The following is a 903130-nucleotide window of genomic DNA, read 5'->3' as shown; positions in this document are numbered from 1 at the left end:
GGCGCACCCGGTCCGGAATGGACTCGAACAGCCGGATCTGCTCGGTGTCCAGGAACACCCTCAGCCCCGCGTCCTCCAGCGCCGCGGCGATGCGCTGCACCGCCGTCGCGTCCGTGCGGTCGTAGCTGACGAACACGTCCCAATCCGGCACTCGCCCTCCCCTCCGAGGCGGCTGCCGCCGCTGCCGCCGACACCTAGAATGCCGAACATGAGTGTGCCCGAGCGACCTGAGACGTCCCTGGCCTGGAATTTGCACGTCGAACTGGCCAGCCGGATCTCCGCGGTCCGCCTCGGACCGGACGAGGGACTGCTGTCGGAGGCGCTCAGCAGCCTCTACCAGGTGTTCACCGAAGCGCGCCGGGCACTGGCCGAGCATCCGCCGGAGCGGTCGCTGACGTCGGATTCCTTGCACCAGGTGGTATTCCGGCTGCTCAATGACGGATTGCGCCCGTTCCTGGCCAAATGGCATCCGCTCCTCGACGCCCACCTCGAGCGTCGTCCGCCGCAGGTGTCCCAGTTCGAGCACGAGCGGGCGTGGGACCAGGCTGGGCAGCTGCGTGCCGAGCTGGCCGACCTGCAGGTGCTGCTGCGCGACGCGACCGAACGGCTCGCCGAACTCGCCGGCGCGGGCTCGCTCCTGATGGCGGTGCGGTGATGGGAAGGCGAAGCAGGCAGTTCCGGCCGCGCGAGGTCGGGGTGAAACTGAAGCTGCCGTTCGTCGGCGAGATCAGCGGATCCTGGACGCCGCTTCAGGCGGAAGCGAAAGCGGCGTGGGAGCTGTATGTCGAACTGGCGACCCGGATCTCAGTCGTCAAACTCCGCCGCGACGAAGGCCTCGCGCGGGAAGCGCTGAGCAGTCTCTACACGCTGTTCGGCACCACACGGGACATCCTGCGCAAGTACGGCCCGGAAGTGTCCCCGAGGGGCAGCACGGACGCGATCACCTTCGGAAAGCTCGCGCTGACAATGCTGAACGTGGCGGTGCGCCCGCTGCTGGCGCGTTGGCACCCGCGCCTCGGCTCGTGGGAAGCCACCCGCGCGGACGGCGTCGCGCCGATCGACCACGAGAACGAATGGGAGCACATCGAGGAACTGCGCGCGGAAATCGAATCCGTGCGCGTCGCGCTCCTGCAGGTTGCCGAATTGCTGGCGGAGGTCTCTGGAGCCGCCCCGTTGACTCCGGACTCCCGGCTCTTGGGCGAGCTCGGAAAACAACGGGGGGGGGGTAGGCGCCTGACGGTCCCGCCAGGGGCCGTTGACCGGCCGGTTTACTGCGCCCCGATCGCCTCCGCCAACGCCAGCACTCGCCGCGCGTTCTCCACATGCAGGTTCTCGATCATCCGCCCATCCACCGTCACCACGCCGCGTCCCTCGGCCGAAGCCTCCTCGAACGCCGCGATGATCCGCCGTGACCGGTCGATCTCTTCCTCCGACGGCGCGAAGACCCGGTTGCACGGCTCCACCTGCGAAGGATGGATCAACGTCTTCCCGTCGAATCCGTACTGCCGCCCCTGCAGGCACTCCGCCTCGAAGCCCTCAGCGTCCTTGACGTCGTTGTAAACCCCGTCCAGGATCACCTTCCCGGTCGCCCGCGCGGCGAGCAGGCACAGCGAAAGCCCGCCCAGCAACGGTCCCCGGTCCGGTACGAACTCCGCGTGCAGTTCCTTCGCCAGGTCGTTCGTGCCCATCACCAGCACGGTCAACCGTTCCGACGCTCCCGCGATCTCCTCCGCGTGCAGCATCGCGACCGGCGTTTCCACCATCGCCCAGATCTTCGTGTGCTCCGGTGCTCCGCCAAGCTCCAGCGCACGCTCGATGTTGTGCACCTCAGCCGCCGAGTTCACCTTCGGCACCACCACCGCGGCGGGGCCGGCGGCAGCGGCGGCGCGCAGGTCGGCGTCGTGCCATTCGGTGTCCAGGCCGTTGACTCGGATCGTCACTTCGCGCGACCCGTAAGTACCAACAGCAGCGCAGACCCGTTCCCGCGCGGCTTCTTTCGCATCGGGGGCGACGGCGTCTTCCAAGTCCAGGATCAATGCATCCGCAGGCAAAGACTTAGCCTTCTCCAGCGCGCGTTCGTTCGCGCCGGGCATGTACAGCACGGACCGCCGCGGGCGGAGTTCGGTCATGACTGGATCTCCTTCGTCGCGGCGTCGTACGCGGCGGCCAGTTCGGGGTCGGTGGCGGCCAGTTCGTCAGCCAGTTCCACGACCACCCGGCACTGCTTGACCGAGGCGTCGTCCTGCATTTTCCCGTCGATCATCACCGCGCCGGTGCCGTCGCCCATCTCGGCGATCACGCGCCGGGCCCAGGCCACGTCGGCGGGGGACGGCGAGAAAACCTTCTTCGCGATGTCGATCTGCACCGGGTGCAGGCTCCACGCGCCGACGCAGCCGAGCAGGAACGCGTTGCGGAACTGGTCCTCGCAGGCCACCACGTCGCGGATGTCCCCGAACGGCCCGTAGTACGGAAGGATTCCGTTCATCGCGCACGCATCGACCATCCGCGCGACCGTGTAGTGCCAAAGGTCCTGCTGATACGTCGAGCGGCCTTCGTTCAGGTCCTCGCCGACCGGGTCGGTGCGCACCAGGTATCCCGGGTGACCGCCGCCGACGCGGGTCGTCTTCATCCGGCGGCTCGCGGCCAGGTCGGCCGGGCCCAGCGAGATGCCCTGCATGCGCGGCGAGGCGCCGGCGATCTCCTCGACGTTCGCCACGCCGCTCGCCGTTTCCAGGATCGCGTGCACCAGCAGCGGTTCGGTCAGCCCGGCCCGCGCTTCCAGCTGCGCCAGCAACCGGTCGACGTAATGAATGTCCTGCGCGCCTTCGACCTTCGGGATCATGATCACGTCGAGCTTGTCGCCGATCTCGGTCACCAGCGTGATCAGGTCGTCGAGCACCCACGGCGAGTCGAGGCTGTTCACCCGCGTCCACAGCTGCGTGCGGCCGAAGTCCGTCGCCTTCGCGATCGACACCAGCCCGGCGCGCGCGGCTTCCTTGCGGTCCGCGCGGACCGCGTCCTCGAGGTTGCCGAGCAGCACGTCGGTCTTCTTCGCGAGGTCAGGGACCTTCGCGGCCATCTTTTCGTTGCCCGGATCGAAAAAGTGGATCATGCGCGACGGGCGCACCGGGATCTGCCGCGGCGGCTGCGGCGCTCCGACGGCGAGCGGGGCGAAGAAGTCCTTCGGCGAGCGCATCCTGGTCCTCCCGGCGGGTACTTGACCGACGGGTAACCCTAAACCGGAGACACGAACCCCCGCTGCGGCGAAGCTCACCCGCCATCCGGGTGACGGCCGTGACCAGCGGAAGTCCACTGTGGAACCGCGTTGATTAGGCCGATCGGAGTAAGGAACTGCGCCGCTTGCCCTGCCCCGCGAGGGGTGGCGCGACACCCGGCGGAAGCGCTCCGTGCCCACCACTCACCCCCGTCTCACTCGGTTGGCCGCACGGTCGGGCTGAAGTCGAACGACCGCCCACCGACCGGTCACCGACCGCTGAGCGCCGCCGATCGCACGCGGCGGGGCAACCCGGAGACCTCGCGTCTTTGCCCTGGTACTCAGTTCATGTACCGGTTTTCGCCGGTACACGGGAACAGGTGCTTGAAGGAGGCGGACTCGTGGCGGCTACCCCACAGAACACCGAGCGCTCGACGGTCGCCGGCGGTGCGAAGCGCAGCCGGACGACGGCGAGCCGGGTGCTGCCGCCGATCGAGCTCCCCGCGAGCGTCGACGAGCTGGCGCGCAAGGCCGCGGCCCTTCTGGGCTGGAACGGCGTGGTGCTGCCCGCGACGACCCTGCTCGGCCGCAAGGTCAGCATCGTCGCGAAGCTCAAGACCGACGTGCACGCGGAGCGGATCGCGATGGGTGTCGGTCCCGTCGCCGATCGCGCCCTCGTCGACACCTGGACCTGGCCAGAGCTGGCCGCGACCGCACCCGCGCCGGCCGCCGAGATCATCGGCGTCCTCGCGGTCGCCCGGCACTGGCGGACCGCGATGGCCTCCGCGGTGCCCTTTTCGCGCTACGGCGAGGCCGCGATGGTGCTCCCATCGCCTGCCGTGCTGACCGATGACTACGTGACGAACTGCCTGCCGCGCGCCCGCGCGTACGGGCTCGCGGTCGTCACCGCCGACCCGTACGCCACCGCCGACCTCGACCTCGACACCCACCACGACCGGGTGCTGCTGCAGGAGGACCCGGTTTCGCGCTGGGTCAACGAGATGGCCTACGACCTGCTGCTGCGCGAGGACTCCGACGCCCCGGTCCCCGCCGAGGCGGACTGAAGCACCGGCCTCGGGCCGCGCGCGGCGATAGAGTCGGGCTCATGCGAGTCGTCATTGCTGGCGGACACGGCCAGATCGCCCTGCACCTGGAAAAGCTGCTCGCGCAGCGGCACGACGCGCCGGTCGGCATCGTGCGCAACCCCGAGCACGAAGCCGACCTCACCGCCGTCGGCGCCGAGACTGTCGTGCTCGACCTCGAAAAGTCCGATGTGGACGCTGTGGCCAAGGTGCTCGAGGGCGCGGACGCCGCGGTGTTCGCCGCCGGGGCAGGCCCGGGCAGCGGCGAAGGCCGCAAGGACACCGTCGACCGCGGCGCGGCAGTGCTGTTCGCCGACGCCGCGCAGCGAGCGGGCGTCCGCCGGTTCATCCAGGTCGGTTCGATCAACGCGGACAAGGCGGACGACCCCGGCTTCGAACCGGTTTTCGCCGCCTACCTGCGGGCCAAGCGCGCCGCCGAGGAGGACCTCAAGGCCCGCGACCTCGACTGGACGATCCTGCGCCCCGGCCGGCTGACCAACGATTCCGGCACCGGTCAGGTGAAGATCGCGGAGAAGGTCGGGGGCGGGGAGATCCCGCGCGAGGACGTCGCCGCGGTGCTGCTGGGGCTGCTCGACACTCCGGCGACCGCCCGGCGCACGCTGGAGCTGGTCTCCGGCGACGCTTCCATCGCCGACGCGCTGTCCCGGATCTGATGCGCGACATCGCGGTTTTCAGCGGCAGCGCACATCCCGAACTCGCCGCGGAAATCTGCGTCAACCTGGGCGTTCCGCTGCTTCCGGTGGAGATCGACCGGTTCGCCAACGACTGCCTCCAGGTCCAGCTCCAGGCCAACTGCCGCGAGCGGGACGTCTTCCTGATCCAGCCGCTGGTCAAACCGGTGCAGGAGAACCTGGTCGAGCTGCTGCTGATGCTCGACGCGGCCCGTGGCGCCTCGGCCGCGCGCACCACCGTGGTGATGCCGCACTATTCGTACGCACGCTCGGACAAGAAGGACGCGCCGCGGATCTCCATCGGCGGCAGGCTGGTCGCCGATCTGATGGTCACCGCGGGCGCGAACCGCGTGCTCACCATGACGCTGCACTCGCCGCAGGTGCACGGGTTCTTCAGCGTGCCGGTCGACCATCTGCACGCGCTGCACGAGCTGGCCCAGTACTTCCGGCAGTACGACCTCTCCGAAACCACGGTCGTGTCGCCGGATTTGGGCAACGCCAAGGAGGCCGCGCATTTCGCCCGGCTGCTCGGCGCCAAGGTCGCGGCGGGCGCGAAACAGCGGTTCGCCGACGACCGCGTCGAGATCACGTCGGTGATCGGCGAGATCGCCGGACGCGACATCATCGTGCTGGACGACGAGATCGCCCGCGGCAGCACGGTGCTGGAACTGCTGGACCGGCTGCGCGAGATGGGCGCGCGGTCGATCCGGGTGGCCTGCACGCACGGGCTGTTCGCCGACGGCGCGCTCAAGCGGATCGGCGGCCAGGAGGACGTTCTGGAGATCGTCTGCACGAACACCGTGCCGGTGCCCGCCGAGGAACGCACGGAGAAACTGCGGATCCTGTCCATCGCCCCGGCGCTGGCCGAGGCGATGCGGCGAATCCACAATGGAGAGTCGGTCAGTTCGCTGTTCGAGCCGAACTGACACCCGGGCTGATCAGACGCTGCCGAGTACCCGGTCGAGATAGGTGTTGGTGAACGTCCCGGCCGGGTCGCACTCTTTGCGGATGCGCAGGAAATCGTCGAAGTGCGGGTAGCGGGTGCGCAGCACGGACGCGTCGAGGTCGTGCATTTTGCCCCAGTGCGGCCGTCCGCCGACCTGGCCCACGACGTTCTCGAACGCGGTGAAGTACTCGCGGTAGGGCATGCCGAGGAACTGGTGGATCGCGATGTAGGCGGAATCGCGGCCGTTCGCGGTGGACAGCCAGATGTCGTCCGCCGCGGCCACCCGCACCTCGACCGGGAACGCCACCGGGTCTTTCAGCCGCGGCACCACCCCGCGCAGCTCGGCCAGCACGTCGAGCACGGATTCGCGCGGCACCGCGTACTCCGACTCCACGAACCGTACCCCGCGATGGGTGACGAAAACCCGGTGCGACAGGTCGCTGTACTCGCGCGGCGAGGACACCTGCGAGGCGAACGCGCCGAGCGGCCGCACCAGCTTCGGCACCGCGCGGCCGAGCCGACACAGTCCGCCGAACGCGATGTTCTCGGTGAGTTCGTAGTCCACGAACTGCTTCAGGCGGGACAACGGTTTCCGCTCGGCGTGCAGCGGCAGGCGGTTGTTGCGCTTCACCAACGCCTTGCTGCCGTAGGGAAACCAGTAGAACTCGAAGTGGTCATTGCTGGCCGCGTTGTCGTCGAAGCCGTCGAGGACCTGCTCCAGCGGCTCCGGGCGTTCCTGCGCGGAGAGCACAAAGGACGGTTCGCACTGCAGCGTCACCGTGCTGATCACGCCCAGCGCGCCAAGACCGACACGAGCGGCGTGGAACAACTCCGGACGCTCGCCGGCCGAGCAGCGGACCACCGACCCGTCCGCGAGCACGAGCTCCAGCGCGACGATCTGCGTCGAGATCCCGCCGAACCGCGCACCGGTGCCGTGCGTGCCGGTGGAAATCGCGCCCGCGATGGTCTGCGCGTCGATGTCGCCGAGATTCGTCATGGCCAGCCCGAGCGCGTCGAGAGCGGCGTTCAGGGTGCGCAAAGTAGTGCCGGAACGGACCGTGACCTGCTGCGTTTCCAGGTCGGCGCGTTCGATGCCCGTCCACGCGGTCAGGTCGAGCGCGTCGGAATCAGCGGCGGCGATCGCGGTGAACGAATGCCCGCTGCCCCGCGCGCGGACGCGGCGCCCGGCGTCGGCGACCCCGGCCACGACCTCGGCGATCTCCGCCGTGCTGCGCGGCCGGTGCACCCGCTGCGGGGTGGCCTTGGCCGTTCCGGCCCAGTTGCTCCACGTCATTGCGGCACCTGTTCTTCGCTGGAAGGTTCCCACGATAGATGCCGGAACCGTAAGTGAATAGTATTCGCGTTTCAAGCGTTGTTGTCGTACCGTAAGTGGCGTGACCACCTCAGCGCACGGGTACGACCTCGCGACGAAGGACCTGGATCCGCCGCTCGCGATCGTCGACCTGGACGCCTTCGACGCCAACGCCGACGACCTGCTGCGCCGGGCCGCGGGCAAGCCGATCCGGGTGGTCAGCAAGTCTGTGCGCTGCCGTGCGCTGCTGGAACGAGCGCTCGCGCGAGACGGCTTCGAAGGCCTGATGTGCTACTCGCTCGCCGAGGCCGTTTGGCACGCTGAGCTGGGCACTTCCGACGACATCGTGGTCGCGTACCCGACTGCCGACCACGAAGCGCTCCGCCGGCTGGCCGCGAGCGAACGCGCCCGCGCGGCGATCACGATCATGGTCGATTCGACCGAACACCTCGACCTCGTCGACGCCGCGCTCGGCCACGGCCACCCGGACATCCGAGTGTGCCTCGAACTCGACGCGTCCTGGCGTCCGCTGCCCGGCGTGCACGTCGGCACCCGGCGTTCGCCGGTGTTCAAACCGGCGCAAGCCGCCGCGGTGGCGCGGAAGATCGTCGCGCGTCCGGGGTTCCGGCTGGTCGGGATGATGGCGTACGAAGGCCAGATCGCCGGACTCGGCGACGCCGCCGGAAAAGGCCTGCAAAACCGGGTGATCGGCTGGATGCAACGTCGTTCCGCGGCTGAGCTCGCCCGTCGCCGAGGGGCGGCGGTGCGAGCCGTGCGCGAGGTCGCTGACCTGGAGTTCGTCAACGGCGGCGGCACCGGAAGCATCGAGACCACCGGCGCGGAGGACGTGGTCACCGAGATCGCCGCCGGTTCCGGCTTCCTCGCCCCGACGCTGTTCGACGGCTATTCGCACTTCCAGCCGCGCCCGGCCGCGTTGTTCGCGCTGCCGGTGGTGCGCCGCCCGGCGAAGAACGTCGCGACGCTGTACTCCGGCGGATACATCGCCTCCGGACCGACCGGCCCATCGCGCGAACCGTCGCCGTACCTGCCGGAAGGCTTGCGCCTGCTGGGTTTCGAGGGCGCCGGCGAGGTGCAGACCCCGGTGACCGGCGAGGCCGCGCGCACTCTGCGCCTCGGCGACCGGGTCTGGCTGCGCCACGCGAAAGCCGGGGAACTGGCCGAACGGTTCCTGGCGTATCACCTCGTCCGCGGCAGCCAGGTGGAGCGAACCGTCCCGACTTACCGCGGCGAGGGCCAGAACTTCGGCTGAGCCGGAACCGCTTAGTCGCCGAATTTGCTTGCCAGATAACCCTTCACCACGTGCTTGGCCTCGGCGACGATCCGCTCGTCCCCGTTCGGGTCGCGGCGGAAGGCGAGTTTCAGCAGCGCGTCCGCCGTTTCGTTGGCGATCGCGATGGCGAACCGGAGTTCGTCGGCGGGGCGGTCGACGTGTCCGCGCAGGATTTCGACCAGCGAATCCGCGATGACCGAGTTGTTGTCGCGGTCGTCAGCCAGCAGCCGGACGTCGATGACGTCTCCGAAGTGGACCTTCGAGAATCCCGGCACCTCGCGGTGCATCTGCAGGTAGATGTCGAGCACCGAGTCGACGATGTTCCACCAGTGCTCGGGGCTCAGCTGCTGCAGCCGCTCGTTCACCGCGGCCACGAACCGTTCCAGGTTCCGTTGCGTCAGCGCCTGCACGACCGCGCGTTTGTCCGGGAAGAACTGGTACAGCGACCCGACCGCGACGCCCGCGCGTTTGGCGATCAGCGTGGTGGTGAGCGCGTCGTAGCCCAGCTCGTCGATGAGCACGGCGCTCGCGTCCAGCATCTGTTCCACCCGCCGGGCGCTGCGTTGCTGAACCGGCTTTCGCCGCAGCGGTGTGGGTTCAGCCTGGGTCTCGGCCACGTCGTTCCTCGGAGTCTCTCGCGATTCACTCATCTGATCTGGGACTTTAGCGCCCCGCGGGGCTTCCCCCGAGACGAGTGACGACCTAACATATGAGAACTTTTCACGTTCACCCGCGAGGGTGTCCGAAGGCAAGGGGTGCTCAGCGTGGACCATCCGACCTTCCCGCCCGACTTCCTGTGGGGTGTCTCGACCTCGGCGTTCCAGATCGAGGGGGCGACGGCCGAGGGCGGTCGCGGACCGTCCATCTGGGACACGTTCACCGCCGCCGAAGGCAAGATCGCCCGGGGCGAGGACGCCAAGGTAGCGGCCGACCACTACCACCGCTACTCCGAGGACATCGCCCTGATGGCGGAACTCGGCGTCGGCGCCTACCGGATGTCGATCGCGTGGCCGCGCATCCAGCCGGACGGCACCGGCAAGCCCAACGCGGAGGGACTTGCCTTCTACGACAAGCTGATCGACGAGGTCTGCGCCGCTGGAATCGCCCCGGCGATCACCCTGTACCACTGGGACACGCCGCAGGCGATCGAGGACAAAGGCGGCTGGCGCTCCCGCGACACCGCCTTCCGCTTCGCCGAATACGCCACGATCGTGGGGGAGCATTTCGCCGATCGGGCGAAACTCTGGATCCCGCTCAACGAGCCGATGGTCATGTCGATCTACGGCTACGGCATCGGCGAGTACGCGCCCGGCGAGTTCCTGCTGCTCGACGCGCTCCCCACCGCGCACCACCAGAACCTCGCGCACGGGCTGGCCGTGCAGGCGCTGCGCGCGGCCGGCGCGACCGGCATCGGCTCCGCGAACAACCACTCGCCGATCTGGCCCGAGCACGACACCCCCGCCGACCGCGAAGCCGCGGACTGGCTCGACGCGCTGATCAACCGCACCTTCGCCGACCCGATGCTGCTCGGCAGCTACCCCGAACAGGTCCACCCGCACCTGCCGGACAACTTCGCCGACGACCTCGCCACGATCGCGCAGCCGCTCGACTTCTACGGCGTCAACTACTACGAACCCCAAGGCGTGACGGCTCCCGGCGAGGGCAACCCGCTGCCGTTCGAACTGCGCCCGATCGAGGGTTATCCGATGACCACCAACGACTCGCCGATCGTCCCGCAGGCGTTGCGCGAACTGCTGGTGTCCTTCCACGAGCGCTACCGCGAACACCTGCCGCCGGTCCAGATCACCGAGAACGGCTGCAGTTTCGCCGACGAACCCGCCGCCGACGGCAGCGTCCCCGATCCCGAACGCATCGAATTCCTCGCCAGCCACCTGCAAGCCCTGCGCGAAGCGATGGATGCCGGCGTCGACGTGCGCGGATACTTCGTCTGGTCGCTGCTGGACAACTTCGAATGGTCCAAGGGCTACGCGCCTCGGTTCGGGCTCGTGCACGTGGACTACGAGACGCAACGCCGCACGCCCAAGGATTCCTTCGCCTGGTACCGGAAGCTGGTCCGCCATGAGTGACACCGCCGCCGCTGTCCCGGAGGTCTTCGCCGAGCCGGTCAAACGTGTCCGCGCCGGGTGGATGACGCTGCTGTTCCTCGCGAACATCGCGCTGTGGCTTGGCGTTTACGCGCCGATCCAGGTTCTGCTGCCGCAGCAGGCCGAACTGCTCGACGCCGCGCACAAGGAAGCCGTCTTCGGCATCGTGACCGGCATCGGCGCGGCCGTCGCGCTCGTCGCGAACCCGGCGATCGGCCTGCTCTCGGACCGCACCTGCTCGCGGTTCGGCAGGCGGCATCCGTGGACGATCGCGGGCGGCGCGCTCGGCGCGGCCGGGCTGCTGGTGCTGGCCGAGGCCCCGAACGTCGTCGTGATGACGATCGGCTGGTGTCTCGTGCAGGCCGGGCTCAACGGCATGCTCGCGACGCTGATGTCCGGCATCGCCGACCGGGTCCCGGTCGGGCAGCGCGCGCAGGTCGGCGGACTGGTCGGCATCGCGCAGATGCTCGGCACCGTGCTCGGCGCGGTGGTGGTCGTGGTGATGCTCGACCTCGCCGGGCTGCCGCTCGGCTACGCGGCCTGCGCCGCGATCGTGCTCGCCGGTGCGGCGGCGTTCGTGCTGCGCACGCCGGACGCCCGGCTGCCGGTGGAGTTCCGGCCGAGCGGGCGGATCCGCGAAATCCTCGCCGACCTGTGGGTCTCGCCGCGGCGGCATCCGGACTTCGCGTGGGCGTGGGCCTGCCACTTCATGATCAACCTCGGCAACGCGTTCGGCACGCTCTACCTGCTGTTCTTCCTCAAGGACGCGGTGCATTACCCCGATCCGGACAGCGGCCTGCTGATCATGATGGGCCTGTACGGCGTGGCTTTGGTGATCGGCGCGGTGCTGGCCGGGCACTTCTCGGACAAGTCCGGCAAGCGCAAGCCGTACGTCCTCGGCTCGGCGGCGATCATGGCGCTGGCCGCCCTGCTGCTGGTGATCTGGCAGAGCTGGCCGGTGGCGCTGGTGGCGTCGCCGCTGCTGGGAGTCGGCTTCGGCACGTACATGGCGGTGGCGCTGGCGATGCTGACCCAGGTGCTGCCCGCGGCGCAGAACCGGGCGAAGGACCTCGGCGTGGTCAACATCGCGAACTCGCTGCCGCAGGTGGTCGCGCCGCTGCTCACGACGTTGATCCTGCAGTGGCTGGGCGGGTATCCGGGACTGTTCGCGGCGTCCGCGGCGGCGACCTTGCTGGCCGGGGTTTTGGTGACTCGCGTGCGGTCGGTGGGCTAGCGCTTGCGTTTGAGCGCGCTCACAGGCTTAGCGTCTTCGGCATGGAGAAGGAAGACGCGCTGACCGAAGCGCTGCGGCTGGCGATCGACCCGCCGGGCACGGTGTCGGTCGAAGCGCTGCGGGAACTGGCCCGGGACGACGACGCGAACGAGTGGGACATCGCGACCACGGCGGAGCACCTCGGGCTGAACCCGCACACGCTGCGGTACTACGAGCGGATCGGGCTCGTCCAGGTCGCCCGGGACAGCGCCGGGCACCGCGTTTACGACGCCGCGTCGGTGCGCCGGCTGGTGTTCCTGACGCGGATGCGCGTGTCCGGCATGTCGATCAGCGACCTGCGCCGCTACGTCGAGCTGATCGAGTCCGGCGCGGAGACCGTGCCCGAACGGCGCGAAATGCTCCTGGAGCACCGCGACACCTTGCGCGCGCAGATCGCTCAGCTGCAGCTCTCCCTCGCCGCCACCGAATACAAGATCGCCACTTACCAGGAAGGCCCCCTGCCGTGACCCAGTACGACATCGACAGCCCGGAAAACCTCGCCCGCCGCAAGCACGGCATCGAGGTGCTGTCCCGCATAGACGGTCACCAGGGCGAAGCCGTCATCGATTCCCTCGCCGACATCAACCCCGCGCTCGGGCACCACGTGGCCGCGTTCGCCTTCGGCGACATCTACGACCGGCCGGGCCTCGACCCGCGCAGCCGCCAGCTGGTCACCCTCGGCGCGCTGACCGCGCTCGGCGGCTGCGAAGCCCAGCTGAAGGTGCACATCGGCGCGGCGCTGAACGTCGGGCTCAGCCGCGAGGAGATCACCGAGGCGCTCACGCACTCGGCGGTCTACGCGGGATTCCCGCGAGCGCTGAACGCCACCTTCGCCGCGCGCGAGGTGTTCGCCGCCCGCGACGCGGAGGAAACCGCCTGACGTCCGCGGAGCCCGGCCCGGTTCTCGTGCCGGGCTCCGGAGATCACCAGCCGCGGTTCTTCCGCGCGTCCTCCGCCAGCTTGTCGGACTTGGCTTTCGCCTCCGCGGCGGCGTCCTTGACGTCCTGTTTGCTGGGCTCGCCGACCTCGTCCAGGTACTTCTTCTTGTCCGGGCGCTTCCAGTCCGGATCCGAGTCCTTGTCGATGTCCTTGACCGGGTTGCCCTTGTCGTCGAACCGGTACGGGTTGCCGTCCGGGGCCTTGTTGTACTCGTCGATCGTCGGATGCCGCCCGGACGGCGAGGGCAGATCGTGGAACCGCTTGATCATGTCGTCCACGTCTTTTTCGGTGTAGTTCTTCGGGTTTTCCTTAAGATCGGTGAAGTCGAGGAAGGACTTGTGCCACTTCTCGAATTCTTCCTTCTTGCCGCCGGGCCAGTCGAAGTCCGCGCTGTCGCCGATGTCGCGGGTGGCCCGGTTCATTTCCTTCGGATCGGTGATGCGGTCCGCCTGCTGCCCGATCGGACGCCAGTTCTTGTCGAGATCCGGGTGGTCCTTGTGCTTGTAGCCGCCGCTCTTGTCCAGCGAATCGCTCGGCCACTTCGGGTTCTCGCTCTTGATTTCGTCGTTCTTGCCGACCTTGAGCTTGCCCGCGATCCCGTCCTCGATGTTGCCGATCCGGGTGGAGACGCCGCCGATCCCCGCGTTGGTGTGCTGCGGGCCGAGCGGCAGGTTCTTCGGCTGGTTGTGCAGCTTCGGCAGTTCTTCCTCGCCGTATTTCTTCGTCAGCGCGCTCTGCTTGTCGACCGGCTGTTCGTGCACCCAGTTCTTCAGCCCGTCCCGCATTTTCTGGAACGAGATGATGTGCCGTTGCGCCACGTCGCTGCCGGCCTTGTGGAACGGATCGTTCTTGTCGCCGGTCTGGTTCTTGCGCGCGTTCTTGGCGTCTGAATTCCACGCCATCCGGTCCCAGACGTCGTCCTTCTTTTTCTTCGCGTCCGGCTTGCTGCCGGAACCGCTGGAGCCGTCGTCGTCGGCGTCGCGCTTGCGCTTGCCTTTGCCCTTGCCGGTCGACGCGGAACTGGTGCTGCCGCCGCCGTTGCCGACGTTGTGCTTGGCCGTGGAGTCCGCGGGCGGCGGGTCCGTCGCCTTGCCTTTGCCCTTGCCTTTGCCGCAGCCTTCGAGGCCGAGCGGGTCGTAGGCGGCGAACGGGTCGGGGACGTAGGCGACCGGGTTCGGCCCGCCCTCCAGCCCGAGCGGGTCCTGGCTGAGATAGCGCGCGGCGGCCGGGTCGTAATAGCGGAACACGTTGTAGTGCAGCCCGGATTCCGCGTCGGCGTACTGGCCGGGGAACTGCAGCGGGATGCCGCCGGGCTGGACCCGGCCCCACAGCGAACGGCGCGCGGTCCAGGCGAGGCCGCCGTGCTCGTCGATCAGTTCGGTCGGCGTGCCGATGGCGTCGGTGACGACGGACGCGAACCGGTCGCCGCCGGGGCCGCGTTCGAGCTGGGTGACCGGTTCGTCGCTGCCCGGCCTGCGTTCCCAGGTGGTCGTCCGGCGCACTCCGGCCGGATCGGTGTGCACCTGCTCGATGAGCACGAAGCCGTCCCACACGAACCGCGTCGATTCGGCGACCGAACCGTCGGCCAGCAGCCGTTCCTTGGCGATCCGGCGGCCGAGCGGGTCGTACCGGTAGCGCCACTGCGCGCCGTCCGGCGTGCGCAGGCCGGTGAGCAGATCGCCGGTCCAGGCGTACTCCCACACCCGCACACCGCCCGGGTGCACCTCGCGGTGCCGGATCCGGCGGCCGAGGGAGTCGTAGTCGGCGGACAGGCCGGGGCTGCCCGACCAGGCGGTCAGTTCCCCGGCCGGGTTGTAGCGCAGTTCCTCCCGGCCTGTCGGGGAGGACACCGTGACCACGCGGCCGGCCGGATCCCGGGTGAAGGCCGTCTTCCCGGCGAGACTGTCCTGCACCGCGGCGAGGCTGCCGTCCGCGTAGTACTCGAGACCGCGCCGCTGCACCGGCGTTGTTCCACGGGAAACCTGCTGCGCGGTGACCAGCCCGCGCGGGCCGAACGCCTGCTGCAGGGTGCTGACCCCGTCGGTGTCGCGGGCGAGCACACGGCCCTCGTCGTCCAGCCGGTAGCGCACGGTGTGTCCCGCCGTGGTCAGCGAAACCGGCCGGTCTTCCTCGTCGAAGGTCCACACGCTCTCCGCGCCGGACGGCGTGCGGCGGCGGATCGTCTGGCCTTGCTCGTCGTAGGTGAAACGCACCTCGACGCCGTCGATCGCCTCGCGCACGACCCGGCCGTACAGATCGCGGTCGAACTCCACCACCGAATCCGCGGACTCGACCCGCACGACGTTGCCGACCGGGTCGTAGGCGTAGCGCACGGTGCGGTGCGGGCCGCAGACCTCGACCCGGTTGCCGAGCAGGTCGTACTCGTTCTCGGTGACCGAACCGTCCGGCTCGGTCACCCGGATCGGCTGCCCGGCCGCGTCGTAGGCGTAGGTGCGGGTCCGGCCGTCGAAATCGGTCTGCGCGACCAGCCTGCCGAGCGGGTCGTAGGTGTAGGTCCAGGTGCGGTTCAGCGGATCGGTGACCGACGTCAGCCGGAGTTCGGTGTCGTAGGTGTAGCTGGTGCGTGCGCCGGAGGGGTCCACGACGGCGGTGACCACGTCGAACGGGCCGTACTCCCGCCGGGTCACCCGGCCGAGCTCGTCGACGTGCTCGATCTCGTTGCCCTCGCGGTCATACTGCCACAGCGCGCGCTCGCGGCGCACCCCGATCCGCGACGCGGGTTTGCCGTCGACCGTCCAGCCCAGTTGCGTCCGCCCGCCGCCGACCTCGGGCGCCGAACGCGGCCTGCCGAATTGGTCCAGTTCCGGGGCCGGGTCGGCTGCCTCGGGCTCGGTCGCGAAGAACTCCGGCAACTCGAGCGCGGACCCGGGCTGGTCGTACCGGCGCTGCCAGCTCCTTCCGTTGCCGTACACCGTGATCGCGGCCAGTTCGGTGCCGTCGTGCTCCAGCTCGGCGAGGCTCCCGTCGGGACGGGCGATGGTGAGCGGCGTGCCGTCGTCGGCGTAGGTGTACTCGGTGACCCGGCCGAGCGGATCGACCCGGCGGAGCAGATTGCCGTAGCGGTCCCATTCCGACAGCGTCACGTTGCCCAGCGGATCGGTCTCCCGGACCGGACGGCCCTCGAGGTTGTACTCGTACTCCGAAACGTGGCCGAGCGAGTCAGTGAACCGGGTGATGCGGGCGGCGGTGTTGTACTCGAACGCGCCGTTGTAAAAGCCTTGCGCGCCTTCGGTGCGCACGCAGCGGCCTTCGGCGTCGTAGATGTAGCGGTAGTTGACGCCGTTGCGGTCTTCCCAGCTCGTGACCCGGCCGTCGGGGTCGTAGGTGTAGCGCTTCGCGGTTCCCGAGGAGTTGACGATCTCGGAGAGATGGCCCTGGTAGTTGTAGCGGTATCTCCGCACGACGACGTCCGGAGCCGGGCCGGCGCCGATCATCCGCAGTTCGGTGATCCGGTGCCCGTTGGTGCGGAAGCCGACCTGGATCCCGCTCGAATGCGTGAGCAGCTCGGGTGCACCGGTGTCCGAATAGGACAGTTCGGTCCGCGAGCCGTCGGCGTCCTCGATCGAGCGCAGCGGCCTTGTCTTGCCCTCGCCGGAAAACCGCATCGTCCGGTCCGGCCGCACCTGCTCGATGGTGCAACTGCCGTCAGCGTGTTTGGTCAACGGCCAGCGCGCGCCTTCGAGCGGCAGCACCGATTCGTCCCCGGCGGGCATCGGGTAGTAGAGGATGACGCCTTCCGGTCCGTAGTACCGGAGGTATTCCTCGCCGTACTCCAGCCGTTGGTCCACAGTGGACGCCCACGTCGGGCCGAACCAGCGCCCGGAGCGGTAGGACGAGCGATGCGTCCGCCGCACCAGCAGGTGCGCCAGTTCGAGGTCGAAGTCCTCGACGAGCACCTCGCCGCTGGAGATGACGACCGGGTCGGTCTTGCATTCCGGCTCGGGGTCGCTCTGCTTCTTGGCGCCGGACGTCTCGGTGCCGCCCGTCGGCCCGGTGTTCGACTCGTTCCCGCCGCGGTCGGTTTTGCCCGCTTCGCCGCCGGATCCGCCGCTGCCCTCGTCCTTGCCGGGTTCGCGCGGCGGCGGCTCGTGGTTCCCGCCGCCCTTGTTTTCGCCGGGGCCGTCGTGCGCGCCGGAGGTATTGGTGGACTCGTCCTTGACCGGCGGCGGTTTCTCGCCGCCACCGCCGCCCTTTTCGTTCGGGGTGTCCTTCGCTCCGGACGGTTTGGTGGAGCCGCCGCCCGATTTGATGTCCTTCGGCGTGTGCGTGGCGTCCTTGCCGCCGGACTTGATGCTCTTCATCGACTTGGCGACATCGTCGAACAGACCGCGCGCCTTGGTGAGCAGCTTGCCGAGTTCCTTGAGCGCCTTGGTGAGGTTCTTGACCAGTTCGGCGATCTGCTTGGCGGTCTTGGCCACCAGGTTGACCACCTGCGGCACCACCCAGGCCATCCCGATGCCGAGGGTGAACAGCACCTGCAGCGCCCACGAGATCAGGTGCGCCACGACCTGGGCGATGATGTCGCGCACCAGCATCCGCACCGCGCCGACGACGTCGCCCGCGGTCTTCACCCCGCTGCCCGCGCCCTCGCACGCCTGCGCGGCGCCTTCGAGCGTCTTGGCGACCTCCTCCGCCTGTTTGCGGTAGGCGTCGGCGCTGCCGCCCTCCCAGGACTCGATGTCCTTTTTGACCTGTGCGGCCAGATCCTGCGCGACGGAACTGACCTCTTTGGAGACGTTCTTCCAGGTCTCGGAGTACGCGTGGACCTGGTCCGGGTCCCCGGCCAGCTTGTCCAGCGCTTCCTTGAGCGGACCGACGTGTTCGATCAGCCAGCCGACGCCCGCGGCGAGGATCGCGCCGAACGGGTCCATCACCGCGGCGAGCGCTTCCATGCCGACCCCGACCGCGCCCATCACGGTCGCCGCCCAGTCGCCGGACTCGATGCCGTCCTTCAGGCCCTTTCCGGCCTCGAGGATCGAGATGCCGGAGATCGCCGAGGTCGAGTCCTTCTTTTCGGCAACCAAAGGATTCGACATGCCCGGCCTTTCTCCCTGCGCACCACGATCTCGGGCGCGCGGCCGAATGCGAACGGACGCGCCCCGAAGCAGATTACCGACGGCCGGAGAACGTTTGCCGTGGTGTTGCGCGGAATTACCGCGCCGGTACCCGTGCGCGCCGCCGCGAACACGACAAACCCGCCGCGGGCTCCGAGGAGCCGACGGCGGGTCTGGGAAGTGGAACCGCGGGCCGGTGCCGGTCGGGGGAGGGGAGTGCAACGGCACCGGCCCGCGGAGTTCTGGGTCGCGACCGGCGCGGGGCGGCCGGTGCGATGATCTTCAACCTAGCGTCCGATTACTGCGTCCGCTAGGTGTTCTGCCGGACATTTTTCGATTAATCGCGTTAAGACTGGGGGGGGGGTGGCCGAGGGCGGTCCGTCGCGCTCGGGGGGACGGACGGACCACCCTCGGCCGGGCGAGGATGCCGGGCGACCTGACCGGTCGGGGAAGCCGGACGATCGCGCGCTCGCCAGTCGAACCCAGGTGGGGTGATCCGCCCGGAAGCACCCCACCCGAGAGGTCAGGCGCTGACCGGGCGCGGCTTCACCAGTGCGTGCCTGCCGGTGGTCTCCGCCGGCGATTCGGCTCGCCGGTTCTGTCCGGGAACCGCCGGGACCGCGGCGCGGCGGCGGGCCGGGCGGTGTCCGGCAGCCGACAGCGCCTGCGGGGCCAGACCGCCCGCGACCAGGTGTTCGTGCGCTACCTGCCACACCGAGCACGGGGCCTTGCAGCGGTGCCAGCGCGTCGAGCAGGTGGGACAGTCGCCGCGCTCGTCGGGCTCGTGCGCCTGCAGCATCGCGCGCCAGCCCTCGGCGAGCCGGGGAAGTTCGGAGCGGGCGACCGAGACCAGCGACGGGGCGTCGGCGCGTTCCGCCAGGTCGGACAGCATGTCGAGGCGCTCCCACACGGCATTGCGGAGAACCTGACCGAGAACCTGATCCATGGGGAAACTCACCGTCACCTTTCCGCCATAGTGGCGGCTTCGTTGAGCGCGGCCCGGAGCTGGCCGAGCTGGCCGGACGTGAGGCGGGCGGTCTCCCCAGGCGGAGAAACCACGACGACCTCGTCGTCCTCGACGAACACCGTGACAGCGCGCTCGCGGCTGATGAGATCTCCGCACTGCACGCGCCACACGACCTGGCCGCCCTCGAAATGCCGCACGCCCGCGGTACGCGGGTCAGCGGACACCGAAGCGGCGACGGCGGAAGCGACAGTAGGCGGCACCGGACGTGCCGTGGCGATTCCCGGTGCGGGCCGAACGGACCGCACCGCGGTCCCGGCTTGTCCTCCACCGAGCGAATCCACGAACTCCACTGTCCCTCCACGCTTTCTCGTCCCGGGCCGCTGCACCTTGCGGGATGCATCAGCGCCGGCAGATCTGTGTCGTCGGGTCCATCGCTCTCCGTGATCGCCGCGGGTGACCGGGCGCTGACGGAGATCTGGCAACTACAGTGAAGTGAAACCGGGTGCGAGAGAAGGTCGAAACCGCGTCATAGCGGTGACCGGACCGCGTTCCACGGTAAGCGGTCAGCGGAGTTCGGCCCTGCCGATCAACGCGTGCGTCCGCGCGTTTCACAAGGTTCTCGCGTGTGCTTAGGGTGCTGATCAGACGCCCAGGAGACGGTGAGGGGGCGCAATGGCAATGGATGCCAGTGCTGGCAGTGGTTCCGGAGTCGCTAACACCGACGCCCGGTCAGGCAATCCGGTTCCGGCCGACGCCTGGGAACAGCCCGAGATGCGGGAGGCGCTCGCCGCCCGCGAGGTCAGCGCCGTGTACCGGCTGTTGCGCAAACACGGGGTATCGCAGCGCCAGATCGCCGCGATGACCGGCCAGTCGCAGTCCGAGGTGTCGGAGATCCTCAAGGGTCGCCAGGTCATGGCCTACGACGTGCTCACGAGAATCGCCGACGGCCTGGGTGTCCCTCGTGGATACATGGGTCTCGCCTATGACGAGACCACGGCGATACGGGTCGTCGGCGCGTCCGACGGCCGGCAGGCTGAGGAGGACGAGTCCGTGAAGCGACGGAGGTTCCTCGCGCACGCCGCCCAGGTCACGATGGGTGCGGCGGTGTTCGGTCCGGAATCCGGCACGTGGTCGGAGGCGCCCGCGCGCACTCCCGCCCCCGGGCGCATCGGGACGACCGACGTGCGCCAGGTCGAGGCGGCGACCAGAGCGTTGCGCGCGCTCGATTACCAGTACGGCGGCGGATTCTGCCGCGACGCCGTCGTCGCGCAGCTGTCCTGGGGACAGCAGATGCTCGACTCCAGCGCGGCCGAGCAGGTGAAGAACCGGCTGTACACCGCGATCGCCGACCTGCACAGCCTCGCCGGTTGGACGTCGTTCGACACCGGCCTGATGGACTCCGCCCGCGGCCATTTCGCGCAGGCGCTCGACCTGGCCAAACAGGGCGGCGACCACCACCTGGTGGCGAACGTGCTGTACCGGATGGGCCGCGTTTACCTGCACCAGGACGCCGCGAACGACGCGCTCAAACTGTTCCAGCTCGGCCAGATCGCCGCGCAGGAATCCGGTTCCGAGCTGGCCGTCGCCGTGCTCTGCGCCAACGAGGCGTGGGCCTACGCGATGATGGGCAACGAGGAGCAGTCGGTGAAGCTGCTCGGCCGGTGCAAGGACGAATTCGCGCGTGCCGACCTGGCCACGGCCGAATCGTGGGTCAAGTTCTTCAACGAGACCGACGTCTACGCGATGACCGGCACCGTGCACACCGTGCTGGCGATGAAGAACCCCGAGCACACGAAGTACGCGATCCCGGCGCTGAGCCGGGCGGTCGACACCTACACCGACGACATGGCGCGCAGCAAGGCGTTCATGCTCAGCGCGCTCGCCACGAACCACCTGCTCGAGGGCGATATCGACCACGGCGTGAAGATCGGCGGCAAGGCCATCGAATGCGCGGAGAGCATCAAATCCGCGCGGGTCAAGGACCGGATGCGGCCGCTGCTGGCCGAAGCCGAACGGCGGCGCAACAACCCCGACGCCCGCGACCTCGCCGACCGGCTCAAGATCTTCTACGCGGCCTGAACCCACCGGATTCGCCTTGCCCGAAGGCAGGTTCACCCCTGCGAAACTGCGCCAGGTGCTGGCGGATGTCTGCGCTCGGCTCGGCTTCGACCCGGCGGGCGCGCGGCTGCTGCGGTTCACCAACAACGCGGTGTTCGCGCTGCACGGGGCACCGGTCGTCGTGCGGATCGTCGGCTCCACCAAGCTGCGCCACCGGGTCGGCACGGTCGTGCGCGTCGCCGAGCATTTCGCCCGGCACGACGTGCCCGCGGTCCGGCTGCTGTCCGGGGTCGAGCAACCGCTTGACGTGCACGGACATCTGGTCACCGTGTGGGATCTGGTGCCGTTCGCCGGACCGTCGCCGACGCCGGCCGACCTGGCCGGACTGCTGCGGCGGGTGCACGCGCTGCCCCCGCCGGACGGCCTTCCCGCATGGGAGCCGCTGCGTTCGATCGAGGCCAGGGTCGCCGACGCGGAGGAACTCGCCCCGGCCGACCGGCGGTTCCTCCTGGAGCGCTGCGCCGAGGTACAGGACCGCCTCGACACCCTGGATTTCCCGCTGGCCAGGGGATTCGTGCACGGCGACGCGCATCCGGGAAATGTCCTGCCCGGCCCGGACGGCCCGGTGCTGTGCGATTTCGATTCCTCCTGCGTCGGCCCGCCGGAATGGGATCTGACGCCGCTCGCCGTCGGCCGCGAACGGTTCGGCGATCCTCCGGCCCGGTACGCGGAGTTCGCCGCCGCCTACGGGTTCGACGTGACGGTTTGGCCGGGGTTTTCGGTGCTCAGGGCGGTGCGGGAGTTGAAGCTGACGACGAGCGTGCTGCCGATCCTGCGCAGTCATCCGCCGGTGCGGGCTGAACTCCGCCGTCGGCTGGCGGACCTTCGCGCCGGCCGGACGGCCACCGCGTGGACGAGATACCGCTGAACGGCATTCTGCACGTGCATTCGCCGACTGCAGATGACCGTTCGCCGCTTTCCGTCGATGGCTGACGAGGTATCGCTGCGCAGCGATAATTCGGTCCGGCAGATCGCCCCGGATAGCGTACTGCTAGTCCCATTGTGCAAGTTGCGGCTACCCGCCGTCACCTCGGCCGGTCAGGACACCGCGACCGGGGCCCGGGTGAGCACCACGGCGAACCCGAAGGCGAGCCCCATGACGGTCAATTCCAGCGTGGCCCACGAGGCGAGCGCCGTCCGCTGGTGTCGCACGATGCGCGGCATCAGCCGCCACCGCAAGTTGGCGGCCAGCAGCGCGATCGCGCCGGTGCACAGCACCTTCAGCACCATCAGCTGGCCGTACGGCGTGGTGAACACGCCTGCCCAGAAGCCGATCGTCGGGTTGGCCAGGATTTCCACGATGCCGTTGAACAGGCCGGTCACCGCGGAGAGCGCCAGGCACAGCGTCGCCAGTTTCGAGAACCGCGGCAGCGCGTGCGCGAGCAGCGTCCGGTTGGCCGCCAGCAGCACGATCATCGCGCCGAGGCCGCCGCACCAGGCGACCGCGCTCATGACGTGCAGCTCCATCGAGATCATCGTGTAGTCGTGATAGGCCCAGTTCGACGCGTGGCCGGTGACCGGCAACGGCAGCAGCGCGAACATGCCGAGACCCACCCGCACCTCGGCGGGCACCTTCTCGCCCTTGCGCAGCGCGACAAACCCGAGCACGGCGTGCAGCAGCGCGAGCACGGCCACGATCACCAGCGCCTTGCCCGCGCCGACCTCGGCGATGTAGTTGCCGATGTCGCCGCCGGTCAGCATCCGCTTGCCCGGCTTGTACTCCGCGGTCTGCAGGATCAGCGCGACCACCGCGGTCGCCGCCCAGACCAGCGCGGCGGCGACGGCGGCGGGACGGGCCCGGCGCATGACCGGTTCGGTGAGTTTCGGCCGGTCGTAGCCGACCAGCACGGACAGCAGGGCCAGCCCGATCGTCGCGACCGCCGCCAGGTCCAGCAGCACGCGCACGATCGGGATGGCCGCCGAGACCACCTCGCTGGGTTCCACCACGCCCGGAATGGGCGAGGACGCGGTGAGCGCGATGCCGATCAGCGCGCCCAGCAGTCCCGCGACGACCACGCAGGCGAGCGTGGCCCAGCGGACCGCGGAGGTGGTCTCGGCTCGCGTCACTGGTCCGCCTTGTCCGATCCGGGGTCGCGGCCGGTGCGCAGCGCGACGGTGAGGCCGATCGCGAGCAGCACCACCGCACCGGCGATCCACACCCAGATCGGCACGCCGCTCGACGACGAGGACGCCGCCGGGGCCGACTGGGCCGGAGCACCGGCCGCCTTGGCCGCGTCGCCCTTCGCCGGGGTGCCGTTGCCCGCGGTGGTGAGGGTGAACGGGATCTCGCCGGACACCGGGTGCCCGTCGGCGGAGAGGACGCGGTAGCCGACGGTGTACTTGCCCGCCGGGCCGAGCGGCCGCAGCGGCGCGCTGAGCACGTTGTTCTCCACCGTCACCGGGCCCTCGGCCCACTGGCTGCCGTCCGGGCCGGTCACCGCGATCTGGTTGACGTCGGCGTTCTGCACGTACTGGTCGAACGTGAGCGTGACCTTCGCCGGGCCTTTGGCGAGCGACGCGCCGTTCGCCGGGTCGGAGTTGATCAGCACGTTGTGCGCCAGCGCCGGGGTGGCCGTGCCGAGCAGGGCCACCCCGGAGATCGCCAGCGCGAGAAGCGCTTTACGCATTACTTGGTTCCTTCGGTCTTTCCTGCGGCGGGACGACGGGAACGCAGCACCGCGCCCGCACCGACGCCGAGCCCGAGCGCGCCGACGACGAGGCCGGCCCCGCCGAGCCAGCGCGCCGTGTTGTCCGACGACGACGCGGCTTCAGCGTTCTCTCCGGCAGCTGTGGTCTGCGTGTGGCCGCCGTGCTCCGAGGATTCGGCGGCGAGCTTGATGGTCGGGGCCGGGTGCTCCGGCTCCTCGCCGCTGGGCGGGGTGGGCTGGTTCCAGTCCACCACTTTGCCACCCTCGTACGTCTGGATCGCCGGGAACTCCAGCTGGTCGACGTTGGACGGCAGCGGGCCGCCGCTGATCTCGAACTCCTGGAATTCGGTCGAGCCGATCTTGGTGCCCGGCTGGGCGGTCCAGACGACCTTCGTGACCGCCTCGGTGATCTTCGTGCCGGACGCGGTGGTCACCGGCTGCGGCAGCTTCGACTTGGTGACCTCGGCGGTCCAGCCGGGGATCGGCTTGGTGCGGATGTTGCCGATGCCGTAGTCCGGTTTGACGTCGATCTCGACCTTGATCGTGCCGAGCTTCGCGTCCTCGTTCGGGACGCGGAAGAAGATCGTGCCGTAGCCGCCCTTGGCCGGCTGGTCGCCGTAGACGTTGGCGGTCACGTGCGCGGACGCGATGCCGGCGCCGAGCAGACCGGTGGCGGCGACGGTCGCGGCGAGCACGCCGGCACGACGGAAGACATGGTGGGACACAAGTTCTCCTGAACAGGGAAGGGCCGGCGGAGGACGAGGCCTGCGCCGGAAAAGGGGAAAAGAAGGTGCGGGTTCAGGAGAGCCAAGGAGGTCCGCGTCGGCCCCGGACGCGGCGAAGTTCCACAGTCAGCAACGGCATCGCCCCAGCCGCACGCGACCGCGCGATCCCGGCAGCCGCCGCCGGAACCGGCAACGGCCGGACCAGCAGCGGAAGAATGACCCGCAGGACATGCAGCACCGCGAGCAGCATCGCGTCCGCCCGCGCCAGCACCAGCGCGGTGAGCAGCGTCGCGACAGCGTGCGCGGCGGTCATCGCCCAGCCGTCCGGCGCGGCGGGCGCACCGGACGGGTCGTGCCCGCCGAGCGTCGTCAGCACCAGGTGCATCACGAGCTGCCCGCCGCCGAGCACGGCGATCGTGCCGAGCGGTCCTCGGGCGCGCCCGGCGAGCGCGGTGGCGGTCCAGCCGAGCAGTCCGGTGAGCAGGAGAGTGAGCGCGGGGTCCGGCAGCCCGCCGTCGGCGGCCGCGTGCGCGGTGACGGCGAGTGACGCCGAACTCAGCGCGAGCAGTCCGCCGCGGACAGCGGCGAGTGCGCCGCGATGCCGGGCTGGAGTGCTCATTCGGGCAGCTTAACGGCACTCCGGTGGGTGACTGAAGCGTCTCGAATGGTGAGCACCTGCGGAAAACGCACAGGTAGGCGGGTCTCGATCCGGTAAAAACCGCTCGGTGGAGCGCTGTGCTTCGGTTGCCGACCCCTCGCTGATGCGAAACGGTGGGTAATCACAACCGAGAAGTGGGGGTTTCGACCGTATCCGTTCCGGGTAGTCACCCTGCCGAATGATGGGCTACTCCGAACGGGTGACGTCCGGGGCTCGCAAGCTGGCGGGAGAACGAATACGGATGAACCTCTTCGAGTACATCTCGGACCGGTGGGGAAGGCTGCTGCTCCAGGCGTGGCTGCACACCAGCATGGTCGTGCAGTGCACGATCCTCGCCGCGATCCTTGGCGTGCTGATCGGCATCGCCGTCTATCGCAGCCCCATCGGCTCCGCCGTCGCCACGGCGCTGGCCAGCACGATCCTCACCGTCCCGTCGTTCGCCCTGCTGGGTCTGCTGATCCCGCTTTCGGGCCTCGGCTCGACGACCGCGGTGATCGCGCTCGTGCTGTACGGCCTGCTGCCCATCGTCCGCAACACGATCGTCGGCCTCGACGCGGTCGACCCGGCGATCACCGACGCCGCCCGCGGCATCGGGATGAGCAGGCTCTCCGTGCTCACCCGGGTCGAACTGCGGCTGGCCTGGCCGGCGATCCTCACCGGGATGCGGGTCGCCACGCAGATGCTCATGGGCATCGCGGTGATCGCGGCCTACGCCAAGGGCCCCGGCCTCGGCGCGGAGGTCTTCTCCGGCCTCACCAACGCCGGGAGCACGAACTCCCTCAACCAGGCCCTCACCGGCACCGTCGGCGTGGTCATCCTCGCGCTGGTGCTCGACGGCATCTACGTCCTGATCAAGCGATTCACCATTTCTAGGGGTGTCCGTGGCTGAGCACACTGCGACCGAAGAAAACGTCTCCGGCGTCGAGATCGAACTCGACCACGTCACCAAGCGCTACTCCGGCACCCGCGCCCCGGCCGTCGACGACTTCTCGATGGTCGTGCCCGCGGGCAAGATCGTGGTGTTCGTCGGCCCGTCGGGCTGCGGCAAGACCACCACGATGCGGATGATCAACCGCTTGATCGAGCCGACGTCCGGCCGGATCACCATCGGCGGGCAGGACGCGCTGAAGCTCGACGTGGACACCCTGCGCCGCCAGATCGGCTACGCGATCCAGCAGGCCGGGCTGTTCCCGCACTTCACCGTCTCGCAGAACATCGCCGTCGTGCCCGGCCTGCTCGGCTGGGACAAGAAGAAGGTGACCGCGCGGGTCGAGGAGATGATGGACCTGGTCGGGCTCGACCCGGCCGATTTCCGCGACCGCTATCCCCGCCAGCTGTCCGGCGGCCAGCAGCAGCGCGTCGGCGTGGCCCGCGCGCTCGCCGCCGATCCGCCGGTGCTGCTGATGGACGAGCCGTTCGGCGCGGTCGACCCGATCACCCGCGGCAACCTGCAGGACGAACTCCTGCGACTGCAGACCGACCTGAAGAAGACCATTGTCTTCGTCACGCACGACTTCGACGAGGCGGTCAAGCTCGGCGACCGGATCGCGGTGCTCGGCAACCAGTCGAAGATCCTGCAGTACGACACCCCGGAGTCGATCCTGGCGAACCCGGCCGACGACACCGTCGCCGGTTTCGTGGGCGCCGGCGCTTCGCTCAAGCAGCTGACCCTGCTGCGCGTGCGCGACGTCGAACTCCAGCAGGACGCGCTCACCACCACGATCGACGAATCGCCCGCCGACGTGCGGGAGAAGCTGAACAAGCAGCGCAAGCCGTTCGCGCTGGTGCTCGACCAGCGTCGGCGGCCGATCCGCTGGGTGCACGTGCGTGAGCTGACCAACGCCACGTCGCTGGGTTCGGTCGGCAAGCCGCTGCGCGACATCGTCAGCCTCCAGTCGACGCTGCAGGACGCGCTCGAGGCGATGCTCGCCGAAGGCGGTTCGGTGCCGGTCACCGGCGCGCGCGGCGAGTACGCGGGCACGATCAAGCTGGACACCGTCATCGCGACCATCCAGCAGCTGCGCGACGAGCACGCCGACGACCACGTCGACGAGGACGGGGCCACGGCATGACCGCTGCCGTCGATACCGGATTCAGCACCGAGTCAGGCTCCCGCCGCGCGGAACGCGTCCGTCTGTTCGCCCAGCCAGCCGTGGTCGTCCTGATCGTCGCGGTGACGCTGATCTGGGTGTTCGCCAGCGGGCTCACCGCGACCGAGAAGGAAACGCTGAACGCGGAGTCGCTGCTCACCGCGCTGCGCGACCACGTGGCGATGACCGTCGTGGTCACGGCGATCGTGGTGCTGGTGGCGGTGCCGCTCGGCATCATCGTCACCCGGCCGTGGGCGAAGTGGCTCGCGCCGATCTTCCTGGCCATCGCGAACATCGGACAGGCCGCGCCCGCGCTGGGCGTGCTGGTGCTGTGGTTCATCTTCACCGGCGCGGTCGGCGGGCTGTGGGTCGCCGCGCTGCCGCTGGCGTTCTATTCGCTGCTCCCGGTGCTGCGCAACACGATGGTCGGCATCCAGCAGGTCGACCCGTCGCTCATCGACGCCGGCCGCGGCATCGGGATGTCCGCGCAGAAGGTGTTGTGGCGGGTGGAATTCCCGCTCGCGGTTCCGCTGATCCTGGCCGGCCTGCGCACGTCGCTCGTGCTGGCGGTCGGCACCGCGACGTTCGGCATGTTCGTCAACGCGGGCGGGTTCGGGCTCCTGATCGACACCGGCTACAAGCTCAACCTGACCAAGGTGCTGATCACCGGTTCGGTGCTGGCCGTCGCGCTGGCACTGCTGGTGGACTGGCTGGGCGCGGTCGCCGAGCAGTACTTCGGACCGAAGGGACTGCGCTGATGAACGTCCTGAAAAAGGCGGGCGCGCTGGTCGGCGCCGCCCTGCTCGCCGGGACGCTCTCGGCGTGCGGGCTCGACGTCAACACCTCGATCCCGTTCAAGATCGAACCAGGGTCCATCCGGCCGATCCCGTCGCTCGAAGGCCAGCGCGTGGTCGTCGGGTCGAAGGACTTTACCGAGAACATCATCCTCGGCTACATGGCCGAAATGGCGCTGAGCGCGGCGGGCGCGGACGTCATCGACCTCACCGACATCAAGGGGTCGAACTCGTCCCGGCAGGCGCTGCTCAACGGGCAGACCGACGTGACCTGGGAATACACCGGCACCGGCTGGATCAACTACCAGGGCAACGAACTGCCGGTCCCGGGCGGGGAGAAGGCGCAGTACGAGGCCACGAAGAAGGCCGACGCGGAGAAGTACGGCGTCACCTGGCTGAACTACTCGCCGCTCAACGACCAGTACGCCTTCGCCACCACCGAGGCGTACGCGGCGAAGAACAACCTCAAGACCACGTCGGACCTGGCGAAGTTCCTCACGACGCACCCGGACCAGAACCGGTTCTGCCTGGAGACGGAGTTCACCAGCCGCCAGGACGGGTTCCCGGCGGCGGTCAAGGCGTACGGGTTCAAGAACCCGAAGATCGAGAACTTCGGGATCGGCACCATCTATTCGGCGGTGGCCAACGGCACCTGCCCGGTCGGCGAGGTGTTCACCACCGACGGCCGGATCTCCGGGTTGAACCTGCGCGTGCTCGAGGACGACAAGAAGGCGTTCCCGCAGTACAACGCGGCGGCGACGCTGCGCACGGAGTTCCTGAACCAGCACCCGGAAATCCGCGGCCCGCTGGAGACGGTGGCGGCGGCGCTCGACAACAAGCAGATGGTCGAGCTGTGCAAGAAGGTCGACGTCGACGGCAAGGACGCGGGCACCGTCGCGCACGACTGGATGCTGCAAAAGGGCTTCATCAAGTAGCGCTTCCCGGCAGCGGAAAGGGCCCCTTGAGTTCGCTCAAGGGGCCCTTTCGCCGGGTTCAGATGCCCAAGCGGTGCAGCAGCTGCTCTTCCAGCCGTTCGAGCTCGCCGGTGACCGCACGGTGCGCGGCCTTGCGCCGGCCCGCGGGCATGCGCTCGGCGGCGCGCACCGTGGCCGACAGCTGCTCCAGCGTCGACTGCGTTTCGGCGGCGAACTTCTGGTCCTGCTCGGTCGCCTTCGCCGACTTCTTCAGCTCGCCGAGCCCCTGCACGAGACCCGCGATCCGGGCGTGCAGCGCCGCGCCGCGGCCGGTGTACTCGCCGAGCTGGTCGACGGCGACACCCAGCTTGCGGGCCTGGTAGCGGTCGTACGCCTCCCGCGCCGCACCCGCCGCGCGGACCGCGTACGGCGCGAGCACCGGCAGCACCGCCGGGCCGAGCACCTTGGCCACCGCGACCGCGTTCTTCGCCTTCTTCGGGGTGATCCGGGCTTCACCCTCGTCCTTTTTGGCCTTGTCTTGCTTGGCCTTGCGCGCCATGGCCGTTACCTCCCACGCCTTCTCCGGATGAACTTACTGGTCCCCGACCTGACGGGCATGTCGGCTCGCGCGGGGAATGTCGTACCCACGATCTATTGTGATCGCTATGGGAGACGAGGTGTTGCTCGACGCGGGAGCAGTGAGTCGTTGCCGCCGCCGGGTGCACCTGGAACACGACCCGGCGATGCGCGACGTGCCGCTGCCGCCGCCGGATCCGACCGCACAACAGCGCATCGACGACGCGACCGCGCACCGCGAGGAAATCCTCGAACAGCTGGTCGCGGCGTCGGGGCCGGAGGCGACCTGGGCCCGGGTGCCGCGCACCGCGTCCGCTGGCGAGCGGGTGCGGCTCACCGAGCAGGCGTTCGCGGACGCCGCGCAGTACATCTGGGGCGCGCTGCTGCCCGCCGACCCGGTCGGGCACCGGCGCGGCGGCATCGACCTGCTCGTGCGCGTCGACGACGGGTACGTGCCGGTGCTGGTGGTCCGGCACCGGATCACCGACCGCGGCCAGGGCGCGCCCACCACCGCGATGACGGAGCTGGACCCGGCGCGCCGTTCGCCGGACGAGCTGCGCAAGGTGCGCTCGCAGCCGCGAGACCAGCTGCGGCTCGCCCACCTGCGGCGAATGCTGGAGACGCGCGGCTTGGCGGCCGGCGGGCGCGCGCTCGGCGGCGTGATCGGTCTGGACGCGGACGTCGTCGTCTGGCACGACCTCACCGCGGGCACCTGGCCGGGCGGACGCAGCGCACTGGACGAATACGACGCACGCTTCGCGGATCGGCTCGCCGTGGCGACCGCTGCCGCCACCGGCGCCGAAGCGCTGGCCGCGCCCTCGCGGGTGCTGGAGTGCCGACGGTGTCCGTTCTGGGCCACGTGCGAGGTCGTGCTCACCGAAACGCGTGACGTAAGCCTGGTGGTGCGCGGCGAGGACGCGGGCGAGCTGCGCCGCGTTGGAGTGTCCACAGTAGACAAGCTGGCCGCGCTGGACCCGGCCGCCGAGATGCCGCCGATGAACTGGACGGGCGGCACGTTCTCGGACGCGATCATGCTGGCCCGGGCGTGGCTGGCGGATCTGACGGTGGTGCGTCGGACGCCGAAGATCGAGGTGCCGCGCGCGGACGTCGAGGTCGACGTGGACATGGAAAGCTTCGGCGATTCCGGCGCTTACCTGTGGGGGACGCTGCTGTCCGGAGTGGACATCGGAGTGCCGCAGGGGTACCGGGCATTCGCGACTTGGGAGCCGCTGCCGACCGTGGACGAGGCGCGGTCGTTCGCTGAGTTTTGGGCGTGGTTCACGGATGTTCGCGAGCGGACCCTGGCCGCGGGGCTGACTTTCCGGGCGTATTGCTACAACGCGCTCGCGGAGAACCGGTGGCTGTTCGGGTCGGTCGAGCGGTTCGGGGAGTACTCCGGGATTCCGGAGAAACGCATCGTTCAGTCCTTTGTGGATTCAGATGAATGGGTGGATCTTTTCCGCAGTGTGACGGATCAGTTCCTGTGCTCGCGGGGCAAGGGCTTGAAGGTGATCGCCCCGGTGGCCGGGTTCGCGTGGCGGGATCCGGAGGCCGGTGGCGAGGCCTCGATGCGGTGGTACCGGGATGCGGTGGGGATGGACGGCGCGGTCCCTGATGACGAGCAGCGGGAACGGTTGTTGCGGTACAACGAGGATGACGTGCTCGCGACCAAGGCGCTGCGGGAGTGGATGAGCGGGCGGGCTCAGGTTGAGGTTCCGTATATGTTGGATATCTGAGGTTTGCTGCTCAGGTGGGGTGGGGCCGTGATTCTTGGGTGTTGGGTTCCGGCGCGTCTCAGATCTCTGGCGGGGGTTCCATCCGCTCCTCGGCTCACTGGCTTGGGTTTCGCCCGGGCTTGGGTTCCGCCCGCTCCTCGGCCGGGCTTGGGTCCCGCCGCCTTGAGCCGGTATTGGGTTCCGCCTGCCCCCTCGGCTGGGCTTGGGTCCCACCACCCCTCAGCCTGATTGTGACTACGGGCGGCGGGTGCTTGTCAAGGCGGGAAAGATGCCTTGACAAGCACCCGCCGCCCGTGTTTTTGGCTTCGTATCGGGGTTGTGGGGGTGTGGGTGGGTTGTCCTCGCGCTCGGTGCGGTGTCGCTTCGTGGATGTTTTGCTAGGCCCGGCGTTGCCGGTCCCCGGGCGTTGCCGGAAGGTTTCGTTGGGTGCTGGCCTTGCCTGGATGACTCGGGCGGTTCGCAGCCCGCGGATTTGGCGGATGTCTCGCAAGACCCGGCCTTGCCGGGCAGTTCGTCGGGGCCTGGTCTTGCCCGGGTGACTCGGGCGTTCGCGGGTCCTCCGGTTTGGCGGATATCTCGCGAGATCCGGCCTTGCCGGGCGGCTCGTCAGGCTCCGGTCTCGCCGGGTGCCTCGCGAGATCCGGCTTTGCCGGACGCTTCCCAGGTCCCTGGTTCGTGCATCTCGCCGGATCCCTTGCCCGCCTGACGTGTTGCTAGGCGGTTCTCGCCGCCCCGCTCGAGCAGTCTTTGTCGTGGTCCCCGGTCCGCTCCTACCCCCTGCACCGTCCGTCGGATCGTGGCCGCGCGCCCTCAACCAGACCTCCGGGTGTCTCGTCAGCCCTGGCTGTCGCTCACCTCCCGGTTCCTTCCTCCAGTCCGCGCGCCGGCCGAGCTTCCGCCATTGCCGCCAACCCCACTTCTCCCTATACTCGTCCACGATTACTCGCCCACGAGGAGGTCGAAAGCGTGAAGCGGCGAAAGGTCTCCAACTTGCTGGGCCTCGCCGTGCTGGCCACCGTGTTCGAGCGGCCGATGCATCCGTACGAAGTGGCCTCTCTCCTGCGGGAACGCGGCAAAGAGGGCGACCTGAAGATCAAGTGGGGCTCCCTCTACACAGTCGTCGGCAACCTCGAAAAGCACGGGTTCCTCGAGGCCGTCGAGAACGTGCGGGACGGGGCTCGGCCGGAGCGGACCGTTTATCGGATTACCGACGCGGGCCAGGCTGAGCTGGAGGATTGGGTCGCCGAGTTGCTCGCGGTGCCGGATTTGGAGGCCACGCGGTTTCACACGGGGCTGTCGGTGATGCTCGCGCTCGGGCCGGACGTGGTCGATCAGCAGTTGCGGCATCGGGTCGGCGAGCTGGACCGGCTGATCGGCGACCGTGTCGAGGCGTTGGCGAAGATGCGGGCTGAGCTGCCTCGGCTGGTTCTCGTCGAGGCGGAGTACCAACTGGCGATGTGGCGTGCGGAAGCCGAATGGGTTCGCGGGCTGCAGGAGGAGCTGACCACCGGCGCGATACCGGGGGTCGAGGAGTGGCGGCGTTACCGGGAGACCGGGGAGCTGCCTGACATGGCCGCCTTCGTCGAAAACGAGGGCGAATAAAGAGGTCCCGGAGGAGGTGCTGGCACACCGCCCCCGGGACCGGGAACCGTCGAACTGGAAACCGCGAGGTGCGGGAACCTGTCTTCAGGCTGCGCTGACAAGGATACGGCCCCGCGGCGAACCGGTTCGGACTCAACCGAACAGGGAGAAAACACGATGGGGAACACCCAGGTCAAACGCCACCGTACGAAACTGCTGCCGGAGATGGAGGGGCCGGTCGCCCGGGCGTACGCGCGGGGACGCGGTACCGAACCGCAGCGAATCCAGTATCGCGAAACGGCCGAGATGCTGGCTTCGGAGCTGACCGAAGGCTCCGACGTGCTCGAGGTCGCGCCTGGGCCGGGCTTCTTCGCGGTGGAGCTGGCCCGCACCGGCCGGTGCACGGTGACCGGGCTGGATGTCAGCCGGACGTTTGTCCAGCTGGCCAGGGAGTACGCGCATGAGCAGGGCGTCTCGGTCGATTTCCGTCGCGGTGACGTGGCGGCGATGCCGTTCGTGGACGGCTCGTTCGACTTCCTGATCTGCCAGGCGGCGTTCAAGAACTTCGCCGACCCGGTGGACGCGCTCGACGAGATGCACCGGGTGCTGCGGCCGGGCGGGGTCGCGCTGGTGCAGGACTTGAGCAAGAGCACGACCGACGCGGAACTGGACGCCGAGGTCGCGCGGATGAATCTCGGTCCGGTGGCCACGTTCACCACCGTTCGCACGCTTCGCGGGCTGCGGCGGCGGGCGTACACGCCGGAGCAGTTCCGCGCGACGGTCGCGGAGAGCAAGTTCCGCACCTGCGAGGTGACCCCGGACGGGATCGGCCTCGAGGTGCGGATGCGCAAGGAGTGACCGGGCGAGTGGGCTGTGCCGCTGAGGGGGCGGCGCAGCCACTCGCGAGGCAGCGTCAGCGCGGGGCCATCCGCAGCGAGCCGTCCATGCGGACGACCTCGCCGTTCAGGTAGTCGTGGTCGATCAGCGACAGGGCGAGCTGCGCGTACTCGTCCGGCCGCGCCAGCCGCTTCGGGAACGGCACCCCGGCGGCGAGTCCGGCGCGGAATTCGTCGCTGACGGTGGCGAGCATCGGGGTGTCGACGATGCCGGGGGCGATCGTCAGCACGCGGATGCCGTGCGAGGCGAGGTCGCGCGCGGCGGGCAGGGTCATCCCGACCACGCCGCCCTTGGACGACGCGTACGCCACCTGCCCGATCTGGCCGTCGTACGCGGCGACGGACGCGGTGTTGATGATGACGCCGCGGGCGTCGTCGGCCAGCGGTTCGGTCTTCGCGATCGCCTCGGAGGCGATGGTGACCACGTTGAACGTGCCGATCAGGTTGATCTGGATGACCTTCGCGTACAGCCCGAGGTCGTGGCGGCCCTTCTTGGACAGGATGCGCGCGGACGGTCCGATGCCGGCGCAGTTGACCACCGTGCGCAGCGGTACGCCCGAGCCCGCCGCGGTGTCGACGGCGGCCTGCACCTGGTCCGGGTCGGTCACGTCGGCCTCGACGTAGGTGATGCCGTCGATCTGCTCCGCCTTCTCGATCGAAGGCGCGAGGTCGAGGGCGAACACCCGCGCGCCTTTCGCGGCCAGCGCCTTGGCGGTCGCGCCGCCGAGCCCGGACGCGCCACCCGTGACGAGCGCTGCGGTGTCGGTGATCTGCATCTTCAGCCTTCCTCCTGCTCTCGGTGCCGCGGTGCACCTCCGCGCCCAGGTTAACGCTCGTTCGCATGCCCGTCGGAGTGTGTCGCCTCACCCGCTGTCGTCGCGAGGAGTATTCGGCCGCGACCGCTTCCGTTAGCACTGAGGTCAACTCCGGCTGTCACCTTCAGCGTCATGAGCTCAGCTCGGATCGTGGTGGTAGGGACGGGATACGTCGGATTGACCACGGGGGCTTGTCTCGCGAGCCTCGGGCACCGCGTCACCTGCGTTGACGTGGACGTGGCGAAAGTGAACCGGCTGTCGGCCGGGCGCGTGGACATCCTCGAACCAGGACTCGCCGAACTGGTCTCCCGCGGACTGGCGAACGGACGGCTGTCGTTCGTCGTCGGCGCGCGGGAAGCCGTTCGCGGCGCGGAGGGCGTGTTCCTCTGCGTGCCGACGCCGATGGGCGCGGGCGGGTCCGCGGATTTGCGCGCGGTGGAATCGGTGACCGCCGAGATCGGCGACGTGCTGCCGGCCGGTTGCGCGCTGATCACGAAGTCGACGGTGCCGGTCGGCACCGCGAAACGGATCCAGGGGATGGTCGGCCGTGCCGACGTGCCGGTGGTCTCCAACCCCGAATTCCTGCGCGAAGGCACTGCGGTGCAAGACTTCCTGCACCCGGACCGGATCGTGGTCGGGTCGGATTCGCACGCGGCCGCCGCGTGGGTCGGGCAGTTGTACGGCGACCTCGCCGCACCCGTCGTGGTCGCGGACGCGGCGAGCGCGGAACTGGTCAAGTACGCGGCGAATTGCTTTCTCGCGCTCAAACTGTCCTATGTGAACTCGATCGCCGAACTGTGCGAACGGCTCGGCGCGGACATCGACCTGGTCACCGAAGGCATGGGCTACGACCGGCGGATCGGCCGCACCTTCCTCAAACCCGGCCCGGGCTGGGGCGGTTCGTGCCTGCCCAAGGACACCAGCGCGCTGGTCAAGGTCGCCGAATCGGTCGACTACGACTTCCGGATGCTGACCTCGGCGATCGACGAGAACATCGCCCAGCGCGACCGGATCGTGGCGAAGATCGCAGGAGCCTGCGGCGGAACGCTGGCCGGCGCGCGGATCGGCGTGCTGGGCCTGGCGTTCAAGGCGGGCACGAACGATCTGCGCGATTCTCCCGCGCTGGCAGTGTCTTCGGTGCTGGGCGCGCTCGGCGCGGAGATCACCGCGTACGACCCGGCGGTCTCCGGCGGCATCGCCGGGATGACCGTGGTGGACGACCCGTATCAGGTCGCCAAGGACGCGGATGTCGTTGTGGTGCTTACCGAATGGGCCGAGTTCCGCAATCTCGACTGGGTCGCGATCGCGGACGCGATGGAAGGCGACGACGTCGTCGACACCCGCAATCTGCTCGACCCGCGGATGATTCTCGACGCCGGGTTGTCCTGGCAGGGAGTCGGGCGCCCGCGCGCGGCCCGGCGGCGAGTTCCGGTTTTCTGATTGGAGATTCGCTTCGGTTGCGCTATGCTCCTCGGCGGCATCGCGTGTCGGTCACCGGCTGGGTGAGGCATGGAGGTGCTGGGATGCCTTGTGGAGGCATTGCTTCGTGTCACTTTCTCTTGAACTGAATCACCTGATGGTCCCGTCCCGGAACAACCGGGAATCCGCCGAATTCTTCGCGCACCTGCTCGGGTTCGAGATCGGCGAGGAATGGGGCCCGTTCATCCCGGTCGAAACCAGCAACGGCGTGCGACTCGACTTCGCGACGGTGCCGGATGCCGATCGCAAGCTGCAGCACTACTGTTTCCTCATTCCGGAAGACGACTTCGACGCGTTTTTCCTGCGGTTGAAGGAAACCGGGGTCGACTACCACGCCGGTCCGGGCGGGCAGGGCCCCGGCGAGATCAACCACAACCACGGCGGACGCGGCGTGTATTTCCTCGACCCGGGCGGAAACGGGATCGAGGTCATCACGCAGCCGTACGAGCCGGAGCGGAAACGGCCCGCGAGCTGGTAAGTCCTTTGTAGACGGACGGCGGGCGGGTCACAGCGGAAGCGAGGCCCACCCGCCGCCCGCGGCCAGCAAGGTCCGCACGCTCTCCGCGTGGTCGGAGAACGCGGCCAGATCGGCGTGCAACAGCGCGGCCCGCTCGGAATCGAGCGGGTCCGCGTCGTCGCGCCACAGTTCGAGCGTCCAGTTGGCGGCCAGGATCATCGAGCGCACCAGCCCGGCGACCGCGGAATCCGGCCGGTCGTACGCGGCGAGGATTTCGTCGCAGGTGGTGAAACACCGTTCCAGGCCGCGGACAGCTTCGGCGGGTGTGCCGTCCCAGTCCGGTCCCGGCCAGGCGCACGAGCCCAGCGCGAGCCACAGCTGCCAGCCGGCGGTCAGCTCGGCTTCGTCGCGGGGCGTCCAGTGCGCGGCCATCCCTTGAGTGTGCGCCCCGCCGGCCGGTTTGCCGCCGGGGTTTTGGCCGAGGTCACGTGCGTGGCTGTTCCCACAACCAGAACTCGATCCCCTGGTCGTCGGCACAATCCGCCGTTCGGCCGTACGGCTGGTTCTCCACCTCTCCCGCCCGGCCGCCCCCCTCGCGCACCCGGCCGAGCGCGGCCTCGAGGTCGTCGACGGCGAACATCAGCTTCCAGCCGGACTGCAGTTCCGGTCCGCCCCACAGCCCGCCGGGCAGGCCGTCGCCCTCGATGCGCCACGCGGTCGGCAGGCTGCCCTGGTTGAACTGCCAGCCGAGCACCGCGCCGTAAAACGCCTTCGCCCGGCCGTCGTCGGGCACCTGGAAGGTGAAGTACCCGGCTTCACCGTGCCGGTACGTGCGTTCCCCGGGCGTTTTCGCTTGTGGCGCGGCCTTTCCGACCAGCCAGCGCTGACCGTAGGGGTCGCGAATCACCCCGTTCAGCCCGTAGCCGCGGTCCTCGACCGGACGCAGCAGTTCCGCGCCCAGTTCCACGGCCCGCCGCGCCGCGCCTTGCGGATCGGGCACCTCGACGCGCACCAGCGCGCCGCCCTCCGGCGCGACGACATTGCCCAGCTCGGGGAACTCCTCGGCCAGCATCAGCACGCTGTCGCCGATGTCCAGTTCGGCGTGCCCGACCCGGCCGTCGTCCATCACGATCGGCTCGGCTCGGCGCCGTGCGCCGAAGACCTCGACGTAGAAGTCGAGCGCGGCGCGCGCGTCGGTCACGACCAGGTACGGCGTCAGCGCACCCGCTCGGGCCTGCTGCGGCGTGGTTTCGGTGGTGGTCATCTCCGCTCCGTTCAGGATCAGTCGGCGGAGGTCGTCCCGCAGCTGCTCGGCGAAGGCCGGATCGGGGTCGGCCGGAGTCGAAGGCAGTGCGAGCGCGTCGAACGGTTCAGGCATCGCGTCCCTCCTTCTCCTGGTAGCCGCGGCGGAACGCGGTTTTGGCCCGCGTCAGCAACGCCTCCGTCGCGTGGATGGTCCGGCCGAGATGCGCCGCGACGTCGCGCACCGGAAGGCCGTCGACGTACCGCAAGGTGAGCACCGCCCGATGCGAGACGGTCAGCGTTTCGAGCACCTGCCGTGCACGCAGGGCGTCGAGCTGCTCGTCCCAGGGATCCTCGACGTCGCATCCGGCGTCGTGCACGAGCCGCAGCCCGCGCTGTTCCCGTTCGGCGCGCCGCCAGTGGTCGGCCAGCTTGTGCCGGGCCACCCCGATCAGCCAGGGCGTGCTCACCGGCGGCGCGTGCTCCTTGCGGCAGGCGGCGACCGCGCCGAGGAACGTCTCCGACGTCAGTTCCTCCGCCAGCGCGCGGTCGCCGCACCTCGCGAGCAGGTAGCCATAGACCTCCGGCAGGGCCTTCTCGTAGAGGCCGAGCAGCGCGAAGGCCGGGTCTGGCTGCACCCGAGGTTCCGTCACATCTCCATCGTCGTCCGGGAGCGGAGTTTTCCGTCGGTCGAATTCTCAGCGAGGATCGGGAAGTTTGCGAGCCAGTCCGCTCACGAGCAGCGCCAGCACCGCCAGAATCCCGATGACCAGCACGAACGCACCTTGGTAGCCCATCGCGCCCGGCACGCTCAGGCTGGCGAACAGGCTCCCCAGCACCGCGACTCCCAGTGCCAGCGACGTCTGCTGGGTTGTGGTCAGCACGCCGCCGCCGACCCCCGCCAGGTCGGCGGGCACCCGGGACAGCACGACCCGGAACAGCGTGCTCATCGCGAGCCCGTTGCCGACGCCGATCAGCACCATCGCCGGGGCCAGCTGCCAGATCGACAGGTCCGGCCAGTCGAGCAGCGCGGTTCCGGCGAGCGCGAGCAGCCCGACGGCGAGGATCACCCCGCCGATCGGCACGATCTTGCGGCCGAAGCGGGCGACGAGGCGGCTGCTGACCAGCGAGGTCGTGAAGTACGCGACGGCCATCGGGGTCAAGGCCAGCCCGGCGCCGAGCGGGCCGAGGTGCAGGCCGTTCTGCAGGGTCACCGCGTAAACGAACATGAACGAGCCGAAGGTGCAGAAGAACGGCACCGCGACGGTCAGGCCGTGCCGCACGCTCGCGGTGCGCAGCAGGGCAGGCGGCAGCAGCGGGGTGCCGCCCGCGGCTTCGAGGTTCCGTTCCGTGCGGGCGAAGCCGAACGCCGCGAACGGGAAGACCACCAGCAGCGCGATGCTCCACCACGGCCAGCCGAGCGCGCGGCCCTCCATGATCGGGATCAGCAGCGACAGCAGCGAAACGGCCAGCAGCACGGTGCCCCAGCGGTCGACGCCGAGCGGGTTGCTCGCCCGGCTGTCCGGCACCGTGCGGCGCGCGAGCAGCAGCCCGACGATTCCGATCGGCACGTTGACCAGGAAGATCGGCCGCCAGCTCAGGTCCCACACGTTGGCGGCGACCAGTGCGCCGCCGAGCAGTTGTCCGACCACGGTGGCGATGCCGCCGGTCGCGCCGTACATGCCGATCGTGCGCGAGCGGCGTTCGCCGGAGGTACCGGCCTGGATGATCGACAACACCTGCGGCAGCAACAGTGCCGAAGCCGCGCCCTGTGCGACGCGGGCGATGACCAGCGTGGCGGCGTCCGGGGCGACACCGCAGGCCAGCGAGGTGAGCGTGAACAGCGTGAGGCCGAGCAGGAAGAGCCTGCGGCGGCCGAAGGTGTCGCCGAGCCGTCCGCCGAGCACCAGCAGCACTGCGTACGCGATGCCGTAGCCCGCGACGACCAGTTCGAGCGTCGCGGTCGACGCGTGCAGGTCGGTATCGATGGTGGGCAGGGCGACGTTGACGATGAAGAAGTCGATGATCGGCAGTGCCGCCCCCAGCAGCACGGTGATCAAGCCGGCGGACGAGAGGCCCGTCCTCTCCGGCGTCCCGACGGCGGCGGTGGCCGTCGCCGGGGCAGTGGTGGTAGTCGTCATGAGTACTACGTTCCGCCGCCGCAAACCCTGGTACCAGGTGTGCTTCTATCCTGGTACTGGGACTACCTGGTAACAGGCTTGGCAGTGTGCTTACCTGGTACTCGTGACCAGTGGCATCGAAGACCGCCTGCGCCGGACCGAGCTGGGGGAGTTCCTCCGCAACCGGCGCGGACGCATCACGCCCGAGCAGGTCGGCCTGCCGCTCGGCGGCCGCAGGCGCACGCCGGGGCTGCGCCGCGAGGAAGTCGCGCAGCTCGCCGGCGTGGGGGTCACCTGGTACACGTGGCTCGAACAGGGCCGCGACATCAACGCGTCCGAGCAGGTGCTCAGCGCGATCTCCCGCACGCTCCGGCTCGACCCGCACGAGCACGTGCACCTGTTCACCCTCGCCGGCGCGCCAGAGCCGGTGACGGAGAAGAAGCACTGCTCCGCGATCACGCCGTCGATGCAGGACATGATGGTCCAGCTGGAACCGTTCCCGGTCGCGGTCCGCAACGCGCGCTTCGACGTGCTCGGCCACAACGCCGGCTACGACTGGCTGATGGGCGGCGTCGACGCGATCCCGTACGAGGAACGCAACACGCTCGTCCAGTGCCTGCTCAATCCGCAGTGGAAAGAGCGGATGGTCGACTGGGAGCAGAACGTGCCGCGAATGGTGTCGTCCTTCCGCGCGGCGATGGCCGAGCACGTGGGCGAGCCCGGCTGGAAGTCGCTGGTCAAACGGCTTCGGGCGGAGTCGCCGTGCTTCGAGGAACTGTGGAGCCAGCACGACGTGAACACCGAGCTGGCCAAGAGCAAGCGCTACCTGCACCCGGACGCGGGCCTGCTCACCTTCGACTTCACCTACCTCTACGCCGGCCGCCGCTCGGAGATCCGGATGTCGGTCTACACCCCGGCGAACGACGAGACTCACGCGAAGCTGCTGGAGTTCGTGCCCAAGACGCGGTAGTGCAGGTGGGTCACGCCCTCGCCGGGCGTGACCTCGGGCGTGCCGAGTCGCACCGGACCGAAGCCGAATTCGCCGAAGAACGGCACCCCGCCGCCGAGCAGGACCGGCACGAGGTCGATCCGCACCGCGTCGAGCAGTCCGGCTGCCAAGCACTGCCGCGCCATCTCGCCCGCGTTCACGCCGACGTCGCGGCCGTCGGCCAGTTCTTTCGCCCGTGCCACCGCGACCTCGATGCCCTCGGTGACGAAAGTGAACGGCGAGCCCTCCCAGCCGGCAGGCGCCTCGTGCGTCACCACGACCACCGGCCCGCCGAACGGATGCGTCCCGCCCCAGCCCGAGGTCAGGTCGAACAGCCGTCGTCCGACCAGCAGCGCTCCGGTCGACTCCAGTTGCGCACGCATGACCTTCGCGCTCGCCGGGGACATGCGCAGCGAACGTCCCGGCTGCGCGGTCGGCACCTCCTCGGTGCCGCTGCCCAGCCAGCCGAAGAGCAGATCGAACCCGGATTCGCCCGGCCCCGCCACGAACCCGTCCAACGACATGCTCGCCCCGGCCACTACCTTGCCCATCACCGTCTCCTTTTTTCGCCGTTTGCCTGGTGAACGGAGCCGGATGAGAGTTCTCGACATACCGCGCCGCGCGTAGTCCGATCCCGCGCTTCACGACGGACGCGCCCGCCCGGCTTCCCCGGTAGCTTTCGCACCATGCACTACTGGTGGCGGGCGCAGAACCCGTGGTTCGGGCGGGTGTTCCGGACCTTCGTGGTGCTCGCCTTCGTGCTCGGCGGCTCCAGCGCGTCCGGCCGCTGGCAGCACGCCCCGCACCCGCTGAGCCCGCTCGGTGCCGCCTGGCTGGCCGCGACCGTGCTCACCTTGCTGCTCGTCCACCGGTACCCGCTGCCGCTCTTCGTGCTCACCGCGGCCTCGGCGTACGCGTACTACCTGTCCCCGGAGCCCGGCGGCCCGGTGATCATCGTCCCCACCATCGCGCTGTTCGTGCTCACGCGGCAGAAGGGCCCGGTGGTTGCCGGCAGCACCGGTGCGGCGGTGCTGGTGGGGGCGTACGTGGTCCACATCATCACCGCGCAAACGTTTGCGGTCAGCGCCTGGGCGCTGTTCGCCGTGGTCTGGATGGCCGCCGTGATCGGCATCGCGACCGCGGTCCGGTTCCAGTTCGCCGCCGTCGCCGCCCGGCGCGAGCAGGCCGACGAGCACCGGCACCGGATGGCCGAGCAGGAACGGCTCCGAATCGCTCGCGAGGTGCACGACGTCGTCGCACACAGCCTCGCGATGATCAACGTCCAAGCGGGCGTCGCCGCGCACGTCGCGGACCGGCGGCCGGAGGAGGCGAAAGAGGCGCTGCTCAACATCAAGGCCGCCAGCGCGTCCGCGCTCAACGACCTCCGGGCGACGCTCGCCGTGCTCCGTTCCGGCGAGAACCGCGCGCCCGCGCCGAGCCTCGCGCAGGTCGATGAGTTGCTCGACCACGCGCGCGCCGCCGGGTTGGCAGTCGAACTGCACGGCGAAGCCGGCGAGCTGCCCGCGCCGGTGGACGGCGCGGCGTACCGGATCCTTCAGGAGTCGCTCACCAACGTCGTCCGGCATGCCGACGGGGCACAGCGCGTCGAGGTCCGTTTCGAGCGGAAGCCGGGCACGCTGGTCCTGGTCGTGCGCGACGACGGCCGCGGCACCGTCCAGCCGACGCCAGGGCACGGTCTGCGCGGCATGCGGGAACGCGCGACCGCGCTCGGCGGCAGCGTCGAGGCGAGCGTCACCGGGCAGGGTTTCCAGGTGCGGGCGGAACTGCCCGTGGAGGGGGAGAAATGACCATCCGCGTCGTACTGGCCGACGACCAGGCCCTGGTCCGCGCCGGATTCCGGCTGCTGCTGGACACCGAGGACGGCTTCGAGGTGGCCGGCGAGGCGAGCGACGGCGAGCAGGCCGTCGCGCAGGCGGTCGAGCACCGGCCCGACATCGTGGTGATGGACATCCGGATGCCCGGCACCGACGGTCTCGAAGCGACCCGCCGGATCACCTCGCACCCCGATCTCGGCGGGGTGAAAGTGCTGGTCCTGACCACGTTCGACGTCGACGAATACGTCTACGAGGCACTCCGCGCCGGGGCCAGCGGGTTCCTGCTGAAGGACACCGAACCGGTCGAACTCCTGCACGCGCTGCGCGTCGTCGCGGCGGGGGAGGCGCTGCTCGCGCCGACCGTCACGCGCCGGTTGATCGCCGAGATCGTCGGACGGCCGGAGCACCGGCGGATCGACACCTCAGCCGTGCAGGAGGTGACCGAACGCGAACGCGAGGTGCTGGCGCTGGTCGCGGGCGGGCTGTCGAACGACGAAATCGCCGCCCACCTGGTGATCTCCACGGCGACCGCGCGCACGCACGTCAGCCGCATCATGACCAAGATCGGCGCGCGCGACCGGGCGCAGCTGGTGGTGCTCGCGTACGAATCCGGCCTCGTCACCCCGCGCCGCGGCTCGCACGAATGAGCTAAGCCGGGAGTGTGAGTTACGCCGTGTCGGTGAACGTCGTCCCACCGTCGCACGCCTTACCGGAAGAGCATCACTGCTCAGCGAGGGGTGTGGCGGAAGGAGTTCCCGTGGCGTGGGAGATCGTCGTGGTCGCCGCGCTGGCCCTGGTTTTCCTGGTCCGGCTGGTAGCGCAGCTCCGGCGGAGCTGACGGACGCCGGCGCGGCGGCATCGGCCGGCGCACCGGCGGTTCGGCGGTGCGGTCGACGGCTGATTCGACGGGACGCGCCCGGTGCGCGCCCCCGTTCGCGCGCGGCGGCATCGCGCGCGGCGCGTCGTTCGGCGGCGGAGCTCCGTTCCTCGGCATCCGCCCGTTCTGCACCGGACGCGGCCGGGGCGCCGGACGACGCGGCGGCAGCGGTTCGGCGGGAATCTTCGGGATCTCGGCGGTCACTTCGGCGTCGTCGACGAGCTGAGTCGTTTCGCCCGGAGTTTCGACCGGCGGTTCCACCGGGGGCTCAGGCGTTTCCGGCGCGGGCGGAGGCGGCTTCGGCTTGTGCGACAACCGTCGCGCCAGCGAGTGGCTCGGCCGTTCCACGAACCGGTAGCTCAACTCGACCACCCCGAACACCGCCGGGATCACGATCAGCAGCGCGATCGGCAGCGGCACCGCCGGGCGCAGCAGCTGCAGCAGCACGAACGTGACCAGCATGTGCAGCAGGTAGATCGAATAGCTGCGCTCGGACAGCATGGTCCAGATCTTGCGCTGCTTCAGCCGGTCCTCGGCGAACATGCCCATCAGGAAGCAGGCGACGGCGAACGCCAGCGCGAGGTTGTACGAGCTGTCCACGCGGCCGACGTTGATGACGTCCGCCAGCACGTACAGCGACCAGGCGCAGCCGCCGTACAGCGCGCCGGTCCAGAGCGGGATCTGCTTCTTGGTCGTCGCCCAGATGACCTGGCCGATGACCATCGCGGGCAGGTACGAGACGTTCACCGCGAACAGCGACCACGACGGTCCGAGCTGGGACCGGCTCATCATCACCACGAAGATGAAGGTCAGTTCGACCGCGATCGCGAGCCACACCCACCGGCGCAGCAGCGGCAGCACCGCCATGAGCAGCAGGTAGAAGATGACCTCGACGATCATCGTCCAGGCCACCGGCACCAGCACGATCTGCGGGTAGATCAGGTAGTTGACCAGCGTGGTGTTGGTGAAGACGGTGAGCGGGTTCAGCGTCTGCGCCTGGCCGGTCGACGGCGGGTGCAGGTTCACCAGCAGCAGGAACGCGGTCAGCAGCACCACGAACAGCATCGGCGCGTAGACCCGGATGAACCGGTTGAGCGCGAACCGGCCGGTGCCCTGGCGCAGCGCGATCGGCGTCACGACGAAACCGCTGACCAGGAAGAAGAACGGCACCGCGATCTGCCCGATGCCCTGCTTCGACATGTGCATCGGATCGCTCGTGAGCGCCTCGATGAAGTCGACGTACGGGGCTTTGTCGTTCTTCGCGATGACCCACGGATGGGCGATGTGACTGTAGAAGACCAGCAGCGCGCCGAGGCCGCGGCCGATGTCGATGAAGACGATCCGGGTTTTCTTCGCGGGCGCGGACGAAGGGTCGGCCAGGGCAGCGGAATTCGGCTCGGCCAGCGTGCTCACCCCCGTCTTCCGCTACCGACAACCTCGTGAAGGTTACCGCCTCGCACCCCGCCCCGGACGTACTCCCCGCAATTGGCGGTAAGCAGGGGATTAGTCACAACACCCGTTCTGGCCTCGGATTATGTAGTCGCCAGGTACGATCAGGCAGGAATTCGTCCGGTTTCACGCTAGGTAGTTCAGGAGTTCGGGGAGCGTGCAGCAGTCCAGTCTCGGCGGTCCCGTCGAGCCTTCGCCGACCCTGCGCGCCGCTTTCCGCCAAGCCGCCCCCGCGATCAGCCTCTACCTGCTGTTCCAGATCGTCGCGTTCGGCGTGCTGTGGATGATGAGCTGGAAGGCCGACGTGTCGCCGGGCCGGTTCATCGACAACTTCGACGCCAACTGGTTTCTCTCGGTCGCCCAGCACGGCTACGACCAGCCGGTCGTGCACGGCGCCGACGGGCTGCCGGTCGAGAACAGCCTCGTGTTCTTTCCGCTGTACCCGGCGACGGTGGCGCTGCTGACCCTGGTCGGGATCCCGCCGCTGGCGGCCGGGATGACGATCTCGCTGCTGGCCGGGTGCGCGGCGGCGTGGGGCCTCTTCGTGTTGGGCCGCGACCTGGCCGGACCGCGGGTGGGCCTGCTGGTCGCGGTGCTGTGGTCGATCGGGCCCGGTTCGACGGCACTGCACCTGGCGTATTCGGAATCGCTGCTGATGGCGCTCGTGTCCTGGACGTTCGTGATGCTCGCGCGCCGCGAATGGCTGGTCGCGGGCGGATTCGCGGTGCTGGCCGGGCTGACGCGGGCGAGTTCCGGGGCGTTGATCGCCGCGGTCGGCATCGCCGCGCTCATCGCGGTTTTCCAGCGGCGCGACGGCTGGCGGCCGTGGGCAGGCGGGCTGATCGCGCCGCTCGGGCTGCTGGGCTACCTCGGCTACGTCTGGATCCAGACCGGTCGCCCAGACGGCTGGTTCTGGCTGCAGAACGCCTGGCAGATGCACTTCGATTTCGGCGTCTTCACCTGGACGCAGGTTCGCGAAGGCCTCACCTCGGACAACGCGAGCTGGATCACCGTGACCGCGCTCGTCGTGCTCACCGCGGCGGTGCTGCAGTTCTGGACCTGGGCGACGAAGCTGCCGTTGCCGTGGCAGATCTACGGCACGCTCACCGTGGTGATCGCGCTGTGCTCCTCGAACTTCTTCCAGTCCCGCGCGCGTTTCCTGCTGCCGGCGTTCGTGCTGACCGTGCCGGTCGCGCTCATGCTGGCGAAGCTGCCGAACCGGGTGCTGGCGGTGCTGCTGCCGGTGATCACCGTCGGAAGTGCCTGGTACGGCGCGTTTCTGCTGACCATCGCGCACGTGGCACCGTGAGGCGCCACGTGCGCGATCAGGTCAGGGCGCCAGCCACAGCGTGACGAATTCCTTCTCGTCCGCTCGAGCGGTGGCGATGATCGCCGAATCTTCGAGCACCTGGTCGGACGGACCGTCGTCGGTGACCACCTTCAGCGTGTAGCCGAACGAGCGGTACCCGGCGAGCACGGCGGCCGGGTCGTCGCCCAGTTCGGCGATCGCGCCCGGGTCGAACTCGCACACCACGTGCGGCCGGTCGCGGCGCAGCACCTCGGCCAGCCCCGCCAGCGCACGGTGGTCGCGGCCCTGCAGATCGACCTTCACCAGGCTGATCCGCTGCTCGGTCACCTCGGGCACGGAATCCAGCCGCACCGCCGGGACCTCGACACCGGAACCGTCCACGGTGACCCGGTTGTCGCCGCTGTTGCCGGGGGTCGCCTGCGCCAGGTGCACGGTGCCGGGCTCGTCCCACGCGGCCGACTCGACCACGGTGACCAGCTCGCCCGCCGCCGCGGGCAGGTTGACCTCGACGTTGCGGCGCAGGTACGCGGCGTTGACCGGATCGGCCTCCACCGCGATCACCCTGGTCACTTCCGGAGTGGCCCGCAGCAGCCGCAGCGTGTGGTAGCCGACGTGCGCGCCGATGTCGAGGAACGCGCCGTCCGCCAGCGAAGCCATCAGCTCGGCCTCGCTGTCCTCCCAGGACCGGTGGAACAGGATCCACGGCAGCATGACCTCGTCGACCGGCATCAGCAGCGCGCCGACATCGCACTGGACGACGTCCGCCCCGCGCGGCACCGGAGCGTGCCGGAGCCGCGCCGCGTCCCGCATCGCGCTGACGTCGAGGGTCACCCGCTGGATGGCCTTCTCGTCGGCGTCGAGCCGTTCGTCGCGCCGCGCGAACATCTTGTGCACGGTTCCCGCGGCGGCTTCGACCTCCGCGCCGACGCCGTCGTAGCCCTCGGCGAGCTTCGCCACGTCCGCTTCGAGATTGCGCAGAGCCAGGTCCGTTTCCGGAGCCTGCCGACGCAACTCGTTGACCGTGCCGCGCAACGCTTCGAGCCGTTCGCCGAGCGTGCGCGTGGACAACGCCGCCCGCCGTGATTCGTCGATGTTGCGTTCCAGGCCTTCGATCCGGTCCAGCAACCGCCGGTTGCTGTCCTCGGTCGCCGCGAGCAGCGCACCCATCACCTGGCGCTGGTGCACGTCGTAGTGGTCGATCGCGCGCAACACGGCCTTGCGCAGCGCGGGCGCGAGCGGCAGTCGCGACGGCGCGCTCGCTTCCGGACGCCAGCGCAACGCCTCGGTCGCCTGCTGCAGCGGGCTGAGCGGGTGCTCCGGTGGCGGGGTCGCGGCGCGCTGCCGCTCCTGCCACGTCTCGTGCGCCTGCTCCAGCTCACGCCGCATCCACTCGGCCGCGGTCGCCATCGACCGTTCGCGCAGGACGACCTCCCGCGCGCGCCGGCCGCGAGCAGTCGCCTCGTCCGGATCGTCGGCGATCTGCACCATCGCGGCCGCGGCGGCGTTCAGATCGGGCTCCGCCCAGACCGCGTCGGCGTGGTACGGGTAGTTGCCCTCGCCGACCGGCACCAGCCGGTACGGGATCGGCCAGCCGGTGGACGCGTCGAGGAATTCCGTGGTGCTGGAGTAATCCGTCGAAATCACCGGCATCGCACGGGCCATCGCCTCGGCGACGGTGAGCCCGAAACCCTCGCTGCGGTGCAGCGAAACGTACGCGGTGCTGGTCTCGTACAGCTCGTGCAGTTCCGCGACGCTGAGGTAGCGCTCGACCAGTTCGATCCGGTCGTCGCCGCGGACCACCGCGCGCAGCCGTTCGGCGGCCTGCGGGTGCAGCTTCGCGTTGATCGCCTTGACGGTGAGCCGGACGTCCTCGCGCCCCGGGAACGCCCGCTGGAACGCTTCTACCGCGCCCCAAGGGTTTTTGCGCTCCGCGACGCTGTTGAAGTCGAACGCGAACAGGAACCGCACCGGCTCGCCCTTGTCGCGCGCGGGCGGCGACGGCTCGCCCGGATCGCGCACCGGCACCGGGATCGTCTTGACCGGGATCGTCGAATGCGCGGCGAACGCGCGGCGGCAGAAGTCGCTGACCGTCCAGACCTCGTCGAGCATCCCGAACGCTTCGTGCTGCCACTGCGGGAAGTCTTCGAGTTCCCACGCCCACAGCCCGATCCGGTAGCGCCCGGCGCCGACCTCGGGATGGTTGGTCAGGATCGTGCGCGTCTGGTCCGCGTTCACCGCGAACACGCTGACCGGGAACCGCGGATCGCCGACGGTCGCGGGCCGCTCGATGCCGGTGCGGTTCGAGACCGCCTTCTCCTCCAGCACCGTGGCCACCGGCACGCCGCCGGTTTCGATCGCCTCGAGCACGATCCGGCCCATCTCGCCGAGCCCGAGCTCCGCGGTCAGGTAGCCGAGCAGGTTCACGCCGAACTCGTCGTGCGGCGGACGGGTCGAGACCGGTTCGGACGGCAGCGCCCACTCCGGCAGCCCGGCCTCGGAGACGCCGGACCCGGCGCACCAGTGCCGGAAGCCGTCCGCGTCGTCGCCGTAGGGGTGCGGGAACGCCATCTGCAGGTCGATCCGCGACGCCCAGATCGCGTGCGTCAGCCGGTTCAGCCCGGCCGCGGCCTGGCCCTGGTCCTCCGGCGTGGCGAGCCATTCGCGCAGCGCGAGCCCGCCGTCCTCGGCGTACGCGTGCGGCGGCGCGGGCTTCTTCTTGCGCTCGGCCTTGATCCAGCCCTCGCGGAAAACGCGCCGCGCGAGCTTCGGCACCGGCGTGCCGTCCTGGAAGTCCTTGAAGCCGTACGGAATCGAGTCGAGCGACTCGGCGTACCCCGCTTCGCGCAGCTTCGTGCCGTACGAATCGCAGATCGCGCGAAGGTCGTCGTTGTGCGACAGCAGCACCCGCGGCTTGCGCGCGCAGTGGAAGCTGAGCAGCCACGGCTTCTCCGGCCGGTAGCCGCTGAAGTGGAAGAACCGCAGCTTCGCGCCGCCCGCGGTCAAGGCGCCGTCCTTGTCGCGGCCGATCGGCCGCTCGTGGAGGTTCCAGTACGCGACGTCGAATCCGGGGTCGGTGACGACGTGGTGCCGGAACAGCGACGGCACCTGGTCGACCCAGCGCTGGTCGGTGAACAGCTGCTGCTCGGGCGCGACGATCGCGTCGTGGCGCAGCCTGCCCGCCCAGAAGTCGAGGAACGGCCCGGCGCCGCGGCCGACGCCGATGAAGCCGAGGTTGAACATGCCGGTGCCCATGATCACCGCGTCGTCCGGCTCCATGCCGTCCTGCGGCAACGGGGTCAGGAAGTGCGGCGCGAGCACGATGTCGTGCGTTTTGGCGAGCTCGGCGACCTCGGGGATCGGCGCGAACAGCTCGATGTCCGGGTCGAGGTAGATCGCCGCCTCGGACTCTTTGAGCAGCTCGCGCAGCAGATACGGCTTGACCGACGTGGCGAGTTCGGTGACCGAGTACGCGGTCGCCATCCGCAGGTAGTCGTCCTCGTCGATGCCGAACGCGGCCGGGCCGACGACGGTGAGTCCGTCGCCGGCCCGGTCCGACTGATCGCGCGGGGCGTCGATGACCGCGATGACGAACCGGCCGCCCGGATGGTGCTCGAGGTAGGAGCGGGCCAGCACGCGCGCCGCGGGCACGTAGTTGCGGGCGACGATCGTGCAGGCGGTGGTCCCGGGCTCAGGCATCGGCGGTCAGCACCGTGAGCTGCTGGTTCAGCGCGGTGGTGAAATCGGTGGAGGTCTGGCTCTTGCCGGACACCTCGACGCGGACGACCACGTTCCCGTGCGCGTAGTGCCCGCGCGACTGGGCCGACTGGCCTTCCTTCGCGTCGATCGAGGTCGCGTACACGCCGTTCGGAGCGGTGGTGTCGCGCTTGGCCCCGTTCGTGACCTGGACCTCCATCAGCTTCTCGGCCGCGGTCTTCGCCGCGGTCGGGCTGCTGGCCTGGGCGAGGAACAGCGTGATCAGGTTGCCGTCTTCGAGGTGGTACACGACGAACTTGACCTTGGACACGCCCGCCGCCTGGTAGGCGCTCAGTTCCTGCGGGTTGAGGTACTTCAGCGTGTCGACCTGCGAGAACGACGTGATGTCGTCGTGCGTCTCGGCCTTGCCCGGCATGGTCGCGACGCCGAGCGGGTCCGGCGGCTTCGGGGCCGAAGACGGACCGGGCTGGTGCTGCGCGGTGGTCTGCTCGGTGCCGCCGCCTCCGCTGTCGCGGCCCCACAGCCAGTACGCGCCGAACGCGATGCCGGCCAGCACGATGACGGCGCCGACGATCGCGCCGATCTTCTTGCCGTTGCTCTTCTTCGGCTTGTCGCTGAAGTACTCCGGGCCCTGGCGGACCCATTCGGAGTCGCCACCGGACGGGCCGAGCGGCGGGAGATCGCCGCCGCCCCACGGCGGGGTCTGGTCGCTCTCGGCGGCGTTCCACGGCTGCTGCTGCGGGAAGCCCCCGGGCGGCGAGGACGGCGTGCCCTGCGGGAACCCGCCGGGCGGGGAGTAGTGCGCCTGCGGCTGGTGCTGCTGCGGCTGCACCACCTGGGTGCGCTCGGGACCGGCGTCCGCGGGCGGCTGCTGGGTCTGCCACGACTGGACGACCTGAGTGCGCTCGGCGCCGCCGTCGGCGGGCGGCTGCTGCGGAGCCTGCGGCTGCTGCTGCGGGACGCCTCCAGGCGGGCTGACCGGCGCGATCACCTGGGTCGAGTCCGCGCTCTGGTTCTGCGGCGGGGCGGGCTGGTCCTGCTGGCCGACGGCCGAGGACAGCACCTGATCACGCCGGATGCGATAGTCGTCCGCGGACAGTCGCCCTGACGCGAGCTCCTCGTCCAGCCGGCGCAGCTCCTCCTGCCAGGACACCAGGGCCCCCCTTATCTGTCGGCATGGCGACGGTCAATGCGTCGTCGCTACCCGATTGTGTGTGACGACGTGGACATTGTGCACGGGTCCGACCCCGCGTGACCTGGCGGGTGGCCTTGTGCGCCGGGGTGTGTTCAGCCGGCGGGCAGCGCGGCCGCGACCTTCGCGCGGATCTCTTCCATCCGCGAGCGCAGCACCGCCGGATCCTGGCCGACCGGGCCCGACACGCCGATGCCGACCGACACACCGCCCGAGGTGTACCAGAAGGCCATCACGCGTCCGGCCGGGCTGCTCCCGGTGTAGAGCAGATCGGTGGCCGCCGGGCCGAGCGGGCTGCTGTCGAACCCGCCGGTGACGAGGTTCTGCCGCAGCCCCTGGACGAGCTGACCGGCCTGCGCCTTGGACGGCGCCGGGACCGCGATGAGCGTCGTGCCGCCGTCGGTGCCTGCGTAGGCGTGGTAGACGAGCTGGTCCGCGCCCGCCGCGCGCATGAGGTTCGCGTCGGCGTCGGAAACGGCCTTGGCCTGGACCGCCTTGTCCAGCGCCATGGTCGAGTTCTCCGGGTTCGGCGTGCCCGGCAGCGTGGGCAGCTTGTCCTCGAGCGACGCCGGCTGGGTGTTCGGCGCGGACGACGCGGCGGGCGGCTGCGCGGCCGTGTCGTTCGAGTCGTTCTTGTTGCCGAGGAACCAGATGCCGCCGACGACCAGCGCAAGCACCACGAGCACGGCCAGCGACAGGAACAGCCACGTCGGCTTGCCGCGGCGAGGCTTGGCGTCGTCCTCCCAGAGCCGGCGCGGCTCCGGCTGGCCGTTCGCCGGGATCGCCCCGAAGACCGCGGTGGGCCGGTCGTCGGCGGGGCTCGGCGCGGTGGTCGGCCGGTCGGTGGAAAACGGGGTGCCCGGGGTGTGCGAGAAGGCGGGCTGCGGCTTTTCGGCCGACGGGACCGCAGCCCCGGAATTCAGGAACGATTCGACCGCGGGCGGTTCCGGCGCGGGCATCGCCGGGTTGGTGCTGGCCCAGCCGACGACCGGCTGTTGCTGCTGACCCGGTTGCTGCTGGCTCGGCTGTTGCTGCTGGCCGGGGGTGTGCCACTGCACGGGGGCGACGCCCGGCCAGGTTCCCGGCTGGGCGGGCAGCTGCGGCTGCGGCTGGTGCGGCGGAGGAGGTCCGGCTTGGCTCGGCGTGCTCGGCGGCGGCGTGACCGTGGTCTGCGGCTGGGCTGCCGGGCTCTGCGGCTGCGAGAAGAAGGGCGCTGCCCCGTCGGTCGTGGCTGCTGAGTTTGGCGCAGCCGCCGGGCTGGTGGTGGCTGCTGAGCTGGTCGTCGCAGCTGAGTTAGCGGTGGCCGCCGGGTTGGCGGCGGGCTGCTCGGGTGCCGAGGTGCCTCCGGGCGGGGTGCCCGGCGAGGTGGAGCCCAGCCGGAGCGTGCTCGTCGGGTCGTGCTCCGGCATGGTCGCCACGACCTGCGTAGTGCTCGCGCTGTTGTCGACGGAAGCACCCTGGGCCGGGGCGCTCGCGCTGCCGGTGGAGGTGCTCGGCTCCGCTGCCGCCTGGCTGTCCGATCCGGCGGGCGTCGCGGTGGCCTGGGCGGCCGGTGTGCTCCAGGCGGGTGACTCGCTCGCCGACGGCGCGTCCTGCCGCAACGGCGACGCCACGGGCGAAGCCGCCCCGCCGCCCGACGCCTCGGCGAGCAGTTCGTCGCGCTGGCGGCGGTGTTCGGCGTGTCCGAGGCGGCCGGCGGCCAACTCCGCGTCCAAGCGCCGGAGCTCTTCCTGCCAGCTCATCACGCAACCCCCTGTCACCGGTTCGGGCGACAGTGTTCCACGCGCTCTGGCTCCGTGGGGCTCAGGTGCACAAGATCAGCCCAGATCAGGCGTCCGCTTCGCGAGACCGCCAGGAAAACCGGCGGGTCCGTACGATCGGGAGCATGTCCTCCGCGCGCGGTGCGCTCGCCGCCCTTGCCGTGGATCGGCTCGCCGGTCTCGACATCACCGCTGCCGAACTCGTCGAGGCCGGGGCGCGGGCCGTCGGCGAGGGCCTCGAAGCGCCCTCCCTTCCCGAACTGGCCGCCCTCGACCACCGGAACCACCAAGCGGTTTCCGCCGCGTTCTCGCACGTGGTCGAGGAGCTGGGCATCGAACTCCCGGCCGACGCCACCGCGGCCCAATGGCAGCTGCTCGGCGAACACCTCGGCGAGATGGTGCGCGGCGACGTCCGGCTCGCCGTGGCCGCGAAGAGCGTCAAGGCCCTCGACGGACGGCTCGGCCATCCGGTCGCGCTCGCCGAGCTGCGGCAGTGGCTGGCGATGCTCGCGACCTGGATTCCGACCGATGTCACGCCGGTCAGCTACTGCGAGGACCAGGTTCTGCAGCAGGCGCGCGCGGTACTGGCGGGTCCGTGGCCGCCGGTCACCCGTTAAGCGGCAAAAACTGTCGTACATATGTTCTAAAATTGGCCGTGTACTGGGGAAACCATCCACCGGAAGGCGGCCGCCCATGACCAGTTCTCAGTCGGCATACGTCACGCTGCCCACGTTCGTCGGGTACAGCGCCAGCAAGGGCCCGTCGCGTTCGTCGTTCGTCCGCAGGCAGCGCCGGCTGTACGAGGACCCGGCCCGGGCGGCGTTCAACTACTACCGGCGCGCGGCGAACGCGGTGCGGGCCGGCCGGGCGGCGCGGCAGGACGAGGTGGCCATGCGCGCGCTGGTCAACAACGCCGACGAGCGCACGCGTCCGCATTACGCCGCCATCGCCGAGGGCTGGCTGCGTTACCTCGGCAGGCGCGATCCGAAGCTGATCGAAGTCGGGCGGGCGAGGTTCGCGCTCGGCGAGCTGGAGATCGGCATCAGCCCGCAGCTAGGGCTGCGGAAGTCGAACGGCCGCCGGTTCGCCACCTGGCTGTACTTCAAGGAGGAGCCGCTCACCCGGGACGCCGCGCAGCTCGCGTTGTGGCTGCTCACCGAGGGCATGCCGGATCTGCTGCCGGGCGGGGAGGCGCTGGTCGTGGACGTGCGCCGGGCGAAGGAGTTCACCTTGTCGGCGCGGGACCGGGAGCGGCTGCGGCCGTGGGCGTTCAGCGAGGCGTCGGCGTTCGTCACGCTGTGGCGCGCCGCATAACTGCTCCGTGCATGACCGGCACGGGTCTCGGGTAAGGAACCTGCGGACCGGGCGCTGTTTCCCGGTCCGCGGGCCACCCGGTCGAGTGACAGCTTGGCGCTCGGCTCCGGTGGACTGGACAATCCCGGTCCCGGACACGAAGCTTTCGGCAGTTTCGAGCCCGGCCGATGACTTCGAGGTCGACAAGTGAACGCTGCTGCAGCCTGGGAGCCGCTCTCGCGAGTGGCTGACGAACCCGCTTGGTATTGGGTGCACGACAAGCTCAGGTTCTGGCCGAGCACCTTCGCGCACGATTGGCCCGGCTTCCATGAGCCGAGCCCGTCGGCTGCCTGGGATCTCTCCACCGGCGAGTACGACCGCGCCTCGGCCGAGTTCCGCCTCGGCCCGTACGCGGTGGAAGAGCACGACGTGGCCCGCGCCGTGCTGGCCGCGCTTCAGGAGGTCACCGCCGAGGACGACTGGCTGTGGGTCCTGCATTGGCAGCATCAGTCGTTCAAGTTCTGGCCGCATCGCATGCAGCAGAACGCGCCGTGGCCGGTCTCGGTCTTCCCGCGCGGCGACTACCACCTGTTCCTCGCCGCCGATTTCAGCTACGGCACGCTCGGCCACCCGTGGGAGCGCACCCTGTGCGTCTTCGGCGAAAATTTGCTCCCCGCGGTCGAAAAGCACGCCGACGGCATCCTCACGAACCAGCTCCGCCGGGACGGCCAGCCCTCTGCGCTGACCCGCTGATCACCGCCGCTGCTACCGTCTCGCACGTGTTCGAATACCACGGCTGGGTGACCATCGCCGCCACCGCGACGGGCGACGACGACGCAGCTCTGCTGGAGCGCCTGGTGGAACGGGTCCACCGCTCGCTGAACAACACAACCATGCTGGACCTGGTAGACCTCCGCTGGAGCGAAGGCCTGCCCATGCTCCATCTGGGTGGTCTGGACAAACACGGCGGAGCCATCACCCCGCAACTGCTGGAAACGTTCGCCCGAGTAGGAGAACTGGCCCCAGGCTCCTACGGCCTCCTGCACATCTGGGACGACCAACACCCAGAACACGACAACGAGTTCCAGGTCTACCGAATGGCAAGAGGCCAACTAACGGAACAAAAAGACGAACACCTGTCCCCCATCGCCCCCACAGTCCTAGACACCTACGAGCTGTAAGAGGACAGGACCAGGAAGGTCGCGACGCACCTTCTCCACTTGCTCCGCAAGCTACAAAGCCGCCCACGCACGCAACCGCAGCCGAAGGCACCGTGGGGGTCCGGGGGCTCGGGCCCCCGGGTGAAACGGCGAAGGCCCTGTATCCACGCTTTTTGTGGATACAGGGCCTTCGGGACTGAGCGGATGACGGGATTCGAACCCGCGACCCTCACCTTGGCAAGGTGATGCGCTACCAGCTGCGCTACATCCGCGTTAACCGCTTGGTGCTCGGTGTTGAAGACACTCTATACCGTCGCCTCGGTGACACTTTCGGGGGCCCCGTTATTGGCGTGGACCTGCTGAGATGTGGTGCTTGCGCGTCACGTCGAGCGCACAAGGGGTGACGACGGGCGCTCTGCTCCGTATGGTGTCCCCAATCGACTTCAGTGGTGAGTCCTTCGGGGGAGGAGGTGCCTTGCCGGATGACCGAGCTGGGCACGGCGCCGCCACCAGCGGCCTCGGAATCCGACGAGCAGGCACTTTTGAAGCGGCTGCGCGACGGCGAGGATGCCGCGTTCGGGGAGTTGTTCGAGCTGCATGCCGCGGCCGTGCGCAGATTGGCGCAGAGTCTGGCGGCGGATCGTTCCGAAGCTGAAGACATCACCGCGGAGACCTTCTTCCGCGTGCTGCAGGCGTTGCGCCGCGGCGCGGGTCCGCGGGATTACATCCGGGCTTATTTGCTGACGGTCGCGCGCCGCGTGTCGTGGGAGTGGCATGGCGCTCGGCGCGATGTCCCGGTGACTGACGACGAGTTGACGTTCCGGGCGGGCGCCGGGGTGGACACGCCCGCACGGACGGCTGAGCACACGTTGATCACGACGGCGTTCACGAGTTTGCCGGAGCGGTGGCGGACGGTGCTGTGGCAGACCGAGGTCGAGGGCGAGCAGCCGGCGATGGTGGCTCCGCATTTCGGGTTGTCGGCGAACGCGACGGCGGCGTTGGCGCGGCGGGCGCGGCAGGGGTTGCGGGCGGCGTATCTGCAGGCGCATTTGTCGGTGAACCGGGGTCCGGAGACGTGCCGCGCGGTGGTGGAGAAGCTGGGCGGGTTCACCGCGGGCAGTGTCACCGGCGCGGAGGCGGAGCGGATCAAGGCGCATTTGCTGGGGTGCCCGTCGTGCCGGGCGACGCAGGACGAGCTGCGGGATGTGTGTTCGTCGTTGCGGGCGCATGCCGGGGTGCTGGTGCTCGCGGTTCCGGCGCTGGCCGGGGTCGGCAAGGCCGCTGGCGCGGTCGCGACGGTGAAGAGCGTGGTGTTCGGCTCGAAGGTGAAGGTGGGGCTGGCGCTGGCGTCGACCGCGGCGGCGGGTGCGGTGAGTTTGACCGCTGGTCCGCTGGTGTTCGGGTCGCATCCGGTGCAGGACGTCGGGTTGGGCGGGGGCGCGCCGGAGCTGGCGTTGCAGCCGCCTCCGCCGCCGGCGCAGCAGGGTCCGCGGGTCATCTCCGGGCAGCTGAACGGCAGCGCGCGGCCCGCGCACGTGGGGGTTCATCCGGGGGTTTCGCAGCATTTGGGTGTGGCCGAGGTGCCGCATTTGCCGCCGGTGCATCAGGCGGCGTCCGGGGAGCAGTCCTCGTCGGCGTCGGATTCGGCCGGGCCGGCTGGGTCGACTGGTTCGACGCCGCGGGATGATCTTCCGAGCCAGGACGGCAGTCGTACGGAGTCGCCGATGACGAGCCGGTCGTCGAGCACGGAGTCGCGGTCGGATCTGGACACGTCCACGAACTCGTCGAGCCCGGGCGTGCTGAGCACGACTACGGACGACACGAGTCCTTCGTCGTACGCTCCGCCGCCCTCGTCGTACGTGCCTTCGCCGGATTCGTACGTGCCGCCGTCGGTCACGACCACGCCGACCGGGTCGCGGCACGACGCGTCGGCTGCTCCGCGGTCTTCCAGCTCGACTGAGTCGTCCGACTGCCCGAAGTCTTCCAAGCCGGTTGAGTCGACCAAGTCTTCGAAGTCCGCCGAGTCTTCGAAGTCGGCCAAGACGGACTCCACGTCCGGGAACGACGTCACCGGTTCGGCCGATTCCTCAGCGGACGCAAGCTCCCGAACAGCCAAAACCCGGCAAACCGCCAGTAACTCTCAGTGAGCGCCTCGCGCTGGACGGCACGGTCACGGTAACGTTGAGCGAGTTCGACGTCGCCCGGGAGGCAACAGGATGAACCGGCTGGTGCGCGGCGAAGACGGTCGCCATTGGGTGGTCCGTGCCCAGATGGAGTGGCGGGCTCCCGCCACCGCTGACGATTTCGAACACGACGTCGCGGGCAGTTACGGACCTGGCATCGCGATGATCGTGGTCATGGGGTTCCTGGTGATCGCGCTGGTGGTCTGGACCCCGGATGTCGTGAAGGTGCCCGCGTGGGTGCTGCTGGCGTTGCTGCTGGTGGTGTTGTTCTTCCCGCTGCGGTGGATCCTGCGCCGCCCGTGGACGGTGGTCGCCGAGACCGAGGGCGACGTCGCGGGCGACCGGCCGTCGGAGCGCTGGGTCGGCACGATCCGCGGCATGTTCACCGTGTCCGGCGAGGTGAAGCGGATCTCGAAGACGATCCAGAGGCATTCGCTGCCGGACTTCGACGGTCCGCTGCACCCGGTCGAATAGACCTGGCCGGAACCGGGCCGGCGCGCGAGACTGGTGCCATGCCCGAGTTGCCCGAGGTCGAAGCACTGGCCCACCACCTGCGCGAACACGCCGTGGGAAGCACCGTTTTCCGGCTCGACGTCGCGTCGCTGAGCGTGCTGAAGACCGCGGTGCCGCCGTACACCGAGCTGCACGGCCGCGAAATCACCGACGCGACTCGGCACGGCAAGCATCTGGATGTCGTCCTGGGCGATTTGCACCTGGTGGTGCACCTGGCGCGCGCTGGCTGGCTGCGCTGGTCGGACGGGCTGTCCCCGGCTCCGTTGAAGCCGGGCAAGGGGCCGATCTCGCTGCGGGTGCATCTGGAGTCGGCTTCCGGTCCTGGCTTCGATCTCACCGAGGCGGGGACGAAGAAGGGCCTGGCGGTGTGGATCGTCGCGGACCCGTCCGAGGTGGCGAGCGTGGCCCGGCTGGGGCCGGACGCGCTGGCGATTGACGCTTCGCAGTTGCGGGAGTTGTTCCAAGGGAAGGGGACTCGGCTGAAGTGGGCGTTGACTGATCAGTCGTTGATCGCGGGGATCGGGAACGCTTATTCGGACGAGATCATGCATCGGGCGAAGTTGTCGCCTTATGCGACTGTGGGGAAGCTGGACGAGGGCGCGTTGGAGGTCCTGGCCGAGGCGATCCGCGAGGTGGAGACGGACGCTGTGTCGCGGTCGGTGGGGCAGAAGGCCGCGCGGTTGAAGGGGGAGAAGCGGTCTGGGCTGCGGGTGCATGCTCGGACTGGGCTTCCTTGCCCGGTTTGCGGGGATACTGTGCGGGAGATTTCGTTTGCGGATAAGTCGTTTCAGTATTGCGCGACTTGTCAGACTGGCGGGAAGCCGTTGGCTGATCGGCGGATGTCTCGGTTGTTGAAGTAGTTCTGCGTCTGTTTTGGGCGGCTCGTCGCCTGGCGGCGACATTGCGCACGGGGGTTGCGTGGGGCACCCCGAAGCTTGATTGTGATGACGGTCTGGGGGTGCTTGTCAAGGCGGGAAAGATGCCTTGACAAGCACCCCCAGACCGCATTTGGGCTTCGTATCGGGGTGCGGGGGTGGTGTGGGTGCACCGATCGTTGGGTGCATCGGCTGCGGTTGGTTCTCTGAATGCTTCGACGTCCGCATCGCGGGGCGTGGCCACGGAGAGACTTCGCGGCGGGTGGTGGGGCACCTGGTCTCGCGAGTGAAGGGCTACTCCGGAGGGATTCTCGGCGTGATTCGCGCCAAGACCATCGCGGTGTCGTGAGGTCTCAGAGGGTTGTGCGGGAGCTGCGCAGGTTGCGAGGGGCGTAGCGCGGGTGTCGTGAGGGGCCCCTTCAGGGAATCAGATTCCGTGAGGGTTCCCCTCACGACACTTGGCCGCACGCTCCGCGTGCGAGAAGCCGCTGGCGAGGCGGCCAGCACTCGGCATCGCCGGGAGGGCCGCCTCCGGGCCCGAATTGCCGGGAGGGCTGTCCGCGGTCGCCAGGAGAGCTGCCCCGGGTCCGAATTGCCGAGAGTGCCGCCCGCGGTTGCCGGGAGAGCGGCCCCGGGGTTCGAATCGCCGGGGGGGGGTGCCAGGCGAGCAGCCGGGGGTCCGAATTGCTAGGAGGTCCGCCCGCGGTTGCCAGGACAGCCGCCCCGGGGCTCGAATTGCCGCGAAGGCCGCCCCCAGTTGCCAGGACAACCGGCCCCCAGGCCCGAATTGCCAGGAGGGCAGCGCCGAGCCATTGCCAGGTGGGCAGCGCCGAGCCCAAATTGCCGGAAGGGCCGCCCCGCGAATCCATCCCGAAACCACCCAAGAACCCTCATCCGCACTAGCAAGCAATGAAGGGTCCCTTCACCCCTAACCATCCGTAGTCATGAAGGGTCCCTTCACCCCACCCATTGGCGACCCACAGCCACCGCCACCACTCGAATGGCGCAAGATCCTCACGCTCACCGGGAGTGACGGTAGGGTTTGCCCACTCTCGGCGTCGCTACTGGACAGAAAGTGGGGAGCAGACCTTGCACCCGGTCGGTCGAGCGCAGAGCATGGACGTCGTGTCCGACTTCCCCTATGCGCTGGTCGTCCCGTGGGTTCTGGTCGGCATCCTGGTGATCGTGGTGCTGGTCCTCGCCTTCCGGGCGCGCCGGCCCAAGGGGGTCATCCAGGACGCCGTTCTCCAGGCCGTTCACCGGATGTCCAAGGCCACGCCCAACTTGCGGGCGGGGCTCGACGAGGAGGCCGCCAACCGGATGACGGCGGAGCTGCTCGAGGTGCTCGACTGTCTCGCCGTCGGCATCACCGACAGTGAAGGCACGCTGCTGTCCTGGGCGGGCGAGGCCACCGATCATTACCTGGACGTCGTCGAGGACATCGGGACCGCGTTGCGCAAGCACCGGCGGGCCGTCGCTGATCACAACAAGATGCCTTGCAATCACCGGGGCACTTGCAAGATGAAGACCGCCGCGATCGTTCCCATTCTTGTTGAGGGCGAGGCCGAGGCGACGCTGATCGTCGTCGGGCGCACGCGCGGCAAGCTGGTGCAGATGGCTGAGGCGGTGGGTCAGTTCGTCTGCACGCAGTTCGAGCTCGCGCGGCTCGAAGAATCGCGCAATCAGCTGCAGCAGGCGGAAATCAAAGCACTGCGCGCGCAGATCTCGCCGCACTTCGTCTACAACGCGCTCAACACCATCTCCGCGCTCATCCGCACCGATCCGGAGGAAGCGCGCGAACTCCTCCAAGACTTCGCGGACTTCACGCGCTACTCGTTCCGCACGTCCGGCATGTACACCACGCTCGCCGAGGAACTGCGCAACATCGACCGCTACCTGACCATCGAGAACGCGAGGTTCGGCGGCCGGCTCGAGGTGCGGATGAAGATCGCGCCCGAGGTGCTCAGCGTCGTCGTGCCGTTCCTGATCATTCAGCCGCTCGTCGAGAACGCCGTCAAACACGGTCTGGCCAGCAAGCCGAGCGGCGGGTGCGTCACGGTGATCGCGCGGGACGACGGGCACGAAGCGCTGATCACGGTCGAGGACGACGGCATCGGCATGGATCCGCGGCAGCTCACCGATCTGCGCAACGCACACCGCACCGGCGCGCACGTCGGGCTCGGCAACATCAACCAGCGCATGCGGCAGGTGTTCGGCGAGGATTACGCGCTCACCGTCGAAACCGCGCCGGGGGCGGGGATGAAGGTCGCGTTGCGGGTGCCGAAGTTCAAGCTCGGCGTGCGGCCGAACATGCCGGACTACTCCGCTGACGTGCCGCAGCAGCCGATGGCTCCGGTCGAGCCGGAACCGGAACCCGACGGAGTGCACGGCTCGCGTTCGGGAATGCTGCCCGCGCACTGAACTGGTTAGCCTGGGCAGATGAGCGTGACCGACAAGCTGACTTCCCGCCTTCCCGTGCTCGGCGACCGGGGCGACCGCAAGGACGTGGTCGCCGTCGTGAAGCTGCACGGGGTGATCACGCCGTCGCCGTCGCCGCTGGCTCGCGGTGCGATCAACCTCGGTGCCGTCGAATCCGCGCTCACCAGGGCGTTCGCGCACGACCGGCTCAAGGCCGTCGCATTGCAGATCAACTCGCCCGGCGGCGCGCCGACGCAGTCCGGGCTGGTCGCGGAGCGGATCCGGCAGCTGGCCGACGAGAAAGGCGTGCCCGTCCTCGCCTTCGCCGAGGACATCGCCGCTTCCGGCGGGTACTGGCTGGCCTGCGCGGCCGATGAGATCTACGCGCACCGGACGTCCATGGTCGGCTCGATCGGCGTCATCAGCGGCGGCTTCGGGTTCACCGGGCTGCTCGAACGCTTCGGCATCGAGCGCAGGCTGCACACCGCGGGCGCGAACAAATCGCGGCTCGACCCGTTCAGCCCGGAGAAGCCCGAGGACGTCGAGTGGCTGAAAAACATGCACAGCCAGCTGCACGAACTGTTCGTCGAATGGGTCAAGGAACGGCGCGGCGACCGGCTGACCGATTCCACCGATCTGTTCACCGGGGACGTCTGGCTCGGGCAAAAAGCCGTCGACCTCGGGCTCGTCGACGGGCTCGGTTCGCTGCGCGAGATCGTCCGCAAGCGGTACCCGGACGCCGAGATTTCCGTGGCGGAGCCGAAGAAACCGCTGCTCGCCCGGCTCGGGATCGGGGCGCCCGCGGCGGCGAGCGCGCTGCTGGACGCGGTGACCACGAAGGCGGCCTGGTCGCGTTTCGGACTCTGACCGGAGGTGAGCGGCGACTCCGGTACGCCACTTACAAGCGGTACTCTCGGCTGGGGTCTGGACAATGCACCTCGCAATCGGCAGGATGCGTCTCACTGTGAGTGCTCACGACGACACCCGGAAACTCATCGTCCTTGCCGTGGACGACGAGCTGGCCGGGCTGGACGAACTCAGCCACGGACTCCAGAACAACCCGCACATCCACCGCGTTTTCCAGGCCTCGGACGCCTCCGACGCGCTGCGGCTGTTCTCGCACGACGACCCGGAACTGGCTGCCCGGCGGGCAAGCGGCCTGCCGACGGTCGACGCCGTGTTCGCCGACATCGACATGCCCGGCCTGTCCGGCATGGAGATGTCGCGCGTGATCGCGGCGATGAACCCGTCGCCGGTACTGGTGTTCGTCACCGGGCACGCCGAGGAAGCGGTGAACGCGTTCGACCTCGGCGCGGTCGACTACGTCCTGAAGCCGTTCCAGCAGGACCGGCTCGACCGGTCGGTCGCGCGCGTGCGCGAGAAGCTGGCCACGGTCGCGGGCCCGCCCGCCGGCCAGGGCGGGGCCGAGCCGGTGAAGACCGACGACGAGGTCATCCCGGTCGAACTGGCGGGCACCACGAAGCTGATCCCGCGCTCGTCGGTCCGCTGGGTGGAAGCGCAGGGCGACTACGCGCGGCTGTTCACCACCGAGGGCAGCCACCTCGTCCGGATCCCGCTCGCCCAGCTGGAAGAACGCTGGGAGAAGGCCGGATTCGTGCGGATCCACCGGTCGTTCCTGGTCGCGCTGCCGCTGATCACCGAAATGCGGATGGGCCAGGGCGGCTACCAGGTCGTGATCGGCAACGAGGAGAAAGTGCTGCCGGTCAGCCGCAGGCACACCCGGGCGCTGAAGGACCGCATCGTCGGTTCCGGCCGGGGCGGCTAGCCGTCGATGTCCTCGCCCGAAGACCCCTACCACCGGCTCGAGAACGGAGTCCGCAAACCGGACCCGACGCTGGGCGTGCGGCCGGAGGACCGCGCGGTGGTCGAACCGGTGCCGCCCGCTCCCGAACCGGTCCCGCGCTCCAGCGAACCCGCGCACGTGCGGCCGAAACGGGAACGCGTGGTGCTCGCCGATTCGCGGCAGTCGTCGGCGCGGATGCGCGGGCGGGTCGAGCTGGAAGAACAGACCAGCTGGGGAAAACTGCTGGTCCGCGACCTGGTGAAGGTCCAGTTGCGCACGTCGGTGTGGCTGGCGGTGCTCGTGCTGGTCGTGCTCGGGATGCTGCCCGCGCTGTTCTATTTCCTCCCCGCGGTCGCGCGGTTCACCGTGATCGGCATCCCGATCCCGTGGCTCGTGCTCGGCCTGCTTCCGTTCCCGTTCCTTTTCGCCGTCGGCCTCTGGTACAACCGGCTCGCCGAGCGGCACGAACGCGACTTCGTCGACATGATCGAGAACTGACCCGCGCGGGGGATGCGTTCGCTGGTGGCGGCGCGTCCCGGAAGCGTGTGGTCGTGCGAGGATTCACGCCGTGCAGCTGACCCCGTGGACGTTGACCGGCCTCGCGCTGGTCGCCTTCGCGACTTACTACCTTGGCTTCCGTTCGTCGCGCGGGGCCACCAGCACGCACGACTTCCTCGTCGCCCGCCGAACCGTGCGCTCCAGCCGCAACGCGGCGGCGATTTCCGGCGAATACCTGTCCGCGGCGTCGTTCCTCGGTGTCGCGGGCATGGTGCTCAAACAGGGCGCCGACGCGACCTGGTACCCGATCGGCTTCACCGCCGGGTATCTCGCGCTGATGCTGTTCGTCGCCGCGCCGCTGCGCCGATCCGGTGCGTACACGCTGCCGGACTTCGTGGAGGCCCGGCTCGGTTCGCGAGGCCTGCGCCGCTTCGCGACCGCGGGCGCGGTGTTCATCGGGATTCTGTACATGGTCCCGCAGCTGCAGGCCGCCGGTTTGACGCTCGCGCAGATCGTTCCGGTGCCGGCGTGGGCGGGTGCGCTGCTCGTCATCGTCCTGGTCGCGGTCAACGTGATCTCCGGCGGGATGCGCGCGATCACCGTGGTCCAGGCGTTCCAGTACTGGCTGAAGCTGTTCGCGATCGCCGTGCCGACTTTCGTGCTGTGCATGGTTTTCTTCGCCGGCGGCGGCCCGGGCGGCGTGCGTGCGCTCGGTGCGCCCGCGCCGCCGGTGTTCCCGTCGGACACCAAGGTGACGGTGCAGACCGACGTCACCGTGAAGGTCACCACCGAGACGTTCTTCTACGCACACGGCCACATCGACGACGGTCCCGCGGGCGGCATGGCGCGCTGGTCGCCGCTCGTGCCGCACAAGGTGTCCGCGGGGACGACGCTGGAATTCGCCGCGGGCACGCCGGTGCCGGTCGTGAGCGACGCGCCCACGTCGAACGACGCGTGGCTGCATCCGGCGTCGAACGGCATCACCGACCTGCTGCAGACGTACTCGCTGATTTTCGCGCTGTTCCTCGGCACCATGGGCCTGCCGCACGTGCTGGTCCGCTTCTACACCAACCCCGACGGCAAGGCCGCGCGCCGCACCACCGTGCACGTCCTGCTGCTGCTCGGGCTGTTCTACCTGTTCCCGACGATGCTGGGCGCGCTCTCCCGGATGTACGTGCCGCAACTGCTGCTCACCGGCAACACCGACGCGGCCGTGCTGTTGCTGCCGACCGCGGTGCTGCCGGGCTGGCCAGGGCAGATCCTCGCCGCGGTGACGGCAGCGGGTGCGTTCGCGGCGTTCCTCTCGAGCTGCTCGGGCCTGCTGGTGAGCGTGGCCGGGGTGGTGTCGACGGACCTGCTGCCGGGCCGGGTCAAGGACTTCCGGGTCGCGGCGTTGCTGGTCGCGATCTGCCCGATGGCGCTCACGCTGATCTTCCGCACCGAGGACATCTCGCTCTCGATCGGCATGACGTTCGCACTCGCCGCGTCCACGTTCAGCCCGCTGCTGCTGCTCGGCATCTGGTGGCGCAAGCTCAGCTGGCCGGGCGCGCTGGCGGGAATGGTCGTCGGCGGCGGGATGGTGCTCGGCGCGCTGGCGTACAACATCGTGTGCGAGTACACCGGGGACAAGATGCCGTGGTTCACCATTCAGCCCGCGCTGATCTCGGTGCCCTCGGCGTTCCTGGCGACCTACGTGGTGAGCCGGCTGACCAGGTCCGGCCGCCCGGAACTGGTGAACGACATCATGCTGCGCCTGCACGCCCCCGACCCGCTCGGCCTGATGCGCGACCGCGCGGTCGCCCGGTTCGGCCAGGCCGACGAGAAACTGCGGGCCGGCCGGGGACGCCACCGCAAGGCTTAGCGGTTAGCGTTCCTCACACGCGTACAACGTCCTGACATGGGAGCATGGAACCTGTGGTGAGCCCTGCTGAAATTCCGACCGCTGAAGTCCGCGACCTGCCCGCGGACGTCGCACTGCTCGACGTCCGCGAGCACGACGAGTGGACCGCCGGGCACGCCCCCGCCGCGGTGCACATCCCGCTCGGCGAACTGCCCGCGCGGGTCGGCGAACTCGCCGAATTCCCCGAGGACAACCCGGTCTACGTCATCTGCCGCTCCGGCGGCCGCTCGGCACGCGCCGCGGCCTGGCTGAACGCGAGCGGCTGGGACGCGGTCAACGTCGCGGGCGGAATGGGAGCCTGGGCGCGCGAAGGCCGCCGCATGGTGAGCGAAAACCCCGACGCTGAACCCGAGGTTCTCTGACGGATGCCTGCCCAGTCTGTTCCCGAGCCGCCGGAATCCTCGGATCCGGCGTCGTTCGTGCCTGGCTTCGGCCGGGACGAGGGGGACGGTGCCCCGCCGGTTGACGCAGGTCACGGCGGGGTTGGGCCCGGCACCGGGGCGGGACACGTCGGGCCGGGCGCTCCGGCTGGCGGACCTGTCCCCGGCTGGGCTGGCTCGGCGCCGCAGTTCGGCGCGCCATCGCATGCTGGCCATCCCAGTGGCGGGCAACAGGGTGCGCAGTCGTATCCCGGCGAGCAGGGCAGTGCCGCGCAGCCCGGGCAACCGGGCATGGTGCCGAAACCCGGTGCCGCGCAGCCTGGAGAGCCGGGACTGGCACCGCAGCCTGGTGCCGCATCACATGGGCAAGCGGGCCTGGCACCGCAGCTCGGTGCCGCGCAGCCTGGACAGCCGGGCGTGGTGCCGCAGTCTGGGCAGCCAGGCCAGGCATCGCAACTCGGCCAGCAGGGTGGTGCCGTATCGCCTGGGCAGCTAGGCCCAGCGCCGCAGCCCGGACAGTCGGGCGCTGCCGTATCGCCCGGGCAGCCAGGCCCGCCACCGCAATCCGGCCACCAGGGCGGTCCCGCGCCGCAGGGGCAGCCGGGCGCGGTGCCGCAATCCGGCCATTGGGCACCGCCGCAAGGCGGGGCGGTGCATCCTGGCCAGCAGTTCGCCCAGCCGTACCAGCAGCAGTACCCGGCGCAGGTCTACCCGCCGCACCCCGCGTACGCGCGCCCGTTCACCGCTGCTCCGCAAGGTGCGATCCACCGGCCCGCGCCGCAGCAATCGCAGGCGAGTCCGCCGAAGCGGGCGGCCAAGTTGCGTTGGGTCGCGTCCCCGCCGCCGAGTGTCGTTCGTCGTCGGCGTGCCGTGCCCGCGCCGCCCTACTCCGGTCCGCCGTCCTATCCGGTGCCGCCGCGCTGGGGGTTCCCGAACCTGACCTGGCGTCGGCCGACGAACGTGCCTGGCACCGCGTCCGGCGAAATCCGGCCGATCGACCGGATCCCGGTGCTTGCGCGGAGCCTCACCACGATCCTCTGGACGTTCGCCGTTCTCGCCGTGATCGCGGCGGGGGCGGAGATCTGGCGGTACGCGCTCCTCGTGGAGAGCCGCGATTCCGCGCTGAACAGCAGCGTCGTCGGGTTCTCCGACGCGTTCGTCATGCTCGCCGGCCTGCTCACCACGATCTTTTCGCTGCTCCCCGCCGGGCTCTCGGTCTGGTGGCTGCTGGTCGCCCGGCAGGCGGCTGCCGACGAGGCGGATGAAGCGCCGCCTCGGCCGGTCTGGCAGGTGCTCGTGGGCGTGCTAGTGCCGATCGTGAACCTGCCACTCGCGTTGTCCGTGGTCAGCGAGCTGGAGCACGCCGTGCTCCGCCGGTCCCGCGACAAGCGGCCGAAGCCGTCGCGGCTCGTGCTCGGCTGGTGGGGTGCGTGGGTGGCGAACTGGGTCCTGCTGATCGTGACGATCATCTGGCGGATCCGGCCGGGCGTGCAGGCGATGGCGGACAGCGTCCTGCTGGTCGCGTTCACCGACCTCGCCGCGGCCGTGCTCGCGATCGGCACCGCGCTGGTGATCCGGCGGTTCTCGGATCTGCTGATGCCGATCGCCCCGGAACGTCTGCGCGACTTCCGCGTGCTCAAGATCGAGGGCGCGCCGGAGCCCGAGCTGCGGACCGCGCGTCCGGTCGGGGCCGCGCGTTAAAGGTCGCCGAGCGCCGGTTCCAGCTGGCCGAACGCGACCGCCGCGGAATCCCGGATCTGCTCCACCAGCTCGCCCGGCTTGACGTCCTGCCAGGTCAGCCGCCAGACGTCGTCGAGAAGAAGCCGCAGCACTGACGTGAGGTGCGCCCCGGCCGTCCGCGACAGCATCTCCCGGTCCGGATGCCGGTCGAGCAGCGCGGCGGAGAGCTCGAATTCCCGGTCGACGTGCATGTCCCGGAGCGCGGACGTGAGGCGTTCGCTCTGGCGCACCATCCGGACGAAGGACACGTCCGCGAACCCGAGCAACGCGCTCGCCTTGTCCAGCTCCGCGAAGCACCCGTCCCGTACGGCGATCAGCGCCGGCGTGTCCGGGTCGGCCCGGACCAGGTTCGCCGGCCAGTCCACGAAGTCGTTCCGGATGTCGAAGACCAGGTCTTCCTTCCGGCTGAAGTGATTCGTGACGGTCATCTTGGCGACTCGCGCCGCCTCCGCGACCTCGGCGATCGTCACCTGGTCGAACCCGCGCTGGATGAACAGCCGCGTCGCCACCGCCGAGATCGTCTGCCGCGTCTCCAGCTTCTTCTGCTCCCTGAGGCTCACCCCGCCCAGTGTACTAGGTCCGACCTAAAATTGTGCTTGACCCATTAACTAGGTTCGACCTAATCTCAGGTCCGACCTAATGAAGGGGGTGAGGCAATGGCCACGCAGCTTCCGGCGGCTCCGGTCTCCGATGCCGGGCTTCGCCGGCTCGGCGGGGTGCTGATCCTGGGCGCGGTGCTGTCGATCCTCGACGCGACGATCGTGTCGGTCGGGATCGGCGTGATGGCGCGTGACCTGGACAGTTCGCTGCCGACCGTGCAGTGGGTGGCCAGCGCGTACCTGCTGGCCGCTTCGCTGACCATTCCGCTGTCCGGCTGGCTTTCCGACCGGTTCGGCGGCCGTCAGGTGTGGATCGCGGCCGTCGGGCTGTTCACGCTGGGGACGGTGCTGTGCGGGTTCGCCTGGTCGGCTCCGGCGCTGATCGCGTTCCGCGTGCTGCACGGTCTCGGCGGCGGTCTCATGCAACCGGTCGGCCAGGCGATTTTCGCGCAGGCGGCCGGTCCGCGGCTGGGCCGGATGATCGGCGTCGTCACGCTGCCCGCGACAGTCGCGCCGGTGCTCGGCCCGATGCTCGGCGGTGCGCTCGTCCAGGACCTCGGCTGGCGCTGGCTGTTCTTCGGGCTCGTACCGTTCGGCGTCGCCACCTTGCTGCTCGCCGTCCGGGTGCTGCCGCGCGAGGAACCCGCTGGCACGCGCGATCCGCTCGACGTCCGCGGTCTCCTGCTGCTCCCGCCGGGACTCGGTGCGCTCGGCTACGGCCTAGGCGAAGGTTCCACCACGTTCGCCATCGCCGGTGCCGTGCTGCTGATCGCGTACGCCTGGCATGCTCGGCGCACGCAATCGCCGCTGCTTGACCTGAAGTTGTTCGCGCACAAGGCTTTCACTGTCGCCAGTGCGAGCACCTTCTTGCTGGGCGCGTCGCTCTACAGCTCGATGTTGCTGCTTCCGCTTTACTACCAGCAAATTCAGCACACTTCCGCTCTCGCCGCTGGCCTCCTGCTCGCGCCACAAGCACTGGGGTCCGCCGTCGTCCTTATCGCAGGCGGAAAGCTGTTGGACCGCTTTGGTTCGCGAACCGTCATGCTCACCGGCATCGCGTTGTCGCTCGTGGGCACCATCGCCTTCACTCAGCTCGGCGATTCCCCCAGCCCGACCCTGTTGACAATTTCGCTGCTGATCCGTGGGTTCGGCCTAGGCGCGACCACCACGCCCGGGATGACGATGCTCTACACCTCGTTGGAGCGCAGCCAAATCCCGCGTGCGGCGAGCGCGATCAACGTCGTCAACCGCATCGGCGGCTCGCTGGGCACGGCGCTTCTGGTGGCGGTTCTGCACGCGCAACCGCCCGGTGCCGCCGCGTTCGGCACCACGTTCACCTGGGCACTTGGCCTTTCCCTGCTGAGCTTTGTCCCCGCTCTCTTCTTCCCGAAAGGAACCCGCGCATGACGCTCCGCCTCTTGGCCGTGCACGCCCACCCCGACGACGAATCAAGCAAAGGTGCCGCGACCCTGGCCCGCTACGCAGCCGAGGGCGTCGATGTCCTGGTAGCCACCTGCACCGGCGGCGAACGCGGCGATGTGCTCAACCCAACTTTGGACCGAGAGGACGTCCGGCGGGATCTGCCTGCCATCCGTCGCCGGGAAATGGCTGATGCGGCAAGGATTCTCGGCATTCGCCAGACGTTCCTCGGACATGTCGACTCGGGGTTGGCCACGCCTTCCCCGGCTGGCAGCTTCGCGGAGATTCCCTTGGCGGAGGCGACAAAGCCGTTGTTGGAGCTGATGCGGGAATTCCGTCCACAGGTGGTGGTCACCTATGACGAGACTGGCGGTTATCCACACCCCGACCACATCCGCACGCATGAGGTCACCACCGCGGCGTTCGCCGAATCCGACGACGGCAGTCCGCGCAAGCTCTACTACCTCGCCACCCTCAGCCGATCCTGGTTCGCAGCCATGCACGAGGCGACGATCGCGGCTGGTGAGGAGTCGTTGATGGGCCCGGTTCTGGACGAACTGCCGCCGACCGACGTGCTCACCGTGACCGCCCGCGTCCGCTGCGAAGAACACTTCGCGACCCGGGATGCGGCGTTGCGCGCGCACGCCACGCAGATGGATCCGGGGCATCCGTTTTTCGCCCACTCGCGCGAGATCGAGCGAAAGACTTGGCCCTGGGAGGATTACCACCTTGCCCGCACGAACGGTTCCGTCGCGCCAGCCGCCGAGTTGGGGGACGACTTGTTCGCGGGCTTGCGCTGAGGTGTTGTCGTGAGCGACGTTGCCGGTTAGATGCCGCTCACGAGCCCTGCCTCAGGCGGTCACCGGCAAAGTCCGCAATCCGCGGATCACGAACTCCGGCCTCCGCTCCGGCTCCGCGGCGAGCCGCAACTCCGGAAGCCGCTTCGTCAACGCCGTCAACGCGGCCGCGATCTCCACCCGGGCCAGCGGTGCCCCGACGCAGTAATGGATCCCCATCCCGAAACCGAGGTGCGCGTTCGGCGACCGGCCCACATCGAGGGTGTCCGGGGCGTCGAACACCTTCGGATCGCGTGCCGCAGCACCCAGCAGCGCGCCGATCTTCGAGCCCTTCGCGACCCGGTGACCAGCGATTTCCACGTCCTCGGTCGCCGTGCGCTCGAACAACTGCAACGGAGAATCGAAGCGGATCAGTTCTTCCACAGCCGAGTCCAGCAACGTTGGGTCGGACCTAAGCCGCTCCCATTCCGGGTAGTGGGTGAGCAGTGCGGTCACCCCGTTGCCGATCACGTTCACCGTCGCCTCGTGCCCGGCCATCAACAACAACACCGCGGTGGCGACGACCTCGTCGGGGGTCAGTTCGCTCGCGGTCAGGTCCCGGACGATGCCGCGAGGGGAGCCAGCGACGACCTCGCGCAGGTACGCCACGAAATCGGCCGCGGCCTGTTCGGCGGCGTCGCGGCCGTCCTCGGAGAGGCCGTACTCGTACATCTTCACGATGGCGTTGCTCCACGTCACCAGCTGCGCGCCGTCCGACGTCGGGACGCCGAGCAGTTCGGCGATGACCGCGACCGGCAGTGGTTGCGCGAGGTGTTCGAGCAGGTCCGCGCTGCCGTCGGCGGCGATTTTCGCGGCCAGGGTGTCCACCATGGACTCCGCGAGTTCCGCGACCATCGGACGCAGCCGCTGCACGTGGCCCCGGCCGAATTCGCCCGCGATGACGCGGCGCAGGCGGGTGTGCGCCGGCGGTTCGTTCTCCAGCAACGAGTTGCGGTGCAGCAGGTTGAACGACGCGAACCGTTCGAGCGGCTGCGCGTCGGTCCAGATGCGGCCGAGGCCACGGTGCCGGAGCACGGCGGCGGACGCGGCGTGCGAAACCGTGATCGCGATGCCGAGGCCGTCGTGCTGGTGCACCTCGCCTTCGGCGCGCAGCGCGGCGAACGCGGGGTACGGGTCGGCGAGGAAGGCGGGATCGCGAGGGTCGAACACGAGCTGACTCTAACCCGCGAGCCTGGACGGCCAGTCCCTTCGATAGCGTCTGACATCGAGTTCCGAGGAGGCTGAAATGGGTAAGGGCGCGCGTAAGAAGGGTCCCAAGCCGGACCGCAAGCCGAAGGTGCGCGACGTCTTCGTCGGGCAGCCGTTCGAGGGTCTGGCCGCGGAGCCGGAGCTGATCGCGTTGCGCGAGTTCGTCCCGTCGGCCACGGCGAAGCTGACGCTCGCCGACGGCGGTGACGTCACGCTCGGCACGGTGCTGCCCATGGCCGCCGCGGCGTTCGTCCGCTCGGACGGCGAGCGGTTCCTCGGTCTTCAGGTGCAGACCCGGTCCTCCGACATCAGCCGCGACCTCGGCCGCGCGCTGCGCTGGCTGCTCGACGCCGAACCGGGCGACGTGCTGTCGGTGCCGGACACGACGTCGCCCACCGACCCGGACGAGCACAACCGGCTCCAGGACCTGCTCGTGCCGAGCGCGGAGCTGGAGGTCGCCCTCCACACCGACTTCGCGTGGTGGCTGCCCGAGGACGCGGACGCGACCGGCGACGTCGCGGTCTCCCTCGAGCGTGCGAACGCCGCGATCATGCCCACCGACCGGCTCGGCTCCGGCGCGTACTGGGTGCTCGCCGGCGAGAAGGCGCACCTGCGCTGGGTCCGCCCGGAACCGGAGAACCTGCTGCTGCAAGCGCTTGCGCGGCTGTCCGCGGCCGGCACGCTCGGGCTCGGCGAGGGCACCCGGTACGCCGGGTCGTTCCGTGCGCACGGCCTGCTCGTCCCGGTGTGGGACCTCGACCCCGAGGCGCACGCGCGGGAGTGGGCCGAGCCCAAGGACCAGCTCGGCGCCCGGCTGGACGAGGCGCTCAAGTCGCTCGACGCCGAGCCGCTCAACGCCGCCGAGCGGCGTGCCCGTGACGGGCTGATCGGACGCCAGCTCACCATCCGCTGACTTGTCCACCTGTGGACAACTCGACCCGAGTTGTCCACAGGTGGATGATCGCCGCGTGATCCTCCACATCTGCACCCGCGCCGAGTGGGCCGCGGTGCCCGCCGACGGCGAATACCGCGCGTCCTCGCTCGACGACGCCGGATTCATCCACTGCTCGGACCCGGGCACCGTCGCCCTTCCCGCCAACGCGGTCTTCCGCGGCCAATCCGGCCTGGTCCTGCTGGAAATCGACCCCAAGCTGGTCGACGCGCCCGTCCGCTGGGAGGACGGCGACCCGCCGGACCCGCGCGGAATCCAGTTCCCGCACATTTACGGGCCGATCCCGCGAAACGCTGTGGTCGCGGTACACGATTTCCCCACTGACGCGGACGGTGTCTTGAAGCTGCCCGAGTCGCTTTCCGTGCGCTGACCTCAGTTGTCCACAGCTACGGAAAGTAGCGACGGAGACGGGACAACCCTCGGGGGCGCTCATGCGTGGTGGGGATGACGAGGAACCGTCGCTCGACGCGGTCATCCGGGGAGGGGGCGATACGGTGACGGCAGCCGCATTGCCCCTGACCAGCGGGGATCCGCCCTGGGCCGGTCAGCAGGCGGAGACGGTCAACGCCATCACGGACTTCGGCGACTTCGTGCGCGAGGCCCTGCCCGGGCTGCTCCGCTACGGCCACGTCCTCACCGGAAACCCGCACGACGCCGCGGACCTCGTGCAGACCGTGCTCGAAAAGATCGGCGCACGCTGGTCGTACGTGCAGCAGAAGACCGGCGACCCGCTCGCGTACGTGCGGCGTTCGATGGCGAACGCGCACGTCAGCCGCTGGCGCCGGACGCGGCGGGAGAACCTCGTCGCGGATCTGCCGGACACCAGCCCGTGCGCGCCGAAGGACCCGTTCGAGCACGAACCGCTGTGGCAGGCGCTGCGCGACCTCCCGCCGCGGCAGCGCACGGTGATGGTGCTGCGGTACTACGAAGGACTGTCCGAAGCGGAGATCGCCAAGGCGCTGGACATCAGCCAGGGGACGGTGAAAAGCCAAGCGAGCAAGGCGATCGCGTCCCTGCGGGCGAAACTGAGGAACCAGGAAGGAGGCGACGCCGGGTGAGTCAGCCCGACGATCTGGAACAGCGGCTCCGCGCCCTCCTCGCCGACGACCGGCTAGCCGTCGAACCAGCCGAGGACGCCGCGTCGGCCATCGTGGCCGGCGCGCGCAGGCGGCGGCGCAGGCAGCGGGTCCTGACGTCCGCGGCCGGGGCGGCGTGCGTGCTCGCGGTGGCGTCGGCCGGGCTGGTGGCGATTCAGTTGCGCACCCAGCCCGCCGCGACCGGCGTCGCCGCCCAGCAGGTCGCTTCGGCGCAGCCCACGCTGCCTTCTTCGGTACCCGAGCCCCCGTCGAGCGCCGAATCGACGCAGGTGCAAGCGCCGCCCGTGCCGATGGAGCCCACCGTGGCCGACCCGCCGGTGCCGCCCGCGCGTCCGCACCGCACAAAGCCGGCGCCGCCGAAGACGACGCCGCCGAAAGCCGTGTCCGGAGCGCTGGTGACCGCGGACGGCCTTGGCGCGGTGAAGCTCGGCATGACCGAGCAGCAGCTCACCGACCAGGGCATGAAGCTCACAACGGTGAAAGAGTCGGCCGGCTGCACTTATTACGACGTCAGCGGTGCCGGGGTGCCTGCCTCGACGGCTGTCGTGTCGGCGGAAAACGGCGTGGTCGCGGTGAAGCCCGACGGTGCCGCGCATACCCCGGAAGGCGTGGGCGAGGGGTCGCCGAAGGACCAGGTCACCGCGACCTATCCGGGTACGTCGGAGTCGGGGAGCGCGCTCGTGTCGCCGACCGGTGACCAGGGCGCGTACCACTTCACGCTGGATTCGGACGGGGCGGTCCAGGCCATCGAGGTCCGGGCGAAGACGCAGGACTGCGCCGGCTGAAAAAATTCCGCGAGCCGATGTCGATCTGGCTCCGCGCCGCTCGTGTAGCGGGTGACGGGCCGGTCGGCGGCCCGCGGAAGCGGGAGGACATCCCCGATGCGTTCGATCAACGTCACCCTGAGCATCACCCTCGACGGCGTCGTCCAAGGTCTCGGCCGCAGCGACGAGGACACGCGCGGTGGGTTCGACCTAGGCGGCTGGGGCAATGGCTACAGCGACGACGTCATGGCCCGCGAGATGGGCAAGGGCATGAGCCGGCCCGGGGACATGCTGTTCGGCCGGCGCACCTGGGAGGACTTCGCCACGGCCTGGGGGTCGCGGATGGACGGGAATCCGTTCACCTCGCATATGAACGCCGCGACCAAGTACGTCGTCTCCACCACCCTCGACAACGCGGACGCCTGGCAGAATTCGGTGCTGCTGCGGGGCTCCGCAGTGGAGACCGTGGCGGAGCTGAAAGCCTTGCCGGGCAAGGATCTTTCGATCATCGGCAGCGTTTCGCTCGTGCGCGCGCTGCACGCCGCCGGGCTGGTCGACCGCTACATCTTGCTGATCCATCCGCTGACCCTCGGCCGCGGCGCGCGGCTGTTCGAAGGACCGGCTCCGCTGACCGAGTTTTCGCTCGCCGGCAGCGTCGCGACCACCACCGGCGTGCTCATCGCGCACTACGTGCGGCGCTGAAGTTATCCACATGGGGAAGCCCGGTTGTCCACACTGGGGACAACCGGGCTTCCGGCAAGCGTCGAGCGCTTACAGCGCGCCACCCGCGACCGGGGGCATCCCGGCGTCCGCGCCGGCGTCGCCGACGGCCTCGCGGTGCAGGAACTTCTCGATCTCGTAGACGTTGTCACCCGCGCGGCGCGCGACCGTGACGAGCGTCGACATCTGGGAGATCTCCTCGACCTGCTCCTTGAGGAACCACTGGGTGAACTGCTCGCTGATGTAGTCCTCCTCGGCTCGCGCGGCCTTCGCGAGCGCGGAGATGTCGGCAGCGACCTCCTTCTCCTGCTCCAGCGCGAGCTCGAGCAGCTCGAGCGGAGCGGAGAACTCGTTGCGCACCTCGCCGGTGCCGGGGACCTCGACGTGGTGGTCGCGGTCGAGCATGTACTGGACGAGCGCCATCGCGTGATTGCGCTCCTCGACGGACTGCTTGTAGAAGTGCTTCGCGAGCTGCGGCAGGTCCTCGTTGTCGAACCAGACCGCGAGCGCGATGTACTGCTGGGAGGCGTTGAACTCGTTGTGGATCTGCGCCTGCAGCAGTTCGTAAAACTTCGAGCGCGGTTCTTTCTTCGTAGCGGCCATGTCCATCACCGTACGTCAATGTCCGATTGTTTTCCACTTTTGGCTGGTGATCTCCACCCTATTAGGGTTACCATTCCTCAAGAAGGAAATGCTTATTTTGGTTAGCCTTCCCTTAATATGTGCGCCCTTATTAAGGAGAGGCTAACTTTTCTTTGCCGGGGGATCGCGGCGCACCGGGCACGACATGCAGCGCGGGCCGCCGCGGCCGGACCCCAGTTCGGACCCGGTGATCGGCAGCACCTCGATGCCCGCCGCGGTGAGCCGCTCGTTGGTCTCCGCGTTGCGTTCGTATCCCACGACCACGCCCGGGGCCAGTGCCAGCGTGTTGTTGCCGTCATCCCACTGTTCGCGCTCCGCGGTGACCGGGTCGAGGCCGGTGTCGATCACGCGCAGCCGGTCGATCTCCATCGCTTCCGCGGCGGCTTCGAGAAACGGCGTCGGGCCCGCCACTTTCACTCCGCCGTCGCCGGTCGGCTTGATGGTGAACGCGGTCAGGGAATCGCGTGCGAGCGGATACATCACGACGGCATCGACATCGACCATCGTGCATACGGTGTCGAGATGCATTGTCGCGCGCGATTGTTCGATCGGCACCGCGAGGACGGTATGTGCGAGTCCGTCGGCGAATACCGAACGCGCGAGCGATTCGGCGCCGGCCGGAGTCGTCCGTTCGCCGACGCCGATCGCGACGACGCCGGGGGCCAGCAGCATCACGTCGCCGCCTTCGATCGGCGCGGAATGCGCGCCGTAAGCGCGGGCGGCGTGGCGGAATCGCGGATGGTAGGCGTAAATGAGGTCGAGCAGCGCCGTTTCCCGCCGCCGCGCGGGCATGGTCAGCGACGAGATCGCGACGCGGTCGCCGATCCACGCGGACGAATCGCGGGTGAACAGCAGATTGGGCAGCGGATCGACGGCGAAGTCGCGCGGATGGTGCATCATCCGCACCAGGGACGCGCCCTCGGCGGACGGCAGCTCCTCGAACGTCATACCCGCCATCAGGACCTCGGCGAGGGTGGGCGCGTCGACGCTCGTGAGATGCGACCTCAGCGAGTCCGCGAGGTCGCTGCCGAGCCGCCGGTCGTCCACCGCGGCGTGGACCCCGGCGGCGTGCGCGCGCGGATCTTCCAGCGCGGTGCGGAGAACGTCGGCCAGCAGCAGCACCTCGACGCCCCGGCCGCGCAGGACGTCGGCGAACGCGTCGTGCTCCTGCTGGGCCCGGCTCACCCACGGGATGGAGTCGAAAAGCAGCTTGTCGTTGTTGCGGGGCGTGAGCCGTTTCAGCTCGTTTCCCGGCCGGTGCAGCAGTACTGCCCGAAGCGGCCCGACTTCGCTGTCCACCCTGGGAGGTGCGGTCATCTCGCTCGTCTCGCTCACGAAGTGCGAGCCTAATGAGCGGGCATCACGGGAGCCAGGAAAGACGGCCTTTCAGCAACGAATAGCCGACGAAGGACACCACATCGAACAATGTATGCGCGGCGATGAGCGGCCACAGCCGGTTGGTCCGCTGCCACACGCGGCCGAACACCAGCCCCATCACGAGGTTGCCGACGAACCCGCCGAACCCTTGGTACAGGTGGTAGGAACCGCGAAGTACCGCCGCGCCGAACAGCGACGCGTTCTCGCGCACGCCGAGTTGCCGCAGCCGCGTGAGCAGGTAGCCGATCACGAGCACTTCCTCGGCGAACGCGTTGCCGAACGCGGAAAGCGTCAGCGCGATCGGCCGCCACCAGGTATCGCCCAAAGTGGACGGTTGCACCGCGAGGCTGAACCCGAGGTGATAGGAGACGAAGTACAGCGCGAGCCCGGGAATGCCGATCAGGGCGGCGATTCCGACGGTGATCAGCGCGTCGGTGCGGATGCGGCGGCTCAGGCCGATCTCGCGCAGTTTCAGCCCGGCCCGCCACAGCAGGTACAGCCCGAGCCCGCCCCAGCCGATCAGCTGCGCGGCGCTCAGCAACTGCTGGAGCAGGTCCAGCAGGCTCGCCGCCGCGCGCGGGACGTTGAGCTGCACTTGCTGCTGCGCCAACGGGGTCGGCCGGAGCAGAGAGTCCACAAGGGACAGCAGGCTGCGCGCGCCGGACAGCCCGAGGGTGATGCCGAAGACGAGGACCAGCTCGATCTTGACCGCGCGCCGCTCGCCGGGATCGGTGAGCTCGGCCGGGAACGCCGGAAGTGCCGGGTTGAGCCAGGATCGCAGGCCTGAGGCCCCTCCGGAACGCTCTGTGGTGCGCATGAACGCACGCTACCGTCGGGGTATGCCGAGGACTATCGCCACCAACACGAAGGTCGAGCGCGCCGAGCTGGTCGCGTTCCTGAAGCCGCGTCACCGCGCGATCCTGGTGACCACCCGCGCCGACGGGCGGCCCCAGCTGTCCCCGAACACCTGCGGCGTCGACGACGAGGGCCGCATCGTCATCGCGACCTACCCGAAGCGTGCGAAGGCGGTCAACCTCCGGCGCGAGCCGAAGGTGTCGGTGTGCGTGCTGTCGGACGAGTGGAACGGCCCGTGGGTGCAGGTCGACGGGACCGCGGAGGTGCTCGACCTGCCGGATTCGGTCGAGCCGCTGGTCGACTACTTCCGCAGCATCTCCGGCGAGCACCCGGACTGGGACGAGTACCGCGAGGCGATGCGCAAACAGGGCAAGAGCCTGATCCGGATCACGATCGACCGGTGGGGGCCGATCGCGACCGGCGGCTTTCCCCCGGAGCTGGCCGAGGACTGACGGTCAGTCCTCGCCGTGCTGGTGGCGCAGGAACGGGTAGCCGAGCAAGCGCCGCAGTTCCGCGGCCAGCTGCGGCGGGCTGTCGACGGTGCGGGAGAACGCCAGCCGGACGTCGTGGTCGCCCGCCGGTGATTCGACGCGCAGGCGCAGGCCGTACCGGTCGAGGCCGAGCGGGCGGATCCGGCCGCCGCGCAGGTCCGCGGGCAGGTGCCGGCCCAGCTGTTCCACCACGTCCGGATGGTCGCTTTCCAGGTGCCGCAGCCATTCGGCCTCGTAATCGTGGAACGGGTCCGGCGGGGCCGCGCTGAACATGTGCGGCCGGAGCGAATGCGTGCCCTCGGCGTCGGCGAGGACCAGCGACGCCGGGGTGAGCCGGAGCAGCGTGAGGCCGTGGCCGACGTCGAGGAGCCGGTGGTCCGGCCGCTGTTCGGCGATCGACACCGCGCGGGCGCGGGCCGACACCTCCGTCAGCGGCCGGAGCCATCCGGTGATCCACAGCAGGCCGCGGACCGGTTCCCGCAGCGCCACTGGGGCGTGGTCGGCGAGCTCGACCATGACGGCGAGCTCGCCGCGCTGAGCCTGCCGGGACGCGCGCACCATCGGGTGCTCGTCCGGCAGAAGAATGCTGACGCTTCCGCTGTGGTGCACGTGATGCAGGACGGGTTCGACGCGTTCGGCCTCGCAGCCGGCGCTCTCGACGGTCGGCATGATCGTCGCCGGGCCGCCGCGGGTCGCGATCGTCTTGGCGCGTTCGGCGGGATTCGGCGCGGGCGGGCGGCGCACGGATACGGGTGCCTCGGTCACGGCTCACCTCCTACTTAGGTGAGCCTAACCTGAATTGCCGCGCGAAGGGAAGAGTGCGCGCGAAGATCACCCACGGGGCGGGAAAACGCTGGTCAGCGGATCGGCTTAAGGGTGGGACCGCGTGGAAGCGGCTCGATCGGCCGGTTGATCCCGGGTCGGGAAGGCCTTGAAATGCGTCCGCAGAGCGAACGATTTTGTCCCCATGCCGTACGCTACTAGCGTGTCAGTCGTGTCAAGCGCTGTGGAACTCACGCCCCCCGGCCCCCGTGGAATTCCTCCCCTGTTCGCGCGGCTCGTCGACGACTCGGCGCTCTTCCCGCCGGCGGACGTCGCGATGCCGGAGGCGCTGCGTGCGCACTTCGAATCGCGCGGCGGGGAACACGCCGGGGTGCTCGGGGTTTTCCTGTGCCAGGCCTCGCGGCTGCCGGAGCTGATCACCGAGCTGATCAAGATCAAGCCCAAGGAGCCGCTGCCGCTGTCGCTGATCATCGACACCGGGCTGGGCGGCGTTCCGAAGGCGATCTCGATCGTCGAATCGCGCAGCGAGCTGCTGTCGCTGCGGATGGTGGAGATGCCCGCCCCGTCCGACGTCGACGAGGTGTGGCTCGAACGGGTCTCGGAGTTCGTGCCCGAGGACGTCATCCGGGTGGTCGAACCGCGCCGCGGCGTCGGCTGGCTGGACGGCGTCCGCAACGTGATCGAGCACGGCAGCTGGCCGAAGATCCGCTGCGGCGGCAAGGCGGGGGAGAACTTCCCCAGCGTGGACGAGGTCGCCGACTTCCTGTCCGTGGTCAGCGGCTCGCCGGGAGCGTCGTTCAAGGCGACGAACAGCCTGCACCGCGCGGTCCGGCACGTCGACCCGGAAACCGGCTTCACGCATCACGGCTTCCTGAACCTGCTCGTCGCGTCGGCGCGCTGCCTCTCCGGCGGCGACGTCCGCGCGGCGCTGGAATCGACCGACGGCAAGGCGCTCGCGGACGAAGCGCGCGCGCTGCCGGAGCCGGCCGCGAAGGCGGTCCGGCAGCTGTTCGGGTCGTACGCGGCGGCGTCCTTCGCCGAGCCGGTGGCCGACCTGGGTGAACTCGAGCTGTTGTGAGCACGGAGGGGTCGCTGACCCTCGACCGTGGTCTGGCGCTGCTGCAGGCGGTGGCCGATGCGGGCGAGCAGGCGGCGACCATCTCCGAACTCGCGGTGACCATCGGCGCCAGCCGCGCGGCGGTGTACCGGTTGCTGGTGCCGTTGGCCGAGCGCGGCCTGATCTGGCGGGACGGCACGAAGGTGCGGCTCGGCGTCGGAGTGCTGCGGCTGGCCGGTCAGGTGCTGCCACAGCTGCGCGAGGCCGCGCGGCCGGTGTTGCGCGAGCTGGCCGAGAAGGTCGGCGCTACTGCGCATCTGACGGTGGCGCAGGGCGATCACGCGCAGGCGGTCGCGGTGGTGGAGCCGTCGTGGACGAGCTATCACGTGGCGTACCGGGTCGGCAGCAGGCACGCGCTCGCCGCGGGTGCGGCGGGACGGGCGATGGCGTTGCGGCCCGGCGGCACTGACAAGTGGGCCGTTTCGACCGGCGAGATCGAGGCCGGTGCTTCTGGCGTCGCCGCGCCGGTGCGCGGGGTTCCCGGTCTGCGGGCGAGCGTCGGGGTGATCTCGTTGGAGCCGTTGGCTTCGGACGAAGTGGGACCGTTGGCGGTGGAAGCGGCTTTGAAGCTTGCCGAGGTGCTGCGGACCTAGCGGCGGGACGCGGCGACCAGCGGGCGGACCATGGTCAGCAGCAGCGCCAGGTCGACCGAGAACAGCAGCCGCTCGAACAACCCGAGCGTCACTTCCTGCTGCGCGGGCCCGGTGATCAGGGTGAACACGAAACCGCCCAGCACCACCGCGACGCTGGCGAAACTCGCGACGGCCAGCCGGCGGATCGTCGTGCGGCGCGGCTCCCACGGGCACGATCGACCGCCGCGGCGGGTCAGCAGCCAGGCGGCCGTGGGGAGCGCGAGGAAGGCCGTGAGGGCGGCGGCGTTGTGGAGTTGGCCGTCGAAGGAACGGGCTTCGCCGTTGGGGTCGACGGGGACTGTCGCGCAGATCGTGAGGCCGGCGCACCACACGCCGAGCAGGATGACGACCGCGGGCGAGCGGCGGGCTTTGACGAGCCCGGCCAGCAACGCCAGCGAACCCAGCGCGAGCGCGAGGCACATGACGGCGAACAGCCGCGCGGCCGAATGGTCGCCGAGCCTGCCGTATACGTACTCCGACAGCGTCTGCCAGATCGGGCTGATTTGCGCGGAGAGCCGCAGGTGCAGGTCTGTGGCGATGAGCACCGCCGCCCCGATGCCCGCCAGCGCGAGCCTGCCGTGCACCGGCGACACCGGCGACACGGCGGCGCGGGAGGTGGTCGGCACGGGGGCTCCTCGGCGGTCATGGCGGAGGCCATGGCGTCCCCGGGGGTTCACCTGGTCCTCGTTCGGGGGTTCCGAAGAGGTTACCCGGCGTTCCTGTGAAACGGCCGTTACCAGAGCAGCTGGGCCAGCGCGAACGCGGCGAAACCGGCGAACACGAACCCGGCGACCCGCTGGATCAGCTTCGGCCGGATCCGGTCGCGGATCTTCGCGCCGATGAACACCGCCAGCCCGGCGACCGACACCAGCGCGACGAACGCGCCGACCCCGACCGCGAACGGGTTGCCGAGACGGGCGACGAGACCCGCGGTCGCCAGCTGCGAGGCGTCGCCCCACTCCGCCGCGAAGAGCACGCCGAAGGACGTCAGCGCGGAACGCAGGAACGAGACCGGCCCGGGTCCGGACCGCGACGCGTCCTCGCCCGCTTCGCTGCCTTCGCTGAAGCCCTCGCGCAGCAGCAGGAACGCGCCGACGCCGAACATCGCGGCGACCAGCACCGAAACAAGAGTTTCCGGCAAGAGGGTGAGCAGGCTTCCGAAAGCGACCGCGATCACGCATTGCACGGCGAACGCCACGCATACTCCGGCGAATACCGGCCAGGCGCGAAAACGAGTGGTGAGCACGAGGGTCGCGACGAGCGTCTTGTCCGGCAGCTCGACGGCCAGTACCAGGCCGAACGCGCTGAACAGAGCGATCAATGCGGGAGACATGGGTTCGTGCTCACCCCTTTCACTGCAACGATAAAGGGGAGGTTCAGAAAACCGCAAGCTGATGGGTTTCGCGAATTGCCTGATAAGGTCGGCAGAATGCTCGCCGCTGGTGGGCCGGAATATTTTTTTCGGTGCGCCGAATTCTGTTTTCCGGCTGCGGTACGGTGCGGGTCATGTCTGCTGACCACGTCGTCGTCACCACCACCGTCGACTCCGAGGCCGCCGCGCGCACCATCGCCGCGAGCGCCATCGAGGCCCGGCTCGCCGCGTGCGCCCAGATCGTGGGGCCGATCACCAGCGTTTTCCGGTGGGAGGACGAGGTGCAGACGGCGGCCGAATGGCGGGTCGAGTGCAAGACGGCCGCGGACCGGTCCGGCGCGCTGGAGGAGTTCCTGAACGTGCGGCATCCGTACGACCTGCCCGAGGTCATCGTCACGCCGATCGTCGGCGGGAGCCCGCGGTACCTGTCGTGGCTCGTGGAGGAGACCCGCTGAGCACCACCTGATCGGGGGTAGCTCGGCCTGGGTCCGGACCCGGATTCCAGCAGGTCGGCGGGACGTTGGTCCCGGCTGGTTCAGGACGTGTTGAACTGGCTGGCGCGACTGTGCGCGCGGAGGATCGGACACGTGGATGTCCTTGAGCTCGCGCGGTGGCAGTTCGGCATCACCACCGTCTACCACTTCCTGATGGTCCCGCTGACCATCGGACTTTCGGTGCTGGTCGCGGCCATGCAGACGGCGTGGGTGCGCACCGGCAAGCTGCGGCACCTCAAGATGACGAAGTTCTGGGGCAAGCTGCTGCTCGTCAACTTCGCCATGGGCGTGGTGACCGGGATCGTGCAGGAGTTCCAGTTCGGGATGAGCTGGAGCGCGTACTCCCGGTTCGTCGGCGACGTGTTCGGCGCGCCGCTCGCGATGGAAGGCCTCCTCGCGTTCTTCGTCGAGTCGGTTTTCCTCGGCCTGTGGATCTTCGGCTGGGACCGGCTGCCTCGTCGCGTGCACCTGGCCTGCGCGTGGGCGTTCTCGCTGGCCACGATGGCCTCGGCGTACTTCATTCTCGCCGCGAACTCGTGGATGCAGCATCCGGTCGGCGTCGAGTTCGTGAACGGCAAGCCGACGATGAACTCGATCGGCGCGGTGCTCACGAACAACACGGCGCTCGCCGCGATCCCGCACACGCTCGCCGGCGCGTTCTCGGTAGCGGCGGCGTTCCTGGTCGGCGTGGCCGGCTGGCACCTGTGGCGGCGCCGTTCGACGTCGGACGAACACCGCGAGGTCTGGCGCTCGTCGCTGCGCCTCGGCGGCTGGGTCGGCGTGGTGGCGTTCGCGGTACTGGCGATCACCGGCGACATGCAGGGCAAGCTGATGTTCGAGCAGCAGCCGATGAAGATGGCGTCGGCGGAAGCGTTGTGCCACACGGAAAAGCCGGCGAGCTTCTCGATCATCGCGATCGGCGACGTCGCTAACGCGAACTGCGAGGACGTCAAGACGTTCAACGTGCCCGCGCTGCTGTCCTTCCTGGCGCACAACGACTTCTCCACCGAGGTCAAGGGCGTGGAGAACCTGGTTTCGGAATACCAGGCGAAATACGGCACGAACTACCCGGACGACCCGGCGCTCGGTTCGCTCGCGGGCAAACCGATCGACTATGTGCCCAGCCTGCCGGTGACGTACTGGGGCTTCCGGATCATGATCGGCTTCGGCGCGATCTCCGCGGGCATCGGCCTGCTGGCCCTGTGGCTCACCCGCCGCGGCCGAATCCCCGGCGGACGCTGGTTCCCGCTGCTGGTGCTCGGCGGCATCGCGACGCCGTTCATCGGCAACAGCGCGGGCTGGATCTTCACGGAGATGGGGCGGCAGCCGTTCGTGGTCGCGCCCAACCCGACCGGCGTCGAGGGCATGTGGATGTTCACGGCACAGGCGGTGTCGAGGCTGACGGTGGGCGAGATTCTGACGTCGCTGATCGCGTTGACGCTGCTGTACGCGGTGCTGGGCGTGGTGGAGCTGTACCTGATGCGCAAGTACGTACGGGGCGGGGTGGACGCGGTGATGCCGCCTGCCGCTGCTTCCTCTTCTGACGAAGGTTCGGATGATTCCGATGACCAGGCGCTTTCGTTCGCCTACTGACCCGGTGGAGCGGGCCGGGGTGCCGCCAGAAGACCCGGAGGGCCGGGTCTGGGCGCGGCCCGCTCCACTGGCCTGGACCGGCCGCGGTCCCGCTGCGATGGACATGACGGAGGTGGAGATGAACGCGACGCTGAGTGGGCCCGGCATGGTGCCGGTCGCGGTGGACGGAATTGCCGTGCTGGGCCGGTCCACTGCTGCGACGCACAGCTTCACGTTCCCGGTTGAGCTTGGACGAGTTACTGCGTCGGACCGATCTGTGGCGGCGCACCTCACGACGTTCCTGGTTGCGCGAGAGGGACGAGCCGCTGCGGCGGCACCCAACCTTGCCTCCCCGGTTGGGCGGGTCGGCCGAGCTACTGAGTCCAACCGACCTGCCGGGGTGGCACCCAACCTCCCGTCCCCGACTGCGCTGGACGGCCAAACCACCGCGCTGGATCGATCCGCCGCCGCGACGCACGACCAGACATCCCCGGCCACGCGCGACTTCGCCCCAGCTCACCCCGCCCCGCCGCACCAGCCGACGCAAACCTTTGCCCCGACCCCTCCCCGCGCGTACGCAGCCCCCGCCCTCACCGGGGGGACGCCCCGTACCCAGCGTAATCGGGTTGTGGCTCTCGCGGGTTACCCACAGCGAATCTGTGGACAACTCGGCGGGTTGTGGATAACTCAGGGCCATCGTGGGGACAACCCGGTGGCCGACCGGATGACGCCGGCGCACGCCGGACGAGGTGAGTGGGCATGACGCTCGAAACGCTGTGGTTCGCGATCGTCGCGTTGTTCTGGCTGGGGTATCTCTTCCTCGAAGGATTCGACTTCGGCGTCGGGATGCTGCTGCCGGTGCTCGGGAAGACGAACACCGAGCGGCGCGTCCTCGTCAACACGATCGGGCCGGTCTGGGACGGCAACGAGGTCTGGCTGATTGTCGCGGCCGGGGCGACCTTCGCGGCGTTCCCGGGCTGGTACGCGTCGCTTTTCTCCGGTGCTTACCTCCCGTTGCTGCTCGTCCTCATCGCGCTCATCGGGCGCGGCGTCGCGTTCGAGTACCGCGGCAAGGTCGACTCCGAACGCTGGCGGCGCGTCTGGGACCGCGTGATCATCATCGGTTCCTGGATCCCTCCGCTGGGCGTCGGGCTGCTGCTCGCGACCACCGTGCTCGGCCTGCCGCTCGACGCACAAGGCAACCGCGTCGGGTCGCCGTTCGAGTCGGTCCGGTGGGACACGCTGCTGGGCGCGGTGGCGATCGTCGGGTTCTCGCTCGTGCACGGCGCGGCGTTCCTTGCCCTGAAAACGACCGGTGACCTGCGGGAACGCGCGCGCACCATCGCGCTGCGCATCCTCCCGGTCGGGCTGCTGCCGTTGGTCGCGTTCCTCGTGGTCGTCCAGGTCCGCGAAGGCAAACTGTGGACGCTCTTCTCGCTGGTGATCGTCGTTCTCGCCGCCGCGGTCGCGTGGCTGCGGCTCTACGTCGACCGCGACGGGCAGGCGTTCGCCGCGCTCGCGGTCGTCATCACGGCCGCCGCGGTGACCTTCTTCGGCGCGCTCTATCCGAACGTCCTGCCGTCCACGCTCGACCCGGCGCACTCGCTGACCATCATGAACAGCGCGGTCAGCCATTACACGCTGACGGTGATGACCTGGGTCGGCGCGTTCGGGGCTCCAGCTGTGCTGATTTATCAAGGCTGGACCTACTGGGTGTTCCGCAAGCGCATCGGCGTCCAGCACATCCCGGCGGTGCACGCACCATGACCGAGCTTCCCGGCCGCGCACCCCTTTCCGCCACCGGGTCCCCCATGGACCCTGTGCGGCCGGGCAAGGGTCCGCTCGGCGCGCTCTCGGCCCTGGGGCCGGCCGCGCGCCGAGCGCTGATCCTGGTCGCGGTGCTGTCGTTCGGGAACGCGGTTTTCCTTGTCGGACAAGCTTTTCTGCTGGCGGATATCCTCGCGGACGTGGTCTCCCGGGGGCTGGGGGAAGGGGGCCGCACCGTCCAGTTGGCTGTCCTGTTCGCGCTCGTCGTGGGCCGCGCGGGCACCAGCTGGGCGGTGCGGGTGGTTTCCGCCCGCGCCGCCGCGACCGCGCAACGCGACCTGCGCGCCCGCGTCGTCGACCACGCGTTGCGCCTCGGCCCGGAATGGCTCGCCCGCCGCGGTCACGGCGAGCTCACGACCCTCGTGACCCGCGGCCTCGACGCACTCGACTCCTACTTCCGCGAGTACCTGCCCGCGCTCGTCACCGCCGCGGTCGTCCCCATCGCGGCAGGCGCGGCGATCCTGTGGACAGATTGGCCTTCGGCGGTGATCATCGCCGCGACGGTCCCGTTGCTGCCGATGTTCGCCGTCCTGGTCGGAAAATTCACCGCCGACCGCGTTTCCGGCGCGACGGACGCGGTGCACCGGATGTCCGGCCTGCTGCTCGAACTGGTGCGGGCGCTGCCAGTGCTCACCGCGTTCCGGCGAGCCGACGCTCAAGCCGAAACCGTCCGGAAACTGTCGGACCGGCATCGTCGCGCCACGCTCAAGACGTTGCGCGTCGCGTTCTCCTCGGCATTCGTGCTCGAACTCGCGGCGACGCTCTCGGTCGCCTTGGTGGCGGTCGTCATCGGCGTTCGGTTGGTGTCGGGATCGCTCCCGCTGGCGATCGGACTCGGCGTGCTGATCCTCGCTCCCGAGTGCTACCAGCCGATTCGCGCGGTCGGCGCGGCATTCCACGCGAGCGAGGACGGCGTGGAAGCGGTCCGCCGGGTGACCGCGGTGCTCGCGGAACCGGTCCCGGCCGAAGGAACGCGGACCGCTCCCTGTGGATCGTTGGTTGTGTCCGACCTAAAAGTCGCCCGACGCGGTGGATTCGCACCCGACGGCGAGAGTTTCTCCGTCCGACGCGGCCAGATCGTGTGGCTGCGCGCGCCGAGCGGTGGCGGAAAATCGACGACGCTCGCGACCCTGCTGGGCTTCGTGCCGTCCTACGACGGGTCGGTGCTGGCCGGAGACGTACCGCTGGCTCAGGCCGACCTCGAACGGTGGCGCGCGGGGATCGCCTGGGTCCCGCAGTCGCCGGTTTTCAGCGCCGGCACTGTGCGGGAAGAACTCGCGGTCGCTGGATCGGACGTCGACGCGATGCTCGGCGAACTCGGCCTGCACGGCCTCGCCGACCGTCCGGTCGACCGGCTTTCCCAAGGACAACGCCAGCGCGTCGCCGTGGCTCGGGCATTGCTTCGCGTTCAGTCGGGCGCGTGGTTGCTCCTGCTGGACGAGCCGACCGCGCACCTGGACGACGTCAACGCGCGTCGGGTCATGGACGCCGTCGAGCGAGCAGTCGGAAACGGTGCGGCGGCGGTCATCGCTGCGCACGAACGTTCAGCCGCAGTCGCTGTTCAGGACTCGGCTCGCGCGGCGGTCGCTGAGTCCACTTCGGACAGTCTTGACGCCCGGCCGCTTCCCTGGCGGATGCTGCTCGACCGACGGCTGTTCTCCGGTGCCCTGCTGGGTGCCTTGGCGCTCTTGGCCGGGATCGCTCTCACCGCGACTTCTGGCTGGTTGATCGCCAAAGCTTCGTTGCAGCCGCCGATTCTGACCTTGACGGTCGCGGTCGTCGGGGTGCGCGCATTCGGGCTCGGCCGGGCCGGACTCCGGTATGTCGAACGGCTCGTGACGCACGACGCCGCCTTCCGGATCGCCGGACGGTTGCGTGTTCGACTGTGGAATGCGTTGGTGCGCTTGGGTCCCGCGCGCAGTCTCGAAGCGGGGGAAAGCCAGCGGCGGTTGGTGACGGACGTCGACACCGTGCGGGATCTGCTGCCGCGAGTCGTGTCGCCGCCGATCGTGGTCGGGCTGGTCGCGGCCGGGGCTGTCGCGGTGCAGACGTTGGTGCTGCCGTCGGCTGGTTTGGTGCTGGCCTTGACTGTGTTGGTCGGCTTGGCGGCACCGGCGGTTGCGCTGCGTTTGGAGCGCCGCGCGACTTCGGCCCTGGCCGCCGGACGACGTGACGTCGCGGCGCGAGTGCTGGTGCTGTTCTCGTCGGCGGCGGAACTGCTCGCCTACGGCCGGGCGGCTTCGCGTCGCCGCGACTTGGCCTTGACGGACACCCGACTGGCCGCCGACACCCGACGGCAGGCCTTCGGCGCAGGCGCGGCGGATGCACTGATCACGCTGGCGACCGGGGCGGCCGCAGTGGTCAGCACGATGCTGGCGGCGGGAGCGGTCGGCCGTGGGGAGCTGGCGGGGGTGATGGCGCCGCTGCTGGCGTTGGTGCCGTTGGCGCTGGCCGAGGTATTGGCACTGTTGCCGCAGGCGGCGGTGCATTGGGACACCCTGCGAGCGGCTCGGATTCGGCTCGGCGCGGTGGTCGGCGAGTCGGAGGTTGGGCATTCGCAGGGTGCGGCTGGTTTTGCCGGGGGTGCGTGCGAAGCGGATGGCCGAGCGCGCGTTGCGGATGGTTCCGCTGGGGACATCCACGAAGTAGCAGGTCGCGCGGGGGCAGGGCGTTCGCGGGGTGCGGCTGGTTTTGCCGGGGGCGCGTGCGACGCAGACGCCCGAGCGCGTGCTGCGGTTGGTTCCGCTGGGGGTATCCACGAAGTAGCAGGTCGCGTGGGAGCGGGGCGTTCGCGGGGTGCGGCTGGTCCCGCCGGGGACGTTGACGAAGAAGCCCGTCGTGCTGAACCGGCGGGTTCCGTTGTCGCTCAGGCCGTTGACGAGCCGGACTTGGAGCGTGCAGCTGCGGTTCGGTTGCGGGGTGCCGAGCTGGGGTGGCCTGGCGGCGAGGCGGTGCTGAAGGACGTCGAGTTGAGCGTGCCGGCCGGGGCTTATGTGGCGGTCGTCGGGCCGAGTGGGGCTGGGAAGTCGACGTTGGTGGCGGCCTTGCTGGGGTTCCTCGAGCCTCGTCGCGGCGAGGTCGTGGTGCCGGCGAAGGTGGCTTGGGCACCGCAGGAGCCGATGCTCGTCTCGACCACTGTGGCGGAGAATTTGCGGCTCGCTGATCCGTTGGCGGAGACGTCCGATTTGCGGCGCGCGCTGGATCAGGCGCAGTTGCCGGAGCTGGATTTGGCGACGGTGCTCGACAGCGCCGGGGCCGGGTTGTCTGGCGGGCAGGCGCAGCGGGTCGCGTTGGCGCGGGCGTTGCTGGCGGCTCCGTCGGCGGAGTTGGTGTTGCTTGACGAGCCGACGTCGCATCTCGACGAGCCGACGGCGCGGGCGTTGCGGGCGACGTTGCGTACAGAGCTTGCTGGACGGACGGTCGTGCACGTAACGCACAATGCGGATGAAGAGCTGCAAGCGGACATCGTTTTCGAGGTCCGGGACGGGCGCGTCGTGCGGCGGGCGTTGCCGCGGGTGGCGGCGTGACGGAGGGTTGTTGGTGACGGTCACGATTTCGGGTCTGGAGCAGGGCTCCGCGCTAAGGTCGGAGTTGCTTATGGACCCGACACTCGCCGCGCGCGCCCTATCCGCGGCTACGGAGATCACCAGCACCGCGCTGTCCGGGGACGACCCGGAGGGGGTGCTGGAAACAGTCGTGGCCAGAGCCGTCGAGCTGGCGGACGCGGACCTCGGGCTGGCGATGGTCAGCGCCGATGACGGGCGCGTCGTGGTCGAGGCGGCGTATGGAGTCGACGGCTTTCTCGCCGAGGTGCAGACGGGCGACGGTGACGGCGGGCCGGTCGGGGACCTGCGCGGGCTGACCCTCGGGACGGATTCCGCGGCGGGTCAGGTCGCGCGCGGCAGCGAGCCGATCGCGGCGGAGGACTTCATCGTCGACCCGCGCACTGCCCCGTATGTGCCGGACGAACTGCGCGGGTACGGACCGTTCGCGGCCGCGCCGTTCGGCTCCGGCGGGCGGGTGCTTGGTGCGCTCACGGTGTACCGACGACAAGGTCGCGAGCCGTTTTCCGCGGGCACGGTCGAGATGCTCGCGGCGTTCGCGGCGCAGGCCGGGGTGGTGCTCGCGCTGGCGGAGGGCGCGAACGCGCGGCATCGCGTCACCCTCTACCAAGAGCGCGAACGCATTGCCCGCGAGCTGCACGACGTGATCGTGCAACGGCTCTACGGCACCGGCATGCAACTGGATCGAGTCCGCCGCAACATGCGCAAACGCTTCGCGCAGGCCGACGGGGCCCGGCTGTCCGACGCGATCGACCAGCTGGACCAGACCATCGAGGAAATCCGCGGCACCGTGCGCGCCCTGCGCTCGCCGGAGCCACGGCACGACCCCGGGACCCCGACCGACCTCGCCGAATCCGCGCGCGGCGAAGTGCGCATCGCCGGCGAGTTGCTCGGGTATCCGCCGACCCTGGAGCTGTCCGGCGAGTTCGCCGACATCCCCGCCGAGCGGGCCGACCACATCCGTGCCGCACTGCGCGAGGCGCTGTCCAATGTGGTCCGACACTCCGGTGCGAGCGAAACCCGCGTGACGTTGACCCGCGACGCGGAGGGTGTGAAGCTTCGCGTGCGGGACAACGGATCCGGGGTGCCGCAAGGGGTCGCGACCCGGGGGCTGCGGCATCTCGCCGAGCGTGCTGATGCTGCTGGTGGCCGGTTTTTCCTCAATTCTTCGCCGAGTTTGGGGACGCTGGTCGCGTTTGACCTGCCGCTTGAGTGAGTGGTTCGGTGGTTGGGTTGTTGCGCAGGGTTCAGTAAGCCCAGCGGAGCGACGGCAGCCGCAGTGTGGCGATGGGGAGCTGCGGCTGGCGACGAGAATCGCAGTGCAGCGACGGCAAACCGCGGCGCAGCGACGACAGCCGCAGGGCGACGACAGCCGCGCGGCGACGGCAGCCGCAGCGTGACGACGGCAACCGCGGCGGAGCGATGACAACCGCAGCGGCGGCCACGACTGCTCGGCGCAGCGCCGAACAACCGCAGCGCGGCGACGACAACCGCGGCGCAGCGCCGAACAACCGCTGTGCGGTCACGAACAACGGCAGCGCGGGGACGAGAACCGCAGTGCGGCGACGACTACTGTGGCGCAGCGACGAACAACCGCAGCGCGGCGATCGACGCTGAAGCAGCCATGCCGCAACGTCGACACCGCACGCGCGACCGCGCTCCTTGCAGCTGTGACCGGACGCCCGCCGCGTAGCCACCGCGTACCCACCACGGAGCCATCACGCTGCGACTCCACCGCACGGCAACTCCACCGCACCGGCGACAGTTCGCGTTGCGCCGACCGCCGTGACAGGATTGCCTTGTCCGCCAAGGCAATAAGGCAATAACCCGTCCAGCATCGAGTCCTGAGTGGACTCCGAAGCGGCAGTTACCGCGCCGCGCGCGCACGTCGCGGTAACCACATCGCATCGAGCTGACATCGCATCGGACTCGGCAGGGGCAGCCACACAGCACGGCGTAGCTCTGCACTGTGTCGTCGACCCCGCGTCGCGGCGACCTAGCGCAGTACCGAAACGCCACCTCGACCTAGCACTGTTTCAAGCCAGCCACCTAGAATCCGCCGCCTCGGATCGCAGGAAACGCGCTGTGTCTGCGTTGTCTGAATCGCGTTTGTCCTGAATCGTCGCGGCATACACGCCGCATCGACCTCGCGCCGTTGTGAACCCACCGCTGTGAACACACCGCGCATCAAGAGATTCAGCCTTCACGAGTCATCGAACACACTCCTTCCTCGAATTCGCTCTGCCACCGAGCCGTTCCCCATGGTAGCGAAGAATCGAACATCCATTCGGCACTCAATTGGGTGAACCACTCCCTGGAAGTCGGCTACCCACAGCTCTGTCTTGGACGCCGAGAACCCCGTCCGCAGCAACGTGGGCGGGGTTTGGGCGCGGAATCAGCAGGAGTGAGTCGCGGTTAGCGAAGAAAGCGCGAATGTCGCCGGCGAGGAGGGCGGGGCGTTCCATCGCCGCGAAGTGACCGCCTTCCTCGAAGCGGCTCCAGTGCACGATGTTGGTGTTGTCGCGTTCGGCGAAGGTCTTGATGGTCTGGAAGTCGTCCTTGAACACCGCCACGCCGGTGCGCGCGTCGCTCACCCGCGTCTCGGCCTGTGCGCGGGCGTTCTCCAGGTAGCTGCGGCTCATCCCGGAAGCGGCGTTGGCGAACCAGTTCACGCTCGCCTCCAGCAGGATCGTTTCCAGCGGCACCAGCGAAGTCCCGTTGCCGAAGGAGTTGAACAGCTCGCTGTAGGCGAGTAATCCGATCGGGGAGTCACTGAGGCCAACGGAAACCGTCTGGGGGCGCGACGCGTTCATCGTGTTGTAGCCACCGACTGAGTGAAACCATTGCATGTGCGCCAGGCCGGCGTGATCGGCCGGTTCGAGGCGTTCGAATTCCGCCGGGTCGCCGGACGGGAACGAGAACAGCTGCAGGACGTGCAGGCCGAGGAAACCGTCCGGGTTCAGCACGCCGAGCTCCCTGGCGACCATCGCGCCGTTGTCCGAGCCGTGGATTCCGTAGCTCTCGTACCCGAGGCCGCGCATCAAGCGGTCGTACGCGGCGGCGACGCGGGCGACTGTCCAGCCCGCTTCGGCGACGGGCTGGGAGAAGCCGTAGCCGGGTGCGTCGGGGATGACGAGGTCGAAGGCGTCCTCGGCGCGGCCGCCGTGCGCGACCGGGTCGACGAGGCGGTCGATCAGGTCGAGGTAGTCGACCGACGAGCCAGGGTAGGTGTGCGCGAGCAGGAGCGGCGTCGCGCCGGGATGGGCGGAGCGGACGTGGATGAAGTGGAACGTCTGGCCGTCGATCTCGGTGGTGAAGTGCGGGAATGAGTTGATCCGCGCTTCGGCGGCGCGCCAGTCGAAGCTCCGCCACGCCTCGAGCGCCGTCCGCAGGTAGGCGTTCGGGGTGCCAGCGTCCCAGTCGTCGGTCGGCGACGGCTGCGGCAGGCGCGTGCGGGCGAGGCGGTCGTGCAGGTCCGCGAGTTCGGCGTCGGTGACCTCGACGGTGAAGGGGCGGAGGGTGAGGGAGGCGGTTGCGTTCGTCATGAGAAGAACACTAGGAGGCTATTAGGTAGGATCAGTTCCTAATAGAATAAGGAGTTTCGATGGCCGATCCGACGGCGCGGTTGCTGGCGCTTCTCGCTCTCCTTCAGACGGCCGCTGGGCGGAGCGGCCGGGAACTGTCGGAGCGCCTGGGCGTCTCGGCCCGCACGATCCGGCACGACGTCGAACGGCTGCGTGACCTGGGTTATCCCGTCGAGGCGACGCGCGGGAACGTCGGCGGCTACCGGCTGGGTTCGGGCGGGAAGCTGCCGCCGCTCCTGCTGGACGACGAGGAGGCGGTGGCGGTCACGGTCGGGCTGCGGGCGGCGGCGGGTATCTCCGGGATCGAGGAGGCCGGCACGCGGGCGCTCGCGAAGCTCGAACAGGTCCTGCCGTCGAGGCTGCGTCCGACGGTCGACGCCCTGCGCTCGACAATCGACCGAGGTCCGGAGAACACCGGCACCGACGCGCCCGATCCGGAGGTCGACGGCACCGTGCTGCAGGAGGTCGCGCGGGCGATCCGGCACGTCGAGTGGCTCCGGTTCGACTACGCGGACGAGCTGCGGCTGGTTGAGCCGTACCGGTTGCTCAGCTGGCAACGACGGTGGTACCTGGTCGCGCGCGACCCGCAGGACGGCAGCTGGGCGACCTACCGCGTCGACCTGATGCAGCCGCGGATGCCGACCCGCCGCCGGTTCGAGCCGAATCCCTTGCCGGGCGGGGATTACACCGCCTTCGCGATGCGCACGATCGCGGCGAGCGGGTGGATCGTGCACGCGCGGCTGCGCATCGACGCCCCGGCGGACGAGGTGCTGGCGCGGATCAATCCGACGGTCGGCGTCGTCGAACCCCTTGACGAGCACCAATGCGTACTCGTCACCGGCGCGGACAGTTTGGACACTGTGGCTGTCTACATTGGAATGCTGATGATGGACTTCACCGTCGAATCGCCGCCGGAGCTGATCCCGCGGCTGCGGCTGCTGTCCGAACGCTACGGTCGCGCCGTCGCGGGCAGCTGATTCACTTGCCGCGCCGGGCAATCCACGCCGCAGCCTGGGTGCGGCGCTGCATGCCGAGCTTCGCCAGCACGGACGTCACGTAGTTCTTCACCGTTTTCTCGGCGAGGAAAAGCCGTTCGGCGATCTCGCGGTTCGACAGCCCCTGCCCGATCAGCTCCAGGACGTCGCGCTCGCGGTCGGTGAGGGCGGCCAGCTCGTCGGTCGGCGGATGACGCAGCTTGTCGAGCACGCGAGCGGTGCTGACCGGGTCGAGCAGCGACCGTCCGGCGGCGACCTCGCGGACCGCGTTCACCACGTCCTGGCCGCGCACCTGCTTGAGCAGATAGCCCGAAGCACCCGCCATGATCGCGCCGACCATAGCTTCCTCGTCGTCGAACGCGGTGAGCATGAGGCAGGCCGGCGGATTCGGCTTGGACCGCAGTTCGCGGCAGAGCGTGATGCCGTCGCCGTCCCCGAGCCGAACATCGACGACCGCGACATCCGGCTCGACGTGCATGGCCACCGCGAGCGCCTCTTCGACGCTCCCGGCCTCCGCGACCACTTCCAGGTCGGCCTCGTCGCTGAGCAGGTCGCGCAGGCCCCGCCGGACGAGTTCATGGTCGTCTACGAGCAGCACCTGGATCGGCATATCTCCAGGTTACGGGCCGTGAGGCGGTTCGTCTGCCGGTGGTGCCGCACGACACCAGGAGTTACCGCTCGCAGGCCACGCCGTCGCCGTCGCGGTCCAGTCCGGAACGGTAGCCCGGTTCGCCGACGTGAAGCGGCGCGGCGCCAGCGGCTTTCGCGGCCGCGCAGTTCTTGTAATACACATGCTCAGGTTCCGGCGTGTCCTCGACCGGCGGCGGGGCGGCTTGTTCAGACGTGCGCGGCGCAGGCGGGGGAGCGGGCGTTTCCTTCTGCGGCGTCGGCGTTGGTGTCGGCACCGGCGTCGGCGCGGTGATCACGCCTTTGCAAGGTTCCGCCCACAATCCGGTCGCAGCTTGCTGGGCCGCGTTCGCCGCGGTGCGCAGCGAATCGGAGACGACATTGCCGGACAGCCGGGCATATCCGGCGGAAAGCGCCGCGGTCGCGTAGTCGGTGCCGTCGCTCAAGGCCAACGCGACGCCGTCAGTGGTGTCCGTGGTGATCTTCACCGCCGCGCTGGCGAGCTTGTTGCTGGCCCAAACCGCCGTTTCACTTGCATAGCAATTGGTTCCGGTCGCCACTTCGAGACCGAGGATGCGCACGGTGCGATGGCTGCCGTCGGAACCGGCCAGTTCGATGTTGGCGGCGTCGGTGATTTTGTCCACGGTGTAGGTCACCGGTACGGGGGTGGCTGATGTGGTCGGCGGCGGGGCGACCGGTGCGGCGACCGGCTCCGGCGTCGGTGCCTGCTTTCCGAAAACCGCGCCCAGAATGAAAAGAACCGCGAAGACGCTGAGGACGACCGTGAGCCAGGTCGGGAGTTTCAGCTTGGGACGCGACGGCGGCGCGGGCGTGGAGTGCATTCGGAATTCCTCTTCCTGAGGCGGGTGCCGAATGGTGTTCGCGCAAACGGCAGCAAGTGTTACGCGACCGGCAGCAAGGGCTAAGAAGAAGTCACGGATCCGTCACAAAGACAGTGTCTGACCTCCCGCTTGTGACGATTCGCCGACTTCTCACGATGGTTAGGGGAACTGTCCAGGAGAAAGCGCATCCACGATGGCCGAGCTGATCGAACGACTGTCCCTGTCTTCAACCGGGCAGGTACCCGCGAGCGGCACGGAATTCACCGCGCTCGACGTGAAGACGACCGGACTGCACACCGGCCGCGTCCTGGAGGTCGCCGCTATCCGGTTCCGCGGGGACGGGACGTTCCTCGGCGAGTTCGCGACGGTCGTCGCCGCGGACGCGAACCGGCGCAACCCGCACCGCATCACCGCGGCGGAACTGGCTGACGCGCCGGCCTTGGGAGACATCCTCAGCCAGGTGTTCGCCCTGTGCCGGGGCGCGGTCGTCGTGGCCCACGACCTGTCCTCGGTGGAAGGACTTCTTGCCGAGATCAGCCAGTTGGGCGTCCGCCTGCCGCGGCTGCCGGGGATCTCGCTCAAGGACACCGCGCAGGCGGTCTTGCCACTGCCTAACTACCGGCTCGCCACCATCGCCCGCGCCTTCGGCATCGAGGACTTCCCCGGGTACCTCGCCGAACCGGCCGCCCGGGCGTGCGCGCAGGCGATGATCGCGCTCGTCGGCACGCACGGGTTGCGGTTCGCGCAGCCGGTGCGTTTTCCGGAGCTGCCGCGGTACGCGTCCCAAGCGGCAGCCATACGCCGGTCTGCGGCCGGTGCGGAGAAGGGCTGGATGGCCGAGGCAGTGGACCGGGTTCCCGCGGCGGCCGGCGGACCGGTCGCGCAGGCTTACCTCGACCTGCTCGCCGAAGCGGTCGGCGACCAATTCCTGACCGACGAGGAGGTCTGGGCGCTCGCCGATCTCGCGGCCGAAGCCGGGATGGCCGAGGCGGAGGTGCAGCGGATCCACACCGGCTTCGTCGCCGAACTGCGCCGGGTCGCGGAGGCCGACGGGGTGGTGACTTCCGTCGAGTACCGCGAACTGCGTCAGGTCGCGGACGCGCTCGGAGCGCTGGAAGTGGTCGTGGACCTCAGGACCACCGCTACCGGCGACAAGCCGACGAGGGTGCTGGTGCTCGGGACGACGGCGGACGCGGACCAGTTGCGCGCGCGGGTGCTGTCGGAAGGGTTCCAGCTCGCGAAGAACCTGACGGGCTCGGTCACGCACCTGGCGTACGACTCGGGGGTGCGCGAGTCCGAACCGCGGCTTTCCCGGGCGCTCGAACTCGGCGCGCACGTCTTGCGGCTGGACGAGGCCGCGGTGCTGTGGGGCTTCGTTCCGGCCCCGCAGCCGAGGCATGAGAAAGCGCCCTCCAGCCGGGTCGGGACGATCGGGCAGGTGCTGATGGGGATCGGGCTGATCCTGATGGTCATCACGGTGGTCGCGATGTTCGACGGCGCGGGGATGGGCCTGGGGATCGTGCTGGCCGTGCTCGCGGTCGGTGCGCTGGTCGGCGGCTGGTATCTCGACGAGACGAAGCGGGTCGTGGCCGGGTCACCGGGCTAGCGGAGGGAACCTCTTCTCGTTCCGGTCCACCTTCGCGTTCGCCGCCTCCAGCAGGTCGATCCCCAGTACGTCCGCCAGCCGGACCAGGTACAGCATTACGTCGGCGATTTCGTCCTGGACGTTGAACTCCTGGGCCGGGTCCGCGCGCCAGTTCGCGGCTTCCTCCGGGGTCAGCCACTGGAACAGGGCGATCAGCTCGCCTACTTCGCCGGACAGGGCCATCGTCAGGTTTTTCGGGGTGTGGAACGGTTCCCAGTCCCGGGCGGCGGCGAAGTCGCGGAGGCGCTGGGTGAGGTCTTCTAGGGTCACCGGACCTGATTATCACGCGCGGTGCTCACCTGGGGTGTCCGGGTTGGGCCGAAAAGAGTACGCCGTTGGCCCACACGCCGGTTACGGGCCATACGGCAGACTGTTCGCGTGAGCGTCCCCGACCCGGTCGAGTACACCGCCAAAATCGGTGCGGTTCTCGATACTGTGCGGCGGCTGCTCGACTCCGGCAGCCGCGCTGATCTCGCGCCGCTCGCTCGGCGGGCGGTGGACGACATCGTGGGCATGCTCGAGCAGCACGGTGCGCTCGCGGCGGACCTCGAGGTGCGGCTTGACCAGGCGGTCGCCCTGTACGCGCGGGCTTGTGCGGCTCGGCCGCCGGATCCGGAGCAGCTCGCGGACTGGGTGCTCGAGGCGGCGTTCAGCGGGCGGGCGGTCGCGGTGGCGGATTTCGCGGCGGCGCTCGGGGACGCCGGGCTCGCCCGGATGAGGTCCATTGTGGACGAAGTGCTGCGCGGGAAGCAGGCCGAAAAGCGCGAGATCGCCGAGCGGCTGCAAGAGGAAATCGCCGAGGCGAGCGGGGACGTGGACGGGCTGGTCGCCATTCTCGCGGCCAAACCGCCGCGGGTGGACGTCAGTCTCAAGATCGTCCGCGTGTTGCGGGCGGCTGGGCGGCACAGCGAGGCGATCGCTTACGCGGCGCGGGTGTTGACTCCGCAGCGGAAGGAAACACCGCGGCAGAAAGAGGTGCCGCGGCAGAAAGAGGTGCCGCAGAATGAAGAAGAGTCCATTCCGGAATACCGCGAACGGATCGAGCAGCTGATCGCGCAGAAAGAAGCCGGCGCGTACCGGGAAGCGGCGCAGTGCCTCAAAAAACTGCGCACCCTCCACAAGCAAGCGGGGACGGCGGAGGAGTTCACCGGCTACGTCGCCGAGCTGGTGAACGTCCACCGCCGCAAGACCCGGTTGCTCGCGGAGATCCGGTCGGCCCGGATCGCGCTGCCGAAGGGCTAGATTTCGGCCAAGGCGGCGCGGTAGGCGTCGAGGTCGTAGTCGAGCTGGTCCTCTTCCTCGGTTTCGGTCAACTGTCCTTCGAGGACAGTCACCAAGCGGTCGAGGACGTCGGCGCGGGAAAGGTCCTGCTGCAGCAGGTTCTGCGCGGCGGTCCACACCTCGGCGGGCTCGTCGTCCCACAGCTGGTCCACAATGGACGTCTCAAGCGCGAGGCGCAGGCCGTCCGCGCCGTCGAATTCCTCCGCGGCCAGCGATTCGTGGTACTCCGGGTGCGCGCCGATCACCAGCAGCCTGCGCTGTTCCGGGTCGCCGGGGTCGAGGTCGGTCAGTTCCTCGTCACCGATCACTGTGGACAGTTCGGGCACCGCGAACCGGCGGCGGGCCACCACTTCCAGTGCCTCGTCGGCGGATTCGGTGCCGTCGAGGTAGTCGCTGAAGTCCTCGTCCTCGTCGTCGTCCGAGAGGTACTCGCCGAGATACTCGGTGACCTCTTCCAGCAGCGCGGCCGTGGCGACTTCGGACAGTCCGGCGCGCGCCGCGGCCCAGCCCGCCCAGGACAGCACGACCGGTGCGACGGCGTCCTCGTCTTCCAGTTCGTATTCGCCGTCCAGCAAGGATTCGAGGAACCGTGCCAGCTTCTCCGGACCGACGCGCAGCGGGTTCGCCGGTTCGGTGCGGCAGCCGTGGTCGACCAGCAGATTGGCGATTTCGCGGGCGGCGTCGGCGTCCGGCAGGTTCGTGTCGGCGAGGAACTGGGAGACCGCTTCGTCGCGCTGCGCGGCAGTCCATTCGGCGACCGGCGGAACCTCGGTCGGCTCCGGCAGCGAACGCGCCCAGGTCAGCGCGATGGCGTGGAATCGCGTGTAGTCCTCGCCGACGTCCGGCTCGTCCAGCGCGTCGGTGGCCGCGATCCCGGACACCAGCAGCCGGTGCGCGTCGGCGGGCTCGATTTTCTCCAGTACGACCAGTTCGCCGTCTTCCTCGACCTGCGAGCGCATTTCGGCGAGCACCTCGTGCGGCTCCTCGATGACCACCAGGTCGCGCACCCGGCCGCCCTCGGTGAAGTCCAGCAGCGCCAGCAAACCGAGCGAGTGGTCGCCGCGGGAAAAGACGCACAGCAGCGACGATTCGTCGCCGTAGACGTCCCCGGTGCGCCAGCATTCGCCGACGCTGACCTGTCCGACCTCGGCGGCCCACTCCGGCTCCGGGATGCCCCGGCCGAGCACGACGCCGAGCGCCTCGGCCGCCGCCGAACGCTCCTCTTCGGACTCGGCCAGCACCTTCAGCGCGGCCAGCAGCGCCGCCGCGCCGGGCGTGATCTTGCGCTGGGCGAAGGCGATCAGCTCAAGTCCCAGCTGCGATTCCGGTTCGTCCTCCACGACGACGTCCCGCCACTGCCCGACGACCTCGGAACCCAGCAGTTCGATGTCGAACGGACCGGGCTCGGCCGCGACCGCGGAGAAGTCCCGCAGCACGTCCTTGAACAGACCGTTGACGCTGGGGGCGGTGGGTAGGGAACTCTTCTTGCGCGCGCGGCTCACCGGACTCATGCCGCACATCTTGCCTGGACCCGAAGCTCAGGCCTCAGCTGGTCGGCTCCGCCGTGCCGCGTGCCTTCACTCGCCGTTCGCGCAGCGCGTCGTCGAAGTCGACGACGAACGCCCCGGCGGCCATCGCGACCAGCAGCGTCAATCCCAATACCGCGCCGACCCAGGTCAGGACGATAGTCAACATCGTGGCCTCCTCCGCAGGTCAACTGCTCTCGTCCTGCTGCTCTCAGGGTCGCTTGCGGACGGGTGCGCTGGTATCGGCCAAGTGGTTACGAAGACGCTGGCCGATCGGTCAATTACTCCGGCCGCTGTGCAACACGAGACCGGAGAGACGCGTGTGGGTGACCCTCAGAGCTTCCGCAGTCGAACACGGTTGATGGCGTGGTCGGCGTCCTTGCGGAGTACGAGAGTCGCGCGTGGACGCGTCGGCTTGATGTTCTCCATCAGGTTCGGCTCGTTGATGGTGCGCCACAGGTGCCGCGCTTCTTCGCGGGCCTCGTCGTCGGGCAGTCCGGCGAAGTGGTGGAAGTGCGAGGCGGGATCGGCGAACGCGGTGTGCCGCAGCTTCAGGAATCGCTCGACGTACCAGTGCTCGATGTCGTCGATGTGCGCGTCGACGTAAATCGAGAAGTCGAACAGATCCGAGACCGTCAGGCTCGGACCGGGCTGCAGGACGTTCAGTCCCTCGATGATGAGGATGTCCGGCCGCTCCACGACCTGTTCCTGGTCCGGGAGGATGTCGTAGGCCAGGTGCGAGTACACCGGCGCGGACACCCGCTCGGCCCCGGACTTCACCTCGGTGACGAACCGCAGCAGCGCGCGCCGGTCGTAGCTTTCCGGGAAACCCTTGCGGTGCATGATCCCGCGCCGGGTCAGCTCGGAGCGGGAGTAGAGGAACCCGTCGGTCGTCACGAGGTCGACGCGCGGGTGGTCGGGCCAGCGGGCGAGCAGGGTGCGCAGGATCCGGGCGGTGGTCGATTTGCCGACCGCGACGCTGCCCGCGATGCCGATCACGAACGGAGCCTTGGTGTTGCGACAGTCCTCGCCGAGGAACGTCGTGGTGGCCTCGTACAGCTGTTGCCGGGCCTTCACCTGGAGGTTGATCAGCCGCGAAAGCGGCAGGTACACGTCGGCGACCTCGGCGAGATCGATTTGTTCCCCGAGCCCGCGGAGCCGGACCAGCTCGTCCGCGGTCAGCGGCAGCGGAGTGGAGCTGCGCAGCTCCCGCCACTGTTCCCGATGCAGCTCTACATAAGGGCTGAGTTCACGGACCCGTGTGGGCATCGCACACTCCTCGGCCGTCGCCTGCGCTGGCTCCGTCTGCGCTACTTCCGTAACGCCGTATCAACGGTAGGGCTTACCGCGCGTGAACGCGCTGTGATGTGATGCACGCACCCCTGACCGGGGCGGGAATTCGATCACCGAAGGTGACCGTTTGCCCCGAAAACTTCCTGCCACGCGGCGGCGACCTGCCGGGCGCACGCGGCCGGGGCCACGCCGCCGACGCCGGTGCCGAGACCGGGCATCGCGATCGTCCGCACGGCCGAGGAGACCGGGCCGGAGTCCAGCTGTCCGCGCTGCCATTGCAGGAACACCGCGCGTGCCGCGAGATACGGGTGGACGGTGTCGGCGGGCAGCCGTTCGCCGGGTTCGCGCATCGTCGGCGCGCTGATCAGCCACGCCGGTTCGGATTCGCCGGTCGGGACGATCACCGACTCGCCGATCGGCAGCTCACCGCCGTAAGAAGCCAGTACCGCGCTGCGCACGCTTTGCTCGATGCCGGGGAACGCCCGCGAGTAGACGGCGTCGATCCCGCCGCGCATCCAGCCGTAGGAGTTGGCCGGGCTGACCACCGCCTGTGCGGAGATGTCGAGCACCGAACCGCGGTGCACCCGGACGGAGCCGCCGAAGTCCGCCACGGCGGAGGTCCACGCCGCGGCCAGCGGTTCATCGACGGCGCACAGCACCAATTCCGGCGTTCGGGGGGAACCCGGCAAACCGGCTTCCCCGTGCCCGGCGTGTGTGCCTGAGTCGGCGGTCACCCTTCCAGCATGGCAAAAAACGCCACCCGGCGTAACCGGTTTAGCCACCGGCTGTCCGAGTGAAAAGCGCCACGCCCGCGGTCGCTAGCCTGACCGTCGTGTTGCGGATCGCGTATTTCGGCCCTCAGGGCACGTTCACCGAGCAGGCCGCCCGCGCGCTCGCGCCGGGCGAGGACCTGACCCCCTACGAGACCGTCCGGCTGGCGTTGCAGGCCGTCCGCGACGGAGCCGCGGACGCCGCGTGCGTGCCCATCGAGAATTCCGTCGAGGGCGTGGTGCCCGCGACGCTCGACGGGCTCAGCGACGGGGACCCGCTCGTCGCCACGGCCGAGACGATCCTGCCGATTCACTTCAGCGTGCTCAAACGGCCGGGCAGCGGCGAAATCCGCACCGTCGCGAGCCATCCGCACGCGCTCGCGCAGGTGCGCGCATGGCTGGAAACGAATCTGCCGGACGCCACCCCGGTCGCCTCGTCATCCACCGCGGCGGCGGCCGTCGGCGTGGTCGAGGGCGATTTCGACGCGGCGGTGTCCGCGCCGGTCGCGATCGAGCACTACCCGCTGGAGGAGCTGGCGACCGGCGTCGCCGACGTCCGCGACGCGCAGACCCGGTTCCTGATGGTGCGCCGCCCGGGCGAACTGCCCGCGCCCACCGGTGCCGACCGCACGTCGATCGTCGCGGCGGCGGTCAACCGCACCGGGACGCTGTCCGATTTGCTGGTCGAACTGGCCGGCCGCGGGATCAACCTGACCCGGATCGACGCCCGGCCGACGCGCAACAACTTCGGCGAGTACCGGTTCTTCATCGACTTCGAGGGCCACGTCGCCGAACCCCGGATCATCGACGCGATGACCGCCCTGCGCCGCCGTTGCCACCTGCGCTTCCTCGGTTCGCACCCGCGGGCCGACGAGGTCGCGGCCACCATCGAAGAGGGCGCGGGGAACCAGGATTTCCTCGACGCGCAGGCGTGGGTCGACGCGGTTTTGAAGGGAGAGGGCGCATGAGGTTGCTGCTGGTCCGGCATGGGCAGACCGAGGGCAATGTTCGCCGGGCGCTGGACACCGCGTTGCCTGGTCCGCCGCTCACCGAACTCGGCCGTGAGCAGGCCGCAGCGCTCGCCGAACAGCTGAAAGACGAGCCGATCGTGGCGGTGTACGCGTCGGAAGCGGTGCGTGCGCAGCAGACCGCGGCGCCGCTGGCCGAGGCGTTCGGGTTCGACGTGCAGGTGATCGAGGGCGTCAAGGAGGTCGACGCCGGAGACCTCGAGGGCAACACCGACCTGGACTCGATCGGCGTCTACCTGCGGGTGGTGAAGGCCTGGACGCAAGGCGACCTCGAGGTCCCGATCCCCGGCGGCGAGACCGGTACGCAGGTGCGCGACCGGATGCTCGGCGCGGCGAACGAACTGCGGGCCAAGCACGAGGAAACGTCGCCGGACGGGGTGGTCGTGCTGGTCAGCCACGGCGGCGCGATCCGGCTCGCCGGCGAATGGCTGGCCTCGAACGTGCTCGCGGAGCTGGCGAACGAGGCCCTGATCCCGAACACGAAGTTCGTCGAGCTGGAAGCCCGCGACCACGGATGGGAGTGCCTCCGCTGGGTCGATACCCGCCTTTCGTGAGCGGTCGGTCACTCGTGCGGGGAAACGCTGAGTGAAGCCGGGCCCGGTGGGGAACTCACCGGATGCGGAGCAACCCCGTCCGGACCTGGCACGTCCTCCGGATGAAGGTTTCACTCAGTTAGGCGTTCACCAGCACAGCGAGGCGAGTGAGATGGCAAACACGAAGAAACCGTGGATTTCCCTGGTCTTCCTGTCCGCAGTGGGCGCGTCGGGGGCGCTGCTGCTTTCCGCGTGCGGCCAGGGCGCACCCGCCGCGAGCGGCCCGGCGAGTTCGGACACCCCGTCGAGCAGCCCGATGTCGTCGGCTTCGTCCGCCGCGTCGTCCGCTCCGTCTTCCGCGTCGTCGTCCGCCCCCAGCGGCGGCACGGCGCCGGCCGAGAAACCACCCGCTGACAACGGCCTGTGCAAGGCCGGCGACGTGTCCCTGTCGCTGGGCGGCGGCGACGCCGGCGCCGGCTCGGAGTACCGGCCGCTGCTGATCAAGAACACCAGCAGCACGCCGTGCACCATCCAGGGCTTCCCGGGCGTGTCCTACGTCGGCGGCGCAAACGGCACCCAGATCGGCCAGGCCGCCGAGCGCGACGGCACCAAGGGCGCGCCGGTGAAGCTGGCTCCCGGCCAGACCGCCGCGGCCGACCTGCAGTTCGCGCAGGTGCGCAACTTCGACCCGGGCGTCTGCAAGCCGACGCCGGTCAAGGGTCTGCGCGTGTACCTGCCGCAGGAGACCGCGTCGAAGTTCGTGCCGCTCGACGGCCTCGGCTGCGCGGGCACGAACATCCCGGGCAAGCAGCTCGGCGTGAAGACCGTGCACAAGGCCTGACCGGTCGCTCTGCGCGTGGGGTCAGCCCCGCGCGCAGAGTTGTTCCGCCTGGACGACGGCGGCCTGCCCGTCGCGGTTGTCGAAGCGGCTGCTGAGCACCATCTTGTTCACCGCGTCGAGGGCTTTGGCCAGCGGCTGGTAGTTGCCGTCGAAGGTCGCCGCCGCTTTGGCCAGCTCCGCCGCGCCGGTGACGCGGTGCACCGAGTCGTCGGACATCCGGGTGAATTGGGCCGCGTCGACGCCGCCGGTGGTGTCCGGGATGTGCCCGACGCGAGCGAACGCGGCGCAGGCTGCCGCGGCGTCGACATTCGCTCCGGCACGCTGGCCGGACAGCCCCCACAGCAGCCCGAGCACGCATCCGCCGAGCACGAATCCGGCGACCGCGGCGATGACGAGCGGCCGGCGGGAGGCGGGCGGCGGCGATTCGAGTTCGGTGTCGCGGTCGTCGTCCGGCAGCGGCGGGGTGTCGAGTGCAGTCATCGCATACCTCCGGCGGCCGGGGTGAGGTGCTATTCCAGCACCAAACCCGCGCCGGATCACTGCTGCGAACGGACTCCGTCGCCGGTCGAGGCCGTTTTGTCATCGAGCGGGTGCCCGCGCAGCGCGAACAGTGCATAGCCGGTCACGAACAGCAGCAGAAGGCCGGACGCGGCGAAGGTGTCGCCCGCCGAACCGAGCAGTTTCGTGAGCAATCCGCCGAGCAGCGCGCCGAGCGGGATCGCGCCCCAGACGACGGTGCGCCAGACCCCGAGGACGCGCCCGAGCAGTTCGCCCGGGACCAGCGTGTGGCGTGCGGTCGCGAGCACGACGTTCACCGCCACCACTGCCGCCGCGAACACGCCGAACAGCACCGCGGACACCACCGGCTGCCGCACCAGGCCCATCCCGCCGAAGCCGAGCGCGCAGAACAACACCCCGCCGACCAGGACCGTCCGCCGTCCGATGCGCCGGACCAGCCGCGGCGTCAACCCGGCTCCGAGCAGTCCGCCAGCTCCGCCGACGAACGCGAAAGCGCCGAACGTGGCGTCGGACAAATGCAGGTCTTCCAGCGCGTACAGGACCAGCTGCGCCTGGGCCAGCTCGCTGATCAGGCTGAGCAGACCGGCGATCGCGAGCAGCCGCAGCAGCAGCGAATGCCGCCGCAGCCAGCGGAAGCCGTCCGCGAAATCCGCGCGGATGTGCGACTTCGTTTCCTGCCGCGGCCGGTAGCTGCCCGCCATGCCCAGCAGCACCGCGGCGCCGACCGCGAACCCGACCGACGAGAGCAGGAACGGGAAGACTGCGAACAGCGCGAAGGTGGCACTGCCGACCGGGCCGCCGAGGAACGTCTGCCCGACGATCTCGCACGCCTGCAGCTTGCTGTTGGCACTCTCCAGCCGATCCGCCTCGACCAGCTCGGGCGGCAGCACGTTCGCCGCGCTCTCCGCGACCGTCTCGGCGATGCCGACGAGCAGCGACGCGACGTAGATCGTCCAGATCTCCACCGTGCCGAAGGCCAGCAGCGCGGTGACCGCCGCGACCACGAGCGCGCGCATCGCGTTCGCCGCGACCATCGCCTTCTTGCGGTCGATCCGGTCGACGAGCGTGCCCGCCGGGATGGCGAACAGCAGCCACGGCAGGAACTGCACCGCCGACAACGCGGCGATCTCCACCGGATCGCGGGTCAGGGTGGTGGCCAGCAGCGGGAAAGCGACCTTGGCGATGCCGTCGGCGAGGTTCGAGGTGCCGCTCGAGGCGAGCAGCCAGCGAAGCCGGCTGTCCGTCTGACGATGCGACACGAACCACCTCACGAGGAAAGGAAACGCCCTGGTGAGGTCAGTCTAGGGAGATCGGCGGCGTTCTGTGACGCTTTGGTGACCTTCGGTGTTTTCCGTGGTCGCGGCGTCGTGCCGGGCAGGGAAGAGCAACGGGCGGACGGGGTTCCGCCGGAATCAGCCCCAGCCGAGCTCGTGCAGCCGCTCGTCGTCGATGCCGAAGTGGTGGCCGAGCTCGTGCATCACGGTGATCAGCACTTCCTCGACGACGTCGTCCTCGGTGTCGCAGATGTCGAGGATCGGCTCCCGGTAGATCGAGATCCGGTCCGGCAGCGCCCCGCTGTAGTGGCTGGTGCGCTCGGTCAGTGCGATGCCGTGGTAGAGCCCGAGGATGTCCGGTGCTTCCTCGTTGAAGTCCTCGACCAGCACCACGACGTTGTCCATCGCCGAGGCGAATTCCGGGGGCACCTGGTCGAGCGCGTCGGAGACCAGTTCCTCGAACCGCGCCTGGCTCATCTCGACGGGCACGGCTCAGTTGCCTCCGCCGGCGCCGGAGCTGGAACTGGGCGGCGGGCTCTGCTGCTGGCCGGACGAGTTAGCCGCCCCGCTCTTCACGCTGCCGGTGACGGCCTGGAACCCGCTGCCGTCCTGCAGCGTGGCCGCGACCTTGCAGTTGACCTTCGTGGACCCGGCGTCCCAGCTCTCCTGCTCGCGCGAGTCCCAGCCCAGGGTGAGCTTCTTCGAGGAGAGATCGGCGCTGCCGGTGTACTCCTTCGCGGCCTTGTTGCACTCGGTGTCCAGCCAGGACTTCTGGTCGTCCAGCTTGGGGTAGCCGTCCTTGAAGTGCGAGGCGAGGTCGAGCGTCGCGATGATCTCGTACGAGTGCGGCTTGCTGCAGTCGACCGGGTCGCCGACGCCCTTGCCCGCCAGCGCGAGGCAGGTGCCCGGGGCCCACACCATCGACTGGTCCTGGGTCTTCGCCGCGCCGGTGGTCAGCTGCAGCGTCCCGCCCGGACCGGCGAACTGCAGGCCGCAGCGCAGCTGGCGGTCGCCCTGGGCCCACTGCGCCGACGTGGGCCGCAGCAGGTTGGTGGTGAGCTTGCCGTACGGGTCGAGCGGATGGCCGAGGTACGGCCGCACGTCGGCGTTGCATTGCTGCTGCGCGATGTCCTGCCACTGGTCGAGGCTCGGGAACGGAGCCTGCTGCGGGAACTTCGCGCCGATGTCGACCACGGTGGTGACCTCGAACAGGTGCGGCTGCGTGCACGGCACCTGGTGCGCGTCGGAGGCGTCCTTGGCGTTCCAGGCCAGGCAGGTGCCCGGCGGCGAGTGGAACGCCTGCTGGGCGGCCTCGCTGAGCTTGCCCTCGCCGCCGCCCGCGCCGCCGGCGAGCGTGTCGGTCCAGGAGAAGGCGACGCTCAAGGCCAGCGCGATGACCGCGCCGAGGAACACCCCGGCCATCACCACGCGGGTGGTCAGGGTCTGCATACGCGAAGGGAACCGCTCCGAGCGTTGAGACATCGATACCCATGATGCCCGCGCCGCATGAACCGCGCGTGTGCCGGGTCGATTAGGGTAGAACGCGGGGTTTGCAGTGCTGGGGGATTACGGAGCGCACATGACGCAAGACGACAACAGCGGCGTGCAGCCGCCCGAGGAGCCGAAGAAGCCGGGTTCGATGCGGTTCCAGGACGCGAACACGCAGCCCCGGCAGCCCTCGGTGGCCGAACAACGGGCCCGCAAGCAGGCCATCGCCGACCAGGAACGCGAACGGCAGGCAGCCGTCGCGGCCCGGGAGGCGGCGGACGCGAAGGCGGCCACCAAACGCAAGATCCTGATCGGCAGCGGGGTCACTGTCGGTCTCGTCGGGCTGGTCGCGACGTTCTACACGATCGCGAAGCCCGCCGAGATGACCGCGTCCTGTGTCACGTCCGACGGAGTAATCCAGGACGACAAGTACTGCGACGAGAGCTACGCGACCAGCCACGGCGGGCACTACAGCGGCGGGTTCTGGATCATCCCGCTCCCGGGCGGCGGCTACTCGCAGTACCGCTACAACTACGGCGGCAGCGGCAGCATCGGGCAGCACGTGTCCGGCGGCAGCTACACCGCGCCGTCGGGCAACACCAACGTTTCGACCAAGTCGGGCACCAGCGTCCAGCGCGGCGGGTTCGGCATCAGCGGCAAGAGCGGCAGCAGCTTCGGCGGGACCGGGAAGAGCGGAGGCTCATAGGTGTATCGGGACCGGCGGGAACCGCGCCGCGACTGGCAGCGGATCGTCGAAGAGCAGGGCCTGGTCTACGGCACCCCGGCGCGCGACGGCACCGGCAAACCGCGTCCGTACTGGGACGAATCGGTGCACTACGTCTTCGACATGGACGAGGTGCTCTCGCTCGAGGCGGACGTCGAACTGCTGCATTCGATGTGCCTGGAGGCCGTCGACAACGTCGTGACCACCGAGCAGTACCAGCGCTTCGGCATCCCGGAATGGGTGTGGCCGCACATCGCGGAGTCGTGGAAGCGGCAGGACCCGCACGTCTACGGCCGCTTCGACCTGCGCTACGACGGCAAGTCGCCGGCCAAGCTGCTGGAGTACAACGCGGACACGCCGACCACGCTGCTGGAGGCGTCGCTGCTGCAGTGGCACTGGAAGACCGACGTCTTCCCGGAAGACGACCAGTGGAACTCCATCCACGAGAAGCTGGTCGAGCGTTGGGAGGAGATCGGCGGGAAGCTGCCGTCGAACGAACTGCACTTCACCTGGTCCTCCGCCGACCCGAGCGGCGAGGACCACGTGACCACGGCGTACCTGCAGGAGACCGCGGCCGAGGCCGGGCTCGACACGGTCGGGCTCGCGATCGAGGAGATCGGCTGGGACCCGGTGCTCAAGCGGTTCGTCGACCTCGCCGAGGGACAGATGTCCACGGTGGTGAAGCTGTACCCGTGGGAGTGGGTCGTCGACGAGGAGTTCGGCAAGTTCGCGGTGGAGACCATGCCGCGCACGCTGTGGGTCGAACCGCTGTGGAAGATGCTGCTGTCGAACAAGACGCTGCTCGCCGTGCTGTGGGAGAACTATCCCGGGCACCCGAACCTGCTGCCCGCGTTCGCTGACGATCCCGGCCTGCTCACCGAGTACGTGCGCAAGCCGAAGCTCGGCCGCGAGGGCGCGAACGTGCAGATCGTGGCCACCGGGTACGAGACGCAGACCGACGGCGTCTACGGCGCGGAAGGCTACGTCTACCAGGCGTTCGACCCGCTGCCCGAGTTCGACGGGTACCGGCCCGCGCTCGGCGCGTGGATCGTCGGCGACCAGTCGGCGGGGCTCGGCATCCGCGAGACCAGCGGACTCGTCACCGACGACGGCGCGGCGTTTGTGCCGCACCGGATCCCGGAGTCGTGATACAACCCTGGATGTCCGATTCAACTGGCTGAATTGGCCATCCAGGGAGACCCCGTGACCACGACCCTCGCGCTGCCCGCGACCTTCGGTTCCGATCTCGTGCGCGGGATCGGCGCGATCCTGCTGTACGGCATCGTCGGCCTGCTGCTGATGTTCGCCGGCTTCTACGCGATCGACTTCACCACGCCGGGCAAACTGTCGAAGCTGGTCACCCGCGGGCTGCCGAACGCGGTGATCGTGACCGCGTCCGGGCTGCTGTCGATGGCGTTCATCGTGGTCGTGGCGATCTACAGCTCCGCGAGCGACCTGACCGCCGGGCTGATCACGTCGCTGGTCTACGGCCTGATCGGGGTCATCGTGCAGGTGCTGGCGGTGCGGCTGCTGGAGTGGGCGACCCGGATCGACGTCGGGTCCACCATCCAGAGCGAGAAGTTCGCGCCGGCGAGCATCGTCGTCGCGGCGGCGCACCTCGGGCTCGGGCTGGTCGTCGCGGTAGCGATTTCGTAGCGTTCGCGCACTGCCGCGCGGTCCCGTTCCCACTAACGTGGGAACCGTGCGACTCCTCAGGACGCCGGAAGACCGGTTCGCGGACCTGCCCGATTTCGCCTTCGAACCTCAGTACACCGACCTGTCCGACCCGGACGGCGGGCTGATCAGAGTCGGCTACGTCGAGGCCGGGCCCGCGGAGGGGCCGCCCGTTCTGCTGCTCCACGGCGAGCCGAGCTGGTCGTTCCTCTACCGGAAGATGCTTCCGGTGCTGGCCGATGCCGGGCTGCGGGCGATCGCCCCGGACCTGGTCGGGTTCGGCCGCTCGGACAAGCCGGCGGAGATCGTCGACCACACGTACGCGCGGCACGTCGAATGGATGCGGCGGTTCGCGTTCGACGTGCTCGGGCTCGAAGGGGTCACGGTCGTCGGGCAGGACTGGGGCGGGTTGATCGGGCTGCGGCTGGTGGCTGAGCATCCGGGGCGGTTCGCCGGGGTGGTCGCGGCCAACACCGGGCTGCCGACCGGGGACGTGGACATGCCGCCGGTGTGGCACAAGTTCCGGGAAGCCGTGGAGGGCGCGCAGATTCTGGACGTCGGACGGTGTGTGCAGTCCGGGTGCAAGACGCCGCTGCCGGAGGACATCCGGGCGGCTTACGACGCGCCGTTCCCGAACGAGATGTACAAGGCCGGGCCGCGGGCGATGCCGGGGCTGGTGCCGACGCGACCGGACGATCCGGCGTCGGACGCCAATCGGGCGGCGTGGGCGACGTTGACGGATTTGGACGTGCCGTTCTTGTGCGCGTTCTCGGACGGCGACCCGATCACCGGCGCGATGGGGCCGATTCTGCAGCGTTCGATGCGCGGGGCAGCTGGTCTGGACCACCCGACGGTGGCCGGGGCTGGGCACTTCCTGCAGGAGGACGCGGGGGAGACGCTCGCGGAGCACGTGGCGCGGTTCGTACGGCGCTGACTGGACAGCACCCGCACGGCAGGGATCAGTTCAGGTACGCCGCGGCGAGCCGGGGCAGCCTGCGCCGCATCTCTTCGGCGTCCTCGTAGTCGAACTCCCACTCGGGATCCAGCGGCGGGTACCGGATGGTGAACGAGTCAGCCGGAAGCTCCTCTCCGGTCGCGTCGATGTGCGCGCTCGAGGCGATGCCCAGGGTGGCTTCGCACTCCAATTCTTCGCCGTCCACGGCGGCTGCGCGCACCGCGGGCAGCTCAGCCAGTTCGTCCGGGGCGGCCACGATCCGCTCGAAGACCTCCCGGCCCTGAAGGACCAACCAGCCGCGGAAGTACTCGAAGCCGTCGTCGGAGCAGCCGCCGTTGGCGAGGTAGGCGGCTGCCCACAGCGGGCCGCGGTAGGAGTCGGCCAGCAGGTCCCAGACGATCTGCTGGGCGGCCACGATCTCCTCCCGCGGGCGCGCGGCGAGCAAGGCGCAGGCTTGTTCGGCTACCTCGTAGCTGTCTTCCGGTGCGGAGGCCTGGCCGCGTGCCTCGTCGATCAGGGCCCAGAACTGTTCGGTGTTCACGAGCACGGATCTTCGCACCGGGGTACGACAAAACCGGGCGGAGCGAGCGGTCAGGACAGGGCGGCCAGCGAGTCGAGCAGGATCTGCAGTCCTTCGGCCGCCTCGGCTTCGGTCAGCGTCATCGGGGGCCCGATCCGCAGGACGTTTTTGTGCAGCCCGCCCTTTCCGATGAGCAGTCCGCGCTTTTTCGTTTCTTCCAGCATTTGCTTGGCGGCAGCGGTATTCGGCGTCGTGGTGCCCGGTTCGATCAGTTCGACGCCGATCATCAGCCCCTTGCCGCGCACCTCGCCGACGTAGGGGCTGTTCGCCGCGCGCAGGCCGCGCATCAACTGGTCGCCGCGGGCTTTGCAGTTGGCTTGCAGGTCGTGCTCGTCGATGTAGTCGAGGACGGCCAGCGCGCCCTGCATGGACACCGGGTTGCCGCCGAAAGTGGAGAACGACTCTGCCTGGAAGCAGTCCATGACGTCGCCCCGGGCGACCACGCCGCCCACCGCCAGGCCGTTCCCGAGGCCCTTGGCGAAGGTCATCATGTCCGGCACCACGTCGTGGGCCTCGATGCCCCAGTAATGGTCGCCGGTGCGGCCCCAGCCGGTCTGGACCTCGTCGGAAATGAAGAGGATGCCGTGCTCGTCCAGGACTTCCTTCATCGCCTTGAACAGGCCGTCCGGCGGGGAGCTGAAGCCGCCCACGCCCTGGATCGGCTCGGCGATCAGGCAGGCCACGTCGCCCGCGGTGGCGGTTTCCAGGAGTTCCACCAGGTCGGCGACGCAGGCGTCGATGTAGGCGGTGTCCGGCAGGTCGCGGAAGGGGCTGCGGTAGCGGTAGCCGCCGTGGACGTAGTTGACCTTGATCGGGCTCAGCGACGACGCCGACCAGCCGCGGTTGCCGGTGATCGCGACCGTGCCGAACGACCGGCCGTGATACGAGTTCCGCATCGCCAGCACCTGGTTGCTGCGGCGGTACTGGGTGGCGAGCATCAGCGCGGTGTCGTTGGCCTCGCTGCCGGAGTTGGTGAAGAACACCTTGGCGTCCGGGATGCCGGAGCGCCGCGCGATCCGTTCGGCGAGTTCGACCTGCGAGCGGATCAGGTACAGCGTCGAGGTGTGCAGGACGCCGGTGTCGAGCTGCTTGCGGACCGCGTCGCTGATCGCGGGGACGTCGTAGCCCATGGCGTTGGTGAGCACGCCGGCGAAGAAGTCGAGGTAGGTGCGGCCGGTGGAATCGGTCAGACGGCGATCCTGCGCGTGCACGATTTCGATCGGCTCGTCGTACAGCAGGGACATCCAGGACGGGAGCACCGCGCGGTGGCGCGCGAGCAGGTCGTCGGTCATGTGAGTTCCCTCCGCTCCGGGTTCTAGCGAGTATGGGGAGCGCGGGAAACGGGCGACAACGATCAGACTGTCGGGTTGTCTTCGGGGCGGCGCACAGTGTGTACGGGAAACCGCGTCGAAGCCGTGGCTGGCCTGCGACTACCCTTCTGTCCGTGATTGACCCCAGGACTCTGCGCGAAGACCCGGAAGCCGTGCGCGCGTCGCAGCGTGCCCGTGGCGAGGACGAGGGAGTGGTCGACAAGCTGCTCGACCTCGATCAGCGCCGCCGCTCTGCGATCGCGACCGCCGACAAGCTGCGGGCCGAGCAGAAGTCCGTGTCCAAGCAGGTGCCGAAGGCCTCCGCCGAGGACAAGCCCGCCCTGCTCGCCCGCGCCAAGGACCTGTCGGCGCAGGTCAAGGCCGCCGAGGTCGAGCAGAACGAGGCGTCGGAGGAGTTCGACAAGCTGTTCCGGATCCTGCCGAACCTGGTGCACCCGGACGCGCCGATCGGCGGCGAGGACGACTTCGCGGTGCTGAAGACCGTCGGCGAGGTGCCGTCGTTCGACTTCGCCCCGCGCGACCACCTCGACCTGATGGAAGGCCTCGGCGCGCTCGACATGGAGCGCGGCGCGAAGGTGTCGGGTTCGCGGTTCTACTTCCTGTCCGGCGTCGGCGCGCAGCTGCAGCTCGCGCTGCTGAACATGGCCGTGGCGCGCGCGACGGCGAACGGCTTCACGCCGATGATCACGCCGTCGCTGGTCCGCCCGGAAATCATGGCGGGCACCGGCTTCCTCGGCGCGCACTCGTCGGAGGTGTACCGGCTGCGCGACGACGACCTGTACCTCGTGGGCACGTCGGAGGTCCCGCTCGCGGGCTACCACTCGGACGAGATCCTCGACCTCGCCGCCGGTCCGCGCCGCTACGCGGGCTGGTCGTCGTGCTACCGCCGCGAGGCCGGGTCGTACGGCAAGGACACCCGCGGCATCATCCGGGTGCACCAGTTCGACAAGGTCGAGATGTTCGTGTTCGCCAAGCCGGAGGACGCGGAGGCCGAGCACGAGCGGCTGCTGGGCTGGGAAGAGGACATGCTCGCCGCGATCGAGGTCCCGTACCGGGTCATCGACACCGCGACCGGCGACCTCGGCACGTCCGCCTACCGCAAGTACGACTGCGAGGCGTGGGTCCCGACGCAGGAGACCTACCGCGAGCTGACCTCGACGTCCAACTGCACCACCTTCCAGGCCCGCCGGCTGTCCGTCCGCTACCGCGACGACAACGGAAAGCCGCAGACGGCCGCCACCCTGAACGGCACGCTGGCGACCACGCGCTGGATCGTCGCGATCGTGGAGAACCACCAGCAGCCCGACGGTTCGGTCCGGGTGCCGGTGGCGCTGCGTCCGTTCCTCGGCGGGCTTGAGGTGCTGGAGCCGGTCAAGCGCTGAACTTCGCGAAGGCGAGACAACCTCAGATGGAATCCGACAGAGCCCTGATCCCCGCTCTGCGCAAGGCCGGTGCGCTGGCCACAGTGGACTATGCGCTGGCGTTCGCCGTGCTCGCGGTCGCGGGCTGGCTGCTCTTCGCCGCGGAAAAGGGGACGCACGCGTCGTTCCGGTTCGGGCTGATCGCGATCGGCGGCGCGGCGTTCTGCCTCGTCGTCAACGGGGTCATGCTGGTCCGGGGGCGGGATCGGCGGCCGATGTTCCGGTCCGCGGACGCGCAGTTCCTCGCGACGCTCCGGCAAGGCGCCCTGCGGATCTGGCTGTTCGGTCTGCTGCTCGCGGCGATCGGCTCCGGCGTCATCCTGCTGGTGCCGAACTCGCATCCGTTCCGGCCGCAGGTGAACGGAACCACGATGGCCATCGCGATCGCCGCCGCCGCGGTGGTCGTGGCGGCCGCCGGGGTTTCCGCGTTCGTCCTGCGGCGCGCGGTGCCGAAACCGTGATCTCCGGTCCTTCCTTCGCGTTCCGCAGGTGCGGAACCCCGCTGCTCAGTAGGGTGCGGAGCGGAGGAGGCAGCTGATGAGGTGCAAACAAGCGGCGGTCGCCCTGGCGGCGGTCGCGATGCTGCTCGCCGGGTGCACGCAGCAGGTGAGCGGCGTGGCTTCGCCGGTGCCGGGGCAGGGGCCGGTCACGCCGGTCGTCGAGCCGTGCCAGCTTCTCGACGCGAAGCAGCTCGCCGGGCTCGGCTACAAGCCGCCGGGCCGGTCGGTGAAGGCGCGCAAGGAACAGCGCGCGCCCGCGATGTGCTTGTGGACCGGGACGGACACCGACCACACGGTGGTCATGTCCGTCGGCTGGTCGGTGGACCTGAGCCTCGACGACTACCTCCAGGGCGCCCTCAAAAAGGCCGACCCGGTACAGCTCGGCGGCTTCCCGTGGACGCGCTACGCCGGGTTCATCAACGGCAGCTGCGACCTGTACACGACGCTCGGCCCGAAGTCGTTCGCCTTCGTGAGCGTGTCCTATCCGGACGACGCGCAGGCGTGCGAACGCGCGAAGAAGGTCATCCCGCAGGTCGCCGCGCACCTGCCGGGCGGGCAGCCCGCGCCGTCGATCGCGCCGAGCACGCCGCCGGAGGGCACCGCGCCGACCGGGCCGCTCGCGTCGGTCAATCCGTGCCAGCTGTTGAAGCCGGAACAGGCGCAGCAGCTGAAAATGGTGCCGAACGGCGAACTCGACAGCTCGAAGGTCATCTCGCCGAACGTGACCTACTGCCTGTGGAAGGACACCGACGGCGACGGCGGGCAGAAGCCGTTCGAGGTCTGGGTCGGGCCGGACGTTCCGCTGAAACGCTGGCCCGGCATGGAGGTCGCGCCGACCGAGCAGATCGACGTGAACGGCCGGAAGTGGTCGCTGTTCCCGAACTTCAACGATTCCGGCGGCGTGATCTGCGCGGCCGGGCTCCCGGTTTCGGACACCGCCTCGATCCAGATCGTCAGCGGGCAGCTGGCCGACAAGACCAAGGCGTGCGACGCGATCAAGGCCGGAATCCCGATGGTGTCGGGGAATCTGCCTTCCTGAACCGTCTACATCGGACGGTTCAGTCGGTCACCCGGTCGGCGATGTACTTGGCGATCTCCAGCGCGCTCGTCGCCGCCGGGCTCGGCGCGTTGAGCACGTGCACCTGGTCCTTTGTGGACTCGATGAGGAAGTCGTCCACCAGCGAGCCGTCCGGGCGCAGCGCCTGTGCCCGGACGCCTGAACCGTGACGGACGATGTCGTCCTCGGTCACCGCGGGCACGAGCTGCGCGAGGCTGGCGGCGAACCGCTTCTTCGAGAACGACCGCAGCACCTCTTCGAGGCCGGTCGGGTACGCGTACTTGCGGGCGAGCTTCCAGGCACCGGGGAAGCGGGCGACGTCGGCGAGATCCTTCACCGACACGTCCGCCCAGCGGTAGCCCTCGCGGCGCAGCGCGAGCACGGCGTTCGGGCCCGCGTGGACGCTGCCGTCCAGCATGCGGGTCAGGTGCACGCCCAGGAACGGCAGCGTCGGGTCCGGCACCGGGTAGATCAGGCCGCGCACGAGGTGGCGGCGCTCCGGCTTCAGCTCGTAGTACTCGCCGCGGAACGGCACGATGCGCGCGCTCGGCGTGATGCCGGCCATCTCGGCGACGCGGTCCGCGTGCAGACCGGCACAGTTGACCAGCGCGTCCGCGTGCAGCACCTCGGAGCCGGTGGCCACCTCGACCCCGCCGCCGCGAGCCGGGCGGATGCCCAGCGCGGGGGTGTTCAGCCGCAGGTCCGCGTCCGCCTCGTCGAGCAGCCGCACGAGCGCCGCGCACACCGCGGGGAAGTCGATGATGCCGGTCGACTCGACGCGCAGCGCGGCGACGCAGGACACCTCCGGCTCGTACTCGCGGGCCTCCGCGGGGGTGATCCGCTTGGCGGGCACGCCGTTGGCCTCGGCCCGTTCGGCGAGCGTGTCCAGCGCGGGGATCTCCTCCTCGCGGGTCGCCACGACGAGCTTGCCGCACACCTGCACCGGCACCCCGTACTGCCTGGCGAAATCCACAATGGACCGGTTGCCGCCGACCGACATCCGCGCCTTGAACGAACCGGGCTTGTAGTAGAGCCCGGCGTGCACGACGTTGGAGTTGTGCCCGGTCTGGTGCGCCGCCCAGCGAGCTTCCTTTTCGAGCACCGTCACGTCCTGGCCGCGCTGGGACAGCTCCCACGCGACCGACAGCCCGACGATTCCCCCACCGATCACAACTACGTTCCGCACGGCAGGGAAGGCTACGCGCTCCGGTGCGGCGCTGCGTACCCCCCGACGGCGTGGTACCCGTTCACTGAACCGGGGACAATCCGGCCAGCGCGAGGCGGTGATGCGGTTCTAGCTGCTTACCGGCGGTGTACGCGGCGGTGAACCCGTCCGGTCCGAGCGCCTTCTCCGCGGCCTCGGTGACCTGCGCGACATCGTGCTGGCCGGGCACGGCGGCCCCGCGCACCGCGGCCGCCGCGCCGAGCAAGGCTGCGGCATCGGCGAACCGGCCCTCCTCGGCGAAGACCCCGGCGACGCCCTCGAACGCGGTGGCCAGTGACCCGTGGTCATGCCAGCGGTGCGCGGTTTCGACGCCGAGCTGCATTCTGCGGCGAGCATCCTCCGGGCGGTGCTCGGCCACGTCGATCCAGCCGAGCGCGATCGACGCGGCTGCCCGCACGATGGCGGCCGAGAACGAGTCCGCCGCGCATTCGGCGAGCGCCTGCTCGGCCAGCGCCCGCGCACCGGCCAGATCTCCGGAGCGGCGGGCGATGCCGGACAGACCGACGTGACCGCTGGCTCGCGTCTCGGGCATCCCGGTGCGATGGGCGAGTTCGACGGTCCGCTCGTAGTCGGCCTTCGCGCCGGCGAGGTCGCCGCGCAACGCTCGGCTGTCGCCGCGACGGCACAGGAGGTCCGCGTAGTCGTCGGTCGCGCCGAGCGTCTGCATGAGCGACAGGGACTCGGTCATCGCGGCGAGCGCTTCCTCGTGGCGGCCGCGCAAAACCAGCAGTTGCGACAGGTGGTCGAGCGCCATCGACAGTCCCCAGCGTTCGCCGAGCGCCCGGTAGCACGCCTCGCCTTCTCGCAGACCGCGTTCGGCTTCGTCGAGTTCCCCGGCGAGCATCGCGCGCAGACCGTCGCCCATCGGCACGAGCGCGGTGAGCCACGGGTCGGGATGCTTTTCAAGCCCGGACAGCCGGAGCCGCGCGTCCTCGTCGTCGGGCGGCCCGAGCACGACACCGGACAGCATGAGCATCATCGGATGCTCCGGGGTCCAGGAGCTTTCTGCTAAGTACCGCTCCACATAGGACCGATAGTTCGCCGTCTCGGCGGCTTCCGGGGCACCGGCCATCGCGGTCAGCAGGCACATGAGGAATTGCTCGCGGTGCCCTTCCGGCGGCTCCGCTTGGCAGTGGCGCACGATTTCCATCGACAGCGCCGCGCCTTCGTAACGGCGTCCGCGCAGCCACCAATACATCGACAGCGCGGCGGCGATCCGCAACGCGGTGGGCGGATCTGCCGCGGCCGACCACCGGAGCGCGGCCACGATGTTGTCGTACTCAGCGTCGATTTTCCGCAGCCAGTCCAGCTGGTCCGCGGTACGCAGCTTCGGGTCGGCTTCCTCGACGAGCCGGAGGAAAACCTGCGCGTGGGCTTGCCGGAAGCGTTCGGTCTCGCCTGCGGCGTCGAGCTTTTCCACGCAGAACGCACGGATCGTCTCCAGCATCCGGTAGCGCCCGCTCGACGGTTCGACGAGCGACTTGTCGGCGAGTTCGGGGAGCAGGTCGACGGGGACGTCGCACACCTGCTCGGCGTACGCGAGCGTCGCGCCTCCGGTGAAGACGGTCAGCCGACGGGCGAGGCGGCGTTCGTCGTCATCGAGGAGATCCCAGCTCCACTCCACGACACCGCGGAGCGACCGGTGCCGCTCGTCGGCGGTGCGGCTGCCGCGGGCCAGCAGCTGGAAGCGGTCATCGAGCCGCGCGGCGATGTCGGCGACCGGCAGCGTGCGCACGCGGGCGGCGGCCAGTTCCAGCGCGAGCGGCAGGCCGTCGAGCGCGGTGCAGATCCGTACGACGTCGGCCGCCGTTTCGCCGGTCAGCCGGAAAGCAGGGTCGCTCGCCCGGGCGCGGTCGAGGAACAGCCGGACGGCGGGGTAGGTCTCCGCGTCGGGTGCGTCGGGCGGTGGGACGGCGAGGCGGGGTATCGGCGCGAGCTGTTCGCCGGTGATGCCGAGCGGTTCCCGGCTCGTCGCCAGCACCCGCAGCCCGGGGCACGCGGGCAGCAGCTGCGCGACCAACCTCGCGGCTGCGGCGATGACGTGTTCGCAGTTGTCCAGCACCAGCAACGTCGCCTGGTCGCGCAAGGCCGAGACGAGGCGGTCGACCGGGTCCTGGCGACCGCGGGCGCCCTCGCGCAGGCCGAGCGCGGTGAGGACGGCTTGCGGAACGTCGTCGGCGACGTGCGGGGCCAGCTCCACGAAGACGCACGGTCCCGCGTTCGCCGCGGCTTCGATGGCCAGCCGGGTCTTCCCGGTCCCGCCGGGGCCGAGCAGCGTGACGAGCCGGGCCTGGCGCAGGAGATCCGCGACCTGCCGCAGTTCGCCGTCCCGGCCGACGAAGCTGGTGAGCTGTGCGGGCAACGGGGTCGCGGCGTTCGCCGACTCGCCGCGCAAGGCGGCCAGGTGCGCCTCGGTGAGGTCTGGACCAGGGTCCGCGCCCAGTTCGTCGGCGAGGGTGCGACGGGCGTCCTCGAACGCGGCGAGCGCTTCGGCGGTCCGCCCGGTGGCGTGCAAGGCTCGCACCAGCTGAGCCCGCGACCGTTCGCGCAGCGGGTTCTCGGCGATGGCGGTGCGCAGTTCGTCGAGGACGTCGGCGGCGCGGCCGAGCGAGATCTCCGCGTCGACCCGGTCGGCAGCCGCTTCGGCACGCAGTTCGGTCAGCCGGGTGGCCTGGACCTCTGCGGCGGGGACGTCGGCGAACGCCGGTCCGCGCCACAGCGCGAGCGCCTCGCCGAGCAGGTCGCTGGCCCGCGTCGGGTCGCCCTCGGCCAGTTCGCGGCGGCCCTCGCCGGCCAGCCGCTCGAACCGGTGCGCGTCCACTTCGTCCGGTTCGATCCGGAGGCGGTACCCCGCCGAGGTGAGTTCGATCGGCAGTTTCAGCGCACTGCGCAGCCGCGAAACCTGCGATTGGAGCGCGTTGGCCGCGCCGTCCGGCGGTTCCTCGCCGTAGAGCCCGTCGATGAGCCGCTCGGCGGACACGAACCGCCCGGCGTCCGCCGCGAGCAACGCGAGCAGCGCCCGGCCTCGCGGGCCGCCCACGGCGACCGTCCCGCCCGCGCCGTCCCAAGCGACGACGGCCCCCAGCACCCCGATCCGCATCCCGTGAGCCTATGCCCGGAACGGGTGCTTACCCGTGGGTTCTGTCCCCGAAACAGGAGGCAAACGCGACTTCTATACACTTTGGCGCGACCCCGCGCAATGCGGGACACCCCGATGCACAGGAGATCTACAGTGGGCGAACCCGTCCTGCTCGGGAAGCCGACCGTCGGCGACGAAGAGCTCGCAGCCGTCGCCGAAGTGTTCCGTTCCGGCTGGCTGGCCGGCGCGGGCCCGGCGTGCCGTCGCTTCGAGGAGCGGTTCGCGCAGCTGACCGGCACCGCGCACGCTCTCGCCACCAGCAACTGCGGCTCCGCCCTGTTCCTGGGACTGAAGGTGCTCGGCGTCCAGCCCGGCGACGAGGTGATCGTCGGCGACTACACCTTCCCGGCGACCGGCCACGCCGTGCTGCAGGCCGGTGCGAAGCCGGTCTTCGCCGACATCCGCCCGGACATCTTCAGCGCCGACCCGGCCGCGATCGAAGCGCTCATCACGCCGCGCACGGTCGGCATCCTCGCCGTCGACGTCGCGGGCCAGCCCGGCGACTTCGACGAGTACCGCGCCATCGCCGACAAGCACGGTCTGTGGCTGTTCGAGGACGCCGCCTGCTCCGCGGGCGCGACCTACCGCAACCGCCCGGCCGGCAGCCTCGCCGACCTCGCCGCGTTCTCGTTCCACGGCCGCAAGGGCATCACCGCGGGCGAGGGCGGCGCGCTGGTCTCGAACCGCGAGGACCTGATCGCGCACGCGCGCAAGATCCACACCTACGGCATCGAGCCCGCGATCAGCCGCGAAGGCTCGGACACGCTGCCGATCCCGTCCTTCCACGAGCTGGGCTGGAACTTCCGGCTGTCGGACATCCAGGCCGCGATCATGGGCGTCCAGCTCGACCGGCTGCCCGACCTGCTCGCCGCCCGCCGCTCGGTGGCCAAGCGCTACCACGAGGCGTTCGAGGACGTCGACGCGCTGACCGTGCCGGTCGAGGCTCCCGACCGCGAACACCCGTGGCAGGCCTACCTGATGACGGTCGCCCCGGAGATCAGCCGCGACGCGCTGGCCCTGCGGATCCGCGAGCAGGGCGTGCAGTGCAACTTCGGCACCTACGCCTCCCACCTGCAGCCGGTGTACGGCGAGCAGCAGCCGCTGCCCGTCTCCGCCGACGCCTTCCGCCGCCAGCTGGCGATCCCGATGCACGCGGAACTCACCGACAGCGAAGTCGAGCGCGTGGTCACCACCGTGCGCGAAGCCGTGTCCGCTCTTTCCTGACCCGCCGACCTCCCTGAGGAGAACCCATGTCCGACAAGAAAGTTTTCTTCACCGGCGCCGGCGGTTTCATCGCCTCGCACGTGATCCCGATCCTGCTGGAGAAGGACTACACGGTCCGGATCTTCGACAACATGACCCGCGGCGACCGCGACCGCGTCAACGAGTTCGTCGCCACCGGCAAGGTCGAACTGGTCGAGAAGGACGTGCGCTACGGCGTCGGCGTCCGCGAGGCCATGCGCGGCTGCACGCACGCGATCCACTTCGCCACCGTGTCGATCAACAAGTCGATTGCGGACCCGGGCGAGTCGATCGACATCAACATGGTCGGCAACAACAACGTCTTCGCGGCCGCGGCCGACGAGGGCGTCGAGCGCCTGGTGTTCGCTTCCAGCGCCTCGGTGTACGGCGAGCCGGAGAAGCTGCCGATGCACGAGGACGACAAGCTGAACCCGCTCACCCCGTACTGCATCTCGAAGCGCGCGGGCGAGGACCTGCTCGGCTTCTACGAGCGCACCAAGGGCCTTTCCTGGAACGCGCTGCGGTTCTTCAACGTGTACGGCCCCGGCCAGAAGATCGAGGCGTACTACACCTCGGTCATCAACCACTTCATCCAGCGCCTGCGCGCCGGCCAGCCGCCGATCATCGACGGCGCGGGCGACCAGTCGATGGACTTCGTGCACGTGACCGACCTCGCCAAGGGCGTCGTCGCCGCGCTGGAGTCGGAGCAGTCGAACCTGCCGATCAACATCGGCACCGGCATCGACACCTCGATCGCCACCCTGGCGAAGATCCTCATCGAGGCGGTCGGCGTCGACGTCGAGCCGGTGTTCAACAAGCGCGACGTCCTCGTGTCCCGCCGCGCCGCGGACATCACCCGGGCCCGCGAGGTGCTCGGCTGGGAGCCGGAGATCACCGTCGAAGAGGGCATGCGCGCGTTGGTGCGGGACTCCGAGTGAGCCTCGCCGTCGGCGCGTCTTCCGAGGGGAATGCGTAATGAGCACTGCGGGCCCGGCCGAAGGAAAGCCCATGCGGATCGTGGTGGTGAACAACTTCTTCCCGCCGCGCGTGGGCGGGAGCGCGCACATGTCGGCCTCACTGGCCGCCGAGTACGCGGCTGCCGGACACGAAGTGCTGGCGATCACCGCTGCCTACGGTGACGCGCCGGCGGAAGAGGAGCGCGACGGTTACCGCGTCGTGCGCCTCCCCGCGGTGAAAATGCCGCAGCTCGGCCTGTCGATCGACTTCGACATGACGTTCGCGTCGATGCGGCCGGGCAACTGGCGGCGGCTGTGGAAGCTGCTGAACGAGTTCAAACCGGACGCGGTGCACCTGCACGGACAGTTCTTCGACCTGTCCTGGATGGTCGGCATCTACGCGCGCCGGCACAAGCTGCCCGTTCTGCTCACTATCCACACGCTGCTGATCAGCGAGAACAAGATGTACGGCCGCGTGTTCCGGGCGCTGGACGCGATGCTGGTGAACCCGGTGCTGAAGTATCTGCGCCCGCGCTTCGTCATCCTCGACAAGCTCGGCGTGGACTACTGCGTCGAGCGCTACGGCACGAGCGACGAGAACTCCGAGTACTTCCCGATCGCGGTGGACACCGGGCACTTCGCCAAGCCGGTGACCAAGGACGTGCGCGCGGAACTGGAGATCGGGGACGCGCCGCTGATCGTGTCGCTCGGACACGTGATCCCGCTGCGCAACCGCCTGCCGCTGATCGAGGCGCTGCCCGCCATTCTGGAGCGGCACCCCGGCCTGCGCGTGGTGATCGTCGGCCGGGTGTACCACGACGCGTTCCAGCAGCGAGCCAAGGAACTGGGCGTAGCCGACGCACTGATCGTCACCGGCGCGGTGCCGAAGGCGGACGTGCCCGCGTACTTCGCGGCGGCGGACATCGTGACGCACGACCTGAACGGCGGCTGCGGCACCGCGTCCCTGGAGGCAATGCTGTCCGGCACGGCGACCATCGCGTCGGTCACCGAGGACAACTACCCCGGCATCGAACTGCACAACGGCGAGAACATCCTGCTGGTGCGGCCGAACGATTCCGAGGCGGTCAAGTCCACCGTGCTGTCCCTTTTGGACGATCCGAAGGAACGCGCGCGGATCGCCGAGCGGGAAGCCTCGATGGTCCGGGACAACTTCGGACTGGACGTAGTGGCCGAGGAACACCTGCGGGTGCTCACGAAACTGGTGGCGGACAACTGATGTTCTTCGACGACGAGCGCAGCAACCGGCTGCGCCCGATGATCCTGAACGACCTCGTCGCGCAGTACATGAACGACGCCGAGCGGGCCGCGTTCTACGGCCTGCCGGAGTCGTGCCGCGTGCGCGAGCGAGTCAAGATCGTCAGCCCGGACAACCTCACGATGGGCGAGCACTGCTGGGTCGGCGAGGGCGCGACCCTCGACGCCAGCGGCGGGCTGGAAATCGGAGAGCACACCAGCATCGGGCTGAACACGCTGGTGTTCACGCATTCGAGCTGGCTCGCGAACATGGCGCTGGAAAACCATTCCGGCAGCGACCTGATCGAACGCAAGCCGGTGAAAATCGGCAAGGGCTGCTTTATCGGCGGCCTCGTGGTGATCATGCCGGGCGTCACGATCGGTGACTTCGCGACGGTGCAGCCGAACTCGGTCGTCGCGAAGGACGTCCCGGCACGCTCCTTGGTGGCGGGCAACCCGGCGCGCGTGTTCCAGCGCTACGACGAGGAGTACATCGAGGCGGAGGTCAAGCGGGTCCGCGAGGAAAACGCCCGCCGCCGAGCGCTGTCGGACGACTCGTCCGGGTGGGGCTCTCCGTCAGGCGACTTCACGGAGAAGTGATTCGGACACGGTGCGTCACGCGCTGGCGGATGCTCCGGGTAACATGGGACACTGCTCTCAGTCACTGTCGGTGAAGGAGATCTCATGAGTGTCCTTGAATGGCCTCACCACCTCCTGACCCTTGACGACTGGGCGGACCTTCCGGCGCACCCGGAGGTCCGAGTCGAGGTCGTCGAAGGGGTCCTGTCAGTGTCGCCGCGTCCGATGTCGCTCCACCAGCTGATCATCAGCAGATTGCCGTATCTGCTGACGATGCAGCTGCCGCCGGAACTGGTGGCGGTAGGCGAATTCGAGACGGTGCTGGCCGAGATCCCGCCCACCGTGCGGGTGCCGGATGTGCTGGTCGCCCCGTCGGACCTGATCGAAGCCAACGTCCCGCGAGTCGGGGCGAGCGACGTTTCCCTGGTGGTCGAGGTGCTTTCGCCTGCTACCAAGGACGTCGACCTGGGTGCGAAGCTTTTCGAGTACGCCGATGCGGGGATCGAGCATTACTGGATCGTGGATCTGGATCCGCCGGTGAGCATGATTGCTTACCGGCTCATCGACGGTGATTACGAGAATTTCGGCGAGTATTCCGGCGGAGTGGAGCTGGAGGTCGCGGGTGTGCCAGTGAAGCTCGATCTGAACTCGTTGATCGACCCTCGCGCGCAGCGCTGACTCTCGAATCTTGCCGGTTTTCGCTGATTGGACAGGCCGCCCGGAAGACCGGGCTGAGGTCGTCGACGGAGTTCTCGTGCCGTCGCCGCGTCCGATGTGGTTCCACCTGCGGTCCGTGACGCGGTTGGCTTTCTTGCTCGACGAGCAGCTCTGCCCGGAAATGAGCGCCGGTGCCGAGGCGGAGCTGCTCCTGTGCGAGAGCCCGCTGACGATCCGCGTTCCGGACGTCGTCGTGACCTCGGCTGAGGTCGCGGAGTCCAACCCAGCACGGATCGCCGCGGCGGATGCCGAGCTGGTGATCGAGGTGCTGTCCCCGGGAACGAAGCACGTCGACCAGGGCGCGAAGCTGTTCGAGTACGCCGACGCCGGTATCGAGCATTACTGGATCGTGGATCTGGATCCGCCGGTGAGCATGATTGCTTACCGGCTCATCGACGGCGATTACGAGAATTTCGGCGAGTATTCCGGCACCGTCGAACTCGAGGTCGCGGGCGCGCCGGTGAAGCTCGACCTGAGCGCACTTGTCGACCCTCGCGCGCAGCGCTGACCCGAACACCATGCGTCGCCGTTGAGACAAGACTGACCAGCCATTACGTCGACGCACGTCCCCCGCCCCCGTAACCTGGACAGCAAGGCCACCGGGAAACAGAGGGGGGATCGTGCGCGGGGACGACGAGTTCGCCGACTTCGTGCGGTCCTGTTCTGCCCGCCTCACCCACGCCGCCTACCTGCTCACCGGCGACCGTCATCAGGCCGAGGACGCCGCGCAGACCGCCTTCACCCGCACCTACGCCGCCTGGCCCAAGGTGCGGCGCAAGAACCCCTACGCCTACGCCCGGCGCGTCCTCGCCAATCACGTCATCGACATGTGGCGTCGCCCGATCCGCGAATACGCCACCGAGGAGATGCCGGAACCGTCGAAGGTGCCGGACATTTCGCATGCCGTCACGGATCGGGAATGGCTTTCCGACGCCTTGGCCCGGCTCACCGCCCGGGAACGCGCCGTGGTCGTGCTCCGGCATTTCTTCGATTTGCCGGAACACCAAGTCGCCGAGGAATTGGGCGTGTCCGTCGGCACGGTGAAGAGCACCAATTCCCGCGCGCTGGCGAAACTGCGCGTGGACGGTGACGCGCTGGTCGGGGAGGTGAGCGCGTGACGGACGAACTCGACCGGTTGCGCGCCGCGCTTCAGGAAGCGCCCGCGGAACCCTTCGCGGAGCCCGATCTCGAGCGAATCTTCAAAGACGGCGGGCGGATCCGGCGTCGGCGGCGGTTTCTGACGTCCTCGGGAGCGGCAGTGGCGGTGGTCGCCGTCGTGTTCGGTGCGGCTTGGTTGCGCTCGCCGGGCGGTGCGCCGGAGCAGGTGCACGCGGCGGCAGCGCCTCCGCCGTCGGTAATGACAACGAGCACCGCCGCACCGGCACCGGCTTCGACGTCGGCTGAGCCGCGGCCGCTCGGTGACGTGATTTCCACCGGCACCTACTCCGACGGCGCGGAACTTGTCTTCTACGCAACGGAAATCGACGACCCGGACAACCTGCCGACTGTCCAATTCGGAGTGATGGCCAGCCTGTCCGAACCGGACGGCAACCTGCGCCCGCTCTACCTCGCCAACGAATCCGAAGGTAGGGACCGCTCTTTCGGCTTCCACGCCACCTCGGGCGGCACCACCGTGTCCGATACCTGGGTGCCGGTCTACGGCTATTTCAGCGGGCCGGCCGCGCGCATCGAGACCACAGTGGACGGTCGCACGGTCCCGGCGCACACGGCGCGCTGGAGCGAGGATCCGGACGTGGTCGTGTTCTGGTTCGACCAGGACGACGTACCGTCCGCGGAGAGCGCGACCCCGCTGGTCGCCTACTCCGCGGACGGCAAACGCCTCACTAAATAATCAGGCGGCTTCAGCCAGGACCTGCGCCACGACCTCGTGCGACGGCAGGATCAGCGCCCGCTCGACATCCGCGTCGACCTTGCCCTCCAGCAGGTCGACGAACCGGTCCAGCTGGGTCGCCAGCGGCTCGCGCGCGGTGACCAGCTCCGGGATCTCGATGACGGTCTGCTGCCGGTAGCCGAGGCCGTCCGGGGTGACCGAATCGTGCGAGACGTGCCGGTAGATCGTCACGTCGCGACGCAGCAGGTCGATCTCGATCATCCGGTCCAATTCGGACACCGTCAGCGACCGGACCTTGCGCTGCGCCAGCCGCGAGGCCGACACCGTGGCCAGCCCGGCGGGGAACGACAGCACCGTTTCGATGGTGTCCTCGGCCCCGGTGACCGACTGCGGGTGGAAGTAGCCGGCGCTGGAGGTGACCCGGCTCGGGGTCGACCCGCCGAAGAACTGGATCGCCAGGTCGACGTCGTGCACCAGCAGGTCCCACGCGACGCCGGTCTTGATCCGCGGCGCGTACGGGCCGTGCCGGCGCGCCATCAGGTGCACCGGTTCGTTCACCAGCGCCCGCGCGGTCATCACGGCCGGGTTGTAGCGCTCGAGGAGCCCGCACATCAGCGGGACGTCCTTCTTCGCCGACAGGGCAACGATTTCCTGCGAAAACTCGAGGCTGTTGCACACCGGCTTCTCGACCAGCATCGGCTTGCCCTGGCCGAGAATCTCCTGCGCCAGCTCGTAATGCACCTCGGTGGCCGAGGCGAGCACCACCGCGTCCACATCGGACAGCGAGCCGATTTCCGGCGTCCACTGGGTTTCGTAGCGGTCGGCGACCGCGCGGCCCGCTTCCTCGCGCGGGTCGATCACGCGGGCCAGGTCCACCCGGTCGTTCTGCGACAGGACACGCGCGTGCAGCGAGCCCATGTTGCCGGTGCCGACGAGTGCGATGCGGTGTGTCATGCGCCCAGTACCTCGCGAACGGCCTCGATGATCCGGTCCAGCTGGGATTCGGTCAGGTGCGGGTGCACCGGCAGCGAAAGCGCTTGCGCGGCAACGGCGGACGCCACCGGGAAGTCCTCGACGCGCGCGTCCGGGATCAGCGGGTGCCCGCGGTAGCAGTCGTAGTCGAAGACGATCTTCGGGTAGTAGATCCCGTTGCCGATGCCCTTTTCGGTCAGCGCGGAAGCGAATTCCTCGCGCGAGAGCATCGCGTGCGGGCCGACCAGCACGGTGTACTGGTGCCACACGTGCTCGCGGCCCGGCAGCACCTGCGGGACCTCGAGGCCCGGCGTGCCGGCGAGACCCTCGGACAGCCGCTTCGCGTTGGCCTGGCGGGCAGCGGTGAGCTGGTCGAGCTTCTCCAGCTGCGGGATGCCGACCGCGGCGTGCAGGTCGGTCATCCGGTAGTTGTGCCCGGCCATCTCGTACTGGTAGCGGGCCTTCATGCCCTGGTTGCGCATCACGCGCAGCTTGTCGGCCAGCGCGTCGTCGTCCGTGGTGATCACGCCGCCCTCGGCGGTGGTCACGTTCTTCGTCGCGTACAGCGAGAAGCAGCCGATGCCGTACGACCCGGCCTGCTTGCCCTCGAACGACGCGCCGACGGCCTGCGCGGAGTCCTCGATGATCCGCAGCCCGTGCTCGGCGGCGAGCGGCGCGAGCTTGCCCATGTCCGCGGTTTGGCCGTACAGGTGGACCGGCATCAGCACCTTGGTGCGCGGGCCGACCGCCGCGGCGACCGCGTCCGGGTCGATCGCGAAGTCGTCGCGCCGGATGTCGGCGAACCGGACGGTCGCGCCCGCCTCCAGGATCGCGTTCAGCGTCGCGACGAAGGTGAACGGCGAGGTCACCACCTCGTCCCCGGGCTGAAGGTCCAGCGCCTGCAGCGACGCGACGAGCGCCGTCGTCCCGTTGTTCACGGCGATGGCGTGCTTCGTGCCCGCGACTTGCGCGAAAGCGTCCTCGAAGCGCTTGACCATCGGCCCCTGAGCGATGGCGCCGGATCGCAGCACCTCGACGACCAGGTCCTCCGCGTCTCGGACGTCGACCACGGTAATGGGGATCATCGGCAGTCTCTCTCGGCTGGGGATTTCTGTGCGTCCGGTACAGTGCTAGGCGCTCCGGCCGCGAGGCCGGAAAGCCGCCGGTTCTGCGCCCGGCCACCCTGCATGCACGCGGGCCACACGTTACCGGGCGCCGCAGGCAGCCCTTGACCCCAGGCCGTCCAGGCCGGAAGCGACGAAACGGATCACCGACTGTGTCACCTGCGGCACCCAACCGGATTCACCCCACGGCAGTCGTCGGCGAGGGCGTGGAGCTGGGCGAAGGCAACGTCATCGGCCCGTACGCGGTCATCGTCGGCCCGGCTCGCATCGGCGACGGGAACTGGATCGGACCGCACGTGACCATCGGCACGCCGGGCGAGGACCGGGGCGGTCCGCACCCGGCCGCCTGGGAAGGCGCGCCGACCGGCGACCCGGCTCAGGACGGGCACGGTGTCGTCGTCGGCAGCCGCAACCGGATCCGCGAGTACACCAGCATCCAGCAGGGCACCTGGCGCGCCACGACGCTCGGCGACGACTGCTACGTGCTGCGCGGCAGCCACATCGGGCACGACGTGCTGGTCGACGACCAGGTCACGCTCGCCTGCAACGTCATGCTCGGCGGGCATACCCATGTCTGGCCGTTCGCGAACCTCGGCATGGGCACGGTCGTGCACCAGGGCGGCAGCATCGGCCCGGGCGCGATGGTCGGGATGGGTTCGGCGGTCCGCCGCGAGGTGGGTGCGTTCACCATCACGGTCGGCAACCCGGCCCGGGTCACGGGCGTCAATACAGTGGGCTTGTCGCGTCGCGGCCTCGACGAGGCCGCCGTCGAGGCGCTCGGCCCGTGGGTCAAGGGCAAAGGCGACCTCCCGGACGACGGGCTCCCCGAAGACCTCTCTACCTTGGTGAGGGCGTGGGACGCACGCCCGCGCGAAGAACACTAGGAGCTGTGAAGATGTCGGAAGTCGCCCCCAAGCTGCGCGAGGTCTTCGTCGAGGCGCTGGACCTCGACGGGGACGTGGACGTCGAGAACCTCAAGTACCGCGACATCGAGGCGTGGGACTCGGTCGGGCACATGGCGCTGGTCGCCGCGATCGAGGACGAGTTCGACATCGAGTTCGACACCGACCAGGTGATCGACATGTCGAGCTTCAAGGTCGCGGTCGACATGGTCACCGACCTCGTGTCCAAGAATGACTGATCTGACCGGACGCGTCGCGCTCGTCACGGGCGGGACGCGCGGAATCGGGCTGGCCACCGTGCGCGCGCTCGTCGAAGCGGGCGCCACCGTCGTGCTGACCGGGCGGGACGAAGACCGGGCGAAGGCAGTCGCCGCCGAGGCGGGCGCCACGGCCGGTCTCGCGCTGGACGTCACCGACGCAAAAGCGGTCTCGTCGCTGGTGCGCGGCGTCGCGAAGGAACACGGGGCGCTCGACATCGTCGTCGCCAACGCCGGCGTTCTCGAGGACGCGCTGCTCGGCATGATCAGCGAAGACCTGGTCGACCGCATGTTCAAGACGAACGTCGGCGGCACGATCAACACCGTGCAGGCCGCTTCGCGCGTGATGAGCAGGCGCAAGTCCGGTGCGATCGTCCTGCTGGCCTCGATCGTCGGCGAGAACGGCAGCGCGGGGCAGACCGCGTACGCCGCTTCCAAGGCCGCGGTCGGCAACATCGCCCGGTCCGCGGCGAAGGAGCTGGGCAGGCACAACATCCGGGTCAACGCGGTCGCGCCCGGGGTGATCGAGACCGACATGACGTCCCACCTCGGCGAGAAGGTCATCGCCGAGCGCATCGAGGACACGGCGCTGGGCAGGCTCGGCAAGCCCGAGGAGGTCGCGAAGGCGATCCGCTTCCTGGCGAGCGACGAGGCGGCCTTCGTGACGGGCCAGATCCTGGGCATCGACGGCGGCTTGGTGTTGTGAGCCCGGATATGCCGGTTCTCGCCGGCATGCACGCTCACGGGCACGACGAGGAGGTTCGGTGAATCTGGTTGGCGAAGGGTCCCGGCTGGTCGATGTGGCCGGTGGCCGCACGCTGGCGGGCGACGAGCTGACGGCGGAGGTCGAACGGTCCGCGGCCGCGCTGGCGGAGCTCCCGCCCGGCGTGCTGTTCGCGCGGATGTCGCTGGACCTGGACAGCGTGCTGCGGTACCTCGGCGCGTTCGAGGCGGGACGGGCGATCGCGCTGATCGACCCCGCGCTCGACGCGGAGGTGCTCGAAGGCCTGATCACCCGGTTCCGGCCGGCTGCCGTGCTGGCCGCGCCCGAAGCGGACGCGCCTGAGGGCTACCGGGCCGAGAACGGGCACTGGGTGCGCGAGTCGGCCGAGGGCGCGGTCCCGCACCCTGACCTCGCCGTTCTGCTCCCGACCAGCGGTTCCACCGGCAATCCGAAGCTTGTCCGGCTGTCCCGGCAGGGTCTGCTGGCCAACGCCGACGCCATCGCGCAGGTGCTGGCGATCGACGCGGAGGAGGTCGCTCCGACCTGTCTGCCGCTGCACTACAGCTACGGCCTTTCGGTGCTCAATTCGCACCTTTTGCGCGGTGCGACTGTGGTTATCGAATCTTCAGGCGTACTCGGCCGCGGATTCTGGGATTCAGTCAAGGAACACGGCGTGACTTCGCTGTCCGGCGTGCCCTATCACTACGAAATGTTGCGCCGGCTGAAATTCGACCCGGCGAAGTACCCGACTCTGCGGACCCTCACCCAGGCGGGGGGCAAGCTGCGGGACGACCTGGTCGCCGAGTTCAACGACAAGATGCTCGCGGTCGGCGGCCGGATGTACGTCATGTACGGCCAGACCGAGGCGTCCCCGCGGATGACCACGGTGCCCGCCGAGCGGCTCGCGGACAAGATCGGCTCGGCCGGTCCGGCGCTGCCGGGCGGTTCGTTCTCCATCCGCCGCGACGACGGCGAGGAAACCACGCACCCCAAAATTGTCGGTGAGGTCCTTTACCGTGGACCTAACGTGATGATGGGTTACGCGGAGGACGAAGCAGGGCTGAGCGCGGGCGACGAATACGGCGGAATGCTGGCCACCGGGGATCTCGGGTACCTCGACGACGAGGGGTATCTGTACATCACCGGCAGGCTCAAGCGGATCGGCAAGGTGTTCGGCAACCGGGTCAGCCTGGACGACCTGGAGCAGGCCGTGCGCACGGCCGCGGTGGGCATCGACGTCGTGGCCGCGGTGCCCGCGGGCGACAAGGTCGTGCTGTTCGCCGAACTGCCCGAGGGCGACGGCGCGAAGGCGATCTGCAAGGACGCCGCTCGGGCGCTGGCGGAGCGGCTGCACCTGCACGCCAGCGGGTTCGACGTGCGCCCGATCGACACAGTGCCGCTGCTGGCCAGCGGGAAGATCGACTACCGGTCGCTGGAAGGACGGGTATGAGTGTGTTCACGCGCTCGCAGGCGGAGCGAGAGGCGGCGCTGCTCCCTGAGCTCGCGGAGCTGACCGCGCACCACCGGGCGAACTCCGCCGGGTACGAGCGCATCCTCTCCTCGCTCGGTTTCGCGCCGGACGCGTCGTTCGCCACGATCGCGGACCTGCCGTGGCTGCCGGTGCGGATGTTCAAAACGCACGACCTGAAGTCCATTCCGGACTCCGAGGTCTTCAAGACCCTCACGTCCTCGGGCACCACCGGGGCCGGCGCGTCGCGGATCTACCTGGACAAGGAAGCGGCGGGCGCGCAGACGAAGCAGCTCGGCGCCACCTTGCAGGAGGTGCTGGGCGGCGAGCGGCTGCCGATGCTGATGGTCGACACCATCGGCATCATCAAGAACCGCCGTTCGTTCTCCGCGCGCGGCGCGGGCGTGCTCGGCATGGCGAACTTCGGCCGCAAGCACACCTACGTGCTGGACGAGAACGACAAGCCGGACGTCGAGGCCGTGCGGAAGTTCCTCGCCGAGTACGGCGACAAGCCCTTCCTGATCTTCGGCTTCACCTTCATGGTGTGGCAGTACCTCTACGAGGTCGCCCGCGAGCACAAGCTCGACCTGTCGAACGGCATCCTCATCCACTCCGGCGGCTGGAAGAAGCTGATCGACCGCGCGGTCGACAACAGCGAGTTCCGCAGGCGGTTCAAAGAGGACACCGGACTCACCCGGATCCACAACTACTACGGGATGATCGAGCAGATCGGCACCGTGTTCCTCGAGGGTCCGTCCGGGAACTCCTTGTACTGCCCCGATTTCGCCGACGTCGTGATCCGCGACCCGGAGACCTGGGAAGAGCAGCCGGTCGGCAAGCCGGGCGTCATCGAGGTGGTGAGCACGCTGCCGCGCTCGTACCCGGGGCACGTGCTGCTCACCGAGGACCTGGGCGTGTACAACGGAATCGACGACGGCGACTGGCCGGGCAAGCACTTCTCCGTGCTGGGCAGGCTGCCGAAGGCCGAGGCCCGCGGGTGCTCGGACACGTTCCAGGGAGCGGCCGCATGAGTGCTTTGGACCAGCGTTTTCCGCTGGGCGACTCGGTTTCGGTCGGCGCCCTGCTGGACGAACTGCGCGAGGAACCGCCCGGCGGCAGGCTGACGGTCGGCGACCCGCGGGTGGTCGAATTCGTCACCAAGTTCGCGCGCAAGCTGCTCGCGCCCGCGCTGGCGCGGCGCTTCCCGGAGCTGGCTTCGCTGGGTTTCTTCCTGCGCAAGGGAGAACTCGCGAAGTCACTGTCCACTTTGGAAACCAACGGCGATTCGCTGCGGTTCCCGCGCGGGCTCGTTTTCCACGTGCCGCCCGCCAACGTGGACACCATTTTCGTGTACTCGTGGGCGTTGTCGGCGCTGGCGGGCAACAGTAACGTCGTGCGCGTGTCCTCGCGTTCGGCCGGTGCGGCGGAAGCCGTGCTGGAAGCGCTGAACGCGGCGATGGAAGACGTCTCGCCGGAAACCGCGGCCACCATCCGCGCCACCCAGCGCATGGTCACCTACGACCGCAGCGACGAGGTCAGCGGCGCGTTGTCGCTGGCCGCGGACCTGCGGGTGATCTGGGGCGGCGACGCTTCCGTGGCCGCGCTGCGGAAATACCCGCTGGCCCCGCACGCGCGGGACCTCACCTTCCCGGACCGCTCGTCGTTCGCGATCGCGTCGGTGCGCGGCTGGCAGGAAGCAGCGCCGGAGCAGCGCAAGGCGGCCGCCGAGGGCTTCTACAACGACTCGTACTGGTTCGACCAGGCCGCCTGCTCGTCGCCGCGCGCGGTGTTCTGGGTCGGCGACGCAAAGGGCGCGCAGGCCGCCGGACAGGAGTTCCGCGGGCTGCTCGCCGAGGTGCTGGCAGCGAAACAGCACGTCACCGAGCCGGCGATGGCCGTGCAGAAGCGGGTGTCGGCGTACGGCGCGGCGGTCGACGGCCTGGTGTCGTCGATCCGTTTCGACGGCAACGCGCTGGCGACGCTCGAGCTGGCCGACGCCACGGTGATGCCGCGCGAATGGCTGGGCGCGGGCACGTTCGCGAACGCCTCGGTGGCGTCGCTGGACGAGCTGGTGCCGATCGTGCAGCGCAAGGACCAGACAGTGAGCCAGTTCGGGTTCACCCGCGAGGAACTGACCGGATTCGTGACGGCGCTCGCCGGACGCGGGGTGGACCGGGTCGTGCCCTTCGGCTCGGCCCTCACGTTCGCCGGGGTCTGGGACGGCTACGATCTGCTGTCCGAGTTCAGCCGGCTGGTCACGGTACAGGCCTGAGGAGCTGAGAGGCAGTGACGACCGTTCGTACGCAGAGCCCGGGGGACGACACCCCGTCCACTGAGGACACTCCGTCCACTGAGGATGCCCCGACCACCGGAAAAGCCCGCAAGTCCACCAAGGCGCGGGTGCTCAACGTCGTGCGCTGGGTCGCCATCCTCTTGGTGATCGGCTTCGCGGCGAAGAGCCTGGCGTCCAACTGGGACGAGTTCTGGCACACGCTGTCGGATGTCGCCTGGCAGTCCTCGGCGCTGAGCTTGGTGGCGCTGATCCTGTCGATCATGGTGTCCACCTGGGGCTGGCAGATCCTGGTCGACCACCTCGGCAAGCCGATCGGCTACGCCCGCGGCGCGCAGATCTGCCTGGTCGGCTCGCTCGGCAAGTACGTGCCGGGTTCGGTGTGGGCGTACCTGCTGCAGATGGAGCTCGGCCGCAAGGCGGGGCTGGCGCGGGCCCGGATCTTCACCGGCTCGCTGATCCAGCTCGGTGTCGGAGTCGTTTCCGCGCTGGTCGTGTCGCTGCTGGCCGCACCCGCGGTCTTCAGCAACAGCCCGCGGGCGATGTGGCTGTTCGTGCTGATCCCGGTCGGTCTCGCGCTGCTGCACCCGCGGATCCTGACCTGGGGCACCTCGCTCGTCCTGAAGATCCTGCGCCGCCCGCCGCTGTCCGAGCCGCTCGGCTGGGGCGTGGTGCTCAAGACCTTCGGCGCGTCGATGGGCGCGTGGGTGCTGCAGGGGGTGCACCTGTGGCTGCTGGCGAACTCCGTCGGCGCTCCTGGTGTCAACGGCCTGGTCTTGTGCGTGGGCGCGATGGCCGTCGCGATGACGGTCGGCACTTTCGCGTTCATCCTGCCCAGCGGCGTCGGTGTCCGCGAGGTCGCCCAGGTCGCGGTCCTCACGGCGAGTGGCCTGACGGTCGGCCAGGCGACGGCGTTCGCGGTCGCCTCGCGGGTGATGTTCACGGTGGCGGACCTGCTCACGGCCGGTTTCGCCGCGCTCGCCGCGAAGATGGCCGCTCGGCGGGCCGTCCCGGTCGACGCTGCCTGAGTTTTTGCGTACGAGAAAGGCCCGCCCGGGTTCGGGCGGGCCTTTCTTGGTCAGCGGAGCTGATTCGCTAGGCGAACCGGCACGAGTCCGGTGCCGCGGTCACGTGGATGTCGGTGTTCCATCCGTATCCGACGGGAGTGCCCGCGCCGTTCGCGGACCAGGTGTCGGTGTTGGGCGAATAGCGGTACCAGAGCAGCGTCGGGTCGCCCGACAGGCTCGCGCCGCGGCCGTACAGGATGTCGGCTCCCGGCGAGAAGATCTCGGTGAACATGTTCCAGCCCACGCCGGCGGACTTGTCGCGCTGGGTCCACTTTCCGGAGCCGAAGTCGTAGACGAAGCGGTACAGGTTGCCTGCCGGGGTCCGGGCGTAGAGGACCCCGTCGCCCGCCGCGGTGATGGAGTCGAACTTTCCCCAGCCGGTGTCGATCAGCTGGCCGTTTCCGTCGACCCACGTGTTGGTGGCGTCGTTCCAGACGTACGCCTTCAGCTGGCCCAGCTGGTCGACCGCGAGGATGCGGCCGGCCTGGTCGACGGTGACGCGGTTCTGGTACTCCGGGGTGAGGAACTTTTCCCAGCCGCCGCCGACCCCGTTGCCGCCGCCCCAGCCGTTGGCCGCGCTCCACGTCCAGCGCCGGAGCACGCCGCTCGGGACACTGTCGCCCGCGCCGAGGTTGCGGTGGACGTCCCAGAGGACCCCGCCCTTGCCGGCGATCTGCCGTCCGGTCCATCCGGTTCCGATCGCCTTGGTCGGCACGTCCCAGGAAATGGCGCCGTTCGCCGGATCGCGGTGCACGTAGCGCCACATCGAGCCGTCGGAACGGGCGTCCCACACGGTCGCGCCGTTCGGACAGGTCACCGGGGCGGGAACGGTGTTCTGCCGGACCCAATCGGCGATGTCGTCGACCCGGGCTTCGGTGCCGCCTTCGCGGGTTTCGGTCACCGCGAGGCAGCCGTGCTGCCAGGAACGGCTGTTGACGGCCACGACTTCGACCTTGTCGCCCACCGTGCGCAGAGCGGGGCCGCCAGCGTCGCCGAGGCAGGTGTCCGAACCGTTCGCTGAAGTCACCGACGCCTCGGTGGCGTTCACCGACGAGACCGAGAACGTGGCGATAGACGGCCGAGCGGGCACCCATTCGGTCGCGGTACGGCCAAAGCCAGCCAGTTGGAGGGATTCCCCGCTCACCGGGGCAGTCGTGGCCAATGCGACCGGCGCGATCCCGGCAGCGGGCTTGTCGAGTTTCGCCAGCGCGACGTCGCGATCGGTCCGGCCGATCACCTTGACGACCTTGGCGTTCGTTCCTGCTCCGGTGCTGACGTCGACGGCACCGACGCTGACCGTCGCGTTCTCAGTAGGCGCACCGGTTGCGCTCGCGGTCAGGCAGGTTGCCGAGGTGATGACCCAGGACGGGTCGATCAGCGCGGCCGAGCATGCCTTCGTGGGGGTCGCGATGCGCGCGAGGTAGCCCGACGTCCCGGAGGGCACGACAGTTCCCCCGGAAATCGCGTGCGCCGGGACGGCGGTCAGTACGCCGCCGGTGACCAGGGTTGCGGAGAGAGCCAGGATGCTGCGGGTTCTTCGAGGCACAGGCGTTCTTCCTTCTCGGTCCGATGGAGTGCTGGCGTAATCGGCGGCTAGGACCGGGCGCGGCAGGCCGAATACCAGTGACGGCTTTCGCGGTCCATAGACCGAATGACGTAATTGCTGCCTATCCCCAGTTCTTTCATGTGTATGTCAATCCATTCGATTGATCGCTGCAGATCGTCCGCTTTGCTATCGCCGGTGACGGGTGGGTATTACGTGCTGTGAGGAGAGTCACATTGAGGCTGGTTCCGGTATTTTGTCGAGAATAAGACCCTCCGTCCGGACGGGTTGACAATGATGAGGAACCGCTGTGACAGACCCGTTCCAATTCTCCAAGAAATCCCTGCTTGACCAGCAGCAGGCGCTCGAGGATCGCGCTCCGGACGAGGCGGTCGCGACCTGGGTCGAATTGGCGAACCTGGCTCGTGCTGAACTGCAACGGCTAGGGCTGCCTGCCTCGATCAGCACTTCCCGCGACCCCGTTTCTCTGGACACTCCTCCTGGGGTGTGCATTCATATTGCCGACCGGTATCCGTACGGAGTGCTGTTCAGCTGGCATGCGCCCATCATCGATACGGAGAGTTTTCGGGAGAAGCTGATCGCGCAGAAAATGGACGACCCGCTGGTGGCCCGGGTGTTCGAAGTGACCGGGATGATAGAGCGTGCGGTGCACCGCTTGCTCGACAAGGCTGGTTTCCGAGTGTTCATCGACAATTCCGCGCACAGGTACTACGAGTTCCGGGTTTTGGCCGCGCCGGCCCGGTTGAGGGGGGCCAAGAGTGTCTGATCCGCTTCGGTTGATGGAAACGTGGTCCACCGAGGGCGGCGAGGCTGTCCAGGCTTCGGCGGAAGCGGTCGAGTCGTGGACTGAACTGGCGAATCTCGCCCGCGACGAGCTGGTGCGGATGGGGATCCCGGCTGTCGTGCACGCGTGGGCCGAGGCGAGTCCGGGGGCGGTGGTCGAGGTCCACGCGGGCCCGCCGTACGGCGTCACCGTCAAGTGGAAAACTGTGGTCGCCGATTCGGACGATGCCGCGAAGGACATCCTCGAGGAGACGTTGTACTCGGTGCTCAGTGCGGCGAACTTTCGCACTCTGGTCGATAAAGTCGGGCCCGATCAGTATATTTTCCGGGTGCTGAAGAGGCCGTACTTGATCCTGGAATGACCAGCCCTCAGCGATTCAGCTGGTAAATCACCGCGTCCTCGTTGCGGTACACCTCTTTCAGGAACGGCAGCCCCGCCAACCCGTTCACGCCCGGATCCGCATAGGCGCGCTTCGGCGGAGCCGCCGGGCGGCCCAGGATCACCCAGTGGATGTTCAGGCGCTGTACGGCGGCGCGGACGGCCGGGTCCGTGTCGTAGTCGCGGAATTTCGCGGCCAGCAGCACGGCATCCGACGGCGGGCTCGTGCCGTCGTCGTGGGCGGCGACGGTGCGGACGCCGCTGAGCGCGTAGGTCCACGGCGTGCCGTCCCAGCGGTCGTTCATCGCCCATTGACCCGGCTTCGCGAGCTTGCCCAGTTCCGCCATCGCGCGTTCCTCGCCGGGCGTGATTTCCAGGGTGTGCGGATCGGGGCGGTGATACCCGCGCGCGACCACCTCGCTGTTGGTCTCGGTGTACAGGCCTTTCGAGGCTCCCGCGAAGGCGACCAGGACCACCCCGGCGAGCGCTGCCGGCGGCACCCGCGCGGGCAGTCGTTCCTTCAGCCACTCGTGCAGTCCCGCGATTCCGTGGCCCGCGATGAACGACAGCGGCACGATCGCCATCGTGATGAACCGGTACGGGTCGTCCCACCACGGCCGGGCCAGTGCCATGACCAGCGGTGCGTCCGAGGACGAGACCGCCATATAGAACAGGCCGGTGACCAGCGCGGTCAAGCCGATCCAGCGCAGCGAGCCAAGCCTGCGGAAAAAAATGAAACCGGCCAGCAGCGCCACCGACAGCACAATCTGCGGCTGTGGTTCGAAATGCTGGAACCCGAGCAATGCGCCGAGCGCGGTCGTCGCGCGCCATTCGCTGGGCCAGCCGAGGTATTGCACCGTCGAGCTGTTCGCCAGCCCCAGCGCGCCGAACAGTTGCAGCCACGCCACGAGCATCGCCAGCACCGCGATCGGCAGGAGTGCCAGCAGGTCCTTGCCGATCGAGCGCCACCGCTCGATCCAGCGCTGCACCAGCAGCGGCCCGGCGAACAGGATCGCGCCGAACAACGTGGACGAGTGGATGCACAGCAGTCCGACCGCAGCGATCATCAGCACGAAACCGGTGTCCGGTGCGACCCGGTCGAGGTACCGGCGCAGCACCACGGCGGCCAACGGGGTGAGCGCCATGCCCAGCAGGAACGGGTACAGCGGCCCGCGGTCCATCGACTCGTACAGGCCCATCACCGGCGCGACCGAGGCGAGCGCGACGGCTCCGGCCAGCACCGCGCGGCCTCGGTACGCCCGCACCAGCACCGCGAGCGAAAGCGCCAGCAAGCCCGGCAGCAGGGCCGTGTTCACGTCCAGGGTGAGCGGGATCGAACCGCCGCTGAGCGTGTACTGGACGGAGGCGAGCAGGTGGTACGCGTTCGGGTAGAAAGGCGGTTTCCCGTCCCCGTACCAGTTCACCGTGCCCATGCCGAAAAGGCTGCCGTCGCCGGTTTCGGCGATGTAGCGCACGCCGTTGGCCGCGTACGGCGCGTCGCCGCCCTGTGCGATCGCGCCGAGGTGGCCCATGCCGTGCGCGGCCGTGTAGAACCCGATGACGGTGGCGAGGACGACGCAGGCGCCGACCGCCCAGTTCGCCCGCGGTTCCCAGGCCCGCACCTCTCGCTCGGGCCGCCACCGGCGCACCGTGAGCCACCGGAGTCCAAACGCGACAGCCGCGAAGATGACGGTGGCCAGCGCATAGGTCCAGGCGTTGAAGGGCAGCCCCATCGCCGCTGTCCACGGGCCCGCGAGGCCGCCGACGGCGTAGCTCAGCAGCGGGGTCAGGCCGGCCAGCAGCCAGCCGCGCAATCCGGCGGCGGCGCCGGTGATCAGCCCGGGAATCCCGAGCACGAGCAGGCAGCAGGCGATGCTGGCTACCACGGACAACGTTGTGGGGTCGCTCGGCACAGTCTTCCTCGAGTTATCGGCGTCCGCCTGCTCCCCGTGGCGGATGGGAATCGGGCCTTAGGCTAGCCGCACCCCATATACACCCGAACGGCTGATGTCCGGGAAGCGCGGCCGCGCGCTTGACTGGAGCCGGTGAGGAACGGTCCGCCCGGGGGTCGGCTGGACGGGTGAGGGGCGCGGGAGGCTGGGGGCGCGTGGTTTACGCGGTCGTGGGGGGATGGCTGGCGCTGGCCGCGCTGGTCGTCGCCGCCTGGCGGCGGATGGGGCAGGACCGGAGCTGGCGGGTCGCGGTTCTTCTGCTCGTTCTCGGGTTTTCTCTGCTGCATCAGCTGTTGTTCGCCACCGCGACCGAGGACGCGTACGTCAGCTTCCGGTACGCGCAGAACATCGCCGACGGCAACGGCCCGGTCTTCAACCCTGGCGACCGCAGCGAGACGTACTCGAATTTCCTCTGGCTCGTAACGATCGCCTTGCCGCGCGGGGCATTCGGTGCGGAAGTGCCGTCGGCAGCTGTCGTATTGAGTGGCGTGGCCGCGTTGGGATGCGTGTTGATGGCGTATTTCCTCGCCAACCGCATTGCCGCGCTCGGGTTGCCGGAGGGGGCCGAGCCGCGGCGCGCGATCGGGGTCGCGGCGGCGTTGCTGACCGCGGGGGCGAACGGGCTTGCGGTGTACGGGCTTTCGGGCACTGAGCTGCCGATGTTCGCGTTGCTCATGCTCTGTGTCGCGTACGCGTTGGTGGCGGGCCGGCCGTTGGTCGCCGGCGTGCTCGTGGCCAGCGCGGTGATGACGCGGCCGGAAGGGATTGCGCTCGCGGTCGTCGGCGCGGGGTGGCTCGGTTTCGCTGCCGTGCGCGGGCGGCACACCTGGTGGGCACCGGTCGGTTTTGTGCTGGGCGCGCTGGTGTTCTTGGCTCCGTGGACGGCTTGGCGCGTTACCTACTACGACCGGTTCGCGTCGGACGTGAGTCTGCCGCCCGCGCCGGATTGGCCGTATCTGGGCGGCTTCGCCTTGGCGCACTTGGGTTTTCTCGTCCCGGCCGCGGTGGTGGCGGGGTTGGTGGCATCGCGGGGACGCGCGGTGGAAGCCCGGTCGGCGTTGTGGTTGGTGCTGGCGCTCGCCGTCGGCCACACCGGGATCGTGGTGCTTTTCGAGGAGGATCCGGGACTGTCGTGGCGGCTGCTCGTGCCGGTGCCGCCCTTGCTGGCGGTCGCCGCGGTGGCCGGGTGCGGCGTCCTCGCTCCGGTGCCGAGGCCGCGGGCGATTTCCCGGGCGGTTCCGGCGGTCACCGCGGCGCTCACCGGGGTAGCGGTGGCGGTCTCCGTGTTCAGTCCTGAAGTGCTGGAGCGCGTGCGGGCCTGGAGCACGCAGGGAGCGCAACTGGCCGAGGTCGGCGACTGGCTCGCCCGCTACCTGCCGCCCGGGTCCACCGTGAGCGCCGGGTCGCCGGGGCTGCTCGCGAGCCGCGCCGGTTCGCACGTGCTGGTGGTCGGGATGGACGCGGAACGGTCGACGCTCGCCGTGCCCGGCCGGTCGGGATATGCCGATCGCCAGGATTGTGCCGACGACCTGCCCGCCTGGTACCGCGTCGCGACCTTCCGGCGCACCGGGACGCCGTTCTGGATCGCGGTCTACCCGCGCGCCGACGACGCCAGCCGGCTCGTCGGCGAACTCGACCGCGCGCCGGACTTCCACTACGTGTCCTGCCCCTGAAGTGTGGCGGAGCCGACCCGCGCGACCTACCGGCGGGAAACCTACGGTCCCGTAGCCTTGGCGCATGGCTGAATTCGTGTACCCGCCCGTCCTGGTCGCCGCGCGGCTGATGTTCCGGCTGCTCGACAACCGCCTCCGGGTGACCGGCGCCGAACACGTGCCCGCCCAGGGCGGTGCGGTGCTCGCCTGCACGCACGTCAGCTACCTGGACTTCATCTACTGCGGCCTCGGCGCCCGCCCGGCGAAGCGGCTGGTGCGGTTCATGGCCAAGCAGGAGATCTTCAGCAACCCGGTCGCCGGCCCGCTGATGCGCGGCATGCACCACATCCCGGTGGACCGCGCCGCCGGGCAGGCGTCCTACGACGAAGCCGTGGCGCGGCTGCGCGCGGGCGAGGTCGTCGGCGTGTTTCCGGAGGCCACGATCAGCCAGTCGTTCACCGTGAAGGACATCAAGACCGGCGCGGTCCGGATGGCCGCCGAGGCGGGCGTGCCGGTGATCCCGATGGCCCTGTGGGGCACGCAGCGGCTGTGGACGAAGGGCCGTCCGCGCGACCTCACCCGCAGGCACGTGCCGATTTCGGTGGTGATCGGCGAGCCGATGCGCCCCGGCCCGGAGGACTCGTGCGAAGCGCTGACGACGGACCTGCGCGCCCGGATGTCGGAGCTGCTGGAGAAGGCACAGGCGGAGTACCCGGAGGCCCCGGAGAGCGACGCCGAGCGCTGGTGGCTGCCCGCCCACCTCGGCGGCAGCGCGCCGACGCCCGAGGAGGCGGCTGCGCTCGACCGCCGCTCTTGAGCGCCCCGATGCCGCATTGGGTGCGTTGAGCGCACCGAATGTGGCGTTGGGTGCATCTGACGCACCCAATGCCACATTGGGGTTTCTCAGTAGTGCGGCGTGCGGCGATGCGCGGCGTCGACCGGGCGGCGTTGCTTCTCCGCTCCAGTTGACGTCTGTGAAGGGCTCCTTGAGGGAATCAGATTCCCTGAAGGAGCCCTTCACGGGCCTCGGGGGAGGAGCCGCCGGCGCGCCTAGTCGGCCGGGACCCGCAGCGTCCTGGCAACCACCGCTGCCGCGAACCGCGCTACTGAAACAACCCCATTGAGCGCCTAGAACCAGCGCTCCAGAACCTCCGCCACCCCGTCCTCCGCGGCCGGTCCGGTTACCTCGTCCGCCACCGCCAGCACGGTCGGGTGGCCGTTGGCCATCGCGACGCCGTGGCCCGCCCACTGCAGCATCTCGACGTCGTTGGGCATGTCCCCGAAGGCGATCACCGACGACTGGGGCACGTCGAAGCGCTCGGCGATGTCCGCGAGCCCAGTCGCCTTCGTCACGCCGTGGGCGGACAGTTCGATCAGCCCGCCGGAGGACGAATACGTGACGTCCACCGCTCCGTCGAGCACCGCGCTCGTCGCTTCGGCCATCTCCTCCGACGTCATCCCGCGCCGGCTGACCAGCAGCTTGATCGCCGTTTTCCCCAGCACCTCCGCGCGCGGCGCGATGCGGCTCTCCTCGTCGCCCCACGGGTTGTGGTACTCCGGCTCGATCACGAAATTGCGCAGCTCGTGGTCGACCGATCCGGTGCTGATCCGTTCCGCCGCCAGCCGGCAGCCGGGCAGGGCCTTGTCGAGTGCCGAGGCCAGGTCGTGCAGGAGTTTCGGCTCGAGTTCGCCGTGCACCGCGACCACCGAGTCGGTGCCGATGTCGAGCAGCACGGCTCCGTTGGCGCACACCGCGTAGCCGGTCAGCCCGAGCGGTCCGGCGATCGGCGCGATCCAGCGCGGCGGGCGGCCGGTGCACAGCACGAACGGCACGTCGTCGGCCAGTACTCGCTGCACGACCGACACCGTGCGCGGCGTCACTTGTTCGCTGGGGCCGAGCAGGGTGCCGTCGACGTCGGACGCGATCAACCGGGGTTTCTCCACGCCTGCCATTCTCCCGGTCGCCGCCCGTTCGAGCGAATGTCAGTGCCGGACGTTACGGTCGGCCTCGTGCGAGCAGGCATCGTAATTCTCCCTGAAGACCGCTGGTGGGCGGCCGAGCCGAAATGGCGGGCGGCCGAGGAGTACGGCTTCGACCACGCGTGGACCTACGACCATCTCGGCTGGCGGTCGCTGGTCGACGGGCCGTGGTTCTCCGCTGTGCCCACCCTCACCGCGGCCGCCATGGTCACCTCCACGATCCGGCTGGGCACCTTCGTCGCCTCGCCGGTCGCGCGGCACCCCGTGCCGTTCGCGCGCGAGCTGATCACCCTCGACGACGTGTCCGACGGCCGGTTCGTGCTGGGCGTCGGAGCGGGCGTGGACAGTTCGCGCTACGACGCGCAGGTGCTGGCCGCTCCGGAGCTGACCGCGCGGCAGCGGGTCGACCGCTTCACCGAGTTCGTCGAGGCGCTCGACGGGCTGCTGATGACCGACAACTTCGACTTCTCCGGCGAGTACTACTCCGCGCGCGGCGCGCGGAACCTGCCGGGCACGGTGCAGCGCCCCCGGCTGCCGTTCCTGGTCGCGGCCAACGGCCCGCGCACCATGACGCTGGCCGCGCGGTTCGGCGCGGGCTGGGTCACCACCGGGCGCGGCGGGGACACCCTCGACGAATGGTGGACCGGCATCGCCGAGCTGGTCGCCACGTTCGAACAGCGGGCCGAAGCGGCCGGCCGGGACCTGGCGGGCATCCAGCGGTACCTGAGCCTCGACGCGGCGCCGGTGTTCTCGCTCAGCAGCGTCGCGGCGTTCCGCGAGGCCACCGAACGGGCCCGTGAGCTGGGCTTCACCGACGTCATCGCGCACTGGCCGCGCTCGAGCGGGCCGTACGAGGGGCACGAATCGGTGCTGGAAAAGGTCGTCGAAGAAGTGCTGCCGGGCCTCAAGGCGGAGTAGCCCCTCGTGACCGCGGCCGGGGGAGGCCGCGGTCACGAGAGTCACCTGATGATCGTGTAGATCTGCGCGCCCGGGTTGCGGTAGACGAGCTGCAGGAAATCGCTGCCCATGAGGTCGCGCAGGCCGGGGGAGATCGGCGCGCCCTTGGCGATCGAGCCGCTGCCCACCAGCACGTGGCGCACCTTCAGCCGCTGGACCGCCTCGCGCACGCGCACGTCGAGGTCGTAATCGCGGAAGTGCAGCGCCAGGTAGGTCGCGTCCGGCGAGACCGGGCCGCCGCCGTCGTAGTGGCCCGCCACCGGGTGTACGCCGGTCAGCGCGTACATCCACGCGGTGCCGTCGAGCCGGTCGTTCAGCACCTTCTCGTCCGGCGGGATGTGCATCCGGCCGAGGAACTCCATGGCCGCGATCTCGTCCGGGCTGACCGGCGGCGTGACCTCGCCCTCCGGCCCGTTGTAGTACAGGAACGACACCGCGGTGGCGTTCGCGGTGCGGTAGAACCCGCCGGTCAGCACCGCGGTCACGGCCACGACGACCGCCGCCGCCGCGATCCCGAGCCGGGAGACCACCCTCGGCCGCGCCTTCGCCCAGCCGATCGAGCGGATCCGCTGCGCCGTCCAGCGCTGCAGCTCCGCCATGCCGTGCCCGGCGAGCAGGCACAGCGGGATCGCAGCGAGCGCCATCAGCCGGAACCGGTCGTTCCACCACGGCCGCGACAGCGAGATGACCAGCGGCGAGGCGCCGTAGGACGTGACCAGCACGAACAGCCCGGACAACCCGATCGCGGACAGGATCAGCCAGCGCATCCGGTCGAGGGTGCGGAAGGCCAGCACGCCGACCACGAGCAGCACGGTGAGCCAGAGCTGCGGCGTGTGCAGCACCTGCTGGAACGTGCCGAGCATGTTCAGCGCCGACAGGACCGGCAGGTCCGAATTCCACGGCTGGTACGGGTACGAGCCGGAGGTGAACTTGATCGCGCCCAGGATCTGCGGTGCGGCGAAGACGACTGCGGCCGCCATGACCGGCACTGTGCGCACGATGTCGCCGCCGATCACCCGCAGCCCGTTGCGCCCTTCAGGCACACCGTCCACCCGAAGCCTGCGAAGCGAGCGGTACCAACGCTGCAGCACCAGCGGCGCCGCGAACAGGACACCGCCGAACAGCGCGCTCGAGTGCGCGGTGAGCAGACCGTCCGCGGACAGCGCGAAGACCAGGCCGGTGTCGACGCCCGGGCGTACGAGGAAGCGTTGCAGCGCGACCACCGTGAGCGGCGTGAGGACTATCCCCAGCGCGTACGGCAGCAGGCCGCTCGACACCGACTCGTACGCGCCTGTCGTCGCGGCAGCGGCGATCAGGGCCGTGCAGCCCGCGAAGACCGCACGGCCGCCCATCTGGCGGACCAGGGCGACCATCGACAGCGCGAAGATGCCCGCGACCGGCATGGTGATGGCGTTCAGCGTGACCGGGATGCTCGTCCCGGAGATCTGGTAAACCAGCGCGCCGACCAGGTGATAGCCGTTCGGATAGAACGATCCGTCCGGGTACCAGTTGATCTTGCCCATGCCGATGAGCGAGCCGTCGCCGGTGTCGGCGATGTAGCGGATGCCGTTCGCGTGGAAGACGGTGTCCCAGCGCTGGAAGACCGCCGTCGTCCCGCCGCGCGCGGACAGCACCACGGCGATCGACAGCGCCGTCGCCACCGCGACGCACGCGGCGACCGACCACTGCGCGCGCGTGCTCCAGACGACCGGAGGCTCCTCCGCGCCCGGGGTGATCCAGCCGCGGACGAGGCAGAGCCGCCGGATTCCCCACGCGACCCCCGCCAGCAGCAGCGTGCAGGCCGCGGCGGTGAAGACGTTGTACGGGAGACCGACAGTCGACAACCAGGGCCCAGCCAGGCCGGTGACGGCATAGCTGAGCAGCGGCGCGAGCCCGGCGAGGGCCCACCCGCGCACTCCCGCGGCCCGGCCGATGAGGCCGCCAGGGACTGCCAGCACGGCCACGTAGCTGGCGACCGCGCCTAGATAGGTCCAGAAGGTGTCTGGTGCAGGCATGCTTCTCACGTGTGTAGTGCCGGTAAAACCTGGCGGGATGCCGAGGTCGGTTCGGGACGCGGTCGCGCGACTGCGTACCCTGAGCGCCCGTGAGCGAGCACACGAACTCCGCCAAGATTACTGAAGACGACTTTCGCGGTTACGACCTCGTCGTCGTCGGGTCCGGTTTCTTCGGCCTGACCATCGCCGAACGGGCCGCGGCCGAGCTGGGCAAGAAGGTCCTGGTCCTCGAGCGCCGCCACCACCTCGGGGGCAACGCCTACTCCGAGGTCGAGCCCGAAACGGGCATCGAGGTGCACCGCTACGGCGCGCACCTCTTCCACACGTCCAACAAGCGGGTGTGGGAGTACGTCAACCGCTTCACCGAGTTCACCGGCTATCAGCACCGGGTCTTCGCGCGGGTGAAGGACCAGGTCTACTCGTTCCCGATGAACCTCGGCCTGATCAACCAGTTCTTCGGCAAGTCGCACACGCCGGACGAGGCGCGCGAGCTCATCGCGAAGCAGGCCGCCGAGTTCCGCACCGAGGACGCGCAGAACCTCGAGGAGAAGGCGATCTCCCTGATCGGCCGTCCCCTCTACGAGGCGTTCATCCGCGGGTACACCGCGAAGCAGTGGGAGAACGACCCGAAGAACCTCGGCACGAACATCATCAACCGGCTGCCGGTCCGCTACACCTTCGACAACCGGTACTTCAACGACACCTACGAGGGTCTGCCGGTCAACGGCTACACCGCGTGGCTCGAGAAGATGGCCGAGCACGAGAACATCGAGATCCGGCTGAACGTCGACTACTTCGACGTCCGCGAGCACATCCCGGCGGGCACCCCGACTGTCTACACCGGGCCGCTGGACCGCTACTTCGACTATTCGGCGGGCCGGTTCACCTGGCGCACCGTCGACTTCGAGTCCGAGGTCGCCCAGACGGGCGACTTCCAGGGCACCTCCGTCGTCAACTACAACGACGAAGAGGTCCCCTACACCCGCATCATCGAGTTCCGCCACTTCCACCCGGAGCGGGACTACCCGAAGGACAAGACGGTCATCTTCCGCGAGTACTCCCGGTTCGCGAAGGAAGACGACGAGCCGTACTACCCGATCAACACCGCCGAGAACCGCGAGAAGCTGGAAAGCTACCGCGAGCTGGCGAAGACCGAGGCGCGCGAGAAGAACGTGCTGTTCGGCGGGCGGCTCGGCACGTACAAGTACCTCGACATGCACATGGCCATCGGGTCGGCGCTGTCGATGTTCGACAACAAGATCGCCCCGCATCTGACCGACGGTGCGCCGTTGGACGGGTCGATCGATGCTTGAGAAGGACACCCCGCGCGGTGAGGTGGCCGTGCTCTCCAGCACCCAGAAGGTGCTGAAGAAGCCGGGCGCCGTGCAGGTCGCGCGGGGAATGTCGCTGTTCGGGGAGCACAGCGCGGGATGGTTCGCGCTGGGCTTGCTCGGAGCGGCGGTGGACCGCGACCGGCGCAAAGACTGGCTGGTCGCGTCGGCCGGAGTGGTGGGCGCGCACGCCGCGTCGATCGCCGTGAAACGCGTCGTGCGGCGGCGCCGTCCGGACCATCCCAGCGTGGAGGTTCTGGTCGGCACGCCGAGCAAGCTGAGCTTCCCGTCGTCGCACGCGACGTCGACGACAGCGGCGGCGGTGCTCTACTCCGGATTGACCGGGCGTAACCTGGTCCCCGCCCTGGTACCGCCGATGCTCGCCTCGAGGCTGCTGCTCGGCGTTCACTATCCGACAGACGTTCTGGCCGGAGCCGCCCTGGGAGGCGTCGTCGGCGGTCTGATCCGACGGAAGCTGACCAAGAAGCGATGAGCGAAACGACCGACGAGCGAACCGAAAACGCGTCCGGTACGGCCGAATCCGCAGAAGCGACAGAGGCGGCCGCCGAGAAGACCGACGCGGCCGAGGCGACCGAGAAGGTCGAGAAGACCGAGAAGGTCGAGAAGCCTGAATCCCCGGCCGCCCCGACCCCTTCCTCCGGCACGAGCCCCGTGGGCCTCGTGCTCGGGGTGATCAAGACCGCGCGGCCGAAGCAGTGGGTGAAGAACGTCCTCGTCTTCGCGGCGCCGTTCTTCGCGTTCTCCAAGGCGACGAACCGGACCGAGCTGGTCATCGACGCGCTGATCGCGTTCGTGGCGTTCTCGCTCACCGCCTCGTCGGTCTACCTGATCAACGACGCCGTCGACGTCGAGGCCGACCGGGCCCACCCGACGAAGCGCAACCGCCCGATCGCGGCGGGCATCGTCCCGGTCCCGGTGGCCTACGCGGCGGCCGTGGTGTTCTTCCTCGCCGGCCTCGCCGTGTCGTTCGCGGCGGACTGGCGGCTGGCGATCGTGCTGGCGGTCTACGAGGCCGTGCAGCTCGGCTACTGCTTCGGGCTGAAGCACCAGCCGGTGGTGGACCTGGCGATCGTCGGCTCGGGCTTCCTGATGCGCTCGGTGGCAGGCGGCGTCGCGGGCGGCATCGCGATGTCGCAGTGGTTCCTGCTGGTCACGGCGTTCGGCTCGCTGTTCATGGTGGCCGGCAAGCGGTACGCGGAGATCATGCTGTTCGAGCGCACCGGCGCGAAGATCCGGTCCTCGCTGAAGAAGTACTCGGCGAGCTACCTGCGCTTCGTGTGGGCGACGTCCGCGGCGATCCTGATCATGTCCTACTGCCTGTGGGCGTTCGAGATCCGCCAGGCCGAGCACAACTCGGTGTGGGCGGTCGTGTCGATGGTCCCGTTCGTGATCGCGGTGCTCCGCTACGCGGTCGACGTGGACGGCGGCAACGCCGGCGCGCCCGACGAGATCGCCTTGAAGGACCGCGTGCTGCAGGTGCTCGGCGCGACCTGGGTCGTGACCCTGTTCCTGTCGTTCTACCTGTGAACGGCGCGCGGATTACTGTGCCGATCGGTACTAATCCGACCACAGCCACGGCCTAATGACTTCGTAGCAACGGTTACGTGCCGGGCGGGGGGCGGCCTACTTTTGGCCGGATTAGTACACAGCTGGGATTCAGCTTCTCCACAGCATCGACGGTCACCCTCGGGGGTGGGAGCCGGGACACCCCGCCTCCCGCCCGCGCAGCCCGGAGGACCGACGATGAACGACGAAAAGAACCCCTCGCCTGGCGAGCCTGCCGGGCAGGAACCGACTGAGCAGTTCGGCCGGACCGGGGACCTGGGCGGGGCTTCGGCTGATGCGGGCCCGGCCGCCGCGGGTGGCCAGGCGGGATCGGCCGGGGACGCTACTCAGCCGAGCCAGCCGGTGCCGTCCGCCGAGCAGACCAGCCAGCTCGGTCAGCCGGGACCGTCTGCTGAGCAAGGCGCGTCTTCCGCGGAAGCGGGTCAGCACGCCGGTCCGGCCGCTCAGCAGCCAAATCAGCAGCCGAATCAGCCCGGTCAGTTCGCTCAACCCGGCCCGTGGGGCATGCCCCTGCCGCCGCCGAAGCAGAGCGGTTTCCGCCGGTTCGTCGCCCACCGGGCCACGCAACTGGTCGCGGTGAGCGTGCTGGGACTGGTGGTCGGCGGCGGGATCGTCGGCGGCGTCATGGCCGCGACGCACCATCCCGGCCGGCCCGGCATGAGCCAGCACCAGGGCGGCCACCGCTTCAACGACGGCGGTCCCGGCCAGCGCCACCGCGTCCCGGACGGCCAGAACGGCGGCAGCGGCAACAACGGCAACAACGGCCCCGGGTTCGGCAACGGCGGCGGCACCGGCTCCGGAACAGGCAACTGAGCGAACGGCGTATTCGCGCAGAATCCCTGCCCGCTCGACCTCAGTCGCCCAGCAGCGCCGGGTACAGCACCGTCGGATGCGCGGACAGCCCGGCTTTCGCCGTCGCGCTGTCCGCGTCCGCGATGATTTCGATTTCTCCCGCTTCCAACCCGTCCAACGCGGCGCGGACGACGTCGGCGGGGTCGTTTTTCGGGATGTCGAAGCTGGCCATCATGTCGGTGTCGGTACTGGCCATGACCAGGCCGCTCACCAGCGTGTGCTGCGCCAGCAGTTCCAGCCGCACCGAGTTGGTCATGCTCCACGCCGCCGATTTGGACGCGGCGTATCCCGCGGAGCCCGGGTAGGTCGCCCAGGACAGGGCGGACAGAACATTCAGAATCGCGCCATTCTTCAACCCTGGCGCGAATGCCCGGATTACCCGCAGCGGGCCGAAGAAATTGGTCTCCATTTCCCGCCGGATCGAGTCCAGGTCGCCGGTCACCAGGTCGGTGAAGGAAGCGATTCCGGCGTTGTTGATCAGCAACGTGACGTCCGGGGCGGCGGCAGCGGCGGCCGCGATCGAATCGGGATCGGTGACGTCCAGCGGCAGCGGCACCGCGCCGTCGAGGTCGACGGGACGGCGAGCGGTGGCGTAGACCTTGGCCGCGCCGCGGTCCAGCAGGGCGCGGACGAAGTGGGTGCCGAGTCCGCGTCCGGCACCGGTGACCAGTGCGGTCGAGCCTGCGATCTGCATGAGGTTCTCCTGGGAAAGCCGTAGGAAGGGGGACAACGGCTATCCTGGATCCTGACGTCAATGTCAGGTTCTCGTGTTTGTGGTACGGATCACGGAGGCTCGGATGCGGATCGGCGAGGTGGCGGAGCGCGCCGGGGTCAGCGTGCGTTCGCTGCGCTACTACGAGCAGCAGGGGCTGATCGAGTCGACGCGCACGTCGGGCGGGCAGCGCCGCTACGGCGAGGACGCGGTGTCGTGGGTCGGGCTGATCCAGCAGCTCTACGCGGCGGGGCTGTCCAGCGCGACTATCCGCGAGCTGATGCCGTGCCTGCACGCGGGCGTCAGCACGCCGGAATCGCGCGTTCGGCTGCGGGAGGAAAAGGCCCGGCTCGACGAGCACATCTCCGGTCTCGAACGCACTCGCGAGCGGCTGGAAAAGATGATCGCGTTGGCGGAGGCGCCGAATCCGCATTGCCCGGTCGTGCTGGACTAAAGGGCGGCGGAGGTGTCGTTCAGGATCTTGACGATCGCACGCGGGTCGCCGGGGATCAGCTCGGTCCGGTCGTCGGTGGTCCGGTACGTCAGGACTCGGCCGGCTTCCAGGTCCAGGGCGAAAATCGGACCGCCGGTGAGGTGCCTGCCGCCGGCCCGGCGGCCGACGTACAGCTGATGCACCGCTTGGCGGGGCTGATCCAGGACTGAATTGAGGTACTCGGCGCTGGTGCTTTCGTCGAACGGGTCCGGTGCCTCGTCGGACGCGATCGACACCGAGCGCACCGGCGCGCCGGGGATCTGCGGAAGCGCGTCGAAAAGCGCGGTGGCCAGCCGGTTCGGGGCGATCTGCCGGATCTCGACCACGTCGTCCTGCACGGACACCCGTACCGCGTCCGCCCCGCGCTGGGCGACCAATGCGCTGCGATCGGTCCCGGTGCTGAATTGCGAGTGCGCGAAGTATTCGCTCTCGGCGTAGGCGATCACCTGCAAGGTCGCCCGCAGGTGCGGTGTCGGCGTCTCGTCGCGCGCGAGCCCGAGTTGCGTGAGGTACTCGATGGTCTCGGCGTGCAGCCGACGGTCCGCGCCGTCCTTCACCCAAAGCCGTTTGCCGCTGAGCAGCGGGTGCATTTCGCCGAGGTCGAGCATGTCCCACACCATGGACAACACCGCGGTCGGCAGCCGCACCGTGGAATCCAGTCCGGTCATGCGCCGAGAGTGGGCGGCGTCGACCGGAGGCCGGTGACGGGATCGATGGTGGCTTCCTCGTCGGAGAAAATGTCGTCGGTGTCGAGGACGTACTTGCGGTTGTGCTCGGCGTCGTCTTCTTTCTTGCCGCCGCGGCCGCCGCTCATCCCGGCCCCGGGCATACCGCGCTCGCCGGCCGCACCTCCGCGCAGCGCACCCGTCCCCGCGCCGCCACTGCCTCGCGGGCCGAACTCTCCGGCTCCGACCCGCGAACCGCCGCCCGGACCGCGGGGCGTGATCGCGGTGCCTCCGCTCTCCCCGCCGGTCGAGCCGAACCCGATGCCCGGGGTGTAGCCGAGACCAGACCCGCCGGAACTCGGGCCGGACCCGCCGGGCTGGTACCCGCCGAGCCCCGGAGGGGTGAACCGGGACTGACCGGAACCGGTCGGCTCGACGTAGCCGGAGGTGCTGGTCGCGTCGGCCGGATTCGGCGAATGCGGGTAGCTGCCCGGGCTGCCGCTGTAGGGCCCGCTGTCGCGGTTGTGGCCTCCGCTGACACCGGGGCCGCCCTGGCTGCTCGCCCCGCTCGCTCCGGGAGGTTGGTCGCCTGGTCCAGTCTCACGCGGGTCAGGACCTCCCGGCCGCCAACCGCCGGGGCCGGGCGGGCCTGGTGGCGGATGGCCCGGGCCAGGAACGTTCGGCTGCTGGTTGACCGTGACGCCGCCGTCGTACGCGCCGAGCTTGCCGTAGTCGTACTTCAACTGCCCCGAATTGGACTGGGTCTGGTGGGTGAATTCCTGGTAGAGCTGCAGATTCTTGGCCGAAGCCTCGTTGTGGCTGCGCATCTCGGACAGCACGTCGGAGTCGAACAGGTTCTTCCCGCTCTTCAGTGCGTTCGTGAGCGGTTCCGCCGACATGGGGGCCATCTGGTTGCGCAGATTGTCGAGCATCGCCGCCGCGGAAGCGTGCGTGCCGCTGTTGTCGTGGAACGTTTGCTGCGCACCGGTCATCGAGGAACGCACCGTTCGCAGCCGCTGCGAGACCTTGTCCGCCGAAGCGCCGCTCCAGACGGATTCGAGACCGCCGAGAATCTCCGAGACGTCCTGGCTGACTGCTTCCTGATCCCGCGCCAGTCCCTTGGCGATGTCGCTTCCTTCATGCCACACCCCGGGCTGCGCTGCCTGGATCTGCGGGACGATCTCCTCGATCGGCACCGTCATTTCCTGGTATTTGTCGAGCAGCGCCTTGGTGGACTCCACCCAGCCCATGTCACCGCCCCGCTTTCTTCTTGAGCGTGGTGACCACGTCCCCGGTGACGTCGGCCGCGAGCCCGCAGGCGTCAGCTTTGCCACTGTTGGAGTCGCCGAGGTCGAGTCCGACCTCGAATTCGAGAGTGTCGGAGAGCCCGACCGCTACCTGGCACCCATCTGTTCGCGGTCCCGGCTTCGGGTCGTACGCGACGGCGGGGTAGCCCTGGATGGGCGGAAGCACCTCGAAACGCTTCATCTGCGGCTTGACCTGCTTGTAGATGATGCTCAAGCCTTCGCGTTGCTTGGTCGTGTAGAAGATCGTCAGCATTGAGCCGCCCTGGTGGTCAGACCAGGTGCATTTGGGGCCGAGCGGTCCATCCTCGGGTTTGCCGACGAGGTCGGCGCCGAAGTTGACGCGGATCTGCTGCGCGTCGAGTGCATCGCACGCGCTTCCGGAGAGAACGGAGTCGGGAAGCGGGTTCTCGACCTTCGGAGCACCACCGTAGGGCGGTACCTCTCCGCCCGGCAGCGAGCTGCTGCTCGCCGCCGGAGTCGGGTGCCCGCCGGTGGTGCCCGAACAAGCGGCGAGCAGGGCCGCCGAGCTGAGCAGGACGATCGGCATGCGGAATTTCATTCCGTAGTTCCCCGGTTGTTGAAACTGTTGAGTCGGCCAGCTTGCTGCTGATCGCTTGATTTTGTCATGCCGAGCGCTTCCGCGATGCGCTGGATGAATTCATCGACGTAGGCGATCTGAAGGTCGATGTGGCCCCCGCCGTAAGAGTAGGCCCCCATTTTTGCGGTGCCGTCGCCAACCATTGCCACATGCGCGGCGAGCGTCGACGGATCCTGCGACGGAGTCCTCATCCCGCACAGGTTGACCGCCTTCCGGTGCATCTCCGTCAGCGTCTCTTTGATGCCCTTCAGCTTGCTGAGCAGCTGTTTCGCCTCATCGGGTTCCAGGACGAAGCCGTCCGGCGCGGTCGTCTTGGCCTGCCCGCTCGCGACGATGAACGCCGTGTCCTCCCACACCTGTGCCCCCTCGACGCTGGTGTCGGCAATTGGTTACAGGTAGCACGGTAGCCGATCAATCACCCGCGGTGGACTCGATTCTGAAAGGTGCTCGACGACTAGACATAAACGCTATAGACATAACTGCTCTAGTCATTTGTGCTCTGGTTTTGCTGGCGCTAGACGTGTGTGATTAGTCGACCATGGCCAAGCCTCCGATCTCCGCTGCCGCGCGCATTATCGGCGAGCGCGTGCGCGAGTTCCGGCACAAGGCTGGCCTCAATCAGGAGCAGCTGGCCGAGGCGGCTGGGGTGCACTGGACGTTCGTCAGCCAGGTCGAGCGCGGCTTGCGCAACATCAACCTGCACAACCTGCTCAAGTTCGCCGACGGGCTCGGGGTGAATCCGGCGAAGCTCGTCGACGGGTTGCGTCCGCCGCCAGACCCGGATTAGCCCTGGGCAGAGTCCACTGTGGATGGACGCATCACCTGGCGAAATGTGCCTTCCCGGAGCAGCAGAATCTGCGTGATCACCTGCAGTCCAACGAAAAACGCGACTGACAGCCCGGCGTCGAGTGCGGGGACGTCGTCGACCGGCAGGGTGTACGCCATCCCGATGCTCAGTCCACTGTGGACCAGACTGCCGACGCCCCACACCACGGTCAGCGTCCGCCACACCCGGCGGAACGACGGGCGGGCCTCCCACGCCGCGTCCAGCCGGGAGCCTCGGCCGGGCAGCAGTGCGCGGGCCGCCTGGTAGGTCGTCGGGTACTGGCCGACGACCAGGCTCGCCAGCAGCCAGACGCCTGCGAGCGTGCTGAACCAGGCTCCGCGCACCAGCATCAGCCGGGCGTCGCCGGTCATCAGGGTGGTGGCCAGGCCGACGGCCAGGAACATCAGGACGAGCAGGCCGATCCCGTCCACGCGACGCCGGGTGACCAGCGTGTACAGCACGCGCAGCGCGGGCGGCAGACCGCTCAGCAGCAGCGCCCACACGGGCGGGACGGCGAAGGCCCGGAGCAGGTAATAGCCGCCGACTGGCGCGCCGAGGTCGATCAGCAGCGCGGCCAGCGACGAGCGGAATTCGTTCCCCATGTCCCGAGTTTCGGCGCGGCGGGCGCCTCAGGACATCGTCGAGCCGGTCAGCCCGGCATCCACCGTTCGGTGGAGGCCGGGCCGGGAGAACGTCAGACCGGCAGCTTGCGGAAGATCGGCCGCGGCACGTGCCGCAGGATCGACATCACCAGCCGGAACTCCGACGGCGACCACACGAGGTCCTTGCCCTTGCGCGCGGCCTCGACCGCGACGTCGGCGACCTGCTCGGCGGTCCGGGTCAGCGGAGCGTCCTTCATCCCGGCGGTCATCTTGGTCTTGACCTGGCCCGACCGGACGACGGTCACCTGCACGCCGTGCGGCGCGAGCGCCTCGCCGAGACCGAGGTAGAAGCCGTCGAAACCGGCCTTGCTCGAGCCGTACACGAAGTTCGACCGGCGGACCCGCTCGCCCGCCACCGACGACAGCGCGATGACCTTGCCGTGGCCCTGCGTCTTGAGCTTCTCCGACAGCGCCACGCCGACCGACACCGCGGCGGTGTAGTTGACCGTCGCCAGCTCGACCGCCTTGCCGTGGTCCTGCCACAGCTCCTCGGCCTCGCCGAGCAGGCCGAACGCGACCACCGTGACGTCGATGTCGCCGCCAGCGAACGCCTCGTCCAGCACCTTCGGGTGGGACGCGAGGTCCTTGGCGTCAAAGGCCACAGTGGACACCTCGGCGCCGCGATCCTTCAGACGCTGCGCGGCTTCCTCCAGCCGCGGCGAAGGACGGCCGGCCAGCACGACCCGCAGCGGCTTCTCCGCGAGGTACTTCTCCGCGATCGCCAGCGCGATGTCGGACGTGCCGCCGAGCAGCAGCAGGGACTGGGGGTTACCGACCGCGTCGATCACAGTGCGAGCCTCCGGCTCATGTCAGAGGCGAAAACGCCTTCGGGGTCAACGGAAGCGCGCACCTTGCGCCACTCCTCCAGCCGCGGGTACATCTTCGCGAACGTCTCGGGCGAGGTGCGCGAGTCCTTCGCGGTGTACAGGCGGCCGTTCGCGTCCAGGACCATCTCGTCCATTTCCTCGCAGAACCGGCTGAGCCCGTTCTTGATCGGGAAGTCGACGCTCAGCATCCAGCCCGGCGCGGGCCAGGACATCGGAGCCGGGTTCGAGTCGCCCATGCGCTTGAACACGTTCAGGAACGAGTAGTGCCCGGACCGCGAGATGGCCCGGCAGATGCCCTTGAGCTGGTCTTCCGCGCCGAACGGCACGGAGAACTGGTACTGCAGGAAGCCCTTGCTGCCGTACGCGCGGTTCCACTCGCTCAGCATGTCGAGGGGGTGATAGAACTGCGTCAGGTTCTGGATCTTGCCGCGCGCGCCCTTCTTGGGCACGGTCTTCTGCCACAGCTCGTTGATCAAGCCGAAGGTGAGCTTGTTGCCGAGCCCGTTCGGGAACACGTCCGGCAACGTCAGCAGCTGCGGCGCGTCGAACTTCAACGGGTTGCTGCGCAGCTTCGGCGGCAGCTGGTCGAGCTTCGCGAGCGAACCGCGCGAGAACGTGGCGCGGCCGAGGCGGCTGTCGGACGAGATCAAGTCCGGCACCGACATCGAGTAGTCGTAGGTGAGGTCTGAACCATCGGTGAAGAGCCCGAGGGTCTCGTCGAGGTTCGAGGTGCGGTCGGCGTCCACGTAGAAGTACGCCGTTTCCGTCTTCTTCATCCGCACCGTGGCGCGGACGATGATCCCGGTGAGCCCGATCCCCGCCACGGTCGCCCAGAACAGCTCCGAATCCGGGCCCTCCGGGGTGAGCGTGCGCACAGATCCGTCGGCGGTGAGCAGGTCCATCGACACGACGTGGTTGCCGAAGCTGCCCGCCGAGTGGTGGTTCTTGCCGTGGATGTCGTTGGCGATCGCGCCGCCGATGGTCACCTGGCGGGTGCCCGGCAGGACCGGGACCCACAGGCCGTACGGCAGCGCCTCGCGCATCAGCTTGTCGAGGCTGACGCCCGCGTCGAGGTCGACGAGGCCGGAGTCCGGGTCGATCGAGTGGATGCGGTCGAGCACGGTCATGTCGACGACCAGGCCGCCCGCGTTCTGCGCCGGGTCGCCGTAGGAGCGGCCGAGCCCGCGAGCGATGACCCCGCGCGGGCCTGCGGAGGCGACGGCGCGGGCGATCGCGTCGACGTCGCGGGTGCTCAGCACGTCGGCGACGGTGCCAGCGGTGCGGCCCCAGCCGGTGAGCGTGCGGCGCTGTGTCTCGGGTGCTTGGGTCACGCGGACCAGGGTAGCCACGCCGAACACCGCCCGGAACGTGACCCTGAAGTGCTCGCTTCTACACTTTGCGCATCAAGGCACAAGCGTCCGAGCGTCGAAGTGGGTAATACGGACACTGACGCAATAGGCCGAGAAGGTATTCCAAGTGGTGGCTACAGAACCGCAGAGTGACCAAGCGCAGCCGGTGCCCGCGGGCCCCGGTCTGCTGGGCCAGCTGATCCGGTTCGGCGTGATCGGCGGCTTCTGCGCCCTGCTCGACCTGGGCACGTACTCGCTGCTGCGAGCGGTCGGCATGGACGGGGCCCCGTGGGCGGACGTCGCTCGCGCGATCAGCTTCGTCGTGGGCACGACGACCGCGTTCTTCCTGAACCGGCGGTTCACCTTCGCCGAGGGCAAGCGCGACGGGAACGCCCAGATCGGCGGGTTCGTTCTGCTGTACGCGGTGACCTTCTTCGTGACGATCGGCGTGAATCGGCTCATGCTGAACGTCCTGCCGGAGATGGCGTGGAAGGCCACCCTCGCCTGGGTCGTGTCCCAGGGGACGGCCACCGTGATCAATTTCGTGATGCTCAAGTGGGTCGTGTTCCGTGTACGGCCGGTAAAGGAGAACTGAGTTCGATGCCCGGTAAAGCAGCCCCGGTCGCGGAGGCGGCCCCCGCAGGCCAGACGCGGTTCGCCGAACACGCCCCCGAAGGCAGGCTCACGGCCCAGCGCGGGCTGTACGCCGGGCCGGCTCCGATCGTCAGCAAGGACATGTACGCCGAGGTCGTGCAGGGCAACGCCCAGCGCGAGCGCGGCAGCGTCGTGCTCGAGCCGTCCGCGAAGGTCACCGGAAACACCTACTTCGGCCGCTTCCCGGCCAGCTACTGGCAGCGCTGGACCACCGCGACCGAGGTCAAGCTGGAAGCCGTCGTCACCGGCGACGGGCTGCTGTCGCTCGGCGCGTCCGACATGCTCGGCGACCCGCGCGTGGTCGACGCCAAGCAGGTGGCCGGCGTGAAGGGCGCCAAGGTCGAGCTCACCGGCAAGCTGGACAAGTTCTACGACGGCGGCGCGCTGTGGCTCGACCTCGAGACCGAGGGCGGCCAGACGCTGCGGGTCGAGCAGGTCCGCTGGACCGTCGACGCGCCGGAGTCGATCCGCCCCACCGCGGTCACCATCTGCACCATGAACCGCGCCGACGACTGCCTGAAGAACCTCCAGGCGCTCGCCGCGGACGTGTCCTCGCTCGACACCCTCGACGCCATCTACGTCGCCGACCAGGGCACCGACCTGGTCGAATCGCGCGAAGGCTTCGAGCAGGTCGCGAAGGACCTCGGCGATAAGCTGCACTACATCAAGCAGCCGAACCTCGGCGGGGCCGGCGGCTTCACCCGCGGCCTGTACGAGGTGGCCGGGCACACCGCCACCGAGCACGCGAACGTGCTGTTCATGGACGACGACGTGCTGCTCGAGCCGGACCTCGTCGTGCGCGTCACGGCCTTCTCCAACCGCTCGGCCAACCCGATCATCGTCGGCGGCCAGATGCTCAACCTGCTGCACCCGAACCAGCTGCACGTCGGCGCCGAGTACGCCCGGCTGAACACGCTGGAGCCGGGGCAGCCGGTGCAGCACTCGCTGTCCACCGCGGACCTGCTCGGCGTCGACGAGGAGACCGGGGCCCCGAACCGCCAGGAACGCCGCCTCGACGCCGGGTACAACGGCTGGTGGTCGTGCCTGATCCCGTACGAGGTCGTCAAGGCCATCGGCTACCCGCTGCCGTTCTTCTTCCAGTGGGACGACGCGGAGTACTCCTACCGGGCCCGCGAATACGGCTTCCCCACGGTGACCCTGCCGGGCGCCGGCGTGTGGCACGCGGACTTCCACTGGAAGGACTGGGACGAGTGGCACCGGTACTTCAACCTGCGCAACTCGATCATCACCGCCGCGCTGCACTCGCCGTTCAACCTGAACCTGCTCTCCCGCGTGCTGATGGCGCAGCTGGTGCGCTACCTGCTCGGGATGCAGTACGGCCTGTCCGCGACGCTGATCAAGGCGGTCGAGGACTTCCTGGAGGGCCCGGAAATCCTGCGCGACGGCGGCGTCGAGGCGATGAAGGAGATCCGCCGGATCCGCGACGCGTACCCGGAGACCAAGCGGCACAAGGCCACTGACGTGCCGGGCATCGCGTCCAACGACATCGGCATCATCAACAGCGCGCCGCGGCCGAGCATGCAGCGGCTCGTGCTGATCAAGCGCATCCTCGACAAGGTGCTCGGCCGCAGCCGCTTCGGGCTCGGCGCGGTGCCGATCGACGAGGCGCACTGGTGGCACATCGCGCTGTTCGACACCGCCGTGGTCACCGACGCGTCGCAGGAAGGCGTGCGCGTGCGCAGCTACGACAAGGTCAAGATGTTCGACCTCGCCAAGCGCGGCGCGAAGGTGATCAACCGGCTGCGCAAGGAAGGCGCCGGCGTGCAGGAGCAGTACAAGCGCGCGATGCCGGAACTCACCTCGCGGGAGAACTGGAAGCGGCTGTACGAGCTGTGATTGCCTGAGCTGGTCCGAAAAGGGCGTCTCGCGTTCGGCGGGACGCCCTTTTTGTCTTTTTGGGTAGCTTGGTTTCATGGCCGACCTGGTTTCCCGCGCGCGGGCTCTTGCCGACGATCTGTTGTTTCCGGCGGCAGCTGAGGTGGACCGGCTAGGCGTGGTGCCGCGGTCGCATTTCGACGCGCTCGCCGAGGAGGGGTTCTACGGTCTCGCCGCGCCGGATTCCGGGGTCGACCTCGATCAGCTGGTCGGAGTGCTCGAAGCGCTGGCCGGCGGGTGTCTGAGCACCGCGTTCACCTGGCTGCAGCACCACGGGCTCGTCGCCGGGCTGGCCGCGACGGACCGGGCGGACCTGCGCGAACGCTATCTGCCGGACCTGATCAGCGGACGGCTGCGCGCGGGCGTCGCGTACGCGGGCGTGATTCCGACGCCGCCGAAAGTGCGGGTCCAGCGCGTCGACGGCGGCTACCGGTTCGACGGCGAAGCGCCGTTCGTGAGCGGCTGGGACGCGATCGATCTGCTGCAGTTGTCGGGGCGCGACGGCGACACGGTGGTCAACGCGCTGGTGTCGCCGATCGTCGGGCACAGTCTGGTCGCCGAGCCGTTGACGCTCATGGCCGCGCAGGGAACCGCGACCGTGCGGCTGAAACTCGACAACCACTTCATTCCCGACGAATCGGTTTTCGCCCAGGTCAGCTACGACAAATTCGTGGCTGGCAATACGTTTGCCGCGCGGCTCAACGGATGTGCGCCGCTTGGTCTAGCCGAACGCTGCGCCTGCTTGATCGAGGCGGCGGGCGAGGAGGAAACGGCGACGGCGCTGCGGTCCGAACAGGACGAAATCCGCCGTCGGCTCAACGCCGGTCTCGCTGATCCGGCCACGCTCCCGGCGGCCCGCGCGGCCGGCGCCGAGCTGGCGTACCGGTCGGCAGGCGCGCTCGCCGCGGCGACGGGCAGCCGCGCGGTGCTGGCCGGAGCGCACGCCGGCCGGCTGGTGCGCGAGGCGACGTTCCTGCTCGTGGCCGCGAGCAGACCGGAGATCCGCGCCGGACTGCTCGCCCTCGCCCGTCGCTAAACGGACAGGCCGAATTTGCCCTTTCGGCTCAGGTCGTCGACATAAGCGGCGGCCACGTGGACGAAATTTACCGAAACAGTGTTGCCGTCCCGGGTTTCCCATGAGTGGACGCCGCCGTGTTTCAGGAGGTCCGGGAGCTTTTCCTGAACGGTCGAGGAACTGTCGGCGGTGAGCGGGAAGATCAACGGTTCCCCGCCGGCCGAGAGGTGCAGGACGAGTGCTGGTTTGGGATCTGCCATGAATCCATGGCAGCAGCGGGTGATCATCGGCGGCAAGAGCGGTTCGCCGACAGCGGATCCGCTCACAGCGGAAGCGGATCTCGCCCCGGTCGCGGAGCCGATGGCCGCGACGGTGCGGAGTGGACTACGGTTTCGCCCGGGGAGAGACCGGATTTAGGGGTGGGTCGTGCCGTACACGTTGACGCTGTCACCGGCAGCGGTGGATCTCCTGCTGGCCGAACTCGGGCTCGGCCGCGCGCCGCTGCCGTTCGAGGTGCCGCACATCGGCATCACCGGCGAGGAACGCGCCGCGGTGCGCGACGCCGTCTTCCGCGACCTCGACAGCCGCGGACTGCTGCGGCGCGGGACCGTCGACGACGACGTCCAGATCGCGCTCGCCACGTTCGCCCGGCCCGGCCTCGCGGTGTCCGCGGCGGCCAAGCTCGGCGACGAGCAGCTGTTCGCGCGCGTGGCGTCCAACGGCACGTTCGCGGTGCTGGTCTGCCAGCGGGATGGGATGTTCACCTTCGAGGAGGTCCGCCCGACCGGCATCGTCCCGGCGATCGTCGACCTGCTGCCGCTCACGCCCGCCGCGCCGGGGCAGTCGGTGACCGTCGCGCGGCCGGCGAAGCAGCCGGTCCGGGGAGACGCGTACGACCCGTTCGCCGGGGTCAGCGGCCCGCGTACGCACAATCCGCAACTGCGGTCCGTCCAGCGGATCTTCGAGAAGCCGCGGCTGGCGGTCGGCGAGTTCACGCCGTACGTGGGCGACGGCAACGGCCACGAGAAGGCGCTGCCGTCGCTCGTGTGGTTCGACACCGAACTCGGCCGCTACCTGCTCAGCACGCGCGATTCCAGCGACGGCAACCGCTGGCTCACCTACGCGCCCGCCGACAATGCCCGTCTGGCCCAACAACTGTTCACCCAGCTTGAAGGCTATTCGGCAAACGCCTGACCGGAGCGGCTCGCGTCGGTAAACTCCGGCGCATGAGCACTGATCCGCTGGCGGCAGGCGGGCTGAACGCCAAGGGCATCGCCGAAGCCGCGGCCGAAACGCACAAGCTGGCCGGCACCGCGAAAGCCGGCGGGTTCAGCATCGACGGCGACGCACTCGGTGACCTGCGCAAAGCGCTCACCGACATGGTCACGCGCCTGGAACGGCTCAAGCCGCAGACCCAGGCGCTGACGACCGCGCCGAAGCTCGGCAGCCACCCGTACGGGCACACCGTGGCCGAACACGACCGCAAGAGCGGAGCCGACGCGCCCGGGTCGGCGCTGGACGTCCTGGACCAGTTCGGCCGGATCCTGAAGGAAGCCGACGAGGCGCTCGCGCGCGCCGGCGGGGTCTACACCGAGAACGAGAACCAGGCCATCGACTCCCACCGCACCGTGAAGGGCACCGAATGAGCACGCCGCAGCCGGGGCTCGCGCCGTCGGACGCCGACTACCTCGGGCACCCGCACCAGCAGCTGAAGTCGTACGTCGAGTCGAATCTCGACGTGGAGCAGGTTTCCTCGGTGTCGCACGCGTACACCGAGGTGCAGAAGGCGTTCGAGGAGTTCGCGACGCAGCTGGGCGAGGCCGTGAAGAAGGCCGCGCACGCGTGGAGCGGCGAGGCGGCGGCCGGTGCGCAGGCGTATTTCGTGAGCCTTGCGGAATGGGCCGAGGCGAATGGCCAGAACGCGAAGCTGGCCGCGCAGATCGTGGAGGAACAGGCGTCCGCCGCGCAGGCGGCGAAGCACTCGATGCCGGACGCGGTCCCGTTCGACTGGTCCGAGGAATTCGACAAATGGTCGCACGCGAGCCCGCTCGAAATGAGCAATGAGATCGACGCGACGCTGAAGAAGCAGCAGGACAGCCGTTCCGCGCACGAGCAGGCCGCGGAGACGATGTCGAAGTACGACTCGTCGCTGTACTCGTCGGGTTCGAAGCAGCCGACTTTCGCGCATCCGCCGAAGTTCGGGGTCGCCGCTGGTGGCGGTGCCGCGGTGGTGATGCCGACTGGTCCGGAGCACCACGACGCCGCTCCCGCTCCCGCTCCTGCCCCTGCGCCCGCTCCGGCTCCGGCTGTGGCCGACGCTGGTTCGGCCTCCTCGGGTGCCGCTGCCGCTGCCGGTGGCGGTGCCGCAGTGGCTGGGCACACGAGCGCGCCGACCGTGAGCGGCCCGAGCCAGTTCACCGGTGCGGTTCACCAGCCGATGCCGGACAGCGCGACCACCGCGGCCGGTTACGCACCGCCCGCGGCCCAGGCGTCCCCCGGCGGCGGCAACGCCGGAGCGGCCGGAATGGGCATGGGCGCGATGCCGATGGGCGGCATGATGGGCGGTGGCGGCGGAGGTTTCGGCGCCGACGAAGAACACGAAACCAAGGTCGGCCGCGGCGGCGGCGCCGGCTCGTTCGGCCCCGGCGACGGAGCGGGCGCAGCGGACGTAGCCGCCGGAGGAATGGGCGGCGCCCCAGCCCGCCCGGGCATGGGCTTCGGAGCCCGCCCGTACGACGACGGAAACGACCAGCCCGCGTTCGTCATGGAAATCGAGGACGACGAGGTATTCGGCAGCGGACATCGGTCCGCGCCGCCGGTGATCGGGGAATAGCCTGAGAGTCCGTTGTGGACGGTGGAGTCATCGTCCACAACGGACTGACCGGGGTCAGTACCGGTAAAACTTCTCCGCGCGTCCCTGCCGCACCAGCTTCAGCCACTGCACGAACGCCTTCGGGTCCCGCTTCACGCCCACGAAGTACAACCCGAAGCGCAGCACTTCCAGCGCCCCGATTTTCCGCATTCCCGGCTGCGACAGCAAATACCCGCGGTTGCGGTAGGTGTAATACCGCTTGACCTCGTTCTCCGGGTCCTGTGCGTGGAATTTCCCGCCCAGCATCGGCTTGAATTCGTCCGAGCCGTCGGGGTGCAGGTAGGTCGTGCGCAGCGACGTGCCGAACGGCAGGCCGGACCGCACCAGGCGGCGGTGCAGTTCCACCTCGTCGCCGCGGAAGAACAGGCGCAGGTCGGGTACCCCGGTGACGTCCAAAGTGGACGCGCGGAACAACGCGCCATTCATCAACGACGCGATGCCCGGCAGGAAATCGGTGCCCAGTTCGGCCGACGAGCGCTTCCAGGTGAGGCCGCGGCGCAGCGGGAACGCGAGTTTCGCCGGGGCGTCGATGTTGGCCACCACCGGGGAAATCTCGGCGAGACCGCGCTTTTCAGCTTCCTCCAGCAGGATTTCGAGCACGTGCTCGTCCGCCGGGCGGCCGTCGTCGTCGGCGAGCCATACCCAGTCCGCGCCGAGCGACAGTGCGTGCAGCATGCCGAGCGCGAAACCGCCCGCGCCGCCGAGGTTCCGGTGCGACGGGAGGTACGTGTACGGCAGCGGGAAGGCCTCCACGACGTCCCGCGCGGACTTGTCCGGGCCGTTGTCGACCACCACGAGGTGGTCGACCGGCCGGGTCTGGGCGGCGATGATCTTCAGCGAGTCCGCGAGCAGCTCGCGCCGGTGCCGCGTGACCACCACGCCGACGACGGCGCCCTCGGGCAGCTCTCGCGTCTCGCCGGCCATCATTCCCCGCCGTTCGTCGTGGTCGCGGGCTCGATGCCGAGGCGCTCGAGACCTTCCTGGCTCATGTTCTCGAACGGGTCGCGGCCCTTGTACTCGGTGAGCACCTCGCGCAGCGAACCCTGCTTCTTCAGATGTCCCTCGTCCATCCAGATCGCCGAATCGCACAGCTCGAAGAGGAACTCGTCGGAGTGGCTCGCGAACACCAGGATGCCGGACCGCTTGACCAGGTCCTTGAGCCGGTCGCGGGCCTTGTTGAGGAACGCCGCGTCGACCGCGCCGATGCCCTCGTCCAGGATCAGGATCTCCGGGTCGATCGAGGTCACCACGCCGAGCGCGAGCCGCACCCGCATGCCGGTGGAGTACGTCCGCAGCGGCATCTGCAGGTAATCGCCGAGTTCGGTGAACTCCGCGATGTCGTCGACCCGCTTCTCCATTTCCTTGGCGCTCATGCCGAGGAACAGGCCGCGGATGATGATGTTCTCCTCGCCGGAGATCTCCGGGTCCATGCCGATGCCGAGGTCGAACACCGGCGCGATCTTGCCGACGATCCGCGAGGAACCGCGGGTCGGCTCGTAGATCCCGGCGAGCAGCCGCAGCAGCGTGGACTTGCCCGCGCCGTTGTGCCCGACGAGACCGACCCGGTCGCCCTCGCGGAGGCTGACCGACACGTCGTGCAGCGCCTCGATGATCGGCACCTTCTGCTCGGTGCCGATCTTGCCGCCGACCTTGCCGAGCACGCGCTTTTTCATCGAACGCGTCTTCGCGTCGAAAATCGGGAAGTCCACGTACGCGTTGTGGACGTCAATGCTGACCATCTGTCACACCCAATACGAGACGCGAGACCGGTAATTGCGCATAGCGACGAGCGCGAGCGCCCATCCGACGACGGTGATGCCGCCGACCACGACCCAGCTGGTCCAGCTCACCGCCTGCCCGATGAGCGGCGACCGCACCACCTGCATGTAGTGGTAAAGCGGGTTCAGCTTGATGATCGGCAACGCCCACGACGCGCCGTCCCGCGCGCCGCCGGACAGCAGCTGGTCGACCGGCCAGACGATCGGGGTGCCGTAGAACATCAGCTGGATCAGCGAGTTGATCAGCTGCGGAATGTCGCGGAACCGGGTCGAGATGATGCCGAGCAGCAGCGCCGCCCAGCCCGCGGTGAGGGCGAGCAGCACGAACCCGGGAATGGCGAGGAAAATGTTCCAGCTCAGGCCCGGGTGGCAGTACTTGTCCGGAGTGCAGACGCCGTCCTTCGACCCCAGCGAATACGGGGAATCGAGCGCCGAGAAGAAAATGATCAGCAGCACGACGTAGACGATCATGTTGTGCGCCAGCAGCAGCGTCTGCCGCCAGATCGTGCGCAGCACGTACACGCTGAGCGGCGCGGGGACCTGTTTGATCAGGCCCTCGTTCGCGATGAACGTCTCCATGCCTTCGGTGAGGCAGCCCTGGATGAAGCCCCAGATGATGAAGCCGGTGGAGAGGTAGGGCAGGAACACCTCGATCGGCGTCCGGAACAGCTGCGAGTACAGCAGGCCGAGACCGAGCGCGATGACACCCTGGCTGATGGTGATCCAGAACGGCCCGATGATGGACCGCCGGTACCGCTGCTTGATGTCCTGCCAGCCGAGATGGGTCCACAGCTCGCGGGAGGCCAAACCGGTCTTGATGTCGTCGATCGCACGCCCGAACGTCTTGCTGTCCGACGACGGTGGAACCGGAGTCGAGACATCGGGTTCGGCTGCGTGAACCGTGCTGGTGGCATGCACGTGGACGAGGGTACCGATGGGGCGCGCCGGGCTAGGCTCGACCCGTCGCGCGGCCGCTTCGTCCCTTCTCACCCGTGCTGTCTGACAGAGTGTGCGCGACGTTACGATAAGCCAATGCCGGTCCCCGAAATCAGCACTTCGCACCCGGAGTCTGTTTCTTCGCGTGCGCAGTATCACCTGGTCGCACCTGTGGGCCACCCCAACTACGGCGACGAGCTCATCACCGCGGGCTGGCTGGCTTATCTCGCGGAGACCGCTCCGGACGCCGACGTGTGGGTGGACACTCACTCGCCGGGGCCGGCGAGCGTCCTGCTCGACGGCATTCACCCGCGGGCGAAGTTCACCGACACTTTGTGGCGGCTGTGCTGGGAAGCTCCGGACGACGATCCGTGGCGCGCCGCCGCCTGGGTGCGCGACGCGGTGCACAACCCGGGCATGATGCCGCGGCTGCACCACAGCATCGAACTGCTGGCGAAGGCCGACGTCGTGCACGTCGTCGGCGGGGGATACATCAACAAACTGTGGCCCAAGCAGATCGGCCTGCTGGCAGGCGCGGTCGCCGCGGTCGAACGGTCCGGCGGCCGGGCGGCCATGACCGGACAGGGCTTGCAGCCGGCCTGTGAAGGCTCGGTCCCGCTGCTGAAGGCGCTCGCCGACCGGTTCGAGGTGGTCGAGGTCCGCGACGGTGCGTCAGCGGATCTGCTGGGCCGCCCGGTCGGCCTGGACGACGCCTTCCTCGCCATCGGGCCGGAGCGGTACGACCACGCCGAAGACCTGCCCGAAGTGATGCTGTGCCTGCAATCCGACCTGGTCGAGGTCGGCATCGGTGCGGTGGCCGGCGCGGTGCTTTCCATGCTGCGCGCGTGGAAGACGGACCCGGCGAAGATCGGCATCGTCGAAGGCGTGCCCCGAGTCGACCGTGAAGTCTTTTCGTTGCTCGAACGCGAATTGCCGGGTGCGCGGTTTTATCCGTTTTCGCACATTTGGACGCATGGCCTTCCCGTCGGGTCGGAACAAACCTGGATTTCCACCCGATTCCACATTCACATGCTGGCTGCCGCGGCCGGGGCCTCCGGCGTCGCGGTGAGCATCCACCCGGACTATTACGCCACGAAGCACCGTTCCCTCGCCGAGCTCGGTTCGAACTGGACGCTGCTCGAAGACCTCTCCCAGGTCCCAGACCGCCCGACCGCGGGCGGCTACGCGGAAGAGACGCTGGCTGACTTCAAGAACAGCAAGCGGAAGGTCGCCGAGCAGGTTTACGCGCCGGTGGTCCGCCCGGTCCCCGAGGAGCCCGAACCGGAGCCGGAGCCCGAGCCGCTCGCGCAGGAGGAGCCGCCCGCTCAGCGGCGACGGTGGGCGCGGCGGATCCGCAACTGAACGGACGGGAAGCCCTCGTCGATTGAGGACCGGAACAGTCCGCAATCCTCCCTAACGTCGTCGCCATGACCGAGACCCCGTTCCGGATCCACATCCCGCAGTCCGACCTGGACGACCTCCACCGTCGTCTCGCCGACGCGCGCTGGCCGGACCCATTCGACGACCCGGCGTGGGAGCTGGGCATTCCGGTGCCCGAAGTCCAAGACCTCGCCGACTACTGGCGCCTGGGCTTCGACTGGCGCGCCCAGGAAGAACGCATCAACGGCTTCCCCCAGTTCACCACCACCGTCGACGGCGCCACCATCCACTTCCTGCACCTCAAATCCCCCGAACCGAACGCCATCCCGCTCATCCTCACCCACGGCTGGCCCGGTTCGATCGTCGAATTCCTCGACCTCATCGGCCCCCTCGCCGACCCCCGGGCGTACGGCGGCGATCCGGCCGCGGCGTTCCACGTCGTCGTTCCCTCTGTGCCCGGGTTCGCCTTTTCCGGGCCGACGCCTGACCGCGGCTGGGGACCGGCTCGGACGGCGCGTGCGTGGGCGGAGTTGATGTCCCGCCTCGGGTATCAAAGCTTCGGCACCCACGGCGGCGACTGGGGTGCGTTGATCTCCCGCGAACTCGCCGTCCAATTCCCGGAGCGGATCATCGGGGCGCACGTGACGATGCTGCCGTCCGCGGTAGCGCGCAGCGAGGCCGATCTGGAAGGGCTCAGCGGGGCAGAGCTGGCGAAAGGGCAGCGGTCACTGGAGAAAGCGCGGGCCTTCCAGCAAACCGGCGTCGGCTACGCGATGATCCAGTCCACCAAGCCGCAAACGCTTGCCTACGGTCTCACCGACTCCCCGGCCGGGCAGCTGGCCTGGATCGCGGAGAAGTTCCGGGCTTTCTCGAACACCGACCACGACCTGATCGACCGCGACGATCTGCTCGCCAACGTCTCGCTCTACTGGTTCACCCGCACCGCCGCGTCGTCCTCGCGGATCTACGCCTACCAAGACGTCCAGTGGGGCGCACCGCTGCCGAAGTCGACCGTGCCGACCGCCGTCGCGGTGTTCCCGGACGACATCGGGCTTCCGCTGCGGCACCTGGCCGAGCGCACCGACCGGATCGTGCGGTGGACCGAACTTCCGCGCGGCGGGCACTTCCCGGCGCTCGAAGAACCCGATCTGCTGATCGGGGATCTTCGAGCGTTCTTCGCCGCGGAAAGCCCGGAGAGCCCGGAAAGCTAGAGGTACTGCCCGGTTCCGGTGATGCCGTGCCCGTGCCCCTCGCCCGGGTGGCCGCCGGAACCGGACGACCCCGCGGGCAGGCCGCGGCGCATCTGCTCCAGTTGCACCCGCGCGGCCATCTGCTGGGCGAACAGCGCGGTCTGGATGCCGTGGAACAGCCCCTCCAGCCAGCCGACCAGCTGGGCCTGCGCGATCCGCAGTTCGGCGTCCGAGGGGGTTTCGTTGTCGGTGAACGGGCGCACCAGGCGCTCCAGTTCCTCGCGCAGCTCGGGGGCGAGGGCCTCCTCCAGTTCGCGCACCGACGTCTGGTGGATCTCGCGGACCCGGTTGCGGCTGGCGTCGTCCAGCGGCGCGGCGCGGACCTCCTCCAGCAGCTGCTTGATCATGGTCCCGATGCGCATCACCTTGGCCGGTTCCTCGACCAGGTCGCCGACGGACTCGTTTTCCTCGCCCTCGGGTGCCGCCTGCGCGGTGCCGACCGGGACGCCGTCCGGTCCGACGACGACCACGCGCGGCGCGTCCGCGTCCCCGGCTGCGCCCGTTCCCCCGAAGTTCGGCTCGCTCATATGCTCCATCCCCGTCGGTTGGCGGTCCTGACCCGAGCCTAGCGGCCGTTCGGGCAGTTCTGCCCAACCCCGCGGCAACCGCGAAACCGCACGTCCGTACGGTGTCCCCATGGCGTTCGACGTCGCTCGTATCCGTGGGCTCTTCCCCGCGCTTGGCGACGGCTGGATTCACTTCGACGGCGCCGCCGGAATGCTCGTGCCCGAACAGGTCGCTTCGGCCGTTTCGACAGCTATGCGGGCTCCGGTGTCCGGCCCGGGCGGAGCGTTTCCGGCCTCTCAGCGGGCGGAAAGCATCGTCACCGCGGCCCGCCGGGCCGTGGCCGATCTGGTCGGGGCGGACCCGGCCGCCGTCGTGCTCGGCCCGAGCGCGCCGGTCCTGTTGCGCCGTCTCGTCGACGCGCTCGCCGAACGCTGGACGATCGGCGACGAGATCGTCGTCTCGCGGCTCGACGAAGAGGCCAACATCGCGCCGTGGCGGCGTGCCGCGAAACGCGTCGGCGCGGTCGTGCGCTGGAGCGAGATCGACATCGAGACGTGCGAACTGCCCGCGTGGCAGTACGAGAACCTCGTGTCCGCGCGGACGAAAGCGGTGTCGGTGACGCTGGCGTCCGGGTCCGTCGGGACCCGGCCGGACGTGCCGACGGTGATCGAATTCGCCAAGCGCGTCGGGGCGCTCGTCGTGGTCGACGCGACCTACGCCGCCCCGTTCGTGCCGCTTGACCTGCAAGAACTCGGTGCCGACGTCATGGTCGTCTCCGCTCCGTCGTGGGGCGGACCGGCGGTCGGCGCGCTCGTGTTCCGCGATCCGGAGCTGCTGGAGCGCATCTCGTCGGTATCGCTCGACCCGGCCGCGACCGGTCCCGCGCGGCTCGAACTCGGCCCGCACGCGTACCCGCTGCTGGCCGGGGTCGTCGCGTCCATCGACTACCTCGCCGGCCTCGACGACGCCGCGACCGGTTCCCGCCGCGAACGGCTCGTGACGTCGCTCGGCTCGGCCAAGTCGTACCACGCGGGCCTGCTCGCGCAGCTGTCCACGGAACTGCGCTCGCTGCGGCACGTGATGGTGATCGGCGACGCGATGCGCCGGATCCCCGCCCTCGCGTTCGCCGTGGCCGGCGCCAAAGCGTCCCAGGTCGCCGAATACCTGGCGTCGCAAGGACTCTGCGCGTTCGCCGACGACGGCACCAGCGGCGTGTTCGCGTCGCTGGGCGTCGGCGAGGTCGGCGGAGCGGTGCGGATCGGGCTCGCGCACTACTCCAACGTGTTCGAGATCAACCAGCTGGTGCGGGTGCTCGAAGAACTGCGCTGAGGCGCCGCGTCACGACTTCGCGGCCAGCAGGACCTTCCCGAAGATGCTGCCCTCCTCGAGCATCCGGTGCGCGGACGCGGCCTCGGCCATCGGCACCACGTCGCCGACGATCGGCTGCACCGAACCCTGTTCCACCAAGGGCCACAAGCGATTCCGGACATCCGCGACGATCGCCGCTTTCTGGTCCAGCGGGCGGGCACGCAGCCCAGCCGCGAACACGCTCGCGCGTTTGCCCAGCAGCTTGCCGATGTTCAGCTCGCCCTTGATCCCGCCCTGCATGCCGATGATGACCAGGCGGCCGTCGGTGGCGAGCGCGTCGACGTTGCGGCCAAGGTACTTCGCGCCCATGTTGTCGAGGATGACGTCGGCGCCCTTCGTCTCGGCGCGCAGCACCTCGACGAAGTCCTCTTCCTTGTAGTTGATCGTGAGGTCCGCGCCGAGCTGGCGGCAGCGTTCGAGCCGTTCGGGCGAACCCGCGGTGACCGCGACGGTCGCGCCGAGCGCCTTGCCCACCTGGATCGCGTGCGTGCCGATGCCGCCCGCGCCGCCGTGCACCAGCAGGACCTGGCCCTCGCCGAGACCGGCGTGCATCACGACGTTCGCCCACACCGTGCAGGCCACCTCGGGCATCCCGGCCGCGGCGACCGTCTCGATTTCGGCGGGCACCGGCAGCAACTGCCCGGCCGGGACCGCGACGCGTTCGGCGTACCCGCCGCCGGCGAGCAGCGCGCACACCTCGTCGCCGACCTGCCAGCCCTCGACGCCCTCGCCGAGTTCGGCGATCGTGCCGGAGCATTCCAGGCCGAGGATGTCGCTCGCCCCAGGCGGCGGCGGGTAGTTGCCTTGCCGCTGCAGCAGGTCGGCGCGGTTGACCGCACTGGCCGTGACGTCCAGCAGCACCTCGCCGGGCCCGGGTTCCGGATCGGGGACCTCGGTCCATTCGAGCACGTCAGGGGCACCGGGTTCGCGGATCGTGATCGCGTGCATGCGCCCGACTGTATCCCGGGTCAGCCGAGATCGTTGGTGCTGAAGGTGTTGCAGCTCGCGGGCTGGCCGGTGCGGTAGCCGGTGGTGAACCACTTCTCGCGCTGCGCCGAGGTTCCGTGCGAGAAGCTCGACTTGTCGATGTGGCCGTTGCCGAGGTTCTTCTGGATGTAGTCGTCGCCGATCCGGGACGCGGTGTCGAGCGCGCGCGAGATGTCGTCCTGGGTGACGTCCTGGACCAGCGGTTTCCCGGAGCTGGTCGGGGTCGTGCTGGCGTGGTTGGCCCAGACGCCCGCGTAGCAGTCGGCCTGCAGTTCCAGCCGGACCGAGCCGGACGTCGGCCCGGTGCCGGTGCCGCGCTTGGACGTGCCGGTGAGGTTCTGCACGTGGTGGCCGTATTCGTGGGCCAGCACGTACGCCTCGGTGAACAGCCCGCCCTTCGCGCCGAAGCGGGTCTTCAGCTCGTTGAAGAACGACAGGTCGATGTACACGTACGAGTCGGCAGGGCAGTAGAACGGGCCGGTGTCCGACGTCGCGCCGCCGCAGCCGGTGCGCACGCCGCCGGTGAAGAAGCGGGTCGTCGCCTTGCGGTAGGTCTGGCCGGAACGGGAGAACTCCTGCGTCCAGTAGTCCTGGATGGAGTTGACGATCGCCACGATCGCGCAGTCGTGGTCGCGGTTCGCGTCGGCTCCGGTCTTGCACTTCTTCGCGAGCGTGCCGGCGTCCAATTGCTGCCCGGACTGGACGTCGCTGAGCCCGATCCCGCCCGCCGCGGGCGAGGTCCCGGTGCTGGGAATGCCGCCGAACTGGGAAAACAGGAAGTAGATGACCAGGCCGACGAGGCCGAGCCCGCCGCCGCCGATGGCCACGCGGCCGCCGATGCCGCCGCCCCCGCCGCTGCCGCGCATGTCCTGGATCTCAGAGGCGTCCAGATCCGCGTTGTCGTCGAATCGCACGCGGAAAGGGTAGCCGCAAACCTGGAAACAAGGCTGGGTGCGGCCCCTGCGCTGGGGGCCGCACCCAGGTACTACCGAGGTTTCGTTGACAGCGGTTGGCCACCGGCCGGGCTGGCGTCCGGCGCTGCCTTCGCGGTGCCGAGGCCGCGAAGAGAAGCAGCGGCATAACGACGCCGGTGCGCGTGGCCGATGCCGGAGCGCACGGGGTGCTCGTGCTGTTCGCAATCGCGACCGAACCGGAACGGGGCCGTGCCGATCGCGGGGACACAGCGGGCGGTCAACCGCGGGAACTACCTGCCATGCCACCACCTGGCCTTTCCCGGGGGGAGACCGGGGCCGGCGTGCCCTTCGGCGCGCTCCGGGATCCTCGTCGTCCCTCCGCTGTCTCCCGAGGATGCGCTTCTTCGCGCCGAGTCTCAACCTTTTCGTAACCCTCCATTGGGGGAAGTTCGGCCGGAAATTTCACGGCGGGCCGAAACAGCGGCGGCGAAACCGGCCTTCTAGGCTTCCGGATATGAGCGATGACCAGGACGTGCGCTGGCTCGACCCGGCAGAACAGCGCGCCTGGCGGGCCTACATCGTCGCGTCGCTGCGGCTGCGCCAGCGGCTGCACCGCGAACTGTCCGAAAGCCACGGCATCTCGCTCGCCGACTACGAGGTCCTGGTGTGCCTGAACCTGGCCCCGGACCGGTGCACCCGGATGACCGAACTGGCGGCGCAGCTGGGCTCGACGAAGAGCAGGCTGTCGCACCAGATCGGCAAACTGGAGGTCGCCGGGCTGGTCACCCGCCGCCCGGACCCGGAAGACAAACGCGGGGTGCTGACCGAGCTGACCGACGCCGGCCAGCGCGTACTGGACAAAGCCGCGCCGACGCACGTGCGCGGCGCCCGCGAGCACCTCGTCGACCTGCTGACGCCCGACGAGCAGACGGCGATGGCCACGGCGTTCACCCGGGTCCTCGAACACCTGGACGACGTCGAAGGACGGCGCGATACCCTGACCTAGAAGGAAGCGTGGCAGAGCGGCCGAATGCAGACGCCTTGAAAGCGTCCGTAGGGAAACCTACCGGGGGTTCAAATCCCTCCGCTTCCGCTTGACGCCTCGAGTGTCCGGCCCCGGATTCCGCGCATCCCGCGGGAGACGGGGCCGTTTTTCTCCGGCTGCCGGTCCCGCGTCCGCGCGGGTACCCTGACCGTGCTGTGCGCCGGGTTCCCGTGGAGTCTTCCGTCATTCGCGACGTCGGCTACGACGCCGCGAAGTCGGTGCTGGAAATCGGGTTCCGCAACGGCAGCGTCTACCGCTACCACCTCGTGCCCGCGCGGGTGCATCGCGAGCTGATGGCCGCCGAGAGCCCGGGGCGCTACCTCAACCAGGAGATCAAGCCGAGGTTTCCCGGGCAAGAGGCGGAGTGATTGCGGCGTCAGGCTTTCTTGGCCTCGCGCTGGGCGATCCGCGCCTGGACCTCCGGGCGGCGCAGCGGCGGCACGGTCGCGGGCGGCTGGCGGCGCTGCGGGAGTTCCTCCAGCAGTCGCGCGGTGATCTGGGCGATTTCGGCGACCGCCGCCTCGAACGGTTCGCGCGTCGCGTCCGAAAGGGACTGCACCCCGGTCACTTTGCGCACGTACTGGCGTGCCGCGGCTTCGATCTCGTCCGTGGTGGCGGCGGGCTGCAGGCCGCGGAGCGTCGTGATGTTTCGGCACATGCGCTTCAGGGTACGTCTCTGCGGCTGACCGCATCACACTCTAGGGCCAACCTCGTTGACGGGGTCCGAGAGCGCCCGGCAACCTTGATGAAGTGCCCCTCAGACCGCGTGCTCCCCGGCTCAGCCGCCCCGTCCCGGAAGTTCCCGCCGACACCCCGATTCCCGAGCAGGCCTGGCACCGCGTTCCCGCCGACGAACTGGTCACGCTCGTTTCCGTTGTCCTGATGGCACAAGGCTTTCCCGAAGAGCGTGCGCGTCCGGCCGCGGAAGCGTTGTGCCACGGCGATCTCACCGGCGCGCCGGAAACGGGCGTCGGGGAGTTGACGCGGGTGCATCTGCCCGCGATCGAAAACGGGTTGGTCAGTCCTGGCGCTCAGCCGTTGCTGATCGCCGATCGTGGGGCCGCGGCGCTCATTGATTACCGGCGGGCGTCCGGGCTTTGGGCGGTGGGCGACGCGATGGATCGCGCGGTGCAGCGGGCTGGGCGGTTTGGCGTCGGGCTGCTGTCGGTGCGTGGGGTCGGGCCGTTTGGGCGCGTTGGGCATCATGCTGCTCGAGCGTTGCCGCACGGGATGATCGGCATTGTGATGGCTGCCGGGGGGTATGCGGATCAGCCGGTGCATCCGTTGGGGATGGCTGCTCCTGCCGGGGCTTACCCGGAGTTTGTGTTCGATATCGATCTTGCTGATGCTGCTCGGAATCCGCAGTTCGCTGGGTTCGCTCTGATGGTGGATGTGCTGGCCGGGGTGCTGTCCGGGGTTGCTGATCATGAGCATGACACTGGGTTGCTGGTGCTGGCGATCGCGCCTACGACGTTGCGTAGTGCTGACGGGTTTTATCGGGCGGCCAGCGCGGTGTTCGGGAGCATGCTCGGGTGGGAGGGGGGTGCGCCGGTGCGGTATCCGGGGTGGCGGGAGGCTCAGTATTTGGAGCAGTGCCGGGCGTTGGGGGTGCCGTTGCCTGGGGCGGTGCGGAGGCAGCTGGATTCGTTGGCGTTGAAGTTGGGGAGGGCGCCGTTGTCTACGGTGGGGTGACTGCTCGTCGCCTGGCGGCGACCTCGCTTGTGGTCGCGTGGGGCACCCCGAAGCTTGATTGTGCTGACGGTCTGGGGGTGCTTGTCAAGGCGGGAAAGATGCCTTGACAAGCACCCCCAGACCGCAGATGAGCTTCGTATCGGGGTGCGGGGGAGGGGCTGGGTGCCTCGCTCGTTTGGTGTGCTCGCTGCGGTTTGCTTAGTGTTCCAGCGAGACTCTTGCGTTTTCGGTTCCGACTGTTACTACGTCGCCGTCTGCTAGTTGGCGGCCTCGGCGGGTTTCTACTTCGCCGTTGACCGTTACTTCTTCTGCGTCGATCAGGTCTTTTGCGTGCGAGCCGTTGTCCGCGAGGTCGGCCAGTTTCAGGAATTGGCCCAGCCGGATCGGCTCTCCGGTGATCGGGACGTCGCGCGTGCTCATGGGACGCATCATGTCACGGCATCGTCGTCGCTCGGTTGTACAGATCGGCGATCTGGTCGTCGAAGTAGCTCGAGTACGAGATGTCGTCGGTGTAGCCGCCTGCTTCGTAGCCGCCGATCACGCCTACTACGGTGCCCGTTTTCGTGTCGGGGGACGGGTCGGCTACCAGCGGGCTGCCGCTCGTGCCGGTGGCGAAGCCTGGGCAGTCGACTCTGATCTGGTGTTCGTCTTGCTGCTGGGTGTGCGTTTCGCAGGTGGCGACCTCGTCGACGCCGTCCGGGTAGCCGGCGACCGTCACGGGGCGCGCGAAGGGGCCGTTCGTGCCTAGTTGGTTGGCTCCCGTTACCGCTTCCAAGGGTTCGGGGGAACCGTCTTGGCGGGCGGTTGCGAAACCGACATCGAGGTTCGGATCGGACGAGTCGATCCAGCTCTGCGCGACCAGTTCGTTCCCGACCTGCCAGTATCCGTAGGGCGCGACGCCGTCGTGGAAACCCGGGGCGAAGGTGACATTGGCCAGGTAACCGCCGCCTTCGCCGTCGTGGAGGCAGTGTGCGGCGGTGAGCAGTTCGTCGCCTCGGGGGCTGTGCACGACGCTCGCGGTGCAGTAATGCGAGCCGTCGACGAACAGTGCGCCGATGGACGCTTGGATCGGCTTCGCCGGGGTCGACGGGGCGACCGCTGGTTCCGCTGCGTGCTCAGCACAAGCCACGATGGTCCCGCTCGCACTCATTAGTGCGAACAGCCCGATCACCGTGCGCCGCATGCCACCTCCAGTACTGGTCCTCGTCACTAGTATCAGAGAACGCGGTGAGACCAGGGTGGGGAGACGATGAAGGACTTCTCGAACAAAGTCGCAGTGATCACCGGAGCGGGCTCGGGCATCGGGCGGGCGCTGGCGCTCGAACTCGCGTTGCACGGCGCGCTTCTCGAACTGTCCGATGTCGACGCCGAAGGGCTCGACGGAACCGTGCGGGAAGCCCGCGAACGCGGGGCCGAGGTGCGGGGGCATTCCCTCGACGTGGCCGACCGGGCCGCGGTTCTCGCCCATGCCGAGGACGTCGCGCGGGAGCACGGCCGCGTCAACCTCGTCGTCAACAACGCGGGCGTGGCGCTCGGCGCGACGGTCGAGGACATGACGTTCGAGGATTTCGACTGGCTGCTCGGCGTCAACCTCGGCGGCGTCGTCAACGGCACGAAGGCATTCCTGCCGCACCTCATCGACTCCGGTGACGGGTACGTCGTCAATATCTCCAGCGTGTTCGGATTCGTCGGAGTGCCTACGCAGAGTGCCTACAACGCGGCGAAGTTCGCCGTTCGCGGATTCACCGAGTCGCTGCGCGAAGAAATGCTCGCGGCGCGGCATCCGGTCGGCGTCAGCTGCGTGCACCCGGGCGGGATCAAGACCAACATCGCCCGCAACGCGCGTGGCGGAGCGGCCGGCGACCAAGCCAAAGCGGCGGCCGGATTCGAGAAAATCGCCCTTACCACACCGAAGAAAGCGGCCGAGACCATCCTGCGCGGCGTGCGCAGGCGGTCGGCGCGGATCCTCATCGGACCGGACGCCTACGTGATCGACGCGATCCCGCGTGTCCTCGGTTCGGCATACCAGCGTCCGCTCGCGGTTTTGGCGCGCCAGGGACTCAAACGCATCGAGCGGAACGGATAACTCGTCGCGACTGTCCGCATTCTTGATCACCCGATGGAGTTGCATTTTCACCGAAACCCTCGGGAATGTCGCAGAATGCTGCCAGTCCACTCGTGTGTCCGCACCCCGGAGGTAGCCCTCGATGCTGCGCCTTGCCGAGCGCCGATTGGCCGCGCCTGCCGACCGCGCCGCCGGGGAACTGGTCGACCGCACCGGCATCATCGCCGCGAGCCTGCCGCGGGGGCCCCGGCTGCCGGACGAGGCCGCGCCGGAGACGAGCTGCGAATCGACCCAGCAGATCCCGGTGATCGCCGGGTGCGCGCCCGCCGAGGAACGCCCGCGCGCAGTCGCGTCGCGGCGCCGCGCCCGGGTGTGGGTCGGCGCCGGGCTGGCCGTGATCCTGGTCGGACTCGGCTGGCTGGCTGGAGGCTTCTTCACCGGTGCGCTGCCCGGGCAGCCCGCGGATGATGCCGTCGTGCAGGCTGAGCAGCGTGTTCCGATCGCGGAGCAGCAGATCCCCGTGCCGTCGACGATCACGCCGCCGGTGACGCAGACCGCGCCGCCGGTCACGGTGTACGTCCCGGTGCCCTCGCACGACACCCCGGTGCGGCGGCACAACCCGGTCCACTCGACCATGCCGCGCGCGACGTCGGCTCCGGATTCTTCGGAGCAGGCCGATCCGCGCGCGGACCTCGCGACGCCCGCGCCGAGCAAGACCCCGGCGCGGACGGGCATCGACCAGTTCCTCGACTGGAAACCGTGGCTCGACGCGGCGCAGCGGATGGCTGGCGGTCGCTGAGAATCAGCGAGCGGACGCTGGCTCGGGTTGACGGCTGCTGCAAGAGCATGGGGCTGTTGACTGCGGTTGCTGGGTGGGCTGAGGTCGGCAGGCGGGTTGACTGTGGTTGCCGGGTGAGCTGAGGTCGGCGAGCAGGCTTGCTGCGGTTGTCGGGTGAGCTGAGGTCGGCAGGCGGGTTGGCCGCGGTTGCCGGGCGGGCCGAGTTCAGCGAGCGGGCTGGTTGCGGTTGCCGGGCGGGTTGAGATCGGCAGGCGGGTTGGTTGTGGCTGCCGGGCGGGGCGAGGTCGGCGAGCGGGCTGGCTGTGGTTGCCGGGTGGGCCGAGGTCGGCGAGCGGGCTGGCTGCGGTTGTCGGGTGGCTGAGGTCGGCAGGCGCGCTGGTTGTGGTTGCTGGGCGGGTTGAGGTTGGCGGGCTGACTGCGGTTGCCAGGTGAGTCGAGATCAGCAGCGGGTTGGCTGTGGTTGTCGGCCGGGCCGAGGTCGGCGAGCGGGCTGGTTGCGGTCGTCCGGTCAGCTGATTCGCAGCTGACTTGCGGGCCCGCCGGGGTCAGCCGCGGCCCCTCGGCGGTCGGCAGGCGTGCGTTGGTTGCGAGGGCAGCCGCGGGGGCGCCGGGGTCAGCCGATCCAGTCGTATTCGTGTTCTGGGCGTCCGGTCGCGCCGTAGCGAAGGCGCATTTCCACTGCTCCCGACTCCGCCAGCGCCGTCAAATAACGCTGCGCCGTGGCACGGGCCATGCCGAGTTCGCGGGCTACTTCGGCGGCCGAGAGCGGGGTCGGCGAACCGCGCAGGCGCTCTGACACCAGGCGGGCCGTCGCGCTTGACTGGCCCTTTGGCGTCGCCGCGCGGTCCTGGTCGTGGAGGGCTCGGAAGGCTCGGTCCACGTCGTCTTGGGACATCGGGCGTTCGGTCGTGACCAGGCCGCGGTATCGGGCGTACGAGGTGAGCCGTTCCGACAATTGCCGGGTCGTGAACGGTTTGATCAGGTAGTTCAGGGCCCCTGCGCGGATCGCGGCGGAGATGGACGCGGCGTCGGTGGCCGCGGACAGCACGATGGTGTCCGTTTTCAGGTCGGGCAGGACGGAAAGGCCGGGCTCGTCCGGCAGGTAGACGTCCAGCAGCACCAGGTCCGGGGCCAGTTCGCGCACGCGGGCGCGGGCTTCGGCGGCGGTGTGCGCGACCCCGGCGACGGTGAAGCCCGGTACCTCCGACACGAATCCCGCGTGCACGCCGGCGACGCGGAAATCGTCGTCCACGATCAGGGTGCGGATCATGCGTCGGTCTCCTCGGGTCGGTCCAGCAGGCCGGGAAGTTTGGCGACGAACAACGCGCCGGTCGTCGCGCCGCCGGGGTCGGCGAGCCATACGTCGCCGTCGCGGGCCCGGGCGGCTTGGCGGGCCAAGGCCAGTCCGAGGCCGTGTCCGGGACTGAGCTTTGTGGACACTCCCTCGTCGAAAAGCCTGTCCCTTAACGCATCGTCGATTCCTGGCCCGCTGTCCACAACGGACACGTGCAAAGTGGAGCCATCGGCGAGCAGGCCGACCTCGACCCACGCGGGGCGGCGCGGGCCCATGCGGGCGGCGTGCAGGGCGTTGTCGACCAGGTTGCCGATCACGGTTCCCGCGGCGATCGGGTCGGTCACCGAAGCGGGGACCCAGGCGTCGTCGGCCAGCCGCAGTTCCATGCCTTTTTCCTGTGCCTGCTCGGTTTTCGCGACCAGCAAGGCTTGCAGGTACGGATCGGTCACCCGGTCGTCGAGCGGTTCCGCGCGCGACGCGGTGGTCTCGGTGAGGGTTTGCAGGTACTCCTCGGCTTCGGCGTGGTGGCCTAGCTGCAGCAGACCGGACAGGGTGTGCAGGCGGTTCGCGAACTCGTGCCGTTGTGCGCGGAGACCGTCGGACAGCGAGCGGATGCCGTCGAGTTCTCGGGTGAGAGTGTCGAGGTCGGTGCGGTCGCGGAAGGTCAGGACGGTGCCCAGCGCGCGTTCATCCCGTTGCACGGCACGGGAATTGATCACCAGGACCCGGTTTCCGGCTACCGCCAGGAGGTTGTCCACGGGCCGTCCTTCGGCGACGGCTTTGTGCACTCGCGGGGACAGGTCCAGGTCCTCCAGCGGTGCGCCGACCGGGAGCGGGGTGCCGAGGAGGCGTTCGGCTTCATCGTTGCGGACGGTCACCCGGTGTTCCGCGTCGACGGCCAGCACGCCTTCACCGATGCCGTGCAGGACGGCTTCGTGTTCGTAGAGCAGTTCGGTCAGTTCGTGGGGTTCGAGGCCGTGGGTGACGCGGCGCAGACGGCGATTGAGCAGGGCCGATGCACCCGCGCCGATCAGGAGCGCGCCGCCGCCGAAGACCATGGTCAGGATGAAGAGCCGGTTGAAGTCGCCGGTCAGCTCGCCGACGCGGTAGCCGACGCTCACCTCGCCGACGACCCGCGAGCCTTGTTTGATCGGGGTCTTGCTGCGCACGGACGGTCCCAAGGTGCCCGCGTTGAACTCGCTCACCACGTCATTGCCCGCGATCACTTCCTCCCACGGCGTGCTCACCTGCTTGCCGACCTCGGACAACGTGGGGTGGGCAAGCCGGATGCCGTGATCGTCCGTGATGACCACGAACAGCAGCGCATCGTCGGTCTGGGTCTCCGCCTCGACTCGCTGCTGCAGGTCCGGATTGGGTTTCCGGGAGGCCGCACCGGCGATCACCACGGGTTCCGTGGCCACTGATTTCGCGATCGCCAAGGCGCGTTGGCCGTACTGTTCGGTCAGCGTCGTGCGCAGGAGCCAGCTGATCAAGGCGACGCCGAGGCCCACGACGAGGACCACCACGCCGATCTGCAACAGCAGCACCTGACGGGTGAACCGCATCCGCGGAAAGAGCGCCCACTTCGGCATGTCAGGGAACATACCCCCAGCTCAGCGCTGTGCGCTAAACGAGCAAAACGTGGAGAACGCGCAGAGCGCACGCAGAACGTCGACAAGCTTCTCCGCCGCGAAACCCGAACTTAACCTGCCTCGAGCGAGTCCCCACCGTGACGAAGGAGTCACCTCGATGGCCCCACTCATCGAACTGATCGGCGCCACCAAAAGGTTCCCGAGCGGATCAGGTTCTGTCCACACCGCTGTCCGCGAGCTGACCATGACCGTCGAACCGGGGGAGTTCGTCGCCGTGGTCGGGCCGACCGGGTGCGGTAAATCCACCACGTTGTCCCTGGTCTCCGGGTTGCAGCCGCCGTCGGCGGGCCGGGTCGTCGTGCACGGTTCCGACGTGAAGTCGATTCCGGACGGCGTCGGCTACATGTTCCAGACCGATGCGGTGATGCCGTGGCGTTCGGTGCTGGACAACGTCGCGTCCGGGCCGCGGTTCCGCGGTGCGTCCAAAGAGGACGCTCGGAAGAAGGCCGCCGACTGGATCGGCCGCGTCGGGTTGGCCGGGTTCGAGAAGTACTATCCGCACCAGCTTTCCGGCGGGATGCGCAAGCGCGTCGCGTTGGCGCAGACGCTGGTCACCGAGCCGAAAATCCTGCTGATGGACGAGCCGTTCTCCGCGCTCGACGTCCAGACTCGCGCATTGATGCAGGACGAGTTGCTCCGGCTGTGGTCCGGTACCGGAGCCGCGGTGATCTTCGTGACGCACGACCTCGACGAGGCGATCGCGCTGGCGGACAAGGTGGTCGTGCTGACCACGAGCCCGGCGACGGTCAAGGACGTCTTCGAGATTCCGCTCGAGCGGCCGCGCAAGGTGGAAGACCTGCGGCTGACCGAGGAATTCCGCAAGCTCTACTCCGACATCTGGGAATCGCTGCGCGGCGAGGTCGACAAGGCCCGCCAGAAGGGAGCGACCGGTGTCGCTTGAGACTCAGACCGCGCCGGCGCCGGTCTTCGAAACCGAACAAGACATTCTCTCCCGGGCGAAGCGCTCCGCCGGTCGGCACAAGCGCAACGTCTGGCTGCTGCGGCTGGCGATTCTCGTTGCCTGGCTGGGACTGTGGGAGATCGCGGGCCGGTTCTGGATCGACCCGTTCTTCTATTCGATGCCGTCGAAGATCTGGGAACGGCTCACCGAATGGTTCACGACCGGAACCGACTTCGGGACCATTTGGTACCAGATCCTGGTGACCGTCGAGGAAGCCGTGATCGGGTTCGTGCTCGGCGCGGTCGCGGGCGTGATCTGCGGCGTCATTCTCGGCCGCAGCGCGTATCTCGCCGAGGTGCTGGCCCCGTTCATCAAGGCAGCCAACGCGATGCCGCGTATCGTGCTCGCCGCGCTGTTCGTGATCTGGTTCGGCCTCGGGCTGTCCTCGAAGGTCGCGACGGTGTTCGTGCTCGTGTTCTTCGCGGTGTTCTTCAACGCCTTCACCGGTGCCCGCGAGGTGGACCGGAACCTGATCGACAACGCCCGCATTCTCGGTGCGACGCGCTGGCAGGTACTGCAGTCGATCGTGCTGCCCAGTGCGACGTCGTGGATTCTTTCGTCGCTGCACGTCGCGTTCGGTTTCGCGCTGATCGGTGCGGTCGTCGGTGAGTACACCGGTGCCAAGGCGGGCATGGGCTTCCTGATCGCCAACGCGCAGGGCACGTTCGACACCGCCGGGGTTTACGCCGGGATGATCGTGATCATGGTCGTCGCGCTGTTCGCGGAATGGCTGATCAGTTCGGCCGAGCGCAAACTGCTGCGCTGGCGTCCGCAGGCTTCGGCCCAGGCGAGCCAGGGGATCTGACATGCGGCTGAAAAGGACACTCGCGGTCGCGGCGGCCGCGCTGGTGACCGTGGCCGGGGTGAGCGCCTGCCGGGATTCCCGGGAGATCGACCTCGGCAACGGCGGACGGCCGCACATCAAGATCATGGTCGGCGGACTGTCCAAAGTGATCTATCTGCCGGGGCAGCTCGCGAAGCAGCTTGGCGAGTACCAGAAGCAGGGCCTTGACGTCGAACTGTTCGACCAGCCGTCCGGGGCCAACGCGGAAACCTCGCTGCTGGCCGGGGAAGTGCAGGGCGTGGTCGGGTTCTACGACCACACGATCGACCTGCAGGCCAAGGACCAATGCATCACCAGCGTGGTGCAGTTCGCGAATGTGCCGGGGGAAGCGGAAATGGTCGCGACCCCGAAAGCCGGGCACATCAAGTCCGGCGCGGACTTCCGCGGAAAGAATCTCGGCGTGACGTCGCTGGGGTCGTCGACCGACTTCCTCACCAAGGCGCTCGCCAGCCGCGGCGGCGTCGGCAGCAAGGACTACACGCCGGTGAAGGTCGGGGCAGGGCAGACGTTTATCTCTGCCATGCAACAAGGTTCGATCGACGCGGGCATGACCACCGACCCGACCATCGCGCAGCTGACCAACACCGGACAGGCCAAGGTGCTCTACGACATGCGCACGCCGGAAGGCACGCGCGCGGCGCTGGGCGGGCTTTATCCGGCGAGTTCGCTGTACATGAGCTGCGAAATCGTGAAACGCTATCCGGACGTCGTGCAGAAACTCGCCAACGCGTATGTGAATTCGCTGAAGTGGCTTTCCACGCACACCGCGGAACAGGTGGCGGATCTGATGCCGCCGTCGTTCGCGGGCGGAGACAAGGCGTTGTACATCAAGTCGCTCAAGGACAGTCTGCCGATGTTCACCAAGGACGGCCGGATGGACCCGTCCGGCGCGCAGAACGTGCTGAAGGTGCTGGGTGCGTCTTCCAGCAACGTGAAGCCCAAAAAGGACAAGATCGATTTGTCCAAGACGTACACCACCCAGTTCGTGGACGCCGCGCACGCCCGTACGGCGCGGTAGTCCACTTCGGAAGGAGTCCGTGCCGGCCCGCTGCCTCCCCAGGCGGGCGGGCACGGACTTCCGTGTACACAAAGGAGAATCGGGACATTTGGTGAAGATTTCCCGAGATGTGAATACCCTTCGAAAGTAGCTACCAACCCGGGCGAGCGAAATTCAACACTGGTACGCGCAGGCACTCCCGTGACCAGATTGGATGCCCATGAGTTCACGATCTTTCCGTCGTCCCCTCGGATTGCTGGCGGTCGGCGCGTTCGCGGCCGCGACCCTCGTGGCAGGCGCGGGAGCCGGGCCCGTGACGTTCGGCAAGCACTTCCACGGAAACCACTACTCCGGCGGAAACTGGGGCGGCTACGTCAGTTTCGGCAGTTTCACGACCGCGACCGCGGGCTGGACCGAACCGGCGGCGACCTGCAATTCCAGCAACGACCTGTTCGCGCCGTGGGTCGGCATCGACGGCGACGGATCGTCCTCTGTGGAGCAGACCGGCGTCGCGACCGACTGCTCCAGCGGCAGCCCGCAATACCAGGCGTGGTACGAAATGTACCCGGCCGCACCGGTTTACTACTCGGCGAGCGAGGCGCCGGTGAAGGCGGGCGACCACATCACCGCGACGGTCACGCGCAGCAACAACAGCTACAAACTCGACCTGAAGAACGACACCCAGGGCTGGACGAAGACGACCACGCAGTCGTTGAACGCGAAGCACTCGTCGGCGGAGGCGATCATCGAATCGCCGTCCGATTCGTACCCGGCGATCAACGGCGGCGTGAAGTTCGACGGCGTCAAGTTCGACGGCAAGAACCTCGCCGACACCAGCCCGCAGGGCCTCAACGCGGACGACGGCGGCAGCGCGACCTGGACCCCCGGCGCGATCGGCTCGGACGGCCAGAGCTTCACCATGACCCGGCAGTAAAAAGCAAGGCCCCTGAGGGAATCCGATTCCCTCAGGGGCTCCTTCACGGACGTTCGAAGCGGTAGGCGCGTTCGACCCGCGAGACTTGGACGTCGAACTCGCGATACCACTCGGCCCGGCCCTGGTTGCGGGTTTCCGTGTGCTCCAGGTTGGTGCGCCATCCGGCGATGGATTCCTCGTCCTGCCAGTACGACACGGTGATGCCGAGCCCGGACTCGTCGCGGACGGAGTTGATGCCGAGGTAGCCGGGCTGTTTCGCGGCGAGTTCGGCCATAGCGGCGGCGCGCTCGGCGTAGCCGCGGTCGCCGTCGGTGCGCCGGGACGTGAAGATCACCGCGTAGTACGGCGGTTCGGGAAGCTCCATGGCCGGAGATATACCTGTCGGACGCGGGCGAGGCCAGCGGGTTTCAGCCTTGGAGGCCGTTGACCGCCCAGGCGAACACCATCAGCGCGAGCAGCAGCGAGATCCCGGCCTGGACCATCATGGTCATTTTCGCCCAGATCCGCAGCGGCATGACGTCGGTCGGGCTGAACGCGGTGGCGTTGGTGAACGACGTGTAGAGGTAGTCCAGGTACCGCGGTTCCCATTCGGCCTTGGCCATCGACGGGTCGCTCATCTGCGGAAACTGCAGGTCGGGGAAGTCCGCCCGGCCCGCCGCGCGCCGGGCCGGGCCGCCGCGGTCGAACTCCCAGCACCAGAGCGAGAAGACGACGATGTTGGTCCAGTAGATGACCACGCCGCTGATCAGCACCTGCACCGCGTGCCCGCGTTGCGCGCCCTGCGCGATCCCGATCACCAGCTGCACCGCGGACGCGCCGTTGAGCACGCTGACGACGGCGAGCGCGGTCAGCGCGACCATGCGCTCGACGATGTTGAACTCGGTGAGCCGGCCGGGGTTCAGCAACAGCAGCGCGATGATCAGCACTGCGGTCAGCGAAGGCAGCAGCCACCACGGGTGCAGCACCATCTCGTCGGGCAAGGCGAGCTGCAGGGCCAGGGTCCCGATGACGACGGCCGCCGCGGGCCACCGGGTTTCGCCTTTGGTCGCCCGCCGCCAGGCAGGCACTGGTTTATCAGCCACGTGCACACGGTAGGACGGTGTGCTCGTTACCGCGCGGTTTCCGGTGACGGCAGTTTCCTCGCGACGTCCGTGCGGCTTCGCGCGCCTAGCTTGCGAAGCACCTTCGCTACGTGCTGCTCCACCGTGCGCGGAGACAGGAACAGACCGTCGGCGATCTGACGGTTTGTCCGGCCTTCCGCGAGCATCTCGGCGACTTCGCGCTCTCGCGGCGACAGCTCACGACCGTAACCGCGACGGCCGCGCTGTGACGGTGCCCAAGCACCGTGTTCGCGAAGCACGTGATGACAGCGGCCAGCGTCGCGCGTGGCACCTAGCTGTACGTACGCAGCTGCGGCCTGACTGAGCGCAGCTGTCGCACCGCTCTGTCCTGCTTCGAGACGACAGCGCGCCGCGCGTTCACGCATGCCGGTGGCGAGGTACGGCATCGGCAGCTCTGCGTACGCGTCGGCTGCGGTGTCGAAGAGCGTCGCGGCCGCTAGGTGTTTCGCGCGGGCGTTTGTCAGGACGGCGCGGCCAGCGTGCAGGGCGGCAGTGGCGAGAGGTGCGTCGCGGTCTTCGATGCCGCGCGCGAACTCTTCGACGAAAGCGTCGGCGTCGTGCCAACGGTCTGCGCGCGTGTACGCCTCCGCGGCGGCTGGGACGAGCGACGCTGCCCAGACCCACACGCCTTTGCGACGTGCGGCGTCGACAGCTACATCGGCGGCTTCGCAGGCCGCGGCGACGTCGTCGGTCGACAGGTGCACGCCGATCAACACCGAAGCCGCGCACAACACAACGGGGATAGGGCCTTCGCCCGGACGGTGTGCCGAGGCGTCGGCCAAGTGTCTTCGGGCTGCCGCGAACTCGCCGCGCACCGCGGCCAGCCCGCCCAGCACCAGCGACGTCTCCATGACGATCGCGCCCAGCGCCGGGTGCCGGGTACGGACGTCTTCGGTCGCCTCGGCCAGGCCGTCCCAATTGCCGCGGAACCAGGCGAGCCGTACCTCGGTGCCCTCGATCAGGCCTTTCGGGTACAGCGCACCGGCTTCGGAAGCCCGGCGCAGGCCCTCGGCGACCAGCTTTTCGGTCCGGTCGAGGTGGCCGGACCACGACTGCGCGTCGGCGAGATTGCACCACAGCCGGGCCAGCTGGACGCGCTCGGCAACGCTCGGCGCGGTGTCCGGCATCGCCTGGAACTCCGCCCACGCCGAACCGTCGCCGATGTGCGCGGCGGTCGCGATCCGGTCGCCGGTGAGCGCGAGCCGCAGCTCGGGATCGGTCAGTCCGGAGTGGACTTCCCGGGCGCGGCGCATCCACTGCTCGTGCCAGGACAGCGGGGTGAGGCCGTCGAACGGCAGCGCGAGCAGGTTGATCCCGCGCGCGGCCAGTTCCGGCCGGTCCGCCAGCTCGGCGACGGCGCGTTCCACCGCCGCGCGCCCCTGCTCCAGCCGTCCGGCGACGCGGACCAGCAGCATGCCCAGCGCGAGCCGGATCGTCCCGTGCACGGCTGGCGGCAGCGGCCGGTCTTCGAGCACCTTTTCCAGCGTCAGATGGACATCGGGGCGGAAGACACGCAGCGAGACATCGCTGAGTTTCTTCGCCAACCGGCCGACCGCGTCCTCGTCGGCCTTCGCGACGATCGCCTGCAGCAGATCGATGGCGCGTGCGGTATCGCCGTGCGCGATTGCTTCGTCAGCCGCTTCTTCCGCGTAGTACTGCCATTCCTCGACGCGTCCGGCGGCCTGCGCATGGGCGGCGAGCAGCGACAACGGTTGACCAGGAAGGTGCATTGCCTTGGTGTGCAACAATTTCCGCTCGGACGCGCTGAGACCATCGTACACGGCTTTGCGCGCGAACGGATGTCTGAAGCCGTAGCGATTGTTGTCGATCTCGTCCAACAGCCCGTCCGACAACGCGCTCTCGTCCTCGGCCAACCCGCCCAGTTCGTTCAGCACCGACAGCTCAGCGGGCATGTTGAGCACGGCAGCGGCTTTGGTGCGCTGGACTGCGGCCCTAGGCAGCGCGGACAGCTGCCTGGACACCGATTCCTGAAGCGCGGCAGGAACTTCCAGCCGATCCAACGCCGACTCAGTCAGTTCAACGCCCCGCAACGCGCGGAGAGTTTCTTCAGCGACAAAAGGAATCCCGGCCGTGTACTCGTGCAGCTTCGCGGCGAACTCGGCGCTGATCCGGGACAACCCCAGGAGGTCGCAAGCCACCGCGGTGACCGCCGCGGCGTCCAACGGACCGAGCGTCACCTGCGCGCTGTGTACTTCTGGCGCGGTGCGAACGCGCGAGTTCCCAGCGCGGCAAGTGGCGACCACGCCCAGTTCCGGCGGCCAGTCGACGGCGAGGAAGCGCAACAGGTCGCCGGTTCCCGAGTCGGCGCGATGCAGATCGTCGATGAGCAGGACGGTCGGACCGCAGGCGATCAGCAGTTCCCGGAACGCGCGGAACACGCGATGCCGCCCGGCGCCGGCGTCCGGCAGCGGTTCCGGCGCGGGCGGCAGGACGTCGGCGAGTTCCGGCAGAAGTGGTTGCAGCGCACCGGCAACCGGGCTCAGCGGTCCGAGCCGATCCCCGGCGGAGCGCAACGCTTCCAGCACCGGACCGTAGGGAAACGGCTCGGCCAGTCGCGGGCACGCGCCGCGCAGCACGCGGACGCGGGAAAACTCCGGGCGCGCGGCGAGTTCGGCGAGCAGCCGGGTTTTGCCCATTCCCGGCGCGCCCTCCACCAGCACCGCGGCAGGCCGGTGTCCGAGAACTTCGGCGACGGCGGCGAGTTCGCGGTCCCGCCCGGCGAAAGCCGCCGGACGCGGACGCACGGACACCACCGTCGGAACGGCCGGCCACATCACGACCTCCCCAGCGAGCATCTTGTCCGTTTCGCCCGGAGCTTAAGCAGTGCGCGGGGCGGGGTAAACCGACTCTCGACGGGAGTATGTGCACGCTCCTCACACGTCTGCCTCCGCACGGTAACCAAATGGCAGAAGAAAACCCGGCGCGCGGTCACAAAGAGTGCGAAACATCGTGGAGTTCGCCGGTTCAGCGGAACAACCCACGGACGCCCGCCGTCGCGGCGAACGCTCGGTAGTCGCGCAAGTCCCTACTTAAGGATTGCTCCGCTACCTATTCTCGCGCCCCCTTATTGCAGTGGATTGGACCACCGCCGCACCCTTCGAGGCCGGGGGGAACCGAACGCGAGGGAGAAGCATGAAAGCCATCAGATTCCTCGGCGCCGCAACCGCTGCCGCGGCGGTGACGGCGATCTTCGCCGGCGTCCCGGCCGCCAGCGCCGCTCCGCTCAACCCCGACATGGTCCCGGCGATGCAGCGCGACCTCGGCCTCACCCACGGCCAGGCACTCGCCCGGCTCGCGAACGAGGAGGCCGCGAACAAGGTCGGCGCGGCACTGGAGAAGTCTCTCGGCGAACGCTTCAGCGGCACGAGCTTCAACGCGTCGACCGGCAAAGCCGTGGTCTCGGTGACCGACGCGGCGCTGGTCGACCAGGTGCGCGCGGCCGGCGCCGAGGCACAGGTGGTCCGGTTCAGCGCCCGGCAGCTCGACTCGACCGTGCAGACGCTCAACGCCCACGAGAAGGCGGCACCGAAGTCGGTGACCGGCTGGGGCATCGACACCGCGAGCAACCGGATCAGCCTGACTGTCCTCAAGGGACAGCGCGGCGCGGCGGAGCAGTTCGTCCGCCAGTCCGGTGTGGACAGTTCAGCGGTGACCGTGACGGAGACCTCGGCAGTGCCCAAGGCGCACTACAACGTCCTCGGCGGGGATGCGTATTACATCGGCAGCTCGTCCCGCTGCTCCGTCGGATTCTCGGTGAACGGCGGCTTCCTGACCGCGGGCCACTGCGCCGCACTCACCGGCGGCGGCGCGCTGTCCGGCTACAACCGGGTCGCGATGGGCCAGTTCACCACCTACCGCTTCCCCGGCGCGGACTACGCGGCCGCGCGGGTCAACAGCAACTGGACCCCGGTCGGCCAGATCAACAACGGCACCCGCGTCGCCGGTTCCACCGAGGCCGCCGTCGGCGCTTCGGTGTGCAAGTCCGGTTCCACCACCGGCTGGACCTGCGGCACGATCCGCGCCAAGAACCAGACCGTGCGCTACCAGGAAGGCACCGTGACCGGCATGGTGCTCACCAACGCCCGGTCCGACCACGGCGACTCCGGCGGTTCGTTCATCAGCGGGAACCAGGCACAGGGCATGGTTTCCGGCGGCGACACCGTCAACAGCTACTACTACCCGGTGAACGTCGCGCTGTCGGCGACCGGCACGACGCTCGTCCGCGGCTGAGTCCAAACGCGACAAAGGCGGCTCGAGTGCCTCCAGCGCACTCGAACCGCCCTTGTCCGCATTGCCGCGGGATCGGCAGGTCTTCGGTCAGACGTTGCTGATCTCCTCGATCAGCCCGTCGATGTCGAAGTGCTCGCTCTCGGCTCCGAGCGGCACCAGTTCGTAGGAGGATTCGAGGAACGCCTCGAGGTCGGCGCGCTCCAGCTCGAACGACGCGTAGCCGTCGGGCGACTCGATTTCCAGCGTCAGCAAGGCCTCGTCCTCGGACAGGTCCGGCCGGATCCGCACGTCGCCGATCCCGGTCGGCTCGTCCAGCCCGGTCACGAGCAGTTCGCGGGCGAACGTCCACTCGATCCACCGGCCCCGCTCGGTCCGGAACGCCACGGAGACCGCGTAGGGCTCCGCCACGTGGAAGGAGAGGCGGGACAGCACCGGCGTAGTGCTCTCGTTCAGCAGTACGAACTGGGTCTGGTGTACGGCGTCGGTGGTGTGCACGGCTGCTCCTGGAGTCCTCCGGTCGTTCGCGCCTCGCGAACTGGTCGGCAGGGAGATGATCGACTCGGGAGCACATGACGTCGTTCCGCCGACGTTCACGCGATCGGTTGCATCAGGCCGCGAACACGTAACGCCGGACACAGAACCCTTGCGTTTCCGCGCAGGTCAGGAAAGCGGCAGCGTGAGGCCCACTTTGACCCGGTCCATGGCCACGCTCGTGGTGAAATGCCGGACGTTGGGGTTGTCGAAGAACATCCGCCGCGCGAAATTCTCGAACGCCGCCATGTCCGGGCAGGTGACCACGAGGACGAAGTCCGCGGTGCCGGTGACGTAGTAGCACTGCTGCACGCAGTCGTCGGCGAGGACCTGGGCGCGGAAGCCGTCGAGCACCGCCAGGCTCTCGCGCTCCATCTCGACCATGACGACGAACGTCATGTCCAGTCCGAGCGCGGCCGGGGACAGCACCGCGACCTCCTTCTCGATCACTCCGGCTTCGCGCAGCCGCTTGATCCGCCGCTGCACGGCCGCGGCGGACAGGCCGACTTTGGACCCGATGACCTCGGCGATCGTGCGGGCGTCGGTCTGCAGGCAGGAGAGGATGGCGAGGTCAAGCTGGTCCAGGTCGGGAGTGCGCACACTTCAGGCTAACCGGGCGGACCGACAAAAAGCCTCGGGTTTATCACGCCGCCGAGACGCTGGTCGCAATACCTCCTATCGAGCGAATGTGGAAGAGGTCTCTTAGTGACGTGGAACACAACTGACCGGTCTACCCAGGGGTAGGCCATACAAGGGAGGCAACCGGCGACGTCCGCCAACAAGCCGGTCTGGGAGGTTCCGCCATGAGCGCTGTCCGGTCGCGCCACCGTGCCGCAGTCGTCGCCGGGATCGGCGGCGCGCTGCCCGAGCACGTGGTGACGAACGACGAGATCGCGGCCCGCCTGGACACCAGCGACGAGTGGATCCGCACCCGCACCGGGATCCGCGAGCGCCGCCGCGTCGCCCCCGGCCAGTCCACAGTGGATCTCGCCGAGGAGGCGGGACGGGCGGCGCTCGGCCCGGACGGGCACGCGGACGCCGTCGTGCTCGCCACCTCCACCGCCGACCAGCTGTGCCCGGCCACCGCGCCGCAGGTGGCGGCCCGGCTCGGCCTCGGCACGGTGCTGGCCCTCGACGTCAACGCGGTGTGCAGCGGCTTCATCTACGCGCTCGCCACCGCCGCCGGCTTCATCGCGGGCGGGATGGCCGAGCGGGTGCTGGTGATCGGCGCGGACGTCTTCACCTCGCTGGTCGATCCGGACGACCGCACCACGGTGCCGATCTTCGGCGACGGCGGCGGCGCGGTCCTGCTGCGCGCGGGCGAGCCCGGCGAACGCGGCGCGCTCGGCCCGTTCGATCTGCACAGCGAGGGCGAACTGGCCAAGCTGCTGTGGGTCGAGGCGGGCGGTGCGGCGCAGCGGGTGCCGGAGAACCCGAAGGACCGGTTCATGGTCATGCAGGGCACGGCCGTGTTCCGGCAGGCGTGCGCACGGATGGCGGAATCCTCGCGCGCGGTGCTGGAAGAGGCTGGCTGGATGGTCGGCGACGTCGACCGGTTCGTCGGGCACCAGGCGAACATCCGCATCCTCCAGGCGACCGCGAAACAGCTCGGCATGCCGGCGGACGCGGTGGTGTCGAACATCGAGCGGGTCGGCAACACCAGCGCGGCGTCGATCCCGCTGGCGCTCGCGGACGCGGTCGCCGACGGGACGCTGACGCCGGGCCACCGGGTGCTGCTTACCGCGTTCGGAGCCGGGCTGACCTGGGGCTCCACGGTGCTGACCTGGCCCGAGCTGCCCTGAGCTACGCGTACTCCGGCAGCGCGATCGCTTCCGAACGCGGCTTCTCGAACCGTCCAGCGACCTTGCCCAGCCGCTGCGCCAACGGCGTGCTCGCCATCCGCAGCGCGGCGTGGAGCGCGGTCCGATGCGCCCGCGATCGCGGCATCGTCACCTGCGGCGCACCGGGGAAAAGCCGCTGCGCCTCGGCGACCAGCGGCCGCATCCGGTGTTCGTACTGACCGAACGCCGCCTGCGGGTCGTCGTGCGCCATGAGTTCTCCGGCCAGGATGTACGCGCCGGTCAGGGCGAGCGTCGTGCCCATGCCGCTGATCGGTGAAGCGCAGTACGCGGCGTCGCCGAGCAAGACGACCCGGCCTTGGTGCCACGTCGGCAGTTTCGTCTGGCCGACGCCCTCCAGGTACAGCGAGCCGTTGTCCATTTCAGCCAGTACGCGCGGTCCTTCCCAGCCGACGTCGGCGTACGTCTTGCGCAGCACGGACACGGTGTCTTCGGGGGTGAGCCGGTCCAGTCCGCGCACGTCGGACAGGAAGAACAGTCCGGCGCGCATCGTGCCGACGTTGTCCGGACGCAGGAACAACATCCGCCCGCGACCGCAGAACATCGTGCGCCACCAAGCGTTGTCGGTGGCGATGCGCGGAATCGCGAGGTGTGCGGTGTAGAGGCCGAGTTCGTGCGGACGCGCCTTTGGCATCAGCATCGCGCGGGTGCGGGAGCGCAGGCCTTCGGCGATGACGACGGCGTCGAAGCGCTGGGTTTGGCCGCTTTGGAAGTCGACGTCCACGCCGGTGCCGTCGTCGTGCAACGCCTGGATCTGGTCGCCGAATCGATAGGTCGTCTCGCCGGCTGACTGCTCGTACAGCAGTCTCGACAGCTGGCCGCGCAGGATTTCGATCTCGGCCGTCCCGCCTCCGGAATCGCCCTCGCCGGCGCGGAATTCGGCGACCACGCGGCCGTGTCCGTCCACGAACTGCGTGCCGACCTCGCCGGTGTGCGCGGCGCGGACCGCCTCTTCGAGCCCCATTTTGCGCAGCACTTGGCGGCCGACGCCGCGGATGTCGACGTTCTGGCCCTCCTCGCGCAGATGATCGAACCGTTCGACGATGGTGACGTCCCAGCCGGAGCGTGCGAGCCGGGAAGCGAGCGCGGGACCGGCGATGCTGGCTCCGGAGACGAGAAGACTGCGACGGGTCATGGTGCTCCTCCTTGCCGTTGCTGAGGTACATAGATAACCTATCTATTAGTTTCTCTACTGACAAGGAGGGTCGCGTGGACGAGAACCAGGCAGCGCTCGCGAACATGAACGAGACGACCTTCGCGGTGCGCGACGTCATCGAGGCCAGCCGTGACCTGATGGCGCGGATGGCGAAGAGCGTCGAGATGAACGCGAACGACCTCACCGCGATCGCGATCCTCAACCACCACGGGCCGATGGGGCCGGTGGAACTGGGCCGCCGCCTCGGGATCAGCGGACCGTCGGCGACCACGCTCGTGGACCGGATGGAAGAGGCCGGTTACCTGGCGCGCGTCCGCAGCGACACCGACCGGCGGCGAGTGGCGGTCACGGTCACCGATGCCGCGCGGGAGATCGCGGCGGCGGTGTGGCGGCCGCCGATCGAGAAGCTGGACGCGGTGTCGCGCACGCTCAACGCGGCGGAAAGCGCTGTGGTGCGGGACTTTCTGGCCCGGATCACGGAGGCGATGAACGAAGGCCGGGAACTCTAGGTCGTCCAGGTCCGGGTCTCGCGGTGGCGGCCGCGGAGGTGGAGTTCGCCGTGCAGCCGCCAATGTTCCCGTTCGCCGCCCAGCGCGGCTTTCACCGTCGTTTCGCTGGCGAGCACCCGCGACGGAACCGCTTTCGCGTGTTCGGTGAGCCGCGCGGCCTCGTTCACCGCGTCGCCGATCACGGTGTACTCCAGGCGGCTCGACGCACCGAGCTGCCCGGCGAACACCTGTCCGGTCGCGACGCCGATCCCCAGGTCGAGCTCGCCTTCCGCCAGCACCGCGTCGCGGATCGCGCGGGCCGCGGCGAGCGCCATCGTCGGGCCGTCGGACAGCCGGGTCGGCGCGCCGAAAACGCACAGCGCGGCGTCGCCCTGGAACTTGTTGACCAGCCCGCCCCGAGCGTCCACCGCGGACACCACGCTCGCGAAAAACCGGTTCAGCTTCTCGACCAGTTCCTGCGGCGGAGTGCGCGACGCGAGCGCAGTCGAGTCCACGACGTCGACGAACAACGCGGTGACCTCGCGGACGTCGCCGGAGAGCGAAGCGCCGTATTCGAGCGCGTGCCGGGCGACGTCGGTGCCGACGTGGCGGCCGAAGAGATCGCGCATCCGGTCCTGTTCGCGCAGGCCGGCGGCGAGGTCGTTGACCGACGTCTGCAGCATCCCGATCTCGCTGGAGTCGTCCACGTCGACGTGCACGTCCTTGCGTCCGCGTGCGATGCCGTCCAGCGCGATCCGCAGCCGGTGCAGCGGCGCGGCGACGGCGCGGGACAGGAGCGCGGTGCCGATCGCGCCGGTCGTCAGGCCGGTCACCGACAGCACGATCAGGCTCGCCGTCGGGTTCCCGTTGCGGCCGAGATCCGGCGGCGTGGTCACGAGCAGCACGCCGATCAGCGGCACGCCGCTCGCCAGCACCCAGGTGACGACCAGCCGGGTCAGCACCGTGACCGGCAGCGAACCGCGCGGCGGCAGGACGTCGAGCGCCATCGTCATCACCGGCCGCGCGACCCATTCCGCCGCAAGGTAGGTGAGTCCGACCGTGGTCAGCCCGCCGAGCCCGATGGTGAGCGCGATGCCCGCCGCGTCGCCGAGCGAACCGAGAACGCCGGCCAGAATGCCCAGCGCGAGCGCCCCGATCAGCCAGAGCGTGCCGCTCACCACAGCCATATCGAACGGCAGCCGCAGCGCGCGTTTCGCCTCGTCCGCGGTCGGCGGGCGGCCGATCGTGAACCACACCACGGTGCGGCGCTGCAGGTAGGCGGTCCAGAGCGTGCCGACGATCAGGGCGAGCGCGACCACCCCGGCCGCGGTGACGCCGAGCACCCAGCCGCGGTCGTCGACGTCCTCCGGCAACCCCTGCAGGAGCAGCAGCAACGCGACGACTCCGGCGCCGGCGACACTCGATCCGACGCCGAGCGCGGCGAAGCCCAGACTGGTGCGCAGAACCAGCCGGAACCTCCCCGCGATCATCGTGCGCACCCGCAGATCGTATGGGGTGGCGGGGCCGGGAGCGAAAAAAGCTGTCGCCGCCGCGGTGGCGCGATGGTTAGCGTGGCCGTATGCAACCGCTCGACCCCGCTGAGATCCGCGCCTCGTTCGTCAACTGTTCTCGCGGGGAAGCCAAGTCCGTCACGCTGCCCGCGGACGTCCCGTGGGAGAAGCGCGACTTCCTCGGCTGGCGCGACGTGAAGGCTCCCGGCCGGGCGTACCTCGTCGTGCCGCACGGCGACGAGCTGGTCGGCCTGTCGCTGCGCGCCGCGCCGCCGGCGAAATCGCGGGTGCGCAGCAACATCTGCGCGTTCTGCACCACGACGCATCCGCTCGCCGACATCACGCTGTTCAGCGCGCGGCTCGCCGGGAAAGCCGGCCGCGACGGCAATACGGTCGGCACGTATTTGTGCGCCGACCTGGAGTGCAGCGCGTATCTGCGCGGCGAACTCAAGCCCGCGGTGCCGCAGCCGAAGGAGACGCTCACGCAGGAGGAAGCCGTCGAGCGGATGAACGAGAAGATCAGCCGGTTCGTGGCGCGGGTGCTGGAAACCCGGTAACCGCCGTTGCCGCGGTTCCGGTCAGGGGTTCAGAAATCCCATTCGGCGATCCGGCCCATTTTCCGGATCACCGGGAACAGCGCCGACGCGCGCAAGGCCAGCCGGGACCCGGCCGGGATCTTCGCGAGGACTTCGTCGCTCGCCCACTCGGTCGCGTCCAAACAGGACACCAGGCGCAGGCCGTAGCGCTCGAGTTCGTGCGGATCGTCGATGCCCCAATGCAAAGTCGCGCCCGAGCGGCGGACCACCGGGTTGATCATCTGCGCCTTGACGCCGAGCGAGCTGAAGAAATCGGCCACGATCCGGCCGGACGGGAACCTGCCGACGAGCCTGCGGACCAGTTCGGTCCCGGACTCCGCGGTGAGGTACATGGTGAGCCCCTCGGCCACGATGAGCGCCTCGCGGTCGCCGGGAACCTGGTCGAGCCAGCCGAAATCGGTGACCGACGAGCCGATCATGGCGTACCCGGGCCGTTCCGGGTAGATCCGGCCGCGGACGTCCACGACCTCGGGATAGTCCACGTCGAACCAGGCGACCGAGGGCGGCGGGTCGAGCCGGTACACGCGGGTGTCCATCCCGCAGCCGAGGTGCACGACGATCGCGTCCGGGTGCTCGGCGAGCCACCCGGCGGCCATCGCGTCGATCGCGCGCGCCCGGATCGCGACGGAGACCGAGGAGTTTTCGTTGACGCCGAGCTTGCTGAAGTCGTAGTCGATCTTCTTGACCGCTTCGTCCGCCGCGGTGTCACCGAGAATCGGGTCTTTGCGGCGAGCGTCGAGGGCGCGGCCGTACAGCGTGCCCAGGTTGGTCGCCTTCTCCTCGGTGAAGTGCACTTTCTCCACGGCCGGGCCCCCTTGATATCAATCTTTTTATAAACTTGTGAATACTGTAGCGCTGATCGCGCTTTGTTGCGCGGGTGCTGATTCAGGAAGACGCGTAGTCGTGGGCGTAGGTTTTCGCGTCCAGCAGGTGTTTGAGCGTGATCTCGCGCGCCGCGGCCGCGTCCGACCGGCTGATGGCGTCGAGGATCGCGCGATGCTCGGCCACGGCCTTGCGGATCTGCCCAGGAAGCCGCAGAGCGGCCCGGCGTTCCTCGCCGACCAGCGCGAGCACCGAACGGAGCAGGTCCGCGACGTCGTCGTTGCCCGCGTTGCCCGCGATCACCCGATGGAACTCGGCGTCCGTCGCGATGACGCGCAGCATGTCCCCAGCCGCCGCGGCCTCCTCCATCTCCGCGACGTTGTCCGCGAGCCGCTGCACGACGCGCGGCGTGTGCTGTGTCGCGAGCCGCTCGGCGAGGGTGGGTTCGACGGTCGCGCGGAGGTCGAACAGCTTCTCCACCAGCTGCTCGTGCTCGGAAAACCAGCTGCTCAGCGGGCTTTCCGCAGTGCCCTGCTCGCGGACGTAAGTGCCTGACCCGGCGCGGATCTGGACGTAACCGATCGAATCCAGGACCCGCAACGCCTGCCGCAACGACCCGCGGCTGATGCCGAGCTGCTCGCACAGCGCGCGTTCCGCGGGCAGGCGCGAGCCCGGCGGGAGCTCGCCCGAGTCGATCATCGTGCGCAGATGGTCGACCGTGGCGCTCCAGACCTGCTCGGATTCGTGAGCCACGCCGCCCATCCTGGCAGCTGGCGACCCGAGCCGCGCGAAATTGTCGGTGGCGGGTGTCACGATCGTTGGCGGGAAAGGGAGGGACCATGACCGCGAAGTTCAAGGATCTGGCACTGGACGCACTCGACCACCAGGCACAAGCCGACTGGTGGTGTTCGACGCTCGGCTACGTCCGCCGAAGCCCGCCCGGAAAGAGCCCGCCGGACTGGCCGGTCGCCATCGTCGACCCGGCCGGGGAGGGTCCGTTGCTCTGGCTGAACCCCGTGCCGGAGCGCAAGACGGTGAAGAACCGGATGCACCTGGACGTGTGGGGAGATCCGGCTGAGCTGCGTGCCGCCGGAGCACGGATGGTGGCGGAGCGGGGCGAGGACCGGGAGTGGTGGGTGATGGCGGATCCGGAGGGGAATGAGTTTTGCGTCTTTGAGCGGTGAGGTGCTGGTCGGTGAGGCGCTGGTCGGCGGTGGAGGCGGGAATGTGGATGGAAGGAGGGGTGCGGAGGGAGAAGCTGGTGCGGACGGGCGGCGCGGGTGAAGCGCGGGCTCGGTAGGCGAAGTGGGACGTGCGCTGGCGGAGGTGTCGGCTCGCTGGGTGATGCCGTCGGGCGGGCGGGCGCGACGGAGGTGTCGGCTTGCGGGCGGTGCCGTCGGGTCTGCGTGCGCGGTGGCCAACCGGTGAGCATGCGCGGCAGGCCACGGGTGCGTGTGCGCGGAGGGTTGCGGGTGAGCATGCGCGGCGGGCAGCCGATGCGTGTGCATGGCGTGCAGTTGGCGCGTGTGCGCGGCGAGGCGCCGTCTCGCGGGCGACGCGGTCGACTGTGCGGGCATGACGGGCGGGCGGGTGCGCATGCATGCGGCCGTGTTGGCTCGTGGGTGATGCTGTAGGGCGTGCGTTCGCGGCGGGCAGTCGTTGCGTGTGCATGGCGTGCAGCTGGCGCGCGTGCATGGCGGGCGCGGTGGCTCGCGGGCATGGCGGGCGCGGTGGCTCGCGGGCGATGCCGTCGGGTGTGCGCACGGCAGGCAGCCGGTGAGCTGAACCCAAGCCCATCACCGAGCTTTCCCGTGCCCCGAGGCGGTGCCGTCAAGTGTCTGACCGGACACATCGCGTCGCCGGGTGTCGGGGGTGCTGCTTAGGGTCAGCGGGTGAGTGCTTTATGACCTGGTGGCATGCCGTCGTCATCTTCATTGCCGGGATGTGGGCCGGGACGATCAACACCGTCGTCGGTTCCGGGACGCTCGTGACCTTTCCGGTGCTCGTCGCGCTGGGGTATCCGCCGGTGACCGCTACGACGTCGAACGCGGTCGGGCTCGCGCCGGGGACGATCAGCGGGGCCTATGGCTACCGGCATGAGCTGGTCGGCTACTGGCCGCAGGTGGTGCGGTTCGCGGTCGCCTCGTTCTTCGGGGCCATCGGCGGCACCATTCTCCTGCTGACGCTGCCCAAGGACGCCTTCGAGAAGATCGTTCCGGTGCTCGTCGGGCTCGCCGTCGTGCTCGTGATCGTTCAGCCGAAGGTGTCGAAGTGGGTGCAGAAGCGCCGCGAGGCCAACGGGCGCGAGCATCACGCCGGGCCGTTGTTATTCGGGCTGCTGTTCGTCATCGGCATCTACGGCGGTTACTTCACCGCCGCGCAGGGTGTGATGATGATGGCCGTCATGGGCATGTTGCTGTCCGAACCGCTGCAGCGGCTCAACGGCGTCAAGAACGTGCTGTCCGCGGTCGTGAACATCGTCGCCGGCACGATTTACGCGTTCGTCGCTCCGGTGAGCTGGCCGGTGATCGGGCTGCTCGCGCTCGGGTCCACGATCGGCGGGCAGCTCGGGGCCAGGATCGGCCGCAAGCTGCCGCCCACCGTGTTGCGCGGCGTGATCGTCGTGATCGGGCTCGCCGCGGTCGTGCAGCTGGTGCTCAAATAGCGCGGAATTCCTTGGCCGCGGCCAGGAACAGGTCGTTCTCCTCCGGCGTCCCGATCGTCACGCGCGCGCCCTCGCCGGGGAACGGGCGCACGATCAGCTTCCGGTCCAGCATGTGCTCCGCGAAGGCCGCGGTGGCGTCGCCGAGCGGGAACCACACGAAGTTCGCCTGGGTCGGCGGGATCTCGTAGCCCATCTCCAGCAACGCGTCCCGCACGCGGGTGCGTTCGGAGATGATTTCCTGGCACCGGGCGAGCAGTTCGTCCTCCGCGTCGAGCGACGCGATCGCGGCCACCTGCGCGATGCTGTTCACCGAGAACGCCACGTACACCTGCTGCAGCGCCTGCGCGATCGGCTCCGGAGCCACCGCGTAACCGACCCGCAGCCCGGCGAGCCCGTACGCCTTCGAGAACGTGCGCAGCACCGCCACATTGCTGTGCGTCCGCGTGAACTCGACGCCGTCCGGCACCTCGGGGTCGGTGACGAATTCCTTGTACGCCTCGTCCAGCACCACGAGCACGTGCGGCGGCACCGCTTCGAGGAATCGCTCGATCTCGTCCCGGTGCAGCACGGTGCCGGTCGGGTTGTTGGGATTGCAGACGAACACCAGCTTCGTGCGGTCGGTGATCCGCGCCAGCATCGCGTCGAGGTCCAGCCCGTGCTCCGGCGTCAGCGGAACCTTCACGCCCGTCGCGAGCGCCACCTGGACCACGATCGGGTAGGCCTCGAACGACCGCCAGCCGAACAGCACCTCGTCGCCGGGACCGCACAGCGCCTGGATCATCTGCTGGCACAGCGAAACCGAACCGCAGCCGATCGCGAGGCGTTCGGCAGGCACGTCCAGCCGCCGCGAAAGCCGCTCGCGCAAAGCCTGGGAACCGTTGTCCGGGTAGCGGTTCACTCCGGTGACCGCAGCCGTGATCGCCGCCTGGACGCTCGGCAGCGGACCGCCGGGCACCTCATTGCTCGCGAGCTTGACGGCCCCTTCGATCGTCCGGCCAGGGACGTACTTCGGCAACGAATCGAGGTCAGGGCGGGGGGCGAGGGACGGCATCGTCGGAACTCCTCGGTTTTCACGGGACGACGGGGTCACCGTATCTCGCCCCGGCGGATCCGGAAAGGTTCCCAATGTTCACCCAGAGGTGATTGCATGAGGCGATGACGTCGACGACCACCGTGGATCACCAGCGTACCGACGGCAGCACCCTCCGCCTCACCTTCGCCGAACCCGACGGCGCTCTTCGCGGCGGCCTGGTGGTCCTGCACGAGGGCGACGGGGTCACCGACGGCGTCCTGCTGCTGGTCAAAAGCCTTGCCGGCGAAGGCTGGCTCACCGTCACCCCGCACATCGAATCCGGCGAAAAGCTCACCCAGCGCGACCTGCTCGACGCCACCGACCGCACGCTCGAATGGCTCACCGACCGCGGCGTCGAGGCCGACCTGCGCGGCGTCGTCGGCTTCGACCTCGGCGGCACGGCGGCGCTGGTAGTCGCCTCGCACCGCAAGTTCGGCGCGGCGGTGAGCGTCGGCGGCCAGGCGGTGGCGGAACTGCCGAAGCTGCTGGAAATCGCCGGACGCGTGACCAGCCCGTGGCTCGGCATGTACGGCGACGCCGGGGACGAGGCGGGCGAGGCCGAGGTGGAGCAACTGCGCGAGGCCGCGGCGTCGGCCAAAGTCGCGACGAACGTCGTGCACTATCCGGGTGCCAACCACCGCTTCGACGCCGATCCCAGCGCGGCGGAAGAGGCTTGGCAGCGCACCCTCGACTGGTTCAACGCGCACCTCCGCTGATCTTCGGCAGCACCCTTGACGGGTCGCTGTGTACTCGCATAACGTTCCGATCCGGATTGAAACGTTAACGCGAGAGGAGCCACCCGTGAAAGCGGTGCTTGTCGAACCCCAGCAGCGACTCGTCCTGGCCGATACCCCTGACCCGGCTCCTGGCCCAGGGCAAGCCGCCGTCGAGGTCGAGGCCATCGGCGTCGGCTACTTCGACATCATGAATCTGCGGAATGGCGCCACCTCGGTGCCGGGCGTCGAGGTCGTCGGCCGGGTGCGGGACGGGCGGAGAGTGCTGGCGCTGGTGCTTTCCGGCGGCTACGCCGAGCAGGTCGTCGCCGACGCGGACCAGCTGTATCCCGTGCCCGAAAACCTCGATCCGGCCGACGCGGTCGCCCTCGGAGTGAACGCGATGGTCGCCGAGAGCGCGGTGCATCGGGCTGGGGTGGCACCCGGCGAACGGGTGCTCGTCCGCGGCGCCAGCGGTGGGATCGGCGTGCTCGCGACCCAGATCTCCCACGCTCGCGGTGCCGAGGTCACCGCAGTGACGTCCTCGGCGGAGTACGGCGAACGGCTCCGGACTCTCGGTGCCGCGAAAATCGTCGACCGCACCCGCGAGCGTCCCGAGGAGACTTACGACGTCATCATCGACACCGCGGCTGGCCCGCAGGTCCGGGAGCATCTGGAACTGTTGCGCCCCAACGGTCGCTATGTCCTTTGTGGAGGAACGGCGGGTGTCCCGGAACCGGAAGCGTTCGAGCCGCTGATGCGCGATTTCCACAAGTCGCCGACGTTGTCCGCGTTCAGCCTGACCTCGGTGTCGCCGGAAGACCGTCGGAAGTCGTGGGACCGCGTCCTCGAGCTCGTGGAAGACGGTCAGCTCGCCGCCGTGCGCGACCAAACGTTCCCGCTCGCCGGCGCCGCGGCTGCCCTCCAGCACGTGGAGCAGGGGAAATCGTTCGGTAAGGTCGTGCTGCTCAACGGATAGCGGGAGAATTCATGGCGCGCCAACGCGACGAGCGGATCGACCACGCCGTGCTGGTCGCGGTGTGCGAACTGGTCCGGGAATCCGGCTATTCGGCGCTGACCATGGAGGCCATCGCTCAGCGCGCGGGCACCACCAAACCCGCCATCCGGCGCCGGTGGAAGAGCCAGAAGCACGTGGTGGTCGCCGCGCTGGCGGAGGCGCGCACCGGGGTCGCGGAGATCGACACCGGGTGCACCTGCTGCGATCTCGTCGGCCACCTCGACGCACTCCGGATCGGTCTGGAGGACCCGGTCTTCGGCCGCGTCCTCCCGGCGCTGGCCGTCGATCTGGCGGACGACCCGGAGCTGCGGGAGGACTTCCTGACCTCGTTCTGGGCCCCGCGCCGGGAGGCCTGCGTCGTTTCCCTGCGCAAGGCCGAGGAGCGCGGGGACCTCCAGCCCGGCCAGGACGTCGACCTGCTGCTGGACCTGTTCGCCGCCCCCGTCGTGTTCCGCGCGCTGTTCGGGCACCAGGACCTGACCCGCGAGTTCGTCCTTGACGTCGTCCGCGCGCTGCTGTCCGGGGTGGGCACGGTCGAAAAAGGACTTTGCGCGCATGCCGGGGTTAGCATCGGCGAGTGACCGAGAACGCCGCTGTTCCCGAGGTGCTTTGGCGACCCGACCCGAACCGGGTCGCTGACTCGAAGATCGAGGCCTTCCGCCGATGGCTGCGCGAGCAGCGCGGCGTCGACCTTGCCGATTACGCCGACCTGTGGCACTACTCGGTCGAGCACGTTCCGGAGTTCTGGACCGCGGTGGCGGAGTTCTTCGGCGTGCGCTGGCACGAACAGCCGCGGGAAATCCTGTCCGGCGCGATGCCGGACGCGAAATGGTTCGACGGCGGCACGCTCAACTACGCCGAGCACTCGCTGAGCCCGGGCACCGGCGGGGCCACGAAGGCCGACGACGAACTCGCGGTGATTTTCCACCGCGAGGACGGGCTCGCCGAGCAATTCACCTACGGCGACCTCCGCGCGCACGTCGCCGCCGCGCGCGCCGCGTTGCGTGCTTTCGGTGTCGGCAAAGGAGATCGCGTCGTCGCGCTCGCGCCGAACTGCCCGCAGACGCTCATCGCTTTCCTCGCCACCGCCAGCCTCGGCGCGATCTGGTCGTCGTGTTCCCCGGACTTCGGGATCCGCGCGATCGCCGACCGGTTCACTCAGATCGAGCCGAAGGTGCTCATCGCGGTCAACGGATATGCTTACAACGGACGGAAATTCGACATCCGGGACACCGTTCAGCAGCTGCGCGACCAGATTCCGTCGATTGAAGCCACCGTTTTGGTGAAATACCTGGGCGACGGGACGCTGGACGGCGTCATCGACTGGAACGCGATGCTCGCCGAACACGCGGGCGGCGAGCTGGCGTACGAGCCGGTGGACTTCGCGCATCCGTTGTGGATCCTGTATTCCTCGGGTACGACCGGGCTCCCGAAGGGGATCGTGCAAGGCCACGGCGGCATCGTCGTCGAACACTTCAAGGCGCTGGGCCTGCAGAGCGGGCTCGAGCCGGGGGACCGGTTCTTCTGGTTCACCACCACCGGCTGGATGATGTGGAACTTCATCGCCTCCGGGCTGCTCGTCGGCGCCACGATCGTGCTGTACGACGGCAGTCCCGGCCATCCGGACCTGAACGCGCTGTGGCATCTGGCCGAACAGCACCGCGTCACCTACTTCGGCACGTCCGCGCCGTTCATCCAGAGCTGCCTCAAGGCGGGTCTCGCCCCGGCCGAACGCTACGACCTCAGCGCGCTGCGCGTGGTCGGCTCGACCGGTTCGCCGTTGTCCGCCGAGGGTTTCCGCTGGATCGCCGACGCGATCGGCCGCGACGTGCAGATCTGCTCGGTCTCCGGCGGCACCGACCTGTGCGCGGCGATCGTCGCGGCCGCGCCGGACGTTCCGGTGTGGCTCGGCGAACTGTCCTGCCGCGCGCTCGGCGTGGCCGCGGCGGCGTTCGACGACCACGGCGAGCCGGTGGTCGAGGAGGTCGGCGAGCTGGTGATCACCGAACCGATGCCGTCCATGCCGGTCTCGTTCTGGAACGACCCGGACGGTTCCCGGCTGCGCGAGGCGTACTTCGACACATACCCGGGTATCTGGAGGCATGGCGACTGGGTCAAGATCACGCGCCGCGGTTCGGCGGTGGTCTACGGCCGCAGCGATTCGACGCTCAACCGCGGCGGCGTCCGGATGGGCACCGCCGAGTTCTACCGGGTCGCGGAAGGGTTCGCCACGGTCGCCGACTCGCTCGTCATCGACACGTCGGCGGCGGGCAACGACGACGGGCAGCTGCTGTGTTTTCTGGTACTCGCGCCGGGCGCGAAGCTCGAAGAGGTAGAGCCTGACCTGCGGAAAGAGATTCGCAGCGCGCTGTCGCCACGACACGTACCCGATCGGTTCCTGGTCGTTTCCGAGATTCCCCGTACGTTGAACGGTAAGAAGTGCGAAGTACCAGTGAAGCGGATTCTCTCCGGAGTCGCGCCGGAGAGGGCGGTGAGCACGGACGCGCTGGCCAACCCGGCCGCGCTGGCCCCCTTTGTGGAGCTCGCCGCGGAGTGAACGCGCCAACGGGGGGAAGCATGGCAGGGCCGTGCGTGTTGCACGCGTGGTGACGGGGACACGCGCGCAGCACACTTGGCAGGCGGCAGGCGTCACGTCGGTCGTCGCGATCACGTGGGTGACCAGGCTGGCCGGGCTGCTGGCGATCGTGTCCACGGTCGTCCCGGTGGGCCGCGACGTGCGCGGGCACGTCGCCAAATGGCTGGAACTGCCGAGCGAAGCGACCACCGCGGCGGCCGCTGTGGCACTGGTCACCGGCGTGTTGCTGATCATGCTCGCGGCCGGGCTCCGGCGCCGCAAACGCCGCGCTTGGCAGCTGGCGGTCGGCTTCGCCGCGCTGCTGGCGTTGTCCCACCTCGGGCTGCGGCACGTTTTCGGCGCCGGCGTGGTGTCGATGGTGCTGCTCGCCGGGCTTCTCGGCACACGGCGGTACTTCATCGCCCGCCCGGACCCGACCGTCGGCCGCTGGCGCGCGCTGCGGGTGCTGCTGCAACTGGTGCTGGCCGGGTTCGTGCTCAACTTCGCGCTGCTGTCGGTCGCGCCCGCCCGGATGCTCGACCCGCTGAGCTTCGCCGACCGGCTGTCCCAGTCCGCGCTCGCGCTCACCGGCGTCAGCGGGCCCGCGGTGTTCCACGAGATGTGGTTCGAGGACCTGTCCGCGTCGATCGGGCTGATCTTCAGCATCACCGGCGTCCTGGTGTCGGCGTACTTCTTGCTGCGCTCGGCCGAACCCGCGCCGGAGCTGTCCGACGACGAACTCGCGCGGCTGCACGAGTTGCTGAAGCAGCACGGGGAACGGGATTCGCTCGGCTACTTCGCGCTGCGCCGCGACAAGTTCGCGGTCTTCTCCAAGACCGGCAAGGCCGCCGTCACGTTCCGCGTGATCGCCGGCGTCGCGCTGACCTCGGCCGACCCGCTCGGCGACCACGAGGCCTGGCCCGGCGCGATCGAGGAGTACCTGGACATCTGCCAGCGCAACGCCTGGGTGCCCGCCGCGATGGGCGCGTCCGAACTGGGCGCGACGGTGTGGGCCCGGTTCGGCCTGGAGGTACTGGAAATCGGCGACGAGGCGGTCGTCGACACCCAGACGTTCACGCTGGAAGGCCGCGTGATGCGCGGCGTACGGCAGGCGGCGTCGCGGACGAAGCGGGCCGGCTACAAGGTCCTGGTGCGCCGGGCCGAAGACCTGCGTCCCGGCGAGCTGCCCGAACTGGTGCACCTGGCCGCCACCTGGCGCGGCACCGAAACCGAACGCGGGTTCTCGATGGCGCTGGGCCGCATGGGCGACCCGGGTTCGGTGATCGTCACCGCGGAACAGGGCGGACGCGTCCGAGGCGTGCTGCAGTTCGTGCCGTGGGGCGAGCGAGGACTGTCGCTGGACGTGATGCGCCGGGACCGCACCGTCGACAACGGCGTGAACGAGCTGATGATCTCGGAGCTGCTGCTGTACTCCCGCGAGCACGACATCGACCACGTCTCGCTGAACTTCGCCGCCTTCCGCGCCCTGATGGAACAGGGCCAGCGCATCGGCGCGGGCCCGGTCGCGCGCCTTTCGGCGAAAGTCCTGCACTTCTTCTCGCGCTGGATCCAGATCGAAAGCCTCTACCGGTTCAACGCCAAGTTCCAGCCCCGGTGGGTCCCGCGGTATCTCGTCTACCCCGGCGTCGGATCCCTCCCGCGCGTCGGCATCGCCACCTTCGAAGCCGAGGGCCTCGGCGGCCGTTCTCCCTGGTTGCGGCGGGTGCTGCAGCGTTGAGGGGGGTGCCTTCCGGAGGGGCTGGAGGGGTGTGTAACCTATCTGAGCAGTGGTCGTTAGGACCCAGGAGGCTTCGCCTAGTCTGGTCTATGGCGCCGCACTGCTAATGCGGTTGGGGGTAACCCCCCCTCCCGGGTTCAAATCCCGGAGCCTCCGCTGGTGCCTGTTTCGGCAGGTGCTAGGTTAACAACTGAAAACGCGCCCGTAGCTCAGCTGGATAGAGCATCTGACTACGGATCAGAAGGTCAGGGGTTCGAATCCCTTCGGGCGCACTGTCTGGTCGAGACAGTAAAGCAGAAAACCCTCTGGTGACAGGGGGTTTTCTGCTGTCTGCACTCGTCTGTCGGCGACAGCGGCAGGTCAGCCGGTTGCCGATTTACTGCCAGTTTTCCCGAGAGCCATCGAGCCGAGTGCGCCCGCGCCGGCGCGGGATTTCTGCGCTCGACCCATGTAGACGTCTTGGGTCATCGACGGGTGCGCGTGCCCGAGGATGTCGGTAATCTGGCGAGCGGTGAGATCGGCCTCGTCCAGGATGGTCGCGAGCGTCTTGCGCAGCGTCTTGAACGTGACCCATTCGTACCCTGCCCGGCGGCGGAACGGCAGCCAGTGCCGGTTGGTCAAGTTCTGGAAGTTCAGGTACCCGCCCCGGCTGTTGCGGTAGATCGGCCCGGTCGGGTCCAGCACCCCCAACTTCTCCCGCCGCTCGACCAACATCGCCACGCACCAGTCGGGCAACGCGATCGGCCGTTTCGCGTTGTCGGTCTTCCCGTCGTTCTTGACGGTGCCCTTGCCGCGGGCCTGAATGAGCCCGCCGCTGACACGGATCTCCTTGCCTTCTCGTCAAAGTCCGGCCAGTCGGCCCCGAGCAGTTCGCCTCGCCGCTCCCTGTGGCAAGGAAGCCGCGCACGAGGTCCGGCAGGTCCGCGGCGGCCGCTTCCTCGTCCGCATCAAGCTTTGCGATGCGACGAGCCCCCTTGGCACGGCGTGATCGGGCTTACGCCAGGTCGACGAGATGCCGAAAGGCCCCCCACTTGTTGGTGGAGAGCCTTTCGCTCGTGGCTACTGGAGCGGTCAATGAGCGACTTTGGCCGACGCCAGTTTGTGGGTTTGGTAGGACTCTTGCCACTGCTGGGGCACCGTGATGTCGCCACCTGCATCAACCACCATGCCGATGGTGCTGTTTCGGTGAGTCCGGATGCGGTCTTCACTGGTGCCCCGCGTGCTCTGGCCTTGACGCGGCTCAACAGTCAGGATCTCAAGCCGACCCGAGCTTGGGTAGTAGACGGCCAAGACAACGGGTGGCGCGTACGACGTGACCCGCGCAAGGACATCTGTTGCCAGTTCACCATCAAGTGCTACGACCACGGGAGTTCCTGCCTTGAACTCCGGAGGGCAAAGCTTGGAGGCCTTGAGCTTTGCAAGCTCGCGTACGACAGCACGCGTTGCGTCTTTCCGCTCCTCAGTCAGCATCGCGGAACCTCCTCACGTTGGCCTCCCACTCGTTGAGTAAACGATCAAGCCACTCGCTGAAGTGGGTGTCCACTACATCATGCCCTTCCCGAGGGATAGTCTGTAGAGTTTTGCGCGTACCCGTTTGGTCAGACTTTGTGAACTTGTGCACATGCACTGTGCCGTGCTCCGTGTCCACCCGCACAACCTTGTACTTCGCCCCGTCGATTGAGATGGTCTGCTCAAGGCAAAACCAAACCACGCGTCCTCGGTGCTCGTGAAACTTCATGTACAGAACGTGACGGTCGCCTCGATCTGGATCTTCGAAGAGGTCCAGGGGGTTGTCGGTGACTTCGCACTCGTGTTCAGGGGGTGGGACGTACTCCTGTGCGCGTGGCTGTGTCCGTAGGGTGCGACGCCGCTTCCCACTGCCCATCGACGGCCCCTCCTTCCAGCAACATGAAGGAGATCGCACCGTAGCGATGAGTGTGTTACGCAAGTATCGATCATATCCGCGCGGTTATTAGATCGTTACGCCTGAATACTCGATGGACGATCACTGAGTTGCCAGTTAATTGCCAGTAATGACTGCTTGGCAACGGCAGATAACGACATTTGATGATCTTCGACTGTGTCGAGTTAATGCAGGTGAGAGCTTGCGTTGACTTCGGTTGACCAACGTCGATCAAGATCGAAACCAGATCAGAAGGTCAGGGGTTCGAATCCCTTCGGGCGCACTGTCTGGTCGAGACAGTAATCAACGGACCGGGTGCTTTGCACTCGGTCCGTTGTGCATTTACGGCTTCTTCAGCCGAGCCAGCACCGCACGCGTCTGGGTCTGCGCGATCGACGACAGATCGTCCATCTTCAGCGGAGCTTCGCCAGGAGCCCGGTGGACCGCGACCTGGATTTCCACCGTCACGTTGCTGTCCTCCACCCCCACGATGTAACTCGCGCCCGGGCCGGTTTCCGTGGTGCTGCCTGCCCGCCAATAGTTGCGCGTGCCGAGTCCGGCGATCGTGCCGGAGGTCCAGCCCTGCGACGGTTTGGTGTTCCACTGCTCGTACGCCGGCGGCCGGTCCAGCGAGGCGAACTCCGCGCGGACGGCGATCCCCGCCTCGTTGGTGGCGACGCCGTCGGTCTTGGACGTGCTGGTGTAGCGGAGGCTGCAGCTCAGGTCGCCGCCGTAGCCGTCGCTTGGCTGGCCTTCCCGGTGGACCGGCGGGATCGGGGTGGCGGACCATTTCGCCAGCGGCTTGGGGTCCAGCAGATCGCAGGCGTTGGAGATCCCGCTCATCGAGTACTTGCCCGGCGGCGCGGTGGGCGGCGCGGTGGTGGACGGGGTCGGGGCGGCGGACGGGGTCGGCTTCGCTTCCGGAGCGGGCGAGCCGCCGCTGAGGGACAGGCCGATCGCGATTCCGACGCCCAGGATCACGACCAGTCCGATCGCGCCTGCCACGATCACTCCCGGCTTGGGGCCCGGCGGTTTCGCCGGCGGGGGATAACCGAATCCCTGGCCGGGCGGCGGATATGGTTGTCCGGCAACGGGATGGTTGCCAGGCGAGTCGGTCATCGAATCCCTTTCAGCCCGTTCAACGCCTTCCGGGCCTGTGCTTCGGCGATCGGCTGGACCTCGGCGCGGTGCATCTGCGCGACCTCCCGGGTACGGCTGAAGTTGAGCCGGACGCGAACCGAGACGTTCTGGTCCACCGCGCAGAGGACGTAGCGCGTGTTCGCGACCAGCTCGCCGTAGACCTCGGAGTGCCAGAAGCCCTCGGTGCCGACTCCGGTGATCGGCCCGGATGCCTTGCCCTCGCCGGTCTTGGCGAGGGTGCCGCGTTTCCAGCTCTCGTAGGAGGACGGCGCGGTGCCCTCGGTGAAATCGACGTCGAGGAGGATTTCGGCGGAGTTCAGGAGATCGTCGCCGGTGTAGCGGAGCTGGCAGCTCAGACTGCCGGCGTCGTGCTCGCTCGGGCGGACTTCCTTGTGCTCGGGCTGGCCCTTGGGCGTGGGCGACCACTTCTTCAACGCGGCGGGATCGACGAGATCGCAGGCATTGGCGACGTTGTTCATCGAATAACCCGGCGCGGCGACCGGCTTCGGCGGCGGATCGGAAGACTGCCCGGCCACGACTCCGACGGCGATCCCGGCGCCCAGCACGACGACCAGCGCGGCGATCCCGCCGATGATCCAGCCGGTCCGCCGGGGTTTCGCAGGAGGCGGCGGGTATCCGTAACCGACGGCGGCGAAAGGATTCGTCGGCGGCTCGTCGCGCCCGTTGTCGGTCATCCCCCGCAGCCCTCCGCCCAGCGAACCGGGCACCCCAGCCTGGCTCGGCCCGACTATATCCATCCGCTTCCGCCGAGGCGAGACACTGATCACTCTCGTCCCGGGTCCGATGCAACGCTGCCGTGGCGAGCGGGGACATGGGGTTGTGACGACAGTTTCGGATCAGGGGCGGGGGTGGGGGATGTCGGCCGAGGACGACGTCCCGGACACCCCCGGTGGCGACCAGGAGCTGTGGGCGCGAGCCGCGGCGGGCGACGTCGCGGCGTTCTCGGAGTTGTTCGACCGGCACGTCAGCGCGGTGTGGAACTACGCGTACCGGTTGACCGGGTCCTGGGCCACCGCCGAGGACCTGGCTTCGCTGACCTTCCTCACCGCGTGGCGTCGCCTCGGCGAGGTGACGTTGGTGAACGACAGCGCCCGGCCGTGGCTGTTCACGGTGACCGCCAACCTGGCTCGCCGGGAACAGCGCCGCCTCGGCCGGTTCGCGGCTGCGCTGCCGCGGCTGACGCGCACCACCGTCGTGCGCGATCACGCGGAGGACGTGGCCGGTCAGGTCGACGCAGACCGACGGCTGAAGGTGGTGCTGAGCGCGGTCGCGAAGCTGCCTCGGGCCGAACGACGGGCTGTTGAGCTTTGCCTGCTTGGCGGTTTGTCGACCGCGGAGGGTGCCGCGGTGCTCGGGATCGCCGAACCGAGCGTGCGGGCGCGGATTTCGCGGGCGCGCGCCCGGTTGCGGGAGCTCCTGCGAGACAACGACGTATTGGCTGGGGAGGAGTTCTGATGGCCGACGATCTCAACCTGCCGCCCGAACGGCCGATGCCGGATCTCCTGAAGGAATCCATGTGGAACCGGCTCGTTCCGGAACTGCGCGCACGGCGGCGACGGAAACTGGGCCTGCCACTGGCGGTCGCCGCGGGAGTCGGCGGGCTGGCTTTGGGCGCGACGCTGGTGTTTTCGCCGGTGCACGACGCCAGTCCGGGCGTGACGCGGGTTCCGGTCGGTGCCAAGCCAGCCGCCAGCGACGCGCGAGTTCTCAAGGCCTGTCTCGACAGCTCACCCTCTTTCGGAGTCGCGTTGTCTGACCCGGGAAGTTGGCGCTCGACGCTCAGGGTCGATCAGGACGCGAAGCGGGGTTACCTCGTCATCCGCAATGCTTCGCTCGCGGCGGTCTGCGTTCTCGACCACGGCCAAGGTTCCGACAGCAACTCAGGCCTGATGGTCACCGACAACAGGGGCTGGGTGCACGGGCGCGAGAGCTACGCCTTCCTCAACGCCGCCCGCCCGATCTGCGGATTCAGCAGTGTCGTCAATCCCCGCCAGCCGAGCGTCGTGTTCGGGGTCGCCAGCCCCGACGTGGCCAAAGTGGAGCTGTACGGGCCGGACGACGCGATGACGCCCGCCTTGCTGAAGGACGGAACTTTCGTCGTGAAATTCGTCGAGGGCGATTCTCCGCATGACGATTACAGCCGAAAATTCCGGGTGACCATGCGCGACGGGCAAGTCCGCGACGTTCCGGGGAGATAGCACCGGACCTGTCTTCGCGCGAAGACTGCTGGGGGAAACGTAATAATGGCACTGGGTTTGACGACGCCTCGATCAGGTCAGGCGCAGCCGATTTCTGTCCGAAGACGGGTGGATTGGCTGCTTCTCGGCGTGGCGGCCGCGTCGACGTTGGTCTTTGTTGTGGTGCACGGTCATCTGATCGACGACACCTATATCACCTTGAGCTACGCCCGCAATCTCGCTTTCCATGGAAATTGGGGATTGCTCGCCGACAGCACCTCGAATACGGCAACCTCGCCGTTGAATGTGCTTTCCCTGGCGGCGTTGACGTTCGTGCTGCGGGACGCGATTCTCGCTGCGGGCGTGTTGTATGTGGCGTGTCAGGTGCTGCTGGTGCTGGCGCTGCGGAGGCTGGGCGCGAGCACCGGATTGCCTCGCTGGTTTCCGGTTCTCGCGACTGCGGCGCTGACGGTGAATCCGCTGCTGGTGTCGTCGATCGGCATGGAAGTGCAACTCGGCGCGGCCGGACTTGGCTGGCTCCTGGTCTTTTCCGTGGAGCGGCGGCCATTCGCATTCGGGCTGGTTGCTGGTGCGCTGAGCCTGGTCCGAGTCGATCTGCTGCTCTTCGCCGGAGTGATTTTCCTGTTCCGGCGGCGATTCTGGGTCGACGGCCTGCGCAGCGTGCAAGGCGCGGCGCTGGTCGCGTTGCCCTGGTTCGCGTTCAGTTGGGTCGTCTTGGGAGCCGCCGTTCCGGACACGCTGGTCATCAAGACCCTGCAGGGCGCGCGAAAAGCTTGGGGGAAATGGGAATTCGGCAACGGCGTCGGACTGTACTGGCAGAACCTGCCGGGACAAACGGTGCTCGCGTTCTTGTGCGCCGGGTTGGCGGCGCTGGCCGGGTTGCGCTGGCTGGTCCTGGCGCTGCGCGGTGACGCGGCTTGCCGTCGGCTGCTCCCGTGCGCGGCGCTAGCTGTAGCCGGAGCGGGGCACAGCCTGGCGTACGTTCAGCTGAAAGTGCCGCCGTACCACTGGTATTACGGCCCCGGAATCGTCGCGGCGACGCTGTTCGTCTGTGCGGTCGTGGCTCGCTCCGCCCACCGAATCGAGCGCGTAACCGGGACAGCTGTCGTCGTGGCTATGGTCGGTGCCAGTGTGGTCGGCTATGCCGGGGCCGATCTGCCGCGCGATTTCGCCCCGTTCACGTCCAACTACACCACGAGCGCGCAGTACGCCGAGATCGGCCGCGAAGTGGGCAGGCTGGCGGCTGGGAGAACGGTCGGCACCGCCGACGAGATCGGCGAGCTGGCCTACACCTGTGACTGCGCGATCATCGATGTGTTTTCCGACCGCGGCCGCATGCCTGGGGCGATCGCCGAACTGGAGGCGCGGGCCGGGCATCTGTCGCGTGGGCTGCTCCGGGTGAACTTCGCCTTCTTCGACTACACCGCGCGGCCGCGAAAGCTGGACCTCGCGTTGGAGCGGGTTTGGGGTCCGCCACCGCCGGATTACCTTGCGCACTGGACGATTTCCGCGCCGCTCTACGGGCGCGCGGAGTTGTACCTGGTCAAGGCGCGCTAACCGCGGCCATGGCTCCCGCACCGGAAGCGCGAAGCCGGAGACACCTCCCGTTCACCTGTCCTGCTTAAGGTCGGCCGCATGTTGCGGGACGTGCGGGAGTACATCGATCGGCTCGGGATCGACGGGCATTCGGTCGCCGAGGATCACGACGACGATCCGGTGTTGATCGACGCGTTCGGCAAGGCTGTCGACACCTGGCGGGAGAACTATCCTTACGACGAGCGGATGCCGCGCGAGGAGTACGACGAGACCAAGTATCTCCTCCAGGTCGAACTGCTCAAGCTGCAGAACTCGATCAGCGAGACCGGCAGCCGGCACGTCATTCTCTTCGAGGGGCGCGACGCCGCGGGCAAGGGCGGCACCATCAAGCGGTTCATGGAGCACCTCAACCCGCGGCACGCTCGTACGGTCGCGCTCGCCAAGCCCAGCGACCGGGAAGCGCACCAGTGGTACTTCCAGCGCTACGTCCAGCATTTGCCGACCGCCGGCGAAATGGTGTTGTTCGACCGGTCCTGGTACAACCGGGCCGGGGTCGAGCAGGTGATGGGGTTTTGCTCGCCCGACCAGTACGAGCAGTTCATGCACCAGGTGCCGCTGTTCGAGGAAATGCTGGTGGAGAGCGGGATCACGGTCACGAAGTTCTGGTTTTCGGTGACTCAGGCCGAACAGCGCACCCGGTTCATCATCCGGCAGGTCGATCCGGTGCGGCAGTGGAAACTGTCTCCGATGGACCTGCAGTCGCTCGACAAATGGGACGAGTACACCGCGGCCAAGGAGGCGATGTTCCTCCGCACGGACAACGATCACGCGCCGTGGATCACGATCAAGAGCAACGACAAGAAGCGCGCCCGGATCAACGCGATGCGGTACTTCCTGTCCCGGTTCGACTACGAGGGCAAGGACGAAAAGATCGTCGGGGAACCGGATCCGCTGATCGTGAAGCGCGGGCGGGACGCGGTGGGCGACTGAATCTCGTCAGTCCAGCACGTCGGGTTCCTCCTCCACGATCAGGTCCTCCAGCAGGCGGAAGTTGTTGCGCGCCATGTTCGCGCTGCCGAATTGCCGGGCGGCGAGCGTGGCTTCCTCGGCGGTCATCACGCGAGGCGTGCCGGCGGCTTCGGCGAGGAGTTGCATCTGGCAGGCGCGTTCCATCGTGATGAACCACCACGCCGCCTCGCCGACGCTGCGGCCGACGGTCAGCAAACCGTGGTGGCGAAGGATTGCCGCGCGTTTCGAGCCGAGCCGGGCGGCGATGCGCACGCCCTCGTCACGTTCCAGGACCAAGCCTTTGTACTCGTCGAAAAGCACGTGGTTTTCGTAGAAGGCACAGGATTCCTGGATGATCGGGTCCAGCAAACGATTCAACGCTGACCACGCGCGGCCGTGGATCGTGTGCGCGTGCGCGACGGCGACGACGTCCTCGCGGGCTTCGTGGATGGTCGAGTGGATGGCGAAGGCAGCCTTGTTCGTGCGCCGCGTTCCCTCGACCACTTTTCCGTTCTCGTCAAGGAGAAGCAGGTCGCTGACCTTGATCCGGGAGAAGTGCACCGCGTACGGGTTGACCCAGAACCGGTTCGGGAACTCGGGGTCGCGCGCGGTGAGGTGCCCGGCGATGCCCTCGTCGAAGCCGTACCGGGCGAACATCCGGAAGGCGACGGCGAGCTGGCGTTTGCGGTGCGCGCGTTCGGCGGCAACGGAATCCAGGCGTTCGGGCAGGGTGTCGAGGTCGAGTTCGGCTACCGGGGCGTCGGTCATCAGCATCTCCCAATGTTGCCTGTCTGGCAACTAGGGTGCCTCGGAGGCACAACGGGAGTCAAGCGATCACGACGAGGACTTCCGCGTCCGGCGCGCCGCGCAGGGTGTGGTCGGTGCTGCCGGGGAACTGCGCGGAGTCGCCCGCGGCCAGGAGGTGGGTTTCGCCGGCCAGGGTCAGTTCGAGCTGACCGCTGACGACGTGCAGCCACTCTTCGCCGCGATGCTGGGTCGGACGAGGTGGGACGGACTTGCCCCGCAGCGTCACGAGCGTCGCCTCAAGCGCGGACGACGGCGGGGACAGGTGGGTCATGGAAGCGCCCCGAGTGCCGTACGTGACGGCGTCCTCGCGCTTGACGATCGGCGAGCGGCGTTCCTCGGCGGCGACGAGATCGGCGACGCTGACGTCTAGCGCCCGCGCGAGAACCACCAGCGTGCCGAGGCTGGGCACCCGCTGGCCGCTCTCGACCCGGGACAGATAGCCCGGCGTGAGGTCCGCGGCGGCGGCGACCTTGTCCAAGGTGAGGCCGCGTTCCAGGCGAAGCTCGCGCAATCGTCGCGTGATCCGCTGCTCGGCTTCTTCCGCCTCCTGGCTCATCCCCCCACTGTAAGCGGCTCAGCCATCGAGGAACTCCAGCCGGTTGCCGACCGCATCGAAGGTGTGGAACCGCCGCCTGCCGGGGATTTCCGCGGGGTCGGCCCACGTCACGGACCGGCCGGAGGCTTCGATCGCGGCGGCGACCGTATCCACGTCGACCACGAACGCCGGATGCGCCTTGAGCGCCGGACGGAAATCCGCCTCGACGCCGACGTGCAGTTCGCCGTCCGGCCCGCCGACGCCGGGCACCTGGAACCAGCAGCCGCCGCGTGCCGCCAGCAGCGGCGGTTTCGGCAGTTCCGGCCAGCCGAGCACACCGGTGTAGAACGCGCGTTCGTCGTCCTCCGCGCCCGCTGGGCAGGCGACCTGCACGTGATGGATCATGCCTCGAAACCTACGCCAGCTCAGCGGGTTTCGGCTCCGGGAAAGCGTAGAACCGCACGGCCAGATCACGCGCCTCGTCGGACGGACCGGGTTTGCGCGCGGCGTAGCGGTGCACCAGTTCGAGGTACTCCGCCTCGAACTCCTTCAAGTCCTTGTGGCTCAGCCGGATGCCGGCGCGGCTCCCGGCGGTCCAGCCGTCGAAGGTGTCGCGGCGTTCGGCGGCCCAGGCCATCAGGCGCACCTCGCGGTCGTACTTCGCGTCCAGGTAGGCGGCCAGCTTCGGCCGGTCCTCCTCGGGGAAGTCCTCCGGCCTCGCTTCGTTCGTGCTCTGCGGGACGGAGTGCCAGCGGCCGTCGCGGGCGCGGCGTGTGTATCCGGCGTGGGTGAGGGTCAGCAGCGCGGCCGGAACGTCGATCGACGGGATCTGCGTGCGCAGTTCGGCCGACGTGGCGGGCAGCAGCCGGAGCAACCGCTGGTAGTTCGGGTTGGTGTGCACGGCGATGTCGCGCATGGTCAACGGCCGCGGTCGCGCGTTGCCGGCGAGCAGCGCACGCGCACGCAGCATCAGGAACACCGCGATCGGCACCTCCGCGAGCAACGCGGTGCCGAGGCTGGCCCACTGGTCGGGGCCGCCCCAGTCGAGGACGACGTCGAACCACGCGTCGCAGCACAGCAGCGCGGCGGTCGCGGCCAGCATCGGCACCGAGGCGCGGCTGCGGCGCATCCCGAGCAGCACGGAGGCGGCGAAACACAACAGCAGAACGATGTCGAAGCCGACCCAGGCGACCCGCCACTGGCTCGTGTCGAAGTGCTCGGGCAGGGTCAGCCCGAGGTAGACGGTCCACGGCACCAGGAACACCGCGATACCGGCGAGGATGGCGAGAAGCACGCGTCGGAACACTCGATCGACGCTAGCCGCGCCGGCGCCGGGGAACATCGGGGAAGTTCCCGGAGATCGACCCCGAGAAAGCGTCTACTGTGGACGGTCGGCGGCGAGGGCCTGCCAGTGGTCGGCCTCGGCGGTCGCGCCGCGGGCGCGCAGCATCCGGGTCAGGCTCAGCATGCCCTGGACGTCGCCGGTTTCCGCGGCGACCCGGAAGCAGCGTTCGGCCTGTGCCAGGTCGCTCCGGGCCTCGGCGAGATGCCCCAGATTGGTGAGCGCGGGGATGCTGCCGTGCTCGGCGGCCTTGCGGTACCAGGCCGCGGCCTCGCCGTCGTCGCGCCGATTGCGGGCGAGGACGCCGAGGTTGGTCATCGCCGCCGCGTCGCCCGCCTCGGCGGCTTCGAGGTACCAGGTCTCCGCTTCTTCGAGGTCGCCCCGGCGGTGCAGCAGCAGTCCCAGCCGCACCTTCGCCTCGACGTGCCCGCCCTTCGCGCCGCGACGGAACCATCGTTCGGCGTCGCCCTCCCGGTTGGCCCGTTCCGCTTCCCGGCCCAGCAAGCAGGTCGCGGAGAGTTCGCCCGCGTCCGCCGCGGCTCGCCACCAGTGCGCCATTTCCTCGGGCGCGCCGAGTTCTCGCAGGACCGCGCCGAGGTCCAGCATCGCGGTCGCGTCGCCGTCCTCGGCGGCCGCGCGGCACCAGCCCTCGGCGTCGGAGTACCGGCCGTCTTGGACCAGCAGGTGGCCCAGCAGTCCGGCCGCCTCCGTCGCGCCGGCTTGGAACGCGGCGGCGTACCAGTGCTCGGCGTCGCCGAGACGACCCTGGTTTTCGCAGGTGCGGGCGTATCCGACCATCCCGTGCGGTTCGCCGGCCTGCGCGGCTTCGTGGTACCAGCGGGCGGCTTCTTCGTCGGCGCCGCGTTCGGCGAGCAGATGGGCCAGCGCGGTCATGGCGATCCGGTCGCCGCCGTTCGCGGCCCGCCGGTACCACTCCTCGGCCTCCGCCGAATCGCCGCGTTCGCGCAGGTCAGCAGCGACCCGCGTCATCGCTACGACGTTGCCGCCCTCCGCCGCCTTCCGGCGCAGGTAGTCATCGACCCGTGTGTTCCACTTCCGCAGCCGCCCGGGCATCTCGCACCCGCTCCTTTCCGGCTCCCCACTCAAGTCAATCGTTTCGCGACGCGCCCGCGTGACACCTTCGCGAGCGTTATCCACCCCCGCTGATCTGGGCTTTTTCGTTGACCGGCAACAACTGGCCCGACGTGGTCCTTGCCACGGCTCGAGCGCTGCCGAGAGTGTCTGCGCGATTACCGGCCCGGCGACAGGCATACTCCGGCTCCCCGAAGTCCCCGCCCGAGAGGATCCCGCGCACCATGGCCCGGCCGTTCCCCACCAAGCGCACCGTGCTGCTCGCGGTCGTGCTGCTCATCGCTGTCGTCGGGTTTTGGTACGGCCAGCGCGAAGTCGGCAACACCCAGTCCGAGGCGGCGCCCGCGTCCGCCGCGGACGCGACGAAGCAGCTGTCCGAGCTGAAGATCGGCGCGCGCGGCACCATGACCGGCTATTCGCGCGACAAGTTCAAGCACTGGGACAGCCAGGGCGACAACTGCGACACCCGCGAGGCCGTCCTCAAGCGCGCGGGCAAGGACGTCAAGGCGGGCAGCGACTGCAAGCCGACGTCGGGCACCTGGCTCAGCGTGTACGACGGCCAGACCTGGACCAAGGCGACCCAGCTCGACATCGACCACATGGTCCCGCTCGGCCAGGCCTGGGTGAGCGGCGCGCGCGACTGGACGCAGGAGAAGCGCGAGCAGTTCGCGAACGACCTCACCCGGCCGCAGCTGTTCGCGGTGACGGCGAGCGTGAACCGGCAGAAGAGCGACAAGGCCCCGGACGAGTGGAAGCCGCCGCTGGTGTCGTTCTGGTGCACCTACGCGACCGACTGGGTCACGGTGAAGCACTACTACGGGCTGACGATCACCGACATGGAGAAGAACGCGCTGCAGGACATGCTGAAGCGCTGCCCAGCGTGACAAGCTGGGCCCCATGGCGACCTTCGCACTGATCCACGGGGGCGGCGGCAGCGGCTGGGACTGGCACCTGGTCGCCGCGCGGCTCGAGGCGTCCGGCCACGAGGTCGTGGCACCGGACCTGCCCATCGAGAACCCGCAAGCGACGCTGACCGAGTTCACCGACACCGTCGTCTCGGCGATCGGCGACGCGCAGGACGTCGTCGTGGTCGGCCATTCCTACGGCGGGTTCACCGCGCCACTTGTGGCGGAGCGGGTCGGCGCGCGGCTTCTCGTGTTCGTCGCCGGGATGGTGCCCGCGCCGGGCGAAGCTCCGGGGGAGTGGTGGGGCAACGTCGGCTTCGAATCGACCGAGGGGCTGAGCGTCACCGAGCAGTTCATGGCAGACGTCCCGGCCGAGCTGGCGGAGGAAAACGAGCGGCGCGGCCGGGATCAGAACAGCGCCGAGTACAGCGTTCCGTGGCCGGGCGAGCGGCTGCCGGACGTGCCGACGAAGGTCTTGCTGTTCCGCGACGACCGGTTCTTCGCCGCGGATCTGCTGCGTCGGGTCGCGCGCGAGCGGCTGGGAGTGGACGCGGACGAGATGGCCGGCTCCCATCTCGCGCTGCTGAGCCGTCCGGACGAACTGGCGGACCGCCTAATGGCGTATTACGCGACGGTGGCTGGCTAACCAGGCGCTGTCCCAGTTGCGACATGTCGCAACGGCGACACCGCGAGGTAGTGACGTGAACCCCGGCTCGCCCCGAATCTTGTGCGATGACGTGGAGATCACGAGCCATCACTCTCGGCTGCACGGGCGCACTGGTCGCGGCACTCGGCCACGCGGCGCCCGCGGCGGCCGAGCCCGCGAGCGGTTCACCGGCGCCTGGTCCCGGTGAACGGCACACGGTCACCTTGCTCACCGGTGACGTCGTGCAAGTCGAAAGCGTCCAAGGCGGCAGGCAGATCGCGACGGTCCGGCCGGGCAAGGGGCGGGAGAACATCCGCTTCACGCAGTCCGAAGTGGACGGAAAACTGCAGGTCATCCCGGCCGACGCGGTATCGCTCGTCGCGGACAAGCGCCTCGACAAAGCCCTGTTCAACGTCACCGACCTGATCGCGCAGGGGTACGCCGACGAGTCGAGCCCGACGGTGCCGATGATCGCGCACTACGCGAAGGGCGTCTCGATCGCTGCCGCGCCGGCGCTCGCCGCCACCACGCAGGGCGCCGAACTGCCCAGCGTGAACGGCCGTGCGGTGCGGGAAGACAAGAAGCGCGCCGGGGAGTTCTGGAAGTCCTTCACCGGTCCGCACGCGGCTTCCGGTGCGGTGGAACGGATTACGCTGGACCGCAAGGTGCACGCGTCGCTCGACCGCAGTGTCCCGCAGATCGGGGCGCCGGAGGCGTGGGCGGCCGGATTCGACGGATCCGGCGTCGCGGTCGCCGTGCTCGACACCGGCTACGACCCCAACCACCCGGACCTCGCGGGCAAGGTCGCCAAGTCGGCCAACTTCTCGACCAGCCCGGACGTCGTCGACCGGTTCGGCCACGGCACGCACGTCGCGGCGACCATCGCGGGCACCGGCGCGGCCGCGGGCGGCACGCGCAAGGGCGCGGCACCCGGCGCGAAGCTGTACGTCGGCAAGGTGCTCGGCGACGACGGCACGGCCTCGTCTTCCGAAGTCCTGCAAGGGATGGAGTGGGCCGCTAACTCCGGTGCCAAGGTGATCAACATGAGCCTCGGCGGCGGCGCGACCGACGGCACCGACGACCTCAGCGTCGGCCTCAACGAACTCACCGCCCGCACTGGCGCGCTGTTCGTGGTCGCCGCGGGCAACGACGGACAGGAAGGCGCGTCGACCATCGGCACGCCGGGCACCGCGGATTCCGCGCTGACCGTCGGCGCGGTGGACCGCAAGGACGAGCTGGCCCCGTTCTCCAGCATGGGCCCGCGGCAGGGCGACCAGGCCGTGAAGCCGGACATCACCGCGCCCGGCGTGGGAATTGTCGCGGCGCGCGCGGCCGGCACTTCGCTCGGCGAGGTGGTGGATCAGTACTACACCGCGGCGTCCGGTACGTCGATGGCGACTCCGCATGTCGCTGGCGCGGCGGCGATTCTGGCGCAGCGGTATCCACAATGGACCGCTCAGCAGCTCAAGGACGGATTGGCCAGCACGTCGAAGCCTTCTGCGGGGCTGAACGCGTTCCAGCAGGGCGGCGGGCGAGTGGACGTCGCGGCCGCGGCGGTGCGTCCCGGTGTCTTCGCGACCGGCACGCTGAATCTCGGCCCGGTCACTAACGACAGCGGTCCGGTGCGCAAGGAAATCACTTACACCAACACGACTTCCGCGCCGGTCACCCTCACGCCGAAGCTCGACCTGCGCCGCGGTGACGGGGCCACTCCTGGCGACGCGGTGAAGCTCGACAAGTCCACTGTGGAGGTTCCGGCCAACGGGACCGCGACAGTCGCGATCACCGTCGACTCGGCCGCGCTGGTGCCCGGAAACTACACCGGCAGCGTTCTCGTCGGCGCCGTGCACACGACGGTCGGCCTGGTGAAGGAACCGCCGAAGCACAAGGTGAGCATCACCGGCATCGGGCGCGACGGCAAGGCGTACCCGATGGATCTCCAGCTCTTCGGCGACGACATGCGGTACGACATCGTCCGGACCATCCAAAGCGACCATCCGTTCGTCACCGAACTCCCGGAGGGCACCTACTATGCCCGCGGGATGTTCCACACCGGACTGGCTCCGGACGAGGAACTCGCGATCGTGCTCAAGCCCGAGTTCACCATCACCAAGGACCTGAACCTGGTGCTGGACGCGCGGAACGCGGTGCCGGTCGAGATCAAGACGCCGCGGCCGTCGACGCTGGAAAACATCATCAGCAGCTACGCGCACCGCGAATTCGGCTCGCGCAAGATCTCGAACTACGTCATGGAATTCCCCGGCGTCCGGCACATCTACGTGACGCCGACGCAGAAGGTGAAGAACGGAACGTTCGAATTCGGCTCCCGGTGGCAGCTCACCGCGCCGATGCTGACCGCGACCACGTTGCCGTGGCTCGGCATCAAGACCGAACTGTTCTACTACGCCTCGTCCCCGACGATTTCCGGGATGAAATGGCTCGACGTCGTCCCGGTCGACGCGAACAAGCCGGAGCAATACGCCAAGGCACGCGGGAAAATCGCGGTGGTGACCCCCGCGAAGGACGGCACCAACCCGGAAGAGGCGGCGAAGCTGGCCGCCGCCGCGGGAGCCGCGATGGTGATGGTCGTCAGCCTGCCCGACGAGCACACGTACGCGCACTGGCAGCCGCGCGGCAAGCGGTTGCCGATTCCCGCCGTGCGAGTCACGAACGAACAAGGCATGAAACTGGCCGACCGAGCGAAATTCGGTTTCACGAGCATGCTCCTGCACGGCACGCCGGTGAGCCCGTACCTGTACGACATCATGCAGGTGACGCACGACCAGATTCCGGACAAGATCGTCTACCAGGTCAGCGAGCGCAACAGTGCGACGGTCACCGCGAATTACCACGCGACCGGCAAGGACGAGTGGCTTTCCGAGCAGCGGTTCGGCTGGCGGCCGTGGGAAAAGACCGCGATCAACCAGTATCAGCGGTACGCGCACACCGGAACCGCCCGCGAGGAAATCGTTTCGACCGACGAGACGATCTGGCAGCACCGGGTGAACAACAAGCTCAGCTGGGACACTTTCCAGCCGCTGGGGGTCGGCATGCTCGAACAGCCACATACGCTGAGCCCTGGGCAACGGACGACGGAAAACTGGTACGCGCCGGTGGTCCGCCCGGCGATCCCGCGCGGAGCCGGACTGGAAACCTCGCGCACCGGCGACACTTTCGCCTTCCGCATCCCGGAGTTCGCCGATCCGGAAACCTCGCACTACGCGTTCTCCGAAGCGGAATTGGGCGATGAGCAACCGGACCAGGTGAGCGCGAAGCTTTACCAGGACGGAAAACTCGTCAAGGAAGGCCCGGCGGCGTGGGGCAAGTTCCCCGCTTCGGCGGACCCGGCGAAGTACCGGCTCGACCTGGCGCTGACCAAGTCCACTCCGGACTGGGCCTACGGCACGCACACCGAAACGTCGTGGACCTTCGGATCGAAGCGGCCCGCTGAAGGCAAAACGGACCTGCTTCCGTTGCTGCAGGTGGATTACGGCGTGCAGACCGATCTGGCGCAGCAGACCCGCGCCGGGCGTTCGCTGCCGGTCGAGTTCACCGTCCGCAACCAGGACGGCATGGCCGCGCCGAAGAATCCGCGGCTGACCGTCGAAGTGTCCTATGACGACGGTCGCACGTGGACGAACGTCAAGCGGATGGACAGCCTCGGCGGCGGCCGCTTCCGCGCCGTGGTCGACCATCCGCGGCTGGACCGCACCAACGGGTTCGTCGCGCTGCGCGTGCACGGATCCGACGGAGACGGGAACGCGGTGCAGCAGACGGTGATCCGGGCCTACGGGCTCTCCTGAGAAAGAGGCAGCCGGATAACCCCCCGCGGTTATCCGGCTGCCGCAGGCTCGTCGAGCCAGCCCTGCCTGCTGACCTCCCACGCCAGCTGCATCCGGGTCTGCACGTTCATCCGGGTCATCAGGTCGTGGATCCGCCGCTGCACGGTCCGCTGGCTCACCGCGAGCCGCGTCGCGATCGCCTTGTCGGTCACCCCGGCGACCAGCAGCGACAACAGGTGCAGCTCGTCGCGGTCCGGACCGGCGCCGCCGGGAGCGTCCTGCGGAGTCCCGTCCGCGCGCAGCGGCCACGCGCGTTCCCAATAGCTTTCGAACAATGCGATCAGCGCGGCCAGCAGACTGCTCTCGCGGATCAACGCGGCGGTCGGTTCGCCGGAGCCGTCGAGATTCTGCACCAGCGGGCACAACGCGATGGTGCCGTCGGCGATCGCGAGCCGCACCGGAACCACGGTGGACGACCGCGCCTCCTCGCCGTGCCGGATCCCGTGCGCGACGTTCTCGATCATGCCGGGCTCTTCCAGCATCGCCCGCTCGTAGACGACCCGGTACCGCACGCCGCGAGCCAGCGCGTCGTACTCGTCGGCGTTCTCGCCCGACGCCATCGCGATGTGCCCGGCCCGGCAGAACCACAGCAACTCGTGCCGGGCGCCGACCTGGATGTTCGTCAGCTGCTGCCGGATCGCCGCGCTGCCGGTGATCACCTCGACCAGCTGCGTCGCGTCCCGCCGTCGCGCACCGCCGCGGTACTCCTCGGCCATCCGGCTCACCGCGGTGCGCGCCCATTCCAGGGATTCCTGCCCGCGCATCAGCAACGGCCCGAACGCGACGTCCGGCGGCGACGGCGCGTACCGCGGCTCGTCCCCGGCGACCAGGCTGACCAGCCCCTTGGCGTGCAGCGAACGCAGGATCGCCGACACCTGCGCCGCGCTCAGCCCCAATTGCTCCGCGACCTGCCGCGGTCCGGCGTCGAACATCCCCACGAGGAGCCGGTAGACCCGCTCTTCCTCCCCAGTCACCCCGATTGCGTCCAGCATCCGGCGAGCGTAAGGCACCGGCAACGGGAGCGAACGAGACAAAACCGGACAGCGCCCGCCGGGGACCAGTCCCGGCGAACCGGACTACAACCGAGCCTGCCGTCCCCGATCAGGAGGCTCGACGATGACCGACGATCCCCGCCCCGCGACGTCCCCCGGCCCGGATGACCAGGTCTTCCCGGGAAGATCGCGCAAACCGCTCGCCCGGCGTCCGGCGCTGTGGATCGGACTCGCGTCCGCGGCCTGCTTCATCACCGGGATCGTGTTCTTCCTGCTGCCGGTGACTGCCCTTTATTACCTCGACGACGCCGGTAACCCGACCGACGTCCGGGCGATCTACGGCACGCGAAGCGACCAGATGCTGGGGCTTCCGGCGAATATGTTCGGCCAGGGCGACCCGCCGACGGACACCACGAGCGTCCGGATCGGCTGCGGCACGGCGCTCAGCACCCCGGAGAGCTGGCTGATCGCCGAGGCGCACGGCGCGGAAGGCTGTGCGGCCGCCGAACGGCCGCGCATGATCGTGGGCTGGCTCGGAGTCGGGCTGGGGGTGCTCGGCGCGGCCGGGCTCGTGGTGGGCGTCCGCCGTCAGCTGAGGCCGAACGCCGCCCAGACGCACTTGCCGCCCTCGGCCGGGTCGTAACCCCAGCGCCGGGACAGCGCGCGCACCAGCTGCAGCCCTCGGCTGCGCGCCGCGGACGGGGCGACCGGTTCCTTCAGCTGCGGAATGGAGGCAGAGGTGTCGAAGACCCGCACCATCAGTTCGCCGTGTTCGAGCCGCAGTTCCAGCCGGTCCGGCCGGTCGCCGTGCTCGAAGGCGTTGGTGACCAGCTCGGAGGTCGCCAGCAGCACGTCGTCGCGCAGCTGGGCGGGAACGTCGAGCTGGGCGAGCGCGGCGCGAACCTGGGCCCGCGCGATGGCGGGCGCGGTGACGTCGTCCGGAAGCTCCAGAAGCACGGTGGCGGCAGTCGCCCCGGTGCTCCTGGTCGGCATCCTCGACGTCGTCATGGCTTCTGCACCTCCCGGCCGCTGTGCTCGCATGTGGTGTTTACCCAACCCGGCCGAAAGCGAATCAGGTGCCCTCGGTGATGTCAGTCTCGGCCAGTCCGGTACGGAGCTTTTTCAGCGTCGCCGCGAGCAGCCGCGACACCTGCATCTGGGAAACCCCGACGCGGCGCGCGATGTCCGACTGGCTCATCCCGGACCCGAACCGCAACGCCACGATCTTGCGCTCGCGCTCGGGCAGACTGTCCAGCATCGGCCGCAGCGCCTCGCGCAGTTCGGCTTGGCCGAGGTTCGCGTCCGGCGCGCCGAAGCGCGTGTGCGCGGAGTTCTCCAGCAGGTTGTCCAGCGAGGCCCCGTAACGGCCTTGACCGGCCCGCAGACCCTCGTAGACGTCTTCGATCGGCACGCCGAGATGCCGCGCGATCTCACTGGGCTTCGGCGCGCGCGAAAGCCGCACGGTCAATTCCTCGCGGGCGGCCGAGATCGTCGCGTTGAGTTCCTTGAGCCGTCTCGGCACCCGGACCGACCAGCTGTTGTCGCGGAAGTGGTGGCGCAGTTCGCCGGAGATCGTCGGCACCGCGAAGGCGAGGAAATCGGTGCCCTGCGCCGGGTCGTAGCGGTCCACCGCGTGGATCAGGCCGACGGTCGCGATCTGCACGAGGTCGTCCATCGCCTCGTCGCGGTTGCGGAATTTCCGGGCGAGATTGCGTGCCAGTTCGAGATGCTCGCGCACCAGCTGGTCCCGGATCTCCTCGCGGCGCGGCGCGTGCTCGGGCAGCTGCGTCAGCTCGTGGAACAGTGCTGCCACGTCGGTGGGCTTGTCGCCGCCGGCGGGGTTCGTCACGAGCTGGCCGCCTCACTCTCCCGGACCAGTTGCACCCGGGAGAGGTACCGGCCGTCGGCCGGGGTCACGGTGCGCCGCGCGGAGGTCGCGAGCGCGGTCAGCAGCTGCCAGGACAGACCGGTCTCGTCGCCGTGCTCGGCGCGGTCGGAGACCACCGACACAGTGACCTCGATCCGGCCCTCGAGCCAGGAGAACACGCAGGTCAGCTTGCCGTCGGCGGCCGAGGGCAGCAGCATCGAACAGGCCTCGTCCACGGCCATCCGCAGGTCCTCGACCGCGTCCAGGTCGAAGTCCTGGCGCATCGCGATGTCGGCGACGATGGTGCGCAGGGTGGGCACCACGTGCGGGATAGCCGCCGTCCGCACCTCGATGAGCTGTGCGTCCTCGCGCTCGAGCGGGGCGTTCTCCTCCACGTGCTGTCCTCTCTCCGGCGTGCCACGCCAGTCTTTCGTGCCCGATCTGCCACATGCCCGGGGGGTGAGCAAACCAAACCCGCGTTTGACCGCCGCGACCGGCGGGCATGTAGCCGTCGAGTGTGCTGATCCCGGGAAAGGTGGGGACGACATGGCTGACGTGAGCCGACTGCCCAACGTGGTGGCCGAGGAGTGGGAGTGGCAGCTTCAAGGCTCGTGCCGCGGAGCGGACAGCAGCCTGTTCTTCCATACCGACAATGAGCGCGGTTCCGCACGCGAGCGCCGCGAGTCCCGTGCCAAGGCGATCTGCCACACCTGCCCGGTGCTGGCCCAGTGCCGCAAGCACGCGATGACCGTCGAAGAGCCGTACGGGATCTGGGGCGGGCTCGGCGAGATCGAGCGCCGCGAGCTCTTCATGCGCGAACGGCGAGCGAAGCGCAAGACGGTGTCCGCCTGAGCTGACCGACCCCCGCGACCCGCGCGCCCACCTGCGGCGCGCGGGGTGCTGTGCGTCCGCCGTCGCCCGCGCGCCAAGGGTGTTGCCATGTGCCGACGCGGACTCAGTCACCCACTGGGTTAGGGTTGGGTCTCCAGATGCTTGGGACCGTGACACGGTTGCCTCTTGAGACAACAGGCGCGTACCGGCGCAGGAGCAGCGCCTGACGAGGAGAAACTGCATGCCCGCAGCCGACCAGAACGCCACTCCGCCCGGATTCGGCATCACGCTGGACACCGCGGCCGCCGAGCCGAGGGTCGTGGTCACGGGTGAGCTCGATCTGCTCACCAGCCCGCAGCTGCAGGAAGCTCTTGCCGGATTGATCGCGGACAAGAATTCCCGTCGCGTGGTGGCCGACCTCACCGGGGTGACCTTCTTCGACTCATCGGCGCTGAACGTCGTCCTGCACGCCCAGCGGCAGGCCGGGGAGCAGGACGTCGAACTCGAGGTCGTGCCGAGCCCGGCCGTCAGCCGGGTGATCGAGCTCACCGGCGTGGCCGAACACCTGAGCGTGTCGGAGGAACCTCCGGCCTGATCTCCCGATACGGTCGCGCGGACTCTGAAATGGTCCGCGACCTGGGGGATAACCATCATGATGGGGCGCACGCACGCCCTGACCGGCTGGTGCGCGGGGCTCGCCCTCGCGCCCGCGGTCGGCGTCGGCTCGGTGCACCAGGCGGTGGTCTTCGCGGCCACCACGGCCGGCTTCGCGTTGCTGCCGGACCTGGACCATCCCAGCGCCAGCGCGACCCGGTTGTTCGGCTGGCTGACCGGCGCGCTGTCGTGGCTGCTGCGCCGGGTGTCTGCAGCTGTATACGCCCTGACGAAGGGCCCTCGCGACGAAAAGGTGACCGGCACGCACCGGCACCTGTCGCACACCCTCTTGTTCGCTGTCGCCCTCGGCGCGGCTACCTCCGCCGGCTGTACCGCCGGCGGGGCTTGGGCCGTGCTGGGCGTGTTGCTGTTCGGCTTGCTGCTCGCGGTCGCGGCTCTGGGCGACTGGCTGCTGCTTCCCTATGGCGGTGCGGTGGCCTGGTGGTACTTCACCGCTCCGGACGACCGGGTGGCTCAGTTGGCGGACATCTCCGGCTGGCTCGGCGTGGCCGTCGCGGCCGGCTGTTTCGTGCACTGCCTCGGCGATTCGCTCACCGAGTCGGGCTGCCCGTTCCTGTTCCCGCTGCCGATCGCGGGGGAGACCTGGTACGAACTCCGCCCGCCGAAACCGCTGCGGCTGCACACCGGGAAGAAGGTGGAGACGCGGCTGGTGTTCCCGGTGTTCGCGCTGGTGGGGATCTTGCTGGTGCCGGGGGTGTGGGACTGGACGGTGGCCACGGTGGAGCACCTGTTCACGCCATCGGCTTCGCAGACCGCGACTCAGTAAGACTCACCGGACGGCGCGCTGATACCGATCCCCGAGCGCACGCACGGCCTCGACGAGTTCGGGCGGTTCCGTCACCGTGAAGTCGACCCCGAGCGAACCGAGATGAACCGCAAGAGTCTCGACGCTGTCCGCACCCGTATCCAGCACGCAGCGGTTGTCGTCAAGCGGCGTGACAGCGCCGATCGCGGGATTGATCCGCTCGGCCAGCGTTTCCGCGGACACCTGCGCCACGACGCGCGCCCGGTACCGCCACGCGGCTGAGGACACGCCCCGGCGGACTTGGTCGACGGCCTCTTCGGGGAGGTCGCGGGGCGGGAACCGGGGGCCGGCCGGGGTGCGCGGGCTGATCCGGTCCACGCGGAAGGTCCGCCAGTCGTCCCGCGCGGTGTCGAACGCGACGAGGTACCACCGGCGTCCCCAGTTGACCAGCCGGTACGGCTCCACGTCTCGCCTGCTCTCGGTGCCGTCGTGGCCGAGGTAGTCGAAGCGCACGCGTTCGTGGTCTCGGCAGGCGGCGGTGAGGGTGCTGAGGACGTCCGCGTCCACCCGCGGGCCGAGGTCGTCCCGGGGCACCGCGACGGCGTAGCGCTGGATGGCGTCGACGCGCCGCCGAAGCCGGGCGGGCAGGACCTTCTCCAGCTTGGCCAGCGCGCGCAGCGAAGTCTCCTCGACGCGGGTGATCGTGCCGCCGGCAGCGGTGCGCAGCCCGATCGCCACCGCGACCGCCTCCTCGTCGTCGAGCAGCAACGGCGGCAGCGCGGCCCCGGCCCCGAGCCGGTAGCCGCCCACCGAACCGCGGCTGCCGTGCACCGGATAGCCGAGGGTGCGCAGGCGTTCCACGTCGTTGCGGATGGTGCGGGGGCTGACCGACAGCCGTTCGGCCAGTTCGCCTCCGGTCCATTCGCGGGGCGTCTGGAGCAGCGAGAGCAAGCGCAGCAACCGCGCCGAGGTTTCCAGCATTTTTTCAGTATCCCTCGCGAATAGGAACGTAGCTTGCCTAATCGGCTCCTACGGTGGGGACAAGTCGGAAAACGGAACCGCACGGAGGAACCACGTATGTATCTCGTCATCGGAGCCACCGCCCACTTCGGACGTCAGGCAGTGGAAGAACTGGTCGCCGCGGGTGCGCCGGTGCGGGCGCTGACCCGCGCCCCGGAGCGGGCCGGGCTCCCGGAAGGGGTCGACGTGGTCCGCGCAGATCTGACCAAGCCCGAGACGCTGCCGCCGGCGCTGGCCGGGGTGGAAGCCGCGTTCCTGGTCCTCCAGTACGGAATGGACGTCGCTCCGCTGCTCGCGGCCGCGGTCAAGGCCGGGGTGCGGCGGCTGGTGCTGCTGTCCTCCGGAGCGGTCGTTCCCGGCGCCGAACACCAGCCTGACGTGATCGCCCAGTACCACCGTGACGTGGAGCGGGCCGTCGAGGAGACCGGCATCGAGTGGACGTTCCTGCGGCTGTTGTTCCCCGCCATCAACTCGCTGACCTTCGCGATGCAGCTTCCGCACGGCGACGTCATCCGCGTGCCGTATGCCGAAGCGGCGTTCAGCGCCGTGCACGAACGGGACGTCGCGGAGGTCGCCGCGCGGATCCTGACCGGCGGCGGGCACGCCGGGCAGGCTTACGAGCTGACCGGCCCGGACTCGCTGACCCAGGCGGACCAGGTTCGCGTCCTCGGCGAGACGCTGGGGCGTCCGCTCGTCGTCGAAGACCTCGATCCGGAGCCAGTCCGGGAGCAGATGAGCCAGTTCATGGACCCGGAATTCCTGGCCGCCCTGTTCGACCTCATGGCGCAGACGGTCGGCAAACCCGCACCGGTCAACGACATCGTCGAGCAGGTCACCGGGCACCCGGCCCGCAGCTACGCCCAGTGGACCGCGGATCACCGAGCCGACTTCAGCAGCTGATCGACAACGGGAAGGACCGCACCATGACGCTCGGGCGGCGAACGTTGGGACGCGCTCTGCTGGCTCGTCAGTGGCTGCTGGAACGGGCCGACGCGACCGTCGAGGAGGCGGTCGCGCGGCTGGTCGGCATGCAAGCGCAGGCGCCGTACGCGCCTTACTTCGGGCTCTGGAGCCGGATCCGGCCGTTCCGCACCGCCGACCTGGCGGACGCGCTGACCGACCGTCGGCTGGTGCGGGTGGCCTTGATGCGCAGCACCGTTCACCTGGTCACTGTGGCGGACTACCGTGCCTTGCGTCCGTGGTCGCAAGACGCGCTCGACCGTGAACTCGACACCGCGTTCAAGGATCCGCTGGCCGGGGTGGACCGCGCGGCAGTGGCGGAGTCGGGCCGGGCGCTGCTTCGCGCCCGGCCGCTTACCCCCAAGGAACTTCGGGCGGCATTGCACGAACAGTGGCCTGACCGCGAGCCGCACGCGCTCGCCACCGTCGTGCGCAACCTCGTGCCGCTGGTACAAGTGCCGCCGCGGGCGGTCTGGGGCATCGGCGGCACCACCCGGTACGCGGCGGCGGCCGAATGGACCGGAACCGAACCGGCCTCCGCCGCCGATGCCGAACAGATCGTGCTGCGCTACCTCGCCGCCTTCGGCCCGGCCTCGGCCGCCGACGTGCAGACCTGGGCAGGCCGAACCCGGCTGCGTCCGGTCCTGGAAAGCCTGCGGCCGCGGCTGGCGGTCTTCCGGGACGAAGGCGGGACGGAGCTGTTCGACCTGCCGGACGCACCCCGCCCCGCCGTCGACATTCCGGCACCGGTCCGCTTCCTGCCGGAGTACGACAACCTGCTGGCCTCGCACGCCGACCGCACCCGGGTGATCTCCGCCGAAGACCGCAAACGCGTCATGACCGGCAACGGGATGCGTGCCACTTTCCTGGTGGACGGTCAGGTCACCGGGGTGTGGAAGCTGCGGCAGGACAAGACGTCGGCGACGCTGGAGATCGAGCCGTTCCGGCCGTTGACCGCCGCCGAACGCGCCGAGGTCGAGACCGAAGGTTCGCTTCTGCTGAAGTTCGCGGCTCCTGGCGCGGACCACGACATCCGCGGGATTACTCCTCGAACCTAGGCGCGCCCGAGTAGTCGCGGGAGTGCACGATCCGGCCGTCGCGCACCGTCAGCACCATCGCGTACGTCGACACATACGGCTTGCCCTCGTACTCGCCGTGCAGGTCGTACTCCGCCACCAGTACCTCCGGATCGCTGGTCTCGTGCACGACGACCCGGTCCGCCTTGGTGATCCGGCGACGCTCTCCGGCCTGGTGAAAGCGTTTGCGCAACTCCTCCCGGTCGCGCGTCACCTTCGGCACCCCGGCCGGCGCGAACGGGATTTCGATCACGACGTCGTCGGAGTACAGGTCGGCGAGATCGTCCCAGCGATTGTCGACAGCCGCGTCGAGGAAACGCTGGAAGACCTGCTTCGTCCCGTGCAACGCGGTCGCCGCGCCGTGGTTCGGGTAGTCGCGGTACCGGGTGACCTCGCCGTCCCGCACGGTCAGCAGCCCGGCGGACGACGGGAGCCGGTAGCTGTGCCCGGTGTGCGGATTGCGGCCCTCGGCGACGAGTTCGACGGCGAACCCGTCCGCCGTCTCCGTGGTCGTGACCTCGACTTTCTCCAGGCCGATCCGGGCCGCGACGGCGCTGCCCGCGCCGAGCGTGGCCAGCACTGCGTCCCGGCCGGCCGAGCGGTGGCCAGTGAACGGGATTTCGTAGACGGCGTCCTCGGCGAGAACGTCGGCGAGCGGCGCGGCGTCGAAGGCGCTCAGCGCGTTCGCGACGATCTCGGCCACTTCGGACACGGTGCGGGGCATCGGAAACCTCACTCGGGAAGACGGGGATAATCGGAACGGGGCACCCGCTTACGACGATACGGAGCCGACACTCCGGTTGTCAACGAGGGTCTGGAGATCTGAGACACGGTCGGCAGCGGCGCAGATCGTTCCAAGGAAGAATCGGACGACCGCACCACTTTGAGAGCAGAGGAGACAGCCGGTGGAGAAGCCTGCGCTCCGCGCGGACGCGCGCCGGAACCGCGCCCGTGTGCTGGCTGCCGCCGAAGCAGCGTTCGCCGTCGACGGGCTCTCGGTGCCCCTCGACGACATCGCGCGGCTGGCTGGCGTCGGCGCGGGCACTGTCTACCGGCATTTCCCCAGCAAGGAAGCGCTGTTCCAGGCCGTCGTCGTGGATCGGCTGGAGCAGTACGGCGTCGAGGCGCAGGAGTTGATCGACTCCGACGCGCCCGGCGAAGCGTTCTACGACTACTTCACGCGCGTCATCGAGCAGGCGTCGCGTAACCGTGCGATCTGCGAAGCGCTCGGTGAGACCAGCGGTTCCGCGTACAAGGCCGAAGCAGCGGAGCGGTTTCGCGTGAACCTCACTGCGCTTCTGGAACGCGCGCAAGCCGCGGGCGCTGTACGCACTGACATCGACGGCGAAGACCTGCGCGCGCTCATCGTCGGCGCGCTCGCGGTGGAACGGTTTACGCCGGACAGCCGACACCTGGTGCGCGTACTGCTGGACGGTCTGCGCAAGGTCTAGCGGCGACCGGTGCGCAGGTGGATGCGTTCGCCGGACTTGCTGAAGAGGCTGAGGATTTCGACGTCGCCCTTGCCAGCGGTGCCGAACCAATGCGGGATGTGGCAGTCGAATTCGGCTGCCTCGCCGGGTCCCATGATGAAGTCGTGATCGCTCAGGCGCACGCGTAGGCGTCCGCGCAGAACGTAGAGCCATTCGTGCCCGTCGTGGGTGCGCAGGTGGGGTTCTTCGTCGTGCGCCGGGATGAGCTGTTTGTAGGCGCGGATTTCCCCCTGGTGCCGGGACAACGCGATCAGCACGCGCCCGTCCTTCTTCGCGGGCTGCTGCGGCACGCGCGGGTCGACGATCCGCGGCGCGGTAACGATCTCGTCGAACGGAACGCCCAGTGCCGCGGTGATCGGCAACAGCAGTTCGAGACTCGGCTTGCGCTGTCCGGATTCCAGCCGGGACAACGTGCTGGTCGAAATGCCGGTGGCCCGCGCGAGGTCGGCGAGGCTGACGCCCTGTTTGTCCCGCGCCTGCCGCAGCCGGGGCGCGATCTGCTCGAGCACGCTGTCGACGGTGGGCTGGTCGCTCATGCGGCGCAGTCAACCAATGCGTCCCGGAAACGGCAACGTTTCTTGCCGCTTCCGATCCCGGTCGCGGAAGTTGTCCCCATGGATCCGACAACTTGTGCCACCGCCGACGGTGTGCGCGCCGACGCGAGCAGCGGCCGACTTCCTCTAGGCGTGTACCTGCTCGCCTTCAGCCTGTTCGCGATGGGCAGCGCGGAGTTTCTCCTGGCGGGCGTGCTGCCCGCGGTGGCCGACGACCTCCAGGTTTCGCTGTCCTCCGCCGGATTTCTCATCACCGCGTTCGCGCTGGGGGTCGTCCTCGGCGGGCCGCCGTTCGCCGTGCTCAGCCTGCGCTGGCCCCGTCGCGCCGCGCTGATCGCGACCCAAGGGGTGTTCGCGGTGAGCGTCGCCGCCGGATTGCTGGGCGACTACCAGGTTTTGCTGGTGAGCCGGGTCGTCTCGGGCGTCGCGTACGCGGGCTTCTTCGCCGTCGCGTCGGTGACCGCGATCAGCCTCGTCACCCCGGACCGCAACGCCCGCGCCTCCGGCGTCGTGGTCAGCGGCCTGAGCGTGGCCATGGTCGCGGGCGGACCGGCAGGCACCCTGCTCAGCCACTTCACCCAGTGGCGCGGCGGATTCTGGGCTGTCGTGGCACTGACGCTCGCCGGAGCCGTCGCCTGCTCGCTCGGGATCCCCGCGGCGACCCGGTCGACGGCGCGACCGAGCGTGGCGCGGGAGCTGGCCACGATCCGCAAACCGCGGCTCTGGGGCATTTTCGGGATCACGATCCTGACGACGGCGGCGTACATGATCACGTTCAACTACCTCTCCGCCATGCTCGCCGAGATCACCGGCGTCCCCACGGTCTGGATTCCCGCGATCCTCGCGCTTTTCGGCATCGGCGCTTTCGTCGGCCTGTCCATCGGCGGACGCATCTCCGACCGGCGACCCCACGCCGCGCTCCTCGCCGGAGCCGTCGCGATCGTGCTGCTTTCGGTCGTCCTGATCTTCGCGATCCACCACACGTGGGCGGTGCTTCCTACTGTTTTCCTGCTAGGGATAGCGGCTTTCGTGCTGAATCCCGCGATCTACGGCCGGGTCTTCGCGATCGCCGCCGACGCCCCGACACTCGCTGGGGCGACCACGGTTTCGGCTTTCCAGCTGGGGATCAGTGCTACTCCGGTTCTGGCGGCCGCCGCGCTGACCCAAGGCACTGCCCTCACGTGGGTCAGCCTCATCGGAGCCGTGCTAGCCGCGCTTGCTGTCCCGCTAATCGTTCTTGACCGCACTCTCGGATATGGGCAGATCGCGCATCTTGCGAAGCGGCGAAGCAATGAGAATCGCTGACGCGGCAAGGATTCCGATGCCGCAGACGTACAGCGTGACCCGGGTTGTGGTGACTTCCGCGATCAAGCCGCCGAGCAGACTGCCGAGCGGGGCGATGCCGAAAACGACCGTCTGCGACACCGACGAGACCCGGCCCAGAAGCTCGTGCGGGGTGACCGCCTGCCGGAAGCTCGTCTCGAACACGCCGAGCACGATGATCCCGAAACTTGACCCGAAACCGCCCGCCACCCACCAGGCGAGGCCCCAGCCTTGGGTCGCGAAAGCGTTGCACAGGAACGAAACGCTGTACACGGCAGCACCGAAATACAACGCCCGCGCGGCACCGAAGCGAGCGCCGAGCCGTCGCGCGACTCCGCTCGCGAGCAGGGCGCCGAACAGCGAGATCGTGCCGAGCAAGCCGATCATGAACGGTGCGACGTGCAGGTCGCGGACCATGAACACCATCGACACCGCCATGAACATCGACTGGAACAGGCTCGACGCGGCACCGTGCAGGGCGATCGCCCGCAGGAGCGGATTGCGCAGAACTGTCCGCAGCCCTTCGCCGATTTCGCGGCGAAGGTTCCGCTCAGCGGGCTCGGGCCGCACGTCCGGTGTGCGAATCCGGCGCAGCCACGCGGCGGACCACAGGTAAGTCACGGCGTCGACCGCCATCGCGCCCGCGCCGCCGATGAACTGCACGATCATCCCGCCGAGCCCCGGCCCGGCGATCGCGGCGACGGACAAGTTCGTCTGCAGCCGGGCGTTCGCGGCGGGCAGCTCGCCGCGTTCGACGAGGTTCGGCAGGTAGGTCTGGTGCGCGACGTTGAAGAAAACCGTGAACCCGCCGGCCAGCAGCACGACGACGTACAGATGGCCCAGCGTCAGCGACCCGAACACCGCGGCGAGCGGCACCGAGCCGATGAGCACCGCGCGGGCGAGGTCGGCGGTGATCAGCACCGGCCGGTTGCGCATCCGGTCGCACCACGCGCCCGCCTGCAGTCCGAGCAGCAGGTACGGGAGCGTGCTCAGCGTCCGCAGCAGGGAAACCTGGGCCACGGACGCGGCGAGCGTGGTGGTCGCCAGCAGCGGGATCACGAGGAAGTCGATGCGGTTGCCGACCTGGCTGAGGCCGTCGGCGAGCCAGAGCCGCCGGAAGTCCGGCGAGCGGAGAATCCCCCTCATAAGGCCAGTGTGACATAAGTTGAGTCGGTATATATCAAGTTGCACACTGCGTAACGGCACCTATGATCAACGCGACGAACCCTCGTAGCCGAGTGACCGTGCGGCGAGGAGGTGCCGGATGTCGGACACCGCTCCCACCTGGGGTTATGTCGTCGTGACCGGTCTCGCCGGACTGGCAGGCGGACTGCTCGTCGCCGCGCTCCTGGTCGCCGGTCGCACTCCGCGTCCGGCCGGAGAGTCGTCGCCGCCCACCCCGCCGCCTGTGCAGCAGGTGACGGTCACGGTGACCGGCCTCCCTCTGCCGCCGATCACCGTGACCCACCGCCCGCCGGCACCCCCGGCCCCGCCGCCGCGCACGACCACGGCGACGGTGTCGGTCACCCCGACCCCGTCGAGCCCATCGGCACCCCCGCCGACCACGCTGGGCCCGACCAGCGGGTTCGTCCGCGACGAACGCTGAGGTCAGCCGGCGTCGCGCCGTCGCCAACTGATGGGCCCCGCCCTGTGACCCGTCGCTCGGCGGGGGCGCGCCCGGCCCCGCCGCTGCGCGCGACTCGTCGGCACCCCCGCCGACCACGCTGGGCCCGACCAGCGGGTTCGTCCGCGACGAACGCTGACCTCAGCCGACGTCGCGCCGCCGCCAGCCGGTCAGCCCCACCGCGAGCACCACCGCCGACACCGCCAGCAACACCACCAGCGGCACCGCGGTGAACACCGCGCCGGGCACCTTCGGCGGATGCTGGAACGGCGAGACGTCCAGCAGCACCTGCGGCGCGTTGACGACCGGCCCGAACATGCTGATCAGCAACGCCAGCGCCGCCACACCCCACGCGGCGGTCGCCAGTTTCGGCAGCAGCCCGAAGATCAGCGCGGCCACCGCGACGATCACCCACGCCGCGGGCACCTGCACCGCGACGGCCGCGACCATGTTCCCGACCGAGCGGCCGACGTCACCGCCGCGCAGCCCGTTCGACAGCCCGAGCAGCAGGCCGCCGACGAGCACGAGCAACGCGCTGCCGAGGAACGCGAACACGAGGTGGCTCGCGGCCCAGCGCAGCCGTCCGACCCGCGTGGCCAGCAGCGGTTCGAGCCGGATCGAGGTTTCCTCGGTGCGCATCCGCAGCGTCGCCTGCACGCCGTAGAGCGAGGCGAGCATCGCGAACAGGCTCACCATCGTCGCGAGGAAAGCGTCGACCAGTCCGTGCGATCCGCCGAGCCGTTCGAAGATCTGCCTGCTCTGCTCGGTGCCGCCGACCAGTCCGGAAATGCCCTGCGCGATCGTCCCGAACAACGCCCCGCCGACCGCGAGCCCGATCAACCAGCCGAACAACGGACCGCGCTGCAGCCGCCAGGCCAGCGAAAACGGCGATCGCAGCGACGGCGCGGCCTCGCTAGGCCCAAGCCGAGGCGGAAGCAGACCGACGCCGACGTCACGACGCGGCAGCAGCGCGTAGGCCACGACAAACAGCACGAGCGTGGTCGCGACCGGCAGAATCAGGACCCACCAACGTTCTTCGGCGAACGGCCGGATCTGCTGCGCCCAGCCGAGCGGCGACAGCCATGACAGCCAATGTGCGTCGGTGGTCGAATCACCCGCACCACGCAACAGAAACGCGACGCCGAGCACGGCTGTGCCGATCCCGTTCGCGGTGCGCGAGTACTCGCCGAGCTGCGCGGCGACCGCGGCGACGCCGGTAAAAACCAGCCCAGCAAGCGCAGTGCTCGCGCCGAGCGCGACGGAACCCGCCGCGGGAACCTTTGCCGCCAGCGTGACCGCTTGCAGCACCCCGATCAGCACGCTCGCCCCGCCGGTCACCGCGAGCGCGGCGGTGAGCGGCGCGTACCGACCGACCACAGTGGACGCGAGCAGTTCGGCGCGGCCGGTGTCCTCCTCCGCGCGGGTGTGCCGGGTCAGCGTGAAGACCGCCATCAGGGCAGTCAGCAGCGCCAGGAACCCGCCCATCCGCCAGGCGATGAACCCGCCCGCCGTGCCGAGGTTGAACGCCGGGCCGTAGAGCAGCGCGAACGACGGGTTCGCGGCGGCCGACGCGACGAGCCCGGCCCGGCTCGCGGCGGTCGGATAGAACTGGTCGTAGCTGCTGATCGTGGCCACCGGGATGAGGCTGAGCAGGACGATCCAGATCGGCAGGATGATCCGGTCGCGGCGCAGGGCGAGCCGGATCAACGGCCCGGTGCCGTTGAGCGCGCCGCTCATTTCCCGGCCTCGAGTTCGTCCGCGTAGTGGCGCAGGAAGAGTTCCTCGAGGGTCGGCGGCCTGCTCTCCAGGCTCCGCACGCCGACCTCGGTCATCTGGCGCAGTGCGTCCTCGAGCGAGCGCGTCTCGACGTCGAAGCGGACGCGGTTGCCTTCGACCTTCAGGTCATGCACGTCGGAAAGCCTGGCCAGACCGTTCGGCGGTCCGCACAGCTCCGCGGTGATCGAGGTGCGGGTCAGGTGGCGCAGTTCGGCGAGCGTGCCGGACTCGACCGTGCGCCCGTTGCGGATGATGCTCACCTTGTCGCACAAGGCTTCCACCTCGGCGAGGATGTGGCTGGACAGCAAAACGGTGCGGCCCTGCGCGCGTTCCTCCTGGATGACCTCCTGGAAGGTGGCCTCCATCAACGGGTCGAGGCCCGAGGTCGGCTCGTCGAGCAGCAGCAAGTCCACAGTGGACGCGAGCGCGGCGACGATGGCGACCTTCTGCCGGTTGCCCTTCGAGTAGGTGCGGCCCTTCTTGCGCGGGTCGAGGTCGAAGCGCTCGACGAGCTCCTCGCGACGCTTCTGGTCGAGCCCGCCGCGCAGCCTGCCGAGGAGGTCGATGACCTCGCCGCCGGACAGGTTGGGCCAGAGGTTGACGTCGCCGGGCACGTAGGCGAGCCGGTGGTGCAGGCTCGCCGCGTCGCGCCACGGGTCGCCACCGAGCAGCCGGACCTCGCCGGCGTCGGCGCGCAGCAGTCCGAGCAGGACCCGGATCGTGGTGGACTTCCCGGCGCCGTTCGGGCCGAGGAATCCGTGTACTTCCCCCGCGGGAACCTGAAGATCAAGGCCGTCGAGGGCCAACACTGCGCCGAATGCCTTGTGCAGGCCGGAGATCGCAATGGCGTTTCCCATGGTTCGGAAGCTACACTCTTTTCATGAAGTTGTGAAGTTAAGAAAACGTCTGGACCGAGTGATCGTCCAGGCGCGCGTGGGAGAGGATGGACGGATGACGACGCCTGAGACGAAGAGAGACGAGGACGCCGTCCGCCGATACGTCGAAAGCCTGGGGCTGGTGATGTCCCAGATCGGCATGCAGCGCATGTCAGCGCGGGTGTTCGCGGCGCTGATGACGACCGACTCGGGGCAGCTGACGGCTGCCGAACTGGCGGAGCAGCTGTCGGTGAGCCCGGCCGCGATCTCCGGCGCGGTGCGGTATCTGGACCAGGTCGGCCTGGTGCGGAAGGTGCGCGAACCCGGCGAGCGCCGCGACCACTACCAGCTTTACGACGACCTCTGGTACGCGACTTTCCTCAAGCGCGACCGCTTCCTGATCATGTGGCGCGACGCGGCCACCGAAGGCATCGACGCGCTCGGTCCGGACACTCCCGCCGGCAAACGGCTGGCCGAGATGCGGGACTTCCTGGCGTTCATGCTGGTCGAGGTCAACAACCTGTACGACCGGTGGCACGAGCTGCGGAAGAACCGCGACTAGCCGAGCTTCTCCAGGGTCGCGGCGAGCCGCTGGGCGAGGTCTGGCCGCGGCGGGCGTTCCTCGAAGGACGCGAGGAACGCCTCCTGGAAGCACGCGCCGAGCAGCAGCCGGGCCGCGGCCTCGACGTCGAGATCGGCGCGTAGCCTGCCCAGCTTGACCTCGGCGGCGAGATAGCCGGCGACGTGCTGGATCGGCAGGTCGGGGCCGTTTTCGAGGCTGTCCCGGTGGGTGCGGAGCAGCTCGCGCGAGGAGAAGATCGAGATGGAGATCGGGAAGCTCGCGCAGTAGAAGGCCAGTGCTGTGGTGGTCAACTCGGCGAGATTGTCACTGAGAGCGGCCTTCTCCGGATGTTCGGTGAGCCGCGCCGCCGTGGCGACCAGGTCGGGCAGCTCCTCTTTCAGCACCGCGAGGAAGAGTGCCGTCTTGTCGCGGAAGTGCTTGTACAGCAAGGCTTCCGAGTAGCCAGAGGCCTGCGCGATCGCCTTCGTCGTGGCGTGCGCGTACCCCTGCTCCCGCATGACCGTCGCTGCCGCGGCGACGATCTCCTCGCGGCTTCCCATGCGTGCTCCCTGAGGGTCTTCTCAGTGTGGTGGGTGTTCACTTACCCTAGCCGGTAAGTGTTTACTCACCCCCTCCTTGGAGGCCTCTGATGAAGATCACCGTCCTGGGCGCGAGCGGCCGAATCGGCGGCCTGGCGGTGCGGGAAGCGCTGGCCCGCGGATGGCACGTCACCGCCGTAGTCCGCGACCCCGCGCGGTTGACCGTCCCCGCACACCCCCGATTGGACGTCGCGGTTCACTCCCTGACCGACCCCAGCCTGGCCGACGCGGTAACCGGCCGTGACGCCGTCGTCCTGGCCCTGGGCCCCGCAGACCTCAAGCCGACAACCGTCAACTCCGACGGCACCCGCTCCGTGGTCACCGCCCTGCACGGTTCCCAGACGAGGTTCGTGGTGGTGAGCGCATCCGGCCTGCCCGGGGACGGCGACAGCCTGTTCTCGAAGCTGCTGGTGAAGCCGCTGCTGGGTGCGGTGCTGCGCAACGGATACGCCGATCTGCAACGAATGGAGTCAATCCTGCACGGTGCCCCAGACGTGCGATGGACGATCGTGCGCCCGACGAGGCTGACGAACAAGCCCGCCCGGGAGCAGGTGCGCAGCGAGGTGGGCCGGGACGTGCGGAGGCGGTTCCAGATCCCGCGAGCGAACGTGGCACGCTTCTTGCTGGACGCGGCTGAGGATGACGCTCTGGTGGGGAAGACGGTGTCGATCGCGCAGTGACGGGACTGTCTGCAGTTGCCGACACCCGCGGCGGGCTCGCTCGCAGAAGCTGGCGGGTGTGGTGGCTTTGCCCTCGGCCCTGCCCACTTGCGGCGAGGTTGCCCGCGGATGCTGACGTGTGGCGGGCGCGCCACCTGCAACGGGATTGCCTGCAGACTCTGCTGCCCGCAGCGGGATCGCTCGCGGATGCCGACATGTGTGGCGAGGCCGCGAACCATGCCACTCGCAGCGGGATTGCCATGCACCCTGCAGCCCGCAGCGGGATCGCTCGCAGATGCTGCCGTGCATGGCGGGTTTGCCCTCGTCCCGGCCGCCTGAGGAGGTGTTGCCCGCCGCCCCTGCCGCCCGCAGCGGATTTTCCCGAGCCCCCGCCGCCCGTGTCTGATCGTCCTGTCGGCAGTTGCAGACACGCTGCTGGCAGCGAGTTTCCCCAAACTATCCCCAGGGTTGTCCACAACTCACATCCCCTGTGGACAACTCCCCTCGCGGACCCGGATCTGTCGTAGCCGCTCGTTACTGTCGGAGGCATGGCAGTTCTTCGGCTGTTCCTCCTTTTCCTGATGGCTCCCGTGCTTGTCGCGCAGGCGGTGCGGGTGCGTCGGGCGACTCCGCGGCTTCCCGGGGCCAAGGGTCCGATCGAGGGCGCACTCGGCACCGGGCGTCCGTTGCGGCTCACCGTCATTGGCGAATCGACGGTGGACGGCGTCGGCGCGCTCACCCACGCCGACGCGCTCACCGGCCAGCTCGCGGTGGGGCTCGCCGGCGCGTACCCGGACCGGGAGGTGCGGTGGCACGCGCTGGGCATCACCGGCGCGTCGGCGCGGGTAGTGCTCGACGAGCTGGTTCCGCGCGTGCGGGAGGCGGACGTCGTGGTGGTCGTCCTCGGCGTGAACGACACCCTGGAGCTGCACTCGGCCGCGCGGTACCGGCGGGATCTGCTGGCGATCATCGTCGAGGTGCGGCGAAGGGTCGGCGACGTCCCGGTCGTTCTCGCGGGCGTGCCCCCGCTGGCGAGTTTCCCCTCCTTGCCCCGGCCGCTCCGGGACTTGCTGGGCGCACGGTCGGTCGCGCTCGACCAGGCGGCGCGAGGGCTGACCCGGCTTCCCGGGGTCACGCACATCCCGTTGGCGCCGGGATTGCTCCGTCCGGGAATGTTCGCTGCTGACCGTTTCCACCCTGGCCCGATCGGTTACCGCGCCTGGGCCGCCGCGCTCTCGGAGGGGTTACCGATCGTCACTGACGGTTGGCATCCGGGGGAGGTGGGGCGGCCATCCTGACCGGCAGGTTCACAAAAATCCCAAAAACTTTGGCGCTCCGTGTATCTAGGCGCACCCTGGATGCGTCCTATGGGGCGAACCAAGGAAAGGGAGGGCCACATGCCTGCGGATCAGAAGGACGAGCGGCAGCCGGGAACCACCGTTCCGCCCGTCAAGACGAGCCCCGCGCCGGGGGCGAACCGGGGAGTGCAGCCGGACGGCAACCACGAGCCGCTCGACGACACCGGCACTGCCAAGTAGCCAAACGGGCGGCGCCCGGGAGCCGAGGGGGCTGCCGGACGTCGTCGGCCGGAGGGGTTCGGGGAGGAATCCCCTCTGGCGGAGCCCGAAAGGGGGAGCGGGCTCCCCTGGGGGCGGGAAGCACCGGCCGGTGCAGGCGGACAGCTCACGCCGGCCGGTGCGCACCCGCACGAACGCACGCGCCTGGCGACCTGCTCGGCACAAGGGGGCGAGCAGGCCGCCGGCGAGTGCGAAGCGACTGACGCACATGACGACAGGGACTGGCCACACCGCCGGTCCGGTTCAGCTCGGCCCGGGTCTGGGGGACCCGGCCCGGCCGGACGGGTTCGGAGGGGACCCGGCCAGCCGTCGAGCCCACCGGACCAGCGGCAACGACCAGCCCCGAGCGAACCGGCTCGCGAGCTGGCGCGGCTAGACGGGTTCGGGAAGGGCCTGTCCGGCTAGCGGGTTGCGCGAGTCGGTTCGGGCAGGACCGGCGGATTGGCGCGGCGGGACGGTCCGGGAGGACTTCTCCGGCTGGCGGGTTCGGCAGGCTGGCGCGGCGGGACGGGTCGGGGAGGGCCTATCCGGCTGGCGAGCCCGCGGTCCGGTGGGACTGACGGATCGGCTCGCGAGGTTGGCGCGGCGGGACAGGCCTGGGGCGGACCTGTTCGGCTGGCGGGCTTCGTGGACTGGTCCGGCGGAAGTGGCGGATCGGCCCAAGGGGCGGCGCGGCGGGACGGATCCGGAGAGGGATTCGTGGCTCCACGGGCTGGAGTGGGACTGACGGATTGGCTTGCCTGTCCGGCTGAGCGGACTTCGGGGAGGGGTCCGCGAGGTCGGCGGGTTGCGCGAGCTGGTCCGGCTGGGTCGGCTCGCGGTTCGGTCCGGTCAGACGGGTTCGGGGAGGAATCCGCCTGACCGGACCGAACCGGTGAGCTGGCCTGAATCGGCTGGGCGGATCCAGGGGAGGGATCCGCTCGATCGACAGGCAAGACGGGCCGGACGGATCCAGGGGAGGGATCGCATCCGGACTGACAAAAACAGCTTCCGGGCTGGGTGCGGACGGGCGGATTCAGGGGAGGGATCCGTCCGGCCGCACCGGTCCGGCGGGGCGCGATGGGTCGTTGGGGGACTCATCGGGTCCGGTGGAGCTGTCGGGACACGGCCGTGCTGGAGGGGGAGCCCGGCCGGTCGTGTCCCGGCACCCCGCCGAACTGGGTACCGCTTGACCTGCGCAAACCCACAACCGAACAGCGCCAAAACCGCACCACCAGCCGCCCCCATCGGCTTCGTGAAAAAAACTCACCCGGAAAAAGTCAGAGATTGATGTATCCCAGAGCCAGCTGTTTGCTCCTCAACCAAGAGCCCACCCACGGGGCACACACCGTGCCCCTGGACACCATCCGCACCACCGAAAGAGCGCGCACCATTCACGATCGATCCGGTACCCGACCGGAGAGGCGACCCGCGACGGGCCCGGACGTGCCGACACGACCGGAGGCTTGCTCGCCCAGGTCGGCCCACCTCCGGAGTGAGGCAGCTACGGTGACCGACGTGCACACCACCGAGGTAGACCCGCCCTGGGAAGGCTTGACCGGCGCCGACTTGCACGCCGCGTGCATGGAAGCGGCGCGGGGCGGCGATCGGCGCGCCATGGCGAAACTCGTCGACGAGCTGACGCCGCTCGTGTGGCACGTCGCGCGCGCCAACGGGCTCGACCGGCAAGTGGCCGAGGACGTGGTCCAGACCGTGTGGCTCGCTCTGTTCAGCCAGCTCGCGAAGCTGCGCGACCCCCGTGCGCTCGCTGCCTGGCTGATCACCACGACTCGCCGGGAGGCGACCCGTCCTTACGGCAGGCGCGCCCAGCCGGTGCCGCTGTCGGACGAGGTCGCCGCGACGCTGGAAAGCGATCATCCCGCGCCTGAGGAGGAAGCCGTCCGCGCCGACCGGGACCGCCGGGTCTGGCGCGCCTTCCTCCGGCTGCCCGCACGCTGCCAGGAGCTGCTGCGGCTGACCGTTCTCGCCGGCCGCGCCGAGTACCGGGCGGTGGCCGAGGCTATGCAGATGCCGCGCGGCAGCGTCGGGCCCACCAGGGGCCGCTGCCTCGACTCGATGCGCGATCTGCTCGCAGGAGAAGGGGGTGCCCGGTGAGCGACAACATCGGCAGGCCGGGACACGGCCACGCGGTTCCGGACGACGAGGCCATCCTGGCCGACATCGGCCGGTTCCTCGACGAACTCGACCCGCCGCCGGACGATCTGGTGCAGCGGGTCCAGTTCGCGCTCGAGCTCGAGAACCTCGACGTCGAGGTCGCGCGCTGGGAACGGCTCGACGAACTGGCCGGCGTGCGCAGCACGGCGACCGGCACCATCACGTTCACCGTCAGCGACCTGACCGTGATGATCAACCTGACCAAAATCGGGAAGGTGCACCGGATCGACGGCTGGCTCGCGCCCGCGGGCGAGTACGACGTGGAGGTCCGCGTCGCCGATCACGGCACGTTCGCGACGGCGACCGACGAGGGCGGCCGGTTCGTGCTCGACCGCGTCCCCTGCGGAACCACGCAAATCCTCGTGCACCTCGGCGCGGGCCCGCACCGTCGCACCGTCGTCACGCCGACCGTCGTGCTCTGAGAAACCCGGACGGGCGTTATGGAGAGTGGCGGAGGTGTGCTCCCATAGAGTCCGTGTCCGCGCCCGTCCATGATCGAACGATCGCGGCGGCGTCCGATCTGTACGCGCGCGGCCGGGCCGCCGCGTCCGACCAGCGGCCCGGCATCGCGGTGCGGTTGTTCCGCAGCGCGCTCACGCGGCTGGCGCGCGTCGCCGATCCGCTGCCCGAACACCGGGAACTGCAGGTCCGCGTCCTGGTGAGCCTCGGCGCGGCCGAAGCCGAGGTCGCCTCCACCGACGCCGGTCTCGTGCACCTCGAAACCGCGCGGCAGCTTCGCGACCAGCTCCCGGAGAGCAAGGTCGCCCGCCAGCTCGGCTTGTTGGTCACCGGCCAACGCGCGGTGGTGCTGATGCGCGGCGGCCGGTTCAGCGAATCGCTTTCGGTGTACGACGCCGTCATCCCCGGAATCGAGGCCGAGTTCGACGACAGCCGCCGCACGCTGGTCGTCATGCTCTTGAACCGCGCGCTCGTGCAGATGGCGCTCAACCATCCGAACGCCGCGCAAGCCGACCTGGAGCGCGCGCTCGGCTTCGCCCGCGAAAACGGGCACACCCTGCTCGAAGGCAAGATCCGGCAGAACCTCGGCGACCACGCGCAGCTCATCGGCGACGTCCCGCAAGCCCTGTCCAGCTATGAGCAGGCCGCGCGGATCCTCGTCACCGAATCGCCCGGTTCGATCCCGCTGATCCGGCTCGACCAGGCCCGCGCGCTGCTCACCGCGGGTCTCGCCGACGAGGCGGGCAGGCACCTCGACGAGGCGCTGCCGGAGTTGCGCGCCAACGGATCCGGCCAGCACATCGCGGAAGCCGAGGTCGCACGGGCTGCGGCCGCGTTGCTGGAGGGCGATTTCGCGTTGGCGCGAAAGTCCGCGTCGGATGCGCGGCGCCGATTTCTCCGTCGCGGCAATCGAACGTGGGCCGAGATCGCCGGTCTGGCGCGGTTCCGGGCGGAAGCGCAGCAGGTCCTGTCAGACCGCGAAGGGCGCTCTACCTCGCGGTTGCCCGCCGAACTCGTCTCGATCGCCGAACGGCTGGCCGCGCTCGGACTGCGGGACGAGGCGGCGGTCGCGCGGCTCTTCGCGGTGCGATTGCTGATCCGCCGCAAGGAAATCGCCGAAGCCTCGCTCGTCCTTACCCACGTGCCCGCCCCGCGCGCGACGTCACCGGTCGACCACCGGATGTTGTTCCGGTTGTGCAGGGCGGAACTGGCTGTGGCCGAGGACCGGCCGCGCGCCGCGCTCGCGCAGGCCCGCGCCGGACTGCGCGAACTCGGCACAATCCGCGACCGGATGGGCGGGCTCGACCTGCTGTGCGGCACGGCCGTGCACGGCGAGGAACTCGGCAGGCTGGCGATGCGGCTCGTGCTGCGGCGCGCGCGGCGGAACGCGGCCGGCGCGCGCCGGATGTTCGCCTGGCTCGAACGCACCCGGGCGCAGGTTTACCGGTACGAACCGCTGCCGGTGATCGAAGATCCGGTGCTGGCCAAGCACATCAACGAGATGCGGCACGTCCAGCGCACCATTCAGCGCACCCGGCTGGAAGGCGAGTCGGTGAAGGCGCTGGAGCAGAGGTACGCCGAACTGCAGCGCGAGGCGACCAGGCTCGGCTGGTACACGAGCCAGTGGGGCCGTCCGCGGCCGGTCGCGACGCCGGACGAGGTCGTCGCCGCGCTGGGCGATCGCGTGCTGGTGAGTTTGGTGCCCTACAACAACCAGCTGTACTCGGTGGTCGTCGACCGCGGGACGTTCCGGCTGCTCAAACTGGGTCCGCTGGACGACATCGTGGAGACCGCGACCCAGCTGCACGCCGACCTCGACGCGCTCGCGCCGGACCATCTGCCGCCGATGCTGGCCGAGACGGTGTCCGCGTCCGCGCGCCGCCGAGCGGAGAAGCTCGACGCGCTGATTTCCGCTTCTCTGGTCAAAACTCTCGACGACCGCGAGCTGGTGATCGTCCCGATCGGCCAGCTGTACGCGATGCCGTGGGGCGCGTTGCCGTCGCTGCGCGGGCACCCGGTGTCGATCGCTCCGTCGGCGACCGCGTGGATCACCGCGAAGCGTCCGGCTGCGGACGGTCCGGTGCTGCTCGCGGGCGGTCCTGGCGTGCCGGGCGCGGTCGGCGAGGTGAGCAAGCTGCGCTCGGTGTACCCGGACGCGCGGCTGGTCGAGGGCGACGCCGCGACGAGCGCCACGGTCCTGACCGCGCTGGACGGAACCCGCTTGGCGCACCTGGTCGCGCACGGTGCGCACGAGCCGGCGAACGCGCTGTTCTCCCGCGTCGAACTGGTCGACGGCCCGCTGTTCGCGCACGAGACGACGCGGCTGGTCAACCCGCCGGAGCGCGTGGTGCTGGCCGCGTGCGAGCTGGCGATGAGCCACATCCGGCCGGGCGAGGAAGCACTGGGCTTCGCCGGAACGCTGCTGGCGAGCGGGTCGAAGACGGTCATCGGCGCGGTGGCGCGCGTCGGCGACCGAGCGGCGGCGGACACGATGGCGGATCTGCACCGGCGGCTCGCCGAGGGGACGTCACCCGCGCTGGCGCTGGCCGAAGCGATCGCGGTGGACCCGATGCGGCGGCCGTTCGTGTGCCTCGGAGCTGGCTGACTCGTGAGCGGCTACGCCGGTTCTAACCGGCATCGCCGCTCACGAGACGGGCTCAGCCCAGGAAGTCGGCCAGCGGAACCGGCGTCAGGCCGTCCTTCTTGGCCTGGGCGATGAAGGCTTCGTAGTCTTCCTTGAACGTCTTGCGGAAGTGCATCAGCACGATGTCGCCCGGGCGGAGCTTGTCGCCGGACTGGAACTGGACGACGCCGTCGTTGACCGAGGCGGTCCACAGGACGCTCGCGCGCATGCCGCACATCGCGGCGGCCTTCAGCGTGTTCTGGTCGAAGTTGCCGAACGGCGGGCGGAACAGCGTCGGGCGCACGCCGAGCGACTTCTGGAAGTCGTCCGCGTCGTCGCAGATTTCCTTTTTCTGGAAGTCGAGCGGTTTGCCCTTGAGGTTCGGGTGGTTGACCGTGTGGTCGCCGAGCACCGCGCCGGTCGAGTCGAGGATGGCCTTGAAGTACGCCTCGTGGCCCTTCACGTACCGGTTGTTCAGGAACAGCACCGGATGCCCGCCGGACTGCTGGATCAGGCCCTGCGCCGACGGGTCCTTCACCGCGCCGTCGTCCATGGTGATGAAGACGTACGGTTTGTCGGTCTGGATGCGGCGGATCACCGGGACCTTGCCGTCCTGGACCGCCGGAGCCTTCTGCTGCACGGTGCCGAACGGGTACGGCCCTGGCGGCGGACCCGGTTTCTGAGCGCCCGGCGCGGGGTTCGCCTGTTCCGGGGGTTGACTCGAGTCTGGGCCGGAGCACGCGGACAGCACCAGCACACCGGCCAATGCCGCCGCCAGCCAGCGTTTCGCCATGCCGCTTCCTTTCCCTCGGGGTCACCCGAGGGGGATGACGTCTGTGCTCCGGCATTCGTTGATCGTTGTGGTGCAACGCACCCGGTCAGGCAGCCTGATTGCCCGCTTTGGCCAGCTGTGTGGCCAAAAATCCGATCACGCCGCGCAACGCGGCGAGGGCTGCCGGCCCCGTTCCGGGGATGCGTTCGGCGAACGAACCCGACCACCGGAGGTCCGTGCCGCCGTCGGCGTTCGGCGTGAACATCACCTCCGCACGATAGTCGCGGACCGGGCTGAAACCGTCGAATGTGTAGACGTGCCGCCGATCCGGCACGTATTCGAGGGTCTTCTCGCGGAGCAGAACCGGCCACAATCCGACTTCCCGGACAGCATCGACACCGCCGTCGTCGCCGCGGGTCGCCCACCGGGACTGCCACACGAGCGGCCGCGCCCAGGTCGACCACTGAGTCCCGTCGCTTTCCAGCCGGAACAGCACCGGCGGAGCGGCGGCGCTCACGCGGTTCACCTCGAACGAATACCTGCGAGCCGGCATGAAAGCTCCTCGAAGACGTTGTTGACAGTGCGACAAATCAATCCCGGACGGCCCCGGTAGGTCAAGATGGTGCGGTGAGCCGCCCCGACTTCGCCGCGCCGCACTGGCTGACGCAACTTTTGCGTTCCAAACCGGTTCCCATTCCGTGGAACATGGTCGCCCGCGCGGTGGTCGCGCTGGCCACTCCGCTGGCGGTCGCGTACGCCGCGGGCGACATCGCGGTGGGCGCGCTGATCTCCACCGGCGCGCTCCCGACCGTGCTGTCCGAGGCGGCCGGGGCCTACCGCTACCGCGCGCGCCGGCTGGGCGGGGCGACGTTCGCGGCCGGGATCGGGTACCTCGTCGGCCTGCTGACCGGCGGCATGCCCGCCTGGTCTATCCCGGCGATCGTCGTCATAGCGGCGATTTCCGCGCTCATCAGCGCCGCGGGCAGCAACGCTTCGGTGGCCGGGCTGCAGATGTTCGTCTTCTGCGTCCTCGGCACCGCGCAGCACGCGACCGGCGTACGCACCGAAGTGCTCTTCGGCTTCTTCTGCGCGGGCGCCGGCTGGGGGCTGCTGGTCGCGCTTGGCACCTGGACGCTCCGCGCGACGAGCCCCGAACGCACCGCCGTCGCGCAGGTCTACATCGAACTCGCGGCGATGCTGTCGGCCGAGGACGAACCGACCTCGCGGGTCGCGCGCCACCAGCTGACCACCGCGATGAGCACGGCGTACGACCGGTTGCTGGTCGCGCGCTCGTGGCTGTCCGGTCGAGACGCGACGTACCGTCGGCTGCTGAACCGGCTGTCGGCGACGACACCCGCGGTCGAGGCGTCGGTGGCGATGGTCAACGCCGGACAGCGCCCGCCGGACGAGGTGATCGACTACCTGACCCGCGTCGCCGCGTCGGTGCTGGCGAGCCAGCCGCTGCCGCCCGCACCCGAGCTGCCGGACGAGAACGCCGACGCGGTGGTCAGCGCGCTTTACGCCGGACTGGCGCGGATCGGGAAGCTCGACGACCGCAAGCGCCGCAAGAAAGTCTCGCTGCTGCGCCGCTTGCGCGAGTGGGCGAGCGGCCTCTCCGGACCGCTGACCTGGCTCGCGACGCTGCGGCTCACGCTGTGCGTCGCGGTGGCCGAAGTGGTGGCGCTGATGGTGCCGTTCGAGCGGTCGTACTGGATCACGCTCACCGTCGGCGTGGTGCTGAAACCGGACTTCGGCTCGGTGTTCGGCCGCGCGGTGCTGCGCGGGATGGGCACGGTCGCCGGGGTCGGGATCGGCGCGGTCGTGCTCGCGTTCGGCGCGCGCGGCTGGGTGCTGGTGGTGCTGATCGCGGTGTTCGCCGGCGGGGCCGCGGTCGGGAAGGTGCGCAATTACGGGATGCTCGGCACGTTCGTGACGCCGCTGATCATCCTGCAGATGGATCTCGCGAACACCGGCAGCTGGACCGTTGTGCTGGCGCGGCTGGTCGACACCGTGATCGGCTGTGTGATCGTGCTCGTCGTCGGTTACCTGCTGTGGCCGGGTTCGCGGCGGCCGACCGTCGGCGGGCGGCTGGCGGACAGTTTCGACACGGTCGCCAAGTACGTCCGCACCGCGATGGTGCTGAACTCGACCAGCGAATCGCGGCTCGCCCGGTCGCGGGCCCGGCGCGGGGCGTATCGCGCGCTCGCGGACCTGCGAACGGCGTTTCAGCAGGTGATTGTGGAGCCGTCGCCGGCGGGACGGCAGGCGGTGGCGTGGTGGCCGGTGATCGCGGGGCTGGAACGGGTGACCGACGCGGTGACCGAGGTCGGCGTGACCATCGGCGAGGGCGCGCCCGCACCGTCGCCCGCGGACATCGAACTGCTCACGGACGCGCTGGCGGAGCTTGCTTCCGCGGTCCGCGAGCAGCGGGACCCGGATTCGGTGCCGATGCCGGACAACCCGCGCCTAGCCGGAGTGGTGGACCAGCTCGGCTCGACGTTCGACGCGGTCCGCGGGCCGGACCTGGTGGAACGGTCCCCGCTGCGGCTGGTGCGCCGGTTCCTGCCGTACCACCGGCGCACCTGAGCTGCGCACCTGCGAGAGCGCTCCGATGCCGCATTGGGTGCGCTGGACGCACCGAACGCCACATTGGGTGCGTGGGATGCACCGAATGCCGCATTGGGTGCGTGGGATGCACCGAATGCCGCATTGGGTGCGTGGGATGCACCGAATGCCGCATTGGGTGCGTGGGATGCACCGAATGCCGCATTGGGGCGCAACCGGGCCCAACCTGGAGGCGGAGGAGTTACTGCTGTCCGCCGGGCTGGCCGCCCTCGGGCTTGGGGCCGTCTTCCGGCTTCTCGCCGCCTTCTTCGTGCTTGCCGGTGACCTTGCCAAGCAGGTCCTTGGCCTTGTCGATGCCGCCGTCGATCTGCGAGTCGTGGCCGCTGACCTTGGACTTCGCGAATTCAGCCGCCTTCTCGAGACCCTGCTCGAGCTTGCCGCTGTTCTCGCGCAGCGCCTCGGTCGCCTTGTTCTTGAGCTCGTCGAAGTTGATGCCCATCGAATGCCTCCCCGGGGTTGGGATTGAGAGGCTTCAATCGTCACACACCAGGCGTTCCAGGCAAGTCAAGACACTTCGCCGAGTGCGACGGCTCCGTCCAGTCCGGTGATCCGGCCGCCGCGTTCGCCGAGTGCGACGAGTCCTTCGCGGGCGTCGGCGGCGGTGAGGTCGATGCGGACGCCGGACTGTGCCGCGTCGCGGGCCGCTTCCAACGCCAGCGCACCCTCGTGACCTGCGTTGATGGTCGCGGCTAGGCCGCCGGTGGAGGCGAGCGAACCGCGGGCCGCGCCGAGGCGGCCGAGTGCGTCGTCGACGATGGGGAGCAGGGCGTCGCGGTTGCCTTCGGTCATCGCGCGCACCAGGTCCGGCGACGATCCGGCGACGCGGGTCCCGTCGCGGAAGGAACCGGCGGCCAGCGACATCGCGAGCGGGCCGCCCTGTGCGCCGACCGAGGCGAGGATCGCGGCGAACAGGTGCGGCAGGTGCGAGATCCGGGCGACCGTCTCGTCGTGCGAATCGGCGGGCAGCGGCACGGCGTGCGCGCCGACGTCCAGGACAAGCCGGGTGACCTCGGCCCACGCCGTCAGGTCGGTTTCCTCTTCGACGCCGACGACCCAGGCCGCGTCGCGGAAGAGCATGGTGTCGCCGGCGAGCCAGCCGGAGCGCGACGTGCCCGCCATCGGGTGTCCGCCGACGTAGCGCGTGTACGGCGCGCGCCGGCGGACCGCGTCGAGCATCGGGCCCTTCACACTGACCACGTCGGTGAGGATGCAGTGCGACGCGTGTTGCGCGACCTGTCGCAGCAGGTTCTCCACCGCGGGCAGCGGCACGGCGATGACCACGATCGCGTCCGCGGCCGCGGCCCGCTGTAGTGCGGCTTCGGCGTCGGTGGTGACGTCGTAGCCGCCGCGGCTCGCCGCGTCAGCGTCCACTTCGGACACTGTGGTTCCCCAGACGGTCCTGCCGCTCGCCGCGGCGGCTCGCAGCAGGGAACCGCCGATGAGCCCGAGCCCGATCACGCATACGTCTCGCACGGGGCCATCCTGCCAGTGCGCGCAAGCGGCTACAGGACGGCCGCCAGCCGGGTGCCCTGGTCGATCGCCCGTTTGGCGTCCAGTTCCCGTGCCTCGTCCGCCCCGCCGACCAGATGCACCGGCACGTCGCCGAGCGCGCCGGCGAGTTCCCGCACGGATTCCTGGCCAGCGCAAACCACCACGGTGTCGACCTCGAGCAGCCGCGGTTTCCCGTCGACCGTGACGTGCAGGCCGGCGTCGTCGATCCGGTCGTAGGAAACCCCGCTGATCTTTTCCACGCCCTTGGCGCGCAGCGCGGCGCGGTGCACCCAGCCGGACGTCTTGCCGAGCCCGGCCCCGATCGGCGACTTCTTGCGCTGCAGCAGGTAGACCTGCCGCGGTGACGGTTCGGGCTTCGGCTTGGCCAGTCCGCCGGGCGCGAGCGCGGGATCGGTGACGCCCCATTCGGCCATCCAGGCGTCGCGATCCAACGTGGGCGACGAGCTGTGCGTGAGGAATTCGCTGACGTCCACGCCGATGCCGCCCGCGCCGATCACCGCGACCCGCTCGCCGACCGGTTTGCCGTGCCGCACGACGTCGACGTAGGAAAGCACCTTCGGATGGTCGATCCCGGGCAGCACCGGGACCCGCGGCGTGACACCGGTGGCCAGCACGACCTCGTCGAACCCGGTCAGGTCCGCAGCGGTCGCCCGGGTGCCGAGGCGCACCTTCACGCCGGTGACCTCGAGGCGTCGCGTGTAGTAGCGGATGGTCTCGGCGAATTCCTCCTTGCCCGGAATCCGTTGCGCGATCCCGAACTGGCCGCCGATTTCGTCGTCGGCCTCGAACAGTTCGACGTCGTGGCCGCGTTCGCCGAGCGCGGTCGCGGTGGCGAGCCCGGCCGGTCCGGCTCCGACGACGGCGATCCGCTTGGCGCGCCGGGTCGGGAGCAGGTTCAGGGTCGTTTCGTGCCCGGCTCGCGGATTCACCATGCAGGACACCGGTTTCCGGCTGAACGCGTGGTCGAGGCAGGCCTGGTTGCAGGCGATGCAGGTGTTGATCTCGTCCGTGCGGCCGGTTTCGGCCTTGCGGATCCAGTCCGGGTCGGCGAGCAGCGGACGGGCCATCGAGACCAGGTCCGCGTCCCCGTCGGCGAGGGCTTGTTCCGCGACGTGCGGCAGGTTGATCCGGTTCGAGGTCACCACCGGGACCGAAACGTGCGGCTTCAGCTTGCCGGTGACCCAGGTGAACGCGCCGCGCGGCACGGACGTGACGATCGTCGGCACGCGCGCCTCGTGCCAGCCGATGCCGGTGTTGATGATCGTGGCCCCGGCCGCTTCGACGTCGCGGGCGAGCGCGACGACGTCGTCCCAGCTCTGCCCGCCTTCGACGAGGTCGAGCATGGACAGCCGGTAGATGATGATGAAGTCCGGCCCGACTTTTTCCCTGGTGCGCCGGACGATCTCGACCGCGAACCGGCGGCGCTTCTCCGCGGTGCCGCCCCAGGCGTCGGTGCGCCGGTTAGTGCGTTCGGCGAGGAACTGGTTGATCAGATAGCCCTCGGAACCCATGATCTCGACGCCGTCGTACCCGGCATCGCGGGCGAGCGCGGCGCAATCGGCGAACGCGCGAATGGTGCGGTGCACGCCGTACGCGGTGAGCGCGCGCGGGCGGAACGGGTTGATCGGCGCCTTGCGGCTCGACGCGGAAACGCTCAGCGGGTGGTAGGCGTAGCGGCCGGCGTGCAGGATCTGCAGCGCGATCTTGCCGCCCTCCGCGTGCACCGCGCTGGTCAGCAACTGGTGCTGTTTCGCCTCGGCGGGCGTGGAAAGCTTCGAGGCCAACGGCAACAGCCAGCCGGTGCGGTTCGGCGCGAACCCGCCGGTGACGATCAGGCCGACGCCGCCGCGCGCGCGTTCGGCGTAGTACTCGGCCAGCTGCGGGAAGCGGGACGCGCGGTCCTCCAGGCCGGTGTGCATCGAGCCCATCAGGACGCGGTTGCGCAGCGTCGTGAAGCCGAGATCGAGCGGGGACAGCAGGTTCGGGTACTCGGTCATGTCAGTCCTTCTCGTCGGCTCGCAACGCGGTCAGGATTTCTTCCAGCCACTCGACCTGGCCCTCTTCGACCCGGATTCCGCCGCGCAGCACGAGGTATTGGTGCAGCGAACGGCCGCGGAGCCGGTCCGGGGCGGGGAAGTCGCGCTTCTCGATCTGCCGGTACAGGTCGAGCCGCTCAGCGTGCGCGTCGCGGTGCCGGACGATCTCTTCGGCGATGGCATTCGCGTCGCCGAACGACGCCCCGCGCAACTTCACCGCCAACTCCTGCGGCCCGGCTTGTGGTGCCGGTTCGGCAAGCCAGCGCCGCAGTTCGATCCGGCCTGCTTCGGCGACGGTGTAGACCTTCTTGTCCGGCCGCCCGTCCTGGACCACTATGTCGACGGCGACCTGACCGGCCTCTTCCATCCGCTTCAGCACGCGGTAAATCTGCTGGTGGGAGGCGCTCCAGAACAGCCCGATGGACTTCTCGAACCGGCGCGCCAGCTCATAGCCCGAGCCGGAGCGTTCCGACAGCGAGACGAGGATCGCGTGCTCCAGTGCCATGCCGGACAGTGTCATATGCAACTAGGTGCAGTGCAACTGAGTGCAATCCAGGTCACCCTGGGGCTTGGCTAGGTTCAGGCCCGTAGGCCGGCTTCGATGGTGTGCAGCATCCGAGCGAGGTCGTCGGCACCGGCGGGGCTGATGCTGAGCCAGCCGTCGGTGACCGCCGCGGTGAACCGGCCTTGTTCGGCGTCGATCCAGTAGGGCGGGTGTTCGTTGCGGACGCGTTCGGTACCGCGGCGGATCGCGACGTACAACCGTCCTACGTGGATTCGGGGAGCCTGCATCCACTCGACGGCGCGCCGTGCGTCGCGGGCACTGTTGGTGCGGGTCGGCGGCGGATTTCCGGCGAGCACGGCGCTGTAGTCGGCTTCCGAGCAGGACAGCGAATGGAGGTTCGACGCGGGCGGAGTGCCCGGCAGTGCGGAGACCAGTTCCCGGGCAGCGGATTCCGCGGTGCTGGGGAACAGGGTGATCGTGTCGTCGTCGGCGACGGCGAGGATCGCGTCCCGTCTCGCGGCCGCGGCCTGAAGAGTCACGTCGCGGCCGTTGATGCGCGCCCAGCAATAACGGTCGACGGAGGGTCGTTGCAGGAGCCCGATGACGTCGGCGAAGTCGCGGACCGGCCAGCCGGTGGCGGCGAGTTCGGCGTCCGCTTTCGCGTCCTGCTGGATCTGCTCCTCCGGCGGGTACCACTTCTCGCCGCCGATCAGCGTCGGATGCGGGTCGGAACGGTCGATCCGGCGGACCAGATTCTGGTAACTGTCACGGGAAAACCGCAGGGGGCTCCGGAGCAACGTCAGGCTCCGATGGTGGGCGGGGTCGGGCGCATGCCGTCGGGGTAGCCGCCGAACAACTCGTCGACGTCGTCGTCGAGGTAGGTGACTTTCCGCTGGTGCTCCTCGTCTTCGGTGCTCTTGCCCTTTCCGGCACCAGCGCCCATGCCGCCCACGCCCGGTGATCCCTTGGCACCGGTCCCGCCGACGGTGCCGGGACGCGCCGCGCTCTGGCCGCTCGCTGGGGTCCCGGTACCGGTTCCCGCCCCTGTGCCGAGCTGCGGTCCGCTGCCGCCGATGCGCGACCCCGCGTTGCCTCCGCTGCCTGCCCGTCCGCCGATGCTGCTCTCCCCGCTGCCGCCGGGAGCGCCGAATCCGCCAGTCGGGAGACCGAACCCGCCGCCGGTCGAATCCGTGCCGCTGGTGGCCGGTCCGAATGTCGGCAGCCGTCCGGAGCCGAACCCAGGCGCGTCGCTGACCGGTGCCTTAGGCGTGTACCCGGCCGTAGTGGTGGAATCCGGTGCTGAGGCGTGCTCCGCAGGGGAGTTTCCGCTGCCAGGAAGGTGCGCGGAGCCGGTTGATGGTGGCGGCACGGAGCTGCTGACCGGGCTGGACCCCAGGGGGCTGCCGCTGGACGTGTACCCGCTGCTGGGGCTGGGCGTGTGCCCGGTGCCGGGGTCAGGCGTGTGCCCGCCGCCGTGGAAGCCTCCGCTGTACCCGCCGCTGCTTCCGGTTCCGCCAGTCGGGCCGGACGTCCCGCCGACGCTCGGTGCGGAACCGACCGCGATCCCGGCCGGAGCGGCATTCAGCACCGGATAGTCCTTGGCCGAAGAATTGCGATTCCCGTTCGTGGTGGCGACGTAAGACCCGTAGGCTTCTTTATTGTTCTTGTCGGCGTCGTCCCACCGCGCCGCGGATTTTTCCGAATCACTCGCGCCGAACGGACTATAGCTGGCCAAATCGTTGGTATCAGGACGGTTCGCGTCCATCGGAGTGAGCTTGTTGAGCGTGCTGTGAAAGCCGCCGTTCTGCGCGGTGAGGGATTGAGCGCTGCGGCCGAGGTCCTCCGACGCCTGCTGGGAAGTTTCCAGCAGCGGGGTGAGCCCAGCCTTGGCCTTGCCCGTCGCGTCACCTTCCCAGGAGGCGTCCATCTTGCCTTGCAGCCGGGCAATCCGCGTCACGAGCTCCTCGTGGGCGGATTTAAGCGCTTCGGCTGCTTGTTGGCCAGAATCGAGAGAGGCGGTGTTGCCGCCGTAGCGGTGCATCCGGGCGTAGACGTCCGCGCCCGTGTAGCCGTCCGGCATCAATGGCCTCCCTTCTGGAGGTATTGGATCACGTATCCGGCTACCTTTTTGCCGACTTCGCAGCTGTCGGCGAAAGGCTTCTTGAGACCGTCCAGACTGACGTCGATGACGTAACCGAGATCGTCTCGGAGGCCGATGACCATCGTGCAGAGCCCGGCGGGGGAGTTGTCCGCCGGGTCGTAAACAACACCTGGGTAGTTATTTACGGTGAAAGGCTCGAATTTGGTGACTCCGCCAAACTGTTTCTTGCTGTAGATGCCGCTGATTCCTCCGTGACCAGGGTCTTTGGTGGTGAGGGTGCCGCCTACTGACGACGCTGGCGTGGTGTCGAATTTCCAATTGCAAGACGGCCCGATGGCATCGTCTGGCTTGGGATCGTTGCCCTTGAACGGAGCGCCGAGGCTCGCGACTTGTTCTGGGGTAAGTGCGGCGCACGGCTGCTTTTCCAAGGACGAGGCATCCAGCGGCGCGGGCACCGGTGGCGCGCCGAATCGGGGACCAGTCGAACTGGAGGGCGGAGCCGTTGCGGGGGCGGCTTTCCCCGGTTCGGCGGAGCAACCGCTGAGCAGGACGGCGGCTGCGGCCAGGCTGAGTACGGCAGCGTTGCGGCTAGTCATCGTGGGGACCGAGGCCTTTCATGTGGTCGGCGGCCTGGTGCTCTTGCTTCTGGTAAGTATCCAGGGCCTGTTGGAATGCGTCTCGCTGTCGCTCGAGTTCCGCAACCACGCTGTTGAGGAAGTTGTTGTAGGAAGTGCCTGCCGCATTCGCGTCCTGCACATAGGCGATGCTGGCCACCTCGTCACCCATTGGCGTGAACGAGGTGAGTGCGCGGGCATGGCGTCGAGGTTCCGTGCGGACCCAGTCGAGGATGTCACCGAGTTCTCCGGTGATCTCCTTGAGCAGCTCCGGAGTCAGCCGATACCCGCCACCGCCGCTGGACATGCCTTCATTGGCCTTCGCCTGCGCGTCGGCGGCTTCCTTCGCCACCTGCTCCGGCGTTTTGTCCCGGACGTACTTGTACCCCGGCACCAACGGACCCTGCATGTTCGCGGGCAGGTGTCTGACGCGCTCGACGCCGTCATCAGTCACGAAAGCCTCCCCAGCTTCCTCACCGAACAACACGCACGGTATCACAATCATATGCAGAGGGTGACAAATTCACCGACTCTGGTGATCGAATAGCAGCGGGCAAATCGGGTCGATCCAAGCGAGGGAAAGGATCAAGATGGAGGAGTGCACCCGGTCCTAGAACTGCTCACCACCCGAATCGCCGAAGGCAGCGTGCCCGGGCAGCGAACAGACGGCCGCCGGCTCGCGCTTGCCGTCGAGGGCGGCAGCAGTCGCGGCACGTACTCCAGTGGGATGGTGCTCGCGCTCGACGAACTTGGGGCTACCACCGCGTTCGACGACGTCTACGGTGCCTCCGCCGGTGCGCTCAACGCGGCGTGGCTGTTGTGCGGTCGCTCCCGGACCGGCGTGCGGACGTGGTGGAATCCGGCCGTCATGCGGCGGATCATCAACCCGCTGCACACCTTGCGCGGCCGGGCGGTGATCGATCTCGAGTATCTCGTGCACCAGGTGTATTCAGTGCTCGAACCGATGGATTTCCCCGCGATACTGGCGAATCCGGTCGGCTTCCATCCGCTCGCCACCGACGCCGACACCGGCGAGTCGACTGACCTGCATCCGTTCATCGAGGACGTCGACGGGATCAAAACAGCACTCGCGGCGTCGTCGTGCATGCCGGTGTTGGCAGGGCCGCCGATTGCGATGGGTGGGCGGCGGTTCGTGGACGCGGGGATCGCCGAGCCGTTGCCGTTTCGTACCGCGCTCGCGCAGGGGGCGACGGACGTGCTGGTGTTGCGGACCCGGCGCGAGGACGAGCATCCGGTGCCTCCGCCGCGGGTACAGGATGTGGTGGTGCCCCGGTTCCTCCGGAGGCACGCGCCGGGCACCATCGATGCTTGGCGGACGCAGTATCACCGGGATCTGGAGGACGAGCGCCAGTTGCGGGAAGACCCGCGGCTGGTGAGTGTGCGGCCGCCCGCTGGTGCGCCGGATGTTGTGGTGCTGGAACGTGATCCGGCCGTCTTGCGGCGTGCGGTGGAGTTGGGGCGGGACGCGGTTTACGCGGCGTTGGAAGGCTTGCGCAGGGCCTCGTGACTACGGGAGCGGACCGTCAGTCGTTGGGCGGCAAGGGAAACGGCGAGGTAGAGCAAGATTGAAGCGCTGCCGAGACCGCGGGTGGAATTGACTGCGTCGACGGCGAAGTCTAGTCCTAAGTGGATGCCGAAGGAAATCAACCACAGGGCGGCGGTCAGCCAATTGCCTTGCCGCCACAGGGTTCCGTCGGAGCGCCAGATTCGCATGGTGTATCCGCGGGCTACGCCGAAGCCGCCAGCTGCCACGAAACTGGTGGCTAGCAACAGGATCGCCGTTGAGGTCGGGGTGGTTGTCGCGATGGCGAACCCGAGTGAGGCGGCGCCTAGTGCGCTGATGACGAGCAGGACTACCGGCGGGCGGTCGGCGCGGCGGGCTTGCAGTTGTCGCCAGATCAGCCAGGTCAGGAAGACCAGGCCGATCAGGATGTTGTCGAAGGTGTTCGGCACGGGGACCACAGTGCCGGGCCGGGGCCGTCCCGCGCCTCCACCCGGGGGTGGAGGCCGGGTGGGAAAACCCTGTCAGGCCTGCGGTTTGCGGGCCACGCCGCCGATCACGCGCGACTCCGACGGCGCCTTCGCGAACACCGTGTCGGCGTCCGGATGCCACGCCGGCGCGTACACCAGGCCCGGTTCGAGCAGCGGCCAGCCGCCGAAGAAACGCTCGAACTCCGCCTTCGTGCGCAGGATGCCCGGGTTCGTCGTCGACTCGTAGTACTTGATGATGTCGACCAGCGCCTGGCGTTCGTTGTCGTCCACCGGGTTTTCGTTGGTCATCTGGGAAAGAACGAGCAACGAGCCCGGCGCGAGCTGCTTGCGGTAGAACTCGAGGATGCCGTCCGGGTCCTGCTCGTCCTTGATGAAGTGCAGCACCGCGTTCACGATCAGCGCCACCGGCTGCCGGACGTCGATCACGTGCGAATCGGCGACCCGGTCCCACAATTCGGCGGGCTGCAGGAGGTCGGCGGCCATCGCCTGGTGCCGGTCCTCGTCCGCGGTGTCGGCGAGCAGCACCTGCGAATGCGCGAGCGCCACCGGCTCGTTGTCCAGGTACAGCACGGAAGTGTCGTGTTCCGGGCGTTCGTCGTCGGCCACCTCGTGCACGTTGCCCGCGGTGGGCAGGCCGGAGCCGATGTCGACGAACTGCCGGATGCCCTCGCGCACGCACTGGCGCACCGCGCGGCCGAGGAACTGCCTGCTGGTGCGGCAGTACTCGCCCATCAGCGGCAGCCGTTCGCGCACCTTCTCGGCGAACATCCGGTCGATCGCGTAGTTGGTGGTGCCGCCGATGAAGTAGTCGTAGACGCGGGCCGCCGACGGCCGGTCCAGACTGGCTTCCACCGCGCGCAGTGCTTCGTCCTGTGTGCTCATCGCCGTCCTCACGCTCGCCCTGGCGCTCATGCTAACCATGGCGCCCGGGTCAGCTCGGCCGGTAGGACTCCCGGTAGGCGTTGACCGACGCCGTCAGCTGGTCCATCGCGGCGCGCATCCGGCCCAGTTCGGCGTTGTCCAGGTTCATCGCCGCTCCGACGTGCGGCGGGATCCGTTCCGCCTTGGCGCGCAAGGCGGATCCCTGCCCGGTCAGCCGGATGCGGACCGAGCGCTCGTCGTCGGACTGGCGTTCGCGCTTGATCAGCCCGGCCTTCTCCAGCCGCTTGAGCAGCGGCGACAGCGTGCCGGAGTCGAGGTTCAGCGCGGAGCCGAGTTCCTTGACCTGCTGCTCGTCCTGCTGCCACAGCGCGAGCATCACCAGGTACTGCGGATACGTGAGGTCGAGCGGTTCCAGCAGCGCGCGGTAGAGCGCGGTGACCGCCCGGGAGGCCGAGTACAGGCCGAAGCACAGCTGGTCGTCAAGCAGCAGCGAGCCGGTTTCCCCGGCGTCTGGGCTGGTCATCGGTCGCCTCCCGCGAGTTTCTCCTGCCAGCTCTCCATCCTCTCTCGGCTGGCCCGCGAGGGCAACTCAAGTGCTCTAGATCTCATTGAGCAACATTGAGTTGTGCACAACTAAGTTGAGAGCTATGTTTGTGCGGTCCGACCGATCCGCTACCGGAGGAAGCCATGACCGCGAACCCGCAGAACCTCGTCCTCGAACCGGCCGCCCAGGCGTTCGCCGAGGCCACCGACCAGCCTCCGTACCTGTTCCAGCTCCCGCCCGCCGAGGGCCGCAAGGCGGTCGACGGCGTCCAGGACGGCGACGTCGAACTCGCCCCGGCCGACATCGAGACGCTGACCGTCCCGGGCGGACCGAACGGCGACGTCGAGGTCCGGATCGTCAAGCCGCAGGGCGTCACCGGGGACCTGCCGGTGCTCGTCTACATCCACGGGGCCGGCTGGGTCTTCGGCGATTTCCACACCCACGAGCGGCTCGTCCGCGAACTCGCCGCCGGAACCGGCGCGGCTGTCGTTTTCCCGGAATACAGCCGTTCGCCCGAGGTCCGCTACCCCGTCGCGATCGAAGAGAACTACGCCGCCGTGAAGTGGGTTGTCCAGCATGGTGCGGAGAAGGGGCTCGACACCACGCGAATCGCGATCGCGGGCGACTCCGTCGGCGGAAACATGACCGCGGCGCTGACGCTGATGGCGAAAGAGCGCGGTGACGTGAATTTCCTGCAGCAGGTGCTGTTCTACCCGGTCACTGACGCTTCGTTCGACACCGAGTCGTACACCAAGTTCGCCGACGGCTACTTCCTCAGCCGCGAAGGCATGAAGTGGTTCTGGGACCAGTACACGACCGACGAAGTGCAGCGTGCCGAGATCACCGCTTCGCCGCTTCGCGCCACTGTGGAGCAGCTGACCGGACTGCCGCCGGCGCTCGTGATCACCGGCGAGGCGGACGTCCTTCGCGACGAAGGCGAGGCGTACGCCGCGAAGCTGCGTCAGGCGGGCGTGCCGGTGACGGCGGTTCGGTACCAGGGCGTGATCCACGACTTCGTGATGGTGAACGCGCTTCGTGAAACGCACGCGGCGGAAGCGGCGATCACTCAAGCGATCACGGTGCTGCGCGGCGCATTCGGCAACTAATCAGGGACGAACGGGCAATCCTGAGGTTTCGCTGAGTTTGTCGGGGCCATTCCGGCGTGATCGCCGTCACGTGATCACAACGAGGGTGGCCCCTCAAACGTATCTAGAGCAGCGGGTCCCGCCTTTCGGGCGCGCGATCGGTCCTGGAGGTTTCCCGTGCACCTGAGCGCAATCAGGTTGGATTCGCCCGTCATGCTCGCGGTGATCGGCGTGCTCGCGCTCCTCGCGGTCGTCTCGGTCCCGTGGTTTTGGGACAAATGGCGCAAGCGCAAGCAACTCGGCCGCAGTGCCCAGGTGGTTGTCGCGCTGTGCCTCGTCATCGTCACCCTTGGCTTGACCGGCAACATGATCGGCGGATTCTTCCCGACGCTCGGCTCGCTGCTCGGGACCGGCGCGTTCGCCGCCGAGGGCATCGACGTCGAGGGCGGCGACAACGGCGTCGATCTCGGCCGGGCGCGCGACCTCGGCGTGGCGCACGCGCGGGTCGGCAAGGGGACCATCGCGCACGTGACGGTGACCGGGCGGCGCACCGGCCTGACCCGCGACGTGACGGTTTACCTTCCCCCGCAATACTTCCAGCATCCGTACAAGGCGATGCGGTTCCCGGCGATCATCTGGATCCCGAACTACCCGTCCGGCCCCGAGGTCACCACCGCCCCGATCGGGTACCACCTGCCCGAACAGCTTGACGCGGCGATTTCGAAGCATCTCCTTCCGCCGGTGATCGTGCTGATCCCGGACCCGACCGGAACGCCGAAAATCGGCCACGACACCGAATGCGTCGACGAGGTCAACGGAAGTCCCAACGACACCTATTTGTCCGCGGACGTCCGGGAATGGGGAATCCAGCGTCTCGGCCTCAATCCGGACCGCCGGGCGTGGACGATCGCGGGCTGGTCGTCCGGCGGCTATTGCGCGCTGAACCTCGTGACGCGGCATCCGCAGTGGTACGCGCAGGCGGCGAGCGTGAGCGGCTACGAAAAGGCGCAAGTGGACGGTGAAACCGAGAACCTTTTCCGCGGCCGCAAGGACATCGAGGACGCGAACAACGTCAAGATCACCCTCCGGCAGCATCCGGCCCCGCTGGAACTGCTCGCGATCTCCGGCGAGAAGGAACAGAACGAAAGCCGGGCGGTCGACCAAATGCGCGCCGCCGCGCAGCCGCCGGTGCAGTTCACGACGTGGCGGATCCCGGACGCGGGGCACAACATGAACACGTTCAAGGCGCAGCTGCCGGACGTGCTGACGTGGATCGGGCAGCGGATCCCCGGCCCGTCGGCGCCGGGGCAGCGGGCCGACGTGACCGGCGGGGTGAAGCCGTGGCCGTTGCCGAGCACAGGTGCGCGGGGCGCGTTGACCGCGGTGGAGCAGTGACGCTCAGCGGATCCCGGGAAGGTGCTTGACCACTTCGGTGACCTGGGTTTCGGCGTCGTCGTAGCTGACCGTGCGGGGATTCTCGGTGAGGACGGTGACGATGTAGCGGTTGTCTTTGACCAGGCCTGAGGTGTGCAGGATGCGCCCGGGGTTGCAGCAGGACCAGCCTTGTTTGACCGCCCAGCGCACGTCGCCGAGAGCGTCCGGGATGCCGAAGTACTGGCGGAAGCCGTCGGCTCCGTTTTCGGTGGCCTCGCCGAGGGCCTGGAGAATCGTCGTGCGGTGCTCAGCCGGTGCCCGGTCCATCAGGTAGCGGTAGACGCGCGTGATGTCGGCGGCGGTGATTTCGGTGTCGCCCCAGCGTCCCGGTGCCTTGGGCGGCCTCGTTTCGGCGAGGCCCATTTCGTTCATCGCTTCGTGGACGATCCTCGTCTCGCCGCCCGCGACCCACAGCTGGCTGGCGGTGTCGTCGTCGCTGCGGGAGAGCATTTCCCGCACGGTTCCCGGACTGCTGCCGCGGTCGAGTGCGTCGAGGGCGATGAGCAGCTTCACGAGGGACGCGGAGGTGTAGTGCCGGTGCGCGTCGAGGGAGACCGGGGTCGTCCCTGTGGTGCGGTCGTAGACGACCACGCTGACGTGCCCTTGCGGGACGAGCGCGGGGAGTTCGGTGTTGAGATCCGCGCCTTGCTGGGGCGCGGAGCTGCCGGTGCTCCGCTTCGGGCCGGGGGTGCTCGAGTCGGAGGCAGGCGAGATGACGCCCGGCCCGTCCGTCGGTCCGGCGGCCGTGATCACCTGCCGGTACGGCTCGGCCTCGGTGGCCAGAAACGCGATGACCGCACCGAGAACGAGACCGAGCAAAAGGAACGTGTTCGCCCTGCGCATGCCCCGACTTCCCCGATCGAGTGATCAGGGTTCGCCGAATGGGCGACTTTGTGGGATGGCTCTCGGTACCGGCCAGTACGCGTGACGCTCGGGCGGGCTGCGGGCAAGCAGCGGTGGATCAGACCACGACGAGGCGTTCCACCAGCAGGCCGATGCGCTGTTCGGCAAACTCCCGCGGCTGCCGTCCCGCTCGGGTCAGCGTCGCGATCCCGTGCAGGGACGCCCAGAACAACTCGGTGAACAGACCCGGTGCGACGCCGTCCCCGGCGACCTCGCCGAGGGTTTCCAGCAGGGCGGCGAAGGCGTCTTTCAGCTGCTCCGGGGTGTCGTCCTGCGCGAACGCGAGGCCGCCGTCGAGCTGGAAGATGGCGTCGTAGACCGCCGGGTGGTGCTCGGCGAAGTCGAGGTACGCGCGGGCGAGAGCGGTGACCCGGGCGCGCGGCTCGGTCACGCCGAGGGTCGCGGCTCGCACCGCAGCCGCCAGTTCGGCGGCTCCTTCGAGCGCGACCGCGCCGATGATCTCGCGCTTGCCGCGGAAGTGGCTGTACAGAACGGGCTGGCTGTACTCGATGCGCTCGGCGAGCCTGCGGGTGGTGACCGCGTCCCAGCCCTGCTGCTCGGCGAGCTCACGGGCCGTCGCGACGATGAGGCGCTCGCGTTCCGCCTGTTCGCGCTGTTTGCGTGTGTGGACCGACATGAGCCGAGTCTAGCACTGCTAGACAACCGAGCGGTAGTAGTACTAGCATCGCCTCATCAGCTAGCAACGCTAGATTTTGGGAAGGTCATCATGCTCAGCGCACTCGCGGTCTGCACCATCGTGGTCGTCGGCGTGATGGTGGGGGTCGAGTTTTCCGTCGCCTTCGTCATCAACGCGATCCTCAACGGGCTCCCGGACGACAGCAATCAGCAAGGCCGCTCCCACGGCGGCCGGATGCTCGGCGCCCTCATGCCGTTCTGGTACATCGGTTCGCTCGTCCTGAGCGCGATCTGGGCGATCGCCGCGTGGGGCCGGCCGGGCACCAGCCTCATCGTGATCGGGGCCGGGCTGTTGGTGGTGAGCGTGCTGATGTCGATCCTGCTGCTCGTCCCGATCAACAACCGCGGCAAGACGTGGACGGCGGAGAACCGGCCCGCGGACTGGAAAGAGCAGATGAAGCGGTGGGACCGCTACCACTACGCGCGGGTCGCGATCATCATCGCCGCCTTCGCCCTGCTGGTCGCCGCGCTCGTCTGAGCCGGTGCCCCACGGGGTCACCGCGTGGCTCAGCAGCCTCACCAGCCCCGATCTGCCCGGTGGCGCGTCCGGGACGGCCGGATTCGGGTTTCGGCCCGGTTTCGGCGGGGGTATTCCTTCAGGGTTGACCCACCGTCATCTCGGTACGGGAAGGACTGGAGTCATGGTTCGTGCGCATCGAGCCCGCGTTCGGGTGGAAGGGCTGCAGCCCGCCCAGGTGCTGGCCGTTCTGCTCGGAGTCCTGTTTCTCGCCTACGGCATCATCGGGCTCGTGAAGTCCGGGTTCGGGGATTTCACCGGACACGGTGTCACTTTGTGGCGGTTTTCCGCCAATCCGCTGAACAACGTCGTCCACGTGGTGACCGGCGTGATCGGCCTGCTGCTCGCTTTGGGTTCCGGCCGCGCGCGGACGTTCGGCTGGCTGCTCTTCATCGGCTACGGCGCGCTGTTCGTCTGGGGTCTGATGCTGACCGGGATGATCTCGGTCAATCCGGTGTCCGGCCTCGGCAACCCGCTCAACCTCGGCGACGCGGACAACTGGCTGCACCTCGGCATCGCCGTCCTGGGCCTGCTGACCGCGGTTCTCCCGGCACGGCACGGGGTTCTGCTTCCGGAGGACGAGGAACCCGTCGACGTCGACCCGGCTGTCCAGCCCCGTCGACACGAGCCCGGCGGGCATGGCTTGGCCCACTAGTCAGTCCACAGTGGAGTAACCGGGATCGTTTGCCGGGTATTTCCGGCGGCGATCCCGGCTTATTCCGTGGGGTCTTCCAGCGCCCGGTCCACCAGCTGCCGCGCCGCCCCGAGGTACTGCGCCGGGTCTAGCAGATCGGCGAGGGTCGCGGAGTCGACGGCGCTGGTGATCTCCGGCGTGTCCGCCAGAATCTCCGACAGCGGACGGTTTTCCTCAATCGCGCGCCGGGAAGCAGTGCCCAGCAAGTCTTTCGCGCTGGCCTTGCCCAGCTTCGGCGCCAGCGCGGCTGACAGTCGTTCCGAGACGATCAACCCATTGGTCAGCGCGAGGTTCTTCTGCATGCGGTCCGCGTGAATGTCCAGCCCTCGCACCAAATCCACGGCTGTATGGGTGGCTCCGCCGGTCAGGCGCAGACACTCGCGCAGCAGCTGCCACTCGGCCTGCCAGACCCCCGCCGAACGCTCGTCCTCCGCCAGTCCGGACTGTGTAACTCCAGCCGCCAACACCGGTACTTGCAGCGCCGCCGACCGGATCAACGCTGACTGCACCGGGTTTTGCTTGTGCGGCATCGCCGAGGACCCGCCGCCGGTCGCCTCGGTCGCTTCGCCGATCTCAGTGCGGGCGAGAACCTGAACGTCGACCGCGATTTTGCCCAACGCCGTCGTCACCCCAGCCAATGCGGACACCAGTTCGGCCACTGGTGCGCGGTCCGCGTGCCAGGGCAAGACTGGTGCGGTCAAACCGGTTTCCTCGGCGAAGGCGGCGACCAACCGTTCCGCGTAGTCGGCGGTGCCGTCGCCGTACTGGACGTACGCGGCCAACGTTCCTGCCGCGCCACCAAGCGAGACCGGTAGTCGGAGCTCAGCGATCCGGCGTGCGGATTCCTGGACGCCCTGCCGCCAGATCGCCGCTTTCAGGCCGAACGTCGTCGGAACCGCGTGGGCAGTGAGGGTGCGTCCGGGCATGACCGTCTCGCGGTGGGCACGTGCCAACTCGGCGAGCGTGTCCGTGATCGACGTGAGGTCCGCAGTGATCAGCCGCAGAACGTCGCGCGCGACCGACATCATCGCCGTGTCGACGATGTCCTGACTGGTCGAGCCGCGATGCACGTAATCGGCATCGTCCGGGACTCTGCCGGACAGCGTGCGCACCACGCTGACCACCGGGTTTCCGGTCGCACGCGCGTCGCGAGCCAGTTGGACGACGTCGAGTTCGCCCTCACCCAGCACTCGGGCGGCCGCGGTGATGCGCTCGGCTGCCTCGGACGGGACCGTGCCGAGCCGCGCCTGCGCCCGTGCGAGCGCGGCCTCCGCGTCCAACATGGCGGCGGCGAAGGCCCGGTCACCGGTCCCCGCTTCGGCCGGGGTTCCGGCGCGCACCGGGGAGAGCAGGCCGGAATCAGGATCGGCGGTCATGTGGTCCAGCATCGCACGCCGGGTGCTTCGGGAGGGGTGGCCGCTGACCGCTCGCAGCACGGATGGTGGTGGGACGGGCTTTCGCTGACCAGCTCCGATGGCAACGGCACTGTCGCTGACCACTGTCGCGCGACGGCCGGATGCAGACGGCGCGACCTAGCCGCAGGTGGCGGCAAGCACGGCTCGGTGTCGCAGTGCGACTCGACCGACGCACGCGGCGTGCGGACGGCTGGGAGTCGGCTGCGCGACTCAACCGAGGTGGCGGCGAGCGCATGGCTGCGTGTCGGCGCGTGGACGATTGGCCTCGACTGCGCCGCCTAGCCACTGTCGGCCGCGTGTGGACGGCTGAATGTCGACGCGTGACTTGGCTGGAGCGCACTGCGCGTGGACGATTCACCGTCGACGGTGCCACCCAGCCAAAGTTGGCCGCGTGTGGACGGCTCAGTGTCGACGCGCGACGCGGCCGAAGCGCACAGCGCGCGAACTACTGGGCGTCGGCAGCGCGCCCCAGTCGAAGGTGGCGGCTGGTATCGGGGCGAGCGACTCGCCCGAAGCGCGTGGCGTGCGCACGGTTAGGCGTCGAAGGCGCGACGCAGCCACAACTGGCCGAGCATGAACAGCCGGATGCCGCCACGACTCAGCCGAAGTCGTCGGCGAAAGCGCTGTCCGAACGGTCGCCGCTCACCCGCGAGCAAGCCGTGACCTCATAGGATCGCCTCCACTCTGGACTCGAGCCGAGCTCCAGGCCATGTCACCGCCTCACTCCTCATCAGACGTAGCCACGACTCTCCACCGCATCACCTCCCGATCGATCCCGCAGCCGAAACACTAAGCGTCACCTTCACCGGCCAGTGGCTCCGTCAGCCACCTCCCGTAGCAAGTCCGCGTGCCCGTTGTGCCGCGCATACTCCGCGATCATCGACAGCAGCATCCACCGCAGCGAGAACGGCTCTCCCGTGGTCTTCCCGATCCCCTGCGCGTCCAGCGAAGGCGCCGCCGCCACGATCTCGCGGCTCCGGGCGCACTCCTCGCGCCACACAGCCAGTGCCTCGTCGAAATCCCCGTCCAGGCGGTCGAAGTCCTGGTTCGGGTCGTCGTCCGAGTAGTGCAGCAGCGGGACGTCCTCGCCGGCGAACTGGATGCGGAACCACCATCGTTCGCAGCCCGCCAGGTGTCGGACCAGGCCGTGGAGCGACATTGTGGACGGCGGCACCGTGCGCGCCGACACGGCTTCCTGGCTCAGGCCCGCGCACTTCAGCGCCAGGGTTTCGCGGTGCCACTCCAGATAGGCCAGCAGCGTCGAGCGTTCGTCGGCGACGCGGGGGATGGGCGGGCGGTCGCTTTCGGCCACCTTGGACAGATGCTTCGGGGTCGTTGTCATGAGACGAGCGTCTCACCCGCCACCGACAATTTTCGGCGCCATCCCGTCGCATCGGGTGCACGGGACACCGTCCGCGCGCAGCAGTGGGCTAGACCACATGGCGGGGGCGGGTAGCCGCAGAATCCGTTCCTGTCGATGCGGAATTCAGGTGAATTCCGGTGTTGATCAGCACACTCAGGCACGGTTTCCGGACGGTGTTGTCGCTCCGTCAGAGGTATCGTGATCGGCATTCCGGGGATTAATCTTCTCGGCGGCCCGTGAACGCCCGCTCCACCGAACAGCGGATGCTTCGCGGGGCCGGACGCACTAATGAAACGGTGAATACAGCGCCATGGTCGGAGCGAGTGTGCCGATGGTCGAGTTGTCGATGTACAGCCACGCCGGTGGTCAACTCGACCGGCTGTGCCGGGCAGTGGGATTCGATCCCGAAGAACGCCGTCACCTGGAACTTCTCCGGTTGTTGCTCGGGGAGTCCGGGGAAATGACCGTCGACGCTCCGGCGCAGTTCCCGTGCAATGTGGCGGACGACACTACGCCGGTGGAATTCTCGGTCGCATTCGACGCCAATGGCGAATGTGTGGTACGGGTTCTCGGCGAGACCGTCGGGGCTCCGGACCCGCGCTCCTTCCTCGCTCAGGTGGCGGGCGAATACGGCCTGGTCACCGACCGGCTCGACGCGGTGGCCGACCTCTTCCTCCCGCACGAGGAGCGCCGCGGGCCGTTCACGCTCTGGTACTCGTTGATCTTCCGCAACGGCGCCGCGCCGAAGATCAAGGTGTACCTGAACCCGCAGATCAGCGGGTCGACCATGGCGGATTCCCTGGTCAGCGAGGGGTTCCGGCGGCTGAATCTCGGCGAGGCGTTCGACCCGGTGGTCGAGCACGCGCTGCGCCGCGGCGAGCGCGACAACTTCACCTTCTTCGCGCTCGACCTCGACGACGACCCGCTGTCCCGGGTCAAGGTCTACGTCTCGCACGACGCCGCCGAGACCGAGGACGCGGTGCGCGCGGCGGAGCTGGTGCCGGGCACGGACCCGATGCTGATCCGGGAGTTCCTCGCCGTGCTCGGCGGCGGAAAAGGTCCGTTCGAAGGTCGCCCGCTGGTTTCCAGTTATTCATTTGTCGAGGGTATGGGCGGCACCCCGGGAAACTACAGTCTTTACCTCCCGATTCGGAGTTACGTGCCCGACGACGAGGTGGCCCGCGCGCGCGTGCACGCCATTCTCGCGCAATACGACTTCGACCCGACACAACTGGACAAAGCGCTGGCAGCGGTTTCGGAAAGGCCGCTGCGCGACGGCGTCGGGCTGATCGCGCACGTGTCGCTGAGAATGGGCGAGTTCGGCTCCGGAATCACCGTCTACCTGTCCTCCGAGGCTTATGCGGTAGCGCCGCCGAGAAAGCGGCCGGTGCTCGGCCGGATGACCTGACGCGGTAGTTTTCGGCTGTCACCCACAACTGGAGGAAATACCCTGATGCGGACCTTCCCGCCGTACCGCTCCCAAGTCGTCGCCGAAATTCCGGTCACCACGCGTGCCGAGCGGGAACAAGCACTCGCCGCGGCGGGTTACAACGCCTTCAACCTGCCCGCGAACAAGGTCAGCATCGACCTGCTCACCGACTCCGGCACCGGCGCGGTCTCGACCCGGCAGGAGGCCGCCGCGGCCGCCGCGGACCGCTCCTACGCCGGGTCGGACTCGTTCTACCGCTTCCGCGACGCGCTGAGCGACCTCACCGGATACCCGCATCTCCTGCCGGTGCACCAGGGCCGCGCGGCCGAGCGCGTGCTGTTCTCCAGCGTGCTCGAAAGCGGCCGGATCTCGGTCAGCAACACGCACTTCGACACCACCCGCGCGAACGTCGAACTGCTCGGCGCCGAGGCGATCGACCTGCCCTGCGCGGAGTTCGGCGACCTCGACAGCCTCGAACCATTCAAGGGCAACATCGACCTGGACGCCCTGGAACGCCTGCTGACCGGCCCGGACGGCAACCGCGTCGGCCAGGTCCTGCTCACCATCACCAACAACGGCGGCGGCGGACAGCCCGTCTCGATGGCGAACCTGGCCGCGGCGGCGAAGCTCGCGCGGAAGCACGGCGTGCCGGTTTTCCTTGACGCAGCACGGTTCGCGGAGAACGCGTGGCTGGTCATCCAACGCGAGCCGGGCTACGCGGACAAGACGCCGCGCGAGGTCGCGCGAGAGGCGTTCGGCCTGGTCGACGGCTGTGTCGCGAGCCTGAAGAAGGACGGCATCTCGCCGATGGGCGCGTTCATCGGCCTGACCGACCCGGACCTCGCCCAGACCTGCGAAACCAATCTGATCGCCACCGAAGGCTTCCGCACCTACGGCGGGCTCGCGGCGCACGACCTCGACCGCGTCGCGAAGGGCCTTCAGGAAGTCGTCGACCCGCACTACCTCGCCGCGCGCGCGGGCGAGGCGGCTCGGCTCGCGAGGCAGGCCAACGAGGCCGGAGTGGACATCGTGCAGCCGCCGGGCATCCACGCGCTCTACCTCAACGCAGGACGCCTGCTCCCGCATCTGTCCGCCTCGCGGTTCCCGGGCCACTCGCTGGCCTGCGAGTTGTACCTGGCGGGCGGAATCCGGTGCGTGGAACTGGGTTCGCTCTACCTCGGCACGCTCGACGAGCAGAACGAGCTGATCACCCCAGCCCCGTTCGAACTGGTCCGGATGGCGCTGCCGCGGCGCGTCTACAGCCAGGGCCACTACGACTACGTGGCCGAAATCCTCGGCGACATCGCGAAAAACCCGGAGCAGGTGCCCGGCTACCGGATCGTGGAAGCGCCGAAGATCCTGCGGCACTTCAATCTCCGGATGACCCCGGTGCACTGAGGACAGACGAACGAGGGGGCTCCCCGCGCCGGGAACCCCCTCGCTGGTCGGAAAACCCGGCTCAGGCGGGTTGCGGAACCACCGTCATCGCGTGCTTCACCAGCCGGATCAGCGCGATCTTGCTCGAATCCCGCTGCCGCGCGTCGCACATCACGATCGGCACGCCGTCGGGCACCACGAGCGCCTCGCGGATCTCGTCGGCGGTGTAGCGCGGCGCGTTGTCGAAGCAGTTCACCGCCACGACGAACGGGATCTTCCGCCGCTCGAAGAAGTCGACCGCCGCGAAGCTGGTCTCCAGCCGGCGCGTGTCGACCAGCACGACGGTGCCGATCGCGCCGCGCGCCAGGTCGTCCCACATGAACCAGAACCGTTCCTGGCCAGGGGTGCCGAACAGGTAGAGCACGTGCCGCGGCGAGATGGTGATCCGGCCGAAGTCGAGGGCGACCGTGGTGGTCTTCTTCTGTTCCACGCCGGAAAGGTCGTCGACGCCGGTGCTCGCCTCGGTGAGCACCTCCTCGGTGGACAGCGGCGGGATTTCGCTGACCGAGGCGACCATGGTGGTCTTCCCGGCGCCGAACCCGCCCGCGACGATGATCTTGACCGGGGTCGGCACCGACGCCGCGGCGTCTTCAGAGCTTGATGAGGCCATCGAGAACCGCCTGGAGAGTTTCGTGGTCCGGCACCTGGGCCGGCTGACGGGACGGGGCGCGGGTGATGACGAGACCGCGGTCGATCAGGTCCCCGCACAGCACGCGCACGACGCCGAGCGGCAGCTTCACGTACACCGCGATCTCGGCCACCGACAAGGGTCTGCGGCACAGCTGCGTGATCGCCAGGTGCTCCGGGCCGAGCCCGACCGGGTCCGATCCCTGCTGCAGGGTCATCACCTGGGTGGAAAGGTCGAGCTGGTGTTCGGACGGGGTCCGTCCGCTCGTGATCGTGTACGGCCGGACCAGGGGTCCGGCGGCCTCGTCGTACCAGCCGTCGTCGCTCATGTCGCCTCCCGCAGCAGGTTCGCGGCCTCGCGCGGCGCCGACGCCAGGTAGTCGCCGACGCGCTTGACCAGCCGGTTCATCTCGTACGCGATCATTTCGACATCGATGTCCGCGCCGGCGAGCACGGCGAGGCACGCGCCCTGCCCCGCCGCCGAGACGAACAGGTACCCGCGTTCCATCTCGATCATGTTCTGCAGCACCGGCCCGCGGTTGAACTGCCTGCTCACCCCTTTGGCGAGGCTCTGCAGGCTCGACGCGATGGCCGAGAGCTGGTCCGAGTCGTCCTTGCTCATCCCGGACGACTTGCCGAGCAGCAGGCCGTCGGCGGACAGCACGATGGCGTTCTGCGCGCCGACGACGCGGTTGACGACGTCGTCGAGCAGCCAATTGAGATCAGGGGTGGAATTCCCGTACTCGTTCATGCGGACAGACCCTGACTTTCGGTGTGGTGAGGTGTTCGGTCGTTATGAGTCATTTTGCCCGCCTCGCGCCCGGCGGGTGCCCTTGTGGAACGCCATCAGCGTCCGCGCGGTGGTCTCGCCCGCGTTGGTCACGTCCGCCTCGGCGGCGGCGTCCGGGTCGTCGTGCAGCTGGGCGACGAGGTTCTGCTGCGGCTGCCGGCGCGGGAGCCGGGGCCGGTCGTCGCCCTGCAGCCCGCTGAGGTCCGGTTCGGCGGCGCGCGGCGCGGCCGGGACGTCCGGGATCTGGCCCGCGGACGGGGGATACGGCTCCGGGGTGCGCGGGCTCGGCGTCGGAAGCGGACGGGCCGGGTACGGCCGTGGCGTCGGCTGCGGAGCCTCCGGGACCGAGCGCTGGACGGCGCTTTCCTGCGCGGGCGCGCCGACCTGGGCCAGCGCCGGGGCCTCGTCCGCGGGTTCGGGCGCGTTCGCGTCGGCGAGGTGGTTCGACGGGATCAGCACGGTCGCCCGGGTGCCGCCGTACCGCGACGGGTCGAAGGTGACCGTGATGCCGAGCCGCGAAGCCAGCCGCGCGACCACGAACAGGCCGAGGCTGGAGTCCGCGCGCAGTGCCATCGCGTCGAATTCGGGCGCGTCGGCCATCATCGCGTTAGCCCACTCGCGCACGCCCTCCTTCATGCCCAGCCCCTGGTCGGACACGTCGACCACGACGCCGCGCGCGACCATCCGGCTGGTCACCTCGACCTGCGAACCCGGCGGGGAGAACGACGTCGCGTTGTCGACCAGCTCGGCGACGAGGTGAATGGTGTCGGCGACCGCGGTGCCGACGATCGCGACGTCCGGCACCTGCTCGACCTGCACCCGCGAGTACTGCTCGGTTTCCGAGACGGCCGCGCGCAGCACCTCCATCAGCGAAACCGGTTTGCGCCAGCGCCGTCCGGGCTGCTTGCCGCCGAGGATGATCAGGTTCTCGGTGGTCCGCCGGGCACGCGCGGCGAGGTGGTCGAGCTGGAATAGCGAAGCCAGCTGGGTCGAGTTCTCTTCGCGGCTTTCCATTTCGTCCAAGATCTGCAGCTGCCGGTGCACCAGCACCTGGTTGCGGTGGGCGATGCCGAGGAACACGTTGTGCACACCGCTGCGCGCCTTCGCCTCGCTCGCGGCCGCGTTGACCGCGGTCAGCTGCGCGGTGTTGAAGGCCTCGGCCACCTGGCCGATCTCGTCCCGGCCGTGGTCCAGCTTCGGCAGCTCGGCCTCGATGTCCACCGGATCGCCGCTCTTGAGCCTGCGGACGATGTTCGGCAGCCGGTTGCGCGCCAGGTCGAGCGAGTCGTTGCGCAGCCGCTCGAGGCGCGTCATCAGCGTCCGGTCGACGAGCGAGCGCGACACCCGCACCGCGACGATGATCGCGGCCAGCGAGGCGAGCAGGGCCACGATGCTGCCGATGATCGCGTTGCGCAGCTGCGCGTTCCCGGAGTCGATCGCGGCGGCGGAAACCTGGTCGGCCTGTTCGATGGTGAGCTGGTTCAGACCTTGCGCGACCTGCGCGGTCAGCGCGTGCCAGTCGCCCGCCGATACCGGGACGTTGTTCTGGTCGCCGCTGGTCCACGGGCCGTGTTTGATCAGCGAGTCCTCGGCCGCGTTGAGCCGTTTCCACGCGTCGCTCGTCGAAAGCTGCTGATAGTGCTGGCGCACAGCCGGTTCGAGGAACGGCGAGATCTGCGCCAGCTGCGTGCGGTAGTAGCCGACCAGCTGGGAGAACTGGACGAAGTCGTCCGGCGCGAAGGTGCCGCCGGAGAACGCGGCCGACACCAGCGACGTTTCGCGCGACATCAGGTCGCCCGCGCGGAACAGCGAGGTCGCCGAGATCGCGCCCTGCACCGCGGTCGCGTCGGGGACGATGCGCGCCTGGGTGTCGAACAGCGTCGCCGCCGAGTCGAGGACGCCGTTGTAGTAGGAGTTGACCTGCGCGCGGTTGATGCTGCGGAAGTTGACCTGCGAGCGCAGCACCGGCAGCTGGTCGAGCTGCGCCTTCAGCGCGGTGACCTTGCCGGCGATCTCGTCCGGCGCGCTGGAAATGGTGGCGGCGAAGGCGTCCTGCAGACCCTTCAGCTTGCCGTCGCTGTCCTGCTCCTGTTGCTGCAGCTGCTGCGGGCCGGAACTGGGGCTGTCGAGGTACTGCAGGGCGAGCTGGCGTTCCTGCTGCAGCGACGACAGCGCGGTGAGCGCGGGGATCGAAACGTCACGCACCGAGCCCGCGACGAGCCGCACGTACAAGCCGTTGATGAAGAAGGCCGTCGCCAGCACCGCCCACAGCACGAGCAGGGTGATGCTCGGGATCAGGACCGTCCGGGTCAGCCTCTTCCGGATCGACTTGTCGTACGCCTTGCCGGGATCGTCCTTGTTCTCCACGATGATTCACGAACTCCTGGGTCACCCTCGGCGAGAGTGCGGACACGGCCGGGGAAGCGGACACGCCAGTGGGTGCGAGTGGTCCTCGTCACGGAAATCTCGGATACACCCTTCGTAGGCCCACCGAACGGAACAGCCCCGGTTTCTATCACGAACGGGGGCCTCGTGGTGCCGCTGAACGTGCGGCCGAACGCGCTCTTGACGCCGGTTACCGACGGTAGCGGCGGGTTCCCCCGGCGTTTCCCGAGGCCCTGGCCCTGACTGCGAATTCCGGACCAACGGGCTGGGCTGAATGAGTGATTCAAAAAGTGTCCGGACACTCAGTCGAGGTTCCGTGTGGCGGAACTGTCGGCGAATTGACTTGTCGACAGTTGCTGTCCACAGTGGACTAATGACTGACCCCGCGGCGTCGGGCCGAGGAACGGAAGCAGTTCGATGCCGTCCTGAAGCGCGGCGAGGGTGCGCAGGACTCCGGCGCCGCCGGTGGCGACGTCGGCGGACAGTCGTAGCAGGCGAGTGCCGGGGAAGGCAAGGCCGCCGCGGAACGGGACCGCGTACCAGGAAAGCCGCGTCAGGTGCCGGTCGATCGCGTCCTGCGTGCGCCGGTCCGGCGTGCTGCTGAAGGCCAGTCCGGCGGCGAGTCCGCAGCGGCCGTTCAGCAGTCCGGGATGGAGCGCGAACTCCCCGCGGCACGCGACGCGCAGTGCGGGCAGGCTGCGCGCGGCCTTCGCGTCGAAGCGGTATCGCGCCAGTTGTTCGGTGACGATCAGGATTCCGGCGCTGCCGATTCCCGCCCCGCGGCGCGAACCGCGGTTGCCGTCGCGGACCGGCAGCGAGCCGTCCAGCGCCGGGACGCATTCCTCCAGGTCGCGTTCGAGTGCTTGATCGGCGAACGACAGCCAGGCCGGTTCGCCGGTGCGTTCGTAGAGCCGCAGAAACAGCAGCGCCGGGCCGGACCAGCCGTACAGAAGCCCGGCTCGCGCGCTCGCTCCCGGCGGTTCCGCGGTGTCCAGTGCCTCGGCGAGCCGGATGCCGATGTTCAGTGCCTGCCTGCCGAATTCGTTGTCGCCGCGGGTCGCGGCGAAGTGCAGCCGGGTCAGGCCGACGCCGGCCAGCCCGCTCGCGAGATCGTGGCCGACGGTCTGGTCCACCAGCGCGCGCGAGGCGGCGAGGAGATCGGCCGCGGCCTTCCGGTAGCCGAATTCCTCCAGCACGTATGCGATTCCGTGACTGCCGTCGTAGAAACCCGCGCGGCTGGGCTGTTCTCCCTCGATCGCGTCGAGCAGCCACTGCTCGTGCTCGGGGAACCGGCCGACGCCCGCGACGTGCAGCGAGTGCAGCGCGCCCGCCGCGCCGGTGCCGAAGGTCGCGCCGCCGACGCGGAACTGCTCGATGTCGCCGGGGAACAGGCGATCCCGCCGATCCGGGGTCGCGCACGCGAGCAGGGCTTCGGCGATCTGCTTGCGCACCAGGGTCCAATCGGGGCGGGGTTCGTCGAGTTCGGTGTGCGCGGGCTCGGTGTGCGGCGCGATGCTGTCGGCGTAGCCGACGGGCAGCGAGAACCGGCGTTCGGTGAGCTCAGCCGCCCAGCGGAGGCGTTCCGGCACCAGGTGGTAGAGCGGGGCCAGCGGCAGGAAGAGGCGCAGCCGCAGGGCGGTTTCGTCGCGGTCGAAGCCGGTCAGCGACACCGTGCCGGAGCTGTCGACCAGGATGTTCCGCGGGTTTTCGAGCACGACGCCTCGTTCGGCGGCTTCGGCGACGATCCGGTCGACCTGCGCCACCACGGACAACGCCTGCCTGCGGTAGGCGGCGAGGTCGGCTTCGGGGCAGTCGCGGCGGGTGAGCGGGTAATGCCGGGTGAGCCAGACGTCCAGCGGCAGGCCTTGCCGGTACTCCCGCACCAGGTAGTGCCGCTGTCCCGCCAGGTAGGTGTGGGTCTTCGGGATGCCGGGGATTCCGGCGAGCCGCTCGAAAAGGTCGTGTTTGCGCTCCAGTCGCGCGACCGCGTCGACGCCGTCGCCGTCCAGTCCGGTGTAGGGCCAGGCCTCCTCGACGAGCACCTGCTCGCCACCGCGTTCGGCCAGGTAGACGGCGGTGCCGTGGGCTTGGCGGAGCACCTCGGCGACCCGGTGCGGCGGCATCGGCGCGTCGGTGTACTCCGCGACGCAGTCGGGGATCCGGACCCAGTTCGGCGCGGAGAACTCCGGGCCCCGCGGCGCGGGTTCGAGCGCGCTGCTCGGCCTGCGCAACGCGGGCACGCGAGCGCCGCCGTGCTCGGTCCACAGAGGCGTGAATCCGCCGTAATGCACGTGAATAGGGCATTCTCCACAGCGAAGCGCGCCGTCAATATCCGGTCCGGGCTCGCCGGTGAGGAGTTCGGAAAGATCGTCGAGGATCCGTTCGAGGGCGTTATTGTCGGGAGGATAAATAGTGGCCAGTGCACCGGTTCCGCCGGTCGTCGGATATTCGGCATTGCGGTCGAGGAAAATCGACCGGGAACGCAGATGCCGGTGGTGCAGCCCGGCGGTCCGGCAGTACTCGCGGACGCGGTCCAGTACCCGGTCGGCATTGCCGGGCGCGGCGGAAATCTCCACGGCCCAGCCCTGTTCCGGCAAAACGGCTCCGACGGGGTGGAGGTAATGCCAGTGTCCGTGGTCCTCGGCAGTCCATTGTGGACTGTAGGGCGGGGCGGCCAGGTCGTCGGCGGATATTTCCCGTCGGCGGTCGAAGAACCACGGATCGGCGAGGCAGAATGCCTCGTGCCGGACGTTCATGAAAGTGGATCCTTCCGCGTGTGCGCTTCTCCGGTTCTCCGGCGACGGAAACCATTCCCGCACAGCTTCGCCGTCGCGCCAATCCGCCATTTCAGCGTTCGGCCGACCCGAGCGGGGCGAGGATAAAACCGGCGGTGACGAACCGAGAGTGAGTTGCCGTCGCCCGGTCGAGCGGGATTTCCGTGGCATTCGGGAATTGACGGAATGCCAGCGACCCGTTCCGGTGAACGTGGCCCCGGCCACGCCGTCGGCCCCTCGCCCGTCCGGGGCGGTGAGCCGGGCGGGTACGTTGAGGCCGGCGGGCAGAAGGAGGAACGGGTGATCGTGGGGTTCGCGATAGCGGTCGCTGGATGCGCCGCGCTCGTCGCGCTGTGGAGTTTCGTCCAGGCGGCGCGCAAGAAACTCCCGGACACCCCGCTGCTCGTCGCGCTCGCGGTGATCGAGGTGCTGCTGGTCGCCCAGCTCGTGATCGGGATCGTGCTGCTCGCGAGCGGGCACCACCCGGGCAGCCTCGCGACCTACCTCGCCTACCTGATCGGCTGCCTCGTCGTGCTGCCGGTCGGCGCGGCGTGGGCGCTTGCCGAGCAGAGCCGGTCGAGCACGGTCGTGCTCGGCATCGCCTGCCTGGCCATTCCGGTGATGGTGCTGCGACTGAACGAGGTGTGGAGTGGAGCAAGCGCGTAAGACGGCCACCGGCCCCGGCCGGATCCTGGTCGCGGTGTACGCCATCTTCGCGCTCGCCGCGACGTCGCGGGCGGGCGTCCAGATCGGCACGAAATTCCACGAGGCGCCGCTGGCGTACGTGCTGTCGGCCTTCGCCGCGGTGGTCTACATCCTGGCGACGATCGCGCTCGCGCGCGGCGGCCGGACGTGGTGGCGGATCGCGCTCGCCGCGTGCACCGTCGAACTGCTGGGCGTGCTGACCGTCGGCACCCTGAGCATTTTCGACCGGCAGGCGTTCCCGGACGCCACGGTCTGGTCGGTGTACGGACAGGGGTACCTGTTCATCCCGCTGGTGCTCCCGGTGATCGGCCTGTACTGGCTGCGCCGGACCCGGATCGCCGGCTGAGGAACAGTACGCGGAACTGTCCGTAGCGGCGGCGGCAGCGGAAGAACAGGTGGTCCCCGGCTACTTTCGCCGGTTCTGGTTCCTGGGCGACGCCCTGATGATCGGGGTTCCCCGTCCCCACCGGAACCGCGGCGACGAAGCCGCAGAAACGAGAGACCATGCGTTTGCGCACCTGTTTACTCGTGCTCGCTACCGCGCTTGGCCTGGCCGGATTCGCCGGAGAGGCCGCCGCTGCCAGCGGACCGGCCTCGACCCCGGCGATCATCGGCGGCGGTTACGCCTCCAACGCCCCGTGGGCCGCGCGGCTGTTCGTGAACGGGCAGCAGAACTGCACGGCCACGATCATCGCGCCGCAGTACATCCTCACCGCGAAGCACTGCGTCGCCTCCAGCGGCACCTACACCTTCCGCATCGGCAGCCTCGACCAGAGCAGCGGCGGCACGATGGCCACCGGCGCCGCGATCACGCGCTACCCGGGCGCTGCTGACCTGGCCATCGTCCGGTTGTCCAGCTCGGTGAACGCGACGTACTCGCCGCTCGGCACCTCGACCGACGTCCGCGCCGGGCAGACCGTGCAGGTGTACGGCTGGGGCGCGACGAGCCGCTGCGGTTCGGAGATCAACTGCCAGTCGCGGTACCTGAAGGTGGCCAACGTGCGCGTCACGACGCCGTCGTGCAGCGACTACGAAGGCGGCGTCGCGGTGTGCGCGACGTACGGCGACGGCATCACCGCGGGCGGCGACTCGGGCGGCCCGATGTTCGCGTCCGGACGGCAGGTGGGCGTCGCGTCGACCAGCGACCGGCAGAGCAGCACCGCGTACACCAACATCACGCGGTACCGCAGCTGGATCTCGCAGTTCGCGGGCGTCTGAGTTTTCCGACGTCTGATTTTGTCGGTGGTCCGGCCTAGTGTTGGGAGTGCGCACCGATTCCGTTGCGCGGAGGAGGAGAACATGCCCGACAAGCTGATCCCGGGGCCGGACCACCCGATCACCGTTGAGCCCAACCCCGCGCGGGTGGTGGTCAAGGCAGGCGAGAAGACCATCGCCGACACCACCCGCGCGCAGGTGCTGCGCGAGGCCAGCTATCCGCCGGTGCAGTACATCCCGTTGGAAGATGTCGACTTGGCGATGCTGTCGCCCACTGAGCACCGCACGCACTGCCCGTACAAGGGCGACGCTTCCTACTACAGCCTCGCCGCGGTGCCGGACGGCGAGAACGCGGTGTGGGTGTACGAGGCTCCGTACGACGCGGTGGCTGCGATCAAGGGGCACGTCGCGTTCTATCCGGATCGGGTGGAGATCGAGGAGGTCGGTTGAGGGGTGCTTGGCTTGGCTCGTCGCTGATCCTGGTTCGCTGACCTCGTGCGCTGCTGATGCGGGATTGGCGCTGATCCGGCACGCTCCGCGTGCGAGAGATCCGAGTTCTTCGTCGCTCGCGGCGAGGTGCGGCTCAGCAGTCCGGTGCTGGGCTGCGGTGCGGTGCTGATTGGCGCTTGAGTGCGGCTCGGCGGTTCAGCGGCGTGGTGCTGAGCCGCGGCGCGGTGTTGAGCTGTGGTGTGGTGCGGCTCGGTGGTTCAGTGCGGCGCAGCGGTGCGTGCTGATCATTGGGTCGGCGCGGCGCGGTGCCGCGGTGTGGTGCTGATTGGCGCTTGGGTGCGGCTCGGCGGTTTGGTGCTGAGCTGCGGTGCGGTTCGGTGGTTTGGTGCGGCGCAGCGGTGCGTGCTGGTCATTGGGTCGGCGCGGCACCGCGGTGTGGTGCGGCTCGGCGGTTCAGCGCGGCTCAGCGGTGCGTGCGGTTCAGCGGTCCACTTCGAGCCAGGACGCCTCTCCTGCTTGGTGCAGTGCGTTCCACAGCAGGTTGAGGGGATGGCTGTCCGGGTACGAGGACCGTTCGCCGCGTCGGGCGAACACGCCGACGAGGAGTTCGAGCTTCGGCTCGATGTCGTCGACGAGGCCGATGGTGCGCAATCCGGAGGCGGCGTGCAGGCGGTTTTCGCCTGCGGCTTCGCCGAGTCCTTGGGTGACGAGCATGCAGCCGCGGATCAAGCCCGAGCGGAGCAGTTCGAATCCGTATTGCGCGGAGTCGATCTCGGCGACGATGTCGAGCCGGTTGCGGTAGTCGGAGCCGAACCAGCCGCGCATAAAGTCGTTGATCACGCCGCCGCTGGGCACGACGAGCGGGAGCGTCGGCAATTGGCTGGTGGCGACGGACTCGCCGGGTTTCGGAGTGTCCATATTGGTCACGATGCCGAGTCCGCTGCGCCGCCATTCGAGCACGTCGACGGAGTCGAGCGCGCTGGTCGTGACCACGCTGCCGCACACCAGGTCCACGTCCTTGGCCAGCAACCGGTCGATCAGGTCCTTGGTGCGCACGTGCACCACGTTGAGTTCGATGTCGCGGGCGCGGAACTGCTCGGCCACGAGATCGCCGGCGTGGGCGAGGCTGCCGAGGGTGTAGCGAGTCGCGCCGACGGTGAGCGTTCCGCCGAGTTCGCGGCGGCATTCGTGAATGGTGTCCAGCCATTCGGTGAGCGTGCGGCGCGCTTGCTGAGCGACGGCGCGTCCGGTGTCGGTGAAAAGAACGTCGCGGCCGCGTCCCTGGCGGTGCAACAATGGTTCACCGCACAATTCCGAGAAATTGCGGTTGAGAGTGTCGAGTTGTTTTTGCACACTGGACTGGTCGCGGCCGAGCGTGCGGGCCGCGGCGAGGGCGGTGCCGGTTTCCGCGACCGTGATCAGCGTGCGCAACTGGTCGAACGTCGTGTCGAGCAGGGCAGGCGACGAGCGCAGGAGCCTGCTGAGCACGTTGAACGACGGCGACCGGAACGGGCTGGGTGCGGACATCGGGCAGGGCTCGCCTTCTCATTCTCTTCGCGGACGTCGGAGAGCCTAACGCGGCGTTCCTGATCTCGCGGCCAGTTAAAAAAATCTGTAGATAATATCGGTGAACCAGTGGACGGCGCAAGCAGTCGGCGGGAAACTCCGTGACGCTTGATTCGATTGCTGATCCAAGGAGTTCGACAGAAGTGAGTTCGTACAGTTCCACCGGTGCGCGCCGTTCGCGCACCCTGACCGTCGGCGGAGGGTTGGGGTTGCTCGGCGCGCTCAGCGGACTGCTGTGGGGTGCGATGGTGCTGGTGCAGGGCGAGAGCCTGATCCGCCCGGCCGTGCAGGAATACTTGCAGACCGAAGGCCGCGACCTGGCCTCGAGCGGTCTGCTCACGGTCGACGACCTGACCGGAATCGCCATGCCGTCGTTCACCACCCGCGCGGCGATCTGGCTGGTCATCGGCGTGGTGACCCTGGGGTCGGCCGCGATGGTGCTCGCCGCGCACAACTGGGCCCGAGTGGTGCTGACGGTGTTCGCGGTCTTCGGCATCGGCCTGGGCCTGCGTGACCTGATCGACGTGAACCCGGCTCTGCTGAACGCCTTCGACGCCATCGCGGTCGTGAGCCTGCTGGCGGTGCTCGTCGTGCAGTGGCTGCCCGGGGCCAACCGGGCGGTGCGGGCGCGCAAGAACGCGGTGATCGCACGGAAGGCCGCGGCGTTCGCGGTCTGATGGGTTCTTGACGGTTTTGCGGTCGGCACGTCTGAGGGGTCGTGCCGCCCGGAAAGCCGATCCGCCAAACGCGTCCGGAGGGCGGCTGTGTCGGGGGCAGCCGTAGAGGGCGGCCGTGTTGGGGCGGCGTTTCACAGACCGGCGTTTCCGGCAGATCCGTTTGAGGGGACGGATGCCGGGGAGCGCCGACGTCCTCGAGGGGAGTGCCGTACGAGGGGGAGTTCCGCCTCGCCGCGTGACAGCGGCGAGGCGGGACCGTCAAGGACGTACTGGCGTTCGCGCTCGTCTTCTCAGCACAATTTGTTCAGCCCAGCAGCGCTAAGACAGCGCCCGCTTCCACACTTCGGCGGCGCAGCAGCACAGCTCGCTCGGCTTCACCGCGGCCGGATCTAGCAGGCACTGCAGCGCGATGCCGCGGAGTTGCCCGACGATGGCCACGGCGATCTGCTCGGGATCGACATCGGCGCGGATGGTGCCCTCGGCGATGCCCGCGGTGATCTCCTGGCGCAGGTCGTCGCGGAAGGCGTTGTCGCGTTCGCGGAAGATCGGGGCGAGTTCGCGCGAGGTCATCGATTCCGCCCACAGCACCAGGAACGCCCGGCTCAGTACGTCAGGGTCGCTGAGCCGGGACAGGTAGCCGTCGATGAGTCGCAGCAGCCGGTCCAGGCCGGGTGGCAGGGTGTCCAAGCCGGGGACGAAACCGGTCTGCGTGGTGCGGGCGAGTTGTTCCAGCAGCGCTTGTTTCCCGCCGAAGTGGTGGGTGACCAGGCCGCGGCTGTACCCGGCCCGCTCGCCGACGCGCGCCAAGGTCACGGCGCGTACGCCTTCCTCGACGACCAACTCCGCGGCGGCTTCCAGCAAAGCGGCCGACGCCTGGTCTCGGCGTTCCTGCTGCGTGCGGCGCGGCGTGGTCACGGGAAGAAACTCTACAACATACTTGCCAGCTGACAAGCAAGTATGCGTAGAGTGGGAGCGACGAAGAGGGAGGAAGTCCGATGACCGCAGTGTTTGTCCACGGCAATCCCGAAACCGCCGCGGTGTGGGAGCCCCTGCTTGCCGAACTGGGCGACCGGTCGACCGTGTGCCTGTCTCCGCCCGGATTCGGCGCGCCGTGGCCGGAGGGGTTCGGCGCGACGGCCGTCGAGTACCGCGACTGGCTGATCGCCGAACTGGAGAAGTTCCCCGAACCGGTCGACCTGGTCGGGCACGACTGGGGTGGCGCGCACGTTCTCAACGCCGTCATGGCTCGTCCGGAATTGGTGCGCACCTGGGCCAGTGACACTGCCGGCGCGTTCGACCCGGATTACGTCTGGCACGACCTCGCGCAGGTGTGGCAGAAACCGGGCGTCGGCGAGGAAGCCGTCGCGGCGATGTTCGGGGCACCGGTGGAAGCCCGGGCCGCGCGCCTGGTCAGCGGTGGCATGCACGAGGCGGTGGCGGCCAAGGTCGCCGAGGGGATGAACGACGACATGGCCCGCGCGGTGCTTCCGCTCTACCGGTCCGCGGCGCAGCCCGCGCTCGCGGAGTCCGGCCGGAATCTCGGACGCGCGGCGGAGCGCCCGGGGCTCGTAGTGCTGGCGACCGAGGACCACTACGTCGGGACGGACGAGCAGCGCCGCCGTTCGGCCGAGCGGGCCGGGGCGAAGGTCGCGGTGCTGGAGGGGCTCGGGCACTGGTGGATGACGCAGGACCCGGTCCAGGGCGCGCGGGTACTCACGGAGTTCTGGGACTCGTCCAAATAGGACAGTTCAGGCCCGCGCGACGAGATGGAACACCCGGCTGAGCCGCCGGTACGGATCTCGTCGCGCGGCCTCCAGTTCGACCTCCGCGATCTCGCCGATCCGGCTCTCGTCGACGTCCAGGTCCATCCAGTCGGCGAACAGCCAAACCCCGTACCACGCAAGCGGTTCGGCTCCCTGCCCGACGAGCAGCTGCGACAGTCCCGCGACCGTGTCGGCACGCGTGTCCACCCCGAGGACGCCCCGCTCACCCTGTGCGTCGAACGCCGTCAGCGCGTCGCTCCACCGTCCTTCCAGCGCGGGGAGGACGGCCAGTGTCTCGGCGTTGAGCGCCATCACCGAGACGACCCCGCCCGGTGCCGCGCAGGCGCACAGCGCGTCGATCATCGGCACGGGATCGTCCACATACATCAGCACGCCGTGGCACAGCACCGCGTCGAATTTCTGGCCCGCGACCGCCGTGACGGCGTCCTCGCCGCGGCCGCGCACCAACTGGACGCGCTCGCGAACCTCAGCCGATTCCGAAGCGAGACGCTGCTCCGCCTTCGACAGCATCGCATCGGAAGAATCCAGCAGGACGACGTCGTAACCTAGGCGTGCCAAGGGGAAAGACTGATGCCCGGCCCCGCCGCCGACGTCGAGCACGGTCGCCGGTGGCGGAGGCAGGTGTGCCAGGAGCTGCTGGTGCAGGACGTACGTGCGCACTCGGCCTTTGACGGTCGCGTACGCGCCTTCCACGAACGGACTCGCCAGCGCGGCCCAGGCGTCGGTCTCCATGCCGTTCATAGTGCGCCCGGACCGAGAGTGATGCGCGTCACATAAAGTCCATGTCCAGAACCCGCCCGCGCCTCCGACCACTCCGCGAAAGACCCCGAAACCACGAGGAGCAAGACGATGAAGTTCCTGATCAGCCTGCACATCAACCAGTCCGTCCTCGACGCGCTGACCGAAGAGGAGAAGGAAGCCCTCGGCAACGGCGTCACCGCGTTCATGGAGTCGACGAAGAAGTCCGGCGAACTGATCGCCGCCCAGGCCCTCGCCGACCCGTCGCAGGCCGCGGTCGTGTCGGTCCGCAACGGGCAGCCGGTGGTGACCGACGGGCCGTTTCTCGAGTCCAAGGAGTTCCTCGGCGGCTACTACATGATCGACGTCGAGAGCAAGGAACGCGCGATCGAGCTGGCCGCGCAGGTTCCGGACGCCGCGATCGAAGGGCTCGGCGTCGAGGTGCGCCAGGTGATGTTCTCGGAAGGACAATTGGACGCGTGACCACCCCATCCGTCGAGGACCTGCTGCGCGAACTCGTGCCGCAGGTTCTTGGCGTGCTGGTGCGCCGGTACGGCCAGTTCGAGGGCTGCGAGGACGCTGTGCAGGAGGCGGTCCTCGCGGCTTCTCAGCAATGGCCGGTCGAAGGCGTGCCGGACAATCCGCGCGGCTGGCTGTCGACGGTCGCGTCCCGGCGCTATGTCGACCAGCTGCGCAGCGACCTGGCGCGCCGCGAGCGGGAGCTGGCGAACGCCGCCGAAGCCGCGCCCGAGGTGCCGGACACCGACGACACGCTGCTCCTGCTGTTCATGTGCTGCCATCCGGCGCTGACCCCGGCGTCGCAGACCGCGTTGACCCTGCGTGCGGTCGGCGGTCTGACGACGGCCGAGATCGCCCGCGCGTTCCTGGTACCGGAGGGCACGATGGCTGCCCGGATCAGCCGTGCCAAACAGCGGATCAAGGCGGCGGGCAGTTCGTTCCCGAGCTCGGAGGAACCGGAGCGGCTGAATGTCGTGCTGCAGGTGCTGTACCTGATTTTCAACGAGGGCTACACCGCGTCGTCCGGCTCCGATCTGCATCGCGCTGACCTGGCGTACGAGGCGATCCGGCTGGCCAGGATGGTGCACGACCGGCTGCCGGACGACAGCGAGGTGACCGGTCTGCTCGCGTTGATGCTGCTGACGCACGCGCGCCGGACGGCCCGCACGACACCGTCCGGCGACCTGGTCCCGCTGGCCGATCAAGACCGCACGACGTGGGACCGCGCCATGCTTGACGAGGGCACTGAGCTGGCGAAAGCGTCGCTGGCGGGTTCGGAGCTCGGTCCGTACCAGCTGCAGGCGGCCATCGCCGCGACACACGCCGACGCGGCGACCGCGGACGAGACCAACTGGCGGCAGGTGCACGCGCTTTACCTGATCCTGGAACGGATCGCGCCCAATCCGGTGGTGACGTTGAACCGGGCGATCGCGCTCGCCGAAACCGAGGGCCCGCGCGCCGGGCTCGCCCTCTTGTCCACATTGGACGCTGAGGAGCGGATAGCCCGGCATCACCGGTTGCTGTCGGTGCGGGCGCATTTGCTGGAGAAAGCCGGGGATCTGCCTGGCGCGTACGAGAACTACCGGCTGGCCGCGAAGGCGACGGCGAGTATCGCGGAGAAGCGTTATCTGGAATCCCGGGCCGCCAAGGTACGCGAGTGAATTCTCCGTGCCCGGGCTCGCGGGCCGGTCGCGAAGTCGAGTAGGTTGCGCTGCGTGTCCCGGACGTCTGCGAGCGTGCCTGACGAGGTCATGCGCGGCTCGATCGTGGACCGGCTGTTCGCCCGCGCCGGCGACGAACGGCCGTTGTTCACCCACCAAGAGCACACTCGTGGCGTCGAGCACACGCTGTCGTGGGCGGAATTCGCCGCCAAAGTCCGGATCGTGGCCGGGGAATTGCGCCGGGTCGCGGAACCGGGCGAGCGCGTCGCGATCCTCGCCGGACAGGAACTCGCTTATCCGCTGGCGTTTTTCGGCGCGCTCGCCGCCGGAATGGTCGCGGTTCCGTTGATGCTGCCGGGCAATCGCGCGCAGGCCGACCGGCTTTCCGGGGTCCTCGCCGATTCCGGTGCGCGCGTGTGGGCGACGTCGTCGGCGGTCGCGGCGAAGGTGCGCGAGTTCAGCGATCCCGGCGACCTCGTGGTGGTGGACGAGCTGTCCGGACCGGGCGTCGACCCGGTTCGCGTGGATCCGGAGAGCCCCGCCTACCTGCAGTACACGTCGGGGTCGACGCGCGAACCGGCGGGCGCGGTGATCCCGCACCGGGCGATCGTCGCGGCTTGCTGGCAGGCGAGCCAGGCCTACGACTCGGACGAGCAGACGACCTGTGCCGGCTGGATCCCGTTCTTCCACGACATGGGCCTGATCCAGCTGCTGTGCCTGCCCGTTTACGTCGGCGGCCGGTCGGTGTTCATGTCGCCGGCGGAGTTCGTGCACCGGCCGCAGCGGTGGCTGCGCCAGCTCGCGGACTATCCGGCCGTCTTCACCGCGGCCCCGAATTTCGCCTACGACCTCGCCGCCGACGTCGGCGCGGAGGACGACCTCGACCTCTCGGACGTCCGGGTCGCGCTCAACGGAGCCGAACCCGTCCGGCCGCGCACGGTCGAGCGGTTCCACGAGGTGTTCGGCCCGCGCGGGTTCCGCGCCGAGGCGCATCGGCCGTCGTACGGGCTGGCCGAGGCCACGGTCTACGTCGCGAGCGCGGGCGAGGAAGGGCCGCGCGGCGCGGTGCTCGACCGGGAGGCGCTTGCCCAGGGCCGCGCCGTCGAAACGCCGGACGGCCAGCCGGTGATGTCGGTGGGACGGCCGGTCGGGCAGCTCGTCCGGATCGTCCACGACGGACACGAGCAGCCCGAGGGCGAGGTCGGCGAGATCTGGGTGCACGGCCCGAACGTCGCGTCCGGCTACTGGGGCCGCGGCGACGCGGACTCGTTCGGCGGGGTCCTCGACGGGCTCGACGGCTGGCTGCGCACCGGCGACCTGGGCGTGTTCCACCGCGGCGACCTCTACGTCACCGGCCGGCTCAAGGACCTGATCGTCGTCGACGGCCGCAACTTCCACCCGCAGGACCTCGAGGCGGCGGCGGGCGAGGCGCACCCGGCGATCCGGCGCGACCGGGTCGCCGCGTTCGGCGTCGCAGACGACCAGGGCGAGGGCGCGATGGTGGTCGCGGAATGGGTGCGCGGAGCGGAAGCCGAGGTCAAGGACGTGACCCGGGCCGTGCTGCGAGCGGTGTCGAGGGAGCACGATCTCACGCTCCGTGCGGTACACCTGGTCCCTTCTGGCGGACTTCCGCGCACTTCCAGCGGAAAGGTCGCCCGGTCGGCCGCCAAGGCGCGTTACGGTGGCGTCCGTGGGTGATCACTGCGCCGAGGTCACGAAGGTCGTCAGCGACACCTTCCGGCTCGACCCGGCCCTCGTCGTGCCCGACGCTCCGCTCGAGGAGCTCGGCATCGACTCGAAGGGCCGGATCCGGCTTCTCGCCGCGCTGGAGATCTACTACGACGTGTCGATCGATCTGGACGAGCTCGATCGGTTCACCGATGTGGAATCCGTGGCGGACGTGCTCGCGGAGGCCCTGACAGCTTGCCGAGCTGAGGAGAAGCACTGAAATGAGCGGTGGGGGCGGGTACACCGCGACAACCGAAGCGTTGTCGAAGGCGTCGAAGAAGATCGGCGACCTGGCGGAAAAGCTGCTTGACGACAATCCGGACCTCGAAACCTCCGAGCTGACCAAGGAGAAGTTCGGCCGGGTGCACCAAGCGCACGCCGACAAGTACCTCGAGGGAACCAAACAGCTGTGGGGCGCGCTCTCCGGCTACAGCAAGGCGCTCGAATCGTTCGGCACGAACATCAGCACCGCCGGGTCTGCCTACGGCACGAACGAGGACAACCAGTCCGGCGCCATCACCAAGACCGGCAACGGCGTCGACGGGATCCTCTGATGGCGGACGAAAACAAGCCGAAGACGTGGCCGGATGTCAAAAAGCTGCTCGACAACTCGGCGGTGCCGCCGGAGCTGAAGGACGGCCTGCTCCGGGCGTGGGTCCACGAGCATCCGCATCCCGAAGGCGACGAGGGCCAGGACGTCGCGAAGTACATCAAGTCGTACGGACGCACGTTCATCACCGTTCCGAACAACCCGTTCGCGGCTCCTGGCGGTGCCCCGCCGCTCGAGCAGGTCTATGAAGAGGCCCGGCAAAAAGGCCAGCAGAACAGCTACAACCAGGACGAGAAGAAGAAGGAAGTCGACAAGGGCAAGGGCGAGCTCGACAAGAAGGCCCCGCCCGCCCCCGGTGAGGGCAAGGACGCCGGGGCCACCGGCACGAAGACGTCCGACGAGCTCTTCGACCCCGCGGCGGCCGCGCTGAGGGTGTTCGAGACCTTCGGCGGGCTGCTCGAGAAGCTCCCCGACGACTGCAAGGGCAACACGCGCAAGCTCGACCTCGACAAGGACATCCGCGGTCCGTTCGACGAGCAGCGCGGCATCAGCTTCGAGGGTTTCGTCAACGACGCCATCCATTTCAAGCACGGCTCGGAAACCGTGAAGGCGACGCTGACCGATACCGGAACCGAGCTGGGCACCCTCTTCGGAACCTGGACCGGGGCGGGCGCCGACGCGGCGTCGGACCGGTACAACGAGAGCATCCAGAAGAAGGCGGCGAAGCTGGGGGAGGACCTCAGCCACGCCAGCGAAGCGACGCTGCACACCACGAAGACGCTGTTCGACCTGTGCAAGGGCAAGGCCGACCAGGTCATCGCCCTGTACCGCGATCAGGTCGGCAAGGCCGACTACACGATGGCGCAGAAGGTCATCGCGGTCGCCAACGGCGAGCACGGCAGCGTCGACGACCTGGCCCAGATCGCCGGCTGGATGGACTACAACTTCGGCACCAACCTGGTCGACACCCTCAACGACCAGGGCTGCTGCAACGACGACGAGATCCAGAGCCTCGGCAAGGACCTCGCCAAGCAGTGGATCATGAATCAGTTCAACCCCGACATGTGGGACACCATCTACAAGGGGTTCGAGAAGGCTTGCAAGGACGCCAAGGACCTCGTCGACAAGGCCTACGACGCCCTTGACAAGGAAATGGGCAAGATCAAGAACAAGTTCGAGGGCGCCAAGGACGGCGGGGCAGGCGGAGCCGGCGGCCCGGGCGGTCCCGGCGGTGGTGGTCCTGGCGGTGGGGGTCAGGGTCCCGGTGGGGGCGGTCAGGGTCCTGGCGGCGGCAATTACGGCGGTGGCCAGGGCGGGTCCGGCAACTATGGCGGTGGCCAGGGCGGCACCGGCGGGGGAACCGGCGGCGGTCCTGGCGGCGGATCCGGTTCGGACACGCCGCAGGGTGACCACCCCGGTGGTTCCGGAGGCGGTATCGGGGGCGGATCCGGTTCGGGCGGCGGGTCCGGCAGCGGATCGGGCAGTGGTTCCGGCGGGGGCGGCGGGAAGGTCCCCGACCTGGACGTCCCGTCCGATTCGCCGGGCGGCGGCCCCCTCGGCGGCGGCTCGGGCGGAGGCCCCGGCGGCGGGACTGGCGGCGGCGGTCCGGTGGACGGCCCGCCGATCAAGACCGATCCCGGCGGCTCCGGCGGTTCTGGTTCCGGCGGTTCGTCGGGCTCGGGCGGTTCGGGTTCCGGCGGCGGACAGGACCAGCACCAGGCTGAGGAAGAGGCCAAGCAGCGGGCCGAGCAAGAGGCCAAGCAGAAGGCACAGGCGGAGGCCAAGCAAAAGGCCGAGGCCGCGATGGAGTCGCTGAAGAAGGACGCGCAGGGCAGCCACGGCGGCGGCTCCCTCGGCGGACCCGGCGGCGGCGAACCCGGCTCGACCGGCGGTGACGGCAAGGGTCCGGACGACAAGGTTCCCGGCGACGACAAGACCTCCGGCGACAAGGGCGGCGGCGGTTCACCTGGCGGCGGCGGTCCGGTCGACGGCCCGCCGATCAAGACCGACCCGGCCGACGGCGGTCCCGGCGGCGAAGACGGCAAACCCGGCGAGGACAAGAACCACGACGGCAAACCGGACGACGACGGCAAGGGTCACGACGGCAAGCCGGATGAGGACAAGAACCACGACGGCAAGCCCGACGACGACAAGGGCCATGACGGCAAGCCGGGTGAGGACAAGGACCACGACGGCAAGCCGGACGAGGACGGTCGCGATGTCCTGAAGGTCAAGCAGGGCGACAAGACCTTCGAAATGTCCGAGCCGGACCACGACGGCAAGATGGACATCAAGATCGGCGAGGGCTCCGGGAACGTCAAGGACTTCAAGATCGACTGGTCCGACGACAAGTCCGCGCACGACGGCGGCGACGGCCAGCACGACGACGCCCAGGTCCACCACCCCGGTCCGGACGGCAAGATCCATCTCCGCGACGGCGACACGAAGATCACCGCCGAGCGTCCGGACGGGCCGAACGGGCCGACCGTCGTCACGGTCGACGACGGCAAGGGCAACCCGACGACCTACACGCTCGGCGAGGAAGACCAGAAGCAGGGCATCCACGAGGTCGACCACCGCCCGGACGCACCCGGCGACAGCACCGGACGGCACCACGCGGGCGACGGTCCCGGCGACCACAAGGGACCCGACCACAAGGGACCCGACGGCAACGGGCACGGCGGCGCCTCGCCCAGCAGCAGCCACCCCGGGCGTCCGATCGAGGGCGGGCCAGGTCCGGAGATGTCGCACACGGGCGGCCCGTTCGGCGAACATCCGGCGGGAGGCGGCCCCGGTCCGGTGCACCCCGGCGAGCCAGTTCAGCCGCTGCAGCACGGTGTTCCGAGCGGTGCGCCGGGCCATCCGATCGAGGGCGGCCCCGGTCCGGAGATCTCGCACAGCGGCGGTCCGGGCGTGCCCGCCGGCGCACCGAGCGCTCCGCTGCACGGCGGGCCCGTGGTCGGCGTCGACCACACGCCGGTCGCCGGCACCCAAACCGGCGGCGGGTTCTCGCAGCCGGCGGGCGATCACTCCGGTCAGCCGGGTCAGTCCGGCGGCTCGGGAATGCCTGGCATGGGCGCGATGGGCGGCGGACACGGCGGCGGAGGCGGCGGTGGCGAAACCGAGCGGCGCGCGGCGTATCGCGTGGAGGGCGCGGTCTTCGACAACCTCGGGGAGCCCGCCAGCCGGATCACTGGTTCACTCGACGATGACGACGACGCGCCGATCATCCGGACCAGGTAGGAGGCACGCATGAGCGAAACCGCCGCGATGAAGGCCGAACTGGACGCGCTGGTCCGGGAGCAGGCCGATCGCCGGGCCCTGCGCGAGCAGAAGGCCGAGGAGATCAAGGCGCAGTCTCAGGAGTACATGACCAAGCAGGTGCAGGCGGCCGAACGGTACGTCCAGCACCGGCGGGAGATGGGGAAGCGCAAGACCAAGTCCGGGTGGAGCACGGACCGGCCGAGCACCGATCCGCCCTCGGCGTTCGATTCCGACGAGTTCGGCAACGAGCCCGGTTCGGCGTCGCCGTTCGCGGTGACTCCGAATCAGCCCGCGTTGCGCAACGAAGCGCCGCGCCGTCCGACGCGTCGACCGCGTCCGGTGGAAGACGACGAGGACGACGACGCCTTCCTCAACAACCGTTGGCGCGATTGAGGTTCTGATCAGGGAGGGGGCTGTCCGGCCCCCTCCCGGCGGTCAGACCCGGACGAGCATTTTCCCGACGTTCTTCCCGCGCAGCATCCCGATGAACGCGTCCACGATGCTGGAAAACCCTTCTGTCACAGTCTCGTTCACGAGCACCTGCCCGCTGCGGACGTGCGGGATCAGGAATTCCTCGAACTCTTCGCGAGCGTCGAGGTGATCGCGCACCAGAAACCCTTCGATCCGAAGGCTTTTCCCGACCACGTCGAACAGGTTGTGCGGCGCGCTCGGCGGCGTGCGCAGGCTGTTGTACTGCGCGACTGAACCGCACCAGGCCACCCGGCCGCGCTCGCGGAGGACGTCGATCGCCGCGGCCAGGTGATCACCGCCGACGTTGTCGAAGTACACGTCGATTCCGTCCGGAGCCGCTTTCGCGAGCAGATCGGTGACAGGACCGTCGTGGTAGTTGAAGGCGGCGTCGAAACCGAGGTCGCGCGTCAGGTGCTCGACCTTCGCCGCCGATCCGGCGCTGCCCACGATCCGTCCCGCACCGAGCAACCGGGCGATCTGCCCGGCCGCGCTGCCCACCGCGCCGGCGGCCGCGGAGATGAACACGTCGTCACCGGGACGGACCTGTGCGATCCGGGTGAGCCCGACGTACGCGGTGAGCCCGGTCCCGCCGAGAATGCCGAGGTAAGCGCTCAGCGGAACGCCGTCCGCGGGCGTGATCGTCCGGGCGTCGGTGCTGGTGAGGACGGCGTGGGTCGCCCAGCCGTGCCGATGGAACACCGTCGTGCCGACCGGCAGCGTCGGCTCCTTCGACTCGACCACCTCGCCGATCGTGCGACCTTCCAGACCCGCGCCCAGCTCCCAGCCGCCCCATTCCATGAACTCGCGCATATACGGATCGACGGACAGGTAACGGTTTTCGACCAGCACCTGCCCGTCGGCGAGGTCCGGCAGCGGCTGGGTGACGAACTCGAAGTCGGCGGCGCTCGGCGCACCCTCGGGGCGGCGGACCTGGCGGACGGCGGTCAGGGGCACGTGGATCTCCTTAGTCGGCTCTGACCAGCAACTTAAGCGCGCCCAAGCCGCCGCGGCAGACCTCCGGATCGATGGACCGCGCCAATCCATGAATCCCGCTCATGGCCACGGCTAGGCTGGCCGCATGGATGCTGTCGACCTCACTCCGGGCGAGCTGCGCCTGTTGCTCGCGGTGGAGCGCACCGGCAGCTTCACCGCCGCTGCCGCCGAGTTGAGCCTGACGCAGTCCGCGGTCTCGCACGCGGTCCGGACCTGCGAACGCAAGGTCGGCGCCATCCTCTTCGACCGCGGCCGAACCGGTGCCCGCCCCACCGCGGCCGGTGCCCGCGCGCTCGTGCACGCCCGGCTGATCCTGCGCCAACTCGACGTTCTCCGCGCCGAAGCCCGGGGCGCGGCCGCCGGATCCCTCACCGGTCCGCTGCGGATCGCCGCTTTCCGCAGTGCCGCCGCACATCTCCTGCCCGCGGCGCTGGAACGCTTGACCGCCAAGCATTCCGGCTTGCACCCGCAGGTGCTGGTCGTCCCCGAACTGGGCCGCGGCACCGCGGGCGAGGTCGCCGACGGACGCGCGGACGTCGCCATCGCGACCCTCGGCGAGGACGAAACCCCGCCGGCCGGGTTGGTCGCCGGAGAACTGTTCCGGGAACCGTACTTCCTGGTCAACCCGATCGGGCAAGCCGAATCGCGCCGCCTCCCGCTGCTTGACTGGCCGGAAAACTGTTCCTCCTACACCCGGTCCTGGTGGGCGCGGCAGGACTGGCTGCCGTCCGCGAAAATGGAGGTCGCCGACGACGGAGTGGTGCTTTCCATGGTGGCACAAGGGATCGGCATGGCGATCCTGCCGAAACTCACCCTCGCCGCCACCCCGCCGGGAGTCGCCGTCACCCCGATCGCCGACCCGCCCACCCGGCGGATCGGGTACGTCGCCACCTACGCCGGTGCGCAATCCCTTGCGGTGCGCGAATTAGTGCGCGAATTGCGCGCAGTGGCCGAGGCGGAGTTCCTCGGCGCTGCTTGATCCCGGACAAAGACCATCGTCCCCGGGAATTTGACACCCTCCGCGCGACCGAACGGAGGTTGTGCCTCGCCGTGCGGCCGCCAGACTGGAGGCACGCGGGACGTGTTCCCGCCGCGATGACCCGCAGGTGGTCATTGGTCGAGCCCATTCCGGTAAACCGCCTGTTCGCTGCTCGTCGTTCGTTCGCCTCTCCGGCCAGGCGGGACCGAAGGAGGACGGATGAGATTCGACGGAAAGGTGCCCGCTGTCCTGGCGGCTGTCGTGGGAGTGGTGCTGTCGATGGCCGGATCGGCGGCGCTGGCCGCCAAAGTGAGCGCGCCAGCGTGTTCGCCGGGCACGACGGTCACCACCGACGACGGTCCGGTATGCGGGGTCGCGAGTGCGGAGATCAAGTCGTGGCAAGGGATTCGCTACGGCGCGCCGCCGGTCGGCGAGTTGCGCTGGGCACCGCCGCAGCGGCCCGCGCACTGGACTGAACCGTTCGCCGCGACCGCGGAGGGCAACGAATGTCCGCAGCCGCCCGGCACCGGACCTGGTTCGGACAACGAGGATTGTCTCAACCTGACCGTGCGCACGCCGGCCAACGCGGGCCCCGGTCCGTTCCCGGTGATGGTGCAGATCCACGGCGGCGGATTCCTGTTGTGGAAGCCGGCGGACGCGAGCCGTCTCGTGACCGCGGGGCACGTCGTCAGCGTGGAATTCAATTACCGGCTCGGGATTTTCGGCTTCCTCGCGCATGAATCCTTCGGTGCGCACGCCGGGAACTACGGCCTCCAGGACCAGCAAGCCGCGCTCCGCTGGGTGCAACGCAACATCGCGAAGTTCGGCGGAGACCCGCACAACGTCACCATCTACGGCGATTCCGCGGGCGGTTCGAGCGTCTGCGCCCACACCGCTTCGCCGGGCTCGGCGGGGCTGTTCAACCGCGGGATCAGTCAAAGCGGGGAGTACAACTCGCTGCTCGGCGTCGACGCCATCTGGCAAACGCAGGACTGCAAAGCCCAACTGCCCACCGAGAAGCAAGCGCAGCAAAAGGGAGAACGTTTCGCCAAGGCGCTGGGTTGCTCCACCGCCGCCTGCGTGCGCTGCCTGCGCAGGCGGTGCTCAAACAGGCCGACCACGGAAGAAACCCGGACAACGGCACGGTCGCACCGATCGTCGACGGGACAACGCTGCCGATGTCACCCGCCGAAGCTTTCGCCACCGGGCACGTCAATCACGTTGCTTTGATGCACGGCGTCGACCGCGACGAAACCCAACTTCCGTTCGCCGAGACCGCAGCCGATTACGACAAGTTTATTAAGCAGCAGTACGGAAAGCACGCCGACGAGGTCCGCAAGACATATCCGTTGAAACGCTACCCCGCGCCGGCCCCGTTCCTCGCCTACCGGACCGCCGTCGCCGATTCCAACTCGGTCTGCCCCGCACTGCTCAACGACGAACGGCTCTCGCGACACATCCCGCTCTTCGCCTACCAGGTCGATGACACGGATATCCCACCACAATTCTTCGTCGACCCCGCCAAACCGAACGGTGCCTACCACGTCGCCGAATGGCTGCTGATGTTCCCGAACGGCGTCCAGTTGACCCCCAACCAGCAGGTGCTCGCCGACCAGATCCTGACCCAATGGGCAGGGTTCGCGCGCACCGGAAACCCCACTGTGGACGGTGCGCCGCAATGGGATCCGTACACAAAGGACAGCCCGGCGGTGATGGTGCTCAACGCTGCCGGAGACAGCCAGCTCACGATGGAGATCCCGCGACAGCATCACTGCGCGGAGCTCTGGGATCCGTTGACTCCCTTCGTGCACCACCGGTAGGCGCTCTGCAACGGTATTGCCCTCGCCGCAGAAATGACATACGGTTCCGCCACTGACACGCGATTCCGCAGAGGTGGTCGATGACCCAACGCGCACTGGTGCTCGGTTGTGGCGGCACGCTCGGCTTCGCCTGGACCGCCGCTGCCCTCGCCGCGGTCGAAGACCAGCTGGGATGGGACGCGCGCGACGCCGACGTCCTGGTCGGCACGTCGGCGGGCGCGGAGATGGCGGCGTTCCTCGGCTCGGGCATCGGGGTCGGCGAGATCATGGCCGCGCTGCTGGGAGAGCCCGCTGACGACCGCGTCGTACACCATCTCGCGCAGCATCCGGGCAAGCTGCCGCCGTTGCCGACACCGGTTTGGCCTGGCCTCGGACTCGCCGTCGCGGGATTGCGTGGCCGGGTGGACCTGCTGGCCGGGCTGGCCGGAGCGTTGCCGAGGGGACGTGGCGACGCTGGATGGCTGCGCGACCTCGGCACCGCGTTGGCCAATGCCGACGGCTGGGTCGACCATCCGCGGACCTGGCTCGTCGGAGCCGATCTCCGCACGGGGGAGCGGGTCGCGTTCGGGAATTCGCAGCGGACTCAGCTCGGTACCGCGATTGCCGCGTCCTGGGCCATTCCAGGCTGGTTCCCGCCGGTCGCCGTCAACGGCCGCAGGTACGTCGACGGCGGCACCGTTTCGCCGACGTCCGCCGATCTCGTCATTCCGGCCGGGGTCGAGGAGGTCGTGCTCATCCCGCCGATGTCCACCTCCGGCGGCGTGCCTGGCCGCGGCTTCGCCCGCGTCGAACGGCTCGCCCGGCGCGCGATGACCCGGCGCGTCGACGCCGAGGTCAAGCAGCTCCGCGCCGCCGGGATCCGGGTGCTCCGGATCGAACCCGGCCCGGCCGAACTGGACGTCATGGGCCCGAATTTCATGGACCTGCGCCGCCGCGCCGACGTGCTCCGCGCCTGCCGCACCCTGACCCCGCCGCGCGTGCGCGCCGCCATCGAGCAAGGAGCGACCCGATGAGCTACCCCAAAATCGACCTCGACGGCGCGTCGGTCGCGATCACCGGCGGAGGCGCTGGGATCGGCCGCGCGGTCGCCAAGTTGTTCGCGAGCAAGGGCGCGCGCGTCGCGATCGGCGACCTCAACCAGGCGGCCGCCGAGGAGACCGCCGAGCTGGTCGGCGGCACCGCACACCACCTCGACGTCGCCGATCGCGACTCGTTCGCGTCCTTCGTCGCCGCGGCCGAAAAGGCCCACGGACCGTTGCACGTGCTGGTGAACAACGCCGGCCTCATGCCGAACGGCAGATTCCTCGAACTCGCCGACGCCACCGACCGGCTGCAGATCGACGTCAACCTCGGCGGCGTCCTCAACGGGATGAAACTGGTGCTGCCCGGCATGGTCGAACGCGGTTTCGGGCACGTCGTCAACGTCGCCTCGCTGGCGGGCAAGTTCCCGGTCAAGGGACTGGCCGTCTACAACGCGACCAAATTCGCCGTGGTGGGGCTGACGGCCGCGACCCGCTTGGAGTTCGCGGACGCAGGCGTCAGCCTCACCGCGGTGCTGCCCTCGGCGGTCGACACCGCACTCGCCTCCGGCCTCGACATGCGGCCGATTCCGAAGGTGCAGCCGGAAGACGTCGCCAGGGCGGTCGTCGATTCGGTGCACAACCGCCGTGCCGAAATCGCCGTGCCCGGCTACGTCGGCCTGCTCGCCGCGGCCGCGGGCGTCACCCCGGAACCAGTCCTCAACCGCATCCGGCGGCTGGTCCGCGACGACCGCGCGCTGCACGCGGACCACCCAGAACGCACCGCGTACCGGGCGAATCTCGAAGCCCAGCAAGGAACTCGGCAGTAATCAGGCAACCAGACGCAGCCAAGCCTCGGCGAGTGCCGCGTGCCCAGCCGGAGTCGGATGGACGCCGTCCGCGGCCCAATACTCCGGACCGGTCGTCGCGGAAAGCTCGGCGAACATCCCGTCCGCCGCAAGCAAATGCGCGCCGTACTTGCGGGCAAGTTCGCGCACCACCTGGATCTTCGGGTCGAGATCGACGCGCCACTTCTTCCGCTCCGCGACGCCTAGCTGCATGTCGCCGACCTCGATGTCGCCGCTGATCGGCAGCAGGAACGGTTCGATGAGAATCAGCTCGGCACCGGATTCGGCCAGCGGCGCGATCAATCGGTCGTAACCGGCCGCGTAATCCTCGGCGGGAATGATGTAGCCGTCCGGGTCGTACGAATGCCAGCCGACGTCGTTGATGCCGACGAGGATCGACACCACGTCCGGGCGCGCGTCCAGAACGTCGGTCTGCCAACGGGATTCGAGGTCCATCACCTTGTTGTCCGCGATCGCGGAGTTCAGCCAGGTCGCCGGCCGATCCGGACGCCGGAGTCCCCATTCGCCCGCGATCCGCAGCGGGTAACCGAATCCGAGGCCGTCCTCGCTCTCTTTCCGCTGGGAGTCGGTGATCGAATCGCCGGTGAACAGCACGGTGCTTCCTGGGCGGAGAGTGATAGTCATGGCTGCTCCTAGTTTTCGCCGAACCACTGAGTTTTGGCTTGGGTGAACGATTCCTGGGTAAAGTCTCGGTCGCCCGCCCAGGCGACAATGCCGTCCGGACGCACGAGCACGGCACCCAATCGGAAGTCTTCTTTCGCCGGACCGGCCGCGTAACGCAATCGGCCCGCGGCCTCACGCAGACGCTCGTCAGCGCTGAAGTCGAGGACGACACCACGGCCGTCCTGCATCAGATCGCCGAGGCGAATTCCGTTCGCCAGCTGGAAATCCGGGGTGTAACGGCCGATCAGCGGATGCTCGTCGCCGAGGTCGTAACGAAGCGACGCGCCGGACATCTTCCCGTACACGTAGGTCGTTCCGTCACGGGTGCTGAGCAGGTCACGGAGAACGCCTTGCACCGCCTGGCCGTGCGCGTCCGGCCGCATCGCCGCTGCCTGCGCACGAGTCCACTCCAGCACCCAAGCCCCGATCGGATGGCGTTCGCGGGGGTAGCTGTCCAGAAGCGCGTCCGGTGCCTCGCCTCGGATTACCGCGCCGAGCTTCCACCCGAGGTTCACGGCGTCGCTGATGCCGGTGTTGAGTCCCTGGCCGCCCAGCGGAGAGTGGATGTGCGCGGCGTCGCCGGCGAGCAGTACGCGGCCGCGCCGATACGTCGTGGTCTGCATGGCGCGATCGGTGAACGTCGAGACGAGACGGACGCCGGTCAGCGTGACGTCCGTGCCGGACACCCGGCGCAACACGGTCTGAAGATGCTCGAGGCTCGGCTGCTGCGTGCGGTCGAACGCGCCGTGGTCGAAGTCCAGCACGCCGAAGTGGCCCGGTGCGGGCATCTGGACGTACATCCCGTTCGGCGTCAGGTTGAATCCCGGGCTCAGCTTCTCGGGATCGGCGACGTCGACGAGCATGGTGTAGCCGGTGAACTGCGGTTCGGTGCCGACGAACTCGAAACCCGCCAACCCGCGCACGACACTGCGCCCGCCGTCGCAGCCGATCGCCCAGCGCGCCGCGTACTCCTGCTCGCCAGCCCGCACCAGCACGCCGTCTTCGTGCTGCTCAACGCCGGAAACCTCGACCCCGCGCCGGATTTCGACGCCGAACTTGGCCGCCTGCTCGGACAGCACCGCCTCGATCGCGTCGAGGTTGGTCATCATGCCGCCGGGCAGCGAACTGGGCAGCCAGTACGGCAGCGCATCGACGGCTATCTTGGCCGGATCCAGCACCATCCCGGCGAAATGGCCTGCCGAACGCGGCCGCTCCTCGCTGGGCGGGTCGTGGATGTCCGACGCCGCCAGCAGCGGAGGCAGCATCCCGCGGCGGTGGAACGCCTCGATCGACGTGGCCGACAGCCCGCGCAACCCGAGCGGTGCCGTCCGCCAGGGTGAACCCGGCTCGGGCTCCCGTTCGAGCACCAGGACCGAACTGCCCGCGAGTCCAAGCTCGCAGGCCAGGAACAGACCGACCGGCCCGGCACCCACTATTACTGCGTCATGCATGGCAAACCCCCTGTGTTCTCCGTCGCTGCGACCAGCTTGGCGACGGCCGCTCACACGGCCCGCACACGACGCTCACGCAGGGGCACATGGCGCTGACACCGGTGTTCGCGCGAAGATCGTCGAATGGACGGGAGCGCGCGGCTTCGAGTCACGCTGCTCGGGGCGTTCCAGGTGACACGGGGTGCCGAGGCCCTCGCTGTGCCCGGTGCTCGGTTGCAGGGACTGGTCGCGCGGCTGGCACTAGCCGGTGGACGTCCGGTCCAGCAGACCGTCCTGGTCGACGCGATCTGGGGCTCGGATCTGCCCGCCGACCCCGCGCACGCCCTCCAAGCCCTGGTCTCCCGCCTGCGCCGCGCCCTCGGTTCGCCGAGCGACGTCACGCAGGTCGCTGGCGGCTACCGGCTGACCATCGACCCTGCCGACGTGGACGCGCTGCGGTTCGAACAACTCGTCGCCGCGGCTTCGCTGGACGACGCCGCGACGCTGTGGGGCGACCGTCCCGGCGTCGAACCCCCAGCCGTCGCCGCGGTCGATCCCGCCACTGCGACCCGGTTAGCCCGCCTGTCGATCGAAGCCGTCACCGACCTCGCCGAAGCGGAGCTTTCGCAGGGCCGTCCAGACTCAGCAACCGTCCGCCTGACTGCCCTGCTGGCCGAGCACCCCGTCCACGAACGCGCCGCCGCACTGCTCATGGACGCCCTCGCCGCGCAGGGTCGTCAGGCAGAAGCCTTGGCCCAGTACGAACAAATCCGCGAAGCACTGGCAGACGACCTCGGCATCGACCCGGGCACCGCGCTGCGCGAACGCCACCTGAACCTGCTGCGCGCCGAGCCCGTCAAGGAGACCAAACCGGCCGCCTTGCCTGCGCCGCTGACCAGCTTCGTCGGCCGCACCGACGACCTGGCCCGGATCGATGCCCTGCTCGCCACCGGCCGGTTGGTCACCGTGCTCGGTCCCGGCGGCGCCGGAAAGACGCGGCTCGCTCTGGAAGCCGCCCGCCGCCGGGAATACCGCGACGGCAGCTGGCTGATCGACCTCTCCCCGGTCACCGAACCGGCGAAGGTCGCCGCTGCGGTGCTGACCGCGATCGGACTGCGCGGCACCGCACTGTTCGAGGCCTCGGCCAAACCCGTCGGCGACCTGGACGTGCTGGCGGATGAGCTGAGCGGCAAGGAAACCTTGCTGGTGGTGGACAACTGCGAGCACCTGATCGACGCCGTCGCCCACCTCCTTTCCGCATTGCTGCCTCGCTGCGCCGGACTGCGGGTCCTGGCCACCAGCCGCGAGCCGCTGGCGATCGACGGCGAGGCATTGGTCCCGCTCGGCCCGCTCCGCGACACCGCGTCGGTGCGGCTCTTCACCGATCGAGCGGCAGCCGTGCGTCCCGATTTCACCGTCGACGAGCGGAATCTCGACGACGTGCTGCGAATCGTCCGCGGCCTGGACGGCATGCCGCTGGCGCTGGAACTGGCGGCGGCCCGCCTGCGGACGCTTTCGTTGGCAGATCTGGCTTCCGGCCTGTCCGACCGCTTCCGGCTCCTGACCACCGGCAGTCGCACGGCTTTCCCGAGGCACCGAACGCTGCGCGCGGTGATCGCCTGGAGCTGGGACCTGCTCAGCGAAGACGCACGGACGGTCGCGGAACGGATCGCGGTTCTGCCGGGCGGCGTCACACCCGCCTCGGCCGTCGCGGTCTGCGAACTCCCGGTCGAGCAAGCCCAGGAGCTGCTCGCCGACCTAGTCGACCGCTCGCTGCTCCAGCTCGTCCCCGGCCGGTACCGGATGTTGGAGACCATCCGCGAATACGGCCTGGAACGCCTTGCCGAACAAGGGATTCTGCCCGTCGTACGAAATCTGAGCGCGCGATATTTCGCCGAACTGGTTGCCGCTAACGACCCGCTTCTGCGCGGCCCCGGGCAACGCGACGCGCTCCACCTGCTGACCGCCGAATACGACAACGTGCTGGCCGCACTGCGCCACCTCTGCGACACCTCGGACGCCGGGCTCGCTCTCGCGATCGACCTGACCTGGTACTGGCACATGCTGGGCCGACATGCCGACGCGTCGTACTGGCTCGGCCAAGCGACCGCCCAGCCAGGCACGCACCACGACATCGCCGCCGGAGCGCTGCTGCTGGACGCTGGTGCCCCAGCCGACGAGGTGGTCACCCGCCTGCTGAACTACCCGGAGTTGCCGCCCTTCGGCGTACTGACCGCTGCGGGATTAGCCGCCCGCGCGGGAATCGACGCGTCGCCGCTCCTCCAGCGGCTAGCCGACGGCCCGGACCGATGGCTGGCCGGATTGGCCCGGATCACCCGCGCCGAACTGGCCGAAAACGACGGCCATTTAGCCCAGATCGATTCGGACGTCGCCGTCGCGCTGGACTGCTTCACCGAGGAGGGGGACAGCTGGGGAGTTGCGATGTCCCTGCCGATGCGTGCCCTGCTGCGGCAATACGACGGCGACCTGGCCGGTGCGCTGGCCGACCTGACCGAGGCCAAACGGCTGGCCCAGGAGTTCGGGTCGCTCAACCACAGCGACGAGACGTTCATCGACCTGCGCCTGATCGACCTGCACGTCCGGCTGGGCGAAACCGACCAGGTCGCGGCGATGCTCGCGGTGACCAGGGACCGCACGCTGCGCTCGACCATGCCCGAAACCGTCGTGCTGCTCGACGCGCGGGAGGCCAGTTTCCGCCTGCGCACCGGTGATCTGACCCGGGCCCGCGAGCTGATCGAAGCGGCCGAGGCTGGCCTGTCCACCCCGCTCCCGTTCGGCGGCGACCACGGACAGGCGCTGGTCAGCGCGGTACGAGCGGAACTCTGCCTGGAACTCGGCGACGGCCCCGGCGCCGAGGCGGCGCTGGACCGGGCGTACGCGGCCGCGGTCAACAGCAAGGACCAGCCGATCGTGGCCACCGTCGCGGTGACGGTCGCCGGCCTGGCCGAGCTGTACCGCCGGTTCACGGAGGGAGCGGAAATCCTCGGCGCAGCGGCCCGCCTGCGCGGTGCCCACGACCGCACTGACCTGCAGGTACGCACGCTCAGCAGTCGTGGCCGACTGGCCCTCGGCGAGGAACGCTTCGCCGCCGCGTACGAGAGCGGCTGGCAACTGCCCGCACCGGCGGCAGTGACCCGTGCCGATCCGGCTCGCCTGCACCGGAACGGTTCGTTTTCCGGATAGTCCCGGTATTCGGTTCCGCCGCTAGACCATTCCCGGCGAACCCTGCACGGTGGAGACAACCCCAGTTCCTTCCGGAGCGGAAGACCGGAAATCGGGCAGAGATTCAGCGGTGCCTTCGGGAACGATTCCCCGTCGCGGCGTTGGCCACACAGACGACAGGGAGAACCCCGCTGATGTCCGAGACAACCGAACGGTCGCTGCGCCCCGGCGACCTGGCGATCCGTTGCGGGGCCCTGGGCTCCCTAGTGCTGGTGAGAGTGAGCGGCGCACTGGATCTGGCCACCGCCGACGACTTGGCCGACGTACTGAATACGCAGCTGCGGACCGGCCGCGACATCGTGCTCGACTGCACCGGCCTGGATTTCATGGCAGTCATCGGCATGTCGCTGATGCTCGACACCCACCGCGCCGCCACCGCCCGGCACCGAAAACTGATCGTGGTGACCGGCGGCAACCGGGCCGTCCTGCGCCCGCTGCGCGTCACCAGGGTCGACGCCATGCTCCGCCTCGCCGCCACCATCGACGACGCCTGCTCCCAGCTCGGCGGTTTGATCCCCGACCCACGCGGGTAACCGGGGGCCTGCCCCGCGACGAAGCACGTCGGAGGTCCTCGCACGACGCCCGAGGACCCGCCGGGGTCGCTTTGTCGGCGTGGGACGGAGGACGAACCGGCGGATGTCCGCTCCTGGACACTTGGTGTTCGACAGCGACGACTTGGAGCGCACGGAAGAATTCCTCTCCAAGTCCTACGCCCCGATGCGCATCGGCAGCGGAGGCCGCGCCGCGGGCGCCCACATCACCCGGGTCGCCTCGGACAGCGTCAGCGCCGACCAGCTGGACCTGCACTTCGAGATGAGCTACGACGTCAGCCCGCTCGGCCGGATCTGCCTCTGCGACATCGAGACCGGAACCATCGAAGACCACCGGCCGGCCAACTGGTCCGAACCCGCCGACTTCGGCCCCGGAGACCTGTTCTCCTTCGCCCCGCCAGACCGCCCGTACTCCGGCCGGATCTGCCGGGCGCGCTACAGCATCACCATGCTCGACCCAGACGTGCTGGCCCGCGTCGCCGGAGTCGAAAAGCCCGTCGAACTGCTCGACCACAACCCGGTGTCCGCTGCTGGTGCCCAACACCTGCGGGCCGCCATCACCTACGTGCGCGACCAAGTCCTCTCCGCGCCGGACATCGCCGAGCACCCACTGCTGGTCAGCACCGCCACACAGCACCTCGCCGCGGCTGTCCTCGCGGCTTTTCCCACGACCGCACTGGACGAACGCGCCGGCACCTCACTCGACGCCCATCCGGCAGCTTTGCGCCGCGCTGTGACGTTCATCGAGGCGAATCCCGAGCGCGACCTCACGGCCACCGACTTGGCGCAGGCCGCAGGTGTCTCCGCACGGGCGGTGCAGCTGGCTTTCCGACGGCACCTGGATACGACCCCGATGGCTTACCTGCGGCGGGTGCGTCTTGACCATGCACGAGCTGAGCTGAGGGCTGCTACGCCGGGGGAGACGACGGTTACGCAGGTTGCGGCTCGGTGGGGGTATATGCGGCCTAGTGCGTTTACTGCGCATTATCGGGCTGCGTATGGGGAGCTTCCTTCGCAGGCTCTTCACGACGGTGCATGAAGAGGTCTGGCTTACGCGAGCGTCATGGCCGAACTTCAGAGGCCGCAACGCGTTCCAGTTGGCATCGCGGCTGTGCACGCTTCCAGAGCCGTCCCTGTCGTCGTGGTGGCTTGGTTCGGGAGTCCAGACACCGGCATTGCTCCACCTGGAGGTCACCCGGTCAGCCGGTCCCGATGTCGCAGTCGACGGGTTAGCGTGGTGAAAGGATTTCGCATCCGCCCTGGGGGGACTGGGGGAGCGTGCGCTTGACGCACCGGAGGCGACGACGGAGTCCAAGGAGGAAGCTTTGTTTCCCCGTCCTTTCAGTCTTTCGCACGCTGCTGCCGGTGTCCCGGCCGAGCGGCTTGCGCGCCGAACAGTGCTTGCGGGCACTGTCGCAGTCGCCGTGCTGCCCGTCGTCGGGGTGGCACCGACAGCTGCCGCGGCGCCCTTGGCATCGCGCGATTCCGACGAGGAACTGCTTTTGCACATCGCAGGCACAGTCGCGGTGCTCCCGGTCGCCTTTCCCGCTTTCGACGAGCATGGGACGGCGAAGCAGCGGGTCACCCGAAAACGTTTGAATCAGGTGCTTTCGCGCATGAGCGATGACGTTCGCGGCGATCTTGTCGACGGTCTCGCCCAGGTGCGGACGATGTTGTCGGTGCGGGACGACGAAGAAACGGTCGTCCGGGCCTTCGGCCGGGCTTCCGCGAATTCGGCTCAGGTCCACGGATTGCGGGCCGTGGTCTCCACTGCGATCGCGACGATCTCGTCCCGCTTCGAGCCGGGTCAACGGCCAGCGGCGGAGTTGTGGCTGGACTACGCACGCAGGCTCGCCGCGACGCCGGCGCGGGGAAGAGAGGCCGGAGCGAGATGACCTTCTCCCGGCAGGCCCACAATCGACTGCAGCAGGGCCGTGACGACCTGATCCGCGGATTCGCACAGCGACGGGGTTTCAACGGTGCCGCCGTGGCTTACCGCATCCGCAACGGCGAAACAACCGACGAGCCCGTAGTCGTTGCCTTCGTGACAAAAAAACGTTCACCGGCACTCCTCGTGCAAGAGGATCTGCTGCCGAGGCAGGTGAACGTCGACGGCGTGAACCACGGTGTCGACGTAGTCGAAGCCGGTCCCTTCATGCTGGGCGGCACGACGAAGTTCGATCCCAAGGCTCCGGCGACGATCACCGGAAGGTACCGGCCGGTGCGGCAGGGCAGCCAGATCAGCAACATCGCGATGAACGGCTACGGCACCCTCGGCGCGATCGTCCGCGACGTCACGGACGGCTGGCCGAGCATCCTGTCGAACAACCACGTGCTCGTCCTGAACAACTCCAGTACCTCGATCGGACAGGCGATTACCCAGCCATTCACCGGGAAAGCGGCGGACACGGTCGCGAATGTCACGCGGTTCGCGCCTTACACGTTCGGGGTGACCAAGCCGAACACCACCGATGCCGCTCTGGCGCGGCTGTCCGAGGCAGAGGCCAAGCAGGTGACCGACGCGGTCGCGGAAGACCTGATGGAGCCGTACAGCGTTGACCACCCCTGCGTCGGACTGTTCTTCGCGGCCGATCCGACGAACTTCTACGGCGTCTCGGCGAAGATCGACAACACGTTGACCGAGGTCGGCGCTGACCTTCTGACCGCGGAAGCCATTTACGTGCCCGGTCCTCCCGACCTCAACGCCCCAGTGGAGAAGGTCGGCGCGCGGAGCGGGTACGCGTCGTCTCGCATCCACGCGATCAACATGAAATTCCCCGTGTTCATGAACATCAACGGAGGCATGCGGATCGCGTGGTTCACCGATCTCGTCGGCGTTCCCCGGTTCGGCTGGCCAGGTGACTCCGGCTCGACGATCCGGCTCGGCGGCGACGGCGACACCCGGCTGCCGATCGATCTCGGTCTCAGCAAATGCGAGGTGACCAGTGCGGTCGCGTCCATGTACGACCTGCCGCTGGAGAACGACATCCCGCTCGCGGACCGTGTCCGCGACCAGTTCATGGCGTCGAGCACGACGGGCAACTTCCTGACCCAGCTGTTCTACCTGAACAACGGGGTGATCCTGGACCGCACGCAGGGAATCGAAGCGTCGCCGAGCGAGAAGGCGGGCGCGGCGAGCATGTACGACAAGTACCGGAACTTCATCGACTCCGCGCTGGCGAACCCTGATCGACCGGGCCTGGTGGTGACCCGGGAGAACATCGACGACGCCGCGCTGGGGCTGGCTTCGCTGCAAGGCAGGATGACGGCTGAGGAGACGAACGCGACCAACGACCTGTTCACCTCGCTCGTCCGGCAGACCGAGGGAATGAACCATCAACAGCTGGTGGCGTTCATGAATCGCACCGACGTGTTCAACAAGGTCTGGGACACGACGGCGGCGGTGCCGACCATCCGGGCGCTCGGATCGCTCTACGGTGCCGAGCATCGGCCGCGGTGACGAATGTCGAGCGGGCGACGGACTTTCCGGCCTCCGTCCGGCTGAGACTCCTGGAACTGGCCCAAGATTTGCCCAGCACGCTGCGTCCGGCGGTGGTGCCGTTGGTCCAGCGGCCGGGCAAGGGGATTAGGGCCGCACTGGTGGCTGCCGCGGCCGCGGGAAGCGCCGCCCGGCGTTCGGAGCTGGTGAGGCTCGGCGCGATCGTCGAACTGCTTCACCTCGCGTCGCTGGTCCACGACGACGTGGTGGATCGCGCCGCGACCCGGCGTGGCCTGCCGAGCGCACACGAGCGGGTGGGGTCCGACGTCGCGCTCTTGGCAGGTACCGCCTGCGTGGCGCTGGTCGGGCAAGAGGCCGCCGACCTCGGGCCGGTCACCGCGACCGCCGTCGGCAGGTGCACCGCGAGTCTCGCGCTGGGCCAGATGATGGACGTGGAGCGGGCTTACGACACTGAACTCGACGCCCGAGCCTACGTGACGATGGTGGTCAAGAAGACCAGCGAGCTGTTCGTGCTCAGCTGCGTCCTTGGTGCCGGGAGTGGCGACCGCGACAGCTCGTTCGTCACCGCGGTCGCGGCATTCGCCACGGAGATCGGGGTCTGCTTCCAGATCCAGGACGACTGCAAGGACTTCCTCCCCGCCGGTTCGGGGAAACCCGCGGGCACAGACCACAAACTCGGTCTCTACGGGCTGCCGACGCTGCACGCCTTGCGCGTCCGTCCCGCCGAGCTCAAGCCACTGCTGCTCGCTCCGGAAATCGACGAAACCGCGGTACGGCGGATCCGTGAGCTGGTCGTCGCTTCCGGCGGCTTGGACTACGCGATCGGCGAAGCCCGCCGTCATCGAGAGCTGGCGTTCGAGGCACTCCGCCCGTTCGAGCACGAGGCTGCGGGACAGAGGTTGCGGGAGGTGACCGAAGCGGTATGGACGTTCTCGTGAAGGGAGCTGGCCCGGCTGGCTGCACGGCGGCGCGGCTCCTCGCCGCAGCCGGCTTCGATGTCCTGCTGGTGGAGCAGACCAGAACCGGACCGGATCACCACGTCATGGTCGAACAGTCTGTCGCACCCGTGACTGCCACGGGGGCGAGCCGGCTGCTGCTTTCATTCGGTGGTGAAGTGCCTCGGGAGTTCGGCCGTTCGGGCATGGTCATCTGCTCCTACCGTTCGCTGGTCGGGTCGTTGCGGGAAGCCGCGGTAGCCGCTGGTGCCGTGGTTGCCGCTGCGGTACCGGACGAAAACCGGCCCGCAGTGGTGGTCGACGCGACCGGTGCGGCACCGCACACCGCGCGGCTGGGCCAGGGCTGGACGGTCTCTGGAACCTGGCGGAATTGCGCCGTCGAAGGTGCCGTCGTGACCCACTTGACCCAACCCGATGACGAGAATCCACGGGCAGCCCCGGTCGTCGTCCGAGTGATTCCCGTTCCGGGCACCGCCGGGATGGCGACGGTTTCCGTAACCACCATGTCGTCCGAGCCGCTCGCGGCGGAGCGCATCCGGTCTGTCGTGCGGGCAGCTGACCCACGGATGGCCGCAGCGGTCGCGGCAGGTCCGTCGAGCACCTATCCGGTCAACGCCGGCTTCGCACCGGAGAACGCGATCCGAGCCGGTGCGCTCGTAGTGGGCGAGGCGGCAGGACTGGTCAACCCGTTCACCGGCGACGGTATTTCCTACGCGATTCGCAGTGCTGAGATCGCGGCTGAGTCGGTCGCTCGGCACCGAACCGACCCTTCGCGAATCAGCGGTGCCTACGAAGCCGGGCTACGAGCTTCGTTCGTCGGCTACTTCCACTCCGCCCGGCACGCTGTCCGGCACTATCACCTCGCCTGGCGAATCCTGTCGAGTTCGGCTTCCTCGGAGCACCCGTTCTTCCGTCAGAGCCATCGTGCGGTCCTCTTCGGCGGCGCGATGACGCACGACGCTCTCCGGGCTGGGCGAGGACCGGCCGACCCCGTGCGTTTGTACCTCGCCCCGTTCACCATGGCCTGCAATGAAGTGGCTGTTCGCAGGATCGGCGACGAATGGCCATTGCTCGCGATGCACACGCTCGGCGGCCGCGACGGACTTCACCGGGGCATCCGGCCCTCCGCTTTGTTCGCAGGAACGCTGATGGCGGCAGGCGGCGATCCCGACGTGCGCCAGGCACCGGTGGCCGCTGCGATCGAAATGGCTCTCCTCGGCGCACTCGCGCACAGCGTGCCTGCCGGGGAGGGAAGCGCGCCGAGCCGCGGTGTGGACTGGCGTTATGCCTCCTCGGTGATGGCTGCGGACTACCTGTTGGCGACAGCGACCGATGTCCTGACTACTGCGCGACCAGACCTTGCCGCGGCTTTCGCGGCCTGGCTGACCTCGCTCGTCGCGCTTCGGGCGGAACACAAGGCGGAGGCGCTGTTCGAGAACTTCTTCGAATTTCCGGCTCGCCTCGGCGCTTATGCGGCGGGTTCGGATGACGCGAGGGTTGACGTATTGCGGCAGTTCGGACGCACTTGCGGCAGGCTTTTCCTTCTTGCTGAAGATCGCGCCTTGCTGATGGGTCGTCGAGGACGGCTCGACACGACGCTGACCGGCGCGTTAACCGCGCGCCTCACCGGGTTGCCGGTCCGGTTCGGGCAGTTGAGCGAGAATGAGATGCGGGCCCGGAGAAACGTTTTGGCGGAAAAGCTCGATGAGGCCATCGCGGGGGAACTCCGCGCGGCCGACAAGTCGGTCGCGAACGCAGTGCCCGCGCGATGCGAGCGGGTGCTGCGCTATTTCGCGCATTCGCTTGCCAATCCGGTTCCAGGTTTGGACGAGGAGGTGGCGCGGTGAACCGGCTGGGGCCGATCTTGCTGGCCGTGCTGCTGCTGGCGGGCGGATGCGTCGACCTGCCTGGCGAAGCGGGTCCGCCACCGGCGTCACGACTGCTCGCGGGCACGTTCCAGCTGGCCCGTGATCCGGAGAGCCCGGCCGCGGTCTGGACGCGCCAGAACGCCGGCGGCAAGTCGCCCGCCTTCGAACCGATCGAGCGCGACGTCGCCTACATCCCGGTCGCGCATCGGTTCACGGCGGCGGACGAGAACCTGAGCCAGCACGTCCACGACTTCGTGACCCAGGCAGCGACACAGCGTTGGATGCCGATGCTCGTCGCGGCGTTCACCGAATCCGGTGCCTGTCCCGCCGAGCGTTCACCCGCCGTCAGCGATCTCGCGCACGGCCTCGGCGACAGCAAAGCGATCGTGGTCCTCGAGCCCCGCCTGCTGGGCGGAAAATGCGCGGACACCACGGCGGTCACCCGCTACCTGAACGCGTCGGTGCGCCAGCTCCGCGCTGAGTCGCTCAACGCGTTCGTGTTCTTGGATGTGTCGGCCGGTGGAACGGTCGAGGAACAGCGTGCCCGGCTGATTTCCGCCGGGGTAGCACAGGCCGCAGGCGTCACCTTCGGCGTCGGCGGCTACACACCGGCCGCGCAGCTGGCCGGGCCTGCTCGGAAACTCCACGACGCACTTGCCGCCGCTACCGGCCGGAGCGACTATTTCCTGCTGGCAGACAGCTCCCGCAACGCTGCCGCCGTCACCGGAACCTGCAATCCCGCCGGTGCCAGGCTCGGGCCGGCCTCGGTGCTGTCCGATCAGCCGGGCGCGCTTCAGCAAGCCTGGCTCACCGTCCCGGGGGTCTCCGACGGACCCTGCGGAGCCGCGCCTGCCTCGCAGGCCGGTGAATTCGTCCCGGACCTGGCCCGCCAGATGACCGGGTAGTCCACCCACACCACGAATTGGGGGAGACGATCATGAAACGCACCGCGAAGAGATCGCTGCTGGCCGGAATGGTCACAGCCGGACTGCTGTGTTCCACGCTGGCGACGACCAGCGCAACCGCTCAAGGTTCCCCGCACAAGACCACCGTGCCTGCCATCGGGCCGGCACTCGCGACGATGTTGCACCAACAGAACGCCGCCTCTGCGAAGAGCCGCGAGGCGATCACCTCGTCAGCCAACGATCTGACGGGCGACGGCATCGACGACGTCATCGCGAGAGACCGCGCCACCACCCGGCTGGACGTCTTCGCGGGGAGTGGCAGCCTCAACGGTGCGGCCACCCTCACCGGCCCCACCCAGATCAGGGCATCGACTCCGGACCGGGTGTGGTTCGGCCAAGGCGACCTCAACGGAGACGGGCGCAACGACGTCGCGAGCATCGACAGCTCCGGGGTGATGTACGCCGCGTACAACCAGGGCACCGTTGGCGGGGTGCCCCAGCTGAGCGCCGACGCGTCGTTCATCTCCGGCTTCACGCCGAGCTCGCCGATCTGCCTTGCGGACTTCGTCGGCAGCGACCCCAAAAACCCGCTCGAGCCGGACGGCCGTGCCGACATCGTCATCAAGAATGCCAGCACGAAGGCGATCGACCTCTACGTCAACGACGGGATGGTCAACGGCAAGCCGTCCTACAGCTACCGCGGTCAGCTGCTCACCGCGGCGGACTACGTGACCGGCATCCAGCTGGCCGACCTGACCGGCGACTACTTCAAGGACATCCTCATCACGATGTCGGACGGAACCCTGTGGATGCTCGACCTTTTCGCCGACGTCGACTCCAGCGGAAAGCCCGTCGCCAAATGGTTCAAGATCATCGGATCGGGGATGAACACGGCCGACCACATCCTGTTCCCCGACTTCAATCACGACGACTACCCCGACTTCGCCGCCCGGCTGACCGCGTCGGGAGAGTTCCGGGGTGTTCTCCACTCCGGAGTGTGGAACCCGGCGAAGCCCGAAACGGTGTTCAACGCCGCCACCGGCCAGCTGATCAAATCCGGCTGGTCGAACTACGACTGGGTGTTCTGACGCGCCGCTGTGGTGTGCCCAGCCGGGTGCACCACAGCGGTCTCTGCGGGGAGGCGAGCGCAGCGCCACGGTTCACCGGGCGAGGTTATTGAGTGGGCCGCCTGGGGCTCGAACCAGGTCAGCGACTAGGTCTCGTCATCTGTATATACAACCTTCACCCTGCATGAACGTCCGCGCGAAACGATTATGGTTGGTCGCTGGTTCTCGTCGTTTCCAGGGGAAAACCGGGGAGATGATCATGTCCTCTTCGCGGCTCTCGCTGCCAGCTCGCGCGTACCTACTCTACCGCCCACAGCTCCCCGCCATCCCGATACGAAGCCAGCACGCGGCCGGTGACGTCGGGTCAAGGCACGCTTCCCAGCCTTGACGCGGCGTCACCTGCCGTTGTCACGATCAAGCTTCGGGATGGCGCTTACCGCCGACTGGGCGTAACACGGTGGTGCCTGACGGCGACCCGAGTTGTACGACTCATCGGCGAGGGAGGGCTCGACGTTGGCTGAATGGCTCAGATGCGCCGTCGGCGGGCGGCGCTGCGCAGCTGCACCTAAGGCGGCCGTGCCGGGCACGGGGACGGCCGCCAACGGGAGCGGCTACGCCAGGCGCCCGGCGCGGCGCCCGGCGGCGCCCTCTTGATCCCATAGAGCCAAATTCGGCAACCAACGAATGACAGAACCTGCCAGGGAAATTCTCATTTCGGTCGAGCCCTCAGCTTGAAAGCGGTAAAATGTCGGAAATAGATAGTAAGGTACAGTATGGTGATTCACGTGATGAAGTGTATCGCGTTGCAATGGCAGCAGATCTTCCATGCGAGGTCGGAGACTGGGACGAACGCGAGACAGTAGACCCGGACGACTTGTACCTAAGCGTCGGATTCCCAAATGGACGACGCAAGAGGAATGTCTATATCAGCAGCGAAGACGCTGATATATTACGTTTCCACAACTTTCCACTTTGGACGTTTGTCGAAGACTATAATGCGGTTCTTTACCGGGAGAAGGGTCAGATAGAGGCCCTGCTTGCCCCCTCAACAGGGTCTGTCACTTTTATGATACGTAGGATAATGGGCCTTCCTGGGGTTGAGATTCTTGACCCAAATGGCAATCCGGTCAACATCGACGAGATCGATGACAGTGAAGCTTCGCTGAAGCGCGCCGCGGTTGAGCTATACAACGGGAAAGATGTATTACTGACAACTCCGTGGCGCCTCGTTCTCCAAGATGCTTCCGCTGCGGTTAGCCTTGAGATTTCACCAAACAGTCCTGAGTTAATTTCATTGGTTGGCGGTTTCGACTCGCCGGTCAACTCCGTACTTCGACCTAGCTTAAAGGTCAACATAGACGGAATTCAGCAGCACGATTCCGCAAAGAAAGCCCTGGAGGACTACACTTCGTCACTCTTTTTTGAACTGGATGTAAAATTCGAGCTTGCCCTCAGTCTCGGCCGCAGACGTTCATTTCCAAGGCGAGTCAGGAGGAAGGTTGCCAACGGAGCCGTCCAACTGCGCCCCCAACTTCCCAAGAGGAAGTATGCCCAGGAGGCCGTTACGCTGTACTGCTATGGACGTACAGCGTTGAACACGCCATTGCTTCAATATCTGGCATACTACCAAGCTATCGAATTTTTCTTTCCATCTTTTTACGGTGCCGAAGTTATATCGAAGATAAAAAACGAACTTCGTGATCCGAGATTTGATATCGAAGATGATAATCAACTGCAGCGAATCGTTTCGATCGCGTCCTCGTCAGGAAGGGGTTCAGCTAGCGAGAAAGATCAGCTTCTCGCCACCTTGCGCGGCTCGCTCGACGACAGTCACGTACGCGAATATATCAAAAGTGCGGACGGCATGGAGGAATTTCTAAATCAGCAGGGGCAGATCAGGGGGGTTCCTTCTGTTTCTCTTTCGCCGAGTGCTCAAGTCTTGGCGCAGGTCGCTGATCGAGTCTACAGAATCCGATGTCGGATCGTGCACTCGAAGATCGACGGCGGCCCGACGTCGTCAGATGTCCTACTTCCGTACAGTGAAGAAGCAAACAAGCTGACTTACGACTTATCGCTTATCCATTATTTGTGCCAAAGAGTGATAGCCTGCGGAAGTAGGGGCTCTCTTTGGCATGCATAACTGCCTGAACAACAGACATTATCGGATTTCCATGGCATATAGAAGCTCGTAGCGATCAGCTGAAAATAGCATGTCCGCCGTTTCAACCGTCAGGCCGTCTTCTGTGCCGAAGTGGTCAGCAACGCGGAAAGTATGCGTGATCTGCACGACCGGCCAGTTCGCGCGAATGTCGAGAAGCTTGGCTTCTGGGTTCCTCGGCCTCGCCGGTATGTACTTCACCTGGCGTAGTTCCAAGCAGGGCCGCGACCATGCCGAACGGCTCACTGGGCAGCGGGCGGATCATGAGAGACAGTTAGCTGAGGAAGCGCGGGAACAAGAACGCCTTGCCGACGCCTACGCCAAACTGCGCATCATGACTGAGCGCATCGGAGCATGGGCACAGATGATCAAGCCAATGATGGACACCGATCCACCTCGGCCCGTTTCTGAACCTCCAGGACTCGACACTCAGACTGAAGTCGAAGCGGTCATAAGTGCTTTCGGGCCAGAAGGCGTCATAGTAGGATTAATAGATCTTGAGCGAGACGCTGCGACAAATGGTCACAGCGCGAACGTGGATTTCGGTCAGCCCTACAGGAAGCTGCTTGACCTCCGGCCCGCCGAACGTGACGCCCGCCAAGAGCTTGCCGACCAGGTAGCTGCGAAACTCGGCCACCGAACACCCATAGTCCAGCCCAAGCCCTCACCTCCCCACGCCGACCCAAGCACCAAGCGACCCACGCCACAACCTACAAGGCGCTCCGGCCTTCGCCGTCAGAGAGCCGAGATAAACCAGTCGGGCGAAAGCCGGGGGTAACCCGGGGAACCGATCTTGACCGGCGGTGACCGACAGGCCGCTGACCTGGAAGTTTGAGTGGGCCGCCTGGGGCTCGAACCCAGAACCTACGGATTAAAAGTCCGCAGCTCTACCAATTGAGCTAACGGCCCGCGCGCTCAGTCTAGCGGGCAGCGCCCGGCCCCTCACCGGGGTGGGTACCCACCCCTAACCTCACCGCCGCGAGCGGAGTCGAGACACGAACCGCACGAGGTCTGCGGCGTAAGCCTCCGGCTGGTCCATCGCGATGAAGTGATGCCCAGCCGGATTGTCATCAGGCCAGTGGACGATCTCCGACTCCCTCGAGGCCAGCCGGCGGATCCCCGGCACTCCGCTGTACACCCCGGTCGGCGCGTCCTTCTGGCCCCGCGGCCAGGCGAACCCGGTGCTCGAGTAGTACGACCACGACGAAGTCCCGAAGGTCTCCGTGAACCAGTACACGCTCAGGTTCGTCAGGAACCCGTCCAGCATCTCGTCCAGTGCCCGGCCGCCGCCACCGAACTCGTGGAACTTCTGCGCCATCCACGCCAAAGCACCCACGGGGGAGTCGTTCCAGCCGTAAGCGAACGTCTGCGGTGCGGCGCGCAGCAGGGCGTGGTGGTCGACGCCGTTCATCCAGTCCTGCGACATCATTTCGGTGAACGCCGCGCGCTCCGAAGAGTCCAGGTCTGGTAGGTCGGCTTCGGTGGGAATCCCCAGGCCAGCGGTGATGTAGACGCCCAGCACCGGACCGACCCGGGCGACTTCGGGGGCTACGTAGGCACCGTAATCGCCGCCTTGGACGACGTAGTCGCGGTAGCCCAGGCGGCGCATCAACTCGGCCCATGCGCGGGCCACGCGAGTGGCGTCCCAGCCTGGGCCGGGAGCGGACGAGAAGCCGTAGCCGGGCAGGGACGGGACCACGACGTGGAAGTCCGAAAGGTGCTCGATCAGGTCCGCGAACTCGACGAAGGAGTTCGGCCAGCCGTGCGTCAGCAGTAGCGGCGTGGCGGACGGTGCGGCCGACGGGACGTGCAGGAAGTGCAGGTCGACACCGTCGATCTCCGTGTGGAACTGCGGGAATTCGTTCAACCGGGCCTCGTGGGCGCGCCAGTCGTAGCCGGTGGCCCAGTAGGACGCGACCTCGCGCAGCCAGTCGACCGGGGCGCCGCGGTCCCAGCCCTCGCCGGGCAGCGGGGACGGCCAGCGGGTTTGGGTGAGCCGGGCGCGCAGGTCGGCGAGGGCGGCGTCGGAGATGTCGATGCGGAACGGGCGAATGGTCATGAGAAGGACGTTAGAGAGCATGTAGGGCAGGTATGGTCCTAGATCATGAGCGCGGCGCGGTTGTTGCAGTTGCTGTCCCTGTTGCAGGTGCCGAGGCAGTGGCCGGGCAGCGAGCTCGCGGAGCGGCTGGGCGTCGAGGGGCGCACGGTTCGCCGGGACATCGAGCGGCTGCGGGAGCTCGGGTATCCGGTCGAGGCGACGATGGGGGCGGAGGGCGGATATCGCCTGGTCGCGGGCAGTGCGATGCCGCCGTTGCTGCTGGACGACGAGGAAGCGGTCGCGATCGCGGTCGGGTTGCGGATGGCGTCGGGACATGCGGTGACGGGGATCGACGAGGCGTCGGTGCGGGCGCTCACGAAGCTGGAGCGGGTCTTGCCGTCTCGATTAAGGCGCAGGGTGAGTGTGCTGAGCAAGGCGACGGTGCCGTTGCCGCTGAACGACGGGCCGCGGGTGGATCCGGAAGCACTCACGGTCCTGGCCACGGCGATCGCCAACCGCGAGCGGCTGCGGTTCGGCTATCTCGCCAACGACGGCAAGGCGACGAAAAGGCTGGTCGATCCGCATCATCTGGTGTCGTCCGGCCGGCGCTGGTACCTCCTGGCGTTCGACAGTGACCGCGACGACTGGCGGGTCTTCCGCGTCGACCGCATCGAAAAACTGCAGGCCATCGGGACCCGGTTCACTGCGAGAGACCTGCCTGCCAAGGACCCGGCGGAGTACGTGACCAAGAAGCTGCACACCTCCCGCCCGACGCATCGCGCGGTGGTCACCGTGCACGCGCCGGCCGACGAAGTGGTGCGGATTTGGGGCGCGGCAAGCGAAGTGACCGCAGTGGACGATCGCACGTGTCGCGTCGTCAGCCCGGCCGACACCCTGGAGTGGCTGGCGTTCCGGCTGACCAGCCTCGGTCGCGAGTTTCAGGTGCACGAACCGCCGGAGCTGGCGGAGCACCTGCGCGAACTCGGCGGCCGGGCGTTGCGTGCGGTCAGTCCGGGGTGATCAAGCCAGTTCCGCCAACGATTCCCGGAGCTTCCCGGTCACCTCGACCGGCCGGCGGGACTCGCGGTCCACGAACACGTGCACGAAATACCCTTCCGCCACCAAGGTTTCCGACGCCGTGTACATCCCGATCTCGTACCGCACGCTCGACCGCCCGAGGTGCGCCACCCGCAGTCCGATCCGCAGCGTGTCCGGGAACGAAACCGAGGCGTGGTAAGCACACCGCGATTCCACGCACAGCCCGATCACCGGCCCGGACTCGATGTCGAGGCCGCCGCGTTCGATCAGCCAGGTGTTGATGACGGTGTCCATCAACGAGTAGTGCACGACGTTGTTCACATGGCCGTAGACGTCGTTGTCCTTCCAGCGCAACGGAACCGTCTGCCAATGCGGATAGTTCACCACAGCTGCACCGAATCCCGGAGAATCCCCGCCAGGTCCTTTTCGGACGGTGTGCGCGGCGCGGTGGTCAGCAACCGTTGCTGTTTCAAGGTTCCCTCCACCAGAGAGTCCACATCGGACTCGGTATAGCCGACCGCGCCGATTCCGGCGGGCAGGCCGATCTCGCGCATCAGCATGGTCAGCACCGCGGGCAGGTGGTCGGCGAAGTCGCCGGACCATTCGAAATCCGGGGCCAGCAGCCGGGCGACGCGCTGGTGCCGCTCCGGGTTCGCTTCGAAGGTGAACCGGAACGCGGCGGGCGCGGTGAGCGAGACGGCCATGCCGTGCGGCACCATCGCTTCCTCGCCGGGATAGCCGTCGGGGTGGAAATCCCGGACCTGCCCGGCGATCGGATACGCGTTGGCGTGCGGGATGTGCACGCCGGCGTTGCCGAAGCCCAGTCCGGCGAACGTCGCGGCCAGCGCCATCGCCTCGCGCGCGGCCATGTCGTCGCCGTCGCGCACCGCGGCGGGCAGCGCCCACGACAGCAGCTCCAGCGACTTCTCCGCGAACATGTCCGCCAGCGGATTCGACCCGCAGTAGGGCACCCGCTCCTCAGGCCGCTTCCGGCCGAACTCGGTGTAGGGCTTGGCGGTGTAGCTCTCCGCGGCGTGGCAGAGGATGTCCATCCCGCTCGCCGCGGTGACCCCGGCCGGCTGGCTGACCGTGAGCCGCGGGTCCACGACCGCGAGCGTCGGGCGCAGCCGCAGGTGGCTGATCCCGCTCTTCACCCGCAGCGACAGCACGTCCAGCACGCACACCGTGGTGCTTTCCGATCCGGTTCCGGTCGTCGTCGGCACCGCGACCAGCGGCTTCAGCGGGTTCGCCGGCGCGCGGCCGCCGCCGACCGGCGCGTTGACGTAGTCCATCAGCTCGCCGTCGTTGCTGGTCAGCAGGTTGGCGGCCTTCGCGGTGTCGATGCTGGACCCGCCGCCGACCGCCACGAACGCGTCGTACGGGCCGGTGCCGCGAGCGAAGTCCACCGCCTTCTGCATGCTGACGTCGGTGGGCTCGACGTGCACGCCGTCGAAGGTTTCGGCCGCGATCCCGTAGCCGCGGATGCCCTCGGCGATCCGCTCCGGCCAGCCGGTCGCCGCGACGACCGGGTCGGTCACCACCAGGACGCGCCTGGCGCCGAACTGGGCAAGATCGTATCCGATCTCGTCGCTGGAGCCGGTTCCGTATTTGAGCGCCGGAGCCCCATAAGTGAAAACAGTCTCATGTTCGGCGGATGTCACGACGGCGTCCTCCCAACTGGTGGGCAGCCCGATCCGGCAATTGGCACAATCCCGCGGCGAGTTGTTCAAGATCACTTGACGCCGGTTCACGGTGCCGCCCTAAGCTCTCCTCATTAGATACCAAGTGGGAACCACCGTCGCGCAAACGGCCGTACGCGTCTTGAACGAGGCCCGGGTCCGCCGGGTGTACGCGGTCGTCGGCGAGTCGTTCCTGGAATTGCTCGACGCGCTGCGCCGCGAGCGCGACGTCACGCTCGTTTCGGCCCGCCACGATTCGGGCGCGGCCTTCATGGCCGAGGCCGAGGGCAAGCTCACCGAACGCCCCGCCGTGCTGCTCGCGAGCCGCGGTCCCAGCGCCGCCGCGCTGGTCATGGGCGTGCAGACGGCGTATCAGGACGAGACGCCGATGGTGGTGCTGCTCGAAACCCCCGCGCTCGACCCGGTGCTCACCGGCGAGGTGCCGACGTCCGATTCGACCGGGATGTTCGAATCGATCGCCAAATGGTGCGTCCGCGCGGACGATCCCGACGACGTGCCGCATCTGCTCGCCGAAGGTCTCGCGCGGTGCCGCGAAGGACGGCCGGGCCCGGTCGTGATCGGCGTGCCGAGCGACGCGTGGGGCGTCCCGTACGACTCGGCCAAACCGGTGGCGAAGGTGCGCCCGCCGGCCACCGGAACGCTGGGCCGTTCGGCGGAAGCGGTAGCCGGGCTGGTGGACGAAGCGCGTTACCCGGTGGTCATCGTCGGCGGGCGGGCACGGTCGGCGCGGGACGAGCTGATCGCGGTGGCCGACGAGCTGGCGCTGCCGGTATACAACGCTTTCCGCCGCCAGGACGCGTTCCCAGAGAACCACGCGCGCTACGCCGGGCACCTCGGCCTCGGCATCCCCGCGCGCCAGCTCGACGCGCTCGAACGAGCCGACCTCGTGCTCGCGCTCGGCACGCAGCTCGACGAAGTCACGACGCAGGGCTTCCGCTATCCGACTCCGCAGCAGACGCTTGTCCTTGTCGGCACTGGCATCGACGAGCAGCGCCGTCGCGGCCTGACGTTCCGTGTGGACACTGAGGTCGAGCCGTTCCTGAAGGAGCTGCGCGCGATCGCTTCGCCGCGTACGCGCAGAGCGTCGGCCGCGAACGCTGCCGTACACACCTTCATGACACCGCCGAACACAAGCAACAACACGCGTGTACATCCGGTCGACGTCGTGCGCGCGCTGCGAAAGCTCGCGCCCGAGGACACCATCGTCACCAGCGACGCCGGCAACTTCGCGCAGTTCATGCACCGCTACTGGTGCTTCACCGCTCCGCGCAGTCAGCTCGGTCCGAGCAACGCGGCGATGGGGTACGCGGTGCCTGCGGCCGTAGCGGCCAAGCTCGCCGAACCGCGACGCGCTGTGGTCGCGATGGTCGGCGACGCGGGCACGCTCATGACAGGGCAAGAGATCGAGACCGCTGTGCGGTACCGCGCGCCAGTGATGGTGGTCGTGTTCCAGAACGGCTTGCACGGTCCACTCGCGATGCATCAGGCGCGTACGCACGGACGGCTGTCCGGAGTGACCATCCCGCTGACAGACTTCGCGTCGTGGGCGCGCGGGCTCGGCGCGGCCGGGTACACGGTGGACGATCGCGAGCGGCTCGAACCGATCATCGCGAGCGCGCTCGTCCGGCAGCGGCCGTGCGTCATCGACGTCCGGACGGACCCGGACGTCGTGACCCCCGACGTGCGGCTGAGCACGCTTCTCGGAGCCCCGCGTCCTTCCGGGACCTGAAATCTTCCTGAGAACACAGGGAAACGCCGGGAATGTTCGGTAGCTGGCGGGGGTTGGCTCAGGTAACCTGACTTCTGTTCCCGGGGTTCGGCATCCGGACCCGGTTCGCCCCGCGAGGTTCGCTGGCGTTCGGTTGGGGAAATTCCCGGGTGGACACGTTCCCCGGCTCGGTTCGCGGCCATTCGGCGCGTTTCAGGGGTGGGGACAACCGGTTTCGGCCGGATTTTGTCGGTGCCGGATGGCACCATCGCGGTCATCGCCCCGCTTGCCGCGGGGAAGGAACGAGGGGAGTTCGTCATGGCCGACGAAAAGGACGGGAAATCCCGTACCGCCGCGGCGACGGCTCGCGGCCGGGCCCGGTCCGCGCGGGCCGGTGCGCTGGTGTCGGTAGTGCGCGAGGAGCCGGAACAGGGCCAGGCCGTCGAGGTGCCTGCCCAGACCCGGTCCGGGGTGGTTCCGGTGCTGTTCAGCGCCAGTGCGGAAGCCCACGACGTAGCCGTGGTCGCGCCTGATCAGGGCGCTGACTGGCGCTCGCCGTTCGGTGCGCCGCTCCGCCACGCCAGCGGGGAGTGACCCGGCTTCGCGAACTGGGGTGAGTCGGCTTGTCCGCGCCCGCTCCGCTGTGCTTTACTTTAGTTGGTCTCGATTTTTGTGTTCGTGGTAAAGCACGCTCGCAGAACTCGGCGGGCGTGGGCCTCCTCTCTGGGGAACGCATCTCGCCCGTGTCTGGGCCCAGGACGTCGGTCGGCTTCCTGTTTTGGTGTTATGTATGGAGATTGTTTAGATGACTGAGGGCACCGTGAAGTGGTTCAACTCCGAGAAGGGGTTCGGCTTCATCACTCCCGACAACGGCGGCGGCGACGTCTTCGTGCACTACAGCGAGATCCAGGGCAACGGTTTCCGTACCCTCGAGGAGAACGCTCGCGTGCAGTTCGAGATCGGCCAGGGCCAGAAGGGCCCGCAGGCCACGTCGGTCAGCCTGATCTGACCTGCGTCTAATCGCTAAGTCGCCACCACTCCCGGTTGCGGGGGTGGTGGCTTCTTTCGTCTCTGCCGCCGAGCGCTCGTCCCACCATGCGGATTGTCTTGCCGGACAAGGCTTTATATGCCGGACCGGCCATTGTGGATCACCCGATCGTGGGCTGCCCGGAGGCTCGTAGGCTCGCGGGCATGAGCGAAAACACCTACCTCGTCACCGGCATGTCCTGCGGCCACTGCGCGCAGTCGGTCACCGAGGAACTGACCGAGGTGCCCGGGGTCGAGAACGTGACCGTCGACGTCGAAACCGGGCACGTGACGGTCCGCAGCGCCGAAGCCCTCGACGAGACCGCCGTCCGCGCCGCGGTCGAAGAAGCCGGGTATACCTACGAAGGGCTTGCTTCTCTCGTTTGAACGACGGGTAGCCACGCGGGAACCCAGGGTAGGCTCTGGCCGGCGTGGAGGCACGGCCGATGCAACGTCCGTGCAACCCTTTCCTCCGCGTGAACCGGACGCGTGTGCTGGTCCCCTGGCGGCAGTGGACTGAGGGGTGCTCGATGGGGGTAGTCGTTGCGGGGATCGTGGCGAACCCGGCGTCCGGTCAGGACATCCGAAGACTCGTCACGCAGGCGTCGGCCGTCCCGGTCGAGGAGAAGGCCAATCTGGTGCGCCGGCTGCTGTCGGCGTTCGCGGTGACCGGCGTCGAGCGTGCTCTGCTGTCCACTGACCTCAGCGGTATCTCCGCCGCCGTGCTGCGCGACCTCGGCCGCGAGCCGCTGCCCCGCGTGGAGTTCTGCGACGAGGACACCCTCACCGGCACCGCGCAGGACACCATCAACGCGGTGCGCCGGATGGTCGAGGCCGGGGCGGGCGTGATCGTGTGCCTCGGCGGCGACGGCACCGCTCGGGTCGCCGCGAAGGCGTGCGGCGACGTCCCGCTGCTCGCGCTGCCGACTGGCACCAACAACGCGTTTCCGCAGGCCGGAGAAGCCACTGTGGCCGGGCTCGCTGCCGGGATGGTCGCGAGCGGCCAGGTCGACGCCGACCTCGTCACCCAGCGAGTCAGCATGCTCGAGGTCGTCACCAAGAACCGTCGCGAGATCGTGCTCGTGGACGTCGCTGTCTCGATGAACAAACACGTCGGCGCGAAGGCGCTCTGGGATCCGACCGCGCTCACTGAGCTGTACTGCACCTTCGCCGAGCCGGACGGCATTGGCCTGTCGAGCATCGCCGGACAGCTGTGTCCGAGCTCTCGTTCCAGTGCGGACGGTGTGGCGCTGCAGCTTGGCCCGGTCGACAGTTCCGCGTACGTGGTGCACGCCGCGATCGCGCCCGGCGTGGTGCGTCCAGTCGGCGTACGTGGCTGGGGAGTGCTGCGTCCGGGCGTACGCGTGGACCTTGCCGCAGGTGGCGGCGTTATCGCGGTAGACGGAGAACGCGAACTGGAACTAAAGAACGGCGAAGGAGCGTACGTCGAACTGCGCGCCGACGGCCCGTGGTGCGTCGACGTACGCGCGGCAATGGCCGAAGCGGCAACCCAGGGGTTGCTACGCAGTACCGCTACGAGCGGAAGCGTCGAGAAAGGCCGAAGCCGCGGTCAGTGCGCTGGCTGAGATCACGTGCAGGTGACACCTTCCGGGTGTCGTTCGCTGCGCCTCGCCCGACCGGCTACCTTCTGCGAGTGGCACACGGGGAGGATCGGGGATGAGCAGCACTGCGACGCGGCCGGAAACGACTGCCGAGCCCCCACCGGAGAAATTTCGGGGCCGCAGCGGAATCGCCGGGCTGCTGGACCTGCCCGGGCAGGCGGTGCGCGCGGTCGTCAGATCCACGACCACCACGCCCGGCAAGCTTTCGCTGATCGCGGTCGCGCTGGTGCTGCTTTCGCTGGTGGCCGGGCTCGTGGGCGTGTTGTCGGTGAAGGACAAGGACAACACCATCAACGGCCTGATCGACCACCGCGAACCTCTCGCGGCGGCCGCGCAGCAGGTGTTCCGCTCGCTGTCGGACGCGGACGCGACCGCGGCCAGCGCTTTTCTTTCCGTCGGCACCGAACCGCCCGCGCTGCGGAAGCGGTACGAGCAGGACATCGCCGAAGCGGGATCCGCGCTCGCCCGCGCGGCGTCCGATACCACTGACGTCGGCACCGCCGCCCACCAGGTGGACATCCTGAACCAGAAGGTCCCGGTCTACACCGGGATCGTCGAGACCGCGCGCGCGAACAACCGGCAGGGTTTCCCGTCCGGCGCTTCGTATCTGCGCGAGGCCTCGCAGCTGATGCGCACGACGATCCTGCCCGCGGCGGACGAGCTCTACAAGGCGCACACGCAGAAGCTCACCGACGAGCAGGACAGCAGCAGCGACGTGCCGTGGGTCGCGGTCGCGCTGGTCGTCGTTCTCCTCGCGGCGCTCGTGGCCGCACAGATCTACCTGACCCGGCGGACGAACCGGGTGCTGAACATCGGGTTGCTCGTCGCCACCGGCTGCATCGTGCTGTCGCTGCTGTGGGGCGCGGTCGCGCTCGTCGTGCAGGGCAGTCTCGTCGCGACCGGGCGCACCGACGGCACGTCGCAGGTCGACATCCTGGTGCGCGCCCGGATCTACGCGCTGCAGGCCCGCGCGGACGAAACCCTGACGCTGGTCGCGCGCGGCGACGGCGGCGCGTACGAGCAGCAGTTCATCAAGCTGGCCGAGAAGCTCGTCGGCGCAGACGGCAAGGGCGGCCTGCTCGGCGACGCGCGCGGCCTCGCCTCGGGCACCGCGGGCGAGCAGAAGATCGAAGCGGCGGAGCAGGCCGCGCGCGAATGGTCGCTGGCCCACCTTCAGGTCCGCCGCCTCGACGACGGCGGCCAGTACCAGGAAGCCGTCGACTTCGCGACGAGCGTGAGCCCGAACAGCGCCGCCGCCGCGTTCGCCCGGCTCGACACGAACCTCCAGGCCGCGATCGACGTCTGCCGGCAGGAATTCCTCGACAGCACCAGATCCGGCGACAACGCGCTCACCGCGCTCGCGGCGGGCGTCGGGGTGCTGGCGGTGCTCGCGGCGGGCGGCATCACAGTCGGCGTGCGAGAGAGACTGAGGGAGTACCGGTGATCCGGTCGCGGCACTTCGTCCGGACTGCCGTGCTCGCGGTGGTCGCGGTTCTCGCCGCCGCCTGCGGGACGGCGGTCCAGCCGATGGAGGCCGCGCCGGTCACTGACGCGGCCTGGCCCGCCCCGGCGGGCGTCGGCGGCCCGGACGCCGCGGCCGGCGGCGATTCCGACACCAGCTGCAACCCGCTGGCCAGCCTCGCGCCGAATGGTCTGGACACCTCCGGACCGAGCCTGCAGAAGATCAAACAGCGCGGGAAGCTCATCGCGGGCGTCGACCAGACGACCTACCTGTTCGGCTTCCGGAATCCGAAGACCGGCAAGCTCGAGGGCTTCGACATCGACCTGGTCAACGAGATCGCCAAGGCGATTTTCGGCAGTTCCGAGGGCCACGTGCAGTACCGGGCGATCACGTCGTCGCAGAGGGAGAACGTGCTCAAGGAACACCAGGTCGACGTGGTGGTCCGGACCTACAGCATCACCTGCGCCCGCCGGAAGCAGGTGCAGTTCTCGTCGGTGTACTACGTGGCCGGGCAGAAGATCCTGGTGCCGAAGTCGTCCAACGCGCAGTCGCTGACCGACCTCGCCGGGAAACGCGTGTGCGCGGCGGCGAAGTCGACCTCGCTCGCGAAGATCGCCACCGACCCGGCCAAACCGGTCGCGGTGTCGGTGCCGAACTGGTCGGATTGCCTCGTGATGCTGCAGCAGGGCCAGGTCGACGCGGTGTCCACCGACGACACGATCCTGGCGGGCATGGCCGCGCAGGACCCGACGGTGAAGGTCGCGGGCGATCCGATGACACAGGAGAATTACGGCGTCGGGGTCCCGAAGGACGAGGAGGACCTGGTCCGCTTCGTGAACGCGGTGCTGGACAAGATCCGCGGCGACGGCACTTGGGCGAGCAGTTACCAGAACTGGGTCGGCGCCCGGCTGGGGCCGGCGAACCCGCCGTCCCCGCAGTACGGGTGACCTGGCCAGTCGCGCTGCGTGAGTTGTACTTTTTGAGCGGCAGGTTTGCCGCGGGGAGCTCGGGAGGTAGTTGTGTCGGAGGAGGCGCGCCGTCCTCGGCACGCAGCACCGGAGGGGGACGGCGACGAGGCGAAGGCCGCGGACCAGCCGTCTGGGCGGGGCGAGGCGGCCGACGCTTCGTGGACCCCGCCGCCGCCCGTGCGCTGGGACACCCCGGAACCGTCGGTGTCCGGGCGGCTGAACCCGCAGGCCGATCCGGACGCGGAGACGTTGATCAACGCACCGGTGCAGCGTCCGCAGGGCGGGCAGCAGGGTCAGCGGGGCGGTCAGCAGGGCCAGCCGGGACAGGCCGCGCCGTCGGGCCAGCCCGCTCAGCCGGGACAGGCGCAGCCGGGTCAGGCCGGGCAGCAGCCGCGGACGCAGGGCCGTCCGGCTCCGCGCGGAGGCCAGCCGATGCCGCCGCAGGGCCGTCCGCAGGGGCAGCCGCCGTCGCAAGGCCAGCCGTACCCGGGACAGCCCGCGCCGCCGTCGCAGGGGCAGCCCTATCCGCCGCAATCGCGCACCGGACAGCGGCCGGCCCCGCCGAACCATCCGCAGCAAGCGCAGGGGAACCGCCCGTCGCGTCCGCCGGAAAATCGCGCCACCGGACCGAACTCCGGCCCGATTCCGATGGGCGCCGCGGCGCAGGGCAAGCCCCCGGCTGACGGCGGCGACGCCCCCACGCGTCCGCCGGGCGACCTCGCGCCGGTGATCCTGCCGCAGTCGAACCAGCCGGTCGCTCCCGTCGATCCGGCCGCGCCGATGCCGACCAGCGTGCTCGCCAGCCCGACGCCGCACACCCAGAGCATCATGCCGCCGACCCCGAGGGTTGCTCCCGCAGACGGCGGCCCGCTGCCCGACCACGGCACGGACAGCGTCCTGCCGTCGGGCGGCAGCGAAGGCCACGGCACCGGCACCCACGGTTCGCAGGGGTCGCAAGGCACCGGCACCGGCACGGGGTCGTTCCCCGGCACCTCCCGGCGCACCGGCTCGCGCGGCACCCGCCGCTCCCGGCGCGGACGGCTCGGCGCCGGCCTCATCGACGTGCCTCCGGTGCCGTACCGCGATCCGTCGACCGCGGTGCTGGCCAACCCGGTCGTGGCCGAGGACAAGCGCTTCTGCGGCAACTGCAGCGCGAAGGTCGGCCGCGGCAAGGACGGTCAGCCGGGCGAGCCCGAGGGCACCTGCGAGAAGTGCGGCACGCCGTTCTCGTTCATCGCGAAGCTGAAGGCGCACGAGGTCGTCGGCGGCCAGTACGAGGTGCTCGGCGCGCTCGCCTACGGCGGTCTCGGCTGGATCTACCTGGCCAAGGACCACAACGTGTCCGACCGCTGGGTCGTGCTGAAGGGCCTCATCGACACCGGCGACTCCACCGCGATGGCCGCCGCGGCGAACGAGCAGCGGTTCCTCGCCGAGGTCGAGCACCCGAACATCGTCAAGATCCACAACTTCGTGCAGCATCCGGACGCGCAGACCGGCAACACCGTCGGCTACATCGTCATGGAGTACGTCGGCGGCCAGTCGCTGCGCCAGCTCGCGCTGCAGCACCACCGGGAAAGCAACCGGCCGGAGCCGCTGCCGATCGGCCAGGTCATCGCGTACGGCCTGGAAATCCTGCCCGCGCTCGGCTACCTGCACGGCCAGGGGCTGCTGTACTGCGACCTCAAGCCGGACAACGTCATCCAGACCCGCGAGCAGCTCAAGCTGATCGACCTCGGCGCGGTGCGGCGGATCGACGACTACGAGAGCCCGCTGTTCTTCACCACCGGCTACAGCGCGCCCGAGCTGGCGTCACAGGGCGCGTCGGTGTCCTCGGACCTGTACACGGTCGGCCGGACGCTTGCCGTGCTGAGCTTCGAATTCGCCGGCTACACCCGCGAGTTCAAGAACACGCTGCCCGGGCCGGACGCGGTGCCGTTGTTCGCGCTTTTCGGGTCGTACTACCGGTTCCTGAAGCGGGCCACGCACGCTGATCCGGACCGCCGGTTCATCGCTGCGGACGACATGGCGGACCAGCTGACCGGGGTCCTGCGCGAGATCATGGCGCTCGGCACCGGTCAGCCGCGGCCCGCCGCGTCGACGGTGTTCGGGCCGGAGAGCCGGACGTTCGGTGTCCATCTCGTGGTGCCCGAGCAGGGCGAGCGGGTGCCGTTGCCGGACGCGGCCGAGGTCGTTGCCGGGCTGCCGATTCCGCAGGTCGACACGGATGACCCGGCTGCTGGCGTGCTGGCTACGACGACCGCGCTGGATCCGCACGAAGCGATCGAGGCACTGGCTACCGCGCCGCGCGAGTCGATCGAGGTGCGGTTGCGGATTGTGCGTGCCCGGATCGAGCTGGGCGAGTTCGTGGAGGCGCAGCGGCAGTTGCAGGCCGCGCAGTATTTGGCTATTCGGCACGGGTTCCCGCACGACTGGCGGATTGACTGGTACCGCGGGTTGATCGAGCTGGCCGGTGGTCGGCCGCGGGTCGCGCATGTGGCGTTTGACGCCGTTTACGACGACCTGCCGGGGGAGATCGCGCCGAAGCTGGCGTTGGCGGTGAGTGCTGAGGGCGTGGGGGATTACTTTGGTGCCGCTCGGTTCTATGAGCTGGTTTGGCGGACGGACCGGACTTATGTGAGTGCTGCGTTCGGGCTTGCGCGGGTGTATTTGGCGCAGGGGGCGCGGGAGAGTGCGGTGGAGGTGCTGGAAGGGGTTCCGGCTACTTCGACGCATTATGTGGATGCGCAGGTTGCGGCTATCAAGATCAAGACTCGGGCGCAAGGTGTGGGTACCGGGGAGCATCCGACTGTTACCGAGGGCGATCTTGTGGACGCTTCCGGGCGGTTGCAGCGGTTGAATCTTGATGCTGAGCGGCATACGCGGCTTAGTGCTGAGGTGCTTGAGGCGGCTTATGACTGGCTGAAGGTGCCTGGGCAGGCTAAGCCGGTTACTGCTGCGAAGGTGCTCGGGTGTGAGCTGGAAGAGCGGGACGTCCGGTTCGGGCTGGAGCGGTGTTATCGGTCGTTGGCTCGGTTGACGGATGACGCTGGTGATCGGATTGCGTTGGTGGATCGGGCTAATGCTATTCGGCCTCGGACGCTTACCTGAGTTGCTTACCTGAGTTTCGGCTCGTCGCCTGGCGGCGACATTGCGCCCGTCTTGGTTGCGTGGGGCACCCCGAAGGTTGATTGTGCAGGGGAGCTTCGTATCGGGGTTGGGGGAGGGGCTGGGTGCCTCGCTCGTTGGGTGCACCGGCTGCGGTTTGGGTGGGTGGGGGGTAGCGCCCCAATGGGGATTTTTCATCTTGTTGGTGCTGGTTAGGTGGGGTTGACGGGGCTGGTTGTGGTTGTGCTGTAACGGAGTTGCGGGGCGGGCGTGGGCCGGGCGGGAACGCGGCGGAGCCCCCGGATGTTGATCAAGTCGTGACTCAAGAAAAAACGTCCGGGGGCTCCGCTCTCACTGTCTCACAGCAGGTTCTGGCCTCGTATCGCAGCGTGTTGCCGGTGTCGCCGCCCACGATCGCGATGCTGGCCGGGTTGATCGGCCGCCGCCGCCGGGCGATCGGGTCGCGGTGGCGCAAGGCGTCCCCGGCCGAGCAGGCGGTGCTGGTGCTGGCGATGCTGCGCCACGACCAGCGCCTGCTGGACCTGTCCCGCGCCAACGCGGTGTCGGCCGCCACGCTGCGCCGCTGGCTGCTGGAGGCCATCGACCTGCTCGCGGCCCGGGCGCCGCGGCTGGGGCGGGTGCTGCGGCGGCTGGCCGCCCGCGGCGCGGCGGTGGTGCTGGCCGACGGGACCCTGATCCGCACCCGCCGCCGCACCGGCACAGACAATCGCCGCAACTACAGCGGCAAGCACAAACACCACGGCCTCAACGTCCAAGGCCTCACCGACGAACACGGACGGCTGCTGTGGGTCTCGGCCGTGCTGCCGGGCAGGACCGCCGACATCACCGCCGCCCGCCGCCACCGGCTGCGCGACCGCCTCCACGCCCACGGCCTGACCCCCGCCGCGGACAAGGGCTACCAGGGCTGGCACAAAGACGTCCGCGACACCCGCCACTGCCCGGACTGCGGCGGCCCCTGCGCGCAGATCGTGCTCACCCCGTTCAAAGCCGAAACCAACCGGCCGCTCACCGAGCCGCAGAAACAGGCCAACAGCGTGTTCAACGCGATGCGCTGCGCGGTCGAGGGCGGCTTCGCCGCCCTCAAAACCTGGCGCGTCCTCGACAAACTCCGCATCGCACCACGCCACGCCACCACCCTCGTCCGCGCCCTGCTCGTCCTCACCCAGCACGAACAAGCCGTCCGCGACACCGCCCAGCCCACCCCGGCCTGACAACTACCACACCCCGTCAACCCGCCATGAACAGCACAAACCAGGATGAAAAATCCCCAATGTGGCATTGGGTGCGTGGGATGCACCCAATGTGGCGTTCGGTGCGTGGGATGCACCCAATGCCGCGTTGGGGCGGCATCCCGGGCGGACGGCGGGCGGTCCGTGAAGGGCTCCTTGAGGGAATCCAAGTCCGTGAAGGAGCCCCTCACAGCCGGCGGGTCGTGAGGGGAACCCTGACGGAATCAGAGTCAATGAGGGTGGCCCTCACGAACCGCGGGAGGGGCGCAAAGCAGCTGGATCAGGGGTTGATGTCCCACTCGCGTTTGTTGCGTCGGTGCTGCTCGGCTAGCTTCTCCAACGCCTGCGGGTCGCCGTGGGTGCTGAAGTGGTCGAAGCCCACTGCGATGAAGACTGCTCGGGCGTTCACCGCGATGGGGCCGTCCGTGGCGTCCAGGTGGCCGTCTGCGCTGACGTAGATCTTGCGGCCTGCGACTCCGTCCAGCCGGGCCTTGATGTACAGCGTCGAACCGACCGGGACCGGGCGGCGGAAGTCCGTCTCCAGTTTTCCCGTTACCGCGGGGCGGTGCAGCAGGTTGCCGACAGTCGAGCCGAGTGCCTCGTCGAAGGCGCAGGCCAGCAGGCCGCCGTGGGCGAGTCCGGGGGCGCCTTGATGGGCCGACGTCACGGTGAACTTCGAGTGCACCGTGTAGCCCTCGCCGATGGCTGAGCGCAGGTGCAGGCCGTCGTCTACCTCGTCGCCGCAGCCGAAGCATTCGGCGAAGTGGGCGCCTAGTTCGGTGCCGGGGGCGGGGGCCTTCGGGTGGATCTCCGGCGGCTCCACCGGCACCGGCGGCCACGGGCCGGAAACAGGACTCATGGGACGACGTTAACCCGGCGGAAGGACCCGTCGGCACCCGCCCTGACCGGCGCGGGCGCATTTCCTGAGCGCAGGGTAGTCGGAAAATTCCGCACGGTAGAAATTTCGCGACTCACCCTGCCAGCTTGGTTCAACAGGTCAAGACTGGGGAAATGTGCTCCAACGGATGGACCGGGACGTGTGCAGGAGGAGGTCACCGCCGGGATGAGTGAGCCAAAGACGGGGAAACCCGAGGTCGATCAGAGAACAGTCAAACGCGCGGTGATCGCGTCCGCGATGGGTAACGCGACCGAGTGGTACGACTACGGCGTATTCACCTCGGGCGCGATCGCGACGAGTATCGGGACACTGTTCTTCCCCGGCGAGGGCAACGCGGTGCTGAAATCGCTTGCCCTGCTGGCCGTCGGCTTCATCGTACGACCGTTCGGCGGAGCGTTCTTCGGCCCGTTGGGTGACAAGCTCGGCAGGCAGAAGGTTCTCGCGCTCACCATTCTGCTGATGTCCGGCTGCACCTTCCTGGTCGGCGTGCTGCCGACGTACTCAGGCGGCTACAGCATGGGCATCGCGGCGCCGATCGCGATCTTGCTGCTGCGCCTCATTCAGGGCTTCTCGACCGGCGGCGAGTACGGCGGCGCGGCGACGTTCATCGCGGAATACGCGCCGACGAAACGGCGCGGTTTCTTCGGTTCGTTCCTGGAGATGGGCACGCTCGCCGGTTATGTGCTCGGCAACTCGGTCGTGCTGATCACTTACCTGTCGCTGTCGACCGAGCAGTTCGACTCGTGGGGCTGGCGGATTCCGTTCTTCATCGCGCTTCCGATCGGTGCGATCGGTCTGTACCTGCGGTCGAAGCTCGAGGACACGCCTGAGTTCCGCAGGCTCGAGGCGGCGGGCGAGAAGTCGGAGAAGGCTCCGCTCAAGGAGACCATCCAGCGCAACTGGCGGATGATCCTGAACCTGATCGGGATCGTGCTGCTGCTGAACATCGCCGACTACATGCTGCTCACGACGATGCCGACGTATTTCACCGACACCTTGAAGATCGGCGACACCGAGTCCAGCCTGATCATCATCGGGGTGGAAATCGTGCAGTTCGCGCTGCTGATCCCGCTGGGCGCGCTGTCCGACCGGATCGGCCGGAAACCCTTGCTGCTCACCGCGGCCATCGGGTTCATCGTGCTGAGCTGGCCCAGCATCAAGCTGATGCAGAGCGGCAGCCTGCTGTGGCTGATCGTCGGCTTCCTGGTCGTGGCGATCCTGCTGGCGCTGATGCTGGCGGTCATCGGCTCGACGTTCCCGGCGATGTTCCCGACGCGCGTGCGGTACGGCTCGTTCGCGATCGGCTACAACATCTCGACGTCGCTGTTCGGCGGCACCTGCGGCGTGATCGTCACGGCGTTGATCGGCAGCACCGGCAACGCGGACTGGCCGGCGTACTACTTGATCATCGCCGCGCTCATCGCGCTGGTCCCGATCATCAAGATCCCGGAGACGGCACGCGTGCCGATCGAGGAGATCGACACGGCGGACCACGGCGGCAAGCTCGCCGGCGCCAGCAAGTAAGCGAAACGAAAACCGCCCTCCGTCCATTGCGGACAGAGGGCGGTTTTCGCGTCCAAGTCAGCTGTTCTGCGTCGCCTCGACCGCCTGCGGAGCGAAGCGCTTGCGGGCCCAAGCTGCCAGGCCACCGGCGACCACGACGGCAACAACGGTTTCGATCATCAGTGCAACGAGCACCATGGTGCTTCCTCCTCAGGTTCTCGGGCCGGCCAATCCTGTGCCGGCTGAGCGACTGGTTCGACGGCCGCTCCGGCCGCCACTGAGAACATCGCCCCGAAAGCCCGGGATATTTCGTCGAAAACCCACTTGATCTGGTGACGTCGGCCACTCTTGCCGCGAAAGCGTTTCAGCCGGAGGTCGAGCTGGGTAACGAGGTGCTTCCCGCAGGTGAACGCATGGACGCGGGTGCCCGGTCGGTCGTGGTCGGATACGCCCGCGGCGGTGCGGGTGCCCGCGACGTGCCCGCCCGCGGACCGGACGGCTCGACCGGCGGTTGCCGGTCCGGCGAGCCAGGGCTCACCTCCGGACCGGGCGTCGGCACCTGGGCCGGACCCGACGGGACCTTCTTCGGCGCGACCGGACTGGACGGGGCGGGCGAGACGGTGGCCAGTCCCGGCCCGGCAGGCATCACCGGCGGCTGTTCGGTCCCGCGGCTGCCCACCGCGAGACCGGCCACCACGAGCACCGCGACCGTCGCGGCGGAGCTGCCCGCGACCGCCCAGCGCTTGCGCTTGCGGCGGACGGCAGCACCGCGCACGATCACGTCCGCGGCGTCGACCTGCAGGGGCGGGCCGTCCGGCGTCCGTGCGAACAGCGCGCGCACATCGTCGGCATCATCGGAGACCATCTCGTTCACCTCCCTCCAGGGACGGGCAGTGCCTCGAAATGCGGGCCCAGCCGGGTCCGCAGGGTAGCCAGACCGCGCGCGGCCTGGCTTTTCACTGTGCCGGTCCGGCAGCCGAGCGCCGCGGCGGTCTCCTCGACGGACAGGTCCTCGAAGTACCGCAGCACCAGCACCGCGCGCTGGCGCGGGGCCAACGCGGCGAGTGCCTGCTGGATCAGCTGGTCGTGCTCAGTCTCGGCGGCAGGAGCCGGGACATCGGGTGGTGCGTCGGTGAGCCGCTCCCGTTTCCAGCGGCTGCGGCGGTTTTCCGCGAGGAAAGTGCGCAGCACGATTTTGCGCGCGTAGGCGTCGAGCGCGTCGTGCCGGGCCAGCCGCGGCCAGGCGAGGTACAGCTTGAGCAGCGCCGCCTGTGCGAGATCTTCGGCCCGGTGCCAGTCTCCGCAGAGGAGGTAGGCGGTGGACCGCAGGCTGTGCGCGCGCTCGCCGAAGTACCGGGCGAACTCGCCGTCCCACGGCGAGCTCTGCCCGGACGCCGGACGGGAGCGGGAGGGCACCGGGCGATCAGCCCCAGACCGAGGGCAGGTGCAGGTCGCCGGTCGGGCCCGCGGGCACCGCGGTCGGGACGCGCTTGGACTTCGCGGGCTGACCCGGCGCGGCGACCTTCGGCGCGCCCGGAGCGGCGGTGGTCTGGCGGTCCGCGGGAGCCGGGGCCGGCGCCGCGGTGGGCCGTTCGGCCGGGGCGGTCTGCGCCGGGGCCGGCTGCACCGACAGCGGGCCGTCCGCGGCGAAAGCGACCGCGCCTCCGGCGAGCAGCAGCGAACCGATGGCGAGAGCGAAGCGAACACGCACGAGTTTCCTCCTGGTTCAGGCGAGCGCCGGGTGGCGCTTCTCTGCTCTAGTCATGCGGTCGGCGGTCGCCGGGGTTGCATCGGGTTTTTCTTTTTTCCGGCCGGGACAGGCGAACGGCCGGGAGCGTTCGAGAGCTCCCGGCCGTCCGGTTGACGCTGGTTCGGTTCGCGGTCAGGCGGCCAGCGCCGACAGCTTGGTCCACGACGCCCAGTCGTAGGTCCAGTCGCTGTAGTCGCCGTCCTTCGCGCCCAGCTGCTGGGTGCTGCCGGAGATCTCCACCGGGTCGCCGGGAAGGACGCTGTCGTAGTAGATCTTCGCGTTCGCCGGCGACAGGTTCAGGCAGCCGTGCGAGATGTTCTTCTTGCCCTGCGCCCAGATCGACCCGGCGAGACCGTGGATGAACTCGCCGTTGTTGGAGATCCGGACCGCCCACGGCACGTTCACGTCGGTGTAGTTGTAGCGCGGGTTGCTCATCGAGTACGTCGAGTGCTTCGACATGACCACGTGCGTGCCGCTGTGCGTGACGCGGCCAGGGTCGGAGTCGAGGCCGTAGCTCACCGGGAAGTCCATGACCTGCTGGCCGTCGCGGATGACCTGCATGGTGTGTTCCTGGGTGTTGCCCTTGACGATCTGCGAGCGGCCGATGGTGAAGCTCGCCGAGACGTCCTGCTTGCCGTAGACGCCGTCGCCCATCGAAACGCCGTAGATGTTGGCCGAGACGACGACCTTCGTGTTCGGCTTGAAGTACTCCTTCGGCCGCCAGTGCACCGAAGTGTCGCCGTTGAGCCACGCCCACGCGCCCTCGGTCTTCGGCGTGGTCTCCACCGACAGCGCGCGCTCGACGGCGGCCTTGTCCTTGACCGCGCTCGGGAACGTGAGCGCGATCGGCATCGCGATGCCGTAGGTCTGCCCGTCGCCGACGTTGAGGCTGCCCTGCATCTGGCGGCGCGGTTTGACCGTGGTGAACGAACCGTTGATCGGGACCTGCTTGCCGTCCTCGCCGGTGGCCTGCCCGGACCAGGTGTAGGTCTTGCCGTAGCCGAGGTCTTCGGTGCTGCTCCAGCTCTTCTTGTCCGGGGTCTGCTGTCCCTGCACCTGTTTGCCGTCGGCGTTCGTGAGCGTGACGCTCCCGATGGTGCCGTTCGCGACGGTCACCTTCGCCGGTTCGCCCGGCGCGACGTTGCCCGCCCCGGACGCCGGCGTGAGCGCCACGGCCGCCGGTTTCACCGGAGTGGCCGGTGCCTCGGTAGGCCCGCCGCCCGCGGTCCCGCCCGCGTTCACGCTCGACCCGCCGCCGCTGCACGCCCCGAGCGTGAGCGCGGCGACCAAGCCCAGCACCGCGACGCCGGCCCGGCGGCGTGCGAAGTGTCGGATTGTCACACCGATCCCCAATCTCCCCTTGGTACCCCGAACACCCAGACGTCCCGAGACACCTTCACGTTCACCGGAAACGGGGTGACCAGCATCACACTGCACCGAGTGACCATCACGGAAGCGGCTCGAACGACCGCGCACTGTGCATCCCCGAAGTGCGCTGGCTGTACTGGATCAGCGTAGCCGCGGGTCCGACTTCGGTGCGTAGGCAGCGATACGACGTTCCGGTGACGCGCGCACGTCGGAACCGATCCTTGCGATCAACGGGGTTCAGATTTGGTGAGATCCCGGTAGGCTGCTGACCAGGCCGTCGTTTTGCGTGTTCGTGGCTTCACACTCGCGGAACTTCTGACGCGAGCCGTGGGGCCGAAAAGCTCTTCGCTCGTCTCGTTGGAACCGCCCGGGACGGCCTGGGTGCCGCTTCGGTGGCATTCGAAGCGGATCTGTTACGAGGAGTACAGCGGTGGCGCAAGGCACTGTGAAGTGGTTCAACGCGGAGAAGGGCTTCGGCTTCATCGCGCAGGACGGCGGCGAAGGCGACGTTTTCGTGCACTACTCGGAGATCGAGGGACGCGGCTTCCGCACCCTCGAGGAGAACCAGCGAGTGGAGTTCGAGGTCGGCCAGGGGCAGAAGGGCCCGCAGGCCCAGAAGGTCCGCGCGATCTGAGTCAGGCCCGCGCGTTTTCTCAGGCCTGAAAGAAGGGCCCCGACGGGATTTCCCGTCGGGGCCTTTTTTCATTGCGGCTTCCGTTGTGGGGAATGTTTGGAGCGACGGTTACCGCGGTTGATCCTGGCGGGTGTTGGGGCGGCGGCTGCCGGGTGCTCGGGTTCGGGGGTCGCCGGTCGAGGGCGGGTTTCGGCGAGGCTCCCGGCACGTACGGGCGACGCCGGATCGGATGGTTGCCCCACTGCGAGTGGGCGCGCGTGATCCGACCCGATCGGGTGGTGCTGACCGCTGTGGCGGGTTGCTGGCGGCCGGGTCGGTCGCTGGAGTTGGCGGGTCGGCTTCTTGCGAGCCCCGCTGTGCCGTTCTTGGCAGGCGATCGTGCGGCTGCTCGACAGGAGTGGGTTCGGCCGTCGCCCTTGTCGCGAGCTATCCGCCGCGCCGTCCGTTTCGCGGTCAAGACCGCGTCGTCGGCGTCTCGATCACCGGGACCCCGGCCGTCCGGCGACCCCTGGAAAGGGAAAACCCCCGGCCGTCGGGGGAAGCCGGGGGTTTTCGTTCAGGGGGCGGGATCAGCGCCCGACGAGGGGCTGCTCGAACGTCTCCGCCGGGAAGTGGAATTCGTCGGTCATCGCGTCGGAGTGGCGGCGCTCCTGGGCGGAGGCGGCCTGGCCCTCCCACGAGAGGCGCTCCAGGATCCATTCCTGCGCCAGGGCCTGCGGGGTCAGGTTCCTGGCGACGGCGATGTCCTTGAGCTGCTGGCTGGCGATGAGGTTCATCCGCAGCTGGTAGACCTGCGCGTCGCCGAAGCGGCTGCCGGTCCCGGTGCTCTCCGGGTCGGAGTCCGGGGCGAGCGCGGCGAGGTAGCTGGTGAGCTCCTTGTCCTCGACGACTTCGTCGCCGGCGGCTTTGGCGGCATTGCGATGCCGCCCGCTCGAGACGGCTTTGAGATTCGTGCGGCTGCTGAGGCGGCCGAGGGAGGGAAGAGGCACGCGGTCACGATAACGGTTGGGTCTCGGCAAAGAAACCACTGTGAGCCACGACACACGCATTTCCGTGCCCGGCAAGCCTAATTCGATCACCTGTTCAGCCCAGTCGGTAAACACATTTCGCGACTGTCTGTTGATCAGGGGCACGGAGAGTAGATCCGCAGGTCAGTGCCGGTGTGCGGAAATGGAGAGACCCCCGCGCCAGGGGGAGGAACGCGGGGGTCGGAGGGGATCTCCACAGGCGCTGACCGGGGGTGTGTCAGCAACACCGATTGTTGCACGAGTTCCGGGGATCGGCGAGGGGAAGCCGGGAGAAATCGTTCTGCGCGATCTTGGAATGCGTTACCAGGGAAGCTTCGGAGAGTGTTCACAGGTTCACTCTCCGGGGGGCTGCCGGGGCTGCTCGCCGCTGGTTAGCCTCGCGGCCAGTTGTTGCGAACCGCACGGAGGGGCCATGAGCGGATCGGTCGAAGTTCGTCAGTTCCTCCTTCGGTACGAAGGTGCCGACGGGGGAAGCACGTCACTGTCCGGCGGCGTGCCGGCGCAGCGCGGGTCGTCGGAAGGGCAACGGGTCTCCGACGACCAGGTCCGCCGAGCCCGCCTGGCCGTCGCGGCCGGTGCGCTCGACGTCGAGGACTGCGCGCAGTTGCTGGAGATGCTCGGGCTGAGTCCGGGTGACGACGGTCAGGCGCCCGTACAGCGCTGAGCGGCTGGACGGGCGGAGCTGTGTGGGTTTCGGCGGCCTGAACTCTCGGCGTGCGCGCTCGTCTCCGGCGTAGAGTGGCGTGGCGCACACCGATCGTCCGACTCGACTTCGCAGCGGCCGATCGGCGGGAAGTGGCGCGGTGGGGCGTTGGCGCTGGCGTTACCGCAGGTCGGAGGCTCGCCGATCGCTTAATGAACCCCCCGTGCAAAGCCCTTGGAACGTGCCCTATGCTTGTAATCGCTCCCAGGGGAACACCTGAGAGCGCGGTCGGTCGGTCCACCGAAACCGATCGGGCTCCCATCGTTCAGTGGCCTAGGACTCCGCCCTTTCAAGGCGGCAACGCGGGTTCGAATCCCGTTGGGAGTACGCAGTACCAGTAAGGCCCTGTGGCGCAGTTGGTTAGCGCGTCGCCCTGTCACGGCGAAGGTCGCGGGTTCGAGTCCCGTCAGGGTCGCAAGATCGTTCGGCTCCTAGCCGGCGTTCCCGGCCAGGTAGCTCAGTTGGTACGAGCGTCCGCCTGAAAAGCGGAAGGTCGCCGGTTCGACCCCGGCCCTGGCCACAGCGAATTTCAGCCCCCATCCCAGTGGATGGGGGCTTTTTCGTCGTCTCGGTCTTCCCTTCGGAAGCAGTCTTGCCAAACCTTCGGAGCGCTCCCTAGCCTCGATGACATCTCAAAAGGTCTGGACCACTGGAGGTCGAGGATGCCGGGAGATGTGGGACGTCGAGGTTTTCTGGCCGGATCGGCGGCGGTGGGGGTCGGGGTGATGGCACCGTTCGGAGCGGAGGCCGTCGAGGCACGGTCCGGGGTGGCCGTTTACGCGAACAACGTCGGTTACGCGCCCGGCGCGCCCAAGCGGGCGGTGCTCGCCGCTGAGTCGCCCCGGGCGATCCCGAGGTTCACCGTCGCGGACCTCGCCACCGGAAAGGTCGTGTTCACCGGCAGCCCGCGACCGGCGGCTCAGGTGCCGGATTGGGACGACCGGCATTACTGGACCGTGGACTTCTCCGCTCTCAAGACCGAAGGCGAGTACGTCCTGCTCGCCGCGGACGGGCGGTCGCAGCCGTTTCGCATCGACCAGCTGGTGCTCGAGCGCTACACGCTCTCGCACGTCGTGCACTACTTCAAGGGCACCCGCAGTTCGGACCGGTTCGACCGCCAAGACCGGCAAGCGCCGATCGGCCCCAAGGGCACGCAGGTCATGGACGCGCACGGCGCCTGGTACGACGCGACCGGCGACTTCGGCAAGCATTTCACGCAGCTGTCGGACCGCAGTTACTTCAATACTCTCCAGATCCCGCTCACCGCATGGGTGCTGGCCAAGGCGTACCAGCGGCTCACCGAGCGCGGCGACACCAACTTCACCCAACTGCGGACCTGGCTGGCCGACGAAGCGCTGTACGGCACCGACTACCTGAACCGGGTCAAACTCGACGGCGGCACCTTCGTCACCTCGGTCATCCAGCCGGGACCGCCGAAGGATCCGAAGCTGCGGTACGTCCTGGCGAACAAAGACGGCGACCCCGTCCAGGTGAATTACCGCGAAGGCGGCGGGGTCGCGATCGCAGCGCTGGCCGCGGCGACCACGCTGGATGCGTCGGGCGACTACTCGCACACGGAGTACTTGGCGACGGCGGAAGCCGCGTTCGAATACCTGGAGCAGCACAACGTCGAGATGACCAATGACGGCAAGGAAAACATCCAGGACGACTACGGTGCGTTGCTGGCGGCGGTCGAGTTGTACCAGGTGACCAAGAATCCAGTCTACCGCGAAGCAGCGGATCGCCGGGCGCACAACCTGTTGCAGCGCTTGGCTTCCTGGAAGTCCTACCGAGACTACTGGCGCGCGGACGACGGCGACCGGCCTTATTTCCATCCCTCGGACGCTGGCCTTCCGGTGATCAGCCTGCTCGCGTACACCGAGATCGCTGACGCGGCAACGGTTTCTGACGTGCTGAAGGTGGTGCGGCGCTCGCTGGAGTTCGAGCTTGCGGTGACCGCCGAGGTGCCTAACCCGTTTGGGTATGCGCGGAATCTTGTGCAAGATGGGGAGGGTAAGAGGTATAGCTCATTTTTCTTCCCGCACAACGTCACTCCGCGAGCGAAGGACCAGTGGTGGCAGGGGGAGAACGCGCGGATCGCTTCGCTGGCGACCGCCGCTCGCCTTGCCGCGCCACGGTTTTCCGGCGAGTTCGCGGCACGCCTGCGGTCGTACGCGGCTGATCAGCTGAACTGGATCTGCGGCAGCAACCCGTACGGCGTGTGCATGCTTGACGGCAGCGGCCACGCCAACCCGCAGTACAGCTGGCTCGGGTCGTGGCAGTTCTTGCCCACGGCGGGCGGAATCGTCAACGGCATCACCGGCTTGAACGAGGACGGCAGCGGGATCGCCTGGGACCGCGGCTACGTGGTCACCGGAAAGGACGACGACTGGCGGTGGGATGAACAGTGGTTGCCCCACTCGACGTGGTACCTGTACGCGGTCGCGGTGGGAGATTGATCTAGGCCGCAGCGGCATTCCTGGGGAGTAGCGGTGCACGGTGCCTGCTTCGGTGATGCCCGGTGGAGGGATGCTCGCGGCTAAGCAGGGATTCCTCACGATCGGCTACCTCGACGGACTGCGGCGACTGGCTGTTGTCCGGCAGGGGTTGCGTGCTGGGCTGCCCTGAGCACTTGCGGACTCTGGTCTGGCGGGCCGGATGGTGGCGCCCGGCACGAGCAGCACGACGCCTGGATTGTCGCGGGCAGTCGCGTGGCGCCGTGTCTGGCGCGGGTTCGCTGCGGCCGGTCACCGGGCTGTGGCTTGGAGCCCGGTGGTGCCTGACACGGGCTGCTCGACTTGTCGCGATCGCGGTGTTGCAGCGCGAAGCCCTCGTCGTGCCCGGCGTGAGTCTGCTGGGTCCCGGCTTGTTGTAAGCGCTCGCTAAGCCACAGAACGTGATGCGTGCCCGGCACGAACTGAATCGTGCCGGGCACGCCACCAACCGAAACTCGGGCCCTAGACCAACGGCCCCCGGAACTTAGTCGTCCCCGGGACAAGCTGCACAGTCCCAAGCCCGCCATGCGCGCTCGCGTACTCCAGCTCACGCGACAGATCGCCAACACCGTTCGTCCCCGGTTGGGGCAGCAGGTTCAGCGTGCTCAGCACCCCGAGTGCGTTGCCGTCGCGGTCGAGGAAGCCGCTGCCGGAGTCGCCGGGGATGCCGGGGGTCACGGTGAGTACCGTGTGGCTCCAGCCGCCGCCTGTGTCGCCCAGGCTGGTGCCCTGTTTGGGGGACAGCTGGGTGATTCCGCCGCGTAGTTCCGAATTTCCGTAGCTGAGCACGGTGGCGAGTTGCTTCGTGCCGGTGGTGTTCACGCCGGTCGGTCCGCCCCAGAACGGCAGGCTTGGGTTCACCTTCGACACGTCCGCGGGGTCGACCTTCACGAGCGCGAGGTCGTTGTACTGGCAGGTGTTCGCGTCTGCCTCGTGGCGGGACTGCATGGTCAGCCACGAGTTGTAGACGAGGGTTCCCGGCTTGCTCGCGCCGGCGATCTCGACGGGGGTGCCGAGCGGGAGCGAACCGGCGGAGCAGCCGTTCGTTTCGGTCGAGCCGCCGGTGCCGGAGCAGTGCGCGGCCTGTCCGAGGAAGACATCCGTTCCGTTGCTGTACACGAAGTTCGAGGTGCATTGCGCCCCGTTGGTGTGCGTCTGCACCCCGGGGTGCACGGCGGCGGTGTCCGCCGGGGCCCAGGTCGGGGCCGCTGCCCACGCGGTCGCGGGCAGCAACGCGGCGGCGGTGGCCAGCGCCGTCACCGCACTGGCCCGGGCCAGTGGTCGAGGGGTCTTCATCGGGCTCCCTTCGAGAAAGGCCAGCACTCACTCGGACGTGTGCTACTGACTGGTAGGCATCGGGGGTACATCACACCAGAGAGTGGTGCCAGTCACAACCGTTGTGACCCTGGGTGACTACTTGAGCTAGAGCAAGCTGGAGGTTGCAGACTGTCCGCATGACCGGGGAATGGAACATCGAGGCAGTAGACGTCGACGCTTATCTCGCGCGCGTCGACCAGCGGCGGGAGGAACCGTCCACAGCGGCGCTGGGGCGGTTGGCGCGGGCGCACGTCGAAGCGATCCCATTCGAGAACGTCGACGTGGTGATCGGCCGCCACCGCGGGATCGAGATGGACGTCGTGAGCGAGAAGCTCGTCGGGCGTCGCCGGGGCGGGTACTGCTACGAGCAGGCCGGGTTGTTCGCGGCTGTGGCTGAGCGATTGGGTTACGACGTGCAGCGGACGGTCGCGCGGGTGCAGCCGCGGAAAAGCGGACCGTATACACACATGACGCTGCTGATTACTGTTGAGGGACAACAGTTTCTGGTGGAGGTTGGGTTCGGGGTCGGGATTCTGGTGCCGATGCCGTTGATCGACGGGGCCGAAGTGGACCAAGCCGGGTGGGCGCATCGGATGACTCTCCGCGACGGCTGGTGGGTGCTCCAGAAGCAGGACGGCGACGGGTGGGAAGACCTGCACGAAGTGCTTCCCCTCGTGCACAGCCGACCGCTCGACTACCAGGTGTTCCACCACTACACGTCCACGCACCCGAAGTCCCCGTTCACCGGGCGGGTCGTGGTGATGCGGCTCGAACCGGGACGGTTCCGCAGGCTCCTCGGCCGCGAGTACCAGGAAAGCCACCCCGACGGCACGGTCGAAACGCGCACGATCGAACCGGTCGATCTCGGCAAGACCCTGGAGGACCTCGACGTCTTCCTCACCGAGGACGAGCTGGCGGCGCTGCTCGAGACTTACTGAAACAACTCCGCGGCAGCCAACGGCCGGCCCAGGTGGTAACCCTGGGCCTGGTCACAGCCGAGCTCCCGCAGCAGCGCCAGCTCTTCCGCCGTCTCGACGCCTTCCGCCACCACCGTCAGATCCACCGCGTGCGCCATCGCGATGATGCTCGTGACGATCGCGGCCGCGTCGCGGGAATCGGCGATTCCGGTGATGAACGAGCGGTCGATCTTGAGCGTGTCCAGTGTCAGCCGACGGAGCTGGGCCAGCGACGAATAGCCAGTGCCGAAGTCGTCGATCGCCAGCAGAACGCCCAGAGAACGCAAGGCGGACAACACTTCCGCGGCCGCCGACGTATCGCGCATGAGGGCGCTTTCGGTGACCTCCAGCGTCAACGATCCGGGCGGCAAGCCGGTGGTGGCAAGGGCATCGCGGACCGCGGGCACCAGGTGCGGGTCGTCCAGCTGCCGGACCGAGAGGTTGACCTTCAGACTCAAGTCGAGGCCCCGGCCGGTGCGCAGCGCGGCCAGTTCGCGCGTGGTGTCGCGCAGGACGTACTTGCCCAGCACGTTGATCAGTTCGCTTTCCTCGGCCAGCGGGATGAATTCCGCGGGCGAGATCGCGCCGTGTTTCGGGTGGGTCCAGCGCAGCAGGGCCTCGACGCCGACCATTTCGCCGGTGCGCAGGTCGACCACCGGCTGGTAAGCGGGCCATAGCTGTCCACTGTGGACAGCGTCGCGGAGGTCCTGCACCATTCGCAACCGCCGCTGCATGCGTCTCCGCAGGGCGACGTCGAAGAATTCGAACCGGCCGCGGCCGCGGGATTTCGCTTGGTACATCGCGACATCCGCGTCGCGCAGCAGATCCTCCGCGCTGCGGCGGTCGTCCGGTTCCACGAGCACGATGCCCATGCTCGCGTCCAGATGCAACTGCCTGCCGTGCACCGAAACCGGTTCCGCCAGCACCGAACGCAGGTGTGCGGCGAACACGCCGACCTGCGCGGGACCGGTCGTCGCGGACGTGACGACCACGAACTCGTCGCCGCCCAGCCTGCCGACGACGTCGTCGGGACCGGTGGCCCGGCGCAGCCGTTCGCCCGCGATGCGCAGAACCTGGTCGCCGACCGGGTGGCCGAGGGAATCGTTGATCAGCTTGAACTTGTCCAGGTCGAGGAACAGCACGGCGGCCGCCTCGCTGCCGTCGCGGCGGTCGAGCCGGTCCAGCACCAGGGTGCGGTTGGCGAGCCGGGTGAGCGGGTCGTGGGTCGCCTCGTGGGCCAGCCGGGCGCTGATCGCGCGCCGTTCGGTGATGTCGGTGAAGGACGTGACCACCGAGACGCCCTTCGGGTCGTCCGAATCGAGCAACCGCGAGGTCAGCGACACCCACACGTCGCGGCCGTCGGGGCGGCGCAGGCGCACGACCAGGCCGTTGTGCGTGATCCCGGTGCGGCGCGTGTGCATGGACGGCAGCTCGTCGTCGGGGATCCGGTTGCCGTCCTCGTCGAACAGCACGAGCGTCGTGCACGGCACGCCGAGCAGGTCCGCTTCGGGGACGCCGAGGATGCGGCAGGCGGCCGGGTTCGCCGACTGGATCAGCCCGGTCGGGCCGATCACCAGCACGCCCTCGTCGAGCGCGGCGACGACCGTCGCGTAGTGCTGTTCGACGCGGCGACGTGCGGTTTCGTCCGTGCAGACCAGGAGGAAGCCGTCGACCGTCTCGGTCGCGGACACCCGGACCTGCCGCGGCGAGCCGTCCCGGCAGCGGTGGGTTTGCTCGACGTCGCCATCACGGATCGAGGCCGGGGACGGGTCGATGCCGAGCACCTCGTGCACCCGCCTGCCGAGCGCTTCCGAGGCGGGCCAGCCGTAGACCGTCTCGGCGGCCGGATTCCAGCCGGTGACGATGCCCTCGGCGGTGATCGTGACGACGGCGTCGCTGACGTGCGTGACCAGCGCTTCCTGCGCGCGGACGGCGGCCGCGGCGGCGTGTTTGACGGTGCTGTCGCGGATCACCACCTGGAACGACGGCGGGTTCGAGTCGCTGGTGCGCACCGAAACGGTTTCCGCCACGAATTTGCTCCCGTCCAACCGTTTCAGCACCGCTTCGCGGGGTTCCGCGCTGGGATCCTCCAGCAGGTCCGCGGATTCGGCAGCCACGAAGTCCGCGAACTCGCGGCTGACGACCTCGTGCGCCGCCCGTGCCGCGAACAGGTCGAGCGCCGCCTGGTTGGCGTAGGTGACGACGCCGCCGGAGTACACGCAGATCGCGTCCGGGCTCTGCTCCATCAGCAGCTGGTACCGGTCGGACAGCTCCGCGAGGTCGGACTTCTCCGGCACCGTCTCCGCGACCGCCGAGGCGACGCCGAGCAGGCCGGTCGTGTGGTCTTGTTCGCCGACGGTCCGCGCACGCAGCCGGATGCGGCGCGCGGTGCCGTCGGGGCCGTCCTGCGGCTGCTCGAGTTCGAAATCGCGGCCGGGCGGAGTGCGGCGGAGGTTCGCGGTGAGCGGGCGGAGCAGCTCGGTGAGCCGGTCGCACAGCTCCTTGCCGGTCGCGCCGGGGAGGCCGAGCACCGCGTCGAGGCCGGGTAGCCAGGTGAGGGTCGCCGGTTCGGAGGCGCGCAGGGAGAACAGGACCCCCGCGCCGGCGTCCGGCCGCAGGCCCGCTAGCTGGGCGCGCCGGGTGATCCCACCCGGTTCACCGGCCAGGGCGTCAGCCTCCATGGTGCTTCCGATCCCCCTTGTCGGCGTATGGCCCGTCGATTACACCACCGAGTGAAGCTTGTGTATATCCGCACGGGGAGCTGCTTGCGTCACTCGTCCGGACGATGAAGGTGGGTGCTATCGGGCGATGCGGGGCGCGCTGCGCAGTCGCGGACCCCACACGAGCAGGCCGAAGTGGGCCGCACAGGCGTGTCCGAGGACCGTCACGACGGAGGCGAGACTGGCCGGATCGTCGGTCACGTAGACGCCGATAACGAATAGCTCAAGGGCCACGATCCCGGCGATCCGAGCCCTCCCGCGCAGCAGCGCGACGAGCACGCCGGCGGTGGTGAGGAAGCCGTAGCTGACCCCGATGTCGAGCCAGCGGCCCGCGGAATGCGGCAGGACGTCGGTGTGGATCAGGGCCATGACCGGCAGTTCGGTGGCGATCGTGGCGAGCACGTGGCCGCTGAAGAAGACCAGCGCCGTCCGGAGCCCGCCGAACCGCCGTTCGAACGGGGCGACAGCGATCGCGAAGATCACCGCGTACGGCAGCCAGCCGCCGTCGGCGATCCAGAACGCGCTGGTCAGGAGCGCGGTGAGAGGGTGGCGTGCCATGTTGTGCGCGTCGGTGCTGGAGACCGCGAGGAGCTTGTCGGTGAGCTTCGAGCTGCCGAAGCGGAGGAGCAGCGAGGTGCCGAGCAGCAGGACGAGATAGCCGAACGTGAACGGCGTGGCCCGCGGGCTGGGGACGAGGCTCAGCCACGCGCGCTTCGGCCGCCAGCTCGCGGGGACGGCGGCCAGGAAGGGGAGCCTCGGCACGGGCTGGACGAGTTCGAGCGAGCTGGCGGCCGGGTCGTTCTTGGTCAGCACGGCCGTCGCCGTCGGTCGCGAGGACCCGTCGATGATCTCGACCAACTGGGTGCCGCCTGCTCTGGTGGGGGCTGCTCCCGCGGCGCTGCCCGGGGTGTCCGGTTCCGGCTTCCCGGCCATCGGGACGGAGACCGGCTGGACAGCGGGCGTCCGTCCGCGCAGCCACGTCAAGGAGCGCCACTTCCGGGGAGTACCGGTGGTGGCAGCACTGCGTGCCGGGCGGGGTGCCGGGTCCGGCTCGCGCAGCGACATGCGTCCAGAGTGGCTGGGCATGCTGGGATTTTGGCTAAGCGCAGCTGTGAATGCGCTGTGATTCACACCCGCTAGAGTGAGCACTCTGGGTAGAAGGTTTCTCTCTTTGTCACCCGTTCGGTGGCCGCATCCGGTAGGAATAGGCCACTCCTGGTGAAAGGTCTCGCTGGTGAACGACGAGGTTTCGGTCGCCGAGCTGTTGGTGCGCGAAGGACACGAACGACGGATCCCGCCGCCGTCCCGGTCCAGGTGGCGCATGGTTTCGGTGATGCTCGCGGTGATCGTCGGCTGCGGGGCCGCGGCCATGCTCGTCTCGTACGGGACCACCGCGAACGACGGGGCCGCCCGGATCACCGAAATGCGCGTGATCGAGATGCCGGACCGCACCGGCGGCGCGGGCGGCGTCGACGAGACCAACCCGCCGACGCCCACCGGCGAGGAGACCGAAGAGGGCACTGCCGGCGCGGGGGACGCGCCTTCGACCAAGGCGAACGTCAATCCGTTCGGCGAGCACAGCACTGCCGAGCACCCGGCTGATTCCGCTCCGGCGCGTCCGTCGTCGAGTGAGCGGCCGGAAACGACCGGTCCGACTGGGCCGACTCAGCCGTCGACGAGCACGTCGGCGCCGTCGAGTTCGAGCCAGCCGGCTTCGTCGAGCAGCCATGAGCCGCCTTGTGTTTTGAACATTATTTGCCTTTAGGGATCTGAGCGCGTCAGCGCGTTACGCGCGTTACGTGGTGTTGCGGAGGGTTGGGCTGGATCCGCAGGCGGGGGCCGTTGGTGTTTGTGGGGTGATTCGGCTCGTCGCCTGGCGGCGACATTGCGCCCGTTGGTTGCGTGGGGCACCCCGAAGTTTGATTGTGCTGACGGTTCGGGGGTGCTTGTCAAGGCGGGAAAGATGCCTTGACAAGCACCCCCGAACCGCAGGGGAGCTTCGTATCGGGGTGCGGGGGAGGTGTGGGTGCCTCGCTCGTTGGGTGTGTCTGCTGCGGTTTTAGGGTCGTGAGGGGGCCCTGAGGGAATCAGGGGGTGTGAGGGTGGCCCTCACTGCTCGGGCAGGGTGCGGGCTATAGCGGTTAGGCGGTTGGCCAGTAGGTCGATGTCTGCCTCGGTGGTGCGGTGGTTGGTGACGCAGGCGCGGACGCAGGCCTGCCCGTTTACCTTGGCTGGGCCCAGCATTGCGGTGCCTTCTTCGTGGAGTCTGGTGAGGAGTTCTGCGTGTGCTTCGGTGTTGCGGCCGGGCATTCGGACGCAGACTGCGGTGAGCGTGACTGGGTTCATCAACTCCAACCCGGGGGCGGCGGCGATGTGGGCGCCTAGGCGGGTGGCCAGGGTCAGGCAGCGTTCGGTGACTGTGCGGAAGGTGCCTACGCCGAAGGTGCGCAGGGCAGCCCAGACTTTCAAAGCCTTGAAACTGCGGGAAAGTTGCGGGCCGTGGTCCATGTAGTCGAGCAGGTGGGCGTCGTCGATTGCGGTGAGGTAGGACGACGACGAGGAGAAGGCGAAGGCGTTGCGCAGCTTCGCCATGTCCTTGACCAGCAGGGCTCCCGCCTCTAACGGAGCGAAGAGCAGCTTGTGCGGGTCCAGGGTGATGGAGTCTGCCCGGGACAGCGGGAGCAGTGCGTCGCGGGTTGAATCGGCTAGGACGAAAAGGGCGCCGTATGCGCCGTCTACGTGTAGCCAGAGTTTTTCTTTTTCGCAGAGGTCTGCGATGGGGCCGATGGGGTCTATCGAGCCGGTGGTGACTGTGCCTGCGGTCGCTACTGCGCAGAACGGTTCTTTTCCGGCGGCGCGGTCTTCGGCGATCGCTCGGGTTAGCAGGTCGACACGCAGTTGGAAATGGGCGTCGGTGGGGATTGTGCGGACGTTGTCCAGGCCGATTCCTAGCAGGGCGGCGGCCTTGACTACGCTGCGGTGCGCTTCGTCGGAGGTGTAAAGCACTAGCGGGGCGCGGGATTCTTGGAGACCGCGTTCGCGGAAGTCTGGTATTCGGTCGGCGATGGCGGTAGTGAGCGCGTCCATTGTGGCTCCGGAACCGCCGTTGGTGAGGATGCCTCCGGAAGCCGGGCCCAGGGCGAAGAGGCCGGCCAGCCAGTCCATGACGGAGCGTTCGATTACGTTGGCGGCTGGGGAGATCTGCCACAGATTGCAGTTCTGGTTCAGCACTGCGGCAATTGCTTCGGCGTACGCACCGATGCCGTTTGGCGGACCCTGTACGTAGGCGAGGAACCTTGGGTGCGCGATCGTGGTGGTGTAGGGCACGATGCGGTCGACGACGTCGGCGAAGAACGCTTCTGCGCCAAGGCCTTCTTCCGGGAACGGTTCCGCTAACAGTTTAGCCAGCGTTTCCCGGTCCGCGTCGGGGGCGATCGGGCGACTGGTGAGTGAATTTTCGTAGCTGTCGGTGAACCGGGCCAGAAGTTCGGCGGCTCTGGTCCGTTCGGCGGAATTGAGAATGAGGGAAGTGCCGTCCATGCGCCCTCTTCTGTCCGGAGGTCGTTTGGGGCACAAGGTGTCATGGTTGAGGTGGTGCGCGAATAGGGCGCGGGAAGAACTGCCCGAACGGTCGGAGAAATCTAGGGCGGCGGGACATGATCACGGGCTGCGGCCGAACGGCGGTACCGCGAAAGGGTTGTGGGGCAAGGGGTTCGGTCGACCCGATGTCCTGCGGGTGTTGCTGAACAGGCCGATCGAGCCGGGTATCGGAGCCAAGCTCCCGGACCGGCTGCTTACGGCAGCAGGTCTTCCTCGCGCTTCCGGCCAAGGTGGTTGAACAGCAGATTCAGCACAAAAGCCAGCACGGCGGCGACGGTGATCGGGCTGCCGCAGATTGTCCGCAGCCAGGCGGGGAAGTGCTGGAAGAACACCGAGTTGCCGAACCGGTCGAGGCCGAACGCGGGCAGCAAGCCGACGCCGAGCGCGACCGAGACCACGAAAGCGTTGTGGTTGCCGGAGAAATCGACCTTCTTGAGGGTCTGCACGCCGACCACCCCGACCATCGCGAACATCACCACCGCGACGCCGCCGACGACCGGTTCCGGGATCGCGGCGATGAACGCGCCGATCTTCGGCACCAGGCCCATCACGACGAGCATGCCGCCGGTTGTCGCGACCACCCAGCGGCTGCGGACGCCGGTCATCTGCACCAGTCCGACGTTCTGCGCGAACGCGGTGTCCGGGAAGGAGTTCATAAAACCGCCGAAGATCGCGGACAGGCCGTCGGTGGCGAGGCCGCGCGAAAGGTCGGCGGGCGTGACCGGACGGCCGGTGATCTCGCCGACCGCGATCAGGTCCGCGGTGGTCTCGGTGAACGACACCAGCATCACCACGCACATCGACACCACTGCGGCGACCGGGAACGTCGGCGCTCCGAAGTGGAACGGCGAGGCCAGCCCGAACCAGCTCGCGTCGCCGACGCCGGAGAAGTGCGTGCGGCCGAGCGGGATCGCGATCAGGACGCCGGCGATCAGCGCGACCAGCGGGCCGATCTGGCCGAGGAAGCCGCGCAGCACCCGGGTGAACAGCACCACCAGCGCGATCACGCCGAACGCCAGCCCGAGGTTCGCCGGATCGCCGTAGGACGGGTCGCCGGTGTCGTGGCCGCCGATCATCGCCGTGCCGGGGCCGAGCAGCGAGATGCCGATGACCAGCAGCAACGTCCCGGACACCAGCGGCGGGAAGAACCGGATCAGCGCGGCGAACGGCCGGGCGATCAACAGCCCGAACACGCCGGAGGCGATCATCGCGCCGTACACCGCGGTGAGGCCGTACTGCGCGGCGATCAGGATCATCGGGTTGACCACGGTGAACGTCGCGCCCGCGACCACCGGCAGCCGGACGCCGAACAGCCGACCGATGCCGACCGACTGGACCAAAGTGGCCAGTCCGGCGACGAACAGGTCGGCGTTCACCAGCAGCGCGATCGACGCGTTGTCCAGGTGCAGCGCACTGCCGATGACCAGCGGCACGGCGATGCAGCCGGTGTACATGATCGCCATGTGCTGCAGTCCGAGCAGAAGCAGCCGTCCGGCGGGGAGGCCCCGGTCGACCGGGTGCGCGGCGTTGGTCATGAGCGGCTCCTTCGGTGTGGGTCCCGCCGGATTATCGCTGCACATACCGCCGGTTTGTGTGTGACCATGCCAGACATGACTGCACGACCTCCGTTCCGTGCCGATCATGTAGGGAGCCTGCTGCGGCCGGCGGTGCTGCGCGAAGCGCGGCGCGACCACGCGGCTGGGGAGATCTCCGCCGAACAGCTGCGAGCCGTCGAGGACGACGCGATCCGCGACGTCGTCAAGATGCAGAAGGCGGCCGGGCTGGAATCGGCGACCGACGGCGAGTTCCGCCGGTCCTCCTGGCACATGGACTTCATCTACGCGCTCGGCGGCGTCTCGCGCAGCGACGAGCGGCTGCACGTGAAATTCCACAATCTGGCCGGCGACCTGGAGTTCAGCCCGCCGGGGCTGCAGGTCGACGGCAAGGTGCGGCTCGACGAGCCGATCTTCGCCGACCACTTCGAGTTCCTGAAGGCGCACACCGACCCGGGCATCACGCCGAAGCTGACCATCCCGTCGCCGAGCATGGTCTATTACCGCGGCGGCCGGGCGGCGGTGAGCGAAACCGTGTACCCGGAGTTGGACGAGTTCTTCACCGACCTCAGCGCGGCGTACGCGGAACAGTTGCGTGCGATGAGCGCGCTGGGCTGCACGTATCTGCAGCTGGACGACACCAGCCTCGCGTACCTCAACGACCCGAAGCAGCGCGAACTCGTCGCGCGCATGGGCAGCGACCCGGACACCATGCACCTGCGCAACATCTCGACGATCAACGCCGCGCTCGCCGGGAAACCGGACGACCTGACCGTGACGACGCACCTGTGCCGCGGCAATTTCCGCTCGTCGTGGGTGGCGTCCGGGAGCTACGAGTTCGTCGCCGAAGCGCTGTTCGGCGAGCTGGCGGTGGACGGCTTCTTCCTGGAGTACGACGACGAACGCTCCGGCGGTTTCGAGCCGTTGCGGTTCGTGCCGAAGGGAAAACGGGTCGTGCTCGGGCTCGTGACCAGCAAACGGCCAGAGCTGGAAGACCCGGACGCGCTGGTGCGGCGGATCGAGGAAGCGTCGCGGTATGTGGACGTGGACCAGCTGTGCCTGTCGCCGCAATGCGGGTTTTCCTCCACGGAGGAGGGAAACGACCTGACCGCCACTGAGCAGCTGCGGAAGCTGGAGCTGATCGTCTCGACGGCGGAGCGGGTCTGGGGTCGTTCGTGATCACCTGCGTTGTCGACTACGTGATCGACCCGGAGAAGATCGCGGACTTCGAACGGTTCGCCGCCGAGTGGATGCGTCTCGTGCAGCGCGAGGGCGGGGTGCACCACGGGTATTTCCTGCCCGCGGAAGGGGCGAGCGACGAGGCCAGGGCGTTGTTCAGCTTCGAAAGCCTGGCCGCGTACGAGCGGTACCGGACATTGTTCGGAGTGGACCCGGAGTTCGTGGCGGCGGACCGGATCCGCGACGAGAGCGGGTGCGTGATCCGGTACCGGCGGACGTTCATGCGGCCGTTGCTGCCGGAGTGATCAGACGAGGTAGCGCGACAGCTGGGCGGCCCCGGCCAGCATCGCGTGCGCCCGGGCGCTGAGCCGGGAACGCCAGGTACGCAGGGCTTCTTCCAACGGCGCGACCCCGCCCGCGTGCCGGACCTGCTCCAGTACCGCGGCGATCCGGGCGAGCGGGTAGCCGCCGCGGCGGAGTTGATGCGCGAGGCGGGCGTCGCGGACCGCGGCCGGTGGGTAGCGGCGGTTTCCGGCTCGGTCGCGCTCCGGTTGGAGGATCCCGGCGGCCTCCCATTTGCGCAGCGTGGCGGGGTGCACGGACAGCTGGTGCGCGAGCGAGCCGATCGACGGGACGGTTTCGCGGACGTCCGGCTTCTGGGTCAGGTTCCGCAGCGCGTGTTCGACCTCGGTGAGGGTGCCGCGGTCGCGCAGCAGTTCGGCGTGACCCTCGTCGATCAGCTGGAACGCGGTGTCTTCCGAACGCTCATTGACCGCGCGGAGGATCGCTGCCGCGCGGGCGTGGCCGAAGCCGGGACGCAGGGCGAGGAAGGTGCGCAACGCTTGCGCGTGGTGTTCGGTGTACGTCCGGTAGCCCTGCGGTCCGCGTTCGGCGGGCGGGAGGATGCCGTCCTCCTCGTAGTTGCGGACGGCCTGGGTCGACAAGCCGTGCTCGCGGGCGAGGTCCTTCGGACGCATGTCACCTCCGGTTTGAGGGTTTCCACACTAGTCAACCAGGTGATTCGCGGAAAAGTGCCAACGGAGAGTTCAACGATACGGTCAAAGCAATGAAGACCTTCGACGACTTCCTCGCCCACCGTTCGCCGACCCTGCTCGGTCTGGGCGAGCCCACGCACTGGACCGAGACGTTCCCGTTGTTCCGCAACGAAATCTTCCAGCACCTCGTCCTCGAACACGGCTACCGCTCGATCGCGCTGGAGAGCGACTGCCTGGCCGGACGCCTGGTCGACCGCTACGTGACCACCGGCGAGGGCGACCTCGACAAGGTGCTGGCCACCGGGTTCAGCCACGGTTTCGGAGCGTTCCCCTCCAACCGTGCGCTGGTCGAGTGGATGCGGGCCCACAACGCCGGGCGCGCGCCCGAAGATCAGGTGCACTTCCACGGCTTCGACGCTCCCCTGGAGATGGCCAGCGCACCCAGCCCGCGCGCGGTGCTCACCGAACTGCATGGCTTCCTGGCCGACCATCTCGACGACGTACCGCACGACGTCGCGACCATCGAGCGGCTGGCTGGCGACGACGCGGCTTGGGCGAGCGAAGCGGCGATGTGGGACGGCGCGAAGTCCAAAGGGGACAGTCCGGACGCGCGTGAGCTGCGGTTAATCGCCGACGACCTCGCGGCCCACTTCGAACGGGCTCGCCCCGCGTTGCCCGCCGGTGGCGATCTGCTCGCCCGGACCGCGGTCGGGCTCTGCCGCTGCCACTCGCTGATGGCCGACACCTCGCCGGAACGGATGGGCCGCCTCGGGGCGCAGCGCGACGCGATGATGGCGGACAACCTGCTCGCGTTGCCGGGCGCCTTCGTCTCCGCGCACAACCAGCACCTCCAACGGCGCGCGGCCTCGATGATGGGTGCGCAATGGTGGAGCGCGGGCGCGCAGGTCGCGCACCGGCTCGGTGCCCGGTATGTGTTCATTGCCACCGATTTCGGCTCGTCAGATGGAGTAGAGGACCCCGCGCCGGGGACGCTGCAGGCGTATCTCGCCGCGACGGTCCAGGACCGTGAACTGGTCGAAACCGCCGGAATCGACCCCGATCTGCCCGCGCGGACCGGCGACGGACGCGGGTATCTGCCGTTCGACGCGGTCGAGGCGGCGGACGCGATCGCGTTCCTGCACCGGGTGTGACCGCCGCTCCTCGACGATCTTGGCCGAGGTGTGCTCAGATGGAGCCCGGGATGTCGGGAGGAGCGAGATGAGCACCGAGACCGTTCTCGTCGTGGGCAGCGGGCAAAGCGGCTTCCAGGCCGCGGCGTCCTTGCGGGACAAGGGGTTCGCCGGCCGCGTGGTTCTGATCGGGGACGAGCCGGGGGTGCCGTATCAGCGGCCGCCGCTGTCGAAGGCGTACCTGGCGGGCAGCGCGGGCGTAGAGCAGCTGGTGCTGCGGCCGGAGGACTACTTCGCCGAGAAGGACATCGAGCTGGTCCGCGGCCGGGTCGCCGCGATCGACCGGGACGCGGCGAAAGTGCGGCTCGAGGACGGTACGGAGCTGGGTTACGACCATTTGGTGCTGGCCACCGGCGCGCGCAACCGTGCGCTGCCGGTGCCCGGCGCCGACCTCGACGGCGTGCTGATGCTGCGCACCCGCGAGGACGCCGACCGGCTGCGGGCTTCGCTGGACGCGGCGGGCGAGGTCGTGGTGATCGGCGGCGGGTTCATCGGGCTGGAGTTCGCCTCGCACGCCGGCCGTCCGGTCACCGTGGTGGAGGCGCAGGACCGGCTGCTGGCTCGGGTCGCGTCGCCGGAGATCTCGGAATTCTTCGCCGAACACCACCGGGCGGCTGGGCACACGCTGTTGCTGGGCGTCGGGGTCACCGCGCTGCACGGGTCCGGCCACGTGGAGTCGGTTGAGCTGTCCGACGGACGACGGCTGCCTGCGGACCTCGTGGTCGTCGCGGTCGGCGTGCTGCCGGAGACGACGTTGGCCGAGGCAGCCGGGCTCGAGGTGCGCAACGGCGTGGTCGTGGACGAGCACCTGCGCACCGAGGACCCGAAGATCTTCGCGATCGGCGACTGCGCGTGCTTCCCGTGCGTGCAGGCCGGTGCCGCGACCCGGTTGGAATCCGTGCAGAACGCCGTCGACCAGGCCCGTTCGGTGGCCGCGGCGATCGCCGGGGAACCCGCGCGCTACGACAGCCTGCCGTGGTTCTGGACCGACCAGACCGGCGCGAAACTGCAGATCGCGGGCATCCTCGACGCCGCAGACCGGACCGTGGTCACCGGTGACCGGTCGGCCGGGAAGTTCTCCGTGCTGTCCTTCCGCGACGACGTGCTGATCGCCGTCGAATCGGTCAACCGCGCGCCGGACCACATCGCCGCGCGCCGGCTTTTCGCAGCGGAACCGCATCCGGCGTACGCGGATCTGGAAGCCAGTTCGTTTGATCTGAAAGCACACCTGAAGTCGCGCACCGCGGCTTGATCGGAGGTTCCGTTGCGCACGCAGGTCGCCGTGATCGGTGCCGGCCCGGCCGGGTTGCTGCTGTCGTATTTGCTGCACCAAGCGGGTGTCGAGGCTGTCGTGCTCGAAGCCCGCGACCGCGAGTACGTGCGGCAACGCGTGCGCGCCGGAGTCTGCGAACAACCGACGGTCGACTTGCTCACCGAGATCGGCCTCGGCGGTCGATTGGCCGCGGAAGGCTTGCCACACGAGGGTTTCTCGCTTCGGTTCGACGGCACCGATCACCGCATCGCACTCACCGAGCTGACCGGCAAGGCGATCACGGTGTACGGGCAGCAGGAGATCGTGAAAGACCTCGTGGACGCGCACGAGGCCGCGGATCTGCCGCTGCACTTTGAGGTTTCGGAGGTTTCACTGTCCTCAGTGGACACTTTGCGCCCCGTTGTGCAGTACAGGGATTCCGCTGGTGCCTTGCAAACCCTGGAATGCGACGCCGTAGCAGGCTGCGACGGTTTCCGCGGCGTGTCCCGTCCGTCCATTCCGGACGGTGCGCTGACTACTTTTGAGCGGGAGTATCCCTTCGCTTGGCTGGGCGTTCTGGCACGGACACCGCCGTCGCACGAGGAGCTGATCTACACCCATCATCCGCGGGGATTTGCCTTGCACAGCATGCGTTCCCCGGACGTCACGCGGCTGTACCTGCAGGTCGATCCAGGAGAGAACCTGGCGGCCTGGTCGGATGACCGGATCTGGACGGAACTGTCGACGCGCCTGGCGGTCGATGGTGAGTTCACCCTGCAGGAGGGGCCGATCCTGGACAAGGGCATCACGCCGATGCGGAGCTTCGTGACAGAGCCCATGCGCCACGGCCGGTTGTTCCTGGCTGGCGACGCGGCGCACATCGTGCCGCCGACCGGGGCTAAGGGAATGAACCTGGCAGTCGCGGATGTGGTGGTGCTGTCGCGGGCTTTGGTGGCTTTGCTGCAGGGGGATTCGTCGCTGGCGGAGTCCTATTCGGACACTTGCCTGCGCAGGGTGTGGCGGGCGGAGCACTTCTCGTGGTTCATGACGACGATGCTGCACGTGGACCCGGGGGCGGACGCGTTTGCTCGGAAGTTGCAGCTGTCGCAGCTGCGGTATACGGCTTCGTCTAGGGCGGCGGCTACTAGTTTGGCGGAGAATTACGTGGGGTTGCCGTTCGCCTGAGCGTGTCGGCCGCCAGCATTCCGGCGGTGATGGCTGCGGAGACGACACCGAACAGCGGCGCGAGCGACAACGGCAGCACCCCTACGGCAAGCGACCCAAGACCAAACCCGCACGCCTGCACGGTGAACGACAGCGAGAACCCTGCTGACCGGCGATTCTTCGGCAGCAGTCGCTGAAGGTTGACCGAGGTCGCGGCCACCAGCGGCCCAGTGCATCCGCCGATCAGCGTCAGCGAGCCCACCAAACCGGGCCAGCCAAGGTCTGCTGCGAGCACGAGTCCGCCAGCCGCAAGGCCGGCGAGGAAGAGCCGCGGGTCGCCAGTCTTCCCTCGCCACGCGCAAAGCAAGCTGCCCGCGATGCTGGCCCCGCTGGGCACGGCGATCACCGCCGGCGCGGCCGGATCGGGCGCGCCGAGGCGATGGACCAGCGGCAACGGCGCGACCTCGATCGTGGACAGCAGCAGCCCGACGGTGAACGCACAGCACAGCCACGGCAGGCAGACGGTCAGCGGTCGCGGCGGGACATCATCGGTGACCTCGGCCCGGTGGTGCACACCCGCGCGGCGCGGGACCAGCGCCGCAGCCAGCAGGTACGCGACGGTCATGGCGGCCAACGGCGGCAGCGGTCCAGCCAGCGCGAACAGGGCAACCAACGCCGGCCCGCCGACCAGGACGCATTCGAGGACAACCGCGTCGAGCGACACGGCCCTCGGCAGTTGATCGTCGTCGACCACGTCGGCCAGCAGAGTCCGAAAGCCGCCGGACGACGCACTTGCCGCGGCACCGGGCACCACGACGAGCCCGAGGAGCACGGCATCCGGTGCATGTGCGGCCGCGGCAACCGTGAGCAGGGCAAATCCCGCTGCGGCCAGCAGCAGCAACCCGGTCAGGCCGCGGGACACGCCGACGCGGTCCAGCAACCGTGCGAGCGGCACCGCACTCGCCATTTCCGCGGCGACGTAGACCGCCATCAGAACGCCGCCGAGCCGGTACGACCCAGTGGTAGCCGTGGTCAGCAGAGTGAACGCGAGCGGTGTCATCGTCGCCGGGAGCCGGGCGCACTGGACCCCAGCCGACCAGCGCCAATACGCCCGATGAGTGAGCACTGACATGCGAATACGCTCGCTGGGCCGCGAGGCGCGGCATAGTGATTCGGGTGGAAGCGAATGTTGTGGCTCGGTCGTGATAAAGCTGGTCATGACCGCGGCGGGCAGTCAGCGCGTCCGGTTCGCGATCTCGCCGCTGGAGGAAGTGCTCGGCGCAGTGCAGACCCTGCTGGGCGTTCGCGGACATCCGGCACACCTGCCGTGGGTGTCCAGCGCACCCGCCCTGGCCGACCTCGGCATCTCCGAGTTGGCGACAGTGCTGAACGCACGGCACTACATCACGGAGTTCTTGAGCCCGCCTCCTGACGGTCCGGAAACGACCGCGGAAACACAACTGAACGCCGTTCGTGCCACCCCGCCTTCCCAGGTCGCACTGGAACTGGCGATGGTCGACGCCGACCTGAGCGCCCTGCCCGACGACCCGGCCGCCGCACGGGACCTGCTCGCCGACCAACTCGAGACCGTCTGGAACGCATTGCTCGCACCGGCCTGGCCCGCGCTGCGCGAACTGCTCGCGGCCGACATCGCGCACCGAACGCGGCTTCTCGGCGAGGGCGGGCTCACGAAGGCGTTGGCCGAACTGCATCCGGGCGTGAGGCTGGCCGGGACGTCGATCCTCGTCGACCTCCGATCCCGGGAACGCCTGGACATCGACGCGCGCGGGTTGCTGCTCATCCCGGCCGTGTTCGCGTGGCCGAATGTCGGGGTGGTGACTGTGCCGCCGTGGCAGCCAGCCCTGCTGTATCCCGCCCGCGGCGTCGCGTCGTTGTGGGCCACGCCAACGGAACCGCTGGAAGCGCTGACCAATCTCCTCGGCCGGACGCGCGCGCTCCTGCTCGCACGCTTGGACCGGCCCTCCGCGACCGTCGACCTCGCCCAGCAGTTGCGCCTCGCTCCGGCGACAGTGTCCGCGCACCTGACCACCCTGGGCGCGGCCGGACTTCTGACCAACGACCGCAGCCGGCACCGCGTGCTTTACCGCCGCACAGCCTTGGGCGACGCGTTGCTCCAAGCCAATGCCGCTCCCAAGGACACGCTGCCCACCTGGTCAACCAAAGGTTGACGCAACCCAATCGTCAACCTACAGTTGACGCCATGACCGACTCCGTGAAGCTCGACGACCTCATCAGCGCCATCAAAGCCAACAACGAAAAAGACGCCCTCGCCCAGCTCACCGACGCCGTCTACGTCGGCCAGCATCTCGGCGACGTCGCTGACCACCTCATCGGCCACTTCGTCGACCAGGCTCGCCGCAGCGGGGCGTCCTGGACCGACATCGGGGCCAGTATGGGCGTGACCAAACAAGCCGCCCAGAAGAGATTCGTTCCGAAGAGCGACGATTCATCCGGTGGAATACAACGCATGTTCGGCCGCTACACCGACCGCGCGCGGCACGTGGTCGTCGCGGCTCAGCAGGCGGCTATCGACAACAAGAGCCCCGAGATCGACACCGTGCACCTGCTGCTTGGCCTGCTTTCCGAACCCGACGCGCTGGCGGCGGGAGCGATTGTCGCGCAGGGGATAACCCTCGATGCGGTCAGGGAAGCCGCCGAGGCGAGGCTGCCGGAGCCGGTCGACGGGGCTCCCGAGAAGGTGCCGTTCGCGGCTGCGGGCAAGAAAACTCTCGAACTCACTCTGCGCGAGGGGCTGCGGCTCGGGCACAACTACATCGGCACCGAGCACATTCTCCTTGCCTTGCTGGAACAGGGCGAGGGCGCGGGTTACGAAGTCCTTGCCGCACTGGGGGTCGACAAGGAAAAGGCCGAAACGAAGATCAAGGAATTCCTCGCGGAAATTCTCAGCACCATGCAGAAATGACAAAAGAAGGGCTCTCCCCGAATACCGGGGAGAGCCCTTCCACAGCACCAAAAAATCAGGCTTCGACCTCAGACTGGTCCCCGGCCCACAGCGTGTGGAACGAACCGGGACGGTCCACCCGCCGATAGGTGTGCGCGCCGAAGAAGTCGCGCTGCCCCTGCACCAGCGCGGCCGGCAGCCGGTCCGCGCGGAGGCCGTCGTAGTACGCCAGTGCGGTCGAGAAGCCGGGCGTCGGGATGCCCAGGCGGACCGCCGTCGAGATGACCGAGCGCCACGAGTCCTGCGCGTTTTCGACCGCGGCACGGAAACCGCCGGACGTGAGCAGCGTCGGGAGGCCCGGCTCCGCGGCGTAGGCGGACGTGATGTCGTTCAGGAACTTCGCCCGGATGATGCAGCCGCCGCGCCAGATCGACGCGACGCGGCCCAGGTCGATGTCCCAGCTGTACTCCGCGGCGCCTGCCTGGATCTGGTTGAAGCCCTGCGCGTACGCGACCACCTTCGACGCGTACAGCGCCTGCTCGACGTCGTCCGCGAAGGTCTCCAGGGCGGACCCGGTGAGCGGCGTGCGCTTCGGGCCGCCCAGGCCGCGTGCGGCCGAGCGCAATCCCGTCGACCCGGACAGCGACCGTGCGAACACGGCTTCCGCGATGCCGCTGATCGGCACGCCGAGGTCGAGCCCGATCTGCACGGTCCAGCGGCCGGTGCCCTTCTGCTCCGCCGCGTCCTCGACCACGTCGACGAACGGCTTGCCGGACGCGCCGTCGACGTGCTTGAGCACCTGGGCGGTGATCTCGATCAAGTACGAGTCGAGCCGCCCGGTGTTCCAGGTGCCGAACACGTCGGCGATCTCCGCCGGGGAGTAGCCCGCCGCGCCGCGCAGCAGGTCGAACGACTCCGCGATCAGCTGCATGTCGGCGTACTCGATGCCGTTGTGCACCATTTTGACGAAGTGCCCGGCCCCGTCCGCGCCGACGTGCGTGCAGCACGGTTCGCCGTCGACCTTCGCCGAGATGTCCTCGAACAGCGGTCCGAGCGACTCGTAGGACTCCTTCGACCCGCCGGGCATGATGCTCGGCCCGTGCAGCGCGCCTTCCTCGCCGCCGGACACGCCGGTGCCGACGAAGTGCAGGCCGCGTTCGCGCAGCGCCTGCTCGCGGCGGCGGGTGTCCGCGAAGTGCGCGTTGCCCGCGTCCACGATCACGTCGCCCGGCTCCAGCAGCGGCGCGAACTCCTCGATGACGGCGTCGGTCGGGCCGCCCGCCTTCACCATGATCACGATCTGCCGCGGCCGCTCCAGCGCGTCGACGAACTCCTGCGCGGAGTACGCCGGGATGAAGTCGCCTTCGTCGCCGAACTGCTCGACGAGCGAGCGGGTGCGCTCCTCGGAGCGGTTGTGCAGGGCGACCGTGTGCCCGTGCCGGGCCAGGTTCCGCGCCAGGTTGCGGCCCATGACCGCGAGGCCGGTGACCCCGATGCTCGCCTTCTTGCTCATCCGAAACCTTTCCGAAAACCTCTGCCGGATTCCGAGCCTAGCCACAAAACCGGTGCTCACGAGAAGCAGCGGATCGGGCCCCCGTTCCAGGCCAGCATGTCCTTCAGCGGAGCCACCAGATCGAGTGGCGCACCCCACCCTTCGCCGTCGAGTTCGGCGTACGCCCGGTGCAGGTTCCCGGCGAGCCGCTCCTGCTCGGTCAGCTCGGCGAACCGGCCGAGGTCGGTCGCCTTCGCCTGTTCCAGCGGCGAGCGCCCGGCCGCCTTGCCGGTTTCCGCCGCGCGCTGGACGAACTCCAGGTAGTCGTCGACCGCGTCCACCGTTTCGAGCCCGCACACCGGGCCGTGACCGGGCAGGATGAGCGTCGGGTCGAGTTCGCGGATCACGTTCAGTGCGGCCCGCCAGCCCGCCACCGAGCCCATCAGCGCGAACGGGCTGCCGCCGTTGAACACCAGGTCGCCCGCGTACAGCAGCCGCTGCTCGGGCAGCCAGACCAGGACGTCGTTGGTGGTGTGCGCGGCGTGTCCGGGGTGGATGAGGTCGATCCGGGTCTGCCCGGCGTAGAGCGTGACGGTGTCGTCGAAGACCAGGTCGGGCACGCGCAGTTCGAGCTTGCCCCAGTCGCTGTCGGTGAAGACGCCCTCGTACCGCTGGATCCCGTCGGCCAGCAGCGTCTCGCGGGTCTTGCGGTGGCCGACGACGGTGGCGCCGCCGACCAGATAGTTGCCGTTGGTGTGGTCGCCGTGGTGATGGGTGTTGACGAGCGTCGTGACCGGGCCGACGGTGTCGCCGACGGCTGAGAGCAGGGCCCGCGTACGTCGTTCGGTCGCGCATGTGTCGATAAGCACAGCGTGCCCGTCGGCATCGACGAAGCCGCAATTGTTGATGAACCAGGAACCGTCGGGCTGGACGTAGCCGAACGCGCCGTCTGCCAGCTGTTTGACGCTCGCCGCGCCGGGGGATCGATCGATCACGCCGACACTATGCCGTCCCGGCAGCTGGCGCGGGGAGTCCGCGGCGCAGCTGTGCCCGGAAGTCTCCTCTTAGTCCGAATGGAGTAGCCGGGATGTCCGGGGCGCCGGGAATCCACTGCTCCGGCAGGGTGACATGCCGGGTGACTGGCGTTCTCGCGCATTTCCTGAAACGCTGCCGGGTGTCATCATCGAACTCCGTTGGGTCGCAGTGGCCTGGGTGGTTCGTAGTTCGCGGTCCGGCGGAGAGCCCGTCGGCAGTAGTGGTTCAGGAGAGCAAGGGGAGATGGCGAGCACCGTCACCTCGCGCCGCAAGCAGCTCGGCAATGAGCTCAGGCATGCTCGAAACGCCGCGAAGATGACGCAGCAGCAAGTCGCCGAGGTACTCGGCTGCACCCAGGGCAAGGTCAACAAGATCGAGTCCGGTGCGGTGGGGGTCAAGCTCGGAGATGTGCGGACCATGCTGAACGCGTTCGGGATCAACGGCGAAGAGGCCGACACTCTGATGAACCTGGCCAGGGCCGCGGCCGGGCAGCGCGGCCATTGGTCGGGCTACCGGTCGGTGGTGCCGCACTGGTTCCGCACCTTCACCGACCTCGAGCCGGCCGCCGCGGAGATCCTTACCTGGCACGGCGAGCGCGTGCCGGGGCCGCTGCAGTCCGAGCACTACATGCTCAAGCAGTTCACCGAGGCGGGAGCCACCGACGTCACGTCGCTGGTGCGCAACCGGCTGGACCGCAAGGCGGTGTTCGACCAGCAGCAGCCGCCGTACTACCGGTTCATCATCAGCGAAGGCGCGCTGCGCCGCGCTCCCGGCGGGTTCGCGCCCGCGGTGATGCTGGACCAGGTCGAGCACCTGCTCGCGCTCGACCGGCACCCGCGCGTCTACGTGCACGTGCTGCCCTTCAGCGCGAAGCTCGCCGCGGTGCCCAACGACTTCACGATCATGCGGTTCCCGGACCGCACCCGCGACTTCGTCTACATCGAACACTCCGCGGGCGGCCTGTACCTCGACGACGTGAAGGACTTCAACATCTTCGTGGACTCGTGGGACCGCCTGCGCGGCGCGGCCCTGGAGCGGGGCGAGACGCGGCAGTTCCTCAAGGAGCTGGCGGAAAGCTACCGTTCGCAGATGATGTGACCAGTGCTTCGAGCACGGGCACGGTGGCTTCGGCGGCGGGCAGGGCGTTGATCTCCGCCTGTACGCGGCGCGCGGCCTCGCGGTAGCTGGAGTCGGCCAGCAACTCCGCGGCGGCTTGGCGGATTTCGTCCGGAGTGGACGTTTCCGGGTCGAGCACGCGCCCGACGTGCAGCGCGGCGCAGCGCCGGGCGTTGCCGGGCTGGTCGGCGCCCATCGGGAAGAGCAGCGACGGCAGACCGTGCGAGAGCGCGCCGATCACGCTGCCGGACCCGGCGTGCGAGATCATCAAATCGAGGCGCGGCAACAGTTCGGCCTGCGGGACGAACCGTTCCACGCGGACGTGCGCCGGATGCGGTCCGAACTCGGCGGGGTCGATCTGGGTGCCGACGGTGGCGGTCACCTCGGCGTCCAACTGGCCCAGACCGGCGAGGGTGCGCTCGATGAGGTCGCCGGACTCGAGGTTGAAGTTGGTGCCGAGCGTGAAGTACACGTGCGGCTTCCCGGCGGGTTGCCGCGGCGTGACCGGATCTCCTTGGCGGAACGAGAAAGTACCGGGCGGCAGCGGCGAGCTGGGGTCGCGAAAGGACGGCGGGAGCGGCGAAAGCACCTGGCCGCGGGTCAGCATTTCGAGCTCCGGGTCGTCCGGCAGACCGTGCGCCGCGCGAGCTTCCGCGAGCGGTTCGGCGAGGAGTTCCTTGCGCAGCAACGTTCCCGCGGCGAGCACCAGGACAGTGGCGCACGGCAGGCCCAGCACCTCGGCGGCGATCGCGGCGGAGAAGTCCACTTCGTCCCGGACGATCAGGTCCGGTCGCCATTCCCGGGCCAGCTCCAGCAGCACCGGCACGTGGTCGCGGGTCGCGCGGCGGGCGAACAGTTCCCGGATTTCCCAGTCGTCGCGCGCCGGATCGACCGGCGGCATCGGCTGCCGCGTCGCCTCGGCTTCGCGTGGCTCGTTGACCGCGAAGGTCGTGAACCCGGCTTTGGCGAGCGCGGGCACGTGCGAACCGCCGCCCGCGACGGCTACGGTATGGCCGCGTGCGGCAAGCGCTCGCGCGACCGGCGCCATCGGATCGAAGTGGCCGCGACCGCCGACGAACGAGAAAAGAATGCGCATCCATCCCAACCTAGTGGCCCGGATGTACCGGAGTCGTGGCATTTTCGGGCGGTTGCCGGGGGCGGCGGCGCGCGACCGCGGCGAGTGGGCACACTGGTACCCGCACGGAAGGGGAAGCTGATGACTCAGGCACCGGATCCGGAAGCCCCGGAGGGCGTCGACCTCGATCGGCCGAACGCGGCGCGGATTTACGACTGGTTCCTCGGCGGCACCGCGAACTGGGCGATCGACCGCGAGTTCGGCGAACGGGCGGTCCAGACCTTTCCGATGATCAAGACCATCGCCAGGGCCGGCCGCGAGTTCCTCGGCCGCGGCGTGCGGTACATGGCCGAACAGGGCATCGACCAGTTCCTCGACATCGGCTCCGGCGTGCCCACGGTCGGCAACGTGCACGAGATCGCCACCTCGGTGAACCCGAACGCGCGCTGTGTCTATGTCGACAACGAACCGGTGGCCGTCGCGCATTCGCAGATCCTGCTGGAACGCGACGGAGTCGCCGACCGGCACGCGGTGCTGCACGGCGACCTGCGCAACCCGGCCGACGTCTGGCCGCGCGCGCTCGACACCGGCGTACTCGACCCGAAGCGCCCGATCGGCCTGATCATGGTCGGAGTGCTGTACTTCATCGGCCGCGACGAGCCCGCGCTGGAGATCGTGCAGAAGTATTTGTCGCTGCTGCCGTCCGGCTCGTACTTCCTGTCCTCGCACCTGACCGACGACGGCGTCCCGACGAACGACGGCGAACGCCGCGACGCGATCCACAAGCAGTACCAGCAGTCGAGCACCCCGTTCCACTACCGCTCGCGCGCGGAGTTCGGGGAGTTCTTCTCCGGGCTGGAACTGGTGGAGCCGGGCATCTCGTGGGTGTCGGCCTGGCACCCGGAAGCGGGCGATTCGAGCGCGGGCGACCGGATGTCGGACGACCCCTCGTTCAGCGGCGGGATTTGCGCGCTGGGCCGTAAGCCCTGACGCTGCCGTTCCGGCTCGCTGTGCTCGTCCGGTGCTGACGACCCGTGGGGGTTTTCTCAGTAGCGCGGTGTGCGCCAGCTCCGTCTCTCGCGTTAGGTCCGTGAAGGGCTCCTTGAGGGAATCAGATTCCCTCAAGGAGCCCTTCACGGACCCTTGCCGCCGGGTGCCCGCCCGCTGCGGGAGGGGCGGGAACCTCCGCGAGCGCGGCGGGTGAAGCCGTCCCTCGTCGATGTGCGCGATCCGGCCAGTGCGGATGTCGTTCCCCTCACAGACGTCGGCGGGATTGGGGAAGTCGCGCGGCCCGCTTGATGCTGCGTATCGCCGCAATGCAGCCGCACGCGACGACCGCCGAGAAAACCCCAATGGGGATTTTTCATCTTGTTGGTGCTGGTTAGGTGGGGTTGACGGGGCTGGTTGTGGTTGTGCTGTAACGGAGTTGCGGGGCGGGCGTGGGCCGGGCGGGAACGCGGCGGAGCCCCCGGATGTTGATCAAGTCGTGACTCAAGAAAAAACGTCCGGGGGCTCCGCTCTCACTGTCTCACAGCAGGTTCTGGCCTCGTATCGCAGCGTGTTGCCGGTGTCGCCGCCCACGATCGCGATGCTGGCCGGGTTGATCGGCCGCCGCCGCCGGGCGATCGGGTCGCGGTGGCGCAAGGCGTCCCCGGCCGAGCAGGCGGTGCTGGTGCTGGCGATGCTGCGCCACGACCAGCGCCTGCTGGACCTGTCCCGCGCCAACGCGGTGTCGGCCGCCACGCTGCGCCGCTGGCTGCTGGAGGCCATCGACCTGCTCGCGGCCCGGGCGCCGCGGCTGGGGCGGGTGCTGCGGCGGCTGGCCGCCCGCGGCGCGGCGGTGGTGCTGGCCGACGGGACCCTGATCCGCACCCGCCGCCGCACCGGCACAGACAATCGCCGCAACTACAGCGGCAAGCACAAACACCACGGCCTCAACGTCCAAGGCCTCACCGACGAACACGGACGGCTGCTGTGGGTCTCGGCCGTGCTGCCGGGCAGGACCGCCGACATCACCGCCGCCCGCCGCCACCGGCTGCGCGACCGCCTCCACGCCCACGGCCTGACCCCCGCCGCGGACAAGGGCTACCAGGGCTGGCACAAAGACGTCCGCGACACCCGCCACTGCCCGGACTGCGGCGGCCCCTGCGCGCAGATCGTGCTCACCCCGTTCAAAGCCGAAACCAACCGGCCGCTCACCGAGCCGCAGAAACAGGCCAACAGCGTGTTCAACGCGATGCGCTGCGCGGTCGAGGGCGGCTTCGCCGCCCTCAAAACCTGGCGCGTCCTCGACAAACTCCGCATCGCACCACGCCACGCCACCACCCTCGTCCGCGCCCTGCTCGTCCTCACCCAGCACGAACAAGCCGTCCGCGACACCGCCCAGCCCACCCCGGCCTGACAACTACCACACCCCGTCAACCCGCCATGAACAGCACAAACCAGGATGAAAAATCCCCAATGTGGCATTGGGTGCATGCGACGCACCCAATGTGGCGTTCGGTGCGCTAATCAAGCACCGCAGCGCTTCCATCGATGGCGGCGAGCGGCATGAACGAAGCACCCGATGTGGTGCCGGTTGCCAGCCCGGCGCACATGGTCTAGACCGCTAATGGTCTGGACCTCCCAGCAACCCCGACCCCGGACACGAAAACGCTCCCCGGGCAACGAATTCCGGGGAGCGTGGACGATGCGGGATTCGGCTCAGCCGAGCCCGTGGAGAATCGGTACTCGTGTCTCGCGACAGTGGCGGGTGGAGTGGACGGTGTCCGCTTGGCGCGGAGCCGGTACTTCGATCTCGGTGTCCACAACCATCGGGCTGCGCAGCGGGGCCTGGATCAGGCTGAACCCGAACCGGTTGCGCAATTCGTGATTGATCCCACGCCGGCCGCGAGTGTGTTCGTCCTCACGGCGGAAAAGCGTGGTGAGCCGTACGGCCATGGGATCACACCCCCAGTTCGGATAACGGGAACCGGCGCGGGTCGGCACCGGTTGGATCGGGGTGGTTCGCGCTCGACGGGTCAACGCCGGGCACCAGGGAAACCGCTCCGTTGCGGTGTCTCCGCAGGGTCGTCGCAGCACCTGGACCAGCGCCGATTCCGGCGAGGCTGGCGGATCGGCTCACCGGTTCGCACAGGTCGGCTCGCATCCGCACTCCTCCCGATATCTCGCGGCTGTTCCGCCGCCCGGGCCGGGTGCCCGGGCCGGTGCTGCCGGTGTTGGGCTGAATGTCGCAAGCCATTCACCCACCACTGACGCCCCGATCGCTGCGATTAATCCTACTCCTGGAATAATCTTCATGTCGAGATCGGGTCGAGTTGATCACCCGCTTGGCCCTGCGGTTTGCTCCGTAGTGACGCAAAGAAGCCGGGGACGTGCATTAGAGCGCACGCCCTGCACAAGGCTCGGAGGTGGACGACCCATGGCGGATTATCCGTCGCCCCAGGATTACGACCCGGACACGGCAGAGTCGCTGTTCGCGGCCGCGGCCTGGGCGAAGTCGTTCGCGAGCGAGCCCAACGGCGGAAACTGTGTCGAGGTCAACCTCTCCCGTCCCGGCCTGATCGGCGTGCGCGACACGAAGCTCGCCGCGAGCCCGGTGCTGGTGTTCGACCGTGGCGAGTGGGACGCCTTCCTCGTCGCGGTCAAGGCTGGTCAGTTCGACCTGCCGCCGAGTGAGTAGTCCACCACGACGAGGTCTCGACTGAGAGCGATTCGCAAACAGTCACTCGATCGGGTGGAGTGTGGCGGCGCTCCGGTCACCGTGGGCGCCGGGCGGTGTGGGTTCAATGTCGGCTTGGCGAGGGTCGCCGTCTGAGTAGGTTGAGCGCCCCGACCCCACGGAGCGCGCCATGACCCCACTCCACTACCTCCCCGCCGGCGAAGTGTTGCGCCTCTTCCGGACCCGGCAACTCTCGCCGGTGGAGGTGATGCGCGCGGTCGTCGAGCGCGAGGAGCGGGTCGAGCCGGTTGTCAACGCGTTCGCCGAGCAGATGTTCGAGCAGGCGTTGCGGGCGGCGGCCGTCGCGGAGAAGGCGTACGCGCCCGGCGGTCAGCCGAGGCCGCTCGAAGGACTGCCGATCGCGGCGAAGGAAGAACAGCCCCTGGCCGGGCACCCCGTCACCGAAGGCACCCTCCTGCGCTCGCCCCGGGTGGCGCGGGAGACCGCGATCGGGCTCAGCCGCATCCAGGCGGCCGGCGGGATTCTGCACGCTCGCACGACGACGTCCGAGTTCTGCTGCATGCCGCTGTCCCACACGCGACGCTGGGGAACCACGCGCAATCCATGGAACCTCCAGACCGCGGCGGGCGGCTCGTCCGGCGGTTCTGGCGCGGCGCTGGCGGCCGGAACCGCCTACCTCGCCACCGGATCGGACATCGGCGGTTCGCTCCGCGCGCCCGCGTCCTTCACCGGCGTCGTGGGCTTCAAACCGCCGCACGGGCGCAATCCCGTCCTCCCGCCCGCCGGATTGGATACTTACTACCACCACGGCCCGATGGCTCGGACGGTCGCCGATTGCGCGTCGCTGCAGAACGTCATGGCGGGCGAGGATCCGCGCGACCCGCACTCGCGACTTCCCGCCGTTCGCATTGAGGTGAGCGACGTGCGCGGACTCCGCGTCGCGTGCTGTCCGGTGCCTGGCGATTTCCCAGTGGCCTCGGAGGTCGCCGCCAACACCCGCGCCGTCGCGCATGCGTTGTCGGCTGCCGGTGCGGCGGTGACGGAGATCGAGATCGACTGGACGCTCGCCATGGTCAAACAGGCCTTGTGGGCGCACTTCGGGACCGGTTTGGCCGCCGAGGTTTTGGAGCTGGACCGGCAGAACCCGGGCGTCATCACCCCGTACTGCCAGGCTTTCGCGCGCAAAGGCGTCGAGAACATTGTGGACGCGGAAACCGGCCGTGCGGTCGAAGCGGCGATCCGCGAACGCCTCGACGCGGTGTTCGAGCGGTTCGACGCGCTGATCGTGCCGACCCTCGGTGCCACCGCGTTCGCCGCTGGCGAGGATTACCTTTCCGAGCAGGTCGTGGTCGATGGTGTTGCGCTGGAACACTTTTCGGACGCTTCGCTCACTCCGGCGTTCAACGTCGGCAGTGAACATCCGGTGCTCGCCGTGCCGTCCGGTTGGGCGAGCAACGGCGTGCCGACGGGGGTCCAGGTCGCCGCGGCCAAGTACGACGACGGCACGGCATTCCGCGTCGGCGCGGCGATCGAGCGGACGGTGGGGGCCGGGTTCGCACGGATTCCGTTAGCTGGCCAGGAATTCCCGCAGATGCGCCACGACCTGTGAGGGTTGTTCCTCGGGGAGGAAGTGCCCGCAGTCGTCGAGGCCGATGCCGGTCACGTTGTCCGCGTAGTCGCGCCAGATGTCGAGCGTGGGCAGGCTGCCGAGCAGTCCGGCCTTGCCCCACATCGCCAGTACTGGCTGGGTGAGGCGTTTCCCGGCGGCGTAATCGGCGTCGTCCAGTTCGGCGTCGTCCGGGAATGAGGCGCGGTAGTCGTCGAAACCGGCTCGGAGCGCGCCGGGGGCTTCGAAGGCACGCACGTATTCGGCGACGTCCTCGGCGGGCAGCCCGTGGCGTTGGAAGGTCCAGCGCTCGAAGAAGTACCCGAGGTAGGCGGCGATGTTCTGCCCGGCCAGCAGTTCCGGCAGGTCTGGCTGGAGGTGGAAAAGCCAGTGCCAGTACGCCTTCCCGAGGTCCCGGTCGAGGCGGCGCCACATCTCTCGCGTCGGCGCGATGTCCAGCACGGCCAGCCGTTCGACCTGGTCCGGGCGGTCGAGCGCCCACCGATGAGCGACGCGCCCGCCGCGGTCGTGCCCCGCGACTGCGACCCGGTCGAACCCGAGCTGTTCGGCCAGCTTCGCGACGTCGGCGGCCATCGTGCGCTTGTCATAACCGGTGCGGGGTTTGTCGGTGCGCCCGTATCCGCGCAGGTCAGGGGCGATCACGGTGTACGCCTCGGTCAGCGGTCCGGCGACGCGGCGCCAGCAGTGCGACGTCTGCGGCCAGCCGTGCAGGAGGAACAGCGGCGGGCCGTCGCCGCCGCGGAGGTAGTGCATGCGCAGGTCGGCTACTTGGGCCATGGCTGCTTCTAACCGGCTCATGGGGTTAGACGGTAGCGTGCGTTCTCACCGGTTTCAATGGTTAGAATGAGCGGCATGGATTGGGTGTTCGACGCTGGACGGCCGTGTCTGCACCTGGTGAACACGCTGCGCTCCCGGCATCTCTCGGAAGGCATCGAGCTGCTGACCGGCCCGGACGCGCTGGCCGAATGGCTTGAGCTGGCCGGATTCGGTCGTGTGCCGGTGACCGCCGCCCAGGTGGCCGCGGCAAAAGACTTACGCGAGGCGGTCAACCGGCTGCTGACCGCCAAGCCGCTGGTTGCCGACGTCCGGCTGGTCAACGACGCCCTCGCGGCCGCCCCCGAACCGGATCGGCTGCTGTTGAAGGACGGTGTGCTGCAGCGGGAAGCGCCCACTCCGGCGGACCCGGTAGCGACGGCATTCGCGGTGCTGGCCGCCGACGCCGTCGATCTCGCTACCGGCGCAGAAGACATCCGCATCTGCTCGGCGGACGACTGCGGCCTGCGATTTGTCGACACGTCGCCTCGCCGGACGCGCCAGTGGTGCTCGATGTCGCGCTGCGGGAACCGGGCAAAGGCGCGAGCGCACTACGAACGGACGAAGAACCGGTAGGCCCACGGGTGCGCGCGCAGCCACACATTCAGCTTGCCGACCACTCGCATGGGGCTGTGGGCGCGAGACTTTCCCCAAGTCGCGGTCGCTGTGGACAACCCGGCCGTAGTGGGCGGGGTTGTCGGTGGGGGCGGATAGACTGGACAAGGGCCGTCCCCCGGAGGAGGGCGGGGGCTGCGCTGGCGGGGCCGGGGCGAAGGGGAACGTCCGGCGTGCGGATCAGGAACAGCTGCCCGGTCGAATATCCTTTTTGGAGCTTCGGCCACCGGCGGTCGGACATGCGGGAGAACGGTTTCCCCACCGTGTCGATAGTCTCGAACAGCGTGCTGATCGTCTCGTTCGGACCGAACCCGGCGATCGTCTCCCGGTAGTACCGCTCGAACTCCGGCCACGTCGGCGGCAGATCCCGCTCGCGGACGCCGAGGATTCGGCCGATGCCGCACATCTGCGCGTAGTACTCGTCAAGCTCCGAAGTGGACATCGGGCGGCCGAAGAACCGTTGTGCGTCAACGGGAGCCATCACCAGCGTCGCGTGCACCCATGCGTACGCGCCAGGATCGAGCGCGCTGTATCGACGGCCATCGGCGATACCGGTGAACGAGCGGTGCAGTTTCCGCAATCGTTCGGCCTCGAATTGCGCGCCCTTTGTCCCGCCGTAAACGTAGATCGACAGCGAAGCGACGGTGCGCATCAGCCGGGTCCACGGATCCTCGCGGTAGTCCGAATGATCCCGCACCCCGGCCGCGACGACCGGATGCGCGACCTGCAGTACGAGCACCTGTCCCGCGAGCAGCGCGTCGCGGAAGTCGCCGAAATAGCGCCAAGCCGCGGTACCGCGAACGACCGGCGGAGCCACGTCAGCCTCGCGCACCGTGCAGCAGCATCATCAACGGCTCGGCAGCCGGAACGTCCGTGCCGGTCGCGAGGCGGCGCAACTGCAGCCCGGCGATCAGCGCGACCACCGGCCCGGCTACTCGTTCCGGCTCCGGCAGGCTGAGTGCGGTCAGAATCGTAATGGCCAATTCGTCATATGCCGCAAAGCATTTCGCGGACGCTTCGTGCAGCCCGGGGTCGCGCGCGGCTTGCAGGTACAGCTCGTGCGGCGCGAGTTCGTCCGTGCCGAACGGCAATTGCTTGATTACGTGTTCCACGACGGTCGCCGCTTGTTCGAGGCTCAGCCCTTGTTCCCGGTACGCCTCGACAATTCCCGCCAGTTTCGCGGTTTCCTCCTCGGCGAACAGCAGCATCGCCTCGCGCAGGAGCTCGGTCTGGCTGGGGAAGTGATAGGTCAGCGTGCCGAGCGAAACCCCGGCAGCGGCGACGATGCGCCGGTTGGTGAGCCCGCCGACGCCCTGTTCGCCGACCACCTTCAGGGTGGCGCGAAGAATCGCGTCGCGAGTGGTCACCACCCCGGCTCGGGACGTCGGTCCGGCCACCGCTGCACCTCTTCCAGTTGCGCGGCAACGGAAATCAGCCGCTCCTCGGAATGCGACGGGCCGAGCAGCTGGGCGCCGAGCGGCAACCCGTCCGCGGTCAGCCCGGCGGGCACGTTCACCCCGGGCCAGCCCAGCACGTTCCACGGCCAAGCGTACGGGCACGCGGCGATCATCGACTGGTCGGTCTGCCAGCCGGAAAGCCCGTCGAAAGACCCGATCACGGGCGGCGGAGTGGCGGTGGTCGGCGTGAGCAGGACGTCGATGTCGCCGAACACCCCGCCGATCCGGCGGCGCAGCACCGGTTCGAGCGCGCGAGCGAGTTTCAGCGCGGGTCCGGCGAGAAGGCCGCCTTGCTGGGCGTTGCCGCGGGTGCGCGGGTCGAGCGCGGACGGCTCCGGTACGCGCCTGGCCCAATCGCGCACGCCGGTGAGCGAGCGCGGCAGGAAGGTGAGACCGATCAAGCCGTATCCGGGTTCGACCGGCACGATCTCGTGGCCCAGCCCCGCAAGCGTCTCGGCGGTCTGGCGCACCGCCGATTCGACCACTGGGTCGAGCCTGGTTTTGGTGGCGGTAAAGGGAATCCGGGTGGAGAGGCCGATCCGCAGCCGTCCCGGTTCGCGCTGGGCGGCGGTCTGGAACGAGGTGCCAGTGCCCGCGGTGACGTCGAGCAGGGTGGCCGCGTCGGCGACCGTCCGGGCGAGTGGGCCGAGCACGGTGAGGCCGTAGAACAGTTCGCTGCCGGTCGGGATCCGGCCGCGCTGGGTTTTGATGCCGACCAGTCCGGTCCACGCCGCCGGGATGCGCACCGATCCCGCCCCGTCCGACCCGAGCGCGGCGGCCACGATCCCGGCCGCCACCGCCGCGGCGGATCCGCCGGACGACCCGCCCGGCGTGTGCGCGGGCTGCCACGGATTGCGCGTCGCACCGAAGGCGGTTCCCTCGGTGAACGGCCATTGGCCCAGCTCAGGCGTGTTGGTCTTGCCGATGATGACCGCGCCGGCCTGCTTGAGCTTCGCGACCGCGGGTGCGTCCGAGATCGCTGCCGGGAAGTCGCCCGGGCAGCCAAACGCGGTGGGCAGGCCGACGATGTCCACGTCGTCCTTGATCGCGACCGGCACCCCGAGCAACGGCGCGCGGTCACCGTCGGCGCGGCGCTGATCAGCGGCAGCAGCCTCGGCGAGCGCAGCTTCGTCGCGCAGCACGCGGAACGCGTTGAGCACGGGCTGGCTCGCGTGCGCCCGCTTGAGCGCGAGCTCGGTCAGCTCCACGGCCGTGACTTCGCCGGATTCGAGCGCGGCGGCTTGGGCGGCAAGGGTCGTGAACTCGGTTGTCGCGGAAGGCATCGGCGGCTCCCCGTTCTCTCGTTCGCTCGAACGAACGTATCACGGCGACGGTCGGGAAGTTCGGGCATGCTCGGAGTCGTGATCGACGACTTCGCGAAGGAGTACCTGCACAGCGACCTCAAAGGGGTCCGGCAGACGATGCTCCGGAAGCTCGACGGATTGTCCGAGTACGCGATCCGCCGTCCGTTGACCTCGACCGGAACCAACCTCCTGGGCCTGGTCAAACACCTTGCGGTCGCCGAGGCCCGGTACTTCGGCGAGGTTTTCGGCCGTCCGTTTCCCGAGCCGGTTCCGCGGTGGGACGACCTCGAACAGCGCGGTCGCGACCTGTGGGCGACCGAGCACGAAACCCGCGAGGAAATCACCAGCCGCTACCAGCGCGTCTGCGAACACTCCGACGCGACGATCGCCGCTCTCGCCATCGACGCACCCGGCCACGTGCCGTGGTGGCCGCGGCCGGACGTGCTGCTGTTCAACGTCCTTGTCCACATGTTGACCGAGACCAGCCGGCACGCCGGGCACGCCGACATCCTGCGCGAGCAGCTGGACGGCGCGGTCGAAATGGACCTGGAAGCCATGGCCAAACGCGGCCGGGACGCGGCCTTCTGGGAGGCGCGGCGGGCCGAAATCGAGCGGGCGGCGAGGGCCGCGGATCCGGCCACGGCTGGATAAAGCCACCTAAACTGCCCACCACCAACCCCGCCAGCGCACGGAGGATCGATGACGTTCGACTTCGCCCGGTTCCCCTCCTTCGACGGCTTTTCGCGCGCCGGCCTCCACCACGGGCCGACGCCGCTGGTCCCCGCGCCGCGGCTGGGGGAAGCGCTCGGCATCCCCCGGCTGCTGCTCAAGCGCGACGACGTCCATCCGCTCGGCGTCGGCGGCAACAAGCTGCGCAAACTCGACTTCCACCTCGGCGCGGCGCTCGCCGACGGTGTGGACACCGTGATCACCTTCGGCGCGCTGCAGACCAACCACGGCCGTCAGACCGCCGCGGCGTGCGCCCGGCTCGGCTTGCGCTGCGAACTGGTGCTGACCGCTGAGGTGCCGCGCTCCGGCGACGCGTACGAGCGATCCGGCAATGTCCCGCTTGACCTGCTCTTCGGCGCGCGGGTGCACGTCTGCGCGTCCGGCGAGGAATCGGCCGCGACGTACGAACGGCTGGTTGCCGAAGCAGCGGACGAAGGCCGGAAAGTGCGGACGATCCCAGTCGGTGGGTCCGACCCACTCGGTGTTCTTGGCTATGTGGATGCCACCCGCGAGCTAGCTGCCCAGCTGGTGGAGCAGGGTCTGGACCACGCCCGAATCGTGAGCCCGCACGCCAGCGGGGCCACGGCGGCCGGACTGGCGCTCGGCACGGAGCTGCTCGGTTCGCTGGAGGTGGATATCGCCTGCGTCAGCCATCCGCTGAACGAGGCTGTGGACAACTTGTCCCAGCTCACCGCCGGGGCCGCGGAGTTGCTTGGGTTCGACCCACCGAAGCTGGCGCACGTGTGGCTCAACGACACGACGATCGGCGAGGGCTACGGCATCCCGGCGTCGGGGACCTGGGAAGCGATCCGGTTGTTCGGCCGCACCGAAGGCGTGGTGCTCGACCCGGTCTACACCGGAAAAGCCGCCGCCGCCCTGGTGGAATGGGCGGCGGCGGGACGGTATTCGCCCGAGGAGACCGTCGTGTTCGTGCACACCGGCGGTCTTCCCGGATTGTTCGGTTACGCGCCCGAGTTCATGGCCGAGGCGCGGAAGTAACGAGCACCGCGGCGCGAGCGGTTTCGGTCCGCACCGCGATCCGGAGCAGGACCAGCAGCAGGGCGACGTTCGCGATCAGCGTGAGCCGCTGCGTCGCGCCCACCGGCAGCACCTCGGTGAGCGCGTGGAACGGCTGCACCCCGGCTTCGTCGAGGCGGACGAACAGGAAACTCAGCGCGAACAACCCGACCGCGGCGAGCCCGAACTTCAGCCAGCGCACCACGAACACGCGCTCCGCCGTGCCGCGCAACGGTTCCAGCATCGTGATCGCCGCGCCGGGCAGGCTCGCGAACGCGATCAGGCACGAGTACAGGTGGATGTCGCCGCTGAGCGGATTCGGGCTTTGCGGGTAACTGGCCGGAAAAACGGCGGCGACCGCCAGTCCGACCGCCCACAGCATGAGCAAAGCCTTGGTGCTGAACGTCATCGGCACTCCGCCTGCGATCAGCGCGCCGAGCACCGCGAGCGATCCGACGGCCACCGACAGCACGCTCGCCCCGAGCATGCCCTCCCCGCGGTCGGTGATCGTGTAGCTCGAAAGCGTGTCGTAGATCGGGTCGTGCGAGCTGATGATGTGCAGCACTGTGATCGTGAACAGCCCCCAGGCGATCGCAGCGAGCGCGGTCAGGCGCCATCCCCGGACGCCTCGTGTGTTCCCCATGTAGCCAGATTGGCGGTTCCGCGGCGTTTCGTGATCAGGGAAAACCCCTGATTAAGCCCCTACCCCGAGAAGTCGGCGAGGACGAGCACCTGGTCGTCGTGCCGTTTGGCGCGCGGCCAGCGGACAGCGTGCGGATCGTCGTTTTCCGCGGCGCGTACCGCGTCCAGCACTGCTTCGGGGCCCTTGTTTTTGGCTAGCTGCAGGACTTCTGGCCAGGTGAAGAGGCCGTATTCGTCCACTCCGATCGCTACGCCGTCGGTGGCGATGAGGACGGCGTCGACGGCTGCGCGGGGCCAGCTGCGGCGGACTGCTTTGTGTGCCGCGACCGGGTCGGCTTCGGCTACCCAGAAGCCATCTTCGGCGTTGCGTCGTCGGCGGACGTCGGCGCTGGTTTGCAGGAGACCGTTGTTGCGGAGGGAGACCAGGCGGTCGTCGGAGACCACGTCGGCGCCGAACTGTCCAAACGCGACGATGGGGCTGTCGGCCAGGACCAGGGCTTCTATTTCGTGGTCGTTCCAGCGGAGGATCGAGACTGTGCTGGAGGGGGCGTTGCCTGGGGTCAGGGCGTTGTCCTTGGCTACGGCGGTGATTGCGGTTGCCAGGGCTTGGCTGAGGTTTTGGTGGGGGGCGGTGCGGAGTTCGTTGGCCAGCTGGTCGCGGAGGAGGTGGGCGTACCAGCCGCCTGGGGGGAGGTCTGGGCTGGGGGAGGTGGCTCCGTCCAGGACCAGGATTGCTTGGTCGAGGAGGGCGATGTGGTCTTCGGTGGGGCGGGGGTTGCCGTCGGAACCGACTCCGGCTCGCTCGGCGGTCGAAATCTCGGGCACTGGTCGACTGTAGCTCGGGTTGGGGGGTGGGACTTCTCGTCGCCTGGCGGCGACATCGCGTTCCTTGGTTGCGTGGGGCACCCCGAAGCTTGATTGTGCTGACGGTCGGTGGGTGCTTGTCAAGGCGGGAAAGATGCCTTGACAAGCACCCCCGAACCGCAGGGAGGCTTCGTATCGGGGTTGGGGGAGGGGCTGGGTGCCTCGCTCGTTGGGTGCATCGGTGCGGCTGGGTGCCTTGATGGTTGGGTGCTGCGGTTGCGGTTTGGGTGGGGGTTAGCGCCCCAATGTGGCATTGGGTGCATGTGGCGCACCCAATGTGGCGTTCGGTGCATCTGACGCACCCAATGCCGCATTGGGGCGCGTCGCTGGCTCACGCGCCATGTCAACTCGGGTTGACAGGCGCCGCGTGTCAACCTAGATTGACATCATGACGGAAGCGACGGATTTGGCCGCTCGCGCTGGTGATCGGGATCCCCGGGTGGGGCTTCGGGCGGTGGCTGCGTTGAGGCGGTTGCTTGAGCAGTTGGAGGCGGTGCAGGTGCGCAGTGCGCGGATGCACGGCTGGTCTTGGCAGGACATCGCGGCCGAGTTGGGGGTCAGCCGGCAGGCCGTCCACAAGAAGTACGGGAGGCATTGATGTTCGAGAAGTTCACCCATGACGCCCGGAGAGCGGTGGTCGAGGCGCAGGCCGCGGCGCATGAGGCGGGGGCTCGCGAGATTTCCGCGCAGGCGGTTTTCGCTGGGTTGGCGCGGATCGAGAACGGCGAGGCCGTGCGGTTGCTGCGAGATCTCGGGGTGTCGCGCGAGGACGTCTTCGCTGAGCTTGCCCGGGTGCGCCGCCGTGGCGGGATCAGTGACGCCGATGCCGAGGCGCTCACCGAGTTCGGCATCGACGTTGATCAGATTGTCGAGCGGGTCGAGCAGACGCATGGGCCGGGTGCGCTTGCTCAGGCGAGCCGGCCCACGCGGCGCAATCATCTGCCGTTCACCGAGGACGCGAAGAACGCGTTGCAGATGAGCGTGCGGGAGGCGCATGACCTCGGCGACAAGCATTTGGGGCAGGAGCACCTGCTGCTCGCGCTCGTGAAACAGCGCGGTCCGGTGGCGGACTTTCTCGCGGCGCGCGGGATCGATTATCCGGCGGTCCGGCAGGCCGTCGGCAAGCGCTAATGCTGTTCTTGCTGGTCCGTCCCGGTGCGCCACGTGACCAGCGGGAGCAGGGCCTGGGTCAGCGGGCCGATGCTGAGGGCGTACAGCACGGTTCCGACGCCGACCGCGCCGCCGAGCAGCCAGCCCGCGGCCAGGACGAGTACCTCGATGCCGGTCCGGACCAGGCGGACGGACCAGCCGGTTCGGGCGTGCAGGCCGGTCATCAAACCGTCTCGGGGGCCGGGGCCCAGGCGGGTGCCGACGTACACCGCGGTCGCGACGGCGTTCAGGACTACGCCGCCGACCAGCATCAGGATCTGCCAGACGAGCACGTGCTGGTCGGGTAGCACGGCGCGCACCGCGTCGACCGCTACCGCGATCACCGCGATGTTCGCGACGGTGCCGATGCCGGGGCGCTGTCGCAGCGGGATCCACAGCAGCAGCACGAACATCGCCACGACGGCGCTGATCGTGCCGAACGTCAGCCCGGTGATCTTGGTCAGGCCGTCGTTCAGCACGTCCCACGGGTCGAGTCCGAGGCGGGCGCGGGTGAGCATGGCCATGCTCGCGCCGTAGAGCGCGAGGCCGGCGAGCAGTTGGACACCCCGGCGCGCGGGGGCTCGGCGGAGGCTGAGGGGACTGAGGTCGGTAACTGCCACTTCTCCACTATTGGTGCCAACTGGCCTGGTATGCCATGGCCAATGCGTGATAATTGGCCTTATGGAACCTCTGGGCGGCCGCATCTCGGGACGGCGATTGGCCATATTGCTGGGGGAATGGCGGCAGCGTGGCTCCCGGCAGGGGGCGACCGACCTCGCCGCGGCGGTCGAGTTGCACGTGCTCGACGGGCAGTTGCCGATCGGCACGCGGCTGCCCGCCGAGCGCGAACTCGCCGACGCGCTCGGGGTCAGCCGCACGTTGATCGGGGCGGCACTCGATCGGCTCCGCGCGGACGGTCTGGTCGCCAGCCGTCGCGGGGCTGGGTCGTGGGTGGCCGGCGTGGGCAACCGCGACGAGGCCGAGGCGGTCCGGGACGACCTGCTCGACCTCGCGCGGGCCGCGCCGCCCGCTGTGCCTGGGCTGATGGCCGCGTTCGACACCGCGCGGCGCGATCTGGTCGAGTACGTCAGCGGAAACGGCTATCTCACCGGCGGACTGCCGCGGTTGCGGGAGCGGATCGCCGAGCGCTACACCGCGCGCGGCCTGCCGACGTCGCCGGACCAGGTGCTGGTGACGTCCGGTGCGTACTCCGCGTTCGTGCTCTGCCTGCGGATGCTGAGCGGGCCCGGTGACCGGGTTCTGCTTGAGCAGCCGACGTATCCGAACGCCATCGACGCCGTCCGTGCGACGCACGCGTTGCCGGTTCCGGTCGCGCTCGATCCGGTGCGCGGCTGGGATTTGCCGGGGATCGAGGCCGCGCTGCGCCAGGCCGCGCCGCGGTTCGGCTACCTCGTGGTGGACTTCCAGAACCCGACCGGACTGCGCCTCGACGCGGCCGGACGGGAACGGCTCGGCGGGCTGCTCGCCCGGTCGCGGACGCCGGTCGTGGTCGACGAATCGTTGGTGGAACTGGATTACGAGGGCGATCCGGTGGACGGTCCGCCGCCGCTGGCCGCGTTCGGCGGGGATCTGGTGCTGAGCGTCGGGTCCGCGGCGAAATCGCAGTGGGGCGGATTGCGGCTGGGCTGGATCCGGGCGTCGACGGATTTGCTCGACCGGCTGCAGTCCTCCCGGTTCGCGGTCGACCTCGGCGCGCCGGTGTTCGACCAGCTCGTGCTGGCCGCACTGCTCGAACCGGAAGGCTACGACGTGCTCGCCCGGCGCCGGGCGGAATTCCGGGAGCAGCGAGACATCACGGTCGCGGCACTGCGCAAGTACTGTCCAGAGTGGACATTCCAGGTGCCCTCCGGCGGACTGTCGCTGTGGTGCCGGTTGCCGGAACCGATGAGCACGCGGCTGGCGGTGTCGGCGGCGAACCACGGGGTGCAGATCGCGCCCGGGTCGAGGTTCGGGGTGCACGGCGGGTTGGAACGCTGGCTGCGGCTGCCGTTCGGGCTGCCGCGCGAGCAATTGCCGGAGGCGGTGCGGCGGGTGAGCGCGGCGGCGGCTTCGGTGCGCGGCTGCGCGGATGTGCCCGCGGAACGGATTGCGGTGACCTAGCGCGGTTTCTCGTCTCCGAAAAATGAACAGCCGGTGCACCGGATGGGATCCAGCCACTCCAGGGATGGTGGCGGTCACCTGTCCGGCGCACCGGCCGATCGTCCGAGGCGCTTCCCGGCACAGCCCCTCGAAGTGCCGGGAAGCGCCCTCGGTTCAGGCGGGCTTCGGTTGGCGCAGGCTTTCGCTCGGCGCGGTGAGCGAAAGCCTCCGGAGCACGCCCGTGGTGGGTCCCGGCGCCGCGGGGGCAGCGCGGCGCCGGGACCAGGACCCGATCCGGCCGGGCGCGGTCGGCCGGTCGGGAAGTGCGGTCATGGTTCAGCCCCTTGATCGAAGTAGCACTGGTGCGAAGGGGTGAGTCCGGCGCAGCGAACGGGCGCGCGCGATCAAGAAGTTGATCTTGAGGTGGACGGAGCTCTCCCCGGATAACCGGTTGGAGGGTCAGTCCGGGGAGGTGGTCGGCAGGGCGGCGTCCCTGCCCGCGCCGTCGACCTCGTGGTCGCGGCTGACGCCGATGAGCTTGAGCTGAGTGACGGTGTCGCCGTCGCCGGCCAGCGCGAACAACTGGCGCAGACCGCCGTGCCCGTCGTGTCCCGGCGAGACAGTCGACGCGGGCGCGGCAGGCGCGGCCGGAGCCGAGGGAAGACCTTCGCCGCCACCGCTGCTGCCGCCGCCAGCCTGGCTGCGTTCCTTGACCGGCGGCGCGGGCTGGGTTTCCTGCTTGGCGGCGGGCTGCGCGGCGAGGACACGGGCGGGCGCGGAGTGGACGACCGGCGCTTGCTTGCTGACCTGCACGACAACCGGCGCTTCCGGCTCTTTCGCCAGCTTGCCCGCCGGGACGGAGACGCTGATCGACCCGCTGGCGACCGGAGTCGGCTCGACCGTGTCGACCGGCGGCTCGACAACCCGGACCGGCGCGGTGTCGATCACGGTGTCGACCGAGGTGACCGTGGTGTGCAGGGTCGTGTCGACAGTGTCGTTGACGGTTCCGAGGATGCCGTCGAGGAGCCCCGGGTGGCCGGTTTCGGTGCCGCCGAGAAGTCCGCCCAGGAGGCCCGGGCCGGAATCGTGGCTGGTGCCGCCGAGAAGACCGCCGAGGAGCCCTTGCTGCGGCTCGGGTTCGTTGCTGATGCTGCTGATGCTGCTGAGCAAGCCCGGCTCGGGTTGGGTGCTGGGCGAACCTTGGCTGGGCTCGTTGCTGGTGCTGCCGAGCAAACCCGGCTGAGGTTCGGGATTGGCGCTGCTGGGCTTGCTGCTGGGCAGACCTTGCTGGGGTTCGGGATTGGTGCTGCTTGGGCTGCTGGGCAGGCCCTGCTGGGGTTCGGCGCTGGGCGAACTCTGGCCGGGCTCGCTGCTCGGGCTGCTGACCGGCTGAGTGGTCGCGTCGGACGCGGGGTCGCTCGCCGGTGCGTGGTGTTTCGCCGCGCCCGGGCTCTTTGCCTTGGCAGGCTTGGTGATCTTGGTCGAGGGCCGGGTCACCGCGATGCTGGCGTGGTGGCCCGGGCCGTTGCCGGACACAGCGGCCGGACGGAAGCTCACGTCCGGCCGGTAGTCGTCGGCGGAGATGTGGAACCGGTGGAGCGAGGCGCGTTGCGCGCCGGGCATGGCCCAGGTGAGGGTGCCGGACGTGGCCGTTCCGGCGTAGCGGTGCTCCGGTTCGGTGTCGGGAGCCGAAGCGGCCGGGCGGTCGATGTGCTCGTCCGCCGCCGCATTCGCCTGCGACAACGCCGCGCCGAGCAGCCATCCGGCCAGGGTGAGTCCGCCGGCGACGGCGATCCGGGCGGCGGGCCGGGCGATCGGAGCAGCCCAGGCTCGGGGCCGCCGTCGCGCGCCCGCGCGCGCGAAAGAGGAGTTCCGCTCGGTGCGGTTCGAAGCGCGGTCGGCCATTCCGAGGAGCGCGGGACCCGCGTTCCCAAGTGGACTGAAGCCGGACGCCACGGGATGTGCGAGGCCGCGCGAATGCGCCATGCCGGTCACGCCACCACCACCGTCCGCGCCTGAAGCTCGTGCCACCGCACGAGACTGATCTTGCTGGGGCTGTCTTCCGGCCAGGTCGCAGGTCCCCCGGGGCTGCCCTCTTTCTAGCACCGGACGCGAGTGTTTCATCTCTCCCGCGCTCGATCCACCCCGTAAGGCGGAACGTCCGCACCGGCTCTGGTGTCCGATCCGCCCTAGTCGATCACCCTGCGTCGCCTCAACCGGGCCAGATGCGGCCATCCGGGCGGCCCGTCCGCGGCGCGAATTCGGGCGTTGACCCGATGTTTCGGCCACCGCGACACTCTCGGTATCTCGTTCCCGCAGGGGCGAACCGGGCCCGGGCGCCAGTCGTCAGACGAGTTTCCGCAGGCGTTCGACGGCTTCGTCGATCACCTCGTTGCGCTTGCAGAACGCGAACCTCAGCAGATGTTTCCACTCGTCCGGGTGATCCGTGAACACCTTGACGGGTACCGCGGCGACTCCGGCGCGTTCCGGAAGCGTCCAAGCGAGTTCTGCGGCGTCCTCGAAACCGAGCGGACGCACGTCAGCCGTCACGAAGTACGTCCCCGCACTCGGCCGTACTGCGAATCCCGCATCGGCAAGACCAGCGGAAAGCCGATCCCGCTTCTCCTGCAGGCTCGCGCGCAGGTTTTCGACCCACTCAAGCTCGTTGTCGAGCGCGTACGCCACGGCCGGCTGCAGCGGTCCGCCGGAGACGAACGTGATGAACTGCTTCGCTGCCTTCACCGCGGCCACCAGCTCCGGCGTCGAGCAGATCCAGCCGATCTTCCAGCCGGTGCAGTTGAAGGTCTTGCCCGCGCTCGAAATCGCGACGGTCCGCTCGCGCATCCCGGGGAACGACGCGAGCGGCAGGTGCTCGGCGCCGTCGAAGACGAGGTGTTCGTAGACCTCGTCGGTGACCGCGATGAGGTCGTGCTCCACGCACAGCCGCGCGACTTCCTCCAGCTGCGCGCGCGAAAACACGGTGCCCGTGGGGTTGTGCGGCGAATTCAGCAGCACTGCGCGAGTTTTGGGCGTGATCGCGTCGCGGAGTGCGTCGAGGTCGAGTTCGAGCTGTCCGTTCTCGGTTTCGACCAGCCCGATGACGCGTCGCTGCGCGCCCGCCATCGCGACCGCGGCGGCGTACGAGTCGTAGTACGGCTCGACCACGATCACCTCGTCGCCGGCCTCGGTCAGCGCGATCAGCGACGCCGCGATGGCCTCGGTCGCACCCGCGGTGACCAGGATCTCCGTGTCCGGGTCGTAGCTGGCCCCGTAGCGCTCGCGGTGCCTGCTGATCGCGGCGCGCAGCTCGGGACGGCCCGGCCCGGGCGGGTACTGGTTGTCGCCGCCGAACAGGGAGTTCTTCGCCGTTTCGAGCATCCCGGCGGGCCCGTCGGTGTCCGGGAAGCCCTGGCCGAGGTTGACCGCGTCGTGCCGGACGGCGAGCGCGGTCATCTCCGCGAAGACCGTCGAGGTGAACGGGCGGAGGCGGGGGACGAGAGCTGGTTCACGCACGAGAACGCATCCTCACGGACAATGGCGGTGTGGAGCAACTCACCCCTGCCAAGGTCACGCCCGCGGATCCGCCCGGCGGCACCGCCGGCGAAGAGGCGAAACGGCGCGGCCTGCGGAAGATGAAGCTGGTCGCGCTGTCTTTCCTGCTCGGCGCGACGATCGTGTTCCTGCTGACGAGCTGGGCGGAGTCGGCGGGCTGGAGCGGCTGGGTCGGCTACGTGCGCGCCGCGGCAGAGGCGGGCATGGTCGGCGCGCTCGCGGACTGGTTCGCGGTGACGGCGCTGTTCCGGCATCCGCTCGGACTGCGGATCCCGCACACCGCGATCATCCCGAACAAGAAGGATGCGCTCGGCAACAGCCTCGGCGAGTTCGTCGGCTCGAACTTCCTGTCTCCCGACGTCATCCGCGACAAGCTCCGCCGCGTCGAGGTCGCGAGCAGGCTCGGCGGCTGGCTTTCGCAGCGCGACAACGCGGAACGCGTGACGTCGGAACTGGCGACCGTCGTGCGCGGCGCGGTCACGGTGCTCCGCGACGAGGACGTGCAGGCAATCATGGAGCAGGCCGTGGTCAAGCGCGTGATCGACAAGCCGTGGGGCCCGCCGCTGGGCAAGATCCTGGCGGGCGTTTTCGAGGACGGCGCGCACCACAAGCTGGTGGATTTGATGTGCGACCGCGCCTACGAATGGGTCCGGGACAACCACCAGACGATGCTGCGCGTGGTCTCGGACCGCGCGCCGAGCTGGTCGCCGAAGTTCGTCGACGAAATGCTGGCGGACAAGGTGTACGGCGAGGTCCTGACCTTCGCCTGGGCGGTGAAGACGGACGTCAACCACCCGATGCGCCTGGCGCTGGACAAGTTCCTCGGCGAGTTCGCGCAGGACCTGCAGACCGACCCGAAGACGATGGAGCGGGCCGAGCAGGTCAAGGGCCAGATCGTGAACCACGGCGAAGTGCAGAAGCTGATCGGCAACGCGTGGGCGACGGCCAAGGAGATGCTGCTGAACGCCGCGGAGGACCCTTCCAGCGAACTGCGCCAGCGGGTCCGCGGCGGCCTGGAGTCGCTCGGCAAGCGTCTGGTGGACGACCCGTCGATGACGTCGAAGGTAGACGGCTGGGTCGAGAGCGCGGCGGTCTACCTGGTGACCCACTACTCCCGCGAGATCACGACGATCATCACGGACACGGTGGAGCGATGGGACGCCGAGGAGACGTCCCGGAAGATCGAACTGCAGGTCGGGAGGGATCTGCAGTTCATCCGGATCAACGGGACCGTGGTGGGTGCGCTGGCTGGGCTGGTGATTTACGCGGTGGCGCAGTTGCTTTTTTGAGGGTTGTTGCGCTGTGCGGGCGGTGGGTTGGTCGCGGTGGCTGGGGTTGGGGGCGGCTGTCGGGGCGGAGTTCGCCTGCTCGCGGCCATCAGCCTGCAACCAGGGGACGTCGGCCAGCGGTTGCCGGTTGGTTGGGTTGCGGGCGGCGTTTGGGCACGCTCCGCGTGCGAGACCACGGGAATCCGCCTGCTCGCGGTTGGCGGTTGACTGTGCTGGCCCGGTCCGGCCGGTGTTGTTCGGGACGGCGCGGTTGCCGGTTCGAGGCCGGGTGTGCTGGCCCGGCTGGTGCAGTTCGGAATTGCGCGGACGTCGTTCAGCAGCGGGGATTCGCCTGCTCCCAGGGCGGCGGTTTCCGATGGCTGGCCTGGACGATGCGGTTCGGAATCACTCAGTTGCCGCCCGGCGGTTGGCTGATCTAGTCGAGCGGGGGCGGCTCAGAACGGCGCGGTCGCCGCACGGTGGTTGGCCGTGTTGGTCTGGTTGGTGCGGTTCGGGGTGGCGCGGTCACCGCGCGGCGGTGGGCTGACTTGGTCGCGGCGGGTTGGGATCGCCGTCGGATCCGGGCTGGCAGCAGTCCCGGGATTTCGTTGTGGTTGAGCGGAATTCGCCATCGAGCCAGCGCGCGATTGGTCACCGCGAAGCTCCGTGGGTGGCGGCTCGAAAGCGCGGGTGTCCCGGCGCTTCGGGTGCAGCGCCCTCCGTGGTTCTCCTCGGCCTCGACCGGCTGCGTCGGGTGGTCGGTCGGATGCGCGGCGTCCTATACCACAGCCATGGCTTGTTCAAACCAGTTGTCCACAGGAAGCTGAGTTATCCCCGGGGTTATCCACAGGAATTCACGGTGATGGCCTAATCGCTGTCCACAACTTGTGGGGATCCGGGGCATCTGCACGTGCACATGTGGTGTGTGTGGACAAGTTGTCCACAGGGAGTCAGTTGTGCACAGCCGCCGTGCGGGCGCGCCAGGAGCGGGCTTTTTCGCGGTTTCCGCAGACTCGCATCGAGCACCAGGTGCGGGAGCGGTTGCGGGATTCGTCGAAGAAGGCCCACAGGCAGTCGTCGGCGGGGCAGATTTTCAGGCGGACCCAGTCGCCGCGGATGGCTAGGCGGGTGGTCGCGGCCAGGGTCGCGGTGACGGCGTCCGGGGTGAGCAGCGTCGGGCCGGTTTCGGTGAGGGTGAAGCGGAGCGGGACGTCCAGCTTGGTCGCGGGCAGCCGCGGGTCGCCGACGGCGGCGCGCAGGCTGTCGCGTACGGCGCGGGCTTCGGCGGGATCGTTCGGTGACACGTCGTGGTCCGCGGCCCACTGCCGCCAGAGCTCCGGATCGTCCAGCAGGTCGTCGCCCCGTTCGATGTCGACGGTGTTCAGGAAGGCGACCACCAAGGAAGCGTCGGTGTGCACCTGCCCAGTGTACGGGCGATACCGGTTGCGACCTGGCTCACTAACTCCCATACTCACTTTACTGGTTACGCGACTAGGAGAGGATGGCCGCAACATGGGTGCGATTCCGACTTTCGGCGGCGTTGCGTTCGACTGTCCGGACCCAGGAGCGCTCGCCGGGTTCTACCGCTCCTTGCTTGAGTGGGACGAACCTAAGATCGCTCCGGACAACCACTGGGCCACGCTCGTCGACCCGCGCGGCGGCGTCCGGCTGGAATTTCAGCGGGTGGCTGATTACCGCGCGCCCGAATGGCCGTCGCAGGACAAGCCGCAGCAGGCGCACCTCGACCTCGACGTTCCCGATCTCGAGGCCGCTCACCAGCGCATTCTCGGGCTGGGAGCGAAGCTGCTCGACGATTCTCCGGAGACCTTCCGCGTGTACGCCGATCCGGTCGGCCACCCGTTCTGCCTCTGCGCCTGCTGACACGGCGCGGCGAATCCGCGTAGGGTCGGCTGCGTGATTTGTCCGAAGTGTCAGAACATGATGCGCACTGTCGACAAGAACGGCGTCCACATCGAGCAGTGCGACGGCTGCCGCGGGATCTTCCTCGACCGCGGCGAGCTGGAGCAGATCGCCGGTGCCGAGAGCGCTTTCTACCGGCAGCAGCCACCGCCTTACGGCCGTCCCGATTCGCCGCGCCCGTACCGAGGCGGGCACGCGGACTCGCCGCGGCCGTACCGCGGTGGTTACGGGGATTCGCCGCGCCCGTACGGCGGACGACGCAAGCGCAGCTTCCTCGAGAACCTCTTCGACTGAGTTGTCCACCGTTCCAGTAGTGCTTGACCTGCGGATCTGTCCGGCCTGTGGCGACCGCGCGAGTTGTCCACAGGCCGAGGCGGACCTTCTGCGGTGTGTGGAGTGCGGACACCGGTGGCCGTTCCGGCGGCTGCCGTTGTTCGCGTTGACGGGGCCGAGCGCGGGCGGCAAATCGACAGTCGGGCCGAAGCTGGCGCAGCGGTTGGCGGGTGAGGCCGTCGTGCTAGAGCAGGACGTGCTGTGGACCGGCGCGCTGCAGGACGACGTCCCCGGCAACCCGGCGTTTCGCGGGGCCTGGCTGCGGATGGCGGCGATGCTGCACCAGAACGGACGACCGGTCGTGCTGTGCGGGACGGTCGCGCCGCAGGAGCTGGAACCGTTGCCAGAGCGCGTTTTCTTCTCGGACGTGCACTATCTGGCGCTGGTCGCGGACAACGAGACCCTCCGACGCCGGTTGCGTGCCCGGCCGGCGTGGCGGGAGTGGGACGAGCCGCGGATCGAGGAGATGCTCGAGTTCAACCTGTGGATACGCGGGCAGGTCGAGTCCATCGACACGACGGAGGCTCCGCTCGAGGACGTCGTGACCGCGGTGGAGAAGTGGGTTCGGGCCAGAATTGGGTCGGACCTAAGGACTGGCGCGTGAGTTGGGTCGGACCTAGGAATCGGTGCGTGAGCTGGGTCGGGCCTAAGGATCAGTGTGTGAGCTGGGTCGGACCTAGAGATCAGTGCGGGAGCAGGATTTTGGCTGGGTCGGACCTAGTGACGCCTCACGATTGTTCCGCGCGGAGCCGTTCGTCGTAGCGCTGCTGGGATTCGTGGATTTCGCCGGTGTGCGCGACGGTCCAGTCGTACAGTCGGCCGAACGGCTCGCGCAGTGATTCGCCAAGTGGCGTAAGGGAATACTCGACTCCGACGGGGGACGTCGGCAGTACTCGCCGCACGATCATGCCGTTGCGTTCCAGCCTGCGCAGGGTTTGGGTCAGCACCCGCTGGGTCACGCCTTCCAGTCGGCGTTTGATGTCGTTGAACCGGCGCGGCTCCTCCAGGACTGCCATCGCCATCATCGACCACTTGTCGGCGATCTGGTCGAGGATCGGGCGGCTGGGACAGTCGGCCCGGTACACAGTGCCGGTGTCGGGAGCGGCCATCTCGGTATCCTCCATGATCCTTGCGATGCCCAAAGTGCGTTATTGACGCTGGTCGGTCCGCGCCCGAGCCTAGGTATACATCAGGAACCTAGCTGCCTGCCGGATACGTATCGGAGACCCGAATGCACCCCGACGACTACCCGACCCTGCGCGTGCGCCGCGAGGGCGGCATCGTCCGCGTCACCATCGACAACCCGCCCGTCAACGTCCTCGACGTCGCTCTCATGGCGGACCTCAGGCGGCTGCTGCTCACGCTGCGAGCCGACGATTCCGCGCGCGTGATCGTTTTCGACAGCGCCGACCCGGACTTCTTCATCGCGCACGTCGACATGTCTCTGGTCGACACTCCGGACGCGTTCGACCACTTCGCTCCCGAGATTCCCTTGGGGCTCAACGTTTTCCAGGCGTTGGGCGAACTTCTGCGGCAGCAACCGCAGGTGACGATCGTGCAGCTCGCCGGTCTGGCGCGAGGCGGCGGGGCGGAGTTCGTCGCGGCCGTGGACCTGGCCTTCGCGGCGATCGAGACCGCGGGGCTCGGGCAGATCGAGGCGCTGATGGGGATTGTCCCGGGCGGCGGAGGGACGCAGTATCTGGCGAACCGGGTCGGCCGCAACCGGGCGTTGGAAATCGTGCTCGGTGCCGAGTTGTACGACGCGCGGACGGCCGAACGCTACGGCTGGGTCAACCGGGCCGTGCCTGCTGACGAACTCGAAGAAGTGGTTGATCGGCTGGCCCGCAACATCGCCGCGTTGCCGGAAGGCGTGATCGCCGCGGCGAAAAAAGCCGTCGTTCCGGATGATCTGGCCACCGGATTTCAGCGGGAACACGACGCTTGGGCGGGACAGTTCACGCGTCCTGCGGCGGAAGCGCTAATTCGGGGCGGACTGGCGCGGGGTGCGCAAACGCGGACGGGCGAGCGCGATCTGGAGGGGCTGCTTCGCGGGCTGGCGGGGTGATCGGCGGATCCGCCCTACAGCGGCCAGCGATTCTCGGATTGCGAATCGTCCAGCCAAAAAGTCTGCTCGTCGGCGTTGACCGTGAGGCCGAAGCGCGACCGGCTGGGGCGTCCGAGCGATTCCCAGCGCCGGTGCGCGTCCTCGGCGATATCCCACAACGCGCGTGGACCTCCTTGTGCTACCTCGAAACCGGAGTTCGTGCGACGGGTCCGGGCCCAGGAACCGTCCGGATGGGACAGTGCGAAAGCGCCGTTCGGGTCGACGTGCACCGGGCGTACCTCAGGTAGCTCCAGCGACGCGAAGAACTCGAAATGTCGTTGTGGTTTAAGCACATCTGTCATTGACAGTTCTGTCGGGCGCCATTGCGCATCGGCAGCGGACGGCAGGTGCGCGAGCGGTGGCAGGCGATGTGCACGCAGGGGCATGAAGCGACCGTCGCGGGCAAGGACCTGGCCTTCGGCGGTCGCGCCTTCGCCTGCGGTCAGGCGGACGAGTCCGCCGCCGAGCGGGCGGTTGAGGGTGGTGACGATGTGTCCGCCGGGGAGGGTTTGAGCAAGCCAGGCAAGGGGAATCCGGGAGACCGACGCGGTGCACAGGACCCGGTCGAAGAGCACTCCGGCCGGGAAACCGAGTGCACCGTCGCCGGTGGCGCACGCGGGGGCGTAGCCGCAGGAGGCGAGGCGTTCCTGCGCGGCGGCCGCGATGACCGGGTCGATGTCCACTGTGGACACCTGGCCGGAACCGCAGCGGTGGCACAGCAAACCCGCGTTGTACCCGGTTCCGGTGCCGATCTCCAGCACCCGGTCGCCGTCGCGGACCAGGAGTTCTTCCAGCATGATCGCCATGATCGCGGGCATGCTGGACGAACTGGTCGGCACGCCGGGGACCGGTCCGTGCGCGCGGGCCCGGTCCCATAGCGACGGGTCGTCGTCGAGCTGGGTGACCAGGACGTCGCGCGAATAGACGCGGTCCAGCCAGTCCGGATCGCCGCGGTCGACCGCCGCCCAGCCGTCGCCGGCTGGCACGAAAAACCGCGGCAGGAACGCGTGCCGGGGGACGGTCGCGAACGCGTCGGTCCAGGCCTCGTCGTGCAGCACGTCCTCTTCGACGAGGTGCCGGACCAGGCGTCGACGCAACCGTTGTGCCCGCATAAGCCCAGGGTAACGGGGTGAGCGGAACCACACCCGATGGTTGCAAGCAGGGTGCTTGCAATAGCTAGCACGCGAGCGTACTGTCGAGTAGGTCGCGAGGAGGTGACCGGATGACAGAACCCGGCGGAGCACAGCGCCCCATGGACAAGGTCGCGGACATCGCCTCCGACATCGGCGAGTACATCCGCCAGCAGCGCAGTTCCGCGAAGATTTCGCTGCGCCAGCTGTCGAAACTCGCCGGAGTGTCCAATCCGTACCTGAGCCAGATCGAGCGCGGGGTCCGCAAACCCAGCGCGGAGATCCTCCAGCAGATCGCGAAAGGGCTGCGGATCTCGGCCGAAGCGTTGTACGTGCAGGCCGGAATCCTCGACCTGCCGACCGGCGGCCCGGTCGGCGACGCGATCCGCGCCGACGCCGAGCTGACCGAACGGCAGAAGCAGGTCCTGCTCGACGTCTACGAGTCCTTCCGGCGCGAAAACGCCGCCGCGAACACCGCACCGAAGACCACCCAAGAGACCACTGAGGAGTCGGCATGACCACGCCCAAGACCGAGGACGTCCGCAAGGCCGTCAACACCGCGCTCGACCAGGTCCGCACCCCGCTGCTCGCCGCGCTCGGCGCCGGCAACCTGGCCAGCCAGGCCGTGACCGACGCGGTCGCCAAGGCCCGCGCCAACGTCACTAAGAACACCGAGGCTGCCCGCAAGGGCTTCGAGGAACTGCCGACCGACGTCGAAAGCCTCCGCGAGAAGCTCGACCCGGCCGAACTGCGCAAGGCCATCGACGAGTACACCGAGGCCGCGCTGAAGCTGTACAACAAGCTGGCCGAGTCCGGCGAGCAGGCGTGGGACAAGATCGCCGCGCAGCCGCAGGTCAAGAAGGCCCTTGAGCAGCTGGACGACGCGCTGACCGCCGCGCAGGAGCGCGTCGACGGCCTGACCGAGGAGACCCGTGAGCGCGTCGACGGCGTGCTGGCGAAGGTCACCAAGCGCACCCGTTCCGCTGGTGAGAAGGCTGCCCGCAAGGTGACCGAGGTGGCTGGCGACACCGCGGACGCGGTTGAGGAAATCGGCGAGAACGTCGCGCACGAGACCCGGTCGGTGGCCCGCAAGGCCGCGAACCGCACCGCGCCGAAGACCGCCACGCCGGCCCGCCGCACGACCACCAGCACGACGGCCAACGCGAAGAAGCCGGCCGCGCCGAAGACGGAGAAGTGACGGCGGAGTCACTGCCGCACTGATCGGCGGTTCGGGTGCTCCGGCACTCGGAACCGTTGGGGCGGACCGGTTTGCGCCGGGGACGCCGAGGGCGAGAATTGAAAATCGAGGGGTCGCACGGCGGCCGGGCCTGGGTTGGTCCGGCCGCCGTGTGCTGTGTTGGGGATGTTCCTGGGTGGCGTTGGGTTGGCGGCGGTGGTTGCCGTGTTGGGGGATGTTCCGGGGTGCCGTCGGGTTGGCCGCGGTGGTTGCCGTGTTGGGGATGCTCGGGGGCGCCCGTTGTGCTGGCGGCGGTGCCGCCGGGTTGAGGGATGCTCAGGGGCGCCGTTGGGTTGGCGGCAGTGTCGCCGGGTTGAGGGATGCTCAGGGGCGCCGTTGGGTTGGCGGCAGTGTCGCCGTGTTGGGGGATGCTCGGGGGCGCCGTTGGGTTGGCGGCAGCGTCGCCGTGTTGGGGACGGTGGTGCCGTGCCGCTGCATGGCGGACTGTGCCTCGCGCCGCCGAATCAGGTGGCGTCCGGGGATGTGGCGGCGGGGGTGTGGTGAGGTTGCCACCGCGCCGCCGCGTGGCGGACTGGGCCCGCGCTGCTGATCCGCACCGCTGAATCGGGCGGCGTGCCGGGATGTGGCAGCGGGGGTGTCGGTGAACCTGCCGTCGCGCCGTTGAATCGGAGGACCGTGCCGCCGTCGCCCTGTGCGGGGTGTTTCGGGGGCAGCGTCGGGCGGGTTGGTCCGGTCGCCGTGCGCCGCCGCGGATGTTGCGGCGAAGTCGATGTTGGGTCGAGCCCACCTCGCGCGAGCATCGTTAGGTTCGGCCTAGATGCACGGCAGCGAGTTAGGCCCGACCTAGGCTCTCTGGCGGCGGACTGGGTTCGACCTAGCTTCGTCACGGCCGACTAGGTCCGACCTAGGCTCACGGCAGCGAGTTGGGTCGGACCTAGCTTCATGGGCCAGCGGACTGGGTCCGACCTAAGCCGAGGCACCCAACCGGAGTGACCGTTGTCACCCCGACAGCCGTCGTTGAGATAACCGCGGCCAAACCCGCCCCACCCGGGCCTGACCAGCAGTCATGTCACAGTGCCGGTTTTTGGGGGAGCGGGCGGCGTGGGCGGTTTGCCGTAAGCTGGCTGCGTGCTGGTTGCCGAATGGATCCTCAGGGTCATCCACTGGGGCAGCGCCTTGGTCGGGCTCTTCGCCTTCGTTCACGCGCTGCTCCAGCGAGCCGACGCGTACTCGGCGGCCGATCGCAAGACCAAGCCGGTCTGGATGTTGATCACTGGCGTGGCCACGGTCGCCCTGGTGTTGTTCCCGCTGCAGGGGAACGGGGTCGGGTTCATCTTCTGGGTGCCCGCGATGGCGGCGGCGCTCGTCTACATCGTCGACGTGCGGCCGAAGCTCATCGAGGTTCAGCGAGGCCACCGCAACTGGTGACCGGGAAGCCCGGCGGATTACATTCGGGCTGGTGACCACCTGGACTATCGCCGGAAGCCTCACTGTCGTTCCCGCGCCGACCCGTACTGACCTGCTTGCCGAACCCGTCTCCAAGGCGCTTGCCGCGATGCCCGCGCCGGACGAGGTCGGCGTCACTGAGATCGATCCGGAGCTCGCTGACACCGCCGCGTTCTGCGAGGCGTACGGGTCGCCGTTGACTGCCTCCGCGAACTGCGTTGTTGTCGCTGGCAAGCGGGCCGGGGAGGTCCGGTTCGCCGCGGCGCTCGTGCTCGCGACCACCCGCGCCGACGTCAACGGTGTCATCAAGCGCCGCCTCGACGTGCGGAAGGCGTCCTTCGCGCCGATGGACGAGGCCGTTTCCCTTACCGGCATGGAGTACGGCGGCATCACGCCGGTCGGGCTGCCCGCGGACTGGCCGATCCTCATCGACCAAGCCGTCGCGGACGCGCCGGAGCTGGTGATCGGCAGCGGGATCCGCGGCAGCAAGCTCCTGATCTCCGGTGCGGCGCTCGCTGGGCTGCCGAACGCCGAGGTCATCGACGGGCTCGCGCGCTGAACTGTCCACAGTGGACGAACCAGTCGAGATCAGCCCGGCGGCCCTCCAGAAGCTGAAGCAGCAGCGCGAGGCGATGTTGGCCGCGCTGGGCCAGGACAGCCTCGTCTACGGCGTCAACACCGGGATGGGGCGGCTCGCTGGGACCCGGCTCACTGCCGCGCAGCAGGCTGACCATCAGCGCAATCTGCTGGTCGGCCGGGCGGTCGGCGGGAAGCCGTGGTTGTCGCTGGAGTTGACCCGGGCGTTGCTGTGCATGCGGCTGCGCGGGTTTCTCCGCGGCGACGCGGCGGTCAGTCCCGAGCTGGTCAGCTTCCTCGCAGACCGGATCAACGACGGGTTCCTCCCGGCCGTCCCGCGCGACAGCCTCGGCAGCGCCGGCGAAATCATCCCGCTGGCGCACGCGTTCCAGACGTTCGTCGGGCTCGGCACGGTCATCGAGGACGGTGCCGAGGTCCCGGCGGCGGAAGCGTTAAGCCGGCGCGGGGTGCGGCCGTTCGTGCTGGGGCCGAAGGAAGGGGCGAGCCTGATTCAAGGTTCGCCGCTGGCCGAGGCGTACGCGTGGGTGTGCGGCAAGAGGATGCGTCGGCTGATCGATTGGCAGACGGCCTGCGCGGCGATCACCGTGGACGTTCTTGGTGCGCCGCAAGCGATCTACCGCGGCACCCGCATCGAGGAACTCATCGAAGGGGCCGCCACCAACAAGAGCGTCGTGCAGGCGCCGATCTCGGTGCGAGTCGGGCCGAAGGTGCTTGAATACGTCAGCCGGACGGTCGAGGAACTCCGGGAAACCTTGCAGGAGTCCTGGGAAACCCCGGCGGACTCGCCGGGCTTCGTCAACGGCGAGTTCGTCCCGACGACCGGCTATCACGCCGCCGCGCTCGGGCTTCGGATGGACGCGGTCAAGGCAGCCCTCGTCCACGCGGCGGAAGTTTCGGTTCAGCGGCTTCACCGCCTCCTCGACCCGCAGTTCAGCGGGTTGCCGCCGCAGCTCGCGGTGGACCCGGGGCCGCAGGCCGGGCTTACGCCGTTGCACAAACGCGCGGCTGGCGAGCTGCATGCGATGCGTCGTCTGGCCGCACCGGCGACGCTCGGGTCGCTGGATACTTCCGCTGGTCAGGAGGATGTGCAAGCGTTCGCCAGCAAGGCTGGCACCGAGCTGGAGACAGTGATCGAGCGCTTCTTCGCCATCACCGCGTGCGAGCTGATCGCGGGGCGGCAGGCGCGGTATCTGCTCAAGGCCCCAGGCGCGCCGAGGCTGGCTGACACCTACGCCTGGCTCGCGGAGAGGATCGAGCCGGTGGTGGTCGATCGGTCGCTGGGGCCGGAAATTGACCAACTCGCCGAGGTCTGTCTCACGAGTCCCGACGGGCCTGTTGAAGTGCGAGACCGCGAGGCGTAGCCAGCTTGGTCAACAAAGCGAACAAGCCCTCGCACACCAGCGCCAGGATCACCACCGCAAGACCGCCGCCGAAGATTTCGCCATGGCCCTGCTCGCCGAGGGCGAAACCGTCCACGATGTAGCGGCCCAGCCCGCCGCCGTCGTTGACGATCGCGCCGATCGCGACCGTCGCGATCAGTTGCAGGAACGCCACTCGCGCGGCGGCCACGATCACCGGCGACGACAGCGGCAGTTCCACGCGCAGCATGATCTGCCATTCGCGGTACCCGGTGCCGCGCGCCGCGTCGACGACTTCCTGTTCCACCTGCACCACGCCCGCGTAGGTGTTGGTGAACAGCGGCGGCAGCGCCAGCGCGACGAGCGCCAGCAGCAGCGGCCAGAAGTCCGTGTTCGCGCCCCACCGGCTGGCCAGGAACCAGAACAGGATGATCAGCCCGAAGCTCGGGATCGCGCGGCCGATGTTCACCGCGCTGCTCGCCAGGAACTGGCCGCGCCGGTAGTGCGCGAGCCACAGCGCGAACGGAACGGTCAGGACGATCGAGATCGCCAGTGCCAGCGCGGAGAACCACAGATGCTGCACCGTCCGGAACGGAATCCCGGCCGGATCGGTCCAGCTCCAGCGGTTCGGGTCGGCGAGCCAGTGGCCCAGCTGCTCGAAAAAGCTCATCGAACGGCCCTCCGCGCCCACGGGGCCAGCGCGCGTTCGCTCAGCCACAGCAGCAAATCGACGAGCACGGCCAGCGCGATCGACAGCACGATGCCGACGATGATCGGGCTCGGGTTGGGGATCGTCGTCTGGATGCCGGCCCGGATGAAGTAGCCGAGCCCGCCCTTGCCGAGCAGCGACGTGACGGTGACCAGGCCGATCGTCGTCACCGCGGCCACCCGCAGCCCGGCGATCACCACCGGCAGCGCGAGCGGCAGCTCCACCTGCCACAACAGCCGCCGCGGCGTGAAGCCCATCCCGATCGCCGCTTCGCGCACTTCGGTCGGCACCTGCTGCACGCCGGTCACGATGTTGCGGATCAGGATCAGCAGCGTGTACGTCGCCAGCGGGATGACCGAGGTGGCGAAGGAGAACCCGAGCAGCGGAACCAGCAGCGCGAACGCGCCGAGGCTCGGGATCACGTAGAGCGCGCCCGCCGTGCCGATCACGAACGGATAGAACCAGCGGTAGCGCAGGCACAGCGTGGCCAGCGCGAGCGAGAGCACGAGGCCGACGCCGAGCGCGGTCGCGGTGAGGGCGACGTGCTCGCCGAGCCGCTGAAGAATCGCGTCAGCGTTGCGTTCGACCCACCGCCATTCGAAGAGGGGACGGCTGCTGTCGGCCAGCAGCGGGGTCACGGACGCGTGCACGGCGCGACCTTACCCCGATCGAGCGACAATATTCCGGCCCGTGAGATTCCGTGGCGAGGATTCCTAACCAGTGGTTTCTGTCGGGGGTCGCGGTTAGGGTCCATTCCCACTAACGAGTGAACTGAGGAGTGTGGGGACACGTGCGCTGGACCCGGAACATCCGAGTGGCCGCGCTGCTGGCGACGGCCGCGCTCGGCTTGACCGCGTGCGGTGGGGGAAGCGACCAGCCGGCCGCGCCGAGCAAGGGCGGCGCTCCGATCGTCGTCGCCTCGTTCAACTTCACCGACAGCCAGATCCTTGCCGAGATCTACGCGGGCGCGTTGGAGGCCAAGGGCTATCCGGTCACCCGGAAGCTGAACCTCGGCTCGCGGGAGCTGGTCTACCCGTCGCTCAAATCCGGCGAACTGCAGTTCCTGCCGGAGTACCAGGGCGCGGCGATCACGACCGGCTTCGGCAAGGAAGCCACCAAGGACGCCAAGGCCGAGCACGAACAGCTGGAGAAGCTTTTCGCGCCCGAGGGCGTCGGGCTGCTGAACTACGCGGCCGCCGAGGACAAGAACACCTACATCGTGAAGGCCGACCTCGCGAAGTCGAAGGGCATCGCGTCGATCAGCGACCTGAAGAAGCTCGACAAGGTCGTGATGGCCGGTCCGCCGGAGTGCGAGAAGCGGCTGCCGTGCTTCCAGGGCTTCAAGGACGTCTACAAGCTGACGAACGCGACCTTCCAGACCGTGCAGGAGGCCGGGCCGCGCGTGCAGCAGCTGAACTCCGGCGCGGTCACGGTGATCCCGGTCGACTCGGTCAGCCCGCTGGTCGGCGACCCGCAGTACGTCGCGCTCAAGGACGACCTCTCCATCGTGCCCACCGAGAACGTGGTGCCCGCGGTGAACAAGAAGGTGCTCGACGCGCGCGGCGCGGACTTCGCGAACGTCGTCAACGCGGTCAGCGCGAAGCTCACCACGGACGGCATGCGCGAGCTGAACAAGCGGGTCGACGCGGACGGCGAGCCCGCGGCTGACGTGGCGAAGGACTGGCTGAAGCAGCAGGGCCTCTCCTGACCTTCTCGGGAGCGGCGATCCCGGTGCGAACCGGGATCGCCGCCCCTCACCCCATGTGCGAAGGTGACCTCGGCGGAACCCTGAGGAGGAAACGACATGGGCAAGGTCACGGCCACCGCGGAGCGCACGATCGACGCGCCGGTGGAACGCGTGCGTGAGCTGGTCGCGGACTACGCCGAGACCCGGCCGAAGCTGCTCACCGAGCACTACCGCGACTACGAGGTCAGCGAGGGCGGCGTCGGCGCCGGCACGAAGGCCAGCTGGAAGCTGCAGGCCACGTCCAAGCGAGTGCGCGACGTCGCGGCCACGGTGACCGAGCCGTCGCCCGGCACCTTCGTCGAGACCGATGCGAACTCCAGCATGGTCACCACCTGGACCGTCACCGCCTCCGGCGAGCGTTCCCTCGTCCGCATCGAGACCAGCTGGGACGGCGCGGGCGGCATCGGCGGCTTCTTCGAGAAGACCTTCGCGCCGGGCGGGCTGAAGAAGATCTACGACGGCGTGCTCGGCAAGCTCGCGGAGATCGTGTAGCGCTGGCCACAACCCCGGGGACAATCGGAATGCGCGCCCCGGTTTCTCCGTTGGCCGGATAGACCGGGGCGCGCGCCCCGCTTCAATCCAGCTTGAACGAAACGGAGTTCGACGGTGAACGCACCCACAGCGACTGAGATCCGGCTCGCGGCCCGCCCGCACGGCGTCCCGACCATGGACAATTTCGACATCGTCGAGACCGAGGTGCCGAAGCCGGGTCCCGGGCAGATCCTGGTGCGCAACCTCGTGATGAGCGTCGACCCGGCGATGCGCGGCCGGATGAACGACGTGAAGTCCTACTCGCCGCCCTTCGTGGTCGGCGAGGCCATGCAGGGCGGCGCGGTCGGCGAGGTCATCGAGTCCACTGTGGACGACTTCGCGGTCGGCGATCACGTGCTGCACCAGGCGGGCTGGCGCACGCACGCGGTGCTCGACGCCAAGCGAGCGGTCAAAGTGGACGATTCGGTCGCGCCGCTTTCGACCTACCTCGGCGTGCTCGGGATGCCGGGTCTGACCGCGTACGCCGGGCTGCTGGTGAGCGCGGAGTTCAAGGAAGGCGACACGGTTTTCGTCTCCGGCGCGGCCGGTGCGGTCGGCTCGCTCGTCGGCCAGCTGGCCCGGCTCAAGGGCGCCAAGCGCGTGATCGGCAGCGCGGGTTCTGCGGAGAAGGTCCGCTACCTCACCGAGGAGCTCGGCTTCGACGCCGCCTTCAACTACAAGGACGGACCGGTCGCCGAGCAGCTCGCCGCGGCCGCGCCCGAGGGCATCGACGTCTACTTCGACAACGTCGGCGGCGAGCACCTCGAGGCCGCGATCGCGTCGATGAACCTGCACGGCCGGATCGCCATCTGCGGCATGATCTCGCAGTACAACGCCACCGAGCCGACCCCGGCGCCGCGCAACCTGGTGCAGCTCATCGCGAAGCGGATCACCATGCGCGGCCTGCTCGTGCTGGACCACTGGCACCTGATGCAGGAGTTCGTGGCCGAGGTCGCGCCGCTCGTCGCGTCCGGCGAGATCAAGTACTCGGAGACCTTTGTGGACGGTATCCGCAACGCGCCGGACGCTTTCCTCGGCCTGCTCAGCGGGGCGAACACCGGAAAGATGCTGGTGCGCCTCAGTTCCTGACGATCGCGTCAGCCAGTTCGGGCATCGTCGCCGCGGTGTAGGTCGCGGCGGGGAGCCCGGGCAGCGGATGGACTCCGGGACGCGCGAGCAGCGCGGTCCGGAGTCCTGCCGCTTGCGCCCCGGCGATGTCCCAGCCGTGCGCGGCGACCATCACCGCCTGGCCGGGTTCGACGCCGAAGGCACGCAGCACCTGGAGATACGGCTCCGGTGCCGGTTTGAGCCTGCTGACCTGCTGCGCGGAGAAGATCCGGTCGAATTTCGTTGCCAGGCCAGCGTTCTGCAGCTGCGCCTCGGCAGTGGCGAGTGGCGAATTCGTGAGGGCGACGACCTGGTGTCCGGCTTGGCGCAAGCGGTCCAGGCCGGGTACGACGTCGGCGTGCGCGGGCAGGGTGCGCAGGCCGTCGCCGACCTTCACCAGTTCGACGTCGGTCAGTTCATGGCCGTGCCGCGCGCACACGGCGGCCGCGGCTTCCCCGGCGATCTGCGCGAAATCGCGGTACTGGCCGGCCGCGGTCACCGTGAGCACGGTGTGGATCGCGAGCGTGAACCATTCCTGGCGCGCTTCCGGATCTCCGGTGAACTGGGTGAACAGCGGGTCGAGCGCGGTCAGGTCGAGCAGCGTCTCGTTGACGTCGAACACGCACAGCATCGCGCCTCCAGCCGGTGAACCGCTTGCGTACCAGGGTCCTCCGTCAGTCGCGGGCTAGGCAAGCGCGGTGATCAGTTCGGCGAGAACTCCCTGCCAATGGCGGCGCTGCTGCTCCCGTTCGGCGGCGTCGGCCAGCCGTTCCTGGTGAATGCGCAGCATTGCTTTGCCCGGACCGCTGGCGCGCACGGCCAACTGCAGCGTCGTCTCGTGCGACCAGCCGGCCGGCTGCCAGGTGAGCCGGATCCGGTCCATTTCGCGGAAGCTGCGCGTCTCGCCGCGGATTCCGTCGGCGGTCTCGTAGCCGACTCCGGGTTCGGGCTGGACGGTGACGCCCTCGCCGAGCCAGATCGCCACGCCTTCGGCGGACGTGATGAAGTCCCAGACGTCCTCGGCGGAGCGGCCGATCGTCTTCGAGACGCCGATCTGCCAGCCCGCGTCCTTGGTCCGCCCGACGCTCACTCGGCCACCGCCGCGATCGCGCTGACCTCGACGAGCGCGCCCGGCACTGCCAGCCCGGCCACGCGCTGGACGGTGACCGGCGGCGTCGCGCCCGCCAGCGCCGCGGCGGCGGCCGGATAGGCCTTGGCGAGATCGACGTCCGCGACCAGCAGGATGTTCAGCATCACCACATCCTGGACGGTCGCGCCGCCCGCGGCCAGCGCCGTTTTCAGGTTGGCCATCACCCGTTCGACCTGCGCGGCGGCGTCGGTCCCGCCGACGAGCGCGCCGTTCGCGTCGACCGCGTTCTGGCCGCCGACGTAGATCGTCGTCGCGCCCGGCGGGACCACGGCGACCTGGGCGAAGGCGGGGGACTGGAGGAGCCCTTCGGGGCGGAGCAGCTGAGTCATAAATCGAGTATGACCAGATACCCGGTCGGATACTGTCCTAGTTTTGCGCGAGAATCGGAACCATGACCACCACGAGCCGTCGCCTGGAGACGCTGGCGTTGCTGCAGGCGCGTCCCGGCATCTCCGCCACCGACCTCGCGGCCCGCCTCGGCGTCACCGAGCGCACGACGCGCCGCGACATCGCTCAGCTGCGCGAACTCGGGTATCGCATCGACGGCGAACCCGGCCGGGTCGGCGGCTACCGGCTCGCGCACGGCACCGCGATGCCGCCGCTGCTGCTGGACGCCGACGAGGTCGCGGCGGTTTCGCTCGGCCTGCAGACGGCGGTGGCGGTCGACGGGCTGGAAACCGCCACGGTGACCGCGCTGGCCAAGCTGACCCAGGTGGTGCCGACGCGCTGGCAGTCCCGGCTCGCCGCGCTCGCGGACGTGGAATCGTTGCCCGGCAAGCCTTTCCGGCAGGCAGCGCGGGACATCCTGGTACCGCTCGCGTTGGCTTGCCGGGCTGGCGAAGCGGTGCGGATCCGGCATCGAGCTCGGGACGCTCGATCGGCGAAACCCGTTGATGTGCAGCCTTACCGGCTCATCACGGTCCGGCGGCAGTGGTACCTCGTCGCCTGTCTGCGCGGAACCAGCGAATGGAAAACCTTTGCGGTGGAACGGATCGAAGCGGTCCAGCCGCTGGGGATCAAACTTCCCGCGCCGGAACCGCCGTCCACTGTGGCCGATCTGATCACGGACGCGGGCTGGCGGTATCGCGTGCGGGTCCAGGTGCACACGTCGGCTGATCTGGTCCGGGAACTCGTCGACCCGAGTGTGGCGACCGTCGTCGAGGACGGCGACGAGTGCGAACTCCGGTTCGGTACCGACGATCTTGACTGGGCTGCCCGCTGGCTGGCTTATCTGGACGTGGATTTCGATGTCCTCGAACCGGCCGCGCTCACCGATCGCTTGCACGGCTTCGGTTCTTGGCTGGCTGCCCGCTACGTCACCACTCCGCCGGACTGATCGCTGGAGTCCCCGCGCGGTAGGCCTCGATCACGATCCGCGCCGCCCGCCGGGACTTGGCGACGACCTGCTCCGTCGGGTAGCCGAGCCATTGGTACACGCCGTTGAGGTAGAAATCGCCGTAGCCGTAGGCCTGCGTGTGGAGTTGTTCCATCAGTTCCAGCGCGATAGCCGGATCCGGCGCGATCGTGAGGCAGCGCAGCAGCGACGCGTCGATCAGCTCTCGGCGGGCCTCGTGCAGTTCGACGTATTGCGCGTCAGCCAGCTCGGCGGCGAAGAACACGTGCAGGCCGATCCGGGTTTCCATCAGGAACTTGGTGTGCGCGGCGGACACCGCGGCCAGCGCGGCACCGTCGTCCGTTTCGGCGGCGGCCGCTTCCTCGGCGAGTTCGCGCAGCTGGCGCGCCGCGGTGGTGGCGACCGCGGCCAGCAGCGCCGCGCGGTCCGGGAAATGCCGGTACGGCGCGGCGGTGGAGACCTTCGCCCGCCGGGCGGCTTCGGCGACCGAGAACCCGGCGACCCCGTTCTCCGCGATCAGGTCGAACGCCACGCGCACCAGCTCGGCGCGCAGGTTGCGGTGGTGGTACTGCGCCGCCATGTCGTGTGTCACACCCGATCGTGGTCGCTTCGAGGAATAAGCCGAGGCCCACGCTAGTCGATGTAAGAGGGTTCTTACATCGACTTTGTCCCGAACGGACGGGACACCCAGGAGGGCTTCATGACCACGACCACCTCCGCCATCGCCGCCGCGGCGCCGGGCGGACCGCTCGCGCCGACGACGATCGAGCGCCGTGACCTGCGGCCGGACGACGTGCTCATCGACATCGCCTACGCCGGCATCTGCCACAGCGACCTGCACCAGGTCAACCAGGACTGGGGCACCGCGATCTTCCCGATGGTGCCGGGCCACGAGATCGCCGGCGTGGTCGCCGCGGTCGGCTCGGACGTCACGAAGTACCAGGTCGGCGACCGGGTCGGGGTCGGCTGCATGGTCGATTCCTGCGGCGAATGCGAGTACTGCCGCGCCGGATCCGAGCAGTTCTGCGTCAAGGGCAACATCCAGACGTACAACGGGGTCGGCTTCGACGGCGAGAACACCTACGGCGGATACAGCCGGCAGATCGTCGTGAAGGACGCGTTCGTCTGCCGGATCCCGGAGGGCATCGACCTGGACGTCGCCGCGCCGCTGCTGTGCGCGGGCATCACCACGTACTCGCCGCTGCGCCGGTGGGGTGCGGGACCGGGCAAGAAGGTCGCCGTCGTCGGCCTCGGCGGGCTCGGGCACATGGCGGTCAAGCTGGCCGTCGCGATGGGCGCGGACGTCACCGTGCTCAGCCAGAGCCTGAAGAAGCAGGAAGACGGGCTCCGGCTCGGCGCGAAGGACTACTACGCGACCAGCGACGAGTCGACCTTCGAGACGCTCGCCGGCCGGTTCGACGTCATCCTCAACACCGTCTCGGCGAAGCTGCCGGTCGACGCCTACCTCAGCCTGCTGCGCGTCGGCGGCGCGATGGTGAACGTCGGCGCGCCGGGGGAACCGTTGGAGTACAACGTCTTCTCCCTGCTCGGCGGCAACCGCGTGCTGGCCGGTTCGATGATCGGCGGCATCGCGGAGACCCAGGAGATGCTGGACTTCTGCGCCGAGCACGGCGTCGGCGCGGAGATCGAGACGATCAGCGCGGACCAGGTGAACGAGGCGTACGCGCGGGTCGAGAACAGCGACGTGCGGTACCGCTTCGTGATCGACACCTCGACGATCGGCGCGTGAGGGCTCGTGAGCGGTTGCTGCCGGATCTCACCGGCAGCAACCACTCACATCACCATGGTTCGGTTGCCGTGCACCAAAACGCGGCCTTCGAGATGCCAGCGTAGGCCGCGCGCCAGCGTCACCTTCTCGATGTCCCGGCCCTTGCGCACCAGGTCCTGCACCGAATCGCCGTGGTCGACGCGGATGACGTCCTGTTCGATGATCGGTCCCGCGTCGAGGTCCGCGGTGACGTAGTGGCAGGTCGCGCCGACGAGCTTCACGCCGCGCGTGTGCGCCTGGTGGTACGGCTTCGCGCCGATGAACGACGGCAGGAAGCTGTGGTGGATGTTCAGCGCGCGCCCGGTCCACGCCGTGCACAGTTCCGCGGGCAGGACCTGCATGAACCGCGCCAGCACGATCGCGTGCGGGTCGTGGGCGTCGACCAGTTCGCGGACCTTGGCGAACGCGGCCGCCTTGCCGTCCGGGTCGCCTGCCGGGAACGGCACGTGGTGGAACGGGATCCCGTGCGCGCGGGTGATGTCCGCGAGCGAATCGTGGTTGCCGATCACCGCGGCGATGTCGACGTCCAGCTCACCGGAGGCGACCCGGCCCAGCAGGTCGTAGAGGCAGTGCCCGGCCTTCGACACCAGCACCACCGCGCGCGGGCGCTCGCCGGTGTCGCGCACCTGCCAGCTCGACTCCGCGGACAGCTCGTTCGCGACCGCGCTGAACCGCTCGCGCAACCCCTCGGCGTCGAACGGCAGCGAATCGGCGCGCACGACCTGGCGGGTGAAGAACCAGCCCGAGTCGGGATCGGTGTGGTACGCGGCCTCGACGATCATTCCGCCGTGGTCGGCGAGGAAGCCCGAGATGCGGGCGATGATGCCGGTGCGGTCGGGGCAGCCGAAGGTGAGCACGTAACGCTGGGGTTCTGACACGCGCCCATTCTCACCGGCCGCTGGTCAGGGCGCGGCGAGGGGCTCCAGAAGGGTGGCGTCGCCGACTTTCCCGGCGTGGTTCGGACGGCCCCACAGCGCGCGGTACACCTCGTCGGCCGGACCGGCGAGCGTGAGGTCCGGGACGCCTTCGCCCAGCATCGGCGGCTCATCCGGCCGCAGCAGCACGGTCCACGTCCGCGTGTCGGTGCTGACCTGGACGATCCCCTCGCGGCCGCTCGGCCGGGCGCTGCGTGGGGTCAGGAAGGCGAGGAACTCGTCGATGCCGTCCTCGGCGAATTCCGTGCGGTACCGGGTGACCGGCGGCTCGGGCAAGGCGCTTTCCGCGTCGAGTCGGTGGATGGCGAACTCGTGCGCGAGCCGGCGCGTCCAGTCGCCGACGGTGATCGGGCCGCCGTGCGGGAACGGCGAGCGCAGCGGGGTGTCCGCCGGACGCCGCAGGGCTTCGCGGACGGCCATGCGTTCGCCGTCCCAGCGGCCGAGCGCGTCCTCCCACGTGGTCGCGCGCTGCGGCTCAGCCTTCTGGTCGGTGATCGCAGCGACCGTGTACGAGAGCACGGCCGTCAGATGCGTCACCAGGTCCAGCACTGTCCACTCCGGACAGTTCCGGACCGGCGCGGCCGGACCCGCGGCGAGCGTCGCGGCCTTGATCCGGTCGGCGTGGATGTCGATCGCTTCCAGCAGCCGTGGCGCGTCCATGCACTGACCGTAGCCTGCGCACCCGGACCCGGCGGCCGAATTCGATGAGCACGACCAGCAGCAGCCCGAGCAGGAGCGACAGCAGCAGGCCGTACGCCGGACGGTCGGCGAACGCGGCCCCGCCGGCGAGCCCGATCAGCGCGCTGTACACCGACCACAGCGCCGCGCCCGCGGCGTCGAGCGGCACGAACCGGCGCAGCGGATAGCCGAGACTCCCATTGGCCAGCGCGCTCGCGACGCGGCCGCCGGGCAGGTAGCGCGCGGCGACGATCAGCAGCGGCGCTTGCCTGCGGACCTGGTCGCGGGCCCATTCGTAGCGTTGCCGCCCGGACGGTCCGCGCTGCAGCCAGGCGACGGCGCGCGGACCGGCGGCGCGGCCGACCGCGTAGCCGAGACAGTCGCCCGCCCACGCCCCGGCGGCGGACACGACGACCAGCAGCGCGAGCCTGCCCGGGTCCGGTCCGATCAGGACGGCGACGGTCACCACGGTCGTTTCGCTCGGCATGAACGGGAGCAGCGCGTCCAGCCCGGCGATCGCGAACACGAGCACCCACAGCCAGGGCGAGCCGAGTGTGCCCCGGATCAGCTCGGTGACGTGTTCCAGCAGTTCCACCCGCTCATCGTCAGCACTGAAGGTCACCAAGGGGTGACCCAGCGGGGTGCGGGTGGTGAACAGGTGGGTTCAGCGCGGCGCGACGCTTTCCCAGGACACGGTCAGCTCGCCGAGCCGGCGCCGGTCCGGATTGCCGATGACCGGCCAGCCGCGGTCGGCGAGCATGGCGACGGTGGTGGTCCAGCGGGCGCGCACGCCGAAGGAACGGTGCGGTGCCGCGGCGGCCCAGCATTCGTTTAAAGTGGACATCAGGGCGTGCACGCGTTCGCCGGGAATGTTGCGGTGGATGAGGATCTTCGGCAGTCGTTCGGCCACTGTGGACGGACGGTCGAGTTCGGCTAGGCGCAATGACAGGGTCAGCGTGCGCGGACCGTCCGCCCCGACGACGACCCACGTGACCAGCCTGCCGATCTCGTCGCAGGTGCCTTCCACGAGCAGGCCGTCCGGCGGCATCGCGTCGAGCATCAGCTGCCACGCACCGGGGACCTCGTCCTCGGCGTATTGGCGGAGCACGTTGAACGCGCGCACCAGGACCGGCCGCGTCCCGGCCAGCTCGAACCCGCCGCGCCGGAAGTCGAGCCGGGGCGGATCAGCGGCGGGAAGGGCGGCGGCGACGCGCTCCGGGTCGAGTTCGAGCCCGAGCACCCGGACGTCCGGCCGCACGCGCGCCAGCCAGCGAGCCAGTTCGACCGTCGTGACCGGCGACGCTCCGTAGCCGAGATCGACGACAAGGGGACTTTCGCCGCGCCGCAGCAGCCGCGTGACGCCCGGGTCGCTCGCGAGCCAGCGGTCGACCCGGCGCAACCGGTTGGGATTGGTGGTGCCCCTGGTCGGGGCTCCCACCGGGGTCAGGCGTGCTCGGCCAGCCACTGCGCGGTGAACTCGTCCTCGTGCCGCAGCAGGTTGACCACCTGCTCGGAGACGAACTCCTCGATCCGGCCGCCGAAGAGGGGGATGCGCACGACGACCTCGCCGGTGGTGCGGAGGAGGACCTTGCCGTCCTTCGGGCTGAGGTAGGTCGAGGCGCCGATCTCGCCGGGCACGCCGCCGACGCTGACGTCGGACCGGCCGGTGTACTCGTCGCCGGACCGCTTCCAGGTCTGGGTGCGGTTGACGATGATGTCGCCCTTGTGCAGGGCGCGGACGGCTTGCGGGAGTTTGGCCGCCTTGATGCCGTGCTGGAGTTCGTAGCGGACGGAGTCGCCTTCGGCGGTGTAGGCGAGGAGTTTCGCGTCGTCGCCGCCGAGGGCGGCTAGGCGGGCTTGGAGGGCGTCCTTGCCTGCGACTGCGGTGAAGACGTTTTCGAGCGAGCCGGTGAATTCGCCGCGGTGCTCGATCCGGGATCCCATGTGACGGACAGTACCGGGAGGCCGCGGCTTCGCCGCGGAAAGAGGGTTGCGTGGGGCACCCCGAAGCCCAATTGTGCTGACGGGCGGTGGGTGCTTGTCAAGGCGGGAAAGATGCCTTGACAAGCACCCACCGCCCGCAGGGAGGCTTCGTATCGGGGTGCGGGGGAGGGGCTGGGTGCCTCGCTCGTCGGGTGCATCGGCTGCGGTTTAGGGACGTGAGGGGGGCCCTGAGGGAATCAGAGTCAATGAGGGTGGCCCTCACGGACGGGTCGATGGGGGTGAGTGGGTGGGCAGTACCGTCAAGCTTTGTGGACATCGCTGAAACGCCTGGTCTGGTTCGTCTCGCCGACTTCACGACCCTCCGATTGGGCGGGCCGGTTCGCCGGTTTGTCACCGCGACGACCGCTGCTGAGTTGGTCGCTGCGGTGCGGGCGGCGGACGAAGCAGGCGAGCCCGTCCTGCTGCTCGGGGGCGGGTCGAATCTCGTCGTCGGTGACGAAGGCTTCGACGGCACCCTCGTGCGGATCGCCAACACCGGGTGGACCCGTGATGGCGACATCGTCGAGGTGGCGGCCGGGCAGGAGTGGGACGCGTTTGTCGCTGCGCTCGTCGACGACGGTCTCGGTGGGCTCGAGTGTCTCTCCGGCATTCCGGGGTCGGTGGGGGCGACGCCGATCCAGAACGTCGGTGCGTATGGCGGCGAGGTGGCTGAGTCGATCGTCTCCGTCGAGTTGTACGACCGGGCCGCGAAGGAGGTGCGGACGGTCAAGGCTGACGAGCTCGGCTTCGCTTATCGCACCAGTGTGCTCAAGGGCACCGACCGGGGCGTGGTGCTGAGTGTGCGGTTCCGGGTCGATCCGAGTGGGCAGTCCGCGCCGATTCGGTACGCCGAGTTGGCGCGCACGCTGGGTGTCGAGATCGACGCGAAAGTCCCCGCCGCGCGGGCTCGGGAAGCGGTGCTTGGGCTGCGGCGTGGCAAGGGGATGGTGCTCGATCCGGTCGATCACGACACCTGGAGTGCGGGGTCGTTCTTCACCAATCCGATCGTTCCCGAGGAAGACGCGGCGGCGGTGCTGAGCCGGATCGCGGAGTCGGCTGAGGGGAAGATCCCGCAGTATCCGGCGAGCGGCGGGGTGAAGTTGTCCGCTGCGTGGCTGATCGAGCGGGCCGGGTTCGGTAAGGGGTACCCGGGGCCGGGGGGTCGGGTTTCGCTGTCTACCAAGCACACTCTCGCGCTTACCAACCGTGGTGGGGCCAGTACGGCGGATCTGCTCGCGCTGGCCCGCGAGGTCCGCGACGGGGTCGAGGCTCGGTTCGGGGTGCGGCTGTATCCGGAACCACTGCTGATCAACTGTTCGCTCTGAAGCATCCGGGGTAACCCGGGTGAGCAATCGACAGTAAACCGGCAGCAACCGGACACCGGGTGAAACGTCTTGCGGGGTGGAGAGGAATTTCCGGTTCGCAGGTAACGTCGAATCGCTCACCGGCGCTGTTCTGCGTGGGAGAAGCCGGTGCGGGGGACAAGTGGAGGTAAGACCGTGATCGAGCGCCGTACGGTGTTCAAGGCCGTTCTCGCGACCGGCGCGGCGGCGCTGGCCGCCGCGTGCTCGGGCGGCAGCAACGACGGCACCGCGGTGCCGCAGGGCGGGAGCGGCGACAACGGCGGCAAGCCGGTCGCCCCGGTGGCGAAGCTCACCGCGACCCCGGCCGTTGGGGCCAAGGACGCGAGCGTGCGCGAGCCGGTGGTGGTGAAGGTCACCGAAGGCAAGTTGACCGAGGTCAAGCTCACCAACGAGGGCGGCGACGAGATCAAGGGCGAGATCGCGCCCGACGGCCTGTCCTGGACCAGTTCCGAACCGCTCGGCTACGGCAAGACCTACAACTACGCGGCCAAGGCGACCGGCAGCGACCAGCGGCCCGCCGAGCTCAAGGGGTCCTTCGCGACGGTCAGCCCGGCCAAGACGGTGCGCGCCACGCTGAACCCTGGCGACGACGCCGAGGTCGGCGTCGCGATGCCGATCAGCGTGAAGTTCAACGGGGCCGCTCCGAAGGACCGCGCCGCCGTCGAGAAGGCGCTCAAGGTCAAGACCAGCAAGGACGTCGAGGGCTCGTGGGCCTGGCTGTCGGCGAACCAGGTGGACTGGCGGCCCAAGGAGTACTGGCCCGCCAACACGACCGTCGAGGTCGAGGCGAACCTGTACGGCGTCGACCTCGGCGGGGGCGTCTACGTGAAATCGGACGTCAGCACCAAGTTCAAGATCGGCCGCAACCAGGTCGTGAAGATCCACACCCCGGACCATGTGATGAAGGTCTACCGCGGCGGCGCGGAGAGCGCGAGCTACCCGTGCTCCAACGGGCTCGACTCGGACGTCCAGCGCAACACCCCGAACGGCACCTTCATCATCATGTCGAAGGAGCCGCACGCGGTCTTCGACAACGCCCGCTACGGCTACACCAACGTCAACAAGAAGTGGGCCTGCCGGTTCTCCAACCACGGCGAGTTCATCCACGAGAACCAGGACAACGCGGCCGCGATCGGCAAGACGAACAACTCGCACGGCTGCGTCAACCTGCTCGAGGCGGACGCCAAGGCCTACTTCGACACGGCGATGATCGGCGACCCGGTCGAGGTCACCGGTTCGCGGCTGGGCAGCCCGACCAACTCCGACGTCAAGGACTGGTTCTACGACTGGTCGACGTGGAAGTCGCTCTCGGCCGCGAAGTGATCCACTAGCCGTCTGCTAACAAGTAGAAGTGAACACTGAGGTAACCGGGGCAGGCGGCGTGCGGATCGCACTGCGCGTCGAGGGCCCGGAGAACGCGCGTCCGATCGTCTTCGTGCACGGCTGGGCCCAGTCTGCCGCGGCCTGGTCCGCTCAGCTGGCCGATCCGGCGCTGAGCGGGCAGTTCCGGCTCGTCGCGATGGACCTGCGCGGGCACGGCGGCTCCGACGTGCCCGACAGCGGTTACGACGATCCCGCGCAGTGGGCGGGCGACCTCGCCGCGGTGCTCGACTTCGCCGGTCCGGACGCGATCGTCGTCGGCTGGTCCTACGGCGGGCTGGTGATCGCCGACTACCTGCGCGAGCACGGCACCGCACGGCTCGGCGGCATTGTGCTGGTTGGCGCGATCACCGAGATCGGCCGCAAGCGCGAAGGCGGCGCGACCGGGCCGATCATGCGGGCCGCGCTGCCCGCCGCGCTCTCGGACGACGCGGAGGTGGCGATCCCCGCGCTGGTCGAGTTCACCCGGGCCCAGGCCACTCCGAAGGTGCCTGGCGCGTACGCGCAGGCGATGCTCGGCAGTTCGCTTTCGGTGCCGCCCGCGGTGCGCGGCGCGCTGTTCCGGCGGGACATCGGCAGTGGTGACGTGCTTGCCGCGGTCGACAAGCCGGCGCTCGTCGTGCACGGTTCGGCCGACGGTGTGGTGGATCCTTCGGCGGCAGAGTATTCGGCCGGGAAGATTCCGGGGGCGGTCCTGCGTTGGTTCGTTGAGGCCGGGCATCTGCCGTTCGTCGAGGAGCCGGAGGACTTCAACTCCGTGCTGCGGCGGTTCGCCGGGGACGCAGCCGAGTAGCAGGAGTGACCAGGTGACCCTCAAGGGATTCATCGCTGAGCCGCGCCGGATCGCGGTCTTGTCCGTGCACACCTCCCCGCTCGAGCAGCCGGGCACCGGCGACGCCGGGGGGATGAACGTGTACGTCAGCCAGACCGCGCAGGAGATGGCGCGGCGCGGCATCGAGGTCGAGGTCTTCACGAGGGCGACCTCGTCGGAGCAGCCGCCGCTGGCCGAGCTGGCGCCCGGCGTCACGGTGCGGCACGTGCCGGCCGGGCCGTTCGAGCCGCTGGCGCGCGACGAGCTGCCCGCGCAGCTGTGCGCGTTCACCTCGGGCGTGCTGCGCGCGGAGGCGTTTCACGAGCCGGGCTACTACGACCTGATCCACTCGCACTACTGGCTGTCCGGACAGGTCGGCTGGCTCGCCCGCGACCGGTGGGGCGTGCCGCTCGTGCACACCGCGCACACGCTGGCGAAGGTCAAGAACGCGTTGCTCGCCGAGGGTGACAAGCCCGAGCCGCGGACGCGCGTGATGGGCGAGGAGCAGGTCGTCGCGGAGGCGGACTGCCTTGTCGCGAACACGCAGGTCGAGGCTCGGCAGCTGGTCGATCTCTACGGGGCCGCCACGCACGCGGTGCACGCCGTGCCGCCGGGCGTCGACCTCGAACGGTTCACTCCCGGCTCGCAGCTGGACGCGCGGCGCGAGTTGAACCTGTCGCCGGACGCTGTGGTGCTCGCCTTCGCCGGACGGATCCAGCCGCTCAAGGCTCCGGACGTCCTGTTGCACGCGGCGGCGGAAATGCTGCGGCAGCGGCCGGAATTGGCGTCGCGGCTCGTGGTTTTGGTCGTCGGCGGACCGTCGGGGACCGGGTTGGAGCAGCCGCAGGCGTTGCGGGAACTGGCGGTGTCGCTGGGCATTGCCGAGCAGGTGCGGTTCCTGCCGCCGCAGACCGGGCTGAAGCTGCGCACGGTGTTCCGCGCGGCCGACGTCGTCGCGGTTCCGAGCTACAACGAATCCTTCGGTCTGGTCGCGCTCGAAGCACAGGCGTGCGGTACGCCGGTGGTGGCGGCGGAGGTCGGCGGGTTGCCGGTCGCGGTGCCGCACGGGGTTTCCGGGCTGCTGGTCCCGTCGCACGGCGCGGCGGAATGGGCCGACGCGCTCGCCGCGGTCGCGCTGCGGCCGGACCGGCGGGCCGAACTGGCGGCCAACGCGGTACGGCACGCGCAGCGGTTTTCCTGGCGGCGCACCACGGATTCCTTGCTGGACATCTATGCTCAAGCGACCAGAGCGTTCCGGCAGGCGCTGGAACTGCGGGCGGAGGTGGCAGTGTGAGCCTTGACGCGACTATCAAGTCCACTTTGGACTCAAGTGGGCTCAAATACGACCGTCGCGGCGAAGGCCGTTATTTCGTGACGTTGCCGGGAACCAAGAAGCTGCAGACCAACTGCTGGCTCGTCGACGGTGACCACGCGTTCTCGGTGGAGGCGTTCGTCTGCCGCCGTCCGGACGAGCGGCACGAGGACGTGTACCGGTTCCTGTTGCAGCGCAACGCCCGGCTCTACGGCGTGCACTACACAGTGGACAGTCTCGGCGACATCTACCTGGTCGGCCGCTTCGGCAAGGAGACGGTGACCGAGTCCGAACTGGACAAGATCCTCGGCCAGGTGCTCGAGGCCGCCGACGGCGATTTCAACATCCTGCTGGAAATCGGGTTCGCCACCTCCATCAAGCGCGAATGGGACTGGCGGGTTTCGCGCGGCGAATCGCTGGCGAACCTCGAGGCGTTCAAACACCTCGCCGAACCCGCCGGAGGGCACGAACCGGGGTTGACCGAGTCGTAACCGATTCCGTGCAACGGGTCCGCCCGGTCGCTTCGTCTCACCGCCAACGACTGGAGGGAGACGGGAATGCGGACTCGATGGAGATACGTGCTCGCGGGAGCCGCGGTGCTGCTGCTGGCCGGATGCAGCGGCGGCACCAGCGCGGATTCGGCGAGGTCGGCTGTCGCGCCCGCGCAGCGGCAAGAGCAGGGGGCGGCACCGAAGCAGGGCAACGCGCAGGCGTCGGTGCCCGAGCCCGGCGCGACTGATCGCAAGCTGGCGCGCAGCGCACGGCTGGAACTGACCACCCCGAAGACCGACGAGGTCGTGTCCCGCGCCAAGGCGATCGCGACCGGCGCGGGCGGCTACGCCGGGCAGGAGAGCGCGACGGACGATTCCGCGTCGCTGACCTTGGCCGTGCCCGCGGAGAAACTCGACGGCGTGCTGGAGCAACTGGGCGGGCTCGGCCAGGTGAAGCGGCGGGAAATCAGCGCACAGGACGTGACCTCGCAGGTGGTCGACGTGGACGCGCGGCTGGCGACCCAGCGGGCCAGCGTCGAGCGGATCCGCGCGCTGCTGGCGAAGGCGCAGTCGGTGTCCGAGATCGCGTCCGTCGAGAGCGAGCTGACCAGCAGGCAGGCCACGCTGGAGTCGCTGGAGCGGCAGCAGGCGTCGCTGGCCGGGAAGGTCGCGATGGCGACCGTGTCGCTGTCGGTGACGAAGCAGGCGGCCGCGGCGGCGGAGGAGACGGGCGGCTTCCTCGCCGGGCTGTCCGGGGGATGGGACGCGTTCGTCGTCTTCTGCAGCGGGCTCGTGCGCGTGCTCGGAGTTTTGCTGCCGTTCTTGATCGCGTTCGGGATCCCGGCGGGCGCGGTGTTCTGGTGGCTGCGGCGGCGGAAGGCCAGGCCCGCGGAGTGAGGGGCTGGCGGAACGGCTCGAGGGAGGGGGGAGTCGCGATCTCGAGCCGTCCCGCTGCAGGTCCCGCCTTGCTGGACCCGGTGACGAGGGGGATGCCAACGGGGCCGGCGGGCCGCGGCTCGGCAGGGGGGGGAGACGAGCCGCGGTCACTGCCCGTGATCAGCCGGGAGTGCGTGGAATCCGGCTGAGCGGGACATGCCCAACCTGTCAGATGTCGACCAGTAATCACAAGACTACTGGTTACTCCGTTCGAGTGAACTTTGCTGACGGGGATAACAGTGTGCAGCGCCTTGCACTCTTTGGCCTGCTTGTCGGCAACCCGGCTGCGCGTCGGGTGAAGGCGTTACTCCCGGGTAACGCACTCTGGGTAGAGGGGTGGACGCACTACTGGCGGCGCGGACCCGTTCTGGCAGGCTGATGGCCATGGCCGAACTTGGGACCCTGGTGCTGCTGCGGCACGGGCAGAGCACGTGGAACGCGGAAAACCTGTTCACCGGCTGGGTGGACGTGCCCCTTTCGGAGACCGGCGAGCGCGAAGCGCGCCAGGGCGGGCAGCTGCTCGCCGAGGCGGGGCTGCTGCCGGACGTGGTGCACACGTCGCTGCTGCGCCGGGCGATCAGCACGGCGAACATCGCCCTCGACGCCGCCGACCGGCACTGGATCCCGGTCAAGCGCGACTGGCGGCTCAACGAGCGGCACTACGGCGCGCTGCAGGGCAAGAACAAGAAGCAGACGCTGGACGAGTTCGGCGAGGAGCAGTTCATGCTCTGGCGCCGCTCGTACGACACGCCGCCGCCCGCCATCGACCCGAAGGACGAGTTCAGCCAGTCCGGCGACGCGCGGTACGCCGACCTCGGCGACCAGGCCCCGCTGACGGAATGCCTGAAGGACGTCGTGGCCCGGCTGCTGCCGTACTGGGAGTCGGCGATCGTCCCCGACCTCAAGGCAGGCCGCACCGTGCTGGTGGCCGCGCACGGCAACTCGCTGCGCGCGCTGGTCAAGCACCTCGACGGGATCTCCGACGACGCCATCGCCGCGCTGAACATCCCGACCGGCATCCCGCTGCGCTACGACCTGACCGCGGACCTCAAGCCGGTCAAGGCGGGCGGCGAGTACCTGGACCCGGAGGCGGCGAAGGAAGCCGCCGCCGCGGTCGCTAACCAGGGGCGCTGAGCCCTTCCGTTGCTGGCCTGCTCGTGAGTGGCGTTGCCGGTGAGAACCGGATGCCGCTCACGAGCACGGCGCGGCCGGGGGCCGCTTCTAGCTGCCGCTCACGAGCCCTCGCCGGATAGCGCCCGGATCCCGGACACCTTCCACTCGGTGCCCTGCCGGACGAGGTCGAGGTGGACCGGTAGCCGGTTCTCTCCGGGGTTCTGGCCGCCGCTCGTCGTCACCAACGCCGACAGCACCGCCGACGCCTTGGTGCCGTCCTGGCTGAGTTCGGTCAGCGCGGCGGTCGAATCCGCGCCGAAGGCCGCCTTCTTCCCGGTCTTGCGGATGCTGTCCACGGTTTCCTGACGGCTCTGCCGGAACTGCGACAGCAGCGGGTCGGCGGCCACCTTTTCCCACTTCGCGTAGCTGCCGTCGATGTCCTTCGGGTCGATGGTCATCAGGATCCCGCCATCCCGGACGGCCGCGTCGACCGCGGCGTCCCGGGTCGTCGCGAGGCTGTCTGCGGGGCTGGGCGCAGCGGTGAGCTTTCCGCGCGGGTCGAAGTTCAAATCTTGCAGCTGCCAGTGCCCGTTCGCTTTGCCCGCGGTGACCAGGATGAGCGCGACGCCCTGATTTTTGGCTCCGTCGGGGCGTTTGCTGTGCTGCGCGGCCACCACCAGCATCCGCGCGTGGTCCGGGGTCAGCTCGGCCAGACCGGTTTCGAGCACCTGCGTCTGCGTGGTGACCGGCTCGGTGCGGACCTCGGCGAAGGTCTTGTCGAACTGCGCGCGGGCCCCGCCGGTCAGGTATTCCTGCTCGGTTTTCGCGACCTCGTCCGGCTTCGTGGAGTCGTAGCTGAACGCCGTCTCCATGGCCTTTTTGACGCCGGACACCGCGTCGCTGGTCGCCTTTGCGTCCACATAGGCCACATTCGCCGGTTCGGGAGCGGGCGCGGGCGACGCGGGTTGCTGGGACGCGGAGCATCCGGCGGTGAGCAAGGCCGCGGCGAGAACGGCGCGCCTCACAGCAGGCCCGCCTCCCTCGCGAGAGCACCTGCTTGGAACCGCGACGTCGCACCCAGGACATCCATCAATTCGGCCACCCGCCGACGGTACGTCCGCAGCCCGACGCCCATCGCCCGGGCCGCCTTCTCGTCGGTGGAACCGGAAGACAGCAGGTCCAGCAGCTGCGGCGTGTACTGCCGCAGCTCGGCGAACCGCGTTTCGTACGCCTCCATCGCGGTCGACGAGCGCCAGGCGGCCTCGAACAGCGACGAGATGCCCCGGACCAGATCCGGGGCGGTCACGACGTTGTAGCCGGGGCCGGCGGCGAGGATCGCGACGCGGCCGTCGAGCAGGATCGTCTCGTTGATCTCGTGGTCGCTGATCCGGACCTCCGCGCCGAACCGCTGCAGCATCCGCAGGTGCTCGGCTCCCGCCGGGTCGAGCATGACCCGCGACAGGTAGACCTTGCGGATCCGCAGCTTCCGCTCTTTCGGCAGCTCCTGGGCGAATTTCTGCATCGCGGACCAGGTGTGCAGGTCGTTCGCGGCGCAGGCGAACTCGTCGGCTCCGGCGAGCAGGTGTCCGGCGCGCTCGACCAGTTCTCGCTCGTCGCGGATGTTCGCGACTTCCTCGGCTCGGGGCACGTCGTCCAGTGTTCCCGCGTTGGCAGCTTGCTGCCAAACCCGCCGCGACGGCCGGCCGCGCAGCACGCTGGAGACATGACCGAAACGACACTTCCCGCCGCTGCCGCGGGCACCTGGCAGCTCGGCTCCCGCACCGTCAACCGGCTCGGCTTCGGCTCGATGCGGCTCGGTGGCTCGCTCGACCCGAACGCGCCGGTCGACGCCGACCGCGCGATTTCGGTGCTGCGCCGGGCCGTGGAACTGGGCGTGAACCACATCGACACCGCGGCGTTCTACTTCGGGGCCACCTGGTCGGCCAACGCGTTGATCAAGGCCGCGCTCGCCCCGTATGGCGACGACCTCGTGCTGACCACCAAGGTCGGCCCGTCGCGCGACGAATCCGGCCAGTTCCGGCCGTTCGCCCGTCCCGACGAACTGCGCGGCCAGGTCGAGCAGAACCTGCGCGAACTCGGCCGCGAGCGCATCGACGTCGTCAACCTGCGCATCGGCACCGGCCTCGACCGCGGCACCGGTTCCCTCGCCGAGCACTTCGGCGCGCTGGCCGAACTGCGCGCCGAGGGGCTGATCGGCGAGCTGGGGATTTCCAACGTCAGCGCCGAACACCTCGCCGAGGCACAGGCGATCGCGCCGGTGGTGTGCGTGCAGAACCAGTACGGCCTGTCCGCCCGCCGCGAGGACGACGAACTGCTGCGGCTGTGCGGCGAACAGGGCGTGGCGTTCGTGCCGTTCTTCGCGGTCGCGAGCGGACAGTCCGACGCGGGCGAGCGGGTCGCCGAGGTCGCGCGGCGGCACGACGCGACGGAAGCTCAGGTGCGGCTGGCGTGGACGCTCGCGCAGGGCCCGCACGTGCTGGCGATCCCCGGCACGGGTGACCCGGCACACCTGGAGCAGAACGTCGCCGCGGCGGCGCTCGAACTGACCGACGAGGACCTCAAAACCCTCGAGGACCATTCAGCACGCTGAACACCGAGCGCGTCGATTTGGCCGGAAGATCTCGATCGGGTGAACGGGGCCTGACCCCGAGGCGAATATGTACCCCTCAGGTGTCACTCGCCTCACGACAGGGCTTCCAGGACTAGGCCGGAAGGCTACCGGGATGCTTACGATTCCCCCGTGACCACGCCTGTTGTCCTGCTGACGGCCATCGGCGCTCTTGTCGTCGGCGCGGTCGCCGGTTTCCTCGCGGCCAGGGTGCGAGCCCGGCGCGAGGCGGCCCGGCCCCTCGGCCCGACCGTCGCCGAACTCCTCGAACGGCTGATCCGCTCGTCCAACAACGGCGTCATCGTGCTCAACCGGTTCGGCGACCTCGTGCTGCACAACCCGCGGGCGTACGAACTCGGCCTGGTGCGCGTCAACCAGGCCGATCCGCGGGCGCGCAAGGCCGCCGAGCAGGTGGTCGAGACCGACGAGCCGATGGAGGTCGACCTCTCGCCGCTGGAGAGCCGCGGCCGCCGCCAGCCGGAGGCGGTGCTCGGCGAGGTCCGGCCGCTCGGCGACGGGTTCACCGTCGTCGAGGCCGTCGACCACTCCGAGGCCATCCGGCTGGAGGCGGTCCGCCGCGACTTCGTCGCGAACGTCAGCCACGAGCTCAAGACCCCGGTCGGTGCGATCGCGCTGCTCACCGAGGCCGTGCTGGACGCCGCCGAGGACGTCGAGGAGGTCCGCCGCTTCGGCGGCAAGATCCTGCGCGAGTCCACCCGGCTCGGCCAGCTCGTCACCGAACTCATCGCGCTGTCCCGCCTCCAGGGCGCCGAACGGCTGCCGGACCTCAACGTGGTCGAGGTCGACGCCGTCGTGCGCGAGGCGCTCGGGCGCACCACGCTGTCCGCGGAATCCGCCGACATCACCATCACCACCGACACCCCGAGCGGCCTGCTCATCGAGGGCGACCGGACGCTGCTGGTCACCGCGCTGTCGAACCTGCTGGAGAACGCCGTCGCGTACTCGTCGGCGGGCAGCCCGGTGTCGATCTCGCGCCGGCTCGCCGACGGCATGGTCGAGATCGCGGTGACCGACCGCGGCATCGGCATCGCCGAGGACGAGCAGCAGCGCGTGTTCGAACGCTTCTACCGGGCGGACAAAGCCCGTTCGCGCGCCACCGGCGGCACCGGCCTCGGACTGGCGATCGTGAAACACGTCGCGGCCAACCACGGCGGTTCGGTCGGCCTGTGGAGCCGTCCCGGCACCGGGTCGACATTCACCCTGCGCATCCCCGCGCACGTGCGCACCGAACCCGCCGACACCGCACGCAAGGCCGCGCCCGCGCGGCCGGACAAGACCCCCGAGCGGACACCCCGGCTCGTGGCAACCGGGCAGGAAGTCTCCAGCCCAGACCATGGAGGAAACCTGTGACGAGGGTTCTCATAGTCGAGGACGAAGAGTCCTTCGCCGACCCGCTCGCCTTCCTGCTGCGCAAGGAGGGTTTCACCGCGGCGGTCGCGGTGACCGGCCAGCAGGCGCTGGAAGAGTTCGACCGCAACGGCGCGGACATCGTGCTGCTCGACCTGATGCTGCCCGGGATGAGCGGCACCGACGTGTGCAAGCAGCTGCGGCAGCGCTCCGCGGTGCCGGTGATCATGGTGACCGCGCGCGACAGCGAGATCGACAAGGTCGTCGGGCTGGAACTCGGCGCCGACGACTACGTGACCAAGCCGTACTCCGCGCGCGAGCTGATCGCGCGGGTGCGCGCGGTGCTGCGCCGCGGCGGCGAGCCGGGCAGCGACGGCGAACTCGCGCCGCTGGTGCTGTCGGCCGGGCCGGTGCGGATGGACGTCGAACGGCACGTGGTGACCGTGGACGGCGGCGAGGTTTCGTTGCCGCTCAAGGAGTTCGACCTGCTGGAGTACCTGCTGCGCAACGTCGGCCGGGTGCTCACCCGCGGCCAGTTGATCGACCGGGTGTGGGGCGCGGACTACGTCGGCGACACCAAGACGCTCGACGTCCACGTGAAGCGGCTCCGCTCGAAGATCGAGCCGGACCCGGGCTCGCCGCGGCACCTGGTGACCGTGCGCGGGCTCGGCTACAAGTTCGAGACCTGAGCGGTCTCCCGGCGGAACGCGGGGTCCGCCGGGACAACCGGTCCGTGAAGGGCTCCTTGCGGGAATCTGATTCCTTCAAGGAGTCCTTCACGGCTTTTGTCCGGGTTTCTGCGCACACCGTGCCGGATCGCGCACGCTGAGTCGATGTAGATCCGAGTGGAGTTGGTTACAGTTTCGAGACCTGGCGCTGGGACCGGTACGCTGAATCCTCGTGCGCCTAGGGGTACTCGACGTCGGTTCCAACACCGTCCACTTGCTCGTGGTCGACGCCCACCGTGGCGCCCACCCGACCCCGATGCACTCCGAGAAGACGATGCTGCGGCTGGCCGAACAGCTCACCGGCTCCGGCGAATTGAGCCGTCCGGGCGAGGACGGCCTGGTCCGGGCGGTCGAATCGGCCAAGGCCGCGGCCGCGCGGCTCGGCTGCGAGGACGTGCTGGCGTTCGCGACGTCCGCGGTGCGCGAGGCGAAGAACTCGGCGAAGGTGCTGGCCAGGGTAGGCGCCGAGACCGGCGTCAACCTGCGCGTGCTGTCCGGCGAGGACGAGGCGCGGCTCACCTTCCTGGCGGTGCGCCGGTGGTACGGCTGGTCGGCGGGGAAACTGCTGGTGCTGGACATCGGCGGCGGGTCGTTCGAGGTCGCGATGGGCCGCGACGAGGAACCCGAACTCGCCGAGTCGCTTCCGCTGGGAGCCGGGCGCACCACCCGCACCCGCTTCCGCAACGACCCGCCCACCCGGTCCGAGGTCGTCGCGACGTCGGCCTGGCTCGAGGACCAGCTCGCCGGGCTCGCGAAAAAGGTCGCCGGCCAGGGCCTTCCGGACCGGGTCGTGGCGACGTCCAAGACGTTCCGCTCGCTCGCCCGGCTGACCGGGGCGGCCCCCTCGGCGGCGGGCCCCCGCGTGCGCCGTACGCTCACCGACACTGCCCTTCGCCAGCTCATCGCCTTCATTTCGCGGATGACCGCCGCGGATCTGGCCCAGCTGGAAGGCGTCAGCGGGAGCCGGTCGCACCAGCTCGTGGCGGGCGCGCTGGTGGCGCAGGCCGCGATGCGGGCGCTCTCTCTCACGGAGTTGGAGATTTGTCCCTGGGCGCTGCGAGAGGGTGTCATCCTGCGGCGGTTGGACCACGCCAATGGGTCGGACGAAACTGGAACCGCGATCTCCGGCGTTTCGGCGAGCGGGGAGGACCGGTGACAGCAGCGGACTGGACTTGGCCGACGAAGACCAGGCACGGTGAAGAGGTGACGGACATGCACTGCACGGTGTCGATTGCGCGCGGCTCCGGAGGCGGGTGTGCCCGAGTGACCACAACCAACCCCGAGCGCGCTTTGGACAGCACGGTATGACGGACCAGACCGGCGGCGACCAGCCCCAGAAGACCGTGGCCGAACTGCTCGCCCAGCACGGGCAGCAGGTCGACGGCGGACGGCGACGCAGGCGCAGGGCGGCCGATGACGAGGACGAGGCCGCCCCGCGGCGCTCGGGCCTCACCGACACCGGACCGCAGGCGATCATCGACCGGGTGGCGTCCGAGGGCGGCACCCCGCCGCCTCCTTCGCGTCCCCCGGGCGGCCGCCGCCGTCCGGACGCGGCCCCGCGGCCCGGTCCGCAGGAATCGGGCCAGTACCCGCGTCCCGGGCAGCAGCCTTCGGGCCAGTACCCCGCGCCGCAGGACGCCGGGCCGCCGCCGATGAACGGCCAGCCGTCGGGGCAGTACCCGGCTCCGAACGGCCAGCAGGACTCCGCGTACGTGCGTCCCCCGGCTCCGCCGCAGGAGTCCGGGCAGTACCCGCGACCTGCCAACGGCCAGCAGGACTCGGCCTACGTGCGCCCGCCCGCGCCGCCGCAGGAGTCGGGCCAGTTCGCCCGTCCTGCGCCGGGTCCGCAGGGCACCGGCTACCTGCGTCCCGCCGCGCCGCAAGACTCCGGTTACGTGCGTCCGCCCGCTCCGCCGCAGGAATCCGGGCAGATGCCGGTGCCGCCGCGCGGCCGTCCGCCGCGTCCGCAGGCCGCCGACGAGGAGACTCGCGGCGCGGTGCCGCCGGTCCGCCGTCGGCCGGCGCCGCAGGCACCGCCGCCCCCGCCGCAGGACGGTGGCTTGGCTGCCCGGCTCGACGGTCTCGACGGCGACGCCCCGGAACCGCCCGCGCCGCCGATGGCGAGCGGTGCGTTCCCCGCGCCTGGCGCCCCGCCGGCCCCGAACCGGCCGAGGCGGGCTCCGGCCCGTCGTCCGGCTCCGAAGCAGGAGCCGCACACCGAGCAGTTCGACGCGATCGACGGCCCGCCCGCTGACGGCGTCGCCGAAGACGCGCCCCCAGCGGGTCTCGCCGGCTGGCGCCAGCGTCGGCAGGCGGAACAGCTGGAGGACACCGAGGTCGGCATGATGCCGGCCGTTCCGCCCGCTGGTGCGGAGCCGGAACCGGCCGAGGAGTACGCCGAGGACGACTACGTCGACGACGGCTACGAGGACGAGTACCCGCCCGCCGCCGCGGACTACGACGCGGGCCCGCCGACCGCGGGCTACCCGGCCCCGATGCCGTTCGCCCCGGGCGCCAAGGACCCGGTCGACGACGACCTGGCCGAGTACGAGCGCGAGTTCGCCGAGCCGTCCGGTTACCCCGACGGCCAGCCGGACTTCGAGGGCGACGACGGCTACGGGTACGAGCACGCCGAGGGCTACGAGCACGCCGACGGTTACGCCGAAGGCGACGAGTACGACGACTACCCCGAGGAAGCCGTCGCCGAGGACGCTCCGGAGGCCGAAGCCGAGCCGGAACCCGAGGTGTCCGCGGGCAAGCAGTGGCTGACGCTGGCCGGGCAGCTCGCGCTGGGCGTCGTCGGCGGTGCCGCCGTGTGGCTGGGCTTCAACTGGCTGTGGGTCAACCTCGCGCCCGCCGCGCTCGTGGGCGCGCTGCTGGTGATCGTCGCGCTGGTCTGGATCGTGCGGAAGATCCGCCGTGCCGAGGACCTGCAGACGACCCTGCTGGCGATTCTCGTCGGGTTGGTGGTGACGGTGTCGCCCGCGGCGCTGTTGCTGGTGGCCAAGTAGTCCGCCGCCAAGGACGCTGGGGCAGGATGGGCGCGTGAGTGAGAGCGCGCCCGTCCCCGTGGGTCTGAGCACCGCCTCGGTGTGGCCGCTGCGCGCGGGCGCGGCGTTCGAGCTGGCCGCCGATCTCGGCTACGACGGCGTCGAGGTCATGGTCTGGGCGGATCCGATCAGCCAGGACGTCTCGGCGATCCGGCGCTGGTCGCGGCGCACCGGGATGCCGGTGCTGTCGGTGCATTCGCCGTCGCTGCTGATCACGCAGCGGATCTGGTCGCCGGATCCGGAGGTGCGCCTGCGCCGCTCCGTGGACGCCGCGCTGGAACTCGGCGCGCGCACGGTCGTGGTGCATCCGCCGTTCCGCTGGCAGCGGCGCTACGGCGACGCGTTCGGCGATCTTGTGGACGAGCTCGAGGACGCCAGCGGCGTGGACGTCGCGGTGGAGAACATGTTCAAGGTCCGCCCGCCCGGCGGGTCGCGGGATGCGCGGGTGTCGGCGTTCCGGCCGTCGATCGATCCCACGGACGTCGGATTCCGGCACTACACCTTGGATCTGTCGCATTCGGCCGCGGCGCGGATGGACGCGCTCGCGCTCGCGGACCGGATGGGGGCGGGGTTGAGCCACGTCCATCTGGCGGACGGGACGGGGATTCCGAAGGACGAGCACCTGATTCCGGGGCATGGCGGGCAGCCGTGTGCGGAGTTGCTGGAGAAGCTGGTCAGTGACGGGTTCGCCGGGCAGGTGGTGCTGGAGGTCAACACCCGGCATGCCACGGGGGCGGCGTCGCGGGCGCGGGCGTTGGCCGAGGCGCTGTTGTTCGCCCGGTTGCATCTGGGGCAATGATCCCTGGGTGATCTTGCTCGGCTGTCCGGGCGGTCCCTGCCCTGCTCGGCTCGCAAAGGCGGCCGGGCACCGTAAAGTGCGGGCGTGACCTCGTTGCCATCGCCGTCTCCAGATTTCGCCGGACCCGGTTCCACGCGCCGTATCGCCGTGGCCGGTCGTCCGTGAGCGCGGCCGACGACACCGCGACCGCCTTCGACGGGGCCACCTCAGTGCGGTCGCTCGGAGACGGCACGTTCACCGCGACGTTGCGGGCGGAATGGTCGATCGGGGTCCATCCGCACGGCGGGTTCCTGGTGGCGTTGCTGGCGAAAACCGCTGCCGCCGCGTTGCACGAGCGCGGGGACGCGACTGTCGATCCGCTCGCGGTGAGCACCGAGTTCCTGCACGCGCCCGCGCTCGGCCCGGTGCTGCTGCGCGCGGACGTGCGCAAGGTCGGCCGCCGGGTTTCAGTGGTCGCGGTGTCGCTCGAACAGCGCGGCCGGGCTTGCGTCGAGGCGAGGGTCACGGTCGGCCGGTTGCCGATGCGCCGTTCCGAATGGACGGACTTGCCGCAGATGCCCGCCGAACCGCCGTCGAACGCGCCGCAGCTCGGCAAGGACACTCCGGAAGGCCCGTTCCACCTGTCCGCCGCCTGCGACGTCCGCCTGGACGCGGCGACCGCGGGATTCCTCACCGGACGCACCGGCGACCCGCCCCGGCTGCGGATGTGGGCGCGTCCGCGCGTAGGCCAGCCCGACGTGTACTTCTCGCTGCTGGCAGGCGATCTCAACCCGCCGGTGGTGGCGAACCTCGGCAGGCACGGCTGGGCCCCGACGGTCCAACTGACCTCGCTGCTGCGCACCCGCCCGGCCCCTGGCTGGCTGCGGATCCTCGTCGAATCGCGCTCGGTGCACGAGCCGTGGTTCGACTCGGACGCGACCGTCGTGGACTCCCAAGGCCGCCTCGTCGCGCAGGTGCGGCAGCTGGCGCTCGCCCCGGCACCGGGCGGCTGAGCCGCGTTTGGCACGCTGGCCGCATGAGTGTGATCGCGGTGCTGGGTGCGGGAAAGATCGGCGAAGCCCTGCTGTCGGGCCTGCTCAACGGCGGCCACGAGCCAGGCGACCTGCTCTTCACCGAGCGGTACGAGGAGCGGGCGCGCGAGCTGGAAACGCGCTACCCGGGCATGAAAGCGGCGACCGTCGCGGACGCGGCGCGGCGCGCGGACATCCTCGTGGTCGCGGTGAAGCCGCAGGACATCGAGCCGGTGCTGGACGAGCTGGCCCCGCTGCTCGGTCCGTCGTCGCTGGTCGTGTCGCTGTGCGCAGGGCTGCCGACCGCGCTGTACGAACGCCGGCTCGCTGAGGGCGTGCCGGTGGTCCGCGTGATGCCGAACACCCCGATGCTGGTCGGCGAGGCGATGAGTGCGATCTCACCCGGCCAGCACGCGACGCCCGCGCACGTCGCGACGGTCAAGGAACTGCTGTCGCACGTCGGCCAGGTCGTCGAGGTGCCGGAGCGGCAGCAGGACGCGGTCACCGCACTGTCCGGATCCGGTCCGGCGTACTTCTTCTACCTGGTCGAGGCCATGATCGACGCGGGCATCCTGCTCGGCCTGCCGCGCGCGCTGGCCGGACAGCTGATCATCCAGTCGGCGGTCGGCGCGGCGAAGATGCTGGCCGAGGGCCAGGACCACCCGGTACTGCTGCGCGAGGCGGTGACGTCCCCCGCCGGGACCACCATCAACGCGATCCGCGAACTGGAGAAGCACGGCGTGCGCGCGGCTTTGCTCGACGCGATCGAGGCCGCCCGCGACCGGTCGGAGGAGCTGGGGCGCGCCCACGAGAACTGATCGCCCGCCTCCGGTCGGACCGCCCCAATGCCGCATTGGGTGCATCTGACGCGCCCAATGTGGCGTTCGGTGCGTCGCACGCACCCAATGCCGCATTGGGGTTTCTCAGTGGCGCGGCGGGTGGCGTTGGTGCGGCGAGACGCAGCGTCGACGGGGCCGCGTTGCTTCTCCGCTCCGGTTGACGTCCGTGAGGGGCACCCTGAGGGAATCAGGGTGGATTCGAGGGGTTGTTGCAACGCGGGTGGTTCAACTGGTTTCGGCGAGGAGTGTAGCGAGGCGTTCGGCTGGGGTGTCCCAGTTGAGTGTTTTGCGGGGTCGGCGGTTGAGTTGTGCGGCGACGGCGGCGAGGTGTTCGGGGGTGTGGACTGAGAGGTCGGTGCTTTTGGGGAAGTACTGGCGCAGCAGGCCGTTGGTGTTTTCGTTGCTGCCGCGTTGCCAGGGGCTGTGGGGGTCGCAGAAGTAGACGGGGATGCCGGTGGCGACGGTGAATTCGTGGTGGCGGCCCATTTCGCTGCCCTGGTCCCAGGTCAGGGATCGTCGCAGGTGTGCGGGCAGGGTCGCGGCGGTGTCGGCGAGGGCGTCGCGGACGGCGTCGGCGCCGCGGCCGTCGGGCAGCGCGACGAGCAGGGTGTAGCGGGTGGAGCGGTCGACGAGGGTGGCGATGGCGGAAGCGTTGTCCTTGCCGATGATCAGGTCGCCTTCCCAGTGGCCGGGGACGGCGCGGTCGGCGGCTTCGGCGGGCCGGTCGCTGATCATGACCATGGGTTCGGCGAAGCGGGGCCGGCGTTGTTCGCCGCTGGCGCGGGGTTTGCGCATGGTGCGGCCGGTGCGCAGGGCGCGGGCCAGCTCGCGGCGCAGTTCGCCGCGGCCTTGGACGTAGAGGGCCTGGTAGATCGTTTCGTGGGTCACGTGCAGCTCCGGCCGGTCGGGGTGGTCGCGGCGCAGCCGGGCGGCGATCTGCTCCGGGCTGAATTTGTCGGTCAGCATCGCCTGCACCCGGTCCCGCAGTTCGGGGCAGGCCGCGATCTTGCCTGTTTTCGGTCGCGGGCGCCGTGCCCGGGCGAGGTCGTGGGCGGCGTGGGGCCGGTAGTCGCCGCAGGGGCGGGCGTTGCGGGCGATCTCCCGGCTGATCGTGGACGGGCTGCGGCCCAGCTCGGCCGCGATCGCCCGCCGCGAGCGGCCCGCCGCCAGCCCGTCCGCGATCGCGATCCGCTCGCCCGCGCTCAGGAACCGGCCCGAGTCCGGCCCGGGCCGCGCGGCCGGGCGCGCGGTCGCGCCCGCCCGGCTCGGTCGCCCGTGCCGCCAATAGTGCCCGGTCCTGCGGTCGACCCCGACCCTGCGGCACGCCTCGACCGTGCCCACGCCCTCCGCCACAAGATCAAAATAGCGGCGGCGTTCCGCCGCCAGCCTCACCCGGCCCCGCGGAGCCCGACCACGCCCGACCACGACCACTGCAACCCCTGCACAACTCAGGCGTTGCAACCACCACTAGAACCCAAGCAGATTCCCCCAGGGTTCCCCTCACGACCAGCGACCGGCCGTGAAGGGCTCCTTCACGGACCTAGATTCCCTCAAGGAGCCCTTCACGGCCCGCCCGCACCGCACCGCGATGCACCCAATGCGGCATTGGGTGCATCCCACGCACCCAATGTGGCATTCGTTGCGTCACACGCACCCAATGCCACATTGGGGCGCTAACCCCACCACGGCGCAGCGAGCGAAAGAGGCTCCGCCGCCGCACCCACGCACGCTCCGCGTGCGAGCCCCCGCGCGCCACCACAACCGCAGCCAACGCACCCACCGCCACATCGGGACGCAAGCCCACCCCGCCCCAAACCGCACCCAATGCCACGTTGGGGCGCTAGCCCCACGGCGCAGCGAGCGAAAGAGGCAGCGCCGCCCGGCCCCCACTCACGCTCTACGTGCGAACCCCCGCGCGCACCACCACAAACCGCAGCCGATGCACCCAAAGCAAGGCACCCACACCTCCCCCACCCCCGATACGACGCCAAAAACACGGCGCGGGGGTGCTTGTCAAGGCATCTTTCCCGCCTTGACAAGCACCCCCGCGCCGTAGTGACAATCAAAAATCGGGGTGCCCACGCAACCACTCAGGGCGCAATGTCGCCGCCAGGCGACGAGCCGCACAACCCAGCCCTAGGAAGCAAACCCCCCAGCCCCAGCCCAGTCCAACGCAAAGGCCGGAAGAACCCCAAGCACCAACGTAACCACAACACCCAACGCAATAGCCGCAGTAGTAAACCCACCCGGCACAGTCACCGTAGGCCCATCAGCAGCAGGCTCGGAAAAGTACATCAAAACAATAACCCGCAAATAGAAGAACGCAGCCACCGCACTAAACACCAGCGCGACAACCACCAACGGCGCCATCCCATCCGACAACGCCGCCGAGAACACCACGAACTTCCCAACAAACCCACTAGTCAACGGAATCCCAGCCAACGCCAGCAAGAGGAACGTAAACACCCCAGCCAACAACGGCGACCGCTTAGCCAACCCAGCCCAAGCGGAGAGATGCGTAGCCTCCCCGCTGGAATCCCGCACCAGGGAAACAACCCCAAACGCAGCCAACGTAGTAAACCCATACGCCAGCAGATAGAACAACGTGCTGGACAACCCGTCCTCAGTCATCGCAATAGCACCGACAAGCAAGAACCCAGCGTGCGCCACCGACGAGTAAGCGATCATCCGCTTAACATCCGTCTGCGTCAGCCCGAGAATCGCCCCGAGCGCCATCGAAATAATGGCCACCGCCCACATGACCCCGCGCCATTCCCAGCTAGTCGAGGAAAACCCGACACTGAGCACGCGCAGGATGGCACCAAACGCAGCAACCTTCGTGCAAGCAGCCATAAACCCGGTAACCGGCGTAGGCGCACCCTGGTAGACGTCCGGCGTCCACGTGTGGAACGGCCCAACCGATCCCTTGAACAGCAGACCCACCACAAGCAAGCCAAGACCAGCGAACAACAACGTGTCCGACCGATCCGACCCAGCAGCCGCGTGCGCGATGTCAGCCAGCTTCACCGAGTCCGCGTACCCGTACAGCAACGCCAGCCCGTAAAGGAAGAACGCCGACGAGAACGCCCCCAGCAGGAAGTACTTGACCGCGGCTTCCTGCGAGATCAGCCGACGTCGCCGAGCCAGCCCGCACATCAGGTACAGCGGCAGCGAAAGCACTTCCAACGCGATGAACATCGTCAGCAGATCATTCGCCGCGCAGAACGTCATCATCCCGCCGAGCGCGAAGAGCGTCAGCGGAAAGACCTCGGTCTGCGACGTCGTGGCAGACTGCGCGCGGTCCTGGACCGTACCGGGCCGGATCGCCGCCTGAGCCACGAACGCGCCGCCCGCCTCGACCTTCCGGTCCGCGATCAGGAAGACCGCGCCGAGGCCGAGCAGCAGCAGCGTGCCCCACAGGAACAGCGACGGCCGGTCCACCGAGATCGAGCCGGAGAACGTCGTCGTACCGGCCTTCGAGGAGGAAGAGCCGGTCGCGTACAGGATCAGCGAAACCCCCGCGGCGAGGATCGCGACGAGGGAGATCGTCACCTGGATCCCCCACCGCGTGGCCTTCGGAGCGAACGCTTCCACCAGCACGCCGATGCACGCGACGCCGAAGACGATCAGCATCGGCAGCACGGCCGCGTAATCGACCGAAGGCACTTCCAGCGGCGCTGCCGGCGCTTGCGCCAGGAACATGTCGAGCACGGTTTACTTGCCTCCCTGCACGGCAGACAGCGTCGCCTGCACCGACGGGGTGATCGTGTCGAGCATCGGCTTGGGGTAGAAACCCAGTCCGATGATCAGGATGACCAGGGGCGCGAGAATCGCGATCTCGCGTTTGCCCAGGTCGGTAATGGCCTTGCGAGCGCCGAGTTCCGGCGCGATCGCCGTGCCCGGTCCCCCGCCGACGCCCACCAGGGCGTCGCCGCGAACCGGGCCTTGCATGATCCGCTGGTACAGCCACAGCACGTACGCCGCGGCGAGCACCATGCCCACGGTCGCGAGGATCGTGTACACCGGCTGGTCCACAAAGGACCCCAGCAGCACGAGGAACTCGCTGACGAACGAGTTGGTTCCCGGCAGCGACAGCGCGGAAAGCCCGGCCAGCAACAGCATTCCGCCGAGCAGCGGGGTCACCTTCGCCATGCCGCCGTAGTCCGAGATCTTGCTCGACCCGCCGCGCATCACGATCAGGCCGATCACCACGATCAGCATCCCGGTCGACAGGCTGTGGTTCAGCATGTACGACACCGAGCCGACCATCGCCTGCTCGTTGAAGGTGAAGATGCCCAGCGCGATGAACCCGAAGTGGGCGATCGACACGTAGGCGATGAACCGCTTCATGTCGCGCTGTCCCGCAGCGAGGATCGAGCCGTACAGCACGCCGATCACCGACAGGATCAGCACCAGCGGCGCGAGCGCCTTGCTGCCCTCCGGGAACATCGGCAGGCAGTACCGCAGGAACCCGAACGTGCCGACCTTGTCCAGCACGCCGACGAGCAGCACCGCGACGCCGATCGGGGCCTGGCCGGCGGCGTCCGGCAGCCAGGTGTGGAACGGGACCAGCGGGGCCTTGATCGCGAACGCGAGGAAGAAGCCGAGGAACAGCCAGATCTGCGTGCCGGTCGGCGCGTCGCGCACCACCGTCACCAGCGTGGCCCAGTCGAACGTGCCCTTGCCGAGCTTGTCCGAGGCCAGCGAGTACGCCCCGATCGCCGAGGCCAGCATGATCAGGCCGCCGAGGAACGAGTACAGGAAGAACTTCACCGCCGCGTACTGCCGGTTCGCGCCGCCGTAGCCGCCGATCAGGAAGTACATCGGGATCAGCATGATCTCGAACAGCACGTAGAAGAGGAACACGTCGGTCGCCGCGAAGACGCCGATCGTGAGCGCCTCCTGCAGCAGGATCAGCGACAGGAACCCGCCCGCGCTGCGGCCGGCGGGAAGCTTGTCGGTGAGCCCGAGCGCGCCGACGACGATCGGCACCAGGAGCGCGATGACCGCGATCATGATGAGCGAGATGCCGTCGGTGCCGAACGAGATGTGGATGCCGAAGCTCGGGATCCAGTCCATCGTCGTGGCCTGCTGGATGCGCTCGCCCGAAGGCGAGTAGCTCGCCCAGAACGGGATGATCAGCAGGAACTCCACAATGGACACGACGAGCGCCGTGGCGACCGCGGCCCGGTCGTTCCCCTTGAGGAACGCCAGCACCAGCGAGCCGGCCAGCGGCAGCAGGATGAGCGCCAGAAGCCAAGTCATGTCAGGAGAACCTCACCAGCAGAAGGGCCGCGAGAAGCAGGAACGTGCCGCCGAGCATGGACAGTGCGTAGGACCGCACGAACCCGGTCTGCATCCGGCGCAGCCGCCCGGACCCGCCGCCGAGTGCCGCGGCGAGGCCGTTCACCGCGCCGTCGACGCCGCGGTTGTCCACGTACACCAGCGCCCGCGCCAGCCAGGTGCCCGGACGGGCGACCAGGGTTTCGTTGAGCGCGTTGCCGTACAGGTCCTTGCGCGCCGCGCGGACCGGCCAGGCCACCCGCTCCGGGCGCTCGACCGCGATGTCGCGCGAAGGCCGGAACAGCCAGACCGCCAGCAGCACGCCGAGCGCGGCCAGCACCAGCGTGAGCGCCGGGACCGTCCACGAAGGAATCGGGGTGTGCTCGGCCTCCACGTGCTCGCCGACCACCGGGGCGAGCCAGGTGACGAACCGGTCGCCCAGCACGAAGAACGCACCGGCGCCGACCGAACCGACCGCCAGGATCGCCATCGGGACCCACATGATCGGCTTGGACTCGTGCGGGTGAAAGTCGCGGCCGTCCGAAGACTTGATGTCCTTCCAGCGTTGCTTGCCGAAGAAGGTCATCATCATCAGCCGCGTCATGTAGAACGCGGTGAGCCCGGCACCGATCACCGTCGCGAGCCCGAAAGCCCAGCCGCGCCAGCCTTCCTGGCCGAACGCCGCCTCGATGATCGCGTCCTTCGTGTAGTACCCGGTGAGGAACGGGAAGCCGATGATCGCCAGGTAGCCGAGACCGAAGGTGACGAAGGTGATCGGCATCTTCTTGGCCAGGCCGCCGAACTTCCGCATGTCGACCTCGTCGTTCATGCCGTGCATGACCGAACCGGCCCCGAGGAACAGCCCGGCCTTGAAGAAGCCGTGCGCCACCAGGTGCATGATGCCGAGCGCGTAAATGCCCGGCCCGAGGCCGACCGCCAGCATCATGTAGCCGATCTGGCTGACCGTCGAGTACGCGAGCACCTTCTTGATGTCGTCGTAGGCACAGCCGACGATGCACCCGAGCAGCAGCGTGACAGCGCCGACCAGGGTGACCACCAGCCTGCCGTCCGGCGTCGCGGTGAAGATGACGTTGGAGCGGGCCACCAGGTACACGCCGGCGGTGACCATCGTCGCCGCGTGGATGAGCGCCGACACCGGGGTCGGGCCCTCCATCGCGTCCGGCAGCCACGCCTGCAGCGGGAACTGGCCGGACTTACCGCACGCGCCCAGAAGCAGCAGGATCGCGATGGCGGTGATCGCGCCCGGCGGGATCTTGCCCTGCGCGACGCCCTCGAAGACCTGCGCGTAGCCGGTCGACCCGACGTACTTGAACATCAGGAAGATCGCCAGCGCGAGCCCGACGTCGCCGACGCGGTTCATCAGGAACGCCTTCTTCGCCGCGGTCGCTGCGGACGGGCGGTTCTGATACCAGCCGATCAGCAGGTACGAGGCGAGACCGACGCCCTCCCAGCCGAGGTACAGCGTCACGAAGCTGTTGCCCAGCACCAGGATCAGCATCGAGGCGACGAACAGGTTCAGGTACGCGAAAAACCGGTACCGGCCCTCGTCGTCGGCCATGTAGCCGATCGAATAGAAGTGGATCAGCATGCCGACGCCGGTGATCAGCAGCACGAACGTCAGCGACAGCGCGTCGATGCGCAGCCCGAAGTCCACTTGCAGCTGGGTCACCGGGATCCACGAGTAGATCTTGGTGTCGGTGACCGCGTGGCTGTCGGTGGAGAAGAACAGGATCACGGCGTACACGAAGGCGAGCGTGACGGTGGCACAGCCGAGCAGGTGCCCCCACGCCTTCGCGCGTTTTCCGGATAGCAGCAGAACCAGGGCGCCGAGGGCGGGAAGGGCCACCAGCAGCCACGATGATGCGGTCACTCGGTCGTCTCCCTCAGTACTTCAGCAGGTTCGTGTCGTCGACCGAGGCCGAACGGCGGGTGCGGAAGATCGCCATGATGATCGCCAGCCCCACCACGACCTCGGCGGCCGCGACCACCATCACGAAGAACGCCATCACCTGGCCGTGCAGCCCGCCGTTGATGCGGGCGAAGGTGACCAGGGTCAGGTTCACCGCGTTCAGCATCAGCTCGATGCACATGAACACGACGATCGCGTTGCGGCGGACCAGCACGCCCACCGCGCCGATGCAGAACAGCAGCGCGGACAGCAGCAGGTAGTAGCTCGGGGTCACTTTCCTTCCCCTTCTTCTTCCTCGGCGGGCTCGGCCTTTTCGACGCCGCCGACCAGTGCGTGCGCGTCGGGCTTCGGGCCCTCGTCCGCGATGAGCTTGCGCTCGCGCATGAGCCGGATCGCCGAGGTGGCCTCGATGATCTCCGACAGCGACTCCGGCGCGACCGAACCGTCCGGCAGCAGCGCCGGGGTCGAGACCGAGTTGGCGGTGGCGAACACGCCGGGGCCGGGCAGCGGCGACGGGCGGTCGTGCTCGCCGCGGAAGCGCAGCTTGACCAGTTCGCGCTGGGAGAGCTTGCTCTTCGCGGTCCGGCCGGTGAAGGCCAGCACCATCGCGCCGAGCGCGGCGGTGATCAGCAGCGCCGAGGTCAGCTCGAACGGGAACAGGTACTGGGTGAAGATCAGCCTGCCGAGACCGCCGGGGCCGCCGCCGGTCTGCTGGTACGGGTCGAGCGGCTGGGCCGGGGTGACGTTGACCAGCGCGCGGAACACGCCCGCAGCGATCAGCGCGGCGAGCCCGATGCCGAGCACCCCCGCGGCGAGCCGCTGCCCGCGCAGCACCTCGACCACCGAGTCCGAGCTGTCCCGGCCGACCAGCATCAGCACGAACAGGAACAGCATCATGATCGCGCCGGTGTAGACGATGATCTGGGTGAACCCGAGGAACGGCGCGGACTGCGTCATGTACAGCGCGCCCAGCGTCAGCATCGTGAGCACCAGCCACAGCGCCGAGTGCACGGCGTTGCGGGAGAAGATCATCCCGAGCGCGCCCAGCAGCGACAGCGGGCCGAGGATCCAGAACGCGATGGCCTCGCCGGTCGTCACGGACGCGTCGACGCCGGACGCCGGGGCCTGCGCGAGGAGGGCGGCGATCACTTCTTCGCCTCCTGCTGCGCGCCCGCGGCCAGCTCGGGGCCGTTCACGTAGTAGTCCTGCTCGTTGTCGCCGAGCCGCATCGGGTGCGGCGGCTGCTCCATGCCCGGCAGCAGCGGGGCGAGCAGGTCTTCCTTGGTGTAGATGAGCCGCTGCCGGTCGTCGTCGGCCAGCTCGTAGAAGTTGGTCATGGTGAGCGACCGGGTCGGGCACGCCTCGATGCACAGGCCGCAGCCGATGCAGCGCAGGTAGTTGATCTGGTAGTCCGCGCCGTAGCGCTCGCCGGGCGAGTACCGCTCTTCGTCGGTGTTGTTGCCGCCCTCGACGAAGATCGCGTCCGCCGGGCACGCCCACGCGCACAGCTCGCAGCCGACGCACTTCTCCAGCCCGTCCGGATGCCGGTTGAGCTGGTGGCGGCCGTGGTAGCGCGGCGCGGCCGGGGCGCCCGCCTCGGGGTACTCCTCGGTCGCGACCTTCTTGAACATCATCCCGAAGGTGACGCCGAATCCCTTGATGGGATTGAGGAAGTCAGTTGCCGCCATCTTCCGTTCCTTCCTGTGCGGCCGCCGCGGTGACGCCGGCCGGCTTGCGCCGCGCGGCCTTCGCCTCGGCCTTGGCCAGCGCCTTCTGCCGCGGCGTGGCGTCCGGGACCCGCAGGTCGAGCGGCGGCAGCGGATAGCCGCTGCCGGCCAGGTCCACGTACTCCGATTCGGGCACCTTCTTGTCCGGCAGCGCGAGGCTCAGCAGCACGAGCACCACCAGCACGATGCCGACGCCGACGAGGATCTGCGGCCAGCTCCACTGGATCGTCTTGATCGCGACCACGACCACGATCCACACCAGGTTCACCGGGACCAGTACCTTCCAGCCCAGCCGCATGAACTGGTCGTACCGCAGCCGCGGCAGCGTGGCGCGCAGCCAGATGAAGCCGAAGAGCAGGATGAAGGTCTTGGCGAAGAACCAGAGGATCGGCCACCAGTTCTGGTTCAGCGGCGAATCGTCGCCGACGAACGGGAACCGCCAGCCGCCGAGGAACAACGTGGTGCAGAACGCCGAAACGATCACCATGTTGACGTACTCGGCGAGGAAGAACATCGCGAACTTCATCGAGCTGTACTCGGTGTGGAAACCGCCGACCAGCTCGGATTCGGCCTCCGGGAGGTCGAACGGCGCGCGGTTCGTCTCGCCGACCATCGAGATCACGTAGATCACGAAGCTCGGGATGAGCATGTAGAAGTACCAGCCGTGCGTTTGCGCCTGCACGATTTCCGACGTCTGCAGGGAACCGGAGTACAGGATCACCGCGACGATCGAGAGGCCCATCGCGATCTCGTAGGAGATCACCTGCGCCGCCGAGCGCATGCCGCCGAAGAGCGGGTACGGCGAACCGGACGCCCAGCCCGCCAGCACGATGCCGTACACGCCGACCGACGAGCACGCGAGGATCACCAGCACGCCGACCGGCAGGTCCATCAGCTGCAGCACCGTCTGGTGCCCGAAGATCGAGACCACCGGGCCGAACGGGATGGCCGACAACGCGATCAGCGCGGGGACCGCGGACAGCACCGGCGCGAGGAAGTACACCTTGCGGTCGGCGGTGTCCGGGATGATCTGCTCCTTGAACGGGAGCTTGATCGCGTCGGCGAGCGACTGCAGGTAGCCGCCGGGGCCGACCCGGTTGGGGCCGGGCCGGTTCTGCATCCGGCCGATCGCCTTGCGCTCCCACACGATCAGGAAGATCGTCAGGACCGGCCCGATCAACAGGACCACGACCGCCTTGATCAGGACGAGCCACCACGGGTCGTCGGCGAGGAGCCGAGCCCGTTCCGCGGCGTCCGGGTACGCGGCGAGGAACTGCGTGAGCTGCGGGCTCACTGGTCACCTCCGGAGATCTGCACGAGCGCGCCGTGTCCGGCGGCGAGTGCGGCGCGGACGGCCGAGCCGTCGGAGTTGCCGGGCAGCCACACCACGCCGTCCGGCAGGTCGGCGACCTCGACCGGCAGGGTGATCGACCCGCGCTCGTTCGACACCCGGACCGTTCCGCCCAGGCCCTCGGCGGTCTTCGCCGAAAGCCGGGCGACCGGCGGCCGCTGGGTGCCCTTGAGGTGCGGTTCGTCGTCCTGCAGCGAGCCGTTGTCGATCAGCTGCCGCCAGGTGGCGAGCACTGCCTTGCCGTTCGGGACCGGGGCCGCCGCGGCGGCGACCGACGGCGCGGCCACCGAGGCGGCGACCGGCGCGAGCTTCGCGAAGTCGCCCGCGGCGGCGGCCGGGGTCTGGGTGAACAGGTCGGCGTCCATTTCGACGGCCAGGGTGTCGAGCACGCGGCCGTCGGAAAGGGAACCGGTGCCCTCCAGCGTGGTGTCGAACTCGCGGCGGCGGCCCTCCCAGTTGAGGTAGCTGCCGGACTTCTCGACCGCCGGGGCGATCGGCAGGACCACGTCGGCCCGTTCGGTGACCTCGCTCGCCCGCAGTTCCAGGCTGACCACGAAACCGGCGTTGTCGAGCGCGCGGCGGGCCAGGTCCGGGTCGGGCAGGTCGTTCGGGTCGACGCCGCCGACCACCAGCGCGTCGAGCTGTCCGCCGGAAGCGGCCTGGAGGATGCCGGTGACGTCGCGGCCCGGTTCGGCCGGAAGCTCGGCGCCCCACTGCTTGCCGACCTCGGCGCGGGCCGCCTCGTCGGCGACCGAGCGGCCACCCGGCAGAAGCGTGGGCACACAACCGGTTTCGAGCGCGCCCCGGTCGCCCGCGCGGCGCGGGATCCACGCCAGCCGGGCTCCGGTGCGGGCGGTCAGCCGCAGCAGCGCGGAGAACAGGCCGGGGATTTCCGCGGCCCGCTCGCCGACCAGGATCACCGCGCCCTCGCCGCTGAGCGCCGCGTCGACGTCGGCCGCGTGCTGCGCGATGCCGTCCACCGCGGCCGCTTCGCCGCCGGGGACGCAGGCCAGCAGTTCGCCGAAGGTCTTGCGCACCGAGGAGGTCGTCCACTGTCCCAAGTGGACGACGCGGGTGCGGTTCTTGCGGGCCGCCTTGCGCAGCCGCAGGAACACGATCGGCGCTTCGTCCTCGGGCTCGAACGCCACGCACAGCACCGTCTTGGCCCGTTCGATCTCGCCGAACGTCACGCCCGTTTCCGGCGTGGTGCCCACGACCGTCGACCCGAGGAACGCGAGCTCCTCGTCCGAATGCGCGCGGGTGCGGAAGTCGATGTCGTTGGTGCGCAAGGCGATCCGGGCGAACTTCGAGTACGCGTAGGCGTCCTCGACGGTCAGCCTGCCGCCGGTGAGCACCGCGCCGCCCTTGCCCTCGCGGGCCTTCAGCAGCCCTTCCGCGGCGGTCCGGAGCGCGTCGGTCCAGGACGCTTCTTCCAGCTCGCCGTCGGCGTTGCGGACGAGCGGGCGGCGGATCCGGTCACCGGCCTGCACGTAGCGGAACGCGAACCGGCCCTTGTCGCACAGCCATTCCTCGTTCACCTCCGGGTCGTCGCCCGCCAGCTTGCGCTGGACCTTGCCGCGCCGGAAGTCGGTGCGCTCGGCGCAGCCGGACGAGCAGTGCTCGCACACGCTCGGCGACGAGACGAGGTCGAACGGCCGCGACCGGAACCGGTACGCCGCGCTGGTGAGTGCGCCGACCGGGCAGATCTGGATCACGTTGCCGGAGAAGTAGCTCTGGAACGGTTCGCCGCCGGTGGTGCGCGAGGCGAGGTCCAGTACGTCGGCGGTTTCCGCGGTGCCGATCTGCTGGTGCGCGCCGCGTTCGAGCAGCGCGATGAACGGGTCGCCGGCGACCTGGTCGGAGAACCGGGTGCAGCGCTGGCACAGCACGCAGCGTTCCCGGTCGAGCAGCACCTGCGACGAGATCGGCAGCGGCTTCGGGAACGTGCGCTTCGTGTCGACGAACCGCGATTCCGCGCGGCCGTGCGCGAGCGCCTGGTTCTGCAGCGGGCACTCGCCGCCCTTGTCGCAGATCGGGCAGTCCAGCGGGTGGTTGATGAGCAGCAGCTCCATCACGCCCTGCTGCGCCTTGTCCGCGACCGGCGAGGTGAGCTGCGTCTTGACCACCATGCCGTCGGCGACCGTCATCGTGCACGAGGCCTGCGGCTTCGGCATCGGACGGCCGCCCATTTCGACCTCGACCAGGCACTGGCGGCACGCGCCCGCCGGGTCGAGCAGCGGGTGGTCGCAGAAGCGAGGGATGCTGGTGCCGAGCCGCTCGGCGGTGCGGATCAGCAGCTCGCCCTTGGGCGCGATGACCTCTTCGCCGTCGATGGTCAGCTTGACGTAGCCCTCGGGGACCGGCGTTTCCGCCGTCTCGGGCTTGTCGGGGGCGATCGTCATGCCTGCGCTCCCACCAGTTCTCGCTTGTTGCTCTCACACAAGGCCAGGAACTCGTCCCGGAAGTACTTGATGCCGCTCTGGATCGGCGACACCGCGCCGTCGCCGAGCGCGCAGAACGAGCGGCCGAAGATGTTGTCGCACACGTCGAGGAGGGTGTCGATGTCCTCCTCGGTGCCGTGGCCCTCGACCATCCGCTCCAGGATCTGCGCCAGCCAGTACGTGCCCTCGCGGCACGGCGTGCACTTGCCGCAGGACTCGTGCTCGTAGAACTGCGTCCACTTCATGACCGCCCACGGCACCGAAACGGTCTCGTTGAAGACCTGCACCGCGGTGGTGCCGAGCATCGAACCGGCCTCGGCCGCGCCCTCGAAGTCGAGCGGGACGTCGAGATGCTCGGCGGTGAACATCGGCGTCGACGAACCGCCCGGCGTCCAGAACTTGAGCGGGATGCCGTCCTTCATGCCGCCGGCCAGCTCCAGCAGCTCGCGCAGCGTGGTGCCGAGCGGGCATTCGTACTGGCCGGGCTTCTCGACGTGGCCGGAGATCGAGTAGATCTTCGGACCGGGCGACTTTTCGCGGCCCATCTCGCGGAACCACGACGAACCGGCGTTGATGATGTACGACGCGGACGCGATGGTCTCGACGTTGTTCACCGTCGTCGGCGCGGCGTACAGACCGGCGGCCGCGGGGAACGGCGGCTTGAGCCGGGGCTGCCCGCGACGGCCTTCGAGCGAGTCCAGCAGCGCGGTTTCCTCGCCGCAGATGTACGCACCGGCCCCGGCGTGCACGGTCAGCTCGAGGTCCCAGCCGCTGCCGAAGATGTTCTTGCCGAGGTAGCCCTTCGCGTACGCCTCGCGCGCGGCCGCGTTGAGCCGGCGGATGCAGTGCAGTGCCTCGCCCCGGACGTAGATGAAGCAGTGGTGCGACCGCATCGCGTACGAGGCGATGATGCAGCCCTCGATCAGCGAGTGCGGGTCCGCCATCATCAGCGGAATGTCCTTGCAGGTACCGGGTTCGCCCTCGTCGGCGTTGATCACCAGGTAGTGCGGCTTGTCCTCGTTGGGCGGCATGAACGACCACTTCACGCCCGCCGGGAAGCCCGCGCCGCCGCGGCCGCGCAGACCGGAGTCCTTGACCACCTGCACGAGCTGCTCGGGCGTGGCGGCCAGCGCCTTGCGCGCCGCGGTGTAGCCCTCGAGCGCCTCGTACGTTTCGATGCGCCAGGATTCCGGGGACAGCCAGCGCTTCGTGAGGACCGGAGTGATGGGATCAGCCATTACTTCTTCTCCACTTCAGGAAGCGGAACATCCTGTGCACCGGGGGCGGACCAGCCGCGGTCGGCTGCGATCTGCGCGCCGCGCAAGGTCTCGACCGCTTGCGACGGACCGTCCACGGCACTGCGGTAAGCGGCCTCGTCCTCGGGCCAGAACCCGGCGAGCTGCCGCTCCGCGCCCTTGAAGTCGGTCAGCGCCGCACCGCGCGTCGGGGCGGGCTTTTTGCCTGCCTGCAACGCGTCCACGAGCGCGACCGCCTGCTCCGGCGTCTGGTTGTCGAAGTACTCGTAGTTCACCTGGATGACCGGACCGAGGTCGCAGGCGGCGAGACATTCCGCGTGCTCCAAGGTGATCGAGCCCTGTTCACCCGGCGTGCCCGCGGTTTCCTCGTGCCCCAGCGGCTTTTCCGCGGAACCGAGGTGCGTCTGGAGCTTCTTGTAGATGTCGTCGCCGCCGAGCGCCGCGCACAGCGTGTTGGTGCAGACGCTCACCAGGTGCTCGCCGCACGGGCGGCGCTTGTACATGGTGTAGAACGTCGCGACCGCGCTGACCTCGGCGTCGGTCAGGTCGAGATGCTGCGCGCAGAAGGCGATGCCTTCCTGGCTCACGTAGCCCTGCACCGACTGCACCAGGTGCAGCATCGGCAGCAGCGCCGAACGCGACATCGGGTAGCGGGCGATGATTTCCTTCGCCTCGCGGTGCGTGTCGGCGTCGAAGACGTCCGCGGCCGGCGTGTCGGCGAGGATTCCCTCGGCGACGGACGGGTCGGGCGCGATCGCGGCGACGTCGGTGTCGGCTCCCGCGGCCGCGTAGGTCTTCGTCGCGTCGTGCGGCCCCGGCTCCGGGACTGCGGTCGGGTTCGTCATCGGTCAACTCCCCCCAGAACCGGGTCGATCGAAGCGATCACGACGACGAGGTCGGCCACCAGGCCGCCTTCGGCCATCGCGGGCATCGCCTGCATGTTCACGAAACTCGGCTCCCGCAGGTGCACGCGCAGCGGGCGGGTGCCGCCGTCGGACACCAGGTGCGCGCCGATCTCGCCGCGCGGCGATTCGACCGGCGCGTAGACCTGGCCCGGCGGCACGTGGAAGCCCTCGGTGACGAGCTTGAAGTGGTGGATCAGGGATTCCATCGACTGGCCCATGATCTTCTTGACGTGGCCGAGCGAGTTGCCCATGCCGTCGCTGCCGATGGACAGCTGCGCGGGCCAGGCGATCTTCTTGTCCTCCACCATGACCGGGCCTGGCTCGGCCATCTTCGCGACCTGCTTCATGATCCGCAGGCTCTGGTGGATTTCCTCGAGCCGCAGCAGGTACCGCGCCCAGCTGTCCGCGTCGGTCGAGGTCGGCACGTCGAACTCGATCTCGTCGTAGCGCGAGTACGGCTCGGTCTTGCGCAGGTCCCACGGCAGGCCCGCGGCGCGCAGCACCGGGCCGGTGATGCCGAGTTCGAGGCACGCGTCCAGCGGCAGCACGCCGACGTCCTTGAGCCGGTTCCGCCAGATCGGCTGACCGGTGAACATCTTGTCGTACAACGGAAGCCGCTTGTCCATGAGCTTGCAGAAGTCGAGGACCTTTTCCGTCCAGTCCTCGGGGAAGTCCTGCGCGAGCCCGCCGGGACGGATGAACGCGTGGTTCATCCGCAGGCCGGTCAGGTACTCCAGCAGGTGCATGGCTTCTTCGCGCTCGCGGAAGCCGAGCGTCATCGCGGTGGTGGCGCCGAGGTCCATGCCGCCGGTCGCGATGAACACCAGGTGCGAGGTGATCCGGTTGAGTTCGAGGAGAAGCACGCGCAGCAGTTCCGCACGCGGCGGGGCCTTGATGCCCAGCAGTTTCTCGACGCCGAGGCAGTAGCACATCTCGTTGGACAGCGGGGCGAGGTAGTCCGCGCGGGTCACGAAGGTGACGCCCTGGGTCCAGTTGCGGAACTCCGCGCTCTTCTCGATGCCGGTGTGCAGGTAGCCGACGACCGCGCGCAACTGCGTGACCGTCTCGCCTTCCAGCTCCAGCACGAGCCGGAGCACGCCGTGCGTCGACGGGTGCTGCGGGCCCATGTTGATGACCATGCGGTCGTCGTGCTGGGCGTCGCCGAGCACTTCGTCCCAGTCCCCGCCGGAGACGTGGTAGACGGGGCCTTCGGTGGTGTCCCGGACTTCCGCGTACTCGGCTTCCGTCGTTTCGTTGGTGCTGGTCACGAGTACGACCTCCGCTGGTCTGGCGGCGGGATTTCCGCGCCCTTGTATTCGACCGGGATCCCGCCGAGCGGGTAGTCCTTGCGCTGGGGGTGGCCGTCCCAGTCGTCCGGCATGAAGATGCGGGTGAGCCCGGGGTGGCCGTCGAAGACGATGCCGAACATGTCGTAGGCCTCGCGCTCGTGCCAGTCCGCCGTCGGGTAGACCGGGACGAGGGACGGGACGTGCAGGTTGTCCATGTCCATGGTGACTTCGAGGCGGATCCGGCGGCGGTAGGTCATCGACAGGAAGTCGTAGACCGTGTGCATCCGCTGCGGGACGTCCACGCCGTAGTCGACGCCGGTGACCGCCAGCAGCATTTCGAACCGCAGGCCTGGGTCGTTGCGCAGGACCTTCGCGATGTCGACGAGGTGCTCGCGGCTGACGTAGAAGGTGATCTCGCCGCGGTCCACAGTGGTCTGGAGGATCGCGGTCGGCGGGATCTTGTTGTCCGCCAAGGCGGCCATGAACTCGTCGGCGAACTCGTCGAACCAGCCGCCGTACGGGCGCTCCGCGGGCGGCGGGCTGTAGGCGGGCAGCCGCAGGCCGCCGTAACCGGAGGTGTCCCCGCTGCCGCGGACACCGAACATGCCCTTGCGCTCGCGTCCGGCGACGACCGGTTCGGCCGCGCCGGGGCCGTGTGCTTCGAGGCCTGCTTCGGGCCGCTCCGCGCTGGACTGCGGGCCGCCGGTTTCGGGAGTCTCTTCGGGGTTCTCAGGCACCGGTGCTCACTTCTTCGCGTACTTGATCGAGGACGGGATCAGCTCGGTACGGGCCCCGCTGGCCGCGCGGATCGCGGCGCGGCGGGCGTTGATCGGCTCGTCCTGGATCTTGGCGTGCAGCTTGAGGATCGCGTCGAGCAGCATTTCCGGCCGCGGCGGGCACCCCGGCAGGTACATGTCGACCGGCACGATGTGGTCGACGCCCTGCACGACGGCGTAGTTGTTGAACATCCCGCCGGACGAGGCGCAGACGCCCATCGAGAGGACCCACTTGGGCTCGGCCATCTGGTCGTAGATCTGGCGCAGGACCGGGGCCATCTTCTGGGTCACCCGGCCGGCCACGATCATCAGGTCGGCCTGGCGCGGCGTCGCGGAGAACCGCTCCATGCCGAACCGCGCGATGTCGTAGCGCGAACCGCCGACCGACATCATCTCGAACGCGCAGCAGGCGAGCCCGAACGTGGCGGGCCACAGCGAGTTCTTGCGTGCCCAGTTGACCAGTCCCTCGAGGCTGGCAAGAAGGATGCCGTTGGGGAGTTTTTCTTCGAGGCCCATGGGTTCAGTTCCAATCCAGGCCGCCGCGCCGCCACACGTAGGCGTACGCGAACCCGACCGTCACGATGAACAGCACGATCTCCACCAGGCCGAAGACACCGAGTGCGTTGGCGTTCACCGCGAACGGGTAGAGGAACACCATCTCGATGTCGAACAGGATGAAGAGCATGGCCGTGATGTAGTAGGCCACCGGCATCCGCCCGCCGCCGACGAGCGGCTGCGGCGACGGTTCGATGCCGCACTCGTAGGCAGCGGTCTTCGCGCGGTTGTACCGCTTCGGCCCGACGAGCGGACCGAGCAGCACGGAGAACACGGCGAACCCCGCCGCGAGCACGAAAAGCAGAACGAGCGGCAGATACACGTTGAGTCCGGGCGCCGCCGGTCCGGGATCGGCCTGCGCCAGCACGGGCACCATCAGCACGGGGTCTTCGCCATCCTTTCCGCGCCGCTGCGGGTTGTTCTCGGGTGGTGGTCCGAGTTCTCGGTTGCGCACCCTAAGGGAGCTGGGTCACACCGCCGAGGGTCAGGGCGCCCTTACGGCCCGTGTCCGACCCACCACCTGCTTGTGAAATAGTTCACAAGCGACGAGTCGCGGTTGTGAAGCGATTCACAAAGCATGGGGGGAGTGTAGGACGTGAGTCACACTCTTGTCCCGAGGGGTTATGGACTAAGGCAGCCCTAACTAGACAGAACGATCCCCCAGGCCCACCCCCGCGCACAATCGCGAGACCAGCGGTAAAGCCACATTCAAGAACCGCGCCGAGCCCCAGCCCCGACTCGATCTTGTGACGCATCACACTGACCGGCCGGACAACCCATTGCTCCACCCGGGTAACTCCGCAGCCGATGCACCCAACCATCGAGGCACCCGGCCCCGTCCCGCAGCCGATGCACCCAACGAGCGAGGCACCCAGCCCCTCCCCCAACCCCGATACGAAGCTCCCCTGCGGTTCGGGGGTGCTTGTCAAGGCATCTTTCCCGCCTTGACAAGCACCCCCGAACCGTCAGCACAATCAAGCTTCGGGGTGCCCCACGCACCCACAAACGATGTCGCCGCCAGGCGACGAGCCGACTACCGAGGACGAGGCGTAACCCGAGCCAAAGCAGCGATCAACCGATCCACCCCATCGCCCCCACGAGCGTCGTAACACCCGGAAAGCCCCTTGTACACCAAGGGAAGAATCTTGTTGACCCGCAACCCGTACTTGGTAGCCGCGTGCATGACCTTCGGCTTCCCGATCAACTTCGCGAACACGTTCCCCAGCCGGTAATACCCGCCCATCAGCTCGCCGACAGCACGGGGATACCCCTCCAACGCCCGCTCCCGAGACGGCCCCTCCGGCCGAGCCAACGCCTGCACCACAGCCTCAGCCGCGAGCTGCGCCGACTCCATCGCCGCCGAAATCCCCTCGCCGTTGAACGGGCTCACCATCCCCCCGGCGTCGCCGAGCAGCAGCAGCCCGTTCCGGTAATGCGGCGTCCGGTTGAACCCCATCGGCAACCCGGCCCCGCCGACCTTGCCGATGGCGTTCTCCTCGCGGTACCCCCACTCCTCAGGAGTCCCGTCAAGCCACTGCCGCAACAACGCGCGATAGTCGGTGTTCCGGAACGACGCCGAGGTCGACAGCATCCCCAGCCCGACGTTGACCGTCCCGTCCCCCAACGGAAACGCCCACCCGTATCCAGGCAGCAGCTTCGGATCCCGCGGATCAGACCGGTCCCACAGCTCAAGATGCCCCTCGATGAACGGGTCATCATGCTTGGGACTCTTGTAGTACCGCCGAACCGCGACCCCCATCGGCCGCTTCTCGTTCTTGTCGATCCCCACGCTCAACGCCAGCCGCGCCGACACCCCGTCGCAAGCCAGCACCAACGGCGCCCGATAACTGACCGGCGTCTTCTCCGGTCCGACCTTCGCCTCGACCCCCACGACCCGGCCGGAAGCATTGGTAATCGCCCCAGTGACCGTGGTCCGCTCGTACAGCCGAGCCCCGGCCTTCACCGCGGTCTTGGCCAGCAGGTCATCAAAGTCCTGCCGAGTACGCGAGACCCCGTAAGGCGGGTAATCAGTGAGATCCGGCCAATCGAACTCCAGCGTCAGATCCCCGGTAAGAATCCGCAGCCCCCGGCTCCGCACCCAGCCCGCTTCCTCGCTGGTGTCCAGACCGAGGTCGATCAACTGCTTCACACCCCGCGGCGTGAGCCCGTCCCCGCACACCTTCTCGCGCGGAAAGACGGTCTTCTCCAGCAGCAGCACGTCCACGCCGGCGCGCGCGAGGTAGGTGGCCACGGTCGAACCAGCCGGTCCAGCCCCGACCACGATCACTTCGGCGTCGTGGTCTGGGCTGCGGCGGCGCGAAGTCGTCATGCCGCCGAGTTTAGGCAGGCTTGCGCGCGCGGTGGATCGCGACGACGCCGAATGTGAGGTTCAGCCACTCCACCTCGGTCCATCCGGCGCTCGCGATGATCTCGCCGAGCCCGCGCTGATCGGGCCAGGCGAGCATCGATTCGGCCAGGTAGGAGTAGGCCTCGGGGTTGGTCGAGGACCGGCTGCCGACCCAGGTGAGCAGCTTGAGGACGAACCGCCGGTAGATGAACCGGATGGGGGCGAAGGTGGGCGTCGACACCTCGCAGATCACCAGCCTGCCGCCCGGTTTGACCACCCGCAGGATCTCGGCGAGCGCGCCCTTGGTGTCGACGAAGTTCCGCAGCGCGAGGGAGATGGTGACGGCGTCGAAGCTGTTGTCGGCGAACGGCAGGCACATCGCGTCCGCGGCGACCATCGGCACCTTCCGGTGCAGGCCCGCCTTGAGCATCCCGACGGAGAAGTCGGCGGCGAGGCACCAGGCTCCGCCGCGCGCGTACTCGACGGTGGACACCCCGGTGCCCGCCGCGAGGTCGAGCACCTTCTCCCCGGGTTTGGCGTCCAGCACGCGCGCCGTGGTGGTGCGCCAGCGCCGGTCGAACCCGAACGTCATGAACGAGTTCGCCCGGTCGTAACCGGACGCGACGCCGTCGAACATCGCGGCGACTTCGTGCGGATCCTTGTCCAGGCTCGCTCGGGGCATGGGTCCGAGATTAGTCCGTCCGTGCCGCGCGGTCGCGCGGGAGCAGGACGCTGGCGGCGACCAGCCACACCAGCCCGCCGAACCGGCCGACCGGGATCAGCGGATACAGCGCCGGGGTCAGCAGCGACAGCGAGGCGAGCACCGCGGCCGCGGCGACCACCAGCCCGGCGACCGACAGCCAGCGCGGCAGCAGGTTCAGGAACAACGCGGGCACCGCGATCCCGGCGATCAGCAACGCCAGCGGCACCACGAAGCCCGGCCCGCCGGACGCGAACGCGAGGCTGGTCAACGCCCGTGCCACCGCCGGCGTCTCGCTGGACTGCGCGGCGGTCCAGGTGATCAACCCGCTCATCGCGAGCGCGGCCGCGGACAGCACACCGCCGGTCAACCCGATCACCGCGCCCGGTGCCGCGACGCCGAGCCGCCGCTGTCTGCGATAGGCCGTCGCGGCCCAGACCGCCAACGGAACCGACGCGCCGAACACCGCGAACGCGAGCAGCTGCACAACGCCCTGGTTGCCGCCGATATACGCGGCGACTTCAGCCGCGCTGGAATCCGGCCGCGTCCCCGTCGCCCCGAGCACCGCCGACGCGACGGTCAGCACTCCGAACGCCAGCGCCGGTGCCAGCAAGGGCGGACTGCCCTGCCGAGTCATGGTCGTCATGGCAAACCTCCAGGTCAATTAGTTTCACTAATAGAACGATTACACTAGCGTAATGGATTGTCAAGCGATATGGTTCAGGGCATGCAAGGACCTCCGCAGTTCGGCAGCGCTTTCCTGCTGGCCCAGCTGGGCGCACACGCGACCCAGCGCTTCGCCGAACGCGTCGCGGACCTGGGCCTGACCCCGCCCCAGACCGGCCTGCTCCGGGCGATCGCGCGGCGGCCCGGCGAGAGCCAGCAGGCGCTGGCCGCGGAACTGGGCACGCCGCCGACCCGGCTGGTCGCCCTCGTCGACGGCCTGGAGCAGCAGGGCTTGATCGAACGCCGCCGCAATCCGCAGGACCGGCGCCTCTACGCGGTTTTCCTGAGCGACAAAGGCCAGGAGACGATGGCTGAACTAGCGAAAGCCGCCGCAGCACACGAAGACGAGATGATGGCCGCACTGTCCACAGAGGAACGTTCGGTGCTGCGCGATCTGCTCGGCCGGGTCGCCGACGACCGCGGTCTCACGCCCGGCATCCACCCCGGCTACCGCGGCTAGTTGTCCGTGAAGGGCTCCTTGAGGGAATTAGATTCCCTCAAGGAGCCCTTCACGGACCTTTGTCAGCCCAGCGCGGCGAGCATTCCGCGGACCGAGGTCGGCCAAGCGAACTCCTCCGCCCGCGCCCTCGCGGCTGCCCGCCGGATCTCTTCAGGACTATCCAGCAGGCCGGTCACCGCGCTGGCGAACGCGGGCGCGTAGTCATCCACCGCCGCCCCACAGCCGGGTCGCACGATCTCCCGCAACGCCGACGACGCCGAAACCACCACCGGCGTCCCCGACGCGAGCGCTTCCAAGGCCGCCAATCCGAACGTCTCATGCGGTCCCGGAGCCAGCGAAACATCCGCGCTGGCCAGCAATCGAGCCACCTCGCCGCGCCCAGCCAAGAAGCCGAGGAACGTCACCGGCAAGCCCCGGGCCCGCCGTTCCAATGCCCGTCGTCGCGGACCGTCCCCCGCGATCACCAACCGCACCCGCGCGCCTGACTCAGTCAGCTCGGCGACCGTATCCACGCTCCGCTCAACATGTTTCTCCGGCGACAACCGACCACAATGGACAATCAACGCGTCGGCGCCACTGGCCAACGCCCTCCGCCATCCCGAATCCCGCATCGACGGCGCGAACGTCGCCAGATCCACCCCCAGCGGCACCCGCCGGACGTTGGGCGCGGCGATCCGCTCGAACTCCGCGTGCGCGAAGGCAGTCGTGCACACCACCGTGTCGTACGACGCCGCCATCCGCCGGTTGGCGGCATCCGCGACGTGCCGGGCCATCGCTCCGGGCAGCAAAAACTGCTCCAGCAACCGGTCCAGCCGCTCGTGCGAAATGACCATGCTGGGCACGCCGTTCCGCCGCGCCCAGACGCCCATCCCGCGCAGGGTCAGCCGGTCGGACACCTCCAGCCGGTCCGGTTCCAGCCGCCGCAGCACCGCACGGACCCGCTGCGGATCGACCGCGCGGTACCCGCCGGTGCCGGGAATTTGCAAGGCAGGCAACGAATACCGGCACACCCCGGTCGGCAGGCTTTCCACCGCGTACCGCCGCCCCGGCACGACCAGCGTCACCCGATGCCCGCTGGCGACGTACCCCGCGCCGAGGTGGTTCAGCGCGGTCCGCAGCCCGCCGGACCGCGGTCCGTAGAAGTTCGCCAGCTGGACGATGTGCATGGCTCAAGCCGCACGCGCGACTCGGCCCTGTACCGCTTCGTAGTGCCCGACCAGCTCCCGGCACACCGCGGGCCACGTGCGGCCCAGAACCACTTTCCGCGCCTTCTCGCCCAGCCGGGCGCGCAACGCCGCGTCGCGCAGGTCGTTGACCTTGGCAACCAGCGCCGGGCCGAACGATTCCCGGTCGGCGGGCAGCAAATACCCAGTCCGGCCAGGCAAAACGAGATCCTTCGGGCCACCCGCGTCCGGCGCGAGCACCGGCAGTCCGGACGCCATCGCCTCCTGCACCGCCTGGCAGAACGTCTCGTGCGGCCCGGTGTGCACGAAAACGTCGAGGCTCGCGTACGCGACCGACAGCTCGTCGCCGTACTTCGCGCCGAGGAAAGCCGCGCCAGGCAACCGTTCCCGCAACGACGGGAGCTCCGGTCCGTCGCCGACGACGACCACGCGCACGCCCGGCACCCCGGCCAGCGCGGTCAGCCGGTCGACCTCCTTCTCCGGCGCGAGCCGTCCGACGAACCCGACCAGCAGCTCGCCGTTCGGCGCGAGTTCCGCACGCAGCGCCGGATCCGCGTGCGCCGGGGAAAACCGGCTGACGTCCACGCCGCGCGCCCAGCGGTGCACGCGCGGAACGCCGTGCAGTTTCAGCTGTTCGATCGAGTCCGACGACGGCGCGAGCGTCCGGTCGGCCCGCGAGTGCAGGCGGCGCACCCAGCGCCAGGCCGCCCGCGCGCCGATGCCGAAGCCGTACGACGTGGCGAACCCGGCGATGTCGGTCTGGTAGACGGCGATCGACGGCACCCGCAGCCGTCTGGCCGCGGCGAGCCCGCGCGCGCCGACCACGAACGGCGAGGCCAGGTGCACGACGTCCGGGCCGAAATCGGCCAGCGCGGTCAGCACGGTGCGCGTCGGCAGGCCGATCGGCAGCGAGTTCACGCCGGGGAAGTCCAGCGCCGGAATGCGGACGACCGGCGCGCCGCGGTAACTCGCCGGCCCCGGTCCCGGCGCGACGACCAGCACGTCGTGCGCGGATTCGACCAGGTGCTCGACGACCCGCAGCACGGAATTCGTCACGCCGTTCACCTGGGGCAGGAAACTTTCGGTGACTATGGCGACTCGCACGGCGTCACTGTCGCAAAACCGCAGGCAGGGCGGGCCAATCCCGCGTAACCGACCGGCCAACGGTGGCGAAACACTCCGCAGCGTCGGCGCCCGGGCGCCGACCGTCGAAGAATTCGCCACGACATGTCATCTTCCGGTCGTGTCCCGGACACCAGGAACGCCCAGACTAAGCAGGCATGACCCTCTTGTCCTCCAGGCCGTCGCGGCCCGTGGAACCCGGGCTGCTCTCCCGAGCACTCGAGGTCGCGGGGCGGCTGGCGAACGACGCCACCGACGTGATCACCGCGACCGCGGGCCGCGGCGCGCACCCGGCGACGCTGGATTCGCCGTTCGACTGGGTCACCGACACCGATCGGATCCTGGAACGGCACACCCGCCGCGTGCTGACCGCGGAGTTCCCCGGAATCCCGGTGGTAGGCCACGAATTCGGCGCCGACCACGGCGCGGACGTCGCGGAGTACCGCTGGGTGGTCGATTCCGTGGACGGCACCGCGAACTACGTCGCCGGAGTGCCGTGGTGCGCCTACAGCCTCGCCCTGGTCGACGCGAGCGGCCCGGTGGTGGGCGTCGTCGCCGACCCGTACCGGGCGCAGATCTACGCCGCCGCCCGCGGCCGGGGAGCCCGAGCGAACGGAAAACCGCTGAAGCTGGTCGACCGCGCGGGCACCGCCGGAGCGATCGTCTGCACCGAACTGGCGCGCAAGGGCCCGTGGCCGGGAATGGGCGAGTTCATCGAACGAGCGGCGGCCGCGCACACCGGGGTGCGGGTGCTGGGGTCGGCCGCGCTGTCGATCGCCCAGGTCGCGCTGGGGCACGCCGCCGCGGCGGTGCTGCACAGCTACCACGAATGGGACGTCGCGGGCTCAGTCGCGATGGCGATCGAGGCGGGCGCGGTGGTGCTGGACAAACACGGCGAGGACGCTGCCCTGCCTACCGACGGACTGCTGGTCGCCGCACCCGGCGTGGCCGACGAAGTACTCGGCTGGTGGCAGGAAACCGCCGGAACCTGATCACACCTTCGCGGCGACCGGCTCCGCCACCGAAGCGGACCGGTCCCGCTTCATCAACCGGCGCAACCACCACAGCAGCGGGCCCGCGACCAGCCACGTGATCACCGACCGACAGCCACACCACCGTCGACCGACAGCCACACCACCGTCGCAAAGTCGGACGCGATGGCGTCAGAAACAGGCGGGCGTGCTGGACAAACACGGCGACGACGCCGCCCTGCCCACCGACAGACCGCTGGTGGCAGGAAACCGCCGGAACCTGATCACACCTTCGCGGCGACCGGCTCCGCCACCGAAGCGGACCGGTCCCGCTTCATCAACCGGCGCAGCCACCACAGCAGCGGGCCCGCCACCAGCCACGTGATCAGCACCGTCATGCCCACCGGCAGCAGCGTCAACGTCGCGGTCCGGCCGGCGACCCTGGTCAGCTCGGGATTGGTCGCGTCGTACTCGATCGCCACCAACTGGCCGGCGGCGAGGCCCGACGGGTACAGCACCCCGGTCGGCGGGCTGTGCACGATGCCGTCCGGGGTCTGGTACTGGATGATCGTGCGGTCGAAGGCCACCGACTCGACCGTCGCGTTCGCCGTGCCCAGGTGCGATTCGATCGCGCTGTCGTTGCGGAACGCGGCGAAAACCAGGCTCACGCACATCACCGTGAGCAGCACAGCCACGCCCAGCACGGCGAACCACGCGATCCGCCGTGCCTTCACACTCCTGGCTGCCACACCCAGAGTTTAGTCGGGTGCGCCGACCAGCTCGGCACTCGGCAGCCAGTGCGCCCGGTAGAGCACGTGCAGGTTGTACGAGTTCACCAGCAGCCGAGACGTCCAATGCAGCTGAAAACACTTGTGCTGCGCCGATTCCTCTCCCGGAGCCGAACCAGGGGCTCCGAACGCGAGGGCGAAGAAGTCCTCGGCGGTGTGCCGGAAGACCGCCGGGCTGCCGGTCAGGAACATCGTGTTCGCGTGGAACCGGTCGAGCAGCCGGTCCCGGGTGGGCCATCCCGGCCAGTCGATCGGCCGCCGATCGGCCGGGACCCGCACCGTATGCGGCCGGGACGGGCCGAGCGCCGCCCGCAGCCGCGGCCACTGCGAGGGGCGCAGGTGCGCGGTGTGCTGGCTCAGCACGAGATCCAGCGGACGACCGGCGAACTCCGGTTCCTCGGGAATCCGGCCGGTGCGCAACGGCAGGTGGATGATCGTGTGGCGGGACCGCGAGGCCAGCAGCCACAGCACCCCGATCCGGTACGCCGCGCCGCGGTCGACGTACATCTCCACGTGTGACATCTCCGTGCCCGGAGCGACCTCGAACAACAGCGCGGTGTCCAGAACGGGATCAGGGCGCAGCACCCGCCACACCCGGCCGTCGAGCCGGGCATGGCGGAGCTGCGCCCGCACTTTCATGGCCACGGAAATCCTCCTCCTGGAGCGGAACTCTCCAGGATCCCGCGGCCAGGCAAGCGAATTTCAGTGCCGCTCAGCCGCCGCCAGCGCGCGGTGGTTCGCCTGGATCTGGTCCCACGCCTTCGGCTTCGCCGGAACGGCGGCGAACGCCTTGGCCGCCGCGACTGTCCCATTAGGACCGACGGCAGGCTTCCCCTTGGTGAAAAGCCAGGTCTGGAACAGCTCCTGCAACGGCTTGCCCGACACCTTCTCGGCAAGCGCGATGAAGTCCGGGATCACCGCCGCTTTACCGGCCTTGGCGGTCTGCCACTGCTGGAGGATCGAGAAGAACGCCTGGTCGCCGACCGTGGTGCGCAACGCCTGCACGGCCATCGCGCCCCGGTCGTACACCGCGCGGTCGAACTGGTTCGGCTCGCCCGGATCGCCCGGCAGGACCTGCCAGAACGGGTCGTCGGCGGCGTAGGAGTCGTACGCGTACTGCGCGAGTTCCGCGGTCGTGCCCTCGCCCTGGTGCTCGGACCACAGGTACTCGGCGTAGGACGCGAAGCCCTCGTTCAGCCAGATGTCGCTCCACTTGCCCAGCGAAACGTTGTCGCCGAACCACTGGTGTGCGTTCTCGTGCGCGATCAGCGTGGTGTTGGAGCCGGCTGCGAAGTTGCGCGCGCCGTAGGTCGGCCGGGTCTGGTTTTCCAGCGAGAAGGTGATCCCGCTGGTCACCACGCCGCCCTCGGCCTCGAACGGATACGGCCCGAACTGCGACGCCAGGAACTCGTCGACCTCCGGCGTCCGCTCCACGCTCGCCTTGGCCGCGTCGAGCGAATCGCCGAGATCCGACCCGTAGGCGGTGATGAACGGCTTGCCGTCCGGCGTGGTGGACTGGACCACGTCGTACTTGCCGACGATGAACGACGTCAGGTAGGTCGCCTGCGGTTTGGTGCTGCGCCAGTTCCACCGCGTCCAGCCGGCCCGCTTCTTGGTCTTCTTCACGAGCGTGCCGTTCGAGATGGCGGCGAGCCCGTCCGGAGCCTCGATCGACACGTCGTAAGTCGCTTTGTCGGTCGGGTGGTCGTTGGAGGGGAACCACCACTGCGCGCTCTGCGGCTCGTCGATGCCGAGCGCCCCGAACGCGCCCTTCTTCCACGTGTTCAGTCCGCCGACCTTCTCCGTCGACGGGCTGTCGGAGTAGCTCACGACGACCGTCGCGGACTGGCCCTTCAGCAGCGGCTGCGCCGGCGTGATCACCAGCTCGCCGTCGCCGTTCTGATTCGTGAACTGCGCGGGCCGGTTGTTCACCAGCACCTTCGACGCCTTGAGCGCGAAGTCAAGGTCGAAGCGGGACAGGTCCTGGGTGGCGGTGAGCAGCAGCGTCGTGGTGCCCGACAGGACGTCGGTCTCCGGCTGGTAGCTCACGCGGATGTCGTAGTGCTGCACGTCCGTGCCGCCGTTGCCGGCGTTCGGGTAGTACGGGTCGCCGACCCCCGGCGCGCCCGGTGCCGGCACTGCCGAGGCGGTGCCTGCCAGCAGCACCGTCGCGACTCCAGCCGCAACCGCCCCGATTCCGGCCCGAGTTCTCGATCGCATGGTTCCTCCAAGGTGGCCAATGCGACCGAACGTATCCACGTGAGCACCCCACAGGTACGTCCGAACGACGGGTTCTTACCCACTGGGAAGATCATCCGGATTCGGCGATCCACCACGCAATGGCGATCGGGATGCCGTACAGGATCGGGCCCGCGTACAGCCCCGGCCACGGTCCCCAGCCGCGCCGCACGGCGAGCCCGGCCATCGCGAACGACCCGGCGATCGCCGCGAACCAGCCGACCCACGGCAGCGACGCGACCGCCTGCTGCCCGGCCGCGCTGCAGATCGCCCTGCTGTCCCCGGCGAAGCAGTTGTCGCTGGCCATCACCAGAAACGACGAGAAATACGAGCACACCAGCCCGATCAGCGCCAGCGCCGCCACCGCCGCGCTGAACCAGGCCCACCGGCCTCGCGGGCGCAGGTCCGCCTCGTTCACGAAATCCCCCATATTCACCGGCCCCCGCCGGCTAAACCGTCCCCACCGCTTCCGCGACCGCGGACTTCAGCCGCGCGTGGAGATTCCGGTGCTGCGCCCGGTCGACCCGGACCTCGACGACCCGCAGGCCCGGCGCGGGCCGCAGCGCGGCACGGAACTCTTCGACCGTCTCGGCCAGGACGTGCGGCACCCGGTAGCCCGCGCAGAGCGCGCCCAAATCCGCGCCGTGCGGCGTGCCGAAGACGCGCTCGAAGCTCGCCGAGTGTTCCGGCGCGCCCTGCTCCAGCAGCGAGAAAATGCCGCCGCCGTCGTCGTTCAGCACCACGATCGTCAGGTCCGGCAACTGCTCCGCCGGACCGGTGAGCAGACCGGACGCGTCGTGCAGGAAGGTCAGGTCGCCGAGCAGCGCGTACGACGGCGCGCGGTGCACAGTGGCCGCGCCGATGGCCGTCGACACCGTGCCGTCGATCCCGGCGACGCCGCGGTTGCGGTGCACCAGGACGTCCGGACGCAGCCGTCCAGCGAGCGCGACATCGCGCGTCGGGTTCGAGGAGCCGACCACCAGCAGCGCGCCTTCCGGCAGCGCGTCGACCAGCTCCGTCGCCACCCGTACGCCGCTCGGCCACGGCTCGGCGGCCAGGGCCGTCGAAACCGCCTGACTGGCCGCGGCGTCCGCGCGCTGCCAGCTCGCGAGCCACTCCGGGTCGGCGGGCTTCGTCGGTTCGGCGAACCACTGCCCGACCTGGCGGACGTTGTGCGCGGGCGCGGGCCAGTCCGAATCCGGGCGCACCAGCAGCACCTCGACCTCCGGGTCCGACAGCACCTTCTGGACCTGCCGGAACACCGTCGGACGGCCGAGGCACAGCACCTGCTCGGGACGGTGCCGCGAGATGAATTCCTCGACGCCCAGCAGCCAGGCGCCGGACGACATCGCGGTCGCGCCGGACAGGCCGAGCCCGCCGGTCTCCGAAACCACCGGCCAGCCGTGCTGTTCGGCCCACTCGCTGGCCGCCTGCGCGCCGGTGTCGCATGCGATCACCAGGCCGTGCCGCGCCGACGGGACCACGAACGAGGGCAGCGCGCCGAAGTCCGGCAGCTCGGTCCAGCGTTCGCCGTCGGGGCGGCCTTCGAGCGATTCGTACCACTCGCCGTCATCGTCGAGGTCCGGCACCAGCGGCTCGCGGAACGGGATGTTCAGGTGCACCGGCCCGCAGCGCCACTCGCCGTACGCGGCGTTCCACGCGCGGCAGATCTGGCTGCGCCAGTAGGAGTTCTGCCCGGCCCGGCGTTCGGCGACGGCCAGCTCGTCGAAGTAGCGGACCGCGTCGCCGTACAGCTCGTACTGGTTGATCACCTGGCTCGCGCCCGCCGAACGCAGCTCCGGCGGACGGTCGGCGGTGAGCACGATCAGCGGCACGCCCGCCCGGTCGGCCTCCAGCACGGCCGGGTGGAAGTTCGCCGCCGCGGTGCCGGAGGTGCAGACCACCGCCGCCGGACGGCCGGTGCGCGCCGCGATGCCGAGCGCGAGGAACGCCGCGCCGCGCTCGTCGATGCGGACGTGCAGCTGCAGCCGTCCCGAAGCGGCGGCGTCGTAGAGCGCGATGGACAGCGGCGCGTTGCGAGATCCTGGACACAACACGACGTGCGACACGGTGTTGCGGACGAGTTCGTCGACGATGACCCTGGCCTGCGCGGTGGACGGGTTCACCGGCAGGCCCCCGTTAAGGAACCGTCCGACGGGCACTCCCCGGGGGCGGCGTCAGGCACAGCGATCATGTCCACAGGTCCTATTCTCCCAAACGTGGATGACGCCCGAGTTTCCGAGCTGTTCGACCCCGCCGCCTGGTCCGAGGTCGAAGGGTTCTCCTTCACCGACATCACCTACCACCGTTCGCGAGATGCCCGCTCCGGCAAACGGGTGGTCCGGATCGCTTTCGACCGTCCGGAGGTCCGCAACGCCTTCCGCCCGCACACCGTCGACGAGCTCTACCGGGCGCTCGACCACGCCCGGATGAGCTCGGACGTCGGCTGCGTCCTGCTCACCGGGAACGGCCCGTCGCCGAAGGACGGCGGCTGGGCGTTCTGTTCCGGCGGTGACCAGCGTATTCGCGGACGCTCCGGGTATCAGTACGCGAGCGGGGAGACCTCGGACACGGTCGACCCGGCGCGGGCGGGGCGGCTGCACATCCTCGAGGTGCAGCGATTGATCCGTTTCATGCCGAAACCCGTGGTCGCCGTGGTGCCCGGCTGGGCGGCGGGCGGCGGGCATTCGCTGCACGTCGTGTGCGATCTCACCCTCGCCTCGGCCGAGCACGCGCGGTTCAAGCAGACCGACGCGGACGTCGGCTCGTTCGACGCGGGCTACGGTTCGGCGGGCCTCGCCCGGCAGGTCGGGCAGAAGTTCGCGCGCGAGATCTTCTTCCTCGGCCGCGACTACACCGCCGAGCGAATGCACCGGATGGGCGCGGTCAACGAGGTCGTGCCGCACGCCGAGCTGGAGCGGGTCGCGCTCGAATGGGGCTGGACGATCATCGGCAAGTCGCCGACCGCGCAGCGGATGCTGAAGTACGCGTTCAACGCGATCGACGACGGGCTCGTCGGACAGCAGCTGTTCGCCGGCGAAACCACCCGGCTGGCGTACATGCAGGACGAGGCCGTCGAGGGCCGCGACGCGTTCCTGGAGAAGCGCGACCCGGACTGGTCCGACTACCCGTACTACTACTGAGAAGGTCGTTTCCGTGCACGTGGTGTGGCTCGACGGCAGCGCCGACGCGCTGACCGCCCTCGACGCGGCCCTGGCGGCTGCCCTCGACGGCGGTCCGGCGGTGCTGCCGCTCAACTCGGCGGATCCGTCGGCGCCGGCGCTGCTCGAGGCGATGGCCCCGGAGCAGCCGGTCGAGCCGGACACCGCCGTGGTGATCGCCACGTCCGGGTCCACCGGAGCGCCGAAGGGAGTGCTGCTGTCGCCGCGTGCGCTCATCGCGTCCGCGACGGCAACGCACGCCCGGCTCGGCGGCCCCGGGCACTGGCTGCTCGCCACGCCCGCGCACTACATCGGCGGCCTGCAAGTCCTGATCCGAGCGCGGCTGGCAGGCACGAAACCGGCGTTCCTGACCGGCACCGGCTTCCGCCCGGACGAGTTCGCCGCCGCGGCCGCGCCGGTGCTCGCGGAGAACGGCCCGCGCTACACCGCGCTCGTGCCGACCCAGCTAGTCCGCCTGCTCGACGACGGCGGCGCCGGCCTGGCCGCCGCGAAGGCCTTCGACGGCATCATCCTGGGTGCCGCCGCCACCTCGCCCGCGCTGCGAGCGCAAGCGGCTGAGGAAGGCGTGCAAATCGTCCCGTCGTACGGCATGAGCGAGACCGCCAGCGGCTGCGTCTACGACGGCGTTCCGCTCGACGGGGTGCGCGTAGAACCCGACGCTGACGAGCGACTGTGGATCTCCGGCCCGGTGCTGTCGCACGGCTACCGCCTCGCTCCGGAACTGACCGCGGAGTCGTTCCGGGAAGGTTCTTTCCGCACCTCCGACCGCGGCCGCGTGTTGGCCGACGGCCTGATCGAGGTGCTCGGACGCGCGGACGACGTCATCAACACCGGCGGGGTCAAGGTGTCCGCCGCCGCGATCGAACGGCTGCTCGGCGCGCAGCCCGGGGTGCGGGACGCCTGTGTCGTCGGGATTCCGGATCCGCAGTGGGGCGAGGCGGTCGTGGCGATGGTGGCGGGTTCGACGGACGAGGCCGCGCTGCGAGCCGCGGTCCGGGCTGAGCTGGGTGCGGCCGCGACGCCGAAACGCGTCGAGTTCGTCAGCGAGTTGCCGTTGCGCGGACCGGGAAAGGTCGACCGGCAGGCAGTGGTCGCCGCCCTCCGGACGCGCTGAGCGGGTTCACCGAACGGGTGAAGATCGCATGGCGTTGAATGGACCCCATGGCGACAGTCAGTGAGTGGATCGAAGGCGCCCGGCCGAGGACGCTGCCGAACGCGATCGCACCGGTCGTGGCGGGCGTCGGAGCGGCGATCGCGCTCGACGCGTTCTCCTGGTGGCGTTCGCTGCTCGCTCTGCTGGTCGCGTTGTCGCTGATCATCGGCGTGAACTTCGCCAACGACTACTCCGACGGCATCCGCGGCACCGACGAAAACCGCGTCGGCCCGCTGCGTCTCGTCGGCTCCGGCGCGGCGAACCCGAAGGCCGTGCTGCGTGCCGCGCTGACCTCCCTGGGCTTGGCCGGAGTGCTGGGCCTGGCGCTCGTCGCGCTGAGCGGATACTGGTGGCTGCTCGCGATGGGCGCGCTGTGCATCCTCGGCGCGTGGTTCTACACCGGCGGCAAAAAGCCTTACGGCTACTACGGTTTGGGCGAGATCGCGGTCTTCGTGTTCTTCGGACTGGCCGGCGTCCTCGGCACGGTGTACGTCCAGGCCGGCCGGGTCAGCTGGGACGCACTGGGCTGCGCAGTAGCGGTCGGCTCGTTCTCGATGGCGGTGCTGGTCGCGAACAACCTGCGCGACATCCCGACCGACCTCGAGTCCGGCAAGCACACCCTCGCGACCCGCATGGGCGACGGCGGCACGCGAAAGCTCTACCTGACCCTGGTGACGGTCCCGTACGCGCTCACCGTGCTGATGGGGATCTGGCACCCGCTGCTGTTCATCACCTTCGTGACCGCGCCGCTGCTGCTGAAGCCAATCAAGTCCGTCGGAGGCGGCGGCAAGGGCCGGGAGCTGATCCCGGCCCTGCGCGACACCGGCATGGCAATGCTGGCGTGGGCGGTGCTGAGCGCGGTCGCCCTGGCGCTCTAGCGGCTCACCGCGGTCGCCTGCTATTTCGCAAACACCGCCCGGGCCCTGCTTCGCTTTGCGCCCACCGAACCGAGCGTTCCCGCGCCCAGGCGATGCTGAGCGCAGTCGCTCTAACGCCCCACCGCGATCGCCCGCCATTCCACGAACACCGCCCGGGCCAACCGCACCACGGCCCACCCCGCTCCGCCTTGAGCCCACCGAACCGAGCCGGGCGGTACTGAGCGCGGTCGCCCTCGTGCTCTAACGGCCCACCGCAATCGCCTGCCACTCCACGAATTCCGCCAACCCGTGCGAGCCGTACTCACGGCCCACCCCGCTCGCCTTGAACCCGCCGAACGGTGCGTTCCCATGCCGCGGTGCGCCGTTGACGTGGAACGTCCCCGTGCGCACCGCCCGTGCGAGCTCGACGCCGTGTTCCGCGTCGGCCGTCCATACGCCGCCGCTCAGGCCGTAGTCGGAGTCGTTCGCGAGCCGGATCGCCTCTTCCTCGGTGTCGAACGGGATCACCACGAGCACCGGCCCGAAGATCTCCTCGCGCGCGATCCGCATGTCGTTCGTGACGTCGGCGAACACCGTCGGACGCACGTAAAACCCGTCCGCCAGTTCAGGATTCGCGAGCGGCTCGGCACCGCCCGCCGCGATCCGTGCGCCCTCCTCGACGCCTAGCCGCAGGTACGACAGCACGCGCTCGTACTGGTCTTGGCGCACGATCGGCCCGACGAACGTGTCCGGCTTCGCGGGATCGCCGACCACGAGCCCGTCGGCCATTTCCGCGAGCGCGGTCACCACCTCGGCGTACCGCTCGCGCGCCGCGAAGATCCGCGTGTGGGCCACGCACATCTCGCCGTTGTTCGCGAACGTCGCGGTCCGGATCCCCTCGGCGACGGTCTTCGGGTCCGCGTCCGCGAGCACGATCGCCGCGGACTTTCCGCCCAGCTCCAGCCCGACGCGCTTGAACTGCTCTCCCGCCAGCGACGCGATCCGCCGCCCGGCCGCGGTCGAGCCGGTGAACGAGATCTTGTCGACACCGGGGTGCGTCACCAGGTACTCGCTCACGTCGCGGTCAGCCGCGAACACGCTCACCACGCCCTCGGGGAACCCGGCCTCCGCGAAGATCTCCGCCAGCAGCATCGCGTCGAGCGGGGTTTCCGGCGCGGCCTTCAGCAGCACCGGATTGCCCGCCAGCAGAGCCGGAATCAGCTTCACCAGCGCGGCCGAATGCGGCGAGTTCCACGGGATCACCGCGGCCACCACCCCGACCGGTGCAGCACGCACGATCGTCCGGTTGCCCGCCTCGTCGGTCAGCGTCTCCTCCCAGTCGAACTCGCGCGCGGTCTTGAGCCACGCCGCCGTGCGCTCCGGGAGGTTGTGCTGCGTCCAGCCGGTGAACCAGCTCGGCGAGCCGTTCTCCGCGGTGATCAGCTCGGCGATTTCGTCGGCCCGGGCGGCGTGCAGTTCGTTGAACCGCTCGACCAGGCGCAGCCGCTCGGCCAGCGGGGTTCTCCCCCACGGTTCGAGCGCCCGCCGGGCCGCCGCCACCGCGCGGTCGACGTCCGCCTTCGAGGCCTTTGGCGCGGTGCCGACCAGCGCCCGGTCGTGCGGCGAACGGATTTCGAAGGTGTCGGTCGTCGCGGGCTCGGTCCAGCGGCCGCCGAGGAAGAGCTGGTCGTAAGTACGCATCGGGATCTCCTGCCAGAGTTAACGGAACACTGCTCTCTTGTTCTCGAAGTTAACAGGACGCTGTTCTTTTATCAAGAGAGCAGTGTCCTGTTACACTCCGAGGCGTGACCGACTTCCAGCGCGCCCGCAGTCCCGAGCAGGTGGAAGCCCGCCGCGAGGCGATCCTCGACGTGGCCGAACAGCTGATGACGGAGTCGTCCGTCAGCGAGGTCAGCATGCGCGAACTGGCCCGCCGGGTAGGCCTGTCGGCGTCGAACGTCGCGCGCTACTTCCCCACGCGGGAGGCCGTCTACCTGGAGGTGCTCGACCGCGCTCGCGGCGCGTGGCTCGACTCGCTCACCCTCGACGGCGATCTGTCGGAGGTCGCCGCGACCCTCGCCCGCTCACTCGCGACGCGACCGGTCCTGTGCGAACTGATCAGCGTGCTGGCGAACGTGCTGGAGCGCAATGTCTCCACGGAAATCGCGCGGGACTACAAGCTGCGCTCGGCGAAGCACAACGCCCGCACCGCCGACCTGCTGCACGCCGCGCTGCCAGGCCTTTCCGCGGAGACCGCACAAGAACTGTCGTCCGCGATCTTCATGTTCACCGCGGGAATGTGGCCGCTGGCGCACCCGAACGAAGCCGTCCAAGAAGCCATCAAGGACCCGCGCCTGGCCGGCTCCCGCCTCGACTTCGAGGACCGGTTGCGCCGCCTGATCGTCGTGCTGACGCTGGGCTACCAGGAAGCTAGGCGTCGAATCGGCCAGTGAGCAGGAACTCGTCGAACCGCGCCCGATACGGCGCGAGGTCGATCCCCTGCTCGCCGAGCCATTCGTCCGAGTAGTACGTGTTCGCGTACCGCTCCCCGCCGTCGCACAGCAGCGTCACCACCGAACCCGCCTGGCCGTCCGCCAGCATCCGCGAGATCAGCTGGAACGCGCCATACAGGTTGGTCCCGGTCGAGCCGCCCGCCCAGTGCCCGGTGCGGTCCCGCAGCAACCGGATCGCCGCCAGCGAACCCGCGTCGGGCACCTGGAACATCTCGTCGATCACGCCGGGCACGAACGACGGTTCGCAACGCGGCCGTCCGATGCCTTCGATCCGCGACGGCATCCCGGTCGCGTAGTCCGGCGCACCGGTTTCCCACGCGCCGTAGAACGACGAGTTTTCCGGGTCCACCACGCAGATCTTCGTGGTGTGCCGCTTGTACCGGACGTACCGGCCGAACGTCGCGCTCGTCCCGCCGGTGCCCGCGCCGACGACGATCCACGACGGCACCGGATGGCGTTCGGCACGCATCTGCGCGAACACCGATTCGGCGATGTTGTTGTTGCCGCGCCAGTCCGTCGCGCGCTCGGCGTAGGTGAACTGGTCGAGGTAATGCCCGTTGCACTCGGCGGCCAGCCGCTCGGCCTCCGGGTACATCGCCGGCGCGGAGTCGACGTAGTGGCACTCGCCGCCGTAGAACTCGATGAGCGCGATCTTTTCCTTGCTCGTCCGCCGCGGCACGACGGTCACGAACCGCAGGCCGAGCATCCGCGCGAAGTACGCCTCGGACACCGCGGTCGAGCCGCTGGACGCCTCGACCAGCACGGTGTCCGGGCCGATGTGCCCGTTGACCAGGCCGTACAGAATCAGCGAGCGCGCGAGGCGGTGCTTGAGCGAGCCGGTCGGATGCACCGACTCGTCCTTCAGGTAAAGGTCGATGCCCCATTCCGGGGGCAGCGGGAAAACGTGCAGGTGAGTGTCGGCGCTGCGGTTGGCGTCGGCCTCGATGATCCGGACTGCTTCGCGGACCCAGGCGCGGCTGTGCGGTTTGCTCATGCCGCGGAATCGTCGGCCGAGGTTTCGCCGCGCAGCTGCGAACGCAGCTGGGCACGAGCACGCGCACGGGATTCGTTGCGCTTGGCCAGACCGGCCGTCACGCGCTGGTTCAGCCCGCGCAGGAGCAGCAGTCCGAGCGGAAGGCCGACGACGAGCCCGATCAGCAAAGAGACCAGCAGCGGCACGCCGACCAGCGACAGCACGACCGCGACCACCGCGACGAGCGCGAACCGCGCGATCAAGTACACCGTCAGGTCACGGGGAAGGTGGTCCGGTGTCTCGCTCACACCGAAACAGGCTACGCCCCGCTCGCCGGGTCCTCGTCCAGGCCCGCGTTGTTGGGGCGGCCCTCGAACCGGGTGGAGAGCACCACTGTCGTGTTGGTGCGGCCGACGCCGGGGATGCGGCGCAGCCTGCCGAGAGTGAGCTCCAGCTCGTCGACCGTCGAAACCCGCACCTTTACTACGAAGGCCTCGTCGCCCGCGACCGCGTAACAGCTCTCGACCTCGGGCAGTTCGCCGAGCGAAGCGGCGACGTCCTCGTCGGTGGCGGTGTCGGTGGGATGGATGCCGACCAGCGCGGTGACGCCGAGTCCGACCGTGTTCGGGTCGACCATCGCGTGGTACCCGGTGATCACGCCCGCCGCCTCGAGCTTCCCGACGCGTTCGTGCACCGACGACGCGGAGAGCCCCACCGTCCGGCCGAGGTCGGCGTAGGTAGCCCGGCCGTTGGCCCGCAGCTCGGCGATGATCTTCCGGTCCAGCTGATCCACCGGCTCATTATGCGGCGCGCCCGCGCGGGAGGCGCATCCCGGTAGGCCCCGGATTGTCTCCTGCGTCACAGCAACCTCGACGCCGGACGCCGCCCAGCCGCGGCCTTTGCTCAGTCTTTACCCGAATCTCGGCGCAGCTGGTCAGAAAATGCCTGGTCAGCGAGGCGCGAACGGGCGCTGAGCGATCCTGAGAATCTGCTGAGTTATGTCCCTTTTGCACTTTAAGGGCTCTTTACCCAAGGACAACCGTTCGAGTACCCGACGGGTGAAGTGCCACGATTGCCGCGTTGGCCACCCGGGCGCGACGGGCGAAATCGCCCGATGCCCCCGGTATAGCAAGTTGGGCGTTAAGGAGGCGGAAAATGACCGCAACCATGGGCGGACGGTTGCTCACCCCGGGTGAGGTGGCCGCTCTGTTCCGGGTGGACCCGAAGACCGTGACCCGCTGGGCCACCGCGGGCCGCATCGGCTCGATCCGGACGCCGGGCGGACACCGCAGGTTCCGCGAGTCCGAGGTGAACGACCTTCTGGCCGAGCTCACCACGGACGCGAGCGAGCCGACCCGCAAGATCTGATCCGCGGGTCTCGAACACGCCGAAGGGTCGTGACTGGCAAGGGGTGCCTCCCGCATCGCTTGCCGGTCACGACCCTTCGCCGCATTCGGGCAAAGTCCAGTAAAGTTCTCCACGACGGCGCTCCGCGACCACGCCGCGAGATCGCGCCGGTTTCTGGACTGAGCGATTCGACCGGCCCCCAGGCCGGGCGAATCGGGAGGGAAGAAACCGGCTTCCCGGCGATCTCGCCGCGCCGACGAAGTCGGCGCCATCAACACGGCCAGCACGACGGAAGGACCCCGGGCATGATCCCTTTGCTCGCAGCGGTGGGCGCGATCACCATCGCCGTTCTGTTGTGGCGGGCACTCGGCGCGCAGCGGATCAGCGTCCCGCAGCGCCGCCCGGCCGTCGCTCCCGACGACGATCCCGAATTCCTGCGCAAGCTCTCCGAACAGCAGCGCAAACGCCCGGACGAAACCGACTCCTGAGCGTGTTTGATTGCCCCGGCTCCGCCGGGGCGCCGAGATCGCCGGGAAGCCGGTTTCTTCCCTCCCGATTTCAGTCCAGAAACCGGCGCGATCTCGGGTTGTGGTTGCGGAGCCCGCACGGTCAATCAAGCGCAGCCGCTTGGTTAAGCCCTGCCGTTAAAACCGTCCGCCACGGTCGCCGCCAGTTCCAGCAGCGCCAGCCGGGTGTCCCCGCCGAGACGCTCCAGTTCGATTTCCGCGCCCTCTTCCAGGTGCGCGTCGAACGGGATCCGGCACACCGAACGCACCTTCGCGCCGAAGTGCGCGGCCAGCTTGTCCAGGTCGACCGAACTGCCCTTCGGGCGCACCGAGTTGATCACCACGACCGAGCGTTTCACCAGGTCGCCGTAGCCGTGCGCCTCGAGCCAGTCCAGCGTCGCCGAGGCGCTGCGGGCCCCGTCGACCGAACCCGAGGACACGACCACCAGCGAGTCCGCGACGTCGAGGACGCCCTTCATCGCCGAGTGCATCAGACCGGTGCCGCAGTCGGTGAGGACGATGTTGTAGAAGTGCTCGAGCAGGTTCACCGTGCGCCGGTAGTCGTTCTCGGAGAACGCCTCCGACACCGCCGGATCCTGTTCGCTGGCCAGGATTTCCAGCCGGCTCGACCCCTGCGACGTGTACGACCGGACGTCGCTGTAGCGCGTGATCTTGTCCGCGTCGCGCAGCAGGTGCCGCACGGTCGCGGTGGTTTCGATGGCGATCTTCTGCGACAGCGTCCCGCGGTCCGGGTTCGCGTCCACCGCCACCACGCGGTCGCCGCGCAGGGACGCGAACGTCGCGCCGAGCGTGGTCGTGGTCGTGGTCTTGCCGACGCCGCCCTTGAGGCTCAGCATCGCGATCTTGTAGCACCCGCGCAGCGGCTGGTTGACCCGCGCGATCAGCTCGCGCCGGCGCGTGTCCGCCGGGCTCTCCCCCGGGTTGAGCAGCTTGCCGCTGCCCAGGTACACCGCCTTGCGCCAGCCGGACTGCGGCGTGCGTTTCTGCTGTTTCACCAGGTGCGCGGTGGCCAGCTCGTCCGCGCTGGACGCCGGTTGCGGCAGCCCCTGCGCCCCGGCCGGAGCGCCCGGCACGGGAGCCACGCCCGGAGGAGCGACGGGCTGCTGCTGGTACCCCGGCGGGGCGGCGTGCTGCGGCTGGTGCTGCTGCGCGGGAGGCTGCAGCGGCGGCAGGTTCTGGTCGTAGTGCGGCTGGTAGCCGCCCGGCTGCGGCAGCGGCTGGTACGCGCCCTGCGGCGGCGGGTCGACGACCTGCGTCGGCTGCGCGTCGTACGGCCCGGTGCCGGGGTGCGGCGTCGAGTCGGTGCGTTCCTCGGAGAACATGGCAGCCGGTTCCTGGGCCTGCTCGGACTGCTGCTCGCCGGCAGTCTCTTCACTGGGTCCGGTCACCGTTGCCAACCTCCCGGGTACGTCGAAGGGCCCCTGGCGACGACGGTAGTCGCCCGAGGCCCGGTCCGGGCGGTGGACCCCCGGCTCAGCTCACTCCGGCGTAGGAATGCAGTCCGGCGGTAACCAGGTTGACGAAGAACAGGTTGAAGATCGTCACCGAGAACCCGACGATGTTGATCACCGCCGCGCGCGTCCCGCGCCAGCCCGCGGTGGCGCGGGAGTGCAGGTATGCCGCGTAAACGACCCACGCGATGAACGCGACGGTCTCCTTCGGGTCCCAGCCCCAGAACCGGCCCCACGCGGCCTCGGCCCACACCGCGCCGCACAGCACGCCGAAAGTGAAGATCGGGAACGCCACGATCGTGGCCCGGTAGGCGATGCGGTCGAGCACGTCGGCGGAGGGCAGCTTCGGGCCGAAACCGGCGAACTTGGCCGGGTTGCGGTCGTGCGCGGTGCGGAAGAGGTACAGCACGCTCGCCACGCCCGGCACCAGGAACACGCCGGAACCGATGATCGCGGCGGACACGTGGATGTAAAGCCAGTACGACTGCAGCGCGGGCACGACCGGCGCGGCCACCGTGTAGAGCATCGTGCCGTTGATGAACATCAGGATCACGACGGGCAGCAGCAGGAACCCGGTGAGGTGGCGGACCGGGAACTTCTTGATCACCACGAGCCACGCGACGACGGTGATGAAGGTGACCGCCATGCCGTACTCGTACATGTTGCCCCACGGCGCGCGGTGCACCGCGAGTCCGCGCAGCACGATCGCCGACAGCTGCAGCAGCGCGCCCAGCACGAGCAGCGCCGCGCCCATCCGGCCGATCCGCTCCGCGCGGCCGACCGCGCGCGGGGCCTCGGGCTCGGCCGGGACGTCGCCGTTTTCGATCGCGGCGTCGTCGGAGTCGGGTCCGCCCGCGCCGACCAGCACGCGCTTGCGGCTGCGCTCGGCGGCGAGACGGCCCTTCGCGCCGAACGCCTGCTCGAAGAGCGTGAACAGCAGCGCCAGCACGTAAATCGCCACTGTCGTCGTGTACAGCAGGTCGCTGTACTGCGAGAGAGTCTCGTTGATTTCCATGCCTCAGCTGCCCTTCCGGCCCGTGACCAGCCGTTCGCTGATCCGCTGGAATTCCTCGCCGTATCCGGCTTGATCCGTGCGCGCGAGCCCCGCGACCTCGATCACGGTACTCGCGCTCTCGTCCTTGCCCGGCCGCACCCGCACCCACACGCGACGCCGCTTGACCAGCAGCGACGCCCCGAGCCCGGCGAACATCACGATCGCGAAGCCGAGCACGTAGCCCTGCGTCGGATCGTGCGAGATCTGCAGGTTGACCCATTTGTTGACGCCGTCGAAGCGGACCTTGGTGCCGTCGTCGAGCGTCAGTTCCTGGCCGACCGCGAGGTTCTTGCGGGCGACCCGCTTGAGCCTGCCGTCCTGGACGCGGGACTGGTCGACCGAGAACACCGACTGGCCGCGGCCCGCGTCGAGACCGAGGTCGCCGCGCAGCACGTCGACGGCGACCATCGGGTTGTCCAGCTGCGGCGCGGTCGAGGTGAGGACGCCGCCGTGGATGAACGAGGACGGCGCGAAGAGGCCGGTGATCGCGAGCTGCTTGGTGCGCCGCTGGACCTCGTCGGTGACGCCGGGCTGGTCGAACTTCGTCGCGCCCTCGGACAGCATCGTCCCCGGGTTGGTGAACATCCACTGGGTGTTCTGGGTGCGCTTCTCGCCGTTCGGGAAGGTCACCGTGAACTGCGGCGAATAACCGTTGCCCAGCAGGTAAACCCGGTCGCCGACGGTGCGCAGCGGCTCGTTGACCTCGAGGTCGTACGGCTTCCACGTGCCGGTCTGCAGGTCCTGGCCGGACTGGTACTCGATGTGCGAGTGGTAGTAGTCGGCCTGGTTCGTGGCGGTGTAGCGGGCCGTGAAGTCGTTGACCTTCACGCAGAACGGGTCGAGGTCGGTGCCGTCGACGCGCAGGCCCGCTTCGAACGAGTCGTAGTTGTAGATGCCCGAGTTGCAGAACTGGCCGCCGTTGGCCTGCACGATGACCTGGCCCTCGTAGCTGTAGAGCTTGCCGAGTGCGAAGAAAATGATCAGGCCGAGCATGCCGAAGTGGAAGAGCAGGTTGCCGGTCTCGCGCAGGTAGCCGCGTTCGGCCGAGACGCTGAACCCGCCGCCGTCCTCCTCGCGCTCGACGCGCCGCCAGCCGGACAGCTGCTTGCGCACGTCCTCGCGGATCGTCTCCGGCGTGCGCGCGGTGCGGGCGATCCGGTGGTGCGGCATGCGCGCGAGATTGCGCGGCGTCAGCACCGGCTTGGCGCGCATCTGCTTGAGATACTCGAAGCTGCGCGGCGTGAGACAGCCGATCAGCGAGATCATCAGCAGGATGTAGATCGCGGAGAACCAGACGCTGGAGTAGACGTCGTAGAACTCCAGCTTGTCGAGCAGCGATCCCCACCAGCCGTGCGCGCTGATGTACTCGTCGACCTTCGGCGCGTTCAGCCGCCGCTGCGGCAGCAACGCGCCGGGCAGCGCGGCGAGCGCCAGCAGGAACAGCAGGACCAGCGCGGTGCGCATGGACGTCAAGCCGCGCCAGGTGTTGCGCAGGAAAGCCAGGAACTGCTTGGCCGCGGACGGCCGGTACGGCTGGGGATTCTTCGGGGGCGCTTCGGTAGTGGTCACAGCGGCAGCTCGAGATCGGAGGCGACGGAGTTGCGGAGCCAGCCCATGACGTCTCCCCACAGCCCGGTGACCAGCAGGATGCCGACCACCATCAGCAGCACCCCGCCGAAAATCTGCACGCGGCGGCCGTTGCGGCGAAGCCAGTCGGTGGCGCGCACGGCCCAGCGGGCGCCGAGCGCGATCAGCAGGAACGGGACGCCGAGGCCGAGGCAGTAGACGAGCACCAGCACGTACCCGCGGACCGCGGCCCCGCCGGTGGCGCTGGCGAGACTGGTGACGGCCGAGAGCGTCGGCCCGATGCACGGCGTCCAGCCGAGCCCGAACACCGCGCCGAGCACCGGCGCGCCCCACAGCCCGCCGCCGGGCACGCGGTGCGAGCGGACCTCGCGCTGCAGCCCCGGGATCCAGCCGATGAAGACCAGGCTCATGAGGATGGTCAGGATGCCGCCGATGCGCTGCAGCAGATCCTCGTTGACCAGCAAGGTGTTCGCGAGCCAGACCAGCGTGCCCATGGTCGCGACGAACACCACGGTGAACCCGAGCACGAAGAGCCCCGCCGCGCCGAGCACGGCGTAACGGCCTTTCTTGCGCTCCTCGCCGTCGCGCACCGCCGGGGCGTCTGCGCCGACGAGAGCCGCGAGGTAGGCGAGGTACCCGGGCACGAGCGGCACCACGCACGGCGACGCGAACGAGATGGCCCCGGCCACCAGCGCGACACCCGCGGCGAGCAGCAGCGGCCCGGAGAGCGCCAGCTCGGACACGGAGTTCACGCACTTGAGAGTAGGCAGTGAGCTGGACGTGAGGCGGGCGGGGCCCGCTCACAGGACCTACGCCACAGCGCGGGTGGGACCTTGGTCCTGTGCTCGTGCGCGGCTAAGCCGGTGAGAACCGGCGTAGGCACTCACGAGGAGGCCAGGCCGCAGAAGAACGCGCGACGCCGGGTTGGCAACGGCCTCCTGCACGGCTCGGCTCGGAGACCCCCAATGCCACTTTGGGTGCGTCGGACGCACCGAACGCCACATTGGGTGTGTCACATGCACCCAACGCCACATTGGGTGCGCCCAACGCACCGAACGCCACATTGGGTGCGTCACATGCACCCGATGTGGCATTGGGGACTTCTCTGCGACGCAGCCCGCGCCGCGGCAGGACCGAGAGGTCGTGAGGGTTCCCCTCACGGAATCTGATTCCGTCAGGGTTCCCCTCACGGACCTCCCCGGCGCGGAGCGAGCACCCGGCGGGGCGGGCCCCAGGCCGAGCGGAGCGCCCTCTCGCACGCGGAGCGTGCGGCGGAGCGAGCGCCCGGAGGAGCGGGCGCCGGGCCGAGTGCGGAGCGCCGGGCCGAGCAGAGCGCCCCCGGCCGAGCAGAGCGCGGGGTTCGGCGAGCGCTACTTCCCCCCGCTATTTCTCCGCGCTGAGCCGCTGCACCACCGGAACCAGGTCCGAGGCCAGCACCTGCCGCAGGAACACCGCGGCCACCCGGTGCTGTTTGTCCAGCACCAGCGTCGACGGGATGATGTTGCGCGGATACCCCGCCAGCTGCAGCAGCACGCGGCCGGACGGGTCCCAGATCGACGGGTACGTCAGGCCGCGGTCGCGGACGAAGTCCTGTGCCACGTCGCGGGCCGGGTCGCGGACGTCGAGGCCGATGACCTGGGCGCCGAGCGGGGCGATCTGCTTGCTCGCGGTCTCCAGTTCGGGCGCTTCGGCGCGGCACGGGCCGCACCACTGGCCCCACAGGTTGATCACCAGCGCCTTGCCCGGGAAGTCCTCGATCGAGAGCTGTTTGCCCTCGTGCATGAGGTCGTCGCCGGCCAGCGTCGGGGCCTTCTGCCGTTCGTTCTCCGGGTAGCTGATGTCGACCTTGCCGCCGGGCGAGACGAAGGTGAAGGTGCCGCCCGAGACGACCGCGTCCTTGCCGGTCGAGCAGCCCGTCACGACCAGCGCGGCGGCCATCAGCATCCCGAGCAGCCGCCGTTTCATGCGCCGGTCACCTTGGGGTCGGTGGTGCCCGCGGGTTCGCTGTAGACGATCTCCAGCAGCTCTTCACCGTCGAAGACCAGGCTGGTGAGCGACGCGAGCGAGCACTGCCGCTGCCGCGGGTCGTGCCACAGTCGCTTCGCTTCCAAGAAGCGGCGAAGCGTCCAGATCGGCAGCTGGTGCGACACGCACAGCGCTTCGCGCCCTTCGGCCTTTACGCGCGCACGGTGCACCGCGCCGAGCATGCGGTGTGCGATCTCGACGTACGGCTCGCCCCACGACGGCTTGAACGGGTTCACCAGGTGCGGCCACGCTTTCGGCTGCCGCAATGCGCCGTCGCCCACGGCTACGCGCTGGCCCTCGAAGACGTTCGCCGCTTCGATGAGGCCTTCGTCAGTGGCGATGTCGAGACGGTGCGCGCCCGCGATGGGCGCCGCCGTCTCCTGCGCGCGCTGAAGCGGCGAAGCGACGACGTACGCGAGGTCGTGCCCGGCCACCGCTTCGGCGACAGTGAGCGCCTGACGCTGCCCGCGCTCCGACAGCCGGAAGTTCGGCAGCCGCCCGTAGAGGATCTTCTCCGGGTTATGGACTTCACCGTGCCGCAGCATGTGGACGACGGTGGTCATGGGCGAACCGCCTCAGCCGCCGCGCGCGCCGCCGCGGGCAACGCAGCTTCGATCACAGCGAACGCTTCGTCGTCCATCGCGGCGTTCACGAACCACGCCTCGTACGCGCTCGGCGGCGGGTACACGCCCGCTTCGAGGAGCGCGTGGAAGAACGCCGGGAAGCGCCACGTCTCAGTGGCCTGCGCGTCCGCGTAGTTGCGTACGGGCTTGTCGGTGAAGAAGACGCTCACCAGGTTGCCCGCGAACTGCACTGTGTGCGTGACGCCCGCTTCGCTGAGCGCCTTGTCGAAAAGCCCGCCGAGACGCTTCGCGTTGGCGTCGAGCTTCGCGTACACAGCGTCGTCCGCTTCGCGCAGCGCGGTGAGACCGGCGGCGACCGCCACCGGGTTCCCGGACAGCGTGCCTGCCTGATAGACGGGACCGCCGGGGGCGAGCTTCGCCATGATGTCCGCGCGACCGCCGAACGCCGCGGCGGGCAGTCCGCCCGACATCACCTTGCCGAACGTGTACAGGTCGCCAGCCACGCCTTCGAGGCCGAACCAGCCAGCGCGCGAAACGCGGAAGCCGGTCATCACTTCGTCCATGATCAGCAGCGCGCCGTTTTCGTGCGCGATGTCCCGCAACGCGGCGTTGAAGCCAGCGTCCGGCGGCACCGCGCCCATGTTGCCCGCGGCCGCTTCGGTGATCACCGCGGCGATCTGGCCCTCGTTCTCCGCGAAGGACTTCCGCAGCGCGTCAAGATCGTTGTACGGCAAGACAATCGTGTCCGCGGCCTGCGCGCCGGTGACGCCCGGCGAGGTCGGCAGGCCGAGCGTCGCGACGCCGGAACCCGCTTCGGCGAGCAGCGCGTCGACGTGCCCGTGGTAGCAACCGGCGAACTTGACGATCTTGGCGCGGCCGGTGAAACCGCGGGCGAGCCGGATGGCGCTCATCGTGGCTTCGGTGCCGGAGTTGACCAGCCGGACCTGCTCGACCGGGCCGACCCGGCCGATGATCTCCTCGGCGAGTTCGACCTCGCCGATCGTCGGCGTGCCGAAGGACAGCCCGTGCTCCGCGGCCGCGCGGGCGGCGGCCACCACCTTCGGGTGCGCGTGCCCGAGGATCATCGGGCCCCACGAGGAGACGAGGTCGACGTAGCGGTTGCCGTCGGCGTCCCACAGATACGGGCCCTCGCCGCGGACCATGAACCGCGGCGTGCCGCCGACCGAGTTGAAGGCGCGCACCGGCGAGTTCACCCCGCCCGGAACGGCCGCCTTGGCGCGTGCGAACCATGCTTTGGACTGCTCGGTGCCAGTGCTCACCGTCCCAGTCTTGCAAATCCTCCATCCGGGTGTCGGCGGCGCCCAAGCTGCCACCCGATTGCCACCCGGCACACCGGCCTCACTCCTCTTAGGATGGGCGCGCATGGACGGGGCGAGCCATGGAGGAGACGTGACGGCGCCCACACACCGCCGGAACCCGTGGCTGATGCTCGCGGTGTTCTTCGGGCTGGTCGGCGTCATCGCACTGGTAGGCGCGCTGGCGGCGACGACCGCGCCGGACGCCTACAACCGGTACGTGCTGCCGGAGTGGGCCCCGCCCTCGTCGCTGTTCAGTCCGGTGTGGACGGTCCTGTACATCGTGCTCGCCGTCGCGGGCTGGACGTATTGGCGCACCGACGGCGAGAACCAGGGCTTCGCCGCGTACGGCATCGGCCTGCTGTTCAACCTGATGTGGATCTCGCTGTTCTTCGCGGGCGGCTCCACGCAGGTCGCGTGCGTGGACATCGTGCTGCTCGATTTCACCGTGATCGTGACGATCGCGTTGTTCTACCGCCGGTCCCGCGTCGCCGCGCTGTTGCTTGTGCCATACCTGGCGTGGCTGCTCTACACGACTGCGCTGAACGTCGCGATCATCGCGCTCAACGACGTTCCCTAACGGGCCGGCTGCGCCACGATCGCCTGTGCGGTCACCGAACCGTCCGTGCCGGTGCGCCCCTGGACGGTCACCGTCTGTCCCGGTTTGAGGTCGCTGAGCTTGCCCGGCTGAGTCACGCCGACCGTCGTACTGTCCGAAGTGGACACTGTGACTTCGCTGCCCTGCACGGTCTTCACCGTGACCGTGCTGCCGTCGACCTTCTCTACGGTGCCGACCGTCCCGCGACCGCCTCCCGCGCGGCCGCCGAATCCGCCGCCCTGCTGCTGTCCGTCCGCCGGAGCGGTACGGGCGCTGGATGAGCCGCTCGACGAGCCGAACGCCGCGTGCGTCCAAGCGCCGCCGGCGAACGCCAGCGCCAGCACGAGCAACCCGGCGAGCACCAGCGTCGGCTTGCCGAACGGCCGGGCGACCTGCTTCAACTCGGCAGTGAGATCGCCCTGGACGGCGGGCTCGGCGATGAGGTCTTCCGGACGCGACGCGGCGGGTTCCTCCGGCGGGGTCGGGATGGGCTGGGTGGTCGACGCGGACATGACGCTCCTACTCGTGCCGGAGGGCGTCGATCGGCCGCAGCCGCGAAGCCCGGTTCGCCGGGAAACTGCCGAAGAAAAGCCCGATCAGGGCGGACACCGCGAACGCGAGCGCGATCGACGACGGCACCACGACCGGCTGGATGCCCGCGACGGCGAACCGGCTGCCGACCACCCCGATCAGCACGCCGAGCAACCCGCCGAAGAGGCTCAGCATGGTCGCCTCGGCGAGGAACTGGCCGAGGATCGCCGAGCGCGGCGCGCCGATCGCCTTGCGGATGCCGATCTCGCGAATCCGCTCGGTGACCGTGACGAGCATGATGTTCGTGACGCCGATCCCGCCGACCAGCAGCGAGATCGCCGCGACCGCGCCGAGCAGCACGGTGAACGTCTGGATCGCCGACGTCCGGGTCTGCAGCAGCTGCGCGGAGTTCTGGATCTGGAAGTCCGGATTGGCCGAGGCCTGGATGCCGTGCCGGGCGTCGAGGATCGCGGTGACCTCGGCCTGCGCCAGCCCGATCGCGTCGGCATTGGTCGCCTGCACGGCGATCTGATTCAGCCCGCCGTAGCCGGCGAGCGAGTTCTGCACCGCGCTGATCGGGGCGATCGCGACGTCGTCGGCGTTCTGCAGCCCGGTGCTGCCCTTCGTTTGCAGCACGCCGATCACGGTGAACTGGATGCTGTTGATCAGCACGTTCTTCCCGACCGGCTCGGCGGTGCCGAAGATCGACTGCGCGGTCGTCGGCCCGAGCACGACGACCTTGCGCGCCTGTGTCACGTCCTCGGCGCTGAACAGCTGACCGTCGGCGATCTGCCGGTTCGTGGTGGTGAAGTAGCTGGGTTCGGTGCCGACGACGCTCGACACGTCGTAGGAGGTCTGCCCGTACGTCGCGGTCGCGCTGGTGTTCACCACCGGAGCCGCCGCCTTGACGTCCGGCGCACCCACCGGGTCGACCAGCGCGTGCGCGTCCTGCACGGTGAGCGGCCGGACCTGGCTGGACTGCCCGCCGCCCCGAAGCGGCGACACGTTGACCACGTCGGTGCCGAGTCCCTGAATGCTCGCGGTGATCGCCGCCGAAGCACCGTTTCCCACTGCCACCAACAAGATCACCGACGCGACCCCGATGGTGATGCCGAGCGTGGTGAGCACCGAACGCAGTTTGTTCGACGCGAGACCGCGCACCGCGAACCGCATGATCTCCACGAAGTTCACGCGACCACCCCGGTGCGGACCTCGTCCGACACGATCCGTCCGTCGCTGACCCGCACGACGCGGTGCGCGTGCCGCGCGACCTCGTCCTCGTGCGTGATCACCACGACCGTGCGGCCGAGCGCGTTGAGCCGGTCGAAGACGCCGAGGACGTCGACAGTGCTTGCGTGGTCGAGGTTTCCGGTCGGTTCGTCGGCGAGCAGCAACGCTGGTCCGCCGACCAGCGCCCGTGCCACCGCGACGCGCTGCTGCTGTCCGCCGGACAGTTCGTTCGGCAGATGCCTGGCCCGATCGGTCAGCCCGACCATCTCCAGCGCGGCGAGCGCACGGCGGCGGCGCTCCCCTCGCTTGAGTCCGCTGTAGACCATCGGCAATTCCACATTGGACAACGCACTGGTGCGCGGCACGAGGTTGAAGGACTGGAAGATGAAGCCGATCTTTCGGTTGCGCAGCAAGGCAAGCTGGCGTTCGTTGAGATCGGCGACGGAGAACCCGTCCAGCAGGTAACGGCCGGAAGTGGGCGTGTCGAGGCAGCCGAGCATGTTCAGCAGCGTCGACTTCCCGGATCCGGACGCGCCCATGATCGCCACGTACTCGCCCGGCCACACCTGCAGATCGACCCCGCGCAACGCGTGCACCGCGGTTTCCCCGCTGCCGTAAGTCTTGCGCAGTCCGGAGACCGCGATCACCGGCTTCATCCCCGGCCCCCGCCGCCGACGCCGCCCTGGCGTCCGCCGCCGAATCCACCCTGCTGACCGCCGCCGAACCCGCCGAGACCGCCCGTTCGCTGCTGGCCATTGGAGCCGCTCGACGTCGTCGGCGACGCAGCGGTGAGCACCACGCTGTCGCCCTCATTGAGCCCGGACTTGATCTCCACAGTGGACTCTCCGCGCACGCCGACCTCGACCTGACGCGAAACCGGCTGCCCGTTCTGTTCCACGGTGACCACGTTCGTCGTCCCGCTGGTCCGCACCGCCGCGGCCGGAACGCTCAGCACGCCATCGGCTTCCGCGACCGTGATCACGACGCTCGCCGACTGTCCGGGTCGCAGCCCCGACGGCGGGTTCGACAACGTCAGCTTCGCGCCGTAACTGACGACGTTGCTGCTCGTGGTCGGCGTGAGGTCAATGCTGGAAACGGTCGCCTGCAACGGTTGATCCGGCGTCGCGTTCAAAGTCACGGTGGCTTTCTGCCCGGTTTTCACCTTGCTCACGTCAATTTCCGCCACCGAAGTATTGACGACGAGACTGCCCATGTCGGTGATGTCGATAAAGCCCGTGCTGCTGCTGGACGAGGATTGCTGCCCGGACTGCCCACCAGAGCCGGAGCTGGAACTGGAACTGGACGACGCTCCCGCCGAATTGTTGCTGGAATTGGACCCGCTGCCCGTTTGCTGCCCGACCGTCCCGTTGATCGCGGTCACCGTTCCCGCACCAGGCGCGGTCAAGGTCGTGGCGGCGAGCGCTGATTCCGCGTTGTCGACGTCCAGCTGCGCTTGATCCACTTTGGCCTGCAGCGACGTGGTGCTGCTCTGCGCCTGCGTCGCGGTCTGGTTCGCGGGCGGGTTGTCCTCCGCCGTCGTGAGGTTGTCCTCGGCGACCGCGAGATTGGCCTTGGCGACCTGAAGTTGTTTGCTCGCCTGGGAAGAGTCGATGGTGGCGAGCTTCTGCCCGGCGCTCACGACGTCGCCGACCTTCACGTCGATGCTCGTGACCTTGCCGGACGTCGTGAAGTTCGCGGCACCGGTATATGTGCTCGCGATCGTGCCCGCCGCCGAAACGGTCTGGGAGACGTTCGCGCGCCGGACCGGCGTGGTCCGGGTTTGTGCCTGCGCGGTCGAACTGGCCGGCGAAAAGGCTTGGTAAATCCCGAAAGCCGCGCCGCCGAGCAGCACGACAAGGACTCCGTTGACCACCCAGGTTCGTGTGCGCAGCCGCGTCATGGCCGCAAGATTGCGGGGCCCGCTTAGCAGCGAGCTGTTGGTTCCCTGTGGGACAGCTGTGTAATCAGTCCTTCTTCTTTTTGTGCCGCGCCCGCACCGCGAGCAGCAATTGCCGGACCGCGTCCACCACCAAGACCGCGGACAGCGTGCCGAGCCCGAGCGCCCCGGCGATATGTCCGCCGAAGTACCGTTCCGAGGCCAATCGCGTGCCGTCGCCCGCCGTGGTGACGACCGTGACGACCCCGGCGTGCCACAGCGCGAACGCCGCCCACAGCGCCAATCCGGCCACCACGACCTCGCCGAGCGCGACGAACGCGCGCCACGGCTGGTTGAGCTTCGCCTGCGGCTGGGTTTCCTCCGGCGGCCAAAGCCCGGCTCCGGTCGGCTGGGGTAGGTCGATCACGGGATCCAGCCTTTCAGGTTCGCCGTCGTCGCGCGTCCCTCGTGCGGGTTCAGTTCCGGGAGTCATCGGCCTGCTCCTCGGGTTGGTTCTTCGCGGCCAGCTCCGCGAGCGCGGTCTTCAGCGCTTCGACATCGCGGGCCCAGGCGAGCACCACCGTGCCGTCGTCCAGCTCGACCGGCAACTCGTCGTACTTGCGCGGCACCGACCAGCCGCCGCCGAGCACGCGCGTCCCGACCGGCGCGCCGACGTCGGTCACCGAGGCGATCCGCTCGGCGGCCACCGTCTCGCGGCCTTGCCGCAGCCCCTCGGTGGTGACCTCCAGCGAAAGGAACCGGCGCCGCGCGTAAACCCAGGGCAGGGTCAGCGCGACCAGCGCGACGCCGATCAGCACCCAGCCGACCACGTGCGTCGGCCCGCCGGTGGCCAGTTCGGCGAGCGCGCCCAGCAGTGCGAACAGCGGGCCCCAGATCAGCGCCGACCAGCCAACGCCGGGCTCGGAATACAGCGTCCTGACCGCCATTACAGCTTCTTGCCGACCTTCGGGAAGTAGTCCGCGACCTTCGGCAGGTACAGCAGGATCAGCATGACGACCAGCGTCAGCGACGACGCGAGCGCGTAGACATTGCGGGGCACCCCGAGTTCGAACACGATGGCGAGCACCGCCAGCAGCGCTGCGATGGTGCGCGCCGAACGCGTACCCTCGCGGGCCTTCCAGGCGAACAGCACAAGCAGGGCGCTGTAACACAGCGCGCCGATCAGCATGGCCCACACGAAGAAATTCGCGGTGGACTGAGCCTGCTCGAGGGTGATCGCTTGGCCAGGCTGCTGCTGCTTCATGATCGCGTCGGCGAACTGCTGCTTGACCGCGACGAGGACTACTTGACCGACCACGATGATGAGCGCCGCCACGATGGCGAGCACGAACGCGGCGTGCACCTCCAGCGGCGGCTTGGCCTTCGGCGCGGTCTCCCCCGGCAGCACCGGATCCGGCGCGCGCCCGCGTTTGCGGCGCTCGTCGTCGGTGAGCCCGGAAAGATCGTCCGAGGTCACGCTGGCTGGCTTCGGGGTGTTCTCGTCCTTCTCGGCCACCCGAAAGACCCTACCCGGGCTCAGTCCAGCCAGGTCGCGGCCTCGGCCGCCCAGTAGGTGAGGATCAGGTCCGCGCCCGCGCGGCGGATGGAGGTGAGCACCTCGAGCACCGTGCGCTCGCGCTCGATCCAGCCGTTCGCCGCGGCCGCCTCGACCATCGCGTACTCGCCGGAGATGTTGTACGCCGCGACGGGAACCGGCGAAATGTCGGCGGCCGCCTTGATGATGTCCAAATAGGACAGTGCAGGCTTGACCATGACCATGTCCGCGCCCTCGGCCAGGTCGAGTTCGAGCTCGCGCATCGCCTCGCGGGCGTTGCCGAGGTCCTGCTGGTAGGTCTTGCGGTCGCCCTTGAGCTGGGAGTCGACGGCCTCGCGGAAGGGACCGTAGAACGCGCTGGCGTACTTGATCGAATAGGCGAGAATGGCGGTCTCGCTGTGCCCGACCTCGTCGAGCGCCCGGCGGATCACGCCGACCTGCCCGTCCATCATCCCGCTCGGCCCGAGCACGTGCGCGCCCGCTTCCGCCTGCGCGACCCCCATTTCGGCGTACAGCCGGAGCGTGGCGTCGTTGTCGACCACGCCGTCCGCGTCGAGAACGCCGCAGTGCCCGTGGTCGGTGAACTCGTCCAGGCAGGTGTCGGCCATCAGCACGGTGGAGTCGCCGAGTTCGCTGCGCAGATCCCGCAACGCGACGTTGAGGATGCCGTTCTCGTCGACCGCGCCGGACCCCTGCGCGTCCCGCTTCTCCGGAACGCCGAAGAGCATGATCCCGCCGACGCCGGCGTTGACCGCCTCGACCGCGGCCTTGCGAAGAGTGTCGCGAGTGTGCTGAACGACGCCCGGCATGCTGGCAATCGGCCGCGGCGCGTCAAGACCCTCGGCCACGAACATCGGCAGGATCAGCTGCCGTGGCCGCAACGTGGTCTCACTGACCATCCTGCGCATTGCCGGAGTAGTACGAAGCCTGCGGGGTCGCTGCTCAGGGAACACACATCCAAGGTACTCCCGCACTCATCCCGAAAGCCGTGAAGGGCTCCTTGAGGGAATCTGATTCCCTCAAGGAGCCCTTCACGGACCGAAACCTCAGCTGCGCCGAGTCCGCTTGGCCTTGCGCGGTGGAGGCAACGCCCCCTCCGCCCGCAGCCGAGCCGCGTGCTCGGCCAGCGCGTCCACCAAATGCGGCACGTCAGCCTTCTCCGGCTGCACATCCACCCGCAGACCGAACTCCACCGCGGTCTCGGCGGTCTTCGGCCCGATGCACGCGACCAGCGTGCGCGTGTGCGGCTTCCCGGCAATCCCGACCAGGTTCCGCACGGTCGACGACGAGGTGAAACAGACCGCGTCGAACCCGCCGGTCTTGATCATCTCGCGGGTCTCGGCTGGCGGCGGCGCGGCCCGGACGGTCCGGTAAGCCGTGACGTCATCGACTTCCCAGCCCCGCTCGACCAGACCGGCCGACAGGATCTCGGTGGCGATGTCCGCGCGCGGCAGCAGGACGCGGTTGACCGGGTCCAGCACGTCGTCGTACGGCGGGAACTCGGCCAGCAGGCCCTCGGACGACTGCTCGCCGGTCGGGACCAGCTCCGGGATGATGCCGAACGAACGCACCTTCGCCGCGGTCGATTCGCCGACGCAGGCGATCTTCACGCCGGAGAACGCGCGCGCGTCGAGACCGAACTCCTCGAACTTCTCCCACACCGCGCGCACCGCGTTGGTGGAGGTGAAGACGATCCACTGGTAGCGGCCGTCGACCAGGCCCTTGACCGAGCGCTCCATCTGCGCCGGGCTGCGGGGCGGCTCGACCGAAATGGTCGGGACCTCGTGCGAGGTCGCGCCGTGGCCGCGCAGTCGCTCGGCCATCTCGCCAGCCTGCTCCTTGGTGCGCGGCACCAGGACCTTCCAGCCGTACAGCGCCCGCGACTCCCACCAGGACAGCTTCGACCGCTGCCCCGCGGCCTGCCCGACCGTCACGACCAGCGGGCCGACCAGCTCGCCCGCGTCGTTCGCGACCGAGGCCAGCGTGGTGTCCAGCGTGCGCTGGGTGTTGATGGTGCCGTTCGCGGTGACCGCGACCGGGGTGGTCGGGGGCAGCCCCTTCTCGGTGAGCTGGCTCGCCGCCTCGGCCAGGTGCGCCGAGGTCGCGTGCAGCACGATCGGGCCGGGAACCGCGGCCAGCGCGCCCCAGTCGACCTCGCCGCGGACGTCCGCCTCGGTGTAGGTGCCGCCGAGCGCGACCCCCGCGTACGCGGGCACCGCGGTGCCCGGCGCGACGCCCGGGATGACGTCGAACACGGCCGAGGTGCGGGCGACGGCCTGGACCTCGGCCACGACGGCCGGGCTGGTCAGCGGGTCGCCGGAGACCAGCCGCAGGGCGAGCCGGCCTGCCTTGGCCTCGGCGGTCAGGTCCTTCGCGACGTCGGACGGTTCGCCGACGGCGGGGCGGACCTCGGCGCCGGGGGCGGCGAAGGCGAGCACGCTGGCGGGCACGTCCGGGTCGGTCACCACGACCTCGGCCTTGGCCAGGAGTTCCTGGGCGCGGACGGTGAGCAGCCCGGCGTCCCCGGGGCCCGAGCCCACGAAGGCGACGCGCCCGGCGGTCTTGCGAGCAGGGGTCATCGTTGGTGTTCTTCTCCTCTTGGGCGGCCGGTGCTCCGGCCGCTGGTGTCGGGCAGGTCGTGCGGGTCGGTGACGGCTGGCGTCACAGCGCGGGGCCGAGCAGCGCCCCGGCTCCCAGGTCAAGCAGTTCGGCGGCCAGTTCCCGGCCGAGCTTCTCCGCCTCGCCGATCCCGGCGATCGCGGACGCCCGCACCATGTCGACGCCGCCGTTCTCGCCTTCGACGGCAGCGGTGCCGCGCAGCGAGATGCGTTCCACCACCGCGCCCTCGTCGTCGAGGTCCTCGACGATCTCGGCGAGCGCGCCCACCGGCGCGCTGCACCCGGCTTCGAGCGCGGCGAGCAGAGCCCGTTCGGCCGTCACCGCGACCCGCGTGCTCTCGTCGTCCACCGCGGACGCGAGCAGGTGCTCGATGTCCACGTCGGCGGCCCGGCACTCCAGCGCCAGCGCCCCCTGCGCGGGGGCGGGCAGCATCTGGATCGGGTCGAGGGTTTCGGTGATCTCGTCCACCCGGCCGACCCTGGCCAGTCCGGCACGCGCGAGCACCACGGCATCCAGCTCGCCGTCGGTCACCTTGCGCATGCGGGTATCGATATTGCCTCGGATCGGCACGATTTCCAAACCGAGACCCAGGGCGCGCAGCTGCGCCATCCGCCGGGCCGCGCCGGTGCCGACCTTCGCGCCCGGCGGAAGCTCGCCGAGGGTGAGGCCGTCGCGCGCGATCAGCGCGTCGCGCGGGTCCTCGCGCGGCGGCACCGCGGCCAGCACGAGGCCGTCCTCGGGCGCGGTGGGCAGGTCCTTGTACGAGTGCACGGCGACGTCGATCTCGTTGCGCAGCAACGCTTCCCGCAGCGCCGAGGTGAACACGCCGACCCCGATCTGCGAGATCGGGGCGCTGGAGAGGTCGCCCGGGGTGGTGACGGTGACGATCTCCACCTCCGCCCCGGTGGCGCGGATGGTGTCGGCGACGATGCCGGTCTGCGCGAGGGCGAGCTTGCTGCCCCGCGTGCCGATGCGAATGACTCTGGTCACTTACCGCTTCTTCTCGGATTCCGGCGCTGTCGGGCTCGCCACGGCCGCAGGAGCCTGCGGGTCGAGGCAGAACAGTTCCCGCAACGCGTTGGCGTAGTCGGTGTCGGCCGTCTCGGCGGCCAGCTGCTTGACCCGCACCGTCGGCGCGTGCAGCAGCTTGTCGACCACCCGGCGAACCGTGCGGCCGACCTCTTCGCGAACCTGGCTGTCGAGTTCCGGCAGCCGGTTGTCCAGGCGGAGCAGCTCCGCGTCCACCACCTCGGCCGCCCGCCTGCGCAGCGCGGTGACCGTGGGCGTGACCTCGGCACTGCGCTGTCCGGCGAGGTACTCGCGCACCTCGTCGAGCACGATGCCGTTGGCTTTGGCGGTCTGCCGCTCGGTGGTCGGGGCTCCGGCGTCGCGCATGCGGCGCTGGATCGTCTCCAGGTCGACCACGGTGACGTCGGCGAGTTCGGCGACCGCGGGGTCGACGTCCTTGGGCAGCCCGAGGTCGCAGACGACCAGCCGGCGCCCGGCGCGCGCGGGCACGTGCCCGGCGAGGAAGACCGCGTCCTGCGCTCCGGTGCACGCCACGACGAGATCGGCCAGTTCGACCGCGTCCGCGAGTTCGGTCAGCGGCACCGAACGAGCCGGGATCCCCTCCGCGACGACCTTCTCGGCCAGCCGGGCGGCGTTGGCTTCGGTGCGGTTGGCCACGGTGATCTCGGCGATCCCGGCCTTGCGCAGCTGGGCGGCGGCGAGCGCGCCCATCGAACCGGCCCCGACGATCAGCGCGTGCTTGCCCGCGATGTCCCCCGCGGCGGCCAGCGCCTCGGACACGACGGACGCGCCGAGCTGGTCGAGCCCGGTCTCGGAGTGCACGCGCTTGCCGACGCGCAGCGTGGTCTGGATCAGCTCGTGCAGCGTGCGGCCGACGGTGCCGGCGTCGCGCGCGGTCGCGTACGAGGACCGGACCTGGCCGAGGATCTGCGTCTCGCCGACCACCATCGAGTCGAGGCCCGAGGCGACGGAGAACAGGTGCTCGACGGCCGCGCCCGCGTAGTGCACGTACAGGCTGTCGTACAGCTCGGCGGGCTCCATCCCGGCCTTGCGGGAGAGCACCTCCGAGACGTCGTTGACGCCGCCGTGGAACGTCTCGACCACGGCGTAGACCTCGATGCGGTTGCACGTCGAGACGAGCATGACCTCGCTGATGTGCTCCGCCTGCTGCAGGTCGTGCAGGACCTTGGTCAGCTCGTCCGCGGGGATCGCCGCGCGCTCGAGCGTGCCGAGATCCGCACTGCGATGGGAGAGCCCGACCGCCAACACGCTCATTCAGCGCACCACCATTCCGAGACCGCCGTCCGTACCGGCGCCGTTTCGTCCGCTCCCATTGTCGGCGGGCCCGCCGGCGCCGGGTAACCCGGTATTCCCCCGGTTTTCCCCGGCGGATGCCGCGCTGTCGGCGCGCCGAGCCACGTGGAACGAGAGGATCTGCAGCTCGACGGCCAGGTCGACCTTGCGGACCTCGACGTGTGCCGGCACCTGGAGCACTACCGGCGCGAAGTTGAGGATGCACTGGACGCCGCCTGCTACCAGCCTGTCGCACACCGACTGCGCGGCGGTAGGAGGTGTGGCGATGATCCCCACGGAAATCTCCCTTTCGGAGCAAACGCGAGGAATGTCGTCCATGTGGGAGACCGGGAGACCCCCTACGGGGACGCCGATCAGATCGGGGTCGAGGTCGAAGAGCGCTTCGACCGGGAAGCCGCGGCCGGGGAAGCCGCCGTAGTTGGCGAGCGCGTGGCCGAGGTTGCCGATCCCGACCACGGCGACCCGGTGCTGCCGGGTGAGGCCGAGGATCCGCTCGATCTGGCTGACGAGCACCTGCACCTCGTAGCCGACGCCGCGGGTGCCGTAAGAACCCAGGTAGGAGAGGTCTTTGCGGAGCTTGGCGGAGTTCACGCCCGCCGCGGCGGAGAGTTCCTCGCTGGAGACGGTGGTCGCGCCCTGTTCGGCCAATCCGGAGAGGATCCGCAGGTAGACGGCCAGCCGGGCGACGGCGGCCTCCGGAATCTGCTTCGCGCGGACCGCGGCGTCCTCCGCATCGGAGACGGCGGGCATCTCGGCGGTAGGCGCGTTGTCGGCGTCCGGGGCGGGGCGGGAGGTGCGGGCGGCGCGGCGGGTGCGGGGTTTGGCGTCGCTCTCCGCTTCGACCTGGGTTTCAGCCTGGGCTTCGGCGGCGGCCCGGGTGCTCGCCCGGCTGGCTCGGCCGTTGCCCGCGGCGTGCTCACCGGCGGCCTGGTCCTGCCCAGCCGCTCGGCTGCCGCGGCCGGACGCTGCCCGGCCATTGCCTTCGGAATGCTCGCCAGCGACCTGGTCCTGCCGAGCCCCTCGGCTGCCACGGCCATTGCCCTCGGCGTGCTCGCCAGCGCCTGCTCGGTTAGCGCGGCCGTTGCTGGACGCGGCCCGGCCGTTCCCGGAGACGCGCCCGTTGCCCGCGGCGTGCTCGCCACCGCCAGCGACCTGGTCGTCCCCGTTCTCCGCACCTGTCGCCGAATTTCCGTTGCGCGCCAAGCCGTTCTCGCTCACTGTGGCTCGACGGCGGCTGCCCGCGGCGTGCCGTCCACCGGACCGGCGCGCGGTCGGCGGAGCGGATTCGGCGGCGTCGGATTCGTCGCGGGGAGGCGTGGCCGGCGGTTCGGCACCGCTGCGCCCGCCCCGCTGTGTCACCACGCTGACTTCTCCTCAATCCGGCTTCGTGCCCGCGCTGTCCCCCACCTGCCTTGACCGGCAGTGGAAAACCAACCCTTGACCCCACGGCTTCCGTCCGGTTCGATGCCGGTCCTCGCGGGGACGGGTTCCTACGGTAGTCCACTTGTGAACGCATGCACAAAGTCACTGGTCATCCGCATGACCAGAAGCACAACGGAGCCTGCGGTCCGCCTGTAAGCGCACTTCCGATGACGATCTTCAGTTGCCTCGCCATCGGCCCGTCCAAACGGCCAGCGGCACCAACCAGCTGCGAGGCAGACTCAGCAGCCGCAAGCTGCGGCACGCCCGCACCCGCGTTAAGACGCAACCCCTTCGGGTAGCGGCTAAGTTATCCAGTCGTTGCCGGGATAACAGCCACCAACCATCACCTTGTTCGGGAGCAACTCGTGAGTCAGTGGCTGCTAGGCATCCCTTCCGTAGTTTTGATCGGCGGTTACGCGTACTGGTACTTCCGCAACTACCGCAAACGCCGCGACCAGTACGCCGCCGCGGCGGCCGAGCGTGGTTGGGCCTACCAAGAGCGGGACCGCGACCTTCTCGGCCGTTGTCACGGGTACCCGTTCAACGATGGGCGGCGTCCTCGGGCTTGGCACGTCGTCACCGGAACGAACGGCGATCGCGAATTCACGTCGTTCGAGTACAGCGCCGTCTTTGGCCATGACGACGCTGAGTCAAGCGATCGCGCCGAGCGGCAGTTCACCCAGGTCTTCGCCCTCCAGTTACCTGGGGCGGCACCAGACCTGACCGTCCGGCCGCGCGGCATGCTCGGGCAGTTGGCCCATGGCCTCAAGACCAGCTCCAGCGGCGGTTCGGACTTCGATCGGAGTTGGGCGGTCGAGGGGGTGCCTGCCGACCTCGCCCCGCAGGTCCGGAGCTGGGTCACCACACACCGCCAGCCGTTCCGGCTTGTCGCGGGCCAGTTGTGGACGTGGGCAGACGGTCGCATGGACCTCGCTCGCATCGAACCGGCTCTCAATGACCTGCACCAGCTCGCCGACGCGCTCAGCCGCCAACTGCCTCCGCCCGCATCAGCTAGCGGCGGGCACCACGCCTGAGGCTGTCCCGGCTCTTCGCAGGTCTGGGTTCACACCGCGGTGAACGGCACCTTGTGCCATCCAGTCGCACCGTCCGGCACCGGGTCCGCAGGATGGTCGGTCTGCGTGTACCCGGACTGGTCCGTCGCCCGCACCGTCACCGTGTGGCTGCCCGGCGGCACCGGCACCTCGGCCCACCACATCCGCCACGTGTCCTTGTTGACCTCGGCCGAAAGCGTCGCCGGGACCCACGCGCCCTGGTCCACGCGCACTTCGACCTTCGCGATCCCGACGTGCTGCGCCCACGCCGTCCCCGCGACGCGGACCTTGCCCGCGCGCACCGACGTGCCGTCGCCCGGTGCGTCGATTCGCGATTCGGTCTTGATCGGGGCCTGTTCCGCCCAGCCGCGCTGCAGCCAGTACGCCTGCCGCGCGTCCCAGGTCGTGAACTCCAGGTCAGTGACCCATTTGGTCGCCGAGACGTAGCCGTACAGCCCGGGGATCACGATCCGCGCCGGGAAGCCGTGCTCGACCGGCAGCGGCTCGCCGTTCATGCCGATCGCGAGCATCGCGCCGCGCGCCGGGTCGAGCGCGACGTTGGCCGGGGTGCCGCAGGTGAAGCCGTCGACGCTGGTCGCGTACATCTGCTGCGCGCCCGCCTGCACGCCCGCCGCGTCCAGCAGGTCGACCAGGTCGACGCCGATGAAGTTCGCGGTGGAGATCAGGTCGCCGCCGACCTCGTTGGAGACGCAGGTGAGCGTCACCGTCCGCTCGATCAGCGGCCGGTTCCGGATGTCCGCGTAGGAAAAGCTCACCTCGCGGTCGACCATGCCGTGGATCTTGAGAGTCCAGTCCTCGGCCCGCACCTGCGGCACGACGAACGCGGTGTCGATCCGGTAGAAACTGCCGTTCGGCGTGATGAACGGCGGCGAGCCGAGCTTGTGGAAATCCGCGTCCGGCGGCAGCGGCGGGGCCTTCTTCGCGGCGACCAGCGGACCGATCGACGCGCGCGAACCGGTCGCGCTGCTGGTGGTGGACACGACCTCGCCGACGATCGCCGCCACCCCGGCGCCGGCCGCGATTCCCGCGCCGCGCTGAAGGACCTGGCGACGGCTGAGCCCTTGCTGCGGCTCGGTTTCCGCAGGCAGCGCGCGTTTGTGCAGCCAGCTGAACACCAGCAGCGAAGCGCCCAGTGCCAGCACCGGAGACAGCAACGCGAGCTGTCCGACGTCCGTGCGCTCGAACACCGCGAAGATCCCGAACGCGCCGACCACGACCACCAGCAGCTGGCCGGGCAGCGCACGGCGGCGCGAAAGCTGTCCGGCGAGCACCGCGAACGCCAGCAGCACCACAGCCAGGCCGATCTTGAGCACGGTCTTGTCGGCGGTCCCGATCGTCTGCTCCGCCCACACCACGACGGCGTGCGGGCTGTGCGCGATGACGAAGTCCGCGACCGCGACGAACGGCGACGCGTTGTACCCGACAAATCCGGCAATCAGATGCCCCACGCCCAGCGCGACGGCCAGCGAGACCAGCCCGATGAAGGTCGCGATGCCCAGCGACAGGCGCGGCCGCACGGTCGGCGGGGCTTCTTTCAACGCACTCACCCCACCATCTTCGGCGGGTCCGGGCGAGTCCGGCCCGTTCAAAGCGCTTACGGGTTGCTTACCGCAGTGCCGCGCGCAGCCGTTCTTCCTCGACGCGCCAGTACCCGTGCTCGACCCCGTCGATCAGGATCACCGGCACCTGGTCGCCGTATTCGGCCCGCCATTCCGGGTCGCTGTCGACGTCCGCGGTCTCCCACGGCACGCCCAGCTCGCCGCAGATCCGCGCGACGTCCGCCTCGGCCACGTCGCACAGGTGGCATCCTTCGCGACTCATCACGGTCACTTTGTGCACAGGATCAGCGTAGCTTCAGCCGGCGCAGCTTCCCGGTCGCCGAATGCGGCAGCGTCTCGGCGAACTCGACGGTGTGCGGCACCTTGTACCCGGCGAGATGCGCGGTGCACTGGTCCACCACCTGCTGCTCCGACAGTGCCGCGCCCTCGGCAGGCACCACGACCGCCTTCACCGCTTCGCCGCTGCGCTCGTCGACCACGCCCACGACGGCCGCCTCAGCCACCCCGGGCAGCTGCGAGATCACTTCCTCGACCTCGTGCGGGAAGACGTTGAAGCCGTTGACGATGATCAAGTCGTTGGCCCGGTCGACCAGGTGCAGATCGCCGTCGGAGTCGAGGTAGCCGACGTCGCCGGTCCGGAACCAGCCCTCGGCGTCCGGACCGTGCGCGCCGTCCGGCCAGTACCCGGAGAAGAGGTTGGCACCGCGCACCGACACCAGCCCGGTGCTGCCGCCTGCCTCGAACACGTCGTCCGGCTCCTCCGGGTCGAGCGGCAACTCGTCCGCGGACCCGTCCGACTCCACCAGCCGCAGCTCGATGCCGGGCAGCGGACGTCCGACCGATCCGGGCTTCGGATAGCCGGTGACCAGCGTCGACGTCACCACCGGCGCGCATTCGGTGAGCCCGTAGCCCTCGTACACGTCGACCCCCGCGGCTTCGCGGATCGCCGCGAGCACCTTGGGGTGCAACGGCGCGGCACCGGACGTCAGCCGTTTCACGGTCGCCAGCCCGTGCGCCAGTTCTTCGGGGTCGAGCGCGGCGAATTCGTTGTACATCGCGGGCACGCCGGTGATCGCCGTGACGCCATGCTCGGCGCAGTCCTGGAGCGTCCGCCGGGCTTCGAAGCGTTCGGACAGCACCAACGTCGCGCCGACCGCCGTGGCCATGAGCAGGCCCGGGCCGAGACCGTAGACATGGAAGAGCGGGATCGACACCAGCACCCGGTCGTCGTGCTCGGTCACTCCGTCCACTTGGGACAGCTGATCGAGGTTCGCCAGCAGCGCGCGGTGCGACAGCAGCACTCCGCGCGGCGGACCGGTCGTGCCGGACGTGTACGAGATGACCGCGATGTCCTCGCCGGAACGGCCGAGGTCGACCGCGTCGCCCGGCTCGTCGCTGCGCGGCGGCAGTCCGGCGATGCCGTCGGGCAGCTCGGCGTCGTCGCGCTGCACCACGCGTTTCGCGCCGCAGTGCTCGAGCAGCCGTTCCAGTTCGGGTGCGGGGGCCTGCGGAGAGAGCGGGACGGCGATTGCGCCCGCGCGCAGCACCGCGAACAGGGCGACCGCGAAGTCAGCCGACGTCGGGAGCCGCAGCACCACCGGGTCGCCCGGCGCGACGCCGGAGGACACCAGCCGGCGTGCTTGCGCGTGCGCCGCGTCGTCGAGCTCTCGCCAGGTCAGCGTGGCACCCGTGCCCGTCTCGGTGATCGCTGTGCGATCCGGCCAGCGGCTGGCCGCATCGGCGAGCAGGCCGGCGACGCCGTGGGCGGTGCTGATCCGGTCCACCCCCACCCCTCTCGTTCCGTTGCGGATTCGTCATCTTGTCACCCGTAATGGGGATGCTGCGCGATCGTCGCACCTCTGCCTGACCGGGACACTACCTACTTCGCGGTAACAACACGTATGCTGCACTGCGTCGCCGGGTGGCGTTGATCACTACCGGGTGACCCGAGCAAGGGAGTCGTCGTGCCGAAGCCGCCGGTCCACGAGGGTGTGGAACACGCGCCGAGGCACGCCCGCACGCCCTCGGGTACGCGCCCGGCCGCACCAGGGACCGCCGGAGGTGCCGCCCGATGAGCCGTCCGATCACCCTGTCCGCCGCACCGCACCGCGGTCCGGTCTCGATGTTCGCCGACCGCGTGTTCGGCTCGCCCGCGGCCGCCGTGCCGCTGCCCAAGGCCGACGCCGAACCGGATCCCGCCGAGGTCGCGAAGGCCGAGGCGTGGGAACTGGTGCGGGCCGCGCAGGCGGGCGAGTCCTCCGCGTTCGGCCAGCTGTACGACCGGTACGTCGACGTCGTCTACCGCTACGCGCTCTTCCGCCTCGGCGACCGCGACCTGGCCGAGGACGTCACCAGCGAGACCTTCCTGCGCGCGCTGCGCCGGATCACGTCGGTCAGCTACCAGGGCCGCGACGTCGGCGCGTGGTTCGTCACCATCGCCCGCAACCTGATCCTCGACCACGTGAAGTCCAGCCGGTTCCGGCTCGAGGTCGTCACCGACGAGGTCGCCGAACCGGGCGGCGTGCCCGGCGGACCGGTCGGCCCGGTCGCCCAGGCCGGGCCCGAACAGCAGGCGATCGCGGGCGCGACCAGGGCCGAACTGCTGCGCTGCGTCGCCGAACTGGGCGAGGACCAGCGCGAATGCATCGTGCTGCGGTTCCTCCAGGGGCTGTCGGTCGCGGAGACCGCGCAGATCATGGACCGCAACGAGGGCGCGGTGAAGGCACTGCAGCACCGGGCGGTCCGGCGGCTCGCGCAGCTGCTGCCCACCGGCTTGCGTTGATCGTTCAACGAACAGCCGTAACTTTTTCGGCTTCTTAATCGTTTCTCACCCAGACCGGCGGTCAGGGCCGGGCGTTGGGTGGAGACGGAGCAGCACCGTGGGCGTGCCCGGGTGGTTTTCGCGTGGTCGGACCGAGAGCGAACGGTTCGACGACGCGATCGATGCTTCCCCCGGACAGCGGCCGGAAGAATTCGCCGAAGAGCTGGCACTGGTCGGCGCCCTGCGCGAACTGGGCCAAGCCGGAGCCCCCGATCCCGCCACCCGAGCCCGGATCCGCGCCGAGATCGAAGGCCGCATCGGCGAACCGCTCCCCCGCCGCCGGTGGCGGCCGCGAATGGCCGACCTCGCCGCCGCGGGCATCGCGCTGATCCTCGGCCTTGGCGGGCTCACGCTGCTGCTTTCGCGAGATGCCTTGCCCGGAGACGCGCTGTACAGCGTGAAGCGCGCCGGCGAGGTCACGTCGCTCGGCCTGACGTTCGGCGACGAAGCCAAGGCCGAGAAACACCTGAAGTTCGCCGCGAACCGCGTCACCGAACTGGGCCGGATGAGCGACGCCAGCCCGTCGGCGTACCAAACCGCGCTGCACGATTTCAGCAGCGACGTCCGCGCGGGCGTGTCCGAACTCACCGAACTGGCGACGACGAGCGGCAACCGCACGCGGCTGACGTCACTGGAATCGTGGGCGCAGAGCCAGTCGCGGCAACTGGAGTCGGAGCAGGCCGACGTCCCGGCGTCCGCCCTCGCGGATCTCCAGCAGGCACGCCTCCTGCTCGACCGGGTACAGCAGCGGACTTCCGCGCTGGGCTCGCGGCTGAGCTGCTACCAGATCACCACCGGCACCACGGACGAACTCGGCCTCCTCCCGGCGCGCGGCGCGTGCACCCAGCAACCGCTGTCACCCGGCGGCTCCACGCCGACCAGCCCGCCGCCTGCTGCGGGGACGAGCGTCCCGCCAACGGACTCCCCGCTACCGGTGCGCTCGGTCTCGTCACCGACGCTGAGCGCCTCGAGCACGCCGACGCCGACGCCGACCTCGCCCCAGATCCCGCACCCGCCGGTCCCGCCGAGCGTCCCGCCGCCGATCACCGCCCCGACCACACCCCGGATCCCAACCCGGCCCGCACCCCCGCCAGTCGTCTCGATCCCGCCGCTGCTGCCCGGACTCCCGCCGATCGTCATCGGCTGACGCCAAGGTCCGTGAAGGGCTCATTGAGGGAATCAGATTCCCTCAATGAGCCCTTCACGGACAGTCGGCCGCGACGTGCGTCACCCCGGAACGCAACCCCTAGCGGAGGCGCGGGCCACATCTCCAACGGGTGAGTCGCACGGTCGCTACCCTGTGCTGCAGGACCCGGTCGGCGTCGTCCGCCGGGACGTGCCCGAACCTGGAGGCGGTGTGCGTGTCAGCTTGGCGTGGCAAGGATAAGAGTCAGGAACTGGAGCGGCTCGCCACGCTCGCCGGAGAAGCGTCGGCGGAGGCCGCGTCCTCCTCGGCGCAGCTGGCGACGACGGTTCCGCCCGCGCCGCCGGACCTCACCGCGGGCGCCTTCTTCGACGTGGACAACACGATGATGATGGGCGCGTCGATCTTCTACTTCGCCCGCGGGCTCGCCGCGCGCAAGTTCTTCACCTCGGCCGACCTCGCCGGTTTCGTGTGGGACCAGGTCAAGTTCCGCATCGGCGGGCGCGAGAACAAGGCCGACATCAAGACCCACCGCGAGCGCGCGCTGTCCTTTGTGGCCGGTCGCACGGTCGAGGAGCTCACCACGATGAGCGAGGAGATCTACGACGAGCTGATGGCGGACAAGATCTGGTCCGGCACCCGCGCGCTCGCGCAGATGCACCTCGACGCGGGCCAGCGCGTGTGGCTCGTCACGGCGACCCCGATCGAACTCGCCGCGATCATCTCCCGCCGCCTCGGCCTCACCGGCGCGCTCGGCACGGTCGCGGAAACCAAGGACGGCGTCTACACCGGACGGTTGGTCGGCGACATGCTGCACGGCCGCGCGAAGGCCCACGCGGTCCGCGCGCTCGCGTCGCGGGAGGGCCTGAACCTCAAGCGCTGCACGGCTTATTCGGATTCGCAGAACGACGTGCCGATGCTGTCGGTCGTCGGCACCGCGGTCGCGGTCAACCCGGACAGCGGCCTGCGTGACGTCGCCCGCGCCCGCGGCTGGGAGATCCGCGACTTCCGCACCGGCCGCAAAGCCGCCCGCATCGGCGTCCCGTCGGTGCTCGGCGCGGGCGCGGTCGCGGGGGCGGTCGCCGCGGGGATGGCGTACCGCCGCCGCTGAAACCGGATCAGTCCAGCACCGCGGTCGCCTCGACCTCGACCAGCAGGTCCGGTTCGGCCAGGAACGCCACGCCGATCCCGGTCAACGGGGCCTGAATGCTGACGCCCAGCTTCTTCTCCGCCCGCTGCACGCCCTCGACGAACTCGCCCATCTTCTCCGGCGACCACTCGACGAAATACACGGTCAGCCGCGCGACATCCGCGAACGTGGCGCCCACCTCGGCCAGCGCCGCGGCCACGTTCAGGTAAGCCTGCTCGACCTGCGCGGCCAGGTCCCCTTCCCCGACGTGCCCGCCGTCCGCGGTTCGCGCGACCTGCCCGGCGAGGTACACCGTCCGCGAGCCGGTCGCGACGGACACCTGCTGGTAGAGGCCGACCTGCGGCAGCGAAGCGGGATTGACCAGGGTGACGGCCATGTTTCCTCCTGAAGATCCTCGGTCTCCAAAACATAGCATTGCAATGCTATAGAATGCCGCCATGACGAGGGCGAAAGATCCGGCAGTGCGCACCTTGCTGCTCGAACGGGCAGCGCAGATGCTCCGCACCCGCGAACCGATCACCCTGCGCTCGCTCGTGACCGGCACCGGAGTGTCGACGATGGCCGTCTACACGCACTTCGACAGCATGGACGGGCTGTGGAAAGCCTTGCGGCAGGAGGGTTTTACCCGGCTGGCGCACCGGATGGCCGAGGTCCGCCAGTCCGCCGATCCGGTACGCGACCACGCCGCGCTGATCTCCGCGTACCTCGGCAACGCGCTGGCCCACCCGGACCTGTACCGCGTGATGTTCGACGCCAACTTCGACCTGGAAGACGCCCAAGCCGCCGACGACACCCTCGAGTACCTCGTGCAAGCCGCCGCCCGCGGCCGCGACACGGGCCGGTACCGCGAAGGCCTCGACGCCCTCGAACTCGCCACGCAAAGCTGGGCCATCGCGCACGGTCTGGTCTCGCTGGTCGCGAACGGTCCCCTGCCGCGCGGCACGCTCGAGCACGGCGCGGCCTTGCTGACCGCGCTGTTCGTCAGCGTCGGCGACGAACCGCGGCGCTGCGAACGCTCAGTGCGGCGGGGCTGGCGCCTGCCCGGCTGAAGCTCAACCCCGGAAAACGCTGCGGCGCTGGGAAAGCCTGCGGTACAGCGAGTGCTGGATCGACTCGCGGACCTGGTCGGTGAGCGTGAACACCAGCATCGGATCGTCGACCGCTTCCGGGCCGTACTCGTCGGTGCGGATCGCTTCGCCGAACTCGATGGTCCACTTCGTCGGCAGCGGCACCGCGCCGAGCGGGCCCAGCAGCGGGAAGAACGGCGTGACCGGGAAGTACGGCAGTCCGAGCAGCCGGGCCAGCACCTTGAGCTCGCCGATCTTCGGATACGTCTCCTCGGCCCCGACCACCGACACCGGAATGATCGGCACGCCCGCGCGCATCGCCGCGGACACGAACCCGCCGCGGCCGAAGCGCTGCAGCTTGTACCGCGCGGAGAACGGCTTCCCGACGCCCTTGAAGCCTTCCGGCCACACGCCGACCAGTTCGCCGTTGGTCAGCAGGCGTTCGGCGTCGGCGTTGCAGGCGAGCGTCTGCCCGGACTTGCGGGCGAACGACCCGACCAGCGGCAGCTTGAACACCAGGTCCGCGCCGAGGCCGCGCAGATGCCGTCCGCCGGTCTCGTCGTGGACCGCGACCGCGGTCATCAGCGCGTCGAGCGGCAAGGTGCCGGAGTGGTTGGACACGAGCAGCGCGCCGCCCGCCTTCGGCAGGTTCTCGACGCCGAACGTGTCGACCCGGAACCACTTCTCGTACAGCGCGCGCAGCGGCGGCAGCACGAGCGTCTCGGTGAGCTCGGCGTCGAAGCCGAACTCGTCCACCTCGTAGTCGCCGGTGAGCCGGTGGCGCAGGAAGGTGAGCGCGCCGCGCACCGATTCCGACAGCGGATCGACCGCGGGCTCGCGCACCGGACCGGACGGCTGCGCCGGGAACTCCACGACCGGCGCGTCCACCCGCTCCTCGACCGGAGCCGGGGCCTCGGCCGGCTTCTCCCGGCCGGGTCCATGCAGCGGAATGACCTGTGCCTCAGCACTGTTCACGGGATTCGCCTCGCTTCCGGCCCTCGTCGCGTGGTTCATCGGCGCGCCTGCCCGGTGGCGGCGGCCTCGAGCACCTTGCCCGCCAGCCCGGCCAGCGCGCCGCCGTCGAGCACCGGACGCAGGCCGCGGCCGGCCACGTAGTCGTCGAACGCCTCGCGGGTGGTCCAGCGGGGCGTGTACCCGAATTCCTTCTTGAGCTTCGTGATGTCGACCGCGCGGCCGAAGTTCAGCAGCCGCACCTGGTCGGCGGAGAAATCGACCAGCCGGGCGCCGCGCAGCAGCTTCCCGACCGACGGCACCACGCCGCGCGGCATCGGCAGCCCGACGCGGCCCGCCCGGCGGATCGCCTGCGACAGGGTCAGCACGCCCTCGGACGCGACGTTGAACACGCCCGGCCGGTCTTCCAGCGTCGCCATTTCGAGCACTGACAGCGCGTCTGACCCGTGCAGCAGCTGCAGCCGGGAGTCGTAGCCGAAGACGGTCGGCACGACCGGCAGCGAGAAGTACCGGGCCAGCACGGTGTCGACCTCGGGGCCGATGATGTTCGCGAACCGCAGGAGCGTGACGGTCAGGTCCGGGCGGCGGCGGGCGAGCCCGCGCACGTAGCCCTCCATCTCGACCGCGTCCTTCGCGTAGCCGCTGGTCGACGGCGGGATCAGCTCCGAATCCTCGGTGAACACCGCCTGCGAACGCGCGCCCGCGCCGTAGACCGCGGCACTCGACTTCACCACGAGCTTGCGCACCTTCGGCGCGCGCTGGCACGCGGCGAGCAGCCGCATGGTGCCGATGACGTTGACTTCCTTGACCGCGGCGCGCCGGCTCGGCCCGGCCGGATGCGCGGTGCACGAGGTGTGCACGACGGTGTCCACCTCGGCGCTGCTGATCACCTTCGCGATGAGCGGATTGCGGATGTCCGCGCGGACGAACTCGGCGCGGCCCATCCGCTGCTGGACGTCCTTGGACGGCGGGGCGGTGTCGACGCCGATCACCCGCTCGAGATCCGGATGCGCGCCGAGCCTGGCGAGCAGCTTCCCGCCAAGGTCGCCGGCGACTCCGGTGACGAGCACGATGTTCGAGGCCATGGAACTCCCTGATCGGCAGCAGCGTGCAAGACGGAGTGATCACTCGGGGTGCGCGAACCTGCACTCGCTGGAAGCATCGCGCTGATGCACCTGCCATGTTACCGGCCCCGGACACCCTGCTGACCAGGTCTTACCTGGTATTTACGAGGGACGTCCGGATTGCGATACGCGCCTCACTCGATCGGGCGCAGGAAGGTCCGAACATGAGTGTGGCCCGTCCAGAGACTGGACGGGCCACGAAACTCTAGCCGCGCGGACGGCTCACTTGCCGGCCTTGCGCCGCTGCACGCGCGTACGGCGCAGCAGCTTGCGGTGCTTCTTCTTCGACATGCGCTTGCGGCGCTTCTTGATCACGGAACCCATGGGCGCTCCTCTTGGTCGTCGGTCACGCTGCCCGGCGCAGCGTCCAACGGGTGGAGCGCACAGGCACGAGCGGTTTACCAGGTTACTAGCGTCCCGGCGCGGGCTGGTCGGCGGGCATGGTCTGACGCATGCCCGCCGTCGGATCAGCCCACGTCGAAGTAAGCACCCTGCAGATACTCGTGCACCGCTTTTTCCGGCACCCGGAAGGACTTCCCGACTCTGACCGCGGGAAGTTCGCCCGAATGCACCAGGCGGTACACGGTCATCTTCGAGACCCGCATCAGCGTGGCCACTTCGGCGACTGTCAAAAACTGGACCTGCCCTACCGCGGGCAAATCCTCCCTCTTGTTCGGCGACATGTTTACCGCGTCCTTCGACACGTGTCGCGCCACGAGGCTTCCCCACCTGTGGTATCGACACGCACGTGCTCTTCCGAGGGTAGCGGGACAGGTGGGACTCGTGCGACGCCTGTCACCAGGATGGGCCCTCACCTGGGGCTTCGCGTAGCCCGGACGGCGCAGCAGTATCCGATTTGCCGGATTCGGCCCGGTGCGGCGCTACGACATCGGCACCGCTGAACGGAGCAGCGGACCCGCCGACGCCCTCCTCCGTGCTCTGGCTCAAAGCGCCCCAATGCGGCGTTGGGTGCATGCGACGCACCGAACGCCACATTGGGTGCGTCAGGTGCACCCAATGAGGTTTCTCAGCAGCGCGGCACGCGGTGGGTTCGTGGCAGCGATGCTGGTCAGGGTGCTGCGGGCGTCGACCGGTTAGGCGCGCCGGGCGGCTCCTCTCCCGCCGAGGTCCGTGAAGGGCTCCTTGAGGGAATCTGATTCCCTCAAGGAGCCCTTCACGACCCTCGCCTCCCGCGCACCCACCCGCCGCCAGCGGGACGCAGCCATCCGCGAGCGCGGCGCGTGACGCTGCCCTCGGCCGAGGAGCGCGGTCGGGCTGGTGCGGAGGTCGTGAGGGGAACCCTGACGGAATCTGCTTGGGTTCTAGTGGTGGTTGCAACGCCTGAGTTGTGCAGGGGTTGCAGTGGTCGTGGTCGGGCGTGGTCGGGCTCCGCGGGGCCGGGTGAGGCTGGCGGCGGAACGCCGCCGCTATTTTGATCTTGTGGCGGAGGGCGTGGGCACGGTCGAGGCGTGCCGCAGGGTCGGGGTCGACCGCAGGACCGGGCACTATTGGCGGCACGGGCGACCGAGCCGGGCGGGCGCGACCGCGCGCCCGGCCGCGCGGCCCGGGCCGGACTCGGGCCGGTTCCTGAGCGCGGGCGAGCGGATCGCGATCGCGGACGGGCTGGCGGCGGGCCGCTCGCGGCGGGCGATCGCGGCCGAGCTGGGCCGCAGCCCGTCCACGATCAGCCGGGAGATCGCCCGCAACGCCCGCCCCTGCGGCGACTACCGGCCCCACGCCGCCCACGACCTCGCCCGGGCACGGCGCCCGCGACCGAAAACAGGCAAGATCGCGGCCTGCCCCGAACTGCGGGACCGGGTGCAGGCGATGCTGACCGACAAATTCAGCCCGGAGCAGATCGCCGCCCGGCTGCGCCGCGACCACCCCGACCGGCCGGAGCTGCACGTGACCCACGAAACGATCTACCAGGCCCTCTACGTCCAAGGCCGCGGCGAACTGCGCCGCGAGCTGGCCCGCGCCCTGCGCACCGGCCGCACCATGCGCAAACCCCGCGCCAGCGGCGAACAACGCCGGCCCCGCTTCGCCGAACCCATGGTCATGATCAGCGACCGGCCCGCCGAAGCCGCCGACCGCGCCGTCCCCGGCCACTGGGAAGGCGACCTGATCATCGGCAAGGACAACGCTTCCGCCATCGCCACCCTCGTCGACCGCTCCACCCGCTACACCCTGCTCGTCGCGCTGCCCGACGGCCGCGGCGCCGACGCCGTCCGCGACGCCCTCGCCGACACCGCCGCGACCCTGCCCGCACACCTGCGACGATCCCTGACCTGGGACCAGGGCAGCGAAATGGGCCGCCACCACGAATTCACCGTCGCCACCGGCATCCCCGTCTACTTCTGCGACCCCCACAGCCCCTGGCAACGCGGCAGCAACGAAAACACCAACGGCCTGCTGCGCCAGTACTTCCCCAAAAGCACCGACCTCTCAGTCCACACCCCCGAACACCTCGCCGCCGTCGCCGCACAACTCAACCGCCGACCCCGCAAAACACTCAACTGGGACACCCCAGCCGAACGCCTCGCTACACTCCTCGCCGAAACCAGTTGAACCACCCGCGTTGCAACAACCCCTCGAATCCACCCTGGTTCCGTGAGGGTTCCCCTCATTCGCTTCAGGGAGTGGGAGCGCAGGCGGTGTGGCCGACGGTGACCGATCCCGAGGCGCCCGAGGCGGGGGCGAAGTCGATGCGCAGCATGGTCAGGGTCATGCTTCCGTCGCCGGGCAGCGTTTGGATGTTGAAGACTGCGTTCGCCAGCAGCGTGCCATCCGATTTCGTCAGCGGCTTCGTGTAGTTCGCGGGGAGCGGCGAGGGCAGGCCGCTGATTCCGGTCAGGCCGCTCAGGGTCCAGTTCGCGTTTGTGCCGCTTTGGGTGGCCTTGCAGGTCACCGTGTACGACGAGATGCGGATTCGTTTGCCGCCGGAGCTCACCAGGGCGGACAGTTCGAAGTTGTTTCCGGTCGCCGTCGACGTGGTGGTGGTGACGTCGTTCGCCGGGTCGGTGACCTCGGTGGTGCAGGAGGACGTGCCGCCGCCGAAGCGGACGCCTGGTTGCGACACCGCTGCTGCGGAGGCGCTTGTCGGGCCTTCTACGGCGCACGGGGCTTGCGTCGGGATGGAGATGGTGGTTCCGGATTTCGTGAAGTTCGCGTTGCCGATGTCGGCGATTCCGGCCGGGCTGTCCGCGACGGCGGTGCCGGCGGTGGCGAGCAAGCCGGCGGTGGCCAGGGCTGCTCCGGCCAGTGCGGTGCGCTTGATGATCATGTCGGGTCTCCTCGGCTGTGTTGCTCCCTCTCCCGACTATCCGCAGGTCCGAATCGCCCGTTGCGTCCTCGGGCGGCGATCACCCGTCCGGGATCGCGGATCAACCCGTTCGTGGCGTGGCGGGCATCAGGGGCGGCAGTGTCGCGTTCGTCACCGTTTCCGCAGGACAGCGGGTAAAGGCAGGCCGCGGGGCAACCACTACCCTGAAGGGGGTAACCGACTGGCGAAGAGCGCCATGAGAGAGCGGAGCCGACGTGTCTGTGTCTTCACCACCTCCGGGGGCGGCCCGGGATGGCGCTGTAGAGGACCTGCGCGCGACCGTCGGGCTGCAGATCCAGGACGAGCCGTTGCTGCGCGCCATCGCGGGCGGGCTGGCGGACGTCGAGACGATGCTGCGGGACGTCGTGAAGAGTGACGTCCCCGCTGTGCACGACGCGGCGTTGCACCTGGTCGAGGCGGGGGGCAAACGTTTTCGTCCGCTGTTCACGCTGCTGTCGGCGCAGTTCGGGCCGAAGCAGGGCGAGCAGGTGCTGATCGCTGCTGCCGCGGTCGAGTTGGTGCACCTCGCGACGCTGTATCACGACGACGTCATGGACGAGGCGACCATGCGGCGCGGCGCGGAGAGCGTCAACTCGCGCTGGGACAACACGGTCGCGATCCTCACCGGTGACTACCTCTTCGCGCACGCCTCCCGGCTCGTCGCCGACCTCGGGACGGACGCCGCGCGGATCATCGCCGAGACGTTCGGCGAGCTGGTCAGCGGGCAGATGCGGGAGACGGTCGGTCCTGGCCCTGGCGACGATCCGGTCGAGCACTACCTCACCGTCATCGCGCAGAAGACCGGGTCGCTGATCGCGACGTCCGGGCGCTTCGGCGGCATGATGTCCGGCGCGGCCGAGGAGCACATCCAGGCGCTGCGCCGCTTCGGCGACATCATCGGCGCGGCCTTCCAGATCTCCGACGACGTCATCGACATCGCGTCGCCCTCGGTCGAGCTGGGCAAGGCGCAAGGCACTGACCTGCGGGAAGGCGTTCGCACGCTGCCGATGCTGTACGCGCTGGCCGATCCGGGCACCGACCCGCGGCTCGTCGAGCTGCTCGCCGGCCCCATCACCGACGACGACCTGGTGGCCGAGGCGCTCGAGCTGCTGCGCCGTTCCAGTGGCCTCGAACGCGCGCGTGAAACCCTTTCCGACTACGCTTCCCGAGCACGTGCCGAGCTCGCCTCGCTGCCCGCTTCCCCTGCGCGCGACGCTTGCGAGTCGGTCGCCGACTACCTGGTCGCGCGAACGTTCTAAAAGGGGCGAGAAATGTCCATTTTCGGGCAGGTGTGGCTCTGGAGCCTGCTGGCCTTCATTGTCGGCGCGGTCATCGCCTGGCTGGTGCTGGCGCGTCCGGCGCGCAAACGGGTGCGCGAACTGGAAACGGAACTGGCGAGCGCACACGCCGACACGGCCCGTGCCGCGGCCAGCACGCCCGCGCGCACCGCGGTGCCGGCGCCCGCGGAGGACTGGACCAGAGACCGCCGCGAGCACGCTCCGACGGAAGTCATCCAGGCGACGAGCGCTTTCGAGCCGGAAGCCGAGTACGACGCGGAATACCGCACGGCACCGGAACCGGCCGCTGCTTCTGCCGCGGACACCGCGGAAGCGCCGGAGGACGACGTCGACGAGGCGTTCGCGCAGGCCGAGGCTCGCGAACACCAAGCGGCGAACGGGCTTTTCGACAGCGCGCCGGCCGAGAGCGCTCCGGAAGACTCCGGTTCGGCCTACCGCGCCGCCGCCACCGAGTACCTGCAGCCGGTCGACACCGGTTCGCACCGCATCGCGGAACCGGCCGAGGACCACGACAGCGGCTACCACCGTGTCGCAGAACCCGCCGACGAGCACGACAGCGGCTACCACCGCGTCGCGGAGTCGGCGGACGAGCACGACAGCGGTTACCACCGGATGCCGGAACCGGCTGACGTTCCCGCGGCGGACCACTCCGAGAGTCCCGCCGAAGAGGAGCCGAGCCGGCACCTCGCCGAACCGGCGGACGGCCTGTCCTCTTTGGAGCGACGGCTCGACCCGACTCCGTTGGACAGCACGGCTTCGGAGTCCGAGCCGGTCTCGCTGTTCCGTCCGGGCCCGGGCCGCGCGCCCGAACCGGAACCGGACTGGTTCAACCAGCCGGAAGCGGCTCAGCGGTCGCCGTTCGAGGAACCCGCCGAACCGGTCGAGTCGGCGGTCGGTCACCTCGAAGAGGATTCGTCGACCGATCACCTGATCCCGAGCGTCGAGCCCGTCGCCGCTGAGTCCACAGAGGACACTGCGGAAGGCAGCCAGGGCCTGCCGAAGCGGCAGCGCCGCGAATCCCCGCGTGGCGGTTTTGACCCGCCGCGGCCGATCCAGCCGTCGATGCGCCCGGTGGAGCGCCGTGAACCGGATCTCGCCGGCGGACACAGCGGTTCGCTGTTCGAGCCGTCCGTGCAACCGAATCAGGCCGCGATGGCCGCTCCGGAACCGCCGCCCGCACGGCAGACCGCGGACGACGCGGTGCCGCCGGGACCGTTCGGACCGGGTTCGGCGATGCCGCGTCCGGGCGGCGGTCGTCCGGCGGAGGGTTTCACCGTGAAGGCGAGCGTGACGGCGTTGCGGTATTGCGGGGAGGATTCGCCGCAGTTCCCGAAGATGGTGGCTGAGGTGTGGTTCCGCAGCGCCGCCGATGCTGAGCGGGTCGGGTTCCGTCCGCTGCACTGAGTCCAGATAGGACAGAGGCCGCCATTCCCGAATCCGGGAGTGGCGGCCTCTGTCTTATGTGGACTATGCGACGGTCCAGGTGTCCTTGCCTCGCAACAAGCCCTGCAGGTCCGGCTTTCGTGCTTCGCGCGCCTGCTCGACCTGGGCCCGTGCGGCGTCGTCGTACGTGGGGCGTTCGACCTGGCGCAGGATGCCCGTCGGGACGTGGTTCAGGTTCTGGTCGCCGAGGCGGGAAAGCGCGAAGGCGTACGACGTGTCCGCGATCGACGGGTCGTGCACCACCAGGTTTTCCTCGCCGATCTCGGCGACCTTGCCGACGTCCAGGCCGCCCCAGTCGCCGCGCCGGACGCCGAATTCGGCTTCCGGGCCGAAGCGGATCGGTTCGCCCGCGCGCAGCGGGATCAGCCGGGACGCGGCCTCGTCCTTGTCCTTCAGCACATCGAACGCGCCGTCGTTGAAGATCGGGCAGTTCTGGTAGATCTCCACCAGCGCCGAACCGCGGTGTTTCGCCGCCGCTTCAAGGACTTCGGTGAGGCCCTTGCGGTCGGAGTCCATCGCGCGCCCCACGAACGACGCTTCCGCGCCGATCGCCAGCGACAGCGGGTTGAACGGCGTGTCCAGCGAACCCATCGGGGTCGACTTGGTGACCATGCCCTGGCCGGACGTCGGCGAGTACTGGCCCTTGGTCAGCCCGTAGATCCGGTTGTTGAACAGCAGGATCTTGATGTTCACGTTGCGCCGCAACGCGTGGATCAGGTGGTTGCCGCCGATGGACAGCGCATCGCCGTCGCCGGTGACGACCCACACCGACAGGTCGGGACGCGTGGTGGCGAGCCCGGTCGCGATCGACGGCGCGCGGCCGTGGATCGAGTGCATGCCGTAGGTGTTGAGGTAGTACGGGAACCGCGACGAGCAGCCGATGCCGGAGATGAAGACGATGTTCTCGCGCTTCAGCCCGAGCGTCGGCAGGAATGACTGCACGGCGTTGAGCACCACGTAGTCGCCGCACCCGGGGCACCAGCGCACTTCCTGGTCGGACTTGTAGTCCTTGGCCTTCTGCGGTTCGTCGGTGGTCGGCACCAGGTCGATGCCGCCCAACTGCGGCAGCCCGAGATCGATGGCGGTCACTTGACGCCCTCCGGAACGAGGTTGGCGATGATGTCGGCGAACACGTTCTGCAGTTCCTCGGCCTTGAACGGCAGGCCGGCGACCTTGGTGTAGGAGTGCACGTCCACCAGGTACTTCGCCCGCAGCAGCAGGGCGAGCTGGCCGAGGTTCATCTCCGGGACGACGACCCGGTCGTAGCGGGCCAGCACCTCGCCGAGGTTGTGCGGCAACGGGTTGAGGTGCCGCAGGTGCGCCTGCGCGATCGGCATCCCGAGCTTGCGCACCCGGCGGCAGGCCGCGCCGATCGGGCCGTAGGACGAACCCCAGCCCAGCGCCAGCACGCGCGCCTCGCCGGACGGGTCGTCGACCTCGAGGTCCGGCACGTCGATGCCGTCGACCTTCGCCTGGCGCAGCCGCACCATCTTGTCGTGGTTGTCCGGGTCGTAGGAGATGTGCCCGGTGCCGTCGGCCTTCTCCAGCCCGCCGATGCGGTGCTGCAGCCCGGGAGTGCCCGGGATCGCCCACGCCCGCGCGAGCGTCTCCGGATCGCGCACGTACGGCCAGAACTCGCCGGATCCGTTGTCGGAGTTGGGTTCCGACGCGAATTCCACGCGCAGGTCCGGCAGGTCCTCGACATTCGGGACCAGCCACGGTTCGGACCCGTTGGCGATCGCGCCGTCGGACAGCAGCAGCACCGGCGTGCGGTACTTCAGCGCGATCCGGGTGGCCTCGATCGCCGCGTCGAAACAGTCGGCGGGCGAGAGCGGCGCGACGATCGGCACCGGCGATTCGCCGTTGCGGCCGAACATCGCCTGCAGCAGGTCGGCCTGCTCGGTCTTGGTCGGCAGGCCGGTGGACGGCCCGCCGCGCTGCACGTCGATGATCACCAGCGGCAGTTCGGTCATCACGCCGAGGCCGATGGTCTCCGACTTCAGCGCGACGCCGGGGCCGGACGTGGACGTGATGCCCAGCGCCCCGCCGTAGGACGCGCCGAGCGCGGCCCCGATGCCCGCGATCTCGTCCTCGGCCTGGAAGGTGATGATGCCGTAGTTCTTGTGCTTGGACAGCTCGTGCAGCACGTCCGAGGCCGGGGTGATCGGGTACGTGCCGAGCAGGATCTGCAGCCCGGACTGCTGTCCGGCCGCCACGATCCCGTACGCCAGCGCGGTGTTCCCGGTGATCTGCCGGTAGGTGCCCTTGTCCAGCTTCGCGGGCGCGACCTCGAAGGTGGTCGCGAACGACTCGGTGGTCTCGCCGTAGTTCCAGCCCGCCCGGAAGGCGAGGATGTTCGCCTCGGCGATGTCCGGCTTCTTCGCGAACTTCTCGCGCAGGAACCGCTCGGTGCCCTCGGTCGGCCGGTGGTACATCCACGACAGCAGACCGAGCGCGAACATGTTCTTGCAGCGTTCGGCGTCCTTCTTGCCGAGGCCGGTGTCGGCGAGCGCGCCCTGGGTCAGCGTCGACATGGCGACCCGGTGTACCTGGAAGGGCGACAGCGAATCGTCGTCGAGCGGGTCGGTCTCGTAGCCGACCTTCACCAGGTTCCGCTTGGAGAACTCGTCGGTGTTGAGGATGATCGTCCCGCCGTGCGGGACGTCGCGGACGTTCGCCTTGAGCGCGGCGGGGTTCATCGCGACGAGCACGTCCGGCCGGTCGCCCGGCGTGAGGATGTCGTAGTCGGCGAAATGCACCTGGAAGGACGAGACGCCGGGGATGGTGCCCTGCGGCGCCCGGATCTCGGCGGGGAAGTTGGGCATGGTCGACAGGTCGTTCCCGAAGGCAGCCGCCTCCGAGGTGAACCGGTCGCCGGTCAGCTGCATCCCGTCGCCCGAGTCGCCGGCAAACCGGATGACCACCCGGTCCAGCTTGTTCACCTCGGTGGTCCGGGACGCGGCCAGCGCGCCGTGCCCGTTCCCGGCCGCGCTGCCGTTCGCACTGGTGCTCATGGGTCAGGGAATCCCTCTCTCCCGGCGTGCTGCGGGCCAGGGTCGGCTCCCCGGGGAGCCCGCCGAGGCCTGCTTCCGAGGTTACTCGCCACACCTGTGGCCGCGGTCGCAGAGCGGTCAAGTGTGGGGTCGCCAGGCCGAGTGCCCACCGGGGTGTCTTCGATCGTAGGGCGAATCGGCCCGGCGTCCGGAGTGACGCGCGTCTCTCGCCGCCGGTACGGCACTGACCAGCAGTTTGCTCCAGGTTGAGGGTTCTCGGAATGTGAGAATTTGTGCGCGGCGGTGCTCAGCGGCCGCTGATGCGCGCTTTCATCGCCGCCAATCGCTCCGCGAATGCCGGTGCGGCCAGCGATTCCAGCTGCGGAGCGAGTTCGGCGTCGACCGCGGCGGCGTGTTCGGTCAGGCCGCTCGTCTGCCGCATAGTCCGCTTGGTGGACAGCACCACCTCGCGCGGAGCGGCGACCGCCGGGGCGGCGAGGTCGCGGGCGGCCTGGACCAATGCGTCGTGGTCGCCGTCCACCAAGCGCAGGGCGAACCCCACCCTTACCGCGGATTCCGCGGTAAGGGTTTCGCCGAACAACGCCATCGCGGACGCCTGCTGCGGACCGAGGATTCGTTGCGACATCCAGGTCATGCCGCCGCCGGGGTGCAAGCCGAGTTCGAGAAACCGTGGGATGAACTTGGCGTGCGGACCCACGAGCCGGACGTCGGCGGCCAGTGCGAGGTTCAGACCAGCGCCGACGGCGGCCCCGCCGACCGCGGCGATCGTCGGCAGGCTGCATCCCGCGACAGCGAGGAAGCCCGCGTACACCGAACGCAATCCTTCGGCGTCTGCCTTGCCCAGCGCGGTGAGGTCCGCGCCCGCGCAGAACGCCGGCGGGGCGCCCGTGACGATCACGGCGTGCACACTCTCGTCGGCCTCGGCGCGCGCGACCGCGGCGGCCAGTTCGGCGGAGAGGTCGAGGGTGAGCGCGTTGCGGCTTTTCGGGGCGTCGACGGTGAGCAGCGCGATGCCCTGGTCGTGCTCGCTGTGAATGCGGTCGGTCATGGCGCTCAGCATCGCAGGGCCGTGGGTGCCGCTGCCGGTTAGAACCGTCACTCAGGACGGCGTCGGCGGCCGCTCCAACAGCCGGGAGAGCACGACTGTCGACACTGTCCGGTCGATGATTTCCAACCCGCGCAGCCGTTCCAACGCGGTCTCGAGGTGGTGGATGTCGGCGGCGCGCAGGTGGACGATCGCATCCGCCGCGCCGGACACCGTGTACGCGGCGACGACCTCGGTCAACGGTTCGAGCCGGGCCCGGATCCGGCCGGGCGTGACGTTGCCCTGGCAGTGCACCTCGACGAACGCCTCGGTGCCCCAGCCGAGCGCCTCCGGGTCGACGACCGCGGTGAAGCCGCGCAGCACGCCCGTTTCCAGCAGTCGGTCCACGCGTCGTTTCACCGCCGGGGCGGACAGCCCGACCACTTTGCCGATCTCCGCGTAGCTGGAGCGGGCGTTGGCCACCAGGCAGGAAACGATTCGCTGGTCGATGGTGTTCACACGCAATGTTTAGCACGCAGGTGCGCAGTGAACAGCGATTGATTGCGAGATTAGGTCGACCTTAGCCTTGTTGCATGCAGGGAGAGGTTGTGCCGCCGCGGGTGCCCACGCCCCGCCGTTACCTGATGTGCCCGCCGCGTTATTTCGCCGTCGACTACGCGATCAACCCCTGGATGGACCCTTCGAAGCCGGTCAGCGCGGACGTCGCCGTCGCGCAGTGGACCGAGCTGCGCGACACCTACCGCCGCCTCGGCCACACGGTCGAGGAAATCGACCCGCAACCCGGCCTTCCGGACATGGTGTTCGCGGCCAACTCGGGCACCGTCGTGGACGGGCGCGTGCTCGGCTCGCGGTTCCGCGCCCCGCAGCGCGCCGCCGAGGCGGAGCACTTCCGCCGCTGGTTCCTCGAACACGGTTACCGCGACCTGACCATGCCGGAGAAGATCAACGAGGCCGAGGGCGATTTCGCCTGGACCGGCCGGGTGCTGCTGGCCGGCACCGGATTCCGCACCGACCCGGCCGCGCACGCCGAGGCGCAGGAGGTCCTCGGCGTCCCGGTCGTGTCGCTGCAGCTGATCGACCCGCGCTACTACCACCTCGACACCGCGCTGTTCGTGCTGGCCGAGGCGACGGACACGACGACCGCGCAGGTCGTCTACTACCCGGACGCGTTCTCGCCGGGCTCGCAGCGCGTGCTGCGGCGGATGTTCCCGGACGCAGTGCTTGCTACGGCGGCGGATGCCGAGTGTTTCGGGCTGAACGGCGTGTCCGACGGGCGCAATGTCGTGTTGCCGGTCGAGGCGACCGACCTCGGCGCGCGGCTCGCTGAGCGGGGTTACGAGCCGGTGTATGTGGACATTTCGGAGCTGCGTAAGGCTGGCGGCGGGCCGAAGTGCTGCACGCTGGAGATCCGCAAGTAGGACACCGGTTTCGCCGAGCCCGGTTACGTGAGGACTCGGCCGAGGAAGCCGTGCAGGTAGCCCGCGACGACGTCGAGATGGCTTTCCAGCAGGAAGTGGCCGCCGTCGATCAGGTGCACTTCGGCGTCTCGCGCGTCGCGGGCGAAGGCTTCGGCGCCGGCCGGGCCGAAGATCTCGTCGTTGCGGCCCCACACGGCGAGCACCGGGACGTCGTGCGTGCGCAGGAATTCGTGCAGCAGCGGGTAAAGCGGGCGGTTGTTCTGGTAGTCGCGGAACAGCGCGAGCTGGATTTCGTCGTTGCCGGGGCGGGACACCCGGGCGTGGTCGTGTTCCCAGGTGTCCGGGCTGACCAGGCTCGGGTCGGCGACGCCGTGCAAGTACTGCCAGCGGATGGCGTCGTAGCTCAGCGCGGCGCGGACGGCCGGTTCGGTGTCCGGGCCGGGGTTCGCGCCGTAGGCCCAGAGGCCGGTCCAGAACGAGTCGACGAAGCCTTCCTCGTATCCGTTGCCGTTCTGCGTGACGATCGCGGAGATCCGGTCGGGGTGCTTGAGCGCGAGCCGCCAGGCGATCGGGGCGCCGTAGTCCTGGACGTAAACCGCGTAGCGGTCCAGGTCGAGCTGGTCGAGCAGGCCGGACGTGAGGTCGGCGAGTGCGTCGAAGGTGTAGTCGAACTCGTTGGCTGAGGGGGCGGCGGAGTACCCGAAGCCGAGGTGGTCCGGCGCGATCACCCGGTAGCGGCCGGCCAGCAGCGGGATGAGGTTCCGGAACATGAACGAGCTGGTCGGATACCCGTGCAGCAGGACGATCGCGGGCGCGTCGGCGGGACCGGCCTCGCGGTAGAAGAGCTCGTGGCCGTCGACGGTCGCCGTCCGGTGCTGGATCATGGCTAACCCCTTTGAGGTTTTAAGCTGGTTAGGTGTTCGCCATGGAAGCATGGTCGGGCTAACCTGTCAAAGGGTTCGATCTGGTTAGGGGCTGCGATGGACGTGCTCGACCTGCTCAACAGCAGGCCACTGGTCAACGGCGAGGAACAGGACGCGCTGGGGCAGCAGTGGGCGCGGGAGCACGGCGGAGACGGGAGCGCCGCGGAGCTGGAGCTGCTGCGTCAGGCGCGAGATCTCCTGCGCGACGTCGTGCGCGGGGACAGTTCGCCGGTCGTGTTGCGTCCGCTTCTCGACGGGGTTCGGCAGGTTCCGGAGGTTTCCGCAGACGGGCTGCGGTGGTCAGTGGAAACGCCGCCGCATGCCCGGTTGGCGGTCGAAGCGGTTCTGGATTGGGCGGCGCTCGAAAAGGATCTTCCTGGGCGGCTGCGGGCCTGCGCGAATGACGAGTGCCAGCTGTTCCTGCTCGATCGCAGCCGCGCCAATCGCGCCCGCTGGTGCTCGATGGCGGCCTGCGGCAATCGGGAGAAGGTGCGGCGGCACTATCAACGCAATCATTGAATCTTCACCCAAACGTGTGAAGATGGAGGCTGTCTACAAGTGTGGACATATTCCGATTTTCCTGCGGGAGTGTTTAGTCTGGGCTGGAAATGCACTGTTGACCATGGGATCGGCGTTGGTAACTACTCCGTTTGCTAATCCGATTAATCGGGTACGGTACGACGGACGGGAGGCGCGATGATCACCTTTGCGGTGCACGGCATCGGGAAGCCCCAGCGGGCCCTCGATCCCGGTGAGGACGAGCGGTGGATCACCGTGCAGCAGTTCGACGCGCTGCTGGACGTCGTCTCGGGGACGGGTGCGCAGCTCACCTTCGACGACGGGAACTCGTCGGACGTCGAGATCGCCTTGCCGCGGCTGGTCGAGCGCGGGCTTTACGCCGAGTTCTTCCCGTTGGCCGGCCGGGTCGGCGAGCGCGGGTACGTCGACCGCGCCGGGCTGCGGCAGCTGGTGGACGCGGGGATGCACGTCGGATCGCACGGCTGGGACCGGCTGGACTGGCGGAGGTTCGACGGTTCGTTCGCGGTGCGCCGGGAACTGGACGACGCGCCGAGGTTGCTGGAGCAGCTGAGCGGTACGCCGGTGCGGCGGTTTTCGCTGCCGGAGGGCCGGTTCGACCGTCGGGTGCTGACACATCTGCGCGACGCCGGAGCGACGCGCGTGTACGCGAATGTCGGCGGGGTGCGCGGGGCGGCACTGGTGCGGTCGCGGACGGAGATCCGCTCGGACCTGAGCCCGCGGTGGGCCGAGGCAGTGAGCCGCCGTCCGCGCCGATTCACCGGACGCTGGGCGTCGAGGCCCGGCCGGTAACTGGTCCTTCATTCGAGACGAGTCTTTACGGACTGCTCGCTTCGGCGGGAAAAAACACCCTCTTTTGGCGGGTTGTGACCGCATCCGTTCGGCGGCATCCTGAGCGCGCGCCGCCGTAAGGAAAGTTTCCTAATAAACAGGGAGCGTCGATGCGGAAACTCGTCCTGCTCGCGATTCTGGCGATAGCCGCCGCCGTCCTGCCCACCGCGCTCGCCTCCGCGGCGACCCCCGCTCCGGAAGCGGTCCAGGCGGGCCCGACCGCGGATCAAATCCTCGCCAAGGTGGCGTCCTGCAATCAGATCTCCAACGGCAAATACCAAACCGACGAAGACGCCGGCAGCGCGACCGTCCCGGTCTGCGACGCGGGCAAAGCGGTCTTCTGGAAAGCCGACATGGACATCGACTGCGACGGTCAGCGCACCACCGAGTGCAACGAGAACACCGACTGCTGCTTCCTCCCCGACACCGCCTTCTCGCAATCCGACGGGAAACCGCTCAACGCCGCCAAGCTGCCGTACATCGTCGTCCCCAGTTCGAGCAGCATCTGGAACTACGAAAACTCCGGCCTCAACGGCGGCGGTTCCTGCGCGGTGATCTACAACGGCAAGGTCGAATACGCGGTCATCGGGGACACCGGGCCGAACAAGATCATCGGCGAAGCGTCGTACGCGACGGCCAAGGACCTCGGCATCAACCCGGACCCGAAGAACGGCGGCGTCGACTCCGGCGTGACGTACGTGTGCTTCAAGGACTCGACGGTCAACCCCATCGAGGACCACGCCGCGGCGACGAGCACGGGCGAAAAGCTGGCGTCGGAGTTCGTGGGAGGAAACTGAGTTTCTCGCTCGCCTGGCCCGGACCTCCGCTCCCGGCGCGTAACTTTCGCCCGGTTTTCCGCGATTGGCCCGTTAGCGCGGAGAAAGGCGGGCGATGGCAGGCAAGCTGGTGAACCTCACGGTGCACGGCATCGGCGCACCCGGGCGCGCGCTGGATCCGGGCGAAGACAAAACGTGGGTACGGGTCGACCAGTTCGAGCGGGTGCTGGACGCGGTGGCGGGCCGCCCCGAGGTCCGGCTGACGTTCGACGACGGGAACGCCTCGGACGTCGAGATCGCGTTGCCGAGGCTCGTCGAACGCGGACTGCACGCGGAATTCTTCTTGCTGGCGGGGCGAATCGGCCGTCCGGGATCGGTCGGCGAAAACGGAATCAAGCACCTTTTGGACGCCGGTATGGCCATCGGCTCGCACGGCTGGGCGCACCGCGACTGGCGGCGGCTCAGCGGCGGCGAGGTCGATCAGGAACTCGCGGAGGCGCCGGAAGCGCTGGCCCGGCAGACCGGCGCACCGGTCCGCCGGGTCGCGATCCCGTTCGGCTCCTACGACCGGACTGTCCTGCGCCGGCTGCGTGGCGCGGGCGTGACACGGGTATACACGAGCGACGGCGGCCCGGCGCGAGAGCAGGACTGGCTGCAAGCGCGGACAAGCCTCGCGCACGACCTCGATTCCGCCTGGATCGAGGATGTGCTCGGCGGGGAGCCCGGGCTTCGCCGCCGGGCTCGGCGGGGCGTCGCGAAGCTCGTGAAGCGGTGCCGCGGCTGACGGGTTTCTTCGTTGCCGCCCAACAAAGTCCGTCGTAACAGGCGGGGTGCCGGGCGCGACATTTCGTTCGTGAGTGAGCAACGGTTCCGAGTGGCGATCGTCATCGTGACGTACAACAGCGCCGACGTGCTGCCGGGATGCCTTGCCTCGCTGCGTGACGCGGCCAAGGACACGTGCCTGGTCGACGTCGTCGTGGCCGACAACAGGTCTTCCGACGACACCGCGGAGATCGCCAAGCGCGGCTGGGACGTTCCAGTGACGCTGGTGCAGACCGGACGCAACGGCGGGTACGCCGCGGCGGTCAACGCGGCGATCGAAGATCTGCGGAATACCGAGCTGGACGGCATTTTCGTGCTGAATCCGGACGCTCGCCCCCAGCCGGGAGCGATTGCCGTTCTCGCGAGCGCGCTGGAGTATCCGCGGCGCGGCATCGTCTATCCCCGGTTGCTCAACGCGGACGGCAGTCTCCAGCCCTCGATCCGGCGCGATCCGACCGTGCTCCGGGCACTCGTCGAATCGGTCTTCGGCGGTAGCCGCGCGGGCAGATGGGGCACGATGGGCGAGCTGATCACGGATCCGATGCAGTACGAGTACGCGCGTCCGGTGGCTTGGGGCACCGGCGCGGCGATGCTGATCGGGGCGGACGCGCTGCGCGAGGTCGGCCTGTGGGACGAGTCGTTCCTGCTTTACGGCGAGGAGACGGAGTACAGCCTGCGCGCGAAGGATTTCGGCTGGCAGCCATGGTATGAGCCGGCTGCGGTGGTCGAGCACATCGGCGGGGAGTCCGGCACCAATCCGGTGTTGTGGGCGCTGCTCACCGTCAACCGGGTCAAGCTTTTCCGGCGGCGCAGCGGACGGCTGTCCTCGGCGGCGTACTTCGCGGCGGTGGTGCTTGGCGAATTTCTCCGTTCGCTCGGCGGACGGCGGACCGCGAGAGCCGCTCTCGTCGCGTTGGTGCGGCCTTCGCGCCGCCTGACCGCACTGTCGGCCTGAACGTGGTGCGCGTCGTAGAGTTCGATCGCCTCACGGCCCGGGAACTGGATGCCTGGTATGCGTTGCGGGCCGGCAATCCGAGCCTGGACAGCCCGTACTTCCATCCGGAGTTCGCAGCGGCAGTGCACGCGGCTGGACCGGCGGTCCGGGTCGCTGTCGCGGAGAACGCCGAGGGTGCCGTCGTCGGGCTCTTTCCGTTGCACGTCAATGGATCCACAGTGCGTCCGGCGGGCTGGCCCGCGGCGGACTTCCAAGCGCCGATCCAGGCGGAGGGCAGCAGATTCCCCGTCGAAGAGCTTCTTCCGGCTCTGCGGGCCAGGACGTTCGCCTTCGACCATCTGCTGGGTTCGGCCGAGTTCGAACGGTGGATCGAAACTCGGCGCGCGTCGCCCTACCTCGACGTCACCGGTGGGCTTGAGGGCTACCTGGCGCGCGCGTCCCGCAGCGGCAAGGACAACATGGGCCAGGCGCGGCGCCGGTCGGCCAAAGCGGCCCGGGAACACGGTTCGCTGGTGTTCACGGCCAGTTGCGAGGATCCGGCGGTGCTGGACGAGGTGATCCGGCTCAAACGCGAGCAGTACGCCGCGACCGGTGCCAGGGACTACTTCTCGGACCCGGCGCGGATCGCGCTGCTGCATCGGCTTCTGCGTACCCGGGAAGGCTCTTTCCGAGGGGTGCTCTCGACTGTCCACATCGGAGGCGAACTGCTCGCGGCACACTTCGGCATCCAGGACGGCCACGTGTTGCACTGGTGGTTCCCGGTCTACGACCCGCGATTCGCGCGGCTGGCCCCCGGCTGGATCCTGCTGCGGGAAATCGTTCAGGCCACGCCGGAAACGGGCGTTCAGCGGATCGACCTCGGCCGGGGAGAGGACGAGTACAAGCGGCGGGCGATGACTGGTCAGGTCATGGTGTGTCAGGGCGAGATCGCGAGCGGGGAGCTGCTCGGTCTGGTCCGTCGCGCGGGCAGGCAGGCGGTGACGGTGGTGAAGGGTTCGCCGATCGCGCCGCAGCTGCGTAGCGTGCTGCGGCGCTTTCGGTGAGCGTCAGGACGCCAAGCCGAGGCCGGTCCAGGCGAAACCGGAGCGGCGCAGTACGTCCGAGTCGAGCAGGTTGCGGGTGTCGACGACGATCGGTCGCCGTACGACCTCGGCCATCCGGGCCCAGTCCAGCGTCCGGAACTCCGGCCATTCGGTGAGCAGGATCAGCGCGTCGACGTCCTTCGCCAGTGCCAGCGGATCTTCCACGAGGCTGACGTCGCCGAGTTCCGGCCGCATTGTGTCGGCTCCCAGCGCAGGGTCGTAGCCGACGAGGTCCGCGCCCGCTTGCCGCAGCAGCGCGGCGACCGCGAGGGCGGGGGAATCCCGGACGTCGTCGGTGTTCGCCTTGAAGGTCAGTCCGAGCAAGCCGAACCGGAGGTGCGCGAGTGAACCGCCGCGGCTTCCGGTCACCGCCATCCGGATCTTGTCGACGATGCGCTGTCGTTGCCGTTCGTTGGTGTCGATCGCCGCGCGCAGCAACCGGAACTCGAAGTCCGCGGAATCGGAGATCTGCAGCATCGCCCGGGTGTCCTTCGGCAGGCACGAGCCGCCCCAGCCGGGTCCGGGGCGGAGGAACGCCTGCCCGATCCGGCGGTCGTAGCCCATGCCTTCGGTGATGTCCGAGAGGTTGGCCCCGAGCCGTTCGCACAGTTCGGCCATGGCGTTGACGTAGGACAGCTTCATCGCCAGGAAACAGTTGGCCGCGTACTTCATGAGTTCCGCGCTCGCCGCGTCGGTCAGCACGGTGGGCGCGCCCAGCCGGGCGTAGAGCCCGGCTACGCGCTCGGCCGCGTCCTGCGCGTCGCTGCCGACCACGATGCGGTCCGGCCCGAGAAAGTCGCGCACCGCGGTTCCCTCGCGGAGGAACTCGGGATTGCTGACCACCGCGACGTCGTCCCGGCGGAGGAGTTCCTTGGTGCGTTCCGCGGTGCCCACCGGCACGGTCGACTTGTTCACCACGACGGCACCCGACGGCAGGCGCTCCCGGATCTCGTCGACCACGGCCTCCACGCTCGACAGGTCCGCGACCCCGCCGACGCCCATCGGGGTGGGCACGCACAGGAAAACCACCTCGAGATCGGCGTCGACCGCGGCCGCCGCGCCGTGGACGAACTGGAGCCTGCCCGCGGCCAGTCCCTCGGCCACGAGGTCTGCGAGCTCCGGTTCGAGGATGTCGACTTGTCCGCGGGCGAGCCGGTCGATCTTGTCCGGATCGACGTCAGCGCATACCACCCGGTGCCCGAGCGAAGCGAGACACGCACCGGTGGTGAGCCCGACGTAGCCCGTTCCGACTACCGCGATCCGTCTGGCGAACATGTCAATTCTTCTCCTCGTCGAACAGGTCCTGATAGACCGAGAGATAGGCGCGGGCCTGCGGAGCCCAGTCGAGCTCCCGCTCCGCGCGGACCCGGCCGGCCTTGCCGAGTTCCGCTCGCCGTTCCGGATCGTCGAGCAACGCAACGAGTTCCGCGGCGAAGGTGGCTTCGCGGCCCGGCTCCACGTAAACCGCGCAGTCGCCCGCGGAAACCACGGTTTCGGTCAGCCGGTAGGCGAGCACCGGCAACGCGAACGCGAGGTATTCCATGGTCTTGTTCATCGTCGAAAGATCGTTCAACGGGCTGTAGGGGTCCGCGGAGAGTCCGACGTCCGCGGTGGAGAGGTAGTCGGCGATTTCGTCCGGACCGACCCGGCCGGTGAAATGCACGTAGTCGTCAAGGCCCATTTCGGTGCATTGCTTGCGAAGATCCTCGAGGCAGTCGCCGAAGCCGAGCAACGCGAACTCGACGTCCGTCCGGCGGTGCTCCCGCACGATCCGCTCGACGATCCGCAGCACCCCGTCCACCCCGTCCTGCGGCCCCATGATTCCCAGCCACGCCACGAGATAGTCCTTGCCTCGGCGGAGTTCGGGATTCGGCGACCTCGGCCGCATGACCGAGGTGTCCGGCCCGGAGCGCACGATCGTGGTGTGACCGAGCGGCACACCACCGCGCTCGACGGCGATTCGCCGATAGGAAGCGTTGGTGGAAACAACCCGTTCCGCGGTACGGAATGTCCTTCGTTCCAACCAATACAGGCCCTTGAGCTGCACGCGCGCCGCCAGGTTCGCCGGCTCCCCGAACCGGGAGCGGAACACTTCCGGGTTCAGGTCGTGGTGGTCGAAGACGAACCGCACGCCGCGGCGGCGCCAGAGACGGGCGAGGGCCCAGTAAGTGTCGGGCGGGTTGCACGCCTGGATGACGTCGAAGTGCTTGCGCTTCCACACTTTCCGCGACAACAGCGCGGTACGCAGCCAGCAGTAAGCGAATTCGACCAAATAGCTCACCACGCCTGAGGCATTCGGCGGCGGAGCGTACTTGTAGAGGTGCACTCCGTCGAGCACCTCGTACTCCGGGTCGTCTGTCCCTTGTGGACAAATAACCGAAACCTCGTAGCCCGCGGCGGTCAGCGCACGGCATTCCAGCCACACCCGGCGGTCGAGCGGGACGGGGAGGTTCTGCACGATGATCAGTACATGGCGTCGCGACACCGGCGACCTCATCTCCTGTGACAGGGAGCAGACGCTTCTTATTCGCTGCCGCGCGCCCTTTTATTACGCACATCTCGGTAACGGAAAGGGCAGTCGCCGCGACCTAACCGCTGGCTGTCCCGAGAGAGGCATTCAGATGGCGCATGGCGAGGCCGAACCGAAGCTGCGAGCGGGAGATCGAGTGCGCGTCCGCAGCGCCGAGGAGATCCTCGCTACGCTCGACGAACGGGGTCGGTCGGCCGGTTTGCCCTTCATGCCCGAAATGCTCCGTTTCGCCGGGCAGGAGATGCGGATTTACAAACGGGCTGACAAAACGTGCGACACCGTCACGCCCAGTACCGATCACCGGAAACTGGAACGCACCGTTCATCTGGCCGGTGCGCGCTGTGACGGAAGCGCGCACGGCGGCTGCCAGGCGGCCTGTTTGCTTTTCTTCCGGGAGGAATGGCTCGAGTCGGCGCCCGCGGCGTCCGCGGGCGGCGGAGCGACGATCGAGACCCTGAACGCGGACACGACGGCGGATCCTGGCGAGGACGGCACGGAGCGCTACCGTTGCCAGGCAACGGAACTGCTCAACGCGTCCGAGCCGATGAGCGCCTACTCGGCGGGGCAGTACCTGGACGACATCCGCTACGGCAACGAGAAACCGGCAGTGGTCGTCCGAGGACTGCTTGTCGTGATTTTCAACAAGTACCAACGGCTGAGCAGGCGGCTGCCGGCGCGGCTGCGCATCCGCGGCGGCGAGACGTACCCGTTCCTGCGGGGCGGCGGACCGTCCGGGCCGAAGCCCGAGCCGCTCGGGCTCGCTCCCGGTGACCTGGTCGAAGTCCGCAGCAAAGAAGAGATCCTCCGCACCCTGTCCTCGGCGAACAAGAACCGGGGCATGCTCTTCGACGTGGAAATGCTGCCGTACTGCGGGCAGCGGGCGCGCGTGTTGAGCCGGGTGGAGCGGATCATCGACGAGAAGACCGGCCGGATGCTGCGCTTGCGGGATTGCGTCGTGCTCCAGGACGTCTTCTGCCGTTCGCTCTACCACCGGTTCTGCCCCCGGGCGATCTACCCGTACTGGCGGGAGGCCTGGCTGCGCCGGGTCGAAGACTGATCGCGGCCGCACCCGTTTTTTGATCACCGATTTCCGGTGATCTATTTTCGCCTGCCCGCAATGGCTTGTGTTCATGGTGCGAAGCTGATTAGTGTGCCGAGTCGTTACATTTCTTCTTGGCATCGACACGATCACAGTGGAGTAAACGCACCATGCGTAAAATCGTTCTCGCCGCGGCCGCCTCCGGGGCCGCGGCGGTCTTCCTGACCGCCTGCCAGCAGAAACCCGAGGCCGTCGGCGTCAGCGCGCCCGCATCGCCGGCGGCCGTCACCTCGTCTACTCCGGCTCCGACCTCGGCTGCCACCACGACCGCGGCTCCGGTCGAGCAGAGCAAACCCGCGCAGACCCCCGCCGCGTCCGCGACGATGGGAGCTTCCTCACCGGCGGCCAAGCCGTCAGCGACCAGCGCCCCCGCCAGCACCAGCGGGTACGGCGTGTCCGACGAGTCGCGCCTCACCCCGTCCGGATCGATTACCGCCAAATCCGGCCAGGTGATCGAAAACCTCGACATCACCGGACGCGTGCTCATCGGCGACGGCGTGCACGACGTGGTGATCCGCAACTGCCGGTTCACCGGCGACGGCACGGTTCCGTGGGGGATCGACACCGAGGGCGACGGATCGGTGTCCGCCGACCACGTCACCATTCGCGGCGACTACACCGACGCCGGAATCGGCTACCACAACGTCACCGTTTCGCATGCCGACATCTACGGGATGACGAACGACGGCGCGAAGGTCGGCAACAACTTCTCGATCACCGATTCGTGGATCCACGATTTCACCCCGGCCACCGGTGCGCACGCCGACGGCCTCCAGATCATGGAGCGCGTCGCGAACGTGCTCATCCAGGGCAACGTCATCCAGCCCGGCCTCGGCGGGCAGTGGAGCAAGAACACCGCGGCCGACCGTTCGGTCAACTCGGCGATGATCCTCAACGACAGCATCGACCGCGGCACCGCGGGCCGGATCGTGGTCGACCGCAACCAGCTCGGCGGGGGCGGCTACACGGTCTACTTCGGGGTCCCCGGCGACACGCAGTTCACGAACAACCGGTTCGTGCGCAACAGCTACCTTTGGGGTCCGGTCGAGCCCTCGGCCAAGGCGGACATCTGGTCCGGCAACTCGTTCACCGACAACGGAGCCGAAGTGCTGCCCTGAGCGGCGCGGCGGCGGTTCCGCAGTTTCCGGGCGCTGAAGATCCAGCTGAACAGGATGACCGCCACGAAGACCGCGCGCAGGTAATTGATGTGGTGTTCCGGATAGAGCACCCCCTCGACGTACCGGTACATGAACGGGCGGTCGTCGACGACCTGCCCGTCCTTCGCTCTCGCCCAGTTCTCGACCGTCGTCACCGGGCAGCCGACCGCTACGTAGAGGGTCAGCACCGCCCAGCCGACGTAGAGCGCGTGCGGGATCGCCATCCACCACCAGCGCGCCGCGAGCAGCCCGCCGATCAGGAGATAGAAAAGAAGAGCGAAATGCAGCACTACCATTGATGTGGCGAGCAGCGCGTACATGTCGCTCCGCCTTTCCCGTGCGTGTGCGCTACTTGCCGCTGATGCGGCCGGCGAGGTCGACGAGCGCGGGCGGGGCCCAGCGCTTGGCGACCTGGCGGAGGTTGCTTTGCCACGATTCGCCCGGCCGCTGCTTGAACACCGTGGTGTGGTCGTCGTGGACTTCCTCGGCCGGACGGCCGTTGGTGTAGTAGTAGAGCGCCATGGACCGGCGGGCCCGGTCCGGCGGGCAGGTGAGCGGGTCCGGATGGCCGTGGTTGGCGTCGTCGGTCGTCGCGAAGAGCACGAACCGGTTGAACACCGGGAGGATCTTGTGCGCGCATTCGGACATGTCCTGGTTCCACAGCTGCAAATGCCCGCCGTAGGACTCTTCCCAGTCCTTGTTGAGGTACAGCAGGCCGTTGAGCCTGCGGTCGAGGTCGAGCCTGCGGTGCCGGTTGAAGTCGACGTGGACCTTCAGGAAGCCGCCGGGGCGGATCTGGTGCAGGCCGCCGCCGTCGAAATGCGGGTCGGGGACGAGGTGCTCGATGCCGCTGATCCGCTCGAGGAAATCGGTGAACACCTGCCCGTTGAACTCGGCGAGAAGTTCCCGGGTCGCCGGGCCCATCCGCTCGGTGTCCGCGAGCGCGAGCTTCACCTCCTGCGAGGTGTCGAAACTCTGCCACTCCGCGTCCCGCGGCTCCGGGAATTCGGCGAGAACGGGCTCCAGGACCTCGGGCGGCAAGAAGTCGTCGATGACGATGTGCCGGAATGGTTGCGCGGTAACGAACTTCTCGTGCAGCCGGTCGGCCATGGGCAACAGTTCGTCGCGGCGGAAAGTGAATTTCCGGACTTCCTGCATAGTTTTACCGTCCTTTCCTGGCGGACTCGGGTCGCGGTGCTTCGGTGCGGATTTCGTGCGGTTCCGGAAGTCTGCTGGTGTTATCGGTCGACCATTCCGTTTCGTTCCCTCGAATGCGCCGGAACCACGCGATCGTCCGATCGGCGAGCACCACGGCGGCGAAACACGCCGCGTCGGAGACCGGGACGGAGCCGCCCCGAACGAGGTCCGCCAGCGTTCGCAGTCCCGCCTCGGCACCGGGCGGAGCCGGATGCCCCAACTGGTCCAGCTGCCGGTGCCCGAGCCGGACGCGCGCCCGGCGCCGCACGAGAGCCCGGACGGTCGCGGCCGGCCAGACGGCGGAACTGGCCCCGGGCGCCACAGTTTTTCGCGCGGCTGGGATGACGCGGTGCACCCAGGCGTCGTCGGCGAGGACGTCGGGCATCGGGAACGCCAGCGCGTGCCCGTCTTCGTTTAGTGCGTAGACACCCGAGCCGACTCCTGATCGACGCACCGACGGCAGCTGTGCCCAGGTGCGGTGCGCCCGCGAGACGACGGGGCCGAGACCGTCGAGTTCGAGCTTCGGATGCGGCGTCGCCATGGCGATGTCCGGTGCCGCGAGCGCCTCGACGAGCGCGCGCACGTCCTTGATCGACAACACCACGTCCGCATCGACGTACAGCCGCGGGTAGCCGGTCAAAGCTTCGTCGCCGAGACGCAGCGCGGCGACCTTCCCCGGGGTGGTCGTTTCGAGCACGGTGACGCCGGCGGCCTCGGCGACGGCAGCGGTCCGGTCGGTGCACGCGCTGGCCACGACCACGATCTCCAGTTCGCCCGGAGCGGCACCGGTGCTCAACGCGCGCAGCAGCCGGGGGAGCGTTTGTTCTTCGTTGTGGGCGGGGATCACCAGGTGGGCGCGCGGATTCATCGCTCAGCCCTCCTTCGCCGACAAGCTGCCGAGCTTGCCTTTCGCGAGCAATTTCGCGACGCGCAGCGATTCCCGGAAAAGCTGCCGGTCGATCAGCCGCAGCAACACGAGATAGCTCACCGCGACGACGACGAGGCTTACGCACAAAGTGGCGGGTACCGCGAAACCGGCGGACGTCTCGAGCACCTCGTGCACCAGCCAGCCGAGCGCGGTGGACGGCACCCCGGCGGCGACCGCGGGCCAGATCGCGCGAAGCCAGTCGCCGAGGCTGAACGCGGCGACCCGGCCGATCGCCGCCACCTGGAACGGGGTGAGCAGGAGCGTCGCGATCGAATACGCCGCGGCCACTCCGGTGACTCCCCACGGCAGCCCGGCGAAGAACGCCGGGACGCAGACCAGCAGCGGGATCCAGGACCAGCGCAGGGCGAGGTCGGCCCGCCCGAGCCCCATGAAGACCGAGCCGCCCGGGGTCGTCAGCGACTCCAGGATCCCGGTGGTGGCCAGCGCGATGACCACCGGGACCGCGGGCCCCCATTCGGGCCCGAAGACCGTGGTCACCACGTCCGGGGCCAGTACGGCGACGGCGAGCATGCCCGGCACCACGGGCACCGCGATCACCTGGGTCACCCGGAGGAAGAGCCTGCGGATGCGGAGCGGATCGTCTTGAATCCGGGCGAAAATGGGAAACGCGACCCGGTTCGCCACGTTGCCCAGCAGGCTCACCGGGACCAGCATGATCCGGTACGGCACCATGTAGTACGACAGCGCGGCGGCGCCGAGAAAGTGGCTGACCACGACGTTGTCGGCATTGCGGCCGACGTAGCCGAGAGCTTGCGAACCCAGCAACGGCACCCCGAACCGGCGCACGTAGCGCAACGCGGAGCGGTCGAGCACGAAGGCGGGCAGTCCGGCCGCGCCGAGCCAGATCAGCAGGACCAGCGCGTCCGTGCAGACCTGCTGGACCACCAGCGCCCAGTAGTGCATGCCGAGTTCCGCGGCGGCGATGCCGATTCCGCCGCCGAGCAAGGTGGCGATCACCTCGCCGAGGGACAGCGCGCGGAAGCGCAGATCGCGTTGCAGCCGGGCGGCCGACACGATGGTCAGCCCCTTGAGCACCGGCCCGATCGCCAGCACCATCAGCACCGGACGCAACTGCGGGATGTCCAGGAAATCGGCGGTCGGACCGGCGAAGGCCACGGTGAGCAAACCGACGAGGGTGCCGAGCGCGGTCACGGTCCAGAACGCGGCGCCCTCGTCCTGCCGGCGCAGTTTCGCCTTTTGCACGATGCCGGTGGCGAGCCCGGTTTCCAGGAGCACCGCGGTGAGGGAGACGTAAATGGTCGCCGCGCTCGCGACGCCGAAATCGACGGGACCGAGCAATCGCGCGAGCACGAGCGCGAACCCGAGCCGGCCGAATTGCCGCGCGATCATCGCGATGATCGTCCACCGGGCCCCGTGCGCGGCGGTGGCGGCCTCGGTTTCCCCGGGCAGCACCGGCTCGGGTGCGGTGGGCTGCCCGGCGCCCGGGCGGTGAACTGTCACAGTAGTCGTCTTCCGCCCGATTCCGGTGGGACAGCTGGGATACTCCTGAAGTCGCCCGTTCGCCGCGGTGGGTTACGCCCGCGGAGATATCGAATCCGACTCGGTTGTCCGGCGCAGCACCGCGATCGCCGTTCCGGCGACGGCGAGCCCGAGCAGCCAGCCGCCCGCGACGTCGGTGAGCCAATGGTCGTCGACGTAGACCCGGGCGAAGCCGACCAGCAACACCCAGCAGCTCGCCACCGCCCGCCACCTTCGCCGTTCCGGGGCGAACAAAGCCACGAACAGGAGCGCGACGACGACGGCGGTCGCGGCGTGTCCGGAGGGATAGGCGGTGCCGTCGACGTGCAGGGTGCCGGGGGTGCGGTCCGGGCCCGCACGCCCGATCAAGACCTTGGCCGTCACCGTCACGGCGGACAGCAACAGGAGCGGGATGCCGCAGGCGAGCACCGGCGCCCATGACGAACGACGGATCGCCAGGATCGCCGCGCTGGCGAACAAGATCGGCGCGGACACCGGAAACTGGGCGACCGCGCTCACCGCCGTCATCGCCGCGTCCAGCGCCGCGCTGTGCTGGCGGGTCACCAGGTCGTGCACCGGCAGATCGGCCTGGGTCATCGGGCCGCGGCTCAGCACCTGCTGGGTGAGCAGGACGAATCCGCCGAGGGCGAGTGCCGGAAACAGCCAGAGTCCGGCCCGGGGAGCGCTTCGGCTGCCTGCGGAATTCACGATGTCGGGAGGGCCTACGTCCGGGCCAGCGGTGCGACGGCCGTTTCGGCGACTCCCCTGGCGAGACTCCGGGCGAACTTGGTCCGGTTGGCCATCGCCCACTTGGCGAGGACGGCGTACGCCCGTTGCCGTTGCGGTGGCGTCAAGTCGGCTCGTTTGATCGCCCGGAAAAGTTCCGCGCCGTGGTGCCAGGTGAGGAACCGCGAGCCGTAACCGGTCTTCCGATTGAACGCGCTCACTTGCCGTTTCGCGACCTGGGTGGTCAATTTCGCGCTGTGCTCCCGTTCCTGGAACAGCGGTTCGCCAAGCATCACGATCGGTCCGGCCAGCGCGAGTTCGGCGAGGAAAACCCGGTCGCTGCCCCAGAACGGAAGCAACAGCCGGGTACGCGCGGCGAGTGCGCGTCGTTGCACACCGAAGGCGACCGCGCACGAGTAGTCGTAGCGGATGAGGTCCGCGAACCGGTCAGCCGGTTCCGGCGCCTCCGAGGTGCGGAGATCCTGCGTGATGCCGAGCGAGGTGCCGTCCTCGTCGATGTGTTCGATGGCTGAGCAGGCTGCGGCGGCTGCGGGAGCGTCGTGCAAAGCCGTCACGCAACGCTGCACAAACGTTTCGTGCTGGAGGTCGTCCGCGGCCGCCCATTTGAACAGCGCGCCTGACGTGGCTTGGAAAACGTAGTTGAAGTTCGCGGCCGCGCCGATGTCGTGCGGGTGCCGGTGGTAGCGCACTCGCGGGTCGCGCCGGGCGTAGTCGTGGACGATTTCCGCGGTTTCGTCGGCGGAGTCGTTGTCGGCGACCAGCAGCTCGAAATCGCCGAAAGTCTGGGACAGCAGGCTTTCCAGCGCTCCGGCGAGGAAGCCGGCGCCGTTCTTGACGGGCAACCCGATCGACAGTGGCGCTGGAGAGTTCGGCACACCTTGACGGTCGTCGCGGGCGGCGCTGCCGTTACGAACGCCGGTCAGGAATCGGGAGGAGGCCACGAAACCGCAGTCCCGTCCGGAAAATGGTTGCCGGAGAACACCTTCGGCGGCGGACCGGGATAGATCGGCTGGTACCGGTAGTCGCGCCGGAACGTGTTCCCAGTGATCTCGACGTCCGGGTAGTCCGGATTGTGGTAGAGCGTGTTCGCTCCGCCGCCGAGCACGTTGTCCCGGATCGTCACCGGGCCCGCCACCGCGGGGGTCGGGTCCGGAGACGAGGACAGGATGATCGCCGAGGTGACCTCCTCGGCCGTGCCGGGATCGATCACGTTGTCTTCCACCAGAATTGAGCCCGCGAGGTGGTCCGACTGCGCCCCGTCGGAGTGCGCGCCCGGTGCCGGGGCGAAGTCGTGGATCCACGAGTCCGCGAGGCGGACGTTGTTGCCCAGCTTCACGCCGTCGTGCGTCATGCCGGAGATGTCGACCCGTTCCGCGGTCCAGTTGTGGAAAGCGATCGCCGCGCTGCGGTAGTCCCCGGTGATAGTGACGTTTCGGATCGTCACCGATCCCGCGCCGGTCGTGGTGATCGCGAAGTAGTCGGCCCCGGTTCCGGTGAAGCGGCTGCGCTGAATCACCACACCCGGTGCGGACACCGTCACCGCGCCGCGCACGTCGAGCCCGTCGAGGACTTGCCCCGGCTGGTCGGCGTTGAGCGAGCCGGTCGGGCGCAACGACTCGGACGGCGGTGCCCCGATCGTCGTCGGCGCCGGACTGGCGGACGGTGTCGTCGCGGCAGGCGGCGCGGCGGGCTGGGCGGTGGCCACGCAGGCCGCGGCCGCCAGCAGGACAGCTCCGGCGCAGGCGGCTGCCGCCAGCCGGTTCATCGGACGCTCTCGAGCGGCCGGACCGAGCGGTCCCGGACTGCGATCCGCCACAGCGCGGCGGCCGCGCCGAGCAGGCTGAACGTCATCACGAACATGATCTTGTAACCGAACGCGTCGAAGGTGAACGCGCCGACCGCGGCGGCGGCGATCGAGGCGGCGAGGGCCTGGGCGAGGCTGCGCACGGCCGGGTCGGCGACAGTGCGGTGCACCCGCCGGGCGAGCGAGTAGCCGGTGGCGAGGATCGCGAGTTCGGCGGCCACTCCGAGCGCGCCCATCGTGGCGAGCGTGAACAGGTACTCGTTGTCCAAGATCCGGTACAGCTTGGGAATGTAGGTGCCGACGCCGAGGCCGAGCAGGGGATGGTCGTGCCAGACCGTGAACACGGCGGTGTAGTCGTCGGTGCGGCCCTGGATGCTCGGGTCGGTCGCCAGGGTGCTGGGCAGCAGGATGCTGCGGAGACTGCCGAGCAGCCCCGGCACCACCGCGCTCATGCCGACCAGCCCGGCGATCGCGAACGGAATCAGGTTGAACACCATCCGCAACCGGACGCTGAGCAGGTACACCGCCATCGCGACCCCAGCGGTCAGCACCCCGGACCGGGACACCGACAGCGGCATGCACCCGGCGATGAGCACGAACATCGCCCACCACCGCACTCGGCACTCCTTCGGCGCGGTCAGCGCGAGGTGCAACGCGATCGGGGTCGCCATGCCGAGCACCACGGCGTACTCGATCGGATGGCCGGCCAGCCCTTGCACCCGGTGGAACCCGGACCGGGCGAGCGCGTCGACGTCCTCGGTGAAATGGAAGGTCAACCCGGGCAGCCGGAGCTGCTGGTAGAGGTCGACGACCCCGAAGAACTGGAGCAGCGCGCTGACCGCGAGCAGCCCGCAGGCGATCACGATCAGCCGCAGGAAGCGGGTGACGCCGCCGATGTCGCGCAGGGTGTCGGTGACGAAGAGCAACAGGCCCATCGCGCATGCCTCGCCGAACAGCGAGGCGTCGGAGGCCGACGCTTCCAGCGGCGAAAGGCCGCGCAGCTGACCGGCGATGTAGCTGGCGAGGACCACCCCGACGAAAATGAGGCAGACGATCCGCATCGGCTGCCGTCCCCGGTCGGTGCCGAGCGAACTGTCGACCCGCCCGTAGCACCAGAGCACCAGCAGCAGTGCCGCCACGATCAACCCGGGCACCCCGATCTGCCCGAGCGGATTGATGATCAGCGACGCCGGGACGAGAAAGGTCAGCGCGAACAGGATGGCGAGCGCGGTTTGCTCGTCGCGGCGGGCGTTCAGCCAGAGCGCGGACACGATGATGACCACGACGACGAAGGGCGTCATCGTCGGCGCGATGATCGGGACGGCCAGCAGCGCGAGCGCGGCGGCCGCGCAGATCGCCCGCAGGATCGGCCGCCCGGCGAGGTCGGCGCTGAAGCGCGCGATGCCGCGGCCGGTGAGCGAGTCGAGGGGACGCTGGCTCATCAGCCGCGCCGGCCGAGCGGACTCCGGGTGCCGGTCTTGCCTCCGTCGCTCTCCTCAGCGTTCGCCGGCGCGGTCACCGGCAGCAAACGGGCGGTTTCCTCGCCGTGCCGGACGGGTTCCGCGACGCCGGGCCCGCGGACGGGCGTGGCCACCCGGTCCGCCCGCTCGGGTCGCGGGTCCACCGGCAGTTCGCCGCGGTGGCTCTCCGGCGGGTGACCGGACTGGGCTTCCGGGACGGCCGGGCGCGCCGGGCGTTTGCGCGAACGCAGTTCCACGACCACGCACGCGGTCAGGGACAGGATGACCCCGAGCGCACCGGCGGCCAAGGCGGTCTTGAGCTGGTTGCTGTGCGAGACGGCGGCGTCCTGCGGTTGCACGACGTCATCGACCGTCACCCGGAACGGGCCCGGGATCTGTTTCTGCGCCTGCAAATCGTCGAGCCGCTTCGCGAGCTGCGCCGCGATCGCGCGGTAGGTGGTGAGCGTGTTCTGCCGGCCCGGGTCGGTCACGGTGACCGTGAGCACCGCCTTGCCGCTGTCGTCGATCTGGTACTTGGCGGTGCCTCCGGCCGCGGTGATCGCGGCGGCGACGTCCGGCGACTTCGCCAGCTGGCCGAGCACGAGCGCGGTCGCGGCGGTGTCGTAGTACGGGTTGCTCTGGAGCCGGGCCGACTGGTCGGCGGTGGCGGCGAAGGGATAGCTGACCTTGAGCGCCCCGTCCACCTCGTAGGTGGGGGACACGCTGCTGGCCAGGATCCAGCACACGACTGCGGAGACGACGAGCGCGGGGACGAGGATGAGCCAGCGACGGAGAGCGACCTGGAAGATTGCGAGCAAGTCCATCGGAGTTCCCCTCACCTCCTGCGTTTCTTATGCTGTCGGCGGTGCCGAATCGCAGTCCGGCGTCATTTGGTTGTCGCACCCGGCTGCCCGGATGTGACATCGGAACCTTCCGTCTTCCGGAAAGGCATCGAATCGTGACCACGCCGAAGATCGGGTTCGCGTGCGCCTGGGACCGCCCTCCGCAGGGGACGTGGTCGCACACGCCGTGGAACCTTCGCGCGGCGCTGCGCGAGCGGACTGCCGTCGTCGACCTCGGGCTGGAGTGGTCGCTCCCGGTCCGGTCGGCGCTGCGGGGCCTCGGCGCGCACCGCCACGAAGGCCGCTGGGGCAGCCACTGGAAGCACCTGCCGCTGACGATGGCGCTGGCCGGGACGAAACTCCGGGCCGCCGAACGCAAGCTCCGTCCCGACGTTGTGCTGCAGATCGGCGACCTCGCCCGCACCGACACGCCGTTCCTGCTCTACCAGGACTCCAGCTTCGACATCCTCCTCGAACGCCTCGACACCGAAAGCGGCCGTGCCCTGCACTTTCCCGGTCTCGACCGGGCCGCGCTCGGCAGGCTCCGCGACCGGCAGCACCGGATCTACCGCGAAGCCGCCGGATTGCTGACGATGAGTCAATGGCTGGCGGACCATCTGGTGCGCGTGTCGGGGGTGCCGCGGGACAAGGTGCACGTCGTCCCGCCCGCGGCCAACGGGCTGCCGGACGGCCCCGTAGCCCGGTGCCACGAGGGGCCGCGGCGTCGGCTGTTGTTCGTGGGCAAGGATTTTTCCACCAAGGCGGGCGATGTGGTCGTCAAGGCGCTCGCGGTATTGCGCGCGGAATCGGACCCGGAACTGACGCTCACCGTGGTGGGCCCCAAGGAATGGCCATTGCCCGGCCCGGTGCCCGCGGGTGTCGAATTCCTTGGCCGGATTCCGGTCGAGCAGGTGCGAATGCTTTACCGGACACACGATTTGTTCGTGATGCCCAGCCGGTTCGAGGGGTACGGAATCGCATTGGTGGAAGCGCTCGCGCACGGGCTGCCGTGCGTGGCGAGGCGGGACTGCGCGATGCCGGAGATCGTCCGCGCGGGGGAGAACGGCGACCTGATCGATTCGGACGATCCCCGGGAACTGGCGGGCGTGATCGCCGGTCTGCTGGCGGACGACGGCGTTTACGAACGCGTGCTGGCCACTGCTCCTCAGGTGATCGGGCGGCATTCGTGGGGGAGGGTCGCCGACGACGTGCTCCGCGTGGCGGCGACGGTGCGTTAACCGTTTTCGAGCGCGTCGGCGGGCACCCATCGCCCGCCCGCCGCCTCGACCTGGGGGAACTGCCTCCGGACCTCGGTCAGCAAGTCGGGGAGGAAGAGCAGGACCGCGTCGGGACGAGCCTCGACCAGTTCCGCGGGCGGGATGATCGGAATTTCGCTGGACGGCATCCGCCGGCCCTGTTTGGCTGCCGAGGCGTCGGCGATGGCCGGGAGCAGGTCGCGGGTGACGCCTGCCCGGCACAGCTGCGCGACCGCACGGGAAGCCGCGCCGTACCCGAGCACGCGTTGACCGGCGGCCAATTGCTCTTCGAGCCAGGCAGCGACGGAACCCGCGTTGCGGACCGCCGCTTCCTGCAGTCCGGCAACGATTTTCGGCTCGGTCACGCCGGAATCGGCTTCTTCGGCGACGAGCGCCCGCACCGAGCTGTCCGGTTCTCCGCCGCGGCCGGCGGCCAAGAGAATCGTTCCGCCGTAAAGATCGAACCGGAACGCGGAGCGGGCGACGAGCCCGGCCGCACGCAGCATTTCGACGAGGACCGGCGTCGAGTAGTACGCGTAGTGACCGTGCCGCAACGCGTTCCACTGTCCTTCGCGCAAAATCGAGGCCAGCGAATGGAATTGCAGCAGCAGCACGCCGTCGTCGGCCAGTCCGGCAACGCGGGCCTGCAGAGCGGCCTGCTGGTCGGGTTCGTGCATGAGACCGAAACAGTCGACGATCACGTCAGCTTTCCCGTCCGACACCGGGGTGAGCCCCCGCGCGCTAAGCAAGGAAAGCCACGAACCACCGTGCGGGCTGCCGTACTCGCGGACGGTGCCGCCGGCGGGCAGCATTCCCGCGGCCCGGCTGACCGCATCCGCCGCCTGCTCGACCAGCGCGGCCGGTTCGACTCCGCGCGGTTCGTCCGGTTTGGTCTCGTCCTCGGCGAGCTGCGCGAGCCCGCATCCGGCGCACAACCACATCCGGAGCGGGAAGACGACGTCCGGGCCCGGTTCGGAGAGCGCCGGGAAATGGTCGGCGGGCGGTTGCGGGCCGAGGTCGAGCACCACGGCGCCGTCCGCCGATCGGCACCAGCGGCAGCGTGGCGAGGTCACCGCGAGAGTCCTTCCGGGGGGAAAATGGGCGAATGAGAGTCGAATCTTGTGCGCTTGCCGGAGTACTGGTGTTCGTGCCGGAACCGCATCACGACGACCGCGGCCTCTTCACCCGGACGTTCGACACGAAGATCGCCGCCGAACACGGTCTGGCCGCCGAAACGTTCCAGCAGGATTCCCAATCGCGCTCGCGATCGGGAGTCCTGCGCGGCATGCACGGCCGGTCCGGCCGCGGCGAGGCGAAACTGGTGCGATGCGCGCGCGGCGCGGTGCACGACGTGCTCGTGGACATCCGCCCCGGGTCCGCGACGTTCGGCAGGCAACAGGCGTTCCGGCTCGACGACGTGGAGTTCGCGCACCTGTACGTTCCGCCGGGTTTCCTGCACGGGTTCCAGGTGCTCACGGAGTACGCCGATGTCTGCTATCGGATCGACCGCCCGCACGATCCGGCCGAGGATCTGGCGGTGCGGTATGACGACCCTGACTTGGCGATCGAGTGGCCGCTGCCGGTCACGCTGCTCAGCGCGCGCGACGCGGCTGCCGGGACGTGGGCCGATCTGGTCGCGAGCGTCCGGGGGTGACGTCATTGGGCTCGCGGCCGCAGGTCCGCGCGCCTGTATGTTCCGTCGGGGTTCCAGGTGCTCACGGAGTACGCCGATGTCTGCTACCGGATCGACCGCCCGCACGATCCGGCCGAGGACCTGGCGGTGCGGTATGACGACCCGGACCTGGCGATCGAGTGGCCGCTTCCGGTTTCGCTGCTCAGCGCGCGCGACGCGGCTGCCGGGACGTGGGCCGATTTGGTCGGGAGCGTCCGGGGGTGACGTCATTGGGCTCGCGGCCGCAGGTCCGGGCCCAGCGTGCCGTCCGCCCGGCGGACCGAGAGGTGGGCGAGCCGGGTGAACCGCTGGTCGAAGGCGGCCTGGCTGAGGTGATGCTGCCGGTAGGCGTCCGCGAGTTCGCGGGCCCCGGCAGGCACCGTCCAGGCGCAGGTGAACTCCGGCAGCGCGGCGCGGATCCGGCTGAAGTCGACCCGGTAGGACCGCGGGTCCGCACCGGCCTCGCCGGTGATCTGCAGGTCGGCTCCCGGCACCGCTTCCACGACGGCTTCGGCGATCTCGGAAACTCGCAGGTTGTTGGCCTCGGTGCCGACGTTGAACGCCTTCGCGTGCACTGCGTCGCGGGGAGCGGTCAGCGCCGCGGCGAAAGCGGTGGCGATGTCCTGGGCGTGCACCAGCGGACGCCAGGGCGTGCCGTCCGACAGCACCTTCACCGTGTTGGTCAGGATCGCGTGGCCGACCAGGTTGTTCAGCACGATGTCCGCACGGAGCCGCGGGGAGAAGCCGAAAGCCGTGGCGTTGCGCAGGAAAACCGGGCTGAAGTCGTCGTCGGCGAGGCCGAGCAGATCGTCTTCGACCCGCACCTTCGATTCGGCGTACGGCGTCACCGGCCGCAGCGGCGCTTCCTCGTCCACCAGACCGTCGTTTCCGCTGGCCCCGTAGACCGAACACGTTGACGCGTAAAGGAAACGGCGCACACCGGCGTCCTTGGCCAGCTGCGCAAGCCGGGTCGAGGCACGGTGGTTGATCGCGTAGGTGATTTCCGGGTCCAGCGCGCCGAGCGGGTCGTTGGACAGCGCGGCGAGGTGGATCACCGCGTCGAAGCCCGCGACGTGCTCGGGGCGAACATCGCGCAGGTCGACGGTCACCGCTTTGGGGTCGTTGACCGCGGGACCGAGCACGCAGGTCGAGTACAGGCCCGAATCAAGGCCGACGATGTCGTGGCCCGCGGCAGCGAGGACGGGTGCCATGACCGTGCCGAGGTAGCCGAGGTGTCCGGTCAGAAGTACGCGCACGGGTCTTCCTCATCTCATTCCGTAGCGGAGCCGCGGGCTGCCGCGATCGTCAGTTTCGGTGCGTGGAAGGCCTCGGCGTACCGCTGCTGGCACTGCACGCCGCGCACCCGGGCGAGCCCGGCGAACGCTTCGTGGTCGAACCAGCCCCTCCCGTGCTGCGACGGGTAGTGCGCGGCGAGCAACTCGCTTTTCTCCTGGACGGTGTCCTCGCTCAGCGGGAAGAAGACCGTCGGCTGCGCGAGGTCGGACTCCCACTTCAGGATTTCGTAGCCGAGGATCAGGTGGTCGCGGAACGCGGTCGGCACGAGTTTCGCCAGTCCGCGGTGGTCCTGGTGCGCGTCGTGGGCGGCCGGGGCGAACACCAGGTCCGGTTCGCAGTTCCGGCGCACCGCCTCGAGCGCGTCCTTGGCCAGGTCCCATTGCGCCGGAAGCCGTCCGTCGCGGAGGTCCAGGACGGTCACCGCCACCTCCGCTTTCGGACAGAACGCCTCCAGCGCGGCACGTTCTTCGGCTTCCCGCGGCGTGCCTGCCCCGGAGAGCACGAGCGCGGTCACGCGTACGCCCGGGTTGGCCCGGCACAGTTCGAGCAGACTCCCGCCGGCGCCGATCGCGATGTCGTCGCAGTGCGCGCCCAGCACCGCGATCTCCGAACAGACTTCGGGAAACAGCGCCCGCATCAGCGTCCTGCCCGTGCGGTTTCCCAGAGCATCCAGGGCCGGTCCCCGTGCGCGTAGGCGGCGTTGAGCGAGAGCCGTTCCTTGACCGTGTCGGTAGGTTTCCAGAACCCGCGGTACGGATAGCCGAGCAGCTTGCCCTCCTTCGCCAGCCCGACGCACCCGTCGGCCACGAGGTCGCCGTTCTCCGGGATGTGGTCGAAAACCTCTTGCCGGAGAACGAAATAGCCGCCGTTGGACCACAGCGGCATCTCGCTCACCGGCGTGATCCCGCCGACGCGTCCGTCCGGGGCGAGTTCGACGCAGTGGAAGGTCGACTCCGGCGGGACGACCATCATCGAGGCGCCCGCGTCGGTGGCCGCGAACCGCGTGATCATCTCGTCGAGCGGGGCGTCGGTCAGGACGTCGGCGTAGTTGGCGAGGAACATCTCCTCGCCGTCGAGGTAGGGGCGCACGCGCCGCAGCCGCTCCCCGATGGGAGATTCGATTCCGGTCTGCACGAAGGAAATCGACCAGTCGCTGATGTCTGTCGACAACAGTTCGACCCGGCCGTCGCGGAGCACGAAGTCGTTGGACTCGGTCTCGCGGTAGTCGAGGAAGAAATTCTTGATGTGGTGCGCCCCGTACCCGAGGCACAGGACGAACTCGGTGTGCCCGAAGTGGGCGTAGTAACGCATCACGTGCCAGATCAACGGCCGGGGGCCGACCGCGGCCATCGGTTTCGGCAGATCGTCGTCGGTGCCGTTGCGCATGCGCATGCCGTAACCGCCGCAGAACAGAACGACCTTCACTTCACTGCCACCTCGACGATTTCCAGGCGCGGAATCGGGAAGACGAGCTTGCCGCCCCACGCGCCGACGTAGGAAAGCTGCTCGGTCAGTTCGTCCCGCAGGTTCCAGGGCAGGACGAGCACGTAGTCCGGCCGGTCGGCGGCGATCCGGTCCGGTTCCACGACCGGGATCCGGGTGCCCGGCGTGAACCGGCCGTGCTTGTACGGATTGCGGTCCACCGTGTAGGCCAGCAGGTCGGGGCGGATGCCGCAGTGGTTGAGCAGGGTGTTGCCCTTGCCGGGCGCGCCGTACCCGACGACCGTTTTCCCGGATTTCCGGGCGGCGAGGAGAAATTCGAGCAATTCGAGCCGGACGCGGGTGACCCGGTCGGCGAATTCGGTGTACCCGGACAGCTCGTGCAGCCCGGCAGCCTTCTCCCGCGCCAGCACGTCGACCATCCGCGCGCTCGGGTCCCCGGCGGCTTCCTCAGGCCGCGCCCAGAGCCGGATCGACCCGCCGTGCGTGGGAAGGAGTTCGACGTCGACGACGCTCAGCCCGCCTGCCGCCAGCGCCCGCCGCGCGGATTCGACGGTGTAGTACTGGAAATGCTCGTGGTAGATCGTGTCGTACTGGTTCTTTTCGATCAGTGTGAGCAGATGCTGCACCTCGATCGACACCCAGCCGTCGTTCGCGACGAGCGCCCGCAGCCCGTGGGTGAACCCGCGGATGTCCGGGATGTGGGCGTAGACGTTGTTCGCCACGACCAGGTCGGCCGGACCGTGTTCGGCGCGCACCTCGCGGCCGGTCTCCTCGGAGAGGAACGCGGTGTGCGTCGGCACCCCGGCCTCGCGGGCGGCCTGCCCGACGTTCACCGAAGGTTCCACGCCGAGACAACGGATTCCGCGTTCCACGACGTGCTTCAGGAGGTAACCGTCGTTGCTCGCGACCTCGACGACGAAAGACCGGTCGGTCAGCCCGAGCCGCTCGACCGCGGCGTCGGTGAACCGTTTCGCGTGCTCGACCCACGAGGTGGAAAAAGACGAGAAATACGCGTAATCGGTGAAAGTGTCGGCCGGATCGAGCAACGGCGGGAGCTGCGCGAGCCAGCATTCGGTGCACACTTCGAGATGCAGCGGAAAAGTCGGTTCGGGTTCGGCCAGCTGCGCGGCGGTCAGGAACCGTTCGCACGGCGGGGTCGCGCCGAGGTCGACCACGCTGGCGGTTCTTTCCGAACCGCAGAGTCGACATGTGGTCATGTACCAGGCTCCTCCGACTCGGATGCGCGATCTGCGTAGGGCAGGTCGATCCGCGCCCGGCCGTCGTTACAGCGTGCCGGGAACGTCGCCGGAGTCGATTCGGAACCGAGACCATGACAGCGGCGGAATGCCGCGAGGTGCTGGGACGAACGGGTGGGCGGCCGGAGCCGGACGGCGCAGCCGCCACCCGTTCGTCAGTGGATCACAGTTTTTCCGCCGCCGGGATCACTTCGGTGGCGAACCGTTCGAGCACCGCCGGGTCCGGCACGCCGTGTGCCCAGCCGGTCGCGACGGTGAACCCGAGCTCCGACAGCCGGCCGAGTTCGTCCAGCAGTTCCCCGGTTTTCTCGCCGTTTTCGCCGGTGTCGAGCCGCAGCGAAGCGGTTTTCGTGATCTCGGAGTAATCGCGGCCGACGTCCTCGCAGTGCTGCTTCAGGACTTCCAGCTTGCGCGGCAGGTCCGCGTTGGGCAGCAAATTGCAGATGTCGCCGTATTGCGCGACGAACCGCAGGGTCTTCTTCTCGCCGCTGCCCCCGATCATGATCGGCGGATGCGGACGCTGGATCGGCTGCGGGCTGTTGAGCAGCCGCTCACCGCTGAAATGCGTTCCGGTGAACGGTTCGTCGCTGTCCGACCACATCTGGTGGACGTACCGGAGCGCGTCCTCGAGCTGTTCGAACCGCTCCTTCATCGGCGGGAACCGGAACCCGAGCGCGCGGGATTCCTCCTCGTTCCAGCCTGCCCCGATGCCGAGGATCGCCCGCCCGCCGGACAGCACGTCGAGCGTCGTCGCCGCCTTCGCGAGCAGCCCGGGGTGGCGGTAGATGACGCCGGTGACGAGCGTGAGCAGCTTGACGCGCTCGGTGTGCGCGGCGAGGAAGCCGAGCGTGGTCCAGGCTTCCAGCATTTCGTGCTCGGGCGGGCCGTAGCTCGAAATCTGGAAGAAATGGTCCATCACCGACAGGTATTCGAACCCGGCCTCGTCCGCGGTCCGGGCCACCCGCGCCAGGTCCGCGCCGAGCGCCGCCGGGCCGTTCGGCCAGGTCTGCTGAGCCAGGTGCAACCCGAGTTTCATGCCAACTCCTTAACTGCCGGAATGATGTCTTGCGCGAAAATCTCGATCCGGTCCCGACCCAGGCCGCCGGGCAGCGGGCCGATCACGGCGTGCACGCCGAGCCGGTGCAGCCGCCGCGCCTCGGCGAGAAATTCGCCGGTTTTCTCCCCGGACGGACCGATGTCCAGGCAGTGGTAAACGGTCTTGGCGATCTCGGCGTAGTCGCGGCCCTCGGTTTCGCAGTGCCGCTTGAGCACGTCGAGCTTCCGTTCGAGATCCGGGCCGTTGCCGATGTTGCAGAAGTCGCCGTACTTCGCGACGAGCCGCAGCGGACTGGTGAGCAGTCGTTCGGCGGTGAAATGCTTGCTGGAGAACGATTTTTCGTCCTCGTCCCACATTTGCCGGACATACGGCAGGTTCTCTTCGAGCAGTTCGAACCGCTCTGAGGTGGACGGAAACGGGAAGCCGAGATCGCGGGCTTCCTCCTCGTTCCACCCGGCTCCGATCCTGCTGGATCGCGCCAGTGGTGTACGTGAACAAATTCGCACTCGGTGTGCGCGGCGAAGCGGCCGGGCGTCGGGTAGGCCTCAAACATCGGACGATCGCTCGCGCTGGTGCTGGGAATGCGGAAGCAGTGGGCCATCACCGCGAGATACATGGACCCGGCGTCGTCCGCCGCCCGCATCGCTTCGACCGAGTTCCATACCCGACACTGTATACCTGGAGTAACTTCATGTGCGCAGTCAGAAATCGCGCACCACGTTGACCGTGCCGTGCAGCGGATCGGTCACGTACACCGTGCGCGTGCGCTGATCCACCGCCACGGCGCCCGGATTCACCCCGAGACTCAGTTCGCCGTTCAGGGTCCCGGTTTGTCCGTCCACGCGGGACAGTCCATTCTGCCCGCCGTTGGTGTACACGACATCGCTGCCCTGATGCACCGCGAGCGACGAAGCTTCACTGCGCAGCAGCACCGTCTTCACCTGCTCCCGCGCTGCTCCGTCCACAATGGACATATGGTGGATCGCCGAGTTCGCCACGAACACCGATCCGCTCAGTTCGTGGACGTCGATCCCGGTAGGAGAAGCACCCACCGGAACGCTCGCGGTGAACGCGCCCGCGTCCAAGTCGCAGATCTCGACCGAGTTCGTGTTCGGGCTGGTGCAGTAGGCGCGCCGTCGGCCGCCGTCGAGCGCGATTCCGGAGAGGCTCGGCTTCGGCGCGGGCAGCAGGTCCTGCTGAGTGAGACTGATGCTGTCGAGCACCGCGAACGTGCCGGTCTTGCCGCTCACCGCGTATACGAGGTTGGCCTGCGGATCGATCGCGAGCGCCGACGCCCCCGCCCCCGCGCTGACGGCGCTCAGGAACCGGTGCGTCTGGCTGTCGAAGGCGAGCACCGTGCCGCCGGCCGGATTGGCGACGTAGATCCGCTCGGTGTCCACCGCCACATCGCTCGGTTCCCCGCCCACCGCGAGCGCGGCCACGACCCTCGCCGCGTCCGGATCGAGCACGACGACCATGCCGGACGCCTGGTCGGCGGCGTACACCAGCCCGGTGACCGGACTCACCGCGAGCGCCGAAAGTGTCCCGCCGACCTGCACGCTGGTGACCCGCCCGGACGCCCCCGCGGTACCGCCGAGCAGTGCCGCCGCACCCGCGCTGACCAGGCCGAACAGCCCTCTCCGGGACCACTGGGAACCGCGCATCGCTCACCTGCCCCGGTCGGTTGGGTTGCCCGCCGACCCTAACCCGGACAAGGATCGGCTGAAGGAACTTCGCGTCCCCCGATCGCGTTGTTTCCAGTGAGTAACCCACCTTGCGGCACCTGCCAGAGCGGACGGAGGCAAGCGCGCGTGCACAAGCACCACAACGGGCTGAAGACGGCGATGCTGCTCGGTCTGCTCTCCGCGATCATCGTCGGGATCAGCGGATTGTTCGGCCGCGGCGCCCTGGTGATCGGCCTGATCGTGGCGCTGGGGATGAACGCCTACGCCTACTTCAACTCCGAGAAAATGGCCCTGCGCGCGATGCACGCGCGGCCGGTGTCGGAGGTCGAGCAGCCCGCGATGTACCGGATCGTGCGGGAGCTGGCGACATCCGCGCGGCAGCCGATGCCCTCGCTGTACGTGAGCCCCACCGCCGCGCCCAACGCCTTCGCGACCGGGCGCAACCCGCAGCACGCGGCTGTGTGCTGCACCACCGGGATCCTGGAGCTGCTCGACGAGCGCGAGTTGCGTGCGGTGCTCGGGCACGAGTTGTCGCATGTGTACAACCGGGACATCCTGATCTCGTGCGTCGCCGGGGCGCTGGCGAGTGTGGTCAGCGTGCTGGCGAACATCGCGTTCTTCTTCGGCGGGAACGACCGCGAGGGCAACCCGTTCATGTCGCTGCTGCTGGTCTTGATCGGCCCGATCGCGGCCGGGGTGGTGAAGATGGCGGTGAGCCGGTCGCGGGAGTACCAGGCGGACGCTTCCGGGGCTGAGCTGACCGGTGATCCGCTGGCGCTGGCCTCGGCGTTGCGGAAGCTGGAGCGGGGGACCCGGGCCGCGCCGCTCGCTCCCGAACCGGCGGTGGTTTCGCAGTCGCATCTGATGATCGCGAACCCGTTCCGCCCCGGGGCCGGGCTGAGCAAGATGTTCTCGACGCACCCGCCGATCGAGGACCGGATCCGGCGGCTCGAGGAGATGGCCCGCGGCCGCTGACCCGCGTTACTCCCATTCCGCGGTAGCCGGATCCACTCCGTGCACGATCGCGTTGGCGAAGATCACGTCGCGCAGCCAGCCCGCGAGACCAGGCGCCAACGCGTCGTAGTACTCCGTGTATCCGGCTTCCTCCACGAACTTCCGCCCGAGACACACCTGCATCGAATGCGTGCAGTCGAAGTACCGCGACAAGGTCGCCCGATGCCGCTCCGCGAGCGTGTTCGCCTCCGCCGACCCAGGCTCGACCCCCGCCCGCCGCGCCGCCGCTAGGTCCGCGTGGAGCGTCTCGTGCTCGGCCGCGGCCTCCTGCCAGTCCTGCGGGGTCAGTTCGGTGGTCCGCTCGCGGTACTCCGCCCACTGCCGCGTGTCACCCCAGCGCTCCGCGGCCTCGTCGACCCACTCCGGATCCCACTCGGACCCGAAGATCTCGACCTGCTGCTCCGCCGTCAACTGCATCCCGCCCCGGGTCGCCGCCGCCATCCGGTCCACCGCGGACGCCATGTGCTCCAGCCGTGCGATCCGGTCGCGCAGCTCGCGCCGCTGCCGGGTCAGATGCGCGTGCGCGTCGGCGGTCGGATCGTCCAGCAGCCGCCCGATCTCGGACAGCGGAAAGCCGAGCTCGCGGTACACGAGCACCCGATGCAACCGCGCGATGTCCTCGGCGGAGTACACCCGGTAGCCGGCCCTGGTGCGCCCGCTCGGACGCACCAGGGCGACGGCGTCCCAGTGATGCAGGGTTTTGACACTCACGCCGACCAGCGTCGCCGTGCGTCCGACAGTGAGGCCGTCTTGCTCGGTCACGACCTCAGTGTCGCAGCTCACGAGCGTGGCACGTCGATCCCCACAGCACGCATCCCCTCCGCGACGGGCCCGTCCGGATCGATCGGCTCCGCCGCGGTCATCACGACCCTCGTGCCCTCCGGCGTGACGACCGTCAACTCCCGCGAGTTCCACGGCATCAACTCCGGCCCGCTAGTGCACCCCGGCGTGATTTCCTCACACCGCTTGGCGATTTCGTCGAGTTCGCTGAGCACGCAGGAGAAACTGATGCTGACTTCACTCGGGGTCGCTGGGGTCCCGGGCTTGAGCAGGACGTCCTGGAACGCCCAGCGCCGCAGATGCACGATCTGGCCGGGCAAGGTGAACAGGTTGTCGAAGCCGAGCCCGCGAAGCCAGAAGTCCGTGGAGGCATCGAGGTCGGAGGTGGGCACGTTGGGGAACATCGGCATCCCGTAGAAGCCGAGATAGTTGCCCGGAGACACCGCGTCGTAGGCGGGCGTGGGAACCGGGCCGCGAAATTCGTTCATGGGGAGAGCGTGGAGCCTCCTGTCGCAGGAGGGTCAAGTCCGTAGATACGACGAACGCCCCGGGTGTCCGGGGCGTTCGTGTGGGTGTGGCAGGTGAGGGATTCGAACCCCCGAAGGCTGAGCCGTCTGATTTACAGGCTGACGGGAAGGCGTGCTCTGACCAGCACGTTTGTTCCGTTCGCCGCCTGCTGTGGGGCGTATGTGGGGTGGGGGCCAGGGCCGAAACCTTCTCTGGCATCAGCGCGGAGCACATGATCGCTAGCCTTGGGGCGGCTGCTTTGAGTCCGGTGCGCTCCCTTGAACTTGCAAGCCTCGGTGAGGGCCTCGACAAGCCGTCTATCTACCTGTGGCAAGCGGCGAGCCGACTGCTTGGATCGCAGGAATCTCGCCCCGGATGGCGATGAATCGGTCCAAATTTTTTGCTGCCCACAACAGGTTATGTACGGGCGGCTCTCCCCTGGCTTCGCCCATCTGTCCAGAAGTCGATCGGAAATCAATCGCTTCGATAAGGTAGCGAATTTCTTTCAGTAATGATTCATCGCTTATCCATGTCAAAGATTCCTGCTTCAAAATGAGATAGGAGTCTTTGGGCAGCCAGGCTATTCCGGATTCCCGAAGGCGTGGTCGGACGTAACTGTCGAGTGATTCCCATGCCGCATCATACATAGTCTGCACTGCGGGTCCGTACTTGCTCTCGCTAATAATTTCCTGAACTTTCGACCTAAGATCTACCACATCTTTCCTGAAGCGCTGGAGCTCTGCAACCAGCTCGCGATCGAGTGTTTCTCCGGGGAAAACAAAGGGAAGAAGGGTATGGGTCCGAGACTCGCAGAACCTCAGGAGTGCGGACACCTCCTTTAATGCGTCAGAGGAGCCGCTGTAAGTCAGCAGTATAGCGTCCGTTAACTGATCTATATTATCGTCGAGTACGGTTAGCGTGGTTCTTAACTGTCTGCGTTCTTCTTGGATTGTGATTATCTTTTGGATTATGCCAACCGCAATTGGTATGCCAGCGCATGCGCTAGTTGCTGCTGTGACCACATTTGTGACAAATGGTTTGTTCGACCAGTATCCGATGCTGTCCAGCCATGCTCCTGCAAGGAAAAGGGCGACGAACATGCAAGGGAGGATGCCATATAACACCACTTTCCATGATGCAGGGAATCTTGCCGCCGGATTTGAAGGTATTCGCGGGCGGGCCTTTCTCGGGTCTTCGCTCATGGTCGAAATTCCTTTCTGCGCCTAGTCCGTTCAGGTGCCCGGTAGACCTGCTCGGACTAGTTCTGCTCGGAGTTCCGTCATGGTCTCGATTACTTTATCTGCGCCTGCGGCTGCAAAGGAATCTGCCTTGCCCGGCTTATTTGCGAGGCCTACCACTGGTGCTCCGACGGCACGTGCGGCCTCAATGTCTGATAAAGAGTCGCCGATGAAGAGTGCTTCTCCGGCAGTGCAATTAGACTCTGTTAGGGCGGTGTTAAGAGGGTGCGGGCTCGGCTTCATCAGATCGGGGCGTGCGTAAGCGCGCCCGATTACAGGCTTGACCTTTCCGAGAATTCCTGCGCCACCGAGGTAATTTTCGATCGCCTGAGAAGAGTTGTTGCTCAGGATCCCCGCCCGCCTGCCAGACGTTAGAGTCGCGGAAATCGACTCAAGGCCGTCAGGGGTCGCAACGGACTCGTCCGTCGCCCTGAGTTCTGCCATTATCAGGTCATCCTCGACGGCTTTCACCGCGTCGAGGCCGTATTTCGCAGCTTCTTGCAGGATGGCGAGCGGGTCGTCCGTCTCCACCTTCGACGGTAGGTGACGTTCTAGCCAGCGGGCGACCTCGGGCGCTGGCACTCCGGCGAATACGTCGCACACTGGCCCGTCGAAGTCGAACAACACGAGTCGTGCGCGCTCGATAAGCTCGCGCAGGCTGACATCTGCCACTACAGCTCCACGTCCTTCGCAACCGAGTCCCATACGCTGTTGAACCAGCGTTGTGCCTGCTCCACGTACTGGGTGTCCACCGCGTCGGGGTCGTCGGACTTGGCGTAGTGGAACAGCACGGCGTCTTTGCCCATCGGGTCGAAGATCTCTACCGGCTGTCCCGTGATGGCCACCGAGTGCTGGAGTACCGGATAGAACCCGAAGAACGCCTCTGCCTGGTTAAGCAGGAACATCTTGAACAGCGGCGCAGCGTGGTAGACGCGAACCTGCGCCGTGGCCGTCTGGACAAGCCCGAGCGCGGCCAGCTCCTGGACGGTGTCGACCACGGCCTGGGTGGACCGCTGAACGATGCGCTCCGCCCGCTTCCGCACGTCCGGCGAGTCGACCCCGTCCGGCGCCAATGCCGGCAGTCCCAGCGGTTTGGACAGATCTGGCAGCAGGATGCGAACCCGCAGGCTATCGGGCTGGAGGCGGCCTGAGCGCACCTTGTCGAGTGGCTCGCTGATCACCCCGTGCAGGGTCTCGCCGGAGAACCCGGCGAAGTCGATAGCGACGTCGCCGCCGTTGTCGAAAATGGCTTCTACGTGCGGTCGGAGGCCAACGGACCGCTCCGTGCGTTGCCGCACATACGAGCCCTTGCCCTGTCGGGAGAGCACCAGGCCCTCATCGCGCAGGATGCCGACCGCCTTCTGGGCGGTCATCGGGGCAACTCCGTACTTGGTGGCCAGGTCGGCATACGAGGGCAGCTTGTCCCCCGGCGCGTAGGTCCCGGTCAGGATCGCAGCCCTCAGAAACGCGGCTACCTGCTGAAACGGCGGGCGTGGGTCTTCGAGGTCGATCTCGTCCATGCCGGAGAGCATAGCCTCAACCCTGCTAGCCCAACTAGGTGAATCAGATCTCCACGCTAGGTCTGCTAGCAATGTGAAGTTGACTTAGCTAGTAGAGCTATGTGAGTCTCTGGTGGTCGCCAACGACACCAACCGAGAGGGACCCACGATGAGGACCGCACGAGCCATCACCCGCGAAGCTCAGGCCGTCGTTGACGGGCTGGGAGAGGGTGTTTCCGCATTTCAGAGCTACTGCCCGGATGGTCTGACCGAGTCCGCGATCGACGCGCTGATCGCGTCGGTTGACGCGGAGCTGGCCGCTACAGAAGAGGCCGCGGCCGTCCGGGTGCAGCACTCGTTCACCGACGCCCGCCGGGCGCACCGGATCCGCCGCCGGGTCGAGGGCGCGACGTTGCGGGCGGTGCCGGGCCGGATTGAGGCCGCCGCCGGTGAGCCGATGGGGGAGGCCGCGTGATGGCCGATCCGCACCCGATGACCAGCCAGTTCGGCCCCGACGCGGCGGCTCACTCCGCCAAGAACGCGCCTGCCGCGCCGGGTCTCGCCAACCAGTCTTCTGACCGTTCGGAGAGGAACACCATGGTAGGGACCGCACCCGCGTTCGTGACGGACGCGTACAAGGCCATCGCCGATCTGATGGCCGCTCGCCCGATCTCGGCGAGCAACTACCGTTCGGGCCGCGAGTTCGACGCGGCGCAGGTGACGTGGCTGTTCGCGATGGCCGACGCCCTGGACGACGCGGACCTGTGCGAGGACGCGGACGTCACCCGGGAGATCGCGCTCGGCGTGGTCCGCGACGCGGTGTCCCAGGTTGCCGGGGTGGTCGCGTGATCACCCGCAACCGGATGCGCCTGCCGATCCTCGCGCCGCAGGCCGTTGTCTGCCCGAAGGACGCCCCGCCCCGCGACGCGGGCGCGATGTCCACGCTGATCACCTACGACGCCCGGGACCCGTTCGCAGTGACGCTGACCTTGACCACGGCCGGGGTCGAGTGGGTGATGGCGCGGGAGCTGCTGGCCGACGGCGTGAACGCCGCGACGGGTGAGGGCGAGGTGTTCGTCTGCCCGGACGTCCACGGCGAGGCCACGGTGTGGGTGACCCTGCACGGCGAGACCAGCACGCTGATTCTCGGGTTCCGCCGCGCGGAGATCGAGTACGCGCTGGACGGGATGGAGCGGATCGTGCCCGAGGGCACCGAGTCCGACCGCATCGACTGGTCCCGCGAACTGGCCTTGCTGGCGTGGGGCGGTGAAGCCGCATGACCGGCCGCCCCCTCTCGCCCCGCGCTATCGAGCGCCTGGCGATTCAGCGCTGGACCGCAGCCAACGGCCGCACCTGGGCCAAGGCCAGCAAGCGCGAACGCGCGAACTGGCTGGCCAAAACCGAGCCCGTCATCCGCGAGGAACACGGCATCGCCGCGGACGCGGAATGGCGGGCCGGGGACTGGCACGCACCCGACCAAACCGACCTGTTCGACCTGATCTCCCGGGAGGTGGCCTGATGTCTGCGCAAACCCTGATGGTCCTGGGCGGCCTCGCCCTGCTGGGCGTGTTCAGCGTGTGGCGCGCCGGGCGCAAGTCCGCGGCCAAGAGCATGAAGGGCGTCCGCGAGGTCACCCGCATGACCGGCAACACCATCCGTCTGATCCTGGCCACGCTCGTCATCGCCGGAGTCCAGTGGCTGGTGGTCGTGAAGATCGGCAACACCACCGCTACCTGGATCGCGCTCATCGTCCCCGCGCTGCTGGCCGCGGCGACCATCGTCCGGCTGATGGCCATCACCGAAATCGTGCACACCACCCGGGGCGGTGGTCGGCGATGACCAGCACGGAACTGGCTGCGCAGGACGCGCGGCACGTGCCCCTCACGGACGCGGACAAGCTCGCGCAGGACGCCGCGACCGCGGCGCAGGTGCGGCGGCTGGCGAACCACCCGGACGTGGTTGCGCTGCGGGTGGAGAAGGTCCGCACGCAGGTGGACGCGGTGATCTGGCTGGGGATCTTCCTGGGCCTGGCGTTCACGATGGTCAACGTTCAGCAGTTCGCCGCCGCCGGTGCGCCGGTGTGGTCGCTGGGCTGGTTCGCGGGATGGCTGCTGGACCCGATGGTGTCCCTCGTGCTGGTGGCGGTGTTGCGGGCGGAGCAGATCACCGCCCGCTACCAGGTGTCGACCGGGGTGTGGGCGCACCGGACGAAGTGGTTCGCGTTCCTGGCCACCTATGTCATGAACACCTGGGAGTCCTGGACCCGGTTCGACGTCGCCGGGGTGGCGCTGCACTCGGTGCCGCCGGTGCTGGTGTTCCTCGCTGCGGAGACCGCTCCGGTGCTGCGCGACAAGCTCACCGAAGCCGTCCTGGCCGCCGCCGGTCACGCCCATGCCGGCATCGGGACTCCGGACGTCGACCAGCCCGCCCCCGCCGAGCTGACGACCCCGGCCGAACTCCCCGCCGACGACGAGTTCGCTGCGGCCAAGCCGGTCCGGGAGCCGCGGAAGCCGGTGCGGAAGACGAGCAAGGCCAAGGCCAAGCCTGCGGGCCGGAAGCTGCTGGCCGACTACGTGGCCGACGCCCGCGCCGCGTGGACGCCCGGAACCGAGATCACCCCGGCCTGGGTCCGCAGCGTCACCGACTGCGCCCGCGGCACCTCGTCCAACGTCGCCGCCGCCCTCGCCGCCGAACTCGCCGACACCGACACCGACACCGATACGGCTCCGGCCGACCCGGAGCCCGCCGACCTGAGGGAGGCCGCCTGATGTCCACGACCGTCGACTGCACCCCGTTCCCGAACCGCGACCGCGAACACCAGGGAGACCAGCCCGTGAACACCCCCGCCGAACCGTCCGTGAACACCCCGGCCGACACCGCCGTGAACGCGGCCGTGAACGCCGACCCGGCGGCCACCGAGGTCGCCTACACCCGGTCCGGGAACGTCGTCCCGATCCGCCCGGACACCGCCCGCGGCCCGGAGGAAATCCCGGAGCAGGACCGCGCCGACGCGGGGGAGCGGGACGCCCGCTCTGGTGACGTCATCGACGCCGCCGACCCAGACGAGCCCGCCGACAACGCCCCTGCCGTGCCGGTCGACCCGCCTGCGGTGACGCGGTCGTGGTGGGAGACCGCCGCCGACGCCACCGCACAGCCGCTGGTGGCCAAGTGGCTGACCTCCGCCGAAGAGTTCAAGTCCCGGGCGCGGTTCCTCGTCCGCTACGCCGCCCACACCACGGCGTTCCACGCGCTGCGGGTGCCGCTCTACGTGCCGACCGCGTTCCTGCGCTCGTTCGGCGCGGTCGGGCGTCTGCTGGGCCGGTTGCACCACTGGGTGTTCGACGGCGAGTCCAAGCCGGTGCGGATGAACGCCCGCGACCGCAACGACTCGGACGTGTACATGAAGCTGCGCGAGGCCCGCAACGAAGCCGTGCGCCGCCGGATGGCCCCGGTCATGGTCGGGCTGGTGGTCCTGCTGGCCGTGGTCTACCTGGCCATCACCTACGTTGCTCCGTTCTGGAACTGGACCGTCCTGGTGTCGGCAATGACGCTGGTGGGCTGGTGGGGCGCTCCGGCGGACAAGCCGGTCGCCGGGCGCGCGGTGGACATGGAGAAGACCCCGAAGCTCACCTCGTCCACGGTGGAGGACGCGTTGCGCTCGCTCGGGATCGGCGCGCTCAACCAGGCATACAGCAAGGGCAAGCGGATCGCGTTCCCGAACCCGATCTCCCGCGACGGCGACGGCTGGCGCGCCGATGTCGACTTGCCGCTGGGCGTGACGGCGGGCGACATCATCGCGAAGCGTTCCGAGCTGTCCTCCGCGCTGCGCCGCCAGATCGGGTGCGTGTGGCCGGAAGGGGACGCGAAGGTCCACGAAGGACGGTTGGTGCTGTGGGTGGGCGACACCGACATGTCCAAGGCCAAGCAGAAGCCGTGGCCGCTGGGCAAGCCGGGCGCGACGGTGGACCTGTTCAAGCCGCAGCCGTTCGGCACCGACCAGCGCGGCCGCTGGGCGGACGTGACGCTGATGTTCGTGTCCATGATCATCGGGGCGGTGCCGCGGATGGGCAAGACGGTGTCGCTGCGGGAGCTGCTGCTCATCGCTGCGCTCGACCCGCGCGCGGTGCTCTACGCCTACGACCTCAAGGGCACCGGCGACCTGGCTGCGGTCGCGCCGTGCTCGCACGGCTACGGCGTCGGCGACGACCCGGAGGACATCGAACGCATGGTGGTCGAGATGCGGGAGCTGCGGGAGGAGCTGCGCCGCCGCACCAAGGTGATCCGCGGCCTGCCGGAGTCGGTTTGCCCGGACAACAAGGTCACCCCGGAACTGGCTGCCCGCAAGGATTTGCGGCTCGCGCCGATCGTGGTCGGGGTGGACGAGTGCCAGGTGTGGTTCGAGCACGAGAAGCACGGCGCGGAGTTCGAGGAGATCTGCACCGACCTGGTTAAGCGCGGCCCGGCGCTGGGGATCGTCCTGATCCTGGCCACTCAGCGGCCGGACGCGAAGTCGTTGCCCACCAGCATTTCCGCCAACGCCATCCTGCGCTACTGCCTGAAAGTCCAGGGACAGACCGAAAACGACATGGTCCTCGGCACCAGCCAGTACAAGAACGGCGTGCGGGCAACGATGTTCGCCCGCACCGACCGCGGCATCGGCTACCTCGCCGGTGAAGGCGACGACGCCAAGATCGTGCGGTCGGTGTACAAGGACGCCACCGACGCCAAGAAAATCGCCGCCGGAGCCCGGCTGCGCCGCGAGGCCATCGGCAACATCACCGGCTACGCCGCCGGGGAAGAGGTCGACGTCGAGGCCGCCCGCCTGGACACCCTCGCCGACGCCATCGCCGTGTTCGAGCGCGGCGAGGACAAGCTGTGGTCCGACGTCATCGTGGGCCGCCTGGCCGATCTCCGGCCGAACCAGTACGGCGGCTGGACCGCGCAGAACCTCGCCACCGCGCTCAAACCGCACGGCGTCAAACCGAAGCAGGTGTGGGCCACCGACCCCGAGACGGGCAAGGGAGCCAACCGCAACGGCTACACCCGCGAGGCGCTGACCGACGCCAAGAACAACGGAAAGTAACCGGGAGAGGGGGCTAGGGGCGGTGCGCGTCCTAGATCGGACCGCCCCTAGACCTAGACCCCGCCCCTAGACACCCGCAGCCATCATGACCAGGACTCTAGCGACCTAGACCACCCCCGCGCCGACCAGCGGAAACACCCGCAAAACCCGGCTAGCCGCCGACGCCGACCGGCCCTAGCCCTGGGCGAACGCGCCCAAAAACAGGCACGCAGAGTCACAACCCTGGGAGCACGCTTTGACCACGCACGCCACCCGCAGCCCGGTCCACGGACCGGCCCGCCCGCCGGTCACCATCCCGTTCGCCGACTACCGCGCCCTCGTCGCCGACGCCTCCGCCTGGCGGCTCCTGACCACCAGCCCGCACGTCGCGGAACTCCTCGCCGAATGGGTCGAGTGGGACCGCCGCCGCACCGCCCGCCAAACCTCCAACGCGGTCTGCGCCGCCGGGAACTGGCGCGCCAACGCGGCGACGCCGACCTACGCCGAACTCGCCCGCCGCCGCGCGACGTTCGCCCGGCCCGCCCTGACGCCGCAGCAGATCCGCGCCACCGCCGCCGCGTCCTGGGCGCGGGTCGAGGCCCGCAACGCCCATGCCGGCATTCGCGCCGCCTGACCGAGAGGACCACCCATGACCGCCACTGACGGCGCAGCTTTGCTCGACTCGCTGCGCACCGCCTTGACCCGCTACGTGTCCTTGCCCAGCACCGAAACCGCCGACGCCATCACGCTGTGGATCGCGGCCACCCACGCGCAACCGGCGTGGGCGCACGCCCCGCGGCTGGTGATCCGCGCCCCGGAGAAGCGCTGCGGGAAGTCCCGGTTGCTCGACATCGTCGAGGCCACCTGCCACAACCCGTTCATCACGGTCAACAGCTCCCCGGCCGCGGTCTACCGGTCCGTCACCAACGACCCGCCCACGCTCCTGGTGGACGAGGCGGACACGATCTTCGGCCCCAAGGCGGACGGGAACGAGGACTTGCGCGGGCTGCTCAACGCCGGGCACCAGCGCAACCGCCCGGCCAAGCGCTACGACGCCACCAACAACCGCGTGGAGTCCATCCCCACCTTCGCCATGGCCGCCCTCGCCGGGATCGGCGCGATGCCCGACACCATCGAGGACCGCGCCGTGATCGCCCGGATGCGCCGCCGCGCGCCCGGGGAAACCGTTGCGCCCTACCGGCACCGCCGCGACCGGCCCGCGCTGCGCACCCTCGCCGACCAGCTCGCCGAGTGGCTGCGCTCCGACCTGCCCGCCCTGGAAGCCGCCGAACCGGAGATGCCCGTGGAAGACCGCGCCGCCGACACCTGGGAACCCCTCGTCATCGTCGCCGACCACGCCGGGGCCGACTGGCCCGACCGCGCCCGCCGCGCCGTCCTCGCCCTCACCGCCGCCGACTCCGAGACCGACGACAGCTCCGAACGCGTGCGGCTCCTGGCCGACTGCCACGCCGCGTTCGGTGACACGCGAGTCCTGACCACGGGGCAGCTCCTGGCGCGGCTCAATGCCGACCCGGAAGCCCCGTGGTGCGGGTACGGGCCGACCGGGCTCACGCCCGCCAAACTCGCCAAGCTGTTGCGCGAGTACGGCATCCGCTCCGGCAACATCCGCCCCGACGACGGCCCGCAAGCCAAGGGCTACACCCGCGCCGACTTCACCGACTCCTGGGCGCGCTACTGCCCCGGCCTCGCCGACGACCCAGCCGCGGCGGCGGGGGAGCGGGACGGCTGTGACGCGTCACCCGGAGTTGTTCCCCTCCGCCGCGCCCGGTCCGCCTGACCAACCCCCAGCGGGGGTAGGCGTCCCTGCCGTCCCAAGCGTCCCCGCGCAGCTCACGCCCGGGACGGCACCGATCGCCGGGACGGCACCACCCGTCCCGCCCGGCCTTGCTGGGACGGCTCAAGCCGTCCCACGAAAGCAGCCGTCCCATGCCTGACCTGCGACGGGACGGCTGGGACGGCTGGGACGCCTACCCCTCCCACATCAGCGACCAACCCGACCAGACCTGAGGGAGAGCCCATGCGCATCGCCGACGCCAGCCGCACGACCCGAAGGGCTCACCACTAATGGCTACGCCACGCCACCAGCTCACCATTGTCGAAGTCTGCGACGAACTCAGCATTTCCCGCCGGACCTTCTACGAATGGCGCGCCAAGAAGCGCGCGCCTCGCTGCATCAAGCTCCCGAACGGAGAGATCCGCATCCGCCGCATGGACCTGGACAACTGGCTCGACACCTGCGAGGAGGCCGCCTGATGCCGACTAGTCATGACGTCCGAATCTGGGCCATCGAGCCGATCGCGCGCAAGCGGGGGACCACCTACCGAGTGCGCTGGGTTGTTGCTGGCGAACGATTTGGGGAGACGTTCGGCACGTTCGCCCTGGCTGACAGCCATCGCTCGAAGCTGGTGACGGCGTCGCGCGAGGGCGAGGCATTCGACGTTGAGACAGGTTTGCCAGTGTCGATGCGCCGTGACGAAGTCGAGGTGAAGCCGTGGTTCGAGTTCGCGTGCGAGTACGCAGACATGAAGTGGGATGACTCGTCGCCGAAGTACCGCAAGTCGCTGGCGGAATCCCTGATGACGATTACCGTGCCGATGCTGCGCAGCACGTACTCCGGTGAACCGGTGGTGCTGCGAACGGCGCTGAAAATTGCCTTCAACAAAAACGCGCGGGACCGAGACCAAACTCCCGAGGTGAAGCACGCTCTCAGCTTTGCTGCCAAGGCGAGCAGGAACGTAGGGGACCTTGCCGACCCTGCGGTGCTTCGCGCCGTTCTCCGGGCGCTGGAACTCAAGCTCGACGGACAACGGGCCGCGACCAACACTGTCCGAATTCGACGGACGACTCTCGTCAACACGATCACGTATGCGGTGGTCGAAAGGAAACTCCTGCAGTCGAACCCGTTGGGAGCCGTCACCACAAAGAAGCGGAAGTTTGTGCTTCACGAGGTCGACCCGCGCTCAGTGGTCAACCCGATTCAGGCCCGGACGCTGCTCAATGCCGTTGAGGAGACAGGAAAACCCGGCCCTCCGCTAGTCGCGTTCTTCGCGCTGATGTACTACGCGGCCTTGCGTCCTGAGGAAGCCCTGAACTTGAAGAAACCGGATCTGGACTTGCCTGAGTCCGGGTGGGGAGACCTGAACCTAGGGAGCGCACGGCCGGAGGTTGACGAATCGTGGACCGACAGCGGGCAGGCGTCCGAGGAAGGACCGTTGAAGCACCGGACGGAAGAGGAAGGACGGAAGGTGCCGTGCTCGCCAGAACTGACGGCCATCCTGCATGACCACCTGTCCCGGTTCGGCACCGCGCCGGACGGTCGACTCTTCCGCGGTGCCCGGGACGGCGGGCGAGTCGGGAGCACGGTCTACGGCCGGGTCTGGGCTGCAGCACGAGCCCGCGCCTTCACTGCTGAGGTGGCCGCAGGGCCGCTCGCCAAGCGTCCGTATGACCTCCGCCACGCCGCCGTGTCCACCTGGCTCAACGGGGGAGTGGAACCGACGCGCGTCGCGAAGTGGGCGGGGCACAGCTTGTCGGTGCTGCTGCGGGTCTACGCGAAGTGCCTAGACGGCGGTGAGCAGACCGCGCGGGACCGCGTCGCGAAGGCGCTCGGAGGCCTCTGAGCCCCGAAGTTCGTGGGGACGAATAGGGGGCGGTTGTGGGGCGCATGTGGGGCGAACAGCCGGAAACGGCTGCACATGCCTGCACACAACCGCACTACACAAAACCACCCCCGTGACCGGTTCGTGCTGGTCACGGGGGTGGTTTGGCTGGTGTGGCAGGTGAGGGATTCGAACCCCCGAAGGCTGAGCCGTCTGATTTACAGTCAGATCCCTTTGGCCGCTTGGGTAACCTGCCATGGCCGGGCGAACCGGCCGGGAAGAAGGATACCCAACGGTCCGGACGGCCGGTCAACCGGGATCCCCCGGCGCTACGCTGGGGGTCCCTGACGAGCTGAGACAAGGTGTGAGGACACGTGGCGGATCCCTCTTTCGACGTGGTGAGCAAGGTCGACCGCCAGGAGGTGGACAACGCGCTCAACCAGGCCAGCAAGGAACTGGGCACGCGGTTCGACTTCCGCGGCACCGGAACCGGCATCAGCTGGTCCGGCGAGGAAGCCATCGCGATCGAGTCGGAGACCGAAGAGCGCGCCCTCGCGGCGGTGGAGGTCTTCAAGGAGAAGCTGATCAAGCGGAACATCTCGCTGAAGGCCTTCGAGGCAGGCGAGCCCGCGATCTCCGGCAAGATTTACAAGATCAGCGGCAAGATCCTGCAGGGCATCGCGTCGGACAAGGCGAAGCAGATCGCGAAGTTCATCCGCGACGAGGGCCCGAAGGGCGTCCAGGCCCAGATCCAGGGCGACCAGCTGCGGGTGTCGGGCAAGAAGAAGGACCAGCTGCAGGAGGTGATCTCGTTGCTGAAGGGCAAGGACTTCGAGATCGCGCTGCAGTTCACCAACTACCGGTGATTTTGTCGGTTGACCTGCGGGTATCCGTCAGCGGGTGCCCGTGGGTACAACCTCGGTACAACTGAGCGCGGAGTCCACGAGGGTCCGTGTCTGGTCCACGGCGTCTGGCCAGTTGCCGACGTAGGTGTTGAGCGTCACTGTGGGCGTGGTGTGGCCCATGGCGAGTTGAACGGTCTTGACGTTCGTCCCACCGCAGCCTCGACCGCCGGACGTTAGATGTACGACCAGTCGGCCCGGTGGATCGGCCGTCGCCCCGGATGAACGCGAGGTTGGCCGGGCCGCCGAATCGGCTGGCGGGGTCGATCTCTTCCAGCAATGCCTGGAAAGACTCCAGGTGGCCGCGCAGGGAGTTCGCGACCAGCGTCGGCAGTTCGTTGACCCGGCGGCTGGTCCCTGGTCTTCGGGAGTGTCCGACCGGGCATCACGCTGGTCTGATGGCGGACCTCGACCTCCATCGTGTCGAAGTCGATCGCCTCGCGTTCCATGCCGAAGATCTCGCCGCCACGCCAGTCGCATCCGGCCGCCAGGTAGACGATCGGCCGGTATCGCTCGTGGAGCGCGTGGCCCTCTTCGGGACGCGCGATGTAGTACTGGGCGTCCTCGATCTCCGCAGACGGATGCCGACACGCGGGGACGTAGGCGGACGGGCAGGTCTCAGAGATGCCGCAGGGCTACCAGCTCAATTTGAAACAAGTCCATCACAAAGAGGAGAAAACGGCCATTTCTTTGATCTTTCATTAACCAAATCGCAGTCGGGCAAGTATGCGAACTTGGGGATATCATGCGACGTTGCGAAATTAAATTCCCACGCAGTCCACGCAGTCTTTCGGTAACTTTCACTTACCACGGCAACAAATGCCGAGGCATTTAGCAGGTGGCTATAGACCGACTCAAGCCGGCCAACCCCTGACGTCATCCAGTCAAGATCATCCACGTAGACATCGGAGTACCTGGTGAGGTAGTCACGCAGTTGAGCCAGTCGCCCCAATGTATTATCTGCGCGCGAGTAACTCACGAAGATGCTCATTCGGAACTCGTGCCTGTAATTCCAAGCAAGCCCAGCGAGTAGGCTGCCAATGCTACGCCCACCACAAAGGTCAGTAGCAAGTAGTAGATCATCGAGGAGTTGAATGCCGCGCGAAACCAGCCCACCGAAGCTACCTCTTGAATGTGATCGTAGTCGTCGGCGCAGCGTGCGGCACGTCGAATCCAAATCTCCTTCATTAGAACTCGAAGGCGTCGTTGGTAGTAGAAACTAAACGCATCGGCAACCCAAAAGGCTATGATGATCATAAATCCGGCCGTGAAGACGGCTGGATTTAGCTTCTTATCGCTAAAAGTAGCTACCAGCACCCCTGCGGGAACGAGAACAGTGGCACATAGCTTCTTCAATTCGAAGCATGAGTCGGTAGCCTTCAGGCTAGCTGCGTGAAGCTGTTCCAACTGCTCCTTATCGAGAGCATCTGACGATGGCTTGTCAGAAATTTCCTGCTGCGTGTGCGGTGAAACAATCTGTTGACGTGAAATATTCCGCAGCTCGCGCGCTACCCAGGCGGATAGTCCGACTGCTGCGATCATGGTTACTGCGCGTCTACCTGATCGAGCCACATCGACCAGTCTGCCTCATCACCGCGCCAGCTTCTACGGCTTCGCTGTCCGGTGCAAATCGGGTACAGGCCGCGTCCGCCAGCGATGACCAATGACCACTACCAACGGGCACAAACCCACAGTTCGGAGTCCGACGTCGCAGCATCACACCCAGATCGGACGTGGTTCACCGACTGCCAGTGAGCGGTGGTGCTGCGGACCCTCCCGGTGTCCCGCAGCACCTCACCAGGCGGTAAAGGTCCAATCCGCCTCGAACGTCTCCACCGCCACATACGTGGGTCCTTCGAGCGGGAACTCCTCGGTGGTCTGGCCGATGTGGTTCACCGCCAGATGCGGGTAGCCGTCGGCCAGCACCCAGACTCCGTTCGAGCCCTTCGAACCCGTGAAGAACTTCCCCATGACCATGCCGGGGGGCACCGCGAGGACCGCGTCCCCGTGGCCGTTGTACGGCTTGCCCGGTTCGACAGGCGGCACTCCGCGGTAATCGGTGATCGTCGCGGTCCAGGCGCCCTTCGCCTCGACCGTCAGCGTGTGCACCGATTTGCCGCCGGGGGAGACGTTGAACCAGGACGTCCCGTGGTAGGCGTCGCCGTCGTTGACCAGCAGGCTTTCGGTGCCGTCGGTCGTCACCGCGATGTGGCCGGTGCACTTCGGACAGTCGAAGGTGAGGAATCCCGCGACCCCGGACGGCCAGGTCAGCGGCACGGTCGCGTTGTTCTTGCCCTGGTGGGTCTCCGTCGGGTTCTCGGCGAGGCGCGGCTTCTCCGGGCGCGGCGGCGGAGGCAGAACCGGCGCGGGGGAGTCGCTGGGTTCGTCTTCCATCGGGTACACGATCGCCCCGATGCCGCTCGGCTGCAGTGAGCACGACGCGGTGAGCGCTACCGCCGCGCAGACGGCGGCCAGACGCACTGCAGTGCGGCGCATGATTCCCCCTCGCTTGCCCCGACGGGGCCTCCGGATGATCTTTCGTCACGCTCCGCCCAGTCGTTACGAAACGGGCGCCCTGAACAGCCCAGTGATCTCCTCGAAGGGGTGGACTCACGCGGGTGACCAGGCGAAATCGATGGTGGCGACGCGACCACGTGGTGTAATCGCCCGGCTGGTCGTGAGAGGAGTTTCTGGATGCGCCGTTGGACTCCCGTGCTTGCTTTCCTCACCTCGCTGGCGGTCCTCGTGACCGCGATCGCGCCGGTCGCGGAAGCCGCCGACCGGAAGCTGCTCGTCCCCGGCTTCGGCTCGTACCCGCGGCTGATCCGGCTGGAGCACTCGCCGTTCGGGCGCGGGAACATCATCGCGTCGCTGACCAGCGAGGACGGCAACGGCCGGTTCGCGCCGATCCTCGAGAGCACCGACGAGGGCGCGAGCTTCCACCAGATCGGCGAGATCCGCGACCCCGACGCCAGGTCCGGCCAATGCTGCGGAACCCTCTACGAACTGCCGCAGCGGGTCGGTCGCCTGCGGGCGGGCACGCTGCTGTGGGCGGCGACCTACCGGCAGGACGCGGGACCGCAGCGCCGGATGGGGATCAAGGTGTGGGCCAGCCGCGACGGCGGGCACAACTGGCGGTACCTGTCCGAGGCCGCGCTGTCGCACAACCACGACGGCGTCTGGGAACCGGAGTTCACTGTGGACGCCGGCGGCACGCTCTGGCTGCACTACGCCGACGAGACGCAGGCCCCGAAGTACGGCCAGGTGCTCAACCGCGTCGCCTCGACCGACGGGATCAACTGGGGCACCAAGCAGCTCACCATGGCCATCGGACCGTCCCGGGTGCGTCCGGGCATGCCGATCATCCGCAGGCTGCCCGACGGCCGGTACTGGTTCGGCTACGAGATCTGCAACTACCGCGACCGCTACTGCGATCCGTATTACAAAATCTCCGCGGACGGCGCGAACTGGGGCGATCCGGCCGATCCCGGCACCAGGGTGAACACCGCGAGCGGCAACTACTTCCAGCACGCCCAGACCACCACGCTGTTCCCCGGCGGCCCCAACGGCGTGCGGCTGGTGATGGTCGGCCAGATCTACACGACCGCCGACGGAGCCCCGGTGGCCGGAAACGGGCAGACCCTGCTGGCCAACGACAACTTCGGCGCCGGCAACTGGTATGAACTGTCCGCGCCGGTCCACATCAGCGGCATCTACAACAACTACTGCCCCAACTATTCGTCCACCGTGCTGCCGGTCGACGGCGGGAAGAACGTGCTGGAGATCGCCACCGAGTACGCGCACGGCTGCCAGGCGTTCTTCGGGAAAGGCCCGGCTTTCTGAGTTGTGCGAAGCCCCGGACGGCCTCCATGCTCACTCGGTACGGTGAACACCACCACCGCATTGAGGAGGGGCTGTGAAGGGCATCGTGCTCGCCGGGGGCAGCGGAACCCGTCTGCATCCGATCACGCAGGCCGTGTCGAAGCAGCTGCTGCCGGTCTACGACAAACCGATGATCTACTACCCGATCTCAGTGCTCATGCTGGCCGGGATCCGGGAGATCCTGATCATCTCGACCCCGGCCGACCTGCCGAACTTCCGCCGCCTGCTCGGCGACGGCAGCCAGTTCGGGCTCTCCTTCTCGTTCGCGGAACAGCCGAGCCCGAACGGTCTCGCCGAGGCGTTCGTGATCGGCGCGGACTTCGTCGGCGACGATTCCGTCGCGCTGGTGCTCGGCGACAACATCTTCTATGGCCAAGGCTTCTCCACGACGCTGCGCACCGCCGCGACCGACCTCGACGGCTGCGTCCTGTTCGGCTACCAGGTGAAGGACCCCGAGCGCTACGGCGTCGGCGAGGTCGACGAGAACGGCACCCTGCTGTCCATTGAGGAAAAGCCCGAGAAGCCGCGGTCGAACAACGCGATCACCGGGCTGTACTTCTACGACAACGAGGTCGTCGACATCTCCCGCAACCTGAAGCCCTCCGCGCGCGGCGAGCTGGAGATCACCGACGTCAACCTCTCCTACCTGCGTCGCGACCGCGCGAAACTGATCGAGCTGAGCCGCGGTTTCGCCTGGCTCGACACCGGCACGCACGATTCGCTGCTGGAAGCCGGACAGTTCGTGCAGGTGCTGGAACACCGGACCGGGGTGCGGATCGCGTGCCTGGAAGAGGTCGCGCTGAAGATGGGCTTCATCAGCGCGGACGAATGCCACGCGCTGGGCACCAAACTGGCGAAGTCCGGATATGGCGAGTACGTGATGAACGTGGCCTTGCTCGCGGGGGCGCAGGGCTGACCCGGAGGGGAATTTGTGAGTTACGACCTGGGGGTATGGGCTGGGGACGCCGAGGATCCGCAAGCCCGCTACGCCAGCCTTTGCGACAGCTCTGGCTCGGCTGCTCCGGAGCTGGACGGGTTCTACCGCGACCTGACCGCGAAATACCCGGAACTGCACGAGGCCGAGGACCCCGAAGAATCCCCGTGGAACGCGGCGATCGAGCTCTCCGGCGATGGCGCGGTACTGGCGATCCAACACTCGCGCGCGGTTGCGGTGACGCGTGTTGTCCTTGACCTGGCACGAAAACACGGCTTGACAGTGTTCAATCCGCAGACCGGCGAGGTGCACCGGCCGAGCGTGCTGGACCTGACCATGTGCGACGGTTCCCGCGTGGAAAACCCTGACGCAGCAGGGATCAAGACGGCGCTGGGCCGGTTGTCGGCGAAGAATTGGTACGCCGTCTTGGAACGCGGCGACCATTATGTCCAAATAGGACAGGGCAAGTTCGCGGCGGCTCCGCGGGGGAAGTTCGCGCTGGAGCGCCGGGACGGGACGCCGGAGCGGCATTACCGCACGGAGGTCGGAAGCCTGGCGGAGGTGGTGACGGCGTTCACCGGTTTTGCCGCGCAGGACTCGTCTTGGGTGGAAGGCTTCGAATGGGAGAAGGTCGACTTCTCCTGACGTGCCGTGAAGGGCTCCTCGAGGGACTCAGATTCCTTCAAGGAGCCCTTCACGGACTTACGGTCAAGCCGCCTGCCGAACCTCCGAAGATGCTGGTGTCAAAGCCAACTCCAGCACCTCCCGCACGTTTGCCACCGCGTGCACCTCCAGCTGCGACAGCACCTCCGCGGGCACGTCATCCAGATCCGGCTCGTTCCGCTGCGGGATGATCACCGTCTTCATCCCCGCCCGGTGCGCGGCCAGCAGTTTCTGCTTGACCCCGCCGATCGGCAGCACCCGTCCGGTCAGCGACACCTCGCCGGTCATCGCCACATCGGCCCGGACCACCCGGCCGGACAGCAGCGACGCCAGCGCGGTCGTCATCGTGATGCCCGCCGAAGGACCGTCCTTCGGCACTGCGCCTGCCGGGACGTGTACGTGGATTCCCCGCTCTCGCAGGTCTCCCACCGGCAGTTCCAGCTCCGCACCGTGCGAACGCAGGTACGACAGCGCGATCTGCACCGACTCCTTCATCACGTCACCCAGCTGCCCGGTCAGCTGCAGGCCCGACGCCCCGCTCTCCGGATCGGCCAGCGACGCTTCGATGTACAGCACGTCCCCGCCCGCGCCGGTGACAGCCAAACCCGTTGCCACGCCTGGCAAAGACGTCCGCTGGGTCGCCGTCGGCAGCGACGATTCCGGTACGTGCCGCGGGCGGCCGAGGTAGGTCTCCAGGTCCGCCGCCGCAATCGACAGTGGCAGCGATACCGAACCCAAAGCCACCTTCGTCGCGATCTTCCGCAGCACCTTCGCGATCGTCCGGTTCGCGTCGCGCACTCCGGCTTCGCGGGTGTACTCCGCGGCGATCCGGCTGAACGCGTCGTCGGTCAGGACCACGTCACCGGACGCCAGACCGGCTCGCTCGAGTTCGCGGGGGAGCAGGTGATCCCGCGCGATGGTGACTTTCTCGTGCTCGGTGTAACCGTCCAGCGTCACCAGTTCCATCCGGTCCAGCAGCGGGCCGGGGATGGTCTCCAGCGCGTTGGCCGTCGCCAGGAAGACCACATCGGACAGATCCAGCTCGACCTCGAGGTAGTGGTCGCGGAACGTGTGGTTCTGTTCCGGGTCCAGCACTTCGAGCAGCGCGGCCGTCGGGTCGCCGCGGTAATCGGCGCCGACCTTGTCGATCTCGTCGAGCAGCACGACCGGGTTCATCGAGCCGGCTTCCTTGATGGCCCGCACGATCCGGCCCGGCAGCGCACCGACGTACGTGCGCCGGTGGCCGCGGATCTCGGCCTCGTCCCGGATGCCGCCCAAAGCGACGCGCACGAACTTGCGCCCCATCGCCTTCGCGACCGATTCGCCCAGCGACGTCTTGCCGACCCCGGGAGGACCGGCGAGCGCGAGCACAGCGCCGGAACGCCGTCCGCCGACCGGGCCGAGGCCCGATTCCGCGCGACGCTTGCGCACGGCCAAGTACTCGATGATCCGTTCCTTGACGTCGTCCAGGCCCGCGTGGTCCGCGTCGAGCACGGCGCGCGCGGCGGCGATGTCGTAGACGTCTTCCGTCCGCTCGTTCCACGGCAGCTCCAGCACCGTGTCGAGCCAGGTCCGGATCCAGCCGCCCTCGGGCGACTGCTCGGACGTCCGCTCCAGCTTGTCGACCTCGGCCAGCGCGGCCTTGCGCACCTCGTCCGGCAGGTCGGCGGCTTCCACCCGGGCGCGGTAGTCGTCGTCGGCCGCGGTGCCGTCGAGTTCGCCCAGTTCCTTGCGGATCGCTTCGAGCTGGCGGCGCAGCAGGAATTCCTTCTGCTGCTTCTCCATCCCGTCCGCGACGTCCTTGCGGATGGTCTCGGTGACCTCCAGCTCGGCCAGGTACTCCCGGCTCCACTCGAGGGCCTTCTCCAGCCGGGCGCTGACGTCGAGCGCGCTCAGCAGCTCCAGCTTCTGGTCGGTGGACAGGTACGGCGCGTTGCCTGCCAGGTCGGCGATCGCGGACGGATCCTCGACCTGCTGGACGGCGTCGATCATCTGCCAGCCGCCGCGTTGCTGCAGCACCGAGATGACCACGGCCTTGTACTCCGCGGCGAGCTGCGCCGTGCGGTCGTCGGAAGTCTCGTCCGCGGAGTCGGCGTGCACCCAGCGGGCCGCGCCGGGGCCGTCGGCGATCCGGCCGACGGAAGCGCGCGAGGTGCCGCGGAGCAGCACGGCGGTCTTGCCGCCGGGAACGCGGCCGATCCGTTCGACGGTCGCGACGGTGCCCAGTTCGGCGTACTCGCCGTGCACGCGCGGGACGATCAGGACTTCGGCCTTGCTCGCCGCGCCCGAGCGGATCCCGGGGAACGACGCGGTCGCGGGGGTCTTGGCTTGAGCGGACTCCACTGCGGCCCGGGTCTCTGCGTCGCCGAGGTCGAGCGGGACCACCATGCCCGGCAGCACGACGTCGTCATCGAGCGGGAGGACGGGCAGGAGGCGGGGGTCGGACATGTGCACTCCTCGAATAAGTTGAGTCTGCAGTGCTCAACTCTCCGAAGGGCGGGTTTGTTTCCCAGGGAGTGTTCGCTGGGAGAGAAGTCAGGGCTTGACCGCGACGGCACCCCAGGCGAACGGCCGGACCTCCGCGGCGAACTCCGACACCGGCTCGTCCGGCCGCCAGTCCGGCAGCGCGCTCATCCCCGGCTCCAGCAGCGGCCAGCCGCCGAAGAACGGCAGGATCTCCTCGTCCGAGCGCAGGTACGCCGGGTTCGACGTGTCCCGGTACGCGTCGACGAACGCGCGGACCTCGGCGGCCCGTTCCGGCGGCGCGTCGTCCCGGCAGGTGCCGTGCGTGACGGCCAGCCACGACCCGGGCGCGAGCTGGTCGCGGTAGGCGGCGACCAGCTCTTCCGGCCGGTCGCCCGGGCCGAGGAAGTGCAGCACGGTGATCATCAGCAGGCACACCGGCTGCGACCAGTCGATCAGCTCCTCGGTGATCTCGTCGGCGAAGATCGCTTCCGGATCGCGGATGTCGCGTTCGACGATCCCGGCCCAGTCGGTCGCGTCCTCGCCTTCGAGGATCACCCGCGAATGTGCCGCCGCGACCGGTTCGTAGTCGACGTACACGACCCTCGCCGGCAGCCGATCGCGGACGATCTCGTGCACGTTGCCCGCCGTCGGCACGCCCGAGCCGAGGTCAACGAACTGCCGGATCCCCGCGTCGAGCGCGGCTCGCACGACCCGGTTCATGAACGCCCGGTTCTCCCGCGACATCGGCCGGATCAGCGGCCACACCTTCTCGACGCGGCGGCCGAATTCCCGGTCCACCGCCCAGTTCTGGGTGCCGCCGAGGTACCAGTCGTAGATCCGGGCGGCGGACGGTTTGTCGACGTCCACGCCCCGCGGTGCGTCCGGCGCGGTCATGGCTTGCGCGCCACCGCGCACCAGGCGAACGGACGGGCCTCCGCCTCGACCGCGTTCAGCTCGCGCTCCGGCCGCCAGTCCGGCAGATGCGTGATCCCCGGCTCCAGCAGCGGCCAGCCGCCGAAGAACGGCTCGATCTCTTCGCGGTCGCGCAGCCACATCGGGTTGCTCGTCTTGCGGTACTGCTCCACGAACCAGCGCAGCCCCTCCAGCGCGGGACCGCTGCCGTCGCCCTCGCTCATCTGCGAGATCGCCAGCCAGCTGCCGGACACGAGCTTGTCCCGGTAGGCGCGCACGACGGCGTCCGGATCGTCGTCCGGGCCGACGAAGTGCAGCACCGCCATCAGCATCACGCACACCGGCTTGTCGAAGTCGATCAGCTCGCGGGTGCGCGGGTGGTTCAGCACCGCCCGGGGATCGCGCATGTCCGCCTGCACGATGCCGGCCCAGTCGGTGGCCGCCTCGTCCTCGAGGATCAGCGTCGCGTGCGCCACGGCCACCGGCTCGTAGTCGACGTAGACCACGGTGGCCTCGTCGTCGTCGCCCAGCGCGGCCTCGACCACCTCGTGCACGTTGCCCGCGGTCGGCACGCCGGAGCCGAGGTCGAGGAACTGCCGGATGCCCGCGTCCAGCGCGGCGCGCACCACGCGGTTCATGAACTCGCGGTTCTGCTTCGCGCCGGGCCGGGCGAGCGACCACATCTTCTCGACCTTGCGGCCGAATTCCCGGTCCACCGCCCAGTTCTGCTTGCCGCCCAGGTACCAGTCGTAGACCCGCGCGGCCGAAGGTTTCTCGACATCGACGCCTTCCGGCGCTTTCGGTGCAGCGTCGGGCTTTTCGGTCACTGGGACTCCCCTCGAACAGGCCGTACCGCGCCAGACTAGCGAGAACGCACGGCGGGCCGGCGTTGCCAGCCGGTCCACAGCGGCCGGTAGCCCTGCGCGTACCAGAACGGCGTCGATCGCGGGTTCGCCACGGCGTGGTGCAGCAGCACGACATCCGCGCCCGCCTCGTCGAAGACCTGGTGCGCGTGCGCGGCCAGCGCGGTGCCGACACCGGACGACCGAGCGGCCTCGGAAACCGCCAGCGACGACAGGTAACCCACGCGGGAAGCGGCCACCCGGTGCCGGATCCAGCCGGTCTCGTCGGGCATCTGCAGCACGACCATGCCGAGCGGCTGGCCGTACAGCTCCGCGATCCAGACCTGCGGCTCCGGCCGTTCGAGGTGGTGCAGCAGTTCCTTGGCGATCAGCTCCTCGACGCCGGGACGGAGCGTGATCCGGCCGAACTGCGCGTCGTACCGCTGCAGTTCGAGCTGCAGCGCGACCGCGGTGGAGAGGTCGTCCGGGGTCGCGTGCCGGATGCAGACGCCCGGCGTCGCGTCGGGTCCGGCGGCCATCCGCTGCGCCGGACGCACCGCGAGCACGCCGACCGGGGCGAAGCCGTGCCGGAGGAGTTCGGTGGCCCCGGCGGTGTCGCGGCTGGGCCGGGAGAGCACCGCGGCGCACTCCGTATCCCCCACTCGGGCGAGGGACCGCAGGTGTTCATCCCATCGAGTGAGCAACGCGTCGAGTCCGGCGGCCGGATCGGGACCGGCGAGCTGGACCTCCAGCCGGTGCTCGACGAGCGCCCGCCACATCGACCGCGGGCTGTCCGGGCCGAGCCCGGTGCAGGTGGTCAGACCGGCCGCGGTGGTGTCGCCGACCTCGGCGGAAAGCAGGACGGAATCCCCTCCGACCTCGAAGGGGAGTGGCGCGGGAAGCAGCGCGTCCACCGTGGCGATGCGCGCCGCATGCCCGGTGGCTGTCACGTCGTTGTGCATGCCGCCATTGTCCGCCGACCGGGCCGGAAAAGACCCCCAGAACACTCCCCGGCCCGGGGGTTCCGGGGCGAACCGGGAGTTTCACTCCTTGGTCCACGCAGGTCAGAGAAGAACGCCCATTGTTAACCCTGGGGTGATCTCCTACTGTCTCGAAAGGGACGCCGGTACGCCCTACGGGGTAAGGTGGCGCCCTCGCCCACACCTGACGTCACGGACGAGCGCGACCGGGCAGCCGGGAAGGAAGGTCGGATGCCGGACAGCAACGCCCATCCCGGTACCGCGCCGGAGGCGATGGGCTCGGGAGGTGCTGGCTCCGCACCGGCCGAAGGCCGCACGGACGAGAGCCGCTTCCGCGTTTACACCTTCTTCGTGCTGGGTCTCGGCCTGCTCGCGGCCTTCGCCGTCGGTGCCTGGCTGCCGTTCCACGGCTCGGCGAAGCTCTGGTGGATCGGCCCGGTGCTCGCGGTCGCGTTCCTGCTCGCCGAACAGCTCGGCATCAACGTCGACGTCCGCAGCGGCATCTCGTGGACCATCTCGTTCACCGAGATTCCGCTGGTAATCGGTTTCTTCGTCGCCCCGTTCGAAGTGGTGCTCGCCGCGCATCTCGTGGCGGGCATCGGCACGCTGCTGGCCCGCAAGGTCGCCGGCCGCGTCCTCTACAACGCGGGCGCGTTCCTGCTCGAAATCACCGGCGCGTTCGCCGTCGCCGGGCTCGTGCACCTGGCCATGGGCGGCGGGCCGACCATGCCGTGGGTCGCCGCGCTCGCCGGAACGCTCACCGCGCCGCTGGTCAGCACGCTGCTCGCGCTGGCCGCCGTGCGCGTACTGCGCCGCCGGATGCGCGTGAGCACCGCGATCCGGCTGACCGGCCGCATCCTCGTGGTCGGCTTCGTCAACGCCTCGGTCGGCCTCACCGGCTACCTCGTCATCGCGAGCACCCCGCAGGCCTGGCCGCTGGTGCTGGCGGTGTTCCTCGGCCTGACCGCGCTGTACTGGGCGTACTCCGATCTGCTTCGCGAACAGCGGGACATGGAAGCGTTGTCCGACGTCAGCCTGATGGTCGCGCGGTCCGGACAGCAGGCCGCCGCCCGTCCGGCGAGCCGCGGCGAGGAACTGGTGGGCGGCGTCGACGTGCGCGAATGGGCCACGATCGCCGAGCGGATCAAGGACCAGCTGGCCGCCGGACGCGTCGTGCTCCGGCTGCGGCTCGAGCCCGAAGACCCGATGCGCGTCGTGGTCGCGGGCAACGAACTCCCGGCCTCGGACCCGGCCAGCGACGACCCGCTGCTGCGCCTGCCCGGCGCGCACGTGCGGCACTTCCGGATCACCGAGGCCAACCCGGACGTCCGCGCGGCGCTGCTGGAACGCAGTGCGCAGGAAGCGCTCGTGGTGCCGCTGCGCAGCGCGAACCGGCTGCTCGGCGTCGTCGAAGCGCACGACCGGCTCTCGCGCTGGCGCGGTTTCGGCAAGTACGACGTCCAGTTGCTCGGCACGATGGCCAGCCACCTCGCGACGTCGCTCGACAACCGGCGGCTGCTCGCCACGCTCCGCCACGACGCCTACCACGACCCGCTCACCGGGCACCTGAACCGGCCCGGATTCCAGCAGGTCTCGCGGGATCCGCTGCGCGAATCGGCGGAGGTCGTGGTGCTGCGGATCGACCTCGACGTGTTCTCCACGGTCAGCGACGCGCTCGGCTACTCGTGGGCGGACCGGATGGTCGTCGCCGCGGGCACCCGCATCCGCGGCGCACTCGGCCCGGACGTCCCGCTCGCCCGGCTCGAAGGCGCGTCCTTCGCCGCGCTGCTCGTGGACTGCACGATCGAAGACGCACACCGCGCCGCGGAACGGCTTCGCGTGCAGCTGTCCGAGCCGTACCCGGTGGACCGGCTGTCGGTCGAGGCCAACGCGATGATCGGCTACGCCAGCTCCGTGGACGACGCCGGCGAGGTTGACGTCGACGGCTTGCTGCAGCGTGCCGACGTCGCCGTCCGCGCCACTCGCGGCGGCGAGGAAGTACGCGGCTACGTGCCGAGCATGGGACAGATCTTCCTGCGCCGGTTCCAGATGGTCACGCAGTTCCGGCAGTCGCTCGAAGACGGCCACGTCTCCGTGCACTACCAGCCGAAGGTGACGCTGCCGAACCGGCAGGTGCAAGGCGTCGAGGCGCTCGTGCGCTGGGTGCACCCGGAGTTCGGCAGGCTCGGCCCGGACGAGTTCGTGCCCGCGATCGAGGCGGCTGGCCTGATCGGGGTGCTGACGTCGTTCGTGCTGGAGCAATCGCTGAAGCGCGTGCGCAAGTGGCTCGACGAGGGCCTGCGGATCTCCGCGGCGGTGAACCTGTCGGTGCGGAACCTGTCCGACGACGACTTCCCGGCGAAGGTCCAGCGCGAACTGGAACGCTTCGACGTGCCGCCGGAGCTGCTGACGTTCGAACTGACCGAGTCCGGCGTGATGTCCGACCCGCAGAAGGCGCTGCCGATCCTGCGCGAGCTGCATTCGCTGGGCATCGTGCTGGCGGTGGACGACTTCGGCACCGGCTACTCGTCGCTCGCGTACCTGCGCCAGCTGCCGGTCGACCAGGTCAAGATCGACAAGAGCTTCGTGCTCGGCATGGGCACGGATCTCGGCGACCTCGCAGTGGTGCGGTCCATTGTCGAACTCGGGCACTCGCTGGGTCTGACGGTCGTGGCGGAAGGCGTCGAGGAGGACGTGGCGCGCGATCAGCTCGAGGCGATGGGATGTGACGTCGCCCAGGGTTATCTGATCTCGCGGCCGCTGCCGGAGGACCGCCTCGAGGCGTGGCTGCAGGCCCGCACGGCACGCTCGCCGGGACGGCACTCGGAGACCGTGCTGACCCTGCTGACCTGAGGTTTTGCGGTTAACCGACCCCGGTTGCACGTGCGGGTGAAGGGGGTTGCTAATCTTTCCAAGTCCTCGCGAGAGGCAGGCCCCTTTAGCTCAGTCGGCAGAGCGTCTCCATGGTAAGGAGAAGGTCTACGGTTCGATTCCGTAAAGGGGCTCTCGACCTCTAGCCGCGTCACGTTAGCGTGTCGCGGCTTGGGTCATGTAAGGGCGGTGTAGCTCAGTTGGCAGAGCAAGCGGCTCATAATCGCTGTGTCGCCGGTTCAAGTCCGGCCACCGCTACGCGGTAACGACGGGGCTGGCCCCCGGATCTGAGAGAGAAGGAAACGCTGTGGCTGCCACCGACGTGCGACCCAAGATCACGCTGGCGTGCGAGGAGTGCAAGCACCGCAACTACATCACCAAGAAGAACCGGCGCAACAACCCGGATCGCCTGGAGATGAAGAAGTTCTGCCCGAACTGCGGTACGCACCGGACTCACAAAGAGACCCGCTGACGCAGGCGGTCTTTTACCAGCTTCGCAAAAGCCGTCCCGGCACTCGCCGGGGCGGCTTTTCGCTGTTACCGACGGGTTTAGGCACCCGCGCGGGACGGCCGCCGGGTTCGGTTAGCCTTCTTCGCGTGCCTTTGGACCAGTCGTTCACCGGGCGGGAGTACCCGTCGGACAGCAAGTACTTCGTGAGCCGGGAGAAGATCCGCGAGTTCGCCGACGCGATCGACGACCCGAACCCGGTGTACCGGGACCCGGAGGCGGCCCGCGCGGCCGGCCACCCGGACGTGCTCGCGCCGCCCACCTTCCTCACCATCCTGAACCTGCCGAAGATCAACGGCATCGTGACCGACCCCGCGCTCGGCCTCGACTACTCCCGGATGGTCCACGGCGACCAGGGCTTCCGCTACGAACGCCCGGTCCACGCGGGCGACGAGCTCGAAATCTCGGCCACGATCGAGTCGATCATGGCGCGGGCGGGCAACGACTTCATCAACCTCCGCGCGGAAATCACCGACGCGGACGGCAAACTCGTGTGCACGACGCGGGCGCAGCTCGTGGTTCGGGGGGCGGAAGCGTGAACGTCGGCGACGAACTGCCTCCGCTGGAGCTCCGCATCACCCGCGCGCAGCTGGTCCGCTACGCCGGGGCCTCGCTCGATTTCAACCCGATCCACTGGAACGAGAACTTCGCGACCAAGGTCGGCCTCCCGGACGTGATCGCGCACGGCATGCTCACGATGGCCCTGTCCGGCCGCATCGTCACCGACTGGCTCGGCGACCCGGCCCGCCTCGTGGACTTCAGCACGCGCTTCACCCGCCCGGTCGTGGTGCCGGACAACGACGAGGGCGCACTGGTCGAGGTGACCGCCAAGGTCGGCGCCCTGACCGACGAGGGACTGGCCCGGATCGACCTGACGGTGAAGTTCGAGGGCAAGACCGTACTGGGCAAACCGCAGGCTCTCGTCCGCCCCTGAGCAACCCGGCTTTGCTTCCGCGCCTAGCGGTTCCTCCGTGGCCGGTCCTGCCGCCACGGGTCCCGGCGTGCTGCTGCTGTCCGTGAAGGGCTCCTTGAGGGAATCAGATTCCCTCAAGGAGCCCTTCACGGACTTTCGGGGAAGCGAAGCCACGCGGCCAGCCTCGCCAGCCGGTGCTCCGCAGCGGCCCGGCGAGCGCTACCGGGAACCCGCCGCAAACCGCAGCTCTCGCCCGCTCCTTACGAGCCCGCAGCTCAGCCTGATCGCCCCAATGTGGCGTTGGGTGCATCTGACGCACCGAATGCCACATTGAGTGCGCGGGACGCACCGAATGCCACGTTGGGTGCGCGGGACGCACCGAATGCCACGTTGGGTGCGCGGGACGCACCGAATGCCACGTTGGGTGCGCGGCACGCACCCAACGCCACATTGGGTCGGTCTCAGTGCACCCCGAGCACCGACTCCACCACGTCAGCCATCCCCGCCTCGCCCCGTGCGTTCGGGTGCAGGGCCGCGGCCGAGGACGTCGGGATCACCCCTTCGACCCACTTGACGTCCGAGTTCGCGCACACGTCGTGCCCCTTGCTCGGCGCGGCGGTGTCGGCGAACCCGGCGTCGTGGGACTTGGCCTGGTCGGACAGGGCGTCGTTGAGCTTGCCGAGCGCGTCCCGCAGATACGCCACGTCGCCGGAGCCCAGCGGCAGCACCGGCCAGCAGCCGTCGCCGTCGGGGAGGACCGTCGGGTAGCCGACGACCACCACTCGCGCCTTCGGGGCCTTCTTGTGGATCTGGTCGAGCGCGGTGCCGACCTTCTTCGCGGTCGCGCTGATCCGGTCGGCCAGTTCGTCCTTGCCACCCGCGGTGAGCCGGTCTTTGCACGGCGAGGCGCTCTGATGGGAGGTCACACAGGTCTGGGCCAGTGAGATGAATCCCACATCGTTGCCGCCGATGCCCAGGGTGACGAGCGTCGTGTCCGCGGTGACCGAGTCGAACTGCGGCGGGTTCGAGCCGTTGCGGGTCGACTGGGTGTCGGTCAAGTCCTCGGTCGTCGCGCCGCTGCAGCTGACGTCCACGAACTTCGCCGGCTTCAGCTTCGCCGACACCAGGTGCGGATAGTTGTTGTCCGACCGCGCGCATCCGGCCGGCGAGCCCGCCTGCTTCCCGGTGCGCGGCGCGGACGTGTACGAGTCGCCGAGCGCGACGTACCGGCCGCTGCCGCCGCCGGTGTCCGCGCCGGACGGCGGTGCGGTCGACGAGTCGTGCTTCGACTTGTAGTAGCCGACGGCCAGCAGCGCCCCCACGACCACGAGGACGAGCAACCCGCATCCACCGCTTTTGTTTGCCCCCACCCGACCGTTTTACCGGTCCCGCCCGTCGCCGACGACCCGCTTACGGGTGATCACGCAAAGACAGCGGCATGCAGTTCGCCCGCCAGTTCCAGCGCGTGCGGGACGGTTTCGGCCACATAGTGCAGATCGACCAGCGCCTCGGTGATGCCGTCCGCTTCGGCGGCCTTCAGCTGAGCCGCGACGTCCTCGACGGACGCCGTCTTCGAGCCCGGCGTCGGGTTGATCCGCAGCACCCGGCGCAGCGACTCTGGGTCCCGGCCTGCCTTCTCCGCGGATTCGACGACCACGTCCCACTTCTGCCGCAGCATCGGGATCGGGAGCCCGGCGGGCAGCCAACCGTCGGCGATCCGGCCGACGCGGCGCAGTGCCGCGTCCGACGCCCCGCCCAGCAGCACCGGCGGACCGGGCTGCTGCAGCGGACGCAGGCCGATCAGCGAGTCCGGGATGTCCCAGCGTTCGCTCTGGTGCCCGGCGGGATCCGCGGTCCAGAGCGTCCGCAGCACCTGGACCAGTTCGGCGAGGCGCGCGCCGCGGTGCTCCCACGGCACGCCGGCGGCGATGTACTCGTCGCGCAGCCAGCTGAGCCCGAGGCCGACGTCGAGCCTGCCGCCGGACAGCAGGTCCAGCGAAGTCAGCGAACGCGCCAGCAGCACCGGGGAGTAGAGCGGGCCGTTGAGGGTGCTCGACCCCAGCCGCGCGGTCTCGGTCGAATTCGCCGCGATGGTGAGCGCCAGCAGCGGATCGACGAAGCGGACGAACTCCGGCGGGTACGGCTGTTCGGGTGTACCGGACGGGTAATAGGTCTTCGGAGCGACCGGGGTCAGGACCCGGTCGCCGACCCACAGCGAAGCGAAGCCCATCCGCTCGGCTTCGGTGGCGAAGCCGGCGATGGCGGAGGGGTCGGCGAGCTTGCCGTACTGCGGCAAAGCGAGGCCAAGCCGGAATGAGGTCACCGCTGCTCCTTGATCAGAGTTTCGCTTGCGGGTCAACGAAGATCATCTTCCAGTGCGCCGGTCTTGGCTTCCTGGCGGGGGAATTCGCGGGCGCGGAAGCGATTTCGGTTGCCGTACCAGCGATCCGGAGCGGTCGCGAAGCCGGGCGGGACAGCGCTCGTCAGCGGCTTTACGATTAATCGGATAGCGGGCACGCGCTCATATTCGCACGATCAGGTGATCTTCGCTGAGGATTCCGGGGTGCTGTCCGAAGGGCCCGGAACGGCCGTCTCCGGGGTGCCGCGAGACCGTCGCGGCGCGGTCGAGGGGGCTGGGTTGCGAGGCTTCATACGGCTTGCCGTAGACTTCGGAACTCGGAACGCACTACGGTCATCCCCGCCGGATGGTGGGGACGATGGAATGCGTCCTCCGGAGCCAGGGTGACCGGGCTCCACAGGGGTGTAGCTCAATTGGCAGAGCAGCGGTCTCCAAAACCGCAGGTTGCAGGTTCAAGTCCTGTCACCCCTGCGTACGGGAACTGGTGGAGCGGAGGAGTGGTCGTGAGCGACAGCGACGCCAGCGGCGAGCACGAGCAGGACGATTCGGGCAAGCAGCCCGGAGTCGAGTCCCGCCCGGTGTCCGCCGCGGCTCGGCGCGAACGCCGCGCTTCCGCTCGGCCGGCAGGCAAGTCCGAGGCACGGCCGGGCTCGACCCGTCCGTCCGGCAAGGCGGGCGACAAGGTCGCGAAGCCCGCCGACGCCAAGGGCGTGCCCACCCCCAAACGGGACCGGAAGGCCAAGAAGGCCTCGGTGTTCGCCCGGTTCACGCGGTTCATCCGCGAGGTCTGGGCCGAGCTCCGCAAGGTCATCTGGCCCAACCGCAAGCAGATGGTCACCTACACCGCGGTCGTGCTGGTGTTCGTGGTGTTCATGGTGGCCCTCGTGAGCGGCCTCGATCTCGGCTTCAAGGAGCTGGTCGGGCTGGTCTTCGGCTGACGCCCGCAACGGGCGCGCCACCGCGCTGGCCGGGCCCCGGTCCGGCCCGGCAAGCGATCAACTGAGAGGACGGAACGTGACCTCCGACAACGGCACCGAAGCCGGTCGCGACCTGACCGAGCTTTCCGACGAGCAGGTGCAGACGGCACCCGGCGACGAGGAGTCCGCCGACGCCGTCGAGGTGCCCGTCGCCGAGGACGAGGTCGCCGCCGACGAGAGCGCCGAGGACGCGGACGTCGCCGCCGAAGCCGACGTGACCGAGCCCGCCCCCGAGGCGGACGACCCGGTCGCCGCGCTGCGCGCCGAGCTCAAGGCCGCGCCGGGCGAGTGGTACGTCGTGCACTCGTACGCCGGTTACGAGAACAAGGTCAAGACCAACCTCGAGACGCGTACCCAGACCCTAGACGTCGAGGACTACATCTTCCAGATCGAGGTCCCGACCGAAGAGGTCACCGAGATCAAGAACGGCCAGCGCAAGCAGGTGCAGCGCAAGGTGCTGCCCGGCTACATCCTGGTCCGGATGGACCTCAACGACCAGTCGTGGAGCGCGGTCCGCAACACCCCGGGCGTCACCGGGTTCGTCGGAGCCACCTCGCGGCCGTCGCCGCTGACCGTGGACGAGGTGCTGAAGTTCCTCGCCCCGCAGGTCGAGAAGGAAGCCCCGGCCAAGGCTGCCAAGGGCGGCGAATCCGCCGCGGCCGCGCCGTCCGGTGCGCCCGCCGTCGAGGTCGACTTCGAGGTCGGCGAGTCGGTCACCGTCATGGACGGCCCGTTCGCCACGCTGCCCGCCACGATCTCCGAGGTCAACGTCGACGGGCAGAAGCTGAAGGTCCTGGTGTCGATCTTCGGCCGGGAGACCCCGGTCGAGCTCTCGTTCAGCCAGGTCTCCAAGATCTGACGGCCGGGCCATCCCGGTCGGCAGTCCCCGCGTACTGGCAGGTGTGCGGGGGACTCACGTCAGTTAAGAAGGACACAAGGTAATGCCACCCAAGAAGAAGAAGCTTGCGGCGATCATCAAGCTGCAGATCAAGGCGGGTGCGGCCAACCCCGCGCCGCCGGTCGGCCCGGCGCTGGGTCAGCACGGCGTCAACATCATGGAGTTCTGCAAGGCCTACAACGCCGCGACCGAGTCGCAGCGCGGGGACGTCGTCCCGGTCGAGATCTCCGTGTACGAAGACCGGTCGTTCGACTTCAAGCTGAAGACGCCGCCGGCCGCCAAGCTGCTGCTCAAGGCCGCGGGCGTGGAGAAGGGCTCCGGTGAGCCGCACAAGACCAAGGTCGCCAAGGTCACCTGGGACCAGGTCCGCGAGATCGCGAAGACCAAGGAGACCGACCTCAACGCGCACGACATCGACCAGGCCGCGAAGATCATCGCCGGCACCGCCCGCTCGATGGGCATCACGGTCGAGTAATTGCTTCGGCCTCGCCGAAGCAAAACCAGTGGGAGAGCCAGGTGCTGGCTCGTCACCACACTGATCCACTGACTTACTAAGGACAGAAGCATGACCAAGCACAGCAAGGCCTACCGCCAGGCCGCGGAGCTGATCGACAAGGCGCGCCTGTACGCGCCGCTCGAGGCCGTGAAGCTGGCGAAGGAGACCTCCAAGACGAAGATGGACGCGACCGTCGAGGTCGCGATGCGTCTCGGGGTCGACCCGCGCAAGGCCGACCAGATGGTCCGCGGCACCGTGAACCTGCCGCACGGCACCGGTAAGACCGCCCGCGTCATCGTTTTCGCCGTCGGCGACAAGGCCGCTGAGGCCGAAGCCGCCGGCGCGGACGCGGTCGGCACCGACGAACTGATCGAGCGCATCCAGGGTGGCTGGCTCGACTTCGACGCCGCGATCGCGACGCCGGACCAGATGGCCAAGGTGGGCCGCATCGCCCGCATCCTCGGCCCGCGCGGCCTCATGCCGAACCCGAAGACCGGCACGGTGACCCCCGCGGTCGAGAAGGCCGTGAAGGACATCAAGGGCGGCAAGATCAACTTCCGCGTCGACAAGCAGGCGAACCTGCACCTGGTGATCGGCAAGGCGTCGTTCGACACCGAGAAGCTGGTGGAGAACTACGCTGCCGCGCTGGACGAGATCCTGCGCGCCAAGCCGTCGTCGGCGAAGGGCCGCTACGTCAAGAAGATCACCTTCACCACGACGATGGGCCCGGGTATCCCGGTCGACCCGGCGCGGACCCGCAACCTCCTCTCCGAGGAAGCCGCGGTCTGAGTCGCACATCACGCGAAAGGGTGGTCACGCTTCGTGCGTGACCACCCTTTTTTCGTGTCTCATGGACGTATGCCAACGACGTTCCTCGCCCCCGACGGGCTCCAGCTGAGCTACACGGTCTGGGAGGGCGACGGACGGCACCGGCGGCCCGTCGTGCTGCACCACGGTTTCGCCGCCGATTCCCAGGTGAACTGGGTCAATTCCGGAGTCGTGGACGCACTGGTCAAGGCCGGGTTCACGGTGATCGCACTGGACGCGCGCGGACACGGCGAGTCGGAGAAACCGCACGACCCGGCGGCCTACGGCGAGGACATCATGGCCGCGGACCTGACCGCGCTGTTCGACGAACTCGGCCTGGACGAGGTGTGCCTGGCGGGATATTCGATGGGCGCGATCGTCTCGCTGCTGGTGGCTACGAGTGACCGGCGAGTCCGCTGCCTCGCGGTCGGCGGCGTCGGCGCGGGAATCGTGGACTTCGGCGGGGTGGACGCCCGGGTCATCAACCGCAGCCAGATCGCGGACGGACTGCTGGCCGAGGACCGGTCGCAGGTGCCCCCGGCGGCCCGCCCGTTCCGCCGCCTGGCCCGCCGCGCGGGCGCGGACGTCGAAGCACTGGCCGCGGTCATGCACGCGACCCCGCACGGCCCGATGCGACTCACGAACCTGTCGGCGGCGACGCTGATCCTGGCCGGGGAGTCGGACGAACTGGCGACCCAGCCGGAACGCCTCGCCGCGGGAATCGCCGGTGCGCGGTTGGTGCGGGTGCCGGGGAACCACATGGAAGCGGTGGCACACCCGGCTTTCGCGGCGTCGTTGGTGGACTTCTTCGCGTACTCGGACACGGGGGAGACCCGGTTGCCGATCAGCTCGCCTGCCTGACGGTCAGCCCGGGGTGGAGGTCGCCGTGGGCGGCCCGCACTTTTCGGGGCCGGGCGCGTGGCCGGTGATCAGCCATTGCCCCATTTCGACCTGGGTCACCTGGAATACTCCCAGCGCGGGGCCGCCGCTGATGGCGAACTGGCAGGAGTCGATGGTGAGCGAGCCGGACTGCGGCTGCCCGGAGAGATAGGAAGGGATCGAGTTCTCCCCGTAGGCCCGCACGCTGGTGACCTTCGCGTGCAACGCCTCGACGGCCGTGCGGCAATCGGGCTGACCGACATCCTGGGCGAACTTACTTTGGATGTCTTTCCCGCCGTCGGCCTGGAACCTGCCGCAGGCATCCTTAACCACGTTCTGGGCGACGTTCTGATAGACCATCCGGACGGCCTCGTACGGGCTCTTCGAATACACGTGGTTCGTGTGATAGAGCCCGCCGCCCTCGGCGGCGATCTGGGCCGAGGTTTTGCCGTCGTCGCTGGGAAAGATCTGGTGGTATCCCCAGTTGACCAGGATCCCGAGGATGACCAAGGCGATCACCCAGCCCAGGATCTTCCCGCCGAGCCGCTTCACCCAGCGCGGGACCGGGCGGCGGTTCTTCGGCGGTTCTTCGTACTCCGTCAGCGCGCCCGGGTGGTTCGGCGGCGCAGGCGGCTGGCCACCGGCCAGCGGTTGCGGCTGGCGGTTTCCGGCCGGGACCAGACCAGCGTCGGGTGCCGGAGTCGGTTCGGCGCCCTGCTGGGACTGGGTGAACCGCAGGTACTCCTGGAATCGCTGGAATTCCTGGAACTGGCGCAGCTGCTCCGGATCCAGCTGGGGCTCGCTCGCCGCTGGTTGCGCGGGAGTGCGCGGCGCGACCTCGGCCCCGCCGGGCTGAGGCAACGCAGGCGGTTGCGCGGGCGGTTGTGTCGAGGATCCGCCCGAACCGGGAGAGGGGGTTTCTTCCGGCTTTCCGTGATCACGCTGTTCCGCCACGTCACCAATGATGCCCGCTCCGGCGCGATTTCCCGAGACTGCCCCGGTTCTCGCAGCTCAGCAAGGGGGTGCCCGCGAACGGCAAACAACCCTCCCGTATGCTGGTCGACGGTTCTACCAAAGACCGCTGGTTCTCTCCGGATTCCCGGGGAGCGAAGGTTCGCCCGCAACGGCGACGGCCCGCGCAGGAGGAACGAGGCTTTCACCCCAGTCTTCACGGCTGGGCAACGCCCCGCGTCTGACTGCGCGTGGGCGTTTTTTCGTTCGGGGGCGCCTCCGCCGAAGCCAGTGGTGACACTAGCCAAGAGAGGAGGCGACCATGGCGAAGCCCGACAAGGTGGCGGCCGTCGCCGAGATCGCGGAGAGTTTCCGCAGCAGCTCGGCCACCGTCGTTACCGAGTACACCGGCCTCTCCGTGACTCAGCTGTCCCAGCTGCGCCGCGCTCTCGGCACCAGTGCCAAGTACCGGGTCGCGAAGAACACCCTCGTCAAGCGTGCCGCTGAGGACGCCGGCCTCGAGGGGATCGAGGACCTGTTCGTCGGCCCGACCGCGATCGCTTTTGTGCACGGCGAGGCAGTCGACGCCGCGAAGGCGCTTCGCGACTTCGCGAAGGAAAACAACGCGCTTGTCATCAAGGGCGGCTACATGGACGGCAAGTCGCTGTCCGTGGACGAGATCACCAAGATCGCCGATCTCGACAGCCGCGAGGTGCTGCTCTCCAAGGCGGCGGGCGCGTTCAAGGCGAAGCTTTCCCAGGCCGCGGCGCTGTTCCAGGCGCCGGCGTCCCAGGTTGCCCGCCTGGCTGCCGCGCTGGAGGAGAAGCAGCGCAACGCCACCGGTACCGAAGCAGCCGAAGCACCCGCCGAGAGCTGAACCACCCCACCCCCCGAACGTCTCGTTCGTTTTTCTGAGAGGAAGCCATCATGGCGAAGCTGAGCACCGCCGAGCTGATCGACGCCTTCAAGGAGCTGACCCTTCTTGAGCTGTCCGAGTTCGTGAAGGAATTCGAAGAGGTCTTCGACGTCACCGCCGCCGCCCCGGCCGCCGTCGTCGCCGCCGCCCCGGGCGCCGCGCCCGCCGAGGCCGCTGCGGAGCAGGACGAGTTCGACGTCATCCTCGACTCGGCCGGCGACAAGAAGATCCAGGTCATCAAGGTCGTCCGCGAGGTCGTCTCCGGTCTGGGCCTGAAGGAGGCCAAGGAGCTGGTCGAGGCCGCTCCGAAGGCGCTCCTGGAGAAGGTCGACAAGGAGGCCGCCGAGGCCGCCAAGGAGAAGCTCGAGGCCGCTGGCGCCAAGATCTCCATCAAGTGATCCCGGGCGCGCAAGCGCCTGTTGCACCACCTCGAAAGGGGCGGACACCCGACACGGGTGCCCGCCCCTTTCGCTGTCCGGACAAAAAAGACGCACAGTTGCCGAGCCGGGCCCGCGACACCCTCGTTCAGGCGAACAAACCGTGCGTCCGGCGACGCCGGGTCACCCCCTGTTTGCCGCGTTTCCGCCGGTTAACCCGTCAGGGTGAGCGGAAGTCGGCCATCTGGATCTGCGCCCGAACGTGACGTGCACTACCGTGCTGCCAGCGGTCGCCGTACTGGATCCCCGTCGCGTGAGGTGTGCACGGGGGCTGGCCAGAGAACAAAACTGGTGAGTAACCTGTTCGCGCTCAGCTCGTTGCACCTGGTTGAAGCGGAGTTCGCCGCGCGAGCTCCGCCGCTGCCAGCGGTGACGGGGCGGCGGTGCGCGACGACGCGGAACAGCTCCTGGAGGTGCGATGGGTGCCGAGGTGGTCATCGAAGGTCTGACGAAGTCCTTCGGAAAGCAGACCATCTGGCGGGACGTGACGCTGACCCTGCCTCCCGGCGAGGTCTCGGCGATGCTCGGCCCGTCCGGAACCGGCAAGTCCGTGTTCCTGAAGTCGATGATCGGCCTGCTCAAGCCGGACCGCGGACGATGCGTCATCAACGGCGTCGACATCGTCACCTGCTCCGAGCACAAGCTGTACGAGATCCGGAAGCTCTTCGGCGTCCTGTTCCAGGACGGCGCGCTGTTCGGCTCGATGAACCTCTTCGACAACGTGGCCTTCCCGCTGCGGGAGCACACGAAGAAGTCCGAGACCGAGATCCGCCGCATCGTGCTCGAGAAGCTCGAGATCACCGGTCTGGCAGGCGCGGACAAGAAGCTCCCCGGCGAGATCTCCGGCGGTATGCGCAAGCGCGCCGGCCTCGCCCGCGCCCTCGTGCTGGACCCGGAGATCATCCTGGTCGACGAGCCGGACTCCGGTCTCGACCCGGTCCGCACGACCTACATCTCGCAGCTCTTCCTGGACGTCAACGCCCAGATCGACGCGACGTTCCTGATCGTGTCGCACAACATCAACCTCGCCCGCACGGTGCCGGACAACCTCGGCATGCTGTTCCGCAAGGAACTCGTCATGTTCGGTCCGCGCGAGGTGCTGCTGACCAGCGACGAACCGGTGGTCGAGCAGTTCCTCAACGGCCGCAAGCTCGGCCCGATCGGCATGTCCGAGGAGAAGGACAGCGCCCAGATGGCCCGCGAGCAGGCCGAGGCCGAGGCGGGCCACGGCGACGTGCTCAACGAGGACGTGCGCGGCGTGGTGCCGCAGATGCAGGTCAGCCCGGGCGTGCCGGAGCGGGCAGGGGCGAAGCGGCGGATGGACCGCGTCATGCGGATCCTGCACACGCTCCCGCCGAGCGCGCAGGAAGGGATCATCGAATCCCTGACGCCCGAGCAGCAGCGGCACTACAACGTGCGGCCCAACCCCGGCGCCTTCCACCACCAGCCAGGTCCCGAGGACACTCAGCAGCTGCCTCCGGTCAGCTCGCCGGGTCCGGTGCCCAACCAGCACCAGGGACAGCTCCCCGCCGACCAGGTCGCGCGCATCCCCGGCGCCGCGGACCGCCGGTCGCCCCGGCACGGGCAGGGTGGCGCGTGACCACCAGCACGGCCAAGATCCCCGGCTACGGAATGCTGCGGGAGACCGGGAACCTGTTCGCGCTCGGCCTCGACATCATCCGCGGCATCTTCCAGCGCCCGTTCCAGTTCCGCGAGTTCATCCAGCAGGCCTGGTTCGTCGCGAGCGTGACGATCCTGCCGACCGCGCTCGTCGCGATCCCGTTCGGCGCGGTCATCTCGCTGCAGTTCGGCGCGCTCGCCCGCCAGCTCGGCGCGCAGTCCTACACCGGTGCCGGTTCGGTGCTGGCGACCGTGCAGCAGGCCAGTCCGCTGGTCACCGCGCTGCTGGTGGCCGGCGCGGGCGGCAGCGCGGTCTGTGCGGACATCGGCGCGCGGACCATCCGCGAGGAGATCGACGCGATGGAGGTGCTGGGCGTCTCCGCGGTCCAGCGCCTGATCGTGCCCCGCACGCTCGCCATGATGCTCGTCGCGCTCCTGCTCAACGGCATGGTCAGCGTCATCGGCGTGCTCGGCGGCTACTTCTTCAACGTCGTGCTCCAGGGCGGCACCCCTGGTGCGTACCTGTCCAGCTTCTCCGCGCTCGCGCAGCTGCCCGACCTCTGGGTCGGCGAGATCAAGGCGCTGATCTTCGGCTTCATCGCGGCGGTCGTGGCGGCTTACCGCGGCCTGCACCCGAGCGGCGGCCCGAAGGGCGTCGGCGACGCGGTGAACCAGTCGGTGGTCATCACGTTCCTGCTGCTCTTCGTCGTGAACTTCGTGATCACGCTGATCTACCTGCAGCTCGTGCCCGGAAAGCTGGACTGATCATGACGTTCCTCTCGGGGGCGAAGCGGATCGCCAACCGCCCGCTGGAGACCCTGGACACGCTCGGCGACCAGATGTCGTTCTACGGCAGGGCTCTGCTGTGGACGCCGCGCACGCTGCGCCGCTACACCAAGGAAGTGCTGCGGCTGCTGGCCGAGGTGAGCTTCGGTTCCGGCTCGCTCGCGGTCATCGGCGGCACGGTCGGCGTGATGGTCGGCCTGACGCTGTTCACCGGTGTTCTCGTCGGCCTCCAGGGCTACTCGGCGCTGAACTCGATCGGCACCTCGGCCTTCACCGGCTTCCTCACCGCGTTCTTCAACACCCGTGAGATCGCGCCGCTGGTCGCCGGGCTGGCGCTGTCGGCGACGGTCGGCGCGGGCTTCACCGCGCAGCTCGGCGCGATGCGGATCTCCGAGGAGATCGACGCGCTCGAGGTGATGGGCGTGCCGAGCCTCCCGTACCTGGTGACCACGCGGATCATCGCCGGGTTCGTGGCCGTGATCCCGCTGTACGTGATCGGCCTGCTGAGCTCGTACCTCGCCTCGCGGCTGGTCGTTATCTATATCTACGGACAATCCGCGGGTACCTACGACCATTACTTCGACCTGTTCCTACCACCGCAAGACGTGCTCTATTCGTTCATCAAGGTGCTGATCTTCAGCGTTTTGATCATTCTTTCGCACTGCTACTTCGGGTACCGGGCCAGCGGCGGGCCCGCCGGGGTCGGCGTGGCCGTCGGCCGCGCGGTGCGGCTTTCCATCGTCACGGTTTCGGTCGTGAACTTCTTCATCGGTTTCGCGATTTGGGGAACCGACGTCACGGTGAGGATTGCGGGATGACCACACTACGGCGCAGGTTGCTCGGCCTGCTGCTGGTGGCGGTGCTCGTCGGCGGGATCGCGCTCAGCATCGCGATGTACGACAAGGCGTTCAGCAAGTTCGTCACCGTGAAGCTCGACGCGGGCCACATCGGCAACCAGCTGCTCAAGCAGTCGGACGTGAAGGTCCGCGGTTTGATCGTCGGTTCGGTGCAGGACATCAAGGCCACCGAGAACGGCGCGGAACTGACCCTGGCGATGGATCCGGAGTCGGTGAAGCTGATTCCGGAGAACGTGTCCGCGCGATTCCTTCCGAAGACGTTGTTCGGCGAACGCTATGTGTCGCTGCAGATTCCGCAGGACCCGTCGAGCAGGACCCTTTCCCAGGGCGACGTGATCACCCAGGACCGCACTTCCGGCGCGGTCGAACTGGACCAGGCGCTCGAACACCTGATGCCGGTGCTGCAGGCGGTGCAGCCGCAGAAGCTGTCCAGCACGCTCACCGCGATCTCGACCGCCCTGCAGGGCCGCGGCAAGCCGCTCGGCGAAACGCTTTCGCAGCTCGGCCAGTACATCGGCGAGCTGAACCCGCACGAGCCGGAGCTGCAGCACAACCTCCAGGCGCTCGCGGAGTTCTCCGGCCACCTGAGCAACGCGACGCCGGATCTGGTGCAGAGCCTGGACAACCTGAGCACGACCACGCGCACCGTGGTCGCCGAGCAGGCGAACCTGTCGAGCCTCTACGGCAACCTCACCACCGCGTCGCAGGACCTGCAGTCGTTCCTCGAGGCGAACTCGCAGAACCTGATCAGCCTCGCCAGCACCGCGCGCCCGACCGCTGAGCTGCTCGCCAAGTACTCGCCGGAATACCCGTGCGTGCTGAAGCAGATGGCGAAGGTCGTGCCGGTCGCGGACGCGGCGCTGGGCAAGTACAACGGCAAACCCGGCCTGAACGCGACCATCGAGGTCGTCGTCAACCGCGGGCCGTACAAGCCGGGCGAGGAGCCGCGGTTCGAGGACAAACGCGGTCCGCGCTGCTACGACCTCAACCCCGCGCCGGACCCGTTCCCGCAGCAACCGCCGGACGGCCCGTTCAAGGACGGCACCAAACAGGGCGCGGCCCCGAAGACCGTCGGCGAGGGCCTGAACCCGGCCAACTTCAAGGCGGACGCGGCCGGGCTGAACGGCGGCGGCACGTCGGGCGGAAACCCGGTCAACACCGCGGCCGAGAACAACTTCCTCGCCGCGCTGGTCAGCCCGGAGATGGGGATTTCGCAGAGTCAGTTCCCGGGCTGGGGCTCGCTGCTCGTCGGCCCGCTCTACCGGGGCACGGAGGTGACGGTCAAGTGAGGGGACTCGCCGCACCGCTGATCAAGCTGTCGATCTTCGTGGTCGTCACGGTGCTGTTCACGACAGTGCTCGGCATCAGCATCGCGAACATCAACACCACCAGCACCAGCGCCTACTCCGCGCGGTTCACCGACGCCACGCTCCTGCTGCCGAACGACGACGTGCGCATCGCCGGCGTCCGCGTCGGCCAGGTCAAGGACGTCAAGATCGTCGACAAGCGCCAGGCGCAGGTGGACTTCGAGGTCGACTCCGGGCGCAAGCTCCCGGCAGGCGTGACCGCGCAGATCAAGTTTCGCAACCTGGTCGGCCAGCGCTACGTCTCGCTCGGCGAGGGCGACGACACCAGCGGCGCGACGCTCAAGCCGGGCCAAACCATCCCGCTCGAGCGCACCACGCCCGCGCTGGACCTGACCGAGCTGTTCAACGGCTTCAAGCCGCTGTTCACCGCGCTGAACCCGGCCGACGTCAACAAGCTGTCGTACGAGGTCATCCAGGTGCTGCAGGGCGAGGGCGGCACGGTGGAAAGCCTGCTGTCGCACACCGCGTCGCTGGCCACCACGATCGCCAACAAGGACCAGGTGATCGGCGAGGTCATCGACAACCTCAACTCGGTCCTCGACACGGTCAACCAGCACACCCCGCAGCTCAACGACCTGATCGTGAAGCTGCAGCAGCTGGTGTCCGGCCTCGCCGCGGACCGCAAGCCGATCGGCGACGCGATCGAGGGGCTGGGCAACCTGGCCAACACGACCGCCGGCCTGCTCACCGACGCGCGGGCTCCGTTGAAGGACGACATCGCCGCTCTGGGCAAGCTCACCACGAACCTGAACCAGAACGAGCCGCTCGTCGAGCACTTCATCCAGTTCATGCCGAAGAAGGTCAGTGCGCTCACCCGTACCGCCGACTACGGCTCGTGGTTCAACTTCTACTCCTGCGAGATGACCGGGACGGTGGGCGTGCCAGGGCTGCTGCCGCCGACGGACTTCACGCTCGCGCCGGTGAACCGGGACAGGTGCAAGCCATGAAGTCCTTCCAGAAACGCAACCCGATCCCGATCGCGCTGGTCGGCATCGCGGTCATGGCGCTCGGCCTCGTCGCCGCGATGAACTCCGAGGACCTGCCGGTGATCGGCGGCGGCACCACCTACAGCGCGGACTTCTCCGAAGCGGCCGGGCTGCAGAAGGACAACGACGTGCGGATCGCGGGCGTGAAGGTCGGCAAGGTGTCCGACATCAAGCTCGACGGCGCGTCGGTCAAGGTGTCGTTCAAGGTCAAGGACGCCTGGATGGGCGACAAGACCACGGCGGCGATCAAGATCAAGACGCTGCTCGGCCAGAAGTACCTCGCGCTCGACCCGCAGGGCAACGGCAACCTCGACCCCGGTTCGCCGATCCCGCGCGACCGGACGATGTCGCCGTACGACGTGCTCGACGCGTTCCGCGGCCTGTCGCAGACGGTCGACGCGATCGACACGAACCAGCTGTCGAAGAGCTTCGAGGCGATCACCCAGACGTTCTCGAACACGCCGCAGGACGTGAAGGGCGCGCTGTCCGGGCTGTCGAAGCTGTCGGACACGATCGCCAAGCGCGATTCGCAGCTGGCGAACCTGCTGGCCAACACGCGCCAGGTGTCGCAGACCCTGGTCGACCGGGACGCCGAGGTGCAGAAGCTGATCACCGACGGCAACCAGCTGCTGGACGAGATCGGCAAGCGCGAGCAGGCGATCAAGACGCTGCTCGACGGTTCGAAGCAGCTGTCGACGCAGCTGCAGGGCCTGATCGACGACAACGACGGCCAGCTGAACCCGGTGCTCACCCAGCTCGACCAGCTCACGTCGATGCTGCAGCGCAACCAGGACTCGCTGGCGCAGGGGATCCAGAAGTTCGCGCCGTTCATCCGGGTCTTCAACAACACGATCGGCACCGGGCACTGGTTCGACAACTACATCTGCGGCCTGGTGCTTCCTTCGGTCGGCCCGCTCAATCCGGAGGGGTGCAACTCCAAATGACCGACACCCGCTTCGGCCAGTCGCTCACCCGCGGCTTCACGATCGCGATCGTCCTCGCGCTCGTGGTCGCGGGCGCGCTCTGGTGGACGTTGAAGGACGCCGGCCGCAACCATCTGACCGCGTACTTCTCCGGCGCCGTCGGCCTTTACGAGGGCAACAGCGTCCGGATGCTCGGCGTGGACATGGGCACGGTGACCAAGATCCAGCCGATGGGCAACCAGGTCCGGGTCGACCTCGAGTACGACCGCTCGGTCGCGGTGCCCGCCGACGCGAAGGCGGTCATCGTGTCGCCGTCGCTGGTCAGCGACCGCTACGTCCAGCTCGCCCCGGCCTACACCGGCGGACCGCGGATCTCCGACGGCGCGACGATCGGCCTCGACCGCACCGAGGTTCCGCTGGAGGTCGACCAGCTCGCCGCCAGCCTCGCCAAGGTCAGCGAGACGCTCGGACCGAACGGGGCCAACAAGAACGGCTCGCTCTCGGACCTGCTGAACACCGCCGCGAACAACCTCGACGGCAACGGCAAGGCGCTGCACGACACGATCACCAAGCTCGGGCAGGCGTCCGGAACGCTGGCGGGCAACAAGGACGACCTCTTCCAGACGGTGCAGAACCTCGGCAAGTTCTCCCAGTCGCTCGCCAACAGCGACGGCCAGGTGCGCCAGTTCGAGAGCCAGCTCGCCGACGTGAGCGGATTCCTCGCCGGGGAGAAGGACAATCTCGCCCAGACCGTGCAGCAGCTCGGCACCACGCTGCAGTCGGTGCAGGGCTTCATCGAACGCAACCGCGGCCGGTTGAAGTCCAATGTGGACAAACTGGCCAGCGTGACCAAGGTGCTGGTGGACCAGCGCAGCTCGCTCGCCGAGATCCTCGACGTCGCGCCGGTCGCGCTGTCCAACATCGTCGGCGTCTACAACGGCTCGTCCGGCACGCTCGACGCGCGGCCGAACCTCAACGAGCTGACCCAGCCGCCGCTGGTGATGGTCTGCAGCCTGCTCAAGCAGACCTCGGTGACCAAGCAGCTGCTCGGCAACGCCTGCGACGGCATCGCCAAGGTGGTCGACGGCGTGGTTCCGCTGCCGTCCACCGCGCAGGTCATCCAGGCGATGCAGAACGGCCAGCTGCCGCCGCTGCCGCTCCCGCTGCAGGGCCAGGTCTACGGGACGCAGGGGAGCTGACGTGAAGCGACTGACGAAGTTCGCCGCGGGCGGAGCGCTCGCCACGGTGTCCGCGCTCGTGCTGAGCGGCTGCGCGTTCAACGGCGTCTACGACGTCCCGCTGCCCGGCGGGGCCGATCTCGGCAGCCACCCGTACACGCTGAAGATCCAGTTCAAGGACGTGCTCGACCTCGTCCCGCAGTCCGGGGTGAAGGTCAACGAGGTGCCGGTCGGGCAGGTCAAGTCGATCGGGCTGACGCCGGACGGCTGGCACGCCGAGGTGACCGTCGAGGTCAACGGCGACGTCAAGCTGCCGGCCAACGCGATGGCCAACGTGAAGCAGTCGAGCCTGCTCGGCGAGAAGTACGTCGAGCTGGCCTCGCCGGGCGGCGACGAGGCGACCGGGCAGCTGGCGAACGGCGCGACCATCCCGCTCGCGCGCACCGGCCGCGACGTCCAGGTCGAGGAGGTGCTCGGCGCGCTGTCCCTGCTGCTCAACGGCGGCGGCGTGGAGCAGCTCAACACGATCACCAAGGAACTCAACAACGCCACCGCCGGCCGCGAGCCGGACATCAAGGCGCTGCTGGCCAACGCGAACGAGCTGGTCACCAACCTCGACAACCAGTCGGCCAACATCACCCGCGCGCTCGACGGCCTCAACCGGCTGTCCATGACGCTGCGGGACCAGAAGGACAAGCTGGTCGGCGCGGTCGACAACCTCGGGCCCGGGCTCGGGGTGCTGGAGCAGCAGCGCGGCCAGCTGGTGACCATGCTGAACGCGCTCAACAACCTCTCCGGCGTCGCGACCGACACGGTCAACAAGAGCAAGGCGGACCTGGTCGCCGACCTCAAGGCGCTCACGCCGACGCTGCAGAAGCTCGGCGAGGCGGGCAGCGACCTGCCGAAGGCGCTGGAGATCCTGCTGACCTATCCGTTCACCGACCAGGCCTACAACGACGTCAAGGGCGACTACTTCAACCTGTTCGCCAAGGTCGACCTGAACCTCAAGGACGTCATCGACAACCTCGGCCGCAGCAGGCAGAACGGGCTCAACGGGCTCATTCCCGCGCCGGGGCTGACCGGCGGCGTCGAAGGCTCGCCCGCGAACCAGCCGCCGCCGCTGTCGTTCCCGGGCAGCCAGCCCGCGCAGCAACAGCAGCAGGCTCCGTCCTCGACCGGCGGCCAGGGCGGCGGGCAGCCGTCGCAGAGCGGGTTGTCCGGCCTGTTCGGGGTGCTTTCCGGAGGTGCTGGCTGATGTTGCTGCGCAGGACGAAAATCCAGCTGGTGGTCTTCGCCATCATCTCGGTCGTGGCCATCGTGTACGCGCTGATCCGGTTCGCCGGCCTCGGCACGGTGTTCGGCAGCAACGGGTACACGGTCAAGCTGCAGCTCAACGAATCCGGCGGGATCTTCACCAACGCCGAGGTCACCTACCGCGGCTTCAACGTCGGCCGCGTCGGGCAGCTGCGGCTGACCCAGAGCGGGCTCGAGGCCGACCTGAACATCGACCCGTCGGCCCCGCGCGTGCCCGCCGACCTCGACGCGGTCGTCGCCAACCGGTCCGCGGTCGGCGAGCAGTACGTCGACCTGCGGCCGAAGAACGACCAGGGCCCGTACCTCGCGAGCGGTTCGGTGATCCCGGCCGCCCGCACGAGCACCCCGGTCAGCACCGACCGGCTGCTCGGCGATCTCGACTCGCTGTCGGCCTCGGTGCCGACCGACGCGCTGCGGAAGGTCGTCGACGAGTCCTACGACGCGTTCCGCGGCACCGGCGGCGACCTGCAGAAGCTGCTCGACACCGCGCGCAGCTTCACCACCACCGCGCAGCAGTACCTGCCGCAGACCGTGCAGCTGCTGCAGGCGGGCGGCCAGGTGCTGGACACGCAGAACGACGAGGCGTCGAACTTCGCGTCCTTCTCCAAGAGCCTCAACCAGCTCAGCGGGACGCTCAAGAACTCCGACGGCGACCTGCGCAAGCTGATCGGCGTCACCCCGCAGGTGGCGACCCAGATCAGCCAGGTGCTCAAGGAGACCGGGCCCGGTCTCGGCGCGCTGACCGCGAACCTGCTGACGACGGCCAACCTGACCGTGACCCGGCTGGACGGCCTCGAACAGGGCCTGGTGACCTATCCGGCACTGGCGGCCGCCGCGCCGTCGGTGGCCCCCGGCGACGGGACCGCGCACCTCGGCCTGGTGCTGAACCTGTTCAACCCGCCGTCGTGCACGAAGGGCTATCTGCCCTACAGCCAGTACCGTCCGGGTTCGGACACCTCGCCCCGGCCCGAGGACGACAAGGCCTACTGTGCCGAGCCGAAGGGCAGCCCGATCAACGTCCGGGGTTCCCAGAACGCGCCGTACAACGGCGTGCCGGTGCAGCCGTCGCAGCAGGACATCGCGGCGAACCAGAACCGGCCGGCGCAGCAGCTGCAGGAGCAGCGCGACGCTCAGGTGCCGGGCGTCGTCGGCAGCCCCGGGGTCTCGCTGAACAGCATGGGCTCGCTGCTGGGACTCGGCTGACCGGGATTTGATGACTGTTACCTACTCTGGAGTGTTATGAGTGCCGAGCACGCGGTCGCCGAGGAAGAGGTGACCGCTGATACGCCCGAACCGGCAACGGCGGTGGCGGCGAAGGAAAAGTGGACGCTTCCCGGATCGCCGCGGGTGTGGCTGTTCGGGTCCGGGGCGTTCGCTCTCGCCGCGCTGGTGGTGGCGATCGTGTTCGGGATCATGTGGCTGGTCGCGGAGATGGACGGCGACCGGGATCTGGCTTCGGCGCGCGACGACGTGCTCAAGGACGGCACCGCCGCGGTGCTGGCCTACACCCAGGTCGACTACGCGAACTTGGACGCGTACTTCCAGAAGCAGAAGGACGTCTCCAGCGACGACATGGCCAAGCAGATCGAGCAGGCCCAGCCGAACTACTCGAAGGCGCTGACCGACCAGAAGGTCAAGGTCACCACCACGATCCAGGACATCGCGGTCGAGGAGCTCAACGACCACGACGGCAAGGCCAGCTTCCTGGCCGCGATCAGCACGGACACCTCGGCGGGCGGGAAGAACGCCACCAAGGCGCTGCGGCTCGAGGTCCAGATGACCCGGGTCGACGGCAAGTGGAAGCTGTCCGGGATCGACCAAGTGCCGCTCGTCGCCGCCGGCAAGTAGCTTCACCCGCAGATCGGAGTTCCGCAGTGCCCCCCTCCCGTCGCCAGCCACCGCGCAGCAGCAGCACGCCACCGGCTCGCAAGCCGAAGGTCGCCGGGCTGCGCAAGCCGTCGGACCCGGCGGCGCCGGCGGCCTCGCCCAAGCCGCGCCCCCGGCCGCGGCCGCTCCCCGACGCGGATCCGGCCGAGGTGACCCAGGAGCTGCGGATTCCCCGCGGCGGCCTGGTGCGCCCGGCCGACCCTGAGCCCGCTTCGACCGAGACCGAGCCTGCTTCGGCCGAGGTCGCGGAGACCCCTGTCGAGGAAGACGCCGCCGAGGTCTCCGGGGTAACCAAGGAAGCCCCGGCCGAAGAGGTCGACGCGCTCACCGGCGAGACCGTCGAGGACGAGAAACCGGCCCGGCCGAGCCCGCGGCGCAAGAAGCGCGACACCGGCTCGGAGAAGCCCTCGGACGTCGAGGAAGCCGAGACCAAGGCTCGAGCGGAGGAAGCCGCCGAGGTACCGCCTCAGCGGTCCGTGGTCAGCCGCAACACCGTGCGCGTCGCACTGCTGCTGGTGGTCGGCCTGGCACTGGTCGCGGCGGCGGTGATCTTCCAGGTCAAGGGCTCGGACGCGGCCGATTCGACGAGCAACCGCGCGGTGCTCGACGTGGCGAAGACCGCGCAGGTCAAGGACCAGGTCTCGAAGGCCATCGAGACGCTGTTCTCCTACGACTTCAACAACATCAAGAAGACCGAGGACGCGGCCAACCAGCTGCTCGCCACCGACCAGGTCAAGACGAGCTACAACGCGCTGATGGGCCAGGTCAAGAAGCTGGCTCCGGAGCAGAAGGTGGTCGTGACCTGCAAGGTCACCCGCAGCGCGGTGATCCGGCTGAACGGCGACCTCGCCAGGGTGATGCTGTTCATCGACCAGACGTCGACGCGCGCGGACACGAAGCAGACCGCCGCGGGCACGGCGCAGATGCACGTGGACGCCCAGCTGCAGGGCAACACGTGGAAGATCACCGACATGGACACCTACAAGGCCGCCGCACCGGCCGCTGGCGCCCCCGCGCCGTCCGCGCCCGCTTCGGCTCCGCCGTCGAAGTAAGCGTCCTGAGCAGTCGTCACGGCCCGTTCCCGGAACCTCCGGGGGCGGGCCGTTGTCGTGTCAGCGTCCGGAACGCCGTCCGAAGCGGCTCCTGCAGCTCATCCGGGCTCTCCGGCGGCTCCAGGGCCTCCGAGCCGGTCACGGCCAGCCGGTCCAGCAGAGCGGCCGTGAGACCGTCCAATTCGGCCCGCAGCACCGACAGGTCGGGACCGCCCTCGGGCAGGTCGCCGGGATGCGCGCTCCAGTGCGTGAAGAGCCGATGCTGGACCTGTTTGCTGGCGGTGATCTGATCCGAGAGGAACCCGGCGGCGAGATCCGGGTCGAGGCCGATTTCCCGGGCCAGCACCCGGACGCGGGCCAGCTCCCGCTGCTCGCGGACGGGATCGTCGACCGGCCGCCCGGCCCCGAACTTCGCGGCGGCGACCTGTTCGCTGATCGCCAGCCTGCGCAGGACCAGGTCGGGAAGCGACGCGTCGGGTCCGGGCATCGTGCGCACCTCCGGGAGTTCGGGCCCGCCCAGTTGATCACCGGGACGCATCCGTTGCCAAGCGTCGCTTCCGGGCGTGTGCAACCCCTGTCCGGGGGACCCGGAATCGGGTGCCGAGCTGCCCGAAGTTCCCCTGTTTTCGTCCGCCGCGAAGCACCTGACCGCTCGCGGAATGTGATCCATCCCGCGCCCGCCGCGCCGATGCGGAAACCGCCGCCGAAACCGGGCGCAGGCCGCCCACCTGCGTCGCTGTCCGGCCGACCTGCGCGGCCGTCCCGGAGTACCCGGCGGTAACCGGGACCGCGGCCGGATCGGTCACCCTGTGCTGTCCGGGTTCGACGCTGCGCCAACCGGCGGGAGAGCCGCGCGGCATCTTGACTCCAAAGCCGCGTGGGTTCACGCTTACTGCCAACGGTCACGGCCGGGGAACGCGAACCTTGCGGGAGGGGCGCGAAAACCCGGGCGAACCGGGAGCCGGAAGGACGCAGTGAGGCTCAGGGAGACGCACTGCCCCAAGGTGACGCGATGCAGGCTGGGCCCCGTCGGGAGTGCCCCCTGGACAGACCGCGTCATCGGGGCTAGACTGCTTCTTTGCGCTGCCCTCTTTCAGGCTGCCCGGAGCCGGTAGTTAGGATAGTGGGCACACGGCACCCCTGACAGTCCGCGACAGCTGTTGCCATCGCGGCTGCTCACCGCTCATTGTCCCCGGAAGGACGCATCTTGGCAGTCTCTCCCGCGAACCAGGCCACTGCTGCGACCACCTCGGCTGAATCCCGCGCGCAGGCCACGGGAATCCCCGGAGCGCCCAAGCGGGTCTCCTTCGCGAAGATCCGCGAGCCACTCTCCACCCCGAACCTGCTTGACGTCCAGATCCAGTCGTTCCAGTGGTTCACCGGCAACGAGGCGTGGTTCGAGCGCCGCGTCAACGAAGGCGAAGAAAACCCGGTCGGCGGTCTGGAAGAGGTCCTCAACGAGATCTCGCCGATCGAGGACTTCTCGGGCTCGATGTCCCTTTCCTTCTCCGCTCCGCGCTTCGACGAGGTCAAGGCCTCGATCGAGGAGTGCAAGGACAAGGACATGACGTACGCGGCCCCGCTGTTCGTCACCGCCGAGTTCGTCAACAACAACACTGGCGAGATCAAGAGCCAGACGGTCTTCCTGGGCGACTTCCCGGTGATGACCGACAAGGGCACCTTCATCATCAACGGCACCGAGCGGGTCGTCGTGTCCCAGCTGGTGCGTTCTCCGGGCGTGTACTTCGACAGCAGTGTCGACAAGACGACCGACAAGGACGTCTTCAGCGTGCGCGTGATCCCGAGCCGCGGCGCGTGGCTCGAGTTCGACGTGGACAAGCGCGACACCGTCGGCGTCCGCATCGACCGCAAGCGCCGCCAGCCGGTCACCGTGCTGCTGAAGGCGCTGGGCTGGTCCACCGAGGCGATCCGCGAGCGCTTCTCGTTCTCCGAGACGCTGCTGGCCACCCTCGAGAAGGACCACACCGCGGGCACCGACGAGGCGCTGCTCGACATCTACCGCAAGCTGCGCCCGGGCGAACCGCCCACGAAGGAGAGCGCGCAGACGCTGCTGGAGAACCTGTTCTTCAAGCCGAAGCGCTACGACCTGGCCAAGGTCGGCCGCTACAAGGTCAACAAGAAGCTGGGCCTCGACACCCCGTACGAGACCGGCACGCTGACCGAAGAGGACATCGTCTCGGCCATCGAGTACCTGGTCCGGCTGCACGCCGGCGAGGACAAGATGACGAGCTCCGCCGGCGTCGAGGTGCCGGTCGAGACCGACGACATCGACCACTTCGGCAACCGCCGCCTGCGCACCGTCGGCGAGCTGATCCAGAACCAGATCCGGGTCGGCCTCTCCCGCACCGAGCGCGTCGTGCGCGAGCGCATGACCACGCAGGACGTCGAGGCGATCACGCCGCAGACCCTGATCAACATCCGCCCGATCGGCGCGGCGATCAAGGAGTTCTTCGGCACCTCGCAGCTGTCGCAGTTCATGGACCAGAACAACCCGCTGTCGGGCCTGACGCACAAGCGTCGTCTTTCGGCCCTCGGCCCGGGCGGTCTGTCCCGTGAGCGCGCCGGCATGGAGGTCCGCGACGTCCACCCGTCGCACTACGGCCGGATGTGCCCGATCGAGACGCCGGAAGGCCCGAACATCGGCCTGATCGGCTCGCTGTGCTCGTACGCGCGGGTCAACCCGTTCGGCTTCATCGAGACGCCGTACCGCAAGGTCGTCGAGGGCCAGGTCACCGACCAGGTCGACTACCTGACCGCGGACGAGGAAGACCGTTACGTCAAGGCGCAGGCCAACGCGCCGCTGACCGACGACGGGCACTTCGTCGAGTCCAAGGTCCTCGGCCGCCGCAAGGGCGGCGAGGTCGAGCTGATCGACCCGCTCGAGATCGACTACATGGACGTGTCGCCGCGGCAGATGGTCTCCGTCGCCACCGCGATGATCCCGTTCCTGGAGCACGACGACGCGAACCGCGCGCTGATGGGCGCGAACATGCAGCGGCAGGCTGTTCCGCTGCTGCGCAACCAGGCTCCGTACGTGGGCACCGGCGTGGAGCTGCGCGCCGCGGTCGACGCCGGGGACGTCCTGGTCGCCGAGCAGGCCGGCGTGGTCGAGGAGCTGTCCGCGGACATCATCACGATCATGCACGACGACGGCACGCGGAAGAGCTACGGACTGTACAAGTTCCGCCGCTCCAACCACGGCACGTGCTTCAACCACCGGCCGATCGTCAACGAGGGTGACCGGGTCGAGCAGGGCCAGGTCATCGCCGACGGCCCGTCCACCGAGAACGGTGAGATGGCGCTCGGCAAGAACCTCCTCGTCGCGGTCATGCCGTGGGAGGGCCACAACTACGAGGACGCGATCATCCTCTCCGAGCGCCTGGTGCAGGACGACGTGCTGACGTCGATCCACATCGAGGAGCACGAGATCGACGCCCGCGACACCAAGCTGGGCGCCGAGGAGATCACCCGGGACATCCCGAACGTCTCCGAGGAGGTCCTGGCCGACCTCGACGAGCGCGGCATCATCCGCATCGGAGCCGAGGTCCGCGACGGCGACATCCTGGTCGGCAAGGTCACGCCGAAGGGCGAGACCGAGCTGACCCCGGAGGAGCGCCTGCTCCGCGCGATCTTCGGCGAGAAGGCGCGCGAGGTCCGCGACACCTCGCTGAAGGTGCCGCACGGCGAGACCGGCAAGGTCATCGGCATCCGGGTGTTCTCCCGCGAGGACGACGACGAGCTGCCCCCGGGCGTCAACGAGCTGGTCCGCGTCTACGTGGCCCAGAAGCGCAAGATCCAGCCGGGCGACAAGCTCGCCGGCCGGCACGGCAACAAGGGTGTCATCGGCAAGATCCTGCCGGTCGAGGACATGCCGTTCATGGAGGACGGCACCCCGGTCGACATCATCCTGAACACCCACGGTGTGCCGCGACGGATGAACATCGGCCAGATCCTCGAGCTGCACCTCGGCTGGCTGGCCTCGCAGGGCTGGACGATCGAGGGCAACCCGGACTGGGCGAAGAACCTGTCCGAGGAGCTCTACGACGTCGCGCCGAACACGAACACCGCGACCCCGGTGTTCGACGGCGCGAAGGAAGAGGAGCTCACCGGGCTGCTCGGGGCGACCAAGCCGAACCGCGACGGCGAGCGCATGGTCAAGGAGAACGGCAAGGCCACGCTGTTCGACGGCCGCTCCGGCGAGCCGTACCCGTACCCGGTGTCGGTCGGCTACATGTACATCCTGAAGCTGCACCACCTGGTCGACGACAAGATCCACGCCCGCTCCACCGGCCCGTACTCGATGATCACCCAGCAGCCGCTGGGCGGTAAGGCGCAGTTCGGCGGCCAGCGCTTCGGCGAGATGGAGTGCTGGGCGATGCAGGCCTACGGCGCGGCTTACACGCTGCAGGAACTGCTCACGATCAAGTCGGACGACGTGGTCGGCCGCGTCAAGGTGTACGAGGCGATCGTGAAGGGGGAGAACATCCCCGAGCCGGGCATCCCGGAGTCGTTCAAGGTGCTCCTCAAGGAGCTCCAGTCGCTGTGCCTCAACGTCGAGGTGCTCTCCAGCGACGGTGCGGCGATCGAGATGCGCGACTCCGACGACGAGGACCTCGAGCGCGCAGCGGCGAACCTCGGCATCAACCTGTCCCGCAACGAGTCGCCCTCGGTGGACGACGTCGTGCACTGATTCGGTGTCGAGCGGGAACCTGCCTCCCGCGGGTTCCCGCTCCACCGCCGACCCCTCTCTAGCCGAAACAACCCCAAGGGGACTTAGACGTGCTGGACGTCAACTTCTTCGATGAGCTCCGGATTGGCCTCGCCACCGCCGACGACATCCGTCAGTGGTCCTTCGGCGAGGTCAAGAAGCCGGAGACCATCAACTACCGGACCCTCAAGCCGGAGAAGGACGGGCTCTTCTGCGAGAAGATCTTCGGTCCGACCCGGGACTGGGAGTGCTACTGCGGCAAGTACAAGCGCGTCCGGTTCAAGGGCATCATCTGCGAGCGCTGCGGCGTCGAGGTCACTCGCGCCAAGGTGCGCCGTGAGCGGATGGGCCACATCGAGCTGGCCGCGCCGGTCACCCACATCTGGTACTTCAAGGGCGTTCCGTCGCGCCTCGGCTACCTGCTGGACCTGGCGCCCAAGGACCTCGAGAAGATCATCTACTTCGCGGCCTACGTGATCACCGGCGTGAACACGGAGCTGCGGCACAACGACCTGCCGACCCTCGAGAACGAGATCGGCGTCGAGCGCAAGAACCTCGAGACGAAGCGCGACGCCGACATCGAGGCCCGCGCGCAGAAGCTGGAAGCCGACCTGGCCGAGCTGGAGGCGGAGGGCGCGAAGTCCGACGTGCGCCGCAAGGTCAAGGAGGGCGGCGAGCGCGAGATGCGCCAGCTGCGCGACCGCGCCGGCCGCGAGCTGGACCGCCTCGAGGAGGTCTGGACGACCTTCACGAAGCTCGAGCCGCGTCAGCTGATCGCCGACGAGCTGCTCTACCGCGAGCTGATCGACCGGTACGGCGAGTACTTCACCGGCGGCATGGGCGCGGAAGCGATCCAGAAGCTGGCGACCGAGTTCGACGTCGCCGCGGAGGCCGACAGCCTGCGCGACACCATCCGCAACGGCAAGGGGCAGAAGAAGCTCCGCGCGCTGAAGCGGCTCAAGGTCGTCGCCGCGTTCCAGGCGACCGGCAACGACCCGCGCGGCATGGTGCTCGACGCCGTCCCGGTCATCCCGCCGGACCTGCGCCCGATGGTGCAGCTCGACGGTGGCCGCTTCGCCACGTCGGACCTGAACGACCTGTACCGCCGCGTGATCAACCGGAACAACCGGCTCAAGCGGCTGATCGACCTCGGCGCGCCCGAGATCATCGTCAACAACGAGAAGCGGATGCTGCAGGAGGCCGTCGACGCGCTGTTCGACAACGGCCGCCGCGGGCGTCCGGTCACCGGCCCGGGCAACCGGCCGCTGAAGTCGCTGTCCGACCTGCTGAAGGGCAAGCAGGGCCGGTTCCGCCAGAACCTGCTGGGCAAGCGCGTCGACTACTCGGGCCGTTCGGTCATCATCGTCGGTCCGCAGCTGAAGCTGCACCAGTGCGGTCTGCCGAAGGACATGGCGCTCGAGCTGTTCAAGCCGTTCGTCATGAAGCGGCTGGTCGACCTGAACCACGCGCAGAACATCAAGTCCGCCAAGCGGATGGTGGAGCGCTCGCGGCCGCAGGTGTGGGACGTGCTCGAAGAGGTTATCACCGGCCACCCGGTGATGCTGAACCGCGCGCCGACCCTGCACCGGCTGGGCATCCAGGCCTTCGAACCGCAGCTGGTCGAGGGCAAGGCCATCCAGCTGCACCCGCTGGTCTGCGAAGCGTTCAACGCGGACTTCGACGGCGACCAGATGGCGGTGCACCTGCCGCTGTCGGCCGAGGCGCAGGCCGAGGCCCGGATCCTGATGCTGTCGGCGAACAACATCCTGTCGCCGGCGTCGGGCCGTCCGCTCGCCATGCCGCGTCTGGACATGGTCACCGGTCTGTTCCACCTGACCCGGCTGAACGAGAACGCCGAGGGCGCGGGCAACGCGTACTCGTCGCCCGCCGAGGCGATCATGGCGTTCGACCGCAAGGCGCTGAGCCTGCACGCCCCGGTCAAGATCCGCGTCACCGACCGTCAGCCTGCGAAGGCCGACGAGGCGGCGCTCGCGGAAAAGGGCTGGGAGCCGGGCAAGCCGTGGCTGGCCGAGACGACGCTGGGCCGCGTCCTGTTCAACGACCTGCTTCCGGCGGACTACCCGTTCATCAACGAGCCGATGCCGAAGAAGCGGCAGGCGGCCATCGTGAACGACCTCGCCGAGCGGTACTCGATGACGCAGGTCGCGCAGACGCTGGACAAGCTCAAGGACGCCGGTTTCTACTGGGCGACCCGCTCGGGCGTCACGGTCGCGATCTCGGACGTGCTGACCCCGGTCGGCAAGAAGGCCATTCTCGACGAGTACGAGGGCAAGGCCGACCAGGTCGAGAAGCGGTACCAGCGCGGTCAGCTGTCCCACGCCGAGCGCAACAACGAGCTCGTCAAGGTGTGGACGCAGGCGACCGAAGAGGTCCACAAGATCATGGAGACGGCGCTGCCGGACGACAACCCGATCGCCATGATCGTGAAGTCGGGCGCCGCCGGCAACATGACGCAGGTCCGTTCGCTGGCCGGTATGCGTGGTCTGGTGTCGAACCCGAAGGGCGAGTACATCCCGCGTCCGATCAAGGCGAACTTCCGTGAAGGCCTGTCGGTGGCGGAGTACTTCATCGCCACCCACGGCGCCCGGAAGGGTCTGGCGGACACGGCGCTGCGTACCGCGGACTCGGGTTACCTGACCCGTCGTCTGGTGGACGTTTCGCAGGACGTCATCGTCCGCGAGATCGACTGCGGCACCACGCGCGGCATCATGATGCCGATCGGCGAGGACCTCGGCGACGGCAAGGTCGTGCGCGACCAGCACGTCGAGACCTCCGTGTACGCGCGGAACCTCGCGACGGACGCGGTGGACGCCAAGGGCAACGTCGTGCTGAACGCGGGCGACGACATCGGCGACCCGGCCATCGAGAAGCTGCTCTCCAGCGGCATCTCGAAGGTGAAGGTCCGCTCGGTGCTCACCTGCGAGTCGGCGGTCGGTGTCTGCGCGACCTGCTACGGCCGTTCGATGGCGACGGGCCAACTCGTCGACGTCGGCGAGGCGGTCGGCATTGTCGCCGCCCAGTCGATCGGTGAGCCGGGCACGCAGCTGACGATGCGTACGTTCCACCAGGGTGGTGTCGCCGGTGACGACATCACGACCGGTCTGCCCCGTGTCACCGAGCTTTTCGAGGCTCGGGTGCCGAAGGGCAAGGCTCCGATCGCGGACGTCGACGGCCGCGTGCGGATCGAGGAGAGCGAGCGGTTCTGGAAGATCACCCTGATCCCGGACGACGGGTCGGAGGAGATCGTCTTCGACAAGCTGTCCAAGCGGCAGCGGCTCGCGAACACCCCGAACGGCCCGCTGGGCGACGGCGACCACGTCAACGTCGGCCAGCAGCTGCTCGAGGGCACGCCGGACCCGCACGAGGTCCTGCGCGTCATGGGCCCGCGCGAAGCGCAGATGCACCTCACGGACGAGGTCCAGAAGGTGTACCGGGCGCAGGGTGTGTCGATCCACGACAAGCACATCGAGGTCATCGTGCGGCAGATGCTGCGCCGCGTGACGATCATCGACTCCGGAGCCACGGACTTCCTGCCGGGCGAACTGCCCGAGCGGACGAAGTTCGAGGCGACGAACCGGGCCGCGGTCGCCGAGGGCGGCGAGCCGGCTTCGGGCCGTCCGGTGCTGATGGGCATCACGAAGGCGTCGCTGACCACGGACTCGTGGCTGTCGGCGGCCTCGTTCCAGGAGACCACGCGCGTCCTGACCGACGCGGCCATCAACGGCCGCTCGGACAAGCTCGTGGGCCTCAAGGAGAACGTCATCATCGGTAAGCTCATCCCGGCCGGTACGGGCATCAACAAGTACCGGAACATCCAGGTGCAGCCGACCGAGGAGGCGCGGGTCGCGGCGTACGCGATCCCGTCCTACGACGACGGTTACTACACCCCGGACGTGTTCGGTTCGGGCACCGGCGCCGCGGTTCCGCTGGACGACTACGACTTCGGTCGCGACTTCCGCTGATCCGCTCCGCGTGAACGAAACGCCCCCGGCTTCGGCCGGGGGCGTTTCGCTGTATGCGGGGTCAGACCGCGGCGGGCACGTTGATCCGGTCGAGGAAGTCGGCGATCAGGTCGATTCTGGCGACCAGGGTCGCCGGGTCGATCTCGTCCCGGTACACCGCGTAGCACCACCCGTGCTCGAGGCCGATGAGGTCCGGAAGCAGTTCATGGTTGCCGCGCAGCCAGTCCATGGTCTCCGGGGCGATGACCTGGGCCGAGAGGTCCTGATCGCTGGCGTATCCGGTGAACTCGTTCTCGGCCGGCGTGAATTGCTCCCAGCGGGCGGCCGAGGGCGACGTTCGCGCCTCCGCTTCGAACAGCCTTTGCTGGTAGTTGAGATACGCCATGGTCCGCCCGAACATCCGCACCGGTTCGGTCGGGTACGCCTTGGCGATCTTCATGCTCGGCGTCGGCCCGACCTTGGTTTCGATGGTGTACTCGTAGATCCTTCTGGAGCTGTTGGCCCCGACCCGGAGCGAGCACCAGTACGCGCTGACCCGGAACTGCCGGTCCCGCCGCGGCAGATCAGCCGCGAACTCGACGGTCGGAGGACTGCTGGGGAAGGTCATGCCCTCCGAGATGGTCTTCGGCCGGTACAGCTCGCCAAGAGGCTTCCGGCGCTGCGCGGACCGGGGCCGCCCGTATTTCAGATCGGCGACCATGGATCCGCCCAGTTCCTCGGGCACCGCGTGCAATGCGGCCTCCCGGGCTTGTCTCGCCCGTTTCTTCTTCAGATGCCAGCGGAAGCCGAGATAACTCGGGAGCACGACCATGACCAGGAGTCCGAGAATCGGCCTGAGCCAGTACCAAGCGTCGTGCTCTGCGAGGGCGAGATCCACGGTTCAGAACTCCAGATCTTTTTTGGTCTCGTCTTCCGAAGTTCCGTCCCCGGTCGCCGCGTACTCGACGGCCTTGCGCGCGTTCTCCAGGTGTCCCAACGGTTTCCCTGGCTTGACCGGCAGGTCGGTTTCGTTCTTGTCGTGGCTTCGGAGCCCGACCTGCGACCGTGCCTCGTCCAGCAGCTTCCCGCCGACGGTTTTCCCGAAACCGTCCTTGGCCCGCTTGGCGGTGGTCTTGCCGCCTGCCTCGGCCATCTTGGCCACCTCGTCCTTGGCTGCTTTGAAGAACGTCTGGAACCGGGCGATCAAGTCCTTGATCATGTCCAGCAGCTTCTGCAGCTTGCTGACCTGCTTGGTCGCCTTGCCCGCGGTAGACGCCGCGCGCACCCCGGTCGCCGTGCCCGCCGCCGCGGTGGATGCTCCGAACGACGGGACCGCGGCGGCCAGTGCCGGGATCCAGATCATGATCAGCCAGGTGATCAGCTCGGTCAGCAGCGCCTTGATGAAGTCCTCGATGACGGTCATCGCCATGCTGCACACCTGCAGCATCGTCGCGATGTCGCCGGCCTGGTCGGCGGTGCCGGTGATCCCGGTCGAGAACTTGGCCAGCTTCTCCGCCGCGGTTTCGGCCGCGCCGCCTTCCCACTGGGAGAGCGAGCTCTTCGCCTGCTCGCTGAACTGGTGCGCGAACTGCTCCAGCCCGCGCCCGATCGCCGTGAAGTTCTCGGCCGCTTTGGACAGTGCCGGGCCGTCGCCGCTGACGAAGTGGATCGCGTCCTGGAGCGGGTCGCAGACGGCCAGCAGGAAGTTCAGTCCCTGGCCGACCAGCCAGCCGATCGGATCGGAGCTGATGCTCATCGCGGTTTCCGCGCACGACTGGACGAAGTTGGTCGTCTCGGAAACCACCCCGCTCAGCCCGGTCGCGGTGTCGCCTGCCTTGATCGCGTCGCTGGTGCCCGCGTCGTAGATCTTCACCGCGCCGCCCACCACCGGCAGCGCGTTGACGATCTTCTTGCCGGTGCCGTCCTCCGGCTTGATCTCGATCTTGCCCAACGGATCAGACATCCCGCCCCCTACTTCCGTCCGCTGCCGAGGTTGTCGATCTTGCCCATGACGTCTTTCCAGCTGCGGCAGTGGTCCTCTTCGGTCTGGTCGTAGAACTGGCCGGCGCGGTTGATCTTGTCGGACGCGGACTGCAGGCCGGTTTCCATCGCGGTCAGCAGGTCTTTCAGGTCGTTGACCATGTCCGTGTACATGTGTTTGACGAGGATGCCGATGACGCCCCAGGACTCGTCGCCGACGTCGGCCTGCGCCACCTTGCCCTTGACCCCGGCGACCGCGGTCTTGTTACCCGCCAGCTGGCGGGAGTAGTCGTAGAGCTTCGCCGTCTGCACCTGGTAGCCGGCCATCAGCGGTGGTCCTCGTCGTCGAACAGGTTCTTGAGGAAGTCGTCCCCGGCGGACCCGGCCGAGGACGGCGGTGGCGGCGGGGGAGGGGTCTTCTCCGCGGGGTCGGCCAGCAGCTCGCGCTCGGAATAGTCCTCGTGCTGTTCTTCCTCGACGCTCCGCTGCGGCGCGGGCGCGCCCCGTTCCATCGCGGCACGCAATTCCTCGACGTCGGTGCCCAGCAGTTCGGCCTGGGTTTCCAGCACCTGCTCGGTGAGCTGCATCGAGTTGCCCGTGTGCTGGTCCACCAGCACGGCCTGCTGCCGCGCGGACTCGGCGACCGCCTGCTGCAGGGTCGCCATCACCATCCCGGACAACTCCGTCCCGCCGTGGCGCAGCGCGGCATCGGTGATCCGGATGTCCTTGATCGACCCGCCCGGGCCGGAGACGACGGTGACCGACTGGTCGGGCGACGTCGCGGTCGCTTCGAGCGCGCCCAGTTCCTCCTGCATCTGGGCGATGCCGGCGAACTGGTCGTCCACCCGTTGCAGCCTCGATTGGAACCGGTCGAATTCAGCGACCAGCCGGTCGAACTCGTCGGACATGCCGTCTCCCCTGGTGTTCTGTTGCCATACCGTCATGGCCCAATCCGGCATCTTACGGTCGGTATCCGACTAAACACGGCGAAACCGCCAAAAAAGCCCGCCACGCGCTCTCTGGTCCCGGTCGCGCTGCGTAGCGGGTTCGGAGACGGTACTTGTACGGTCGCGGCCCGGATCCGGCTGGCATAACTTCGCGCGCGTGGCTGATGTCGTGCCGTTCACGGACAACTTCTCGGATCTCTCCAACGCGCAGGGGTACCAGTTCGAATTCCGTTGCGAGCGCTGCGGAAACGGGTACCGGTCGGCGTTCCAGCGGGACGCGATGGAGACCGGGCGCAGCATGTTGCGCGCGGTGGGCTCGTTCTTCGGCGGGACGCTGCAGCAGTTGAGCAGCTCCGCGGACCAGTGGAAGTACGACCGGGCGACGAACTCGTCAGCGAAGGACCGCGCGCTGACCGCGGCCGTCGAGGAGATCACCCCGCGCTTCCGCCAGTGCCGCGGCTGCAGCGACTGGATGTGCGCGGATCAGTGCTGGAACGAGGAAATCGGCCAGTGCCTGCGCTGTTCGCCCAGCGTGGCGGAGGAGGTCTCGCGCGCGCAGGCGGCGGCGCAGCGGGACCAGATCTGGGACAAGGCGCGCGAGAAGAACTGGACCAAGGACCTGGACCTGGGCACCCGCGCGAAGCTCACCTGCCCGGACTGCGGCCTGAAGGTGGACGGCGGGAAGTTCTGCACCGGATGCGGAAGCTCGCTGGCCCCGACTGTCCACTGTGGAGAGTGCGGCAAGGAGTCCAAGGCGGGCGCGGTGTTCTGCGCGGATTGCGGGCACCGGCTCTGAGGTCTCAGACCTTGGCGAGGGTTTCGCGCCGCTTCTTCACCCGGCGAGGGACGCTGGGCAAATAGGTGCGCTTGAGCAGCAACAGGCCGGGGAAAAGCAAGATCAGGGCACCGAGGAGATCGACGGCCGCGAACACCGAGCCGACTTGGTAGCCCAGATCTCCCCCGAACGGGCCCACTGCGATCTCGACGACGGTGCCCCGCGCGGGAAGCTCGTTCTTGTTCCATTCGGCGGTGATTTCGTGGATGATGCCGCCCTGCTCGTAGGTTCCGTACACCTCGGCCCGGTCGACGGTGCAGGACGGGCCGCCGGTGGTGCTCACACAATGCCGGGTGCCGCCGCCGCTGGCCCCGGTGACCGTCGCTTGCACCTGCGGAGCCAGCCCCGTCAGCACGGCGATCGAGTTGCCCGCCGGTCCGATTCCGACGGCGATCAGGGCGAGCGCGATGAGCGTCCGCGCGGTCAGCGAGATGGAGGTGACCGGCTGCCGGTCGCGTGCGTCGCGCCTGCGGTTCAGCGGCGTGCGGAGGAATCCGCCGCGCTTGCCGATCCAGGCGTCGTACCGGGTGTCCGCTCTGGTCGCGACTGAACGGAATTGGCGGTCATTCGCCCACTTCTCCCACATCGCTGAGGGGACAGCGGCGGCGAGCATCGCGAGTTTGCGGGAGTTGTCGAACATCCGGTCTTCGGTCAGCCCGCCGGTGTCGGTGGTCCAGATCGCGTCATCGCGGAAGGCGACCTGGTGCACGCGGAACCACCGGTCGTTCAGGAGCAGCTCGCGGACCTCGCCGGTCAGCATCTCCCGGGCGAAGTCCGGATCCGAGGCGTAGACGGAGAACCGGCGGTCGAATTCGGGGTCGGTCTCGAATTCGTGCAGGGTGGTGTCGGGCCGCAGCCAGCTGAACTGGTTGCGGGTGATCCGCATGTCTTCGAGCGGAGTGAAGTGCTCTGGGGCGAAGGCTTTGATCTTCGGCGAGATGGTCAGCGCGGGCACGTTCGGGATCCGCAGCTCCACGACCGAGCAGATCGAACCGAGCGCCTCGGCCAGCTTCGACTTCCGGCGGAAATTGCTGTCCCGGTAAGGAGATTCGGTCGAATACTCGATGCCAAGCAGCCGATGTCCGTGATGGATGAACTCGACCGTGGCCCGGCTCGGCCAGGGGTCGGGATGATCCCGCGGGACGGCAAGCCCTTGCCGGGGAAGGAAACCGAAGCTGGGCTCGCCGCTTGAATCGACGCGCTTGGCCCAGCGCTGCGAGCGCCACCCCCGCCAGGCAAGCAGCGCGGCGACGACCAGCGGCACGCCGTACCAGGCCAGCGGCGGCACGGTCAGGCTCGCGGAGAACCAGTACAGCGTGGCGAGGGAGACGGTGATTCCGCTGAGCACATGGAAAACCGCCGCCAGGACCGCGCTGCGACGCTCGGCCCAGGCGGCGGTCCACAGCAGCAGGAAGGCCAGCGCGCAGCCGCCGAAGAAATAGCCAGGGACAACCAGCTCGTCCGTCACGCAAACCCTTACATGTCCAGGTTTTCCCGAGTGTCCTTGGCGGAATGCTCCCCGGCCTCGTCGCTCGCGTCCTGGGACTTGCCGATGTCCCTCGCGTTGCTGATCATCTTGTCGGCGAAGTCGAAGCCGCCCTTGCCGACATAGGCGGAGCCCTTGCTCAGGTCGGACGGGTTCACGCCGATGACCTGCTTGACCGCCTCGCCGGGCATGCCCTTCAGCGCGTCGACCGCCGCGGTGCCGAAAGCGCTTCCCTTGGTTCCGGTGGCGTTGGCGACCGCACCGGCGAGCGCCTTCTCCGTGCCGGGGGTGATGCGGGCGCCGGACGGGGTGAGCTTCGAGCCCTGCTTGATCATCTCGTCGGCCCACTTGGCGAGGAACGTCAGGAACTTCTCGATCAGCTGGCCGAGTTTGCCGAGGTGGCTGGTGACCCGGCTGACCGTGCTGGCCACGCGGGCGACCGAGGCCGTCATCGCCGCGGCGACGGACGAGCCGAGGCTGACGACGGAGGCGGCGAGCGCGGGCAGCCACAGGTAGATGAGCCAGCTGACCAGTTCGGAGATCAGCGCCTTGACGACCTCTTCGATGACGGTCATCACCATCGACCACATCTGCAGGGTCTCGGCCACCGCGCCCGCGCTGGAGCCGATGCCCTTGATGCCCTCGGAGAACTGGGCCAGCGCCTTCTTCGCGGCGTCGCCGCCTTCGCCCTGCCAGTCCTTGAGCGCCTCGTCGCCTTCCTTGACGAAATTGTCGGCCAGGGTGACGAAGCCCTTGCCGATCTCGACGAAGTTGCCGGAGGCTTCCTTCAGGGCGGGACCGTCGCCGGTGACGAAGTGCAGGGCGTCCTGCAGCGGCTGGATCAGTTCGATCAGCATGTTCAGGCCGTTGCTGACCAGCCAGCCGACCGGGTCGAGCGCGAAGCTCGCCAGGTCCACCGCCGCGCCCGCGACGAAGCCGGCGCCGTCCTGCACCAGCTGGCCGCTGGCCGAGGCGAAGTCGCCGAAGCTCTTCGCGTCGCCGTAGTTCTCGATGGCGCCGGAGATCGTGTTGACGCCCTTGCCCACGAACGGCGTCTTCTTGGCCGCTTCGAGCGCGTCGTGGCCGAACCCGTCTTCGTGCTTGATTTTTACGCCGTCGGCGACGCTGTCCTGTCCCATGAGTTCCCCTTGCTCAGAGCGGTCCGTCGATCTTCGCGTCGAACTTGCCGAAGGTCATGACGGTGTCCTTCTCGTGCCCGTCGTAGATCTCCGCGGCTTTGCCGAGCTTGTCCTGAAACACCTCGACGCTGCTCTTCATGGCCTCGAGCAGTTGCTTGAGCTCGTCGAGCTTGCTCGTGTAGGTCTGCTTGGCGACCAGCCCGATCAGGCCCCACGACTTGTCGCCCACGTCGGCCTGGCCCACGAGGCCGTTGAACTTGCCCGCCTCGCTCTTGTAGTGGTCGAGCCCGGTGGAGTACTTCGTGATGGCCGTCGTGACGACGCTGTGGGTCATCGGTGGTCCTCCTCGTCGTTGAACAAGTTCTTGAGGAACTGGTCGCCCGCCGAAGCGGACGGCGGCGGCGGAGCGGCCTGCGCCGGCTGCTGCTCAGCGCGAAGCAGGTTGTTGTTCGCGAAGTCCTCCTCGTCGCGAACCGGCGCGGCCGGCCGCTGCGGCTGCGCCTCCGGGAGGTTGGACTCCAATTCCTCCACCGTGGTTCCCATGCCCGCGGCTTGCGCTTCGAGAACCTGCTCGGACACGTTCAGCCCGAAGGCCGTGCCCACGTGCTCGTCGACGATCCCGGCCTGCTTGCGCGCGGATTCCGCGACGGCCTGGTGCAGCGTCGCCAGGATCGTGGACGCCAGCTGGTCCGGCTGCTGGCGGAACGCGTCGGGGGAGAGCCGGAGGTCCTTGACCGAACCGCTCGGGCCCGCGACCACGGTGACCGACCGGTCCGGCGACGTCACCTGCGCTTCGAGCGCGTTCAGTTCCTCCTGCATGTCGCCGACCTTCGCGAACTGCGCTTCGGCCTGCTTGAGCTTCGTCTGGAACTTCTCGAACTCCGCGACGAGTCGGTCCATCTCTTCGGACACGGCGGTCACACCTTCCCTGCACCTCGCTGATGTGCGGGATTATGCCGCTTCTGTCGGCTTCGTGCTTCAAGAGTGCGGAATCCGCGGCGCCGGATTGCCGCAGGTCAGCAATCCGGCTCGCTAAGACGGGGACCCGACCTGCCGGGATTCCCTGATCTCGCGCAGGATGCGGACCCGCCGGGGAGCGCGCGGCCGGAAGATCGTCTTGAAGAACAGCAACCCGAGAAGGAGGGGGACCAGCGCGCCGAGCATGGTCGTCACGACGGCGGTGGTGTTCTGGAAGACCGTGTACCACCAGATCGGGCCGATCCGCACGTCGACGACGTCGCCGCGTTCGGGCAGTTCGCCGGAGGACCAGCTGGTGACGACCTCGTGCGTCCGGCCGTCGAGCTGGTAAGTACCGCGGACCGCGGGCGACCTGCTGCCGCAGATCTGCGTGCGGTTGGCGCCACAGGCATGGCCCGTGTCGCCCCTGTCGGATTCGAGGACCGTGAGCGGGACTTCCGCGGAGAGGCCAGCGGCGGTGGCTAAGCCGTTGGCGATCGGCAGCAGACCGCCCACCACCATGGCCGTGGCGAGCAGCGAGCGCGTCAGCACCGTCGTCGGGGCGAGCGGCTGCCGGTCCATCGATTCGCGGTAGCGATTCACCCGGTTCCGCACGAAGCCGCGGCGCTGGCCGAACCACAGGTCGTAGCCGGTTTCGGCGCGGGCGGTCACCCGGGAGAACTCGGTGTCGCGCCAGAGGTTCGGCGTGACAGCCGCGGCGAAGATCGCGAGGTGGCGGGCGTTGCCGAGCAGCCGGTCTTCGTTCAGCCCGTCCGCTTCCGCGGTCCAGAGCGCGTCGCGGTCGAACACGACCTCGTGGACCCGGAACCACAGGTCGTTGAGGATCAGCTCGCGCACTTCCGGGGTGAGCACCTTGGCGGCGAACTCCGGATCCTCGGTGGTGACCTCGAAACGGCGGTCGAATTCGGGATCCACCGCGAACCTCTGCAGCTCCTCGGCCAGGAACTCCTGCGGCTTCCCCGGCGGCTTCGGGGTGCCGACTTGGATCCGGGTGATCCGGGCGTCCTCGAACGGGGTGCTGTAGTCCGGTTCGAACGCGCCGACCCGCGGCGTGATCAGCAGGGCCGGGCTGGCCGGGATCCGCAGTTCGATCATCGAGTAGATGCCGCCGACGCGGTCGGTGGCCCGGTCGGTGACCGTGTCCGGCTCGCTGAGCGGGTATCCGACGCCGAGCAGCCGATGACCCTGATGCTCGAGCTCGAGGACTCGCCGCAGCGACAGGCTGTCCTGCTGGTCGAACGCCACGGTGCGGCCTCGCTTCGGCAGCACCCCGAAGGTCGCCTCGTTCGTGACGCCGAGGCGGCGGAGCGAATCGCGTTGCCGCCAGGACTGCCAGAGCACGAAGGCGACGAACGCCACCGGCAGCGCGATCCACACCGCCAGGGGCGCGCGGACTTCCATGCTGACGGTGAACCAGGTCAGCGTCGTGCCGAGGAAGACGAGGCCGCAGGCGATGTTGCTGATCGCCGACGTGACCGTGCCGCCGCCCTCGGTCCGGCCCGCGATCCAGAGCAGGACGAACGAGGCCAGGAAGCCGAGAACGATGTACCAGGGAAGCGGTTCAGCCATCTATTCGCCCAGGTCGAGGTTGTCGCGGGGTTCTTCGCCGTCGTCGGCCGAGGGTTCTTGGCACCCTCGGCCCCGGAGCGGAGTATGCCGTTTCGTACCGGTTCGTGCGGCTCCGTCGGCGAGAAGAGGCCAGAGTTCCCGGGATTCGATCACGAAAAGGTAACGAACATATCGGGCGAACAGCCCCACCTCGGACGCCGAAGCGCCGAACATACTTTGGGCCGAACGGAGCATCGCAGGTCAGCGCCGCCGCTTCGGCCGGATGTCAGGGCGAGGGGCGGGCAAGTCGGCCCAGTTCGTGGGATATTCACCCCTTCGGTCGACGATCCCACGATTGATCACCGCATTGACAGTGCGTGCGGTTCGCCAGAGTATTTCGCGCATGTCCATTCCGGTTGCCCTCGTGTGGCGCCTGCACGTTGATCTGCGTCAGCAGGCCAGCGCGCTGTGTAGGAATTCCTGACCTTTTCTTCCGGCCGCGTTCGGCTGGCTGATTTCTCTTGCCCCGCAACGGGTTTCTGTGGCCCGAGGGGATAACCGCTTTTCCCGTTCCGGGTGGGTTTCATGCTGCCCGGAGAACGGGGAAAGAAGTGCCTTCGCGGGCGCTTCACGGGAACACGAACAGGGAGACACAATGCGATTCAGCTCCTCCTCGGGCGCCCCGCCCCGATGGCGGAAAGCGCTGACCGTCGCCGGCGCGGTCGCGCTCGCGATCGGTGCGGTGACCTACACCGGGTCCAGCACCAGCGCCTACGCCGACGTCCAAGTGGTCACCGACGCCAAAACCGCCTCCGACGGCAAGCAGTACTGGGTGCAGAACCACCTGGTGGGCAAAGACCTTGCCGCGCAAGCGCGTTCGGCGGACGGCACGCCGAAGAAGTGGCTGCTGGTCTGGGCGGGCGACGAGAACATCGCCGACACCGCGGTGAAGGACGTCAAAAACCTGCCGGGATCGCTCGGCGGCGGTCTCGGCAAAGTCAAGAATGCCTTGCCTGGTCCCGATTTCCTCGCGGTGATCGACGCGACGCAGGGATCGCCGACGTACGGCAAGGTGGTGAACACCGCGACCGTCGGGCCGCTTGTCGAGAACGAGCCGCACCACATGCAGTACGTGTGGCACAAGGGCGACACGATCTACGCCGGTGCGTTGTTCGCCGCGGCGACGTACGCGTTCGACGTCAGCGCGTTGCCGCAGTTGAAGCTCAAGGGCATCAGCCTGCCGACGCAGACGCTCGGCGGTTCCGTGCCGGACGCGTACTGGGTGTTGAAGGACGGCACCGCGTACGGCACGTACATGGGCGGGCCGGTCGTGCCCGGTCCGTACGCGTACCAGGACGGTTCCACGCAGATCGGCAACGGCTTCGCCGGCAGTCCGGGCGAGGTCGTGCACTTCGACCAGAACGCGCAGGTGCTGTCGCAGAATCCGGCGGCGACCCCGCAGGGCGACAACGCGAAGCTGTGCGACAACCTGCCGCAGCTGGGCAAACCGTCCTGCGCGAACCCGCACGGCGTGCAGGCGCGCGAGGACCTCAACACCCTCGTCACCAGTGACTACGCCGAACCGCGCAACATCATTCTCGACCCGGTGAAGCAGCCGTCGCCGTATCTGCGCCGTCCGACGATCCGCACCTGGGACATCTCCGACCGCAACCACCCGAAGCTGAAAGCGGTGTCCTATCTGCAAGACGGCCCGCGGGCGAATCCGGCGGACCCGCTGCACTCGGAAAGCCGCGCGGTCATGGAGACCACGGTGACGAACCTGCCCGGCCACAAGGGCGCGTTCGCCGAGACGATGCAGGGCGGCGCGATCTTCTACACGCCGGACATCACCGCGAAGGACCCGCACTGGATCGAGGTGTTCGACGACGGCACCGCGGGCAAGCCGATCTACTCGCAGAACGACTCCAACGGGGCCAGCTCCAACGGCGGCTGGCTGCAGACCAGCCCGGACGACCGGTTCCTGTACCACGCGGTGCAGGGCAGGCAGAAGGGCGCGCTCGGCCCGGACGACCCCGGCACCACCGGCGGCGTGTACGTGCTCGACATCCAGAAGCTGGTCGCGGCGGGCGACAAGGTCGAGGACATCAAGGGCCGCGTCGACACCGTGGAGAAAGCCCAGCAGGGCGGCGGGGGAGACCTGCCGACCGTCGTCGGCTCCGCGCCGATCAACCCGGGCGTGCCCGGGGCAGGCCCGCACTGGGGCGCGTACGACAACTTCGCGCTCGGCCAGGACGGTTTCTACCACGAAACCCAGCAGCCGCAGCACATCGCGGTGTCGAACTACTTCGTCGCCCGGTCCGGTTTGGACGGTGACCACAAGGTCAACCTGCTGAACTTGTCGCCGGACGGGAAGGTCGCGGTCGACGCGAACTTCCGCGACGAGTTCACCGGCCAGGTCGGCATCAACTTCAACCGGAAGTCGTGGCCGCACGGGGACTTCGGCAACGCCAAGCCGCACTCCGAGCTGTTCGTGGTCGCCGACCAGAACGTGAAGTAACTCGTTCCCGGCGCGCGGGCGCCCGTCCGCGCGCCGGGACTCTCCCGAAGAAGGTCTCCATGGATCACCACGTCACTCCGGCCGCCACCGGATCGTCCGGGGTGGACAGTGCCGCGCTGGTGCTGCGGCTGATACTGCTGCTGGCGACGGCATTCCTCGCCGGTACCGGGATTCTGCGCCCGCTCGTCGGCCCGCTGCCGCGCAAGCTGTGGCTCACCACCGGCGCGCTGGGGGTCGGCTCGGCGGTGCTGGCCGCGGTGTCGGCGGCGACGGTCGACGTCAACCTCGTCGCGCTGATCGTGCACATCGTGCTCGCGCTGGCGGTGCCGGTGCTGCTTCGGTGGCCCTCGGCGGGCCGTTGGGCTTCGCTCGCGCTGGTCGTACTCGTGGTGTTGGAGACCTCAGTCGACGGCACGGGTATCTCCTTCGCCATCGACACTGTGTACGTCGCCGCGGCTGCACTGTGGTTCGGCGTGACGCTGCTGTCGGCGTGGGTGCCGGTGGAGGAGTGGCGCTCGACGCCGTTGCGCGTCGGGCCGCTGTCGGTCAGCCTCGCCGGACTGCTGACGCTCGCGGGCGTCGTGCAGCTCGGCGTCTCCGGCGTCGCCTTCGACCGACGGCTGTACGAAACACTCTTCGGCATCTCGCTGATCGTGGTGGTCCTGCTGCCCGCCACGGTCACCGTCGTGTCGGCAATCTTGTTGTCCCGCAACGCTTCCATTCGCGGTTACCGCTACGGCGTCGCCGGGGTCGCGCTCGGTTTCGTCGCGTGGAGTGCGCTCGCCGCGGTGCCGCAGCCAGCGCCGTTGCCGGTGCCCGGAGTACCGCTGCTGGCAGACGCGACCGTCGGCGGCGCGACCGTGCCGGTGCTGGTCAGTCCGCAACGGCCCGGACGCAACCTCGTGCACTTCCCGGCGAGCGCGGGCACGGACCTGTCCACCGGCGTCGAGGGCGGGACCGTGACCACTGCGGCGGCGCGCGCCGGTGCGGAAGGCAGCTGGGCCGAGGTCGACCTTCCGCCCGGACGCAGCACTCTCGTCGTGCACAAGGGCGAAGCGACCACCACGGTCGACGTCGACGCGGGCACCGAGGCGGGCCCGGCGGTGTCGGACGCCGACGCGCCGGAATGCGCGGAAGCCGCGCTCGGCGGTCTGGTGGCGGAGAAACGCGACGTGCTCACCAGCTGCCCGGCGGACGCGTTGTCGCCGGAGGACCGCGGTTCGCTGGTGAAGCTGGTCGAATTCCTCGCCTCGCGGAAACCGTCGGCGATCACACTGGTTGAGGACAAGTCGCCGCGCGGGGTGCAAGCCGCCCAGCTCGTCCGCGAAACCGCCGCTCGCGTCGGGCTGCCGGTGCGCCCGGACGCGGCAGCGGACACCGCACTGGTGGTCGTCTCCGGCTGGAGCGACGGGTACCTCGCGATGAGCCGCGCCGCCGAGTCGCAGCGGCTCAAACCGACGCACCAGTTCGGCCTGTATCTCGCGCCGTGGCTGCTCAACGGACCCATCGTCAACACCGTGGCCAGCGCGGCCATGCCGCTGCGCTTCGACCCGCGCGACCAGCTCGCGGTGAGCTACGCGGTGGCGGTCGGCAACAGCTTCGGCGGAGAAAGCCCGTCACTGGGCGGTTTCCGGACCTGGCTCGGTCCACAGTGGACAGCGGTGAACGGCGAGGTGCAGCTGTTCGCGGCCGCGCAGGTCAACGCGATGCCGATGTACCCGAACGAACCGCACGCGCCCGGCATGCAGGCCGCGCGCGACTACGCCGGGCAGTGGATCCCCGACGGAACCATCGTCCCGATCAGCGGCGCGCTCCGCTGACCCGCAGTTCCCCGAAGTACCCCGAAGAAAGGAAACCCCTGATGAAACGCACTGCCGCCCGGATCCTGCTGCCGCTCGCCGCGGCCGGGGCGTTCGCCGGATTCGGCGGGGGAGCGGCCAGCGCCGCCACCCCGGACGCGTCCGCTCCCGCCCAGCCCGCGGTCGCCGCTGGTCAGGCCGCCGCTCCGGGATCCTCCGTTGCCGGTCTCCCCGGTGGCCTGCCTTCCCTGCCGACGGGCGGCCTTCCAGCCCTGCCGACGGGCGGCCTGCCCGCGCTTCCCACCGGCGGTCTGCCCACCCCGAGCCTCCCCGGCCTCCCGGGCGCCCCGAGCGGCGGCAACCCGTCGATCTGGGTCGTCCCCGGCCTCGACGCGGGCAGCCTCCTCGGCCCCACCACCCAAGCCCCGGCGCAGCTCCTCGCGCCGGTGTTCAACCTCGTCACCGCCGTTTCCTGAGCACTGAAGGAGAAAGCCATGAAGAAGACAGTCGTCCGCGCCGCGGCAGCCACCGCGCTCGCCGGAGCCGCGGTGCTCGGCGCCGCCGCTCCCGCGCTGGCCGCCACGCAGGACCAGCCCGGTGTCGTCGTGGTCGACGAGCCGGACACGTCGAACCTGAACAACATCTGGACGTTCGCGCCGCTCGGCGTGCCCGTGCTGGGCCTGATCCAGTCGCTGAACGGCGTCCCCGGCCGGATCCTGCCCGGCTGACCCGACCCCGCCGGTGGTTCCCCTCGTCCCCGGGAACCGCCGGCGGACCCCGGAAAGAAGGACCATGGACAGACAGCTGATCGGCCGGCTCGCGATCGCCGGGATCGCGGTGGCCGCCGTCGCCGCGGCAGTAGTGATCCTCGGCGACGACCCCGCGCCCGCCCCGGTCGCCGTCTCGACGCCGACCGCGGCCGTGCCGCAGCGCGCCCCGGACCGCACCGTCACCCGCACCCTGGCCCCGACGACGTCCACCGCGCCGGCCGCGCCCGCTCCGTCCAGCTGGCAGATCACCTACGAACTCGCCGGCTCCGGCACCGCCACCGTCGTTTACGACGACAACGGCCTCGGCCTGGTGCACCAGGAACTGTCCGTGCCGCTGCCCTGGCGCAAGACCCTGACCTGGCCGAAGTCCGCCGTCGCGCCGACCGTGCAGCTGATGGGCCAGTCGAGCGGCGCGGTCGAATGCCGGATCTCGGTGAACGGCGTGCTGGCGCGGTCCGCGAAAGCCGCCGACGGCGAGGTCGCCAGCTGCGCGGGACGGCTCAGCTGAGGTCTTTCGAGAACCAGTGCTCGGCGTACTTGTCGTCGTTGAACGCCTCGACCTCCGCGTAGCCCATCGACGCGTACAGCGCGCGTGCTTCGACCAGATCGTCCCGGGTGTCGAGCCGCATCCGGACCGAGCCCAGCCGCTTCGCCGCCGCTTCGGCCGCGGTGACGATCAGCTTCCCGCCGCCGTGCCCGCGGTGCTCCGGGCGCACGTACACCTTCGTCAACGCGCTCAGCCCCGGCTCGACCACGCGGACCCCGACGCAACCGGCCGGTTTCCCGTCCCGATAGGCCATCAGGAAGGCCCCGGTCGGCGCGACGAGGCCGTCGGCGGGCTCGTCGGCCAGCGCCTCGTCCACCTCGGCGGGCGTGGCCGGACGGCCGTAATACCGCGACGCCACCTCGTCCATGTACTCGCGCAGGATCGCCGTCGCGTCGGGGTGTTCGGCCGGGATTTCGCTGATCTTCCAGTCCACGTCCCTCATCTTGGGGAGTCCGTCCACCGATTTCCCCGGCAGGTACCGTGCAGTCCGGCAGGGGAACCGAACGAGGAGGCGACATGGACGGCAGCGAGAACGTCGACCAGCCGGGGGACAAGAAGACCGGCGGCAGCCATGCCGCGCCGGAGGGGGCTGGAGTGCACCCGCTGATCGATCTGTCGCGCGACCCGAACCCGGGCAAGCCCGACCACGCGAAGCCGGACGAGGACTGACCCGCGGCTGGCCGGACGGGGACTGATCTCCGGCTCGGCCTGGACGAGGATCGACCCGGCCAGGCGAGGACTGACCCTCGGCCCCGGCCCGGACGAGGACTAACCCGCGGCCCGGTCCCAGGCGAGGACTGACCCGCGGCCCGGTCCGACAAGGTTTGACCCCGGCCCGGCGGGTGCACACCGCCGGGCCGGTTTCGCGGCTCCGCCCAGCCCTGAGGCGGGCGCCGTCTCCGGTGAGGTGCTTGTCACCCCGGGCGAGGTCCATTGTGGAACACCCAGCGGCTCTTCTTCTTGCCGCTGAAGAATTTCTCTCGCGTTCTTAACGCCGCTGCGAATCCCGGCGCGGCGGTCGGCGAGCGATGCCCGGCGCGCGTCCATTCATTGGTCGCCCCGTCCCGGCATGCGAACCGAAGTGCGCTCTGACCGCGGGAACCCGGCTGGGAATAGCGTCGCCGAGCCCCGCGTTCTGCATCTCGGGAAGTCCCGCGCGGTGCCGTCCCAAGGCCCCGATCTGGGGTTACGATGACCGGTCGGCGACCGTAGCGACCCCCCGCCCGGACCGCTCCGCGAGTGGACGGGTATCTTTGGAGACCGTGCCCGGCAGGCGTCGGGCCGCTCCGCGTGCCGTTGGGCATGAGCGGGGTGCTTTTGCACCCGGTTCACCGGCCTCGCCACGTGGGGTTCCGACGGAAAATCCCTCCGGGAAGTTACCGGTCGCGAGACCGTGACGCGGGCCGACACGCCCGACCGCGGGGACCGGTGAAGACACGAAGAAGCAAGATCACGACAGGAAGCTGGTCCATTGCCCACGATCCAGCAGCTGGTCCGCAAGGGCCGCCAGGACAAGGCTGCCAAGCAGAAGACCGCGGCCCTCAAGGGGAGCCCGCAGCGTCGTGGCGTGTGCACCCGCGTGTACACCACGACTCCCAAGAAGCCGAACTCGGCCCTGCGCAAGGTTGCTCGTGTGAAGCTGACCAGCGGTATCGAGGTCACCGCGTACATCCCGGGCGAAGGCCACAACCTGCAGGAGCACTCGATGGTGCTCGTGCGCGGTGGCCGGGTCAAGGACCTGCCGGGTGTTCGCTACAAGATCATCCGCGGTTCGCTCGACACCCAGGGTGTGAAGAACCGTAAGCAGGCGCGCAGCCGGTACGGCGCGAAGAAGGAGAAGAGCTAATGCCTCGCAAGGGTCCGGCGCCGAAGCGGCCGCTGATCTCCGACCCCGTCTACGCCTCCCCGCTGGTCACCCAGCTGGTGAACAAGGTGCTGAAGGACGGCAAGCGGTCCCTGGCCGAGCGCATTGTCTACGGCGCTCTCGAAGGCGCTCGCGAGAAGACCGGCACCGACCCGGTCGTCACGCTGAAGCGCGCGCTCGACAACGTGAAGCCCACCATCGAGGTGAAGAGCCGCCGCGTCGGTGGCGCCACCTACCAGGTGCCGATCGAGGTCAAGCCCGGCCGCTCCACCACGCTGGCGCTGCGCTGGCTGGTCTCCTTCTCGCAGGCCCGCCGCGAGAAGACGATGATCGAGCGGCTGCAGAACGAGCTGCTGGACGCGAGCAACGGCCTTGGCGCCAGCGTCAAGCGTCGCGAAGACACGCACAAGATGGCCGAGTCCAACAAGGCCTTCGCGCACTACCGCTGGTGATGACCGCCCGGCTGCCGATAGAAGCCATGCCGGGCCCCACGTTCGAGACAGGGGAACATTCTCGTGGCACGTGAAGTGCTGACCGACCTCAACAAGGTCCGCAACATCGGCATCATGGCGCACATCGACGCCGGTAAGACCACCACCACCGAGCGGATCCTGTTCTACACCGGGATCAACTACAAGCTCGGCGAAGTCCACGACGGCGCCGCCACGATGGACTGGATGGAGGAGGAGCAGAAGCGAGGCATCACCATCACCTCGGCTGCCACCACCACCTTCTGGAACGACTACCAGATCAACCTGATCGACACCCCCGGGCACGTCGACTTCACCGTCGAGGTGGAGCGCAACCTGCGGGTGCTCGACGGCGCGGTCGCCGTCTTCGACGGCAAGGAAGGCGTCGAGCCGCAGTCCGAGCAGGTCTGGCGGCAGGCGGACAAGTACGACGTCCCGCGCATCTGCTTCGTCAACAAGATGGACAAGCTGGGTGCGGACTACTACTACACCCTGCAGACCATCTCGGACCGTCTCGGCGTCCGGCCGCTGGCCATCCAGCTGCCGATCGGCGCGGAGAACGAGTTCGAGGGCGTCATCGACCTGGTCCGGATGAAGGCCCTGGTCTGGCGCGGCGAGGTGCAGAAGGGCGACGACTACTCCGTCGAGGACATCCCGGCCGAGCTGGCCGACCGCGCGGCCGAGTACCGCGAGAAGCTGATCGAGGCCGTCGCCGAGACCGACGACGCGCTGATGGAGAAGTTCCTCGAGGGCGAAGAGCTGACCCAGGACGAGATCAAGGGCGGCATCCGCAAGCTGGTCGTCACCCGCGAGGCGTTCCCGGTGCTCGCCGGCTCCGCGTTCAAGAACAAGGGCGTGCAGCCGATGCTGGACGCGGTCATCGACTACCTGCCGTCGCCGCTGGACGTGCCGCCGGTCGAGGGTCTGCTGCCCGACGGCGAGACCCCGGTCACCCGGCACGCGACGACCGAGGAGCCGTTCTCCGCGCTCGCGTTCAAGATCGCCGCGCACCCGTTCTTCGGCAAGCTGACCTACATCCGGGTCTACTCGGGCAAGGTCGCCTCCGGCGCCCAGGTCGTCAACGCGACCAAGGAGCGCAAGGAGCGCATCGGGAAGATCTTCCAGATGCACTCCAACAAGGAGAACCCGGTCGACGAGGCTCTGGCCGGCCACATCTACGCGGTCATCGGCCTGAAGGACACCACCACCGGTGACACCCTTGCCGACGCGCAGAACCCGGTCGTGCTCGAGTCCATGACCTTCCCGGACCCGGTCATCAAGGTGGCCATCGAGCCGAAGACCAAGGCCGACCAGGAGAAGCTCTCCCTGGCGATCCAGAAGCTCGCCGAGGAAGACCCCACGTTCCAGGTCAACCTGGACGAGGACACCGGTCAGACGATCATCGCGGGCATGGGCGAGCTGCACCTCGAGGTGCTGGTCAACCGGATGAAGTCCGACTACAAGGTCGAGGCGAACATCGGCAAGCCGCAGGTCGCCTACCGCGAGACCATCAAGAAGACCGTGGACAAGCTCGACTACGTCCACAAGAAGCAGACCGGTGGTTCCGGCCAGTTCGCGAAGGTCATCGTGAAGCTGGAGCCGCTCGAGCGCACCGACGGTGCTCTCTACGAGTTCGACAACAAGGTGACCGGTGGCCGCGTGCCGCGGGAGTACATCCCGTCGGTCGACGCGGGCGCACAGGACGCGATGCAGTACGGCGTGCTGGCCGGCTACCCGCTCGTCGGGTTGAAGTTCACCTTGTTGGATGGCGCGTACCACGAGGTCGACTCTTCCGAAATGGCGTTCAAGATCGCCGGTTCCATGGCGATGAAGGAAGCCGCGAAGAAGGCAGGCCCGGTCATCCTCGAGCCGATGATGGCCGTCGAGGTCACGACTCCCGAGGACTACATGGGTGACGTGATCGGCGACCTCAACTCCCGCCGTGGCCAGATCCAGGCCATGGAGGAGCGCGCCGGTACCCGTGTCGTGAAGGCACTGGTCCCGCTGTCGGAGATGTTCGGCTACGTCGGCGACCTGCGGTCCCGTACCCAGGGCCGGGCGAACTACTCCATGGTGTTCGACTCCTACGCCGAGGTTCCCGCGAACGTCGCGAAGGAAATCATCGCGAAGGCGACGGGGGAGTAATCCCCTCCGCTCGCGGGCATTAAGGGACTCTCCTGAACGTCCGCAGCAACGACGAAGGAACCCGCCGACGTACTTTTTTCAGCGGAGGCGGCGTCAAACACAGCGCGGGGCGGCAGCCACGCTGCCCCGCGAGCACAAAGCAAATCCAGTCCAGGAGGACATTCCAGTGGCGAAGGCGAAGTTCGAGCGGAGCAAGCCGCACGTCAACATCGGCACCATCGGTCACGTCGACCACGGCAAGACCACGCTGACCGCGGCGATCACCAAGGTTCTGCACGACGCGTACCCGGAGCTGAACGAAGCCCGTGCGTTCGACCAGATCGACAACGCGCCGGAAGAGAAGCAGCGCGGTATCACGATCAACATCTCGCACGTCGAGTACCAGACCGAGAAGCGTCACTACGCGCACGTGGACGCCCCCGGTCACGCTGACTACATCAAGAACATGATCACCGGTGCCGCGCAGATGGACGGCGCGATCCTGGTGGTCGCGGCCACCGACGGCCCGATGCCGCAGACCCGCGAGCACGTGCTGCTGGCCCGCCAGGTCGGCGTGCCCTACATCGTCGTGGCGCTGAACAAGGCCGACATGGTCGACGACGAGGAGATCCTCGAGCTCGTCGAGCTGGAGGTCCGCGAGCTGCTGTCCTCGCAGGAGTTCCCGGGCGACGACGCGCCGGTCGTGCGCGTCTCCGGCCTCAAGGCCCTCGAGGGCGACCAGAAGTGGGCCGACGCCGTGCTCGAGCTGATGCACGCCGTCGACGACAACGTGCCGGACCCGGTGCGCGAGCTCGAGAAGCCCTTCCTGATGCCGATCGAGGACGTCTTCACGATCACCGGCCGCGGCACCGTCGTGACCGGTCGCGTGGAGCGCGGCCAGGTCAACGTCAACGAAGAGGTCGAGATCGTGGGTATCCGCGAGAAGTCGACCAAGACCACCGTCACCGGTGTCGAGATGTTCCGCAAGCTGCTCGACTCGGGCCAGGCGGGCGACAACGTCGGCCTCCTGCTGCGCGGCATCAAGCGCGAGGACGTCGAGCGCGGCCAGGTCGTCGTGAAGCCGGGCACCACCACCCCGCACACCGAGTTCGAGGGCCGGGTCTACATCCTGTCCAAGGACGAGGGCGGACGGCACACCCCGTTCTTCAACAACTACCGCCCGCAGTTCTACTTCCGCACCACGGACGTGACCGGCGTCGTGACCCTCCCCGAGGGCACCGAGATGGTCATGCCGGGCGACAACACGGACATCAGCGTCGTGCTGATCCAGCCGGTCGCCATGGACGAGGGTCTGCGCTTCGCCATCCGCGAGGGTGGCCGGACCGTCGGCGCGGGCCAGGTTACCAAGATCAACAAGTGACGTCGGCGCCCTGAATTCGGGTCAATACACCCCCGAGTTCAGGGCGTCAACTCACGTGTGCGACACTATTCAGGTTGCTCGTCCTGGGGCGGCCGAATCCTGATCGGTTTTCAATCGACTGGGTTCCGGCCGCCCTGGTATGAGCGGCCACGGTCCGTGGAGCTCGTCCTTCGGGTGAGGCTAGCGGGCAAGGCCAGTAGGGACGACCCCGTGTCGGCCCGCGGCCTCCTCACGTAGAGGAAGACCAGGCAAGACGACGATCCTTAGGGATCCGTCTGTGCGGCGGGCGCGACACGCCCGACCGCGTGGACCGGGGACAGGGCCGTTGAACTGCTGAAACCCGGGCTCCGGCCCAGGTTGACGAGACAAAGCGGCACGAGACGACAAGGAACGCAGCCACCATGGCGGGACAGAAGATCCGCATCCGGCTCAAGGCCTACGACCACGAGGCGATCGACACCTCGGCGCGCAAGATCGTGGAAACGGTCACGCGCACCGGCGCCCGTGTTGTCGGGCCGGTGCCGCTGCCTACCGAGAAGAACGTTTACTGCGTCATCCGCTCGCCGCACAAGTACAAGGACTCGCGCGAGCACTTCGAGATGCGCACGCACAAGCGTCTGATCGACATCCTCGACCCGACGCCGAAGACGGTCGACGCGCTCATGCGCATCGACCTCCCGGCGAGCGTCGACGTCAACATCCAGTAAGCGTTGGGCGAGCGGCGGAGATAAGAACTCATGTCTGACAGGCAAATGAAGGGCATCCTGGGCACCAAGCTCGGCATGACCCAGGTCTTCGACGAGCAGAACCGGGTCGTCCCGGTCACTGTCGTCAAGGCCGGTCCGAACGTGGTGACCCAGGTCCGGACCACCGACAAAGACGGCTACGCGGCCGTGCAGCTGGCGTTCGGCGCGGTCGACCCGCGCAAGGTGAACAAGCCGCGCACCGGCCACTTCGACAAGGCTGGCGTGACGCCGCGCCGGCACCTCGCCGAGCTGCGCACCACCGACGCCGAGACCTACGAGGTCGGCCAGGAGATCACCGCTGAGGTGTTCGAGGCAGGCACTTCGGTCGACGTGACCGGTACCAGCAAGGGCAAGGGCTACGCCGGTGTCATGAAGCGTCACGGCTTCAAGGGCCAGGGCGCGAGCCACGGTGCGCAGGCCGTGCACCGCAAGCCGGGTTCGATCGGCGGCTGCGCCACGCCGGGCCGCGTGTTCAAGGGCCTGCGCATGGCGGGCCGGATGGGTAGCGACCGGGTCACCACGCAGGGCCTGACCGTGCACGCCGTGCGCGCCGAGGACGGCCTGCTGCTGATCAAGGGCGCGGTGCCCGGTCCCAAGGGCGGCCTGCTGTTCGTGCGCAGCGCCGCGAAGGGTGGAAACTGACGATGACGAGCGTCGAGCTGAAGACTCCGGCCGGTAAAGCCGACGGCACCGTCGAGCTCCCCGGGGAGATCTTCGACGTGCAGGCCAACGTCGCGCTGATGCACCAGGTCGTGGTGGGCCAGCTGGCCGCCGCGCGCCAGGGCACGCACGACACGAAGACCCGCGGTGAGGTCTCCGGTGGCGGCAAGAAGCCGTACCGGCAGAAGGGCACCGGGCGCGCCCGCCAGGGTTCGACCCGTGCGCCGCAGTTCGCCGGCGGTGGCGTCGTGCACGGCCCCACGCCGCGCGACTACACCCAGCGCACCCCGAAGAAGATGAAGGCCGCCGCTCTGCGTGGCGCCCTCTCCGACCGGGCCCGCGCCGGCCAGCTGCACGTCGTGACGGAACTGGTCACCGGCGAGAAGCCGTCGACCAAGACCGCGAAGTCGGCGATCGCCGCCGCGACCCAGGCCAAGCGCGTTCTCGTGGTCCTGCACCGCGACGAGGAGCTCGCCTGGGTGTCCGCGCGGAACCTGCCGTACGTGCACCTGATCTGGGCTGACCAGCTCAACACCTACGACGTCCTGGTCAACGACGACGTCGTGTTCACCAAGGCCGCCTACGACGCGTTCGTGGCAGGTCCCGTCCGCGGGAAGGTCGTCAAGGCCCTCGCGCGTTCGAGCGAGGTTTCGGAAGGGAGTGACGAGAAGTGAGCTCGGTCGCCATCCCGGACCCCCGCGACATCCTGCTCGCGCCGGTGATCTCCGAGAAGTCCTACGGACTGCTCGAGGACCACAAGTACACGTTCATCGTCCGTCCGGACGCCAACAAGACCCAGATCAAGATCGCGGTCGAGAAGGTGTTCGGCGTGAAGGTCGTCAGTGTCAACACGGCCAACCGCCAGGGCAAGCGGAAGCGGACTCGTACCGGCTTCGGCAAGCGCAAGGACACCAAGCGCGCCATCGTGACTCTTTCGCCTGAGAGCAAGGCGATCGAGATCTTCGGCGGACCCACCGCGTAAAGGACTGAGCTGACAATGGGCATCCGCAAGTACAAGCCGACGACCCCGGGTCGTCGCGGTTCGAGCGTCTCGGACTTCGCCGAGATCACCCGGTCCACGCCGGAGAAGTCGCTGCTGCGTCCGCTGAGCAAGACCGGCGGCCGGAACGCTTCGGGCAAGATCACCACCCGGCACAAGGGCGGTGGCCACAAGCGCGCCTACCGCGTGATCGACTTCCGTCGGCACGACAAGGACGGCGTGCCGGCCAAGGTCGCGCACATCGAGTACGACCCCAACCGCACCGCGCGCATCGCGCTGCTGCACTACGCCGACGGCGAGAAGCGCTACATCATCGCGCCGGAGAAGCTGAAGCAGGGCGACACGGTCGAGAACGGCCCCCGCGCCGACATCAAGCCGGGCAACAACCTGCCGCTGCGCAACATCCCGGTCGGCACCGTGATCCACGCGATCGAGCTCCGCCCCGGCGGCGGCGCGAAGATGGCCCGGTCCGCCGGCGCCCGCGTGCAGCTCGTCGCCAAGGACGGTCCCTACGCCCAGCTGCGTCTCCCCTCGGGCGAGATCCGCAACGTGGACGTGCGCAACCGCGCGACCGTCGGCGAGGTCGGCAACTCGGAGCACTCGAACATCAACTGGGGCAAGGCGGGCCGCAACCGCTGGCGCGGCAAGCGCCCGACTGTCCGCGGTGTCGTGATGAACCCGGTCGACCACCCGCACGGCGGTGGTGAGGGCAAGACGTCCGGTGGTCGCCACCCGGTGAACCCGAACGGCAAGCCCGAAGGCCGCACTCGCAAGAGCAAGCCGTCCGACAAATTGATCGTCCGCCGCCGGCGCACCGGCAAGAAGCGCTGAGCAGGGAGGTAGAAGCACATGCCACGCAGCCTTAAGAAGGGCCCGTTCGTGGACGACCACCTGCTCAAGAAGGTGGACGCTCTCAACGAATCGGGCAAGAAGACCGTGATCAAGACTTGGTCGCGGCGCTCCACGATCATCCCGGACTTCCTGGGTCACACGATCGCGGTGCACGACGGCCGCAAGCACGTCCCGGTGTTCGTCACCGAGGCGATGGTGGGTCACAAGCTGGGCGAGTTCGCCCCGACGCGGACCTTCAAGGGCCACATCAAGGACGACCGCAAGTCGCGCCGCCGCTGAGCGGGCCAGAGAAAGTTAAGGGAAGCAGATGAACGCCCAGTCAAACGCCACGGCCGCAGCCGAAGAGCTGCCTACGGCCGTCGCGCGGGCTCGTTTCGTCCGGGACGCCCCGATGAAGGTGCGCCGGGTGATCGAGCTCGTCAAGGGTCGTAGCGTCAGCGAGGCCTTGGCCGTGCTCCGGTTCGCGCCGCAGGCGGCCAGCACGCCGCTCGCGAAGGTCATCGCCAGCGCGGCGGCCAACGCCGAGAACAACCTCCAGCTGGACCCGGAGACGCTCTGGATCAAGTCCGCGACCGCCGACGAGGGCCCGACCCTCAAGCGCATCCGTCCGCGTGCCCAGGGCCGTGCGTACCGGATCCGCAAGCGCACCAGCCACATCACCGTGGTGGTCGAGTCGCGGCCTGCGGAGAAGAAGAGCAACAAGAAGGCAGGTGGCCGGTAGTGGGCCAGAAGATCAACCCGCACGGCTTCCGCCTGGGTATCACCACTGACTGGAAGTCGCGCTGGTACGCCGACAAGCAGTACGCGGAGTACGTGGCCGAGGACGTCAAGATCCGCAAGCTGCTCTCCACCGGCATGGAGCGCGCCGGCATCTCCAAGGTCGAGATCGAGCGCACCCGTGACCGGGTCCGCGTCGACATCCACACCGCCCGGCCGGGCATCGTCATCGGCCGCCGCGGCGCGGAGGCCGACCGGATCCGCGGTGCGCTGGAGAAGCTGACCAAGAAGCAGGTCCAGCTGAACATCCTCGAGGTGAAGAACCCCGAGGCCGACGCGCAGCTGGTCGCGCAGGGTGTCGCGGAGCAGCTGAGCAACCGCGTGGCGTTCCGCCGCGCGATGCGCAAGGCGATCCAGACCTCCATGCGCTCGCCGCAGGTCAAGGGCATCCGCGTGCAGTGCGGCGGTCGTCTCGGCGGCGCCGAGATGTCCCGTTCCGAGCACTACCGCGACGGCCGGGTCCCGCTGCACACGCTGCGCGCTGACATCGACTACGGCTTCTTCGAGGCCAAGACGACGTTCGGCCGCATCGGCGTGAAGGTGTGGATCTACAAGGGCGAGCTGGTCGGCGGCCTGAAGGCGCGCGCCGAGCGCGACGCCGCCGCGTCGGCCGCGGACCGCGCGCCGCGCCGCGACCGCGGCGACCGGCCGTCCCGCCCGCGCCGTTCCGGCGCGTCGGGCACGACCGCGACGTCGACCGAGGCTGGTCGCGCCGCTGCCGCCGCGAAGAGCGACAACGCGACCGAAGCGGCTCCGGCCGCCGAGACCGCAGAAAAGACGGAGGGCTGAGACGTGCTCATCCCGCGCAGGGTCAAGCACCGCAAGCAGCACTCCCCGAAGCGCCACGGCGCCGCCAAGGGCGGTACCAAGGTCAACTTCGGCGAGTACGGCATCCAGGCGCTTGAGCACAGCTACGTGACGAACCGGCAGATCGAGTCCGCTCGTATCGCCATGACCCGTCACATCAAGCGTGGCGGCAAGGTGTGGACGACGATCTACCCGGACCGCCCGCTGACCAAGAAGCCGGCGGAAACCCGCATGGGTTCCGGCAAGGGTTCGCCCGAGTGGTGGATCGCCAACGTGAAGCCGGGCCGCGTGATGTTCGAGATCAGCTTCCCGAACGAGGAGACCGCCCGCGAGGCGCTCCGTCGCGCGATCCACAAGCTGCCCATGAAGTGCCGCATCGTGACCCGGGAAGGTGAGTTCTGATGGCTAACGGAGCCGCACAGGCATCCGAGCTGCGTGAGCTCACCGCCGAAGAGCTCGTGCTGCGTCTGAAGGAATACAAGGAGGAGCTCTTCAACCTCCGCTTCCAGATGGCGACCGGGCAGCTGGACAACAACCGTCGGCTGCGCACCGTCCGCACGGACATCGCGCGGATCTACACGGTCATGCGCGAGCGCGAGCTCGGCCTGTCCGTGGCTCCCGACGCCGAAAGTGAAGGTGCCGCATGAGCGAGGCTGCCACCGAGAAGACCGCCCGGAACTACCGCAAGGTCCGCGAGGGTTACGTCGTCTCGGACAAGATGGACAAGACGATCGTGGTCGAGCTCGAGGACCGCAAGAAGCACCCGCGCTACTCGAAGGTCGTCCGCACCACCTCCAAGGTGAAGGTGCACGACGAGAACAACGAGGCGGGCGTGGGCGACCGGGTCACCCTGATGGAGACCCGTCCGCTGTCGGCGACCAAGCGCTGGCGTCTGGTGCAGGTCGTGGAGAAGGCCAAGTAAGCAGGGCTCTTTCGGGAGTCCTTGGTTCCGCAAGGCTCGCGACAGCGAGAACCAGCGCGACATACAGGAGTTGACGTGATCCAGCAGGAGTCGCGGCTTCGGGTTGCCGACAACACGGGCGCGAAGGAAATCCTTTGCATCCGCGTGCTCGGCGGATCCGGGCGGCGCTACGCCGGCATCGGCGACATCATCGTCGCCACCGTGAAGGACGCCATCCCGGCCGCCGGGGTGAAGAAGGGCGATGTCGTCAAGGCTGTCATCGTCCGCACGGTGAAGGAGCGCCGTCGTCCGGACGGTTCCTACATCCGGTTCGACGAGAACGCCGCCGTGCTCATCAAGAACGACAACGAGCCCCGGGGCACCCGCATCTTCGGCCCGGTGGGCCGCGAGCTGCGCGACCGAAAGTTCATGAAGATCATTTCGCTCGCGCCGGAGGTGCTGTGATGAAGGTGAAGAAGGGCGACACGGTCGTCGTTATCGCCGGCAAGGACAAGGGCGCCAAGGGCAAGGTCATCCAGGCCTACCCGGACCGCGAGCGCGTTCTGGTCGAGGGTGTCAACCGGATCAAGAAGCACACCCGGATCACCCAGACCCAGCGCGGCGCGCAGTCCGGCGGCATCGTGACCCAGGAAGCGCCCATCCACGTCTCGAACGTGATGGTCGTGGACTCGGACGGCAAGCCGACCCGGGTGGGCTACCGCATCGGCGAGGACGGCAAGAAGGTCCGGGTCTCGCGCCGGAACGGCAAGGACATCTGACATGACCACCGCAGAGAAGATCGTGCCGCGTCTCAAGACCCGGTACCGCGAAGAGATCAAGGGCGAGCTCCAGAAGGAGTTCTCCATCCCCAACGTGCACCAGATTCCCGGCGTCGTGAAGATCGTCGTGAACATGGGTGTCGGGGACGCCGCCCGGGACAGCAAGCTGATCGACGGCGCGGTCCGCGACCTCGCCCTGATCACCGGGCAGAAGCCGGAAATCCGCAAGGCCCGCAAGTCGATCGCGCAGTTCAAGCTGCGCGAGGGCCAGCCGATCGGCGCGCGCGTCACGCTGCGCGGCGACCGGATGTGGGAGTTCCTCGACCGGCTGCTGACCATCGCGCTGCCCCGTATCCGCGACTTCCGCGGGCTTTCGCCCAAGCAGTTCGACGGCAACGGCAACTACACGTTCGGTCTCAACGAGCAGTCGATGTTCCACGAGATCAACCCGGACGACATCGACCGCCCTCGCGGCATGGACGTCACCGTCGTCACGACCGCCACCACCGACGACGAGGGCCGGGCGTTGCTGCGCAAGCTCGGTTTCCCGTTCAAGGAGAACTGAGCCGATGGCCAAGAAAGCGCTAGTCAGCAAGGCTTCGAAGAAGCCGAAGTTCGCGGTGCGCGCCTACACCCGTTGCAACCGGTGCGGTCGCCCGCACTCGGTGTACCGCAAGTTCGGCCTGTGCCGGATCTGCCTCCGGGAGATGGCGCACGCGGGCGAACTGCCCGGTGTCCACAAGTCCAGCTGGTAAGGCTCGAAACTCTATTCCCAGTTCGCCACAGGCCCCGCCGACCCGGCCGGAGACCGCTCCGGCCGGGCGAGGCGGGGAACCAGGCGAGAAAGGTTGACAGGTCACCATGACGATGACCGACCCCATCGCAGACTTCTTGACCCGTCTGCGCAACGCGAACTCGGCTTACCACGACGAGGTCGTGCTTCCGCACTCGAAGATCAAGGCGAACATCGCCGAGATCCTCAAGCGCGAGGGCTACATCGCGAGCTACCGCGACGAGCCGGGCGAGAAGCACAAGAACCTGGTCGTCGAGCTGAAGTACGGCCCCAACCGCGAGCGGAGCATCGCCGGCCTTCGCCGCGTCTCCAAGCCGGGTCTGCGGGTCTACGCAAAATCGACCGAACTGCCGTCCGTTCTCGGCGGCCTCGGCGTCGCGATCATCTCGACGTCCGGCGGCCTGCAGACCGACCGGCAGGCCAAGCGCAACAACGTGGGCGGCGAAGTCCTCGCCTACGTCTGGTAAGGAAGGGGGCACAGACATGTCACGCATCGGAAAGCTGCCGGTCGCCGTCCCCTCCGGGGTCGAGGTGACCATCGACGGCCAGAACGTCAAGGTCAAGGGGCCGAAGGGCACCCTGGAGCACACCGTCGCCGAGCCGATCGTCGTCGAGCGCGACGAGGACGGCGCCCTCCTGGTGAAGCGCCCGGACGACGAGCGCACGAGCCGCGCCCTGCACGGCCTCACCCGCACGCTGGTGAACAACCTCGTGGTGGGCGTGACCGAGGGCTACGAGAAGAAGCTCGAGATCCACGGCGTCGGTTACCGCGTGCAGGCCAAGGGCTCGGACCTCGAGTTCGCCCTCGGCTACAGCCACCCGGTCAAGATCGAGGCTCCGGAAGGCATCACCTTCAAGGTGGAGTCGCCGACCCGGTTCTCGGTCTCCGGCATCGACAAGCAGAAGGTCGGCCAGACCGCCGCGGTCATCCGCAAGCTGCGCCGCCCGGACCCGTACAAGGGCAAGGGCCTGCGGTACGAGGGTGAGAAGATCCGCCGCAAGGTCGGAAAGACGGGTAAGTGATGAGCGACACGACTACCACGAAGCGCAAGCCGGTCGGCAAGGACATCTCGACCCGCCGCCGCGTCGCCAAGACCCGTCGGCACTTCCGCCTCCGCAAGAAGATCAGCGGCACGCCGGTGCGTCCGCGCATGGTCGTCAAGCGGTCCTCGCGGCACATCACCGTGCAGGTGATCGACGACCTCGCCGGTCACACGCTGGCGTCGGCGTCCACCCTCGAGTCGGACCTGCGGTCCTTCGAGGGCGACAAGAAGGCCAAGGCGGCCAAGGTCGGCGAACTGGTCGCTTCGCGCGCCAAGGACGCCGGCATCGAAGCCGTGGTGTTCGACCGTGGCGGCAACGCCTACCACGGCCGCATCGCCGCGCTCGCCGACGCCGCCCGCGAGGCGGGGTTGAAGTTCTGATGCACATGCTCGTGAATGGAAGGAAAGCCTGATGCCGGGACGTACACGGCAATTCGGCGGCGGCCAGGGCGGACCGGGGCAGGGCGGCAACGACCGCGGTGACCGTCGGGACCGTCGCGACCGGCGCGACGGCGGCCGTGGCGGGGCGGCCCAGGACAAGACCCCGCACCTTGAGAAGGTCGTGACGATCAACCGCGTCGCCAAGGTCGTCAAGGGCGGTCGTCGCTTCAGCTTCACCGCTCTGGTGGTCGTCGGCGACGGCGACGGTCAGGTCGGCGTCGGCTACGGCAAGGCCAAGGAAGTTCCCGCGGCCATCGCCAAGGGCGTCGAGGAAGCGAAGAAGAACTTCTTCCGCGTTCCGCGCGTCGCCGGCACCATTCCGCACCCGATCCAGGGTGAGGAAGCCGCCGGGGTCGTGCTGCTCCGTCCCGCGTCCGCTGGTACCGGTGTCATCGCCGGCGGCCCGGTGCGCGCGGTGCTGGAGTGCGCGGGCGTCCACGACGTGCTGTCGAAGTCGCTCGGCTCCGACAACGCCATCAACATCGTGCACGCGACCGTGGCGGCTCTGAAGGGTCTGCAGCGTCCGGAGGAGGTGGCCGCTCGCCGCGGTCTGCCGCTCGAGGACGTCGCCCCGGCCCGGATGCTGCGCCAGCGTGCCGGCCAGGGGGTCTGACATGGCTCAGCTCAAGGTCACTCAGGTCAAGAGCAAGATCGGCACGAAGCACGCTCACCGCGAGTCGCTGCGCACCCTCGGGCTGCGCAAGATCCGCCAGAGCGTCGTGCGTGAGGACACCCCCCAGGTGCGCGGCCTGATCCACACCGTCCGCCACCTGGTGGAGGTCGAGGAGGTCCAGGCATGACCGCCATCAAGATCCACCACCTTCGTCCGGCTCCTGGCGCCAAGCGCGACAAGATCCGCGTCGGCCGTGGTGAGGGTTCGAAGGGCAAGACCGCCGGTCGCGGCACGAAGGGCACCAAGGCCCGGAAGAACGTGCCCGCCGGTTTCGAGGGTGGGCAGATGCCCATCCACATGCGGCTGCCGAAGCTGCGTGGGTTCAAGAACCGGTTCCGCACCGAGTACCAGCCGGTGAACGTGGGCGACATCGCCCGCGTGTTCGCCGACGGTGGCAAGGTCGGGCCGGAGGAGCTGGCTGCCAACGGGCTTGTTCGCAAGGGCAAGCTGGTGAAGGTTCTCGGGAACGGGGACCTGAACGGGGTCAAGCTTGAGCTGACCGCGCACGCTTTCTCCGGTTCTGCCAAGGAGAAGATCGAGGCTGCTGGTGGTTCGGCCACCGTTAGCTGATCTGGCTGCGTTTTAGGCGGGCCCGTCCGGTTTTCCGGGCGGGCCCGTTTTTTTGTTTCTGTGTGGGGCCTCGTCGCCTGGCGGCGACATTGGCCCGTCTTGGTTGCGTGGGGCACCCCGAAGTTTGATTGTGCTGACGGTTCGGGGGTGCTTGTCAAGGCGGGAAAGATGCCTTGACAAGCACCCCCGAACCGCAGGAGAGCTTCGTATCGGGGTGCGGGGGAGGGGCTGGGTGCCTCGCTCGTGGGTGCATCGGCTGCGGTTGGGGCCTCGATGCGGTCGGGTGCGTCGGCTGCGGTTTGCCGGTGGTGGGGGTTAGCGCCCCAATGGGGATTTTTCATCTTGTTGGTGCTGGTTAGGTGGGGTTGACGGGGCTGGTTGTGGTTGTGCTGTAACGGAGTTGCGGGGCGGGCGTGGGCCGGGCGGGAACGCGGCGGAGCCCCCGGATGTTGATCAAGTCGTGACTCAAGAAAAAACGTCCGGGGGCTCCGCTCTCACTGTCTCACAGCAGGTTCTGGCCTCGTATCGCAGCGTGCTGCCGGTGTCGCCGCCCACGATCGCGATGCTGGCCGGGTTGATCGGCCGCCGCCGCCGGGCGATCGGGTCGCGGTGGCGCAAGGCGTCCCCGGCCGAGCAGGCGGTGCTGGTGCTGGCGATGCTGCGCCACGACCAGCGCCTGCTGGACCTGTCCCGCGCCAACGCGGTGTCGGCCGCCACGCTGCGCCGCTGGCTGCTGGAGGCCATCGACCTGCTCGCGGCCCGGGCGCCGCGGCTGGGGCGGGTGCTGCGGCGGCTGGCCGCCCGCGGCGCGGCGGTGGTGCTGGCCGACGGGACCCTGATCCGCACCCGCCGCCGCACCGGCACAGACAATCGCCGCAACTACAGCGGCAAGCACAAACACCACGGCCTCAACGTCCAAGGCCTCACCGACGAACACGGACGGCTGCTGTGGGTCTCGGCCGTGCTGCCGGGCAGGACCGCCGACATCACCGCCGCCCGCCGCCACCGGCTGCGCGACCGCCTCCACGCCCACGGCCTGACCCCCGCCGCGGACAAGGGCTACCAGGGCTGGCACAAAGACGTCCGCGACACCCGCCACTGCCCGGACTGCGGCGGCCCCTGCGCGCAGATCGTGCTCACCCCGTTCAAAGCCGAAACCAACCGGCCGCTCACCGAGCCGCAGAAACAGGCCAACAGCGTGTTCAACGCGATGCGCTGCGCGGTCGAGGGCGGCTTCGCCGCCCTCAAAACCTGGCGCGTCCTCGACAAACTCCGCATCGCACCACGCCACGCCACCACCCTCGTCCGCGCCCTGCTCGTCCTCACCCAGCACGAACAAGCCGTCCGCGACACCGCCCAGCCCACCCCGGCCTGACAACTACCACACCCCGTCAACCCGCCATGAACAGCACAAACCAGGATGAAAAATCCCCAATGTGGCATTGGGTGCATCCCACGCACCGAATGCCACATTGGGTGCATCCGACGCACCCAATGCCACATTGAGGTTTTCTCAGTAGCGTCCGTGGTGTTCGTGGTGGGTGAGGACGAGGGCTGCTTGGGTGATGTGGCCGATGCGTTTCGGGCAGAGGGTGACGTGTCGTAGGGCTGCCCAGCGGGTTTTCAACATTGCGGCGGCGCGTTCGCCGAGGCAGCGCAGCCGGGTGTGGAGCAGGTTGAAGGCGTGTTCGTCGGGGGTGAGGGGCGGTCGGCCGGTGGTTTTCTTGGTCGGGGTGAGGATGCCGGTGCCGGCTGCGTGGTAGGCCTTGTCGGCGAGGGTTTTCAGGCCGTGGGCCGCGGCGGCGGTGAGGGCGCCGGTGATGCCGTGGTGTCTGGCCGAGGCGAGGTCGTTGCGGGAGCCGGGCAGGACCGGGGAGACCCAGAGCGGGTAGCCGTCGGCGGTGGCGAGGAATTGGATGTTCCCGCCGAAACAGCGGTGTTTGCCCGAGTACCAGAGGTGGACGGTCGCGCCGCGGTTGCGGCCTTTGGTTTTGACGGTGGTCGCGGCGACCCGGTCGCAGCCGATCAACATGCCGTCGAGGATCACGTGCGTGTCCCCCGCGGCGCGGCGCTGGGCGAGGACGTCGTGCAGGTCGGGGGCCTCGCTGGCGAGGGCGGTGACTGCTTCGTGCAGGTACCGGTAGGCGGTGGCGACGCCGACGCGGTGGTCGGCGGCGAGGCGGTGCACCGGGACGGCGTCGCGGAACCAGCGCAGCGCCAGCACCGCCTGTCCGAACGCGGTCAGCGCCCGCCGGCCGCGGCGGGTGCCGCGGCGGCGGTGTTCGGCGTGCAGGACACGCGCGACGAACAGGGCAAGCTCGCGCGCCACGTCGAGCGTGGCACCATAAGCAATCACGTGGGGCCCCTGGGATCTCTCGGACTTGATCTTCGCAAATCCAGTCCTACCAGCGGCCCCACGCCCCGCCCCTCGGCGACACACCCCCACCCAGCCCTACTGAGAAAACCTCATTGGGGCAGCATCCCGGCGGCGGTGGTCGGCGGGGCGGTCCGTGAAGGGCTCCTTGAGGGAATCTGAGTCTGTGAAGGAGCCCCTCACGACCAGAGGTGGGTCGTGAGGGGAACCCTGAGGGAATCAGAGTCAAGGAGGGTGGCCCTCACGTACGGCGGGCGGGCGTTGGCGGTGCTGTTTTCCGTGCTGCTGTGGGAAAGCCCGCCGAATGGTGCGGGCCGAACAGGTGATCATCTGTGGTCCGACCGGCCCTACCTGCGGCTCTTCTGCGGCGAAGCGGCCCGGGGTGAGACGTAAAACGCACACGCGCTGCGGGCGGCCCATGCGAAGCTGTTAGAGTCGGCGGCACGCTTCCGGGCCTGTTTGCCCTGAAGCGTTCCTGGCTTGCCAGTGAGTCAGACATCCCGCCGGTCTCGTACCGGCCAAGCCGATCGTCGGTTGGGACGACCGACGACGCCGAGGAGGTCCCCCGCGTGCTCAGCGCATTCCGCTCGGCTCTCGCGACGCCGGATCTACGCAAGAAGATCCTGTTCACGCTAGCCATCGTCGCGGTCTACCGGATCGGTGCAACCATCCCGGCCCCGGGGGTCTCGTTCGCCGCCGTGCAGGCCTGTACCGCACAGGCCGACCAGCAGGGCGTGTACCAGCTGCTCAACCTCTTCAGCGGCGGCGCGCTGCTGCAGTTGTCGCTGTTCGCGACGGGCATCATGCCCTACATCACCGCGAGCATCATCGTCCAGCTGCTCACCGTGGTCATCCCGCGGTTCGAGGAGCTGAAGAAGGAAGGCCAGTCCGGCCAGAACAAGCTGACCCAGTACACCCGGTACCTCACGATCGCGCTGGCGATCCTGCAGGCCACCGGCGTGGTCGCGCTGGCTGACCGCGGCACCCTGTTCCAGGGCTGCTCGCAGCCGATCATCCCGGACAACAGCATCTACTCGCTGACGCTGATCGTGGTCACCATGACCGCGGGCACCGCGGTGATGATGTGGCTGGGCGAGCTCATCACCGAGCGCGGCGTCGGCAACGGCATGTCGGTGCTGATCTTCCTGAACATCGCGGCCCGCATCCCGGCCGAGGGCGCCAACATCATCAGCAACGGCGGCGGCGTCGCGCTGGCCGTGGTGTGCGCGTTCGGTCTGGTGATCATCGCCAGCGTCATCTTCGTCGAACAGGGCCAGCGCCGGATCCCGGTGCAGTACGCCAAGCGCATGGTCGGCCGCCGGATGTACGGCGGCACCTCGACCTATCTGCCGATCAAGGTGAACCAGGCCGGTGTCATCCCGGTCATTTTCGCCTCGTCGCTGCTGTACCTGCCGCAGCTGCTCAGCCAGCTGATCGGCGACCCGAACAGCAACGCGGGCTGGCAGTCGTTCATTCAGAACTACCTGGTCAACCAGAGCAGCTGGGTGCACATCCTGCTCTACTTCCTGTTGATCATCTTCTTCACCTACTTCTACATCACGATCACGTTCAACGTGGACGAGCGTGCGGAAGAGATGAAGAAGTTCGGCGGCTTCATCCCGGGCATCCGGCCCGGCCGTCCCACCGCCGAGTACCTCAGCTTCGTGCTGGGCCGGATCACTCTCCCCGGCTCGCTGTACCTGGGCATCATCGCGATCCTCCCGAACTTCTTCCTGTCCCTCACCGGCAGCGGGAACAACCAGAACTTCCCGTTCGGTGGCACGGCTGTGCTGATCATGGTCGGGGTTGGCCTCGACACCGTGAAGCAGATCGAAAGCCAGCTGATGCAGCGCAACTACGAAGGGTTCTTGAAGTGACGCGACTGGTTCTCGTCGGACCGCCCGGCGCGGGCAAAGGCACGCAGGCGGTTGCCCTGTCCGAGCAGCTGCGGATCCCGCACATCTCGACGGGCGACCTCTTCCGGGCGCACGTCGGCCAGGAGACTCCGCTCGGCCAGGAGGCCAAGCGGTACCTGGACTCGGGCGAGCTCGTGCCGGACTCGGTGACCAACGAAATGGTCCGCGAGCGGCTGGCCGAACCGGACGCGAAGGCGGGCTTCCTGCTCGACGGGTTCCCGCGCAACACCAAGCAGGCCGAGGTCCTCGGCGAAATGCTGAGCGAGGCCGACACCAAGCTCGACGCGGTCATCCAGCTCGACGTGGCCGAGGACGTCGTCGTCGGGCGGCTCATGTCGCGCGGCCGCTCGGACGACACCGAGGACGTCATCCGCCGTCGCCAGCAGGTGTACGTTTCGGAGACCGCGCCGCTGCTGGAGTACTACTCCGACATCCTGGTGAAGGTCGACGGCGTCGGCGAAGTGCAGGAGATCTCGGACCGCGTGCTGAAAGCGCTGCGCGACCGCACGTGAATCTCGGAGGATTGCGTGTTCTGCAAGTGCTCCGCCGCGGGCGCATGATCGAGGTCAAGACGCGCGGCGAGCTGGAGGCCATGCGGGCGGCCGGTCTCGTCGTCGCCCGCACCCTGGCCGCCGTGCGCGACCTCGCCCGGCCCGGGGTCAGCACGGCCGACCTCGACGAGCTGGCCGAGCAGACGATCCGCGACGCCGGCGCGGTGCCCTCGTTCAAGGGCTACCACGGGTTCCCGGCGTCGATCTGCGCGTCGGTGAACGAGCAGATCGTGCACGGCATCCCGTCGGCCAAGCAGGTGCTCGCCGAGGGCGACCTGATCTCGGTCGACTGCGGCGCGATCCTCGAAGGCTGGCACGGCGACTCCGCGGTCACGCTGGAGATCGGCGAGGTCAGCGAGAAGGACCGCCAGCTGTCGGCCGCCACCGAGCGCGCCATGTGGGCGGGCATCGAGGCCGTCCGCGCGGGCTCCCGGCTCACCGACATCTCGTTCGCCGTGCAGACCGCCGCCCGCCAAGCCGGCGAGGACGACGGCCGCGAGTACGGCGAGATCCTCGAGTACGGCGGCCACGGCATCGGCCGGCAGATGCACATGGAGCCGTTCCTGCCGAACGTCGGCAAACCCGGCAAGGGGCCCCGGCTCAAGCCCGGCATGGCGCTCGCGGTCGAACCCATGCTGACCGGCGGCAGCGGCGAAACCCTCGAACTGGACGACGGCTGGACGGTCGTCACCGTCGACGGTTCGCGCGCCGCGCACTGGGAGCACACCGTCGCCATCACCGAGGACGGTCCCTGGGTGCTCACCCTGCCCGAAGAGTCCTGAGCGACCACTCACACGGGTCTACTTACACCCCGGTCGACGGGGTACTGCACGGGTTGCGTACACTGTCAAGTCGGCGCGCTCATGCGCCGGTTCCAGCATGCTCGTGAATTCTCGCGAACCTCATGGACCCGGGGCCGAGTGTGGCCGAGCACCACCCAGTAAGCAAGGACTCGAGCTCAAAGCCGATCACGCTGTGCACATCAAGCGTGCATCAGGGATTGCGGAGGACATGGCTAAGAAAGACGGGGCCATCGAGGTCGAAGGCCGCGTGGTCGAGCCGCTCCCCAACGCGATGTTCCGTGTCGAGTTGGAGAACGGCCACAAGGTCCTGGCACACATCAGCGGCAAGATGCGGCAGCACTACATCCGCATCCTGCCCGAAGACAGGGTTGTCGTGGAGCTTTCGCCCTACGACCTCTCCCGTGGTCGCATCGTCTACCGCTACAAGTGATCACGCCAGAGCCGAGCAGAGCAGGAAGCAGGAAGACGTGAAGGTCCAGCCGAGCGTCAAGAAGATCTGCGACAAGTGCAAGGTGATCCGCCGTCACGGCCGGATCATGGTGATCTGCGAGAACCTGCGTCACAAGCAGCGTCAGGGCTGAGAACCGCACTGCAGCAGGCCGCTTGACGGCTAACCCACCCTCCCCGTACCTGCCGGGCCGCGTGAGCGGTCCGGTGCACCCCCGGACTTCAGGCCGGGGCCGGGACACCCGGGGCGCAAGCCACGGGCACGACAGGCGAGTCGGTTCCGGAACCGGACGGGGAGCAGACCTGAAGACAAACTCGATAAAGGAGCACCAGTGGCACGACTCGCTGGCGTCGACCTTCCCCGCGAGAAGCGGTTGGAGATCGCGCTGACTTACATCTACGGGATCGGCCGTACCCGCTCGAAGCAGATGATCGCTGCTGCCGAGCTGAACGCCGACACCCGCGTCAAGGACCTCAGCGACGAGGATCTCGTCAAGCTGAAGGACTACATCGACGAAAACTTCAAGGTCGAGGGTGACCTTCGCCGTGAGGTGAACGCCGACATCCGGCGCAAGATCGAGATCGGGACCTATCAGGGTCTGCGCTGGCGTCGCGGTCTGCCGGTGCGCGGTCAGCGCACCAAGACCAACGCCCGCACCCGCAAGGGCCCGAAGAAGACGGTCGCCGGCAAGAAGAAGGCTGGCAAGAAGTGAGCACCCAGGGCAAGAAGGTCGTTCGCATGGGCGGTTCCGTCCGTCGCTCCACGGCTTGTGTCTCGCCCAAGGCGCTCTACGCCCGCCCGATGGCGCTGCGGAACCTCTACACCGACGCCGGATCCATCATCCGCCGCGGGCAGCAGGAAGCCGTCGCCGCTCACCAAGAGAACGCGCGTTAACAGGAGAACCCTCAGACAATGCCACCCAAGTCCCGCACTGCGGGGGCCAAGAAGGTCCGCCGCAAGGAAAAGAAGAATGTCGCGCACGGTCACGCGCACATCAAGAGCACCTTCAACAACACCATCGTCTCGATCACGGACCCGACCGGCGCCGTGATCGCGTGGGCGTCGAGCGGCCACGTGGGCTTCAAGGGCTCGCGCAAGTCGACTCCGTTCGCCGCGCAGATGGCCGCCGAGAACGCCGCCCGCAAGGCTGCCGAGCACGGCATGAAGAAGGTCGACGTTTTCGTGAAGGGCCCGGGTTCGGGCCGCGAGACGGCGATCCGCTCGCTGCAGGCGGCCGGCCTCGAGGTCGGCACCATCCAGGACGTGACCCCGCAGCCTCACAACGGCTGCCGCCCGCCCAAGCGGCGCCGGGTCTGAGGAACGGGGAGGAGTACTAAGAAATGGCTCGTTACACCGGCCCCGCGACGCGTATTTCGCGTCGCCTCAAGGTTGACCTCATCGGCGGCGACCAGGCGTTCGAACGTCGCCCCTACCCGCCGGGCCAGCACGGCCGCGGGCGCATCAAGGAGTCCGAGTACCTCCTGCAGTCGCAGGAGAAGCAGAAGGCTCGCTACACCTACGGCGTTCTCGAGCGCCAGTTCGTCCGGTACTACAAGGAAGCCGTGCGGCGTCCTGGCAAGACCGGTGAGAACCTGCTGCAGATCCTCGAGTCCCGGCTGGACAACGTGATCTACCGCGCCGGCATCGCCCGCACCCGCCGTCAGGCGCGGCAGCTGGTGAGCCACGGCCACTTCCTGGTCAACGGCGTCAAGGTCAACGTGCCGTCCTACCAGGTCACCAAGTGGGACATCATCGACGTCAAGCCGAAGTCGGCGGGCACGCTCCCGTTCGTCGCGGCGAAGGAAGCCTTCGGCGAGCGCCCGGTTCCGGCGTGGCTGCAGGTCGTCCCGTCGAACCTCCGCGTGCTGGTCCACCAGCTGCCGGAGCGCGCGCAGATCGACGTTCCGGTTCAGGAACAGCTGATCGTCGAGCTTTACTCGAAGTAACCGGTCTCTGCGACTGGTTACGGGGCGGCGGCGCCCACAGTGCGCCGCCGTCACGCCATCCCTTCGACGTCATATGGCGGGCGTCGTCTGGAAAGGAAACTAAGAAATGCTGATTTCCCAGCGGCCGGCTCTCGGCGAAGAGACGGTCAACGAGACCCGCTCCCGGTTCACCATCGAACCGCTGGAGCCCGGCTTCGGCTACACGCTCGGCAACTCGCTGCGGCGCACGCTGCTGTCGTCCATCCCGGGCGCGGCCGTGACGAGCATCCGCATCGACGGCGTGCTGCACGAATTCACCACCGTTCCCGGGGTGAAGGAAGACGTCACCGACATCATCCTGAACCTGAAGGAACTGGTCGTGTCCTCGGAAGAGGACGAGCCGGTCACCATGTACCTGCGCAAGCAGGGCCCCGGTGAGGTCACGGCTGCCGACATCGTGCCGCCCGCGGGCGTCACCGTGCACAACCCGGATCTGCACATCGCGTCGCTGAACGGCAAGGGCAAGCTCGAGATCGAGCTCGTCGTCGAGCGCGGCCGCGGTTACGTTCCGGCCCTGCAGAACAAGCAGGCGGGCGCGGAGATCGGCCGGATCCCGGTCGACTCGATCTACTCGCCGGTGCTGAAGGTGACCTACAAGGTCGAGGCCACCCGTGTCGAGCAGCGCACCGACTTCGACAAGCTGATCCTGGACGTCGAGACCAAGCCGTCGATCACCGCGCGCGACGCGGTGGCCTCGGCTGGCAAGACGCTGGTGGAGCTGTTCGGTCTCGCTCGCGAGCTGAACGTCGACGCCGAGGGCATCGAGATCGGCCCGTCGCCGCAGGAGGCGGACACCATCGCCGCCTACGCGATGCCGATCGAGGACCTGGACCTCACCGTCCGGTCGTACAACTGCCTGAAGCGCGAAGGCATCCACACCGTTGGCGAGCTGGTCTCGCGCAGCGAGGCGGACCTTCTCGACATCCGCAACTTCGGCGCCAAGTCGATCGACGAGGTCAAGCTGAAGCTCGTCGGCCTCGGCCTCGCGCTGAAGGACAGCCCGCCCGGGTTCGACCCGTCCGCGGCTGCCACCAGCTACGACGGCGAGGGCTGGTCGGAAGGTGTCGCCGGCATCGGCGGCGGGATTTCGGACGACGGCCACGACGATGGCCAGGACTACGCAGAGACCGAGCAGCTCTGAGGCCTCGTGCCCGGACGCTGTGAGCTGAACTAGGAGAAAGTCATGCCCACCCCTACCAAGGGAGCCCGGCTCGGCGGGTCTGCCGCGCACGAGCGGCTGATCCTGGCCAACCTGGCCACTCAGCTGTTCGAGCACGGCAAGATCACGACGACCGAGGCCAAGGCCAAGCGGGTCCGCCCGCTGGCCGAGAAGCTGATCACCAAGGCGAAGCGGGGCGACCTGCACAACCGTCGCCTGGTGCAGAAGGTCGTCCGGGACAAGGACGTCGTGCACAAGCTGTTCGCCGAGATCGGCCCGCACTTCGCTGAGCGCGCCGGCGGCTACACCCGCATCACCAAGACGATGCCGCGCAAGGGCGACAACGCCGCCATGGCCGTCATCGAACTGGTCGCGGAGAAGACCGTGACGTCCGAGGCCGAGCGGGCCCGCAAGACCAAGTTCGCCAAGGACGAGGTCGCCGCCGCTCCGGTCGCCGAGGAAGCCGCTGAGGCTCCCGCCGCGACCGAAGAGGCCCCGGCTGCCGAAGAGGCTCCGGCCGCTGACGAGGCCGCTGCCTCCGACGACGCCGACGCCAAGAAGGACTGAGTCCTGCCGGCACTGTCTACACCGGACGAGCCCGCCGCTCCCCACGGGGAGGGCGGGCTCGTTCGTCTGCGCTTGGACGTGAGCTACGACGGCACGGACTTCTCCGGCTGGGTGCGCCAGCCCGGCCGCCGCACCGTGCAGGCCGAACTGGAGCAGGCGCTGCAGCGTCAGCCGCCGGGGGAGTCGGTGCCGAAGTCCGTGGTCGTCGCGGGCCGCACGGACGCCGGGGTGCACGCGACGGGCCAGGTCGTGCACGTCGACGTCGTCCCGTTCGCGCCTGGTGCGCCGGGCCGGATTCCCGTGGACGACCAGGGAATCCCGGACCTGACGCGCATGCGCGGCCGCTGGAACAAACTTCTGCCCGCCGATGCGCGGGTTCTGCAGGCGCGCGTGGCCCCGTCGGGTTTCGATGCCCGGTTCTCCGCGATCCGCCGGCACTACCGTTATCGCGTCTCAGATGCCCCGTGGGGCGTCGATCCGTTGCGCCGCAACGACACCCTGGCTTGGGGCCGTCCACTGTCGACAGAGCGGATGAACGCCGCCGCTCGGGAACTCCTTGGCCTGCAAGACTTCGCGGCGTACTGCAAACAGCGCGAGGGCGGTACGACGATCCGTGAGCTGCAGCGTCTGGAGTGGACGCGGATTGACGAGCATCTGCTGGAAGTCCAGGTAAGCGCGGACGCGTTCTGTCATTCGATGGTCCGCAGCCTGGTCGGTGTCTTGCTGCTCGTGGGGGACGGCCGACGCGGAACCGATTGGCCCGGCGAGGTTTTGGCGAGCGGAACGCGGGACAGCGCGGTCGCCCCGGCACACGGGCTGACGCTGACGGCGGTGGATTACCCGCCGGACGAGCTGCTGGCGGCGAGGGCGGAACAGACCCGGAACGTGCGGTCGTCGACCGAGCTTTAGGCCAGGGACGGCCGAAAAGAGCAGGCCACCGATGATACCACTCTGGTATCATCGGCGTCATGGCGATGACTCTGCGGTTGAACGACGAGGTGGAGCGTGCGCTCGCGCTGCTGTCTGAGGCGGACGGGGTGAGCAAGCACGAAGCGGTGGTGCGGGCGATCACAGACGCCGCGGCGCGCCGGGTCCGGGACGACCGGGTGCACGAGCTTTCCCTCGAAGGCCGCTCCCGCTACGCCGCCCTGCTCGATCGCCTGGCGCAGTGAAAATCGAGTACCTGACGCTGGACGACCTGCTACTGCTGTCGGCTGACCTCCGCGTGCCCGGGGTGCACGACCTGGGCCTGCTCGACGCGGCGGCGCACCGGCCGCAGTCCTCGCTGATGGGGCAGGACGCTTATCCGGACCTGCACGAGAAAGCCGCGGTGCTGCTGGAATCCATCGTCCGGAATCACCCGCTGATCGACGGGAACAAACGGCTCGGCTGGATGTCGATGTACGTGTTCTACGGGCTCAACGGCTTCGACCTGGACGCGCCGGAGGACGAGGCGTACGACCTGGTGATCGCGACCGCGACCGGGACGTTGCCGTATCAGTCGGTGGCCGAGCGGCTGGCGGAATGGGCTCGCGCCCTGGACACCGCCGATCGCTGAAAACGACGAAGGCCTCCTTGCCGGAATCCCGCAAGGAGGCCTTCACCATTTCTCACCACTTAGTCGCCTCGGCGAACCGGTCCGAGCAGCTGCTGTTCCTTCTGCGTCGTGACCAGCCGCAGCGGGCGCCACAGGTTCGTGCCCAGCGCTACGACCTGGTCGTCCTTCAGCGTGGTCAGCTGGCGCATCATCTGCGGCGGCAGCCGCCAGATCCGGGCCGCCAGCTCAGCCTGACCGGCGGGGAGCCGCTGCATCAGGACGAGGTCCGCGGCGTTCGCCGTCGTGCCCGCCTGCGGGTGCAGGTACGGCAGCACGTACACCGTGGTCTGCCAGGGCGACCGGGGCGGGAACAGGTCCTGCGGGGTCGGTCCGCCGTCGGTCACGACGAGCAGCGGGGCGTCCTCGGACGGGCGCGGCAGTTCGACCGGCGACAACCGGCGGATCTGCACCAGCGGCGAAGGGCGTCCGTCGCGGCTTCCGGCGGCCTGTTGCAGCACCTGCCACGCCGCGGGGCGTCCGGTGGCCACGACCACCCACGCACCCGTCGCCATGGCGCGCATCGCTACCTGGCGGGCCAGGTAAAGCCCGCCGACGAGCACGATCCGGGTCGGCTGCGAGCGCAGTGCGGAGACGGTCAGCGGTTCGCCCTTGAGGCCGGAGCCGAGGACGACGCCGCCGCGGTCGCCGGACGGGCTGATCGCGTCGAGCATGGCCGGGTCGACCGTGAACTCCGGGGCGATGCCGGGATTCTGCCCAGCGTCGCGGACACGGGTACTCATGCTGTGCCTCCGATCGGCAGCGTCGCGGAGAACGCCGAGATCTGCATGCCCTTCATCGGGGTCAGGTCGACGTCCAGCCGCTCCGCGATGCTCTGCAGCCGCTGGTCGGCGGCGTCCAGCTCGCGCGGGTTGCGGGCGCTCAGCCGCACCACGCCGCGCAGGCCGATGCGGCCCTCGTCCGCCGACGGCGAGATCGCCATGGCGACCGTCGCGGACAGTGCGCGCACGCTGGTCAGCCCGTTGAGGCTGCCGCTGATCTTGCCCTTGGGCCAGCCGGTGATCGCGTAGCTGGAGTGGCCGATGCCGGCCGCGGTGACGCCGGTCCAGCTTTCCTGCAGGCTGACCTTCTCGTTCGAACCGGCGACCGCGGTGAGCTCAGCCGCCGAGATGCTGGCGCGCAGCAGCTCGTCCGGGTCCAGCGGCCGGGTCGGCACGCCCTGGGACTCCAGTGCGTTGCGCACCCGCGACAGCGCACCGATCATCGCGCGGTGCGCGCCGACGACGCCGCCGCCGCGTTCCCGGATCGCCTCCGGGCAGCGCCGCGGGTCGAGCCGGACCGCGATCCACGTGGTCCGCCGGGCGGCCGCGGGCAGCGGGCCGAGCACCTCGAGATACGAGCTGAGCGCCGGGGCGTCCGCGGGCATCGCGGCCGAACCCGGGTAGCTGTGCCAGATCATCTGGATGGAGTCCAGCAGCACGCCGCGGTCTTCCAGGCACGGCGCGAGCGCGGACAGCGGAAGGCTGGGCGCGCCGCCTGCCTGGGAGATCATCGCCGGCATCGGCTCGACGAGCAGGACCGCGGTCCACGTCCCGTCGTTCCAGGCGATGCCGACCTCCTGCCGTTCGTGGTCGACGGCGTGCGCCACCACGAGGTCCGGCACGGCCAGCCGCAGCAGGCTGACCCGCGCGTCCTCCGGGCCGGTGACCGCGCTTTCCTCGGCGAGTTCCTCGATGCTGGTCGGCGGCGGAGGGGTCGCCACGCGGCCGTGCGAGCGGAACCGGTACCGCAGCGTCAGCGCGAGCCACTGGGTGAACCAGCGCCCGCCGACGCGCAGGAAGGCGAGGATCAGGCCGAGCGCCGCGACGCCGATCGCGACGTACTTGAGCTGCATGTTGATCGCCAGCAGCACGAGTCCGATCGCGACGCCGACTTCCAGCACGACCAGGTTGACCACCGGCAGCGGGCCGAGCGAGATGCCGCCGGAGCGCCGCCGCGAGGGCGGGGCCATCCGGAGCGCGGTCGCGGTGCCGCTGCCCGTCGGTGCGGGTTCGCTGTTTTCCGGGCCGCCGCCGCTGGGACCGCCGGGCCCGCCTGGGCCGCCAGGTCCACCGGGGCCGCCGCCGCCGGGACCACCCGGACCGCCGGGGCCACCGCCGCCAGGTCCGCCCGGGCCTCCGGGGCCGCCAGGTCCGCCGGGACCTCCGGGACCGCCAGGGCGCGGGCCGTTAGGACCGCCGCCGCCAGGACGTCCCGTCCGAGGGCCAGTGGGACCGCCAGGCCCGCCGGGACCACCCGGACCGCCAGGCCCACCAGGACCTCCGGGTCCGCCGGGCTTGGGCCCGCCCGGACCAGGAGCGCCGGGAACCCCGGGCTTGGGAACGCCGGGCCCGGGAGTGACCGGTCCGCCGGGGCGTCCGGGACCACCAGGTCCGCCGGGACCGCCCGGGACGCCGGGAGGGGGAGTGCGCGGGGGCATTCCGGGTCCGCCGGGAGCAGCGCCGGGTCCGCCGGTTCTTCCGGGCCGCTGCGGCGGACCCGGGGGACGTCCCCCGGGAGGCGGTGGCGGTCCCTGCGGACCAGGCGGACGTGGAGGCGTGCTGACGGACATCCGCGCGTTCTCTTCCCCTCGTGAGTGCTGCGTACCCGGAAAGCCGGTCCCGGGATGCCTGACCCTAACCGGAGTTGGTAGAAACCCCACACCAGACGGTCCCCGTACGGCTATCCTGCGGAACCGTACCGCGACGGGGAGGACTGTAGGTCGAGAATGCCATCAACACCCACGACTAAGTCTCAGGTTCAGGCATACAAGTTCGTCCTGCGCCGGATGCAGTCCGCGCTGGTCCGCCGTGACGCGGTGATGTTGCACGACCCGATGCGCTCCCACGGGCGCGCGACCGCGGTCGGCGTGATCCTCGGCGTGCTGGGCGCCGTCGTCTTCGTGCTGTGGGGCCTGTTGAGCCCCGCGCCGTCGGTGCCCGCGTCGGACAACATCGTGATCGGCGAGCAGTCCGGCACCGTGTATGTCGTCACGGGGAATCCGGCGCGGCTGATCCCGACGTTCAACCTCGCGTCGGCGCGGCTGATCCTCATGGCGCAGAAGCAGCAGGGCGCACCGGGGCAGCAGGGCGGCGGCCAAGGCGGCCAGCAGGCGGCGGAGGTGAAGAACCCGACCGTCGTCTCGGATGAACAGTTGAAGAACATGCCGCGCGAGAAGCTCACCGGCATCCCGGACGGCCCGCAGCTGCTCCCGTCGATGGACCAGCGGACCACCCCCAACTGGGCGGTGTGCGACGAGGTCGTGCTCGACCAGTCGCTGCCGCAGCCGGACTCGGTCAACAAGACCAACACCGACGTGATCGCCGGCATCGACAAGCTCGGCACTGAGCTGCAGGAGAACCAGGCGCTGCTCGGCGACACGGGCAACGGCAAGACCTACCTCATCTACCGGCTGGCCGCGACGCAGAGCCACCCGAACGCGAACACCGTGCGCGCCGAGGTGCCGTCCGGCAGCGCCGACCCGGTGCGGGCCGCGCTGCATCTGCCGACGAAGGCACGCAAGGTGTCGCAGGCTCTCCTCAACGCGATCCCCGAGGTCACCAAGCTGGTCCCGCCGCTGGTGGCGGGCGAGGGCACGGCCCCGTCGAGCAACTTCGACGGGCTGACCGTCGGCAGCGTCTTCTCGACCCAGCCCTCCGGCGGCGCGCTGGAGTTCTGGCTCATCGCCAAGAGCGGCATCCAGAAGGTGTCGCCCGCCGTCGCGGACATCGTGCGCACGGCCAAGAGCGGCGGTTCGGCCATCACGCCGACCCTGACCCTCGACAAGATCAACAACGTCAAGGTGCTGCAGAACGGCGACCCGGACTACGTGGACGTCGACACCTACCCGAAGGTCGTCCCGACCGTCCTCGACGCCGTGCCGAACCCGGTGGCGTGCCTCGGCTGGTCGCTCAACGCCGGGGGCACCCAGGCGCACACCTCGGTCTACATCAACAAGCAGGTCCCGGTCGAGAAGAACGCCGACGGCAGCTCGAAGATCATCAGCGTCAGCAACACCGGCCCCAACGGCGTGCCGATCACCGGCTTCTACATGCCGACCGGCTACGGCGCGGTGGTGCAGTCGGCCACCGAATCGGAGAAGACCTTCGGCAAGGGCCCGATCCAGCTGATCTCCGACCGCGGCATCCGCTACGGCGTTCCGGACGCGGCGACCGCGGACGGGCTGGGGCTGAACAACCGGCTGCCCGCGCCGGAGTCGATCATCGGGCTCCTGCCGACCGGTGCGTCGCTGAACGTGCAGAACGTGATGAAGCAGTTCGACTCGGTGCCGATCGACCCGAACGCGGGCTCGTACAAGCAGCAGGCGGCCGGACAGCAGCAACCTGCCGGGAACTGACGGCGGGTTCCGTCCGTCACACTCGGACATAGCCGGGTGAGCGGAGGGTTGAACGTGGCAGCGCCGGGAAGCAGTCCGGGAACGAGCGCCGTGCGGATCGACGGCGCGGTCGTCGGCGGCTACGCGGCGAAAGTCGCGCGGGCGGCCGACGAACTGGAGGCCGCCGCGGGCGAGGTGGGCACGAGAGCGACCACCGCCGAGGCGTACGGCGAGGTGGCCGGGCAGCTGGGCGTGCCGGAGTCGTACGCACAGGCCTCGCAGGCGTTGCGCGGCCAGCTCACCGCCGGGGTGGCCGCGCTGCGGTCGGTCACCGCGGCGCTGGAGCAGCTCACCACCGGCCACGCCGAGCGGGACGCCGACGCGGCCGAGCGGATCGAGCGCGCCGGGAGGATCTCGTGACGGAGCCGTCTCTGGCGTACGTGACCGAGCTCGCCCGCGAGCTGGGCGTGACGGATCCGGTCGCCGCGTACTACCGGCCGCTCACCGGTCGCTGGGAGGAACTGGACGCGGAGGCCGAGAGCCTGCGCGCCGCGGCCCGCACGGCGGCAAGGGTGTCCACGGACCTCGCGGACGATCTCGGCCGGATCGACGCGTCGTGGTCCGGTCCCGACGCGGACGCGTTTGTCGCCTACCTGGGTGAAATCCGCGCCGCGAGCGAGGGGGCGGAGGACGCGCTCGACGCGCTCGCGGACTCGATCGACCAGCTCACCGAATCGCTGCGCAAGATCACCGGCGCGGCGGAGGAGGTGCTGGTCGACGCGGCGGATCTGCTGTCCGAATCGGCGATGCTGCCCAAGGGCGGCGCTTCCCGGGCGCGGTCGCAGATGCGGGAGACCGAGCAGTCGCTGAAGTCCTTGCACGAGGCCGCGGAGGACGTCCTGCGCGAGTTCGGCCGGTTGTGCGCCGGAGTGGACGCGCCTGCCGGGAGCCCGTCGAGCATCGAACTGCGGCACCACTATCCGGCGCAGCAGTTCCGGCTGCACGACGCCGACGCGCCCGCGGGAACCGCTCCGGCTGCCGCCGGAGAGTCCACAGTGGCCTCTTCAGCGTCATCTTCGGACGATTCGGTGAGCCCGTCCGCCGCGGAGAATCCCCACCAGGGCAAGGAAACCGCCGCCGACCCGCGGCTGGAGCAGGGCCAAGCGGGCCTCCCGCCGGTCGAGCCGGTCGCCCCGGCCCCGCAGCCCGCGTCGGCGAACCAGGGCTCGGGCATGTCGATGATGCCGATGATGGGTTTCGCCGGAATGGGTGGCGGTGGCGGTGGCGGCGGCAGTTCGCAGCACAAGCCGCGGCAGCGCACGGCGGCGAAGACGTCGGAGATTTTCGGCGAGCCCGCGCAGGTGACTCCGCCGGTGATCGGCCAGGACCCGCCCGCGCGGCGGCCGGAGAAGGACGGCAAGCCGCCGAAACCCGGAAAGTGACCAGGAAGGCCGCCGTCGCGACATCCGCGGCGAGCGGCCTTTTCCATGCCCGGAACCGAGTCGCTTCTGGCCGCAAAAGCAAAAAGGGCCGCTCCCCGCGGCGATCGCGGAGAAGCGGCCCCTTTCTGATGCCTACTTTGTCGGCGGCGACGACCTGGAGCGGTTCCGCCGGATCGTGTGCACCACGAACAGCGTGATCAGCAGCGCCGCCACCCCGCCGCCAGTGCCGGCGAGCGCGACGATCATCGGGGTCGAGCTGATCCCGTCGGCGGGCGGCAGCTTGGCCTCCTGCACCACCGGCTTCGGCAGCGCGAGGTTGCCGGTGTCGCCCGGCAGGTTCGCGGTGAGCGCGGCCACCGGGTCGATCACGCCGTAGCCGACGAAGTTGTCGCGTCCGCCAGGAGCGGCCGGGTGCTGCGCGGTCGCCTTGAGCCGCTTCACCACGTCGCGCGCCTTCATGTCCGGGAACATCGAGCGGACCAGCGCGGCGACGCCCGCCACGTACGGGGCGGCGAAGCTGGTGCCCTGGATCGGCGACGGGTTGCCGTTCGCGATGGTGAGGTTCGCGAGTCCGGTCGAATGCTCCGCCGGGTCGAGCGACACGATCTTGGTGCCCGGCGCGGCGACGCCGACCCACGGGCCGTGCACGCTGAACGGCGCGACGCCGCCGTCTTCCTGGATGGCCCCGACGGACAGCACGTCGTCGGCGAACCACGGCGGGGTGACGATCGACTTCGGCTTGTTCGGGTCGGCCTGGTCGTTCTGCGGGCAGTTTTCCGAGACGTTGCCCGCGGCCGCGATGACCACGATGTTGCTGTCGGCCGCGTAACGCACCGCGGCCTGGACCTGGCGCTCGCCGGTCTGGATGTCGCCCGGCGCGGTGCCGGCGCGGCAGTGGTCGACCGACATGTTGATCACGCCGGCGCTGTGGGTGTCGGCGATGCTGCGGATGATCTGCGCGAGCGTGTTCAGCGTGCCCGCGGTGCCTTGCTTCGCCAGATCCCGGTTGTCGCCCTTGTTGTCCTGCTGGGGCGCGGTGCCGGTGCCGCTGCCGGTGCCGCCGCCCGAGGACGGGGGCAGCTGGCTGTTGCTGCTGCCCGCCGGGGGCTGCTGGCTCTCGCCGCCCGAGGGGGGTGCGCCGGTCCCGCCGGACGGGGGAGCCGAGGGCTGCTGCGGGCTGTCGTCCTTGGCGTAGTTCTCGCTCAGCTGCCGGTAGGACACGATGTGCGCGTCCGGGGCCACGCCGATGAAGCCGACCTGCGGATCCTGCGGATTGCCCGCGATGATCCCGGCGACCTCGGTGCCGTGGCCGTCACAGTCCTGCAGCCCGGGCTGCGCTCCGTTGTCCGGAGTGGCGACGTAGTCCCCGCCGCTCTCCACGCGGCCCTGGAACCACGGATGCGGCGTGACGCCGGTGTCGATCACCGCGACCTTCTGGTTGCCGCCGACCGATCCGGTCGCCGCACGGACGATCTGCTGCGCCCGGTCCAGTTGCAGGTAGTCCTGGCCCCACGGGCGGAAGTTGATCTTGACGTCCTGCCCGAGACTGCGCTGGACGCATTCGTTTTTCTTCTTGTACGTGGTGTCCGGGTGGCCGGTGGCCGCGGGCGGCGCGTCGCCCGGGCCCAGCGGCGGCGGAGTGGCCCAGGTGCCCGCGGGCGCGTCCGCCGTCTGCGCCGACGCCGGAGCGGCGGCGAACGGCGACATCAGCCCGAGGCCGGCGGCGAACAACGCCACCCCGGTCCGGCCGGGCAGGCCGAGCCTGCGGGGGAAGGAACGTCGGGAGCCCATCGCGCGGCTCACTTGAGGTTGAGGTGGCGCAGCGTCGAGTAGAGGTCCATCACGCCGAGGGCGAGCGGCAGCACCACGGCGATGCAGATCGCCTCGATGATTTCCACGGTGCGCCGCAGCGGCGGCGAGAAGCGCTGGTCCGGGAAGATCACGCCGACCACGAGAGCGGCCGCGGCGATCAGGATCAGCGCGCCGAAGATGTACAGCAGCCGCTGCTCCGCGGTGGCGGAGAAGAACAGCCAGCCGAGCAGGATGCCCGCCGCGGCGACCATGCCGGTGGTGAGCAGCGCGATGGCCTGCGCGCCGTTGGCGTAGGCGCGGGCGCGCAGCAGCAGGACCAGCGTCGCGATGATGCCGAGGATGATGCCGAAGGCGTTCGGCGCGGTGGCCGCGAGGACCGCCGCGACGGCCGTGGTGGCGCCGCAGCCGATCATCAGGCCGGTCATGTAGTCGTGCGCGACCGCGGTGCGCTGCTCGATCGCCTTGTAGTCCGGGAAGCCGGAGTCTTCCTTGAGCTCCTCGGCGGTGCTCGGCACGTACGGCAGCGGCAGCTTGGCGAGCCAGATGGTGGCGCGCGGCAGGAACGAGATGCAGCCCAGCGCGACGGCGACCGTGCCCGCCGCGACCGCCGCGGTGTCGGCGCTGGTCACGAGGGTCGCGACGAGGAAGGCGAGCGCGCCGAACACGCCCGCGGTGGCGGTGGCGATGAAGACCCGGATGCCCGCGCCGACGACGAGGATGCAGACCGCCGAGACGATCAGCACCAGCACCGCGCCGAGCAGCAGGTTCGCCCGGACCGACAGGCCGGGCACGATGTAGAACCCGCTCACGAAAGCCAGCGGGAGGCCGCCCGCGGAGGCGATCAGCACGCCGGTGGCCTCGGCCTGGTAGGCCTTGGTGAGCGTGGCGCCGATCGCGACGCAGGCGATCGCGCCGAGTCCGCCCGCGATCGCCGGGCCGAGCGCGGAACCGCCGTAGAGGGAACCGCTGAAGAACAGGGCCAGCGCGGAGAAGAACAGGGCGAGCCCGCCCGCGGTGTGGCCGAACCGGCGCGCGGTTTCCTTCGTCCACGGACGGAAGGTGTCCGGGTCGGCCTCCGCGATGGCGTCGACCACGTCGTCGTACATCGGCGGCGGCGGGTTCTCGTTGCGCTTGCGCAGCTGCAGCAGCTCGCCGTCGACCACGCCGAGGGACGCGAGCGTCCGGCTCGGGTCGAGCGGGGCGTCGCCGAGCTTGGCCAGCGCCCAGCCGCCGTGCCGGGCCCCGCCGTCCGGAGTGACCTCCTTGGCCATCTCCAGAAGCATGGGCAGCAGGTCGGCCACCGCCACGTCGGCCGGAAGCGCGACGTCGATGCGTGTCGTCGGTGCGACCACCGTGACCCTGCTGAATACCGTCGTGCCCGTTGCCACTAGATCCCCCGCTCTGAAGAGTCAGCTCCCGGGGGAACTTATACCGAACCTGGTGACAGGTTTCAGCGCGTCTCCGCAAATCATCGGCGAAAGTACCCGTCCAGGCCTGGTTGGGCCATACCGACCAGCGGGTTCGTCCGCCTGGTCCGATAACTGTCGGTGGCGGTCCTTACACTCGGGCGCACTGGGAGGACGGGTCCCGCCGGGGCCCGAGGAGGGGGTGTGAGATGCCGATCCTGGAGTTGGCCGGATTTCCGGGGCGACGTTCGATAGGTTGTCCCGCGCACCCGGGTGCAGGCGTCGAGCAGGAATAGAGGGGTCCTTCGAGATGAGCACGCTGCAGTTCAAGAAGTCGCCGCGGCTGGCCGCGCCGCGCCCGCCCGGCGGCGAGGTGCATCTCGAGCCGCCGCCCGAGGTGCCCCGGACGATCCCGGGAAGCATCGTCGCCAAGGCGATTCCGGGCGTGATGATCTTCGCGTCGCTCGGGATGATGGTTTTCATGTTCACGGCGGGCGGCGCGAAAAACCCGACCACGATCATGATGAGCGGCATGATGCTGATGGGCACCGTCGGCATGCTCGCGGGCGGCGGCGGCAAGGGCGGCGGCCAGAAGAAAGCCGAGATGGACGAGGACCGCAAGGACTACCTGCGGTATCTCGGCCAGATGCGCGACCGCGCCCGCGAGGCGATGGTCGACCAGCGCGCCGCGCTCGAATGGGTGCACCCGGACCCGCAGTCGCTGTGGTCGCTCGCGGCCAGCCGCCGGATGTGGGAGCGCAGGCAGAACGACCAGGACTTCCTGCACCTGCGCGTCGGCCGGAGCTCGCACCGCCTCGCCACCCGGCTGGTCCCGCCCCAGACCGGCCCGGTGGACGAACTGGAGCCGATCGCCACCCTCGCGCTGCGCCGGTTCGTGCGCGCGCACTCGATCGTGCCGGACCTGCCCACCCAGATCACCCTCCGCGGGTTCGCGGCGGTCAGCATGCAGGGCGAGCGGCACCGCACCCGCGCGCTGACCCGCGCGATGCTGGCCCAGCTGGTCGCTTTCCACAGCCCGGACGACGTCATGATCGCGGTCGCCACCGCGGGCCGGGCGAAGGAAGAGTGGGAGTGGGCGAAGTGGCTCCCGCACGCCCAGCACCCCACGCTGTCCGACGGCATCGGCCAGCTGCGCATGATGGCGGGCTCGCTCAAGCAGATCGAAGACTGGCTGGACGAGGAGCTGCGCGACCGGCAGCGGTTCTCCCGCAACGCGACGCCCGCGCCGGACCAGCCGCACGTCGTGATCATCATCGACGACGCCGAGGTCACCCGCGAGGAGCAGATCATCCTCGAGGAGGGCCTGGTCGGCGTCACCCTGGTCGACCTTTCCGACTCGATCGGCAACCTCGCCGCGCGGCGCGGCCTGCGGCTCGTGGTCGAGGAGGAGCGGCTCGGCGCGCGCAGCGCGGGCGGGGTCGAGTGGTTCGGCCGCCCGGACAGCCTCAGCGTGGTCGAGGTCGAGGCGCTGGCCCGGCTCATCGCGCCGTACCGCGTCGGCGGGGGCGGCGGAGCGGACGTCAGCGAGGAAGAGCCGCTGCTGTCCAACCCGTCGCTGCTGGAACTGCTCGGCATTCCGGGCGACCCGATGACGTTCGACGTCCAGCAGGCGTGGCGGCCCCGGCCGATCCGCGACCGCTACCGCGTCCCGTTCGGCGTCGGCGAGTACGGCCAGCCGGTGGAACTGGACATCAAGGAAGCCGCGGCCGAGGGCATGGGCCCGCACGGCCTGTGCATCGGAGCGACCGGTTCCGGTAAATCGGAGTTCCTCCGCACGCTGGTGCTGGGCATGCTGGCCACGCACTCGTCGAGCACGCTGAACTTCGTCCTCGTTGACTTCAAGGGTGGCGCGACGTTCCTGGGCCTGGACAAGGCCCCGCACGTGTCCGCGGTCATCACCAACCTCGCGGACGAGGTCACGCTGGTCGACCGCATGAAGGACGCGCTGGCGGGCGAGATGAACCGCCGCCAGGAAGCGCTGAAGAACGGCGGCAACTTCAAGAACGTCTGGGAGTACGAGAAGGCCCGGGAGAACGGCGCCGACCTCGACCCGCTGCCCGCGCTGTTCATCGTCTGTGACGAGTTCTCCGAACTGCTGGCGGCGAAGCCGGACTTCATCGACCTGTTCGTCGCCATCGGCCGGCTGGGCCGGTCGCTGCAGATGCACATGCTTCTCGCGTCGCAGCGGCTGGAAGAGGGCAAGCTGCGCGGTCTCGACTCGCACCTGTCCTACCGGATCGGCCTGAAGACGTTCTCCGCGGCGGAATCCCGCGCGGCGATCGGCGTGCCGGACGCGTTCGAGCTGCCGTCGGTCCCCGGTGGCGGTTACCTGAAGTACGACACCTCGACCCTGGTGCGGTTCAAGGCTTCCTACGTCTCGGGTCCGTACCGGCCCGCGGGCATCAAGGCAGCCGGCCCGGCCGCCACGGTGGTGCGCGCGGACAAGCGGCCGCAGCTGTTCGTGCCGGACTTCGTGGAACTGCCGAAGGAACCCGAGCCGGAACCGGTCGTCGAGGAAGAGGCTCCGAAACAGCAGGAGTCCGAAGAGGCCGTCGAGCCCAGCGAACTGGACGTCATCGTCAGCCGCCTGGTCGGACAGGGCCCGCCGGCGCACGAGGTGTGGCTGCCGCCGTTGAACGAGCCGAACTCGCTCGACACGATGCTGCCGAACCTCAACCCCACCGACGACCGCGGTCTTTCCCCGGTCGGGTTCTTCGGCAACGGCAGGCTGCAGGTGCCGATGGGCATCGTCGACCGGCCGTACGAGCAGCGGCGCGACCTGCTGTGGGCGGACTTCTCCGGTGCGCAGGGCCACGGCGTCATCGCGGGCGGCCCGCAGTCGGGCAAGTCGACCATGCTCCGGACGCTGATCATGTCGATGGCGCTCACCCACACCCCCGAGGAAGCGCAGTTCTACTGCCTCGACCTCGGTGGCGGTACCCTCGCCGGCCTCGCGGACCTTCCGCACGTCGGCGGGGTCGCGGTGGCCCGGCGCGAGCCGGACAAGGCGCGCCGGATCGTGGCCGAGCTGACCACGCTGCTGACCGAGCGCGAAGGCCGGTTCGGCGCGCTGGGCGTCGACTCGATGACGGAGTTCCGCAACCGGAAGCGCCGCGGCGAGATCACGCCGGAGCAGGACGCGTTCGGCGACGCGTTCCTGATCGTGGACAACTGGCGGGCGCTGCGCGACGACTTCGAGGAGCTCGAGACGTCGATCACCCGGCTGGCCACGCAGGGTCTCGCCTACGGCGTCCACGTGATCATCTCGGCGAACCGGTGGGCCGACCTCCGGCCCGCGATCAAGGACATGCTCGGCACCCGGTTCGAGCTGCGCCTCGGTGACCCGACGGAGTCCGAAATGGACCGCCGGATCGCGGTCAACGTCCCGGCCGGGCGGCCGGGACGCGGGCTCACCCGCGACAAGCTGCACCTGCTCACCGGCCTGCCGCGGATCGACGGGTCGAGCGATCCGGAGACGGTCGCGGCGGGCGTCGCGGACGCGGTCGCGAAGATCCGCGGCGCGTGGCGCGGCCGGGTGGCTCCGCAGGTGCGCCTGCTGCCGGAGATGATCACCTACGAAGAGGTCCTGCGGATCGACCAGAAGCGGGACACGAAGCTCGTCCCGATCGGCGTCAACGAGGAAGACCTGCAGCCGATCTACCTGGACTTCGACGCGGACCCGCACTTCTTCGCGTTCGCCGACGGCGAGTCCGGCAAGACGAACCTGCTGCGGCAGATCGCGCGCGGCATCACCGAGCGCTACACGCCGCAGGAGGCCGTGATCCTGCTGGTCGACTACCGGCGCACGATGCTCGGATTCCTCGAGGGCGATTCGCTGCTCGGCTACGCCGTTTCGTCGGCGCAGCTGGACAGCATGGTCCAGGACGTGCACGGGTCGATGACGCGGCGGCTGCCGGGTCCGGACGTCACCCAGGAGCAGCTGAAGACCCGGTCCTGGTGGACCGGCCCGGAGCTGTTCGTCCTGGTCGACGACTACGACCTGGTGGCGACGCAGTCCACCAACCCGCTCAAGCCGCTGTCGGAGTTCCTCGCCCAGGCGAAGGACGTCGGCCTGCACTTGATCGTGGTCCGGCGCACCGGTGGTGCGTCGCGGGCGGCGTACGACCCGGTCATCGGCAAGCTCAAGGAGCTCGCGGCCACCGGCATGGTGATGAACGGTTCCCGCGACGAGGGCAACCTGATCGGCAACATCCGGCCGAGCGCCATGCCGCCGGGCCGGGGCAACATGCTGAGCCGCAAGAACGGGAAGCAGCTCGTGCAGGTGTCGTGGATCCAGCCCGACTGACCGACCGGGGAGCCGTCGCGGTTGACGGAAGGGGTGCCCGGTGACGGTGCGGGTCGCGGTCGACTTCGGGACCTCGAGCACCTGCGTCGTCGTGTCGGTCAACGGCCGCGAGCCGCAGGTCGTGGTGATCGACGGGCAGCCGCTGATGTCCTCGGCGGTGTACGCGGCGTCCGACGGGACCCTGTTCGTCGGCCAGGAGGCCGAGCGGCAGGCAGCCGTCGACCCGTCGCGGTACGAGCCGAATCCGAAGCGGCGGATCGACGAGGGCGATCTGCTGCTCGGCGATTCGGTGCTGCGGGTCATCGACGTCGTGCACGCGGTGCTGGACCGGGCGGTCGCCGAGGCGCGGCGCGTCGCGGGCGACGTCGAGGTGGACTTGCTGGTGCTCACCCACCCGGCGGACTGGGGCGCGATCCGCACCCGGCTGCTGCGCCAGGCCGCGGGCAGGCTGGCGCGCGAGGTGGCGCTGGTGCCGGAACCGGTGGCCGCGGCGGTGTACCACGCGGCCACCTTCGCCCCGGAGGCTTCGCTGGGCGGCCGGACGGTCGAGTTCTCCGGTCGTCCTGGCGACGCGCTGGCGGTGCTAGACCTCGGCGGCGGCACAGTCGACGTCAGCGTCGTCCAGCGGTCGCCGGAGGCAGCGCGCGCGGCCCGCGTGCCGGGTGCGCCGCCGCAGCGGGGCGGGTTCCAGGTGCTGGCCACGCGAGGCGATCCGAGTTTCGGCGGGGCCGACATCGACCAGGCGTTGCTGGAGCACGTCGGGTCGCTGGTGTCCGGCACGGATCCGCAGGCGTGGCAGCAGCTGGTCGAAGGCCGCGAGCTGGCTGAGCGCCGGCGGCGCCGGGTGCTGCGCCAGGATGTCCGCGGAGCCAAAGAAACGTTGTCGCGGCACACGTACACCGATGTGCCGTTGCCGCCGCCGTTCGCGGATGCGCACGTGACGCGGGTGGACCTGGAACGGCTGATCGCGGCTCCGCTCGGCCGGGTGGTCGAGCTGACCAGCGCCGCGATCGCGGATTCCGGCCTGCGCCCCAAACAGCTCGCGGCGATCTTCCTCGTCGGCGGTTCGAGCCGGATCCCGATGATTTCCCGGCTCGTGCACGAGCGCACCGGCGTGGTGCCGACGAGTCTGGACCAGCCCGAGACGGTCGTGGCACGCGGCGCGCTCCGGGCGGTGCTGCTGGAACCGGACCGCACCGGCGTGCTGCCCGGTTCGTCGATCCCGGGGCACTCCGAGCACCGCACCGAGATCGTCCGGGGAGACGCGCCGATCCGCCGTGGTCCGCCGCCGGCGCCGAACGCACTGAACGCGCCGCCGCGGAGCGCTCCGGCGCAGCCGTTGCCGCCGCGCGGGTTCTCGCCCGCCGATGCGGCCAGGGGACCGCAAAGCGCGCCGTTCGGCGTCGCGGCACCCGCCGGTCCGAGTCCATTGCAGACTGGACCGGGCAAGAACTCGTTGGGACAGAACAGTTCCGCGAACGGCGGGTTCACCGCTCCCGGCGCGGACGCCGTGGGCGACTCCGGCGGAAAGGCGAAGAAACGCCGTCGGCTGTGGTTGATCACCGCGGCGGTGGCGGTCGTGGCGCTGATCGCGGGCGGAGTCGTCTACTTCGTCAGCAGCGGAGACAGCTCCGATCAAGGCCGTTCGTTCTCCCAGTACGACTTCAGCCTCGTCGCGCCCAACGACTGGATCCAGACCACCGACGAGGTCGCCGACCGGCAGGTCATCCTGCACCCGCAGGACGCCGCCAAGGGCAACGATCTCGTGCTCGCGCAGGAGTTCGTGATGGACTACGACGCGACGGCCGACCGGCAGAAACTCGTCGACGCCTTGCGGTCCGGGGTCAGCGGAAACGCGAACTACACTGCGTTCCAGCCTGATCTGACTTACGGTGGCCGGAACGTGATCGGCTACGTCGAGAGCAAACCGGAACGGATTACCGTCCGCTGGTATGTGCTCGTGCAGGGCCGGATCCGCGTGCACGTCGGCTGCCAGTACCAATCACCCGCGGTGCAGCAGCGCGTCGACGCCGCGTGCGAGCAAGTGGTGCGCACGCTGAAGATCACCAGCTGAAGGAGCATCTGTGGCCTCCGAACCGGAATCCGCGCCGGCGGCCTTCACCCGAGCCGGACAGGACGCCGTCACCTTCTCGCGCCGCGTCGCGGGCACCGCGCTCGCGCGCAGCGAACGGCACCGCAATGAGAACCGGGAATTGCTGAAGGAGTTCGGCAGGCGGCGGCTTTCCGGCGCCGCGGAACCCGCGCCGTCCGCGTTGCGCGGGGCCGCCCGCCGGTTCCGTGCGGCCCGCGGATTGCCGATGCCGGCCGAGCCCGTCGCGCCTGAGCCGGTTCCCCTTCGTCCGGAGATTCCGCCCGAACAGACACGGACGAGTGAAGAGGACGAGGACTTTTCGCAGTCGCGAATCATGAGCCGGGACTCCTGAAAGTTTCCGGGAACCGGCTGTGCGTGTGCTAACCACGCTGGTGGACAAGGTTTTTTCGGGGTCGCCGGCACGCCGTTCACCCGCCCGTTGCCGACCGGTTCCCTGATGGCGCGTTCACGCAAGCAACTACTTGCGAAGAAGTCGCGACAAGTGTGAACCGAACTGGCAATGTCTTCGTCGTAGGTGCAGTGCCGGAAACACCAGCCGGCGCGCACAACCACTGACGAAGGGGGTAGCTCCCATGGCTGCTGGCGGTTTCACTGGGGATCCGAAGGAATTCACCGCGGCGGAAGGGCGCGTCGTCGACGCGACCAGCCGGATGAACAAGAACCTGAGCGACCTGCGCTCCAACATCGAAGCGACCCGCGCGGGCTGGGAAGGCGACGCCCAGCGTGCCTTCGACAACGTCATGCGCCGCTTTGACGACTGCGGTCGCGGCCTGAACGACGCGCTGCACCGCATCGGTGAGCTGCTCCAGGAAGCGGGATCCACCTACGCCAAGAGCGAAGCGGCTCAGCACGAGCACATCAACTCGCTCAACAAGGGCTTCGGCGTTCTCGGCTGATCCAGTTCTTTTCCGTTCCAGATTCGCCTTCATCTTTCATTCTTTCTTCTGACAGGAGTTCGACATGCCTGACGGCCGCATTGTTGTTGATCCGGGTACCATCCACCGCGCCGCTGAGGACTGCACCGCCACCGGCGGCGAGCTGCGCACCCTCTTCGACAACCTGCAGAGCGACCTCGCTCCGCTGACCAACAGCTGGACCGGTGAAGCGAAGGACCAGTACCACCAGGCCCAGAACGAGTGGAACCAGAAGTTCGAGGAGTTCGGTCAGCTTCTCGCGCAGATCGCCGCTGTGCTGCCGCAGATCGCGGACGGCTACACGGCGACGGACCGCTCGGTGCAGAACCTGTTCTGAGCCAAGCTCCGAAACCACGGCGGGCCAGGCACCTTCGGGTGTCGGCCCGCCGTTTTCGTTTTCGGGAAAGGCTTTCGCCGGGGGGGCGATGGAATATTCTGCCCGCCGTCGAGTGCGCTGCCCCGGCTGAAAGCTCCGGTTCCGGTACGACTCTCGCCGCTCAGTGTGGTGCGCCGACGGAATATTCTGGCTTGTCATTGAGCACGCGCACGGTGACCTTCTTCGGCTGTCCGCCGACCTGCACCGTGCAGTCGAAAGTGGTGCCGTTCTCGATCGTTTGTCCCGAGGGGCAGGCGACGTTCTTCACGTCCGGCTCGCCGTAGCTCTCGTTGAGAACTCGGGAAACACCTTCCTGCAACGACTTCTGGTCAAGGGTGTCCCCGCGGAACACTCCGGTCGCCCACGCGATCCCGCCCGCCGCGGCGAGCACCACGACGACCGCTCCGGCGATCAGGAACGGTTTCTTCGACCGCGGTTTTCCCGGCTTGGCAGCGGAAAACGCGCCGAGCCCGCCGTATTCGGACGGCTGGAACCCGCCGCCGTAAGGGTTTCCTCCCGGCGGTTGCTGCGCCGGGGTCGGCTGGCTCTGCGGCTGACCGTAGGGCGGATAACCCTGCTGCGGATACTGCGCCGGTGGGTACTGCCCCTGCGGAAACTGTTGCTGCGCCGGAGGTTGCGCCCACTGCCCTTGCTGGCCCGAACTGTCCACTCCGGACGGATAACCCGGCTGCGGCGGCGCGTTCGTCCCCGGCTGCCACCACTGCGGCTGCCCCTGCGGGTACTGGTCGGGAGGCTGGGTCATCAGTGCTCACCTCGGAGATCGATCGGCGGAAGGGCGCGCATCAGCGACCCTGCAGTTCGCCGAGCCTGCGGTAGAAGTCCTGTTTGGCCGCGTCGTCCGCGAGGACGGTGACCTGCGAGGCGTCCGGCACCGTCGGCAGGTCCGAGGAGGTGGCCTCTCCGGTGAACTTGAACTCGTAGCGCAGTTCGACCTTGTGCCCGTCGCCCTCGAACTTGGCTCCCATGGTGAACGCGGCGAGCGAGCCGTCCGGCTTGAGCGTGATCGTGCTCGGCACGACGGCCTTGCGCAGTTCCGGCCCGACCTGGTTGAGCACCTTGTCCGGGAGCAGTTCGACGCGCCGGTCGAGGAAGATCGGGAACGGCACGTTCACGGTCAGCTGCTCGGTGCCGTCCGCGGAGCTCTTGGCGCCGCGCAGCGCTTTCTTGTCCGCCTTGTACGCGCTGTCGACCGCGTCGCCCATCTTGCACGCGATCTGCACCCCGCCCCACGCGCACGGCTGGACGAGCCCGGCCTCCGGCTTGGGCATCGACACCCACGGCGTCGGCGCGAGCGTTTTGTAGGCCGGGCCGAGGTAGAGGTACTCGACGGCGCCGTCGGCGGGGGTGAACGAGTCGAGGAACTCGTTGGGGTTCTTCTGCGACCGGTTGTGCACGATGCGGCTCTCCGGGCTGCCGGTGCGCGCGGAGGTGACGATGTTGTGCAGGTACTTGTCGTCGAACTTGAAGTACCGGTCCGCGGAGTTGGTCACATTGCGCGGCTCGACGATCGTGTCCGCGAGCTTCGACATGGCCTTCTCGAACTTCGCGCCGACGTACGCGGCGGCCTGGTCGCCGTCGGGCAGCGCGGTGCCGGCGCGGGCCTGCCCGCATGCGGTCGCGAGAGCCAGCACGGCGGCGACGGCTCCCGCTGTCCGTGCGGCTCGGATCGTCCTCGCTCGTGTCTTCAACTGCTGTCCCCAGGTGCTCGTCGTGCTCGCGCGTCCGCGCGTCGGAATCGTCTCATCCTGGTTCGACCCGCGCGGCGGCGTGGTGGTTCCGGGAACCGGTCGGGTACGCTGTGACCGGCCGACGAGGCGCCTTCGCACCCCCGCTGCACAAGAGGCGGGACCACAGGGGTATCTTCATATGTCGTTGTGCGTTGCGGCGCGTCAGCGCTCGGCCCGCACATTACCCACACGCAATGACGACGAGGTAGACCCTTGCCCACGTACAGCCCCAAGCCCGGCGACGTCACTCGTGCCTGGCACGTGATCGACGCCGAGGATGTCGTGCTCGGACGGCTCGCGACCGAGGTCGCCACGCTGCTGCGCGGCAAGCACAAGCCGACCTACGCCCCGCACGTGGACACCGGTGACTTCGTCATCATCGTCAACGCCGAGAAGGTCGCTCTCACCGGTAACAAGCGCGAGCAGAAGTTCGCGTACCGGCACAGCGGTTACCCCGGCGGTCTGCGGAAGCGCTCCTTCGGCGAGCTGCTCGACACCAAGCCTGAGCACCTCGTTGAGAAGGTGGTCAAGGGCATGCTGCCGAAGAACAAGCTCGGCCGCGCCATGGCCAAGAAGCTGAAGGTGTACGCCGGCCCGCAGCACCCGCACGCCGCGCAGCAGCCGCAGGCGCGCGAGATCACCAAGATCGCGCAGGTCGCGCAGTGAGTGAGGAACAGTTGACCAGCACCGAGACCGAGGTCGTCGCTTCGACCGAGACCCCCGCCGAGGCCGTGGCGACCAGCGAGTCCGCCGCCGCCCCGCGCCCGTCGCGTGCCGCCGGTGGCAACGCGCAGACGGTCGGCCGCCGCAAGGAGGCCGTGGTCCGCGTCCGCGTCGTGCCGGGTACCGGTGAGTTCAAGCTCAACGGCAAGTCGCTCGAGCAGTACTTCCCGAACAAGGTGCACCAGCAGCTCATCAAGGAGCCGCTCGTCACCGTCGAGAAGCCGGACTCCTTCGACATCTTCGCCAACCTCAAGGGCGGCGGGATCTCGGGCCAGGCGGGCGCGCTGCGTCTCGCCATCGCCCGTGCGCTGGTCGAGGTCGACGCCGACGACCGCCCGGCCCTGAAGAAGGCCGGCTTCCTGACCCGTGACGCGCGCGCCACGGAGCGGAAGAAGTACGGCCTCAAGAAGGCCCGCAAGGCCCCGCAGTACTCCAAGCGCTGATTTTCGCGCCTGGTGCAACCCCGGAAGCGCCCATCCGTCCATCGGATGGGCGCTTCCGGCGTTTTCCGGGCTGGTTGATGCGTTTTCCGCCGCCGGCACGACTCTCTTGGGGTAGGGCAGGGGATCACCCCTGCCGGGTCCGGCGCTAGGTTTGTCGAGGCCCGGCGCGCCCCGAGGCCGGTGAATCAAGGGACAAGGAGGTCGAGATGGCTCGACTGTTCGGCACCGACGGGGTACGCGGTCTGGCCAATGCCGACCTGTCCCCGGAGCTGGCCCTGTCGGTCGCGGCGAGCGCCGCCCGAGTGCTGGCGGCGCACGACCGTTCGCACCGTCCGGTGGCCGTGGTCGGCCGCGACCCGCGCGCCAGCGGCGAGATGCTGGAGGCCGCCGTGGTGGCGGGCCTCGCGTCGGCCGGTGCGGACGTCCTGCGGCTCGGCGTGCTGCCGACGCCCGCCGTCGCGTACCTCGTCGGTGCGCTGGAGGCGGACCTCGGCGTGATGATCTCCGCCTCGCACAACCCCATGCCGGACAACGGCATCAAGCTCTTCGCCGCCGGCGGGCACAAACTGCCGGACAGCATCGAGGACGAGATCGAATCCGGCCTCGACGCGACCGGCGTCACCCGCCCGACCGGCGACGGGGTCGGCCGCGTCACCGACGTCCCGGACGCGCTCGACAAGTACATCGAGCACCTGGTCGCCGCGACGCCGCATCCGCTGGCCGGCCTGAAGGTCGTGGTGGACTGCGCGAACGGCGCGTCGTCCGCGGCCGCCCCGGAGGCGTACCGCCGGGCAGGCGCCGAGGTCGTGGCCCTGCACGCGGAGCCGGACGGCATCAACATCAACGACAGCTGTGGCTCAAACCACCCTGACCTGCTGCGCGCGGCAGTCGTCGAACACGGCGCCGACCTCGGCATCGGCCACGACGGAGACGCCGACCGCTGCGTGGCCGTCGACGCCGCGGGCGAACTGGTGGACGGCGACCAGATCATGGCCGTCCTGGCGCTGGCGCTGGCCGAAGAGGGCGCGCTGGTGAAGGACACCCTGGTCGCGACTGTGATGAGCAACCTCGGCCTGCACCTGGCGATGAAGGCGCACGGCATCACGGTCGTCACGACCGCGGTGGGTGACCGCTACGTGCTGGAGGAACTGCGCGCCTCGGGCCTGGCCCTCGGCGGCGAACAGTCCGGCCACGTGGTCCTCCCCGCCCACGCCACCACCGGCGACGGCCTCCTGACCGCGATGCGCCTGATGGCCCGGATGGCCGCGACGGGCAAACCGCTCGCCGAACTGGCCGCGGTGATGAACCGGCTGCCGCAGGTCCTGGTCAACGTCCCGGTCGCGGACAAAGCGGCGGTGGCTGGATCCGCTGAAGTCCGCGACGCTGTCGGCGAGGTCGAAGCGGAACTCGGCGAGGAGGGGCGAGTTCTGCTGCGCCCGTCGGGAACCGAACAGCTGGTGCGGGTGATGGTCGAAGCCCCGGCCCATGCCACGGCCCAGGCCGCGGCGGACCGGCTGGCTGGGGTCGTGTCCGCGGTCTCCTGACCGAACTGCCCGAATCGCTGCGCCCCTCGTCACTCTCCGGGTACATTCCGTAGACGAGTGTCCGGCACCGCCGACGGCTTCCGTGCGTCCAAGGTCCGGAAGAACTCGGCAGTCGAGGAGGGGCGAGCGTGGGGAACCGACAGAACGTCGATCCGCAGATGCTGGAAACGGCGGGCGGATTTGTCCGGGACGCGGCGAAGGACCGTCTGCAGACGACGCTGCCCGCGTTGAAGCAGATGCAGATCACCGAGGCGGACTTCGGGCGCAAGCACCACGGCTCGTTCCAGCTGTACAAGACCGGCATCGAAGCGGTCGGCAAATGCGTCGACAGCTATGTGAAGGCGTCTGAGGACTTCGGGAACAACCTCGGGTCGGCGAGCAAGAAGTACACCGCCAACGAGGCGAGCAGCTCGGACTCCATCACGAAGAGCGGCAAACGCTGATGGCCGAGCGCAACGGGACTATCCCGTCCTTCCAAGAGTTCCAGCAGTTGATGAACGACCCCAGCGTTCCCGATAACACCAAACGGGGTCTGGCGCTTCGCTACTTCGACTACGTCGAGGACGAAGAAGAAGAGGGCGACGCGCAGAGTTACGGCTTCCAAGGGGACGAGGACCGCAACCACTGGCGGGACTTCTACAAGAAACGGTTCAACATCTCCGAAGGGGATATGGACTGGGAGACGTCGAGCGCTGGCGACGTCGACAAGTGGTACAGCATGGCGAAGGGCGACGCCGACAAAGGCGCGAAGGCGGCGCAGGACAAGCAGCAGCAGGCGGTCGACGGCGACAAGCAGAAGCTGAAGGACCAAGGGGCCAAGAACACTGACACCGACCCGGGTGTCGCGAACTCCAACGAGATCCTCGACCTCGGCGTCTCGGGTCTGCAGCCGTTCCGGAACCTGCTGCCCCTCTACAACCGCGCCCGCGGTCTCGTCGCGCAGAACCTGCCGGAGCACCCGTTCCAGCCGCACGTCGGCGACCCGTTCGACGAGCAGCGGGACATCCCGTTCGACAAGTTCAAGGCCGCTGCCAAGGAATTGACGGACGTCAACGCGTCCATTGTGGACGCCGCGGCCGACCAGGACAACCGGATGGCGACCGTGTTCGCCAACTGGTCGGGCAACGCGCGGGATTCGGCTCAGCAGTCCTGGAAGGGGATCACCGACGGCACCAAGGCCGTCGAGCAGACCCTGAAGGACGGGGCGGGCTTGATCGACCGCAGCATCGCCTCGATCGCGAAGCTGATCCGGGCGAAATGCCAGTGGCTGCAGGAGTACTACATCACCGAGTACCCCAGCAAGGGGCAGTTCTCGCCCGGCGACATCGATCGGTTGATCCGGGTCGCCGAGATGGGCCGCAACGCGAGCGACGACGACTTCAAGCACTTCGTCCGGTTCATGCCCGAAGACTTGAAGAACACCGTCAACGGAGACAAGTGCGACCTCGGCGACGACACCAAGGACGCCGGGCAGGAGTGGGCCAAGAAGTGGCTCGCCGGGTTCTGCGGGTTCATGGACAAGCACGTCACGAACTGGCAGCAGGTCTGCGAGCACACGCGCACGAGCGTCGACCAGGTGTGGAACGAGCTGGGCGCTTCGCTGGGCAAGGCTCGCGAGGATCTGTTCACCACGTCGTCGAAGCCCGCTGACCAGGGCGGCGGCAAGCAGTCCGACGGGGGCGGCCAGCAGACCACGCCGTCGTCCTCCGGCGGCGGTGGCAAGGACTCGGGAATGCCGAGCACCGGCGGCTCCGGGCCGACCCCGGCCGCGGCGCAGACGCCCAAGATGCCGGAGACTCCGCAAACCCAGCCGCAGTCGGCGGAGGGGCTCAACCCGGTCACTCACCAGCCGCTCGAGGTCGATCCGAAGACCGGGCAGCCGTATCCGATCGACCCGAAGACGGGCGCGGCGCTCAAGCCTGAAGAGCCCGAGACGATGACCGTCGAGCACGACGGGCACAAGATCTCCATGTCCGAACCCGGCAAGGACGGGCACATGGGGATCAGCGTCGACGACGGCACGGGCAAGCAGAAGACCTACGACCTCGACTTCGGCGACCAGGCAAAGCCGGACGCGACGCAGCCGCCGGGGACTCCGGTGCCCGGGCAGCAGCACCCGGACCCGGCGACCGGGTTCGGACCGCAGGGCCACGACGGTGCGCAAAGCCACGACGGTGCGCAAGGGACCGGCCACGACGGAACCCCGGGCCAGGACGCCGCGAAGAACCAGGACGGCGCGCAGAAGTACCAGCCGGGTCCGGACGGCAAGATCCACATCCAGGACGGCAAGCTGTCGATCGTGGCCGAACGGCCGTCTGGAGCCGACGGCCCGACGGTCGTGACGATCGACGACGGCTCGGGCCATCCCACGAAGTACACCCTCGGTGACGACGGTGCGCTCAACCCCAGCGGCCACACTGCCGGCGGTGGAGCCGCGGTCGGCGGGCAGGCCACGCCGGGCGGACCGACGCCTCCCGGAACGCCGGTGCCGGACGCAGCGGCAGCAGCGGGCCAGCCGGTCGCCGCTGCCGCGAACCAGGCCGTCCCAGACCAGGTCGCCGCGCAGGGCCACCAAGTCGTGCCCGAGCAGCCCGCCGCGCAGAGCCACCAGGCTGCTCCTGACCAGCCCGCTGCGCAGGAGCACCGGATCGTCCCGGGCCAGCCGCCGTCGCACGAACTGCCGGTGACTCACGAGCCAGCGAGCGCGCCCGCCGCGGCGGCGTCGGGACCGGACGAGTCGACTACCGCCCAATCGGTGCTCGACCCGTTCTCCTCCGACCCCGGCATCGGCACCGTTCCGCACGACGGCCTCGGCGACACCGCCGACCCGATGGCCGCTTCGGCAGGCGACGCTCCGCCGACCGACACCTCGCAGCTCGGTACCGCGCCGGTGCACCACGACGCGACCGGTTCCGGCACTCCGGCCATGATGGGCGGGGGCATGATGGGCGGGCTCGGCAACGCGCCGGGCGGCGGACAGGAGCAGGAACGTTCGTCGAGCGCGTACCGGGTCGACGGCGGTCTTTTCGGTTCGCAGTCCAACTCGAACCGGATCAGCGGGTCGTTGCTCGACGACGATCAGCCTGGCCGTTAGGACGGGGGAGGACGCGGTGAGCAGCGAAGACCTGGGGGCGGGATTCCGCCACAAGATGGCTCAGATCGAACGCGAGGCGGAGGAACGGCTCGCGTTGATCGGCAGCCGGGTCCGGAAAGACCTCAAGGAAAGCAAAGAGGCCAGCGACAAGCAGTTGCGCACGGTCGGCCAGGTGATCGTCCGCGTGCAGGAGAGCGCTCGTCGCGCGGCGAAGGCCGGCGGCTGGGTGATGGAGTCGACGGTCGGCGACAAGGCCAAGGGCGAGGTCAGCTTCGATTTCGAAGACGACGAAGCGGAGAAGGAACGTCGCGCTGACTACCCGGCGGCCGAGCCTGCTCCGCAGCGGCCGAGCACGCCTCCGCCTGCTCCCGTTCCGGCACCGCCCGCGGCTCCGTCGGGGCGGCATCGTCGCGGCGTGCACCACGACGAGGACGACTTCACGAACACCGACTGGTTGGCTACCTGATCAGGCAGCCGGTTCCTCGTCCTCCGGAACCTCGATCGGCGCCCGCTTCACATCCGCGTCCAGCAGCGGCAGGTACTTGTCCGTCCCGGTCAAATGCGTGAGAAAGAACGCAGTGAACAGCGCCTTCGTCAGCTGCTGAGTCGCCCGCTGCGGTTTGCCGTGCAGCAGCAGCTGGCTCCAGTGCCTGCCCTCGGTCACCGCGAGGTGGGATGACTTCGCCAGCGTCCGCAGTTGCACCGGACCGGCCCACGCCTGGGCGATCGCGTCTGCGTGGCCGACTGCCGGGGCGACCAGGTCGCCGTCCACGGCCAGGTGCAGGCCGGGGGCGCTGATCAGCTTCGCGGCGTCCGTCGCGGGCGGGAAGGTCTGTGCCGCGGCTACCGTCGCCACTGCGCGGACCTTCGGGCGGGCGTCGTCGCCTGCTCCGGCGGACTGGGCGGCTGCCAGCACTGCCGAACCGCCGCCGGTGGAGTGGCCTGCCAGGCCCAGTTTCTCCGGGTCGACGCTGATGCCGTCCGGGCCGAGGCGGACCGTGGTGACGACGTCGAGCGTCGTCAGCAGGTCGCCGGCCAGCAGGCGGTGCGACGGGAGCGGGCCGAGCTGGGTGGCGGGGGCCGCGGCGACCACGCCCCAGCTCGCGAGGTGGTGCAGGAGTTGCCGGTAGCGGGTGGTCGGCTGCATCCAGCCGTGCCCGAACGCGATGGCGGGCAGGCCAAGGCCTTGGCGCGGGGTGAACACGACGCCGGGCAGTCCGACCAGGGCGAGGTTGCCGCGCACAACCTCGTGGGGTCCCGGGTGGGACAGCTCCGTGAGCAGCTGCTTGGGCTTGCTGGCCATGCGCGTGACCTTACTGCCCGTGCCCTTCCCCGGCCCGGTGCGCCACCCCGATCGGTTTAGGGGGCGGCCGCCACACTGCGCGAAGACCCGGTCAACGGTTGTCCGGGACGTCGCCCGCCCAGCTCAGCGGCATTGAAAACCCCGCTCTAGGGACCGGAGTAGGGGACTGGACTTGTCTCGTTACGCTAGTTCGCGTGTGTGGAATCGTGGGATACGTCGGACACCGCCCGGCTCTGGACGTCGTGCTCGGTGGGCTCCGCCGCATGGAATACCGGGGCTACGACTCGGCGGGCGTGGCGGTGCTGGACGGTGCCGGCGCGCTGACCGTCGAGCGCAAGGCCGGCCGGCTGGCCAACCTGGAGGCCCGGCTCGACGAGGTCGGCCGCGACGCGTTCGAGGGCACCGCGGGCATGGGCCACACCCGCTGGGCCACGCACGGGGCTCCGATCGACCGCAACTCGCATCCGCACCGGGACACCACCGGCCGCGTCGCGGTCGTGCACAACGGGATCATCGAGAACTTCGCCGCGTTGCGCGCCGAGCTCGAGGCCGCGGGCATCGAGATGGCCAGCGACACCGACACCGAAACCGCCGCGCACCTGGTTTCCCTCGCTTACGCGGAGGGCGACACCAAGGGCGACCTGCCGGCCAGCGTCGCCGCGGTGTGCCGACGGCTGGAGGGCGCGTTCACCCTCGTCGTGACGCACGCGGACGAGCCGGACACGATCGTCGCCGCGCGCCGGTCGTCGCCGCTGGTGGTCGGGGTCGGCGAGGGCGAGCACTTCGTCGCTTCCGACGTCGCGGCGTTCATCGAGCACACCCGCGAGGCCGTCGAACTGGGGCAGGACCAGCTGGTCGTCATCACCCGCGACGGTTACCAGGTCACCGACTTCCACGGCGACGCCGCGCAGGCCAAGCCGTTCACCGTCGACTGGGACCTGTCGGCCGCCGAGAAGGGCGGCCACGAGTACTTCATGCTCAAGGAGATCGAGGAGCAGCCGGAGGCGCTGGCGAACACGCTGCGCGGGCACTTCGAGGCCGGCCGGATCATCCTCGACGAGCAGCGCATTTCCGACCAGGACCTGCGCGACGTCGACAAGGTCTTCGTCATCGCCTGTGGTTCGGCCTATCACTCCGGGCTCGTCGCCAAGTACGCCATCGAGCACTGGTGCCGGTTGCCGGTCGAGGTGGAGCTGGCCTCGGAGTTCCGCTACCGCGACCCGGTTCTCGACCGCGACACGCTCGTCGTCGCCGTCTCCCAGTCCGGCGAGACCGCGGACACCCTCGAAGCCGTGCGGCACGCGCGCGAGCAGAAGGCCCGCGTCCTGGCGGTCTGCAACACCAACGGCGCGCAGATTCCGCGCGAGTCCGACGCCGTGCTGTACACGCACGCCGGGCCGGAGATCGGGGTCGCGTCGACCAAGGCGTTCCTCGCGCAGATCGCCGCGAACTACCTCGTCGGCCTCGCGCTGGCGCAGGCGCGCGGCACGAAGTACCCGGACGAGGTCGCCCGCGAGTTCGCCGAGCTGGAAGCGATGCCGGCCGCGGTGCAGAAGGTGCTGTCCACTGTGGAGCCGACGCGCGAGATCGCGCGGCGGATTTCCGACTCGCGCGCGGTGCTGTTCCTCGGCCGCCACGTCGGGTTCCCGGTGGCGCTGGAAGGCGCGTTGAAGCTGAAGGAACTCGCGTACATGCACGCGGAGGGTTTCGCGGCGGGCGAGCTGAAGCACGGTCCGATCGCGCTGATCGAGGAGGGCCTGCCGGTCGTCGTCGTGATGCCGTCGCCGAAGGGCCGCGCGGTGCTGCACTCGAAGCTGGTGTCGAACATCAGCGAGATCCAGGCGCGGGGCGCGCGCACGATCGTGATCGCCGAGGAGGGCGATGAGACCGTGCGCCCGTTCGCCGACGAACTCATCGAGGTGCCCGCGGTGCCGACGCTGCTGCAGCCGCTGGTTTCCACCGTTCCGCTGCAGGTGCTGGCCGCGGAGATCGCGAGTTCGCGCGGGTACGACATCGACAAGCCGCGTAACCTGGCGAAGTCCGTCACCGTGGAGTAGGGAGCCGCCGCCGTGCAGGGAATCTGGACTACAGAACGGATTCGCGCGGCGGAGGACCTGCTGCTCGCGCGCACTCCGGACGGCGAGCTGATGCGCCGCGCCTCCTTCGGCCTCGCCGCCGAAGTGGCCGGGTTGCTGGCCGAGGACACCGGCGGCGTCTCCGGTCGGCGGGTGGTGCTGCTGGTCGGCTCGGGCAACAATGGCGGCGATGCGTTGTGGGCTGGCGCTTTCCTGCGTCGGCGCGGGGTCGCGGTGGCCGCGGTATTGCTGAAGCCGGAGAAGGCTCATCCGGCGGGATTGGCCGCACTGCGGCGATCCGGCGGTCGCGTGGTGTCCATAGCGGACAGTCCACAGTGGATCGAACGGGCGGACGTCGTCGTGGACGGCATCGTCGGCATTTCGGCTCGCGGCCCGTTGCGTCCGGAAGCGGCCGAGTTGGTCGCGCGGATCGAAGCGCCGGTAGTGGCGGTGGATCTGCCGAGCGGCGTCGACCCGGATACCGGCGCGGTCGACGGTCCGCACGTCACCGCCGCGCGCACGGTCACTTTCGGGGCGCTCAAGCCCGTGCACGTGCTGGCCCCGGAGGAATGCGGCGAGGTCGTGCTGGTGGATATCGGCCTGCGGCCCTGGCTGGACGAGCCGGATCTGCGGCGCCTTGACCTGGCCGACGTCGCCGAGGCGTGGCCGATCCCCGGTCCGGAGGACGACAAATACACCCAGGGCGTAGTCGGGATCGCGGCCGGATCGGCGACTTACCCCGGCGCGGCGGTGCTCGCGTCCGGTTCTGCGGTGCGTGCGACGGCGGGCATGGTCCGCTACGCCGGACACGCCGCGGACGTCGTGCGCTCGCGCTGGCCGGAGATCGTCGCGACCGGCTCGGTCACCGACGCGGGCCGGGTGCAGGCGTGGGTGGTCGGCCCGGGCATCGGCACCGGCGGCGAGGGTCGCGAGATCCTGCGGCACATCCTCGGCCAGGGCGTCCCGGTCTGCGCGGACGCCGACGCCACCACGATCATCGCGAACACCCCCGAAGTCCTCGACGCCCGCGACCCGGACACTCCGCTCGTGCTCACCCCGCACGCCGGCGAGTACGAACGCCTGATGGGCCGCCGCCCGGGCGCGGATCGGGTCGCCGCGGCGCGGGAAGCGGCGAAGAAGTACGACGCGGTTGTGCTGCTGAAAGGCCACTGCACGGTCGTCGCCGCCCCGGACGGCCGTGTCGCGGTGAACACCCCACGCGGGTCGTGGCTGGCTACCGCTGGTTCCGGCGACGTGCTGACCGGCCTGGTCGGGTCGCTGCTCGCCGCCGGGCTCGACCCGTGGCTGGCCGCCGCGGCCGCCGCGCAGGTGCATTCGCTGGCCGGGGCGCTCGCCGCCGATGACGTGCCGACGTCGGCGTCGGGTCTGGTCGACGCCATCCCCGCCGCGCTCCGATTGGTTCGCGCGACCGCATAGTTATCGAGTTACGTGTTAACTCGGCTCGCGATATCTGGTAAGAACAAGATGTGAGTCGAGACACGCCAGGACGGCCGAAGACGCGCCCGTCCGACGCCGCAGTGGAGCAGCGGCGGCAGGACATCCTCGACTACGTCATTGACCAGGGCGAAGTCCGCATCGACGACCTCACCGCGCGGTTCGGCGTGAGCCTCATGACGATGCACCGCGACCTGGACGAACTCGCCGACAAGCGGTTGCTCCGGAAGCTGCGCGGCAAGGTCGAGGCGTATCCCGCGCTCACCATGGAGACCGCCAGCCGGTTCACGCTGCACTCGGCCGAGAAGGAAGCCCTCGCGGACCTCGCGATCCAGCAGGTCGAGCCCGGCCAGGCGGTGTTCGTTGACGACTCCACCACGCTGTTCCCGCTGGTCGAGCGGCTGGCCCGGGTCGAGCGCCTCACCGTCATCACCAACTCGCTGCAGGCCGCGCGGCTGCTGGGCACCGGCGTCGACGTGGTCCTCGCCGGCGGGCATTACCACCCCGAGTACGACTCCTGCTCCGGTCCCGACGTCCTCGCGCTGCTCGAGCGCATTCGCGTGGACATCGCGTTCGTCTCGGTGAGCGCGGTCGCGGTGGGCAGGCTGTTCCACCCGGTCCGCGACTACGCCGAGCTGAAGAAGGCCGTGCTGCGCGCCGCGAACCGCAATGTGCTGGTGCTCGACCACTCGAAGTTCGGCCGCACCGCGACGTACGCGCACGGCACTGTCGGCGATTACGACCTTCTGATCACCAGCGAAGCCACTCCCACCGAGGAGATCGAGGCGGCGCTGAACGAAGGCACGGCGGTCGAGGCCGCGGAGTACGTCGAGGAGGGGCAGCCCTATGACAGCTGAGCTGGTGGCCGGGGTCGATTCGTCGACCCAGTCGACCAAGGTCGTGGTCTGCGACGCACGCACCGGCGAGGTCGTGCGCACGGGTCGCGCACCGCATCCGGACGGCACCGAGGTCGACCCCGCAGCGTGGGCGCAAGCGTTTGCGGACGCCACTCGCGACGTGCTCGACGGGGTCAAGGCGATCGGCGTCGGCGGGCAGCAGCACGGCATGGTCACGCTCGACGAGGCGGGCGAGGTCGTCCGGCCCGCGTTGCTGTGGAACGACACCCGCTCCGCGCAGGCGGCCAAGGACCTCACCGACGAACTGGGCGGACCCGGTGTCTGGGCGAAGTCGGTCGGCCTGGTGCCGGTCGCGAGCTTCACCGTCACCAAGCTCCGCTGGCTCGCCGAGCACGAACCGGAGAACGCCGATCGCGTCGCGCGCGTTCTGCTGCCGCACGACTGGCTGACCTGGCGGCTGCTCGGTCGCCCGGAAACCGCGGTCACCGATCGCGGCGACGCCTCCGGCACCGGGTATTTCTCGCCGACGGACAACACTTACCGGCACGACGTCCTCGCGCACGCGTTCGGCGGTCGCACCCCGGATCTGCCGACGGTGCTCGGCCCGTCCGACGTCGCCGGGCACACCAGCGACGGCATGCTCGTCTCCGCGGGCACCGGCGACAACATGGCCGCCGCCCTCGCGCTCGAACTGGCCCCGGGCGACGCGGTGATCTCGATCGGCACCAGCGGCACGGTTTTCGGCGTCACCGAGACCGGCGCGGCGGACGCGAGCGGCCTGGTCGCCGGATTCGCCGACGCCACCGGCCGGTTCCTCCCGCTGACCGCCGCCCTCAACGCCGCGCGCGTGCTCACCGCGGGCGCGGCGATGCTCGGCGTCGACCTGGCCGAATTCGACCGGCTCGCGCTGTCCGCCGAACCGGGTGCGGGCGGGCTCACACTGCTGCCGTACCTCGACGGCGAGCGCACCCCGAACCTGCCCGGCGCGACCGGTTCGCTGCACGGTCTGACCAGGGCGAACATGACGCCGGAGAACGTCGCGCGGGCGACCGTCGAGGGCATGGTCTGCGGGTTGGCCGCCGGGCTCGACGCGGTGCGCGCGCAGGGCATGGCGGTGAAGCGCGTGCTGCTCATCGGCGGCGGCGCGCAGTCCGCCGCGGTGCGGGCGATCGCGCCGATCGTGCTCGGCCTGCCCGTCGTGATCCCCGAGGTCGGCGAGTACGTCGCGCTCGGCGCCGCGCGGCAGGCCGCCTGGGCGCTCGCGGGCACCGCTGAGCCGCCGACCTGGCACGGAACCGAAAACCGGCTCGAACTGGGCGAGCCGACCGGGGCGCTGCGCGCCGCGGGCATCGAGATCCAGCAACGCCACCTCGAGGCGCGCGAGGCCGCGCACGGGGTTTCCGCGAAATTGGGAGAGGACTGACCGATGGCCAGCATCACCTACGACAAGGCGACCCGGCGCTACTCCGGGACCGAGCGTCCCGCGGTCGACGCGCTGGACCTGGAGATCGCCGACGGCGAGTTCCTCGTGCTGGTCGGGCCGTCGGGGTCGGGCAAGTCCACCGCGCTGCGGATGCTCGCGGGCCTGGAGGACATCGACGAGGGCGCGGTCTGGATCGGCGACCGCGACGTCACCCAGCTGCCGCCGCGTTCGCGCGACATCGCGATGGTGTTCCAGAACTACGCGCTGTACCCGCACATGACGGTCGCGCAGAACATGGGCTTCGCACTGAAGATCGCCGGGCGGCCCGCGTCGGAGATCAAGCAGAAGGTGCTCGACGCGGCGAAGCTGCTGGACATCGAGCAGTACCTGGACCGCAAGCCGAAGGCGCTGTCCGGCGGTCAGCGCCAGCGCGTCGCGATGGGCCGCGCGATCGTGCGCGAACCGCAGGTCTTCCTCATGGACGAGCCGCTGTCGAACCTCGACGCGAAGCTGCGCGTTTCGACCCGTACGCAGATCGCCGCGCTGCAGCGCCGGCTCGGCGTCACCACCGTGTACGTGACCCACGACCAGGTCGAGGCCATGACGATGGGTGACCGTGTCGCGGTGCTGTCGGACGGTCTGCTGCAGCAGTGCGACACCCCGCGCGCCCTGTACGACCGGCCCGCAAACGTTTTCGTCGCGGGCTTCATCGGCTCCCCGGCGATGAACCTGGTCGCCGCGAAGCTCACCGCGGACGGCGCCGAGGTCGGCGGCGTGCAGGTGCCGCTCAAGCCCGAGGTCCGGTCCGCGGCCGACGGCGACACGGTCACCATCGGTTTCCGCCCGGAGTCGCTGGAGGTCACCACCGACACCGCCGGCTCGCTGCCGATCAAGGTCGAACTGGTCGAGGAGCTGGGCTCGGACGCCTACGTCTACGGCAAGCTCGGCGCCGGCGTCGAGGAGAGCGCCGAGGGTTCGTCACGCAACGTGGTCGCCCGCGTCGACCCGCGTACGCCCCCCGGCATGGGCGACACCCTGCACCTGCGGATCCGTCCGGACGAGCTGCACGTGTTCTCCGGCACGTCCGGGCAGCGTCTCTCCTGAGCCGATAGCGTGGGAAACTGGCAGTCGTTATGACTGCCAGTTCTCCGCACGCCGAGACCGTGGTCGATCTCGGCGCAGTGCGCCACAACGTTTCCTTGCTGGCCGCCCGGGCCCCCGGCGCGGCCGTGATGTGCGTGGTCAAGGCCGACGGGTACGGCCACGGCGCGGTCCCGGTCGGCCGCGCCGCGGTCGAGGCAGGGGCGAGCTGGCTCGGCACCTGCTCGCTGCGGGAAGCCCTCGACCTGCGGGCCGCGGGTCTGTCCGTGCGGCTGTTCAGCTGGCTGGACGTGCCGGAGCTGGATTTCACGCCCGGCATCGAGGCGGACATCGACCTCGGCGTCAGTTCCCTCGGCGAGCTGGCCCGGGTCGACGCCGCCGCGGAGCGGGCCGGGAAGCGCGCCCGCGTGCACCTCAAGATCGACACCGGACTGAGCCGCAACGGCTGCCCGCCCGCTGCCTGGCCTGAGCTGGTCGAAGCGGCGGCCAAGGCGCGCGGCGTCGAGGTCGTGGCCATCTGGTCGCACCTGGCCTGCGCTGACGAGCTGGGGCACGCGTCGATCGACGCCCAGGCGAAGCTGTTCACCGAGGCTTACGACGCGGCCCGCGCCGCCGGTCTCGACCCGATCCGGCACCTGGCGAACTCCGCGGCCACGCTCACGAGGCCGGACCTGCACTTCGAGATGGTCCGCCCGGGCATCGCGATGTACGGCCTCAACCCGGTGCCCACCGACGACGACCTGCGTCCGGTGATGACCTTCCGGTCGACCGTGGTGCTCACCAAGCCGCTGGCGGCAGGCGAATCCGTCTCCTACGGACACACCTGGACCGCGCACGAGGACACCACGCTCGCGCTCGTGCCCGCCGGATACGCCGACGGGGTGCCGCGCACGCTGTCCGGCCGGATGGACGTCTGGCTCGGCGGGAAGCGACGGCCGGTCGTCGGGCGGGTCTGCATGGACCAGCTGGTGGTCAACGTCGGCAACGAGGACGTGCCCGCCGTGGGCGACGAAGTGGTGCTGTTCGGATCGGGCCGCTCGGGAGAGCCGACCGCGCGCGAGTGGGCGGACAAGATCGGCACCATCGACTACGAGATCGTCACCTCGATGTACCGGCCACGCGTGCACCGCCGGTACGTGGGGGAGCGGGCGTGACTCCTTCGGCGCGACTGTGGGCGATCGTCGGCGGAGTCGGAGCGGTAGTGACGGGTGCGGCAGCGGCAGTTGTCGCGTCGCAGCAACGCAAACCGACCGAAGATCCGTTCGCCGACGAGCCGTTGGGCGAGCTGAAGCCGGACCGGACGTCCACTGTCGCGGCGGAAGACGGTACGCCGCTGTCTGTCGAGGAGATCGATCCTGAGGACGGCGAGCAGCCAGAGCTGACTCTCGTCGGCGTACACGGCTTCGCGCTTTCGCGGCGCTCGTGGCACTTCCAACGCCGCGACGTCGCTTCACTGCGGCTGCCGCGCGTACGGCAGGTCTACTTCGACCATCGCGGTCACGGCCTGTCCGGAGAAGCGTCCACGGAGACCTCGACGATCGAACAGCTCGCGCACGACCTCGACAGCGTGCTGCGCGCGATAGTGCCCGAAGGGCCGATCGTCCTCATGGGACATTCCATGGGCGGCATGGTGATCATGGAGCTGGCCGCGCAACGGCCAGACCTCTTCGAGGACCGCGTATGCGGCGTCGCGTTCATCGCGACCGCGGCGGGCGAAGTCGGCGCGCGCGGGTTACCAAGGCCGTTGCTGTCCAAGTACAACCCGCTTACGCGCGGCGTCGGCGAGCTGGCTGGGTGGCAACCCGGATTGGTGGAGTTCGTCCGCGCGGCCGGCGGTCAGCTGACCCGGCAGGCAGTGCGCCGGCTCGCGTTCGGCAGCCGTGACGTCTCGCCGCGGCTGGTCGACTTCATGCTCGAAATGCTCGCGGTGACGCCGGTGCGCGGCCTGATCAACTTCGTGGACACCCTCGGCAGCCACAATCGCTACGCGGTGCTTGCCGGGCTGAACCACGCGCAAGTGCTGGTCATCGGCGGCGATTCGGACCGCTTCACGCCGTTCGCGCACGCCGAGCGCATCGCCGCGGAGCTGCCGGACGCCGAGCTGGTGCGCGTGCGCGGAGCCGGGCACATGGTGCAGCTCGAACAGCCCGAGCTGGTGAACAGCCATCTCATCGACCTGCTGCAGCGCTGTGGTGGCAGCGCCGCGCCGAACCGGCGAAACTGGTGGTGGACAAAGTGATTCTGGAAACCCCCGAGGACACGATGGCCTTCGGGCGGACGCTGGGCGCGGCCCTGCGCGCGGGCGACGTGGTGCTGCTGGACGGTCCGCTCGGCGCCGGGAAAACCACGCTGACCCGAGGGATCGCGGACGGTCTCGGGGTCGGCGGACGGGTCAGCTCGCCGACCTTCGTGCTGGCGCGGGTGCACGCCGCCGGGGCGGCTGGGGTGCCGCTGATCCACGTGGACGCGTACCGGCTCGGCGGCGATCTGTCCCAATTGGACGACCTCGATCTGGACACTGACCTGGAATCGTCCGCCGTGGTCGTCGAATGGGGCGAGGGCAGCGCGGAGCGGCTGTCGGAGGACCACCTGGTCGTCCGCCTGACCCGGCACGACGACGACACCCGGACCGTCGTGCTGGAACCGCACGGCTCCTGGACCACCCGGGTCGACGAGCTGCAAGCCGCCTAGCGCTTCCCGTCCGGCACTCCGCTACGACCCGGTTTTCGACGGTTCCTTCGTCAGCGCGTGGTTGAGCGCGGCCAGGAAGGCCAGCAGCCGGGGGCCGAAGCGACGCAGGTCATCGTCCTGTTCGACGCCGCCGTACCAGGAGAGGCCGGCTTGGCCGTCGGCGTCCGGGTCCAAGTCGGCGAACGCGCCGAGCCAGCGTTCGGTGTCGCCGAGCACCACCGCGTACGGCAGAGAACGGGAGAACACCATCTCGCGGTCCGCCGGGCGTTCGATGTCTTCCGCGCGCACCCGGTGCAGGTAGCGCAACAGCCCGCGGATCTGGCCGGCGACCGCGCGGCCGCGGGCGGTGCGGGACGGCAGCAGCGCGCGAGCCGCGGCGAGACCCAGGCCGGCGAGCGCGACCGCGACGCCCAGCAGCGCGTGCCCGACGGTGAACGAAAGCACCGCCGTCGCGACCAAGCCGAGCACGAACAGCAGGATGCCGGGCAGCGCCAGCACCCCGCGCGAGGTGTCCGGACGACGCGAGAACCATTGGCTGGCAACGACGTCCCGGTACATGGAGTCCTGGATCGGTGCCGCGTCGAGTTCGCTCAGCCGGGACAGCAGGACGGTGTCGGTTCCTTCCGGCAGCAGAGTTTCGTAGACCACCCGCTCGAAATCGCGCAGGTGCTCGTCCGGCGGGTTCCGCCGCGAGATCTGCCAGTCCGGACCGGGAAGCTCGGCCAGCCACAGGTAATTCCGCACCGCCAGATCGACGACGGTGGCCGCGATGTCCACCGGGTCCACCGACTCGTCCATCACGGTGCCGATCTGCCCGGGAAGCACCCCGTCCGGAGAAGCGAACCAAGTTCGGCCGTTTTCCCGCAACAGAACTTCGATTGTGGTATCGCCGGTGCTGGTCGCGAGTTCGTCTTGCTTTCGGCGCCGCCATACGAATAGCGCGGCGGCAATCAGCAAAACGGCAACCACGGCGAAGCCGATGACGGACGGCAAGGTGAGCGAGAATGCCGCCGCCAATGCGCTGGCCGGCACGAAATCGGCATTCGCCGGTGCGGTTCCCGGCGGCAGCCCGACCGACAGTTCCATCCGCGCGCCCGGCGGCAAATCGTTCTGCTGCAGCCGCAGCACGCCGGTGTGGTCGACCTCGGACAGCGTGCACGGCTGGTTCGCGCCGATCGAACAGGTCACCGGTGCCATCTGGCGGGCCGGGGCGAGGAAGGACGCCTTGATTTCCTTCACCGGCTGGTCGAAGCCGCCCGCGACGAGTGCGCGCACCTGCTGGCCGCCGCCCTGGTCGGCGAGGGCGCCGGCGAGGGTGTAGACGACGGTGGATTCGCCCGCGCCGAAGGTGAGCGTCAACTGGTCGTCGGCTTGCGCGACGGCGCCGCCGCCGGTGGCCTTCGCGTCCCGCACCGTGTAGCGGAGGTCCTGCCCGTCGTCGGCGGGCAGCCGCAACGGCAAGGTGGACACCAACCGCTGTCCACCGGGGACAGTCACCTTCTCAGTGACCTGGAAGCCGCCGTCGCGCAACAGTTTAAGTGCGATTTCCGCAGTCGCTTCGGGGGACGCTTGCGCATTCTCGGAATGCCGCCCGGTTCCGGAGAAGGCCGCCGCCGGACTCGCGCCGGATAGCACCGCCAATGCCGCGATCGCCGCCGCGGAAACCCATTTCCTCGCCACGGCAGCAGAGCCTAGAGCACACCGGCTAGGCTGGGTGCCCCGGCAGTGAAAAAAAGCCGGATTACGCGAATCACGCAATCGCAGGGGGAACGATGACCTGGCCACCGCAAGGCGGTCCTTATCCGGTGCCGCCGGGAGCCGCCCCGCTCCCGCCGCCGCGGCCGCTGCCGCCCGGGATGCCGCCGGGCGCCGGGATGTCAGGCGGAGGGGTGGCGGGGCCGGGGATGCCGCCGGGACAGCAGTTTCCGGGCGGGCCGCCGGTTCCGCCGGCACCGCAGTTCCCTCCCGGGCCGCCGTATCCCGCTGCCGGACCGGCAGTTCCGTTGCCGCCGCCTGCCGCGCCGTTGCCGCCGCCGCAGGTCGCTCCGGCGCCGGGACCATTCGCTGCGTCCCCTGGCGTGCCCGCGCCGGCATTCGGTGCGGGTGCCCGGCTCGACGGCTATCGCGCCGAGCGACCGCCGAAGAAATCGCACACCGGGGTGATCGTGCTGGTGTCGGTGCTCGGCGCGATCGTGCTGGTCGTCGGGGGACTGGCAGCGCTCGGTGCGGCCGTGCACAAAGACAAGCGCGTCGACGCGGCGAGCACCCCGCCGCCGACGTATTCCCCGATCTCCAGGGAAACGTCGCCCACCCGGTACACCACCGAAAGCAGCACTTCGGCCACGACCGCCTCGACAACCAGGGAAACCCGCGAAACCACCAGCGACTCGGAACCGGCGTCCGAGGCCCCGCCGGCGCCCCGCGGCCCGCAACCGGTGAAGGAGACCGCGCGGAACCCGCTGTTCGCCAGCGCCGACGCCGGATTGCAGAACGTGGCGTGCACGCTCAGCCGCTGGGGTTCGGACCGGGCAGGCGCGGAACGGTTCTTCCAGTCCGGCATCCGCTGCCTGAACACGGTGTGGGCGCCGGTGCTCGGCGACGCGGGCCTTCCGTTCGAGGGCCCGAACCTGGTGGTCGCGCAGTCCGGCCAGATGCAAAGCCCGTGCACTTCGTCCGGCGACAATTTCGCCGCCTACTACTGCCCGACGAACGAGACCATCTACATGCCGATGGACAAGCTCCAGATCGAGCAGTACGGCGCGCATCCCGGCATCTACCTCGCGGTGCTGGCCCACGAATACGGGCACCACGTGCAGAACCTGTCCGGCGTCGAGGATGCGATGAGCGAACAGCGGTACGACGCGGGCGCCGACTCCGCCGCCGGGCTGGAGCTGTCCCGCCGTCTGGAACTGCAGGCGCAGTGCTTCTCCGGCATGTTCCTCGGTGCGTCGTCGAGCGCGGGCGGGTCGATCGACCGCAACATCTACAACGAGGCCTGGGACTCCGAGGACCGCGGGGACCACGGCGACGGTCCTCGCGACCACGGCACCGACGAGCACTCCATCGCCTGGTGGCGCCAGGGCGCGACGAAGAACCGCACCCAGCAGTGCAACACCTGGACGGCGAACTCCTCCGACGTGGCCTGACCCGCCACGACGAGCTGCAAGCGGCCTGAACGCCAAGAAGGGCCCCTCGAACGCGAGGGGCCCTTCTCAGCTCGTCAGGCGGTTACTGGCCGGCCTTGGCCGCCGCGTCCTCCGAAGCGGACAACGACGGAGAAGACCCCGGCAACGGCCTCTTCGCGGTCTCCTTCAGCTTCAGCAGCGTGATCACACCGACCACGCCGGCGATCATCAGGTAGTACCCGGGCCACTTGAGATCCCCGGTCGCCAGCACCAGCGCGCTCATCACCAGCGACACCGTCCCGGCGAACGCGGACACGAAGATGTTGAACGAGATCGACAGCCCGCCGTAGCGGACCTCGGTCGGGAACAACGCGGGCAGCGTCGACGGGCAGGTCGAGGAGAAGCAGATCAGCAGCAGTCCCATCAGGACCAGGCCGAGCAGCACCGAGATCAGCGACCCGCTCTTGAGCAGCAGCACCATCGGAAGGCCGAGCACGATCAGCCCGCCCGCGCCGACCCACAGGATCGGCTTGCGGCCGACCTTGTCGCTGAGCCTGCCGAGCAGCGGGATGAGCAGCACGCCCAGCCACAGCACGCCGATCTGCAGCCATTCCGCCGCGGTCGCCGAGATCGCCTGCCCGCCGTTCGCGGACATCGTGCGGTCGTCCTTCAGGTAGGTCGGCATGTAGCTGGTGAGCATGTAGTTGGTGACGTTCCAGGTCACCACGAGCCCGCCGGCCAGCAGCATCGTCGGCCAGTACTTCGCGAAGATCGTGCGGACCACGTGCTTGGCTTCGGCGTCCTCGCGCTTGCCCGACTCGTCGAGCAGCTGCTGGAAGGCGGGCGTCTCCTCGAGCTTCGTCCGCAGGTAGACCCCGACGATGCCGAGCGGAAGCGCCACCATGAACGGGATCCGCCAGCCCCAGGTGTCCATGAAGGCCGGCGTCGAAACCAGCGGCAGCACCGACGAGACGGTCGCGCCCAGCGCGTACCCGATGAAGGTGCCGAACTCCAGGAAGCTGCCGAAGTAGCCGCGGCGGCGGTCCGGGCTGTACTCGGCGATGAACGTCATCGCGCCGGCGTACTCGCCGCCGGTGGAGAAGCCCTGCAGGACCCGCGCGCACACCAGCAGGATCGGCGCGGCCAGCCCGATCGAGGAGTACGACGGGATCAGTCCGATGAGGAACGTGCCGGTCGCCATCAGGATGACCGTCACCGCGAGCACCTTGGTCCGGCCGATCTTGTCGCCGAGCGGGCCGAAGAACAGGCCGCCGAGCGGACGCACCAGGAACGCCACCGCGAAGGTCGCGAACGTCGCGAGCTGGGCCAGCGCGGGATTGCCGGGCGGGAAGAACTGTGCCTCGATGGTCGTGGAGAGGTAGCCGTAGACCCCGAAATCGAACCACTCGGTGATGTTGCCGACCGCGGCCGCGCCGACCGCCCGGCGCATTGTCGCGTCGTCCGTGACGGTGGCGCCGCCCGACGGCCCCCTCCCGTCTGCTGCCTCTGTCACATCGCTCCCTTCGCGTTTTCGGGACTCACTGCGCAGAGCCCCTGACATCACCTACCGCGAGCGGTCCAAAGCCTAACGTGACACGTCTCACTCCCGCTCGGGGGTAGCGCAGGTAACGCAGACCGGGGACCATGCGTTGTAGCAGGTAGATACCTGTAAAACCCCATCAACTCGCACGCGTCGGCCAGCGGATCATCCGGATTCGCCGACGGCATTCGACGCGCGCAACCCGTGAGGAGGAGCCGCAATGACGGCAGTATTCGTGGCCATCGCAAGCTGTGCAACCGCGGGAGTCGCTGTAGCGGCCACCCTCGCGTCCTACGCGCAGCGCAAGTGGCGGGTCCGCGCCGTCGAGGCGTGACCCGTTAGGACTCGACGATCCCGGCTGCCAGGCCGAGGCCGACCAGGTCCTGCGGACGCAACCGCAGCTGGTCGGCCACGGCCGGCACGTCGGTCATCGGGCGTTTCAGGATCGCCGCCGCGGCTTCCGGGGAAGTGACCGAGAAGTAGGCGTCCGGGGCGATCCACGTCGTGCCTTCAGCGGCGAAAGCCAGCGCGCCGCCGGAACCGCCCTCGCCGATCACCAGCGTCGTGACCGGCACCGCGGCGGTGGTGATCGCCTCGAACAGCTCCGCGATCGCTGGTCCGATCCCGCCTTCTTCCGCTTCCGCGTCGTTCGCCGCGCCGGGAGTGTCCACCAGAGTCAGCACCGGAATCCCTAGTCGGGACGCCAGCCGGACGAGTCGTGCCGCAGTGCGGAAACCTGCCGGGCGCGTCGCGGTGCCGCACTGTGCCGCGTACGCGATCGCGCGGCCGTCTCGCCAGCCGAAGCCACATTGGACGCCTTCGTCCACGTGACCGGCACGGTCGCCTTGTACGTTCTCTCGCCAGTCGAAGTACGCGTCGAGGTACTCGAGTGCGCGCGCTCGCGAAGAGGCGCGCGCCGCTCGTACAGCGTCCCAGCCGGTTTCGGGCAGCGCGGCGTTGCGAAGGGCTTTTGGCGGGGGAGCGGGCTCTGTCGACGGAGAAGCCAACAGCCGTAGCCATCGCGCGAGTACGTCGCCCAGTTCATTTGTCTCAACGAGACGGTCGACTTGGCCCCACTCAAGCTTCGCTTCGACGGTGTACGCCTCTGCGGGCGACGTCGCAGGCCGTACGCGGGAGCCAGCGAAGCCCACTTGGGCGTCTGGCAGTCCCAACACGACGTCGGAACCGGCACCGAGCGTCGCCCAGCCGCCGCCGGTGGACGGGTCGCGCAGAACGGAAATCTGCGGGACCGCCGCCGCGCGTGCTTCCGCGGCGGCGCGCGCGATTCGCTGGAGCTGGGAAAGCGCGCGCATGCCGTGCTGCATCCGGCTGCCGCCCGTCGCGACCAGCGAAACCACGGGCAGTCCACGCTCTTTCGCGTGCGCGAAGGCGGCTTCGACGCGATCGCCGGTTTGCTGCCCGATCGAACCGCCGAGGAAGCCGAACTCCCAGGCGATCAGCACCGTGGGCACGTCGCCGACGCGGCCTTCCCCGACGACCACCGATTCGGTTTCGCCCGTGCGCGCGGCGGCTGCGGCCCGAGCTTCCGGATACCCCGGCCAGCCGAGCGGATCGTCCGCCGGAGTGTCCGCGACGGGCAGATCGGTGAACCCGGCGGAGAGGCCGGCCAGCAGCTCGCGCGCGGTCGTCCTCATCCCAGCGCTCGCTTCATGACCTTGCCCATGTCGTTGCGCGGCAACGCATCCAGGTATCGCACGACGCGCGGCCGCTTGTGCGGGGCGAGCAGCTTCGACACGTGGTCGGCGAGTTGCTCGACCGTCGGGCGTTCGCCGTCCGGCACGACCCACGCGACGATCCGTTCGCCGAGGTCGTCGTCCGGTTCGCCGGTCACCGCGACCTCGGCGACGTTCGGGTGTTCCAGCAGCGCGTTCTCGATCTCGCCCGCGCCGATCTTGTAGCCGCCGCTCTTGATCAGGTCGGTGGCCTTGCGGCCGACGATCCGGACGTAGCCGTCGGGGTCGCGGGTGGCCATGTCGCCGGTGCGGAACCAGCCGCCGTCGAGCGCGGCGGCGGTCGCGTCCGGGCGGTTGAGGTACTCGGTGAACAGATTCGGCCCGCGGACCTGGATCTCGCCGACCGCGTCGGGCTCCTCGACCGCGGCCCCGGTCTCGTCGACCAGCCGCAGGTCGACCCCGGCGAGCGGGACGCCAACCGAACCCGGCTTGCGCTCGCCGTCGGCGCGGACGCTGGTGTTCATCAGCGTTTCGGTCATGCCGTAGCGCTCCACGACCTGCTGTCCGGTCGCGGCGGTGATCCGCTGGTGGTCGTGGACCGGCAGCGCGGCCGAGCCGGAGACCAGCAGCCGCGCGGACTTGAGCGCGTCGGCGAGGGCTTCGTCGGTCGCGACCGCTTCGGCGATCCGGTGGTACATCGTCGGGACGCCGAATAGCATCGTCGCGCCGTTCGCGAGTTCCGCAGTGACGCCTTCGAGGGAGAACCGGCCGAGGTGGCGGACCGAGCCGCCGCGCCGCAGCGGACCGAGGATGCCGAGGATCAGGCCGTGGACGTGGAACAGCGGGAGGCCGTGGACGAGCACGTCGTCGGCCGTCCACTGCCAGGCGTCCTCGAGCGCGTCGAGCGTGGTCGCGATCGCGCGGCGGGGGAGTACGACACCCTTGGGCGGACCAGTCGTGCCGGACGTGTAGACGATGAACGCGGGCGCTTCGGCGTCCGGCTCGCTGGCCGGCGGCTTCCCGTCGCCCTCCAGCGGAATGTCGCGCCGCGGCAGGTCGAGCGCGGCGGGCAGTTCGACGCCGGGCTCGGCGAGCACCAGCGCGGGCTCGCTGTCGGCGAGGATGTGGCCGAGTTCGCGTTCGCCGATCTTGGGGTTGAGCGGCACCACCGGAACCCCGGCGAGCAACGCGGCGACCACCGCGACGCTGGTGTGCAGCGTCGGCGTCGCCCACACCGCGACCCGGCGGTCCCGCGGCAGCTCGGCGGCCAGCGCCCCGGCGACCGCGCCGAGTTCGGCGTAGGTGAGTTTTCGGTCGCCGAAGCGCAGCGCTTCCTTGCCGGATCCGGCGGCGACTGCGGGAAACAGCGGATCGGGCACTTTCGCGGACCTCCTGCGTCACCGGCACCTGGAACCGCACCGTACCGCCTTGTGGCGCTCGCCACCTGCGACGCGATTCACAGATCCTGATTGTCAGGGGTACCCAGGTTCAGGCGAGATTATCGAGCAGCGCGCGCACCCGCTCGACCATCGTTTCGTACCGGGCCGGTGCGACGTTCACGTACCGCTCGCCGCCGTCGGTTTCGGAGAACGAGAACAGGTAGCGCCCGTGCTCGGTGTCGTAATACGTGCAGATGTCGCGCCCGCTGATCCGCCGCCCGCCGAGCCCGTCGCGAACCGCCGCGGTGATCTGCCCGCCGCCTGCCCTCGGCAACGCGGCGACGTCGAGCAGATGCCGGACGTCCTGCCGCGCCGGGCCGCCGTCGATCGCCAGGTTCAACGCCGATTCCGGCACCGACACCGCCTGCCCCTGCGCGGGCTGGACGCGCGGCAACTCCCGGATCAAATCCTCGGCCAGCGCCTCGGCTCGCGCCGGCCGCAACACGACCGTGCTAGTGGACGGCATGTGGCAGGCGAGCACCGCGTCCTTGTTCGAGGCCGCGACGACCAGCCGATACCGCCGGTCCCGCCCGCTCTCGACGGTCGCCGACAGCTCGCTGGCCCCACGGCACAACACGGTCATGGTCCGGACGAACGTCTCGTCCAGACCGCCGCGCCCCCACACACCTTGGTCGGCCATCGCGCTCACCGCGGCTTCGCGGTACGCGCGCATCTCCTCGGGGTCGCGCCAAAGCGGATCGGGCGCGAGCGCCGCCGGGAGCGAAACCCCAGCCAGTTCCGCCGCGAGGGGCAGGCAGTCGGCAGGGAGCACCACCTCGCGGGCGAGCACGAGCATCGTCAGAGCCCGATCACCGGCGGAACCGCCTTCGGAAGGTCCCCGATGAGGGCGGCGTCAGGATCCTGCTCGACCAGGTAGTCGGCGGTCTCGTGGACGAGGTCTTCTTCCCCCTCGCCCTTCTGGCCGCGGCCCATCGCACCCGCGCCCATGCCGGGTGCCCCCGCGCGCCCGTTGGCGCCCGCCGCTGCTCCGCCTCGCCCGGCGGCTTCCGCGTTGCCGAACGGTCCCGTGCCGGTTCCCGCTCCTCGGCCGACGCTGTTGCCGTTGCCCGTGTTGCCCGTGTTCCCGAGGCTGCCCGCGTTGCCGCCGCCGGTTCCGGGGAGCCCCGGCGTGAACAGGCCGCTGCCGCCCCCGCCGGTGGTGTTGGGGTTGCTGCTGTTGACCGACCAGGAGTTGGGATTGCCGGTGCTGGTGGGGTTGTTGACGCTCGTCAGGTCCGGCGGAACGTAACTGGACGTCCGGGTGTCGTCCGGCAGGTTGTTGTGCGGGGGAACGTATTTGCCGGGCGTCTCCGTCGGGTTGGTGTGCGGCGGAGGCCCCGGATCCCACCGATGGGTCTCCGAAGGAGGCAAGGTCCCCGGCGGCCCAGTGCGATCGTTGGTGTGGTCGCGGTGGCTGGTGCCGCCGTCGGTGCCGCCCGTGCTGCCGGTGGTTTCGCCGACGTAGCCGCCCTCGGAGTACGTCCCAGCGGTGCCGCCGGGGCCACCCGGGGTGTAGTGCGTGGGCAAATGCGCGGTGCCGGTGCCGCCGGGCTGGGTGATGGTGAAGTCACCGCCTGCGGAGGGGAGGGCTAGCTCGCCGTATTGCGACGGGTCCGCCCAGCGAGCGGAGTTCTCCGTCGATTCCCCGTGATAAGACTCGTAACTGCTGACGACTTCTTGCGCTTTCTTGTTCCACGCGTCGATTTCGTCGGCACGGTTGGAGAGGAAGGACAACGGGGTGTCGCTGACCCAGTCGTCCGACGGTTTGTCCCCGAGATCGCCGACCGACGCGATTTTGTCGCGCAGCCCCTCGAAGGAACCGCCCTGGCCGGAGTAGAGCGCCTCCGCCTGCGCGAGGTGCTGGCCACTGGTCTGGGAAGCCTGGACCAGCGGCCCGGCCCCGACGTAGGCCCGCCCGGCGGCGTCGCCCTTCCAGTACTCGTCCATCGCGCTCTGGAGCTGCCGCATTTCGTTGGCGATGTCCTCGTGCTGAGCGGAGAGCGCCGCCGACTGGTCGGAACCGTGGAACATGCCACCGGAACCCTTGCCGGATTTGACCAGGCGAACGATTTCCTGCGGGGAGAGGTTGCCCATCAAGCACCTGCCTTGAGAGTGGTGACGGCAGCGGCGGCGGTTTTCGCTGCCAATGCGCACGGGTCGGCATAGCCGGGGAACGATTTGTCGAGCAGCACGGAGGCGGTGAAGGTCTCGTCGTCCTTGATTCCGACGGCGATTTGGCAGCCGCCGCGTTTCCGGTCGTCGGTGGTCCCTGCGAAGACGGCGGGGTAGCCGTTGACGTCGGGTGCTGCTTCGAAGTAGCCGGATTCGCTGTCGGCGTTGGTGTAGGCGCCGGCGAGGCCGCCCTGCCCGGGGAGCAACCCGAGGCCGACGCTGTTGTCCCTGTCGTCGTACCAGGTGCACAGCGGTGCGACGAGGCCTTTGCCCTGCCGGTGGCGAACGGCGTTGATGACCTCGGTCGCCTGGGCCTGGCTGAGCAGGGCGCAGGGGTTCTGCTCGTACTTGGTGGCGTCGAGGGGGTTACTCACCTTGGGCACGCTGCGCGTGGTGCTCGTCGGTGCCGAGGACGACTCGGGTGTCGCCGGAACCGGAGTGCCTGGAGTCGAGGAGCAGGCAGTGACGGCGAGCAAAACGAGACTCCCTGCCGCCGCGAAGGTGACCGGTTTTGCCGACTCGGGCCCAGTGACGATGCGGCTCGTCATCACGTACCGGCCTTGATCGTCGTGATGGCGGCCGCGGCCGTTTTGACTGCCAGCGAGCACGGATCCTGATAGAGCGGCGATTGCGGCTGGAGCAGGATCGAACTGGTGAAGGTTTCGTCGTCTTTGATCCCGACGATGGCCTGGCAGCCGCCGCTTTTCCGGCTGTCGGTCGTTCCGGAAAGAACCGCCGGATAGCCATCGATCTCGGGGATCGCTTCGAAGTAGCCAGACTGGCTGTCCTGGTGCTGGTAAGCGCTGGCCAAGCCGCCCTGGTGCGGGAGGAGCCCGAGTCCGATCCGGTTGCCGTCGGCGTCAATCCAGCTGCAGATGGGCGCGACGGCGCCTGCGGCCTGGCGGTTGCGGACGGAGTTGATGAGCTGGGTCGCCTGGGCTTGGCTGAGCAGGGCGCAGGGGTTCTGCTCGTACTTGGCGGCGTCGAGCGGGTTGCTCACCCGCGGCACGCTGCGCGACGTGCTCGTCGGTGCGGAAGATGGCTGCGGCGTTGCCTGGGTCGGTGTTCCGGAAACGGACGAACAGGCTGTCATAGCGAGCAACAGCAGACTGCCGGTCGTAGCGAGCGCGACGGGCTTCGCGGGTTCTGCTGCTCTGGGCCGGATGATGTCCAGCACGGCACGGGCTGCCATCACGTACCTGCCTTGATCGTCGTAACAGCAGCGGCGGCCGTTTTCACCGCGAGCGAGCATGGGTCGTTGTAGAGAGGCGACGTCGTTCGAAGGCGCACGGATGCGGTGAAGAGTTCGTCGTCTTTGATTCCGACGGCGATTTGGCAGCCGCCGCGTTTCCGGTCGTCGGTGGTGCCCGCGAAGACGGCGGGGTAGCCGTTGACGTCGGGTGCGGCTTCGAAGTAGCCGGATTCGCTGTCGGCGTTGGTGTAGGCGCCGGCGAGACCGCCCTGCCCGGGAAGGAGCCCGAGGCCGACGCTGTTGTTGTCGGCGTCGTACCAGGTGCAGATGGGCGCGACGAGGCCCTTGCCCTGGCGATTGCGGACGGAGCTGATGACCTCGGTCGCCTGGGCTTGGCTGAGCAGGGCGCAGGGGTTCTGCTCGTACTTGGCGGCGTCGAGCGGGTTGCTCACCTTGGGCACGCTGCGCGACGTGCTCGTCGTTGCCGAGGACGACGACTCAGGTGTCGCCGGAACCGGTGTGCCCGGGGTCGAGGAGCAGGCAGTGACGGCGAGCAGAACGAGGCCGCTGGTCGCGGCGAGAGCGATGCGCTTCACCCGGTTCATCCTTGCTTGCGCAGGCTGCTCGTGTTGGCGTGGTCTTGTTTCTCGTACTTGGCGATGGCGTCTTGCAGCTTGTCCGCGTACCCCTGTGCGTAGGCCTGTTGCTGCTGAAGGCTGGCCAAGTATGCGTCGGCATGGCCGTCAGCCGCCTTCTTTTGCAGCGTGCTGGCCGGGTCTTCGGCGGGCGGGGGAACGACCTTCAGCTGGTCACCGGTTCGGATCATGTCGTTGAGCTTGTCCGCGATCCCCTGCCACTTGGGCTGCAGCTTCCGCATCGCGTCGACGTCCATGTTGAACCCGCCGCCCGCCGCGGCGGCGTTTACCTTCGCGTCCTCTGCCGCGCGCTGCTGGTAGACGCGTACGCCGTTGGAGTTCATCGCTTCGCCGAACTGCTTGTCCTGGCGGTCGCGCTTGGCCTGCTCTTCCGGGTCGACGTACCCCGCGCGACCGTCCACCGGCTGGCTGTTGCTGGACGACTGCCCATTGCCCACGACGACGCTCCCCCTCGCTCCCGGCGGCACTGTCTGCGACTGCCGATGCTCTGACTGAGCTTAATCGGTCGAGGTTCCCCGTGTGGACAAAATCCCCCAAGCCGGGCAGGCGTCAGGAACCTGTTCGGAGGGTGGCGACGACCGCCGTAGCTGCTTTGAGTGCGACTGCGCAGGGGTCGGCGTAGGAGGGCGACCGCGGGAAGAGGATGACTGAGCTGGTGAACGTCTCGTCGGAGCGGACGCCGACCGCGACTTGGCAACCGCCGTCTGAACGGTTGTCCAGGACGTTGGTGTAGACAGCCGGGTAGCCGTCGATGGAGGGGGCCGGTTCGAAGTAGCCGGTGCTGCTCCGGTTCCCGTAGACGGTGGCGAGGCCGCCCTGCCCGGGGACCAGACCGACGGCCAGCGAGCTGTTCTCGCGGTCGTTCCAGCTGCAGACCGGGGCTACATTGCCGGTGATCTTGCGGTTGCGGACCGCGCCGAAGACCTCCGCTGCCTGCGGGAGCAGGGCGCACGGGTCCTGTTCGTATTTCCGCACGTTGAGCGGATGGGGCACCTGCGGCACCTCGGGTGGCGCGGACGACTCCGAGAGCGGGGCCGGAGCGGCCGAACAACCGGCCAGAACCAGCACGCCGCCGAGCAAGGCCGCGATAGACAGCTTGGTCACGGAACGTATCCTCCCGCACCCCCAAACCCGCCCCCTCGTCCCCTTCGGACCAGAGCTATCCTGGGAAATCGTGCTGGTATTGGCGATCGACACGGCTACTCCGGCGGTAACGGCGGGCATCGTTGCCGTCGACGAGGCTGAGCTTGTCACCCGGGCGGACCGCGTCACGGTGGATCCTCGGGCGCACGGCGAGCTGATCGCCCCGCATGCGCTGGCTGCCGCCGAGGAGGCTGGCGTCACGCTCCGCGAGCTGGACGCGATCGTGTGCGGCGTCGGGCCTGGTCCGTTCACCGGGTTGCGGGCTGGCATGGCCACGGCGGCTGCGTACGCGCACGCGCTCGGCATCCCGGCGTACCCGGTGTGCAGTCTCGACGCGATCGCGTCTGACGTCGTACGCACGGAGAAGCCGTTTCTCGTCTTCACGGACGCGCGGCGTCGCGAGGTCTACTGGGCTGCGTACGACGCTTCGGGCGCGCGCACCGACGGTCCCCATGTACAGCGGCCCGCGGACATTGAGACTGACATTCGCGTAGCAGCGGGCGACGGTGCGTTGCAGTACGCGGCATCGGTGGGCGTGGTGCCGATCGAGCCGCGGTTTCCGTCGCCGGCTGGGTTGGTGCGCGTGGCGCGTACGGCGCTTCTCGAGCGCGCGGAGCCGGAGCCGTTGACGCCGCTGTACCTGCGTCGTCCGGACGCTGTCGAGCCGGCGGCGCGCAAGAGGGTGACTGTGCTGTGAAGCTCGACCAGCTGCGCCGCGCTGACGTCGGGAAGTGCGCGGAGATCGAGAAGATCCTCTTTCCTGGCGACGATCCGTGGAGTGCGCGCGCCTTCCACTCCGAGCTTGACCAGGGGCATTACTACCTCGCAGCGCGGTCGGACGACGGGGAGACGCTGCTTGGGTACGCGGGGCTCGCGGTGGTCGGGCGACGCGGTGACTACGAAGCGAGCGTCCACACGATCGGCGTGGTGCCGGAGGCACAAGGGCAGGGCATCGGCAAGGCGCTGCTTCGCGCGTTGCTGACGCGCGCGGACGAGCTGCACGCCGCGGTCTTCCTCGAGGTGCGCACGGACAACGACCCCGCCGTGAACCTGTATGAGGCGCACGGCTTCCAAAAACTCGGCATCCGGCGGCGCTACTACCAGCCCTCTGGCGCCGACGCGTTCACCATGGCCCGCCCCGCGCAGGCCCCGGCACGAGACGAGGTGGCCGGCTGATGGCGCGCGTCATCATGGGTATCGAAAGCTCCTGCGACGAGACCGGGGTCGGCCTCGTCCGGCTGCACAACGACGGCACGGTGGAGCTGCTCGCCGACGAGGTCGCGTCCAGTGTGGACCAGCACGCTCGCTTCGGCGGGGTCGTGCCGGAGGTTGCCAGTCGCGCGCATCTCGAAGCGATGGTGCCGACGGCGGAGCGTGCGTTCGCCACGGCCGGGCTGAAACTGTCCGATGTGGACGCGATCGCGGTGACGGCCGGGCCCGGTCTCGCTGGTGCGTTGCTGGTGGGCGTTTCGGCGGCGAAGGCGTATGCGACCGCGCTGGATGTGCCGCTGTACGGCGTGAATCACCTTGCCGGGCACATCGCGGTGGACACGTTGCAGCACGGCCCGTTGCCGACGCCGGTCTTGGCGTTGCTCGTTTCCGGCGGCCACACGCAACTGTTGCGAGTGGACGACATCGCGTCGAGCATCACCGAACTCGGGTCCACTGTGGACGATGCGGCGGGCGAGGCGTACGACAAGGTCGCGCGGGTGCTGGAGCTGCCGTACCCGGGCGGGCCGCCGATCGACAAGGCGGCCAAGCAGGGCAACCCGAAGGCGATCGCGTTCCCGCGCGGGATGACCGGTCCGCGCGACGCGAAGTTCGACTTTTCCTTCTCTGGCTTGAAAACGGCGGTGGCCCGTTGGGTGGAGAACGCCGAGCGCGCCGGCGATCAGGTGCCGGTGAACGACGTCGCGGCGTCCTTTCAGGAAGCGGTCGCGGACGTGCTCACCGCGAAGGCGATCCGTGCCGCGCGTGAACAAAACATCGGCACGTTGGTGATTTCCGGTGGCGTGGCAGCGAATTCGCGGCTTTCCGAGCTGGCCGCGGAGCGATGCGCGGAGGCTGGCATTGAGCTGCGCGTGCCGCGGCCGCGCTTGTGCACGGACAACGGCGCGATGATCGCGGCGTTGGGTGCGCACGTGGTGGCGGCCGGTCGATCCGTGGCACCGCTGGACTTCTCGGCCAACCCGGGCCTGCCGGTCAATGTTGTGTCCCTTTAGGACTCACCAGGGCAGCGGCATCAAGCGACACCCCTAGCAGCGCCTCGATCGCCAACGCTGACCGTGCGGCCGCGGAACCGTTTCCGTACGGATTCGCTGACGCGGCAGCACTGATTTCCCCGCGGAGAATGCGCGCGGCGGTGTCGGTGATCAGTTCGGTGTCGGTGCCGACCAGCCAAGCGCAACCGGCTTCGACGGCCTCCGGGCGTTCCGTAGTGTCACGCAACACCAGCACCGGCGTACCGAACGTCGGCGCTTCTTCTTGAATACCACCGGAATCCGTCAGCACGAGCGACGCCAACCGCAGCGCGCGCACGAGATCCGGGTACTCCAACGGCTCGGTGACGGTCACCCGCGCGACCCCGCCCAGCACCTTCTCGACCTGTTCCCGCACAGCCGGATTCGGATGCACCGGGAACAGCACCTGCACGCGCGGATGGGCATCGACGATCTGGCGCACGGCAGTCAGCGTGCGCGTCAACGGTTCGCCCCACGACTCGCGGCGGTGCGACGTCACCAGCACCAGTTGCTCGCCCGCTTCGGCGATTCCCATCTCCAGCAAGGCAAGCGCCGGATCGCGGGCGGGCAAATCGCGCGCGGCCACCGCGAGCACCGCGTCGACGACAGTGTTGCCAGTACGCGTGATCCGCTCCGAAGGTACGCCCTCCGCCCGCAGCGCCGCGCCCGCGGCCGCGGCCGCCGTCGGGACCAGGTGCAGCGCGGCGATCCGCGAGATCATCTGCCGCGTTCCTTCCTCGGGGAACGGCGACGCCAGGTCGTGCGTACGCAGCCCGGCTTCGAGGTGCACCACCGGAATGCCGAGCCAGAACGCGGCGAGCGCGCCGGCCAGCCCGGTGGTGGTGTCGCCTTGCACGACGACCGCCGACGGCTGGTACCGGCGCAGCGCGGCGTCGAGCGCGGGCAGCAGGCCGGACACCAGTTCCGCCTGCGTGCCGGACACCCGCGGCGGCACGTCGAGCCACGCGTCGATCCCGACCTCGAACGGGGCCAGCGCCTGTTCGACCATGCCCTGGTGCTGACCGCTGTGCACGACCAGCGGCCGCAGCCCGGGCCGGGCGTCCAGGGCCAGCGCGAGCGGCGCGAGCTTCACCGCCTCCGGGCGCGTCCCGGCCAGCAGCATCACGTCCAACGTTTTCACCCTTTCGAGTGTCCCGGAAAACCGGGCTGCCGGCGGGATCACGCCGGCAGCCCGGATTCTTCAGCCGTCCAGGCGGGCGAACCGCCGATTCCGGCGGCGGACGGCGATCAGCGCGACGATCCCGAGGATCACCAGCGCCACCCCGACCGCGAGCCACCAGCCGACGTCGGCGCCGGTGGCGGCGAGGGTGCCCACCCCGCCACCGGCGACGCCGACCCCGGCGCCAGGCATCTTGTACATCGATCCATCACCTCACCGGGTCAGGCAGCCGAACGACGCCGGGAGAAACGCAGGCCGACCGGCACCGCGATCGCGGCGACCACGCCGAACCCGATCCACATGCCTGCGCCCGACGCGAGCGGCATCGGCGGAGCGGCCGGGCCGCAGGTCGCCGACGACAGGATCACGTCGCCCGAGCCGAGCGCGCCCAGCGCGTCGCCGCCGAGCAGCTTCAGGTGCAGCGCGTTGACGGTGAGGCTGCCGTCGTTGTTCTTGATCTGCTCGTTCAGGATCAGCGTCGCCACGTGCAGCGGGCCGACCTGGACCTTCAGCTGGGTGTTCGCCGCCGGGGTGGCGTCGACCTTGCCGAGGGTGCCGAGGTTCGCGCCGACCAGCGTGGTGCTGCCCTTGACGCCTTCCTGGGTCGCGGTGCAGACGGCTTCGACCGCCTTCACGCCGACATCGCCGGCGGCGGCCTTGAGCAGCGGCAGCCCGACGTCGGCGACGGACGCCTTCGCCGTGACCGCGCCGGAGTTGTCGTCGCGCACGGCGGACGTCTTGATCACGCCGGTGGTCAGCACGCCGGGCACGTTCGCGGAGACCGCGGTGCTTTCCGTCGGGCCGTTGGTGTTCGCGGCCGCGAGCGGGCCGAGATGCACCGCGGGCTGGCCGAGCAGCGTCACGTCGACGTTGACGCCGTAGGCCGACCCGTCGCCGGGAGCGGCGCTGGCCGGAACAGCTCCGGCCAGGGCGATGCTCGCCACGACAGCGGCGAGCAGGCCGCCTCGTCGCACGAGGTGTCTCTTCACTGGTCCTCCGATTTTTCTCAGGGCGAGCCGCTGCGCGGACTAAACCCGCTGAGCAAGAGTCGGCACGCGGATCGGTTATCGGCTGAGGTTTCCGAAATGGCACAGTTTTTTGCCCTCAATCACCACATCGGGTGATAAGAATTCGCTTTTCCCCAGGTTGCGTGAAGCATCACTCTAACGGAGTAGCAAGAGTGCGTAAGAATATGCCGAAAGCTGCTCGGGTGTCCCCGGAATGGGGCTGCCCGGCGCAGGGCGGGAGCCGTCGCGGACACGACCGTGGCCGGGTCCGCCCGGTTCCGCTGGGTTTCTTCTCGAGAGGGTCGTCGTGACAGCAGTCAACGCGCCGGTGTCAGGCGCATCCCGGTTTCCGCTGCGTATGGCAGTGGTCGGGGTGCTCGCCGCGGGGGTGGTGCTGGTGCTCGTGGAACGCGGGTACCGGGAGCTGGAGGTGCGACTGGCCGGGGTCATCCTCCGGATTGTCACCTCATCGGGGGTCTATGTGGCCGGAAACCGGGAATCGGTCTACTTCGGGTTGTCTGGCGATACTCCATTCGGGTTGCGGATGACTCCGGAATGCTCGTCGGTATTCCTTCTGCTGCCGTTGCTATTAGTGACCGCCGCACTTCTGTGGTTCCGGCCACAGAATGCCCGCAGGCTCTTTTTCTCGCTGGGAATTTCCGCGATCACGGTGATCTTGGTTAATCAGTTACGCATTCTCACCATCGTCGGGCTGGTCAACGGGCTCGGCACCGACGAGGGCTACTACTGGGGCCACACGCTGCTCGGCTCGCTGGTCAGCGTCATCGGCGGCGCGATCTCGCTGGTGCTGTTCGTGTGGCTGGCGACGCGGAAGACGAAGGCCGAGAAACGGGCCGCGGCGTGAGCGGTTCCGGCCTGAAGATCCTGCTGTCGGTCACGCAGGCGTTCGCGCTGACCATGAGCGTCGCGTTCCTCGTGTACGTCGTGGTGATCGTCGTGCCGTACCTGCGCCGCAAGCCCGCTCCGGTCGGCGATCCGGCCGACTTCTCCTGGCACTTCTTCGTCCCCTGCCGCGACGAGGAGGTGGTGATCCGCGAGACGGTGAAGTACCTGCGCGGCACCTTCCGCCGCGCGCACGTGTGGGTCGTGGACGACGACTCCGACGACCGCACCGCCCGCGTCGTGCGCTCGGTGTGGCGGCGCAACGGCGGCTACGACCCGAATCTGCACCTCGTCGCCCGTCAGCGCCCGGAAGCGCGTACGGGCAAGGGAGACGCGCTCAACGCCGCCTATCGCGAACTGGACGACTGGCTCGGTCCCGACGCGGACCGGGACCGGGTCGTGGTCGTGGTGGTCGACGCGGACGGCCGTCCCGCGCCGAACTGTCTCGAAGTGTGCGCCGCGGACCACCTGTTCGGCGACGAAACCGTTGGCGCCGTTCAACTCGACGTCCGGATGAGCAACTTCCGCAGCCGTCCGCCCGGCCGCACGTGGTTCTCCCGCGCCTTCGGCCTCAAACTCGCCCAGTTGCAGGACCTGGAGTTCCGCACCGCGATCGCGGCGATCCAGACCTCCCGCGGCTTCACCGGCACGATCTCCATGGGCGGCAACGGGCAGTTCACCCGGCTGTCCGCATTGGACTCGATCGCGGGCGACGAACTGGCCCCGTGGCGCGGTTCGCTGCTGGAGGACTTCGAACTCGGCGTGCACCTGCTCACCGCGGGCTGGCGAACCGGGTTCACGCCGGATTCGCATGTGGCGCAAGAAGGTCTGTACAGCCTCCGCCGGTTCCTGGTGCAGCGCACGCGCTGGGGTCAGGGAACCATGCAGTGCATGCGGTACCTGCGCCGGATCTGGGACTCGCCGCACGTGTCCACTTTGGGCGCCGCGGAGATGATGTATTACCTGGCGCAGCCGTGGATGCAGCTGCTCGGCTCCCTGCTGTACCCGGTGCCGTTCATCCTGCTTCTCGTGAGCACGGCGGGCGATCCCGGTCAGGTGTGGACGTGGTTCACCGGCGGCGCTTGGATCCTGTTCGCGATCTACGGTTCGTTCGGGTTGCTGCCGTTCGTCGTGTGGGGCCCGATCTACCAGATGAAATGCTTGCGCAGCAAGAACATCTTCCGCGGCATCGGCATGGGCCTGTTGTACGCGGCCTACATCTACACCTTCTACATCACGTCCTGGCGCGCGCTGTTCCGCTTGGTGCGCGGACGCAACGGCTGGGCCAAGACCCGGCGCAACACCGAGGCCAGCACGGGCGTGAAAGTGGCGCTGGACGCGTGAATGCCCGGACCGGAAGTTCCGGCCCGGGCATGCAGCGAGCTGCGGTCAGGACGCCGGTTCGAGGTCGACGTCGTCGCGCCTGACGTACGCCACGCGGTGGCCGAGCTGGATTTCCACGTACCTGGACTTGCCCTTCACGACCTTGTTCGTCGTGACGTCGAAGGACGCCGAGTAGTACTCCGAACCGGTCAGCCCGCCCACAGAGTACTTCTGACCCGCGCCGAGCTGATACGGCAGCGGCTTGAGCTCCTGCACCGGAATGTCCTTCGGATACGCACTGGCCTCCGGGTACGCGCTCCCGTAGACCGGCACGGTTGCCTTGCCTGCCTTGGGAATCGCGACGAATCCGTCCGCCGGATACGCGGTCGGCGCGTCGTCCGAATTGCGGAACCAGCCCTTCTGGCCGAGGTACCAGATCGCGGTCCAGTCGCCGCGAGTGTCCGCGACGGCGTACTTCTGGCCGGTGGCCACGCGGCTGCCGATGTCCGAGACGTCCATTGTGGACGGGTCAGGCCCGTGCATGCCCACATCGGACAGCAGCGGCGCGGACTCGCTCGGCTCGGTGTGCAGCACGACCGACCCGGAACTCCGCTCGGGGCACGGGTTTCCGGACCCGATCTTGTCGCATCCGGTGAACGCCGGACGGTTGGCGGAGAACTCCGGATCGATCATGACCAGACCGGAATCCGGTTCGCCGTCGTGCTCCAGCGGAGCGCCGAGCAGGTCGAAGTAGTGCGCCCAATCCCAGTACGGACCCGGGTCCCAGTGCATGCTCTTGATCTTGTCCGCGTTCGGGCCGGGCACGTTGTCGTGGCCGAGGATGTGCGCCCGGTCCAGCGGAACGCCGAAGCGGTGCGCGAGGTAACGCACGAGCTTCGCGGACTGCCGGTACATCGCCTCGGTGAACCAGGTGCCCTGCGCGGCGAAGCCCTCGTGCTCGACTCCGAGCGATTTCTCGTTCAGGTACCAGTTCCCGGCGTGCCAGCCGACGTCCTTGGTCGGCACGTGCTGGGCGATCTGGCCGTCCGAGGAGCGGACCGTGTAGTGCCACGCGGTCTGACCGGGGGTTTGCGCCTGCTTCATCACCGAGTCCCAGGCGCCCTCGGTGTCGTGGATGACGATGTAGTCGATCTTCTGGTCGCGCGGCCGGTCGGCCTTGTCGTAGTTGCCGTAGCTGTCGCCGATCTTCTGGAACGGCGCGGGCACCGATTCGCAGGACATCGACCGCGGGCACTCCGTGGCCGGCGGCTTTCCGGCCTGCAGGCCGAGCCGATCCGCCTGGGCACGGTCCGGGGTGACACCGGACGTCGCGGCGAGTTTGACGGCCTGGCCGTCGTCGGTCGTACGCGCGATGCCGCTGTTGATGGTGGCGAAGACCTCGTCGGCGAAGGTGCGCGCGCCAGTGACGTCATCGGAGCCGCTGTATCGCGCGACGGCTCCGTACCAGTCCTTCGCGCTGTCGCTCTTGACGCCTAACTCTCGCTGGTACTTGGCCAGCAGCGCCGCGCCGCCGCGGATGTTCGCTACAGCGTCCGTACGGAGCTTCGCCGCGTCGGTGTGCAGCAGTGCGGCGGCCTGGTCGATGGTCTGGCTGCCGGGCGGGGGAGCCGGGGCTTCCAGCGGCCGCAGGCGCAGGGCCGGGCGAGAGTCGTCGCCTCGGGGGTCTTCGTCGGGATTGTCGAACTCGCTGGTCCGCAGGCCGGCGGTGCGGATGTCGGTGAGGTGCATCGGGCCGTACCCGGCGGCGGTGCTGGGCGCGCCGGAATGAGTGTCCCAGCGGGACTCCAGGTACGAGACGGCCAGCAGGACGTCGGCCGGGACGCCGAATTCGGAGGCTGCGTCGGCGAAGGCGTGCTGGCGGGCTTCGTTAGCGGGCTGAGCGGAGGCGGGCACGGCGACCGCGGCCACTGCCAGCAGCCCGGTGGTGGCAGCGGCCAGGCGCCACGGGAGTGAGCGGGGCATAGAGGGCTCCAGGGGTGAGATGCCTGTCTGTGCGGATCCAACCAGGAGCCGGGGGATTTGGTGAGCTTTATCCACCGGATGCGGCCGAACGGGCACGCGGCGGTGCCCGGGCCGTCCGCCGCCTGGTGGAGGGCCCTCGCGCGCGGCCCGGAGCAAACGGGCCGGTCAGCGGCCTCCGCCTGGGGTTTCACCAGGTCCGGCGGACCCTCCTTGCGAAGCTGGCACTCACATGGCTAGAGTGCTAATCGAACGGCCCGGACACGCCCCGGCACCCGCGACGGCGGGGGTGGTATGAGCCGTAACCAGTCATCATGCCGACGCTTTCGACGACCGTGGAGGTCAACCCGGTGAGCGTGAACATCAAGCCGCTCGAGGACAAGATCGTTGTCCAGACGAGCGAGGCCGAGGAGACGACCGCTTCCGGCCTCGTCATCCCCGACACCGCCAAGGAGAAGCCCCAGGAGGGCAAGGTTCTGGCCGTGGGCCCGGGCCGCATCGACGACAAGGGCAACCGCGTTCCGCTGGACGTGGCTGTCGGCGACGTCGTCATCTACTCCAAGTACGGCGGCACCGAGGTCAAGTACAACGGCGAGGACTACCTGATCCTCTCCGCCCGCGACGTGCTGGCCGTCATCAACTGACGCGTCACTCGCAGCGCAAGGACGCCCCGGGCCCCGCTCATGCCGGGGTGCGGGGCGTTTTGCGTCGCACGACAACCGAAAGGTAAGCGGAAAGCGTTATGCCCAAGCAGATCAGTTTCGACGAGGACGCTCGTCGCGCGCTCGAGCGCGGGGTGAACAAGCTCGCCGACGCGGTCAAGGTCACCCTCGGCCCGCGCGGTCGCCACGTCGTCCTCGACAAGAAGTTCGGCGGCCCGACGATCACCCTCGACGGCGTCACCGTCGCTCGCGAGATCGAGCTCGACGACCCGTTCGAGAACCTCGGCGCGCAGCTCGCGAAGAGCGTCGCCACCAAGACCAACGACGTCGCGGGCGACGGAACCACCACCGCCACGGTGCTGGCCCAGTCGCTGGTGAAGCACGGCCTGCGCAACGTCGCCGCCGGCGCCAACCCGACTGCGGTCGGCAAGGGCATCGAGGCGGCCGCGGAGAAGGTCGTCGAGGTCCTCAAGGCCAAGGCCACCCCGGTCAAGGGCCGCGACAACATCGCCCAGGTCGGCACCGTCACCTCGCGTGACGCGACGATCGGCGCGCTGCTCGGCGAGGCCGTCGAGCGCGTGGGCGAGGACGGCGTGATCACCATCGAGGAGTCGTCCACGCTGGCGACCGACCTCGTGATCACCGAGGGCGTCCAGTTCGACAAGGGCTTCCTGTCGGCGCACTTCGCGACCAACCCGGAGGACCAGAAGGCGACCCTCGAGGACGCCTACATCCTGCTGCACCGCGAGAAGATCTCGGCGCTGGCCGATCTGCTCCCGGTGCTGGAGAAGGTCGTCGAGGCGAAGAAGCCGCTGCTCATCATCGCCGAGGACGTCGACGGCGAGGCGCTGTCCACCCTCGTGGTGAACTCGCTGCGCAAGACGATCACCGCGGTCGCGGTCAAGGCCCCGTTCTTCGGCGACCGCCGCAAGGCGTTCCTGGACGACCTCGCCGTCGTGACCGGCGGCGAGGTGATCTCCGCGGAGATCGGCCGCAAGCTGTCCGAGGTCGACCTCAGCTCGCTGGGCAAGGCCCGCCGGGTCGTCGTCACCAAGGACGACACGACGATCGTCGACGGCGCGGGCACGAAGGACGACATCGCCGCCCGGACCGCGCAGATCCGCAAGGAGATCGAGACCACCGACTCCGACTGGGACCGCGAAAAGCTGCAGGAGCGGCTCGCGAAGCTCGGCGGCGGCGTGGCCGTGATCAAGGTCGGCGCGGCCACCGAGACCGAGCTGAACGAGCGCAAGCACCGCATCGAGGACGCCGTGGCTTCCACCAAGGCGGCCGTCGAGGAGGGCATCCTGCCCGGCGGTGGTTCGGCGCTGGTGCACGCGGTCAAGGAACTCGAGGGCAACCTCGGCCTGACCGGCGACGAGGCGACGGGTGTCGCCATCGTCCGCGACGCGCTCACCGCCCCGCTGTTCTGGATCGCGACGAACGCGGGCCATGAGGGCGCGGTCATCGTGAACAAGGTCCAGGAGCAGGGCTGGGGCCAGGGCTTCAACGCCGCCACCGGCGAACTGACCGACCTGATCGCGGGCGGCATCGTCGACCCGGTCAAGGTGACCCGCTCGGCCGTCGCGAACGCGGCGTCCATCGCCCGGCTGGTGCTCACCACGGAAAGCTCCGTGGTCGAGAAGCCGGTCGAGGAGGAGCCGGAGGCCGCTGGCCACGGTCACTCGCACTGACGCGGTTCAGCCTTTGCGTTATAGCGGGGCGGCATTCCCTTCGGGGGGTGCCGCCCCGCTTTTTGTGGTGCGGGGGTTTGGGCGCAGCTGTTTCCGCATGATCGGGTGGTGCCTATTCGACCGGCGCCCAACGCCGATCAAGCAGTAAACCCACCATCCACCGTGATCGAGGTCCCGGTCAGATACCGCCCATCCGGACCAGCCAGGTAAGCCACCGCGGCCGCGATGTCCGACGGATTTCCGTAGTGCCCCAACGCGATGTGCGCCAACTGGGCGCCGGAATGCGGGCCGTCCGCCGGGTTCATTTCGGTGTCCGTCGAGCCGGGGTGGACGACCATCGCCGTGATTCCGCGCGGTCCCAGGTCGCGCGCCAGGCCCTTGGTCATCCCGACCAGCGCCGATTTGCTCGCCGAGTACAGGCTCAATCCGACGAACGGCGCGCGCTCCGCCAAATCGCTGCCGATCGACACGATCCGCCCGCCCTGCTTCATGTGCCGGACCGCGGCCCGGGCCGCTACCAGCGGGGCCTTCACGTGGATCGCCAGCGTGCGGTCGATCGTTTCCGTGGTCAGGTCTTCGACCGGTGCCGCCGGGAACACGCCGGCGTTGTTCACCAGCACGTCCAGTCCGCCCAGTTCGGCCGCGGTCTGGTCGACCGCGCTGGTCACCGCGTCCGCGTCGGCGGCGTCCGCCTGCAGAGCGAGGCCTCGCCTGCCGAATTTCTCGATGGACGCGACCACTTCCGCCGCCCGGTCCGCGGCGCGTTCGTAGGTGATCGCGACGTCCGCGCCGTCCTCGGCCAGCCGGAGTGCGATCGCCGCGCCGATTCCGCGGCTTCCGCCGGTGACCAGCGCGACCTTGCCGTCCAGGGTTCCCATGTCCCACCTCTTTCTGTAGCGATAACTACATAAATAGCCGCGTACGATGGGTCGGGTCAAGACTTCTGTATCGCTCACTAAAGAAGGTGGTCCATGTCACCCCGCGGCCGCCCGCGCGCGTTCGACCGCGAGCACGCGCTCAACCAGGCGATGCTGGTGTTCTGGGAGCGTGGCTACGACGGTGCGTCGCTGTCCGAGCTGACCGAGGCGATGGGCATCAAGCCGCCGAGCCTGTACGCGGCCTTCGGGGACAAGGAAGCACTGTTCCGCGAAGCGATCGAGCATTACCAATCCGCGTACGGACGGCACACGATGCGCGCGCTGACCGAAGAGCCGACGGCGCGCGCGGCGGTTGAAGCGATGCTTCGCGACAACGCTTGCGCGTACGTGGAACCGGGGCATCCCAAAGGCTGCATGGTCGTTCTGGCGGCTACCAACTGCACGCCAGCCAATGCGTCCGTGTGGAAGTTTCTCGCTGCTTCGCGGGACGAAGTGCGACGGCAGCTTCACGAGCGCCTTCGTCGCGGAGTGGAAGAAGGCGACCTCGCGGCCACTGTGGACATTGACGCGCTCAGTGCGTTGTACGCGACTGTCTTTTATGGACTGACCATGCAAGCGCGCGACGGCGTCAGCCTCGACTCGCTGATGACCGTCATCGACCTCGCACTCTCGATGTGGCCCGGAAACGGCGGAGGGGCGGCGTCCACTGTGGACACCGCCCCTTCCGCGCCGTGATGAAAGTCAGATGTGCGCCATGGTCAGCGCGCGTTTGTCCTGTTTGATGATGTGGTCGCGCTCCGATTCGGACAGCCCGCCCCAGATGCCGTAGGGCTCGTGCACGGCGAGCGCGTGCTTGCGGCACATCTCCAGCACCGGGCACGACAGGCAGATCGCCTTGGCCCTGGCCTCGCGCCGCGCCCTCGCCGGTCCCCGCTCTCCGTCCGGGTGGAAGAAGGATCCGCTGTCCATCCCCCGGCACGACCCCTCCAGCTGCCAGTCCCACATGTCTGCGTTGGGGCCGGGGAGCCTGCGCGTGTCTGCCATCCTGACCGCCTCCGTCATCCGGTCGATGCCATTAGCTGCTCTGCTGTGGTGCCGATACTCCATTCGGTGCAACGGCGGTAACGTTAGAAGCGCGCCAATAGTTGTTCAATAGATCGGCGGCGATTCAGCCGTTAGGCATCCCCCAGATGTGTGAGCAGGGCTTTTGGCTCGGGTTGCCGGGACCGCGAACGGGCTGGATATTGACCGGGTGGGATCCGGATCAGGCGATGGAGAACCCACCCTGCCGGTGGCCTCGGTCGCCCGTCGGCTCGGTGTCGCGCCGTCCACCCTGCGTACTTGGGACCGCCGCTACGGTCTCGGTCCCAGTCGCCACACCGACGGCAGACATCGCCGCTACGGCAGCTCCGACATCGGTCGTCTCGAACTTATGCAGCGCGCGCTCCTTCGCGGCGCTTCAACGGCGGAGGCCGCGCAGTACGCGTTAGAGCAGATGCCGCGCGCGGACTTCGTACCAGCGCCTGCCGAGCCCGCGGAAGCGACAGAGACGAAAGCGGCCGCTGACGACTTCGAGGTCCCTTCGCGGCTCGCGCGTCGCTTGAGCACTGCTGCGTTGGCGATGGACGTCGGCGCGGTACAGCGCATGCTCGTTGACGCCATTAGCGAGCTAGGTGTGCTTCAGGCGTGGTCGGGCGTTATCGACCCGGTCCTCACTGCGCTCGGCGCGCGGTGGCGCGGTGTGCACGCGGGTGCCGAAGTGGAGTACCTGCTCGCTGAGTGCGTGTACGCGGCACTAGTGCGCGCGACGCCGGTCCTCGACGAGCCTCGCAACCAACGGCCGGTCCTTCTCGCGTGCGTGCCCGACGAACGGGACAACATGCCGGTGTACGCGCTCGCGGCGGCTCTCGCGGGGCGAAGGATCGGCGCGCAGCTCTTCGGCATTGCGCTGCCACAAGAAGTGCTGGCGGTAGCAGTGCGGCGAAGCGCGCCCGCTGCGGTGGTGCTGTGGGCGAATCGGGCGAACGCGGACCCTCGGCTCTTCGCGCGCGTGTCTCGCGGACGGCAGCGGACCCGGTTGTTCGCCTGTGGCCCCGGCTGGGATGCCGCGCTGCTGCCGCCGAAAGTCGAGTTGCTGGCGGATCTTTCCGCGGCCGCCGACCGCGTGGAGCACGTTCTTGTCGGTGCTCCGCGCTAGAAAGGTCGAGTGGACGAAGAAGCGCTGACGGCCCTCGCGTTCGGCCCGGACGCCAGGTCGGCAGACCCGATACCTCGCGACGGCTCACCAAGGCAACGCCTCCTGGCGGCAATCGTGCTGGGCGCCCGCGGCCGATACGCGGCAGCCGCGGACTTGCTCGACCCGCTCCGGCGCGGCAGTGATCCGCTGACGGCCTCGCTGGCGGCGAGCACGCTGGCGTCGCATCGGCGGCAGCTGGGTGCGCACGTGCTGGCGCGGAAGCTGGATGGGGAGGCGCTGCTGGCGGTCGGGCTGCGCGGAGCGGGGGAGTGGAGGACCCCGACAGGCGGCTCGGGAATGGCTGGTGGCGGCTTAGCTGCGGCTGGTTCGGGCTCGCGGGGCGGCGGCCCAGCCCGAACTGGCACCGGGGCAGCTTCGCCCGCTCAGGGACCAACCTCGGCCACCGATTCCCCGCCCGGCACCGCGAGCCGCAGCGCACCCGTCAGCCAAGGCGGCCTCGTCGAGCCCGCCGAAGACCCCCACGGACTGGACCTCCAAGGCGCCCGAGCCGACGCCCTCCTCGGCCTGGCCGCGGACAACCTCGCCCTCGGTCGCATCTCCGCCGCCCGTCGCCTGGCCGTCCGCGCCGCCCAAGCTGACCGGCGTTGGCGCGCGACCATCCGCGGCGGCTGGGTGGGTGCCGAGATCGAACTCGCCGACGGACAGCCTGAAGCGGCCGTCGCCCCGGCCCGCCTCGCGTACGAGACCGCCGTCGCCCGGCACGCTCGGCGACACATCGTGAAGTCCGGCATCGTCTTCGGCGTCGCGCTGCTCTCCGCAGGGCAGGACGGGGCTCGGGAACTCGTCGTCGCAGCCGCCGCGGACGCCGAAAAATATGAACTCGATTCACTTAGCTGGGTGGCAGACCGCGTCGCCGCTGACTTGGACCACGACCGGGCCGAGGAGTATCGATTCAGGAGTCGCCAGGTGTTGCACGCAGTGTTACGGCACGCGGATCCTGGCGTGATGCGTATCGCACACGAATCGCCGTGGGTGCCCGTCGGACCCGGGTAGGCCTGCGGGAACGGGCGTTCCGGCATCCGGGCTAAGAAACTTCAAAAAAAGCCACCGGATCGTGTCAAGGTTCGGGCTAAAGCGTCCGATAGGGGAAGTGGAATGTCACCCGGCTGCAGGAAGGAAACCCCGTGACGACGGTCTTGATCTGCGACGACCGACGCAGTGTCCGCGAAGGGCTCACCCGTGTGATGTCCGCGGTGCCTGGGGTCAGTCGCATCGACTGCGTAGCGCACGGTGACGAGCTGCTGGCCCGGTACACCCGTCAGCCGGTCGATGTCGTGCTGGTCGGAACGCAACGCGCGGTCCCGACGGGCGTCGAGGCCACGCGCCGGCTCGTCTCCGCGAACCCCCAGGCGAACGTCATCGTCTTCGGAGCCCCGGACGACGCGGGCAGCATCGCGGCCGCCATCGCCGGCGGAGCGCGCGGCTACCTGCGCTGGGACGCTTCGCGGCCCGAACTGGTCGCCGCGCTGGCGCACACCCTGGCCAGCACCTCGGTGCCCGCGCCGCGGCAGCCGTCCGACCCGGGCGTGCAGCTCACCGAGCGCGAGCTGCAGGTGCTGCGCGGCATGAGCCAGGGCAAGAGCAACGGCCAGATCGGCCGTGAGCTGTACCTCTCCGAGGACACGGTCAAGACGCACGCGCGGCGGCTGTTCCGCAAGCTCGGCGTCCGCGACCGCGCGCAGGCCGTGGCGCACGGCTTCCGTCGCGGCCTCGTGTCCTGACCGAGGCGGGGCAAGCCAAAACGGGACTTCCGATCCGATTCCCGCGGTGACGAACGGGCCAGGGCAGCCAAGCCCTGGCCCGTACCTGTTGTCCTGGCCCCCCGCACTCGTGCCACGCCCGCGTCCCCACCGCGTGACGGCACTGCCCCAGCCCGTCTGCCTGCGACAATCGCCGTCCGGCCGCGCCCGGCGCGCCGGTCACCACCTCTGGCGGTTGTCTGGTAGGACTCCGACGGTACGGTAGCTGTGACCGGCGCTGGACGGGGACGACCACGCGCCGGATTCTTTGCACGCCTACACGTAACGCTGGGACTGTTGTCTGCGATGGCCACTGTGGGGGATGGACTGGACGAGCCGGTCGCCGCCGCTGTCGAGGGAGACCCTCAGGCAGTGGAGCGGTTGCTGGCCGCCATTCGTCCCCTTGTGGTGCGGTATTGCCGTGCCAGGGTTGGCAGGCAGGAGCGTTCGTTCGCTTCGGCAGACGACGTTGCGCAGGAGGTGTGTCTCGCGGTGCTTACGGCCTTGCCTTCGTACCGTGACCAGGGCCGCCCCTTTCTGGCGTTCGTCTACGGCATCGCCCAGCACAAGGTCGCCGACGCGCACCGCGCCGCGGCGCGCAACCGGGCGGAGCCGGTCGCCGAGATCCCCGACGAGATCGAGGTCGGCGTCGGTCCGGAGCAACGTGCTCTCCAGGGTGAGCTGAACGAGCGGATGGCGCAGTTGCTGCAGGTGCTGCCGGACAAACAACGGGAAATCGTCGTTTTGCGGGTCGTGGTCGGGCTGTCGGCGGAGGAGACGGCGGACGCCGTCGGTTCCACGCCGGGCGCTGTCCGCGTCGCCCAGCACCGGGCGCTCGCCCGGCTGCGCAAGGTGCTTGCCGCCGAGGAGGTGATCTGAGTGACCGATCGCGAAGACCGGGACAGAGACCTGTCACCTTCCGCCCAGGCCAGCGGCCTGACCGGGTACGAAGCGGAAGCCGACGGCGACCTCACGGCCATCCAGGCCGACGACGCGCTCCTCGACGCGCTCGGCGGGACCGATCCGGCTGTCGCCGACGGGCTCGGAGACCAGGAACTGAACGCGCTGCTGCTCGCTTGGCGCCGCGACATCGACAGCGAACCGCTCGCCGAGCTGGTCGACGTCGACACCGCGGTCACCACGGTGAAGACCGCCACGCTGGCGCGCAAATACCAAAGCCGCGGCCGGCGCCGCCGCTATCTCGTGCCGGTGGCCGCCGCGTGCGCCGCCGCCGCGATCGCCTTCACCGGCACCGGGCTCGCCGCCCGGGACGCCCAGCCCGGCGACACGCTGTGGGGCCTCACGAAGGTGCTCTACGCCGACCACGCCCGCTCCGTCGAGGCCGCCGCCGCGGCGAAGCTCGACCTGGAGAAGGCGAACCTGGCCCTGGCCGACAACCGGCTCGCGGACGCCCGGCGCGCGCTCGCCGACGCGCAGGCCGCGCTCACCCAGGTCACCGACGCGGACAACCGCAACCAGCTGATGCAGCAGCACCGCGAACTCGCCGCGCAGCTCGGTCAGCCGACGGCCCCGCCCACGGGTCAGACGACGTCGTCGTCGCCCGCTGTTCCGCCGGGACACGATCCGGTCAGCAGCGCGGCGCCGCCGCCCGGACAGTCGACCTCGCTGCCGGGCACCGGCCACACCGACAACCCGCCGCCGGTCACCTCGGTGACGCCGCTGCCGCCGGTGACGTCGACGCCGAGTTCGCCGCCGCCGTCGCCGAGCGCCACCCCGAACGATCCGGGCACGGGCAGCAGTCCGCGCAACGAGTCGTCGCAAGGGGCGCAGGCCCCGAACGGCACCAGCGGTTCCTAGGTTTTCCGAAGGTCCCGGCACGAACAGTGCCGGGACCTTTTTCGTATCGGCGGGGAGGCGCGATGCTGGTTTTCGGAGAGCCCTACGAGACCGCGAGCGGAACGGTGCTGGTCACCGTCACGCGGGAGGGCCGTCGAGGCGGGCCGGGGCGTGCGGTCGGGCTGTACACGATCAACGCGGACGGCGTGACGTGGACGCCCGCGACGGATCAGGGCCGGATCGCGCTGATCGGTGCGTGCACGGGTTTCGTGGCGGCGGCGTTCGCGACGCTGGCCGTGGTGCGCCGTCCGCCGTGGCCGAACCTGACCGAGCGGGCGATGATTGCCCAGGCGGAAAGCGTGAAGCGCCGACGCTGACCCTGGGTTGTCCACAAGTCGACACAGCTGTGGGCAACCCCTGTGGACAACTTGTCCGCGCACACGAAGAAGGCCCCGGTGGCCAAGCTCACCAGGACCTTTTCGGACGAGATAAAACTCAGTACGCGCTCTCGTTCGCGGTGACGCCGTCCGCGAAACCGCGGCAGTAGTCCCAGCTCACGTAGTCGGTCGGGTTCGGGTCGAACGCCGGCTCGTGCGGGCGCATCCGGCCGTCGGACAGCAGTTGCTCCAGGCTCGCGCGCAGCAGCGTCCAGTCGTGGTAGTGGGGTTCGTCGCACTCACCGCAGTCGACCACGATGCCGCGAACCCCGCGAGGCTCCAGCAGAGCCTGGTACACGGCGAGGTCGGACAGGTCGGCCAGCAGCTCGGTGCGCTCGTCCGCGCTGATCGGCTCTTCGAGGTGGTCGTCGGGGTCGGGGATGGCCCGGGCCGGATCGTCCGGGTCGTCCGCGAACGGATCGGGGGGCAACACATCGTGCGGCACGGCCTGCACGCTACCCGCCGGGCCACCCGCCCGGGCCAGGGCCCCGGCCCGGATATCATGAGGGGAAGGCCCGACCACCCTCGGCCCACGCCAGGCACCGCTGCCCGCGACTCCAGCCCACTCCCGCCAGGAAGGCCCTTCGCCCCTCATGACCAGCGAAAGCATCACCCCCGCAGTGCCCAGCAAGTTCGCGATGCTCGGCTTGACCTTCGACGACGTGCTGCTGCTGCCCGCGGAATCGGACGTGGTGCCCAGCGCGGTGGACACGAGCACGCAGCTCACCCGCAACATCAAGCTCAACGTTCCGCTGGTCTCCGCCGCCATGGACACGGTCACCGAGGCGCGGATGGCGATCGCCATGGCACGGCAGGGCGGCATCGGCGTGCTGCAGCGCAACCTGCCGATCGAGGAGCAGGCGGCGGCGGTCGAGGTCGTGAAGCGGTCCGAGGCGGGCATGGTCACCGACCCGGTCACCTGTTCCCCGGACGACACCCTCGCCGAGGTCGACGCGCTGTGCGCCCGGTTCCGGATCTCCGGCGTCCCGGTCACCGACGCCTCCGGCGCGCTCGTGGGCATCATCACCAACCGCGACATGCGGTTCGAGGTCGACCACACCCGCCTGGTGAGCGAGGTCATGACCCGGACGCCGCTGGTGACGGCACAGGTCGGCGTCACCGCGGAGGCCGCGCTGGGGCTGCTGCGCAGGCACAAGATCGAGAAGCTGCCGATCGTCGACGGCGCGGGCAAGCTGCGTGGCCTGATCACGGTCAAGGACTTCGTGAAGACCGACCAGTACCCGAAGGCCTCGAAGGACCCGGACGGCCGCCTCATCGTCGGCGCCGCGGTCGGCGTGGGCCCGGACGGGCACAAGCGTGCGATGGCGCTGGCCGAGGCCGGGGTGGACGTGCTGATGGTCGACACGGCGCACGGCCACTCGCGGGCGGTCGTGGAAACGGTGCGGCTGCTGAAGAAGGAACTGGGCGACACCGTCGACGTCGTCGGTGGCAACGTCGCGACGCGGGCCGGTGCGCAGGCGCTGGTGGACGCGGGCGTGGACGGGGTGAAGGTCGGCGTCGGCCCGGGCTCGATCTGCACCACGCGGATCGTCGCGGGTGTGGGCGTGCCGCAGATCTCCGCGATCTACGAGGCGGACCAGGCTTGTCGTCCGGCGGGCGTTCCGGTGATCGGCGACGGCGGCATCCAGTACTCCGGCGACATCGCGAAGGCCATCGCCGCGGGCGCGTCCACGGTCATGCTGGGCAGCCTGCTCGCGGGCACCGCGGAATCGCCCGGCGACCTGATCCTGGTGAACGGCAAGCAGTTCAAGGTGTACCGCGGCATGGGCTCGCTGGGCGCCATGCAGTCGCGCGGCGAGGCGAAGTCCTACTCCAAGGACCGCTACGCCCAGGACGACGTGCTCAACGAGGACAAGCTGGTGCCGGAGGGCATCGAAGGCCGGATTCCGTTCCGCGGGCCGCTGTCGAACGTCGTGCACCAGCTTGTCGGCGGTCTGCGCGCGGGCATGGGTTACGCGGGTGCGGAGACGATCGCGGCGATGCAGGAGGCGCAGCTGGTCCGGATCACCGCGGCCGGGCTGAAGGAAAGCCACCCGCACGACATCACGATGACGGTCGAGGCCCCGAACTACACGACCCGCTGATCGCGCTGTTCGCCCGCTCCGCCGCCCGCCACACTGGATTCCCAGGTGACGGCGAGGGGAGCGGGCGAATGCGGTTTTCCCGGAGGTTCGTGCTGACGGCGGCGGCCGCGATGGTGCTCGGGGGAGGGGCGGCTTCGGCAGCTGCGGCGGATTCGCCGGACAGTTCGTTGTGGAAGCGCACTGAGCTGTACTTCGGCACCTCGAAGCCCGGCGGCAGCGAGGTGAGCGAGAAGGAGTTCGCGGACTTCTCGGCCAAGGACATCACGCCGCGTTTCCCAGACGGCTTCACCCAGCTCGAGGGCACCGGTCAGTGGCGGTCCGGCGGCGGCGCGGTCGTCCGGGAGCATTCGATCGTGCTCGTCGTGCTGTATCCGCCGACGAATCAGCACGCGAACGGCGACCTCGAACAGATCCGCACCGACTACAAGCACCTGTTCGATCAGGAATCCGTGCTGCGGACGGATTCCACCGCACGCGTCTCGTTCTGAGCGCGGTTCCACCCGAGCAGCAGCAACGGCGTCGCCAGCATCAACGCGCCCGCCAGCCCGAGTGCGCCGCGCGTGCCCAGCCACGTCGCGACCAAGCCCCACAGCAGCGTCAGGCCGGCGGTGCTGGCGCTGCCGCTGATCCGCCACGCGGACAACATCCGGCTCACGTACCCGTCTTCGGTTTCCTCGAGCCGGTACGTCGCGAGGACCGTGTTGTACGCCGCCGCGCAGATGATCAGGCCGAACTCCACCGCCATCACCCAGAACAGCCCGCCGATCCCGGGCGGCACGAACGCCAGCAGCACGACCCAGCACGTCCGGACCGTGGCGAGGATTGGCAGCAACCGCACCCGGCCGTACCGGGGGACCAGGCGGCGGGCGAGCCGGGAGCCGACCAGGCCGCCGAGGCAGGGGACGCCGAACGCGAGCCCGTACTGCCAGGTCGGCAGGCCGAGTTCGCCGAGCAGCAGCACCGCCAGGACTGGCGAGGTGGCCATGATCAGACCGTTGACCAGGCAGGAGTTGAGGAACAGCATCCGCAGCCGGGCGTGCCGGAAGAGGTAGCGCCAGCCTTCGACGAGGTCCGCGGCGCGGAAGGGGGCGGGGCGGGCTGGTTTGGGCTCGCGGGTGCGGATCGTCGAGAGGGAGAACGCGGACAGCAGGTAGCTGAACGCGTCGAGAAGCACTGTGGCCAGCGGGCCGAAGAACCCGATCGCCGCACCGCCGGCGGGCGGGCCGAGTGCGGTCGCGGTCCAGAGCGTGGTCTCGAACCGGCCGTTCGCGGCGAGCAGGTCTGGACCACGCGCGAGTGATTTCAGATACGCCCCGCTCGCCGAGGTGAACGCGATGTTCGCCGCGGCCACGAGCACCGATACCGCCACGAGCTGGGAGAACGTCAGCAGGTCCAGCAGGTACGCGGGCAGCAGCGTGAGCAGGGCGGCGAACCGGACGAGGTCCATCGCGATCAGCACGGGTCGTTTTCGCCGGAATTCGACCCACGGACCGAGCGGGAGCGCGGCCAGCGAACCCGCCGCCAGCCCGGCTCCGGCCAGCAGCGACACCTGCGCGGCACTGCTGTGCAGCACCCGGACCGCGATGATCGAGAAGGCGTCGAGGGCGAAGTAGGTGCCCCCGATGCTGACCGCGTACCCGAGCCACAGCCGGTGAAAGTCCTTGCCCAGCGCCAAATCCGTCCCCCTCGTTCAGCCGGGCAGCCAACCATCCGCCCGCGCCGGTGGCAAACAACCGCGCGCACAACCGGTGGTTGTCGCCACCGCAACGGTCCCCCGCGCGCAGGTCACCCGTGCCGACTCGCGACAATGGACCGCGAAGGCGTCAGGCGCGAGAAGGGACATCACGTGCGGGATCTGGTCGAGATCGGCATGGGCCGCACGGCGCGGCGGGCGTATGACCTCGATGACGTGGAGATCGTGCCGTCGCGGCGGACGCGGTCGTCGTCGGTGGTGTCCACCGCGTGGCAAATCGACGCGTACCGGTTCGACCTGCCGCTGGTCACCCACCCGACGGACGCGATCGTGTCGCCGGGGACCGCGGTGGCGATCGGCGAGCTGGGCGGCCTCGGCGTGCTCAACGCCGAAGGGCTGTGGGCTCGGCACGCGAACGTCGAGGAGGCGATCTTCCGCCTCGTCCGCGCCGCCGAGGACAGCGAAGACCCGGCCGCGGTCGTGCGCGAGCTGCAGGAGCTGCACTCCGCGCCGATCCGGCTCGACCTGCTGACCGAGGCGATCAAGACGGTCCGCGAATCCGGTGTGACGGTCGCCGCGCGGGTGAGCCCGCAGCACGCCGCCGAGCTGACCCCGGATCTGATCGCGGCGGGCGTCGAGATCCTGGTCGTGCAGGGCACGATCATCTCCGCCGAGCACGTGCAGCGCGACGCGGAACCGCTCAACCTCAAGGAGTTCATCGGCCGCCTCGACGTGCCGGTGATCGCGGGCGGCGTGAGCGACTACCGCACCGCCATGCACCTGATGCGCACCGGCGCGGCGGGCGTCATCGTCGGCCACGGCTACACCGACGGCGTCACCAGCACCGACCGCGTGCTCGGCATCGGCACCCCGATGGCGACGGCGATCGTGGACGCGGCCGCCGCGCGCCGCGACTACCTGGACGAGACCGGCGGCCGCTACGTGCACGTCCTCGCCGACGGCGGCATCACGACGTCCGGCGACATCGCGAAGGCGATCGCCTGCGGCGCGGACGCGGTCATGCTCGGCGCCCCGCTGGCGACCGCGTCGGACGCCCCGGGCCAGGGCCTGTACTGGACCGCCGCGGCCGCGCACCCGTCGCTGCCGCGCTCGCGCGTGGTGGCCGGCCCGGATTCGGACTACGCGGTGGACCTGAAGACGCTGCTGTTCGGCCCGTCCTCGGACGCGGAGGGCGTGGTGAACCTGTTCGGTGCGCTGCGTCGCGCGATGGCCAAGACGGGGTACTCGGACCTGAAGGAGTTCCAGCGCGTCGGGCTGACCGTGCGCGGCTGAGGCACTCGCGGAAAGGGCCCCTTCGCGGGGGCCCTTTTTGTGCCCGCACGCCCGTCCTCGTGCCGCGCCTGAAGGGGTGAACGGACGGCTCCGAGGTAACTCGTCAGTAACTTAACTCTGGTCTGGCGGCTCCCCGGGGGTTACCCTCTTTCCTGTGACTGCCAGTAACACCACCACCGCGCGGCAAGAACCCGACTACGACGTCCTCGTGGTCGGTTCCGGGTTCGGCGGCAGCGTCGCGGCGTTGCGGCTGACCGAGAAGGGCTACCGCGTCGCGGTGGTCGAGGCGGGCCGGCGCTTCGCCGACGACGAGTTCGCCAAGACGTCCTGGGATCTCAAGCGCTACCTCTGGGCCCCGCAGCTCGGCTGTTACGGCATCCAGCGCATCCACATGCTCAACGACGTGATGGTGCTGGCCGGCGCTGGCGTCGGCGGCGGTTCGCTGGTCTACGCGAACACGCTGTACCGCCCGCTCAAGCCGTTCTACCAAGACCGGCAGTGGGCGCACATCACCGACTGGGAAAGCGAACTCGCGCCGCACTACGACCAGGCCAGCCGCATGCTCGGCGTCGTCACGAACCCGACGATCACGCCGTCCGACGTGGTGATGCGGGACGTCGCGAAGAAGATGGGCGTCGAGGATTCGTTCCACGCCACGCCGGTCGGGGTGTACTTCGGCAAGCCGGGCGAGACGGTGGAGGATCCGTTCTTCGGCGGCGCCGGGCCGGACCGGGTCGGGTGCACCGAATGCGGTTCCTGCATGACCGGCTGCCGCGTCGGCGCGAAGAACACGCTGGTGAAGAACTACCTGTACCTCGCGGAAAAGGACGGCGCACAGGTCATTCCGCTGACCACGGTGACGTCGGTGCGCCCGCGCGGCGACGGTTACGAGATCACGCTGCAGAAGACCGGCACGCGTTCGCGGCGGTTCCGGACCACGGTCACCGCGGCGCAGGTGGTGTTCGCCGCGGGCACCTGGGGAACGCAGAACCTGTTGCACCGCATGAAGGACACGGCCGCGCTGCCGAAGCTGTCCGCCAAGCTCGGCGAGCTGACCCGGACGAACTCCGAGGCGATCATCGGCGCGGCGCGGACCACTGTGGACCCCGAACGGGACTTCAGCCGCGGCGTCGCGATCACGTCGTCGATCCATCCGGACGAGAACACGCACATCGAGCCGGTGCGGTACGGCAAGGGCAGCAACGCGATGAGCCTGCTGCAGACCGTTGCCACCGACGGGTCTTCGCGCGTTCCGCGCTGGCGGCAGGCGGTCACGTTCCTGGTCAAGCACCCGGTGCAGTCGGCGAAACTGCTGAACGCGTACCGGTGGAGCGAGCGCACGGTGATCCTGCTGGTGATGCAGAGCCTCGACAATTCCATCACCACCTACACCCGGCGCGGTCTGTTCGGACGGCGGAAGTACACGTCGAAACAGGGCCACGGCGAGCCGAACCCGAGCTTCATCCCGGCCGGGCACGAGGCGAACGTCCTTACCGCGGAACGGATCGGCGGCATGCCGGGCGGCACCTGGGGCGAGGTTTTCGACATCCCGCTCACCGCGCACTTCATCGGCGGCGTGCCGATCGGCGACAGCGCCGACACCGGGGTCATCGACCCGTACCACCGGGTTTACGGCTATCCCGGACTGTCCGTTGTGGACGGTTCGGCGATCACCGCGAACCTCGGGGTGAACCCGTCGCTCACCATCGCCGCGCAGGCCGAGCGGGCGTTCTCGTTCTGGCCCAACAAGGGCGAGGCGGACGAGCGGCCGGAGCAGAGCAGCGGGTACGCCCGGGTGGAACCGGTCGCGCCGAAGAACCCGGCGGTTCCGGCGAACGCGCCCGCGGCACTGCGCCGCTGACCTAAGATCGTCCGGTGACCACTGCGGCGCTGGACCGGATCCGGGAACTGCACGACGAATGGGCACGAGTCGCCGAGGCGATGCCTGCCTCGGCGTTCGGCGAGCCGAGCGCGCTGCCGGGCTGGACGCGCGCGCATCTGCTCACCCACCTCGCGCGCAACGCTGATGCCCTCGGCAACCTGCTGACCTGGGCGGAAACCGGGGTCGAGCGGTCGATGTACGGCCCGGGCAACGCGCGGGACGACGAGATCGAGGCTGGCGCTGGCCGTGCTCCGGCGGAAATCGTGGCCGACCTGGTCGCGGCCGGGAAGCGCCTGACCGACCACGCCGCGCGGCTGTCGGACGAGGTGTGGGCAGCGCCGGTCCGGCACCGGCACGGCGGCGAGCTGACCGGCGCGGACGTGCTCACGCTGCGGCTTTCCGAGACCACGATCCACCTCGCCGACCTCGACGCCGGCCACGATTTCGACAGTGCCACCGCGTTGCTCGGCGGGCATCTCGAAGCGGTGATCGGGACGCTGATCCGGATGTGCCCGCGTCCGCTGCCCTCGTTCCGGATCACCGACGGCGTCCGCACCTGGACCCTCGGCGAAGGCGGCGACCTCGTCACCGGAACGCCCGGCACGGTGCTGGCTTGGCTGACCGGTCGCGGCGACAGTTCCGCGCTTTCCGGGCCGGTGCCGGAGATGGCTCCGCTGATCTGACTCAGCTGGGCTGGCGGGCGGCGGCGAGCTCGTCGTCGTCGCCGACGATGCCCAGTTGCTGCAGGATGGCGAGCCGGTCGGTCTGGATGTCGAGTTCGGAGATCCGCCCGTCGGTCACCCGCGCCAGGACGAAACCGCGCCACGTTCCGCTTTTGCCGGTCGCGAAGCCTCTGCGGTAGTAGCCGGTGTTGGTCGCGGTGAGCGTCACCGTGGCCGCGACCTGGTCGTCTTCGGCGAGTAGTGAATCGACGTCGACGCGCAGGTCCGGGAACGCGGTCAGCATCTGCGTCCAGCCGGTGCGGAAGGCGGCGAGCCCGCCGGTCGGCGCGTCGACCACGACCGGGCCGGATTCGGTGACGTCCTCGGCCACGACGGTGTCCAGTTCGGCGAGGTCGTGGCTGTTGACGATGGCGAGAAAACGGCGCAGGACGGTCTTGGGGTCGGTCATGGCTCCTCGATTCTTACGCTGTAAGAGACGAGCACAGTGGTACCTTACGGCGTAAGAAACGTCAAGGGGGACCAGTGTCCGATCGGAGGGCCCGGCCGCGCGCCGGGCTGACCAGGGAGCGGGTCGTGGACGCCGCGCTCGCGTTCGTGGACGAGCACGGCATCGCCGCGCTGTCGATGCGCAAGCTCGGCGCGGAACTCGGCGTGGAGGCGATGACCCTCTATCACTACGTGCCGAACAAGGAAGCGCTGTTCGACGCGCTGGTCGACCGGCTCGTCTCGGCGCTGGCCGGGATCGAGCCGGAGCCGGGGGAGCCCGGCCAGCAGTGGCTGGGCCGGGTCGCCCGCGCGTACCGGGAGCAGTTGCTCGCGCATCCGGGCGTGCTGCCGCTCGCCGCGACCCGTCCCGCGGTCAGCCCGGAGTCGTTGCAGGTGATCGAAACCGCATTGCGGTTGTTGGAGTTGCCGCCGGCGCGCGGACTCGACATGGTGAACGCCGTGATGACCTTCGTTCTCGGCCACACGCTCGCCGAGGCAGGCCGTACGCCCGGCGCGAAGTCCGATGTGGACAGTCTCGCGCACCTTGACGAGGACCGCTTTCCGCTGCTCGCGCAAGCCCTGCAAGACGGGGCAAGGCACGCCGAGCGGTTCGAATTCGCCCTTCGGGCATTACTCGCTGGACTTTTCGCAACCCATTCACGGTCTGAGGCGTCTGAATGAACATGACACTGGGGAGAAGGACGTTCCTGCGCGCCGCCGGGTTGACGGCGGTGGGCGCGGTGGCCGCGGCCTGCACAGCGAAACCGGGACCGTCGGTGCCGCAGACCAGCCCGACGACGAGAACGTCCGTACCGCCGAGCACCAGCTCGAAGCCGTCCGGGCCGCCGGACTGGAACGCGTTGCGCGGCAAACTCTCCGGCGACCTCGTGCTTCCTTCCGACGACGGATTCGCCACCGCGAAGCGGGCGTTCAATCCGCTTTTCGACGGACACAATCCCGTTGCGGTAGCGAAATGCGCGAAGCCGGAGGACGTGCAGGCGTGCGTCGAAGCGGCTGGCGGCCGGGTTCCGCTCGCTGCACGCAGCGGCGGGCACAGTTATGCCGGGTATTCCGCGCCGGACGGCGGGCTGGTGCTCGACGTCGGCGGCATGGCCGGTGTCGACGTGCAGGGCGACCAGGTGGTGATCGGCGCGGGCGCGAAACTCGGCGACGTCTACTCGGCGCTCGCGAAGGCCGGCCGTTGCCTGCCCGCGGGTTCGTGCCCGACTGTCGGCATTGCCGGGCTCGCGCTCGGCGGCGGAATCGGTGTGTTGACCCGCAAATACGGCCTGACCTGCGACCGGCTGCAGTCCGCGCAGATCGTCACGCCGGACGGCAAGCTGCGCACGGTGAGCGCGCAAGCCGACGACGACCTGTTCTGGGCACTGCGCGGCGGCGGGGGCGGAAACTTCGGCGTGGTCACGTCGTTCACCTTCACCACGGTGGAAGCGCCGACTATCACGGTGTTTTCGCTGAAGTTCCCGTCTGGTTCGGCGAGCGACGTGGTCGACGCGTGGCAGCGCTGGCTGCCGAGCGCCCCGCCCGAACTGTGGTCGAACTGCGTGGTTTCCGGCGGCCCGAGCGGAGCCTGCCGGGTCGGCGGGGCGTTCGTGGGCACTTCGGCTGGCCTGACGTCGGCGCTCAGCGGATTCTCGGTGACGCCGTCCAGCCGCACGATGAAAACCCTCAGCTACGGCGCGGCGATGAACTACTTCTCCGGCAGTTCCGAACGGCAGACCTTCGTGGCGTCGTCACGCATCATCACCGATCCGGTCGACGGCGGGAAGATCGCCGATCTCGCTTCCGGGCACAAGGGAATGGACCTGCTCATCGACGGCCTCGGCGGCGCGGTTGGCGACATCGCGCCCACCGCAACGGCGTTCCCGCACCGGAAAGCGCTGGCCAGCATTCAGGTCTACGCCCCGGCGACGGCGAGCAGCCAGGACACCGCACGCAAGTCTGTGTCCACTGTGGTCGCTGGACTGGCGGACGCGGGCGCGCGCGGCGGCTACGTGAACTACATCGACCCGGACCTGCCGGACTGGAAGTCGGCCTACTACGGCGACAACGCGGCCCGGCTGGACCAGGTGGCGAAGAAGTACGACCCCGACGGGGTATTCAAGTTCGCTCAGTCTGCTTGATGCGGGGGCCAGGCGTAACGCACGTCTGGCTCACCCTCTTCATTTCGCTGCCCGTCGGTGTACTCGACGGCGACGAAACCGTGGCGGCGGTAAAACCGTTGTGCTGGCTCGTTGACCTGGAACGTCCACAGGGTCAGCCCGTCGGGGCGGAGTTGTTTGGCCAAGTCGACCAACTGGTCGTCGATTCCGCGGCCGAGCCACGGAGGGTCGAGATAGAGCTGCGCCAGCTCCGCGCCGTCGAGCACGAGCAGTCCGGCCACAGTGGACTCGGCGACCGCGACCCAGGTTTCCTGCTGCGGCACCACGACATTCGCGAACCACCAGCGCACCGCGTCGTCATCGTGAGCGCGGCGAACTGTCGGCAACGCGGCGGAGAACGACCGCAGCCACACGTCGGCGATGTCGCGTGCGTCTGCGACCGTTGCCCGTCGCAGGTCCACTGTGGTCAGGGGTCGACCCCGGTGAAAACCGTGACCCGTTCCTCGGTCAGGTCATTCATCGCCGACAGCACGCCCTCGCGGCCGACGCCCGACCCCTTCACGCCGCCGTACGGCATCTGGTCCGCGCGGTACGACGGCACGTCACCGATGATCACCCCGCCGACCTCCAATTCCGCTGACGCGTGAAAGGCCAGCTGCACGTCACTGGTGAACACCCCAGCCTGCAGTCCGTACGCGGACGCGTTCACCGAAGCGAAAGCCTCGTCCACACCATCCACAATGGACACCGCGAGCACGGGCCCGAAGATTTCCTCCGACCAGGCCTTGGCATCCGCGGGCACGTCGGTCAGCAGAGTCGGCGCAACCGTTGCGCCCGAACGGGTTCCGCCGGTCAGCACTCGGGCACCACCGGCCACGGCTTCCTCGACCCACTCGATGATCCGTTCCGCGGCCGCCTCGTCGACGACCGGGCCGACGTCGGTGTTGCGGTCGTACGGATCGCCGGTCTGCTGCGCCTCGACGGCCTCGGTCAGCGCGGGCACGAACTCCTCCGCGATCGCCGCGTCCACGATCACCCGCTGCACCGCGATGCACGACTGGCCCGCCTGGTAGTTCCCGAATGTCGCGATCCGTTGCGCGGCACCCTCGACGTCCGGCCAGTCGCGCAGCACAACCGCCGCGGCGTTTCCACCCAGTTCGAGCACCACGTGCTTGCGCGCCGCCGCGTCCGCGATCGACCAGCCGACCGGGCCTGAACCGGTGAACGAAACCACCGGCAGCCGCGGGTCGGCGACCAGCGCTTGCGTCTCCTCGTTTCCCAGCGGCAGCACGGAAAACGCGCCTTCCGGCAGGTCGGTCTCGGCAAGCAGTTCGCCAAGCACCAGCGAGGACAACGGCGTACGCGGGGCAGGCTTGATGATGATCGGCGCGCCGACTGCGAGCGCGGGCGCGACCTTGTGCGCCACCAGGTTCAGCGGGAAGTTGAACGGCGCGATCCCGAGCACCGGCCCGCGCGGCACCCGGCGGGTCAGCGCGAGCCGGGCATCACCGGACGGATCGGCGTCGAGCCGTTGCATTTCGCCGCTGAACCGGCGTGCCTCCTCGGCCGCGATCCGGAACACCGACACCGCGCGCTTCACCTCGGCCTCGGCCCACTTCAGCGGCTTGCCGTTCTCGGCCGTGATCACCTCGGCGAGTTCGTCGGCCCGCATCGCGATCCCGCGCGAAACCTGCTCCAGCGCGGCCGCGCGCTGATGCGCGGGAGTGCGCCGGAACTCCTTCGCGACCGAGGCCGCCGCGGCCACCGCCCGTTCGACCTGGTCAGCGCCGGGCACCGCGACCGTCGCCACTTCGCTGCCGTCGAACGGGTGGTGCACCACGAGGGTGCTCGCGCCCTGCTCAGCCTGACCGGCGATCCACGCGGCCCGCGGCTGTGGGGTGATCGTGTCCATGGGCTCAAGGTATTAGGGAGCGCCAGGCCCGGCACGCCGGACTCGGTCCTTCGATTGTGGCTTCTGTCCTGGCGTCGAGATGACATTTGTCGGGGGTCCCCGGCACCCGCCCGGCATATCGTTCGGCCCATGACGAACTCGGTGGCCTCTCGTTGGACCGAAAGCCCGTCGCGGGCCTTCTTCGCGCGGGTCGGAACACCGCGCCGTCCGGTGCTGACCGGCGCGGTGTTCCTCGTGACCGCAGTAGTGCTTGTTGCCCAGCTGGCGGATCCGGCGCTCTTCGACCGCTTCAAGCGCGACGCCACCGCGATCGACGCCGGAGAGTGGTGGCGGCTGCTGACCGGCATGTTCTTCCAGGACGGCAAGATTTTCGGCGGGATTTTCAACCTGCTCGCCCTCGCCGCGGTCGGCACCTTCGCGGAATGGTGCCTCGGCCGGGTGTCCTGGTTCGTCCTGTACTTCGGCTGCGGACTGTTCGGCCAGTACCTCAGCTACGTCTGGCTGAACCCGGTCGGGGCGGGCAACTCGATGTGCGTCGCCGGGCTGCTCGGCGCACTCGCGGTGGTGGTGTGGCGGGCGCGCGACGCCGAGCCGCCGCAAGCGCTCTACCGCGCCGCGCTGCTGATCGTGCCGCTGGCGGTGCTCGACACGGTGCTGCACGACAACCACGGCATGCCCGCGCTGCTCGGCATCGCGCTGGGGCTGCTGGTCACCGGTTTCGGTAAAGGTCGCGCAGCAGCAGGATCTCCGCGCAGTGGTGGATCATCTCTCGGTTGATGTGCAGGACGAGCGCAGCCATCGACAGCTCCGCGTACGGACCTTCAGCGGGACCGCACGGGCGCGCCAGCGCTTCGGCGTCGAGGCTGCGTACGCCGGCGATCCAGGTCGCGTACGCGTCGTCGAGCCGCTTCAGCGCTTCGTCGGCGGTGCCCGCGTACGGGAAGTCCTGATAGGACATCGGCGGTCCGCCGAAGTGCGACGCGGAGCGCATGCCCAGGACGCCTGGGATGATGTGGGCCAGCCGCCACGCGATGGTGGTCACCGGCGGCGGAGTCGGCTCCGGGAACGAGAAATCGACCGTGAAGTCGCCGGTGCCCGGGTCGTTCTCGCTCGTGCGGGGGTGCACCGTCCAGCAGTCCGCGACCGGCTGCCAGAAGTACTCGTCGTCGGTCAGCCCCTCCAGCTTCGGGCGCACGTGGTGCTGCCAGTGCCAGTCGAGTTGCTCGGTCAGTTCGTTGGTCCAGTCGTTGGTCATGCGGGAACGGTAAGCCGGTTCGCGGACAGCGGCTGTCCTCATTACGGGGCCATTGCCGACGTGACGGGGCCCACCTGGGACGATGGTGGCAAAAGCGCTGATACCTGGAGGTCTTGGGTGGCCACTCCCACCGGTCCGGTACTCGTCATGGACTTCGGGGCGCAGTACGCGCAGCTGATCGCCCGTCGCGTGCGCGAGGCGCAGATCTTCTCCGAGGTCGTGCCGTCCAGCGCGACCGTCGAGGAGCTGCTCGCCAAGAACCCGTCCGCGATCATCCTGTCCGGCGGCCCGTCGAGCGTGTACGCCGAGGGCGCCCCGGCGATGGACCCGAAGCTGGTCGAGGCCGGCGTGCCGATCCTCGGCATCTGCTACGGCCACCAGCTGCTCGCCCGCGCGCTCGGCGGCGTCGTCGAGCCGACCGGCGTGCGCGAGTTCGGCCGCACCGACGTGCGGATCGTCGGCGAGGGCGGTGTCCTGCACACCGGGCTGCCCGATCACCAGACGGCGTGGATGAGCCACAACGACAGCGTCACCAAGGCCCCCGAGGGCTCGGTCGTCACGGCCAGCTCCGACGGTGCCGAGGTCGCTGGCTTCGAGGACGTCGAGCGGCGCTTCGCGGGCGTGCAGTACCACCCGGAGGTGGCGCACTCGCCGCACGGCCAGGAGGTGCTGCGCCGGTTCCTGTACGAGATCGCCGGCGTGCGGCCCGGCTGGACCACTTCGTCCATTGTGGACGAGCAGGTCGCCGCGGTCGCCGCGCAGATCGGCGAGGGACGGGCCATCTGCGGCCTGTCCGGCGGCGTTGACTCCGCGGTCGCCGCGGCACTCGTCCAGCGGGCCATCGGCGACCGGCTGACCTGCGTGTTCGTCGACCACGGCCTGCTGCGCGCGGGGGAGCGCACCCAGGTCGAGCGCGATTTCGTGGCCGCGACCGGCGTCAACCTGGTCACCGTGGACGCGCGCGAGCGGTTCCTGAACGCGCTGGCCGGCGTCACCGACCCGGAGCAGAAGCGCAAGATCATCGGCCGCGAGTTCATCCGCGTGTTCGAGCAGGCCGAGCGCGACCTCAAGGCGCAGGGCGACTACCGGTTCCTCGTGCAGGGCACGCTGTACCCGGACGTCGTCGAATCCGGCGGCGGCGAGGGCACCGCGAACATCAAGAGCCACCACAACGTCGGCGGCCTGCCTGACGACCTGCAGTTCGAGCTGGTCGAACCGCTGCGGCTGCTGTTCAAGGACGAGGTCCGCCGGGTCGGGCTCGAACTGGGGCTGCCGGAGACGATCGTGCAGCGCCAGCCGTTCCCCGGGCCGGGCCTCGGCATCCGGATCATCGGCGAGGTGACCGCGGACCGGCTGGAGACCCTGCGCGAGGCGGACGCGATCGCCCGCGAGGAACTCACCGCGGCCGGGCTGGACCAGGAGATCTGGCAGTGCCCGGTGGTGCTGCTCGCGGACGTCCGCAGCGTCGGCGTCCAGGGCGACGGACGGACATACGGCCACCCGATCGTGCTGCGCCCGGTGTCGTCGGAGGACGCGATGACCGCCGACTGGACGCGGCTGCCGTACGAGGTGCTGGAGCGGATCTCGACCCGGATCACGAACGAGGTGTCCGAGGTCAACCGCGTGGTGCTGGACGTGACGAGCAAGCCGCCGGGCACCATCGAGTGGGAATGACGTGAAAAAACGGGGCCCGGAAATGTCCGGGCCCCGTTTTTTGTGTCTCAGGGCCGTCGTTTGCGGAACGACGCGCCGAGCATCAGGATCCCGCAGAACACCGCGCCGCCCGCGATGATCCAGCGGAAGTCGAAGGTCGGCAGCCAGCTCGAGCCGTCGGTGAGGACGTAGCCGGACACGAGCAGCGTCGCGACCCCGACGACCAGCGTGATCCAGTCGACCCCGCGGCGGCGAGCCGGGGCTTCGGGCTCGTCGTAGGAGTAAGGGTTCTCAGCCACGGCGCACCTCCACCTGGCCCACGCCGTTGGTGACGTGGAGCGTGATCTTCTGTCCGCCGACGTTGTCGTCGCCGTTGTCGGTCCCGGTGATAGCCGGCTGGCCGACGCCGTTGGACGTGCGGTTCAGGCAGTCGACCTCACCGGCGCTGTTCTCGCAGGTGAACGTCACGTCCGCGGTGCGGGGCACGATGACCTCGGTGTTTCCGGCGCCGTTGGAGACCGTGGTGGTGATCGGCTCGCTCGCGGCCAGCTGGGTCAGATCGATCTTCATGTTGCCCGCGGTGTGCCGGTAGACGGGCTGCAGTTCGGCCACCGTATGCGGAGTGGCGGACAGGTCGCCGACGCCGCCGCGCACGTCGAGGTTGTCGAACGTGCTGGTCGTGAGCACCATCCCGGCGACCGACAGCGGAATCGCGAGCCCGATCAGACCGCGTGCGCCGCGAGCGAACGCCCCCGCCACGAGCCCGACCCCCAGCACGGCGAGCGTCATGCCGATGATGTGCCGCAGCGAGAACCAGTCGAACCCGTTCAGCGCGAGCGCGACGCCGATGCCGGCCACGATCACCGCGACCCCGAACGTGGCAGCCCCGATCTTGGACCGCCGCCGCGGCGGCCGGTGCTGGTAGTTGTTGTAGTCGTCAGCCGGAGACGGCGGCGGCGGCGGTGGCGGCGCCGCCGGATCGGGCAAATCCCAGCCCGCCGGGTCGGCGGCCAGCGGATCCCAGCCCGGTGCCGCCGCCGCGGGAGTCGGGGTGTCGCTGTTCATCGTGAAAGCTCCGGTTCCGGAAGCGGTTCCGTCCGCCGCGAACGCGACGACCGGCGCCGGTCGGTTGTCCTGCCCGCGGGTGCGATGCAGGAGATAAAGGCACGTGGCGAGCAACGCGAACCCGATCAGGCCGCCGCCGTCGAACCAGCCGCCGCCGAACGTCCACCCGACAACCGGAATCACCGCGACCGTGAGCACGGCCGCGAAGGCCTTCGTCATGCTCGACTGCCCGCGCCCGATCAACGCCTCGAAGCCGGAAACCTCGTCGCCCTCGGAGGGGAAGAACAGCCAGCCGAGCAGGTAAAGCACCAGCCCGAACCCCCCGAAAACGGTCGCCGCCGCCAACGCGACCCGAATCACCACCGGGTCGATCCCGTAGCGATCCCCCAGCCCAGCCGCGACCCCAGCAACCTTCCGACCCGAGTGCGGCCGCCGAGGCCTGCTGGCCCAGAAGTCCTTGACGGTCTCCTCGAACCCGTTCAGGGGGTTCGTACGGGGAGGCCGCACGTCGTTCGCACCACTCATGCTTCACAGCATGGTCGATGGAGGGTGGCGGCACATCGGGGAAGGTCCCTGAGGTTATCCCCGAGATGCGGCCCTGGCGTGGGGCTCGTTCCGGCTGAGGACTGTCGTCGCACTGCTGTGGGCCTGCTCTTCGAGCAGGCTTCGGTAACGGGAGCAGCGGCTTCAGCTTGCTGGCCGAGTCTTCCGCGGTCTGACACGAGATAGCGGTGTCCGTACCACGGATTACGTCGAGCATCGCCGGGGTTCCGGATGTTGTCCGTGTACTGCTGACCTTATTAGAGAAGAAGTCCTATGGTGGCCAACTTTGCCGTTGACGAAGGTCGGCGACTCGTACGGCTTTTAGCGCGGCGAGATCAGCCTTTCGGAAGAAGGGGATCTAGCTTGACCGCTAGGTCTCGGGCCGCCGCACATGCTACGTCGGTGTCACTGCCGTTTGTGACATCGATGAGCGCGCGAGAGTTGGTCGCGACAGCCAGCTTGATCACACATGATCCACTTGAACCGATTGGCTGGCGCTCCTCGATTAAGGGGCGGCCGTTGACGTTGCCGGCGTGCGCCTTGCTGGGGTCGGCAACGTTGTCGGTGTAGCGCTGACCGGCCTGCAAAGTGAGCCCGATGACGCCAGCGTCCGGTCCGTCGCCTGGCTTCTTGGACACGCAAGAGCGCTGTGAATCGGCGACCGAGGGGGTCGCTTTGGGAAAACCTCGGCCAGCCAGGATTTGATCCAGCAGCGCGCACTGGTTCCTCGCGGCAAAAGGATTTTCAGAAGAGGCAGGCGGTGCGGCGGTCGGAGGGGGTGCTTGGCTTGTTCCGGCGGTCCCGTCGACGGTCTTGTCGCACGCGGTCAGCATCACCGTGGCCGCGCCGAGCAGGAGCAGGGTTTTCGGGACTCGCGATGCGATCATCAGTTGTCAATTTTCTTGTTGATCTGATCGAATGACTTCTTGTGAGTGTGGTCGGTTTCGCGGTAATTTTTGCGCGCGATGGCGAGAGCGTCTCTGGCGGTTTCAATGGCATCCCGCATGAGGACAAGGTTAGGCAGCATTGCGTCGCCGCCTACGGCTGCTACTTCGACATTGAACCCTGCTACCAAGGTCGCGTATGGCGAGCTGCCCATTTTGGCGAACTCGGTGAGGAGGGTCAGGTCGTGGATCATCGTCTTGTAGCCGTCGAGGAAAAAATTGCAGGCCTTCATGTAGGCGTTGAACCCGGCCTCGTTGACCGCGAACGAGCCGTTTTGGGCCAACGTTTTCAGCGTGTTCCCGGCCTCGCGCATCTTCTCCGCGGCTTCGTGGCTCCCAGGGCCCTCAGTGAGTCCCGCTAAGAAGGCGTTGCCCGCTGTGTCGGCCGCGGAAGAGTTTCCAGAGAGCGGCTCCGGGTTTACTTCGATTCCTGACATCAGCTGCTCCTGTGTCTACGTATGCGCTCGAGATGCGAAGGCCCTGGCGCGGCGAAGGACATCCGCGCGTCTGGCAGCTGGAATCAGCCGCCGAGAACCGGGGGAGTGATCTTCTCCCCGTCCGGCCCACGTTCTGGCTTGACCTCGAAGACCTCGTCCGGATCGACCTGTGTCGGGATCTTGTTCTTGTGTTCCTTGTCCTCTTCCTTCTTCTTCCCGGCACCTGCCGCACCGGCGCCAGCACCTCCGGCACCCGGCTTTCCGCCCTTTCCAGCGCTCGCAGCAGCAGTAGCGCCGCGCTCAAGCCGCTCAGCCGCGCCCTTGCCGCCGGACTCGCCTGGCTTCCCGGAGCCGCCCGAACCAGCGCCGCCGGTCACGCGGCCACCGGCGCCACCTCGACCAGCGCCGCCTGACCGGCTGCGCGGCGTGTCCTCGCCGGAGCCGGAGTTCCCGCCGCCGCCACCGCCCAAAGCGAGCCCTTCCGGAGAAAACCGGCCGCCGATGTTCGGCGTGGTCCGCAGGCTGTTCCCGCCCCCTGACACCGCGGGGTTGCTGAGCGGCCCGGTGCCGGTGTTGATTCCCGGTCCGGGGCTGTAAGGAATGCCCGGGGAATTGCCTCCGCCTGGCGGGAAGGAGTTGACCGGAGGGGGACCGCTCAGCGGCGGGTTTGTTCCCGTGAACCCGGTCCCGGGTCCACCGGTCACCGGTCCACCCGAACCCGGCCCGGTGTAAGGACCGCTCGAAGTCCCGCCGGACACAGTCACCGGCGCGGCACTGCTCGCATGAGTGCTGTCGTTGTTCATCTGCGGCGGCGGAGAGTAAACCGGCTGCGTAGTCGACGTCTCGTGATACGTCGTGTCCAGCCCGTGCATCACCTGGACCGCCTGCTGGTGCGCCGCGTCAGCCTGCTGCTGCTTGGCCGCCACGTCGCCCATCGCGATCACGCCCTGCAGCGGGTTGCCGTTCTGGAACTGCTCGGTCGCCTTGGCCATCTCGGCCTTCTGGTCGAACCCCGTCGGCTCCGGCATGTTCTTGTGCGCGTAATCGGCCGCCGCGGACTGCTGGGAGTAGCGGTTCGACACCAGTTGCATCGCGCTGCCGGTTTTTTCCGTGTGGTCCGCCGTGCTCTGGAAGAACGAATGCGCTTGCGTCGCGGCCGTGCCCTGCCATTCGGCACCCGCGGTGTCGGCCGCGTTGCGGAACTCGTTGGACGCGTCCGCGAGCCAGTTGCCGTAGACGTTCGTCACGCGGCTGCGGTCGTTGATTCCCTCGAAGTCCAGGCCCTCGTTGACCATTTTGTGCAGGTCTTCGTGGCTGTACGACGCATAATTCGCGTCCGGCGCGGGCGCGTCCCCGCGGGTTTGCTGGCCCTGGAGCAGCTGCTGGCCCTGCTGGACCGAGTACTGCGAGGCATTCCGTTCAGTCGCGCTGCGCGTCTCCGGCGAGTCCTCGCCGGCTGCGAAGATCTGGTTCACGTTCTGCGTCCGGGCGTAGTAATCGCCTGCGGACTCGACGTGTTCCGCGCGATGCTGCTCGGTCATCCGGCCTCCCCGCCCCGTGTACGCACTGTGATCGCTCGCCCCCTGCATCGTACCGAGTCCCGGGAGGCGGCAGGGAGGTTCGCGGAATTTCCTCACCGGCGGCCATCTGGGGGAGTGGATCAGGGCCTTCCCCGATGTCCGGGCCGCTCCCGCGTGTGACGATGGGACTCGTGCAGGACTTTCTCGACATCAGTGCCCCGGGGCGGGTTTCCTCGACCGCCGAGGAGCCCTCGGCACTCGTGTCCGCCCAGGCGATGGAGGTCGCCGAACCCGAATCGCGGCCCAAGATGTACCGGCGGCGCTCCGGGCGGGCCGTCGCGGGCGTCGCGAGCGGGCTCGCCGATCACCTCGGGGTTCCGGTCGTCTGGGTCCGCGTCGTGTTCGCGTTGCTGGCCGCGCTCAACGGGGCCGGCCTGCTCGCCTACGGCCTGCTCTGGGTGTTCGTCCCGCAGAGCGCCGAGGAAACCGAAACCGCGCCCAAGGCCCGCGACCGCCAGCAGGCGTACGGGCTGATCGCGCTCGGCATCGGGCTCGCGATCGCCAGCAGCACGCTCACCGGTGCCATCCGCGGCTGGGTCGCGGTGCCGCTCGCGCTCGCCGCGCTCGGTGCGGCGGTCGTCTGGCGGGAGGCGGACGAGTCGCAGCGGCGGCGCTGGCGCGTCGGGGCCCGCGACGGGCTGGTCGGCGAGGGCGGCAGGCTCGCGGCGTTCGTCCGGATCCTCGCCGGGGTCGCGTTGGTCGCCACCGGCATCGGCTTCGTCGTGTTCGCCAGCGGCGACTTCGACCAGGTCAAATTCGCCCTGATCGCGGTGCTCGCGACGCTGATCGGCGTCGCCGTGCTCACCGTCCCGTTCTGGCTGCGGCTGGTCCGCGACCTCGGCGAGGAACGCCAGGCCCGCATCCGCACCGACGAACGCGCTGAAATCGCCGCGCACCTGCACGACTCCGTCCTGCAGACCCTCGCGCTGATCCAGCGCCAGGCCGACCAGCCCGCCGAGGTCGCGCGCCTGGCCCGCGGCCAGGAACGCGAGCTGCGCGGCTGGCTGTACGGCCCCGGCGGCTACGGCAAACCCAGCGACAAGCGGACCAAGGAAGAGGAAGAAGGCACCCGCCAGCAGCTGTCCGAGGCGCTGGCCGCGGCGTGCGGCGAGGTCGAGGACCAGTTCGCGATCTCGGTCGGCCAGGTCGTGGTCGGCGACGCCGAGCTGAACCCGCCGCTCACCGCGCTGGTGCAGGCCGCGCGCGAGGCGATCGTCAACGCGGCCAAGCACGCAGGCGTCGCCGAGGTCAGCGTGTTCGCCGAGGTCGAACCCACCGAGGTCACCGTGTTCGTGCGCGACCGCGGCAAAGGCTTCGACCCGGACGTCGTGCCCGCCGACCGGCACGGCCTCGCCGACTCGATCCGCGGCCGGATGGAACGCCACGGCGGCACCTGCAAGCTGCGCACCGCACCCGGCGAAGGCACCGAAGTCCAGCTCGCCATGCCGGTGAAGGCGGCCAAAGGGGTGGCATGACCTCGCTATGCTCGGGGGCAGGCGAAGCGAGGGAGTGGGCAGTCGTGACGGAAAGCCAGCGGGAACCGGTCAAGGTCTTCCTCGTGGACGACCACGCGTTGTTCCGCGCGGGAGTGCGCACGGAACTCGATTCGATCACCGACGAGGTGCAGGTGGTCGGCGAGGCCGGGTCGGTCGCGGAAGCGGTCGCCGGCATCGCGCGCACGCGTCCGCAGGTCGTGCTGCTCGACGTCCACATGCCCGACGGCGGCGGCGCCGAGGTGCTCCGCCGCGTGCGCCCGGAGCTGCCGGACGTCGTGTTCCTCGCGCTTTCGGTCTCCGACGCCGCCGAGGACGTCATCGCGGTGATCCGCGCCGGCGCGCGCGGGTACGTCACCAAGACGATCTCGTCGAAGGAACTGGTCCGCGCGGTGGTCCGGGTGGCCGACGGCGACGCGGTGTTTTCCCCGCGCCTGGCCGGTTTCGTCCTCGACGCCTTCGCCGACCGTCCCGGGTCCGCGCCGATCAACGACCCCGAACTGGACCTGCTCACCCCGCGCGAGCGCGACGTCCTGCGCCTGCTCGCCCGCGGTTACGCGTACAAGGAAATCGCGTCCGAGCTGTTCATCTCGGTGAAGACGGTCGAGACGCACGTGTCGAGCGTCCTGCGCAAGACCCAGCTGTCGAACCGTTACGAGCTCTCCCGCTGGGCCTCGGACCGCCGTCTCGTCTAGGCCGGAGTCAGTTCTTCTTCCGGGGTCACGGCCGGTTTGCGCTGCAACCGCGTCAGCGCGACGCCGAGCAGCACCACGACCATGCCCGCGATCACGCGCAGGTTCAGCTGCTCGTGCAGGAAAACCGCGCCCAGCAGCACCGACACCACCGGCAGCAGATAGCCGACCACCGACGCGGCCACCGCGCCTTCGCTCGCCAGCAGCTGGTAGTTGAGCGCGAACGCGATCCCGGTCGAGCCGAGGCCGAGGACCACCACCGCGATCAGCGCGACCGGGCTCAGGTGCACCGGCGTCAGCCCGCCGAACGGCATGGCCAGCACCAGGAAACCCGTGGCCAGCAGCATCTGCCCGGCCGCGATCGCGTACGGCGAGGAGCCGGTGTTCGACAGGTACCGGCCTTCGTAGACGAACGCGAACCCGTAGCTCGCCGCCGCGGCGAGGCACGCCAGCGCACCCCAGCTGAGCAGTCCGGACGCCTGCCACGGCGCGAAGATCAGCAGAATCCCGCCGAGCCCGATCACCAGACCGGCGATCCGAGTGGCGGTCATCCGGTTCGAGACCCCGAGGAACGGGGCCGCCACGAGCACCCAGAGCGGAGTGGTCGAGTTCAGCACCCCGGTGATGCCGGAGTCCACGGTGGTCTCGCCGACCGCGAAAAGCAGGAACGGCAACGCATTGTGGAAGAACGCCGCGACGAGCAGATGCCCCCACGTGCTCCGTCGCGACGGCAGGCTCCGCCGCCCGATCAGGCACAACGCCAGCAGCACCACGGCGCCCAGCACGAGCCGCGCGAGCACCAGCTGCACCGGGGAAAGCGCTTCAAGCCCGAGCTTGATCCAGAAAAAACTCGATCCCCACATCAACGCGAGCGCCGCGATCCTCAGCAGCGTCTTCGACTCGCCCACCCCAGGTTCCTCCTTTGCATCGCTAGCCAGCTTCGCCGCGGCAAGGTGTAAGGACAAGCGAAAATAACTGCAGGGACAATTAAGCAAAGCTGTAGGATCGAGCCATGCTCGATGTACGGCGCATGCAGGTGCTGCGCGCGGTGATCACGAGCGGTTCGATCACTGCCGCGGCGAGGAATCTCGGCTACACGCCGTCGGCGATCAGCCAGCAGCTGGCGGTGCTCGAACGCGAAGCGGGCACGCCGTTGCTGGAACGCGTCGGCCGCGGCGTCCAGCCGACCCCGGCCGGGACGTTGCTGTCCGAACACGCCGAGACGCTCAGCGCGGAGCTGGCCCGAGCCGAGGCCGCGCTCACCGAGCTGAAGGAAGGCCGCACCGGCAAGCTCGCCATCCGGTACTTCGCCACCGCGGGCGCGACGATGGTGCCGTACGCGGTGGCCGCGCTGCGCCGCGAACACCCCGGCGTGTGGCTCGATCTCAAGCTCATCGACCCGGGCGATCCGCTCACCGAGGTCGAGGAAGGCCGTGCTGACCTGGCGATCATCGTGTATCCGCGGCCGTCGGAGCCGGGCCGTGGCATCGAGCTGGTGCCGCTGCTGGACGACCCGTACCGTGCGGTCCTGCCGCGGGCGCACCGGCTGGCTCGCAAACGCGTCCTCGACCTCACCGACCTCGCCGAGGAACCGTGGGTCGGCGTCGACCCGATCCCCGGCGCCTGCCGCGCGATCCTGGAAGGCGCCTGCGCGTCGGCCGGGTTCCATCCGAACGTCGTGGTCGAGTCCGAGGACTATCCGTCGGCGCAAGGGTTCATCGCCGCCGGGCTCGGCGTCGGGCTGGTGCCGGAGCTGGGGCTAGGCACTCCGCATCCGGGAGTGGTCGTGCGCCGGGTCCGCAATCCGCAGCCGAGCAGGCACATTCACGCGGCAGTGGCCGCACGGGTCGCGGGCAGCCCGGCCGTACAGACGTTCCTCGAAGCCATGCAAGAGGCGACCGAGAACGTCGCCTGACATCGGCTCAGACGAACAGCAGCTGCGAAACGCCGATCCCGATCAGGATCGCGCACAGGATCGCCGCGACGGTGAGGATGATCCGCCGCCGCGCCGCCGCCTTCTCCCGAACAGCCTGCGCGGACGCGGCCTGCTGCGCCGGAGTGGGCGTGTACCGGGCGGTCGGCTGCTGCATCGTCTGCTGCTGCATTGGCTGCGCCGGCGCGGGAGCCTGCGGCACCTGCTGGACCGGAAGCTGCATCAGCGGAGCCGATTGCTGCGGCTGTTGTTGCGGCAGAATTTGCTGGGTCGGCTCCGGGACATTGGGCGGCTGCACGGGCAGCGGCCGCGACGCCGGAAGCGTCGGCAACGCGGGCGCGGTCGGCGGGATGAACGCGGTCTGCTCGCGTCCGACGGTGATCGCCTTCAACGCGTGCACGGTGTCGTCCATGGTCGGCCGGGCAGCCGGGTCGGCGCGCAGCATCTTCTGCAACGCCCCGGCGAGCGGGCCGGCGTTCTCCGGCGGTCGTTCCGGGGACTGGCCGTCGTCACCGAACGGCGGCACGCCCTCGACCGCCGTGTACAGCGTCGCGCCCAGCGAGAAAACGTCTGCAGCTGCAGACGGAGGCGCGCCGCGCGTGACCTCAGGCGCTCGGTAAGCGGCGTGCGGACCGCCGCCGGTGATGCCGATGTCGGTCAGCTTGACGCTGCCGTCGTCCGCGAGCAGCACCGTGTTCGGTTCGAGCGTGCGGTGGACGATGCCCGCCGAGTGAATCGACGCCATCGCGTCGCCGAGTTGGATGCCCAGGAACGCGGCCTGCTCCGGAGTGAGGCGGCCGTGCTCGGCGAGGAAAACCGACATCCCGCGCGACGGGATGTACTCCATGACCAGCCACACGTCCTGGCCGTCGGGCAGCACGTCGTACACCGTGATCGCGCACGGATGATCGATCCGCGCCGCGGCCTTGCCCTCTTCCATCGCCATCGCGCGCGCCTGTTCGGCACGGTCCGGCGGCAGGCCGACGGGCAGGTACATGCGTTTGACGGCGACGGTCCGGAACAGCCGCGTGTCGAACGCGAGCCACACAATGCCCGCGCGTCCGCGCCCGATCGGCTGGTCGAGCCGGTACCGCTCGCCGACGATGCTGCCTTCTGAACTCAATGCTGTCCCTGAATCATCCGCCGCTGGCCGAGCTTGCCGTCGTCGGTGCCGACGTTGCCGTTTCCTTCGAGCTTGTCGGCTTGTCCGGCGTGCTCTCCCGCGTCTTCGACTGTTCCTGCGTCGGAGTGTCCTCCGCAGAAGTGGTCCGCCGCGAGTGCCGCGTCGACTGGGTCTCGCGGGTCGCGCTTTCCCGGGAAGACGTAGGCGGGGACGTAGTGGTTGCTTCCGAAGGCGGCTGTGTGACGGACGTCGGGGCGACCGCGGACGACGAAACGGGCGGCGCGGGCTGCGAAGCGTCCGGCGGATTGCCCGGAGTCAGCAGCCACACGCCGAGCGCGACCAGGCCGACGACCACGACGCCGCCGATGATCGCGGGCTTCTTCCACGCGCCGGGCTTCTCGTCCTCGTCGTCCTCGGGCGCGGTCTGCACGCGGGTCCGCGGCGCGGGGTCCTCGTCGTACGGATCGTCCTCGTAGTGGTCCGGCACCGGCACCGCGCGGGTGGCGGCGAGGCCGTTGCGGCTCGGGTCGCCGTAGAGCGGCGGCTCCTGGTGGTAGCCGTCCTGGTGGTAACCGCGGTCGTCGTAGTCGTCTTCCGGGTAGCCGGAGCCCGGCGGGTACGGGTCCTCGTCGTAGTACTGCTGCGCGCTCGGGTCGTACTGCTGGGTGACGCCCGGGTCGTCGAGCAGCGTGCCGGAGTGGCCGGCCTGCTCGTCGTCCGGATGCAGCAGACCAGCGGCTGCCGCGCCACCGGCTGCACCGAGCGCCGCCGCGCCGAGAGTGCCCGAGGACGAGGCCATCATCGTGTCGGCGTCCGGACCGCCGAGCGGGGTCTCGCCGCGCGCGACCGCGGCCAGCAGTTCCTCGCATTCGTCGGCGGTGGGCCGGTGCTGGGTCTCCGGGTGCAGCAGCACCGCGAGCACGCTCGCCAGCGGACCGGACTGCCGCGGCGGGTTGATCTGCCCCGCGGCGACCGCGTGCAGCAGGCTCAGCGTGTTCTCGGACAGGCCGAACGGCGGCTGTCCCTCGCAGGCGGCGTACAGCGTCGAGCCGAGCGAGAAGACGTCCGACTCGGGGCCGGGGTCGCCGCCGATCGCGACCTCGGGGGCCAGGTAGGCGGGGGTGCCCGCGATCATCCCGGTCTTGGTGACCGTGACGTCGTCCTTGGCCCGCGAGATGCCGAAGTCGGTGATCTTCACCGTGCCGTTGCCCGCGAGCAGGATGTTGCCCGGCTTGATGTCGCGGTGCACGATGCCGACCGCGTGCGCCTCGCGCAGGGCGGCGGCGATCTGCGCGCCGATCCGGGCGACCTCCATCGGCGGCAGGGTGCCCTTTTCCTGCAGCACCTGCGCCAGGCTGGTGGACGCCAGGTATTCCATGATCAGGCAGGGCTGGCCGTTGTCGTCGGTGACGACGTCGAACACGGTGATCGCGTTCGGGTGGTGCAGCCGGGCGGCGATCCGGCCTTCGCGCATGGTGCGCTGCCGGGCGTCCTCCGCCTCGTGGTTCTCCAGCCCGGGCTGGAGAAGAAGTTGCTTGATGGCGACCGTACGGCCCAGCACCTCGTCGTGGGCGCGCCAGACGGCCCCCATCGCGCCGGAACCGATTTTCCCGACGATCCGGTACCGGTCGGCGACCAGACGACCCTCGTCGCTCACGCGACCTCCCTTTGGGGCTCCGACTTCCCGGGGCGGGACTGTTCTACCCCAAAGGGGTGAGTTCGAACCCGCCGCAGCACCGGAGCGTAGGCACCTGCTGTGGACCGTGTGCCGGTTTTGCCGAGACCGACCCGTGACAAGGCTAGGCGCTCACTCTGCGCACACGCACGCGGCACACTTCGGCCGACCCGGCACAACCACGTTCGCGCAGGTCAGGAGTAGACCGCGGACAGGACGCGGGCCTGCGAGATCACATCCTGCTCGACGACGTCGAACAATTGGGTCACGCGCAAGAGGGTTCCGTCGGCCTGGTGGACCAGCGCCACGGCGAAGACCGAACCGTCGTCCTGGACGTGCAGTTCCTGGACGTCGATCGAGTCGGCCCCGCTCCACGCGCGGACCAGATCGCCGGTTTCGCCGCGCGCGGCGCTTGGGCTGAGCAGCGAAAGCGCGTTCTCCGGCTGGTGGTCGATCGAGGCGTAGAACTTGCGCACCGCTTCGAGCTTCACCGGATCCGGCGCGGCCGCCGACGACGTGGCGGACTTCTTGTGCGATTCCGCCGAGGGGGCGGTGCTCGAGGAGGCAGACGACGAAGTGCCGGACGTGGTTTCCGGAGTCGTGGCGCCCGAGTTCGACGGCGTGGTGGCCGTGGAGCCGGTGTGCTGGGACTGCGTCGTGCTTTCGCTCTGCCCCGACGTCGTGCCGCCGGACGAGTGGACCTTGCGCTGCTGCGGCACGGCTTGTCCGCCGAGCGCTGCCGCGCCGCTGAACCCGGCGGGCATCGCGGCTCCTCCGGCGACCGGCACGGTGGGCCGAGGGCCGCCGCTGAGCAGCGAGGCGGTGACGACGGCGCCGGCGACGAGCGCGCCCGCTCCGACGAGCCCGGCCAGCTTCGCGCGGCGGGCGAGCTTGCTTTCGGGCTCTTCGACGGGTTCCGCGGCCTGGGCGACCGGGCGGCGGGTGCGCGGCGGCAGGTACTTCTGCGGTTCGCGGAACACCTGCTCGAGATATTCGCGGTCGGCCTCGGCCACGTCCTCGAGCAGTTCCGGCGGGATCACGTCCTCGACGCGCACGGCGTCGGGTTCTCGCCGGGTTCGCTGCCGTTCAAGCACGAAAGTCCTCGCTCTGGGGGTTCGGGGCGGGACACGACACGGTGGCGGTGTCCCCGGGGCGGTCCGAGGCGATTCGTGGTCGGCCCGGACCTCGTAGTCGCCAGGTAACCCTGTGCCGACCGGCTGCCGCCAGACTCCGTCGCCGGAATGCCGCCGTCGTACGACGAACGGCAGCTTATGTCACCCAACCGGACGAGGGAACAACCGCTCACCGCACCGCACGTGCATCGGCATTTGCAGACAGTGTGCTGATCAGCGCCCGTCGTCGGTGATCTTGCCGTTGTCGTCGAAGGTGAGCGTCTGCTGCTCGGTGCTCTTGCTGCCGTCCTGGTGCGTGACCTCGACCGTGTTCACCGTGGTGCCGTGCTGCGGGTCGATGGTGACCTTCTTGACCTCGAAGTACGCGACGTCGGCGTAGCGCTTGCGCAGCCCCTGCGGGCCCTGCTGCTTGAGGTCGCCGGACGTGACCGACGAGGCCTCCGACGGGTCAGTTGTGACGTTGTTGAAGAACTTCTCCGAGTTGTTCCCCATCGTGTCCGCGTCGCCGGCGGTGAAGACCGGCGGTCCTTTCGTTTCCCGCTCAGCGGGAGTGACCGGCGGCTTCTGCGGCGGCTCGCTGGACGAGGGCGAGTCCGTGGTGGTCGGCGCGGACGTGCTGCTGCCGGTGCCGGTGCCGGGGCCCGCCGACGTGGTCACGCCTGCCGAACTGCTGCTCGCGGAACTGTTCGGCCCGGAGCCCTGCTGCGGATGCGTGCCGTTGTCCGAGGTGACGCCGTCCGGGCTGGTGCTGGAGTCGCTGCGCGGGACGCTGCCGCCGACCCCGCCGTGCTGCCCGTTCGGGATGAGCGCGCTGAGGTTCGGGTTGCCGCCGTTCTGCCTGCCGGGCCAGCCACCGCCGCCGACCGCGTCGGTCGTCGTGGTGGTGGGCCCGCCGACCAGGAACGTCCCGGCGAACAGCAGTCCGACGACCACCGCGCCGGACGCGCCGGTGGCGAACCACGCGGCCTTGCGCCAGGTCTTCGGCGGGGTGACCGACGCGGGCACCGAGCCGAGATCGAACGTGCCGAGGCCGTCCAGCAGCGGCGCGGCGTACACGCGCACCTCGTCGTCCTGCTGCTCTTGGCTCTCCCGCGCCGAGACGGCCGGTTCGCCGAGCGTGACGCGCTGGCGCCGGGGCGGTTCCTCCGCGACCGGGTTCAGCTCGACCCGTTCGCGGGGGCTTTCCGGCCGGTTGGCCAGCGCGGCGGACGTGGTGGCGACGCGTTCCTGCCGGGTGCGCCGGGTCGGCTGGGGGAGTGCGCTTTCCGGCGGGGCGAAGGCGCGGTGCTCCTCGGGGATCCGGTCCTGCGGGGGAGCGAAAGCGGCGCGGGATTCGGGCTGACGGGCCAGCGGGGCCGCGACCTGCTGGTCTTGGGGAGCGGCTGGCTGGGCGGCGGTCGGGCGGCCGCGGGGTTCGGACGGCTGTCCGGGGAAAGCAGCGGTCTGGCGGGGTTCGGCCAGCCGGTCCGGGGCGGAGGCCTGGCGGCGCGGGGGTTCGACGGGGGCGCGGCGATCGCTCGTCGCCCGGCGGCGCTGCGGCTGCGGCAACGGCGGTTCGCCGATCGGCAACGTGCCGCTCGCGGTGGGGAAGACCGGCTGGTTGGGGGCCGGGCGGTTCCCGTCGTCGGGCACGCGGTTCGCGCGCGGGGCCGGTGCGCCGCGCAGCCGCGGGTTCTCGCTGCCTCGCTGCACCGGAGCGCCGTCGACGGCAGGCACGGCACCGGTGCGGTGCCGGTGATGTCCGGCGGTGCGGGGCGGCACCACCGGGGTCCAGGTGCCGTCGGCGCGGACGCGGTGCCGTCCGGGAACGGTGACCTCGGCGTCCGACACCGCGCCGGGACGGTCCGCGTGCCGCCGACCGCCCATCGTGTTTCCCGTCATGCCGGTCCGACCCCTCCGCGAGGGGGGCGTGACGGCGCCGGAGCGGTCGTCAACCCGAACGGAGCAGGGACGAGGAGAACGACGCTTGCGTCCACACTTGCGAACTCCCGCGCAAATGCACGCGCACGCGGAGAACGGCGCGCGGAGCCGCAGCTCCCGCGCGTCCTCCGGGCATAGCCCGGCATAGACGCCAGGGTCCTCACGGACTTCACAGTAGGAAACCGGCAGGCGAATGTCTTCACCCATCCTGCAACTTGCACCGGTTTCACTCGACCGGGCGCGCCCGAACGGGCGGCACGTCACGCAGCGCAGCGTCCCGCCCGGCGTTTGCCCAGTTCGGGGGCTGGTCAGCCGCCGCTGCGGTACTTCGCCTGCGTGGACTGGAGGGCCTTCATCGACGTCGCGCCGCTACCGACCGCGATGACGATGGCGAGAACGTCCAGCACGACGTTGCCGGAAGTGAGCAGCCACGCGAACAGCGAGGCCGCCGTGGTGCCGCCGGCCAGAGCCCAGCGGCTGCGCACGTACTGCGCCACCGGGGCCCCGCCCGCCCGCTTGCCCGCCGCGTTGTTCAGCAGCGCCAGGTAGCCGACGTGGCCGAGGGCCGCCAGCACGCTCGCGATCGCGATGATGACGGCGATGAGGTTAATCATGTGTCCAGTCTGCCCGGTTTCCCTGCCGCGCGAATCGGGGATGCCCCGGATACCGGGTCAGCGGCCCAGCCTGCCGCGCCCGAGGTTCAGCAGCAGCATCGCCAGCTGACGGCCCTCCGGACCCAGTTCGCGGTAGCGCGCCAGCACGTCCATCTCGCGGTTGTAGACGATTTTCGTGCCGCCCGCGGCCATCCGGGCCGCGCCGATGGTCTTCGACACCTCGACCCGGCGCTTCACGAGCCTGAGGATTTCGGAGTCGAGCCAGTCGATCTCCTCGCGAAGCGACGAGATGTCCTCGCCCGCCGGGGTGTGCTCGGCGGGCTGTCCGTCGGCGTTCTGCGTCTGCGCGTTCATCGGGACCTCTCTGAAGTCCGGACTCCCTGTCCCAGGGACGGCGAAAGCCCCGGGTCCAGTGGACTCCGGGGCTGCGGGTGATGGCGGGTGGGGCACTACGCGATCACGGGAGCCGGAGTCCGGGTCCCGTAAAAAAATCGCTCGCTGCTGTGCCGCACGGATTCAGTATGGCACAGGCGCGCCCGGCCGCCCGCGGAACGCCCGCACCCGCGCGTGCAGCACCAGGCTGATGAACAGCCAGAACAACGGCATCGCCGGCCAGAAGAAGAACGCGCCGCCGATCGCCCAGCGGACGATCAGCAAGGTCGCGAGCACGGCGACGATGCCGAGGTGGACGCGCAGCGCAGGATGTTCGCGCAGCGCGGCCCGGGTCAGCGGCCAGCCGCCGCCGCGCGGCCGGGCAGGAGCCGGCCGGGGGAGATCGGCGGTGAGTTCGCCGAGTTCGTCGGTGTAGCGGGTGGCGTAGACCGTGCGCAGCCGCTCTTCCACCTCTTCGAGAGTGAGCCGTCCGTCGGAACCGGCGGCCTGGATGGTCTCGGCGACGCGCTCGCGATCGCCGTCGGAAGCCCTCAGCCGGGCGGGAATCTTGTCGTCCATGCCATTCGATGCTCCGCGCCGCGGCGGCGTCGCGCGTCGGACGCGAGGCGACACTGCGGCGTACGTCCGGAAGCGCAGGCCGACCCCGTGGCTGTTCCGGGACTGTCGTACCCCCGGGGTAGCGTTGACAGACGATGGACACCCTCTTCGATCTCCCCGTAGACCCGCCCGCCCGCGCTGCCCGGCCGGGAACCGCAGACCTGCTCGAGGACCTCAACCCCGCCCAGCGCGAGGCGGTGACGCACGCCGGAGGTCCGCTGCTGGTCGTCGCGGGAGCCGGATCGGGCAAGACGCGCGTGCTCACGCGCCGGATCGCCTACCTGCTCGGCCAGCGCGGCGTGCATCCGGGCGAGATCATGGCGATCACGTTCACCAACAAGGCCGCCGCCGAGATGCGCGAACGCGTCGCGGCGCTCGTCGGCAAGCGCGCGAACGCGATGTGGGTGTCCACGTTCCACTCGATGTGCGTGCGGATCCTGCGCCGCGAGGCGAAAACGCTCGGCATGTCGTCGAGCTTCTCCATCTACGACTCGGACGACACGAAGCGGCTCATCACGCTCGTGGCGCGCGATCTCGACATCGACCCGAAGAAGTACGCCGCCCGCACGCTCGCGGTGCACATCTCGAACCTGAAGAACGAACTGGTCGATCCGGACGACGCGGCCTCGAAGGCGGCGAACGACCTGGAGCGGCGGGTCGCCGAGGTCTACACCGAGTACCAGCGCAGGCTGGCGAGCGCGAACGCGTTCGACTTCGACGACCTGATCATGCGGACAGTGTCGTTGCTGCAAGCGTTCCCGGACGTCGCGGAGTACTACCGGCGGCGCTTCCGGCACGTCCTGGTCGACGAGTATCAGGACACCAACCACGCGCAGTACACCCTGGTGCGCGCGCTCGCCGGCACCGAAGCCACGGACACCGGGATCGAGCCCGCCGAACTGTGCGTGGTGGGTGACGCGGACCAGTCCATCTACGCCTTCCGCGGCGCCACCATCCGCAACATCGAGGAATTCGAACGCGACTTCCCGAACGCGCACACGATTCTGCTGGAGCAGAACTACCGTTCCACGCAAACGATCCTGTCCGCGGCCAACGCGGTGATCGCCCGCAACCCCAACCGGCGAGCTAAGCGGCTGTGGACCGATTCGGGCGACGGCGAGAAGATCGTCGGCTACGTGTCGGACAACGACCACGACGAGGCCGCGTTCGTCGCGGGGGAGATCGACTCGCTGGCGGAGAAGGGCGAGGCGGACTACTCGGACGTCGCGGTGTTCTACCGCACCAACAACCAGTCGCGAGTGTTCGAGGAAATCTTCATCCGGCTCGGCCTGCCGTACAAGGTCGTCGGCGGCGTGCGGTTCTACGAACGGCGCGAAGTGCGGGACATGATCGCGTACCTGCGCGTCCTCGCGAATCCCGATGACACGGTCAGCCTGCGCCGGATTCTCAACGTCCCCAAGCGCGGCATCGGCGACCGAGCCGAAGCCGTCGTAGCGACGCACGCGGAACGGGAGCGCATCTCGTTCTGGGCCGCACTGCGCGACGCGGTCGACGACAAGGTGGCGCTGCTGAACCCGCGCTCGGCCAAGGCGATCACCGGCTTCGTGACCCTGCTGGACGAACTGCAGGAGATGGCGTCGTCCGGCACCGAGGTCCACGACCTGCTCGAAGCGGTCCTGGAGCGCACCGGCTACCGCGCGGAGCTCGAGGAATCGGACGACCCGCAGGACGCGTCGCGCGTCGAAAACCTCACCGAACTGGTGACGGTGGCACGCGAATTCGCCGAGTTCACCGCCGAGGTCACCAACGACGAAAACGCGGAACTGGTCTTGGACGACGGCGTCCCCGCCCCAGGTTCTCTGCCCGCCTTCCTGGAACGAGTCTCGCTCGTCGCAGACGCCGACTCGATCCCGTCCCCAGACGGCGGCGAAGAAGGCGACGGCGGCGCGGGCGTGGTCACCCTGATGACCGTGCACACCGCCAAGGGCCTGGAATACCCAGTCGTCTTCTGCACCGGCTGGGAAGACGGAGTTTTCCCGCACATGCGCGCCCTGGGCGACCCGGCTGAACTGGCCGAAGAACGCCGCCTGGCCTACGTGGCGATCACCCGTGCGCGGCAACGACTTTACGTATCCCGCGCCCTCACCCGGTCCGCGTGGGGACAGCCGCAGATGAACCCCGCGTCCCGCTTCCTGGACGAGTTGCCACCGGACCTGGTCGACTGGCGCCGCCTGGAACCGTCCTCCCCAGGCTTCGGCAACTTCGGCTCCTCGTCCGGTTCCTCGTCAGGCCCCCGAGCCGCGACGACGTGGGGCCGCCGGTCCTCCTCGTCGTCGACGTCCTCGAGCTCGCCGTTCGGCAAGGCGTGGAAGGACACGGTGGCGCTGAAGCTGGATGTCGGAGACCGCGTAAGCCACGACAAGTACGGCCTGGGCACGGTTATTTCTTGCGACGGCATCGGCCCCCGCGCGACGGCGACGATCGACTTCGGCGCTTCCGGGAAGGTCCGGCTGATGCTGATCGGCAGTGTGCCGATGGTCAAACTCTGAGGTCTGCTGAGCTTTCGGCTACGACACTTTCGGCTGCTGCTGTTTCGACTCGCCAGCGGCTGTGGCTACGGCTGCTGTGACTGTTACGGCTAGCGCGGCTTCGGTGGTTTGATCCTCCGTGCCGTGCCGTGCCGTGCCGTGCCGTGCCGTGCCGTGCCGTGCCGTGCCGTGCCGTGCCGTGCCGTGCCGTGCCGTGCCGTGCCGTGCCGTGCCGTGCCGTGCCGTGCCGTGCCGTGCCGTGCCGTGCCGTGCCGTGCCGTGCCGTGCCGTGCCGTGCCGTGCCGTGCCGTGCCGTGCCGTGCCGTGCCGTGCCGTGCCGTGCCGTGCCGTGCCGTGCCGTGCCGTGCCGTGCCGTGCCGTGGGCCCGATTCTCCGCAGTCCGGCGCGCCAAAGCGGGACTGTCCAAGCTGACTCGCCACAGTGAGCACCGGCCGCCGCCATCACCGCAGCACTGCTTTGGGCTCCCCGCTGCCTTTCGCGCAACGTCGCCCCTCAGCTCCCATTGCCTCTCCAGGCGTCAGCCCCGCATGTCTGGCGTGTGATGCCTCCAGCCCGTGGCAAGTCACCCCTGTCGGTACCGCGAGCCGTCCTCCCCGTGAAGCCTTCCTCGTCATCCTCCAGCGCACGTCCACTCGCCCTAGTTTCCCGCTGGCTGTGCCAAAACTCGGCGTTGCCCGGGGCCCTGCGCGGCTCCCGCCTGTTCCCAGCCTCCTGCCGCAGCCCACTCCTGCCCGGTGTCGGACGCCTGCCCGCCCCGTCCGGGACATCTTTCGCCGGACCGAGTGAACTCCCCAGCGAACCCGCCGATCTTGTCGGTCCCCTCCGGCATACTGAGTTCATCGAACACAAGTTCGATGAAATGCGGTAGGCTATGGAAGGGACGCAGGGGATGGACGCGGTGCTGTTTGGGGTATTTGCCGCTGGGGTACAGGAGTACTTGAGGAGAGTCGCGGGGACGGTTGCTGTGGGGACGGCAGCTTGGCCAGCTCGGGACGTGCCAGGGGATGTGGCACGGCTGGCCGCAGCATGGCGCGCGCTGCTGAGACAGCACGCATTAGGACCAGACGGCAGATGTGTCGTCTGCGGAGGAACATCGCGCGCTGACGAGGGACTCGCGCGATGGATGCCCTGGCGAAGACGCGCCGACCTGTGCACAGTGTGGCAGGTAGCAGTCGCCTACTTCGTCCGTCGCCTACCTGGCAGCGATCCGTGACGCCATTGCCTGGCAGTTGAAAGTCTCGCTCGGGCCCGATGGCCATGCAGTGCGACTAACCACGGAATCCCAGTTCACCGACGAGCCTGTTGATACCAAGCCTCGCGATGACACGCGCCGCCAGAGCTCCTCACGCACAAAGGCGTTTCCACTACGAGCAGCCAAGAAAGGATCCGTACGAACCAAACTCAGTCGACATTGCCCGAGCGGCGGCAAACACCACTGCGCGGGTGGCCCGGCGAGCAGGAAATGCGGTCTGGCTCAGACGTTCACGCCGCGAGCGGCAAGCCACGGGCGCGGGTCGATCTTCTTGGTGCCGTCCTGCCACACCTCGAAGTGCAGGTGCGGGCCGGTGCTCTCGCCGCGGTTGCCGATCTCGGCGATCTGCTGGCCGCACTTGACCTTCTGGCCTTCGCGGACGGAGAAGCTGTTCATGTGGCCGTAGACCTGGATGGTGCCGTCGTCGAGCTGGATGCGGACCCAGAGGCCGAAGCCGCTGGCGGGGCCTGCCTGGATGACGGTGCCGTCGGAGGCGGCGTAGATCGGGGTGCCGATCGAGTTGGCGATGTCGATGCCGAGGTGGCTCGTGCCCCAGCGGGCACCGAAGCCGGAGGTGAACGTGCCGTGAGCGGGCATGCAGGTCTTCGGGCGGGCGGCCTCTTCGGCGGCCTGACGCGCGGCTTCGGTTTCCGCCTGCACGCGGGCCTTGGTGACCTTGGCGCTGTCGGCCATCTTCGCGGCTTCGGCGGAGGCGTCGACGGCGTGCCCGGCCGGCAGCAGTTCGGGAGCTCCCCCGGAGCCCGCGCTGCCGAGGGTGAACGAGGCGCTCGCGTTCTGTGCGTTGGCGAGCGGGGTGACCGCGGCGTCGGAATCTCCGCCGCTGGTGGACTTGAGGGTCTGCCCGGCGGCGGCTGCGGCGAACGCGCCAGCCGCGACGGCGGCGACCACGACCCGTCCGCGAAGCGCGGAGGAGGGCGGGGCGATGCGGTGCTGCCCCCGGACGCGGATGACTGCACCGTCCAGTGCGTCTTTCAGCGCCGGGGAAGGGGCTTGGCCGCCGGGGGAGCGGTGTGAAGCCAAGACAGGGCCTTCCATCGTCGGGGAGCCGGGCGGAAACGGACTCGGGCGGGGGATCCCGTGAACGAACCTCGGGGGTGATTCGCTCAGCGTCCTGCTTCGTGACCTGACTGTAATGGGGACCGCAGGACAGTAACGAAGCGGCGCCTCAATGAGCAAGACGCGACCGGGCTTTCGGCCGAACGAGTGGCGCGCATCGCGCGTCTAGCTGTGGAAACTACCCAAAGTTAATCGGAAACTACTTCGTCGTTTGTGGCTTGAGTCACATACCTTCGGATGGCCCAACGCCCCTGAAGGTCCTCCCGGCGCTCTCGTGGACGAAATAACCGGCCACTCCGGTGCGTTGAAGCAGTTTCACGGCGAATCTTGTGATGCCGGTCACTCGCGGCAAGCCCGCGGGTTCTTAGCGGTGCGGCCGGTTACCTGCCCTCCCCGGCAGGCCCCGGCCGTCCCTGTCCCCGATCTCGGCCGACCGTCCCCACGATCTGCCGAGCCTGTCGCCGCCCCCCTCCGCGACCCGACCTGATTGCCTGTCCCGGCAGGCACTGGCCGTCTCCGTTCCTGGCAGGTCCTCCCCGGCCTGCCAGGAACGGAGTTCGCGGCTCCCTCCGCGACGCGGCCGTTCACCTGCCCTCCCCGGCAGGTCTCGGCCCCTCCATCTCGGTCCCGGCTGGCCGTCCCCACGACCTTCCGGCACCCGCCGCGGCTCCCCTCCGCGACCGGGTCGGGCACCTGCCACGAACAGGCATCCGACCTCGTCCATCGCCCCCGCGATGTGTCCCCGTGCTTCGCCCCGTGCCGGGGTGACGCCCCGAACGCCACTCCCTTACGCGACTTCCCCGAAGTTTTTTCCCGACGCTCCCTCCGGCACTCCAGTCCCTCTTGCCGTCGAGACCTCCGGCCCGCGCCCCTCTTACGCGGATCGGCGGAATTTTTTTCTTCGCACCCGTCAGACGCGCGGGAACGGCCAAAGGTTCATCCCGCGGCGAATTCACCTGGAAGTGCGTTCCGGCCTGGTCGAGGCGGCCCTGCTGTCCCCGCGCCGGGGCCGGTCCTTGCTAGCGTCGCGAGCGATGACTCCGCCGACCCCAGAGCCTTCCGACGGCGATTCCGCCCCGGACACCCCGGGCCGTCCCGCCGGACCCCGGCGTCCCAGCCTCGCCGAGCGCAAGGCCGCCGCCCGAGCCCGTGCCCGCCGCGACGCCGACCGCGCGAAATCGGATCCCGCCGACAGCCCCGCCCACTCGTCCCGTCGCCGCGGGACGGACCCCGCTGGACGTTCGGCGGACTCACCCGGCGGCACCGAGCCGACGTCGGCAAGTCCCGCCGACTCGCCTAGCCGTGGCGGAGAGACGTCCGAGGAAGGCTCGGCTGGCCGTGGCAGGTCGTCCGCAACGGGAAGCCCATCTCGCCGTGGCGGAGTGACGCCCGAGGCAGATTCACCCGGTCGCGGCGAGCCTCGGACAGAAGAAGGCTTTGATGAGTCGCGTTCTGCCGGGAAGCCCTCCGAGGGGAGTCCATCTCGCCGCGGCGGAGCGACGCCCGAGGAAGGCTCATCCGACCGTGACGAGTCGCAGTCGGTGGCAAGCTCTGGCCGGTCGGGCCGTGCCGGGGAGACTGCTGCGGAAAGCTCAGCCGACCCGTTCACCCGCGACCAGTCCGCTGCGGAAAGCCCGGCAAGCCGGGAACCTGCCGCCGGGCAACAGCGTGACGAGGCAGGTCTGGCTAGCCGGAAGCCTGCCGCCATCCCTGACGAGCAGAGGTCTGCGCCGCGGACCATCCCCAGCCGCCAGGCCGCTGACCGCCGAGACGCAAACGGCCGAAGCGCAGACCATCGAGACGCAAGCCGCGGAGAAGCAAGCCGTAAAGGCGAGACCCTCCTAGACCTAACCGACCAACCCCCCTCCCCAAGGCTCCAAGCCGCCACCGCCCTCCTCGCCGTCGGCTCCCTGGCGCTGGCCGCAGGCGCCATCGCCCCGGTCTCACCGGACGCCGGACCCGGCTACCTCTCCTGGCCGCTACTCGTCATCCTCGCCGTCGTCCCAGCCGGAATCGCGGTCGCGGCCGCCCGAAGCGGCCGCTACGGACTGGCGGCCGGTCTCGTCACCGGCCTAGCCGCACTCGCTCCGGGCAGGCTGATCCTCGATCTCCAATTCCTCGTCAACGGCTCCAAAACCATCCGCCCCGAGCTGTACCTCCCGGACCGCCTGCTCGACCGCAGCGGTGTCGGCATCGGGTTCTGGCTGCTGATCGTCGGCCATCTGCTGACGCTCGCCGCCGGGATAGTGGCCGCGCGCGTCGTGCTGGAGCGCAACGAGATCGCTGGCGGCGACGACAAACGCCGGTGGCGGCTGATCATTCCGCTGCTCGCCGTCGTCGCCGCAGTCGGATTGCTGATGACCCCGGTCCTCTCGGACGACCCGTTTCTCCTTGCGCGGTCAGCATTCGAGGGCCCGGGGCTGGCGCTCGCCGGGTACCTTCTCCTCGCCGGTGCGCTGCCGGTCGCCGCGGTGCTCGGGGTTTTTGCTGGATCCGACGGTGTCGCCCGCGGGACGCTCGGCGGGATTGTCGCGGCGGTGCTTGCCGTCGCGGTGCCGACGTTGGTCGCCGGGTTCGCCGTGCCCGGGCTGGAGGTCTCGACGGGCGCGTATCTCGCCGTCGTGCCGATGGTGCTGGTCCTCGTCCTCACTCCACTTGCGACACCGCAGCAGACGCAAACCGAGCGCACCGACCTGGCCGGCGAGGCGCGTGTCCCAGGGCTTACCATCTGGCGCGCGCTCACCGGGCTCCTCGCGTTGCTGACCGGGGTCGCGGCGGCGATCGGTGCGTACGCTCCGCAGCTCGGCAACAGCACGGACAGCCCGGCTCGTCTGCAGCTGCTGGTCGCGGCAGTTCTTGTCGTGCTGCCAACACCTTTCCTTCTCTCCCGCCGCACCGCGCCGATCGCGCGCGGAATTCTCGCGGTGTTGTGGGCTGGCGTCGTTCTCGCGGGAACGGCGGTTCTCAGCACGGCCATCACCGCCTCCGAAGCGACTGGGCTCGGCGGGCTCGGCGGCGCGATCAGTTACCACCTCGGCGCGGGTGCCGTTTTCACCGCGATCGCGCTCGGTCTCGCCGGGCTTACCGGATTGGCCGCGGTGATCACCGGCGTCGTGGAACGCGATGACACCGGTACCGAAGGGGCGCGATCCGCCGCACTCATTCCGGCTGGAATCACCGCGGTGCTGGCGATCGCGGCGTTCGGCACGCCGGTGTTCACCGCGCAGGATTACGCGCCGCCCGGTCTCTGGTCCGATTTCGACACTCCGTCGTGGGGATTGCTCGCCGCGCTGCTCGTCGTTCTCGGGACGCTCGGGTTGAGCGTTCGTTCACGGCCTGGTGCCGCGGCGGCGGGACTGGCTGGAGCGGCACTGCTCCTTGCCTTGCGCGTCGCCGAGATTCCGCTGGTCAGCATCCTGTTCTACGGCGCGAAGCCGGGTGCGGGTTTCTGGCTCGGGCTCGCCGCGACAGCGTCGGCAGTGATCACCGCTGTCATCGCGGCCGCCGGTGCGAAGAAGTGAGTCCGCGGCGCGTCGTCCTCGTCGAGTTGGCCGAAGAAACCGCGGCGATTCCGTTGGCGCGATTGCTGCGCGACGCCGGTCTCGAAGTCGTCCACGTAGGACACCTCGACACAGCGGAAAAGATCGTGCGCACCACCGAACAGGAGGATCCAGACATTCTGGGCCTCCTCGGCGGTCCCGTGCCCGAAGGCCTCGCGGAAGCGCTCTCCGGCACCGCGGTGATCGAGTTGGGCTCCGAAAGCGCCGAAAAGGCCGCTGAAATGCTTGTCGGTGGGCGGTCTCACACCCTCGGCACACCCTCTGACCGCGCACGGTGACCGACTTCACCAGGTGCGGCGTCCCCTGCGTCTGCGCTGGTCGCTAACCTCGACTGGTCCGACAGCGCGGTCCGGAAAACGGACCACCACAGTGGCGTGTCGTCAGGAGACTGGAGTAGTGGACCTCTACGAGTACCAGGCGAGGGATCTCTTCGCCGCCCACGGAGTACCGGTTCTGCCGGGCGCCGTGGCAAGCACCCCGGAAGAAGCCAAGGCCGCCGCGGAGCAGATCGGCACCCAGGTCGTCGTCAAGGCGCAGGTGAAGGTCGGCGGCCGGGGCAAGGCGGGCGGCGTCAAGCTGGCCCAGACGCCCGACGAGGCGAAGGAGAAGGCGGAAGCCATCCTCGGCCTCGACATCAAGGGCCACATCACGCACCGCGTGCTGGTGGCGGAAGCCTCGGACATCGCGTCCGAGTACTACTTCTCCTTCCTGCTCGACCGCGCCAACCGCACCTTCCTCGCGATGGCGTCGTCCGAAGGCGGCATGGAGATCGAGCAGCTCGCGGTCGAGCGCCCGGACGCGCTCGCCAAGATCCCGGTCGACGCGATCAAGGGCGTCGACAAGGCCACCGCGCTCGAGATCCTCAAGGCGGGCAACTTCCCGGCCGAGATCATCGACGAGGCCGCCGACGTCGTGGTGAAGCTGTGGGAGACCTTCGTCTCCGAGGACGCCACCCTGGTCGAGGTCAACCCGCTGGTCCGCGACCCGCAGGACAAGATCATCGCCCTCGACGGCAAGGTCACCCTCGACGAGAACGCCTCCTTCCGCCACCCGGCGCACGAGGAGCTCGTCGACAAGCAGGCCGAGAACCCGCTCGAGGCTAAGGCCAAGGCCAAGAACCTCAACTACGTCAAGCTCGACGGCGAGGTCGGCATCATCGGCAACGGCGCGGGCCTCGTGATGTCCACTTTGGACGTCGTGGCGTACGCGGGCGAGAAGCACGGCGGCGTGAAGCCCGCCAACTTCCTCGACATCGGCGGCGGCGCGTCGGCCGAGGTCATGGCGGCCGGGCTGGACGTCATCCTCAACGACACCGACGTGAAGAGCGTGTTCGTGAACGTCTTCGGCGGCATCACCGCCTGTGACGCGGTCGCGAACGGCATCGTCGAGGCGCTGAAGATCCTGGGCGACGAGGCCACCAAGCCGCTGGTCGTCCGCCTGGACGGCAACAACGTCGTCGAGGGTCGCCAGATCCTGGCCGACGCGAACCACCCGCTGGTCACCGTGGTGGACACAATGGACAACGCGGCCGACAAGGCTGCCGAGCTCGCCGCGGCAGGTGCGTGAGATGTCGATCTTCCTCAACGAGAACAGCAAGGTCATCGTCCAGGGGCTCACCGGCTCCGAGGGCATGAAGCACGCGACCAAGATGCTGAAGTCCGGCACCAACATCGTGGGCGGCGTCAACGCCCGCAAGGCCGGCCAGACGGTCACCGTCGAGGGCAAGGACCTCACCGTGTTCGGCACGGTCGAGGAGGCCATCAAGGAGACCGGCGCCGACGTGTCGGTCATCTTCGTGCCGCCGAAGTTCGCCAAGGACGCGGTCATCGAGGCGATCGACGCCGAGATCCCGCTGGCCGTCGTCATCACCGAGGGCATCCCGGTGCACGACTCGGCCTACTTCTGGGCGCACGCGGTCGCGACCGGCAACAAGACCCGGATCATCGGGCCGAACTGCCCCGGCGTGATCAGCCCCGGCAAGTCGAACGCGGGCATCATCCCGGCCGACATCACCGGCCCGGGCTCGATCGGCCTCGTGTCGAAGTCGGGCACGCTGACCTACCAGATGATGTACGAGCTGCGCGACATCGGCTTCTCCACCGCTGTCGGCATCGGCGGCGACCCGGTCATCGGCACCACCCACATCGACGCCCTCGAGGCGTTCGAGAAGGACGCCGACACCAAGGTCATCGTGATGATCGGCGAGATCGGCGGCGACGCCGAGGAGCGGGCCGCGGCCTACATCAAGGAGAACGTGACCAAGCCGGTCGTCGGCTACGTCGCGGGCTTCACCGCCCCTGAGGGCAAGACGATGGGCCACGCGGGCGCGATCGTCTCCGGTTCGTCCGGCACCGCCGCGGCGAAGAAGGAGGCCCTCGAGGCCGCCGGCGTCAAGGTCGGCAAGACCCCGAGCGAGACCGCGGTTCTCGCCCGGGAGCTGTACAACAGCCTCGGCTGACCAGCAGCGACTCCACTGGCGGAGGCCGGGCACCGACACGGTGCCCGGCCTCCGTCGTTTCCGCCCGCAACCGATCCGGTGTCCGGTGCGTCCAACGACGCGGACGCCCAGCGCGGATGCGCTAGCGTGCAGTCACTCGTGAGCGGGGGACGCCGCCGGTGCACCCCGGGTGCCTCAAGATCCCGAACCGCCGGTCGATGAGACAGGAGAGCTTCCGATGACCTTCCCCAGTGGCGGGCCCGGCTACCCTCAGCAGGGCCAGCCGTCCCAGGGACCGCCCCCGTCGGGCGGGTTCCCGCAGCAGCCCCAGCCGCAGCAGGGTCCGCCTGCCGCGGGTGCCGGTGCGCCGCCGAACCTTCCGCTGCTGCTGTCCCTCGGCGTGGCCGGGCTCGGCCTGGTGCAGTACTTCCTCGGCTTCGCTTCCGAGGCGGGCACGGCCGGGCAGCCCATTCTGTTCCTGCTTGTCGGCGGTCTGCTGTCGGCGCTGAACCTGCTGCCCAAGGGGCCGAAGACGCTGCCGTTCGCCGCGCTGTTCAGCGTGGTCGGCGGGCTGGGCGCGCTCGACGCCGTCATCTCCGGGCGGTCGTCCGCCATCGTGATCGTGGTGCTGATCCTCGGTCTGCTGCAGGCGGCCGCGTCGGTCGCGGTGCTGCTGTTCGAGTACAACGTGCTCAAGCCGCCGACGCCGCAGCCGTCCGCTCCGGCGTACCAGCAGCCCTACGGCCAGCAGGGCCAGTACCAGCCGACGCAGTACCAGCCGGCTCCCGGCCAGCAGGGTCAGCAGCCGCCCGCCACTCCGCCGCCGGGCGGACAGGCCACGACGTACGCGCCGCAGCAGGGCCAGTTCTTCCAGCCGCCCGCGGACCAGAACAAACCGGGCACGCCGCCCGGAGGTTTCGGACAGCAAGGCTGAAACCCCTTCGCATCACCCACCCGCTGTGACTCTCCGTGTCACAGCGGGTGTTTTTCTTGGCCCGGTGCCACGACCGGGTGGGCGTTGGATTCGCCACGTCCGCCGGGCGGCGTGCCTCACCCGGACGGCCGAGTGCGGATGTCATGGTCGAGGACATGCAGGTGCTCACCAGTCCCGGACGCCCCGCGGGCGACGAGCCGGTGGGCGACTCCCTTGACCAGGATGTTCCCCGGTTCCGGGTGTTGCTCGCCGCGGCGCTCGGCCCGCTCGTCACCGGCTACGCGGTGGTCGCCACGCTGCTCGCGCTCGTCACCCTGACCGCCCAGTACGCGGTCTTCTCCGCGGGCGGCGTGCTGTTGTCGGCGGGACCTGGCTGGCTGGCCGCCTACCAGGTCGAACTCGGGATCGGCGGCCATCCGCTCGGGATGCTGCCGCTGCTGCCGACGATCGGGGTGGTGCTGCTGGTCGCGCGCGCGGCGGCCAAGGCCGTGCGGCGGCTTCGCTGCGCCAGGCTGCGGCACGCGGTCCCGTTGATCGCCACGATTTCCGGCGCGCATCTGCTGTTCGGAGTGCTGATTTCGCTGCTGTCGATCGGCGAACCAGTGCGGGCGAATTTCTGGCTCGCCGCGGTGGTGCCTGCCGTGATCTCCGGACTCGCGGCCACCGGCGGGGTGCTTCGCCGGTTCGGGATGCCGCGGGTGCTCGCCGACCGGCTCGATCCGCTGGCTCTTCGCGGCCTGCGCGCGGGCCTGCTCGGACTGTTCGCGCTGCTGGCCGCTGGCGCGTTGACGCTGACCGCCGCCACGGCGCTGTCCGCGCGCACGGTGTCCAGCCTGTTCGAGCCGTCGTTCGGGAGCAGCTTCGGCCTGTTCCTGCTTTCCCTGCTGTACCTGCCGAACGCCGTGGTCGCCGCGATGTCGTTCGCGAGCGGACCCGGGTTCAGCATCGGCAGTCTCGACGTGCACCTCATCGGCTACCGCGGCGGTTCCGTCCCCGGGGTCCCGCTGCTCGGAGGCATTCCCGAGCACGCCGCGTCGTGGTGGCCGGTGCTGCTGGTGCTGCCGCTGGCGGTCGGCGTGCTGGTCGGCTGGTCGGTCCGCGCGGTGGACGAGGACCCGGCGGCGAGGCTGCGGGTCGTGGTCGTCGCGGGCGCGGTCGTCGGATTCGGCTGCGTGCTGCTGGGCACGCTCGCTGGCGGACGACTCGGCGACGGTCCGTTCGACCCGGTCAGCGTCCCGGTCGGGGTGGCGTCGATCGTCGCGTTCTGCTGGATCGTCATTCCGGCCGGGTTCGTGGCCTTCTTCGCGGGGGCGCACGCTCCGATGCAGCCGGTGGGCTCGCTCGAGGTGGAGGACGAGGCTGAGCCTGAACCTGAAGCCGAGTCCGAGTCGGCTGAGTCCGAGGATGCTGAGGAGTCCGAGCCCGAGTCCGACGAGGACGTCGCGGATACGGACGAGGCCGAGGAATCCGAAGACGCTGAAGACGCCGAAGACTCTGGCGAAGAATCCGACGAGGCCTCGGCTGAGGGCGACGAGGACTTCGACGCCGAGGCTGACGCGGAACTGGGCCTCGACCTGCTGGAGGACGAGCCCGAAACCCCCGCCGAAGAGCCGGACGCTGTGACCGAGTCCACCGAGGACTCCGGCGACGCGAAGCCCGCCGAGGACGACCGTTAGGGTTGGGGCGACCTGGTGAAGCGCCGTGCGCCCGAGGCGTACCGCCGTGCAAGGAGCCCGTTCTGGCCAGCCGCTTGGAACTGCCCACTCCGGTGAAGATCGTCGTGCTCGCGTCCGGTTCCGGCACGCTGCTGCAGGCTGTGCTCGACGCGGCCGGGCAGCCCGGGTTCCCGGCCTCCGTCGTCGCGGTCGGCGCGGATCGCACCGGCATCGAGGCGCTCGCGCGGGCGGAACGGGCGGACGTGCCGTCGTTCACCGTGCGCGTCGCCGACCATCCGGACCGGGCCGCCTGGGACCGCGCGCTCGCCGAGGCCGTCGCGGCTTATCAGCCCGACCTCGTGGTGTCCGCGGGTTTCATGAAGATCCTCGGGCCGGAGTTCCTGTCGCGGTTCGCGGGCCGCGTGATCAACACCCACCCCGCGCTGCTGCCGTCGTTCCCCGGGATGCACGCGGTCGCCGACGCGCTGGCCGCGGGCGTGCGCGTCACCGGATCGACGGTGCATTTCGTCGACGCCGGGGTGGACACTGGCCCGGTCATCGCCCAGGAGGCGGTGCCGGTGGAGACCGACGACACCGAAGACGTCCTGCACGAGCGGATCAAAGCCGTGGAACGCAGGCTGCTGGTTGAAACGATCGAGCGACTCGGCCGTGGTGGGTGCACCGTGGACGGACGAAAGGTGAGGTTTTCGTGAGCACAGCACAGGGACGGCGCCCGGTCCGGCGCGCGCTGATCGGCGTCTCGGACAAGGCCGGCCTGCTCGAGCTCGCGACCGGCCTGCACGCGGCCGGCGTGGAGATCGTGTCGACCGGCGGCACGGCGAAGGTCATCGCGAACGCCGGGGTTCCGGTCACGCCGGTCGAGCAGGTCACCGGGTTCCCCGAGTCGTTCGACGGCCGGGTCAAGACGCTGCACCCGCGCGTGCACGCCGGTCTGCTCGCCGACCAGAGCAATGACGACCACGTCGCGCAGCTCAAGCAGCTCGACATCGCGGCGTTCGACCTGCTCGTGGTGAACCTGTACCCGTTCCAGGCGACTGTCGCGTCCGGCGCGAGCTTCGAGGACTGCGTCGAGAACATCGACATCGGTGGCCCCGCGATGGTGCGCGCGGCCGCGAAGAACCACGGCAGTGTCGCTGTCGTCGTGGACCCGGCGCGGTACGCGTGGGTGCTTGAGCAGGTCTCCGCGGGCGGCTTCGAGCTCTCGGACCGCAAGCGGCTCGCTGCGCAGGCGTACGCGCACACGGCTGCGTACGACACGGCTGTCGCTTCGTGGTTCGCCAACGCGTACGCGCCTTCGGACGACAGCGGCTTCCCGGACTTCCTCGGCGCGACGTGGGACCGTGCGGACGTACTGCGCTATGGCGAGAACCCGCACCAGAAGGCGGCGCTGTACCGCGGTGCGCAGCCGGGCCTCGCGCACGCGGAGCAGCTTCACGGCAAGGCGATGTCGTACAACAACTACGTCGACACTGACGCCGCGCGTCGGGCCGCCTTCGACTTCTCCGAGCCGGCTGTCGCGATCATCAAGCACGCCAACCCGTGCGGGATCGCTGTCGGCGCGGACGTCGCCGAAGCACACCGCAAGGCGCACGCCTGCGACCCGGTGTCCGCGTACGGCGGCGTGATCGCCACGAACCGGCCGGTGAGCGTCGCGGCGGCGGAGCAGATCGCCGAGGTGTTCACCGAGGTCGTGCTCGCCCCCGACTTCGAGCCGGAAGCGCTGGAGATCTTGCAGCGCAAGAAGAACGTGCGGCTGCTGAAGCTGCCCGCGATCGAGAACGCGTCCCCGGTGGAGTTCCGGCCGATCTCCGGCGGCGTCCTCGTGCAGACCGCCGACGCGATCGACGCCCCCGGCGACGACCCGGCGAACTGGACGCTGGCCACCGGCTCGCCCGCCGACGAGCAGACCCTGGCGGACCTGGAATTCGCGTGGCGTGCGCTGCGCGCGGTGAAGTCCAACGCGATCCTGCTGGCGCACGAGCAGGCAACCGTCGGCGTCGGCATGGGCCAGGTCAACCGCGTCGACTCGTCGCGGCTGGCGGTCGCGCGGGCGGGCGACCGGGCGAAGGGCTCGGTCGGCGCGTCGGACGCGTTCTTCCCGTTCCCGGACGGGCTCGAGGTGCTGATCGAGGCGGGCGTGCGAGCCGTCGTGCAGCCCGGCGGGTCCATCCGCGACGCCGAGGTGATCGCCGCCGCCGAGGCCGCCGGGATCACGCTGTACCTCACCGGAACGCGCCACTTCGCGCACTGAGTTTTTCGCTGACCGGCCGGGACCTTCGGGTCCCGGCCGGTTTTTTCATCCCTCGCGCAAGATCGCGTAGACGACCTCGTCGCGGTAACCGCCGTCGCGCCAGGTGACCTGGCACAGCAGGCCTTCGCGATGGAAGCCGGTCTTTTCGAGCGTGTGCTGCCCGGCGACGTCCTCGCTGTCGACGAAGGCTTCGAGCCGGTGCGCACGGGTGTGCCGGAAGAGCTGGTCGACGAGCAGCTGGTACGCCTTCGCGGCGGTGCCGTGGCCGCGATAGTCGGGCAGCAACGCGACCCCGACCCGGAAGCACCCGCCGGCGGGCCCGCCCCGGTCGGCCGCCTCCCAGGTAGCCATCCCGGCGACGACCGAGTCGACAGTCACCGCGACCGCGCTCGACGCCGGGCTGAGGAACCCGTCCTCGGCGAACCGGCGCCGTGCCTGCGGTCCGGTGAACCTCGTCCACTGGAAGGTCCCGGCGCCGTCCGGGTCCGTGGAGAACCGGTCGAGCACCGGAAGGTCAGCTTCGGCGAAACCCCGCAGGGCGATGTGTCCTGTCTTCATCAGGGTTCCCAGTGTAAAGAGCGGTTTTCCTGGTGTCCGGTGATCTTCCGGGTTCTTTCTCCGTGCGCGCTTGACAGGCGGGGGAGGGCGGGTGAGACTAGGTGTGTCGAACGGGTGTTCGATACTGTTCGGCGCAGTGGTGTGTTGTGGGTGCGATTTGTTGGGTGACCGTGCGGTTTCCGCACGGATGAGGATGCGGAACCGCCTTCCCCGCGGTGTGCCGGCGTCCGTCCCAGGCCAGGTGTGACGACCTGTCCCGGGACGGACCGTCGGCCGATCCCGGCGGAAGGAGAAACCGGTGACGACCGGAGCGGCTTCGGGGGCTGCTTCTTCGGGGTTTGCTTCGGAGATCGCGGAAGGTGCAGAGGTTTTCTCGGCCGCGGGGGCGGCTGGTGAGCCTGGGGGGACTTCCGCGGACGGTGCCTCGGCTGATTTTTGGGAAGCGGGCGAGGCTTCGGCTCTGGCCGGGGTGGCTTCGGGGACGAGCGGCGCTGTTGCGTTGGCTGCGGGAGCCTCGGCGGCGGGTGGTTCTTCGGTCGTGGCCGGGGTGGCTTCGGGGGCGGGCGGCGCTGTTGCGTTGGCTGCGGGAGCTTCGGCGGCGGGTGGTTCTTCGGCCGTCGCCGGGATGGCTTGGGGAGCCTCGGCGGCGAACGGTTCTTCGTCCGCGGTCAGGGTGGCGTCGGGAGCTTCCGGGGCTAGGGGAGTTCCGGAAGCGGCCGGAGCGGCGTTGGGAGCGAGCAGTACTTCGGCTTTGACTGGGGCGGTGTTGGGAGAGGGCACCGCGGTGGCTCTGGCCGAGGCCGCTTCCGTGTCGAGCGACTCTCCGGCGGTGCCCGGAAACCTGCGCACCCCAGTTCTTCCTGCTGACTCTGCCACGACCGATCTCCTTGGCACCGCAAGGAAATCACCTCTGCTGAAGCGGGCATCTCAGGAGATCTTCTCCGCTGCGGAACCTTCCGCGCCCACGAGCGTGCCGGAGGCGCGGCCGGCACGCTCGTGGGAAGTACTGGTGCCATGGTCGGCGCTCGAAGCCTTGGCGAAGGAACGGACGCCAGTCGCCGCGATGTCCGCGAGTTCTCCCCGCCTGAAGTTCTCCATGGGGGAGAACGGATCCCGCACCCGGCTGGGCACAGCGTTCGAACCGTGGACACCGGCCATCTCCGGCAAGGCAGCGGAAGCCAGGTCGCCCACCGAGCTTCGTTCGCAGGCCCGGTCGGCCGAATCCGGCCGCGAGCTTCGTCCCGCCGGTACTGCCTCGCGCGCGTCCAGCGGACCTGATTCACTACGGCCTTCCGATCGGGGTCACTCGTCTGCTGAACGCGATTCGCCGCCTCGACCTGAATCGGAGCCGCCAACTCGTCTTCGCTCGCTCACTCCGCCGTCTCAGCTGCGCCCGGAAACTCCTTCCACCCCGCTAACTGAGCCCAGCCAGGAAACTCCCCCCGAGCCCCCGCCGACCCAACTGCGCCCAGCAACCCCCGAACCCTCGAAACTCCGTCCCGCAACCCGGCTCCGCCCCGCGGACCCGCCCTCACCGGCAGACCCGGCACACCCGCTGGCCAAACTGACCGCTCTCCCCGGTGTCAGCACTGCCAGCACCGTCGCCGCCGAGCGGGCTTCCCGGGCCGACTGGGGGCAGGCTGCCGGGCGGATGCTTCCGGTGGCTCCAGCCCTGGCCGATCTCCTCCCCGGAGCCGGATTGCGCCGTGGAAGCGTCGTCGCGGTTCACCACTCCACCTCGCTGCTGTTCGCATTGCTCGCGGAGGCGACCGCCGCCGGGGCGTGGGCGGCGGTGGTCGGGGCCCCGTCGCTGGGGATTGTCGCGGCGGCCGAGCATGGCGTCGTCGTCTCGCGGCTCGCGTTGGTTCCGCAGCCGGGGGCCGAATACCCGGCGGTGATGGCCGCTTTGCTCGATGGCGTCGACCTCGTCGTCACCGAACCCCGGTCGGTCCGGCCGGACGTCGCGCGGAGGCTCGCGGCTCGGGCTCGGCATCGCGGGGCCGTGCTGCTTTCGCTGGGGCCCTGGCCTTCCGCCGACGTCGAGCTGCACTGCACCCCAGGAACCTGGACCGGGGTGCTCGAGCACGGTGCCGGACACCTCCGTTCCCGCCCGGTCGAAGTACATGCCCGCGGACGCGGTGCAGCAGCTCGGCCCCGGTCGGCATCGGTGCTTCTTCCTGGCCAGGACGGTCGGGTTTCCCGGGGCGAGAAGCGCGTCGCGGCGCGGGAAGAGGCGGTCGGGTGAACCAAAGTGTCCACAAAGGACAAGAGGATCCGCGCCGCCATCCCGTGCGGATGCTGGTCTTGTGGTGCCCAGACTGGCCCGCGGTCGCTGCCGTCGCCGCGGCGGGGAGTGTGCTTACCCAGCCGGCGGCGGTGTTTCATGCCAACCGGGTCGTGGCGTGCACCGCGGTCGCGCGGGCGCGGAACATCCGGCGCGGCATGCGTCGGCGGGAAGCGGAATCCCAGTGTCCTGACTTGGCGGTGTTCGGCGTAGACGAGGCGCGGGACGCGCGGTTTTTCGAGAATGTCGCGTCGGCGGTGGAGGAACTGGTCGTCGGGCTGGAAGTGGTGCGGCCCGGGTTGCTCGCGGTTCCTGTCGCGGGGGCGGCCGGGTATTTCGGCGGCGAACCGCAGCTCGCGGAGAAACTGGTGGACCAGGTGGCCGCGGCGGCGGGAGTCGAATGCCAGGTCGGCGTGGCGGAAGGACTGTTCGCGGCGACGCTGGCCGCACGGCAGGGGGCGCTGGTCGAACCTGGGCGGAGCGCCGAATTTCTCGCTCCGTTGCCGGTGACTGAGCTGGACCAGCCGGATGCCGAGCGCGCGGATCTGGTCGGCCTGCTCGTCCGGCTCGGGTTGCGCACGCTCGGCGCCTTCGCCGAACTCGGCGAGCGGGACGTGGCCGCTCGGTTCGGGCGCACCGGCGTGCTCGCGCATCGGCTGGCCCGGGGGCTGTCCGACCGGCCGCCGTTGCGCCGCAGTCCGCCGCCGGAACTGTCGCTTGCCGAATCGTTCGATCCGGTGCTTGCCCGGGTGGACGTCGCCGCGTTCACGGCCAAAAAACTCGGCGCGCGGTTCCACGCCGCGCTCGCCGATCGCGGGCTCGCATGCACTCGATTGGGTATATACGCGACAACTGAGAACGGTGAGCAGCTCGGTCGCGTCTGGCGTTGTGCGGAACCACTTACGCCGCAAGGGGTTGCGGACCGGGTTCGGTGGCAGTTCGAGGGCTGGCTCAAGGCCGCGCCCGGCGAACGGCCCACGGCCGGGGTCGCGCGGTTGCGGCTCGAACCGGAAGAGACCGTCGAAGGGAGGTCATTGCAGCTGGGGCTGTGGCGGGGGAGCGATCCCGGCGCCGGTCCAGGCGAGGACGAGGAATTGGCTGCCGAACGGGCCGGCCGCGCGTTCGTGCGGGTGCAAGGTCTGCTCGGTCCGGAGGGCGTGGTCACGCCGCTGCTCGACGGCGGACGCGATCCGGCGAGCCGGGTCCGGCTCATTCCGTGGGGCGATCCGCGGGAACCTGCCGGACCGCCGGACGCCACGTGGCCTGCCCGGTTGCCGTCCCCGTCCCCGGCGACGGTGCTGGAACAACCGTTGCCAGTCCAGGTCATCGACGCGCAAGGACGGCCAGTCGGTCTCACCTCGCGCAAACGGCTGACCGCGCCGCCGCACGGACTGTGCGTCGCGGGCGGGCCGCCCCGGCCGATCACCGGATGGGCCGGTCCGTGGCCTGCCACGTCGGGCCGTCGGTCGACCGGACCGCAGCAAGCCCGGCTGCAACTGCTGCTCGCGGCAGGGGAAAACGAGGCGCCGGAGGCGGTGCTCGTCCTCTGCTCCGGAACGGAAAATCCAGTGTGGACAGTGGAGGGAAGCTACGACTGAACCGAGCTGCCGCGAAACCCGAAAACCCGGTGGAGACAACGAAAGGAATTCGCCCGTGATGGACCACGACCTGCCGGTGCCCCGCGTCCCGGTCGAACCGCCGTGCCCGTTCGACCCGGTGCCGGTCGCGCTGCTGATCCCGGAACCTCGCCGATCACCCGAGAACCGGATGGACTGACGATGGGCTGGAACAACCCGCCGGTCCCGTGGAAGGACCTCGCGCGGGCGCTGTCGGGCGGGATGCCGCCCGGCGACCACGGCGACAGTCCCGCGTGGGGACGCAAACGCGAGGGGTACCGCCGCCCCGCCGACATCCCGCCGCCGCGCAGCGACCTGGAAGCCGGGCCGCGGGTGGCGTACGCCGAACTGCACTGCCACTCCAACTTCAGTTTCCTTGACGGCGCCAGCCACCCCGAGGAACTGGTGGAGGAAGCCGCGCGGCTGCGGCTCGACGCGATCGCGCTCACCGATCACGACGGCATGTACGGTGTGGTCCGGTTCGCCGAAGCGGCCAAAGAGCTAGGCGTCGCAACGGTATTCGGCACTGAGCTGAGCTTCGGGCTGTCCGCGCCGCAAAACGGTGTCGCCGACCCCGAGGGCGAGCACCTCCTGCTGCTGGCTCGCGGCAGCGACGGCTACCGCAGCCTGTGCCGCGCGATCACCGCCGGACAGTTGCGCGGCCACGAAGGCGAAGACGTGGAGCGGGCCGAAAAAGGCCGCCCGATCTACGACTTGGCCGCCGTGGCAGAGGAAGTCGCGGGGAAATGCGCGGTGCTGACCGGCTGCCGCAAGGGATCCGTGCGTTCGGCGTTGGTGCGCGAAGGCGCGGACGCCGCGTTCGCCGAACTGCGCCGGCTGGTCGACCTCTTCGGCCAAACCCAGGTCTATGTCGAATTGATCGACCACGGCCAGCCGCTCGACAGCACGCACAACGACCTGCTGACCGAGATGGCCGGCGAACTCAAGCTGCCCACTGTCGCGACCACCGCCGCGCATTACGCTCGCCCGGAACGAGGCCGGCTCGCGGACGCCGTCGCCGCCATCCGCGCCCGGCGCAGCATCGACGATCTCGAAGGCTGGCTGCCCGGCGACGCCACCGCGTTCTTGCGCTCTGGCAACGAAATGGCGGAAGTTTTCCAGCGATACCCGGGCGCGGTGCAACGGTCGGCCTTGCTGGGCATGGAATGCGCCTTCCCGTTGGAGCTGCTCGCGCCGGAGTTGCCGCCGTTCGACGTGCCGTCTGGCGAGACCGAGACCACGCATCTGCGAAACATCGTCAAGGAGGGCTTCGAGAAGCGCTACTCGGGCAAGGACCACGCGGACAAGGCCTGGCAGCAGATCGAGCACGAGATGGAGGTGATCGAGAAACTCGAGTTCCCCGGGTACTTCCTGATCGTCTGGGACATCGCGCGATTCTGCCGGGACCACGACATTCTGTGCCAGGGAAGGGGTTCCGCGGCCAACTCGGCGGTCTGCTACGCGCTTGAGATCACCAAGGTCGACCCCATCGAGTACCACCTGCTCTTCGAACGGTTCCTCGCGCCCGACCGCGACGGCTATCCGGACATCGACATCGACATCGAGTCCGACCGGCGCGAGGAGGTGATCCAGTACGTCTACGGCAAACACGGCAGGCTCAACGCCGCGCAGGTCGCGAACGTGATCACCTACCGCGCCCGCTCCGCGATCCGCGACGCCGCCAGGGCGCTCGGCTACTCGCCGGGCCAGCAGGACGCGTGGAGCAAGCAAATCGACCGCTGGGGAGCCTTGCGCAGCACGGAAAAAGACCACGACCACGACATCCCGAACGACGTCGTGCAGCTCGCCTTCGCCCTCGAAGACTTCCCGCGGCACCTCGGCATCCACTCCGGCGGCATGGTGATGTGCCGGGAACCGGTGAGCCAGGTGTGCCCGGTCGAATGGGCGCGGATGGAAAACCGCAGCGTTTTGCAGTGGGAGAAGGAGGATTGCGCCGCGGTCGGGCTGGTGAAGTTCGATTTGCTCGGGCTCGGCATGCTCTCCGCATTGCACTACATGCTCGACCTGGTCAAGGAGTACAAGGGCGAGACGATCGATCTCGCCGAGCTGGACCTCACCGACAAGAACATCTACGAAATGCTCTGCCGCGCCGACGCGATCGGCGTGTTCCAGGTGGAAAGCCGGGCTCAGCTGGCCACGTTGCCGCGGTTGCGGCCGGAGAAATTCTACGACCTGGCCGTGGAAGTCGCGTTGATCCGGCCGGGCCCGATCCAAGGCGGTTCGGTGCACCCGTACATCCGCCGCAAGCAGGGGCGCGAGAAGTGGGATTACGACCATCCGCTGCTGGAGAACGCGCTGGAGAAAACGCTGGGAGTGCCGCTGTTCCAGGAGCAGATGATGCAGATCGCCCTGGACGTCGCGAAATTCACCCCGGCCGAGGCCGACCAGCTTCGGCACGCGATGGGGTCGAAACGGTCGCAGCGGAAGATGGAACGGCTGCACAAGCGGTTCCTTGACGGGGCCATCGCCAACGAGGTGGACGCTGAGCTGGCGGAGAAAATCTTCCAGAAGCTCAAGGCGTTCGCCAACTTCGGCTTCCCGGAAAGCCATGCGCTGAGCTTCGCGCATCTGGTGTTCGCGAGCGCGTACTTCAAGCACTACCACCCGGACGCGTTCTGCGCGGGTCTGCTGCGGGCGCAGCCGATGGGGTTCTACTCGCCGCAGTCGCTGGTGGCGGACGCGCGTAGGCACGGCGTCACCACGTTCGGCCCGGACATCAACCTGAGCCTCCCGCACGCGACCCTGGAAGCGTTGCCGGACAAGGGGAAACTCCACGCGGTACGCGGCGGGCTCAGCACCGTCCGGATGATCGGCGAAACGCTGGCCAAGGAGATCGTGGCGGAACGGCAGGCGAATGGCCGGTACGAGAGCATGTCCGACCTCGGCAGGCGCGTCCGGCTCACCACACCGCAGCTGGAAGCATTGGCCACCGCGGGTGCATTCAGCGCGTTCGGCCCGGACCGGCGGCAGGCGTTGTGGTCCGCGGGAGCGGTCGCGCAGGACCGGCCGGAAAAACTGCCTGGCACCGGTGTCGGCGTGGACGCGCCGATGCTGCCCGGAATGGACGGCCTCGACGTCGCCGCCGCCGATGTCTGGGCCACCGGGATCTCGCCGGACAGCTATCCGACGGAGTTCATCCGAGACCGCCTCGACGCGCTCGGAGTCATCACCGCTGGCAAGCTGCTGGACCGGTCCGACGGGGAGCGAGTGCTCGTCGGGGGAGCGGTCACGCACCGCCAGCGGCCGGCGACCGCCGGTGGAGTCACGTTCCTGAATCTCGAGGACGAGACCGGCATGGTGAACGTGATCTGCACACTCGGGCTGTGGCAACGGTTCCACCGGATCGCGCGGGGCAGTTCGGCGCTGCTGGTGCACGGAGTGCTGGAAAAAGCGGACGGCGTCGCGAGCGTGCGTGCGCAGAAACTGGAGCAGCTGAGGCTGCGGATTCCCACGAGATCGCGGGACTTCCGATGACCGGCGGACAGTTCGTGGACACACGCCTTCCGGCGGCTCGCAGCCACCCCGTCGCAAAGCCGGCACCGGGGCGGATGACATCCTGTCCGGGTGACGGAGACCGGCGAGGACTACACCGAAGCACGACTTTCCGGCCAGTGGTGGGAAAAACGCCAGTTCGTGGATTGCGATTTCACCGAAGCGGACCTGCGCGACCTGCGCACCCGCGGCTGCACCTTCGACAACTGCGACTTCACCAAGGTCGATCTCGCCGGTTCGCGGCACGACGCGTCGGCGTTCCGCTCCTGCACGTTCGACCGCTCGGTGCTCGCCGACAGCCGCTGGTCGTCGTGCTCGCTGCTTGGTTCGTCCTTTGTGGACTGTCGCTACACCGGGATCGCGCTGACCGAATGCGATCTGTCGCTCGCGTCGTTCGCGCGCGGCCGGTTGCGGAAACTGGACCTGTCCGGTCTGCGGATGCGGGAAGTGAACCTCAACGAGGCGGATCTGACGGATTCCGACCTGCGGGGCACGGATCTGTCCGGGTCCCGGATGATCGGCACGAAGTTTCCCGGAGCCGACCTGCGCGGTGCGGTGGTCGACGCGAACGGGCTGGTGCAGTCGGACTTGCGCGGCGCGTACGTGGACGTCGAACTGGCGGTGGCGTTCGCCGCGGCCCATGGCTTGGTCGTCAAGTAGCGCGGTTCCGGGCACGGAAAAGGGGCGAAGCCCGCTGGCCCCGCCCCTTTTCCGCAGCTTCGGTTTTCTCAGTCGATCGGCGGTTCGCCCGGGTCGAGTTCGATCAGGTCGCCCTCGGCGAGCAGCTCTTCGATGCTCGCCGGAAGCAGGTACGCCGATCCGCCGCCCGGCTGGTTGAACCACGGGATCGCGACCCCGGCCAGGGTTTCGAGCGGCCGCTGCACGCGGTACACGTGGTACGGCCGGTTCACCCACTCCGGCACCAGCGAACGCTCCTCGAACGGGGTGCCCGCCGCGTAGGTCAGGTTGCCGTTCGGGCCGCCGAAGCGGTCCAGCTCGCTGCCCGCGGGCAGTTCGCGCAGTTCCTTGCCGCGGAACAGGGTCAGCGGCGGTTCCCCGGACAGCGGCGCGATCGGCCACTGCCCGCTGCCGCCGGTTCCGTTGGCGCGCACCGGTTCCTCGCGCCGCACCGGCGGTTCCCGCCGCGGCGGCGGGCTGACCGGCGGCGCGACCTGGGTGGGCGGCGCGCTGACCGGCGAGGCGATCTGCGTCGGCGGGGCGCTAACCGGGGGAGCCACCTGGGTCGGTGGGCTCACCGGTGCCGCGACCTGCGTCGGCGGAGCGGGCGGCGGGGTCTGCCGGGCAGGCGGTTCGTCGTCGGCCAGCAGCTGATCGGCGGGCGTGAACGCGGTCTGCTCCTGCGGCGGCACGTTCTCGCGCGGCCGGACCGGGAACGAGCCCGTCGCGACCTCCGGCGACAACGTCGCCACCACGGGCGGCTTCGGTGCGTCCGCGACTGGCTGCTCAGCCGGTGCGGGGGCTTCCGCCGCGACATACCCGTCGGGGTACAGCAGCACCTTGCCGAGCATGAACGCCGCGGCGTCCTCCGCGTCGCCGAACACCGCCGGGTTGATCAGCTCGCCGTCGTACCAGCCGACGCGCCAGCCTTCGCCCACCTGCTCGACGCTCCAGCCGCGTTCGGTGGGGCCGCCGAGCCGGTACGCGGCCTCGGGCACGTCCAGTTCGTCGAGCTTCGCCTGCAGTTCGGCCAGCTCCGGCTGGGCGGGCTGCTCCCGCCGCGCGACCGGGGCCGGTTCGGCCTGCTCCCGAGCCGCGCGCCGCCCGCCGGACGGCGGCGGAACCGGCATCTCCGGCACCGGAAGCCCGCCGGGGATTTCGGACCCCGGCATGATCATCGCGGTCGGCGGGCCCGCGTCGTACTCGGCCTCGCGACGGTTGTCGTCCTCGTAACCATTGGAGTGCGTGAACAGTTCGGCACGCTGCTCGTCGTCGTCGCGGGACGGCTCGTTGCCGTGCGTGAAGAGCACCGGCTCTTCACTCTCGACGTCGACCGGCCGGTGAACGTCGGTGTCGTCCTCGTCGTCCGGGTGACCCGGGCCGGTGCCGTTGCGGTTCGGGACCAGGTCGTGGTGGACCTCGGTGTGGTCTTCGTCGTCGTAGTGGCCGTCGTCGTAGCGGTCGTACTGCCCGCCGTCGAAGTCCTGCTCGAAGGGCGGCTCCGCAGGACGCTCCGGCGCGGTGCCGTGGCGGCCCTCGGCCTCCTTCTCCCGGCTCCGACCGTGTGCGGCAGCGGCAAGCCCGGCCGCGGCCAGCCCGCCTGCCGCGGCGACCCCGGCCGCAGCCGCACCGACGTGACTGCCGTGCTCGTCCGCGGGCTCGGCCTGGCTGTCGGGTTCGGCGCTGCGCCGCCCGCCGTCCTCGGCGTTCAGCCGCACGTCTTCCCGGCGGCTGTCGTCCGCTTCGGCGTCCGGCTGGGCTCGCCGACGGCCACCCTCCTGGTCGCGGCTGTCGTCCGGCACCGCACCGCGCCGACCTGCGTCCGGCTCAGCGTTGTGCCGGTTCGAGGCGGCGGGTTCGTCGGCGGAGTTGTCCGCGCCGATGAGTCCGTCGGCACCGATGAGGCCATCCGCGCCGACCAGCCCGTCCTCAGTGTTCGGGGCAGCGGGCTGCTCGAACGTGCCGACGCCCGGAACCTTGCCCCCGGGCGCGTCGAGGTGCTCGTCGTACCCGTGGGCGTCGTCGTAGTCGGCCGCGTCGCGGTTGCGGTCATCGACGTGGTGCGCGGGTTCGTCGTAACCCGCTTCGTCGTGGCCGTGCTGACCGGCTTCGTCGTACCCCTGCTGCTCGGCGTAAGCACCGGCGTCGTGGGATGCGGCGTCCTCGTACCCGTGCTGGTCGTACGGCTCGGCGTCGTACCCACCGTGGGGTGCGTGGTCGTAGTCGCCGTGGGCGGACTCGTCGTAACCCTCGTCGTGCTGGTCATAACCATCGGCGTGGCCGCGCTGGCCTTCGCCGCGGTCGTAGTTCTCCGGGTAACCGGCTGCCTGGTCGTAGCCAGCGTTGGCGTGCCCCTGCTGGTCATAGCCGTCGGCGTCGTGGGCTCGGTCGTCGTAGCCGGCCGAGTCGGGGTGCTCGTCGTAACCAGCTTCGTGCGGGTGCTCAGCACGAGTGCCGCTCGCGGCGGCTCCCGCCACGCCTGCTGCTCCTGCCGCCGCGGCGGCTACGCCCAGTCCGTGCGACCCGCCGGGACTGTCTTGCCCGGACCCTCGAGTGTCCGGTGCGCCGGGACCCTGCGGTCCACGCCTGTCCGAGCCGCGGTTGGGCTCGAAGTGCTCTTCCGGGCCGCCGCGGTCGTCGAAGCCGTGGCCGTCCGTTGCGTCGGGACCGGCGAATTCGTCGGCCGGGTGGAAGCTGTCCGCTCGGCCGGGATCGCGGCTGTCGAACTCGTCGGCCGGACCGCGCCGGTCGGGACCGGCGCCGCCTGGGCCGCCGGACGCGCCGGGCCTGCGGGAGCCGGGGCCGTCGAACTCGTCCGCCGAGTCGAAGCCGGGAGCGTCCGATCCGCCGCGCCTGCTGAATTCCTCGGCCGGGTGGAAAGCGCCCTCCGGCTGGTCGGCCGCGTCGGGCCTGCCGAACTCGTCATCGGGGTGGATGCCCTCCGGGCCACCGGCCGCTTCGTGCCCGCCGAAGTCGTCGGCTGAGCGAAAGGTGCCTTCTGGACGGTCGGCTGCGCCAGACCTGCTGAAGTCGTCGGCGGGGTGGAAGGTGCCCTCTGGCCGGTCGGCTGCGCCGGGCCTGCTGAAGTCTTCGGCCGGGTGGAAGGTGCCTTCTGGCTGGTCCGCTGGGCCGGGCCTGCTGAAGTTGTCGTCGGGGTGGAAGTTGTCCGGTCGGCCGGAGTCGCGGTTGTCGAACTCGTCGGCGGGGCCGCGTCGGTCGGGGCCGGGCGCACCCGGTCCGGGCCTGCCGGAACCGGGATCGCTGAAGTCGTCGGCTGGGTGGAAGTTGTCGTGGCTGCCTGGTCCAGACTCGCCTGCCGCACCGAGTGCGGCTGCTCCCAGACCGGCCGCGCCGAGCCCAGCGGCGGCTGCTCCGACTCCGGCTGCGCCATGGCCACCAGAGCCGGGGCCGTCAGCGCTGGGGCTGCCGGAACCAGGTCCGTTGGCGTCGAATCCGCCGGGGCCGCCCGAAATCGGTCCGCCGACTCCGTTCGGACCGCCAGGCGCACCAGCACCGCCGGGGCCACCGGCGCTGCCTGCGCCGCCAGGGCCGTTAGGTCCGCCGGGGCCGCCCGTTGCGCCAGCACCGACTGGCCCACCAGCCGCGCCAGGACCACCGGGACCATTAGTGCCCGAGCCGGGGCCACCAGGCCCGCCGGAACCGGGGCCACCAGCGCCAGGCCCGCCCGAGCCGGGAACTCCGGCACCAGGCCCGCCCGCACCAGGGCCGCCAGCGCCGGGACCACCGGCACCGGGGCCACCCGCGCCAGGTCCGCCCGAGCCAGGACCGCCCGCGCCAGGTCCGCCCGCGCCGGGAGCTCCGGCACCAGGTCCGCCCGAGCCGGGACCGCCAGCCCCGGGACCACCAGCACCAGGTCCGCCAGGAGCGGGTCGCTGCTGCGGAGTCTGGCTCCCGCGAGTCAGGTACGCGGCCGCACCCTGCAGGGTCAGCTCGTCCACCTGCGGAAGCTGGAACGCGTTCGCCCGGATGTGCTCGATCAGGTCCGCTTCCGGCGAGACGCCGTACGTGCGGAGGTAGAAGTTGACCGCGGCCGGCCAGATCCAGTGGCCGTCGCTGTGGAAGGCGACGGGGACCGTCGCTTCGGGGGTCTGGGCGAGACGGTCGATGTCGTAGCCGCGGTCTTGGACCACGACGGGGGCGTGGTCCAGGTAGTCCAGCAGCCGGTCTTGCTCGTCGACGTCCAGGTCAGGGCGGTTGATCACCGGGCGGCCTGCCGGGCCGATGGTGTCGAAGATCCGGGCGATGCGGAAGTGCGGTCCGGGCTGTTCCGGGCCGAGGCCGGACATGCGGCGGATCAGCCACTCGGGCACGTTCTCCTCGGTGCGCGGGAACATGCGCAGCTCGTCGGAGTACGCCTGCGGCGGCGGGGCGAGGTGCCAGCCGGGCTCGTCGCGGTTGTATTCGAGGTTGTAGCTGGAGGGGTGGTCCAGCTGGTAGCGCGCGTTGAACCAGGTGCCGCGGCCGTCGCGGTACATGCCCGCGCGGAGTCTTCCGAACAGGGTCGCGATGTCGTGCGTCGCGATCCATTCCTGTGCGGAGCCGTCCTCGAGCACGATCTCGCCGGTCAGCTCGTGGTACCTGCCGACGGCTCGGTACTCCGCGGAGACTTTGCGCCAGTCGCGCGGGGCGGCGCGCAGCAGGGCCAGTCCGATCTGCTTGACCAGAGTGTCCTGCTCCGTCGCGTTCAGCTGCGTCGTCGGTTGTGCCACAGAGAACATTTTGACTGTTCGCGCGCACGAACGCACCCCGCATAGGGCTTTTGCCACCCTCAGGCCGGTGGACGAGCCCGCTGACCTCGACGGACGCGATATGGCACGGGTCACACGCCTGGGTGGGTGATGCGGTGGAGCCCCTCCAGCTTAAGACCCGGGACGGCTGATTCGACGGAAGACGCGCGGGCCGATCGGGTGGTGTCGCGGACACACAGAGTGCAGAACCCACTCCTGACCGGCAGTCTCCGGCGGCTCTGCGACAATGGCCGCCGTGACGGCGAAGATTCTCGACGGCAAGGCCACGAAGAACGCCATTTTCGCAGAGCTGCGCCCGCGCGTGGCCGCGCTCGCGGAGAAGGGGATCACCCCTGGGCTGGGCACGGTGCTGGTCGGCGACGACCCCGGTTCCCACTCCTACGTGAAGATGAAGCACGCGGACAGCGCGAAGATCGGCGTCAACTCGATCCGCCGCGACCTGCCCGCGGACATCTCGCAGGAGAAGCTCGAGGCCGTCATCGACGAGCTGAACGCGGACCCGGCCTGCCACGGCTACCTCGTCCAGCTGCCGCTGCCGAAGCACCTCGACGCGAACCGCGTCCTGGAGCGCATCGACCCGGAGAAGGACGCCGACGGTCTCGCGCCGATCAGCCTCGGCCGGCTCGTGCTCGGCGAAGCGGGCGCGCTGCCGTGCACCCCTTACGGGATCATCGAGCTGCTCAAGCGGCACGGCGTCGAGCTGAACGGCGCGCAGGTCACCGTGGTCGGCCGCGGGATCACCGTCGGCCGCACGCTCGGTCTGCTGCTCACCCGGCGCAGCGAAAACTCGACCGTCACGCTTTGCCACACCGGCACTCGTGACCTCGCCGCCGAGGTGCGCCGCGCGGACATCGTGATCGCCGCGGCGGGCGTGCCCGGGATCATCAAGCCGGACATGGTCAAGCCCGGCGCGGCGGTGCTGGACGTCGGCGTTTCGCACGTCGAGGGCAAGCTCACCGGCGACGTCGACCCGGCGGTCGCCGAGGTGGCCGGCTGGCTGTCGCCGAACCCCGGCGGCGTGGGCCCGATGACGCGGGCGATGCTGGTCACGAACGTGGTCGAGGCTGCGGAACGCGCGGCCGCCCGCTGATGGCGATGACCGGGCAACGGCACCGCGGCGATCGTCCCTGGCTCGTCCACGTGCCGTTCGCGGTGATCATGCTGCTGCTGGCGGCGGCTGTGGTGCGCGCGCTGCAGTACCACTGGCGCGAGGGCGCGGCGCTGGTCGGCGTGGCCTTGTTCGTGGCCGGGCTGCTGCGCGCGGTGCTGCCGGAGGAGCGCGCCGGACTGCTCGCGATCCGCGGCAGGGCCGTCGACATCCTCACCTACGGCGCGTTGTGCGCCGCGGTGCTCTACATCTCGCTGTCGATCGTCGGCGGCCCGTTCGACGCCTCCTCCTGAGCGAGCACGGTCAGGACGCGAGCGCGAGTTCTTTCTCGACTCGCGCTTCGCGCCGGTCCAGCAGTCCGGACACTGCGGCGATGGATACGCCGAGCACGGCCAGCAGTGATCCGACCCAGTTCGGGGCCAGCAAGCCGAGTCCGCCTGCGATGACCAGGCCGCCGAGGTAGGCGCCGATCGAGTTGGCGATGTTGAACGCGGACTGCACCGCGGCGGAGACCAGCGACGGAGTGCCGCCTGCCTTCTCCATGATCCGGGCCTGCATCATCGGGCCGATCATGAAGCCCGCGACACCCACGAAGAAGATCGTGACCGCCGCGCCGACCTTGCCCTGTGCGGTCACGGTGAAGATCGCGAGCACGGTCGCGAGCGCGAGCAGCGCGACGTACAGGCTCGGCATCAGCGCCTTGTCCGCGAGCCGTCCGCCGAGGTAGTTGCCGATCGTCATGCCGACCCCGGCCAGCGAAAGCAGCACCGTGACGTTGGCAGGCGAGTAGCCGGCGACGTCGGTCAGCATCGGCGCGATGTAGGACATGCAGGCGAAGACGCCGCCTAGCCCGAACATCACGATCGCCAGCGCCAGCCACACCTGCGGGCGGCGGAACGCGCCGAGTTCGCCGCGGATCGACGGGTCGGCCGGGCGGCCCTGGTGCGGTACCAGTTTCGCGATGGCGGCGATGGCGAGCAGGCCGATCACCGCGACGACGCCGAACGTCGCGCGCCAGCCGACCTGCTGGCCGAGCAGCGTGCCGAGCGGGACGCCGATGACGTTCGCCAGCGTCAGGCCCATGAACATCATCGACACGGCCTTCGCGCGCTGGCCCGGCTGCGCGAGGCTGGACGCGACGACCGCGCCCGCGCCGAAGAACGCGCCGTGCGGCAGGCCGGCGAGGAACCGGAACGCGATGCCGAAGTCCTGGTTCGGCGAGAGCGCGAACAGCGCGTTGCCGACCGTGAACAGGCCCATCATCGCCAGCAGCATGGTTTTGCGAGGCAACCGGACGGCCAGCGCGGTGAGCAGCGGCGCGCCGATCACTACGCCGAGCGCGTAGGCGGAGATGAAGTAGCCCGCGGACGGGATGTCGATGTGGAAGTCCGCGGCGGTCAGAGGCAGCACACCCATCATCACGAACTCGGTGGTACCGATGCCGAAGGCACCGACGGCGAGCGCGAGCAACGCGACGGGCACGGCTCTCCCTTCCTGGAGAAATCGATTGCTCAGCGCCTGGGTCGCAGGCTTCTGAAGCGCTTTAGAACGAGGGCAAAAAACTAGACAGCCCCGACGTCGTCGTGCTGTCTCGCTCTAGTTGAACCGATGGAGGGCGGCCTTGTCATCCCGGTATTCGGGTGAGGCCCGCCACGTAGCGCGACCGGTCAGCGCGGCGCGGCCAGCACGCCGTCGAGCAGGCCGGGGAACAGTGCGTCGAGATCGTTGCGGCGCAACGAGTTGTACCGGGTCGTGCCTTCCTGGCGGCCGACGATCACCCCGGCCTGGCGCAGGGTCGCGAGGTGATGGGTGAGTGTGGACTTGGTCACCGGCACCTCGAAGGCGCTGCACGAAATCTCCGTTTCGGAGTTCGCCAGCTGCCGGACCATCGCCAGCCTGATCGGGTCGGCCAGTGCGCGCAGCACCGCTTCGACCGTGATCTCGTCGCGGTCGGGATAGGCGAGCGGCGGCAGGGGCACAGAGGCGGGCATGGGTCCATAGTACGACGACTGTCGAAATTGTCGGCGGGTCCGTGTACGGTCGTCATCGAACTACGACGTTCGTCGAACTATCCGTTCAGGTTTCCTTGGGGGAACATTCATGTCCAGCGTCTCGTCCTCGGCGGCGGCCCGGAACTCGGTGCTCGCGTTCGGGGCCTTCGGCGTCGGCACCAGCGGCTACATCGTGGCCGGGCTGTTGCCGGCGCTCACCTCCGAGCTGCACATCTCCGCGACGGCCGCGGCGCAGCTCGTCACCTCGTTCGCCATCGCGTACGCGGTGGGCTCGCCGTTGTTCGCCGCGGCCACCGGACGGTGGGAACGGCGCACGCTGCTGGTCGCCGCGCTCGCGGTGGCTGCGGTCGGGAACATCTTCGCGGCCGTCGCGCCGGGGTACACCACGCTGCTGATCGCGCGGGTCGTCACGGCGATCGGGGCCGCCGTCTACACCCCGGCCGCTACCGCCGTCGCGGCTGAGCTCACCACGCCAGAACGTCGCGGGCGAGCTGTTTCGCTGGTGTTCGGGGGACTCACCATCGCGCTGATCTTCGGCGTTCCGCTGGGCAGCGTGATCTCCCAGCAGTTCGGCTACGAGGGCGCGTTCTTGTTCGTCGGCATCCTTTCGCTGCTCGGTGCGATCGGAGTGCGGGTCGCGCTGCCGAAGGTCGCGCCGCCGCCAGTGGTCGGGCTCGCCGAGCGGTTCGCGGTCGCGCGGGACAAGCGGGTGGTCGCGCTGCTGGTCACCACCACGCTCGCCTGCCTCGCCGCGTTCATGGTCTACACGCTGGTGTCGCCGGTCCTGTCCGCCACCGCGGGCGTTTCCGGCGGGACGATCACGGTGCTGCTGTTCTGCTACGGCATCGGCGGCGCGATCGGCAACTTCGCCGGCGGCCGCGCGGCCGACCGGTGGGGTGCGCGCAAGCCGCTGCTGATCGTGCTCATCGGGTTCACCGCCGTGATGGTGCTGCTGCCGTTCACCGCGACGACCGTCGTCGGAGCCGGGATCACGTTGTTCGTGTGGGGCTTGGCGAACTGGTCGTTCAGCCCGCCGTTGCAGCACCGGCTCATCGAGCTGTCGCCGGGGCACGCCGGTCTCGCGCTGTCGCTCAACGCGTCGGCGATCTACCTGGGCGTCGGGCTGTCCGGTGTCGTCGGCGGCGCGGTGCTGACCTCGGCCGGGCCGACCGTCCTGCCGGAGATCGCCGCGATCCTCGCCGCCGCGGCGATGCTGGTGGTCGTGTTCTTCTGGGGCGCGCGGAAGCGGGCTGAGGTCCGCGAAGAGGTCGCGGTCTGAGAAGCTGCCGGGCGTGGCAGAGGTACTGGAAACCGTGCCCGGGCACGGCGGCGAACTGGTGCTGCGGCGCGACGGCGCCGAGTTCGAGGTGATCGAAAACGGGATGTTCCTGATGGACACCCGCAACGGCGAGTCGGAACGGCTGCTCGTGACCGGAGCGGCCGACCGGCTCGCCTCCGGCGCCCGAGTGCTGATCGGCGGCCTCGGGGTCGGGTTCTCGCTGCGCGCTGCGCTGGACCACAGTGCGGTTTCCGAGGTCGTGGTCGTGGAACGCGAACCTGCCGTGATCGCCTGGAACCGCACCGGTCCGCTGCGCGAGGTGCACGGCGCGGCGCTGGACGACCCGCGGGTGACGGTGGTCGAGGCGGACCTGCTGGAGTGGCTGCGGACGACGAGCGAGACGTTCGACGCGTTGTGCCTGGACATCGACAACGGTCCAGAGTGGACAGTCACTGAGGGGAATGCGTCGCTGTACGCGGCTTCGGGCCTGGAGCGGTTGTCTCAGCTGCTGCGCCCGGACGGGGTGCTGGCGGTGTGGAGCGCGGGCGCGGCACCGGGGTTCACGGCTCGCCTGCGGGAGCGGTTCGCCGAGGTGGACGTGGTGGAGATTCCGGTGCCGCGCGGGGAACCGGACGTGGTCTGGTTCGCGCGAGTCTGAGTCAGATGGTCTGACGAGTCATGGCCAGGTTGCACGCAGGCTGTGCGCACCGACTGCGTATGCGCGCGGGCCGCCACGTGCTACGGCCCGGTGGATCGCTTGCCGATGCTGCTCGAATCGAGCCACCATGTCGTCGACCCTGAGGCGTTGGTTGTCGAGATAGAAAAGAACCCCGCCGTACGTCTCCAGCGGTGCGCGTTCCGTGTCACGACCTTTGATCCGGCCGTCTTTGCACAATGGCGACCATCCCCGGGCCAGGCCGTAGTCCAGCCAGTCCTCGTCGGCGACGTGTTGGGCATCGTCCGGGAAGTGCGCGGCTGCTCGGTGCACGATCCAGCCGAGGTCGGTCAGCTCTTCGGCCAGCCTTCGTCCTAGCCCTCGATCGAGGAAAAACTCAGGCGGCACGGCCTACTCTGCAGATCGCTTCGACCTGTTCCGAAGTGAGACCGTATTCGTAAGCGACGTCGGTGAAGGATTCGCCGGCCAGCCAAAGATCGACGACGGCGTCGACCGGTACCTTCGTCGACTCGACAACGGGCGTGCCCCATCCGAACCGTGGGTCGATCACCACCGGTGCCACATCGGGGTACTGCCGGAGGCGCAGGCTTCCGGCGAAACCGTCCGCAGCGTCCCATTCAATGAAATGCAGGTAATCGTTGATGATCTCGCGGAACGGCCGCTGACCATCTCCGACGCGCGCGAGGTCCCCGTCCGCGTAGTGGAGGAAGATGTCCACCCCGTCGGTTGCGATCTGCTTCGTCGCCAGTGCATACGGCGTGTGAAACGACCGACGAACCTCAGCGGCGGCGTCACGGATCTTTCGTTTGGTCAGTCCGAGATCGCGCAGCGCTCGAAGCACATAGGCCTCGATCACGGCGACAAACGGAACTGACGGCCTGCCATGTCGTTCCGGTTCGACTCGGTGCACCAGCGGCGTACCGTCTGCCTTCTCGCCGAGCCAGTAGTACATGGTGGACTGAGGAATCTGCAGGTGCCGAGCCACTTCTTTGGGAGTCAGCAGCGGATCGGCGAACTTGTCGACCACGGCCCCTCCTTCATGATGTGGATTCGTCCTCGACACAGCCCACTGTATCGGTTCGCCCAGTTGCCGGGCGGCTCAAGATCCGCGTGTTCGCGCGAGGCTGAGTCAGTTCGCCTTGGCGGCGGCCTTCGCGGCCTTCTTGAACGCGCGTACCTCGCCGAGCGTCTTGGCGTCCGTCACGTCCGCGATGGACCGGCGGGAGCCGCGGTCGCCGTATGCGCCTGCGGCTTCGCGCCAGCCCTTCGGGGCGACGCCGCGCTGTTTGCCCAGCAGTGCCAGGAATATCTTCGCCTTCTGCTCGCCGAAACCGGGCAGTGCCTTGAGTCGCTTCAGCACCTCTTCGCCGTCCGGCTTGGGGCGGCCGTCCAGCCAGATGCTTTCGGTGCGGCCGTCGTAGTTTTCGATGATGTGCAGCGCCAGCGCGTGCACCCGGCGCGCCATCGAGCCGCCGTAGCGGTGGATCGCGGGCGGGACGACGCACATCTCGACGAATGCCTCGACGTCGGTGGCGGCGATCTTCTGCAGTGAGAAGCCGTCCATGCGGTCGGCGATCTTCCGCGGGCCCGCGAAGGCGTGCTCCATCGGGTACTGCTGGTCCAGCAGCATCCCGGTGAGCAGGGCGAACGGGTCGTCGTTGAGCAGCTTGTCGGCCGCCGGGTCGCCGGTCAGGTGCAGTTCGCGCAGCATGGGGCCATCTTCGCACAAACCGCCCGGTCAGCCGCGTGCGAAGCGGGCCGGGGTGGTGCCGAGGTAGCGGCGGAAGTGCCGGGTCAGGTGGGCTTGGTCGGTGAACCCGGCGGTCGTGGCGACGGCGGCGGGCGGGGTGCCGTCGAGCAGGAGGCGGCGGGCGTGGTCGACGCGGCGGCCGGTGACGTACCGGTGCGGCGGCAGCCCGAAACGGCGGCCGAAGGCGCGGACCAGGTGGACGGGGTGCGCGCCCAATGCCTCGGAGGCGTCGGCCAGCGTCAGGGAATCGGGCAGGCGTTCGTCCAGGAGGTCGCGCAGGTCGTCGGCCAGGCTGCGGTCGGGCGGCGTCACCGTCAAGCGGCCGAGGTGGGTGCGCAGCCGCTCGGCGACCAGGGCTAGGCGGCTTTCGGCTTCCAGCGGTTCGGCGAGTGACTGGTGCAGCTGGTGAATCCTGGTGCGCAGCAACGGATCCGGCAGGCTCGGCTGGTCGACGGCGGCCCCGATCAGGTCGTCGCCGAGGACGTCGGCGTCGAGGTAGAGCACGCGTTTGCGGAAGCCGTGGCTGGTCGCGGCGCGCCCGTCGTGCGCGACGTTCGGCGGCAGCAGGGTGACGGCCGTGCCGAGTGCGCCGTGGTGGTGCCGGTCGAGGTCGTAGCTGATCGCGCCGTCGTCGACGATCAGCAGCGTCCAGGTGTCGTGCGTGTGCGCGGGGTAGGCGTGGTCGGTGAACCGGGCGTGGAACGCCTCGGCGATCCCAGGCACCGGAGGGCACCAAGCCGACACCGTCATGTTCAAAACGTACAAGACCCGCACGCGGCGCCGGGCCGACGCTGTCCCGCATGAACCGATTCGACACGAAGATCGCCGTGCTGCTGCGGGACGACCTGGCCTCGTGGCAACGGCTGAACGTCACGGCGTTCCTGGTGAGCGGCGTGGCCCACACGACGCCCGAACTGATCGGCGAGCCCTACCTCGACGCCGACGACACCGAGTACCTGCCGATGTTCCGCCAGCCGGTACTCGTGTTCGCCGGCACCGCGGAGACGCTCGCGCTGGCGCACAGCCGCGCGCTCTCGCGAGGTCTGCGGGTCTCGATCTTCACCGACGAGCTGTTCCAGACCGGCAATGACGTCGACAATCGCGCGGCGGTGCGGGCGGTGCCGACGGAGAAGCTGGCGTTGGCGGGGATGGCCGTGCATGGGCCGAAGAACGCGGTGGACAAGATCCTCAAGGGGGCTCAGCTGCACGGCTGAATGGGGGATTTTCCGCCGCAGCGCAGGGAATCCTGCCAAGATCGGAGCGACCCAGGGGAGGGGAATCATGCGAAGAATCTTGGCGCTCGTCGCTGCGACGGGTATCGCGTTCGGGACGGCATCGGCCGCGCACGCGGATCCGGCGGCCGGGTTCGGCTACACCTCGGACGAAGGCGCTTACGCGTTTGAAGGCAGTGCTTCCTGGACCGTCGACGAGGTCACCGCCTGGGAACACGACGGCGCGGTGAAAGTGGACGCCGAGACGCCCGACGGCTGGGACTGGGCCCGGCTGGAACTGAGCGCGCCTGCCGGACAGCAGCTGCACGAGGGGACTTACTCGAACGCCGCTGTCCGGCCGCAGAATTCGCCGCAGCTCGCCACGCCTAGCTTCATCGCGTTCCGCGGGACCCAGGCGGGCGGCACGCGCGCTTGCGCACTTCCGGACGCGACCGCCGACTTCACCGTTTCCCGCCTAACCCGTGCGGCCGACGGTGCCGTCACGGACCTCGACGTCACCTTCGTCCTGCACTGCGCCCCCGCCGCGGCTACCCGCGGCGAGGCGCACTTCCACCGTTAGGCCTCCGCGAACACCGCGAAAACCTGCCGTACCCGGTCGCCCTGATCGAGCGTCACGTGCTGTGCCTTCGCCGAGCTGAACCCGGCGTCGGTGGCCAGCGCGGCGGCTTCCTCGAGGGTGCCCGGGACGCGCAGGTCTCGCGGGAACACGTCAGCGAACTTGCCGGTCGGCTTGAACCGCTCCGACGACACCATGCTGAACGCCAGTTTGCCGCCCGGGCGCAGCACCCGCAGCCAGTCCGCCAGTGCGCGCGGGCCCAGGAAATGCAGCGCCGACGCGCAGACGACCGCGTCCGCCTCGCCGTCGCCGATCGGCAGCGGGACCGCGGAGCCGACCTGCCAGGTGATCCGGCCGTCCGGGTCGCGGTCGGCGGCCTTGGTGCGGGCGATCTCGATCATCGCGGGGGAGAGGTCGATGGCGAATACCGCGGCCGGTTCGAGGCGCAGGGCCGCGAAGGCTGCCGCGCCGGTGCCGGCGGCGACGTCGACCAGGAGATCGGGCTTGGGGGCCAGGCCGCCGATCAGCTGCTCGGCCACATACGGGTGGAAGGTGTCCTCGTCGTATCCCGCCGCGTCGGCGTCGAAAAGTGTGCTCACCCAGTCACCGTAGTGCGGCTGACCAGTGATTATCCGGGCAATCGGCGACGGCCGGCGAAACCGAGGTCGGCCCGGTGGTACCAGGACAGTTCGCGATCGCCTTCGAGCCAGCACAACAGGACGTCGTCGCCGTCGAGCGAAGCCGGGAAGTCCACCAGCAGCGGGGCGAACCCCTTCAGTTCCGCCCCGGTCGCCTGGATCGCGGTCATCAGGTCGTCCAGCCTCGCCTGCGCGGCCTTCCACTCCGGCAGGCCGCCGAGGCTGGTGTCCCGCCCGCCCGGGCGCAGCGACGCGGCGAGTTCGGCGGCGTCGGCGCGGACCCGGATCAGCTCGGCGAGCACGGGAAGCAACCGGGCGAGCTCGGTGCGGGCCTCGGCTACGGTGAACAATCCCATCTGCAAATAGTCTCACCGGGCCCGCGCCGGTCCGCCGCTACCTGCGCCGACGCGCCAGCCGGACCGCCAGACCCGTGCCGACCAGCACGAACCCGGTGCCGAGCAGCGCGCCCGACGACATCCACCCGGCCACGCCCACGGTCATCTCGCCGCGCGGCAGCAGGTCGAGCAGATCGAACGCCGAGCGCGGCGCCACCAGTGTGATCACCCCCGGAACCAGGCACCACACCAGCCCGCCGGCGATCGGCCCGGTTCCCGACCACGCGCCGAGCACGGCGACCCCGAACAGGAGCACCGCGCCCGCCACCGCCAACGTGATGCCGAGGGCGTCCCCGTGTTCGGCGAACGAAGCCGCGATCTGCCGCTGGTGCAGGTAGCTGCCGTAGGCCAGCAGCCCGAGCGCGACCGGGGTGAGGACGAGTCCGCACAGCCCGCTGAGCACGCGCGCCACCGCCCGGCTGCCCGCCGGTGCGGCGATCGGGCCGCCCGCGGGGGGATAAACGGAGTACGGCTCGGGGTATGACATGGCGGGACCTCCCAGTGCGGTGCTTGCCGCGATGGGACGGGCGGCCCGCTCGGCTGGTTCCGCAGTCGTGCCCGGTCGGCAGGCCGGGTCAAGGGTGGTAGAGACTTGATTCCGACCACTTCTGGAACCATCCAGCTCTGTTAAGCAGTACGCTTGTACCGCTATCGGAGAGCGAAGAAGCGAACGCGAAGATCCGCGGAAGGAGCACCGCTGCTCATGGCCAAGATCAAGGTCCAGGGCACCGTTGTCGAACTCGACGGCGACGAGATGACCCGCATCATTTGGCAGTTCATCAAGGACAAGCTGATCCACCCGTACCTGGACGTCAACCTGGACTACTACGACCTGGGCATCGAGGAGCGGGACCGCACCGACGACCAGATCACGGTCGACGCCGCCAACGCCATCAAGCAGCACGGCGTCGGCGTCAAGTGCGCCACGATCACGCCCGACGAGGCGCGCGTGGAGGAGTTCGGCCTCAAGAAGATGTGGGTGTCCCCGAACGGGACCATCCGCAACATCCTCGGCGGCGTGATCTTCCGCGAGCCGATCGTCATGCGCAACGTGCCCCGGCTGGTACCCGGCTGGACCAAGCCGATCATCATCGGCCGCCACGCGCACGGCGACCAGTACAAGGCCACCAACTTCAAGGTCCCCGGCCCGGGCACCCTGACGATGACCTACACCCCCGAAGACGGCTCCGAGCCGATGGAGTTCCAGGTCGCGAACTTCCCCGAGGGCGGCGGCGTCGCGATGGGGATGTACAACTACCGCAAGTCGATCGAGGACTTCGCGCGCGCGTCGCTGCAGTACGGCCTCGACCGCGAGTACCCGGTCTACCTCTCGACCAAGAACACCATCCTCAAGGCCTACGACGGCATGTTCAAGGACGTGTTCCAGGAGATCTTCGAGACCGAGTTCAAGTCGGACTTCGACGCCAAGGGCATCACCTACGAGCACCGGCTGATCGACGACATGGTCGCCGCGTCGCTCAAGTGGGAGGGCGGCTACGTCTGGGCGTGCAAGAACTACGACGGCGACGTCCAGTCCGACACCGTCGCGCAGGGCTTCGGTTCGCTCGGCCTGATGACCTCGGTGCTGCGCACGCCGGACGGCAAGACCGTCGAGGCCGAGGCCGCGCACGGCACGGTCACCCGGCACTACCGCCAGCACCAGCAGGGCAAGCCGACCTCCACGAACCCGATCGCCTCGATCTACGCGTGGACCCGCGGCCTCGAGCACCGCGGCAAGCTGGACGGCAACTCGGAGCTCATCGGCTTCGCGAACAAGCTGGAGCAGGTCGTCGTCGACACCGTCGAGGGCGGCAAGATGACCAAGGACCTCGCGCTGCTGGTCGGCAAGGACCAGGAATGGCAGACGACCGAGGACTTCCTCGCGACGCTGGACGAGAACCTGGCCAAGAAGATCGCGCAGGGCTGATCTTTCTTTAGCTGTTTTTGCGAGAAGGGCACCTCGGAGGAGTCTTCCGAGGTACCCTTCTCTTTTTTGTCACTCTTCGTGATGTGTCGGTGACAGGATTGGCACCTCCGGGTGGAATGGGGTCGCGAACCTGTCCGGGCCGGGCCGGACTGCCTACTCTGGACGAGGGGTTTTTCGCGACTGAGGAGCGGCCGTGATTCTGGGTTTGCCCAAGAAGACACTGATTATTATCGGAGTCGTCGCCGCGGTCGTGGTCATCTACGCGTTCGGCCAGAAAGGCCAGGCCGACGCGCAGGGATCCCCGACCGGCTGCAAGGTCTCGGTGACCGCCGACGTGCTCAACGCGCGGGAAACCGCCGCGGGCAACGGGAAGGTCGTCGGGAAGTACTTGCGCGGCGCGGAATTCGACGCGCAACCCGTGGTGCAGAACGGGTTCCGGAAGGTCGCCGACGGCAAGTGGGTCGCGGACAGCTTCGTGACGCCGGTGTCCGGGGCTAAGTGCTGAGGCTGGTTCGTACTGGAGCCTGGCTGAGGTGCTGAGCTAGTGGTGCGCTGACGCTGTCGTGCGCGGAGTCTGTTGCGGCGCTTAGGTTCGCGTGGTTGCTGGGTTTGCTGCGACGCGTGGTTCGGCCGGGGCCGAGCGGCTGCTGAGCTAGGTGCGGGTCCGGGCCGATGGTTGTCCGCTGGTTCGTCCCATGTGGTGGGAAGGCTTCGGTTGTCCACGCGGGAATGCGCCGGTCGGTTGAACCGGCGCATCCGTACGGCTCTGTTCGCGATTGCCGGATGCGGCTGCTCTTTTGTGCCGCGCGGTGCCGGGGTGAAAGCGTTCAGGGTGAACGGTGATCGCGTTTGTTGTGCGGAACGCGCGATTATGCGTGATTCAGCATGAGTCCTTCTTCCGCGGCGAGCACTTCTCCGGCGAACTCGGCGCGGGCTTCGGCTACCGAAACCGCGCGGTCGGAACCGGGCCAGAAATGCGTGAGCAACAGCGTGCGGACATTCGCCGCGGCGGCGAGTCGGCCGGCTTCCGCGGCGGTCATCAGGTACCGGGGACCGTCCGGCGGTGCGCCTTGCAGGGTCGCTTCGCAGATGAGGACGTCGGCGTCGCGGGCCAGGTCGGTCAGGTGCGGAGCGGGACCGGTGTCGCCCGTGTAGGCGAGGGTGTAGCCGGGTGTGGTGAGCCGGACGCCGTAGTTCGGCACGTGGTGCGGCAGGAGCGCGGTGGTGAGCCGGAACGGGCCGAGGTCGGTGTCGGGGCCGAGGTCGCGGAGGTCGAAGTTCTCGTCGGGGGCCGGGTTGGGCTCCATCGCGGCGAGCCGGCGCACGCTGCCGGGAGTGCAGTGCAGCGGGAGCTTGCGGTCGGTCGTGTAGTGGCGGGCCCGGCCGAGTGCGCTGACGTCCGCGAGGTGATCGGGGTGCTCGTGCGTGACGACGATCGCGTCGAGCCGGTCGGCGGGGACGTGCTGGAAGAGTCGCGGGGCGGCTCCGTAGCCGAGGTCGAGTGCGACGTGGAAGTCCTCGTGGGACAGCAGGAATCCGGCGCAGGCACGGCCGGGTTCGGGCCAGGCGCCGCAGCTGCCGAGGACGGTCAAGCGAGGCATGGCGGTCATTCTGGACCTCGCCGGACCCGCCGCGCGCGGAAAATTGTCGGACCCGGCGGGTAGCGTGCGCGGGGTGCTGATCGTCTCCACTGTCAACGTCAATGGTCTCCGGGCTGCCGTCAAGAAGGGCTTCGTCGAGTGGCTGGCCGCCACCGAGGCGGATGTCGTCGCGTGTCAGGAAGTGCGGGCTGAGGCCGCGCAGCTGCCCGCGTCCGTCGTCGCGCCGGATGGGTGGTTCGCCGCGCACGCACCCTCGGTCGCGAAGGGGCGCAACGGCGTCTCGCTGTACAGCCGCGTCGAGCCGGACGAGGTGCGGACCGGGTTCGGCGAGCCCGAGTTCGAAGACAGCGGGCGGTACCTGGAAATGCACCTGCCCGGCGTGATCGTCGCGAGCCTGTACCTGCCGAGCGGCGACGTCGGCACCGAGCGGCAGGACGAGAAGGAACGCTTCATGGCCGCGTTCCTGCCGTACCTGGTCGAGCTGCGCGCGAAGGCGGCCGCGGAGGGCCGGGAGGTCGTCGTGGTCGGCGACTGGAACATCGCCTACGACACCGTCGACCTCAAGAACTGGCGCGGCAATCAGAAGAACTCCGGGTTCCTGCCGGAGGAGCGCGAGTGGATGGGCCGTGTCTACGAAGCGGGCTATGCCGACGTGCAGCGTCGGCTCGACCCCGAGGGCCCCGGTCCCTACACGTGGTGGTCCTACCGGGGCAAGGCGTTCGACAACGACTCGGGCTGGCGCATCGACTGCCAGCTGGCGACGCCCGGACTCGCGGAGAAGGTGACGTCCGTGGTGGTCGAACGGGCAGAGTCCTACGACCAGCGCTGGTCGGACCACGCGCCGGTCACCGCGACGTACGACGTGCCGTTCCCGGGCTGAGCCTGGTTGTCCTGCTGGTGACTAGTGGGTGAAGCCTGCTGAGGGTAGTTCGGGTTTGTTCTGCAGGGTGATTCTGTCCGGTTTGCCGGGGACCGAGGACACTGTGCGTGGTTCCGCGCACGGCGCACGGCGCTGACCACCGACGACACCGAGACCGCAGGGGCGGCCTCGGTTACTCCCCGAGTGGGCGCTAGCCTCGGCTCCCGAGTTGATCAGATCCGACAGGTCTTGACACGCTCGGTAGTTTTCTGACCAGTAGCACGTCGAGAACTCATCCTTACGGGTGAGGCGCTCGTTCAGAACAGTCACCTCGCGGGAGGCACTCCGGTGCGCAACCCAGGCCGGTTCGTGACACGGTCCACGCTGGCTCTTGGCCGTCCAGCGCTTCGCTCGTCCGTCACCCCATCGGGGGTGTCCGGGACGGGGTCGGCCGAGCGGACTCCGGTTCGCCGGGCTGTCCGTGGCAGCCGTTCCCTGGTCGTCGCGGGCGGGCGAGTCCTGGCAGTGCTGGCGACGGTGCTGGTCGCGGCCGTCGGGACGGGTGCGACGGCGTTCGCGGACGACAGTGTCGTCCGGGCGGAGACGACGTCGGCCGGCTTCGGGATGCTCGGACCGGTCGGCCTGGTCGCGGTGGGTTTCGGTGTCATCGGGATGGCGCTGGGCGTCGTCCGGCAGCGCCGCAAGGCCCGCGCGAAGGCGCTCGAGGCGGTCGCTGCCGCCGGGGCTCTGGACGAGGAGACCCGGCCGCTGGAACCGGCTCCCGCCGCGCTCAACCTGCGGCAGTCCTAGTCAGCTGGCCGGTTCTTCGGCAGCAGGATCTTCCCCGGCCGAGCGGCGAACTTCGCCATGCTTTCCACGCCGCCGGTTGAGTCACTTGCGGCCCCGGTCGTCTCCGCCGCTCTCCTCACACCGCGGTATCGGCGACCTGAGCTGCACATCCACCCCTCAATCTCTTCGGCGACGCTCTCTCCCGAGAGCAGATACCCGCGCGGAGGGCGGCGAAACGTCCCGTCTGCCCGTCCGGCCCGCGAACCGCCGGGCCCGCGGCAGGGGCTTCTTCGCAGCCTGAAAGAATCCCGGGCGTGTCCGACGAACAGAACGGGCGCCTGCGGGTGCTTTCCGGGATCCAGCCGACAGCCGACTCCTTCCACCTCGGCAACTACCTGGGCGCCCTGCGCCAGTGGGTGCGGCTGCAGGACACCCACGAGACCTTCTACTGCGTCGTCGACCTGCACGCGATCACCGTCGAGCAGGATCCCAAGGTGCTGCTCGAGCGGACGCGGCGTTCGGCCGCGCAGTTGCTCGCCATCGGGGTCGACCCGGAGCGCAGCGCGTTGTTCGTGCAGAGTCATGTGCCCGAGCACGCTCAGCTGAGCTGGGTGCTCGAATGCCAGACCGGCTTCGGCGAGGCCGGGCGGATGACCCAGTTCAAGGACAAGGCCGCCAAGCAGGGCAGCGACCACGCGAGCGTCGGCCTGTTCACCTACCCGGTGCTGATGGCCGCGGACATCCTGCTGTACCAGACGAACGCGGTGCCGGTCGGCGAGGACCAGCGGCAGCATCTCGAGCTGACCCGCAACCTCGCGCAGCGGTTCAACAGCCGGTTCGGCAAGACGTTCGTCATGCCGGAGCCGTTCATCGTGAAAGACACCGCGAAGATCTACGACCTGCAGGAACCGACCTCGAAGATGAGCAAGTCGGCGGCGACCGGAAACGGGCTGATCGAGCTGCTCGAGGACCCGAAGCGCTCGGCGAAGAAGATCCGTTCCGCGGTCACCGACACCGGCCGCGAGGTCCGCTTCGACCGCGAGGAGAAGGCAGGCGTCTCCAACCTGCTCACGATCTACTCCGCGCTGACCGACCGGACCGTCGCCAACCTCGAAACCGCCTACGAGGGCAAGGGTTACGGCGATCTCAAGAAGGACCTCGCCGAGGTGCTGGTCGACTGGGTCACGCCGCTGCAGGAGAGCGTCCAGTCCTATTTGGACGATGTCGCCGAGCTGGACCGGATCCTCGCCGCGGGCGCGCACCGGGCCCGTGAGGTCGCGTCGGCCACGCTGGCGTCGGTCTACGAGCGGATCGGGTTCCTGCCCGCGAGCTGAGCGGGGAGTACACAAAAAAATATCCTGTGGGGGGATAAATACAGTGAAGTGGAAAACCGGGCTGTGGCCGATCGGTGTCGCGACGCTGATGCTGGTCACGTCGTGCAGCGGATTCTCCGGATCGGACCGCGAGAACGCGAAGGACCCGAACGCCGACGGCCAGACCGTGCAACGGCCGGGTTATGCGAACTCGCAGTACCCGGACCCCGCTCCGATCAAGGAAAAGGCGAACCCGCAAGCGGTCCAGATCGGCGGCAAGCCGGTGATCCAGGCGTGCAACCTGCTGACGATTGCCGACCTCGTCGCGCTCGGGATCAAGGTCGAATCGCGGCCGGACCCGAACGGGGCCGTCTTCGAGCGCCGCTACCTGGTCGGCGACGGTTCGGGACCGCTGCGGTCGTCTGAAAACACCTACGCCAAGGCGCTGACCTCGGGCGTGAACCACTGTGTGTACAGCCTGCAGGACGACCAGGGCAATCAGACGTACGAGGAGCTGGCGGTCGCGGTATCCCAGCCGGCGTACGTGCCGACCGTGAACACCAAGCCTTACCTCGACGACGCGGACCCCAGCCTGACCGTCGGCCCGGTGAAGATCTTCTCGAAGCGCCGCACGACGGACAGCCCGTCGGACGCTGCCGGCGACGCCGTGCTCGTCCTCGGGGACACCCTGGTCGACTTCGACTTCCAGCTGAAGGCGGACAAGAACGCGGGCAAGCTGCAGGACCTCGGCAAGAAGCTCGCCGAGAACTTCGCCAAGCAGGTGAGCGCACCGGCCGGGGCGAACGTCATCGGTTACGACAGCGCGGCGTTCCCGAAATCGGTCGCGCAGCCCTGCCCGATGCTCACGCCCGACGCGGTGACCCCGGCGATCGGCGCCGAGGCTTCGCCGATGGTCGCCGAAACCCCCGCCACCGCGGTCGGCGACATGTTCATGACCAACAGCACCCAGCACAACTACGTGCAGATCGACTGCGAACGCGGCACCGGCCAGGACAACGGTATCGACCGGCGCGCGCTGCACCTGACCGCGATCAGTTTCCTCAGCGAAGACGCGGCGAAGAGCTACCTCGGGTCCGCGCCGAAGGACGGCCAGTCCACGCCCGCCCAGGTCGGGGACGAGGGGCAGGTGCGCAGCAAGGGCCAGACCAACGGCGAGGTGCTGTTCCGCAAGGGCCGCTTCGTGTTCAAGCTCTACCTCGCCGACCACAACGCCGCCCCGAACGGCATCAGCGGCGCGGACGCGACCCGGCTGCTGGTTCCCGCCGCCCAGAAGATGATCTCCGCCTTCCACGAGCAGTAACCGCGCGGGCACGCTCGCGTTGCGGGGCCCGGTTGCCGTGGTTAGCGTTTTCCGGTGGCGAAAGAGACCGGTGACAAGGAAAAGCTGCTGCCCCGGCTGCGGCGGAAGTACCCGTGGCTGGATCACCTGATCCGCGCCAACGATTCCTTCAACGAAAACTACGGCAACCATTACGCGGCGGCGATCACCTACTTCAGCGTGCTGTCGGTGTTCCCGATCTTCATGGTGGCGTTCGCGGTCGTCGGCATGGTGCTCGGGCACAACACCGCGGTGATCGACCAGATCACGCACGGGATCGACAGTTCGGTCCCCGAAGGCCTGCGCGGCCTGGTCAAACAGATCACCGACACCGCGCTGAGTTCCGGCAGCGGGATCGGGATCTTCGGGTTGCTGCTGGCGCTCTACTCCGGCGTCGGCTGGATGGCCAACCTCCGCGACGCCCTCACCGCGCAGTGGGGGCAGGAGAAGAAGACGGAACCGTTCGTCAACAAGACGATCAAGGACCTGCTGTCGCTGATCGGGCTCGGGCTGGCGCTGGTCGTGTCGTTCGCGATCACCGCGGCGGGCAGTGGCTTCGGCGAACTGCTGCTGGAACTGGTCGGGCTGGAAGGCCAGGGGTGGGCGAAGTTCCTGCTCCAAGCCGCGACGATCTTGCTCAGCCTGATCGCCAACGCGCTGGTGTTCCTGTGGGTGATCGCCCGGCTGCCCCGGGAGCACGTCGCGCTGCGGAGCGCGGTCAAGGGCGCGATCTTCGCCTCTGTCGGGTTCGTGATTCTGCAGCAGGTCGCGACTGTGTACCTGGCTAGCGTCACGAAGTCGCCGTCGTTCGCGTTGTTCGGGCCGGTGATCGGCTTGCTGGTGTTCGCGAACCTGGTGTCGCGGTTCCTGCTGCTGGTGACGGCCTGGACGGCGACCGCGCGGGAGAACCAGCGACGCGTCGTGCAGCCGCCCGCTCCGGTGTTGCTGGAGCCCCGGGTGACGGTGCAGCACGGGCTCGGGCTCGGTTCCGTGGCCGGTGCGTTCAGTGCTGGTGCGCTGCTGGCGTGGCTAGGCAGGCGGAAGGGCTGACACAAAAGGGCCTCCTTGAGCGAATCAAGGAGGCCCTTTTTTCCTCGGCTGGCTAGGCGCGGGCGTTGCGCTTCCGCTGGTAGCTGATGACGAACCCGGCGATGATGATCAGGAGCACCACCACCGTCAGCACCCAGCCGGTCGTTCCGAACGGGTCCGGTTTCTCCGCCGCCGCGGTCGTCGCGCCCGCGGGGGTGACTTCCTTGTCCGACATCGGGGCGGCCGAGTCGGTGCTCAGCGGCCGGTAGGCGATCTGCCCGACCGGCTGTGCGCCGTTCTTCTCCAGCGCGAAGCCGTAATCGAGCAGTTTCGCCGCCTGGTCAACCACCTTCGTCGGACGCTGTTCGGCCCGCATCATCACGATCGCGAGGCGGTGTCCGTCGCGTTCCGCGCCGCCGACGTACGTGTGCCGAGCGTCGTCCGTGAAGCCCGTTTTCCCGCCCAGGAAACCGGGGTACACGCCGAGCAGCTTGTTGTCGTTGAACACCGGGATCGGCGGCTTCCCGTCGATCGCCGGGATCGTGTACGTCTTCGTCGCGACCGCCTTGGCGAACTCCGGCTGCTTCATCGCGTAGTGGAAGACGAGGCTCAGGTCGTACGCCGAGGTCGACATGCCCGGTCCGTCGAGGCCGGACGGGGTGGCCGCGCGGGTGTCCGTCGCGCCGATGCGGGCGGCGAGCGCGTTCATCTTGGCGACCGCCGCGTCAACGCCGCCCAGCGCCGTCGCGAAGGCGTGCGCCACGTCGTTGCCCGAGTGCATCAGCAGGCCGTGCAGCAGCTGGTCGACCGTGTAGTGCCCGCCCGCGGTGATGCCGACGCAGGTGCACTCCTGCTCGGCGTCCTCCTTCGTCGGGACGATGACCTGGTCCGGCTTCAGCTCGGTGACCACCACCAGCGCCAGCAGCGTCTTGATCAGCGACGCCGGCCGCTCCCGCGCGTGCGGGTCCTTCGCCGCGACGACCGCGCCGGTGTCGAGGTCCTGGAGGACCCACGACGCCGAGGTGTCGCCAGGAGGCAGCGCGGGCGCGCCAGGCGGGAGAACCGGGCCGCAGCCGCCAAGGAGGTCGCCGCCGACCGGCTGGGCGGGCACCGGAAGCGGCGGCGGGACGGGCTGGCCCGGCTTCGGCTTCTCCGAGGTGTCCACCGGCGCCGGCGGCACGGCGTGCTCGGTGCATTGCTCCGCCAGCGCCGGTGCGGCGAGGGCGACGGGCGCGGCGACGGCTACGAGGGCTGCGGCGAGTGTCGCGGCGAATGCTCGCAGCGACCGGGCGAAAGCGGGGTGCACCCACGCAATCTAGCGCCGATGGTCCGGCGGCATACTCGAGACATGCGCATTTCACGAGGTACAGCGATGGCCTTGTTCGCTTTCGGCATCTGGTCCTGGATCATTTGGATCACGTTCGCCAAGAATCTGTGGGCCAGCAACCAGTCGTGGGCGCCGGACGGTTCGCCCACCGGGTACTTCATCGTGCACGCGGTGCTGACCGTGGTTTCGTTCGTGCTCGGCACCGCGATCGGGGTGCTCGGCTGGCGCGGCATCCGGGCGACGTCCCGGGATCGCGCCAACACCTGATCCGGCGAAGCGTCCTTTGGTCGGTGGCGGGGCGCGTCCGGGCTGGCTTAGTTTCGGGCGACCGACCATGGAGGCTAAATGTCCCGTTTACGTCGATTGCTCGTCCCGGTCGCGGTAGCCGGCGTCGCCGCCGGTGCGATGGCTGTGCCAGCGTCCGCCGCGCCCGCGCCGTCGTGTGACACCACCAGCACCCAGTACAGCTACGTCGTGCTGTACCAACCGGGCGAGAAGCAGCGTTCGGTCGACGCGGAGCTGACCGCCAAATGCGGCAAGCGGATCGCGTACTACCCGGAAATCGGCGTCGCGGTCGCCAGCTCGCGCAACGCGGACTTCGCCGACCGGATCGGGGTGAAGCGGGCCTACTCGGGTGGCAAGGACGTCGCCGCGAAGGCCGCCGCCCGCGCCGGACTGCGTTCGGCGGTCGGGATGCTGGAGCAGACGGAGAGTGTCGCCACCGGTAGCGATTTGTCGACTCAGCAGTGGGACATGCGGGCCATTCACGCTCCCGAGGCGAACAAGATCAACCCCGGTTCGCGATCGGTCACCGTCGGCGTGCTGGATTCCGGCATCGACGCCAAACACCCGGCGCTCGCGAACGCGGTGGACGCGAAGTCCTCGACCGGCTGTGTCACCGGCGCGCCGGACGCTTCCGCGTGGACCCCGACGAACTCCGACCACGGCACGCACGTCGCAGGCACCATCGCGGGCAAGGACGCGTCGCGCGGCTTCACCGGCATCGCGCCGGGCGTGCGGCTGGCGTCCGTGAAGGTCGTGAACGACGACGGCTACATCTTCCCGGAAGCAGCGGTCTGCGGCTTTGTCTGGGCCGCACAGCACGGTTTCCAGGTGACGAACAACAGCTACTACATCGACCCCGGGATGTTCTACTGCCGCAACGAAGCGGGCGACGCTGCCGCGTACGAGGCCGTACGGCGCGCCGTGACTTACTCGACGCAGCGCGGAACTCTCAATGTCGCTGCGGCGGGTAACTCGGGCTTCGATGTGCGTACGCAGACCGTCGATCCGAATCGTCCGCACAAGATTGATTCTTCGTGCGGCATCCTGCCCAAGGCGATCGACGGTGTGGTGACGGTGTCCGCGGTTGGTTACGCGGGGACCAAGGCTTACTACTCCAACTACGGCTCGGTCACTGTTACTGCGCCGGGCGGCGATTCGGGCCAGGTTCCGCCTTCGGGGCAGGGCGCGGGGTGCCCGCTGTCGACGATTTTCAACGGCGCTTACGGGACTAAGTGCGGTACGTCGATGGCTTCGCCGCATGCGGCTGGGGTTGCGGCGTTGCTGGCTTCTACGCACCGGAACGCGCCGCCTCGGGCGTTGGCGGCTTTGCTTACGGCGGAGGCGGATCCGGTGGCTTGTGATGTGTCGGCGTGTGAGGGTCCGAAGCAGAACAATTCGTACTACGGACGCGGGCTAGTCAACGCCCTCGACGCGGTTCACTGACGTACGTTCTAGGTCCGTGAAGGGCTCCTTGAGGGAATTAGATTCCCTCAAGGAGCCCTTCACGGACATTCAAGGCTCTGCGCGCGTCACGGTGGTTCGCCGAGGACGACTGGCGGGCGAGGGCGAGTAAGCGCGGCGGCATAGGCGGCGCGCAGCTCGTCCAGGACGGTCTTCGGTTCAATGCGAAGCCTGGACGGCAATGTTTGGACGACTGCGACTCCCAGCGAGGCGTAGCGAGTGTTCCGGCGCAACGTTCGTGCGTAGTCGGCTGAGCGGAAGTGAAAATCCAAAGAATCGATTTCCCAGGCCAGTCCTACGTCATCCCACCAGAAGTCCGGGCGGCCCGCGTAGTTTCCGGCGTGGTCGTACAGCACTTCATTCTGGTGGGTCGGCGGGTGCGGGAGAACCTTTGCCAGCTTCTGGGCTTCAGCTTCGGCGACCGACCTGGCATTTGCCCATTCGGCGAGGAGCCGACGCGGAAGAGCCGTACCGCGTTTGGTTCCGCGGTCCAGTTCTTCCGCGAGTGCTTGCGGGGTGCATCCGCCTCGTTGGACCGCTTCGATCATGGCGTGCCCGATGACGTTGACGGACTGAGTCCGCCGGACGAAGTCCGTCGTTGCCCTGACCAATGGAGCAAGCGGGATACCCGCCCGCAGCCACGGCCGGGGCAGGCGTTTGGTGCGTTCGACAGTGACGAAATCGGAGTTGCTCCTCTTGAGATGGTGAGGGATCAGTACGTGGATCCTTTGCTCGCTCGTGGCGGGAACGGCCAGGCGCAGCCCGTATCTGCGGCATGCTTCTTCGCCGGTGAGGATCGCGGTACTGCCGGCGTAAAGCAGAGCGGCGTGCACGAGTTGGTCAGGCGTCGGATCGTTGTTGTGCAGGAGGATGATCCCTGGCAAAAGTCGTCGCCAGGGCCCTCCGGGCAGGCACCTTCGATAGATGACCTTGCTGTGCATGTCCAGTGATTCCAGCGTCATCGCGCGGATCACTTGATGGGTGCTGTACTCGGCGAGCGCAGCGGGTCCCTTCGCCCAGCGGCCTTGTCTCTGCATCTCACGAATGCTGCCGCACCCGGCGAGGTCGGAAGGCTGTCGAACTCTGATCTGGGGATGGCCCAATGACTTGTGGATAAGCTGCCAAAAGCCGTGAAGGGCTCCTTGAGGGAATCTAATTCCCTCAAGGAGCCCTTCACGGACCGTTGAAAGTCAGACGCGCTTGAAGAGGAGGGCGCGCTTCACTTCCTGGATCGCCTTCGTCACCTGGATGCCGCGCGGGCAGGCGTCGGTGCAGTTGAACGTCGTGCGGCAGCGCCACACGCCTTCACCGTCGTTCAGGATGTCCAGCCGCTCTTCGGCGCCCTCGTCGCGGGAGTCGAAGATGAAGCGGTGGGCGTTGACGATCGCCGCCGGGCCGAAGTACGAGCCGTCGTTCCAGTAGACCGGGCAGGACGACGTGCAGCAGGCGCACAGGATGCACTTGGTGGTGTCGTCGAACCGGTTGCGGTCGGCCTGGGACTGGATCCGCTCGCGGGTCGGCTCGTTGCCGTAGGTGATCAGGTACGGCTTGATCGCCCGGTACGCCTCGAAGAACGGGTCCATGTCGACGTAGAGGTCCTTCAACGTCGTCAGGCCCTTGATCGGGGCGATGGTGATCTCGGTCTTCTTGCCGTTCTTCTCGAGCAGGTCCTTCAGCAGCACCTTGCAGGCCAACCGGTTGATCCCGTTGATCTGCATCGCGTCCGAACCGCACACGCCGTGCGCGCACGAGCGGCGGAAGGAGAACGTGCCGTCGATGTAGTCCTTGACGTAGAACAGCAGGTTCAGCACGCGGTCGGTCGGCTGCGCCGGGACGTCGTAGGACTCCCAGTGCGGCTCCTGGTCGACCTCCGGGTTGAACCGCAGGATCTTCAGCGTGACCTGGATCGGCGTGTGCTCGTCGGACGCCTTGGAGGAAGGCGCTTCAGGGGTGGCCGTCGTCATCAGTACTTCCGCTCCATCGGTTCGTAGCGGGTGAAGGTGACCGGCTTGTAGTCGAGCCGGATGTCGGACGACAGCCCCTCGCCCTGCTTGTAGGCCATGGTGTGCCGCATGAAGTTCGTGTCGTCGCGGTTCGGGTAGTCCTCGCGGGCGTGCCCGCCGCGGGACTCCTTGCGCGCGATCGCGCCGACGACCAGCACCTCGGCCAGCTCCAGCAGGAAGCCCAGCTCGACGGCCTCGAGCAGGTCGGTGTTGTACCGCTTGCCCTTGTCCGCCACGGTGATCCGCTGGTAGCGCTCCTTGAGCGCCTGGATGTCGGTCAGCGCCTGCTTCAGCGTGTCCTCGGTGCGGTACACCGACGCGTGCGAGTCCATCGTCTGCTGCATTTCCTTGCGGATGTCGGCGACGCGCTCGTCGCCGTGCTCCGACAGCAGCAGCTCCAGCTGCTCCTCGACCAGGGTGGTCGGGTTCTCCGGCAGCTCGACGTGGTCGTGCGCCAGCGCGTACTCCGCGGCGGCGATGCCCGCGCGGCGGCCGAACACGTTGATGTCCAGCAGCGAGTTCGTGCCGAGGCGGTTCGAACCGTGCACCGACACGCAGGCGACCTCGCCCGCGGCGTACAGGCCCGGGATGACGTGCTCGTTGTCGCGCAGCGCCTCGCCGTGGATGTTCGTCGGGATGCCGCCCATGACGTAGTGGCACGTCGGGAACACCGGCACCGGCTCCTTGACCGGGTCGACGCCGAGGTAGGTGCGGGAGAACTCGGTGATGTCCGGCAGCTTGGTCTCGAGGACCTCGACCGGCAGGTGGGTCACGTCGAGGACGACGTAGTCCTTGTTCGGCCCGCAGCCGCGGCCCTGCAGCACCTCCTGGACCATCGACCGGGCGACGATGTCGCGCGGCGCGAGGTCCTTGATGGTGGGGGCGTAGCGCTCCATGAACCGCTCGCCGTCGGCGTTGCGGAGGATGCCGCCCTCGCCGCGCACCGCCTCGGAGATCAGGATGCCGAGGCCGGCGAGGCCGGTCGGGTGGAACTGGAAGAACTCCATGTCCTCCAGCGGAAGGCCCTTGCGGAAGATGATGCCGAGGCCGTCGCCGGTGAGGGTGTGCGCGTTCGAGGTGGTCTTGAAGATCTTGCCCGCGCCGCCGGTGGCGAACACGATCGACTTCGCCTGGAACACGTGCAGTTCGCCGGTGGCCAGCTCGTAGGCGACCACGCCGGTGGCGATCGGGTTGCCGTCCTCGCCCTCGGACAGGACCAGGTCGAGCACGTAGAACTCGTTGAAGAACTCGGTGCCGTGCTTGACGCAGTTTTGGTACAGCGTCTGGAGAATCATGTGCCCGGTGCGGTCCGCGGCGTAGCAGGCGCGGCGCACCGCGGCCTTGCCGTGGTCGCGGGTGTGCCCGCCGAACCGGCGCTGGTCGATCTTGCCCTCGGGCGTCCGGTTGAACGGAAGGCCCATCTTCTCCAGGTCGAGGACGGCGTCGATGGCCTCTTTCGCCATGATCTCCGCGGCGTCCTGGTCGACCAGGTAGTCACCGCCCTTGACGGTGTCGAAGGTGTGCCATTCCCAGTTGTCCTCTTCGACGTTCGCCAGCGCGGCGCACATGCCGCCCTGGGCCGCGCCGGTGTGGGACCGGGTCGGGTACAGCTTGGTGAGGACCGCGGTGCGGGCGCGCTGACCGGATTCGATGGCCGCGCGCATGCCGGCGCCGCCCGCGCCGACGATCACCACGTCGTACTTGTGGAACTGCATAGGGAAAGACTCCGCTAGCTAGTGGTGGGTGCGCCTCAGGAGGCAGGCATCTCGGGGTCGAACGTGAAGATCACCATCGTGCCGACGGCCAGGATGAGCACCATCGAGACGTAGAGCAGGATCTTCAGCCAGAACCGGGTGGAGTCCTTGCGCGCGTAGTCGTCGATGATCGTGCGCAGCCCGTTCCCGCCGTGGATCTCGGCGAGCCACAGCATCGCCAGGTCCCAGAACTGCCAGAACGGCGAGGCCCAGCGGCCGGCGACGAAGCCCCAGTTGATGCGGTGCACGCCGCCGTCGAGGATGTTCATGATGAACAGGTGGCCCAGCACCAGGATGATCAGCGCGAGTCCGGAGATGCGCATGAACAGCCAGCTGTAGAGCTCGAAGTTGCTGCGCCGGGCGGACGGCCGCCGCGGCGAGCGCGGCTTGTCGAGGATCAGAGCGTCGGCCATGGGATCAGGCACCCCCGAAAAGCGTCTCGACGGTGCGCTTCAGCATGAAGAACGCACCCGGAACCATCACGACCACCCACACGACGCCGATGACCCAGAGCATCGTCTTCTGGTACTTCGGGCCCTTGGCCCAGAAGTCGACCAGCAGGACGCGCAGCCCGTTGAGCGCGTGGAACAGCACCGCGCCGACAAGGCCGACCTCGAGCAGGTTCACGATCGGCGTCTTGTACGTCTCGATGACCTGGTCGTAGGTGTTCGGCGACACGCGCACGAGCGCGGTGTCGAGCACGTGCACGAACAGGAAGAAAAAGGTCAGCACGCCGGTGATGCGGTGAAGCACCCAGGACCACATGCCGGGGTCGCCCCGGTAGAAGGTTCCCTGCCGGCGTGAGGCACCCGCCCGATCGCTAGCTCCTGCCCCGCTTTCGGTGGCAGTGCTCGCCGTGGTGGACATCGGTGAACGGCCTCCAACGTCATGACTGTCGTGCCCGGGTGACCGGTGAGGTCCGCACCCGCGGCCGGGGTCGGTCCACTGGGGACAACTCCGGCGACGGTGCCGAGATCAGGGGCCATCGAGCGTGGATGCATGGATGCTAGACCCGACCCATACGCGCGGCTCACCTCCGGGTTCCTCTCTGTGACAGACCAGACACCGGTGACCACGGCAGACCACTCGGACGTGTGGTCTGGAGCACGTCTGAGCTGCCGCGAAGGACGCCTTCCGGGACCGGGATTCCCTCGCGGAGTCCTTCCCGGACGGTTCCCGGGCGAAAGCGAGGCCACGGTGCGTGATCGCGGCGGACGGGGCGGGGGCTCTTGATCACGGTCGGCGCCGGATTGGTCGCGGATCGACCCTCCGAGTAAACGTTTGTGTTACGTAGCGTGCCGTTCCTATGGCGGTTACCCGGCGGTTGGGTACGGTCTGCCAGTTGAGCCCGGCGACCGTGACCGGGCCGTTCCTGGATCGTCCGCTGGATCAGCGGGGAGGGAGACACACGTTGCGTCGCATGCGTGGAACCGCGCTGGCCGCCGCGACCATGGCTGGGGTGCTTGCACTGGCCGGGTGCGCGAAGGACACCGGGGGAAGCAACAACAACGCGTCCGGTTCGGACGGCAACGCGGGCTCGAACTGCATCACCGCCCCGAAGCCGCCCGCCGCGCCTGCCGCCGCCACGAGCAGCAGCGCCGCCTCGGGCAAGGTCGACGGCAGCAAGCTCAAGGTCGGCCTGGCCTTCGACGTCGGCGGTCGCGGTGACGCTTCCTTCAACGACGCGGCCGCCGCGGGCACCGACCGGGCGAAGTCCGAACTGGGCGTCCCGACCGTCAACGAGAGCACCGCCAGCGCGAGCGAAAGCGAAGCCGCCAAGCAGCAGCGCCTCGAGCAGATGGCGCAGCAGGGCCTGAACCCGATCGTCGCGGTCGGTTTCGCCTACGCGCAGTCGGTCAAGGCCGTCGCCACGAAGTACCCGAACACGAAGTTCGCGATCGTCGACGACGACTCGATCAACTTGCCGAACGTCACGCCGCTGGTCTTCGCCGAGGAGCAGGGCTCGTTCCTGGCCGGCGTCGCCGCCGCGTACAAGAGCAAGAAGTGCCACGTCGGCTTCGTCGGCGGCGTGAACACCCCGCTGATCCAGAAGTTCGAGGCGGGCTTCCTGCAGGGCGCGAAGGCCGTTTCGAGCAAGATCAAGATCGAGGACGAGTACCTGACGCCCGCCGGCGACTTCTCCGGTTTCCAGGACCCGCCGAAGGGCAACGCGAAGGCCGCCGCCGAGATCTCCCGCGGCGCGGACGTCGTTTACCACGCCGCCGGCGCCTCCGGTAAGGGCGTGTTCGACGCGGCGAAGCAGAACAACGCGCTGGCCATCGGCGTCGACTCCGACCAGTACAACCAGAAGACGGTCGCCGCCGACAAGGACATCATCATCACCTCGATGATCAAGCGTGTCGACGTCGCGGTCTTCGAGTACCTGCAGGCCGTCGCGAAGGGCGACCTGAGCACGGTGCCGAAGCGCTTCGACCTGAAGTCCGACGGGGTCGGCTACTCGACCTCCGGCGGCAAGGTCGACGACATCAAGGACGTGCTGGACGGGTACAAGGCCCAGATCGTCTCCGGCGCCATCAAGGTTTCGGACAAGCCGGCCAAGTAACGCTCACGACGCGGCAGGGCTCGGAAGGATCTTCCTTCCGGGCCCTCACGCGTTTCCGACAGAACGGGATGTCCCCTCCGATGACCGAGATCGAGGCCGAAGCCGTCCCCGACCGGGGCGTGCCGGCCGTCCAGCTGACCGGGATCACCAAGCGGTTCCCCGGCGTCGTCGCGAACTCCGACGTCAACCTCACCGTCGCGGCGGGCGAGGTGCACGCGCTGTGCGGCGAGAACGGCGCGGGCAAGTCGACCCTGATGAAGATCCTGTACGGGATGCAGCAGCCCGACGAGGGCAGCATCGCCATCAACGGCGCCGAGGTGAGACTGCGCAACCCGCAGGACGCCATCCGCGCCGGGATCGGCATGGTGCACCAGCACTTCATGCTCGCCGACAACCTGACCGTCGCGGAAAACGTGTTCCTGGGCGCGGAGGCGCTGCACGGCATCGGCCGCGCGGCGCGGACGCGCTTGGCGGAACTGTCGAAGCGGACCGGGCTGCACGCGAAGCCCGACGCGCTGCTGGAGGAACTCGGCGTCGCCGACCGCCAGCGCGTCGAGATCGTCAAAGTCCTTTACCGCGGCGCGAAAATCATCATCCTCGACGAGCCGACCGCCGTGCTCGTGCCGCAGGAAGTGGACGCGCTGTTCACGACCGTCCGCGAGATGCAGGCCGACGGCTACACGTTCCTCTTCATCTCGCACAAGCTCGACGAGGTGCGCGCGATCGCCGACACGGTCACCGTGATCCGGCGCGGCACCACGGTCGGCACCGCGGATCCGAAGAAGATCACCAGCCGCGAGCTGGCCGAGATGATGGTCGGTTCGGAGCTGCCGAGCCCGGAGACGCGCGAGTCGACGGTGACCGACCGCGAGGTCCTGCAGGTGCGCGAACTGCGGCTGTCCGCCGAAGGTTCCGAGCGCAACGTGCTGGACCACATCTCCTTCACCGTGCACGCGGGCGAGGTGCTCGGCATCGCGGGCGTCGAGGGCAACGGCCAGACCGAACTGGTCGAGACGATCATGGGGATGCGCAAGGCGAGCGGCGGCCACATCGAGCTGACGCCGCCCGACGGCGAGACGCACGACCTGGTCAAGCTGGGCACGCTGGCGCGGCGCGAGGCGGGCATCGGCTACATCGCCGAAGACCGCACGCGGCACAGCCTGCTGCTCACGCAACCGTTGTGGGTCAACCGGATTCTCGGCTACCAGACGCGGGAACCGGTGTCCGGCGGGCAACTGCTCAACATCGCGGGCGCGCGCGAGGACACCGAACGGATCGTGCGCGAGTACGACGTCCGCACGCCCGGCATCGACGTTCCGGCCGCCGCGTTGTCCGGCGGCAACCAGCAGAAGCTGATCGTCGGGCGCGAGCTGTCCGGCAACCCGGTGCTGCTGATCGCTTCGCACCCGACGCGCGGCGTCGACGTCGGTGCGCAGGCGCTGATCTGGGAGCAGATCCGCCAGGCGCGTGCCGACGGCCTCGCCGTGCTGCTGATTTCCGCGGACCTCGACGAGCTGATCGGGCTGTCCGACACCATTCGCGTGATGCTGCGCGGGCGGCTCGTGAGCGAGGCGAACCCGGCCACCGTCACCCCGCAGGAACTCGGTTCCGCCATGACCGGCGCCGAAGAAGGTGAAGACTCATGAGTTCGTGGCGCACGCGGCTGCTGCCGCCTCTGCTCGCGATCGCGTTCGCGGTGATCCTGTCCGCGATCGCGCTCGTCATCTCCGGCGCCGACCCGTTGCAGGCGTACGGGACGATGATCGGCCAGCTGTTCAAGGGCTCCACCGCGGTCGACACGGTGAACCTCGCGACGGTGTACTACCTGTCCGGCCTCGCCGTGGCGATCGGGTTCCAGATGAACCTGTTCAACATCGGCGTCGAGGGCCAGTACCGGTTCGCCGCGGTGGTCGCCGCGATCATCGGCGGGGCACTGCAGTTGCCGCCGGTCATCCACACCATCGTGATCCTGCTGGTGGCCGTGGTTTCCGGCGCGCTGTACGCGACGATCCCGGCGGTGCTCAAGGTGACCCGCGGCGTCAGCGAGGTCATCTCGACGATCATGCTGAACTCGATCGTCGCGGGCATCATCGCGTTCCTGATCAACGCCGACCAGTTCGGCGTGCAGACCGGCAACAACATCGGGACCAGGGTGATCGCGCCGTCCGGCCGGATCCCGGGCATCCCGCTCGGGTCGGGCACGCTGTTCGGGTTCGTGTTCATCGCGATCGTGATCGGCGGCGCGTACTGGTTCATGCTGAACCGCACCCGGTTCGGCTTCGAGCTGAAGGCGAGCGGTGAGTCCGCGACGGCCGCCGCGGCGGGTGGCGTCAGCGCGAAGAAGATGACGCTCATCGCGATGCTGCTGTCGGGCGCGGTGGCCGGTCTGGTCGCCATGCCGGAACTGCTCGGCCGCGACTACAGCTACGGCATCACCGCGACCCAGATGTACGGCTTCACCGGCATCGCGGTCGCGCTGCTGGGCCGCAACCACCCCGGCGGCATCGCGTTCGGCGCGCTGCTGTGGGCGTTCCTGGACACCTCCGCGGTGTCGCTGGAGCAGATCAACGTGTCCAAGGAGATCGCGACGATCATGCAGGGCATCATCGTGCTCTCGGTCGTCGTGGCGTACGAGATCGTGCGCCGGGCCGACCTCGCCGCGGAACAGCGCAGGGTGGGCAGGGCGCTCGCCGGCAACGGCCGCAAGGGCGCCTCGGTCGCGGAAGGCGGTGCGGTGTGACCACCACGACGGAGTTCTCCCGGCCGGGTCCGGAATCCGGGACGCCGATGCCGGTCAAGCGCAAGCGGCCGCGGATCCCCGGCTGGCTGCGCGGCGTGATCTGGGCCGTGGTCGCGATCGCGGTGATGTCGACCGCGTCGTACGCCACCGGCGTTTCGGCGCTGACGTCCAGCAACACCGCGTCGACCGCACTGCGGCTGGCGCTGCCGATCCTGCTGTGTGCGCTGGGCGGGTTGTGGGCCGAGCGCGTGGGCGTGATCAACATCGGCCTCGAAGGCATGATGATCCTCGGCACCTGGGGCGCGGCCTGGGGTGCGTATTACGGCGGCGCGTGGGTCGGCCTGCTGGCCGCGATCGCGTTCGGCGCACTGGGCGGGCTGCTGCACGCGGTGGCGACGGTGACGTTCAACGTCAACCACATCGTTTCCGGTGTCGCGATCAACCTGCTCGGGCTCGGGGTCGCGAAGTATCTGGCGAACCTGATTTTCGAGCCGCTGTCGGGAAACCCGCGCCAGTCGCCGCCGGTGCCGAAGTTCGACACCTATTCCGCGGCCGGATTGTCGGACTGGCTGGGTTCGCTGGAAGACCAGCAGCGCGTCGGATTGTCTGACGTCGCGGGCATTCTGCGCGGGCTGGTGACCGGGGTCGCGCCGCTGACCATGCTCGCGATCGTGCTGATCCCGGTGAGCTACTGGATTCTCTGGCGCACGCGGTTCGGCCTTCGGCTGCGTTCGTGCGGCGAGAACCCGGTCGCGGCTGAGTCGCTCGGCGTGAACGTGTACCGCTACAAGTACGTCGGCGTGCTGATCTCCGGCGGGTTCGCGGGCATGGGCGGTGCGTCGCTGGTGCTGCTCAAGGGCGGCGCGGACTACCTGGAGAACCAGACCAACGGCCGCGGGTACATCGGTCTGGCCGCGATGATTTTCGGCAACTGGCGACCGGGCGGTCTGCTCGGCGGCGCCGCGCTGTTCGGGTACTCCGACGGTCTGCAGCTCGCCGGCGGCGGCGACGCGGTGCTGGCGTTGCTGTACGGCGCGGTGATTCTGCTGGCGATCATCGTGATCGTGCAGCTGATCCGGAAGCGCTGGCTCGCGGCCGCGCTCGGCGTCGTCGGTGCTGGGATTCTGTACGCGATCTACTGGACCAACGACACTCTCCCGAGCGACTTGATCCCGTACACCGCGCACTTCGTGACGCTGATCGTGCTAGCTGTTGCGTCGCAACGACTTCGGCCGCCCAAGGCGGACGGCGCGCAGTATCGACGAGGTGAGGGCGACTGATGTCCGAAGTGGACTGGGAGGCTTTGCGGGCGGCTGCGGTGTCGGCTGCTTCGCACGCTTACGCGCCTTATTCGGGACTGCACGTCGGCGTCGCGGCCATTGTGGACGATGGTCGGCAGGTGACCGGTTGCAACGTCGAAAACGCCTCGTACGGCTTAGGTTTGTGCGCTGAGTGCACAATGGCCGGTCAATTGCGGCTGTCCGGCGGCGGCCGTTTGGTCGCGGTGGCTTGCCGCAGTGGCTCGGGTGAGCTGTTGATGCCTTGTGGACGGTGCCGCCAGATTCTGTTCGAACTCGGCGGATCCTCTTGTCTGGTCGACACTCCGCGCGGGGTGCTGCCGATGTCGGAGGTGCTGCCGGACGCGTTCGGGCCGGAGGACCTGCCGTGACTTTCACCGCGGTAGATGTCATCCGGACCAAGCGCGACGGTGGACGGCTGAGCGACGAGCAGATCGACTGGGTCGTCGACGCCTACACCCGCGGAGCGGTCGCGGAAGAGCAGATGGCCGCGCTGGCCATGGCGATTTTCTTGCGTGGCATGGACAACGGCGAGATCGCGCGCTGGACCGGCGCGATGATCGACTCGGGCTCGCGGCTGTCGCTGGACGTCGCGCGCCCGACCGTGGACAAGCACTCGACCGGCGGGGTCGGCGACAAGATCACCTTGCCGCTGGCTCCGCTGGTCGCCGCGTGCGGTGCCGCGGTGCCGCAGCTGTCCGGTCGCGGGCTCGGGCACACCGGCGGGACGCTGGACAAACTGGAGTCGATTCCCGGCTGGCGGGCCGCGTTGTCCCTGGACGAGATCGCGGCGCAGCTGAACTCGGTCGGCGCGGTGGTCTGCGCGGCGACCGAGGGCTTGGCTCCGGCGGACAAGAAGCTGTACGCGCTGCGGGATGTCACGTCGACGGTCGAGTCGGTGCCGTTGATCGCCAGCTCGATCATGAGCAAGAAGATCGCCGAGGGCGCTTCGGGGCTGGTGCTGGACGTGAAGGCTGGGTCCGGCGCGTTCATGAAGACCGTGCCGGAGGCGCAGCTGCTGGCGCGGACGCTCGTGGACATCGGGACCGCGCACGGGGTCGCTTGCACGGCGTTGATCACCGACATGAGCACGCCGCTCGGCCGGGCGGTCGGCAATGCGGTCGAGGTCGCCGAGGCGGTCGAGGTCCTGCGCGGCGGTGGCCCGGCTGACGTGGTCTCGCTGACGGTGGCGCTGGCTCGGGAAATGCTTGCTTTGGCGGGGATTTCCGTGGATCCGGCTGAGGTGCTGGCGTCCGGGGAGGCTTACGAGGTGTGGGCTCGGATGATCACCGCCCAGGGCGGGGATCCTTCGGCTGCCTTGCCGCGGCCTTCTACGGTGCACGTCGTCCCGGCACCTGCTTCAGGGGTGCTGACTTCGCTGGACGCCTATGCCGTGGGTGTCGCGGCTTGGCGGCTTGGGGCTGGCCGGGCGCGAAAGGAAGACCCGGTGCAGGCCGCGGCGGGGATCTTGTGCCACGCGAAGCCGGGTGACCAGGTGGTGGAGGGGGAGCCGTTGCTGGAACTGCACACGGACACCCCGGACGCGATCCCGGCGGCCCTGGCCGCGCTGGAAGGCGGGTTCGAGGTGGGAGCGGAGGCTCCTGCTGCGCGGGGGATCGTGCTGGAGGCGGTTCGGCCCTGAGGGTTTGCTTTCTCGTGGTTCCTGATCAACGGGCTGCGGTCGCCGGGCGTGGCCCATCGATCGCCCGCAGAGGGTGCCGACCGGCAGTTCCGGCGTGCTCGTCGGTCTGGATCTAGGGACGGGCGAGCAGCACGCGGTTGTCTTGGACTCGGGCGGGAAGCGGCTGCATGCCGGGCCGCTCCCAACAGCGAACCGGAGCTATGGACGCTGTCGCGCACGGACCGCATCAGTAGCCCTAAACGCCGGGATTGCCGAGACTCACGCTCCCCGCAGGGGCGCGGACACAGTCTGCCGCGCCGGGCGACAGCCTGAAAGATCGTGCTCCAGCAAAGTAAACAGGTCGCCGCCGAGACTCGATGAGCACCCTTTGCCGCGCTCATCTGCCTTGCCCGACGGCGCTGCGACCTCTACGCCATGCTCCGCAACGGCGCCCACTGCCAGCACTCGGAACCAGGTCCAGCCACTGCGGCTTGACAGCCGTACAGCGACATCCTCTAGAGGGCTCGGTCGCGGCTAGTGACACTGAAACGACGAAGCCCCCGTCCAGAACTCTGGACGGGGGCTTCGGCCACTCAAGCTCAGTCAGTCGACTCGTCCGAGTCGCCGCCAGCCTTCGCCTTCGCGTCGGCGGCCTTGGGCGACCGGCCGTTGCGCGAGCTGCGGCGCGGCTGGCGCGGGGCGGGCGGCGGCGGGGCGATCTGCTGTACGGCCGGTCCGCCGCCCAGCATCAGTTCCGCGAACGTCGCCATCGCTTCGTCCAGCTGGCCGCCGATGCGGCGCACCGATTCGTCGTTGCTGCGGCGCACCAGCGAGTCGACCGCGTCGGTGTCCGGCTGCTTCGACAGCGTGCCTTCGACCTTCGACAGGCCGCTGCGGACCGAGCCGTCCAGGTCGCCGATGCGGCCGGTGACGTCGTCCTCGACCTTGTCGATGCGGCTGGACAGGTCGTCGAGACGCTGGGTGATCGTTTCGAGCTTCGTGCCCACCGAGTCGAGGCGCGCGGCCGGGTCGATCATCTCGCCGGTGTCGGAGACGGCGCTCTTCAGCGCGTCGGTCGCGGCGCCGATGCGTTCCTTCGTCGCGCGGTCCAGTTCGTCGACGCGCGAGCGCAGTTCCTGGTCCGTGGTCTCGATCCGCTCGCGCAGCGACGTCTCGGCCATCTCGATCCGGTCGCGGATCGGGCCCTGCGTGGCCTGCGGCAGCGACTCCAGCTTGGCGTCCTGCTTGTCCAGGTGCCCGCCCAGCTCGTCGAGCCTGCGGTGGATGTTCTGCAGCTTGTCCTCGAGCCCGTCCATCCGGCCCGCGACGCCCTCGAACCGCGCCGCCACGCCGTCGAGGCGTCCGTCGAGCTGGGCGAAGGGCTTCGCCAGCTTGTCGACGATGCTCTCCACCGCGTGCGTGAGCGCGGCGATCGCGTTGTCCTGCGACTCCAGCCGCGTCATCGCCTCGTCGAGGCGCTCCGCCAGCACCCCGACCTCGGTCCGGTCCGGCAGTTCCGACAGCCGCTTGCGCACCGCGCCGAGGGAGTCCACCGGGGCGAGCCGGGCGTAGATGTCGTCGAGCGCGTCGAAGATCTGCTGCTGCTCGCTCTCACGAACCTCGGCCGCGCGCACCAGCATGTTGCGCATCCGGTCGAACGACGGAGCGGCAATGTGGTTGTCAGTGGTCACTGCGGTGTCCTTCGTCGGCGGGGAAAAATGGAAGGGACTGACCCGAGCTTATCGATGAAGAAAATTGCTGTGCGTATGGCCCCCGGGGGACGCGGATAACGACCGTGCCACCCGGATGGCCGATTCCTTGCGCACAGTGCTGAGCAGAGGGTTGTTCCGGTGCTCTCGGTTACGGCCAGGTAGGGGAATGACAGCGAGGCTACCGTTGGAGCATGTCGGACGTAACCCCGCTGAGCGCGGAGATCCTGCGCCGCGCCCCCAAGGTCCTGCTCCACGATCACCTCGACGGCGGCTTGCGGCCGGGCACGGTCGCCGAACTCGCCGAGGATCTCGGCTACCGGGACCTTCCCGCGACGGATCCGGACGGGCTGGGCCGCTGGTTCCGCGCCGCGGCGGACTCCGGTTCCCTGGTGTCGTACCTCGAAACGTTCGCCCACACGTGTGGTGTCATGCAAACGGAGGAAGCCCTGGTCAGGGTTGCCGCCGAAGCGGTCGAGGACCTGGCCGCGGACGGGGTCGTCTACGCCGAGCTGCGGTACGCGCCGGAGCTGTTCGTGGAACGCGGGCTGTCACTCGATGCAGTGGTTGAGGCCGTCCAGGCGGGCTTCGCCGAAGGGATGCGGAGGGTAGCCGCGGGCGGCGGCCGGATCCGGGTGCGGACGCTGTTGTGCGGCATGCGCCAGCACGCCCGCGCGCTCGAGATCGCCGAACTCGCGGTGCGCTACCGCGACGCCGGGGTGGCCGGATTCGACATCGCCGGACCGGAGGACGGATTCCCGCCTACCCGCAATCTGGACGCATTCGACTATTTGCGCCGGAACAATGCACACTTCACTATTCATGCCGGCGAAGCGTTCGGACTTCCGTCGATCGGCGAGGCAATCCAGTACTGCGGCGCGGAACGGCTCGGGCACGGCGTGCGGATCGTCGACGACATCACCGCCGACGCCGACGGAAATGTCCACCTTGGACGGTTGGCCTCCTACGTCCGGGACCGCCGGATCCCGCTGGAGATCTGTCCCTCGTCGAATGTCCAGACCGGAACCGTGCCGTCGCTGGCCGAGCATCCCATCGGCCTGCTCGCCCGGCTGCGCTTCCGCGTCACCGTCAACACCGACAACCGGCTGATGAGCGGCTGCACGATGACCAGTGAATTCGCCGCGCTGGCCGAGACGTTCGGCTTCGGCCTCGACGACTTCCGCTGGTTCACGATCAACGCCATGAAATCCGCGTTCCTCGATTTCGACGAGCGGCTCGAGTTGATCGAGAACGTCGTCAAACCCGGGTACGCGGCGCTCGGCTGAATCCCGGCTCCGGAGACGCACTGGCCGCGGCCGCCCGGAAAGGCGGTTGCGTTCGTTAGCCATGCCAACTATCGTTCACTATGTAAGACATGATTCTCAAAATATGAGACGGTGGACGGAATGGCGCAGGTCGAGGCGGGGGAGCAGGTGCGGGAAAAAGGCAGCTCGCGGCGGTGGCTGATTCTCGCGCTCGGGCTCGCCGCGCAGACCGCCAGCTGCTCGTTCCTTTACGGGCTCCCGTTTCTCGTGCCCGCCATGCGCGAGGCCGACCATCTGACGCTGGCGCAGGCGGGCACGGTCGTCGCGGCGCCGAGCATCGGCCTGCTGCTCACGCTCATCGCCTGGGGTGCGGCTGCGGACCGTTACGGCGAGCGCCTCATCATGGCGCTGGGCCTGGGCATTTCGGGGTTACTCCTCGTGTACGCGGCCCTGTGGCACCACCCGGTCGGACTTCTCTTTGGGGTGTTTCTCGTAGCCGGTGCGTGCACGGCTTCGGTGAACGCAGCGAGCGGCCGGGTCGTGATGGGCTGGTTCGCCAAATCCGAGCGCGGCGTCGCGATGGGGATCCGGCAGACGGCGCAGCCGCTGGGGGTCGGGGTGGCCGCGCTAGGGCTGCCGCCGCTGGCCGCGCTGTGGGGGTTCCAGGCGGCGATGCTGCTGCCGGCCGTGTTGGCGGTCGGCGTGGCGCTGTTGGTGGCGCTGTTCGTCGTGGACCCGCCGCGGCCGCCGCGTGCGGCAAAGGGGGAGCGGCCGCCGTCGCCGTACCGCAAGCCGTGGCTGTGGCGAGTGCACGGCGCGAGCGCGCTGTTGGTGGTGCCGCAGTTCGCGGTGTCCGCGTTCGCGCCGGTGTATCTGGTGTCGCAGCATCAATGGACCGCCGCGCAGGCGGGGGTGTTCGTCGCGGTGGCTCAGGTGCTCGGCGCGCTCGGGCGGCTGGCGTCGGGGTATTGGTCGGACCGGGTCGGCAGCCGGCTGCGGCCGATGCGGCAGCTCGCCGTCGCCAGCGTGGTCGTGATGCTGCTGGTCGCGGTCGGGGACGCGACTTGGCTGTGGCTGGTGCTGGCCGCGCTGGTCCTGGCGGCGGTGATCACGGTGGCGGACAACGGTCTCGGCTTCACCGCGTCGGCCGAGCTGGCCGGGGTCGCGTGGTCCGGCCGCGCGATGGGGACGCAGAACACCGCGCAGAACATCGCCGCGTCGGCGACCCCGCCGTTGCTGGGCCTGGTGATCGGGGACAGCCGGTATGCGCTGGCGTATTGCGTGGCGGCGATTTTCCCGCTGCTGGCAATAGGTCTGGTTCCGGTGCGGGCGGAGTCCGAAAAGGACTAAGCGCGCAGGCCGTCGAGAAAGAAGGCTAAGTGCCGCCGCCAGGTTTCGGGTGATTCGCGGATCAACGGCGACATCGCGGACATCAGCGGGGCGAGATCCGCGGGTGCGAAATCGGCGCGCAGCTGACCGGATTCCTTTGCCCGGTCGATAATCCGCGCGGCGTGCTCGAAACCGGCGGCGCACGCCTCCAGTACGGCCGGGCTGAGCGGCAGCCGCCGGGCGAGGGCGTCGCTGAGGCCGTGATCCTTGGCCTGCAAGGCAAACAGGCCGTCGAGGAACCCGGTGAAGCCCTGCCACGGGTCCGGCTCCGCCAACGCCTGCGTTGCCAGCTCGTCCAGTGCCGCGATTTGCGCGGGCAGGATCGCGTCGACAAACGCGTCTCGGGTCGGGAAGTGCGCGTACAGGGTGCCGATGCTGACTCCGGCACTGCGGGCGATCTGCTCCAGCGGCGCGTCGAGGCCGTGCTCGCCGAACGCGCGCGTGGCGGCGGCCAGCAGTTTGTCGCGGTTGCGGGCGGCGTCCGCGCGCAACGGCTTCGATCCGGTGGCCATGGGTCCCATCGTACAAAGTCGAGGCCGCCCTCGGGTTTTGTGGTAGCTTGGCGAACGAAGTCGAGGGCACCCTCGATTTATCCCTGGGGAAGGAAGCCAAGCCATGACCGCTCGCCCGACCGCTGTCGTTCTCGGAGCCGGACCCGGCCTCGGAATGTCGATGGCCCGCCGGTTCTCCGAGGAGGGATACCGCGTCGCGCTCGTTTCGCGTACCGCTGAGCGGCACCCGGCTTACCTGGCCGAGCTCGACAACGCCGAAGCGTTCGTCGGCGACGTCCGGAACGGCATCAGCGCGACACTCGACGAAATCACCGAAAGGTTCGGCGGCATCGATGTCGCCTACTACGGCCCGGCCGCGATCGAACCGGACAGCTTCCCCACGGACATCACCGAAGCGACCGTCGACGCCGTCGAGAAGGCGATGAGCTGGGTGTATCCGGCGGTCGAGGTGGTCGGCAAACTGCTGCCGGGCATGCTGGAGCGCGGCAGCGGCGGATTCCTGTTCGCCGGCGGGCTCAGCGCGGTGCGGCCGATGCCCGCGCTCGGCGCGCTCGCGGTGTCGTCAGCGGCGCTGCGGAACTACGCGCGGACGCTGCACGAGGGGCTGGCCGGGACCGGCGTGTACGCGGGCAGCCTGATCATCGGCGGTCTGGTCGAACGCGGCGACATTCACCGGATGGTCGTCGCACAGCGGGAAAAATACGGCGACGCCGGCGGCCACACCCTGGATCCGGATGCGATCGCCGGCGTCGCCTGGAAGATGTTCTCCGCCGGTGACTCGGCCGAGAGCGTGTTCGACGCCCTCTAGCAGGTTCAGACCACCGTGAGGCGGTTCTCGAAGTCCTCGACCAGCTTGCGCCAGGCGCTCTGCTCGGTGTCGAACGGAGCGCTCGGCTCGAGCCGGCTCGGGTCCGGCCGCAGCACGAACGACACCAGCCAGCCGAGGCTTTCGTTGGCCGCCAGCGCGGTTTCGACGGTGTCGTCGCCCGCCCATTCGGCCGCGTCGGTGATCAGCTCGACGGCCAGTTCCAGCTGGGTCGGGTCGATCGACTCCGGGCCCTCGGCGATGTCCTCGTCGAGACCGGGGAACACGTAGGTGTTGTCGGTGTCGACCTCGATCTCGAGTTCGTCGGCCGCCGCCTTCTCGCGCACCTCGTCCCAAGTGGACACGCTCGCGAGGTCGGTGTCGGCGAGCTCGTCGCCCGCCTTGATCGCCTTGAGCAGCGCCTTCGGCGAGCTGAACACGTCGATCTCGCCCTCGTTGCCGAGGAACACCGGCTTGTCGTCGAGATAACAGCGCAGCGTGTAGTACTCCGCGCCGGAGGTGACGATCTTGATCGGGTCGATGCCGACCTCGCCCCAGAAGCCGACCGGTTCGTCCTCGGCGTCCTCGTCCTCGGCGTCGACCGCTTCGAGGTCCTCCGGACCGCCGTCCTCTTCACCGGCCTCCGCCTCGGCGGACTCCTCGTGGAAGGCGGCCAGCTCTTCGGCGGTCTGCTCCAGCACCGCGGCGTCGACGTCCGGCACGGTCACCAGGTTGTCGATCGCGTCGAGCACGGTGTCCCACTTCTCGGAGACCGCCTTCGACAGGTCGTTCCACAGCGCTTCGCCCTCGCGCCCGGTGAACGGCAGCCGGCCTTGCTCCAGCAGCGAGAAGCCCTCGTAGGCGTCGAGCACCTCGTGCACCTCGTCGAGCTCGCACACGTCGGCGAGCGAACGGACGATGCCGACGATCTCGGCCAGCTCGCCGATCGTCCACGAGTCCGGCTCCTCGGCGACCAGCTCGGGCACGCCGACGAGGTCGTAGGAGTGGTCGTCGTCGGGGATCAGCTCGGGCACGTTCAGTGCGGGCACCGCGTCCCACGCCGGGTGGTCGAGCAGGTCGTGCTGCTCGGCCGTGCGCACGAAAGCGGCCAGGTGCGCGGCGTCCGGGAAGGCGTACAGGTCGTCCTCGTCGCCGAGGAACGCTTCCCACTCCTCGCCGTCCTCCCGCCACCGCGGGGCCCAGAGGGTGACCACGTCGCCCTGCGGCAGCCCGAGCTCGATCGGGATGATGTCCTGTGCCATTGCCGAATCCTCCGCGAGTACCGCCCGTGTGCGCGCCCGCCTGTCCGTTCCCCTCCGGCAGCGCGCGGTACCGGAAGCCTACGGGTTAGGGCAAGCACCCGCGATCTCCCCTGCACCTGCGGGCGGGGCCGGGATGGCACGATGGGTGCCACGATGACTCTCACCGACCTCCTGCCAGCGGATCCCGACGCAGATGCCCTGTTCGAAGCCTTCACGACGTGGACGGCGGAGCGGGGCATCGAGCTGTACCCGGCGCAGGAGGAGGCGGTGATCGAGGTCGTCTCCGGGGCCAACGTCATCCTGTCGACCCCGACCGGCTCCGGCAAAAGCCTCGTCGCGGTCGGCGCGCACTTCACCGCGCTCGCCCACGGCAAACGCAGTTTTTACACCGCGCCGATCAAGGCGCTCGTCTCGGAGAAGTTCTTCCAGCTCATCGAGATCTTCGGGGCCGACCAGGTCGGCATGATGACCGGCGATTCGAGCGTCAACGCCGACGCGCCGATCATCTGCTGCACTGCGGAAATCTTGGCGAACATCGCGTTGCGCGACGGCGCCGACGCCCCGGTCGGCCAGGTCGTCGCGGACGAGTTCCACTTCTATTCGGAACCGGACCGCGGCTGGGCGTGGCAGGTCCCGCTGATCGAGCTGCCGAACGCGCAGTTCGTGCTCATGTCGGCCACGCTCGGCGACGTTTCGTTCTTCGAAAAGGACCTGACCCGGCGGACCGGACGGCCTACCGCGGTGGTCACTTCGGCGCAGCGGCCGGTGCCGCTCACCTTCCGGTACGCGCTCACGCCGCTGCACGAGACGATGTCCGAGCTGCTGGGCGGCGGCCAGGCGCCGGTGTATGTCGTGCATTTCTCGCAGGCCGCGGCCATCGAGCGGGCGCAGACGCTGATGAGCATCAACGTCACCACCAAGGCGGAGAAGGAGGCGATCGCCGACCTGCTCGGCGACTTCCGGTTCTCCGCCGGGTTCGGCAAGACGCTCTCGCGGCTCGTGCGGCACGGCATCGGCGTGCACCACGCGGGCATGCTGCCGAAGTACCGGCGGCTGGTCGAAACGCTGGCGCAGTCCGGACTGCTGAAGGTGATCTGCGGGACGGACACCCTCGGCGTCGGCATCAACGTGCCGATCCGCACGGTGGTGTTCTCGGCGCTGACGAAGTACGACGGCGTACGGCAGCGGCATTTGAAGGCGCGCGAGTTCCACCAGATCGCCGGACGGGCGGGCCGGGCCGGGTACGACACCGACGGGTACGTGGTCGTGCAGGCGCCGGATCACGTGGTGGAGAACGCGAAGGCGCTGGAGAAGGCGGGCGACGACCCGAAGAAGAAAAAGAAGATCGTCCGGAAGAAAGCGCCGGAGGGTTTCGTCAACTGGACCGAGAGCACGTTCGACCGGCTGATCGCGGCCGATCCGGAACCGCTCACGTCCAGCTTCCAGGTCAGCCACTCGATGCTGCTGAACGTGATTTCCCGGCCGGGCAACGCGTTCGACGCGATGCGGCATCTGCTGGAGGACAACCATTCGGACCGTCCGACGCAGCGGAAGCTGATCCTGCGGGCGATCGAGATCTACCGTTCGCTGCTCGCCGCCGGGGTCGTGGAAAAGCTGCCCGAACCGGACGCCGAGGGGCGCGTCGTCCGCCTGACGGTGGACCTGCAGTTCGATTTCGCGTTGAACCAGCCGCTTTCGCCGTTCGCGTTGGCTGCCATCGAATTGCTGGACATCGAGTCGCCGTCGTACGCGCTGGACGTGGTGTCCATTGTGGAATCCACAGTGGACAACCCGCGTCCGGTGCTGTCGCAGCAGCAGTTCAAGGCGCGCGGGGAAGCCGTGCAGGCGATGAAGGCCGACGGGATCGAGTACGACGAGCGGATGGAGCTGCTCGAGTCCGTCACGTATCCGAAACCGCTGGAGGAATTGCTCAACGCGGCTTACCAGTCGTATCGCGCCGGGCATCCGTGGGTGGCGGATTACGAGCTGTCGCCGAAGTCGGTGGTGCGCGATATGTACGAGCGCGCGATGAACTTCGTGGAATACGTGGGCTTTTATCAGCTCGCGCGGTCTGAGGGTTTGGTGCTGCGCTACCTCGCCGACACCTACGACGCGTTGCGGCACACTGTGCCGGACGAGGCGAAGACCGAATCGCTGCAGGACCTCATCGAATGGCTCGGCGAACTGGTGCGCCAGGTCGACTCGAGCCTGCTGGACGAATGGGAAGCGCTGCGGCATCCGGACGAGGAAGGGCCGGTGTCGCACCGGCCGCCGCCCGAGCCGCCCGCGGTCACGCGCAACGAGCGGGCGTTCCGCGTGCTGGTGCGCAACGAGTTGTTCCGCCGGGTGGAGCTGGCTTCGCGCCGGGCGTACGACGAACTGGGCTCGCTGGACGCGGCTTCCGGCTGGGACGCGGACGCGTGGGAAGACGCGATCGAGGACTACTTCGACGAGCACGATTCACTCGGAATCGGCCCGGACGCGCGTGGTCCGGCGTTGCTGCTGATCGAGCAGGAGCCGGACGTGTGGCGCGTTCGGCAGATCTTCGACGATCCGGCCGGCGACCATGACTGGGGGATCAGCGCGGAGGTCGATCTGCGCGCCTCGGACGAGGTGGGCAGCGCGGTGGTCCGGATCGTGGACGTCAATCAGCTCTGAGGGTTTGCGTCCGGGCGGGCCGGGACTGGCGGCTGCCAACGGGTGTAGCGCAGCATTGATCGCGCCAGCACCGTCGTCGGCATGGCTCGGAACGCCAGATTCCGCACCGCGATCGCGGCTGGGTTCGTCAGCTGCTGACCCATCCGGCCGGTTTGCCGGGCGGCTCGGGCGATGGCCTGGCTGCGCGGGCGGCGTTCAGCGTCGTACCGGGTGAGCGCGGTGTCGAGGTCGGCCGACGACAGCGCATGCGCCAGTGTCACCGCGTCTTCCAACGCCTGGCAGGCACCCTGACCGAGGTTCGGCTGCATCGCGTGCGCGGCATCGCCGAGCAGGGCGACTCGACCGGACACATAGGACGGCAGCGGCGTCACCAGTTCGTAAACGTCGTGGTGCAGCACGGCTTCCGGGTCGGTCGCGTCGAGCAGCTCGGTGATCGGTTCGTGCCAGGAACCGAAGCGGCGGCGCATTTCGGCGATCGGGTCGGGATAGCGGGTGCCTGCCGGGATGCTCAGCACGGCGTGCCATTCGGCTCGGCCGTCCGCCAAACCGATGTATCCGAACTCGACTCCACGGCCCCAGGTGAGGTTGAAGTCCGAAGAGGACAGTGCGAACGGCTCGGTCGTGATGGCGCGGATGACGGCCGATCCACTGTAGACGGGGCCCGGATGTGCGGGGAAGAAACGCTTGCGCAGTCGGCTGTTGACGCCGTCAGCGGCGACAATCACGTCGGCTTCGTGGCGGCCGGACGGCGTGACCACGGCGTTGTCCTCGATGGCGGTGACCTCGTCCCGCACCACCGGCGAGGGCAGCAGAGACCGCAGCAGCCGATGCAATTCGTACCGTGCGATGCCGACGATCGGCGTCCCGGCGACGCGTTCGAGTTCGGCTCCGTCCATGTGCGCCAGCCAAGTCCCGCGCGGGCTGCGGGTGCTGACGGTGCGCTGGAAGCAGCCGGCGGCGCGGAGTGCGTCGCCGGCTCCCAATGCGTCCAGGGCTCGAACGCCGTTGGCGGCAAGGGAAATTCCGGAACCGGCGTCGTCCAGTTCGCCGGGCAGCCGTTCGAAGACCGTGACCTGCCAGCCGACGCGCGACAATCCGATCGCCGCGGCCAGTCCGCCGATTCCCCCGCCGACGACTGCCGCTGATCCACCTGTGGGCACCCCGCCAGGATAGGCCCGATCAGCTGGCCATGAGCATGGAACGCGCGTCCAGGCCGTCGAACCACAGGCCGATCGCCAGTCCGGCGGCGGCTTCCAGCAGGGCGGCTCGGTCGAGACCGCCCGCGGGCAGGGGAGTGCAGCCCAGGTCCTGGACCAGCTCCGTAGCGACGGCGACGGCCTCCGGGGCACCGCACAGCGGGACGCCGAGCGGGCGGCCTTCGAACAGCGGCGGGGTCATTCGCCAGACGTCCACGTGGGCGAGGTTGAACGCCTTCACCACCGACGCGCCGGGGGCGAATTCGGCGATCCGGGCGGCCACGGGTTCACCGGTCGCACCAGGGGCGTTGGTGCAGTCGATGAGGACCTTGCCGGTGAGGTCGAGCGGGGTGAGCAGGGCTTCGAGGGCGGTGGTGGGGACGGCCAGCAGGATGGCGTCCGCCCGGGCGGCGGCCTCGGCCCAGTCCACAGTCTCGGCGCCGAGTTCAGCGGCCAAGGCCGCGGCGTGCGCGGCGGAGCGGCCGGAGACAGTCAGGTCGTGCCGGGTCCACTGGCCGCCGAGGGCGGACGCCATTCCGCCGGTGCCGAAGAGGGCGATGCGCATGGGAAGGTCTCCTGTCGTCGCGTGGTTGTACGCAAGCGACGTTAGGAACCCCGGCAGGAACCGAAAGGTAACCATGGACTTCATCGCCGACTGCCGCACCCGGCTCGCGTTCGACCTGGTAGCGAACACCTGGCATCCGGTCGTGCTGTGGGCGTTGAAAAACGGCCCGCTGCGGCACGGCGAACTGCGCACGCGCATCGGCGGGATCAGCGCGAAGGTGCTGACCGAGGCGGTGCGCAAGCTGGAACGCGACGGGCTCGTGGAGCGCGCGGACGGGGCGTATCAGCTCACCGGGCTAGGGGCGAGTTTCCTCGGGCCGATCGAGGGGTTCGGGCGCTGGGCGGCCGAGTACGGCGACCAGGTGCTCGAAGCGCAGCTCGCTCACGAAGGCAATGGCCTGGCCCGCGCCAGCTCCAGCAACGGGACGGCGGCCGCGGCGTCGGTGACCAGCGTCGACACCAACCCGGAGCGCAGTACCGCGTCCACCGCTTCGGCTTTCGGGCGGCTGTAACCGATCGCGATCACCTCGGGGACCGCCATCAGCTCCTCGTGGCTGATCGCCAGCACGTGGTGCGCCAGCCCGGTGCCGAGCGAGTTGCCGTCCGCGTCGAACAGCCGCGCGGCGACCTCGGCGGTCGCGCCCCGGGCCGCGATAGCGGCGCGTTCGGCCTCGTCCAGCGCGTCGTACACGGTGGACTCCCCGGCCTCCCAGGACCCGATACTCACGACCGCCTTGGTGAGTTTCCCGAACTGGGCGAACGTTTCCGCGATGCCCGGCTGGTGCCGCAGGATCTCGGTGGTCCGCCGGTCGGGCAGGACGAGCGGGCCGAAGATCGGGTACGAGTCGCCGCCGGACACCGACGTCACGCGGCTGACCGTCTCCACCGAACGGCCGCGCATGTCCATCCCGGCCTGCACCCCGCACAACTGCACGATCGGGCAGCGCGGCAGGGTCCGGATCGCCTCGGTCATCGCGTTGACCGACCGCGCCCAGGACAGCCCGATGACGTCGTCCGGGGTCGCGATCTCCTCCAGCAGCCGGGCGGCCAGCGCGCCGACCTGCTTGCGGACGACCTCTCTCGGTTCCTTTTCGGATGCTCGTTCGAGCACGAGCACGCGGTTCAGCCGGTACGCCCGGCGGATGTCGTCGGACAGTTCGACGTCGACCGGCGCGGGCAGGTCGAACTCGATCCGCACCAGTCCGGACTCGAGCGCCGTGTCCAGCATCCGCGCGACCTTGAACCGGCTCATGCCGAACTCGTCGGCGATCTCCAGTTTCGAGGCGCCCTGCACGTAGAACCGCCTGGCCATGGTCGCCAGCAGCAGCGTCTCGGTTAGCGGTAGTGGCCCCTTTTTCCTGCTCACATGAGCAGGATAGCGCAAAAATGAGCTTTGCTGGTTGACGGATCCGCAGGCAGGGGCCTGTAATGCCTACGCATGTTACCTACGGCATAAGTCAAAATCGCTCAAATGAGCATCATGGAAGGTGATGACGCATGCGCGCCGCGATCGTGGACCGGCCCGGGGAGATCCGGGTCGGCGAGGTTCCCGATCCGAAGCCCGGGGAGCGCCAGGTCGTCGTGAAGGTGGGTGCCTGCGGGATCTGCGGCACGGACCTGCACATCGCCGACGGGCATTTCCCGCCGACCCCGTATCCCATCGTCCCCGGGCACGAGTTCTCCGGGGAGATCGTCGAACTCGGCGCGGACGTGCCCGCCGAGTGGAAGGTCGGCGACCGGGTCGCGGTCGACCCGTCGATCTACTGCGGATACTGCACCCCGTGCCGGTCCGGGCACGGCAACCTCTGCGCGAACTGGAACGCGACCGGCGACACCGTCAACGGCGCGTTCGCCGAGTACGTCGCGGTGCCTGCCGACACCTGTTACCGGATGCCCGACTCGATGACCTGGGAACAGGGCGCGCTGGTCGAACCCGTTTCCTGCGCGGTGCACGGCGTGCGCCGGATCGGCGTGGAGGCGGGCGAACGCTTCCTCGTGGTCGGCGCGGGCACGATGGGGCTGATCATGCAGCAGCTCCTGATCCGCGCGGGTGCGCACGTGACGATGGTCGACCGCAACGCCGCCCGGTTGCCTCGCGCGACCGACCTCGGCGCGACCGCGGTGGCCGCCGACGTGTCCGAATTGGACGATGAACGCTTCGACGCCGCAGTGGACTGCACCGGCGCGGCACCCGCCATCGAGGCAGCGTTCAACGCGCTGCACCGCGGTGGACGGTTGCTGGTGTTCGGCGTCGCTCCGGCCGAAGCTCGCGTCGCGCTTTCGCCGTTCCGCATCTACAACGACGAAATCACCATCGTCGGTTCGATGGCGGTGCTGAACAGCTACGGCAACGCGCTCGACCTCGTCGCGAACGGTTACATCGACACCGAAGCGCTGATCACCGACACCCTTCCGCTCGAGCAGTACCCCGAAGCGCTGGCGAAGATGCGCAGCGGGTCCGGCCTCAAGATCCAGGTGCTGCCCGGAGGTGGTGGCGGTGCGTAAACTCCTGTGCCTCCTTGCCGCGACAGCGTTGTTAGTGACGGGATGCGCCGGAGCCGGGGCGCTCGGCACCGGCGGGCGGACACTGGTCGTCGCGATCGTGTCCAATCCGCAGATGAAGGACGCCATCTCGCTCAAGGGCGAGTTCGAGCAGGCCAACCCCGGGATCAAGCTCAAGTTCGTTTCCCTTCCGGAAAACGAGGCCAGGGCGAAGATCACCGCGTCCACCGCCACCCAGGGCGGCGAGTTCGACGTGGTGATGATCAGCAATTACGAGGCTCCGCAGTGGGCGGCCAACGGCTGGCTGGAGAACCTCGAACCGCACATGAAGGCGACGCCGGGATACGACGAGGCCGACTTCATCCCGAGCATCCGGCAGTCGCTCTCGTACCAGAACCAGATGTACGCGGTGCCGTTCTACGGCGAATCGTCCTTTGTGGTCTATCGCAAGGACCTGTTCCAGAAGGCCGGGCTGAACATGCCCGCGCATCCGACGTGGCAGCAGATCGCCGATTTCGCCGCGAAACTCGATGACAAGCAAGCCGGCGTCGCCGGGATCTGCCTGCGCGGCAAGCCGGGCTGGGGCGAAAGCCTCGCGCCGTTCACCACGGTCGCGAACACCTTCGGCGCGCAATGGTTCGACAAGAACTGGAACGCGAAGCTGACCAGCCCGGAGTTCACCAAGGCAGCGAACTTCTACGTGAACCTGCTGCGCGACCACGGCGAGGTCGGCGCCTCCAGCGCCGGGTTCACCGAATGCGGCACCAAGTACGCCCAGGGCAACGCCGCGATGTGGTACGACGCCACCTCGATGACCGGCACCACGGAAGACCCGAAGACCAGCCACGTCGGCGGCAAGAACGGCTACGTCGCCGCGCCGGTGGACAAGACGCAGGCGAGCGGCTGGCTCTACACCTGGGCGCTGGGCATTCCGAAGGTCGGCAAGAACAAGGACGACGCCTGGAAGTTCATGGCGTGGATGACCAACAAGGAGTACGCGAAGAAGGTCGGCGAGACCTACGGCTGGAACCGGGTTCCGCCGGGCACGCGCAAGTCGACCTATGAGATCCCGCAGTACAAGGAAGCCGCGAAGGCCTACGCCCAGCCGACGCTGGACGGCATCGCGGCGGCCAACCAGCAGCAGACGATGGTGAACCCGGTGCCGTACCCGGGCATCCAGTTCGTCGGGATCCCGGAGTTCCAGGATCTCGGCACCCGGGTGAGCCAGCAGCTGTCCGCCGCGATCGCCGGTCAGACCTCCGTCGCCGACGCGCTCGCGCAATCGCAGAAATACGCGGAAACCGTCGGAAAGTCGTATCAGGAGGTGCAGAAATGAGCACCCTCTCCGTCCCCGCCGGAACCGCGCCGGCGACCGCGAAGCCCGCTGCCAAGAAGGTGACCGGTTCGGCAGGCAAACGGCGGCTGCCGCTGCTGCCCGCGCTGATCTTCGTGATCGCGGTGACGCAGATCCCGTTCCTGCTCACCCTGTTCTACTCGTTCCAGTCGTGGAACCTGGTGCGTCCGGGCTCTCGGCATTTCGTCGGTTTCCGCAACTACATCGACGTCTTCACCGACACGACGTTCCTCGGCGCGCTGCTGAACACCGTGGTGCTCACCGTGGTCTGCGTGTTCCTGTCGCTGCTGCTCGGACTCGGGCTCGCGGTGCTGCTCGACCGGAAGTTCGCCGGCCGCGGCTTCGTCCGCACGCTGCTGATCACGCCGTTCCTCATCCTCCCGGCGGCAGGCGCGCTGCTGTGGAAGACGACGGTGTTCGACCCGACGTACGGGCTGCTGCACTTCGTGTTCGGCACGGACACCGACTGGCTTTCGCAGTTCCCGCTGGCCGCGGTGATGGCGCAGATCATCTGGCAGTGGACGCCGTTCATGACGCTGCTGATCCTCGCCGGGCTGCAGAGCCAGTCCAAGGAGGTGCTGGAGGCGGCGTCGGTGGACGGCGCGAGCCGCTGGCGCACCTTCGTGTCGATCACGCTGCCGCACCTTTCGCGGTTCCTGCAGCTGGCCACGCTGCTCGGCGCGATCTACATCGTGAACAGCTTCGACGCGATTTTCCTGATGACGCAAGGCGGTCCGGGCACGGCCAGCACGAACCTGCCGTTCTACATCTACCAGCGCGCGTTCGAGGGCTTCGACATCGGGCAGTCGTCCGCGATGGGCGTGGTGGTGGTCATCCTGACGATGATCGTCGCGACGTTCGCGCTGCGGCTGATGTTCCGCGCGTTCTCCGTGGACGGAGGAGTCAAGTGAGCACCGCAACCGCCACCGCCTCGCCCGCCGCCACCGACACCGCGCCGCCGCCGCGCCGCCGGACCAAACGCCGCTACGGCCCCGGCACGCTGACCGTCGCGACCTGGATCATCGCGATCCTGTTCGTTTTCCCGCTGCTGTGGATGATCCTCACCGCGTTCAAGCAGGAGAACGACGCCTACACCGATCCGCCGAAGCTGTTCTTCACCCCGACGTTCGACCAGATCTCGAACGTCCTCAACAGCGGTTTCCTGCCGTACCTGGGAAATTCGGCGTTCGTCACGGTGATTTCGACGCTGCTCGTGCTGCTGCTGGGAATCCCGGCCGCGTACGCGCTGTCGCTGGCTCCGGTCAAAGGAACGAAGAACGCGCTGGGCTTCTTCCTGTCGACCAAGATGCTGCCGATCGTGGCCGCGATCATCCCGCTGTACGTGATCTCGCAGAACACGAACCTGCTGGACACGGTGTGGGCGCTGATCATCCTGTACACCGCGATGAACCTGCCGCTCGCGATCTGGATGATGCGGTCGTTCTTCCTGGAAGTCCCCGGCGAAATGATCGAGGCGGCGCGGATCGACGGGGCGAACCTGCCGACGTTGCTGCGCAAGATCATCATGCCGGTGGTCGCGCCCGGGATCGCCGCGACCGCGCTGATCTGCGTGATCTTCTCCTGGACGGAGTTCTTCTACGCGGTCAACCTCACCGCCGCCCGGGCCGGCACGGTGCCGGTGTTCCTGGTCGGCTTCATCACCAGCGAGGGCCTGTACTGGGCCCAGCTGTCCGCCGCCGCGCTGCTGGCCTCGCTGCCGGTGATGATCGTCGGCTGGATCGCGCAGAACCACCTGGTGCGCGGCCTGTCCATGGGCGCTGTGAAGTAAGGGAGAACGCAGATGTCCGCTGAAGTGATTTACGACCAGGCGTCGCGTGTCTACCCCGGCAACCCGGGCGTCCGCGCGGTCGACCAGTTGAGCCTCGAGGTGCCGGACGGCGAATTTCTCGTGCTCGTCGGTCCGTCCGGATCGGGCAAGTCGACCGCGCTGCGGATGCTCGCCGGGCTGGAGGACGTCAACGAGGGCGCGATCCGGATCGGCGACCGCGACGTCACCGACCTGCCGCCGAAGGACCGGGACATCGCGATGGTGTTCCAGTCCTACGCGCTGTACCCGCACATGACGGTCGCCGACAACATGGGTTTCGCGTTGAAATTGCGCGGTTTCTCGGCGGCTGACATCAAGAAGCGGGTGGACGAGGCCGCCAAGATGCTGGACCTGTCGCGGTTCCTCGACCGCAAGCCGAAGGCGTTGTCCGGCGGGCAGCGGCAGCGGGTCGCGATGGGCCGGGCGATCGTGCGCGAGCCGAGCGTGTTCCTGATGGACGAGCCACTGTCCAATCTGGACGCGAAATTGCGCGTGGAAACCCGCGCCAACATCGCGAAACTCCAGCAACGGCTCGGCACGACCACCATCTACGTGACCCACGACCAGGTCGAGGCCATGACGATGGGCGACCGGGTGGCCGTGCTGAAGGACGGCGTGCTGCAGCAATGCGCGTCGCCGCGGTCGCTGTACGAGAAGCCGGAGAACTCGTTCGTGGCCGGGTTCATCGGGTCGCCGGCGATGAACCTCGCGACGCTGCCGTTGACCGACGGCGGCGTGCAGCTGGGCGACCTGGTGGTGCCACTGCCCACCGAGGTGCGGACCGCGGCGGCTGGGCTGTCGGAGATCGTCTTCGGCATCCGGCCGGAGTCGCTGCGCCTGGTCGGCGAGGCCGACGACGGTTTCGAGCTGGTGGTGGAACTCGTCGAGGAACTGGGCGCGGACGCGTACCTGCACGGCAAGGTCGGCGACGACCGGTTCGTGGTCCGGGTCGACGGCCGGACGCCGCCGCGGATCGGCGACAACGTCCGGGTGGCGCTGCGCGGCGAGGGCGAGACGCACGCGTTCGATCCGAAGACGACGCTGCGGCTGGGCTGAACGGCTCGTGAGTGTTCATGCCGGTAGCACCGGCATGAACACTCACGACCGCCTACCTCTCACGGGGGAGGAGCTTCCCCCTCGCGCCGGATCCCCTCCGCCGTGCTCCAGGCGACGCTTGACGCATGACGCTGAAGCAAGCCGAGTTGCGCAAATGGCCGGGTTACGCCGCCGCGGTGTGGGGTCTCTTGTTCGCGATCCCCAGCTTCGTCTGGGCGACCGGCAGTACGTTCGGCGCGCAGTCGACGGTGTCGCCGTCGCTGGTGAAGCTCGCGCAGGACCGGGTGCCGTGGTTTGTGGCCGTCCTGGTGATCACCGGACTGCTGAAGGTTTTCGGCGCGGTGGTCGGCGTCAGTCTGACGCGGCCGCGCGGCCGGCGGCTCAGCCGGACGATGGTGTTCTGCGGCGGTGGTGCCTCGATCCTGCTGACTTGGCACGGCGGGCTGTTCGTCGTGCAGGGCGTGCTGGTGAAGACCGGAGCCGTGGCGGTCGATCCAGAGCTTTCCAGCCTGGTCGGTTGGTATCTCTACCTCTGGGGACCGTGGTTCATCGTCGGCGGAATCGCGTTCGCGGTGGCGGCCGCGCGGTATGTCTTGGACCGCGATGACCGGCGCACGCTGACGCGGTACGGAGTGGTCGGCGCGCTCGGTGCGCTGGCGCTGTCGGTGGCCGCGGTCGCGACGGGCATCGGCTGAGTCAGTGGAGGGCGCCAGCGAGGACCGTGCTCGCCATCTGGCGAACGGCTTCCGCGCTGGGCGGTTCCCCGGTGCGATCCGCGAAGAGCAGATGACCGGCCCCGATGAGCGTCGGGGCCAGTGTCTTCACGTCGGCATCCGGGGCGATCCGGCCGAGTTCTTGTTCTGCGGCAAGGTAATTCGCCAGCACGTGGGCCGCGTCGGTCGCCAGCGGAATCCCCGGACCCGGCCGCGCTGCCCGGAGCCGGTGCCGCAGTTCGTCGCGGAAGGTGATCAGCGCGACGATCGACACCGCGACCGAGGAGAAGACCTCGGTGAGCACCTCGGCCACCGTTTCGACCACGTCGCCGGTCCCGGCGTGCAGGTCCTCCGCGCGGGCTTCGAGGCGATGGATCCGGTCGAGCACCAGCGCGGCGAGGAACGCGTCGAAATCCTCGAAATGCCGGTGCAGCACGCCCTTCGCGCAATCCGCCTCGGTGGTGACGGCGCGACTGGTGAGTCCGCTCGGTCCTTCGCGCAGCAAAACCCGTTCCGCGGCGTCGAAAAGCTGAGCGCGAACGTCGCGGAGATGGATCCCGGTGGGCACCTCGAAAGTCCTCCCTAGCCATAGTGGGCGCTTGCCCACTATGGTGGGCACATGCCCACTTTACCTCGTCCCGAACCGCATCAGCATCGGACCATGGCGGAGTCGTTCGGCGTCGATCCCGAGCGCTACGACCGGGCCCGCCCGCGTTACCCGGACGAACTGGTGACCGCCGTCCTCGCCGCCAGCCCGGGGAAGGACCTGCTCAACGTCGGGTGCGGCACCGGCATCGAGGGGCGGCAATTCCACGCCCGCGGCGCCGTCGTGCTCGGCGTCGAACCGGACGCGCGGATGGCGGAGTTCGCCCGGCGCGCTTTCCCGGTCGAGGTCGCGAAATTCGAGGATTGGGACCCGGCGGGACGGACGTTCGACGCCCTCGTGTCCGGGCAGGCGTGGCACTGGGTCGATCCGGACGCGGGAGCCGCGAAAGCCGCGCAGGTGCTCCGCCCTGGCGGCCGGTTCGTCGCGTTCTGGCACGTGTTCATGCCGCCGGAAGAAATTTCCCTGGCACTGGCGGACGCGTTGCGCCGGGCGATGCCGGACTCGCCGTTCAGCGGCAACTACCTGAAAAAACCCAGCGCCGACGCCTACCAGCCGATGCTCGACAAAGCCGCGGACGGACTGGCCGCGACCGGCGCGTTCGGCGAGGCGGAGAACTGGCAATACGCCTGGACTCAGGACTACGGCCGCGACGAATGGCTGGACCTGCTCGCCACGCAGGGAGGCGTCACAGTGGCGACGCCGGAGCAGCGCGACCGCATTCTGGCTGAGGTCGGCGCGGCGATCGACGCGCGCGGCGGCAGGCTGACGACGAATTACTCGACCGCCGCGGTGACCGCCGTCCGTCTTGCCGCGTGAGAGGCCGGTCCCCGGCGCGAAACCGGGGACCGGTCAGGTCACTCCTCCAGCGAAAGCGCTTGGCTCGGGCAGATGTTCACGGCCTCGCGCGCCTTCTCGACCAGTTCGCCGTCCGGGGTGTCGTTGAGGACGATGACCGTGCCGTCGTCCTCGCTCTGGTCGAACAGCGCGGGCTCGGTGAGCACGCACTGGCCGGCGCCGACGCACTTGCCGGTGTCCGCGATGATCTTCATGATGGCCTCTTCCTGGCTTGTGGTGGGAGCACTCTGATCTCTACCAGGTCACCGGCAACTGGTACAGGCCGAAGATCGTGGCGTCCTTCTTCACCGGTAATTCGTCGGCCGGGACCGTGCACGTGAGTGTCGGAACGCGGCGGAACAGCGTGTCGAACACGATCTGCAGTTCCATCCGCGCCAGGTTCTGGCCGAGGCACTGGTGCGGTCCGAACCCGAACGCGACGTGGTGGCGCGCGCCGCGTTCGAGGTCGAGCTTTTCCGGGCTCTCGAAGACGTCCGGGTCCCAGTTCGCGGCGTAGCCCAGCACGAGCACGCCCTCGCCCGCCTTGATCGTGACGCCGCCGATCTCCACGTCCTCGGTCGCGACCCGCGCGGTCGCGCCTTCGACGATCGTGAAGTAGCGCAACAGTTCCTCGACCGCGAGCAGCGTCTTACCCGGATCGGCCTCGATCGTCGCGCGCTGCCCGGGGTTCTCCAGCAGCCCGATGGTGCCGAGCGAGATCATGTTCGCGGTGGTCTCGTGCCCGGCGACCAGCAGCAGGAACGCCAGCCCGATCATCGCGTCGTGGTCGTAATTGCCTTCCTCGCGGCGTTTGACGATCTGCCTGCCGAGCAGGTCGTCGGTCGGGTCCTTCTCCTTCGCCGCGACCAGGCCGCTGAGGTACGCGCGCAGTTCCTCGGACGCCTTCTTGCGGTCCTCGACGCTGGTGCTGCGCCGGATGAGCGCCATGGTGCGCTCTTGGAAGTAGTCGTGATCGGCGTACGGGACGCCGAGCAGTTCGCAGATCACCAGCGACGGCACCGGCAGCGACAGCTTTTCCACCAGGTCCGCCGGTTTCGGCCCGGCGAGCAGTTCGTCGATCAGGCCGTCGACGATCTCCTGGATCCGCGGCCGCATCGCCTCGACCCGCTTCACGGTGAACTCGCCGAGCACCTCCCGGCGGGCCTCGCCGTGCTCGGGCGCGTCCATCCCGATCATGGCTTTCTGCTTGGCGTTGGTGAGGATCGCGGCCCCGCCCTCGGCCAGGAACGGGAAATTGGGCAGGAACCGGTCGGAGGAGAACCGGCGGTCGCCGAGGATCTGCCGTGCTTCCTCGTGCCGCGAGGCGACCCAAGCCTCTTTGCCGCCGGGGATCTGCACGCGGGTGAGCGCGCTCTGCTCGCGCATCCGGACGTACTGCTCCGGCTGGGCGAACGGGCAGGTCCGGGCGACCGGCATGCGGAGTTCTTCAGTGGCAGTCATCGTTTCCCCCTCACCAGGTCACCGGGAGGCAGTAGAGCCCGAAGACGCCGGAGTCGTGTTTGAACGGCAACTGGTCGACCGGCGCGGCGAGCCGCAGCGTCGGAATACGGCGGAACAGCGTGTCGAACACGATCTGCAGTTCCATCCGCGCGAGGTTCTGGCCGAGGCACTGGTGCGCGCCGAACCCGAACGCGACGTGGTGCCTGCCGCCGCGGGTGATGTCGAGCCGCTCGGGCTCGGGGAAGACTTCGGGGTCGAAGTTGGCGGCGTAGCTCAGGCCGAGGACGCCTTCTCCGGCCTTGATGGTGACGCCCGCGATGTCCACGTCTTCGAGGGCGACGCGGGTGGTGGCGAATTCCGCGATGGTGAAGTAGCGCAGCAGTTCCTCGACGGCGTCGAGGGTCTTGCCTGGATCCTCCTTGATCGCGGCGAGCGCGTCCGGGTTCTCCAGCAACGCGACGGTGCCGAGCGAAATCATGTTCGCGGTGGTCTCGTGCCCGGCGATGAGCAGCAGGAAGGCGAGCGACACGAGGTCGTCGTGGTCGTAGTTGCCCTCTTCGCGCTTCTTCGCGATCTGGCGGCTGAGCAAATCGTCCGCCGGTGCGGTTTCCTTCTTGGAAACCAGCTCGGACAGATAATTCTGCATCGCGTCGACGGACTTGCTGCGTTCCTCGAAGCCTGTTTCGCGGTTGAGGAGCCGTGAACTGTGCGTCTGGAAGAAGTCGTGGTCGGCGTACGGAACGCCGAGCTGCTCGCAGATCACCAGCGACGGCACCGGAAGCGACAGCGCGGACACCAGGTCGGCGGGCTTGTCGCCGGCCAGCATCGCGTCGATGTGCTGGTCCACGATCTCCTGGATGCGCGGCTGCAGCGCCTTCATCCGCTTGACGGTGAACTCGCCGACGACGCTGCGCCGGGCCGGGCCGTGTTCCGGCGCGTCCATCGCGATCAGCGACGGGCGCAGCCTCGGACGGCGCTGCTGGCCGTCCTTGAACAGGACCGGGAAGCCCGGGTTGAAGCGGTCCGAGCTGAACCGCGGGTCGTTCAGCATCGCCCGCAGGTCCTCGTGCCGGTTGAGCACCCAGGCGCGCTGGCCGGTGTGCTCGAGCTCGACGTAGTGCGCGCGAGCGTCGCGGAACCGGTCGTACTCCGGCGGCGGCGCGAACGGGCAGGTGCGCTTCATCGGGAACGCGGCCTGCTCCGGCTGGGTGCGGCTGGGCTGGGCGACTTCGGTCATCTGAACCCCCTGTGGTGGGTTTGCCCCGTTACGGAATGAATGTGGAGGATTACATTCCGGTTCACTGCCCAAGGTACCGAAGTGGAGGATCGCCGTCCACTAGCAACGGGGTGACAATTGCTGTCCGCCCCGGGTTGCCGGCACGTTTGCGCAGCTGGTCCGGCGTGCGAGAATGCGCGCCAACCGGGAAAAGGGAAGGCCGGGTATGAGTGCAGACCCCGAGACGCCGCTGCGGGCGGACGCGCAACGCAACCGCGACCAGATCATCGCCGCGGCTCGCGTCATCTTCGCCAGCCACGGTCCCGAGGTCCCGATGGAGGAGATCGCGCGCGCGGCCGGCGTCGGCGTCGGCACCCTCTACCGGCGCTTCCCGGATCGCGACGCGCTGATCCGCGCGGTGGCGGTGGACAATTTCGCGGGCGTGCTGGACAGCGCCCGGCGGCTGTCGGTGGAAGCGCCGACCGCGTGGGAAGCGTTGGTGCAGTTGCTGTATCACGGCGCGGAACTGCAGTTGTCGATGCAATTGGCCATGTTGTCGCAGCGAGCGCACGAAATTCTCAAGGACGACCCCGAGGTCGCGCACCTGCGCGAAGCGGTGCTGCTCGAGGTCGAAGGGCTGGTCGACCGGGCGCAGGTCGAGGGGACGCTGCGCAAGGACGTGGGCGCGGGAGACGTCGCGGTGCTGTTCGCCCGGCTGATCCGGCAGCTGCCCGCGCACCGGTTGAAATCGCCGGAGATGGCGACGGCCCGCAACATCGCGATCATGATCGACGGCCTGCGCGCCGGTCCGGCCACCACGCTGCCGGGGCGGCCGATCGACAAGGAAGACTTGCTCTGACCGCTTCTTCAGACGCGACGGGACGATCGGGGTTGCTCCGGCGGGGGTGATCTCACAACGGGCCATCGAGTCGCGGGCGGGGACGTCTTATCTCGTGAAAGCCGGTGCGGAGCCGCCGGAAAACGCGAGAGGGGACGAACAATGAAGAACATCCGCCGAATTGCCGTCGCAGTCGCCGTCGCCGGAGGCGCGGCCGCGGTCTTCGCCGGTACGGCCAGTGCCACGACCACGGAGTCGTCGGCGCTTCCGTGCACCGCGAACCAGTTCAGCACCAAGCTCGTCTACGGCGGGGCAGGCGCGGGCCAGCGCAACGCCGCGATGCAGTTCACCGCGAACCAGGGCGAGCGGTGTGTCCTTTCCGGCCGGGCTGACGTCGACCTGGTCGGCGCGCACAACGTCCTGGTCAACAACGAGGCGCCGGCCGACGCGCCGCCGGTGCTGATCGCGAACGGTTCGTCGGCGTACGTGCCGCTGCACTGGACCGCGATCGGCTCCGACGACGAGCAGCAGACGCCGAACGCGCTGACCATGACCGCCCCGGCCGCCTCCAACCCGCACGGCGACCCGATCGACCCGAACGTGACGGTGGACTGGACCTTCGGCGCGGTGGATGCCGGCGCCGACAGCCACACCATCGACGTCGGCGCGATGACGGCTGGCGAAGCGCCTGCGGTGTAAGGGATCCAGCGTCAGTCGGGCGGGGCTGCACGGGTGAGCGAATCGAGCACCCGCAGCAGCACCGCCCTGGCGGCGTCGCCCTCGGCCGCGACTGTCCACAGTAGATCCGCGACCTCGTGGTACGGGTCGACGTCGCTCGCGATGTGCTCGCCCTCGGGGGTTTCGACCATCGCGACGTCGTCGACGACCCAGAAGTCCGAGGTGACCGGGTAGGGCACGACGACGTCCGCGGGGATGATGCCGAAGCGGATGTTGGGGGTGCCGAGCAGTGCGAGCAGCTTGTGCACCTGCCCGATCATCACCTCGCGCGGCGCGTTCGGATAGCGCAGCGCCGCCTCGGAGGTGAGCAGTTCGATGGTCCGGCCGGGTTCGTAGAGGATCTGCTGGCGCTGCATCCGCGCCCGGACGGCTTCGGTGATGTCCTGTCCGCCGCCGTGGATCCGGGAGTGGGCGAGCAGCGTATGCCGCGCGTACTCCGGGGTTTGCAGTAATCCGGAGACAATTCGGAGATCTACCGCCCGAATTCGTAGCGCCCTGGCCTCTCGGGCAATGGATTCCTCTTGCCGGGCGCGGTGTCCGTCGCGGACTTTGTCTTTCCAGCTGGCGTGCGCGTCGCGGACCTCGACCAATTGCTCGCGCAGTTCCGCGGCCAGCTCCGGCGGCCCGCCGACGGCGGCGACCCAGGCGTCGAGGTCGTCGTCGCCGACGGTCTGCCTGCCGTTTTCGATCTTGCTGACCTTGGGCGCGTTCCAGCCGATGGCCCTGGCGAAGTCCTTTCCGGTCTCGTAGCCCGCGTCGACCCGGAGCCGGCGCAGGCGATCGCCAAGCTCTGCCCGGCGTTTCTCGAAACTGGTAGGCACTCGCCCTCGCTATCGCATGCGGAATTCCTCGAACCCGATGGCATCTTCCCACACCTGGGGTCGAGTTTCGAGAAATCCTGGGCGACTAGTGCGTCTGAATCGCCGGGCTGCCCTTGCCTCGTCTGCGCCGGTCGTCGTGCTCAGGCTTCCTGCGGGAAGAACTTGAGCAGGCCGGCGGGGATTTCGACGGCCGTCTCGGTGTCGGGCATGCCGCGTTCGTGCAGTTGCCGCAACGCCTGCTCGTCGGTGACCCGGTATCCCTGGACGACGTACGTGCCGCGGTTGGTGCGATAAGCGTTGGGGCAGTTGCCGCCCGCGCTGGTGGTGCCGAGGAACTCGAGGGCAAGTGCTTCTTCGGACTGGGCGGGATGCGGGGTCATGCGGAGTCCTCCTGACGTGCTGGCGGCGCCTGTACCGGACACGGGGTTGTCGAAATTTCCCCAATGGCACATGTTGGCAGAGAATTTCGCGAAAGGATAGAGTCGAGGCGCGAAATGTTGAGGTGCGGTGAGGCTCGTTCAGGCAAGTTCGACGAGCGTGTCGACGAGGTAGGAACGGGTGCCGGAGTAGACGTTGATCCGCGGCCCGCCGACCTCGTCCGGGCTGACGAGCACGCGTCCACGTCCGGTGAGGTCGATCGCGGACAAGCGCTGGCCGACGATTCGGCGAGTTCGAGAGTGTCGCGCAGCCACGGACTGGGCGCGCCCAACCTAAGTGCAAGCCTGCCCGCTGCGCAGTTTTTCGAATTGTCGCAGACAAAACCGCCGTTCCGGGGTAACCGGAACGGCGGTCTCGGTGAGCTCGAACGTCAGACGCCCATGGGGTGCCAGACGGTTTTCGCTTCCAGGTACCGACGCAGGCGGGACAGGTCGGGTTCGGCTGTCCAGTCTGGTTCGGCGTCAGGGACGGACAGGACGCGCTTCACCGTTCCGGCGGCTTCCTGGGCCAGGGTGACGCGGTCTTCGGGGGTGGCGCCGGTCGGGTCGAGGGCGTTGACGTCTCCGTGCGAGGCCAGCCAGGGGCCCAGTTCCGCGGCGTGGCCGGTGAGGATGTTCGCGACGCCGCCGGGGACGTCGGAGGTGGCCAGGACCTCGGACAGGGTGATGGCGGGCAGGGGACGGTCCGCGCTGGAGACCAGAACTGCTGTCGAGCCGGTCGCCAGGACGGGGGCCAGGACAGTCACCAGACCCAGCAGACTCGACTCTTGCGGCGCGAGGACGCCCACGACCCCGGTGGGTTCGGGCGTGGTGAAGGAGAAGTACGGCCCGGCGACCGGGTTGGCGGCGCCAAGGACCGAGGCGATCTTGTCGGTCCAGCCCGCGTACCAGACCCAGCGGTCGATGGCGGCGTCCACAAGGGACTCGGCCTTTTTCGCGGCGACGCCCTCACAAGCGGCTACCTCGGCGGCGAACTGGGCGCGGCGGCCCTCCATCACCTCGGCGACGCGGTAGAGCACCTGGCCGCGGTTGTATGCAGTTGCCGACGACCAACCGGGGAACGCCTTGCGGGCGGCGGACACCGCGTCGCGCAGGTCCTTGCGGGACGCGTGGGCCGCGTTGGCCAGGAAGGCGCCCTTGGCGTCGGTGACGGGGTAGACCCGGCCCGATTCCGAGCGCGGGAATTTGCCGCCGAGGTAAAGCTTGTAGGTTTTGGCGACGGAAATCCGGTCAGACATTGAGGTAGGCCTCCAAACCGGTGCGTCCGCCCTCGCGGCCGAAACCGGACTCCTGGTAGCCGCCGAACGGGGCGGCGGGGTCGAAGCGGTTGAACGTGTTGGCCCAGACAACGCCTGCCCGGAGCTGGTTCGCCATCCACAGAATGCGCGAACCCTTCTCGGTCCAGATGCCCGCGGACAGCCCGTACGGCGTGTTGTTCGCCTTCGCCACGGCCTCTTCTGGGGTGCGGAAGGTGAGAACCGACAGCACCGGGCCGAAGATCTCTTCGCGGGCGATCCGCATCGACTGGTGGACCTCGGAGAACACCGTCGGCGCGAAGAAGAACCCGCGGTCCGGCACCGGGCACGGGCTGGTCCAGCGCTGCGCGCCTTCCGCGTCGCCGGATTCGACGAGGCCGCGGATCTTCGCGAGCTGCTCGGCCGAGTTGATCGCGCCGAGGTCGGTGTTCTTGTCCAGCGGGTCGCCCAGCCGCAGCGTCGAGACGCGGTACCGGAGCTTCTCCAGCACCTCCTCGGCCACCGATTCCTGCACCAGCAGCCGCGAACCCGCGCAGCAGACGTGGCCCTGGTTGAAGAAGATCCCGTTGACGATCCCCTCCACCGCCTGGTCCAGCGGGGCGTCGTCGAACACGACGTTCGCCGCCTTGCCGCCGAGCTCCAGGGTCAGCTTCTTGCGGGTGCCCGCGACGGTGCGCTGGATCAGCTTGCCGACCTCGGTGGAGCCGGTGAACGCGATCTTGTCGACGTCCGGATGCTCCACAATGGACGCTCCGATGTCGCCGGCTCCCGGCAGGATGTTCACCACGCCCGGCGGCAGCTCGGCCTGCTGGCAGATCTCGGCGAACACCAGCGCGGTCAGCGGCGTGGTCTCGGCCGGCTTCAGCCCGACGGTGTTCCCGGTGGCCAGCGCGGGCGCGATCTTCCACGCCAGCATCAGCAGCGGGAAGTTCCACGGGATCACCTGGCCCGCGACGCCGAGCGGCTTCGGGTCCGGACCGTAGCCCGCGTAGCCGAGCTTGTCCGCCCAGCCCGCGTGGTAGAAGAAATGCGCGGCCGCGGTGGGCACGTCGGAATCGCGCGACTCCTTGATCGGCTTCCCGTTGTCCAGAGTCTCCAGCACCGCCAGCTCGCGCGAGCGTTCCTGGATCAGCCGCGCGATGCGGAACAGGTACTTCGCCCGCTCGGCGCCCGGCATTTTCGACCAGACCGACGTGTACGCCTTGCGCGCGGCCTTCACCGCGATGTCCACATCGGACTCCGACGCGGTGCCGACCTCGGCGAGGATCTCCTCGGTGGCCGGGTTGACCGTCTTGAGCGGCTCGCCGGAACCGTCGACGAACTCGCCGTTGATGAACGGCTTGTACTGCTCTTTCAGATTGGCCAGAGCGCGAGATTCCGGCGCGGGCGCGTATTCGAAGATGCCCATGTCAGTCCACCGTCACGTAGTCGGGGCCGCTGTAGTGGCCGTCCACCTGGGTGCGCCGCTGCAGCAGCAGGTCGTTGAGCAGGCTCGACGCGCCGAACCGGAACAGTTCCGGCGTGAGCCACTGCTCGCCCGCGACCTCGTGCACGGCGACGAGGTACTTGATCGCGTCCTTCGTCGTCCGGATCCCGCCCGCGGGCTTGACGCCGCGCAGTTCGCCGGTGCGCTCGTGCCAGTCGTGCACCGCCTGCAGCATCACGTGCGTGACCGGCAGCGTCGCGGCGGGCGACACCTTGCCGGTGGACGTCTTGATGAAGTCCCCGCCCGCCAGCAGCGCGAGCCAGGACGCGCGGCGGACGTTGTCGTACGTCGCCAGCTCGCCCGTTTCGAGGATCACCTTGAGGTGCGCCGAGCCGCAGGCCGCTTTCACGGCGCGGATCTCGTCGAACACCTCCAGATAGCGGCCCTCGAGGAATGCGCCGCGGTCGATCACCATGTCGACCTCGTCCGCGCCCGCCTCGACCGCGAGCCGGGTGTCGGCCAGCTTCACCTCGCGGCTCGTGCGGCCCGCCGGGAAACCGGTGGCGACACTCGCCACCCGCACGCCGCTGCCCGCGAGCGCTTCGACGGCTGTCTCCACCAGATCCGGATACACGCACACGGCCGCGACGCGCGGGCAGTCCTGCCGCTCGGGGTCCGGCCGCATCGCCTTGGCGGCGAGGCCGCGGACCTTGCCGCGCGTGTCCGCTCCTTCGAGCGTGGTCAGGTCGACCATCGACACCGCGGTGTCGATGGCCCACCGCTTGGCTTCCTTCTTGATGCTCCGGGTCGCGAGCCCCGCCGCGCGCTGCTCGACGCCGACCTGGTCGACACCGGGCAGCCCGTGCAGGAACCGCCGCAGGCTCGCTTCGTCGCGAGTGACGTCCGTCAGCGGCGACGGGGTTTCCGGCGCCGCTGCCGGGCTGGTGGTAGCTGTCATACCGCTGAGTGTAGGTGCGCGACAGCAGGCGCCGGAGCGCTCACCGGAATCTGTGGACAGCTGGTCACAGCCTCGCGGTTGTCCACAGCCGCGCGGCGCGGGCGACGGTTTTTGTCGGTGCTGTGTGCAGTCGGGTTCAGGATTCGATCTGCGGTGCGTTCAAGTCCTTGGCCGGCTTGCGGTACACGACGACGCCGCCCCAGAAGCCGAGGCCGTTGATCGTCACGGTCGGGGCGGTCGGCGGGGCAGGCGGGGCACCGGACTTGTCCTCCAGCATGAACGCGCCCATGAAGCCGATGCCGGTGACGTTCACGTTGATGTCGTCCGGGACGGTGATCTCGATCCCGCCCATGATCGCGACCGCGGTGATCGTGCACGATTTCTCGGCGAACCGGGCGCTGCGCAGGTCGATTTCGGCGCCGCCCCAGAACGCGAAGGTCGTGTGCTGCTGCGGCAGGACCCAGCTGCCCTTGCGCACGGCCCCGGACATCACGCCGATCGACACGGCGGAACCGGGATGCCCGCCGACGCGGTTGTCCGGCAGCCCGAGCGCGCGCGAAGGGACGGGCTGCAGCGAAGCCGACGCGGTGGGCGCGATCGCGGCGCTGCCCGGCAGGTCGGCGGTCACCGGTTTCAGGTCGGCGAACGTTTTCGCGGAGTAGACGCTGGAGAGCCGCTCTTCCAGCTCGTCGATCGTGATCCGGCCTTCGGACAGGGCCTGGTGCAGCACCTGCGCGACCTGCTCCCGATCAGCGTCCGACACGCGCATCTGGTCCGGGCCCGGCATGGCTGGATCTTCACTCACTTGGGAAAGCCTAGTCCTGTCGGGTCTGCGCCGGGTCCATCGAACGGTGGATAAGGGCATCATGGCGTGATGGATGCTGGGTTGACGGGGACTCTCGTGCTTCCGGACGGGGTTCGGTTGCGGGCGCGTGGGCTGGGGAAGCCGAAGCCGGAGGGGGCGGATCCGGAGTTCGGGTTGTATTTGGGGTCCCGGCGGATGCGGGCCAAGTACGACGCTTCGCTGAACTGGGAGCGGCGGTGGGTGTTGTGGCCGGACTTTTTGCTGCCGCGGGATCGGGAGGGGGCTCGGCGGGAGATCCTGGGGTTGCATGCCCGGGCGGTTGCCGGGGAGGCGGTCGAGGTGGCTTGTCTTGGCGGGGTTGGGCGGACCGGGACTGTGCTGGCTTGTTTGGTGACGTTGGGCGGGGTGGGGGCTGAGGAGGCGGTGGAGTGGGTTCGGCGGGAGCACCATCCTCGGGCGGTGGAGACGCCTTGGCAGCGGCGGTGGGTGGGGTGGTTTGCTGAGGCTCGGTAGTCGGGTGGGGCCTCGTCGCCTGGCGGCGACATTGGCCCGTCCTGGTTGCGTGGGGCACCCCGAAGTTTGATTGTGCTGACGGTTCGGGGGTGCTTGTCAAGGCGGGAAAGATGCCTTGACAAGCACCCCCGAACCGCAGGAGAGCTTCGTATCGGGGTGCGGGGGAGGTGTGGGTGCCTCGCTCGTTGGGTGCACCGGCTGCGGGGTGGGTTGGGTGCGTGGCTCGTTGGGTGCACTGCTGCGGGGAAGGGCCAGGTGTCTGGCTCGTCGGTGCGTCGGTGCGGCTGGGGTCCTCGGTGCTGGGTGCACCGGCTGCGGTTTGGGTGGGGTTAGCGCCCCAATGTGGCATTGGGTGCATCTGACGCACCGAACGCCACATTGGGTGCATCCGACGCACCCAATGCCACATTGGGGAAGCATCCCGGTGGCTGGGTTGGCGGGGCGGCCGTGAAGGGCTCCTTGAGGGAATCCAGGTCCGTGAAGGGGCCCCTCACCTCTGGAGCATGGTCGTGAGGGGAACCCTGCGGGAATCAGGGGATGCGAGGGTGGCCCTCACGACGTAATGGGGCCCACGAAGGTGCGGGGGAAAGAGTGGCGGGTCCGAAACGGGCGGCTAAGTTGTGCGCTATGGATGTGCAGGTAGTCGATCACCCGCTGGCCAAGGCTCGTCTCTCGACCATGCGGGACGCTCGGACTGACAGTGCTGCGTTCCGGGCCGCGCTGCATGAGTTGACTGTCATGCTCGTCTATGAAGCCATGCGGGACGCGCCGGTTCGTACTGAGCGCATTCATACTCCGGTCGCGCGCACTGACGCTTATCGGCTTGCCAGTCCGCCGTTGCTGGTTCCCGTGTTGCGGGCGGGGCTTGGCATGGCTGATCAGGCGCACAAGCTGATCCCGGACGCGCAGATGGGGTTCGTCGGGCTCGCTCGCGACGAGGAAACGCTCAAGCCGACCCCGTATCTCGAGTCGCTGCCTGAGTCGCTCTCGGATCGGCCGGTGTTGGTGCTTGATCCGATGCTCGCGACCGGTGGCTCGATGGAGTACACGATTCGTCTGCTGACCGATCGTGGTGCTACTGACGTCACCGCTATCTGTGCGCTTGCCGCGCCGGAAGGGTTGGCGCATCTGGAGCAGACTGGGCTGCCGCTGCGGGTGGTCACGTCGAGCATTGACGAGCGGCTCAACGATTCCGGGTTCATCGTGCCGGGGCTCGGCGATGCGGGGGACCGGCAGTACGGGGCTAGGTAAGCCAGCCGGAAGCGTTGGCGTGCAAGGCTTTCTCGTACGCGTCGGAAACGCTGAAGCCGTCCGGGAGGCGGCCGGACAGTTCCAAGGACACCAGGCCGTGCACGAAACCCCACAGGCTGACGGTGATCAGTTCCGGCGCGACGTCTTGGAACTGGCCGGACGACACCGCGGCGCGGACGACGCCCATTAGCGGGGCGAGGGTGGCTTGGGCGACCTCGTCTGCCTCGGCGTTGGGTTCGAAGCCTGGCACGGAGCGGCTGAACATGATCGCGTACAGGTGCGGGTCGGCTAGGGCGCTTTCGCGGTACGCGATGCCCAGCCGCACGAGGTCGGCTACTGCGTCGCCGGACAGGGGGACCTTCGCCAGGCGGGCGCCGAAGCGGCGGAAGCCTTCCACGTACAGCGCGTTCACCAGGTCCGGTTTGCTGCCGAACAGCGAGTACACCGCGGTGGTCGACGTGCCGGAGTCGGCGGCCAGTTTGCGCAGCGACAGGGCCTTGGGGCCGTCCGCGGAGATCAGTTCGCCTGCCCGGTCCAGGAGCTTCAGCCGGAGGGTTTCGTCATGGGTACGGGGGCGAGGCATGTACCCAGCGTAACGCAACAACGTTATAAAACGCGACCGTGACCGTCGTTTTAAGATTTGACCTGGAGTGCACTCCAGGTCGTACTGTCGAGCGCATGAGCTACTCGATAGCGGAAGCCGCACGACGTAGCGGCCTGTCGATCGACACCCTCAGGTACTACGAACGGATCAAGCTTCTCGAACCGCCCGCACGAGACTCGGCGGGGCGGCGCGCCTACTCCGACGAGGACCTGAACTGGCTCGGCTTCCTCACGAAGCTGCGGCTCACCGGGATGCCGATCAAGAGCATGCGCGAGTACGCCTCGCTGCGCAGGCACGGGGTGGCCAGCGCGGGACGGCGCAAGGCGATCCTCGTGGAGCAGCGGCAGTCGGTCGCCGACCGGATCGCCGAGCTGCAGGGTTGTCTCGACATTCTGGACTACAAGATCGCCAACTACGAGCAGATCGAGCGCAAGGCCTTCGGCGTCGCGCCCGAGATGGAGGGAATTTCCGCGTGATCGGTACGAGGAAGCTCGGCGCACTGGAGGTCGGGGCACAGGGGCTCGGCTGCATGGGGATGAGCTCGGCCTACGGCGTGCGCGACAACGACGGCGAGTCCGTCGCCACCGTGCACCGGGCGCTGGAACTGGGGGTGACCCTGCTCGACACGGCCAACGTGTACGGCGCGGGGGAGAACGAGAAGCTCGTCGGCAAGGCGATCGCGGACCGTCGCGACCAGGTGGTTCTCGCGACGAAGTTCGGCATCGTGCACACCGATCAGGGCATGACCGCACGCGGTGACGCCGCGTACGTGAAGCAGTGCTGCGACGAATCGCTGCAGCGGCTCGGGATCGACCACATCGACCTCTACTACCAGCATCGCGTCGACCCGAACGTCCCGATCGAGGAGACCTGGGGCGCGCTCGCCGAGCTGGTCCAGGCCGGGAAGATCCGGTTCGCCGGGATCTCCGAGGCGGGTGCGGACACGATCCGCCGGGCGCACGCGGTGCATCCGGTCACCGCGCTGCAGAGCGAGTGGTCGCTGTGGACGCGCGGCATCGAGGACGAAATTCTCGGCACCTGCCGGGAGCTGGGGATCGGAATCGTGCCGTTCTCGCCGCTGGGGCGCGGGTTCCTGACCGGTGCCGTCACCTCGGTACAGGAGCTGCCCGAGGGCGACATGCGGCGCGGCCTGCCGCGGTTCGCCGAGGACAACTTCGCGCGCAACATGGCGATTGTCGAGGCGCTGCGCGCGCTGGCCGCGGACAAGGGGGTCACCGCGGGGCAGCTGGCGCTCGCCTGGGTGCAGGCCAAGGGCCCCGACGTCGTGCCGATTCCGGGCACGAAGCGGCGGAAGTACCTGGAAGAGAACGTCGGCGCGGCCGAGCTGGAACTGTCCGAAGAGGACATCGCGGCCATCGAGAAGGCCGTTCCGCTCGAGGCGGTCGCCGGTGCGCGGTACCCGGAGGCGCTCGCGCGCGTCACCGGCAAGTAGCGGCTGAAGCCGGTGCCCCGCGACGGAGGCGGGGCACCGGTGTCCCGAAGACCGGGTACGTTCTGAGGGATTTCTGAGATCTTCCGACCACTCTGATCGCCGTCAGAATCAAGGCGACGCGGGAGGTCGGTTTCATGGCGGACGTGCTGGACTACCTGGTGGTCGGAGCCGGGCCGGCGGGATTGCAGCTCGGGCGGCAGCTGGGCGGGGCCGGGCGCAGCTACCTGGTCCTGGAGCGCGGGTCCGTGCCCGCCGCGTTCTTCACGCGCTTTCCCCGGCACCGCACGCTCATCTCGGTCAACAAGAAGTACACCGGATGGACCGACCCCGAGCTGAACCTCCGGGTCGACTGGAACTCGCTGCTCGACGACGGGCCGGACCCGCTCGTCTTCACCGACTACAGCGCGGAGATGTTCCCGCCCGCGGAAGCGTTCCTGCGCTACACCGCCGATTACGCGGCGAAACACGACGTCAAAATCCGGTACGACACCGAGGTTACGCGAATTTCGCGCGCGGACGACGTCTTCACGGTCACCGCGGCGGACGGGGAAACGTTCAGCGCGCGGCGGCTGATCATGGCGACCGGCGTGACCAAGCCGTACGTCCCGGACGTGCCGGGCATGGAACTGGTCGACCAGTACGCCGATTACGACACCGAGCCGGAGCAGTTCATCAACCAGCGAGTTCTCGTGCTGGGCAAGGGAAATTCCGCCTTCGAGACCGCTGACAGCATCAATGCTTACGCCGCGGTGCTGCACGTCGCGGGGCCGCGACCGGTGAAACTCGCTTGGCGCACGCACTTCGTCGGGCATCTCCGCGCGTACAACGCCGGCGTGCTCGACATGTACCAGCTGAAACTGCAGCACGCGATTCTCGACGGCGACGTCCGCGAGATCACCAAGGACGACGACGGCTACCACGTCAAATTCGCCTTCGCCCGCGCCAACGAACTGGTGAAGGAGATCCGTTACGACCGGGTCATCGCTGCCACCGGATTCCGGTTCGACGCCTCGATGTTCGACGAGGACTGCCGCCCGGAGATGACGATCAACAACCGGTTCCCAGCGCAGAGGTCGTCGTGGGAATCGGTGAACGTGCCGGGACTCTACTTCGCCGGGACGATCACCCAGGTCCGCGATTTCAAGAAAGCCACCAGCGCGTTCATTCACGGGTACCGCTACGGCGTCCGCGCGCTTTCCAAAGTGCTTGACGAGCGTTACCACGACACCGAATGGCCGAACACGGTGGTGGCCAACAAGACCAGCGAACTGGTCGACGCCGTCATCCGCCGGATCAACCGCACTTCCGCGCTGTACCAGCAGTTCGGCTTCCTCGCCGACGTCCTCGTGGTCGACGGCGACCAAGCCAGGTACTACGAGGAAGTCCCGGTCGATCGGTTCAAGGACACCCCGCTGGGCGAGAGTGCCAACGCGTTCGTGATCACTCTCGACTACGGGCCGGACCACGACAAGATCGACCCGTTCGATTTCACCGTCACCCGCGCGAGCCAGGACGTCGCGAACGATTCCGGCGAAGGGCATTACCTGCATCCGATCGTCCGGCATTACCAGGGCGGCGAATTGGTCGCGACCCACCACGTCACCGAGAACCTCGAAAACGAGTGGAACCGCCCGGTGCACGTGGACGCGTTGGCGGCCTTCTTCACCAAGCAGCTCTGACATGCGCACGATCGCGGAGCTGGAAGCCATCGCGCGGGAACGGATGGAACCAGCGCACTACGACTATTACGCCGGTGGCGCGGGGCGAGAAGACACGTTGCGCGCCAACGAAGAAGAATTCCGCCGCCGCGTCCTTGTGCCGCGGGCGCTGCGCGGAGTCGGTAAACGCGACCTGTCGGTGGAAATCGCCGGATCGCCGTTGTCGATGCCGATTTTGGTGTGCCCGACGGCTTTCCACCGGCTCGCGCATTCGGACGGAGAACTCGCGACCGCGCAAGCAACCGCGGAGGCGGGCACCGTCTTCGTGTGCAGTATGGCCTCGACGACGGCGGTCGAGGACGTCGCCAAGGTCGCGGACGTACTGTGGTTCCAGCTGTATGTGCAGTCAGACCGCGAGTTCACCGAAGCGGTCATCAGCCGGGCGGAGAACGCGGGCGCGCGGGCATTGGTGATAACGGTCGATTCCGCGGTGCGCGGACGGCGAGAACGCGAATTTCGCCACTCGTTCCACGATCTCCCTCCGGGGATGGCCGCCGAGAACATGCGCGACAGCACCGGTCGCGTGCGGAGTATCGAGATGCCCGTCGATCTGACGTGGGAAGACCTGGGCTGGCTGCGCGCGGCCACGAAAATGCCGGTGCTGCTCAAAGGCGTGCTGCATCCAGACGACGCCCGACAGGCGGTGGCGGCTGGCATCGACGGGATTTTCGTGTCCAACCACGGCGGCCGGCAGCTCGACGGCGCAATTTCGAGCCTGGCCGCGTTGCCGGAAATCGTGTCAGCTGTGGACGGTCAAGTGCCGGTGCTTCTCGACGGAGGCGTGCGAAGCGGCGCGGACGTGGTCAAGGCGCTCGCTCTCGGCGCGGACGCGGTCGGCGTCGGCAGGCCGGTGCTGTGGGGGCTCGCCGCGGCAGGGCAGGAAGGGGTCGCCGAAGTGCTGGAACGGCTGCGCGAGGAAACGGACACCGCACTCGGCCTCTGCGGGGCGCGCACCCCCGGCGAGCTGACCGCGGACCTGGTCCGATGAAGCGGCTCGTGGTCGCCGGGGCGGCCGGGCTGATCGCGACCTCGCCGAAGTGGCTGCCCGGCCGGGTGGTCGCGTTGCGGAACCGGATTTTCGCGCTGGTCAACGGGGACGAGGGCTACCCGGTGCCGGTCGAGGACTTCCGCCGGGTGTACGCCGATCCGGCCGCCGACGGACGCAGCGAGGGCGCCGCGCTGTCCGACCTGTTCTGGTACTGGCTCGCGCCCGGACCCCAGGTGCACCAGGAACATCTGGAGCCAGGCCCGCGCTACGACGAGGTCGCCAAAACGACCCGGAGCATCCTGGTCAAGTCGAAGGCCGAATCGCAGGCGCTGACCGAACGGGTCGCCGCGCGCGTGCTCGACCGGATCGAAACCGGGCCGGGACGGCTGCTCCGGCTGCGCGACGAGATGATGCCGGTCTGGGCCGAGCTGTACTACGAGCTGGTCTTCGGCGAACCGTGTCCGCCGGAGGCGCGGGACCTCATCGTCGGGCACGCCGACGACGTCGTGTCCGCGCTGAAGTGCGTGCGCCCGCGCAACATGCGCCGTCGCGCCCGGCTCACCGCGTACCTGCGCCGCCGCCTCGACGACGTACCGCATCCGCTGCCGTCCCGGCTCACCCGCGAGGAGCAGGTGTTCTACCTGCAAGGGACGTTCTTCAACACCGCGGTCGTGCAGATGTCCGAGGCGATGGCGCACCTGCTGATGGTGCTCGCCGAACATCCGCAGGTGCAGCGGAGGCTCGCGGAAAACCCGGACGACGACGAGTATTTCGACCGCGTGCTGGACGAATGCCTTCGCACGTACCCGCTGTTCGGCATCGCGCACCGGATCAGCACCGGCGACATCGAACTGGCCGACCGGACCATCGACGCCGGCACCGTGCTGCTGTTCAGCTATCCGGAATTCCACCACGCCGGACTGGACCGGGCCGACGAGTTCGACCCGGAGCGCTGGGCCGGTTGCCCCGCGCACCAGCAGAGAAATTTCTTGCCGTTCGGCGTCGCGCAGAACCGGCCGTGCCCCGCGCGCGGCCTCGCCCCGGCGACGATGCGGGTGGTCACCAGGGAATTCCTGCGCCGATTCACCCTCGCCACGAGCGCCGCGCACACCCGGTCGATTCCCAATCGCGGACCGGTTTTCGTCACGCCGCGCGGATCGCGGAGAAATCCGCGGACCGCGCTGGCCTATCTGGCGGTGCGGGATCGCTGGGAAGACGTGTGGCGCAGCCTCGCGCAGTTGGTGTTCGGCACCTACATGGTGCTCGACGCGCGCCGGCTCCGGTTGTGCACCAAACACTTCCAGGGAGGAACTCGATGAGTGCCGTAGAAGCCGCACCCGCGTTTTTCCTGGCGGCCGTGGTGATTCTGGCTGCCTGCCGCGCGGTGAACGCGCTCGCCGTGCGGCTCGGGCAGCCGCCGGTGGTCGGCGAGATGGTCACCGGCGTGCTGCTGGGCCCGTCGCTGCTCGGGCTCCTGCTGCCGGGCGTGCAGGAATGGCTGTTCCCCGACTCGGTGCGGACGCTGCTGTACCTCGGCGGCCAGATCGGGCTGGTCATCTACATGTTCGGCGCGGGCTACGAATTCCGGCTGAGCGCGCTCAAGGAAGGCCGCCGAACCGTGGCGGCAGTGTCCGCGGCGGGCACGGTCGTGCCGCTCGCCCTCGGCGTCGGGGTGAGCGTGCTCGGCGCGAACTGGGCCGGGATCCTGAAACCGGGGGTGTCGCCGGTGGTTTCGGCGGCGTTCGTCGCGGTGGCGATCGCGATCACCGCGTTCCCGATGATGGCTCGGATCATCACCGAACGCGGCCTGGGCAGCACGAGGTTCGGCTCGCTGGCGCTGGCCTGCGGCGCGCTCGACGACGTCCTCGCCTGGATCCTGCTGGCCGTCGTGCTCGGCATGCACGCCGGTACGGCCGGTCCGATCGCGACGGCCATCGGCGGCGGAGTGCTGTTCGTGCTGCTGGTCTGGCTGGTGGTCCGCCGGATCGTGGTGAAGGTGATGGACAACCCGCGGGTGTCGGTGGACCAGCGGATGCTCGTGACCGCCATGTTCCTCTTCGCCGCCGCGTGGTTCACCGACGTCATCGGCCTGTACGCGGTGTTCGGCGCGTTCGTGCTCGGGCTGGTGTTCCCGCGCGGCGAGGCGGCCGACGCGGTGCTCGCGCGGATCATGCCGGTCGGGCGGGTCGTGTTCCTGCCGCTGTTCTTCACCTACTCCGGCCTGAACACGCGGTTCGCGCTGCTCGCCGACCCGAAGCTGCTGCTGTTCGCGCTGGTCTGCATCGCGGTCGCGGTGGTCGGGAAACTGGGTGCCTCGTGGGGCGCGGCACGGCTGACCGGCGAACCGCAACCGGTCGCGCTGCGGATCGGCGTGCTGGTGAACGCGCGCGGACTGATGCAATTGGTGGCATTGAACGTTGGGCTGTCCGCCGGAATCGTTTCGCCCGCTCTGTTCACCGTCCTGGTGCTCGTCGCGCTCGTCACCACGATCATGACCTCGCCGGTGCTCGGCTGGCTGGACAAACGCGACGCCCGCCGGTACGCGGACGGGGAAATGCCCGAATTTCTCCTGAGCGGGCGAAGCTGAGCGATTGCCTACGAAAGTCGAGGGTCGGATGGCCGGATCACTGCGAGTATGGACCTGTGCACGATGAGGCAGAGACCCCGGCGGCTTCCCGGGTGCTCCTGGTCGAGGACGATCGCGATCTCGCCGGGATGCTCGTCGAATTGCTCGCCGGAGAAGGTTACGAGACCGAAGTGGCCCACGACGGACAGCGCGGCCTGCACCTCGGGCTCACCGGAAGGCACGCGGTGGTGATTCTCGACCGGCGGCTGCCGGTGGTCGACGGCCTTTCGGTGCTGGCCCAGCTGCGTCGCCGGGCGGTGCCCGCGCGGGTGCTGGTGCTGTCCGCGCTGGGCGAGCTGGCCGACCGGGTGCACGGCCTCGACACCGGGGCCGACGACTACCTGGTGAAACCGTTCGAGACCGACGAACTTCTCGCCCGGGTGCGCGCGTTGTGCCGCCGCGACGCGGAGCACGCCGAATCCCTCCCGCTCGGCACGGCGGCGCTCGACCTCCAGCGGCACGAGGTCGTGCTGCCGCGCGGCGAGCGGGTGACGCTGTCCGGACGCGAGTTCGAGCTGTTGCGCACGCTCGCACAGCGGCCCAAGGCAATCCACCCGCGCGCGTCGCTGCGCGCGGGAGTGTTCACCGAGTCCGCTGCGGAGTCCATTGTGGACACCTATGTGTACTACCTGCGGCGGAAGCTGGGCCGCGGCGTGGTGAAGACCGTGCACGGCCTCGGCTACCAGATCGGGGCGGTGTGACCACCGTCGTCGCCCCGGAGGCGCGGGCGCTGCGGCGCGCGCGGCGGATCATCGCGGGCCAGATCGCCGTGGTGATCACGATCGTCGTGCTCGCCGCGGGCGCGATCGCGTACTGGGTGCTGCTGCGCGGGCAGGCCGCGGAGACCGAGCGGCAGCTGGATTTCGCTTTGGGACACGGGCTTTCCGCGACCCCGCCCGGCTGCACCTACCTGGTGACGCCGCAGGGACACGCGCCTGCCGGGCGGCTGCCGTTCGCGCTCCCGCCGATTCCCGCGGTGCCGAACGACGGTGATGTGGTGACCGAGGAACGCGTGCTAGGCGGCGCGACGTACACCATCCGCACGGTCAACCGCGACGGCGAAGTCTGGCAGGCGTTCTTCAACGAGCATTACCTGATCTCGGACCGGGAACAGCTGCTGCTGGGGCTCGGGGTGGCCGAGCTGGCGGTGCTGATCATCTCGGTGATCAGCGGATACCTGCTGGCCGGGCGGGCGATCCGGCCGTTGGGCGAGGCGTTGCGCCGGCAACGGACGTTCGTCGCCGACGCTTCCCACGAGCTGCGGGCGCCGTTGACCCGGTTGCACACCCGCACGCAACTCCTCGCCCGGCGCGGCGGTGCGGGCCCGGCCCAGCTGGAAACCCTGGTCTCAGGCACCCGGGAACTGGGCGCGGTGGTCGACGATTTGCTGCTGTCCGCGCAGGCCTGTTCCGAGCGGCCGCATCTGGAACCGGTGCAGCTGGCGGTGCTGGCGGAACAGGCCGTGGCGGCGGAATCGGTCCGCGCGAACGACCGGCAGGTGGACCTCCGGCTGAGCCGTTCGCCCGGTCTGGAGGACGTGGTGCCGGGCGTGCCGACCGCGTTGCGGCGAGTGCTGTCCGCCTTGCTGGACAACGCGATCGGGCACACGCCGCCGGGCGGGTCCATCGAGGTGATTCTCGCCAACCCGGACGCCCGCCACGTCGAACTGCGCGTGTGCGACACCGGGACGGGCTTCCCGCAGCACGAAGCGGAACGGCTTTTCGAGCGGTTCGCCCACGGCGCGCACGGCGAGGGCCGGCGCTTCGGGCTGGGGCTGGCGTTGGTGCAGGAAGTCGTCGCGGGTCACGGCGGGACCATTGCCGCGTTCGGCAAGCCTGGGGTCGGCGCGACGTTCACGTTGCGCTTTCAACGGGCTTGAGCTTGCGGGACTGGAACTTCTTGTACAGGAAGAAATAGAGCTTGATGTACTGGCCGACCAGTACGGCGTTGATGATCGTGCCCTCGCGGATGAAATGCGGTCCGCCAAGGAAGATCAGCCCGATGCCTGCCGAAATCGCGAGCAGCGTGCAGTCGAAGACAGTCTTGATGTTTCCCCATTTGCGGCCGGTCTTCTTCTGCAGGGTGTTGACGAACAGGTCGATCGGCATCAGCACCAGATTGGCGCGGATCATCAGGAAGAGCCCGAACGCCAGCATCGCGTCGGCCAGGAACAGCAACGCGAGATTAGCCGCGTACGGTGCCAGGGAGATCCACTTCGTCGCCATCAGGTTGAAGTCGAGCAGCGCGGCCAGGATCAGTGCCGGTACCAGCGAGAACAGGTTCTGGAGTTTGAATGCCCTTGGCAGCACCAGGAAAGTCAGGATGAGCATGAGCACTTCGAGCATGAGATTGAACGTGCCCTGGCTGAGCGGCGGGAGCACGAGCGTCATCGTGCGGGTCAGGCTGCTTTGCGGGGAGATGCCGATCCCGGCCCGGATGGCCAGGCCGAGACCGAGCGTCAGCAGGTAGATGCCGGCGATGTAGGTGATCCAGCGCCGCACCACGTTTCCGTTGTCGACTACTCCCGCGTCTTTGTCGTAAGGCACGACCGTGACCTCCTCGTTGAGGGTTACTTCATGAATCCGAAACGGTCGAGCGAGATGAACAGGGTCAGGAGTTTGTTGACGACGGGCTCGCCTTCGTTGCGGTTGCCCAGTTTTTCGAGCGCGGTGTCGATTGAGCGGGTCGCGTCGACGAGCTCGGCGAGGTTCATGTCGGCCATCACGCCGTAGAATTCCAGTGGCAGACAGGCTTTCGTCTCACCGTCCTCGGTGACGATGCAGCCGCCGACCAGTGTGTCCAGCTGCTTGAGGTTGGCGCACATCTCCGCGCTCTCACTGCCGACACTCACGAAGTACGCCGACGGGGCGGGCCAGAACGTCGAAACCGCACCACGGTCGATCGACACGCCCTTGAACAACCCAGTGACGATGTGCCGCTCTCCGTCGGGATAGCGCTGCACGACCGAAATTCGGTTGAGCCGCTCGCCTTCGTGCTCGGGCACGACCGCGCCATCGCGGAACGGCACCCAGATCTCTTGGGCGAACTTGAGATGTCCGCGGCCGTAGACGTCGAAAAGCAGCACCTTCGCCTGGTCGCCTTCGGGGGAGACTTCGATCGGCGTCAGGTCGAGTTGCTCGGGAGTCAGATCGGCGAGACCCGGCTTCGGTTTCTTGGCCAGGCTGGAGTAATCGATGCCGACGCGGTTGAGCAGCTTGCGGTCGCGGGCCACCAACTCGCCGCCCTTGAACACGTACCGCGGATTGATCTTCGCAAGACTGTCCGTGAGGACGATGTCCGCGAAGCGGCCCGGGCTGAGCGAACCGAGGTCCCGGTCCTTGCGGAAAGAACGGGCGGCATAGAGGGTGCCCATTTTGATCGCCTTGATCGGCGGCATGCCCATTTCGATCGCGAGCGAGATCACCCAGTCGATATGGCCCTGCCGCAGGACTCGGTCCACCGAGATGTTGTCGGCGCAGAGCTGGAAGTTCTCCGCGGGCCAGCGCCGTTTCACGATGGCACGGAACATAGTCCGGATGACCTCGGGACTTCCGACGCCGAACTTGATCTGGGTGTTCAGGCCGTAGCGGACGCTTTTTTCGATGTCGTCCTCGTTCCAGACGTCGTGGTTGTTGTCGACGCCGATCGCGGGCATGTAGTTCAGCAGCATGTCCGACAGTGCCGTGACGCCCCAGTGGCAGTTCACGAATCCGGAATTCGCGCGGCCCAGCGCGGATTTGCGGAAGTCGTCGGCGTCCCCGGTCATGTAGGACAAGTGAGCGAGTTCGCCCAGTCCGATCACCGGATCCATCTTCAGCATGGCCTCGGTGACGTCCGTCGAGGTCTTCTTCCCCGGCGCGAACGCGTAAAGCCGGTATGGGAGTTTTTCGTGGTCGGCAAACAAGGTTTGGACCGCTTCCACCGCCTCGTCCCCGGCCGCGCTGGCGAAATCCAGGGTTTCCCCGAAGACCGTGGTCGTTCCACTCGGGACGATCGCCTCGCCGAACGCCGCCGGATGCGCGAGCTGCGATTCGAAGTGCAGATGCGCGTCGATCAACCCGGGGATCGCGTAAAGCCCCTCGCCGTCGAAAACCTCACGCACCCGCACGATCGACTCGTCGGGGTTCAGTGCGATGATCCGCTGCCGGTAAACGAGAAGCGTGCCGGGATAGACACTTTCCGTGTGCACGTCGACGATGTTGAGATTGCGCAGCAGCAGGTCCGCTTCCCGCTCGCCGGCGAGAATGTCGAAGATCGTCCGCACGTGCTCTTCTTGCGCGGCAACGTCTTCCGCCGCGAGCAGGGGATAAGTCGGCGATTCCGGCACGGTGTCCTCACTTCGGTGTCGTTGGTGCACTGATAGAACCCGGCGGACACCGTTGCTGACAAGCATTCATTTTCGTACGACGTGTACTCTTTTTTCGTACGCTTAGGAGGTCCGCCCGTGCTCCACTCCCGGTTGCTGCAGTACATCGACGAAGTGGCACGCCTCGGATCCATCCGCGCGGCCGGTGCCCGGCTGCACGTCGCGCCGTCCGCGATCAACCGGCAGATCCTGCTTCTGGAAGCGGAACTCGGCCAGCCGCTGTTCGACCGCCTGCCGCGCGGAATGCGTCCGACGCCAGCCGGGGAAGCGCTTCTCGCGCATGTCCGGCGCACCCTGCAGCAGTACCGCGAGACTGTCGCGGACATCCGCGACCTGCACGCCCTCGGCAGCGGCGAGGTCGTGATCGCCACGATGGCCGGCCTGGCCAGCAGTGTCGTCGCCACCGCCGCGGCGGCGTTCCGGGTCCGGCACCCGCGAGTCCGGATCTCGATCCGCACGATGACGACGCAGGACATCCTGCGCGCGGTCGAGGCCAGCGAAGCCGACCTCGGGCTCGGCTTCAACGTCCCGCCGTCCGCGCACCTCGAAGTCTGCTGGCAAATGAACACCCGGCTCGGCGTGGTCGTCGCTCCGCACCATCCGCTCGCCGGCGCGGACCCGATCCCGCTCGCGCAGTGCCCGCCCTATCCGCTGATCTTCGCCGACCGGTCGATGGTTATCCACGGCATCGTCGCGGAAGCCTTCGCCAAGGCCGGTCTCGACATCGAACCGGCTTTCCACACGAACTCGATCGAGACGATGAAACGACTCGCCGCGTCCGGTGACGCCATCGCGTTCCTGAGCGAATTCGACATCGCCGAGGAAATCCGCGACGGACGGCTCGTCTTCCGGCCGGTGCGGGACGCGTTCAGCAACAACGTGGTTTCGTTGGTACGGCGGGAAAAGCACGGCCATGGGCTGGCGAGTCTTTTGCTGGCGGAGGACATCGTGGGTGCGCTGACCCACGCGCAGACTCCGCGTCCGTAACCGCATGGTGTTCCGGTGCCGGGCTGCGTGGCTCGGCCGAAGCGCCCCAATGCCACATTGGGTGCGCTCAACGCACCGAATGCCACATTGGGTGCGTCGCATGCACCCAATGCCACATTGGGGCTTTTTCAGCGGCTGTGGTGTGCGGTCCCGTTGTCGCTCCCGCTGACGTTCGTGAGGGCCACCCTGAGGGAATCAGATTCCCTCAGGGTGGCCCTCACGAACGTTCGCTCTGGCCGGATCGCGCAGCCCGAGCCGGGGCGGCTTCACGCACTGCGCTCGCGGGCTGCCCTCGCTCAGCGGGCTCGGCGCGGGTGGCGAGGTCCGTGAAGGGCTCCTTGAGGGAATTAGATTCCCTCAAGGAGCCCTTCACGGACCGTCGGCTCAATCGGTGAGGCTGTCCGTCGGCAACAACGCCCGCAACCGCCGGGTCGTCGCCTCGTACTCCACATACGCGCGCGAATTCTCCGGCCCACCGGCGGCCATCAGTTCGTCATGCGCGATCGCCTGCTCCGCGATCACCGAAGCGAGCAGCACCAGAAACCGCGCAGACCGTACCGAGCGGACCGCCATCTCGGCGGAACCGGGAAGGCCTCGCTCGGCGAAGCCCTCGAACACGGCGGTGTTCTCGCGCTGCTTCTCCGCCAGCAACCGGCAGGTCGCCGATTGCTGGCGGAGTTGGTCGGCATAAGCCAACTGCGGCGAAGCGGCATCCCCGGGCTGGCTCACGCCCGACATGATGCCCGTTCTCCGCCGCGGACACCTACTGGATCGGTTCCTAGAGCACGACGACCGTGAACACCGCCGACACCGCAGCGGTGAACAGGGTCGATTCGGGATGGAAGACCCGCAGCGTCAAGCTCCCGGAGACGTTCAGCCGGATCCCGAGGTCGAAGTCGTGGTCCGGCGAGCACGAGGCGGCGGCGAGGTTCACCCACGCTCCGGCCTGGGTTTGCTGCTGGAGGTACAAGATCCCGTCGTCGTCGGCGCGGCCAGCCGGGCCGGTCGCGAAGTGTCCGTGGATCCGGATCTGCTCTCCCTTGTGCACCTTGGCCTTGACCGGTGCGGCCTTGATGTGCACCGGCTTCTTCTTCGCCAGCTGGTGCGCGGCCGGAACCGCGGCCTGCGCGGGCAGGGCGGTCGAGCACAGACCGGCGAGGGCGAGGGACAAGGCGAGACCGGCCCATCGGGCGCGGCGCCGCATCGAGGTCGTAGTCATGTCCTTCAGCGCAGTCCACCGTCGTCCGCTCCGCCGCTCGATTCCCTCGACCGTCGGGTGACAGCCACCGGCAAGGGGGACCCACAAGTTTCGTGACAGTGTTTTAAAACAGTGTTATGGTCGCTCCGCACCCCAAGGAGGCGACCATGCACGGCCCCGTCCAGTTGTTCACCGTCATCGCGCTCGTATCGCTGCCCACCGTCATGTACGGCGGCTACGCGCTGAGCGGCGTCCTGCGCCGCGGTGACCTCACCGAGAAGCAGCGCGGGTTTTTCCGTGCCGGACACGCGCACGCCGGTGTCCTGCTCGTCCTTACGCTCGCCGCGTTGCAGCTGGTCGAGCACGGCGGGCTCGGCGACACCGCGCGCTGGATCGTCTGCTTCCTGCTGCTGTTCGGCGTGCTCGCGCAGTCCGGCGGGTTCTTCCTCGCGATGCTGCGCACCCGCGTCGGCATGAGCGTCACGACCGGCGGCGCGGTGCTGCTCGGCGCGGCCATGCTGCTCACCGCGTACGGCGTCGCGTTCCCCTGACGAAATCGCTGGCGCCGGGTCGTTAAGCTTGATGACGTGCCTGAATACCTGTCAACTGCGCCTGTCAAGGGGACCCGAGACTTCCTCCCCGCCGAAATGTCCGTCCGCACGCAGGTGTTCGGCCATCTCTACGACGTGCTGGAGCGCTACGGCTACCTCCGCTACGACGGCCCGATCCTGGAGCAGGCGGAGGTCTACGAGCGGAAGTCCGGCCAGGAGATCGCCGACCAGCAGCTGTACACGCTCACCACGCGCGGCGGCGAGCGGCTCGCGCTGCGTCCGGAGATGACGCCGTCGGTGGCCCGGATGATCGCCGGGCACGCGAAATCGCTGTCGTTCCCGGTGCGCTGGTACAGCCACCCGAACTGCCACCGCTACGAGCGCCCGCAGCGCGGCCGCGTCCGCGAGCACTGGCAGATCAACGCCGACATCTTCGGTTCGGAAAGCGCGAACTGCGAGATCGAGATGTTCGAGCTGATCCACGACCTGATGGGCGCGGTCGGCGCGACGCCGGACATGTTCGCGGTGCGGGTCAACGACCGGAACCTGCTGTCCTCGGCGCTCACCGACGTCGTCGGGATCTCGCCGGACCACCTGGCGCAGGTGTTCGCGCTCGTCGACCGGTGGGAGAAGACCTCGGCCGAGGAGCACGCGGCGAGCGCCGCCGAGATCGGGTTGTCGGACAAGCAGTACGAGAAGCTCGCCGAGACCCTCGGCGCGGGACCGGCGCTGCTCGACGAGCTGCCCGCGGAGGTCAAGGCCGAGTCGAACCTGGTCAAGGTGCTGTCCAGCAGCGCGGCGAGCCTGGTCCGGTACGAGCCGCTGATCGTGCGCGGGCTGGCGTACTACACGTCGACCGTGTTCGAGGTCTTCGACACCTCGCCGCAGAACCGCCGGGCGCTGTTCGGCGGCGGCCGGTACAGCAACCTCGCCTCGATGTTCACCAAGGAGCAGATCTCCGGCATCGGGTTCGGCATGGGCGACGTGACGTTGATGGACTTCCTCGACACGCACGGCCTCACGCCGCAGCCGCGCAGCGAGGTCGACGTCGCGGTCATCCCGGTCACCGAGGAGCTGGCGGACCCGGCTCGCGACGTCGCGACCGTGCTGCGCAAGGCGGGCCTGCGCACGTCGACCCCGCTGGAGCTGCGCAAGCTGGGCAAGGAGCTCACCCGCGCGGACAAGGCGGGCGCGGTGGCGGTCGTCATCGTGGGCGAGGAGGACTGGGCGGCCGGCCGGGTGACGGTCCGGAGCCTGGCCACGCGTGAGCAGGAGCAGGTCGCGGTGGCCGACGTCCCGGCCGCGGTGCGGGCGATGGTTTCGCCGGCCTGATTTTTCGCGAGGCGGGTGCCGGTCTCCGGACCGGTGCCCGCCTTCTTTATCCGCCGAGCGGCGGATTCGGTGCGATTTCGTCACTCACCGCAGTCGGCTGCCGGTGAACCAGCAGCCGTTTCCGGCTGTCCACAATGGACAGTCAGGGGCCGGTACGTTGGACCGGTCGGGGTGCCGGTGGTCCGCTGACTGGGACACGAACCGGTGCCGGATCCATGTTTCCCGGGCTTCGCGGTCCTGGTCGGCGCCCTCGGAGTTGAATCGAGCACGCTTGGTTGCCATTGCAGGGTCGTCATGATCGGTTCTTTGTAGTACCCTTGCGTAGTCGAGGTTGATCGCCTTCGTTGCGAACCCTTGACCTGGCCTGTTGCCGGAGGTCGACCCCCAGGGCTTCCGGTGACAGGCCTCTTTACTTTCCCCTGGAAGGCTTTTGGCCCCGCTCAGCGGAGCAGCCGCTGCTCACATGAGCGTCGCGGCAAGGGTTCCGCCGAGTTCGGTCACCGCTTCCAGCGCGGCTTTGTCCGGTTCGCCCGTCACGAGCACGGGCTCGGCCACGCGGGTCCAGCCGAGCCCGGTCGTGATCGCGTCGAGTTGCCGCACGGTCCCGGACGTGTCGTTGTTGCCGTGCACGTACGCCCCGAACGGACGGCCCTTCGTCGCGTCCAGGCACGGGTAGTACACGGTGTCGAAGAAGTGTTTCAACGCTCCGCTCATGCTGCCGAGGTTCGCCGGCGTGCCCAGCAGGTAGCCGTCCGCGGCGAGCACGTCGGCCACCGTCGCGCCGAGCGCGGGGCGGCGGACGACGTCGACGCCCTCGATGTCCGGATGCTTCGCGCCGGCGAGCGCGGCCTCGAACATCGCCTGCATCGACGGCGACGGCGTGTGGTGCACGATCAGCAACGTTGGCATGGTTCTCCCGTCAGCGCAGCAGCGCGGTGATCTCCTCGCGGACCGCGTCGAGCACTTCCGTCGCGCTGCGCCGCGCGTCGGCGAGCTCCCCGGTCACCGGAGCCACCACTTGCAGGTACGCCTTCAGTTTCGGTTCCGTGCCGGACGGCCGCACTACGACCCGCACGCCGTCGCCGCTCAGCCGGAGCACGTCGGCGTCCGGCAGGAGGTCTTCGAGCGTCACCGGTGCCCCGCCGAGCGTGGCGGGCGGGTCCGAGCGCAACGCGGCCATGAGGCGTCCGCGCACGGAAAGATCGGTGACCCGCAACGACACTTGATCGGTGAGATGCACGCCGTGCCGGGTCGCGATGTCGTCGAGAACGTCCAGCAGCGTGCGGCCCTCGGCCTTGAGCGTCGCCGCCAGGTCCGCGCCCGCGACCGCGGCGGCGATGCCGTCCTTGTCGCGAACAAAGCTCGGGTTCACGCACAGGCCGAGTGCTTCCTCGTACGCGAACACCAAGCCCTCGCCCGCGCGGACCAGCCACTTGAACCCGGTAAGCGTTTCCGCGTAGCGCGCGCCCTTTTCCTTGGCCACCTCGCCGAGCAGCGAAGAGGACACGATCGTGGTGGCCACCAACGGATCCGGGTTGTCCGTTGTGGACAGAAGGTGTGCCCCGAGCAGGACGCCGGTCTCGTCGCCGCGCAGCATCCGCCAGCCGTCGGGGCCGCGGACGCCGAGCGCGCACCGGTCGGCGTCCGGGTCGAGCGCCACCGCGAGGTCAGCGTCCACTTCGGACGCCAGCGCCAGCAGGAGGTCGGTCGCGCCAGGTTCCTCGGGGTTCGGGAACGAGACGGTGGGGAAGTCCGCGTCCGGTTCGGACTGTTCGGAAACCAGGTGCACGTCAGTGAATCCGGCCCGGGACAGCGCGGCCTTGAGGGTCTCCGCGCCGACGCCGTGCAGCGCCGTCGCGGCGATCCGCAGTTCGCGCGTCGTGCCCCGCGGCAGCGCGCCGACCGCGGCGAGGTACGCCTCGCGCGGGTCGACGACCTCGGCGCCGGGCGTGCGCGGAATGCTCCGGGTGGCCGGGGCGGACTGGATCGCGCGCTCGATCTCGCCGTCGGACGGCGGCACGATCTGCCCGCCGGTGGCGTCGTAAAGCTTGTACCCGTTGTCCGCGGGCGGGTTGTGCGACGCGGTGATCTGGATCCCGGCGACCGCTCCGTAATGCAGCACCGAGAACGCCAGCAACGGCGTCGGCAACGGCTGCGGCAGCACCTTCACCGCGAACCCGGCGGCGGTCAGCACTTCGGCGGCGGCGGTGGCGAACGCCTCCGACCCGTGCCGCGCGTCGCGGCCGATCACGACGACGCCGCCCGCGTGCCCCTGCGCGGCGAGCCAGGCCGCGACGCCCGCGGTGGTCCGTGTGACGACCGCGACGTTCATCCCGTTCGGTCCCGCGCGCACCGGCCCGCGCAGACCCGCGGTCCCGAACTCCAGCGGTCCGGCCATCCGGTCGGCGATCTCCTCGATCGCGCCGGGCTCCTTGCCCATCGCGCGGGCGAGGGCGGCGGTCAGTTCCTCGCGCGAGGCCGGATCCGGGTCGTCGGTGATCCAGCGGTAGACGGAATCGCGGAGGCGGGAATCGAGGCTGTCGGACACCCGGGCCAGCTTACGCGGATCCGGATATTGGGTGGTGGCTGACGATACGCTCGGGGAGTGCGCATTCTTTTCACGTCCCTCGCGTCTTACGGGCACCTTTATCCGTTGCTGCCGCTAGCCTCCGCCGCGCGCGACGCCGGCCATGAGGTGCTTTACGCGACCGCATCCGACTTCCACCCCACGCTGGAGAAGGCCGGGCTCGAAGCCGTCGCCGCCGGGTTGACGCTGCAGGAGGCGTTCAACCTCCTCTTCGCAGGCGACACCCGCAGCCGCTACGAGGTCCCGGAAGCCGAGCTGAACGAGGCGATCGGCAAGGCGTTCGGCAGGCTGCTGCCCACCCGGTTCATGACCGACCTCGCCGCGGTGCTCGCCGAGCGGAAACCGGACCTGGTCGTGTACGAAATGGGCAATCCGGGCGGCGCGTTCGCCGCGCATCAGGCGGGAATCCCGGCGATCGGGCACGGTTTCGGCCGGGTGTCCGGCGGCGGCCCGATGGAGCACATCACCGAGCAGATCGACGCGTTCGCCGCCGAGCTCGGCCTCACCGGAAGCAGCAAGCTTTTCTGGGGCCAGCCGTTCGTGGACATCTGCCCGCCGTCGGTGCAGGCGCCGGCGTTCCTCGCCGGGGCCCAGCGGGTGCCGCTGCGTCCGGTCGGCTGGAGCGAACCGGGCGATCTGCCGTCCGGCGTCGAAGGCCGGGACCGCGGCCGCCCGCTGCTGTACCTGACGCTCGGCACCACCGGAGCCAGCCAGGCGCATCTGCTGACCTCGGCCTTGCACGGACTGGCCGCGCTCGACGCGGACGTGCTGGTGGCCACCGGCCCGGCCGTCGACGTCGAGGCACTCGGCGAGGTTCCGTCGAACGTGCGGCTGGAGGCATGGGTGCCGCAGTCGCAACTGCTGCCGCACGTCGATCTGGTGGTGCACCACGGCGGCAGCGGAACCACGCTGGGCGGGTTCGCCGCGGGGGTGCCGCAGTTGCTGCTGCCGCAGGGCGCGGACCAGTTCACCAACGCGGACGCCGTGGTCGCCGCGGGCGTGGGCGCGAAACTGGTCGGCGACGAACTGACGACAGACGCGGTCCGCGAGACGGCCGGCCGGTTGCTGGCCGACAGCACAGTGGCGGACGCCGTGCGCGGGCTGGCGGAGGAGGTCGCGGGGATGCCTTCGCCGGAGGAAGTGGCGGCGCAGTTGCCGCGGTACGCCTGAGTCGTGCGTGTTGGCGCCGGTTCTAACCGGCGCCAACACGCACGAGGTTCACGCGCGGGTGACGAGCTCCTTCAGCAGCGAACCCATCCGCGTCGCCGACTGCCGTCCGGCCTCGAGGACTTCCTCGTGGTTGAGCGGTTCGCCGGTCATGCCCGCGGCCAGGTTCGTGACCAGCGACAGCCCGAACACCTCGAGCCCGGCCGCGCGGGCGGCGATCGCCTCCAGCACGGTCGACATGCCGACCAGGTCCGCGCCCATGTTGCGCAGCATCCGGATTTCGGCGGGCGTCTCGAAGTGCGGCCCGGGCAGGCCCGCGTACACGCCCTCCTCGAGCGAATCGTCGATCTCCCGCGCCAGGTCGCGCAGGCGCTTGGCGTAGAGGTCGGTCAGGTCGACGAAGTTCGCGCCGACGATCGGCGAGCGCGCGGTCAGGTTGAGGTGGTCGGCGATCAGCACCGGCTGCCCGACGTTCATGCCCGCGCGCAGCCCGCCCGCCGCGTTGGTGAGCAGCACCGTCCGTGCGCCCGCCGCCGCGGCCGTGCGCACGTTCTGCACGACCGGGTCGATGCCCTTGCCCTCGTAGAAATGCGTACGGCCGAGCAGGACCAGCGCGCGCTTGTCGCCGATCCGCAGTGACCGCACCGTGCCGCCGTGGCCGACCGCGCCGGGCGGGGTGAAGCCCGGCAGCTCGCCGAACGGGATCTCCGCGTCGGCGGTTCCGATCACGTCCGCGGCCGGACGCCAGCCCGAACCCAGCACCACGGCGATGTCGTGTTTCTCGACGCCGGTGCGCTCGGCGATGACGGCCGCGGCCGCCTCCTCCAGGTTGCTCATGCCGCCGAGCGTATCCGGGCGCCGCGCACGGCGAGGAACGCGACCAGGCCGAACGGCGACAGGAAGATCGTCAGCAGGAGCACCGGGCTGACGATCCACCACGGGATCCGGTGCGTGCGCGCCTCGAAGAACATCCAGCGAGCGATGAACAGGTCGAACGCGATGAGGTGCGCCCAGACCAGCGCGGCCCCGTACGGGGTGCTCAGGAACCCTTGCAGGACAACGAGATCCGGTCGTTGCATCGCGTGCCACAGTTCGCCGAAGTGCGGGATCGCCAGCACGAAGTACCAGACGAGCGGCAGCAGCGGCACCCACGGCGACGCCAGGATCCGGCGCGTGCCGCGCCAGCCGGGCAGGAAGATCATCAGCGCCCAGAACGGAACCGCGACCGGGAACGTCCAGGCGAAGACGGTCAGGTCGCTCACCGGACCGCCTTCCGGGCCGGCACTAGCACCGACGCCGCGGCAGCCGCCGCGATCACGCCGACGAGCAGCCCGGCGGCGGCCAGCGTCGTGCCGCTCGGGTGGATGAGCGGTTCGCCGCGTTCGGCCTGCCACAGGATCAAGCCGACGAGCCCCGCGTAGCCGACCGAACCCGTCCAGACCAGCCGCACGCGTACCGCGCTTTCGCGCAGCCGGGGCAGCCGCGTCGCGAGCACCGCGAGCCCGAACGCCAAGAGCGGCAACGCTTGCAGCGCGTGCAGGCCGATGAAGTGCGCGATGCGCAGGTCGCCGCCGGTGGTGCTCCAGCCGAGCAGCGGAAGACCGGGGCCGCCGTCCGCGACGCCGACGCTGTGCGCGCCGATGAGGTCGGAATGCCCGGTGGCTTTGATCTCGGCGCGTTCGATCGGGGTCGGCCGGGTCATGGTCGCGCCGAGGCCCGCGCCGATCAGCGCGAGGACCGCGCTGGTGCGCACCGCCCAGTACACCGCGCGGTCTTCGATCCGGGTGAACATGAGCAGCACGGTGACGACGAGCGTGGCCAGCCAGAGCCCCGCGACCATGACCCCCATGGCCTGGAACAGCGCGGCGTCGAACGGGGACGTGTTCGCGAAGTGGCTCGGCCGGGCGCGGGCCGCTTGGAAGGCCATCGCCACGTACTCGGCGGCGAACAGCACGACGGAGACGGTCGTGGCGACGTTCGCAACCTTGCGCAACCGGCCGTTCAGCAGCGAGACGAGCCAGCTCCAGGTGAAGTAGTAGAGCCCGCCGGACACGGCGAACTTGAACGGCTTCGCCCACACCGGCGCGCCGAGCAGGGTCCGGTGGTCGATCAGCATCGCCACGACGGTCAGCACCGTCGCGACGCCCATCGCCGCGGCGAACCACAGCGAAGGCCGGTGCCACGTGCGCATCCGGGCGGTGGGCAACGTCGCCGCGGGCGGGTCGACGGTGGTGGTCATGAGGTCCTCCCAGTATGGATAGTGATGCTCTCCACTATGGGAAGTTAAGCTATCCATGCTGAGAAGTCCTCAGGGTTTTTCCCGGAAGTTAGGGTCGTGCGGGTGCGGATGGCAGAGCTGAGCGCCGAGTCCGGGATTCCGGTGGCGACGATCAAGTACTACCTGCGGGAGGGGCTGCTCCCGGCCGGGGAACGGACCAGTCCGAACCAGGCTCGCTACGGCGAGGAGCATGTGCGGCGGCTGAAGCTGATCCGGGCGCTGGTCGAGGTCGGCGGGTTGTCCGTGGCGACCGTGCGGGAGGTCGTGGCGGCGGTTGATTCGGACCGGGCCGCGTACAACGTGCTCGGGGTGATGCAGCGGGCGTTGACTGGATCCGCGGTGGAGGTTTCGGACGAGGATCGCGAGTGGGCGATGGAGTTGTTGTCTTCGCTCGCTCGGAAGCACGGGTGGAAGTTCGGTGCCGATAATCCGGTGGCGGATGTGCTGCTGGGGACCGTGTGCACGATTCGTGCGCTGGGGCATCAGCCGTTGCTGGATCAGATCGGGCGTTATGCGGAAATTGCCGATCGGATCGCGGAGGCGGATTTGGACACTCTTGAGGCGGGGGTGTCCATGGATCGGATGGTTGAGGCGGCGGTGGTGGGGACTGTTTTGGGGGATCGGTTGTTTGAGGGGTTTCGGAGGTTGGCTCAGGCTGCGGAGACTGGGCGGAGGTATTCGGAGGGGTGAATTCCTAGGCGCCTCGTCGCCTGGCGGCGACATTGCGCTCGGAGTGGGGCCCGCCACCCCGAAGTTTTATTGTGCTGACGGTTCGGGGGTGCTTGTCAAGGCGGGAAAGATGCCTTGACAAGCACCCCCGAACCGCAGGGAGGCTTCGGATCGGGGTTGGGGGCGGTGTGGGTGCCTCGATCTTCTGCGCAGCGACTGCGGTTTACGAAGCTGCTGGGAAAGACAGCGTTGGGGCTATTTGATCAAAGGTGGCGGAGCCGGTGTCTTCCTGTTCTGCTGGCACTGTCAGGGAAAGCAGCCACAGGGTGTTTTCTGATTGTTTTATCAGGGCGTAGGTGGCTCGGGTGATGACCGCGTCTGGGTTGGCGGAGCGGGTTTGTGCTCGTTCTACTGCGCGGAACATGACCTCAGTGCCGTTGGGCGTTTGCACTGGCTCGCGGGTGAAGTTGAAGGAATCCGGCGAACCCGAGGAGCGCAGTGCGGTCATTGCGTCGCCGATGGAATACTTCTCGTAGAAGTTCGGGATTCGTTCCAGGCGCAGGGATTGGCGGCCGTCCGGGGAAACGTACTGGACTACCGTTGAGGTGCCGAAAGTGGATTTCCGGGACGCGATGAAGCGTTTCCATCCTTCGGGCACGGACAGGGTGTATTCGCTGTCGCGCGTGACGTTTGCCGTCGAGCTTGCGTTGGCGTGCTGGGGGATCAGCTTCAGCGGCTCCGACGAACCGCCGACTGTGCCCGCGGTCGCCAGCGTTCCGGTTTCCACGCCTTGTGGCGGCAGCAGGTTCTGACCGCTCACCACGCGGGCCAATGCGAAACCGCCGCCGCAGGCCAGGGCGAACAGGACCATGGAGGCGACTGCCAGCATCGCCGTCGCCTTGCCGCTGCGGCGTGGGGGTGGCGGCGGCAGCGGGGCGGGCAGCGGCGGCGGTGGGGGCAGCGGGGGAGCGGGGGCGAAGGCCGGCGCGGAACCGGTGTTTCCCGAGCGCATGAACGGCAGCGGGCCGGGGTCCGCGGCGAGTGCGGCGGGCTGCTCCGGCGAGTCCGGTTTCGGGGCGACCGTCTTGATGACCTGGGTGTCGGTGGCGTCCAGGTGCGCGGCGGTTTTCTTGCCGTCCGGCGTGCGGAACAGTTCGGGGCCGAACAGGTCCACCGTGGCCTTGGTCTGCTTCGGGTACAGCCGGTGGCGCACCTCGCGCAGGGAGATCCGCTTTTCCGGCTCCTTCTTCATCAACGCGGCGATGACGTCGGCCAGCGGGCCCGGCTTCGGGCGCGGGACCTTGCCGTTCACGACCTTGCCGACGGTTTCCAGCGGGTCGCCGTCCGCGTCGTACGGGGGTGCGCCTTCGACGGCGGCGAACAGCGTCGCGCCGAGACCCCACAGGTCCGCGTTGGGGGTGACCGCGCCGCCGGACGCGACCTCCGGCGAGATGTAGGCGGGCGAACCGAGCATGATGCCGGTCCTGGTCATGGTGGCTTCGGAGACGTTGCGGGCGATGCCGAAGTCGGTGAGCTTGATCCGGCCGTCGCTGGCCACCAGGACGTTGCCCGGCTTCACGTCGCGGTGCGTGATGCCTGCTTCGTGAGCCGCTTCGAGGGCGGCGGCTACCGCGATGCCGACCGCGGCGGCCTGTTCGACAGTCAGCGGGCCGTGGTCGCGCAGCAGGTGCGCGAGGCTGCGCGATGGCAGCAGTTCCATCACGACGAACGGGGCGTCGTTCTCGCGCGCGACGTCGTGCAGCGTGATGACGTTCGGATGCGACAGCACCGCGATCGCCCGGGCTTCGCGGAGCGTGCGCTCGCGCAGTTCGTCCGCCTGTTCGGCCGGGATGCCCGGCGGCACCTTCATCTCCTTGACCGCGACCGGGCGGTGCAGGAACTCGTCGTAAGCCGACCAGACCGTGCCCATCGATCCCGACCCCAGAACCGACCGCAGCCGGTAGCGCCCGGCGACTACCCGCGGCTGGTCGCCGCCGGTCGACGGCTCGGCGTTCGCGGAGCCGGTGCTGTCGGTGTTGCCGGGCTGGTCCTGGTCGCTGTTCTCCGAGGGCACCCCATGATTGTGGCCCACCCCGCCGACACTCTTCGACCCAGCACCGCTACCCCTGAGTTCACCCGTACGGGGGGCGAGCAGAGTCACAGGTGCGGGTGGTGGCCTGCCTCTACCATCACTGGGTATGACGAACGTGGCTGGTCCGGAGTCGGCGCCGACTTCCGAGCCCGGGCTCGCGCTCGCGGCGGAGTTCCCGACCGCGGACCGCGCCCAGTGGCAGGAGCTGGTGGCGGGAGTGCTGCGCAAGAGCGGCAGGCTCCCGGAGGATTTCACGGGTGCGCCGGAGAGCAAGCTCGTCTCCCGCACCTACGACGGCATCGAGATCCAGCCGCTATACACGGCCGACGACGCGGGCGGCGACCTCGGCTTCCCGGGGCTGCCGCCGTTCGTGCGCGGGGCCCGGCCGGAGGGCGTGGTCGACACCGGCTGGGACATCCGGGTCCGTCACCAGCGCGAAGACGCTCGGGCGGCGAACGCGGCGATCCTCGCCGACCTCGAAGGCGGCGCGTCCTCGGTGTGGCTGCGGCTCGGCGAGGGTTCGCTCCCGATCTCCGCGCTCGCGGACGCGCTGAACGAGGTCTACGTCGGTCTCGCGCCGGTCGTCCTCGACGCCGGTGCGGAGTACGAAACCGCTGCTCAGGCGCTGCTCGACCTCTTCGCCGAGCGCGAGGTCCCGGCCAGCGAAGCCGTCGGCACGCTGGGTGCGGACCCGCTCGGTACCTCGGCGCGCACCGGGCACTCTCTCCCGCTCGGCCCGGCCGCCGAATTGGCCGCGAAGGTTGCCCCTAAGTACCCCAAGGTCCGCACGATCGTCGCCGACGGGCTGCCGTTTCACGAGGCAGGCGGCTCGGACGCGCAGGAACTCGGCGCGACGATCGCGGCCGGCGTCGCTTATCTGCGGGCGCTCACCGAGGCGGGCCTGGACGTCGCCGCGGCGGCCGCGCAGATCGAGTTCCGGCTCGCCGCGACCGCGGACCAGTTCCTCACCATCGCCAAGTTCCGCGCCGCGCGCCGGCTGTGGGACCGGGTCCTCGAAGTCTCCGGTGCGGCCGCGGAAGCGCGCGGGATGCACCAGCACGCGGTCACGTCGCCGTCGATGTTCACCCAGCGCGACCCGTGGGTGAACATGCTGCGCACGACCGTCGCCTGTTTCGCGGCCGGGGTCGGCGGCGCGGACGCGGTCACCGTGCTGCCGTTCGACGCGGCGATCGGCCTGCCGGACGCGTTTTCCTCGCGGATCGCCCGCAACACCAACGCGATCCTCATCGAAGAGTCGAAGCTGGGCAGCGTGATCGACCCGGCGGGCGGCTCCTGGTACGTCGAGAAGCTCACCGACGAACTCGCCGAAGCCGCGTGGCGCGAGTTCGCCGCGATCGAGGCGGCGGGCGGCATCGAAGCCGAACTGGCTTCCGGTGCGCTGGCCGGACGGCTCGCCGAGACCTGGGCGAAGCGCGCGAGCCGCCTCGCCACCCGGCGCGACCCGCTCACCGGTGTCAGCGAGTTCCCGAACCTGGACGAAAAGCCGGTCTCCCGCGAGCCGCTCCCGTCCACTGTGGACGGCGGACTCCCGCGACACCGGTACGCCGAGGAGTACGAGAAACTGCGCGACGCGTCCGACGCGTACCTCGCCAAGCACGGCGAACGGCCCAAGGTTTTCCTGGCCACGCTAGGTCCGGTCGCTGCACACACCGCCCGCGCGTCCTTCGCGACGAACCTGCTCCAGGCGGGTGGCGTCGAGGTGGTGAACCCCGGCGCGACCGACGATCTGCCTGGCGCGTTCCGCGAGAGCGGCGCGAAGATCGCCTGCGTCTGCGGCACTGACGCGGCATACGAGGAACAGGCCGCTTCCGTCGCGGCGTCGCTCGGCGCGGACAGCGTGCTGCTGGCGGGCAAGGGAACCTACGACGGAATCAGCGGCAATCTGTACGCCGGGTGCGACGCGCTCGAAATCCTGACCAGCCTCCACGCACAGCTGGGAGTCTCCGCATGAGCATCCCGAATTTCGCCGACATCCCGCTCGGCACGCCGGAACCGGGCGACCGGGCCGCGTGGGCGCAGGCCGTGCAGGACGCCACCGGCAAGGGCCCGGACGCGCTGGCCTGGGAAACGCCCGAGGGCATCGGCGTGAAGCCGGTCTACACCGCCGCCGATCTGTCCGATGTGGACTTCCTCGGCACATACCCCGGCATCGCGCCGTACCTGCGCGGGCCGTACCCGACGATGTACGTCAACCAGCCGTGGACGATCCGCCAGTACGCCGGGTTCTCCACCGCGCAGGAGTCGAACGCCTTCTACCGCCGCAACCTCGCGGCCGGGCAGAAGGGCCTGTCGGTCGCGTTCGACCTCGCGACCCACCGCGGCTACGACTCCGACCACCCGCGCGTGTCCGGCGACGTCGGCATGGCCGGCGTGGCGATCGACTCGATCTACGACATGCGCCAGCTGTTCGACGGCATCCCGCTGGACAAGATGTCCGTCTCGATGACGATGAACGGCGCGGTGCTGCCGGTGCTCGCGCTCTACGTGGTCGCGGCCGAGGAGCAGGGGGTGAAGCCGGAGCAGCTCGCGGGGACCATCCAGAACGACATCCTCAAGGAGTTCATGGTCCGCAACACCTACATCTACCCGCCGCAGCCCTCGATGCGGATCATCTCCGACATCTTCGGCTACACCTCGCAGCACATGCCGAAGTACAACTCGATCTCCATCTCCGGCTACCACATGCAGGAGGCCGGAGCGACCGCCGACCTGGAGCTGGCGTACACGCTCGCGGACGGCGTCGAGTACATCCGCGCGGGCGTCGAAGCCGGGCTCGACGTCGACAAGTTCGCGCCGCGGCTGTCGTTCTTCTGGGCCATCGGCATGAACTTCTTCATGGAGGTCGCGAAGCTGCGCGCCGCGCGCCTGCTGTGGGCGAAGCTGGTGAAGCAGTTCGACCCGAAGTCGCAGAAGTCGCTGTCGCTGCGTACGCACTCTCAGACGTCAGGCTGGTCTCTCACCGCGCAGGACGTCTTCAACAACGTCACGCGTACGTGCGTCGAGGCGATGGCTGCCACCCAGGGGCACACGCAGTCGTTGCACACCAACGCTCTCGACGAAGCGCTCGCGCTGCCCACCGACTTCTCCGCGCGGATCGCGCGCAACACTCAGCTGTTGCTGCAGCAGGAATCCGGCACCACGCGCGTCATCGACCCGTGGGGCGGCAGCGCGTTCGTCGAGAAGCTCACCTACGACCTCGCGCGCAAGGCGTGGGGCCACATCACCGAAGTCGAAGGCGCGGGCGGCATGGCGCGCGCGATTGACGAAGGCATCCCGAAGCTGCGCATCGAAGAGGCAGCTGCGCGTACGCAGGCGCGCATCGACTCTGGACGACAGCCGGTCATCGGCGTGAACAAGTACCAGGTCACCGATGACGAGCAGATCGACGTGCTGAAGGTCGACAACGCGGGCGTACGCGCGCAGCAGCTCGAGAAGCTGCGTCGGCTGCGCGAAGAGCGCGACCCGCAGGCCACCGAGGACGCGCTGCGCCGCCTCACCGAAGGCGCGCAGAACAACGGCAACCTGCTCGAGCTGGCCATCAACGCCGCGCGCGCGAAGGCCACCGTCGGCGAGATCTCCGACGCCCTGGAGAAGAACTGGGGCCGCCACTCCGGCCAGATCCGCACGATCTCCGGCGTGTACCGGGAAGAGGTGGGGAAGTCGGACAACGTCGAGAAGGCCCGCGAGCTGGTCGACAAATTCGCTGAAGAGGAGGGCCGCCGTCCGCGGATCCTCGTCGCGAAAATGGGCCAGGACGGCCACGACCGCGGCCAGAAGGTCATCGCCACCGGCTTCGCCGACCTCGGCTTCGACGTCGACGTCGGCCCGCTGTTCTCCACCCCGGCCGAGGTCGCCCGCCAGGCCTCGGAAGCGGACGTGCACGTGATCGGCGTGTCCTCGCTGGCCGCCGGGCACCTGTCGCTGGTGCCCGCGCTGCGCCACGAGCTGGCCGAGCTGGGCCGCGAGGACATCATGGTCGTGGTCGGCGGCGTGATCCCGCCGCAGGACTACCCCGAGCTGCGCGAAGCGGGAGCGGCGGCGATCTTCGGCCCGGGCACGGTGCTCGCGGACGCCGCGATCGACCTGCTCCAGCAGCTGGCCGCGCAGGAGTCCTGAACCTTGCCGCGGCGGATCGACGTCGGCGAATACGCGAAGGGCGTGCTCGCGGGCGACCGGGGGACCCTGTCCAAGGCCATCACGCTGGTCGAATCGCATCGCGAGGACCACCGGCGGCAAGCCCAGGAACTGCTGGTCGAGCTGCTCCCGCACGCGGGCGGCGCGAAACGCGTCGGCATCACCGGCGTGCCCGGAGTCGGCAAGTCGACATTTATCGACCAGCTCGGCACCGACCTCACGACGGCCGGGCACCGGGTCGCGGTGCTCGCCGTCGACCCGTCCTCGACCCGCACCGGCGGCTCGATCCTCGGCGACAAGACCCGGATGGCGCGCCTCTCGGTCGACCCGAAGGCGTTCATCCGGCCGTCGCCGACGTCCGGCACGCTCGGCGGCGTCGCCCGCGCCACCCGCGAGACGATCGTGCTGATGGAGGCGGCCGGCTTCGACGTCGTGCTGGTGGAGACGGTCGGGGTCGGGCAGTCCGAGGTGACCGTGGCGAACATGGTCGACTGCTTTCTCTTCCTGACCCTCGCGCGCACCGGCGACCAGTTGCAGGGGATCAAAAAGGGCGTGCTGGAACTCGCCGACGTGATCGCCGTGAACAAGGCCGACGGCCCGCACGAACGCGACGCCAAGCGCGCCGCCCGCGAACTGCAGGGCGCGCTGCGGATGATCTACGGCAAGGACGCGCTCTGGACGCCGCCGGTGCTCACGTGCAGCGGTCTCGAGGGCAGCGGTCTCGACGAGGTGTGGGCGGCGATCGGGAAGCACCGCGAGGTGCTCACCGAATCGGGTGATCTTGGCGAGCGGCGCAAACGCCAGCAGGTCGACTGGACGTGGTCGATGGTCCGCGAGCAGCTGCTCGACCGGCTCACCGCGCATCCGGCGGTCCGCGCGCAGGTAGCCGACGTGGAACGGGCGGTGCGCGACGGAGAACTCACCGCCACGCTGGCCGCGCAGCGGATCTTGGCCGCGTTCGCCGAGCCCTCTTCTTGAACGTCGTCCAAGAAGAGAAAACGCTGTCCGCGCAAGTGTCTTTTGCCCGTCTTCGGGGCTTGTTGCGCTCGACGGTCGTCAGCACGAGGCGAGCGGACGCGCCTCCACCGCGTGGCGGCTGACGCGCCCGCTCCTCGACAGGCACAATGCACGGTGACGGCGTAGAAGGGAAGTCATGGCGAAGGTGCGGGGACTGCTGCTGGCCGGTCTGCTCGGCGTGCTGCTCACCGGAGTGCTGCCCGCGGCGGCGTCCGCGGCGACCCCGGCTCCGGCGTCGGTCACCGTGGCGGCTGAGACGGCGATCACGCAGGTGAACGGGTTCCGCCAGGCCCCGCCGGGACCGGTGCTGGACCCCTCCCAGACCGACAAGGCCAACGCCGACAAGACGAAGAAGAACCTCATCGCGGGCGGGGCCGCGGTGGTGCTGCTCGCCATCGTGTTCTTCGGCCGCCGCCACCGCATCAAGCGCCGCAAGGCCCAAGGCGGCTGAGCTTTCCGGCGTTCACCCACGCCGAACTTCGTCAGCCGTTCGCCGCAGATCCGCTACCGGCCGTCTTGGTCGAACGGCAGCGCACCGCCGCTTGCCACCTGCATGGTGCACGATCGACTCCAATGCGTAAGACAGATCGATCGGCACGTTGCGTGTTCCCCTGCGCTCGTGTTGCGGGAGGAGGTGCGGCGTGACGGTGCTGGATTCACGGCCGGACGTTCCAGGTGACCACAACCCGATCGCGGCGCCCGGCGCGCTGCTGACCGAAGCCGGCGTCAGCATGGCTCCGGTGGAAGACCTTGGCGCGGGCCGCGGCCCGTTCTGGCTGGACGACTGGCTGCGCGCGAACGCGACGGACGTGCTCGCGTGGCGGCGGCACATCCATGCCCACCCCGAGCTGTCGCGCAACGAGTTCGCGACGACCGAGCTGATCGTCTCGCTGCTGCGGCGCGTCGGCCTCAAGCCGTGGGTGCTGCCCGGCGGCACCGGCGTGGTGTGCGACATCGGCAAGGGCGAGCGCTGCGTGGCGCTCCGCGCGGACATCGACGCGCTGCCGCTGACCGAGGACACCGGCCTGCCGTACTCCTCCACCACCGACGGCGCGGCGCACATGTGCGGCCACGACGCGCACACCGCGATCCTGCTCGGCGCCGGTCGCGCCCTCGCCGGCGCGCCCGAGCTGCCCGGCCGTGTGCGGCTGATCTTCCAGCCCGCGGAGGAGGTCATGCCCGGCGGCGCGCTGGACATGATCGCCGCGGGTGCGCTGGAGGGCGTCGAGCGGATCTACGGCCTGCACTGCGACCCGCGGCTCGAAGCGGGCAAGGTCGGCACCCGGGTCGGCGCGCTGACGTCCGCCGCCGACCTGATCGAACTGCGCCTCACCTCGCCCGGCGGGCACACGTCGCGGCCGCATCTCACCGCTGACCTGGTGTACGCGCTGGGCACGGTCATCACGTCGCTCCCGTCGGTGCTGTCCCGGCGCGTCGACCCCCGGTCCGGCACGGTGCTGGTGTGGGGCGCGGTGCACGCCGGACAGGCCGCGAACGCGGTCCCGCAGGACGGCGTCCTGCGCGGCACGCTGCGGACCGCCGACCACGAGGTGTGGAAAGCGCTGGAGCCGCTCGTCGCGTCCTCGGTGGAATCGCTGCTGGCCCCGACCGGGGTCGGCTTCTCGCTCGACTACCGGCGCGGCGTGCCGCCCGTCGTGTCCGACGCGGAGTCGACCGCGCTGATGCGCGCCGGCGTCGAGGCCGCGGTCGGCGAAACGGGCCTGGCCGGGACGGAACAGTCGTCCGGCGGCGAGGACTTCGGCTGGTACCTGGAGCACGTCGGCGGGGCCTTCGCCCGGCTCGGCGTGTGGTCCGGTCCGCCCGCTCCGCAGGCCGACATCCACCGCCCGACGTTCGTTCTCGACGAGCGCGCGCTGCTCGTCGGAGTCCGCACTTTGGTGCACACCGCACTGGCCTCGCTGGCCTGAGTTATCCACAGGCGGCGCGCCGATGTGGATAACTCAGGCGGGTGAGAGGTACCCCTCGTGCGGGGGTGTCAGCGGGGGATTACGCGGCGTGGTCTAGACCGCGGGTGCCCCTGCTGCGACCCGTTTACCGAGAGTCATTTCGGACTTTTGTGCTGCCCGAGTGCGGTGGTGGGCCGATGGCTTCCGGTGGTGGATTTCGTGTTGTGCCGCAACGGCTTTGGCGGAATCCGGGGCCGCTTGCGGTGCTTCGCTGACCTGATTTCTGCCGTCATTTTTGGTGACGCGCTGCTATTTTTCCTGCGCTCTGCGGTGTCGGATGCCCGTGTGGGTGAGCCTCTGCCGTGTGGTATTGGGCGGCTGTCCAGCGAGGCCGCGGACCGCCCGGTCGCACGGAGTTATCCACAGGGCGACACCGTTGGGGACAACTTTCGGCCCTCTGCTACCGCGGGTGTGGATGACTCCGGAAACGAGCGTTTCGGGCAGCCCGCGGCGAGGTCGAAGCGGCCGCGGTGGTTCGTCCATCGAACGGCTGAAGGTCCGTGAAGGGCTCCTTGAGGGAATCAGATTCCCGCAAGGAGCCCTTCACGGACAGTAAGTCGGAGCGAACGTCAGCCGCTGATCCCGGTGCACGGCCGGGTGCGCAGATCGTCCACGTAATCCGCCGGGGCCCCGGCCGCCTCCGCGGCGTCCGCCAGCACCCCGAGATAGCGCGCGGAGGGCAGTCCGCCCTCGTAGGCGTCCAGGACGTACAGCCAGGCCAGCACCGAGCCGTCCATCGTCTGGACTCGCAGCCGGATCTTCGTGTGCATCCCCAGCTCGCCGCCTTCCCAGCGGTCGAGCCGTTCCTCGTCGAGCGCGGTCACGTCGTAGATCACCACGAACACCCGCGACGACGGGTCCTCGACGATGGTGGCCAGCGCGCCTTCCCACCCGATGTCCTCGCCGCCGAAGGTCAGCCGCCAGCCTTCCAGCCAGCCGGTGCCCGCCATGGGCGAGTGCGGGGCGCGCTCCAGCATCTGGGCGGGCTCCATGTTGGATCCGTAAGCGGCATACAACGGCACGCGGCACAGCCTAGCGACCCATCCGTCGCACGATCGGATGCACATGCCGTGTCCGGGCACTTCGCTTGCCGGTCAGGTTCGCCGCGTAGGGTCAGGACCACCGCCAAGCACGCGTACATAGGAGGACCCAGGTGACCAGGATCGTGATCATGGGTGGCGGCCCGGCGGGCTACGAAGCCGCCTTGGTCGCGGCGCAGCACGGCGCCGACGTGACGATCGTCGAGCGGGACGGCCTGGGCGGCGCCTGTGTCCTTTACGACTGCGTGCCCTCGAAGACGTTCATCGCGTCGTCCGGCGCGCTCGCGAAGATGCACGACCTCGGCGAACTCGGCATCAACACCGACATGGCGGACACCACCGTCGACCTGCCGACTGTTCACGGGCGAGTGAAAGGCCTGGCGCTCGCGCAGTCGGCCGACATCCGAGCCCGCGTGCAGCGCGAGGGCGTCCGCGTGATCACCGCGGAAGCCCGGTTCGCCGACGACGAGCCGGGGCTGGCCACCCACACGGTGGAAGTCACGCACTCCGACGGCACGGTCGAATCGCTGTCCGCCGACGTCGTGCTGATCGCCACCGGCGCGACCCCGCGCGTGCTGCCCGGCGCGGTGCCGGACGGCGAGCGGATCCTGGACTGGCGTCAGCTGTACGACCTCACTGAGCTGCCCGAACACCTCGCGGTGATCGGTTCCGGCGTCACCGGCGCCGAGTTCGCGTCCGCGTACACCGAGATGGGCGTGAAGGTCACCGTCGTGTCCAGCCGCGACCGCGTGCTGCCGCACGAGGACGCCGACGCCGCCGCGGTGCTCGAAGAGGTCTTCACGCAGCGCGGCACCACGGTGGCCAAGCAGGCCCGTGCGGAACGCGTCGAGCGCACCGAGAAGGGCGTCGAAGTTCACCTGGCCGACGGTCGCGTGATCGAGGCGAGCCACGCGCTGATGACCGTCGGGTCCATCCCGAACACCGCCGACATCGGTCTCGACCGCGTCGGCATCGAGCCCGGCCCCGGCGGCTTCATCGCGGTGGACCGGGTGTCGCGCACGAGCGTCCCCGGCGTGTACGCGGCGGGTGACTGCACCGGCGTGCTGATGCTCGCGTCCGTGGCGAGCATGCAGGGCCGCATCGCGATGTGGCACGCGCTGGGCGAGGGCGTCGCGCCGATCAAGCTCAAGACGGTCGCGGCGAACGTGTTCACCCACCCGGAAATCGCGACCGTCGGCATCAGCCAGCAGGCGATCGACTCCGGCGAGGTGCCCGCGCGCACGATCATGCTGCCGCTGGCGACCAACGCGCGCGCGAAGATGGAAGGCCTGCGCCGCGGTTTCGTGAAGCTGTTCTGCCGCCCGGCTACCGGTGTGGTGGTCGGCGGTGTCGTGGTCGCGCCGTCGGCGAGCGAGCTGATCCTGCCGATCGCGCTGGCCGTGCAGAACCAGCTGACGGTGGACCACCTGGCGCTCACGTTCTCGGTGTACCCGTCGCTGTCCGGATCGATCACCGAAGCGGGCCGTCAGCTCATGCGGCACGACGATCTGGACTGATTTTTCCCAGCCGGGCAACCCCGTGCCGCACACCGCGTCTAGCGGGTTGAGGACGTGTGGCACGGGGAAGGAACAAGGGTGCGCAAGAGCGCGATTTTCGCGGTGGCGGCGGCGATCGGTTTGGCCGGGACAGCGGTCCCGGCGGTGGCGGCGGACGGTCCGGCCCCCGATCCGGTGACGGTGCAGCTGAACCAGGACACCGCGGTGCTGCACGGCCAGGTGAACGCCTACCAGCGCGGCTCGGACCCGAACGTGGCGTTCGCGTACTGCCCGGGGGCCAAGGCGGGCACGGCGGCGTTCAGCTCGCCCGCGCTGCAGTTCTCTCAGTACTTCTACGGCGAGATGGTCGGCGTGAAGGCGACGATGAGCGCGCACGCGAACCTGGTGCCTGGCACCAAACCCGGCAGCTATCCGCTCACCGTCACGTGCGCCGGGAAGCAGTACAACGCGACGTTCACCGTGCCCGCCGCGCAGGTGTCGCGGGTGCCCCAGGGCGCGGCGAAAGCGGGCGACGGGAGTCTCGCCAGCTAATCATCCATGCTTCGAAAAAACCGCCGGGAAATTGTTTCCGGCGGTTTTTTCGTGTCCGGGGCAACCCCGCACCGGGCGGAGGCGTCTTGGTGGTTGTCGGAACGAAAACGCCCGGGCCGCAGGGGGAACTGCCGGCCGGACGCGGATTCGCCGCTGCCCGTGCGCGGCGGGAATCGTATTTTCATCAAGGGGAGTGTCATGAAGCGTACCGTTGTTTTCTCCGCTCTGGTCGCCGCCGGAATGCTTTCGGCCGCACCGGCTTTCGCTGCTGAAACGTTCGCCACGCCGCCTCCGTCGAGCACCACCACCGCTCCGCCTTCCTCCACGCCGGAGGAACCGCCTGGCGACAGCGGCGGCGTGCCGAAGGCCTTCATCCGGGTGCTGCCGTCGTCCGGCCACGCCGGGGACCGCGTCACGGTGCGCGTCGGCTGCGAGGCCTCGCAAATCAAGAACCTGAGCTCGGCCGCGTTGCAGTTCGGCAAGCTGCACCCGGTCGGTCCGCAGGGCGACCCGTCGAAGGCTCCGGTCTCGCAGGGCACCGCGACCGTCCGCAACGGTGTGAAGCCCGGTACGTACAAGGTTTCGTTCTCCTGCGGCAGCGGCGACATCGCCACGAAGTTCACCGTGCTGGGCGCGAAGCCCGTCCCGAAGCCGACGCCCGCGCCCGCGCCCGCGCCCAAGCAGGTCAGCAAGGTCCCGTCCGGCGCGCCGCAGACCGGCGGCACGGACGGTCCGGTCGCGGACAACCAGTCGGACCTCGGCCTCCCGCTCGCGGCGGGCGCGATGGGCGTGCTGGCCCTCGGCGGCACCGGGCTCGTGGTGGCGCGTCGTCGCCAGCGTGGCTGACTAGTCTCCTGGGCCTGGCTGCTTTTCCCGCGGCCAGGCCCGGGCGGATCGGGGGAAGATGATGAGGAAGACACTCGCCGCGGCGTCCGTCGCGCTCGCCGCGCTGCTGGCCGGCTGCTCGGTCGGCTCGACGACCGCCGCACCCGCTTCCAGCGCTCCGCCGGTTTCCTCGGTCGCGTCGGCGGCGATGCCGAAATCGGAGCCGGTCTCGCTGGACATCCCGAGCATCGACGCGCATTCCAGTCTCGTGCCGCTCGGCCTCAATCCCGACAATTCGGTACAGGTTCCGCCGGTCAGCAAACCCTTGCAGGCAGGCTGGTACGAAAACGGCCCGACGCCCGGCGAGGTCGGCCCCGCGGTCGTGCTCGGACACGTCGACGGGAACAAGCAAAAGGGGATTTTCTACCGGCTCAAGGAAATGAAGCCGGGAGACGACGTCGATATCGCCCGCCGCGACGGCACCACCGCGCACTTCGAGGTGACCAAAGTGGACCAGGTGCCGAAGGACGTCTTCCCGACCGACGCGGTCTACGGGGACACTTCGGACCCGGAACTGCGTTTGATCACCTGCGGCGGCGCGTTCGACCGGGCCGAGCACAGCTATGTGGACAACATCATCGTGTACGCCCATCTGGTGAACGGCGGGCAGTGACCCCGCGCATTGAACAAGACGCCCCCGATTTTGTCGGTGCCCGGTGCGACACTGTGGCGGTTGGCACAATTCTGGGAGGCACGCATGATCACCAGGACAGAACCGTGGCCCGCGGGCACACCGTGCTGGGGCGACTTGATGGTGCCTGACCGCGACAAGGCGGTCACGTTCTACGAGTCGCTGCTCGGCTGGACAGTCGAATCCGGCGGCCCGGAGACCGGTTATTACGGAATGGCGCAGATCGACGGCAAGCCGGTCGCGGGCATCGGGCAGATCCCGCCGGAGCAGGCAGGCATGCCGCCGATGTGGACGACGTACCTGTCAGTGTCCGATGTGGACAAGACCGTAGCCGCGATCGCCGAGGCGGGCGGCCAGGTCATCGCACCGCCGATGGACGTCCTGACCGAAGGCAGGATGGCCATCGCGACCGACCCGACCGGAGCGACGTTCGGCCTGTGGCAGCCAGGCAGGCACTCCGGCACGCAGGCGACGCTGACGCCAGGGGCTCCCGCGTGGAACGAATGCATGACCCGGGATTTCGCCGCGGCCAAGCAGTTCTACGGCGACGTGTTCGGATACGGCTTCGGCGACATGTCCGGGCCAGGCTTCACCTACGCAACGCTGGACGTCGACGGCCGACCGGTCGGTGGTCTTGGCGAGCTAGCCGCGGACAGCCAGGCATCGCCTGGTTGGGTGACGTATTTCTGGACCGCCGACGCGGACGAGGCAGCAGCGCGCATCCCGGACCTGGGCGGAACGGTGGTGAGCCCGCCGACGGACACCCCGCACGGCCGGATGGTGATCGCGGTGGATGACCAAGGGGCGGGGTTTTCGCTGATGGCACCGAACGCGCAGTCCGGGACGCAGGAGGGGTGGGGGTGACGGTTGGGGCCAAGGTGATGTGAGCCCCGCCGGGGCTGGTTGGGCGAGTTGGCTGACCGGCGAGGCGGGGGACCGGCGGGCAGTGGACTTTGCGGTGCCGGGCCGTGTCGCCGGACTGGGCGGTGCCGCGGTGTGGCTGTGCTGTGCTGCGCTGGGCCGTGTTGTCCGGCGGGCATGGCCGTGTGGCTGTGCGGTGCGAGGCCGTGTTGCCGGGCCGGGCGGTGTGGCTGTGCTGCGCTGGGCCGTGTTGTCCGGCGGGCATGGCCGTGTGGCTGTGCGGTGCGAGGCCGTGTTGCCGGGCCGGGCGGTGTGGCTGTGCTGCGCTGGGCCGTGTTGTCCGGCGGGCACGGCCGTGCGGCTGTGTGGTGGCAGGCGTGTTGCCGGACTGGGCAGGGCTGTGTGCCTGCGCGGTGGCAGGCCGCCGTGTTGCCGGACTGGGCAGAGCCGCGTGGCTTGTGCTGCGCTGGGCCGTGTTGTCCGGCGGACAGGGCCGTGTGGCTGTGCAGCGCGAGGCCGTGTTGCCGGACCGGGCGGGGCGGCTGTGCTGCGCCGGGCCGTGTTGTCCGACGGGCACGACCGTGTGGCTGTGCAGTGCGAGGCTGTGTTGCCGGACCCGGCGGGGCCTTGTGGCTGTGCGGCGGTAGGCCGTGCTGTCGGGCTGGGCAGGGTCGTGTGGCTGCGCTGAGTTGGGCGAGCCGGTTTGGTGCGGCTTGCGGTTGTCGGGCGGGACTCTGCCCGGTGCCAGCCTGAGCTGAGTTCGGCGGTGTCGGGCTGCGCTGTGCCCATTCGCGGCGGGATCGGTGGCGAGGTCGGCGCGTCCGGTGGAGTCGGCAGCGCGGGCCAGAAGTACGTGAGGGGAACCCTGACGGAATCAGATTCCCCCAGGGTTCCCCTCACGACCATCAGCCAGCCAAACCGCACACCGTTGCGGCGACCGTTCAGTCGCCAGCCAGCCATCGGCGGGCATGGCTCAAGTGCGGGCTGGCGGTGGAGCTCGCCGGAAAGCTCGAGCGTCGGCCCCAGCGGCGCCCACCAGAAAGCTCAACCGCGCCCCACCGCAGACCCGGCCGGAAGGATCAGTCCTCCACCCAGTCGAAGGTCTTCGTCACCGCCTTCTTCCAGTTCCGGTATTCCTTCTCCCGCCGCGACTCGTCCATCGACGGGTCCCACTGCTTGTCCTTGGCCCAGTTGGTCCGGATGTCGTCCTCCGACTCCCAGAACCCGACCGCCAGCCCCGCCGCATAAGCCGCACCCAGCGCGGTCGTTTCGTTCACCACCGGGCGGATCACCGGCACGCCCAGGATGTCCGCCTGGAACTGCATCAGCAGTTCGTTCACGACCATCCCGCCGTCGACCTTGAGCGACTTCAGCGGGACGCCCGAGTCGGCGTTCATCGCGTCGATCACCTCTCGCGACTGGAACGCCGTCGCCTCCAGGACCGCGCGCGAGATGTGGCCCTTGTTCACGAACCGGGTCAGGCCGACGATCGCGCCGCGGGCGTCGGAGCGCCAGTACGGGGCGAACAGGCCCGAGAACGCGGGCACGAAGTACGCGCCGCCGTTGTCGTCGACCGTTCGGGCGAATTCCTCGATCTGGGCCGCCGACGAGATCAACCCCAGGTTGTCCCGCAGCCACTGCACCAGCGAACCGGTGACCGCGACCGAACCCTCCAGTGCGTACACCGTGTCGTTCGAGCCGATCTTGTAGCAGACCGTCGTGAGCAGGCCGTTTTCCGACAGGACCTTCTCGGTGCCGGTGTTCAGCAGCACGAAGTTGCCGGTGCCGTAAGTGTTCTTGGCCTCGCCCGGCGAAAGGCACGCCTGGCCGAACGTCGCCGCCTGCTGGTCGCCGAGGATGCCCGCGATCGGCACTTCCGCGAGGGCCCCGCGCGGGCGGACCTTGCCGTACACCTCCGACGACGACCGGATCTCCGGCAGCATCGACAGCGGGATCCCCATCTCCGCCGCGATGTCCTCGTCCCACTGCAGGGTGTCGAGGTCCATCAGCAGCGTGCGCGACGCGTTCGTCGGGTCCGTCACGTGCACGCCGCCGTCGGTGCCGCCGGTCATGTTCCACAGCACCCAGGTGTCCATGTTGCCGAACACCAGGTCGCCCGCCTCGGCCCTGGCCCGTGCGCCCTCGACGTTGTCGAGGATCCACTTGATCTTCGGGCCGGAGAAGTACGTCGCGAGCGGAAGCCCGGTCTTCTCGCGGTAGCGCTCCTGGCCGCCGCCGAGCGCGCCCAGTTCGCCGGCGATCTTGTCGGTGCGCGTGTCCTGCCAGACAATCGCGTTGTACACCGGCTTCCCGGTCTTGCGGTCCCACACGAGCGCCGTCTCGCGCTGGTTGGTGATGCCCACCGCGGCGATGTCGGTCGGCCGCAGGTCGGCCTTGGCGAGCGCGCCCGCCGCGACCGCCCGGGTGTTTTCCCAGATCTCCTCGGCGTTGTGCTCGACCCAGCCCGCCTTCGGGAAGATCTGCTCGTGCTCGCGCTGGTCGACCGCGACGACACGGCCGGAGTGGTCGAAGATCATGCAACGCGTCGACGTGGTGCCCTGGTCGATCGCGGCGACATACGAAGTCATGGATTCCCTCCGGAAAGCTGGATCAGGTCAGGTTGTGCACGGCCAGGTACACCAGCGCCGCCAGCGCGGCGCCGAGGAGCGGACCGAGGACCGGCACCCACGAGTAGTTCCAGTCCGGGTCGCGCTTGCCCTTGATCGGCAGCAGGAACGCGTACGCGATCCGCGGGCCGAGGTCGCGGGCCGGGTTGATGGCGTAGCCGGTCGGCCCGCCGAGAGAAATACCGATCACCAGCACGACGAACGACACCCCGGCGTAGCCGAGCGCGGTGTTGCCGAAGGTCGGCGTCCCGTCCGAGGCGGTCTTGAACGCCGGCGTCAGCAGGATCCAGCCGACCAGCACGAAGGTGCCGATGACCTCGGTCACCAGGTTCCACGCCTTGTTCCGGATCTGCGGGGCGGTGGAGAAAATGCCGAGCGTCTCCTCCGGATTCGGATGGTCGTCGAACTGCAGTTTGTAGGTCAGCCAGCACAGCACGGCGCCGAGAATCGCGCCGAGCATTTCGCCGATCAGGTAGAACGGCACGTCCGCCCACGAAACCTTGCCCGAAATGGCCAGCCCGAGGGTGACCGCCGGGTTCAGGTGCGCGCCGGTCGGCGCGGCGAGGCTGGCGCCGGCGAACACGCCGAAGGCCCACCCGAAGGTGATGAACAGGGTTCCGGCTTGAAAGCCGTTGTTCTTTCGCAGCACGACGTTGGCCACAACGCCGTTGCCCAGCAACAGGAGCACTGCCGTGCCCAACAGTTCCCAGACGATGATCGCACCCGGACTCACGCTCTCCGCACCTCCACACTGGACAGTCTGTGCAGGGCCGATCACGTCCGGCCACAGCCTCGTCGCCGACCCCAGTCCGCGGCACGTTACCGTCGCGTACGCGTGCAATCCATAAGCCGGGCGAACCAATGTGACCATGATCGTCATGGGTTCCGCCACACGTGTCACCTCGGGGTCAGCAGACGATCACGCAAGCGTGCGATGCTGGGGAAGGTGGAGCACGAGGAGGAACGAGTGGTGACGAATCCGCGCAACGGCAGCGACCCGGCCCAGCTGGGTCCGGCGGGCCGGGAGGAATCCTGGCGGCGTTTCGGCGACGAGACCTTCGACCTGGTCGTGATCGGCGGCGGCGTCGTCGGCGCGGGGACCGCGCTCGACGCGGCGACCCGCGGCCTGCGGGTGGCTCTCGTCGAGGCCCGCGACCTGGCGTCCGGCACGTCCAGCCGGTCGAGCAAGCTCTTCCACGGCGGCCTGCGTTATCTCGAACAGCTCGAGTTCGGCCTGGTGCGCGAGGCGCTGCACGAGCGCGAGCTGATGCTGACGAAGATCGCGCCGCACCTGGTCAAGCCGGTGAGCTTCCTGTACCCGCTGACGCACCGGATCTGGGAGCGTCCGTACACCGCCGCCGGGCTGCTGATGTACGACACGATGGGCGGCGCCCGGTCGGTGCCGGGCCAGAAACATCTCACCCGCGCGGGTGCCCTCCGAATGGTCCCCGCGCTCAAGCGGTCGGCGCTGATCGGCGGCATCCGGTACTACGACGCGCAGTCGGACGACGCCCGGCACACGATGACCGTCGCGCGCACCGCCGCGCATTACGGCGCGGTGGTCCGGACCTCCACCCAGGTCGTCGGCTTCCTGCGCGAGGCGGACCGGATTTCCGGCGTGCGCGTGCGCGACGTCGAGGACGGCCGCGAGACCGAGATCCAGGCCGGCGCGGTGGTCAACTGCACCGGCGTGTGGACCGACGAACTGCAGCGGCTGTCCGGCGGCCGCGGCCGGTTCCGCGTGCGCGCCAGCAAGGGCGTGCACATCGTGGTTCCGCGCGACCGGATCGTGTCGGAGTCGGGCATGATCCTGCGCACCGAGAAGTCGGTGCTCTTCGTCATCCCGTGGCGCAACCACTGGATCGTCGGCACCACCGACACCGACTGGAATCTCGACCTGGCGCATCCGGCGGCCACCAAGCACGACATCGACTACCTGCTCGAACACGTGAACTCGGTGCTCGCGACGCCGCTGACGCACGACGACATCGAAGGCGTGTACGCGGGCCTGCGTCCGCTGCTGGCCGGCGAGAGCGAAGAGACGTCGAAGCTGTCGCGCGAACACGCGGTCGCGCGGGTCGCGCCGGGTCTGGTCGCGATCGCGGGCGGCAAGTACACGACGTACCGGGTGATGGCGGCCGACGCCGTCGACGCCGCCGTGGTCGACCTGCCGGGCCGCCCGCCGTCGTCCATCACCGACAAGGTCCCGCTGCTCGGCGCGGACGGCTACCACGCGCTGGTCAACCAGGCCGACCACCTGGCCGCGGAGCACGGGCTGCACCCGTACCGCGTGCGGCACCTGCTCGACCGCTACGGCTCGCTGGTGCACGAGGTGCTGGCGCTCGCGGCGGACCGGCCGGAGCTGCTCAAGCCGATCGAGTCGGCGCCGGATTACCTCGGCGTGGAGGTCGTGTACGCGGCCAGCCACGAGGGTGCGCTGCACCTGGAGGACGTCCTCGCCCGGCGCACGCGGATCTCCATCGAGTACGCCCACCGCGGCGTCGACTGCGCCGAGCAGGTCGCGCAGCTGGTGGCGGGCGTGCTGGGCTGGTCGGAGGAGGAGACCAAGCGCGAGGTCGAGGTCTACCGGGCGCGGGTCGAGGCGGAGCGGGATTCGCAGCTGCAGCCGACGGACGAGTCGGCGGACGCGTTGCGGGCGGCCGCGCCGGAGGCTCGCGCGGGGCTGATCGAGCCGGTCAGCTGAGCTTTCCTCGTGAGTGCCGGGCAGAACCGGCACTCACGAGGGCTTGAGCACCCAGCGGATGAGCGTTTCCCCGCTGGGCGAGGGCCGGTCTTCGGGCCCGACCCGGCTGAACCCGGCCCGCCGCGCGACGATCTCGGACGCGGTGTTGCTTTCGTCGTGCCGATATGCGACCTCGTGCAGGCCCAGCCGGGCGAACCCGAACTGGATCGCGGCCGAAAGCCCTACTGCCGCAATGCCTTTGCCTCGTTCGGCCGGATGCGTCCACACCGACGCCTCGGCGGTGCCGAAGTTGAGGTCCAGGTCGCGCAGCCCGACCTCGCCGAGCAGGCGTCCGCTCTCCGGCTCGGCCACGGCCCACGAGCAGCGCTCGTCGCACGCCCACTGAGCGGCGCGCAGCGTCACGTACTCGGTGGCCTCGTCGGGGGTGCGCAACCGGTAGTTCAGCACGTACCGCCGATGCTGCGGGTCCGCGAACGCCTCCATCAGCGCGGGCCGGTCGTCGAGATGCCGGTCCGCGCGCAGCTGGCGCAGGTAGTACGCGCCCGCGTTGATTTCCACGGGTTCCACGACACGAGCCTAGCCGTCCGGAGGCGGGAAATGGCTGCGTGCCGCGTCACGGCCAGGTCACCCGAAGGGGCGGGCAGCAGCGGTCAGCGAGGCGGGGACACGACATCGCGCGCTGGCTGGAAGCGTTGCCGCACAACGGACATGGCAGGTGTCGCGGCAGCGCCGAGGGCGGTCAGCTGGCTTGAGCGGGCGAAGGGATCGCCGGGAACTCCGCGTGCACGGCGGTCCCTTCCCCGCGCGCGGATTCGATGGTCAGCGAACCCGCCACCCGTTGCACCCGCTGACGCATGGCTTCCAGGCCGAAGCCGGTGCCGTCGCCGCGGTCACCGGAGGCGAAACCTCTTCCGTCGTCCCGGACGTCGAGCATGACCAGGTCGCTCGTGTAGGTGAGCGTGATGCCGATCCGGGTGGCGTGTGCGTGTTTTTCCGCGTTGGCCAACGCTTCCTGCGCCACCCGGTACAGCGCGACCTCCAGCTCCGGCAGCAACGGCTGGGCATCGCCTGCTACATCGGCGGTCACCTTGGCACCGGAAGTGCCGGACACTCGATTTGCCAATCCTGCCAACGCTTCCGGCAGATGCGAGTCCGCTAATGGTTCCGGTCGCAACGCCTGAACCGCTCGGCGCGCCTCGGTGAGACTGTCCTTCGCCAGCGTGTGCACGTGGTCGAGATGCCGCTGCCGATCCGCGGCTTCGGTGGCCCGGTCGGCGGCCTGCAGCTGGGTGACGATGCCGGTCAATCCCTGGGCGACAGTGTCGTGGATTTCGCGAGCCATGCGCTGTCGCTCGTCGAGCACCCCGGCCTCGCGGGCTTGGGTGAGCAGTTGTGCGTGCAGCGCCGCGTTTTCCGTCAGGGCCGTTTCCAGCTGCGCGTTCGACTGGGCGAGTTTTTCGTTGGTGCGACGGCGTTGTTCGTTCTCTGCGCCGACGAACCACGCCACGTACAGAATCGGCCCGACGATCGACACCGCGGTGATCCATGGCGGCGACGGCTCCCAAATTCCCTTGGCCAGCAACGGAACCACTGCCGTCGCGGCCGCCGCGAAGATGCTCCAGCGGGTCGGGAACAACACGAACGCGATCGGGTAACCGATCGAAGCGAAAGCGGTGAACGGATCCACTCGCGAGGTGAGCACGGTCGCGCCAGCCAGCAGCACGACGAAAAACCCGATGGCCAGCCACGGTTTCCGCGTGCGCCTCGGGAAAACCGGGATCAGCACCAGCAACCACAGTCCGCTCGCCGCGGCGAGAAGCAGCGTGGTGCGCCATTGCGCGGGATCACCGTGTGGCTGACCGGCGGCGATGATCGTGCACACCGCGAGCGCCAGAATCCCGATGCCGGCGAACAGCGGGCCTGCCCATCGCTCGGCCTTCGGATCGACCGAACCCGGCCGCAGCCCGATCATCGGACTCGGCCGCGTGCGTTCCGGCGGGCTCAGCGCCGCCGCCATCCGCTGAACAGGATCAGCAGCAACGGCAACGCGAAGACGATCAGCAACCGTCCGCGAGTCACGATGAGCACGACGACCGCCAAGGCGATGGAAAGCGGCACCGAATACCGCCACACGAACGCGCCCAGCTTGCCGTTGCCCGCGGGCACGACCGGTTCCGGCCGGGCCGTGGCCAGCAGCGCGCTCGGCCGCGGCGAGGGCAGGTCGTCGAACAACGGCACGAGTTCGCTGACCAGCTTGGCTGACGTGACCTTCGCCGAGCGGCTGCCGTACTCGTCGATGTCGAGGCGGCCGGTGCGGACGTGCTCGGAGAGGACATCGAGCGCGTCCTGGCGTTCGGCGTCGCTCAGCCGCAGGTCAGCCATGGTCCGCCTCAGCGGTCCAGCCGGCGCTGCCGCCGGTGCTCGTCGCGCATCGCGCGAAACTCCTCGCGGCGTTCCCGGTGCCGGTCGTGGTGGTGATGGTCATGGTGCTCGAAACCCTTGCCCCAGAGCGCGCGGCCGACCGCGGTGAGCGCGATCGGCGCGAAGATCACCGGCCATCCCGCGGTGCCGGTGGCGATCAGAGCGATCGCCGCGATCCACACCAGCGGCACCAAGGCGGCGACGGCGCGTTGCCCTGCCGACCACTCCGGCTGTCGCGCGGCCACCTCGCCGGACGCCGCGGGCTGCGGCACGGGCATCGGCGGCGGTGCCGCTGGTTCCGGCGCGGCGGTCGCGCCCGCGCCGAACACCGGATGCGGCACCGGAAGATCGGTGAACAACTCGCCCAGTTCGCCCCGGGTTTTAGCCGCGGTGATCCGGGCGGATCGTTCGCCGAACTCGTCGATGTCGATCCGTCCCGCACTCATGTGCTCACCGAGCGCATGCAGCGCGGACTCTCGCTCCTGGTCGCTGATCCGCAGCTGCGGAGACGGAACCTCAGTCACGTAGTCGATGGTAGGCCGCGCGAGCGCGCGGCACCCACGACATTCAGCACAACTTCAGTCCTTGAGCTCCAAGAGTTGCGTTCCCTGCGTGACCGCGGAGCCGATCTCGACCGAAAGCCCGGTGACGGTGCCCGCTTTGTGCGCGGTTACCGGGTTTTCCATCTTCATCGCCTCGAGCACCACGATCAGCTCGCCCGCTTCGACGTGCTGGCCTTCCTCGACCGCGATCTTCACGATGGTGCCCTGCATCGGCGCGGTGACCGCGTCGCCACTCACCGCTGCCTTCGCGCCGCCTGCCCGCTTGCGCGGCTTGGCTTTCGTCGCCGCGGGCGCGCCGCCGCCTTCGAGGGCGAACCCGCCCGGCAGCGACACCTCGAGCCGGCGTCCGCCGACCTCGACCACGACGTTCTGCCGCGGCGCCTCTTCCTCGGCCTCGACGTCCGGCGCGACGAACGGCTCGATCTGGTTGTCGAACTCGGTCTCGATCCAGCGGGTGTGCACGCTGAAGCCGTTTTCGTCGCCGATGAACGCCGGGTCGTTCACGATCACGCGGTCGAACGGCAGCACCGTGGCCATGCCCTCGACCTCGAACTCGGCCAGCGCGCGGCGGCTGCGCTCAAGCGCGTTCTCCCGGTCCGAACCGGTGACGATGAGCTTGGCGAGCATCGAGTCGAACTGGCCGCCGATCACGCTGCCGGATTCGACGCCGGAATCGACGCGCACGCCGGGACCGGACGGGGCGACGAACTTGGTGACCGTGCCCGGCGCGGGCAGGAAGCCGCGGCCGGCGTCCTCGCCGTTGATGCGGAACTCGATCGAGTGGCCGCGCGGCGTCGGGTCCTCGGTGATCCGCAGCTTCTCGCCGCGGGCGATGCGGAACATCTCGCGGACCAGATCGATGCCGGTGGTTTCCTCCGAAACCGGGTGCTCGACCTGCAGGCGGGTGTTCACCTCGAGGAAGGAAATGGTGCCGTCGACCGCGACGAGGTATTCGACGGTGCCCGCGCCGTAGTAGCCGGCCTCCTTGCAGATGGCCTTGGCGGACTCGTGGATCCGGGCGCGCTGGTCGTCGGACAGGTACGGCGCGGGGGCCTCTTCCACCAGCTTCTGGTGGCGGCGCTGCAGCGAGCAGTCGCGGGTGCCGACGACGATCGCGTTGCCGTGCTGGTCTGCCAGCACCTGCGCCTCGACGTGCCGCGGCTTGTCCAGGTAGCGCTCCACGAAGCATTCGCCGCGACCGAACGCGGCCACCGCCTCGCGTGTCGCGGACTCGAACAGCTCGGGGATTTCCTCCCGGGTGCGGGCGACCTTCAGGCCGCGGCCGCCGCCGCCGAACGCCGCCTTGATCGCGACCGGCAGGCCGTGCTCGTCGGCGAACGCGATGATCTCGTCGGCGTCCTTCACCGGCTCCTTGGTGCCGGGCACCAGCGGCGCGCCCGCGCGCATCGCGATGTGCCGCGCGGTCACCTTGTCGCCGAGGTCGCGGATCGACTGGGGGCTCGGCCCGATCCAGGTCAGGCCCGCGTCGAGGACGGCCTGGGCGAACTCGGCGTTCTCGGAAAGGAAGCCGTAACCGGGGTGGACCGAATCGGCGCCGGACCGCTTGGCGGCGTCGAGGATCTTGTCGATCGCGAGGTAGCTCTCGGCCGCGGTGTTCCCGCCGAGGGCGAACGCCTCGTCGGCGAGGCGCACGTGCGGAGCGTCGCGGTCCGGGTCCGCGTACACGGCCACGCTCTGCAGGCCGGCGTCCTTCGCGGCCCGGATCACGCGAACCGCGATCTCGCCCCGGTTCGCGACCAGGACCTTGGTCACCGGACCGCCTGTGCTCGCGGTGTCCTGCTCGCTCACCACATACCTCCCGTGCCCCGTCGCCGAGCTGCTGGTCAACCGGGAGTCTACGGACCAGGACCGGGCCTGGATTGAGAGGTGGACCACCCAGTTCGGTCCTGTTTATACCCGTCCGGCAGGGGCCTGATGCCGCAGTTCGGCCGGTAGTTCGGAGTCGAGCACGATGACGTCGTAGGGGTTGACCTGGTGCACGAGCGCCAGGTTTTCGGTGTTGACCAGGATCCACGGCTGGTGCTCGCCGCAGCAGTCGACGAGCCGGTCGAGCGCGGTGAAGGCGACCAGCGCGGTGCGGCCGTCCGGGGTGCGGCGCAGTTCGACGTTGGCTCCGGTCTGGCCGTCAGTGGTCGGGCCGGTGGGGCCGGTCGGCAGGTAAAGGGCCGGGGGCAAATTGGGGTTCGTCACTCCGACAACATAGACGGACACGGTGCGCAAGGTCGCTTACAGTCTCGGATATGCGGACTTGGCCGAAGCGCGTCCCGCGATCCGCGCTGCTCACCGCCGTTCTCGCGGCGGTGGTCACGGCGGCGGCGCTCGTCGTGGTCGTCACGATGCGCCCGAAGCCGGACGGCGCGGAGACCATGGCGCCGAGCGAGCCCGCCGCGGCTCCGGTCGAAGCACCGTCCTCGACCTGCGGAAACGGTCCGTGCAAGCAGCTGGCGGCGGTGAGCGTCGGCGGTACCCCGGTCGTGTTGCAGGCGGATGCCTCGGGCGGATCGGGCCGGGTCCAGGTCGGACAGCAGCCGTTCGAACTGGCGATCACGAACCTGGGCGCGAAGCTGACCGCGACTTCCCTGCGCTGTATCGACGGATCGACCGCCGCGTGCCTGATCCGCGGCGACGCGGCAGGCGGTTCGTACGGCGAATTGCTGACCGAGTCCGGCGGCGTGTGGCGCGACTACGGCAAGCCGTATTTCTCTGACGCCGGCTCGCTGTCGCTCTACGACGTGAGCCAGGACGGCCGGGCGGACGTGATCGTCGTCCGGCACGAATGCCCGAAGGCGGTGTCCGGCACCCCGCGCTGCCAGGCGGCTCCGGTGGTCGCGGAGGTATACGAACTCGACGGCGAGGTGATGGGCTGCACGAGCACCGTCACCTCGCCGTCGGATTTCCGCGGCTGGCCGGACGTCGAGCTGAAGAAAACCCAGCTGCGACGCTGTTCCGGCAACTCCTGAGACTCAGGCGGTGGCGGGCCGGGCGGCGCCGCCCTCGTCGCGGTGGTTCGGGCGAGCGGTCTGGGTGTTGAGGATTTCGTCGTCGAGCAGGCCCTCGCTGCGCGCGACGATCGTCGGGACCACGATCTGGCCCGCGACATTCGTGGCGGTGCGCATCATGTCCATGATCGGGTTCACCGAGTAGATCAGCGCGATGCCGAGCGCGACCTGCTTGGCGTCGAGCCCGATGAACGCGGTGGTCAGGGTGAGCGCGGTCAGCCAGCCGGTGGTGCCCGCGGTGGCCAGCGCGCCGACCACGGCGACGACCACGATGCCGACGTACTGGCCGAAGCTCAGCGGCACCCCGGCGAGGTTGGCGATGAAGATCGCGCCGATCGCCGGGAACACCGCGGCGCAACCGTCCATTTTGGTCGCGCTGGCGAGCGGGGTGGCGAAGGCGGCGTATCCGGGGTCGACGCCGAGGTTCACCGCGGACTGCCGGGTCAGCGGCAGCGTGGCCGAACTCGACTGCGACGCGAACGCGAACTGGATCGCGGTGCCCGCCTTGGCGAAGAACGTCAGCGGGTTCACCTTCGCGACGAACTGCAGCAGGATCGGGTAGACGACGAACAGGATCAGCAGGCAGCCGACGTACACCGCGATCGTGGTCGACAGCAGCGGACGGAACAGCGCGTCGCCGTAGTTGGAGACGGCGGTGCCGATCAGGCCGATGATGCCGATGGGCGCGAGGCGCACGATCCAGCCGAGGTAGCGCTGGACGATTTCGAAGACGCTCGTGGTGAAGTCGACGAACGGCTTCGCCTTGTCGCCGAGGCTGTAGGCGGCGGCGCCGATCACGACGGCGAGGAACAGCACCTGGAGCGTGCTGCCCTCGGCGAAGGCGGAGAAGAAGTTCTCCGGCAGCAGGCCCTTGATGAAGGCGTCCCAGGAACCCCAGTGGCTCATGCTCTTCGCGGCCTTGTCGGCGTTCTTCGCGGTGGCCGCGACGCCCTCGCCGAGCCCGCCGGAGCCCGGGTTGAACAGCTTGCCGATCGCGATCCCGATCAGCGAGGCGATGAACGACGTGATCGCGAACCACAGCACGGTCTTGCCGCCGAGCCGCGCGGCGGTGCGGCCGCCGCCGAGGCCGCGGAGGCTGTTGATGCCGACCACGATCGCGGTGAAGACCAGCGGGATCACCGCGATCTGCAGCAGGGTCGTGAAGATCGTGCCGATGTGGTCGAGGGTGTCGGTCAGCCAGCCGGCTTCGGTCGTCCGTGCGAGCACGCCGAGTCCGGCGCCCACGACAAGCGAACCGAGCACGGCCGCGGCGAACACGCGCGGCTTTGTGTACGTCCTTGCGAAGGACATGTGCCACCCCAGAGAGGTCGAGAGTTTCCGCTGACCCGGGTGCGGGCCGGAATCGACTTTCCCTGATCACTCGACCGAGTGACACATCGTCCCAATATGTGAACTAGTTCCACATTTCGGTCACGCTGACGCCCACCTCGGCGAGCAGCTGACGCAGCAGTGGAAGACTGATCCCGATCACACTCGACGGGTCCCCTTCGACCCCCTCGACGAACCATCCGCCGAGCGCGTCGAGCGTGAACGCCCCCGCGACGTGCAGCGGTTCGCCAGTGGCGACGTAGGCGTCGATCTCGGCCTGGCTGGGGTTGGCGAAGTGCACGGTGGTGGAGCGGGTGCCGGAAGCTTCCTTGGTGCGCTGCCCGCCGTCGAGCCGGACCACGGCGTGCCCGGTGAGCAGGACGCCGGAGCCGCCCGCCATCCGGGCCCACCGCTCCTTCGCGACCTCGGCGGTCGCGGGCTTGCCGACCATCTCGCCGCCGATGGAAAGCATGGAATCACAAGCGACGATCACGGCGTCGGGCTCGGAGACCATCTCGACTACGGCGTTGGCCTTGGCTTTGGCGAGAGCCAGGACGAGTTCGGCGGGTTCAGGATCGGTGAGCGCCGCCGCGACGGCATCCTCGTCGACACCGGACACGACAACGGCCGGGTCGAGACCGGCACTGCGCAGGACGGCGAGGCGGGCGGGGGACTGGGAGGCGAGGACTAGACGCACAGGCGAACGCTACCCCGGCGGGGCGGGGTTGGGGGTGTGGCCCAGGGGGCGGTGATTTGGTGCCGCGGGTTTCGTGGCCGGATTCGCGGGGGCGGGCGTCGTGGCACCGGGTCGCGAGCCGGGCGCGAGGTCTGGCATTGAGCCAGGATCCCGGCGGGGGCGTGCGCGGGGATGCCGAGCCGGTGGTTGCTGGGCGAGGAACGCGCCTGGCACGCCCGGGCTTTCTGTGCACCGGCAGACCTCGCCGCTGCGCGCGGAATTGCGTCGGGGGCCAACAATGCTGCTGTGGGACGAGAGTTGCGTGGATTGTCTCTCGCCGCCTCCTCGGCCCCGGCTGGAGTGGGGTCCAGCCGGGGCCGAGGGTCAGCTCGTCAGCGGGCTGGTTCTGGGGTCGGGGCGGTCGGCGCGGGGGTGTGCGGCCTAGGGGACACCCGGCGCAAAGCCGCTGCTGACAAAACTCCCAGTATCAGCACCGCGATCGGCAGGATCAGTGTCGCGCGGGCGGCGTCGGTGAGTCCATTGTGGACAACCTCGCTGGCGAGGCGGCCCGCTTGGGCGGCGATGTCCGCCGGGAGGCCCGGGATGGAGGCGGGGCCACCGGAGGAGCCGAATTCGCCGGTGGACGCCGCGGCGTGGGCGATGCCTTCGGTGAAGGGGGCGCGGTACTGCTCCGGCAGTTTCGCGGCCGCGGTGGCGGCCTCGCTCGTGATCGACGCGCTGATCCTCGCTTGCAGGAGCACGCCGATCGCGGCGCTGCCCAGGACGCCGCCTACCTGGTGGGCGGTGTTGAAGATGCCCGAGGCGGTGCCGGTGAGCCGCGGTTCTACCGACGCCATCGTCAGGTTGCTCATGGGGGAGAAGATGCAGCCGACGCCGAGGCCGCACACCAGCAGGGCCGGGATCAGTGCCCACGGGCTCGTGTCCGGTCGTGCTTGCAGCGCGATGATGCCGACGCCCGCGGCCAGCAGGGCCAGGCCGCCCATCACCAGGTACTTGCCGTTGATTTTGTCCGAAGCTCGGCCGACGAAGGGCGCGATCACGCCGGACAGCAGCGACATCGGGGCGGTGAGCAGGCCCGCCATGGTGGGGGAGAGGCCGAGGACCGTCTGGATGTAGATGATCAGCGGCAGGAACATGCCGGTCATCGTGAAGCCGACCGTGGTCGCGGTGAGCGTGCCCGCGGAGAAGTTGCGGTTCGCGAACACCTGCAGCGGGACCAGCGGTTCGCGGCGGTTGTAGTGCTGCCACAGCACGAAGGCGATCAGCAAGACCACGCTGGCACCGATGATTTCGAAGACTGTGATGCCGCCGAACACCGTGCCCCAGTCGTACTGCTGTCCATTTTGGACACCGAAGACGACGCAGAACAGTCCGGCCGCGGACAGCAGGATGCCGATCAGGTCGAACGAATGCGAGTGCTTCGGCTGCCAGTCCGGCACCAGCCACAGCGTCAGCGCGATCGCGACGACGCCGATCGGCACGTTCACGTAGAAGATCCACTCCCAGCCGAGGTGCTGCACCAGCACGCCGCCCAGCAGCGGGCCGGTGATCGTGGCCAGGCCGGCGACGCCGCCCCACGCGCCCATCGCCGCGCCGCGCTTCGCGGGCGGGAACAGGTGGCTGATGAACGCCAGCGTCTGCGGCGTCATCAGTGCGGCGCCGAGGCCTTGCACGGCACGGGCGGCGATCAGCATCTCGACGTTGCCGGAGAGACCGCACCACAGCGACGAAGCGGTGAACACCACGAGCCCGGCGACGAACACGCGCTTCGGGCCGAAGCGGTCGCCGAGGCGGCTGGTGAACAGCATCGGCACGGCGTAGGTGAGCAGGTAGACGCTGATCACCCACACCACCGAGTTCAGCCCGGCGTCGAGGTGCTGCAGCATGGCGGGCACCGCGATGGACACGATCGTGGTGTCCAGCAGGATCATGAAGAACCCGATGCAGAGCGCGCTGAGCGCGGCCCACGGGTTAACCGGTCTTGCGTTCATGGTTTTCCTTGAGCTTGAGTTTCTTGTCCTGGAAAGGGATCCGGCCGCTGTCGAGGTCCGCGAACAGCTGCTCGATCCACGCGAGCTCGAACTTCCGCTGCGCCGCGCTGAACCGGAAGTCGAGCCAATAGATTTCGGGGGTGCCGTCGGCTTCCAGCCGCTCGAGGATCACCTGGTCAGCGGCCACGCCCGCGCGCAGCCGGGTGATCCGGTGCTCCAGTTCGAGCAGCGCGACGTCGCGTCCGAGGTCGTCGATCACGGCGAGCCCGCTCAGCACGTCGCTGTAGTCCGGCACCACGTCGCCCAGCATCTGCCGGGCTCGTTCCTGGAAGGCGTCTTTGCCCGCGGCCGTCATGGCATACACCGTGCGCTCCGGCCGTTTGCCGTCCCGCTGGGTTTCGACCACATCGACGAAACCGTTGCGCTGCAACCGATCCACCGTGTGGTAGAGCGAACCAGCCTTGAGCTTCACGCGGTTTTCGACGTGCCGTTCCCGCATCAGCTGGGCCATTTCGTACGGGTGCATCGGCCGCTCGTGCAGCAGCTCGAGCACGGCGACGCCCAGTGCCGTGAGCTTGGCCGCGACCATGACGGTTCCTCCAGAAGATCCAATCGAGTGACCCAACGTGGGTTATTCCACGTGGACTATACGGTGTGGAGCAAGCTGCGGTCCAGTGTGATCCGCGCTGGTGAGCAGCTTGTCGCTGACGGTGACGGGTGGTGCGTGATGGGGCGAGCGTAACGACGACCACCGACAAAAACCGGCGATCGCCTGTTCGACGGCCGCTTCCGGCCGATGCGAGCTGCCGCGACCAGTGCCAGTCAACCCGGCCGGTCAGCTGCGCCAAGAGGCCGATTACCTGGACGCCCGCTGGCGGTAAACTGACGAGTGGCGCAGGGCCGCCGCGCTCGGGAGGGGAGTCTGATTCCCGGGCGGCCAAGGAGCGGATATTGGTGACTGCGCTGTCTTCAGGGGTGATCTGGCCGACCGTCACAATCGTCCTGTTTCTCGTGGTGCCGCTCGCGGTGTCCGGTTGCGTGGCGATGGTTTTGCTGACCAAGGCTTTGGCGTCGCCGAAAAGGCAGGGCTCAGTCCGGGTCCTGGTCCGGGTAGTTCCCTGGCTCCGGATCGAGGTCGAGGCCGGGACCGGACCGGATCGCGCGCCACGAGGAGAACCGGCCAGCGCGGGCCGGTCGCACCGTTGCCCGGAATCGGCGGCCCGGGCCAGGATCGGCTGATGGGCGAGAACCGGGCAGTGGGATGGGAAGGCTTCTTCAACACTCGAGACCTCGGCGGTCTCCCGACCCGATCCGGCGGCGTCACCCGATCCGCGCGGTTCTATCGGTCCGCCAGCCTCCGGTTCGTCACCGGCACCGGCTGGGCTCAGGCGCGGGAATCCGGCCTCCGCACCATCATCGACCTGCGAAACCCCGCCGAGATCAGCACCTACGCGGTCACCGTGCCGGCCGGGATGACGCGTCTCGAAGTTCCGCTGGACGACGTCGAAGACACCGAGTTCTGGCAATACATCGCCGACGAGCAACTCGACGGCACCCCGCTGTATTACCGCGTTTTCCTTGACCGCAAAGCAGAACGCTGCGCAACCGTCCTGAAAGCGCTGGCCCGGTCCGAAAGCGGCGTGCTCTTCCACTGCACTTCCGGCCGAGACCGCACCGGCCTCATCTCGCTCCTCCTGCTCGCCCTCGCCGACGTCGACCCGGAAACCATTGCCGCCGATTACGCTCTCTCCACCGAAGCCGTCCTCCCGCTGTACCGGGCGCTAGGCGTCGAAGACCAAACCGCGCTGCTCGAAGCAGCATTGGCCCGCAGGAAGACCACCATCAGGGAAGCCGTCCTGGCCACCCTCGACGGCTTCGATGTCCGTGACTACCTCGTCCGCGCCGGGATGGCTACGGACGAGGTAGACCGGCTCAGTCGGTGACCTGGTGCAGCTTCCGGGCCCGGCGGCTGCCCAGCGAATACCATCCGGCGATCCCGGTGCCGACGGTGAGCGCGGCCGCGCTGATGCCCAGCGACCAGTGCACCCCGACCGCGGAACCGAGCAGCCCCACGGTGAATCCGCTGCCCGCGCGGAGACCGTTGGCGGACACGCTGTACACGCCGATCACCCGGCCGCGTTCCTCCGGTTTCGCCAGCAGTTGCACGACGGTCTGGCCGATGGACATCGACGCCAGGTTCGCCACGCCGCCGATCACCAGCAGTGCCACCGCGATCGGATAGCTGGCGGTCATCGCGAAGAACAGGCTCGAGAGCCCGTAGATCGCCGTGCTGATCACCGCGGCGGGCACGTTCGGTTTGATCTTTCCGGTCGCTTCCAGCAGGATACCGCCGATCACGCCGCCCGCGCCGTTGGCGAACAGCAGCACGCCGTACGCGGTTCCGGCGCTGCCCGCGCCGAGGTCCTGGGCGAAGATCGGCATCGAACTCTGCATCGAGGCTCCGACGAAGAACGCGCCGAGCCCGGCGAGGATGATCATCCCGACCATCGTCGGATTCCCGCTGATTTCCTTGAGGATCCGCACCGAATCCATCAGCCCGACCCGTGGCCGACGGATGATTCCGCCGTCTCGCGTGTGTCCGGTGAACTTGGTGCGGAACAGGAACACGGTCAGCGGCAGGTAGAACGCGACGTTCACGAAAATGCCCGCCACCGGACCGAGCCCGAGCAGCAGCGCCGAACCGACGACCGGGCCGAAGAGGATGCCCAGGCTGCGGAAGGTGGCGTTGAGCCGGACCGCGCTCGGCAGTTCGGCTGGGCCGACGAAATCGTGCAGCATCAACTGCTCGCCCGGACCCCGGATCGCGCCCGCGCAGCCGTGCAAAATCAGCAGTACGCAGGCACTCCACACCTCGAGCGTGTCGGTGAGGATCAGCACGCCCCACGCCGCGGACACCGCCATGAACAGCACCTGCGCGGCCTGGATGATCCGGCGGCAGTCGTGCCGGTCGGCCAGTCCGCCGAAGTACACCGAGAACAGCAGGAACGGCACCCAGTGGCTGATCACCTCGAACCCGGTCAGCGCCGGCGACTGGAACTTCTCCCACAGCACCCAGTAGGTGATGACGTGCTCGATGTTGTCGGCCATCATCGCCAGGCCGGTGCCGATCAGGTACGGACGGCAATCCTTGTTGTACAGCGCCGCGAATTTGCGCGGGGCTGCGGCGACCCCGGATTCGGGTTGGTGCGTCGGCACCCCGCACGCGGAACACATGACTGAGAACCCCCTAGTGAGCTGGTGCTCGTAACGCTAGACGAGACGTTGCGTCTTGGCTAGACTTCGGCACGTGGGCGACGTCACTCAGCCCGGCGAGCGCCGGCATCACGGGAACCGGTACGGCCGCAGCGAGAACGCGCGCCGCGCGGTTCTGCACGCGGTCGACGATCTGCTGGTGGAGGTCGGGTTCGCCGGGCTCACGATGGAGGGCATCGCGGCACGGGCCGGGGTCGGGAAGCAGACTGTCTACCGCTGGTGGCCGTCCAAAGTGGACATTCTGCTCGAGGCGCTCGGCGACGACCTCGTCGAGGAACTCTCCCCGCCCGATTCCGGCGAGCTGCGCAAGGACCTCTGCGCGCACCTCGCCGCGATCGCGTCCTTCCTGACCACCGCCGATGCCGGAGCGGTGTTCCGCACGCTGCTCGGCCAGGCCCAGCACGACCCGGACCTGGCGCGGCATCTGCGCGAGGTGCACCTCCGCGCCCAGCACGTGCGCGACCGGTTGCCGCTCGAACGTGCCGTCGCGCGCGGCGAGTTGTCGTCAGAGGTCGACCTGGACAGCGCGGTCGAGCACCTCGTCGGGCCGATCCACTACCGCGTGCTGGTCACCGGCGCGCCGGTGCCGCCGGAGTTCACAAATGGCCTGGTCGAGCGATTCCTCCGGGAGCATCCGCCCGGGTAGGCTCCTGCAGACATGGGAACGGTCTTGTGGCTGGTCGGGCTGGCTGTCGCCGCCGCGGTCGTGGCCGGGATCGCCTGGGTTTTCCGGGACCGGGCCGGCGGGCTCGACCAGCGATTGCGGGCGGCCGAACAGGCCTCGCGGTGGCGATTCCTGCAGCAGCAGTGGGAATCGGAACCGATGGCGCGGCTCGCGACCGTCCAGCAGGTGCACGCGCTCACCCAGAACGGCGGCTGCCAGGTCCGGATCGTCTGGACGGACAGCTATCACGCCGAGGACGTCGAGATCGAGCACGATCAGGCCGACGCGGGCGACTACCTGCTGCTGCGGGGCGTCGGGCCGCTCGGATCGATCACCCGGGAAGAGCTGCTGGCGCACGCGGGCGCCGATGCGCCGGACTGGGCTCAGCGCGGGCGTTGATTCACCAGCCGCTGATCCGCTGCCAGGTGTCGACGAGGCGGCCGTTCTCCAGGATTCGGTAGCCGCTGTGCTGTGCGGCGGTGGCGCAGGCGTGGTTCGGCAGGATGCGCAGGCGGGTGCCGATCGGCAGGTCAGGCAGCGGATGTCCCTCGCGGGCGGTGAGGATTCCGTGTTCCTGGCTCGCGCCGGTCACCACGAGACCTGGCACCAGGGCGCCGTCGAGGTCGGCGACCAGGCCGTATCCCTGGTCGACGGCTTGGTTCGCGGTGCCTCGGTCGCGCGACAACGCCATCCAGCCGCCGTCCGTGAGGATCCAGCCGTGCTCGGGGCGGTGTCCGATCACGGTGACAACTACGGACAGCGCAAGGTCTTCGGTGCGGCATACGCCCAGTCCGGCCATCACCAAGTCGAAGAAGACGTAGTTGCCAGCGCGGACTTCGGTGACGCCGGTGAGGTCGTCGGCTGCGTGTGCGGTGGGAGTCGAGCCGACGCTGACTGTGCCTGCGTACAGGCCTTCGTCGCGAAGGCGTTGTGCTGCAGCGACAGCGACCTCACGTTCGTGTGCGGCGGCTTCGCGTTGCGCTGCAGGGGTTGTCGCGAAGTAGGACTCGCCGGCGTGTACGAGGACACCGTCGAGACAGTCGTGCAACTGTCGTCCGATGGTGAGCAACGCGGGGTCTTCGGGAAGTACGCCGCCACGGTGACCGTCGCAGTCGACCTCGATCAGCGACGGAATCCGTACTCCGGCTTCGCGCGCCGCAGCGCTTATCGCAGAGGCTTGCGCGACGCTGTCCAGCAGCACGCGCACGGTGATTCCCCGTCGCAGCAACGTAAGCACGCGCGGGAGCTTGTGCGGATCGATGCCGACGGCGTACGTGATGTCGGTGTAGCCGCCGTCGGCGAAGGCTTCTGCCTCGGCCAGCGTCGACACTGTGATCGGGCCTGGCTTTCCACCGTGCATCAACGCGGTCGCGGGTAATGCCTTCGCCGTTTTCGTATGGGGGCGCAGGGAAACGCCGAGTGCGCGCATCCGCTGAGCGAGCCGTTCGGCGTTCCGCCGCGCGCGCGAAAGCTCGACGATGGCGAACGGAGTGTCCGGGCCAGCCAGGGTTTCCTCAGACGGCGGCAATTGCCTGCACCTCGACCTTCGCTCCAAAATGGAGGGTGCTTGACCCGGCGACCGCGCGCGCCGGGCGGTGGTCGCCAAGCCAGGCACGGTAAATCCGGTCGAACTCCGGCCAGTCGCCCATGTCGGTCACGTAGACGGTGACCGACAACAGTCGATCGCGGCTCGTGCCCGCGGTGGCGAGGCACGCGTCGAGGTTGGCCAGAACTTGCTTGGCCTGCACGGAAAACGGCTCGTCCGCCAGCCGGGTCCCGTCGCTGGTGGTGGGCAGTTGCCCGGAGACGAACGCCATCCCGCCGTACTGCGCGGTGTGCGAGTAATGCCCGCCGGGCGCGGACAGTTCAGGGCTGTCGCGCAGGACGATTTCGGTCATCGACGTGCTCATTTCGCGTAGTTGTAGACAGTCGCCCGGGATACGCCGAGCAGGTCGGCGATGATCTGGGCGGCGTCGCGGGATTCGAAGTACCCCTCGTCGCGCAGCCGGCGGACCAGGTCGCGTTTGGCTTCGCGGGAAAGGGAACGCGGGCTGCCGCCTGCCGCACGTTCGATCCTTTCCCGCAGTTCACGCGACGTACGGGAACGCAGGTCTTCGACGACACCGGGCTGCGCGGCGTCAGCGGCGACCAGGCTGCTCAGCGTGTGCGTGAGCGGCGAAAGCACCGAGACGTCGAGGTTCAGGCACAGCGCGGCGATGTACTCGCCGTCGGCGTTCTTGATGCCGATCGACGTGCTCTTGACCGGCCGTCCGTCCGGGAACTGGTTCGCGTAGTTCTGCAGGACGCTCGGGTAGTCCGGGTCGCTGATCCGCCGCAACCCCAGTTCGGTGGCCGGATCGCCGACCTCGCGGCCGGACAGGTTGTTCTCGATCGCGCGGATCGCGTGGTCCGGATCCCGCAGGTCGTGCAGCACGACCTCGCACAGACCGGGGAACATCCGGCCGATCGCGACGGCGATCTTCTCGGTTTCCCGGATGAGGTGCTCGTCCACGCCGCCGCCTTTGACTCATTGTCCAACTTTAGAAAATAAGTCTAGCAGGTGGGCAAAAAGGTGATCCCGGCTCTCGAACCGGGATCAACAGGGGACTTCAGCGAGGCAACGACGAGGCGCGCCAGGCCCCGTCACCAGCGGCGATCGGCGCGTGGACCGCGGCCGCCCGGTCGCCCCACCACGACGTACGACGCCGTGGCGGAGCGGGTGCCGACGCGGCCGCGGCAGTGGCGACCACCGCGGTGAGCGCGGCGAGTTCGGCGTCGTCCGGGTTGCCGCGGACTACGCGGAGCAGGGGAGTGTCCGTCATCGCGGCCTCACAGGGGGATGTTGCCGTGCTTCTTGGGCGGCAGCGATTCGCGCTTGGTGCGCAGCAGGCTCAGCGCCTTGGCGACGTGGCCGCGGGTGTGCGCGGGCACGATCACCGAGTCGACGTAGCCGCGTTCGGCCGCCGCGTACGGGTTGAGCAGCGTGTCCTCGTACTCCTGGATGAGGTCCGCGCGCAACGCGTCAACATCGCGACCCTCCGCCGCCGCGTTGGCCAGCGTCTTGCGGTGCACGATGTTCGCCGCGCCCTGCGCGCCCATCACCGCGACCTGCGCGGTGGGCCAGGCCAGGTTGACGTCCGCGCCGAGGTGCTTGGAGCCCATCACGTCGTACGCGCCGCCGTACGCCTTGCGCGTGATCACCGTGATCAGCGGGACGGTCGCCTCCGCGTACGCGTAGATCAGCTTCGCGCCGCGGCGGATGATGCCGTTCCACTCCTGGTCGGTGCCGGGAAGGAAGCCGGGAACGTCCACAAAGGTCAGCACCGGGATGTTGAACGCGTCGCAGGTCCGCACGAACCGGGCGGCCTTCTCGGACGCGTCGATGTCGAGGCAGCCGGCGAACTGCGTCGGCTGGTTCGCCACGACGCCGACGCTCTGCCCGTCGACCCGGCCGAACCCGACCAGGATGTTGGGCGCGAACAGCTCGTGCACCTCGAGGAATTCGCCGTCGTCGAGGACGCGGGTGACGACCTCGTGCATGTCGTACGGCGTGTTCGGCGAGTCCGGGATGAGCGTGTCGAGCTCGCGGTCGGTGTCGGTGACGTTCTCGAAGAAGCCGGCGGGCGGCTGGTTCGCGTCGAACTCCGGCGGCTCGGACAGGTTGTTCTGCGGCAGGTAGGAGAGCAGTTCCTTGACGTAGGCGATGGCGTCCTCGTCGTCGGAACCGAGGTAGTGCGCGACGCCCGACTTGGTGTTGTGCGTGCGCCCGCCGCCGAGTTCCTCGAAGGTGACGTCCTCGCCGGTCACTGTCTTCACGACGTCCGGTCCGGTGATGAACATCTGCGACGTCTCGTCCACCATCACGACGAAGTCGGTGAGCGCGGGGGAGTAGACGTGGCCGCCCGCGTTCGCGCCCATGATCAGCGAGATCTGCGGGATCACGCCGGAGGCCATGGTGTTGCGGCGGAAGATCTCGCCGTACAGGCCGAGCGAGACGACGCCCTCCTGGATCCGCGCGCCGCCGCCCTCGTTGATGCCGATGATCGGACGGCCGGTCTTGATCGCCAGGTCCATCACCTTGACGATCTTCTCGCCGTAGACCTCGCCGAGCGCGCCGCCGAACACCGTCACGTCCTGGCTGAACACGCACACCGGACGTCCGTCGACGGTGCCGTAGCCGGTGACGACGCCGTCGCCGTACGGGCGGTTCTTCTCCAGCCCGAAGTTCGTGGAGCGGTGCCGCGCCAGCTCGTCCAGCTCGACGAACGAGCCCTCGTCGAGCAGCAGATCGATCCGCTCGCGGGCGGTTTTCTTGCCCTTGGCGTGCTGTTTCTCGATCGCGCGCGCCGAACCGGCGTGCACGGCCTCGTCGTAGCGGCGGTAGAGATCCGCGAGCTTGCCGGCCGTCGTGTGGATGTCCGGTTCTCCCTCGGGCGGCGTCCCGAGCGGCTGCGTCGCACTGCTCATGTGGCGGAGCTTAGCTACTGCGCGGTTGCCGCGCGTGTGGCGTAGGACTCCCTCCGCGCTGTGTCGCAGACGAGCACGCGGCCGTCGAGCGTGCCGACGACGAGCCGGTCCGGGGCTCGAGCGCTCAGCGAGAGCGGGACGACGGGATGGCCGTTGACCTGCAGGTGTTGCCGTCCGAGTTCGCGACCGTCGGTGGCGTCGAGCGCGACTATCTCGCCGGAGTTGTCGGCGACGTAGACGGTGTACCCGATGGTGTCCATCGCGGTGACCTGGTGGTCGCCGGTGTGGACCCACTCGGCTTTTCCATCGGGATAGGAGCGGCGGACGACGCAGGAGTTGCCCGGCAGGAGTCCGGCACCGTGGTGGATCGAGGTCGCGTGGACGATCGAGCCGTCGACGAACACGCCGGGGCCGCCGAAGAAGTGCCTGCCTTGGGCCGCGTCCCATTCGAGAGGAAACAAGCGCTCGGTGCGCCGCCGCCGGGGATTGAAGGCGACGACCCATTTGTCCTCGTGCGCTCGCGGGCCCATGCCTTGCAGGAACAGCAGCGCGGGTGCGCGGCGGATGTCGAAGAAGTGGTTGATCAGGTCGTAGCCACCGAGGTCGACGCGGCTTTCCGACGGCAGCACCTCGGTCGGCCCGGAACGCGGGCGGATGGCGAGCCGCCCGGTTTCGTCGGTGCTGAGCACGGCGGGGTGGTCGAAGGTCCGGAGCGCTTCGGAGTATCCGTCGGCGAGCTGGACGCGTTCGATCGTCGAGCCGGAGCGGGTCCAGCCCGCCCACGAGTTGGTGAAGACGGCGGTGCTCTCGTCGGGGTCGACGTAAAGCTGGCAGCCGACGCCCGACGTGGGCACGGACCATTCGCGTTCGCCGGTGGCCGACCAGCACTCCACGGCGACATGTTCAAGGCTGGCGAGAATCCGTCCGTCGTTCAGTGCGGCGACTGCCCACACCTGTCGTCGGTGGTTTCCGCCGGCAACCGCGGCGAGCGGTTCGGCGGGTTCGGTCGCGGGCCCGTCGACCTCCAGCGAACGGGCCTCCACGGCTCGCCAGTCCGGCACGGCGATGGCAACGGCCATTGTGGAGAAGCCGCGCTCTTCTTCCTCGTTCTCGTCGAACACGGACACTTTCGCTTCGAGAGTCTGGCGATCGCGCCAGCGAAGTTCGGTGACCTCACGGCGTTCGCGCAGCAAGGAGGTCGCGCGGCCGGTTTCGAGGTCGAGGACCGTCAGCTCGCCTTCGTAGAAATAGCCGCCGTCGTACGACCCGGAGCCGATGGCCAGGATCGGCAGCTCCGGATGGAACGCCAAAGCGTTGACCGGCCAATGCAGGCGCACGAGGTGAACGCATTCGAGCGTGTCGGCGCGATAGACCCCGACGCGGTTCCAAGCGGTCGGCTCGGACGAATCCGACACGCTGTGCCCGGCCCACAACGGACGTCCCAGCGAACCCCCGACGGCCACATAGCCCGTACGGGAATCGGTCTCGGTCAGCCGCACCTCGCCGACTTCGGCGAATCGGCCGCCGCCGAGAACCTGCTGGACGGTCAGCATTTCGAAGTCGGTCACCAGCGAAGCCTATGCCGGGCGTCAGTTGAATTTTCGGCGTCGAGCCGACCACTGCGGCCGCTGCCGGGCCTAGGGTGGGCAACGTGCTGCTCGCCGACGCCTCGGTCCGCTCGCTCGGGCCTGCCGACCTGTCCGCTTGCCTCGACCTCGGAACCGATCGCGGGTGGCCGCGCGAGGAACGGAAATGGGCGATGCTGCTGGACGTCGGCCGCGGATTCGGCATTGACGCCCCGGATGGCGGTCTCGCCGCGGCGGCGGTGCTGACCCGGACCGGGCCGACCGCGTCGGTGTCGATGGTGGTCGTGGCGGAGCGGTTCGCGCGGCAGGGACTCGGCCGTCGGGTGATGGCGGAGGCGCTCGACGCGGCCGGTGACGCGGTGGTGTCCTTGCACACCACGGAAAACGCGCGTCCGCTGTACGAATCGATGGGCTTCGAGTTCGACGGCGGCTGCAATGACCATCGCGGCCGCTTCGCTGAAGACGGCGGTCCGGCGTCGCGGCCGATCGGTCCGGCAGATGTGGCGCGAGTGTACGAATTGGACAGTGCGTCCCAAGGCTTCGCGCGGCGGGAGTTGTTGAACCGCATGCTGTTCGAGGCCGAGCACGTCCACGTGACCGACGACGGCTACGCGCTCGGCACCGCGCAAGGCGGGGTGCTGGTGATCGGTCCGGTGGTGGCCGCGGACGAGGACCAGGCGCGTGCGCTGATCCGCGGCATCGCCCGCCTCGCGTCGGGTGATCTCCGGCTGGCGGTGGACCATCGGTTTCCGGAGCTGTCGGCGTGGTGCGAGGCGCGCGGGCTGGCGGTGCACGGCCCCGCGCCACGGCTGGTGCTCCACGGAAAAGCGCTGCCGGGACCGGCCGAGGTGCGGTTTTCGCCGTACAACACCGCGCTCGGCTAGCTGTACCGCTTCCGAACCTCGGCCTTCCGCTCGGCCGACCACGGCTCCAGTTCCACCTTGAACGTCCCGGCGAACAACGCGTTCAGCTGCTCATGCCGTGCGGTCAGCAGATCCGGCAGTTGTTCCTTCAGCTCCGCCGGAACGGTCTGGGTCAGCTCCACCCGCACCCCGTCCAGCGGGTCCGCCGTGACTTCCCATCGGACCTCCCCGGCCGGTTTCCCGTCGTGCAACCAGGTGTGGGCCAGCACCTCCGGCGAACGCGACTCCAGCACCTCCGCCCCGGCTTCCGGCTGGGGCAGCCGCTTCCAGACGTCCTCGGCAGGCGGCCAGACCAGGTCCCGGCGGAACCGAATCGTCCCGCCGTCCAGGACCTCGCCGTCCTCCAGGCCGAATTCCTCGAGGTAGTGCACCATCCGCGCGTGCCAGTCGGTCGGCATCTCCGGCGTCCGGCCGTCCAGCGTGGCTTCGAGGGAATCGAGGCAGGCGACCCAGCCGGTGACGTGCCGTCCCGCGCCGAGCAGAGCGATGTCGGGCTCGCCGCGGTTGAAGACGTGGGTGAAGGCGAGCTTGCTGCCCGTGCCGTCAGCCGAAACCTCGATCCGGATCAGGTCCGAGTTCCAGGTGAACTCGAAGACCTCCGGCGGCTGGTAGCCGACGATCTCACCCTCGCTGACGTCCCCGGTTTCGGTGAAGGTGAACGTGATCTTCCCGCCCGGCGCCGGAGTGTCGGGCAGCGTGACCGCGGCGGGGAACCAGTGCGCCAGCTCTCCCGGCGAGGTGACCGCGCGCCACACCTTCTCCGGCGGATGCGCCAGGGTCCGTTCGAGGGTGACGCTCGGTCGTCCACCAGGAGTGGTTCGCAGGATCGCCATGCCCGTATATAACCATGGAGGTATATAAGGGTCAAGCGGTCAGATGCACGCCGTACCCGGTCTGACCTGGGGCGACTTCGGGAAGCAGGACGAGCCGCCGGTCGTAGTCGCCGCCGTCCTGCGTGCGGTACGGCAGCGGATCGGTCGTTTCCAGGGAGTGCAAACGTTTGCGCAGCTGCTCGACGACGCAGTCGAACTTCTCCGGCGTCATCCGGTTCGTGCCGGTCACCTTGAGCGGCGGCAGGACCGTCATGCCGGTGTAGAAGAGCGTGGCGTGCTGGACGTTGAACAGCAGATCGTCCAGCGAACCATGCGCGCCGCGCGGGCCGAGGCTGTCCTCGTGCGCGCCGGCGGTGACGATGACCATCGCGCGTTTCCCGGCCAGGACGCCGTTGCCGTAGCGCAGGGTGTGGCCGGTTTCGTCGCGGTAGTCGTAGCCGTATCCCTGCACGAAAACGCGGTCGAACCAGCCCTTCAGGATGGCCGGGGTGTCCGCCCACCAGAGCGGGAACTGGACGACGACCGTGTCCGCCCAGTCGAGTTTTTCGTGCTCGATCCGGACGTCCTCGGGCACGGTCGCGATCTCGTCGACGACCGGGTTCCAGCTCATCGCGTAGAGATCGGATTCGCGCACGTCGTGGCCGAGGTCGCGCAGCGTCGTGACGCCTTCGTCGCGAAGCGCGCCGTTGAGCGAGGCGGGGTCGGGGTGGGCGTAGATCCACAAGACGTTCATGAGGCCAGGGTGCAACCGGCGAAACGGCCAAAACAGTGGCCCGATGGCCACCTTGTGCAAGAATCGGGCCATGGCTGTTTTTCGGCATCCGGAGCGGCACAAGGTCGCCGTGCTGGTGCGGCACGGCATGCTCGTGATGGAACTCGGCATCGTCCACCGGCTGTTCGGCCAGGCCAGATCCGCGGACGGCGAGCGGTTGTACGAGGTCGTCACCTGCACGCCGGAGCCCGGCGACATCCGCACCGATTCGGACTTCACCATCCCGGTCGCGCAGGGCCCGGAGGCCGTGGCCGAGGCGGACACGGTGATCGTTCCCGCGTCGTCGCTCGAGTACGAGCCCACCGGACGGCAGCTGACCCCGCAGCTCAAGCACGCGATGAGCCTGGTGTGCCCGGACAGCCGGATCGCCTCGATCTGCACCGGCGCGTACGTGCTCGCCGCGATGGGCCTGCTCGACGGCCGCCGCGCGACCACACACTGGCGTTCGGCGTGCGAGTTCCAGCTCGAATACCCGCGCGTGCAACTCGACCCGGACGTGCTCTACACCGAGGACGGCAACGTCTTCACCTCGGCGGGCGTCGCGTCCGGCATCGATCTCTGCCTGCACCTGATCCGGCGCGATTTCGGCGCGGCGGTCGCCAACGAGGTCGCTCGCGGCACGGTCGTTTCGCCGCATCGCGAGGGCGGGCAGGCCCAGTTCATCCGCCGTCCGGTGCCGGAGCCGCGGTCGTCGTCCACCTCGGCCGCGCGGGCGTGGGCGCTGGAGCATCTCGACCAGCCGATCACGCTGCGCGACCTCGCGGTGCGCGAGTCGATGAGCACGCGGACGTTCACCCGGCGGTTCCGGGACGAGGTCGGGATGTCGGCGCTGCAGTGGCTGACCCAGCAGCGGGTGGAGCGTGCGCGGCAGTTGCTGGAGGAGTCGGAGCTGCCGGTCGACCGGGTCGCCGCGGCGTGCGGATTCGGGACGGCGGCGTCGCTGCGCCAGCACCTGCAGGCCGCGCTCGGGGTGTCGCCGAGCGCGTACCGGACCACCTTCCGGCGTCCGGCCTGAACGCGGCGGTCCGTGGCAGCGCTGTTCGCGGGCTGCCACGGACCGACCCCCAGCGGCACTCATCCTTGCGAGCGGACCAGGGTGTTCGGTACCCCGGTGACCAGGTCTTACAGAATCTGACACGCGTCAGGAGACGACCGTCACCAGTACGTACACCGGACGGCGGGTGGAGAAGAACTCCTTGCCGTTCGCGTCGACCATCTTCCAGCCGATCCAGCAGCGCCCCGGCGCGGGCGAAGCGGTCAGCGGAACGCTCACCATCACGTGATCGCCCGGCGGGGTGTCGCCGATGAGCACCCGGTCCGGGGTGCGGCAGCTTCCCGGGCTCGGCGGCAGGTCCATCCGCTGCAGGTAGCGCTGATGCCAGGCGACCGAGCCGGTGTTCTGCAGCTCCCACACCTTCTGGACGGTCTCGCCGACGTGGATCACGGTGCCGTCGGGCACGGTCACGTCGCCGACGAACTTCGAGTTGTCGCCGGCGACGCGCGCACCGACGTCGACCAGGCTGCCGCTCTTCAGCTTCGGCACCACGATCGCGCCGACCGCGGCGACAAGCACGACGACGGACGCGACCGCGGCCAGCGCGTACTTACGACGGCGCCGGGGCCTCTCCGGGACGGCCGGTTCCGCGCTGATCAGCACTGGCTCCGCCGCCGTTTTGACGATGTCGGCCTCGGTCGCTTCGACGACGGGAACCGCGGGCTCCGGAGGGACGCCCTTCAGCTCTTCCCAGCGTCGCCGCCACTGTTGTTCGTCCGCGTCGCACGCTCGGACGAACTCGCGCGTGGTGTCCCACGACGGGAACCGGGTGCCGCGGACCGCCTCGTGCAGCGTGGTGTGCGAGATCTGCCCGGAGCGGTCGGCCATCTTGCGGAACGACGGATTCCCGGCCCGCGCGCGCAGTGCGGCCAGTTCCGCGGAGAGCACCTCGGCGGCAGATTGCCCGTCGCCCATCGCTCTCCCTGGTTGTCAGATCCGCTGGTCGGACCAGTCTGACATTCCAGTTCGGCACAGCTGGGCGCACCCCGGCCGCGGCCGCGGCGAGGCGGCCGCGACCGGTGCGCGTCACTGCCAGGCGTCGGTGATCGGCGTCTCGCCGGCCGCGTTGCCGAGGCCGGGGAGACCGTTGGCGGCCTCCATGGTGCGCAGGACGGTGTAGTGGTTGATCGTCTCCGCGTAGTCGCCCTGCTTCACATGCGCGCCGGTGAACGACGTGTAGATCTGGTTGGTCGAGGTGCCTTCGTCCTCGTCGAACGTCACGATCAGCAGGCTGTTGTGCGTCTTGGCCCACTGTGCGTAGCCGTCGAGGTTGTTCTTCAGCCAGGTGTCGCCGGTGCCGACCGAACAGTCGTGCATGTCGTTGCACATGTTCGGGGTCACGAACGCGACGCTGGGCAGCTGCGAGTAGTCCGTCGGGAACCGGGAGTAGCGCAGGTTGCTCGACGCGGGCACGTTCGAGAAGTCGACCCAGCTGTTGTGCTTGCGCCGGTACTCGCCGGACGAGCAGCCGGTGTAGCCGTCGGACGGCATGGACTCCGAGTAGCCGGTGAAGCTCTTCCCCGCGCCGGCGAGCTGCGATCCGAGGTTGTCCTTCGCGCCGAGGTTTTGCGGGCAGGTGTCGTCGGTGACGCCCTGGGTATCGCCCGAGAACAGTGCGACGTAGTTCGGCTGGCTCGGGTGCGTGATCGCATGGGAGTCGGTGAAGTTCGCGCCCTGCGCGGCGAGCGAGGCGAAGTAGGGCGCGGTGGTCGAGTCGATCGACGTCGACGATTCGTTCTCGAACATGACGAGCACGATGTGGTCGAAGGTGGGCACGGACGCCGCTGCTGAGGCGGGTTGGGCGGCGGTCGCCGCACCGAGAATCGCCGTCGCGACGGCGGCCACGATCCGCTTGCGGAACACAGGTCCTCCAAGATCGGCCGGGAAATGCGCTCAGGTGGGAGCGGCATAGACCGTGCCACGGCGAAGGCGTCCCGGAGAGCGGCCGGTGGGTGAATAACTGGCGACCACTCGTCCGGGGCACGACTTTCGGCGGGTCAGCGCGCGAGCAGGTCCCGCAGCGATTTCGTAACGCTGGCAGGGGAAGTCTCGGCCATGAAATGTCCACTGTGCACGGTTTCGTGCACAAGGTCCGGTGCCCACGCGCGCCAGAGCGCGGTCGCGTCGAAGCCCAGCGCGTCGCCCCAGCCCTGCTGCAGCACCGTAGTCGGCATCTTCAGCTGGTTGCCCGCGTCGCGGTCGGCGCGGTCGTGTTCGATGTCGATGCCCGCGGAGGCGCGGTAGTCGGCGACGATCGACGGGACGGCGTTGCGGCTCGCTTCGAGATAGCGGGCGCGGATGTCGGCCGGGATGGACTCCGGGTCGGCGCCCCACTGGTCGAGGAAGTAGCTGAAGAACGCGTCCGGCGCGCCGCTGATCAGCTGCTCGGGCAGGCCGGGCGGCTGCGCCATCAGGTAGAGGTGGAAGGCGACGGACGCGCTGACGCCGTGCAGCACCTCCCACATGTCCAGCGTCGGCAGCACGTCGAGGATGGCCAGGTGGGACACGTGGTCCGGGTGGTCGAGGCCGGCGCGGATCGCGACGAGCGCGCCGCGGTCGTGCCCGGCGAGCGCGAACTTTTCGTGGCCGAAGGCGCGCGCGAGGGCGACGACGTCGGCGGCCATCGTGCGCTTGGAGTAGGTCTCGCCGTCGTCGGCAGGCTTGTCGCTGTCGCCGTAGCCGCGCAGGTCAGGGCACAGCACGGTGTGGTCGGCGGCGAGGTCGGCGGCGACGTGCCGCCACATCAGGTGGGTCTGCGGGAAGCCGTGCAGGAGGACGACGGGCGAGCCGGAGCCCGCGACCGCCACGTTGAGGGACACGCCGTCGGCGACGGGCACCCGCTGGTAGTCGAAGTTCATGCGACCCAGCGTGCGCCGGGCCGATCAGCAACCGATCAGCAGCGACCGAGCTGATTACAGTACGGAACTGATGACCATCTCGTTCTCGGTGCTCGGCCCCCTGGCGGCCTGCGACGCACGCGGGCCGGTGGCGTTGCCCGGGCCGCGGCATCGCGCGGTGCTCGCGCGTCTGCTCGTCGCTCGCGGGCAGGTGGTGTCGACGGACGCGCTGGTCGACGCGTTGTGGACCGAGCCGCGGGCGGGTGCGGTCGGTGCGGTGCAGACGTTCGTCGGTGCGCTGCGGCGTTCGCTCGAACCGGACCGTCCACCGCGGACGCCCGCGAAACTGCTGGTCACCGCCGGGCCGGGATATGCGCTGCGGGCGGAACCGGAGCAGGTCGACGCGTGGCGGTTCGAGGCGTTGCTGCGCGGGACGCCGTCGGTCGCGCAGTTGGACGAGGCGCTCGGCTGGTGGCGGGGCGAGCCGTACGCGGAGTTCGCGGACGAGCCGTGGGCGCGGGCCGAACGGGCTCGGCTGGACGAACTGCGGCTGCTCGCGCTGGAGCGTCGGGCGGCGGGTCTGCTGGATCTCGGCCGTGCTGCCGAAGCCGTGCCGGATCTCGAGTCCCTTGTGGACGCTCATCCGCTGCGCGAGGAAGCGTGGCGACTGCTGGCGCTCGCGTTGTACCGCGCTGGCCGTCAGGGGGACGCGCTTGCTGCCTTGCGTCGGGCGCGGGCCGGGTTGGCGGCGGAGCTGGGGGTCGATCCTGGACCGGCGTTGCGGCAGGCGGAGCAGGACATCCTGGCGCAGGCTCCGCAGTTGGCCCCGGCTGTTCCCGGTCGGCTGGCCGGGCGGGATCCGGAGCTGGCGCGGCTCACCGAGGTCGCGGCGGAAGTGGCTGACCGCAAGCGTTTCCGCCTCGTGCTGGTGTCCGGCGAGGCGGGCGCGGGCAAGACGGCGCTGGTCGAGGAATTCGCCGCACGGCTGGGCTGGACCACGGCGTGGGGCCTCAATCCGGACGGTGCCGGAGTGCCGCCCGCCTGGCCGTGGACACGGATTCTTGCTGCGTTGGGCGAACCGGTCCCGCCGCGGGCGACCGGGGGCGATCCGGCGGTCGCGCGCTTCGAATGGCATCAGGCAATGGCGGCACGGATTTCCGAGGTGGCTCGCCGGGGTCCGTTGTTGCTCGTTCTGGACGATTTGCAGTGGGCTGGCGAGGAAACCCTGGCACTGCTGACGTCGATGACCGCGGCTCCGGTGCTGCTGGTCGCGACGTATCGGACCACCGAGATCTCCACAGAACTGACCGCGGCCTTGGGCAGACTCGCGCGCGCCGACCCGGTTCGGCTGTATCTGGGCGGGCTTTCGGTCGAGGCGGTCGCCGAATTGGTCGGGCCCGAGTCGGCCGCGGTGATTCACCGGCGTTCTGGCGGAAACCCGTTCTTCGTCAAGGAACTCGCCCGCGCGCTGGATGCCGAAGGCGACCTGCCGGACGGGGTACGCGACGTCGTCCGGAACCGGATCGCCGCGTTGCCCGACCATGTACGCGCGGTGCTGGGGAAGGCTGCGGTGATCGGCGCGGACGTCGACCTCGGCGTGCTCGGTGACGTCCTGGACGAGCTGGAAACCGCTGTGCAGGCAGGGTTTCTGGTCGAAATCGGACCGAGGGCGTTCCGGTTCGCGCACGCGCTCGTTCGCGACGCCGTCTACGATGGCCTTTCGCTCGCTCGACGCGCACAGCTGCACCGCGAAGTCGGCGAGGCGTTGGCGAGCCGTCGACCGTCCGCGATTTCCTTGCTGGCGCACCACTTCTTGCTCGCCGGAGACGATCGCGGCACCGCCTACGCGCAAGCAGCCGCGGAACGTGCCGAACGAGATTTCGCGCCGCACGAAGCACTTCGGCTCTGGCAAGCCGCTTTGGCGCAAGGCCCGCGTACGGTGGAATTGCTGATGGGCCTCGCCCGGACGTCCGCGTTCACCGGTTCCTTGGCCGCCGCGCGCCGCTACCGCGCCGAGGCACTGGACCTCGCCGGCGACGATTCCGCGTTGACCATCCGCGTTTTGACCGCCTTCGACGTCCCGGGAATCTGGACCGAGAACGACGATCCCGTGCTGGCCCGCCGCATCGCCGACGCCGCCGAACGCGTGCACACCACCGATCCGCTCGTACGTGCCCGGCTGCTGGCGACCATCGCGTTGGAACTGCGCAACGAAGGCGGTCAACGCGCCCACGACGCGGCTGTCGAGGCGGAGAAACTGGCGCGGTCCGCCGAGGATCCGGCGCTGCTGGCGTTGGCGTTGAACGCACGCTGGACGCAGACCTTCACCCGCGCCGGTCTGGCCCCGGAACGCGCCCGGATCGGCGAGGAACTGGTCGAACTGGCCGCCCGGCACCGGTTGGTGACGTTCGAGGTGCTCGGTCACCTGGTGCTGATGCAGGCCCGCTCAGCGCTGGCCGACTTCGCCGCCGCCGACACCCACGCGACCGCGGCGGACCGGCTGGGGGAGCAGTACGACCTCCCGCTCGT

894 protein-coding genes, 12 tRNA genes and 5 pseudogenes (2 of these 911 cut by a window edge) are annotated in these 903130 nt (G+C 69.0%); 503 read left to right on the top strand and 408 right to left on the bottom strand.

Annotation, left to right across the window (positions count from 1 at the left end; genetic code table 11):
• On the bottom strand, positions 1-151 hold the start of the coding sequence (locus DMP23_RS33670; protein ID WP_337823491.1) for a toll/interleukin-1 receptor domain-containing protein. Its footprint begins 1553 nt before the window's first position; only the first 151 of its 1704 coding nucleotides appear in the window; its start codon is at positions 149-151; the stop codon falls past the left edge of the window.
• Positions 152-208: 57 nt separating this feature from the next.
• On the opposite strand from DMP23_RS33670, the gene DMP23_RS33665 reads away from it, so the two are divergent.
• The gene (locus DMP23_RS33665) at positions 209-655 is read left to right on the top strand and encodes a hypothetical protein (RefSeq protein WP_337823490.1); all 447 of its coding nucleotides are present in this window, start codon (positions 209-211) and stop codon (positions 653-655) included.
• 149 nt (positions 656-804) lie between these two features.
• Here DMP23_RS33665 and DMP23_RS33660 read toward each other — a convergent pair whose 3' ends face one another.
• Genes DMP23_RS33660 through DMP23_RS33650 form a run of 3 tightly spaced genes read right to left on the bottom strand, consistent with a single transcriptional unit; the run spans position 805 to position 3196 of the window.
• Positions 805-1215, bottom strand: a complete 411-nt coding sequence (locus tag DMP23_RS33660) for a hypothetical protein (protein ID WP_337823489.1) — start codon at positions 1213-1215, stop codon at positions 805-807.
• A gap of 53 nt (positions 1216-1268) precedes the next feature.
• A complete protein-coding gene (locus tag DMP23_RS33655) occupies positions 1269-2129 on the bottom strand; it encodes an HpcH/HpaI aldolase/citrate lyase family protein (RefSeq protein WP_337823488.1) in 861 nt (286 codons plus the stop codon).
• Complete coding sequence (locus DMP23_RS33650) at positions 2126-3196, bottom strand: HpcH/HpaI aldolase/citrate lyase family protein (RefSeq protein ID WP_037809257.1); 1071 nt, start codon at positions 3194-3196, stop codon at positions 2126-2128. Before DMP23_RS33650 ends, DMP23_RS33655 begins: the two co-directional genes overlap by 4 nt.
• 419 nt (positions 3197-3615) lie before the next feature.
• Between DMP23_RS33650 and DMP23_RS33645 the strand changes: the two genes are divergently transcribed.
• The 3 genes from DMP23_RS33645 to DMP23_RS33635 are packed head-to-tail and all read left to right on the top strand — an operon-like array spanning position 3616 to position 5914.
• Positions 3616-4278 carry a hypothetical protein gene (locus DMP23_RS33645; RefSeq protein ID WP_037809258.1) on the top strand — a complete coding sequence of 221 codons (663 nt, stop codon included), beginning with the start codon at positions 3616-3618 and terminating at the stop codon, positions 4276-4278.
• 41 nt (positions 4279-4319) lie between these two features.
• Complete coding sequence (locus DMP23_RS33640; protein ID WP_337823487.1) at positions 4320-4970, top strand: SDR family oxidoreductase; 651 nt, start codon at positions 4320-4322, stop codon at positions 4968-4970.
• The gene (locus DMP23_RS33635; protein WP_037809261.1) at positions 4970-5914 is read left to right on the top strand and encodes a ribose-phosphate diphosphokinase; all 945 of its coding nucleotides are present in this window, start codon (positions 4970-4972) and stop codon (positions 5912-5914) included. The genes DMP23_RS33640 and DMP23_RS33635 overlap by 1 nt, the downstream gene beginning before the upstream one ends.
• A gap of 12 nt (positions 5915-5926) precedes the next feature.
• On the opposite strand, the gene DMP23_RS33630 is transcribed toward DMP23_RS33635, so the two are convergent.
• Positions 5927-7228, bottom strand: coding sequence for a D-arabinono-1,4-lactone oxidase (locus DMP23_RS33630; RefSeq protein ID WP_337823486.1), 1302 nt, complete (start codon positions 7226-7228; stop codon positions 5927-5929).
• Positions 7229-7328: 100 nt separating this feature from the next.
• On the opposite strand from DMP23_RS33630, the gene DMP23_RS33625 reads away from it, so the two are divergent.
• Positions 7329-8516 (top strand): amino acid deaminase/aldolase, encoded by a 1188-nt coding sequence (locus DMP23_RS33625; RefSeq protein WP_037806874.1) that lies wholly within the window; start codon positions 7329-7331, stop codon positions 8514-8516.
• 11 nt (positions 8517-8527) lie between these two features.
• On the opposite strand, the gene DMP23_RS33620 is transcribed toward DMP23_RS33625, so the two are convergent.
• Positions 8528-9187 carry a TetR/AcrR family transcriptional regulator gene (locus DMP23_RS33620; RefSeq protein WP_037806876.1) on the bottom strand — a complete coding sequence of 220 codons (660 nt, stop codon included), beginning with the start codon at positions 9185-9187 and terminating at the stop codon, positions 8528-8530.
• Between the two features lie 114 nt (positions 9188-9301).
• Here DMP23_RS33620 and DMP23_RS33615 point away from each other — a divergent pair, with 114 nt between their 5' ends.
• Genes DMP23_RS33615 through DMP23_RS33600 form a run of 4 tightly spaced genes read left to right on the top strand, consistent with a single transcriptional unit; the run spans position 9302 to position 12795 of the window.
• Positions 9302-10624 carry a GH1 family beta-glucosidase gene (locus tag DMP23_RS33615; protein ID WP_275291103.1) on the top strand — a complete coding sequence of 441 codons (1323 nt, stop codon included), beginning with the start codon at positions 9302-9304 and terminating at the stop codon, positions 10622-10624.
• Entirely contained in the window at positions 10617-11876 is a 1260-nt protein-coding gene (locus DMP23_RS33610; RefSeq protein ID WP_037806877.1) for an MFS transporter, read from the top strand. Before DMP23_RS33615 ends, DMP23_RS33610 begins: the two co-directional genes overlap by 8 nt.
• 41 nt (positions 11877-11917) lie before the next feature.
• Positions 11918-12382: a MerR family transcriptional regulator gene (locus tag DMP23_RS33605; protein WP_238603659.1), complete on the top strand. Its 465-nt coding sequence runs from the start codon at positions 11918-11920 to the stop codon at positions 12380-12382.
• The gene (locus tag DMP23_RS33600; protein ID WP_134664572.1) at positions 12379-12795 is read left to right on the top strand and encodes a carboxymuconolactone decarboxylase family protein; all 417 of its coding nucleotides are present in this window, start codon (positions 12379-12381) and stop codon (positions 12793-12795) included. The genes DMP23_RS33605 and DMP23_RS33600 overlap by 4 nt, the downstream gene beginning before the upstream one ends.
• A gap of 43 nt (positions 12796-12838) precedes the next feature.
• Here DMP23_RS33600 and DMP23_RS33595 read toward each other — a convergent pair whose 3' ends face one another.
• The 3 genes from DMP23_RS33595 to DMP23_RS33585 form a co-directional block, all read right to left on the bottom strand.
• A complete protein-coding gene (locus tag DMP23_RS33595) occupies positions 12839-17911 on the bottom strand; it encodes an RHS repeat-associated core domain-containing protein (RefSeq protein WP_337823485.1) in 5073 nt (1690 codons plus the stop codon).
• A gap of 541 nt (positions 17912-18452) precedes the next feature.
• The gene (locus DMP23_RS33590) at positions 18453-18875 is read right to left on the bottom strand and encodes a hypothetical protein (RefSeq protein WP_037806884.1); all 423 of its coding nucleotides are present in this window, start codon (positions 18873-18875) and stop codon (positions 18453-18455) included.
• Between the two features lie 14 nt (positions 18876-18889).
• Positions 18890-19246, bottom strand: coding sequence for a hypothetical protein (locus tag DMP23_RS33585; protein ID WP_037806886.1), 357 nt, complete (start codon positions 19244-19246; stop codon positions 18890-18892).
• 421 nt (positions 19247-19667) lie between these two features.
• Here DMP23_RS33585 and DMP23_RS33580 point away from each other — a divergent pair, with 421 nt between their 5' ends.
• Positions 19668-20975, top strand: coding sequence for a tetratricopeptide repeat protein (locus DMP23_RS33580; RefSeq protein ID WP_037807595.1), 1308 nt, complete (start codon positions 19668-19670; stop codon positions 20973-20975).
• Between the two features lie 16 nt (positions 20976-20991).
• Complete coding sequence (locus tag DMP23_RS33575) at positions 20992-21882, top strand: phosphotransferase enzyme family protein (RefSeq protein WP_336156991.1); 891 nt, start codon at positions 20992-20994, stop codon at positions 21880-21882.
• A gap of 170 nt (positions 21883-22052) precedes the next feature.
• On the opposite strand, the gene DMP23_RS33570 is transcribed toward DMP23_RS33575, so the two are convergent.
• The 4 genes from DMP23_RS33570 to DMP23_RS33555 all read right to left on the bottom strand — a co-directional run bounded on the left by DMP23_RS33570 (position 22053) and on the right by DMP23_RS33555 (position 25006).
• The gene (locus DMP23_RS33570; RefSeq protein ID WP_037806890.1) at positions 22053-23081 is read right to left on the bottom strand and encodes a copper resistance D family protein; all 1029 of its coding nucleotides are present in this window, start codon (positions 23079-23081) and stop codon (positions 22053-22055) included.
• Positions 23078-23641, bottom strand: coding sequence for a copper resistance CopC family protein (locus DMP23_RS33565; protein WP_037806893.1), 564 nt, complete (start codon positions 23639-23641; stop codon positions 23078-23080). Before DMP23_RS33565 ends, DMP23_RS33570 begins: the two co-directional genes overlap by 4 nt.
• A complete protein-coding gene (locus DMP23_RS33560) occupies positions 23641-24387 on the bottom strand; it encodes a YcnI family copper-binding membrane protein (protein WP_337823484.1) in 747 nt (248 codons plus the stop codon). The genes DMP23_RS33565 and DMP23_RS33560 overlap by 1 nt, the downstream gene beginning before the upstream one ends.
• 73 nt (positions 24388-24460) lie before the next feature.
• Entirely contained in the window at positions 24461-25006 is a 546-nt protein-coding gene (locus DMP23_RS33555; RefSeq protein ID WP_337823483.1) for a hypothetical protein, read from the bottom strand.
• A gap of 280 nt (positions 25007-25286) precedes the next feature.
• Between DMP23_RS33555 and DMP23_RS33550 the strand changes: the two genes are divergently transcribed.
• From DMP23_RS33550 to DMP23_RS33535, 4 genes are read left to right on the top strand one after another with little or no spacing between them, the layout of a single operon-like run.
• On the top strand, positions 25287-25934 hold the full coding sequence (locus tag DMP23_RS33550) for an ABC transporter permease (RefSeq protein WP_037806896.1): 648 nt from the start codon (positions 25287-25289) through the stop codon (positions 25932-25934).
• Positions 25921-27117 carry an ABC transporter ATP-binding protein gene (locus DMP23_RS33545; RefSeq protein WP_337823482.1) on the top strand — a complete coding sequence of 399 codons (1197 nt, stop codon included), beginning with the start codon at positions 25921-25923 and terminating at the stop codon, positions 27115-27117. The genes DMP23_RS33550 and DMP23_RS33545 overlap by 14 nt, the downstream gene beginning before the upstream one ends.
• The gene (locus DMP23_RS33540) at positions 27114-27893 is read left to right on the top strand and encodes an ABC transporter permease (RefSeq protein WP_037806898.1); all 780 of its coding nucleotides are present in this window, start codon (positions 27114-27116) and stop codon (positions 27891-27893) included. Before DMP23_RS33545 ends, DMP23_RS33540 begins: the two co-directional genes overlap by 4 nt.
• Complete coding sequence (locus tag DMP23_RS33535) at positions 27893-28864, top strand: glycine betaine ABC transporter substrate-binding protein (RefSeq protein WP_051728581.1); 972 nt, start codon at positions 27893-27895, stop codon at positions 28862-28864. The genes DMP23_RS33540 and DMP23_RS33535 overlap by 1 nt, the downstream gene beginning before the upstream one ends.
• A gap of 58 nt (positions 28865-28922) precedes the next feature.
• Here the strand turns inward: DMP23_RS33535 and DMP23_RS33530 are convergent, their stop codons facing one another.
• Positions 28923-29402: a DUF6474 family protein gene (locus DMP23_RS33530; RefSeq protein WP_037806899.1), complete on the bottom strand. Its 480-nt coding sequence runs from the start codon at positions 29400-29402 to the stop codon at positions 28923-28925.
• 106 nt (positions 29403-29508) lie between these two features.
• Between DMP23_RS33530 and DMP23_RS33525 the strand changes: the two genes are divergently transcribed.
• From DMP23_RS33525 to DMP23_RS33515, 3 genes are all read left to right on the top strand, one after another.
• On the top strand, positions 29509-31155 hold the full coding sequence (locus DMP23_RS33525) for a TM0106 family RecB-like putative nuclease (RefSeq protein WP_337823481.1): 1647 nt from the start codon (positions 29509-29511) through the stop codon (positions 31153-31155).
• A gap of 966 nt (positions 31156-32121) precedes the next feature.
• Complete coding sequence (locus DMP23_RS33520; protein WP_337823480.1) at positions 32122-32757, top strand: PadR family transcriptional regulator; 636 nt, start codon at positions 32122-32124, stop codon at positions 32755-32757.
• A gap of 156 nt (positions 32758-32913) precedes the next feature.
• On the top strand, positions 32914-33594 hold the full coding sequence (locus DMP23_RS33515) for a class I SAM-dependent methyltransferase (RefSeq protein ID WP_134664554.1): 681 nt from the start codon (positions 32914-32916) through the stop codon (positions 33592-33594).
• Between the two features lie 55 nt (positions 33595-33649).
• Here DMP23_RS33515 and DMP23_RS33510 read toward each other — a convergent pair whose 3' ends face one another.
• Positions 33650-34408, bottom strand: coding sequence for an SDR family NAD(P)-dependent oxidoreductase (locus tag DMP23_RS33510; protein WP_337823479.1), 759 nt, complete (start codon positions 34406-34408; stop codon positions 33650-33652).
• A gap of 171 nt (positions 34409-34579) precedes the next feature.
• Between DMP23_RS33510 and DMP23_RS33505 the strand changes: the two genes are divergently transcribed.
• Positions 34580-35887, top strand: a complete 1308-nt coding sequence (locus DMP23_RS33505) for a UDP-glucose dehydrogenase family protein (protein WP_337823478.1) — start codon at positions 34580-34582, stop codon at positions 35885-35887.
• Positions 35888-36023: 136 nt separating this feature from the next.
• A complete protein-coding gene (locus tag DMP23_RS33500; protein WP_037806911.1) occupies positions 36024-36404 on the top strand; it encodes a VOC family protein in 381 nt (126 codons plus the stop codon).
• Positions 36405-36431: 27 nt separating this feature from the next.
• Here DMP23_RS33500 and DMP23_RS33495 read toward each other — a convergent pair whose 3' ends face one another.
• Genes DMP23_RS33495 through DMP23_RS33480 form a run of 4 tightly spaced genes read right to left on the bottom strand, consistent with a single transcriptional unit; the run spans position 36432 to position 39766 of the window.
• Complete coding sequence (locus DMP23_RS33495) at positions 36432-36815, bottom strand: hypothetical protein (protein WP_043837928.1); 384 nt, start codon at positions 36813-36815, stop codon at positions 36432-36434.
• A gap of 52 nt (positions 36816-36867) precedes the next feature.
• Positions 36868-37761, bottom strand: coding sequence for a VOC family protein (locus DMP23_RS33490; RefSeq protein ID WP_337823477.1), 894 nt, complete (start codon positions 37759-37761; stop codon positions 36868-36870).
• Complete coding sequence (locus DMP23_RS33485; RefSeq protein ID WP_337823476.1) at positions 37754-38278, bottom strand: RNA polymerase sigma factor; 525 nt, start codon at positions 38276-38278, stop codon at positions 37754-37756. The genes DMP23_RS33490 and DMP23_RS33485 overlap by 8 nt, the downstream gene beginning before the upstream one ends.
• Before the next feature lie 45 nt (positions 38279-38323).
• Entirely contained in the window at positions 38324-39766 is a 1443-nt protein-coding gene (locus DMP23_RS33480) for an MFS transporter (RefSeq protein WP_337823475.1), read from the bottom strand.
• A gap of 103 nt (positions 39767-39869) precedes the next feature.
• Here DMP23_RS33480 and DMP23_RS33475 point away from each other — a divergent pair, with 103 nt between their 5' ends.
• Positions 39870-40715 (top strand): helix-turn-helix transcriptional regulator, encoded by an 846-nt coding sequence (locus DMP23_RS33475; RefSeq protein WP_037806921.1) that lies wholly within the window; start codon positions 39870-39872, stop codon positions 40713-40715.
• On the opposite strand, the gene DMP23_RS33470 is transcribed toward DMP23_RS33475, so the two are convergent.
• Positions 40676-41284 carry a dihydrofolate reductase family protein gene (locus tag DMP23_RS33470; protein WP_337823474.1) on the bottom strand — a complete coding sequence of 203 codons (609 nt, stop codon included), beginning with the start codon at positions 41282-41284 and terminating at the stop codon, positions 40676-40678. The two genes, DMP23_RS33475 and DMP23_RS33470, sit on opposite strands and share 40 nt — an antisense overlap.
• A 135-nt stretch (positions 41285-41419) precedes the next feature.
• Between DMP23_RS33470 and DMP23_RS33465 the strand changes: the two genes are divergently transcribed.
• Positions 41420-42541: a sensor histidine kinase gene (locus DMP23_RS33465; protein ID WP_337823473.1), complete on the top strand. Its 1122-nt coding sequence runs from the start codon at positions 41420-41422 to the stop codon at positions 42539-42541.
• Positions 42538-43215: a response regulator gene (locus DMP23_RS33460; RefSeq protein WP_037806926.1), complete on the top strand. Its 678-nt coding sequence runs from the start codon at positions 42538-42540 to the stop codon at positions 43213-43215. Before DMP23_RS33465 ends, DMP23_RS33460 begins: the two co-directional genes overlap by 4 nt.
• Positions 43216-43295: 80 nt before the next feature.
• Here DMP23_RS33460 and DMP23_RS33455 read toward each other — a convergent pair whose 3' ends face one another.
• Entirely contained in the window at positions 43296-44858 is a 1563-nt protein-coding gene (locus DMP23_RS33455; RefSeq protein ID WP_337823472.1) for an acyltransferase family protein, read from the bottom strand.
• 193 nt (positions 44859-45051) lie between these two features.
• On the opposite strand from DMP23_RS33455, the gene DMP23_RS33450 reads away from it, so the two are divergent.
• A complete protein-coding gene (locus tag DMP23_RS33450; RefSeq protein WP_337823471.1) occupies positions 45052-46203 on the top strand; it encodes a hypothetical protein in 1152 nt (383 codons plus the stop codon).
• Positions 46204-46224: 21 nt separating this feature from the next.
• On the opposite strand, the gene DMP23_RS33445 is transcribed toward DMP23_RS33450, so the two are convergent.
• The 3 genes from DMP23_RS33445 to DMP23_RS33435 form a co-directional block, all read right to left on the bottom strand.
• Positions 46225-49899, bottom strand: coding sequence for an FkbM family methyltransferase (locus DMP23_RS33445; RefSeq protein ID WP_337823470.1), 3675 nt, complete (start codon positions 49897-49899; stop codon positions 46225-46227).
• Entirely contained in the window at positions 49892-51070 is a 1179-nt protein-coding gene (locus DMP23_RS33440) for a hypothetical protein (protein ID WP_134727998.1), read from the bottom strand. Before DMP23_RS33440 ends, DMP23_RS33445 begins: the two co-directional genes overlap by 8 nt.
• Before the next feature lie 134 nt (positions 51071-51204).
• On the bottom strand, positions 51205-52851 hold the full coding sequence (locus tag DMP23_RS33435) for a hypothetical protein (RefSeq protein WP_337823469.1): 1647 nt from the start codon (positions 52849-52851) through the stop codon (positions 51205-51207).
• A 143-nt stretch (positions 52852-52994) separates the two neighbouring features.
• Here DMP23_RS33435 and DMP23_RS33430 point away from each other — a divergent pair, with 143 nt between their 5' ends.
• The 4 genes from DMP23_RS33430 (at position 52995) to DMP23_RS33415 (ending at position 55343) form a co-directional block, all read left to right on the top strand.
• The gene (locus DMP23_RS33430) at positions 52995-53486 is read left to right on the top strand and encodes a hypothetical protein (RefSeq protein WP_275291115.1); all 492 of its coding nucleotides are present in this window, start codon (positions 52995-52997) and stop codon (positions 53484-53486) included.
• Between the two features lie 76 nt (positions 53487-53562).
• A complete protein-coding gene (locus tag DMP23_RS33425; protein WP_037806945.1) occupies positions 53563-54183 on the top strand; it encodes a hypothetical protein in 621 nt (206 codons plus the stop codon).
• A gap of 222 nt (positions 54184-54405) precedes the next feature.
• On the top strand, positions 54406-54915 hold the full coding sequence (locus DMP23_RS33420) for a DUF2716 domain-containing protein (protein WP_078870229.1): 510 nt from the start codon (positions 54406-54408) through the stop codon (positions 54913-54915).
• Between the two features lie 26 nt (positions 54916-54941).
• Positions 54942-55343, top strand: a complete 402-nt coding sequence (locus tag DMP23_RS33415) for an Imm7 family immunity protein (protein WP_037806949.1) — start codon at positions 54942-54944, stop codon at positions 55341-55343.
• A gap of 178 nt (positions 55344-55521) precedes the next feature.
• Here DMP23_RS33415 and DMP23_RS33410 read toward each other — a convergent pair.
• A tRNA-Gly gene (locus DMP23_RS33410) sits at positions 55522-55594 on the bottom strand.
• A gap of 210 nt (positions 55595-55804) precedes the next feature.
• On the opposite strand from DMP23_RS33410, the gene DMP23_RS33405 reads away from it, so the two are divergent.
• From DMP23_RS33405 to DMP23_RS33360, 10 genes are all read left to right on the top strand, one after another.
• Positions 55805-57469, top strand: coding sequence for a sigma-70 family RNA polymerase sigma factor (locus DMP23_RS33405; protein ID WP_337823468.1), 1665 nt, complete (start codon positions 55805-55807; stop codon positions 57467-57469).
• Positions 57470-57538: 69 nt separating this feature from the next.
• Positions 57539-57979, top strand: a complete 441-nt coding sequence (locus DMP23_RS33400; RefSeq protein ID WP_009085725.1) for a DUF983 domain-containing protein — start codon at positions 57539-57541, stop codon at positions 57977-57979.
• 38 nt (positions 57980-58017) lie between these two features.
• Positions 58018-58878 (top strand): DNA-formamidopyrimidine glycosylase family protein, encoded by an 861-nt coding sequence (locus DMP23_RS33395; RefSeq protein ID WP_037806953.1) that lies wholly within the window; start codon positions 58018-58020, stop codon positions 58876-58878.
• Positions 58879-60009: 1131 nt separating this feature from the next.
• Positions 60010-61314: a sensor histidine kinase gene (locus tag DMP23_RS33390; RefSeq protein WP_037806955.1), complete on the top strand. Its 1305-nt coding sequence runs from the start codon at positions 60010-60012 to the stop codon at positions 61312-61314.
• Positions 61315-61332: 18 nt separating this feature from the next.
• Positions 61333-62178, top strand: a complete 846-nt coding sequence (locus DMP23_RS33385; protein WP_134664525.1) for a S49 family peptidase — start codon at positions 61333-61335, stop codon at positions 62176-62178.
• Between the two features lie 85 nt (positions 62179-62263).
• Entirely contained in the window at positions 62264-63097 is an 834-nt protein-coding gene (locus tag DMP23_RS33380) for a LytR/AlgR family response regulator transcription factor (protein WP_037807605.1), read from the top strand.
• 6 nt (positions 63098-63103) lie between these two features.
• Positions 63104-63613, top strand: a complete 510-nt coding sequence (locus DMP23_RS33375) for a hypothetical protein (protein WP_037806959.1) — start codon at positions 63104-63106, stop codon at positions 63611-63613.
• 70 nt (positions 63614-63683) lie between these two features.
• The gene (locus tag DMP23_RS33370; RefSeq protein ID WP_037806961.1) at positions 63684-65474 is read left to right on the top strand and encodes a sodium/solute symporter; all 1791 of its coding nucleotides are present in this window, start codon (positions 63684-63686) and stop codon (positions 65472-65474) included.
• A gap of 44 nt (positions 65475-65518) precedes the next feature.
• On the top strand, positions 65519-65875 hold the full coding sequence (locus tag DMP23_RS33365) for a rhodanese-like domain-containing protein (protein WP_337823467.1): 357 nt from the start codon (positions 65519-65521) through the stop codon (positions 65873-65875).
• A gap of 780 nt (positions 65876-66655) precedes the next feature.
• Entirely contained in the window at positions 66656-67594 is a 939-nt protein-coding gene (locus tag DMP23_RS33360) for a DUF4328 domain-containing protein (protein WP_337824470.1), read from the top strand.
• Here the strand turns inward: DMP23_RS33360 and DMP23_RS33355 are convergent.
• Complete coding sequence (locus DMP23_RS33355; RefSeq protein ID WP_337823466.1) at positions 67591-68193, bottom strand: TetR/AcrR family transcriptional regulator; 603 nt, start codon at positions 68191-68193, stop codon at positions 67591-67593. The two genes, DMP23_RS33360 and DMP23_RS33355, sit on opposite strands and share 4 nt — an antisense overlap.
• A gap of 96 nt (positions 68194-68289) precedes the next feature.
• Between DMP23_RS33355 and DMP23_RS33350 the strand changes: the two genes are divergently transcribed.
• Together DMP23_RS33350 and mca are read left to right on the top strand one after the other, a co-directional pair.
• Positions 68290-69639 (top strand): DHA2 family efflux MFS transporter permease subunit, encoded by a 1350-nt coding sequence (locus DMP23_RS33350; RefSeq protein WP_337823465.1) that lies wholly within the window; start codon positions 68290-68292, stop codon positions 69637-69639.
• Positions 69636-70451: a mycothiol conjugate amidase Mca gene (mca, locus tag DMP23_RS33345; RefSeq protein WP_337823464.1), complete on the top strand. Its 816-nt coding sequence runs from the start codon at positions 69636-69638 to the stop codon at positions 70449-70451. The genes DMP23_RS33350 and mca overlap by 4 nt, the downstream gene beginning before the upstream one ends.
• Positions 70452-70502: 51 nt before the next feature.
• Here mca and DMP23_RS33340 read toward each other — a convergent pair whose 3' ends face one another.
• Positions 70503-71657, bottom strand: coding sequence for a cytochrome P450 (locus tag DMP23_RS33340; RefSeq protein WP_134727988.1), 1155 nt, complete (start codon positions 71655-71657; stop codon positions 70503-70505).
• A gap of 76 nt (positions 71658-71733) precedes the next feature.
• On the opposite strand from DMP23_RS33340, the gene DMP23_RS33335 reads away from it, so the two are divergent.
• The 5 genes from DMP23_RS33335 to DMP23_RS33315 all read left to right on the top strand — a co-directional run bounded on the left by DMP23_RS33335 (position 71734) and on the right by DMP23_RS33315 (position 75211).
• Positions 71734-72609: a DUF5926 family protein gene (locus DMP23_RS33335; protein ID WP_134664509.1), complete on the top strand. Its 876-nt coding sequence runs from the start codon at positions 71734-71736 to the stop codon at positions 72607-72609.
• A gap of 55 nt (positions 72610-72664) precedes the next feature.
• Entirely contained in the window at positions 72665-73018 is a 354-nt protein-coding gene (locus tag DMP23_RS33330; RefSeq protein ID WP_134727987.1) for a DUF952 domain-containing protein, read from the top strand.
• 124 nt (positions 73019-73142) lie between these two features.
• Positions 73143-73706 carry a SigE family RNA polymerase sigma factor gene (locus tag DMP23_RS33325; RefSeq protein WP_235147062.1) on the top strand — a complete coding sequence of 188 codons (564 nt, stop codon included), beginning with the start codon at positions 73143-73145 and terminating at the stop codon, positions 73704-73706.
• Positions 73703-74530: a hypothetical protein gene (locus tag DMP23_RS33320; RefSeq protein ID WP_337823463.1), complete on the top strand. Its 828-nt coding sequence runs from the start codon at positions 73703-73705 to the stop codon at positions 74528-74530. Before DMP23_RS33325 ends, DMP23_RS33320 begins: the two co-directional genes overlap by 4 nt.
• A gap of 96 nt (positions 74531-74626) precedes the next feature.
• Positions 74627-75211 carry a dihydrofolate reductase family protein gene (locus DMP23_RS33315; protein WP_337823462.1) on the top strand — a complete coding sequence of 195 codons (585 nt, stop codon included), beginning with the start codon at positions 74627-74629 and terminating at the stop codon, positions 75209-75211.
• Between the two features lie 69 nt (positions 75212-75280).
• On the opposite strand, the gene DMP23_RS33310 is transcribed toward DMP23_RS33315, so the two are convergent.
• The 3 genes from DMP23_RS33310 to DMP23_RS33300 form a co-directional block, all read right to left on the bottom strand.
• Positions 75281-75832 carry a ferritin gene (locus tag DMP23_RS33310; protein ID WP_037807613.1) on the bottom strand — a complete coding sequence of 184 codons (552 nt, stop codon included), beginning with the start codon at positions 75830-75832 and terminating at the stop codon, positions 75281-75283.
• A gap of 141 nt (positions 75833-75973) precedes the next feature.
• Positions 75974-77170, bottom strand: a complete 1197-nt coding sequence (locus DMP23_RS33305; protein ID WP_037806987.1) for an arginine deiminase — start codon at positions 77168-77170, stop codon at positions 75974-75976.
• A 61-nt stretch (positions 77171-77231) separates the two neighbouring features.
• A complete protein-coding gene (locus tag DMP23_RS33300) occupies positions 77232-78065 on the bottom strand; it encodes a CPBP family intramembrane glutamic endopeptidase (protein ID WP_337823461.1) in 834 nt (277 codons plus the stop codon).
• A gap of 22 nt (positions 78066-78087) precedes the next feature.
• On the opposite strand from DMP23_RS33300, the gene DMP23_RS33295 reads away from it, so the two are divergent.
• On the top strand, positions 78088-78555 hold the full coding sequence (locus DMP23_RS33295; protein WP_337823460.1) for a PPOX class F420-dependent oxidoreductase: 468 nt from the start codon (positions 78088-78090) through the stop codon (positions 78553-78555).
• A gap of 3 nt (positions 78556-78558) precedes the next feature.
• Here DMP23_RS33295 and DMP23_RS33290 read toward each other — a convergent pair whose 3' ends face one another.
• Complete coding sequence (locus DMP23_RS33290; protein WP_337823459.1) at positions 78559-79359, bottom strand: DUF2470 domain-containing protein; 801 nt, start codon at positions 79357-79359, stop codon at positions 78559-78561.
• Between the two features lie 241 nt (positions 79360-79600).
• Between DMP23_RS33290 and DMP23_RS33285 the strand changes: the two genes are divergently transcribed.
• Positions 79601-80455: a hypothetical protein gene (locus DMP23_RS33285; protein ID WP_268744717.1), complete on the top strand. Its 855-nt coding sequence runs from the start codon at positions 79601-79603 to the stop codon at positions 80453-80455.
• Positions 80452-81087: an IclR family transcriptional regulator gene (locus tag DMP23_RS33280; RefSeq protein ID WP_337823458.1), complete on the top strand. Its 636-nt coding sequence runs from the start codon at positions 80452-80454 to the stop codon at positions 81085-81087. Before DMP23_RS33285 ends, DMP23_RS33280 begins: the two co-directional genes overlap by 4 nt.
• Here DMP23_RS33280 and DMP23_RS33275 read toward each other — a convergent pair.
• Both DMP23_RS33275 and DMP23_RS33270 read right to left on the bottom strand, forming a co-directional pair.
• Entirely contained in the window at positions 81084-81752 is a 669-nt protein-coding gene (locus DMP23_RS33275; protein WP_337823457.1) for a DUF998 domain-containing protein, read from the bottom strand. The genes DMP23_RS33280 and DMP23_RS33275 overlap by 4 nt on opposite strands.
• A 107-nt stretch (positions 81753-81859) precedes the next feature.
• Complete coding sequence (locus tag DMP23_RS33270) at positions 81860-82459, bottom strand: TMEM165/GDT1 family protein (RefSeq protein ID WP_037807003.1); 600 nt, start codon at positions 82457-82459, stop codon at positions 81860-81862.
• Between the two features lie 173 nt (positions 82460-82632).
• Between DMP23_RS33270 and cutA the strand changes: the two genes are divergently transcribed.
• From cutA to DMP23_RS33245, 5 genes are all read left to right on the top strand, one after another.
• Positions 82633-82953: a divalent-cation tolerance protein CutA gene (cutA, locus tag DMP23_RS33265; protein WP_037718964.1), complete on the top strand. Its 321-nt coding sequence runs from the start codon at positions 82633-82635 to the stop codon at positions 82951-82953.
• Between the two features lie 132 nt (positions 82954-83085).
• The gene (locus DMP23_RS33260) at positions 83086-84585 is read left to right on the top strand and encodes a cytochrome ubiquinol oxidase subunit I (protein WP_037807005.1); all 1500 of its coding nucleotides are present in this window, start codon (positions 83086-83088) and stop codon (positions 84583-84585) included.
• A gap of 738 nt (positions 84586-85323) precedes the next feature.
• Entirely contained in the window at positions 85324-86331 is a 1008-nt protein-coding gene (gene cydB, locus DMP23_RS33255) for a cytochrome d ubiquinol oxidase subunit II (protein ID WP_037807007.1), read from the top strand.
• A gap of 44 nt (positions 86332-86375) precedes the next feature.
• Complete coding sequence (gene cydD, locus DMP23_RS33250) at positions 86376-89918, top strand: thiol reductant ABC exporter subunit CydD (RefSeq protein WP_337823456.1); 3543 nt, start codon at positions 86376-86378, stop codon at positions 89916-89918.
• 70 nt (positions 89919-89988) lie between these two features.
• On the top strand, positions 89989-91170 hold the full coding sequence (locus tag DMP23_RS33245; RefSeq protein ID WP_078870230.1) for a GAF domain-containing sensor histidine kinase: 1182 nt from the start codon (positions 89989-89991) through the stop codon (positions 91168-91170).
• 1078 nt (positions 91171-92248) lie between these two features.
• On the opposite strand, the gene DMP23_RS33240 is transcribed toward DMP23_RS33245, so the two are convergent.
• Positions 92249-93499, bottom strand: a complete 1251-nt coding sequence (locus DMP23_RS33240) for an epoxide hydrolase family protein (RefSeq protein ID WP_337823455.1) — start codon at positions 93497-93499, stop codon at positions 92249-92251.
• A 59-nt stretch (positions 93500-93558) separates the two neighbouring features.
• Here DMP23_RS33240 and DMP23_RS33235 point away from each other — a divergent pair, with 59 nt between their 5' ends.
• Positions 93559-94515, top strand: coding sequence for a helix-turn-helix transcriptional regulator (locus DMP23_RS33235; protein WP_134727975.1), 957 nt, complete (start codon positions 93559-93561; stop codon positions 94513-94515).
• A 1-nt stretch (position 94516) separates the two neighbouring features.
• On the opposite strand, the gene DMP23_RS33230 is transcribed toward DMP23_RS33235, so the two are convergent.
• Positions 94517-95143, bottom strand: coding sequence for a response regulator (locus tag DMP23_RS33230; RefSeq protein ID WP_009085782.1), 627 nt, complete (start codon positions 95141-95143; stop codon positions 94517-94519).
• Positions 95144-95204: 61 nt separating this feature from the next.
• Complete coding sequence (locus DMP23_RS33225) at positions 95205-96002, bottom strand: excalibur calcium-binding domain-containing protein (RefSeq protein ID WP_337823454.1); 798 nt, start codon at positions 96000-96002, stop codon at positions 95205-95207.
• A 193-nt stretch (positions 96003-96195) separates the two neighbouring features.
• Between DMP23_RS33225 and DMP23_RS33220 the strand changes: the two genes are divergently transcribed.
• A complete protein-coding gene (locus DMP23_RS33220; RefSeq protein WP_337823453.1) occupies positions 96196-97608 on the top strand; it encodes a 3'-5' exonuclease in 1413 nt (470 codons plus the stop codon).
• On the opposite strand, the gene DMP23_RS33215 is transcribed toward DMP23_RS33220, so the two are convergent.
• Positions 97597-97917 (bottom strand): nucleotide pyrophosphohydrolase, encoded by a 321-nt coding sequence (locus tag DMP23_RS33215; protein WP_134664482.1) that lies wholly within the window; start codon positions 97915-97917, stop codon positions 97597-97599. The genes DMP23_RS33220 and DMP23_RS33215 overlap by 12 nt on opposite strands.
• 108 nt (positions 97918-98025) lie before the next feature.
• Here DMP23_RS33215 and DMP23_RS33210 point away from each other — a divergent pair, with 108 nt between their 5' ends.
• Positions 98026-98889: a hypothetical protein gene (locus DMP23_RS33210; RefSeq protein ID WP_337823452.1), complete on the top strand. Its 864-nt coding sequence runs from the start codon at positions 98026-98028 to the stop codon at positions 98887-98889.
• On the opposite strand, the gene DMP23_RS33205 is transcribed toward DMP23_RS33210, so the two are convergent.
• The 4 genes from DMP23_RS33205 to DMP23_RS33190 form a co-directional block, all read right to left on the bottom strand.
• Complete coding sequence (locus DMP23_RS33205) at positions 98886-100439, bottom strand: hypothetical protein (RefSeq protein WP_336157010.1); 1554 nt, start codon at positions 100437-100439, stop codon at positions 98886-98888. The two genes, DMP23_RS33210 and DMP23_RS33205, sit on opposite strands and share 4 nt — an antisense overlap.
• 34 nt (positions 100440-100473) lie before the next feature.
• On the bottom strand, positions 100474-100623 hold the full coding sequence (locus DMP23_RS33200) for a hypothetical protein (protein WP_009085794.1): 150 nt from the start codon (positions 100621-100623) through the stop codon (positions 100474-100476).
• Positions 100624-100787: 164 nt separating this feature from the next.
• Entirely contained in the window at positions 100788-101723 is a 936-nt protein-coding gene (coaA, locus tag DMP23_RS33195; RefSeq protein ID WP_043837852.1) for a type I pantothenate kinase, read from the bottom strand.
• 134 nt (positions 101724-101857) lie between these two features.
• Positions 101858-102481 (bottom strand): macro domain-containing protein, encoded by a 624-nt coding sequence (locus DMP23_RS33190; RefSeq protein WP_043837850.1) that lies wholly within the window; start codon positions 102479-102481, stop codon positions 101858-101860.
• 98 nt (positions 102482-102579) lie between these two features.
• Here DMP23_RS33190 and pheA point away from each other — a divergent pair, with 98 nt between their 5' ends.
• The 3 genes from pheA to DMP23_RS33175 all read left to right on the top strand — a co-directional run bounded on the left by pheA (position 102580) and on the right by DMP23_RS33175 (position 104919).
• On the top strand, positions 102580-103485 hold the full coding sequence (gene pheA, locus DMP23_RS33185; protein ID WP_037807627.1) for a prephenate dehydratase: 906 nt from the start codon (positions 102580-102582) through the stop codon (positions 103483-103485).
• Positions 103482-104099 carry a histidine phosphatase family protein gene (locus DMP23_RS33180; protein WP_337823451.1) on the top strand — a complete coding sequence of 206 codons (618 nt, stop codon included), beginning with the start codon at positions 103482-103484 and terminating at the stop codon, positions 104097-104099. The genes pheA and DMP23_RS33180 overlap by 4 nt, the downstream gene beginning before the upstream one ends.
• Before the next feature lie 151 nt (positions 104100-104250).
• Positions 104251-104919, top strand: coding sequence for a DUF4232 domain-containing protein (locus tag DMP23_RS33175; RefSeq protein ID WP_337823450.1), 669 nt, complete (start codon positions 104251-104253; stop codon positions 104917-104919).
• A 21-nt stretch (positions 104920-104940) separates the two neighbouring features.
• Here DMP23_RS33175 and DMP23_RS33170 read toward each other — a convergent pair whose 3' ends face one another.
• The 4 genes from DMP23_RS33170 to DMP23_RS33155 all read right to left on the bottom strand — a co-directional run bounded on the left by DMP23_RS33170 (position 104941) and on the right by DMP23_RS33155 (position 108194).
• Positions 104941-105399 (bottom strand): hypothetical protein, encoded by a 459-nt coding sequence (locus DMP23_RS33170; protein WP_238603620.1) that lies wholly within the window; start codon positions 105397-105399, stop codon positions 104941-104943.
• Positions 105400-105455: 56 nt separating this feature from the next.
• Positions 105456-106697: an MFS transporter gene (locus DMP23_RS33165; protein ID WP_337823449.1), complete on the bottom strand. Its 1242-nt coding sequence runs from the start codon at positions 106695-106697 to the stop codon at positions 105456-105458.
• A 153-nt stretch (positions 106698-106850) separates the two neighbouring features.
• Positions 106851-107201 carry a metallopeptidase family protein gene (locus DMP23_RS33160; RefSeq protein ID WP_037807040.1) on the bottom strand — a complete coding sequence of 117 codons (351 nt, stop codon included), beginning with the start codon at positions 107199-107201 and terminating at the stop codon, positions 106851-106853.
• 3 nt (positions 107202-107204) lie between these two features.
• The gene (locus tag DMP23_RS33155) at positions 107205-108194 is read right to left on the bottom strand and encodes a septum formation family protein (RefSeq protein WP_337823448.1); all 990 of its coding nucleotides are present in this window, start codon (positions 108192-108194) and stop codon (positions 107205-107207) included.
• 97 nt (positions 108195-108291) lie between these two features.
• Here DMP23_RS33155 and DMP23_RS33150 point away from each other — a divergent pair, with 97 nt between their 5' ends.
• The 4 genes from DMP23_RS33150 to DMP23_RS33135 are packed head-to-tail and all read left to right on the top strand — an operon-like array spanning position 108292 to position 111532.
• On the top strand, positions 108292-108906 hold the full coding sequence (locus DMP23_RS33150; RefSeq protein WP_337823447.1) for a hypothetical protein: 615 nt from the start codon (positions 108292-108294) through the stop codon (positions 108904-108906).
• Positions 108907-110073: a glutathionylspermidine synthase family protein gene (locus DMP23_RS33145; RefSeq protein ID WP_037807043.1), complete on the top strand. Its 1167-nt coding sequence runs from the start codon at positions 108907-108909 to the stop codon at positions 110071-110073.
• Positions 110074-110127: 54 nt separating this feature from the next.
• A complete protein-coding gene (locus DMP23_RS33140) occupies positions 110128-110580 on the top strand; it encodes a DUF350 domain-containing protein (RefSeq protein WP_134727966.1) in 453 nt (150 codons plus the stop codon).
• 37 nt (positions 110581-110617) lie between these two features.
• The gene (locus DMP23_RS33135; RefSeq protein WP_337823446.1) at positions 110618-111532 is read left to right on the top strand and encodes a haloalkane dehalogenase; all 915 of its coding nucleotides are present in this window, start codon (positions 110618-110620) and stop codon (positions 111530-111532) included.
• A 25-nt stretch (positions 111533-111557) separates the two neighbouring features.
• On the opposite strand, the gene DMP23_RS33130 is transcribed toward DMP23_RS33135, so the two are convergent.
• Together DMP23_RS33130 and DMP23_RS33125 are read right to left on the bottom strand one after the other, a co-directional pair.
• On the bottom strand, positions 111558-112094 hold the full coding sequence (locus DMP23_RS33130; protein ID WP_337823445.1) for a DUF4240 domain-containing protein: 537 nt from the start codon (positions 112092-112094) through the stop codon (positions 111558-111560).
• A 50-nt stretch (positions 112095-112144) separates the two neighbouring features.
• Positions 112145-113425 carry an aspartate aminotransferase family protein gene (locus DMP23_RS33125; RefSeq protein WP_037807052.1) on the bottom strand — a complete coding sequence of 427 codons (1281 nt, stop codon included), beginning with the start codon at positions 113423-113425 and terminating at the stop codon, positions 112145-112147.
• Between the two features lie 152 nt (positions 113426-113577).
• Here DMP23_RS33125 and serS point away from each other — a divergent pair, with 152 nt between their 5' ends.
• From serS to DMP23_RS33110, 3 genes are all read left to right on the top strand, one after another.
• Positions 113578-114846 carry a serine--tRNA ligase gene (gene serS / locus DMP23_RS33120; RefSeq protein ID WP_078870231.1) on the top strand — a complete coding sequence of 423 codons (1269 nt, stop codon included), beginning with the start codon at positions 113578-113580 and terminating at the stop codon, positions 114844-114846.
• Between the two features lie 26 nt (positions 114847-114872).
• On the top strand, positions 114873-115346 hold the full coding sequence (locus tag DMP23_RS33115; RefSeq protein WP_337823444.1) for a hypothetical protein: 474 nt from the start codon (positions 114873-114875) through the stop codon (positions 115344-115346).
• Positions 115347-115422: 76 nt separating this feature from the next.
• On the top strand, positions 115423-116424 hold the full coding sequence (locus DMP23_RS33110) for a DUF3558 family protein (protein ID WP_134664470.1): 1002 nt from the start codon (positions 115423-115425) through the stop codon (positions 116422-116424).
• Positions 116425-116443: 19 nt separating this feature from the next.
• Here DMP23_RS33110 and lhgO read toward each other — a convergent pair whose 3' ends face one another.
• Both lhgO and DMP23_RS33100 read right to left on the bottom strand, forming a co-directional pair.
• Entirely contained in the window at positions 116444-117628 is a 1185-nt protein-coding gene (gene lhgO / locus DMP23_RS33105) for an L-2-hydroxyglutarate oxidase (RefSeq protein ID WP_037807063.1), read from the bottom strand.
• Between the two features lie 61 nt (positions 117629-117689).
• Entirely contained in the window at positions 117690-120767 is a 3078-nt protein-coding gene (locus tag DMP23_RS33100; protein ID WP_337823443.1) for a BTAD domain-containing putative transcriptional regulator, read from the bottom strand.
• Positions 120768-120881: 114 nt separating this feature from the next.
• On the opposite strand from DMP23_RS33100, the gene DMP23_RS33095 reads away from it, so the two are divergent.
• The 8 genes from DMP23_RS33095 (at position 120882) to DMP23_RS33060 (ending at position 127406) form a co-directional block, all read left to right on the top strand.
• Positions 120882-122030: a DegT/DnrJ/EryC1/StrS family aminotransferase gene (locus DMP23_RS33095; protein WP_443111304.1), complete on the top strand. Its 1149-nt coding sequence runs from the start codon at positions 120882-120884 to the stop codon at positions 122028-122030.
• Between the two features lie 26 nt (positions 122031-122056).
• Entirely contained in the window at positions 122057-122986 is a 930-nt protein-coding gene (locus tag DMP23_RS33090) for an NAD-dependent epimerase/dehydratase family protein (protein ID WP_134664465.1), read from the top strand.
• Positions 122987-123023: 37 nt separating this feature from the next.
• Complete coding sequence (locus tag DMP23_RS33085) at positions 123024-124241, top strand: glycosyltransferase family 4 protein (RefSeq protein ID WP_374204169.1); 1218 nt, start codon at positions 123024-123026, stop codon at positions 124239-124241.
• Entirely contained in the window at positions 124241-124858 is a 618-nt protein-coding gene (locus tag DMP23_RS33080; protein WP_037807071.1) for a DapH/DapD/GlmU-related protein, read from the top strand. Before DMP23_RS33085 ends, DMP23_RS33080 begins: the two co-directional genes overlap by 1 nt.
• A gap of 84 nt (positions 124859-124942) precedes the next feature.
• Positions 124943-125515 (top strand): Uma2 family endonuclease, encoded by a 573-nt coding sequence (locus tag DMP23_RS33075; protein ID WP_337823441.1) that lies wholly within the window; start codon positions 124943-124945, stop codon positions 125513-125515.
• Positions 125516-125525: 10 nt separating this feature from the next.
• Entirely contained in the window at positions 125526-126062 is a 537-nt protein-coding gene (locus DMP23_RS33070; RefSeq protein ID WP_337823440.1) for a Uma2 family endonuclease, read from the top strand.
• 109 nt (positions 126063-126171) lie between these two features.
• The gene (locus tag DMP23_RS33065) at positions 126172-126672 is read left to right on the top strand and encodes a SigE family RNA polymerase sigma factor (protein WP_037807080.1); all 501 of its coding nucleotides are present in this window, start codon (positions 126172-126174) and stop codon (positions 126670-126672) included.
• Positions 126669-127406 carry a hypothetical protein gene (locus DMP23_RS33060; protein WP_238603610.1) on the top strand — a complete coding sequence of 246 codons (738 nt, stop codon included), beginning with the start codon at positions 126669-126671 and terminating at the stop codon, positions 127404-127406. Before DMP23_RS33065 ends, DMP23_RS33060 begins: the two co-directional genes overlap by 4 nt.
• On the opposite strand, the gene DMP23_RS33055 is transcribed toward DMP23_RS33060, so the two are convergent.
• Together DMP23_RS33055 and DMP23_RS33050 are read right to left on the bottom strand one after the other, a co-directional pair.
• Positions 127407-128360 (bottom strand): Gfo/Idh/MocA family protein, encoded by a 954-nt coding sequence (locus DMP23_RS33055; RefSeq protein WP_037807086.1) that lies wholly within the window; start codon positions 128358-128360, stop codon positions 127407-127409.
• On the bottom strand, positions 128357-129463 hold the full coding sequence (locus DMP23_RS33050) for a DegT/DnrJ/EryC1/StrS family aminotransferase (RefSeq protein WP_043837824.1): 1107 nt from the start codon (positions 129461-129463) through the stop codon (positions 128357-128359). The genes DMP23_RS33055 and DMP23_RS33050 overlap by 4 nt, the downstream gene beginning before the upstream one ends.
• Before the next feature lie 191 nt (positions 129464-129654).
• Between DMP23_RS33050 and DMP23_RS33045 the strand changes: the two genes are divergently transcribed.
• From DMP23_RS33045 to DMP23_RS33015, 7 genes are read left to right on the top strand one after another with little or no spacing between them, the layout of a single operon-like run.
• Positions 129655-130386: a UDP-N-acetylglucosamine acyltransferase gene (locus tag DMP23_RS33045; RefSeq protein ID WP_037807091.1), complete on the top strand. Its 732-nt coding sequence runs from the start codon at positions 129655-129657 to the stop codon at positions 130384-130386.
• Between the two features lie 11 nt (positions 130387-130397).
• Positions 130398-130643: an acyl carrier protein gene (locus DMP23_RS33040; protein WP_037807632.1), complete on the top strand. Its 246-nt coding sequence runs from the start codon at positions 130398-130400 to the stop codon at positions 130641-130643.
• Entirely contained in the window at positions 130636-131367 is a 732-nt protein-coding gene (locus DMP23_RS33035; RefSeq protein WP_037807093.1) for an SDR family NAD(P)-dependent oxidoreductase, read from the top strand. The genes DMP23_RS33040 and DMP23_RS33035 overlap by 8 nt, the downstream gene beginning before the upstream one ends.
• Before the next feature lie 58 nt (positions 131368-131425).
• Positions 131426-132835 (top strand): AMP-binding protein, encoded by a 1410-nt coding sequence (locus DMP23_RS33030; RefSeq protein WP_037807096.1) that lies wholly within the window; start codon positions 131426-131428, stop codon positions 132833-132835.
• Positions 132832-133884: a LuxE/PaaK family acyltransferase gene (locus DMP23_RS33025; protein WP_037807099.1), complete on the top strand. Its 1053-nt coding sequence runs from the start codon at positions 132832-132834 to the stop codon at positions 133882-133884. Before DMP23_RS33030 ends, DMP23_RS33025 begins: the two co-directional genes overlap by 4 nt.
• Positions 133881-135125, top strand: coding sequence for an acyl-CoA reductase (locus DMP23_RS33020; protein WP_337823439.1), 1245 nt, complete (start codon positions 133881-133883; stop codon positions 135123-135125). The genes DMP23_RS33025 and DMP23_RS33020 overlap by 4 nt, the downstream gene beginning before the upstream one ends.
• 14 nt (positions 135126-135139) lie before the next feature.
• On the top strand, positions 135140-136171 hold the full coding sequence (locus tag DMP23_RS33015; protein WP_337823438.1) for a lysylphosphatidylglycerol synthase transmembrane domain-containing protein: 1032 nt from the start codon (positions 135140-135142) through the stop codon (positions 136169-136171).
• A 67-nt stretch (positions 136172-136238) separates the two neighbouring features.
• Here DMP23_RS33015 and DMP23_RS33010 read toward each other — a convergent pair whose 3' ends face one another.
• Positions 136239-137756, bottom strand: coding sequence for a tachylectin-related carbohydrate-binding protein (locus DMP23_RS33010; protein ID WP_337823437.1), 1518 nt, complete (start codon positions 137754-137756; stop codon positions 136239-136241).
• Between the two features lie 307 nt (positions 137757-138063).
• Here DMP23_RS33010 and DMP23_RS33005 point away from each other — a divergent pair, with 307 nt between their 5' ends.
• Entirely contained in the window at positions 138064-138540 is a 477-nt protein-coding gene (locus DMP23_RS33005) for a hypothetical protein (RefSeq protein WP_337823436.1), read from the top strand.
• 13 nt (positions 138541-138553) lie between these two features.
• Positions 138554-138919 (top strand): hypothetical protein, encoded by a 366-nt coding sequence (locus tag DMP23_RS33000; protein WP_337823435.1) that lies wholly within the window; start codon positions 138554-138556, stop codon positions 138917-138919.
• A gap of 7 nt (positions 138920-138926) precedes the next feature.
• Here the strand turns inward: DMP23_RS33000 and DMP23_RS32995 are convergent, their stop codons facing one another.
• Positions 138927-140849 carry a DUF6541 family protein gene (locus DMP23_RS32995; RefSeq protein WP_337823434.1) on the bottom strand — a complete coding sequence of 641 codons (1923 nt, stop codon included), beginning with the start codon at positions 140847-140849 and terminating at the stop codon, positions 138927-138929.
• A 194-nt stretch (positions 140850-141043) separates the two neighbouring features.
• Here DMP23_RS32995 and DMP23_RS32990 point away from each other — a divergent pair, with 194 nt between their 5' ends.
• Positions 141044-142561, top strand: coding sequence for a hypothetical protein (locus DMP23_RS32990; protein ID WP_337823433.1), 1518 nt, complete (start codon positions 141044-141046; stop codon positions 142559-142561).
• 64 nt (positions 142562-142625) lie between these two features.
• Positions 142626-143357, top strand: a complete 732-nt coding sequence (locus tag DMP23_RS32985) for a lysophospholipid acyltransferase family protein (protein ID WP_337823432.1) — start codon at positions 142626-142628, stop codon at positions 143355-143357.
• Between the two features lie 311 nt (positions 143358-143668).
• Here the strand turns inward: DMP23_RS32985 and DMP23_RS32980 are convergent, their stop codons facing one another.
• Positions 143669-144493 (bottom strand): HAD family hydrolase, encoded by an 825-nt coding sequence (locus DMP23_RS32980; RefSeq protein ID WP_337823431.1) that lies wholly within the window; start codon positions 144491-144493, stop codon positions 143669-143671.
• A 57-nt stretch (positions 144494-144550) separates the two neighbouring features.
• On the opposite strand from DMP23_RS32980, the gene DMP23_RS32975 reads away from it, so the two are divergent.
• The gene (locus DMP23_RS32975; RefSeq protein WP_037807638.1) at positions 144551-145438 is read left to right on the top strand and encodes an LLM class flavin-dependent oxidoreductase; all 888 of its coding nucleotides are present in this window, start codon (positions 144551-144553) and stop codon (positions 145436-145438) included.
• Positions 145439-145479: 41 nt separating this feature from the next.
• On the opposite strand, the gene DMP23_RS32970 is transcribed toward DMP23_RS32975, so the two are convergent.
• Positions 145480-147492 carry a DUF6541 family protein gene (locus tag DMP23_RS32970; protein ID WP_337823430.1) on the bottom strand — a complete coding sequence of 671 codons (2013 nt, stop codon included), beginning with the start codon at positions 147490-147492 and terminating at the stop codon, positions 145480-145482.
• Positions 147493-147581: 89 nt separating this feature from the next.
• Here DMP23_RS32970 and glf point away from each other — a divergent pair, with 89 nt between their 5' ends.
• From glf to DMP23_RS32950, 4 genes are all read left to right on the top strand, one after another.
• Positions 147582-148805: a UDP-galactopyranose mutase gene (gene glf / locus DMP23_RS32965; RefSeq protein WP_037807122.1), complete on the top strand. Its 1224-nt coding sequence runs from the start codon at positions 147582-147584 to the stop codon at positions 148803-148805.
• Positions 148798-149316, top strand: coding sequence for a phosphatase PAP2 family protein (locus DMP23_RS32960; RefSeq protein WP_037807124.1), 519 nt, complete (start codon positions 148798-148800; stop codon positions 149314-149316). Before glf ends, DMP23_RS32960 begins: the two co-directional genes overlap by 8 nt.
• A complete protein-coding gene (locus DMP23_RS32955; RefSeq protein WP_337823429.1) occupies positions 149313-150371 on the top strand; it encodes a decaprenyl-phosphate phosphoribosyltransferase in 1059 nt (352 codons plus the stop codon). Before DMP23_RS32960 ends, DMP23_RS32955 begins: the two co-directional genes overlap by 4 nt.
• A gap of 216 nt (positions 150372-150587) precedes the next feature.
• Positions 150588-151223, top strand: coding sequence for a hypothetical protein (locus DMP23_RS32950; RefSeq protein WP_337823428.1), 636 nt, complete (start codon positions 150588-150590; stop codon positions 151221-151223).
• A 40-nt stretch (positions 151224-151263) separates the two neighbouring features.
• On the opposite strand, the gene DMP23_RS32945 is transcribed toward DMP23_RS32950, so the two are convergent.
• Positions 151264-151956 (bottom strand): SDR family oxidoreductase, encoded by a 693-nt coding sequence (locus tag DMP23_RS32945; protein WP_337823427.1) that lies wholly within the window; start codon positions 151954-151956, stop codon positions 151264-151266.
• A 103-nt stretch (positions 151957-152059) separates the two neighbouring features.
• On the opposite strand from DMP23_RS32945, the gene DMP23_RS32940 reads away from it, so the two are divergent.
• Complete coding sequence (locus DMP23_RS32940; RefSeq protein ID WP_337823426.1) at positions 152060-152428, top strand: MerR family transcriptional regulator; 369 nt, start codon at positions 152060-152062, stop codon at positions 152426-152428.
• On the opposite strand, the gene DMP23_RS32935 is transcribed toward DMP23_RS32940, so the two are convergent.
• Genes DMP23_RS32935 through DMP23_RS32920 form a run of 4 tightly spaced genes read right to left on the bottom strand, consistent with a single transcriptional unit; the run spans position 152425 to position 155393 of the window.
• Complete coding sequence (locus DMP23_RS32935) at positions 152425-153135, bottom strand: ESX secretion-associated protein EspG (RefSeq protein WP_337823425.1); 711 nt, start codon at positions 153133-153135, stop codon at positions 152425-152427. The genes DMP23_RS32940 and DMP23_RS32935 overlap by 4 nt on opposite strands.
• Complete coding sequence (locus DMP23_RS32930) at positions 153132-154382, bottom strand: hypothetical protein (protein ID WP_337823424.1); 1251 nt, start codon at positions 154380-154382, stop codon at positions 153132-153134. The genes DMP23_RS32935 and DMP23_RS32930 overlap by 4 nt, the downstream gene beginning before the upstream one ends.
• A 1-nt stretch (position 154383) precedes the next feature.
• Positions 154384-154998, bottom strand: coding sequence for a DUF3558 domain-containing protein (locus tag DMP23_RS32925; RefSeq protein ID WP_337823423.1), 615 nt, complete (start codon positions 154996-154998; stop codon positions 154384-154386).
• Positions 154995-155393, bottom strand: coding sequence for a hypothetical protein (locus DMP23_RS32920; RefSeq protein ID WP_337823422.1), 399 nt, complete (start codon positions 155391-155393; stop codon positions 154995-154997). Before DMP23_RS32920 ends, DMP23_RS32925 begins: the two co-directional genes overlap by 4 nt.
• A 182-nt stretch (positions 155394-155575) precedes the next feature.
• Between DMP23_RS32920 and DMP23_RS32915 the strand changes: the two genes are divergently transcribed.
• Positions 155576-155824 (top strand): helix-turn-helix domain-containing protein, encoded by a 249-nt coding sequence (locus DMP23_RS32915; RefSeq protein ID WP_134727947.1) that lies wholly within the window; start codon positions 155576-155578, stop codon positions 155822-155824.
• Here DMP23_RS32915 and DMP23_RS32910 read toward each other — a convergent pair.
• The 3 genes from DMP23_RS32910 to DMP23_RS32900 all read right to left on the bottom strand — a co-directional run bounded on the left by DMP23_RS32910 (position 155821) and on the right by DMP23_RS32900 (position 158683).
• Positions 155821-156465, bottom strand: a complete 645-nt coding sequence (locus DMP23_RS32910; protein ID WP_336157031.1) for a VC0807 family protein — start codon at positions 156463-156465, stop codon at positions 155821-155823. The two genes, DMP23_RS32915 and DMP23_RS32910, sit on opposite strands and share 4 nt — an antisense overlap.
• 92 nt (positions 156466-156557) lie before the next feature.
• Positions 156558-157313 carry a decaprenylphospho-beta-D-erythro-pentofuranosid-2-ulose 2-reductase gene (locus DMP23_RS32905; protein WP_037807140.1) on the bottom strand — a complete coding sequence of 252 codons (756 nt, stop codon included), beginning with the start codon at positions 157311-157313 and terminating at the stop codon, positions 156558-156560.
• Positions 157310-158683, bottom strand: coding sequence for an FAD-binding oxidoreductase (locus tag DMP23_RS32900; protein ID WP_337823421.1), 1374 nt, complete (start codon positions 158681-158683; stop codon positions 157310-157312). Before DMP23_RS32900 ends, DMP23_RS32905 begins: the two co-directional genes overlap by 4 nt.
• Positions 158684-158828: 145 nt before the next feature.
• On the opposite strand from DMP23_RS32900, the gene DMP23_RS32895 reads away from it, so the two are divergent.
• The 3 genes from DMP23_RS32895 (at position 158829) to DMP23_RS32885 (ending at position 162287) form a co-directional block, all read left to right on the top strand.
• Positions 158829-159296, top strand: coding sequence for a GtrA family protein (locus DMP23_RS32895; protein ID WP_037807142.1), 468 nt, complete (start codon positions 158829-158831; stop codon positions 159294-159296).
• Positions 159297-159301: 5 nt separating this feature from the next.
• Positions 159302-161212: a glycosyltransferase gene (locus tag DMP23_RS32890; RefSeq protein ID WP_337823420.1), complete on the top strand. Its 1911-nt coding sequence runs from the start codon at positions 159302-159304 to the stop codon at positions 161210-161212.
• Positions 161213-161288: 76 nt separating this feature from the next.
• On the top strand, positions 161289-162287 hold the full coding sequence (locus DMP23_RS32885) for an acyl-CoA dehydrogenase family protein (protein ID WP_337823419.1): 999 nt from the start codon (positions 161289-161291) through the stop codon (positions 162285-162287).
• On the opposite strand, the gene DMP23_RS32880 is transcribed toward DMP23_RS32885, so the two are convergent.
• Entirely contained in the window at positions 162284-162526 is a 243-nt protein-coding gene (locus DMP23_RS32880; protein ID WP_337823418.1) for a hypothetical protein, read from the bottom strand. The two genes, DMP23_RS32885 and DMP23_RS32880, sit on opposite strands and share 4 nt — an antisense overlap.
• 166 nt (positions 162527-162692) lie before the next feature.
• Here DMP23_RS32880 and DMP23_RS32875 point away from each other — a divergent pair, with 166 nt between their 5' ends.
• Genes DMP23_RS32875 through DMP23_RS32865 form a run of 3 tightly spaced genes read left to right on the top strand, consistent with a single transcriptional unit; the run spans position 162693 to position 165099 of the window.
• Positions 162693-163460 carry an ESX secretion-associated protein EspG gene (locus DMP23_RS32875; protein WP_238603593.1) on the top strand — a complete coding sequence of 256 codons (768 nt, stop codon included), beginning with the start codon at positions 162693-162695 and terminating at the stop codon, positions 163458-163460.
• A 32-nt stretch (positions 163461-163492) separates the two neighbouring features.
• Positions 163493-163912 (top strand): hypothetical protein, encoded by a 420-nt coding sequence (locus DMP23_RS32870; protein ID WP_043837773.1) that lies wholly within the window; start codon positions 163493-163495, stop codon positions 163910-163912.
• On the top strand, positions 163909-165099 hold the full coding sequence (locus tag DMP23_RS32865; RefSeq protein ID WP_337823417.1) for a hypothetical protein: 1191 nt from the start codon (positions 163909-163911) through the stop codon (positions 165097-165099). The genes DMP23_RS32870 and DMP23_RS32865 overlap by 4 nt, the downstream gene beginning before the upstream one ends.
• A gap of 54 nt (positions 165100-165153) precedes the next feature.
• Here the strand turns inward: DMP23_RS32865 and glfT1 are convergent, their stop codons facing one another.
• The 3 genes from glfT1 to wzm are packed head-to-tail and all read right to left on the bottom strand — an operon-like array spanning position 165154 to position 167834.
• Positions 165154-166062 (bottom strand): galactofuranosyltransferase GlfT1, encoded by a 909-nt coding sequence (glfT1, locus tag DMP23_RS32860; protein ID WP_037807159.1) that lies wholly within the window; start codon positions 166060-166062, stop codon positions 165154-165156.
• Positions 166062-166877, bottom strand: coding sequence for a galactan export ABC transporter ATP-binding subunit Wzt/RfbE (wzt, locus tag DMP23_RS32855; protein WP_037369048.1), 816 nt, complete (start codon positions 166875-166877; stop codon positions 166062-166064). The genes glfT1 and wzt overlap by 1 nt, the downstream gene beginning before the upstream one ends.
• Positions 166878-166880: 3 nt before the next feature.
• The gene (wzm, locus tag DMP23_RS32850) at positions 166881-167834 is read right to left on the bottom strand and encodes a galactan export ABC transporter permease subunit Wzm/RfbD (RefSeq protein ID WP_134664093.1); all 954 of its coding nucleotides are present in this window, start codon (positions 167832-167834) and stop codon (positions 166881-166883) included.
• A gap of 114 nt (positions 167835-167948) precedes the next feature.
• On the opposite strand from wzm, the gene DMP23_RS32845 reads away from it, so the two are divergent.
• Both DMP23_RS32845 and DMP23_RS32840 read left to right on the top strand, forming a co-directional pair.
• Positions 167949-169214, top strand: coding sequence for a polysaccharide pyruvyl transferase family protein (locus DMP23_RS32845; RefSeq protein WP_337823416.1), 1266 nt, complete (start codon positions 167949-167951; stop codon positions 169212-169214).
• A 65-nt stretch (positions 169215-169279) separates the two neighbouring features.
• Complete coding sequence (locus tag DMP23_RS32840; protein ID WP_337823415.1) at positions 169280-170443, top strand: epoxide hydrolase family protein; 1164 nt, start codon at positions 169280-169282, stop codon at positions 170441-170443.
• On the opposite strand, the gene DMP23_RS32835 is transcribed toward DMP23_RS32840, so the two are convergent.
• On the bottom strand, positions 170440-171018 hold the full coding sequence (locus tag DMP23_RS32835) for a bacterial proteasome activator family protein (protein ID WP_037807169.1): 579 nt from the start codon (positions 171016-171018) through the stop codon (positions 170440-170442). The two genes, DMP23_RS32840 and DMP23_RS32835, sit on opposite strands and share 4 nt — an antisense overlap.
• A 100-nt stretch (positions 171019-171118) precedes the next feature.
• On the opposite strand from DMP23_RS32835, the gene DMP23_RS32830 reads away from it, so the two are divergent.
• Complete coding sequence (locus DMP23_RS32830; RefSeq protein ID WP_037807172.1) at positions 171119-172318, top strand: cysteine desulfurase-like protein; 1200 nt, start codon at positions 171119-171121, stop codon at positions 172316-172318.
• A 9-nt stretch (positions 172319-172327) separates the two neighbouring features.
• Here DMP23_RS32830 and DMP23_RS32825 read toward each other — a convergent pair whose 3' ends face one another.
• Positions 172328-173305: an NAD(P)H-quinone oxidoreductase gene (locus DMP23_RS32825; protein ID WP_037807175.1), complete on the bottom strand. Its 978-nt coding sequence runs from the start codon at positions 173303-173305 to the stop codon at positions 172328-172330.
• 20 nt (positions 173306-173325) lie between these two features.
• A complete protein-coding gene (ypfJ, locus tag DMP23_RS32820; RefSeq protein ID WP_037807178.1) occupies positions 173326-174258 on the bottom strand; it encodes a KPN_02809 family neutral zinc metallopeptidase in 933 nt (310 codons plus the stop codon).
• Between the two features lie 514 nt (positions 174259-174772).
• On the opposite strand from ypfJ, the gene DMP23_RS32815 reads away from it, so the two are divergent.
• From DMP23_RS32815 to DMP23_RS32805, 3 genes are all read left to right on the top strand, one after another.
• A complete protein-coding gene (locus DMP23_RS32815; RefSeq protein ID WP_107050862.1) occupies positions 174773-175264 on the top strand; it encodes a MarR family winged helix-turn-helix transcriptional regulator in 492 nt (163 codons plus the stop codon).
• Positions 175265-175266: 2 nt separating this feature from the next.
• A tRNA-Ser gene (locus DMP23_RS32810) sits at positions 175267-175351 on the top strand.
• 122 nt (positions 175352-175473) lie between these two features.
• A complete protein-coding gene (locus DMP23_RS32805; RefSeq protein ID WP_200864486.1) occupies positions 175474-175671 on the top strand; it encodes a KTSC domain-containing protein in 198 nt (65 codons plus the stop codon).
• An 8-nt stretch (positions 175672-175679) separates the two neighbouring features.
• Here the strand turns inward: DMP23_RS32805 and DMP23_RS32800 are convergent, their stop codons facing one another.
• Positions 175680-175961 carry a DUF2277 domain-containing protein gene (locus DMP23_RS32800; protein WP_037807183.1) on the bottom strand — a complete coding sequence of 94 codons (282 nt, stop codon included), beginning with the start codon at positions 175959-175961 and terminating at the stop codon, positions 175680-175682.
• 92 nt (positions 175962-176053) lie between these two features.
• Between DMP23_RS32800 and DMP23_RS32795 the strand changes: the two genes are divergently transcribed.
• Positions 176054-176995 carry an Ldh family oxidoreductase gene (locus DMP23_RS32795; protein ID WP_037807185.1) on the top strand — a complete coding sequence of 314 codons (942 nt, stop codon included), beginning with the start codon at positions 176054-176056 and terminating at the stop codon, positions 176993-176995.
• Between the two features lie 198 nt (positions 176996-177193).
• Here the strand turns inward: DMP23_RS32795 and DMP23_RS32790 are convergent, their stop codons facing one another.
• Entirely contained in the window at positions 177194-177415 is a 222-nt protein-coding gene (locus DMP23_RS32790; RefSeq protein ID WP_037807659.1) for an RNA-binding S4 domain-containing protein, read from the bottom strand.
• 13 nt (positions 177416-177428) lie between these two features.
• A complete protein-coding gene (locus DMP23_RS32785; protein ID WP_134664081.1) occupies positions 177429-178178 on the bottom strand; it encodes a trypsin-like serine peptidase in 750 nt (249 codons plus the stop codon).
• A gap of 66 nt (positions 178179-178244) precedes the next feature.
• Between DMP23_RS32785 and DMP23_RS32780 the strand changes: the two genes are divergently transcribed.
• Both DMP23_RS32780 and DMP23_RS32775 read left to right on the top strand, forming a co-directional pair.
• On the top strand, positions 178245-179081 hold the full coding sequence (locus tag DMP23_RS32780) for an SDR family NAD(P)-dependent oxidoreductase (RefSeq protein WP_134664079.1): 837 nt from the start codon (positions 178245-178247) through the stop codon (positions 179079-179081).
• A gap of 121 nt (positions 179082-179202) precedes the next feature.
• On the top strand, positions 179203-179859 hold the full coding sequence (locus DMP23_RS32775; protein WP_337823414.1) for a hypothetical protein: 657 nt from the start codon (positions 179203-179205) through the stop codon (positions 179857-179859).
• A 613-nt stretch (positions 179860-180472) separates the two neighbouring features.
• On the opposite strand, the gene DMP23_RS32770 is transcribed toward DMP23_RS32775, so the two are convergent.
• Together DMP23_RS32770 and DMP23_RS32765 are read right to left on the bottom strand one after the other, a co-directional pair.
• On the bottom strand, positions 180473-181129 hold the full coding sequence (locus tag DMP23_RS32770) for a response regulator (RefSeq protein ID WP_037807194.1): 657 nt from the start codon (positions 181127-181129) through the stop codon (positions 180473-180475).
• Positions 181126-182718: a sensor histidine kinase gene (locus DMP23_RS32765; RefSeq protein ID WP_337824469.1), complete on the bottom strand. Its 1593-nt coding sequence runs from the start codon at positions 182716-182718 to the stop codon at positions 181126-181128. Before DMP23_RS32765 ends, DMP23_RS32770 begins: the two co-directional genes overlap by 4 nt.
• 184 nt (positions 182719-182902) lie before the next feature.
• Here DMP23_RS32765 and DMP23_RS32760 point away from each other — a divergent pair, with 184 nt between their 5' ends.
• From DMP23_RS32760 to DMP23_RS32745, 4 genes are all read left to right on the top strand, one after another.
• Positions 182903-183706, top strand: a complete 804-nt coding sequence (locus tag DMP23_RS32760; protein ID WP_037807196.1) for an ABC transporter ATP-binding protein — start codon at positions 182903-182905, stop codon at positions 183704-183706.
• Positions 183696-184571: an ABC transporter permease subunit gene (locus DMP23_RS32755; RefSeq protein WP_037807198.1), complete on the top strand. Its 876-nt coding sequence runs from the start codon at positions 183696-183698 to the stop codon at positions 184569-184571. Before DMP23_RS32760 ends, DMP23_RS32755 begins: the two co-directional genes overlap by 11 nt.
• A 1-nt stretch (position 184572) precedes the next feature.
• Entirely contained in the window at positions 184573-185628 is a 1056-nt protein-coding gene (locus DMP23_RS32750) for an ABC transporter substrate-binding protein (protein ID WP_037807201.1), read from the top strand.
• Positions 185629-185827: 199 nt separating this feature from the next.
• Complete coding sequence (locus DMP23_RS32745) at positions 185828-186541, top strand: G1 family glutamic endopeptidase (RefSeq protein WP_043837749.1); 714 nt, start codon at positions 185828-185830, stop codon at positions 186539-186541.
• A 43-nt stretch (positions 186542-186584) separates the two neighbouring features.
• Here the strand turns inward: DMP23_RS32745 and DMP23_RS32740 are convergent, their stop codons facing one another.
• The 4 genes and pseudogenes from DMP23_RS32740 to DMP23_RS48120 all read right to left on the bottom strand — a co-directional run.
• Positions 186585-186905 carry an antibiotic biosynthesis monooxygenase family protein gene (locus DMP23_RS32740; protein ID WP_134727927.1) on the bottom strand — a complete coding sequence of 107 codons (321 nt, stop codon included), beginning with the start codon at positions 186903-186905 and terminating at the stop codon, positions 186585-186587.
• A 43-nt stretch (positions 186906-186948) separates the two neighbouring features.
• Entirely contained in the window at positions 186949-187623 is a 675-nt protein-coding gene (locus DMP23_RS32735) for a hypothetical protein (protein ID WP_337823413.1), read from the bottom strand.
• 26 nt (positions 187624-187649) lie between these two features.
• A complete protein-coding gene (locus DMP23_RS48125) occupies positions 187650-188027 on the bottom strand; it encodes a helix-turn-helix domain-containing protein (RefSeq protein WP_370318178.1) in 378 nt (125 codons plus the stop codon).
• A gap of 1935 nt (positions 188028-189962) precedes the next feature.
• Positions 189963-190457, bottom strand: a pseudogene (locus tag DMP23_RS48120) (ATP-binding protein); the annotation flags it as partial.
• Positions 190458-190815: 358 nt separating this feature from the next.
• Here DMP23_RS48120 and DMP23_RS32725 point away from each other — a divergent pair.
• Positions 190816-191913 carry a S1 family peptidase gene (locus DMP23_RS32725; protein ID WP_134727925.1) on the top strand — a complete coding sequence of 366 codons (1098 nt, stop codon included), beginning with the start codon at positions 190816-190818 and terminating at the stop codon, positions 191911-191913.
• A gap of 87 nt (positions 191914-192000) precedes the next feature.
• On the opposite strand, the gene DMP23_RS32720 is transcribed toward DMP23_RS32725, so the two are convergent.
• Both DMP23_RS32720 and DMP23_RS32715 read right to left on the bottom strand, forming a co-directional pair.
• A complete protein-coding gene (locus DMP23_RS32720) occupies positions 192001-192408 on the bottom strand; it encodes an SsgA family sporulation/cell division regulator (protein WP_337823411.1) in 408 nt (135 codons plus the stop codon).
• 165 nt (positions 192409-192573) lie between these two features.
• Entirely contained in the window at positions 192574-193044 is a 471-nt protein-coding gene (locus DMP23_RS32715; RefSeq protein WP_009085935.1) for an Lrp/AsnC family transcriptional regulator, read from the bottom strand.
• Between the two features lie 203 nt (positions 193045-193247).
• Here DMP23_RS32715 and DMP23_RS32710 point away from each other — a divergent pair, with 203 nt between their 5' ends.
• Complete coding sequence (locus DMP23_RS32710) at positions 193248-194246, top strand: beta-ketoacyl-ACP synthase III (RefSeq protein ID WP_037807209.1); 999 nt, start codon at positions 193248-193250, stop codon at positions 194244-194246.
• Between the two features lies 1 nt (position 194247).
• On the opposite strand, the gene DMP23_RS32705 is transcribed toward DMP23_RS32710, so the two are convergent.
• The gene (locus DMP23_RS32705; RefSeq protein ID WP_337823410.1) at positions 194248-195438 is read right to left on the bottom strand and encodes an FAD-dependent monooxygenase; all 1191 of its coding nucleotides are present in this window, start codon (positions 195436-195438) and stop codon (positions 194248-194250) included.
• Between the two features lie 74 nt (positions 195439-195512).
• Here DMP23_RS32705 and DMP23_RS32700 point away from each other — a divergent pair, with 74 nt between their 5' ends.
• The gene (locus tag DMP23_RS32700) at positions 195513-195968 is read left to right on the top strand and encodes a MarR family winged helix-turn-helix transcriptional regulator (RefSeq protein WP_051728591.1); all 456 of its coding nucleotides are present in this window, start codon (positions 195513-195515) and stop codon (positions 195966-195968) included.
• On the opposite strand, the gene DMP23_RS32695 is transcribed toward DMP23_RS32700, so the two are convergent.
• Positions 195965-197437: an adenylate/guanylate cyclase domain-containing protein gene (locus DMP23_RS32695; RefSeq protein WP_037807674.1), complete on the bottom strand. Its 1473-nt coding sequence runs from the start codon at positions 197435-197437 to the stop codon at positions 195965-195967. The genes DMP23_RS32700 and DMP23_RS32695 overlap by 4 nt on opposite strands.
• A gap of 89 nt (positions 197438-197526) precedes the next feature.
• On the opposite strand from DMP23_RS32695, the gene DMP23_RS32690 reads away from it, so the two are divergent.
• Entirely contained in the window at positions 197527-198015 is a 489-nt protein-coding gene (locus DMP23_RS32690) for an FBP domain-containing protein (RefSeq protein ID WP_337823409.1), read from the top strand.
• 29 nt (positions 198016-198044) lie between these two features.
• Here the strand turns inward: DMP23_RS32690 and DMP23_RS32685 are convergent, their stop codons facing one another.
• Both DMP23_RS32685 and DMP23_RS32680 read right to left on the bottom strand, forming a co-directional pair.
• Positions 198045-198857, bottom strand: a complete 813-nt coding sequence (locus DMP23_RS32685) for a class I SAM-dependent methyltransferase (protein WP_337823408.1) — start codon at positions 198855-198857, stop codon at positions 198045-198047.
• An 82-nt stretch (positions 198858-198939) separates the two neighbouring features.
• Positions 198940-199638: a FadR/GntR family transcriptional regulator gene (locus DMP23_RS32680; protein ID WP_037807218.1), complete on the bottom strand. Its 699-nt coding sequence runs from the start codon at positions 199636-199638 to the stop codon at positions 198940-198942.
• Positions 199639-199715: 77 nt separating this feature from the next.
• On the opposite strand from DMP23_RS32680, the gene DMP23_RS32675 reads away from it, so the two are divergent.
• Positions 199716-200060 carry a VOC family protein gene (locus DMP23_RS32675; RefSeq protein WP_337823407.1) on the top strand — a complete coding sequence of 115 codons (345 nt, stop codon included), beginning with the start codon at positions 199716-199718 and terminating at the stop codon, positions 200058-200060.
• A 719-nt stretch (positions 200061-200779) separates the two neighbouring features.
• Positions 200780-201541: a sulfite exporter TauE/SafE family protein gene (locus tag DMP23_RS32670; RefSeq protein WP_134663931.1), complete on the top strand. Its 762-nt coding sequence runs from the start codon at positions 200780-200782 to the stop codon at positions 201539-201541.
• Here the strand turns inward: DMP23_RS32670 and hisC are convergent.
• The gene (gene hisC, locus DMP23_RS32665) at positions 201534-202592 is read right to left on the bottom strand and encodes a histidinol-phosphate transaminase (protein WP_037807227.1); all 1059 of its coding nucleotides are present in this window, start codon (positions 202590-202592) and stop codon (positions 201534-201536) included. The genes DMP23_RS32670 and hisC overlap by 8 nt on opposite strands.
• A gap of 104 nt (positions 202593-202696) precedes the next feature.
• Here hisC and DMP23_RS32660 point away from each other — a divergent pair, with 104 nt between their 5' ends.
• The 7 genes from DMP23_RS32660 to DMP23_RS32630 all read left to right on the top strand — a co-directional run bounded on the left by DMP23_RS32660 (position 202697) and on the right by DMP23_RS32630 (position 208929).
• The gene (locus DMP23_RS32660) at positions 202697-203329 is read left to right on the top strand and encodes a dienelactone hydrolase family protein (RefSeq protein WP_037807230.1); all 633 of its coding nucleotides are present in this window, start codon (positions 202697-202699) and stop codon (positions 203327-203329) included.
• Positions 203330-203414: 85 nt separating this feature from the next.
• A complete protein-coding gene (locus tag DMP23_RS32655) occupies positions 203415-204305 on the top strand; it encodes a quinone oxidoreductase family protein (protein WP_337823406.1) in 891 nt (296 codons plus the stop codon).
• Between the two features lie 11 nt (positions 204306-204316).
• The gene (locus tag DMP23_RS32650) at positions 204317-204925 is read left to right on the top strand and encodes a TetR/AcrR family transcriptional regulator C-terminal ligand-binding domain-containing protein (protein WP_051728592.1); all 609 of its coding nucleotides are present in this window, start codon (positions 204317-204319) and stop codon (positions 204923-204925) included.
• Positions 204922-206901, top strand: coding sequence for an acetoacetate--CoA ligase (locus tag DMP23_RS32645; RefSeq protein WP_337823405.1), 1980 nt, complete (start codon positions 204922-204924; stop codon positions 206899-206901). Before DMP23_RS32650 ends, DMP23_RS32645 begins: the two co-directional genes overlap by 4 nt.
• 46 nt (positions 206902-206947) lie before the next feature.
• Positions 206948-208657 carry a phosphatidylglycerol lysyltransferase domain-containing protein gene (locus DMP23_RS32640; protein ID WP_037807237.1) on the top strand — a complete coding sequence of 570 codons (1710 nt, stop codon included), beginning with the start codon at positions 206948-206950 and terminating at the stop codon, positions 208655-208657.
• A 66-nt stretch (positions 208658-208723) separates the two neighbouring features.
• Positions 208724-208813 (top strand) — tRNA-Ser (locus DMP23_RS32635).
• Positions 208814-208855: 42 nt separating this feature from the next.
• Positions 208856-208929, top strand: a tRNA-Arg gene (locus tag DMP23_RS32630).
• Positions 208930-209017: 88 nt separating this feature from the next.
• Here the strand turns inward: DMP23_RS32630 and DMP23_RS32625 are convergent.
• The 5 genes from DMP23_RS32625 to DMP23_RS32610 all read right to left on the bottom strand — a co-directional run bounded on the left by DMP23_RS32625 (position 209018) and on the right by DMP23_RS32610 (position 212395).
• Positions 209018-209371, bottom strand: a complete 354-nt coding sequence (locus DMP23_RS32625; protein WP_337823404.1) for a tyrosine-type recombinase/integrase — start codon at positions 209369-209371, stop codon at positions 209018-209020.
• Positions 209372-209728: 357 nt separating this feature from the next.
• Positions 209729-210127 carry a hypothetical protein gene (locus DMP23_RS32620; protein ID WP_337823403.1) on the bottom strand — a complete coding sequence of 133 codons (399 nt, stop codon included), beginning with the start codon at positions 210125-210127 and terminating at the stop codon, positions 209729-209731.
• A complete protein-coding gene (locus tag DMP23_RS48115) occupies positions 210117-210542 on the bottom strand; it encodes a DUF7718 family protein (protein ID WP_443111303.1) in 426 nt (141 codons plus the stop codon). The genes DMP23_RS32620 and DMP23_RS48115 overlap by 11 nt, the downstream gene beginning before the upstream one ends.
• 360 nt (positions 210543-210902) lie before the next feature.
• A complete protein-coding gene (locus tag DMP23_RS32615) occupies positions 210903-211679 on the bottom strand; it encodes a hypothetical protein (protein WP_337823402.1) in 777 nt (258 codons plus the stop codon).
• Complete coding sequence (locus DMP23_RS32610) at positions 211676-212395, bottom strand: hypothetical protein (RefSeq protein WP_337823401.1); 720 nt, start codon at positions 212393-212395, stop codon at positions 211676-211678. Before DMP23_RS32610 ends, DMP23_RS32615 begins: the two co-directional genes overlap by 4 nt.
• A 181-nt stretch (positions 212396-212576) precedes the next feature.
• On the opposite strand from DMP23_RS32610, the gene DMP23_RS32605 reads away from it, so the two are divergent.
• From DMP23_RS32605 to ppk2, 4 genes are all read left to right on the top strand, one after another.
• Positions 212577-213176, top strand: coding sequence for an RNA polymerase sigma factor (locus tag DMP23_RS32605; protein ID WP_337823400.1), 600 nt, complete (start codon positions 212577-212579; stop codon positions 213174-213176).
• The gene (locus tag DMP23_RS32600; RefSeq protein WP_134732655.1) at positions 213176-213919 is read left to right on the top strand and encodes a hypothetical protein; all 744 of its coding nucleotides are present in this window, start codon (positions 213176-213178) and stop codon (positions 213917-213919) included. The genes DMP23_RS32605 and DMP23_RS32600 overlap by 1 nt, the downstream gene beginning before the upstream one ends.
• 108 nt (positions 213920-214027) lie before the next feature.
• Entirely contained in the window at positions 214028-215476 is a 1449-nt protein-coding gene (locus tag DMP23_RS32595) for a hypothetical protein (RefSeq protein ID WP_337823399.1), read from the top strand.
• Between the two features lie 78 nt (positions 215477-215554).
• The gene (gene ppk2 / locus DMP23_RS32590) at positions 215555-216445 is read left to right on the top strand and encodes a polyphosphate kinase 2 (RefSeq protein ID WP_337823398.1); all 891 of its coding nucleotides are present in this window, start codon (positions 215555-215557) and stop codon (positions 216443-216445) included.
• A 6-nt stretch (positions 216446-216451) separates the two neighbouring features.
• On the opposite strand, the gene DMP23_RS32585 is transcribed toward ppk2, so the two are convergent.
• The 5 genes from DMP23_RS32585 to DMP23_RS32565 form a co-directional block, all read right to left on the bottom strand.
• Positions 216452-217231 carry a class II aldolase/adducin family protein gene (locus tag DMP23_RS32585; RefSeq protein WP_134732653.1) on the bottom strand — a complete coding sequence of 260 codons (780 nt, stop codon included), beginning with the start codon at positions 217229-217231 and terminating at the stop codon, positions 216452-216454.
• Positions 217232-217289: 58 nt separating this feature from the next.
• Positions 217290-217826 carry a helix-turn-helix domain-containing protein gene (locus DMP23_RS32580; protein WP_051728593.1) on the bottom strand — a complete coding sequence of 179 codons (537 nt, stop codon included), beginning with the start codon at positions 217824-217826 and terminating at the stop codon, positions 217290-217292.
• A gap of 18 nt (positions 217827-217844) precedes the next feature.
• Positions 217845-218210: a glyoxalase gene (locus DMP23_RS32575; RefSeq protein ID WP_337823397.1), complete on the bottom strand. Its 366-nt coding sequence runs from the start codon at positions 218208-218210 to the stop codon at positions 217845-217847.
• Positions 218211-218220: 10 nt separating this feature from the next.
• The gene (locus DMP23_RS32570; RefSeq protein ID WP_238603573.1) at positions 218221-219111 is read right to left on the bottom strand and encodes a hypothetical protein; all 891 of its coding nucleotides are present in this window, start codon (positions 219109-219111) and stop codon (positions 218221-218223) included.
• A gap of 72 nt (positions 219112-219183) precedes the next feature.
• On the bottom strand, positions 219184-220221 hold the full coding sequence (locus tag DMP23_RS32565) for a tetratricopeptide repeat protein (RefSeq protein ID WP_336157069.1): 1038 nt from the start codon (positions 220219-220221) through the stop codon (positions 219184-219186).
• Positions 220222-220463: 242 nt separating this feature from the next.
• Here DMP23_RS32565 and DMP23_RS32560 point away from each other — a divergent pair, with 242 nt between their 5' ends.
• The 3 genes from DMP23_RS32560 (at position 220464) to DMP23_RS32550 (ending at position 225593) form a co-directional block, all read left to right on the top strand.
• The gene (locus tag DMP23_RS32560; protein ID WP_134663874.1) at positions 220464-221123 is read left to right on the top strand and encodes an HNH endonuclease family protein; all 660 of its coding nucleotides are present in this window, start codon (positions 220464-220466) and stop codon (positions 221121-221123) included.
• Positions 221124-221136: 13 nt separating this feature from the next.
• The gene (locus DMP23_RS32555; RefSeq protein WP_134663872.1) at positions 221137-221790 is read left to right on the top strand and encodes an alpha/beta fold hydrolase; all 654 of its coding nucleotides are present in this window, start codon (positions 221137-221139) and stop codon (positions 221788-221790) included.
• Positions 221791-221876: 86 nt separating this feature from the next.
• The gene (locus DMP23_RS32550) at positions 221877-225593 is read left to right on the top strand and encodes a S8 family peptidase (protein WP_337823396.1); all 3717 of its coding nucleotides are present in this window, start codon (positions 221877-221879) and stop codon (positions 225591-225593) included.
• Positions 225594-225622: 29 nt separating this feature from the next.
• Here DMP23_RS32550 and DMP23_RS32545 read toward each other — a convergent pair whose 3' ends face one another.
• Entirely contained in the window at positions 225623-226624 is a 1002-nt protein-coding gene (locus DMP23_RS32545) for a helix-turn-helix transcriptional regulator (RefSeq protein WP_037807267.1), read from the bottom strand.
• Between the two features lie 124 nt (positions 226625-226748).
• Between DMP23_RS32545 and DMP23_RS32540 the strand changes: the two genes are divergently transcribed.
• Positions 226749-227267, top strand: a complete 519-nt coding sequence (locus DMP23_RS32540; RefSeq protein ID WP_337823395.1) for a hypothetical protein — start codon at positions 226749-226751, stop codon at positions 227265-227267.
• Here the strand turns inward: DMP23_RS32540 and DMP23_RS32535 are convergent.
• The 3 genes from DMP23_RS32535 to DMP23_RS32525 form a co-directional block, all read right to left on the bottom strand.
• The gene (locus tag DMP23_RS32535) at positions 227213-227632 is read right to left on the bottom strand and encodes an ATP-binding protein (RefSeq protein WP_037807271.1); all 420 of its coding nucleotides are present in this window, start codon (positions 227630-227632) and stop codon (positions 227213-227215) included. The genes DMP23_RS32540 and DMP23_RS32535 overlap by 55 nt on opposite strands.
• Positions 227633-227696: 64 nt before the next feature.
• Entirely contained in the window at positions 227697-228473 is a 777-nt protein-coding gene (locus tag DMP23_RS32530; protein WP_037807274.1) for a SigB/SigF/SigG family RNA polymerase sigma factor, read from the bottom strand.
• A complete protein-coding gene (locus DMP23_RS32525; protein WP_037807276.1) occupies positions 228470-228886 on the bottom strand; it encodes an anti-sigma factor in 417 nt (138 codons plus the stop codon). Before DMP23_RS32525 ends, DMP23_RS32530 begins: the two co-directional genes overlap by 4 nt.
• A 151-nt stretch (positions 228887-229037) precedes the next feature.
• Between DMP23_RS32525 and DMP23_RS32520 the strand changes: the two genes are divergently transcribed.
• The 3 genes from DMP23_RS32520 (at position 229038) to DMP23_RS32510 (ending at position 230763) form a co-directional block, all read left to right on the top strand.
• A complete protein-coding gene (locus DMP23_RS32520; RefSeq protein ID WP_009086013.1) occupies positions 229038-229343 on the top strand; it encodes a WhiB family transcriptional regulator in 306 nt (101 codons plus the stop codon).
• Positions 229344-229563: 220 nt separating this feature from the next.
• On the top strand, positions 229564-229917 hold the full coding sequence (locus tag DMP23_RS32515; RefSeq protein ID WP_009086015.1) for an STAS domain-containing protein: 354 nt from the start codon (positions 229564-229566) through the stop codon (positions 229915-229917).
• A gap of 60 nt (positions 229918-229977) precedes the next feature.
• The gene (locus tag DMP23_RS32510; protein WP_037807679.1) at positions 229978-230763 is read left to right on the top strand and encodes a metal-dependent hydrolase; all 786 of its coding nucleotides are present in this window, start codon (positions 229978-229980) and stop codon (positions 230761-230763) included.
• A gap of 3 nt (positions 230764-230766) precedes the next feature.
• On the opposite strand, the gene DMP23_RS32505 is transcribed toward DMP23_RS32510, so the two are convergent.
• Entirely contained in the window at positions 230767-231723 is a 957-nt protein-coding gene (locus tag DMP23_RS32505; protein ID WP_337823394.1) for a helix-turn-helix transcriptional regulator, read from the bottom strand.
• A gap of 96 nt (positions 231724-231819) precedes the next feature.
• Here DMP23_RS32505 and DMP23_RS32500 point away from each other — a divergent pair, with 96 nt between their 5' ends.
• Both DMP23_RS32500 and DMP23_RS32495 read left to right on the top strand, forming a co-directional pair.
• The gene (locus tag DMP23_RS32500; RefSeq protein ID WP_337823393.1) at positions 231820-232662 is read left to right on the top strand and encodes an NAD(P)H-binding protein; all 843 of its coding nucleotides are present in this window, start codon (positions 231820-231822) and stop codon (positions 232660-232662) included.
• A 23-nt stretch (positions 232663-232685) separates the two neighbouring features.
• Entirely contained in the window at positions 232686-233780 is a 1095-nt protein-coding gene (locus DMP23_RS32495) for a winged helix DNA-binding domain-containing protein (protein ID WP_337823392.1), read from the top strand.
• Here DMP23_RS32495 and DMP23_RS32490 read toward each other — a convergent pair.
• Positions 233764-234522 carry a nuclear transport factor 2 family protein gene (locus DMP23_RS32490; protein ID WP_337823391.1) on the bottom strand — a complete coding sequence of 253 codons (759 nt, stop codon included), beginning with the start codon at positions 234520-234522 and terminating at the stop codon, positions 233764-233766. The genes DMP23_RS32495 and DMP23_RS32490 overlap by 17 nt on opposite strands.
• A gap of 181 nt (positions 234523-234703) precedes the next feature.
• Here DMP23_RS32490 and DMP23_RS32485 point away from each other — a divergent pair, with 181 nt between their 5' ends.
• Positions 234704-235249: a TetR/AcrR family transcriptional regulator gene (locus DMP23_RS32485; protein ID WP_337823390.1), complete on the top strand. Its 546-nt coding sequence runs from the start codon at positions 234704-234706 to the stop codon at positions 235247-235249.
• Here DMP23_RS32485 and DMP23_RS32480 read toward each other — a convergent pair.
• Positions 235246-235824: a helix-turn-helix domain-containing protein gene (locus DMP23_RS32480; protein WP_337823389.1), complete on the bottom strand. Its 579-nt coding sequence runs from the start codon at positions 235822-235824 to the stop codon at positions 235246-235248. The two genes, DMP23_RS32485 and DMP23_RS32480, sit on opposite strands and share 4 nt — an antisense overlap.
• 78 nt (positions 235825-235902) lie before the next feature.
• Between DMP23_RS32480 and DMP23_RS32475 the strand changes: the two genes are divergently transcribed.
• Positions 235903-237147, top strand: a complete 1245-nt coding sequence (locus DMP23_RS32475) for an MFS transporter (RefSeq protein ID WP_337823388.1) — start codon at positions 235903-235905, stop codon at positions 237145-237147.
• On the opposite strand, the gene DMP23_RS32470 is transcribed toward DMP23_RS32475, so the two are convergent.
• Positions 237070-238311 carry an MFS transporter gene (locus tag DMP23_RS32470; RefSeq protein WP_337823387.1) on the bottom strand — a complete coding sequence of 414 codons (1242 nt, stop codon included), beginning with the start codon at positions 238309-238311 and terminating at the stop codon, positions 237070-237072. The genes DMP23_RS32475 and DMP23_RS32470 overlap by 78 nt on opposite strands.
• A gap of 118 nt (positions 238312-238429) precedes the next feature.
• Between DMP23_RS32470 and DMP23_RS32465 the strand changes: the two genes are divergently transcribed.
• Positions 238430-238771 carry a hypothetical protein gene (locus tag DMP23_RS32465; protein WP_037807288.1) on the top strand — a complete coding sequence of 114 codons (342 nt, stop codon included), beginning with the start codon at positions 238430-238432 and terminating at the stop codon, positions 238769-238771.
• 159 nt (positions 238772-238930) lie between these two features.
• Here DMP23_RS32465 and DMP23_RS32460 read toward each other — a convergent pair whose 3' ends face one another.
• Entirely contained in the window at positions 238931-240526 is a 1596-nt protein-coding gene (locus DMP23_RS32460; RefSeq protein WP_337823386.1) for an ABC transporter permease, read from the bottom strand.
• On the bottom strand, positions 240523-241422 hold the full coding sequence (locus DMP23_RS32455; protein WP_337823385.1) for an ABC transporter ATP-binding protein: 900 nt from the start codon (positions 241420-241422) through the stop codon (positions 240523-240525). Before DMP23_RS32455 ends, DMP23_RS32460 begins: the two co-directional genes overlap by 4 nt.
• A gap of 94 nt (positions 241423-241516) precedes the next feature.
• Here DMP23_RS32455 and DMP23_RS32450 point away from each other — a divergent pair, with 94 nt between their 5' ends.
• Positions 241517-242002: a GbsR/MarR family transcriptional regulator gene (locus DMP23_RS32450; protein ID WP_037807294.1), complete on the top strand. Its 486-nt coding sequence runs from the start codon at positions 241517-241519 to the stop codon at positions 242000-242002.
• On the opposite strand, the gene DMP23_RS32445 is transcribed toward DMP23_RS32450, so the two are convergent.
• Positions 241999-242562 carry a TetR/AcrR family transcriptional regulator gene (locus DMP23_RS32445; RefSeq protein WP_337823384.1) on the bottom strand — a complete coding sequence of 188 codons (564 nt, stop codon included), beginning with the start codon at positions 242560-242562 and terminating at the stop codon, positions 241999-242001. The two genes, DMP23_RS32450 and DMP23_RS32445, sit on opposite strands and share 4 nt — an antisense overlap.
• Positions 242563-242651: 89 nt before the next feature.
• Between DMP23_RS32445 and DMP23_RS32440 the strand changes: the two genes are divergently transcribed.
• The 6 genes from DMP23_RS32440 to DMP23_RS32415 all read left to right on the top strand — a co-directional run bounded on the left by DMP23_RS32440 (position 242652) and on the right by DMP23_RS32415 (position 250055).
• Entirely contained in the window at positions 242652-243281 is a 630-nt protein-coding gene (locus DMP23_RS32440; RefSeq protein WP_043837692.1) for an NAD(P)H-binding protein, read from the top strand.
• A 527-nt stretch (positions 243282-243808) separates the two neighbouring features.
• On the top strand, positions 243809-244558 hold the full coding sequence (locus DMP23_RS32435; protein ID WP_337823383.1) for an SGNH/GDSL hydrolase family protein: 750 nt from the start codon (positions 243809-243811) through the stop codon (positions 244556-244558).
• Positions 244559-244657: 99 nt separating this feature from the next.
• Complete coding sequence (locus DMP23_RS32430) at positions 244658-244798, top strand: hypothetical protein (protein ID WP_158242475.1); 141 nt, start codon at positions 244658-244660, stop codon at positions 244796-244798.
• Positions 244799-246325: 1527 nt separating this feature from the next.
• Positions 246326-246931 (top strand): RNA polymerase sigma factor, encoded by a 606-nt coding sequence (locus DMP23_RS32425; RefSeq protein WP_009071544.1) that lies wholly within the window; start codon positions 246326-246328, stop codon positions 246929-246931.
• Positions 246928-247413, top strand: a complete 486-nt coding sequence (locus tag DMP23_RS32420; RefSeq protein WP_337823382.1) for a carboxypeptidase regulatory-like domain-containing protein — start codon at positions 246928-246930, stop codon at positions 247411-247413. The genes DMP23_RS32425 and DMP23_RS32420 overlap by 4 nt, the downstream gene beginning before the upstream one ends.
• A gap of 53 nt (positions 247414-247466) precedes the next feature.
• Entirely contained in the window at positions 247467-250055 is a 2589-nt protein-coding gene (locus tag DMP23_RS32415; RefSeq protein WP_238603557.1) for a CHAT domain-containing protein, read from the top strand.
• A 52-nt stretch (positions 250056-250107) separates the two neighbouring features.
• Here the strand turns inward: DMP23_RS32415 and DMP23_RS32410 are convergent, their stop codons facing one another.
• Positions 250108-250866, bottom strand: a complete 759-nt coding sequence (locus tag DMP23_RS32410) for a polysaccharide deacetylase family protein (protein WP_238603556.1) — start codon at positions 250864-250866, stop codon at positions 250108-250110.
• 85 nt (positions 250867-250951) lie between these two features.
• A complete protein-coding gene (locus DMP23_RS32405; protein ID WP_337823381.1) occupies positions 250952-251398 on the bottom strand; it encodes an SRPBCC family protein in 447 nt (148 codons plus the stop codon).
• Positions 251399-251472: 74 nt separating this feature from the next.
• Between DMP23_RS32405 and DMP23_RS32400 the strand changes: the two genes are divergently transcribed.
• Positions 251473-253431, top strand: a complete 1959-nt coding sequence (locus DMP23_RS32400) for an FUSC family protein (RefSeq protein ID WP_037807315.1) — start codon at positions 251473-251475, stop codon at positions 253429-253431.
• A gap of 220 nt (positions 253432-253651) precedes the next feature.
• Here the strand turns inward: DMP23_RS32400 and DMP23_RS32395 are convergent, their stop codons facing one another.
• The 8 genes from DMP23_RS32395 to DMP23_RS32360 all read right to left on the bottom strand — a co-directional run bounded on the left by DMP23_RS32395 (position 253652) and on the right by DMP23_RS32360 (position 260692).
• A complete protein-coding gene (locus DMP23_RS32395; RefSeq protein ID WP_275291213.1) occupies positions 253652-253909 on the bottom strand; it encodes an antitoxin in 258 nt (85 codons plus the stop codon).
• A gap of 65 nt (positions 253910-253974) precedes the next feature.
• Entirely contained in the window at positions 253975-254943 is a 969-nt protein-coding gene (locus DMP23_RS32390; RefSeq protein ID WP_078870234.1) for a prephenate dehydrogenase, read from the bottom strand.
• 29 nt (positions 254944-254972) lie between these two features.
• Complete coding sequence (locus DMP23_RS32385; RefSeq protein ID WP_337823380.1) at positions 254973-256979, bottom strand: NADPH-dependent 2,4-dienoyl-CoA reductase; 2007 nt, start codon at positions 256977-256979, stop codon at positions 254973-254975.
• Between the two features lies 1 nt (position 256980).
• Positions 256981-257523, bottom strand: a complete 543-nt coding sequence (locus DMP23_RS32380) for a PadR family transcriptional regulator (RefSeq protein WP_337823379.1) — start codon at positions 257521-257523, stop codon at positions 256981-256983.
• 74 nt (positions 257524-257597) lie between these two features.
• Positions 257598-258320, bottom strand: a complete 723-nt coding sequence (locus tag DMP23_RS32375) for an ESX secretion-associated protein EspG (RefSeq protein ID WP_337823378.1) — start codon at positions 258318-258320, stop codon at positions 257598-257600.
• Between the two features lie 2 nt (positions 258321-258322).
• Entirely contained in the window at positions 258323-259603 is a 1281-nt protein-coding gene (locus DMP23_RS32370) for a hypothetical protein (protein WP_337823377.1), read from the bottom strand.
• On the bottom strand, positions 259603-260220 hold the full coding sequence (locus DMP23_RS32365) for a DUF3558 domain-containing protein (protein WP_337823376.1): 618 nt from the start codon (positions 260218-260220) through the stop codon (positions 259603-259605). Before DMP23_RS32365 ends, DMP23_RS32370 begins: the two co-directional genes overlap by 1 nt.
• On the bottom strand, positions 260213-260692 hold the full coding sequence (locus DMP23_RS32360) for a PE domain-containing protein (RefSeq protein ID WP_337823375.1): 480 nt from the start codon (positions 260690-260692) through the stop codon (positions 260213-260215). Before DMP23_RS32360 ends, DMP23_RS32365 begins: the two co-directional genes overlap by 8 nt.
• A gap of 144 nt (positions 260693-260836) precedes the next feature.
• On the opposite strand from DMP23_RS32360, the gene DMP23_RS32355 reads away from it, so the two are divergent.
• Entirely contained in the window at positions 260837-261766 is a 930-nt protein-coding gene (locus DMP23_RS32355; RefSeq protein ID WP_337823374.1) for a patatin-like phospholipase family protein, read from the top strand.
• Here DMP23_RS32355 and DMP23_RS32350 read toward each other — a convergent pair.
• The 3 genes from DMP23_RS32350 to DMP23_RS32340 all read right to left on the bottom strand — a co-directional run bounded on the left by DMP23_RS32350 (position 261730) and on the right by DMP23_RS32340 (position 263656).
• Positions 261730-262212: a hypothetical protein gene (locus DMP23_RS32350; RefSeq protein ID WP_337823373.1), complete on the bottom strand. Its 483-nt coding sequence runs from the start codon at positions 262210-262212 to the stop codon at positions 261730-261732. The genes DMP23_RS32355 and DMP23_RS32350 overlap by 37 nt on opposite strands.
• A gap of 72 nt (positions 262213-262284) precedes the next feature.
• Positions 262285-263133 (bottom strand): SAM-dependent methyltransferase, encoded by an 849-nt coding sequence (locus DMP23_RS32345; protein ID WP_037807331.1) that lies wholly within the window; start codon positions 263131-263133, stop codon positions 262285-262287.
• A gap of 49 nt (positions 263134-263182) precedes the next feature.
• The gene (locus tag DMP23_RS32340) at positions 263183-263656 is read right to left on the bottom strand and encodes a MarR family winged helix-turn-helix transcriptional regulator (RefSeq protein WP_037807333.1); all 474 of its coding nucleotides are present in this window, start codon (positions 263654-263656) and stop codon (positions 263183-263185) included.
• 164 nt (positions 263657-263820) lie between these two features.
• On the opposite strand from DMP23_RS32340, the gene DMP23_RS32335 reads away from it, so the two are divergent.
• Both DMP23_RS32335 and DMP23_RS32330 read left to right on the top strand, forming a co-directional pair.
• Positions 263821-264783 (top strand): alpha/beta hydrolase, encoded by a 963-nt coding sequence (locus DMP23_RS32335; protein WP_337823372.1) that lies wholly within the window; start codon positions 263821-263823, stop codon positions 264781-264783.
• Positions 264784-264939: 156 nt separating this feature from the next.
• Positions 264940-266157 carry an alpha/beta hydrolase gene (locus tag DMP23_RS32330; protein ID WP_337823371.1) on the top strand — a complete coding sequence of 406 codons (1218 nt, stop codon included), beginning with the start codon at positions 264940-264942 and terminating at the stop codon, positions 266155-266157.
• 3 nt (positions 266158-266160) lie between these two features.
• Here DMP23_RS32330 and DMP23_RS32325 read toward each other — a convergent pair whose 3' ends face one another.
• Together DMP23_RS32325 and DMP23_RS32320 are read right to left on the bottom strand one after the other, a co-directional pair.
• Positions 266161-267039, bottom strand: a complete 879-nt coding sequence (locus DMP23_RS32325) for a hypothetical protein (RefSeq protein ID WP_337823370.1) — start codon at positions 267037-267039, stop codon at positions 266161-266163.
• A gap of 118 nt (positions 267040-267157) precedes the next feature.
• Positions 267158-267736 (bottom strand): TetR/AcrR family transcriptional regulator, encoded by a 579-nt coding sequence (locus DMP23_RS32320; RefSeq protein WP_337823369.1) that lies wholly within the window; start codon positions 267734-267736, stop codon positions 267158-267160.
• 90 nt (positions 267737-267826) lie between these two features.
• On the opposite strand from DMP23_RS32320, the gene DMP23_RS32315 reads away from it, so the two are divergent.
• Positions 267827-268273 (top strand): DUF1772 domain-containing protein, encoded by a 447-nt coding sequence (locus DMP23_RS32315; protein ID WP_337823368.1) that lies wholly within the window; start codon positions 267827-267829, stop codon positions 268271-268273.
• 163 nt (positions 268274-268436) lie between these two features.
• A complete protein-coding gene (locus DMP23_RS32310; protein ID WP_134663819.1) occupies positions 268437-268967 on the top strand; it encodes a DUF4383 domain-containing protein in 531 nt (176 codons plus the stop codon).
• A 59-nt stretch (positions 268968-269026) separates the two neighbouring features.
• Here DMP23_RS32310 and pcaB read toward each other — a convergent pair whose 3' ends face one another.
• Both pcaB and DMP23_RS32300 read right to left on the bottom strand, forming a co-directional pair.
• Positions 269027-270382: a 3-carboxy-cis,cis-muconate cycloisomerase gene (pcaB, locus tag DMP23_RS32305; RefSeq protein ID WP_337823367.1), complete on the bottom strand. Its 1356-nt coding sequence runs from the start codon at positions 270380-270382 to the stop codon at positions 269027-269029.
• Positions 270383-271223: 841 nt separating this feature from the next.
• Positions 271224-271763, bottom strand: a complete 540-nt coding sequence (locus DMP23_RS32300; protein ID WP_337823366.1) for a DinB family protein — start codon at positions 271761-271763, stop codon at positions 271224-271226.
• 331 nt (positions 271764-272094) lie between these two features.
• Between DMP23_RS32300 and DMP23_RS32295 the strand changes: the two genes are divergently transcribed.
• Together DMP23_RS32295 and DMP23_RS32290 are read left to right on the top strand one after the other, a co-directional pair.
• Positions 272095-273192, top strand: a complete 1098-nt coding sequence (locus tag DMP23_RS32295) for a tryptophan dimethylallyltransferase family protein (RefSeq protein WP_238603540.1) — start codon at positions 272095-272097, stop codon at positions 273190-273192.
• Positions 273193-273237: 45 nt separating this feature from the next.
• A complete protein-coding gene (locus DMP23_RS32290; protein WP_337823365.1) occupies positions 273238-274611 on the top strand; it encodes a tryptophanase in 1374 nt (457 codons plus the stop codon).
• 61 nt (positions 274612-274672) lie between these two features.
• Here DMP23_RS32290 and DMP23_RS32285 read toward each other — a convergent pair whose 3' ends face one another.
• The 5 genes from DMP23_RS32285 to DMP23_RS32265 all read right to left on the bottom strand — a co-directional run bounded on the left by DMP23_RS32285 (position 274673) and on the right by DMP23_RS32265 (position 281208).
• On the bottom strand, positions 274673-275260 hold the full coding sequence (locus DMP23_RS32285) for a GTP-binding protein (protein ID WP_009071593.1): 588 nt from the start codon (positions 275258-275260) through the stop codon (positions 274673-274675).
• A complete protein-coding gene (locus DMP23_RS32280; RefSeq protein ID WP_037807351.1) occupies positions 275241-275606 on the bottom strand; it encodes a DUF742 domain-containing protein in 366 nt (121 codons plus the stop codon). Before DMP23_RS32280 ends, DMP23_RS32285 begins: the two co-directional genes overlap by 20 nt.
• On the bottom strand, positions 275603-276028 hold the full coding sequence (locus DMP23_RS32275) for a roadblock/LC7 domain-containing protein (protein ID WP_009071597.1): 426 nt from the start codon (positions 276026-276028) through the stop codon (positions 275603-275605). Before DMP23_RS32275 ends, DMP23_RS32280 begins: the two co-directional genes overlap by 4 nt.
• A 42-nt stretch (positions 276029-276070) precedes the next feature.
• On the bottom strand, positions 276071-278434 hold the full coding sequence (locus tag DMP23_RS32270) for a nitrate- and nitrite sensing domain-containing protein (RefSeq protein ID WP_037807353.1): 2364 nt from the start codon (positions 278432-278434) through the stop codon (positions 276071-276073).
• A 320-nt stretch (positions 278435-278754) separates the two neighbouring features.
• Positions 278755-281208, bottom strand: coding sequence for a class III lanthionine synthetase LanKC N-terminal domain-containing protein (locus DMP23_RS32265; RefSeq protein WP_337823364.1), 2454 nt, complete (start codon positions 281206-281208; stop codon positions 278755-278757).
• A 318-nt stretch (positions 281209-281526) separates the two neighbouring features.
• Here DMP23_RS32265 and DMP23_RS32260 point away from each other — a divergent pair, with 318 nt between their 5' ends.
• The 4 genes from DMP23_RS32260 (at position 281527) to DMP23_RS32245 (ending at position 283596) form a co-directional block, all read left to right on the top strand.
• On the top strand, positions 281527-281892 hold the full coding sequence (locus DMP23_RS32260; RefSeq protein WP_037807356.1) for a hypothetical protein: 366 nt from the start codon (positions 281527-281529) through the stop codon (positions 281890-281892).
• A gap of 22 nt (positions 281893-281914) precedes the next feature.
• Complete coding sequence (locus DMP23_RS32255) at positions 281915-282277, top strand: hypothetical protein (RefSeq protein ID WP_134664139.1); 363 nt, start codon at positions 281915-281917, stop codon at positions 282275-282277.
• 158 nt (positions 282278-282435) lie between these two features.
• Positions 282436-283149, top strand: a complete 714-nt coding sequence (locus DMP23_RS32250; protein WP_337823363.1) for a S1 family peptidase — start codon at positions 282436-282438, stop codon at positions 283147-283149.
• Between the two features lie 81 nt (positions 283150-283230).
• A complete protein-coding gene (locus DMP23_RS32245) occupies positions 283231-283596 on the top strand; it encodes a DUF427 domain-containing protein (protein WP_037807362.1) in 366 nt (121 codons plus the stop codon).
• Positions 283597-284076: 480 nt separating this feature from the next.
• On the opposite strand, the gene DMP23_RS32240 is transcribed toward DMP23_RS32245, so the two are convergent.
• Positions 284077-285123, bottom strand: a complete 1047-nt coding sequence (locus DMP23_RS32240) for a LysR family transcriptional regulator (RefSeq protein WP_037807364.1) — start codon at positions 285121-285123, stop codon at positions 284077-284079.
• A gap of 182 nt (positions 285124-285305) precedes the next feature.
• Between DMP23_RS32240 and DMP23_RS32235 the strand changes: the two genes are divergently transcribed.
• Positions 285306-285839 carry a hypothetical protein gene (locus DMP23_RS32235; RefSeq protein ID WP_337823362.1) on the top strand — a complete coding sequence of 178 codons (534 nt, stop codon included), beginning with the start codon at positions 285306-285308 and terminating at the stop codon, positions 285837-285839.
• A gap of 318 nt (positions 285840-286157) precedes the next feature.
• On the opposite strand, the gene DMP23_RS32230 is transcribed toward DMP23_RS32235, so the two are convergent.
• Positions 286158-286754, bottom strand: coding sequence for a TetR/AcrR family transcriptional regulator (locus tag DMP23_RS32230; RefSeq protein ID WP_337823361.1), 597 nt, complete (start codon positions 286752-286754; stop codon positions 286158-286160).
• 80 nt (positions 286755-286834) lie between these two features.
• Here DMP23_RS32230 and DMP23_RS32225 point away from each other — a divergent pair, with 80 nt between their 5' ends.
• On the top strand, positions 286835-287581 hold the full coding sequence (locus DMP23_RS32225; RefSeq protein WP_337823360.1) for an alpha/beta fold hydrolase: 747 nt from the start codon (positions 286835-286837) through the stop codon (positions 287579-287581).
• A 6-nt stretch (positions 287582-287587) separates the two neighbouring features.
• Here the strand turns inward: DMP23_RS32225 and DMP23_RS32220 are convergent, their stop codons facing one another.
• Positions 287588-288355, bottom strand: coding sequence for a methyltransferase (locus DMP23_RS32220; RefSeq protein ID WP_337823359.1), 768 nt, complete (start codon positions 288353-288355; stop codon positions 287588-287590).
• 117 nt (positions 288356-288472) lie between these two features.
• On the opposite strand from DMP23_RS32220, the gene DMP23_RS32215 reads away from it, so the two are divergent.
• From DMP23_RS32215 to DMP23_RS32185, 7 genes are all read left to right on the top strand, one after another.
• On the top strand, positions 288473-288844 hold the full coding sequence (locus tag DMP23_RS32215) for a YciI family protein (RefSeq protein ID WP_037807377.1): 372 nt from the start codon (positions 288473-288475) through the stop codon (positions 288842-288844).
• A complete protein-coding gene (locus tag DMP23_RS32210) occupies positions 288841-290040 on the top strand; it encodes an RNA polymerase sigma factor (RefSeq protein WP_337823358.1) in 1200 nt (399 codons plus the stop codon). Before DMP23_RS32215 ends, DMP23_RS32210 begins: the two co-directional genes overlap by 4 nt.
• Positions 290041-290130: 90 nt before the next feature.
• The gene (locus tag DMP23_RS32205; RefSeq protein WP_337824468.1) at positions 290131-291738 is read left to right on the top strand and encodes a fatty acyl-AMP ligase; all 1608 of its coding nucleotides are present in this window, start codon (positions 290131-290133) and stop codon (positions 291736-291738) included.
• The gene (locus DMP23_RS32200) at positions 291731-291988 is read left to right on the top strand and encodes an acyl carrier protein (RefSeq protein WP_037807706.1); all 258 of its coding nucleotides are present in this window, start codon (positions 291731-291733) and stop codon (positions 291986-291988) included. The genes DMP23_RS32205 and DMP23_RS32200 overlap by 8 nt, the downstream gene beginning before the upstream one ends.
• A gap of 1 nt (position 291989) precedes the next feature.
• A complete protein-coding gene (locus DMP23_RS32195) occupies positions 291990-292322 on the top strand; it encodes a hypothetical protein (RefSeq protein ID WP_037807383.1) in 333 nt (110 codons plus the stop codon).
• A complete protein-coding gene (locus DMP23_RS32190) occupies positions 292322-295561 on the top strand; it encodes a WXG100 family type VII secretion target (RefSeq protein WP_337823357.1) in 3240 nt (1079 codons plus the stop codon). Before DMP23_RS32195 ends, DMP23_RS32190 begins: the two co-directional genes overlap by 1 nt.
• 9 nt (positions 295562-295570) lie before the next feature.
• Positions 295571-295975 (top strand): hypothetical protein, encoded by a 405-nt coding sequence (locus DMP23_RS32185; protein ID WP_336157100.1) that lies wholly within the window; start codon positions 295571-295573, stop codon positions 295973-295975.
• Positions 295976-296017: 42 nt separating this feature from the next.
• Here DMP23_RS32185 and DMP23_RS32180 read toward each other — a convergent pair whose 3' ends face one another.
• Positions 296018-297007 (bottom strand): NADP-dependent oxidoreductase, encoded by a 990-nt coding sequence (locus DMP23_RS32180; RefSeq protein WP_337823356.1) that lies wholly within the window; start codon positions 297005-297007, stop codon positions 296018-296020.
• A 124-nt stretch (positions 297008-297131) separates the two neighbouring features.
• Here DMP23_RS32180 and DMP23_RS32175 point away from each other — a divergent pair, with 124 nt between their 5' ends.
• From DMP23_RS32175 to DMP23_RS32155, 4 genes and pseudogenes are all read left to right on the top strand, one after another.
• A complete protein-coding gene (locus DMP23_RS32175; protein ID WP_037807392.1) occupies positions 297132-298025 on the top strand; it encodes a LysR substrate-binding domain-containing protein in 894 nt (297 codons plus the stop codon).
• Between the two features lie 219 nt (positions 298026-298244).
• Positions 298245-299845, top strand: a pseudogene (locus DMP23_RS48110) (carboxylesterase/lipase family protein).
• A gap of 80 nt (positions 299846-299925) precedes the next feature.
• On the top strand, positions 299926-300858 hold the full coding sequence (locus DMP23_RS32160) for a patatin-like phospholipase family protein (protein WP_337823354.1): 933 nt from the start codon (positions 299926-299928) through the stop codon (positions 300856-300858).
• Positions 300855-301694 carry an SDR family oxidoreductase gene (locus DMP23_RS32155; protein WP_337823353.1) on the top strand — a complete coding sequence of 280 codons (840 nt, stop codon included), beginning with the start codon at positions 300855-300857 and terminating at the stop codon, positions 301692-301694. Before DMP23_RS32160 ends, DMP23_RS32155 begins: the two co-directional genes overlap by 4 nt.
• On the opposite strand, the gene DMP23_RS32150 is transcribed toward DMP23_RS32155, so the two are convergent.
• A complete protein-coding gene (locus DMP23_RS32150; RefSeq protein ID WP_337823352.1) occupies positions 301695-302357 on the bottom strand; it encodes an SGNH/GDSL hydrolase family protein in 663 nt (220 codons plus the stop codon).
• A gap of 8 nt (positions 302358-302365) precedes the next feature.
• Positions 302366-303847, bottom strand: coding sequence for an FAD-dependent monooxygenase (locus DMP23_RS32145; RefSeq protein WP_337823351.1), 1482 nt, complete (start codon positions 303845-303847; stop codon positions 302366-302368).
• Positions 303848-303970: 123 nt separating this feature from the next.
• Between DMP23_RS32145 and DMP23_RS32140 the strand changes: the two genes are divergently transcribed.
• The 11 genes and pseudogenes from DMP23_RS32140 (at position 303971) to DMP23_RS32090 (ending at position 318016) form a co-directional block, all read left to right on the top strand.
• Positions 303971-307030: a BTAD domain-containing putative transcriptional regulator gene (locus DMP23_RS32140; RefSeq protein ID WP_337823350.1), complete on the top strand. Its 3060-nt coding sequence runs from the start codon at positions 303971-303973 to the stop codon at positions 307028-307030.
• A 173-nt stretch (positions 307031-307203) separates the two neighbouring features.
• Positions 307204-307602: an STAS domain-containing protein gene (locus DMP23_RS32135; RefSeq protein WP_134732604.1), complete on the top strand. Its 399-nt coding sequence runs from the start codon at positions 307204-307206 to the stop codon at positions 307600-307602.
• A gap of 103 nt (positions 307603-307705) precedes the next feature.
• Positions 307706-308659, top strand: a complete 954-nt coding sequence (locus tag DMP23_RS32130) for a helix-turn-helix transcriptional regulator (protein ID WP_337823349.1) — start codon at positions 307706-307708, stop codon at positions 308657-308659.
• A 577-nt stretch (positions 308660-309236) separates the two neighbouring features.
• Positions 309237-309515, top strand: coding sequence for a hypothetical protein (locus tag DMP23_RS32125; protein WP_337823348.1), 279 nt, complete (start codon positions 309237-309239; stop codon positions 309513-309515).
• A 92-nt stretch (positions 309516-309607) separates the two neighbouring features.
• Positions 309608-311080, top strand: a complete 1473-nt coding sequence (locus tag DMP23_RS32120) for a hypothetical protein (protein ID WP_337823347.1) — start codon at positions 309608-309610, stop codon at positions 311078-311080.
• Positions 311077-312018 carry a polyprenyl synthetase family protein gene (locus tag DMP23_RS32115; RefSeq protein WP_337823346.1) on the top strand — a complete coding sequence of 314 codons (942 nt, stop codon included), beginning with the start codon at positions 311077-311079 and terminating at the stop codon, positions 312016-312018. Before DMP23_RS32120 ends, DMP23_RS32115 begins: the two co-directional genes overlap by 4 nt.
• A pseudogene (locus tag DMP23_RS32110) lies at positions 312003-312086 on the top strand (FAD-dependent monooxygenase); the annotation flags it as partial. The gene DMP23_RS32115 and the pseudogene DMP23_RS32110, both read left to right, overlap by 16 nt.
• A 240-nt stretch (positions 312087-312326) precedes the next feature.
• Positions 312327-313883, top strand: a complete 1557-nt coding sequence (locus tag DMP23_RS32105; RefSeq protein ID WP_337824518.1) for a hypothetical protein — start codon at positions 312327-312329, stop codon at positions 313881-313883.
• The gene (locus DMP23_RS32100; protein ID WP_037807416.1) at positions 313880-314809 is read left to right on the top strand and encodes a glycoside hydrolase family 6 protein; all 930 of its coding nucleotides are present in this window, start codon (positions 313880-313882) and stop codon (positions 314807-314809) included. The genes DMP23_RS32105 and DMP23_RS32100 overlap by 4 nt, the downstream gene beginning before the upstream one ends.
• A 32-nt stretch (positions 314810-314841) precedes the next feature.
• Positions 314842-315897: an FG-GAP repeat domain-containing protein gene (locus DMP23_RS32095; RefSeq protein ID WP_336157112.1), complete on the top strand. Its 1056-nt coding sequence runs from the start codon at positions 314842-314844 to the stop codon at positions 315895-315897.
• Positions 315898-316621: 724 nt separating this feature from the next.
• Positions 316622-318016, top strand: coding sequence for a hypothetical protein (locus DMP23_RS32090; RefSeq protein WP_337823345.1), 1395 nt, complete (start codon positions 316622-316624; stop codon positions 318014-318016).
• An 18-nt stretch (positions 318017-318034) separates the two neighbouring features.
• On the opposite strand, the gene DMP23_RS32085 is transcribed toward DMP23_RS32090, so the two are convergent.
• The 4 genes from DMP23_RS32085 to DMP23_RS32070 form a co-directional block, all read right to left on the bottom strand.
• Entirely contained in the window at positions 318035-318235 is a 201-nt protein-coding gene (locus DMP23_RS32085; RefSeq protein ID WP_337823344.1) for a hypothetical protein, read from the bottom strand.
• Between the two features lie 286 nt (positions 318236-318521).
• The gene (locus DMP23_RS32080) at positions 318522-318671 is read right to left on the bottom strand and encodes a hypothetical protein (RefSeq protein ID WP_158714405.1); all 150 of its coding nucleotides are present in this window, start codon (positions 318669-318671) and stop codon (positions 318522-318524) included.
• A 199-nt stretch (positions 318672-318870) separates the two neighbouring features.
• A tRNA-Lys gene (locus tag DMP23_RS32075) sits at positions 318871-318943 on the bottom strand.
• Positions 318944-319004: 61 nt separating this feature from the next.
• Positions 319005-320093, bottom strand: a complete 1089-nt coding sequence (locus DMP23_RS32070; RefSeq protein WP_337823343.1) for an epoxide hydrolase family protein — start codon at positions 320091-320093, stop codon at positions 319005-319007.
• Positions 320094-320138: 45 nt separating this feature from the next.
• Here DMP23_RS32070 and DMP23_RS32065 point away from each other — a divergent pair, with 45 nt between their 5' ends.
• Complete coding sequence (locus tag DMP23_RS32065; RefSeq protein ID WP_337823342.1) at positions 320139-321092, top strand: helix-turn-helix transcriptional regulator; 954 nt, start codon at positions 320139-320141, stop codon at positions 321090-321092.
• On the opposite strand, the gene DMP23_RS32060 is transcribed toward DMP23_RS32065, so the two are convergent.
• Positions 321093-321497 carry an acyl-CoA thioesterase gene (locus tag DMP23_RS32060; RefSeq protein WP_337823341.1) on the bottom strand — a complete coding sequence of 135 codons (405 nt, stop codon included), beginning with the start codon at positions 321495-321497 and terminating at the stop codon, positions 321093-321095.
• Entirely contained in the window at positions 321491-322771 is a 1281-nt protein-coding gene (locus tag DMP23_RS32055; protein WP_337823340.1) for a hydroxyacid-oxoacid transhydrogenase, read from the bottom strand. Before DMP23_RS32055 ends, DMP23_RS32060 begins: the two co-directional genes overlap by 7 nt.
• A gap of 124 nt (positions 322772-322895) precedes the next feature.
• On the opposite strand from DMP23_RS32055, the gene DMP23_RS32050 reads away from it, so the two are divergent.
• The 9 genes from DMP23_RS32050 to DMP23_RS32010 all read left to right on the top strand — a co-directional run bounded on the left by DMP23_RS32050 (position 322896) and on the right by DMP23_RS32010 (position 333933).
• Positions 322896-324539 (top strand): thiamine pyrophosphate-binding protein, encoded by a 1644-nt coding sequence (locus DMP23_RS32050; RefSeq protein WP_238603510.1) that lies wholly within the window; start codon positions 322896-322898, stop codon positions 324537-324539.
• A 231-nt stretch (positions 324540-324770) separates the two neighbouring features.
• Complete coding sequence (locus tag DMP23_RS32045) at positions 324771-325112, top strand: hypothetical protein (protein WP_037807433.1); 342 nt, start codon at positions 324771-324773, stop codon at positions 325110-325112.
• 211 nt (positions 325113-325323) lie between these two features.
• The gene (locus DMP23_RS32040) at positions 325324-325527 is read left to right on the top strand and encodes a cold-shock protein (protein ID WP_009071749.1); all 204 of its coding nucleotides are present in this window, start codon (positions 325324-325326) and stop codon (positions 325525-325527) included.
• 182 nt (positions 325528-325709) lie between these two features.
• Positions 325710-325931 (top strand): heavy-metal-associated domain-containing protein, encoded by a 222-nt coding sequence (locus DMP23_RS32035; RefSeq protein WP_009071751.1) that lies wholly within the window; start codon positions 325710-325712, stop codon positions 325929-325931.
• 143 nt (positions 325932-326074) lie between these two features.
• The gene (locus DMP23_RS32030; protein ID WP_337823339.1) at positions 326075-327130 is read left to right on the top strand and encodes an ATP-NAD kinase family protein; all 1056 of its coding nucleotides are present in this window, start codon (positions 326075-326077) and stop codon (positions 327128-327130) included.
• A gap of 91 nt (positions 327131-327221) precedes the next feature.
• Positions 327222-328610: a hypothetical protein gene (locus tag DMP23_RS32025; RefSeq protein ID WP_336157117.1), complete on the top strand. Its 1389-nt coding sequence runs from the start codon at positions 327222-327224 to the stop codon at positions 328608-328610.
• Between the two features lie 29 nt (positions 328611-328639).
• The gene (locus tag DMP23_RS32020; RefSeq protein ID WP_037807716.1) at positions 328640-329575 is read left to right on the top strand and encodes a glutamate ABC transporter substrate-binding protein; all 936 of its coding nucleotides are present in this window, start codon (positions 328640-328642) and stop codon (positions 329573-329575) included.
• Between the two features lie 669 nt (positions 329576-330244).
• Positions 330245-332704, top strand: a complete 2460-nt coding sequence (locus tag DMP23_RS32015) for a tetratricopeptide repeat protein (protein ID WP_443111364.1) — start codon at positions 330245-330247, stop codon at positions 332702-332704.
• A 395-nt stretch (positions 332705-333099) separates the two neighbouring features.
• Positions 333100-333933 (top strand): transposase family protein, encoded by an 834-nt coding sequence (locus tag DMP23_RS32010; protein ID WP_337820148.1) that lies wholly within the window; start codon positions 333100-333102, stop codon positions 333931-333933.
• 298 nt (positions 333934-334231) lie between these two features.
• Here DMP23_RS32010 and DMP23_RS32005 read toward each other — a convergent pair whose 3' ends face one another.
• On the bottom strand, positions 334232-334810 hold the full coding sequence (locus DMP23_RS32005) for a PaaI family thioesterase (RefSeq protein ID WP_037807441.1): 579 nt from the start codon (positions 334808-334810) through the stop codon (positions 334232-334234).
• Between the two features lie 204 nt (positions 334811-335014).
• On the opposite strand from DMP23_RS32005, the gene DMP23_RS32000 reads away from it, so the two are divergent.
• Positions 335015-336373 (top strand): MFS transporter, encoded by a 1359-nt coding sequence (locus DMP23_RS32000; protein WP_134663774.1) that lies wholly within the window; start codon positions 335015-335017, stop codon positions 336371-336373.
• A gap of 343 nt (positions 336374-336716) precedes the next feature.
• Here the strand turns inward: DMP23_RS32000 and DMP23_RS31995 are convergent, their stop codons facing one another.
• The 4 genes from DMP23_RS31995 to DMP23_RS31980 form a co-directional block, all read right to left on the bottom strand.
• Positions 336717-337217 (bottom strand): hypothetical protein, encoded by a 501-nt coding sequence (locus DMP23_RS31995; RefSeq protein ID WP_337823337.1) that lies wholly within the window; start codon positions 337215-337217, stop codon positions 336717-336719.
• A 5-nt stretch (positions 337218-337222) separates the two neighbouring features.
• Positions 337223-337768, bottom strand: a complete 546-nt coding sequence (locus DMP23_RS31990) for a SigE family RNA polymerase sigma factor (RefSeq protein WP_037807444.1) — start codon at positions 337766-337768, stop codon at positions 337223-337225.
• A gap of 7 nt (positions 337769-337775) precedes the next feature.
• Complete coding sequence (locus tag DMP23_RS31985) at positions 337776-338063, bottom strand: hypothetical protein (protein WP_337823336.1); 288 nt, start codon at positions 338061-338063, stop codon at positions 337776-337778.
• 171 nt (positions 338064-338234) lie between these two features.
• Positions 338235-339443 (bottom strand): L,D-transpeptidase, encoded by a 1209-nt coding sequence (locus DMP23_RS31980; RefSeq protein ID WP_037807449.1) that lies wholly within the window; start codon positions 339441-339443, stop codon positions 338235-338237.
• A gap of 457 nt (positions 339444-339900) precedes the next feature.
• On the opposite strand from DMP23_RS31980, the gene DMP23_RS31975 reads away from it, so the two are divergent.
• A complete protein-coding gene (locus DMP23_RS31975; RefSeq protein WP_003097368.1) occupies positions 339901-340104 on the top strand; it encodes a cold-shock protein in 204 nt (67 codons plus the stop codon).
• 569 nt (positions 340105-340673) lie between these two features.
• Here DMP23_RS31975 and DMP23_RS31970 read toward each other — a convergent pair.
• The gene (locus DMP23_RS31970) at positions 340674-341093 is read right to left on the bottom strand and encodes a hypothetical protein (RefSeq protein WP_037807455.1); all 420 of its coding nucleotides are present in this window, start codon (positions 341091-341093) and stop codon (positions 340674-340676) included.
• Positions 341094-341544: 451 nt separating this feature from the next.
• Here DMP23_RS31970 and DMP23_RS31965 point away from each other — a divergent pair, with 451 nt between their 5' ends.
• The 6 genes from DMP23_RS31965 to DMP23_RS31940 all read left to right on the top strand — a co-directional run bounded on the left by DMP23_RS31965 (position 341545) and on the right by DMP23_RS31940 (position 344463).
• Positions 341545-341796 carry a hypothetical protein gene (locus tag DMP23_RS31965; protein WP_037807458.1) on the top strand — a complete coding sequence of 84 codons (252 nt, stop codon included), beginning with the start codon at positions 341545-341547 and terminating at the stop codon, positions 341794-341796.
• A gap of 293 nt (positions 341797-342089) precedes the next feature.
• Positions 342090-342162: transfer RNA gene (locus DMP23_RS31960), tRNA-Glu, on the top strand.
• Between the two features lie 14 nt (positions 342163-342176).
• Positions 342177-342250 (top strand) — tRNA-Asp (locus DMP23_RS31955).
• 31 nt (positions 342251-342281) lie between these two features.
• Positions 342282-342355 (top strand) — tRNA-Phe (locus DMP23_RS31950).
• Positions 342356-342560: 205 nt separating this feature from the next.
• Positions 342561-344294, top strand: a complete 1734-nt coding sequence (locus DMP23_RS31945) for a glycoside hydrolase family 9 protein (protein ID WP_337823335.1) — start codon at positions 342561-342563, stop codon at positions 344292-344294.
• 40 nt (positions 344295-344334) lie between these two features.
• Complete coding sequence (locus DMP23_RS31940) at positions 344335-344463, top strand: hypothetical protein (RefSeq protein ID WP_337823334.1); 129 nt, start codon at positions 344335-344337, stop codon at positions 344461-344463.
• A 329-nt stretch (positions 344464-344792) separates the two neighbouring features.
• Here DMP23_RS31940 and DMP23_RS31935 read toward each other — a convergent pair whose 3' ends face one another.
• Positions 344793-345626: a serine protease gene (locus DMP23_RS31935; RefSeq protein WP_337823333.1), complete on the bottom strand. Its 834-nt coding sequence runs from the start codon at positions 345624-345626 to the stop codon at positions 344793-344795.
• Between the two features lie 158 nt (positions 345627-345784).
• Here DMP23_RS31935 and DMP23_RS31930 point away from each other — a divergent pair, with 158 nt between their 5' ends.
• Complete coding sequence (locus DMP23_RS31930; RefSeq protein WP_337823332.1) at positions 345785-346585, top strand: arylamine N-acetyltransferase family protein; 801 nt, start codon at positions 345785-345787, stop codon at positions 346583-346585.
• Here DMP23_RS31930 and DMP23_RS31925 read toward each other — a convergent pair.
• Positions 346579-349284 carry a sensor domain-containing protein gene (locus DMP23_RS31925; RefSeq protein ID WP_337823331.1) on the bottom strand — a complete coding sequence of 902 codons (2706 nt, stop codon included), beginning with the start codon at positions 349282-349284 and terminating at the stop codon, positions 346579-346581. The genes DMP23_RS31930 and DMP23_RS31925 overlap by 7 nt on opposite strands.
• A 117-nt stretch (positions 349285-349401) precedes the next feature.
• On the bottom strand, positions 349402-350409 hold the full coding sequence (locus DMP23_RS31920) for a rhomboid-like protein (RefSeq protein WP_337823330.1): 1008 nt from the start codon (positions 350407-350409) through the stop codon (positions 349402-349404).
• A gap of 148 nt (positions 350410-350557) precedes the next feature.
• Between DMP23_RS31920 and DMP23_RS31915 the strand changes: the two genes are divergently transcribed.
• Complete coding sequence (locus DMP23_RS31915; RefSeq protein ID WP_134663766.1) at positions 350558-351088, top strand: hypothetical protein; 531 nt, start codon at positions 350558-350560, stop codon at positions 351086-351088.
• Between the two features lie 344 nt (positions 351089-351432).
• On the opposite strand, the gene DMP23_RS31910 is transcribed toward DMP23_RS31915, so the two are convergent.
• Entirely contained in the window at positions 351433-352863 is a 1431-nt protein-coding gene (locus DMP23_RS31910; RefSeq protein WP_337823329.1) for a pyridoxal phosphate-dependent decarboxylase family protein, read from the bottom strand.
• A gap of 254 nt (positions 352864-353117) precedes the next feature.
• Positions 353118-354458 carry a nucleobase:cation symporter-2 family protein gene (locus tag DMP23_RS31905; protein ID WP_037807478.1) on the bottom strand — a complete coding sequence of 447 codons (1341 nt, stop codon included), beginning with the start codon at positions 354456-354458 and terminating at the stop codon, positions 353118-353120.
• Between the two features lie 75 nt (positions 354459-354533).
• Between DMP23_RS31905 and DMP23_RS31900 the strand changes: the two genes are divergently transcribed.
• Positions 354534-355655, top strand: a complete 1122-nt coding sequence (locus tag DMP23_RS31900; RefSeq protein ID WP_134663627.1) for a 5-methyltetrahydropteroyltriglutamate--homocysteine S-methyltransferase — start codon at positions 354534-354536, stop codon at positions 355653-355655.
• The gene (locus tag DMP23_RS31895; protein ID WP_037807481.1) at positions 355652-355960 is read left to right on the top strand and encodes an NIPSNAP family protein; all 309 of its coding nucleotides are present in this window, start codon (positions 355652-355654) and stop codon (positions 355958-355960) included. The genes DMP23_RS31900 and DMP23_RS31895 overlap by 4 nt, the downstream gene beginning before the upstream one ends.
• Here DMP23_RS31895 and DMP23_RS31890 read toward each other — a convergent pair whose 3' ends face one another.
• Positions 355961-356632 (bottom strand): MerR family transcriptional regulator, encoded by a 672-nt coding sequence (locus DMP23_RS31890; protein WP_337823328.1) that lies wholly within the window; start codon positions 356630-356632, stop codon positions 355961-355963.
• Positions 356633-356721: 89 nt separating this feature from the next.
• On the opposite strand from DMP23_RS31890, the gene DMP23_RS31885 reads away from it, so the two are divergent.
• From DMP23_RS31885 to DMP23_RS31875, 3 genes are all read left to right on the top strand, one after another.
• Entirely contained in the window at positions 356722-357801 is a 1080-nt protein-coding gene (locus tag DMP23_RS31885) for an erythromycin esterase family protein (protein ID WP_337823327.1), read from the top strand.
• A 67-nt stretch (positions 357802-357868) separates the two neighbouring features.
• Positions 357869-359092 (top strand): NAD(P)/FAD-dependent oxidoreductase, encoded by a 1224-nt coding sequence (locus tag DMP23_RS31880; protein ID WP_037807487.1) that lies wholly within the window; start codon positions 357869-357871, stop codon positions 359090-359092.
• Positions 359093-359104: 12 nt separating this feature from the next.
• A complete protein-coding gene (locus DMP23_RS31875; RefSeq protein WP_337823326.1) occupies positions 359105-360277 on the top strand; it encodes a 4-hydroxybenzoate 3-monooxygenase in 1173 nt (390 codons plus the stop codon).
• On the opposite strand, the gene DMP23_RS31870 is transcribed toward DMP23_RS31875, so the two are convergent.
• Positions 360237-361388 (bottom strand): MFS transporter, encoded by a 1152-nt coding sequence (locus DMP23_RS31870; RefSeq protein WP_134663631.1) that lies wholly within the window; start codon positions 361386-361388, stop codon positions 360237-360239. The two genes, DMP23_RS31875 and DMP23_RS31870, sit on opposite strands and share 41 nt — an antisense overlap.
• Before the next feature lie 70 nt (positions 361389-361458).
• On the opposite strand from DMP23_RS31870, the gene DMP23_RS31865 reads away from it, so the two are divergent.
• Both DMP23_RS31865 and DMP23_RS31860 read left to right on the top strand, forming a co-directional pair.
• On the top strand, positions 361459-362445 hold the full coding sequence (locus DMP23_RS31865; RefSeq protein WP_167756478.1) for a DUF5937 family protein: 987 nt from the start codon (positions 361459-361461) through the stop codon (positions 362443-362445).
• A 32-nt stretch (positions 362446-362477) separates the two neighbouring features.
• Entirely contained in the window at positions 362478-363200 is a 723-nt protein-coding gene (locus DMP23_RS31860; protein WP_037807731.1) for a Clp protease N-terminal domain-containing protein, read from the top strand.
• A gap of 55 nt (positions 363201-363255) precedes the next feature.
• Here DMP23_RS31860 and gndA read toward each other — a convergent pair whose 3' ends face one another.
• Both gndA and DMP23_RS31850 read right to left on the bottom strand, forming a co-directional pair.
• Positions 363256-364692 carry an NADP-dependent phosphogluconate dehydrogenase gene (gene gndA / locus DMP23_RS31855; protein WP_037807493.1) on the bottom strand — a complete coding sequence of 479 codons (1437 nt, stop codon included), beginning with the start codon at positions 364690-364692 and terminating at the stop codon, positions 363256-363258.
• Between the two features lie 56 nt (positions 364693-364748).
• Entirely contained in the window at positions 364749-365666 is a 918-nt protein-coding gene (locus tag DMP23_RS31850; protein WP_337823325.1) for an MBL fold metallo-hydrolase, read from the bottom strand.
• Between the two features lie 283 nt (positions 365667-365949).
• Between DMP23_RS31850 and DMP23_RS31845 the strand changes: the two genes are divergently transcribed.
• Positions 365950-366804, top strand: coding sequence for a helix-turn-helix domain-containing protein (locus DMP23_RS31845; RefSeq protein WP_037712135.1), 855 nt, complete (start codon positions 365950-365952; stop codon positions 366802-366804).
• Here the strand turns inward: DMP23_RS31845 and DMP23_RS31840 are convergent.
• On the bottom strand, positions 366764-367918 hold the full coding sequence (locus tag DMP23_RS31840; RefSeq protein WP_337823324.1) for a glycosyltransferase: 1155 nt from the start codon (positions 367916-367918) through the stop codon (positions 366764-366766). The two genes, DMP23_RS31845 and DMP23_RS31840, sit on opposite strands and share 41 nt — an antisense overlap.
• A 120-nt stretch (positions 367919-368038) precedes the next feature.
• Between DMP23_RS31840 and DMP23_RS31835 the strand changes: the two genes are divergently transcribed.
• On the top strand, positions 368039-368887 hold the full coding sequence (locus DMP23_RS31835; RefSeq protein ID WP_037807500.1) for an SAM-dependent methyltransferase: 849 nt from the start codon (positions 368039-368041) through the stop codon (positions 368885-368887).
• 577 nt (positions 368888-369464) lie between these two features.
• Positions 369465-370298 carry a transposase family protein gene (locus tag DMP23_RS31830; protein WP_337820148.1) on the top strand — a complete coding sequence of 278 codons (834 nt, stop codon included), beginning with the start codon at positions 369465-369467 and terminating at the stop codon, positions 370296-370298.
• A gap of 302 nt (positions 370299-370600) precedes the next feature.
• Here DMP23_RS31830 and DMP23_RS31825 read toward each other — a convergent pair whose 3' ends face one another.
• A complete protein-coding gene (locus DMP23_RS31825) occupies positions 370601-370837 on the bottom strand; it encodes a hypothetical protein (protein WP_037807502.1) in 237 nt (78 codons plus the stop codon).
• Between the two features lie 481 nt (positions 370838-371318).
• Here DMP23_RS31825 and DMP23_RS31820 point away from each other — a divergent pair, with 481 nt between their 5' ends.
• Positions 371319-371579 carry a DUF397 domain-containing protein gene (locus tag DMP23_RS31820; protein WP_037712143.1) on the top strand — a complete coding sequence of 87 codons (261 nt, stop codon included), beginning with the start codon at positions 371319-371321 and terminating at the stop codon, positions 371577-371579.
• Between the two features lie 169 nt (positions 371580-371748).
• Positions 371749-373188, top strand: coding sequence for an amidase (locus tag DMP23_RS31815; protein ID WP_336157132.1), 1440 nt, complete (start codon positions 371749-371751; stop codon positions 373186-373188).
• Here DMP23_RS31815 and DMP23_RS31810 read toward each other — a convergent pair.
• Positions 373147-374004: an alpha/beta fold hydrolase gene (locus DMP23_RS31810; RefSeq protein WP_336157133.1), complete on the bottom strand. Its 858-nt coding sequence runs from the start codon at positions 374002-374004 to the stop codon at positions 373147-373149. The two genes, DMP23_RS31815 and DMP23_RS31810, sit on opposite strands and share 42 nt — an antisense overlap.
• Before the next feature lie 54 nt (positions 374005-374058).
• Between DMP23_RS31810 and DMP23_RS31805 the strand changes: the two genes are divergently transcribed.
• Entirely contained in the window at positions 374059-374595 is a 537-nt protein-coding gene (locus tag DMP23_RS31805) for a CGNR zinc finger domain-containing protein (RefSeq protein ID WP_037807507.1), read from the top strand.
• A 28-nt stretch (positions 374596-374623) separates the two neighbouring features.
• Here the strand turns inward: DMP23_RS31805 and DMP23_RS31800 are convergent, their stop codons facing one another.
• The 3 genes from DMP23_RS31800 to DMP23_RS31790 are packed head-to-tail and all read right to left on the bottom strand — an operon-like array spanning position 374624 to position 377374.
• Positions 374624-375466 carry an oxygenase MpaB family protein gene (locus tag DMP23_RS31800; protein ID WP_443111302.1) on the bottom strand — a complete coding sequence of 281 codons (843 nt, stop codon included), beginning with the start codon at positions 375464-375466 and terminating at the stop codon, positions 374624-374626.
• Complete coding sequence (locus tag DMP23_RS31795; RefSeq protein ID WP_337823323.1) at positions 375453-376031, bottom strand: TetR/AcrR family transcriptional regulator; 579 nt, start codon at positions 376029-376031, stop codon at positions 375453-375455. Before DMP23_RS31795 ends, DMP23_RS31800 begins: the two co-directional genes overlap by 14 nt.
• On the bottom strand, positions 375998-377374 hold the full coding sequence (locus DMP23_RS31790; protein WP_337823322.1) for an amidase: 1377 nt from the start codon (positions 377372-377374) through the stop codon (positions 375998-376000). Before DMP23_RS31790 ends, DMP23_RS31795 begins: the two co-directional genes overlap by 34 nt.
• A gap of 66 nt (positions 377375-377440) precedes the next feature.
• Between DMP23_RS31790 and DMP23_RS31785 the strand changes: the two genes are divergently transcribed.
• Positions 377441-378046 (top strand): DinB family protein, encoded by a 606-nt coding sequence (locus DMP23_RS31785; protein WP_337823321.1) that lies wholly within the window; start codon positions 377441-377443, stop codon positions 378044-378046.
• 48 nt (positions 378047-378094) lie between these two features.
• Positions 378095-379123: a D-cysteine desulfhydrase family protein gene (locus DMP23_RS31780; protein WP_337823320.1), complete on the top strand. Its 1029-nt coding sequence runs from the start codon at positions 378095-378097 to the stop codon at positions 379121-379123.
• Here the strand turns inward: DMP23_RS31780 and DMP23_RS31775 are convergent.
• Together DMP23_RS31775 and DMP23_RS31770 are read right to left on the bottom strand one after the other, a co-directional pair.
• Positions 379101-379784, bottom strand: coding sequence for a DUF998 domain-containing protein (locus DMP23_RS31775; protein ID WP_037807517.1), 684 nt, complete (start codon positions 379782-379784; stop codon positions 379101-379103). The two genes, DMP23_RS31780 and DMP23_RS31775, sit on opposite strands and share 23 nt — an antisense overlap.
• Before the next feature lie 59 nt (positions 379785-379843).
• Positions 379844-380608, bottom strand: a complete 765-nt coding sequence (locus DMP23_RS31770) for a protein phosphatase 2C domain-containing protein (RefSeq protein WP_238603486.1) — start codon at positions 380606-380608, stop codon at positions 379844-379846.
• Positions 380609-381035: 427 nt separating this feature from the next.
• Here DMP23_RS31770 and DMP23_RS31765 point away from each other — a divergent pair, with 427 nt between their 5' ends.
• Together DMP23_RS31765 and DMP23_RS31760 are read left to right on the top strand one after the other, a co-directional pair.
• Positions 381036-381245 carry a hypothetical protein gene (locus DMP23_RS31765; RefSeq protein ID WP_009071860.1) on the top strand — a complete coding sequence of 70 codons (210 nt, stop codon included), beginning with the start codon at positions 381036-381038 and terminating at the stop codon, positions 381243-381245.
• Positions 381245-381778 carry a Clp protease N-terminal domain-containing protein gene (locus DMP23_RS31760; protein ID WP_134733597.1) on the top strand — a complete coding sequence of 178 codons (534 nt, stop codon included), beginning with the start codon at positions 381245-381247 and terminating at the stop codon, positions 381776-381778. The genes DMP23_RS31765 and DMP23_RS31760 overlap by 1 nt, the downstream gene beginning before the upstream one ends.
• On the opposite strand, the gene yczE is transcribed toward DMP23_RS31760, so the two are convergent.
• The gene (gene yczE / locus DMP23_RS31755) at positions 381775-382416 is read right to left on the bottom strand and encodes a membrane protein YczE (protein WP_337823319.1); all 642 of its coding nucleotides are present in this window, start codon (positions 382414-382416) and stop codon (positions 381775-381777) included. The two genes, DMP23_RS31760 and yczE, sit on opposite strands and share 4 nt — an antisense overlap.
• A 61-nt stretch (positions 382417-382477) precedes the next feature.
• Between yczE and yczR the strand changes: the two genes are divergently transcribed.
• Positions 382478-383917 (top strand): MocR-like transcription factor YczR, encoded by a 1440-nt coding sequence (gene yczR / locus DMP23_RS31750; protein WP_037807524.1) that lies wholly within the window; start codon positions 382478-382480, stop codon positions 383915-383917.
• A gap of 438 nt (positions 383918-384355) precedes the next feature.
• On the opposite strand, the gene DMP23_RS31745 is transcribed toward yczR, so the two are convergent.
• Together DMP23_RS31745 and DMP23_RS31740 are read right to left on the bottom strand one after the other, a co-directional pair.
• Entirely contained in the window at positions 384356-385801 is a 1446-nt protein-coding gene (locus DMP23_RS31745) for a hypothetical protein (protein WP_337823318.1), read from the bottom strand.
• 441 nt (positions 385802-386242) lie between these two features.
• On the bottom strand, positions 386243-387409 hold the full coding sequence (locus DMP23_RS31740; RefSeq protein ID WP_337823317.1) for a pyridoxal phosphate-dependent aminotransferase: 1167 nt from the start codon (positions 387407-387409) through the stop codon (positions 386243-386245).
• A gap of 29 nt (positions 387410-387438) precedes the next feature.
• Here DMP23_RS31740 and DMP23_RS31735 point away from each other — a divergent pair, with 29 nt between their 5' ends.
• Entirely contained in the window at positions 387439-388737 is a 1299-nt protein-coding gene (locus DMP23_RS31735) for a DUF445 domain-containing protein (RefSeq protein ID WP_037807530.1), read from the top strand.
• 929 nt (positions 388738-389666) lie between these two features.
• Here the strand turns inward: DMP23_RS31735 and DMP23_RS31730 are convergent.
• Positions 389667-390134: a CGNR zinc finger domain-containing protein gene (locus DMP23_RS31730; RefSeq protein ID WP_337823316.1), complete on the bottom strand. Its 468-nt coding sequence runs from the start codon at positions 390132-390134 to the stop codon at positions 389667-389669.
• A gap of 94 nt (positions 390135-390228) precedes the next feature.
• Between DMP23_RS31730 and DMP23_RS31725 the strand changes: the two genes are divergently transcribed.
• The 3 genes from DMP23_RS31725 to DMP23_RS31715 are packed head-to-tail and all read left to right on the top strand — an operon-like array spanning position 390229 to position 391573.
• On the top strand, positions 390229-390597 hold the full coding sequence (locus DMP23_RS31725; protein ID WP_037807534.1) for a VOC family protein: 369 nt from the start codon (positions 390229-390231) through the stop codon (positions 390595-390597).
• 33 nt (positions 390598-390630) lie between these two features.
• The gene (locus DMP23_RS31720) at positions 390631-390930 is read left to right on the top strand and encodes a TFIIB-type zinc ribbon-containing protein (RefSeq protein WP_078870243.1); all 300 of its coding nucleotides are present in this window, start codon (positions 390631-390633) and stop codon (positions 390928-390930) included.
• Between the two features lie 19 nt (positions 390931-390949).
• Positions 390950-391573, top strand: coding sequence for an AAA family ATPase (locus tag DMP23_RS31715; protein WP_037807536.1), 624 nt, complete (start codon positions 390950-390952; stop codon positions 391571-391573).
• 124 nt (positions 391574-391697) lie between these two features.
• Here DMP23_RS31715 and DMP23_RS31710 read toward each other — a convergent pair whose 3' ends face one another.
• Positions 391698-392078 (bottom strand): winged helix-turn-helix transcriptional regulator, encoded by a 381-nt coding sequence (locus DMP23_RS31710; RefSeq protein ID WP_037807737.1) that lies wholly within the window; start codon positions 392076-392078, stop codon positions 391698-391700.
• A 122-nt stretch (positions 392079-392200) separates the two neighbouring features.
• On the opposite strand from DMP23_RS31710, the gene DMP23_RS31705 reads away from it, so the two are divergent.
• Complete coding sequence (locus DMP23_RS31705) at positions 392201-393034, top strand: enoyl-CoA hydratase/isomerase family protein (RefSeq protein ID WP_336157141.1); 834 nt, start codon at positions 392201-392203, stop codon at positions 393032-393034.
• Between the two features lie 14 nt (positions 393035-393048).
• Here the strand turns inward: DMP23_RS31705 and tgmC are convergent, their stop codons facing one another.
• Positions 393049-394185 (bottom strand): ATP-grasp peptide maturase system methyltransferase, encoded by a 1137-nt coding sequence (gene tgmC / locus DMP23_RS31700; RefSeq protein ID WP_337823315.1) that lies wholly within the window; start codon positions 394183-394185, stop codon positions 393049-393051.
• A gap of 140 nt (positions 394186-394325) precedes the next feature.
• Between tgmC and DMP23_RS31695 the strand changes: the two genes are divergently transcribed.
• From DMP23_RS31695 to DMP23_RS31675, 5 genes are all read left to right on the top strand, one after another.
• On the top strand, positions 394326-394721 hold the full coding sequence (locus DMP23_RS31695) for a helix-turn-helix domain-containing protein (RefSeq protein WP_037807545.1): 396 nt from the start codon (positions 394326-394328) through the stop codon (positions 394719-394721).
• Positions 394718-395401 (top strand): hypothetical protein, encoded by a 684-nt coding sequence (locus DMP23_RS31690; protein ID WP_037807546.1) that lies wholly within the window; start codon positions 394718-394720, stop codon positions 395399-395401. Before DMP23_RS31695 ends, DMP23_RS31690 begins: the two co-directional genes overlap by 4 nt.
• Positions 395402-396529: 1128 nt before the next feature.
• Positions 396530-396829, top strand: a complete 300-nt coding sequence (locus DMP23_RS31685) for a DUF2516 family protein (protein WP_037807548.1) — start codon at positions 396530-396532, stop codon at positions 396827-396829.
• Between the two features lie 31 nt (positions 396830-396860).
• A complete protein-coding gene (locus DMP23_RS31680; RefSeq protein ID WP_134733617.1) occupies positions 396861-397406 on the top strand; it encodes a YbaK/EbsC family protein in 546 nt (181 codons plus the stop codon).
• 10 nt (positions 397407-397416) lie between these two features.
• On the top strand, positions 397417-398805 hold the full coding sequence (locus tag DMP23_RS31675; protein WP_337823314.1) for an aromatic amino acid lyase: 1389 nt from the start codon (positions 397417-397419) through the stop codon (positions 398803-398805).
• On the opposite strand, the gene DMP23_RS31670 is transcribed toward DMP23_RS31675, so the two are convergent.
• Together DMP23_RS31670 and DMP23_RS31665 are read right to left on the bottom strand one after the other, a co-directional pair.
• Positions 398759-399472, bottom strand: a complete 714-nt coding sequence (locus tag DMP23_RS31670) for an ABC transporter permease (protein ID WP_037807739.1) — start codon at positions 399470-399472, stop codon at positions 398759-398761. The two genes, DMP23_RS31675 and DMP23_RS31670, sit on opposite strands and share 47 nt — an antisense overlap.
• Entirely contained in the window at positions 399469-400161 is a 693-nt protein-coding gene (locus tag DMP23_RS31665; RefSeq protein WP_336157144.1) for an ABC transporter permease, read from the bottom strand. Before DMP23_RS31665 ends, DMP23_RS31670 begins: the two co-directional genes overlap by 4 nt.
• Before the next feature lie 140 nt (positions 400162-400301).
• On the opposite strand from DMP23_RS31665, the gene DMP23_RS31660 reads away from it, so the two are divergent.
• The 3 genes from DMP23_RS31660 (at position 400302) to DMP23_RS31650 (ending at position 402878) form a co-directional block, all read left to right on the top strand.
• Entirely contained in the window at positions 400302-401219 is a 918-nt protein-coding gene (locus DMP23_RS31660) for an ABC transporter substrate-binding protein (protein ID WP_337823313.1), read from the top strand.
• Between the two features lie 96 nt (positions 401220-401315).
• Positions 401316-401750, top strand: coding sequence for an SRPBCC family protein (locus DMP23_RS31655; protein ID WP_037807557.1), 435 nt, complete (start codon positions 401316-401318; stop codon positions 401748-401750).
• Positions 401751-401864: 114 nt separating this feature from the next.
• The gene (locus tag DMP23_RS31650; RefSeq protein WP_134663651.1) at positions 401865-402878 is read left to right on the top strand and encodes an NADP-dependent oxidoreductase; all 1014 of its coding nucleotides are present in this window, start codon (positions 401865-401867) and stop codon (positions 402876-402878) included.
• Here the strand turns inward: DMP23_RS31650 and DMP23_RS31645 are convergent.
• The 3 genes from DMP23_RS31645 to DMP23_RS31635 are packed head-to-tail and all read right to left on the bottom strand — an operon-like array spanning position 402868 to position 404375.
• Complete coding sequence (locus DMP23_RS31645) at positions 402868-403527, bottom strand: haloacid dehalogenase type II (protein WP_337823312.1); 660 nt, start codon at positions 403525-403527, stop codon at positions 402868-402870. The two genes, DMP23_RS31650 and DMP23_RS31645, sit on opposite strands and share 11 nt — an antisense overlap.
• Before the next feature lie 54 nt (positions 403528-403581).
• Positions 403582-403986 carry an SRPBCC domain-containing protein gene (locus DMP23_RS31640; RefSeq protein WP_337823311.1) on the bottom strand — a complete coding sequence of 135 codons (405 nt, stop codon included), beginning with the start codon at positions 403984-403986 and terminating at the stop codon, positions 403582-403584.
• Complete coding sequence (locus tag DMP23_RS31635) at positions 403983-404375, bottom strand: RidA family protein (RefSeq protein WP_337823310.1); 393 nt, start codon at positions 404373-404375, stop codon at positions 403983-403985. The genes DMP23_RS31640 and DMP23_RS31635 overlap by 4 nt, the downstream gene beginning before the upstream one ends.
• 62 nt (positions 404376-404437) lie before the next feature.
• On the opposite strand from DMP23_RS31635, the gene DMP23_RS31630 reads away from it, so the two are divergent.
• On the top strand, positions 404438-405382 hold the full coding sequence (locus DMP23_RS31630; RefSeq protein WP_337823309.1) for a helix-turn-helix transcriptional regulator: 945 nt from the start codon (positions 404438-404440) through the stop codon (positions 405380-405382).
• On the opposite strand, the gene DMP23_RS31625 is transcribed toward DMP23_RS31630, so the two are convergent.
• A complete protein-coding gene (locus DMP23_RS31625) occupies positions 405363-405980 on the bottom strand; it encodes a TetR/AcrR family transcriptional regulator (protein ID WP_107050872.1) in 618 nt (205 codons plus the stop codon). The genes DMP23_RS31630 and DMP23_RS31625 overlap by 20 nt on opposite strands.
• 120 nt (positions 405981-406100) lie before the next feature.
• On the opposite strand from DMP23_RS31625, the gene DMP23_RS31620 reads away from it, so the two are divergent.
• A complete protein-coding gene (locus DMP23_RS31620; RefSeq protein WP_037807577.1) occupies positions 406101-407150 on the top strand; it encodes an NAD(P)-dependent alcohol dehydrogenase in 1050 nt (349 codons plus the stop codon).
• 44 nt (positions 407151-407194) lie between these two features.
• Here DMP23_RS31620 and purU read toward each other — a convergent pair whose 3' ends face one another.
• The 5 genes and pseudogenes from purU to DMP23_RS31595 form a co-directional block, all read right to left on the bottom strand.
• Complete coding sequence (gene purU, locus DMP23_RS31615; RefSeq protein ID WP_205673414.1) at positions 407195-408046, bottom strand: formyltetrahydrofolate deformylase; 852 nt, start codon at positions 408044-408046, stop codon at positions 407195-407197.
• 45 nt (positions 408047-408091) lie between these two features.
• Positions 408092-408703: pseudogene (locus tag DMP23_RS31610) on the bottom strand (maleylpyruvate isomerase family mycothiol-dependent enzyme); the annotation flags it as partial.
• Positions 408600-409397, bottom strand: coding sequence for a DedA family protein (locus DMP23_RS31605; protein ID WP_337823308.1), 798 nt, complete (start codon positions 409395-409397; stop codon positions 408600-408602). The gene DMP23_RS31605 and the pseudogene DMP23_RS31610, both read right to left, overlap by 104 nt.
• A 69-nt stretch (positions 409398-409466) precedes the next feature.
• Positions 409467-410267: a class I SAM-dependent methyltransferase gene (locus DMP23_RS31600; protein WP_134663657.1), complete on the bottom strand. Its 801-nt coding sequence runs from the start codon at positions 410265-410267 to the stop codon at positions 409467-409469.
• Positions 410246-410746: a DUF2505 domain-containing protein gene (locus DMP23_RS31595; protein WP_037807589.1), complete on the bottom strand. Its 501-nt coding sequence runs from the start codon at positions 410744-410746 to the stop codon at positions 410246-410248. The genes DMP23_RS31600 and DMP23_RS31595 overlap by 22 nt, the downstream gene beginning before the upstream one ends.
• A 308-nt stretch (positions 410747-411054) precedes the next feature.
• Between DMP23_RS31595 and DMP23_RS31590 the strand changes: the two genes are divergently transcribed.
• From DMP23_RS31590 to DMP23_RS31560, 7 genes are all read left to right on the top strand, one after another.
• Positions 411055-412110: a UDP-N-acetylmuramate dehydrogenase gene (locus DMP23_RS31590; protein ID WP_337823307.1), complete on the top strand. Its 1056-nt coding sequence runs from the start codon at positions 411055-411057 to the stop codon at positions 412108-412110.
• Positions 412111-412284: 174 nt separating this feature from the next.
• The gene (locus DMP23_RS31585) at positions 412285-413472 is read left to right on the top strand and encodes a L,D-transpeptidase (protein WP_037818816.1); all 1188 of its coding nucleotides are present in this window, start codon (positions 412285-412287) and stop codon (positions 413470-413472) included.
• 28 nt (positions 413473-413500) lie between these two features.
• Complete coding sequence (locus tag DMP23_RS31580; RefSeq protein ID WP_238603471.1) at positions 413501-414322, top strand: alpha/beta fold hydrolase; 822 nt, start codon at positions 413501-413503, stop codon at positions 414320-414322.
• Between the two features lie 13 nt (positions 414323-414335).
• Positions 414336-415634, top strand: a complete 1299-nt coding sequence (gene mshA, locus DMP23_RS31575; RefSeq protein ID WP_051729643.1) for a D-inositol-3-phosphate glycosyltransferase — start codon at positions 414336-414338, stop codon at positions 415632-415634.
• Complete coding sequence (locus DMP23_RS31570) at positions 415631-416143, top strand: YbjN domain-containing protein (RefSeq protein ID WP_134733637.1); 513 nt, start codon at positions 415631-415633, stop codon at positions 416141-416143. Before mshA ends, DMP23_RS31570 begins: the two co-directional genes overlap by 4 nt.
• A 66-nt stretch (positions 416144-416209) precedes the next feature.
• Entirely contained in the window at positions 416210-417040 is an 831-nt protein-coding gene (locus DMP23_RS31565) for a DUF4349 domain-containing protein (protein WP_337823306.1), read from the top strand.
• 423 nt (positions 417041-417463) lie between these two features.
• On the top strand, positions 417464-418213 hold the full coding sequence (locus DMP23_RS31560) for a phosphoglyceromutase (RefSeq protein WP_037818901.1): 750 nt from the start codon (positions 417464-417466) through the stop codon (positions 418211-418213).
• Positions 418214-418311: 98 nt separating this feature from the next.
• On the opposite strand, the gene DMP23_RS31555 is transcribed toward DMP23_RS31560, so the two are convergent.
• Positions 418312-419217: a hypothetical protein gene (locus DMP23_RS31555; protein WP_337823305.1), complete on the bottom strand. Its 906-nt coding sequence runs from the start codon at positions 419215-419217 to the stop codon at positions 418312-418314.
• Positions 419214-419840, bottom strand: a complete 627-nt coding sequence (locus DMP23_RS31550; RefSeq protein ID WP_337823304.1) for a DNA-binding response regulator — start codon at positions 419838-419840, stop codon at positions 419214-419216. Before DMP23_RS31550 ends, DMP23_RS31555 begins: the two co-directional genes overlap by 4 nt.
• Positions 419841-419915: 75 nt before the next feature.
• On the opposite strand from DMP23_RS31550, the gene DMP23_RS31545 reads away from it, so the two are divergent.
• From DMP23_RS31545 to proC, 8 genes are all read left to right on the top strand, one after another.
• Positions 419916-420803, top strand: a complete 888-nt coding sequence (locus DMP23_RS31545; RefSeq protein WP_337823303.1) for an oxidoreductase — start codon at positions 419916-419918, stop codon at positions 420801-420803.
• Between the two features lie 150 nt (positions 420804-420953).
• Positions 420954-422192: a sensor histidine kinase gene (locus DMP23_RS31540; RefSeq protein WP_037818823.1), complete on the top strand. Its 1239-nt coding sequence runs from the start codon at positions 420954-420956 to the stop codon at positions 422190-422192.
• The gene (locus DMP23_RS31535; protein ID WP_009071942.1) at positions 422189-422878 is read left to right on the top strand and encodes a response regulator transcription factor; all 690 of its coding nucleotides are present in this window, start codon (positions 422189-422191) and stop codon (positions 422876-422878) included. Before DMP23_RS31540 ends, DMP23_RS31535 begins: the two co-directional genes overlap by 4 nt.
• Before the next feature lie 211 nt (positions 422879-423089).
• A complete protein-coding gene (locus DMP23_RS31530; protein WP_037818825.1) occupies positions 423090-424073 on the top strand; it encodes a Ppx/GppA phosphatase family protein in 984 nt (327 codons plus the stop codon).
• Between the two features lie 148 nt (positions 424074-424221).
• The gene (locus tag DMP23_RS31525; RefSeq protein ID WP_205673410.1) at positions 424222-425928 is read left to right on the top strand and encodes a phage holin family protein; all 1707 of its coding nucleotides are present in this window, start codon (positions 424222-424224) and stop codon (positions 425926-425928) included.
• Positions 425929-425962: 34 nt separating this feature from the next.
• A complete protein-coding gene (locus tag DMP23_RS31520) occupies positions 425963-426766 on the top strand; it encodes a sugar phosphate isomerase/epimerase family protein (RefSeq protein ID WP_043836189.1) in 804 nt (267 codons plus the stop codon).
• A gap of 161 nt (positions 426767-426927) precedes the next feature.
• Positions 426928-427758, top strand: a complete 831-nt coding sequence (locus tag DMP23_RS31515) for a thioesterase family protein (protein ID WP_043836187.1) — start codon at positions 426928-426930, stop codon at positions 427756-427758.
• A gap of 23 nt (positions 427759-427781) precedes the next feature.
• The gene (proC, locus tag DMP23_RS31510) at positions 427782-428594 is read left to right on the top strand and encodes a pyrroline-5-carboxylate reductase (RefSeq protein ID WP_037818829.1); all 813 of its coding nucleotides are present in this window, start codon (positions 427782-427784) and stop codon (positions 428592-428594) included.
• A gap of 246 nt (positions 428595-428840) precedes the next feature.
• Here the strand turns inward: proC and DMP23_RS31505 are convergent, their stop codons facing one another.
• From DMP23_RS31505 to DMP23_RS31420, 18 genes are all read right to left on the bottom strand, one after another.
• Positions 428841-430001 (bottom strand): IS30 family transposase, encoded by a 1161-nt coding sequence (locus DMP23_RS31505; protein ID WP_443111348.1) that lies wholly within the window; start codon positions 429999-430001, stop codon positions 428841-428843.
• 750 nt (positions 430002-430751) lie between these two features.
• A complete protein-coding gene (nuoN, locus tag DMP23_RS31500; protein ID WP_199818108.1) occupies positions 430752-432317 on the bottom strand; it encodes an NADH-quinone oxidoreductase subunit NuoN in 1566 nt (521 codons plus the stop codon).
• A 12-nt stretch (positions 432318-432329) separates the two neighbouring features.
• The gene (locus DMP23_RS31495) at positions 432330-433868 is read right to left on the bottom strand and encodes an NADH-quinone oxidoreductase subunit M (protein WP_443111363.1); all 1539 of its coding nucleotides are present in this window, start codon (positions 433866-433868) and stop codon (positions 432330-432332) included.
• Between the two features lie 13 nt (positions 433869-433881).
• Complete coding sequence (nuoL, locus tag DMP23_RS31490; RefSeq protein ID WP_337823300.1) at positions 433882-435789, bottom strand: NADH-quinone oxidoreductase subunit L; 1908 nt, start codon at positions 435787-435789, stop codon at positions 433882-433884.
• Positions 435790-435802: 13 nt separating this feature from the next.
• Positions 435803-436102 (bottom strand): NADH-quinone oxidoreductase subunit NuoK, encoded by a 300-nt coding sequence (gene nuoK, locus DMP23_RS31485; RefSeq protein ID WP_033291119.1) that lies wholly within the window; start codon positions 436100-436102, stop codon positions 435803-435805.
• A complete protein-coding gene (locus DMP23_RS31480) occupies positions 436099-436977 on the bottom strand; it encodes an NADH-quinone oxidoreductase subunit J (protein ID WP_337823299.1) in 879 nt (292 codons plus the stop codon). The genes nuoK and DMP23_RS31480 overlap by 4 nt, the downstream gene beginning before the upstream one ends.
• On the bottom strand, positions 436974-437516 hold the full coding sequence (gene nuoI / locus DMP23_RS31475; protein ID WP_337823298.1) for an NADH-quinone oxidoreductase subunit NuoI: 543 nt from the start codon (positions 437514-437516) through the stop codon (positions 436974-436976). The genes DMP23_RS31480 and nuoI overlap by 4 nt, the downstream gene beginning before the upstream one ends.
• Positions 437503-438849 (bottom strand): NADH-quinone oxidoreductase subunit NuoH, encoded by a 1347-nt coding sequence (gene nuoH / locus DMP23_RS31470; protein ID WP_337823297.1) that lies wholly within the window; start codon positions 438847-438849, stop codon positions 437503-437505. Before nuoH ends, nuoI begins: the two co-directional genes overlap by 14 nt.
• Positions 438846-441308: an NADH-quinone oxidoreductase subunit G gene (locus DMP23_RS31465; protein WP_134734099.1), complete on the bottom strand. Its 2463-nt coding sequence runs from the start codon at positions 441306-441308 to the stop codon at positions 438846-438848. The genes nuoH and DMP23_RS31465 overlap by 4 nt, the downstream gene beginning before the upstream one ends.
• The gene (gene nuoF / locus DMP23_RS31460; protein WP_134663693.1) at positions 441305-442585 is read right to left on the bottom strand and encodes an NADH-quinone oxidoreductase subunit NuoF; all 1281 of its coding nucleotides are present in this window, start codon (positions 442583-442585) and stop codon (positions 441305-441307) included. Before nuoF ends, DMP23_RS31465 begins: the two co-directional genes overlap by 4 nt.
• The gene (gene nuoE / locus DMP23_RS31455) at positions 442585-443448 is read right to left on the bottom strand and encodes an NADH-quinone oxidoreductase subunit NuoE (protein WP_043836118.1); all 864 of its coding nucleotides are present in this window, start codon (positions 443446-443448) and stop codon (positions 442585-442587) included. The genes nuoF and nuoE overlap by 1 nt, the downstream gene beginning before the upstream one ends.
• Complete coding sequence (locus DMP23_RS31450; protein ID WP_037818884.1) at positions 443445-444776, bottom strand: NADH-quinone oxidoreductase subunit D; 1332 nt, start codon at positions 444774-444776, stop codon at positions 443445-443447. Before DMP23_RS31450 ends, nuoE begins: the two co-directional genes overlap by 4 nt.
• A complete protein-coding gene (locus DMP23_RS31445; protein ID WP_037818880.1) occupies positions 444773-445534 on the bottom strand; it encodes an NADH-quinone oxidoreductase subunit C in 762 nt (253 codons plus the stop codon). The genes DMP23_RS31450 and DMP23_RS31445 overlap by 4 nt, the downstream gene beginning before the upstream one ends.
• 6 nt (positions 445535-445540) lie before the next feature.
• Positions 445541-446089, bottom strand: a complete 549-nt coding sequence (locus DMP23_RS31440; RefSeq protein WP_009072052.1) for a NuoB/complex I 20 kDa subunit family protein — start codon at positions 446087-446089, stop codon at positions 445541-445543.
• A 4-nt stretch (positions 446090-446093) separates the two neighbouring features.
• Entirely contained in the window at positions 446094-446504 is a 411-nt protein-coding gene (locus DMP23_RS31435) for an NADH-quinone oxidoreductase subunit A (protein WP_037818926.1), read from the bottom strand.
• A gap of 657 nt (positions 446505-447161) precedes the next feature.
• Entirely contained in the window at positions 447162-448457 is a 1296-nt protein-coding gene (locus DMP23_RS31430) for a geranylgeranyl reductase family protein (protein WP_337823296.1), read from the bottom strand.
• Between the two features lie 10 nt (positions 448458-448467).
• A complete protein-coding gene (locus tag DMP23_RS31425; RefSeq protein ID WP_037818876.1) occupies positions 448468-449157 on the bottom strand; it encodes a demethylmenaquinone methyltransferase in 690 nt (229 codons plus the stop codon).
• A 10-nt stretch (positions 449158-449167) separates the two neighbouring features.
• Positions 449168-449821, bottom strand: a complete 654-nt coding sequence (locus DMP23_RS31420; RefSeq protein WP_337823295.1) for a DUF4386 domain-containing protein — start codon at positions 449819-449821, stop codon at positions 449168-449170.
• Positions 449822-449902: 81 nt separating this feature from the next.
• On the opposite strand from DMP23_RS31420, the gene DMP23_RS31415 reads away from it, so the two are divergent.
• The gene (locus tag DMP23_RS31415; RefSeq protein WP_337823294.1) at positions 449903-450361 is read left to right on the top strand and encodes a MarR family winged helix-turn-helix transcriptional regulator; all 459 of its coding nucleotides are present in this window, start codon (positions 449903-449905) and stop codon (positions 450359-450361) included.
• Positions 450362-450423: 62 nt separating this feature from the next.
• On the opposite strand, the gene DMP23_RS31410 is transcribed toward DMP23_RS31415, so the two are convergent.
• On the bottom strand, positions 450424-451527 hold the full coding sequence (locus tag DMP23_RS31410) for a glycosyltransferase (RefSeq protein WP_134734108.1): 1104 nt from the start codon (positions 451525-451527) through the stop codon (positions 450424-450426).
• Between the two features lie 3 nt (positions 451528-451530).
• On the bottom strand, positions 451531-452601 hold the full coding sequence (locus tag DMP23_RS31405; RefSeq protein WP_337823293.1) for a glycosyltransferase family 4 protein: 1071 nt from the start codon (positions 452599-452601) through the stop codon (positions 451531-451533).
• Positions 452602-452825: 224 nt separating this feature from the next.
• On the opposite strand from DMP23_RS31405, the gene DMP23_RS31400 reads away from it, so the two are divergent.
• Positions 452826-453659, top strand: a complete 834-nt coding sequence (locus DMP23_RS31400; protein ID WP_037818869.1) for an inositol monophosphatase family protein — start codon at positions 452826-452828, stop codon at positions 453657-453659.
• A 263-nt stretch (positions 453660-453922) separates the two neighbouring features.
• Here DMP23_RS31400 and DMP23_RS31395 read toward each other — a convergent pair whose 3' ends face one another.
• The 5 genes from DMP23_RS31395 to menD all read right to left on the bottom strand — a co-directional run bounded on the left by DMP23_RS31395 (position 453923) and on the right by menD (position 458790).
• A complete protein-coding gene (locus DMP23_RS31395; protein ID WP_037818868.1) occupies positions 453923-454387 on the bottom strand; it encodes a DUF3592 domain-containing protein in 465 nt (154 codons plus the stop codon).
• A gap of 9 nt (positions 454388-454396) precedes the next feature.
• Positions 454397-455071: a hypothetical protein gene (locus tag DMP23_RS31390; RefSeq protein WP_337823292.1), complete on the bottom strand. Its 675-nt coding sequence runs from the start codon at positions 455069-455071 to the stop codon at positions 454397-454399.
• 57 nt (positions 455072-455128) lie between these two features.
• Positions 455129-456646, bottom strand: a complete 1518-nt coding sequence (locus tag DMP23_RS31385; protein WP_134734111.1) for a M1 family metallopeptidase — start codon at positions 456644-456646, stop codon at positions 455129-455131.
• A 91-nt stretch (positions 456647-456737) separates the two neighbouring features.
• Positions 456738-457082 (bottom strand): hypothetical protein, encoded by a 345-nt coding sequence (locus tag DMP23_RS31380; protein WP_200864430.1) that lies wholly within the window; start codon positions 457080-457082, stop codon positions 456738-456740.
• Positions 457083-457113: 31 nt separating this feature from the next.
• Positions 457114-458790 (bottom strand): 2-succinyl-5-enolpyruvyl-6-hydroxy-3-cyclohexene-1-carboxylic-acid synthase, encoded by a 1677-nt coding sequence (gene menD / locus DMP23_RS31375; protein ID WP_037818922.1) that lies wholly within the window; start codon positions 458788-458790, stop codon positions 457114-457116.
• Positions 458791-458883: 93 nt separating this feature from the next.
• Here menD and DMP23_RS31370 point away from each other — a divergent pair, with 93 nt between their 5' ends.
• From DMP23_RS31370 to DMP23_RS31360, 3 genes are read left to right on the top strand one after another with little or no spacing between them, the layout of a single operon-like run.
• Complete coding sequence (locus DMP23_RS31370; RefSeq protein WP_337823291.1) at positions 458884-459807, top strand: 1,4-dihydroxy-2-naphthoyl-CoA synthase; 924 nt, start codon at positions 458884-458886, stop codon at positions 459805-459807.
• Positions 459808-459820: 13 nt separating this feature from the next.
• Entirely contained in the window at positions 459821-460960 is a 1140-nt protein-coding gene (gene menE, locus DMP23_RS31365) for an o-succinylbenzoate--CoA ligase (RefSeq protein WP_337823290.1), read from the top strand.
• Positions 460961-461007: 47 nt separating this feature from the next.
• Positions 461008-461877, top strand: coding sequence for a 1,4-dihydroxy-2-naphthoate polyprenyltransferase (locus DMP23_RS31360; RefSeq protein WP_134663683.1), 870 nt, complete (start codon positions 461008-461010; stop codon positions 461875-461877).
• A 240-nt stretch (positions 461878-462117) separates the two neighbouring features.
• Here DMP23_RS31360 and DMP23_RS31355 read toward each other — a convergent pair whose 3' ends face one another.
• Complete coding sequence (locus DMP23_RS31355) at positions 462118-463557, bottom strand: aldehyde dehydrogenase (protein WP_238603458.1); 1440 nt, start codon at positions 463555-463557, stop codon at positions 462118-462120.
• Positions 463558-463661: 104 nt separating this feature from the next.
• On the opposite strand from DMP23_RS31355, the gene DMP23_RS31350 reads away from it, so the two are divergent.
• Entirely contained in the window at positions 463662-464309 is a 648-nt protein-coding gene (locus DMP23_RS31350; protein WP_205669978.1) for a TetR family transcriptional regulator, read from the top strand.
• Here the strand turns inward: DMP23_RS31350 and DMP23_RS31345 are convergent.
• Genes DMP23_RS31345 through DMP23_RS31335 form a run of 3 tightly spaced genes read right to left on the bottom strand, consistent with a single transcriptional unit; the run spans position 464287 to position 466135 of the window.
• Positions 464287-465363 carry a PLP-dependent cysteine synthase family protein gene (locus tag DMP23_RS31345; RefSeq protein ID WP_037818859.1) on the bottom strand — a complete coding sequence of 359 codons (1077 nt, stop codon included), beginning with the start codon at positions 465361-465363 and terminating at the stop codon, positions 464287-464289. The genes DMP23_RS31350 and DMP23_RS31345 overlap by 23 nt on opposite strands.
• Positions 465360-465650 (bottom strand): DUF4229 domain-containing protein, encoded by a 291-nt coding sequence (locus DMP23_RS31340; RefSeq protein ID WP_037818858.1) that lies wholly within the window; start codon positions 465648-465650, stop codon positions 465360-465362. The genes DMP23_RS31345 and DMP23_RS31340 overlap by 4 nt, the downstream gene beginning before the upstream one ends.
• Before the next feature lie 11 nt (positions 465651-465661).
• Positions 465662-466135, bottom strand: coding sequence for an Lrp/AsnC family transcriptional regulator (locus DMP23_RS31335; RefSeq protein ID WP_009072012.1), 474 nt, complete (start codon positions 466133-466135; stop codon positions 465662-465664).
• A 362-nt stretch (positions 466136-466497) separates the two neighbouring features.
• Here DMP23_RS31335 and DMP23_RS31330 point away from each other — a divergent pair, with 362 nt between their 5' ends.
• Together DMP23_RS31330 and DMP23_RS31325 are read left to right on the top strand one after the other, a co-directional pair.
• Entirely contained in the window at positions 466498-466710 is a 213-nt protein-coding gene (locus tag DMP23_RS31330) for a BldC family transcriptional regulator (RefSeq protein ID WP_009072010.1), read from the top strand.
• A gap of 284 nt (positions 466711-466994) precedes the next feature.
• Positions 466995-467177, top strand: coding sequence for a hypothetical protein (locus tag DMP23_RS31325; RefSeq protein ID WP_037818857.1), 183 nt, complete (start codon positions 466995-466997; stop codon positions 467175-467177).
• A gap of 143 nt (positions 467178-467320) precedes the next feature.
• Here DMP23_RS31325 and DMP23_RS31320 read toward each other — a convergent pair whose 3' ends face one another.
• The 7 genes from DMP23_RS31320 to hemL form a co-directional block, all read right to left on the bottom strand.
• Positions 467321-468604, bottom strand: a complete 1284-nt coding sequence (locus DMP23_RS31320) for a MinD/ParA family ATP-binding protein (protein WP_043836155.1) — start codon at positions 468602-468604, stop codon at positions 467321-467323.
• Between the two features lie 85 nt (positions 468605-468689).
• Positions 468690-469682 (bottom strand): c-type cytochrome biogenesis protein CcsB, encoded by a 993-nt coding sequence (gene ccsB / locus DMP23_RS31315; protein ID WP_037818853.1) that lies wholly within the window; start codon positions 469680-469682, stop codon positions 468690-468692.
• A 3-nt stretch (positions 469683-469685) separates the two neighbouring features.
• Positions 469686-471290, bottom strand: a complete 1605-nt coding sequence (gene resB / locus DMP23_RS31310; RefSeq protein WP_238603459.1) for a cytochrome c biogenesis protein ResB — start codon at positions 471288-471290, stop codon at positions 469686-469688.
• Positions 471287-472060, bottom strand: a complete 774-nt coding sequence (locus DMP23_RS31305) for a cytochrome c biogenesis CcdA family protein (RefSeq protein ID WP_134663678.1) — start codon at positions 472058-472060, stop codon at positions 471287-471289. The genes resB and DMP23_RS31305 overlap by 4 nt, the downstream gene beginning before the upstream one ends.
• 631 nt (positions 472061-472691) lie before the next feature.
• Positions 472692-473273 carry a TlpA family protein disulfide reductase gene (locus tag DMP23_RS31300; protein WP_037818850.1) on the bottom strand — a complete coding sequence of 194 codons (582 nt, stop codon included), beginning with the start codon at positions 473271-473273 and terminating at the stop codon, positions 472692-472694.
• On the bottom strand, positions 473270-473896 hold the full coding sequence (locus tag DMP23_RS31295) for a histidine phosphatase family protein (protein ID WP_009071997.1): 627 nt from the start codon (positions 473894-473896) through the stop codon (positions 473270-473272). Before DMP23_RS31295 ends, DMP23_RS31300 begins: the two co-directional genes overlap by 4 nt.
• Positions 473893-475197 (bottom strand): glutamate-1-semialdehyde 2,1-aminomutase, encoded by a 1305-nt coding sequence (gene hemL, locus DMP23_RS31290; RefSeq protein WP_037818849.1) that lies wholly within the window; start codon positions 475195-475197, stop codon positions 473893-473895. The genes DMP23_RS31295 and hemL overlap by 4 nt, the downstream gene beginning before the upstream one ends.
• A 130-nt stretch (positions 475198-475327) precedes the next feature.
• Here hemL and DMP23_RS31285 point away from each other — a divergent pair, with 130 nt between their 5' ends.
• A complete protein-coding gene (locus DMP23_RS31285; RefSeq protein WP_370318148.1) occupies positions 475328-475813 on the top strand; it encodes a TspO/MBR family protein in 486 nt (161 codons plus the stop codon).
• Here DMP23_RS31285 and DMP23_RS31280 read toward each other — a convergent pair.
• The 12 genes from DMP23_RS31280 to DMP23_RS31225 all read right to left on the bottom strand — a co-directional run bounded on the left by DMP23_RS31280 (position 475810) and on the right by DMP23_RS31225 (position 486735).
• Complete coding sequence (locus DMP23_RS31280; RefSeq protein ID WP_134663677.1) at positions 475810-476343, bottom strand: DUF5666 domain-containing protein; 534 nt, start codon at positions 476341-476343, stop codon at positions 475810-475812. The two genes, DMP23_RS31285 and DMP23_RS31280, sit on opposite strands and share 4 nt — an antisense overlap.
• Before the next feature lie 7 nt (positions 476344-476350).
• A complete protein-coding gene (locus DMP23_RS31275; protein WP_134734117.1) occupies positions 476351-477553 on the bottom strand; it encodes an ABC transporter permease in 1203 nt (400 codons plus the stop codon).
• Positions 477550-478248, bottom strand: coding sequence for an ABC transporter ATP-binding protein (locus DMP23_RS31270; protein WP_337823289.1), 699 nt, complete (start codon positions 478246-478248; stop codon positions 477550-477552). Before DMP23_RS31270 ends, DMP23_RS31275 begins: the two co-directional genes overlap by 4 nt.
• Complete coding sequence (locus tag DMP23_RS31265) at positions 478245-479492, bottom strand: efflux RND transporter periplasmic adaptor subunit (RefSeq protein ID WP_337823288.1); 1248 nt, start codon at positions 479490-479492, stop codon at positions 478245-478247. The genes DMP23_RS31270 and DMP23_RS31265 overlap by 4 nt, the downstream gene beginning before the upstream one ends.
• A gap of 64 nt (positions 479493-479556) precedes the next feature.
• Positions 479557-479895, bottom strand: coding sequence for a hypothetical protein (locus tag DMP23_RS31260; RefSeq protein ID WP_037818917.1), 339 nt, complete (start codon positions 479893-479895; stop codon positions 479557-479559).
• 49 nt (positions 479896-479944) lie between these two features.
• A complete protein-coding gene (locus DMP23_RS31255) occupies positions 479945-480415 on the bottom strand; it encodes a hypothetical protein (protein WP_337823287.1) in 471 nt (156 codons plus the stop codon).
• Positions 480415-480984, bottom strand: a complete 570-nt coding sequence (locus DMP23_RS31250) for a hypothetical protein (RefSeq protein ID WP_238603460.1) — start codon at positions 480982-480984, stop codon at positions 480415-480417. The genes DMP23_RS31255 and DMP23_RS31250 overlap by 1 nt, the downstream gene beginning before the upstream one ends.
• Positions 480985-481004: 20 nt before the next feature.
• Positions 481005-481976 carry a porphobilinogen synthase gene (gene hemB, locus DMP23_RS31245; protein ID WP_081685024.1) on the bottom strand — a complete coding sequence of 324 codons (972 nt, stop codon included), beginning with the start codon at positions 481974-481976 and terminating at the stop codon, positions 481005-481007.
• Positions 481977-482069: 93 nt separating this feature from the next.
• Positions 482070-483602, bottom strand: coding sequence for a uroporphyrinogen-III synthase (locus DMP23_RS31240; protein ID WP_037818842.1), 1533 nt, complete (start codon positions 483600-483602; stop codon positions 482070-482072).
• Between the two features lie 82 nt (positions 483603-483684).
• Positions 483685-484632, bottom strand: coding sequence for a hydroxymethylbilane synthase (gene hemC, locus DMP23_RS31235; RefSeq protein WP_037818841.1), 948 nt, complete (start codon positions 484630-484632; stop codon positions 483685-483687).
• Complete coding sequence (locus DMP23_RS31230; protein ID WP_037818840.1) at positions 484633-485946, bottom strand: glutamyl-tRNA reductase; 1314 nt, start codon at positions 485944-485946, stop codon at positions 484633-484635.
• Complete coding sequence (locus DMP23_RS31225; RefSeq protein ID WP_337824466.1) at positions 485947-486735, bottom strand: redox-sensing transcriptional repressor Rex; 789 nt, start codon at positions 486733-486735, stop codon at positions 485947-485949.
• A 1037-nt stretch (positions 486736-487772) separates the two neighbouring features.
• Between DMP23_RS31225 and DMP23_RS31220 the strand changes: the two genes are divergently transcribed.
• On the top strand, positions 487773-488441 hold the full coding sequence (locus tag DMP23_RS31220) for a hypothetical protein (RefSeq protein ID WP_337823286.1): 669 nt from the start codon (positions 487773-487775) through the stop codon (positions 488439-488441).
• Positions 488442-488470: 29 nt separating this feature from the next.
• Here DMP23_RS31220 and DMP23_RS31215 read toward each other — a convergent pair whose 3' ends face one another.
• Genes DMP23_RS31215 through DMP23_RS31205 form a run of 3 tightly spaced genes read right to left on the bottom strand, consistent with a single transcriptional unit; the run spans position 488471 to position 491829 of the window.
• A complete protein-coding gene (locus DMP23_RS31215) occupies positions 488471-490027 on the bottom strand; it encodes a molybdopterin-dependent oxidoreductase (RefSeq protein ID WP_337823285.1) in 1557 nt (518 codons plus the stop codon).
• A gap of 58 nt (positions 490028-490085) precedes the next feature.
• On the bottom strand, positions 490086-490301 hold the full coding sequence (locus DMP23_RS31210; protein ID WP_037818910.1) for a glutaredoxin family protein: 216 nt from the start codon (positions 490299-490301) through the stop codon (positions 490086-490088).
• Between the two features lie 22 nt (positions 490302-490323).
• Positions 490324-491829, bottom strand: coding sequence for an AMP-binding protein (locus DMP23_RS31205; RefSeq protein WP_337823284.1), 1506 nt, complete (start codon positions 491827-491829; stop codon positions 490324-490326).
• A 281-nt stretch (positions 491830-492110) separates the two neighbouring features.
• Here DMP23_RS31205 and DMP23_RS31200 point away from each other — a divergent pair, with 281 nt between their 5' ends.
• The 3 genes from DMP23_RS31200 to DMP23_RS31190 all read left to right on the top strand — a co-directional run bounded on the left by DMP23_RS31200 (position 492111) and on the right by DMP23_RS31190 (position 495115).
• Complete coding sequence (locus DMP23_RS31200; protein WP_199818095.1) at positions 492111-492821, top strand: sigma-70 family RNA polymerase sigma factor; 711 nt, start codon at positions 492111-492113, stop codon at positions 492819-492821.
• Between the two features lie 97 nt (positions 492822-492918).
• A complete protein-coding gene (locus tag DMP23_RS31195) occupies positions 492919-494007 on the top strand; it encodes a DUF5667 domain-containing protein (protein ID WP_337823283.1) in 1089 nt (362 codons plus the stop codon).
• A 199-nt stretch (positions 494008-494206) separates the two neighbouring features.
• On the top strand, positions 494207-495115 hold the full coding sequence (locus tag DMP23_RS31190; protein WP_051729659.1) for an HAD family hydrolase: 909 nt from the start codon (positions 494207-494209) through the stop codon (positions 495113-495115).
• A 7-nt stretch (positions 495116-495122) separates the two neighbouring features.
• Here the strand turns inward: DMP23_RS31190 and DMP23_RS31185 are convergent, their stop codons facing one another.
• Positions 495123-495530 (bottom strand): RidA family protein, encoded by a 408-nt coding sequence (locus tag DMP23_RS31185; protein ID WP_337823282.1) that lies wholly within the window; start codon positions 495528-495530, stop codon positions 495123-495125.
• Between the two features lie 61 nt (positions 495531-495591).
• Between DMP23_RS31185 and DMP23_RS31180 the strand changes: the two genes are divergently transcribed.
• Positions 495592-496203, top strand: a complete 612-nt coding sequence (locus DMP23_RS31180; RefSeq protein WP_337823281.1) for a TetR/AcrR family transcriptional regulator — start codon at positions 495592-495594, stop codon at positions 496201-496203.
• 3 nt (positions 496204-496206) lie between these two features.
• Here the strand turns inward: DMP23_RS31180 and DMP23_RS31175 are convergent, their stop codons facing one another.
• The 4 genes from DMP23_RS31175 to DMP23_RS31160 all read right to left on the bottom strand — a co-directional run bounded on the left by DMP23_RS31175 (position 496207) and on the right by DMP23_RS31160 (position 499000).
• On the bottom strand, positions 496207-497235 hold the full coding sequence (locus tag DMP23_RS31175; protein ID WP_337823280.1) for a lysophospholipid acyltransferase family protein: 1029 nt from the start codon (positions 497233-497235) through the stop codon (positions 496207-496209).
• Complete coding sequence (locus tag DMP23_RS31170; protein WP_037818830.1) at positions 497232-498278, bottom strand: NAD-dependent epimerase/dehydratase family protein; 1047 nt, start codon at positions 498276-498278, stop codon at positions 497232-497234. Before DMP23_RS31170 ends, DMP23_RS31175 begins: the two co-directional genes overlap by 4 nt.
• Before the next feature lie 261 nt (positions 498279-498539).
• Positions 498540-498641, bottom strand: coding sequence for a 30S ribosomal protein bS22 (locus DMP23_RS31165; protein ID WP_007030867.1), 102 nt, complete (start codon positions 498639-498641; stop codon positions 498540-498542).
• Between the two features lie 143 nt (positions 498642-498784).
• On the bottom strand, positions 498785-499000 hold the full coding sequence (locus tag DMP23_RS31160) for a helix-turn-helix domain-containing protein (RefSeq protein ID WP_033291067.1): 216 nt from the start codon (positions 498998-499000) through the stop codon (positions 498785-498787).
• A gap of 724 nt (positions 499001-499724) precedes the next feature.
• Between DMP23_RS31160 and DMP23_RS31155 the strand changes: the two genes are divergently transcribed.
• Positions 499725-500885, top strand: a complete 1161-nt coding sequence (locus DMP23_RS31155) for an IS30 family transposase (protein ID WP_443111348.1) — start codon at positions 499725-499727, stop codon at positions 500883-500885.
• A 64-nt stretch (positions 500886-500949) separates the two neighbouring features.
• Here the strand turns inward: DMP23_RS31155 and DMP23_RS31150 are convergent, their stop codons facing one another.
• The gene (locus DMP23_RS31150; RefSeq protein WP_037816361.1) at positions 500950-501600 is read right to left on the bottom strand and encodes a hypothetical protein; all 651 of its coding nucleotides are present in this window, start codon (positions 501598-501600) and stop codon (positions 500950-500952) included.
• Between the two features lie 260 nt (positions 501601-501860).
• On the opposite strand from DMP23_RS31150, the gene DMP23_RS31145 reads away from it, so the two are divergent.
• Positions 501861-502898: a polyprenyl synthetase family protein gene (locus DMP23_RS31145; protein WP_037816359.1), complete on the top strand. Its 1038-nt coding sequence runs from the start codon at positions 501861-501863 to the stop codon at positions 502896-502898.
• 12 nt (positions 502899-502910) lie between these two features.
• The gene (locus tag DMP23_RS31140; RefSeq protein WP_037816357.1) at positions 502911-504341 is read left to right on the top strand and encodes a sunset domain-containing protein; all 1431 of its coding nucleotides are present in this window, start codon (positions 502911-502913) and stop codon (positions 504339-504341) included.
• 63 nt (positions 504342-504404) lie between these two features.
• Here DMP23_RS31140 and DMP23_RS31135 read toward each other — a convergent pair whose 3' ends face one another.
• From DMP23_RS31135 to DMP23_RS31120, 4 genes are all read right to left on the bottom strand, one after another.
• On the bottom strand, positions 504405-505469 hold the full coding sequence (locus tag DMP23_RS31135; protein WP_037816355.1) for a 2-oxoacid:ferredoxin oxidoreductase subunit beta: 1065 nt from the start codon (positions 505467-505469) through the stop codon (positions 504405-504407).
• A complete protein-coding gene (locus DMP23_RS31130) occupies positions 505466-507394 on the bottom strand; it encodes a 2-oxoacid:acceptor oxidoreductase subunit alpha (protein WP_037816353.1) in 1929 nt (642 codons plus the stop codon). The genes DMP23_RS31135 and DMP23_RS31130 overlap by 4 nt, the downstream gene beginning before the upstream one ends.
• A 286-nt stretch (positions 507395-507680) precedes the next feature.
• Positions 507681-508442 (bottom strand): enoyl-CoA hydratase, encoded by a 762-nt coding sequence (locus tag DMP23_RS31125; RefSeq protein WP_043827733.1) that lies wholly within the window; start codon positions 508440-508442, stop codon positions 507681-507683.
• A gap of 51 nt (positions 508443-508493) precedes the next feature.
• The gene (locus tag DMP23_RS31120) at positions 508494-508937 is read right to left on the bottom strand and encodes an Lrp/AsnC family transcriptional regulator (RefSeq protein ID WP_037712217.1); all 444 of its coding nucleotides are present in this window, start codon (positions 508935-508937) and stop codon (positions 508494-508496) included.
• A gap of 74 nt (positions 508938-509011) precedes the next feature.
• Here DMP23_RS31120 and ddaH point away from each other — a divergent pair, with 74 nt between their 5' ends.
• Entirely contained in the window at positions 509012-509857 is an 846-nt protein-coding gene (gene ddaH, locus DMP23_RS31115; RefSeq protein ID WP_107051121.1) for a dimethylargininase, read from the top strand.
• 23 nt (positions 509858-509880) lie between these two features.
• On the opposite strand, the gene DMP23_RS31110 is transcribed toward ddaH, so the two are convergent.
• Complete coding sequence (locus DMP23_RS31110; RefSeq protein ID WP_337823279.1) at positions 509881-510741, bottom strand: alpha/beta fold hydrolase; 861 nt, start codon at positions 510739-510741, stop codon at positions 509881-509883.
• 96 nt (positions 510742-510837) lie between these two features.
• Here DMP23_RS31110 and DMP23_RS31105 point away from each other — a divergent pair, with 96 nt between their 5' ends.
• The 6 genes from DMP23_RS31105 (at position 510838) to DMP23_RS31080 (ending at position 515744) form a co-directional block, all read left to right on the top strand.
• Positions 510838-511299: a CGNR zinc finger domain-containing protein gene (locus tag DMP23_RS31105; protein WP_337823278.1), complete on the top strand. Its 462-nt coding sequence runs from the start codon at positions 510838-510840 to the stop codon at positions 511297-511299.
• Positions 511300-511476: 177 nt separating this feature from the next.
• Positions 511477-512109 (top strand): polysaccharide deacetylase family protein, encoded by a 633-nt coding sequence (locus DMP23_RS31100; protein WP_037816349.1) that lies wholly within the window; start codon positions 511477-511479, stop codon positions 512107-512109.
• Between the two features lie 149 nt (positions 512110-512258).
• Positions 512259-512945: a glycoside hydrolase family 75 protein gene (locus tag DMP23_RS31095; protein ID WP_337823277.1), complete on the top strand. Its 687-nt coding sequence runs from the start codon at positions 512259-512261 to the stop codon at positions 512943-512945.
• 94 nt (positions 512946-513039) lie between these two features.
• Complete coding sequence (locus tag DMP23_RS31090; protein ID WP_337823276.1) at positions 513040-513708, top strand: polysaccharide deacetylase family protein; 669 nt, start codon at positions 513040-513042, stop codon at positions 513706-513708.
• 69 nt (positions 513709-513777) lie between these two features.
• A complete protein-coding gene (locus tag DMP23_RS31085) occupies positions 513778-514701 on the top strand; it encodes a glycosyltransferase family 2 protein (protein WP_337823275.1) in 924 nt (307 codons plus the stop codon).
• 2 nt (positions 514702-514703) lie between these two features.
• On the top strand, positions 514704-515744 hold the full coding sequence (locus DMP23_RS31080; RefSeq protein WP_337823274.1) for a GNAT family N-acetyltransferase: 1041 nt from the start codon (positions 514704-514706) through the stop codon (positions 515742-515744).
• A gap of 3 nt (positions 515745-515747) precedes the next feature.
• Here DMP23_RS31080 and DMP23_RS31075 read toward each other — a convergent pair whose 3' ends face one another.
• Together DMP23_RS31075 and DMP23_RS31070 are read right to left on the bottom strand one after the other, a co-directional pair.
• Entirely contained in the window at positions 515748-517058 is a 1311-nt protein-coding gene (locus DMP23_RS31075; RefSeq protein WP_037816346.1) for a UDP-glucose dehydrogenase family protein, read from the bottom strand.
• A 1-nt stretch (position 517059) separates the two neighbouring features.
• The gene (locus DMP23_RS31070; protein WP_337823273.1) at positions 517060-518268 is read right to left on the bottom strand and encodes a glycosyltransferase family 4 protein; all 1209 of its coding nucleotides are present in this window, start codon (positions 518266-518268) and stop codon (positions 517060-517062) included.
• A gap of 181 nt (positions 518269-518449) precedes the next feature.
• Here DMP23_RS31070 and DMP23_RS31065 point away from each other — a divergent pair, with 181 nt between their 5' ends.
• Complete coding sequence (locus tag DMP23_RS31065) at positions 518450-519370, top strand: hypothetical protein (protein WP_337823272.1); 921 nt, start codon at positions 518450-518452, stop codon at positions 519368-519370.
• Positions 519371-519522: 152 nt separating this feature from the next.
• Positions 519523-520530, top strand: coding sequence for a right-handed parallel beta-helix repeat-containing protein (locus tag DMP23_RS31060; RefSeq protein WP_337823271.1), 1008 nt, complete (start codon positions 519523-519525; stop codon positions 520528-520530).
• On the opposite strand, the gene DMP23_RS31055 is transcribed toward DMP23_RS31060, so the two are convergent.
• The 9 genes from DMP23_RS31055 to DMP23_RS31015 form a co-directional block, all read right to left on the bottom strand.
• Positions 520440-520889: a DUF2784 domain-containing protein gene (locus DMP23_RS31055; protein ID WP_037816342.1), complete on the bottom strand. Its 450-nt coding sequence runs from the start codon at positions 520887-520889 to the stop codon at positions 520440-520442. The genes DMP23_RS31060 and DMP23_RS31055 overlap by 91 nt on opposite strands.
• A 28-nt stretch (positions 520890-520917) precedes the next feature.
• Positions 520918-521727: a 2OG-Fe(II) oxygenase gene (locus DMP23_RS31050; protein WP_051729186.1), complete on the bottom strand. Its 810-nt coding sequence runs from the start codon at positions 521725-521727 to the stop codon at positions 520918-520920.
• A 4-nt stretch (positions 521728-521731) separates the two neighbouring features.
• Positions 521732-522634, bottom strand: a complete 903-nt coding sequence (locus DMP23_RS31045; RefSeq protein WP_337823270.1) for a glycosyltransferase — start codon at positions 522632-522634, stop codon at positions 521732-521734.
• A gap of 3 nt (positions 522635-522637) precedes the next feature.
• A complete protein-coding gene (locus tag DMP23_RS31040) occupies positions 522638-524176 on the bottom strand; it encodes a lipopolysaccharide biosynthesis protein (protein ID WP_337823269.1) in 1539 nt (512 codons plus the stop codon).
• Between the two features lie 72 nt (positions 524177-524248).
• On the bottom strand, positions 524249-524902 hold the full coding sequence (locus DMP23_RS31035) for a phosphatase PAP2 family protein (protein ID WP_337823268.1): 654 nt from the start codon (positions 524900-524902) through the stop codon (positions 524249-524251).
• A gap of 14 nt (positions 524903-524916) precedes the next feature.
• Complete coding sequence (locus DMP23_RS31030; protein WP_337823267.1) at positions 524917-525816, bottom strand: glycosyltransferase family 2 protein; 900 nt, start codon at positions 525814-525816, stop codon at positions 524917-524919.
• Positions 525817-525860: 44 nt separating this feature from the next.
• Positions 525861-526706 carry a hypothetical protein gene (locus DMP23_RS31025; protein WP_337823266.1) on the bottom strand — a complete coding sequence of 282 codons (846 nt, stop codon included), beginning with the start codon at positions 526704-526706 and terminating at the stop codon, positions 525861-525863.
• The gene (locus DMP23_RS31020) at positions 526703-528187 is read right to left on the bottom strand and encodes an O-antigen ligase family protein (RefSeq protein WP_037816337.1); all 1485 of its coding nucleotides are present in this window, start codon (positions 528185-528187) and stop codon (positions 526703-526705) included. Before DMP23_RS31020 ends, DMP23_RS31025 begins: the two co-directional genes overlap by 4 nt.
• Positions 528187-529029 carry a hypothetical protein gene (locus tag DMP23_RS31015; protein ID WP_037816336.1) on the bottom strand — a complete coding sequence of 281 codons (843 nt, stop codon included), beginning with the start codon at positions 529027-529029 and terminating at the stop codon, positions 528187-528189. Before DMP23_RS31015 ends, DMP23_RS31020 begins: the two co-directional genes overlap by 1 nt.
• 134 nt (positions 529030-529163) lie before the next feature.
• Here DMP23_RS31015 and DMP23_RS31010 point away from each other — a divergent pair, with 134 nt between their 5' ends.
• The gene (locus DMP23_RS31010; RefSeq protein ID WP_337823265.1) at positions 529164-530285 is read left to right on the top strand and encodes a glycosyltransferase family 4 protein; all 1122 of its coding nucleotides are present in this window, start codon (positions 529164-529166) and stop codon (positions 530283-530285) included.
• Here the strand turns inward: DMP23_RS31010 and DMP23_RS31005 are convergent.
• Positions 530282-531376: a class I SAM-dependent methyltransferase gene (locus DMP23_RS31005; RefSeq protein WP_337823264.1), complete on the bottom strand. Its 1095-nt coding sequence runs from the start codon at positions 531374-531376 to the stop codon at positions 530282-530284. The genes DMP23_RS31010 and DMP23_RS31005 overlap by 4 nt on opposite strands.
• A 32-nt stretch (positions 531377-531408) precedes the next feature.
• On the opposite strand from DMP23_RS31005, the gene DMP23_RS31000 reads away from it, so the two are divergent.
• Together DMP23_RS31000 and DMP23_RS30995 are read left to right on the top strand one after the other, a co-directional pair.
• The gene (locus DMP23_RS31000) at positions 531409-531957 is read left to right on the top strand and encodes a dTDP-4-dehydrorhamnose 3,5-epimerase family protein (RefSeq protein WP_134663714.1); all 549 of its coding nucleotides are present in this window, start codon (positions 531409-531411) and stop codon (positions 531955-531957) included.
• Positions 531958-531990: 33 nt separating this feature from the next.
• The gene (locus DMP23_RS30995) at positions 531991-532200 is read left to right on the top strand and encodes a dTDP-4-dehydrorhamnose 3,5-epimerase family protein (RefSeq protein WP_443111362.1); all 210 of its coding nucleotides are present in this window, start codon (positions 531991-531993) and stop codon (positions 532198-532200) included.
• Between the two features lie 2 nt (positions 532201-532202).
• On the opposite strand, the gene DMP23_RS30990 is transcribed toward DMP23_RS30995, so the two are convergent.
• From DMP23_RS30990 to DMP23_RS30960, 7 genes are all read right to left on the bottom strand, one after another.
• Positions 532203-533231, bottom strand: a complete 1029-nt coding sequence (locus DMP23_RS30990; protein WP_337823263.1) for an NAD-dependent epimerase/dehydratase family protein — start codon at positions 533229-533231, stop codon at positions 532203-532205.
• A gap of 14 nt (positions 533232-533245) precedes the next feature.
• The gene (locus DMP23_RS30985; RefSeq protein WP_337823262.1) at positions 533246-533908 is read right to left on the bottom strand and encodes a PIG-L deacetylase family protein; all 663 of its coding nucleotides are present in this window, start codon (positions 533906-533908) and stop codon (positions 533246-533248) included.
• Entirely contained in the window at positions 533908-534696 is a 789-nt protein-coding gene (locus DMP23_RS30980) for a glucose-1-phosphate cytidylyltransferase (protein WP_134663717.1), read from the bottom strand. Before DMP23_RS30980 ends, DMP23_RS30985 begins: the two co-directional genes overlap by 1 nt.
• Positions 534693-535931 carry a class I SAM-dependent methyltransferase gene (locus tag DMP23_RS30975; protein ID WP_337823261.1) on the bottom strand — a complete coding sequence of 413 codons (1239 nt, stop codon included), beginning with the start codon at positions 535929-535931 and terminating at the stop codon, positions 534693-534695. The genes DMP23_RS30980 and DMP23_RS30975 overlap by 4 nt, the downstream gene beginning before the upstream one ends.
• 202 nt (positions 535932-536133) lie before the next feature.
• The gene (locus DMP23_RS30970) at positions 536134-537006 is read right to left on the bottom strand and encodes an LLM class F420-dependent oxidoreductase (RefSeq protein ID WP_037816326.1); all 873 of its coding nucleotides are present in this window, start codon (positions 537004-537006) and stop codon (positions 536134-536136) included.
• Positions 537003-537383 (bottom strand): hypothetical protein, encoded by a 381-nt coding sequence (locus DMP23_RS30965; RefSeq protein WP_337823260.1) that lies wholly within the window; start codon positions 537381-537383, stop codon positions 537003-537005. The genes DMP23_RS30970 and DMP23_RS30965 overlap by 4 nt, the downstream gene beginning before the upstream one ends.
• Positions 537384-537728: 345 nt before the next feature.
• The gene (locus tag DMP23_RS30960) at positions 537729-538691 is read right to left on the bottom strand and encodes a YncE family protein (protein WP_337823259.1); all 963 of its coding nucleotides are present in this window, start codon (positions 538689-538691) and stop codon (positions 537729-537731) included.
• 147 nt (positions 538692-538838) lie between these two features.
• On the opposite strand from DMP23_RS30960, the gene htpX reads away from it, so the two are divergent.
• On the top strand, positions 538839-539687 hold the full coding sequence (gene htpX / locus DMP23_RS30955) for a zinc metalloprotease HtpX (RefSeq protein ID WP_037816322.1): 849 nt from the start codon (positions 538839-538841) through the stop codon (positions 539685-539687).
• Between the two features lie 6 nt (positions 539688-539693).
• On the opposite strand, the gene DMP23_RS30950 is transcribed toward htpX, so the two are convergent.
• From DMP23_RS30950 to DMP23_RS30930, 5 genes are all read right to left on the bottom strand, one after another.
• The gene (locus DMP23_RS30950) at positions 539694-540488 is read right to left on the bottom strand and encodes a MerR family transcriptional regulator (RefSeq protein ID WP_037816472.1); all 795 of its coding nucleotides are present in this window, start codon (positions 540486-540488) and stop codon (positions 539694-539696) included.
• 17 nt (positions 540489-540505) lie between these two features.
• Entirely contained in the window at positions 540506-540994 is a 489-nt protein-coding gene (locus DMP23_RS30945; protein ID WP_134733084.1) for a VOC family protein, read from the bottom strand.
• A 336-nt stretch (positions 540995-541330) separates the two neighbouring features.
• The gene (locus tag DMP23_RS30940) at positions 541331-542215 is read right to left on the bottom strand and encodes a hypothetical protein (protein WP_337823258.1); all 885 of its coding nucleotides are present in this window, start codon (positions 542213-542215) and stop codon (positions 541331-541333) included.
• A 30-nt stretch (positions 542216-542245) separates the two neighbouring features.
• Positions 542246-542923, bottom strand: a complete 678-nt coding sequence (locus tag DMP23_RS30935; RefSeq protein WP_337823257.1) for an HAD family hydrolase — start codon at positions 542921-542923, stop codon at positions 542246-542248.
• Positions 542923-543771 (bottom strand): GntR family transcriptional regulator, encoded by an 849-nt coding sequence (locus tag DMP23_RS30930; protein WP_337823256.1) that lies wholly within the window; start codon positions 543769-543771, stop codon positions 542923-542925. Before DMP23_RS30930 ends, DMP23_RS30935 begins: the two co-directional genes overlap by 1 nt.
• 148 nt (positions 543772-543919) lie before the next feature.
• Here DMP23_RS30930 and DMP23_RS30925 point away from each other — a divergent pair, with 148 nt between their 5' ends.
• From DMP23_RS30925 to DMP23_RS30875, 11 genes are all read left to right on the top strand, one after another.
• Entirely contained in the window at positions 543920-544225 is a 306-nt protein-coding gene (locus tag DMP23_RS30925; RefSeq protein WP_337823255.1) for a hypothetical protein, read from the top strand.
• Positions 544225-544599, top strand: a complete 375-nt coding sequence (locus DMP23_RS30920; RefSeq protein WP_337823254.1) for a hypothetical protein — start codon at positions 544225-544227, stop codon at positions 544597-544599. The genes DMP23_RS30925 and DMP23_RS30920 overlap by 1 nt, the downstream gene beginning before the upstream one ends.
• Positions 544596-545030, top strand: coding sequence for an SsgA family sporulation/cell division regulator (locus DMP23_RS30915; RefSeq protein WP_337823253.1), 435 nt, complete (start codon positions 544596-544598; stop codon positions 545028-545030). Before DMP23_RS30920 ends, DMP23_RS30915 begins: the two co-directional genes overlap by 4 nt.
• Positions 545027-545269 carry a hypothetical protein gene (locus DMP23_RS30910; protein ID WP_337823252.1) on the top strand — a complete coding sequence of 81 codons (243 nt, stop codon included), beginning with the start codon at positions 545027-545029 and terminating at the stop codon, positions 545267-545269. Before DMP23_RS30915 ends, DMP23_RS30910 begins: the two co-directional genes overlap by 4 nt.
• Positions 545269-545589, top strand: a complete 321-nt coding sequence (locus DMP23_RS30905; protein WP_337823251.1) for a hypothetical protein — start codon at positions 545269-545271, stop codon at positions 545587-545589. Before DMP23_RS30910 ends, DMP23_RS30905 begins: the two co-directional genes overlap by 1 nt.
• Positions 545586-546518, top strand: coding sequence for a hypothetical protein (locus DMP23_RS30900; protein ID WP_337823250.1), 933 nt, complete (start codon positions 545586-545588; stop codon positions 546516-546518). Before DMP23_RS30905 ends, DMP23_RS30900 begins: the two co-directional genes overlap by 4 nt.
• On the top strand, positions 546518-548833 hold the full coding sequence (locus tag DMP23_RS30895; protein ID WP_337823249.1) for a cell division protein FtsK: 2316 nt from the start codon (positions 546518-546520) through the stop codon (positions 548831-548833). The genes DMP23_RS30900 and DMP23_RS30895 overlap by 1 nt, the downstream gene beginning before the upstream one ends.
• A gap of 235 nt (positions 548834-549068) precedes the next feature.
• Positions 549069-549446: a hypothetical protein gene (locus DMP23_RS30890; RefSeq protein ID WP_337823248.1), complete on the top strand. Its 378-nt coding sequence runs from the start codon at positions 549069-549071 to the stop codon at positions 549444-549446.
• A 15-nt stretch (positions 549447-549461) separates the two neighbouring features.
• Positions 549462-550610: a DUF3631 domain-containing protein gene (locus DMP23_RS30885; RefSeq protein WP_337823247.1), complete on the top strand. Its 1149-nt coding sequence runs from the start codon at positions 549462-549464 to the stop codon at positions 550608-550610.
• Between the two features lie 287 nt (positions 550611-550897).
• A complete protein-coding gene (locus DMP23_RS30880) occupies positions 550898-551086 on the top strand; it encodes a helix-turn-helix transcriptional regulator (RefSeq protein ID WP_337823246.1) in 189 nt (62 codons plus the stop codon).
• A 71-nt stretch (positions 551087-551157) separates the two neighbouring features.
• A complete protein-coding gene (locus tag DMP23_RS30875) occupies positions 551158-552453 on the top strand; it encodes a tyrosine-type recombinase/integrase (RefSeq protein WP_337823245.1) in 1296 nt (431 codons plus the stop codon).
• 153 nt (positions 552454-552606) lie between these two features.
• On the opposite strand, the gene DMP23_RS30870 is transcribed toward DMP23_RS30875, so the two are convergent.
• Positions 552607-552688 (bottom strand) — tRNA-Tyr (locus tag DMP23_RS30870).
• A gap of 118 nt (positions 552689-552806) precedes the next feature.
• Here DMP23_RS30870 and DMP23_RS30865 point away from each other — a divergent pair.
• Entirely contained in the window at positions 552807-553298 is a 492-nt protein-coding gene (locus DMP23_RS30865; protein ID WP_009072171.1) for a YajQ family cyclic di-GMP-binding protein, read from the top strand.
• 679 nt (positions 553299-553977) lie between these two features.
• Here DMP23_RS30865 and DMP23_RS48105 read toward each other — a convergent pair.
• The 3 genes from DMP23_RS48105 to DMP23_RS30855 all read right to left on the bottom strand — a co-directional run bounded on the left by DMP23_RS48105 (position 553978) and on the right by DMP23_RS30855 (position 555830).
• On the bottom strand, positions 553978-554325 hold the full coding sequence (locus tag DMP23_RS48105) for a toll/interleukin-1 receptor domain-containing protein (protein WP_443111301.1): 348 nt from the start codon (positions 554323-554325) through the stop codon (positions 553978-553980).
• Positions 554322-554876 carry a hypothetical protein gene (locus tag DMP23_RS30860; RefSeq protein WP_337823244.1) on the bottom strand — a complete coding sequence of 185 codons (555 nt, stop codon included), beginning with the start codon at positions 554874-554876 and terminating at the stop codon, positions 554322-554324. Before DMP23_RS30860 ends, DMP23_RS48105 begins: the two co-directional genes overlap by 4 nt.
• A gap of 252 nt (positions 554877-555128) precedes the next feature.
• Positions 555129-555830, bottom strand: a complete 702-nt coding sequence (locus DMP23_RS30855; protein ID WP_337823243.1) for a hypothetical protein — start codon at positions 555828-555830, stop codon at positions 555129-555131.
• A gap of 198 nt (positions 555831-556028) precedes the next feature.
• Here DMP23_RS30855 and DMP23_RS30850 point away from each other — a divergent pair, with 198 nt between their 5' ends.
• The 3 genes from DMP23_RS30850 (at position 556029) to DMP23_RS30840 (ending at position 558795) form a co-directional block, all read left to right on the top strand.
• Positions 556029-557177: an exo-alpha-sialidase gene (locus DMP23_RS30850; protein ID WP_337823242.1), complete on the top strand. Its 1149-nt coding sequence runs from the start codon at positions 556029-556031 to the stop codon at positions 557175-557177.
• 73 nt (positions 557178-557250) lie between these two features.
• A complete protein-coding gene (rfbA, locus tag DMP23_RS30845; RefSeq protein ID WP_037816316.1) occupies positions 557251-558132 on the top strand; it encodes a glucose-1-phosphate thymidylyltransferase RfbA in 882 nt (293 codons plus the stop codon).
• 15 nt (positions 558133-558147) lie between these two features.
• On the top strand, positions 558148-558795 hold the full coding sequence (locus DMP23_RS30840; protein WP_337823241.1) for a hypothetical protein: 648 nt from the start codon (positions 558148-558150) through the stop codon (positions 558793-558795).
• Positions 558796-558858: 63 nt separating this feature from the next.
• Here the strand turns inward: DMP23_RS30840 and lon are convergent, their stop codons facing one another.
• From lon to DMP23_RS30820, 4 genes are all read right to left on the bottom strand, one after another.
• Positions 558859-561261, bottom strand: coding sequence for an endopeptidase La (gene lon, locus DMP23_RS30835; protein ID WP_337823240.1), 2403 nt, complete (start codon positions 561259-561261; stop codon positions 558859-558861).
• An 87-nt stretch (positions 561262-561348) separates the two neighbouring features.
• Positions 561349-562173 (bottom strand): SAM-dependent methyltransferase, encoded by an 825-nt coding sequence (locus DMP23_RS30830; protein ID WP_238603396.1) that lies wholly within the window; start codon positions 562171-562173, stop codon positions 561349-561351.
• Complete coding sequence (locus DMP23_RS30825; RefSeq protein WP_037816312.1) at positions 562170-563018, bottom strand: SAM-dependent methyltransferase; 849 nt, start codon at positions 563016-563018, stop codon at positions 562170-562172. The genes DMP23_RS30830 and DMP23_RS30825 overlap by 4 nt, the downstream gene beginning before the upstream one ends.
• A gap of 35 nt (positions 563019-563053) precedes the next feature.
• Positions 563054-563995, bottom strand: coding sequence for a GNAT family N-acetyltransferase (locus DMP23_RS30820; RefSeq protein ID WP_037816311.1), 942 nt, complete (start codon positions 563993-563995; stop codon positions 563054-563056).
• A gap of 249 nt (positions 563996-564244) precedes the next feature.
• Here DMP23_RS30820 and DMP23_RS30815 point away from each other — a divergent pair, with 249 nt between their 5' ends.
• The 6 genes from DMP23_RS30815 (at position 564245) to DMP23_RS30790 (ending at position 568326) form a co-directional block, all read left to right on the top strand.
• On the top strand, positions 564245-566866 hold the full coding sequence (locus DMP23_RS30815; protein ID WP_037816310.1) for a putative bifunctional diguanylate cyclase/phosphodiesterase: 2622 nt from the start codon (positions 564245-564247) through the stop codon (positions 566864-566866).
• 79 nt (positions 566867-566945) lie between these two features.
• A tRNA-Thr gene (locus DMP23_RS30810) sits at positions 566946-567018 on the top strand.
• Positions 567019-567069: 51 nt separating this feature from the next.
• Positions 567070-567142, top strand: a tRNA-Met gene (locus DMP23_RS30805).
• Between the two features lie 49 nt (positions 567143-567191).
• A complete protein-coding gene (gene rpmG, locus DMP23_RS30800; RefSeq protein ID WP_005152047.1) occupies positions 567192-567356 on the top strand; it encodes a 50S ribosomal protein L33 in 165 nt (54 codons plus the stop codon).
• A gap of 125 nt (positions 567357-567481) precedes the next feature.
• The gene (locus DMP23_RS30795; RefSeq protein ID WP_037816309.1) at positions 567482-567931 is read left to right on the top strand and encodes a MaoC family dehydratase N-terminal domain-containing protein; all 450 of its coding nucleotides are present in this window, start codon (positions 567482-567484) and stop codon (positions 567929-567931) included.
• The gene (locus DMP23_RS30790; protein ID WP_238603393.1) at positions 567928-568326 is read left to right on the top strand and encodes a MaoC family dehydratase; all 399 of its coding nucleotides are present in this window, start codon (positions 567928-567930) and stop codon (positions 568324-568326) included. Before DMP23_RS30795 ends, DMP23_RS30790 begins: the two co-directional genes overlap by 4 nt.
• 440 nt (positions 568327-568766) lie before the next feature.
• Here DMP23_RS30790 and DMP23_RS30785 read toward each other — a convergent pair whose 3' ends face one another.
• Both DMP23_RS30785 and DMP23_RS30780 read right to left on the bottom strand, forming a co-directional pair.
• Positions 568767-569645: an SGNH/GDSL hydrolase family protein gene (locus tag DMP23_RS30785; protein WP_443111300.1), complete on the bottom strand. Its 879-nt coding sequence runs from the start codon at positions 569643-569645 to the stop codon at positions 568767-568769.
• Between the two features lie 80 nt (positions 569646-569725).
• The gene (locus DMP23_RS30780; protein WP_275293180.1) at positions 569726-570628 is read right to left on the bottom strand and encodes a TIGR03619 family F420-dependent LLM class oxidoreductase; all 903 of its coding nucleotides are present in this window, start codon (positions 570626-570628) and stop codon (positions 569726-569728) included.
• Positions 570629-571062: 434 nt separating this feature from the next.
• Here DMP23_RS30780 and DMP23_RS30775 point away from each other — a divergent pair.
• From DMP23_RS30775 to DMP23_RS30750, 6 genes are all read left to right on the top strand, one after another.
• Positions 571063-571135 (top strand) — tRNA-Trp (locus DMP23_RS30775).
• A gap of 32 nt (positions 571136-571167) precedes the next feature.
• Positions 571168-571602, top strand: coding sequence for a preprotein translocase subunit SecE (gene secE / locus DMP23_RS30770; protein WP_107051120.1), 435 nt, complete (start codon positions 571168-571170; stop codon positions 571600-571602).
• 76 nt (positions 571603-571678) lie between these two features.
• The gene (gene nusG, locus DMP23_RS30765; RefSeq protein WP_337823239.1) at positions 571679-572500 is read left to right on the top strand and encodes a transcription termination/antitermination protein NusG; all 822 of its coding nucleotides are present in this window, start codon (positions 571679-571681) and stop codon (positions 572498-572500) included.
• 82 nt (positions 572501-572582) lie between these two features.
• A complete protein-coding gene (gene rplK, locus DMP23_RS30760; protein ID WP_037360170.1) occupies positions 572583-573014 on the top strand; it encodes a 50S ribosomal protein L11 in 432 nt (143 codons plus the stop codon).
• Positions 573015-573104: 90 nt separating this feature from the next.
• Positions 573105-573824: a 50S ribosomal protein L1 gene (gene rplA, locus DMP23_RS30755; protein ID WP_037816302.1), complete on the top strand. Its 720-nt coding sequence runs from the start codon at positions 573105-573107 to the stop codon at positions 573822-573824.
• Between the two features lie 69 nt (positions 573825-573893).
• Positions 573894-574703, top strand: a complete 810-nt coding sequence (locus DMP23_RS30750; RefSeq protein ID WP_337823238.1) for an alpha/beta fold hydrolase — start codon at positions 573894-573896, stop codon at positions 574701-574703.
• A gap of 3 nt (positions 574704-574706) precedes the next feature.
• Here DMP23_RS30750 and DMP23_RS30745 read toward each other — a convergent pair whose 3' ends face one another.
• Positions 574707-575675: a hypothetical protein gene (locus tag DMP23_RS30745; protein ID WP_337823237.1), complete on the bottom strand. Its 969-nt coding sequence runs from the start codon at positions 575673-575675 to the stop codon at positions 574707-574709.
• 319 nt (positions 575676-575994) lie between these two features.
• Here DMP23_RS30745 and rplJ point away from each other — a divergent pair, with 319 nt between their 5' ends.
• From rplJ to DMP23_RS30680, 13 genes are all read left to right on the top strand, one after another.
• Entirely contained in the window at positions 575995-576549 is a 555-nt protein-coding gene (rplJ, locus tag DMP23_RS30740) for a 50S ribosomal protein L10 (protein ID WP_037816297.1), read from the top strand.
• A gap of 50 nt (positions 576550-576599) precedes the next feature.
• Positions 576600-576986 (top strand): 50S ribosomal protein L7/L12, encoded by a 387-nt coding sequence (gene rplL / locus DMP23_RS30735; RefSeq protein WP_037816296.1) that lies wholly within the window; start codon positions 576600-576602, stop codon positions 576984-576986.
• Between the two features lie 457 nt (positions 576987-577443).
• A complete protein-coding gene (locus tag DMP23_RS30730) occupies positions 577444-578625 on the top strand; it encodes an ABC transporter ATP-binding protein (protein WP_037816295.1) in 1182 nt (393 codons plus the stop codon).
• 32 nt (positions 578626-578657) lie between these two features.
• A complete protein-coding gene (locus DMP23_RS30725) occupies positions 578658-579410 on the top strand; it encodes an MlaE family ABC transporter permease (RefSeq protein WP_051165981.1) in 753 nt (250 codons plus the stop codon).
• A 2-nt stretch (positions 579411-579412) separates the two neighbouring features.
• Positions 579413-580249 (top strand): MlaE family ABC transporter permease, encoded by an 837-nt coding sequence (locus DMP23_RS30720; protein ID WP_037360186.1) that lies wholly within the window; start codon positions 579413-579415, stop codon positions 580247-580249.
• A complete protein-coding gene (locus DMP23_RS30715; protein WP_337823236.1) occupies positions 580246-581577 on the top strand; it encodes an MCE family protein in 1332 nt (443 codons plus the stop codon). Before DMP23_RS30720 ends, DMP23_RS30715 begins: the two co-directional genes overlap by 4 nt.
• Positions 581574-582602 (top strand): MCE family protein, encoded by a 1029-nt coding sequence (locus DMP23_RS30710; protein ID WP_337823235.1) that lies wholly within the window; start codon positions 581574-581576, stop codon positions 582600-582602. Before DMP23_RS30715 ends, DMP23_RS30710 begins: the two co-directional genes overlap by 4 nt.
• Complete coding sequence (locus tag DMP23_RS30705) at positions 582599-583585, top strand: MCE family protein (RefSeq protein ID WP_037816292.1); 987 nt, start codon at positions 582599-582601, stop codon at positions 583583-583585. The genes DMP23_RS30710 and DMP23_RS30705 overlap by 4 nt, the downstream gene beginning before the upstream one ends.
• Positions 583582-584763 (top strand): MCE family protein, encoded by a 1182-nt coding sequence (locus tag DMP23_RS30700; RefSeq protein ID WP_037816291.1) that lies wholly within the window; start codon positions 583582-583584, stop codon positions 584761-584763. Before DMP23_RS30705 ends, DMP23_RS30700 begins: the two co-directional genes overlap by 4 nt.
• A gap of 10 nt (positions 584764-584773) precedes the next feature.
• On the top strand, positions 584774-585997 hold the full coding sequence (locus DMP23_RS30695; protein ID WP_037816463.1) for an MCE family protein: 1224 nt from the start codon (positions 584774-584776) through the stop codon (positions 585995-585997).
• The gene (locus tag DMP23_RS30690; protein ID WP_037816290.1) at positions 585997-587259 is read left to right on the top strand and encodes an MCE family protein; all 1263 of its coding nucleotides are present in this window, start codon (positions 585997-585999) and stop codon (positions 587257-587259) included. The genes DMP23_RS30695 and DMP23_RS30690 overlap by 1 nt, the downstream gene beginning before the upstream one ends.
• 36 nt (positions 587260-587295) lie before the next feature.
• Positions 587296-587904 carry a hypothetical protein gene (locus DMP23_RS30685; RefSeq protein WP_337823234.1) on the top strand — a complete coding sequence of 203 codons (609 nt, stop codon included), beginning with the start codon at positions 587296-587298 and terminating at the stop codon, positions 587902-587904.
• 26 nt (positions 587905-587930) lie between these two features.
• The gene (locus DMP23_RS30680; RefSeq protein ID WP_337823233.1) at positions 587931-588995 is read left to right on the top strand and encodes a hypothetical protein; all 1065 of its coding nucleotides are present in this window, start codon (positions 587931-587933) and stop codon (positions 588993-588995) included.
• Positions 588996-589011: 16 nt separating this feature from the next.
• Here DMP23_RS30680 and aroQ read toward each other — a convergent pair whose 3' ends face one another.
• Positions 589012-589482, bottom strand: coding sequence for a gamma subclass chorismate mutase AroQ (gene aroQ / locus DMP23_RS30675; protein WP_337823232.1), 471 nt, complete (start codon positions 589480-589482; stop codon positions 589012-589014).
• A 720-nt stretch (positions 589483-590202) separates the two neighbouring features.
• Here aroQ and rpoB point away from each other — a divergent pair.
• Both rpoB and DMP23_RS30665 read left to right on the top strand, forming a co-directional pair.
• Positions 590203-593706, top strand: a complete 3504-nt coding sequence (rpoB, locus tag DMP23_RS30670; protein ID WP_037816287.1) for a DNA-directed RNA polymerase subunit beta — start codon at positions 590203-590205, stop codon at positions 593704-593706.
• Between the two features lie 89 nt (positions 593707-593795).
• Positions 593796-597707, top strand: coding sequence for a DNA-directed RNA polymerase subunit beta' (locus tag DMP23_RS30665; RefSeq protein WP_037816286.1), 3912 nt, complete (start codon positions 593796-593798; stop codon positions 597705-597707).
• A gap of 61 nt (positions 597708-597768) precedes the next feature.
• On the opposite strand, the gene DMP23_RS30660 is transcribed toward DMP23_RS30665, so the two are convergent.
• The 4 genes from DMP23_RS30660 to DMP23_RS30645 are packed head-to-tail and all read right to left on the bottom strand — an operon-like array spanning position 597769 to position 600574.
• Positions 597769-598584, bottom strand: coding sequence for a hypothetical protein (locus DMP23_RS30660; RefSeq protein ID WP_134733108.1), 816 nt, complete (start codon positions 598582-598584; stop codon positions 597769-597771).
• 3 nt (positions 598585-598587) lie between these two features.
• The gene (locus DMP23_RS30655; RefSeq protein WP_037816284.1) at positions 598588-599649 is read right to left on the bottom strand and encodes a hypothetical protein; all 1062 of its coding nucleotides are present in this window, start codon (positions 599647-599649) and stop codon (positions 598588-598590) included.
• Positions 599650-599657: 8 nt separating this feature from the next.
• Entirely contained in the window at positions 599658-599993 is a 336-nt protein-coding gene (locus DMP23_RS30650) for a hypothetical protein (protein ID WP_238608652.1), read from the bottom strand.
• Positions 599993-600574 carry a YbaB/EbfC family nucleoid-associated protein gene (locus tag DMP23_RS30645; RefSeq protein ID WP_037816282.1) on the bottom strand — a complete coding sequence of 194 codons (582 nt, stop codon included), beginning with the start codon at positions 600572-600574 and terminating at the stop codon, positions 599993-599995. Before DMP23_RS30645 ends, DMP23_RS30650 begins: the two co-directional genes overlap by 1 nt.
• A 196-nt stretch (positions 600575-600770) precedes the next feature.
• Between DMP23_RS30645 and DMP23_RS30640 the strand changes: the two genes are divergently transcribed.
• Entirely contained in the window at positions 600771-601409 is a 639-nt protein-coding gene (locus DMP23_RS30640; RefSeq protein ID WP_238608650.1) for a double zinc ribbon domain-containing protein, read from the top strand.
• Between the two features lie 4 nt (positions 601410-601413).
• On the opposite strand, the gene DMP23_RS30635 is transcribed toward DMP23_RS30640, so the two are convergent.
• The 5 genes from DMP23_RS30635 to DMP23_RS30615 all read right to left on the bottom strand — a co-directional run bounded on the left by DMP23_RS30635 (position 601414) and on the right by DMP23_RS30615 (position 606620).
• Positions 601414-602916 (bottom strand): hypothetical protein, encoded by a 1503-nt coding sequence (locus DMP23_RS30635; RefSeq protein ID WP_337823231.1) that lies wholly within the window; start codon positions 602914-602916, stop codon positions 601414-601416.
• 8 nt (positions 602917-602924) lie between these two features.
• Entirely contained in the window at positions 602925-604073 is a 1149-nt protein-coding gene (locus DMP23_RS30630) for a hypothetical protein (protein ID WP_238608648.1), read from the bottom strand.
• 13 nt (positions 604074-604086) lie between these two features.
• Complete coding sequence (locus tag DMP23_RS30625) at positions 604087-604407, bottom strand: hypothetical protein (protein ID WP_337823230.1); 321 nt, start codon at positions 604405-604407, stop codon at positions 604087-604089.
• A complete protein-coding gene (locus tag DMP23_RS30620) occupies positions 604404-604985 on the bottom strand; it encodes a YbaB/EbfC family nucleoid-associated protein (protein WP_238608646.1) in 582 nt (193 codons plus the stop codon). Before DMP23_RS30620 ends, DMP23_RS30625 begins: the two co-directional genes overlap by 4 nt.
• A gap of 120 nt (positions 604986-605105) precedes the next feature.
• The gene (locus tag DMP23_RS30615; RefSeq protein ID WP_337823229.1) at positions 605106-606620 is read right to left on the bottom strand and encodes a hypothetical protein; all 1515 of its coding nucleotides are present in this window, start codon (positions 606618-606620) and stop codon (positions 605106-605108) included.
• Positions 606621-607254: 634 nt separating this feature from the next.
• Here DMP23_RS30615 and DMP23_RS30610 point away from each other — a divergent pair.
• The 5 genes from DMP23_RS30610 (at position 607255) to DMP23_RS30590 (ending at position 612194) form a co-directional block, all read left to right on the top strand.
• Positions 607255-609117: a hypothetical protein gene (locus DMP23_RS30610; protein ID WP_199817854.1), complete on the top strand. Its 1863-nt coding sequence runs from the start codon at positions 607255-607257 to the stop codon at positions 609115-609117.
• A gap of 59 nt (positions 609118-609176) precedes the next feature.
• Entirely contained in the window at positions 609177-610937 is a 1761-nt protein-coding gene (locus tag DMP23_RS30605; RefSeq protein WP_037816275.1) for a hypothetical protein, read from the top strand.
• A gap of 41 nt (positions 610938-610978) precedes the next feature.
• On the top strand, positions 610979-611392 hold the full coding sequence (locus DMP23_RS30600) for a hypothetical protein (protein ID WP_337823228.1): 414 nt from the start codon (positions 610979-610981) through the stop codon (positions 611390-611392).
• Between the two features lie 18 nt (positions 611393-611410).
• On the top strand, positions 611411-611644 hold the full coding sequence (locus tag DMP23_RS30595) for a hypothetical protein (RefSeq protein ID WP_037816273.1): 234 nt from the start codon (positions 611411-611413) through the stop codon (positions 611642-611644).
• Between the two features lie 64 nt (positions 611645-611708).
• Entirely contained in the window at positions 611709-612194 is a 486-nt protein-coding gene (locus DMP23_RS30590) for an MmpS family transport accessory protein (RefSeq protein ID WP_037816272.1), read from the top strand.
• On the opposite strand, the gene DMP23_RS30585 is transcribed toward DMP23_RS30590, so the two are convergent.
• Positions 612187-612666 carry a GNAT family N-acetyltransferase gene (locus DMP23_RS30585; protein ID WP_443111299.1) on the bottom strand — a complete coding sequence of 160 codons (480 nt, stop codon included), beginning with the start codon at positions 612664-612666 and terminating at the stop codon, positions 612187-612189. The genes DMP23_RS30590 and DMP23_RS30585 overlap by 8 nt on opposite strands.
• 83 nt (positions 612667-612749) lie before the next feature.
• On the opposite strand from DMP23_RS30585, the gene DMP23_RS30580 reads away from it, so the two are divergent.
• The 27 genes from DMP23_RS30580 (at position 612750) to DMP23_RS30450 (ending at position 629489) form a co-directional block, all read left to right on the top strand.
• Positions 612750-612902, top strand: coding sequence for a hypothetical protein (locus tag DMP23_RS30580; protein ID WP_101436018.1), 153 nt, complete (start codon positions 612750-612752; stop codon positions 612900-612902).
• Positions 612903-613704: 802 nt separating this feature from the next.
• A complete protein-coding gene (gene rpsL, locus DMP23_RS30575) occupies positions 613705-614079 on the top strand; it encodes a 30S ribosomal protein S12 (protein ID WP_003102113.1) in 375 nt (124 codons plus the stop codon).
• A complete protein-coding gene (gene rpsG / locus DMP23_RS30570) occupies positions 614079-614549 on the top strand; it encodes a 30S ribosomal protein S7 (protein WP_007031033.1) in 471 nt (156 codons plus the stop codon). The genes rpsL and rpsG overlap by 1 nt, the downstream gene beginning before the upstream one ends.
• 63 nt (positions 614550-614612) lie before the next feature.
• The gene (gene fusA, locus DMP23_RS30565) at positions 614613-616712 is read left to right on the top strand and encodes an elongation factor G (RefSeq protein ID WP_037816271.1); all 2100 of its coding nucleotides are present in this window, start codon (positions 614613-614615) and stop codon (positions 616710-616712) included.
• A 166-nt stretch (positions 616713-616878) separates the two neighbouring features.
• A complete protein-coding gene (tuf, locus tag DMP23_RS30560; protein WP_037816270.1) occupies positions 616879-618072 on the top strand; it encodes an elongation factor Tu in 1194 nt (397 codons plus the stop codon).
• A 401-nt stretch (positions 618073-618473) separates the two neighbouring features.
• On the top strand, positions 618474-618779 hold the full coding sequence (gene rpsJ / locus DMP23_RS30555) for a 30S ribosomal protein S10 (protein ID WP_003102098.1): 306 nt from the start codon (positions 618474-618476) through the stop codon (positions 618777-618779).
• Positions 618780-618809: 30 nt separating this feature from the next.
• Entirely contained in the window at positions 618810-619460 is a 651-nt protein-coding gene (gene rplC / locus DMP23_RS30550; RefSeq protein ID WP_037816269.1) for a 50S ribosomal protein L3, read from the top strand.
• Between the two features lie 2 nt (positions 619461-619462).
• Positions 619463-620152, top strand: coding sequence for a 50S ribosomal protein L4 (gene rplD / locus DMP23_RS30545; protein WP_037816268.1), 690 nt, complete (start codon positions 619463-619465; stop codon positions 620150-620152).
• Positions 620149-620460, top strand: a complete 312-nt coding sequence (gene rplW, locus DMP23_RS30540) for a 50S ribosomal protein L23 (protein WP_009072304.1) — start codon at positions 620149-620151, stop codon at positions 620458-620460. The genes rplD and rplW overlap by 4 nt, the downstream gene beginning before the upstream one ends.
• Positions 620461-620475: 15 nt before the next feature.
• Positions 620476-621309 carry a 50S ribosomal protein L2 gene (gene rplB, locus DMP23_RS30535; protein WP_037816266.1) on the top strand — a complete coding sequence of 278 codons (834 nt, stop codon included), beginning with the start codon at positions 620476-620478 and terminating at the stop codon, positions 621307-621309.
• 18 nt (positions 621310-621327) lie between these two features.
• Positions 621328-621609 (top strand): 30S ribosomal protein S19, encoded by a 282-nt coding sequence (gene rpsS / locus DMP23_RS30530; RefSeq protein ID WP_003102083.1) that lies wholly within the window; start codon positions 621328-621330, stop codon positions 621607-621609.
• 28 nt (positions 621610-621637) lie between these two features.
• Complete coding sequence (gene rplV, locus DMP23_RS30525) at positions 621638-622051, top strand: 50S ribosomal protein L22 (RefSeq protein WP_037816265.1); 414 nt, start codon at positions 621638-621640, stop codon at positions 622049-622051.
• Positions 622051-622896, top strand: a complete 846-nt coding sequence (gene rpsC / locus DMP23_RS30520) for a 30S ribosomal protein S3 (protein WP_037816264.1) — start codon at positions 622051-622053, stop codon at positions 622894-622896. Before rplV ends, rpsC begins: the two co-directional genes overlap by 1 nt.
• A 3-nt stretch (positions 622897-622899) precedes the next feature.
• Complete coding sequence (rplP, locus tag DMP23_RS30515; RefSeq protein WP_009072313.1) at positions 622900-623316, top strand: 50S ribosomal protein L16; 417 nt, start codon at positions 622900-622902, stop codon at positions 623314-623316.
• A complete protein-coding gene (gene rpmC / locus DMP23_RS30510; RefSeq protein ID WP_009072314.1) occupies positions 623316-623561 on the top strand; it encodes a 50S ribosomal protein L29 in 246 nt (81 codons plus the stop codon). Before rplP ends, rpmC begins: the two co-directional genes overlap by 1 nt.
• Positions 623558-623836 (top strand): 30S ribosomal protein S17, encoded by a 279-nt coding sequence (gene rpsQ / locus DMP23_RS30505; RefSeq protein WP_037816263.1) that lies wholly within the window; start codon positions 623558-623560, stop codon positions 623834-623836. The genes rpmC and rpsQ overlap by 4 nt, the downstream gene beginning before the upstream one ends.
• Before the next feature lie 75 nt (positions 623837-623911).
• Positions 623912-624280, top strand: coding sequence for a 50S ribosomal protein L14 (rplN, locus tag DMP23_RS30500; protein WP_004558867.1), 369 nt, complete (start codon positions 623912-623914; stop codon positions 624278-624280).
• Entirely contained in the window at positions 624280-624594 is a 315-nt protein-coding gene (gene rplX, locus DMP23_RS30495; RefSeq protein WP_009072317.1) for a 50S ribosomal protein L24, read from the top strand. Before rplN ends, rplX begins: the two co-directional genes overlap by 1 nt.
• Position 624595: 1 nt before the next feature.
• Positions 624596-625159: a 50S ribosomal protein L5 gene (rplE, locus tag DMP23_RS30490; protein ID WP_037816262.1), complete on the top strand. Its 564-nt coding sequence runs from the start codon at positions 624596-624598 to the stop codon at positions 625157-625159.
• Positions 625160-625163: 4 nt separating this feature from the next.
• Complete coding sequence (locus DMP23_RS30485; protein ID WP_020662790.1) at positions 625164-625349, top strand: type Z 30S ribosomal protein S14; 186 nt, start codon at positions 625164-625166, stop codon at positions 625347-625349.
• Positions 625350-625455: 106 nt separating this feature from the next.
• Entirely contained in the window at positions 625456-625854 is a 399-nt protein-coding gene (gene rpsH, locus DMP23_RS30480) for a 30S ribosomal protein S8 (protein WP_020662789.1), read from the top strand.
• A 16-nt stretch (positions 625855-625870) separates the two neighbouring features.
• Positions 625871-626410 carry a 50S ribosomal protein L6 gene (rplF, locus tag DMP23_RS30475; RefSeq protein WP_037816261.1) on the top strand — a complete coding sequence of 180 codons (540 nt, stop codon included), beginning with the start codon at positions 625871-625873 and terminating at the stop codon, positions 626408-626410.
• A complete protein-coding gene (gene rplR, locus DMP23_RS30470) occupies positions 626410-626811 on the top strand; it encodes a 50S ribosomal protein L18 (RefSeq protein ID WP_037816260.1) in 402 nt (133 codons plus the stop codon). Before rplF ends, rplR begins: the two co-directional genes overlap by 1 nt.
• A 31-nt stretch (positions 626812-626842) precedes the next feature.
• Complete coding sequence (gene rpsE / locus DMP23_RS30465; protein WP_009072328.1) at positions 626843-627484, top strand: 30S ribosomal protein S5; 642 nt, start codon at positions 626843-626845, stop codon at positions 627482-627484.
• Between the two features lies 1 nt (position 627485).
• Complete coding sequence (gene rpmD / locus DMP23_RS30460) at positions 627486-627671, top strand: 50S ribosomal protein L30 (protein ID WP_004558875.1); 186 nt, start codon at positions 627486-627488, stop codon at positions 627669-627671.
• Positions 627668-628114: a 50S ribosomal protein L15 gene (rplO, locus tag DMP23_RS30455; protein ID WP_009072329.1), complete on the top strand. Its 447-nt coding sequence runs from the start codon at positions 627668-627670 to the stop codon at positions 628112-628114. Before rpmD ends, rplO begins: the two co-directional genes overlap by 4 nt.
• A gap of 541 nt (positions 628115-628655) precedes the next feature.
• Positions 628656-629489: a transposase family protein gene (locus DMP23_RS30450; RefSeq protein ID WP_337820148.1), complete on the top strand. Its 834-nt coding sequence runs from the start codon at positions 628656-628658 to the stop codon at positions 629487-629489.
• Positions 629490-629627: 138 nt separating this feature from the next.
• Here the strand turns inward: DMP23_RS30450 and DMP23_RS30445 are convergent, their stop codons facing one another.
• Entirely contained in the window at positions 629628-630470 is an 843-nt protein-coding gene (locus DMP23_RS30445) for a transposase family protein (protein WP_337823226.1), read from the bottom strand.
• A gap of 252 nt (positions 630471-630722) precedes the next feature.
• On the opposite strand from DMP23_RS30445, the gene DMP23_RS30440 reads away from it, so the two are divergent.
• From DMP23_RS30440 to DMP23_RS30370, 15 genes are all read left to right on the top strand, one after another.
• Positions 630723-630881: a hypothetical protein gene (locus DMP23_RS30440; RefSeq protein ID WP_158714531.1), complete on the top strand. Its 159-nt coding sequence runs from the start codon at positions 630723-630725 to the stop codon at positions 630879-630881.
• 176 nt (positions 630882-631057) lie between these two features.
• Positions 631058-632365 (top strand): preprotein translocase subunit SecY, encoded by a 1308-nt coding sequence (gene secY / locus DMP23_RS30435; RefSeq protein WP_037816259.1) that lies wholly within the window; start codon positions 631058-631060, stop codon positions 632363-632365.
• Positions 632362-632916 carry an adenylate kinase gene (locus DMP23_RS30430; RefSeq protein WP_037816258.1) on the top strand — a complete coding sequence of 185 codons (555 nt, stop codon included), beginning with the start codon at positions 632362-632364 and terminating at the stop codon, positions 632914-632916. The genes secY and DMP23_RS30430 overlap by 4 nt, the downstream gene beginning before the upstream one ends.
• 44 nt (positions 632917-632960) lie before the next feature.
• Positions 632961-633737, top strand: coding sequence for a type I methionyl aminopeptidase (gene map / locus DMP23_RS30425; protein ID WP_337824465.1), 777 nt, complete (start codon positions 632961-632963; stop codon positions 633735-633737).
• A gap of 229 nt (positions 633738-633966) precedes the next feature.
• The gene (gene infA, locus DMP23_RS30420) at positions 633967-634188 is read left to right on the top strand and encodes a translation initiation factor IF-1 (protein WP_004558881.1); all 222 of its coding nucleotides are present in this window, start codon (positions 633967-633969) and stop codon (positions 634186-634188) included.
• A 37-nt stretch (positions 634189-634225) separates the two neighbouring features.
• Positions 634226-634339: a 50S ribosomal protein L36 gene (gene rpmJ / locus DMP23_RS30415; RefSeq protein ID WP_004558882.1), complete on the top strand. Its 114-nt coding sequence runs from the start codon at positions 634226-634228 to the stop codon at positions 634337-634339.
• 198 nt (positions 634340-634537) lie between these two features.
• On the top strand, positions 634538-634918 hold the full coding sequence (rpsM, locus tag DMP23_RS30410; protein WP_009072337.1) for a 30S ribosomal protein S13: 381 nt from the start codon (positions 634538-634540) through the stop codon (positions 634916-634918).
• A complete protein-coding gene (locus DMP23_RS30405; protein WP_009072338.1) occupies positions 634915-635100 on the top strand; it encodes a hypothetical protein in 186 nt (61 codons plus the stop codon). Before rpsM ends, DMP23_RS30405 begins: the two co-directional genes overlap by 4 nt.
• Positions 635101-635118: 18 nt before the next feature.
• Positions 635119-635523: a 30S ribosomal protein S11 gene (rpsK, locus tag DMP23_RS30400; RefSeq protein WP_009072340.1), complete on the top strand. Its 405-nt coding sequence runs from the start codon at positions 635119-635121 to the stop codon at positions 635521-635523.
• Between the two features lie 23 nt (positions 635524-635546).
• Positions 635547-636152 carry a 30S ribosomal protein S4 gene (gene rpsD, locus DMP23_RS30395; protein ID WP_037816256.1) on the top strand — a complete coding sequence of 202 codons (606 nt, stop codon included), beginning with the start codon at positions 635547-635549 and terminating at the stop codon, positions 636150-636152.
• Between the two features lie 106 nt (positions 636153-636258).
• Complete coding sequence (locus tag DMP23_RS30390) at positions 636259-637332, top strand: DNA-directed RNA polymerase subunit alpha (protein ID WP_009072342.1); 1074 nt, start codon at positions 636259-636261, stop codon at positions 637330-637332.
• A 42-nt stretch (positions 637333-637374) separates the two neighbouring features.
• Positions 637375-637917, top strand: coding sequence for a 50S ribosomal protein L17 (rplQ, locus tag DMP23_RS30385; RefSeq protein ID WP_037816255.1), 543 nt, complete (start codon positions 637375-637377; stop codon positions 637915-637917).
• A 72-nt stretch (positions 637918-637989) separates the two neighbouring features.
• The gene (gene truA / locus DMP23_RS30380; RefSeq protein ID WP_337823225.1) at positions 637990-638826 is read left to right on the top strand and encodes a tRNA pseudouridine(38-40) synthase TruA; all 837 of its coding nucleotides are present in this window, start codon (positions 637990-637992) and stop codon (positions 638824-638826) included.
• A 59-nt stretch (positions 638827-638885) separates the two neighbouring features.
• The gene (locus DMP23_RS30375; protein WP_067587897.1) at positions 638886-639089 is read left to right on the top strand and encodes a CopG family transcriptional regulator; all 204 of its coding nucleotides are present in this window, start codon (positions 638886-638888) and stop codon (positions 639087-639089) included.
• Positions 639086-639475 (top strand): type II toxin-antitoxin system death-on-curing family toxin, encoded by a 390-nt coding sequence (locus DMP23_RS30370; protein WP_337823224.1) that lies wholly within the window; start codon positions 639086-639088, stop codon positions 639473-639475. The genes DMP23_RS30375 and DMP23_RS30370 overlap by 4 nt, the downstream gene beginning before the upstream one ends.
• 59 nt (positions 639476-639534) lie before the next feature.
• On the opposite strand, the gene DMP23_RS30365 is transcribed toward DMP23_RS30370, so the two are convergent.
• Positions 639535-640254: a hypothetical protein gene (locus DMP23_RS30365; protein ID WP_037816254.1), complete on the bottom strand. Its 720-nt coding sequence runs from the start codon at positions 640252-640254 to the stop codon at positions 639535-639537.
• Positions 640251-641483, bottom strand: a complete 1233-nt coding sequence (gene eccE, locus DMP23_RS30360) for a type VII secretion protein EccE (RefSeq protein ID WP_037816253.1) — start codon at positions 641481-641483, stop codon at positions 640251-640253. Before eccE ends, DMP23_RS30365 begins: the two co-directional genes overlap by 4 nt.
• A 756-nt stretch (positions 641484-642239) precedes the next feature.
• On the opposite strand from eccE, the gene eccB reads away from it, so the two are divergent.
• Genes eccB through DMP23_RS30345 form a run of 3 tightly spaced genes read left to right on the top strand, consistent with a single transcriptional unit; the run spans position 642240 to position 645289 of the window.
• Positions 642240-643868 carry a type VII secretion protein EccB gene (eccB, locus tag DMP23_RS30355; protein ID WP_134663746.1) on the top strand — a complete coding sequence of 543 codons (1629 nt, stop codon included), beginning with the start codon at positions 642240-642242 and terminating at the stop codon, positions 643866-643868.
• A 54-nt stretch (positions 643869-643922) separates the two neighbouring features.
• Positions 643923-644267, top strand: coding sequence for a hypothetical protein (locus tag DMP23_RS30350; RefSeq protein WP_337823223.1), 345 nt, complete (start codon positions 643923-643925; stop codon positions 644265-644267).
• The gene (locus DMP23_RS30345) at positions 644264-645289 is read left to right on the top strand and encodes a WXG100 family type VII secretion target (protein ID WP_337823222.1); all 1026 of its coding nucleotides are present in this window, start codon (positions 644264-644266) and stop codon (positions 645287-645289) included. The genes DMP23_RS30350 and DMP23_RS30345 overlap by 4 nt, the downstream gene beginning before the upstream one ends.
• A gap of 132 nt (positions 645290-645421) precedes the next feature.
• On the opposite strand, the gene DMP23_RS30340 is transcribed toward DMP23_RS30345, so the two are convergent.
• Together DMP23_RS30340 and eccD are read right to left on the bottom strand one after the other, a co-directional pair.
• Complete coding sequence (locus DMP23_RS30340; RefSeq protein WP_037816250.1) at positions 645422-647080, bottom strand: S8 family serine peptidase; 1659 nt, start codon at positions 647078-647080, stop codon at positions 645422-645424.
• Between the two features lie 8 nt (positions 647081-647088).
• Positions 647089-648489 (bottom strand): type VII secretion integral membrane protein EccD, encoded by a 1401-nt coding sequence (eccD, locus tag DMP23_RS30335; RefSeq protein WP_337823221.1) that lies wholly within the window; start codon positions 648487-648489, stop codon positions 647089-647091.
• A gap of 328 nt (positions 648490-648817) precedes the next feature.
• Between eccD and DMP23_RS30330 the strand changes: the two genes are divergently transcribed.
• The 5 genes from DMP23_RS30330 to DMP23_RS30310 all read left to right on the top strand — a co-directional run bounded on the left by DMP23_RS30330 (position 648818) and on the right by DMP23_RS30310 (position 656198).
• The gene (locus tag DMP23_RS30330) at positions 648818-652834 is read left to right on the top strand and encodes a type VII secretion protein EccC (RefSeq protein ID WP_037816248.1); all 4017 of its coding nucleotides are present in this window, start codon (positions 648818-648820) and stop codon (positions 652832-652834) included.
• A 40-nt stretch (positions 652835-652874) separates the two neighbouring features.
• Positions 652875-654908: a type VII secretion-associated protein gene (locus DMP23_RS30325; protein ID WP_337823220.1), complete on the top strand. Its 2034-nt coding sequence runs from the start codon at positions 652875-652877 to the stop codon at positions 654906-654908.
• Between the two features lie 10 nt (positions 654909-654918).
• The gene (locus DMP23_RS30320; RefSeq protein ID WP_037816246.1) at positions 654919-655278 is read left to right on the top strand and encodes a hypothetical protein; all 360 of its coding nucleotides are present in this window, start codon (positions 654919-654921) and stop codon (positions 655276-655278) included.
• A 241-nt stretch (positions 655279-655519) separates the two neighbouring features.
• Positions 655520-655843, top strand: a complete 324-nt coding sequence (locus tag DMP23_RS30315) for a WXG100 family type VII secretion target (RefSeq protein ID WP_009072357.1) — start codon at positions 655520-655522, stop codon at positions 655841-655843.
• Positions 655844-655907: 64 nt separating this feature from the next.
• Positions 655908-656198 (top strand): WXG100 family type VII secretion target, encoded by a 291-nt coding sequence (locus DMP23_RS30310; RefSeq protein ID WP_037816245.1) that lies wholly within the window; start codon positions 655908-655910, stop codon positions 656196-656198.
• Between the two features lie 160 nt (positions 656199-656358).
• Here DMP23_RS30310 and DMP23_RS30305 read toward each other — a convergent pair whose 3' ends face one another.
• On the bottom strand, positions 656359-657000 hold the full coding sequence (locus DMP23_RS30305; RefSeq protein ID WP_134731514.1) for a DUF4333 domain-containing protein: 642 nt from the start codon (positions 656998-657000) through the stop codon (positions 656359-656361).
• Between the two features lie 40 nt (positions 657001-657040).
• A complete protein-coding gene (locus DMP23_RS30300; RefSeq protein WP_093572674.1) occupies positions 657041-657889 on the bottom strand; it encodes a hypothetical protein in 849 nt (282 codons plus the stop codon).
• Between the two features lie 309 nt (positions 657890-658198).
• Here DMP23_RS30300 and rplM point away from each other — a divergent pair, with 309 nt between their 5' ends.
• The 6 genes from rplM (at position 658199) to DMP23_RS30270 (ending at position 664255) form a co-directional block, all read left to right on the top strand.
• Positions 658199-658651, top strand: a complete 453-nt coding sequence (gene rplM, locus DMP23_RS30295) for a 50S ribosomal protein L13 (RefSeq protein WP_009072361.1) — start codon at positions 658199-658201, stop codon at positions 658649-658651.
• Positions 658652-658662: 11 nt separating this feature from the next.
• Complete coding sequence (gene rpsI, locus DMP23_RS30290) at positions 658663-659151, top strand: 30S ribosomal protein S9 (protein WP_037816243.1); 489 nt, start codon at positions 658663-658665, stop codon at positions 659149-659151.
• 206 nt (positions 659152-659357) lie between these two features.
• Positions 659358-660695: a phosphoglucosamine mutase gene (gene glmM / locus DMP23_RS30285; RefSeq protein ID WP_037816242.1), complete on the top strand. Its 1338-nt coding sequence runs from the start codon at positions 659358-659360 to the stop codon at positions 660693-660695.
• A 128-nt stretch (positions 660696-660823) separates the two neighbouring features.
• Entirely contained in the window at positions 660824-661138 is a 315-nt protein-coding gene (locus DMP23_RS30280) for a hypothetical protein (protein ID WP_235146890.1), read from the top strand.
• Positions 661138-663789 carry a hypothetical protein gene (locus DMP23_RS30275; protein WP_337823219.1) on the top strand — a complete coding sequence of 884 codons (2652 nt, stop codon included), beginning with the start codon at positions 661138-661140 and terminating at the stop codon, positions 663787-663789. The genes DMP23_RS30280 and DMP23_RS30275 overlap by 1 nt, the downstream gene beginning before the upstream one ends.
• A gap of 16 nt (positions 663790-663805) precedes the next feature.
• The gene (locus tag DMP23_RS30270) at positions 663806-664255 is read left to right on the top strand and encodes a hypothetical protein (RefSeq protein ID WP_337823218.1); all 450 of its coding nucleotides are present in this window, start codon (positions 663806-663808) and stop codon (positions 664253-664255) included.
• Here DMP23_RS30270 and DMP23_RS30265 read toward each other — a convergent pair whose 3' ends face one another.
• A complete protein-coding gene (locus tag DMP23_RS30265) occupies positions 664256-665092 on the bottom strand; it encodes a dienelactone hydrolase family protein (RefSeq protein WP_337823217.1) in 837 nt (278 codons plus the stop codon).
• Between the two features lie 194 nt (positions 665093-665286).
• Between DMP23_RS30265 and glmS the strand changes: the two genes are divergently transcribed.
• The 8 genes from glmS to tsaE are packed head-to-tail and all read left to right on the top strand — an operon-like array spanning position 665287 to position 674694.
• Complete coding sequence (gene glmS, locus DMP23_RS30260; protein WP_037816238.1) at positions 665287-667149, top strand: glutamine--fructose-6-phosphate transaminase (isomerizing); 1863 nt, start codon at positions 665287-665289, stop codon at positions 667147-667149.
• Positions 667150-667161: 12 nt separating this feature from the next.
• Entirely contained in the window at positions 667162-668604 is a 1443-nt protein-coding gene (locus DMP23_RS30255; RefSeq protein WP_238608632.1) for an NAD(P)H-hydrate dehydratase, read from the top strand.
• A gap of 50 nt (positions 668605-668654) precedes the next feature.
• Positions 668655-669479: a DeoR/GlpR family DNA-binding transcription regulator gene (locus tag DMP23_RS30250; protein WP_238608631.1), complete on the top strand. Its 825-nt coding sequence runs from the start codon at positions 668655-668657 to the stop codon at positions 669477-669479.
• Complete coding sequence (gene xylB / locus DMP23_RS30245; RefSeq protein ID WP_043835269.1) at positions 669469-670902, top strand: xylulokinase; 1434 nt, start codon at positions 669469-669471, stop codon at positions 670900-670902. The genes DMP23_RS30250 and xylB overlap by 11 nt, the downstream gene beginning before the upstream one ends.
• 3 nt (positions 670903-670905) lie before the next feature.
• A complete protein-coding gene (locus tag DMP23_RS30240; protein WP_043835267.1) occupies positions 670906-672006 on the top strand; it encodes an ABC transporter ATP-binding protein in 1101 nt (366 codons plus the stop codon).
• 29 nt (positions 672007-672035) lie between these two features.
• A complete protein-coding gene (gene alr, locus DMP23_RS30235) occupies positions 672036-673157 on the top strand; it encodes an alanine racemase (protein WP_337823216.1) in 1122 nt (373 codons plus the stop codon).
• Positions 673154-674242 (top strand): alpha/beta fold hydrolase, encoded by a 1089-nt coding sequence (locus DMP23_RS30230; RefSeq protein WP_238608630.1) that lies wholly within the window; start codon positions 673154-673156, stop codon positions 674240-674242. The genes alr and DMP23_RS30230 overlap by 4 nt, the downstream gene beginning before the upstream one ends.
• Positions 674239-674694, top strand: coding sequence for a tRNA (adenosine(37)-N6)-threonylcarbamoyltransferase complex ATPase subunit type 1 TsaE (tsaE, locus tag DMP23_RS30225; protein ID WP_275291651.1), 456 nt, complete (start codon positions 674239-674241; stop codon positions 674692-674694). Before DMP23_RS30230 ends, tsaE begins: the two co-directional genes overlap by 4 nt.
• A 21-nt stretch (positions 674695-674715) precedes the next feature.
• Here the strand turns inward: tsaE and DMP23_RS30220 are convergent, their stop codons facing one another.
• A complete protein-coding gene (locus tag DMP23_RS30220) occupies positions 674716-676374 on the bottom strand; it encodes a DUF2207 domain-containing protein (protein WP_337823215.1) in 1659 nt (552 codons plus the stop codon).
• A 398-nt stretch (positions 676375-676772) separates the two neighbouring features.
• Between DMP23_RS30220 and DMP23_RS30215 the strand changes: the two genes are divergently transcribed.
• Positions 676773-677840, top strand: a complete 1068-nt coding sequence (locus DMP23_RS30215; RefSeq protein WP_337823214.1) for a neutral zinc metallopeptidase — start codon at positions 676773-676775, stop codon at positions 677838-677840.
• Positions 677841-677922: 82 nt separating this feature from the next.
• Here the strand turns inward: DMP23_RS30215 and DMP23_RS30210 are convergent, their stop codons facing one another.
• The 10 genes from DMP23_RS30210 to DMP23_RS30165 form a co-directional block, all read right to left on the bottom strand.
• The gene (locus DMP23_RS30210; protein WP_337823213.1) at positions 677923-679332 is read right to left on the bottom strand and encodes an MFS transporter; all 1410 of its coding nucleotides are present in this window, start codon (positions 679330-679332) and stop codon (positions 677923-677925) included.
• Positions 679333-679697: 365 nt separating this feature from the next.
• Positions 679698-681014 (bottom strand): carboxyl transferase domain-containing protein, encoded by a 1317-nt coding sequence (locus tag DMP23_RS30205; RefSeq protein WP_337823212.1) that lies wholly within the window; start codon positions 681012-681014, stop codon positions 679698-679700.
• The gene (locus DMP23_RS30200; protein WP_337823211.1) at positions 681011-682432 is read right to left on the bottom strand and encodes an acyl-CoA synthetase; all 1422 of its coding nucleotides are present in this window, start codon (positions 682430-682432) and stop codon (positions 681011-681013) included. The genes DMP23_RS30205 and DMP23_RS30200 overlap by 4 nt, the downstream gene beginning before the upstream one ends.
• 109 nt (positions 682433-682541) lie before the next feature.
• Complete coding sequence (locus DMP23_RS30195) at positions 682542-683288, bottom strand: ESX secretion-associated protein EspG (RefSeq protein ID WP_134670360.1); 747 nt, start codon at positions 683286-683288, stop codon at positions 682542-682544.
• A gap of 2 nt (positions 683289-683290) precedes the next feature.
• Complete coding sequence (locus DMP23_RS30190) at positions 683291-684586, bottom strand: hypothetical protein (RefSeq protein WP_337823210.1); 1296 nt, start codon at positions 684584-684586, stop codon at positions 683291-683293.
• Entirely contained in the window at positions 684586-685212 is a 627-nt protein-coding gene (locus DMP23_RS30185) for a DUF3558 domain-containing protein (RefSeq protein ID WP_337823209.1), read from the bottom strand. Before DMP23_RS30185 ends, DMP23_RS30190 begins: the two co-directional genes overlap by 1 nt.
• Positions 685212-685856, bottom strand: a complete 645-nt coding sequence (locus tag DMP23_RS30180) for a DUF3558 domain-containing protein (protein WP_337823208.1) — start codon at positions 685854-685856, stop codon at positions 685212-685214. Before DMP23_RS30180 ends, DMP23_RS30185 begins: the two co-directional genes overlap by 1 nt.
• On the bottom strand, positions 685856-686461 hold the full coding sequence (locus tag DMP23_RS30175) for a DUF3558 domain-containing protein (protein WP_337823207.1): 606 nt from the start codon (positions 686459-686461) through the stop codon (positions 685856-685858). The genes DMP23_RS30180 and DMP23_RS30175 overlap by 1 nt, the downstream gene beginning before the upstream one ends.
• Complete coding sequence (locus DMP23_RS30170) at positions 686458-686949, bottom strand: PE domain-containing protein (RefSeq protein ID WP_037816225.1); 492 nt, start codon at positions 686947-686949, stop codon at positions 686458-686460. Before DMP23_RS30170 ends, DMP23_RS30175 begins: the two co-directional genes overlap by 4 nt.
• 112 nt (positions 686950-687061) lie before the next feature.
• The gene (locus DMP23_RS30165) at positions 687062-687616 is read right to left on the bottom strand and encodes a DUF3558 domain-containing protein (RefSeq protein WP_240690857.1); all 555 of its coding nucleotides are present in this window, start codon (positions 687614-687616) and stop codon (positions 687062-687064) included.
• A gap of 70 nt (positions 687617-687686) precedes the next feature.
• Between DMP23_RS30165 and tsaB the strand changes: the two genes are divergently transcribed.
• From tsaB to tsaD, 3 genes are read left to right on the top strand one after another with little or no spacing between them, the layout of a single operon-like run.
• Positions 687687-688352, top strand: coding sequence for a tRNA (adenosine(37)-N6)-threonylcarbamoyltransferase complex dimerization subunit type 1 TsaB (tsaB, locus tag DMP23_RS30160; RefSeq protein ID WP_037816224.1), 666 nt, complete (start codon positions 687687-687689; stop codon positions 688350-688352).
• The gene (gene rimI, locus DMP23_RS30155) at positions 688349-688831 is read left to right on the top strand and encodes a ribosomal protein S18-alanine N-acetyltransferase (RefSeq protein ID WP_037816223.1); all 483 of its coding nucleotides are present in this window, start codon (positions 688349-688351) and stop codon (positions 688829-688831) included. Before tsaB ends, rimI begins: the two co-directional genes overlap by 4 nt.
• Positions 688831-689877 carry a tRNA (adenosine(37)-N6)-threonylcarbamoyltransferase complex transferase subunit TsaD gene (tsaD, locus tag DMP23_RS30150; protein ID WP_337823206.1) on the top strand — a complete coding sequence of 349 codons (1047 nt, stop codon included), beginning with the start codon at positions 688831-688833 and terminating at the stop codon, positions 689875-689877. Before rimI ends, tsaD begins: the two co-directional genes overlap by 1 nt.
• Here the strand turns inward: tsaD and wecB are convergent.
• The 3 genes from wecB to DMP23_RS30135 all read right to left on the bottom strand — a co-directional run bounded on the left by wecB (position 689858) and on the right by DMP23_RS30135 (position 692064).
• Positions 689858-691027, bottom strand: a complete 1170-nt coding sequence (gene wecB / locus DMP23_RS30145) for a non-hydrolyzing UDP-N-acetylglucosamine 2-epimerase (protein ID WP_337824464.1) — start codon at positions 691025-691027, stop codon at positions 689858-689860. The two genes, tsaD and wecB, sit on opposite strands and share 20 nt — an antisense overlap.
• A 69-nt stretch (positions 691028-691096) precedes the next feature.
• Complete coding sequence (locus DMP23_RS30140; RefSeq protein ID WP_037816221.1) at positions 691097-691276, bottom strand: LPXTG cell wall anchor domain-containing protein; 180 nt, start codon at positions 691274-691276, stop codon at positions 691097-691099.
• Between the two features lie 20 nt (positions 691277-691296).
• A complete protein-coding gene (locus DMP23_RS30135) occupies positions 691297-692064 on the bottom strand; it encodes a choice-of-anchor P family protein (protein ID WP_275291661.1) in 768 nt (255 codons plus the stop codon).
• A gap of 376 nt (positions 692065-692440) precedes the next feature.
• Between DMP23_RS30135 and xrtP the strand changes: the two genes are divergently transcribed.
• Both xrtP and DMP23_RS30125 read left to right on the top strand, forming a co-directional pair.
• Entirely contained in the window at positions 692441-692947 is a 507-nt protein-coding gene (gene xrtP, locus DMP23_RS30130; RefSeq protein WP_037816219.1) for an exosortase P, read from the top strand.
• A 53-nt stretch (positions 692948-693000) separates the two neighbouring features.
• Complete coding sequence (locus DMP23_RS30125; protein ID WP_337824463.1) at positions 693001-694329, top strand: glycosyltransferase; 1329 nt, start codon at positions 693001-693003, stop codon at positions 694327-694329.
• 45 nt (positions 694330-694374) lie between these two features.
• On the opposite strand, the gene DMP23_RS30120 is transcribed toward DMP23_RS30125, so the two are convergent.
• Positions 694375-696291 (bottom strand): peptidoglycan recognition family protein, encoded by a 1917-nt coding sequence (locus DMP23_RS30120; protein WP_337823205.1) that lies wholly within the window; start codon positions 696289-696291, stop codon positions 694375-694377.
• A gap of 347 nt (positions 696292-696638) precedes the next feature.
• Here DMP23_RS30120 and groES point away from each other — a divergent pair, with 347 nt between their 5' ends.
• Both groES and groL read left to right on the top strand, forming a co-directional pair.
• Complete coding sequence (groES, locus tag DMP23_RS30115; protein WP_009072407.1) at positions 696639-696932, top strand: co-chaperone GroES; 294 nt, start codon at positions 696639-696641, stop codon at positions 696930-696932.
• A 98-nt stretch (positions 696933-697030) separates the two neighbouring features.
• Complete coding sequence (gene groL / locus DMP23_RS30110) at positions 697031-698644, top strand: chaperonin GroEL (RefSeq protein ID WP_037816216.1); 1614 nt, start codon at positions 697031-697033, stop codon at positions 698642-698644.
• 137 nt (positions 698645-698781) lie between these two features.
• On the opposite strand, the gene DMP23_RS30105 is transcribed toward groL, so the two are convergent.
• Positions 698782-699522: an SDR family NAD(P)-dependent oxidoreductase gene (locus DMP23_RS30105; RefSeq protein ID WP_337823204.1), complete on the bottom strand. Its 741-nt coding sequence runs from the start codon at positions 699520-699522 to the stop codon at positions 698782-698784.
• Positions 699523-699615: 93 nt separating this feature from the next.
• Here DMP23_RS30105 and DMP23_RS30100 point away from each other — a divergent pair, with 93 nt between their 5' ends.
• On the top strand, positions 699616-700257 hold the full coding sequence (locus DMP23_RS30100) for a TetR/AcrR family transcriptional regulator (protein ID WP_037816214.1): 642 nt from the start codon (positions 699616-699618) through the stop codon (positions 700255-700257).
• A 6-nt stretch (positions 700258-700263) separates the two neighbouring features.
• On the opposite strand, the gene DMP23_RS30095 is transcribed toward DMP23_RS30100, so the two are convergent.
• On the bottom strand, positions 700264-700566 hold the full coding sequence (locus DMP23_RS30095) for a WhiB family transcriptional regulator (protein ID WP_037816439.1): 303 nt from the start codon (positions 700564-700566) through the stop codon (positions 700264-700266).
• Between the two features lie 247 nt (positions 700567-700813).
• On the opposite strand from DMP23_RS30095, the gene DMP23_RS30090 reads away from it, so the two are divergent.
• From DMP23_RS30090 to DMP23_RS30065, 6 genes are all read left to right on the top strand, one after another.
• Positions 700814-701719, top strand: coding sequence for a MerR family transcriptional regulator (locus tag DMP23_RS30090; RefSeq protein ID WP_337823203.1), 906 nt, complete (start codon positions 700814-700816; stop codon positions 701717-701719).
• Between the two features lie 9 nt (positions 701720-701728).
• Positions 701729-702772, top strand: coding sequence for a hypothetical protein (locus DMP23_RS30085; protein WP_443111298.1), 1044 nt, complete (start codon positions 701729-701731; stop codon positions 702770-702772).
• A 131-nt stretch (positions 702773-702903) separates the two neighbouring features.
• On the top strand, positions 702904-703500 hold the full coding sequence (locus tag DMP23_RS30080) for a response regulator transcription factor (protein ID WP_020662719.1): 597 nt from the start codon (positions 702904-702906) through the stop codon (positions 703498-703500).
• 324 nt (positions 703501-703824) lie between these two features.
• Positions 703825-704397: a sigma-70 family RNA polymerase sigma factor gene (locus DMP23_RS30075; RefSeq protein WP_037816212.1), complete on the top strand. Its 573-nt coding sequence runs from the start codon at positions 703825-703827 to the stop codon at positions 704395-704397.
• Positions 704398-705336 carry an anti-sigma-D factor RsdA gene (locus DMP23_RS30070; RefSeq protein WP_134731472.1) on the top strand — a complete coding sequence of 313 codons (939 nt, stop codon included), beginning with the start codon at positions 704398-704400 and terminating at the stop codon, positions 705334-705336.
• A gap of 62 nt (positions 705337-705398) precedes the next feature.
• Positions 705399-705692, top strand: coding sequence for a hypothetical protein (locus tag DMP23_RS30065; RefSeq protein WP_037816210.1), 294 nt, complete (start codon positions 705399-705401; stop codon positions 705690-705692).
• Between the two features lie 118 nt (positions 705693-705810).
• Here the strand turns inward: DMP23_RS30065 and DMP23_RS30060 are convergent, their stop codons facing one another.
• Entirely contained in the window at positions 705811-706206 is a 396-nt protein-coding gene (locus DMP23_RS30060) for a DUF5319 domain-containing protein (protein WP_009072430.1), read from the bottom strand.
• Positions 706207-706345: 139 nt separating this feature from the next.
• On the opposite strand from DMP23_RS30060, the gene guaB reads away from it, so the two are divergent.
• The gene (gene guaB, locus DMP23_RS30055; RefSeq protein ID WP_336160434.1) at positions 706346-707857 is read left to right on the top strand and encodes an IMP dehydrogenase; all 1512 of its coding nucleotides are present in this window, start codon (positions 706346-706348) and stop codon (positions 707855-707857) included.
• 68 nt (positions 707858-707925) lie between these two features.
• The gene (locus DMP23_RS30050; RefSeq protein ID WP_238608617.1) at positions 707926-708345 is read left to right on the top strand and encodes a DUF3574 domain-containing protein; all 420 of its coding nucleotides are present in this window, start codon (positions 707926-707928) and stop codon (positions 708343-708345) included.
• Here DMP23_RS30050 and DMP23_RS30045 read toward each other — a convergent pair.
• Positions 708297-709532 (bottom strand): MFS transporter, encoded by a 1236-nt coding sequence (locus DMP23_RS30045; RefSeq protein ID WP_337823202.1) that lies wholly within the window; start codon positions 709530-709532, stop codon positions 708297-708299. The genes DMP23_RS30050 and DMP23_RS30045 overlap by 49 nt on opposite strands.
• 171 nt (positions 709533-709703) lie before the next feature.
• On the opposite strand from DMP23_RS30045, the gene DMP23_RS30040 reads away from it, so the two are divergent.
• The 3 genes from DMP23_RS30040 to DMP23_RS30030 all read left to right on the top strand — a co-directional run bounded on the left by DMP23_RS30040 (position 709704) and on the right by DMP23_RS30030 (position 713408).
• Positions 709704-710843 (top strand): GuaB3 family IMP dehydrogenase-related protein, encoded by a 1140-nt coding sequence (locus DMP23_RS30040; protein WP_037816435.1) that lies wholly within the window; start codon positions 709704-709706, stop codon positions 710841-710843.
• A 154-nt stretch (positions 710844-710997) separates the two neighbouring features.
• Positions 710998-712704 carry a GMC family oxidoreductase gene (locus tag DMP23_RS30035; RefSeq protein ID WP_337823201.1) on the top strand — a complete coding sequence of 569 codons (1707 nt, stop codon included), beginning with the start codon at positions 710998-711000 and terminating at the stop codon, positions 712702-712704.
• A 14-nt stretch (positions 712705-712718) separates the two neighbouring features.
• Positions 712719-713408 (top strand): maleylpyruvate isomerase family mycothiol-dependent enzyme, encoded by a 690-nt coding sequence (locus DMP23_RS30030; protein WP_238608615.1) that lies wholly within the window; start codon positions 712719-712721, stop codon positions 713406-713408.
• Position 713409: 1 nt separating this feature from the next.
• Here the strand turns inward: DMP23_RS30030 and DMP23_RS30025 are convergent, their stop codons facing one another.
• Entirely contained in the window at positions 713410-713856 is a 447-nt protein-coding gene (locus tag DMP23_RS30025; protein WP_238608614.1) for an ester cyclase, read from the bottom strand.
• A gap of 74 nt (positions 713857-713930) precedes the next feature.
• Here DMP23_RS30025 and DMP23_RS30020 point away from each other — a divergent pair, with 74 nt between their 5' ends.
• Together DMP23_RS30020 and DMP23_RS30015 are read left to right on the top strand one after the other, a co-directional pair.
• Positions 713931-714575: a TetR/AcrR family transcriptional regulator C-terminal domain-containing protein gene (locus DMP23_RS30020; RefSeq protein ID WP_337823200.1), complete on the top strand. Its 645-nt coding sequence runs from the start codon at positions 713931-713933 to the stop codon at positions 714573-714575.
• Positions 714572-716035, top strand: a complete 1464-nt coding sequence (locus DMP23_RS30015) for an FAD-binding oxidoreductase (protein WP_337823199.1) — start codon at positions 714572-714574, stop codon at positions 716033-716035. The genes DMP23_RS30020 and DMP23_RS30015 overlap by 4 nt, the downstream gene beginning before the upstream one ends.
• Here the strand turns inward: DMP23_RS30015 and DMP23_RS30010 are convergent.
• Positions 716023-716475 carry a GNAT family N-acetyltransferase gene (locus tag DMP23_RS30010; protein ID WP_337823198.1) on the bottom strand — a complete coding sequence of 151 codons (453 nt, stop codon included), beginning with the start codon at positions 716473-716475 and terminating at the stop codon, positions 716023-716025. The two genes, DMP23_RS30015 and DMP23_RS30010, sit on opposite strands and share 13 nt — an antisense overlap.
• A gap of 5 nt (positions 716476-716480) precedes the next feature.
• The gene (locus DMP23_RS30005; RefSeq protein WP_337823197.1) at positions 716481-717926 is read right to left on the bottom strand and encodes an aldehyde dehydrogenase family protein; all 1446 of its coding nucleotides are present in this window, start codon (positions 717924-717926) and stop codon (positions 716481-716483) included.
• A gap of 129 nt (positions 717927-718055) precedes the next feature.
• On the opposite strand from DMP23_RS30005, the gene DMP23_RS30000 reads away from it, so the two are divergent.
• Complete coding sequence (locus tag DMP23_RS30000) at positions 718056-718703, top strand: rhomboid family intramembrane serine protease (protein ID WP_337823196.1); 648 nt, start codon at positions 718056-718058, stop codon at positions 718701-718703.
• Here the strand turns inward: DMP23_RS30000 and DMP23_RS29995 are convergent.
• A complete protein-coding gene (locus DMP23_RS29995) occupies positions 718636-719181 on the bottom strand; it encodes a DinB family protein (protein WP_337823195.1) in 546 nt (181 codons plus the stop codon). The genes DMP23_RS30000 and DMP23_RS29995 overlap by 68 nt on opposite strands.
• A 117-nt stretch (positions 719182-719298) precedes the next feature.
• Here DMP23_RS29995 and guaA point away from each other — a divergent pair, with 117 nt between their 5' ends.
• Positions 719299-720855 (top strand): glutamine-hydrolyzing GMP synthase, encoded by a 1557-nt coding sequence (gene guaA, locus DMP23_RS29990; protein WP_078870587.1) that lies wholly within the window; start codon positions 719299-719301, stop codon positions 720853-720855.
• 47 nt (positions 720856-720902) lie between these two features.
• On the opposite strand, the gene DMP23_RS29985 is transcribed toward guaA, so the two are convergent.
• The 5 genes from DMP23_RS29985 to DMP23_RS29965 form a co-directional block, all read right to left on the bottom strand.
• Entirely contained in the window at positions 720903-721133 is a 231-nt protein-coding gene (locus DMP23_RS29985) for a hypothetical protein (RefSeq protein WP_037816197.1), read from the bottom strand.
• A complete protein-coding gene (locus tag DMP23_RS29980; protein ID WP_337823194.1) occupies positions 721126-722424 on the bottom strand; it encodes a PspC domain-containing protein in 1299 nt (432 codons plus the stop codon). The genes DMP23_RS29985 and DMP23_RS29980 overlap by 8 nt, the downstream gene beginning before the upstream one ends.
• Positions 722425-722777: 353 nt before the next feature.
• Positions 722778-723329, bottom strand: a complete 552-nt coding sequence (locus DMP23_RS29975) for a DUF3558 family protein (RefSeq protein WP_081684976.1) — start codon at positions 723327-723329, stop codon at positions 722778-722780.
• Positions 723329-723823, bottom strand: coding sequence for a hypothetical protein (locus DMP23_RS29970; protein WP_037816195.1), 495 nt, complete (start codon positions 723821-723823; stop codon positions 723329-723331). Before DMP23_RS29970 ends, DMP23_RS29975 begins: the two co-directional genes overlap by 1 nt.
• A gap of 83 nt (positions 723824-723906) precedes the next feature.
• Entirely contained in the window at positions 723907-725364 is a 1458-nt protein-coding gene (locus DMP23_RS29965; protein ID WP_337823193.1) for a hypothetical protein, read from the bottom strand.
• A gap of 155 nt (positions 725365-725519) precedes the next feature.
• On the opposite strand from DMP23_RS29965, the gene DMP23_RS29960 reads away from it, so the two are divergent.
• Positions 725520-726878, top strand: coding sequence for an ATP-binding protein (locus tag DMP23_RS29960; protein ID WP_442893149.1), 1359 nt, complete (start codon positions 725520-725522; stop codon positions 726876-726878).
• Positions 726875-727591 (top strand): response regulator, encoded by a 717-nt coding sequence (locus DMP23_RS29955; RefSeq protein ID WP_107051117.1) that lies wholly within the window; start codon positions 726875-726877, stop codon positions 727589-727591. Before DMP23_RS29960 ends, DMP23_RS29955 begins: the two co-directional genes overlap by 4 nt.
• Here the strand turns inward: DMP23_RS29955 and DMP23_RS29950 are convergent.
• The gene (locus DMP23_RS29950; RefSeq protein WP_337823192.1) at positions 727588-728496 is read right to left on the bottom strand and encodes a DMT family transporter; all 909 of its coding nucleotides are present in this window, start codon (positions 728494-728496) and stop codon (positions 727588-727590) included. The two genes, DMP23_RS29955 and DMP23_RS29950, sit on opposite strands and share 4 nt — an antisense overlap.
• Before the next feature lie 104 nt (positions 728497-728600).
• Here DMP23_RS29950 and DMP23_RS29945 point away from each other — a divergent pair, with 104 nt between their 5' ends.
• Entirely contained in the window at positions 728601-729503 is a 903-nt protein-coding gene (locus DMP23_RS29945) for a LysR family transcriptional regulator (RefSeq protein ID WP_037816192.1), read from the top strand.
• Between the two features lie 7 nt (positions 729504-729510).
• Here DMP23_RS29945 and DMP23_RS29940 read toward each other — a convergent pair whose 3' ends face one another.
• From DMP23_RS29940 to DMP23_RS29910, 7 genes are all read right to left on the bottom strand, one after another.
• Positions 729511-730644 (bottom strand): serine/threonine-protein kinase, encoded by a 1134-nt coding sequence (locus DMP23_RS29940; RefSeq protein ID WP_337823191.1) that lies wholly within the window; start codon positions 730642-730644, stop codon positions 729511-729513.
• A 13-nt stretch (positions 730645-730657) separates the two neighbouring features.
• Positions 730658-732301 (bottom strand): serine/threonine-protein kinase, encoded by a 1644-nt coding sequence (locus tag DMP23_RS29935; RefSeq protein ID WP_337823190.1) that lies wholly within the window; start codon positions 732299-732301, stop codon positions 730658-730660.
• 212 nt (positions 732302-732513) lie between these two features.
• Positions 732514-733413: a hypothetical protein gene (locus DMP23_RS29930; RefSeq protein WP_037816189.1), complete on the bottom strand. Its 900-nt coding sequence runs from the start codon at positions 733411-733413 to the stop codon at positions 732514-732516.
• 252 nt (positions 733414-733665) lie between these two features.
• Positions 733666-735333, bottom strand: coding sequence for a hypothetical protein (locus tag DMP23_RS29925; RefSeq protein WP_337823189.1), 1668 nt, complete (start codon positions 735331-735333; stop codon positions 733666-733668).
• Between the two features lie 347 nt (positions 735334-735680).
• Positions 735681-735986, bottom strand: a complete 306-nt coding sequence (locus DMP23_RS29920) for a hypothetical protein (protein ID WP_337823188.1) — start codon at positions 735984-735986, stop codon at positions 735681-735683.
• A gap of 57 nt (positions 735987-736043) precedes the next feature.
• Complete coding sequence (locus DMP23_RS29915) at positions 736044-736340, bottom strand: chorismate mutase (protein WP_009072470.1); 297 nt, start codon at positions 736338-736340, stop codon at positions 736044-736046.
• Positions 736341-736502: 162 nt separating this feature from the next.
• Positions 736503-736937, bottom strand: coding sequence for a DUF1707 SHOCT-like domain-containing protein (locus tag DMP23_RS29910; protein WP_037816186.1), 435 nt, complete (start codon positions 736935-736937; stop codon positions 736503-736505).
• A 134-nt stretch (positions 736938-737071) separates the two neighbouring features.
• Here DMP23_RS29910 and pcrA point away from each other — a divergent pair, with 134 nt between their 5' ends.
• Positions 737072-739486: a DNA helicase PcrA gene (gene pcrA / locus DMP23_RS29905; RefSeq protein ID WP_337823187.1), complete on the top strand. Its 2415-nt coding sequence runs from the start codon at positions 737072-737074 to the stop codon at positions 739484-739486.
• Positions 739487-740960: 1474 nt separating this feature from the next.
• On the opposite strand, the gene DMP23_RS29900 is transcribed toward pcrA, so the two are convergent.
• A complete protein-coding gene (locus DMP23_RS29900; RefSeq protein ID WP_037816184.1) occupies positions 740961-741647 on the bottom strand; it encodes a M23 family metallopeptidase in 687 nt (228 codons plus the stop codon).
• Positions 741648-743356: 1709 nt separating this feature from the next.
• Between DMP23_RS29900 and DMP23_RS29895 the strand changes: the two genes are divergently transcribed.
• The 8 genes from DMP23_RS29895 to purH all read left to right on the top strand — a co-directional run bounded on the left by DMP23_RS29895 (position 743357) and on the right by purH (position 752673).
• Positions 743357-745336: a hypothetical protein gene (locus tag DMP23_RS29895; protein WP_337823186.1), complete on the top strand. Its 1980-nt coding sequence runs from the start codon at positions 743357-743359 to the stop codon at positions 745334-745336.
• A gap of 26 nt (positions 745337-745362) precedes the next feature.
• Positions 745363-745653: a hypothetical protein gene (locus DMP23_RS29890; protein ID WP_240016141.1), complete on the top strand. Its 291-nt coding sequence runs from the start codon at positions 745363-745365 to the stop codon at positions 745651-745653.
• A gap of 118 nt (positions 745654-745771) precedes the next feature.
• Positions 745772-746941: an ADP-forming succinate--CoA ligase subunit beta gene (gene sucC, locus DMP23_RS29885; protein ID WP_134667608.1), complete on the top strand. Its 1170-nt coding sequence runs from the start codon at positions 745772-745774 to the stop codon at positions 746939-746941.
• Between the two features lies 1 nt (position 746942).
• A complete protein-coding gene (gene sucD / locus DMP23_RS29880) occupies positions 746943-747833 on the top strand; it encodes a succinate--CoA ligase subunit alpha (RefSeq protein WP_037816181.1) in 891 nt (296 codons plus the stop codon).
• A gap of 217 nt (positions 747834-748050) precedes the next feature.
• Positions 748051-748746, top strand: a complete 696-nt coding sequence (locus tag DMP23_RS29875; protein ID WP_337823185.1) for a DUF5336 domain-containing protein — start codon at positions 748051-748053, stop codon at positions 748744-748746.
• Between the two features lie 143 nt (positions 748747-748889).
• On the top strand, positions 748890-750422 hold the full coding sequence (locus tag DMP23_RS29870; protein ID WP_337823184.1) for a cell division protein PerM: 1533 nt from the start codon (positions 748890-748892) through the stop codon (positions 750420-750422).
• A gap of 74 nt (positions 750423-750496) precedes the next feature.
• Complete coding sequence (purN, locus tag DMP23_RS29865) at positions 750497-751114, top strand: phosphoribosylglycinamide formyltransferase (RefSeq protein ID WP_337823183.1); 618 nt, start codon at positions 750497-750499, stop codon at positions 751112-751114.
• A complete protein-coding gene (purH, locus tag DMP23_RS29860) occupies positions 751111-752673 on the top strand; it encodes a bifunctional phosphoribosylaminoimidazolecarboxamide formyltransferase/IMP cyclohydrolase (protein ID WP_134731442.1) in 1563 nt (520 codons plus the stop codon). Before purN ends, purH begins: the two co-directional genes overlap by 4 nt.
• Positions 752674-752718: 45 nt before the next feature.
• Here the strand turns inward: purH and DMP23_RS29855 are convergent, their stop codons facing one another.
• Both DMP23_RS29855 and DMP23_RS29850 read right to left on the bottom strand, forming a co-directional pair.
• On the bottom strand, positions 752719-753231 hold the full coding sequence (locus tag DMP23_RS29855; protein WP_043835171.1) for a GNAT family N-acetyltransferase: 513 nt from the start codon (positions 753229-753231) through the stop codon (positions 752719-752721).
• Between the two features lie 927 nt (positions 753232-754158).
• A complete protein-coding gene (locus DMP23_RS29850; RefSeq protein ID WP_337823182.1) occupies positions 754159-754422 on the bottom strand; it encodes a hypothetical protein in 264 nt (87 codons plus the stop codon).
• Between the two features lie 460 nt (positions 754423-754882).
• Between DMP23_RS29850 and DMP23_RS29845 the strand changes: the two genes are divergently transcribed.
• From DMP23_RS29845 to DMP23_RS29825, 5 genes are all read left to right on the top strand, one after another.
• Positions 754883-755476, top strand: a complete 594-nt coding sequence (locus DMP23_RS29845; protein ID WP_037816176.1) for a hypothetical protein — start codon at positions 754883-754885, stop codon at positions 755474-755476.
• Between the two features lie 50 nt (positions 755477-755526).
• Positions 755527-757113: a DNA polymerase Y family protein gene (locus tag DMP23_RS29840; RefSeq protein WP_337824461.1), complete on the top strand. Its 1587-nt coding sequence runs from the start codon at positions 755527-755529 to the stop codon at positions 757111-757113.
• A gap of 55 nt (positions 757114-757168) precedes the next feature.
• Positions 757169-757291 (top strand): hypothetical protein, encoded by a 123-nt coding sequence (locus DMP23_RS29835; RefSeq protein ID WP_336160475.1) that lies wholly within the window; start codon positions 757169-757171, stop codon positions 757289-757291.
• Between the two features lie 2 nt (positions 757292-757293).
• Positions 757294-760626: an error-prone DNA polymerase gene (locus DMP23_RS29830; protein WP_337823181.1), complete on the top strand. Its 3333-nt coding sequence runs from the start codon at positions 757294-757296 to the stop codon at positions 760624-760626.
• A 90-nt stretch (positions 760627-760716) separates the two neighbouring features.
• A complete protein-coding gene (locus DMP23_RS29825) occupies positions 760717-761304 on the top strand; it encodes a pentapeptide repeat-containing protein (RefSeq protein WP_037816173.1) in 588 nt (195 codons plus the stop codon).
• Positions 761305-761372: 68 nt separating this feature from the next.
• Here the strand turns inward: DMP23_RS29825 and DMP23_RS29820 are convergent, their stop codons facing one another.
• Positions 761373-766061, bottom strand: a complete 4689-nt coding sequence (locus DMP23_RS29820) for a glycohydrolase toxin TNT-related protein (RefSeq protein ID WP_337823180.1) — start codon at positions 766059-766061, stop codon at positions 761373-761375.
• A gap of 265 nt (positions 766062-766326) precedes the next feature.
• On the opposite strand from DMP23_RS29820, the gene DMP23_RS29815 reads away from it, so the two are divergent.
• Together DMP23_RS29815 and DMP23_RS29810 are read left to right on the top strand one after the other, a co-directional pair.
• Positions 766327-767181 carry a bifunctional methylenetetrahydrofolate dehydrogenase/methenyltetrahydrofolate cyclohydrolase gene (locus DMP23_RS29815; RefSeq protein WP_037816426.1) on the top strand — a complete coding sequence of 285 codons (855 nt, stop codon included), beginning with the start codon at positions 766327-766329 and terminating at the stop codon, positions 767179-767181.
• Complete coding sequence (locus DMP23_RS29810) at positions 767181-767492, top strand: DUF3017 domain-containing protein (RefSeq protein ID WP_337823179.1); 312 nt, start codon at positions 767181-767183, stop codon at positions 767490-767492. The genes DMP23_RS29815 and DMP23_RS29810 overlap by 1 nt, the downstream gene beginning before the upstream one ends.
• 10 nt (positions 767493-767502) lie before the next feature.
• Here the strand turns inward: DMP23_RS29810 and DMP23_RS29805 are convergent, their stop codons facing one another.
• Positions 767503-768681 (bottom strand): MFS transporter, encoded by a 1179-nt coding sequence (locus tag DMP23_RS29805; RefSeq protein ID WP_037816171.1) that lies wholly within the window; start codon positions 768679-768681, stop codon positions 767503-767505.
• Between the two features lie 185 nt (positions 768682-768866).
• Complete coding sequence (locus DMP23_RS29800; RefSeq protein ID WP_337823178.1) at positions 768867-769190, bottom strand: ArsR/SmtB family transcription factor; 324 nt, start codon at positions 769188-769190, stop codon at positions 768867-768869.
• Positions 769191-769299: 109 nt separating this feature from the next.
• Between DMP23_RS29800 and DMP23_RS29795 the strand changes: the two genes are divergently transcribed.
• Together DMP23_RS29795 and DMP23_RS29790 are read left to right on the top strand one after the other, a co-directional pair.
• Positions 769300-770490 (top strand): MFS transporter, encoded by a 1191-nt coding sequence (locus tag DMP23_RS29795; protein WP_337823177.1) that lies wholly within the window; start codon positions 769300-769302, stop codon positions 770488-770490.
• A gap of 13 nt (positions 770491-770503) precedes the next feature.
• Positions 770504-771148: a spermidine synthase gene (locus tag DMP23_RS29790; RefSeq protein WP_337823176.1), complete on the top strand. Its 645-nt coding sequence runs from the start codon at positions 770504-770506 to the stop codon at positions 771146-771148.
• A gap of 18 nt (positions 771149-771166) precedes the next feature.
• Here DMP23_RS29790 and DMP23_RS29785 read toward each other — a convergent pair whose 3' ends face one another.
• The 4 genes from DMP23_RS29785 to DMP23_RS29770 form a co-directional block, all read right to left on the bottom strand.
• On the bottom strand, positions 771167-771553 hold the full coding sequence (locus tag DMP23_RS29785; RefSeq protein ID WP_078870583.1) for a toxin-antitoxin system, toxin component, PIN family protein: 387 nt from the start codon (positions 771551-771553) through the stop codon (positions 771167-771169).
• Complete coding sequence (locus DMP23_RS29780) at positions 771543-772193, bottom strand: DUF433 domain-containing protein (protein ID WP_037816166.1); 651 nt, start codon at positions 772191-772193, stop codon at positions 771543-771545. The genes DMP23_RS29785 and DMP23_RS29780 overlap by 11 nt, the downstream gene beginning before the upstream one ends.
• A 102-nt stretch (positions 772194-772295) precedes the next feature.
• Positions 772296-772877, bottom strand: coding sequence for an HhH-GPD-type base excision DNA repair protein (locus DMP23_RS29775; RefSeq protein ID WP_275291715.1), 582 nt, complete (start codon positions 772875-772877; stop codon positions 772296-772298).
• Between the two features lie 27 nt (positions 772878-772904).
• Complete coding sequence (locus DMP23_RS29770) at positions 772905-773666, bottom strand: AraC family transcriptional regulator (protein WP_336160489.1); 762 nt, start codon at positions 773664-773666, stop codon at positions 772905-772907.
• 50 nt (positions 773667-773716) lie between these two features.
• Between DMP23_RS29770 and DMP23_RS29765 the strand changes: the two genes are divergently transcribed.
• Both DMP23_RS29765 and DMP23_RS29760 read left to right on the top strand, forming a co-directional pair.
• Positions 773717-774130 carry a DUF2000 domain-containing protein gene (locus DMP23_RS29765; RefSeq protein ID WP_337823175.1) on the top strand — a complete coding sequence of 138 codons (414 nt, stop codon included), beginning with the start codon at positions 773717-773719 and terminating at the stop codon, positions 774128-774130.
• Between the two features lie 67 nt (positions 774131-774197).
• Positions 774198-774707, top strand: a complete 510-nt coding sequence (locus DMP23_RS29760) for a hypothetical protein (RefSeq protein WP_337823174.1) — start codon at positions 774198-774200, stop codon at positions 774705-774707.
• Here DMP23_RS29760 and DMP23_RS29755 read toward each other — a convergent pair.
• From DMP23_RS29755 to DMP23_RS29745, 3 genes are read right to left on the bottom strand one after another with little or no spacing between them, the layout of a single operon-like run.
• Positions 774704-775303 (bottom strand): class I SAM-dependent methyltransferase, encoded by a 600-nt coding sequence (locus DMP23_RS29755; RefSeq protein ID WP_337823173.1) that lies wholly within the window; start codon positions 775301-775303, stop codon positions 774704-774706. The genes DMP23_RS29760 and DMP23_RS29755 overlap by 4 nt on opposite strands.
• A gap of 29 nt (positions 775304-775332) precedes the next feature.
• Complete coding sequence (locus DMP23_RS29750) at positions 775333-775698, bottom strand: DUF2203 domain-containing protein (RefSeq protein WP_037816161.1); 366 nt, start codon at positions 775696-775698, stop codon at positions 775333-775335.
• 37 nt (positions 775699-775735) lie between these two features.
• The gene (locus DMP23_RS29745) at positions 775736-776224 is read right to left on the bottom strand and encodes a hypothetical protein (RefSeq protein ID WP_337823172.1); all 489 of its coding nucleotides are present in this window, start codon (positions 776222-776224) and stop codon (positions 775736-775738) included.
• Between the two features lie 216 nt (positions 776225-776440).
• Between DMP23_RS29745 and DMP23_RS29740 the strand changes: the two genes are divergently transcribed.
• Positions 776441-777664, top strand: a complete 1224-nt coding sequence (locus DMP23_RS29740; protein WP_037816160.1) for an NADP-dependent isocitrate dehydrogenase — start codon at positions 776441-776443, stop codon at positions 777662-777664.
• A gap of 193 nt (positions 777665-777857) precedes the next feature.
• Positions 777858-778169: a hypothetical protein gene (locus DMP23_RS29735; protein WP_106961406.1), complete on the top strand. Its 312-nt coding sequence runs from the start codon at positions 777858-777860 to the stop codon at positions 778167-778169.
• 364 nt (positions 778170-778533) lie between these two features.
• On the opposite strand, the gene DMP23_RS29730 is transcribed toward DMP23_RS29735, so the two are convergent.
• Entirely contained in the window at positions 778534-779265 is a 732-nt protein-coding gene (locus DMP23_RS29730; protein ID WP_337823171.1) for an MBL fold metallo-hydrolase, read from the bottom strand.
• A gap of 64 nt (positions 779266-779329) precedes the next feature.
• Here DMP23_RS29730 and DMP23_RS29725 point away from each other — a divergent pair, with 64 nt between their 5' ends.
• From DMP23_RS29725 to yhjD, 5 genes are all read left to right on the top strand, one after another.
• Positions 779330-780145 (top strand): exodeoxyribonuclease III, encoded by an 816-nt coding sequence (locus DMP23_RS29725; RefSeq protein WP_337824460.1) that lies wholly within the window; start codon positions 779330-779332, stop codon positions 780143-780145.
• Between the two features lie 411 nt (positions 780146-780556).
• A complete protein-coding gene (locus DMP23_RS29720) occupies positions 780557-780934 on the top strand; it encodes a hypothetical protein (RefSeq protein ID WP_240691396.1) in 378 nt (125 codons plus the stop codon).
• A gap of 293 nt (positions 780935-781227) precedes the next feature.
• The gene (trpS, locus tag DMP23_RS29715) at positions 781228-782247 is read left to right on the top strand and encodes a tryptophan--tRNA ligase (protein ID WP_337823170.1); all 1020 of its coding nucleotides are present in this window, start codon (positions 781228-781230) and stop codon (positions 782245-782247) included.
• A gap of 43 nt (positions 782248-782290) precedes the next feature.
• Entirely contained in the window at positions 782291-783547 is a 1257-nt protein-coding gene (locus DMP23_RS29710) for a hypothetical protein (protein WP_275291722.1), read from the top strand.
• Between the two features lie 54 nt (positions 783548-783601).
• Positions 783602-784615, top strand: a complete 1014-nt coding sequence (yhjD, locus tag DMP23_RS29705; protein ID WP_337823169.1) for an inner membrane protein YhjD — start codon at positions 783602-783604, stop codon at positions 784613-784615.
• A gap of 52 nt (positions 784616-784667) precedes the next feature.
• On the opposite strand, the gene DMP23_RS29700 is transcribed toward yhjD, so the two are convergent.
• Complete coding sequence (locus DMP23_RS29700; protein ID WP_337823168.1) at positions 784668-785900, bottom strand: D-alanyl-D-alanine carboxypeptidase family protein; 1233 nt, start codon at positions 785898-785900, stop codon at positions 784668-784670.
• Positions 785901-785942: 42 nt separating this feature from the next.
• On the opposite strand from DMP23_RS29700, the gene DMP23_RS29695 reads away from it, so the two are divergent.
• Entirely contained in the window at positions 785943-786188 is a 246-nt protein-coding gene (locus DMP23_RS29695) for an SCO4848 family membrane protein (protein ID WP_037816154.1), read from the top strand.
• A gap of 78 nt (positions 786189-786266) precedes the next feature.
• Positions 786267-787649, top strand: coding sequence for a S8 family peptidase (locus DMP23_RS29690; protein WP_337823167.1), 1383 nt, complete (start codon positions 786267-786269; stop codon positions 787647-787649).
• A gap of 86 nt (positions 787650-787735) precedes the next feature.
• On the opposite strand, the gene DMP23_RS29685 is transcribed toward DMP23_RS29690, so the two are convergent.
• The 5 genes from DMP23_RS29685 to sdhC form a co-directional block, all read right to left on the bottom strand.
• On the bottom strand, positions 787736-788704 hold the full coding sequence (locus DMP23_RS29685; RefSeq protein ID WP_337823166.1) for a hypothetical protein: 969 nt from the start codon (positions 788702-788704) through the stop codon (positions 787736-787738).
• Between the two features lie 153 nt (positions 788705-788857).
• Positions 788858-789631, bottom strand: a complete 774-nt coding sequence (locus DMP23_RS29680) for a succinate dehydrogenase iron-sulfur subunit (RefSeq protein WP_037816151.1) — start codon at positions 789629-789631, stop codon at positions 788858-788860.
• Positions 789631-791385 carry a succinate dehydrogenase flavoprotein subunit gene (sdhA, locus tag DMP23_RS29675; protein WP_037816150.1) on the bottom strand — a complete coding sequence of 585 codons (1755 nt, stop codon included), beginning with the start codon at positions 791383-791385 and terminating at the stop codon, positions 789631-789633. The genes DMP23_RS29680 and sdhA overlap by 1 nt, the downstream gene beginning before the upstream one ends.
• 35 nt (positions 791386-791420) lie before the next feature.
• The gene (locus DMP23_RS29670; protein WP_037816149.1) at positions 791421-791837 is read right to left on the bottom strand and encodes a succinate dehydrogenase hydrophobic membrane anchor subunit; all 417 of its coding nucleotides are present in this window, start codon (positions 791835-791837) and stop codon (positions 791421-791423) included.
• A gap of 4 nt (positions 791838-791841) precedes the next feature.
• Positions 791842-792291 (bottom strand): succinate dehydrogenase, cytochrome b556 subunit, encoded by a 450-nt coding sequence (gene sdhC, locus DMP23_RS29665; protein WP_078870582.1) that lies wholly within the window; start codon positions 792289-792291, stop codon positions 791842-791844.
• Between the two features lie 553 nt (positions 792292-792844).
• On the opposite strand from sdhC, the gene DMP23_RS29660 reads away from it, so the two are divergent.
• The 6 genes from DMP23_RS29660 to DMP23_RS29635 all read left to right on the top strand — a co-directional run bounded on the left by DMP23_RS29660 (position 792845) and on the right by DMP23_RS29635 (position 799667).
• Entirely contained in the window at positions 792845-793987 is a 1143-nt protein-coding gene (locus tag DMP23_RS29660) for a BMP family lipoprotein (protein ID WP_037816147.1), read from the top strand.
• 80 nt (positions 793988-794067) lie between these two features.
• A complete protein-coding gene (locus tag DMP23_RS29655; RefSeq protein ID WP_037816145.1) occupies positions 794068-795633 on the top strand; it encodes an ABC transporter ATP-binding protein in 1566 nt (521 codons plus the stop codon).
• Positions 795630-796727, top strand: coding sequence for an ABC transporter permease (locus tag DMP23_RS29650; protein WP_037816144.1), 1098 nt, complete (start codon positions 795630-795632; stop codon positions 796725-796727). The genes DMP23_RS29655 and DMP23_RS29650 overlap by 4 nt, the downstream gene beginning before the upstream one ends.
• A 47-nt stretch (positions 796728-796774) precedes the next feature.
• The gene (locus DMP23_RS29645) at positions 796775-798007 is read left to right on the top strand and encodes an ABC transporter permease (RefSeq protein WP_134732591.1); all 1233 of its coding nucleotides are present in this window, start codon (positions 796775-796777) and stop codon (positions 798005-798007) included.
• The gene (locus DMP23_RS29640) at positions 798007-798396 is read left to right on the top strand and encodes a cytidine deaminase (protein WP_134732499.1); all 390 of its coding nucleotides are present in this window, start codon (positions 798007-798009) and stop codon (positions 798394-798396) included. The genes DMP23_RS29645 and DMP23_RS29640 overlap by 1 nt, the downstream gene beginning before the upstream one ends.
• Complete coding sequence (locus tag DMP23_RS29635; protein WP_337823165.1) at positions 798393-799667, top strand: thymidine phosphorylase; 1275 nt, start codon at positions 798393-798395, stop codon at positions 799665-799667. The genes DMP23_RS29640 and DMP23_RS29635 overlap by 4 nt, the downstream gene beginning before the upstream one ends.
• Positions 799668-800245: 578 nt before the next feature.
• Here DMP23_RS29635 and DMP23_RS29630 read toward each other — a convergent pair.
• A complete protein-coding gene (locus tag DMP23_RS29630; protein ID WP_037816138.1) occupies positions 800246-801337 on the bottom strand; it encodes a PA containing protein in 1092 nt (363 codons plus the stop codon).
• Between the two features lie 212 nt (positions 801338-801549).
• Between DMP23_RS29630 and DMP23_RS29625 the strand changes: the two genes are divergently transcribed.
• Together DMP23_RS29625 and DMP23_RS29620 are read left to right on the top strand one after the other, a co-directional pair.
• Entirely contained in the window at positions 801550-802641 is a 1092-nt protein-coding gene (locus tag DMP23_RS29625; RefSeq protein WP_337823164.1) for an adenosine deaminase, read from the top strand.
• Between the two features lie 120 nt (positions 802642-802761).
• Complete coding sequence (locus DMP23_RS29620; protein WP_134667568.1) at positions 802762-803970, top strand: MFS transporter; 1209 nt, start codon at positions 802762-802764, stop codon at positions 803968-803970.
• Here DMP23_RS29620 and DMP23_RS29615 read toward each other — a convergent pair.
• Entirely contained in the window at positions 803967-804521 is a 555-nt protein-coding gene (locus DMP23_RS29615) for a TetR/AcrR family transcriptional regulator (protein ID WP_037816134.1), read from the bottom strand. The genes DMP23_RS29620 and DMP23_RS29615 overlap by 4 nt on opposite strands.
• A 103-nt stretch (positions 804522-804624) precedes the next feature.
• Here DMP23_RS29615 and DMP23_RS29610 point away from each other — a divergent pair, with 103 nt between their 5' ends.
• Positions 804625-805329, top strand: coding sequence for an SDR family NAD(P)-dependent oxidoreductase (locus DMP23_RS29610; RefSeq protein ID WP_337823163.1), 705 nt, complete (start codon positions 804625-804627; stop codon positions 805327-805329).
• Between the two features lie 5 nt (positions 805330-805334).
• Here the strand turns inward: DMP23_RS29610 and DMP23_RS29605 are convergent, their stop codons facing one another.
• Positions 805335-806588, bottom strand: a complete 1254-nt coding sequence (locus tag DMP23_RS29605) for a hypothetical protein (RefSeq protein ID WP_037816131.1) — start codon at positions 806586-806588, stop codon at positions 805335-805337.
• A gap of 153 nt (positions 806589-806741) precedes the next feature.
• On the opposite strand from DMP23_RS29605, the gene DMP23_RS29600 reads away from it, so the two are divergent.
• On the top strand, positions 806742-809246 hold the full coding sequence (locus DMP23_RS29600; protein WP_037816420.1) for a DEAD/DEAH box helicase: 2505 nt from the start codon (positions 806742-806744) through the stop codon (positions 809244-809246).
• On the opposite strand, the gene DMP23_RS29595 is transcribed toward DMP23_RS29600, so the two are convergent.
• Both DMP23_RS29595 and DMP23_RS29590 read right to left on the bottom strand, forming a co-directional pair.
• Positions 809237-810406 carry an FAD-dependent monooxygenase gene (locus DMP23_RS29595; protein WP_337823162.1) on the bottom strand — a complete coding sequence of 390 codons (1170 nt, stop codon included), beginning with the start codon at positions 810404-810406 and terminating at the stop codon, positions 809237-809239. The two genes, DMP23_RS29600 and DMP23_RS29595, sit on opposite strands and share 10 nt — an antisense overlap.
• Positions 810407-810425: 19 nt before the next feature.
• A complete protein-coding gene (locus tag DMP23_RS29590; protein WP_337823161.1) occupies positions 810426-811007 on the bottom strand; it encodes an NADPH-dependent F420 reductase in 582 nt (193 codons plus the stop codon).
• Positions 811008-811080: 73 nt separating this feature from the next.
• On the opposite strand from DMP23_RS29590, the pseudogene DMP23_RS29585 reads away from it, so the two are divergent.
• Positions 811081-811383: pseudogene (locus DMP23_RS29585) on the top strand (winged helix-turn-helix transcriptional regulator); the annotation flags it as partial.
• A gap of 5 nt (positions 811384-811388) precedes the next feature.
• Here the strand turns inward: DMP23_RS29585 and DMP23_RS29580 are convergent.
• Positions 811389-812318, bottom strand: coding sequence for a sugar-binding transcriptional regulator (locus DMP23_RS29580; protein ID WP_051172602.1), 930 nt, complete (start codon positions 812316-812318; stop codon positions 811389-811391).
• A gap of 185 nt (positions 812319-812503) precedes the next feature.
• Between DMP23_RS29580 and DMP23_RS29575 the strand changes: the two genes are divergently transcribed.
• From DMP23_RS29575 to DMP23_RS29550, 6 genes are all read left to right on the top strand, one after another.
• Positions 812504-813511, top strand: coding sequence for a zinc-dependent alcohol dehydrogenase family protein (locus DMP23_RS29575; RefSeq protein ID WP_043835118.1), 1008 nt, complete (start codon positions 812504-812506; stop codon positions 813509-813511).
• The gene (locus tag DMP23_RS29570; protein WP_037816125.1) at positions 813498-814844 is read left to right on the top strand and encodes an ABC transporter substrate-binding protein; all 1347 of its coding nucleotides are present in this window, start codon (positions 813498-813500) and stop codon (positions 814842-814844) included. Before DMP23_RS29575 ends, DMP23_RS29570 begins: the two co-directional genes overlap by 14 nt.
• Positions 814841-815773: a carbohydrate ABC transporter permease gene (locus DMP23_RS29565; RefSeq protein ID WP_037816123.1), complete on the top strand. Its 933-nt coding sequence runs from the start codon at positions 814841-814843 to the stop codon at positions 815771-815773. The genes DMP23_RS29570 and DMP23_RS29565 overlap by 4 nt, the downstream gene beginning before the upstream one ends.
• Before the next feature lie 89 nt (positions 815774-815862).
• On the top strand, positions 815863-816651 hold the full coding sequence (locus DMP23_RS29560; protein ID WP_037716491.1) for a carbohydrate ABC transporter permease: 789 nt from the start codon (positions 815863-815865) through the stop codon (positions 816649-816651).
• Positions 816652-816663: 12 nt separating this feature from the next.
• On the top strand, positions 816664-817746 hold the full coding sequence (locus DMP23_RS29555) for an ABC transporter ATP-binding protein (protein WP_134667562.1): 1083 nt from the start codon (positions 816664-816666) through the stop codon (positions 817744-817746).
• Between the two features lie 125 nt (positions 817747-817871).
• Positions 817872-818441, top strand: a complete 570-nt coding sequence (locus tag DMP23_RS29550; protein WP_337823160.1) for a DUF3995 domain-containing protein — start codon at positions 817872-817874, stop codon at positions 818439-818441.
• Between the two features lies 1 nt (position 818442).
• On the opposite strand, the gene DMP23_RS29545 is transcribed toward DMP23_RS29550, so the two are convergent.
• Positions 818443-819027: a TetR/AcrR family transcriptional regulator gene (locus tag DMP23_RS29545; protein ID WP_337823159.1), complete on the bottom strand. Its 585-nt coding sequence runs from the start codon at positions 819025-819027 to the stop codon at positions 818443-818445.
• A gap of 51 nt (positions 819028-819078) precedes the next feature.
• Between DMP23_RS29545 and DMP23_RS29540 the strand changes: the two genes are divergently transcribed.
• Positions 819079-819882: a class I SAM-dependent methyltransferase gene (locus DMP23_RS29540; RefSeq protein ID WP_337823158.1), complete on the top strand. Its 804-nt coding sequence runs from the start codon at positions 819079-819081 to the stop codon at positions 819880-819882.
• 38 nt (positions 819883-819920) lie between these two features.
• On the opposite strand, the gene DMP23_RS29535 is transcribed toward DMP23_RS29540, so the two are convergent.
• From DMP23_RS29535 to DMP23_RS29525, 3 genes are read right to left on the bottom strand one after another with little or no spacing between them, the layout of a single operon-like run.
• A complete protein-coding gene (locus tag DMP23_RS29535; RefSeq protein ID WP_037356317.1) occupies positions 819921-820115 on the bottom strand; it encodes a ferredoxin in 195 nt (64 codons plus the stop codon).
• A gap of 40 nt (positions 820116-820155) precedes the next feature.
• Positions 820156-821361, bottom strand: coding sequence for a cytochrome P450 (locus DMP23_RS29530; RefSeq protein ID WP_134667558.1), 1206 nt, complete (start codon positions 821359-821361; stop codon positions 820156-820158).
• A gap of 10 nt (positions 821362-821371) precedes the next feature.
• Positions 821372-822598 (bottom strand): cytochrome P450, encoded by a 1227-nt coding sequence (locus DMP23_RS29525; protein WP_337823157.1) that lies wholly within the window; start codon positions 822596-822598, stop codon positions 821372-821374.
• Between the two features lie 205 nt (positions 822599-822803).
• Here DMP23_RS29525 and DMP23_RS29520 point away from each other — a divergent pair, with 205 nt between their 5' ends.
• Together DMP23_RS29520 and DMP23_RS29515 are read left to right on the top strand one after the other, a co-directional pair.
• Entirely contained in the window at positions 822804-823436 is a 633-nt protein-coding gene (locus tag DMP23_RS29520; protein ID WP_337823156.1) for a TetR/AcrR family transcriptional regulator, read from the top strand.
• 141 nt (positions 823437-823577) lie between these two features.
• A complete protein-coding gene (locus DMP23_RS29515; protein WP_037816110.1) occupies positions 823578-824114 on the top strand; it encodes a DUF4232 domain-containing protein in 537 nt (178 codons plus the stop codon).
• A gap of 11 nt (positions 824115-824125) precedes the next feature.
• On the opposite strand, the gene DMP23_RS29510 is transcribed toward DMP23_RS29515, so the two are convergent.
• The 7 genes from DMP23_RS29510 to DMP23_RS29480 all read right to left on the bottom strand — a co-directional run bounded on the left by DMP23_RS29510 (position 824126) and on the right by DMP23_RS29480 (position 829820).
• Positions 824126-824974 (bottom strand): helix-turn-helix domain-containing protein, encoded by an 849-nt coding sequence (locus DMP23_RS29510; protein ID WP_337823155.1) that lies wholly within the window; start codon positions 824972-824974, stop codon positions 824126-824128.
• Between the two features lie 140 nt (positions 824975-825114).
• Entirely contained in the window at positions 825115-825354 is a 240-nt protein-coding gene (locus tag DMP23_RS29505; protein WP_037816108.1) for a hypothetical protein, read from the bottom strand.
• 138 nt (positions 825355-825492) lie between these two features.
• Positions 825493-825621 (bottom strand): hypothetical protein, encoded by a 129-nt coding sequence (locus DMP23_RS29500; RefSeq protein WP_337823154.1) that lies wholly within the window; start codon positions 825619-825621, stop codon positions 825493-825495.
• A 161-nt stretch (positions 825622-825782) separates the two neighbouring features.
• Positions 825783-826649, bottom strand: a complete 867-nt coding sequence (locus tag DMP23_RS29495) for an aldehyde dehydrogenase family protein (RefSeq protein ID WP_275291736.1) — start codon at positions 826647-826649, stop codon at positions 825783-825785.
• Entirely contained in the window at positions 826642-828075 is a 1434-nt protein-coding gene (locus tag DMP23_RS29490; RefSeq protein WP_337823153.1) for an aldehyde dehydrogenase family protein, read from the bottom strand. The genes DMP23_RS29495 and DMP23_RS29490 overlap by 8 nt, the downstream gene beginning before the upstream one ends.
• Position 828076: 1 nt before the next feature.
• Positions 828077-829051: a deoxyribose-phosphate aldolase gene (deoC, locus tag DMP23_RS29485; RefSeq protein WP_037816104.1), complete on the bottom strand. Its 975-nt coding sequence runs from the start codon at positions 829049-829051 to the stop codon at positions 828077-828079.
• A 136-nt stretch (positions 829052-829187) separates the two neighbouring features.
• Positions 829188-829820 (bottom strand): DUF1707 SHOCT-like domain-containing protein, encoded by a 633-nt coding sequence (locus DMP23_RS29480; protein WP_051172616.1) that lies wholly within the window; start codon positions 829818-829820, stop codon positions 829188-829190.
• Between the two features lie 105 nt (positions 829821-829925).
• Here DMP23_RS29480 and DMP23_RS29475 point away from each other — a divergent pair, with 105 nt between their 5' ends.
• Both DMP23_RS29475 and upp read left to right on the top strand, forming a co-directional pair.
• Entirely contained in the window at positions 829926-830369 is a 444-nt protein-coding gene (locus tag DMP23_RS29475; RefSeq protein WP_134667553.1) for a protein-tyrosine phosphatase family protein, read from the top strand.
• Between the two features lie 627 nt (positions 830370-830996).
• The gene (gene upp / locus DMP23_RS29470) at positions 830997-831620 is read left to right on the top strand and encodes a uracil phosphoribosyltransferase (RefSeq protein ID WP_037816101.1); all 624 of its coding nucleotides are present in this window, start codon (positions 830997-830999) and stop codon (positions 831618-831620) included.
• On the opposite strand, the gene DMP23_RS29465 is transcribed toward upp, so the two are convergent.
• The gene (locus tag DMP23_RS29465) at positions 831613-832203 is read right to left on the bottom strand and encodes a TetR/AcrR family transcriptional regulator (protein WP_043831805.1); all 591 of its coding nucleotides are present in this window, start codon (positions 832201-832203) and stop codon (positions 831613-831615) included. The two genes, upp and DMP23_RS29465, sit on opposite strands and share 8 nt — an antisense overlap.
• 95 nt (positions 832204-832298) lie before the next feature.
• Between DMP23_RS29465 and DMP23_RS29460 the strand changes: the two genes are divergently transcribed.
• The 8 genes from DMP23_RS29460 (at position 832299) to DMP23_RS29425 (ending at position 840888) form a co-directional block, all read left to right on the top strand.
• Entirely contained in the window at positions 832299-832700 is a 402-nt protein-coding gene (locus tag DMP23_RS29460) for a MerR family transcriptional regulator (RefSeq protein WP_009072633.1), read from the top strand.
• Positions 832697-833677 (top strand): aldo/keto reductase, encoded by a 981-nt coding sequence (locus DMP23_RS29455; RefSeq protein WP_337823152.1) that lies wholly within the window; start codon positions 832697-832699, stop codon positions 833675-833677. The genes DMP23_RS29460 and DMP23_RS29455 overlap by 4 nt, the downstream gene beginning before the upstream one ends.
• 134 nt (positions 833678-833811) lie before the next feature.
• Positions 833812-835356, top strand: a complete 1545-nt coding sequence (locus tag DMP23_RS29450) for an NAD(P)-binding domain-containing protein (RefSeq protein ID WP_337823151.1) — start codon at positions 833812-833814, stop codon at positions 835354-835356.
• A 1-nt stretch (position 835357) separates the two neighbouring features.
• The gene (locus tag DMP23_RS29445; protein ID WP_337823150.1) at positions 835358-836383 is read left to right on the top strand and encodes an alpha-hydroxy acid oxidase; all 1026 of its coding nucleotides are present in this window, start codon (positions 835358-835360) and stop codon (positions 836381-836383) included.
• A complete protein-coding gene (locus DMP23_RS29440; RefSeq protein ID WP_337823149.1) occupies positions 836380-837702 on the top strand; it encodes a cytochrome P450 in 1323 nt (440 codons plus the stop codon). The genes DMP23_RS29445 and DMP23_RS29440 overlap by 4 nt, the downstream gene beginning before the upstream one ends.
• On the top strand, positions 837699-838970 hold the full coding sequence (locus tag DMP23_RS29435) for a cation:proton antiporter (RefSeq protein WP_134667548.1): 1272 nt from the start codon (positions 837699-837701) through the stop codon (positions 838968-838970). Before DMP23_RS29440 ends, DMP23_RS29435 begins: the two co-directional genes overlap by 4 nt.
• 92 nt (positions 838971-839062) lie before the next feature.
• Positions 839063-839710 (top strand): response regulator transcription factor, encoded by a 648-nt coding sequence (locus DMP23_RS29430; protein WP_134732595.1) that lies wholly within the window; start codon positions 839063-839065, stop codon positions 839708-839710.
• On the top strand, positions 839707-840888 hold the full coding sequence (locus DMP23_RS29425) for a sensor histidine kinase (RefSeq protein WP_337823148.1): 1182 nt from the start codon (positions 839707-839709) through the stop codon (positions 840886-840888). Before DMP23_RS29430 ends, DMP23_RS29425 begins: the two co-directional genes overlap by 4 nt.
• Here DMP23_RS29425 and DMP23_RS29420 read toward each other — a convergent pair.
• Both DMP23_RS29420 and DMP23_RS29415 read right to left on the bottom strand, forming a co-directional pair.
• Complete coding sequence (locus DMP23_RS29420; protein WP_337823147.1) at positions 840863-841555, bottom strand: YczE/YyaS/YitT family protein; 693 nt, start codon at positions 841553-841555, stop codon at positions 840863-840865. The genes DMP23_RS29425 and DMP23_RS29420 overlap by 26 nt on opposite strands.
• Positions 841556-841578: 23 nt before the next feature.
• Positions 841579-843336, bottom strand: a complete 1758-nt coding sequence (locus DMP23_RS29415) for an adenine deaminase C-terminal domain-containing protein (protein WP_337823146.1) — start codon at positions 843334-843336, stop codon at positions 841579-841581.
• 117 nt (positions 843337-843453) lie between these two features.
• Here DMP23_RS29415 and DMP23_RS29410 point away from each other — a divergent pair, with 117 nt between their 5' ends.
• On the top strand, positions 843454-844362 hold the full coding sequence (locus tag DMP23_RS29410) for a LysR family transcriptional regulator (protein ID WP_337823145.1): 909 nt from the start codon (positions 843454-843456) through the stop codon (positions 844360-844362).
• 384 nt (positions 844363-844746) lie between these two features.
• Here the strand turns inward: DMP23_RS29410 and DMP23_RS29405 are convergent, their stop codons facing one another.
• The gene (locus DMP23_RS29405; RefSeq protein ID WP_337823144.1) at positions 844747-845100 is read right to left on the bottom strand and encodes a hypothetical protein; all 354 of its coding nucleotides are present in this window, start codon (positions 845098-845100) and stop codon (positions 844747-844749) included.
• A gap of 40 nt (positions 845101-845140) precedes the next feature.
• Positions 845141-845581, bottom strand: coding sequence for a hypothetical protein (locus DMP23_RS29400; RefSeq protein WP_037816085.1), 441 nt, complete (start codon positions 845579-845581; stop codon positions 845141-845143).
• A 146-nt stretch (positions 845582-845727) separates the two neighbouring features.
• Here DMP23_RS29400 and DMP23_RS29395 point away from each other — a divergent pair, with 146 nt between their 5' ends.
• Positions 845728-846111 (top strand): hypothetical protein, encoded by a 384-nt coding sequence (locus tag DMP23_RS29395; protein WP_037816084.1) that lies wholly within the window; start codon positions 845728-845730, stop codon positions 846109-846111.
• 36 nt (positions 846112-846147) lie between these two features.
• The gene (gene hisS, locus DMP23_RS29390; RefSeq protein WP_134669294.1) at positions 846148-847443 is read left to right on the top strand and encodes a histidine--tRNA ligase; all 1296 of its coding nucleotides are present in this window, start codon (positions 846148-846150) and stop codon (positions 847441-847443) included.
• 459 nt (positions 847444-847902) lie between these two features.
• Here the strand turns inward: hisS and DMP23_RS29385 are convergent, their stop codons facing one another.
• Both DMP23_RS29385 and DMP23_RS29380 read right to left on the bottom strand, forming a co-directional pair.
• The gene (locus DMP23_RS29385; RefSeq protein ID WP_009072659.1) at positions 847903-848352 is read right to left on the bottom strand and encodes a flavodoxin family protein; all 450 of its coding nucleotides are present in this window, start codon (positions 848350-848352) and stop codon (positions 847903-847905) included.
• 10 nt (positions 848353-848362) lie between these two features.
• The gene (locus tag DMP23_RS29380; protein ID WP_337823143.1) at positions 848363-849991 is read right to left on the bottom strand and encodes a phospho-sugar mutase; all 1629 of its coding nucleotides are present in this window, start codon (positions 849989-849991) and stop codon (positions 848363-848365) included.
• A 57-nt stretch (positions 849992-850048) separates the two neighbouring features.
• Here DMP23_RS29380 and DMP23_RS29375 point away from each other — a divergent pair, with 57 nt between their 5' ends.
• Positions 850049-851200, top strand: a complete 1152-nt coding sequence (locus DMP23_RS29375; protein WP_337823142.1) for a glycosyltransferase — start codon at positions 850049-850051, stop codon at positions 851198-851200.
• Positions 851201-851248: 48 nt separating this feature from the next.
• On the opposite strand, the gene DMP23_RS29370 is transcribed toward DMP23_RS29375, so the two are convergent.
• From DMP23_RS29370 to DMP23_RS29360, 3 genes are read right to left on the bottom strand one after another with little or no spacing between them, the layout of a single operon-like run.
• A complete protein-coding gene (locus tag DMP23_RS29370) occupies positions 851249-852034 on the bottom strand; it encodes a purine-nucleoside phosphorylase (RefSeq protein WP_037816079.1) in 786 nt (261 codons plus the stop codon).
• Complete coding sequence (locus DMP23_RS29365; RefSeq protein ID WP_337823141.1) at positions 852031-852459, bottom strand: ABA4-like family protein; 429 nt, start codon at positions 852457-852459, stop codon at positions 852031-852033. The genes DMP23_RS29370 and DMP23_RS29365 overlap by 4 nt, the downstream gene beginning before the upstream one ends.
• Entirely contained in the window at positions 852456-853436 is a 981-nt protein-coding gene (locus DMP23_RS29360) for a hypothetical protein (RefSeq protein WP_134669306.1), read from the bottom strand. The genes DMP23_RS29365 and DMP23_RS29360 overlap by 4 nt, the downstream gene beginning before the upstream one ends.
• Positions 853437-853544: 108 nt before the next feature.
• On the opposite strand from DMP23_RS29360, the gene DMP23_RS29355 reads away from it, so the two are divergent.
• Positions 853545-854165, top strand: coding sequence for a MerR family transcriptional regulator (locus tag DMP23_RS29355; RefSeq protein WP_337824459.1), 621 nt, complete (start codon positions 853545-853547; stop codon positions 854163-854165).
• 202 nt (positions 854166-854367) lie between these two features.
• Here the strand turns inward: DMP23_RS29355 and DMP23_RS29350 are convergent, their stop codons facing one another.
• The gene (locus DMP23_RS29350; protein ID WP_443111361.1) at positions 854368-856074 is read right to left on the bottom strand and encodes a serine/threonine-protein kinase; all 1707 of its coding nucleotides are present in this window, start codon (positions 856072-856074) and stop codon (positions 854368-854370) included.
• A gap of 268 nt (positions 856075-856342) precedes the next feature.
• Here DMP23_RS29350 and DMP23_RS29345 point away from each other — a divergent pair, with 268 nt between their 5' ends.
• The 5 genes from DMP23_RS29345 to DMP23_RS29325 all read left to right on the top strand — a co-directional run bounded on the left by DMP23_RS29345 (position 856343) and on the right by DMP23_RS29325 (position 863336).
• Positions 856343-858208: a methylmalonyl-CoA mutase family protein gene (locus DMP23_RS29345; RefSeq protein ID WP_337823139.1), complete on the top strand. Its 1866-nt coding sequence runs from the start codon at positions 856343-856345 to the stop codon at positions 858206-858208.
• Positions 858205-860373 carry a methylmalonyl-CoA mutase gene (gene scpA, locus DMP23_RS29340; RefSeq protein WP_037816078.1) on the top strand — a complete coding sequence of 723 codons (2169 nt, stop codon included), beginning with the start codon at positions 858205-858207 and terminating at the stop codon, positions 860371-860373. The genes DMP23_RS29345 and scpA overlap by 4 nt, the downstream gene beginning before the upstream one ends.
• Before the next feature lie 3 nt (positions 860374-860376).
• Positions 860377-861369 carry a methylmalonyl Co-A mutase-associated GTPase MeaB gene (meaB, locus tag DMP23_RS29335; RefSeq protein ID WP_337823138.1) on the top strand — a complete coding sequence of 331 codons (993 nt, stop codon included), beginning with the start codon at positions 860377-860379 and terminating at the stop codon, positions 861367-861369.
• A gap of 175 nt (positions 861370-861544) precedes the next feature.
• Positions 861545-861859, top strand: coding sequence for a hypothetical protein (locus DMP23_RS29330; protein WP_037816076.1), 315 nt, complete (start codon positions 861545-861547; stop codon positions 861857-861859).
• Between the two features lie 190 nt (positions 861860-862049).
• Positions 862050-863336, top strand: coding sequence for an amidohydrolase (locus tag DMP23_RS29325; protein ID WP_037816075.1), 1287 nt, complete (start codon positions 862050-862052; stop codon positions 863334-863336).
• Between the two features lie 608 nt (positions 863337-863944).
• On the opposite strand, the gene DMP23_RS29320 is transcribed toward DMP23_RS29325, so the two are convergent.
• Positions 863945-864397: a gamma-glutamylcyclotransferase gene (locus DMP23_RS29320; protein WP_199817833.1), complete on the bottom strand. Its 453-nt coding sequence runs from the start codon at positions 864395-864397 to the stop codon at positions 863945-863947.
• Between the two features lie 131 nt (positions 864398-864528).
• Here DMP23_RS29320 and DMP23_RS29315 point away from each other — a divergent pair, with 131 nt between their 5' ends.
• The 5 genes from DMP23_RS29315 to DMP23_RS29295 all read left to right on the top strand — a co-directional run bounded on the left by DMP23_RS29315 (position 864529) and on the right by DMP23_RS29295 (position 868843).
• Positions 864529-865932, top strand: coding sequence for an NAD(P)H-quinone dehydrogenase (locus tag DMP23_RS29315; protein WP_037816072.1), 1404 nt, complete (start codon positions 864529-864531; stop codon positions 865930-865932).
• Positions 865933-866010: 78 nt separating this feature from the next.
• Complete coding sequence (locus tag DMP23_RS29310; RefSeq protein ID WP_337823137.1) at positions 866011-866463, top strand: hypothetical protein; 453 nt, start codon at positions 866011-866013, stop codon at positions 866461-866463.
• Positions 866464-866661: 198 nt separating this feature from the next.
• A complete protein-coding gene (locus DMP23_RS29305) occupies positions 866662-867309 on the top strand; it encodes a hypothetical protein (RefSeq protein ID WP_337823136.1) in 648 nt (215 codons plus the stop codon).
• A 58-nt stretch (positions 867310-867367) separates the two neighbouring features.
• Positions 867368-867961, top strand: coding sequence for a class F sortase (locus DMP23_RS29300; RefSeq protein ID WP_337823135.1), 594 nt, complete (start codon positions 867368-867370; stop codon positions 867959-867961).
• Positions 867962-868045: 84 nt separating this feature from the next.
• Positions 868046-868843, top strand: a complete 798-nt coding sequence (locus tag DMP23_RS29295) for a VOC family protein (RefSeq protein WP_134732562.1) — start codon at positions 868046-868048, stop codon at positions 868841-868843.
• 1076 nt (positions 868844-869919) lie between these two features.
• On the opposite strand, the gene glpK is transcribed toward DMP23_RS29295, so the two are convergent.
• Positions 869920-871428, bottom strand: a complete 1509-nt coding sequence (gene glpK, locus DMP23_RS29290) for a glycerol kinase GlpK (RefSeq protein ID WP_037816066.1) — start codon at positions 871426-871428, stop codon at positions 869920-869922.
• A 22-nt stretch (positions 871429-871450) separates the two neighbouring features.
• A complete protein-coding gene (locus DMP23_RS29285) occupies positions 871451-872200 on the bottom strand; it encodes an MIP/aquaporin family protein (protein ID WP_037816065.1) in 750 nt (249 codons plus the stop codon).
• 201 nt (positions 872201-872401) lie between these two features.
• Here DMP23_RS29285 and DMP23_RS29280 point away from each other — a divergent pair, with 201 nt between their 5' ends.
• Complete coding sequence (locus DMP23_RS29280; protein WP_106961289.1) at positions 872402-874171, top strand: glycerol-3-phosphate dehydrogenase/oxidase; 1770 nt, start codon at positions 872402-872404, stop codon at positions 874169-874171.
• Positions 874172-874204: 33 nt separating this feature from the next.
• On the opposite strand, the gene DMP23_RS29275 is transcribed toward DMP23_RS29280, so the two are convergent.
• The 6 genes from DMP23_RS29275 to DMP23_RS29250 form a co-directional block, all read right to left on the bottom strand.
• Positions 874205-874738 (bottom strand): GNAT family N-acetyltransferase, encoded by a 534-nt coding sequence (locus DMP23_RS29275; protein ID WP_337823134.1) that lies wholly within the window; start codon positions 874736-874738, stop codon positions 874205-874207.
• Between the two features lie 172 nt (positions 874739-874910).
• Positions 874911-876188, bottom strand: coding sequence for a sensor histidine kinase (locus tag DMP23_RS29270; protein WP_337823133.1), 1278 nt, complete (start codon positions 876186-876188; stop codon positions 874911-874913).
• Positions 876173-876553, bottom strand: coding sequence for a DUF1707 SHOCT-like domain-containing protein (locus DMP23_RS29265; RefSeq protein WP_067589759.1), 381 nt, complete (start codon positions 876551-876553; stop codon positions 876173-876175). The genes DMP23_RS29270 and DMP23_RS29265 overlap by 16 nt, the downstream gene beginning before the upstream one ends.
• Before the next feature lie 8 nt (positions 876554-876561).
• Positions 876562-877116 (bottom strand): DUF1707 SHOCT-like domain-containing protein, encoded by a 555-nt coding sequence (locus DMP23_RS29260; RefSeq protein ID WP_337823132.1) that lies wholly within the window; start codon positions 877114-877116, stop codon positions 876562-876564.
• Between the two features lie 54 nt (positions 877117-877170).
• On the bottom strand, positions 877171-878964 hold the full coding sequence (locus tag DMP23_RS29255; RefSeq protein ID WP_134669324.1) for an acetyl/propionyl/methylcrotonyl-CoA carboxylase subunit alpha: 1794 nt from the start codon (positions 878962-878964) through the stop codon (positions 877171-877173).
• Between the two features lie 102 nt (positions 878965-879066).
• Complete coding sequence (locus tag DMP23_RS29250; protein WP_106961290.1) at positions 879067-879387, bottom strand: SAV_915 family protein; 321 nt, start codon at positions 879385-879387, stop codon at positions 879067-879069.
• A gap of 29 nt (positions 879388-879416) precedes the next feature.
• Between DMP23_RS29250 and DMP23_RS29245 the strand changes: the two genes are divergently transcribed.
• The gene (locus DMP23_RS29245; RefSeq protein WP_037816055.1) at positions 879417-880136 is read left to right on the top strand and encodes a hypothetical protein; all 720 of its coding nucleotides are present in this window, start codon (positions 879417-879419) and stop codon (positions 880134-880136) included.
• Between the two features lie 3 nt (positions 880137-880139).
• Here DMP23_RS29245 and DMP23_RS29240 read toward each other — a convergent pair whose 3' ends face one another.
• The 4 genes from DMP23_RS29240 to DMP23_RS29225 all read right to left on the bottom strand — a co-directional run bounded on the left by DMP23_RS29240 (position 880140) and on the right by DMP23_RS29225 (position 884781).
• Positions 880140-881486, bottom strand: coding sequence for a dicarboxylate/amino acid:cation symporter (locus DMP23_RS29240; protein ID WP_337823131.1), 1347 nt, complete (start codon positions 881484-881486; stop codon positions 880140-880142).
• 103 nt (positions 881487-881589) lie between these two features.
• On the bottom strand, positions 881590-882201 hold the full coding sequence (locus DMP23_RS29235) for a Maf family nucleotide pyrophosphatase (protein ID WP_043831863.1): 612 nt from the start codon (positions 882199-882201) through the stop codon (positions 881590-881592).
• 371 nt (positions 882202-882572) lie between these two features.
• Positions 882573-884192, bottom strand: coding sequence for a DHA2 family efflux MFS transporter permease subunit (locus DMP23_RS29230; RefSeq protein ID WP_337823130.1), 1620 nt, complete (start codon positions 884190-884192; stop codon positions 882573-882575).
• Positions 884173-884781: a PadR family transcriptional regulator gene (locus DMP23_RS29225; protein WP_134669330.1), complete on the bottom strand. Its 609-nt coding sequence runs from the start codon at positions 884779-884781 to the stop codon at positions 884173-884175. The genes DMP23_RS29230 and DMP23_RS29225 overlap by 20 nt, the downstream gene beginning before the upstream one ends.
• A 365-nt stretch (positions 884782-885146) precedes the next feature.
• Between DMP23_RS29225 and DMP23_RS29220 the strand changes: the two genes are divergently transcribed.
• Both DMP23_RS29220 and DMP23_RS29215 read left to right on the top strand, forming a co-directional pair.
• Positions 885147-885431, top strand: a complete 285-nt coding sequence (locus tag DMP23_RS29220) for a hypothetical protein (protein ID WP_337823129.1) — start codon at positions 885147-885149, stop codon at positions 885429-885431.
• On the top strand, positions 885431-886135 hold the full coding sequence (locus tag DMP23_RS29215; protein ID WP_337823128.1) for a tyrosine-protein phosphatase: 705 nt from the start codon (positions 885431-885433) through the stop codon (positions 886133-886135). Before DMP23_RS29220 ends, DMP23_RS29215 begins: the two co-directional genes overlap by 1 nt.
• Here DMP23_RS29215 and DMP23_RS29210 read toward each other — a convergent pair.
• Positions 886125-887426, bottom strand: coding sequence for an MFS transporter (locus DMP23_RS29210; RefSeq protein WP_337823127.1), 1302 nt, complete (start codon positions 887424-887426; stop codon positions 886125-886127). The genes DMP23_RS29215 and DMP23_RS29210 overlap by 11 nt on opposite strands.
• A gap of 73 nt (positions 887427-887499) precedes the next feature.
• Between DMP23_RS29210 and DMP23_RS29205 the strand changes: the two genes are divergently transcribed.
• Together DMP23_RS29205 and DMP23_RS29200 are read left to right on the top strand one after the other, a co-directional pair.
• The gene (locus DMP23_RS29205) at positions 887500-888111 is read left to right on the top strand and encodes a TetR/AcrR family transcriptional regulator (RefSeq protein WP_337823126.1); all 612 of its coding nucleotides are present in this window, start codon (positions 887500-887502) and stop codon (positions 888109-888111) included.
• Between the two features lie 12 nt (positions 888112-888123).
• Positions 888124-888528, top strand: a complete 405-nt coding sequence (locus DMP23_RS29200; protein ID WP_037816039.1) for a hypothetical protein — start codon at positions 888124-888126, stop codon at positions 888526-888528.
• A 1-nt stretch (position 888529) separates the two neighbouring features.
• Here DMP23_RS29200 and DMP23_RS29195 read toward each other — a convergent pair whose 3' ends face one another.
• The 6 genes from DMP23_RS29195 to DMP23_RS29170 form a co-directional block, all read right to left on the bottom strand.
• On the bottom strand, positions 888530-889657 hold the full coding sequence (locus DMP23_RS29195; RefSeq protein ID WP_337823125.1) for an alanine racemase: 1128 nt from the start codon (positions 889655-889657) through the stop codon (positions 888530-888532).
• A complete protein-coding gene (locus DMP23_RS29190) occupies positions 889644-890027 on the bottom strand; it encodes a RidA family protein (protein WP_337823124.1) in 384 nt (127 codons plus the stop codon). The genes DMP23_RS29195 and DMP23_RS29190 overlap by 14 nt, the downstream gene beginning before the upstream one ends.
• Before the next feature lie 8 nt (positions 890028-890035).
• Positions 890036-890641, bottom strand: a complete 606-nt coding sequence (locus DMP23_RS29185; RefSeq protein ID WP_337823123.1) for a helix-turn-helix transcriptional regulator — start codon at positions 890639-890641, stop codon at positions 890036-890038.
• A gap of 97 nt (positions 890642-890738) precedes the next feature.
• The gene (locus DMP23_RS29180) at positions 890739-890951 is read right to left on the bottom strand and encodes an acyl-CoA carboxylase epsilon subunit (protein WP_134669344.1); all 213 of its coding nucleotides are present in this window, start codon (positions 890949-890951) and stop codon (positions 890739-890741) included.
• Positions 890952-890958: 7 nt separating this feature from the next.
• Positions 890959-892596 (bottom strand): acyl-CoA carboxylase subunit beta, encoded by a 1638-nt coding sequence (locus tag DMP23_RS29175; RefSeq protein WP_043831873.1) that lies wholly within the window; start codon positions 892594-892596, stop codon positions 890959-890961.
• A gap of 14 nt (positions 892597-892610) precedes the next feature.
• Complete coding sequence (locus tag DMP23_RS29170; protein ID WP_337823122.1) at positions 892611-894164, bottom strand: hypothetical protein; 1554 nt, start codon at positions 894162-894164, stop codon at positions 892611-892613.
• A gap of 83 nt (positions 894165-894247) precedes the next feature.
• Between DMP23_RS29170 and DMP23_RS29165 the strand changes: the two genes are divergently transcribed.
• Positions 894248-895066 carry a GNAT family N-acetyltransferase gene (locus DMP23_RS29165; protein WP_337823121.1) on the top strand — a complete coding sequence of 273 codons (819 nt, stop codon included), beginning with the start codon at positions 894248-894250 and terminating at the stop codon, positions 895064-895066.
• Here DMP23_RS29165 and DMP23_RS29160 read toward each other — a convergent pair.
• Positions 895063-895938 carry an SRPBCC domain-containing protein gene (locus DMP23_RS29160; protein ID WP_337823120.1) on the bottom strand — a complete coding sequence of 292 codons (876 nt, stop codon included), beginning with the start codon at positions 895936-895938 and terminating at the stop codon, positions 895063-895065. The genes DMP23_RS29165 and DMP23_RS29160 overlap by 4 nt on opposite strands.
• A 31-nt stretch (positions 895939-895969) precedes the next feature.
• Positions 895970-896671 carry an NAD(P)H-dependent oxidoreductase gene (locus tag DMP23_RS29155; RefSeq protein ID WP_337823119.1) on the bottom strand — a complete coding sequence of 234 codons (702 nt, stop codon included), beginning with the start codon at positions 896669-896671 and terminating at the stop codon, positions 895970-895972.
• A gap of 70 nt (positions 896672-896741) precedes the next feature.
• On the opposite strand from DMP23_RS29155, the gene DMP23_RS29150 reads away from it, so the two are divergent.
• Positions 896742-897725 carry a GlxA family transcriptional regulator gene (locus tag DMP23_RS29150; RefSeq protein ID WP_106961292.1) on the top strand — a complete coding sequence of 328 codons (984 nt, stop codon included), beginning with the start codon at positions 896742-896744 and terminating at the stop codon, positions 897723-897725.
• Positions 897726-897851: 126 nt separating this feature from the next.
• Here DMP23_RS29150 and DMP23_RS29145 read toward each other — a convergent pair whose 3' ends face one another.
• The 3 genes from DMP23_RS29145 to DMP23_RS29135 form a co-directional block, all read right to left on the bottom strand.
• Complete coding sequence (locus DMP23_RS29145) at positions 897852-898679, bottom strand: NBR1-Ig-like domain-containing protein (protein ID WP_337823118.1); 828 nt, start codon at positions 898677-898679, stop codon at positions 897852-897854.
• Between the two features lie 111 nt (positions 898680-898790).
• Positions 898791-899627 (bottom strand): alkaline phosphatase family protein, encoded by an 837-nt coding sequence (locus tag DMP23_RS29140; protein ID WP_037816025.1) that lies wholly within the window; start codon positions 899625-899627, stop codon positions 898791-898793.
• Positions 899628-899761: 134 nt separating this feature from the next.
• The gene (locus DMP23_RS29135; RefSeq protein ID WP_275294418.1) at positions 899762-900622 is read right to left on the bottom strand and encodes an alpha/beta fold hydrolase; all 861 of its coding nucleotides are present in this window, start codon (positions 900620-900622) and stop codon (positions 899762-899764) included.
• Between the two features lie 70 nt (positions 900623-900692).
• On the opposite strand from DMP23_RS29135, the gene DMP23_RS29130 reads away from it, so the two are divergent.
• A protein-coding gene (locus DMP23_RS29130; protein ID WP_337823117.1) for a BTAD domain-containing putative transcriptional regulator crosses the window boundary here: on the top strand, positions 900693-903130 show its 5' portion. The gene runs 490 nt beyond the window's last position; only the first 2438 of its 2928 coding nucleotides appear in the window; it begins with the start codon at positions 900693-900695; its stop codon lies off the right edge, out of view.

It is taken from the genome of Amycolatopsis sp. A1MSW2902 (assembly GCF_017312175.1).
In the GTDB taxonomy this organism is placed as follows: domain Bacteria; phylum Actinomycetota; class Actinomycetes; order Mycobacteriales; family Pseudonocardiaceae; genus Amycolatopsis; species Amycolatopsis nivea.
Note: the sequence above shows the minus strand (reverse complement) of the source record. Positions and strands in the feature narration are given on the sequence as shown.

What these genes read in the sequence shown, in the direction of transcription:
- DMP23_RS29480 (WP_051172616.1), bottom strand. Translation starts at nt 829,820, where the DNA reads ATGCGCGTGTCGGACGCTGATCGGGAGCAGGTCGCGCAGGTGCTGCAC.
- DMP23_RS30690 (WP_037816290.1), top strand. Translation starts at nt 585,997, where the DNA reads ATGTTGCTGCGCAGGACGAAAATCCAGCTGGTGGTCTTCGCCATCATC.
- pcrA (WP_337823187.1), top strand. Translation starts at nt 737,072, where the DNA reads ATGGACACCCTCTTCGATCTCCCCGTAGACCCGCCCGCCCGCGCTGCC.
- DMP23_RS33505 (WP_337823478.1), top strand. Translation starts at nt 34,580, where the DNA reads ATGAGCTCAGCTCGGATCGTGGTGGTAGGGACGGGATACGTCGGATTG.
- DMP23_RS29210 (WP_337823127.1), bottom strand. Translation starts at nt 887,426, where the DNA reads ATGTGTTCCGCGTGCGGGGTGCCGACGCACCAACCCGAATCCGGGGTC.
- DMP23_RS29305 (WP_337823136.1), top strand. Translation starts at nt 866,662, where the DNA reads ATGAAGCGTACCGTTGTTTTCTCCGCTCTGGTCGCCGCCGGAATGCTT.
- DMP23_RS33620 (WP_037806876.1), bottom strand. Translation starts at nt 9,187, where the DNA reads ATGAGTGAATCGCGAGAGACTCCGAGGAACGACGTGGCCGAGACCCAG.
- DMP23_RS31180 (WP_337823281.1), top strand. Translation starts at nt 495,592, where the DNA reads ATGACGAGGGCGAAAGATCCGGCAGTGCGCACCTTGCTGCTCGAACGG.
- DMP23_RS33025 (WP_037807099.1), top strand. Translation starts at nt 132,832, where the DNA reads ATGAGTGTGTTCACGCGCTCGCAGGCGGAGCGAGAGGCGGCGCTGCTC.
- DMP23_RS32090 (WP_337823345.1), top strand. Translation starts at nt 316,622, where the DNA reads ATGTCGGAAATAGATAGTAAGGTACAGTATGGTGATTCACGTGATGAA.
- DMP23_RS31630 (WP_337823309.1), top strand. Translation starts at nt 404,438, where the DNA reads ATGACCACCACGAGCCGTCGCCTGGAGACGCTGGCGTTGCTGCAGGCG.
- DMP23_RS31140 (WP_037816357.1), top strand. Translation starts at nt 502,911, where the DNA reads ATGTCCATTTTCGGGCAGGTGTGGCTCTGGAGCCTGCTGGCCTTCATT.
- rpmD (WP_004558875.1), top strand. Translation starts at nt 627,486, where the DNA reads ATGGCTCAGCTCAAGGTCACTCAGGTCAAGAGCAAGATCGGCACGAAG.
- DMP23_RS32150 (WP_337823352.1), bottom strand. Translation starts at nt 302,357, where the DNA reads ATGACTATCACTCTCCGCCCAGGAAGCACCGTGCTGTTCACCGGCGAT.
- DMP23_RS31890 (WP_337823328.1), bottom strand. Translation starts at nt 356,632, where the DNA reads ATGCGTCCGAAGGACCTCGCCCGCGAGCACGGCTTGTCGACCCAGGCC.
- DMP23_RS32930 (WP_337823424.1), bottom strand. Translation starts at nt 154,382, where the DNA reads ATGGGCTGGGTGGAGTCCACCAAGGCGCTGCTCGACAAATACCAGGAA.
- DMP23_RS29770 (WP_336160489.1), bottom strand. Translation starts at nt 773,666, where the DNA reads ATGACGGTGTCGGCTTGGTGCCCTCCGGTGCCTGGGATCGCCGAGGCG.
- DMP23_RS33085 (WP_374204169.1), top strand. Translation starts at nt 123,024, where the DNA reads ATGAGCACTGCGGGCCCGGCCGAAGGAAAGCCCATGCGGATCGTGGTG.
- guaB (WP_336160434.1), top strand. Translation starts at nt 706,346, where the DNA reads ATGACCAGCGAAAGCATCACCCCCGCAGTGCCCAGCAAGTTCGCGATG.
- DMP23_RS29855 (WP_043835171.1), bottom strand. Translation starts at nt 753,231, where the DNA reads ATGAAGACAGGACACATCGCCCTGCGGGGTTTCGCCGAAGCTGACCTT.
- DMP23_RS32940 (WP_337823426.1), top strand. Translation starts at nt 152,060, where the DNA reads ATGCGGATCGGCGAGGTGGCGGAGCGCGCCGGGGTCAGCGTGCGTTCG.
- DMP23_RS30065 (WP_037816210.1), top strand. Translation starts at nt 705,399, where the DNA reads ATGCTGGTTTTCGGAGAGCCCTACGAGACCGCGAGCGGAACGGTGCTG.
- DMP23_RS29280 (WP_106961289.1), top strand. Translation starts at nt 872,402, where the DNA reads ATGCTGGGGAAGGTGGAGCACGAGGAGGAACGAGTGGTGACGAATCCG.
- DMP23_RS29435 (WP_134667548.1), top strand. Translation starts at nt 837,699, where the DNA reads ATGAGTGCCGTAGAAGCCGCACCCGCGTTTTTCCTGGCGGCCGTGGTG.
- DMP23_RS29840 (WP_337824461.1), top strand. Translation starts at nt 755,527, where the DNA reads ATGCTGGTCTTGTGGTGCCCAGACTGGCCCGCGGTCGCTGCCGTCGCC.
- DMP23_RS33200 (WP_009085794.1), bottom strand. Translation starts at nt 100,623, where the DNA reads ATGTTGACTATCGTCCTGACCTGGGTCGGCGCGGTATTGGGATTGACG.
- DMP23_RS32160 (WP_337823354.1), top strand. Translation starts at nt 299,926, where the DNA reads ATGACCCAACGCGCACTGGTGCTCGGTTGTGGCGGCACGCTCGGCTTC.
- DMP23_RS33100 (WP_337823443.1), bottom strand. Translation starts at nt 120,767, where the DNA reads ATGCGGATCGGGGTGCTGGGGGCCGTCGTCGCTTGGGACGGCGCGGGC.
- DMP23_RS31185 (WP_337823282.1), bottom strand. Translation starts at nt 495,530, where the DNA reads ATGGCCGTCACCCTGGTCAATCCCGCTTCGCTGCCGCAGGTCGGCCTC.
- DMP23_RS30705 (WP_037816292.1), top strand. Translation starts at nt 582,599, where the DNA reads ATGAAGTCCTTCCAGAAACGCAACCCGATCCCGATCGCGCTGGTCGGC.
- DMP23_RS32660 (WP_037807230.1), top strand. Translation starts at nt 202,697, where the DNA reads ATGACGTCGACGACCACCGTGGATCACCAGCGTACCGACGGCAGCACC.
- DMP23_RS32695 (WP_037807674.1), bottom strand. Translation starts at nt 197,437, where the DNA reads ATGATCGCGGGGAGGTTCCGGCTGGTTCTGCGCACCAGTCTGGGCTTC.
- DMP23_RS30610 (WP_199817854.1), top strand. Translation starts at nt 607,255, where the DNA reads ATGCGATTCAGCTCCTCCTCGGGCGCCCCGCCCCGATGGCGGAAAGCG.
- DMP23_RS32175 (WP_037807392.1), top strand. Translation starts at nt 297,132, where the DNA reads ATGGATGCTGTCGACCTCACTCCGGGCGAGCTGCGCCTGTTGCTCGCG.
- DMP23_RS29225 (WP_134669330.1), bottom strand. Translation starts at nt 884,781, where the DNA reads ATGGTCGCGGCCAAGCTCACGGCACTGGGCGTCGCCGTGCTCGAGCTG.
- DMP23_RS32845 (WP_337823416.1), top strand. Translation starts at nt 167,949, where the DNA reads ATGCCGGTCCCCGAAATCAGCACTTCGCACCCGGAGTCTGTTTCTTCG.
- rplV (WP_037816265.1), top strand. Translation starts at nt 621,638, where the DNA reads ATGAACGCCCAGTCAAACGCCACGGCCGCAGCCGAAGAGCTGCCTACG.
- DMP23_RS32830 (WP_037807172.1), top strand. Translation starts at nt 171,119, where the DNA reads ATGGCGTTCGACGTCGCTCGTATCCGTGGGCTCTTCCCCGCGCTTGGC.
- DMP23_RS29685 (WP_337823166.1), bottom strand. Translation starts at nt 788,704, where the DNA reads ATGCAGAGACAAGGCCGCTGGGCGAAGGGACCCGCTGCGCTCGCCGAG.
- DMP23_RS29875 (WP_337823185.1), top strand. Translation starts at nt 748,051, where the DNA reads ATGACCTTCCCCAGTGGCGGGCCCGGCTACCCTCAGCAGGGCCAGCCG.
- DMP23_RS33405 (WP_337823468.1), top strand. Translation starts at nt 55,805, where the DNA reads ATGACCGAGCTGGGCACGGCGCCGCCACCAGCGGCCTCGGAATCCGAC.
- DMP23_RS32395 (WP_275291213.1), bottom strand. Translation starts at nt 253,909, where the DNA reads ATGGGCATCAACTTCGACGAGCTCAAGAACAAGGCGACCGAGGCGCTG.
- DMP23_RS33460 (WP_037806926.1), top strand. Translation starts at nt 42,538, where the DNA reads ATGACCATCCGCGTCGTACTGGCCGACGACCAGGCCCTGGTCCGCGCC.
- DMP23_RS33240 (WP_337823455.1), bottom strand. Translation starts at nt 93,499, where the DNA reads ATGACGAACGCAACCGCCTCCCTCACCCTCCGCCCCTTCACCGTCGAG.
- DMP23_RS31110 (WP_337823279.1), bottom strand. Translation starts at nt 510,741, where the DNA reads ATGATCCAGCACCGGACGGCGACCGTCGACGGCCACGAGCTCTTCTAC.
- DMP23_RS30685 (WP_337823234.1), top strand. Translation starts at nt 587,296, where the DNA reads ATGAGTGCCGAGCACGCGGTCGCCGAGGAAGAGGTGACCGCTGATACG.
- DMP23_RS32510 (WP_037807679.1), top strand. Translation starts at nt 229,978, where the DNA reads ATGGGGCGCACGCACGCCCTGACCGGCTGGTGCGCGGGGCTCGCCCTC.
- DMP23_RS31125 (WP_043827733.1), bottom strand. Translation starts at nt 508,442, where the DNA reads ATGACCGACCGCATTCACAGCGAGCACGACCAGGGCATCGCGCTGCTC.
- DMP23_RS29995 (WP_337823195.1), bottom strand. Translation starts at nt 719,181, where the DNA reads ATGACCAACGACTGGACCAACGAACTGACCGAGCAACTCGACTGGCAC.
- DMP23_RS32800 (WP_037807183.1), bottom strand. Translation starts at nt 175,961, where the DNA reads ATGTGCCGAAACATCACGACGCTCCGCGGCCTGCAGCCCGCCGCCACC.
- DMP23_RS30750 (WP_337823238.1), top strand. Translation starts at nt 573,894, where the DNA reads ATGCCAACGACGTTCCTCGCCCCCGACGGGCTCCAGCTGAGCTACACG.
- DMP23_RS29520 (WP_337823156.1), top strand. Translation starts at nt 822,804, where the DNA reads ATGAGTGCAGACCCCGAGACGCCGCTGCGGGCGGACGCGCAACGCAAC.
- DMP23_RS33500 (WP_037806911.1), top strand. Translation starts at nt 36,024, where the DNA reads ATGGTCCCGTCCCGGAACAACCGGGAATCCGCCGAATTCTTCGCGCAC.
- DMP23_RS29265 (WP_067589759.1), bottom strand. Translation starts at nt 876,553, where the DNA reads ATGGCTGACCTGCGGCTGAGCGACGCCGAACGCCAGGACGCGCTCGAT.
- DMP23_RS29525 (WP_337823157.1), bottom strand. Translation starts at nt 822,598, where the DNA reads ATGACCGAAGTCGCCCAGCCCAGCCGCACCCAGCCGGAGCAGGCCGCG.
- DMP23_RS32275 (WP_009071597.1), bottom strand. Translation starts at nt 276,028, where the DNA reads ATGAACGAGTACGGGAATTCCACCCCTGATCTCAATTGGCTGCTCGAC.
- DMP23_RS29155 (WP_337823119.1), bottom strand. Translation starts at nt 896,671, where the DNA reads ATGAACGTCTTGTGGATCTACGCCCACCCCGACCCCGCCTCGCTCAAC.
- DMP23_RS33295 (WP_337823460.1), top strand. Translation starts at nt 78,088, where the DNA reads ATGCCGAGGACTATCGCCACCAACACGAAGGTCGAGCGCGCCGAGCTG.
- DMP23_RS32550 (WP_337823396.1), top strand. Translation starts at nt 221,877, where the DNA reads ATGACGTGGAGATCACGAGCCATCACTCTCGGCTGCACGGGCGCACTG.
- DMP23_RS33180 (WP_337823451.1), top strand. Translation starts at nt 103,482, where the DNA reads ATGAGGTTGCTGCTGGTCCGGCATGGGCAGACCGAGGGCAATGTTCGC.
- DMP23_RS29690 (WP_337823167.1), top strand. Translation starts at nt 786,267, where the DNA reads ATGTCCCGTTTACGTCGATTGCTCGTCCCGGTCGCGGTAGCCGGCGTC.
- DMP23_RS31805 (WP_037807507.1), top strand. Translation starts at nt 374,059, where the DNA reads ATGGATTGGGTGTTCGACGCTGGACGGCCGTGTCTGCACCTGGTGAAC.
- DMP23_RS31655 (WP_037807557.1), top strand. Translation starts at nt 401,316, where the DNA reads ATGGGCAAGGTCACGGCCACCGCGGAGCGCACGATCGACGCGCCGGTG.
- DMP23_RS30000 (WP_337823196.1), top strand. Translation starts at nt 718,056, where the DNA reads ATGACGAACTCGGTGGCCTCTCGTTGGACCGAAAGCCCGTCGCGGGCC.
- gndA (WP_037807493.1), bottom strand. Translation starts at nt 364,692, where the DNA reads ATGAGCAAGAAGGCGAGCATCGGGGTCACCGGCCTCGCGGTCATGGGC.
- DMP23_RS29775 (WP_275291715.1), bottom strand. Translation starts at nt 772,877, where the DNA reads ATGCTGCGCGAACTGCACCTGACCGGCGACCCGGCGGCCGACAAGCTG.
- DMP23_RS31920 (WP_337823330.1), bottom strand. Translation starts at nt 350,409, where the DNA reads ATGCCCAGCCACTCTGGACGCATGTCGCTGCGCGAGCCGGACCCGGCA.
- DMP23_RS32440 (WP_043837692.1), top strand. Translation starts at nt 242,652, where the DNA reads ATGAAGATCACCGTCCTGGGCGCGAGCGGCCGAATCGGCGGCCTGGCG.
- DMP23_RS30340 (WP_037816250.1), bottom strand. Translation starts at nt 647,080, where the DNA reads ATGGGCTCCCGACGTTCCTTCCCCCGCAGGCTCGGCCTGCCCGGCCGG.
- proC (WP_037818829.1), top strand. Translation starts at nt 427,782, where the DNA reads ATGAGTGTGATCGCGGTGCTGGGTGCGGGAAAGATCGGCGAAGCCCTG.
- DMP23_RS30310 (WP_037816245.1), top strand. Translation starts at nt 655,908, where the DNA reads ATGCCTGACGGCCGCATTGTTGTTGATCCGGGTACCATCCACCGCGCC.
- hisC (WP_037807227.1), bottom strand. Translation starts at nt 202,592, where the DNA reads ATGCCGTCCCTCGCCCCCCGCCCTGACCTCGATTCGTTGCCGAAGTAC.
- DMP23_RS29515 (WP_037816110.1), top strand. Translation starts at nt 823,578, where the DNA reads ATGAAGAACATCCGCCGAATTGCCGTCGCAGTCGCCGTCGCCGGAGGC.
- ddaH (WP_107051121.1), top strand. Translation starts at nt 509,012, where the DNA reads ATGCAGGGAGAGGTTGTGCCGCCGCGGGTGCCCACGCCCCGCCGTTAC.
- DMP23_RS31325 (WP_037818857.1), top strand. Translation starts at nt 466,995, where the DNA reads ATGATCCCTTTGCTCGCAGCGGTGGGCGCGATCACCATCGCCGTTCTG.
- DMP23_RS32370 (WP_337823377.1), bottom strand. Translation starts at nt 259,603, where the DNA reads ATGCCGGACGGCTACACGGGCGCGGACGTCTACGCCCGGATGCACCGC.
- DMP23_RS31910 (WP_337823329.1), bottom strand. Translation starts at nt 352,863, where the DNA reads ATGGACGGCACTTCCCTCATTCTCAATTCCGCCGAACGGACCAGAGCC.
- DMP23_RS33555 (WP_337823483.1), bottom strand. Translation starts at nt 25,006, where the DNA reads ATGAGCACTCCAGCCCGGCATCGCGGCGCACTCGCCGCTGTCCGCGGC.
- DMP23_RS32675 (WP_337823407.1), top strand. Translation starts at nt 199,716, where the DNA reads ATGACCGCGAAGTTCAAGGATCTGGCACTGGACGCACTCGACCACCAG.
- tsaD (WP_337823206.1), top strand. Translation starts at nt 688,831, where the DNA reads ATGGCGCGCGTCATCATGGGTATCGAAAGCTCCTGCGACGAGACCGGG.
- DMP23_RS30140 (WP_037816221.1), bottom strand. Translation starts at nt 691,276, where the DNA reads ATGTACAAGATGCCTGGCGCCGGGGTCGGCGTCGCCGGTGGCGGGGTG.
- DMP23_RS32885 (WP_337823419.1), top strand. Translation starts at nt 161,289, where the DNA reads ATGGCCGACCTGGTTTCCCGCGCGCGGGCTCTTGCCGACGATCTGTTG.
- DMP23_RS30885 (WP_337823247.1), top strand. Translation starts at nt 549,462, where the DNA reads ATGACCGCCACTGACGGCGCAGCTTTGCTCGACTCGCTGCGCACCGCC.
- DMP23_RS32435 (WP_337823383.1), top strand. Translation starts at nt 243,809, where the DNA reads ATGGCAGTTCTTCGGCTGTTCCTCCTTTTCCTGATGGCTCCCGTGCTT.
- DMP23_RS31925 (WP_337823331.1), bottom strand. Translation starts at nt 349,284, where the DNA reads ATGGAGGCTGACGCCCTGGCCGGTGAACCGGGTGGGATCACCCGGCGC.
- sucD (WP_037816181.1), top strand. Translation starts at nt 746,943, where the DNA reads ATGTCGATCTTCCTCAACGAGAACAGCAAGGTCATCGTCCAGGGGCTC.
- DMP23_RS32725 (WP_134727925.1), top strand. Translation starts at nt 190,816, where the DNA reads ATGAAAGCCATCAGATTCCTCGGCGCCGCAACCGCTGCCGCGGCGGTG.
- DMP23_RS29975 (WP_081684976.1), bottom strand. Translation starts at nt 723,329, where the DNA reads ATGATCGCATCGCGAGTCCCGAAAACCCTGCTCCTGCTCGGCGCGGCC.
- coaA (WP_043837852.1), bottom strand. Translation starts at nt 101,723, where the DNA reads ATGCCCACACGGGTCCGTGAACTCAGCCCTTATGTAGAGCTGCATCGG.
- ccsB (WP_037818853.1), bottom strand. Translation starts at nt 469,682, where the DNA reads ATGGAAATCAACGAGACTCTCTCGCAGTACAGCGACCTGCTGTACACG.
- rplF (WP_037816261.1), top strand. Translation starts at nt 625,871, where the DNA reads ATGTCACGCATCGGAAAGCTGCCGGTCGCCGTCCCCTCCGGGGTCGAG.
- rplB (WP_037816266.1), top strand. Translation starts at nt 620,476, where the DNA reads ATGGGCATCCGCAAGTACAAGCCGACGACCCCGGGTCGTCGCGGTTCG.
- DMP23_RS32740 (WP_134727927.1), bottom strand. Translation starts at nt 186,905, where the DNA reads ATGGAGCTTCCCGAACCGCCGTACTACGCGGTGATCTTCACGTCCCGG.
- DMP23_RS31300 (WP_037818850.1), bottom strand. Translation starts at nt 473,273, where the DNA reads ATGAAACGGCGGCTGCTCGGGATGCTGATGGCCGCCGCGCTGGTCGTG.
- DMP23_RS32475 (WP_337823388.1), top strand. Translation starts at nt 235,903, where the DNA reads ATGGATCCGACAACTTGTGCCACCGCCGACGGTGTGCGCGCCGACGCG.
- DMP23_RS32790 (WP_037807659.1), bottom strand. Translation starts at nt 177,415, where the DNA reads ATGAGCACGCGCGACGTCCCGATCACCGGAGAGCCGATCCGGCTGGGC.
- DMP23_RS32205 (WP_337824468.1), top strand. Translation starts at nt 290,131, where the DNA reads ATGCGCGGCTCGATCGTGGACCGGCTGTTCGCCCGCGCCGGCGACGAA.
- DMP23_RS29345 (WP_337823139.1), top strand. Translation starts at nt 856,343, where the DNA reads ATGACGAACGTGGCTGGTCCGGAGTCGGCGCCGACTTCCGAGCCCGGG.
- DMP23_RS32040 (WP_009071749.1), top strand. Translation starts at nt 325,324, where the DNA reads ATGACTGAGGGCACCGTGAAGTGGTTCAACTCCGAGAAGGGGTTCGGC.
- groL (WP_037816216.1), top strand. Translation starts at nt 697,031, where the DNA reads ATGCCCAAGCAGATCAGTTTCGACGAGGACGCTCGTCGCGCGCTCGAG.
- DMP23_RS30240 (WP_043835267.1), top strand. Translation starts at nt 670,906, where the DNA reads ATGGCCAGCATCACCTACGACAAGGCGACCCGGCGCTACTCCGGGACC.
- DMP23_RS31200 (WP_199818095.1), top strand. Translation starts at nt 492,111, where the DNA reads ATGAGCCGTCCGATCACCCTGTCCGCCGCACCGCACCGCGGTCCGGTC.
- DMP23_RS29920 (WP_337823188.1), bottom strand. Translation starts at nt 735,986, where the DNA reads ATGATTAACCTCATCGCCGTCATCATCGCGATCGCGAGCGTGCTGGCG.
- DMP23_RS31075 (WP_037816346.1), bottom strand. Translation starts at nt 517,058, where the DNA reads ATGTTCGCCAGACGGATCGCGGTAGTCGGAACGGGCTACGTCGGGCTC.
- DMP23_RS30925 (WP_337823255.1), top strand. Translation starts at nt 543,920, where the DNA reads ATGAGGACCGCACGAGCCATCACCCGCGAAGCTCAGGCCGTCGTTGAC.
- DMP23_RS31015 (WP_037816336.1), bottom strand. Translation starts at nt 529,029, where the DNA reads ATGGACTTGCTCGCAATCTTCCAGGTCGCTCTCCGTCGCTGGCTCATC.
- DMP23_RS29795 (WP_337823177.1), top strand. Translation starts at nt 769,300, where the DNA reads ATGTCCAGCGTCTCGTCCTCGGCGGCGGCCCGGAACTCGGTGCTCGCG.
- DMP23_RS29730 (WP_337823171.1), bottom strand. Translation starts at nt 779,265, where the DNA reads ATGCCTCGCTTGACCGTCCTCGGCAGCTGCGGCGCCTGGCCCGAACCC.
- DMP23_RS29355 (WP_337824459.1), top strand. Translation starts at nt 853,545, where the DNA reads ATGGCAGAGCTGAGCGCCGAGTCCGGGATTCCGGTGGCGACGATCAAG.
- DMP23_RS48115 (WP_443111303.1), bottom strand. Translation starts at nt 210,542, where the DNA reads ATGGGCAGTGGGAAGCGGCGTCGCACCCTACGGACACAGCCACGCGCA.
- DMP23_RS29810 (WP_337823179.1), top strand. Translation starts at nt 767,181, where the DNA reads ATGGCGATGACCGGGCAACGGCACCGCGGCGATCGTCCCTGGCTCGTC.
- DMP23_RS33095 (WP_443111304.1), top strand. Translation starts at nt 120,882, where the DNA reads ATGCACAGGAGATCTACAGTGGGCGAACCCGTCCTGCTCGGGAAGCCG.
- rpsE (WP_009072328.1), top strand. Translation starts at nt 626,843, where the DNA reads ATGCCGGGACGTACACGGCAATTCGGCGGCGGCCAGGGCGGACCGGGG.
- DMP23_RS32490 (WP_337823391.1), bottom strand. Translation starts at nt 234,522, where the DNA reads ATGCCCCGCACCGTGTCCGAAGTGGCCGAGATCGTCGCGAACGCGCTG.
- DMP23_RS33565 (WP_037806893.1), bottom strand. Translation starts at nt 23,641, where the DNA reads ATGCGTAAAGCGCTTCTCGCGCTGGCGATCTCCGGGGTGGCCCTGCTC.
- DMP23_RS31885 (WP_337823327.1), top strand. Translation starts at nt 356,722, where the DNA reads ATGAAGACCTTCGACGACTTCCTCGCCCACCGTTCGCCGACCCTGCTC.
- DMP23_RS33425 (WP_037806945.1), top strand. Translation starts at nt 53,563, where the DNA reads ATGACCAGTTCTCAGTCGGCATACGTCACGCTGCCCACGTTCGTCGGG.
- DMP23_RS30975 (WP_337823261.1), bottom strand. Translation starts at nt 535,931, where the DNA reads ATGACCACATGTCGACTCTGCGGTTCGGAAAGAACCGCCAGCGTGGTC.
- DMP23_RS33550 (WP_037806896.1), top strand. Translation starts at nt 25,287, where the DNA reads ATGAACCTCTTCGAGTACATCTCGGACCGGTGGGGAAGGCTGCTGCTC.
- ppk2 (WP_337823398.1), top strand. Translation starts at nt 215,555, where the DNA reads ATGTTGCGGGACGTGCGGGAGTACATCGATCGGCTCGGGATCGACGGG.
- DMP23_RS31595 (WP_037807589.1), bottom strand. Translation starts at nt 410,746, where the DNA reads ATGGGATCCCGGATCGAGCACCGCGGCGAATTCACCGGCTCGCTCGAA.
- DMP23_RS32000 (WP_134663774.1), top strand. Translation starts at nt 335,015, where the DNA reads ATGAGTGAGCCAAAGACGGGGAAACCCGAGGTCGATCAGAGAACAGTC.
- DMP23_RS32315 (WP_337823368.1), top strand. Translation starts at nt 267,827, where the DNA reads ATGCTCAGCGCACTCGCGGTCTGCACCATCGTGGTCGTCGGCGTGATG.
- DMP23_RS48125 (WP_370318178.1), bottom strand. Translation starts at nt 188,027, where the DNA reads ATGCGTGAACGCGCGGCGCGCTGTCGTCTCGAAGCAGGACAGAGCGGT.
- DMP23_RS29965 (WP_337823193.1), bottom strand. Translation starts at nt 725,364, where the DNA reads ATGACCGAGCAGCATCGCGCGGAACACGTCGAGTCCGCAGGCGATTAC.
- DMP23_RS30125 (WP_337824463.1), top strand. Translation starts at nt 693,001, where the DNA reads ATGAGCGTCGCGTTCCTCGTGTACGTCGTGGTGATCGTCGTGCCGTAC.
- DMP23_RS33245 (WP_078870230.1), top strand. Translation starts at nt 89,989, where the DNA reads ATGGACCCGACACTCGCCGCGCGCGCCCTATCCGCGGCTACGGAGATC.
- DMP23_RS33595 (WP_337823485.1), bottom strand. Translation starts at nt 17,911, where the DNA reads ATGTCGAATCCTTTGGTTGCCGAAAAGAAGGACTCGACCTCGGCGATC.
- DMP23_RS31095 (WP_337823277.1), top strand. Translation starts at nt 512,259, where the DNA reads ATGCGGAAACTCGTCCTGCTCGCGATTCTGGCGATAGCCGCCGCCGTC.
- DMP23_RS33465 (WP_337823473.1), top strand. Translation starts at nt 41,420, where the DNA reads ATGCACTACTGGTGGCGGGCGCAGAACCCGTGGTTCGGGCGGGTGTTC.
- DMP23_RS29945 (WP_037816192.1), top strand. Translation starts at nt 728,601, where the DNA reads ATGCTCGATGTACGGCGCATGCAGGTGCTGCGCGCGGTGATCACGAGC.
- DMP23_RS32070 (WP_337823343.1), bottom strand. Translation starts at nt 320,093, where the DNA reads ATGACCATTCGCCCGTTCCGCATCGACATCTCCGACGCCGCCCTCGCC.
- DMP23_RS32300 (WP_337823366.1), bottom strand. Translation starts at nt 271,763, where the DNA reads ATGACAACGACCCCGAAGCATCTGTCCAAGGTGGCCGAAAGCGACCGC.
- DMP23_RS31175 (WP_337823280.1), bottom strand. Translation starts at nt 497,235, where the DNA reads ATGAACCACGCGACGAGGGCCGGAAGCGAGGCGAATCCCGTGAACAGT.
- DMP23_RS29645 (WP_134732591.1), top strand. Translation starts at nt 796,775, where the DNA reads ATGCCGGTCAAGCGCAAGCGGCCGCGGATCCCCGGCTGGCTGCGCGGC.
- DMP23_RS30895 (WP_337823249.1), top strand. Translation starts at nt 546,518, where the DNA reads ATGTCCACGACCGTCGACTGCACCCCGTTCCCGAACCGCGACCGCGAA.
- DMP23_RS32505 (WP_337823394.1), bottom strand. Translation starts at nt 231,723, where the DNA reads ATGCTGGAAACCTCGGCGCGGTTGCTGCGCTTGCTCTCGCTGCTCCAG.
- DMP23_RS29740 (WP_037816160.1), top strand. Translation starts at nt 776,441, where the DNA reads ATGGCCAAGATCAAGGTCCAGGGCACCGTTGTCGAACTCGACGGCGAC.
- DMP23_RS30965 (WP_337823260.1), bottom strand. Translation starts at nt 537,383, where the DNA reads ATGTGGGACGAGGACGAAAAATCGTTCTCCAGCAAGCATTTCACCGCC.
- DMP23_RS30860 (WP_337823244.1), bottom strand. Translation starts at nt 554,876, where the DNA reads ATGATCGCAGCAGTCGGACTATCCGCCTGGGTAGCGCGCGAGCTGCGG.
- DMP23_RS31345 (WP_037818859.1), bottom strand. Translation starts at nt 465,363, where the DNA reads ATGAGCAAACCGCACAGCCGCGCCTGGGTCCGCGAAGCAGTCCGGATC.
- DMP23_RS32670 (WP_134663931.1), top strand. Translation starts at nt 200,780, where the DNA reads ATGACCTGGTGGCATGCCGTCGTCATCTTCATTGCCGGGATGTGGGCC.
- DMP23_RS30960 (WP_337823259.1), bottom strand. Translation starts at nt 538,691, where the DNA reads ATGCGCGGTTCCCAGTGGTCCCGGAGAGGGCTGTTCGGCCTGGTCAGC.
- DMP23_RS31060 (WP_337823271.1), top strand. Translation starts at nt 519,523, where the DNA reads ATGCGTAAAATCGTTCTCGCCGCGGCCGCCTCCGGGGCCGCGGCGGTC.
- DMP23_RS32345 (WP_037807331.1), bottom strand. Translation starts at nt 263,133, where the DNA reads ATGAGCACACAGGACGAAGCACTGCGCGCGGTGGAAGCCAGTCTGGAC.
- DMP23_RS29535 (WP_037356317.1), bottom strand. Translation starts at nt 820,115, where the DNA reads ATGAAGATCATCGCGGACACCGGCAAGTGCGTCGGCGCCGGCCAGTGC.
- DMP23_RS29745 (WP_337823172.1), bottom strand. Translation starts at nt 776,224, where the DNA reads ATGTCATACCCCGAGCCGTACTCCGTTTATCCCCCCGCGGGCGGCCCG.
- DMP23_RS31355 (WP_238603458.1), bottom strand. Translation starts at nt 463,557, where the DNA reads ATGCGTACTTACGACCAGCTCTTCCTCGGCGGCCGCTGGACCGAGCCC.
- DMP23_RS29350 (WP_443111361.1), bottom strand. Translation starts at nt 856,074, where the DNA reads ATGGGCACGGTCTGGTCGGCTTACGACGAGTTCCTGCACCGCCCGGTC.
- DMP23_RS30275 (WP_337823219.1), top strand. Translation starts at nt 661,138, where the DNA reads ATGGCCGAGCGCAACGGGACTATCCCGTCCTTCCAAGAGTTCCAGCAG.
- DMP23_RS29245 (WP_037816055.1), top strand. Translation starts at nt 879,417, where the DNA reads ATGCGGACTTGGCCGAAGCGCGTCCCGCGATCCGCGCTGCTCACCGCC.
- DMP23_RS30180 (WP_337823208.1), bottom strand. Translation starts at nt 685,856, where the DNA reads ATGGCAGCCCGTGCCGTGCTGGACATCATCCGGCCCAGAGCAGCAGAA.
- DMP23_RS29230 (WP_337823130.1), bottom strand. Translation starts at nt 884,192, where the DNA reads ATGAACGCAAGACCGGTTAACCCGTGGGCCGCGCTCAGCGCGCTCTGC.
- DMP23_RS29580 (WP_051172602.1), bottom strand. Translation starts at nt 812,318, where the DNA reads ATGGCCAGGCGGTTCTACGTGCAGGGCGCCTCGAAACTGGAGATCGCC.
- DMP23_RS33610 (WP_037806877.1), top strand. Translation starts at nt 10,617, where the DNA reads ATGAGTGACACCGCCGCCGCTGTCCCGGAGGTCTTCGCCGAGCCGGTC.
- DMP23_RS32890 (WP_337823420.1), top strand. Translation starts at nt 159,302, where the DNA reads ATGCCCGGTAAAGCAGCCCCGGTCGCGGAGGCGGCCCCCGCAGGCCAG.
- DMP23_RS31225 (WP_337824466.1), bottom strand. Translation starts at nt 486,735, where the DNA reads ATGCCCGCCGTCTCCGATGCGGAGGACGCCGCGGTCCGCGCGAAGCAG.
- DMP23_RS31100 (WP_037816349.1), top strand. Translation starts at nt 511,477, where the DNA reads ATGATCACCTTTGCGGTGCACGGCATCGGGAAGCCCCAGCGGGCCCTC.
- DMP23_RS29550 (WP_337823160.1), top strand. Translation starts at nt 817,872, where the DNA reads ATGACGCTGAAGCAAGCCGAGTTGCGCAAATGGCCGGGTTACGCCGCC.
- DMP23_RS30015 (WP_337823199.1), top strand. Translation starts at nt 714,572, where the DNA reads ATGAACATGACACTGGGGAGAAGGACGTTCCTGCGCGCCGCCGGGTTG.
- DMP23_RS31635 (WP_337823310.1), bottom strand. Translation starts at nt 404,375, where the DNA reads ATGACTCAGCTGCTCCGCCCCGAAGGGCTCCTCCAGTCCCCCGCCTTC.
- DMP23_RS31415 (WP_337823294.1), top strand. Translation starts at nt 449,903, where the DNA reads ATGCAAGGACCTCCGCAGTTCGGCAGCGCTTTCCTGCTGGCCCAGCTG.
- nuoF (WP_134663693.1), bottom strand. Translation starts at nt 442,585, where the DNA reads ATGGCTGATCCCATCACTCCGGTCCTCACGAAGCGCTGGCTGTCCCCG.
- DMP23_RS30910 (WP_337823252.1), top strand. Translation starts at nt 545,027, where the DNA reads ATGACCGGCCGCCCCCTCTCGCCCCGCGCTATCGAGCGCCTGGCGATT.
- DMP23_RS32280 (WP_037807351.1), bottom strand. Translation starts at nt 275,606, where the DNA reads ATGAGCGACGACGGCTGGTACGACGAGGCCGCCGGACCCCTGGTCCGG.
- DMP23_RS29505 (WP_037816108.1), bottom strand. Translation starts at nt 825,354, where the DNA reads ATGACCCCGCATCCCGCCCAGTCCGAAGAAGCACTTGCCCTCGAGTTC.
- DMP23_RS31025 (WP_337823266.1), bottom strand. Translation starts at nt 526,706, where the DNA reads ATGAACCGGCTGGCGGCAGCCGCCTGCGCCGGAGCTGTCCTGCTGGCG.
- DMP23_RS32125 (WP_337823348.1), top strand. Translation starts at nt 309,237, where the DNA reads ATGAGCGATGACGTTCGCGGCGATCTTGTCGACGGTCTCGCCCAGGTG.
- DMP23_RS29370 (WP_037816079.1), bottom strand. Translation starts at nt 852,034, where the DNA reads ATGAGCAACCTGGAGGAGGCGGCCGCGGCCGTCATCGCCGAGCGCACC.
- xrtP (WP_037816219.1), top strand. Translation starts at nt 692,441, where the DNA reads ATGGCAGTGGTCGGGGTGCTCGCCGCGGGGGTGGTGCTGGTGCTCGTG.
- DMP23_RS33115 (WP_337823444.1), top strand. Translation starts at nt 114,873, where the DNA reads ATGGAATCCGACAGAGCCCTGATCCCCGCTCTGCGCAAGGCCGGTGCG.
- DMP23_RS29910 (WP_037816186.1), bottom strand. Translation starts at nt 736,937, where the DNA reads ATGGACGACAAGATTCCCGCCCGGCTGAGGGCTTCCGACGGCGATCGC.
- DMP23_RS29605 (WP_037816131.1), bottom strand. Translation starts at nt 806,588, where the DNA reads ATGGCACAGGACATCATCCCGATCGAGCTCGGGCTGCCGCAGGGCGAC.
- rpsH (WP_020662789.1), top strand. Translation starts at nt 625,456, where the DNA reads ATGACGATGACCGACCCCATCGCAGACTTCTTGACCCGTCTGCGCAAC.
- DMP23_RS30375 (WP_067587897.1), top strand. Translation starts at nt 638,886, where the DNA reads ATGGCGATGACTCTGCGGTTGAACGACGAGGTGGAGCGTGCGCTCGCG.
- DMP23_RS33540 (WP_037806898.1), top strand. Translation starts at nt 27,114, where the DNA reads ATGACCGCTGCCGTCGATACCGGATTCAGCACCGAGTCAGGCTCCCGC.
- DMP23_RS32680 (WP_037807218.1), bottom strand. Translation starts at nt 199,638, where the DNA reads ATGGGCGGCGTGGCTCACGAATCCGAGCAGGTCTGGAGCGCCACGGTC.
- DMP23_RS30205 (WP_337823212.1), bottom strand. Translation starts at nt 681,014, where the DNA reads ATGAGGACGACCGCGCGCGAGCTGCTGGCCGGCCTCTCCGCCGGGTTC.
- DMP23_RS32480 (WP_337823389.1), bottom strand. Translation starts at nt 235,824, where the DNA reads ATGAGCGACCAGCCCACCGTCGACAGCGTGCTCGAGCAGATCGCGCCC.
- DMP23_RS33310 (WP_037807613.1), bottom strand. Translation starts at nt 75,832, where the DNA reads ATGGCCGCTACGAAGAAAGAACCGCGCTCGAAGTTTTACGAACTGCTG.
- aroQ (WP_337823232.1), bottom strand. Translation starts at nt 589,482, where the DNA reads ATGCCCGGACCCGACGCGTCGCTTCCCGACCTGGTCCTGCGCAGGCTG.
- DMP23_RS30730 (WP_037816295.1), top strand. Translation starts at nt 577,444, where the DNA reads ATGGGTGCCGAGGTGGTCATCGAAGGTCTGACGAAGTCCTTCGGAAAG.
- DMP23_RS32760 (WP_037807196.1), top strand. Translation starts at nt 182,903, where the DNA reads ATGGCCCCACTCATCGAACTGATCGGCGCCACCAAAAGGTTCCCGAGC.
- DMP23_RS30655 (WP_037816284.1), bottom strand. Translation starts at nt 599,649, where the DNA reads ATGTCTGATCCGTTGGGCAAGATCGAGATCAAGCCGGAGGACGGCACC.
- sdhC (WP_078870582.1), bottom strand. Translation starts at nt 792,291, where the DNA reads ATGTCCACCACGGCGAGCACTGCCACCGAAAGCGGGGCAGGAGCTAGC.
- rpsK (WP_009072340.1), top strand. Translation starts at nt 635,119, where the DNA reads ATGCCACCCAAGTCCCGCACTGCGGGGGCCAAGAAGGTCCGCCGCAAG.
- DMP23_RS32880 (WP_337823418.1), bottom strand. Translation starts at nt 162,526, where the DNA reads ATGGCAGATCCCAAACCAGCACTCGTCCTGCACCTCTCGGCCGGCGGG.
- DMP23_RS32015 (WP_443111364.1), top strand. Translation starts at nt 330,245, where the DNA reads ATGGGCGCCGCGGCGCAGGGCAAGCCCCCGGCTGACGGCGGCGACGCC.
- DMP23_RS31930 (WP_337823332.1), top strand. Translation starts at nt 345,785, where the DNA reads ATGACCGGGGAATGGAACATCGAGGCAGTAGACGTCGACGCTTATCTC.
- eccB (WP_134663746.1), top strand. Translation starts at nt 642,240, where the DNA reads ATGCCATCAACACCCACGACTAAGTCTCAGGTTCAGGCATACAAGTTC.
- DMP23_RS30105 (WP_337823204.1), bottom strand. Translation starts at nt 699,522, where the DNA reads ATGGGAACCCTGGACGGCAAGGTCGCGCTGGTCACCGGCGGAAGCCGC.
- DMP23_RS31045 (WP_337823270.1), bottom strand. Translation starts at nt 522,634, where the DNA reads ATGAATCCGCGCGCCCACCTGGTGATCCCCGCCCACAACGAAGAACAA.
- DMP23_RS33630 (WP_337823486.1), bottom strand. Translation starts at nt 7,228, where the DNA reads ATGACGTGGAGCAACTGGGCCGGAACGGCCAAGGCCACCCCGCAGCGG.
- DMP23_RS32945 (WP_337823427.1), bottom strand. Translation starts at nt 151,956, where the DNA reads ATGCAGATCGCAGGCTCGACCGCACTGGTCACCGGTGCCGGACGCGGA.
- DMP23_RS31710 (WP_037807737.1), bottom strand. Translation starts at nt 392,078, where the DNA reads ATGGCCGCTCCCGACACCGGCACTGTGTACCGGGCCGACTGTCCCAGC.
- DMP23_RS33315 (WP_337823462.1), top strand. Translation starts at nt 74,627, where the DNA reads ATGCGTTCGATCAACGTCACCCTGAGCATCACCCTCGACGGCGTCGTC.
- DMP23_RS31130 (WP_037816353.1), bottom strand. Translation starts at nt 507,394, where the DNA reads ATGAGCACCAGTGCGAACGGCAGCGCGGCCGGGAACGGGCACGGCGCG.
- DMP23_RS32155 (WP_337823353.1), top strand. Translation starts at nt 300,855, where the DNA reads ATGAGCTACCCCAAAATCGACCTCGACGGCGCGTCGGTCGCGATCACC.
- DMP23_RS32190 (WP_337823357.1), top strand. Translation starts at nt 292,322, where the DNA reads ATGGCGGACGAAAACAAGCCGAAGACGTGGCCGGATGTCAAAAAGCTG.
- DMP23_RS29490 (WP_337823153.1), bottom strand. Translation starts at nt 828,075, where the DNA reads ATGGGCATCTTCGAATACGCGCCCGCGCCGGAATCTCGCGCTCTGGCC.
- DMP23_RS32770 (WP_037807194.1), bottom strand. Translation starts at nt 181,129, where the DNA reads ATGATCCGCACCCTGATCGTGGACGACGATTTCCGCGTCGCCGGCGTG.
- DMP23_RS31695 (WP_037807545.1), top strand. Translation starts at nt 394,326, where the DNA reads ATGGACAAGGTCGCGGACATCGCCTCCGACATCGGCGAGTACATCCGC.
- DMP23_RS29330 (WP_037816076.1), top strand. Translation starts at nt 861,545, where the DNA reads ATGGCGAAGGTGCGGGGACTGCTGCTGGCCGGTCTGCTCGGCGTGCTG.
- DMP23_RS29395 (WP_037816084.1), top strand. Translation starts at nt 845,728, where the DNA reads ATGCACGGCCCCGTCCAGTTGTTCACCGTCATCGCGCTCGTATCGCTG.
- cydB (WP_037807007.1), top strand. Translation starts at nt 85,324, where the DNA reads ATGACGCTCGAAACGCTGTGGTTCGCGATCGTCGCGTTGTTCTGGCTG.
- rplK (WP_037360170.1), top strand. Translation starts at nt 572,583, where the DNA reads ATGCCACCCAAGAAGAAGAAGCTTGCGGCGATCATCAAGCTGCAGATC.
- DMP23_RS32025 (WP_336157117.1), top strand. Translation starts at nt 327,222, where the DNA reads ATGAGCAGCACTGCGACGCGGCCGGAAACGACTGCCGAGCCCCCACCG.
- DMP23_RS29180 (WP_134669344.1), bottom strand. Translation starts at nt 890,951, where the DNA reads ATGACGGACACTCCCCTGCTCCGCGTAGTCCGCGGCAACCCGGACGAC.
- DMP23_RS31625 (WP_107050872.1), bottom strand. Translation starts at nt 405,980, where the DNA reads ATGGCGGCGCAGTACCACCACCGCAACCTGCGCGCCGAGCTGGTGCGC.
- DMP23_RS29970 (WP_037816195.1), bottom strand. Translation starts at nt 723,823, where the DNA reads ATGTCAGGAATCGAAGTAAACCCGGAGCCGCTCTCTGGAAACTCTTCC.
- DMP23_RS31020 (WP_037816337.1), bottom strand. Translation starts at nt 528,187, where the DNA reads ATGAGCCAGCGTCCCCTCGACTCGCTCACCGGCCGCGGCATCGCGCGC.
- DMP23_RS29590 (WP_337823161.1), bottom strand. Translation starts at nt 811,007, where the DNA reads ATGCGCATCGCCCTCTTCGGCACCGGCGGAATGGCGTCCGCCCTCGGC.
- DMP23_RS33445 (WP_337823470.1), bottom strand. Translation starts at nt 49,899, where the DNA reads ATGCCTGAGCCCGGGACCACCGCCTGCACGATCGTCGCCCGCAACTAC.
- DMP23_RS29655 (WP_037816145.1), top strand. Translation starts at nt 794,068, where the DNA reads ATGACCGAGATCGAGGCCGAAGCCGTCCCCGACCGGGGCGTGCCGGCC.
- DMP23_RS32580 (WP_051728593.1), bottom strand. Translation starts at nt 217,826, where the DNA reads ATGAGCCAGGAGGCGGAAGAAGCCGAGCAGCGGATCACGCGACGATTG.
- DMP23_RS32710 (WP_037807209.1), top strand. Translation starts at nt 193,248, where the DNA reads ATGAGCGCTGTCCGGTCGCGCCACCGTGCCGCAGTCGTCGCCGGGATC.
- DMP23_RS30025 (WP_238608614.1), bottom strand. Translation starts at nt 713,856, where the DNA reads ATGACCGACCCCAAGACCGTCCTGCGCCGTTTTCTCGCCATCGTCAAC.
- DMP23_RS31560 (WP_037818901.1), top strand. Translation starts at nt 417,464, where the DNA reads ATGGCCGAACTTGGGACCCTGGTGCTGCTGCGGCACGGGCAGAGCACG.
- DMP23_RS33385 (WP_134664525.1), top strand. Translation starts at nt 61,333, where the DNA reads ATGAGCGTGACCGACAAGCTGACTTCCCGCCTTCCCGTGCTCGGCGAC.
- DMP23_RS32835 (WP_037807169.1), bottom strand. Translation starts at nt 171,018, where the DNA reads ATGGAGCATATGAGCGAGCCGAACTTCGGGGGAACGGGCGCAGCCGGG.
- DMP23_RS29540 (WP_337823158.1), top strand. Translation starts at nt 819,079, where the DNA reads ATGCCCACTTTACCTCGTCCCGAACCGCATCAGCATCGGACCATGGCG.
- DMP23_RS32385 (WP_337823380.1), bottom strand. Translation starts at nt 256,979, where the DNA reads ATGACCGAGTACCCGAACCTGCTGTCCCCGCTCGATCTCGGCTTCACG.
- nuoE (WP_043836118.1), bottom strand. Translation starts at nt 443,448, where the DNA reads ATGACGAACCCGACCGCAGTCCCGGAGCCGGGGCCGCACGACGCGACG.
- DMP23_RS32540 (WP_337823395.1), top strand. Translation starts at nt 226,749, where the DNA reads ATGACCGACGATCCCCGCCCCGCGACGTCCCCCGGCCCGGATGACCAG.
- wzt (WP_037369048.1), bottom strand. Translation starts at nt 166,877, where the DNA reads ATGGTCAGCATTGACGTCCACAACGCGTACGTGGACTTCCCGATTTTC.
- rplJ (WP_037816297.1), top strand. Translation starts at nt 575,995, where the DNA reads ATGGCGAAGCCCGACAAGGTGGCGGCCGTCGCCGAGATCGCGGAGAGT.
- DMP23_RS30830 (WP_238603396.1), bottom strand. Translation starts at nt 562,173, where the DNA reads ATGACCGCGCCGGACGCACCGCGGGGCGTGGACGTCGACAAACCGTCC.
- DMP23_RS31765 (WP_009071860.1), top strand. Translation starts at nt 381,036, where the DNA reads ATGACGGAAGCGACGGATTTGGCCGCTCGCGCTGGTGATCGGGATCCC.
- DMP23_RS31670 (WP_037807739.1), bottom strand. Translation starts at nt 399,472, where the DNA reads ATGAGCTTTTTCGAGCAGCTGGGCCACTGGCTCGCCGACCCGAACCGC.
- DMP23_RS33480 (WP_337823475.1), bottom strand. Translation starts at nt 39,766, where the DNA reads ATGACGACTACCACCACTGCCCCGGCGACGGCCACCGCCGCCGTCGGG.
- rplR (WP_037816260.1), top strand. Translation starts at nt 626,410, where the DNA reads ATGAGCGACACGACTACCACGAAGCGCAAGCCGGTCGGCAAGGACATC.
- DMP23_RS30900 (WP_337823250.1), top strand. Translation starts at nt 545,586, where the DNA reads ATGACCAGCACGGAACTGGCTGCGCAGGACGCGCGGCACGTGCCCCTC.
- DMP23_RS32455 (WP_337823385.1), bottom strand. Translation starts at nt 241,422, where the DNA reads ATGGGAAACGCCATTGCGATCTCCGGCCTGCACAAGGCATTCGGCGCA.
- DMP23_RS32650 (WP_051728592.1), top strand. Translation starts at nt 204,317, where the DNA reads ATGGCGCGCCAACGCGACGAGCGGATCGACCACGCCGTGCTGGTCGCG.
- DMP23_RS29295 (WP_134732562.1), top strand. Translation starts at nt 868,046, where the DNA reads ATGATCACCAGGACAGAACCGTGGCCCGCGGGCACACCGTGCTGGGGC.
- DMP23_RS30600 (WP_337823228.1), top strand. Translation starts at nt 610,979, where the DNA reads ATGAAACGCACTGCCGCCCGGATCCTGCTGCCGCTCGCCGCGGCCGGG.
- DMP23_RS32705 (WP_337823410.1), bottom strand. Translation starts at nt 195,438, where the DNA reads ATGACCCGTCGCAGTCTTCTCGTCTCCGGAGCCAGCATCGCCGGTCCC.
- DMP23_RS31440 (WP_009072052.1), bottom strand. Translation starts at nt 446,089, where the DNA reads ATGGGCCTCGAAGAAAAACTCCCCAACGGCATCCTTCTTGCCAGCCTC.
- DMP23_RS30945 (WP_134733084.1), bottom strand. Translation starts at nt 540,994, where the DNA reads ATGAACGAATTTCGCGGCCCGGTTCCCACGCCCGCCTACGACGCGGTG.
- DMP23_RS29240 (WP_337823131.1), bottom strand. Translation starts at nt 881,486, where the DNA reads ATGTCCTTCGCAAGGACGTACACAAAGCCGCGCGTGTTCGCCGCGGCC.
- DMP23_RS29575 (WP_043835118.1), top strand. Translation starts at nt 812,504, where the DNA reads ATGCGCGCCGCGATCGTGGACCGGCCCGGGGAGATCCGGGTCGGCGAG.
- DMP23_RS30985 (WP_337823262.1), bottom strand. Translation starts at nt 533,908, where the DNA reads ATGCGGGCGCTGTTTCCCGAAGTCTGTTCGGAGATCGCGGTGCTGGGC.
- DMP23_RS31425 (WP_037818876.1), bottom strand. Translation starts at nt 449,157, where the DNA reads ATGCCCCGAGCGAGCCTGGACAAGGATCCGCACGAAGTCGCCGCGATG.
- DMP23_RS31055 (WP_037816342.1), bottom strand. Translation starts at nt 520,889, where the DNA reads ATGTACGCGCTGCTCGCCACATCAATGGTAGTGCTGCATTTCGCTCTT.
- DMP23_RS32560 (WP_134663874.1), top strand. Translation starts at nt 220,464, where the DNA reads ATGGCCCGGCCGTTCCCCACCAAGCGCACCGTGCTGCTCGCGGTCGTG.
- rplQ (WP_037816255.1), top strand. Translation starts at nt 637,375, where the DNA reads ATGCCCACCCCTACCAAGGGAGCCCGGCTCGGCGGGTCTGCCGCGCAC.
- DMP23_RS30615 (WP_337823229.1), bottom strand. Translation starts at nt 606,620, where the DNA reads ATGGCTGAACCGCTTCCCTGGTACATCGTTCTCGGCTTCCTGGCCTCG.
- rpsD (WP_037816256.1), top strand. Translation starts at nt 635,547, where the DNA reads ATGGCTCGTTACACCGGCCCCGCGACGCGTATTTCGCGTCGCCTCAAG.
- DMP23_RS29765 (WP_337823175.1), top strand. Translation starts at nt 773,717, where the DNA reads ATGAACCGATTCGACACGAAGATCGCCGTGCTGCTGCGGGACGACCTG.
- DMP23_RS32095 (WP_336157112.1), top strand. Translation starts at nt 314,842, where the DNA reads ATGAAACGCACCGCGAAGAGATCGCTGCTGGCCGGAATGGTCACAGCC.
- DMP23_RS30715 (WP_337823236.1), top strand. Translation starts at nt 580,246, where the DNA reads ATGACCACACTACGGCGCAGGTTGCTCGGCCTGCTGCTGGTGGCGGTG.
- DMP23_RS29465 (WP_043831805.1), bottom strand. Translation starts at nt 832,203, where the DNA reads ATGCCTCGCCCCCGTACCCATGACGAAACCCTCCGGCTGAAGCTCCTG.
- DMP23_RS32870 (WP_043837773.1), top strand. Translation starts at nt 163,493, where the DNA reads ATGAGCACTGATCCGCTGGCGGCAGGCGGGCTGAACGCCAAGGGCATC.
- DMP23_RS29475 (WP_134667553.1), top strand. Translation starts at nt 829,926, where the DNA reads ATGGATGCTGGGTTGACGGGGACTCTCGTGCTTCCGGACGGGGTTCGG.
- DMP23_RS30050 (WP_238608617.1), top strand. Translation starts at nt 707,926, where the DNA reads ATGCGGTTTTCCCGGAGGTTCGTGCTGACGGCGGCGGCCGCGATGGTG.
- DMP23_RS30095 (WP_037816439.1), bottom strand. Translation starts at nt 700,566, where the DNA reads ATGGCAGACACGCGCAGGCTCCCCGGCCCCAACGCAGACATGTGGGAC.
- DMP23_RS32960 (WP_037807124.1), top strand. Translation starts at nt 148,798, where the DNA reads ATGCTTGAGAAGGACACCCCGCGCGGTGAGGTGGCCGTGCTCTCCAGC.
- DMP23_RS33090 (WP_134664465.1), top strand. Translation starts at nt 122,057, where the DNA reads ATGTCCGACAAGAAAGTTTTCTTCACCGGCGCCGGCGGTTTCATCGCC.
- DMP23_RS32220 (WP_337823359.1), bottom strand. Translation starts at nt 288,355, where the DNA reads ATGGAGACCGACGCCTGGGCCGCGCTGGCGAGTCCGTTCGTGGAAGGC.
- DMP23_RS33430 (WP_275291115.1), top strand. Translation starts at nt 52,995, where the DNA reads ATGTCCTCCGCGCGCGGTGCGCTCGCCGCCCTTGCCGTGGATCGGCTC.
- rplC (WP_037816269.1), top strand. Translation starts at nt 618,810, where the DNA reads ATGTCTGACAGGCAAATGAAGGGCATCCTGGGCACCAAGCTCGGCATG.
- DMP23_RS29565 (WP_037816123.1), top strand. Translation starts at nt 814,841, where the DNA reads ATGAGCACCCTCTCCGTCCCCGCCGGAACCGCGCCGGCGACCGCGAAG.
- DMP23_RS29870 (WP_337823184.1), top strand. Translation starts at nt 748,890, where the DNA reads ATGGTCGAGGACATGCAGGTGCTCACCAGTCCCGGACGCCCCGCGGGC.
- DMP23_RS32320 (WP_337823369.1), bottom strand. Translation starts at nt 267,736, where the DNA reads ATGTCGGTCCACACACGCAAACAGCGCGAACAGGCGGAACGCGAGCGC.
- DMP23_RS29955 (WP_107051117.1), top strand. Translation starts at nt 726,875, where the DNA reads ATGACCTCGCTATGCTCGGGGGCAGGCGAAGCGAGGGAGTGGGCAGTC.
- DMP23_RS30855 (WP_337823243.1), bottom strand. Translation starts at nt 555,830, where the DNA reads ATGCGCCGCACTGCAGTGCGTCTGGCCGCCGTCTGCGCGGCGGTAGCG.
- DMP23_RS31860 (WP_037807731.1), top strand. Translation starts at nt 362,478, where the DNA reads ATGACCGACTCCGTGAAGCTCGACGACCTCATCAGCGCCATCAAAGCC.
- DMP23_RS29400 (WP_037816085.1), bottom strand. Translation starts at nt 845,581, where the DNA reads ATGACTACGACCTCGATGCGGCGCCGCGCCCGATGGGCCGGTCTCGCC.
- DMP23_RS32620 (WP_337823403.1), bottom strand. Translation starts at nt 210,127, where the DNA reads ATGCTGACTGAGGAGCGGAAAGACGCAACGCGTGCTGTCGTACGCGAG.
- DMP23_RS31170 (WP_037818830.1), bottom strand. Translation starts at nt 498,278, where the DNA reads ATGGCCTCGAACATCGTGCTCGTCACCGGAGTCGCCGGCGACCTTGGC.
- DMP23_RS31785 (WP_337823321.1), top strand. Translation starts at nt 377,441, where the DNA reads ATGCTCGGAGTCGTGATCGACGACTTCGCGAAGGAGTACCTGCACAGC.
- DMP23_RS32335 (WP_337823372.1), top strand. Translation starts at nt 263,821, where the DNA reads ATGACCGCGAACCCGCAGAACCTCGTCCTCGAACCGGCCGCCCAGGCG.
- DMP23_RS30580 (WP_101436018.1), top strand. Translation starts at nt 612,750, where the DNA reads ATGGACGGCAGCGAGAACGTCGACCAGCCGGGGGACAAGAAGACCGGC.
- DMP23_RS33650 (WP_037809257.1), bottom strand. Translation starts at nt 3,196, where the DNA reads ATGCGCTCGCCGAAGGACTTCTTCGCCCCGCTCGCCGTCGGAGCGCCG.
- DMP23_RS32750 (WP_037807201.1), top strand. Translation starts at nt 184,573, where the DNA reads ATGCGGCTGAAAAGGACACTCGCGGTCGCGGCGGCCGCGCTGGTGACC.
- DMP23_RS29670 (WP_037816149.1), bottom strand. Translation starts at nt 791,837, where the DNA reads ATGGCCGACGCTCTGATCCTCGACAAGCCGCGCTCGCCGCGGCGGCCG.
- DMP23_RS30920 (WP_337823254.1), top strand. Translation starts at nt 544,225, where the DNA reads ATGGCCGATCCGCACCCGATGACCAGCCAGTTCGGCCCCGACGCGGCG.
- DMP23_RS32915 (WP_134727947.1), top strand. Translation starts at nt 155,576, where the DNA reads ATGGCCAAGCCTCCGATCTCCGCTGCCGCGCGCATTATCGGCGAGCGC.
- DMP23_RS32145 (WP_337823351.1), bottom strand. Translation starts at nt 303,847, where the DNA reads ATGCATGACGCAGTAATAGTGGGTGCCGGGCCGGTCGGTCTGTTCCTG.
- DMP23_RS33400 (WP_009085725.1), top strand. Translation starts at nt 57,539, where the DNA reads ATGAACCGGCTGGTGCGCGGCGAAGACGGTCGCCATTGGGTGGTCCGT.
- DMP23_RS32515 (WP_009086015.1), top strand. Translation starts at nt 229,564, where the DNA reads ATGCCCGCAGCCGACCAGAACGCCACTCCGCCCGGATTCGGCATCACG.
- DMP23_RS32950 (WP_337823428.1), top strand. Translation starts at nt 150,588, where the DNA reads ATGAACGACGAAAAGAACCCCTCGCCTGGCGAGCCTGCCGGGCAGGAA.
- DMP23_RS29980 (WP_337823194.1), bottom strand. Translation starts at nt 722,424, where the DNA reads ATGAGTGGTGCGAACGACGTGCGGCCTCCCCGTACGAACCCCCTGAAC.
- DMP23_RS29300 (WP_337823135.1), top strand. Translation starts at nt 867,368, where the DNA reads ATGATGAGGAAGACACTCGCCGCGGCGTCCGTCGCGCTCGCCGCGCTG.
- DMP23_RS32065 (WP_337823342.1), top strand. Translation starts at nt 320,139, where the DNA reads ATGAGCGCGGCGCGGTTGTTGCAGTTGCTGTCCCTGTTGCAGGTGCCG.
- DMP23_RS32135 (WP_134732604.1), top strand. Translation starts at nt 307,204, where the DNA reads ATGTCCGAGACAACCGAACGGTCGCTGCGCCCCGGCGACCTGGCGATC.
- DMP23_RS29695 (WP_037816154.1), top strand. Translation starts at nt 785,943, where the DNA reads ATGCGCATTTCACGAGGTACAGCGATGGCCTTGTTCGCTTTCGGCATC.
- rplA (WP_037816302.1), top strand. Translation starts at nt 573,105, where the DNA reads ATGACCAAGCACAGCAAGGCCTACCGCCAGGCCGCGGAGCTGATCGAC.
- DMP23_RS32340 (WP_037807333.1), bottom strand. Translation starts at nt 263,656, where the DNA reads ATGACCAGCCCAGACGCCGGGGAAACCGGCTCGCTGCTGCTTGACGAC.
- DMP23_RS30605 (WP_037816275.1), top strand. Translation starts at nt 609,177, where the DNA reads ATGGATCACCACGTCACTCCGGCCGCCACCGGATCGTCCGGGGTGGAC.
- DMP23_RS32310 (WP_134663819.1), top strand. Translation starts at nt 268,437, where the DNA reads ATGGTTCGTGCGCATCGAGCCCGCGTTCGGGTGGAAGGGCTGCAGCCC.
- DMP23_RS31000 (WP_134663714.1), top strand. Translation starts at nt 531,409, where the DNA reads ATGAGAGTCGAATCTTGTGCGCTTGCCGGAGTACTGGTGTTCGTGCCG.
- DMP23_RS33580 (WP_037807595.1), top strand. Translation starts at nt 19,668, where the DNA reads ATGCGGGAGGCGCTCGCCGCCCGCGAGGTCAGCGCCGTGTACCGGCTG.
- DMP23_RS32535 (WP_037807271.1), bottom strand. Translation starts at nt 227,632, where the DNA reads ATGACGACGTCGAGGATGCCGACCAGGAGCACCGGGGCGACTGCCGCC.
- DMP23_RS32605 (WP_337823400.1), top strand. Translation starts at nt 212,577, where the DNA reads ATGTCGGCCGAGGACGACGTCCCGGACACCCCCGGTGGCGACCAGGAG.
- DMP23_RS30075 (WP_037816212.1), top strand. Translation starts at nt 703,825, where the DNA reads ATGGCCACTGTGGGGGATGGACTGGACGAGCCGGTCGCCGCCGCTGTC.
- DMP23_RS30725 (WP_051165981.1), top strand. Translation starts at nt 578,658, where the DNA reads ATGCTGCGGGAGACCGGGAACCTGTTCGCGCTCGGCCTCGACATCATC.
- DMP23_RS32405 (WP_337823381.1), bottom strand. Translation starts at nt 251,398, where the DNA reads ATGCCGGCTCGCAGGTATTCGTTCGAGGTGAACCGCGTGAGCGCCGCC.
- DMP23_RS29680 (WP_037816151.1), bottom strand. Translation starts at nt 789,631, where the DNA reads ATGACGACGGCCACCCCTGAAGCGCCTTCCTCCAAGGCGTCCGACGAG.
- DMP23_RS29615 (WP_037816134.1), bottom strand. Translation starts at nt 804,521, where the DNA reads ATGGCCACCGGATCGAAGCCGTTGCGCGCGGACGCCGCCCGCAACCGC.
- DMP23_RS29800 (WP_337823178.1), bottom strand. Translation starts at nt 769,190, where the DNA reads ATGCCCGCCTCTGTGCCCCTGCCGCCGCTCGCCTATCCCGACCGCGAC.
- DMP23_RS33435 (WP_337823469.1), bottom strand. Translation starts at nt 52,851, where the DNA reads ATGAGCTGGCAGGAAGAGCTCCGGCGCTTGGACGCGGAGTTGGCCGCC.
- DMP23_RS32840 (WP_337823415.1), top strand. Translation starts at nt 169,280, where the DNA reads ATGACCGAGACCCCGTTCCGGATCCACATCCCGCAGTCCGACCTGGAC.
- DMP23_RS31150 (WP_037816361.1), bottom strand. Translation starts at nt 501,600, where the DNA reads ATGATCATCAAGCGCACCGCACTGGCCGGAGCAGCCCTGGCCACCGCC.
- DMP23_RS31835 (WP_037807500.1), top strand. Translation starts at nt 368,039, where the DNA reads ATGACTCAGGCACCGGATCCGGAAGCCCCGGAGGGCGTCGACCTCGAT.
- nuoN (WP_199818108.1), bottom strand. Translation starts at nt 432,317, where the DNA reads ATGTTCCTGGCGCAAGCGCCGGCAGCGCCGCTGGAAGTGCCTTCGGTC.
- DMP23_RS31420 (WP_337823295.1), bottom strand. Translation starts at nt 449,821, where the DNA reads ATGACGACCATGACTCGGCAGGGCAGTCCGCCCTTGCTGGCACCGGCG.
- DMP23_RS31745 (WP_337823318.1), bottom strand. Translation starts at nt 385,801, where the DNA reads ATGGCCGACCGCGCTTCGAACCGCACCGAGCGGAACTCCTCTTTCGCG.
- DMP23_RS29385 (WP_009072659.1), bottom strand. Translation starts at nt 848,352, where the DNA reads ATGCCAACGTTGCTGATCGTGCACCACACGCCGTCGCCGTCGATGCAG.
- DMP23_RS32290 (WP_337823365.1), top strand. Translation starts at nt 273,238, where the DNA reads ATGCGGACCTTCCCGCCGTACCGCTCCCAAGTCGTCGCCGAAATTCCG.
- DMP23_RS32910 (WP_336157031.1), bottom strand. Translation starts at nt 156,465, where the DNA reads ATGGGGAACGAATTCCGCTCGTCGCTGGCCGCGCTGCTGATCGACCTC.
- DMP23_RS30970 (WP_037816326.1), bottom strand. Translation starts at nt 537,006, where the DNA reads ATGAAACTCGGGTTGCACCTGGCTCAGCAGACCTGGCCGAACGGCCCG.
- DMP23_RS29530 (WP_134667558.1), bottom strand. Translation starts at nt 821,361, where the DNA reads ATGACTGCCACTGAAGAACTCCGCATGCCGGTCGCCCGGACCTGCCCG.
- DMP23_RS33020 (WP_337823439.1), top strand. Translation starts at nt 133,881, where the DNA reads ATGAGTGCTTTGGACCAGCGTTTTCCGCTGGGCGACTCGGTTTCGGTC.
- DMP23_RS30645 (WP_037816282.1), bottom strand. Translation starts at nt 600,574, where the DNA reads ATGTCCGACGAGTTCGACCGGCTGGTCGCTGAATTCGACCGGTTCCAA.
- DMP23_RS32935 (WP_337823425.1), bottom strand. Translation starts at nt 153,135, where the DNA reads ATGACCGGACTGGATTCCACGGTGCGGCTGCCGACCGCGGTGTTGTCC.
- DMP23_RS29610 (WP_337823163.1), top strand. Translation starts at nt 804,625, where the DNA reads ATGACCGCTCGCCCGACCGCTGTCGTTCTCGGAGCCGGACCCGGCCTC.
- DMP23_RS29620 (WP_134667568.1), top strand. Translation starts at nt 802,762, where the DNA reads ATGGCGCAGGTCGAGGCGGGGGAGCAGGTGCGGGAAAAAGGCAGCTCG.
- rpsQ (WP_037816263.1), top strand. Translation starts at nt 623,558, where the DNA reads ATGAGCGAGGCTGCCACCGAGAAGACCGCCCGGAACTACCGCAAGGTC.
- DMP23_RS30185 (WP_337823209.1), bottom strand. Translation starts at nt 685,212, where the DNA reads ATGACGAGCCGCATCGTCACTGGGCCCGAGTCGGCAAAACCGGTCACC.
- DMP23_RS32410 (WP_238603556.1), bottom strand. Translation starts at nt 250,866, where the DNA reads ATGGCGAAACGCTGGCTGGCGGCGGCATTGGCCGGTGTGCTGGTGCTG.
- DMP23_RS31105 (WP_337823278.1), top strand. Translation starts at nt 510,838, where the DNA reads ATGGACGTGCTCGACCTGCTCAACAGCAGGCCACTGGTCAACGGCGAG.
- DMP23_RS31270 (WP_337823289.1), bottom strand. Translation starts at nt 478,248, where the DNA reads ATGAAGCCGGTGATCGCGGTCTCCGGACTGCGCAAGACTTACGGCAGC.
- DMP23_RS31965 (WP_037807458.1), top strand. Translation starts at nt 341,545, where the DNA reads ATGAGCGGATCGGTCGAAGTTCGTCAGTTCCTCCTTCGGTACGAAGGT.
- DMP23_RS30190 (WP_337823210.1), bottom strand. Translation starts at nt 684,586, where the DNA reads ATGGGCAACCTCTCCCCGCAGGAAATCGTTCGCCTGGTCAAATCCGGC.
- DMP23_RS30595 (WP_037816273.1), top strand. Translation starts at nt 611,411, where the DNA reads ATGAAGAAGACAGTCGTCCGCGCCGCGGCAGCCACCGCGCTCGCCGGA.
- DMP23_RS31935 (WP_337823333.1), bottom strand. Translation starts at nt 345,626, where the DNA reads ATGAAGACCCCTCGACCACTGGCCCGGGCCAGTGCGGTGACGGCGCTG.
- DMP23_RS31845 (WP_037712135.1), top strand. Translation starts at nt 365,950, where the DNA reads ATGGCGAGCACCGTCACCTCGCGCCGCAAGCAGCTCGGCAATGAGCTC.
- DMP23_RS33510 (WP_337823479.1), bottom strand. Translation starts at nt 34,408, where the DNA reads ATGCAGATCACCGACACCGCAGCGCTCGTCACGGGTGGCGCGTCCGGG.
- DMP23_RS30700 (WP_037816291.1), top strand. Translation starts at nt 583,582, where the DNA reads ATGACCGACACCCGCTTCGGCCAGTCGCTCACCCGCGGCTTCACGATC.
- DMP23_RS32520 (WP_009086013.1), top strand. Translation starts at nt 229,038, where the DNA reads ATGGCTGACGTGAGCCGACTGCCCAACGTGGTGGCCGAGGAGTGGGAG.
- DMP23_RS31385 (WP_134734111.1), bottom strand. Translation starts at nt 456,646, where the DNA reads ATGCGATCGAGAACTCGGGCCGGAATCGGGGCGGTTGCGGCTGGAGTC.
- mca (WP_337823464.1), top strand. Translation starts at nt 69,636, where the DNA reads ATGACGCTCCGCCTCTTGGCCGTGCACGCCCACCCCGACGACGAATCA.
- DMP23_RS33375 (WP_037806959.1), top strand. Translation starts at nt 63,104, where the DNA reads ATGTCCTCGCCCGAAGACCCCTACCACCGGCTCGAGAACGGAGTCCGC.
- DMP23_RS29460 (WP_009072633.1), top strand. Translation starts at nt 832,299, where the DNA reads ATGAGCTACTCGATAGCGGAAGCCGCACGACGTAGCGGCCTGTCGATC.
- DMP23_RS33390 (WP_037806955.1), top strand. Translation starts at nt 60,010, where the DNA reads ATGGACGTCGTGTCCGACTTCCCCTATGCGCTGGTCGTCCCGTGGGTT.
- DMP23_RS32690 (WP_337823409.1), top strand. Translation starts at nt 197,527, where the DNA reads ATGCAACCGCTCGACCCCGCTGAGATCCGCGCCTCGTTCGTCAACTGT.
- DMP23_RS33125 (WP_037807052.1), bottom strand. Translation starts at nt 113,425, where the DNA reads ATGACCGACGACCTGCTCGCGCGCCACCGCGCGGTGCTCCCGTCCTGG.
- DMP23_RS31330 (WP_009072010.1), top strand. Translation starts at nt 466,498, where the DNA reads ATGACCGCAACCATGGGCGGACGGTTGCTCACCCCGGGTGAGGTGGCC.
- rpsS (WP_003102083.1), top strand. Translation starts at nt 621,328, where the DNA reads ATGCCACGCAGCCTTAAGAAGGGCCCGTTCGTGGACGACCACCTGCTC.
- DMP23_RS31160 (WP_033291067.1), bottom strand. Translation starts at nt 499,000, where the DNA reads ATGTCGCCGAACAAGAGGGAGGATTTGCCCGCGGTAGGGCAGGTCCAG.
- DMP23_RS32925 (WP_337823423.1), bottom strand. Translation starts at nt 154,998, where the DNA reads ATGAAATTCCGCATGCCGATCGTCCTGCTCAGCTCGGCGGCCCTGCTC.
- DMP23_RS31775 (WP_037807517.1), bottom strand. Translation starts at nt 379,784, where the DNA reads ATGGGGAACACACGAGGCGTCCGGGGATGGCGCCTGACCGCGCTCGCT.
- DMP23_RS29360 (WP_134669306.1), bottom strand. Translation starts at nt 853,436, where the DNA reads ATGACCACCACCGTCGACCCGCCCGCGGCGACGTTGCCCACCGCCCGG.
- DMP23_RS32365 (WP_337823376.1), bottom strand. Translation starts at nt 260,220, where the DNA reads ATGACTAGCCGCAACGCTGCCGTACTCAGCCTGGCCGCAGCCGCCGTC.
- DMP23_RS32465 (WP_037807288.1), top strand. Translation starts at nt 238,430, where the DNA reads ATGTCGGACACCGCTCCCACCTGGGGTTATGTCGTCGTGACCGGTCTC.
- DMP23_RS32980 (WP_337823431.1), bottom strand. Translation starts at nt 144,493, where the DNA reads ATGGCAGGCGTGGAGAAACCCCGGTTGATCGCGTCCGACGTCGACGGC.
- DMP23_RS33365 (WP_337823467.1), top strand. Translation starts at nt 65,519, where the DNA reads ATGGAACCTGTGGTGAGCCCTGCTGAAATTCCGACCGCTGAAGTCCGC.
- DMP23_RS29650 (WP_037816144.1), top strand. Translation starts at nt 795,630, where the DNA reads ATGAGTTCGTGGCGCACGCGGCTGCTGCCGCCTCTGCTCGCGATCGCG.
- DMP23_RS32765 (WP_337824469.1), bottom strand. Translation starts at nt 182,718, where the DNA reads ATGCGGTTCACCCGTCAGGTGCTGCTGTTGCAGATCGGCGTGGTGGTC.
- tgmC (WP_337823315.1), bottom strand. Translation starts at nt 394,185, where the DNA reads ATGCGGGCACAACGGTTGCGTCGACGCCTGGTCCGGCACCTCGTCGAA.
- glmM (WP_037816242.1), top strand. Translation starts at nt 659,358, where the DNA reads ATGGCTCGACTGTTCGGCACCGACGGGGTACGCGGTCTGGCCAATGCC.
- DMP23_RS29445 (WP_337823150.1), top strand. Translation starts at nt 835,358, where the DNA reads ATGCGCACGATCGCGGAGCTGGAAGCCATCGCGCGGGAACGGATGGAA.
- DMP23_RS32215 (WP_037807377.1), top strand. Translation starts at nt 288,473, where the DNA reads ATGAAGTTCCTGATCAGCCTGCACATCAACCAGTCCGTCCTCGACGCG.
- DMP23_RS33230 (WP_009085782.1), bottom strand. Translation starts at nt 95,143, where the DNA reads ATGCCGATCCAGGTGCTGCTCGTAGACGACCATGAACTCGTCCGGCGG.
- DMP23_RS32600 (WP_134732655.1), top strand. Translation starts at nt 213,176, where the DNA reads ATGGCCGACGATCTCAACCTGCCGCCCGAACGGCCGATGCCGGATCTC.
- DMP23_RS32775 (WP_337823414.1), top strand. Translation starts at nt 179,203, where the DNA reads ATGCTGCGCCTTGCCGAGCGCCGATTGGCCGCGCCTGCCGACCGCGCC.
- yczR (WP_037807524.1), top strand. Translation starts at nt 382,478, where the DNA reads ATGGAACCTCTGGGCGGCCGCATCTCGGGACGGCGATTGGCCATATTG.
- DMP23_RS29760 (WP_337823174.1), top strand. Translation starts at nt 774,198, where the DNA reads ATGCGAAGAATCTTGGCGCTCGTCGCTGCGACGGGTATCGCGTTCGGG.
- DMP23_RS32005 (WP_037807441.1), bottom strand. Translation starts at nt 334,810, where the DNA reads ATGAGTCCTGTTTCCGGCCCGTGGCCGCCGGTGCCGGTGGAGCCGCCG.
- DMP23_RS29450 (WP_337823151.1), top strand. Translation starts at nt 833,812, where the DNA reads ATGGCGGACGTGCTGGACTACCTGGTGGTCGGAGCCGGGCCGGCGGGA.
- DMP23_RS32780 (WP_134664079.1), top strand. Translation starts at nt 178,245, where the DNA reads ATGAAGGACTTCTCGAACAAAGTCGCAGTGATCACCGGAGCGGGCTCG.
- DMP23_RS33175 (WP_337823450.1), top strand. Translation starts at nt 104,251, where the DNA reads ATGGCAAACACGAAGAAACCGTGGATTTCCCTGGTCTTCCTGTCCGCA.
- DMP23_RS32195 (WP_037807383.1), top strand. Translation starts at nt 291,990, where the DNA reads ATGAGCGGTGGGGGCGGGTACACCGCGACAACCGAAGCGTTGTCGAAG.
- DMP23_RS33220 (WP_337823453.1), top strand. Translation starts at nt 96,196, where the DNA reads ATGGCCGAGCTGATCGAACGACTGTCCCTGTCTTCAACCGGGCAGGTA.
- lon (WP_337823240.1), bottom strand. Translation starts at nt 561,261, where the DNA reads ATGTCCGACCCCCGCCTCCTGCCCGTCCTCCCGCTCGATGACGACGTC.
- DMP23_RS33380 (WP_037807605.1), top strand. Translation starts at nt 62,264, where the DNA reads ATGCGTCTCACTGTGAGTGCTCACGACGACACCCGGAAACTCATCGTC.
- DMP23_RS31295 (WP_009071997.1), bottom strand. Translation starts at nt 473,896, where the DNA reads ATGACCACCGTCGTCCACATGCTGCGGCACGGTGAAGTCCATAACCCG.
- rplO (WP_009072329.1), top strand. Translation starts at nt 627,668, where the DNA reads ATGACCGCCATCAAGATCCACCACCTTCGTCCGGCTCCTGGCGCCAAG.
- DMP23_RS31410 (WP_134734108.1), bottom strand. Translation starts at nt 451,527, where the DNA reads ATGCACATCGTCCAGCTGGCGAACTTCTACGGACCGCGGTCCGGCGGG.
- DMP23_RS32030 (WP_337823339.1), top strand. Translation starts at nt 326,075, where the DNA reads ATGGGGGTAGTCGTTGCGGGGATCGTGGCGAACCCGGCGTCCGGTCAG.
- DMP23_RS33665 (WP_337823490.1), top strand. Translation starts at nt 209, where the DNA reads ATGAGTGTGCCCGAGCGACCTGAGACGTCCCTGGCCTGGAATTTGCAC.
- DMP23_RS31880 (WP_037807487.1), top strand. Translation starts at nt 357,869, where the DNA reads ATGAGCACCGAGACCGTTCTCGTCGTGGGCAGCGGGCAAAGCGGCTTC.
- DMP23_RS29640 (WP_134732499.1), top strand. Translation starts at nt 798,007, where the DNA reads ATGTCCGAAGTGGACTGGGAGGCTTTGCGGGCGGCTGCGGTGTCGGCT.
- deoC (WP_037816104.1), bottom strand. Translation starts at nt 829,051, where the DNA reads ATGACAGCTACCACCAGCCCGGCAGCGGCGCCGGAAACCCCGTCGCCG.
- DMP23_RS30625 (WP_337823230.1), bottom strand. Translation starts at nt 604,407, where the DNA reads ATGACCCACAGCGTCGTCACGACGGCCATCACGAAGTACTCCACCGGG.
- DMP23_RS32970 (WP_337823430.1), bottom strand. Translation starts at nt 147,492, where the DNA reads ATGCCTGCACCAGACACCTTCTGGACCTATCTAGGCGCGGTCGCCAGC.
- DMP23_RS32225 (WP_337823360.1), top strand. Translation starts at nt 286,835, where the DNA reads ATGACCGCAGTGTTTGTCCACGGCAATCCCGAAACCGCCGCGGTGTGG.
- DMP23_RS32035 (WP_009071751.1), top strand. Translation starts at nt 325,710, where the DNA reads ATGAGCGAAAACACCTACCTCGTCACCGGCATGTCCTGCGGCCACTGC.
- DMP23_RS32285 (WP_009071593.1), bottom strand. Translation starts at nt 275,260, where the DNA reads ATGGCCTCATCAAGCTCTGAAGACGCCGCGGCGTCGGTGCCGACCCCG.
- DMP23_RS29405 (WP_337823144.1), bottom strand. Translation starts at nt 845,100, where the DNA reads ATGTCGGGCGTGAGCCAGCCCGGGGATGCCGCTTCGCCGCAGTTGGCT.
- DMP23_RS31780 (WP_337823320.1), top strand. Translation starts at nt 378,095, where the DNA reads ATGACGTTCGACTTCGCCCGGTTCCCCTCCTTCGACGGCTTTTCGCGC.
- DMP23_RS33040 (WP_037807632.1), top strand. Translation starts at nt 130,398, where the DNA reads ATGTCGGAAGTCGCCCCCAAGCTGCGCGAGGTCTTCGTCGAGGCGCTG.
- rplL (WP_037816296.1), top strand. Translation starts at nt 576,600, where the DNA reads ATGGCGAAGCTGAGCACCGCCGAGCTGATCGACGCCTTCAAGGAGCTG.
- DMP23_RS33075 (WP_337823441.1), top strand. Translation starts at nt 124,943, where the DNA reads ATGAGTGTCCTTGAATGGCCTCACCACCTCCTGACCCTTGACGACTGG.
- DMP23_RS29160 (WP_337823120.1), bottom strand. Translation starts at nt 895,938, where the DNA reads ATGGCGATCCTGCGAACCACTCCTGGTGGACGACCGAGCGTCACCCTC.
- DMP23_RS29625 (WP_337823164.1), top strand. Translation starts at nt 801,550, where the DNA reads ATGTCGGACGTAACCCCGCTGAGCGCGGAGATCCTGCGCCGCGCCCCC.
- glpK (WP_037816066.1), bottom strand. Translation starts at nt 871,428, where the DNA reads ATGACTTCGTATGTCGCCGCGATCGACCAGGGCACCACGTCGACGCGT.
- DMP23_RS33270 (WP_037807003.1), bottom strand. Translation starts at nt 82,459, where the DNA reads ATGTCTCCCGCATTGATCGCTCTGTTCAGCGCGTTCGGCCTGGTACTG.
- DMP23_RS30485 (WP_020662790.1), top strand. Translation starts at nt 625,164, where the DNA reads ATGGCCAAGAAAGCGCTAGTCAGCAAGGCTTCGAAGAAGCCGAAGTTC.
- sdhA (WP_037816150.1), bottom strand. Translation starts at nt 791,385, where the DNA reads ATGCAGTTCCACAAGTACGACGTGGTGATCGTCGGCGCGGGCGGCGCC.
- DMP23_RS32985 (WP_337823432.1), top strand. Translation starts at nt 142,626, where the DNA reads ATGGCTGAATTCGTGTACCCGCCCGTCCTGGTCGCCGCGCGGCTGATG.
- DMP23_RS31240 (WP_037818842.1), bottom strand. Translation starts at nt 483,602, where the DNA reads ATGACCCCTGCTCGCAAGACCGCCGGGCGCGTCGCCTTCGTGGGCTCG.
- DMP23_RS33590 (WP_037806884.1), bottom strand. Translation starts at nt 18,875, where the DNA reads ATGGATCAGGTTCTCGGTCAGGTTCTCCGCAATGCCGTGTGGGAGCGC.
- DMP23_RS30330 (WP_037816248.1), top strand. Translation starts at nt 648,818, where the DNA reads ATGAGCACGCTGCAGTTCAAGAAGTCGCCGCGGCTGGCCGCGCCGCGC.
- DMP23_RS33395 (WP_037806953.1), top strand. Translation starts at nt 58,018, where the DNA reads ATGCCCGAGTTGCCCGAGGTCGAAGCACTGGCCCACCACCTGCGCGAA.
- DMP23_RS32325 (WP_337823370.1), bottom strand. Translation starts at nt 267,039, where the DNA reads ATGCGCAGGGCGAACACGTTCCTTTTGCTCGGTCTCGTTCTCGGTGCG.
- DMP23_RS30930 (WP_337823256.1), bottom strand. Translation starts at nt 543,771, where the DNA reads ATGGACGAGATCGACCTCGAAGACCCACGCCCGCCGTTTCAGCAGGTA.
- DMP23_RS31645 (WP_337823312.1), bottom strand. Translation starts at nt 403,527, where the DNA reads ATGCTGTGCGTGTTCGACGTCAACGAGACGCTGCTCGACCTGACCGCG.
- DMP23_RS29600 (WP_037816420.1), top strand. Translation starts at nt 806,742, where the DNA reads ATGACTCTCACCGACCTCCTGCCAGCGGATCCCGACGCAGATGCCCTG.
- DMP23_RS30365 (WP_037816254.1), bottom strand. Translation starts at nt 640,254, where the DNA reads ATGAGTACCCGTGTCCGCGACGCTGGGCAGAATCCCGGCATCGCCCCG.
- DMP23_RS29660 (WP_037816147.1), top strand. Translation starts at nt 792,845, where the DNA reads ATGCGTGGAACCGCGCTGGCCGCCGCGACCATGGCTGGGGTGCTTGCA.
- DMP23_RS30905 (WP_337823251.1), top strand. Translation starts at nt 545,269, where the DNA reads ATGTCTGCGCAAACCCTGATGGTCCTGGGCGGCCTCGCCCTGCTGGGC.
- DMP23_RS33235 (WP_134727975.1), top strand. Translation starts at nt 93,559, where the DNA reads ATGGCCGATCCGACGGCGCGGTTGCTGGCGCTTCTCGCTCTCCTTCAG.
- DMP23_RS29830 (WP_337823181.1), top strand. Translation starts at nt 757,294, where the DNA reads ATGGGCTGGAACAACCCGCCGGTCCCGTGGAAGGACCTCGCGCGGGCG.
- DMP23_RS30850 (WP_337823242.1), top strand. Translation starts at nt 556,029, where the DNA reads ATGCGCCGTTGGACTCCCGTGCTTGCTTTCCTCACCTCGCTGGCGGTC.
- DMP23_RS33110 (WP_134664470.1), top strand. Translation starts at nt 115,423, where the DNA reads ATGAGGTGCAAACAAGCGGCGGTCGCCCTGGCGGCGGTCGCGATGCTG.
- DMP23_RS33535 (WP_051728581.1), top strand. Translation starts at nt 27,893, where the DNA reads ATGAACGTCCTGAAAAAGGCGGGCGCGCTGGTCGGCGCCGCCCTGCTC.
- DMP23_RS30820 (WP_037816311.1), bottom strand. Translation starts at nt 563,995, where the DNA reads ATGCACAACGACGTGACAGCCACCGGGCATGCGGCGCGCATCGCCACG.
- DMP23_RS32240 (WP_037807364.1), bottom strand. Translation starts at nt 285,123, where the DNA reads ATGTCCGCACCCAGCCCGTTCCGGTCGCCGTCGTTCAACGTGCTCAGC.
- DMP23_RS31050 (WP_051729186.1), bottom strand. Translation starts at nt 521,727, where the DNA reads ATGCAGGAAGTCCGGAAATTCACTTTCCGCCGCGACGAACTGTTGCCC.
- DMP23_RS31945 (WP_337823335.1), top strand. Translation starts at nt 342,561, where the DNA reads ATGGCACCGTTCGGAGCGGAGGCCGTCGAGGCACGGTCCGGGGTGGCC.
- DMP23_RS32745 (WP_043837749.1), top strand. Translation starts at nt 185,828, where the DNA reads ATGAGTTCACGATCTTTCCGTCGTCCCCTCGGATTGCTGGCGGTCGGC.
- pcaB (WP_337823367.1), bottom strand. Translation starts at nt 270,382, where the DNA reads ATGACCGCCGATCCTGATTCCGGCCTGCTCTCCCCGGTGCGCGCCGGA.
- DMP23_RS33225 (WP_337823454.1), bottom strand. Translation starts at nt 96,002, where the DNA reads ATGCACTCCACGCCCGCGCCGCCGTCGCGTCCCAAGCTGAAACTCCCG.
- rpmC (WP_009072314.1), top strand. Translation starts at nt 623,316, where the DNA reads ATGGCTAACGGAGCCGCACAGGCATCCGAGCTGCGTGAGCTCACCGCC.
- DMP23_RS32430 (WP_158242475.1), top strand. Translation starts at nt 244,658, where the DNA reads ATGCCTGCGGATCAGAAGGACGAGCGGCAGCCGGGAACCACCGTTCCG.
- DMP23_RS32955 (WP_337823429.1), top strand. Translation starts at nt 149,313, where the DNA reads ATGAGCGAAACGACCGACGAGCGAACCGAAAACGCGTCCGGTACGGCC.
- DMP23_RS32545 (WP_037807267.1), bottom strand. Translation starts at nt 226,624, where the DNA reads ATGCTGGACGCAATCGGGGTGACTGGGGAGGAAGAGCGGGTCTACCGG.
- DMP23_RS31430 (WP_337823296.1), bottom strand. Translation starts at nt 448,457, where the DNA reads ATGACGACTTCGCGCCGCCGCAGCCCAGACCACGACGCCGAAGTGATC.
- DMP23_RS30590 (WP_037816272.1), top strand. Translation starts at nt 611,709, where the DNA reads ATGGACAGACAGCTGATCGGCCGGCTCGCGATCGCCGGGATCGCGGTG.
- DMP23_RS32565 (WP_336157069.1), bottom strand. Translation starts at nt 220,221, where the DNA reads ATGCCCGGGCGGCTGCGGAAGTGGAACACACGGGTCGATGACTACCTG.
- DMP23_RS31905 (WP_037807478.1), bottom strand. Translation starts at nt 354,458, where the DNA reads ATGACCAACGCCGCGCACCCGGTCGACCGGGGCCTCCCCGCCGGACGG.
- DMP23_RS29175 (WP_043831873.1), bottom strand. Translation starts at nt 892,596, where the DNA reads ATGAGCAGTGCGACGCAGCCGCTCGGGACGCCGCCCGAGGGAGAACCG.
- DMP23_RS32585 (WP_134732653.1), bottom strand. Translation starts at nt 217,231, where the DNA reads ATGACCGACGCCCCGGTAGCCGAACTCGACCTCGACACCCTGCCCGAA.
- eccE (WP_037816253.1), bottom strand. Translation starts at nt 641,483, where the DNA reads ATGGCCCCGCCCTCGCGGCGGCGCTCCGGCGGCATCTCGCTCGGCCCG.
- nuoI (WP_337823298.1), bottom strand. Translation starts at nt 437,516, where the DNA reads ATGGCGGCAACTGACTTCCTCAATCCCATCAAGGGATTCGGCGTCACC.
- scpA (WP_037816078.1), top strand. Translation starts at nt 858,205, where the DNA reads ATGAGCATCCCGAATTTCGCCGACATCCCGCTCGGCACGCCGGAACCG.
- DMP23_RS32445 (WP_337823384.1), bottom strand. Translation starts at nt 242,562, where the DNA reads ATGGGAAGCCGCGAGGAGATCGTCGCCGCGGCAGCGACGGTCATGCGG.
- DMP23_RS32610 (WP_337823401.1), bottom strand. Translation starts at nt 212,395, where the DNA reads ATGACCGACAACGGGCGCGACGAGCCGCCGACGAATCCTTTCGCCGCC.
- DMP23_RS29845 (WP_037816176.1), top strand. Translation starts at nt 754,883, where the DNA reads ATGCTTCCGGTGGCTCCAGCCCTGGCCGATCTCCTCCCCGGAGCCGGA.
- DMP23_RS31825 (WP_037807502.1), bottom strand. Translation starts at nt 370,837, where the DNA reads ATGGCCGTACGGCTCACCACGCTTTTCCGCCGTGAGGACGAACACACT.
- DMP23_RS30100 (WP_037816214.1), top strand. Translation starts at nt 699,616, where the DNA reads ATGTCACCCCGCGGCCGCCCGCGCGCGTTCGACCGCGAGCACGCGCTC.
- DMP23_RS32250 (WP_337823363.1), top strand. Translation starts at nt 282,436, where the DNA reads ATGCGTTTGCGCACCTGTTTACTCGTGCTCGCTACCGCGCTTGGCCTG.
- DMP23_RS33300 (WP_337823461.1), bottom strand. Translation starts at nt 78,065, where the DNA reads ATGCGCACCACAGAGCGTTCCGGAGGGGCCTCAGGCCTGCGATCCTGG.
- DMP23_RS32470 (WP_337823387.1), bottom strand. Translation starts at nt 238,311, where the DNA reads ATGAGGGGGATTCTCCGCTCGCCGGACTTCCGGCGGCTCTGGCTCGCC.
- DMP23_RS33515 (WP_134664554.1), top strand. Translation starts at nt 32,914, where the DNA reads ATGGGGAACACCCAGGTCAAACGCCACCGTACGAAACTGCTGCCGGAG.
- DMP23_RS30815 (WP_037816310.1), top strand. Translation starts at nt 564,245, where the DNA reads ATGCCGGACAGCAACGCCCATCCCGGTACCGCGCCGGAGGCGATGGGC.
- DMP23_RS29135 (WP_275294418.1), bottom strand. Translation starts at nt 900,622, where the DNA reads ATGAACTTCGACTACCAGCGGGTGCCCGTCGCCGACGGCGTGTCCCTC.
- xylB (WP_043835269.1), top strand. Translation starts at nt 669,469, where the DNA reads ATGACAGCTGAGCTGGTGGCCGGGGTCGATTCGTCGACCCAGTCGACC.
- DMP23_RS31690 (WP_037807546.1), top strand. Translation starts at nt 394,718, where the DNA reads ATGACCACGCCCAAGACCGAGGACGTCCGCAAGGCCGTCAACACCGCG.
- DMP23_RS32185 (WP_336157100.1), top strand. Translation starts at nt 295,571, where the DNA reads ATGAGCGAAACCGCCGCGATGAAGGCCGAACTGGACGCGCTGGTCCGG.
- DMP23_RS33470 (WP_337823474.1), bottom strand. Translation starts at nt 41,284, where the DNA reads ATGGGCAAGGTAGTGGCCGGGGCGAGCATGTCGTTGGACGGGTTCGTG.
- DMP23_RS31820 (WP_037712143.1), top strand. Translation starts at nt 371,319, where the DNA reads ATGGCGGATTATCCGTCGCCCCAGGATTACGACCCGGACACGGCAGAG.
- DMP23_RS33525 (WP_337823481.1), top strand. Translation starts at nt 29,509, where the DNA reads ATGGGAGACGAGGTGTTGCTCGACGCGGGAGCAGTGAGTCGTTGCCGC.
- DMP23_RS33530 (WP_037806899.1), bottom strand. Translation starts at nt 29,402, where the DNA reads ATGGCGCGCAAGGCCAAGCAAGACAAGGCCAAAAAGGACGAGGGTGAA.
- DMP23_RS29915 (WP_009072470.1), bottom strand. Translation starts at nt 736,340, where the DNA reads ATGAACGCGCAGACGCAGAACGCCGACGGACAGCCCGCCGAGCACACC.
- DMP23_RS30305 (WP_134731514.1), bottom strand. Translation starts at nt 657,000, where the DNA reads ATGACCCAGCCTCCCGACCAGTACCCGCAGGGGCAGCCGCAGTGGTGG.
- DMP23_RS31810 (WP_336157133.1), bottom strand. Translation starts at nt 374,004, where the DNA reads ATGAGCCGGTTAGAAGCAGCCATGGCCCAAGTAGCCGACCTGCGCATG.
- DMP23_RS32785 (WP_134664081.1), bottom strand. Translation starts at nt 178,178, where the DNA reads ATGCGGCGCACGGTGATCGGGCTGTTCGCACTAATGAGTGCGAGCGGG.
- DMP23_RS32450 (WP_037807294.1), top strand. Translation starts at nt 241,517, where the DNA reads ATGACGACGCCTGAGACGAAGAGAGACGAGGACGCCGTCCGCCGATAC.
- DMP23_RS30630 (WP_238608648.1), bottom strand. Translation starts at nt 604,073, where the DNA reads ATGGGACAGGACAGCGTCGCCGACGGCGTAAAAATCAAGCACGAAGAC.
- DMP23_RS32500 (WP_337823393.1), top strand. Translation starts at nt 231,820, where the DNA reads ATGTATCTCGTCATCGGAGCCACCGCCCACTTCGGACGTCAGGCAGTG.
- DMP23_RS33205 (WP_336157010.1), bottom strand. Translation starts at nt 100,439, where the DNA reads ATGAGTCCGGTGAGCCGCGCGCGCAAGAAGAGTTCCCTACCCACCGCC.
- DMP23_RS32495 (WP_337823392.1), top strand. Translation starts at nt 232,686, where the DNA reads ATGACGCTCGGGCGGCGAACGTTGGGACGCGCTCTGCTGGCTCGTCAG.
- DMP23_RS33640 (WP_337823487.1), top strand. Translation starts at nt 4,320, where the DNA reads ATGCGAGTCGTCATTGCTGGCGGACACGGCCAGATCGCCCTGCACCTG.
- DMP23_RS33495 (WP_043837928.1), bottom strand. Translation starts at nt 36,815, where the DNA reads ATGGCCGCGCACTGGACGCCCCGCGACGAAGCCGAGCTGACCGCCGGC.
- DMP23_RS48105 (WP_443111301.1), bottom strand. Translation starts at nt 554,325, where the DNA reads ATGAGCATCTTCGTGAGTTACTCGCGCGCAGATAATACATTGGGGCGA.
- DMP23_RS33635 (WP_037809261.1), top strand. Translation starts at nt 4,970, where the DNA reads ATGCGCGACATCGCGGTTTTCAGCGGCAGCGCACATCCCGAACTCGCC.
- DMP23_RS31465 (WP_134734099.1), bottom strand. Translation starts at nt 441,308, where the DNA reads ATGACGATCGCCCCCGACAAGCCCGAGACGGCGGAAACGCCGGTCCCC.
- DMP23_RS33335 (WP_134664509.1), top strand. Translation starts at nt 71,734, where the DNA reads ATGGGTAAGGGCGCGCGTAAGAAGGGTCCCAAGCCGGACCGCAAGCCG.
- DMP23_RS30880 (WP_337823246.1), top strand. Translation starts at nt 550,898, where the DNA reads ATGGCTACGCCACGCCACCAGCTCACCATTGTCGAAGTCTGCGACGAA.
- DMP23_RS32825 (WP_037807175.1), bottom strand. Translation starts at nt 173,305, where the DNA reads ATGCACGCGATCACGATCCGCGAACCCGGTGCCCCTGACGTGCTCGAA.
- DMP23_RS31565 (WP_337823306.1), top strand. Translation starts at nt 416,210, where the DNA reads ATGCGGACTCGATGGAGATACGTGCTCGCGGGAGCCGCGGTGCTGCTG.
- DMP23_RS30120 (WP_337823205.1), bottom strand. Translation starts at nt 696,291, where the DNA reads ATGCCCCGCTCACTCCCGTGGCGCCTGGCCGCTGCCACCACCGGGCTG.
- DMP23_RS29440 (WP_337823149.1), top strand. Translation starts at nt 836,380, where the DNA reads ATGAAGCGGCTCGTGGTCGCCGGGGCGGCCGGGCTGATCGCGACCTCG.
- DMP23_RS32815 (WP_107050862.1), top strand. Translation starts at nt 174,773, where the DNA reads ATGAGCGATGACCAGGACGTGCGCTGGCTCGACCCGGCAGAACAGCGC.
- DMP23_RS31210 (WP_037818910.1), bottom strand. Translation starts at nt 490,301, where the DNA reads ATGAGTCGCGAAGGATGCCACCTGTGCGACGTGGCCGAGGCGGACGTC.
- rplD (WP_037816268.1), top strand. Translation starts at nt 619,463, where the DNA reads ATGACGAGCGTCGAGCTGAAGACTCCGGCCGGTAAAGCCGACGGCACC.
- DMP23_RS31900 (WP_134663627.1), top strand. Translation starts at nt 354,534, where the DNA reads ATGACTGCACGACCTCCGTTCCGTGCCGATCATGTAGGGAGCCTGCTG.
- DMP23_RS33035 (WP_037807093.1), top strand. Translation starts at nt 130,636, where the DNA reads ATGACTGATCTGACCGGACGCGTCGCGCTCGTCACGGGCGGGACGCGC.
- DMP23_RS30195 (WP_134670360.1), bottom strand. Translation starts at nt 683,288, where the DNA reads ATGCTCGTGCTCGCCCGCGAGGTGGTGCTCCCTGCCGACTGCCTGCCC.
- DMP23_RS33080 (WP_037807071.1), top strand. Translation starts at nt 124,241, where the DNA reads ATGTTCTTCGACGACGAGCGCAGCAACCGGCTGCGCCCGATGATCCTG.
- DMP23_RS32130 (WP_337823349.1), top strand. Translation starts at nt 307,706, where the DNA reads ATGTCCGCTCCTGGACACTTGGTGTTCGACAGCGACGACTTGGAGCGC.
- DMP23_RS30315 (WP_009072357.1), top strand. Translation starts at nt 655,520, where the DNA reads ATGGCTGCTGGCGGTTTCACTGGGGATCCGAAGGAATTCACCGCGGCG.
- DMP23_RS31400 (WP_037818869.1), top strand. Translation starts at nt 452,826, where the DNA reads ATGACCCTCTTGTCCTCCAGGCCGTCGCGGCCCGTGGAACCCGGGCTG.
- DMP23_RS31360 (WP_134663683.1), top strand. Translation starts at nt 461,008, where the DNA reads ATGGCGACAGTCAGTGAGTGGATCGAAGGCGCCCGGCCGAGGACGCTG.
- DMP23_RS32575 (WP_337823397.1), bottom strand. Translation starts at nt 218,210, where the DNA reads ATGATCCATCACGTGCAGGTCGCCTGCCCAGCGGGCGCGGAGGACGAC.
- DMP23_RS31705 (WP_336157141.1), top strand. Translation starts at nt 392,201, where the DNA reads ATGCACCCCGACGACTACCCGACCCTGCGCGTGCGCCGCGAGGGCGGC.
- DMP23_RS30650 (WP_238608652.1), bottom strand. Translation starts at nt 599,993, where the DNA reads ATGGCCGGCTACCAGGTGCAGACGGCGAAGCTCTACGACTACTCCCGC.
- DMP23_RS31725 (WP_037807534.1), top strand. Translation starts at nt 390,229, where the DNA reads ATGGGTGCGATTCCGACTTTCGGCGGCGTTGCGTTCGACTGTCCGGAC.
- DMP23_RS33605 (WP_238603659.1), top strand. Translation starts at nt 11,918, where the DNA reads ATGGAGAAGGAAGACGCGCTGACCGAAGCGCTGCGGCTGGCGATCGAC.
- DMP23_RS29555 (WP_134667562.1), top strand. Translation starts at nt 816,664, where the DNA reads ATGTCCGCTGAAGTGATTTACGACCAGGCGTCGCGTGTCTACCCCGGC.
- DMP23_RS31815 (WP_336157132.1), top strand. Translation starts at nt 371,749, where the DNA reads ATGACCCCACTCCACTACCTCCCCGCCGGCGAAGTGTTGCGCCTCTTC.
- DMP23_RS31255 (WP_337823287.1), bottom strand. Translation starts at nt 480,415, where the DNA reads ATGGCGGTCAGGACGCTGTATTCCGAGCCCGGCGTTGGCTGGTCGGCG.
- DMP23_RS29190 (WP_337823124.1), bottom strand. Translation starts at nt 890,027, where the DNA reads ATGACCGAAATCGTCCTGCGCGACAGCCCTGAACTGTCCGCGCCCGGC.
- DMP23_RS33170 (WP_238603620.1), bottom strand. Translation starts at nt 105,399, where the DNA reads ATGACTGCACTCGACACCCCGCCGCTGCCGGACGACGACCGCGACACC.
- DMP23_RS31995 (WP_337823337.1), bottom strand. Translation starts at nt 337,217, where the DNA reads ATGGTCTCCGATGATGCCGACGATGTGCGCGCGCTGTTCGCACGGACG.
- DMP23_RS31870 (WP_134663631.1), bottom strand. Translation starts at nt 361,388, where the DNA reads ATGTCAGTGCTCACTCATCGGGCGTATTGGCGCTGGTCGGCTGGGGTC.
- glfT1 (WP_037807159.1), bottom strand. Translation starts at nt 166,062, where the DNA reads ATGGCCGGCGAGACGCGAGAGCTGCCCGAGGGCGCCGTCGTCGGCGTG.
- DMP23_RS32615 (WP_337823402.1), bottom strand. Translation starts at nt 211,679, where the DNA reads ATGACCGACTCGCCTGGCAACCATCCCGTTGCCGGACAACCATATCCG.
- DMP23_RS31760 (WP_134733597.1), top strand. Translation starts at nt 381,245, where the DNA reads ATGTTCGAGAAGTTCACCCATGACGCCCGGAGAGCGGTGGTCGAGGCG.
- DMP23_RS33050 (WP_043837824.1), bottom strand. Translation starts at nt 129,463, where the DNA reads ATGATCCCCATTACCGTGGTCGACGTCCGAGACGCGGAGGACCTGGTC.
- DMP23_RS29750 (WP_037816161.1), bottom strand. Translation starts at nt 775,698, where the DNA reads ATGGGATTGTTCACCGTAGCCGAGGCCCGCACCGAGCTCGCCCGGTTG.
- DMP23_RS32460 (WP_337823386.1), bottom strand. Translation starts at nt 240,526, where the DNA reads ATGAGCGGCGCGCTCAACGGCACCGGGCCGTTGATCCGGCTCGCCCTG.
- DMP23_RS31230 (WP_037818840.1), bottom strand. Translation starts at nt 485,946, where the DNA reads ATGAGCGTGTTGGCGGTCGGGCTCTCCCATCGCAGTGCGGATCTCGGC.
- DMP23_RS32865 (WP_337823417.1), top strand. Translation starts at nt 163,909, where the DNA reads ATGAGCACGCCGCAGCCGGGGCTCGCGCCGTCGGACGCCGACTACCTC.
- DMP23_RS31265 (WP_337823288.1), bottom strand. Translation starts at nt 479,492, where the DNA reads ATGACGCGGCTGCGCACACGAACCTGGGTGGTCAACGGAGTCCTTGTC.
- map (WP_337824465.1), top strand. Translation starts at nt 632,961, where the DNA reads ATGATCGAGGTCAAGACGCGCGGCGAGCTGGAGGCCATGCGGGCGGCC.
- DMP23_RS33155 (WP_337823448.1), bottom strand. Translation starts at nt 108,194, where the DNA reads ATGTCTCAACGCTCGGAGCGGTTCCCTTCGCGTATGCAGACCCTGACC.
- DMP23_RS33490 (WP_337823477.1), bottom strand. Translation starts at nt 37,761, where the DNA reads ATGCCTGAACCGTTCGACGCGCTCGCACTGCCTTCGACTCCGGCCGAC.
- DMP23_RS33055 (WP_037807086.1), bottom strand. Translation starts at nt 128,360, where the DNA reads ATGACACACCGCATCGCACTCGTCGGCACCGGCAACATGGGCTCGCTG.
- rplE (WP_037816262.1), top strand. Translation starts at nt 624,596, where the DNA reads ATGACCACCGCAGAGAAGATCGTGCCGCGTCTCAAGACCCGGTACCGC.
- DMP23_RS29215 (WP_337823128.1), top strand. Translation starts at nt 885,431, where the DNA reads ATGGGCGAGAACCGGGCAGTGGGATGGGAAGGCTTCTTCAACACTCGA.
- DMP23_RS31620 (WP_037807577.1), top strand. Translation starts at nt 406,101, where the DNA reads ATGACCACGACCACCTCCGCCATCGCCGCCGCGGCGCCGGGCGGACCG.
- DMP23_RS30175 (WP_337823207.1), bottom strand. Translation starts at nt 686,461, where the DNA reads ATGAACCGGGTGAAGCGCATCGCTCTCGCCGCGACCAGCGGCCTCGTT.
- DMP23_RS29200 (WP_037816039.1), top strand. Translation starts at nt 888,124, where the DNA reads ATGGGAACGGTCTTGTGGCTGGTCGGGCTGGCTGTCGCCGCCGCGGTC.
- DMP23_RS32245 (WP_037807362.1), top strand. Translation starts at nt 283,231, where the DNA reads ATGCCCGACAAGCTGATCCCGGGGCCGGACCACCCGATCACCGTTGAG.
- DMP23_RS33000 (WP_337823435.1), top strand. Translation starts at nt 138,554, where the DNA reads ATGGAAACGTGGTCCACCGAGGGCGGCGAGGCTGTCCAGGCTTCGGCG.
- DMP23_RS29150 (WP_106961292.1), top strand. Translation starts at nt 896,742, where the DNA reads ATGGCTGTTTTTCGGCATCCGGAGCGGCACAAGGTCGCCGTGCTGGTG.
- DMP23_RS31280 (WP_134663677.1), bottom strand. Translation starts at nt 476,343, where the DNA reads ATGTCCGCGTCGACCACCCAGCCCATCCCGACCCCGCCGGAGGAACCC.
- rpsJ (WP_003102098.1), top strand. Translation starts at nt 618,474, where the DNA reads ATGGCGGGACAGAAGATCCGCATCCGGCTCAAGGCCTACGACCACGAG.
- DMP23_RS31435 (WP_037818926.1), bottom strand. Translation starts at nt 446,504, where the DNA reads ATGGTGCCCGTGCTGGCGCAGGCCGATCCCGGACCGGCGGCGCCCGGA.
- DMP23_RS30390 (WP_009072342.1), top strand. Translation starts at nt 636,259, where the DNA reads ATGCTGATTTCCCAGCGGCCGGCTCTCGGCGAAGAGACGGTCAACGAG.
- DMP23_RS29925 (WP_337823189.1), bottom strand. Translation starts at nt 735,333, where the DNA reads ATGACGGGAAACACGATGGGCGGTCGGCGGCACGCGGACCGTCCCGGC.
- DMP23_RS31840 (WP_337823324.1), bottom strand. Translation starts at nt 367,918, where the DNA reads ATGCGCATTCTTTTCTCGTTCGTCGGCGGTCGCGGCCACTTCGATCCG.
- cydD (WP_337823456.1), top strand. Translation starts at nt 86,376, where the DNA reads ATGGACCCTGTGCGGCCGGGCAAGGGTCCGCTCGGCGCGCTCTCGGCC.
- DMP23_RS31790 (WP_337823322.1), bottom strand. Translation starts at nt 377,374, where the DNA reads ATGCCTTCCGCGACAACCGAGTTCACGACCCTTGCCGCCCAAGCCGCC.
- alr (WP_337823216.1), top strand. Translation starts at nt 672,036, where the DNA reads ATGACTGCCAGTTCTCCGCACGCCGAGACCGTGGTCGATCTCGGCGCA.
- DMP23_RS29270 (WP_337823133.1), bottom strand. Translation starts at nt 876,188, where the DNA reads ATGGCGGCGGCGCTGAGCCCGCCGGAACGCACGCGGCCGAGTCCGATG.
- DMP23_RS32380 (WP_337823379.1), bottom strand. Translation starts at nt 257,523, where the DNA reads ATGGCACTGGAGCACGCGATCCTCGTCTCGCTGTCGGAACGCTCCGGC.
- DMP23_RS30005 (WP_337823197.1), bottom strand. Translation starts at nt 717,926, where the DNA reads ATGGACACGATCACCCCACAGCCGCGGGCCGCGTGGATCGCCGGTCAG.
- DMP23_RS30940 (WP_337823258.1), bottom strand. Translation starts at nt 542,215, where the DNA reads ATGAGCGAAGACCCGAGAAAGGCCCGCCCGCGAATACCTTCAAATCCG.
- DMP23_RS31525 (WP_205673410.1), top strand. Translation starts at nt 424,222, where the DNA reads ATGACGGACCAGACCGGCGGCGACCAGCCCCAGAAGACCGTGGCCGAA.
- DMP23_RS31165 (WP_007030867.1), bottom strand. Translation starts at nt 498,641, where the DNA reads ATGGGTTCCGTGATCAAGAAGCGCCGCAAGCGCATGTCGAAGAAGAAG.
- rpsG (WP_007031033.1), top strand. Translation starts at nt 614,079, where the DNA reads ATGCCTCGCAAGGGTCCGGCGCCGAAGCGGCCGCTGATCTCCGACCCC.
- DMP23_RS29820 (WP_337823180.1), bottom strand. Translation starts at nt 766,061, where the DNA reads ATGTTCTCTGTGGCACAACCGACGACGCAGCTGAACGCGACGGAGCAG.
- DMP23_RS30720 (WP_037360186.1), top strand. Translation starts at nt 579,413, where the DNA reads ATGACGTTCCTCTCGGGGGCGAAGCGGATCGCCAACCGCCCGCTGGAG.
- DMP23_RS31090 (WP_337823276.1), top strand. Translation starts at nt 513,040, where the DNA reads ATGGCAGGCAAGCTGGTGAACCTCACGGTGCACGGCATCGGCGCACCC.
- DMP23_RS30265 (WP_337823217.1), bottom strand. Translation starts at nt 665,092, where the DNA reads ATGGCCAGCAAGCCCAAGCAGCTGCTCACGGAGCTGTCCCACCCGGGA.
- DMP23_RS31545 (WP_337823303.1), top strand. Translation starts at nt 419,916, where the DNA reads ATGACCGAAACGACACTTCCCGCCGCTGCCGCGGGCACCTGGCAGCTC.
- DMP23_RS32555 (WP_134663872.1), top strand. Translation starts at nt 221,137, where the DNA reads ATGGCGACCTTCGCACTGATCCACGGGGGCGGCGGCAGCGGCTGGGAC.
- rplX (WP_009072317.1), top strand. Translation starts at nt 624,280, where the DNA reads ATGAAGGTGAAGAAGGGCGACACGGTCGTCGTTATCGCCGGCAAGGAC.
- DMP23_RS33350 (WP_337823465.1), top strand. Translation starts at nt 68,290, where the DNA reads ATGGCCACGCAGCTTCCGGCGGCTCCGGTCTCCGATGCCGGGCTTCGC.
- DMP23_RS32265 (WP_337823364.1), bottom strand. Translation starts at nt 281,208, where the DNA reads ATGAACGTCCGGCACGAGGCATTCTGCCTCGCCGATCCGTGGTTCTTC.
- DMP23_RS33150 (WP_337823447.1), top strand. Translation starts at nt 108,292, where the DNA reads ATGACGCAAGACGACAACAGCGGCGTGCAGCCGCCCGAGGAGCCGAAG.
- DMP23_RS29145 (WP_337823118.1), bottom strand. Translation starts at nt 898,679, where the DNA reads ATGGGCGACGGGCAATCTGCCGCCGAGGTGCTCTCCGCGGAACTGGCC.
- DMP23_RS32140 (WP_337823350.1), top strand. Translation starts at nt 303,971, where the DNA reads ATGGACGGGAGCGCGCGGCTTCGAGTCACGCTGCTCGGGGCGTTCCAG.
- infA (WP_004558881.1), top strand. Translation starts at nt 633,967, where the DNA reads ATGGCTAAGAAAGACGGGGCCATCGAGGTCGAAGGCCGCGTGGTCGAG.
- upp (WP_037816101.1), top strand. Translation starts at nt 830,997, where the DNA reads ATGGATGTGCAGGTAGTCGATCACCCGCTGGCCAAGGCTCGTCTCTCG.
- DMP23_RS32295 (WP_238603540.1), top strand. Translation starts at nt 272,095, where the DNA reads ATGGTCGGAGCGAGTGTGCCGATGGTCGAGTTGTCGATGTACAGCCAC.
- DMP23_RS29495 (WP_275291736.1), bottom strand. Translation starts at nt 826,649, where the DNA reads ATGTCTGACCGGATTTCCGTCGCCAAAACCTACAAGCTTTACCTCGGC.
- DMP23_RS32625 (WP_337823404.1), bottom strand. Translation starts at nt 209,371, where the DNA reads ATGTTGGTCGAGCGGCGGGAGAAGTTGGGGGTGCTGGACCCGACCGGG.
- DMP23_RS33655 (WP_337823488.1), bottom strand. Translation starts at nt 2,129, where the DNA reads ATGACCGAACTCCGCCCGCGGCGGTCCGTGCTGTACATGCCCGGCGCG.
- cutA (WP_037718964.1), top strand. Translation starts at nt 82,633, where the DNA reads ATGTCTGCTGACCACGTCGTCGTCACCACCACCGTCGACTCCGAGGCC.